Annotated in this window: 823 protein-coding genes, 23 tRNA genes, 16 rRNA genes, 2 other RNA genes, 3 pseudogenes and 3 riboswitches (1 of these 870 cut by a window edge); of the genes and pseudogenes, 417 read left to right on the top strand and 450 right to left on the bottom strand. The window is 59.5% G+C overall.

All coding sequences use genetic code 11. The annotated features are described in order from the left end of the window. Positions 1-26: 26 nt before the first annotated feature. Positions 27-1,370: a condensation domain-containing protein gene (locus tag ACP3TA_RS07170; protein ID WP_046688075.1), complete on the bottom strand. Its 1,344-nt coding sequence runs from the start codon at positions 1,368-1,370 to the stop codon at positions 27-29. A 275-nt stretch (positions 1,371-1,645) separates the two neighbouring features. Beyond that, positions 1,646-2,962, bottom strand: a complete 1,317-nt coding sequence (gltP, locus tag ACP3TA_RS07165) for a glutamate/aspartate:proton symporter GltP (protein ID WP_033641576.1) — start codon at positions 2,960-2,962, stop codon at positions 1,646-1,648. A gap of 903 nt (positions 2,963-3,865) precedes the next feature. Here gltP and acs point away from each other — a divergent pair. The 3 genes from acs (at position 3,866) to actP (ending at position 7,876) form a co-directional block, all read left to right on the top strand. Then, positions 3,866-5,824 carry an acetate--CoA ligase gene (gene acs, locus ACP3TA_RS07160; protein ID WP_033641574.1) on the top strand — a complete coding sequence of 653 codons (1,959 nt, stop codon included), beginning with the start codon at positions 3,866-3,868 and terminating at the stop codon, positions 5,822-5,824. 91 nt (positions 5,825-5,915) lie between these two features. After that, positions 5,916-6,227, top strand: a complete 312-nt coding sequence (locus ACP3TA_RS07155; protein WP_004930047.1) for a DUF485 domain-containing protein — start codon at positions 5,916-5,918, stop codon at positions 6,225-6,227. Beyond that, the gene (actP, locus tag ACP3TA_RS07150) at positions 6,224-7,876 is read left to right on the top strand and encodes a cation/acetate symporter ActP (protein WP_004930048.1); all 1,653 of its coding nucleotides are present in this window, start codon (positions 6,224-6,226) and stop codon (positions 7,874-7,876) included. Before ACP3TA_RS07155 ends, actP begins: the two co-directional genes overlap by 4 nt. A 185-nt stretch (positions 7,877-8,061) precedes the next feature. Here actP and rrf (ACP3TA_RS07145) read toward each other — a convergent pair. From rrf (ACP3TA_RS07145) to ACP3TA_RS07130, 4 genes are all read right to left on the bottom strand, one after another. Next, positions 8,062-8,177: ribosomal RNA gene (rrf, locus tag ACP3TA_RS07145) — 5S ribosomal RNA — on the bottom strand. Between the two features lie 99 nt (positions 8,178-8,276). Then, positions 8,277-11,184 (bottom strand): 23S ribosomal RNA (locus ACP3TA_RS07140). Positions 11,185-11,423: 239 nt separating this feature from the next. Next, positions 11,424-11,499: transfer RNA gene (locus tag ACP3TA_RS07135), tRNA-Glu, on the bottom strand. Positions 11,500-11,587: 88 nt separating this feature from the next. Beyond that, positions 11,588-13,129 (bottom strand): 16S ribosomal RNA (locus ACP3TA_RS07130). A 637-nt stretch (positions 13,130-13,766) separates the two neighbouring features. Here ACP3TA_RS07130 and purH point away from each other — a divergent pair. Continuing rightward, positions 13,767-15,356, top strand: coding sequence for a bifunctional phosphoribosylaminoimidazolecarboxamide formyltransferase/IMP cyclohydrolase (gene purH / locus ACP3TA_RS07125; protein WP_206196511.1), 1,590 nt, complete (start codon positions 13,767-13,769; stop codon positions 15,354-15,356). 48 nt (positions 15,357-15,404) lie between these two features. After that, the gene (gene purD, locus ACP3TA_RS07120) at positions 15,405-16,688 is read left to right on the top strand and encodes a phosphoribosylamine--glycine ligase (RefSeq protein WP_046688074.1); all 1,284 of its coding nucleotides are present in this window, start codon (positions 15,405-15,407) and stop codon (positions 16,686-16,688) included. A 49-nt stretch (positions 16,689-16,737) separates the two neighbouring features. Here the strand turns inward: purD and ACP3TA_RS07115 are convergent, their stop codons facing one another. The 6 genes from ACP3TA_RS07115 to nudC form a co-directional block, all read right to left on the bottom strand. Beyond that, a complete protein-coding gene (locus ACP3TA_RS07115; protein WP_080273415.1) occupies positions 16,738-17,409 on the bottom strand; it encodes a DUF1481 domain-containing protein in 672 nt (223 codons plus the stop codon). 36 nt (positions 17,410-17,445) lie between these two features. Then, positions 17,446-17,718: a nucleoid-associated protein HU-alpha gene (gene hupA / locus ACP3TA_RS07110; protein ID WP_004929874.1), complete on the bottom strand. Its 273-nt coding sequence runs from the start codon at positions 17,716-17,718 to the stop codon at positions 17,446-17,448. A 189-nt stretch (positions 17,719-17,907) separates the two neighbouring features. Beyond that, positions 17,908-18,498, bottom strand: a complete 591-nt coding sequence (locus ACP3TA_RS07105; RefSeq protein ID WP_033644369.1) for a YjaG family protein — start codon at positions 18,496-18,498, stop codon at positions 17,908-17,910. 48 nt (positions 18,499-18,546) lie between these two features. Continuing rightward, complete coding sequence (nfi, locus tag ACP3TA_RS07100; RefSeq protein WP_033644368.1) at positions 18,547-19,233, bottom strand: deoxyribonuclease V; 687 nt, start codon at positions 19,231-19,233, stop codon at positions 18,547-18,549. Between the two features lie 9 nt (positions 19,234-19,242). Further along, a complete protein-coding gene (gene hemE / locus ACP3TA_RS07095; protein ID WP_033644367.1) occupies positions 19,243-20,307 on the bottom strand; it encodes a uroporphyrinogen decarboxylase in 1,065 nt (354 codons plus the stop codon). Between the two features lie 38 nt (positions 20,308-20,345). Then, positions 20,346-21,113 carry an NAD(+) diphosphatase gene (nudC, locus tag ACP3TA_RS07090; protein WP_060660854.1) on the bottom strand — a complete coding sequence of 256 codons (768 nt, stop codon included), beginning with the start codon at positions 21,111-21,113 and terminating at the stop codon, positions 20,346-20,348. A 101-nt stretch (positions 21,114-21,214) separates the two neighbouring features. Here nudC and ACP3TA_RS07085 point away from each other — a divergent pair, with 101 nt between their 5' ends. The 8 genes from ACP3TA_RS07085 (at position 21,215) to ACP3TA_RS07050 (ending at position 28,948) form a co-directional block, all read left to right on the top strand. Next, entirely contained in the window at positions 21,215-21,718 is a 504-nt protein-coding gene (locus tag ACP3TA_RS07085) for an Rsd/AlgQ family anti-sigma factor (protein ID WP_019456431.1), read from the top strand. A gap of 39 nt (positions 21,719-21,757) precedes the next feature. After that, positions 21,758-21,882: riboswitch (TPP riboswitch) on the top strand. A gap of 114 nt (positions 21,883-21,996) precedes the next feature. Then, a complete protein-coding gene (gene thiC / locus ACP3TA_RS07080; RefSeq protein WP_197776048.1) occupies positions 21,997-23,940 on the top strand; it encodes a phosphomethylpyrimidine synthase ThiC in 1,944 nt (647 codons plus the stop codon). Further along, entirely contained in the window at positions 23,933-24,583 is a 651-nt protein-coding gene (gene thiE, locus ACP3TA_RS07075) for a thiamine phosphate synthase (protein WP_197776049.1), read from the top strand. Before thiC ends, thiE begins: the two co-directional genes overlap by 8 nt. Beyond that, entirely contained in the window at positions 24,576-25,325 is a 750-nt protein-coding gene (locus tag ACP3TA_RS07070; RefSeq protein WP_197776050.1) for a HesA/MoeB/ThiF family protein, read from the top strand. Before thiE ends, ACP3TA_RS07070 begins: the two co-directional genes overlap by 8 nt. Continuing rightward, positions 25,322-25,522, top strand: coding sequence for a sulfur carrier protein ThiS (thiS, locus tag ACP3TA_RS07065; protein ID WP_016929423.1), 201 nt, complete (start codon positions 25,322-25,324; stop codon positions 25,520-25,522). Before ACP3TA_RS07070 ends, thiS begins: the two co-directional genes overlap by 4 nt. Position 25,523: 1 nt before the next feature. Beyond that, positions 25,524-26,303, top strand: coding sequence for a thiazole synthase (locus ACP3TA_RS07060; RefSeq protein ID WP_033652706.1), 780 nt, complete (start codon positions 25,524-25,526; stop codon positions 26,301-26,303). Continuing rightward, positions 26,303-27,436, top strand: coding sequence for a 2-iminoacetate synthase ThiH (thiH, locus tag ACP3TA_RS07055; RefSeq protein ID WP_123062078.1), 1,134 nt, complete (start codon positions 26,303-26,305; stop codon positions 27,434-27,436). The genes ACP3TA_RS07060 and thiH overlap by 1 nt, the downstream gene beginning before the upstream one ends. Positions 27,437-28,252: 816 nt before the next feature. Beyond that, positions 28,253-28,948 (top strand): response regulator, encoded by a 696-nt coding sequence (locus ACP3TA_RS07050; RefSeq protein ID WP_232091499.1) that lies wholly within the window; start codon positions 28,253-28,255, stop codon positions 28,946-28,948. On the opposite strand, the gene ACP3TA_RS07045 is transcribed toward ACP3TA_RS07050, so the two are convergent. The 17 genes from ACP3TA_RS07045 to ACP3TA_RS06965 all read right to left on the bottom strand — a co-directional run bounded on the left by ACP3TA_RS07045 (position 28,934) and on the right by ACP3TA_RS06965 (position 45,584). Next, positions 28,934-30,208, bottom strand: coding sequence for a sensor histidine kinase (locus tag ACP3TA_RS07045; RefSeq protein ID WP_206196510.1), 1,275 nt, complete (start codon positions 30,206-30,208; stop codon positions 28,934-28,936). The genes ACP3TA_RS07050 and ACP3TA_RS07045 overlap by 15 nt on opposite strands. Position 30,209: 1 nt before the next feature. Further along, positions 30,210-30,674, bottom strand: a complete 465-nt coding sequence (locus tag ACP3TA_RS07040; protein ID WP_033644359.1) for an oxidoreductase — start codon at positions 30,672-30,674, stop codon at positions 30,210-30,212. Continuing rightward, the gene (locus tag ACP3TA_RS07035; RefSeq protein WP_206196509.1) at positions 30,674-31,120 is read right to left on the bottom strand and encodes a GNAT family N-acetyltransferase; all 447 of its coding nucleotides are present in this window, start codon (positions 31,118-31,120) and stop codon (positions 30,674-30,676) included. Before ACP3TA_RS07035 ends, ACP3TA_RS07040 begins: the two co-directional genes overlap by 1 nt. Before the next feature lie 168 nt (positions 31,121-31,288). Continuing rightward, a complete protein-coding gene (gene rpoC, locus ACP3TA_RS07030) occupies positions 31,289-35,512 on the bottom strand; it encodes a DNA-directed RNA polymerase subunit beta' (RefSeq protein ID WP_033644357.1) in 4,224 nt (1,407 codons plus the stop codon). A gap of 118 nt (positions 35,513-35,630) precedes the next feature. After that, positions 35,631-39,659 (bottom strand): DNA-directed RNA polymerase subunit beta, encoded by a 4,029-nt coding sequence (rpoB, locus tag ACP3TA_RS07025; RefSeq protein ID WP_004929900.1) that lies wholly within the window; start codon positions 39,657-39,659, stop codon positions 35,631-35,633. Between the two features lie 332 nt (positions 39,660-39,991). Continuing rightward, on the bottom strand, positions 39,992-40,357 hold the full coding sequence (gene rplL, locus ACP3TA_RS07020; protein ID WP_004929903.1) for a 50S ribosomal protein L7/L12: 366 nt from the start codon (positions 40,355-40,357) through the stop codon (positions 39,992-39,994). 63 nt (positions 40,358-40,420) lie between these two features. Then, a complete protein-coding gene (gene rplJ, locus ACP3TA_RS07015; protein ID WP_004929905.1) occupies positions 40,421-40,918 on the bottom strand; it encodes a 50S ribosomal protein L10 in 498 nt (165 codons plus the stop codon). 338 nt (positions 40,919-41,256) lie between these two features. After that, a complete protein-coding gene (gene rplA / locus ACP3TA_RS07010) occupies positions 41,257-41,961 on the bottom strand; it encodes a 50S ribosomal protein L1 (protein WP_004929908.1) in 705 nt (234 codons plus the stop codon). A gap of 3 nt (positions 41,962-41,964) precedes the next feature. Next, positions 41,965-42,393: a 50S ribosomal protein L11 gene (gene rplK, locus ACP3TA_RS07005; protein WP_015376316.1), complete on the bottom strand. Its 429-nt coding sequence runs from the start codon at positions 42,391-42,393 to the stop codon at positions 41,965-41,967. 165 nt (positions 42,394-42,558) lie between these two features. Continuing rightward, a complete protein-coding gene (gene nusG, locus ACP3TA_RS07000) occupies positions 42,559-43,104 on the bottom strand; it encodes a transcription termination/antitermination protein NusG (protein WP_004929914.1) in 546 nt (181 codons plus the stop codon). 1 nt (position 43,105) lies between these two features. Then, a complete protein-coding gene (gene secE, locus ACP3TA_RS06995) occupies positions 43,106-43,489 on the bottom strand; it encodes a preprotein translocase subunit SecE (protein WP_004929916.1) in 384 nt (127 codons plus the stop codon). 259 nt (positions 43,490-43,748) lie between these two features. Beyond that, complete coding sequence (tuf, locus tag ACP3TA_RS06990) at positions 43,749-44,933, bottom strand: elongation factor Tu (protein ID WP_015376315.1); 1,185 nt, start codon at positions 44,931-44,933, stop codon at positions 43,749-43,751. 109 nt (positions 44,934-45,042) lie between these two features. Beyond that, positions 45,043-45,118: transfer RNA gene (locus tag ACP3TA_RS06985), tRNA-Thr, on the bottom strand. Positions 45,119-45,124: 6 nt separating this feature from the next. Further along, positions 45,125-45,199, bottom strand: a tRNA-Gly gene (locus ACP3TA_RS06980). 37 nt (positions 45,200-45,236) lie between these two features. Beyond that, positions 45,237-45,352: non-coding RNA, RtT sRNA (locus ACP3TA_RS06975), on the bottom strand. 46 nt (positions 45,353-45,398) lie between these two features. After that, positions 45,399-45,483, bottom strand: a tRNA-Tyr gene (locus ACP3TA_RS06970). Between the two features lie 25 nt (positions 45,484-45,508). Beyond that, positions 45,509-45,584, bottom strand: a tRNA-Thr gene (locus ACP3TA_RS06965). A gap of 396 nt (positions 45,585-45,980) precedes the next feature. Here ACP3TA_RS06965 and ACP3TA_RS06960 point away from each other — a divergent pair. Together ACP3TA_RS06960 and coaA are read left to right on the top strand one after the other, a co-directional pair. After that, positions 45,981-46,529: a GNAT family N-acetyltransferase gene (locus ACP3TA_RS06960; protein ID WP_033644356.1), complete on the top strand. Its 549-nt coding sequence runs from the start codon at positions 45,981-45,983 to the stop codon at positions 46,527-46,529. A 219-nt stretch (positions 46,530-46,748) separates the two neighbouring features. Further along, positions 46,749-47,699 carry a type I pantothenate kinase gene (gene coaA / locus ACP3TA_RS06955; protein WP_033644355.1) on the top strand — a complete coding sequence of 317 codons (951 nt, stop codon included), beginning with the start codon at positions 46,749-46,751 and terminating at the stop codon, positions 47,697-47,699. 48 nt (positions 47,700-47,747) lie between these two features. Here the strand turns inward: coaA and birA are convergent, their stop codons facing one another. The 11 genes from birA to ACP3TA_RS06900 all read right to left on the bottom strand — a co-directional run bounded on the left by birA (position 47,748) and on the right by ACP3TA_RS06900 (position 60,885). Beyond that, positions 47,748-48,710: a bifunctional biotin--[acetyl-CoA-carboxylase] ligase/biotin operon repressor BirA gene (gene birA, locus ACP3TA_RS06950; RefSeq protein WP_033644354.1), complete on the bottom strand. Its 963-nt coding sequence runs from the start codon at positions 48,708-48,710 to the stop codon at positions 47,748-47,750. Beyond that, positions 48,707-49,744, bottom strand: coding sequence for a UDP-N-acetylmuramate dehydrogenase (gene murB, locus ACP3TA_RS06945; protein ID WP_033644353.1), 1,038 nt, complete (start codon positions 49,742-49,744; stop codon positions 48,707-48,709). The genes birA and murB overlap by 4 nt, the downstream gene beginning before the upstream one ends. A gap of 377 nt (positions 49,745-50,121) precedes the next feature. Next, positions 50,122-50,237: ribosomal RNA gene (gene rrf, locus ACP3TA_RS06940) — 5S ribosomal RNA — on the bottom strand. Positions 50,238-50,336: 99 nt separating this feature from the next. Then, positions 50,337-53,244, bottom strand: a 23S ribosomal RNA gene (locus tag ACP3TA_RS06935). Between the two features lie 239 nt (positions 53,245-53,483). Continuing rightward, a tRNA-Glu gene (locus tag ACP3TA_RS06930) sits at positions 53,484-53,559 on the bottom strand. Between the two features lie 88 nt (positions 53,560-53,647). Next, a 16S ribosomal RNA gene (locus ACP3TA_RS06925) occupies positions 53,648-55,189 on the bottom strand. A gap of 400 nt (positions 55,190-55,589) precedes the next feature. Next, entirely contained in the window at positions 55,590-56,123 is a 534-nt protein-coding gene (gene hemG / locus ACP3TA_RS06920; RefSeq protein ID WP_033644954.1) for a menaquinone-dependent protoporphyrinogen IX dehydrogenase, read from the bottom strand. A 21-nt stretch (positions 56,124-56,144) separates the two neighbouring features. Then, positions 56,145-57,596 (bottom strand): Trk system potassium transporter TrkH, encoded by a 1,452-nt coding sequence (gene trkH, locus ACP3TA_RS06915; protein ID WP_004934492.1) that lies wholly within the window; start codon positions 57,594-57,596, stop codon positions 56,145-56,147. Positions 57,597-57,630: 34 nt separating this feature from the next. Then, positions 57,631-58,245, bottom strand: coding sequence for an IMPACT family protein (locus tag ACP3TA_RS06910; RefSeq protein ID WP_033644956.1), 615 nt, complete (start codon positions 58,243-58,245; stop codon positions 57,631-57,633). Next, the gene (pepQ, locus tag ACP3TA_RS06905) at positions 58,245-59,576 is read right to left on the bottom strand and encodes a Xaa-Pro dipeptidase (protein WP_033644957.1); all 1,332 of its coding nucleotides are present in this window, start codon (positions 59,574-59,576) and stop codon (positions 58,245-58,247) included. The genes ACP3TA_RS06910 and pepQ overlap by 1 nt, the downstream gene beginning before the upstream one ends. Before the next feature lie 112 nt (positions 59,577-59,688). Continuing rightward, a complete protein-coding gene (locus ACP3TA_RS06900; RefSeq protein WP_033644958.1) occupies positions 59,689-60,885 on the bottom strand; it encodes an MFS transporter in 1,197 nt (398 codons plus the stop codon). 233 nt (positions 60,886-61,118) lie between these two features. Between ACP3TA_RS06900 and fadB the strand changes: the two genes are divergently transcribed. Both fadB and fadA read left to right on the top strand, forming a co-directional pair. Further along, complete coding sequence (fadB, locus tag ACP3TA_RS06895) at positions 61,119-63,308, top strand: fatty acid oxidation complex subunit alpha FadB (protein ID WP_033644960.1); 2,190 nt, start codon at positions 61,119-61,121, stop codon at positions 63,306-63,308. Positions 63,309-63,318: 10 nt separating this feature from the next. Then, positions 63,319-64,482 (top strand): acetyl-CoA C-acyltransferase FadA, encoded by a 1,164-nt coding sequence (gene fadA / locus ACP3TA_RS06890; RefSeq protein WP_033644961.1) that lies wholly within the window; start codon positions 63,319-63,321, stop codon positions 64,480-64,482. 172 nt (positions 64,483-64,654) lie between these two features. On the opposite strand, the gene fre is transcribed toward fadA, so the two are convergent. The 3 genes from fre to pepE form a co-directional block, all read right to left on the bottom strand. Next, the gene (gene fre / locus ACP3TA_RS06885) at positions 64,655-65,356 is read right to left on the bottom strand and encodes an NAD(P)H-flavin reductase (protein WP_033644962.1); all 702 of its coding nucleotides are present in this window, start codon (positions 65,354-65,356) and stop codon (positions 64,655-64,657) included. A 50-nt stretch (positions 65,357-65,406) separates the two neighbouring features. Further along, entirely contained in the window at positions 65,407-66,927 is a 1,521-nt protein-coding gene (ubiD, locus tag ACP3TA_RS06880) for a 4-hydroxy-3-polyprenylbenzoate decarboxylase (protein ID WP_033644963.1), read from the bottom strand. A 62-nt stretch (positions 66,928-66,989) separates the two neighbouring features. Beyond that, positions 66,990-67,715 carry a dipeptidase PepE gene (pepE, locus tag ACP3TA_RS06875; protein WP_426784574.1) on the bottom strand — a complete coding sequence of 242 codons (726 nt, stop codon included), beginning with the start codon at positions 67,713-67,715 and terminating at the stop codon, positions 66,990-66,992. 245 nt (positions 67,716-67,960) lie between these two features. Between pepE and rfaH the strand changes: the two genes are divergently transcribed. Then, positions 67,961-68,449, top strand: coding sequence for a transcription/translation regulatory transformer protein RfaH (gene rfaH, locus ACP3TA_RS06870; protein WP_033644965.1), 489 nt, complete (start codon positions 67,961-67,963; stop codon positions 68,447-68,449). 42 nt (positions 68,450-68,491) lie between these two features. Here the strand turns inward: rfaH and hemB are convergent, their stop codons facing one another. The 12 genes from hemB to udp form a co-directional block, all read right to left on the bottom strand. Beyond that, entirely contained in the window at positions 68,492-69,514 is a 1,023-nt protein-coding gene (gene hemB, locus ACP3TA_RS06865; protein WP_042783470.1) for a porphobilinogen synthase, read from the bottom strand. Between the two features lie 14 nt (positions 69,515-69,528). After that, the gene (tatD, locus tag ACP3TA_RS06860) at positions 69,529-70,311 is read right to left on the bottom strand and encodes a 3'-5' ssDNA/RNA exonuclease TatD (protein WP_033645224.1); all 783 of its coding nucleotides are present in this window, start codon (positions 70,309-70,311) and stop codon (positions 69,529-69,531) included. A gap of 53 nt (positions 70,312-70,364) precedes the next feature. Further along, positions 70,365-71,135 carry a Sec-independent protein translocase subunit TatC gene (gene tatC, locus ACP3TA_RS06855; RefSeq protein WP_033644968.1) on the bottom strand — a complete coding sequence of 257 codons (771 nt, stop codon included), beginning with the start codon at positions 71,133-71,135 and terminating at the stop codon, positions 70,365-70,367. A 3-nt stretch (positions 71,136-71,138) separates the two neighbouring features. Next, on the bottom strand, positions 71,139-71,696 hold the full coding sequence (gene tatB / locus ACP3TA_RS06850) for a Sec-independent protein translocase protein TatB (protein ID WP_033644970.1): 558 nt from the start codon (positions 71,694-71,696) through the stop codon (positions 71,139-71,141). Between the two features lie 3 nt (positions 71,697-71,699). Continuing rightward, entirely contained in the window at positions 71,700-71,963 is a 264-nt protein-coding gene (tatA, locus tag ACP3TA_RS06845; RefSeq protein ID WP_004934452.1) for a Sec-independent protein translocase subunit TatA, read from the bottom strand. 80 nt (positions 71,964-72,043) lie between these two features. After that, positions 72,044-73,675: a ubiquinone biosynthesis regulatory protein kinase UbiB gene (ubiB, locus tag ACP3TA_RS06840; protein WP_033644971.1), complete on the bottom strand. Its 1,632-nt coding sequence runs from the start codon at positions 73,673-73,675 to the stop codon at positions 72,044-72,046. Beyond that, entirely contained in the window at positions 73,672-74,280 is a 609-nt protein-coding gene (ubiJ, locus tag ACP3TA_RS06835) for a ubiquinone biosynthesis protein UbiJ (protein ID WP_033644973.1), read from the bottom strand. The genes ubiB and ubiJ overlap by 4 nt, the downstream gene beginning before the upstream one ends. A gap of 13 nt (positions 74,281-74,293) precedes the next feature. Then, positions 74,294-75,049: a bifunctional demethylmenaquinone methyltransferase/2-methoxy-6-polyprenyl-1,4-benzoquinol methylase UbiE gene (ubiE, locus tag ACP3TA_RS06830; protein ID WP_004934443.1), complete on the bottom strand. Its 756-nt coding sequence runs from the start codon at positions 75,047-75,049 to the stop codon at positions 74,294-74,296. Between the two features lie 78 nt (positions 75,050-75,127). Next, positions 75,128-76,675 (bottom strand): DNA recombination protein RmuC, encoded by a 1,548-nt coding sequence (gene rmuC, locus ACP3TA_RS06825; RefSeq protein WP_033644974.1) that lies wholly within the window; start codon positions 76,673-76,675, stop codon positions 75,128-75,130. A gap of 140 nt (positions 76,676-76,815) precedes the next feature. Next, positions 76,816-77,346 carry a DedA family protein gene (locus tag ACP3TA_RS06820; protein ID WP_004934438.1) on the bottom strand — a complete coding sequence of 177 codons (531 nt, stop codon included), beginning with the start codon at positions 77,344-77,346 and terminating at the stop codon, positions 76,816-76,818. A gap of 79 nt (positions 77,347-77,425) precedes the next feature. Next, positions 77,426-78,208 carry a tyrosine-protein phosphatase gene (locus ACP3TA_RS06815; protein ID WP_033644975.1) on the bottom strand — a complete coding sequence of 261 codons (783 nt, stop codon included), beginning with the start codon at positions 78,206-78,208 and terminating at the stop codon, positions 77,426-77,428. Positions 78,209-78,338: 130 nt separating this feature from the next. Beyond that, a complete protein-coding gene (gene udp, locus ACP3TA_RS06810) occupies positions 78,339-79,100 on the bottom strand; it encodes a uridine phosphorylase (protein ID WP_004934432.1) in 762 nt (253 codons plus the stop codon). A gap of 488 nt (positions 79,101-79,588) precedes the next feature. Between udp and ACP3TA_RS06805 the strand changes: the two genes are divergently transcribed. Then, entirely contained in the window at positions 79,589-80,416 is an 828-nt protein-coding gene (locus tag ACP3TA_RS06805; RefSeq protein WP_033644976.1) for a dienelactone hydrolase family protein, read from the top strand. Positions 80,417-80,500: 84 nt separating this feature from the next. Here the strand turns inward: ACP3TA_RS06805 and metE are convergent, their stop codons facing one another. After that, complete coding sequence (gene metE, locus ACP3TA_RS06800) at positions 80,501-82,789, bottom strand: 5-methyltetrahydropteroyltriglutamate--homocysteine S-methyltransferase (protein WP_080376453.1); 2,289 nt, start codon at positions 82,787-82,789, stop codon at positions 80,501-80,503. A 90-nt stretch (positions 82,790-82,879) separates the two neighbouring features. Here metE and metR point away from each other — a divergent pair, with 90 nt between their 5' ends. Beyond that, on the top strand, positions 82,880-83,824 hold the full coding sequence (metR, locus tag ACP3TA_RS06795) for an HTH-type transcriptional regulator MetR (protein ID WP_206196344.1): 945 nt from the start codon (positions 82,880-82,882) through the stop codon (positions 83,822-83,824). 15 nt (positions 83,825-83,839) lie between these two features. On the opposite strand, the gene ACP3TA_RS06790 is transcribed toward metR, so the two are convergent. Next, positions 83,840-84,700: a carboxylate/amino acid/amine transporter gene (locus tag ACP3TA_RS06790; protein WP_033652651.1), complete on the bottom strand. Its 861-nt coding sequence runs from the start codon at positions 84,698-84,700 to the stop codon at positions 83,840-83,842. A gap of 151 nt (positions 84,701-84,851) precedes the next feature. Here ACP3TA_RS06790 and ACP3TA_RS06785 point away from each other — a divergent pair, with 151 nt between their 5' ends. Next, positions 84,852-85,181 carry a hypothetical protein gene (locus ACP3TA_RS06785; RefSeq protein WP_033652650.1) on the top strand — a complete coding sequence of 110 codons (330 nt, stop codon included), beginning with the start codon at positions 84,852-84,854 and terminating at the stop codon, positions 85,179-85,181. Here ACP3TA_RS06785 and ACP3TA_RS06780 read toward each other — a convergent pair. The 12 genes from ACP3TA_RS06780 to ACP3TA_RS06725 all read right to left on the bottom strand — a co-directional run bounded on the left by ACP3TA_RS06780 (position 85,162) and on the right by ACP3TA_RS06725 (position 97,448). After that, positions 85,162-86,118 (bottom strand): AEC family transporter, encoded by a 957-nt coding sequence (locus ACP3TA_RS06780; RefSeq protein WP_089195360.1) that lies wholly within the window; start codon positions 86,116-86,118, stop codon positions 85,162-85,164. The two genes, ACP3TA_RS06785 and ACP3TA_RS06780, sit on opposite strands and share 20 nt — an antisense overlap. 60 nt (positions 86,119-86,178) lie before the next feature. After that, the gene (gene ugpQ, locus ACP3TA_RS06775) at positions 86,179-86,916 is read right to left on the bottom strand and encodes a glycerophosphodiester phosphodiesterase (protein WP_033644980.1); all 738 of its coding nucleotides are present in this window, start codon (positions 86,914-86,916) and stop codon (positions 86,179-86,181) included. Further along, the gene (locus tag ACP3TA_RS06770) at positions 86,916-87,986 is read right to left on the bottom strand and encodes a sn-glycerol-3-phosphate import ATP-binding protein UgpC (RefSeq protein WP_060434765.1); all 1,071 of its coding nucleotides are present in this window, start codon (positions 87,984-87,986) and stop codon (positions 86,916-86,918) included. Before ACP3TA_RS06770 ends, ugpQ begins: the two co-directional genes overlap by 1 nt. Before the next feature lie 5 nt (positions 87,987-87,991). Further along, the gene (ugpE, locus tag ACP3TA_RS06765) at positions 87,992-88,837 is read right to left on the bottom strand and encodes a sn-glycerol-3-phosphate ABC transporter permease UgpE (protein ID WP_033638989.1); all 846 of its coding nucleotides are present in this window, start codon (positions 88,835-88,837) and stop codon (positions 87,992-87,994) included. Beyond that, positions 88,834-89,721 (bottom strand): sn-glycerol-3-phosphate ABC transporter permease UgpA, encoded by an 888-nt coding sequence (ugpA, locus tag ACP3TA_RS06760; protein WP_015376293.1) that lies wholly within the window; start codon positions 89,719-89,721, stop codon positions 88,834-88,836. Before ugpA ends, ugpE begins: the two co-directional genes overlap by 4 nt. A gap of 78 nt (positions 89,722-89,799) precedes the next feature. Next, positions 89,800-91,119: a sn-glycerol-3-phosphate ABC transporter substrate-binding protein UgpB gene (gene ugpB, locus ACP3TA_RS06755; protein WP_426784573.1), complete on the bottom strand. Its 1,320-nt coding sequence runs from the start codon at positions 91,117-91,119 to the stop codon at positions 89,800-89,802. A 187-nt stretch (positions 91,120-91,306) separates the two neighbouring features. Next, positions 91,307-92,494, bottom strand: a complete 1,188-nt coding sequence (locus ACP3TA_RS06750) for a PLP-dependent aminotransferase family protein (RefSeq protein ID WP_206196343.1) — start codon at positions 92,492-92,494, stop codon at positions 91,307-91,309. 44 nt (positions 92,495-92,538) lie between these two features. Next, positions 92,539-93,240 carry a high-affinity branched-chain amino acid ABC transporter ATP-binding protein LivF gene (gene livF, locus ACP3TA_RS06745; protein WP_015376292.1) on the bottom strand — a complete coding sequence of 234 codons (702 nt, stop codon included), beginning with the start codon at positions 93,238-93,240 and terminating at the stop codon, positions 92,539-92,541. A gap of 4 nt (positions 93,241-93,244) precedes the next feature. Then, entirely contained in the window at positions 93,245-94,012 is a 768-nt protein-coding gene (gene livG / locus ACP3TA_RS06740; RefSeq protein ID WP_004934389.1) for a high-affinity branched-chain amino acid ABC transporter ATP-binding protein LivG, read from the bottom strand. Then, positions 94,009-95,292 carry a high-affinity branched-chain amino acid ABC transporter permease LivM gene (locus ACP3TA_RS06735; protein ID WP_042783462.1) on the bottom strand — a complete coding sequence of 428 codons (1,284 nt, stop codon included), beginning with the start codon at positions 95,290-95,292 and terminating at the stop codon, positions 94,009-94,011. Before ACP3TA_RS06735 ends, livG begins: the two co-directional genes overlap by 4 nt. Continuing rightward, complete coding sequence (gene livH / locus ACP3TA_RS06730) at positions 95,289-96,215, bottom strand: high-affinity branched-chain amino acid ABC transporter permease LivH (protein ID WP_015376290.1); 927 nt, start codon at positions 96,213-96,215, stop codon at positions 95,289-95,291. The genes ACP3TA_RS06735 and livH overlap by 4 nt, the downstream gene beginning before the upstream one ends. A gap of 117 nt (positions 96,216-96,332) precedes the next feature. Continuing rightward, positions 96,333-97,448, bottom strand: a complete 1,116-nt coding sequence (locus ACP3TA_RS06725; RefSeq protein WP_025304902.1) for a branched-chain amino acid ABC transporter substrate-binding protein — start codon at positions 97,446-97,448, stop codon at positions 96,333-96,335. A 405-nt stretch (positions 97,449-97,853) separates the two neighbouring features. Here ACP3TA_RS06725 and panM point away from each other — a divergent pair, with 405 nt between their 5' ends. The 3 genes from panM to ACP3TA_RS06710 are packed head-to-tail and all read left to right on the top strand — an operon-like array spanning position 97,854 to position 101,516. After that, entirely contained in the window at positions 97,854-98,246 is a 393-nt protein-coding gene (gene panM / locus ACP3TA_RS06720; protein WP_033644987.1) for an aspartate 1-decarboxylase autocleavage activator PanM, read from the top strand. After that, a complete protein-coding gene (locus tag ACP3TA_RS06715) occupies positions 98,243-99,460 on the top strand; it encodes a DUF3142 domain-containing protein (RefSeq protein ID WP_201884522.1) in 1,218 nt (405 codons plus the stop codon). Before panM ends, ACP3TA_RS06715 begins: the two co-directional genes overlap by 4 nt. Before the next feature lie 43 nt (positions 99,461-99,503). After that, entirely contained in the window at positions 99,504-101,516 is a 2,013-nt protein-coding gene (locus tag ACP3TA_RS06710; RefSeq protein ID WP_373275452.1) for a hypothetical protein, read from the top strand. 64 nt (positions 101,517-101,580) lie between these two features. Here the strand turns inward: ACP3TA_RS06710 and rpoH are convergent, their stop codons facing one another. The 4 genes from rpoH to ftsY form a co-directional block, all read right to left on the bottom strand. Beyond that, the gene (rpoH, locus tag ACP3TA_RS06705; protein WP_004934345.1) at positions 101,581-102,438 is read right to left on the bottom strand and encodes an RNA polymerase sigma factor RpoH; all 858 of its coding nucleotides are present in this window, start codon (positions 102,436-102,438) and stop codon (positions 101,581-101,583) included. A gap of 316 nt (positions 102,439-102,754) precedes the next feature. After that, on the bottom strand, positions 102,755-103,708 hold the full coding sequence (gene ftsX / locus ACP3TA_RS06700) for a permease-like cell division protein FtsX (RefSeq protein WP_033636680.1): 954 nt from the start codon (positions 103,706-103,708) through the stop codon (positions 102,755-102,757). Continuing rightward, entirely contained in the window at positions 103,698-104,369 is a 672-nt protein-coding gene (gene ftsE, locus ACP3TA_RS06695; RefSeq protein ID WP_004934337.1) for a cell division ATP-binding protein FtsE, read from the bottom strand. Before ftsE ends, ftsX begins: the two co-directional genes overlap by 11 nt. Positions 104,370-104,374: 5 nt before the next feature. Beyond that, the gene (gene ftsY / locus ACP3TA_RS06690; protein ID WP_206196342.1) at positions 104,375-106,018 is read right to left on the bottom strand and encodes a signal recognition particle-docking protein FtsY; all 1,644 of its coding nucleotides are present in this window, start codon (positions 106,016-106,018) and stop codon (positions 104,375-104,377) included. Positions 106,019-106,260: 242 nt separating this feature from the next. Between ftsY and rsmD the strand changes: the two genes are divergently transcribed. Together rsmD and ACP3TA_RS06680 are read left to right on the top strand one after the other, a co-directional pair. Continuing rightward, positions 106,261-106,881, top strand: coding sequence for a 16S rRNA (guanine(966)-N(2))-methyltransferase (gene rsmD, locus ACP3TA_RS06685; protein ID WP_033644994.1), 621 nt, complete (start codon positions 106,261-106,263; stop codon positions 106,879-106,881). Beyond that, positions 106,871-107,143, top strand: a complete 273-nt coding sequence (locus tag ACP3TA_RS06680; RefSeq protein ID WP_004934327.1) for a DUF1145 family protein — start codon at positions 106,871-106,873, stop codon at positions 107,141-107,143. The genes rsmD and ACP3TA_RS06680 overlap by 11 nt, the downstream gene beginning before the upstream one ends. A 3-nt stretch (positions 107,144-107,146) precedes the next feature. Here the strand turns inward: ACP3TA_RS06680 and ACP3TA_RS06675 are convergent, their stop codons facing one another. Then, on the bottom strand, positions 107,147-107,503 hold the full coding sequence (locus ACP3TA_RS06675) for a DUF2500 domain-containing protein (RefSeq protein ID WP_033644996.1): 357 nt from the start codon (positions 107,501-107,503) through the stop codon (positions 107,147-107,149). Positions 107,504-107,663: 160 nt separating this feature from the next. On the opposite strand from ACP3TA_RS06675, the gene ACP3TA_RS06670 reads away from it, so the two are divergent. Further along, positions 107,664-108,290: a lysoplasmalogenase gene (locus tag ACP3TA_RS06670; RefSeq protein ID WP_033644998.1), complete on the top strand. Its 627-nt coding sequence runs from the start codon at positions 107,664-107,666 to the stop codon at positions 108,288-108,290. A 40-nt stretch (positions 108,291-108,330) separates the two neighbouring features. Here ACP3TA_RS06670 and ACP3TA_RS06665 read toward each other — a convergent pair whose 3' ends face one another. Together ACP3TA_RS06665 and ACP3TA_RS06660 are read right to left on the bottom strand one after the other, a co-directional pair. After that, on the bottom strand, positions 108,331-108,708 hold the full coding sequence (locus ACP3TA_RS06665) for an AprI/Inh family metalloprotease inhibitor (protein ID WP_025304893.1): 378 nt from the start codon (positions 108,706-108,708) through the stop codon (positions 108,331-108,333). A gap of 54 nt (positions 108,709-108,762) precedes the next feature. Then, positions 108,763-110,226: a serralysin family metalloprotease gene (locus ACP3TA_RS06660; protein WP_033644999.1), complete on the bottom strand. Its 1,464-nt coding sequence runs from the start codon at positions 110,224-110,226 to the stop codon at positions 108,763-108,765. A 680-nt stretch (positions 110,227-110,906) separates the two neighbouring features. On the opposite strand from ACP3TA_RS06660, the gene ACP3TA_RS06655 reads away from it, so the two are divergent. After that, positions 110,907-113,225 (top strand): zinc/cadmium/mercury/lead-transporting ATPase, encoded by a 2,319-nt coding sequence (locus tag ACP3TA_RS06655; protein WP_413715563.1) that lies wholly within the window; start codon positions 110,907-110,909, stop codon positions 113,223-113,225. Between the two features lie 59 nt (positions 113,226-113,284). Here ACP3TA_RS06655 and ACP3TA_RS06650 read toward each other — a convergent pair whose 3' ends face one another. The 3 genes from ACP3TA_RS06650 to tusA form a co-directional block, all read right to left on the bottom strand. After that, a complete protein-coding gene (locus ACP3TA_RS06650; protein ID WP_033645001.1) occupies positions 113,285-113,560 on the bottom strand; it encodes a type II toxin-antitoxin system mRNA interferase toxin, RelE/StbE family in 276 nt (91 codons plus the stop codon). Continuing rightward, a complete protein-coding gene (locus ACP3TA_RS06645) occupies positions 113,560-113,760 on the bottom strand; it encodes a type II toxin-antitoxin system RelB family antitoxin (RefSeq protein ID WP_223524348.1) in 201 nt (66 codons plus the stop codon). The genes ACP3TA_RS06650 and ACP3TA_RS06645 overlap by 1 nt, the downstream gene beginning before the upstream one ends. A gap of 61 nt (positions 113,761-113,821) precedes the next feature. Further along, a complete protein-coding gene (tusA, locus tag ACP3TA_RS06640; RefSeq protein WP_025304890.1) occupies positions 113,822-114,067 on the bottom strand; it encodes a sulfurtransferase TusA in 246 nt (81 codons plus the stop codon). 221 nt (positions 114,068-114,288) lie between these two features. Here tusA and ACP3TA_RS06635 point away from each other — a divergent pair, with 221 nt between their 5' ends. From ACP3TA_RS06635 to ACP3TA_RS06625, 3 genes are all read left to right on the top strand, one after another. Beyond that, positions 114,289-114,948, top strand: coding sequence for a 7-cyano-7-deazaguanine/7-aminomethyl-7-deazaguanine transporter (locus ACP3TA_RS06635; protein ID WP_033652423.1), 660 nt, complete (start codon positions 114,289-114,291; stop codon positions 114,946-114,948). Positions 114,949-114,989: 41 nt separating this feature from the next. Further along, the gene (locus tag ACP3TA_RS06630) at positions 114,990-115,424 is read left to right on the top strand and encodes a GNAT family N-acetyltransferase (protein ID WP_033652424.1); all 435 of its coding nucleotides are present in this window, start codon (positions 114,990-114,992) and stop codon (positions 115,422-115,424) included. A gap of 80 nt (positions 115,425-115,504) precedes the next feature. Continuing rightward, positions 115,505-116,068, top strand: coding sequence for a DcrB family lipoprotein (locus ACP3TA_RS06625; RefSeq protein WP_025304887.1), 564 nt, complete (start codon positions 115,505-115,507; stop codon positions 116,066-116,068). A 34-nt stretch (positions 116,069-116,102) separates the two neighbouring features. On the opposite strand, the gene glpC is transcribed toward ACP3TA_RS06625, so the two are convergent. The 3 genes from glpC to glpA are packed head-to-tail and all read right to left on the bottom strand — an operon-like array spanning position 116,103 to position 120,206. Continuing rightward, positions 116,103-117,302 (bottom strand): anaerobic glycerol-3-phosphate dehydrogenase subunit GlpC, encoded by a 1,200-nt coding sequence (glpC, locus tag ACP3TA_RS06620; RefSeq protein ID WP_033652425.1) that lies wholly within the window; start codon positions 117,300-117,302, stop codon positions 116,103-116,105. Then, positions 117,299-118,567 (bottom strand): glycerol-3-phosphate dehydrogenase subunit GlpB, encoded by a 1,269-nt coding sequence (glpB, locus tag ACP3TA_RS06615; RefSeq protein ID WP_089195354.1) that lies wholly within the window; start codon positions 118,565-118,567, stop codon positions 117,299-117,301. The genes glpC and glpB overlap by 4 nt, the downstream gene beginning before the upstream one ends. Continuing rightward, positions 118,557-120,206 carry an anaerobic glycerol-3-phosphate dehydrogenase subunit A gene (gene glpA / locus ACP3TA_RS06610; RefSeq protein ID WP_033645008.1) on the bottom strand — a complete coding sequence of 550 codons (1,650 nt, stop codon included), beginning with the start codon at positions 120,204-120,206 and terminating at the stop codon, positions 118,557-118,559. Before glpA ends, glpB begins: the two co-directional genes overlap by 11 nt. Positions 120,207-120,570: 364 nt before the next feature. On the opposite strand from glpA, the gene glpT reads away from it, so the two are divergent. Continuing rightward, the gene (gene glpT / locus ACP3TA_RS06605; protein WP_033645009.1) at positions 120,571-121,926 is read left to right on the top strand and encodes a glycerol-3-phosphate transporter; all 1,356 of its coding nucleotides are present in this window, start codon (positions 120,571-120,573) and stop codon (positions 121,924-121,926) included. 82 nt (positions 121,927-122,008) lie between these two features. After that, entirely contained in the window at positions 122,009-123,088 is a 1,080-nt protein-coding gene (gene glpQ / locus ACP3TA_RS06600) for a glycerophosphodiester phosphodiesterase (protein WP_025304882.1), read from the top strand. A gap of 43 nt (positions 123,089-123,131) precedes the next feature. On the opposite strand, the gene yigL is transcribed toward glpQ, so the two are convergent. Together yigL and pldB are read right to left on the bottom strand one after the other, a co-directional pair. Next, positions 123,132-123,929 carry a sugar/pyridoxal phosphate phosphatase YigL gene (gene yigL / locus ACP3TA_RS06595; protein ID WP_033652427.1) on the bottom strand — a complete coding sequence of 266 codons (798 nt, stop codon included), beginning with the start codon at positions 123,927-123,929 and terminating at the stop codon, positions 123,132-123,134. Between the two features lie 4 nt (positions 123,930-123,933). Then, a complete protein-coding gene (gene pldB / locus ACP3TA_RS06590) occupies positions 123,934-124,977 on the bottom strand; it encodes a lysophospholipase L2 (RefSeq protein ID WP_096242712.1) in 1,044 nt (347 codons plus the stop codon). 147 nt (positions 124,978-125,124) lie between these two features. On the opposite strand from pldB, the gene rhtB reads away from it, so the two are divergent. After that, positions 125,125-125,745 carry a homoserine/homoserine lactone efflux protein gene (rhtB, locus tag ACP3TA_RS06585; RefSeq protein ID WP_033645013.1) on the top strand — a complete coding sequence of 207 codons (621 nt, stop codon included), beginning with the start codon at positions 125,125-125,127 and terminating at the stop codon, positions 125,743-125,745. Positions 125,746-125,793: 48 nt separating this feature from the next. Here the strand turns inward: rhtB and rhtC are convergent, their stop codons facing one another. Further along, the gene (rhtC, locus tag ACP3TA_RS06580) at positions 125,794-126,414 is read right to left on the bottom strand and encodes a threonine export protein RhtC (RefSeq protein WP_426784572.1); all 621 of its coding nucleotides are present in this window, start codon (positions 126,412-126,414) and stop codon (positions 125,794-125,796) included. A 12-nt stretch (positions 126,415-126,426) separates the two neighbouring features. Then, positions 126,427-128,259, bottom strand: a complete 1,833-nt coding sequence (recQ, locus tag ACP3TA_RS06575; RefSeq protein WP_025160391.1) for an ATP-dependent DNA helicase RecQ — start codon at positions 128,257-128,259, stop codon at positions 126,427-126,429. A gap of 199 nt (positions 128,260-128,458) precedes the next feature. Between recQ and ACP3TA_RS06570 the strand changes: the two genes are divergently transcribed. After that, entirely contained in the window at positions 128,459-128,929 is a 471-nt protein-coding gene (locus ACP3TA_RS06570) for a thioesterase family protein (RefSeq protein WP_033645017.1), read from the top strand. A 66-nt stretch (positions 128,930-128,995) separates the two neighbouring features. Further along, on the top strand, positions 128,996-129,883 hold the full coding sequence (gene rarD, locus ACP3TA_RS06565) for an EamA family transporter RarD (protein WP_033645018.1): 888 nt from the start codon (positions 128,996-128,998) through the stop codon (positions 129,881-129,883). 16 nt (positions 129,884-129,899) lie between these two features. Here rarD and corA read toward each other — a convergent pair whose 3' ends face one another. Continuing rightward, on the bottom strand, positions 129,900-130,850 hold the full coding sequence (corA, locus tag ACP3TA_RS06560; protein ID WP_004934262.1) for a magnesium/cobalt transporter CorA: 951 nt from the start codon (positions 130,848-130,850) through the stop codon (positions 129,900-129,902). A 445-nt stretch (positions 130,851-131,295) separates the two neighbouring features. Here corA and ACP3TA_RS06555 point away from each other — a divergent pair, with 445 nt between their 5' ends. Beyond that, positions 131,296-131,769 (top strand): WbuC family cupin fold metalloprotein, encoded by a 474-nt coding sequence (locus tag ACP3TA_RS06555; RefSeq protein WP_025160392.1) that lies wholly within the window; start codon positions 131,296-131,298, stop codon positions 131,767-131,769. Positions 131,770-131,812: 43 nt separating this feature from the next. Here the strand turns inward: ACP3TA_RS06555 and uvrD are convergent, their stop codons facing one another. The 6 genes from uvrD to lptM all read right to left on the bottom strand — a co-directional run bounded on the left by uvrD (position 131,813) and on the right by lptM (position 137,490). Then, a complete protein-coding gene (gene uvrD / locus ACP3TA_RS06550; RefSeq protein ID WP_089197581.1) occupies positions 131,813-133,975 on the bottom strand; it encodes a DNA helicase II in 2,163 nt (720 codons plus the stop codon). Positions 133,976-134,053: 78 nt separating this feature from the next. Then, on the bottom strand, positions 134,054-134,770 hold the full coding sequence (gene yigB, locus ACP3TA_RS06545) for a 5-amino-6-(5-phospho-D-ribitylamino)uracil phosphatase YigB (RefSeq protein ID WP_033636653.1): 717 nt from the start codon (positions 134,768-134,770) through the stop codon (positions 134,054-134,056). Then, on the bottom strand, positions 134,770-135,681 hold the full coding sequence (xerC, locus tag ACP3TA_RS06540; protein WP_033645020.1) for a tyrosine recombinase XerC: 912 nt from the start codon (positions 135,679-135,681) through the stop codon (positions 134,770-134,772). Before xerC ends, yigB begins: the two co-directional genes overlap by 1 nt. Next, on the bottom strand, positions 135,678-136,391 hold the full coding sequence (locus ACP3TA_RS06535) for a DUF484 domain-containing protein (RefSeq protein ID WP_033645022.1): 714 nt from the start codon (positions 136,389-136,391) through the stop codon (positions 135,678-135,680). The genes xerC and ACP3TA_RS06535 overlap by 4 nt, the downstream gene beginning before the upstream one ends. Then, positions 136,388-137,212 (bottom strand): diaminopimelate epimerase, encoded by an 825-nt coding sequence (gene dapF, locus ACP3TA_RS06530; protein WP_004934244.1) that lies wholly within the window; start codon positions 137,210-137,212, stop codon positions 136,388-136,390. The genes ACP3TA_RS06535 and dapF overlap by 4 nt, the downstream gene beginning before the upstream one ends. A 71-nt stretch (positions 137,213-137,283) precedes the next feature. Further along, complete coding sequence (lptM, locus tag ACP3TA_RS06525; protein ID WP_080350231.1) at positions 137,284-137,490, bottom strand: LPS translocon maturation chaperone LptM; 207 nt, start codon at positions 137,488-137,490, stop codon at positions 137,284-137,286. Between the two features lie 78 nt (positions 137,491-137,568). Between lptM and cyaY the strand changes: the two genes are divergently transcribed. Then, the gene (gene cyaY / locus ACP3TA_RS06520) at positions 137,569-137,889 is read left to right on the top strand and encodes an iron donor protein CyaY (protein WP_033645025.1); all 321 of its coding nucleotides are present in this window, start codon (positions 137,569-137,571) and stop codon (positions 137,887-137,889) included. A 36-nt stretch (positions 137,890-137,925) separates the two neighbouring features. Here cyaY and ACP3TA_RS06515 read toward each other — a convergent pair whose 3' ends face one another. Then, complete coding sequence (locus ACP3TA_RS06515) at positions 137,926-140,478, bottom strand: class I adenylate cyclase (protein WP_019452546.1); 2,553 nt, start codon at positions 140,476-140,478, stop codon at positions 137,926-137,928. Between the two features lie 316 nt (positions 140,479-140,794). Between ACP3TA_RS06515 and hemC the strand changes: the two genes are divergently transcribed. The 4 genes from hemC to hemY are packed head-to-tail and all read left to right on the top strand — an operon-like array spanning position 140,795 to position 144,820. After that, positions 140,795-141,736 (top strand): hydroxymethylbilane synthase, encoded by a 942-nt coding sequence (gene hemC, locus ACP3TA_RS06510; protein ID WP_033645026.1) that lies wholly within the window; start codon positions 140,795-140,797, stop codon positions 141,734-141,736. Further along, positions 141,733-142,473, top strand: coding sequence for a uroporphyrinogen-III synthase (gene hemD, locus ACP3TA_RS06505; RefSeq protein WP_426784571.1), 741 nt, complete (start codon positions 141,733-141,735; stop codon positions 142,471-142,473). Before hemC ends, hemD begins: the two co-directional genes overlap by 4 nt. A 22-nt stretch (positions 142,474-142,495) precedes the next feature. Beyond that, complete coding sequence (gene hemX / locus ACP3TA_RS06500; RefSeq protein ID WP_033645029.1) at positions 142,496-143,620, top strand: uroporphyrinogen-III C-methyltransferase; 1,125 nt, start codon at positions 142,496-142,498, stop codon at positions 143,618-143,620. A gap of 3 nt (positions 143,621-143,623) precedes the next feature. After that, positions 143,624-144,820 carry a protoheme IX biogenesis protein HemY gene (gene hemY / locus ACP3TA_RS06495; protein WP_033645031.1) on the top strand — a complete coding sequence of 399 codons (1,197 nt, stop codon included), beginning with the start codon at positions 143,624-143,626 and terminating at the stop codon, positions 144,818-144,820. A 705-nt stretch (positions 144,821-145,525) separates the two neighbouring features. On the opposite strand, the gene ACP3TA_RS06490 is transcribed toward hemY, so the two are convergent. From ACP3TA_RS06490 to trxA, 20 genes are all read right to left on the bottom strand, one after another. Beyond that, positions 145,526-145,654, bottom strand: a non-coding RNA gene (locus ACP3TA_RS06490) — RtT sRNA. A 34-nt stretch (positions 145,655-145,688) separates the two neighbouring features. Next, positions 145,689-145,765, bottom strand: a tRNA-Pro gene (locus ACP3TA_RS06485). 74 nt (positions 145,766-145,839) lie between these two features. Continuing rightward, positions 145,840-145,926, bottom strand: a tRNA-Leu gene (locus ACP3TA_RS06480). 42 nt (positions 145,927-145,968) lie between these two features. After that, a tRNA-His gene (locus ACP3TA_RS06475) sits at positions 145,969-146,044 on the bottom strand. A gap of 63 nt (positions 146,045-146,107) precedes the next feature. Beyond that, positions 146,108-146,184 (bottom strand) — tRNA-Arg (locus ACP3TA_RS06470). Positions 146,185-146,319: 135 nt separating this feature from the next. Then, positions 146,320-147,723: a bifunctional threonine/serine APC transporter ThrP gene (gene thrP, locus ACP3TA_RS06465; RefSeq protein WP_004934226.1), complete on the bottom strand. Its 1,404-nt coding sequence runs from the start codon at positions 147,721-147,723 to the stop codon at positions 146,320-146,322. Positions 147,724-148,088: 365 nt separating this feature from the next. After that, positions 148,089-148,829, bottom strand: coding sequence for a lipopolysaccharide N-acetylmannosaminouronosyltransferase (gene wecG, locus ACP3TA_RS06460; RefSeq protein WP_033645032.1), 741 nt, complete (start codon positions 148,827-148,829; stop codon positions 148,089-148,091). A 14-nt stretch (positions 148,830-148,843) separates the two neighbouring features. Next, positions 148,844-150,211, bottom strand: coding sequence for an ECA oligosaccharide polymerase (wzyE, locus tag ACP3TA_RS06455; RefSeq protein ID WP_033631481.1), 1,368 nt, complete (start codon positions 150,209-150,211; stop codon positions 148,844-148,846). Then, entirely contained in the window at positions 150,208-151,293 is a 1,086-nt protein-coding gene (locus tag ACP3TA_RS06450) for a TDP-N-acetylfucosamine:lipid II N-acetylfucosaminyltransferase (protein WP_033645035.1), read from the bottom strand. Before ACP3TA_RS06450 ends, wzyE begins: the two co-directional genes overlap by 4 nt. After that, positions 151,290-152,540, bottom strand: a complete 1,251-nt coding sequence (gene wzxE / locus ACP3TA_RS06445) for a lipid III flippase WzxE (protein WP_206196339.1) — start codon at positions 152,538-152,540, stop codon at positions 151,290-151,292. Before wzxE ends, ACP3TA_RS06450 begins: the two co-directional genes overlap by 4 nt. Before the next feature lies 1 nt (position 152,541). Next, positions 152,542-153,672 (bottom strand): dTDP-4-amino-4,6-dideoxygalactose transaminase, encoded by a 1,131-nt coding sequence (rffA, locus tag ACP3TA_RS06440; RefSeq protein ID WP_033631478.1) that lies wholly within the window; start codon positions 153,670-153,672, stop codon positions 152,542-152,544. After that, the gene (rffC, locus tag ACP3TA_RS06435) at positions 153,659-154,390 is read right to left on the bottom strand and encodes a dTDP-4-amino-4,6-dideoxy-D-galactose acyltransferase (protein WP_033645038.1); all 732 of its coding nucleotides are present in this window, start codon (positions 154,388-154,390) and stop codon (positions 153,659-153,661) included. Before rffC ends, rffA begins: the two co-directional genes overlap by 14 nt. Then, positions 154,368-155,249, bottom strand: a complete 882-nt coding sequence (gene rfbA / locus ACP3TA_RS06430) for a glucose-1-phosphate thymidylyltransferase RfbA (protein ID WP_033645039.1) — start codon at positions 155,247-155,249, stop codon at positions 154,368-154,370. The genes rffC and rfbA overlap by 23 nt, the downstream gene beginning before the upstream one ends. Positions 155,250-155,298: 49 nt before the next feature. Next, complete coding sequence (gene rffG, locus ACP3TA_RS06425) at positions 155,299-156,366, bottom strand: dTDP-glucose 4,6-dehydratase (RefSeq protein ID WP_033645040.1); 1,068 nt, start codon at positions 156,364-156,366, stop codon at positions 155,299-155,301. After that, entirely contained in the window at positions 156,363-157,625 is a 1,263-nt protein-coding gene (gene wecC / locus ACP3TA_RS06420; RefSeq protein WP_033645041.1) for a UDP-N-acetyl-D-mannosamine dehydrogenase, read from the bottom strand. The genes rffG and wecC overlap by 4 nt, the downstream gene beginning before the upstream one ends. Then, positions 157,622-158,752: a non-hydrolyzing UDP-N-acetylglucosamine 2-epimerase gene (gene wecB / locus ACP3TA_RS06415; RefSeq protein WP_033645042.1), complete on the bottom strand. Its 1,131-nt coding sequence runs from the start codon at positions 158,750-158,752 to the stop codon at positions 157,622-157,624. The genes wecC and wecB overlap by 4 nt, the downstream gene beginning before the upstream one ends. 84 nt (positions 158,753-158,836) lie before the next feature. After that, on the bottom strand, positions 158,837-159,892 hold the full coding sequence (gene wzzE / locus ACP3TA_RS06410; RefSeq protein ID WP_426784570.1) for an ECA polysaccharide chain length modulation protein: 1,056 nt from the start codon (positions 159,890-159,892) through the stop codon (positions 158,837-158,839). 27 nt (positions 159,893-159,919) lie between these two features. Next, positions 159,920-161,017 carry a UDP-N-acetylglucosamine--undecaprenyl-phosphate N-acetylglucosaminephosphotransferase gene (gene wecA, locus ACP3TA_RS06405; protein ID WP_025160399.1) on the bottom strand — a complete coding sequence of 366 codons (1,098 nt, stop codon included), beginning with the start codon at positions 161,015-161,017 and terminating at the stop codon, positions 159,920-159,922. Positions 161,018-161,313: 296 nt separating this feature from the next. Next, positions 161,314-162,573 (bottom strand): transcription termination factor Rho, encoded by a 1,260-nt coding sequence (gene rho / locus ACP3TA_RS06400; protein ID WP_004934188.1) that lies wholly within the window; start codon positions 162,571-162,573, stop codon positions 161,314-161,316. A gap of 400 nt (positions 162,574-162,973) precedes the next feature. Continuing rightward, complete coding sequence (gene trxA, locus ACP3TA_RS06395) at positions 162,974-163,300, bottom strand: thioredoxin TrxA (protein WP_004934187.1); 327 nt, start codon at positions 163,298-163,300, stop codon at positions 162,974-162,976. 131 nt (positions 163,301-163,431) lie between these two features. Here trxA and rhlB point away from each other — a divergent pair, with 131 nt between their 5' ends. Together rhlB and ppx are read left to right on the top strand one after the other, a co-directional pair. Beyond that, entirely contained in the window at positions 163,432-164,718 is a 1,287-nt protein-coding gene (rhlB, locus tag ACP3TA_RS06390; protein WP_033645045.1) for an ATP-dependent RNA helicase RhlB, read from the top strand. 5 nt (positions 164,719-164,723) lie between these two features. Next, on the top strand, positions 164,724-166,220 hold the full coding sequence (gene ppx, locus ACP3TA_RS06385) for an exopolyphosphatase (RefSeq protein ID WP_206196338.1): 1,497 nt from the start codon (positions 164,724-164,726) through the stop codon (positions 166,218-166,220). Positions 166,221-166,252: 32 nt separating this feature from the next. Here ppx and rep read toward each other — a convergent pair whose 3' ends face one another. Beyond that, the gene (rep, locus tag ACP3TA_RS06380) at positions 166,253-168,277 is read right to left on the bottom strand and encodes a DNA helicase Rep (protein ID WP_426784569.1); all 2,025 of its coding nucleotides are present in this window, start codon (positions 168,275-168,277) and stop codon (positions 166,253-166,255) included. Positions 168,278-168,386: 109 nt separating this feature from the next. Here rep and ppiC point away from each other — a divergent pair, with 109 nt between their 5' ends. Beyond that, positions 168,387-168,668: a peptidylprolyl isomerase PpiC gene (ppiC, locus tag ACP3TA_RS06375; RefSeq protein ID WP_004934175.1), complete on the top strand. Its 282-nt coding sequence runs from the start codon at positions 168,387-168,389 to the stop codon at positions 168,666-168,668. Between the two features lie 25 nt (positions 168,669-168,693). On the opposite strand, the gene ACP3TA_RS06370 is transcribed toward ppiC, so the two are convergent. The 9 genes from ACP3TA_RS06370 to bcsR form a co-directional block, all read right to left on the bottom strand. Further along, entirely contained in the window at positions 168,694-170,199 is a 1,506-nt protein-coding gene (locus ACP3TA_RS06370) for a M16 family metallopeptidase (protein ID WP_426784568.1), read from the bottom strand. 260 nt (positions 170,200-170,459) lie between these two features. Beyond that, positions 170,460-171,746, bottom strand: a complete 1,287-nt coding sequence (locus ACP3TA_RS06365) for a dicarboxylate/amino acid:cation symporter (RefSeq protein WP_033645049.1) — start codon at positions 171,744-171,746, stop codon at positions 170,460-170,462. A 273-nt stretch (positions 171,747-172,019) separates the two neighbouring features. Next, positions 172,020-174,026, bottom strand: coding sequence for a biofilm formation regulator HmsP (hmsP, locus tag ACP3TA_RS06360; RefSeq protein WP_426784567.1), 2,007 nt, complete (start codon positions 174,024-174,026; stop codon positions 172,020-172,022). A gap of 230 nt (positions 174,027-174,256) precedes the next feature. After that, positions 174,257-177,730: a cellulose synthase complex outer membrane protein BcsC gene (bcsC, locus tag ACP3TA_RS06355; RefSeq protein ID WP_033645051.1), complete on the bottom strand. Its 3,474-nt coding sequence runs from the start codon at positions 177,728-177,730 to the stop codon at positions 174,257-174,259. Beyond that, entirely contained in the window at positions 177,712-178,824 is a 1,113-nt protein-coding gene (gene bcsZ / locus ACP3TA_RS06350) for a cellulose synthase complex periplasmic endoglucanase BcsZ (RefSeq protein ID WP_080273430.1), read from the bottom strand. Before bcsZ ends, bcsC begins: the two co-directional genes overlap by 19 nt. Positions 178,825-178,829: 5 nt before the next feature. Then, on the bottom strand, positions 178,830-181,112 hold the full coding sequence (bcsB, locus tag ACP3TA_RS06345) for a cellulose biosynthesis cyclic di-GMP-binding regulatory protein BcsB (protein WP_426784566.1): 2,283 nt from the start codon (positions 181,110-181,112) through the stop codon (positions 178,830-178,832). A 62-nt stretch (positions 181,113-181,174) separates the two neighbouring features. Continuing rightward, a complete protein-coding gene (gene bcsA, locus ACP3TA_RS06340; RefSeq protein WP_426784565.1) occupies positions 181,175-183,778 on the bottom strand; it encodes a UDP-forming cellulose synthase catalytic subunit in 2,604 nt (867 codons plus the stop codon). Then, the gene (gene bcsQ / locus ACP3TA_RS06335) at positions 183,775-184,515 is read right to left on the bottom strand and encodes a cellulose biosynthesis protein BcsQ (protein ID WP_033645054.1); all 741 of its coding nucleotides are present in this window, start codon (positions 184,513-184,515) and stop codon (positions 183,775-183,777) included. Before bcsQ ends, bcsA begins: the two co-directional genes overlap by 4 nt. A 3-nt stretch (positions 184,516-184,518) precedes the next feature. After that, entirely contained in the window at positions 184,519-184,710 is a 192-nt protein-coding gene (gene bcsR / locus ACP3TA_RS06330) for a cellulose biosynthesis protein BcsR (RefSeq protein ID WP_033645055.1), read from the bottom strand. A 189-nt stretch (positions 184,711-184,899) separates the two neighbouring features. On the opposite strand from bcsR, the gene bcsE reads away from it, so the two are divergent. Genes bcsE through bcsG form a run of 3 tightly spaced genes read left to right on the top strand, consistent with a single transcriptional unit; the run spans position 184,900 to position 188,313 of the window. Continuing rightward, the gene (bcsE, locus tag ACP3TA_RS06325; protein ID WP_060660090.1) at positions 184,900-186,468 is read left to right on the top strand and encodes a cellulose biosynthesis protein BcsE; all 1,569 of its coding nucleotides are present in this window, start codon (positions 184,900-184,902) and stop codon (positions 186,466-186,468) included. Beyond that, entirely contained in the window at positions 186,455-186,661 is a 207-nt protein-coding gene (gene bcsF, locus ACP3TA_RS06320) for a cellulose biosynthesis protein BcsF (protein WP_033645228.1), read from the top strand. The genes bcsE and bcsF overlap by 14 nt, the downstream gene beginning before the upstream one ends. Further along, complete coding sequence (bcsG, locus tag ACP3TA_RS06315) at positions 186,658-188,313, top strand: cellulose biosynthesis protein BcsG (protein ID WP_033645057.1); 1,656 nt, start codon at positions 186,658-186,660, stop codon at positions 188,311-188,313. The genes bcsF and bcsG overlap by 4 nt, the downstream gene beginning before the upstream one ends. Positions 188,314-188,600: 287 nt before the next feature. On the opposite strand, the gene dppF is transcribed toward bcsG, so the two are convergent. The 13 genes from dppF to ACP3TA_RS06250 form a co-directional block, all read right to left on the bottom strand. Further along, positions 188,601-189,590 (bottom strand): dipeptide ABC transporter ATP-binding subunit DppF, encoded by a 990-nt coding sequence (gene dppF, locus ACP3TA_RS06310; protein ID WP_015376237.1) that lies wholly within the window; start codon positions 189,588-189,590, stop codon positions 188,601-188,603. Continuing rightward, on the bottom strand, positions 189,587-190,567 hold the full coding sequence (dppD, locus tag ACP3TA_RS06305) for a dipeptide ABC transporter ATP-binding protein (protein WP_033645058.1): 981 nt from the start codon (positions 190,565-190,567) through the stop codon (positions 189,587-189,589). The genes dppF and dppD overlap by 4 nt, the downstream gene beginning before the upstream one ends. A 15-nt stretch (positions 190,568-190,582) precedes the next feature. Continuing rightward, positions 190,583-191,485, bottom strand: coding sequence for a dipeptide ABC transporter permease DppC (gene dppC, locus ACP3TA_RS06300; protein WP_033645059.1), 903 nt, complete (start codon positions 191,483-191,485; stop codon positions 190,583-190,585). 11 nt (positions 191,486-191,496) lie between these two features. Continuing rightward, positions 191,497-192,516, bottom strand: a complete 1,020-nt coding sequence (gene dppB / locus ACP3TA_RS06295) for a dipeptide ABC transporter permease DppB (protein WP_033645060.1) — start codon at positions 192,514-192,516, stop codon at positions 191,497-191,499. Between the two features lie 168 nt (positions 192,517-192,684). Then, positions 192,685-194,292, bottom strand: coding sequence for a dipeptide ABC transporter periplasmic-binding protein DppA (dppA, locus tag ACP3TA_RS06290; protein ID WP_033652448.1), 1,608 nt, complete (start codon positions 194,290-194,292; stop codon positions 192,685-192,687). A 601-nt stretch (positions 194,293-194,893) separates the two neighbouring features. Beyond that, complete coding sequence (locus ACP3TA_RS06285; RefSeq protein WP_033645062.1) at positions 194,894-196,585, bottom strand: glycosyl hydrolase family 18 protein; 1,692 nt, start codon at positions 196,583-196,585, stop codon at positions 194,894-194,896. 427 nt (positions 196,586-197,012) lie between these two features. Continuing rightward, positions 197,013-197,089, bottom strand: a tRNA-Pro gene (locus ACP3TA_RS06280). A 120-nt stretch (positions 197,090-197,209) separates the two neighbouring features. Continuing rightward, positions 197,210-198,541 (bottom strand): MFS transporter, encoded by a 1,332-nt coding sequence (locus ACP3TA_RS06275; RefSeq protein WP_033645063.1) that lies wholly within the window; start codon positions 198,539-198,541, stop codon positions 197,210-197,212. 95 nt (positions 198,542-198,636) lie between these two features. Continuing rightward, on the bottom strand, positions 198,637-200,181 hold the full coding sequence (gene uhpB, locus ACP3TA_RS06270) for a signal transduction histidine-protein kinase/phosphatase UhpB (protein ID WP_033652277.1): 1,545 nt from the start codon (positions 200,179-200,181) through the stop codon (positions 198,637-198,639). Further along, entirely contained in the window at positions 200,178-200,768 is a 591-nt protein-coding gene (gene uhpA / locus ACP3TA_RS06265) for a transcriptional regulator UhpA (RefSeq protein ID WP_033645065.1), read from the bottom strand. The genes uhpB and uhpA overlap by 4 nt, the downstream gene beginning before the upstream one ends. Before the next feature lie 119 nt (positions 200,769-200,887). Next, positions 200,888-202,582: a kdo(2)-lipid A phosphoethanolamine 7''-transferase gene (gene eptB, locus ACP3TA_RS06260; protein WP_033645066.1), complete on the bottom strand. Its 1,695-nt coding sequence runs from the start codon at positions 202,580-202,582 to the stop codon at positions 200,888-200,890. A 226-nt stretch (positions 202,583-202,808) separates the two neighbouring features. Next, positions 202,809-203,234 carry an organic hydroperoxide resistance protein gene (locus ACP3TA_RS06255; RefSeq protein ID WP_004934114.1) on the bottom strand — a complete coding sequence of 142 codons (426 nt, stop codon included), beginning with the start codon at positions 203,232-203,234 and terminating at the stop codon, positions 202,809-202,811. A gap of 160 nt (positions 203,235-203,394) precedes the next feature. After that, positions 203,395-203,859 (bottom strand): MarR family winged helix-turn-helix transcriptional regulator, encoded by a 465-nt coding sequence (locus ACP3TA_RS06250; RefSeq protein WP_033645067.1) that lies wholly within the window; start codon positions 203,857-203,859, stop codon positions 203,395-203,397. 97 nt (positions 203,860-203,956) lie between these two features. Between ACP3TA_RS06250 and ACP3TA_RS06245 the strand changes: the two genes are divergently transcribed. Beyond that, complete coding sequence (locus ACP3TA_RS06245) at positions 203,957-204,556, top strand: HD domain-containing protein (protein WP_033645068.1); 600 nt, start codon at positions 203,957-203,959, stop codon at positions 204,554-204,556. Here the strand turns inward: ACP3TA_RS06245 and ACP3TA_RS06240 are convergent, their stop codons facing one another. From ACP3TA_RS06240 to bglF, 3 genes are all read right to left on the bottom strand, one after another. Further along, on the bottom strand, positions 204,557-205,927 hold the full coding sequence (locus ACP3TA_RS06240) for a carbohydrate porin (protein WP_405051645.1): 1,371 nt from the start codon (positions 205,925-205,927) through the stop codon (positions 204,557-204,559). It abuts the gene before it with no gap. A gap of 150 nt (positions 205,928-206,077) precedes the next feature. After that, positions 206,078-207,481, bottom strand: coding sequence for a glycoside hydrolase family 1 protein (locus tag ACP3TA_RS06235; protein WP_060660093.1), 1,404 nt, complete (start codon positions 207,479-207,481; stop codon positions 206,078-206,080). A gap of 14 nt (positions 207,482-207,495) precedes the next feature. Then, positions 207,496-209,361 carry a PTS beta-glucoside transporter subunit IIABC gene (bglF, locus tag ACP3TA_RS06230; RefSeq protein ID WP_206196333.1) on the bottom strand — a complete coding sequence of 622 codons (1,866 nt, stop codon included), beginning with the start codon at positions 209,359-209,361 and terminating at the stop codon, positions 207,496-207,498. 660 nt (positions 209,362-210,021) lie between these two features. Between bglF and ACP3TA_RS06225 the strand changes: the two genes are divergently transcribed. Then, positions 210,022-210,771 carry an NAD-dependent epimerase/dehydratase family protein gene (locus ACP3TA_RS06225; RefSeq protein WP_069100556.1) on the top strand — a complete coding sequence of 250 codons (750 nt, stop codon included), beginning with the start codon at positions 210,022-210,024 and terminating at the stop codon, positions 210,769-210,771. A gap of 32 nt (positions 210,772-210,803) precedes the next feature. Here ACP3TA_RS06225 and ACP3TA_RS06220 read toward each other — a convergent pair whose 3' ends face one another. Continuing rightward, entirely contained in the window at positions 210,804-211,970 is a 1,167-nt protein-coding gene (locus ACP3TA_RS06220) for an MFS transporter (RefSeq protein WP_033645072.1), read from the bottom strand. Positions 211,971-212,347: 377 nt separating this feature from the next. Here ACP3TA_RS06220 and ACP3TA_RS06215 point away from each other — a divergent pair, with 377 nt between their 5' ends. Both ACP3TA_RS06215 and ACP3TA_RS06210 read left to right on the top strand, forming a co-directional pair. Further along, positions 212,348-213,448, top strand: a complete 1,101-nt coding sequence (locus ACP3TA_RS06215) for an alkene reductase (RefSeq protein WP_206196332.1) — start codon at positions 212,348-212,350, stop codon at positions 213,446-213,448. 380 nt (positions 213,449-213,828) lie between these two features. Next, positions 213,829-213,999, top strand: a complete 171-nt coding sequence (locus ACP3TA_RS06210; protein WP_162837995.1) for a hypothetical protein — start codon at positions 213,829-213,831, stop codon at positions 213,997-213,999. 64 nt (positions 214,000-214,063) lie between these two features. On the opposite strand, the gene ACP3TA_RS06205 is transcribed toward ACP3TA_RS06210, so the two are convergent. The 6 genes from ACP3TA_RS06205 to ACP3TA_RS06180 all read right to left on the bottom strand — a co-directional run bounded on the left by ACP3TA_RS06205 (position 214,064) and on the right by ACP3TA_RS06180 (position 219,929). Further along, positions 214,064-214,576, bottom strand: coding sequence for a DUF962 domain-containing protein (locus ACP3TA_RS06205; protein ID WP_046688035.1), 513 nt, complete (start codon positions 214,574-214,576; stop codon positions 214,064-214,066). 71 nt (positions 214,577-214,647) lie between these two features. Next, a complete protein-coding gene (locus tag ACP3TA_RS06200; protein WP_033645075.1) occupies positions 214,648-215,091 on the bottom strand; it encodes a universal stress protein in 444 nt (147 codons plus the stop codon). Positions 215,092-215,112: 21 nt separating this feature from the next. After that, positions 215,113-215,886, bottom strand: a complete 774-nt coding sequence (locus tag ACP3TA_RS06195) for a siderophore-interacting protein (RefSeq protein WP_206196331.1) — start codon at positions 215,884-215,886, stop codon at positions 215,113-215,115. Continuing rightward, positions 215,867-217,312 (bottom strand): efflux transporter outer membrane subunit, encoded by a 1,446-nt coding sequence (locus ACP3TA_RS06190; protein WP_206196330.1) that lies wholly within the window; start codon positions 217,310-217,312, stop codon positions 215,867-215,869. The genes ACP3TA_RS06195 and ACP3TA_RS06190 overlap by 20 nt, the downstream gene beginning before the upstream one ends. Next, the gene (locus ACP3TA_RS06185) at positions 217,309-218,352 is read right to left on the bottom strand and encodes an HlyD family secretion protein (protein WP_103101699.1); all 1,044 of its coding nucleotides are present in this window, start codon (positions 218,350-218,352) and stop codon (positions 217,309-217,311) included. Before ACP3TA_RS06185 ends, ACP3TA_RS06190 begins: the two co-directional genes overlap by 4 nt. A gap of 41 nt (positions 218,353-218,393) precedes the next feature. Beyond that, positions 218,394-219,929 (bottom strand): MFS transporter, encoded by a 1,536-nt coding sequence (locus ACP3TA_RS06180; protein WP_033645079.1) that lies wholly within the window; start codon positions 219,927-219,929, stop codon positions 218,394-218,396. Positions 219,930-220,069: 140 nt separating this feature from the next. Here ACP3TA_RS06180 and ACP3TA_RS06175 point away from each other — a divergent pair, with 140 nt between their 5' ends. Together ACP3TA_RS06175 and ACP3TA_RS06170 are read left to right on the top strand one after the other, a co-directional pair. After that, entirely contained in the window at positions 220,070-220,972 is a 903-nt protein-coding gene (locus tag ACP3TA_RS06175) for a LysR family transcriptional regulator (RefSeq protein WP_046688564.1), read from the top strand. Between the two features lie 199 nt (positions 220,973-221,171). Then, entirely contained in the window at positions 221,172-221,510 is a 339-nt protein-coding gene (locus ACP3TA_RS06170) for a colicin E1 family microcin immunity protein (protein ID WP_044030221.1), read from the top strand. A gap of 147 nt (positions 221,511-221,657) precedes the next feature. On the opposite strand, the gene ACP3TA_RS06165 is transcribed toward ACP3TA_RS06170, so the two are convergent. From ACP3TA_RS06165 to ACP3TA_RS06155, 3 genes are all read right to left on the bottom strand, one after another. Next, positions 221,658-221,752: transfer RNA gene (locus ACP3TA_RS06165), tRNA-Sec, on the bottom strand. Positions 221,753-221,850: 98 nt separating this feature from the next. After that, positions 221,851-223,194: an esterase-like activity of phytase family protein gene (locus ACP3TA_RS06160; RefSeq protein WP_046688014.1), complete on the bottom strand. Its 1,344-nt coding sequence runs from the start codon at positions 223,192-223,194 to the stop codon at positions 221,851-221,853. Between the two features lie 75 nt (positions 223,195-223,269). Continuing rightward, positions 223,270-224,469: a cyanate transporter gene (locus ACP3TA_RS06155; RefSeq protein WP_195880268.1), complete on the bottom strand. Its 1,200-nt coding sequence runs from the start codon at positions 224,467-224,469 to the stop codon at positions 223,270-223,272. A 126-nt stretch (positions 224,470-224,595) separates the two neighbouring features. Here ACP3TA_RS06155 and ACP3TA_RS06150 point away from each other — a divergent pair, with 126 nt between their 5' ends. Continuing rightward, positions 224,596-225,450: a LysR family transcriptional regulator gene (locus ACP3TA_RS06150; protein ID WP_060660099.1), complete on the top strand. Its 855-nt coding sequence runs from the start codon at positions 224,596-224,598 to the stop codon at positions 225,448-225,450. 6 nt (positions 225,451-225,456) lie between these two features. On the opposite strand, the gene ACP3TA_RS06145 is transcribed toward ACP3TA_RS06150, so the two are convergent. Then, complete coding sequence (locus ACP3TA_RS06145) at positions 225,457-225,897, bottom strand: hypothetical protein (RefSeq protein ID WP_033645101.1); 441 nt, start codon at positions 225,895-225,897, stop codon at positions 225,457-225,459. Beyond that, the gene (locus tag ACP3TA_RS06140; protein WP_033645102.1) at positions 225,848-226,468 is read right to left on the bottom strand and encodes a nucleotidyltransferase domain-containing protein; all 621 of its coding nucleotides are present in this window, start codon (positions 226,466-226,468) and stop codon (positions 225,848-225,850) included. The genes ACP3TA_RS06145 and ACP3TA_RS06140 overlap by 50 nt, the downstream gene beginning before the upstream one ends. A 208-nt stretch (positions 226,469-226,676) precedes the next feature. Between ACP3TA_RS06140 and ACP3TA_RS06135 the strand changes: the two genes are divergently transcribed. From ACP3TA_RS06135 to ACP3TA_RS06125, 3 genes are all read left to right on the top strand, one after another. Next, on the top strand, positions 226,677-228,065 hold the full coding sequence (locus tag ACP3TA_RS06135) for an amidohydrolase family protein (protein ID WP_060660101.1): 1,389 nt from the start codon (positions 226,677-226,679) through the stop codon (positions 228,063-228,065). A 100-nt stretch (positions 228,066-228,165) separates the two neighbouring features. Then, the gene (locus ACP3TA_RS06130; protein ID WP_060660102.1) at positions 228,166-228,717 is read left to right on the top strand and encodes an isochorismatase family protein; all 552 of its coding nucleotides are present in this window, start codon (positions 228,166-228,168) and stop codon (positions 228,715-228,717) included. Positions 228,718-228,719: 2 nt separating this feature from the next. After that, positions 228,720-229,643, top strand: a complete 924-nt coding sequence (locus tag ACP3TA_RS06125; protein ID WP_060660103.1) for a GlxA family transcriptional regulator — start codon at positions 228,720-228,722, stop codon at positions 229,641-229,643. Here the strand turns inward: ACP3TA_RS06125 and ACP3TA_RS06120 are convergent. Beyond that, positions 229,638-230,630, bottom strand: coding sequence for an acyltransferase (locus tag ACP3TA_RS06120; RefSeq protein ID WP_060660104.1), 993 nt, complete (start codon positions 230,628-230,630; stop codon positions 229,638-229,640). The two genes, ACP3TA_RS06125 and ACP3TA_RS06120, sit on opposite strands and share 6 nt — an antisense overlap. A gap of 217 nt (positions 230,631-230,847) precedes the next feature. On the opposite strand from ACP3TA_RS06120, the gene ACP3TA_RS06115 reads away from it, so the two are divergent. Then, entirely contained in the window at positions 230,848-232,095 is a 1,248-nt protein-coding gene (locus tag ACP3TA_RS06115) for an MFS transporter (protein WP_033633516.1), read from the top strand. Between the two features lie 53 nt (positions 232,096-232,148). Here ACP3TA_RS06115 and ACP3TA_RS06110 read toward each other — a convergent pair whose 3' ends face one another. Beyond that, a complete protein-coding gene (locus ACP3TA_RS06110; RefSeq protein WP_033645107.1) occupies positions 232,149-232,775 on the bottom strand; it encodes a LysE family translocator in 627 nt (208 codons plus the stop codon). Positions 232,776-232,896: 121 nt separating this feature from the next. Here ACP3TA_RS06110 and ACP3TA_RS06105 point away from each other — a divergent pair, with 121 nt between their 5' ends. Then, entirely contained in the window at positions 232,897-233,808 is a 912-nt protein-coding gene (locus ACP3TA_RS06105; protein ID WP_033645108.1) for a LysR family transcriptional regulator, read from the top strand. Here ACP3TA_RS06105 and selB read toward each other — a convergent pair. The 8 genes from selB to fdnG all read right to left on the bottom strand — a co-directional run bounded on the left by selB (position 233,798) and on the right by fdnG (position 244,049). Further along, entirely contained in the window at positions 233,798-235,654 is a 1,857-nt protein-coding gene (gene selB / locus ACP3TA_RS06100; protein WP_060660105.1) for a selenocysteine-specific translation elongation factor, read from the bottom strand. The genes ACP3TA_RS06105 and selB overlap by 11 nt on opposite strands. Continuing rightward, the gene (selA, locus tag ACP3TA_RS06095; RefSeq protein ID WP_426784564.1) at positions 235,651-237,045 is read right to left on the bottom strand and encodes an L-seryl-tRNA(Sec) selenium transferase; all 1,395 of its coding nucleotides are present in this window, start codon (positions 237,043-237,045) and stop codon (positions 235,651-235,653) included. The genes selB and selA overlap by 4 nt, the downstream gene beginning before the upstream one ends. Positions 237,046-237,114: 69 nt before the next feature. Beyond that, positions 237,115-237,720 carry a glutathione S-transferase gene (locus ACP3TA_RS06090; RefSeq protein ID WP_122004618.1) on the bottom strand — a complete coding sequence of 202 codons (606 nt, stop codon included), beginning with the start codon at positions 237,718-237,720 and terminating at the stop codon, positions 237,115-237,117. A 40-nt stretch (positions 237,721-237,760) separates the two neighbouring features. After that, positions 237,761-238,411 carry a DcrB-related protein gene (locus ACP3TA_RS06085; RefSeq protein WP_033645112.1) on the bottom strand — a complete coding sequence of 217 codons (651 nt, stop codon included), beginning with the start codon at positions 238,409-238,411 and terminating at the stop codon, positions 237,761-237,763. 114 nt (positions 238,412-238,525) lie between these two features. Next, positions 238,526-239,455, bottom strand: a complete 930-nt coding sequence (fdhE, locus tag ACP3TA_RS06080; protein WP_033645113.1) for a formate dehydrogenase accessory protein FdhE — start codon at positions 239,453-239,455, stop codon at positions 238,526-238,528. After that, positions 239,455-240,090, bottom strand: a complete 636-nt coding sequence (fdoI, locus tag ACP3TA_RS06075; protein WP_004934017.1) for a formate dehydrogenase cytochrome b556 subunit — start codon at positions 240,088-240,090, stop codon at positions 239,455-239,457. The genes fdhE and fdoI overlap by 1 nt, the downstream gene beginning before the upstream one ends. Next, positions 240,087-240,989, bottom strand: a complete 903-nt coding sequence (gene fdxH / locus ACP3TA_RS06070; protein WP_004934014.1) for a formate dehydrogenase subunit beta — start codon at positions 240,987-240,989, stop codon at positions 240,087-240,089. The genes fdoI and fdxH overlap by 4 nt, the downstream gene beginning before the upstream one ends. Positions 240,990-241,001: 12 nt before the next feature. Further along, on the bottom strand, positions 241,002-244,049 hold the full coding sequence (fdnG, locus tag ACP3TA_RS06065; RefSeq protein WP_103101707.1) for a formate dehydrogenase-N subunit alpha: 3,048 nt from the start codon (positions 244,047-244,049) through the stop codon (positions 241,002-241,004). Positions 244,050-244,476: 427 nt separating this feature from the next. Between fdnG and sodA the strand changes: the two genes are divergently transcribed. Together sodA and ACP3TA_RS06055 are read left to right on the top strand one after the other, a co-directional pair. Continuing rightward, positions 244,477-245,097 (top strand): superoxide dismutase [Mn], encoded by a 621-nt coding sequence (gene sodA / locus ACP3TA_RS06060; RefSeq protein WP_004934003.1) that lies wholly within the window; start codon positions 244,477-244,479, stop codon positions 245,095-245,097. Positions 245,098-245,222: 125 nt separating this feature from the next. Continuing rightward, positions 245,223-247,151 carry a methyl-accepting chemotaxis protein gene (locus tag ACP3TA_RS06055; protein ID WP_033645116.1) on the top strand — a complete coding sequence of 643 codons (1,929 nt, stop codon included), beginning with the start codon at positions 245,223-245,225 and terminating at the stop codon, positions 247,149-247,151. 32 nt (positions 247,152-247,183) lie between these two features. Here ACP3TA_RS06055 and ACP3TA_RS06050 read toward each other — a convergent pair whose 3' ends face one another. After that, positions 247,184-247,798 carry a histidine phosphatase family protein gene (locus ACP3TA_RS06050; RefSeq protein ID WP_046688002.1) on the bottom strand — a complete coding sequence of 205 codons (615 nt, stop codon included), beginning with the start codon at positions 247,796-247,798 and terminating at the stop codon, positions 247,184-247,186. A gap of 131 nt (positions 247,799-247,929) precedes the next feature. Between ACP3TA_RS06050 and yiiM the strand changes: the two genes are divergently transcribed. Both yiiM and ACP3TA_RS06040 read left to right on the top strand, forming a co-directional pair. Continuing rightward, a complete protein-coding gene (gene yiiM, locus ACP3TA_RS06045) occupies positions 247,930-248,601 on the top strand; it encodes a 6-hydroxyaminopurine reductase (RefSeq protein ID WP_206196329.1) in 672 nt (223 codons plus the stop codon). Positions 248,602-248,703: 102 nt separating this feature from the next. Then, positions 248,704-249,483, top strand: coding sequence for a class I SAM-dependent methyltransferase (locus ACP3TA_RS06040; RefSeq protein ID WP_047025984.1), 780 nt, complete (start codon positions 248,704-248,706; stop codon positions 249,481-249,483). 11 nt (positions 249,484-249,494) lie between these two features. Here ACP3TA_RS06040 and ACP3TA_RS06035 read toward each other — a convergent pair whose 3' ends face one another. Both ACP3TA_RS06035 and ACP3TA_RS06030 read right to left on the bottom strand, forming a co-directional pair. Next, positions 249,495-249,857: a YibL family ribosome-associated protein gene (locus ACP3TA_RS06035; protein WP_021504152.1), complete on the bottom strand. Its 363-nt coding sequence runs from the start codon at positions 249,855-249,857 to the stop codon at positions 249,495-249,497. 73 nt (positions 249,858-249,930) lie between these two features. Then, a complete protein-coding gene (locus tag ACP3TA_RS06030; protein ID WP_033645119.1) occupies positions 249,931-251,397 on the bottom strand; it encodes a PLP-dependent aminotransferase family protein in 1,467 nt (488 codons plus the stop codon). Between the two features lie 148 nt (positions 251,398-251,545). Between ACP3TA_RS06030 and ACP3TA_RS06025 the strand changes: the two genes are divergently transcribed. Continuing rightward, positions 251,546-252,154: a LysE family translocator gene (locus ACP3TA_RS06025; RefSeq protein WP_033652305.1), complete on the top strand. Its 609-nt coding sequence runs from the start codon at positions 251,546-251,548 to the stop codon at positions 252,152-252,154. On the opposite strand, the gene ACP3TA_RS06020 is transcribed toward ACP3TA_RS06025, so the two are convergent. The 4 genes from ACP3TA_RS06020 to ACP3TA_RS06005 all read right to left on the bottom strand — a co-directional run bounded on the left by ACP3TA_RS06020 (position 252,151) and on the right by ACP3TA_RS06005 (position 257,176). Then, entirely contained in the window at positions 252,151-252,702 is a 552-nt protein-coding gene (locus ACP3TA_RS06020; RefSeq protein ID WP_016929575.1) for an MltR family transcriptional regulator, read from the bottom strand. The genes ACP3TA_RS06025 and ACP3TA_RS06020 overlap by 4 nt on opposite strands. 94 nt (positions 252,703-252,796) lie before the next feature. After that, on the bottom strand, positions 252,797-253,942 hold the full coding sequence (locus tag ACP3TA_RS06015) for a mannitol-1-phosphate 5-dehydrogenase (RefSeq protein WP_206196328.1): 1,146 nt from the start codon (positions 253,940-253,942) through the stop codon (positions 252,797-252,799). A gap of 58 nt (positions 253,943-254,000) precedes the next feature. After that, on the bottom strand, positions 254,001-255,914 hold the full coding sequence (locus ACP3TA_RS06010) for a PTS mannitol transporter subunit IICBA (protein WP_033652307.1): 1,914 nt from the start codon (positions 255,912-255,914) through the stop codon (positions 254,001-254,003). 542 nt (positions 255,915-256,456) lie between these two features. Beyond that, entirely contained in the window at positions 256,457-257,176 is a 720-nt protein-coding gene (locus ACP3TA_RS06005; RefSeq protein WP_025304780.1) for a DUF3053 domain-containing protein, read from the bottom strand. Positions 257,177-257,395: 219 nt separating this feature from the next. Here ACP3TA_RS06005 and ACP3TA_RS06000 point away from each other — a divergent pair, with 219 nt between their 5' ends. Continuing rightward, complete coding sequence (locus tag ACP3TA_RS06000) at positions 257,396-258,400, top strand: Fic family protein (RefSeq protein WP_060660858.1); 1,005 nt, start codon at positions 257,396-257,398, stop codon at positions 258,398-258,400. 40 nt (positions 258,401-258,440) lie between these two features. Here the strand turns inward: ACP3TA_RS06000 and glyS are convergent, their stop codons facing one another. Together glyS and glyQ are read right to left on the bottom strand one after the other, a co-directional pair. Beyond that, positions 258,441-260,510, bottom strand: coding sequence for a glycine--tRNA ligase subunit beta (glyS, locus tag ACP3TA_RS05995; protein ID WP_033645123.1), 2,070 nt, complete (start codon positions 260,508-260,510; stop codon positions 258,441-258,443). Between the two features lie 9 nt (positions 260,511-260,519). Then, the gene (glyQ, locus tag ACP3TA_RS05990; protein WP_004933966.1) at positions 260,520-261,437 is read right to left on the bottom strand and encodes a glycine--tRNA ligase subunit alpha; all 918 of its coding nucleotides are present in this window, start codon (positions 261,435-261,437) and stop codon (positions 260,520-260,522) included. Positions 261,438-261,912: 475 nt separating this feature from the next. On the opposite strand from glyQ, the gene ACP3TA_RS05985 reads away from it, so the two are divergent. Next, the gene (locus tag ACP3TA_RS05985; protein ID WP_042783396.1) at positions 261,913-262,587 is read left to right on the top strand and encodes an acyl-homoserine-lactone synthase; all 675 of its coding nucleotides are present in this window, start codon (positions 261,913-261,915) and stop codon (positions 262,585-262,587) included. Here the strand turns inward: ACP3TA_RS05985 and ACP3TA_RS05980 are convergent. Next, positions 262,534-263,280 carry a helix-turn-helix transcriptional regulator gene (locus ACP3TA_RS05980; RefSeq protein WP_033652310.1) on the bottom strand — a complete coding sequence of 249 codons (747 nt, stop codon included), beginning with the start codon at positions 263,278-263,280 and terminating at the stop codon, positions 262,534-262,536. The genes ACP3TA_RS05985 and ACP3TA_RS05980 overlap by 54 nt on opposite strands. A gap of 592 nt (positions 263,281-263,872) precedes the next feature. Next, positions 263,873-265,861 (bottom strand): autotransporter outer membrane beta-barrel domain-containing protein, encoded by a 1,989-nt coding sequence (locus tag ACP3TA_RS05975; protein ID WP_206196327.1) that lies wholly within the window; start codon positions 265,859-265,861, stop codon positions 263,873-263,875. 197 nt (positions 265,862-266,058) lie between these two features. Here ACP3TA_RS05975 and ACP3TA_RS05970 point away from each other — a divergent pair, with 197 nt between their 5' ends. From ACP3TA_RS05970 to ghrB, 8 genes are all read left to right on the top strand, one after another. Continuing rightward, positions 266,059-266,625, top strand: coding sequence for a DNA-3-methyladenine glycosylase I (locus ACP3TA_RS05970; protein ID WP_042783395.1), 567 nt, complete (start codon positions 266,059-266,061; stop codon positions 266,623-266,625). After that, complete coding sequence (locus tag ACP3TA_RS05965; RefSeq protein WP_033645128.1) at positions 266,622-267,074, top strand: N-acetyltransferase; 453 nt, start codon at positions 266,622-266,624, stop codon at positions 267,072-267,074. Before ACP3TA_RS05970 ends, ACP3TA_RS05965 begins: the two co-directional genes overlap by 4 nt. A gap of 248 nt (positions 267,075-267,322) precedes the next feature. Continuing rightward, positions 267,323-267,985 carry an OmpA family lipoprotein gene (locus ACP3TA_RS05960; RefSeq protein WP_033645129.1) on the top strand — a complete coding sequence of 221 codons (663 nt, stop codon included), beginning with the start codon at positions 267,323-267,325 and terminating at the stop codon, positions 267,983-267,985. Between the two features lie 124 nt (positions 267,986-268,109). Continuing rightward, on the top strand, positions 268,110-269,144 hold the full coding sequence (locus ACP3TA_RS05955) for a LacI family DNA-binding transcriptional regulator (protein ID WP_004933951.1): 1,035 nt from the start codon (positions 268,110-268,112) through the stop codon (positions 269,142-269,144). A gap of 165 nt (positions 269,145-269,309) precedes the next feature. Next, positions 269,310-270,062: a sugar phosphate isomerase/epimerase family protein gene (locus ACP3TA_RS05950; RefSeq protein WP_206196504.1), complete on the top strand. Its 753-nt coding sequence runs from the start codon at positions 269,310-269,312 to the stop codon at positions 270,060-270,062. A 7-nt stretch (positions 270,063-270,069) separates the two neighbouring features. Next, a complete protein-coding gene (locus ACP3TA_RS05945) occupies positions 270,070-271,035 on the top strand; it encodes a sugar kinase (protein ID WP_046688560.1) in 966 nt (321 codons plus the stop codon). A gap of 139 nt (positions 271,036-271,174) precedes the next feature. Next, positions 271,175-272,443 (top strand): MFS transporter, encoded by a 1,269-nt coding sequence (locus ACP3TA_RS05940; RefSeq protein ID WP_033645131.1) that lies wholly within the window; start codon positions 271,175-271,177, stop codon positions 272,441-272,443. A 73-nt stretch (positions 272,444-272,516) separates the two neighbouring features. After that, positions 272,517-273,494 (top strand): glyoxylate/hydroxypyruvate reductase GhrB, encoded by a 978-nt coding sequence (gene ghrB, locus ACP3TA_RS05935; protein ID WP_033645132.1) that lies wholly within the window; start codon positions 272,517-272,519, stop codon positions 273,492-273,494. A gap of 67 nt (positions 273,495-273,561) precedes the next feature. Here ghrB and ACP3TA_RS05930 read toward each other — a convergent pair whose 3' ends face one another. The 5 genes from ACP3TA_RS05930 to ACP3TA_RS05910 form a co-directional block, all read right to left on the bottom strand. Next, complete coding sequence (locus ACP3TA_RS05930; RefSeq protein ID WP_060660113.1) at positions 273,562-274,512, bottom strand: hypothetical protein; 951 nt, start codon at positions 274,510-274,512, stop codon at positions 273,562-273,564. After that, positions 274,502-275,764, bottom strand: a complete 1,263-nt coding sequence (locus tag ACP3TA_RS05925; RefSeq protein WP_060660114.1) for an ATP-grasp domain-containing protein — start codon at positions 275,762-275,764, stop codon at positions 274,502-274,504. Before ACP3TA_RS05925 ends, ACP3TA_RS05930 begins: the two co-directional genes overlap by 11 nt. Positions 275,765-275,867: 103 nt before the next feature. Further along, a complete protein-coding gene (locus ACP3TA_RS05920; protein ID WP_080273428.1) occupies positions 275,868-276,806 on the bottom strand; it encodes a phosphotransferase in 939 nt (312 codons plus the stop codon). A 5-nt stretch (positions 276,807-276,811) separates the two neighbouring features. Next, positions 276,812-277,951, bottom strand: a complete 1,140-nt coding sequence (locus ACP3TA_RS05915) for a trans-sulfuration enzyme family protein (RefSeq protein ID WP_046687995.1) — start codon at positions 277,949-277,951, stop codon at positions 276,812-276,814. A gap of 80 nt (positions 277,952-278,031) precedes the next feature. After that, positions 278,032-278,811 carry a 2OG-Fe dioxygenase family protein gene (locus ACP3TA_RS05910; RefSeq protein ID WP_033645137.1) on the bottom strand — a complete coding sequence of 260 codons (780 nt, stop codon included), beginning with the start codon at positions 278,809-278,811 and terminating at the stop codon, positions 278,032-278,034. Between the two features lie 1,027 nt (positions 278,812-279,838). On the opposite strand from ACP3TA_RS05910, the gene ACP3TA_RS05905 reads away from it, so the two are divergent. From ACP3TA_RS05905 to ACP3TA_RS05895, 3 genes are all read left to right on the top strand, one after another. Then, positions 279,839-281,089 carry a valine--pyruvate transaminase gene (locus tag ACP3TA_RS05905; RefSeq protein WP_033645138.1) on the top strand — a complete coding sequence of 417 codons (1,251 nt, stop codon included), beginning with the start codon at positions 279,839-279,841 and terminating at the stop codon, positions 281,087-281,089. Between the two features lie 73 nt (positions 281,090-281,162). Then, complete coding sequence (locus ACP3TA_RS05900) at positions 281,163-281,384, top strand: ribbon-helix-helix domain-containing protein (RefSeq protein ID WP_025304767.1); 222 nt, start codon at positions 281,163-281,165, stop codon at positions 281,382-281,384. Then, positions 281,384-281,764, top strand: coding sequence for a type II toxin-antitoxin system VapC family toxin (locus tag ACP3TA_RS05895; RefSeq protein ID WP_025304766.1), 381 nt, complete (start codon positions 281,384-281,386; stop codon positions 281,762-281,764). Before ACP3TA_RS05900 ends, ACP3TA_RS05895 begins: the two co-directional genes overlap by 1 nt. A 10-nt stretch (positions 281,765-281,774) precedes the next feature. Here the strand turns inward: ACP3TA_RS05895 and ACP3TA_RS05890 are convergent, their stop codons facing one another. The 3 genes from ACP3TA_RS05890 to ibpA form a co-directional block, all read right to left on the bottom strand. Next, the gene (locus tag ACP3TA_RS05890) at positions 281,775-283,433 is read right to left on the bottom strand and encodes a putative transporter (protein ID WP_033652317.1); all 1,659 of its coding nucleotides are present in this window, start codon (positions 283,431-283,433) and stop codon (positions 281,775-281,777) included. Between the two features lie 167 nt (positions 283,434-283,600). Then, positions 283,601-284,029 carry a small heat shock chaperone IbpB gene (gene ibpB / locus ACP3TA_RS05885; protein ID WP_004933922.1) on the bottom strand — a complete coding sequence of 143 codons (429 nt, stop codon included), beginning with the start codon at positions 284,027-284,029 and terminating at the stop codon, positions 283,601-283,603. 106 nt (positions 284,030-284,135) lie between these two features. Further along, a complete protein-coding gene (gene ibpA, locus ACP3TA_RS05880) occupies positions 284,136-284,549 on the bottom strand; it encodes a small heat shock chaperone IbpA (protein WP_004933919.1) in 414 nt (137 codons plus the stop codon). 309 nt (positions 284,550-284,858) lie between these two features. On the opposite strand from ibpA, the gene ACP3TA_RS05875 reads away from it, so the two are divergent. Next, positions 284,859-285,206, top strand: a complete 348-nt coding sequence (locus ACP3TA_RS05875; protein WP_016929593.1) for a YceK/YidQ family lipoprotein — start codon at positions 284,859-284,861, stop codon at positions 285,204-285,206. Positions 285,207-285,236: 30 nt separating this feature from the next. On the opposite strand, the gene ACP3TA_RS05870 is transcribed toward ACP3TA_RS05875, so the two are convergent. Continuing rightward, entirely contained in the window at positions 285,237-286,517 is a 1,281-nt protein-coding gene (locus ACP3TA_RS05870; RefSeq protein ID WP_033645140.1) for a DUF3748 domain-containing protein, read from the bottom strand. 462 nt (positions 286,518-286,979) lie between these two features. Between ACP3TA_RS05870 and ACP3TA_RS05865 the strand changes: the two genes are divergently transcribed. Then, positions 286,980-287,948, top strand: coding sequence for a threonine/serine dehydratase (locus ACP3TA_RS05865; protein WP_033645141.1), 969 nt, complete (start codon positions 286,980-286,982; stop codon positions 287,946-287,948). Then, positions 287,935-288,876 carry an ornithine cyclodeaminase family protein gene (locus tag ACP3TA_RS05860; protein ID WP_033645142.1) on the top strand — a complete coding sequence of 314 codons (942 nt, stop codon included), beginning with the start codon at positions 287,935-287,937 and terminating at the stop codon, positions 288,874-288,876. The genes ACP3TA_RS05865 and ACP3TA_RS05860 overlap by 14 nt, the downstream gene beginning before the upstream one ends. Before the next feature lie 25 nt (positions 288,877-288,901). Here the strand turns inward: ACP3TA_RS05860 and yidA are convergent, their stop codons facing one another. The 5 genes from yidA to dnaA all read right to left on the bottom strand — a co-directional run bounded on the left by yidA (position 288,902) and on the right by dnaA (position 295,906). Beyond that, positions 288,902-289,717, bottom strand: coding sequence for a sugar-phosphatase (gene yidA, locus ACP3TA_RS05855; RefSeq protein WP_033645143.1), 816 nt, complete (start codon positions 289,715-289,717; stop codon positions 288,902-288,904). A 125-nt stretch (positions 289,718-289,842) separates the two neighbouring features. Further along, a complete protein-coding gene (gyrB, locus tag ACP3TA_RS05850) occupies positions 289,843-292,257 on the bottom strand; it encodes a DNA topoisomerase (ATP-hydrolyzing) subunit B (RefSeq protein ID WP_004933898.1) in 2,415 nt (804 codons plus the stop codon). Positions 292,258-292,275: 18 nt separating this feature from the next. Then, on the bottom strand, positions 292,276-293,361 hold the full coding sequence (recF, locus tag ACP3TA_RS05845) for a DNA replication/repair protein RecF (RefSeq protein WP_004933895.1): 1,086 nt from the start codon (positions 293,359-293,361) through the stop codon (positions 292,276-292,278). Positions 293,362-293,406: 45 nt separating this feature from the next. Next, positions 293,407-294,507: a DNA polymerase III subunit beta gene (gene dnaN, locus ACP3TA_RS05840; RefSeq protein ID WP_004933892.1), complete on the bottom strand. Its 1,101-nt coding sequence runs from the start codon at positions 294,505-294,507 to the stop codon at positions 293,407-293,409. A gap of 4 nt (positions 294,508-294,511) precedes the next feature. After that, positions 294,512-295,906, bottom strand: coding sequence for a chromosomal replication initiator protein DnaA (gene dnaA / locus ACP3TA_RS05835; RefSeq protein ID WP_004933889.1), 1,395 nt, complete (start codon positions 295,904-295,906; stop codon positions 294,512-294,514). A gap of 682 nt (positions 295,907-296,588) precedes the next feature. Between dnaA and rpmH the strand changes: the two genes are divergently transcribed. From rpmH to ACP3TA_RS05805, 6 genes are all read left to right on the top strand, one after another. Further along, the gene (rpmH, locus tag ACP3TA_RS05830) at positions 296,589-296,729 is read left to right on the top strand and encodes a 50S ribosomal protein L34 (RefSeq protein ID WP_000831330.1); all 141 of its coding nucleotides are present in this window, start codon (positions 296,589-296,591) and stop codon (positions 296,727-296,729) included. A gap of 17 nt (positions 296,730-296,746) precedes the next feature. Beyond that, positions 296,747-297,106 carry a ribonuclease P protein component gene (gene rnpA / locus ACP3TA_RS05825; protein ID WP_004933883.1) on the top strand — a complete coding sequence of 120 codons (360 nt, stop codon included), beginning with the start codon at positions 296,747-296,749 and terminating at the stop codon, positions 297,104-297,106. After that, entirely contained in the window at positions 297,070-297,327 is a 258-nt protein-coding gene (gene yidD / locus ACP3TA_RS05820) for a membrane protein insertion efficiency factor YidD (RefSeq protein ID WP_004933881.1), read from the top strand. Before rnpA ends, yidD begins: the two co-directional genes overlap by 37 nt. Before the next feature lie 2 nt (positions 297,328-297,329). Then, on the top strand, positions 297,330-298,967 hold the full coding sequence (gene yidC / locus ACP3TA_RS05815) for a membrane protein insertase YidC (protein WP_033645144.1): 1,638 nt from the start codon (positions 297,330-297,332) through the stop codon (positions 298,965-298,967). Between the two features lie 96 nt (positions 298,968-299,063). After that, positions 299,064-300,428, top strand: a complete 1,365-nt coding sequence (gene mnmE / locus ACP3TA_RS05810; protein ID WP_033652323.1) for a tRNA uridine-5-carboxymethylaminomethyl(34) synthesis GTPase MnmE — start codon at positions 299,064-299,066, stop codon at positions 300,426-300,428. 147 nt (positions 300,429-300,575) lie between these two features. Beyond that, complete coding sequence (locus ACP3TA_RS05805) at positions 300,576-301,376, top strand: MBL fold metallo-hydrolase (protein ID WP_016929603.1); 801 nt, start codon at positions 300,576-300,578, stop codon at positions 301,374-301,376. 10 nt (positions 301,377-301,386) lie between these two features. Here the strand turns inward: ACP3TA_RS05805 and ACP3TA_RS05800 are convergent, their stop codons facing one another. Further along, the gene (locus ACP3TA_RS05800; RefSeq protein ID WP_230358662.1) at positions 301,387-302,394 is read right to left on the bottom strand and encodes a threonine/serine transporter; all 1,008 of its coding nucleotides are present in this window, start codon (positions 302,392-302,394) and stop codon (positions 301,387-301,389) included. On the opposite strand from ACP3TA_RS05800, the gene ACP3TA_RS05795 reads away from it, so the two are divergent. Then, positions 302,393-302,539 (top strand): hypothetical protein, encoded by a 147-nt coding sequence (locus ACP3TA_RS05795; protein WP_226772979.1) that lies wholly within the window; start codon positions 302,393-302,395, stop codon positions 302,537-302,539. The two genes, ACP3TA_RS05800 and ACP3TA_RS05795, sit on opposite strands and share 2 nt — an antisense overlap. A gap of 25 nt (positions 302,540-302,564) precedes the next feature. On the opposite strand, the gene ACP3TA_RS05790 is transcribed toward ACP3TA_RS05795, so the two are convergent. Beyond that, positions 302,565-303,458 carry a hypothetical protein gene (locus ACP3TA_RS05790; protein WP_089185144.1) on the bottom strand — a complete coding sequence of 298 codons (894 nt, stop codon included), beginning with the start codon at positions 303,456-303,458 and terminating at the stop codon, positions 302,565-302,567. Positions 303,459-303,651: 193 nt separating this feature from the next. On the opposite strand from ACP3TA_RS05790, the pseudogene ACP3TA_RS05785 reads away from it, so the two are divergent. From ACP3TA_RS05785 to ACP3TA_RS05770, 4 genes and pseudogenes are all read left to right on the top strand, one after another. Further along, positions 303,652-303,753: pseudogene (locus ACP3TA_RS05785) on the top strand. 275 nt (positions 303,754-304,028) lie between these two features. Further along, positions 304,029-304,754, top strand: coding sequence for a 4'-phosphopantetheinyl transferase family protein (locus tag ACP3TA_RS05780; RefSeq protein WP_033645147.1), 726 nt, complete (start codon positions 304,029-304,031; stop codon positions 304,752-304,754). A gap of 161 nt (positions 304,755-304,915) precedes the next feature. Next, positions 304,916-305,482 (top strand): NADPH-dependent FMN reductase, encoded by a 567-nt coding sequence (locus ACP3TA_RS05775; protein ID WP_046687993.1) that lies wholly within the window; start codon positions 304,916-304,918, stop codon positions 305,480-305,482. Positions 305,483-305,558: 76 nt separating this feature from the next. After that, positions 305,559-306,611, top strand: coding sequence for a hypothetical protein (locus tag ACP3TA_RS05770; protein ID WP_033645149.1), 1,053 nt, complete (start codon positions 305,559-305,561; stop codon positions 306,609-306,611). A 35-nt stretch (positions 306,612-306,646) separates the two neighbouring features. Here the strand turns inward: ACP3TA_RS05770 and ACP3TA_RS05765 are convergent, their stop codons facing one another. Further along, entirely contained in the window at positions 306,647-307,984 is a 1,338-nt protein-coding gene (locus ACP3TA_RS05765; RefSeq protein ID WP_004933851.1) for an NCS2 family permease, read from the bottom strand. A 235-nt stretch (positions 307,985-308,219) separates the two neighbouring features. Between ACP3TA_RS05765 and ACP3TA_RS05760 the strand changes: the two genes are divergently transcribed. Continuing rightward, positions 308,220-308,624: an NUDIX hydrolase gene (locus ACP3TA_RS05760; protein WP_033645151.1), complete on the top strand. Its 405-nt coding sequence runs from the start codon at positions 308,220-308,222 to the stop codon at positions 308,622-308,624. Between the two features lie 46 nt (positions 308,625-308,670). Next, a complete protein-coding gene (gene yieH / locus ACP3TA_RS05755) occupies positions 308,671-309,339 on the top strand; it encodes a 6-phosphogluconate phosphatase (RefSeq protein ID WP_033645152.1) in 669 nt (222 codons plus the stop codon). Here the strand turns inward: yieH and ACP3TA_RS05750 are convergent. The 23 genes from ACP3TA_RS05750 to asnC all read right to left on the bottom strand — a co-directional run bounded on the left by ACP3TA_RS05750 (position 309,336) and on the right by asnC (position 331,967). After that, a complete protein-coding gene (locus ACP3TA_RS05750; protein ID WP_033645153.1) occupies positions 309,336-310,076 on the bottom strand; it encodes an amino acid ABC transporter permease in 741 nt (246 codons plus the stop codon). The genes yieH and ACP3TA_RS05750 overlap by 4 nt on opposite strands. 1 nt (position 310,077) lies before the next feature. Then, positions 310,078-310,791, bottom strand: a complete 714-nt coding sequence (locus tag ACP3TA_RS05745) for an amino acid ABC transporter permease (protein ID WP_426784563.1) — start codon at positions 310,789-310,791, stop codon at positions 310,078-310,080. Positions 310,792-310,872: 81 nt separating this feature from the next. Continuing rightward, a complete protein-coding gene (locus ACP3TA_RS05740; RefSeq protein WP_025304747.1) occupies positions 310,873-311,712 on the bottom strand; it encodes an ABC transporter substrate-binding protein in 840 nt (279 codons plus the stop codon). A gap of 168 nt (positions 311,713-311,880) precedes the next feature. Beyond that, on the bottom strand, positions 311,881-312,615 hold the full coding sequence (gene phoU / locus ACP3TA_RS05735; protein WP_004933833.1) for a phosphate signaling complex protein PhoU: 735 nt from the start codon (positions 312,613-312,615) through the stop codon (positions 311,881-311,883). An 11-nt stretch (positions 312,616-312,626) separates the two neighbouring features. Beyond that, complete coding sequence (gene pstB, locus ACP3TA_RS05730) at positions 312,627-313,397, bottom strand: phosphate ABC transporter ATP-binding protein PstB (RefSeq protein ID WP_016929614.1); 771 nt, start codon at positions 313,395-313,397, stop codon at positions 312,627-312,629. Between the two features lie 54 nt (positions 313,398-313,451). Then, a complete protein-coding gene (pstA, locus tag ACP3TA_RS05725; RefSeq protein WP_019455481.1) occupies positions 313,452-314,342 on the bottom strand; it encodes a phosphate ABC transporter permease PstA in 891 nt (296 codons plus the stop codon). 1 nt (position 314,343) lies between these two features. Beyond that, a complete protein-coding gene (gene pstC / locus ACP3TA_RS05720; protein WP_004933822.1) occupies positions 314,344-315,300 on the bottom strand; it encodes a phosphate ABC transporter permease PstC in 957 nt (318 codons plus the stop codon). 91 nt (positions 315,301-315,391) lie between these two features. Further along, complete coding sequence (pstS, locus tag ACP3TA_RS05715) at positions 315,392-316,432, bottom strand: phosphate ABC transporter substrate-binding protein PstS (RefSeq protein ID WP_033645155.1); 1,041 nt, start codon at positions 316,430-316,432, stop codon at positions 315,392-315,394. Between the two features lie 335 nt (positions 316,433-316,767). Beyond that, positions 316,768-318,597 (bottom strand): glutamine--fructose-6-phosphate transaminase (isomerizing), encoded by a 1,830-nt coding sequence (glmS, locus tag ACP3TA_RS05710; RefSeq protein WP_089197565.1) that lies wholly within the window; start codon positions 318,595-318,597, stop codon positions 316,768-316,770. Positions 318,598-318,749: 152 nt separating this feature from the next. Then, complete coding sequence (gene glmU, locus ACP3TA_RS05705) at positions 318,750-320,123, bottom strand: bifunctional UDP-N-acetylglucosamine diphosphorylase/glucosamine-1-phosphate N-acetyltransferase GlmU (protein WP_426784562.1); 1,374 nt, start codon at positions 320,121-320,123, stop codon at positions 318,750-318,752. Positions 320,124-320,413: 290 nt separating this feature from the next. Continuing rightward, complete coding sequence (locus ACP3TA_RS05700) at positions 320,414-320,833, bottom strand: F0F1 ATP synthase subunit epsilon (RefSeq protein WP_004933814.1); 420 nt, start codon at positions 320,831-320,833, stop codon at positions 320,414-320,416. Positions 320,834-320,853: 20 nt separating this feature from the next. After that, positions 320,854-322,236, bottom strand: a complete 1,383-nt coding sequence (gene atpD / locus ACP3TA_RS05695) for a F0F1 ATP synthase subunit beta (protein ID WP_004933813.1) — start codon at positions 322,234-322,236, stop codon at positions 320,854-320,856. Positions 322,237-322,268: 32 nt separating this feature from the next. Beyond that, positions 322,269-323,132: a F0F1 ATP synthase subunit gamma gene (gene atpG / locus ACP3TA_RS05690; protein ID WP_004933811.1), complete on the bottom strand. Its 864-nt coding sequence runs from the start codon at positions 323,130-323,132 to the stop codon at positions 322,269-322,271. Positions 323,133-323,191: 59 nt separating this feature from the next. Continuing rightward, positions 323,192-324,733 carry a F0F1 ATP synthase subunit alpha gene (atpA, locus tag ACP3TA_RS05685; RefSeq protein ID WP_033652328.1) on the bottom strand — a complete coding sequence of 514 codons (1,542 nt, stop codon included), beginning with the start codon at positions 324,731-324,733 and terminating at the stop codon, positions 323,192-323,194. A 12-nt stretch (positions 324,734-324,745) separates the two neighbouring features. Next, a complete protein-coding gene (gene atpH / locus ACP3TA_RS05680; protein ID WP_025160298.1) occupies positions 324,746-325,279 on the bottom strand; it encodes a F0F1 ATP synthase subunit delta in 534 nt (177 codons plus the stop codon). Between the two features lie 14 nt (positions 325,280-325,293). Then, positions 325,294-325,764 carry a F0F1 ATP synthase subunit B gene (atpF, locus tag ACP3TA_RS05675; protein ID WP_004933804.1) on the bottom strand — a complete coding sequence of 157 codons (471 nt, stop codon included), beginning with the start codon at positions 325,762-325,764 and terminating at the stop codon, positions 325,294-325,296. Between the two features lie 57 nt (positions 325,765-325,821). Continuing rightward, positions 325,822-326,061 (bottom strand): F0F1 ATP synthase subunit C, encoded by a 240-nt coding sequence (atpE, locus tag ACP3TA_RS05670; protein ID WP_004093904.1) that lies wholly within the window; start codon positions 326,059-326,061, stop codon positions 325,822-325,824. A 49-nt stretch (positions 326,062-326,110) separates the two neighbouring features. After that, positions 326,111-326,890: a F0F1 ATP synthase subunit A gene (gene atpB / locus ACP3TA_RS05665; protein ID WP_015376132.1), complete on the bottom strand. Its 780-nt coding sequence runs from the start codon at positions 326,888-326,890 to the stop codon at positions 326,111-326,113. Between the two features lie 22 nt (positions 326,891-326,912). Further along, positions 326,913-327,296 carry a F0F1 ATP synthase subunit I gene (gene atpI, locus ACP3TA_RS05660; RefSeq protein WP_004933796.1) on the bottom strand — a complete coding sequence of 128 codons (384 nt, stop codon included), beginning with the start codon at positions 327,294-327,296 and terminating at the stop codon, positions 326,913-326,915. Positions 327,297-327,935: 639 nt separating this feature from the next. Then, positions 327,936-328,556, bottom strand: coding sequence for a 16S rRNA (guanine(527)-N(7))-methyltransferase RsmG (gene rsmG, locus ACP3TA_RS05655; protein ID WP_025304738.1), 621 nt, complete (start codon positions 328,554-328,556; stop codon positions 327,936-327,938). A 138-nt stretch (positions 328,557-328,694) separates the two neighbouring features. Beyond that, positions 328,695-330,584, bottom strand: coding sequence for a tRNA uridine-5-carboxymethylaminomethyl(34) synthesis enzyme MnmG (gene mnmG, locus ACP3TA_RS05650; protein ID WP_033645158.1), 1,890 nt, complete (start codon positions 330,582-330,584; stop codon positions 328,695-328,697). 380 nt (positions 330,585-330,964) lie between these two features. Continuing rightward, complete coding sequence (mioC, locus tag ACP3TA_RS05645) at positions 330,965-331,405, bottom strand: FMN-binding protein MioC (protein WP_015379470.1); 441 nt, start codon at positions 331,403-331,405, stop codon at positions 330,965-330,967. A gap of 100 nt (positions 331,406-331,505) precedes the next feature. Then, a complete protein-coding gene (gene asnC / locus ACP3TA_RS05640) occupies positions 331,506-331,967 on the bottom strand; it encodes a transcriptional regulator AsnC (RefSeq protein WP_004933786.1) in 462 nt (153 codons plus the stop codon). Between the two features lie 155 nt (positions 331,968-332,122). On the opposite strand from asnC, the gene asnA reads away from it, so the two are divergent. Next, complete coding sequence (asnA, locus tag ACP3TA_RS05635) at positions 332,123-333,115, top strand: aspartate--ammonia ligase (protein ID WP_033645159.1); 993 nt, start codon at positions 332,123-332,125, stop codon at positions 333,113-333,115. Positions 333,116-333,121: 6 nt separating this feature from the next. On the opposite strand, the gene viaA is transcribed toward asnA, so the two are convergent. Then, on the bottom strand, positions 333,122-334,585 hold the full coding sequence (viaA, locus tag ACP3TA_RS05630; RefSeq protein ID WP_004933781.1) for an ATPase RavA stimulator ViaA: 1,464 nt from the start codon (positions 334,583-334,585) through the stop codon (positions 333,122-333,124). A gap of 2 nt (positions 334,586-334,587) precedes the next feature. Next, on the bottom strand, positions 334,588-336,096 hold the full coding sequence (gene ravA / locus ACP3TA_RS05625; RefSeq protein ID WP_089197564.1) for an ATPase RavA: 1,509 nt from the start codon (positions 336,094-336,096) through the stop codon (positions 334,588-334,590). A 283-nt stretch (positions 336,097-336,379) separates the two neighbouring features. On the opposite strand from ravA, the gene kup reads away from it, so the two are divergent. The 7 genes from kup to rbsR all read left to right on the top strand — a co-directional run bounded on the left by kup (position 336,380) and on the right by rbsR (position 344,232). Then, a complete protein-coding gene (gene kup / locus ACP3TA_RS05620) occupies positions 336,380-338,248 on the top strand; it encodes a low affinity potassium transporter Kup (protein WP_015379467.1) in 1,869 nt (622 codons plus the stop codon). A gap of 170 nt (positions 338,249-338,418) precedes the next feature. Further along, positions 338,419-338,838, top strand: a complete 420-nt coding sequence (gene rbsD / locus ACP3TA_RS05615; RefSeq protein WP_033652331.1) for a D-ribose pyranase — start codon at positions 338,419-338,421, stop codon at positions 338,836-338,838. 7 nt (positions 338,839-338,845) lie between these two features. After that, complete coding sequence (gene rbsA / locus ACP3TA_RS05610) at positions 338,846-340,351, top strand: ribose ABC transporter ATP-binding protein RbsA (protein WP_033652332.1); 1,506 nt, start codon at positions 338,846-338,848, stop codon at positions 340,349-340,351. 6 nt (positions 340,352-340,357) lie between these two features. Further along, positions 340,358-341,326 carry a ribose ABC transporter permease gene (gene rbsC, locus ACP3TA_RS05605; RefSeq protein ID WP_206196503.1) on the top strand — a complete coding sequence of 323 codons (969 nt, stop codon included), beginning with the start codon at positions 340,358-340,360 and terminating at the stop codon, positions 341,324-341,326. A gap of 24 nt (positions 341,327-341,350) precedes the next feature. Beyond that, positions 341,351-342,238, top strand: coding sequence for a ribose ABC transporter substrate-binding protein RbsB (gene rbsB / locus ACP3TA_RS05600; protein WP_025160300.1), 888 nt, complete (start codon positions 341,351-341,353; stop codon positions 342,236-342,238). Positions 342,239-342,299: 61 nt separating this feature from the next. Further along, a complete protein-coding gene (rbsK, locus tag ACP3TA_RS05595) occupies positions 342,300-343,226 on the top strand; it encodes a ribokinase (RefSeq protein WP_160204695.1) in 927 nt (308 codons plus the stop codon). A 4-nt stretch (positions 343,227-343,230) separates the two neighbouring features. Further along, positions 343,231-344,232 (top strand): ribose operon transcriptional repressor RbsR, encoded by a 1,002-nt coding sequence (gene rbsR / locus ACP3TA_RS05590; RefSeq protein WP_042785608.1) that lies wholly within the window; start codon positions 343,231-343,233, stop codon positions 344,230-344,232. Here the strand turns inward: rbsR and mdtD are convergent. Beyond that, a complete protein-coding gene (gene mdtD, locus ACP3TA_RS05585; protein WP_033645165.1) occupies positions 344,229-345,644 on the bottom strand; it encodes a multidrug transporter subunit MdtD in 1,416 nt (471 codons plus the stop codon). The genes rbsR and mdtD overlap by 4 nt on opposite strands. Before the next feature lie 67 nt (positions 345,645-345,711). Further along, positions 345,712-346,401: a FadR/GntR family transcriptional regulator gene (locus ACP3TA_RS05580; RefSeq protein WP_033652336.1), complete on the bottom strand. Its 690-nt coding sequence runs from the start codon at positions 346,399-346,401 to the stop codon at positions 345,712-345,714. Positions 346,402-346,884: 483 nt separating this feature from the next. Here ACP3TA_RS05580 and ACP3TA_RS05575 point away from each other — a divergent pair. From ACP3TA_RS05575 to rrf (ACP3TA_RS05560), 4 genes are all read left to right on the top strand, one after another. Further along, positions 346,885-348,426: ribosomal RNA gene (locus tag ACP3TA_RS05575) — 16S ribosomal RNA — on the top strand. An 88-nt stretch (positions 348,427-348,514) separates the two neighbouring features. Continuing rightward, positions 348,515-348,590 (top strand) — tRNA-Glu (locus ACP3TA_RS05570). A 239-nt stretch (positions 348,591-348,829) separates the two neighbouring features. Next, positions 348,830-351,737 (top strand): 23S ribosomal RNA (locus ACP3TA_RS05565). 99 nt (positions 351,738-351,836) lie between these two features. Further along, a 5S ribosomal RNA gene (gene rrf / locus ACP3TA_RS05560) occupies positions 351,837-351,952 on the top strand. Between the two features lie 72 nt (positions 351,953-352,024). Here rrf (ACP3TA_RS05560) and mobB read toward each other — a convergent pair. Further along, a complete protein-coding gene (mobB, locus tag ACP3TA_RS05555) occupies positions 352,025-352,543 on the bottom strand; it encodes a molybdopterin-guanine dinucleotide biosynthesis protein MobB (RefSeq protein WP_033652270.1) in 519 nt (172 codons plus the stop codon). After that, entirely contained in the window at positions 352,540-353,130 is a 591-nt protein-coding gene (gene mobA / locus ACP3TA_RS05550; RefSeq protein WP_033645168.1) for a molybdenum cofactor guanylyltransferase MobA, read from the bottom strand. The genes mobB and mobA overlap by 4 nt, the downstream gene beginning before the upstream one ends. 148 nt (positions 353,131-353,278) lie before the next feature. On the opposite strand from mobA, the gene ACP3TA_RS05545 reads away from it, so the two are divergent. From ACP3TA_RS05545 to dsbA, 3 genes are all read left to right on the top strand, one after another. Then, complete coding sequence (locus tag ACP3TA_RS05545) at positions 353,279-353,548, top strand: YihD family protein (protein ID WP_060660123.1); 270 nt, start codon at positions 353,279-353,281, stop codon at positions 353,546-353,548. 98 nt (positions 353,549-353,646) lie between these two features. Then, a complete protein-coding gene (locus ACP3TA_RS05540) occupies positions 353,647-354,633 on the top strand; it encodes a serine/threonine protein kinase (RefSeq protein WP_060660124.1) in 987 nt (328 codons plus the stop codon). Between the two features lie 29 nt (positions 354,634-354,662). After that, positions 354,663-355,286: a thiol:disulfide interchange protein DsbA gene (gene dsbA / locus ACP3TA_RS05535; protein WP_025304721.1), complete on the top strand. Its 624-nt coding sequence runs from the start codon at positions 354,663-354,665 to the stop codon at positions 355,284-355,286. 42 nt (positions 355,287-355,328) lie between these two features. On the opposite strand, the gene ACP3TA_RS05530 is transcribed toward dsbA, so the two are convergent. Continuing rightward, entirely contained in the window at positions 355,329-356,225 is an 897-nt protein-coding gene (locus tag ACP3TA_RS05530; RefSeq protein ID WP_033645170.1) for an acyltransferase, read from the bottom strand. Positions 356,226-356,722: 497 nt separating this feature from the next. Between ACP3TA_RS05530 and polA the strand changes: the two genes are divergently transcribed. Continuing rightward, positions 356,723-359,521: a DNA polymerase I gene (gene polA, locus ACP3TA_RS05525; RefSeq protein WP_033652267.1), complete on the top strand. Its 2,799-nt coding sequence runs from the start codon at positions 356,723-356,725 to the stop codon at positions 359,519-359,521. Positions 359,522-360,038: 517 nt separating this feature from the next. Here the strand turns inward: polA and yihA are convergent. Next, a complete protein-coding gene (gene yihA, locus ACP3TA_RS05520) occupies positions 360,039-360,683 on the bottom strand; it encodes a ribosome biogenesis GTP-binding protein YihA/YsxC (protein WP_004931258.1) in 645 nt (214 codons plus the stop codon). A 734-nt stretch (positions 360,684-361,417) separates the two neighbouring features. Here yihA and yihI point away from each other — a divergent pair. Together yihI and hemN are read left to right on the top strand one after the other, a co-directional pair. Beyond that, positions 361,418-361,960: a Der GTPase-activating protein YihI gene (gene yihI, locus ACP3TA_RS05515; protein WP_015379455.1), complete on the top strand. Its 543-nt coding sequence runs from the start codon at positions 361,418-361,420 to the stop codon at positions 361,958-361,960. 182 nt (positions 361,961-362,142) lie between these two features. Further along, a complete protein-coding gene (hemN, locus tag ACP3TA_RS05510; protein WP_042785602.1) occupies positions 362,143-363,516 on the top strand; it encodes an oxygen-independent coproporphyrinogen III oxidase in 1,374 nt (457 codons plus the stop codon). A gap of 34 nt (positions 363,517-363,550) precedes the next feature. Here hemN and ACP3TA_RS05505 read toward each other — a convergent pair whose 3' ends face one another. From ACP3TA_RS05505 to glnA, 4 genes are all read right to left on the bottom strand, one after another. Continuing rightward, positions 363,551-363,673 (bottom strand): YshB family small membrane protein, encoded by a 123-nt coding sequence (locus ACP3TA_RS05505; RefSeq protein ID WP_015379453.1) that lies wholly within the window; start codon positions 363,671-363,673, stop codon positions 363,551-363,553. Between the two features lie 113 nt (positions 363,674-363,786). Then, positions 363,787-365,199 carry a nitrogen regulation protein NR(I) gene (gene glnG / locus ACP3TA_RS05500; protein ID WP_025304716.1) on the bottom strand — a complete coding sequence of 471 codons (1,413 nt, stop codon included), beginning with the start codon at positions 365,197-365,199 and terminating at the stop codon, positions 363,787-363,789. Positions 365,200-365,207: 8 nt separating this feature from the next. After that, on the bottom strand, positions 365,208-366,257 hold the full coding sequence (gene glnL / locus ACP3TA_RS05495; RefSeq protein WP_004931246.1) for a nitrogen regulation protein NR(II): 1,050 nt from the start codon (positions 366,255-366,257) through the stop codon (positions 365,208-365,210). Between the two features lie 194 nt (positions 366,258-366,451). Further along, positions 366,452-367,861 (bottom strand): glutamate--ammonia ligase, encoded by a 1,410-nt coding sequence (gene glnA / locus ACP3TA_RS05490; RefSeq protein WP_033645173.1) that lies wholly within the window; start codon positions 367,859-367,861, stop codon positions 366,452-366,454. A 370-nt stretch (positions 367,862-368,231) separates the two neighbouring features. Here glnA and typA point away from each other — a divergent pair, with 370 nt between their 5' ends. From typA to fabY, 5 genes are all read left to right on the top strand, one after another. Further along, positions 368,232-370,055 (top strand): ribosome-dependent GTPase TypA, encoded by a 1,824-nt coding sequence (gene typA / locus ACP3TA_RS05485; protein ID WP_004931243.1) that lies wholly within the window; start codon positions 368,232-368,234, stop codon positions 370,053-370,055. A 166-nt stretch (positions 370,056-370,221) separates the two neighbouring features. Then, positions 370,222-370,812, top strand: a complete 591-nt coding sequence (gene yihX, locus ACP3TA_RS05480; RefSeq protein WP_103101904.1) for a glucose-1-phosphatase — start codon at positions 370,222-370,224, stop codon at positions 370,810-370,812. Positions 370,813-370,863: 51 nt separating this feature from the next. Next, the gene (locus ACP3TA_RS05475; protein WP_025304713.1) at positions 370,864-371,757 is read left to right on the top strand and encodes a virulence factor BrkB family protein; all 894 of its coding nucleotides are present in this window, start codon (positions 370,864-370,866) and stop codon (positions 371,755-371,757) included. Further along, complete coding sequence (gene dtd / locus ACP3TA_RS05470; RefSeq protein WP_025304712.1) at positions 371,754-372,191, top strand: D-aminoacyl-tRNA deacylase; 438 nt, start codon at positions 371,754-371,756, stop codon at positions 372,189-372,191. The genes ACP3TA_RS05475 and dtd overlap by 4 nt, the downstream gene beginning before the upstream one ends. A gap of 21 nt (positions 372,192-372,212) precedes the next feature. Further along, on the top strand, positions 372,213-373,160 hold the full coding sequence (gene fabY, locus ACP3TA_RS05465) for a fatty acid biosynthesis protein FabY (RefSeq protein ID WP_426784559.1): 948 nt from the start codon (positions 372,213-372,215) through the stop codon (positions 373,158-373,160). Between the two features lie 38 nt (positions 373,161-373,198). On the opposite strand, the gene ACP3TA_RS05460 is transcribed toward fabY, so the two are convergent. Together ACP3TA_RS05460 and ACP3TA_RS05455 are read right to left on the bottom strand one after the other, a co-directional pair. Then, positions 373,199-374,860, bottom strand: a complete 1,662-nt coding sequence (locus ACP3TA_RS05460) for an AsmA family protein (protein ID WP_089197557.1) — start codon at positions 374,858-374,860, stop codon at positions 373,199-373,201. Between the two features lie 128 nt (positions 374,861-374,988). Further along, entirely contained in the window at positions 374,989-376,389 is a 1,401-nt protein-coding gene (locus tag ACP3TA_RS05455) for a nucleobase:cation symporter-2 family protein (protein WP_197845540.1), read from the bottom strand. Between the two features lie 241 nt (positions 376,390-376,630). On the opposite strand from ACP3TA_RS05455, the gene gltS reads away from it, so the two are divergent. Then, positions 376,631-377,842 carry a sodium/glutamate symporter gene (gene gltS, locus ACP3TA_RS05450; protein WP_033645177.1) on the top strand — a complete coding sequence of 404 codons (1,212 nt, stop codon included), beginning with the start codon at positions 376,631-376,633 and terminating at the stop codon, positions 377,840-377,842. Between the two features lie 42 nt (positions 377,843-377,884). On the opposite strand, the gene recG is transcribed toward gltS, so the two are convergent. The 6 genes from recG to ACP3TA_RS05420 all read right to left on the bottom strand — a co-directional run bounded on the left by recG (position 377,885) and on the right by ACP3TA_RS05420 (position 384,576). Next, the gene (gene recG / locus ACP3TA_RS05445) at positions 377,885-379,966 is read right to left on the bottom strand and encodes an ATP-dependent DNA helicase RecG (protein ID WP_033645178.1); all 2,082 of its coding nucleotides are present in this window, start codon (positions 379,964-379,966) and stop codon (positions 377,885-377,887) included. Beyond that, positions 379,963-380,658: a tRNA (guanosine(18)-2'-O)-methyltransferase TrmH gene (gene trmH, locus ACP3TA_RS05440; RefSeq protein ID WP_004931227.1), complete on the bottom strand. Its 696-nt coding sequence runs from the start codon at positions 380,656-380,658 to the stop codon at positions 379,963-379,965. The genes recG and trmH overlap by 4 nt, the downstream gene beginning before the upstream one ends. Before the next feature lie 5 nt (positions 380,659-380,663). After that, on the bottom strand, positions 380,664-382,775 hold the full coding sequence (gene spoT, locus ACP3TA_RS05435; RefSeq protein ID WP_015379445.1) for a bifunctional GTP diphosphokinase/guanosine-3',5'-bis pyrophosphate 3'-pyrophosphohydrolase: 2,112 nt from the start codon (positions 382,773-382,775) through the stop codon (positions 380,664-380,666). 18 nt (positions 382,776-382,793) lie between these two features. Continuing rightward, positions 382,794-383,069 carry a DNA-directed RNA polymerase subunit omega gene (rpoZ, locus tag ACP3TA_RS05430; RefSeq protein ID WP_004931221.1) on the bottom strand — a complete coding sequence of 92 codons (276 nt, stop codon included), beginning with the start codon at positions 383,067-383,069 and terminating at the stop codon, positions 382,794-382,796. Between the two features lie 54 nt (positions 383,070-383,123). Continuing rightward, the gene (gene gmk / locus ACP3TA_RS05425) at positions 383,124-383,747 is read right to left on the bottom strand and encodes a guanylate kinase (protein ID WP_033636481.1); all 624 of its coding nucleotides are present in this window, start codon (positions 383,745-383,747) and stop codon (positions 383,124-383,126) included. A gap of 211 nt (positions 383,748-383,958) precedes the next feature. Then, a complete protein-coding gene (locus ACP3TA_RS05420) occupies positions 383,959-384,576 on the bottom strand; it encodes a trimeric intracellular cation channel family protein (RefSeq protein WP_025304704.1) in 618 nt (205 codons plus the stop codon). 253 nt (positions 384,577-384,829) lie between these two features. Between ACP3TA_RS05420 and ACP3TA_RS05415 the strand changes: the two genes are divergently transcribed. Then, complete coding sequence (locus ACP3TA_RS05415) at positions 384,830-385,264, top strand: DUF3574 domain-containing protein (protein ID WP_047573283.1); 435 nt, start codon at positions 384,830-384,832, stop codon at positions 385,262-385,264. Between the two features lie 34 nt (positions 385,265-385,298). Here ACP3TA_RS05415 and ACP3TA_RS05410 read toward each other — a convergent pair whose 3' ends face one another. After that, on the bottom strand, positions 385,299-386,483 hold the full coding sequence (locus ACP3TA_RS05410) for a NupC/NupG family nucleoside CNT transporter (RefSeq protein WP_089195310.1): 1,185 nt from the start codon (positions 386,481-386,483) through the stop codon (positions 385,299-385,301). 375 nt (positions 386,484-386,858) lie between these two features. Here ACP3TA_RS05410 and ACP3TA_RS05405 point away from each other — a divergent pair, with 375 nt between their 5' ends. Beyond that, the gene (locus ACP3TA_RS05405; protein ID WP_047573286.1) at positions 386,859-387,248 is read left to right on the top strand and encodes a hypothetical protein; all 390 of its coding nucleotides are present in this window, start codon (positions 386,859-386,861) and stop codon (positions 387,246-387,248) included. A 54-nt stretch (positions 387,249-387,302) separates the two neighbouring features. On the opposite strand, the gene ACP3TA_RS05400 is transcribed toward ACP3TA_RS05405, so the two are convergent. Then, on the bottom strand, positions 387,303-388,166 hold the full coding sequence (locus tag ACP3TA_RS05400) for a YicC/YloC family endoribonuclease (protein ID WP_426784556.1): 864 nt from the start codon (positions 388,164-388,166) through the stop codon (positions 387,303-387,305). A gap of 126 nt (positions 388,167-388,292) precedes the next feature. Here ACP3TA_RS05400 and rph point away from each other — a divergent pair, with 126 nt between their 5' ends. Beyond that, positions 388,293-389,009: a ribonuclease PH gene (rph, locus tag ACP3TA_RS05395; RefSeq protein WP_025160305.1), complete on the top strand. Its 717-nt coding sequence runs from the start codon at positions 388,293-388,295 to the stop codon at positions 389,007-389,009. Between the two features lie 96 nt (positions 389,010-389,105). After that, positions 389,106-389,747 (top strand): orotate phosphoribosyltransferase, encoded by a 642-nt coding sequence (gene pyrE, locus ACP3TA_RS05390; RefSeq protein WP_004931204.1) that lies wholly within the window; start codon positions 389,106-389,108, stop codon positions 389,745-389,747. A gap of 31 nt (positions 389,748-389,778) precedes the next feature. Here pyrE and slmA read toward each other — a convergent pair whose 3' ends face one another. The 3 genes from slmA to coaBC all read right to left on the bottom strand — a co-directional run bounded on the left by slmA (position 389,779) and on the right by coaBC (position 392,280). Beyond that, positions 389,779-390,375: a nucleoid occlusion factor SlmA gene (gene slmA / locus ACP3TA_RS05385; protein ID WP_025304700.1), complete on the bottom strand. Its 597-nt coding sequence runs from the start codon at positions 390,373-390,375 to the stop codon at positions 389,779-389,781. A gap of 251 nt (positions 390,376-390,626) precedes the next feature. Further along, complete coding sequence (gene dut / locus ACP3TA_RS05380; RefSeq protein ID WP_033645181.1) at positions 390,627-391,085, bottom strand: dUTP diphosphatase; 459 nt, start codon at positions 391,083-391,085, stop codon at positions 390,627-390,629. After that, positions 391,063-392,280 (bottom strand): bifunctional phosphopantothenoylcysteine decarboxylase/phosphopantothenate--cysteine ligase CoaBC, encoded by a 1,218-nt coding sequence (coaBC, locus tag ACP3TA_RS05375; RefSeq protein ID WP_206196438.1) that lies wholly within the window; start codon positions 392,278-392,280, stop codon positions 391,063-391,065. Before coaBC ends, dut begins: the two co-directional genes overlap by 23 nt. Before the next feature lie 183 nt (positions 392,281-392,463). Here coaBC and radC point away from each other — a divergent pair, with 183 nt between their 5' ends. From radC to mutM, 4 genes are all read left to right on the top strand, one after another. Continuing rightward, positions 392,464-393,147: a RadC family protein gene (gene radC / locus ACP3TA_RS05370; RefSeq protein ID WP_016929682.1), complete on the top strand. Its 684-nt coding sequence runs from the start codon at positions 392,464-392,466 to the stop codon at positions 393,145-393,147. 262 nt (positions 393,148-393,409) lie between these two features. After that, the gene (gene rpmB / locus ACP3TA_RS05365; protein ID WP_004931195.1) at positions 393,410-393,646 is read left to right on the top strand and encodes a 50S ribosomal protein L28; all 237 of its coding nucleotides are present in this window, start codon (positions 393,410-393,412) and stop codon (positions 393,644-393,646) included. Between the two features lie 11 nt (positions 393,647-393,657). Continuing rightward, positions 393,658-393,825 (top strand): 50S ribosomal protein L33, encoded by a 168-nt coding sequence (gene rpmG, locus ACP3TA_RS05360; RefSeq protein WP_002442576.1) that lies wholly within the window; start codon positions 393,658-393,660, stop codon positions 393,823-393,825. A gap of 81 nt (positions 393,826-393,906) precedes the next feature. After that, complete coding sequence (mutM, locus tag ACP3TA_RS05355; protein ID WP_047025862.1) at positions 393,907-394,722, top strand: bifunctional DNA-formamidopyrimidine glycosylase/DNA-(apurinic or apyrimidinic site) lyase; 816 nt, start codon at positions 393,907-393,909, stop codon at positions 394,720-394,722. 3 nt (positions 394,723-394,725) lie between these two features. Here mutM and coaD read toward each other — a convergent pair whose 3' ends face one another. The 3 genes from coaD to waaA are packed head-to-tail and all read right to left on the bottom strand — an operon-like array spanning position 394,726 to position 397,266. Beyond that, positions 394,726-395,211: a pantetheine-phosphate adenylyltransferase gene (gene coaD / locus ACP3TA_RS05350; protein ID WP_033645183.1), complete on the bottom strand. Its 486-nt coding sequence runs from the start codon at positions 395,209-395,211 to the stop codon at positions 394,726-394,728. Between the two features lie 3 nt (positions 395,212-395,214). Continuing rightward, positions 395,215-395,988: a glycosyltransferase family 2 protein gene (locus ACP3TA_RS05345; RefSeq protein ID WP_033645184.1), complete on the bottom strand. Its 774-nt coding sequence runs from the start codon at positions 395,986-395,988 to the stop codon at positions 395,215-395,217. After that, the gene (gene waaA / locus ACP3TA_RS05340) at positions 395,989-397,266 is read right to left on the bottom strand and encodes a lipid IV(A) 3-deoxy-D-manno-octulosonic acid transferase (protein ID WP_019452200.1); all 1,278 of its coding nucleotides are present in this window, start codon (positions 397,264-397,266) and stop codon (positions 395,989-395,991) included. A gap of 125 nt (positions 397,267-397,391) precedes the next feature. Here waaA and ACP3TA_RS05335 point away from each other — a divergent pair, with 125 nt between their 5' ends. Then, complete coding sequence (locus ACP3TA_RS05335; RefSeq protein WP_033645185.1) at positions 397,392-398,405, top strand: glycosyltransferase family 9 protein; 1,014 nt, start codon at positions 397,392-397,394, stop codon at positions 398,403-398,405. A 44-nt stretch (positions 398,406-398,449) separates the two neighbouring features. Here ACP3TA_RS05335 and ACP3TA_RS05330 read toward each other — a convergent pair whose 3' ends face one another. From ACP3TA_RS05330 to rfaQ, 3 genes are read right to left on the bottom strand one after another with little or no spacing between them, the layout of a single operon-like run. Next, a complete protein-coding gene (locus ACP3TA_RS05330) occupies positions 398,450-399,550 on the bottom strand; it encodes a glycosyltransferase (protein ID WP_033645186.1) in 1,101 nt (366 codons plus the stop codon). Positions 399,551-399,552: 2 nt separating this feature from the next. Beyond that, the gene (locus tag ACP3TA_RS05325) at positions 399,553-400,680 is read right to left on the bottom strand and encodes a glycosyltransferase family 4 protein (RefSeq protein ID WP_033645187.1); all 1,128 of its coding nucleotides are present in this window, start codon (positions 400,678-400,680) and stop codon (positions 399,553-399,555) included. Next, positions 400,677-401,759, bottom strand: coding sequence for a putative lipopolysaccharide heptosyltransferase III (gene rfaQ / locus ACP3TA_RS05320; protein ID WP_099784785.1), 1,083 nt, complete (start codon positions 401,757-401,759; stop codon positions 400,677-400,679). The genes ACP3TA_RS05325 and rfaQ overlap by 4 nt, the downstream gene beginning before the upstream one ends. Before the next feature lie 210 nt (positions 401,760-401,969). Between rfaQ and ACP3TA_RS05315 the strand changes: the two genes are divergently transcribed. Further along, complete coding sequence (locus ACP3TA_RS05315) at positions 401,970-402,926, top strand: polysaccharide deacetylase family protein (RefSeq protein WP_033645189.1); 957 nt, start codon at positions 401,970-401,972, stop codon at positions 402,924-402,926. A gap of 8 nt (positions 402,927-402,934) precedes the next feature. Then, complete coding sequence (locus ACP3TA_RS05310) at positions 402,935-404,029, top strand: glycosyltransferase family 9 protein (RefSeq protein WP_033645190.1); 1,095 nt, start codon at positions 402,935-402,937, stop codon at positions 404,027-404,029. Positions 404,030-404,065: 36 nt separating this feature from the next. On the opposite strand, the gene ACP3TA_RS05305 is transcribed toward ACP3TA_RS05310, so the two are convergent. From ACP3TA_RS05305 to rfaD, 6 genes are read right to left on the bottom strand one after another with little or no spacing between them, the layout of a single operon-like run. Beyond that, the gene (locus ACP3TA_RS05305) at positions 404,066-405,046 is read right to left on the bottom strand and encodes a glycosyltransferase (RefSeq protein WP_046687971.1); all 981 of its coding nucleotides are present in this window, start codon (positions 405,044-405,046) and stop codon (positions 404,066-404,068) included. Further along, on the bottom strand, positions 405,043-406,284 hold the full coding sequence (locus ACP3TA_RS05300) for an O-antigen ligase family protein (RefSeq protein WP_033645192.1): 1,242 nt from the start codon (positions 406,282-406,284) through the stop codon (positions 405,043-405,045). Before ACP3TA_RS05300 ends, ACP3TA_RS05305 begins: the two co-directional genes overlap by 4 nt. Before the next feature lie 28 nt (positions 406,285-406,312). After that, positions 406,313-407,479: a glycosyltransferase gene (locus tag ACP3TA_RS05295; RefSeq protein WP_069099994.1), complete on the bottom strand. Its 1,167-nt coding sequence runs from the start codon at positions 407,477-407,479 to the stop codon at positions 406,313-406,315. Beyond that, positions 407,476-408,441: a lipopolysaccharide heptosyltransferase RfaC gene (gene rfaC, locus ACP3TA_RS05290; RefSeq protein ID WP_033645194.1), complete on the bottom strand. Its 966-nt coding sequence runs from the start codon at positions 408,439-408,441 to the stop codon at positions 407,476-407,478. Before rfaC ends, ACP3TA_RS05295 begins: the two co-directional genes overlap by 4 nt. Positions 408,442-408,443: 2 nt before the next feature. Next, a complete protein-coding gene (gene rfaF, locus ACP3TA_RS05285) occupies positions 408,444-409,490 on the bottom strand; it encodes an ADP-heptose--LPS heptosyltransferase RfaF (RefSeq protein ID WP_033645195.1) in 1,047 nt (348 codons plus the stop codon). Positions 409,491-409,512: 22 nt separating this feature from the next. Next, entirely contained in the window at positions 409,513-410,442 is a 930-nt protein-coding gene (rfaD, locus tag ACP3TA_RS05280; RefSeq protein ID WP_033645196.1) for an ADP-glyceromanno-heptose 6-epimerase, read from the bottom strand. 240 nt (positions 410,443-410,682) lie between these two features. Here rfaD and kbl point away from each other — a divergent pair, with 240 nt between their 5' ends. Both kbl and tdh read left to right on the top strand, forming a co-directional pair. Then, on the top strand, positions 410,683-411,879 hold the full coding sequence (gene kbl, locus ACP3TA_RS05275; protein WP_033645197.1) for a glycine C-acetyltransferase: 1,197 nt from the start codon (positions 410,683-410,685) through the stop codon (positions 411,877-411,879). A gap of 9 nt (positions 411,880-411,888) precedes the next feature. After that, on the top strand, positions 411,889-412,914 hold the full coding sequence (gene tdh / locus ACP3TA_RS05270; protein ID WP_033645198.1) for an L-threonine 3-dehydrogenase: 1,026 nt from the start codon (positions 411,889-411,891) through the stop codon (positions 412,912-412,914). Positions 412,915-412,954: 40 nt separating this feature from the next. Here the strand turns inward: tdh and ACP3TA_RS05265 are convergent, their stop codons facing one another. The 3 genes from ACP3TA_RS05265 to gpmM are packed head-to-tail and all read right to left on the bottom strand — an operon-like array spanning position 412,955 to position 416,799. Next, positions 412,955-413,908, bottom strand: coding sequence for a divergent polysaccharide deacetylase family protein (locus ACP3TA_RS05265; RefSeq protein ID WP_046687967.1), 954 nt, complete (start codon positions 413,906-413,908; stop codon positions 412,955-412,957). A gap of 2 nt (positions 413,909-413,910) precedes the next feature. After that, positions 413,911-415,245: a murein hydrolase activator EnvC gene (envC, locus tag ACP3TA_RS05260; protein WP_206196432.1), complete on the bottom strand. Its 1,335-nt coding sequence runs from the start codon at positions 415,243-415,245 to the stop codon at positions 413,911-413,913. A gap of 9 nt (positions 415,246-415,254) precedes the next feature. Then, complete coding sequence (gpmM, locus tag ACP3TA_RS05255; RefSeq protein ID WP_033645200.1) at positions 415,255-416,799, bottom strand: 2,3-bisphosphoglycerate-independent phosphoglycerate mutase; 1,545 nt, start codon at positions 416,797-416,799, stop codon at positions 415,255-415,257. Between the two features lie 297 nt (positions 416,800-417,096). On the opposite strand from gpmM, the gene ACP3TA_RS05250 reads away from it, so the two are divergent. From ACP3TA_RS05250 to cysE, 5 genes are all read left to right on the top strand, one after another. Then, positions 417,097-417,531, top strand: coding sequence for a rhodanese-like domain-containing protein (locus tag ACP3TA_RS05250; protein WP_033645201.1), 435 nt, complete (start codon positions 417,097-417,099; stop codon positions 417,529-417,531). Between the two features lie 28 nt (positions 417,532-417,559). After that, entirely contained in the window at positions 417,560-417,808 is a 249-nt protein-coding gene (gene grxC / locus ACP3TA_RS05245) for a glutaredoxin 3 (protein WP_004931142.1), read from the top strand. Between the two features lie 57 nt (positions 417,809-417,865). Further along, positions 417,866-418,336 (top strand): protein-export chaperone SecB, encoded by a 471-nt coding sequence (gene secB / locus ACP3TA_RS05240; RefSeq protein ID WP_004931139.1) that lies wholly within the window; start codon positions 417,866-417,868, stop codon positions 418,334-418,336. After that, positions 418,336-419,355, top strand: coding sequence for an NAD(P)H-dependent glycerol-3-phosphate dehydrogenase (gene gpsA / locus ACP3TA_RS05235; protein WP_033645202.1), 1,020 nt, complete (start codon positions 418,336-418,338; stop codon positions 419,353-419,355). The genes secB and gpsA overlap by 1 nt, the downstream gene beginning before the upstream one ends. 106 nt (positions 419,356-419,461) lie before the next feature. After that, positions 419,462-420,283 carry a serine O-acetyltransferase gene (gene cysE / locus ACP3TA_RS05230; RefSeq protein ID WP_025304676.1) on the top strand — a complete coding sequence of 274 codons (822 nt, stop codon included), beginning with the start codon at positions 419,462-419,464 and terminating at the stop codon, positions 420,281-420,283. A 61-nt stretch (positions 420,284-420,344) separates the two neighbouring features. Here the strand turns inward: cysE and ACP3TA_RS05225 are convergent, their stop codons facing one another. The 5 genes from ACP3TA_RS05225 to cpxR form a co-directional block, all read right to left on the bottom strand. Further along, positions 420,345-421,016, bottom strand: coding sequence for a DUF3313 domain-containing protein (locus tag ACP3TA_RS05225; protein ID WP_033645203.1), 672 nt, complete (start codon positions 421,014-421,016; stop codon positions 420,345-420,347). A gap of 104 nt (positions 421,017-421,120) precedes the next feature. Continuing rightward, positions 421,121-421,894, bottom strand: a complete 774-nt coding sequence (locus ACP3TA_RS05220) for a CHAD domain-containing protein (RefSeq protein WP_103101909.1) — start codon at positions 421,892-421,894, stop codon at positions 421,121-421,123. Positions 421,895-421,955: 61 nt separating this feature from the next. Continuing rightward, positions 421,956-422,429, bottom strand: coding sequence for a tRNA (uridine(34)/cytosine(34)/5-carboxymethylaminomethyluridine(34)-2'-O)-methyltransferase TrmL (gene trmL / locus ACP3TA_RS05215; protein ID WP_129993677.1), 474 nt, complete (start codon positions 422,427-422,429; stop codon positions 421,956-421,958). A 43-nt stretch (positions 422,430-422,472) separates the two neighbouring features. Beyond that, positions 422,473-423,867: an envelope stress sensor histidine kinase CpxA gene (gene cpxA, locus ACP3TA_RS05210; protein ID WP_015379421.1), complete on the bottom strand. Its 1,395-nt coding sequence runs from the start codon at positions 423,865-423,867 to the stop codon at positions 422,473-422,475. Then, on the bottom strand, positions 423,864-424,562 hold the full coding sequence (gene cpxR, locus ACP3TA_RS05205; protein ID WP_129993678.1) for an envelope stress response regulator transcription factor CpxR: 699 nt from the start codon (positions 424,560-424,562) through the stop codon (positions 423,864-423,866). The genes cpxA and cpxR overlap by 4 nt, the downstream gene beginning before the upstream one ends. A gap of 148 nt (positions 424,563-424,710) precedes the next feature. Here cpxR and cpxP point away from each other — a divergent pair, with 148 nt between their 5' ends. The 4 genes from cpxP to ACP3TA_RS05185 all read left to right on the top strand — a co-directional run bounded on the left by cpxP (position 424,711) and on the right by ACP3TA_RS05185 (position 428,591). After that, complete coding sequence (gene cpxP / locus ACP3TA_RS05200) at positions 424,711-425,190, top strand: cell-envelope stress modulator CpxP (RefSeq protein ID WP_004931122.1); 480 nt, start codon at positions 424,711-424,713, stop codon at positions 425,188-425,190. A gap of 131 nt (positions 425,191-425,321) precedes the next feature. After that, positions 425,322-426,224 carry a CDF family cation-efflux transporter FieF gene (fieF, locus tag ACP3TA_RS05195; protein ID WP_033631333.1) on the top strand — a complete coding sequence of 301 codons (903 nt, stop codon included), beginning with the start codon at positions 425,322-425,324 and terminating at the stop codon, positions 426,222-426,224. A gap of 231 nt (positions 426,225-426,455) precedes the next feature. Beyond that, complete coding sequence (gene pfkA, locus ACP3TA_RS05190; protein WP_004931116.1) at positions 426,456-427,418, top strand: 6-phosphofructokinase; 963 nt, start codon at positions 426,456-426,458, stop codon at positions 427,416-427,418. A gap of 183 nt (positions 427,419-427,601) precedes the next feature. After that, positions 427,602-428,591, top strand: a complete 990-nt coding sequence (locus tag ACP3TA_RS05185; protein WP_033645235.1) for a sulfate ABC transporter substrate-binding protein — start codon at positions 427,602-427,604, stop codon at positions 428,589-428,591. A gap of 65 nt (positions 428,592-428,656) precedes the next feature. On the opposite strand, the gene tpiA is transcribed toward ACP3TA_RS05185, so the two are convergent. Then, a complete protein-coding gene (gene tpiA, locus ACP3TA_RS05180; RefSeq protein WP_033652212.1) occupies positions 428,657-429,424 on the bottom strand; it encodes a triose-phosphate isomerase in 768 nt (255 codons plus the stop codon). A 127-nt stretch (positions 429,425-429,551) separates the two neighbouring features. Then, positions 429,552-430,136, bottom strand: coding sequence for a DUF1454 family protein (locus ACP3TA_RS05175; protein WP_033645207.1), 585 nt, complete (start codon positions 430,134-430,136; stop codon positions 429,552-429,554). Between the two features lie 199 nt (positions 430,137-430,335). Here ACP3TA_RS05175 and ACP3TA_RS05170 point away from each other — a divergent pair, with 199 nt between their 5' ends. After that, complete coding sequence (locus ACP3TA_RS05170; RefSeq protein ID WP_016929710.1) at positions 430,336-430,755, top strand: DUF805 domain-containing protein; 420 nt, start codon at positions 430,336-430,338, stop codon at positions 430,753-430,755. Positions 430,756-430,766: 11 nt separating this feature from the next. Here the strand turns inward: ACP3TA_RS05170 and fpr are convergent, their stop codons facing one another. Beyond that, complete coding sequence (fpr, locus tag ACP3TA_RS05165) at positions 430,767-431,513, bottom strand: ferredoxin--NADP(+) reductase (RefSeq protein WP_096242679.1); 747 nt, start codon at positions 431,511-431,513, stop codon at positions 430,767-430,769. Positions 431,514-431,516: 3 nt separating this feature from the next. Further along, positions 431,517-432,128 carry a helix-turn-helix transcriptional regulator gene (locus ACP3TA_RS05160; protein WP_033631328.1) on the bottom strand — a complete coding sequence of 204 codons (612 nt, stop codon included), beginning with the start codon at positions 432,126-432,128 and terminating at the stop codon, positions 431,517-431,519. Positions 432,129-432,426: 298 nt separating this feature from the next. Here ACP3TA_RS05160 and emrD point away from each other — a divergent pair, with 298 nt between their 5' ends. Then, positions 432,427-433,611, top strand: a complete 1,185-nt coding sequence (emrD, locus tag ACP3TA_RS05155; protein WP_033645209.1) for a multidrug efflux MFS transporter EmrD — start codon at positions 432,427-432,429, stop codon at positions 433,609-433,611. Positions 433,612-433,805: 194 nt separating this feature from the next. Here the strand turns inward: emrD and glpX are convergent, their stop codons facing one another. The 3 genes from glpX to ACP3TA_RS05140 all read right to left on the bottom strand — a co-directional run bounded on the left by glpX (position 433,806) and on the right by ACP3TA_RS05140 (position 437,341). Continuing rightward, positions 433,806-434,816 carry a class II fructose-bisphosphatase gene (glpX, locus tag ACP3TA_RS05150; protein WP_206196434.1) on the bottom strand — a complete coding sequence of 337 codons (1,011 nt, stop codon included), beginning with the start codon at positions 434,814-434,816 and terminating at the stop codon, positions 433,806-433,808. Between the two features lie 128 nt (positions 434,817-434,944). Then, positions 434,945-436,453 carry a glycerol kinase GlpK gene (glpK, locus tag ACP3TA_RS05145; RefSeq protein WP_025304664.1) on the bottom strand — a complete coding sequence of 503 codons (1,509 nt, stop codon included), beginning with the start codon at positions 436,451-436,453 and terminating at the stop codon, positions 434,945-434,947. 42 nt (positions 436,454-436,495) lie between these two features. Beyond that, on the bottom strand, positions 436,496-437,341 hold the full coding sequence (locus tag ACP3TA_RS05140) for an MIP/aquaporin family protein (protein ID WP_004931095.1): 846 nt from the start codon (positions 437,339-437,341) through the stop codon (positions 436,496-436,498). A 524-nt stretch (positions 437,342-437,865) separates the two neighbouring features. On the opposite strand from ACP3TA_RS05140, the gene zapB reads away from it, so the two are divergent. After that, on the top strand, positions 437,866-438,105 hold the full coding sequence (zapB, locus tag ACP3TA_RS05135; RefSeq protein ID WP_004931092.1) for a septal ring assembly protein ZapB: 240 nt from the start codon (positions 437,866-437,868) through the stop codon (positions 438,103-438,105). 60 nt (positions 438,106-438,165) lie between these two features. Here the strand turns inward: zapB and rraA are convergent, their stop codons facing one another. The 7 genes from rraA to priA all read right to left on the bottom strand — a co-directional run bounded on the left by rraA (position 438,166) and on the right by priA (position 446,234). Then, a complete protein-coding gene (rraA, locus tag ACP3TA_RS05130; protein ID WP_004931090.1) occupies positions 438,166-438,651 on the bottom strand; it encodes a ribonuclease E activity regulator RraA in 486 nt (161 codons plus the stop codon). A 75-nt stretch (positions 438,652-438,726) separates the two neighbouring features. After that, a complete protein-coding gene (locus ACP3TA_RS05125; protein WP_122016983.1) occupies positions 438,727-439,644 on the bottom strand; it encodes a 1,4-dihydroxy-2-naphthoate polyprenyltransferase in 918 nt (305 codons plus the stop codon). 96 nt (positions 439,645-439,740) lie between these two features. Then, on the bottom strand, positions 439,741-441,075 hold the full coding sequence (hslU, locus tag ACP3TA_RS05120; protein WP_033645212.1) for an HslU--HslV peptidase ATPase subunit: 1,335 nt from the start codon (positions 441,073-441,075) through the stop codon (positions 439,741-439,743). Positions 441,076-441,087: 12 nt separating this feature from the next. Continuing rightward, on the bottom strand, positions 441,088-441,618 hold the full coding sequence (gene hslV, locus ACP3TA_RS05115; protein ID WP_004931085.1) for an ATP-dependent protease subunit HslV: 531 nt from the start codon (positions 441,616-441,618) through the stop codon (positions 441,088-441,090). A 102-nt stretch (positions 441,619-441,720) separates the two neighbouring features. After that, the gene (gene ftsN / locus ACP3TA_RS05110) at positions 441,721-442,653 is read right to left on the bottom strand and encodes a cell division protein FtsN (protein ID WP_033645213.1); all 933 of its coding nucleotides are present in this window, start codon (positions 442,651-442,653) and stop codon (positions 441,721-441,723) included. A 65-nt stretch (positions 442,654-442,718) separates the two neighbouring features. Further along, positions 442,719-443,747, bottom strand: coding sequence for a DNA-binding transcriptional regulator CytR (gene cytR, locus ACP3TA_RS05105; protein WP_025304661.1), 1,029 nt, complete (start codon positions 443,745-443,747; stop codon positions 442,719-442,721). Positions 443,748-444,038: 291 nt separating this feature from the next. Then, a complete protein-coding gene (gene priA / locus ACP3TA_RS05100) occupies positions 444,039-446,234 on the bottom strand; it encodes a primosomal protein N' (protein ID WP_033652208.1) in 2,196 nt (731 codons plus the stop codon). 200 nt (positions 446,235-446,434) lie between these two features. On the opposite strand from priA, the gene rpmE reads away from it, so the two are divergent. Then, entirely contained in the window at positions 446,435-446,650 is a 216-nt protein-coding gene (gene rpmE, locus ACP3TA_RS05095) for a 50S ribosomal protein L31 (RefSeq protein WP_004931078.1), read from the top strand. Positions 446,651-446,727: 77 nt separating this feature from the next. Here rpmE and metJ read toward each other — a convergent pair whose 3' ends face one another. Beyond that, complete coding sequence (metJ, locus tag ACP3TA_RS05090; RefSeq protein ID WP_004931076.1) at positions 446,728-447,045, bottom strand: met regulon transcriptional regulator MetJ; 318 nt, start codon at positions 447,043-447,045, stop codon at positions 446,728-446,730. A gap of 304 nt (positions 447,046-447,349) precedes the next feature. On the opposite strand from metJ, the gene metB reads away from it, so the two are divergent. The 3 genes from metB (at position 447,350) to metF (ending at position 452,073) form a co-directional block, all read left to right on the top strand. Continuing rightward, positions 447,350-448,510 carry a cystathionine gamma-synthase gene (gene metB / locus ACP3TA_RS05085; RefSeq protein WP_033645215.1) on the top strand — a complete coding sequence of 387 codons (1,161 nt, stop codon included), beginning with the start codon at positions 447,350-447,352 and terminating at the stop codon, positions 448,508-448,510. A gap of 2 nt (positions 448,511-448,512) precedes the next feature. Next, positions 448,513-450,948, top strand: a complete 2,436-nt coding sequence (locus tag ACP3TA_RS05080; protein WP_206196435.1) for a bifunctional aspartate kinase/homoserine dehydrogenase II — start codon at positions 448,513-448,515, stop codon at positions 450,946-450,948. A 228-nt stretch (positions 450,949-451,176) separates the two neighbouring features. Further along, positions 451,177-452,073, top strand: coding sequence for a methylenetetrahydrofolate reductase (metF, locus tag ACP3TA_RS05075; RefSeq protein ID WP_033645217.1), 897 nt, complete (start codon positions 451,177-451,179; stop codon positions 452,071-452,073). 104 nt (positions 452,074-452,177) lie between these two features. Here metF and ppc read toward each other — a convergent pair whose 3' ends face one another. Both ppc and argE read right to left on the bottom strand, forming a co-directional pair. Continuing rightward, positions 452,178-454,814: a phosphoenolpyruvate carboxylase gene (ppc, locus tag ACP3TA_RS05070; RefSeq protein ID WP_004931070.1), complete on the bottom strand. Its 2,637-nt coding sequence runs from the start codon at positions 454,812-454,814 to the stop codon at positions 452,178-452,180. Positions 454,815-455,075: 261 nt separating this feature from the next. Continuing rightward, positions 455,076-456,221 (bottom strand): acetylornithine deacetylase, encoded by a 1,146-nt coding sequence (gene argE, locus ACP3TA_RS05065; protein WP_015379410.1) that lies wholly within the window; start codon positions 456,219-456,221, stop codon positions 455,076-455,078. Positions 456,222-456,437: 216 nt separating this feature from the next. On the opposite strand from argE, the gene argC reads away from it, so the two are divergent. The 4 genes from argC to argH all read left to right on the top strand — a co-directional run bounded on the left by argC (position 456,438) and on the right by argH (position 460,925). Beyond that, on the top strand, positions 456,438-457,442 hold the full coding sequence (gene argC / locus ACP3TA_RS05060) for an N-acetyl-gamma-glutamyl-phosphate reductase (RefSeq protein WP_060660138.1): 1,005 nt from the start codon (positions 456,438-456,440) through the stop codon (positions 457,440-457,442). A gap of 20 nt (positions 457,443-457,462) precedes the next feature. Beyond that, positions 457,463-458,236, top strand: coding sequence for an acetylglutamate kinase (gene argB, locus ACP3TA_RS05055; protein WP_033645219.1), 774 nt, complete (start codon positions 457,463-457,465; stop codon positions 458,234-458,236). A 25-nt stretch (positions 458,237-458,261) separates the two neighbouring features. Next, a complete protein-coding gene (locus ACP3TA_RS05050; RefSeq protein WP_004931061.1) occupies positions 458,262-459,482 on the top strand; it encodes an argininosuccinate synthase in 1,221 nt (406 codons plus the stop codon). Positions 459,483-459,551: 69 nt separating this feature from the next. Next, positions 459,552-460,925: an argininosuccinate lyase gene (argH, locus tag ACP3TA_RS05045; protein WP_060660139.1), complete on the top strand. Its 1,374-nt coding sequence runs from the start codon at positions 459,552-459,554 to the stop codon at positions 460,923-460,925. Between the two features lie 33 nt (positions 460,926-460,958). On the opposite strand, the gene ACP3TA_RS05040 is transcribed toward argH, so the two are convergent. The 4 genes from ACP3TA_RS05040 to ACP3TA_RS05025 all read right to left on the bottom strand — a co-directional run bounded on the left by ACP3TA_RS05040 (position 460,959) and on the right by ACP3TA_RS05025 (position 463,947). After that, entirely contained in the window at positions 460,959-461,285 is a 327-nt protein-coding gene (locus ACP3TA_RS05040; RefSeq protein WP_033652204.1) for a type II toxin-antitoxin system HicB family antitoxin, read from the bottom strand. Further along, positions 461,272-461,532 carry a toxin HicA gene (locus tag ACP3TA_RS05035; protein WP_426784554.1) on the bottom strand — a complete coding sequence of 87 codons (261 nt, stop codon included), beginning with the start codon at positions 461,530-461,532 and terminating at the stop codon, positions 461,272-461,274. Before ACP3TA_RS05035 ends, ACP3TA_RS05040 begins: the two co-directional genes overlap by 14 nt. A 162-nt stretch (positions 461,533-461,694) precedes the next feature. Continuing rightward, the gene (locus ACP3TA_RS05030) at positions 461,695-463,143 is read right to left on the bottom strand and encodes a dihydrolipoyl dehydrogenase (RefSeq protein WP_033645220.1); all 1,449 of its coding nucleotides are present in this window, start codon (positions 463,141-463,143) and stop codon (positions 461,695-461,697) included. Positions 463,144-463,215: 72 nt separating this feature from the next. Beyond that, positions 463,216-463,947, bottom strand: a complete 732-nt coding sequence (locus tag ACP3TA_RS05025; protein WP_015379403.1) for a glutathione peroxidase — start codon at positions 463,945-463,947, stop codon at positions 463,216-463,218. 151 nt (positions 463,948-464,098) lie between these two features. Here ACP3TA_RS05025 and oxyR point away from each other — a divergent pair, with 151 nt between their 5' ends. Continuing rightward, entirely contained in the window at positions 464,099-465,016 is a 918-nt protein-coding gene (gene oxyR, locus ACP3TA_RS05020; protein WP_033652202.1) for a DNA-binding transcriptional regulator OxyR, read from the top strand. Here the strand turns inward: oxyR and sthA are convergent. Then, positions 464,999-466,396: a Si-specific NAD(P)(+) transhydrogenase gene (gene sthA, locus ACP3TA_RS05015; RefSeq protein WP_004931047.1), complete on the bottom strand. Its 1,398-nt coding sequence runs from the start codon at positions 466,394-466,396 to the stop codon at positions 464,999-465,001. The genes oxyR and sthA overlap by 18 nt on opposite strands. A 218-nt stretch (positions 466,397-466,614) precedes the next feature. On the opposite strand from sthA, the gene fabR reads away from it, so the two are divergent. Both fabR and ACP3TA_RS05005 read left to right on the top strand, forming a co-directional pair. After that, entirely contained in the window at positions 466,615-467,247 is a 633-nt protein-coding gene (gene fabR / locus ACP3TA_RS05010; protein ID WP_004931044.1) for an HTH-type transcriptional repressor FabR, read from the top strand. A 15-nt stretch (positions 467,248-467,262) separates the two neighbouring features. Further along, positions 467,263-467,634, top strand: a complete 372-nt coding sequence (locus tag ACP3TA_RS05005; RefSeq protein ID WP_042785555.1) for a YijD family membrane protein — start codon at positions 467,263-467,265, stop codon at positions 467,632-467,634. Between the two features lie 34 nt (positions 467,635-467,668). Here ACP3TA_RS05005 and trmA read toward each other — a convergent pair whose 3' ends face one another. Beyond that, on the bottom strand, positions 467,669-468,772 hold the full coding sequence (gene trmA / locus ACP3TA_RS05000; RefSeq protein ID WP_206196437.1) for a tRNA (uridine(54)-C5)-methyltransferase TrmA: 1,104 nt from the start codon (positions 468,770-468,772) through the stop codon (positions 467,669-467,671). A 122-nt stretch (positions 468,773-468,894) separates the two neighbouring features. Beyond that, positions 468,895-469,107, top strand: a riboswitch (cobalamin riboswitch). Positions 469,108-469,176: 69 nt separating this feature from the next. Here trmA and btuB point away from each other — a divergent pair. From btuB to ACP3TA_RS04955, 9 genes are all read left to right on the top strand, one after another. Continuing rightward, a complete protein-coding gene (btuB, locus tag ACP3TA_RS04995) occupies positions 469,177-471,048 on the top strand; it encodes a TonB-dependent vitamin B12 receptor BtuB (protein ID WP_033645223.1) in 1,872 nt (623 codons plus the stop codon). Beyond that, the gene (murI, locus tag ACP3TA_RS04990; RefSeq protein ID WP_025921004.1) at positions 470,993-471,856 is read left to right on the top strand and encodes a glutamate racemase; all 864 of its coding nucleotides are present in this window, start codon (positions 470,993-470,995) and stop codon (positions 471,854-471,856) included. The genes btuB and murI overlap by 56 nt, the downstream gene beginning before the upstream one ends. A 373-nt stretch (positions 471,857-472,229) precedes the next feature. After that, positions 472,230-473,771, top strand: a 16S ribosomal RNA gene (locus ACP3TA_RS04985). A 74-nt stretch (positions 473,772-473,845) separates the two neighbouring features. Further along, positions 473,846-473,922: transfer RNA gene (locus ACP3TA_RS04980), tRNA-Ile, on the top strand. A 38-nt stretch (positions 473,923-473,960) separates the two neighbouring features. Then, positions 473,961-474,036 (top strand) — tRNA-Ala (locus ACP3TA_RS04975). 206 nt (positions 474,037-474,242) lie between these two features. After that, positions 474,243-477,150: ribosomal RNA gene (locus tag ACP3TA_RS04970) — 23S ribosomal RNA — on the top strand. 99 nt (positions 477,151-477,249) lie between these two features. Then, positions 477,250-477,365, top strand: a 5S ribosomal RNA gene (rrf, locus tag ACP3TA_RS04965). A gap of 94 nt (positions 477,366-477,459) precedes the next feature. Next, positions 477,460-477,536, top strand: a tRNA-Asp gene (locus ACP3TA_RS04960). A 51-nt stretch (positions 477,537-477,587) separates the two neighbouring features. Next, positions 477,588-477,663: transfer RNA gene (locus ACP3TA_RS04955), tRNA-Trp, on the top strand. A gap of 269 nt (positions 477,664-477,932) precedes the next feature. On the opposite strand, the gene hdfR is transcribed toward ACP3TA_RS04955, so the two are convergent. Then, positions 477,933-478,760 (bottom strand): HTH-type transcriptional regulator HdfR, encoded by an 828-nt coding sequence (gene hdfR, locus ACP3TA_RS04950; RefSeq protein WP_033645382.1) that lies wholly within the window; start codon positions 478,758-478,760, stop codon positions 477,933-477,935. Positions 478,761-478,879: 119 nt separating this feature from the next. On the opposite strand from hdfR, the gene ACP3TA_RS04945 reads away from it, so the two are divergent. Then, positions 478,880-479,218 carry a DUF413 domain-containing protein gene (locus tag ACP3TA_RS04945; RefSeq protein WP_004929946.1) on the top strand — a complete coding sequence of 113 codons (339 nt, stop codon included), beginning with the start codon at positions 478,880-478,882 and terminating at the stop codon, positions 479,216-479,218. Between the two features lie 28 nt (positions 479,219-479,246). Here ACP3TA_RS04945 and ACP3TA_RS04940 read toward each other — a convergent pair whose 3' ends face one another. Next, entirely contained in the window at positions 479,247-480,770 is a 1,524-nt protein-coding gene (locus ACP3TA_RS04940) for a YifB family Mg chelatase-like AAA ATPase (protein ID WP_108682189.1), read from the bottom strand. A gap of 341 nt (positions 480,771-481,111) precedes the next feature. Here ACP3TA_RS04940 and ACP3TA_RS04935 point away from each other — a divergent pair, with 341 nt between their 5' ends. The 10 genes from ACP3TA_RS04935 (at position 481,112) to ACP3TA_RS04890 (ending at position 491,486) form a co-directional block, all read left to right on the top strand. Then, positions 481,112-482,344, top strand: a complete 1,233-nt coding sequence (locus ACP3TA_RS04935; protein ID WP_033645380.1) for an MFS transporter — start codon at positions 481,112-481,114, stop codon at positions 482,342-482,344. Positions 482,345-482,477: 133 nt separating this feature from the next. Next, positions 482,478-482,576, top strand: coding sequence for an ilv operon leader peptide (gene ilvL / locus ACP3TA_RS04930; RefSeq protein ID WP_013814970.1), 99 nt, complete (start codon positions 482,478-482,480; stop codon positions 482,574-482,576). Between the two features lie 142 nt (positions 482,577-482,718). Next, entirely contained in the window at positions 482,719-484,365 is a 1,647-nt protein-coding gene (gene ilvG, locus ACP3TA_RS04925) for an acetolactate synthase 2 catalytic subunit (protein ID WP_060660142.1), read from the top strand. Then, entirely contained in the window at positions 484,362-484,619 is a 258-nt protein-coding gene (gene ilvM / locus ACP3TA_RS04920) for an acetolactate synthase 2 small subunit (protein WP_004929955.1), read from the top strand. Before ilvG ends, ilvM begins: the two co-directional genes overlap by 4 nt. Positions 484,620-484,642: 23 nt before the next feature. Beyond that, complete coding sequence (locus ACP3TA_RS04915; RefSeq protein ID WP_033645378.1) at positions 484,643-485,569, top strand: branched-chain amino acid transaminase; 927 nt, start codon at positions 484,643-484,645, stop codon at positions 485,567-485,569. 107 nt (positions 485,570-485,676) lie between these two features. Then, positions 485,677-487,527 (top strand): dihydroxy-acid dehydratase, encoded by a 1,851-nt coding sequence (gene ilvD, locus ACP3TA_RS04910; protein ID WP_015379395.1) that lies wholly within the window; start codon positions 485,677-485,679, stop codon positions 487,525-487,527. Between the two features lie 5 nt (positions 487,528-487,532). Beyond that, on the top strand, positions 487,533-489,077 hold the full coding sequence (gene ilvA / locus ACP3TA_RS04905; protein WP_015379394.1) for a threonine ammonia-lyase, biosynthetic: 1,545 nt from the start codon (positions 487,533-487,535) through the stop codon (positions 489,075-489,077). 112 nt (positions 489,078-489,189) lie between these two features. Next, positions 489,190-490,185: a hypothetical protein gene (locus tag ACP3TA_RS04900; RefSeq protein ID WP_033654501.1), complete on the top strand. Its 996-nt coding sequence runs from the start codon at positions 489,190-489,192 to the stop codon at positions 490,183-490,185. After that, positions 490,185-490,763, top strand: coding sequence for a hypothetical protein (locus ACP3TA_RS04895; RefSeq protein ID WP_170853393.1), 579 nt, complete (start codon positions 490,185-490,187; stop codon positions 490,761-490,763). Before ACP3TA_RS04900 ends, ACP3TA_RS04895 begins: the two co-directional genes overlap by 1 nt. 21 nt (positions 490,764-490,784) lie before the next feature. Continuing rightward, positions 490,785-491,486 (top strand): DUF2461 domain-containing protein, encoded by a 702-nt coding sequence (locus ACP3TA_RS04890; protein WP_033645375.1) that lies wholly within the window; start codon positions 490,785-490,787, stop codon positions 491,484-491,486. A 10-nt stretch (positions 491,487-491,496) separates the two neighbouring features. Here the strand turns inward: ACP3TA_RS04890 and ilvY are convergent, their stop codons facing one another. After that, the gene (ilvY, locus tag ACP3TA_RS04885; RefSeq protein WP_004929971.1) at positions 491,497-492,387 is read right to left on the bottom strand and encodes an HTH-type transcriptional activator IlvY; all 891 of its coding nucleotides are present in this window, start codon (positions 492,385-492,387) and stop codon (positions 491,497-491,499) included. A gap of 168 nt (positions 492,388-492,555) precedes the next feature. Here ilvY and ilvC point away from each other — a divergent pair, with 168 nt between their 5' ends. Then, positions 492,556-494,031, top strand: coding sequence for a ketol-acid reductoisomerase (gene ilvC / locus ACP3TA_RS04880; protein ID WP_033645374.1), 1,476 nt, complete (start codon positions 492,556-492,558; stop codon positions 494,029-494,031). A 54-nt stretch (positions 494,032-494,085) separates the two neighbouring features. Here the strand turns inward: ilvC and ACP3TA_RS04875 are convergent, their stop codons facing one another. After that, positions 494,086-494,985 (bottom strand): sugar kinase, encoded by a 900-nt coding sequence (locus ACP3TA_RS04875; protein WP_426784553.1) that lies wholly within the window; start codon positions 494,983-494,985, stop codon positions 494,086-494,088. A gap of 236 nt (positions 494,986-495,221) precedes the next feature. Between ACP3TA_RS04875 and pdeH the strand changes: the two genes are divergently transcribed. Continuing rightward, on the top strand, positions 495,222-496,013 hold the full coding sequence (gene pdeH / locus ACP3TA_RS04870) for a cyclic-guanylate-specific phosphodiesterase (protein ID WP_033645372.1): 792 nt from the start codon (positions 495,222-495,224) through the stop codon (positions 496,011-496,013). A gap of 91 nt (positions 496,014-496,104) precedes the next feature. Then, positions 496,105-498,144 (top strand): AsmA family protein, encoded by a 2,040-nt coding sequence (locus ACP3TA_RS04865; RefSeq protein WP_033645371.1) that lies wholly within the window; start codon positions 496,105-496,107, stop codon positions 498,142-498,144. Here the strand turns inward: ACP3TA_RS04865 and ACP3TA_RS04860 are convergent, their stop codons facing one another. The 3 genes from ACP3TA_RS04860 to yhjD all read right to left on the bottom strand — a co-directional run bounded on the left by ACP3TA_RS04860 (position 498,145) and on the right by yhjD (position 501,685). Next, entirely contained in the window at positions 498,145-498,912 is a 768-nt protein-coding gene (locus ACP3TA_RS04860; RefSeq protein ID WP_046687953.1) for a CDP-diacylglycerol diphosphatase, read from the bottom strand. 101 nt (positions 498,913-499,013) lie between these two features. Then, positions 499,014-500,336 (bottom strand): MFS transporter, encoded by a 1,323-nt coding sequence (locus ACP3TA_RS04855; RefSeq protein WP_016930463.1) that lies wholly within the window; start codon positions 500,334-500,336, stop codon positions 499,014-499,016. Positions 500,337-500,665: 329 nt separating this feature from the next. Beyond that, on the bottom strand, positions 500,666-501,685 hold the full coding sequence (gene yhjD, locus ACP3TA_RS04850) for an inner membrane protein YhjD (RefSeq protein ID WP_021505224.1): 1,020 nt from the start codon (positions 501,683-501,685) through the stop codon (positions 500,666-500,668). Positions 501,686-502,026: 341 nt separating this feature from the next. On the opposite strand from yhjD, the gene ACP3TA_RS04845 reads away from it, so the two are divergent. Continuing rightward, positions 502,027-502,893, top strand: coding sequence for a crotonase/enoyl-CoA hydratase family protein (locus tag ACP3TA_RS04845; RefSeq protein WP_033652699.1), 867 nt, complete (start codon positions 502,027-502,029; stop codon positions 502,891-502,893). 16 nt (positions 502,894-502,909) lie between these two features. On the opposite strand, the gene pdeR is transcribed toward ACP3TA_RS04845, so the two are convergent. Continuing rightward, the gene (gene pdeR / locus ACP3TA_RS04840; RefSeq protein WP_033645368.1) at positions 502,910-504,904 is read right to left on the bottom strand and encodes a cyclic di-GMP phosphodiesterase; all 1,995 of its coding nucleotides are present in this window, start codon (positions 504,902-504,904) and stop codon (positions 502,910-502,912) included. 542 nt (positions 504,905-505,446) lie between these two features. On the opposite strand from pdeR, the gene spy reads away from it, so the two are divergent. After that, entirely contained in the window at positions 505,447-505,938 is a 492-nt protein-coding gene (gene spy / locus ACP3TA_RS04835) for an ATP-independent periplasmic protein-refolding chaperone Spy (protein WP_033645367.1), read from the top strand. A gap of 91 nt (positions 505,939-506,029) precedes the next feature. Here spy and ACP3TA_RS04830 read toward each other — a convergent pair whose 3' ends face one another. Next, complete coding sequence (locus tag ACP3TA_RS04830) at positions 506,030-507,247, bottom strand: Tm-1-like ATP-binding domain-containing protein (protein WP_033645366.1); 1,218 nt, start codon at positions 507,245-507,247, stop codon at positions 506,030-506,032. Positions 507,248-507,510: 263 nt separating this feature from the next. Here ACP3TA_RS04830 and ACP3TA_RS04825 point away from each other — a divergent pair, with 263 nt between their 5' ends. The 4 genes from ACP3TA_RS04825 (at position 507,511) to ACP3TA_RS04810 (ending at position 516,184) form a co-directional block, all read left to right on the top strand. Beyond that, positions 507,511-508,149, top strand: coding sequence for a TetR/AcrR family transcriptional regulator (locus tag ACP3TA_RS04825; RefSeq protein ID WP_033645365.1), 639 nt, complete (start codon positions 507,511-507,513; stop codon positions 508,147-508,149). 480 nt (positions 508,150-508,629) lie between these two features. Continuing rightward, positions 508,630-511,653, top strand: a complete 3,024-nt coding sequence (locus ACP3TA_RS04820) for an autotransporter serine protease (protein ID WP_047573352.1) — start codon at positions 508,630-508,632, stop codon at positions 511,651-511,653. Positions 511,654-511,783: 130 nt separating this feature from the next. After that, complete coding sequence (locus ACP3TA_RS04815; RefSeq protein WP_426784552.1) at positions 511,784-514,876, top strand: autotransporter outer membrane beta-barrel domain-containing protein; 3,093 nt, start codon at positions 511,784-511,786, stop codon at positions 514,874-514,876. Positions 514,877-515,332: 456 nt separating this feature from the next. Next, positions 515,333-516,184 carry a helix-turn-helix domain-containing protein gene (locus ACP3TA_RS04810; RefSeq protein WP_033645361.1) on the top strand — a complete coding sequence of 284 codons (852 nt, stop codon included), beginning with the start codon at positions 515,333-515,335 and terminating at the stop codon, positions 516,182-516,184. On the opposite strand, the gene ACP3TA_RS04805 is transcribed toward ACP3TA_RS04810, so the two are convergent. From ACP3TA_RS04805 to ACP3TA_RS04790, 4 genes are all read right to left on the bottom strand, one after another. Continuing rightward, positions 516,174-517,958 carry an ATP-binding response regulator gene (locus ACP3TA_RS04805; RefSeq protein ID WP_426784551.1) on the bottom strand — a complete coding sequence of 595 codons (1,785 nt, stop codon included), beginning with the start codon at positions 517,956-517,958 and terminating at the stop codon, positions 516,174-516,176. The two genes, ACP3TA_RS04810 and ACP3TA_RS04805, sit on opposite strands and share 11 nt — an antisense overlap. Then, positions 517,955-518,449, bottom strand: a complete 495-nt coding sequence (locus ACP3TA_RS04800) for a molybdopterin-dependent oxidoreductase (protein WP_033645359.1) — start codon at positions 518,447-518,449, stop codon at positions 517,955-517,957. Before ACP3TA_RS04800 ends, ACP3TA_RS04805 begins: the two co-directional genes overlap by 4 nt. A gap of 160 nt (positions 518,450-518,609) precedes the next feature. Next, complete coding sequence (gorA, locus tag ACP3TA_RS04795) at positions 518,610-519,962, bottom strand: glutathione-disulfide reductase (RefSeq protein ID WP_033645358.1); 1,353 nt, start codon at positions 519,960-519,962, stop codon at positions 518,610-518,612. A gap of 130 nt (positions 519,963-520,092) precedes the next feature. Next, positions 520,093-520,935, bottom strand: a complete 843-nt coding sequence (locus ACP3TA_RS04790) for a 23S rRNA (adenine(2030)-N(6))-methyltransferase RlmJ (RefSeq protein ID WP_033636386.1) — start codon at positions 520,933-520,935, stop codon at positions 520,093-520,095. Positions 520,936-521,070: 135 nt separating this feature from the next. Here ACP3TA_RS04790 and ACP3TA_RS04785 point away from each other — a divergent pair, with 135 nt between their 5' ends. The 4 genes from ACP3TA_RS04785 (at position 521,071) to rsmJ (ending at position 524,869) form a co-directional block, all read left to right on the top strand. Beyond that, positions 521,071-521,475, top strand: a complete 405-nt coding sequence (locus tag ACP3TA_RS04785; RefSeq protein WP_206196451.1) for an ASCH domain-containing protein — start codon at positions 521,071-521,073, stop codon at positions 521,473-521,475. Between the two features lie 16 nt (positions 521,476-521,491). Next, the gene (locus ACP3TA_RS04780) at positions 521,492-521,953 is read left to right on the top strand and encodes an HIT family protein (RefSeq protein WP_042785540.1); all 462 of its coding nucleotides are present in this window, start codon (positions 521,492-521,494) and stop codon (positions 521,951-521,953) included. Between the two features lie 118 nt (positions 521,954-522,071). After that, complete coding sequence (prlC, locus tag ACP3TA_RS04775) at positions 522,072-524,114, top strand: oligopeptidase A (protein ID WP_033645356.1); 2,043 nt, start codon at positions 522,072-522,074, stop codon at positions 524,112-524,114. 8 nt (positions 524,115-524,122) lie between these two features. Continuing rightward, entirely contained in the window at positions 524,123-524,869 is a 747-nt protein-coding gene (gene rsmJ, locus ACP3TA_RS04770; RefSeq protein ID WP_028128290.1) for a 16S rRNA (guanine(1516)-N(2))-methyltransferase RsmJ, read from the top strand. Between the two features lie 28 nt (positions 524,870-524,897). Here rsmJ and ACP3TA_RS04765 read toward each other — a convergent pair whose 3' ends face one another. The 10 genes from ACP3TA_RS04765 to ACP3TA_RS04720 form a co-directional block, all read right to left on the bottom strand. Continuing rightward, the gene (locus tag ACP3TA_RS04765) at positions 524,898-525,497 is read right to left on the bottom strand and encodes a KpsF/GutQ family sugar-phosphate isomerase (RefSeq protein WP_170853399.1); all 600 of its coding nucleotides are present in this window, start codon (positions 525,495-525,497) and stop codon (positions 524,898-524,900) included. Then, positions 525,497-527,134: an FGGY-family carbohydrate kinase gene (locus ACP3TA_RS04760; protein WP_004931001.1), complete on the bottom strand. Its 1,638-nt coding sequence runs from the start codon at positions 527,132-527,134 to the stop codon at positions 525,497-525,499. The genes ACP3TA_RS04765 and ACP3TA_RS04760 overlap by 1 nt, the downstream gene beginning before the upstream one ends. A 10-nt stretch (positions 527,135-527,144) precedes the next feature. Further along, entirely contained in the window at positions 527,145-528,098 is a 954-nt protein-coding gene (locus ACP3TA_RS04755; RefSeq protein WP_016930441.1) for an ABC transporter permease, read from the bottom strand. A 1-nt stretch (position 528,099) separates the two neighbouring features. After that, entirely contained in the window at positions 528,100-529,089 is a 990-nt protein-coding gene (locus ACP3TA_RS04750) for an ABC transporter permease (RefSeq protein WP_015379367.1), read from the bottom strand. After that, on the bottom strand, positions 529,082-530,581 hold the full coding sequence (locus ACP3TA_RS04745) for a sugar ABC transporter ATP-binding protein (RefSeq protein WP_033645351.1): 1,500 nt from the start codon (positions 530,579-530,581) through the stop codon (positions 529,082-529,084). Before ACP3TA_RS04745 ends, ACP3TA_RS04750 begins: the two co-directional genes overlap by 8 nt. 105 nt (positions 530,582-530,686) lie before the next feature. Beyond that, positions 530,687-531,673 carry an autoinducer 2 ABC transporter substrate-binding protein gene (locus ACP3TA_RS04740; RefSeq protein ID WP_033636379.1) on the bottom strand — a complete coding sequence of 329 codons (987 nt, stop codon included), beginning with the start codon at positions 531,671-531,673 and terminating at the stop codon, positions 530,687-530,689. Between the two features lie 329 nt (positions 531,674-532,002). After that, entirely contained in the window at positions 532,003-533,346 is a 1,344-nt protein-coding gene (gdhA, locus tag ACP3TA_RS04735) for an NADP-specific glutamate dehydrogenase (RefSeq protein ID WP_021505207.1), read from the bottom strand. Between the two features lie 200 nt (positions 533,347-533,546). Continuing rightward, entirely contained in the window at positions 533,547-533,984 is a 438-nt protein-coding gene (gene uspA / locus ACP3TA_RS04730) for a universal stress protein UspA (protein WP_004930988.1), read from the bottom strand. Positions 533,985-534,251: 267 nt separating this feature from the next. Then, on the bottom strand, positions 534,252-535,160 hold the full coding sequence (locus tag ACP3TA_RS04725; protein ID WP_042785536.1) for a LysR family transcriptional regulator: 909 nt from the start codon (positions 535,158-535,160) through the stop codon (positions 534,252-534,254). A gap of 104 nt (positions 535,161-535,264) precedes the next feature. Next, positions 535,265-536,038, bottom strand: coding sequence for an SDR family oxidoreductase (locus tag ACP3TA_RS04720; protein WP_033645349.1), 774 nt, complete (start codon positions 536,036-536,038; stop codon positions 535,265-535,267). A gap of 434 nt (positions 536,039-536,472) precedes the next feature. Here ACP3TA_RS04720 and uspB point away from each other — a divergent pair, with 434 nt between their 5' ends. Further along, entirely contained in the window at positions 536,473-536,808 is a 336-nt protein-coding gene (gene uspB, locus ACP3TA_RS04715) for a universal stress protein UspB (RefSeq protein ID WP_004930978.1), read from the top strand. Positions 536,809-536,882: 74 nt separating this feature from the next. On the opposite strand, the gene pitA is transcribed toward uspB, so the two are convergent. Next, complete coding sequence (gene pitA, locus ACP3TA_RS04710; protein ID WP_033645348.1) at positions 536,883-538,385, bottom strand: inorganic phosphate transporter PitA; 1,503 nt, start codon at positions 538,383-538,385, stop codon at positions 536,883-536,885. A 300-nt stretch (positions 538,386-538,685) separates the two neighbouring features. Here pitA and ACP3TA_RS04705 point away from each other — a divergent pair, with 300 nt between their 5' ends. Then, positions 538,686-539,885, top strand: coding sequence for an aminoacetone oxidase family FAD-binding enzyme (locus tag ACP3TA_RS04705; RefSeq protein ID WP_206196452.1), 1,200 nt, complete (start codon positions 538,686-538,688; stop codon positions 539,883-539,885). A gap of 29 nt (positions 539,886-539,914) precedes the next feature. Here ACP3TA_RS04705 and add read toward each other — a convergent pair whose 3' ends face one another. Then, complete coding sequence (add, locus tag ACP3TA_RS04700) at positions 539,915-540,907, bottom strand: adenosine deaminase (protein ID WP_116286896.1); 993 nt, start codon at positions 540,905-540,907, stop codon at positions 539,915-539,917. Positions 540,908-540,916: 9 nt separating this feature from the next. Next, a complete protein-coding gene (locus ACP3TA_RS04695) occupies positions 540,917-541,858 on the bottom strand; it encodes a nucleoside hydrolase (protein WP_033645346.1) in 942 nt (313 codons plus the stop codon). Positions 541,859-542,016: 158 nt separating this feature from the next. Between ACP3TA_RS04695 and ACP3TA_RS04690 the strand changes: the two genes are divergently transcribed. Further along, positions 542,017-542,700 (top strand): Crp/Fnr family transcriptional regulator, encoded by a 684-nt coding sequence (locus ACP3TA_RS04690; RefSeq protein WP_426784550.1) that lies wholly within the window; start codon positions 542,017-542,019, stop codon positions 542,698-542,700. Here ACP3TA_RS04690 and ACP3TA_RS04685 read toward each other — a convergent pair. From ACP3TA_RS04685 to ACP3TA_RS04670, 4 genes are all read right to left on the bottom strand, one after another. Further along, complete coding sequence (locus tag ACP3TA_RS04685; RefSeq protein ID WP_033651779.1) at positions 542,697-543,116, bottom strand: VOC family protein; 420 nt, start codon at positions 543,114-543,116, stop codon at positions 542,697-542,699. The two genes, ACP3TA_RS04690 and ACP3TA_RS04685, sit on opposite strands and share 4 nt — an antisense overlap. 144 nt (positions 543,117-543,260) lie before the next feature. Then, positions 543,261-543,677, bottom strand: a complete 417-nt coding sequence (locus tag ACP3TA_RS04680) for an SRPBCC family protein (RefSeq protein WP_047026516.1) — start codon at positions 543,675-543,677, stop codon at positions 543,261-543,263. Positions 543,678-543,713: 36 nt separating this feature from the next. Then, positions 543,714-544,511 (bottom strand): SDR family NAD(P)-dependent oxidoreductase, encoded by a 798-nt coding sequence (locus tag ACP3TA_RS04675; RefSeq protein WP_047573388.1) that lies wholly within the window; start codon positions 544,509-544,511, stop codon positions 543,714-543,716. Between the two features lie 53 nt (positions 544,512-544,564). Beyond that, the gene (locus ACP3TA_RS04670; protein ID WP_047026514.1) at positions 544,565-545,575 is read right to left on the bottom strand and encodes an aldo/keto reductase; all 1,011 of its coding nucleotides are present in this window, start codon (positions 545,573-545,575) and stop codon (positions 544,565-544,567) included. A 141-nt stretch (positions 545,576-545,716) separates the two neighbouring features. Here ACP3TA_RS04670 and ACP3TA_RS04665 point away from each other — a divergent pair, with 141 nt between their 5' ends. Next, positions 545,717-546,616, top strand: a complete 900-nt coding sequence (locus ACP3TA_RS04665; protein WP_033645340.1) for a LysR substrate-binding domain-containing protein — start codon at positions 545,717-545,719, stop codon at positions 546,614-546,616. Positions 546,617-546,649: 33 nt separating this feature from the next. Here ACP3TA_RS04665 and ACP3TA_RS04660 read toward each other — a convergent pair whose 3' ends face one another. From ACP3TA_RS04660 to ACP3TA_RS04650, 3 genes are read right to left on the bottom strand one after another with little or no spacing between them, the layout of a single operon-like run. Then, the gene (locus ACP3TA_RS04660) at positions 546,650-548,842 is read right to left on the bottom strand and encodes a virulence factor SrfC family protein (protein WP_206196454.1); all 2,193 of its coding nucleotides are present in this window, start codon (positions 548,840-548,842) and stop codon (positions 546,650-546,652) included. Then, positions 548,839-551,784 carry a virulence factor SrfB gene (locus ACP3TA_RS04655; protein WP_206196455.1) on the bottom strand — a complete coding sequence of 982 codons (2,946 nt, stop codon included), beginning with the start codon at positions 551,782-551,784 and terminating at the stop codon, positions 548,839-548,841. The genes ACP3TA_RS04660 and ACP3TA_RS04655 overlap by 4 nt, the downstream gene beginning before the upstream one ends. Beyond that, positions 551,784-553,022, bottom strand: coding sequence for an SrfA family protein (locus ACP3TA_RS04650; protein WP_206196456.1), 1,239 nt, complete (start codon positions 553,020-553,022; stop codon positions 551,784-551,786). Before ACP3TA_RS04650 ends, ACP3TA_RS04655 begins: the two co-directional genes overlap by 1 nt. Before the next feature lie 297 nt (positions 553,023-553,319). On the opposite strand from ACP3TA_RS04650, the gene ACP3TA_RS04645 reads away from it, so the two are divergent. Continuing rightward, a complete protein-coding gene (locus ACP3TA_RS04645) occupies positions 553,320-554,234 on the top strand; it encodes a DMT family transporter (protein WP_116286895.1) in 915 nt (304 codons plus the stop codon). Here the strand turns inward: ACP3TA_RS04645 and ACP3TA_RS04640 are convergent. From ACP3TA_RS04640 to ACP3TA_RS04600, 9 genes are all read right to left on the bottom strand, one after another. Continuing rightward, positions 554,231-555,724, bottom strand: a complete 1,494-nt coding sequence (locus ACP3TA_RS04640) for a PLP-dependent aminotransferase family protein (RefSeq protein ID WP_033645337.1) — start codon at positions 555,722-555,724, stop codon at positions 554,231-554,233. The genes ACP3TA_RS04645 and ACP3TA_RS04640 overlap by 4 nt on opposite strands. A 79-nt stretch (positions 555,725-555,803) precedes the next feature. Then, the gene (locus tag ACP3TA_RS04635; RefSeq protein ID WP_033645336.1) at positions 555,804-556,427 is read right to left on the bottom strand and encodes a LuxR C-terminal-related transcriptional regulator; all 624 of its coding nucleotides are present in this window, start codon (positions 556,425-556,427) and stop codon (positions 555,804-555,806) included. Between the two features lie 109 nt (positions 556,428-556,536). Then, positions 556,537-557,076: a fimbrial protein gene (locus tag ACP3TA_RS04630; RefSeq protein WP_033645335.1), complete on the bottom strand. Its 540-nt coding sequence runs from the start codon at positions 557,074-557,076 to the stop codon at positions 556,537-556,539. 18 nt (positions 557,077-557,094) lie between these two features. Beyond that, the gene (locus ACP3TA_RS04625) at positions 557,095-558,099 is read right to left on the bottom strand and encodes a fimbrial protein (RefSeq protein ID WP_426784549.1); all 1,005 of its coding nucleotides are present in this window, start codon (positions 558,097-558,099) and stop codon (positions 557,095-557,097) included. A gap of 14 nt (positions 558,100-558,113) precedes the next feature. Beyond that, positions 558,114-558,725 (bottom strand): fimbrial protein, encoded by a 612-nt coding sequence (locus ACP3TA_RS04620; protein WP_033645333.1) that lies wholly within the window; start codon positions 558,723-558,725, stop codon positions 558,114-558,116. Positions 558,726-558,736: 11 nt separating this feature from the next. Beyond that, entirely contained in the window at positions 558,737-559,483 is a 747-nt protein-coding gene (locus tag ACP3TA_RS04615; RefSeq protein WP_033645332.1) for a fimbrial biogenesis chaperone, read from the bottom strand. A gap of 24 nt (positions 559,484-559,507) precedes the next feature. After that, positions 559,508-562,009, bottom strand: a complete 2,502-nt coding sequence (locus ACP3TA_RS04610) for a fimbria/pilus outer membrane usher protein (RefSeq protein WP_033645331.1) — start codon at positions 562,007-562,009, stop codon at positions 559,508-559,510. A gap of 71 nt (positions 562,010-562,080) precedes the next feature. Then, positions 562,081-562,632: a fimbrial protein gene (locus tag ACP3TA_RS04605; protein WP_033645330.1), complete on the bottom strand. Its 552-nt coding sequence runs from the start codon at positions 562,630-562,632 to the stop codon at positions 562,081-562,083. A gap of 91 nt (positions 562,633-562,723) precedes the next feature. Further along, the gene (locus tag ACP3TA_RS04600) at positions 562,724-563,254 is read right to left on the bottom strand and encodes a fimbrial protein (protein WP_033645329.1); all 531 of its coding nucleotides are present in this window, start codon (positions 563,252-563,254) and stop codon (positions 562,724-562,726) included. A 757-nt stretch (positions 563,255-564,011) separates the two neighbouring features. Between ACP3TA_RS04600 and ACP3TA_RS04595 the strand changes: the two genes are divergently transcribed. The 5 genes from ACP3TA_RS04595 to fetB all read left to right on the top strand — a co-directional run bounded on the left by ACP3TA_RS04595 (position 564,012) and on the right by fetB (position 567,509). Next, positions 564,012-564,425 carry a hypothetical protein gene (locus ACP3TA_RS04595; protein ID WP_033645328.1) on the top strand — a complete coding sequence of 138 codons (414 nt, stop codon included), beginning with the start codon at positions 564,012-564,014 and terminating at the stop codon, positions 564,423-564,425. Positions 564,426-564,454: 29 nt separating this feature from the next. After that, positions 564,455-565,555, top strand: coding sequence for an FKBP-type peptidyl-prolyl cis-trans isomerase N-terminal domain-containing protein (locus ACP3TA_RS04590; RefSeq protein WP_230358742.1), 1,101 nt, complete (start codon positions 564,455-564,457; stop codon positions 565,553-565,555). A 37-nt stretch (positions 565,556-565,592) separates the two neighbouring features. After that, on the top strand, positions 565,593-565,880 hold the full coding sequence (locus ACP3TA_RS04585; RefSeq protein WP_004930885.1) for a FaeA/PapI family transcriptional regulator: 288 nt from the start codon (positions 565,593-565,595) through the stop codon (positions 565,878-565,880). 191 nt (positions 565,881-566,071) lie between these two features. Further along, complete coding sequence (gene fetA, locus ACP3TA_RS04580; protein ID WP_033645325.1) at positions 566,072-566,749, top strand: iron efflux ABC transporter ATP-binding subunit FetA; 678 nt, start codon at positions 566,072-566,074, stop codon at positions 566,747-566,749. After that, entirely contained in the window at positions 566,736-567,509 is a 774-nt protein-coding gene (gene fetB, locus ACP3TA_RS04575; protein WP_033645324.1) for an iron efflux ABC transporter permease subunit FetB, read from the top strand. The genes fetA and fetB overlap by 14 nt, the downstream gene beginning before the upstream one ends. 36 nt (positions 567,510-567,545) lie before the next feature. Here the strand turns inward: fetB and ACP3TA_RS04570 are convergent, their stop codons facing one another. Both ACP3TA_RS04570 and ACP3TA_RS04565 read right to left on the bottom strand, forming a co-directional pair. Further along, positions 567,546-568,382: a TIM barrel protein gene (locus tag ACP3TA_RS04570; protein WP_206196459.1), complete on the bottom strand. Its 837-nt coding sequence runs from the start codon at positions 568,380-568,382 to the stop codon at positions 567,546-567,548. A 31-nt stretch (positions 568,383-568,413) separates the two neighbouring features. Beyond that, positions 568,414-569,856 carry a sugar porter family MFS transporter gene (locus ACP3TA_RS04565; protein ID WP_033645322.1) on the bottom strand — a complete coding sequence of 481 codons (1,443 nt, stop codon included), beginning with the start codon at positions 569,854-569,856 and terminating at the stop codon, positions 568,414-568,416. A 556-nt stretch (positions 569,857-570,412) separates the two neighbouring features. Here ACP3TA_RS04565 and ACP3TA_RS04560 point away from each other — a divergent pair. Continuing rightward, positions 570,413-571,918, top strand: a complete 1,506-nt coding sequence (locus ACP3TA_RS04560) for a CoA-acylating methylmalonate-semialdehyde dehydrogenase (RefSeq protein WP_033645321.1) — start codon at positions 570,413-570,415, stop codon at positions 571,916-571,918. Positions 571,919-571,995: 77 nt separating this feature from the next. Then, on the top strand, positions 571,996-572,817 hold the full coding sequence (iolB, locus tag ACP3TA_RS04555; protein ID WP_033645320.1) for a 5-deoxy-glucuronate isomerase: 822 nt from the start codon (positions 571,996-571,998) through the stop codon (positions 572,815-572,817). A gap of 38 nt (positions 572,818-572,855) precedes the next feature. Here iolB and ACP3TA_RS04550 read toward each other — a convergent pair whose 3' ends face one another. Together ACP3TA_RS04550 and ACP3TA_RS04545 are read right to left on the bottom strand one after the other, a co-directional pair. Beyond that, positions 572,856-573,692, bottom strand: coding sequence for a MurR/RpiR family transcriptional regulator (locus ACP3TA_RS04550; protein ID WP_004930856.1), 837 nt, complete (start codon positions 573,690-573,692; stop codon positions 572,856-572,858). Positions 573,693-573,895: 203 nt separating this feature from the next. Further along, positions 573,896-575,827 (bottom strand): bifunctional 5-dehydro-2-deoxygluconokinase/5-dehydro-2-deoxyphosphogluconate aldolase, encoded by a 1,932-nt coding sequence (locus ACP3TA_RS04545; protein ID WP_033645319.1) that lies wholly within the window; start codon positions 575,825-575,827, stop codon positions 573,896-573,898. Between the two features lie 546 nt (positions 575,828-576,373). On the opposite strand from ACP3TA_RS04545, the gene iolD reads away from it, so the two are divergent. Genes iolD through iolE form a run of 4 tightly spaced genes read left to right on the top strand, consistent with a single transcriptional unit; the run spans position 576,374 to position 581,250 of the window. Then, positions 576,374-578,314 carry a 3D-(3,5/4)-trihydroxycyclohexane-1,2-dione acylhydrolase (decyclizing) gene (iolD, locus tag ACP3TA_RS04540; protein WP_033645318.1) on the top strand — a complete coding sequence of 647 codons (1,941 nt, stop codon included), beginning with the start codon at positions 576,374-576,376 and terminating at the stop codon, positions 578,312-578,314. 41 nt (positions 578,315-578,355) lie between these two features. Continuing rightward, positions 578,356-579,378, top strand: a complete 1,023-nt coding sequence (locus tag ACP3TA_RS04535) for a Gfo/Idh/MocA family protein (protein ID WP_033645317.1) — start codon at positions 578,356-578,358, stop codon at positions 579,376-579,378. Between the two features lie 31 nt (positions 579,379-579,409). Further along, positions 579,410-580,294, top strand: coding sequence for a sugar phosphate isomerase/epimerase family protein (locus tag ACP3TA_RS04530; protein WP_033645316.1), 885 nt, complete (start codon positions 579,410-579,412; stop codon positions 580,292-580,294). Between the two features lie 59 nt (positions 580,295-580,353). Further along, a complete protein-coding gene (iolE, locus tag ACP3TA_RS04525; protein WP_033645315.1) occupies positions 580,354-581,250 on the top strand; it encodes a myo-inosose-2 dehydratase in 897 nt (298 codons plus the stop codon). A 60-nt stretch (positions 581,251-581,310) separates the two neighbouring features. Here iolE and ACP3TA_RS04520 read toward each other — a convergent pair whose 3' ends face one another. Further along, positions 581,311-582,492, bottom strand: coding sequence for a P1 family peptidase (locus ACP3TA_RS04520; RefSeq protein WP_033645314.1), 1,182 nt, complete (start codon positions 582,490-582,492; stop codon positions 581,311-581,313). Further along, positions 582,485-583,000, bottom strand: coding sequence for a GNAT family N-acetyltransferase (locus tag ACP3TA_RS04515; RefSeq protein WP_033645313.1), 516 nt, complete (start codon positions 582,998-583,000; stop codon positions 582,485-582,487). Before ACP3TA_RS04515 ends, ACP3TA_RS04520 begins: the two co-directional genes overlap by 8 nt. Before the next feature lie 388 nt (positions 583,001-583,388). On the opposite strand from ACP3TA_RS04515, the gene ACP3TA_RS04510 reads away from it, so the two are divergent. The 4 genes from ACP3TA_RS04510 (at position 583,389) to gntK (ACP3TA_RS04495) (ending at position 587,656) form a co-directional block, all read left to right on the top strand. Then, a complete protein-coding gene (locus ACP3TA_RS04510) occupies positions 583,389-584,084 on the top strand; it encodes a pirin family protein (RefSeq protein ID WP_025304570.1) in 696 nt (231 codons plus the stop codon). A gap of 292 nt (positions 584,085-584,376) precedes the next feature. Beyond that, complete coding sequence (gene gntR, locus ACP3TA_RS04505; RefSeq protein ID WP_033645312.1) at positions 584,377-585,372, top strand: gluconate operon transcriptional repressor GntR; 996 nt, start codon at positions 584,377-584,379, stop codon at positions 585,370-585,372. Positions 585,373-585,712: 340 nt separating this feature from the next. Next, positions 585,713-587,029: a gluconate transporter gene (gntT, locus tag ACP3TA_RS04500; protein ID WP_016930400.1), complete on the top strand. Its 1,317-nt coding sequence runs from the start codon at positions 585,713-585,715 to the stop codon at positions 587,027-587,029. A 99-nt stretch (positions 587,030-587,128) separates the two neighbouring features. Further along, positions 587,129-587,656, top strand: coding sequence for a gluconokinase (gene gntK / locus ACP3TA_RS04495; protein ID WP_033631893.1), 528 nt, complete (start codon positions 587,129-587,131; stop codon positions 587,654-587,656). Positions 587,657-587,686: 30 nt separating this feature from the next. Here gntK (ACP3TA_RS04495) and ACP3TA_RS04490 read toward each other — a convergent pair whose 3' ends face one another. After that, complete coding sequence (locus ACP3TA_RS04490; protein WP_025159894.1) at positions 587,687-588,280, bottom strand: YhgN family NAAT transporter; 594 nt, start codon at positions 588,278-588,280, stop codon at positions 587,687-587,689. A gap of 192 nt (positions 588,281-588,472) precedes the next feature. Here ACP3TA_RS04490 and asd point away from each other — a divergent pair, with 192 nt between their 5' ends. From asd to glgP, 8 genes are all read left to right on the top strand, one after another. Beyond that, on the top strand, positions 588,473-589,576 hold the full coding sequence (gene asd, locus ACP3TA_RS04485) for an aspartate-semialdehyde dehydrogenase (protein ID WP_016930397.1): 1,104 nt from the start codon (positions 588,473-588,475) through the stop codon (positions 589,574-589,576). Between the two features lie 381 nt (positions 589,577-589,957). Next, the gene (locus ACP3TA_RS04480) at positions 589,958-590,563 is read left to right on the top strand and encodes an RNase A-like domain-containing protein (RefSeq protein ID WP_232096335.1); all 606 of its coding nucleotides are present in this window, start codon (positions 589,958-589,960) and stop codon (positions 590,561-590,563) included. 8 nt (positions 590,564-590,571) lie between these two features. Next, positions 590,572-590,862, top strand: coding sequence for a contact-dependent growth inhibition system immunity protein (locus ACP3TA_RS04475; protein ID WP_033645311.1), 291 nt, complete (start codon positions 590,572-590,574; stop codon positions 590,860-590,862). 475 nt (positions 590,863-591,337) lie between these two features. Beyond that, positions 591,338-593,524 carry a 1,4-alpha-glucan branching enzyme gene (glgB, locus tag ACP3TA_RS04470; protein ID WP_033645310.1) on the top strand — a complete coding sequence of 729 codons (2,187 nt, stop codon included), beginning with the start codon at positions 591,338-591,340 and terminating at the stop codon, positions 593,522-593,524. After that, the gene (gene glgX, locus ACP3TA_RS04465) at positions 593,521-595,503 is read left to right on the top strand and encodes a glycogen debranching protein GlgX (protein WP_033645309.1); all 1,983 of its coding nucleotides are present in this window, start codon (positions 593,521-593,523) and stop codon (positions 595,501-595,503) included. The genes glgB and glgX overlap by 4 nt, the downstream gene beginning before the upstream one ends. Positions 595,504-595,518: 15 nt before the next feature. Next, the gene (gene glgC, locus ACP3TA_RS04460; protein WP_426784548.1) at positions 595,519-596,796 is read left to right on the top strand and encodes a glucose-1-phosphate adenylyltransferase; all 1,278 of its coding nucleotides are present in this window, start codon (positions 595,519-595,521) and stop codon (positions 596,794-596,796) included. Between the two features lie 135 nt (positions 596,797-596,931). Continuing rightward, on the top strand, positions 596,932-598,362 hold the full coding sequence (glgA, locus tag ACP3TA_RS04455; RefSeq protein ID WP_033645308.1) for a glycogen synthase GlgA: 1,431 nt from the start codon (positions 596,932-596,934) through the stop codon (positions 598,360-598,362). A gap of 140 nt (positions 598,363-598,502) precedes the next feature. After that, positions 598,503-600,950: a glycogen phosphorylase gene (gene glgP, locus ACP3TA_RS04450; RefSeq protein WP_033645307.1), complete on the top strand. Its 2,448-nt coding sequence runs from the start codon at positions 598,503-598,505 to the stop codon at positions 600,948-600,950. A gap of 59 nt (positions 600,951-601,009) precedes the next feature. Here the strand turns inward: glgP and glpD are convergent, their stop codons facing one another. From glpD to ulaG, 6 genes are all read right to left on the bottom strand, one after another. Then, a complete protein-coding gene (gene glpD, locus ACP3TA_RS04445; protein ID WP_004930801.1) occupies positions 601,010-602,518 on the bottom strand; it encodes a glycerol-3-phosphate dehydrogenase in 1,509 nt (502 codons plus the stop codon). Between the two features lie 245 nt (positions 602,519-602,763). Further along, positions 602,764-603,522, bottom strand: a complete 759-nt coding sequence (locus ACP3TA_RS04440) for a DeoR/GlpR family transcriptional regulator (protein ID WP_004930797.1) — start codon at positions 603,520-603,522, stop codon at positions 602,764-602,766. A gap of 50 nt (positions 603,523-603,572) precedes the next feature. Further along, entirely contained in the window at positions 603,573-604,409 is an 837-nt protein-coding gene (glpG, locus tag ACP3TA_RS04435) for a rhomboid family intramembrane serine protease GlpG (protein WP_033645306.1), read from the bottom strand. 171 nt (positions 604,410-604,580) lie between these two features. Then, entirely contained in the window at positions 604,581-604,907 is a 327-nt protein-coding gene (gene glpE, locus ACP3TA_RS04430; protein ID WP_033645305.1) for a thiosulfate sulfurtransferase GlpE, read from the bottom strand. An 84-nt stretch (positions 604,908-604,991) separates the two neighbouring features. After that, entirely contained in the window at positions 604,992-605,747 is a 756-nt protein-coding gene (gene ulaR, locus ACP3TA_RS04425) for an HTH-type transcriptional regulator UlaR (protein WP_033651753.1), read from the bottom strand. Between the two features lie 111 nt (positions 605,748-605,858). Beyond that, positions 605,859-606,923: an L-ascorbate 6-phosphate lactonase gene (ulaG, locus tag ACP3TA_RS04420; RefSeq protein ID WP_033645303.1), complete on the bottom strand. Its 1,065-nt coding sequence runs from the start codon at positions 606,921-606,923 to the stop codon at positions 605,859-605,861. Positions 606,924-607,277: 354 nt separating this feature from the next. On the opposite strand from ulaG, the gene ulaA reads away from it, so the two are divergent. Genes ulaA through ACP3TA_RS04390 form a run of 6 tightly spaced genes read left to right on the top strand, consistent with a single transcriptional unit; the run spans position 607,278 to position 611,703 of the window. Further along, positions 607,278-608,675 (top strand): PTS ascorbate transporter subunit IIC, encoded by a 1,398-nt coding sequence (ulaA, locus tag ACP3TA_RS04415; protein WP_033645302.1) that lies wholly within the window; start codon positions 607,278-607,280, stop codon positions 608,673-608,675. Between the two features lie 14 nt (positions 608,676-608,689). After that, positions 608,690-608,998, top strand: a complete 309-nt coding sequence (gene ulaB, locus ACP3TA_RS04410) for a PTS ascorbate transporter subunit IIB (RefSeq protein ID WP_033645301.1) — start codon at positions 608,690-608,692, stop codon at positions 608,996-608,998. Positions 608,999-609,008: 10 nt separating this feature from the next. Next, positions 609,009-609,479, top strand: a complete 471-nt coding sequence (gene ulaC, locus ACP3TA_RS04405) for a PTS ascorbate transporter subunit IIA (RefSeq protein ID WP_033645300.1) — start codon at positions 609,009-609,011, stop codon at positions 609,477-609,479. Between the two features lie 12 nt (positions 609,480-609,491). Beyond that, on the top strand, positions 609,492-610,148 hold the full coding sequence (locus ACP3TA_RS04400; protein ID WP_033645299.1) for a 3-keto-L-gulonate-6-phosphate decarboxylase UlaD: 657 nt from the start codon (positions 609,492-609,494) through the stop codon (positions 610,146-610,148). A gap of 9 nt (positions 610,149-610,157) precedes the next feature. After that, positions 610,158-611,012 carry an L-ribulose-5-phosphate 3-epimerase gene (locus ACP3TA_RS04395; RefSeq protein ID WP_033645298.1) on the top strand — a complete coding sequence of 285 codons (855 nt, stop codon included), beginning with the start codon at positions 610,158-610,160 and terminating at the stop codon, positions 611,010-611,012. Between the two features lie 4 nt (positions 611,013-611,016). Next, the gene (locus ACP3TA_RS04390) at positions 611,017-611,703 is read left to right on the top strand and encodes an L-ribulose-5-phosphate 4-epimerase (RefSeq protein ID WP_033645388.1); all 687 of its coding nucleotides are present in this window, start codon (positions 611,017-611,019) and stop codon (positions 611,701-611,703) included. 3 nt (positions 611,704-611,706) lie between these two features. On the opposite strand, the gene malT is transcribed toward ACP3TA_RS04390, so the two are convergent. Further along, a complete protein-coding gene (gene malT, locus ACP3TA_RS04385) occupies positions 611,707-614,421 on the bottom strand; it encodes an HTH-type transcriptional regulator MalT (protein WP_033645297.1) in 2,715 nt (904 codons plus the stop codon). A 460-nt stretch (positions 614,422-614,881) separates the two neighbouring features. Between malT and malP the strand changes: the two genes are divergently transcribed. Continuing rightward, the gene (malP, locus tag ACP3TA_RS04380) at positions 614,882-617,287 is read left to right on the top strand and encodes a maltodextrin phosphorylase (RefSeq protein WP_046687935.1); all 2,406 of its coding nucleotides are present in this window, start codon (positions 614,882-614,884) and stop codon (positions 617,285-617,287) included. Positions 617,288-617,296: 9 nt separating this feature from the next. Beyond that, entirely contained in the window at positions 617,297-619,390 is a 2,094-nt protein-coding gene (gene malQ, locus ACP3TA_RS04375) for a 4-alpha-glucanotransferase (RefSeq protein ID WP_197755338.1), read from the top strand. 184 nt (positions 619,391-619,574) lie between these two features. On the opposite strand, the gene nfuA is transcribed toward malQ, so the two are convergent. Further along, positions 619,575-620,150: a Fe-S biogenesis protein NfuA gene (gene nfuA, locus ACP3TA_RS04370; RefSeq protein WP_004930777.1), complete on the bottom strand. Its 576-nt coding sequence runs from the start codon at positions 620,148-620,150 to the stop codon at positions 619,575-619,577. 58 nt (positions 620,151-620,208) lie between these two features. Further along, positions 620,209-620,892 (bottom strand): DNA utilization protein GntX, encoded by a 684-nt coding sequence (gene gntX, locus ACP3TA_RS04365; RefSeq protein WP_069100680.1) that lies wholly within the window; start codon positions 620,890-620,892, stop codon positions 620,209-620,211. 40 nt (positions 620,893-620,932) lie between these two features. On the opposite strand from gntX, the gene bioH reads away from it, so the two are divergent. Next, positions 620,933-621,703 (top strand): pimeloyl-ACP methyl ester esterase BioH, encoded by a 771-nt coding sequence (bioH, locus tag ACP3TA_RS04360; RefSeq protein ID WP_042785508.1) that lies wholly within the window; start codon positions 620,933-620,935, stop codon positions 621,701-621,703. Positions 621,704-621,973: 270 nt separating this feature from the next. Beyond that, a complete protein-coding gene (locus ACP3TA_RS04355) occupies positions 621,974-622,258 on the top strand; it encodes a YdgH/BhsA/McbA-like domain containing protein (protein WP_004930765.1) in 285 nt (94 codons plus the stop codon). A gap of 43 nt (positions 622,259-622,301) precedes the next feature. On the opposite strand, the gene ACP3TA_RS04350 is transcribed toward ACP3TA_RS04355, so the two are convergent. From ACP3TA_RS04350 to greB, 6 genes are all read right to left on the bottom strand, one after another. Then, on the bottom strand, positions 622,302-622,541 hold the full coding sequence (locus ACP3TA_RS04350) for a FeoC-like transcriptional regulator (RefSeq protein WP_176589538.1): 240 nt from the start codon (positions 622,539-622,541) through the stop codon (positions 622,302-622,304). Next, the gene (feoB, locus tag ACP3TA_RS04345; protein WP_033645292.1) at positions 622,541-624,856 is read right to left on the bottom strand and encodes a Fe(2+) transporter permease subunit FeoB; all 2,316 of its coding nucleotides are present in this window, start codon (positions 624,854-624,856) and stop codon (positions 622,541-622,543) included. Before feoB ends, ACP3TA_RS04350 begins: the two co-directional genes overlap by 1 nt. A gap of 72 nt (positions 624,857-624,928) precedes the next feature. After that, entirely contained in the window at positions 624,929-625,153 is a 225-nt protein-coding gene (gene feoA, locus ACP3TA_RS04340; RefSeq protein ID WP_033645291.1) for a ferrous iron transporter A, read from the bottom strand. A 4-nt stretch (positions 625,154-625,157) separates the two neighbouring features. Continuing rightward, positions 625,158-625,454, bottom strand: a complete 297-nt coding sequence (locus ACP3TA_RS04335) for a hypothetical protein (protein ID WP_145957286.1) — start codon at positions 625,452-625,454, stop codon at positions 625,158-625,160. Between the two features lie 305 nt (positions 625,455-625,759). Beyond that, positions 625,760-628,093 (bottom strand): Tex family protein, encoded by a 2,334-nt coding sequence (locus ACP3TA_RS04330; protein WP_046687930.1) that lies wholly within the window; start codon positions 628,091-628,093, stop codon positions 625,760-625,762. A 157-nt stretch (positions 628,094-628,250) separates the two neighbouring features. Beyond that, the gene (gene greB, locus ACP3TA_RS04325; protein WP_033645289.1) at positions 628,251-628,724 is read right to left on the bottom strand and encodes a transcription elongation factor GreB; all 474 of its coding nucleotides are present in this window, start codon (positions 628,722-628,724) and stop codon (positions 628,251-628,253) included. A 230-nt stretch (positions 628,725-628,954) separates the two neighbouring features. On the opposite strand from greB, the gene cbpA reads away from it, so the two are divergent. From cbpA to envZ, 4 genes are all read left to right on the top strand, one after another. Continuing rightward, on the top strand, positions 628,955-629,917 hold the full coding sequence (gene cbpA / locus ACP3TA_RS04320; protein ID WP_197760624.1) for a curved DNA-binding protein: 963 nt from the start codon (positions 628,955-628,957) through the stop codon (positions 629,915-629,917). A 5-nt stretch (positions 629,918-629,922) separates the two neighbouring features. Then, complete coding sequence (locus tag ACP3TA_RS04315; protein ID WP_004930739.1) at positions 629,923-630,228, top strand: chaperone modulator CbpM; 306 nt, start codon at positions 629,923-629,925, stop codon at positions 630,226-630,228. Between the two features lie 256 nt (positions 630,229-630,484). Next, a complete protein-coding gene (ompR, locus tag ACP3TA_RS04310; RefSeq protein ID WP_004709363.1) occupies positions 630,485-631,204 on the top strand; it encodes a two-component system response regulator OmpR in 720 nt (239 codons plus the stop codon). After that, positions 631,201-632,571 carry a two-component system sensor histidine kinase EnvZ gene (gene envZ, locus ACP3TA_RS04305; protein WP_033645286.1) on the top strand — a complete coding sequence of 457 codons (1,371 nt, stop codon included), beginning with the start codon at positions 631,201-631,203 and terminating at the stop codon, positions 632,569-632,571. The genes ompR and envZ overlap by 4 nt, the downstream gene beginning before the upstream one ends. 32 nt (positions 632,572-632,603) lie before the next feature. Here envZ and ACP3TA_RS04300 read toward each other — a convergent pair whose 3' ends face one another. The 7 genes from ACP3TA_RS04300 to ACP3TA_RS04270 form a co-directional block, all read right to left on the bottom strand. Then, positions 632,604-633,083 (bottom strand): type II toxin-antitoxin system VapC family toxin, encoded by a 480-nt coding sequence (locus tag ACP3TA_RS04300; protein WP_033645285.1) that lies wholly within the window; start codon positions 633,081-633,083, stop codon positions 632,604-632,606. Continuing rightward, the gene (locus ACP3TA_RS04295) at positions 633,080-633,343 is read right to left on the bottom strand and encodes a FitA-like ribbon-helix-helix domain-containing protein (RefSeq protein WP_004930730.1); all 264 of its coding nucleotides are present in this window, start codon (positions 633,341-633,343) and stop codon (positions 633,080-633,082) included. The genes ACP3TA_RS04300 and ACP3TA_RS04295 overlap by 4 nt, the downstream gene beginning before the upstream one ends. Before the next feature lie 126 nt (positions 633,344-633,469). Then, positions 633,470-635,089, bottom strand: coding sequence for a phosphoenolpyruvate carboxykinase (ATP) (gene pckA, locus ACP3TA_RS04290; protein WP_015379308.1), 1,620 nt, complete (start codon positions 635,087-635,089; stop codon positions 633,470-633,472). Between the two features lie 194 nt (positions 635,090-635,283). After that, positions 635,284-636,162, bottom strand: coding sequence for an Hsp33 family molecular chaperone HslO (gene hslO, locus ACP3TA_RS04285; protein ID WP_033645284.1), 879 nt, complete (start codon positions 636,160-636,162; stop codon positions 635,284-635,286). Positions 636,163-636,187: 25 nt separating this feature from the next. Further along, on the bottom strand, positions 636,188-636,595 hold the full coding sequence (gene hslR / locus ACP3TA_RS04280) for a ribosome-associated heat shock protein Hsp15 (RefSeq protein ID WP_033645283.1): 408 nt from the start codon (positions 636,593-636,595) through the stop codon (positions 636,188-636,190). Continuing rightward, positions 636,592-637,272: a GMP/IMP nucleotidase gene (yrfG, locus tag ACP3TA_RS04275; protein WP_197755327.1), complete on the bottom strand. Its 681-nt coding sequence runs from the start codon at positions 637,270-637,272 to the stop codon at positions 636,592-636,594. Before yrfG ends, hslR begins: the two co-directional genes overlap by 4 nt. A 98-nt stretch (positions 637,273-637,370) precedes the next feature. Then, on the bottom strand, positions 637,371-639,503 hold the full coding sequence (locus ACP3TA_RS04270) for an intracellular growth attenuator family protein (RefSeq protein ID WP_206196424.1): 2,133 nt from the start codon (positions 639,501-639,503) through the stop codon (positions 637,371-637,373). 445 nt (positions 639,504-639,948) lie between these two features. On the opposite strand from ACP3TA_RS04270, the gene nudE reads away from it, so the two are divergent. Continuing rightward, positions 639,949-640,503 (top strand): ADP compounds hydrolase NudE, encoded by a 555-nt coding sequence (gene nudE, locus ACP3TA_RS04265; protein WP_033645281.1) that lies wholly within the window; start codon positions 639,949-639,951, stop codon positions 640,501-640,503. Positions 640,504-640,554: 51 nt separating this feature from the next. Here nudE and mrcA read toward each other — a convergent pair whose 3' ends face one another. Beyond that, positions 640,555-643,113: a peptidoglycan glycosyltransferase/peptidoglycan DD-transpeptidase MrcA gene (mrcA, locus tag ACP3TA_RS04260; protein ID WP_206196425.1), complete on the bottom strand. Its 2,559-nt coding sequence runs from the start codon at positions 643,111-643,113 to the stop codon at positions 640,555-640,557. Positions 643,114-643,234: 121 nt separating this feature from the next. Between mrcA and pilM the strand changes: the two genes are divergently transcribed. From pilM to trpS, 12 genes are all read left to right on the top strand, one after another. Next, positions 643,235-644,068, top strand: a complete 834-nt coding sequence (gene pilM / locus ACP3TA_RS04255; protein ID WP_033645279.1) for a type IV pilus biogenesis protein PilM — start codon at positions 643,235-643,237, stop codon at positions 644,066-644,068. Beyond that, a complete protein-coding gene (locus ACP3TA_RS04250) occupies positions 644,068-644,607 on the top strand; it encodes a PilN domain-containing protein (protein ID WP_069101026.1) in 540 nt (179 codons plus the stop codon). The genes pilM and ACP3TA_RS04250 overlap by 1 nt, the downstream gene beginning before the upstream one ends. Beyond that, positions 644,600-645,094: a hypothetical protein gene (locus ACP3TA_RS04245; RefSeq protein WP_122016787.1), complete on the top strand. Its 495-nt coding sequence runs from the start codon at positions 644,600-644,602 to the stop codon at positions 645,092-645,094. The genes ACP3TA_RS04250 and ACP3TA_RS04245 overlap by 8 nt, the downstream gene beginning before the upstream one ends. Further along, on the top strand, positions 645,087-645,446 hold the full coding sequence (locus ACP3TA_RS04240) for a HofP DNA utilization family protein (protein ID WP_033645276.1): 360 nt from the start codon (positions 645,087-645,089) through the stop codon (positions 645,444-645,446). Before ACP3TA_RS04245 ends, ACP3TA_RS04240 begins: the two co-directional genes overlap by 8 nt. Next, on the top strand, positions 645,443-646,687 hold the full coding sequence (gene hofQ, locus ACP3TA_RS04235) for a DNA uptake porin HofQ (RefSeq protein ID WP_426784547.1): 1,245 nt from the start codon (positions 645,443-645,445) through the stop codon (positions 646,685-646,687). Before ACP3TA_RS04240 ends, hofQ begins: the two co-directional genes overlap by 4 nt. 349 nt (positions 646,688-647,036) lie before the next feature. Next, positions 647,037-647,558: a shikimate kinase AroK gene (gene aroK, locus ACP3TA_RS04230; protein ID WP_004391482.1), complete on the top strand. Its 522-nt coding sequence runs from the start codon at positions 647,037-647,039 to the stop codon at positions 647,556-647,558. A gap of 106 nt (positions 647,559-647,664) precedes the next feature. Then, the gene (aroB, locus tag ACP3TA_RS04225; RefSeq protein ID WP_426784546.1) at positions 647,665-648,765 is read left to right on the top strand and encodes a 3-dehydroquinate synthase; all 1,101 of its coding nucleotides are present in this window, start codon (positions 647,665-647,667) and stop codon (positions 648,763-648,765) included. A 156-nt stretch (positions 648,766-648,921) separates the two neighbouring features. Continuing rightward, the gene (locus tag ACP3TA_RS04220) at positions 648,922-649,935 is read left to right on the top strand and encodes an SPOR domain-containing protein (RefSeq protein ID WP_129993641.1); all 1,014 of its coding nucleotides are present in this window, start codon (positions 648,922-648,924) and stop codon (positions 649,933-649,935) included. An 84-nt stretch (positions 649,936-650,019) separates the two neighbouring features. Next, positions 650,020-650,832, top strand: a complete 813-nt coding sequence (gene dam, locus ACP3TA_RS04215; RefSeq protein WP_047573438.1) for an adenine-specific DNA-methyltransferase — start codon at positions 650,020-650,022, stop codon at positions 650,830-650,832. A 51-nt stretch (positions 650,833-650,883) separates the two neighbouring features. Then, positions 650,884-651,561, top strand: a complete 678-nt coding sequence (gene rpe, locus ACP3TA_RS04210) for a ribulose-phosphate 3-epimerase (RefSeq protein ID WP_019456160.1) — start codon at positions 650,884-650,886, stop codon at positions 651,559-651,561. Beyond that, positions 651,554-652,252 carry a phosphoglycolate phosphatase gene (locus ACP3TA_RS04205; protein WP_038878137.1) on the top strand — a complete coding sequence of 233 codons (699 nt, stop codon included), beginning with the start codon at positions 651,554-651,556 and terminating at the stop codon, positions 652,250-652,252. Before rpe ends, ACP3TA_RS04205 begins: the two co-directional genes overlap by 8 nt. A gap of 2 nt (positions 652,253-652,254) precedes the next feature. Then, positions 652,255-653,262 (top strand): tryptophan--tRNA ligase, encoded by a 1,008-nt coding sequence (gene trpS / locus ACP3TA_RS04200; protein ID WP_004930324.1) that lies wholly within the window; start codon positions 652,255-652,257, stop codon positions 653,260-653,262. Positions 653,263-653,313: 51 nt separating this feature from the next. Here the strand turns inward: trpS and cysG are convergent, their stop codons facing one another. The 4 genes from cysG to nirB are packed head-to-tail and all read right to left on the bottom strand — an operon-like array spanning position 653,314 to position 658,457. After that, positions 653,314-654,717, bottom strand: coding sequence for a siroheme synthase CysG (cysG, locus tag ACP3TA_RS04195; protein WP_426784545.1), 1,404 nt, complete (start codon positions 654,715-654,717; stop codon positions 653,314-653,316). A gap of 50 nt (positions 654,718-654,767) precedes the next feature. After that, complete coding sequence (nirC, locus tag ACP3TA_RS04190; protein ID WP_426784544.1) at positions 654,768-655,568, bottom strand: nitrite transporter NirC; 801 nt, start codon at positions 655,566-655,568, stop codon at positions 654,768-654,770. A 16-nt stretch (positions 655,569-655,584) separates the two neighbouring features. After that, positions 655,585-655,911 carry a nitrite reductase small subunit NirD gene (nirD, locus tag ACP3TA_RS04185; RefSeq protein ID WP_038878129.1) on the bottom strand — a complete coding sequence of 109 codons (327 nt, stop codon included), beginning with the start codon at positions 655,909-655,911 and terminating at the stop codon, positions 655,585-655,587. Beyond that, positions 655,908-658,457 (bottom strand): nitrite reductase large subunit NirB, encoded by a 2,550-nt coding sequence (gene nirB / locus ACP3TA_RS04180; protein WP_103101818.1) that lies wholly within the window; start codon positions 658,455-658,457, stop codon positions 655,908-655,910. Before nirB ends, nirD begins: the two co-directional genes overlap by 4 nt. 303 nt (positions 658,458-658,760) lie before the next feature. Here nirB and ACP3TA_RS04175 point away from each other — a divergent pair, with 303 nt between their 5' ends. Next, complete coding sequence (locus tag ACP3TA_RS04175; protein WP_207188402.1) at positions 658,761-660,029, top strand: cytosine deaminase; 1,269 nt, start codon at positions 658,761-658,763, stop codon at positions 660,027-660,029. On the opposite strand, the gene ACP3TA_RS04170 is transcribed toward ACP3TA_RS04175, so the two are convergent. From ACP3TA_RS04170 to ACP3TA_RS04145, 6 genes are all read right to left on the bottom strand, one after another. After that, entirely contained in the window at positions 660,026-660,376 is a 351-nt protein-coding gene (locus ACP3TA_RS04170; RefSeq protein ID WP_089197523.1) for a type II toxin-antitoxin system ChpB family toxin, read from the bottom strand. The genes ACP3TA_RS04175 and ACP3TA_RS04170 overlap by 4 nt on opposite strands. Further along, complete coding sequence (locus ACP3TA_RS04165; RefSeq protein ID WP_089197522.1) at positions 660,370-660,618, bottom strand: AbrB/MazE/SpoVT family DNA-binding domain-containing protein; 249 nt, start codon at positions 660,616-660,618, stop codon at positions 660,370-660,372. The genes ACP3TA_RS04170 and ACP3TA_RS04165 overlap by 7 nt, the downstream gene beginning before the upstream one ends. Before the next feature lie 110 nt (positions 660,619-660,728). Beyond that, positions 660,729-661,913 (bottom strand): MFS transporter TsgA, encoded by a 1,185-nt coding sequence (tsgA, locus tag ACP3TA_RS04160; protein WP_025304528.1) that lies wholly within the window; start codon positions 661,911-661,913, stop codon positions 660,729-660,731. Positions 661,914-662,104: 191 nt separating this feature from the next. Beyond that, positions 662,105-663,085: a LacI family DNA-binding transcriptional regulator gene (locus ACP3TA_RS04155; RefSeq protein WP_033645266.1), complete on the bottom strand. Its 981-nt coding sequence runs from the start codon at positions 663,083-663,085 to the stop codon at positions 662,105-662,107. A 72-nt stretch (positions 663,086-663,157) separates the two neighbouring features. Next, positions 663,158-664,465, bottom strand: a complete 1,308-nt coding sequence (locus ACP3TA_RS04150) for a 6-phospho-beta-glucosidase (protein WP_426784543.1) — start codon at positions 664,463-664,465, stop codon at positions 663,158-663,160. Next, positions 664,462-664,800: a PTS lactose/cellobiose transporter subunit IIA gene (locus tag ACP3TA_RS04145; protein ID WP_025304525.1), complete on the bottom strand. Its 339-nt coding sequence runs from the start codon at positions 664,798-664,800 to the stop codon at positions 664,462-664,464. The genes ACP3TA_RS04150 and ACP3TA_RS04145 overlap by 4 nt, the downstream gene beginning before the upstream one ends. Before the next feature lie 353 nt (positions 664,801-665,153). On the opposite strand from ACP3TA_RS04145, the gene ppiA reads away from it, so the two are divergent. From ppiA to argD, 6 genes are all read left to right on the top strand, one after another. Continuing rightward, positions 665,154-665,723 carry a peptidylprolyl isomerase A gene (ppiA, locus tag ACP3TA_RS04140; RefSeq protein ID WP_060660178.1) on the top strand — a complete coding sequence of 190 codons (570 nt, stop codon included), beginning with the start codon at positions 665,154-665,156 and terminating at the stop codon, positions 665,721-665,723. A gap of 155 nt (positions 665,724-665,878) precedes the next feature. Beyond that, a complete protein-coding gene (locus tag ACP3TA_RS04135) occupies positions 665,879-667,564 on the top strand; it encodes a sensor histidine kinase (RefSeq protein ID WP_044029984.1) in 1,686 nt (561 codons plus the stop codon). Further along, a complete protein-coding gene (btsR, locus tag ACP3TA_RS04130; protein ID WP_025304522.1) occupies positions 667,564-668,289 on the top strand; it encodes a two-component system response regulator BtsR in 726 nt (241 codons plus the stop codon). Before ACP3TA_RS04135 ends, btsR begins: the two co-directional genes overlap by 1 nt. 151 nt (positions 668,290-668,440) lie before the next feature. Beyond that, positions 668,441-669,964, top strand: coding sequence for a helicase HerA-like domain-containing protein (locus tag ACP3TA_RS04125; protein ID WP_033645261.1), 1,524 nt, complete (start codon positions 668,441-668,443; stop codon positions 669,962-669,964). A 72-nt stretch (positions 669,965-670,036) separates the two neighbouring features. Continuing rightward, positions 670,037-670,612: an aminodeoxychorismate synthase component II gene (locus ACP3TA_RS04120; protein ID WP_033645386.1), complete on the top strand. Its 576-nt coding sequence runs from the start codon at positions 670,037-670,039 to the stop codon at positions 670,610-670,612. 131 nt (positions 670,613-670,743) lie between these two features. After that, the gene (argD, locus tag ACP3TA_RS04115) at positions 670,744-671,961 is read left to right on the top strand and encodes a bifunctional acetylornithine/succinyldiaminopimelate transaminase (protein WP_033645260.1); all 1,218 of its coding nucleotides are present in this window, start codon (positions 670,744-670,746) and stop codon (positions 671,959-671,961) included. Between the two features lie 40 nt (positions 671,962-672,001). Here the strand turns inward: argD and ACP3TA_RS04110 are convergent, their stop codons facing one another. Then, positions 672,002-674,080, bottom strand: a complete 2,079-nt coding sequence (locus tag ACP3TA_RS04110) for a YccS/YhfK family putative transporter (protein ID WP_047026485.1) — start codon at positions 674,078-674,080, stop codon at positions 672,002-672,004. Between the two features lie 50 nt (positions 674,081-674,130). Beyond that, positions 674,131-674,763, bottom strand: coding sequence for a cAMP-activated global transcriptional regulator CRP (gene crp / locus ACP3TA_RS04105; protein ID WP_004090925.1), 633 nt, complete (start codon positions 674,761-674,763; stop codon positions 674,131-674,133). Between the two features lie 382 nt (positions 674,764-675,145). Here crp and ACP3TA_RS04100 point away from each other — a divergent pair, with 382 nt between their 5' ends. Continuing rightward, positions 675,146-675,553, top strand: coding sequence for an OsmC family protein (locus tag ACP3TA_RS04100; protein ID WP_025304517.1), 408 nt, complete (start codon positions 675,146-675,148; stop codon positions 675,551-675,553). 38 nt (positions 675,554-675,591) lie between these two features. On the opposite strand, the gene ACP3TA_RS04095 is transcribed toward ACP3TA_RS04100, so the two are convergent. The 3 genes from ACP3TA_RS04095 to ACP3TA_RS04085 all read right to left on the bottom strand — a co-directional run bounded on the left by ACP3TA_RS04095 (position 675,592) and on the right by ACP3TA_RS04085 (position 677,823). Next, complete coding sequence (locus ACP3TA_RS04095) at positions 675,592-676,461, bottom strand: phosphoribulokinase (protein WP_042785488.1); 870 nt, start codon at positions 676,459-676,461, stop codon at positions 675,592-675,594. A gap of 151 nt (positions 676,462-676,612) precedes the next feature. Further along, on the bottom strand, positions 676,613-676,846 hold the full coding sequence (locus ACP3TA_RS04090; protein WP_069101032.1) for a YheU family protein: 234 nt from the start codon (positions 676,844-676,846) through the stop codon (positions 676,613-676,615). Next, positions 676,843-677,823 (bottom strand): hydrolase, encoded by a 981-nt coding sequence (locus ACP3TA_RS04085; RefSeq protein ID WP_033645258.1) that lies wholly within the window; start codon positions 677,821-677,823, stop codon positions 676,843-676,845. The genes ACP3TA_RS04090 and ACP3TA_RS04085 overlap by 4 nt, the downstream gene beginning before the upstream one ends. A gap of 119 nt (positions 677,824-677,942) precedes the next feature. Between ACP3TA_RS04085 and ACP3TA_RS04080 the strand changes: the two genes are divergently transcribed. The 6 genes from ACP3TA_RS04080 to tauD all read left to right on the top strand — a co-directional run bounded on the left by ACP3TA_RS04080 (position 677,943) and on the right by tauD (position 682,904). After that, on the top strand, positions 677,943-678,545 hold the full coding sequence (locus ACP3TA_RS04080; RefSeq protein WP_033645257.1) for a LysE family translocator: 603 nt from the start codon (positions 677,943-677,945) through the stop codon (positions 678,543-678,545). Between the two features lie 11 nt (positions 678,546-678,556). Continuing rightward, positions 678,557-679,339 (top strand): PhzF family phenazine biosynthesis protein, encoded by a 783-nt coding sequence (locus ACP3TA_RS04075; protein ID WP_033645256.1) that lies wholly within the window; start codon positions 678,557-678,559, stop codon positions 679,337-679,339. A 114-nt stretch (positions 679,340-679,453) separates the two neighbouring features. Then, positions 679,454-680,449 carry a taurine ABC transporter substrate-binding protein gene (gene tauA, locus ACP3TA_RS04070; protein ID WP_004930383.1) on the top strand — a complete coding sequence of 332 codons (996 nt, stop codon included), beginning with the start codon at positions 679,454-679,456 and terminating at the stop codon, positions 680,447-680,449. A 9-nt stretch (positions 680,450-680,458) separates the two neighbouring features. After that, positions 680,459-681,226: a taurine ABC transporter ATP-binding subunit gene (gene tauB, locus ACP3TA_RS04065; protein WP_033645255.1), complete on the top strand. Its 768-nt coding sequence runs from the start codon at positions 680,459-680,461 to the stop codon at positions 681,224-681,226. Further along, a complete protein-coding gene (gene tauC, locus ACP3TA_RS04060) occupies positions 681,223-682,059 on the top strand; it encodes a taurine ABC transporter permease TauC (protein ID WP_033645254.1) in 837 nt (278 codons plus the stop codon). Before tauB ends, tauC begins: the two co-directional genes overlap by 4 nt. After that, on the top strand, positions 682,056-682,904 hold the full coding sequence (gene tauD / locus ACP3TA_RS04055; protein WP_033645253.1) for a taurine dioxygenase: 849 nt from the start codon (positions 682,056-682,058) through the stop codon (positions 682,902-682,904). The genes tauC and tauD overlap by 4 nt, the downstream gene beginning before the upstream one ends. A 6-nt stretch (positions 682,905-682,910) precedes the next feature. On the opposite strand, the gene ACP3TA_RS04050 is transcribed toward tauD, so the two are convergent. After that, positions 682,911-684,824, bottom strand: a complete 1,914-nt coding sequence (locus ACP3TA_RS04050) for an ABC transporter ATP-binding protein (RefSeq protein ID WP_089195252.1) — start codon at positions 684,822-684,824, stop codon at positions 682,911-682,913. Positions 684,825-684,953: 129 nt separating this feature from the next. Here ACP3TA_RS04050 and kefG point away from each other — a divergent pair, with 129 nt between their 5' ends. The 4 genes from kefG to slyD all read left to right on the top strand — a co-directional run bounded on the left by kefG (position 684,954) and on the right by slyD (position 688,234). Then, the gene (gene kefG, locus ACP3TA_RS04045) at positions 684,954-685,505 is read left to right on the top strand and encodes a glutathione-regulated potassium-efflux system ancillary protein KefG (protein ID WP_028127618.1); all 552 of its coding nucleotides are present in this window, start codon (positions 684,954-684,956) and stop codon (positions 685,503-685,505) included. 2 nt (positions 685,506-685,507) lie between these two features. Next, positions 685,508-687,316, top strand: coding sequence for a glutathione-regulated potassium-efflux system protein KefB (gene kefB / locus ACP3TA_RS04040; protein WP_142003182.1), 1,809 nt, complete (start codon positions 685,508-685,510; stop codon positions 687,314-687,316). Positions 687,317-687,330: 14 nt separating this feature from the next. Then, positions 687,331-687,534, top strand: a complete 204-nt coding sequence (locus tag ACP3TA_RS04035; RefSeq protein ID WP_015379274.1) for a YheV family putative zinc ribbon protein — start codon at positions 687,331-687,333, stop codon at positions 687,532-687,534. 112 nt (positions 687,535-687,646) lie between these two features. Beyond that, positions 687,647-688,234, top strand: coding sequence for a peptidylprolyl isomerase (gene slyD, locus ACP3TA_RS04030; protein WP_004930407.1), 588 nt, complete (start codon positions 687,647-687,649; stop codon positions 688,232-688,234). A 63-nt stretch (positions 688,235-688,297) separates the two neighbouring features. On the opposite strand, the gene ACP3TA_RS04025 is transcribed toward slyD, so the two are convergent. Then, a complete protein-coding gene (locus ACP3TA_RS04025; protein WP_033645250.1) occupies positions 688,298-688,525 on the bottom strand; it encodes a SlyX family protein in 228 nt (75 codons plus the stop codon). Positions 688,526-688,881: 356 nt separating this feature from the next. On the opposite strand from ACP3TA_RS04025, the gene fkpA reads away from it, so the two are divergent. From fkpA to ACP3TA_RS03815, 42 genes are all read left to right on the top strand, one after another. After that, positions 688,882-689,706 (top strand): FKBP-type peptidyl-prolyl cis-trans isomerase, encoded by an 825-nt coding sequence (gene fkpA, locus ACP3TA_RS04020; RefSeq protein ID WP_033645249.1) that lies wholly within the window; start codon positions 688,882-688,884, stop codon positions 689,704-689,706. Positions 689,707-690,079: 373 nt separating this feature from the next. Next, positions 690,080-690,802, top strand: coding sequence for a helix-turn-helix transcriptional regulator (locus tag ACP3TA_RS04015; protein WP_033645248.1), 723 nt, complete (start codon positions 690,080-690,082; stop codon positions 690,800-690,802). Continuing rightward, positions 690,802-691,191 carry a sulfurtransferase complex subunit TusD gene (gene tusD, locus ACP3TA_RS04010; protein ID WP_033645247.1) on the top strand — a complete coding sequence of 130 codons (390 nt, stop codon included), beginning with the start codon at positions 690,802-690,804 and terminating at the stop codon, positions 691,189-691,191. Before ACP3TA_RS04015 ends, tusD begins: the two co-directional genes overlap by 1 nt. Positions 691,192-691,198: 7 nt before the next feature. Continuing rightward, positions 691,199-691,558 (top strand): sulfurtransferase complex subunit TusC, encoded by a 360-nt coding sequence (gene tusC / locus ACP3TA_RS04005; protein WP_033645384.1) that lies wholly within the window; start codon positions 691,199-691,201, stop codon positions 691,556-691,558. Between the two features lie 9 nt (positions 691,559-691,567). Next, positions 691,568-691,855 carry a sulfurtransferase complex subunit TusB gene (gene tusB / locus ACP3TA_RS04000; RefSeq protein ID WP_046687912.1) on the top strand — a complete coding sequence of 96 codons (288 nt, stop codon included), beginning with the start codon at positions 691,568-691,570 and terminating at the stop codon, positions 691,853-691,855. A gap of 143 nt (positions 691,856-691,998) precedes the next feature. Next, positions 691,999-692,373, top strand: coding sequence for a 30S ribosomal protein S12 (gene rpsL / locus ACP3TA_RS03995; protein WP_004930426.1), 375 nt, complete (start codon positions 691,999-692,001; stop codon positions 692,371-692,373). Positions 692,374-692,469: 96 nt separating this feature from the next. Further along, positions 692,470-692,940, top strand: a complete 471-nt coding sequence (gene rpsG, locus ACP3TA_RS03990; protein ID WP_004956203.1) for a 30S ribosomal protein S7 — start codon at positions 692,470-692,472, stop codon at positions 692,938-692,940. A 93-nt stretch (positions 692,941-693,033) separates the two neighbouring features. Next, a complete protein-coding gene (gene fusA, locus ACP3TA_RS03985) occupies positions 693,034-695,148 on the top strand; it encodes an elongation factor G (RefSeq protein ID WP_033645245.1) in 2,115 nt (704 codons plus the stop codon). Between the two features lie 70 nt (positions 695,149-695,218). Then, positions 695,219-696,403: an elongation factor Tu gene (gene tuf, locus ACP3TA_RS03980; protein ID WP_015376315.1), complete on the top strand. Its 1,185-nt coding sequence runs from the start codon at positions 695,219-695,221 to the stop codon at positions 696,401-696,403. Positions 696,404-696,534: 131 nt separating this feature from the next. Further along, on the top strand, positions 696,535-696,729 hold the full coding sequence (gene bfd, locus ACP3TA_RS03975) for a bacterioferritin-associated ferredoxin (RefSeq protein WP_015379266.1): 195 nt from the start codon (positions 696,535-696,537) through the stop codon (positions 696,727-696,729). Between the two features lie 73 nt (positions 696,730-696,802). Then, entirely contained in the window at positions 696,803-697,282 is a 480-nt protein-coding gene (bfr, locus tag ACP3TA_RS03970) for a bacterioferritin (RefSeq protein ID WP_004929784.1), read from the top strand. Between the two features lie 381 nt (positions 697,283-697,663). Continuing rightward, positions 697,664-697,975: a 30S ribosomal protein S10 gene (gene rpsJ / locus ACP3TA_RS03965; RefSeq protein ID WP_001181005.1), complete on the top strand. Its 312-nt coding sequence runs from the start codon at positions 697,664-697,666 to the stop codon at positions 697,973-697,975. A gap of 32 nt (positions 697,976-698,007) precedes the next feature. After that, a complete protein-coding gene (gene rplC / locus ACP3TA_RS03960) occupies positions 698,008-698,637 on the top strand; it encodes a 50S ribosomal protein L3 (protein ID WP_015379265.1) in 630 nt (209 codons plus the stop codon). Between the two features lie 10 nt (positions 698,638-698,647). Beyond that, positions 698,648-699,253, top strand: a complete 606-nt coding sequence (gene rplD / locus ACP3TA_RS03955) for a 50S ribosomal protein L4 (RefSeq protein WP_004929779.1) — start codon at positions 698,648-698,650, stop codon at positions 699,251-699,253. Next, a complete protein-coding gene (rplW, locus tag ACP3TA_RS03950) occupies positions 699,250-699,552 on the top strand; it encodes a 50S ribosomal protein L23 (RefSeq protein WP_004951179.1) in 303 nt (100 codons plus the stop codon). The genes rplD and rplW overlap by 4 nt, the downstream gene beginning before the upstream one ends. Positions 699,553-699,570: 18 nt before the next feature. Next, on the top strand, positions 699,571-700,395 hold the full coding sequence (gene rplB / locus ACP3TA_RS03945; RefSeq protein WP_004929775.1) for a 50S ribosomal protein L2: 825 nt from the start codon (positions 699,571-699,573) through the stop codon (positions 700,393-700,395). A gap of 14 nt (positions 700,396-700,409) precedes the next feature. Then, positions 700,410-700,688, top strand: a complete 279-nt coding sequence (rpsS, locus tag ACP3TA_RS03940; RefSeq protein ID WP_004929772.1) for a 30S ribosomal protein S19 — start codon at positions 700,410-700,412, stop codon at positions 700,686-700,688. A 14-nt stretch (positions 700,689-700,702) separates the two neighbouring features. Further along, positions 700,703-701,035, top strand: coding sequence for a 50S ribosomal protein L22 (rplV, locus tag ACP3TA_RS03935; RefSeq protein ID WP_002223844.1), 333 nt, complete (start codon positions 700,703-700,705; stop codon positions 701,033-701,035). Positions 701,036-701,052: 17 nt separating this feature from the next. Further along, complete coding sequence (gene rpsC / locus ACP3TA_RS03930; RefSeq protein WP_004929766.1) at positions 701,053-701,751, top strand: 30S ribosomal protein S3; 699 nt, start codon at positions 701,053-701,055, stop codon at positions 701,749-701,751. Positions 701,752-701,763: 12 nt separating this feature from the next. After that, positions 701,764-702,174 (top strand): 50S ribosomal protein L16, encoded by a 411-nt coding sequence (gene rplP, locus ACP3TA_RS03925; RefSeq protein ID WP_004929764.1) that lies wholly within the window; start codon positions 701,764-701,766, stop codon positions 702,172-702,174. Beyond that, complete coding sequence (gene rpmC, locus ACP3TA_RS03920) at positions 702,174-702,365, top strand: 50S ribosomal protein L29 (RefSeq protein WP_004929762.1); 192 nt, start codon at positions 702,174-702,176, stop codon at positions 702,363-702,365. The genes rplP and rpmC overlap by 1 nt, the downstream gene beginning before the upstream one ends. Beyond that, positions 702,366-702,620 (top strand): 30S ribosomal protein S17, encoded by a 255-nt coding sequence (gene rpsQ / locus ACP3TA_RS03915; protein ID WP_004929760.1) that lies wholly within the window; start codon positions 702,366-702,368, stop codon positions 702,618-702,620. 172 nt (positions 702,621-702,792) lie between these two features. Beyond that, positions 702,793-703,164 (top strand): 50S ribosomal protein L14, encoded by a 372-nt coding sequence (gene rplN / locus ACP3TA_RS03910; RefSeq protein ID WP_000613954.1) that lies wholly within the window; start codon positions 702,793-702,795, stop codon positions 703,162-703,164. 9 nt (positions 703,165-703,173) lie between these two features. Further along, positions 703,174-703,488: a 50S ribosomal protein L24 gene (gene rplX / locus ACP3TA_RS03905; RefSeq protein WP_004929758.1), complete on the top strand. Its 315-nt coding sequence runs from the start codon at positions 703,174-703,176 to the stop codon at positions 703,486-703,488. Positions 703,489-703,502: 14 nt separating this feature from the next. Next, a complete protein-coding gene (rplE, locus tag ACP3TA_RS03900; protein WP_004929756.1) occupies positions 703,503-704,042 on the top strand; it encodes a 50S ribosomal protein L5 in 540 nt (179 codons plus the stop codon). Between the two features lie 13 nt (positions 704,043-704,055). Beyond that, positions 704,056-704,361, top strand: coding sequence for a 30S ribosomal protein S14 (rpsN, locus tag ACP3TA_RS03895; RefSeq protein WP_004929754.1), 306 nt, complete (start codon positions 704,056-704,058; stop codon positions 704,359-704,361). 30 nt (positions 704,362-704,391) lie between these two features. Next, positions 704,392-704,784, top strand: coding sequence for a 30S ribosomal protein S8 (rpsH, locus tag ACP3TA_RS03890; protein ID WP_004929753.1), 393 nt, complete (start codon positions 704,392-704,394; stop codon positions 704,782-704,784). Positions 704,785-704,798: 14 nt separating this feature from the next. Next, complete coding sequence (gene rplF, locus ACP3TA_RS03885) at positions 704,799-705,332, top strand: 50S ribosomal protein L6 (RefSeq protein WP_004929751.1); 534 nt, start codon at positions 704,799-704,801, stop codon at positions 705,330-705,332. A gap of 9 nt (positions 705,333-705,341) precedes the next feature. Continuing rightward, positions 705,342-705,695 (top strand): 50S ribosomal protein L18, encoded by a 354-nt coding sequence (gene rplR / locus ACP3TA_RS03880; RefSeq protein WP_004929748.1) that lies wholly within the window; start codon positions 705,342-705,344, stop codon positions 705,693-705,695. A gap of 14 nt (positions 705,696-705,709) precedes the next feature. Beyond that, positions 705,710-706,210 (top strand): 30S ribosomal protein S5, encoded by a 501-nt coding sequence (rpsE, locus tag ACP3TA_RS03875; RefSeq protein ID WP_004929747.1) that lies wholly within the window; start codon positions 705,710-705,712, stop codon positions 706,208-706,210. A 6-nt stretch (positions 706,211-706,216) separates the two neighbouring features. Continuing rightward, positions 706,217-706,396: a 50S ribosomal protein L30 gene (rpmD, locus tag ACP3TA_RS03870; RefSeq protein WP_048232028.1), complete on the top strand. Its 180-nt coding sequence runs from the start codon at positions 706,217-706,219 to the stop codon at positions 706,394-706,396. Positions 706,397-706,399: 3 nt separating this feature from the next. Beyond that, positions 706,400-706,834, top strand: a complete 435-nt coding sequence (rplO, locus tag ACP3TA_RS03865; RefSeq protein ID WP_004929742.1) for a 50S ribosomal protein L15 — start codon at positions 706,400-706,402, stop codon at positions 706,832-706,834. Positions 706,835-706,841: 7 nt separating this feature from the next. Next, the gene (gene secY / locus ACP3TA_RS03860; RefSeq protein ID WP_004929740.1) at positions 706,842-708,173 is read left to right on the top strand and encodes a preprotein translocase subunit SecY; all 1,332 of its coding nucleotides are present in this window, start codon (positions 706,842-706,844) and stop codon (positions 708,171-708,173) included. Positions 708,174-708,206: 33 nt separating this feature from the next. Next, positions 708,207-708,323: a 50S ribosomal protein L36 gene (gene rpmJ / locus ACP3TA_RS03855; protein ID WP_002227352.1), complete on the top strand. Its 117-nt coding sequence runs from the start codon at positions 708,207-708,209 to the stop codon at positions 708,321-708,323. A 148-nt stretch (positions 708,324-708,471) separates the two neighbouring features. Then, positions 708,472-708,828: a 30S ribosomal protein S13 gene (rpsM, locus tag ACP3TA_RS03850; RefSeq protein ID WP_004929734.1), complete on the top strand. Its 357-nt coding sequence runs from the start codon at positions 708,472-708,474 to the stop codon at positions 708,826-708,828. Between the two features lie 16 nt (positions 708,829-708,844). Continuing rightward, a complete protein-coding gene (rpsK, locus tag ACP3TA_RS03845; protein WP_004929731.1) occupies positions 708,845-709,234 on the top strand; it encodes a 30S ribosomal protein S11 in 390 nt (129 codons plus the stop codon). A 30-nt stretch (positions 709,235-709,264) separates the two neighbouring features. Then, positions 709,265-709,885: a 30S ribosomal protein S4 gene (gene rpsD / locus ACP3TA_RS03840; RefSeq protein ID WP_004929729.1), complete on the top strand. Its 621-nt coding sequence runs from the start codon at positions 709,265-709,267 to the stop codon at positions 709,883-709,885. Positions 709,886-709,910: 25 nt separating this feature from the next. Then, positions 709,911-710,900, top strand: a complete 990-nt coding sequence (locus tag ACP3TA_RS03835) for a DNA-directed RNA polymerase subunit alpha (protein ID WP_002919219.1) — start codon at positions 709,911-709,913, stop codon at positions 710,898-710,900. A gap of 40 nt (positions 710,901-710,940) precedes the next feature. Further along, positions 710,941-711,330 (top strand): 50S ribosomal protein L17, encoded by a 390-nt coding sequence (gene rplQ, locus ACP3TA_RS03830; protein WP_004929726.1) that lies wholly within the window; start codon positions 710,941-710,943, stop codon positions 711,328-711,330. Positions 711,331-711,479: 149 nt separating this feature from the next. Beyond that, on the top strand, positions 711,480-711,854 hold the full coding sequence (locus ACP3TA_RS03825; RefSeq protein ID WP_033645242.1) for a DUF1992 domain-containing protein: 375 nt from the start codon (positions 711,480-711,482) through the stop codon (positions 711,852-711,854). Then, a complete protein-coding gene (zntR, locus tag ACP3TA_RS03820; protein ID WP_016930321.1) occupies positions 711,854-712,285 on the top strand; it encodes a Zn(2+)-responsive transcriptional regulator in 432 nt (143 codons plus the stop codon). Before ACP3TA_RS03825 ends, zntR begins: the two co-directional genes overlap by 1 nt. A gap of 74 nt (positions 712,286-712,359) precedes the next feature. After that, positions 712,360-712,566, top strand: coding sequence for an alternative ribosome-rescue factor A (locus tag ACP3TA_RS03815; protein ID WP_004929720.1), 207 nt, complete (start codon positions 712,360-712,362; stop codon positions 712,564-712,566). 58 nt (positions 712,567-712,624) lie between these two features. Here ACP3TA_RS03815 and mscL read toward each other — a convergent pair whose 3' ends face one another. The 5 genes from mscL to def form a co-directional block, all read right to left on the bottom strand. Beyond that, on the bottom strand, positions 712,625-713,041 hold the full coding sequence (gene mscL / locus ACP3TA_RS03810; RefSeq protein ID WP_033645241.1) for a large-conductance mechanosensitive channel protein MscL: 417 nt from the start codon (positions 713,039-713,041) through the stop codon (positions 712,625-712,627). A 137-nt stretch (positions 713,042-713,178) separates the two neighbouring features. Continuing rightward, the gene (gene trkA / locus ACP3TA_RS03805) at positions 713,179-714,555 is read right to left on the bottom strand and encodes a Trk system potassium transporter TrkA (RefSeq protein WP_004929716.1); all 1,377 of its coding nucleotides are present in this window, start codon (positions 714,553-714,555) and stop codon (positions 713,179-713,181) included. Positions 714,556-714,608: 53 nt separating this feature from the next. Continuing rightward, complete coding sequence (rsmB, locus tag ACP3TA_RS03800) at positions 714,609-715,898, bottom strand: 16S rRNA (cytosine(967)-C(5))-methyltransferase RsmB (RefSeq protein WP_103101982.1); 1,290 nt, start codon at positions 715,896-715,898, stop codon at positions 714,609-714,611. A 72-nt stretch (positions 715,899-715,970) separates the two neighbouring features. Next, positions 715,971-716,915 (bottom strand): methionyl-tRNA formyltransferase, encoded by a 945-nt coding sequence (fmt, locus tag ACP3TA_RS03795; protein ID WP_046687909.1) that lies wholly within the window; start codon positions 716,913-716,915, stop codon positions 715,971-715,973. A 17-nt stretch (positions 716,916-716,932) separates the two neighbouring features. Then, positions 716,933-717,442 carry a peptide deformylase gene (def, locus tag ACP3TA_RS03790; RefSeq protein ID WP_015379260.1) on the bottom strand — a complete coding sequence of 170 codons (510 nt, stop codon included), beginning with the start codon at positions 717,440-717,442 and terminating at the stop codon, positions 716,933-716,935. A gap of 133 nt (positions 717,443-717,575) precedes the next feature. Here def and dprA point away from each other — a divergent pair, with 133 nt between their 5' ends. From dprA to aroE, 5 genes are read left to right on the top strand one after another with little or no spacing between them, the layout of a single operon-like run. Further along, positions 717,576-718,697: a DNA-protecting protein DprA gene (gene dprA, locus ACP3TA_RS03785; protein ID WP_033652727.1), complete on the top strand. Its 1,122-nt coding sequence runs from the start codon at positions 717,576-717,578 to the stop codon at positions 718,695-718,697. Next, complete coding sequence (smg, locus tag ACP3TA_RS03780) at positions 718,669-719,142, top strand: DUF494 family protein Smg (protein WP_025160381.1); 474 nt, start codon at positions 718,669-718,671, stop codon at positions 719,140-719,142. The genes dprA and smg overlap by 29 nt, the downstream gene beginning before the upstream one ends. A gap of 25 nt (positions 719,143-719,167) precedes the next feature. Continuing rightward, positions 719,168-719,713, top strand: coding sequence for a DNA topoisomerase family protein (locus tag ACP3TA_RS03775; protein WP_019456195.1), 546 nt, complete (start codon positions 719,168-719,170; stop codon positions 719,711-719,713). Between the two features lie 7 nt (positions 719,714-719,720). Continuing rightward, complete coding sequence (gene tsaC, locus ACP3TA_RS03770; RefSeq protein ID WP_033645237.1) at positions 719,721-720,290, top strand: L-threonylcarbamoyladenylate synthase type 1 TsaC; 570 nt, start codon at positions 719,721-719,723, stop codon at positions 720,288-720,290. A gap of 11 nt (positions 720,291-720,301) precedes the next feature. Next, a complete protein-coding gene (gene aroE, locus ACP3TA_RS03765; protein ID WP_060660864.1) occupies positions 720,302-721,120 on the top strand; it encodes a shikimate dehydrogenase in 819 nt (272 codons plus the stop codon). A gap of 38 nt (positions 721,121-721,158) precedes the next feature. Here the strand turns inward: aroE and ACP3TA_RS03760 are convergent, their stop codons facing one another. Continuing rightward, positions 721,159-721,701: a gamma carbonic anhydrase family protein gene (locus ACP3TA_RS03760; protein WP_033645236.1), complete on the bottom strand. Its 543-nt coding sequence runs from the start codon at positions 721,699-721,701 to the stop codon at positions 721,159-721,161. A gap of 507 nt (positions 721,702-722,208) precedes the next feature. Between ACP3TA_RS03760 and ACP3TA_RS03755 the strand changes: the two genes are divergently transcribed. From ACP3TA_RS03755 to aceK, 11 genes are all read left to right on the top strand, one after another. After that, a 16S ribosomal RNA gene (locus ACP3TA_RS03755) occupies positions 722,209-723,750 on the top strand. Positions 723,751-723,824: 74 nt separating this feature from the next. Continuing rightward, a tRNA-Ile gene (locus tag ACP3TA_RS03750) sits at positions 723,825-723,901 on the top strand. 38 nt (positions 723,902-723,939) lie between these two features. Next, positions 723,940-724,015 (top strand) — tRNA-Ala (locus tag ACP3TA_RS03745). Between the two features lie 206 nt (positions 724,016-724,221). Beyond that, positions 724,222-727,129 (top strand): 23S ribosomal RNA (locus ACP3TA_RS03740). A 99-nt stretch (positions 727,130-727,228) separates the two neighbouring features. After that, positions 727,229-727,344 (top strand): 5S ribosomal RNA (gene rrf / locus ACP3TA_RS03735). 14 nt (positions 727,345-727,358) lie between these two features. Continuing rightward, positions 727,359-727,434, top strand: a tRNA-Thr gene (locus ACP3TA_RS03730). Between the two features lie 45 nt (positions 727,435-727,479). Next, a 5S ribosomal RNA gene (rrf, locus tag ACP3TA_RS03725) occupies positions 727,480-727,595 on the top strand. A gap of 381 nt (positions 727,596-727,976) precedes the next feature. Beyond that, positions 727,977-728,906, top strand: a complete 930-nt coding sequence (gene metA / locus ACP3TA_RS03720) for a homoserine O-acetyltransferase MetA (RefSeq protein ID WP_033644374.1) — start codon at positions 727,977-727,979, stop codon at positions 728,904-728,906. A gap of 374 nt (positions 728,907-729,280) precedes the next feature. Beyond that, on the top strand, positions 729,281-730,879 hold the full coding sequence (gene aceB, locus ACP3TA_RS03715; RefSeq protein ID WP_206196500.1) for a malate synthase A: 1,599 nt from the start codon (positions 729,281-729,283) through the stop codon (positions 730,877-730,879). 41 nt (positions 730,880-730,920) lie between these two features. Further along, complete coding sequence (aceA, locus tag ACP3TA_RS03710) at positions 730,921-732,228, top strand: isocitrate lyase (protein ID WP_033639246.1); 1,308 nt, start codon at positions 730,921-730,923, stop codon at positions 732,226-732,228. Between the two features lie 69 nt (positions 732,229-732,297). Next, a complete protein-coding gene (aceK, locus tag ACP3TA_RS03705) occupies positions 732,298-734,052 on the top strand; it encodes a bifunctional isocitrate dehydrogenase kinase/phosphatase (RefSeq protein ID WP_060660186.1) in 1,755 nt (584 codons plus the stop codon). A 1-nt stretch (position 734,053) separates the two neighbouring features. On the opposite strand, the gene ACP3TA_RS03700 is transcribed toward aceK, so the two are convergent. The 5 genes from ACP3TA_RS03700 to iclR form a co-directional block, all read right to left on the bottom strand. Beyond that, the gene (locus ACP3TA_RS03700; RefSeq protein WP_025304481.1) at positions 734,054-734,695 is read right to left on the bottom strand and encodes a bifunctional 4-hydroxy-2-oxoglutarate aldolase/2-dehydro-3-deoxy-phosphogluconate aldolase; all 642 of its coding nucleotides are present in this window, start codon (positions 734,693-734,695) and stop codon (positions 734,054-734,056) included. A 54-nt stretch (positions 734,696-734,749) separates the two neighbouring features. Beyond that, entirely contained in the window at positions 734,750-736,564 is a 1,815-nt protein-coding gene (edd, locus tag ACP3TA_RS03695; protein ID WP_033644379.1) for a phosphogluconate dehydratase, read from the bottom strand. A gap of 98 nt (positions 736,565-736,662) precedes the next feature. Further along, positions 736,663-738,000: a gluconate transporter gene (gene gntU / locus ACP3TA_RS03690; RefSeq protein ID WP_025304479.1), complete on the bottom strand. Its 1,338-nt coding sequence runs from the start codon at positions 737,998-738,000 to the stop codon at positions 736,663-736,665. Further along, positions 737,997-738,536, bottom strand: coding sequence for a gluconokinase (gene gntK / locus ACP3TA_RS03685; protein ID WP_004936645.1), 540 nt, complete (start codon positions 738,534-738,536; stop codon positions 737,997-737,999). The genes gntU and gntK (ACP3TA_RS03685) overlap by 4 nt, the downstream gene beginning before the upstream one ends. A gap of 252 nt (positions 738,537-738,788) precedes the next feature. Then, on the bottom strand, positions 738,789-739,619 hold the full coding sequence (gene iclR, locus ACP3TA_RS03680; protein WP_004936648.1) for a glyoxylate bypass operon transcriptional repressor IclR: 831 nt from the start codon (positions 739,617-739,619) through the stop codon (positions 738,789-738,791). Positions 739,620-739,815: 196 nt separating this feature from the next. Between iclR and metH the strand changes: the two genes are divergently transcribed. Continuing rightward, positions 739,816-743,511, top strand: a complete 3,696-nt coding sequence (gene metH, locus ACP3TA_RS03675) for a methionine synthase (RefSeq protein ID WP_206196501.1) — start codon at positions 739,816-739,818, stop codon at positions 743,509-743,511. 38 nt (positions 743,512-743,549) lie between these two features. Here metH and ACP3TA_RS03670 read toward each other — a convergent pair whose 3' ends face one another. Then, complete coding sequence (locus ACP3TA_RS03670) at positions 743,550-744,260, bottom strand: UTRA domain-containing protein (RefSeq protein WP_047573483.1); 711 nt, start codon at positions 744,258-744,260, stop codon at positions 743,550-743,552. Between the two features lie 193 nt (positions 744,261-744,453). Between ACP3TA_RS03670 and ACP3TA_RS03665 the strand changes: the two genes are divergently transcribed. The 6 genes from ACP3TA_RS03665 (at position 744,454) to ACP3TA_RS03640 (ending at position 750,835) form a co-directional block, all read left to right on the top strand. Continuing rightward, complete coding sequence (locus tag ACP3TA_RS03665) at positions 744,454-745,515, top strand: ABC transporter substrate-binding protein (protein ID WP_033631954.1); 1,062 nt, start codon at positions 744,454-744,456, stop codon at positions 745,513-745,515. 11 nt (positions 745,516-745,526) lie between these two features. Beyond that, the gene (locus ACP3TA_RS03660) at positions 745,527-746,336 is read left to right on the top strand and encodes an alkaline phosphatase family protein (protein ID WP_044030312.1); all 810 of its coding nucleotides are present in this window, start codon (positions 745,527-745,529) and stop codon (positions 746,334-746,336) included. After that, positions 746,333-747,178 carry an ABC transporter permease gene (locus ACP3TA_RS03655; RefSeq protein ID WP_089195241.1) on the top strand — a complete coding sequence of 282 codons (846 nt, stop codon included), beginning with the start codon at positions 746,333-746,335 and terminating at the stop codon, positions 747,176-747,178. Before ACP3TA_RS03660 ends, ACP3TA_RS03655 begins: the two co-directional genes overlap by 4 nt. 17 nt (positions 747,179-747,195) lie before the next feature. Further along, positions 747,196-747,981 carry an ABC transporter permease gene (locus ACP3TA_RS03650; RefSeq protein WP_033644383.1) on the top strand — a complete coding sequence of 262 codons (786 nt, stop codon included), beginning with the start codon at positions 747,196-747,198 and terminating at the stop codon, positions 747,979-747,981. A 4-nt stretch (positions 747,982-747,985) separates the two neighbouring features. After that, complete coding sequence (locus ACP3TA_RS03645) at positions 747,986-748,978, top strand: ABC transporter ATP-binding protein (protein ID WP_033644384.1); 993 nt, start codon at positions 747,986-747,988, stop codon at positions 748,976-748,978. 207 nt (positions 748,979-749,185) lie between these two features. After that, the gene (locus tag ACP3TA_RS03640) at positions 749,186-750,835 is read left to right on the top strand and encodes a Na/Pi cotransporter family protein (protein ID WP_033644385.1); all 1,650 of its coding nucleotides are present in this window, start codon (positions 749,186-749,188) and stop codon (positions 750,833-750,835) included. A gap of 44 nt (positions 750,836-750,879) precedes the next feature. On the opposite strand, the gene ACP3TA_RS03635 is transcribed toward ACP3TA_RS03640, so the two are convergent. The 5 genes from ACP3TA_RS03635 to ACP3TA_RS03615 all read right to left on the bottom strand — a co-directional run bounded on the left by ACP3TA_RS03635 (position 750,880) and on the right by ACP3TA_RS03615 (position 762,408). Next, a complete protein-coding gene (locus ACP3TA_RS03635; RefSeq protein WP_206196502.1) occupies positions 750,880-755,706 on the bottom strand; it encodes a hemagglutinin repeat-containing protein in 4,827 nt (1,608 codons plus the stop codon). 45 nt (positions 755,707-755,751) lie between these two features. Beyond that, on the bottom strand, positions 755,752-757,431 hold the full coding sequence (locus tag ACP3TA_RS03630) for a ShlB/FhaC/HecB family hemolysin secretion/activation protein (RefSeq protein ID WP_033644387.1): 1,680 nt from the start codon (positions 757,429-757,431) through the stop codon (positions 755,752-755,754). Between the two features lie 385 nt (positions 757,432-757,816). Then, complete coding sequence (panS, locus tag ACP3TA_RS03625; protein ID WP_046687901.1) at positions 757,817-758,734, bottom strand: ketopantoate/pantoate/pantothenate transporter PanS; 918 nt, start codon at positions 758,732-758,734, stop codon at positions 757,817-757,819. A gap of 142 nt (positions 758,735-758,876) precedes the next feature. Further along, a complete protein-coding gene (gene lysC, locus ACP3TA_RS03620; RefSeq protein ID WP_033644389.1) occupies positions 758,877-760,244 on the bottom strand; it encodes a lysine-sensitive aspartokinase 3 in 1,368 nt (455 codons plus the stop codon). Between the two features lie 108 nt (positions 760,245-760,352). Beyond that, positions 760,353-760,547, bottom strand: a riboswitch (Lysine riboswitch). 52 nt (positions 760,548-760,599) lie between these two features. Continuing rightward, the gene (locus ACP3TA_RS03615; protein ID WP_004936687.1) at positions 760,600-762,408 is read right to left on the bottom strand and encodes a cation:proton antiporter; all 1,809 of its coding nucleotides are present in this window, start codon (positions 762,406-762,408) and stop codon (positions 760,600-760,602) included. 229 nt (positions 762,409-762,637) lie between these two features. Between ACP3TA_RS03615 and pgi the strand changes: the two genes are divergently transcribed. After that, positions 762,638-764,284, top strand: a complete 1,647-nt coding sequence (gene pgi, locus ACP3TA_RS03610; protein ID WP_046687900.1) for a glucose-6-phosphate isomerase — start codon at positions 762,638-762,640, stop codon at positions 764,282-764,284. A gap of 61 nt (positions 764,285-764,345) precedes the next feature. Here pgi and ACP3TA_RS03605 read toward each other — a convergent pair whose 3' ends face one another. Beyond that, positions 764,346-765,782, bottom strand: coding sequence for a capsule assembly Wzi family protein (locus ACP3TA_RS03605; RefSeq protein ID WP_033644394.1), 1,437 nt, complete (start codon positions 765,780-765,782; stop codon positions 764,346-764,348). Positions 765,783-766,007: 225 nt separating this feature from the next. Here ACP3TA_RS03605 and psiE point away from each other — a divergent pair, with 225 nt between their 5' ends. Continuing rightward, positions 766,008-766,415 (top strand): phosphate-starvation-inducible protein PsiE, encoded by a 408-nt coding sequence (psiE, locus tag ACP3TA_RS03600; protein ID WP_015379238.1) that lies wholly within the window; start codon positions 766,008-766,010, stop codon positions 766,413-766,415. A 208-nt stretch (positions 766,416-766,623) separates the two neighbouring features. Here the strand turns inward: psiE and malG are convergent, their stop codons facing one another. Genes malG through malE form a run of 3 tightly spaced genes read right to left on the bottom strand, consistent with a single transcriptional unit; the run spans position 766,624 to position 770,354 of the window. After that, complete coding sequence (gene malG, locus ACP3TA_RS03595; protein ID WP_094143446.1) at positions 766,624-767,514, bottom strand: maltose ABC transporter permease MalG; 891 nt, start codon at positions 767,512-767,514, stop codon at positions 766,624-766,626. An 11-nt stretch (positions 767,515-767,525) separates the two neighbouring features. Continuing rightward, positions 767,526-769,103 carry a maltose ABC transporter permease MalF gene (gene malF, locus ACP3TA_RS03590; protein ID WP_426784542.1) on the bottom strand — a complete coding sequence of 526 codons (1,578 nt, stop codon included), beginning with the start codon at positions 769,101-769,103 and terminating at the stop codon, positions 767,526-767,528. 57 nt (positions 769,104-769,160) lie between these two features. Next, entirely contained in the window at positions 769,161-770,354 is a 1,194-nt protein-coding gene (gene malE, locus ACP3TA_RS03585) for a maltose/maltodextrin ABC transporter substrate-binding protein MalE (protein WP_033644397.1), read from the bottom strand. A 358-nt stretch (positions 770,355-770,712) separates the two neighbouring features. Between malE and ACP3TA_RS03580 the strand changes: the two genes are divergently transcribed. The 4 genes from ACP3TA_RS03580 (at position 770,713) to malM (ending at position 775,111) form a co-directional block, all read left to right on the top strand. Next, positions 770,713-771,684, top strand: a complete 972-nt coding sequence (locus tag ACP3TA_RS03580) for an alpha-amylase family glycosyl hydrolase (protein ID WP_033644904.1) — start codon at positions 770,713-770,715, stop codon at positions 771,682-771,684. Then, positions 771,677-772,786 (top strand): maltose/maltodextrin ABC transporter ATP-binding protein MalK, encoded by a 1,110-nt coding sequence (gene malK, locus ACP3TA_RS03575; protein WP_016930284.1) that lies wholly within the window; start codon positions 771,677-771,679, stop codon positions 772,784-772,786. Before ACP3TA_RS03580 ends, malK begins: the two co-directional genes overlap by 8 nt. Positions 772,787-772,818: 32 nt before the next feature. Continuing rightward, positions 772,819-774,108 carry a maltoporin gene (locus ACP3TA_RS03570; RefSeq protein ID WP_025304461.1) on the top strand — a complete coding sequence of 430 codons (1,290 nt, stop codon included), beginning with the start codon at positions 772,819-772,821 and terminating at the stop codon, positions 774,106-774,108. Between the two features lie 97 nt (positions 774,109-774,205). Beyond that, positions 774,206-775,111 carry a maltose operon protein MalM gene (gene malM, locus ACP3TA_RS03565; protein ID WP_033644398.1) on the top strand — a complete coding sequence of 302 codons (906 nt, stop codon included), beginning with the start codon at positions 774,206-774,208 and terminating at the stop codon, positions 775,109-775,111. Between the two features lie 55 nt (positions 775,112-775,166). On the opposite strand, the gene ACP3TA_RS03560 is transcribed toward malM, so the two are convergent. Genes ACP3TA_RS03560 through ACP3TA_RS03550 form a run of 3 tightly spaced genes read right to left on the bottom strand, consistent with a single transcriptional unit; the run spans position 775,167 to position 778,580 of the window. After that, positions 775,167-776,150, bottom strand: a complete 984-nt coding sequence (locus ACP3TA_RS03560) for a nucleoside hydrolase (protein WP_089195236.1) — start codon at positions 776,148-776,150, stop codon at positions 775,167-775,169. Between the two features lie 21 nt (positions 776,151-776,171). Next, positions 776,172-777,173: a LacI family DNA-binding transcriptional regulator gene (locus ACP3TA_RS03555; RefSeq protein ID WP_033644401.1), complete on the bottom strand. Its 1,002-nt coding sequence runs from the start codon at positions 777,171-777,173 to the stop codon at positions 776,172-776,174. Positions 777,174-777,197: 24 nt separating this feature from the next. Further along, on the bottom strand, positions 777,198-778,580 hold the full coding sequence (locus tag ACP3TA_RS03550) for an MFS transporter (protein WP_033651213.1): 1,383 nt from the start codon (positions 778,578-778,580) through the stop codon (positions 777,198-777,200). Positions 778,581-778,972: 392 nt separating this feature from the next. On the opposite strand from ACP3TA_RS03550, the gene ubiC reads away from it, so the two are divergent. Next, complete coding sequence (ubiC, locus tag ACP3TA_RS03545) at positions 778,973-779,488, top strand: chorismate lyase (RefSeq protein ID WP_033651214.1); 516 nt, start codon at positions 778,973-778,975, stop codon at positions 779,486-779,488. A 17-nt stretch (positions 779,489-779,505) separates the two neighbouring features. After that, entirely contained in the window at positions 779,506-780,378 is an 873-nt protein-coding gene (gene ubiA, locus ACP3TA_RS03540; protein WP_025304455.1) for a 4-hydroxybenzoate octaprenyltransferase, read from the top strand. A gap of 66 nt (positions 780,379-780,444) precedes the next feature. Here ubiA and plsB read toward each other — a convergent pair whose 3' ends face one another. Then, a complete protein-coding gene (gene plsB / locus ACP3TA_RS03535) occupies positions 780,445-782,910 on the bottom strand; it encodes a glycerol-3-phosphate 1-O-acyltransferase PlsB (RefSeq protein ID WP_033644405.1) in 2,466 nt (821 codons plus the stop codon). Positions 782,911-783,058: 148 nt separating this feature from the next. Here plsB and ACP3TA_RS03530 point away from each other — a divergent pair, with 148 nt between their 5' ends. The 4 genes from ACP3TA_RS03530 to ACP3TA_RS03515 all read left to right on the top strand — a co-directional run bounded on the left by ACP3TA_RS03530 (position 783,059) and on the right by ACP3TA_RS03515 (position 786,104). Then, positions 783,059-783,427 (top strand): diacylglycerol kinase, encoded by a 369-nt coding sequence (locus tag ACP3TA_RS03530; protein WP_033651215.1) that lies wholly within the window; start codon positions 783,059-783,061, stop codon positions 783,425-783,427. Between the two features lie 102 nt (positions 783,428-783,529). After that, positions 783,530-784,138 (top strand): transcriptional repressor LexA, encoded by a 609-nt coding sequence (gene lexA, locus ACP3TA_RS03525; RefSeq protein WP_025160136.1) that lies wholly within the window; start codon positions 783,530-783,532, stop codon positions 784,136-784,138. 103 nt (positions 784,139-784,241) lie between these two features. Beyond that, positions 784,242-785,579 (top strand): MATE family efflux transporter DinF, encoded by a 1,338-nt coding sequence (gene dinF, locus ACP3TA_RS03520; protein ID WP_033644406.1) that lies wholly within the window; start codon positions 784,242-784,244, stop codon positions 785,577-785,579. Positions 785,580-785,894: 315 nt separating this feature from the next. Beyond that, positions 785,895-786,104 (top strand): CsbD family protein, encoded by a 210-nt coding sequence (locus tag ACP3TA_RS03515; protein ID WP_004936743.1) that lies wholly within the window; start codon positions 785,895-785,897, stop codon positions 786,102-786,104. A gap of 102 nt (positions 786,105-786,206) precedes the next feature. On the opposite strand, the gene zur is transcribed toward ACP3TA_RS03515, so the two are convergent. Next, a complete protein-coding gene (gene zur, locus ACP3TA_RS03510; protein ID WP_015379223.1) occupies positions 786,207-786,719 on the bottom strand; it encodes a zinc uptake transcriptional repressor Zur in 513 nt (170 codons plus the stop codon). Between the two features lie 245 nt (positions 786,720-786,964). On the opposite strand from zur, the gene ACP3TA_RS03505 reads away from it, so the two are divergent. Beyond that, complete coding sequence (locus tag ACP3TA_RS03505; RefSeq protein ID WP_033651216.1) at positions 786,965-787,537, top strand: sugar O-acetyltransferase; 573 nt, start codon at positions 786,965-786,967, stop codon at positions 787,535-787,537. A 4-nt stretch (positions 787,538-787,541) separates the two neighbouring features. Here ACP3TA_RS03505 and ACP3TA_RS03500 read toward each other — a convergent pair whose 3' ends face one another. The 21 genes from ACP3TA_RS03500 to ACP3TA_RS03400 all read right to left on the bottom strand — a co-directional run bounded on the left by ACP3TA_RS03500 (position 787,542) and on the right by ACP3TA_RS03400 (position 796,064). Next, positions 787,542-788,087, bottom strand: a complete 546-nt coding sequence (locus tag ACP3TA_RS03500; RefSeq protein ID WP_102948099.1) for an RNA polymerase sigma factor — start codon at positions 788,085-788,087, stop codon at positions 787,542-787,544. An 18-nt stretch (positions 788,088-788,105) separates the two neighbouring features. After that, the gene (locus ACP3TA_RS03495) at positions 788,106-788,639 is read right to left on the bottom strand and encodes a tetratricopeptide repeat protein (protein WP_047573523.1); all 534 of its coding nucleotides are present in this window, start codon (positions 788,637-788,639) and stop codon (positions 788,106-788,108) included. Positions 788,640-788,983: 344 nt separating this feature from the next. Next, complete coding sequence (locus ACP3TA_RS03490; RefSeq protein WP_426784642.1) at positions 788,984-789,229, bottom strand: pyocin activator PrtN family protein; 246 nt, start codon at positions 789,227-789,229, stop codon at positions 788,984-788,986. Positions 789,230-789,234: 5 nt separating this feature from the next. Then, positions 789,235-789,606, bottom strand: coding sequence for a hypothetical protein (locus ACP3TA_RS03485; protein WP_426784541.1), 372 nt, complete (start codon positions 789,604-789,606; stop codon positions 789,235-789,237). A 218-nt stretch (positions 789,607-789,824) separates the two neighbouring features. Continuing rightward, positions 789,825-790,157, bottom strand: coding sequence for a hypothetical protein (locus ACP3TA_RS03480; RefSeq protein WP_426784540.1), 333 nt, complete (start codon positions 790,155-790,157; stop codon positions 789,825-789,827). Further along, positions 790,154-790,375: a hypothetical protein gene (locus ACP3TA_RS03475; RefSeq protein WP_426784539.1), complete on the bottom strand. Its 222-nt coding sequence runs from the start codon at positions 790,373-790,375 to the stop codon at positions 790,154-790,156. Before ACP3TA_RS03475 ends, ACP3TA_RS03480 begins: the two co-directional genes overlap by 4 nt. Beyond that, the gene (locus tag ACP3TA_RS03470; protein WP_426784538.1) at positions 790,372-790,497 is read right to left on the bottom strand and encodes a sodium:solute symporter; all 126 of its coding nucleotides are present in this window, start codon (positions 790,495-790,497) and stop codon (positions 790,372-790,374) included. The genes ACP3TA_RS03475 and ACP3TA_RS03470 overlap by 4 nt, the downstream gene beginning before the upstream one ends. After that, a complete protein-coding gene (locus ACP3TA_RS03465) occupies positions 790,494-791,057 on the bottom strand; it encodes a hypothetical protein (RefSeq protein ID WP_426784537.1) in 564 nt (187 codons plus the stop codon). Before ACP3TA_RS03465 ends, ACP3TA_RS03470 begins: the two co-directional genes overlap by 4 nt. Then, on the bottom strand, positions 791,054-791,413 hold the full coding sequence (locus tag ACP3TA_RS03460; protein ID WP_426784536.1) for a DUF5406 family protein: 360 nt from the start codon (positions 791,411-791,413) through the stop codon (positions 791,054-791,056). The genes ACP3TA_RS03465 and ACP3TA_RS03460 overlap by 4 nt, the downstream gene beginning before the upstream one ends. Next, positions 791,410-792,240 (bottom strand): Rha family transcriptional regulator, encoded by an 831-nt coding sequence (locus tag ACP3TA_RS03455; RefSeq protein ID WP_426784535.1) that lies wholly within the window; start codon positions 792,238-792,240, stop codon positions 791,410-791,412. The genes ACP3TA_RS03460 and ACP3TA_RS03455 overlap by 4 nt, the downstream gene beginning before the upstream one ends. Then, positions 792,240-792,461, bottom strand: a complete 222-nt coding sequence (locus ACP3TA_RS03450) for a hypothetical protein (RefSeq protein ID WP_426784534.1) — start codon at positions 792,459-792,461, stop codon at positions 792,240-792,242. The genes ACP3TA_RS03455 and ACP3TA_RS03450 overlap by 1 nt, the downstream gene beginning before the upstream one ends. 2 nt (positions 792,462-792,463) lie before the next feature. Continuing rightward, positions 792,464-792,691 carry a hypothetical protein gene (locus ACP3TA_RS03445; protein WP_426784533.1) on the bottom strand — a complete coding sequence of 76 codons (228 nt, stop codon included), beginning with the start codon at positions 792,689-792,691 and terminating at the stop codon, positions 792,464-792,466. Between the two features lie 2 nt (positions 792,692-792,693). Beyond that, a complete protein-coding gene (locus ACP3TA_RS03440) occupies positions 792,694-792,885 on the bottom strand; it encodes a hypothetical protein (protein ID WP_180547745.1) in 192 nt (63 codons plus the stop codon). Then, a complete protein-coding gene (locus ACP3TA_RS03435; RefSeq protein ID WP_411262052.1) occupies positions 792,882-793,091 on the bottom strand; it encodes a hypothetical protein in 210 nt (69 codons plus the stop codon). Before ACP3TA_RS03435 ends, ACP3TA_RS03440 begins: the two co-directional genes overlap by 4 nt. Further along, a complete protein-coding gene (locus ACP3TA_RS03430; protein WP_426784532.1) occupies positions 793,091-793,462 on the bottom strand; it encodes a hypothetical protein in 372 nt (123 codons plus the stop codon). Before ACP3TA_RS03430 ends, ACP3TA_RS03435 begins: the two co-directional genes overlap by 1 nt. Positions 793,463-793,544: 82 nt before the next feature. Further along, positions 793,545-793,964: a hypothetical protein gene (locus ACP3TA_RS03425; RefSeq protein WP_426784531.1), complete on the bottom strand. Its 420-nt coding sequence runs from the start codon at positions 793,962-793,964 to the stop codon at positions 793,545-793,547. Between the two features lie 7 nt (positions 793,965-793,971). Next, a complete protein-coding gene (locus ACP3TA_RS03420) occupies positions 793,972-794,190 on the bottom strand; it encodes a hypothetical protein (protein ID WP_057523798.1) in 219 nt (72 codons plus the stop codon). Beyond that, complete coding sequence (locus ACP3TA_RS03415) at positions 794,190-794,552, bottom strand: hypothetical protein (protein ID WP_426784530.1); 363 nt, start codon at positions 794,550-794,552, stop codon at positions 794,190-794,192. Before ACP3TA_RS03415 ends, ACP3TA_RS03420 begins: the two co-directional genes overlap by 1 nt. Next, a complete protein-coding gene (locus ACP3TA_RS03410) occupies positions 794,539-794,835 on the bottom strand; it encodes a hypothetical protein (RefSeq protein WP_426784529.1) in 297 nt (98 codons plus the stop codon). The genes ACP3TA_RS03415 and ACP3TA_RS03410 overlap by 14 nt, the downstream gene beginning before the upstream one ends. Positions 794,836-794,845: 10 nt before the next feature. Then, entirely contained in the window at positions 794,846-795,202 is a 357-nt protein-coding gene (locus ACP3TA_RS03405; RefSeq protein ID WP_426784528.1) for a hypothetical protein, read from the bottom strand. A 154-nt stretch (positions 795,203-795,356) separates the two neighbouring features. Further along, complete coding sequence (locus ACP3TA_RS03400) at positions 795,357-796,064, bottom strand: LexA family protein (protein ID WP_426784527.1); 708 nt, start codon at positions 796,062-796,064, stop codon at positions 795,357-795,359. Between the two features lie 88 nt (positions 796,065-796,152). Here ACP3TA_RS03400 and ACP3TA_RS03395 point away from each other — a divergent pair, with 88 nt between their 5' ends. The 37 genes and pseudogenes from ACP3TA_RS03395 to cor all read left to right on the top strand — a co-directional run bounded on the left by ACP3TA_RS03395 (position 796,153) and on the right by cor (position 825,431). Beyond that, complete coding sequence (locus ACP3TA_RS03395) at positions 796,153-796,386, top strand: Cro/CI family transcriptional regulator (RefSeq protein WP_426784526.1); 234 nt, start codon at positions 796,153-796,155, stop codon at positions 796,384-796,386. Between the two features lie 238 nt (positions 796,387-796,624). Further along, a complete protein-coding gene (locus tag ACP3TA_RS03390) occupies positions 796,625-796,804 on the top strand; it encodes a DUF4222 domain-containing protein (protein ID WP_426784525.1) in 180 nt (59 codons plus the stop codon). Next, entirely contained in the window at positions 796,801-797,010 is a 210-nt protein-coding gene (locus ACP3TA_RS03385) for a hypothetical protein (protein ID WP_426784524.1), read from the top strand. Before ACP3TA_RS03390 ends, ACP3TA_RS03385 begins: the two co-directional genes overlap by 4 nt. A gap of 6 nt (positions 797,011-797,016) precedes the next feature. Continuing rightward, positions 797,017-797,958 carry a hypothetical protein gene (locus ACP3TA_RS03380; protein WP_426784523.1) on the top strand — a complete coding sequence of 314 codons (942 nt, stop codon included), beginning with the start codon at positions 797,017-797,019 and terminating at the stop codon, positions 797,956-797,958. A gap of 109 nt (positions 797,959-798,067) precedes the next feature. Beyond that, positions 798,068-799,945, top strand: a complete 1,878-nt coding sequence (locus ACP3TA_RS03375) for a toprim domain-containing protein (protein WP_426784522.1) — start codon at positions 798,068-798,070, stop codon at positions 799,943-799,945. Then, the gene (locus ACP3TA_RS03370) at positions 799,945-800,889 is read left to right on the top strand and encodes a helix-turn-helix domain-containing protein (RefSeq protein ID WP_426784521.1); all 945 of its coding nucleotides are present in this window, start codon (positions 799,945-799,947) and stop codon (positions 800,887-800,889) included. The genes ACP3TA_RS03375 and ACP3TA_RS03370 overlap by 1 nt, the downstream gene beginning before the upstream one ends. After that, positions 800,889-801,302 carry an antiterminator Q family protein gene (locus ACP3TA_RS03365; RefSeq protein WP_426784520.1) on the top strand — a complete coding sequence of 138 codons (414 nt, stop codon included), beginning with the start codon at positions 800,889-800,891 and terminating at the stop codon, positions 801,300-801,302. The genes ACP3TA_RS03370 and ACP3TA_RS03365 overlap by 1 nt, the downstream gene beginning before the upstream one ends. Positions 801,303-801,732: 430 nt before the next feature. Continuing rightward, positions 801,733-801,809 (top strand) — tRNA-Ile (locus ACP3TA_RS03360). 2 nt (positions 801,810-801,811) lie between these two features. Next, positions 801,812-801,886 (top strand) — tRNA-OTHER (locus ACP3TA_RS03355). 2 nt (positions 801,887-801,888) lie between these two features. Then, positions 801,889-801,963: transfer RNA gene (locus tag ACP3TA_RS03350), tRNA-Gly, on the top strand. Between the two features lie 511 nt (positions 801,964-802,474). Next, the gene (locus tag ACP3TA_RS03345) at positions 802,475-802,882 is read left to right on the top strand and encodes a hypothetical protein (protein ID WP_211130359.1); all 408 of its coding nucleotides are present in this window, start codon (positions 802,475-802,477) and stop codon (positions 802,880-802,882) included. A 108-nt stretch (positions 802,883-802,990) separates the two neighbouring features. Then, positions 802,991-803,242 carry a phage holin family protein gene (locus ACP3TA_RS03340; RefSeq protein WP_223182091.1) on the top strand — a complete coding sequence of 84 codons (252 nt, stop codon included), beginning with the start codon at positions 802,991-802,993 and terminating at the stop codon, positions 803,240-803,242. Further along, positions 803,242-803,769 carry a lysozyme gene (locus ACP3TA_RS03335; protein WP_426784641.1) on the top strand — a complete coding sequence of 176 codons (528 nt, stop codon included), beginning with the start codon at positions 803,242-803,244 and terminating at the stop codon, positions 803,767-803,769. The genes ACP3TA_RS03340 and ACP3TA_RS03335 overlap by 1 nt, the downstream gene beginning before the upstream one ends. 100 nt (positions 803,770-803,869) lie before the next feature. Beyond that, positions 803,870-804,232: a hypothetical protein gene (locus ACP3TA_RS03330; protein ID WP_426784519.1), complete on the top strand. Its 363-nt coding sequence runs from the start codon at positions 803,870-803,872 to the stop codon at positions 804,230-804,232. Further along, entirely contained in the window at positions 804,123-804,419 is a 297-nt protein-coding gene (gene lysC, locus ACP3TA_RS03325; RefSeq protein ID WP_426784518.1) for an Rz1-like lysis system protein LysC, read from the top strand. Before ACP3TA_RS03330 ends, lysC (ACP3TA_RS03325) begins: the two co-directional genes overlap by 110 nt. Before the next feature lie 73 nt (positions 804,420-804,492). After that, on the top strand, positions 804,493-804,783 hold the full coding sequence (locus tag ACP3TA_RS03320) for a hypothetical protein (protein WP_426784517.1): 291 nt from the start codon (positions 804,493-804,495) through the stop codon (positions 804,781-804,783). 107 nt (positions 804,784-804,890) lie between these two features. Further along, positions 804,891-805,145, top strand: a complete 255-nt coding sequence (locus ACP3TA_RS03315) for a DNA polymerase III subunit theta (protein ID WP_262825286.1) — start codon at positions 804,891-804,893, stop codon at positions 805,143-805,145. A gap of 261 nt (positions 805,146-805,406) precedes the next feature. Then, positions 805,407-805,898, top strand: coding sequence for a DUF1441 family protein (locus ACP3TA_RS03310; RefSeq protein WP_063991044.1), 492 nt, complete (start codon positions 805,407-805,409; stop codon positions 805,896-805,898). Then, positions 805,891-807,984 (top strand): phage terminase large subunit family protein, encoded by a 2,094-nt coding sequence (locus ACP3TA_RS03305; RefSeq protein WP_426784516.1) that lies wholly within the window; start codon positions 805,891-805,893, stop codon positions 807,982-807,984. Before ACP3TA_RS03310 ends, ACP3TA_RS03305 begins: the two co-directional genes overlap by 8 nt. Continuing rightward, a complete protein-coding gene (locus ACP3TA_RS03300) occupies positions 807,981-808,193 on the top strand; it encodes a hypothetical protein (protein WP_426784515.1) in 213 nt (70 codons plus the stop codon). The genes ACP3TA_RS03305 and ACP3TA_RS03300 overlap by 4 nt, the downstream gene beginning before the upstream one ends. After that, positions 808,190-809,710, top strand: a complete 1,521-nt coding sequence (locus tag ACP3TA_RS03295; RefSeq protein ID WP_426784514.1) for a phage portal protein — start codon at positions 808,190-808,192, stop codon at positions 809,708-809,710. The genes ACP3TA_RS03300 and ACP3TA_RS03295 overlap by 4 nt, the downstream gene beginning before the upstream one ends. Beyond that, the gene (locus tag ACP3TA_RS03290) at positions 809,643-811,688 is read left to right on the top strand and encodes a ClpP-like prohead protease/major capsid protein fusion protein (protein WP_426784513.1); all 2,046 of its coding nucleotides are present in this window, start codon (positions 809,643-809,645) and stop codon (positions 811,686-811,688) included. The genes ACP3TA_RS03295 and ACP3TA_RS03290 overlap by 68 nt, the downstream gene beginning before the upstream one ends. A gap of 80 nt (positions 811,689-811,768) precedes the next feature. Continuing rightward, entirely contained in the window at positions 811,769-812,146 is a 378-nt protein-coding gene (locus ACP3TA_RS03285) for a DUF2190 family protein (RefSeq protein WP_392738398.1), read from the top strand. Further along, positions 812,143-812,454: a hypothetical protein gene (locus tag ACP3TA_RS03280; protein ID WP_063991049.1), complete on the top strand. Its 312-nt coding sequence runs from the start codon at positions 812,143-812,145 to the stop codon at positions 812,452-812,454. Before ACP3TA_RS03285 ends, ACP3TA_RS03280 begins: the two co-directional genes overlap by 4 nt. Continuing rightward, positions 812,426-812,986 carry a phage tail protein gene (locus tag ACP3TA_RS03275; protein WP_426784512.1) on the top strand — a complete coding sequence of 187 codons (561 nt, stop codon included), beginning with the start codon at positions 812,426-812,428 and terminating at the stop codon, positions 812,984-812,986. The genes ACP3TA_RS03280 and ACP3TA_RS03275 overlap by 29 nt, the downstream gene beginning before the upstream one ends. After that, a complete protein-coding gene (locus ACP3TA_RS03270; protein WP_426784511.1) occupies positions 812,986-813,384 on the top strand; it encodes a phage minor tail U family protein in 399 nt (132 codons plus the stop codon). The genes ACP3TA_RS03275 and ACP3TA_RS03270 overlap by 1 nt, the downstream gene beginning before the upstream one ends. A 10-nt stretch (positions 813,385-813,394) precedes the next feature. Beyond that, positions 813,395-813,856, top strand: a pseudogene (locus ACP3TA_RS03265) (phage tail tube protein); the annotation flags it as partial. Between the two features lie 57 nt (positions 813,857-813,913). Then, positions 813,914-814,303, top strand: coding sequence for a phage tail assembly chaperone G (gene gpG / locus ACP3TA_RS03260; protein ID WP_426784510.1), 390 nt, complete (start codon positions 813,914-813,916; stop codon positions 814,301-814,303). Between the two features lie 62 nt (positions 814,304-814,365). After that, positions 814,366-814,632 (top strand): phage tail assembly protein T, encoded by a 267-nt coding sequence (locus ACP3TA_RS03255; protein ID WP_426784509.1) that lies wholly within the window; start codon positions 814,366-814,368, stop codon positions 814,630-814,632. Beyond that, positions 814,613-817,588 carry a phage tail tape measure protein gene (locus tag ACP3TA_RS03250; RefSeq protein ID WP_426784508.1) on the top strand — a complete coding sequence of 992 codons (2,976 nt, stop codon included), beginning with the start codon at positions 814,613-814,615 and terminating at the stop codon, positions 817,586-817,588. The genes ACP3TA_RS03255 and ACP3TA_RS03250 overlap by 20 nt, the downstream gene beginning before the upstream one ends. Position 817,589: 1 nt before the next feature. Beyond that, the gene (locus tag ACP3TA_RS03245) at positions 817,590-817,919 is read left to right on the top strand and encodes a phage tail protein (protein WP_063991055.1); all 330 of its coding nucleotides are present in this window, start codon (positions 817,590-817,592) and stop codon (positions 817,917-817,919) included. A 40-nt stretch (positions 817,920-817,959) separates the two neighbouring features. Further along, positions 817,960-818,658 carry a phage minor tail protein L gene (locus tag ACP3TA_RS03240; RefSeq protein WP_426784507.1) on the top strand — a complete coding sequence of 233 codons (699 nt, stop codon included), beginning with the start codon at positions 817,960-817,962 and terminating at the stop codon, positions 818,656-818,658. Between the two features lie 15 nt (positions 818,659-818,673). Next, the gene (locus ACP3TA_RS03235) at positions 818,674-819,402 is read left to right on the top strand and encodes a C40 family peptidase (RefSeq protein WP_426784506.1); all 729 of its coding nucleotides are present in this window, start codon (positions 818,674-818,676) and stop codon (positions 819,400-819,402) included. Further along, positions 819,306-819,953, top strand: coding sequence for a tail assembly protein (locus ACP3TA_RS03230; RefSeq protein WP_426784505.1), 648 nt, complete (start codon positions 819,306-819,308; stop codon positions 819,951-819,953). The genes ACP3TA_RS03235 and ACP3TA_RS03230 overlap by 97 nt, the downstream gene beginning before the upstream one ends. Positions 819,954-819,971: 18 nt before the next feature. Further along, entirely contained in the window at positions 819,972-824,093 is a 4,122-nt protein-coding gene (locus ACP3TA_RS03225) for a phage tail tip protein J-related protein (RefSeq protein WP_426784504.1), read from the top strand. A 323-nt stretch (positions 824,094-824,416) separates the two neighbouring features. Further along, positions 824,417-825,076, top strand: a complete 660-nt coding sequence (locus ACP3TA_RS03220) for a hypothetical protein (RefSeq protein ID WP_426784503.1) — start codon at positions 824,417-824,419, stop codon at positions 825,074-825,076. 118 nt (positions 825,077-825,194) lie between these two features. Further along, positions 825,195-825,431 (top strand): phage exclusion lipoprotein Cor, encoded by a 237-nt coding sequence (cor, locus tag ACP3TA_RS03215; protein WP_426784502.1) that lies wholly within the window; start codon positions 825,195-825,197, stop codon positions 825,429-825,431. A gap of 36 nt (positions 825,432-825,467) precedes the next feature. On the opposite strand, the gene ACP3TA_RS03210 is transcribed toward cor, so the two are convergent. Further along, positions 825,468-825,716: a GlsB/YeaQ/YmgE family stress response membrane protein gene (locus ACP3TA_RS03210; RefSeq protein WP_426784501.1), complete on the bottom strand. Its 249-nt coding sequence runs from the start codon at positions 825,714-825,716 to the stop codon at positions 825,468-825,470. 120 nt (positions 825,717-825,836) lie between these two features. Between ACP3TA_RS03210 and ACP3TA_RS03205 the strand changes: the two genes are divergently transcribed. Both ACP3TA_RS03205 and ACP3TA_RS03200 read left to right on the top strand, forming a co-directional pair. Then, positions 825,837-826,991, top strand: coding sequence for a tail fiber domain-containing protein (locus ACP3TA_RS03205; RefSeq protein ID WP_426784500.1), 1,155 nt, complete (start codon positions 825,837-825,839; stop codon positions 826,989-826,991). 4 nt (positions 826,992-826,995) lie between these two features. Further along, positions 826,996-828,366 carry a hypothetical protein gene (locus ACP3TA_RS03200; RefSeq protein ID WP_426784499.1) on the top strand — a complete coding sequence of 457 codons (1,371 nt, stop codon included), beginning with the start codon at positions 826,996-826,998 and terminating at the stop codon, positions 828,364-828,366. 319 nt (positions 828,367-828,685) lie between these two features. On the opposite strand, the gene ACP3TA_RS03195 is transcribed toward ACP3TA_RS03200, so the two are convergent. From ACP3TA_RS03195 to ACP3TA_RS03185, 3 genes are all read right to left on the bottom strand, one after another. Beyond that, positions 828,686-829,771 carry a ParA family protein gene (locus tag ACP3TA_RS03195; RefSeq protein WP_249339928.1) on the bottom strand — a complete coding sequence of 362 codons (1,086 nt, stop codon included), beginning with the start codon at positions 829,769-829,771 and terminating at the stop codon, positions 828,686-828,688. A gap of 70 nt (positions 829,772-829,841) precedes the next feature. Beyond that, positions 829,842-829,913 (bottom strand): YoaK family small membrane protein, encoded by a 72-nt coding sequence (locus ACP3TA_RS03190; protein ID WP_288445548.1) that lies wholly within the window; start codon positions 829,911-829,913, stop codon positions 829,842-829,844. 412 nt (positions 829,914-830,325) lie between these two features. Next, a complete protein-coding gene (locus ACP3TA_RS03185) occupies positions 830,326-831,420 on the bottom strand; it encodes a site-specific integrase (RefSeq protein WP_426784498.1) in 1,095 nt (364 codons plus the stop codon). Between the two features lie 90 nt (positions 831,421-831,510). On the opposite strand from ACP3TA_RS03185, the gene dusA reads away from it, so the two are divergent. Both dusA and pspG read left to right on the top strand, forming a co-directional pair. Then, positions 831,511-832,560 (top strand): tRNA dihydrouridine(20/20a) synthase DusA, encoded by a 1,050-nt coding sequence (dusA, locus tag ACP3TA_RS03180; protein WP_426784497.1) that lies wholly within the window; start codon positions 831,511-831,513, stop codon positions 832,558-832,560. Between the two features lie 157 nt (positions 832,561-832,717). Continuing rightward, positions 832,718-832,936: an envelope stress response protein PspG gene (pspG, locus tag ACP3TA_RS03175; RefSeq protein WP_016930270.1), complete on the top strand. Its 219-nt coding sequence runs from the start codon at positions 832,718-832,720 to the stop codon at positions 832,934-832,936. A gap of 299 nt (positions 832,937-833,235) precedes the next feature. Here pspG and ACP3TA_RS03170 read toward each other — a convergent pair whose 3' ends face one another. Next, entirely contained in the window at positions 833,236-834,219 is a 984-nt protein-coding gene (locus ACP3TA_RS03170; RefSeq protein WP_060660196.1) for a quinone oxidoreductase, read from the bottom strand. Between the two features lie 167 nt (positions 834,220-834,386). Between ACP3TA_RS03170 and dnaB the strand changes: the two genes are divergently transcribed. Then, the gene (dnaB, locus tag ACP3TA_RS03165) at positions 834,387-835,811 is read left to right on the top strand and encodes a replicative DNA helicase (protein ID WP_025160134.1); all 1,425 of its coding nucleotides are present in this window, start codon (positions 834,387-834,389) and stop codon (positions 835,809-835,811) included. A 17-nt stretch (positions 835,812-835,828) separates the two neighbouring features. Continuing rightward, positions 835,829-836,908 carry an alanine racemase gene (alr, locus tag ACP3TA_RS03160; protein ID WP_426784496.1) on the top strand — a complete coding sequence of 360 codons (1,080 nt, stop codon included), beginning with the start codon at positions 835,829-835,831 and terminating at the stop codon, positions 836,906-836,908. 44 nt (positions 836,909-836,952) lie between these two features. Here the strand turns inward: alr and ACP3TA_RS03155 are convergent, their stop codons facing one another. Beyond that, a complete protein-coding gene (locus ACP3TA_RS03155) occupies positions 836,953-837,720 on the bottom strand; it encodes a transporter substrate-binding domain-containing protein (RefSeq protein WP_033651220.1) in 768 nt (255 codons plus the stop codon). 215 nt (positions 837,721-837,935) lie between these two features. Here ACP3TA_RS03155 and ACP3TA_RS03150 point away from each other — a divergent pair, with 215 nt between their 5' ends. The 5 genes from ACP3TA_RS03150 (at position 837,936) to maa (ending at position 841,286) form a co-directional block, all read left to right on the top strand. After that, positions 837,936-838,409 (top strand): Lrp/AsnC family transcriptional regulator, encoded by a 474-nt coding sequence (locus ACP3TA_RS03150; protein ID WP_025304444.1) that lies wholly within the window; start codon positions 837,936-837,938, stop codon positions 838,407-838,409. A 79-nt stretch (positions 838,410-838,488) separates the two neighbouring features. Further along, positions 838,489-839,682: an amino acid aminotransferase gene (locus tag ACP3TA_RS03145; RefSeq protein WP_033644416.1), complete on the top strand. Its 1,194-nt coding sequence runs from the start codon at positions 838,489-838,491 to the stop codon at positions 839,680-839,682. A gap of 125 nt (positions 839,683-839,807) precedes the next feature. Beyond that, on the top strand, positions 839,808-840,224 hold the full coding sequence (locus ACP3TA_RS03140; RefSeq protein WP_004936779.1) for a secondary thiamine-phosphate synthase enzyme YjbQ: 417 nt from the start codon (positions 839,808-839,810) through the stop codon (positions 840,222-840,224). Positions 840,225-840,228: 4 nt separating this feature from the next. Continuing rightward, on the top strand, positions 840,229-840,582 hold the full coding sequence (locus ACP3TA_RS03135; protein WP_019453210.1) for an MmcQ/YjbR family DNA-binding protein: 354 nt from the start codon (positions 840,229-840,231) through the stop codon (positions 840,580-840,582). A 146-nt stretch (positions 840,583-840,728) separates the two neighbouring features. Then, on the top strand, positions 840,729-841,286 hold the full coding sequence (gene maa, locus ACP3TA_RS03130; RefSeq protein WP_033644419.1) for a maltose O-acetyltransferase: 558 nt from the start codon (positions 840,729-840,731) through the stop codon (positions 841,284-841,286). 13 nt (positions 841,287-841,299) lie between these two features. Here maa and ACP3TA_RS03125 read toward each other — a convergent pair whose 3' ends face one another. Further along, a complete protein-coding gene (locus tag ACP3TA_RS03125) occupies positions 841,300-842,097 on the bottom strand; it encodes a M48 family metallopeptidase (protein ID WP_158524121.1) in 798 nt (265 codons plus the stop codon). 219 nt (positions 842,098-842,316) lie between these two features. Continuing rightward, positions 842,317-843,123 carry a MipA/OmpV family protein gene (locus ACP3TA_RS03120; protein WP_033651345.1) on the bottom strand — a complete coding sequence of 269 codons (807 nt, stop codon included), beginning with the start codon at positions 843,121-843,123 and terminating at the stop codon, positions 842,317-842,319. 78 nt (positions 843,124-843,201) lie between these two features. Here ACP3TA_RS03120 and ACP3TA_RS03115 point away from each other — a divergent pair, with 78 nt between their 5' ends. Next, the gene (locus ACP3TA_RS03115; protein ID WP_145957780.1) at positions 843,202-843,402 is read left to right on the top strand and encodes a hypothetical protein; all 201 of its coding nucleotides are present in this window, start codon (positions 843,202-843,204) and stop codon (positions 843,400-843,402) included. A gap of 49 nt (positions 843,403-843,451) precedes the next feature. Here ACP3TA_RS03115 and uvrA read toward each other — a convergent pair whose 3' ends face one another. Next, complete coding sequence (uvrA, locus tag ACP3TA_RS03110; RefSeq protein ID WP_033644422.1) at positions 843,452-846,280, bottom strand: excinuclease ABC subunit UvrA; 2,829 nt, start codon at positions 846,278-846,280, stop codon at positions 843,452-843,454. 277 nt (positions 846,281-846,557) lie between these two features. Here uvrA and ssb1 point away from each other — a divergent pair, with 277 nt between their 5' ends. Continuing rightward, the gene (gene ssb1 / locus ACP3TA_RS03105; RefSeq protein ID WP_004936793.1) at positions 846,558-847,088 is read left to right on the top strand and encodes a single-stranded DNA-binding protein SSB1; all 531 of its coding nucleotides are present in this window, start codon (positions 846,558-846,560) and stop codon (positions 847,086-847,088) included. A gap of 85 nt (positions 847,089-847,173) precedes the next feature. On the opposite strand, the gene ACP3TA_RS03100 is transcribed toward ssb1, so the two are convergent. The 4 genes from ACP3TA_RS03100 to bhsA all read right to left on the bottom strand — a co-directional run bounded on the left by ACP3TA_RS03100 (position 847,174) and on the right by bhsA (position 849,992). Beyond that, entirely contained in the window at positions 847,174-848,130 is a 957-nt protein-coding gene (locus tag ACP3TA_RS03100) for a cyclase family protein (RefSeq protein WP_147838995.1), read from the bottom strand. A 225-nt stretch (positions 848,131-848,355) separates the two neighbouring features. Beyond that, entirely contained in the window at positions 848,356-848,568 is a 213-nt protein-coding gene (locus ACP3TA_RS03095; protein WP_033644427.1) for a DUF1471 domain-containing protein, read from the bottom strand. Positions 848,569-848,831: 263 nt separating this feature from the next. Then, positions 848,832-849,581: a 3-oxoacyl-ACP reductase family protein gene (locus ACP3TA_RS03090; protein ID WP_033644429.1), complete on the bottom strand. Its 750-nt coding sequence runs from the start codon at positions 849,579-849,581 to the stop codon at positions 848,832-848,834. A 150-nt stretch (positions 849,582-849,731) separates the two neighbouring features. Next, positions 849,732-849,992, bottom strand: a complete 261-nt coding sequence (gene bhsA, locus ACP3TA_RS03085) for a multiple stress resistance protein BhsA (protein WP_169539955.1) — start codon at positions 849,990-849,992, stop codon at positions 849,732-849,734. 195 nt (positions 849,993-850,187) lie between these two features. On the opposite strand from bhsA, the gene ACP3TA_RS03080 reads away from it, so the two are divergent. The 5 genes from ACP3TA_RS03080 to ACP3TA_RS03060 all read left to right on the top strand — a co-directional run bounded on the left by ACP3TA_RS03080 (position 850,188) and on the right by ACP3TA_RS03060 (position 855,293). After that, positions 850,188-850,631 (top strand): lipocalin-like domain-containing protein, encoded by a 444-nt coding sequence (locus tag ACP3TA_RS03080; RefSeq protein ID WP_033644432.1) that lies wholly within the window; start codon positions 850,188-850,190, stop codon positions 850,629-850,631. Next, entirely contained in the window at positions 850,628-851,296 is a 669-nt protein-coding gene (locus ACP3TA_RS03075; RefSeq protein WP_033644433.1) for a glutathione S-transferase family protein, read from the top strand. The genes ACP3TA_RS03080 and ACP3TA_RS03075 overlap by 4 nt, the downstream gene beginning before the upstream one ends. A gap of 47 nt (positions 851,297-851,343) precedes the next feature. Then, positions 851,344-851,751: a VOC family protein gene (locus ACP3TA_RS03070; RefSeq protein ID WP_015379207.1), complete on the top strand. Its 408-nt coding sequence runs from the start codon at positions 851,344-851,346 to the stop codon at positions 851,749-851,751. Between the two features lie 333 nt (positions 851,752-852,084). Continuing rightward, on the top strand, positions 852,085-853,446 hold the full coding sequence (locus tag ACP3TA_RS03065; protein ID WP_033644434.1) for an NCS2 family permease: 1,362 nt from the start codon (positions 852,085-852,087) through the stop codon (positions 853,444-853,446). 197 nt (positions 853,447-853,643) lie between these two features. Beyond that, on the top strand, positions 853,644-855,293 hold the full coding sequence (locus tag ACP3TA_RS03060) for a Na+/H+ antiporter (RefSeq protein WP_004936822.1): 1,650 nt from the start codon (positions 853,644-853,646) through the stop codon (positions 855,291-855,293). Positions 855,294-855,369: 76 nt separating this feature from the next. Here ACP3TA_RS03060 and ACP3TA_RS03055 read toward each other — a convergent pair whose 3' ends face one another. Next, positions 855,370-856,257: a LysR family transcriptional regulator gene (locus ACP3TA_RS03055; protein ID WP_033651228.1), complete on the bottom strand. Its 888-nt coding sequence runs from the start codon at positions 856,255-856,257 to the stop codon at positions 855,370-855,372. 139 nt (positions 856,258-856,396) lie between these two features. On the opposite strand from ACP3TA_RS03055, the gene ACP3TA_RS03050 reads away from it, so the two are divergent. From ACP3TA_RS03050 to ACP3TA_RS03035, 4 genes and pseudogenes are all read left to right on the top strand, one after another. Further along, positions 856,397-856,819, top strand: coding sequence for a CidA/LrgA family protein (locus tag ACP3TA_RS03050; protein WP_004936830.1), 423 nt, complete (start codon positions 856,397-856,399; stop codon positions 856,817-856,819). After that, positions 856,812-857,501, top strand: coding sequence for an LrgB family protein (locus ACP3TA_RS03045; RefSeq protein ID WP_004936833.1), 690 nt, complete (start codon positions 856,812-856,814; stop codon positions 857,499-857,501). The genes ACP3TA_RS03050 and ACP3TA_RS03045 overlap by 8 nt, the downstream gene beginning before the upstream one ends. A gap of 610 nt (positions 857,502-858,111) precedes the next feature. Continuing rightward, positions 858,112-874,791, top strand: a pseudogene (locus ACP3TA_RS03040) (AMP-binding protein); the annotation flags it as partial. Between the two features lie 17 nt (positions 874,792-874,808). Further along, on the top strand, positions 874,809-875,957 hold the full coding sequence (locus tag ACP3TA_RS03035; protein WP_426784640.1) for an alpha/beta fold hydrolase: 1,149 nt from the start codon (positions 874,809-874,811) through the stop codon (positions 875,955-875,957). Positions 875,958-876,044: 87 nt separating this feature from the next. Here ACP3TA_RS03035 and ACP3TA_RS03030 read toward each other — a convergent pair whose 3' ends face one another. The 3 genes from ACP3TA_RS03030 to lpxO form a co-directional block, all read right to left on the bottom strand. Next, entirely contained in the window at positions 876,045-876,740 is a 696-nt protein-coding gene (locus ACP3TA_RS03030) for a CTP synthase C-terminal region-related (seleno)protein (RefSeq protein WP_422125032.1), read from the bottom strand. Positions 876,741-876,855: 115 nt separating this feature from the next. After that, positions 876,856-877,776: a kdo(2)-lipid IV(A) palmitoleoyltransferase gene (lpxP, locus tag ACP3TA_RS03025; RefSeq protein ID WP_033651230.1), complete on the bottom strand. Its 921-nt coding sequence runs from the start codon at positions 877,774-877,776 to the stop codon at positions 876,856-876,858. A gap of 299 nt (positions 877,777-878,075) precedes the next feature. After that, a complete protein-coding gene (lpxO, locus tag ACP3TA_RS03020) occupies positions 878,076-878,981 on the bottom strand; it encodes a lipid A hydroxylase LpxO (protein ID WP_033651231.1) in 906 nt (301 codons plus the stop codon). A gap of 248 nt (positions 878,982-879,229) precedes the next feature. Between lpxO and ACP3TA_RS03015 the strand changes: the two genes are divergently transcribed. After that, on the top strand, positions 879,230-879,571 hold the full coding sequence (locus tag ACP3TA_RS03015) for a hypothetical protein (RefSeq protein WP_016930249.1): 342 nt from the start codon (positions 879,230-879,232) through the stop codon (positions 879,569-879,571). A 129-nt stretch (positions 879,572-879,700) separates the two neighbouring features. On the opposite strand, the gene fis is transcribed toward ACP3TA_RS03015, so the two are convergent. The 11 genes from fis to ACP3TA_RS02960 all read right to left on the bottom strand — a co-directional run bounded on the left by fis (position 879,701) and on the right by ACP3TA_RS02960 (position 889,437). Next, a complete protein-coding gene (gene fis, locus ACP3TA_RS03010; RefSeq protein ID WP_000462905.1) occupies positions 879,701-879,997 on the bottom strand; it encodes a DNA-binding transcriptional regulator Fis in 297 nt (98 codons plus the stop codon). Continuing rightward, entirely contained in the window at positions 879,979-880,983 is a 1,005-nt protein-coding gene (dusB, locus tag ACP3TA_RS03005; RefSeq protein ID WP_033644443.1) for a tRNA dihydrouridine synthase DusB, read from the bottom strand. Before dusB ends, fis begins: the two co-directional genes overlap by 19 nt. A 394-nt stretch (positions 880,984-881,377) precedes the next feature. Further along, positions 881,378-882,259, bottom strand: coding sequence for a 50S ribosomal protein L11 methyltransferase (gene prmA / locus ACP3TA_RS03000; RefSeq protein WP_033644444.1), 882 nt, complete (start codon positions 882,257-882,259; stop codon positions 881,378-881,380). 11 nt (positions 882,260-882,270) lie between these two features. Then, a complete protein-coding gene (gene panF, locus ACP3TA_RS02995) occupies positions 882,271-883,716 on the bottom strand; it encodes a sodium/pantothenate symporter (RefSeq protein ID WP_004936863.1) in 1,446 nt (481 codons plus the stop codon). Next, positions 883,706-883,948 carry a YhdT family protein gene (locus ACP3TA_RS02990; RefSeq protein ID WP_198811540.1) on the bottom strand — a complete coding sequence of 81 codons (243 nt, stop codon included), beginning with the start codon at positions 883,946-883,948 and terminating at the stop codon, positions 883,706-883,708. The genes panF and ACP3TA_RS02990 overlap by 11 nt, the downstream gene beginning before the upstream one ends. A 151-nt stretch (positions 883,949-884,099) precedes the next feature. Then, complete coding sequence (gene accC, locus ACP3TA_RS02985; protein ID WP_033651233.1) at positions 884,100-885,449, bottom strand: acetyl-CoA carboxylase biotin carboxylase subunit; 1,350 nt, start codon at positions 885,447-885,449, stop codon at positions 884,100-884,102. A 12-nt stretch (positions 885,450-885,461) separates the two neighbouring features. Further along, entirely contained in the window at positions 885,462-885,929 is a 468-nt protein-coding gene (gene accB, locus ACP3TA_RS02980; RefSeq protein WP_033636178.1) for an acetyl-CoA carboxylase biotin carboxyl carrier protein, read from the bottom strand. Positions 885,930-885,961: 32 nt separating this feature from the next. After that, positions 885,962-886,414 (bottom strand): type II 3-dehydroquinate dehydratase, encoded by a 453-nt coding sequence (aroQ, locus tag ACP3TA_RS02975; protein WP_004936891.1) that lies wholly within the window; start codon positions 886,412-886,414, stop codon positions 885,962-885,964. A 287-nt stretch (positions 886,415-886,701) separates the two neighbouring features. Continuing rightward, positions 886,702-887,301: a protein-methionine-sulfoxide reductase heme-binding subunit MsrQ gene (gene msrQ, locus ACP3TA_RS02970; protein WP_016930241.1), complete on the bottom strand. Its 600-nt coding sequence runs from the start codon at positions 887,299-887,301 to the stop codon at positions 886,702-886,704. After that, positions 887,302-888,303: a protein-methionine-sulfoxide reductase catalytic subunit MsrP gene (gene msrP / locus ACP3TA_RS02965; protein WP_069100230.1), complete on the bottom strand. Its 1,002-nt coding sequence runs from the start codon at positions 888,301-888,303 to the stop codon at positions 887,302-887,304. A 156-nt stretch (positions 888,304-888,459) separates the two neighbouring features. Further along, a complete protein-coding gene (locus tag ACP3TA_RS02960) occupies positions 888,460-889,437 on the bottom strand; it encodes an MDR family oxidoreductase (protein ID WP_033644448.1) in 978 nt (325 codons plus the stop codon). A 204-nt stretch (positions 889,438-889,641) separates the two neighbouring features. Here ACP3TA_RS02960 and csrD point away from each other — a divergent pair, with 204 nt between their 5' ends. From csrD to ACP3TA_RS02910, 10 genes are all read left to right on the top strand, one after another. Next, positions 889,642-891,576, top strand: a complete 1,935-nt coding sequence (gene csrD, locus ACP3TA_RS02955) for an RNase E specificity factor CsrD (RefSeq protein ID WP_033644450.1) — start codon at positions 889,642-889,644, stop codon at positions 891,574-891,576. Positions 891,577-891,988: 412 nt separating this feature from the next. Then, positions 891,989-893,032 (top strand): rod shape-determining protein MreB, encoded by a 1,044-nt coding sequence (gene mreB, locus ACP3TA_RS02950; RefSeq protein ID WP_003855260.1) that lies wholly within the window; start codon positions 891,989-891,991, stop codon positions 893,030-893,032. Positions 893,033-893,126: 94 nt separating this feature from the next. Then, a complete protein-coding gene (mreC, locus tag ACP3TA_RS02945) occupies positions 893,127-894,152 on the top strand; it encodes a rod shape-determining protein MreC (protein WP_033644451.1) in 1,026 nt (341 codons plus the stop codon). Continuing rightward, on the top strand, positions 894,149-894,637 hold the full coding sequence (gene mreD, locus ACP3TA_RS02940; RefSeq protein WP_004936918.1) for a rod shape-determining protein MreD: 489 nt from the start codon (positions 894,149-894,151) through the stop codon (positions 894,635-894,637). Before mreC ends, mreD begins: the two co-directional genes overlap by 4 nt. Before the next feature lie 10 nt (positions 894,638-894,647). Then, positions 894,648-895,232, top strand: a complete 585-nt coding sequence (locus tag ACP3TA_RS02935) for a Maf family protein (protein ID WP_033644452.1) — start codon at positions 894,648-894,650, stop codon at positions 895,230-895,232. 38 nt (positions 895,233-895,270) lie between these two features. Then, a complete protein-coding gene (gene rng / locus ACP3TA_RS02930) occupies positions 895,271-896,740 on the top strand; it encodes a ribonuclease G (protein ID WP_019453170.1) in 1,470 nt (489 codons plus the stop codon). A gap of 88 nt (positions 896,741-896,828) precedes the next feature. Next, positions 896,829-900,632 carry an AsmA2 domain-containing protein YhdP gene (gene yhdP / locus ACP3TA_RS02925; RefSeq protein ID WP_426784495.1) on the top strand — a complete coding sequence of 1,268 codons (3,804 nt, stop codon included), beginning with the start codon at positions 896,829-896,831 and terminating at the stop codon, positions 900,630-900,632. Beyond that, positions 900,629-901,489: a deaminated glutathione amidase gene (nit1, locus tag ACP3TA_RS02920; RefSeq protein WP_206196494.1), complete on the top strand. Its 861-nt coding sequence runs from the start codon at positions 900,629-900,631 to the stop codon at positions 901,487-901,489. The genes yhdP and nit1 overlap by 4 nt, the downstream gene beginning before the upstream one ends. A 7-nt stretch (positions 901,490-901,496) precedes the next feature. Then, positions 901,497-902,942, top strand: a complete 1,446-nt coding sequence (tldD, locus tag ACP3TA_RS02915; RefSeq protein WP_033651236.1) for a metalloprotease TldD — start codon at positions 901,497-901,499, stop codon at positions 902,940-902,942. 151 nt (positions 902,943-903,093) lie between these two features. Beyond that, on the top strand, positions 903,094-903,858 hold the full coding sequence (locus ACP3TA_RS02910; RefSeq protein WP_033644908.1) for a CDP-diacylglycerol diphosphatase: 765 nt from the start codon (positions 903,094-903,096) through the stop codon (positions 903,856-903,858). 60 nt (positions 903,859-903,918) lie between these two features. On the opposite strand, the gene ACP3TA_RS02905 is transcribed toward ACP3TA_RS02910, so the two are convergent. Both ACP3TA_RS02905 and ACP3TA_RS02900 read right to left on the bottom strand, forming a co-directional pair. Continuing rightward, the gene (locus tag ACP3TA_RS02905; RefSeq protein ID WP_206196495.1) at positions 903,919-905,598 is read right to left on the bottom strand and encodes a PglL family O-oligosaccharyltransferase; all 1,680 of its coding nucleotides are present in this window, start codon (positions 905,596-905,598) and stop codon (positions 903,919-903,921) included. Between the two features lie 694 nt (positions 905,599-906,292). Continuing rightward, positions 906,293-907,234, bottom strand: a complete 942-nt coding sequence (locus tag ACP3TA_RS02900) for a nucleoside hydrolase (protein ID WP_046687885.1) — start codon at positions 907,232-907,234, stop codon at positions 906,293-906,295. A 207-nt stretch (positions 907,235-907,441) separates the two neighbouring features. On the opposite strand from ACP3TA_RS02900, the gene ACP3TA_RS02895 reads away from it, so the two are divergent. Beyond that, positions 907,442-907,717: a zinc ribbon domain-containing protein gene (locus ACP3TA_RS02895; protein WP_033644459.1), complete on the top strand. Its 276-nt coding sequence runs from the start codon at positions 907,442-907,444 to the stop codon at positions 907,715-907,717. Then, complete coding sequence (locus ACP3TA_RS02890) at positions 907,714-908,058, top strand: hypothetical protein (RefSeq protein WP_033644460.1); 345 nt, start codon at positions 907,714-907,716, stop codon at positions 908,056-908,058. Before ACP3TA_RS02895 ends, ACP3TA_RS02890 begins: the two co-directional genes overlap by 4 nt. Here ACP3TA_RS02890 and aaeR read toward each other — a convergent pair. Next, positions 908,049-908,960 (bottom strand): HTH-type transcriptional activator AaeR, encoded by a 912-nt coding sequence (gene aaeR / locus ACP3TA_RS02885; RefSeq protein ID WP_004936950.1) that lies wholly within the window; start codon positions 908,958-908,960, stop codon positions 908,049-908,051. The two genes, ACP3TA_RS02890 and aaeR, sit on opposite strands and share 10 nt — an antisense overlap. A 314-nt stretch (positions 908,961-909,274) precedes the next feature. Here aaeR and aaeX point away from each other — a divergent pair, with 314 nt between their 5' ends. From aaeX to ACP3TA_RS02860, 5 genes are all read left to right on the top strand, one after another. Continuing rightward, positions 909,275-909,478 carry a p-hydroxybenzoic acid efflux pump operon protein AaeX gene (gene aaeX, locus ACP3TA_RS02880; RefSeq protein WP_004936952.1) on the top strand — a complete coding sequence of 68 codons (204 nt, stop codon included), beginning with the start codon at positions 909,275-909,277 and terminating at the stop codon, positions 909,476-909,478. A 7-nt stretch (positions 909,479-909,485) separates the two neighbouring features. After that, the gene (gene aaeA / locus ACP3TA_RS02875) at positions 909,486-910,421 is read left to right on the top strand and encodes a p-hydroxybenzoic acid efflux pump subunit AaeA (RefSeq protein WP_033644462.1); all 936 of its coding nucleotides are present in this window, start codon (positions 909,486-909,488) and stop codon (positions 910,419-910,421) included. Next, positions 910,421-912,388, top strand: a complete 1,968-nt coding sequence (gene aaeB / locus ACP3TA_RS02870) for a p-hydroxybenzoic acid efflux pump subunit AaeB (protein WP_033644464.1) — start codon at positions 910,421-910,423, stop codon at positions 912,386-912,388. The genes aaeA and aaeB overlap by 1 nt, the downstream gene beginning before the upstream one ends. Positions 912,389-912,667: 279 nt before the next feature. Continuing rightward, entirely contained in the window at positions 912,668-913,135 is a 468-nt protein-coding gene (locus tag ACP3TA_RS02865) for a ribonuclease (RefSeq protein WP_046687882.1), read from the top strand. A 5-nt stretch (positions 913,136-913,140) separates the two neighbouring features. After that, complete coding sequence (locus ACP3TA_RS02860) at positions 913,141-913,440, top strand: barstar family protein (protein ID WP_033644909.1); 300 nt, start codon at positions 913,141-913,143, stop codon at positions 913,438-913,440. Positions 913,441-913,470: 30 nt separating this feature from the next. Here the strand turns inward: ACP3TA_RS02860 and yjgA are convergent, their stop codons facing one another. Then, a complete protein-coding gene (gene yjgA / locus ACP3TA_RS02855) occupies positions 913,471-914,019 on the bottom strand; it encodes a ribosome biogenesis factor YjgA (protein WP_004936968.1) in 549 nt (182 codons plus the stop codon). A 179-nt stretch (positions 914,020-914,198) separates the two neighbouring features. On the opposite strand from yjgA, the gene pmbA reads away from it, so the two are divergent. Together pmbA and cybC are read left to right on the top strand one after the other, a co-directional pair. Further along, positions 914,199-915,539, top strand: a complete 1,341-nt coding sequence (gene pmbA, locus ACP3TA_RS02850; RefSeq protein ID WP_042785444.1) for a metalloprotease PmbA — start codon at positions 914,199-914,201, stop codon at positions 915,537-915,539. Between the two features lie 138 nt (positions 915,540-915,677). Further along, the gene (cybC, locus tag ACP3TA_RS02845; RefSeq protein WP_033644470.1) at positions 915,678-916,064 is read left to right on the top strand and encodes a cytochrome b562; all 387 of its coding nucleotides are present in this window, start codon (positions 915,678-915,680) and stop codon (positions 916,062-916,064) included. 4 nt (positions 916,065-916,068) lie between these two features. Here the strand turns inward: cybC and ACP3TA_RS02840 are convergent, their stop codons facing one another. Next, positions 916,069-916,764 carry the 3' portion of an AraC family transcriptional regulator gene (locus tag ACP3TA_RS02840; RefSeq protein ID WP_033644472.1) on the bottom strand. The gene runs 87 nt beyond the window's last position, so the window shows 696 of its 783 coding nt (coding positions 88-783); its start codon lies beyond the right edge, outside the window; the stop codon is at positions 916,069-916,071.

Raw genomic sequence — 916,764 nt, 5'->3', positions numbered from 1 at the left:
CGGGGATATCCCCCGCCCGCAGGTTATCAGGCGGGCAATGCCGTCAGGGCCGCGAGCGGTTGCTCCCAGGCTTCTCGCTGCAGCGCGCGCAGCAGAAATTCTTGCAGCACCTCGCCATAGTCCAGCGCATCCTCCGTCGGGAACTGTTCCAGATAAATATCGATATCCACCTGCAGATCGCGGGCGTCGGTGCGGCCGCGATACGTCAGGTTGAAACCGTCGCCCGAGCCGCCGGCCAAAACGCGCCGGGCGCCGCGACAGCCGACAAAACGGGGCGCATCGAAGGGTTGCACGTTGATGAAGGGAGAAATAAAGAAGCGCGAGTTCGGATCCACGCCGCGATCGGCGGCCAGTTGGCGCAGACGATAGCCGGCGTGGCTGCGCAGCTCGCGCAGCTGCTGCGTCAGGGTGGTCAGAAAGCTCCCCAGCGTCTCCATTGGCGACGGCGATACCAGCAGCGGCAGTGTATTAACCGCCAGCGAAGGGACGTTGGTGGCGGCTTGCCCGCGGCGATTCATCGCAGGCATCCACATCGGCAACGCATCGCCCTGCCGGGCGTGACGCGGCATGACCTGAAACAGCCAGACCGCCGACAGCGCCACCAGCAAGTCGGGCCAATTGATGCCACTGCGTTCCGACTGCTGCGCCAGACGTTGCGCGACTTCTGTCGGCAACCGACGGTTGACGCTCAGGCGTCGCACGCCATACTCCCCGCCGCCCTTACGCACCGTCGGCAGCGCCTGCGACGGCGGCAGATAGGCCTGCCAAAAGCGCCGATCGCGCTCGCAGCGTTCAGAATCGACGTAGGCCAACTCGGCCTGTTGAAAGGGGGCGAAGGCGCCCAAAGGGATGCCCGCGCTCCCCTGGCCGAGGTAGTGCGCATATAGCGCGGCGCAGCGGTGCTCGATTAGCGCCATGCCGAAACCGTCGACCAGAATATGGTGCGCACGCACGTACCAGAGGTAACGCTCCGGTCCCAGCTTCAGCAGCCAGGCGGCGGCTAACGGTTCGCGGTGCAGCGCCCGGTGCTGCGCGATATCCTCGTGCATCAGGCTTTGCGCCGCCTGCCAGGGATCGCGATGCGTTTGCAGATCGATACGTTGCAATGACGGTATGCGCTGTGGCTCGTGCCGTAGCGGCGGTGGATGGTCGCCACGCCGTTCGCCAAAGCGCAGGGCAAACGCCTGCGTCTCGGCGAGGGTGGCGGCGATCGCCCGGCAGAGCGCCGCTTCCTCTATTGCGCCGCACAGTTCGGTGCAATGGGCGACGGTGGATAAGGTCTGCCCAGGGTGCAAGGTGTATTCTTCCCAGAAATCAAGCTGCGCTGGCGCCAGCGGCAACCATTCAGAGGCCAAAGCGGTGTCCGACATGTTACCTACCTTTGATAAGCCTGAATAAAAGCGCCGAACGGGCGATACCCCGCCGTTCAACGGCTTTTGTGTGTCTCCATACATCATCAAATGAAAATGATAATAACATCTATTATCATTTCCAATAATTTGGTAACACTTTAGATTCTGTTAAGCGGGGATGCAAGCGACGCAGCGGGGGCAGAGAAAAGAAAGTGGCAGGCTGAAAGGGCATAAAAACAAAACGCCCCGGGCACGGATGCCCGGGGCGGTTTTCATATCCCGCTAGCCGGTGATTAGCCTTGATTGGCCGGCTTCACCTTCTGCGCCAGGAACTCCGTTTCGTAGGCCAGCGCCTTCTTGCGATCGAACTGGTGCTCCCACTTGGCGATAACCAGTACCGCCAGCGCGTTGCCCACGACGTTCAGCGCGGTGCGCGCCATATCCAGGATACGGTCCACGCCGGCGATAAACGCCAGGCCTTCCAGCGGAATGCCGACGCTGCCCAACGTCGCCAGCAGCACCACGAACGAGACACCCGGCACGCCGGCGATCCCTTTCGAGGTCACCATCAGCGTCAGCACCAGCACGATCTCCTGCCCCAACGATAGCTCAATGCCGTACAGCTGGGCGATAAAGATGGCGGCGATGCTCTGGTACAGCGTCGAACCATCCAAATTAAAGGAGTAACCGGTCGGCACCACGAAACTGGTGATCGACTTGGGCGCGCCGTAAGCCTCCATCTTTTCGATGATGCGCGGCAGCACCGTTTCCGAACTGGCGGTGGAATAAGCCAGGATCAGTTCGTCTTTCAGGATGCGGATCAGCGTCCAGATGCGCAGGTTGCACAGCCGAGCGACCGCCCCCAGCACCACCAGGGCGAAGAACGCGATGGCGAAGTACACCAGCACCACCAGCTTGGCCAACGGCAGCAGCGAAGCGAAACCGAAGTTCGCCACCGTGACCGAAATCAGACCAAACACCCCGATCGGCGCATAACGCATGATCATGTGGGTGACTTTGAACATGCTCTCGGACACTGCCTTGAAGACCTTCAGCAGCGGCTCTTTGGTCTCTTTCGGCAACGACGACAGCCCCAGACCAAACAGCACCGAGAAGAAGATAATCGGCAGCATGTCGCCCTTGGCCATCGACGAGAAGACGTTCGACGGGATCAGCGACAGAATGGTCGCCACCAGGCTGTGCGAACCGCTTTGCACCTGTTCGGTGGTTTTCTCATACTGCGAAATGTCCACCGTGGTCAGCGTCGACATATCGATGCCGTGACCCGGTTGGAAGACGTTGGCCAAGGTGAGCCCCACCACGATGGCGATCGTGGTGATCACTTCGAAGTAAATAATGGTTTTCAATCCGATGCGGCCCAGCTTTTTCGCATCCCCCACGCCGGCAATACCGACGATCAGCGTGGAAATAACGATCGGCACCACAATCATCTTAATCAGACGAATAAAGATATCACCCGCCGGGCTGAGAATATTGCTCACCAGCCACTCACGAGATTCGGTCTGGTTGTGCAATACCGCGCCAACAATAATACCCAGCACCAACGCGATCAGGATTTGCCAAGCCAGGCTAATTTTTACACTTTTCATACCCAAAAAGTCCTCAAAGACTCTTTGCGCCGTACAAAGTCGCAACACGGCGAAAAGAATACTTAATCATTTATTACAGGCTTATGTTAATTCAGTGGAAGCGTTCACCTGCCCTGGGTGCGACGCAGTATAAATCTGTATCATCCGGGCGGCATGCTCTGCAAGCCTTGATTTGTCAGGGTTGAGCGCTGAATCGAATCACAAAAAATTCGCGCAACTATTTCAAATGGCATAATTGCTTGTTATTAAAAACATAATTTTTCATATAATGAAGCACATAACCGCGCCGGCGACGTTTTTTTGAACGCGATTAAAATGCGTTATTTTTCGTCCATTCTGCATATTTAGTCCGCATCAAATGTTTATATTTTGTTACTCAAAAGTCAAATAAATGGGAATTGACCGAGTGACATTTTCACCCATAAATGCAGCGCCGTTTTATATTCCGATTAAAAATCGAACAATTCGGCATGATGAATGCCACACGGTATTTCCCGAGTTTTCATCAGGAATTAAGCGTTAATAGAACGTTATTTCACGATGTGCCGTCCATCGTTATATCGCGTTAATACCAACTTCGAATATTAATAGCGAAAAATAATCAAAAAAGATTTATAGCGCGAAATAATGTCGGTCTCTCCCCCCCCCTTATTAAGCGCGAGGCAAACACCCTCGCCTTTGTTTATTCTTTTTTGTTCTTTAGATAAGTGTTTTTGGCTAAAAAAGCGGGTTTATGATGATTTAAACGCCAAATAGATAGATACGTACTGCAAATGCGACAGAACTATTACAAATCAATATCTTTGTTGCGTGATCTGCCGCGCAAAAAAGAAACAAAGAATCGTAGCAAACTATACTTAACCTTCAGTTGACATATCATTAACAACTTCAAGGAGAAAAGCTATGAGCCAACTGCATAAACACGCTATTCCTTCTGCAATTGCAGAACGCGCCCTGATTAATCCGGCACAATACCAACAGTATTATCAACAGTCGGTTCAAGACCCAGAAGCTTTCTGGGGTGAGCATGGCAAAATCCTGGACTGGATCAAACCCTATACCAAAGTCAAAAACACCTCGTTCGATCCGGGCCACGTCAGCATCCGTTGGTTTGAAGACGGCACGTTGAACCTGGCGGCCAACTGCCTAGACCGTCATTTGGCTGAGCGCGGCGACCAGACCGCCATTATCTGGGAAGGCGATGACCCGACCCAATCCAAGAAAGTGACCTACAAACAGCTGCACCATGATGTCTGCCAATTCGCCAACGTGCTGAAAAAGCTCGGCGTAAAAAAAGGCGACGTGGTGGCTATCTATATGCCGATGGTGCCGGAAGCGGCGGTCGCGATGCTGGCCTGCGCCCGCATCGGCGCCGTACATTCGGTGATCTTCGGCGGCTTCTCACCGGAAGCGGTCGCCGGGCGCATTATCGACTCCAACGCCAAACTGGTGATCACCGCCGATGAAGGCCTGCGCGCCGGCCGCGCCGTGCCGCTGAAAAAGAACGTCGACGATGCGCTGAAAAACCCCGGCGTGGTCAGCGTGGCCAACGTCGTGGTGTTCCAGCGCACCGGCAAACCGGGTTACTGGCAGGAAGGGCGCGATCTGTGGTGGCATGAGCTGACCCAGGGCGTTTCCGCCGATTGCCCGCCGGAAGAAATGAACGCGGAAGATCCGCTGTTTATCCTGTACACCTCCGGCTCGACCGGCAAGCCAAAAGGCGTGCTGCACACCACTGGCGGCTACCTGGTGTACGCCGCGATGACCTTTAAGTATGTGTTCGACTATCACGACGGCGACATTTACTGGTGCACCGCCGACGTCGGCTGGGTCACCGGTCACAGCTATCTGCTGTACGGCCCGCTGGCCTGCGGCGCCACCACGCTGATGTTCGAAGGCGTACCTAACTATCCGGGCGTCAATCGTCTGTCGCAGGTGATAGACAAACACCAGGTCAACATTCTGTATACCGCGCCGACCGCCATTCGTGCCCTGATGGCCGAAGGCGACAAGGCGATCGAAGGCACCCGACGCGATTCGCTGCGCATCATGGGCTCGGTCGGCGAACCGATCAACCCGGAAGCCTGGGAGTGGTACTACAACAAGATAGGCAACGCCAAATGCCCGATCGTCGACACCTGGTGGCAAACTGAAACCGGCGGCTTCATGATTACCCCGCTGCCGGGCGCCACCGAGCTGAAGGCCGGTTCCGCCACGCGGCCTTTCTTCGGCGTACAGCCGGCGCTGGTTGATAATGTCGGCACGCCGCAGGAAGGCGCCTGCGAAGGCAACCTGGTGATCGTCGATTCCTGGCCGGGCCAGGCGCGCACCCTGTTCGGCGATCATGACCGCTTCGAGCAAACCTACTTCTCGACCTTCAAAGGCATGTATTTCAGCGGCGACGGCGCCCGCCGCGACGAGGACGGTTACTACTGGATCACCGGCCGCGTCGATGACGTGCTGAACGTCTCCGGCCACCGTTTGGGCACCGCCGAGATCGAGTCCGCGCTGGTATCTCACCCGAAAATCGCCGAAGCGGCGGTGGTCGGCATTCCTCATAACATCAAAGGCCAGGCGATCTACGCCTATATCACGCTGAACCACGGCGAAGAACCGACGCCGGAGCTCTATGCCGAAGTGCGCAACTGGGTGCGCAAAGAGATAGGGCCGATCGCCACGCCGGACGTGCTGCACTGGACAGACTCGCTGCCCAAAACGCGCTCCGGCAAGATCATGCGGCGTATCCTGCGCAAAATTGCCGCCGGCGACACCAGCAACCTGGGGGATACCTCCACGCTGGCGGATCCGGCTGTAGTCGACAAGCTGTTGGAAGAAAAACAATCAATGAAAGTGCCGTCATAATTTACGCCGCTTCAGGCCGCTCATTCGGATAACGCGCCGTTGAGCGGCCCTGGCGCGGCGTACTCTATCAATACCTACTGGAGACACTCTGATGAATGACACCATTTATCAAGGGATTGAAGAAAACCCGCGCTTTAAAGAGCTGGTGAGAAAACGCGGCCGGTTCGCCTGGCTGCTTTCGCTGATTACGCTGGCGCTGTACGTCGGCTTTATCTTGTTGATCGCCTTCGATCCCCAATGGCTCGGCACGCCGATCGCCGCCGGATCGACCATTACCCGCGGGATCCCGGTCGGCGTCGGGCTGATCGTGATCTCTTTCGTCTTGACCGGGATCTATGTCTTCCGCGCCAACGGCGAATTCGATCGCCTCACCGCAGAGATTCTGCGCGAGGTGAAACAATGAAGCGCTTATTGTCCGCCGCCGCGCTGCTGTTGCTGCCGGGCCTGGCCTGCGCCGACGCCATTGGCGGCGAGGTGCATCGTCAGCCGCTGAACATCCAGGCGATCGTGATGTTTATCCTGTTTGTCGGCGCCACGCTCTACATCACCTATTGGGCCTCCAAACGCACCCGTTCCCGTCAGGACTACTACACCGCGGGCGGGCGCATCACCGGTCTGCAAAACGGGCTGGCGATCGCCGGCGACTTCATGTCCGCCGCCTCGTTCCTCGGCATCTCCGCACTGGTCTATACCTCGGGCTATGACGGCCTGATCTACTCCATCGGCTTCCTCATCGGCTGGCCGATCATTCTGTTCCTGATCGCGGAACGCCTGCGCAATCTCGGCCGCTATACCTTCGCCGATGTCGCCTCTTACCGTCTGCAGCAGAAACCGATCCGCACCCTCTCGGCCTGCGGCTCGTTGGTGGTGGTGGCGTTGTATCTGATCGCGCAGATGGTCGGCGCCGGCAAGCTGATCCAGCTGCTGTTCGGGCTCAACTACCATGTGGCGGTGATCCTGGTCGGTATCCTGATGGTGCTGTACGTGCTGTTCGGCGGCATGCTGGCCACCACCTGGGTGCAGATCATCAAAGCGGTGCTGCTGCTGGCCGGCGCCAGCTTTATGGCGCTGATGGTGATGAAGTCGGTTAACTTCGACTTCAATACCCTGTTCGCCGAAGCGGTGAAGGTGCATCCGAAAGGCATCGCCATCATGAGCCCCGGCGGGCTGGTGTCCGATCCGATTTCCGCGCTGTCGCTTGGCCTGGCGCTGATGTTCGGCACCGCCGGTCTGCCGCACATCCTGATGCGTTTCTTCACCGTGAGTGACGCCAAGGAAGCGCGCAAGAGCGTGTTCTACGCCACCGGCTTTATCGGTTACTTCTATATTCTGACCTTTATCATCGGCTTCGGCGCCATCTTGCTGGTCAGCGCCAATCCGGCGTTCAAAGATGCCACCGGCGCGCTGCTGGGCGGCACCAACATGGCGGCGGTGCACCTGGCCAATGCCGTTGGCGGCAACTTCTTCCTCGGCTTTATCTCGGCGGTGGCGTTCGCCACCATTCTGGCGGTGGTTGCGGGCCTGACGCTGGCCGGCGCCTCGGCCGTGTCCCACGATCTGTACGCCAGCGTGATTAAAAACGGCAAGGCGACCGAGCGCGATGAGCTGAAGGTCTCCAAGATCACCGTCGTGGTATTAGGCCTGGTCGCCATTGCCCTGGGGATTTTGTTCGAGAAGCAGAATATCGCCTTTATGGTCGGGCTGGCGTTCTCCATCGCCGCCAGCTGTAACTTCCCTATCATCATCCTGTCGATGTACTGGTCGCGTTTGACGACCCGCGGCGCGATGATTGGCGGCTGGTTAGGCCTGCTGACGGCAGTGATTCTGATGATCCTCGGCCCGACGATCTGGGTGCAGATCCTCGGCCATGAGAAACCGATTTACCCGTACGAATACCCGGCGCTGTTCTCGATGATCGTGGCCTTTGTCGGCACCTGGCTGTTCTCGATCACCGACAGCTCACTGGCCGGGCAGCAAGAGCGGGAACGCTTCCGGGCGCAGTTTGTTCGTTCGCAAACCGGGCTGGGCATTTCTCAGGGCAGCTCGCATTGACCGAATAATAAGTGAAAAAAGCAAACACACCCTAATCAAAGGCCCTTCGGGGCCTTTTCTCTGGCTCGCTGACGGAGAATGGAGAATAAGGAGGGGAAAGCAGTGCAGCGTAGCTGCGCTTTTTTGCGTTTTACGCACAGCAAAAAGCCCTGAACGTCAGTTCAGGGCTTTCGGCTTTGTTTGATGCCTGGCAGTGTCCTACTCTCGCATGGGGAGACCCCACACTACCATCGGCGCTACGGCGTTTCACTTCTGAGTTCGGCATGGGGTCAGGTGGGACCACCGCGCTATTGCCGCCAGGCAAATTCTGTTTCATTCCAACCGCCTCACTTCCGTGAAGCCATCAGAACCAATCTCGGAACGTCGCTGAAAATCTCTCTAAAAACACCTTCGGTGTTGTAAGGTTAAGCCTCACGGATCATTAGTACTGGTTAGCTCAATGCATCGCTGCACTTACACACCCAGCCTATCAACGTCTTAGTCTTAAACGTTCCTTCAGGGGCCTTAAAGGCCCAGGGAAGACTCATCTTGAGGCAAGTTTCGCGCTTAGATGCTTTCAGCGCTTATCTTTTCCGCACTTAGCTACCGGGCAATGCCATTGGCATGACAACCCGAACACCAGTGGTGCGTTCACTCCGGTCCTCTCGTACTAGGAGCAACCCCTCTCAATCTTCCAACGCCCACGGCAGATAGGGACCGAACTGTCTCACGACGTTCTAAACCCAGCTCGCGTACCACTTTAAATGGCGAACAGCCATACCCTTGGGACCTACTTCAGCCCCAGGATGTGATGAGCCGACATCGAGGTGCCAAACACCGCCGTCGATATGAACTCTTGGGCGGTATCAGCCTGTTATCCCCGGAGTACCTTTTATCCGTTGAGCGATGGCCCTTCCATTCAGAACCACCGGATCACTAAGACCTACTTTCGTACCTGCTCGAGCCGTCACTCTCGCAGTCAAGCTAGCTTATGCCTTTGCACTAACCTCACGATGTCCGACCGTGATTAGCTAACCTTCGTGCTCCTCCGTTACTCTTTGGGAGGAGACCGCCCCAGTCAAACTACCCACCAGACACTGTCCTCACCCCAGATTATGGGGCCGAGTTAGAACATCAAACATTAAAGGGTGGTATTTCAAGGATGGCTCCACGCAGACTGGCGTCCACGCTTCAAAGCCTCCCACCTATCCTACACATCAAGGCTCAATGTTCAGTGTCAAGCTATAGTAAAGGTTCACGGGGTCTTTCCGTCTTGCCGCGGGTACACTGCATCTTCACAGCGAGTTCAATTTCACTGAGTCTCGGGTGGAGACAGCCTGGCCATCATTACGCCATTCGTGCAGGTCGGAACTTACCCGACAAGGAATTTCGCTACCTTAGGACCGTTATAGTTACGGCCGCCGTTTACTGGGGCTTCGATCAAGAGCTTCGCCTTGCGGCTGACCCCATCAATTAACCTTCCAGCACCGGGCAGGCGTCACACCGTATACGTCCACTTTCGTGTTTGCACAGTGCTGTGTTTTTATTAAACAGTTGCAGCCAGCTGGTATCTTCGACTGGCTTCAGCTCCATCCGCGAGGGACTTCACCTACATGCCAGCGTGCCTTCTCCCGAAGTTACGGCACCATTTTGCCTAGTTCCTTCACCCGAGTTCTCTCAAGCGCCTTGGTATTCTCTACCTGACCACCTGTGTCGGTTTGGGGTACGATTTAATGTTACCTGGAGCTTAGAGGATTTTCCTGGAAGCAGGGCATCAACTACTTCTGCACCGTAGTGCATCGTCATCACGCCTCAGGGTTAGTATGCAACCGGATTTACCAGGTCACACCCCCTACACGCTTAAACCGGGACAACCGTCGCCCGGCTAGCCTAGCCTTCTCCGTCCCCCCTTCGCAGTAACACCAAGTACAGGAATATTAACCTGTTTCCCATCGACTACGCTTTTCAGCCTCGCCTTAGGGGTCGACTCACCCTGCCCCGATTAACGTTGGACAGGAACCCTTGGTCTTCCGGCGAGCGGGCTTTTCACCCGCTTTATCGTTACTTATGTCAGCATTCGCACTTCTGATACCTCCAGCAACCCTCACAGGCCACCTTCAACGGCTTACAGAACGCTCCCCTACCCAACAACGCCTAAGCGTCGCTGCCGCAGCTTCGGTGCATGGTTTAGCCCCGTTACATCTTCCGCGCAGGCCGACTCGACCAGTGAGCTATTACGCTTTCTTTAAATGATGGCTGCTTCTAAGCCAACATCCTGGCTGTCTATGCCTTCCCACATCGTTTCCCACTTAACCATGACTTTGGGACCTTAGCTGGCGGTCTGGGTTGTTTCCCTCTTCACGACGGACGTTAGCACCCGCCGTGTGTCTCCCGTGATAACATTCTTCGGTATTCGGAGTTTGCATCGGTTTGGTAAGCCGGGATGGCCCCCTAGCCGAAACAGTGCTCTACCCCCGAAGATGAGTTCACGAGGCGCTACCTAAATAGCTTTCGGGGAGAACCAGCTATCTCCCGGTTTGATTGGCCTTTCACCCCCAGCCACAAGTCATCCGCTAATTTTTCAACATTAGTCGGTTCGGTCCTCCAGTTAGTGTTACCCAACCTTCAACCTGCCCATGGCTAGATCACCGGGTTTCGGGTCTATACCTTGCAACTAGTCGCCCAGTTAAGACTCGGTTTCCCTACGGCTCCCCTATACGGTTAACCTTGCTACAAAATATAAGTCGCTGACCCATTATACAAAAGGTACGCAGTCACACCACGAAGGTGCTCCCACTGCTTGTACGTACACGGTTTCAGGTTCTATTTCACTCCCCTCGCCGGGGTTCTTTTCGCCTTTCCCTCACGGTACTGGTTCACTATCGGTCAGTCAGGAGTATTTAGCCTTGGAGGATGGTCCCCCCATATTCAGACAGGATGTCACGTGTCCCGCCCTACTCATCGAACTCACGACCTGTGCATTTTAGTGTACGGGGCTATCACCCTTTGCTGCGCGACTTTCCAGACGCTTCCACTAACACACAAGCCGATTCAGGTTCTGGGCTCCTCCCCGTTCGCTCGCCGCTACTGGGGGAATCTCGGTTGATTTCTTTTCCTCGGGGTACTTAGATGTTTCAGTTCCCCCGGTTCGCCTCATGCCACTATGTATTCATGACATGATAGTGTGTCGAAACACACTGGGTTTCCCCATTCGGGTATCGCCGGTTATAACGGTTCATATCACCTTACCGACGCTTTTCGCAGATTAGCACGCCCTTCATCGCCTCTGACTGCCTAGGCATCCACCGTGTACGCTTAGTCACTTAACCTCACAACCCGAAGATGTTTCCATCGTTCGCGCTGCAAACATTTGAGAGACTCTATGACAGGTTACTCTTTATCCCAGTACATCTACGGAGGGATAAATTTCAGCCGTCATGTTTCAATTTTCAGCTTGTTCCAGATTGTTAAAGAGCAATATCTTAAACATGACTCGGAAGTCATCTTTAAGATATGGTGTATCGTCAGATACTTGAGACCGCCGCTTTCACCGGGTGGGTCGGAAGCTTGGCGTCCCCTAGGGGATTCGAACCCCTGTTACCGCCGTGAAAGGGCGGTGTCCTAGGCCTCTAGACGAAGGGGACACGACACCGTACTTTTATGACGCTTTTGCTCGTTACTTTTTCATCAGACAATCTGTGTGAGCACGCCACTCGAATCAATATCTTTAGGTAAGGAGGTGATCCAACCGCAGGTTCCCCTACGGTTACCTTGTTACGACTTCACCCCAGTCATGAATCACAAAGTGGTAAGCGCCCTCCCGAAGGTTAAGCTACCTACTTCTTTTGCAACCCACTCCCATGGTGTGACGGGCGGTGTGTACAAGGCCCGGGAACGTATTCACCGTAGCATTCTGATCTACGATTACTAGCGATTCCGACTTCATGGAGTCGAGTTGCAGACTCCAATCCGGACTACGACATACTTTATGAGGTCCGCTTGCTCTCGCGAGGTCGCTTCTCTTTGTATATGCCATTGTAGCACGTGTGTAGCCCTACTCGTAAGGGCCATGATGACTTGACGTCATCCCCACCTTCCTCCAGTTTATCACTGGCAGTCTCCTTTGAGTTCCCGGCCGAACCGCTGGCAACAAAGGATAAGGGTTGCGCTCGTTGCGGGACTTAACCCAACATTTCACAACACGAGCTGACGACAGCCATGCAGCACCTGTCTCAGAGTTCCCGAAGGCACCAATCCATCTCTGGAAAGTTCTCTGGATGTCAAGAGTAGGTAAGGTTCTTCGCGTTGCATCGAATTAAACCACATGCTCCACCGCTTGTGCGGGCCCCCGTCAATTCATTTGAGTTTTAACCTTGCGGCCGTACTCCCCAGGCGGTCGATTTAACGCGTTAGCTCCGGAAGCCACGCCTCAAGGGCACAACCTCCAAATCGACATCGTTTACAGCGTGGACTACCAGGGTATCTAATCCTGTTTGCTCCCCACGCTTTCGCACATGAGCGTCAGTCTTCGTCCAGGGGGCCGCCTTCGCCACCGGTATTCCTCCAGATCTCTACGCATTTCACCGCTACACCTGGAATTCTACCCCCCTCTACGAGACTCTAGCTTGCCAGTTTCAAATGCAGTTCCCAGGTTGAGCCCGGGGATTTCACATCTGACTTAACAAACCGCCTGCGTGCGCTTTACGCCCAGTAATTCCGATTAACGCTTGCACCCTCCGTATTACCGCGGCTGCTGGCACGGAGTTAGCCGGTGCTTCTTCTGCGAGTAACGTCAATTGATGAGCGTATTAAGCTCACCACCTTCCTCCTCGCTGAAAGTGCTTTACAACCCGAAGGCCTTCTTCACACACGCGGCATGGCTGCATCAGGCTTGCGCCCATTGTGCAATATTCCCCACTGCTGCCTCCCGTAGGAGTCTGGACCGTGTCTCAGTTCCAGTGTGGCTGGTCATCCTCTCAGACCAGCTAGGGATCGTCGCCTAGGTGAGCCATTACCCCACCTACTAGCTAATCCCATCTGGGCACATCTGATGGCAAGAGGCCCGAAGGTCCCCCTCTTTGGTCTTGCGACGTTATGCGGTATTAGCTACCGTTTCCAGTAGTTATCCCCCTCCATCAGGCAGTTTCCCAGACATTACTCACCCGTCCGCCGCTCGTCACCCGGGGAGCAAGCTCCCCTGTGCTACCGCTCGACTTGCATGTGTTAAGCCTGCCGCCAGCGTTCAATCTGAGCCATGATCAAACTCTTCAATTAAAAGCTTGATTTGCTTCCACTCGAGAAGCGATGCTCAAAGATTTACTGCATGAATTTTACTTCAGTTAGTCACTCTTCAAGACTTGATATTTTTTTGCATCCGAAGATGCTGGATATCGTCTTGTGGAGTGCCCACACAGATTGTCTGATAAATTGTTAAAGAGCAGTGAGTTAGGCGCTTTCGCTTGCTAACTCGAGGTGGCGTATATTACGCTTTCCTCTTTCAGAGTCAACCCTAATTTTCAGGATTTTTTCTCTGCGACCCCCGGATACTCTGTGAAGTTGTTCACATGTTCCGTGTCGATGGAGGCGCATTATAGGGAGTTCCTCGCAGGCCGCAACAGGTATTTTCAGCAAAAACGATCGTTAGCTGCATTCCACAGCAAAACCCCGCTTTATACCCACTTGCACACAGTGTTATCCACAGATGCGATTTGTACGGAAAATTTACGAGCGCCACGCAAACGTTTTCGCTACAATTCCCCGCGACGAAACGATCCCCCTTTTTACGGGGGCGTTACCTGAATTTGTGCCTGTCCCTCCCTTTATAAGGCAGAAAACCGCGCTTTATAGAGAGATCGAGGTGGACATTCACGTAACGCTCTTTAATTGCGACTCAAAGCCAAGGGATAAAACCATGCAACAACCTCGTCCAATTCGCCGGGCTCTGCTCAGCGTGTCTGACAAAGCCGGTATCGTTGAATTCGCCGAAGCGCTTTCCCAGCGCGGCGTTGAACTGCTCTCCACCGGCGGCACCGCCCGCCTGCTGGCAGACGCCGGTCTGCCCGTTACCGAAGTTTCCGACTATACCGGCTTCCCGGAGATGATGGACGGACGAGTAAAGACCCTGCACCCGAAAGTTCACGGCGGTATCCTCGGCCGCCGCGGCCAGGACGACGCGGTCATGAATCAGCATGACATCCAGCCTATCGACATGGTGGTCGTCAATCTGTACCCGTTCGCCCAAACCGTGGCGCGCCCGGATTGCTCGCTGGAAGACGCGGTCGAAAATATCGATATCGGCGGCCCGACCATGGTGCGCTCCGCCGCCAAGAACCATAAAGACGTCGCCATCGTGGTGAAGAGCAGCGACTACGCCGCCATCATTACCGAGATGGACAACAACGACGGCTCGCTGCGCTATGCCACCCGCTTCGATCTCGCCATCAAGGCTTTCGAACACACCGCCACCTACGACAGTATGATCGCCAACTACTTCGGCGCGCTGGTGCCGGCGTACCACGGCGAGACCGAACAGCCGTCCGGCCGCTTCCCTCGTACCCTGAACCTCAACTACATCAAGAAGCAGGATATGCGTTACGGTGAGAACAGTCACCAGCAAGCCGCCTTCTATATAGAAGAAGAGGTAAAGGAAGCGTCCGTCGCGACCGCCGAGCAGCTGCAGGGCAAAGCGCTGTCCTATAACAACATCGCCGATACCGACGCCGCGCTGGAATGCGTGAAAGAGTTTGCCGAACCGGCCTGCGTGATCGTCAAGCACGCCAACCCTTGCGGCGTGGCGATCGGCGACGACATCCTCGCCGCCTATGAGCGCGCTTACCAAACCGACCCGACTTCCGCCTTCGGCGGCATCATCGCCTTTAACCGCGAGCTGGACGCCGCCACCGCGCAGGCGATCATCAGCCGCCAGTTCGTGGAAGTGATCATCGCGCCAAACGTCACTCAGGAAGCGCGCTCCCTGCTGGCCGCCAAACAGAACGTGCGCGTGCTGGCCTGCGGCCAGTGGCAGCAACGCGTGGCGGGGCTGGACTTCAAGCGCGTCAACGGCGGCCTGCTGGTGCAGGATCGCGATCTCGGCATGGTGACCGCCGCCGATCTGCGCGTGGTATCCGAGCGCCAACCGACCGAACAGGAACTGCGTGACGCGCTGTTCTGCTGGAAAGTGGCCAAGTTCGTGAAATCCAACGCCATCGTTTATGCACGTGACAACATGACCATCGGCATAGGCGCCGGCCAGATGAGCCGCGTTTATTCCGCCAAGATCGCCGGCATCAAAGCGAGCGACGAAGGGCTGGAAGTGAAAGGATCCGCCATGGCCTCCGACGCCTTCTTCCCGTTCCGTGACGGCATCGATGCCGCAGCTGCAGTCGGCATCACCTGCGTGATCCAGCCTGGCGGCTCGATCCGCGACGACGAAGTGATCGCCGCCGCCAACGAACACGGCATCGCGATGATCTTCACCGACATGCGTCATTTCCGCCATTAATTCCTTTTGCCGCGTGCGCTCCGGCGCACGCCATTCGTGGAGCCCCTGATGAACATTTTGATTATCGGCAACGGCGGGCGCGAACACGCGCTGGCCTGGAAAGCCGCCCAGTCTCCGCTGGCGGATAAAGTCTACGTTGCGCCGGGCAATGCCGGTACCGCGCTGGAAGCCAATCTGGAGAACGTGGCGATCGCCGCCACCGATATCCCCGCCCTGGTCGCTTTCGCCCAGAGCCATGACATCGGTCTGACCATCGTCGGGCCGGAAGCCCCGCTGGTGATTGGCGTGGTCGACGCCTTCCAGGCCGCCGGTCTGAAAATCTTCGGCCCGACGCAGGCCGCCGCGCAGCTCGAAGGCTCCAAAGCTTTCACTAAGGATTTCCTGGCGCGCCACCGCATCCCGACCGCCGAATATGAAAACTTCACCGACGTGGAGCCGGCGCTGGCCTACGTGCGCAGCAAAGGCGCGCCGATCGTCATCAAGGCCGATGGCCTGGCGGCCGGTAAAGGCGTGATCGTCGCGATGACGCTGCAGGAAGCGGAAGAGGCGGTGCGCGACATGTTGGCCGGCAACGCCTTCGGCGACGCCGGTCATCGCATCGTGGTGGAAGAGTTCCTTGACGGTGAAGAGGCCAGCTTCATCGTGATGGTCGACGGCGAGAACGTGGTGCCGATGGCCACCAGCCAGGACCACAAGCGCGTCGGCGACGGCGACACCGGCCCGAACACCGGCGGCATGGGCGCCTATTCTCCCGCACCGGTAGTGACCGACGAAATCCACCGGCGCGCCATGGACCAGGTGATCTGGCCGACGGTGCGCGGCATGGCGGCGGAAGGCAACACCTACGTCGGCTTCCTTTACGCCGGCCTGATGATCGCCGCCGACGGCCAGCCGAAGGTGATCGAATTCAACTGTCGTTTCGGCGATCCGGAAACCCAGCCGATCATGCTGCGCCTGCGTTCCGATCTGGTGGAACTGTGCCTGGCGGGCGCCGAAGGTCGCCTGAACGAGAAAACCTCCGACTGGGACGAGCGCCCCGCGCTCGGCGTGGTGCTGGCGGCCGGCGGTTATCCGGGTGACTATCGCAACGGCGAGGTGATCCAGGGGCTGCCGCAACAGGAAAGCGCCGACGGTAAGGTCTTCCATGCCGGCACGCGCCTGCAGGGCGATGACGTCGTCACCAGCGGCGGTCGCGTTCTGTGCGTGACGGCGCTGGGCGACACCGTGGCGCAGGCGCAACAACGCGCCTATCAGCTGGCGGAAGGCATCCAGTGGCCGGGCAGCTTCTGCCGCAAAGATATCGGTTATCGCGCGATTGCGCGCGGCAAGTGATTCGACCTGATAAGGTCATGACAAGAGGCTCCGCAGCGCGGGGCCTTTTTTATAGCTGGTCTTCTTTCGGTTCCCAGCTGCAGAAGTCGTCGTTTGCTACCAGCAGCAGCTCGCTGCCTTCCGGCGCTTCCAACCAGGCGACGCTCACCGGCCGGCTGCTGCTGCGGGCGCGTTTTTCGATCCAGGCGATGGCGGAGGCATCCAACCCGGGTTTTAAGCGCTGCCCGTCGCAGGTTTGCACTTCGCCCTGCAACCAACGCCCCTGCAGCAATTTGACCTTGCCGGCGCGCAGCGCATTGCTGACTTCGAGGATACGTCGCGCCTGATATTGATACAGGGCGATTTCATCGCGGGTCAACGGTTCGCGGCGTGTCGCCAGCTGGCGCTGCATAAAGCTCACCGTGCCGTCGTCGGCAAAGCGCAGTTGAATGGAATCTCGATCGCCGTCGGCGTCGTTGCGTTTGATTTGGCGCAGCACGTCGCCCTGATAGGTGTACAGCGTGGTGATGGTACCCGGTCCGCGGTAGGGACTGTAGACGCTGACCAGCACCTGCGGGCGATGTTGCTCATCGTCTTTACGCCACAGGCGTATCACGCCTTGATCGGCCACAAAGCCGCTGGCGGTAAAGCTGGGAATATCGGAATGGAAACTGCAGGCGCTCAGACCGAGGGCGATGCCGGCGGCCATGAGCACCCGACGAGTAAACAAAAGGGGCGCCATCGCCCCTCTGTTTAATCTTTTCACCGAGGCGCGGTCTTATTTAACAGCGTCTTTCAGTGCTTTGCCAGAAACGAACGCAGGCACGTTGGCTGCTGCGATTTTGATTTCTTTGCCAGTCTGTGGGTTGCGGCCAGTGCGCTCGCTACGATGGTTTACTTTGAAAGTACCGAAGCCAACCAATTGTACTGCATCACCTTCTTTCAGAGACTCAGTAATAGCAGCCAGGGTGGATTCCAGAGCCAGTTTAGCTTGTGCTTTGGAAAGGTCAGCCTTGTCCGCGATTACATCAATCAGTTGAGTCTTGTTCATAAGTTATCCTTACAGTGTGTTTATCGTTTGCAAAGCATCGAGTGCGACGGATATGCCGATTGACAGCACTCTCCTGCATACACGCACCGATAGCCACTTTTTTTACGCCCCCCAAATGTAGACCAGACAGGGTGCGGATGTGAAGCCTTAAGGCATGACAAATCAGGCGTTAAATCACGTTTTGTTGCCTTATTGCGCTAAATTTATCCCGATGTTGCTGACACCGGCCTCTCGCAGGTCGGATCGCAGCCCCTTGATCAGGTCTATATCGCGCTCTTCACAGGCGTCCAACAGGCGGAAAATTTCCCATTGAATGTCCCATTCTTCCTCTACCGCAGGCAAACTTCCCAACTCTTCGTCGGTCATTTCCCTACCGGCTTGAGTCATTTCCAACATCGCCACGGTGCGAATCGATGTTTCGCTGATGGCGATGGCGTGCTCCAGCGTCTCCCCGCCGAGCCGCGAATGGATCAGTTCCCCTAATGCGATACAGGCATCAATTGCCGGGTAAACGCCGTAAAGATCGTAATCTTCCGCCGACGGAATCGCCTCTTCCAACTTCTCGAGCTGGCTGTCGAAGTTGACCTTGGCGTCCTTCACCACCAGCGTTTCCCACACCAAATCCAGAATGCGGCGATAAATCGCCGGATCGCCGAACTCGGTCTGTTTGCAGAACATCTGGTAATTCGGGTACATACGCTCGCACAAACTGGCCATAAAGGTCAAATGTTGCCAAGCCTCGTGCCGTTCCAGACGTAAATGAATCGGGTTACGTAGCATGCTTTACTCTCTTACGCGTTATCTGCGGCGCAGTGTACCCGAAATCGCTCATGGCGACACCTCCGGATGCTGCTGCAACCAACGCTGAAACGCCGGACGGCGCGAAGCGATGGCGTCGGCCCAGCGGGTCGGCTCCGGCAAACGGTAGCCCGCCATACAGCGCTGCACCCACGCCAGCGCGCTGTCGGCGCCCACGCGGTGACCGGTAGAGATGAACAGCGGGTTGCAGCGCGCCTTGCTGCGCCATACCCAGCCCAGCTGTTCCCCCTTATCTTCCAACGGTGCCAGCGCGCCGACGGCGGCCTCCAGCGGCGCGAATTTGCCGCACAGGCGCTTCTTGGCCACGCCGATGGTCGGTACATCGACCAGCAGGCCGAAATGGCTGGCGACGCCGAGGCGCCGCGGATGTGAAATGCCATGCCCATCGACGAAGATCAGCCCCGGCTTTTGCCGCAGCTGTGCCCAGGCGGCCAACAGCGCCGGGTATTCGCGAAACGACAGGAAGCCCGGAATATAAGGCATGACGGTGGCGATGCGCGCCACCTGATATTCCACCAGCTCCAGCGACGGATAGCGCAGTATGGCGATAGCGGCACGCGTCACCGCCCCCTCCTGCTCGAAGCCCACGTCGGCGCCGGCGATGAAGGCCGGCGGTTCGGCCGGCAGATCGTCGTAGCGAATGACTTCAGCAGCGCGCCGCAGCTGTTCGGCGCGCAGGGCCTGCATATCGGTCACATCGAATCCTTAACGGTGGTATTTCGCCGACTGCGCGTGCACCGCCTCGACGAAGGCGCCGGCGTGCTCCGGCGGCACATCCTGGTGGATGCCGTGGCCCAGGTTGAACACATGACCGTTGCCGTGGCCAAAACCGGCCAGAATGGTCTCCACCTCTTCCGCGATGCGCGCCGGAGAAGCATAGAGCATCGACGGATCCATATTACCCTGCAGCGCCACTTTGTCGCCCACGCGCCGACGCGCGTCGGCGATATCGGTGGTCCAGTCCAGCCCCAGCGCATCGCAGCCGGTAGCGGCCATCGCCTCCAGCCACTGCCCGCCGCCTTTGGTAAACAGCGTCACCGGCACGCGGCGGCCGTCATTTTCACGCAGCAGGCCATCGACGATCTTGTGCATGTAGTGCAACGAGAACTCGCGGTAATCGCGCCCGGTCAGCACCCCGCCCCAGGTGTCGAACACCATCACCGACTGCGCGCCGGCCTTGATTTGGGCGTTGAGGTACAGGATCACGCTGTCCGCCAGCTTGTCCAGCAACAGGTGCAGCGTGGCCGGTTCGGCATACATCATTTTTTTCAGCTTGGTGAAGGCCTTGCTGCTCCCGCCTTCAACCATATAGGTAGCCAGCGTCCACGGGCTGCCGGAGAAGCCGATCAGCGGCACTTCGCCCTTCAGCTCGCGGCGGATGGTGCGCACCGCGTTCATCACATAGCCCAGCTCCACTTCCGGATCAAACGCCGGCAGTTTGTCGACGTCGGCACGGCAGGTGATAGGTGAGCTGAAACGCGGGCCTTCGCCGGCTTCAAAGTACAGGCCAAGCCCCATGGCGTCGGGAATGGTGAGAATGTCGGAGAACAGAATGGCGGCGTCCAGCGCATAGCGGCGCAGCGGCTGCAGCGTAACCTCACAGGCCAGCTCCGCGTTCTTGCACAGCGACATGAAATCACCGGCCTGGGCGCGGGTCGCCTTGTACTCCGGCAAATAACGACCGGCCTGGCGCATCATCCATACGGGGGTCACATCCACCGGCTGGCGCAACAGCGCGCGCAGGTAGCGATCGTTCTTCAACTCAGTCATTTATGGAGCTCCCTTAATAATCTGCCGGCCATTGTACATTATTCTTCCCGGCACAGCGCCACGGTGTCCTCAATCAACCGGCGCGCCACGGTGCCGGGCGGCGGCAACAGCGGCAGTTGGTCGTAGCGATACCAGCCTGCGTTGAGCAGCTCCTTGGGATCGTGACGAAGGTCGCCCTGATGGTAATCGGCCATAAAGGCCATCATCAGCGAGTGTGGGAACGGCCAGGGTTGTGAAGTGACGTAGCGCAGGTTCTTGATTTCGATATTGCTCTCTTCCATCACTTCGCGCGCCACCGCCTGCTCCAGCGTTTCGCCCACTTCGACGAAACCGGCCAGCACCGTGTGGATACCGCCGCGATGGCGCACGTGCTGCGCCAGCAGGATCTGATCGTCGCGCCGAATGGCGACGATCACGCAGGGCGCAATCTGCGGGTAGTACCGTTCTTTGCAGTGGCCGCAGAGGCAGGCGCTTTCGGTGCGGCTGAGATGCATCTCATGGCCGCAGTAGCCGCAATAGCGATGGGAGCGGTAGAAATCCGCCAGCTGCACGCCGCGCCCGGCAAGCTGGAACAGACCGCGATCCTGATCCAACAGCTGACGCACCGATCCCATCTCCCGCGGCATCGCCTGGCGCACCAGCCAGACCGGCGCGCCCTCCCACTCACCGATGATGCGCGCCATGTGGCCCTGCAGCCCGAGGGCGGCGGCCGTTCCTGACGGCAATTCACCGTTCGGTAACCAAAGTTTGCTTTCATGGCTGACGATCCACCAGCCGTTTTCATTGCCCGTTAATGCAAGTTCCATATCGTTGTTGCACAACCTCAGCTTCACTGGCACTCTACAAATCGGCTTTGTTACATTTTAATAACTTACCGGTTACTTTTGTTACTTACACGGAGTCAAACATGCTCAACCGTTTGGAAAGGCTGACTCAGCGCGTTGGCGGTAGTAATGAATTAGTTGATCAATGGCTTCAGGCCCGCAAGCAGTTGCTGGTCGCCTACTGCACGCTGGTAGGCCTCAAACCGAATAAAGAAAAGCATACGCCGCTGAATGAAAAAGCGCTGGAGAACTTTTGCCATAACCTGGTGGATTACCTCTCAGCAGGGCATTTTCATATCTATGACAGAATTATCAAACAAGTGGAAGGCGCAGCCAGTCCGAAAATGTCGCTGGCGGTGAACATCTACCCCAAGCTATGGGCCAATACCGAACAGATCATGGCGTTCCACGATCGCTATACCGAAGTGGATATCGATCAGGAGGTCTGTCTGGAATTCCATCAGGCCTTGTCGGATATCGGCGAAACGCTGGCGGCGCGCTTTGCGCTGGAAGATAAGCTGATCCTGTTGGAAGCGGAGGCCGCGCAGCAACCGCTGCCGGACCAGGCGCTGGATCCGGCGCGTTAAAATTTTATAGTTTTTTTTCTTATCCCTCCTATACTGGGGGGCATCTTGTCGGAGTGCCTAGCGCCTGATTTGTTCATCGAATCAGCCAGGCTGAGACCGTTAATTCGGGATCCGCGGAACCTGATCGGGCTAATACCCGCGAAGGGAACAAGAGTAATCTATCGCCACAGGCACGGCCTTCCCTTTGCGGGCGTCCAGCCTTATCGGCCACCATCATTACTCCCTCCGAGCTCCAGACAAGCAACTTTCCCAACCCAACACACTGGTAGGAACTTGCTATGTCTAACGTTAATCCACCGCGCGCCCGTAAAGCGCAACGCGAAGCCGCCCAGCAGTTTATCGACACGCTGCAAGGCATGGCTTTCCCAAACTCACGCCGCATCTACCTGCAGGGCTCGCGCCGCGATATCCAGGTGCCGATGCGCGAAATTCAGCTCAGCCCGACCCTGGTCGGCGGCAGCAAAGATAGCCCGCAGTATGAGCAGAACGAGGCGATCCCGGTATATGACACCGCGGGCCCGTACGGCGATCCGCAGGCCGAGCTCGATGTGCACGCCGGCCTGGCCAGGCTGCGCGCCGGCTGGATCGACGCGCGCGGCGATACCACGACCCTGAGCGGCGCCAGTTCCGGCTTCACCCAACAGCGTCTGGCGGACGAGGGGCTGGATCACCTGCGCTTCGAACATCTGCCGCTGCCGCGCAAGGCGTTGCCGGGCAAGTGCGTGACCCAACTGCACTATGCCCGCGCCGGCATCGTCACCCCGGAGATGGAGTTCATCGCCATCCGTGAAAACATGGGGCGCGAACGCATTCGCGGCGAGGTGCTGCGCCACCAGCATCCGGGCCAGGGCTGGGGCGCCAACCTGCCGGACAACATCACGCCGGAGTTCGTGCGCCAGGAAGTGGCCGCCGGCCGCGCCATCATTCCCGCCAACATCAATCACCCGGAGGCGGAGCCGATGATCATCGGCCGCAATTTCCTGGTGAAGGTGAACGCCAATATCGGCAACTCGGCGGTCACGTCGTCGATCGAAGAAGAGGTGGAGAAGCTGGTGTGGGCCACCCGCTGGGGCGCAGACACCGTGATGGATCTCTCCACCGGCCGCTACATTCACGAAACCCGCGAGTGGATCCTGCGCAACAGCCCGGTGCCCATCGGCACCGTGCCTATCTACCAGGCGCTGGAGAAGGTCAACGGCGTGGCGGAAAACCTCACCTGGGAGATGTTCCGCGATACGCTGCTGGAACAGGCTGAACAAGGGGTCGATTACTTCACCATCCACGCCGGCGTACTGCTGCGCTACGTGCCGATGACCGCCAAACGCCTGACCGGCATCGTGTCGCGCGGCGGCTCGATCATGGCCAAATGGTGTCTGTCGCACCATCAGGAAAACTTCCTCTATCAGCACTTCCGTGAAATCTGCGAGATCTGCGCCGCCTACGACGTTTCGCTGTCGCTCGGCGACGGCCTGCGCCCCGGTTCGATTCAGGACGCCAACGACGAGGCCCAGTTCGCCGAGCTGCATACGCTGGGCGAGCTGACCAAAATCGCCTGGGAATACGACGTACAAGTGATGATTGAAGGCCCGGGCCACGTGCCGATGCAGATGATCCGCCGCAACATGACCGAAGAGCTGGAACATTGCCACGAAGCGCCGTTCTACACCCTTGGCCCGCTGACCACCGATATCGCCCCGGGCTATGACCATTTCACCTCCGGCATCGGCGCGGCGATGATTGGCTGGTTCGGCTGCGCCATGCTGTGTTACGTCACGCCGAAAGAGCACCTCGGCCTGCCGAATAAAGAGGACGTCAAACAGGGCCTGATCACCTACAAGATCGCCGCCCACGCCGCCGATCTGGCCAAAGGCCATCCGGGCGCGCAAATTCGCGATAACGCCATGTCCAAGGCGCGTTTCGAATTCCGCTGGGAAGATCAGTTCAATCTGGCGCTCGATCCGGCCACCGCGCGCGCCTATCACGACGAAACCCTGCCGCAGGAGTCCGGCAAGGTCGCCCACTTCTGCTCGATGTGCGGACCGAAATTCTGCTCGATGAAGATTTCACAAGAGGTGCGCGACTACGCCGCCGCCCAAGAGGCCGCCAAACCGATCGAGGTGCAGCTGACCGGCATGGAGAAAATGTCCGCCGAGTTCCGCGCCCGCGGCAGCGAGCTGTATCACAGCGCCGGCAACCTGCAGGAGGAGACGAGCAATGACTGATATCACGACGCCCTTCCCGGCGACGCCCCACAAACTGGGGCTTTACCCGGTCGTCGACAGCGTGGCGTGGATCGCTCGCCTGCTGGAGGCCGGCGTTACCACGATCCAGCTGCGCATCAAGGATCTGCCGGACGAGCAGGTCGAAGAGGATATCGCCGCCGCCATCGCGCTGGGCCGGCGTTATCAGGCGCGGCTGTTCATCAACGATTACTGGCGGCTGGCGATCAGGCACGGCGCCTACGGCGTGCATCTGGGCCAGGAAGATCTCGATACCACCGATCTGGCGGCCATTCACCGCGCCGGGCTGCGGCTCGGCGTTTCCACCCATGACGATGCCGAGCTGGCGCGCGCGCTGGCGGTGAAACCCTCCTACATCGCGTTGGGGCACATCTTCCCCACCCAGACCAAAGACATGCCTTCGGCGCCGCAGGGGCTGTCGGAGTTAAAACGCCACATCGCCGGTTTGGCGGATTACCCGACGGTGGCGATCGGCGGGATCAGTATCGATCGCGTACCGGCGGTGCTGGCGTGCGGCGTCGGCAGCGTGGCGGTGGTCAGCGCCATCACCCAGGCGCCGGACTGGCGCGCGGCGACGGCCGAACTGCTGCGGCTGATCGAAGGTAAGGAGCCGAACGATGCTTAACGATCGGGAGTTCCTGCGCTACAGCCGCCAGCTGCTGCTGGAGGATGTCGGCCCGGAAGGTCAGGAAAAACTCAAGCGCGCCACGGTGCTGATCGTCGGCCTGGGGGGGCTGGGGTCCCCGGCTTCGCTGTATCTGGCCGCCGCCGGCGTCGGCACGCTGCTGCTGGCCGACGACGACACGCTGCACGTCACCAACCTGCAGCGGCAAATCCTGTACCGCAGCGCCGATACTACCACCGGCAAAGCGGCGCTGGCGCAACGCCATCTGCAGGCGTTGAACCCGTTGGTGGAGTCCATCCCGCTGGCGCAGCGGCTGCAAGGGCAAGCGCTGCGCGACGCGGTCGCCCGCGCCGATCTGGTGCTGGACTGCTGCGACAACATGGCGACCCGCCATGAGGTCAACGCCGCCTGCATCGCCGCCGCCAAGCCGCTGATCAGCGGCAGCGCAGTGGGTTTCAGCGGCCAGCTGCTGGTGCTCGAGCCGCCCTATGCGCACGGCTGCTACGCCTGCCTGTACCCGGAGCAGGAAGAACCGCAGCGCAACTGCCGCACCGCCGGGGTGCTCGGCCCGGTGGTGGGCGTGATCGGCACTCTGCAAGCGCTGGAGGCCATCAAGATGCTGGCCGGCCTTCCTTCCTCCCTCAGCGGCAAGCTGCGGCTGTTCGACGGCAAGCAGCAGAGCTGGAGCACGCTGCAGCTGAGCCGGGCCCGCGCCTGCCCGGTCTGCGGAGGCGCCGCATGAAGATCCGTCTGAACGATCAACCGCTGGAGCTGGCGCAGCCGCTCAGCGTCGCCGCCCTGCTGACCCAGCTGGAACGCCACCAGCCGGGCACCGCGCTGGCGATCAACCAAACCATCATCCCACGTGCCGACTGGGCCGACCATCAGGTGCAGGACGGTGACGACATTTTGCTGTTTCAAGCGATCGCCGGAGGCTGACATGCTGAAAATCGCCGATACCACTTTTACCTCGCGCCTGTTCACCGGCACCGGCAAGTTCGCCACCCCGGCGCTGATGTTGGAGGCGCTGGCGGCCTCCGGCTCACAGTTGGTGACCATGGCCATGAAGCGCGTCGATCTGCGCGGCGGCAACGACGCCATTTTGGCGCCGCTGCAACAGTTGGGCGTCAGGCTGTTGCCCAATACCTCCGGCGCCAAAACGGCCGCCGAAGCGGTGTTCGCCGCCCGACTGGCGCGCGAAGCGCTCGGCACCCACTGGGTGAAGCTGGAGATCCATCCCGATGTGAAATACCTGCTGCCGGATCCGATAGAAACGCTGAAGGCGGCGGAAACGCTGGTGAAAGACGGTTTTGTGGTGCTGCCCTACTGCGGCGCCGATCCGGTGCTGTGCAAACGGCTGGAAGAAGTGGGATGCGCAGCGGTGATGCCGCTCGGCGCCCCTATCGGCTCCAACCGCGGTCTGCGCACCCGTGACTTCCTCGAAATCATCATCGAGCAAGCTAAGGTGCCGGTGGTGGTAGACGCCGGCATCGGCGCGCCAAGCCACGCGCTGGAAGCGATGGAGCTGGGCGCCGACGCGGTGCTGGTGAATACCGCCATCGCCGTGGCGCGCGATCCGGTGCAGATGGCGCGGGCATTTCGCCTGGCGCTGGAGGCCGGCGAGCTGGCACGCAGCGCCGGATTAGGCTCCAGCCAGCGCGGCGCGGTCGCGTCCAGCCCGCTGACCGCTTTCCTCAGCCAGCCAGAGGAGGCGCAGTGATGACCGACGATTTCAGTAGCCGCTGGCAACAGCTGGACTGGGACGACATTACGCTGCGCATCAACGGCAAAACGGCGCGCGACGTGGAACGCGCATTGAACGCCGACAAGCTGACGCGCGACGACTTTATGGCGCTGATCTCCCCCGCGGCCGCGCCGTATCTGGAACCGTTGGCGCAACGCGCGCAGTGGCTGACCCGTCAGCGGTTCGGCAACGTCGTCAGCTTCTATGTGCCGCTGTACCTGTCCAACCTGTGCGCCAACGACTGCACCTACTGCGGCTTTTCGATGAGCAACCGCATCAAGCGCAAAACGCTGGATGCGGCGGAGATTGCGCGCGAGTGCGAAGCCATCAAGGCGCTGGGGTTCGAACATCTGTTGCTGGTCACCGGCGAACATCAGACCAAGGTCGGCATGGACTATTTCCGCCAGCACATTCCGGCGATCCGCCGCCACTTCAGCTCGCTGATGATGGAAGTGCAGCCGCTGGCACAGGAGGAATACGCCGAACTGAAAACGCTGGGCCTGGACGGCGTGCTGGTGTATCAGGAAACCTACCATCCGGCCACCTATCTGCAGCACCACCTGCGCGGCCAGAAACAGGATTTCCATTGGCGCCTGGCCACGCCGGATCGCCTGGGGCGCGCCGGGATCGACAAGATCGGCCTCGGCGCGTTAATCGGCCTGTCCCACAGCTGGCGAACCGACTGCTATCTGCTGGCGGAACACCTGTTCTACCTGCAGCAAACCTATTGGCAGAGCCGCTACTCGATCTCGTTCCCACGCCTGCGCCCCTGCGCCGGCGGCATTGAGCCCGCGTCTATCATGAGTGAGCCTCAGCTGGTGCAGCTGATCTGCGCCTTCCGGCTGTTCGCGCCGGACGTTGAGCTGTCGCTGTCTACCCGGGAGTCGCCGTACTTCCGCGATCATATGATCCCGGTGGCGATCAATAGCGTCAGCGCGGGATCCAAGACGCAACCCGGCGGCTATGCCGACGACGTACCGCCTGAGCTGGAACAGTTTGAGCCGCACGACGGCCGCACGCCGCAGCAGGTCGCCGAGGCCATCAGCAACGCCGGGCTGCAGCCAGTGTGGAAAGACTGGGACGATTATCTGGGACGCAGCGCGCAATAAGCGGCAACGTTTGCCGCCGTGCGAAGAAAACGCTGGAGCGGCCGCGCAATGCCGAACGGTGGCGCTGGCGCCGGCAAACGCGCCGATTATAGTGACGTTGCCGACCGCCAAACCCGGTGTCGGCCGGGGCCGTTACCCTCTCGATGGCCCCGCCTTATCCAACCCCGGATCGCGCACAGACGCTCTTGCGCGACTCCGGTTCCTCACCAACGGCCATCCTGGAACCTGCGCCTGAGGGCACGCACGAACAGGCGGTTTTATCGGCTCAGGTGACGGGCATGATGAGGGAATAGCGGTGTTCAGCACTCACGCAGAGTGTTTTTCAATGGAGCCCGTTGCGGCAGAGAACGGCAGAACGAGGAAAAAGTCGATGCGGAGACGAAAAGTGACTCGAGGGGTAATCCCCGATACTGCCAATGGCCCTGGTGTTGGCCGTCGCGTTTTTTTGCCGCCTGCTCCCTGCTTACAGACAAGAGCAGGCGGTTTATTTTGTGAGACTGGCAACCCCCCCAGGACGCGAATCACACAGTATGTGCGCTAATTAACCATACAAACGATTAAATGTGAATGTCTTTTGAGTGTTTTTTTATTTGATATCGAGTGTATTCTGAGTTTGCCAAGGAAAATCAAACTGATATCACCGCAACCTCCGGGGCATCATCTATAATCCAGCACGGGTCCTCGCGCAGATTTGCCACGCTCGCGGTCAACATCAAAAAAGCCAAGGTTGTCATGAAGAAAACGCCAAATTACATCGATGCAATCAGCGCGTTGCTCACTCTTAAAGGGGTTGGCGACAGAAAACATGCCTCCACGATGGCCAACATACTGAACCTTCAGTACAACAGCGCCAAGCAGAAGCTGGATGGTAAAAGGGGCATCACCCTCGACGAAGTCAGAAAGGTGTTTCAGTACTTCAACGAGCCATTCGCCGGCCAAAGAACGCATAACGGCGTTTTTATCATGAACAGCATTCACAAACGCTGTAAGGTTGAAGTCGACGAACACCCGGTGACACAGCTGGACGACGACGAAACCTACGCCTACAAAAAAGATGACCTTTTCATCATCAATATCAGCCGGGATACGCAGGCCGACGTACCGCTGTACAGAGTCAACAAGATAGACTTTCTGCCGGCGCCGCGCATCGCGATCCTGGACAACGACAGCGATATCCTCGAGCTGTTGAAGAAAATCGCCTGCCGCTACGGCATTGAGACCGAGACCTTTCAAACGGCGGATGCCATGCTGGCCGCACTTGAGCAACAGTCCTTTGAGGCGTTTATTCTGGACTGGCTGTTGGACTTCGGCGAAACCTCAGAACGCGTCGTGAAGAAAATAAAGGACACTCTCGATCCGCACGCGCGCATCATCATTCTGACCGGCCAGCTGAATCACTATGAGAAGAATATCGGCGATATGATCCTGCACTATGACGTGCACCTGGTGGAAAAACCGACCAAACCGCTGATTATCTCCTCACTGCTGTTGTCGAATTTATTCTTTAATTAGTTTGACCGGAATGCGGATGAAAAACGATGAACCAACGCCTTTGGTGGATTTGACTCTGATGGCGCCTTTCAGCGTCGTCACATAATTCTTGATAATGGTCAGCCCCAGCCCCAGCCCCTGCCGTGTTTCCCTTTCTACTCCCTGATTGAACGCCTTGTACAACCGTTCCAGATTATTAACGTTAAATCCGATGCCGTTGTCTTTGACCCATAAATACAGATTGCCGTGGCACACTTTCACGTTGAGGATGATCGCGCCGTGGTGAGTAAATTTGTCCGCGTTGCTGAGCAGATTGGCCAATATTCGGTAGAGCTTGTATTTGTCGGAGCAAATCAAACCAACATAGGATGAACGACGCACCACGATGCGATTACCGCGCCCGGCGCTGATACTGGTCATGGCATCGTCCACCACCTCATGCAGCCGAAAGGTGGAAATATTGACGTTAACCTCCCCCATTTCAAACCGCGAATAATCCATCACCTCGCGCGTTTGTTCGGCGATCTTGTTGCCGTGGTAGGAGATCAGGCGGGCTTCCTTTTTCAGCTCTTCCTGCGCCAGCTCGTGCTCCATGATATCCGCGGCGATGACGATGGCCTGCGTCGAACCGGCGATTTCATGGTAGATGGATGAGATAAAGATGTTCTTGTTCTTGATGATCTCTTTTAACGAGAAGGCGTTTCTCACCACCAGGAACATCATCAGGAACACCAAAATCAGCGATAAGACGGCGAACATCTCGGCTTTTCTCGAATTATCCTGGATGATGCCTTTAACCTCGGTGAAGTTTTTAATTTGTATCCGATAAATAATCTCCTGGATATCGACCAACGTGCCCTCGATGTCATCCATATAAGCGAGGATATCCGCCTTGCTTTTCCGCCCTGCCAGCAAACCGACGGAAAGATCGCCCAGCGTTAGGTACTGTTGCTTCAGCAGAGCGACGTTCTTGATAAATTCGTCGTCGTAATAGAAAGAGTCGCTGAAGGTGGAGCGGCTCTCCAGGATTTGGATCTTCGAGTAAAATATTTTCTTTTTGATCAGGAAAGCGTCGTAGTCGTCGTTTTCACTGAGCAGCAGCGCAGTTTTGGTTCTTTCAAACGCCAGAAACAGGATCTCGGCCACCGAGTAGTTATCCAGATTGGGTTCGATCTGCTTATAGCGCTCTTTTACGCCACCGAAGTTAATGGCAATCAGCAAAATTAATAAGGAGAAGATGGCAACCAACGCGATAAGAGTACCGATCAGTTTCTTGCTCATCTCATTTAATCTCCAGCCGTTTGACTTGCCAGACGGTTTTCGCGTTCACGTCCAGGTTATTCAGCTCGGGGTATTGATCGCGCGGATAGATAATAGCGAATGGCCCCAGCTCCCCCACGTCGATCGGCTTACCGCCGCGCAGATAGGCGACAATCACGCGATATTTAATCATCTCGTCAATCGGCATCGAATAGGAATAGTCGTCCCACGCGAAGGCGCGCACCGACTTCCCTTGCAGATGGTACGCTTTCACCAGCTCCGAAAACTCAACGCCGGTGAACGCCTCTTCCGGGGTGAAATTGGTCGAGGTTTTAATCGTGTGCGACGGCATCGCCTCCAGCATCTGTCGGGTGACATTGATCTTCTCGCCGTCCGCCGGCTTCAGGTAAAAAGAGTCAACGGCCGCGTACAACGGTGCGCTGAACAGCGAAAGCAGCAGTAACGTCATCAATCCTTTGATTTTCATTATTCACCCTCTTTGCGTTTCACCAGCTCCGCCTGACCGAACTCATCCCGCCCGACCACATCCCAACCGTGATGTTGATAAAAACCTTCGGCTTTAGAGCCGGGATCGGTGGTTAAGTGAATGGCTTCGGCGCCGTGCTCAAACATCCAGGCAGTGACGCGCGCCAGCAAGGCAGAACCCATTCCCATTGATTGGTATTCCGGCTTCACGAACAGTCCGCCGATCAACGGTTCGGGGATGAACAACCCGAATCCAACGCCGGCATAGTCCTCGCCATACTTGCAGATCCAACCACCGCCCTGGTTGATGTCTTCCAGCGCCTGCTTGCGCTGCAGATACTGGACCTGATGCGGATGCAGCAGGTTCTCTTCGACGGAAAAGCGGATCTCATACAGGTAAGGCAGGTGTTTCGCCGTCAGTTTTTCGAAGGTAATGAGGCTGTCCATGTTTCGTACTGTCCTTGGTTGTCAGGTAAAAAGCGCCGGTCAATTTCTGCTGTAACCATAGTAGCAAAGTTTGTCATAACCCGGCGCGAGGCGAAAAAAAACCGCCCCCGAGGGAGCGGTTTATCTGGCGATAGGCCCGGTGTAGCGGGCCCACGGCGCGGATGACGATTACTCGTCGTCGCTGCCGCCCAGACCTGCGTTGAGCAGTTCGGCCAGGTTCGCGGTCGCTTCTTCCGCGCTGACTTGCGGAACAACCGGCGCTTCGCCCTGAGCACGACGACGCATGCGATCCTGATGATAAGCGTAACCGGTACCGGCTGGGATCAGACGGCCCACGATGACGTTCTCTTTCAGGCCACGCAGTTCGTCGCGCTTGCCGGCTACGGCAGCTTCGGTCAGAACGCGCGTCGTTTCCTGGAACGATGCGGCGGAGATGAAGGACTCGGTCGCCAAGGAAGCCTTGGTGATACCCAGCAGATCGCGCGAGAAGGTTGCCGGGATCTTACCTTCAGCTTCCAGCTGACGGTTGGCAATCTTGACGCGAGACACTTCAGCCTGCTCGCCTTCCAGGAACTCGGAGCCACCAGCGCTAACGATAGTGCCTTTACGCAGCATCTGACGAACGATAACTTCGATGTGCTTATCGTTAATCTTAACGCCTTGCAGACGGTAAACTTCCTGCACTTCGTTGGTGATGTAGCGGGTAACCGCATGCACGCCACGCAGACGCAGAATGTCGTGCGGAGACTCTGGGCCGTCGGAGACGACGTCGCCACGTTCCACCACTTCGCCTTCGAACACGTTGAGCTGACGCCATTTCGGAATCATCTCTTCGTAAGCGTCGCTGCCGTCCAGCGGAGAGATCACCAGGCGACGTTTGCCTTTGGTCTCTTTACCGAACGAGATAATCCCGCTGATTTCAGCCAGGATTGCCGGCTCTTTCGGACGACGCGCTTCGAACAGGTCGGCAACGCGCGGCAGACCACCGGTAATATCCTTGGTACCGCCGGATTCCTGAGGAATACGCGCCAGGGTATCACCCGCACCGATCTGAATGCCGTCTTCCAGCTGAACGATCGCTTTGCCCGGCAGGAAGTATTGAGCAGGCATATCAGTACCTGGGATCAATACGTCTTCGCCCTTAGCGTCAACGATTTTCAGTGCCGGACGCAGGTCTTTACCGCTACCGGTACGCTCTGCGCTGTCCAGGACAACCAGAGAAGACAAACCGGTCAGTTCGTCGGTCTGACGAGTAATCGTCTGGCCGTCGACCATGTCGGCGAAGCGAATGAAGCCGCTGACTTCACTGATGACCGGCATGGTATGCGGATCCCAGTTAGCAACGGTTTCGCCGCCGTTAACTTCTTCACCGTCGCCTTTGCCCATCACGGCGCCGTAAGGCACCTTGTAGCTTTCTTTGGTACGGCCGAATTCGTCGATCAGTTTCAGTTCGGTGTTACGCGAGGTGATCACCAGCTTGCCTGCGGCGTTCATAACGAACTTCGCGTTGCTCAGCTTGATGCTACCCTTGTTTTTCACCTGAATGCTGGATTCAGCAGCCGCACGAGATGCCGCACCACCGATGTGGAACGTACGCATCGTCAGCTGTGTACCCGGCTCACCGATGGACTGTGCCGCGATAACGCCGATGGCTTCACCTTTGTTGATGATGTGGCCACGTGCCAGGTCGCGACCGTAGCAGTTTGCACACACACCGAAGTCGGTTTCACAGCTCACCACGGAACGGACTTTAACGCTGTCGACAGAGTTCTCTTCCAACAGGTCACACGCCTTCTCGTTCAGCAGGGTGTTGCGCGGCACCAGAATGTCCGCCGTACCCGGCTTGAGGACGTCTTCTGCCGTCACACGGCCCAGAACGCGTTCACGCAGCGGCTCTTTCACGTCGCCACCTTCGATAACCGGAGTCATCAGGATGCCGTCGTGGGTGCCACAGTCGTCTTCGGTCACCACCAGGTCCTGCGCCACGTCAACCAGACGACGGGTCAGATAACCGGAGTTCGCGGTTTTCAGTGCGGTATCCGCCAGACCTTTACGAGCACCGTGAGTGGAGATGAAGTACTGGAGTACGTTCAGACCTTCACGGAAGTTCGCGGTGATTGGCGTTTCGATGATGGAGCCGTCCGGCTTCGCCATCAGACCACGCATACCGGCCAGCTGACGAATCTGAGCGGCGGAACCACGCGCACCGGAGTCGGCCATCATAAAGATGCTGTTGAAGGAAACTTGCTGTTCCACTTCGCCGTCACGGTTAACCACGTCTTCTACCGACAGGTTTTCCATCATCGCTTTCGCAACGCGTTCGTTCGCGGCAGCCCAGATATCGATCACTTTGTTGTAGCGTTCGCCGGCGGTCACCAGACCAGACTGGAACTGCTCCTGGATCTCGGCAACTTCGGTTTCCGCTTCTTCGATGATCTCCGCCTTCTTGGCCGGGATAACCATGTCGTCGATACCTACGGAAGCGCCGGAACGGGCTGCGTAAGCAAAGCCGGTGTACATGATCTGGTCAGCAAAGATAACGGTCGGCTTCAGGCCCAGGATGCGGTAACAGGTGTTCAGCATCTTGGAGATCGCTTTCTTGCCCAAAGGCTGGTTAACGATCGCGTACGGCAGACCTTTCGGTACGATCATCCACAGGATGGCGCGGCCGATGGTGGTGTCGATGATGCTGGTCTGAGAGGTCCACTCGCCTTCGGCGTTCTTGACGTCTTCGGTGATACGCACTTTAACGCGCGCATGCAGCGACGCCAGGCCGGCGCGGTAAACACGCTCAGCTTCTTTGGAACCGTTCAGCACCATGCCTTCGCCTTTGGCGTTAACACAGTCGCGGGTCATGTAGTACAGACCCAGTACAACGTCCTGAGAAGGAACGATGATTGGCTCGCCGTTCGCTGGGGACAGGATGTTGTTGGTGGACATCATCAGCGCACGCGCTTCCAGCTGGGCTTCCAGCGTCAGCGGTACGTGAACGGCCATCTGGTCACCATCGAAGTCGGCGTTATATGCCGCACAAACCAGCGGGTGCAGCTGGATCGCTTTACCTTCGATCAGAACCGGTTCAAACGCCTGGATACCCAAACGGTGCAGGGTTGGTGCACGGTTCAGCAGTACCGGGTGTTCGCGAATCACTTCGTCCAGGATATCCCAAACGACGGCTTCTTCACGCTCAACCATTTTCTTGGCGGCTTTGATGGTGGTGGCCAGGCCACGCAGCTCCAATTTGCCGTAGATGAACGGTTTGAACAGCTCCAACGCCATCTTCTTAGGCAGACCGCACTGATGCAGACGCAGGTATGGACCTACGGTGATAACGGAACGGCCTGAGTAGTCAACGCGTTTACCGAGCAGGTTCTGACGGAAACGACCCTGCTTACCTTTGATCATGTCGGCCAAAGATTTCAGAGGGCGTTTGTTGGAACCGGTGATCGCACGACCGCGACGGCCGTTATCCAGCAGGGCGTCTACCGCTTCTTGCAGCATACGCTTTTCGTTGCGCACGATGATGTCCGGCGCAGCCAGATCCAGCAGGCGTTTCAGACGGTTGTTACGGTTGATCACGCGGCGATACAGATCGTTCAGATCCGACGTCGCGAAACGACCGCCATCCAGCGGAACCAGCGGGCGCAGATCCGGCGGCAGTACCGGCAGCACGGTCAGGATCATCCACTCCGGCTTGTTACCGGACTGTACGAACGCTTCCAGCAGCTTGATACGCTTGGTCAGCTTCTTGCGCTTGGTTTCGGAGTTGGTTTCGTTCAGCTCTTCACGCAGCTGCTCGCACTCGGCTTCCAGATCCATGTTTTTCAACAGGGCCTGAATGGCTTCCGCACCCATCTTGGCGTCGAATTCGTCACCGAACTCTTCCAGCGCGTCCAGATACTGCTCTTCGGTCAGGATCTGACGACGCTCGAGGTTGGTCATACCGCCTTCGACCACCACATAGGATTCGAAGTACAGTACGCGTTCGATGTCACGCAGCGGCATATCCAGCAGCAAACCGATGCGGGATGGCAGCGATTTCAGGAACCAGATGTGCGCAGTCGGGGAAGCCAGCTCGATGTGGCCCATGCGCTCACGACGCACTTTGGTCTGGGTCACTTCAACGCCGCACTTCTCACAGATCACGCCGCGGTGTTTCAAGCGCTTGTACTTACCGCACAGGCACTCGTAATCTTTTACCGGCCCGAAGATACGGGCGCAGAAAAGGCCGTCACGCTCTGGTTTGAACGTACGGTAGTTAATGGTTTCCGGCTTCTTAACTTCACCGAACGACCACGAACGGATCATGTCTGGCGAGGCCAGAGCAATCTTGATCGCATCAAACTCTTCGGTCTTAGTTTGCGCTTTCAGAAACTTCAATAAGTCTTTCACGGATTGGCTCCTGTCGGAGTTAAACCTGTTGGGCACCCACAACCGCAGTAGGTACCCGTGTGACCTGAACAACCACCCTCAGGCTCCCTTAGGCGGGGAGCCTGAGCCGGAATGACGATTACTCGTCTTCCAGTTCGATGTTGATGCCGAGCGAGCGGATTTCTTTCAACAGTACGTTGAAGGATTCCGGCATGCCTGGCTCCATCCGGTGATCGCCATCCACGATGTTTTTGTACATCTTGGTACGGCCGTTAACGTCATCCGACTTAACGGTGAGCATTTCCTGCAGGGTATAAGCCGCGCCGTATGCTTCCAGTGCCCACACTTCCATCTCACCGAAGCGTTGACCACCGAACTGCGCTTTACCACCCAGAGGCTGCTGAGTAACCAAGCTGTAAGAACCGGTTGAACGGGCGTGCATTTTATCGTCAACCAAGTGGTTCAGTTTCAGCATGTACATATAGCCGACAGTAACCTGGCGCTCGAATTGCTCACCGGTACGGCCATCGAACAGCGTGATCTGACCGGAGGTCGGGATACCGCCCATTTCCAGCAGCTTCTTGATTTCAGTCTCTTTCGCACCGTCAAACACCGGCGTTGCGATCGGCATACCTTTTTTCAGGTTCTCTGCCAGACGCAGCACTTCGTCGTCGCTGAAGGTGTTCAGGTCAACTTTCTGGCAAACATCGTCGCCCAGATCGTAGGCCTTCTGGATGAACTCACGCAGCTTGGCCACTTCCTGCTGCTGCTTCAGCATCTGGTTGATCTTCTCACCGATGCCTTTCGCAGCCATACCCAGGTGGGTTTCCAGGATCTGACCGATGTTCATACGTGATGGTACGCCCAGCGGGTTCAGTACGATGTCTACCGGCGTGCCGTTTTCATCGTAAGGCATATCTTCGATCGGGTTGATCTTGGAGATAACACCCTTGTTACCGTGGCGGCCCGCCATCTTGTCACCCGGTTGGATCTGACGTTTAACGGCCAGATAAACCTTGACGATTTTCAGTACGCCCGGCGCCAGATCGTCGCCCTGAGTGATCTTACGACGCTTGGCTTCCAGCTTCTTCTCGAAGTCGGATTTCAGTTCGTCATACTGCTCAGCCAGCTGCTCCAGCTGGTTTTGCTTCTCTTCGTCGGTCAGGCCCAGTTCCAGCCAGCGATCGCGCGGCAGCTTGCTCAGCTTGTCGGCTTCGATGCCACCGGCAACCAGTACCGCGTGGATACGCGCAAACAGGCCGGCTTCCAGGATCTGCAGTTCTTCAGTCAGGTCTTTCTTCGCCTGCTTCAGCTGCATCTCTTCGATTTCCAACGCGCGCTTGTCTTTTTCCACGCCATCGCGGGTGAAGACCTGCACGTCGATAACCGTACCGGAAACGCCGTTCGGCACACGCAGAGAAGAGTCTTTAACGTCAGACGCTTTCTCACCGAAGATCGCACGCAGCAGTTTCTCTTCCGGCGTCAGCTGGGTTTCGCCTTTAGGCGTTACCTTACCGACCAGGATGTCGCCGCCGGTCACTTCAGCACCGATATACACGATACCGGACTCATCCAGCTTGGAGAGCGCCGCTTCACCCACGTTAGGGATGTCGGCGGTGATCTCTTCAGGCCCCAGCTTGGTGTCGCGAGACACGCACGCCAGTTCCTGGATGTGGATGGTGGTGAAGCGATCTTCCTGCACCACGCGCTCGGAGACCAAGATGGAGTCTTCGAAGTTGTAGCCGTTCCAAGGCATGAACGCTACGCGCATGTTCTGGCCCAGCGCCAGTTCGCCCAGGTCTGTCGATGGGCCATCCGCCAGCACGTCGCCGCGCTCGATTGGCTCACCCAGATTCACACACGGCATCTGGTTGATGCAGGTGTTCTGGTTAGAACGGGTGTACTTGGTCAGGTTGTAAATATCGATACCTGCTTCGCCCGGGTACATCTCGTCTTCGTTAACTTTGATAACGATACGGGAAGCATCCACGTACTGGATCACACCGCCGCGTTTGGCAACGGCGGTTACGCCGGAGTCAACCGCTACAGCGCGTTCCATACCGGTACCGACCAGCGGCTTATCGGCGCGCAGGGTTGGTACGGCCTGACGTTGCATGTTCGCACCCATCAATGCACGGTTGGCGTCATCGTGTTCCAGGAATGGAATCAGTGAAGCACCAACGGAAACAACCTGCTGGGTGGATACGTCCATGTAGTCAACCTGGTCGCGGCTGAACAGGCTTGATTCGCCTTTGCTGCGGCAGGTGACCAGGTCTTCTACGAAGCGGCCTTCTTCATCCAGGTTGGAGTTCGCCTGGGCGATAACGAAGTTGCCTTCTTCAATAGCAGACAGGTAGTTGATTTCATCGGTCACCACGCCGTCACGCACGCGGCGGTACGGGGTTTCCAGGAAGCCATACTCGTTAGTCTGTGCGTACACGGACAGGGAGTTGATCAGACCGATGTTTGGACCTTCCGGCGTTTCGATTGGGCACACGCGGCCGTAGTGGGTCGGGTGTACGTCTCGAACTTCAAAGCCGGCGCGCTCACGGGTCAGACCGCCCGGGCCCAGTGCGGAGATACGACGCTTGTGCGTGATCTCGGACAGCGGGTTGTTCTGGTCCATGAACTGGGACAGCTGGCTGGAGCCGAAGAACTCTTTCACCGCCGCCGAAATCGGTTTGGCGTTGATCATGTCCTGAGGCATCAGGGTATCCAGATCGCCCAGAGACAGACGCTCTTTCACCGCACGCTCAACACGCACCAGACCTACGCGGAACTGGTTCTCGGCCATTTCGCCGACGGAGCGGATACGACGGTTGCCCAAGTGGTCGATATCGTCCACTTCGCCCTTGCCGTTACGGATATCGATGAGCTTCTTCATCACTTCGATGATGTCGTCTTTGCTCAGGATGCCCGAACCTTCGATCTCGTCGCGCAGCAGAGAACGGTTGAACTTCATACGGCCAACCGCGGACAGATCGTAGCGGTCTTCGGAGAAGAACAGGTTCTCGAACAGGCTTTCGGCAGCTTCGCGCGTTGGCGGCTCACCAGGGCGCATCATGCGATAGATTTCTACCAGCGAGCTCAGACGATCGTTGGTCGGATCGACACGCAGCGTTTCAGAGATGTACGCGCCGTGGTCCAGATCGTTGGTGAACAGCGTTTCGATGCGCTTGTGGCCGGACTGGCTCAGCTTGGCCAGCAGATCCAGCGACAGCTCCATGTTGGCTGCGCAGATCAGTTCGCCGGTATTGGTATCGATATAGTCTTTCGCGACCACTTTGCCCGCGATGTACTCTACCGGTACTTCAATGCTCTGAATGTCGTCTTTTTCCAGCTGGCGGATATGACGAGCGGTGATGCGACGGCCTTTCTCTACGTAGATCTTGCCGTTGGCTTCGATATCGAACGAAGCGGTCTCACCACGCAGGCGCTCTGGCACCAGCTCCATCTGCAGCTTGTTGTCGCGGATTTCGAAGACGATCTTGTCAAAGAACAGGTCGAGGATCTGTTCAGTGGTGTAGTTCAGCGCGCGCAGAATGATGGTCGCAGGCAGTTTGCGGCGACGGTCAATACGCACGAACAGGTTGTCTTTCGGATCGAACTCGAAGTCCAACCATGAACCGCGGTAAGGGATGATGCGTGCGTTGTACAGCACTTTACCCGAGGAGTGGGTTTTACCCTTATCGCTGTCGAAGAATACGCCAGGACTGCGGTGCAACTGAGATACGATAACCCTCTCAGTACCGTTGATCACAAAGGTGCCGTTTTCGGTCATGAGCGGAATTTCGCCCATGTAGACTTCTTGTTCCTTGATGTCTTTGACCGTACCTTCAGGCGCTTCGCGCTCATAGATAACCAGGCGCAGTTTTACGCGCAGCGGTGCAGAGAACGTCACACCACGGATCTGGCACTCTTTGACGTCGAAGACCGGCTCACCAAGACGGTAGCTAACGTATTGCAGCTCCGAATTGCCACTGTAGCTCTGGATAGGGAAAACAGAACGGAATGCGGCTTCAAGGCCGTACTGCCCTTCTGGATCTTGCTCGATAAACTTCTGGAACGAGTCAAGCTGGATAGAAAGGAGATATGGTATGTCCAGCACTTGTGGACGTTTACCAAAATCCTTACGAATACGTTTTTTCTCGGTATAGGAGTAAACCATAGGGTTCCTCAGCTCGCTGATCAGTGACCCAATCTGTCCGTCCGATTAGGGACAGTTCATGCAACACCGTTTTGTCGACCGGAAAGCGGGAACACTTTCCGCAATATCTCTTGCTATCACGCTTAAACCATTTCATCGCGCCTTCCCCCAGAACTCCTGGTAGTGCAAAGACCGCGGTATATTAAGTCGTCGATAGAAACAAACATTGGGAGGCGAAACCAGCAGCCAAACAGTGTGAAACGCTACTGGCGCCCTACAGCGCAAAAAGGCTGGTGACTAAAAAGTCACCAGCCATCAGCCTAAAAGACTAGGCTGCAACCGGAAGGGTTGGCTTATTTAACTTCAACTTCTGCGCCAGCTTCTTCCAGAGATTTTTTCAGAGCTTCTGCGTCATCTTTGCTCACGCCTTCTTTCAGAGCGGCTGGAGCAGATTCAACCAGGTCTTTAGCTTCTTTCAGACCCAGGCCGGTAGCGCCACGTACTGCTTTGATAACAGCAACTTTGTTAGCGCCTGCAGCTTTCAGGATAACGTCGAATTCAGTTTTCTCTTCAGCAGCTTCAGCTGGGCCAGCAGCTACAGCTACAGCAGCAGCAGCAGAAACGCCGAATTTTTCTTCCATAGCGGAAACCAGTTCAACAACGTCCATTACGGACATAGCGGCAACTGCTTCCAGGATTTGGTCTTTAGTGATAGACATAACAATTGTTCCTAAAATTCAGAAATAGTTTAAATACGTTAGCAAAGGCTAAGAAAGAGTGGCTTACGCCGCTTCTTTCTGATCGCGTACTGCAGCCAGAGTGCGAACCAGTTTGCCGGCAGCGGCTTCTTTCATGGTTGCCATCAGGCGTGCGATCGCTTCTTCGTAAGTTGGCAGCGTCGCCAGGCGGTCGATTTGCGCCGCTGGGATCAGCTCACCTTCAAAGGCCGCAGCTTTAACCTCGAATTTTGCATTCGCTTTCGCGAACTCTTTGAACAGACGAGCAGCAGCGCCCGGGTGTTCGTGAGAGAATGCAATCAAGGTTGGACCGACAAACGTGTCTTTCAGGCATTCGAATGGAGTGCCTTCAACTACGCGACGCATCAGGGTGTTGCGAACAACACGCATGTAAACGCCAGCTTCACGACCTGCTTTACGCAGTTCAGTCATTTTATCTACGGTAACGCCGCGGGAATCCGCAACAACCGCAGACAGCGCGCCTTTGGCTACTTCGCTGACTTCAGCAACAATCGCTTGTTTGTCTTGAAGATTTAATGCCATTAGCTTTTTGCTCCTGGATTAGCCGGGGAAAATCCCCCGGAACTCACTTCACTCGGCGCTTTGTAAAACGCCACGCCGAGCGGCTTAACACGGTGAGCAGAATCCAGCAAAGACATTCTTTTATAAAAAAGAAAAATTTTCTTAGGCTCTGTCACCGTCTACGCAGGAAGGATTAAGTATCTTGCGATACACCTGCGGTCTTGGACGGAGGCCTGGATAGGCCAGGCTCCAACCGAAAAATCTTTGTTTTGCCTACGGCATAGCCAATAGCAAAACCTTGGGGCATAAGATTCTAGACAAATCTCGGCCCCAAGTCAAAGCGATAATCGCAAGTGCGATTAGTTCGCTGCGGCAGACAGACCGCTTTGATCGATAGCAACGCCAGCACCCATGGTGGTGGAGAGGCTAACTTTCTTGATGTACATGCCTTTCGCCTGAGAAGGTTTTGCTTTTTTCAGCGCAACCAGCAGGGCTTCCAGGTTTTCTTTCAGTTTGTCTGCGTCGAAATCAACCTTACCGATAGTGGTATGGATGATGCCGTTTTTGTCGTTACGGTAGCGAACCTGACCTGCTTTAGCGTTTTTCACTGCTTCAGCAACGTTCGGAGTAACGGTACCCACTTTCGGGTTTGGCATCAGGCCGCGTGGACCCAGGATCTGGCCCAGTTGACCTACAACGCGCATTGCATCCGGGGAAGCAATAACAACGTCGAAGTTCATTTCGCCTTTCTTGATCTGCTCAGCCAGATCGTCCATACCTACCAGCTCTGCGCCGGCAGCTTTCGCTGCTTCAGCGTTAGCGCCTTGGGTAAATACGGCAACGCGAACGGAACGACCGGTGCCGTGTGGCAGAACGGTAGCGCCACGAACGTTTTGGTCAGATTTACGAGCGTCGATGCCGAGGTTAACGGCAACGTCAACGCTTTCTACGAATTTAGCGGTGGCCAGCTCTTTCAGCAGAGCAACAGCTTCAGTGATGTCATACTGTTTAGTAGCATCAACTTTGTCACGGATCACGCGCATGCGCTTGGTCAGCTTAGCCATCTCTTAATCCTCCACTACCAGGCCCATGGAACGAGCGGTACCTTCGATGGAGCGAGTCATCGCTTCAACGTCAGAACCAGTCATGTCCGCAGCTTTGGTTTCTGCGATTTCACGTACCTGAGCACGGGTCACTTTACCTACTTTGTCTTTGTTCGGCTTACCGGAACCAGACTTGATACCAGCCGCTTTTTTCAGCAGAACTGCTGCTGGCGGGGTTTTGGTAACGAAAGTGAAGGAGCGATCAGAATAAACGGTGATAACAACCGGAATCGGCAGACCTTTCTCAACGCTGTCAGTTTTAGCGTTGAATGCCTTACAGAATTCCATGATGTTAACGCCCTGCTGACCCAGAGCTGGACCCACTGGTGGGCTCGGGTTAGCCATACCAGCTGCAACTTGCAGCTTAACGTAGGCTTGTACTTTCTTAGCCATTTAAATTTCCTCGGTTTGGGTAGTATCGCCTCGTGAGAGGCTCCCCGTGTTTAACCTCGCCAGACAAACATCAGGCAAGGCATCTAAAAACAAAAGGCGCGAAATTGTAGTTCAATTTCGCGCCTTTGACAAGCGGCAACGGACCGCTTATTGCTGATTATTCGATCAGCCTTTTTCAACCTGGCTGAAGTCCAGTTCCACCGGCGTTGCACGGCCGAAGATGGAAACGGAAACTTTCAGGCGGCTCTTCTCGTAATCGACTTCTTCGACCACGCCGTTGAAATCGGCAAACGGGCCGTCGTTGACGCGCACCAGCTCGCCCGGTTCGAACAGCGTTTTCGGACGCGGTTTGTCACCGACCTGCTGCAGGCGGTTCATGATCGCATCAACTTCTTTATCGCTGATCGGCGCAGGACGGTCAGACGTACCGCCGATGAACCCCATGACACGCGGTACGCTGCGCACCAGGTGCCAGCTGGCGTCATTCATCACCATCTGCACCAGCACGTAGCCAGGGAAGAATTTACGCTCGCTCTTGCGACGCTGGCCACCACGGATTTCAACCACTTCTTCCGTAGGCACCATCACTTCGCCGAACAGCTCTTCCATATCGTGCAGTTTGATGTGTTCACGCAGCGATTGCGCTACGCGACCTTCAAAACCGGAAAACGCCTGAACGACGTACCAACGTTTTTTTGGAGCTTCAGACATTTTAGAACCTCAGGCCAGTAATAAACGACACCAGACGGACCAGAATACCATCCAGCCCCCACAGAATCAGTGACATCACGGCGGTTACCGCGGCAACGATCAACGTGGTGTGTAGCGTTTCCTGACGAGTTGGCCAAATCACTTTACGTACTTCGGTACGCGCTTCGCGGGCAAACGCAACGGTAGCTTTGCCTTTGGTGGTCATCAGAGCCACTGCACCTGCAACGGCGATGATCAGCACAACTGCCAGCGCGCGCAATGGCAGGCTTAAATCACGGTAGTAATAGTTACCGACAATAGCCACAACCAACAGAACGGCGACGATCAGCCACTTTGCCGCTTCCAGGCCGCGTCCGCTCCCTTGAGCCTCGGTATTCGCACTCATAAACCAACCTGTCACAATGATGATTCAGAACAAACAACTTTGCCTCGCATTGCGAGGCAAACCAAACCGATCGGATACCGCACTAGCGATATCCCGGTGTTTTACGCCATGACGTATTCAGTCAATACGGTTTAAGAGCCCATCTCACCAATGATTATGACTGCAAAATCGCTGATGAGATAGGTTCTAGTTCACAGCGTAGAAAAAGGGCATCAAATGATGCCCTTTTACCGCGTGTCGCGTCAAACTTTATCAGCGATTAAGCGATAACTTTAGCAACAACACCTGCGCCTACAGTACGGCCGCCTTCACGGATTGCGAAACGCAGACCGTCGTCCATCGCGATTGGGTGAATCAGGGTTACAACCATGTTCACGTTGTCGCCTGGCATTACCATCTCTACGCCTTCTGGCAGTTCGATGGTACCGGTCACGTCAGTAGTACGGAAGTAGAACTGTGGACGGTAGCCTTTGAAGAATGGCGTGTGACGACCACCTTCATCTTTGCTCAGGATGTACACTTCAGATTCGAACTGGGTGTGCGGCTTGATGGAGCCTGGTTTAGCCAGTACCTGACCACGTTCGATTTCTTCACGTTTGATACCACGCAGCAGAACACCTACGTTCTCACCAGCACGGCCTTCGTCCAGCAGTTTGCGGAACATTTCAACGCCAGTACAGGTAGACTTAACGGTGTCTTTGATACCAACGATTTCAACTTCTTCGCCAACTTTGATGATACCGCGCTCAACACGACCGGTAACAACGGTACCACGACCGGAGATGGAGAATACGTCTTCGATTGGCAGCAGGAACGGCTTGTCGATAGCACGCTCTGGCTCTGGGATGTAGCTGTCCAGCGCTTCGGCCAGTTCGATGATTTTCGCTTCCCACTCAGCTTCGCCTTCCAGCGCTTTCAGCGCGGAACCGCGGATCACTGGCAGGTCGTCGCCTGGGAAGTCGTACGCGGACAGCAGTTCGCGAACTTCCATTTCTACCAGTTCCAGCAGCTCTTCATCATCAACCATGTCGCATTTGTTCATGAATACGATGATGAAAGGAACGCCAACCTGACGACCCAGCAGGATGTGCTCACGGGTCTGAGGCATTGGGCCGTCAGTCGCAGCAACTACCAGGATCGCGCCGTCCATCTGAGCAGCACCGGTGATCATGTTTTTCACGTAGTCGGCGTGCCCTGGGCAGTCAACGTGCGCGTAGTGGCGAGTCGGGGTGTCATACTCAACGTGAGAGGTGTTGATGGTGATACCACGAGCTTTTTCTTCTGGTGCGTTATCGATCTGGTCGAAAGCACGTGCAGAACCGCCGTAGGTTTTAGCCAGAACGGTAGTGATCGCTGCAGTCAGGGTAGTTTTACCGTGGTCAACGTGGCCGATAGTACCGACGTTAACGTGCGGTTTTGTACGTTCAAACTTTTCTTTAGACATCGATTGTCCCTCTAAGACACGGATAAATCGGTGGTATCACCACATCAACCAAGCATTTGCTCGTTGAATCCAGAACAGAAAGAAAATCAGGGGGCGAGAAATTAAGAAGTGGTGCTGATAGGCAGATTCGAACTGCCGACCTCACCCTTACCAAGGGTGCGCTCTACCAACTGAGCTATATCAGCACATCTTGGAGCGGGCAGTGGGAATCGAACCCACATCATCAGCTTGGAAGGCTGAGGTAATAGCCATTATACGATGCCCGCATCCTGGAACTCGGCTACCTGATTTTTCTGTAGAATTTTGGGGATAGAGCAGGATTGTTCATCACTCGGCTCGTATCCTTCGGGCCGGCTGCGCCTCGCGCTGCACAACTCGAACCTTGCCGAAGGCTTTCGCCCTCTCCTCCCGCCATCAACCGTTGCGGTGTTTATCGCATCTCAGTTAATCGCCGAAGGCAAGATTTGGTGGTGGGGGAAGGATTCGAACCTTCGAAGTCTGTGACGGCAGATTTACAGTCTGCTCCCTTTGGCCGCTCGGGAACCCCACCAGATTTTAACTACTTGTGACTTGAATGGTGCCGGCTACCGGAATCGAACTGGTGACCTACTGATTACAAGTCAGTTGCTCTACCTACTGAGCTAAGCCGGCATCAAGTGCAGCGCATTCTAGGTAGAGCGGGCGACCTATGCAACAAAAAAATTGCTTTACGCGCACTTTCGCTCATAAATCAGTCAATTTTGCATGCTGTCATGCAATTCGCAGCCTGTGGCGTGCAAACATTCATCACTTGCGGCAATCATTCTCTACAATTTTATCCACTTTTTGCAAGCTTTGAACGCCCCTTTCTCCGTGTCGGGCTTCTCAAAACACGTAACCCACGACGGTAAACCGTGAGCGGGATCGATGCACCAAAAAGAGGATGGCTGCCCTGGTTCGTGGCGTGAACTACACTTATTCCTCGCCCTTTCGCCGTGGCTATGCCTTTCGTCGCTCTGGCGCAGTTATTGCTTATCTTCATTACCCCCATATCTGGAGGAATGACCGATGAAAATAGTGCCTATCAACGCCGCTACGCTCCCGATTTATCGCGATGAATTGGCTCGCCTGTTGACCGATGCGGTCACCCACGGCGCTTCAGTGGGCTACGACACCTTAATCCCGCATGAAGACGCCGAGAGTTACTTCCACAGCCTGCGTCCGGCCTTGGCCAAGGGTGAGCTGCTATTGTGGATTGCCCGCGACGAACGCGGCGTCGTTGGCACCGTTCAACTCGAGCTCTGCCAGAAACCGAATGGCCGTAATCGTGCGGAGGTAGTGAAACTGCTGGTTCATAGCCGCGCTCGTCGTAACGGCGTAGGCCTGGCGCTAATGAAGACGTTGGAGCAAGCGGCACTGCAACAGCAGCGCGGGCTACTGTATCTGGATACTCAGGCCGGTTCGGCGGCAGAAGCACTTTATCGCAGTCTGGGCTATCGCTGCCTGGGTGAAATGCCTGACTATGCGGCCGGACCCGATGGCTATTACCACTCAACCGTCATTTATTACAAACGTCTATTCACCGTGACCCCGTCTTCACGCGCTATCGCCAGCTAACCTTCAGGCGGTATCCTGACGCCATGATACCGCCTTGCAACCCCGCTTTATCAACTGCGCGCCGCTTCGCACAATTGACATAAACTGCTGCCTATCGACAACTTTTGCGAAAAAAGTCTACGCCAAAAACGAAGCTGTCTATAATATGCAGCTTGTTTATTCTCTGGAGTTGGCGTCCGGCGCCTTTCCCAACCTGCGTTAACAGGCAGAATTTGGCTTATGATAAAAAGAGATCAATCTTTAGCAACGCCTTACCTACAGTTCGATCGTACCCAGTGGGCTGCGTTGCGAGATTCGGTGCCGCTGACGTTGTCGGAAGAAGAGATCGTTAAACTGAAAGGGATTAACGAAGATCTCTCGTTGGAAGAAGTTGCGCAGATTTATCTGCCGCTGTCACGACTGTTGAACTTCTATATCAGTTCCAACCTGCGCCGGCAGGCGGTACTGGAACAATTCCTCGGCACCGACGGGCAAAAGATTCCCTATGTCATCGGCATCGCCGGCAGCGTAGCCGTCGGCAAGAGCACGACCGCACGTCTGTTGCAGGCGCTGCTGAGCCGCTGGCCGGAACACCGCAGCGTTGAGCTGATCACGACCGACGGCTTCTTGCATCCAAACAAGGTGCTGAACGAACGCGGTTTGATGAAGAAAAAAGGCTTCCCGCAGTCTTACGATATGCATAGCCTGGTGAAGTTCGTGTCGGAAGTGAAATCCGGCGCCAAACGTGTCATCGCCCCGGTTTATTCCCATTTGATCTATGACGTTGTGCCCGAAGGTAATAAAGTCATCGAACAGCCGGACATTCTTATCCTGGAAGGGCTTAACGTATTGCAAAGCGGTATGGATTATCCTCACGATCCGCATCGCGTATTCGTTTCCGACTTCGTCGACTTCTCTATATATGTCGATGCGCCGGAGACGCTATTGCAAAGCTGGTATATCAACCGTTTCCTGAAATTCCGTCAGGGCGCATTTTCCAATCCTGACTCTTATTTCCATAATTATTCAAAATTGCCGGAACCGGAGGCGATTAATATTGCCACGCAATTATGGAATGAAATCAATGGATTGAATTTGCAGCAGAACATACTGCCTACCCGCGAACGCGCGAGCCTGATTATGACCAAAAGCGCCAACCATGCCGTTGAAAGCGTGCGTTTAAGAAAATAAGCCTACCGAACGATCAAGGGGACGCTGCCGTCCCCTTGTCTTTTCTCACTATTCCGCACTGCGCAGCGATATCTCTCCGCCGATAAAGGGTTTGATTTCCCCTTCTTGTTCCAGCAGGAGTGCACCTTGCGCGTCGATACCCCGGGCGATACCCACAATCTGTCGCTCGCCAATCAGCAGTTTGACCGGTCTGTCGATAAAATTATCCAGCGTGCGCCAACGGCCAATGAATGGCGCCAGCCCATCTATCTCGAATTGTTTTAAGGACTGCCGCAATTCATTAAGCAGAGTGGCGGTCAGCTCATTACGATCGATGTTAATACCGGCTTCTTGCAGGTTGATCCAACCTTGGTTGATCCCACTCGCATTGGTATCCCGCATCGCCAAATTAATGCCGGCGCCGATGACCAACTGAGCCGCGTCGCCGGTTTTCCCCGTCAACTCGACCAAGATCCCTGCCAATTTACGATCGTTCAGGTAAAGATCGTTGGGCCATTTGACTCGCACATCTTTAGCGCCAAGACGCTGCAAGACCTCCGCCATCACCATGCCGATCACCAGGCTCAGCCCCATCGCCGCAGCCGGCCCCTGTTCCAATCGCCAAAACATCGACAGGTATAAATTGGCGCCAAACGGCGAAATCCACTGACGCCCACGACGACCGCGGCCGGCCAGTTGGTACTCAGCGATGCAGGCGTCGCCAGATTGCAGCGTTTCGATACGATCCAGCAAATATTGATTGGTAGAGTCTACGACCGGCAGCACGGTAACTCGCTTGTCGTCCAGCCCTCTAAGAATGCGTTCCGCCTCCAATAGCTGCATGGGAGCAGGCAAGCTGTATCCTTTCCCCGGTACAGTAAAGACATCCAGCCCCCACTCGCGAACGGTTTGAATATGCTTATTGATCGCGGCACGGCTCATGCCCAATGACTCACCGAGCTGTTCCCCGGAATGGAATTCACCGTCGGCCAATAGCGCGATCAGTTTTAACGGGACCTTGGTATCTCTCATGACAGCACCACCACAGCGTTCAATTCGCCAGTTGCGCCAATGAAACGCACCTCAGGTTCCAGCCATACGCCAAATTTATCGGCCACAGTCTTACGGACATGGCGCGCCAGAGCCACCACATCCTGACTATGCGCATTATCGATATTCACCAGCACCAGCGCCTGCTGGCGGTGTACGGCTGCGCCACCGATGCGATACCCCTTCAGTTCGCACTGATCGATCAGCCAGCCAGCGGCCAGCTTCACCTGACCATCCTGCTGCGGATAATGCGGCATGCCGGGATATTGTGTGATGAGTTCTGCGGCTTTCCCCGCGTTCACCAGCGGATTCTTGAAGAAACTGCCGGCATTACCGGTTTCGCGCGGGTCCGGCAGCTTGCTGCGGCGCATGGCACATACGGACTCGAATACCTGAAGTGGCGTCACCGTGGCGGGATCCAGCTTGGCCAGATCGCCATAGCTCAACTTGGGTTGCCACTGCTTGCTCAGACGCAGACCCAGCCCGACAATGGCATGCCCAGTTTGGAAGCGATGTTTGAAAATGCTTTCCCGATAGCCGAAACCACAATCGGCTGCCGGAATGCGATCGATGGCACCCGTAGAGAAGTCCAGCAGGTCGACATACTCACAGACATCTTTCAATTCGACGCCATAGGCACCGATATTCTGGATAGGCGCGGAGCCGGCCAGTCCAGGAATCAACGCCAGGTTCTCCAACCCGCAGATCCCGGCCTGCAGCGTATATTGCACCAGATCGTGCCAATTCTCACCGGCGCTGACATGGAGATACCAGGCATCGTTATCTTCTCGAACATCGATGCCCTTCAGTTGGTTAACCATGACCGTACCCGAAAAGTCTTCCAGGAACAGTACGTTGCTACCTTCACCGAGAATCAGCAGCGGCTCCTGACGCTTGCGCGTTTGTTGCCAGACTTTGAGCATCAACTCAATTCTATCGGCGATGACCAGGTGCGCTGCGTTGACCGGGAGCGCAAAAGTATTGTGGTTTTTTAAAGACGCGCTTTCAGTAGACATAACGTTCAGTACCCATGCGGAAATAATCTTTTGCTTAGTCTACTCGATTCGAAGCGTCTGGTTAATATTTGTTTTAATTAACGTGAAATTTATCGAGTAATGCACTGAAGAATTAGGATTTATCTTTGATATAACAGGATAATTCTTATCAACATGTTCATAAATAGGCATTTTTATTATTTAAATAATAATCTTAATCTATCAATTATATATTGAGCTGGTTATTCTCCTGCTCAAAAGCATTATACGTGCTTATGTAAATAAGCAACGTCCGCTGAAATAGGTATTTTTCTAAGCAATAGATACGATCAGGGGATTTATTTTACGCACAGCAAAAAGCCCTGAACGTCAGTTCAGGGCTTTCGGCTTTGTTTGATGCCTGGCAGTGTCCTACTCTCGCATGGGGAGACCCCACACTACCATCGGCGCTACGGCGTTTCACTTCTGAGTTCGGCATGGGGTCAGGTGGGACCACCGCGCTATTGCCGCCAGGCAAATTCTGTTTCATTCCAACCGCCTCACTTCCGTGAAGCCATCAGAACCAATCTTGGAACGTCGCTGAAAATCTCTCTAAAAACACCTTCGGTGTTGTAAGGTTAAGCCTCACGGATCATTAGTACTGGTTAGCTCAATGCATCGCTGCACTTACACACCCAGCCTATCAACGTCTTAGTCTTAAACGTTCCTTCAGGGGCCTTAAAGGCCCAGGGAAGACTCATCTTGAGGCAAGTTTCGCGCTTAGATGCTTTCAGCGCTTATCTTTTCCGCACTTAGCTACCGGGCAATGCCATTGGCATGACAACCCGAACACCAGTGGTGCGTTCACTCCGGTCCTCTCGTACTAGGAGCAACCCCTCTCAATCTTCCAACGCCCACGGCAGATAGGGACCGAACTGTCTCACGACGTTCTAAACCCAGCTCGCGTACCACTTTAAATGGCGAACAGCCATACCCTTGGGACCTACTTCAGCCCCAGGATGTGATGAGCCGACATCGAGGTGCCAAACACCGCCGTCGATATGAACTCTTGGGCGGTATCAGCCTGTTATCCCCGGAGTACCTTTTATCCGTTGAGCGATGGCCCTTCCATTCAGAACCACCGGATCACTAAGACCTACTTTCGTACCTGCTCGAGCCGTCACTCTCGCAGTCAAGCTAGCTTATGCCTTTGCACTAACCTCACGATGTCCGACCGTGATTAGCTAACCTTCGTGCTCCTCCGTTACTCTTTGGGAGGAGACCGCCCCAGTCAAACTACCCACCAGACACTGTCCTCACCCCGGATCACGGGGCCGAGTTAGAACATCAAACATTAAAGGGTGGTATTTCAAGGATGGCTCCACGCAGACTGGCGTCCACGCTTCAAAGCCTCCCACCTATCCTACACATCAAGGCTCAATGTTCAGTGTCAAGCTATAGTAAAGGTTCACGGGGTCTTTCCGTCTTGCCGCGGGTACACTGCATCTTCACAGCGAGTTCAATTTCACTGAGTCTCGGGTGGAGACAGCCTGGCCATCATTACGCCATTCGTGCAGGTCGGAACTTACCCGACAAGGAATTTCGCTACCTTAGGACCGTTATAGTTACGGCCGCCGTTTACTGGGGCTTCGATCAAGAGCTTCGCCTTGCGGCTGACCCCATCAATTAACCTTCCAGCACCGGGCAGGCGTCACACCGTATACGTCCACTTTCGTGTTTGCACAGTGCTGTGTTTTTATTAAACAGTTGCAGCCAGCTGGTATCTTCGACTGGCTTCAGCTCCATCCGCGAGGGACTTCACCTACATGCCAGCGTGCCTTCTCCCGAAGTTACGGCACCATTTTGCCTAGTTCCTTCACCCGAGTTCTCTCAAGCGCCTTGGTATTCTCTACCTGACCACCTGTGTCGGTTTGGGGTACGATTTAATGTTACCTGGAGCTTAGAGGATTTTCCTGGAAGCAGGGCATCAACTACTTCTGCACCGTAGTGCATCGTCATCACGCCTCAGGGTTAGTATGCAACCGGATTTACCAGGTCACACCCCCTACACGCTTAAACCGGGACAACCGTCGCCCGGCTAGCCTAGCCTTCTCCGTCCCCCCTTCGCAGTAACACCAAGTACAGGAATATTAACCTGTTTCCCATCGACTACGCTTTTCAGCCTCGCCTTAGGGGTCGACTCACCCTGCCCCGATTAACGTTGGACAGGAACCCTTGGTCTTCCGGCGAGCGGGCTTTTCACCCGCTTTATCGTTACTTATGTCAGCATTCGCACTTCTGATACCTCCAGCAACCCTCACAGGCCACCTTCAACGGCTTACAGAACGCTCCCCTACCCAACAACGCCTAAGCGTCGCTGCCGCAGCTTCGGTGCATGGTTTAGCCCCGTTACATCTTCCGCGCAGGCCGACTCGACCAGTGAGCTATTACGCTTTCTTTAAATGATGGCTGCTTCTAAGCCAACATCCTGGCTGTCTATGCCTTCCCACATCGTTTCCCACTTAACCATGACTTTGGGACCTTAGCTGGCGGTCTGGGTTGTTTCCCTCTTCACGACGGACGTTAGCACCCGCCGTGTGTCTCCCGTGATAACATTCTTCGGTATTCGGAGTTTGCATCGGTTTGGTAAGCCGGGATGGCCCCCTAGCCGAAACAGTGCTCTACCCCCGAAGATGAGTTCACGAGGCGCTACCTAAATAGCTTTCGGGGAGAACCAGCTATCTCCCGGTTTGATTGGCCTTTCACCCCCAGCCACAAGTCATCCGCTAATTTTTCAACATTAGTCGGTTCGGTCCTCCAGTTAGTGTTACCCAACCTTCAACCTGCCCATGGCTAGATCACCGGGTTTCGGGTCTATACCTTGCAACTAATCGCCCAATTAAGACTCGGTTTCCCTACGGCTCCCCTATACGGTTAACCTTGCTACAAAATATAAGTCGCTGACCCATTATACAAAAGGTACGCAGTCACACCACGAAGGTGCTCCCACTGCTTGTACGTACACGGTTTCAGGTTCTATTTCACTCCCCTCGCCGGGGTTCTTTTCGCCTTTCCCTCACGGTACTGGTTCACTATCGGTCAGTCAGGAGTATTTAGCCTTGGAGGATGGTCCCCCCATATTCAGACAGGATGTCACGTGTCCCGCCCTACTCATCGAACTCACGACCTGTGCATTTTAGTGTACGGGGCTATCACCCTTTGCTGCGCGACTTTCCAGACGCTTCCACTAACACACAAGCCGATTCAGGTTCTGGGCTCCTCCCCGTTCGCTCGCCGCTACTGGGGGAATCTCGGTTGATTTCTTTTCCTCGGGGTACTTAGATGTTTCAGTTCCCCCGGTTCGCCTCATGCCACTATGTATTCATGACATGATAGTGTGTCGAAACACACTGGGTTTCCCCATTCGGGTATCGCCGGTTATAACGGTTCATATCACCTTACCGACGCTTTTCGCAGATTAGCACGCCCTTCATCGCCTCTGACTGCCTAGGCATCCACCGTGTACGCTTAGTCACTTAACCTCACAACCCGAAGATGTTTCCATCGTTCGCGCTGCAAACATTTGAGAGACTCTATGACAGGTTACTCTTCATCCCAGTACATCTACGGAGGGATAAATTTCAGCCGTCATGTTTCAATTTTCAGCTTGTTCCAGATTGTTAAAGAGCAATATCTTAAACATGACTCGGAAGTCATCTTTAAGATATGGTGTATCGTCAGATACTTGAGACCGCCGCTTTCACCGGGTGGGTCGGAAGCTTGGCGTCCCCTAGGGGATTCGAACCCCTGTTACCGCCGTGAAAGGGCGGTGTCCTAGGCCTCTAGACGAAGGGGACACGACACCGTACTTTTATGACGCTTTTGCTCGTTACTTTTTCATCAGACAATCTGTGTGAGCACGCCACTCGAATCAATATCTTTAGGTAAGGAGGTGATCCAACCGCAGGTTCCCCTACGGTTACCTTGTTACGACTTCACCCCAGTCATGAATCACAAAGTGGTAAGCGCCCTCCCGAAGGTTAAGCTACCTACTTCTTTTGCAACCCACTCCCATGGTGTGACGGGCGGTGTGTACAAGGCCCGGGAACGTATTCACCGTAGCATTCTGATCTACGATTACTAGCGATTCCGACTTCATGGAGTCGAGTTGCAGACTCCAATCCGGACTACGACGTACTTTATGAGGTCCGCTTGCTCTCGCGAGGTCGCTTCTCTTTGTATACGCCATTGTAGCACGTGTGTAGCCCTACTCGTAAGGGCCATGATGACTTGACGTCATCCCCACCTTCCTCCAGTTTATCACTGGCAGTCTCCTTTGAGTTCCCGGCCGAACCGCTGGCAACAAAGGATAAGGGTTGCGCTCGTTGCGGGACTTAACCCAACATTTCACAACACGAGCTGACGACAGCCATGCAGCACCTGTCTCAGAGTTCCCGAAGGCACCAAAGCATCTCTGCTAAGTTCTCTGGATGTCAAGAGTAGGTAAGGTTCTTCGCGTTGCATCGAATTAAACCACATGCTCCACCGCTTGTGCGGGCCCCCGTCAATTCATTTGAGTTTTAACCTTGCGGCCGTACTCCCCAGGCGGTCGATTTAACGCGTTAGCTCCGGAAGCCACGCCTCAAGGGCACAACCTCCAAATCGACATCGTTTACAGCGTGGACTACCAGGGTATCTAATCCTGTTTGCTCCCCACGCTTTCGCACCTGAGCGTCAGTCTTCGTCCAGGGGGCCGCCTTCGCCACCGGTATTCCTCCAGATCTCTACGCATTTCACCGCTACACCTGGAATTCTACCCCCCTCTACGAGACTCTAGCTTGCCAGTTTCAAATGCAGTTCCCAGGTTGAGCCCGGGGATTTCACATCTGACTTAACAAACCGCCTGCGTGCGCTTTACGCCCAGTAATTCCGATTAACGCTTGCACCCTCCGTATTACCGCGGCTGCTGGCACGGAGTTAGCCGGTGCTTCTTCTGCGAGTAACGTCAATTGATGAACGTATTAAGTTCACCACCTTCCTCCTCGCTGAAAGTGCTTTACAACCCGAAGGCCTTCTTCACACACGCGGCATGGCTGCATCAGGCTTGCGCCCATTGTGCAATATTCCCCACTGCTGCCTCCCGTAGGAGTCTGGACCGTGTCTCAGTTCCAGTGTGGCTGGTCATCCTCTCAGACCAGCTAGGGATCGTCGCCTAGGTGAGCCATTACCCCACCTACTAGCTAATCCCATCTGGGCACATCTGATGGCAAGAGGCCCGAAGGTCCCCCTCTTTGGTCTTGCGACGTTATGCGGTATTAGCTACCGTTTCCAGTAGTTATCCCCCTCCATCAGGCAGTTTCCCAGACATTACTCACCCGTCCGCCGCTCGTCACCCAGGGAGCAAGCTCCCCTGTGCTACCGCTCGACTTGCATGTGTTAAGCCTGCCGCCAGCGTTCAATCTGAGCCATGATCAAACTCTTCAATTAAAAGCTTGATTTGCTTCCACTCGAGAAGCGATGCTCAAAGATTTACTGCATGAATTTTACTTCAGTTAGTCACTCTTCAAGACTTGATATTTTTTTTGCATCCGAAGATGCTGGATATCGTCTTGTGGAGTGCCCACACAGATTGTCTGATAAATTGTTAAAGAGCAGTGAGTTAGGCGCTTTCGCTTGCTAACTCGAGGTGGCGTATATTACGCTTTTCACCCGGAGAGTCAAGCGTTTATTTCGCTTTCCTCTCGCTGACCCGGCGGCTTGTCAGTCGTTGTTCCCGGTCAGTGGAGGCGCATTATAGGGAGTTCTCGGCAGGCCGCAACCCCTAAATGCAAAAAACTTTTCAAGCGCGGATTTTTTCGGCAAAACGCTGGCCAAACCCGCATTTTTGTCACTTTTCGTACTGAATCTGGCTAAATTCCTGGGCGAAACGATCGACTTGCTGCCAATCTGTGTACTCAACTTCCTTACTGGTATCCGTTTCTCCACCGGTCATACGCATAATAAATTGAATCATGATGCGATCGAACCAGCGATAACGTGGATAACGCAATGCCCCGGCAAACACCGCGCACTGTTTTGGCTGCCACGGCGACGCCAACAGGAACTTGCGGGTATAGGCGTTGGTTTGCGGCGAACGCTTTTCCGGTTTGCGCGCGGTCAGATTGACGGCAAAGAATGCACTCGGCATCCGATTCAACTGTTCGGCATGACGTTTAACGAATTTATCCAGCGCCGGGTTAAAGTGCCCGTAGCGAATAGAAGCGCCGATCATCACCTGCTGATACTGGCTAAGGTCGATCTGTTCCGCCTGCAACAGATCGATAACCTCACAGCGCAGCGTATCCTGCAATTTGCTTGCTATATAAGAAGCGATAGCACGTGTTTGCCCGTCACGGCTCGAATAAAGTATCAATGCCTTCATGGCGTACTCCTTATAACAGGCTCACTCACGCCAGAAGGTTGGCGTGAACAGCACCAGCAATGTAAACACTTCCAGGCGCCCGAACAGCATCGTCACCACCAGGATCCACTTGGCCGCCGCCGGCATCGTGGTGAAGTTGTCCGCCACCACGCCCAGACCAGGACCAAGGTTATTCAGCGTTGCCGTCACTGCGGCAAACGCGGAGAAATCATCAACGCCGGTCGCAATGATCGCCAGCATGCTGACGATAAACACCAGCGCATAGGCGGAGAAGAATCCCCACACTGCTTCCAGAATACGTTCCGGCAGTGCGCGATTGCCCAATTTGATGGTATAGACCGCGTTGGGGTGCACCAGCCTTTTCAACTCGCGCGAGCCCTGCAGGTACAACAGCAGAATACGGATCACCTTCAGGCCGCCGCCGGTCGAACCGGCGCAACCGCCGATGAATGCCGAACACAGCAACAGCATCGGCAGGAACAGCGGCCACTTGGCGATGCTGTCGGTCGTAAAACCGGCCGTGGTCGCCATCGATACCACCTGGAAGAACGCCTGATTGAGCGTTTCCATACCGCTCTTATAGACGCCATGTCCCCAGAGCACCAACGTGCACACCACCACCAGCGTCAGTTGAACGAAGATAAACATGCGGAATTCAGGATCGCGCCCATAGACCTTCAGACTGCGGCCGCTTAGCAAAGCGAAGTGCAGACCGTAGTTACAGCCGGAAATCAGCAGGAACACGGCAATGATGGTGTTGATGGTCGGGCTGGCGTAATAACCGATACTGGCATCGTGGGTAGAAAACCCGCCAATGGCGATGGTCGAGAAACTGTGGCCGATGGCGTCGAACACCGACATCCCGGCCCCCCAGAGCGCCAGCGCACAGGCGACGGTCAGCAACACATAGATTAGCCACAGGGTTTTGGCGGTTTCGGCAATACGCGGACGCATCTTGTTATCTTTCAGCGGCCCGGGCATTTCCGCCCGATACAGCTGCATGCCCCCGACGCCGAGTATCGGCAGTATCGCCACCGCCAACACGATGATCCCCATCCCGCCCATCCATTGCAGCATTTGGCGATAGAACAGGATGGCCTTAGGCAACGAGTCCAGCCCCACCAGCGTCGTTGCGCCGGTAGTCGTCAATCCCGAGAAGGATTCAAAGAAGGCGTCGGTCAGCGACAAATTAGGACGTTCCGAAAACAGGAACGGCAATGCCCCCACGCTGCCCAGCACGGTCCAGAACAGCACGACGATCAAGAAACCTTCACGCGGCTTCAGCTCGTGTTTCTGCTTACGGTTCGGCCACCACAGCATCAGCCCGATGGTCAACGCCACGAAGAACGTTTGGCTGAACGCTCGCCCCGCCCCATCGCGATAAATCAATGCCACCAGGCCGGGAATAAACATCGTCCCGGAGAACAGGATGACCAGAAGACCAACGATACGGGTTATGGCGCGAAAATGCATTTCAGCACGATCCTTAGCAATTCAATTGGGAGGATTATTGCGAAATGGGGGTTAATTGCAAATTACCGCGACTGAGATCACGCAATTTATTCCCAAACAGCTCGACCTCAGTCGCCGGCAGCGCCAAATGCAGCACGACGGCGGCGCCGTATTCACCCTGCAGGATCCGACCTGCGATTTGCTGCAACAAGTTCTCCACCAGCGCCAACTGCGCATAGTCGCACTGCAAGATATATTCGGCTTCGGGCACCTTTTGCGCCAGCGCCAGCTGCTTCAATGCCTGTTGAACACCGTTGCCATAAGCTTTCACCAGCCCGCCGGTGCCCAGCTTGACACCGCCGTAGTACCGAACGACTACGGCGGTCACTTCACCGATACCGCTGCCCATCAGCTGCGCGAGGATAGGTTTGCCGGCGGTGCCCGACGGTTCTCCATCGTCGGAGAACCCCAGCTGCTGCGAATCATCGGGGCTACCGGCGACGAAAGCCCAACAGTGGTGCCGCGCCGCCGGGTGCTCATCCCGCACCTGCTGAATAAACGCCTTTGCCGCCTCCACCCCGCCGGTCGGCGCCAGCAGGGTGATGAAACGGCTCTTCTTTATCTCTTCGGTAAAGCAGGTTGCTTCCGCCGGTATCGGGTACGGCCGCATCAAGCCAGGTTCAGATCGCGCGTCATGTTCTCGATGCGCTTTTCATGGATCACGATGTTGTCTTCGATGCGAATACCGCCATACGGTTTCAGCGCATCGATGCGATCCCAGGCGAAGTGCTGCTTGAACTCGCCGCTGCGCCACGGCGCCAACAGAGACTCGATGAAGTAAAGACCCGGTTCGATGGTCAACACCATGCCCGGCTGCAACACGCGGGTGCAACGCAGGAACGGGTACTTGGACGGCGCCGCCAGATGGGTGCCTTGCTCATCCTGCATAAAACCGGCGGCGTCGTGCACCTGCAGGCCCAACGGATGGCCCAACCCGTGCGGCAGGAACGGCGTGGTGATACCCGTTTCGACCATCGCCTCTTCGCTGAGGCCATTCACCAGTTTGTGATTCTTGAGCAGCTTGGCGATGCGCTGATGCATCTGCACATGATAGTCGGTGTAACGCACGCCGGTTTTAATGGTGTCGATCAGCGCCAGCTGTTCACTATTGAGATCTTTCACCAGATGAGCGAACTCGCTGCCGCTTTGCGCCGCATAGGTACGCGTCAGATCGGCGGCGTAGCCGTTATATTCCGCCCCGGCGTCGATCAGAAAACTCAGGGACTCGGCCGGCGGCTGATGATCCAGCTTGGTGTAGTGCAGCACCGAAGCGTGCTCGTTCAACGCCACGATGTTGTCGTAAGGCACATCGGTATCGCGATGGCCGGTAGCCGTCAGGTAGGCCAGATTGATGTCGAACTCGCTCATGCCGGAGAGGAAGGCCTCATGCGCGGCACGATGGCCGGTTACCGCCGTCTTCTGCGCTTCGCGCATGCAGGCCAGCTCATAGCCGGTTTTAATCGAACGGTGGAAATCCAGGTAGTTCAGCACCGCTTTCGGGTTGATGTTTTCCGAAGGGATGCCGAGATCGCGGGCGCGCTGTTGGGCATAACCGATATAGCCGACGCGCTCACGCTGCGGCGGCAGCTGCTGCGCGATCGCATCGGCGTTGGCCAGCGGCATCAATTCGAGGGACTTGGTCCAGAAACTGTTCGGCAGCGGCTCTACGCTGTGCCAGTAGTCAACCGGGGAGTAGAACCACAGCTTCGGCTTGTTGACGCCATCTATCCACAACCAGCAGTTCGGCACCGACGTCACCGGCACCCAGGCTTTGAAATGCGCGTTCACTTTGAACGGGTAGCTATGGTCGTCCAAAAATACCTTTTGCAGTTCCCCGGAGTGAATCAGCAGCGCATCCAACTTGTTGCGCTCCAGCACTTCACGCGCGCGTTTTTGCAGTTCTGCCAGGTGGTCGTTATACAAAGAAGCCAGCGTTTCCATCACAGTACCCTTATGCCTTAGCACGAAAGAAGCCATCTTAACACAGCGCTCCGACGCACCAACCTCATCGCGTTGGGCATGCGGAGCAGCTCGCAATTCCCTGCAAATGCCGTTACATCCGCAGCTTAACCATTAACCAGCCGCCCAAACCGAGCAGCGCTATCGCCAGCGCCCACAGGCCATGGTGTTCCAACAACACCGCGCCGGCCGCGGCGACGCCCGCCAGACACTGCTGCAGAAAGCCACACAGCGCCATCGCATAAGCGCCGTACTCTTTGGCATCGCTGACGGCCATCGCCATGCTGTTGGGAAACAGCACCGCCTGGCCAAAAATGGTCAGGCAATACAGCGCGATGAACAGCGCCATGCCGGAAAGGCCGGCCAGAACGCCGCTCCACCACAGCAGCAGGATCGCCGCCGTCGCCAGCGCCACGATGCCGCTGCCGGCCTGCATCAGTTTTTTCCCGCCGAGATGCGCCACCGTACGGTTCACCGTCAGCGCCCCGCTGAAGTAGGCGACGCCGATCACCAGCCCCAGGGCGCCGAACGCCGTGACGTTGAGACCAAACTCCTGCTGCATGACGAACGGACTCACTTCCTGCAGTGTCACCGTGGTGGCAAACCCCAGCCCGCCGACGCAGGCCGGCCAAAAGAACCCAGGCCGCCGCAGGATGGCAAAGTAGGTTGCCGCCATCGCCGGGCGCACGCCCCCTGCCCGTCCCGCCTCCAGCGGCAGCGTCGCCATCAGCACCAGAATGATCAAACCGGTGGCGCCCATCAGGACGAAGCCCATCTGCCAGTGCGCATATTGGCTCAGCAGGCCACCGATAAACTGACCGCCGCCCAGCGCGGTGATAAAGGCGATGGAGAGCACCGACAGACGCCGCGCCAGTTCGTCCCCGCTCCAGTTATCCCGCACGATGATGCGCGCGATGATCGCCGCACCGCCGGCACCCACGCCCTGCAGCGCACGCAGCGTCAGCAATTGGGCGCCGTTGCTGCACAGCGCCAACAGCCCGCTGCAGCCAATGAAAAGAAATAAAGACAGCGTCAGGGGCGCGCGGCGGCCAAAGCGATCGGCGGCCGCGCCCCAGAACAGCACCGGCAAGGCGGCGCCGATGACGAAGATTGAAATGGACAACTCGGTGGCGCGCCGGCTCATCGCCAGCTCCCGCATCACCGTCGGCAGCGAAGGCAAGTACACGGTCGTCGCCATTTGCGCCATAAACACCAACAGACACGCCAGCGTCATGGTTCTGGCGGGAATGCTCCATAAGCCGCTGCGTTTAACACAAGCCGCCTTAGTCATGCGTAACCTCGTCTGAATGTTCATTCGCTGCGAGCAAGTGTATGAGGGCCGACAAGCTCCGGCAAATGCCGATAGCACATAAAATATAACTTCGTTTCAAATCAAAAAACTAACTTAGCGACATGTGATCAGACCAGCAAAAATGCAATCTCTCATTTGCATATTGTTAACATAAAAACCACACTCCTCCTCATCTGGTCATACCAGATCATACGCTGATTCAGGAGATAGACATGCTCTACCAAGGCGAAACATTACAACTGCACTGGCTCGATAACGGCATCGCCGAGCTGGTGTTCAACGCACCGGGCTCGGTCAACAAGCTGGACACCCGCACCGTCGCCAGCCTGGGCGAAGCGCTCACCGTGCTGGAAAACCAGCCAGAGCTCAAGGGGCTGCTGCTGCGCTCCACCAAAGCCGCATTTATCGTCGGCGCCGATATCACCGAATTCCTTTCTCTGTTCGCCGCGCCGGCTGAAAAGCTGCAGGAGTGGCTGGTATTCGCCAACAACGTCTTTAACCGGCTGGAAGATTTGCCGGTGCCGACCATTTCGGCCATTAACGGCTATGCGCTCGGCGGCGGTTGCGAATGCATTTTGGCGACCGATTTCCGCGTCGCCTCACCGGACGCGCGCATCGGCCTGCCTGAAACCAAATTGGGCATCATGCCGGGCTTCGGCGGCTCCGTCCGCCTGCCGCGCCTGCTGGGTAACGACAGCGCGCTGGAAATCATCGCCGCCGGCAAAGACGTCAGCGCCAAAGACGCCTTGAAAGTCGGCCTGGTCGATGCGGTAGTGGCGCCGGAAAAACTGGCCGAAGCCGCGCTCAACATGCTGCAACAGGCGATCGACGGCAAGCTGAACTGGCGCGCCGCGCGTCAACCGAAGCTGGAGCCGCTGAAGCTCAGCCCGATCGAGGCGGCAATGAGCTTCACCACCGCCAAAGGCATGGTGCTGCAGACCGCCGGCAAACATTACCCGGCGCCGATGACAGCGGTGAAAACCATTGAAGCCGCCGCCAAGCTGGGCCGCGATGAAGCGCTGAAACTGGAAACCGCCAGCTTCGTGCCGTTGGCGCGCTCCAACGAAGCGCGTGCGCTGGTCGGCATCTTCCTTAACGATCAGTTCGTGAAGGGTCAGGCGAAAAAGCTGGCCAAGAATGTGGACGCGCCGAAACAGGCGGCGGTGTTGGGCGCCGGCATCATGGGCGGCGGCATCGCTTACCAATCGGCGTTGAAAGGCGTGCCGGTGATCATGAAGGACATCAGCGACAAATCGCTGACGTTGGGCATGAACGAAGCGGCCAAGCTGCTCAATAAGCAGTTGGAACGCGGCAAGCTGGATGGCCTGAAAATGGCGCAGGTGCTGTCGACCATTCAGCCGACGCTGGACTACGCCGGCATCGAGCGCGCGCAGGTGATCGTCGAAGCGGTCGTGGAGAACCCGAAGGTCAAAGCCGCCGTGCTGTCGGAAGTGGAAAACCTGATCGGCGAAGACACCGTTCTGGCGTCGAACACCTCGACCATTCCGATTAATCATCTGGCAAAATCGTTGAAGCGTCCGCAAAACTTCTGCGGCATGCACTTCTTTAACCCGGTACACCGTATGCCGCTGGTCGAAATCATCCGCGGCGAACAAACCAGCGACGAGACCATTGCCAAAGTGGTGGCCTACGCCAGCCGCATGGGCAAAACGCCGATCGTGGTGAACGACTGCCCGGGCTTCTTCGTCAACCGCGTGCTGTTCCCATACTTCGCCGGCTTCAGCCTGCTGCTGCGCGACGGCGCCGACTTCCGTCAGATCGATAAAGTGATGGAAAAACAGTTCGGTTGGCCGATGGGCCCGGCCTACCTGCTCGACGTGGTGGGCATCGACACCGCACACCACGCGCAAGCGGTAATGGCGGCCGGCTTCCCGGAGCGCATGAGCAAAGACTATCGCGACGCCATTGACGTGATGTTCGACAACCAGCGCTTCGGTCAGAAAAACCAGCTGGGCTTCTACCGCTACAGCCAGGACAACAAAGGTAAGCCGCGCAAGGACAACGACGAGCAGACCGATGCGCTGCTGGCCGAAGTGAGCCAACCGCGCCAGACCATCAGCGACGAAGAGATCGTTGCGCGCATGATGATCCCGATGATCAACGAAGTGGTGCGTTGCCTGGAAGAGAAGATCGTCGCCAGCCCGGCCGAAGCCGATATGGCGTTGGTCTACGGCATCGGTTTCCCTCCGTTCCACGGCGGCGCGTTCCGCTACCTGGATACGCTCGGCACCGCCAACTACGTTGAGCTGGCCCAGCGTTACGCACACCTCGGCGCCCTGTATCAAGTGCCGGCCGGTCTGCGCGCCAAGGCCGAACGCAATGAAAGCTACTACCCGGTGGCGACACCGCTGTCCGACGTCGCAACCCGCCAACCGGCATGAGGTCATAAAGATGGAAAACGTAGTTATTGTTGATGCCGTACGCACGCCGATGGGCCGCTCCAAGGGCGGCGCCTTCCGCCAGGTGCGCGCCGAAGATCTCTCCGCTCATCTGATGCGTGAAGTGCTGAGTCGCAACCCGGCGCTGAACGCCGACGAGATCGATGACATTTACTGGGGCTGCGTGCAGCAGACGCTGGAACAAGGCTTCAACATCGCCCGCAACGCCGCGCTGCTGGCCGAGATCCCGCACCGTGTGCCGGCGGTGACCGTCAACCGCCTGTGCGGCTCTTCGATGCAGGCGCTGCACGACGCGGCGCGCGCCATCATGGTTGGCGACGCGCACATCAGCCTGATCGGCGGCGTGGAACACATGGGCCATGTGCCGATGAACCACGGCGTGGATTTCCATCCGGGCCTGAGCCGCAGCGTGGCCAAGGCCGCCGGGATGATGGGGCTGACCGCTGAAATGCTGGCCAAGATGCACAACATCAGCCGCCAGATGCAGGATGAGTTCGCCGCGCGCTCCCACCAACGCGCACATGCGGCGACGCTGGCGGGTTACTTCAAAAACGAGATCATTCCGACCAACGGCCACGACGCCGACGGCGTGCTGACCCGTTACGATTTTGATGAAGTCATTCGCCCGGAAACCACCGTCGAAAGCCTGTCGGCCCTGCGTCCGGCGTTCGATCCGGTCAACGGCACCGTCACCGCCGGCAGTTCCTCCGCCCTGTCGGACGGCGCTTCCGCCATGCTGCTGATGAGCGAATCACGCGCCAAAGCGCTCGGTTTGAAAGCCCGCGCCCGCATCCGCTCGATGGCGGTCGTCGGCTGCGATCCTTCCATCATGGGCTACGGCCCGGTGCCGGCCAGCAAGCTGGCGCTGAAACGCGCCGGTCTGAGCGTGCAGGACATCGATCTGTTCGAGCTGAACGAAGCGTTCGCCGCCCAGTCGCTGCCGTGCATCAAAGATCTGGGGCTGATGGACAGCATCGACGACAAGATTAACCTGAACGGCGGCGCCATCGCGCTCGGCCACCCGCTGGGCTGTTCCGGCTCCCGCATCTCGACCACCTTGTTGAACAACATGGAACGTCGCGACGCGCAGTTCGGCCTGGCAACCATGTGCATCGGCCTGGGCCAGGGTATCGCCACCGTGTTTGAACGCGTTTAGCTGTGTCTATCTTGGGATGACCGCGTCACCACTTCAAATCGCGGCATCCCGCCAAGTTTAGTTGCCGTTCTTCCCGCCTGTCAGGGGCGGGTTTTTTATGCCTGAAGTTTGCCGACGCCCAAATAAAAACGGGGCGCCCCTCGGCCACCCCGTTCACTGCGCATCGCCTCTGTCAGATAAACGAAAACGCGTCGCCAAACATATGCGCTTCCTGCGCGCCGCGCTCGGCGCAGAAACGCTCGCGGGCGATTTTCGCCATCTCGAAACGCCCGGCGATGTAGATGTCATGCTCCGCCAACGTGCCGAAATCCTGCAACACCGCGCTGAGCACGGTGCCGCTGCGGCCACGCCATTCAGCCTCCGGCTGCTCGACCACCGGGATCACCTTCAGGTTCGGGTGTTGCACCGACAGCGCTTCCAGCTCGCTCAGATCGTACAGGTGCTTCAGCTCACGCCCGCCCCAGTAGATGGAAATGTCGCGATCGGGCTGCTGCTCCAACGCGGTCAACAGGATTGAGCGCGCATAGGAGAAGCCGGTGCCGCCGGCGATCAGCACCAGCGGACGGCTGCCCTCTTCCCGCAGCCAGGCGTCGCCGTGCGGCATATCGACGGTGATCGCCTGCTCTTTCAGAATGCGATCCATCACCGCCATGGCGTACAGATTCAGCTCCGAAGCACCGATATGCAGCTCGATATAATCTTGCTGCGTCGGGGTTGATGCCAGCGAGAACGGACGTTTGTCGCGCTCGTCCATCACCACCATCAGATATTGCCCTGCCTTGAAAGAAAACGGCTGCTCGGGCACCAGACGTACCCGATAAACCGTATCGGTAATGGCCTCTACCGAGGTCACTTTACAGCTCAATATTGTCATGCGTTCCCTCTGTCGGGTCATCAATGCAAAGCTGAGAACAGGGCCTGACGCTATAACGTCGGTTCCCTGTCACTGAAAATTGCGAGCTCATCCCAGATTTCGTCGACGCGCGCACGTACCTTTTCATCCATCTGAATCGGACGGCCCCATTCGCGATCGGTTTCACCCGGCCATTTGTTGGTGGCGTCCAGCCCCATCTTCGAACCCAGTCCGGAAACCGGCGAGGCGAAGTCCAGATAGTCGATCGGCGTATTCTCCACCAGAACCGTATCCCTTGCCGGATCCATTCGTGTGGTGATCGCCCAAATCACGTCATTCCAATCGCGCGCATTGACGTCATCGTCACAGACGATAACAAATTTGGTGTACATAAACTGCCGCAGGAACGACCAGACGCCCATCATCACGCGTTTCGCGTGGCCGGCGTACTGTTTTTTCATGGTCACCACCGCCAGGCGATACGAGCACCCTTCCGGCGGCAGATAAAAATCAACGATTTCCGGGAACTGTTTTTGCAGGATCGGCACGAACACTTCATTCAGCGCCACGCCCAGGATCGCCGGCTCATCCGGCGGCCGGCCGGTGTAGGTCGAGTGGTAAATCGCGTTGCGACGCTGGGTGATGTGCGTGACGGTGAATACCGGGAACTGGTCGATTTCATTGTAGTAACCGGTGTGGTCACCGTAGGGGCCTTCCGGCGCCATTTCACCCGGCTCGATATAGCCTTCCAGCACGATTTCGGCACTGGCGGGCACTTCCAGATCGTTGGAAAGGCACTTGACCACTTCGGTTTTATTGCCGCGCAGCAGCCCGGCAAAGGCATATTCAGACAGGGTATCCGGCACCGGCGTCACCGCGCCGAGGATAGTGGCGGGATCGGCGCCCAGCGCCACCGCAACCGGGAAACGCTCGCCGGGGTGTGCCTGGCACCACTCCTGGTAATCCAGCGCGCCGCCGCGGTGCGACAGCCAGCGCATGATCACTTTATTCTTGCCCAGCACCTGCTGACGATAGATACCGAGGTTTTGCCGTTCCTTATGCGGGCCGCGGGTCACCGTCAGCCCCCAGGTGATCAGCGGCGCGGCGTCTTCCGGCCAGCAGTGCATCACCGGAATGCGGCCCAGATCGACATCATCGCCCTGCCATACCTGCTCCTGACAAGGCGCGGATCCCAGCACCTTGGTCGGCATGTTCAGCACCTGCTTGAACTTCGGTATTTTGTCGAACAGATCGCGGAAACCTTTCGGCGGCTCCGGCTCTTTGAGGAAAGCCAGCAGTTTGCCGACTTCGCGCAGCGCGCTGATGTCTTCCTGCCCCATGCCCATCGCCACGCGATTGGCGGTGCCGAACAGGTTGCACAGCACCGGCATGTCGTACCCTTTCGGGTTTTCAAACAGCAGTGCCGGGCCGCCCGCCCGCAAGGTACGATCGGCAATTTCCGTCATTTCCAGGTAAGGATCGATCGGCTGGCTGATGCGTTTTAGTTCCCCTCTCTTCTCCAGCAACGAGAGGAAATCGCGTAAGTCACGGTATTTCATGCTGATCATTATAGCGGCCAGTGGGGAGGGCATTATAAGCCCTCTTCAAGGTTGTTGCTGCAATTTTGTTAACGCCGCCCGCTGTCGGGTGGCTCTCAGCCGCAGTTGAACGGCACCAGCGCAGCCAGTGCGCGCGTATCCTGATATTCGCGCGTCTCTTCGCCGTGGCGGAACACCTTAAAGCCCTGCCCGTTGGCGCTGAAATAACGCAGCGCATTGCCTTCAACGTGCAACAGACTGCCTTCACGCAACGCCACTACCGATTCGCTCGGGTTGATCGCGCAGAACTCCGCGAGACGCTCGTCACGGGTTTCGCCCATGTGGCCGCTGATGTGCGCATCGATGTAATGCGGGTTAATCTGCACCGGGGACAACCCCAGCGCCGGCAACACCACGCTGCAGCGCACCGGCATGTCATTGGTGGTGCGAATGCTCGGCGTCGCCACGTTGCAACCTGCGCTCCAGCCGACGTAGGGCACTTCACGCTCGCGCACCGCGCGCTGGATAGGCACGATCAGGCTTTGTTCGTGCAACATCTGGTTCAGCAACCAGGTGTTGCCGCCGCTGACCAAAATGCATTCGGCCTGCGCGATCGCCGCCGCCGGTGAAGCGGCGTGGTGAATGCTGGTGACTTCAATGCCCAATGTTTGCGCCAGCTCCTGCGCGCGCCGATCGTAGTCGTAACGGATCAGCGCGTAAGGGATAAAGACGGCGGATTTGATGCCGCGGCGCGCAATCATCGCCAGCAGTTGGCTTTTGGCGTACCCCAGCAGCTCGGCTTCGCCAGACAGCTTGCCGTTGCTCAACAGAAACAGCTCCATTTTTCTCCCCTCGGTCAAAAACGATGAATAGCGTCACAGCCGGCGGCGCAACGCCTTGCCATACTGTGACGGTAACAAATTTTTAGCCCTCTGTTATACCAGCGCCGTATCGATAAGTGTGTGACCCCTCGCTAATAGCCGTAGATTCAGAAAGATAGGCGATGTTACATGCTGAAACTTGCATCACTATGTATCCGGAATAGCTTTTGATATGCTTACCGGCTGGCAGAAAGGCATGTGAAATTATGGAATCCTGGTATCTACTTTATTGCAAACGCGGTCAGCTGTTGCGAGCGCAGGAACATCTGGAGCGGCAGCAGGTAAACTGCCTCAGCCCGATCATCACGCTGGAAAAAATCGTGCGTGGTAAGCGCATCGCGGTCAGCGAACCCCTGTTTCCCAATTATCTGTTTGTGGAATTCGACCCGGAGCGCATTCACACCACCACCATCAGCGCCACCCGCGGCGTCAGCCACTTCGTGCGTTTCGGCGCGCTGCCGAGCGTCATCCCGAGCAAGGTGATCGATGAGCTGCGCACGCACACCAGCGAGACCTATGTCGATCCGGAAACCCCGCAGCCGGGCGATACCGTTCTGATCGTCGACGGCGTATTCGAAGGGCTGCAGGCGATCTACACCGAGCCGGACGGCGAGGCCCGCTCGATGCTGTTGCTCAACCTGATCAACAAACAGGTCAGTCAAAGCATCGACAATCGGCAATTCCAGAAAATGTAATGCAAAAAGGCGCCCTCAGGCGCCTTTTTTACGGTATCGCGCTTAGCGGCGCAGCGCTTCTTCATGCAGCCATTGGGCGACACGTTTGGCGAAGTAGGTCAGCACGCCGTCGGCGCCGGCGCGTTTAAAGCACATCAACGACTCCATCACCGCAGGCTGCTCCTGCAGCCAGCCGTTCTGAATCGCCGCCATGTGCATGGCGTACTCGCCGGACACCTGATAAGCGAAAGTCGGCACACCGAAGGTATCCTTCACCCGGCGCACCACATCCAGGTAAGGCATGCCCGGTTTCACCATCACCATGTCCGCGCCTTCCTGCAGATCCTGCGCAATCTCTTGCAGCGCTTCATCGCTGTTGGCCGGATCCATCTGATAGGTCTTTTTGTTGCCGCCTTTCAGGTTGCCGCTGGAACCCAGCGCATCGCGGAACGGACCGTAATAGCAGGAAGCGTACTTGGCGGAGTAGGCCATGATCTGGGTGTTCACCAGGCCCTGCAGTTCCAGACGATCGCGGATCGCCCCGATACGGCCGTCCATCATGTCGCTCGGCGCCACGATTTCCGCGCCCGCTTCGGCATGAGACAGCGCCTGACGCACCAGAATGTCTTTGGTCACGTCGTTAATCACGTAGCCCTGCTCATCGATCACCCCGTCCTGACCGTGGGTGGTGTAGGGATCGAGCGCTACGTCGGTCAGAATGCCCAACTCAGGCACCGCGTCTTTCAGCGCGCGCACCGTGCGCTGCACCAGCCCTTCCGGGTTGTAGGCTTCTTCCGCATGCAGCGACTTCAAGCCCGGTTCAATCACCGGGAACAGGGAGATCACCGGCACGCCGAGTTTGGCGATGGTTTCCGCTTCCTTGACCAGCAGATCGATCGTCATGCGCGATACGCCCGGCATCGAGGCCACTTCTTCCTGGCGGTTGCTGCCTTCCATGACGAACACCGGATAAATCAGGTCATTGACCGTCAGTTGGTTTTCGGCGACCAGACGGCGGCTGAAGTCATGACGGCGCACGCGGCGCATACGGCGACCAGGAAAGGTGCCCGGAAATGCATAGCTCATAGTTTTCTCCTAGCTCAAACCAGCCGGAATAGCCGGCGGGCGTTCTCATCGGTTTTTTGCCCCAGCCATTGCGGCTCTTCTTGCCGCCAGACGGCGACCTGATGCACGATGTGGGGCAGGAAACAGGGTTCGTTGCGGCGAGATGCGGGTTTAGGCTGTAAATCCCGGGGCAACAGATAAGGGGCGTCAGTTTCCAGCAGCAGACGCTCGGCCGGGATCTGCGGCAGCAGGGCGCGCAATTCCAGACCGCGCCGCTCGTCGCATACCCAACCGGTAATCCCGATCGACAGGCCCAGCGACAGGCAGCTTGCTAATTCTTCGGCGGTGCCGGTGAAGCAGTGCACCACGGCCGCGGGCAGTTTATCCAACCACGGCGTCAGTAGCTCGGCAAAACGTGCGTGTGCGTCGCGACAGTGAAGAAACACCGGCAGCGCCAACTCCGCCGCCAGCGCCAGTTGCGCGCTGAACGCCGCTTCCTGCTGCTCCGGCGTCGAGAAGTTGCGGTTGAAATCCAGACCGCATTCACCGATCGCCACCACTTCTGGGCCGGCGGCCAGGGCATAAATCTGCTCAGCGCTACGTTCATCCCAGTTGCCGGCGTTATGCGGATGCACACCGGCGGTGGACCAGCAATAGCCCGCATGCTGCTGCGCCAGTTTGGCGGCCTCGCGGCTCTCAGGCAGATCGGTGCCGGTAATCAGCATCCCGGTAACGCCCGCCGCGCGGGCGCGCTCCACCACGGTCTCGCGGTCTTTGGCGAATTGGCTGCTGGTGAGGTTAACGCCGATATCAAACATGGTTTTTTCCAAAGCAAAAGCCGCCCTATGGGCGGCTTCGCAATCAATGTGGATCAGGGCGCTGGGGGTTCGTCACCCTCGTCGTCGTCTTCCGCCTGCGGACGGCGTTTGCCGGTATAGAAGCGAGCGAAGAATACCCCCACTTCAAACAGCAGATACATCGGTATCGCCAGCAGGGTTTGCGAGAACACGTCCGGCGGCGTCAACAACATGCCGACCACAAACGCGCCGACCAACACATACGGCCGTTTCTTCTTCAGGTCTTCCGGCGAAGTGACGCCGCTCCAGCACAGCAGAATGATGGCGACCGGCACTTCGAAGGCGACGCCAAACGCCATAAACAGCGCCATGACGAAATCGAGGTAGTTTTTAATGTCGGTCGCAATGGTCACCCCCATCGGCGCGGTCTTGGCGAAGAAGCCGAAGGCCAGCGGGAACACGATGAAGTAGGCGAAAGCCATGCCGAGGTAAAACAACAGGCTGCTGGACACCAGCAACGGCATCATCAGGCGGCGTTCATGCTTGTACAGCGCAGGCGCGATGAACGCCCATACCTGATACAGGATCATCGGCGCGGAGACGAACACCGAAACGATCATGGTCAGCTTGATCGGGGTGAAAAACGGTGACGCCACGTCGGTGGCGATCATGCTCGCGCCGGCCGGCAACTGCTTGAGCAGCGGCGCAGAAACCAGCTGGTAGATGTCGTTGGCGAAAAACACCAGCACCACGAACACCGCCAGTACGCAAATAATCGAGTTCAACAGCCGCTTGCGCAGCTCTATCAGATGACTGATAAGGGGTTGGGTATCTTCAACAGCCATGTATTAACGATCGCCACTAGGTTGGTGAGACGCTGGGGTTTTATCCGCAACAGGTTCGACAGGAGCAGGCGCGGTTTCCACCGGCGCTTTAGCGGGTTGCGCCGCCACTGGCGCAGCCACGACGGCTTCAGGTTCCACTGCCGGTTTTGGCACGGCGGCGGGCGCGCTGGCGCTGGTTGCCGCTTCCGCCGGCGTCACGCCGTCGTGCAAGGCTTCCGGATCGATGGCCTGCGGGTTATGGATGGTGTTCGCCAGCTCTTCTTTCTCGCCCCGGTAGGTGCGTTTCAAGGATTCCGCCGCGTCTTTCAGCTCATCCATCGACGCCTTCAACTCCGGCGTCAGGTTCTGCAGGCCGGCCTGTTCGGCTTTCTTCAGGCTGTCCTGCAGCTCCTGCAGCTTCAGCTCCTGAGACAGTTCGTGCTGCACCGAGGCCGCCAGCGAGCGCAGCGCGCGGATCCAGCCCGATACCGTTCTGACCGCAACCGGCAAGCGTTCCGGCCCCAGAACAACCAGGCCGATCACCAGCACCAGCAGCAGCTCACTAAACCCAATGTCAAACACGGTTTATACCTGCTCTTTGTTCTTCGACTCTTCCGGTTTCACTTCCGGCTGCTTATCGGTAATAGGCTTGGCCGAGAAATCAGCGTCATCCAGGCTGCTTTTTTCAGCCGTGTTGGGGGTCGACGGCGTATCGTCACCGATCGCTTTTTTGAAGCCCTTGATCGAGGCGCCGAGATCGGAACCCAGCGTGCGCAGTTTTTTGGTGCCGAACAGCAGCACCACGATCACTGCGATGATCAACAATTGCGTAATACTAATACCGCCCATTTTAATTACCTCTAATTTTAAGGGGTCTTTTAAAGCCAGCCCGCATTATAGAGCCGACTTCACCAGAGTAACGAATTAAATCAGGTGGTTCGCTTCCAGCCAATCACCCAGCATACGATGCCGGCGGCCATCATCCAGGCGGGGAACACCTCGATTTGCCCCAGCAGCAACAGCGTGCCGCTTACCAACAGTGTAGCGCCAACGCCGAACAAATAACGTGACTGCCCCTGACGAACCCGCTGAGCCTGCATCTGGTTGGTCAGCTTATCAACGCTTTGTTGCAACAGTTTATGCTGCTGCAGGCTGTCGTAAAACAGCTCGGGCAGCTCGGGCAGTTTCTCCGCCCAGAACGGCGCCTTCTCTTTCAGCGCGCGCACCACGGCGGGAATGCCGACCTGATCGCGCAGCCAACTCTCGAGGAACGGCTTGGCGGTGGTCCACAGATCCAACTGCGGGTAAAGCTGACGCCCCAGCCCTTCAACATACAGCAAGGTCTTCTGCAATAACACCAGCTGCGGCTGCACTTCCATATTGAAGCGGCGCGCGGTGTTGAACAGGTTCAGCAGCACGTTGCCGAAGGAGATCTCCGCCAGCGGCTTCTCGAAAATCGGTTCGCACACGGTACGGATGGCGAATTCGAAGTCTTCCACGTTGGTGTCGCGCGGCACCCAGCCGGAGTCGACGTGCAGTTCCGCCACCTTGCGGTAATCGCGGTTGAAGAAGGCGATGAAGTTTTCCGCCAGATAGCGTTTGTCATCCTTGTTCAACGAACCGACGATGCCGCAGTCGATGCCGATGTAGCAAGGATCTTCCGGATGTTCGTAGCTGACGAAAATATTACCGGGATGCATGTCCGCATGGAAGAAGCTGTCGCGGAATACCTGGGTAAAGAACACCTGAACGCCGCGTTCCGCCAACAGTTTCATGTTGGTGCCCTGCTGCTCCAGCGTGGCGATGTCCGAGACCGGAATGCCGTAGATACGCTCCATCACCAACACGCTTTCGCGGCAGTAGTCGGAGTAAACTTCCGGCACGTACAGCATCGGGCTGCCGTCGAAATTGCGACGCAGCTGAATGGCGTTGGCCGCTTCGCGCAGCAGGTTCAATTCGTCCAGCAGGGTTTTTTCGTACTCGCGCACCACTTCGCGCGGACGCAGGCGGCGGCCGTCCGGCAACAGCTTCGGCACCCAGCCTGCCAGCCGGTACATCAAGCGCACGTCGGCTTTGATAATCGGCCCGATATCCGGCCGGATCACCTTCAGCACCACTTCCTGGCCGGTGGTTTTCAGCCGCGCGGTATGCACCTGCGCGATCGAGGCGGACGCCAGCGGCTGCTGCTCGAAGTCGTCGAACCAGGTTTCCAGCGGGCCGCCCATCGCCAGCTCGATATGCTTGCGCGCCAGCGCACCGTCGAAAGGCGCCACCCGATCCTGCAGCAGCGTCAGCTGATCGGCAATGTGCGGCGGGAACAGATCGCGGCGGGTAGACATCATCTGGCCGAACTTGATCCAGACCGGCCCCAATTCCTGCAGCGCCAGCCGCAGACGTTCGCCCAGCGGTTTGTCCTTGTGCCGATTAGGCATCCAGAACAGCAGCCGGCGGCCGAAGCGCAGCGGCAGCGTCAAACGCATTGTCGGGATCAGCTCGTCCAGCCCATAGCTGAGAAAAACGCGGACGATAAAATACAAACGGCGCAGTTCGCCTGGGGTCATCGCTTGCCCTCCAACTTATCCATGCGGGCAATCAGCGCTTCCGCGCTGCGGGCGAGCGCATCCACTTCTTCATTGAACCACACCACTTCCAGCGGCCCCGGCGCCAGACGCCACTCTTCCGTCAGCGCCTCAGCCATGTCTTGCTGCCGACGCATCAATCCGGCCTTGAGTAACGAAGCACCTTTGCCCAGCGCCTGCGTAATGCCTTGAGCGGCGATATCGCCGATATAGGGCGCCAGCCATTCCGCCGGATCCCACTCCGCCAGATCGAGCAGGCCAACCAGCTGTTGCACCACCTGAATATCCCCTTCCACCGTCAATTCGCCGCTGCGCATCAGCACCGGCAACTGCTGGCGATCGCGCAGCTTCAGTAAGGAGGGAATGCGGCTGCGCACCGTGCAATCGGCGCTGTCTTCAGACTGCCCCAGCACATCCACGCGCAGTTCGCTGAACACCAGCACCAGCGGTGAAGCCAACTCTTCCAGTTCGATGCGCAGCACCTTGCCCGCCAGGCGTTGGCGAGCGGCTTTCATGCTGCGATCGCGAAACAGCAGGTTATTCAGCGAGGTTTCCAGCGCACCGGTCAGCAGAGGGGTAAACAGCATCGGCATCTCCCTCTCAGAACTTGAAGCCGCGATGCAGGGCGACAATCCCACCGGTCAGGTTGAAATAGGTGACGTTTTCAAAACCGGCGTTGCCCATCATGCCCTTCAGGGTTTCCTGATCGGGGTGCATACGGATCGATTCCGCCAGATAGCGATAGCTGTCCGGATCTTTCACTACCAGCTCGCCGATCTTCGGCAGCACGTGGAAAGAGTATGCGTCGTAAGCTTTGCTCAGCGGCGCCAGCAGCGGTTTGGAGAACTCCAGCACCAACAGGCGGCCGCCCGGCTTCAGCACGCGGAACATCGAACGCAGCGCTTTGTCTTTGTCGGTGACGTTACGCAGGCCAAAGGAGATGGTGATGCAATCGAAGTAATTGTCCGGGAACGGCAGCGCCTCGGCGTTGGCCTGCACGTAATTGATGTTGCCGACGATGCCGCGATCGCGCAGCTTCTCGCGCCCCATCTTCAGCATCGAATCGTTGATGTCCGCCAGCACCACCTGCCCCTGCTCGCCAACCATGCGGGAGAACTTGGCGGCCAGGTCGCCGGTGCCACCGGCCAGATCCAGCACGCGCTGCCCGCGGCGCACGCCGCTGCAGTCAATGGTGAAACGCTTCCAGATACGGTGGATGCCGAACGACATCAGGTCGTTCATCACGTCATACTTTGCCGCTACCGAATGAAAAACGTCCGCCACCATGGCCTGTTTTTCGTCTCTAGCGACGGTGCGAAAACCGAAATCGGTGGTTTCCTGCGATTGATCTGCCATTGTCCTGCCTGCTATTCAGTCAATTTTGTGTGGATGAGTGTACCAGAAGCCCGAGGAATACCCCACCTCGCCACGGCCTCAGCCGTGCGAAACGAAGCCCGGTTCCCCGGTGGTATCATCATCGTCGTTCGTCTGCGGCAGCGCGGCGACCTCGTCGTCGTTCGCCTCTTCCGCTTCATCGTGTTGCGCGCCGGCTTGCTGCGCCAGCAGCGGGTTTATCGGCCGCTTGACCTCAACCCCCAGCGCGCGGAAACCTTCAATTTGGCCGATAAGATTACCACGGCCTTCGCTCAGTTTGTTCATCGCCTGACGATAACTGCCCTGCGCCTTGTCCAGGCTCTGCCCCAGCGCGGACATATCGTCCACGAACAGCCGCATCTTGTCATACAGTTTCGCCGCACGCTCGGCGATGCGCTGGGCATTCTGGCTCTGATGCTCATAGCGCCACAGGTTGGTGATGGTACGCAGCGCCACCAGCAACGTGGTCGGGCTGACCAGCATGATGTTGTGCTTGAGCGCTTCGCTGATCAGCTCCGGCTCGCGATCGATAGCCAGCAGGAAGGCCGGCTCGACCGGAATGAACATCAGCACATAGTCCAGCGAACGCAGCCCCGGCAGCTGCTGGTAGTCCTTGCGGCCCAGCATGCGAATGTGGCCGCGCAGCGAAGCGATATGTTCGCTCAGCGCCGCTTCGCGCTCCGCCTCGTCTTCACCGTTGAAATAGCGCTCGTAGGCGATCAGCGACATCTTGGCGTCGATCACGACATCCTTGCCCTGCGGCAGGCGCACGATCACATCGGGCTGCATGCGGCTCTGATGATCTACCCGCACGTTGACCTGCGTTTCATACTCGTGCCCTTCGCGCAGGCCGGAGGCCTCCAGCACCCGGCTCAGCACCACTTCACCCCAGTTGCCCTGGGTCTTGTTGTCGCCTTTCAGCGCCTTGGTGAGGTTGATGGCCTCGCGCGCCATTTGCGCATTCAACTGCTGCAGATTGCGTATCTCGTGCGTCAGCGTGTGGCGCTCACGCGCCTCCTGGCCAAAGCTGTCCTGCACCTGTCGGCGGAAACCGTCCAGTTGTTCGCGCAGCGGCAGCAGTAACCGATCCAAACTTTGCTTATTTTGCTCGTCCACCTTGCGGCCGCTGTGTTCAAAAATGCGGTTGGCGAGGTTTTCAAACTGGGTGGTGAGGCGCTGTTCGCTGTTGATCAGCAGACGCTGCTTCTCCTCCGCCGCCATGCGCGTCTCTTCCAGACGGATGGTGACTTCGCGCAGCTCGGCCTCCTGCGCGCTGTTCACCTCGCGCTGGGCGCGCAGCTCTTGGTTGAGCAGCTCGCATTCGTTGCGCCAATGGTTGAGCTGTTGCAGTTTTTCATGCCCGGCCGCCAGCTGGCTGTGCAGGTTGCGCAGCTCCAGCTCGTTCTGGCGCGACTGCTGTTCGTGGCGCAGCAGGGCCTCCTGCCGCACGGCCGTCTCCTGCTGCGCCTGCTGCAACGCTTGCTCCAGCAACCGCAGTTCGGTTTCATGTTGCGCGTTCGTCTGCTGCACTCGCAGACTGGCGATCAGCCACCCTAACAGCATGCCGATCGCGACGCCGCCAATCCCATAAATCAGACTGGTATCCACCCTGCCTCCTGTTGCACCTTGCCGTTCCGGCGTTTCGCACGCCCATTGCCCGTCACGTTAAGGGGAGGCTGTATGGATGTCCAGCCTGATTTTGCCCGCCGCGCACAATATTGCGCGGCGCTGCGCAATTTAGCGAGAAATCAGCCCAGCCACTGGCTGAGCCACTTGATGCCGAACGCCCCCGGCGCCAGAATGCCGAACGCCCAGATCATCGCCGACGTGACGTTGGCCAACTGGAAGTAGCGCTGCGGCATGCCGCAAATGCCCCCCACCAGCGGCACCACGGCGCGCAGCGGGCCGAAGAAGCGGCCAATGAAAATGCCCAGCACGCCCCAGCGCTCAAAGAAGGCGTGGCCGCGCGCCAGCAGCTGCGGATTGCGCGACAGCGGCCACATATGGGCCACCCGATCCTGATAGTGGTAGCCGATCCAGTACGAGAGCCAGTCGCCGAAAAACGCCCCGGCGGCGGCGGCGGCCCAAATCGGCCAAAAGGCGATGCCGCTTTCGCCGATCAGCGCGCCCAGCGCCAGCAGGATCACCGTGGCCGGCAGCAGCAGCGACAAAAACGCCAGCGACTCGCCGAACGCCAGGAAGAAGATGATGGGAATGGCCCAGCCTTCGTGCTGACGCACGACGTCGCTGACCCAGTTGATAACGTCATTGAGGCTCAATGCAGGGCTCCTGATACGCGATGGTTCGCCGCCTAGGATAAGCCGGGGCGAGTTAAACCCCGGCTAAACACGCGGCAATTTACTCGAGGTAGAACGCCCGCAGCACTTCGCGCTGGGCCGCGCCCAGGCCGTATTCCGCTTCCAGCCAGCGGTCGGTGGAGCCGTATTGTTGGCGGATGCAGCCCAGCGCCGTCATCAGGAACTCCTCGCGCGCGCTGAGCACGTAGGCGAATTGCTCCAGCGCCGCCGCATTCAACTTGATAGACAGCTGATCCAGCATCTGCTCGCGGAAAGCGGCCAGCGTGGTTTCGGTCAGCAGATAGTCTTCCAGCACCGTCGCTTCGTCGGCCCCCAGCGCGAACAGCACCAGCGCCGAACCGACCCCGGTGCGATCCTTGCCGACCGCGCAGTGTTGCACGATTGCGCCGCCGCCGGGGTTGCTCAACAGCTGCGCCAACCGCTGATAGGCCGCATTGCCGAACGGCAGGCGGCGATACAGCTCCAGCATGAACGCCCGGGCGTCGAAAGCGGCCAGCGTTTCGTTGGTGAGCTTTTCCAGGTTGGCGTTGACTTCGCTGCTCAGCGGGTTGGCCGGCACGTGGTGATAGTCGGCGCCATTCCACAGAATATCCGGTTTGGCCTGCACTTCGTCGGCATCGCGGTAGTCCAGCACCGAACGCACCGGCACCCCAGCGAGGAAAGTGCAGTCGTTTTCCGTCAGCCGCTCGAGAGAACCGGAGCGGAACAGCAGGCCGCGTTTGATGCGGCGCCCGTCGGCCACGCCGTTGCCGCCGAAGTCACGGAAGTTAATGCCGCCGTCGAGCGGCGCAAGCGAAGGATGAAGCAGGATCTGGGCGGTCATAAACGTCCTCGTTGTTTTTGTTCTGACAACGCGCGGCAGCCATCGGCGCAGCGCTGAGGAGTATCACCGTAACAGATTAGCCGCGAATGGAAAAACGGACCGCGTCGGCGGCCCGCTGGGGGTAAGGCGATTACAGCAGACGGCGGGCGGCGTCCACCACGATCTGCACCGCTTTGCTTTCGGTGTTTTTCATGGTTTCGGCGTTCGGGATCTCTTGCTGGGTGCGGTTGACGATCACCCCGGCCACCATGCCGGCGCGCAGGCCCTGGCTGGCGCACATGGTCAGCAGCGTGGCAGATTCCATTTCATAGTTCATCACGCCCATCGCCTGCCACTCTTCCATCGAGCCTTTGAAACGGCTGACCACGCGGCCAGAGTAGGTATCGTAACGTTCCTGGCCCGGATAGAAGGTATCGGAAGAGGCGGTCACACCAATGTGCGTGGTAGCGCCGCTGGCCTTGGCCGCTTCCACCAGCGCGGTGGTACAGGCGAAGTCCGCGACCGCCGGGAACTCCATCGGCGCAAAGTGCAGGCTGGCGCCGTCGAGACGTACCGCCGCCGTGGTGACCAGCACGTCGCCGACGTTGATGTTCGCCTGAATGGCGCCGGTGGTGCCGATGCGCAGGAAGGTGCGGATGCCCAGCTGCGCCAGCTCTTCCACCGCGATAGAGGTAGACGGGCCGCCGATGCCGGTGGAGCAGACGATCACCGCCTTGCCGTCCAGCTCTGCGCGCCAGGTAGTGAATTCACGATGGGAGGCCAGATGCACCGGATTTTCCATCAGCTTGGCAATCTTCTCTACGCGCTGCGGATCGCCCGGCACGATGGCAAGCTGGGCCCCTTGTAAATCGTTCTTGGTGAGGCCGAGATGAAAAACATCAGACTGAGACATACGAGACTCCTCATGGATCATGTTTATTGGGAGGAACAAAAAAGCACTCTACTGAAAATCGCCGCTTAATTTCGTGACGATAGTCACTATGAAAAGAGAAACAAATTACATGCTACATATTTTTTGTGATTTTTATCACAAAAAAAGCACTATAAGGCATCCAGAACGCACCGCTAAACCTCAGTCTAGCCGACAAACCTTGCCGCTCCCTGCCCGTTGATTGCCGACTGAAACTATTTAGCTCATCAATTCGAAATACCCCCATCTTATCGGTTGCTTAGGGACAAAAAAGCCCTCTAACGCACCTTATGGCACTTACGCGGGCCAAAACGCGTAATAACATGATAAAAAGCGCTTAAAAATGCCGTAAAGCCAGATAATTAGCCGTTTTTTATCGACTTGTCCGAAAGTGCGCCACGCGGCGCCAATAATGGGTAATCTTTCCTATAGTTAATCTCAGCGCTTTTTTCTATTGCACGGAGACCGCAATGAAAACCGAACATGTGATGACATTAGAACAGGCTCAGGGAGGATTCGCCCCGGCCGCCGCGCCGGTAGCCGCCTCCGCGATTATCACCGATGAACAGGGCATTCACGCCGGGCAAACGACTATTCCTTCCCAGGGAGACGCGCTGCCGGCCTACGTCGCCAAACCCGCCGACCACAACGGCCCCTTCCCCATCGTGCTGGTGGTGCAGGAAATCTTCGGCGTCCATGAACATATTCAGGATCTGTGCCGCCGCCTGGCCAAACAGGGCTATCTGGCGATTGCTCCCGAGCTCTATTTCCGCCAGGGCGACGCCAACGACTACACCGATATCGGCGAGCTGTTCCAGCAGCTGGTGACCAAGGTGCCGGATCGTCAGGTGCTGTCGGATCTGGATCACGCCGCGCACTGGGCTATCCGCCACGGCGGCGACGCCGGCAAGCTGGCGATCACCGGTTTTTGCTGGGGCGGCCGAATTACCTGGCTGTACGCGGCGCACAACCCGCAGTTAAAAGCGGCCGTCGCCTGGTACGGCAAACTGGTGGGTGAAAAAACGCTGAATTCGCCGAAGCATCCGGTCGATATCGCCACGCACTTGTCAACGCCAGTGCTGGGGCTGTATGGCGGGCAGGACAGCGGTATTCCGCTGGATACGGTGGAAAACATGCGTCAGGCGATCCGCGCCGCCAACGCCGATGCCGAAATCGTGGTGTATCCTGGCGTCGGGCACGCATTCAACGCCGACTATCGCCCCAGCTACAACGCCGAAGCGGCGGAAGACGGCTGGCAGCGCATGCTGGCGTGGTTCGCCCAGCACGGCGTCAAGTAATCCCCCTCGCATAAAAAAGGGCGCCGAAGCGCCCAATCATCACACCAGTAAATCTATCTGCGGCGGTTTACCCGCCGCACGGCATCACGCGTGCTCGCGCAGGCGCTGCGCCGCCAATACCATGTTGGCCAGCGACTGCCGGGTTTCAGGCCAACCGCGAGTTTTCAGGCCGCAATCGGGGTTGACCCACAGGCGTTCCGCCGGGATGTTCTGCGCCGCTTTACGCAGCAGCGCTTCGATCCATTCCACGCTCGGCACGTTCGGCGAGTGGATATCGTAGACGCCCGGCCCGATTTCGTTCGGGTATTCGAACTCTTTGAAGGCTTCCAGCAGATCCATATCGGAACGCGAGGTCTCGATGGTGATCACGTCGGCGTCCAGCGCGGCGATGGAGTCCATGATGTCGTTGAACTCGCAGTAACACATGTGGGTGTGGATCTGGGTGTCATCCTGCGCCACGGCGGCGTTCAATTTGAAGGCGTCCACCGCCCAGTTCAGGTAGGCGGCCCAGTCGGATTGTCGCAGCGGCAGCCCCTCGCGCAGCGCAGGTTCGTCGATCTGAATGATGCCGATGCCGGCTTTTTCCAAATCTTCCACCTCGTCGCGCAGCGCCAGCGCAATCTGCTTGGCGATCACTTCGCGGGTCACGTCTTCACGCGGGAACGACCAGCACAGGATGGTCACCGGCCCGGTCAACATGCCTTTCACCGGCTTGTCGGTCAACGACTGGGCGAATTTGGCCCATTCGACGGTAATGGCTTCCGGGCGGCTGACGTCACCGATGATCACCGGCGGCTTCACGCAGCGGGAACCGTAGCTCTGCACCCAACCATTCTGGGTAAACACGAAGCCGTCGAGGTTCTCACCGAAATATTCCACCATGTCGTTGCGCTCGGCTTCACCGTGCACCAGTACGTCCAGCCCGAGGCGCTCCTGCTCGACGATCGCCTGTTTGATGTGCTCACCGATGCTGGTGCGGTAGTTGCTGCCGTCCAAACGGCCCTGTTTGAAGTCCAGACGCAGGCCGCGGATTTCGGTGGTCTGTGGGAACGAACCGATGGTCGTCGTCGGCCAGGCCGGCAGCTTGAAACGCTCGTGCTGCGCCCTGGCGCGCTCGGCGTACGCGCTGCGGCGTTCGCAGTCCTGCGCGGTGATCGCGGCCAGACGGCGCTCAACCTGTGGGTTATGCACGCGGTTCGACTGGCGACGGGCGCGGATCGGCGCGCTGTAGGCGTCCAGCTCGGCCTGTTTCGTCGCGTCAGGCGCGTTCAGCGCCGAGCTCAACAGCGCCAGCTCGGCGCATTTTTGCAGGGCGAAGGCGAACCAGCTTTTCACTTCTTCGTCCAGACGGCTTTCCACGCTCAGATCGATCGGGCTGTGCAGCAGTGAACAGGAGGTGCCGATCCATAGCGGGCGCTGTCCCACCAGCGGCTGCAGACGTTCGAACCAGCGGCTCAGATCGGCGCGCCAAACGTTGCGGCCGTTGATCACGCCCAGCGACAGCAGCCAGTCTTGCGGCAATGCGGCGCTCAGCGCGGCGATATCGTCATGGCCGGCGACCAGATCGACGTGCAGCCCCTGCACCGGCAGCGTGCGAATGGTGTCGAGGTTGTGGCCGACGCTGTCGAAATACGTGGTCAACAGCAACTTAACCTGCCCCTGCAACGCGTCATACGCCGGTTTGAAGGCGTCCAGCCAGGCTTGCGGCAGCTCCAGCACCAGCGCAGGTTCGTCGATTTGCACCCATTCGACGCCGCGCTTCGCCAGCTCCGCCAGCACCTGCTGGTAAACCGGCAGGATCTCTTTCAACAGCGACAGGCGGTCGAACGGCTCGCCCTTCACTTTACCCAACCACAGATAAGTCACCGGGCCAAGCAGCACCGGCTTGATGTGATGCCCCAGCGCCAGCGCTTCGTCCACTTCGTCCAGCAGTTGGGTCCAGCCCAGCTTGAACTGCTGGCCTTGCTGGAATTCGGGCACCATGTAGTGATAGTTGGTGTTAAACCATTTGGTCATTTCCGCCGCGGCCGCCGGCTCGCCGGTCGGTGCGCGGCCACGGCCGATGCGGAACAGCGTGTCCAGATCAATAGAGCCATCCGCATTCTGATGGCGCGCCGGCACGTTGCCCAGCAGCAGGCTGGTGGTCAACACATGATCGTACCAGGCGAAATCGCCGACCGGCACCAAATCCACCCCGGCCTGCCGTTGCTGCTGCCAATGACGAGCGCGCAGCTCGCGGCCAACCGCCAACAGCTCTTCCTGCGTTGAGTTGCCGGCCCAGTAGCTTTCCTGAGCTTTTTTCAGCTCACGTCGTAGCCCAACGCGAGGAAAACCCAGTGTGTGATTCAAGATTGCCATCGTCATATTCCCCATTTAGCCGTCCAGATGTTTACACATCCATAATCAGCAGGTACTGTATTAACCACAAGCGCAATTTATTCACTGTCAATGTGAAGGACTCTCATGATCGAACTGAAACATTTACGGACGCTGCAGGCTCTGCGCAACAGCGGTTCGTTGGCGGGGGCGGCGGCCCAACTTCATCAGACGCAGTCTGCCCTGTCGCACCAGTTCAGCGATCTTGAGCAACGTCTGGGCTTCAAGCTGTTCGTGCGCAAGAGCCAGCCCCTGCGCTTCACCGCCCAGGGCGAAATCCTGCTGCAGCTGGCGGAACAGGTGTTGCCGCAGATCCAGCAGGCGCTGCAGGCCTGCCACGAGCCGCATCAAACCACGCTGCGCATCGCCATCGAATGCCACAGCTGCATTCAGTGGCTAACGCCGGCGCTGGACAACTTCCGCCAGCGTTTCCCGCAGGTGGTGATGGACTTCACCTCCGGCGTCACTTTCGACCCGCAGCCGGCCCTGCAACAGGGCGAGCTGGATCTGGTGATGACGTCGGATATCCTGCCGCGCAGCGGCCTGCACTATTCGCCGATGTTCGATTTTGAGGTGCGTATGGTGCTGGCGCCGGATCATCCGCTGGCCGGCAAGCCGCACATCGAGCCGGAAGACTTGAGCGATGAAACGCTGTTGATTTACCCGGTGCAGCGCCAGCGGCTGGATATCTGGCGGCATTTCCTGCAGCCGGCGGGCGTCAACCCGGCGTTGAAGAACGTCGATAACACGCTGCTGCTGATCCAGATGGTCTCGGCGCGGATGGGGATTGCGGCGCTGCCGCATTGGGTGGTGGAAAGTTTCGAACGGCAGGGGCTGGTGGTGACCAAAACCCTGGGTGACGGCCTGTGGAGCCGCCTGTACGCCGCCGTGCGCGACGGTGAACAGCGCCAGGCGGTGACCGAAGCCTTTATCCGCTCGGCCCGCCAGCACGCCTGCGATCATCTGCCGTTCGTGCGCGACGCGGCACGCCCCGGCGCGACCGGCGCCAAAGCGTTGGCGGCAGGCGTGTAAACTGCCGGCCCCCGTTTAGCCGAGCTGTTTCGGCGCCACCCAGCGGCGGTGCACCCACAGTGAAGCGACGATCACCGCCCCACCGAGGATAAAGCTCGGCCAGTGCGGCTGCTGCTGCCAAATGGCCAGGTTGACCAACAAGCCGGCCGGCACATGCATGTTGTTCATGATGCCGAGCGTGCCGGCATCCACCTGCGTCGCGCCGTAGTTCCACATGAAATAGCCCAGCCCCGACGCCACCACGCCCAGCCAGATCAGCACGCCCCACTGCAGATTGGTGGTTGGCAGCTGCTGCGGATTGCCCCACAGGAACCAGGCCACCACCGCCACCGCCGCCGCCCCCAGGTAGAACCAGGAAAAGGCGGTGTGCTGCGGCAAGGGGTGCACTTCCATCAGGCGCTTATAGCCGACCATGCCGATGGCGAAGCTGATGTTCGCCGCCTGCACCAGCAACAGCCCCCACCAGAAGTGTTCGCTCAGTTGGTGATAGCGAATGATGGCCGCGCCCAGCACCGCCAGCAGCGCGCTGAAGGCGTAGCCCCAGCGCAGGCGCCGGCCGCTCAGCAAGTCGTAGATCAGCGTGATGTACAATGGCGTCAGCACGGTGAACAACAGGAACTCCGGCACCGTCAGATAGAGATAAGCGCGGAAGCTGATGAGGTACATGATGCCCAGCTGGAAGGCGCCCACCAGCATATACAGCAGGATCACCTTGAGTTTGATGTTGCGCCAGCGCAGGAACGGCAGGAACACCAGCGCCGCCAGCCCGATGCGCATCAGCACCGAGAACCAGCTGTCGACATGGCCCGCCAAATATTCGCCGATCAGGCTGAAAGAGAACGCCCACAGAATGGTGGTGATAACCAAGAGCAGCACGATGGGTTCATCCTAACAATTCATAAACCGCGATTGTAACGGAAGATGGACGCATAAGGGGATGAAAGGCGGTTTACATCTGAACAAAATACAAACTACCGGCAAAATTTCACCGCTGAGTTAGGCTTAATAAAAAGGCGAGGTAACCATCATGAAAACTTCTCACATTCTGTTCGCTCTGCTGTTGCTGCCTGGGTTGGCGGCGGCGGCCAACGGCGTAACCGACCTGCGCTCACAGCAGCAGTTACTCAACCAAAACAGCCAGCAGGCGCAACAACAGCGCTTGTTGAACAACCGGCAGATGGATCAACGCCGCCTGCAGCAGCAGCGACAGTTCGACAATCAACGGCAACAGCTGTTGCAAACCGCGCCGAACGGCGGGCAACTGCTGCCTAACGGCAACCAGCCGCGCGATCCGTTCAATCGCACCGCGCCGGCGGTGCCGCAGGCGCCGATGCCGGCTACGCCCGCACGCCCATAACGGTGAGGATCAGCGGCGTGGTGATCGCCGCCAGCACGGTGGACATCACCAGGCTGGTGGCGGCCGGGCCGGTGAGCGTATTGAACTGGCGCGACATCAGGTAGACGTTCACCCCCACCGCCATTGAGCCCAACAGCACCACCACGCGGGTCTCCATCGGCGGCAAATCCATCATCCAGGCCAGCAGCCAAATCACTAGCGGCTGCACCAGCAGCTTCAGCACGCAGATGGCGCTGCTCAGCTGCCAGCCTTCGCTGATGCGATACTCCGCCAGCCCCATGCCAAGCACCACCAGCGACAGCGGCGCCGCCACCTGGCCGAGCATGCTGACCGGCCGATCGACGAAGGTCGGCAGCGGCAGGCCGGTCAGGCTGAACAAGGTGCCGGACAGAATGCCGACGATCAGTGGGTTGGTCAGCACGCTGCGCGCGGTTTTAGCGAAGCCGCTCAGCGTCGGCGAGCCGTTGCGCGCCCATTCGATCGACACCGTCACCAGCGTCCACAGGATCAGGCCGTTGAACACCAGCACCAGCGCTACCGACGGGATCGCCGCCTGCCCCAGCATCACGCTGGCGATCGGTAAACCGAGCATCACGTTATTGGAGAAAATACCGCCCAGCGCAAACACCGAACCAGCGACCCCATCCAGCCGGAAGAGGTGCCGGGCGACCAGGCGGCCGAGCACGAACACCAGCAGGCAACTGCCGAAGAACGCGATCAGCAGCCGGGCGTCGACCGCCGGGCGCTGCGAGAAATCGCACATCATGCGAAACAGCATGGCGGGCAAAGCGAGGGAAAACACGAAGCGCGTCAGGCCATCGGTGATGCTGGAAGGCCATTTCCCCCAGCGAATCAGCCCATAACCCAACGCGATCAGGACGAACAGCGGTAAAGACAGCACGATCTGGTGCCACAGTGACATCATAAAGCCTGGCATCGCATTCCTTCCGGTGGCGCGGCGGCAAGGCTTGTCGTCGCGGGATTCATCGGCGCCGGATTAAAAATCCGGGCCAATCAAATCTATCCGGTCGGTGCAAATGCAGTCAACGCCCCAGTCGAGCAGCAGACGCGCGCGATCCGGTTGGTTGACGGTATACACCAGAATGCGTAGACCGGCGTCTTTCAACGCTTTCACCCGCTCAGCGGTCAGCGCTTTGTGGTCGATATGCAGCGAGACGCAATCCAGACGCTCCGTCAGCTCGCGCCAGTTGTCGTCCCAGGCCTCCAGCAGCAGGCCGCGCGGCAAGTCCGGCACGGTGCGTTGCGCCGCCGCCAACGCTTCCACCGAGAAGGAGGAGAGCAGCGGGTCGGTCTGCCCTTGCCACAGCAACCGCGCCGCCAGCGCCACCACCCGCCCGGTTTCATCGTCGCTGCCGGTGGTCGGTTTGATCTCGATATTGGCCATCAGGCCGTGTTCCCGGCAGCGTTCCGCCACCTCCGACAGCAGCGGCAGCCGCTCGCCCTTGAAGGCCGAACTGTACCAGTTGCCGGCGTCCAGCTGCACCAGTTTGTCCCACGGCAGCTCGCCCGCCACGCCCCAACCGTTGCTGGTGCGATCCAGCGTGTCGTCGTGCAGCAGGAAAATTTGCCCGTCCTGCGCCAGCTTGGCGTCGAACTCGATCATCTTGTGGCCGTGGCGCGCGCCGACGTCGATCGCCGCCAGGGTGTTTTCCGGCGCCAGAGAACCGCCGCCGCGGTGGGCGACAATATGAGGGTAAGGCCAGGGTCTCGTCATCAATCCATCCGTAATCCGCTGTGGGTGTCAAAGAAGTGCAGCGCCTGAGCAGGCAGCTGCAAATATAGCGTACTGCCCGCCGTCGGCAAGGTTTCATGCGACAACCGCGCGATCACCCCGTGACCGCCCCACTGGCCGTGCGCCAGATTGTCGGCCCCCAGCAGTTCCAGCGTCTGCAGCTGCAGCGGCACGCCCTGGCCTTGCGCCACCAGCTGAATATGCTCCGGCCGAATGCCCAGCGTCAACTGCCGCCCCGCCCACTGCGGCTTGGCCGCCGGCAACGGCAGCGTCATGCCGTCCGCCAGCAGCAGCTGGCCGCCGTCGGCGCTCAGGGTGCCGGGCAACAGGTTCATCGCCGGCGAGCCGATAAAGCCGGCGACGAACAGCGAAGCCGGCCGCTGATACACCTCGCTCGGGGTGCCGATCTGCTCCGCCACGCCCTTATTCATCACGATCACCCGCTGCGCCAGCGTCATCGCCTCCACTTGGTCGTGAGTCACGTACAGGCTGGTGGTTTTCAGACGGCGGTGCAGCTGTTGCAGCTCCAGGCGCATCTGCACCCGCAGCTTGGCGTCCAGATTGGACAGCGGTTCATCGAACAGGAACACCGCCGGTTCGCGCACGATGGCGCGCCCCATCGCCACGCGCTGGCGCTGGCCGCCGGAAAGTTCGCGCGGTTTGCGCTTGAGCAGCGGCTCCAGCTCCAGGATGCGCGCCGCTTCCTCCACTCGCTGGCGGATATGCTCCTTGCCGAAACCGCGGATCTTGAGGCCGTAAGCCATGTTGTCGTACACGCTCATGTGCGGATAGAGCGCGTAGTTCTGGAACACCATCGCGATGCCGCGATCCTTGGGCTCCAGATCGGTCACGCGCCGGGTATCGATATAGATATCGCCGCTGGTGGTGCGCTCCAGCCCGGCCACCATCCGCAGCAGCGTGGATTTGCCGCAGCCGGACGGGCCGACCATCACGATGAATTCACCGTCCGCCACGTCGAGGTCGATCTGTTTGATCACCGGCGTTTTACCGTCGTAAGACTTGGTGACCGCCTGTAGTTTTAATCCTGCCATCGTCGTTATTTCTCGCTATCAACCAGACCGCGCACAAACCAGCGCTGCATCAGAAGCACCACCGCCAGCGGTGGCAATAAAGTCAGAATCATCGCCGCCATCACCTGGTTCCACTGGGTCGGCGCGCCGGAAGTGGAGATCATGCTCTTGATGCCCGCCACCGCGGTGCCCATCGAAGCGTCGCTGGTGATCAGGATCGGCCACAGGTATTGGTTCCAGCCGTAGATAAAGGTGATGACGAACAGCGCCGCCAGATTGGTTTTCGACAGCGGCAACACGATGTCCCAAAAGAAACGCATCGGCCCGGCGCCGTCGATGCGCGCCGCCTCCAGCAGCTCATCCGGCAACGTCATGAAGAACTGGCGCAGCAGGAAGGTGGCGGTGGCCGAGGCCATCAGCGGCAGCGTCAGGCCGGTATAGCTGTCCAGCAGGTTGAGGTTGGAGATCACCTCCACCGTCGGGAAAATGCGCACTTCCACCGGCAGCATCAGGGTGAGGAAAATCAGCCAAAAAAACAGGCTGCGCAGCGGGAAACGGAAATACACGATGGCGTAAGCCGACAGCACTGACACCGCGATCTTGCCGCAGGTGATCGCCAGCGCCATGATCACGCTGTTGAGCAGCAGCAGCGAGAACGGCACCTTGAGGTTGCCCACGCCGCCCTGCCAGATATTGCGGATGTTCTCCCACAGGTGACCGCCGGGCACCAGCGTCATCGGCACCTGAAACACCTGTTTGTCGTCCAGCGTGGCGGCGACAAAGGCCACGTACAGCGGGAACAGCACCACCAGCACGCCGATAATCAGCATCACATGGCTGAAGACATCCAGCCCGCGTCGATTCTCAATCATTGGTAGCGCACCTTACGTTCAACGAAGCGGAACTGGATCACCGTCAGGCCGATCACCAGCAACATCAGGATCACCGACTGCGCGGCGGAACTGGAGAGATCCAACCCTGCGAAGCCTTCGCGGTAGATCTTGTAGATCAACGTGGTGGTGGACTGCACCGGCCCGCCGCCGGTGGCGGCGTCGATCACCGGGAAAGTATCGAAGAAGGCGTACACCAGATTGACCACCAGCAGGAAGAAGCTCACCGGCGCGATCAGCGGCAGCACCAGATGGAAGAAACGCCGCACCGGGCCGGCGCCGTCGATGGCCGCCGCTTCCACCAGCGAACGCGGGATCGACTGCAGCGCCGCGAGGAAAAACAGGAAGTTATAGCTTATCTGCTGCCATACCGAGGCCAGCACCACCAGGAACATCGCCTGGCCGCTGTTTTGCGCATGGTTCCAGTTATAGCCCAGACCATTGAGGAAATGGGTGATCAACCCCAGACCGGGGTTGAACAGAAAGATCCACAGCACCGCCGCCACCGCCGGCGCCACCGCGTAGGGCAGGATCATCAGCGTGCGATAGAGGCGGCTGCCGCGCAGCACGTAGTCCACCAGCGCAGCGAAGAACAGCGAAACCGCCAGCCCGATGCCGGCCACCAGGAAGCTGAAGATCAGCGTGGTGTAGAACGAGTCGAGGTAGTAAGGATCCTGGAACAGCTGTTTAAAGTTATCCAGCCCGACAAACTGGCTGGACAGGCCGAACGGATCGAGGCTCTGCACCGAATACCACAGCGCTTCGCCGGCGGGCCATAAAAAGAAGACGGCGGTAATCAGCAGCTGCGGCAGCACCAGCGCATAGGGCAACCAGCTGCAGCCGAAACCGGGACGGGAAGATGACATAGCAGTTAAACCATTAATCGGGTACGGAAGGATCGGCATGAAGACGCGAGCCCGGTCTACCGGGCCCGCGACGCGGGGTTACTTGGTCGAAGCTTCGAAGCGGCGCAGCAGCACGTCACCGCGCTGCACGGCGGCGTCCAACGCCTGCTGAGGCGTTTTCTTGCCGGTCCACACGCCTTCCAGCTCCTCATCCACCACGCTGCGGATCTGCGGCATGTTGCCCAGGCGCAGGCCCTTGGTGAACGGCAACGGCGGCTTGTTCAGCATCTGACGAGTGGCGACGTCGGCACCCGGGTTCTTGTCGTAGAAGCCCTGCTGCTTGGTCAGATCGTAAGCCGCGGTGGTGATCGGCAGATAGCCGGTCTTCTGGTGCCATTCGGCGGCGATTTCCGGCTGCGCCAGGTACTGCAGGAATTCGGCCACGCCCTTGTAGGTGGCGGCGTCTTTGCCGTTCATCACCCACAGGCTGGCCCCGCCGATGATGGCGTTTTGCAGCGCATTTTTCGCGTCGGCGTCGTACGGCATCATGCCGACGCCGTAGTTGAATTTGGCGTAGTGCTTGATGTCCGCCAGCGAACCGGATGAGGCGGTGGTGATGGCGCAGTCGCCGTTATAGAACTTCTCGGTGGATTCGTCTTTGCGGCCGAAATAGGTGAAGTCGCCCTTCTTGTTCATCGCTTCGAGCAGCGCAATATGTTTGACCTGCAGCGGTTGGTTGAACTCCAGCTTGGCGCTGGTGCCGCCAAAGCCGTTGTTTTCACTGGCGAACGGCACGCCGTGCCAGGCGCTGAAGTTCTCCAGTTGGATCCAGCCCTGCCAGCCGCTGGCGTAACCGCACTTCATGCCGGCTTCGCGCAGTTTGGCGGTATCCGCCGCCAGTTCCTGCCAGGTTTTCGGCGGTTGTTCCGGGTTCAGGCCGGCCTTTTTGAAGGCGTCTTTGTTGTAGTACAGCACCGGCGTGGAGCTGTTGAACGGCTGCGACAGCAGATGGCCGCTCTTGTTGTCGGTGTAATAGCCGGCCACCGTCGGCACGAACACCGACTCGTCGAAGTTGATGCCGGCCTCTTTAAACACTTCATAGACCGGTTTGATGGCTTTGCTGGCCATCATGGTGGCGGTGCCCACCTCGTAAACCTGCAGGATCGCCGGCGCCTTGCCGGAGCGGTAAGCGGCGATGCCCGCCGCCAGGCTCTGTTCGTAGTTGCCTTTATAAACCGGCACAATCTTGACGTCGCTGTGCGACTGGTTGAAGCGATCCGCCAGAGAGTCCACTTCTTTACCCAGTTCGCCTTCCATCGAATGCCAGAACGGGATTTCTGTCGCCGCCAGCGCCTGTGCGCTGACCGCCAGGGTCAATGCGACGCACAGCGTGGTTTTGCGAATAGCGTAGGTGAGCATGCCTAACTCCTGAAAAAGCTGGTGTAAAAGCGCGTGAGCGAAAAGAATCAGTTTTTTGTTCGGAAGCTAACATGCCATGCGCGGATGACAGAAAAATAACCGTTAGATGACAGCCACATGACGGCAAGGTGAAGTGAAGATGGCGGTTTGATGTCGGCGGCGGGCATGGGCTCCGCCGCCGCGAGGATTACAGCGAACGGCGCAGGCGCGCGACCGCTTCTTGCATCTGCTGCTCGGTGGCGGTGGCGAACGACAGGCGGAAGGTCGAACGATCCGGGTTGTCGGAGAAGAAGTATTCCCCCGGCACGAACACCACACCCTGCTGCAGCGTGGTGTTCAGCCATTCGGTGGCGTTGAACGGCTGGCGGAAACGCGCCCACAGGAACATGCCGCCCTTCGGTTTATCGAAGGTGATGTAGTCGCCCAGCTCCTGCTCCACCAAACCGGCCAGGATCTCGCCCTTGTGTTTATAGGCGGCGCGGATCTTGTCGATCTGCGCCGGCAGGCGATCCAGGCCAAGGTAGCATTCGACGATGCTCTGCGACAGGGCGCTGGCGTGCAGATCCGCCGCCTGTTTGATGATCGCCACTTTATGCAGCAGGAACGGCGGCAGGATCGCCCAGCCCAAACGCAGGCCCGGCGCCAGGATCTTGGAAAAGGTCGAGGTATAGATGATGTGGTCGGTGTTGCCCAGCACCTGCTGCGACACCTGATGCAGCGTCGGGTGGCGCTCTTCGGTGAAACGCAGCTCGCCGTACGGATCGTCTTCGATGATCAGGAAGTTATGTTCGGCGGCCAGCTTCACCAGCCGTTCGCGGCGCGCGGCGCTGAGGGTGATGCCGCTGGGGTTGCCGAAGTTCGGCACCACGTACACGCCCTTGATGCGCTGGGTTTTCAGCAGCTCGGCCAGCTCTTCCACCACCATGCCGTCGCTGTCGGACGAGACCGACATGATGTTGGCCTCCGCCAGTTCCAGCGTTTGCAGCGCCGCCAGGTAGGTCGGGCGCTCCACCACGAACACGTCGCCCGGGTTGACGATGGCGCGCATCACCAAATCCAGGGCCTGCTGAGAGCCGGCGGTGACCATCACCTCTTCTGCGCGCGCGGTGACGCCGCGCTCGGCGCACAGCGCGCAAATGCGCTCACGCAGCAGCGGGCTGCCCTCGGTCAGGCCATACTGGAATGCGCTTTTCGGCTGTTCGGTGATCGCCTGCTGGGTGGCGATGCTCAGTCCTTCGAAATCGAACAGCGCATCAGAGGGGATGCCGCCCGCCAGCGAAATGACGTGTTCCATCTTGCTGTGCTTAAGCAATTCACGGATGGCCGAACTTTTTACGTTAACGATGCGCTGCGCGAGTAACCCTTCTGTCTTCATTTCTTCTTCTCGTACCTGATTATTTTAATTCGTAGGGGGGCGGATTAACCGCCCAGATACGCCGACCTCACTGCTTCGTTGGCTAACAATGCAGCCCCCGTATCTTCCAACACCACGCGGCCGTTTTCCAGCACATAACCGCGGTCCGCCAATTTCAGCGCCTGATTGGCGTTTTGCTCCACCAGAAAGATGGTCATGCCCTCTTCCCGCAGCTGCTGAATGATGTCGAAAATCTGCTGGATGATGATGGGCGCCAGCCCAAGCGAAGGTTCGTCGAGCAGCAGCAGCTTCGGCTGGCTCATCAGCGCGCGGCCGATGGCCAACATCTGCTGTTCGCCGCCGGACATGGTGCCGGCACGCTGGCTTCGGCGCTCCAGCAGGCGCGGGAACAGCGTGAACACCCGTTCGATGCGCTGCTGATATTGGTGACGATCGGCGAAGAAGCCGCCCATCGCCAGATTTTCTTCCACCGTCATGCGCGAGAAGACGCGCCGCCCTTCCGGCACGATCGCCACCGCTTCGCGCATGATGCGCGAGGTTTGCCACTGGGTGATGTCCTGCCCCTGGAAGACGATGCTGCCTTCGCTGGCGCGCGGTTCGCCGCACAGGGTGCCGAGCAGCGTGGTTTTACCGGCGCCGTTGGCGCCGATTAACGTCACGATTTCGCCCTGACTAATCGTGAGACTGACCTGATGCAGCGCCTGGATTTTGCCGTAATGGGCGGATACCTGATTGAATGACAACATATTATTATTCGCCCAAATAAGCCCGGATCACGTCCGGATTGTTGCGGATCTCCGCCGGTGTGCCCTGCGCCAGCGGCGTGCCCTGATTCACCACGTAAATGCGATCGGAGATGCCCATCACCAGCTTCATGTCGTGCTCGATCAGCAACACCGAGACCTTATGCCGATCGCGCAGCTCGACGATCAGATGATCCAGCTCGTCGGTCTCTTTCGGGTTCAGACCGGCGGCCGGTTCGTCCAGCATCAGCAGCTCCGGCCGGGTCACCATGCAGCGGGCGATCTCCAGCCGACGCTGCTGCCCGTAGGCCAGGTTGCCCGCCGAACGGTTGGCCATCGATAGCAGGCCGACGCGCTCCAGCCACTCCGCCGCGCGCGCCAGCGCCTCGGCTTCGGCGCGGCGGAAGGCCGGGGTTTTCAGCAGCCCGGCGAACACGCCGCTTTTCAGGTGCTGATGCTGCGCCACCAACAGGTTCTCAATCACCGTCATTTCACGGAACAGCCGCACATGCTGGAAGGTGCGCACTACGCCCATACGGGCGATGGCCTGCCCCGCCAGCCCTTCCAGATGGCGATCGCGCAATTTGATGGTGCCGCCGCTCGGGCGGTAGAAACCGGTCAGGCAGTTAAACACCGTGGTTTTACCGGCGCCGTTGGGGCCGATCAGCGACACGATTTCGCCTTCATTGAGCGTCAACGCGACATTGTTGACCGCCAGCAGCCCGCCAAAACGCATTGACAGGCCTTCCACCTGCAGTAAAGGTTGAACGCTCATGCCTGTTCCCCCTTGCCCGCGTGAATGTCCGCCGCCTGCAGCTTCAGCTGCGGCCGTTTCATCGGCAACAGCCCCTGCGGCCGCCAAATCATCATCAGCACCATCAGAGCGCCCAGCAGCAGCATGCTGTATTCATTCAGATCGCGCATCAGCTCGCGCGACACCACCAACAGGATCGCCGCCAGAATGACCGCGAACTGCGAGCCCATGCCCCCCAGTACGACGATCGCCAACACGAAGGCCGACTCGACGAAGGTGAAGGATTCCGGGCTGACGAACCCCTGGCGCGCGGCGAACAGCGTGCCGGCAAACCCGGCGAACGCGGCGCTGATGGTAAAGGCGGTCAGCTTGATGCGCGTCGGGCTGAGGCCCAGCGAGCGGCAGGCGATCTCGTCTTCGCGCAGCGCTTCCCAGGCGCGCCCGAGCGGCATGCGCAGCAGGCGGTTGATGACGAACAGCGTCAGCACCACCAGCAGCAACGCCACCAGGTACAAAAATACGATGCGATCGCTCGGATCGTATTTCAGGCCGAAGACGTTATGGAAGGTATCCCAGCCGCCGTCGCGCACGCTGCGGTTAAACTCCAGGCCGAAGAAGGTCGGTTTCGGGATCTGGCTGATGCCGTTCGGCCCGCCGGTGATTTCGGTATTGTTCAGCAGCAGGATGCGCACGATCTCACCGAAGCCGAGCGTCACGATCGCCAGATAGTCGCCGCGCAGCCGCAGCACCGGGAAACCGAGCAGGAAGCCGAAGGCGGCGGTGACGATGCCCGCCAGCGGCAGGCTCTCCCAAAAGCCGAGGCCGTAATAATGATTCAGCAGCGCATAGGTGTAGGCGCCGATGGCGTAGAAACCGCCGTAGCCGAGCACCAGCAGACCGGACAGGCCCACCACCACGTTGAGGCCGAGGCCCAGCATCACGTAGATCAGCGTCAGAGTGGCGATATCCACCGTGCCGCGCGACACCAGGAACGGCCAGGCGACCGCCGCGACGAGCAGCAGAGCCGCCAGCAGCTTTTGCCGCGGCGTGGTGCCGTCGAAGCTCGGCAGCACGAACGCCGGGCCGGAGACCTTTTTCAGGCCCTGCTGCAGCAGCGGGCGCAACAGCTGGAAGAAAAAGACGATGACGCAGCCGATGCCGATCCACATCCAGCGCACTTCCGCCGCGCCGTGCACCACCAGTTTGGTGCCGTCCAGGCTGAGCTGCATGCCCATCAGGAACGACGCCATCACGAACAGCACCGCCGTGGCGATCAGCGCATTGAGCAGATTGAGTTTCATACTTTCTCAACCTCCGGACGCCCGAGGATACCGGTCGGCATGATCAGCAGCACCACGATCAGCAGCGCGAACGACACCACGTCTTTGTATTCGGTGCTCAGGTAGGCGGAGGTCAGCGCTTCCGCCACGCCCAGCACCAGGCCGCCGATCATCGCGCCCGGAATGCTGCCGATACCGCCCAGAACCGCGGCGGTGAAGGCTTTCATACCGGCCATAAAGCCGATGTAAGGGTTGATGACGCCGTAGAACTGGCCGAGCAACACCCCGGCCACCGCCGCCATCACCGCACCGATGACGAAGGTCAGCGAGATCACCCGGTCCGTGTTGATGCCCAGCAGGCTGGCCATCTTCAGATCTTCCGCACAGGCGCGGCAGGCACGGCCCATGCGCGAATAGCGGATAAACAGCGTCAGCGCCAGCATCGCCAGGAAGGTCACGAGCCAGATGGTCAGCTGCATGGTGCTGATGGTGGCGGCGAAGCCGTTGCTTTCCCCCAGCACCCACTGGCCGGTGACCAGGCTGGGCAGCGCCAGATCGCGTGAGCCCTGCGTCAGGCTGACGTAGTTTTGCAGGAATATCGACATGCCGATGGCCGAGATCAGCGCAATCAGGCGCTTGGAGTTGCGCACCGGCTTGTAGGCCACCCGCTCGATGCTCCAGCCGTAGGCGCTGGCGATGACGATCGAGACCAGGAACGCGGCGCCGATCAGCAGCCAGCCGACGTCGATGCCGAGCATCATCAGGGCGGCGATAACGATAAAGGAGACATAGCTGCCGATCATGTACACCTCGCCGTGGGCGAAGTTGATCATGCCGATGATGCCGTAAACCATGGTGTAACCGATGGCGATCAATGCATAGGTGCTGCCCAACGTTAAGCCGTTGAACATCTGCTGCAGAAAATAGAGGAGCTGCTCTGACATACTCTGAACCCTTGGCTGCGAAACCCGCCGGCGGAGAACCGGCGGGTAAAGGGAGACGGGGCCGACAAGCCGACCCGCCGGGCGCAGCGGGCTGCGCCCCACCCTAATCATTATGGCTTATTTGATCGGTGTGGACGTGCCGTTGGCATGCCATTCGAACACGCCGAACTCGAAGCCTTTCAGATCGCCCTTGTCATCCCAGGTCAGCGGCCCCATCACGGTCTCCACCGGCTTGCCGGTTTTCAGATCCTTGACGATGTCCGCCGGTTCCTGACTGCCGCTGCGCTCCATGCCGGTGGTCAGCGACTGCAGCGCGGCATAGGTGGTCCAGACGAACGGGCCGGTCGGATCCAGCTTCTTGGCTTTCAGCGCATCGACGATCGGCTGGTTGGCAGGCACCTGATCGTAGCGTTTCGGCAGCGTCACCAGCATGCCTTCCGAAGCGGCGCCGGCGATGTTGGACAGTGAGGAGTTGCCCACGCCTTCCGGCCCCATGAAGCGGGTAGTCAACCCGGCCTGTTTGGCCTGACGCAGGATCTGGCCCATTTCCGGGTAGTAACCGCCGAAGTACACGAAGTCGATATTCTCTTTCTTCAGACGCGCCACCAGGGTGGAGAAGTCTTTGTCGCCGGCGGTGATGCCTTCGAACATCGCCACTTCGGTGCCCTGTTTTTTCAGGCTGTCGCGCACCGAGCGCGCCAGGCCTTCGCCGTATTGTTGCTTGTCGTGCACCACGGCGATGCGCTTCGGCTTGATGTCGCTGAGGATGTATTTGGCGGCGGTCGGGCCCTGATCCGAATCCAGGCCGGTGGTGCGCAGGATCATCTTGTAGCCGCGGGTGGTCAGATCGGCGTTGGTGGCCGCCGGGGTTATCATGATCACGCCTTCGTCTTCATAGATATCGGACGCCGGCTGGGTGGATGAGGAGCACAGGTGGCCGATCACGTAGCGAATGCCGTCGTTGATCACCTTGTTGGCGACCGCAACCGCCTGTTTCGGGTCGCAGGCGTCGTCGTATTCCACGCCGACCAGCTTGTCGCCCTTGATGCCGCCCTTGGCGTTAATGTCGGCAATCGCCTGGCGCGCGCCGGTAAATTCCATGTCGCCATACTGCGCGACCGGTCCGGACATTGCCCCGACGATCGCCACCTTGATGTCTTTCGCCATGGCCGCCTGGCTCATGGCCATCGCAATACAACCCGCCAGCAGTGCCTTACCTGTTGTTAATTTCATCCGCAAATCCCCATCTGTCGTTGTGAACGTACCTGTTGTGTTTGCCTGCGCCCGATCGTTATTGACCGCTTTTGTTATAAGTAATAATGATTTAGGCGTTTTGTTGGTATTATTTTCTAATAAGACTTTATTTTTCATACCATTAAACAGGAATTTTCTGCTGCAAATCAACTTCATCCGACAGAAACAAGCGGTGTAAACAGGATAAAATTCGAATTAAATCTGCGCTGTTTACCTTGAGGCGTAGCGCGTTGTGCTGGTTAACAATCCGTTTACTAACTATTTACTCGGAAAATGCCCCGTGCAAAAAACATATTGCACAGTAATCGTACAGAAAAACTTACACAACGCTCTGCACAAGATCTATTACACTGTCGGCATCATTTAGCTGCGCGGAAATTCTGCATGAAACTGACCATCGAGCGCCTGACCGCGCTGTCCCCGCAAGACCTTATCGACCTCGGTAAAATTTGGCCGCACCAGCAGCCGGAACAGTGGCAGAGCTGGCTGAGCGGCGGCAAGGCGCTGTTCGCCGCCCGCTTCAACGAGCGTCTGCTGGGCGCGGTGAAAATTGCGCTGCAGGACGACCGCGCCGAACTGCTGGATCTGCTGGTACGCGAAGTGACGCGCCGCCGCGGCGTCGGTCTTTACCTGGTGCAAGATGCACAGCGTCAGCTGCCGCAGGTCGCCCATTGGCAGCTGTCGACCGCCGGTCTGGCGCCGCGCGAACGTGGGGAAGTCGATAACTTCATGCGCGCCTGCGGCTTCGCGCCGCAGGGCGATCTCTGGCAAAAATGAAACGCTGGCTGGCGGCGCTGGTCTTGATTGCGCTGGGGTTGGCGGCCTGGTTCGCCGGGCGTCAGCAGGCGCTGCGCCAGGCCTCAGGCTGGGATCAGCAGGTTTACGTTTGGCAGCGGGTTTGGACGCCGCAACACGCCGATGCGCTGGCGCGCAGCCGCGATCTGTTCGGCGCGCTGCGGGTGCTGGCGCTGCAGGTGCATCCACGCGAAGGCTGGCGGGAAATCCCGGCCGATCTCAGCCTGCTGAAGCGGGACGGCCGCCCGCTCTGGCTGGTAGCGCGCCTCGACGGCCAGCTGCCGCAGCTGGACCAAGAAGCCATTATCCAGCGTCTGCTGGCGATCACCGAGCGCTGGCAGGCGGCCGGGCTGCCCGTCACCGGCGTCGAGATCGATCATGACGCCGCCACGGCTCGCCTGCCGGATTACCAACGTTTTCTGCAGCGGCTGCGCCAACGGCTGCCCGCCGCTTTGCAACTCGGCATCACCGCCCTGCCCGCCTGGATCGGCTCGCCCAACTTGCCCGGCGTACTGCAACAGGCCGACAGTTCCGTTCTGCAAGTGCATGCGGTGCTCTCACCGCAGCAGGGGCTGTTTGACGGCCCGCTGGCGCTGCGCTGGGTGCGGCAGTACGCCGCCGTCACACCGAAACCGTTTCGCGTCGCGCTGCCGGCCTATGGCATGGCGCTGTTGGGGTTTGATGCGCAGGGCGCGCAGGTGGAGAGCGAATCCTCGCTGCGCGTAGCCGGCAACGGCCGCGAACTGACGGTCGCGCCGCAGCAGCTCGCCGATTTTCTGCAAACGCTGGCGCAGCAAACGCCGCCCCGGCTGCGCGGCGTGATTTGGTTCCGACTGCCGCTGGCGGACGATCGGCGCGCCTGGTCGCTCGCCACGCTGCGAGCGGTGATCGAACGGCGGCCGCTGAATGTAGACTGGCAGGTAAAATTTAGGCCTCAGCCGCAGCAAAACGGGCTGTATGATCTGATAATTCACAACAACGGGCCGGTGGACGCCCCGCTGCCGCAAGAGGTGGTCATCCGCGCCGACGACTGCCTGGCGGCGGACGCGGTCGGCAACTACCGGCTGGAATCCGCACCGCAACGGCAACGCTTTATTCGCATCAGCAGCGACCAGCTGCGAGCCGGGCAATCCCGGCCACTGGGCTGGCTGCGCTGCCAACAACTGACGCCAGGAGGCACCCTTGTCACACCTTGATTCGCGCGCGGCACGGAACACCCGCCGCCTTCTTCCGCTGGCCATGCTGATCGGCGCCGCACTGCCGCTGGGCGGCTATGCCTGCGGCCCGGATTTTCCTAACCGGCTGCTGATCGATCGCAACGGCACCCTGCTGTATATGCCGGAGGGCAATTTCGCCTTCGAAGCCGGCCGGCTGGTGCCGGCGGACAGTCAGTTGCCGCACTGGCAAGCCCCGCCGCCGCCGATGCCGCCGAAACCGATGCCGCAATCGCCGGAAACGATAGCGATAGGCAAAATGCGCGCCGCCAAAACGGTGGAAGAGGCTGACGCCGTCAATACGCAGGGGTTGTCCAACGCCGCGCGTCTCTATCAACTGGGCGCCGTGGCTTTCGCCAGCCACGATCCGCGCGCCGCAGACTATTTCCAGCAGGTGCTGAAGCTACCGGCCGCCGAACAGGGCGACTGGGGACTGCGGGCGCAGTATTCGCTTGGCCGCGTACTGATGGCTGACCACGGGACGCCGGTAAACGAATCCGGTGAAGCGGCCCCCGCCGCCGAGCACCCGCCAAAAGCCGCGCTTGAACAGGCGCTGACGGCATTCCAGCAGGTGATCGACCGGGTGAAAAGCGGCGCCGCCGATCCCGATCAGTTGGCGCTGAGCAGCCTTGGGCAGCAGGCGCGCATCCACCTGTGGCTGGGTGACGTCGCCTCCGCCGCCCATCTGTACGCGCAACAGGCGGCGCAGGGCGATCCGAGCGGCGGGCAGTCGCTGCAGTACGTCTCCAGCTTCCTGGTCAATCCCGACCATTTGGACACGCTGAAACAGATTATCGGCGATCCGTTGATCCAGCAGCTGGTGACCATTGAGCTGTTCGCCCGCAGCGGCAACCTGCAAATGGCGGATACCGACGGCAACGGCCGCTCCGCGCAAATCATCAACCAGATCCTGACGCTGCTGGACGGCTCAGTGAAAAGCGGCTTCGCCGGCAGCGATCGGCTGGCGGCGCTGGCTTACCGTTCGGGGCAGTACCCGATGGCGGCGAGCCTGCTGAAAAACGCCGGCGACAGCGGCCTGGCGTGGTGGCTGCGCGCCAAAATGGCGCTGCGCGACGGTGACGTGAAAGCCGCCACCGCCGCCTACGCCAAGGCGGCAAGCGCGTTCCCCGCCGACGAAAGCTGGGGTGAACAGCGCAACGCCGACTTCGTCGCGGAAACCATCGTGCCCGAGTGCCGGGTGGCCGGCGAACAGGCCATCCTGGCGCTGAACCGAGGCGACTATCTGCAGGCGATGGACCTGCTGTATCGCGGCAAAGCGCTCTACTGGGCCGACGTGGCCGACGTGGCGGAACGGGTGCTGACCGTCGATGAGTTGAAAGGCTTTGTCGATAAGCACGCCCCGGCGCCGACGACGCCGCTCAAGCCGGTTAATCCGGACGATTACGGCGGCCAGCAGATCACGCCGGAGGTGCAGCTGCGCGAACTGCTGGCGCGGCGGCTGATGCGCGCCGGGCGATCGCCGGAGGCGCTGGCCTACTTCGATATTCCCAACTACCGGCAAGCGGCGCAGCAGTTCGCCGACGAGCTGAAGGCCGCCAAGGACAAATCCGCTGCGCCGCTGGCGCGCGCGCAGGCTTACTATCGCGCCGCCAACCTGCTGCGCGCCCAGGGGCTGGAGTTTACCGGCTATGAGATGACGCCGGATTACGCCATCTATGGCGCCGGCTATTCCTATCTGGGAGATGCGTTCGATACCCGCGAGCTGAAGCATAAAAGCTGGATCGACAGCGCCGAAGCGGCGCGCGCCAAGGCGGCGCTACCGGCGGAAGACAACCGTTTCCTGCACTATCGCTGGCAGGCGGTGGGGCTGGCGCAACAGGCGGCCGATCTGCTGCCGCCTAAGAGCCAGGCCTATGCCGCCGTGCTGTGTAACGCCGCCAGCTGGGTTATCAAACGCGATGCCAAAACCGGCCGGGCGCTTTATCAGCGCTATATCAACACCGGCACCCGTTATCCGTGGGCGGCGAAATTCGGCTACGACTGCCCGGCGCCGGACTTCGCCGCCGTGGCGCCATAACGCCGAATTTCAGGCACTAAAAAGCCCGGCTTGCCGGGCTTTTTTTATCGAATCTCGCATCGACTCAGGCTTCGATCGCCATTTTCAGTTTCTTCATGGCGTTCTTTTCCAGCTGGCGCACGCGTTCGGCGGAAACGCCGTACTGATCGGCCAGCTCCTGCAGCGTCGATTTGTTGTCGTCATCCAGCCAACGGGCGCGGATGATATGCTGGCTGCGCTCGTCCAGACCTTCCAGCGCATAGGCCAGTTTGTCTGCGGCGTTGCTTTCCCAGTTATCTTCCTCGATGCCTTCGGCGAAGTCCGAGCTCTTATCCTGCAGGTACAGCACCGGCGCCATCGACTGGCCATCGCGGGCCTCGTCGTCCGGAGTCGGATCGAACGTCATGTCCTGCGCCGCCATGCGCGATTCCATCTCGCGCACGTCTTTGCTGGTGACGCCCAGCTCACGGGCCACCAGTTCCACTTCGTCCTGGTTGAACCAGCCCAAACGCTGTTTGGTTTTGCGCAGGTTAAAGAACAGCTTGCGCTGCGCTTTGGTGGTCGCCACTTTCACGATGCGCCAGTTGCGCAATACGTACTCGTGGATTTCCGCCTTAATCCAATGCACCGCAAAGGAAACCAGACGCACGCCGACTTCCGGGTTGAAGCGGCGAACGGCTTTCATCAGGCCGATGTTGCCTTCCTGAATCAGATCCGCCTGCGGCAGACCGTAGCCTGAATAGTTGCGGGCAATATGAGCGACAAAGCGCAGGTGAGACAGGATGAGCTGCTTAGCGGCATCCAGATCGCCCTGATAATGCAGCCGTTCAGCCAGCTCCCGCTCTTCCTCTGCCGTCAGCATCGGATAGGCGTTGGCTGCCCGGATATAGGCTTCCAAGCTACCTTGGGGTACTAAGGCTAAAGTTTGCATTTCTTTGGTCATTCAAACCCTCTCTATGAGAATACAAAATCATGCAGGTGATTATTACAGCGGGGAAATGATTGATTCTACGGCAGTTGCTGAAGCAAAAGCGGTTCCACACGCCGGGCACCTTAACATTTGCTGCAATTTTTGACCGTACTCCGCCCTAAAAGTTCACCTTTTTTGCAAGCATTGTTGCTGACAATACGTGACGAGGGTGCAGGCCGATAGGGAATTTGTGCGCTAAGAAGAGAGGGATGGTGCTGACTTCGCTTGAGGTCACTCTTCTCCCGCAACGCGATCAAAAGCAGCAGGAGAAGAGTATACCAAAAAAATCTTACTGTGGTGTAAATCGGCGTAAATGTTGCACCGTCGCCAGCCAGGCGGCGATCCAGCCGATCATCGCGGAGATGATCAGCAGCAGCAGCGCCTCATCCCAGCCCAGCCCGTGCAAGGTGAAGGTGGTGCCGAATACCTTGGCCACCCCGGCGACCACCGACTCCAGCTGCCACACCAGCGCGCCGGACAACACCAGCGACAGCAGCGCGCCGGCAAAACCCAGCATCGCCCCGCCGTTGAGGAACGGCCGCAGAATAAAGCCGTCGGTGGCACCGATCAGCTTCATCACGTTAATGGTGTCGCGGCGGCTGAAGATGCTCAGACGCACGCTGTTGCCGATCACCAGGAACACCGCCACGATCATCAGCACGCCGATGATCGCCGCGATCTGACCCGCCAGCCCGGTCAGCGCCGCCAGGCGGGCAAACCAGCTGTCATCCATACGCACTTCTTCCACGCCCTGCACCGCCGCTACGCGATCGCGCAGGGTGTTGAGGGTATCCGAACTCTGGAAGCTCATCTTCGGCGTGACGATCGCCACCGCCGGCAGCGGGTTCTCTTCCAGCATGTCCAGCGCGCCGCCAAAGCCCGACCAGTTGCGGAACTCGCCGCGCGCTTCTTCACGCGACAGGTAATTGACCTTCTCCACGCCGGCTTCCGCCTTGATGGCGTCGAGCACTTTCAGCGCGGCGTCGTCATCGAGCGATTTATCCAGATAAACGGTCAGCTGCGGCGTTGGATACCACTGGCTGGCCGCGGTGCTGACGTTTTTCCACACGATGTAGCACACGCTCGGCAGCGTCAGGGAAATGGCGATCACCATCACCGTCAGCAGCGTCGCCAACGGCTGACGCAGCATGTCTTTGATGGCGTTCATCCAGGCGTAACGCCACTGTTCGCGCCAGCCGCCGCGCAGCGCCTTGCTCTTGGCGGTTTTTGCGTTATTGGCCATGGTGAGCGCCCCCTTGCATGCGGCCCTGGCTCAGCGTCAGGATGCGGTAATTGCGGCGGGCGATAAGCCCGGTGTCGTGCGTCGCCATCAGTACGGTCACGCCGACGCGGTTGAATTCTTCAAACAGGCGCAGAATGCCTTCCGACAGCGCATCATCCAGGTTACCGGTCGGTTCATCCGCCAGCAGCACCGCCGGCTTGTTCACCACCGCACGGGCGATGCCCACGCGCTGCTGCTCACCGCCGGACAGCTGAATCGGGAAGTTTTTCGCTTTATCCAGCAAACCGACCTTGTCCAGCGCGGCGGAAACGCGGCGGCGGATATCTTCGGTGCTGGCGCCGGCGATGATCAGCGGCATCGCCACGTTGTCATACACCGTGCGATCCAGCAGCAGGTGGTGATCCTGGAAGATCATGCCGATCTGCCGACGCAGGAACGGCACCTCGCGGTTTTTCAAGCGACTGATGTCGTGACCGCCAAACCAGATGTGGCCGGCGCTGGGCCGTTCGATACCGCAAATCAGTTTCAGCAGGGTACTTTTCCCCGCGCCGGAATGGCCGGTCAGAAACGCCATCTCCGCCGGGCGCAGATGGAAATCAACCCCCTGCAGCGCTTGCCGTCCGCCCAGATAAGCTTTACTGACCTGTTCAAAGCGAATCATCCGTATTAATCCTCTCGGGCAAAAAGTGCCTCAATAAAATCGTCAGCCTTAAACGGCCGCAAATCTTCGATGCCTTCCCCGACGCCGATATAGCGAATCGGGATACCGAACTGATCGGCGATGGCGAAGATCACCCCGCCCTTGGCGGTACCGTCCAGTTTAGTCAGCGTGATGCCGGTTAAGCCCACGGCCTCATTAAATAATTTCGCCTGACTGACCGCATTCTGGCCGGTGCTGGCATCGAGCGTCAGCATAACCTCATGGGGGGCCTGGTCGTCCAGTTTTTTCATGACGCGGACGATCTTCTTCAGCTCTTCCATCAGGTGCGATTTGTTCTGCAGACGGCCGGCGGTATCGGCGATCAACACATCGATGCCGCGCGCCTTGGCGGCCTGCACCGCATCGAAGATCACCGAAGCGGAATCCGCGCCGGTATGCTGCGCCACCACCGGAATGCGGTTGCGTTCACCCCACACCTGCAGCTGCTCCACCGCGGCGGCGCGGAAGGTATCCCCCGCCGCCAGCATCACCGACTTGCCTTCCGCCTGGAATTGACGCGCCAGCTTGCCGATGGTGGTGGTTTTACCCACGCCGTTCACCCCGACCATCAAGATGACATACGGGGTTTTCCCGCTGACATCCAGCGGCTGATCGACCTTGGCCAGAATTTCGGACATTTCCTCCTTCAGCTTGCCGTACAGCGCTTCGGCGTCTTTCAGCTGCTTGCGGCTGGCGTGCTGGGTCAGGGAGGTGATGATTTTGCGCGTGGTGTCCACGCCGACGTCAGCGATCAGCAGCTGTTCTTCCAGCTCGTCGAACAGATCGTCGTCGATCTTTTTACCGCGGAACAGCCCCATAAAGCCGGAGCCGAGGTTTTGTTTGGTCTTCAGCAGGCTGCGTTTCAGGCGGGCGAAGAAGCCTTCTTTGGTCGGCCTTTCCTGTTCTTGCGCCGCGGCCGGCACCACCGGCTCAAGCGGTTCTTCTTCCACTTCCGGCACGGATTCAGGTTCAACGACCGGCACCGGCTCAGGTTGGACGACCGGCTCAGGTTCGACGACCGGCTCAGGCTCAACAACCGGCTCAGGCTCGACGACCGGCTCGGGTTCAACCACCGGCTCGGGTTCAACCACCGGCTCAGGCTCAACGACCGGCTCAGACTCGACGACCGGCTCAGGTTCAACGACCGGCTCAGGTTCAACGACCGGCTCAGGCTCAACCACCGGCTCAGGCTCGACGACCGGCTCAGGCTCGACGACCGGCTCAGGTTCAACGACCGGCTCAGGCTCAACGACCGGCTCAGGCTCAACGACCGGTTGCTGTTGCGCCGCCACCTGTTCGGTGACGCTGACGATCTCTTCGGCCAGCGCTTGCGCCGCCGGCTGTTCAGCCGCCGCCGGCAAATTTTCCGCGATTTGCTCGCCGGCCTGACCGTTATCCCACTCTCCCGGGGTGTCGACGGAGGCGGCAGGTTCAGATTCCTGGGCGGGGAGCTTGTCGTCCAGCTTGGCGGCGGCCGGTGCAGCCAGCGTCTCCGCGGCCTGAGCTTCCGCCTGCTCTACCGGCTGCTCAGGTTGCTGTTGCTCTTCTTCCTTTTCCTTCTGGCCAAAGCCCAGCCAGGAGAAAAACCCACGTTTCTTATCTTTTGCCATGTTATGACTCTACTCCGTACCGAAGGCTCGCTTACCCTACATACCTGAAGGATATATGCTGACAATAATCCGCCGAGTCTATCACTTTCCCTCGCGCAGCAACACGCATCCGGCATGCTTTCCGGTGTGAAATCAGACAACAAAGTTTTACCGTTCCCCCCGACGCCCGTCACCGGTAGAATAGGGACAACTTTTCGTTAACCTCTGCGGCCCCGCGCCGCAAAAGAAATCAAACAACGCTTATGACAAGACTCTCGCCACGGGCGGCGGCCAAAAAACCGCCCCAGGCCGCAGCCGGACAGATCCGCATCATCGGCGGCCAATGGCGCGGCCGTAAGCTTCCGGTGCCGAACAGCCCGGGGCTGCGCCCCACCACCGATCGGGTACGCGAAACCCTGTTCAACTGGCTGGCGCCGGTGATTCAGGGCGCGCGCTGCCTGGACTGCTTCGCCGGCAGCGGCGCATTAGGGCTGGAAGCGCTGTCGCGCTATGCCGGCAGCGCCACGCTGTTGGAATTCGAGCGGCCGGTGGCGCAGCAGCTGGAAAAAAATCTGGCGCTGCTGCAGGGCAAAGGGGTGGTTATCAACACCAACGCGCTGAGCTGGCTGGCGGGCGACGGTCAACCGTTCGACGTGGTGTTCCTCGATCCGCCGTTTCGCAAAGGCCTGCTGGCGGAGACCGCCCTGCTGCTGGAGCAGCGGGGCTGGCTGGCCGACGAGGCCTGGATCTATGTAGAAGCCGAGGCGGAAAGCGCCGCGGCGGACGTGCCTGCCAGCTGGCAGTTGCACCGGGAGAAGGTCGCCGGCCAGGTGGCTTATCGCCTTTATCTTCGTTCGCAAGAGAAAACCGACCATGCTGATTAATCTGGGCCGCCTGCTGATGCTGTGCGTATGGGGCTTCCTGCTCTCTAACCTGTTCCATCCGTTTCCCAAGCCGCTGAAGTATTTCATCGACGTGGCGCTGTTCTTTATGGTGGTGATGCACGGCCTGCAGCTGGTGCTGTTGAAATCCACCCAGCCGAAGGATCAGCCGATCAGCTACTGGCAAGAGGCCAAGATCTTTATCTTTGGCGTGTTCGAGCTGCTGGCCTGGCAAAAGAAACAGCCGCCCATCAAGAAAAAGTGACCGCTACGGCTGAACGGTGAACGAGACGAAGCGCGTGCCCTGCATGTTTAACGTGCCCTGCGCGCCTTTTTCTATCGGGTTGTACTGCCATTGCTTCAGCCGCAGCGTAATGTTTTCACCACCCTGGTTAGGGCTGAACACCACCTCGTAATACATCGGCTCGTTGACCAACGGCTCGCGCTGCGGCGCACGGGTCTTGGCGACCGGGAAGCTCCGCTTGTCACTCACCGTCACCTGCAGACTGCGCATCGGCGCGCGATCGTTTTCCGCCTCCTGCTGGCGCTGTTTGAAGTAACGTTGCGTGGCCAGCACGGCGATCAACGCAATGACGGCGACAAAAAATAACGGTGGCTTACTCATCGGTTTCCCATTTCCTTCACGGTCAAATCGGCGTAAACATAGCATTCTCAAGAAAGCATTGTCGATCGTCGGCAGGCTACCTACACTGAAATGAAGAAGTGACATGGGTGACAGTTTGGAGCCGGTGGTTGCGGCTCCCTCCTACATAAGGAAGACATAAATGAGTTGGCCGTTCCTTGCCGTATTCTTTTCCGGTTGGCTGTTCGTCGACGCCTCTTACCGTGGGCCGCGCTGGCAGCGTTGGGTGTTCAAACCCGTCACGCTGCTGCTGCTGTTGCTGTTGGCCTGGCAGGCGCCGGTGCTCAGCGCCGCGGGTTATCTGATCGTACTCGGCCTGCTGGCAACGCTGATCGGCGATGCGCTGCTTCTGTTGCCGCGCGAGCGGGTGCTGTACGCCATCGGCGCCTTTTTCCTGTCCCACTTGCTGTACACCCTGAGTTTCGCCAGCCAGATGACGTTCAGTCTGTTCTGGCCGCTGCCGCTGGCGCTGCTGGCGATCGGCGCATTGCTGCTGGCCGCCCTTTGGACCCGGCTGGAAGAGATGCGGTGGCCGATCGTCACCTATGTGGCGATGACGCTGCTGATGGTCTGGCTGGCGGGCGAGCAATATTTCCTGCGCAGCACCGATTTCGGCTTCTCGCTGCTGACCGGCACCTCGCTGCTGCTGCTGGCCAACGTGGTTTGGCTGCTCAACCGCTACCGCTTCACCTTCCGCGCGGCGGACGCCATCGTGGCTTTCTGTTACTTCTCCGGCCACTTCCTGATCGTGCGTTCGCTCTACCTGTAGAGACCTGCCGCGGGTTCGGCGCGCCGAACCCGTTTCTTCATCAAGCCAGCGCTTTCAACGTCAGGGCATCACCCGCCCCCAGTTGATTGCGGTACAGATCGCCGTCGCGCGAGAAGAACGCCAGCGTGCTGCCATCCGCCTGCAGCAGGGCGATGCCGTCCGGCGCCGGGCGCCAGCCCACCACCTCGGCCGCAAATACGCTTTGCAGACAACGCTGCCGATCCACCAGCTGGTAGCCGTTGGTCTCGCTTTGCTCATTGGCCAGAAACTCGATTTGGCATTGCCGTTCGCTGTCGGCTACCTGCCATTGCCCCGCCAGCGACTGCGCGGTCGGCAGCGCCAGACTGCCGGCCATCACCGCACTCGTCACCATCATGCCTCCCGCCGCCAGGGCGGCGCGCGTTAAAGTACCTTTCATACCGGCTCCCACATCACGCCCGGCCGAGACTGCGCCGGGCGCTCCGTTGCTGCGTTACACGATAAAGTCAGTGGCGACGTCTACCTGACCGACGATTTTCACCAGGAAGTCCGGCGCCTGATGACCACCGATGTTCACCGACAAATCGGTCACGTTGTTGGAAGCGTTGTAGCTCAGCAGCGCTTCACCGGCCGCGCCGCTGAAGTGATCGACGAAGTGAATGAAATCGCTGCTCTGCGCTTCTTTGTTGAAGAACGAAAGATCAATCTTGTCGATCCCTTTCTGGAAGTCGCGGATCCAGTCTGAAGCGCCCGGCGCGGAATCGCTGGCGGCAGAGAACACGAAGATGTCTTTACCGGCACCGCCCCACAGCTCATCCGCCCCGCCGCCGCCGAACAGCACGTCGTTACCCGCGCCGCCTTTCAGCACGTTATTGGCCGCGTTGCCGACGATCACGTCGTTGCCGGAACCGCCAATGGCGTTCTCGATGGTCACACCGGCGGCGATCGAGACGTTGCCTTTCAGGCCGCCCACGTCGGAGAACGACTTCTCGTTCAGGTTGATGCGCTGGTTAGCGGTATAACCGGAGAAGTCGAAGGTATCGTTGCCACCCGCATCCCAGGCCGCAAAGATCACTTTCTGCGAATTGCTGGTGGTGCTGAGGAAGTCACGACCGGTGTTGGAGTTAAAACCGTACACGGTGTCGCCGGTGCGGGTCGACAGGTTGGCGCCATACAGATGTTGAATGGCGGCAATGTCATCCAGCAGCGGAGCTGCGGCGTAATGACCGCCGTTATCACCACCGGTGTTGGTTTCGCTCCAGTAGCTCATCAGGCTGAACTGACGGGTGTCTTCCGCATAAGTGACGTCGCGATAGGTCGGGTTGCCTTCACCGGCGTTGTAATCGCCCGGATGGCTCAGACCCAGCGCATGGCCAATCTCATGGGTGAACGTCTGGCGGCCGTAGTCTTCGGTCGCCGGATGCTTCACGTTGGACTGGTTGACGTTGTACCAGGTCTGGCCCCCCAGATCCTGCCCCTGCCAAATGGTGTTCGGCAGGAAGGCGTAGGCCTGGGTGCCGTAATCATAGTGGCCGGGACGATCCTGGCTGTAGTTACCGAAGGTGATGTTGGCCTTTTGTCCGGCCGCCACTTCGGTAAAGGTGATATTGGCGACGTCGGCCCAGGACTGCAGCGACAGCTTAGCCTGCTGCTGCTGTTCCGCGCTGAACTTGCTCAGCCCGGTGTCGCCGGCGACGTTGGTGGAAGAGAACTTATAGTCCGGGAAGGAGAAGGTTAATTTGACCGGCTGGCCAAATACCTTGTAACCGTTCCAGGTTTGGTTCTCACGGGTAATAAACAGCCCAGCTTGCTCGTTAGAAAATGAATCCTTGCCATTAATCTGAATCCCGTTGCCCCGCTCATGATAATGCAACAGGTCGTCTACAGCATCGTAGCCGGTTGTGGCGGCCGCGAAGTTGGATTCAGTAATTTCAATTGCCTTTTTAGTAGATTGCATTGGTTCGATTCCACTCATTACCTGATTGATATCAATCAGACAGATAGACATAACCTCCCCGTAAGCCACGGTTAATGAACCTTAAGCTTGCTGGAAGGGGCTTATGCGCCGTTACCGGCAGTGTGTTTGGTAGAATTAATGCATATATATCAGCAAATAAGATCACCATTAAAAATGGTAATCGATTCCAATTATAGGCAGGACCGCAAAACTGCACATAAAATAATCAACCATTTATTATCGCAACGAAAGTTTGTTATGCTACTTTTTGCGCTTATTTACAAAACAAATGAAACTTAGAGAGGAGAAGTTGGCACCAAACTTCAATAGCAATGCGGCTTGCAGACACAAGCGAATCATGCTGGCTAATTAGGCGCCAAAAGATAAATTTTGCTAACGCGTTATAGATAAATAACTCTTTATTATTAGACCGGGCGACTTTTTAGTTTCTATAGGAATATTATTTCCTTATTTAAACTAACGGCGGCGAGACTTTTTCTCGAAATAGGTAATAAGAAAAAGCAATAGATTAAAATTCGCATTATTCATTATTGAATGAATCCCCCCATAACGCCTGAACGCCGTTAGCAATAATTCTCATCCGGCGCTTGACTCTGGAGTGGACTCCAGGGTGTAGAGTCAGCTGAGCAAACCCGGTTAACTGCCCGAAGGGGGACGTTATGCACAATCAGCAAAATCATAATCATCAGGAACATCACCACGCCGAAGGCGGATGCGGCTGCAACCACAGCCACAGCAAAACCCAGCATGGCTGCAGCAGCGAGCCGAAAAACGTCGCTGCGCAGACCGAACACGCCCATCACCATCACGATCATGGCGAGAGCGGCTGCTGCGCCGCCGCCCACGGCGATCCGGACGAGGAAAGCGACAGGCTGGCCGCCGCTCCCCCTTCCGGCAGCCAACGTTTCAGCTGGAAAGTCACCGGTATGGACTGCCCCAGCTGCGCCAAGAAAATCGAAAATGCCGTCACCGCGCTCCCCGGCGTTGACAGCGCACGCGTATTGTTCGCCACCGAAAAACTGGTGGTCGACGCACAGTCCGATATCAGCCTGCGGATCCAGGACGCGGTCGCCCAGGCCGGTTTTACCCTGCTCGGCGCTCAGACAGCCAAAGATGCCGTGCCAAAAGCCTCGCGCTTCGGCGAATTTGCGCCGCTGCTGTTGTTAACCACCCTGATGGTGGTCAGCTGGGTGCTGGATCGGATTAACCCGGAGCTGGGTCGCATCGCCTTTATCGCCACCACGCTGGTCGGGTTGGCGCCGGTCGCCGCGAAGGCGCTGCGTCTGATTCGCTCCGGCACGCCGTTCGCCATCGAAACGCTGATGAGCGTGGCGGCCATCGGCGCGCTGTTCATTGGCGCCACCGCCGAGGCGGCGATGGTGCTGCTGCTGTTTATGGTTGGCGAGCTGCTGGAATCCTACGCCGCCAACCGTGCGCGGCGCGGGGTGAAGGCGCTGATGGAGCTGGTGCCGGAAGATGCGCTGCTGCTGCAAGGCACGGAACGCAAACGCGTGCCGGTCGCCAGCCTGCGCCCCGGCGACGTGATTGAAATCGCGCCCGGCGGGCGTCTGCCGGCCGACGCCGAACTGCTCAATCCGTTCGCCAGCTTCGACGAAAGCGCCCTGACCGGCGAATCGGTGCCGGTCGAGCGTCAACGGGGGGAAAAAGTGGCCGCCGGCAGCCTGTCCGTCGATCAGGCGGCACAGATGAAGGTGATCTCAGAGCCCGGCAAAAACGCCATCGACCGCATTCTGCAATTGATTGAAGAGGCCGAAGAGCGCCGCGCGCCGATCGAACGCTTCCTCGATCGCTTCAGCCGCTACTACACCCCGGCCATTATGCTGCTGGCCGTCGCGGTGATCCTGGTGCCGCCGCTGCTGTTCTCGCAGCCGTGGGAGACCTGGATCTATCGCGGCCTGACGCTGCTGCTGATCGGCTGTCCATGCGCGCTGGTGATCTCGACACCGGCGGCCATCACATCTGGGCTGGCCGCCGCCACGCGGCGCGGCGCGCTGATTAAAGGCGGTGCGGCGCTGGAGCAACTGGGCCAGATTCAAACCATCGCCTTCGATAAAACCGGCACCCTGACCGAAGGCAAGCCGACGGTCACCGACGTGCTGCCCATCGGCGCGCTCACCGAACAACGGCTGTTGCAGCTTGCCGCCGCGGTAGAGGCCGGTTCACATCACCCGCTGGCGCAAGCGATCATTAACCGCGCCGCCGCCAGCGGTGCCGAGCTGCCGCTGGCGCAGGCGCGCCGCGCCCTGGCCGGGGTCGGTGTGGAAGGGATCGTGGACGGCAAGACCGTGCTGATCAGCGCGCCGGGCAAGCTGGCGCCGGGCCTGCTCGACACCCAATGGCAGAGCCAGGTAGACAAGCTGGAAAACGCCGGTAAAACGGCGGTGGTGGTGCTGGCAGACGGCGCGCCCATCGGCTTGCTGGCGCTGCGCGATACGCTGCGCAGCGACGCCAAACAGGCGATAGCCGAACTGAACGCGCTGGGTATTCGCGGCGTGATGCTGACCGGGGACAACCCGCGCGCCGCCGCGGCGATCGCCGGCGAGCTGGGCCTCGACTATCGCGCCGGTCTGTTGCCGGAAGATAAGGTCGCCGCGGTTACCGAGCTGAACGAACTGCGCCCGACGGCGATGATCGGCGACGGCATCAACGACGCCCCGGCGATGAAAGCCTCCAACATCGGCATCGCCATGGGCAGCGGCACCGATGTGGCGCTGGAGACCGCCGACGCCGCCCTGACCCACAACCGGCTGGTGGGCGTCGCGGAAATGATCCGCATCTCGCGCGCCACCCACGCCAATATCCGGCAAAACATCACCATCGCGCTGGGATTGAAAGGGGTCTTTCTGATCACCAGCCTGCTGGGGTTAACCGGGCTGTGGCTGGCAGTGCTGGCGGACTCCGGCGCCACCGCGCTGGTCACCGCCAACGCGCTGCGGCTGTTGAGAAAGCGCCAATAACGTGACGCCAGGCCGGGTTCCTCAATGGGAACCCGCCATTATCGATTGCAGCGAAGATACTAAGGATATTGTCGGCGCGTATGTAACACCCGCAACACCCGGATGTGAGTTTCCAGCACCTGGTAAATCAGGAGATAATGGGGATGCAAGGGGATTTCATGCGTGCCGTCCACTCTGCCACGCCGGAAAATTCGAGGATGCCTGGCGGCGGGAGTGACGGCCTCCATGATGAGAACCTTCATTTTTCTGGCTGCCAGAGGGTTATCGTTGGCGATGAATCCCACAATCTCCGCCAGATCCTGACGTGCGGCTCGAGTCCATTCGATGTTGAGCATTATGCCTGCTTCGCGTTGATCCTGGCTTCTGCAGCAGCGATAACAGCATCCATTTCAGCCATCACGTCATCATGAGGAATACCGGGCCACGGCTCATCCATGGCTTCCTGAACTCTTTCAAGAAACCAGCGCTCATAGCCCTGTGTGTGTTCCTCATTTTCCATCTTGGCAACCGTAGGCAGTAGTAAAATACTCATCATCGTTTGTCCCTTTCTAACGCTCCCCAATCGCAGGGAGCTTATCTTACGAGACGATTAAAAACTATACACCTTTCCGTAACAGATAACGGTATGGCGCCTGCTCGGTCTCCTGCGCCACCAGCGTGTGCTCCATAAAGCGGCAGAACCCCGGGATATCGCGGGTAGTGGCCGGATCGTCGGCGATAATCAGCAGCGTTTCGCCGTTGTCCATATGGCGCACGGTTTTGCGCACCATCATCACCGGTTCCGGGCAACGCAGCCCCAGCGCGTCGAGCGTCTGGTCTGCCTGGGCAAATAAGTCAGTCATGCAATTTTTCTCGTTCAAAAACGATCGGCGAACGCTCGCCGCATCTCATTAGCGCCTAGTTTACGCCGGTAGTTTTTCTGCGCAAGATGCGTTAACGTTTGCGTTAAATTTAACCATTGCATTGGTTGCGCAAACGCGTATCATGCCGCCGCGCAGCGTTTTTTGCTGTTTTGACAAGACACACTGGGTTCCCTCACCCCACTGCTAAAAAGGCTACAAGTATGTATTCGTTTACCGCACAGCAGCGCTTCACGGCGTTGGTCTGGCTTTCGCTGTTTCATATCGCCATCATTACCTCCAGCAACTACCTGGTGCAGCTGCCGATCAGCGTTTTCGGCTTCCATACCACCTGGGGCGCCTTTACCTTCCCGTTTATCTTCCTGGCGACCGATCTGACCGTGCGCATCTTCGGCGCGCCGCTGGCGCGGCGCATCATCCTGGCGGTGATGGTGCCGGCGCTGTTCATCTCCTACGTGATCTCCACCGTCACCTATCAGGGAGAATGGCAGGGCTTCGCCGCGCTGAGCAGTTTTAACCTGTTCGTGGCGCGCATCGCGGTGGCCAGCTTTATGGCCTATGTGCTCGGCCAGATCCTCGACGTACACGTCTTCAACCGCCTGCGTCAACGCAGCGCCTGGTGGGTGGCGCCGGCGGCGGCGATGTTCCTCGGCAACATCAGCGATACGCTGGCGTTCTTCTTCATCGCCTTCTATAAGAGCAGCGATCCCTTCATGGCCAACAACTGGGTGGAGATCGCGCTGGTGGATTACAGCTTCAAGGTGATGATCTGCCTGCTGTTCTTCCTGCCGATGTACGGCGTGTTGCTGAACATGCTGCTCAAACGCATCGCGGCGCGCAGCGGCAGCCTGCAGCCGGGCTGAGTCGTGTTATTCTGGGCGGCCCTATCCTTTGGAGGCCGCTCATGACCCCAATCGTCCGCACCGCCACGCTCGAAGAAATCCACCGCCTTTACCAACGCATCCCCGAATTCGGCGGCCTGCACAGCCTGGCCGATCTGCAGCAACGTATCGGCGCCGCCCCCGCCAGCCTGTTGATCGCCGAGATAGGCGGGCAGCCGGCCGGTTTCAAACTCGGTTATCAACGGCAGGAAACGGTGTTTTACAGCTGGCTGGGCGGCGTGCTGCCGGCATTCCGTCGCCACGGCGTGGCGCAGGCCTTGTTGGCCGAACAAGAGCGCTGGGCGCGGGCGCAGGGCTATCGCCAACTGACGGTCAAAACCCGTAACCGGTTCCGCGCCATGCTGACGATGCTGCTCGCCCATCACTATCAGATTGTTCATCTGGAAAAGAAAGGCGAAGTGGCTGATTATCGGCTATTACTGGAAAAAAACTTGTGACAACATCTGCCTTGCATTTCAACCTGGAATAGGTTGCGATACGACAGTGAATCCCTACCGGAAAGGAAGAAGGAAGCCCGATGCGTAAAGTAGCGAAATTGATGGGTATCAGCCTGCTGGCGCTTGGCCTCGCGGCCTGCGACGGCAACACCAAAGACACCAAGGCAGCGCCAGACGGCGCGGCGGCCAGCGCGCCGGCCGGGCAGCAGGTGAGCCTGCTGGACGGTAAACTGGCGTTCACCCTGCCGGTCGGCATGGCGGATCAGAGCGGCAAGCTGGGCAACCAGGCCAACAACATGCATGTTTACGCAGACAGCACCGGTCAGCGCGCAGTGATCGTCATCTTGGGCGACAAGACCGCCGACAGCCTGGAGACTCTGGCCAAGCGCCTGGAGAACACCCAGCGCGCGCGTGACGCCAACCTGCAGGTGATCACCAACAAAGCGCTCGACGTCAACGGTGTGCCGCTGCGTCAGCTGGACAGCATCATCACCAGCGGCGGCGAGAAAGCCTATTCTTCCGTCCTGATCGGTTCGCTGAACAACAACATGCTGACCATTCAGGTGACGCTGCCGGCGGACAACCAGCAGCAGGCGCAGACTGAGGCCGAAGGCATCATCTCCACCCTGAAGCTGAAGCAGTAATCCCGCAGGGGCCGGTTCGCCGGCCCCTGAGTCTTTATGCCAACGCCTGCGCCAGCAGGGTGATCGGATGTTCGCAGCGTTTGCTGGTGGACATTTCGATCTGCCACTTGCAGGTCTCGCAGTCGGTCACCACCAGATCCACTCCGCTCTCTTCTATCTGCCGGAACAGCGGCGCGCCAATGCCTTGCGACGTGGCGTAGTTCTCCGATTTGAACCCGTAAGTGCCGGCGATGCCGCAGCACTGCGAATCCAGCACCACCAGCTCCAGCCCCGGTATCTGCCGCAGCAGCTCCAGGGTGTAGGCGGTCCAGCCCATCTTCTCCATATGGCAAGGCGTGTGATAAGCCACCCGCAGCGGCGTGCGCTTGAGCGGCAGGCTGCGCCCCTGATTGATCAGGCGATAGAGATAGCGCGTCGCCAGCTCCACCCGATCGCGCACCGCAGTGGTGTCTACGTCCAGCAGATGAGGGTATTCGTCACGCAGGGTGAAGGTGCAGCTCGATGAGGTCGCCACCACCGGAATGCCGCGCTCCAGCACCGTTTCATGCAGCGATTCGGCATTGACCCTGGCCTGCTTTTTAGCCTGGTCGATAAACCCGTTGGCGATCAGCGGCACGCCGCAGCATTTCTCGCGTTTCAGCAGTTGCACGCCGATATCCAGCGCGTTGAACACCCGGACCAAATCCTTGCCCAGCTGCGGGTGGTTATAGTTGACGAAGCAACCGTGGAAAAATGCCACCTGCTCGGCGTAACGCTGCTGAGCCTGCGCCTGTTGCCGGTACCAGCGGCGGAAGGTGCCGAAGGAATATTTCGGCAGTTCGCGCCGGTGGTCGATCTTCAGCGCCTTGTCCAGCAGTTTGCGCACCGGTTTCAACCCGGTGGCGGCGTTGACGATCGGCGCAAACGGCGTCGACAGCGATCCCATGATATCGGTATGGCTGAGGATGGCATCGCGCAGCGTCGGCTTGCTCTGGGCGAAGTCGGCGCGGGCGCGCTGAATGATGTCGCCGATTTTGACGTCGGACGGGCAGGCCACTTCACAACGCTTGCAGTTGGTGCAGTATTTCAGCGCTTCGTCGTACAGCGCCGGGTCTTTCAGCCGCAGCCGCTCACCGTCCGGCCCCGCCTGTTTCGGTCCCGGGTAAAGCGGGTTCACTTTGGCGACCGGGCAGTAAGTGGTGCAGACGGTGCATTTGATGCAGCTTTCAAAGCTGTGATCCCGATGCAGGCTCATACGTTCTCCTCCGCGGCGATCTGCTGCGCGACGTGCAGCGCGCCGATCAATGACACGCCGGCGCCGCAGCCCTGCTGCAGCGGATCGTAGCCGCCGGCGACCGCGCCGATGGCGTACAGGTTGTCGAACGGCACTCCCTGCTTCATCGCCCGCAACCTGCCGTCGGTACGCACGCCGAACTGCAGGTAAGGCTGCGGCGCGAACAGCTCGCGTCGGCTCCAGTCGGCGCGATCCGCCCGGCTGTGTACGTCCAGCCCGAAGATCGGCTCACGCACCCCGTCGAAATCGGCCACCAGCCCATTGCTGAAGAAGCTGCCGCTGGCCAGCACCACCTGCTGCGCCCGCAGCGGAATATCGCCGTGGTTGCGGGTGTACAAACCGGTGACGCGGCTGGCCTCGCTCTCGGCGCGCAGCACGCTGTCGCCCGGCATGAAAACGCCGCCCAACTGCTGGAAACGCCGCCGCAGTGCCTGATGCAAGCGCATGCCGGGCACCGAAGGTGGCAGCGTCGGCAGCAGTCGGATCGGCTTGCCGACCGCATCCTGCAGCACCGCCAGCGACGCGTCGTCCTCCAGACCCAGACAGGCCGGCAGGAAGAGCGCCTCGGCCTCGCCCGCCAGCCGCCGCAGCTCTTCGGCCATCGGCGGCAGGCTTTCCATCAAATCCAGTACCCGGGCGATGTTCACCGCGCGGAACTCGCTGGGGTTATTGCGCAATCTGTCCAGCGCCGGCATGTGCAGATAGGCCACGTCCGTCTGCACGCCGAGCTCGCGGCTCAGGGCGTCGGCGGCCATCTGCGGTTGGAAGTCGAGGAACCCTTCGATGCCGATCACCGCAATACGCCGCCACGGCAGTTGGCCGGTCAGCGGCAGCGTCGGGATCGCTTGCGGGCTGAGCCAGGTGGCGCGGCGCGTGCCGAGCGGCGTGATGCGCAGATGGTTGTTCACCCCCTCGCCCTGCAGATTCAACCCGCAGCGTTCCAGCAGCCGCTGCGCGGCGGCGGACAGCGCCGCCACCCGGCCGGGTCCGATCAGGGCGTACGGATGCTGCGGCGCCTGTTGCGCCAGCTGCGGCAACGCCGCCAGCGGCATCTCGACCGGCGTGCCGTCCGGCAATCTCGCCAGCAGATCGAGCGAGCCGGAGGAGAAGTAGAGCGCGCTCTGGCCAGAACTGACCACCGCGCAGCGCTTGCCCTGTTCGGCCACGGCAATGGCGCAGCTCAGGCCCGCCAGACCACCGCCAATCACCACGACGTCAAATCGCATCATCCGCCTCCTGCTCCTGGTCAGCCTGGGCTTCAAGCCCGCATAATCCCTGGTAAACCCAGCTGGTGAATTCGCTCTCGCGCAGCGCATCGCCCCAGGCGATCGGCCGTACGCCTTTCCAGCGTTCGTTGAGGAACTGCGACAGCTGCGCGATGGATTGCTGCGGCGTGCTGACGTTAAAGCGCGTCAACAGCCCGGCGGCGCGGCAGGCGCAGAGTTCGCCCTGGCAGGTGCCCATGCCGACGCGGGTGCGGCGGCGCAGATCCACCAGGTTATTGACGGTCAGCGAGTTGACCGCATAGCGCACTTCCCCGGCGGTCACCGCCTCGCATTCGCACACCAGGCTGGTGTCGAGCCGATCGGCCGCCGGCACCTGGCTGGCGCGATCGCCGTGGCGGTAAATTGCCGAGCCGCGAATGCTGGCGGGCAGAGAAACCACGCTGCGTACCGTTTCCTCCGCCGACTGACGGGATCCGGGCAGCGCGTCCTGCGCGGTGGTGCACGGACTATTTACGCCGAGCTTTTCGCATACCTTGTCGGTGGCCCACTCCGCCATCAGGCGGTAGGTCATCAGCTTGCCGCCGGTAATGGTGATAAACCCTTCCAGCCCGTCGCGGGCGGCGTGATCGAGCAGCACGATGCCGCGGCTGACGTTGCGCCCGCTGGGATCGTCGTCGCTGGCCACCAGCGGCCGCACCCCGGCATAGGCGCGCAAAATGCGGGTCTGCGCCAGGGTTGGCGCCAACAGCGCCCCTTCGCGGATCAGAATGTCCACCTCCTGCGGGGTCACCAGCATGTTGTCAATTTGGTCGTAGTCGATATGGGTCGAGGTCGTGCCGATCAGCGAGATGGTGTCGCCCGGCACCAGGATGTCGGCGTCCGCCGGTTTGCGGCAGCGGTTGATCACCATGTTGTTGATGCGATGGCCGAGGATCAGCAGCGCTCCCTTGGCCGGGAACATGCGGATGCGCAAATCGGCGTATTCGGCGATCTGCTGGCCCCAGATACCGGCGGCGTTGACCACCACCGGCGCGTGCAGCTCATAGCGCCGCTGATTCTGATGGTCGTAAACGCGCACGCCCGTCACCCGATCGCCGCTGCGCAGCAACCCCACCACCTGATGGTAGGTCAGGATCTGCGCGCCGTGCTCGCGCGCGTCCAGCATATTGGCGGCGGTCAGCCGGAAGGGATCGACGGTGCCGTCCGGCACCCGCACCGCGCCGATCAGCGCCGGGTTAGCCGCCGGCTCCAGCCGCAGCGCCAGCTGCGGGTCGATCGCTTCGGCGTCGATGTCGGCCTGGCGACAGGCGGCGATAAACTGCTGCTGATAGTCCAGCGAGTCTTGCGGCAAGGTGATGAACAGCCCGTCGGTGCGCTCGATACAGTGATGCGCGATGCGTTTCAGGATGCGGTTCTCTTCTATGCATTCGCGCGCCGACTCGCCGTCGGTCACCGCATAGCGCGCGCCGCTGTGCAGCAAACCGTGGTTGCGGCCGGTGGCACCGGTGGCGATGTCGTGGCGCTCCAGCAAAATGCATCGCAAGCCGCGCCGCGCACAGTCGCGGGCAATGCCTGCGCCGGTGGCGCCGCCGCCGATGATGATCACATCCGTTTCGCCGCCGTCAAAATAGCTGCTCATGTCGCTCCCTCAGGATCGGTAGTTATGAGCCTATTGAGCCACGGTTATTGGGGTCTTTGTTTGATAAGGAACAATAACGAACATGAAACGAAATAAAAATGTCCACAAAAAACCATCAATGTGATCATAATCACGATTTTTGGACGTTTTTCTATTTCATAACGTTAACGAATCGCTCAAAATCCGCCGTGGTTTCATGAAAGTGTAACAATTGCGCCATTCGTCACAGCGACACCAGGCGTATTTGATGACAATGGCGCTCGTTATGGAACACAAAAACACCACATTCGATATCCGCTCAATCATCAAATGAACGTAAAAGGTCATATTGATGTGATAACAGATAAAGCCATCGGAGGCGCTCATGTTGAGTATTTTTAAGCCGGCCGCACACATCGCCCGTGTGCCGAGCGATAAGGTAGACCCGCTCTACCGTAAGCTGCGCTGGCAAATTTTCCTGGGGATCTTCTTCGGTTACGCCGCCTACTATCTGGTGCGTAAGAACTTCACCCTGGCCATGCCTTACCTGATCGAACAAGGCTTCAGCCGCGGTGACCTCGGCTTCGCGCTGTCGGGCATCTCCATCGCCTACGGCTTCTCCAAATTCATCATGGGTTCGGTCTCCGACCGTTCCAACCCGCGAGTGTTCCTGCCTGCCGGCCTGATCCTGGCGGCGGCGGTGATGTTGTTCATGGGCTTCGTGCCGTGGGCAACCTCCAGCATCGCCATCATGTTCGTCCTGCTGTTCCTGTGCGGCTGGTTCCAGGGCATGGGCTGGCCGCCGTGCGGCCGCACCATGGTGCACTGGTGGTCGCAGAAAGAACGCGGCGGCATCGTCTCCATCTGGAACTGCGCCCACAACGTGGGCGGCGGCCTGCCGCCGCTGCTGTTCCTGCTGGGCATGGCCTGGTTCAACGACTGGCACGCGGCGCTGTACATGCCGGCCTTCGGCGCCATCCTGGTGGCCCTGATCGCCTTCGGCCTGATGCGCGACACCCCGCAATCCTGCGGCCTGCCGCCGATTGAAGAGTACAAAAACGACTACCCGGACGACTACAGCGAAAAAGACGAAGAAGAGCTGACCGCCAAGCAGATCTTCATGCAGTACATCCTGCCGAACAAGCTGCTGTGGTACATCGCGGTCGCCAACGTGTTCGTCTACCTGCTGCGTTACGGCATTCTGGACTGGTCGCCGACCTACCTGAAAGAAGTGAAGCACTTCGCGCTGGACAAGTCTTCCTGGGCCTACTTCCTGTATGAATACGCCGGTATCCCGGGCACCCTGCTGTGCGGCTGGATGTCGGACAAAGTGTTCAAAGGCAACCGCGGCGCCACCGGCGTGTTCTTCATGACGCTGGTGACCATCGCCACCGTGGTGTTCTGGATGAACCCGGCCGGTAACCCGACCGTGGATATGATCTGTATGCTGGTCATCGGCTTCCTGATCTACGGTCCGGTGATGCTGATCGGCCTGCACGCGCTGGAGCTGGCGCCGAAGAAAGCCGCCGGCACCGCCGCGGGCTTCACCGGCCTGTTCGGCTACCTGGGCGGCTCGGTTGCGGCCAGCGCCATCGTCGGTTACACCGTAGACTTCTTCGGTTGGGACGGCGGCTTCATGGTGATGATCGGCGGCGGCGTGCTGGCGGTTATCCTGCTGCTGCTGACCATGCTGAACGAGAAGAAACACCACGCGGAAATCGCTGCCGGCAAGCGCGGCTAACCGTCACACGACTTTTGCATGATTTAAAGGCCGCCCTGCGGCCTTTTTACTACCCTGCCCCCAACAACACGGAGAAAACGGAATGCGGACTCAAGTCAAAGCCCTGCTGACAGGGATCATTCTCGCCACCTCAATGGTCAGCGCCGCGCAGGCGGCGGACAAAGTGGTGATCGCCCACCGCGGTGCCAGCGGCTACCTGCCGGAACACACCCTGCCGGCGAAGGCGATGGCCTACGCGCAAGGCGCCGATTACCTCGAGCAAGATCTGGTGATGACCAAGGACAACGAGCTGGTGGTGCTGCACGACCATTACCTCGATCGCGTCACCGACGTCGCCGAACGTTTCCCGAACCGCGCACGCAAAGACGGCCGTTATTACGCCATCGACTTTACGCTGGCGGAGATCAAATCGCTGAAGTTCACCGAAGGCTTTGACATCGAAAACGGCAAGAAGGTACAGGGCTACCCTGGCCGCTTCCCGATGGGCAAATCCGACTTCCGCGTCCACACCTTCCAGGAAGAGATCGAATTCGTACAGGGTCTGAACCATTCGACCGGCAAAAACATCGGCATCTATCCTGAAATCAAAGCGCCTTGGTTCCACAAGCAGGAAGGCAAAGACATCTCCAGCAAAGTGCTGGCGGTGCTCAAGCAGTACGGCTACACCGGCAAGAACGACAACGTCTACCTGCAGTGCTTCGACGCCAACGAGCTCAAACGCATCAAGAACGAGCTGGAGCCGAAGCTGGGCATGGATCTGAAGCTGGTGCAGCTGATCGCCTACAACGACTGGCAGGAAACCTACGAGCAGAAAGCCGACGGCAAGTGGGTGGAATACGACTATGACTGGATGTTCAAACCGGGCGCGATGAAGAAAATCGCTCAGTATGCCGACGGCATCGGGCCGGACTACCACATGCTGGTGGTGGCGGATCAATCCAAACCGGGCCACATCGTGCTGACCGACATGGTGAAAGAAGCGCACGCCAGCAAGCTGGCGGTGCACCCGTTCACCATCCGCGCCGATGCGCTGCCGAAGTACGTGACCGACGTAAACCAGCTGTATGACGTGATTTACAACCAGGCCGGCGTCGACGGCGTGTTCACCGACTTCCCGGACAAGGGCGTGCAGTTCCTGCAGAAGCAGGGCCAGCACAAGTAATAACAAGGGCGCCGCAAGGCGCCCTGATTATTTAAAGGTTATTTCAGAGGAACATCTTGCGCAGGTAGTGCGGCACCGCGTTATCGGCATTGGAACCGATCACCTCCAGCTCCGGCAGCATATCCTTCAGGCGCTGATGCGCATCGCGCATGATGCAGCCCTTGCCGGCCATCGACAGCATCTCCAGATCGTTCATGCCGTCGCCGAAGGCGATGCACTCTTGCAGCGTATAACCGATGATCTTGGCCACTTCTTCCAGCGCATGCCCTTTCGACACGCCGCCCGCCATCACTTCCAGGCAGGTCGGGAACGAGAAGCTGACGTTGACCCGATCACCCCAGCGGGCGTTGATGGCGTCTTCCACCTGCAGTAATCGCTCGTGGTCTTCACAGGTGAAGTAAACCTTGCAGACGCCGTCGGTTTCCAGCAGGCCCGGCTCGAACAGCTGATATTTGAACACAGACTCCTGGAAGAACTCTTCCTGCTCCGGGCTTTCGCGGTTGGTAAACCAATCGTCGTTGCGGTAGACGTTGGTGGTGATCTGCGGATCGTCGTGCAGCATGCCGTACAGATCGCGGGCGATATCCCCGTCCAGGTTATGGCTGAAGATCAGCTCGCCGGCCGTGTTGTGCACCCGCGCGCCGTTGGAGGTGATCATAAAGGCGCTGATTTCCAGGCTGTCGCGGATCTGCGCCACGTCGATGTGGTGGCGGCCGGTGGCGAACACGAAATGCACGCCTCGCTGGGTCAGCAACTTCAGCGTTTCTTTGGCGTACGGCGACAGGGTATGGTCGGGAGACAGCAGCGTGCCATCTAAATCGGAAGCGACGACGTGATACATAGCGTTATGTTCTAACCTCTGATGGAGTTGTCGGCGGCAGCGCGCCGCCTAAGTGTTGAGCAAAGAAGCGCAGGATTGCGTTCAGTGCTTCGGCGCGCATCGCGTCCCGCTCGAACAGGATCTCATGGCGTGCGCCGTTGATAACCCACGGCAGCCCCCCTTCGCAAGGGCGCCCCGCGTCTGACAGAGCCTGACAAAAAGCCTGGTGCGAACGGTTGTCGACCACCCGTTCTTCACCGGCCTGCAAAAGCAACAGCGGCGTTGTGATTTTCCCGGCCTGCGCGATGATCTGCCGGCCGGCGCGGATGCTCTCACGCACCCAATGGTAAGTCGGCCCGCCCACCTGCAGCTCGGGATAGTCGGCGTAATAACGCAGGCTGCGCCGGTAGCGCTCGCGGCTGTGGGTCAACACGTTGACCACATAGGGCAGCGGACGCCACTGGCCGGTGCCCACCGCGTAATAATCACGGATCGCCGGGCGTGTCTCCACCCAGTCGAGAATGCGGTCGGCCAGCCAGCCCGGCATCGGCAGCTGGATGCCGAACATCGGCGCGCAAAACGCCGCCGCGTCGAACGCCTGCGGCCGGCGCTGCAGGAACTGCGCCAGGATCGCGCCGCCCATCGAATGCGCCAGCGCGAAACGCTGCCGGTAACCGCGCGACTCGACCTCGTGCAGCCACAGCTGCTCGAAATCGTCCACGTAGTCGGCAAAGTTTACCACATGACCGCGGTGCCTATCCGCCAGTAAACGCCCGGAGCGCCCCTGGCCGCGATGATCGACGATCACCACGTCGTAACCGCAGTGGAACAGGTCGTAGGCCACCTCAGGGTATTTCACGTAGCTTTCGATGCGGCCGGGGCTGACCACCACCACCCGCTGATGCCGCGCGGAACGGAAGCGCACAAAGCGGATCGGCACGCCGTCCACGCCGCTGAACTCGCCTTCTTCGCGCTGCCGCCAGAAATCCAGCAGCGGCCCGGTGGCGAAGGCAGCGAACTGCGTTTCACGCGTTAACCAGTCATCGGAGCTGAGAGTGAACGAGGTCATCGAGAGCGTTTTCCCTGTGGAGCCGGCGGAAAATGTGACCGCTGGCACAAGAAATCATACTAGCGTATTGTGATTCAATTCTGACAAAAAACGGCGCCGCCTCGGCGCATTGTGGCACAAAACGACACTTTCAGGGAGCCGAGAACCATGACCTTGGACTGGTGGTTAACCTACCTGCTGACCACGCTTATCCTTAGCCTGTCCCCCGGATCCGGCGCCATCAACACCATGAGCACCGGCATCAGCCACGGCTATCGCGGCGCCGCCGCGTCAATCGCCGGGCTGCAGGTCGGGCTGAGCGCGCACATCGTGCTGGTGGGCATCGGCCTCGGCGCGCTGATATCGCAATCGCTGCTGGCGTTCGAGCTGCTGAAATGGCTGGGCGCCGCCTACCTGGTGTGGCTCGGCATCCAGCAATGGCGCGCCGCCGGCGCGCTGGATCTGCATGCGCTGGCGGGCAGCATGCCGCGCCGCCGCCTGTTCCGCCGCGCAGTGCTGGTCAACCTGACCAACCCGAAAAGCATCGTGTTCCTCGCCGCGCTGTTCCCGCAGTTCATCTTGCCCCATCAGCCGCAGGCCGAACAGTATCTGGTGCTCGGCGTCACCACCGTGGTGGTGGATATTCTGGTGATGATCGGTTACGCCACCCTGGCGACGCGCATCGCCGGCTGGCTGAAGACCCCGCGTCAAATGCAGCTGCTCAACCGGGTGTTCGGTTCGCTGTTCATTTTGGTGGCGGGGCTGCTGGCGACCGCCCGCAAAGCCTGACAAAAAAGGCCGGGCATCGCTGCTCGGCCTTGGGCATTTCAATGCCGGTTAGCGGGTAAAGATCAGGTGTAACCCGAAGCCAGTAAACAGCACGCCAGCCACCCCGTCTATCCACTTGGCCAACCGCTGATAACCGCGGCGCATCGCCGGCAGCGCGAACACCACCGCCACCAGGCTGAACCAGACGAAGGTCTCGGCGACGATCAGCAAGAACAGCCCCCAACGCGCCCCGGCGCCGACGCTGTCGCCGACGAACAGCGAGAACACGCTGCCGAAATAGATCACCGCTTTCGGGTTGGACAGGTTGGTCAAGAAGCCGCGAATAAAGCTGCGCCCGGCCTTCGGCAACGCCACCTGGGCCTCTGCCGCCGGCGGAGCTTGCTGCGCCCGCGCGGAACGCAGCAGTTGCGACCCCATCCAGCACAGGTAAATGCCGCCGCCGACCATGATTATCTGATGCAGCCAGGCCATCTTCTGCAGGATCAGATGCAGCCCCATCAACGCCACGCCGGCCCATACCACGATGCCGAGCGAAATGCCGACCACGCCCATCATCGCCTCGCGGCGCGAGCGGCTGGCGGCGGTCTGCGACACGAAAAAGAAGTCCGGCCCCGGGCTCATCAGCGCAATCAGATGCACCAGCGCCACGGTGAGAAACAGCATCAGCATGATTTATCGCCCTCAGTCTTCGTCATTGTCGAGATGGTCGCGGATCATCGCCATAAAGGGCGCGCCGAAACGCTCCAGTTTGCGCTGCCCCACGCCGTTGACGCTCAGCAGATCGCCGGCCTTGATCGGCATCTGTTCGGCCATTTCCAGCAGCGTGGCGTCGTTGAACACCACGTAGGGTGGAATGTTTTCTTCGTCGGCGATCGACTTGCGCAGTTTGCGCAGCTTGGCGAACAGCTTGCGATCGTAATTGCCGCCGTAGGATTTCTGGTTGGCGCTGCTGCGCGACTTCAGGCTCTGAATGCGCGGCACCGCCAGCTGCAGCGCCACCTCGCCGCGCAACACCGGACGCGCCGCCTCGGTCAATTGCAGCGCCGAGTGCATGGCGATGTTCTGGGTGATAAAGCCCAGGTGGATCAGCTGACGCAGCACGCTGGTCCAGTGCTCCGTGGTTTGATCGCGGCCAATGCCGTACACCGGCAGCTTGTCGTGACCGTATTCGCGAATGCGCTGATTGTTGGATCCGCGCAGCACTTCCACGATGTACCCGAGGCCGAAGCGCTGGCCGACGCGGTACACGCAAGACAGCGCCTTGCGTGCGTCCTCCAGCCCGTCGTAGCGCTTGGGCGGATCGAGGCAGATATCGCAGTTGCCGCAGTTTTCGTGCTTGCCTTCGCCGAAGTAGTTGAGCAGCACCAGGCGACGGCAGGTTTGCGCCTCGGCGAAAGCGCCCATGGCGTTCAGCTTGTGACGCTCGATGTCCAGCTGTTGCCCGGCGGGTTTCTCCTCCAGACAGCGGCGCAGCCAGGCCATGTCGGCCGGATCGTACAGCAGGATGGCTTCGGCCGGCAGGCCGTCGCGCCCGGCGCGGCCGGTCTCCTGATAATAGGATTCGATATTGCGCGGGATGTCGAAATGCACCACGAAACGCACGTTGGGTTTGTTGATGCCCATGCCGAAGGCGACGGTGGCCACCACCACCTGCAGATCGTCACGCTGGAACGCCTCCTGCACCTGGGCGCGGCGATCGTTGTCCAGCCCCGCGTGGTAAGCGCCGACGCTCAGGCCACGGCTTTGCAGGCGCGCGGCGGTGTCTTCCACCTTGGCGCGGCTGTTGCAATAGATAATGCCGCTCTTGCCGCGCTGATCCTGCACGAAGCGCCACAGCTGGTCGAGCGGTTTGAATTTTTCCACCAGCGTGTAGCGGATGTTCGGTCGGTCGAAGCTGCTGACCTGCACCAGCGGATCCTGCAGCGACAGCAGACGCACGATATCGCCGCGCGTGGCTTCGTCGGCAGTGGCGGTCAACGCGATCACCGGCATCGACGGGAAGCGCTGTTTCAACTGCCCCAGCGCGCGGTATTCCGGCCGGAAGTCGTGGCCCCATTGGGAGATGCAGTGCGCCTCATCCACCGCCAGCATCGCCGGCGGGCAGTGATCGAGCAGGTTGAGGAAGCTTTCCATCATCAGCCGCTCCGGCGCGATGTACAGCATCTTGATGGTGCCGTTGCGGCAGCCGGCCATGACCTCCAGCTGCTCCTCGCGGGTTTGCGTCGAGTTGTAGCAGGCGGCGGAAACGCCGTAGGCCAACAGTTGGTCGACCTGATCCTTCATCAGCGAGATCAGCGGAGAAACGACCAGCGTCAGGCCGTCCATCACCAGCGCAGGGATTTGGTAACACAACGACTTGCCGCCGCCGGTCGGCATCACCACCAGGCAATCCTGCCCGCCGATCGCGGCATTGATAATCGTTTGCTGCCCCGGACGGAATTGCTGGTAGCCGAAGGTATCGCGCAATACCTGCTCGGCCAGCAACTCTCTGTTAATCACTGCTGCGGTTGACACACACTTCCCCATTTTTTCATCGGTACACACCCACCGGGTATGATTACACAATATCGTTCAGCATGACACCAACGCGCGCGTGACTCTTTTGCCTAAACGGGCTGGCAAGCAACAAAGGTTAAGCATAAAATCAACATTCCATTAACCTGGACTGACCAGTTAGCTCCCTTAAAACGCAAAAGAAAAACGGAAACCCGCTATGTCGACAACACCACTGACCCTGGAAGCCGCCCGCCGCAAGATCGGCGAAATTTTTGTCTACCACATGCCGTTCAACCGCGAGCTTGGCCTGGAGCTGCGCCGCTTCGACGATGACTACGTCGAGCTGAGCTTCACCAACCAGCGCAAGCTGGTGGGCAACGCCGCGCAGGAAATTCTGCACGGCGGCGTGATCGCCGCCGTGCTTGACGTCGCCGCCGGGTTGGCCTGCGCCGGCGGCGTGCTGACGCGCCTGGAGCCGCTGGTCGAAGAGGAGATCGCCGCCAAGCTGTCGCGCATGGGCACCATCGACCTGCGCGTCGACTACCTGCGCCCCGGCCGCGGCGAGCACTTCGTCGCCTCCGCCAGCGTGCTGCGCAGCGGCAACAAAGTCGCCGTCGCGCGCGTAGAACTGCATAACCACGACGGCCTGCATATCGCGACCGCCACCGCCACCTACCTGGTCGGCTGATGATTGTGTGCGGTGAGCGTCTTCAGTACACTCACCGCATCTTAAGTTCCCCACCAGAGTGACGTCATGGACGCAAAGCAAACGCGTCAGGGCATTTTCTTTGCCCTGGCCGCCTATTTTATGTGGGGCATCGCCCCGGCTTATTTCAAACTGATCCAGCAAGTGTCCGCGGATGAGATCCTCACCCACCGGATCATCTGGTCGTTTTTCTTCATGCTGGCGCTGATCACGCTGGGCCGCAACTGGCCTAAAGTGCGCGCCGCCTGCCAAAATCGCAAACGGCTGCTGTTGCTGGCGGTCACCGCGCTGTTGATCGGCGGCAACTGGCTGCTGTTCATCTGGGCGGTGAACAATCACCATATGCTGGAAGCCAGCCTGGGCTACTTCATCAACCCGCTGGTTAACGTGCTGTTGGGGATGCTGTTTCTCGGCGAACGTTTCCGCCGCATGCAGTGGGTGGCGGTGGCGCTGGCGTTCACCGGGGTGCTGGTGCAGCTCTGGCAGTTCGGGTCGTTGCCGATCATCGGTCTGGGGCTGGCGTTCAGCTTTGCCTTCTACGGCCTGCTGCGCAAGAAAATCGCCATCGACGCGCAGACCGGCATGCTGATTGAAACGCTGTGGCTGCTGCCGGTGGCGGCGGCCTATCTGTTCCTGTTCGCCGACAGCCCCACCAGCCACCTGAGCGCCAACCCGTGGTCGCTGAACCTGCTGCTGGTCGCCGCCGGCATCGTCACCACCGTGCCGCTGCTGTGCTTCACCGCGGCAGCTACCCGGCTGCGCCTGTCGACGCTCGGTTTCTTCCAGTATCTCGGCCCGACGCTGATGTTCCTGCTGGCGGTCACCTTCTACGGCGAGACCGTCGGCCAGGACAAGCTGGTGACCTTCGGCTTTATCTGGGCGGCGCTGATCCTGTTCACCCTCGACGCGCTCTATACCCAGCGCAAGCTGCGCTGAGCCCGGCGTCGCCGGGTTACAGCCAGTTCTTGCGCTTGAAGTACAGGTAAGGGGCCAGGCCCGCCAGGATCATCAGCGTGATCGCGCCCGGGTAGCCGAACGACCATTTCAGTTCCGGCATGAATTCGAAGTTCATGCCGTAGCTGGAAGCCACCAGCGTAGGCGGCAGGAACACCACCGACACTACCGAGAAGATCTTGATAATACGGTTCTGTTCGATGTTGATGAAGCCCATCGCCGCCTGCATCAGGAAGTTCACCTTCTGGAACAGCGATTCGTTGTGCGGCAGCAGGGATTCGATGTCGCGCAGCACTTCACGCGCCTGCTCCAGCTGGCCGGTCGGCAAACGCGCCTTGCGCACCAGGAAGTTGAGCGCGCGCTGGGTATCCATCAGGCACAAACGCACCTTCCAGCCGATATCTTCCAGCTCCGCCAGCGTCGAGAGCGCGGCGTCGTATTCGTCGCCCTGATGCCCTTCCATGATCACCCGGCTGAGCTGTTCCAGATCGCTGTAGATATTCTCTATCTCGTCCGCCAGCTGTTCAATCTTGGTCTCGAACAGATCCAGCAGCAGTTCGTAAGCGTTGCCTTCGAGCATCGTCTGGTTGCGGGCGCGCATGCGGTACAGGCGGAACGCCGGCAGTTCACGCTCACGCAGGGTATACAGGCGGCCGTCGCGGATGGTGAACGCCACCGTGGAGTTGCCGGCGTGATCTTCCGCATCTTCAAAGTAGAAAAAGGAGTGGATATGCAGACCGTCTTCGTCTTCGAAGAAACGGGCGGAGGCTTCGATGTCGTCCAGTTCGGGACGCGTCGCCAGGCTTTGTCCCAGCTCATTCTGCACGCGCTCACGCTCGCCCTCTTCCGGCTCGACCAGATCAACCCACAGCGATGACGTGAGATCATCCGAGTCGTCCAGTTCCAGACGGGACAAGCGGCGGTTATCTAATTTAAAAGCGCTCAGCATGTGCCAAAACTCCGTGAAGGTAACGGGTGCGGACAACGCGTTGAAGCACAGAAACAGAGGGGATGCGTATCACCGATTTGTTTCAGACCATGAAGAGATCTGACTCATAGCGACACTTTGCGGGGTCGCCGACAACCACGAAGGCTATCAGCAAAAACGGAGAGCCTTAGAAGTTATACCTGCGGCGCAGGTCAGTGAGCCAGTATCTACTGGGTGTGTCCAAGGCGTCTGTCCTCAATGATAATAGTGCGCGCATGTTACGCCGAGAAGAAAAAGCCTGTCAACACGTTAGGCGGGATAATTGCGCAACAAATCATCACGATGATCAATAGCAGAAATGGGGCTTAAACCGTACTGAAAAAGTCGCGGCGATCGCTTACCGCCACCAAGAATGTTGCTAAGATGACATCACCCTAATGGTACGACAAGCATGCGGATTTAAATGATGAAACAGATTACCGCCCATGAACTGACCGCGATGAGCGAACAGGCCGCCAGCGTGGCCCGCCTGCGCGCGCACCGCACCTTACACGAAGAGCTGAGCGACCCGGTGCAACGCCTGGCGATCGCCATGGAACCCGGCACCTATATCCGCCCGCACCGCCATCCGCAAACCTGGGAGCTGCTGACGCCGCTGCGCGGCCGCTTTGTGGTGCTGCAGTTCAACGATGACGGCGTTGTAACACAGCGCACCCTGCTCGGCGAAGAAACCAAAGTGCTGGAGATGCCGGCCTTTACCTGGCATGCGGTGCTGTCGGTCGATGCCGGCGGCGTAGTGTTCGAAGTGAAGCAGGGCCCGTATCAGGCGCTGACCGAAGAAGACTGCATGCAGTGGGCGCCGCAGGAAGGCGGTGAAGGCACCGAAGCGGTGATGCGCTGGTATGCCACCGCACAGGTCGGCGACCGGTACCCTCACTGATCGTGAAAGGTTGCAGGGGCTGGCCCCTGCAACGCCTCTCTCTTTATACCGTTTCCAAACGCGCGTAGGCCGCCACCAGCCATTTGATGCCCTCACCCGGGAAGGCGACCTGCAGCCGGCTGTGCTCGCCACTGCCCTCCAGATTGACGATGGTGCCTTCGCCAAACTTGGGATGACGCACGCGCTGGCCCAGCTTGTAACCGGTGTCGTTCTCGCTGATCGGCGTGCCCATGCGGCGGTGATTGACCGGGCGCGATACGCTGGCGCGCAGGCGCACTTCTTCCACGCACTCCTCCGGCAATTCGCCGATAAAGCGCGACGGCCGGTGATAAACCTCTTTGCCGTACAGACGGCGCGTTTCGGCATAGGTCAGCGTCAGTTTCTGCATGGCGCGCGTCACGCCCACATAGGCCAGACGGCGCTCCTCCTCCAGACGGCCGCCTTCGTCCAGCGACATCTGGCTCGGGAACATGCCTTCTTCCATGCCGACGATAAACACCAGCGGGAACTCCAACCCCTTGGCCGAGTGCAGGGTCATCAGCTGCACCGCGTCCTGATAGGCGTCGGCCTGGCCTTCGCCCGCTTCCAGCGCCGCGTGCGACAGGAATGCCTGCAGCGGCATCAGATCCTGATCTTCTTCCTGATAGCTGAACTGGCGCGTCGCCGTCACCAGTTCCTCAAGGTTTTCGATGCGCGCCTGTCCCTTCTCGCCCTTTTCCTGCTCATACATGATGAACAGCCCGGAGTCGCGGATCACCCGATCGGTCTGCACGTGCAGCGGCATATCGGCGGTTTCATGCGCCAGCGACTCCACCAGCTCGATGAAGCGCTGCAGCGCCGACGCGGCGCGGCCGGCCAGAACCTTGTCCTGCATCAGTTCACGCGTCGCCTGCCACAGCGTCAGCTGGCGATCGCGCGCCGCCTGGCGCACTACGTCGAGGGTGCGATCGCCGATGCCGCGCGTCGGGGTGTTGACCACGCGCTCGAAGGCCGCGTCGTCGTTGCGGTTGGAGATCAGGCGCAGGTAAGCCAGCGCATCCTTGATTTCCTGACGTTCGAAGAACCGCTGGCCGCCGTAGATGCGGTACGGCATCGCCGTCTGCAGCAGCGCCTCTTCCAGCACACGCGACTGGGCGTTGCTGCGGTACAAAATGGCGCAATCGTTCAGCGCGCCGCCGTTGTCTTGCCAGGTCTTGATGCGGTTGACCACGAAGCGCGCTTCGTCGAGTTCGTTGAAGGCGCAGTAGAGGGAAATCGGCTCGCCTTCGCCGCCTTCGGTCCACAGGTTTTTCCCCATGCGCCCGTCGTTGTTGGCGATCAGGGTGTTGGCCGCTTTCAGGATGTTGCTGGTGGAACGGTAGTTCTGCTCCAGGCGGATGGTTTCCGCGCCGGGGAAATCCTTCAGGAAGCGCTGGATGTTTTCCACCTGCGCGCCGCGCCAGCCGTAGATAGACTGGTCATCGTCGCCGACGATCATCACGTTGCTGTTACCGCCCGCCAGCAGGCGGATCCAGGCGTACTGGATGCTGTTGGTATCCTGGAATTCGTCCACCAGCACGTTGGTGAAACGTTCGCGATAGTGGTTGAGGATATGCGGCTTGTTCAGCCACAGTTCGTGCGCGCGCAGCAGCAGCTCGGCGAAATCCACCAGCCCCGCGCGATCGCAGGCTTCCTGATAGGCCTGGTAGATACGCAGCCAGGTGGCCTCTACCGGGTTGTTGTAGGTCTCGACGTGCTGCGGGCGCAGGCCTTCGTCTTTCTTGCCGTTGATGTACCACATCGCCTGACGCGGCGGCCACTGTTTCTCGTCGACGTTCAGCGCCTTGATGATGCGCTTGAGCAACCGCAACTGGTCGTCGCTGTCGAGGATCTGGAAATCCTGCGGCAGGTTGGCTTCCAGATGATGAGCGCGCAGCAGGCGGTGCGCCAGACCGTGGAAAGTGCCGATCCACATGCCGCCCTGGCTGGTGCCGATCAGATGTTCGATACGGTGGCGCATTTCCGCCGCCGCCTTGTTGGTGAAGGTCACCGCCATGATCGAATACGGTGAGCAGTTCTCCACCGACAGCAGCCAGGCGATGCGATGCACCAGCACCCGCGTCTTGCCGCTGCCCGCTCCGGCCAGAACCAACAGGTTGCTGCGCGGCGCCGCCACGGCTTCACGTTGTTTTTCATTCAGGCTGTCGAGCAGATCGGAGACGTCCATAGGCACCACTAATGGTTAAGGAAAAACCCGCCGGCGACGGGTTTTTCACTGGAAATTTATACAGAGTTCTGGCAGGGATTATAACAATGCTGTCAGCGATGCCAACTGCGAAATCTCAATATGCGGCAGCAGGCGGCTGTCGGCGGCCTGCATCAGGCTGCGTTGCCGATCGTTGATCCAACAGGCCTGCAGCCCCGCGCGCAGCGCGCCGGCCACGTCGGTGGTCAGATCGTCGCCCACGTGCAGGATCTGCTCGGGCGCCACACCCAGCCGCTCGACGGCCAGGTGATACATGTCCTGATACGGCTTGGCGCGCCCGTCCGGCCCGGAACGCAGCACAAACTGAAAGTAGCCGTCCAGGCCGCACTGCGCCGGATCGGCGTTGCCGTTGGTGATCGCCACCAGCGGGTAGCGCGCCGCCAGCGCCTTCAGCGTGGCATGGGTCGCTTCCGGCACCTCAATACGGCTGCGCCACAGCGCGAAATTCTGCATCGCCGCATCGGCCCCGATCGCCGCTTCGGCGTCGCGCAGCCCCTGCCGGCTCAACGCCAGATGAATGGCGCGCCAGCGCCACTGGGTGACGTCGTGGTAGATCTCCGGATCCTGCTCGCGCAGTTCCTGGCGCAGGCGGTGGAAATCCGCCGACTGGAAGCCGTTCAGGCCGGGATGGTAGCTCTGCAGGAAGGCCACCGACTGCTGCTCGGTTTGCCGGATCACCGGACGGTTGTCATACAGCGTGTCGTCCAGATCGAAAGTCAGCGCCGCCAGCGGGCGCAGCGGGCGATAAAAATGCATCAGGATTTCCCCCGTTTGGCGCGCGGATGCGCGGCATCGTACACGTTCGCCAGATGTTGAAAGTCGAGGTGGGTATAAATTTGCGTGGTGGTCAGGTTGGCATGGCCGAGCAGCTCCTGCACCGCACGCAGATCGCCGCTGGACTCCAGCATATGGGTGGCGAAGGAGTGGCGCAGCTTGTGCGGATGGATATGGCTATTGACGCCCTGCTTCACGCCCCATTCGGCGAAGCGTTTTTGCACGTTGCGCGTCGAGATGCGTCGCCCCTGATTGGACAGGAACATGGCGTCGTCCTGCGGCCCAAACAGATCGCGCATCGCCAGCCAGTGTTCCAGCCAGGTGACGGCGGTGCGCCCAATCGGCAGTTTGCGTTCTTTGCTGCCTTTCCCCATCACCCACACCTCGCCCGCCGCCATATCGACATGGCGGCAATCCAGCCCCACCAGCTCGGAGAGGCGCAGGCCGGCGCCGTACATCACCTCCAGCATGGCGCGATCGCGCACCGCCAGCGGATCGTTGAGATCGATCTCCAGCAGCTGGTTCATTTCATCGACGTCGATGTTTTTCGGCAGATGGCGGCCGCTGCGCGGCGTGCGGATGCCCTTCGCGGGGTTGGCGTGCAGCACGCCCTGGCTGACCAGCCAATCGAGGAAGCTACGCAACGAAGAGAGCCGCAGCGCCAGGCTGGCGGACTGCAGACCGGCGCGTTTGCTGCGCGCCGCCAGCATGCGCACCCGGGCGGCGTCCAGCGTCGTCCAGTCGGTGACGCCGATCTCCTGCGCCAGGCGCATCAGCGCCGTCAGCTGGCGTGAATAGCTGAGCTGCGTCAGCGGGCTGAGTTGCCGTTCTACCTTGAGATAACGCAGAAAAGCGTCCACCGGCTGCTGCAGGCTGGGCGCAATCGGCGTCATGCGCGTTCGATCCAGCGTTCCAGCAGTGCCGGCAGCATGCGCGCCAGCTGATTGAGCATCACCGTACCCATGCCCTGCTGATAATGTTGCGTATCGCGGCTGCTGAAGATCACCATGCCCAGCTCGCCGTCGTCGCCCAACATCGACAGCGCCACCGAGCCAATTTGGCCAATCTGTTTGGCCTGCGGCAACAGCAGCAGCAGCTCGGGGCCGTTCAGGCTGCCGAGATAGTGTTGTTCGCTGCCCAGCCGCTGAATGCGGAACGGCTCGAACGCCGAACGCGTCAGCGCCAGGTGGGTGAAATCGGAAGGCGCGCCGATATTCCAGCGCTCGGCGAACAGCCGAACCGTGGCGCCGGCCAAACCGAAGCCGCGCGCCCAGCGCTGCAGCCGGTTTAGCATGTCCTGCAGGCTGTCGGCGGTGGCCAGATCGGCCTGCAGGTGCAGCAGCCTGGCGAACAGCCCTTCGTTGGCGCTGGCCTGCTCCATCAACAGCGTGATCTCTTCTTCCAGCCGTTCGATGTGATTGCGCTGACGAGCCAGATGCCATTCCACCAGCGAAACGGTGCCGCGCACCGGGTGAGGCACGCGCATCTGCTCAACCTGGCGCGCGTTGCGAATAAAGAAATCCGGGTTCTGCAGCAGGTACTGCATCACGGCGTCGTCATCCAGCGCCAGGCCGGCGACGCTCTGTTCTTCTACGCTTTTCATAGATGAATAAATCCGTCATAGACATGGGTTGCCGGACCGGTCATAAACAGCGGATTGCCCGGCCCTTTCCAGCGAATATGCAGGCTGCCGCCCGGCAGTTCTACATGCACCTCTTCTGACAGCAATTCCTGTTGGATCCCGACCGCCACCGCCGCACAGGCCCCGCTGCCGCAGGCCTGCGTTTCACCGGCGCCGCGCTCGTAAACGCGCAGCTTGATGTGATCGCGGCTGACCACTTGCATAAAGCCGATGTTGGCCCGTTCCGGGAAGCGCTCGTGCCCTTCCAGCACCGGCCCAAGCAGCTCCACCTTGGCGGTTTTTACATCATCCACCTGCAAAACACAATGCGGGTTGCCCATCGACACCACGCCGCACAGCACGGTATGTTCCGCCGCGCGCATGATGTAGGTCTTTTCCGCCTTGGCGGCGCGGAACGGCACCGCCTGCGGATCGAAATTCGGCTCACCCATGTTGACGCACACCAGATCGTCGTCGGTGACGCTGAGCACCATGCGCCCGGTTTGGGTGCTAACGCGGATATCGCGCTTGTTGGTCAACCCTTTCAGCCGCACAAAGCGCGCGAAACAGCGCGCGCCGTTGCCGCACTGCGCCACTTCGCTGCCGTCGGCGTTAAAAATTCGGTAGTGAAAATCCAGCTCGGGATCGTAAGGCGGTTCTACCACCAGCATCTGGTCAAAGCCGACGCCCAGGTGCCGATCGGCCAGCCGGCGGATCAGCTCAGGTGAAAAATAGACATTCTGTGTAACGGCATCGACCACCATAAAGTCGTTGCCCAGACCGTGCATTTTGGAGAACTGCATATCATACTCCGCTATCTGGACGCGCTATCCGTCTTGATTTTGCGGCGGCGCTCGCCACCGCAAACCGGGTGTTACTGGGCAACCATCGACGGTTTTTGCTGAGAGCCAGACTGCTCCTGCTGGTTCTTTTGCACCTGATCGCCCGTTTGCACCGGCGGTTTGGCCGTTTTTTGGCCGGCGGAGTCGGCAGGTGGGAAGTAAAGCGGGCCTTTCAGACCACAGCCGGCGAGGCCGGTAACCAGAACGGCCATCAGCGCATAGCGTAGTTGTTTTTTCATTTGCATTAATGCCTGTAATTCATGCGTCCAAGGTCTCTATAATCGCAGGTGGATCATGAAAAGCAATAGGAATTGAATATGAACGACAGTGAGTTTCACCAGTTGGCCGACCAGCTGATGCTGAATATTGAAGAGACACTGGACGATTTTGACGGCGATGCGGATATCGATTACGAAACCAATGGCGGCGTGATGACGCTGAGCTTCGAAAACGGCACAAAAATCGTCATCAACCGCCAGGAGCCGCTGCACCAGGTGTGGCTCGCCACCAAGGCCGGCGGTTACCACTTCAACTACCGCGACGGCGTCTGGGTATGCGATCGCAGCGGGCAGCCGTTTTACCAACTGCTCAGCGAAGCGGCCAGCGCGCAGGCCGGCGAGGAACTGAGTTTTTCCTGAGGCTAAGCAGGGCTCGGCAACCGAGCCCTTGCGGCGTCAATGCAGCTGGAACTGCTGCTTCAGCGGCTGAGCGGCGCCGTCGGCCACCGTCACGCACAGGCTGGACAGCACGTTGCTGCGGAACGGGATCACCTGCGTGCGCCCGTCGAGCTGCACGATTTGATAGAACTGCGGCAGGTTGAAGTTGATGAAGCTGGAGCCGTAGGTAAAGCGGTCGTGCGACGAGGAATAGAAGCGGCTGACGTCGCGCACCAGCTCCTCTTTGCTGCCCTCGCAGTGGTGATACACCTCTACCCGATTCGACTCATCCAGAATATAGATGTTGAAGCCCTTGTCGTCTGAGGTGTCTTCGAAGAAGAACTGGATGATCCCCTCGCTGGCGAAGCCGTCCACCACCGGCGGCAGATGCACCTGATCGGTTTCCACCTTGATAGACAGGCCGTGCAGCTTGTTGTTGGAGATGGCGCCGTAAAACTCCACCGCGTTCTCCAGCTTCTGCACCGACACGCTCAGGCGCTCGAAGAACAGCCCCCAGGTTTGCCCGGCGACGCGCACCGCCTTGAAGCGGCCGGGTTCCAGCCGGGTGCTGGACAGGCGCAGCTCGATGCACTCAGACACCAGCTGCTGAATGCGGGTGCGAATAAGGCCGCGCAGGTGCTGACTGTAGCAGAACACTTCCACCGACTCCGGCGGTGCGGCGTCCTGGTGCATTTTGCCGAGAATGGTTTTCAATGCTTCCAGCACCGACTGCTCGCCGCTGAAATGCAGGGTGCGCACTTCGTTCCAGGAGTTGCGATACAGCAGATCGATGCTGCCCACCAAACACTGCTGCTGCTGGCCGAAGCTGAACACGTCCAGCTTGCGGAAATCGAAGTGCACCACCTGATTGCGGAAGGCGGCGGTCGGATCGTTTTCCAGATTGACGATGATTGCCAGATGGCGAATCTCGCACGGGCTGTACAGCGCTTTCGGCGTCGGCGCCGGCAGGCGCAGCGGGAAGTGATGGGAAACGTCGGCCACCAGCTCCTGCAGCTTGGCGGTGTCGCACAGGTTGCCGCTCTTGATGTGCAGGCGGGTCTGCGGCGTCAGCAGGCCGTTGAAATAGGCCCAGGCCACCAGCTTGTTCAGGTAGCGGTTATATTCCAGCGGCTGATGGCTGACGATCGAATCCATAGCCGGTGCCTGATTATACAGGTACCAGCCGGTGCGGTTGGCGCGGCCAACCGGCACATGAATAAAGGTTAAATCGTTTTCCGACAGGTCCGGCGAGATCTGCGGGTTCACCAGCGTCACCTTGCCGGGCAGCGCTTCGAACGCCGCATACAGTTTGCGGGTCAGCACGCCGATATCCTGCGGGCTGGCGCTGACGCTGAGGTTGTTGCGGCGGGCGAAACGGATCAGGTTGCGGTAGCTCTGCATCATCGCGTCGAGCAGTTCGTTGTGCGCTTCGCGCACTCGCTCGATCTTCCAGTTGGCGCGGTTGTCCAGCATCGCCAGACGCTCTTCGCTCCAGCCCCACTCGCTGACCAATTGGCTGAGGATCTCGCGCCGCCAGCCGACGCAGGCCTTGGCCAGCGACAGCTTTTCACACACTTTCAGGTAGAAACAGCGACGGGCCAAATCGAGGCGGGTGGTGTCGTTGATGTCGGTCAGGTAGCGGGTGACGCGCTCGAGCATCATGCAGTAGGCGTCGAGCCCGAAGCTGACGATCTCGCCCTGGTGCAGGCGATGTTTGATGTCCGTCGCCAGCAGTTGGGTATTGGGGTATTCCCAGGAATAGGCTTCCAGCAGCAGTGTTTTCAGCACCGCCTTGTAAGGCGAATCGATGCTCTTGTACAGCTGCCACAGGCTGGCGCCGAAGTACTCTTCCGCCGACAGCGAACTCAGGCCGCCGAGATCCAGCCACTCGTTCGGCGTCAGCGCGCCCTGCGCGTACAGCGACAGCACGTATTCATCGTAGTGCGCTTCTTCTTCGCCCGGCACCATGTTCCACAGGATGCGTTTGCCGGCCAGGCGCACCGCGGTGCGGTAGAACTCGTCCAGCAACAGGATGTGCTGCGTCGAGCCGCAGTCTTCGCCGCCCAGGCTGCCGCTTTCATTATGGCGGAAGCGGTTTTCGTCGATCAGGAAGAAGCTGACTTCCACCCCCATCGACGCGGCCCACTTCTCAAGCAGGCTGCATTTTTGCTGCAGGCGGGTGCGTTCTTCGTTGTCCAGCCAGGACTGGTGGCAGACCCAGATGTCGAGATCCGAGCTGCAGCTTTGGCCGATAGACGAGGTGCTGCCCATCGAATAGACGCCGGTGATCGGCAGCTCGCCGCTGGCCGGTTTGTCAAACGGGCTACCCCATTTGTCTTCTAAATCGTTCAGGTAATCTTGTTGAGTTTCATCAGGCGTGTAGAGGCAAATGCCGTGGGGAACGTTACCGTTCAGGTAACCCGGCATCAGCGGGTGGTGGTGGTGCAGTAAGGTGGGCAGCAGACTGTATACCCGTTGAAACGCGGGCTTCATAGCCGCCAGGGCGCGATCGACGCGTAGCTGATTGATCGCATCCAGTCTCTGCTTCAATGTCTCGATGTAGAGGTACAAGACGTCTCGCCTGATTATCCCGGTGTTTAGAAAAAAACCCGTATTCCATAAGCGCCGTTAGTGTAAGAAGAATATTTGGCGACTTATTGCTGGAAACGTGATCAATTTAACACCTTGCTGATTGACCGTAAAGGAGGTAACGCTTCACAATTATTGTAGCGCTTCCCTAAACGATTTACCCGCAGTGTTAACTGCCCCAAAGCACATCACACGTCCCTTTGATTCCGTTGTCCTTTTTCCGCCTCCGGCTTCTTGCACTGACAGTATTGACTCTCAGTGGTAGGATGGATGGCGAAATATAAAAACGGTAACAAGCATGTTAGACAAAATTATTCGAATTGCCACCCGACAAAGCCCGCTTGCACTTTGGCAAGCACATTATGTGCAGCAACGTCTGATGGCCTGCCATCCCGGCCTGCAGGTCGAGTTGGTGCCGATGGTCACCCGCGGCGACGTTATTCTGGATACGCCGTTGGCGAAAGTCGGCGGTAAAGGCCTGTTTGTTAAAGAACTCGAGCTCGCGCTGCTGGAAGGCCGCGCCGACATCGCCGTGCATTCGATGAAAGACGTGCCGGTCGATTTCCCTGCCGGGCTCGGTTTGACCACCATTTGCGAACGCGAAGATCCGCGCGACGCTTTTGTTTCCAATCGTTTCGCCTCGCTCGATCAGCTGCCGCTGGGCAGCGTGGTCGGCACCTCCAGCCTGCGCCGTCAGTGCCAGCTGCGTGAACGCCGCCCGGATCTTGTCGTGCGTGACCTGCGCGGTAACGTCGGCACTCGCCTGGCCAAGCTGGACAACGGCGACTACGACGCGATTATCCTGGCGGTGGCCGGCCTGAAGCGTTTAGGCCTGGAGCAACGCATCCGCAGCCCGCTGAGCGCCGAAGAGTGCCTGCCGGCGGTCGGCCAGGGTGCAGTCGGCATTGAATGCCGTCTCGACGACAGCGTCACCCGCGCGCTGCTGGCGCCGCTGAACCATGCGGCCACCGAAACCCGCGTGCGCGCCGAGCGGGCGATGAATACCCGCCTGGAAGGCGGCTGCCAGGTGCCGATCGGCAGCTATGCCGAACTGGATGGCGACAGCCTGTGGCTGCGCGCCCTGGTCGGCGCGCCGGACGGCAGCCAGATGGTGCGCGGCGAACGCCGCGGCCCGGCCGCCGAGGCCGAACGGATGGGCATTGAGCTGGCGGAAGAGTTGCTGGCGCGCGGCGCGCGCGAGATCCTGCGCGAGGTTTATCAGGGAAATCCGCCGGCATGACGATCCTGGTAACCCGCCCATCGCCTTCGGGGGAGCTGTTAGTGAGCCGGCTGCACGCACTCGGCCGGGTTGCCTATCATGCACCGCTGATCGACTTCGCGCCGGGCGGCGACCTGCCGAAGCTGCCGCAGGCGTTGCAGCAGCTTAGCGCCGGCGATCTGGTGTTCGTGCTGTCGCAACATTCGGTGAGTTATGCCGATTCGGTTATCGGCCGCGCCGGGCTGAGCTGGCCCGCTCACCTGGCTTATTACGCCATCGGCCGCACCACCGGGCTGGCGCTGCACCGCATCAGCAGTTTGCCGGTGGAATACCCGCGCGAACGCGAGATCAGCGAAACGCTGCTGTTGCTGCCGGCGCTGCAAAAATTGGCGGGCAAACGCGCGCTGATTTTACGCGGCAACGGCGGCCGCGAACTGTTAGGGTCGACGCTGAGCGAGCGCGGCGCCGACGTCAGCTATTATGAATGTTATCAACGCAGCCCGGTGCACTACGACGGCAGCGAGCAAAGCGCCCACTGGCAGCGCGCCGGTGTGGATACGCTGGTGGTGACCAGCGGTGAAATGTTACAACAGCTCTATACTTTAGTTCCTGATTACTATCGTTCTTCATGGCTGCTGCGTTGCCGCCTGGTAGTAGTGAGCGAACGCCTGGCTACCCTCGCCCGGGAATTGGGCTGGCGTACGATTCGGGTAGCTGACAACGCCGATAATGACGCGCTGATCCGCGCGCTACAATAATCTGACTATGGGATGTGCCACTATGACGGAACAAAATACCCCAGCCGCCCCGGTTGAAGAACCCACCACCGCGGTTGAGAGCTCCCAGCAGCCAGCCGCTGCCAGCCGCAAAGGCAAGAACACCGGCCCGGTGCTCGGCGCGATCGCTATCGTGCTGGTCATCGCCCTCGGCGCGGGCGGTTATTACCATACGCACAAGCAGGCACAACAGCTGATCGCCGCCAATCAGGCGCTGCAGCAGCAGCTTGACGGCGTGAAGCAGAGCCAGCAGCAGGAAAGAAATGCGCTGGAAGGCCTGCTGCAACAACAGGGTAAAACCCTGGACGCCGCCGATCGCGAGCAGGCAAACCTGGCGCGCCAACTGAGCGAGCTGCAGGAAAAAGTGGCGACCATCTCCGGCAGCGACGCCAAAACCTGGCTGCTGGCGCAGGCCGATTTCCTGGTGAAAATGGCCGGCCGCAAGCTATGGAGCGATCAGGACGTGACCAGCGCCGCCGCGCTGCTGAAAAGCGCCGACGCCAGCCTGGCGGACATGAACGATCCGAGCCTGCTGGACGTGCGCCGCGCCATTACCGAAGACATCAGCACGCTTTCTACGCTGACCCAGGTCGATTACGACGGCATCATCCTCAAGGTCAATCAGCTGTCCAATCAGGTGGATAACCTACGCCTGGCCGATAACGACACCGACGAAGCGCCGATGGATCAAAACAGCAGCGAGCTCTCCGGCTCGATCGGCGAATGGCGGCAGAACCTGGCCAAGAGCTGGCGCAATTTCATGGCCGACTTCATCACCATCCGCCGTCGCGATACCAGCGCCGAACCGCTGCTGGCCCCGAATCAGGACATCTACCTGCGCGAAAACATCCGTTCGCGCCTGCTGGTGGCCGCACAGGCCATTCCGCGTCACCAGAACGAGACCTACAAGCAGTCGCTGGAAACCGTCTCCACCTGGGTGCGCGCCTATTTCGACACCACCGATCCGGCGACCAAGGCCTTCCTTGAAGAGCTGGACAGCCTGAGCCAACAGTCGATCTCGATGGACGTGCCGGATCAGCTGAAAAGCCAGCCGCTGCTCGAGAAAGTGATGCAGACCCGGGTGCGCAACCTGATGACCCAGTCCCCTGCCGCTCATCAGGAGGGTTAAGCCATGTTACGCGTGCTATTTCTGTTCCTGGTGGTGATCGCCAGCGTGGTGCTCGGGCCGATGTTGGCCGGGCATCAGGGCTATGTGCTGATCCAGACCGATAACTACAATATTGAAACCAGCGTCACCGGGCTGGTGATCATGTTGGTGCTGCTGTTCGTGGTGCTGCTGGCGATCGAGTGGATCCTGCGCCGCATCTTCCGTACCGGCGCCCGCACGCGCGGTTGGTTTATCGGCCGCAAGCGCACCCGCGCGCGTCAGCAAACCAAAGCCGCGCTGATCAAACTGGCGGAGGGCGACTACAAGCAGGTTGAAAAACTGATGACGCGCAACGCCGATCACGCCGAACAGCCGGTGGTGAACTATCTGCTGGCCGCCGAGGCCGCGCAGCAACGCGGCGATGACTTCCGCACCAATCAGTATCTGGAGCGGGCCGCCGAAGCCGCCGATACCGATCAGCTGCCGGTGGATATCACCCGGGTTCGCATCCAGCTGGCGCAGGGCGAGAACCACGCCGCGCGCCACGGCGTCGATCGCTTGCTGAACCAGGCGCCGCGCCATCCAGAAGTGTTGCGCCTGGCGGAACAAGCCTATCTTCGTACCGGCGCCTATGCGTCGCTGCTGGAAGTGCTGCCGTCGATGCGTAAAATCGAACTGCACAGCGAAGAGCAGCTGCAGGCGTTGCAGCAACAGGCTTACATCGGGCTGATGAATCAGGCGATGGCGGACGAAGGCAGCGAAGGCCTGAAGCGCTGGTGGAAAGATCAGAGCCGCAAGACGCGTCACGAAGTGCCGCTACAAATCGCGATGGTGGAGCACCTGATCGAATGCAACGACCACGAACTGGCGCAGGAGATTGTGCTCGACGGCCTGAAACGCCAATATGACGAGCGCCTGGTGCTGTTGCTGCCACGGCTGAAGTCCGGCAACCCCGAGCAGCTTGAGAAAGCGCTGCGTCAGCAGATGAAGCAGCACGGCGCGACGCCGCTGTTGAACAGCACGCTGGGGCAGTTGCTGATGAAGCACGGCGAGTGGCAGCAGGCGGCCGACGCCTTCCGCGAAGCGCTGAAACAGCGTCCGGACGCCTACGATTACGCCTGGCTGGCCGATACGCTGGAGAAACTGCATCGTTCGGATGAAGCGGCGCAGATGCGGCGTGAAGGACTGATGTTGACGCTGAAACAGAACGGCGGCGAATAACCGCCCGCCCGGCAGAGAAAGCGTGGCCTCGGTGCCGCGCTTTTTTTTGCCCGTTAGCTTGCTGAAGCGCAAAAAAAACACTTGCCGCATGGCAAGTGTATAAAGAAGCAATCAGGTCTAGGACAACAGGGGCGGTGCCTCACTCAACGTTTTGCCCTGAGCGTGATGACGGGTTAGTCATCGTTCTCGTGGGCGATAGGCACCCTAAATCGGCTCTGCGTCATTCCCAGGGTTTATGAAGCCTAAGGCGAACATAAGAAATGGAATGAGCATCTACGCTGTAGGTATTGCACTTGGCGTGCCAACTTTCAGATCCAGGAAAGTCTCTATAAAAAATAGCATTCAATTAATTGAAAATATTGAATTTTTATTTACGCCTAACTTTCTCTCAGCATGCCGTCCCCTGTCGTTCTTTACCCACGGCCGATCTGGCGCTGTCGCCGCAAAACGACGACTTAAGCCAAAGCCAATTTTAATGTTTAAAATCAATTAATTATGTGTCTCAAGCTGGCGACAACGTCGAACCACATTGTCGCTGAAAACCTACACACGTGCCGGTTGAGACAAAATGCCAATGTTCAGATACGCAAAAACCCGTGCAATGCTGCACGGGTTGGTCGCTATGCGTTTCGTCGCGGCGGGAAGGACTTACCCTCATAAACGGCGGACGTAAAAAAACCGACTTACGTCGGTTTCTTTGAAACTGGTCGGCGAGAGAAAGATGACGCGCGCCCCAGGATGTAACGCCCAGCGGGCCGTTGCTAAAGCAACGTTGTTTCGCTTCGCGAGGCTCGAACCTCCTGCGGAGGTGCTCATCCTCATAAACTGCAGGCGTAAAAAAACCGACTTGCGTCGGTTTCTTTGAAAGTGGTCGGCGAGAGAGGATTCGAACCTCCGACCCACTGGTCCCAAACCAGTTGCGCTACCAAGCTGCGCTACTCGCCGATTTGTGTTGCTCATACTACCCGATTTATCAGACCGTTGTCCATATAAATCTTATATTTATCAGATATTTTGCGTGGTGCGAAGAGAGGGACTTGAACCCTCACGTCCGTAAGAACACTAACACCTGAAGCTAGCGCGTCTACCAATTCCGCCACCTTCGCACTGTCACAAAATACTGCTAAATCTTCACTTCGCTTAGGAAGTGGGGTGGCTAATGGGACTCGAACCCACGACAACTGGAATCACAATCCAGGGCTCTACCAACTGAGCTATAGCCACCATTACTACTTCTTCTTACTCACGCGGTAATATTACCACCGCAGCTCCTGCGCACAAACTTAATGGCGCGCCCGACAGGATTCGAACCTGAGACCTCTGCCTCCGGAGGGCAGCGCTCTATCCAGCTGAGCTACGGGCGCGTAGCGCCGTTGCGGGAGGGGATACTACGGATTTACGCCAATCCTGTCTAGTGCTTTTTCGCAGAAATGTTGCGTTTGATTACGCTTTGCTCACTCCTGCGCAGGAAAGCGCACTCCGTAGCCCCTTTTCACCGTTTATTGCCGCGTTTCTACCCGATTTTCAGCCGGATGATGTTTCTTATGCATGCCGAAAGCGAAGTAGCACAGGCTGACGCCTGCTAAGAAAATCGCCCCGACCAGCAGGGAAATTCGCGTATCCGGGTTGATTCCCATGCCGACCAGCACGCAAACCAGAAAAGCGATGGTCAGATAGTTCACATACGGGAACATGATCGACTTAAAGCTGTGGTTTTTGATCGCTTCCTTGTGCGCGCGGCGGAAATAGAGCTGGCTTATCAGCACCACGAACCACGGCACCATGCCCGGCAACACGCTGGCGCTGTAGACATAGACGAACACCTGCTCCGGATTAGGGATGATGTAGTTCAGCGCGGAGCCCACCAACAGGCAGCCGATGGTGACGGCGATGCAGTTGACCGGCACGCCGCTGGCGGAAAGCTTGGTCAGCGCCGCCGGCAGTTGGCGATTCTTGGCCAGGGCGTACAGCATGCGGCCGCCGCTGTACATGCCGCTATTGCAACCGGAAAGCGCGGCGGTCAGTACCACAAAGTTAATGATGCCGGCAGCGGCGACGATGCCGATCTTGGCGAAGGTCAGCACGAACGGGCTGCCGGTAGTGCCGATGCCGTTCCAAGGGAAGATGGTCACGATGACGAAGATCGCGCCGACATAGAAGATCAGGATGCGCCACAGGATATTGTTGATCGCACGTTTCAGCGTCACCTGCGGGTTTTTGGCTTCCCCGGCGGTAATGCCCACCAGCTCAACCCCCTGATAGGACGCCACCACGATGCACAGCGCAAACAGGAAGCCCTTCCAGCCGCCGGCAAAGAAGCCGCCGTGCGCCGTCAGATTGGCGAAACCGATAGGTTCACCGCCGTTGCCGAAACCGAAGAAGATCACCCCCAGCCCCACCAGAATCATCACGATGATGGTGGTGACCTTGATCATGGCGAACCAGAACTCCAGCTCACCGTACAGGCGCACCGCCGCCAGGTTGGCCAGCGCCACCATCGCCACGGCGATCAGCGCGGGGACCCACTGCGGTATTTCCGGGAACCAGAACTGCACATACACCCCGATGGCGGTGATCTCGGAAATGCCGACGGCGATCCACATAAACCAGTACCCCCAGGCAGTCAGGTAGCCGAAATAGGGATTCATGTATTTATGCGCGTAAACGGCGAACGACCCGGCGACCGGCTCGAGGAACAGCATCTCCCCCATCGAACGCATAATGAAGAACACGAACAGCCCGGCGATGATGTAAGCCAGCAGTACCGACGGCCCGGCCCATTTCAGCGTACTGGCCGATCCCATAAACAGGCCGACACCAATGGTGCCCCCGAGAGCGATAAGCTCGATGTGCCGGGCCTCAAGGCCTCGGTGTAGCCCTTGCGGTTTCTCTTTGTGTGCCATAAATCCTCAATAATTTTTCTCGGGTTGTGTTTGCCTGCCGGCCGCTGCCGGTCGTTATTGTCATTATTAAAAGAATAAATCATCCCCTGCCGTTCGAGTTGGCATCAACGGGTAGTCGGAGCGAAGTTACCGTGAGAAGAACATCGTTCAGCGCTGTCGCATCAGGCTTCAGCGGCCAGGGATAATTTCCGGGCGGTATCGTTTCGCATTTCGTCGCTATAAGCAAACCGCAATTTAAAACTTTATGGAATAAATGCGGCGACGTTTAGGGCTGGGGGTTATAGATATGCGGGAGAAATAGGCAAAAGCAGATTATTGGTACAGCAGACCGGGGCGAACCGACACATTCCACCCCGGATAAGCGATTACATTTTACCGCTGTAGTAGTAGCCGACAAACTTCAACAGCTTCAGCTGCCGGCCGATACGGCTGGGCTGGCTGAGCAGGCGGTAAAGCCACTCCAGACCGAGTTTCTGCCACACCTTGGGCGCACGCTTCACATGGCCGGTAAACACGTCGTAGGTGCCGCCCACGCCCATATACAGCGCCTGCGGATGCACCTTGCGGCAGTCGCGCATCAGGATCTCCTGCTTCGGCGATCCCATCGCCACCGTCACGATGGCGGCGCCGCTGGCGCGAATACGCTCGAACAGCGCCTCTCGCTGCTCCGGTTTGAAATAGCCGTCCTGGCTGCCCACCAGGTTAACGTTCCACTGGCTGCGCAGCTTCCGTTCGGTTTCCGCCAGCACCTCCGGCTTGCCGCCGACCAGGAAGACCGGCGTGCCTTCACGGCCGGCGCGCTGCATCAAGGCTTCCCAAAGATCGGCGCCCGCGACGCGCGAAACGTCCGCCGCCGGGTATTTGCGGCGAATCGAGCGCACCATGCTGATGCCGTCGGCGTACTTGTACTCCGCTTCATCCAGCAACGCATGCAGCGCCGGGTCCTCTTCCGCCTTCAGGATCTTTTCCGCATTCATGGCCACCAACGTGCCCTGTTTGACTCGGCCGCCGTCGAACAAAAAGTCCATGCAGTGCGCCATATCGCGAAAGCCCCACAGGCTGAAACCGCGCAGCTCATACTGCGGCACCGAAATCTTTGTTTCCATCGTCGTCATTACCCTTACAAAAGACCGTCCGCCCGTGGGGGAGAGGCCAGCGCGCGGGCGCGCGTCACTCTGGCCTTGATGAGCCCGGCGGTATCGAACAGCCAATACAGCAACTTCGCCAGCACCAGACAGGCGCCGAAAATAATGCAGAAGAACACCACGCGCGAAACGAATGAGTCCACCCCTTCGCGCGCCAATACAATCATGTTGAACACCGCGCCGAAGCAGAATCCTTGCAGGATAGCCGCCTTATAGCGGTTCGGTTCGGTTTTGCCCAACTCATACAGCCAGTCGAACCACTTGATGATCATGCCCACCAGAATCGCGCCGAGCGGGATGAACAGCGCGCCGCCCATCACCACCAGCGAACCGATCAGCGTCGGGGATATCGCCAGCCCGGAGTGGTTGTTCAGCACTTCCCAGGTAAAATAGTTGGCCGAGTTCAGCACCACGTCCGGCCGGCCCGGCCATAGCCACGTTGGGATAAAGACGTAGAAATCACGCAGGATCGGCGCCAGGCCCTGGAAATCGATCTTGTCGTAATTTTGCAGCAGCAGCGCCAGATTTTCCCACGGCGAGAAAGTGTCTCGGGTCAGATAGAGGAAGGTATAAAACGCTTCCGCGCCGCTGACGTCCAGGCTGTAGCGCTTCAACGCCAACCAGAACATGCCGACCACGCCGAATATGCCGGCCGCCGCCAACATCCACAGCGTGATCCAGCCGCGCACGATGCCGATAAACAGGAACAGCGCGAAGGCGATGATGATATTCGCGCGGGTGCCGCCGACGATCACGTAGGTCAAAATGCCGAACGCCACCGTCGCCACCAGGAACAAGAACCAGGCGCGCAGATCCTGCCGCAGGAAATAGACCACCAGCATCGCCGGAATGAAGAAGTAGAAGAACCGTTTGAGCGCCACGCCGGACACGTCGCTGGAGAAGATCTGGCTGTAGGAATTGAGCTTGAACAGCAGGAAGCCGTTCTGCATGAAGAAGATACCCACGGTCCCGATCGCCACCAGCGCCAGCAGCACCCAGGTCATATGGGTTTCCACCCGGTTCATGGTGAACAGCGCCGCGCGCGGCTGAGAGCGGCGCTTGCGCAGCCGGGTCTTGTAGGTGACGTAATAGATGGCGTAAAACGCCGTCGCCGACAGCAAGGCGTACAGCAGAAACTCCACCGGCACCACCTCGACGTCAAACTGAAACACCAGCAGACAGGTCAGCGGGAAGCCGAAATAAAACGTCAGCAAATACAGCAGCGAGAAGAAGACGTTGAAGTTAAAGCGCACGCGCCGAAACTCCTGGTAGGTCAGCGTCAGAATAAACGTCAGGCTGACCAGGTAGACGACGAACAGACCGCCGAATTGCGCCAACGTCATGAGTGCTCTCCCGCCGCCAGCGCCAGGGCTTGCTGCCAGCCATCGACATAGTTCGGATTAAAGAAGGCGATCGTCTGCTTGTCCACCGCCGCCAGCTGACGCTGCGCTTCGCGCACCACCGCCTCGTCGAGCGAGTCGCCGTAGAACAGCACCGGCAGGTGCTGTTCCGCCAAATCCTGCCAGAAAGGGTTCTGCCGACTGAGCACGAAAGGCACGCCAAACTGAATCAGCAGACACAGGGTGCCTATCCCCTGCTGGCGATTGAAAATGAAATAACCCAGATCGCAGGCGCGCAGGATGTTGAGGTAGTCCTCAAACGCCACCTGCTGCGTGAGCAGCTGCAGGTTTTTCTCGCCGAACAGCGGCAACCCGGCGGCGCGCACCTGCTCGATGTAGGCGTCGTTATTGGCCGGATAGCCCATCGGCAGGATCACGCGCACGTCGGCGCCGAACTGCTGATGTATCGCCTGCAGCGCTTCGATATGCCGGTTGCTGCGATCGCCGGAGTTGCCCACCAGAATCGTCATCGGCCCGGCCAGATTTTTCTCGACGTGAACGTCGGTCAGCGCCGGATCCATCCGCGTCGGGAAGTACAACAACGAGGCCGGCACCCGCGCATGGCGCTGCTGATAGTGGATCACGTCGCCGCGGGTGGCGAACACGTTCCCCACTCGCCCCTGAGCAATGCGGCGCAGCAGGTAAAACAGCCGAAATTTCCAGCTGGTGGCGTCTTCGTACAGATCGGCACCCCAAATATGCCAACTGACCTGATGCGCCTTGATCTTGCCGCTCAGCAGCGCCAGCCACAGCCCCGGGTTAAACTGACCGTGCAGGAAGAAGCGCGCATCGCGATCGGCCTGGGCGCGGGCGATCACCGCCGCCGCCAGGCTCTTCTTGTCGGCGTAAGGCTCAATGTTCAGGGCGGGGAAATCCCCCAGTGCCGCCACATCCTTGGCCGCCACCATAAAATGCCGCGTCTGCTCAGCCGGCAAACGCGGCGCCAGCACGTCGTTGAAGAAGCGCAGCACCGTCTGGTTATGATGCGGGATATCGGATCCCAGAACGTGAATCAGTGTGGTCATACTCGTCTACGATAAATAAGAAACACGCAGCTACAGAGCGCGAAATACACGATGTAGGTTGCCATATAGGCCTGAGCCGCCCCCAGCGCGCCGCGCAGCGGGATCAGCCAGTGCGAGAACAGCGTCAGCAGCAGAAACTGGCTGACTTCCGTCAGGATATAAAAGCGCAGCGACGCTTTGGCGATCACCAGATAGCCGAACACATAGGCCCCGACTTTCAGCACGTCGCCCGCCAGCTGCCAGGCAAACAGATCGCGCATGGCGACGAACTTGTCCGAGAACAGCAGCCAGATGGCGAAATCACGCAGCAACCACACCGTAAAGCTCGCCGCCGCTACCGCCGGCAGCACGAATTTCAGCGAGCGCACGATCTCCCGCGAGATAGCGCCCTTGTCCGTCAACCGCGACAGCGTCGGCAGCAGATAGACGGTAAACGAGGCGGTGATAAACTGCAGATAGGCATCGGAAATGCTGCTGACGCCTTGCCAGATCCCCACTTCATCCCAACCGTAATGCGCGGCCAACAGGTTACGCATCATCACGTAAGCCACCGGCAGCGTCACCGAGGTGATCAACGCCATGAGGGTGAATTTGCCGAGGTTGCCGGCCCCCCCTTTGTCCCAGCGTGGAGCCAGGTAGCGCAGCGGCAACGTTTTGCGCCGCCACAGCATCAGCCCGGCCGGCAGCACCACCAACGCCGGCACCAACGCCAGCCCTGCCAGCGCGCCTTCATAGCCGCCCAGCTTGAAGCACAGATAATAAGCCACCACGCCGATCAGGCTGCCGCCGATCACCGCCAGCGCGTTGCCCATCGCGTCGCGATAGCCTTTCAGCACCGCCATGAACAGGTTGGCGTAGGCGATGCCCATCTGAATGAAGGCGACGGCGCGCACCACGCCGACGTAATCGGCATGCCCGAACAGCCCGATGCTGATCGGCTCGGCGGCGAACAAAAACACCAGCGCCAGCAAGGTCGAAAAGCCCAGCACAATGCTCGACGCGGTGCCGACCGCCAGACGCAGACGCTGCGAGTCCTGGTGGTACTCCGCCACGTATTTGGTGATGCCGTTAAAAATGCCCGCGCCGGACAGCACGCCCAGCACGGTGATCAACTGGCGAAAGTTACCCGCCTGCCCCACGCCGCTGGGGCCAAACGCCACCGCCAGCAATTTCACCACCAACAGCCCCACGCCAATTTTGATCAGCGTAGAGCCGGCGGTCCATATCGATGCTTTTGCCAACGACATATCAGGCGAAGAAGCTCAGAATGGTATTGATTACCGTACGCTGATTGACATCGGACATATTGTAGAACAGCGGCAAGCGCACCAGACGCGCACTTTCCTGCGTGGTGTAACGGTCTTCGCCGGCAAAGCGGCCAAACTGTTCGCCGGCCGGGCAGTCATGCAGCGGGATATAGTGGAACACGGCCATGATTTCGGCTTCCTTCAGGTAGTCGATAAAGGCCGTGCGCTCTTCGATATCGCGCAGCTTGATATAGAACATGTGCGCGTTATGCACGCAGTCCGCCGGAATGCTCGGCAACTCGATACGGCCTGACCGAACCAACGGCAGGAAACTGTCGTAGTACTTCTGCCACAGCGACAGGCGGCGCTGGTTGATGCGCTCCGCCACTTCCAGCTGACCCCACAGGTAGGCGGCCTGCAGGTCAGACATCAAGTAGCTGGAGCCGATGTCGCGCCAGGTATATTTGTCGACCTGGCCACGGAAGAACTGGCTGCGGTTGGTGCCTTTCTCGCGGATGACTTCCGCCCGATCGATCAGGGCCGGATCGTTCACCAGCGTCGCACCGCCTTCGCCGCCGGCGGTATAGTTTTTGGTTTCATGGAAGCTGAAGCAGCCGATATGGCCGATGGTGCCCAATGCCTTGCCTTTATAGGTCGACATCACGCCCTGCGCGGCGTCTTCCACCACGAACAGGTTATATTTCTTCGCCAGCGCCATGATGGTATCCATCTCGCAGGCGACGCCGGCGTAGTGTACCGGCACGATCGCGCGGGTTTTATCGGTAATCGCCGCTTCGATTTTGGTTTCGTCGATGTTCATGGTGTCCGGACGCAGATCGACGAACACCACTTTGGCGCCGCGCAGCACAAAGGCGTTGGCGGTTGAAACGAAGGTAAAGCTCGGCATGATCACTTCGTCGCCCGGCTGAATATCCAGCAGGATGGCGGCCATTTCCAACGACGCGGTGCAGGAAGGCGTCAACAGCACTTTCGCGCTGCCGAAATGCTGTTCCATCCACTGCTGGCAGCGACGGGTAAAACCGCCGTCGCCGCACAACTTGCCGCTGCCCATGGCAGCCTGCATATATTCCAGTTCAGTGCCAACAACCGGTGGTGCGTTAAATGGAATCATGTCTACCTCTGTATAACCAGTACGCGGTGCTTTCAATCACGGCACCCTGTCGTTGATAGAGTCGTAATGCGGCGATATTGCCTATCTGGGTCGCGACCCGCAGGTGCTGCATCCCCTGACGCCGGGATTCGGCGAGCGCCGCCGCCATCAGCCTGGAACCAATCCCCCGGCCGGATGCGCCGGGGAAAGCTGCCAACAGGCCGATGCGTGTTTCCCGTTCGCCCAAATTGCGCAGGCTGACGAATCCTTCTGGGTGCCCCTGTTCGTCCAGCGCCAACAGGCACTGATGATCGAAGGTGCCCAAAACGGCCTTTTCGATCCACAAAGCATAAAACCGGCCGCTGTCATCAGGTTGATACCAGGGCGCACGAAAGCGGCTGGCGGCGAACGCCTGAGCCGCCGCGCTACGCAATGCGGGGATATCGGCCTCGGTCGCAAAGCGTATCGCCTGTACGCGGTCACCAAATTCAAGTATCGACCTGTTATCAAGCGCCAAAACCAGATCGACCTCGCCCTCAACCAGGCGGAAGCCGAAATCGGCCAAGCCATCCGCCAAGGCCAGTTGCTGCGCGGAGATTTTGGCCTGCACCAGGGCATAAGCCGCCAAGTCGGCCTCAGCCAGAACCGGGGCTGAGGAGGAGAAGATGAGTTTCGCGCTGTCCAGCGCGAAAAACTCACTTTCCCATGACAAAGGCTCAATAATGGCGTGGACGCACATGCAGCAAATCCAGCAAATACTTGCCATAGCCGGTTTTGGACAAGGAGTGGGCGGCACGTTTGACGCCCTCATCATCCAGCCAACCGTTGCGCCAGGCGATCTCTTCCAGACAGGCGATTTTAAATCCCTGACGTTTCTCGACCGTCTGCACGAAGCTACTGGCTTCCAGCAGGCTGTCGTGAGTCCCGGTGTCCAACCAGGCAAAACCGCGCCCCAGCAGCTCGACAGTCAGATCACCGCGCTCCAGATACATCTGGTTGATGCTGGTAATTTCCAGCTCGCCGCGCTCGGAAGGCTTCACCTGCTTGGCAAACTCCACCACCTGGCTATCGTAGAAATACAAGCCGGTTACCGCCCAATCGGATTTCGGTTTTTTCGGTTTTTCTTCGATCGACAGCGCGCGGAAATTGTCGTCAAACTCCACAACGCCAAAGCGCTCAGAATCCATGACCTGATAACCGAACACGGTGGCGCCCTCGGTACGAGCCGCGACGGTTTTTAATTTCGGACTGAAAGACTGGCCGAAGAAGATGTTATCTCCCAACACCAGGCAGCAAGAATCGCCGTTGATGAACTCCTCGCCGATCAGGAACGCCTGGGCCAGGCCTTCCGGCTTAGGTTGCGCGGCGTAGCTGAGATTGACGCCAAACTGTTCGCCATTACCCAGCAAACGTTCGAAGGACGGCAAATCCGCTGGGGTCGAGATGATTAAAATGTCGCGAATCCCCGCCAACATCAGCACCGACATCGGATAATAAATCATCGGTTTGTCATAGATCGGCAACAGCTGTTTGGACACGCCGCGCGTGATCGGATGCAAACGCGTGCCGGAACCGCCGGCCAGAATAATACCTTTCATACTAGCTCCCAAATCCGCAGCGCCTTATAAGGACAGCACTGCGCTACATTCAATCGGACAGCCCCAAACGCTCGCCGGCATAAGAACCGTCTTGCACCCGGCGCCACCAGACTTCGTTATTCAGGTACCAAACCACGGTTTTGCGAATGCCGCTTTCGAACGTTTCCTGCGGCCGCCACCCCAACTCACGGTCGATCTTGCCAGCGTCGATGGCGTAACGCATATCGTGGCCCGGACGATCCTTGACGTAAGTGATCAGATCGCGGTAGTGCGCCACGCCCTGCGGTTTGTTCGGCGCCAGTTCTTCCAGCAGGTCACAGATGGTCTGCACCACTTCGATATTCTTGCGCTCGTTATGGCCGCCGATATTGTAAGTTTCGCCCACCACGCCTTCGGTCACCACCTGATAGAGCGCGCGCGCGTGATCCTCGACATACAGCCAGTCGCGCACCTGCGCGCCGTTGCCATATACCGGCAGCGGTTTACCGGCGACGGCATTCAGGATAACCAGCGGGATCAGCTTCTCCGGGAAGTGATAAGGGCCGTAGTTGTTCGAACAGTTAGTCACAAGGGTCGGCAAACCGTAGGTGCGCAACCAGGCACGCACCAGATGATCGCTCGACGCCTTGGAGGCGGAATACGGACTGCTCGGCGCATAGGGCGTGGTTTCGGTGAACAGATCGTCGGTGCCGTGCAGGTCGCCGTACACTTCGTCGGTGGAGATATGATGGAAACGGAAAGCCTGCTTCTTCTCCGCCGCCAACGGCTGCCAATAGTGGCGCGCCGCTTCCAGCAGGGTGTAAGTGCCGACCACGTTGGTCTCGATAAATGCCGCCGGGCCGTCGATAGAGCGATCGACGTGACTTTCCGCCGCCAGGTGCATCACCACATCCGGCTGATAGCGGGCAAACACCCGATCCAACCCGACGCGATCGCAGATGTCGATCTGCTCGAAGGCATAACGATCGCTGTCGGCCACTACCGCCAGCGACTCCAGGTTACCGGCATAGGTCAGCTTATCCACCACCACTACGCTGTCGCCGGTGGCCTCGATGATATGTCGCACGACCGCAGAACCAATAAATCCGGCGCCACCGGTGACTAAGATACGCTTCAACGCCAAACTCCTTTGGTATCCACCACCCAGCTTTGCTTGATCTCTTCCGGCCGGATGGCCTTGAACTGCTGATGATCGACCAACATCACGATCACATCGGCCTGCTGCAACGCCTCAGCGATCGTTTTCAACGCCACATGACCCACCAACGATGCCGGCAGGTGTTCGACGTTAGGTTCCACGACCAGCGTTTCCCCCGAATGCCAATCAGCAATCAAATGGGCAACTTCCACCGCCGGGCTTTCACGCAGATCGTCGATATTGGGTTTGAACGCCAGGCCGAAGCAGGCGATTTTCACCTCGGACGCGCGCTTGTTAGTCGCGGCCAGGCAATCGGCCACCGCCGCTTTCACCCGGTCGACTACCCACAGCGGTTTACCGTCGTTTACCAGGCGCGCGGTGTGGATCAGACGCGCCTGCTGCGGATTCTGCGCCACGATAAACCACGGGTCGACGGCGATGCAGTGGCCGCCGACGCCCGGGCCAGGCTGCAGAATATTCACTCGCGGATGACGGTTCGCCAAACGAATCAGTTCCCAGACGTTGATCCCCTGCTCGGCGCAAATCAACGACAGCTCGTTGGCGAAGGCAATGTTCACATCACGGAAGCTGTTTTCCGTCAGCTTGCACATCTCGGCGGTTCGCGCATTAGTCAGTACGCATTCACCCTCGAGAAAAATCTTGTATAGCGCACTGGCGCGCGCCGAGCACTTCGGCGTCATACCGCCGATCACACGGTCGTTTTTAATCAGCTCCACCATCACCTGCCCCGGCAACACGCGCTCCGGGCAGTAGGCAATATTCACGTCCGCCGCTTCGCCCGCTTGCTGCGGGAAGCTGAGATCGCTGCGCGTTTCAGCCAACCATTCCGCCACCTGCTCAGTGGCGCCCACCGGCGAAGTGGACTCAAGGATCACCAGATCGCCTTTTTTCAGCACCGGCGCCAGCGACTTCGCCGCTGTCTCGACATAGCTCAGGTCGGGTTCATGATCGCCCTTGAACGGCGTGGGCACCGCGATCAGAAACGCATCGGCCGGCTGCGGTTTGGTCACCGCCCGCAGATAACCGCCCTCAACGGCGTCCTTGACCACTTTATCCAGATCCGGTTCGACGATGTGGATCGCGCCACGGTTAATGGTATCTACCGCATGTTGGTTTACATCAACGCCCACCACTTTTTTCTTGCGTGAGGCAAACGCCGCCGCCGTTGGCAAGCCGATATAACCCAGACCAATGACAGAAATAGTGTCAAAGCTCATAGTGTCACCTGATGATTCTTTAAGGCTTCGAGGATACGCTGGCAGGCATGTCCGTCACCGTATGGGTTATGCGCCCGGCTCATCGCTTGATATTCGCTTTCGTCCGTCAACAACCGAGTTACCGTATCAACGATTTTGGTCACATCGGTCCCAACCAGACGCACCGTTCCCGCATCCACCGCCTCCGGACGCTCGGTGGTATCGCGCATCACCAGCACCGGCTTGCCTAACGAGGGCGCCTCTTCCTGAATGCCGCCGGAATCGGTCAGGATCAGGTGCGCTTTGGTCATCAGATAAATAAACGGCAGATAATCCTGCGGTTCGATCAACATGATGTTATCGATACCTTTCAGAATACGGTTGACCGGCTCGCTGACATTCGGGTTCAGGTGCACCGGATATACTACCTGCGCCTCCGGGTGGTTGCGGGCTATTTGAGCCAACGCGCTGCAGATCCGCTCAAAACCGCCGCCGAAACTTTCCCGGCGATGGCCGGTGACCAGAATCAGTTTTTTGTCGGCGTCGAGGAACGGGTAACGCTGCGCCAGGCTAGCCTGCAGAGCGGCATCGCTCATCACCCGATCGCGCACCCAAAACAGCGCGTCGATTACCGTATTGCCGGTCACGAAAATCTGATTATCCGGCAGTGTTTCGCGCAGCAGGTTTTGACGTGAATTTTCGGTCGGCGCAAAATGGAATTTCGCCAAATGCCCCGTCAGAGTTCGGTTGGCTTCTTCAGGCCAAGGGGAGTACAGATCGCCAGTACGCAATCCGGCTTCCACATGCCCGACAGGAATTCGCTGATAGAACGCCGCCAGGCTGGTCGCCAGCGTGGTGGTGGTATCGCCGTGCACCAGCACCACATCAGGTTTGAACTCTTCCAACACCCCTTTCAGCCCTTCCAGGATGCGACAGGTGATTTCCGTTAGCCCCTGGCCAGGTTTCATGATGTTCAGGTCGTAATCCGGCGTAATCTCAAACAACCGCAATACTTGATCCAACATCTCACGATGCTGCGCCGTTACACAGACCTTTGCGTCAAAGGCCTCATCCTGAGCCAAAGCATGTACCAGCGGCGCCATTTTAATGGCTTCAGGTCTGGTGCCGAAAACAGTCAACACTTTCACAGAGAATCTCTTTTTGGTCAGTTAAGCGCAGGCGTACCTGCGAACCGAGCGCACTAAGCGCCCATCGGTAAGTTAAATCTATGGTTACTTCGGCTGCCGACGCGCCAAGGCCACACCGGCGCCAACCAACGCGCCCATCGCGCCCCACAAAATCAGCCAGAAGACCCGGCGTGGGCTGTCGCGTTTTACCGGCTCTTCCGGCGTGCGCAAATAGCGATAGGTCTGGAACTTCTCATCCAACGTCGGGCCAACATTCAGCGTCGCCAGCATTGCGCGGTTCTGATCGTAATCCAGATCGTAGGTCGGGCCGGAGGCCTGCAGGCCTTCCAGACGCGCCTGCAGCATTGGCCGGCCCAGCAAGAACAGATCCGAATCCGGCAACTGTTCGGCCGGAGTGTCGGTTTGCGTACGGCTGATCCCCTGGCTCTCGGCAATTTTCAACGCCTGTTGCGTGGTGTTCAGCTCGCGCTTGTAAACCGACTCCGCGACCGCTTCCTGACGCTTGACCTGTGCCTTCATCGAGGTGGTGCGAGCGGCCCACGCGCCCTGGATCTCTTCGTTCAGGTGCAGGGCTGCGCGGTGGCTGGCGAAGGCCACGTATTGTCGCAGCAGGCGGTTGGCGTCCGCGGCGGTTTCCGCCGTCAGCTTCACGCCGTCGTTCGGGACTTTTTTGTCGTCGCGCGGCGTAAACAGGATGTTATTGATCAGCTCGTCGAGCAATGCCGCATCGGCACGGGCATCCCCTTCCTGACGCTGTTTGTAGTAATCGCTCTGCAGCCAGAAATCGCGACGCGTGTCGTAAGCCGCCAGCTGCATGATGAATTCATTGTACGCTTCATCCGCGATGCTCGGCTGATCGCCGGCCGCCGCCGCCGGCAGCGTGCGCACATCCAGATTGCGCAGGAACTGCTGCTGGGAGTAATAACCGCCCAGCGCATTCACCGTCGGCCTGTCGGTGATCGCGGTGGCGCTCCACTCTTGCTTAACCAGGTAAGAAACGATCAGCGCGACCGCCGCGAACAGCACCGCAATGCCGATAATCCACGGTTTGCCGCGCCACAGGGTGCAGCACAGGCCGCGGATATCGAGTTCGTTATCCACCGCCGGGGTATGCTTGTCAGACGTTATTTCTGGATTCATCACAGCCAAAAAGCCTCTGGTCTCTGGTTAAGGTACTTGCTTGTTATCGCCCGAACGCCGCAGCCGGCGCTTGATACGCTTAATGTACCGCGCAACCCGCCAGGCGCGCTTGATGCAGTAACCGTACAGGAAGAAGGCAAGCAAGAATAATGCCAACATAACCCACTCAGGGATAAAAGTCAGGCGTTCGCCGATCACGCCCACCGCAGCCAGCAACGCGGCCGCCAGGGTGATCAGCACGAAAGCCTGCCGCGGCGTAAAGCCGGCGCGCATGATCAGGTGGTGAATATGTTGACGATCGGGAGAGAAGGGGCTCATCCCCTTGCGTAAACGACGATACATGATTGCTATCATGTCCATCAGCGGAATAGCGATGATCCACAGCGCGGTCACCGGGTTGATCGAGTGCGCCTTTCCCTGTGAACTTTGCAGCAGCAGCCAAATGGCGGTAAAGCCGATCAGGGTGCTGCCAGCATCCCCCATAAATACCTTATAACGGCGGCCAAGGATGCCGAGATTGAGCAAAATATAGGGAACGATAGTGGCGATCATCGCAAAGCACCAGAACGCCAGCTCATGATGGCCGCTCAGGTACAGCAGCAGGCCCAGCGCCCCGAAGGAGACGCACGACAAACCGCCCAGCAGACCATCGATGCCGTCGACCATATTGAAAGCGTTGATCGCCGCCCATACCGCGAAGAGCGTCACCAGATAGCCGAACGGCCCCAGCAGCATCTCCCAGTCACCCAGCACATGGCCGAAGCTGCGCAGATACAGACCGGCGAACACCATCATGGCGATGCCGACCAGCGCCTGCACCAGGGCGCGAATTTTAACGCTGATATCGAAACGATCGTCGAGCGCCCCCACAAACACCAGAATACCGGCGCAGGTGAGATAAAGCTTGGCGTGTGCGATGGGTTGTTCAGAGATCCAAAACGCGAAGCACAACCCGGCATAAACGGAAATACCGCCGACCAGAGGAATCAGCCCCTGATGGCGTTTGCGATAATTGGGTTTATCTACCAGACCAATACGTTTTGCCGCCTTGCGGGCAACAAAGAGAAAAGCCAAAGAAAACAGGAAAACAAATAGAATTTCAGTACTCATAGTGAGTAAGTTCACAGTTAACAGATCTCTGTAGAAGATAAGGCAGCTTACCACGGGCTAAGGCTTGTGCCATCGGCCCCCGCTACCTTTCGGTCATTTCCTATGACAACGGTGATTCATGCCTATTTTCTTCGCATCGACTGACAAAATGACAGCAGCAAAGCCGACCGGCGCGAAACCGACCGACAAACAAGATGAATTCTCAATAAGTCGAGGAAACAACTTACTTTTCCATTACTGCTACTTATCGTATCCGCCAAAAGCGAAAAACGCCACGACTAGGCGTGGCGTTCAGCGAATTTTTTAACGAATTATGAGCGTTTCATCATATCGAAGAATTCATCGTTGGTTTTAGTCATCGCCAACTTATTAATGAGGAACTCCATCGCGTCGATTTCCCCCATCGGATGAATGATTTTGCGCAGGATCCACATTTTTTGCAGCTCTTCAGAGGTGGTGAGCAGCTCTTCTTTACGGGTACCGGAGCGGTTGTAATCGATAGCCGGGAATACGCGTTTCTCGGCGATTTTACGCGCCAGATGCAATTCCATGTTGCCGGTACCTTTAAATTCTTCGTAGATCACTTCGTCCATCTTCGAACCGGTATCAACCAGCGCGGTCGCGATGATGGTCAGGCTGCCGCCCTCTTCCACGTTACGCGCCGCACCGAAGAAGCGCTTCGGACGATGCAGGGCGTTGGCGTCCACACCACCGGTCAGCACCTTGCCCGAGGCCGGCACCACGGTGTTGTAGGCGCGCGCCAGACGGGTGATGGAGTCGAGCAGAATGATCACGTCTTTCTTGTGCTCAACCAGGCGCTTGGCCTTCTCGATCACCATTTCGGCCACTTGCACGTGACGCGAAGCCGGCTCGTCGAAGGTCGATGCGATCACTTCGCCTTTCACCAGGCGCTGCATCTCGGTCACTTCTTCCGGACGTTCGTCGATCAGCAGCACCATCAGCACGCAGTCTGGGTGATTGTAGGCGATGCTCTGCGCGATGTTCTGCAGCAGCATGGTTTTACCGGCTTTCGGCGGTGCCACGATCAGGCCACGCTGGCCGCGGCCAATTGGCGCCGCCAGATCCAGTACGCGCGCCGTCAAGTCTTCGGTCGAGCCGTTGCCGCGTTCCATCCGCAGACGGGAATTGGCGTGCAGCGGCGTCAAGTTCTCGAACAGGATCTTGCTGCGGGCGTTTTCCGGCTTGTCGTAGTTGACTTCGTTGACTTTCAGCAGGGCAAAATAGCGCTCGCCTTCTTTTGGCGGACGAATCTTACCGGAAATGGTGTCACCTGTGCGGAGGTTGAAGCGGCGGATTTGGCTAGGGGATACGTAGATGTCGTCGGGACCGGCGAGGTAGGAACTGTCTCCAGAGCGGAGGAAACCGAATCCATCCTGCAATATCTCGAGCACGCCGTCGCCGAAGATATCTTCTCCGCTTTTCGCATGTTGCTTCAGAATGGAGAAGATAATGTCCTGCTTGCGCATGCGGGCAAGGTTTTCCAGCCCCATATTTTCGCCGAGAGTAATCAGCTCAGAAACCGGCGTATTCTTTAATTCGGTAAGATTCATAGTGGTGGGTTCTTAAACTCGGGGTATGTCTCGAACTTGTATCGTGAATGGTATGGCAGCGAGATGCGTGCCTGTTTACTGGACGTTCGATCACCGGGCGCAGAGCCGTCGCGGTAAGAAATGGCTTACATCGGGCGCACGCATTGACGGTTGAAGATCGAAGGTACCTTAAAAATGATTTTTGCAAAACCGTTTGATTGCCAAAACACGGGTTGAGTTCAGTTTACTTTCAACGCCGGTGGTTCGACACAGAGTATAGCTTTAGATTCAAACTCTTTAGATTTAAAACTTCGGGCAAGTTCTATATGCAGTGTGGTTAAACTTAACACGCTTCTTGGCAGGCGTCTAGCGGTGAATTGAACATCACCGCCAGGCGCCTGATACTGGGCTTCCCGCCCGATTACAGATTCGCGTTCAGGAAATCTTTGAGCTGACCTTTGGACAACGCGCCAACCTTGGTCGCGGCCACTTCACCGTTCTTGAACAGCAACAGCGTAGGGATGCCACGGATACCGTACTTAGGCGCGGTAGCCGGGTTCTGATCGATATTCAGCTTGGTGATGGTCAGTTTGCCTTCGAACTCTTCGGCAATCTCATCCAGAATCGGAGCAATCATCTTGCACGGCCCACACCATTCAGCCCAGAAATCGACCAGGATCGGCCCTTCCGCTTTCAGCACGTCAGCTTCGAAGCTGCTGTCAGTCAGGTGAATAATTTTATCGCTCATGTTCTACTCCACAGGATTATGTCTACCTTGTTGGTGTAGCATTAACCAACTCAAGGTGATTTTATTGCACCGCGTTTATTTCAACGGATGTGCTTTCGTAAAGCAATAGTTAGCTGATATTCTACCACACTATGAGCAAAACACACTTGACCGAACAGAAGTTTTCCGACTTCGCCCTGCACCCGTTAGTCCTTGAAGCCCTTGAGAAAAAAGGGTTTCACAATTGCACGCCCATCCAGGCGTTAGCATTGCCGCTCACGCTCTCCGGGCGTGACGTTGCAGGTCAGGCGCAAACCGGTACCGGAAAGACGCTGGCGTTTTTGGCGTCTACTTTTCACTATTTGCTGACCCACCCGGCGAAACAGGATCGCCAGACCAATCAGCCGCGCGCCTTGATCATGGCGCCTACGCGTGAACTGGCGGTGCAAATCCACTCCGATGCGGAAGCCCTCTCCCAGAGCACCGGCCTGAAGCTGGGCCTGGCCTACGGCGGCGACGGCTACGACAAACAGCTGAAAGTGCTGGAAAGCGGCGTGGACATTCTGATTGGCACCACCGGCCGTTTAATCGATTACACCAAGCAGAACTATGTCGATCTCGGCGCGATGCAGGTTGTCGTGCTGGATGAAGCCGATCGCATGTACGATCTCGGCTTTATCAAAGACATCCGCTGGCTGTTCCGCCGCATGCCTGCGGCCGATCAACGCCTGAACATGCTGTTCTCCGCCACGCTGTCCTATCGCGTACGCGAACTGGCCTTCGAGCAGATGAACAACGCCGAATATGTTGAAGTGGAACCGGAACAGAAAACCGGCCACCGCATTAAAGAAGAGCTGTTCTACCCGTCCAACGAAGAAAAAATGCGTCTGCTGCAGACGCTGATCGAAGAAGAGTGGCCGGATCGCGCCATCATCTTCGCCAACACCAAGCACCGCTGCGAAGACATCTGGGGCCACCTGGCCGCCGACGGTCACCGCGTCGGCCTGCTGACCGGCGACGTGGCGCAGAAAAAACGCCTGCGCATCCTCGACGACTTCACCAAGGGCAATCTGGATATCCTGGTCGCCACCGACGTCGCCGCGCGCGGTCTGCACATTCCCGCCGTCACGCACGTCTTCAACTACGATCTGCCTGACGACTGCGAAGACTACGTGCACCGCATCGGCCGTACCGGCCGAGCAGGCGCCAGCGGCCACTCCATCAGCCTGGCTTGTGAAGAGTACGCGCTCAACCTGCCGGCGATCGAGACCTATATCGATCACAGCATTCCGGTGAGCAAGTACAACAGCGATGCGCTGCTGACCGATCTGCCGGCACCGAAGCGCCTGTCGCGTCCGCGCGGCGGCAACGGCCCACGTCGCAACTCCGCGCCACGTCGCGGCGGCGCGCCGCGCAGCAACCGTAAACGCTCGAGCTGATCGCCATGCTCAGCTCCAGCACGCTTTATGCTGCCATCGATCTCGGCTCCAACAGCTTCCATATGTTGGTGGTGCGCGAGGTGGCCGGCAGCATTCAGACTCTGGCGCGGATAAAGCGCAAGGTGCGCCTGGCGGCCGGGCTGGATCAGCACAATCACCTGTCGCATGAGGCCATGCAACGCGGCTGGCAGTGCCTGCGGCTGTTCTCCGAACGCCTGCAGGACATCCCGCGCGAGCAGATCCGCGTCGTCGCCACCGCCACGTTGCGCCTGGCGTCCAACGCCGATGAGTTCCTGCAAGCCGCCGAGCAAATCCTCGGCTGCCCGGTGCAGGTCATCAGCGGCGAAGAAGAAGCGCGGCTGATTTATCATGGCGTCGCGCACACCACCGGCGGGCCGGATCGGCGGCTGGTCGTCGATATCGGCGGCGGCAGCACCGAACTGGTCACCGGCACCGGCGCACAGGCATCGCAGCTGTACAGCCTGTCGATGGGCTGCGTCACCTGGCTGGAGCGCTACTTCAGCGATCGCAACCTCGGGCAAGAAAACTTCGAGCGCGCCGAACAGGCCGCGCGCGAAATGGTGCGGCCGATCGCGCCGCAGCTGCGCCAGCAAGGTTGGCAAATCTGCGTCGGCGCTTCCGGCACCGTGCAAGCGCTGCAGGAAATCATGGTGGCGCAAGGCATGGATGAACGCATCACCCTGCCCAAGCTGCGCCAATTGAAACAGCGGGCCATTCAGTGCGGCAAGCTGGAAGAGCTGGAGATCGAAGGGTTGACGCTGGAACGCGCGCTGGTCTTCCCGAGCGGCCTGTCCATTCTGCTGGCCATCTTCCAGGAGCTGGGCATCGAAAGCATGATGCTGGCCGGCGGGGCGCTGCGTGAAGGCCTGGTTTACGGCATGCTGCATCTGCCGGTGGAGCAGGATATTCGCATCCGCACCATCCGCAACCTGCAGCGTCGCTACCTGATCGACACCGAGCAGGCCGAGCGCGTCAGCCAGCTCGCCGCCAACTTCTCGCAGCAGGTCGCCAACGAGTGGCAGTTGGATGCGCGATGTCGCGAGCTGTTGCACAGCGCCAGCCTGATCCACGAACTCGGCCTCAGCGTCGATTTCAAGCAGGCGCCGCAACACGCCGCCTACCTGATCCGCCACCTGGACTTACCCGGCTTTACCCCCGCGCAGAAAAAACTGCTGGCCACCCTGCTGCAAAACCAGAGTAACACCCTCAACCTGTCGCTGTTGAACCAGCAAAATGCCCTGCCGCCGCGCACCGCGCAGCGTCTGTGCCGCATTTTGCGCCTGGCGATCATCTTCGCCAGCCGCCGCCGCGACGACACGCTGCCGGCGGTGCGTTTACGCGCCAATCAGGACGATGAACTGACGGTGATCTTGCCGCCGGGTTGGCTGGAGCAGCATCCGCTGCGCGCCGAGGCGCTGGAGCAGGAAAGCCACTGGCAGAGCTACGTCCACTGGACGCTGCGATTGGAAGAACAACGTTGAAATAGCATGGGCGCGATGAGCGCCCTTTCTTTTTAATTCCCGCCTTTGGCCTTGGCCAGCTGGGCGCGGATATTGGCCAGATGGCTCTGCCCCTTCTGCATCCGCTCCTGCGGGCTCACCACTTTGCGCTCGGTTTCCCACGCCAAATCGTCCTGCGGCAGCTCCAGCAGGAATCGGCTCGGCTCCGGCCGCACCAACTCACCGTACTGACGGCGTTCGCGGCACAGGGTGAAGATCAGCTCTTTTTGCGCGCGGGTGATCCCCACATAGGCCAGACGCCGCTCTTCATCGACATTGTCTTCGTCGATGCTGCTCTGGTGCGGCAGCAGCCCCTCTTCCATGCCCACCAGGAACACGTAGGGGAACTCCAACCCTTTGGAAGCGTGCAGCGTCATCAGCTGCACCTGATCCAGCTCCTCTTCGCTTTCACCGCGCTCCATCATGTCGCGCAGGGTGAAGCGCGTCACGACCTGGGTCAGCGTCATCGGCTCGTCCAAATCGTTGCCTTCCAGCATCTCCGTCATCCAACCGAACAGCGTATTGACGTTCTTCATCCGCATTTCGGCGGCCTTCGGGCTGGTCGAGGTTTCAAACAGCCAGCTTTCATAATCCACGCCGCGGATCAGATCGCGCACCGCCGCCACCGGCTCACGCTCCGCCTGTTGGGCGATGCCGCCCAGCCAGTGGGTGAAGCGCTGGAGCGATTCCAGTCCGCGCCCGGTCAAGTGCTGGCTCAGCCCCAGATCGAAACTGGCGTGGAATAAACTCTTGTTGCGCTGGTTGGCCCATTCGCCGAGCTTCTGCAGCGTCGCCGGACCGATCTCGCGCTTGGGGGTATTGACGATGCGCAGGAAGGCGCTGTCGTCGTCCGGGTTGGTCAGCACGCGCAGGTAGGCCAGCAGATCCTTGATCTCGGGGCGAGAGAAGAACGACGTGCCGCCGGAAATCTTGTACGGGATGCGGTTCTGCATCAGCATCTTTTCAAACACCCGCGACTGGTGGTTGCCACGGTAGAGAATCGCATAGTCGCCGTAGTTGGTTTTTTTCACGAAGTGGTGGGCGATCAGTTCCCCCACCACGCGCTCGGCTTCGTGATCCTCGTTGTTGGCGGTCACCACCTTCAGCTCCTCGCCATACCCCAGCTCAGAAAACAGCCGCTTTTCAAACACGTGCGGGTTATTGGCGATCAGAATGTTGGCCGCCTTCAAAATGCGCTCGCTGGAACGGTAGTTTTGCTCCAGCTTGATCACCTGCAGCGCCGGGAAATCTTCCTTCAGCAGCACCAGATTCTGCGGCCGCGCGCCGCGCCAGGAGTAAATCGACTGGTCGTCGTCGCCCACCACGGTAAAGCGCGCGCGATGGCCCACCAACAGCTTCACCAGCTCGTATTGGCTGGTGTTGGTATCCTGATACTCATCCACCAGCAGATAGCGGATGCGCTGCTGCCAGCGTTCACGCACCTCTTCGTTGCGTTGCAGCAGCAGCGTCGGCAGCAGGATCAAGTCATCGAAGTCCAGTACGTTGCACGCCCGCATATGGGCGTGGTAAAGGCCGTAGCAGTGGGCGAACAGCTTGTCGCGCTCCGAGCGCGCCAGCTCCGCCGCCCGCTGGGGATCGATCAGGTCGTTTTTCCAGTTGGAGATGGTCGTAATCAGCTGCGCCACCAGCGTCTTATCGCTTTCCAGCCACTTTTCGGTCAGCTCTTTCAACAGCGCCAGCTGATCCTGGTCGTCGAACAGCGAGAAGTTGGACTTCATGCCCAGCGCCACATATTCCCGCTTGATGATTTCCAGCCCCAGAGTGTGGAAGGTGGAAATCATCAGCCCACGCGCCTCTTTGCGTCCCAGGGTTTGCGACACGCGCTCTTTCATCTCGCGCGCGGCTTTGTTGGTAAAAGTCACGGCGGCGATGTGCCGCGCCTGATAGCCGCAGTGGTGGATCAGGTGGGCTATCTTATTAGTGATAACGCGCGTCTTGCCGGAGCCGGCACCGGCCAACACCAGGCAGGGCCCGGTAACGAATTCGACGGCTTGTTGTTGGCTGGGGTTTAATCGCATGGCGCTGACTTGCTCGACTGTAAAACGTGGAAGGGAATTGTAGCAGAAAGCGCCGATGAGATTTAGCGGGTATAATCAGCGCAATTTTCGCATCGACAAAGGCAATACCATGGCAAAAACGGCGTGCGCCCTGCACATTCTGGTAGACAATGAAAAGCTGGCCAACGAGCTGCTGGCCAAGCTTAAGCGTGGCGTCAGCTTCGACACGCTGGCGCGCAAATACTCGAGCTGCCCGTCAAAACGCAACGGCGGCTCGCTGGGCGAATTCAACAAAGGCGCAATGGTGCCTGCGTTCGATAAAGCGGTGTTCAGCATCCCGCTGCTCAAACCTTACGGCCCGGTCAAAACCCAGTTCGGTTACCATATCATCAAGGTGCTGTACCGCAACTGAGGGGGCCTGAGCCCCCTGCCACGAATTACTGCGCGCCAGCGGCGTCCGTCGCCGGCGAAGCGACTGCGGTGTCCGCCGGTTTGGCTTCTTCCGTCACCACCGCCGGCGGCGGCATCATGATGCCGTTATAGGTATCCTGCAGCTGCTTCATGCTCATTTCCGGCTCGCCCTTCGGCTGCATCAGCACCAACGTCGCGTCCTGAGACAACTGCAGCTTCAGCGCCTGATTCAGCGTCTCCAGCGTCAGGCTGGACAGGAACTCCTGGCGCAACTTCTGGTACAGCTCCGGCGCGATATCCACCACCCCGCTCTGCTGCGACCGCAGACGCTGGCTCATCAGCACGTCGGTGTCGGTACGGGCGTAGGTCGCGAACAGCTTGCTCAGCTGATCGTTTTTCTGCGCCAGCAGCGCATCGAATTCCTCTTTCGACAGGCCGTTGTCCCGCACGTTGGCCAGTTCGCGGGCAATGAAGCCCAGGCTGCCGTTCAGGTTGTTGTTCGGCGTATCCAGGTGGATGGCGCACTGCCCGCGCTGGTACTGCACGCGGCAGTCAAAGCCCAAATGCAGGTTTTTCTGGTCGCTTTTTTCCAGCGTCTGCTGGAGGTGCCAGAACAACGCCTCGCGGGCGAGATCGCCACGCCAGTAGCGCAGCAGGCTTTGCGAATCGCGAATCGGGTGCCACGGCGAATCCCACATGATCGACAGCGTATCCTGCTTCACCTGCTCGCTGATCAGGCTCACCGGCTGCTGCGGCAGCGGCGTCAGGGTCGGCATCGGAGCCGGGGTTTCACGTTTGCCCTGCAGCGGCGAGAAAGCCTTGTTGATCTGCTCGCCCAGGCTGCGGCTGTCAACCTTGCCGACCACGAACAGCGTCATGGCGTCCGGTGTGTACCACTGCTGATAGAATTTCTTCAACTGCTCAAGGTTGACCGGCCGTTTCGCCGGCTGCGCCGGATCGTGCGCCAGCAGCGTCGAGCCTTTCAGGCGGTAACGCCACCAGGCGTCTTTGGTATTGGGTGGGAAAGTGCCGACCGGATTGATGCTGGAATTCATCACCGCGTGCACCGTGTGCTCGTCGATCGCCAGTTTGCCGGTCGTGTCCGCCAGCCAGGCCAGCGCTTCTTTCAGCAGATCGGGCCGGTTGTTCGGCAAGCTGAGGTTATACATGGTGAAATCGTACGAGATGATAGCCGGCGGCAGCGGCCGCTCGTTATCTACGCTCTGCTGCCACAGCGCCCGCAGCTGCGGCGCCGTGAAGCTTTCGCTGCGCGTCAACGCCAGCCGCGGCAGCAGGTGGGCAAAGCCGGTCTGCTGCGAAGACTCCACCAAAGAGCCGGTATTGACGATCAGCCGCAGTTCCACGCGGTCGCTCGGCCGCTGCGGCGTATCGAGAATCTGCCATGAAAACCCGTTGGCCAGCGCCCCCTGCTGCCAGGCAGGATCGGGTTGTAGTGCTTCAGCCTGCACGCTGCCACTGACTGCCGCCAGTAGCAGCCCACCAACTATAAGATGAATTCTGGTGCCCTGCATGTGAACCCCTACTTAATGACTATCCAATTTCTTATGCAAATGCGTGTATTCCATTCAATGGAATCATAAAAATACGCCCTGAGTTTCACGGTGGGGCGGAAAGCAGAAAGTGTACCATCGTGTTAGACCGCGCGCCTTTGCGGATGTCACTCATTAGAGTGAAAAATAATAGATTGCGGGGTTTTTAATGCAAAAAATCGTTACGAGGCAGGGGAAGAAGCTCACCGGCCGCGGATGCGACCGGTGATTTACCGCCAAAATCAGGCGGAAGGCAGCGTTTTGTCCGCGCCGGTGTTTTTGTTGTTCAGGGTGTCTTTCAGCTGCTTCTCATCCAGCTGATTACACCATTTGGCCACGACCACGGTCGCCACGCCATTGCCCACCAGGTTGGTCAGCGCGCGAGCTTCCGACATAAAGCGGTCGATGCCGAGGATCAGCGCCAGGCCGGCCAGCGGCAGGTGGCCCACGGCGGAGATGGTGGCGGCCAACACGATAAAGCCGCTGCCGGTCACGCCCGCCGCCCCTTTGGAGGAGAGCAGCAACACCACCAGCAGGGTAATCTGATGCATGATATCCATGTGGGTGTTGGTCGCCTGAGCGATAAACACCGCGGCCATGGTCAGGTAGATAGAGGTGCCGTCCAGGTTGAAGGAGTATCCGGTCGGGATCACCAGACCCACCACCGATTTCTTGCAGCCCAACTTCTCCATTTTATCCAGCATGCGCGGCAGCGCGGATTCAGACGACGAGGTCCCCAGCACGATCAGCAGCTCTTCTTTGATGTAGTTGACGAATTTGAAGATGCTGAAGCCGTTGGCGCGGGCGATGCTGCCCAACACCACCACCACGAACAGGATGCAGGTGATATAGAAACACACGATCAGCTGGCCGAGTTGCACCAGCGTGCCGACGCCGTATTTACCGATGGTAAACGCCATGGCGCCGAAGGCCCCCAGCGGCGCCAGACGCATGATCATGTTGATGATGCCGAAAATCACCCGCGAGAAGCTGTCGATCACGTTGTAGATCAGCTGCCCTTTGTCGCCCAGACGATGCAGGGCGAAGCCGAACAGTACCGCGAACAGCAGCACCTGAAGAATGTTGCCGCTGGCGAACGCGCCGATCACGCTGCCGGGGATGATGTCCAGCAGGAACGGAATGATGCCCTGCTGCTGCGCCTGCTCGGCGTAGATCGCCACCGCTTTGGCGTCCAGCGTACCGGGATCGACGTTCATGCCGGCGCCCGGTTGCACCAGGTTGACGATCACCAGGCCGATAATCAGCGCGAGGGTGCTGACGATTTCAAAATACAGCAGCGCGATGGCGCCGGTGCGCCCCACCGCCTTCATGCTTTCCATGCCGGCGATGCCGGTCACCACGGTGCAGAAAATCACCGGGGCGATAATCATCTTGATCAGCTTGACGAAGCCATCGCCCAAGGGTTTCATCTGGGCGCCGAGGTCAGGGTAGAAGTGGCCAAGCAGGATACCCAGCGTGATCGCCGTCAGCACCTGAAAATAGAGGCTCTTAAAAATTGTTGTTTTCATATGAACATCCTATGGGGGGAAGACACGCACCAGGCGGCAGTCTAAAAATCCAGCCTGTTCATTGCTTGCGCGGAAAATAACACCCACTTAACAACATGGAAATAATTTGTTGCACCCACCCCTCAGGGTTGATGTGAATTTAAGAGCTGAAACGCGTCAGTCCGGGTGCAAAGCTGAAAATTGCGTAAGCCTTTGTTTGCACTAACGCAAAAGAGGTATGAGTGGAATAGCGATTTTCGGACGGGGAAAAGTACCGGAAAGGTAACGCGGCGCTCACGGCGCCGCGCGGCAAAACTCGGTTTCGAACGCTTCACGCGGCAGCGGCCGGGCGAACAGGAACCCTTGCCCGCTGCGAATGCCGTGCTTCAGCAGCCAGTCGCGCTGCTCGGCGTTTTCCACGCCTTCGGCCATCACCGGCAACGCCAGCACTTCAGAGATTGAACTGACGATGCGCACCATCGCATCGTCGGCCGGCAGCCCCTGAATGAAACTGCGGTCGATTTTAATCAAATCGATCGGCAGGGATTTCAACCGGTTCAGGTACTCCAGGCTGGAGTAGCCCATGCCGAAGTCGTCCAACGCGATCGACAGCCCCAGATCGTGCAGCTCGCGCAGCAGCGCCAGCGCGCGGTCGAGATCATCGATGCGTACCGTCTCGGTGATCTCCAGCAGCAGCTTGCGCGGATCGATTCGATACTGCGCCAGCAGATTTTTCAGATGCGGGACGAACGCTTCATCCTGCATCTGAATGCCGGAAACGTTAACCGCCAGCGGCAGCGCAATGCCGCGTTTTTGCCAGTCCGCCAGGATGCGGCAAGACTCTTCCAGCACCCAGTTGCCGAGAGGCACGATCACGCCCAGCTCTTCCGCGAGCGGGATAACGTCGGCCGGCAGGGTATAGCTGCCGTCGTACTGCTGCCAGCGCAGCAACGCTTCTGCGCCAATCACCTCGTTGGACTGCATGTCGATCTGTGGCTGCAGGAACAGCGTGAAATGCCGCTGCTCAATACCGTGCAGGATCTCGCTCTCCTGCGTCAATCGCTTCTGCGTGCGCTCCGTCAGGCTGGGTTCGAAGAACAGGATCTGATTTTTCCCTTCGCGATGTGCGGACATCATCGCCGAGGTGGCGCTGCGCAGCAGCTGTTCCGCGCTCTCCCCCTGATTGAGGTAGTGGGCGATGCCGATGCTGGCGTTGGGCCGCAGCGCCAGTCCTTCCAGCGTCAACGGCGCGTTGATCTCCGCCATGATGCGCCGCGCCAGCTGCATGGCGTGGAACGGCCGCTCGATGCCCTTGGCCAGGATGGCGAATTCGGTATTGCTAAGCTGTGCCAGCACGCCGTTTTCGTCGATGCAGCTGCGCAGCTTCTTCGCCAGCGCCAGCAGCAGCGCTTCACGCATCGCCGGGCTCATCACGCCCGACGCTTCATGCAGCGTCTCGATGCCGATCACCAGCAGGTTAAAACGCTCGGGGCGCAGGCTGGAGGCGATATGCTGTTCCAGCAACGCGTTCAGCAAGGCCGGGTTGGGCAGTTCGGTCACCGGGTGGCGGGTGCTCAGGCGGCTCATGTCGGCATGCGCCTTGGCCAGCGTCTGTTGATTGCGGTTGTAATTGCGCACCAGCAGGCCGAGCTCATCATCCTGGTGCAGCGCCGGCAGCATCAGTTGATGATAGGGCGCTTCGTCCTGCGAGATGTTCTCCAGCTCTTTGGCCATCGCGCGCAGCGGATGCACCATCAGCCGGTTCATGCACCAGGTGATGGACACCGACAGGATCAGCGCCAGCAGCAGGTAGGTCGACAGCATGGTCGACAAAATGCTGAGGATAAACTGGTACATGCGGAACGAATCGGCCTGCAGCACCAGGTAGGCCAGCGGCTGCTGGTTGGCCGGCACCCGTTCCAGCGAATAGAGCGGCACGGAAATTTGGATAGGCAGCTCAAACAGCCGGGCGATCAGCGTCGGCACCGGCCGCTCCGGCGGGAAATTGGCGTGCAGCGCCTGAAACTCGTTCGGCAAGACGATATCCGCCCGGCTGAGAATGCCGACCGGCAACAGCGTGTTCAGCACCCTTTTGGCTTCCGGCACGTCCATGCGCAGCACCGCCTCCGCCAGCGGCTGGCGCACGGAGTGGGCGATATTCTCCAGTTGCTGGGCGTAGTCATCCCTGCGCTGCTGCACAAAGTGGAATAACTGGATCACGATAAAGATGCAGATCGTAACCAGCGCCACGCCGGACACTGTCGCCATCTGCTTAATCGTTAACGAACGCCTGACCCGCAAACCTGCTCTCCGTGAAATCGGGCTGAAACAAAAAAGGGGGCTGACTCTCACCCGCCCCCTCGAACCGGGCTGAGTATACTCGATCATCGGCTGTTTTTATCTGGCTATGCCGCAGGCAAAACCAAGAAAATCGCGGGTTTCAGTCTTTTCCTAAAGCGAACAAACGCGACCCGCACACAGGGTAACAAAACTCCCCGGCGTCCGACACTCCGAATCTTTCCCCCTTCCGGCTACTTGAAGTCGGCGTAAGGCGTCAGCGGCTGCGGCGGCAAATCGAGATCCCCTTGCCAGCCGGCCAGGGAATAACGCAGATAAATCAACGCGTGGCTCGGCGTATAGTCCTTCGCCTGTTGAATGTCGATGCCGGCGCCGAGCGTCCAGTGCGAACTGAGACGGCGTTCGACGATCGCCCGCAGGGTATAACCGACGCCGCTCGAGGAGCTGCCGTCCTCGACGGCGAACTTATCGGGCAACGAATCCGGGATCAGTCCCTGCAGCGGATAGCGGCGCTGGCTGTCGGTTTTGGAATGGGACAGCGAAACCGAACCGCCCAGCTCCCACGACCAGTTCTCGGTGCGCTGACGGTAGTTGACCGGCAGCGACAGCGACAGATATTGCTGCGGGCTGTAATAGCCGCCCTGCCCCAGCGAATAGCCGCTCAAATCCTTCTGGTAGTGCCACAGCATGGTATTGAGCCCAACGCTCAGGCGGCGATTGTCTTCGTTGATCAGCTTGTAGTAGTAACCGGCCATCAACCGCTGCCGCTGGTTGTCCGCCACGTTCTTGCCGGTGAGCTGGTGCGCGCTGAGATCGGCCCACACGCCGTTCGCCTCGCCGCGATCGTAGCTGGCGCTCAGACTGACGCCGGTGGCGCGCACGCCGCCCCAGGTAGTGCCGGTATTCGGATCCTTGGCGCCGCCAAACGCCAGCAGCGAGCTGGAGATCGGCCGCCGCGAGGCCGCCAGCGTCCAGCCGATGTGGTTCCAGTCGCCGCTGTAGGCCAGGCCGCCGGTCCAGTCGACCACCTCAAAGCCCATCGGCGTCGTGCCGATGTCGGCGGCCCAGCGATCGTTTTTCCAGCCGGCCGCCACGCTGGTGCCGGTGGTTTTCTGGTGTTCATCGCCGCGGCACCCTTGCGTGTGGCAGGTGCCGAAGGTTTCGTAGTACTTGCCGCTGCCGTCGGTCGAGAAGCGGCCGGCATCCAGCTGCACGGTGTCGGTACGCAAAAAGGCGCGCCCGTCATACAGCGGCATGTCCACCTGCAGCATGGTGTCGTGCGCGTTGAAGTCGGAAATGCCGCCGGTGCCGCTCGAGCGCCAGTAATCGTGATCGAGCGTGACGTTCACGTCTTGCTGTCGATACAGATCCGCGGCGTCGGAGCGGATGCCGCGTTTCAGCCAGTCGTCGCTCGGATTATTGCGCGTCAAATAGGTGTAGCCGTCATTATCCTGCGGCAGCGTCGGCGTGATGCCGCCGGCCACCATCGCCTGGCGGTAATCCTGCTGCGCCCGCTCAGGCTGTTGCTGAGCCCGTTCCAGCCGGGCGGCGTCACGATAAACAAGCGCCTTGGTCTGCCCGGCGGGCTCCGAAGCCGCCGCCGTTTTCAGCCGGCTGAAGAGCGCGTCGGCCTGCTGCGGATCGCCGACCGCGCCCCAGGCGTTGGCGACCCGCCGTTGGCTGTTGAGCGAAGCGTCTTGCGGCTGCGGTTCGGTTTTCAGCCGCTGACGCGCCGCGTCCAGATCCCCCTGCGCCACATAGGCTTCGATCTCGCCCAGCTGCGCATCCGGGTTGTTCGGTTCACGCCGTTTCACCCGCTGATAGTCGTCCAGCGCCGCCGCATACTCCCCGCGCGCCAGCGCCCAGTCGGCGAGCAGCAAATCGATGCGGGTGTCCGCCGGCTGCCGGCGCAGATAGGCTTCCGCCGCCGCTTCGTCACCGGCGGCCCGCAGCCGTTCGGCATGCTCGATTACCGCCTGCATTTTCAGCCGCTGCGCCAGTTCGCGCATGTTGTCGTTCCATTGCGCCGCAGGCAGGGTATTGAGCTGCGCCAGCGCCTGCCTGTCGCGATCGCTGCCGGAAAGATAGAGCGCATAGGCGTAGGTCAGCTGCGGATTGGCGTGCTGGCGCTGCGTCAGCTGCCGGAATAAGGCGTCCGCCTGTTGCGGCTGCCCGGCCTGACGCAGCGCCTGGGCATAGCGATAGGTCAGCCAGACATCGTCGGGCGCCATCGGCTGGGCGCGCCGATAGATTTCCGCCGCCTGCTGCCACTGTTGCTGCTGCGCCAGCGTCTCCGCCTGCTGTTTCAACCTGTCGAGCCGCAGCCCATCGAGAGTGCTGCGCAGCTTGGCCTGCTGGCTGCGCGGCAGGCCGTCAAGGTAGGCCAGCGCTTTTTCCGGCGACTGGCGTTGATAGATATTCACCAGGCCGCGCAGCGCGCTGCCGTTGCCGGGATCGCGCCGCAACGCCTGCTGATAAAACCCTTCCGCCGCGGCGTCATCCTTGCTCGCCACCGCCACATCGCCCAGGCCGATAAACGCATCGCCGTCGCTGTCGTCGAGCTGGCGCGCCTGCTGATATTTCTGCCGGGCCAGCGCGAGATTGCCGGCCTTGAGCGCTTTGTCGCCCTCGTCAATCGCCAGCCAGTAGCCGGTGCTCTTAATCAGGCTCTGCCATTTGCCGCTGCCGTAGCCATTCTTGTCGGCCGCCAGCGCCTGGCGAAACAGCTTCAGCGCCTGCGGGCGGTCACCGGCGCGTGAATAGGCCTGGCCGAGCGCGCCCAGCACCTCGGCGTCGTTCGGCGTCGCCGCCAACGCCTTTTGCAACTCAGGAATGGCCGCCCGGCTGCCGCCTTTATCCACCTGTGCCAGGCCGCGCACCCGCGCCTGATAAGCCGGATCGGCCAACAGTTTCTGCTGTCTGGCCAGCTCTTCACGGGCGCTGGTCGCCTGATCGCCGGTGTCGAACACGCCGAGGAAACGGTTGAGCGCCGCTACGCTCTGCGCGCTGACCGGCATCGCTTTGACCTTGTCCAGCCACAGATCGGCGGCATCGCCGCGCCCGGCCGGATCGGCGGCGATCTTCTGCAGCAGTTCATAGGCCTGCGCGTCCTGATTCTGGCTGAACAGCATGCGCGCCAGCGACATGCGCAGCGCCGCGTTGCCGGAATATTGCTGATCCAGCGCCTGCAGCTGCTTTAACGCCTTCGCCTCCTGTCCCGGCAAGCGCGCCACCAGCCGCCAGTATTCCACCGCCAGATCGAGCGTCGGCGGCTCGCCGTGGAACAGCGCATCGTACTGCGCCTTGGCCTCCGGCAACCGGCCGGCGGTCGCCATCAGGCGCGCCTGCTGCAGCTTTTGCCGGGTTTCCGGCTGGGTCAGCAGCATGTTCATTTGCGCCTGGCGATAAGCGCTGGACTGCGGCGCGAGCGTTTTCAGCTTGTCCAACTGCTGCTGCGCCAGCGCCATGTTGCCCTGCCGCAGCGCCAAACGCATGCGCGCGGCGATCACGTCCGGGTTGTTCGGATCCATCAGTTCGAGCCGGTACAGCGATTGGCGCACCAGATCGTCCTTGTTGCCGGCCTCGCCAATGCGCACCTGCTCCAGCAGCCACTGCTCCGGCGCCACGGCCTCCGCAGCGCGCGCCTGCGGCAGCATCGCCAGACTCAGCGGAATCAAATTCAGCCAGTTTATTTTGAAGTTGTGCATTGGCCGTCCCACGAGGGTTGCAATTCACCCTGACGATTAAAGCGATAACGTTGTTGATCCCACCCCTGGCCGAACAGCGTCAGCGAGGCGCTGAAATAGGCGTCGTCACCCGGCGGGTGTTCGCCGATCCGTTGCCGCTGGGCCGCCAGCGCGTCGGCCTGCGCCGCCAACATCGGCAACATCGCGGCGGAAAAGCCGACCGGGCCGTCGCCGGTGGTTTTGCCGCTGGCGGTATCGGTTTTCTCCGGCGGCACGCCCTGGCTGGCGGTGAGCTGCGCCATCGGCTGGAAGCGTTTGAGCAGCGCCGCCTTGTGTTCATCGTCGTCCGCCAGCATGCCGGCCCACAGATAGACCCGAATGGCGTCGTAGCTGCCGACGTTCGGCTTGACGGTGTCCGGCTGCCAGCCGGCGCCGACCCGCCATACCACCCAGTCCGGCGAGAAGCCGTGCGGCGCGGTCTCCAACCACAGCCGCTGATTGATCTCGCGCATCGCGCGCCACGGGCCGTTCAGCGCCGCAAAACGCGTCAACAGCTGCGGCGGCAGGTAGCTGGGGTTCAGCCGCCAGCGATCTTCCGCCACGAACCCGACTTTGCCCGGCAGCAGCATCAGCCCCAGGCCGGGGATGTCGGCCACTTCCTCGCGGCCGATGCGCTGCAACAGCAGCGTCCCCAGGGTTTGATAACGCCGGCTTTTCCACAGGCGGCCGGCTTCGAGCAGGTTATAAGCGATCCACAGATCGGCGTCCGACGCCGAGTTGGCGTCCAGCACCTTCCACTGCTTGTCGTCGCCCTCGCCCCACAGCCAGGCGGGTAAACGGGCGCTGAGATCGCCCGCCGCCAGGTTGTTCTCCGTCCAGGTCAACAGCTGGTCGAAGGTCGGCCGGTCATTGGCCACCAGGGCGAAGAACAGGCCGTAACTCTGCCCCTCCGACGTGGTGATTTTGTTCGGGCTGCTCGGATCGATCACCCGCCCCTGCGGGCTGATGTAGAACTGCTTGTACTGTTGCCAGCCCGGCCATTCGCAGGCCGCCGCCGCGCTGAAAGCGCACAGCAGCAGCATGCCGAGCGACAGGCGTTGCAGCATCGCGTTCACCGCCGTCAATCCCGATCTTCAGGCGCCAGACGCCGCCGGCTGAAGGCCTTCAGGCCGCGCCACAGCATCAACCCCAGGATCACCACCAGCACCACCGCGAGCACCGCCAGCAGGACCGGATGCGTGGAGAGGGCATACCAAAGCCGCTCCCACCAAGGCAGGTGACCGACATAGTAAACATCGCCGACGCGCAGGCTGTTGACCCCCGATTCGCGGATCACCGCCACCGAGCCGAACACTGCGGCGCGCTTGCCGCTGTCCAGCAGGGCATTGTTCAGCAGCTCATAGCCGCGCGGGCTGTCCGCCAACAGCGCCACGATGCTGCGCTGGTCGTTGAACGGCGACTGCACGCCAATGATCGCCGACATCGCCCCCTCGGAACTGACGGTGGTCTTGCTGTCCGGCTTGGCGTCCTCCGCCAGCACTTCCGAGCTGGGCAGCGGCGGTTGGCGCGTCGGCTGTTTCACCCAGCTTTGGGTCGCGTCCACCAGCAGACTGATTTTCTTGTCGTCGCGCAGCGCCTGCGGAATGGTGCCGACCATCAGGATGTCGTCGTCGCGATCCTTGGCCTGCGACCAGTCGTCGCTCAGCGTGAAGGCCAGCGCCGGGTAGCCGGTTTGCGCGCCGATCACGCCGAGCGCGTTCAGCAGCGCGCTGACCTGCGCCGGCTGCGGTTTCTGGTTCACCAACACCAGCGTTTGCGACAGATCCGCCAGGCGGCTGAACGGGAAGCCGGCGTTGGCGAAGGCGCGCAGGTCCGGCATCGCCATAAAGTGGCGGTAGCCGGAGAAATCGATGGTAGACGCGCCGTCGATCACCGCGTGGTTTGGCGTGAAGGAGTAGGTTTCGCAGCGCCCTTCCGCGCCGCTGGCCAGTAGCGTGGTGTAGTCAAAGTCAAAGCGCAGCTGGTTGGTGGCACCCAGCCGCAGCGCCGGGATGCTGACGTTCTTGTCGGAGTCGAGCAGCCCCTGCGTCAACGGCAGGCGCAGCAGCTGCGCCCCCTGTTCGTGTTCCGGCACCAGCGAGTAGGCCTGCACGAACTGGTTGTTCAGGCTGACGCTCAGCCGCGAACCGTCCTGAATGCGCGGCGCGGTATAACGGTACTTGAGGTGCATATCGATGCCGGTGCTGCGGATCAGGAACAGATCCGGCGGCAAGTTCATGGTCAATGAAATCGGGCCGGGCTCGATGCCGCTGGTTTGCAGCTGTTCGGCGTATTGCTGCAGTTCGGCGAAGGTCATCGGCCGATCGGTGCGCACCCAGTTCGGCGCGTCGTAAGGCTGGCGCGGCGCCAGCTGTTCCACCTTGTCCACCGTCACGTTCTGGCCGCGGAACAGAATGTCGCCCTGCGCGATGCCCTTCACCGCGGTGATCAAATCGTTGTCGTCACGCCCCTGAATCAGCAGCAGTTTGACGTAGGGATTGTCGGGGTGGCTGATCATCTCCACCGTCGGGCCGTTGACCGCCGGGTAATCGCGCAGGAAATCCGGGCGCTGCTTATTGGTGGCGAACACCACCGCGTGCTGCGTCGGCAGCGCGTTATACAGCGTCGGGAAGGATTGCCCGCGCCACTGCGCCTTGCTGCCGAACCACGAGGCCAGAATGCCCGCCGCGCGCTGCTGGGCCAGATCCGGCTGGCCGGCGAACACCATCGGCAGCGTCAGCGGCCGATTGTCGCGGCTGTCGAAGAACGGCTCAGGGAAGTGCGACAGCTCGTTTTTCACCGGCAGCGTCTGGAAGCGCAGCTTCAGCGCGCTGGATTTGCTGACGTCGAGCCACAGCGAGGTGCTGGCCGGGTTTTCGCAGATGTTCTGATAATGGCCGACGAACACCAGCCGGACGCGGTTAAAATCGGTGATATAGCGCGGATCGATCGCCATCTGGATGCGATTGGGCTTGCCCAACTGCTCCTTGGCGATCGTGGTCACGCCCATCAGCTCGTCGTTGAGGTAGACCTTGACGTGCGACTCGACCGGGATCAGCGCCGGCGACGGCGTAAATTCCAGGTCGAGCATCGCCTGCGAGACCACCTCATCGCTGCGCACGCCGAATTCGATCTGCCCGTCCGGCCGGGTGCCGCGCAGAACAAAGCTGCCCGGCGGCGGCGCTATCTGCGCGAACGGCAGCGACACGTCGCGCACCGGCGCATTCGGATCCTGCGGCGCGGCCGCCGTATCGGCCGCCGCGGCGATCGGCGGCTGGGCCGCCACGGTCGGCGCGGTGGCGGCCTGCGACAGGGTGCTGATGCCTAAGGCCAGAGCTGTTAACCAGGTTATTTTTCTCGTCATCGTATCATCATCAATGTTGGAGCCTGTTCACCGGGCGAGTGAGCGGGCGGTTGAACTCGCAGCTAACCCACGGTTTCTTGTTGACCCAAGGTCGGATCCCTGCCGACGCCGCGCGGAATAAACGACACTACCCAGGCGGTCAGCGACGTGACCCCGACCAGCAGACCGCGTACCAGCGGCGGCGCGTAGTCCGCCATGCGCACATAGCCGCGGAAGCCCAGCGCCAGCACGTCGCGCAGGCTTTCGATCGGCCGGTCTTCAGGGAACCCGTCCTGCCACAGCGCCCAGGTATCGGCGCGGGCGAAGGTGCACTGAATAAAATCGATGTGTTCGCGGGTGGAAAGACTGACCAGACGCACCCCCACCTTGTTGCCGAAGGCGCGCGTCACCACGCAGGGGAAGCTGTACTCCTGCTGGCCGCGTTTGAGCAGCAGCGAGGCCTTGTCGCCCTCTTTCAACGTGTCCGCCACCCGCATCTCGATGCCCACGCCGCCATCGGAGTAATCGCGCAGCGTGCAGGGGTAGAGGTGGCCGTCGGCACGCGCGATCGCCGCCGGCATGGCGATCTCCACGCGGTGCGCCTGACGCACCTGTTTGGCCTCCACCGCCACCGCCACCGCGCCGCCGAGAATGGTCATGTTGTACAACACCCACACCAGGCTGATGATCACCGTCATCACCTCGTCCGTCGGGCCATAGGCCAGCCGCCAGGCGCCGAACGCCAGCCCGGCCAGGTTCAGGATCACCAGGAACATATAAGGCCGGGTGATCACCCAGTCGACGTGCTCCTCCTCCACCAGCCCGCCCTTGGCGGTCACGTTGAATTTGCCCTTGTGCGGATTGAACAGCGCCACCGTCGTCGGCCGCGCGATATACCAGGCCAACACCGTTTCATAAATTTCGCTCCAGAACGAATGGCGGTATTTCCCCTGGATGCGCGAGTTGGTCAGGCTGGCGTGGATCATGTGCGGCAGCACGTAAAGCGCGATCGCCAGCGCCGGCGCGAAGATGATGTAGGCATGCAACAGCAAAAACGCCAGCGGCGCGGTGAGGAAGATCAGCCGCGGGATGCCCGACAGGAAGTGCAGCATGGCGTTGGCGTAGCACAGGCGCTGCGCCAGTTTCAGCCCCTTGCCCAGCAACGGGTTGTCGAGCCGGAAGATCTGCACCATGCCGCGCGCCCAGCGAATGCGCTGGCCGATGTGCGCCGACAGGCTTTCGGTCGCCAGCCCGGCGGCCTGCGGAATGCGGATATAGGCCGAGGTATGCCCGCGCCGGTGCAAACGCAGCGAGGTATGGGCGTCTTCGGTGACGGTTTCCACCGCAATGCCGCCGATTTCGTCCAGCGCGCTGCGGCGCAGGATGGCGCAAGAGCCGCAGAAGAAGGTGGCGTCCCACATGTCGTTGCCGTCCTGCACCAGCCCGTAGAACAAAGTGCCCTCGTTGGGCGTCTGACGGAAGCGGCCAAGGTTGCGCTCGAAGGGATCCGGCGAGAAGAAGTGGTGCGGGGTCTGCAGCATCGCCAGCTTTTTGTCTTTGAAGAACCACCCCATGGTCAGCTGCAGGAAGGAGCGCGTCGGGACATGGTCGCAGTCGAAAATCGCCACGAACTCGCCGGTGGCCTGCTTCAGCGCGTTGTTGATGTTGCCGGCCTTGGCGTGTTCGTGAGTCGGCCTGGCGATGTGCTTCACTCCCACCTCGGCGGCGAACGCCCGGAACTCGGGGCGATTGCCGTCATCAAGGATATAGATGTTCACTTTCTCTTTCGGCCAGTCGATGCCCAGCGCCGCATAGATGGTGGGCTTCACCACCCCGAGGTCTTCGTTGTAGGTCGGCACCATCAGATCGATGGTCGGCCAGGTGGCGCTGTCTTCGGGCAACGGCACCGGCTGGCGGTTAAGCGGCCAGATAGTCTGGAAATAGCCCAGCACCAACACCACCCAGGCGTAGGTTTCCGCCACCAGCAACAGCAGGCCGCATACCAGGCTGAGCGGATCGTCCCAGTTCAGCGTGGCGGTATAGCGCCACCACAGGTAACGGCAGGAGACGGTCAACGACAGCACGATCAGCATCAACGCAGGCAAGCGCCCCGGCACCCGGCGCACCACCATCGCGATCCCCCACAGCAGCAGAACGAACACGAACTGCGCCGACAGATCGAACGGTTGCGAGATGCACAGCATGGCGAGGATCGCCGCCAGCACGCCGACCAGAATGAACAGCGCGCGCCGCAATCCGCGGTTCATGCGGCCGAGTCGCTCTACCGAGCGCTGTTCCACGCCGGCGTTTTTCAGCCGCTGCGGCAAGCCCTGCAGCCAGTCGGCATAGCGCTGCTGCAGCCGCCGCCAACCGGCGAAATAATCGCGCTGCACCGGCGCGCGGCCGCTGCGGAACAGCAGCAGCCACGCCCCCTGCAGCAAATAGCGCAGCGCATCCGCCGGGCGGGGGCGTTCGGCGGACAGATGCGGGAACCAGTAAGCGCGGCCGGCGCGCACGCGCCGCCAGGCCGGTGACTCCAAACGCAGCAGCATCCACCCCAGCGCCACCAACAGCGTAGTGAAAAAGGCGGTCAGCGCCGACGCCCCGCTGCGGCGATAGGCGCGGTAACGCGCCTGCACCGCCTGGCGCACCGGCGGCACCAGCAGCAGGCTCAGCACCCGACTCATGGCGCAATGCCCCGTTTGAGGTTGATCAGGCACCAGTTGGCCAGCGTCAGCACTTCATCCGCCGCCAGGCTCTCGGGGCGGTACTCGCCCAGCGGCTGTTTGGCCGCCAGCGCTTCCGCCAGCGCTTCATCGCGGTGGATAACCACCGGCAACAGGCCGCTCAGCGTTTGCAGCCACAGCTGATGCAAATCCTGCTGCAGCCGGCTGGCCGAAGAGTAATGGTTAATCAGGAAATGACTTGCGTGCGGCAGCGCCTGCTGATGGAGCCGCACCTGACAGTTGGCGTCGGGGTTCAACAGCACGAACACGCTGTCGGCCAGTTGCAATGCCTGCTGCGCCAAAACGCCATCCCCGACCGGGACGTCCAGCAGGATCCAGCGCTGCGGATCGCCGGCCATCAGCTGACGCAAATTATCGCGCCAGCGATCGGGATGCGCCTGACACCGATGTTGCACTTCCAGCCGTTCCGCCGCATTCAGGCGGCCAAACGGTAAAAAGTCGAGGTTTTCGCAATAACGCAGCGCGCCTTCCCGCCAACCGCCGCCGTCCTGTTCCGCGCGTGCCCAGCCGCGCGCCAGTTCGAACGGCGTGTTGAAATGCAGGCGCAGCAGATTGTCCGGCGTAAAGTCTATCGCCAGCACCGACTCGCCAAGCTGGCGCAACGCCCAGGCGAGCGCCGCCGTGACTGACGTCGTCCCCATTCCACCCCGCAACCCTTGCAGCGCGATCGCCGGCATAGATCAGTGGCTCCCCGCGTTTTGCGCCAATTCGGCCAGCAGCGGCCAGCGCGTCATCATTTGCGTTAACCGCTCCTGCCGCGAAATATCGACATAGCTTAATTTTGGTAATGAAAAAGCCTGGCTGAGCGCCTGCAGGTCATCCTGGCTCTCCTCCGGCGCCGCTGCACGAAAATGGCTGGGTGCGTTATTCATTCTTCCGCCTTGGCGAAAATAGGCTATGTTAATTAACTATAGCAACGATACAAAAAGAGACAGGCAATAAGATGATTCTCAACAAATATTATTGAAGAACATCGGAGATTTGTTATTGCCAGCGTAAAAATGGCTATCTTTAAATATAAACGCCTTTAGTCGGCTTTCAACGAAAGTAGAACACATCCTATGGCGCACTCTTTTTCTCTAGGCATTCGGCAGATTTGGGAAGAGCTGTCGGTGATGCAGGCCCCCGGGCTTTATTGGATCAATATCGACAGGCAAAGCGACGCCGCGCTGTTGTGTCGCCAGGCCATCGCCGCCCAGCCGGCCACCCGCAAGCTCGCCCTGATCTGCAGCGGAGACAAACCCGATCGCCTGCTGGCCGAGCTGGCTGCGCCCGCTTTGCAGAAGCTGCCGCTGTATCAACTACCGGAGAAAAAAGCCGCGCTGGCGCAGTTGAGCGACGATCTGATGCGCGCCCTGCGGCCGCAAAATCGCTTACTTATCCTGCTGGCCCACGCCAGCCTGTGGCAAACCTTCACCACCGAAGAACTGCGCGAATGGACGCGCACCCTCGCCGCCTGGCTGCGGCGGCAGGGGTGTACGCTATTGATCCTCAGCCACGGCGGCGGCATCAATAAGCTCAAAGGGCAGCTCAGCACACAGCACCGCATCCTGAACGGCCTGTCCAGCCTGCAATGGCAGCAGGACAGCGCGCAATACCTGGTGAACTGGTGGAGCACCGAAAACGGCATCAACGCCAATCAGCTGCTGACGCTGTATGCGGCGGAAGGCGGTTGGCAGGGCGAGGAGGAAAATAGCCAACCCTCCCCCACCGCCTTGCGCAGCGACGAAGGCCAGTATCTGGCCGAGCGCAGCATCCTGGAAGGCGCACCGCCGCTGTCCGCCAACTGGCAGCTGTTGGAGAGCAACGACGAACTGGCGCAGCACGGCATGCTGAGACTCTCGGCGACGTTGATTTTCGCGTTGTATCAAAGCGACCAAATCGATCATCTGGCGCACCAGATCCACACCCTGCGCCGCAGCCGCGGCAACGGCCTGAAAATCGCGGTGCGCGAGATGAGCGCCAGCCTGCGCTACAGCGACGAACGGCTGCTGCTGGCCTGCGGCGCCAACCTGATCGTGCCGCACGTCGCGCCGCTGTCGCGTTTTCTGACCATGCTTGAAGGCATCCAGGGGCAGCGCTTCTCACGTCACGTGCCCGCCGACATCGATGCGCTGCTGGCCGGGCTGCGTCCGCTGCAGCTGAAAGGCTACATGCGGCCGGAACCGTTTAGCCAGGCGGTGCTTTCGCTGATGGCCAACACCTTGCTGCCCGAGGACGGCAAAGGCGTGATGGTGGCGTTGCGCCCGGCCACCGGCCTGCGCGCCGAACAGGCGATGACCCTGTGCCACCTGCGGCGTTTCGGCGACGTGATGACCGTGGTGCAGGGGCGCCTGGTGCTGTTCCTCTCCACCTGCCGCATCAACGATCTGAACACCGCGCTGAAGTTCATCTTCCGCCTGCCGGTGGATGAAGCCTTCAGCAACCGGGTGGTGTGGCACCAGGATGTCGATATCATTTCGGAAATCAAACGCATGGCTCAGGGGCGCTGGCAGCTTACCGCCACCGGCGCCGCGGGCGTCGCGCCGCCGCCCCCCGTGGTGACGGCCGCAGAGCCCGCAGAACGCCGCCAGCCGATCGCTTTCACGCTGCCGCTTGGCCCGCAGGAGGAAAAGCATGCTGAACCTTAACGACATCCTGCAACTGATCTTGCTGTGCGCGCTGGTCTTCATTCCGCTGGGCTACGCCTTTCACCGGCGTTTTCCGCATTTGCGTCAATACTGGCAAAACCTGTTGTTATCGCCGCGCTATTTGAAATCCGCCGGTTTATGGGTGCGCACAGGCTCATCCTCCCAGATTAAACGTCATAAGAAGCAGCCATGAATCCAAACTCAAATACGCAATCCGATAACGCTCTGTGGCGCTACTGGCGCGGGCTGGGTGGCTGGAACCTCTACTTTCTGGCGAAATTCGCCCTGCTGTGGTTCGGCTACCTGAATTTCCACGCGCTGCCGAACCTGGTGTTCATGGCCTATCTGCTGATGCCGATCCCCTCGCCGCGGCTGCACCGCTGGCGCCATTACCTCGCCATCCCGATCGGCATCGCGTTGTTCTACCACGATACCTGGCTGCCGGGCATCAACAGCATTCTCAGCCAGGGCTCTCAGCTGGCCGGCTTCAGCGCCCAGTACCTGCTGGAGCTGGTCAGCCGCTTTATCAACTGGCAGATGGTCGGCGCCGCCTTCGTGTTGCTTATCGCCTACCTGTTCGTCGCCCAGTGGGTGCGCGTTACGGTGTTCACCGTGGCCGCGCTGGTGTGGCTCAATATCGTCAACATCGCCGGGCCGGCGGTCTCACTGCTGCCCGCCAGTTCCACGGCTGCCGCCGGCGGCGCCGGCACGCCGGCCACGGCCGCGCCGACGGCAGGAGATAATGCGCCGGCAGACAGCCTGCCGCCGACCAGCGCCAACCTGACGGCCTATCTGAACCAGTTCTACGAGCGGGAAAAAGGCCGCGCCACCGCGTTCCCGGCCACTTTGCCCGCCGACGCCCAACCGTTCGATCTGTTGGTGATCAACATCTGCTCGCTGGCTTGGGCCGATATGGAGGCGGTCAACCTGCAGAATCATCCGCTGTGGTCGAAGATGGATATCATGTTCGACAGCTTCAACTCGGCTACCGCCTACAGCGGCCCGGCGGCCATACGGTTGCTGCGCGCCAGCTGCGGCCAGCTTTCGCATCACGATCTGTACCAGCCGGTGAACCAGCAGTGTTACCTGTTCGACAACCTGGCGAAGCTCGGCTTCAAGGAACAGCTGATGCTCGATCACTCCGGGGTGTTCGGCAACTTCCTGAAAGAGCTGCGTGAACAGGGGGATATGCAGGCGCCGCTGATGTCGCAGGCCGGCGTCGGCAACGAGCTGACGTCGTTCGACGGTGAGCCGATTTATAACGATCTGGAATTGCTGACCCGCTGGCTGGATCAGCAGCAAAAAGCCGGAGACGCCCGCACCGCCACCTTCTTCAACGTCATTCCGCTGCACGACGGCAACCGCTTCGTCGGCTCTAACAAGAGCGCCGACTATCAGCCGCGCGCGCAGAAGCTGTTCGATCAGCTGAACACCTTCCTCGATCAGCTGGAAAAATCCGGCCGCAAAGTGGTGGTGGTGATCGTGCCGGAGCACGGCGCGGCGTTGGTGGGTGACAAGATGCAAATGTCCGGCCTGCGCGATATCCCCAGCCCGAACATCACCCATACGCCGGTTGGCATCAAACTGATCGGCATGAAGGCGCCGCATCAGGGCAGCCCGCTGCAGATCAAAACGCCGAGCAGCTATCTGGCGCTGTCGGAGCTGGTATCACGTCTGGTGGACGGCAAAGTCTTCAGCGAGTCCAGCGTCGACTGGCAGGCGCTGACGCAAGGGCTGCCGCAGACGCCGGTCATCTCCGAAAACGACAACGCCATCGTGATGCAATATCAGGGGAAACCTTACATTCGCCTGAACGGCGGCGATTGGGTGCCTTATCCGCAATAAGCGCGGCCTTATCGACCCAAAGCACGCCGACGGCGTGCTTTTTTTATTGAGCAAGTCCGACAAAAGGCGAAGTTAAACGTCTGGCAAAAATATTATTACTCACCTCCCGTTAAATTTTTTATTCGCTTATTAATTCATTGCGAAAATTCCTATAAAAATAAGCATTCGTCAGATTTTCGTTAAGCATTCAATAACGCCCCGAAAAGCGATTCGATTAACTGATTGATTAAATAATAAAAAACGCCGGCGTTAAGCCGGCGTGGGTTTATGCGGTGAAATCCGACGCTTTACGCCCCCGGATGTTCGTCCTGATCGACCGCAAAACAGGCCACCATCTGCTCACCGTACTGCTTCAGCTGCGGCTGCAGCTGTACGCAGGTGCCGAAGGCGCGGCGGCAGCGGGCATTGAATGCGCAGCCCGGCGGCGGGTTCATCGGGCTGGGCAGTTCGCCGGTCAGCTTGATGCGCTCGCGGCGCATATCCGGGTTCAACCGCGGCGTCGCCGACAGCAGCGCCTGGGTGTATGGATGGCGCGGGTTGTTGAAGATCGCCTCTTTGCTGCCCTTTTCCACGCAGCGGCCCAGGTACATCACCATCACTTCATCGGCGATGTGTTCCACCACCGACAGATCGTGCGAGATGAACACGTAGGACAGCCCCAGCTCCTGCTGCAGATCCATCATCAGGTTCAGCACCTGCGCGCGCACCGACACGTCCAACGCCGACACCGGCTCATCGGCGATCACCACGTCCGGATTCAGCATCAGCCCGCGGGCGATGGCGATACGCTGACGCTGGCCGCCGGAGAACATGTGCGGATAGCGATCGTAATGCTCGGTCTTCAGGCCGACCTTCGCCATCATCTCCAGCGCTTTTTCCCGCCGTTCGGCGGCGCTGAGCGAGGTGTTGATCAACAGCGGCTCCTCGAGGATCTGCCCGACCTTCTTGCGCGGGTTGAGCGATCCGTAAGGATTCTGGAACACGATTTGGATCTTCTGGCGCCGCAGTTTCTCGGCGGAAACGTCCGGCTTCAGCAGATCCTGTCCCTGGTAGTACAGCTCGCCGCCGGTCGGTACTTCGATCATCGTCAGCAGGCGACCAAGCGTGGATTTGCCGCAGCCCGACTCACCGACCACCGCCAGCGTTTTACCGCGCTCCAGAGTGAACGACACGCCGTCCAGCGCCTTGACCAGCCGCTCCGGCGCGAACAGGCCCTTTTTCACCGGGTAATGCTTTTTCAGGTCGATCGCCTGCAGTAAAGGTTGATTCTGGCTCATACGGTCGGCCTCCCCGCATCATCCAGCGGTGTGTGACATTTAACCTGACGGCCGGGAATGCTGCGCAGTTCCGGCTCCTCGTTACGGCAGCGCTCGTTGGCGTACGGACAACGCGGATTGAGCAGGCAGCCGGTCGGGCGATCGTATTTGCCCGGCACCACGCCCGGCAGCGAAGCCAGCCGCGCCTTGTCGGCGGCGAACTCCGGCAGCGCGCGCAGCAGCGCCTGGGTGTACGGGTGGCGCGGCGCGCGGAAAATCTCCGCCGCCTTGCCGGATTCCACCACCTGGCCGGCGTACATCACGATGATGTGATGCGCCGCTTCCGCCACCAGCGCCAGATCGTGGGTGATGAGCAACAGCGCCATGTTCTCGCGCTGCTGCAGATCCAGCAGCAGTTCGATGATCTGCGCCTGGATGGTCACGTCGAGCGCGGTCGTCGGCTCATCGGCGATCAGCAGCTTCGGCCGACAGGCGATAGCCATGGCGATCATCACGCGCTGGCTCATGCCGCCGGAAAGCTGGTGCGGGTACACGTCCAGCCGCGAGGCCGGATCGGGAATCCCCACCTGCGTCAGCAGGTCGATAGCGCGCTGGCGGCGGGTGCGGCGGTTGCCGCCCTGATGCACCTTCAGCGCCTCCATAATCTGATAACCGACGGTGTAGCACGGGTTCAGGCTGGTCATCGGATCCTGGAAGATCATCGCCACTTCGGAGCCCACCAGCTGGCGACGCTCTTTTTCGGAGATCTTGCGCAAGTCCTGGCCGTTGAACTCCAGCTTGTCGGCCATCACTTTGCCGGGAAAATCGATCAGGCCCATGATCGCCAGCGAACTGACGGATTTGCCGGAGCCGGATTCACCGACGATGCCGACCACCTGACCTTGATCCACGCTGTAACTGATGCGGTCTACCGCGCGGAACGGGGTGCCTTCGTCACCGAAGTGCACCGAAAGCTTGTCTACATTCAATAACGCCATCTCTCTCGTCCTCTGTTACTGCTTGAGTTTGGGGTCGAGAGCGTCACGCAAACCGTCCCCCATCAGGTTGAATGCCAGCACCGTCAGCAGGATCGCCAGGCCGGGGAAGGTCACTACCCACCAGGCGCTTTGCGCGAACTGCAACACGTCGGAGAGCATGGTGCCCCACTCCGGCGTCGGCGGTTGCGCGCCCATGCCCAGAAAGCCGAGAGCGGCCATGTCGAGAATGGCGTTCGAGAAACCGAGAGAAGCCTGAACGATCAAGGGCGCCAGGCAGTTAGGCAGAATATTGACGAACATCTGACGCAGCGCGCCGGCGCCCGCCACCCGCGAAGCGGTGACGTAATCGCGGTTCACCTCCGCCAGCACCGCCGCGCGCGTCAGACGCACATAGTGCGGCAAGGCGACGAAGGTGAGCGCCAGCGAGGCGTTGACGATCGACGGTCCGAATACCGCCACCAGCACCAGCGCCAGCAGCAGGCTCGGCAGGGCCAGCATGATGTCGACGACGCGCATGATCACCGCGTCCACCGCGCCGCCGAAGTAGCCGGCCAGCAGGCCGAACACCACGCCCATGACCAGCGACAACACCACCACCAGACAACCGACCAGCAGCGACAGGCGCGCGCCGTACATCAGGCGCGACAGCACGTCGCGGCCCACGTCATCGGTGCCCAGGATGTATTGCCAGCTGCCGCCCTCCTGCCACACCGGCGGCTTGAGCAGCGCGTCGCGGAACTGGTCCGCCGGCGCATGCGGCGCCAGCACCCCGGCGCCGAGCGCGATCACCAGCATCAAAACGATATACACCAGGCCGACCACGGCCCCTTTATTGCGCTTGAAATAGTGCCAGAACTCCTGAAACGGGGTCATCGGCTTCGGCGCACCTTTAACTGCAGACTCAGTGATTTGAGACATGAGAGCGCCCCTTATTTCTTGTGGCGAATACGCGGGTTGACCACGCCGTAGAGCACGTCTACCAGCAGGTTAACCAGAATGATCATACAGGCGACCAGCAACACCCCGCCCTGCACTACCGGGTAATCACGGCGCTGCAGCGCATCGATCAGCCAGCGGCCCAGACCCGGCCAGGAGAAGATGGTTTCGGTCAGAATGGCGCCGGCCAGCATGGTGCCGACCTGCAGCCCGATCACCGTCACCACCGGCAGCAGCGCGTTGCGCAGCGCGTGAACGACGATCACCCGCATGCGGCTCACGCCCTTGGCGCGCGCGGTGCGGATATAGTCTTCGCCCAACACCTCCAGCATCGAGGAGCGGGTCATGCGCACGATCACCGCCAGCGGGATGGTGCCCAGCACGATGGCCGGCAGGATCATGTGCATCACCGCATCGATAAAGTCGCCCGGTTCGCCCCAGATCAGGGTGTCTATCAGCATGAAGCCGGTCAGCGGGTGGCTGTCGTCGAGGAATACCGTGTCGCTGATGCGCCCCGACACCGGCGTCAGGTTAAGCTGCACCGACACCAGCATGATCAGCATCATGCCCCACCAGAAAATCGGCATCGAATAGCCGGTCAGCGAGATGCCCACCGCGGTATGGTCGAAGACCGAGCCGCGTTTGACCGCCGCCAGCACCCCGACCGGGATGCCCACCAGCACCGCGAAGATCATCGCGCACAGGCCCAGCTCCAGCGTGGCCTGAAAGCGCGGAACGAACTCGCTCCAGACGGAGATGCGGCTTTTGAGTGAGGTGCCCAGATCGCCGTGCAGCACGTTGGACACGTAGGAGAAATATTGTTGATAGAGCGGCTTGTCCAGCCCCATTTCCGCCATCAGCTGCGCGTGGCGCTCGGCGGAGATACCGCGTTCCCCGGCCATGATGGTCACCGGGTCGCCGGGGATCATATGGACGAATGCAAAAGTCAGCAATGTAATGCCGATAAACGTTGGGATAACTAACCCCAAACGTCGGAGTATGAACTGCAACATATCCCGAACTCTCTGTATCAATGCCCGGCAGCTCATCGTCCGCCAGGCTTATTAACGCTCACATGCCTTTGAACGATCCAACGGCCATACGCCGGAGACTGGTCAGCAGAGGCGCAAACCTGTTGCGCCCCTGCAAGTCCATTCGTGCATCTCCGGTTTAGGTCGGAATCAGTCTACAGAGACATTCTCGAAGTGATGCTTGCCGAGCGGATCCACGACGTAGCCCTTCACTTCCTTACGCACAGGCTCATACACGGTGGAGTGCGCGACGATCAGCGCCGGAGCCTGATCGTGCATCACCACCTGCGCCTGCTTGTACAGTTCGATGCGTTTGTCGTGGTTGGACTCGGCGCGCGCCGGTTGAATCAGATCTTCAAACGGCTTGTAGCACCAGCGGGAGTAGTTGGAGCCGTCTTTTGCCGCCGCGCAGCTGAACAGCGTGGCGAAGAAGTTGTCCGGATCCCCGTTGTCGCCGGTCCAGCCCATCATCACCGTCTGGTGCTCGCCCGCTTTGGCGCGCTTGAGGTATTCACCCCACTCATAGGTCACGATTTTGGCTTTCACGCCGATCTTGGCCCAGTCGGCCTGGATCATTTCCGCCATGCGGCGCGCGTTCGGGTTGTAAGGACGCTGTACCGGCATCGCCCACAGGTCGATGCTGAAACCGTCGGCCATGCCCGCTTCTTTCAGCAGTTCTTTCGCCTTGGCCGGATCGTAAGCGTAATCCTGCACCGCGTCGTTATAGCCCCACATGGTCGGCGGGATCAGGTTCTTGGCCGCCTGGCCCGCGCCCTGATAAACCGCGTCGATGATCGCCTGCTTGTTGACCGCCATGGTCAACGCCTGACGCACCTTCACGTTATCCAGCGGTTTTTTCTCGGTGTTGAACGACAGGTAACCCACGTTCAGCCCCGGCTGCTCCATCAGGTTGATGGATTTGTCCTGCTTCATGCGGGCGATATCGGCCGGGTTCGGGAACGGCATCACCTGGCATTCGTTTTTCTGCAGCTTGGCGTAACGCACGGAAGCGTCAGGCGTGATGGAGAACACCAGACGATCGATCTTCGGCTTGGTGCCCCAGAAACCGTCGAACGCCTTGTACAGGATTTTGGAGTCTTTCTGGTATTGCAGCAGCTGGAACGGGCCGGTGCCGATCGGGTTCAGGTCGACTTTTTCCGGCGTACCGGCTTTCATCATGACGTCAGCGTATTCGGCGGACAGGATGGACGCGAAGTCCATGCCCAGGTCAGCCAGGAACGGCGCCTCCGGGCGGTTCAGCACGAAACGCACGGTGTTGTCGTCTACTTTTTCGATCTTGGCGATCAGCTTCGGCATGTCCATGCCTTCAAAGTATTCGTAACTGCCGCCGGACACTTTGTGGTAGGCGTTATTGGCATCCAACTGGCGTTCGAAGGAGAACACCACGTCGTCGGCGTTGAAGTCGCGCGTCGGTTTGAAATCTTTGCTGCTCTGCCACTTCACGCCTTTGCGCAGGTGGAAGGTATAGGTTTTGCCGTCTTCGCTGACGTCCCACTTCTCAGCCAGGCCCGGCTGCAGTTCGGTGGTGCCGACTTTGAATTCGACCAGGCGGTTGTAGATCGGTACCGAACTGGCGTCGTAGGTGGTGCCGGAGGTGAACAGCTGCGGGTTGAACCCTTCCGGGGAACCTTCAGAACAGTAAACCAACGTCTTGGCCTGTACGCTGGCCGCCACGGTCAGCGCGATCAGCCCAATACCGAATTTCAGAATCCCCGATTTACCCAAGGAACGTGTCATCGTTAGTGCTCCATTGTGTGATGTGATGTGTGTAATTGCCGCCAGACCTGTATTTTTTATTGCGTGGCCTGTGCGGTCAGCGCCCGAAGGCAGAAGGCGTACGATGAGAGGATGCCGGATGGAACGCATCGCGACGGGGACGTCTGAGCGCGTGGAATTCACTCAAACAACTCTCGCTCTTACCCCTGAGGCTATCAAGTTGCCAACTGTTTGGGGTGTCGTCAATATAACCAGTGGGGATTTACGCAGACTGTGAGAAACAGCAAACAAACATAAAAAAAACCTTTTGTTAACAGTTCCAGCATGAAAATTTATGCTAAGCGGTCATTTTTAGCGCATTGGTCTGACCCTGATAAATTTACTGGTTTTAAACTCCGCTAAAAAACCCCAAAACTTTGTTGCTGAACGATGAATATCTGAACGGTTATTTTTGTGATCGCCGTTAAAGACAGAAGGAAATGCTGAAGGATTACCCAAAAGGGTGAGTCCGATGAGCGCATTTTTCGCCGGGCAGGCCCACAATCTGTGCGGCGTAAAAAAACTTTCGGCGGCGAAAAAGCCGGGGGCGAAAGGATATCCCCCGGCAACGCACTGCAACCGATTATTGAACGCCGGCGCTGTTGCCCAGGCTGGCGTTCATGCTGTTGAGAATATCGCCGTTGTCCGCGTCGATCTCCCAGGAGAATAGGCCGCCCAGCTGCTTATCCAACACGTACTTGCCTTTGGCCTGCACCGAGCGGGCATCGTCAAAGGTGATCAGATCGCCGGTGGAAGGTTTGAACACGTAAGGCGCTTCCGCCGTGGCGTCGTAGGTGTACTGCCACTCGCCGCTCATGAACTGGCTGGCGATCTGGCGGTAGTCCACGATGCCGTTCTCCCAGGTGCCTTTGACCGGCCCGGTGGCGGTGCCGGTGAACGGAATGTTGTTCTGGTAGCCGTTCACCCCGGTCCAACCGCGGCCATACATGGCGGTGCCGACCACGATCTTGCCCGGCTTGACGCCCTGCGCCAGCAGCGCATTCACGCCGTTCACCGTGGTGTAGGCGGTGTCCGGTTTCCAGGCCGGCGCATTCAGCGCGGTCTGATGCCCCAGGTTTTTCAGATCGAAGGCGCCGTAGAAGTCGTAGCTCATCAGGAAGATGTGATCCATCGAGTTCTGCGCGACGTTGTATGCCACCTTGTCGATCTTGTCCTTGCCGGCGCTGATGGCGGAGGTCAGCTCATACTTGCGGCCGGTTTCCGCCGACAGCTGATCCAGCATCGCCCGCAGTTCTTTCATCAGCAGCACATAAGTTTCCCCGTCCTGAGGGCTGCCCAGATTCGGGTTGGCGCCTTTGCCGCCCGGGAACTCCCAGTCGATATCCACGCCGTCGAAGAACTTCCAGGTCTGCAGGAACTCTTTCACCGAGCCGACGAAGCGATCGCGCTTCACCTTGTCGCCCATGAAGAAGAACGGGTCGGACAGCGTCCAGCCGCCGATCGACGGCAGGATTTTCAGATCGGGACGCGCCTGCTTCAGCGCCATCAGCTGGCCAAAGTTGCCCTTGTAGGGGTCATCCCAGGCGGTGACGCCCTTCTGCGCTTTTTGCAGCGCGGCGAACGGATCGTGGATGGAGACTTTGAAATCCTCGCGGCCCTGGCAGGAGCGCTGCAGCGCCTGGAAGCTGCCTTCGATCTCTTTCAGGCTGTCGTTGATGCCGTTGCCGCCGCAGATCGGGATAAAGCCGTACAGCAGGTGAGTCAGGTTCTGCGCCGGGATCTTGTCGACGGTGAAATTGCGCCCGTAAACGCCCCACTCGACGAAATAAGAACCGACCACTTTGCCGGAGTTCTGTTTATACGGTTTATTTTTTTCCAGCAGCGGCTCTTTCAACGGCGCCAAATGGCTGCCGTCGGTGTCGGCCACCACAATTTCAGTGGCGTCGCTGGCGGTGCAGCCGTCGGCATTGCACAATGCCACCTGCATTTGATAACGGCCGCCTTTATTGACTTTAAAATTCGCCGTACCGGAAGAACCGGTTGAAGGGCCGCTCCACGCCTCTTTGCCATTTAATAAAATCTTGGCCGTCGTGCCCGCATCGCCATTCCATAAATTCCAGGAGACGGAAACATCGGCGGCATTTTTTACCTTCACCAAATTATTATAAGCGGTAGCCGCCTGGTCAACTTCAACGATGGCGAACTTGGTGTTGCCCCAGGCGATGGTCGGCTTGCCCGGCGCGGCGGCCTGCGCCGCGGAACACAGCGTGCTGCCGATCAACAGCGCCAACAGCGGTTTATTAAATTTGCGCATAACTGATTCCTTTATTCCGAGAGGATAAACATAAAAGAGTTAATCGTCGCTACGCATTGCCGAAGCGAAAAAATTCCGCAATAATCCACGAAGATTAAAGTCAACAAATAAAAACAGCGTTTTTCCACGTAACGGAAAAAAAATCATTCCCGCCGCGTACATTCAGACTATAAATAAAAAAGGCGTAAAAACAAGAACGCTATCAACTGGGTTTTATTCAGCAAGCGTGAATTTATTTAAATATGAGAAAAAGAACCTAACTGGAATAAGGAGTTTGAATTAATTAAGCGTAAAGGATAAATATATTTCACGAGGCTGGCGGATTGACACGTGCCATAAAGCGAAGCCGGCCGTATCGTAGGAGGTGCTCATCCTCATAAACCGCAGGCGAAAAAAAACCTGCTTTAAAAGCAGGTTTTTCGAATGGTGGTCGGCGAGAGAGGATTCGAACCTCCGACCCACTGGTCCCAAACCAGTTGCGCTACCAAGCTGCGCTACTCGCCGATGCGGGGCGCATCTTACTGCTGGCGGTTATAGGCGTCAATCACTTTTTTTCCCCTGCATTTCAAGTGGTGATAAAAGCGCCATAATGCGCTGCGCCGGGGGTTACGCAGCGCATTTTACTCAGGCTTTGGCGGTTTTCAGCACCGGCGTCTGCGCACGCAGGAACGGCAGCAGGAACAGCGCCGACAGGCAGGCGGCGATGGAAATCACCACAAAGAAACCGTTCCAGTGCCAGATTTCCATCACCCGCGCGATCGGGTAGCCGGACAGCGCCGCGCCCAGGTAGGCGAACAGGCCGACGAAACCGGTCGCCGCGCCCGCCGCATCTTTATGCGAGCACTCCGCCGCCGCCATGCCGATCAGCATCTGCGGGCCGAAGATGAAGAAGCCGATAGCGAAGAAGCAGCAGGCCTGCAGCAGGTAGGTGACGCCCGGCATCAGCCACAGCGCCGCCACCGACAGGAAGATGCCGATGGCGAAGATCAGGTTCATCGGGCCGCGGTTGCCGCGGAACAGCTTGTCGGAACCCCAACCGGCCACCAGCGAACCGATAAAGCCGCCCACTTCAAACAGCGAAATGGCCGAGTTGGCGGTCATCAGCGAATAGCCCTTTTCCTGCGTCAGGTAGAGGTTGCCCCAGTCGTTGATCGCGGTGCGCACGATGTACACCAGCACGTAAGAGACCGCCAGCAGCCAGATGTACTTGTTGGTCAACACGTAGCGCTTGATGATCTCGCGGTTGCTCAGCCCCTGGCCTTCCGATTCCTGCACCAGCTCCATGGCGTCGTTGCGCCATTTGCCGACGCTCGGCAGCCCCAGGGTGGAGGGCTTGTCGCGCAGGCGCCAGCACATCAGCAGGCCGAGCACCACGCCGATGATGCCGGGGATGATCATGCCGTAACGCCAGCTGAAGTGCAGCGAGATAAAGCCCACCAGCAGCGGGATCAGCGCGCCGCCGACGTTGTGCGAAGTGTTCCAAATCGCCCACCAGCTGCCGCGCTCGGAGCGCGAATACCAGCTGGTGAGGATTTTGGAGCACGGCGGCCAGCCCCAGCCCTGGAAGAAGGCATTGAGGATCCACAGCGTGCCGAGCATCAGCAGCGACGAACTGAGGCCGAAGAAGATATTCAGCACCCCGGTCATGATCAGGCCCAGCCCCATAAAGTAACGCGGGTTGGAGCGATCGCTGATCATGCCGGAAATGAATTTCGAGCAGCCGTAGGTGATATAGAACAGCGTGCCGAGGATGCCGACGTCGGACATCGTCAGGCCCAGATCGCTCAGCATCGCCGGCATGATGAAGTTGAAGCTTTTGCGCGTGAAGTAAAACGCGGCGTAGCCGATGTACATGGTGCACATCAACTGGATGCGCCAGTACTTGTAGCTGGCGTCGATCTGCCGTTGATCGGTGACCTGCGGCGCATCCGGGCGGCTTTTAAGGAAAGACCACATGTGGAACCTCAGAGGATTGAATAAAGTGCCGCTATGATGCTCCCCGCGCGCGCGGGAGGCTTACGCCGGATTCCCGACGCGGTTAGGAGTTTTTCCTAGTTTTGCGCTTGCGCCGGTGAAACTGTGGGCAAGATCACACTCAAACAGGCGCCCCGCTCAGAGGTGAGCCGCAGGCTGCCGCCGAGAGCGCTGATGCGCTCCTGCATGCCGCGCAGGCCGTACCCCGGCTGATGGTGGTCCGCATCGAAGCCCACGCCGTTATCGCGGATGGTCAGGGCAATCTGCGGTGCGGCGCCTTTGCGCGGCTGCAGACGCGCGTCCAATTCCAGGCGGCTGGCGCCGGCGTGGCGGCACACATTGGTCACCCCTTCCTGGCACACCCGGTACAGCGTGATTTTCAGCGTTTCATCCAGCAGTTCGTCCGGCACCTGCCACTGCATGCTGCTCACCAGCGAGGCGTCCTGCGGCAGCGACTCCCGCAGCATCGCCGCCACCGCCGCCGACAGCGGCAGGTTGTTCAGCGCCGCCGGCCACAGCTGGGTCAGCACATCGTGCACCCCATCGTAGACCCGCAGCGCTAACGCATCGATGGTGTCGGCGCAGCCGATCACCGCCGGCTCCGGCGCCAGGCGTTTAACGATGCTGGCCTGTGTGCGGATCACGGTGATGGTCTGCCCCACTTCATCGTGCAGCTCGCGCGCCACCTCGCGCCGGGTTTGTTCCTCCGCCGTCACCAGCGCCCGCGCCAGCTGCCGGTTCTCCGCCAGCCGCAGCCGCAGCTGCTGATTCAGTTCGCGCTGGCGCTGAATACCGGCGCCCAGCAGCAGCCCGGTCAGGCTCTGGGCCAGCAGCGACAACAGCAAGTCGCGGTGCGACTCGGGCTGCGGCGGCTCGTTGACCATCAACGCCACGCCGTTGAGCAGCGTCGCCAACAGCGCGCCCTGCCAGCCATAACGGTAAGACATGAACACGATCGGGATCGCCAGGCAGAAAGGCGCAAAGCGGCGCAGCTCGGCGGCGTTAACCTGCTGCTGCAGCCAGATGCTGAATGCAAACAGCAGCAGATAACTGGCCAGGTGGCCCAGGCGCAGCTCCACCGGCTTGTGGATCAGCCCCGGCTCCAGCGGCACCCAGATTTGGCGCGCCAGATAGTGCCACAACAGCAGGCAGGTCGGCGCGATGGTGAAACCGCCGGTCAGGCCGAGCAGCAGCGCGCGGGCGCCTTCGCCGCTCACCAGCTGCCACACAAGCGCCTGCAGCAAAGCGGCGGCGGCCACCACCGCGCCCTGCAACAGCGGCCAGCGCCATTCGCTGTCGCTCTGCTGATGGCGCAACAGCCACGGCGAGGCCAGCAGGCTGAGCAGCACCGTCAGCACCAGCACCGCCACCGACGCCCACAGCGCCGGGCCGTAGCCGTACTGGTCCGCCAGCAGCGCCATCAGCAGCAGGTCGGCCAGCAGGATCCCCGGCCAGAAACGGTACGGGCTCTGCAGCAAAATGCCCATGCGCAGGCCGAACGGGAACAGCAACAGCGCCTGCCAGGGCGGGTCGATCAGCGCGGTGCCGATGCCCCACAGGCAAAATGCGCTGGCGGCATAAATGAAGAACAGCGCCAGCTGGGTGATCAGACGCTGCGTCACAGGTTCAGCATCCGTCTGGCCAGCTCGACGTTATTGGTGATGCCCAGCTTGGCGAACAGGTTGGCGCGATGCACATGCACCGTCTTCGGCGACAGCCCCAGCGCGGCGGCGATCTCGCGCACCTCCTGGCCCTGCGCCAGCAATAGCGCGATCTCGCGCTCGCGGCGGGTCAACGGATCCACCTTCACCCGCGCCAGCTGCTGGGCGATTTCCGGCATCAGATAGACGCCGCCGCCGGCGACGGTGCGCACGGCGGTGATCAGATCTTCCGGCTTGCAGCGCTTGGAGAGAAAGCCGCTGGCGCCGCGTTCCAGCGCCATTTCCACCAGCGCCGGATTATCGTGCATCGACAGCATCACCACGCGGATGCCGGAGGGAATGTCCGCCAGCAGATCCAACCCGCTGCCGTCGGGCATCGAAATGTCGCAAATGCAGATTTCCGCCTCCAGCCCCGGCAGGCCGGCGCGCGCCTGCGCCGCGCTGCTGAACTCGCCCACTACCTGAATATCGGCCTCCAGCGACAGCAGCTGCACAAAGCCCGAACGCACAATGTCATGATCGTCGATAAACGCCACGCGCAGGGTCATGGAAATCTCCGGTTAGAAGGGGAAGTGCGCAAGTATACCGTATGCACACACCGGAATAATTGATGAAGAGAATGTATTGGCGGAAATTACCGGGTGCGCAAGGCACCCGGCGGGAGGGATTACAGGCTGGCAGGTGCCGTTTTATTCTGCGGGAGATGGCACCAGTTGTTTTTATCCACGATGCCGCCGTTCGGCGAGGTGTAGCCGAGGCAACCGAGGATGGTGTCGAACAGCTCGACGTGGCGATGCGTTCTGCCGATGCGTTGCTGCGCCTGCAGTTGCTCAAAGGCGCTGAGGTGCTGCGGGTTCTCGAGGAACTTGTCCGACGCCCACACCATCATCGGCACGCGGAATTGTTCCGGCGGCGCCATTTCGCGCGGCGTGCCGTGCAGGTGCGTATTCTCGCCGATCGACTCGCCGTGATCGGCGGCATAGAACACGATGGCCTTCTTGTCCCGCACCTGGTCGATCACATTACTGATAAAGCTGTCGGTATACAGCACCGTATTGTCGAAGGCGTTGATCAGCTGCGCCTTGGTGCAGGAGTCATCCACCCCCATGCACTCCGGCTGATAGCGCGCATAGCTGCGCGGATAACGCTGCGAGTACAGGTAGTGCGAGCCTTTGGTATGCAGGATCACCAGGTGTTTGCCCTTCGGATAACGCGCCAGCGACTCCTTCATTTCGTCCACCAGCAGCATATCGTCGACCGCCTTGCCGTCGTTGCGCTTCTCGGACGCGATCATCTCGCGGAACGAATAGTTGTTCACCTCGGTGTTGTTGTAGAACCACACCTCACTCTGCATGGCGAACAGCTCGGAAGAGAAGCCCAGTTCCTTCATCACCGCGAACACGTTTTGCTCTTTCAGCGTGCGCTGCGGGTTGTCCTCGGTGCCGCCTTCGCGCACGAACATGCAGCGCAGCGACAGCTTGGTGGCGGTGTCGCACGACTCGCCGCGGAACGCCACCAGATTCTTCTCTTTCGACAGGCGCGGGGTAGTGTCGCGCTCGTAGCCCAGCATGCCCATGTGATCCCAGCGCGTGGTCTCGCCGATGATGAACACCACGTAGGTATCGTCGATGTCCGCCGGCGGCACATAGGTAAAGTGTTTGCCCGGATCGAACAGCGTGCTCTGATCCTGACTTTCGTCATAGCGGGTATAGGCGAACAGCCCCAGCGCCGACAGCCAGTTAGACGGCAGGTACGAGTGCGCCACCACGCCGCCGTAGCTCGGCAGATCGACGTTGGCGAGCTTCTCCTGCACGCTTTGCTCGTCGTCCAGCATGCGCAGCGGCAGCCAGACCAACGCTACCACCGCCAACAACACCAGCAGCGGTTTGATGCGGTGACCGGGGGTTTTCAGCTGTTCGATCAGGGTGAAGCGCAGGCTGTTTTTCCAGATCAGCAGCAGCGGCAAGGCGCTGAGCGCCACCATCCACAGCACGAAATGCAGGCCCACCACCTCTTTCGACAGATCGATATCGGTGGTCATCACCGACACCACGATGCCGTAGCCGATCACCACGTTGAAAAACGTCATGTAGTAGCTGGCGGCAACCGAAATCAGCACCAGCAGCGAGGCGACGATGCGATAAAACAGCCGGCCGCCGAGCGATACCAGCCGCATGATGAAGAACGTGAACAGGACGATAGCGATGACTTCCGTCACCGCCGAAATAAGCTTAATTCCCTGAATGCCGTGCGCCAGCGAATCAAAACGGCGATAAAAAACGGACAGGTTTAGAAAGATGCCGATATAGATCGCTAACAATAACGATAAATTCTGCTGTGATAGCGATTTAACTTTGTTCATGTAACGCGGTGGCTCCGGGGACGGTGTAGCGGTTCTGACTCAGTCAGACACTGATTGCGGCTTCTGGTTCAGCCAACCGGCAATAAGCGTTATTTTGCGAGTAATAATCAAGAGAATTCTCACAAAACGGGCAAAATTTACCGCTTTTTTGAGCACTTTTCAGACGGGATATCAAAGAAAATGGAGGGATAAACCCTCCATTTTTTCCATGGTGTCGGCAAAAAACTTACTTAACGTTCAGCGTAACGTCGATATTGCCGCGGGTGGCGTTGGAATACGGGCACACCACGTGCGCCTTTTTCACCAGATCTTCCGCCACGCTGCGCTCGATGCCCGGCAGCGAAATATCCAGCTGCACTTCGATGCCGAAGCCGTTCGGGATTTCACCGATGCCGACGGTGCCGTCGATCTTCGCTTCGGCCGGGATTTTGACCTTTTCTTTCGCCGCGACAAACTTCAACGCGCCGAGGAAACAGGCCGAGTAACCGGCGGCGAACAGCTGCTCGGGGTTGGTGACTTCGCCGCCGGCGCCGCCCATCTCTTTCGGTACGCCCAGTTTCACGTCCAACACGCCGTCGGAGGAGGTTGCACGGCCGTCGCGGCCGCCGGTTGCGGTGGCGTGAGCGCGGTAAACCACTTTCTCAATAGACATCGTTCATTCCTTCTTGCTGGTTGGCGAGATGACAACGGCCCCCGCGAGGGGTAGCCGGTCACATATATATCTTTTACGATTAAATCGTGCACTACTTATTTTTGACACTTATTAACCAGTGTAGACCCCCCCTGCCGTTCTTGCGTCCGGCGTCGGTGGGTCAAATCTGATCGATCAGGCTGCCGCGCAGCTTTTCCAGCTGCTGTTTGAGCGAGACGATCTCGTCCAGGCTGCAGTCGGTGGCGCACATCACCGCCTCGGGCACCGACTGCGCCCGTTCACGCAGCGCGCGGCCGGCTTCGGTGAGCGCGATGATCACCTGGCGCTCGTCGGTAGTGGCGCGATAGCGCACCAGCAAACCAGCGGTTTCCAGCCGTTTCAGCAGCGGCGTCAGCGTGGCGGAATCGAGGAACAGCCGCTCGCCGATATCCGATACCGTCACCCGATCGCGTTCCCACAGCACCATCATCACCAGATACTGCGGGTAGGTGAGCTCGAGCTGATTCAACAGCTTGCGGTAGACTTTGTGCAGCGCCAGGTTGGCGGAGTACAGCGCGAAACAGAGCTGCTGATCGAGCAGCAGCAGGTTCTTCGCGTTGGGTTGTTCGGTATCGGTGCTTTTCATGTGAGTGAATATAGATAGCGCACGATGTAATCGCAAGCTATTTCTTGTGAGGTATGCTACATTTTTTTCATGCAGAGGATGCCGGGAGGGAAAGGAAATGACGAATACGCTTGCAGAACGCGCGCGCCGCTACGCCACCAAGGCGCATGCGGCCATCGATCAGCGCCGCAAATACACCAACGATCCGTACATCGTCCACCCGCAGGCGGTCATGGAGCTGGTACGCAGCGTGCCGCACACCGAAGAGATGCTGGCGGCCGCCTGGCTGCATGACACGGTGGAAGACACGCCCACCACCCTCGGCGATATCGAAAGCCACTTTGGGCCGCAGGTAGCGGAGCTGGTGCGGATGTTAACCAACGTCAGCCACGCCGAGGACGGCAACCGCTTCGAGCGTAAAAACCGCGATCGGCGCCACAGCGCCAGCGCATCGCCGCAGGCCAAAACCATCAAACTGGCGGATCTGATCGACAACACCCGCTCGCTGCTGGACTACGACAGCCACTTCGCCCAAACCTATCTGATCGAGAAACAGCGCCTGCTGGAAGTGCTGACCGAAGGCGACCCGACGCTGTGGCGCCAGGCCAGCCATATCGTCGAACAGGGGCTGCTCAGATTACAGCAGCCGCCGCACAACGTGCCGGCCAGCTGGTTTGAGCACGCACGCCGGCGCTACCGCGAGAACGACGCGGCCTGATCAGAAGGTCACCACCGTTTTCAACGCCGTCACCCAGGCGTCCTGCGTCTCGCTGACGCCCGCCGGATGATGCCAGTATTGCAGGCCCGGCTGCAGCTGCAGCCACGGCGTGACGTTAACGCGGTAGTACAGCTCCGCCGTCACCGAGTGGCCCGGCACCGGCCGGTAGTTCGGATCGTGATAATCGCTGATGCCGCTCATCTCGTTGAGGTAACGCTGATTGTCTTTATAGCGATCGCTCAGTTTCACCACCGAAACGCCCAGCCCCAACCAGTCGTCCGGCCGCGCATCGAACAGCCCGCGATAGCGGATGCCGGTCGAAGTGGACCAGTGCAGGTAGTTGCTGCGCTGATCCCCCAGCCCCAGGCTGTAGAACACGCTCAGGCCACGGTTGACGTCATCCGCATGGCGCGTCACCTGCTGGTTGAAACCGGTATACAGGAACCAGGTGCGATCGTGGCTGCGATAGCCCTGCGGATCGCTGGCGCCCGGCCCGCCGGATACCCCTTCATAAAGATCGCGCTGGCGCGCATTGGTAAACAACACGCCCAGGTTATACACCCCCGGCAGCTGGTTGACGGCGTGGGTTTTCAGCTCCACCTCCATCGGCAGCAGGAAGCCTTTGCTGCCCTTGGTGGACCAACTCCAGGCGTGGCTGCGGCTGGGGGCGCTCGGGTTCTGCTCCATCACGCCGCCCTTGAACGTCAGGCCGTCGGTCAGCTTGTATTGCAGCGTGGTGCCCCAGTAATGCACGTTCCAGTTGTACCAGGTCAACGAGTTGGCGGACTTGCCGCCGCACAGCGTCAGCGTCTGAAAATCGCAGGGGATGATCTGATCGAAATCCTGCACCTTGTTCATCATGCCGATACGCCATTGCAGCCGGCTGTCGAGGAAGGAACGGCTGAAGGTCAACCAGCCCAGCCGGGTGATCGACTGCCCGCCAAAGCTCTCCTGCGACAGATCGGTCAGGCCGACGCGCGGATCCTGCAGCCGATCGCGGGTCAGGTTGTTGTCATGGTTGCGGTTGACGATATTGCCTTCGATCGCCGCATCCGGAATGCCGGTCAGCGCCTGCAGATCCTGGCTGAAGGTCAGCGAAAATTGGTCGATGTACGACGCCTGTTTATCGTGGTTGTAACCGCCGCCGGCGTTATACGACAGCTGGCTGAGGTAGCCGAGATTATAGTGGAAACCGTGATCCTCCAGGATCGGCCTGATCCCCAGCATATCCCCCAACAGCCCAGGCTGCGGCGGTTCAAAGCCGAGCGCCACCCCTTCCCATTTGGCGGTGGGAGCTTCAACGTCCTTGCCGGTTTGCAGCGTTTCCGCCTGCGCCTGGCTACAGAGCAGCGCCAGCGCCGCCAGGGTCATGGAACGAGGTAATAAGCTTTTCATCATTATTATATTTCTCCGCATAACGGCTGACTGCGGGCAACAGCATTCCCTGGGAGAGAATTTCCCATCATGAACAGCAGCGAATAACGTTAGTTAACGCCCGGCGCTTGCCGCCGGGCTGAAGGGTTAGCGTCGGTCTTTCAGGCTGGCGCCGTTGCTGTGGATCACATCGCGATACCAGTAGAAACTCTTCTTGCGGCGGCGCTCGAGACTACCGTTGCCGGCATCGTCTCTGTCGACGTGAATGAAGCCGTAGCGCTTCGACATTTCGGCCTTCGAGGCGCTGACCAGATCGATCGGCCCCCAGCTGGTGTAGCCCATCACCTCGACGCCGTCATCGATCGCCTCGGCCACCTGTACCAGATGGTCATTGAGATAGTTGATGCGGTAGTCGTCGTTGATGCTGCCGTCGGCCTCGACGCAGTCTTTGGCGCCCAGCCCGTTCTCGACGATGAACAACGGCTTCTGATAGCGGTCGTACAGCACGTTGAGCAGGTAGCGCAGCCCGATCGGGTCGATTTGCCACCCCCACTCCGAACTGGCCAGGTGCGGGTTCGGCACCATATCGAGAATGTTGCCGCGTGCCGTTTCATACTGCTCCGGGTCGGCGGTAACGCAGCCGCTCATGTAGTAGCTGAACGAGATGAAGTCGATGGTTTCGCGCAGCGTTTGCCGATCTTCCTCGGTGATCGCCACCTGAATGCCGTTTTCACGGAAGAAGCGCTGCATGTAGGCCGGGTAATAGCCGCGCGCCTGCACGTCGCCGAAGAACAGCCAGTCGCGGTTTTGCCGCTGGGTTTCCAGCAGATCTTCCGGCTTGCAGCTCAGCGGATACAGAATGCCGCCCAGCAGCATGTTGCCGATTTGCCCCTCCGGCACGATCTCGTGACAGGCCTTCACCGCTCTGGCGCTGGCCACCAGCTGATGGTGGATCGCCTGATAGACGGCGCTCTTGTCGCTCTCTTGCGGCAGGCCAACCCCGGTGAAGGGCGCGTGCAGCGACATGTTGATCTCGTTGAAGGTCAGCCAGTGTTTAACCTTGTGCTTATAGCGTTCGAACACGGTGCGCGCATAGCGCTCGAAGAAATCGATAGTGCGGCGATCGCCCCAGCCGCCGTAGCGCTTCACCAGACCGTAAGGCATCTCATAGTGCGACAGCGTGATCAGCGGCTGAATGCCGTATTTCGCCATCTCATCGAACAGCCGATCGTAAAACGCCAGCCCGGCTTCGTTCGGGGTCTCTTCATCGCCCTGCGGGAAAATGCGCGTCCAGGCGATCGAGGTGCGCAGGCACTTGAAACCCATCTCGGCGAACAGCGCGATATCCTCCGGGTAACGATGATAGAAATCGATCGCCACGTCCTTGATGCCGCTGTCGCCCGCCGTGCGCGGCGTGATGGCGCCGAAGATGCCCTGCGGCTGCAGATCGGAGGTCGACAGCCCCTTGCCGTCGGCCTGATACGCGCCTTCTACCTGGTTCGCCGCTACCGCGCCGCCCCACAGAAAATGTTGCGGAAACTTGCCGTTCATCGCTTGCTCCTCAATTAACGTAATAAAGTCAGCAGCGGCGCCTGTTCCTGCACCGGAGACAGGCCGCTGGTCAACACGTCCACGTAGTCATCGCTGTTGCTGATGATGATCGGCGTGGTGGTGTCATAGCCGGCGGCATGGATCGCCGCCTGGTCGAACTCGATCAGCAGATCGCCCGGCGCGATCCGCTCGCCTTCCCGCACGTGGGCGGTGAAATGCGCCCCGTCGAGCTTCACGGTATCGATGCCGACGTGGATGAGAATCTCCGCGCCGTCGTCCGATTCGATGCCGATGGCGTGTTTGGTTTTGAACAGCGACGCCACGCTGCCGCTCACCGGCGCCACCACCCGCCCCTGCTGCGGCGCGATCGCCACGCCTTTCCCCAGCAGGCCGCTGGCGAAGGTCGCGTCGTTCACCTGCTCCAGCGGCACGATGTCGCCGGCGATCGGGCTGAGAATGGCCTGTTTGCGGTTAAGCGGCGCGGCGGCTTCAGGCTGCGCCGTCTCTTCCGCCGGCGCGACGCCGAACAGGTAGCTGGCCAGCGCGGCGAACACAAACGACAGCAGGGTGCCGCCGATCGCGCCCCACACCGTGGCGTCGATGCCGCCGTTGGGAATGATTTGCGCGAAGGTGAACACGTTCACCAGGCCGAACGAGTAGACCGAGGTATGGAAGTAACCGATCACCGCCCCGCCCAACGCGCCGCCGATGCAGCCGAAGATGAACGGACGCTTGTTCGGCAGGGTGACGCCGTACACCGCCGGTTCGGTGATGCCGAAAATCCCGGCGCCGATGGCCGAACCGGACAGCGCCCGCAGCTTGGCGTCGCGGGTGCGCAGCATCACGCCCAGCGTAGCGCCGACCTGCCCCATCACCGCCGGCAGCAGCAGCGGCACCATGGTGTCGCGCCCCAGCACGCTCAGGTTGTTGATCATCAACGGCACCAGCCCCCAATGCAGGCCGAAGATCACGCACACCTGCCACATCGCCCCCATGAAAGCGCCGGCGATGATCGGGTTGAAGGCGTAAATGGCCTGATAGCCGTTGGCCAGCAGATGGCTGAGCCAGGTCGCCGCCGGGCCGATCAGCAGGAAGGTCAAGGGCACGGTGATCGCCAGACACAGCAGCGGCGTGATGAAATTGCGCAGCGCGCTGTGGATCACCCGGTTAAACAGCGGCTCCAGACGGCAGGACACCCAGGCCGCAAAGATGATGGGGATCACCGACGAGCTGTAGTTGATAAAAGTCAGCGGAATGCCGAAGAAATATTCGCGCACCGCGCCCGGCTGTTGCGCCGCCTCGAACGCCGCCATCATCAGCGGATGCGTCAACGCGCCGCCGATCGCCATGGTGACGAAGGGGTTGCCGCCGAATTTTTTCCCGGCGGTGTAGCCGAGCATGATCGGGAAGAAGTAGAACAGCGAGTCGCTGGCGGCGAACAGCATTTTGAAGGTGCCGCCGCTCTCCAGCAGCCAGCCGCAGGCCAGGCTCAGCGCCAGGAAGCCTTTCAGGATCCCCGAAGCGGCCATCACCCCGAGCAATGGGGTGAAGATGCCGGAAACCACGTCGATAAAGCGGCTGAGCAGATTGTCTTTTTTACCGTCCGCATCGCCGCCGCTCGACGCGCCTTCGGCCAACCCGCCGACCCGGTTGACCGCATCGAACACCTCGGCCACGTGGTTGCCCACCACCACCTGAAACTGGCCACCGCTCTCCACCACCATGATGACGCCCGGGTTTTTCTTCAGCGCTGCCGCGTTGGCGCGGCGGTCGTCACGCAGCTTGAAACGCAGGCGGGTGGCGCAATGCACCAGGCTTTTCACATTGTCGCGGCCACCGACGCCGGCCAAAATCTCACTGGCTAATGTGTCATATTTCATACGGTTATCCTTAGACTTCGCGTTCTGCCGATCCCGCATTTGCGCTGGCCTGGCGCAGGAGCGAAATTCGGCGCAAAAAAAAACCTAAACCTCGCGGCCTCTGCCCCATCGGGGAACAGAAACGCGAGGTTTAGGTTTTGCCTGCCGCAGCAGTAACAACCCTAAATCGGTTGAGTTATGACGTTAACACCGCAGATTTTAGCGGAGCAAGGCTTTGCGACGGCAAATTGCCGAACTGTGATCGCAAAGGCAAAACGGCCTCAATGCGCGAAATAATGCATGCCGCCCTCTACCGGGATCACTGCGCCGATGATATATCGCGCGAGCGATAGAGAGGGATGAGAGAGTATCGCCCGGCTTCACGTCAAAAAAACATAAGATTAACTAACCTAATAATTCACTATCAAGCTAAAGCGAAACACGTATTTTCCAGCGGCCAATCGGCTTTTCTGGCAATATTCGCAGCCATTAAGGCAAATACATCGCCAAACCTCATCGAATATTGTTAGCACCTCACGATATTCACCCACGCAAAAATCACCGTGCGCAATTGAATATGGCGAATAAACATCATAATAACTAATTAAAACAACTAGACAAAAATCACACGGGGGATTATTACTGGTCAACGCTTAATCGAGAGTAGGGATGACAGTCACCATGGTGTTGCGTACTGATGTAGGACGGATTTTGATTACCGGCGCCGGCGGCCGAGTCGCCACCGCGTTTCGCCAGGCAGTGGGCGATCGCTATGCATTGCGGCTGGCGGAACGAGATCTCGCTCTGTTGCGCGATCGCCGGCCCGGCGATGAGGTCATCAGCTTCAACATCGCCGATCTCGACGCCTGCCGTGAGGCCTGCGCCAATATCGACACCGTGTTGCACCTGGCCGCCGATCCGGCTCCCGACGCCGATTTTTGCGGTTCGCTGATGGACAACAACATTCTCGGCACCTTCAATATCTTCCGCGCGGCGAAAGACGCCGGCTGCCGCCGGGTAGTGTTCGCCAGCAGCGCGCAGGCGGTGGAAGGCTACCCGCTCGATTATCAAATCCGCCCAGATGACGCGCCGAAGCCGAAAAATCTGTACGGCGCCAGCAAGGCGTTCGGCGAAGGCATCGCCGCCTATTTCGCCCATCAGGAGGGGCTTTCCGCCCTGTCGGTACGCATCGCCAACTTCACCACTCTAAGCCGGGGCGAACAGCTTAGCGCCCGCGACATGAGCGCTTTTCTCAGCCATCGCGACGCCGCCGATCTGCTGGATCGCTGCATTCGTGTCGAAGGGGTGCAATATGCGGTGGTGCACGGGGTTTCCAATAACCGCTATACGCGTTTGTCGCTGGAAGAGACCCGTCGCCTGCTCGGCTACGCCCCGCAGGACGATGCGTTCAGCCTGCTCGGCTTTGAGTGAGCGCGGCGGGGAACCCCGCCGCACATTATCGTTTACCCGTTGGCGTAGGCCACTTTTTCGGCCTGACGGTGGGTGAACAGCACCAGCAACAGCGCCAATCCGGCAATAATAGCCCCCATCACCGGCACGAAGCTGTATCCCAGCCCGGCGGAGACTACCGCGCCACCGGCGGCGGCGCCCAGCGCATTGCCCAGGTTAAAGGCGCCGATGTTGACCGAGGACGACAGGCCCGGCGCTTCGCTGGCGACACGCATCACGCGCATCTGCAGCGGCGGCACCACGGCAAAGGTCGCCGCACCCCAAATCACCATGCTGACCGCGGCGCCGATTTCACTGCGCGCCAGGAACGGGATCACCAGCATAATGACCACCAGCAGCAGCAAGAAACCCTTCAGCGTCGCGCTCTCGGAGCGGTCGGCGAATTTACCGCCCAGGTAGTTGCCGATGGAGAAACCGACGCCGATCAACACCAGCATGACCGTCACGAACAGCGGCGTCGCATCGGTGATGTGCTGCAACACCGGCGAGATATAGGTATAGAGCGTGAACATCGCGCCCGCGCCCAGCACGGTCGTCAGTAAGGCGGACAACACCTGCGGGCGCACCAACACCGACAGCTCGCGTTTCACATCAGGGCGTGCGCCGGCGCTGCCTTTCGGCAACGAGAACCACAGCCCCAGCATGGCGATCACGCCCAGCCCGGCCGTCGCCAGGAACGACATGCGCCAGCCGATGGTTTCACCCAGCCAGGTCGCGGCCGGCACCCCGCCGATATTGGCGATGGTCAGGCCCATAAACATGGTCGCCACGGCGCTGGCCTGTTTCTCTTTCGGCACCACGCTGGCGGCCACCACTGAACCGAGGCCAAAGAACGCGCCGTGGTTCAGGCTGGTGATGATGCGCGACAGCATCAGGGTGGTGTAGTCAGGCGCAACCGCCGACAGCACGTTACCCAGGGTAAAGATCGCCATCAGGAAGATCAGCGCGCTTCTGCGCGCCCGGTGAGAAAGCAGCAACGTCATCAGCGGTGCGCCGACCATCACGCCAACGGCGTAGGCGCTGATCAACATGCCGGCCATCGGGATGGAGACGTCCACCCCTTTGGCGATCGTCGGCAGCAACCCCATCGGGGAAAACTCGGTCGTGCCGATGCCGAACGCCCCCACCGCCAGGGCTAATAAGGGAAAGTTAATTTTCATTCAACAACTCCGGTTAACCGCTGCCGAAGCGCGGGAAAGTTAAGATGCCAAAAGTATGACATTGATCACACCAAAGATAAGCAGGCGGAAGGCTAAAAGACTTTTGCGATTTTGTTAAAAATCGTGGGGAAAACAGCAGCCGACTCTATCTCAGCCACGCGCCGACAGGCAATAGCCGCCGTCGCCCGTGCGCACATCGGGTTCATTCTCGCCACCTGGCCCACCCGCCATACCGGCTCACCGGCGGCTGCCGCGACTATTGAACACAGAGCAAAAGTGTTTTGTTATTGTGCGCGTTTTTAGAATTAAACGACGAAATATAATGGCCTCAGCAAAACATCATCGCCCTACGGCCTAATTCACATGAGGGAAGCGTCATGCTTTTTGACTCGTATTCTTTAAACGGTTTATCGCTGAACAATCGCATCGTCATGCCGCCCATGACCCGTTCACGGGCCGGCGCCGGCGACGTCGCCACCGACATGATGGCTGAATATTATGCCCAGCGCGCCAGCGCCGGGCTGATCGTCAGCGAAGGCACGCAGATCAGCCAGCAGGGCCAGGGTTATGCCTGGACGCCCGGCATTTACACCCCGGAACACATCGCCGGTTGGAAAAAAGTCACCAACGCCGTACATCAGGCCGGCGGCAAGATCTTCGCGCAGCTTTGGCACGTCGGCCGCGTGTCGCATACCATTTTACAGCCTGGCCACGCCGCGCCGGTCTCCTCCTCCGCCATCCAGGCCGACGGGGTCAAGGTGTTCGTGGATGTCGAAGGCCGCGGGCCGGAACATGGCGTGGGTGAAATGGTGCAACACTCCGCACCGCGCGCCTTAACGCGGGAAGAAATCCCGGCGATCGTTAACGACTACGCCCAGGCGGCACGCAACGCCATCGCCGCCGGTTTCGACGGCGTAGAGCTGCACGGTGCGAATGGCTATCTGATCAATCAGTTTATCGACTCACGGGAAAACCAGCGCGACGACGAATACGGCGGTTCACTGCAAAATCGCCTGCGTTTCCTGCGGGAAGTCGCGCAGGCGGTCGCGGACGCCATCGGCAAAGAGAAACTGGGCGTGCGCCTGGCGCCGCTGACCACTCTGATGGGCTCGCAGGACGATACCCCGGAAGCCACCTATCTGGCGGCGGCCAGCGTGCTGAACGATATCGGCGCCGCTTATATTCACATCGCCGAAGCGGATTGGGATGATGCCCCGGTGATGCCGGCGGCGTTCAAAGAATCGCTGCGCCTGATTTTCCGCGGCACGCTGATTTACTCGGGCAAATACACGCCTGAACGCGCTGAAGAAGCGCTGGCCAAAGGTTGGGCAGACTTGATCGGCTTCGGCCGCCCGTTCATCGCCAACCCGGATCTGCCTCACCGCCTACAGCACGGGCTGGCGCTGAATGCGCCAATCAAAGAGAAATTCTTCGGCGGCAGCCGGGAAGGCTACACCGATTACCCAGCGATCGGGTAAATACATTCAGCCCCCCGAGCTTGGAGGCGGGGGGCTTCGCCGGCCAGGCAAACAACGCTCTTAAAAATAAGCGACATAATCCAGATTTTCAGTGTCCGCACGATAAAGAAAAAAATCGAAAACCTTAAATATAAAATAATAAATTAAACATTTTCATTGCAATTTCTTATTAGAATACAAAATAACAAAGCATATAAAAACAATATAATTTGAAACAAAAACAATGAAAAAAACGAAAATAAAAACGGAAAAGACAATATTAACTGGAGATTTAAACACATAGTCCGTATTGACCGAACAGGGTTGAATATATACACGAACGTGTAAATATCTTTCTGAACAGCGCTACTGTGGCGCTGTATGGATTAAGGAAAGATCTTATGTCTAAATCACCTATTGGCACTACAGCCACGACAGGACAGAAATGCCCGGAAAGCGGCGTCTGGGAAGTGGTTGGCAAACCCTCAACCACAGCGCCAATCGCTAAAGGCAATATCATGCCTCCTTATGGCGGCAAAGGGGTCACCTGGAAATTGATCCAATACGCATAATCCGTCGTCTTCAGGCCTCTTTTTTCAAAAGGGGCCTCGCAGAAAAATCCTATGACGCCTTATTTTATACCCTCCCGTTGCGCACTTTGCCCGATCGCATTTCGATGTTCCGTTGCAGTTCGCGCAGCCCGCCGGCCAGGAAGCAGGCTTCCGCCAGCACGAACAGCGGGCCGATGATCAGGCCCGTCACGTCGTCCATAAACGCCGGTTTTCGTCCCTCCCAGAAATGTCCGACAAACTGAAACAGCCAGCCGATGACGAAACCGCCGATGCCGACGCTCAGCCACGCCGTCGTCGATAGCGACGCCACCCAGGCGCCGACCCCGAGGCACAGCAGCAGCAACGCCAACATCATGACGCCAAGCCGCAGACTCAGCCGCAGGTAATAGAGAGCCGACACGATCACCACCGCGCAGGCCGGCGAAAACGGCAGCCATCCCGCGCCCCATGCCGGCCGGGAGAGCAGCGCCAGCAGGCTGACGACGATCAGGGGGATGCCGATAAAGTGCGTGACGATATTGCGCGCATCGCGATGATAGGCGGCATAAGCGGCAAGTTGATCTTCCAGACTTCGCATGTTGACCTCCGGTATGTACGGCCTTCGTCGCCGAACGCGTGCAGCCGCATGCGGCTGCCCTTACCCATAGCTTAGCGCGGGATCACCAATACCGGTTGGCCAATCTCATCCAGCAGGCCACGCGTGACGGAGGCGTTCAACCAGCGCCCCAACGAAGACAGGTGGCGGTGCGAGATGATCAGCAAATCGCAGTTGAACAGCGCCATCTGTTCCGGGATCACCTCGATGGGCGTCCCCGCAGCCAGCAAGCCCTGGGCGTTGAAACCCTGCTGTTTCAGCGCCCGCGTCACCTGCCCGACCTGCTTTTCCGCCAGCGCCTCTTCCCGTTGCGCGGCGGGATACTCCTCGCGCTCCTCGCTGTCGAAACGCAGGCCGCTACGGCTGAGCGTGAAGGCATTGTCCACCACCGTCAGTACGATCACGTCGCCGATGCTGCCTTGCAGGCGCGCCATAAAATCCAGGGCATTGCCGCTGTGCTCAAAGCAGTCCACCGCCAATAACACTCTCTTAATCATAACAATCCTCGTTCGGCTGAGTTAAATCGCGCCCTTGAAGTTGGCTTCGCCCTTTTTCCAATACCCCTTGGCAAACAGCGCCGCACGGGAGACGCCCATTTCGTTGATAAAGCGCGCCTTCAGGTATGCGGCGATCTGCTGCTCGCAGGCCAGCCACACCTGCCCTTCGCCGGGCGGCAGTTCGCAATGGCTGACGGCCTGCACCAGCGGGCTGTTCATCACGCTGTCAAAATGGCGCGTGCGAATTTGCCAGCTGTTCACCTGCAAGAAGGAACAATCGACATCCTGAATCTCCTGCGCATCGCCCACTTCGGCGAACCACAGCACCGGCAACGGGTCGGACAGCGAGGCGAGAATGGTGCGCATGGCGGGCAACGCGGTCTCATCGCCCAGCAACAGCAGCCAGCGAGTTTGCGGCAACAATCGGAAGCCGCCGGAACAAGGGCCGGCGAACCCCAGCTTGTCGCCCGGCATCGCGTCGCGCGCCCAGTTCGACGCCGGGCCTTCGCCGTGCAGTACCATATCGATATCGAAGGTGCAGGCGAGTTTGTCGATGCCGCTCAGGGTGTAAGCCCGCCCGGCCAGCGTGTCGCGCCACGGGAAGAACACTTTGACCCAACTGGCCGGCTCCTGCGCGCGCGGATCGGCGATAAACTTATCCACATCATCGCCGCTCAACGTGATGCGACGGATCCGAGCGGTGACTTGCCGCACGGCGCTCACCCGGGCCTCCCGTTTGCGGCGGGTGTCCCTTTCCAGCATCTCGTCGACAATCTTATTCAGCGTGTTGTGCATCAGCCTTCTCCTGTGGCGCCGCAGACGGGTAGGTGTGTTCCCAGCCGCCGCCCAGCGCTCGATAGATATTCACCACGGCGATCGCCGTCTCCTCCTCTGAAACAATTTGCGCGGACTGCAGATCCAGCAGCGCGCGCTGCGTGCTCAGAACGTGGATAAAATCGCTGGCGCCGTTCAGATAGCTGTCGCGCGCCAGCGCAAACGCGTGTCGGTTGGCGGCCAGCGCCTCGGCCAGGTGCGTCTGGCGGCGCTGCTGGGCGCGATAACCGGCAAGCGCGTCGTCAATCTCGTGCCAGGCGCGCAGCACCGTTTGCTGGTAGGTGATGGCCATTTCCTGCTGCCGGTATTCGCTCAGGCGCACCCGTTGGGTGATTTTTCCCCCGTCGAACAGCGGCAAATACAGGGCGGGGCCGATGGCGAAGGTATGCGTGGACCAACTGCCCATATCCGCCAGCGCCAACGCCTGATAGCCCGCATTGCCGGTCAGCGTGATGCGCGGATAGTAGTCGGCGCTGGCGACGCCGATCTCGGCGGTCGCCTGATGCAAACGCTCCGCCGCTTCGCGAATATCCGGCCTGCGCAGCGCCAGATCCGACGGCACCCCCATCGGCACGGCGCGCGCCAGCGTCGGCAGCGGCCCCGTCGGCGACAACATCGCTGTCAGCGCGCCCGGCCGCTCGCCCAACAGCAGGCTGATGGCGTTGATCAAGCGTTCCTGCCGATCGAACAGCGCCGGCAGCAGGGCATCCACCTGCGCCAACTGCACCTGCGCCTGATCGACATCCAGTTCGTTGCCCGCGCCGCTCTGATAACGGTTTTGCGTCAGCTGCAGCGTGCGCAGCGCCGTAGTGCGGTTTTCCTGCGCCACCGCCAGCTGTTGCTGCGTGGCGCGCAGGCGCAGATAGTCGCTCGCCACCTCCGCCGTCACCGACGTCAGCAGTGCGCGCCGGTTCTCCTGCGAAGCGGCGAAGCTGGCGCGCGCACTTTCCGACGCGCGACGCAGCTTGCCCCACATGTCCAGCTCCCAGGTGGCGCTGGCTCCGCCGCGCCAGAGGTTATAATCCGCCTCTCCGCCGTTGCCGGACGGATCCATGCTGCCCACCGAGGTGGCGCGTTGGCGCAGATAAGCGCCGTCCAGACTCAGATCCGGCATCAGCGCCGCCTCCGTCACGCCCAGCAGGGCGCGGCTTTGTTGCATGCGCGCCGTGGCGAGCTGCAGATCCAGGTTGCCGGCCGCCGCGCGCTGCACCAGTTGCGACAGCGACGCATCGTTGAATATCGACCACCAGGCCACCGGCAGCGCCCCGCCGCCCGCCTGCTCCCCCCAGCTTTCTGGCAGCGCGTTCTGCGGCCGAGCGTAGTCCGGCCCTACCGCCCGGCAGCCGCTCAGCGCAATCAGCAGCAGCGGGATCACGACTCTGTTCATTGCAGGCCCCCGTCCAGCGTATTGATGCTGACGTCCGCAGACATGCCGACGCGCAGGGCGCTCAGCAAGGTGGCGTGCTCTTTGTTGATATCAAACACAATCTTCACCGGGATGCGCTGAACGATCTTGGTGAAGTTGCCGGTGGCGTTCTCCGGCGCCGCGGCCGCGAAGCTGACGCCGGAAGCCGGCGCGATGCTGTCCACCAGCCCTTTCAGCGTTTGGCCGGGAAAGGTATCGATATGGATGTCTACCGACTGCCCGTGCGCAATGTTTTCCAACTGGGTTTCCTGGTAGTTGGCGATGATGTACAGCTTGTCCTGCGGCACGATGGCCAGCAGCGCATCGCCCGGTTTGACGAACTCCCCGACCCGTAGGCTTTTCTTGCCGATCACGCCGCCGATCGGCGCGGTGATACGGGTGTAAGACAGGTTCAGCTCGGCCATCGCTTTCTTCGCCTGCGCCAGCATCAGCTCGGCATCGCTGTCCGCCAGCTTGGCTTGCAGCACCTGCTCCATGTTTCGCGCCGCTTTGAGCGTCGCCTCCGCCTGCGCCACATTGGCGGAAAGCGTGTGCACCCGCGTTGTCGCCTGCTGCGCCGCCTGCTGCGACCCCGCACCGCTGCTGGCCATTCTCTGGTAGCGGTTCTGCTCCTGGCGCGCAAACGCCAGCTCCGCCTGCGCCGCCTGCCGCTCCGCCAACGCGGCGGCGATCAGCGCGCTCTGTCGGGTCAGGTTGGCCCCGGCGTCGTCCTGGCGGGCGCGGGCGGATTGCTCCTGGGCCGTCGCCTGCGCCAGCGCGACGTTGAATTCACGCGGGTCGATCACCGCCAGCAATTCCCCCTGTTTGACCCACTGGTTGTCCCTGACCAACACCTGCGCAATTTCACCGGCAATCTGCGGTGAAATACGCGAGATATCGGCGCGAATATAGGCGTCGTTGGTATTCTGCTGTGTTTCTTTAATAAAGAACTTATTGATTAATAACCCCAGCGTAATGACGGCAACCGCCAATACGGCAACGGCGACTTTCTTGTTAGCCATAAAAGTGACTCCACTTAATATTTATGTCTGATGATAAAATGTCAGGCAGCGACCGAACGCGGCGGGTAAATACGGGTCGGCATAACTAAAATCAGCGCGGTCAGTAATAACGCCAGGCCGGCAACCAACAGATAAAGATCGGCGCTGGCCAGCACGTGGCCCTGCCGGGCGGCAAGCTGCGCCAACTGCTCCGCCGATCCCGATGCGCGGCTATAGGCCGAGCCGAAGCCGTCGGCGATCGTACCGGCGTGATAATCCCCGCGCTGCCGGCTGAGCAGTGCGATGGCGCCGCCGGCCGCGGTGGCGGCGAAACCTTTCACCGCGTTGAACCACGCCGCCGCAAACGGCCCGTCGGTCGGCAACAGCCCGCCGGTCGCCTGCATCAGCAACGGGATGATCGCCATCGGTTGAGCAATCGCCTGCAACAGTGCGATGACGCGAAACGTGTCGCCGTTCCATTCCGGCGTCAGCTGGGCGGCCAGTACGCAGGCGGTGGCCATCAACAGCAGGCTGATCGCCAGCACCCAGCGGCAATCCACCCGCGGCGTATTGCAAATTATGGCGACGATCGGCAGCGTAATTAATTGCGGCAACGCCACCCACAGCATTAAGTCGGAGGTTTGTTCCTGACGGTAACCCTGAATCGCGGATAAATATCCCGACGTGATATTGACCAGCGACACCATAATTAACAGCACGCCACCCAGCGTAATTAAGGAGAAGGACAAGTTCCTTTTGCTTAATAGCTGCAAATTGAAAAAAGGCAGCGGGTGATACCATTCGTTAATCAGAAATAATGCCAATAGCCCAATGCCGCCCAACAATAAAACGTAGATCAGCGGCGAGTTCAGCCAGTCGAGGCGCTCCCCCTGTGAGATGCCCATCGTCAGCATGCCGAGCGCCATGCCGCCGAGCAGCAGGCCGCGCCAGTTGAACTGCCGCAGGCGCTCCAGCCGCAACGGATCCTGCGGCAGGCCGTAACCGATGCACACGGCGGCGATCGCCATCAGCGGCAGGTTCCAGTAGAAATATCCGCTCCAGCCCCAGTGAAAGGCGAAGGCGGCGGCGGTGGCGCCCAGCGTAGCGCTCCAGGCCGAGACCCAGCCGTAGGCGCCCAGCCCCAGCACCTTGATCAGCGGCGGCATAAAACGCAGCACCACCGTCATCAGCATCGGCGGCAACGCGCCGCCGGCGAAGCCCTGCAGGCTGCGCACCGCCAGCAGCACGCCATATTGTTCTCTCAGCCAGGGCGTCAGCAGCCCGCCGGCCAGGTAAATGCCGCACATCGTCAGCGCCACCCGGCGCAGCGAAAAGGTCGGCCAAAAACAGGGCGTGAACCCGGAACCGATCACAAAACCGGTGACGTAGCACGTGGTCAGCCAGCTGCCGGCATCGAAACTCAGCAGCATGCCGCCCTGTATATCCGCCAGCGCGAACTTGCTGGCGTTTTCCCCCACGCCGCTGGCCATCACCGCCAAAAACACGCCGAACAACCCCAGCCAGGTACGGCCGTTGATTTCGCCGGCGCTGGCGAGCCATCTATTCTTGTGATGCGGCGTAACAGACACCTCAACCATTCCCCACTCCTGCTGTTTCAGCCTCAATCTTTGTTGTCGTGGGCAGTATCCGGGCTTATTTGGATTGTTTAAAATGAAATGATGTAATTAACTAGTTGCACAAAACGCAATCCATTGAGCGCACCACCACCGGAGAGGCCATGCCGCAAAAAATTGATTTCAACCTGATCTATGCGCTGAATCTGCTGCTGGAAGAAGGCAGCGTGAGCGGCGCCGCCGAGAAGATGAATCTGAGCGCGCCGGCAATGAGCCGCATTCTGGGGCGCATCCGCCGGCAGTTCGACGATCCGATCATGGTCAGGGCTGGCAAGCATCTGGTGCCGACGCCGCGCGCGCTGGAGTTGAAACGCCAGCTCGGCGATATCATCGAACAGGCCGCCGCGCTGATCGCGCCGAGTGAATCCTTCGAGCCCGGCAAGCTGACCCGAACCTTCACCATTCGCGCCAACGACATTTTTATCGGCGCGCTGGCGGGCGGCCTGCTGGAGACGCTGCGGGACATGGCGCCGTTAAGCGGCCTGAAGTTTATCGCAGAAAGCGACGGCGAGGATGATGCGCTGCGCAGCGGCAAGGTGGATCTGGTGATCGGCTCCTCACGCGACTGGCACCCGGAAATCAAGACGCAGAGCCTGTTCACCAGCACCTTTCAGGCGCTGGTGCGCCCTGGGCACCCAATTATCGGCCGGGTAACGCCCGAAACCCTGACTCATTACCCGCATATCAGCGTCTCCCGCCGCGGGCGCACGCAAGGGCCGATCGACGACGCGCTGCGCGATCTCGGCCTGCAGCGCAACGTCGCCCTGACCCTGCCGGGCTTCCATTCGGCGATGATGCTGACCATGAAATCGGACTTTATCCTGCCGCTGCCGCGCCACGTGCTGCAGGGGGTGAGCAACATCCACCTGCCGTTGGCGGAGATCGAGCTGCCGCTCGAGCTTGAATCGGTGTTTATCGTCCAGGCCTGGCACCCGCGCCTGGATCGCGATCCGGCGCACCGCTGGCTGCGGCAGACCATCAAGCAGTTCTTTTTGCAGCGGGAGTGAGGGGGCTATGTGTTGGGGAGAGGGACGCTCGCGACAGAACCCAAATACGCCTGCCAGATAAGCCGGTAATATGGCATTTTGCCGAAGCCCTGCGCATACTCAGACGTCTTGGGTAAACCGCGCAACGCGGGCAATGGCATCGATATTCCATTTCGCCAAGCACGAAAACAGAAAGGAACTCATGTCCAGGGAGGCACAAATGACCAAAGCGTATTATTGGAAAAGTCAGGTGTGGGGCGTGACTTACTTTTTTATCGCGCTTTATTACATCTATTCTTTCCAGGACATGGTGAATATCGCACTTTCGTTGATCCTCTCCATCCTGAGCTTTTTACTGTATCCCTGTGCTAAAAAAGGCACTGAAACGGCCGCCCTGCAGTTCACGAGTGAAGAATTTTGGCACCGCGGACTGTTCGCCGATACCATAGGCAAAAATGGCGTGCTGATCCTGTATTATGCATTCTGTTATGTCATGGCCCTGCCGCTGGGCGCCCTGTATCTGCTTGCCCTGTTTCTCAGAAATAAAAAGGCCGCGTAAGCGGTTTTTACGTCAACGGCTTACTGCCTCATAGTCCTTCTTCATGAACGTTTCTTCTACCCACGCAAGCTGCGCTATCACAAAGCGAAAGAAGCAAATTACCCCTACCGGAGCCGACAATCACAGAGGAGATTGGGAGACATTGATTGGCGGAAGATCACAGGAGTCGAACCTGCCCAGGACCGCTGGCGGCCCCAACCGGATTTGAAGTCCGGCCGCCCCACCGGGGACGAGGATCTTCCTTGGAGAAGAGAAGAAGCAAGGCGCTGATTATAGCGCAGTTTGTTCGCTGCGCTAAGCGGGAAATGGCGGCCGCCGGCGATTCGGCGGCCGGGGAGCGCTACTTCAGGAAATCCTTCACGTCCAGCAGGATGAACTCGTTGTCATCCGCCATATTGGGCTGGCGGCTGGAGGAAAACGGGAAGTTGTTGTCGTTGCCGACGATGATGTGGTTGGCGTCCACCACGTCCACGTTCTCGATAGTGAAGAACGGGAAGGTCAGCACGCCGTCGTTCAGCGGCTTGCGCGCCAGCTTGTTCGGATCCTGAATGTTCATCAGGTCGATATAGCCCAATTTTTCGACCGGTTTGCCGACGTTGGCGTCCGAGAAGGCGATTTTATACACCCGCTTGAACTTGGCCACCTGGCTGAAGCAGTTGTCGGTTGGCGCGCCGGCGGCGCAGGCTTTATCCGGCGTGCCTTCGCCGTTGTCGCGCTCAATCACCAGCCCGTGGGTGGCGTCGATCATGTTGAAATCGCCGATGGCGTTCTGGTTGTCTTCCAGCACGTACTGCCAGCTGCGGCCGGTCCAGGCCTGCTGTTTGACGTCGAACTCCAGCACCCGCAGGTAGCGTTTGCCGCCGACGTTCTCGAACTGTTCGCCATCCCACAGCGCCCCTTCCAGCAGCGGGTACAGCTTGCTGCCGTCCGGCGAGGCGGCCATGCCTTCAAAGCCTTTGGAACGCGCCACCTGGAAGTTCTGCTTGCCGTCCGGCGCGCCCGGCAGGGTCAGCGTCGGGTTGTCCGGCGATTTCACCACCTTGCCGTCTACCTGAGTGTCGAACACCGCCAGCACTTTGCCGTTCAGGTCGGCCTTGATCAGGTAAGGCCCGAACTCTTCACCGATCCATAAGGCATCGTCGGCAAACTGGAAGCTTTCCGGATCGAAATCGCTGCCGGTCAGATAACGCTTCTCGGTGCTCTCGTTGATGATGTGGAACGGCACCTTTTTATCCGGATCGTGCAGGAACACCGTCTTCAGCGGCGCGACCGTGCCGTCTTTGAAATCGATCTTGTAGTGGTTGAGGTACAGCATGGCGTCCGGGGAGTTGGCCTTGCTGCCGAAACCATTGTCGGTCAGCACCCAGTAGGTGCCGTCGGGCATGTGTTTGATGCCGGAGTGGCCCTGCAGCGGCTGCCCGTTGATCGGCAGGCCGATGCCGGTCAGTCGATCGGCGGATTTACCCGCCACGCTGCCCAACTCGGTGACGCGTTTCCCGCTGGTGTATTTGCCGCTCTGCTGCAGATCGCTCGGCGCGTCCTTCGGTGTGGAAACGGCGGATTTCACCGGCAGCAGCGCATGCCCCGCCAACGTCGCCGGCACCGGCTGCGCGTCGGCCCACAGGTTGGCGCTCAGCGCCATGCAGCCGACCAGCAGCGCCAGCCGGGTTTTGGTGTTGTGCATGTCATTGTCCCTTTTCGTTGTTATCGCCCAGAAGTAAAAGCAACGTCACTATAGGGAGCGGCAATGACAGAAATATTATTCGGCGAACGCCCGCCGGTAGCTGTGCGGATGGAAGCGCCAGGTGATGGCGATCAGCACCACCACCAGCAGCGCGTGGATCTGCCAGTCCAGCACGAAGCCGCCGCTGTAGTCGCGCAGCAGGCCGGAAAGGTAAGGCGTGACGCCCGCCAGCAGGAAGCCGACACCCTGCATAAAGGCCACCAGCCGCCCAGCCGCCGCCGGCTGGTGCAGGTGATCGAGCGCCAACACCAGGCACAGCGGGAACGCGCCGCCCAACCCCAGCCCGGAAAGCAACACCCACAGCCACGGCAGCGTTTGCGGAAGGTAAATCAGGCCGATAAAACCGATCAGTTGCATCATCAGCGCCAGCAACAGCAGCGGCCGCCGGTCATGATTGCGCGCCAGCGCCGGCAACAGCAGCGCCCCCACCACCTGGCCGAAGGTCATCAGCGCCAGCAGCGAACCGCTGGCCTGCGGCTGCCAGCCGAGCTGCATGTAATACGGCGGCAGCCACGCAATCAGGCTGGTATAGCCGCCATTGATCAGGCCGAAATAGGCGCCGAGCAGCCAGGCGCGCCGGTTGCGCAGCAGGCTTGGCCCGCGGTTTTCGCCCGCCGCGCCCAGGCGAGACAGCCCACGGCTGACCGGCCACCAGGCCAGCAGCGCCACCAGGGCCGGCAACGCCCACCAGGCCAGTGCGCTGTGCCAGTCGTGCCCTACGCTCATCAGCCACGGGGTGATCGCCGCCCCCAACCCGCCACCGCCCATCAGCGCCGCCGACCACAGCCCGGCCACCAGCGCCATGCTTTTGAGGAAATGATGCTTGATGATGCCGGGCATCACCGCCTGGATCACCCCGATGCCGAGCCCGCCCAGCACCGCGCTCATCAGCAGTTGCACGCTACCGGGGGCAAGTTCGCGCCAAAGCGCGCCCAGCCCGATCGCCAGCAGGCTCAACGCCACGGCGCTGCGTTCGCTGAACAGCCGGTTGATGGCGCCGCCCGCCAGCGCCATCAGCCCCATCATCAGCACCGGCAGCGTGGTCAGCAGCGCCGCGCCGCCAAAGCTCAGCCCGGTAGCCTGGCGCAGCGTCGGCAGCAACGGGCCGATCGAGGTCAACAGCGGCCGCATGTTCAGGCCGATCAACACCAGCGCCAGCAACAGGGGGTTGAACCAGCGGCGCGAGGAGGATGAATTAACAGAATGATTTAACAAGGTATATTCCTGGTACTGCGAAATGAAGAGTGCGGCGTCACAGCGCGATCGCCGCAGCGTTGCGTTACTGTAGGCAACGCCGCTAGTATTGGGAAATTAAATAATAAAATAGCCAACAGTGGGAAAATGAATCGCTACCCGATGTTCAATCCGCAGCTGCTGCTCAGCTTCGTCGCCGTGTGCGACAGCAACAGCTTCACCCGCGCCGCAGAGCGGGTGTTTTTGTCGCAGTCCACCGTCAGCCAGCAGGTGCGCCGGCTGGAAGAGATGCTGGGCAAGCCGCTGTTTGAGCGTTCCTCGCATCAGGTGCTGCTGACCGAAGAAGGCGTCAAGCTGTTGAGCTACGCGCGCCGCATTATCGCGCTGAATGAAGAAGCCCACGATGCGCTGACCGGCATCTGGCGCGACGGCGTGCTGCGGATCGGCATGCCGGAAGATTTCGCCGTGCCCACCACCGGGCTGCTGGCCGAATTCAGCCGCGAGCACCCGCACCTGCGGCTGGACGTCGCCAGCGGCCTGAGCGCCGATCTGCACAACGCCTACGCGCGTGAAGAGCTGGATCTGATCCTGGTGAAGCAGCGCCGCCGGCAACCGCCGCGCGCCGCGCGGCCGGAACCGCTGCTGTGGCTGGACAGCCTGGCCTTCCCGGCCATCGAGCAATCGCCGGTGCCGCTGGCGGTATTTCCACTGAACGGCCTGTACCGCGACGAGCTGTGCCAGGCGCTCGACAACCTCGGCAAACGCTGGCGCATCGGCTACAGCAGCGCCAGCCTGGCGGCGCTGACCGCCGCCTCCGCCGCCGGGCTGGGCGTCACCCTGCTGCCGGCCGGCTGCCGTCTGGCGACGCACCGGGTGCTGGGCGCGGCCGAAGGATTGCCGCCGATAGACAGCTTCGAACTGGCGCTCTACTACCGCGACGGCGCCCCCGCCGCCACGCTGGCGCTGGCCCAGCGGCTGGCGGCGTTTTGCGGGCTGAAGTAAGGCATCTTACGCCACTATCTGCGGATGTTCGCGCTGCAGCCAGTCGATAATCCGTACCCACAGCGCTTCTGTCTGCTCAAGGCAAGCCTGTACCGCCGCGTCCGTCACCAAGTCGCCGGAATAATCCGCCACGTTGCGCTGTTTTCGCAATGCATCCAGGCAGATCATTTCCTCTCGCGGCAGCCCTACGGTGAGCGGCAACGATTGGATCATGATCTGGTGATGGCCGGGTTTGCTGGTCAGCGTGCGGTATCCTTTGGCTTGTAAAGCGGCATTCGCCATTTGCATGACCGCCTTGTATGCCGTGTCGAAACGGCTCTCATTGCTAAGCTGAGTGATACCCGCATCGCGTCGGTTGCGAGCGGCGGCGGCCAGCAATTTTTTAATCGCCCCCGCGTCAGGCGTTATCACCTCCAGTCCCAGCCCGACCAGATTGTCCAGCGTCATCCTTGTCTCCCACAATCCAGAGTTGGGGTTTATCCATAATGTCCTGAATAAACGCGGAGTTCTCGGCCAAAGCCGCTCGCCACTCTTCAGGCGAATACAGTTTGGGGTTAATTTCCCGACCCAGCGTTGCCTGCAGCGGGTAAACCGCCTGAATCACCTCCGCAAAAGACAGTTTGCCGACGATCAGAACATCGATATCACTGGCCGCCGTCGCTTTGCCACTGGCGACAGAACCAAAAATAAAAGCGCGTTCAATAGCTTCGCCAAACGCTGCCAATGTCTGCCTTAAGCACTCCGCCGGCCCGCAAACCTTGCGGAAAATCGCCGCCAGCTCAGGGAAAATCAGGCAATCGGCGTTGGCCTGATAGCAAATTTGGTTGCCCTGCCGCTGCCTGAGCAAGATGCCGCTCTCCGCCAACCTGCTCAACTCTTTATGTAAAGTGCCGGCCTGAGTTGCGGTGCGCCGCGCAATTTCTCGCACATGAAACGCACGCCCGGCTTCAATAAACAGCAGGCTTAGCACTTTTCTACGGTATTCGCTGAACAGCAACTCGAGCATCGGATCGTGCATAACGCTGACCTCAATGTAGCTTTAATGACTACAAATGTAGCCATTAAAGCTACGAAAGAGCAAGCCAGGAAAATCCTTGCCCCGGCGCACGCCGGTCATTACCAAATCGAATAGTCACCAGTGGCAAATGTCGCTGCCAACCGGCCGGTTCCTCTCCTAAATTGGGGGATGTTTTCACCCACCTCACCTCTGGATTAAGGAACCGAACGTGGAAAACCCTCAACAACCGGGCCGCAGAGCCTTCCTCAGCCAAACCGGCAAACTCACCACCGCTTGCGCAGTGATCGGCCTGACCGGCGGCATGGCGCAGGCCGCTTCGCCTGGCGGCGAGCCGTGTGCGCCAACGCCGATGACCCTGACCGATCGCCACTACTGCCTGAGCGAGGTGCGGCTGGAAGACGGCTTTGAATACGACGGCGAAACGGTGATCGGCACCCGCACCGCGCTGTACACCCTGGAGATCAAAGACGGCAAGATCGCCGCCATTCACGCCGCCAACGCCGCGTTGCCGGCCGGCGTGCCCCGCTATAAGGCGCAGGGCCGGCTGCTGCTGCCGGCATTTCGCGATATGCACATCCACCTGGATAAAACCTTCTACAGCGGCCCGTGGCAGGCGCCGCGCCCGCGCCAGGGCAAAACCATCATGGACATGATCGCGCTGGAGCAGACACTGATCCCGACACTGCTGCCCACCTCGCAGCAACGGGCGGAAAACCTGATCGCCTTGCTGCAGTCCAAAGGCAGCACCGTGGCGCGCAGCCACTGCAATATCGATCCGGTCAGCGGCCTGAAAAGCCTGGAGCACCTGCAGCGCGCGCTGGAAAACCACCGGGCGGACTTCAGCTGTGAAATCGTCGCCTTCCCGCAGCACGGCCTGCTGCACTCCAGGGTCGATGCGCTGATGCGCGAAGCGATGCAGATGGGCGTGCAGTACGTCGGCGGGCTCGATCCGACCAACGTCGACGGCGCGATGGAGAAATCGCTCGACGCCATGTTCCAGATCGCCCTCGATACCGGCAAAGGCGTGGATATCCACCTGCATGAAACCAGCCCGGCCGGGGTCGCCGCCATCAACTACATGATCGCCACCGTGGAGAAAAACCCGGCGCTGCGCGGCAAGGTCACCATCAGCCACGCTTTCGCCCTGACCACGTTGACGCCGGGCGAACTGGCGGAAACCGCCACCCGGCTGGCGGCGCAGCAGATCACCATCGCCTCCACGGTGCCGATCGGCGGCCTGATGATGCCGCTGCCGCAGCTCAGTGAGAAAGGGGTGTTCGTGATGACCGGCACCGACAGCGTGATCGACCACTGGTCGCCGTTCGGCACCGGCGACATCCTGGAGAAGGCCAATCTGTACGCCCAGCTGTACCGCGGTTCCGACGAGTATCACCTGTCGCGCGCCATGGCCATCTCCACCGGCGGCGTGCTGCCGCTGGACGATAAGGGGCAGCGCGCCTGGCCGAAAGCCGGCGATGCCGCCGAGTTCGTGCTGGTCAACGCCAGCTGTTCCGCCGAGGCGGTCGCCCGTCTGCCGGCGCGCAGCGCCACCTTCCATCAGGGGCGCCTGGTCGCCGGCCAGGTGAGCAAAGCCTAAGGTCGGTCCGTTGTTGTCATCATGATGGCCGTTTTTGGCCTTCTGCCAGAGTAAGGCGCGGCGCAAGATGGTCGCTACACACACTGGCGGAGGGCCGAAAATGTCACAGAGCGCGTTATTGATCATCGATGTCCAGCAATCATTCCAGCACCGTCCATTCTGGCAAGAGGACGATTTGCCTGCGTTTCAACAGGCGCTAACCCGCCTGATTGCGGGCTGCCGACAGCGCGGCGCGGCCCTGGTCGACGTGCTGCACGTTTCGCCGCAGGGGCCTTTCTCACTGGCTTCGGGCCATGTGCAGCGCCTGCCGTTCCTCACCCACCAGGCGGATATCACCGTACACAAGCATGTGCACAATGCGCTGACCGAATCCGGCCTCAACGCCTGGCTGCGCGAGCAGGACATCAACCACCTGATCGTCTCCGGCATCCGCACCGAGCAGTGCTGCGAAACCACCACCCGGGTGGCGTCCGACCTCGGTTATCGGGTGACTTTCGTCACCGAGGCGACGTTAACCTTCCCGATGCGCCATCCCGACGGCGAAGTCTTTACCCCCGCGCAGTTGAAGCGGCATACTGAAACCGTACTGGTCGATCGTTTCGCCCGCATCGCCAGCGTGGATGAGGCGCTGGCGCAACTCGCACAGGAGTAATCATGTCGCAGGCCGTCTATTTTCTGCTGTTGCCCAACGTGCTGTCGCTGGACGTCAGCGGCCCGGCGGAAACCCTGCGCCTCGCCGGGCAGTTCAGCCTGCGTTACCTCAGCCCGGCGCCGCAGATCGTCTGCTCCATCGGCATGACGCTGAACGGCCTGCAGCCGTTGCCCGAGCGCCTGGAAGACGGCGCCATCCTGGTGCTGCCGGGCGTCGGCGATTCGCAGCGCTATTTCGCCGGAGAGGAGGCCGAGCAGGTGCGCCGCTGGCTGGCGACGCTGCGGCCCGATCTGCAACGGCAGCGCATCACCCTGGTGTGCATCTGTTCCGGCGCGCTGCTGGCGGCGCAGGCCGGGCTGCTCGACGGCTATCAGTGCACCACCCACCACGACGTCATCGAACGTATCCGCCTCCAGGCGCCGGCGGCGCAGGTGAAAGAGAACCGCATCTTCGTCGAAGACCGTGGCGTCTACACCAGCGCGGGCATCACCACCGGCATCGATTTGGCGCTGCACCTGGTCCACCGCCACTGTGGCTCCGGCCGGGCGCGCGACGTCGCACGCGACATGGTGGTTTATTTCCGCCGCGCCGGCGACGATCCGCAGCTGTCGCCCTGGCTGCGCTACCGCAACCACCTGCACCCGGCGGTGCACCGCGCGCAGGACGTGATGGCCGCAGAGCCGGAGGCCGACTGGTCAGTGCCGCAGATAGCGGAGAAGGCGCACGTCAGCAGCCGCCACCTGGCGCGGCTGTTTCGCAGCCACGTCGGCATCAGCGTGCGGGAGTATCATGAGCAGCTGCGGCTGGCGGTGGCGCAACAACGCCTGCAGCAAGGGTATGGCTTGGAGAAGGCCGCGCTGGCGGCTGGGTTTTCTTCCGGGCGGCAACTGCGCCGCGCCCAGCAGCGCCAGCGCTCGCCGCTATGACACCAGCCGGCGGGTATCCAGCCGCTGCAGGCCGACAGACAGCAGCAGGCTGGCCCCCAGCGCCACGCCGAACACCCAGAAGATATCCAGCAGCGGGTGGCCGGTGAAATCCAGGTGCCGGCTGCGCATCACGTTGACGATAAGGGCGTGAAAACCGTAAATCGCCAGCGAATGACGGGAAAATACGCTCAGCCAGCCGATCGGCTGCGGCAGACAGTGTTTCACCCACACCAGCAGCGCCACCGCCGCCATAAACACCAGCGGGCCGCTGTAGATGTAGTAGGTATCGGCGAAGTTGCCGTTGATGAACAGCTGATGCTTGGTGCCGCGCGCAATCAGCGCCACGCACAGCGCAAATCCCAACGCCGCCAACCAGCCCACGGCGCGCCCGCGCGCCTCCATCATGCCAATCGCCCGTCCGGCCAACGCATACAGCAGGTAGTAGAAGGTATCGCCGTAGATATACAGGTTAACCGGCAGCAGATGCGCGTTGCCGAAGGTCAGCTTATCGGTATTCGGGTTGGCGATCGCCGCCAACATCACCAGCGCGACGGCCAGGTAGCGGCGCGATACCGGTTTGACGCTAATCAGCGGCGACAGCAGGTAAATCACCGCGATGGCGTAGAAAAACCACAGATGATAGAACACCGGCTTTTGCAGGATGCCGCGCAGCGACGGCCAGAAACCGATCTTGGTGAAAGCCGCGATATAGATCAGCGCAATGGCGCTGTAGAACAGAATGCAGCAGAGGATGCGGGTGAAATGCCGCCGGCCGGCGCTCTTTTCGCCGAAGAACAGGTAGCCGGAAATCATGAAGAACAGCGGCACCGACACGCGCGACAGTGAGTTCAGCACGTTGGCGATGTCCCAGTTGTGCAACCCTATCGCCGCGCCGTTGGTGACGTAATAGGTGGTGGCGTGGATCATCACCACCATCATGCACGCCATCGCCCGCAGGTTGTCTATCCAGCCGATTTTCTCGCTCAAACGCTCGCCCGATCTTGTGTCATATTGATATGTTAAGAAGAGGTTATCGGGCACGGCGTTCGGCGACAACCCAAAAGCGAAATATCAGAATGCACTTAAACAACACCTTATGATTGCGAAGGTGAACAATTGGCGGCAAAATAGCCGCCATAACTCGCTCAGTTTGCGCTTCCCGCCCTGGCAGTTCCTTTTTCTCTTTTACTATCAGTACAATAATATGAAAACAACATTACCACCTGCGGCACGTTTGGGCCGGCAGGCGCTTTTATTCCCTCTTTGTCTGGTGCTGTTCGAGTTCGCCACCTATATCGGCAACGATATGATTCAGCCCGGCATGCTGGCCGTTGTGGCGGATTTCAACGCCGGCGAAGAGTGGGTGCCCACCTCGATGACCGCCTATCTGGCCGGCGGCATCTTCCTGCAGTGGCTGCTCGGGCCGCTGTCGGATCGCCGCGGCCGTCGCCCGGTGATGCTGGCCGGGGTGGCGTTCTTTATCGTCTCCTGCCTGGCAATCCTGCTGGTCACCACCATCGAGCAGTTCATCGCCATGCGTTTCCTGCAGGGCATCGGCCTGTGCTTTATCGGCGCGGTCGGCTACGCCACGATTCAGGAGTCGTTCGAAGAGGCGGTGTGCATCAAAATCACCGCCCTGATGGCTAACGTGGCGCTGATCGCCCCGCTGCTGGGGCCGCTGGCCGGTGCGGCGCTGATCCACGTCGCACCGTGGCAAAGCATGTTCGTGCTGTTTGCCGCGCTGGCGGCCATCGCCTTCTACGGCCTGTGGAAAGCCATGCCGGAGACCGCCACGCTGCAGGGCGAGGCGTTCTCCGCCGCCAACCTGTGGCGCGACTACCGCCAGGTGCTGGGCAACCGCCGCTTCCTGTGCGGGGCGCTGGCGATCGGTTTCGCCAGCCTACCGCTGCTGGCCTGGATCGCTCAGTCGCCGGTGATCCTGATCAGCGGGGAGTCGTTGTCGACGCTGGATTACGGCCTGCTGCAAATCCCGGTGTTCGGCGCGCTGATCCTCGGCAACCTGACGCTGGCGCGCCTGACCGGCAAAAACAGCGTGGAGCGCCTGATCAAGCTGGGCGCGGGCCCGATGCTGCTGGGGCTGCTGATCGCCGCGCTGGCGACTCAATTCTCCAGCCACGCCTACCTGTGGATGACCGCCGGCCTGAGCCTGTACGCCTTCGGCATCGGCCTCGCCAACGCCGGGCTGTACCGCCTGACGCTGTTCTCAAGCAACGTCAGCAAAGGCACCGTGTCCGCCACCATGGGCATGCTGAGCATGATGGTGTTCACCGTCGGCATCGAGCTGGCCAAGGTCGCCTACGTCTGGGGCGGCAGCGGGCTGTTCAACCTGTTCAACCTCATCAGCGGCCTGTGCTGGCTGACGTTGGTGGCGCTGTTCCTCGCCAAACGCCGCAACGGCGACCCCACGCCGCAGCCGAACGGCGCGGCATAAGCGCGACGATAAAACGCCGGTCTGGTTTCCCGACCGGCGTTTTTTATGCGGCTTCAGCCGAGCAGCCCCCCCAGCGCATACCCCGCTCCCACCACCGCTACCGCCAACAATAGCAACGCCGACAGGACGGAGATCGCCCGTCGCGCGCGCTGCAATGCCGTTCCCGACAGCAGGGTGATATAGGCCAGCAAGATGGCGAAGTCCATCAGCACCCACAGCGCGGTCAGCAACGTCAGGCTGCCGCCGACCGAGGGGGTGACGGCGATGAACTGCGGAAAAAAGGCGACGAAGAAAATGATGTCCTTAGGGTTGGCGATGCCCACCAGAAAACCGTTCACGATCGCCGAGCGTTTTTGCGGCGGCGCAACGGGCCGCGCATCGGGGGCCGGCGAGGAGAAATCCTCATACAGCGAGGCGATCGCCATGCGGGCGATAAACAAGCAGCCCAACAGGCTGATCCCCTGCAGCATGCGCCTTTCGACGGCGAACAGCCCGGTGACGATCAGCGCAGCGATGCCGATCAGCAGCAGTGAGGCCCCGTTGCTGCCCAGCGCGGTCCACAGCGCCCGCCGGGCGCCAAAGCGCGTCGCGGTGTTGGCGACCATTACCACCACCGGCCCCGGCGTGGCGATAAGCAGGAAAATAGCGGCGAAATACGCCGCCAGCAACGACAGGTTCATCTTTATTTCACTCACATTCAGACGGTTGGCATCGGATCATTATGATGCCGCCGCCCCCGCCTTGAAAAAGGAGTAATCCTGTCGTTTACTGTGAATCAGACTCATCCTGAGAGACGCCGCGATGGCCAGTTCCCTTCCGCCGCTTTACGCCCTGCGCGCCTTCGAAAGCGCCGCCCGCACCGGCTCGTTCACGCTGGCCGCCGACGCGCTGCATCTCACCCCCAGCGCCGTCAGCAAGCATATCAAAACGCTGGAGCAGCACTTTGGCTGTCGCTTGTTCCAGCGCAATGGCCCGCGCATCGAGGTCACCCCGCAGGGAAAAATCTTCGCCGCCGAGCTGCAGCAGGGGTTTGCGCGCATCGAGCAAGCCTGCGAGCTGTTCAGAAGCCACCGCGATCTGCTGCGGCTGAAGGCGCCCTCTACCCTGACCCTGCGCTGGCTGCTGGACTGCCTGAGCCGGTTCCGGCAAACGGCGCAGGCGTTCGAAGTGCAGGCAGCCAGCGTGTGGATGGACATCGACAACGTGGACTTTTTCAGCGAACCCTACGACTGCGCCATTCTGCTCGGCAACGGCTATTTCGGCGCCAACACCGCCGCCGTAAAACTGTTCGACGAATGGCTGATCCCGATTTGCGCCCCTGCGCTGCTCGCCGACGCGCAGCGCGATCTTGCCGCCTGCCCGCTGCTCCATCCTTCGCCCGATCGGCGCGACTGGCGGCGCTGGCTGCAAAAAAGCGGCATCGCGACCCCGATCGATCTTATGCGCGGCCAGGTATTTGATTCGCTGGAACAGGGCAACGCGGCGGCCATCGCCGGGCACGGCGTCTCGATCGGCGATCTGGCGCTGAGCCTGCGGACGATTGAGGAGGGGTTATTGGCGGTGCCCTGTGACGCCGCCGTGCGCACCGGCGACGGTTACTATCTGGTTTGGCCGGAGGAATCGGCGAAACGGCCGCTGATCGAGCGTTTACAAGCGTTTCTCGCCGCCCAAACGCCCGACGTCAGCCGGGCCGCCGTCAGGTTTATCGGGTAGGGGACTCGCTACCGAACAGCCCGCCGTCTCGCAGCAGATGCTCGTTGCCCTTGCGGCGGGTAAAGCCGCTGCGATCGAAGAACTCCAGCACCTGGATCGCCAGCTTGCGGCCGACGCCGAGCCGATCGCGGAAATCGGCGGCGTTGGCGCCCCCGCGCTCCGCATCCAGCTCGCGGATCAGCGCCGCGAACTGATCGATGCGTCGGCTGAGGTAGTAGCGATCCACCACCACCGCCGTCACATGGCCCAGTTGAGCCGCCTTGCGCAGCAGCGCGCGCACCCGGCTCTCGTCTTCGCCCAGCTCGCTCGCCAGATCGCGCACCCACCACGGCTCGTCGCCGAACAGCGGCTCGATGCGCGCCCACAGCGGCGCCTCGTCGGCGCTGAACGCCAGGCCGTGTTCCGGCAGATGCAGCCAGCCGCGCGTATTGCGCAGCGCGCCGGCCTTCAGCAGCCGATCGATCATCATAAACACCAGCGTTTCCGGCTGCTGAGGCAGAGCCATGCGCCGCAGGCGGGCGCGCCCTAAGCCCAGCTGATCGGCGTGCTGTTGGTGATACTCCGCCAGCACCTGCAGCAGGCGGCTTTCCGCCTGTTGCACCTGATCCTGCGCCAGCGCCCGGTCACCGACGATCAGCAGATCGCGGTTCGCCAGCAGTGCCGCCAGGCCGTCGTCGGTCAACTGACGCGCCCAAGCAAACGCCGCCAGCGACAGCGCGCCGTGCGGCAGCTCAAGCGCCAGCGCCTGCGCATCGTCCTGCGCCTGCGCCAGGGCCTGCAGCCAGGCCAGGTAGTCCGGCTGGCGCTTGCCGCGCTTGGGCGCATTCAGCCTGAGTACCCGGGCCGCGCCCAGCGTTTGCCGCGCGCCGATATCGCGCAGCACCAGCCGATCGTTCTCCGCCAGCCACAGCGGACGATCGAGGATCAGTTCCGCCAGCCCGTCGTTCAATAGCGAAATGCGCCCGGTGATGTGGCTGGCGGCATGGTGCAGATGCAGCGGCTGCCAATGGCGGATCGGCCGATCCGTCTCAAGCGCCACCAGAATGCGTTCCGCCGCCTCCGGCGGGCGCTGCGCCAGCAGCCAATCGCCGCGCGCGATCCGGTCTTTATCGACATCGCCGCTGATGTTAAGCGCGATGCGTTGCCCGGCCTGCGCCTGTTCCACGGTCTGATTCTGGGCATGCAGGCCGCGCACCCGCACCGGCGCGTCGGCGCCGGTCAGCCACAGCGTATCCCCCACCTTCACCCGGCCGCCGAGCGCGGTGCCGGTCACCACCAGCCCCGCCCCTTTGACGCTGAACGCACGGTCTACCGCCAGACGAAAACGGCGCGTCAGCGCATGCTCGCCGGGCGACAGCGCCAGCAAATGCGCGCGCAGCGCCTCGATACCCTCGCCCGCCGCCGCCGCGGTGACAAACAGCGGCGCATCGGGCCAGCCCTGGCGCGCCAGCTCGTCGCGCACCTGAACGCGCACCTCATCGATACGCGCCGCCTCCACCCGGTCGGCCTTGGTCAGCGCCACCGTCAGCGCCGGGCGCCCGCTCAGGCGCAGGATCGCCAGATGCTCGCGGGTCTGCGCCATCACACCATCGTCGCAGGCCACCACCAGCAGCGCATGGTCAATGCCGCCGACGCCCGCCAGCATATTGGCGAGGAATTTTTCGTGGCCGGGCACGTCGATAAAGCCCAGCACCCGGCCGTCCGGCTGCGGCCAGTAGGCGTAGCCCAGATCGATGGTCATGCCGCGGCGCTTTTCTTCCGGCAGGCGATCCGCGTTGATCCCGGAGATCGCCTGCAGCAGAGTGGTTTTGCCATGATCGACATGGCCGGCGGTGGCGATGATCATGATGCGCTCAACGCGTCGATCAGCGCCCCTTCCTGTTCCAGACAGCGCAGATCCAGCCACAGCCGGCCGTCGCCAAGGCGGCCGATCACCGGCTGCGGCAGGCGGCGCCAGCGTTCAGCCAGCGCTTCCAGCGTAGCGCCACGGCCGTCGCGCGGCGTGAAGGTCAGCGCATAGCTGGGCAGACGATCCACCGGCAGCGAACCGCTGCCAATCTGCGACCAGCACGGTTCGGCGCGCAGCGCGAAATCGGCGGTGAACCGTGGCGTCAGCGCCGTCAGCAGCCGCTCGGCCGTCTGTTGCATCTCCTGCTGCGGGCGGGTCAGCAGCCGCAGCGTCGGCAGTTGCTCAGCCAGCTTTTCCGGCTGCAGATAAAGCCGCAGCGTGGCCTCCAGGGCCGCCAGCGTCAGCTTGCCGACGCGCAGCGCGCGCTTGAGCGGGTGCTGCTGCAGGCGCGCGATCAGCGCCTTTTTGCCGACGATGATGCCGGCCTGCGGGCCGCCCAGCAGCTTATCGCCGGAGAACGTCACCAGATCGACGCCGGCGGCCAGCAACCGCTGCGGCATCGGTTCGGCGGGCAGGCCGTACTGCGCCATATCGATCAGCGAGCCGCTGCCCAGATCGGTGGCGGTCGGCACGCCCTGTTCGGCCCCGAGCAGCGCCAGTTCGGCCTCATAGACCGCCGCGGTAAAGCCCTGAATGCTGTAGTTGCTGGTGTGCACTTTCATCAACAGGCCGGTCTGCTCGTTGATGGCCTGGCGGTAATCCTTCAGATGGGTGCGGTTGGTGGTGCCGACCTCAACCAATTGACAGCCGGCCTGGCGCATCACGTCGGGAATGCGGAACGCGCCGCCGATCTCCACCAGCTCGCCGCGCGATACCACCACCTCTTTGCCGGGGGCGATCGCCGCCAGCATCAGCAGCACCGCCGCCGCGTTGTTATTGACGATGCAAGCGTCTTCCGCGCCGGTCAGCCGGCACAGCAGACTCGCCACCGCCCGATCGCGATGGCCGCGCCCGGCGCCGTCCAGATCGTACTCCAGCGTCACCGCCTCCCCCATCACCGCGCTCACCGCATCCTGCACCGGCTGCGCCAGCAGGGCGCGCCCGAGGTTGGTGTGCAGCACAGTGCCGCTGAGGTTGAACACCGGCAATAACGCCGGGCGCTGCTGCCGAGCCAGCTCCGCCCGCAGCGCCTGCGGCCAGTCGCCGCACCAGGCCGGTAAACGTTGCTGCTGTTTTATCGCGTCGCGCGCCTCGGCCTGCAGCCGGCGCAGCAGTTCGCCGATCAGCGTCTGGCCATGCTGCGCCACCAGCGGTTCAATCGCGGGTTCACGCAGCAGGCGGTCGATGGCGGGCAGTTGGCTGTAAAGAAGGTGGGATTCAGTGCTCATGGTCGCTCGGTTTTCAGTTTAGACGTATCGGCATAGCAAAACCCCGCCGCGGCGGGGAGAAAAGAACGTTCAGGGCGGCGCCGTGCGGGCGAAACTTTCGCGGGCGAACAGGCGTTCGGCCAGCTTGACCAGCGCCGGACGTTGGACGCACCAGTTGGGCAGGATGCGGCGGAAATTCAGGTAGCCCAGCGCGCAGCCGGTGGCAATATCCGCCAGCGTCAGCCGCTCGGCATTGAGCCACGTTTTTTCCTGCGCCAGCGCCTCCAGCGCATCCAGGCCGCGCGTCAGCTTGTCACGTTGGCGCAGCATCCAGTTTTCGTCCTGCTTTTCCGGCGCACGCCGGCTTTCGCGGTACAGCGTCGCCGCCGCCTCAGTCACGCCGTCCGCCAGCGCCGCCACCTGGCGGACGCGCAGCGCCACGGCGCGATCGGCCGGCAAAAACGCCGGATCCACCGTCAGCAGTTCGAGGTATTCGGCCACGATCGGCGAGTCGTAAAACACCTCGCCGTCATCGGCGATCAGCACCGGCACTTTGCCGAGCGGGTTCTGCTCCTTCACCCGGCTGCCGGGCTCATACGGCGGATCGTTGACGAATTCAAACGCGATCCCCTTCTCCAGCAGCATCACGGAAATCTTGCGCACAAAGGGGCTGGTGTAACTGCCGATAAGCTTCATCCGGTCTCCTCCGCTTCGTCCTGGCCGCGGCGCAATGCCCTTACTTCACCGCCAGAGTATCGATAATCCGCTGCACCAGCGCCTGATGCACTTCCGGCGTTTTGGCCGGCGACAGCATTTGCAGCGTTACCACCCGTTTGTTGAACACCGTCAACACCAGGGTGGACACCACCTTTTGGCCGTTGACGGTCTGCTCGGTATCCACCCGGCGAAACTTCTGTTTGCCGACGGTGAAGTTCTCTTCTTTGGTGGTCTGGATATTCTGATAGCGCTCGGCCAGCACCGTGATGGCGCTCTGCGTCAGCTCTTTCAGCATTTTGTCGCTGGTATTGATCTTCATGCCGTCCGGCGGGATCACTTCGGACGAAACCGCGCTCTGGCGCGACTTGCCGTCGAGGAAGCGCTGGATGGTGGAGGTGCTGTCATTGACGATGCCGCTGTTCAGCGTTTGATCGCTAAAGCCCGGCGGCAACTCGAAGGTGATCTTGCCCTTCTGCAGCGACACGTTCAGCCCCGGCGGCGCGGGTGGGGCCTCTACCGGCGCAGGCGGCGGCGGTGGCGCGGGCTGCGTCACGGTCGGCTTGGTGTCCGGTGGCGGCACCGCCGGTTTGGTGTCGTCCTTGTTGTCGCAGGCCGCCAGTCCGATCGCCAACACGGCGACCGCGGTCAGTTTTGCCAGGGTGTTTAACATCGTGGTTCCTTTCGCTTGGCGCGTCATGGCCTAAACGTAGCAACTCGCCCGGGCGAATGCCAGAAGCCCGTTCTGAAATTGCTTGTCCGGCCCCGCGCGAACGGGGCCGGGCGGTTACTCCGCCGGGAACAGGAACGGATTGATGCTGCTGCGGCCGAAGCCTTCCTCTTCCATGCGGGCGTCCAGCACCAGCGAAGCCAGATCGTCGGCCACCGCTTCGACCTGCGGGTCTTTTTCCTGATAGAGGATCTTCAGGTAAGTGCCGCAGTCGCCGCAGCTTTCCGCCTTCACCGCCGCCTGCTCGCTGTCCAGCGACCAGTAGTTGAGATCGCGGGTCTGCTCGCAGTTGCTGCACTTCACCCGCACCACGTGCCATTCGCTTTCGCACAGGTTGCAGTGCAGGTAGCGCAGGCCGTTGACGGTGCCGATATGCACCATGCTGGAAACCGGGATGCTGCCGCACACCGGGCAGAACTGGCGCTGCTCGCCGTATTCGGCGCGCGCCTTGCCGGGGATCAGGCTGGCCATCTGCGCCCAATAGAGCGACAGTGCGGCCCAGAGGAACGGCGCCTTCTCGCTGCCCACCTTGCCGAACTCGCGGTTGAGCAAGGCGTCGGCCATCAGCTCCAGCTCGTGCGCCGAGGCCTTCTCCAGGTTGTCCAGCACCACCAGAATGTGTTCCGGCGCCTGCGGACGCAGCTCGGCGATCAGCGACGTCAGCAGCTTGCGCCAGTGCTCGCTGCGCGGGAACACGCTCAGATCGAGCGGCGGTTTGCCGCTGGCGGCACCCTGCACCAACGCTTCACTCAGATCGAGCTGCAGCGGGTTATCGTGCAGCGCATGCTGCTGCGCCTGCGCCAGCTCGGCGGCAAAGTTCAGGTAGTCACCCAGCGGGTTGTCGACCGCCAGCTGACGCAGACGATCGGCGCGGCGGCTGTACAGGCTTTTCAGGTTGGCGAAAAGTAACGGCGGGATGTTCTCCGCCGTTGTGGACTTCTCACGCTGTGCCCCTAACTGCTCTTTAGGAACGATGCGGATACTCATCAGGGTTTATCTTCCTGTCGTTTCTCGCGGACCTCACGGTACCAGCGCGGATGATGTTTCTTGGCCCAGGCCGCCGGCACCCAGCCTTCCACCATCGCGGTAATGGTGCCTTTTACCCACAATGCGGCGTAAATGTGCACCATAATCACGATGATAAGGCCGACCGCGGCCAGCGAATGCACCAGCAGCGCGATGCGGATCAGCGGGATGGAGAACGACGGCGCAAAATACGGCCGCCAGATCACCACGCCGCTGGCCAGCAGCAGCACCAGGCTGATAATCGCCGCCCAGAACACGCACTTCTGGCCGAAATTATAGCGCCCGGTGTCACCCACTTCCTCGTTCATGGCGATTTTGTGGATATTCTTGGCCCAGACGATATCTTCCCGGTTGATCAGGTTATGCTTCCAGTAGCGCAGGAACATCAGCAGGAACGCGGCGAACATGATGACCCCGACAAACGGGTGCAGAATGCGCGCCAGCTGCGGCGTCCCGAAGATGTTCATCAGCCAGTTGAAGGAGGGGAAGAAGAACCCCAGCCCGCTGATGGCGGCGAACACGAAGCAGAACGCCACTATCCAGTGGTTGATGCGCTCCGGCGCGCTGTAACGCTGAATGGGCTTTTCCTTTCTCATTTGCGCGTCTCCTCGTCATGCGACTCGTCGTGCTCGTCCTCATCCTCGACGCGGTTAGGCCCGACGCCGACATAGTGGAACACGCTGGCCGCGAAGGTGGCGGCAAAGCCGATGGCCGCCAGGGGTTTCCACACGCCCTTCCAGAAGGTCACCGCCGGGCTGATGCTCGGGTTGTCCGGCAAACCGTGGTACAGCTGCGGTTTGTCGGCGTGGTGCAACACGTACATCACGTGCGTGCCGCCCACCCCTGCCGGATCGTACAGACCGGCGTTCTGGTAGCCGCGGGTGTTCAGCTCGCTGACGCGATCCGCCGCCACCTGCTTCATCGCTTCCTTGGTGCCGAAGTGAATGGCGCCGGTCGGGCAGGTTTTCACGCAGGCCGGTTCCTGGCCGACGTCCACGCGGTCGACGCACAGGGTGCACTTGTACACCCGGTTGTCGTCCTTGTTCATGCGCGGCACGTCGAACGGGCAGCCGGCGATGCAGTAGCCGCAGCCGATGCAGTGCTCGGACTGGAAGTCGACGATGCCGTTGGCGTACTGAATGATCGCGCCTTCCGACGGGCAGGCCTTCAGGCAGCCCGGATCGGCGCAGTGCATGCAGCCATCCTTGCGGATCAGCCATTCCAGCTTGCCGTTTTCCTCCACCTCGGAGAAGCGCATCACCGTCCACGACTTGGCGGTCAGATCGGCGGGGTTATCGTACACCCCGACGTTGTGCCCCACTTCGTCGCGGATGTCGTTCCATTCGGAACAGGCCACCTGACAGGCCTTGCAGCCGATACAGGTGGTGACATCGATCAGTTTGGCCACTTCTTCCTGGTGGTCACGGGCGCGCGGCGCCGGCGTGAAGCCATTGGTGGCGGATTTACGAATGATGTCTTGAGATTGCATGGCCATAATTCGTCTCCGTTACACCTTTTCCACGTTGACCAGGAACGCCTTGAACTCCGGCGTTTGCGTATTGGCGTCGCCGACGAACGGCGTCAGCGTGTTGGCGATAAAGCCTTTCTTCGCCACCCCTTCGTAACCCCAGTGAATCGGGATGCCGATGGTGTCGACTTCCTGGCCGTGCACCTGCAGCGTACGAATTCGCTTGGTCACCACCGCCTTGGCCTTGATGTAGCCGCGGTTGGAACTGACCTTCACGGTATCGCCCTGCTTGATGCCCTTCTTCTCCGCCAGCTTTTCGCCGATCTCCACAAACTGCTCCGGCTGCGCGATGGCGTTCAGCCGCGCGTGCTTGGTCCAGTAGTGGAAGTGCTCGGTCAGACGATAGGTGGTGCCGACGTACGGGAACTTGTCGGATTTGCCCATCGCCGCCAGATCGTCCTTGAACACGCGCGCCGCCGGGTTGGACACCACGTTCGGGTGCAGCGGGTTGGTGCCGAGCGGCGTTTCGAACGGCTCGTAGTGTTCAGGGAACGGCCCTTCCGCCATCTTGTCGGTGGCGAACAGGCGGCCCATGCCTTCCGGCTGCATGATGAACGGCCCGACGTCGCTGCCCGGCGCGGCGGTGCTGTAGTCCGGGATATCGGCCCCGACCCACTTGGCGCCGTCCCACTCCAGCAGCTGGCGTTTCGGATCCCACGGTTTACCCTGCGGATCCGCCGAGGCGCGGTTGTACAGAATGCGGCGGTTGAGCGGCCATGCCCAGGCCCAGCCCAGCGTGTTGCCGAGGCCGGACGGATCGGCGTTGTCGCGCCGCGCCATCTGGTTGCCGGCCGGCGTCCAGCTGCCGGCGAAGATCCAGCAACCGCTGGCGGTGGTGCCGTCGTCGCGCAGCTGCGCGAACGAGCTGAGCAGCTCGCCTTTTTTCACCACCACTTTGCCGTCGGCATCCAGCAGATCCGCCAGCGCCTTGCCGTTGTTCTCCTGCGCCACCTCTTCTGGCGCCGGGTTGTCCGGCGTCAGGTAGTCCCAGCGCATGTTCAGCACCTGTTCCGGCACCGCGCCGCCGTCGCGCGCATACATCTCGCGCAGGCGGCTGAAGATGCCCGCCAGGATCTCGCCGTCGTTCAGCGCTTCACCCGGGGCGTCCGCGCCTTTCCAGTGCCACTGCAGCCAGCGGCCGGAGTTGACGATCGAGCCGTTCTCTTCGGCGAAGCAGGTGGACGGCAGGCGGAACACTTCGGTCTGGATCTGCGAGGAATCCACCTCGTTGAACTCGCCGTGGTTCTGCCAGAAGTTGGAGGTCTCGGTGTTCAACGGATCGATGGTCACCAGGAACTTCAGCTTGGACAGCGAAGCCACCACCTTGTTTTTGTTCGGGAACGACGCCACCGGGTTAAAGCCTTGGCAGAAGTAGCCGTTGACCTTGCCCTGCGACATCATCTCGAAGTACTGCAGCACGTCGTAGCCTTTGTCCCACTTAGGCAGCCAGTCAAAGCCCCAGCTGTTGTCCTTCTGCGCCTTGTCGCCGTAGAAGGTCTTCATCATGCTGACGAAGAATTTCGGGTAGTTGCCCCAGTAGTTCACCTGGCCCGGCAGCAGCGCCTTCGGCGTGTTGGCCTTCAGGTAGGTCTCGAGATCGGTCTGTTTCTCCGACGGCAGCGTCAGGTAGCCCGGCAGGCTCTGCGACAGCAGGCCGAGATCGGTCAGCCCCTGGATGTTGGAGTGGCCGCGCAGCGCGTTGACGCCGCCGCCCGCCATGCCCATGTTGCCGAGCAGCAGCTGGATCATCGCCATGGTGCGAATGTTCTGCGCGCCGACCGAGTGCTGAGTCCAGCCCAGGGCGTACAGGAACGAAGCGGTCTTATCCGCGACGCAGGTTTCGGCGATGTATTCGCACACCTTGAGGAAATCGTCCTTCGGCGTGCCGCAGATGTTGGTCACCACGTCAGGCGTGTAGCGGCTCACGTGCTGCTTCAGCAGGTTCCACACGCAGCGCGGATCCTGCAACGTGACGTCGCGCTTGGCGAAGCCGTTCTCGTCGAACTGGTAGTTCCAGGTGGTTTTGTCGTACTTGCGGTTTTCCGCGTCGTAGCCGCTGAACAAGCCGTCTTCGAAGGCAAAGTCTTCCCGCACCAGCAGGCTGGCGTTGGTGTAGGCCTCGACGTACTCGCGGTTAAACTTGTTGTTGGTCATCAGATACAGCAACACGCCCGACAGGAAAGCGATGTCGGTCCCGGAGCGGATCGGCGTGTAGAAGTCCGCCACCGATGCGGTTCGGGTAAAGCGCGGATCGATCACGATCAGCTTGGCATTGTTGTGTATTTTGGCTTCCATCGCCCAGCGGAACCCCACCGGATGCGCTTCCGCCGCATTACCGCCCATGACGATAATCAAATTCGCGTTCTTGATATCAACCCAGTGGTTGGTCATCGCACCGCGACCAAATGTTGGAGCAAGACTTGCTACCGTTGGTCCGTGTCAGACACGCGCCTGGTTGTCTACGGCAAGCATGCCGAGAGCGCGACTAAATTTTTGCGACAGAAAACCGGTTTCGTTGCTGGCGGCCGAGGCGCACAGCATGCCGGTGGTCAGCCAACGGTTGACGGTAACGCCCTGGTCGTTGGTTTTGATGAAGTTGGCGTCACGGTCTTCTTTCACCAGCTTGGCGATGCGGGTAAAGGCGTCGTCCCAGCTGATGCGCTGCCATTTGTCCGACCCCGGCGCCCGGTATTCCGGGTACTTGAGGCGGCTTTCGCTGTGGATAAAGTCAACCAGGCCGGCGCCTTTCGGGCAAAGCGCGCCGCGGTTTACCGGGTGATCCGGATCCCCTTCGATATGGAAAATGCTTTCTTTGGCGTTTTTGGCGCCATCACCAAGGCTGTACATCAACAGCCCACAGCCGACGGAACAATACGTACAGGTATTACGGGTCTCGCGGGCGCGCAGCAGTTTGTACTGCCGGGTTTCCGCCAACGCCACTTCGGGGGCAAAGCCCAGCGCGGCTACCGTCGTTCCTGCCATACCGCCAGCGCAGATCTTAAAGAACTGCCTTCTGCTGACCTGCATGGGGGTCTCCTTTACTCTCGATTGTCACATTGTTCAAATGGCGCTCCTCGCCAAAACGGCGGAGCGCTAATGTCACTGTTGTTATGCTGATACGCGACGCGGCGATATTACCACAGCGTGCTTGTGGTTGTTACACACTCGTGCTCATTCAGTGAACGCATTGGCACATTTCGATACATTTCGGCGTCGCAGCAGGCTCGGCGCTCTCTACAGTATAGAGAGTAACCAACGCATCGGCGCCAAGGCATGAAGAGGCGCTCAAGGCCTCCTTTCTATCAGTATGTTAACGCAGCGATTTGTTCATTAACCACACAGTTAGCAGGGCATTGATAATCATTTTCAATATCATTTAATTAACTATAATGATCCGACTGCTTACGCGGTGCTCGCCCTTTGCGCCGCCCATACACCACTGGAGATGATGATTATGAGTTATTCACTGCCATCCCTGCCGTACGCTTACGACGCACTGGAACCGCATTTCGACAAGCAGACGATGGAAATCCATCACACCAAACACCATCAGACCTACGTCAACAACGCCAACACCGTGCTGGAAGCTTACCCTGAGCTGGCCAAATACAGCGTTGAAGAGCTGATCCAGGATCTGGATAAAGTGCCTGCCGACAAACGCACTTTCATGCGCAACAACGCCGGCGGCCACGCCAACCACAGCTTCTTCTGGAAAAACCTGAAAACCGGCACCACGCTGGGCGGCGATCTGAAAGCGGCCATCGAGCGCGATTTCGGCAGCGTTGAGAAATTCCAGGAAGAGTTCGAGAAAGCCGCAGCCACCCGCTTCGGTTCCGGTTGGGCCTGGCTGGTGCTGAAAGACGGCAAACTGGCCGTGGTGTCTACCGCTAACCAGGACAGCCCGCTGATGGGCGAAGCCGTCGCCGGCGCTTCCGGTTTCCCAATCATCGGTCTGGACGTGTGGGAACACGCTTACTACCTGAAATATCAGAACAAACGCCCTGACTACATCAAGGCGTTCTGGAACGTGGTCAACTGGGACGAAGCGGCCGCACGCTTCGCCGCGAAGAAGTAATTCGCCACCGTTGATGAAGATGCCCGCCGCAGGCGGGTATTTTTTTGCCTGAAATCCGCTAAAGTTTGACCACTTCTTGCCGATGGTTTGTTCAATTGACGTTCGCCCGGAGAAGGAAAAACGCTATGGCGGCATTGCAAGCATTGGCAGGAAAGTTCACCCATCTCACCGTAGGTAAAAAGCTCGGCTTCGGTTTCGCGCTGTTGCTGCTGTTGGCGGTCGTCATCGCCGGCACCGGGGCGCAATACCTGCACATCATCGAATCCCGCGCCGATCGCATCGACTTCAGCAACCGGCTGAACGAGGAGATCAACCAGGCCAAATACAACCGCGCCATGTACGGCCAGACCTACCAGCCGGAGTATCTGCAGAACAACCGCGCCAATATCGATAACGCCGTCAAACTGATAGACCAGGGCCAGACGTTGGACTGGGACGCCCAAAGCCGCAAGGATCTGCAGCGTCTGGTGACGCTGATTGGGGAATATCAGCAACAGCAAAAAATCTTTGAGCAGGCGGTCTCGGCGAAAGACGCGGTGCGCCAGAGCTGGAACATGTCGGAAGTGCAGGCCAGCCTGAGCCAAGTGGAGCGCCAGCTCACCAACGGCGATCTGCAGTTGGCCTTCATCCAGCTGAACCAGAAGCTGACCCAGGTGCGCTACGGCGCGCGCGGTCTGCTGCTGAGCCTGAACAAGGAAACCGAAGCGCCGCTGATGGCGGCCATCGACGACGCGCGCGACGCGGCCAACGCCTTGAGCCGCCGGGTCAGCGACGCGCAGCGCCCGCAGCTGCAACCGCTGCTGGCTGCCCTGGACGATTACAAAAACCGTATCGCGGCCTACCTGCCGGCCTATGAGCACGAGCAGCAGATCAGCCGACAGCTCGGTGAACGCGCGCATGAGATCGGCACGCTGGTGAACGCCTTTATGCAGGACGAATTGGCGCAGACGCGCAGCAACATCAACCTGGCGCAGCTGCAGATGGGCATCACCACCCTGATCGCGATTATCGCCGGAGTGCTTATCGCCTGGCGCATCACGCTGCAGATCACCCGTCCGCTGCAAAGTACGCTGGCGATGGCGGAACGCATCGCCAGCGGCGATCTGCGCCAGGCGCAGACCAGCACCCGCCGCGATGAGTTGGGGCAGTTGCTGAACGCGGTGGCGGCGATGAGCCAAAATCTGCGCACCATGATTGAGAAGATCCAGATGGGGGTCAGCCAGGTCTCCACCGCCTCCGCGGAAATCGCCGCCGGCAACACCGATCTCTCTTCCCGCACCGAGCAGCAGGCGGCGGCGGTCGAGGAAACCGCCGCCAGCATGGAACAGCTGACCGCCACGGTGAAACAAAACGCCGACAATGCTCATCACGCCAACCAGCTGGCCACCGACGCCTCGCAGACCGCGCAACAGGGCGGCAAGCTGGTGGAGAACGTGGTCAGCACCATGCGCGATATTTCCAGCAGTTCACAGCGTATCGCAGAAATTACCACCCTGATCAACGGTATTGCCTTCCAGACCAACATCCTGGCGCTCAACGCCGCGGTGGAAGCGGCGCGCGCCGGCGAACAGGGACGCGGCTTCTCGGTGGTCGCCAGCGAAGTGCGCAGCCTGGCGAGCCGCAGCGCCCAGGCGGCGAAGGAGATCGAAGGGCTGATCGCCGAATCGGTCAGCCGGGTGAAAACCGGCACCGAACTGGTGGAAAGCACCGGCAATACCATGGAGCAGATCGTCCGCTCGGTTACCCACGTGCGCGACATCATGGCCGAGATCGCCGCCGCCTCCGATGAACAGACGCGCGGCATCGCCCAGATTGGCCAGGCGATCGTCGAAATGGACCATACCACTCAGCAGAACGCCGCGCTGGTGGAAGAGTCCGCCGCCGCCGCCGATTCGCTGGAAGAGCAGGCCGACATGCTGTTGCAGAGCGTTTCGGTGTTCCGTTTGGCGGAGCAGACCGAACCCGCCGCCGTGAAAGCCGCTGCGCAGAAAGCGCCAGCCGTAAAACCCGCGGCCGCCAACGCCGCAGCGGAAGAGAACTGGACCACCTTCTGACGCCCTCAGGCGAGGAATATCCGTTCCTCGCCCTATCTTTGTGGCAACAGGTGGGTCGCGACTCCCCAATTCAACAAATTAAAACCAGAGGCGGTCACATCAAGCATTGCGTAGCCGCAATTGCGATGACCGTATCTGCGGAGGTCCTCCTGCGGGTAGGCCCCTTTAAGCCACCAAATCAGTGCCTGCAGAGCATGGCCGTGCGTAACAACACCAAGCGTTTGATTTTGTCCATCGACAGCCAGATCGGACAGACAAGCCATTAGGCGCCAGGCAACCTCATAAGCATTCTCCCCTCCCGGAGCCGACGCCTCTGCCTTACCGGCAAAGAGGCACTGCGTCGCTTCTGGATAATCGCGCATGGCCTGCGCATAAGATAATCCTTCCAGTCGGCCAAAATCTTGCTCCTGCAAACGCTCATCCATTTGCACAGTGCAGCCACATCTCTCAGCCAACGTCTCCGCTGTCGTAAAAGCCCGACCAGCCGGTGAACTGATCAACAAAGTGACCGATAACATTTGCAAGCGAGCGCCAAGCCCAGCGATTTGACGTCGCCCCTCTTCTGTCAGCGGACTGTCACTTCGCCCCTGAATAATCCCCGAGCGGTTCCATTCTGACTCCGCATGCCTCAATACAATGAAACGCATGGTTTTTTCTCGACGATAAAAGCCTAAATATAGACAGGAAAAACACATCCTTCCGTACAGGTAAATGCCGGGTAGTGTACGAGAACAACTCAGGCTATGCTGAGCCCTCGACGCGAGACACGGAGGCGCACATGCATCACCCAGACGTTTACATCGGCAGCATTCAACCCTATGAAGGCGGGCGCCCCAGCGCCATCGCCAAACGCCAGGTGGATGGCACCATCCGGCTCACGCCGCTCGGCCTGGAAGGCGACGAACAGGCCGAAAAAAGCTACCACGGCGGGCCGGACCGCGCGCTGTGCCACTACCCGCGCGAGCATTATGCCCACTGGCGCGAGCAGTTTCCGGCGCAGGCCGAGCAATTTTGCGCCCCGGCCTTCGGCGAGAATATCTCCACCGAAGGGCTGACCGAACACAATGTGTTTATGGGCGACATCTTCCGCTGGGGCGAGGCGCTGATCCAGGTCACCCAGCCGCGCTCGCCGTGCTTCAAGCTCAATTATCACTTCGCCATCGAGGACATTTCGGTGCTGATGCAGCAAAGCGGCCGCTGCGGCTGGCTGTATCGGGTGGTGTCGCCGGGCGCGGTCAGCGGCGATCGTCCGCTGGCGCTGGCGGCGCGCAACAGCGATGTGTCGGTGGCCGAAGCCATCGCCATCGCCTGGCACATGCCGTTCGATGCGGAACAGTATCGCCGCCTGTTGGCGGTGGCCGGCCTCTCCGCCAGCTGGAGCAAGACCATGCTCACGCGGCTCGCCGAAGGGCGCCTTGAGGATTTCAACCGCCGCCTGCTCGGCCATTGAAAGCGCGGGCGGAAAAATGAAAAACGTGCGCCGAATGCCGCGTTAACCCTTTTCTTCCGCCTATACTGTAGCCGCACGTTTTTTCAGCCAGGAGCCAGGTATATGACCACCCCGACCCATTCGATTCATCACGCCGCCGCCGAGGGCTATCAGGCCAATGCCGATCGCTATGTGAAAGGCCGGCCGGATTACCCGCCGGAAATCGCCGCCTGGCTGCGTGACGTCATCGGCCTGCACGCCGGCATGACGGTCATCGATCTCGGCGCCGGCACCGGCAAGTTCACCCCGCGCCTGCTGGAAACCGGCGCGCAGGTGATCGCCGTCGAACCGGTGCCGCAAATGCTGGAAAAACTGTCGGCGGCGCTGCCGCAGGTGAAAACGCTGGCGGGCACCGCCGACGCGATCCCGCTACCGGACGAGTCGGTGGATGCCGTGGTGTGCGCCCAGTCCTTCCACTGGTTCGCCACGCCGCAGGCGCTGGCGGAAATCCAGCGCATTCTCAAGCCCGGCGGCAAACTCGGCCTGGTGTGGAACATGCGCGATGCGCGCGTCGGTTGGGTGCGTAAACTGAATCAGATCGTCGATAGCCACGAAGGCGATGCGCCGCGTTTCTATACCGGCGAATGGCGCAAACTCTTCCCGTTCAAAGGCTTTGAACCGCTGCAGGAGCAGGTGTTTATGCTCGGCCACCGCGGCGCGGTGGAGGACGTGATCTACAACCGCGTGCGTTCAACCAGCTTTATCGCCGCGCTGCCGCAGCCGCAACAGGAGCAGGTTATCGATCGGTTGCGCCAACTGGTGGAGGAAGAAGAGGAACTGCGGGGCAAGGACACGGTCACCGTGCCCTATCAGACCAAGGCGTATTTCACCACCAAGGTCTGACGCCCGGGGATTCAGAACGCTTTCTTGGCGTAGCCGGTGACCGCTTTCAGGCCCATCTCGCGGCCCAGCGCGGTCATCGGGTGCACTACGATCAGCCCGCGCGCGCTTTTCTTCAGCGCGCCCATATCGGCCTGCTCTTTCTTGGTGATCTCGCGGCTGAACGGCAGCTGGCTCAGCTTCTGCGCTTCGGCGCTCAGCTTCTCGCCGCGCACGTTTTTCAGGCGCTCGATCTCCGTCGCCAGCTTCTCTTTCTCTTTGGTGTGCTGCGCGATCAACTCAGGGTTGCCCTGTTGGATCACGGTGGCGTCTTTGTGGTTCAAGGCGTCCAGCAGGTCGCTCAGGCGCTTGATCTCTGCCTTTTCTTTCTCTTTCATGGTCTCTGGCCCGTTGTGCCCAAAATGGCACGCTAATCAATGATACCGGCATTGTAGCAAAAGGCGCGCGCCGTTACCCGCCCTGCGCAATGCCGGGCGGCAGGCCGCTCATCTCGCAGGCCCTGGCACCGAGCCGGGCCAGCGCCTGGGTGTAACGCGCGTTGAACGGGTAGCAGCAGGAGAGCCGCAGCGCGTTGCGGTAGCGCCCGCTCGGGGAATACAGGGTGCCCGGCGTCAAACAGATCTGCTCCTCCAGCAGCTGATGGAACAGCGCCACGCTGTCCACGCCGGGAGGGAATTCGACCCAGAACACGAAGCCGCCCGCCGGCTGCGTGGCCAGCGTGCCGCGCGGGAAATGCCGGGCGATCAGCGCCCTCGCCTCGTCGACCTGCGCCGCATAGCGCTTGCGCAGGTTGCGCAAATGGTGATCGTAGCCGCCGCTCTCCAGGAAGGTCGCCAGCGTTTCCGACAGCAGCTGCGACTCGGACATCGACGACACCGCCTTCAGCTTGCGCAACGCCTCGTGAAAACGGCCGCCGCAGATCCAGCCGACGCGAAAATCCGGCGCCAGCGTTTTGGTGAAGCTGGAGCAAAACAGCACCCAGCCGTCGCGATCGAACGCCTTCACCGCCGGCGACAGCGCGCCGCCGAACTGGATCTCGGCATACAGCCCATCTTCAATCAACGGCACCTGATGATCGTTCATCAGCCGCGCCAGCCGCTTTTTCGCGGCCAGCGGCATGGTGCAACCCAGCGGGTTTTGCACCGTCGGCATGGCGATCACCGCATTCAGCCGCTTCTCGTTCAGCAGCAGCTCCAGCGCGTCCAGCGACAGCCCCAGCTGGGGATCGGTAGGGATTTCCAGCGCTTTCAGCCCCAGGCTGGCCAGCAGCGGCAGCAGATAAAAGTAGGTCGGTGACTCTAGCCCGACGCAGTCGCCCGGTTTGGTGGTGACGCGCAGCGCCAGCTGCAGCGCCTCCATGCAGCCGTGGGTCAACACCACGTCGCCCGGCTCCAACAGCATGCCGAGCGTCATTGAGCGGCGGGCGATCTGCTGACGCAGCCGCAGGCTGCCGGGCGGCAACGGATATTGTCCGATCAGACCCGGCTGGCGGCGCAGTTGGGAAGACAGCATGCGCCCCAGTTTGCCGCCGGGATAGAAATCGCTGGTCTGCGGGCAGGCCAGCGCAATGTTGGTGAAGGCCGGGTTCTGCTGGGCGGCGAACACCGTATCGATCAACGCCAGCACGTCGTCCGCCGGCGGCTCGATGCGGCCGCTGGGCGCCGAGGCCATCTTCAGCGCCGGCAGCGTGCTGCGGACATAAAACCCCGACTGCGGCCGCGCTTCGATCAGCCCGCGATCCTCCAGCGTGCGGTAAGCCGACACCACGGTATTGATGCTGACGCGATGGGTTTGCGCACAGCGCCGCACCGAAGGCAAGCGGTCGCCGGGCTGTAGCGTGCCGCGGCGAATGGCTTCGGCCAGCGTATCCGCCAGCTGCAGGTAACGGGTATCCGGGGTTTCATCGAGCAAGGTCACAGTTTCTCTCCAGGCAATGGGTACAGTTTACATTTCATACAACTGTAACCATGACAATATCCGATTTGTGATTCTGTCACCATCCCATCGCAGCGATTATGCTGATCCTCTCGTTATTACCGTCATTTTCACGTTCAAGGAACCTGCCATGCTGGACTCCGCCTTTGTCAGCTACGTCACCGTCATGTCGATCACTCCCGGCCCCAACAACCTGCTGCTGGCCTCGTCGGGCGTTAACTTCGGCCTGCGCCGCACCCTGCCGATGCTGTTCGGCATCTGCGTCGGTTGTGCGGTACAGCTGGCGATCATTATCCCGCTGCTGGCGCTGGCACTGAGCTGGGCCGGCGTCATCCGCCTGCCGCTGGCGGTGATCGGCTGCGCCTATCTGCTGTGGCTGTCATGGAAGCTGTTTCAGGCGGCCTCGCCGGACGCCAAAGAACAGGCGCAGCCGATGAGCCTGCTCAGCGGCGCGCTGTTTCAGGCGGTCAACCCCAAGGCCTGGCTGATGGTGATCAACGTGGCGATCCTGTTCACCCCGCGCGAAGGCGCCACTTTCGTCCATACGCTGTCTATCATCGCCGGTTTCGCGCTGCTGAACTTGCCGTGCGTGCTGCTGTGGGCGGTGTTGGGCGACCGGTTGCGCAACGCGCTGCGGGTCACCTGGAAACTGCGCGCCTTCAACGGCGTGATGTCCGGGCTGATGGCCGCCACCGCGCTGTGGTTGCTGTTCGACGAATGGCGCGCGGCCTTCGCTTAGCCGCGGCCGAGAGGAGAGAGTCGGGAAGGTTGTTTGGCGCCGATGCCGGCGATCAGGTCGGTAATGGACAGCACCATGGTGGAGCGCACCATCTGCTGATAGCGCTGGCGCTGCATGGCGATCAGCGCTTCATCCGCCTCGCCCGGCTGCAGGAAGGTCGGCACCGGCGGCAGCGCGGCCACGCAGTGCAGCTCGCCGAACGGCCCGAGGATTTCGTCGTCGACGAAGCGGTATTCCGAACCGTCGTGGTTCAGCTCTTCGCGCATCGCCATCAGCAGTTCGGCGTCTTCATATTCGTGGCGGGAGATCACCCCCAGCCCGTACATCAGCTTCAGGCGTACCGACAGCTCCCCCAGCGGGCCGCTGCCGGACAATAGCGGTTCGACGGCGTATTTCACCGCATAGTCGTCCTTGCGGAATACCTGCACCACCAGCACGTTGAGCGCTTCCGCCAGCAGCTCTACCGCCGCGATCAGGAAGCTGCGCACCGTTTTGCCCGCGTTCAGCTTTTCCAGAACCTGGTTTTCAAATGCCTGTGCTTCTTCCATCGTCGCTTTTCGAAAGGCGTGGGGAGGGCCGTCGATGCCGAACTCGGGTTCCAGGAGCGCAGCAAGCTGCGCTCGGGTGTTCATCATCACGATTCTACTTGTGCATGGCGTTATACACAGCAACGGCCTCTTCTACAACCTCGCTTTCCGCCGGCAGGCCGGAAATTTGCGCCAGCGCGGCTTTCGGCCCGAGCGTGTTCAGCAGTTCCGCCAGTTCCTGCGCCTGCGGCTCCTGTTCGCTGCGGTAGCTCATGGCGGCGGCGATGCCCTGGATCAGGTTGGCATGCGGCAGGCCGTATTCCAGCGTGCCCAGCAGCGGTTTGATCAGGCGATCGCCGGCGCTCAGTTTGCGCAGCGGCTGGCGCCCTACGCGCTCGACGTCGTCGTGCAGATACGGATTTTCAAAGCGGCCGAGGATTTTGTTGATGTAGGCGGCATGCTTGTCGGCGTCGAAGCCGTAACGCTTGATCAGCACCGCGCCGCTCTCTTCCATCGCCCCTTTCACCACGCGGCGGATCGCCGGGTCGAGAATGGCGTCGCGAATGGTTTGCAGCCCGGCCCGTTGGCCGAGGTAGGCGGTGATGGCGTGGCCGGTGTTGAGGGTGAACAGCTTGCGCTCGACGAACGCCATCAGGTTGTCGGTCAGTTCCATGCCGGCGATCGCCGGAGGCTGGCCTTTAAACTGCGTCTGATCGACGATCCATTCGCTGAAGGTTTCCACCGTCACTTCCAGCGGATCGCTGCTGTCCGCCGGCGGCACGATGCGGTCGACCGCCGAATCGACAAAGCCGACGTGCTGTTCAACCCATGCCTGCTCGTCCTGCGGCAGCGCGGCGAACACGTGCTGCTTCAGCTGGCTGGTGCCGCGCACCATGTTCTCGCAGGCGATGATGTTCAGCGGTTGCACACTGCCCTGCTGATGGCGCAGCACCAGCCCTTTGGCGATCGTGCCGGCGATTTTGGCGAGAATTTGCGGGCCCACGGCGGTGGTCACCAGATCCGCCTCGGCGATCAGCGCCACCGCAGCCTCACTGCCGCTGTTGACGGCGCTGACGTTGTTGACGCTCTCCACGCGTTCTTGCTCGCCCACCACGTGCACCGCGTAGCTTTTACGGCTGTTCAGCAGATCCAGCACCGTTTGATTGACGTCGGCGAAGGTCAGTTCAACCCCGGCGTCCGCCAGCAGCTTGCCGATAAAACCGCGGCCGATATTCCCTGCGCCAAAATGTAATGCTTTCATAACTCTACCTTCTTAATGTCGAAGGGTGCAGCAAGCTGCACCCTTTAAAATGATTCCGTTATCCGGCTTTTTTGCCGCCGAGCAGGTCCAGCACTTCCTGAACGCTGGTGGTATTCGCCAGCCGCTCGATCACGCTCTCGTCATCCAGCGCGTTGGTCAGGCTGGTGATCACCTGAATATGCTCGTTGTTGCGCGCGGCGATGCCGATCACCAGACGGGCCACTTCATCCTCTTCATCGCCGAAGCGCACGCCCTGTGGGTACTGACAGAACACCACGCCGGTGCGCAGCACCCGGTCTTTGGCCTCGATGGTGCCGTGCGGCACGGCGATCGATTCGCCCAGGTAAGTGGAGGTGAGCTTTTCGCGCTCCAGCATCGCCGGCACGTATTCCGCCTCGACGTAGCCGCCCTTCACCAGCTGCTCGCCGGCGAAGCGGATCGCCTGCTCTTTGTCGCTGGCCTGCAGGTTGAGGAACACGTTGCTCTCGCTCAGCTTGAACAGGTTCGGTTCCCCGGCTTCAAAGCTGTCGTCCAGCGCGCCCAGCACCTTCTGCTGGTTGTCGGTGGTTTTGTTGACCGCCACCAAACGCTCGACCAGATCGCTGTACAGCTTGCTGTCGAGGAAGTTGGTCAGCGAGATGTGCTGGGCCTGCGGCGCGTGGCGCATCGCGCGCTCGGTCAGATCGCGGTGGGTGATCACCAGATCCACGTCGTCCGGCAGGCTGTTGATGGCGCTGTTGGTCACCGAGATGTTCTTCAGCCCGGCGTCGGCCACTTTCTTGCGCAGCACCCCGGCGCCCATGGCGCTGGAACCCATGCCCGCATCGCAGGCGACGATGATTTTGCGCACGGTGCTCAGATCGCCGTCGACCGATGCCGCCGCGCCGCCTTTGGACTGCGATTTCATCTCTTGCATGCGACGGGTCGCAGCTTCCAGATCGTCATCCTCTTTCACCTTGGAGGTTTTCAGCAGGAAAGCGGATACCACGAAGGAGACGGCGAAGGCTGCGCATACCGCCGCAATGTTGGCGAAGTAAGCGCCTTTCGGCGTCATCGCCAGCACCGCCAAAATCGAACCCGGGGAAGCCGGAGAAACCAGGCCGCCGTTCAGCATCGTCAGGGTAAAGACGCCGGTCATGCCGCCCAGGATCACCGCCAGCAGCAAGCGTGGGTTCATCAGCACGTAGGGGAAGTAGATTTCGTGGATGCCGCCCAGGAAGTGAATGATCGCCGCACCGCCGGCGGATTGCTTGGCGCTGCCGCGGCCAAAGAACATGTAGGCCATCAGCACGCCCATGCCCGGACCTGGGTTGGCTTCTATCAGGAAGAACACCGATTTGCCGGCTTCCGTGGCCTGCTGAATACCCAGCGGCGAGAAGATGCCGTGGTTGATGGCGTTGTTCAGGAACAGGATTTTCGCCGGTTCAACGAAAATGGACGCCAATGGCAGCAGGTTGTTCGTCACCATCACGTGCACGCCCGCCGCCAGCAGCTTGGAAAGCACCTCCACCAGCGGCCCGATGCCCAGGAAGGCCAGGATCGCCAGCAGCATGCCGATGATGCCGGCGGAGAAGTTGTTCACCAGCATTTCAAAGCCGCTTTTGATCTTGCCGTCCACCCAGCGATCGAAATGCTTGATGGCCCAACCGCCCAGCGGGCCGGCGATCATCGCGCCGAGGAACATCGGCATGTCGGCGCCGACGATGACGCCCATGGTGGTGATGGCGCCGACCACGCCGCCGCGATCGCCGCCCACCAGCCGCCCGCCGGTGTAGCCGATCAGCAGCGGCAGCAGGTAGGTGATCATCGGGCCTACCAGCTTAGCCAAGGTCTCATTCGGCAGCCAGCCGGTTGGAATGAATAGCGCGGTGATAATCCCCCAGGCGATAAAGGCGCCGATGTTGGGCATCACCATGTTGCTCAGGAAGCGGCCAAAGTTTTGCACTTTAACCTTGATGTCTGGTGAAAACATAAAACACACCCCTATTGTTACGCGCTGACAATAGAGCGCGTGATTATTGTTGTGACGATCCAGCCGTGTTGCCGCTGTATGCGAAACGGACTCTATCACGCTGTTTTTGTCACGCGAACTTCACGGATTTTTTGTGATACAAATCACACACAACACCCCAATAAACCACCCTTTATAGTGACCAATATCACATTTATGGCGTGTAAAAAAAGCACAGTGAGAAAAAAGTCGCCACAAAACCCCCAATAAAGTGACTATGATCACATTTTTAAATTGGCGTTTTGTTTTTGAATTGTGACATTAGTCACAATTTATTTTTAGCTGCAGCGCCGATCGCAACGCTCTGTTTGATCTTCCCTGTGAGCACTCATCCCGCCGGGAACTAGCGAAGTGATGAATGAAAGAAAACTACATTGCCTAATGAATGGATTAATTGAAGTGTAGTACAGAAGCCTGCGCAATAAGCCAGCAAGCGATTGGAAACGCTGAGGGGAAATAAAACAGGCCGGCAATGCCGGCCTGTTTCGCGCCTGGACGCGTTATTATTGCGTCACGCTTTGAATGGTTTTCTGCGCATTCATCAGGTTCTGCTGCTTAGCCACCAGATTCGACATCATGGTGTTGTATTGCGCCACCTGCTGCGCAGTGCGGAACTGCACGCCGTTGTTGTTGAAGCTGACCTGATTGCCCTGGCTCTGCAGGAAGTCGCCGACCTGCACCAGATCCTGCACAAAGCTGGCGGTAGTCGGGATCGCCGGCATCAAGGCGTTGGCCGGGGCGGTGACGATCTTGTCATAGGCCTGGTTGTACACCGCCTTCAGATCGTCAGGCTGCTTCAGCGCCGCGTGGGCAGTATCCGCCTGCGATTTGGCCGACTGGATCTGCTGGCCCAACAGGTTCAACGCCCCGACCGATTGCTGCAGCGCGTCGCGTTTGTTCAGGTAGTCCTGCGCGGTGCGGATCTGGTTAATCTGATCCAGCGCCGGGGTCAGGCTGGCGCCGACCGATTTGGACAACTGCTGCGAAAAACCGACCAAAATCGCGTAATCGCCGGCATAGTTGCCGAACTTCTGCTTCTGATCTTCGCTCAGCGTGGGGATATTCGCCCCGCTGCGCATCACGGTATTCTGTAAGTAATCGATAAATGCTTTGCGCTGTTCCGGCTCTTTATCGCCGCAGGCGGTCAATTGCATGACCACCAACAATGCCAATACCGGTGCCAACCAACGCGCGAAACCTCTGCTCTGGATCCCTACCGCCATGTGACATAACTCCTGTTATAAACCTGCTTTTTCATTGGACTCCGCCCCTTTTTCCGCACTCCGTGCGCCTATAAGAATAGATCAACTGGCGGCGTTCCGATACGCGATTCCGCTTGCGGTGAACATTGTCTCGGCCGGAGGCGGTTGAAAACGGCGTACTGCACGTGCCACGCACGCATGGTACACTTTTCCAACGTTTATCGTCGGGCCAACTTGCTCATGTCCTCTTATCAGCCACCGTTGACCATCACGCCCTCCATTCTGCATCTGGCGACAGACGTCGGCGCCGCATTGGCCCGTTTGACGATACAAGCGGAACAAGAGCATGCATTGCGGCTAAGGCGCATCAATCGGATCCGCACTATTCAAGGTTCGTTGGCGATCGAAGGCAATACCCTGAGCGAAGAGCAGATCACCGCTATCATCGCAGGTAAGCGCGTCATCGCCCCTCCGCGTGACGTTCAGGAAGCGATGAATGCCATCCATTGCTATACCAACCTGAATCATTGGCATCCCGAAAATGAACGCGATCTGCTTGCCGCACATGGGATGTTGATGAACAGCTTACTGCCTGATGCTGGCCGCTATCGTCAAAGCGGCGTCGGCGTGATGAACGGCAATGTTGTGATACATATGGCTCCACCGGCGGAACGCGTACCGTTGCTAATCCGTCAATTGCTCATCTGGCTGCAACAAACCGACCTGCCACCGCTGATCGGCAGCTGTGTATTTCACTATGAATTCGAATTTATCCATCCCTTTGCCGATGGAAACGGCCGTATGGGACGGTTGTGGCAAACGCTGATTTTGTCACGCTGGGATCCGTTGTTCGCCAACGTGCCGGTTGAGAGTCTGGTACATGATAACCAACCCGGATATTACCAGGCGCTGAATGCCAGCAACCAAAAGACCGATTGCTCACCCTTCGTTGAATTCATGCTGGAAATGATTCTAAAAGCGCTTGAGCTGAGCATTACCCCCCAAGTCACCCCCCAAGTCACCCCCCAAGTCGCTGACTTGCTAGCGGCGCTGCAAGGGGAGATGTCGCGAGAAGCACTCCAGAATGTTCTACAGTTGCAAGATCGAAAATCTTTCCGCGAGCGCTATCTACAGCCGGCCTTGAATGCGGGTTGGATTGAAATGACGCTACCGGATAAACCCAAGAGCCGTTTACAACGCTATCGCTTGACCGCTGCCGGTATCAGACTGTTACGCCAACCATAAAAAAGGCGCCCGCAGGCGCCTTTTCACAGCAAAGAATCGCTTACTGCAGCACGGAGATATCCGCCACCTGCAGGAACAGCTCACGCAGTTTGCTCAGCAGCGTCAGACGGTTAACGCGCACTTCCGCATCGTCCGCCATTACCATCACGTTGTCGAAGAACGCATCCACCGGCTCACGCAGCGCGGCCAGTTCCACCAGCGCTTCCTGGTAGTTGCCCGCCGCGAAGTACGGCTGCAGCTTGTCGCGCAGCACCACCAGGTGAGTCGCCAGCTGGATCTCCGCCGCATCCTTCAGCACCGAGGCGCGCACGCTGTCGTTCAGCGTTTCGGTAGACTTGGCCAGAATGTTGGAGACGCGTTTGTTGGCCGCAGCCAATGCCGCCGCCTCGTCCAGCGTACGGAAATGGGATACCGCCTTGACGCGCGCGTCGAAGTCGGCCGGTTTGGTCGGACGGCGCGCCAGCACCGCCTGAATGGTATCGACCGCGTGGCCTTCTTCCTGATACCAGGCGCGGAAACGACCCAGCATGAATTCCACCACGTCGTCGACCACCTTGGCATTGGTCAACTTGCTGCCGTACAGGCGCACGGCCTCTTCGGTCAGAGTCTGCAGATCCAATGGCAGGTTTTTCTCGACGATGATGCGCAACACGCCCAGCGCGGCGCGGCGCAGCGCGAACGGGTCTTTATCGCCCTTCGGATGCTGCCCGATGCCGAAGATGCCGGCCAGGGTGTCCATCTTGTCGGCGATCGCCAGCGAGCAGGCCACCAGCGACTGCGGCAGCGCATCACCGGCGTAGCGCGGCTGATACTGCTCGTTCAGCGCAACGGCGACGTCTTCCGCCTCACCGTCGTGGCGCGCATAATGCATGCCCATCACGCCCTGGGTGTCGGTGAATTCGAACACCATGTTGGTCATCAGGTCACACTTCGACAACAGGCCAGCACGGGTGGCGTGGTTGACGTCGGCGCCAATCTGGCCGGCAACCCAGCCCGCCAGCGCCTGGATGCGATCGGTTTTGTCGCGCAGGGTGCCCAGCTGCTGTTGGAACAGCACGGTTTCCAGGCGCGGCAGGTTGTCTTCCAGACGTTTTTTGCGGTCGGTGTTGAAGAAGAACTCGGCGTCGGCCAAACGCGGACGCACCACCTTCTCGTTGCCGGAGATGATCTGCTGCGGGTCTTTCGACTCGATGTTGGCCACGAAGATAAAGTTAGGCAGCAGTTTGCCTGCGGCGTCGTACACCGGGAAATACTTCTGGTCGCCCTTCATGGTGTACACCAGCGCTTCCGCCGGCACCGCCAGGAATTTCTCTTCGAATTTGGCGGTCAGCACCACCGGCCATTCCACCAGCGAGGCCACTTCTTCCAGCAGGCTGTCGCTCAGATCGGCCTTGCCGCCGATCTTCTGCGCCGCCAGTTCGGCGTCGCGTTTGATAAGGGCTTTGCGCGCTTCGTAGTCAGCGACCACTTTGCCGCGCTCCAGCAGGATCTGCGGATATTGGTCGGCATTGTCGAGGGTGAACTCGGCTTCGCCCATGAAGCGGTGGCCGCGCACGGTGCGCGCGGATTCGATGCCCAGCACGGTGCCCGGGATCAGATCGGCGCCCAGCAGCATCGTGACGGTGTGCACCGGACGCACGAACTGCACGTCGGAATCGCCCCAGCGCATCAGTTTCGGGATCGGCAGCTTGCCGAGCGCGGTGCTGACCATGCCGGCCAGCAGTTGTTGCGCCGACTGGCCTTTGACATGGGCGCGGTACATCAACCACTCGCCCTTGTCGGTCACCAGGCGCTCCGCCTGATCGACGGTGATGCCGCAGCCGCGCGCCCAGCCTTCGGCCGCTTTGCTCGGTTTGCCTTCGGCGTCGAACGCCTGAGCGATCGCCGGGCCGCGTTTTTCAATTTCGCGATCGGCCTGCGCCGCGCTCAGGTTGGCCACTTTCAGCGCCAGGCGGCGCGGTGCGGCGAACCAGCTCACGTCACCGTGCTCCAGGCCGGCGTTGTCCAGCTCGGCGGTGAAGTTGGCGGCGAAAGATTCCGCCAGGGAACGAAGAGCCTTCGGCGGCAGCTCTTCCGTGCCGATTTCCACCAGGAAAGTCTGTTGAGTCATGGCTGCCTCTTAGTTCTCGTTCTTCTTGTTGCACATCGGGAAGCCCAGCGCTTCGCGGGAAGCGTAGTAGGCTTCGGCAACGGCTTTGGTCAGCGTGCGGATGCGCAGAATGTAGCGTTGACGCTCGGTCACCGAAATCGCCTTGCGCGCGTCCAGCAGGTTGAAGGTATGGCCCGCCTTCAGGATGCGTTCGTAGGCCGGCAGCGGCAGCGGTTTTTCCAGCGCCAGCAGCGATTGGGCTTCTTTCTCGTACTGCTCGAAGCAGGAGAACAGGAAGTCGACGTCGGCGTATTCGAAGTTGTAGGTGGACTGCTCCACTTCGTTCTGATGGAACACGTCGCCGTAGGTGGTGACGCCCAGCGGGCCGTTGCTCCACACCAGATCGTACACGCTGTCCACGCCCTGGATGTACATCGCCAGACGCTCCAGGCCATAGGTGATCTCGCCGGTCACCGGCTTGCACTCCAGGCCGCCGACCTGCTGGAAGTAGGTGAACTGCGTCACTTCCATGCCGTTCAGCCACACTTCCCAACCCAGGCCCCAGGCGCCGAGCGTCGGGTTTTCCCAGTTGTCTTCCACGAAGCGGATGTCGTGGATAGTCGGATCCAGACCCAGCTCTTTCAGCGAGCCCAGGTAGAGTTCCTGAATGTTGTCCGGCGATGGCTTAATCACCACCTGGAACTGATAGTAGTGCTGCAGACGGTTCGGGTTTTCGCCGTAGCGGCCGTCGGTCGGGCGACGGGATGGCTGCACATAAGCGGCGGCCATCGGCTCCGGCCCCAGTGCGCGCAGGCACGTCATCGGGTGTGAGGTTCCCGCGCCGACTTCCATGTCCAATGGTTGAACGATGGTGCAGCCCTGGCGCGCCCAATAATCCTGCAGTGTCAGGATCAGGCCCTGGAAGGTCTTGGTATCAAACTTTTGCATGTTGAATTCGCACGCGATACAAGTGGATTTATATGGAATGCGCCAGTATACCCTTTGACCGTAAGATATACAGCCAGAATCCGGCAACAAGTGCGAATCGGGGCAAGAAGCGCTGGATTTTCACCCGTCGGCCAAGAAAACCGTCGGCAGCATCGGCGCCGCAGAGGGCGAGGTAACCGCACCGCTTTCGCAGGCTCGGGTATCGGCTGGCTTTAGAGAAACGCCGATTCATCCCCCGCATGCTTCCACTACCGGCAGCTTGAGGCTTCTTCGACAAACAACAGGCGTGTTGAACAATATTCAAATAAGTGAATGGAATGAAAAAAAACATAACTCAGTGTTATATATTTACTTTATTCTCACCGACGCGGCATCGACTGAAATTTACTTGCCATAGTGACTCTGGTAGTATAACAAGAACAAATAACAGCCGCAGCTAAAAAGCCATTTAAGTCGCTTAGGAAAAAGATTGAAAATGATAGAGCTCTTTGACGTAGACTATAATTTGCTGCCAGATAACAGATCGAAAGAACTATTCTCTTTAAGAAAAAAAACGTTTAAAGACCGTTTAGACTGGCTCGTTAATTGCGAAAATAACATGGAGTTTGACGAATACGACAACCGTCACGCCACCTATATTTTCGGTACCTACCAAGATCACGTCATTTGCAGCTTGCGATTTATCGAAACGAAATACCCAAACATGATCAGCGATGGCGTATTCGACAATTACTTTAACGATATAAAACTCCCCGAAGGGAATTACGTTGAAGCCAGCAGATTATTTATAGACAAGGCGCGCATTCAAGCACTTCAACTCCATCAAGCGCCAATTAGCACCATGCTTTTCCTGTCGATGATAAACTATGCAAGAAGCTGCGGCTACGAAGGCATATACGCCATTATCAGTCACCCGATGCGCATTATTTTCCAACGCTCCGGCTGGCATATCTCGGTGGTAAAAACCGGATGCTCCGAAAAGAATAAAAATATTTATCTGATCTATCTGCCGATAGACGATGCCAACCGGAACAGATTGCTGGCGCGCATCAACCAACACGCCACAAAGTGGGATAACCCGTTGGATTCCTGGCCATTATCCTTCCGAGTCAGCGAGAAGCGGCCGGATGAGCTGCAGCTCCACACCTAACCTGATGGCATGTTTGGCATTGGTGACGCCAAGCTTTTTGACGGCGTTGCCGATGTGATATTTTACGGTGGTGAGTTTTATTCCCAGGATAAGGGCAATTTCTTGATAGGATTTACCTAAGCTCGCCCAGTAGATGATCTCATTTTCACGCTTGGAGAAAAACTCCCGCTGGTTCATTTTTTCAAAGTCAGCCGGCGTGCTCATTTCCTGGTAGAGCGCCGTCATTTTTCCGTGCATGGTAATCAGCAGCATTTGAATTTCGGCCTTATTATTGTCAATCTGCTGTTCAACATCCGCATCACAATGCTTATCCAACATAATGGATAACACCACCAGATTATGATGATGATCGTGCAAGACGAAAGTATACCCATTAATAATATTGTAGTTCTTGGCCATATCAAAAATCTTTGGCAATTTTAATCCTGCGCCAATTTCCAAATCTTTATCCCAGGTAAACGGGGTGATTCTATGCGATGCGGTAATCAAAACGGGATCAATAAACTGATAGTTGTTTTTGATATAAAACTCGAACCACTCCGTCCTATTGGAAATGATTGAAAAGCTAGTCGGATTTCTTTTATTCATTATAGCATAGGCATATTTTATATTATTGTATTTGCTCAGCCCGCTTTCCAACTCTTCTTTTATAGAGGCATTAATGGTTTCATTATTGAAAAAAAAGTTAGACACTCACCAATCCTCTTCAAGAAATAACATCACTATAAAACTGAGAAGAGTATAACCCGGTTGCGCCGCCAAGTAAATTAAACCGACAGGCATAATAGGAAGCGTTAATAATCAACAGGTGTTTTAAAGAGTCAATTAAAATAATTTCGGAGGGGAAATTAATTTAATCGAGAAATAAGCGCGTCGCTGAAGAAGGGGCGGCAGAGGGCATTATCCGGCAAAGAAACACAAAGAAAACAAAATCATAACAACTCGGCATCATGACATGCATCTGACAAAAGCGTTCTGTCGCGTTGAAGATGAGAGGGGGCCAGACAGGCAGGCGAAAACGCCCCGCATCCGATGATGAAGGGAAAAAGCCATTGACAGTGAAGATTTGGATATACAATAATAACCAAAATTTTCCCTGGTGTTGGCCAAGTGGCTACCTGATCCTTTATAGGATCAGTTTTTTTTTGTAGCGCTGTATTTTATCGTTATGCAATAACGATAAGAACTTTCAGCGATAAATGATAGTTGTACTAAAGTACAGTCTCATCCGCCCACATCGCCTCGCCATCTCGCCGTCACAGGCTCTATCCTCTCCCGAGAGTTCTCAGAAGCGCGCGCTGACGCCGACGTTATACATAAACTGCTCGCCGCTGCTCAGGCCGCCGGTTTGCGAGACGGTGGCGAAGGCCGACACTCTATCCGTCAACGGCATGTTGGCCCCCAGCGTGACATCCACCCAGTTTTTGTCCTGACCCGCACTGTCGCGAGTAAATGAGGTTTGCGTCGATTTCAGGCCGCCGCCGGCGCGGTAGACGTCATCGCCGAACTGATGCTGATAACTCACTTCCGCATAGGGGTTAAACACGCCGAATTGCGTATCCAACCGCCAGCCCAACGCGCCGATCTGCGAATGGTAGGTTTGATCGTTGAAGCGCATGGCGGTGCTGTCATCACCGTCTTCGCTGTAGCCGGACACTTGGCTGTAATCCCAGGCGAACTGCGCCACCGGCCCGGTGGTGAGATAAGCAGCGATAGGGAAGTCATAGCCGGCGGTCACGCGCGCGCCCCACTGCTTGCCGGAGGTCGAACCGGTTTCGGTGCGCGTCAGCGGCCCCAACCGCATGCTGCGGCGGATGTCGTCATAATCCATCGTCGCATAGTGCAGATCGGCATTGACCCACCCCTGCTCGAATATGGCCAGCGAACTGAAGGCCGACAGCAGCACCCCACGCGCCTTGTAGTCATAGCGGCTGGAAGGATGCTGATCGTCGTTGGAACCGGCGATCAACGCACCGATCAACCAGCTGTCGGTCAGTTGATAGTCCACGCCGACGGTCAGGTTGTGGGTGGTGGCGTTGCCATCCCCCGCCGCCCGGTTATCGGCATAGTCATAGTGCTGGCCTGCGTAGCCGCCAAACACGCCCAGCGAGCCCTGCGGATTGTCGCCGTTGCGCAACTGCTGGAAACGGCTGTCGAGCGTGGCGCGGCTGTCACGCGCCATCGCCGCCGTCGCCTGATTCAGCGCCACCACCTGCGCCGGGCCATCCAACACCGCCTGGATATAATCCGCAATCAGCAGGTGCGCCTGCGGGCTGGGGTGGAAATGGTCGGAGAACAGATAGGACTGGCCGGCGTCGAAGCCAGGCATGTCGGAACGGCAAACCGCCGAGGAAACGCCCGCCGGACAAGCCATGCCGGCCGTGTTGGCGAAGCCGAACTGCGCCGGATTGGCGATCGCTTCGGCGAACAGCTTGTTCACGTCCACCCGCACGATATTGCCGCCCCCCTGCGCCAGCAAACGGTCTTCGCTTTGATTATAGAAATCGGTCAGCTGAGCGGCCTGCGCGCTCAGGCTGTCATATGCAGCCACAAGCTGGGCGGCGATCGCCTGCTGCACCTGAGGGATCGCGCTGCCCTGCTTCGCCGCGGCGGTCAACGCCGCGTGGATCGCCTGCGTGCGCGAAGCGTTGTCCGGGGTAGCCACCGAATTGAGCGTGGTATAGGCCGCCTGAATCGCCGCCCCCTGTACCGGCGGCAGCGCCTGCTGAATGATCAGTTCCATCAGCTGCGGCGTGGAGCCGATGTTCGGCACCGTCGGCACGATCACCGTGCCGGCGCCGGCGTTCAGCAGCGAATGCACCTGCGCGGCGGCGGCGGCGGCGCTGTTATAGGCCACGCCGGGCGCGGTAGCGGCGTTCAACGCCGCCGCCGCCAAATCGTTACCGCCGATCCAGTGAATATACAAACCGTCGCCATCGGCCTGGCCGTTAACCCGATTCAGGTAGCGCTGCACCTGATCCTGAGTGTTGTCGACCGGGTTCAGGCCCGGCACCGCCACGGCACCGCCGGCGGCGTAGTTTTCTCCGCCGTTGTCCGAGGCCACCAGCGCCGCGCCGATGCGTTGCGCCAACGCTTCGTCGTACAGCAGGTGCTGACTGCCGTCATAGGTGAACCGGCCGTTGTTGCCGGTATCGCTCAGGCTGTCGCCAAAGACGTAGAGTTGGTCATACGCCTGAACCGGAAGGGTCACACTGCAAAGTAACGCCACTGCAAGCGCCGCCGGGCGGGGCATGCATGTTATTTTTAGAGGCATGAATCGACTCCTGAGAGCCTGCAAATGAAGGCAATGTCGTTTTTATCGTTGGCCGGTTTTCCACCGGCCATGTAGTAACTATTGTCGGCTTTTTCGTCACGTCAAGCGGGGCTGCGGACAAAACAATCAGAGGCTTGCCAAGTTCGCCGCTTCGAGCGATGATTACTGTTCATAAATACAGCATAAGGACATTCAGGATGGCAGACGAACGTTGCGGTTGGGTGACGGCCGATCCGTTGTATCTCGAGTATCACGACAAGGAATGGGGCACGCCCACCACCGACGCGCGCGAGCTGTTTGAAATGCTGTGTCTGGAGGGACAACAGGCCGGTCTTTCCTGGATCACCGTGCTGAAAAAGCGCGAGAACTACCGCCGCGCCTTCCATGATTTCGATCCGCAGCGGGTCGCCGCGATGACAGAACAAGACGTGGAAAGGCTGCTGCAAGACAGCGGCATCATCCGTCACCGCGGCAAGATAGAAGCCATCATCACCAACGCCAAAGCCTATCTGGCGATGGAGGCGGCCGGCGAGAATTTCGTCACCTTCATATGGGACTTCGTCGGCGGCCGGCCACAGCTCAACCGCTGGCAGGCGCTGAACCAGGTTCCGGCCAAAACCGAGCAGTCCGACGCCATGTCCAAGGCGTTGAAAAAGCGCGGCTTCAAGTTTATCGGCTCCACCATCTGTTACGCCTTCATGCAGGCCAGCGGGCTGGTGAACGATCATCTCACGGGGTGCATGTGCTACCCAAAGCCACGGTGATCCGCCCCTGTGGCCCGGCGGATATCGATCGGCTGATGGCGCTGTGGCTGCCCAGCACCATCGCCGCCCATCCGTTCGTGGCGGAAAAATACTGGCGTGAAAGCGCCGCACTGGTGCGGGAAAATTACCTGCCGCGCGCGCAGAGCTGGGCCTGCTGGCATGAAAACGAGATCGTCGGCTTTATCAGCGTGCTGGACGAACAGTTCATCGGCGCGCTGTTTGTCGATCGGGCGTATCACGGCCGCGGCGTAGCCCGGGCGCTGATGACGCACGTGCAGCAGCGCTACCGCCGGCTCAGCCTGGAGGTTTATCAGCAAAACCTGCGCGCCTGCGCGTTTTACCACAAGCACGGCTTTCAGGTGACGCAGCGCCTGTTTAACGACGAAACCCAGGCCTATACGCTGATCATGAACTGGCCGGCAATCGAGAATTCAACCGGTTACGGTTAAAAAAGGCGCATTCGCGCCCTGGCGGCGCGCAATTAGGAATCCGCTGCATGGCGCCGCCCGGCGTTTTGTCGCATAACTCCCCCAGCACTTACCCGCGCTCATCATTTGTCACGTTTTTCTCCGGAACTGCCGGCGAGCCAACGCGTCATAGTAGCGCGGTGATGCGGGCCCCACCTGCGTCGCCTACTTTTTTGCGCCCCCGTGTTGGGCCGGCGCGTACAGATATTGATGCCATTAAGGACAAGAACATGAAAAAACGCATTGCAATTATTGCCGGCGCAGTGAGCGTCGCGCTCACGCTGTCGGCCTGTACCACCAACCCTTACACCGGCGAATCCGAAGTCGGCAAGTCCGGCATCGGCGCGGGCCTCGGGGCCGCACTGGGCGCCGGCGTCGGCGTACTGTCCTCTTCCAAGAAAGATCGCGGCAAGGGCGCGCTGATCGGCGCGGCGGCCGGTGCGGCGCTCGGCGGCGGCGCTGGCTATTACATGGACGTGCAGGAAGCCAAACTGCGCGACAAGATGAAAGGCACCGGCGTCAGCGTCACCCGTCAGGGCGACAACATCGTGCTGAACATGCCGAACAACGTGACCTTCGACAGCAGCAGCGCCACGCTGAAACCGGCGGGCGCCAATACCCTGACCGGCGTCGCCATGGTGCTGAAAGAGTATCCGAAAACCGCAGTCAACGTCATCGGCTACACCGACAGCACCGGTTCCCGTTCGCTCAACATGAACCTGTCGCAGCAGCGCGCCGATGGCGTAGCCAGCGCGCTGATCACCCAGGGCGTGGCGGCGAACCGTATCCGCACCGCCGGTGCCGGCCCGGACAACCCGATCGCGTCCAACAGCACCGCGGAAGGCAAGGCGCAAAACCGCCGCGTCGAGATCACCCTCAGCCCGCTGCAATAATCCCGCGCGGGGCGCCACCGGCGCCCCGCCGCTTCCCTGCGATTTTCTCCTTATCCTTCAACATTCCCGCCCGCACGCCGGGTATGGTAGTCTCCTTGGCAATTAACCGCAGGAGGGATCGGCTGTGAGCACTGTCAAGGCAACGCGCGCCTCAGGACGCGCCACCATCAGCGATGTAGCGAGCATCGCCAAAACCGGCAAGACCAGCGTGTCACGCTATCTGAATGGTGAACAGCACCTGCTTTCCGACGATCTCAAACAGCGCATCGAACAGGCGATCCAGCAGCTCGACTACCGCCCAAGCCAGATGGCGCGCAGCCTGAAGGGCGGCCAAACACGCCTGATCGGCCTGATCCTCGCCGATATCACCAACCCCTATTCGGTGGACGTGATGCGCGGCATCGAGGCCGCCTGCCGCCAACACGGCTTTACCCTGCTGGTGTGCAACACCAACAACGAAGTCAATCAGGAACAGCACTACCTGCAGCTGCTCAGCAGTTACCGGGTGGAAGGCATCGTGGTCAACGCGGTCGGCATGCGCGAGGAAGCGTTATCCACGCTGCAACAGTCGATGCTGCCGATGGTGCTGATCGACCGCAAAATCCCCGACTTCGCCTGCGACGTAGTGGGCCTGAACAACCGCGAAGCCGCCACCGTCGCCACCGAGCACCTGCTGCAACAAGGCTTCGAAGCGATCCTGTTCCTCAGCGAACCGCTCGGTACGGTCAATACCCGCCTGGAACGCCTGCACGCCTTCAGGCATACCATGGCGCAGCACCCTGCGCTGCTGGCGGAGCAGGCCGAAACGCCGCTCAACGATCGGCAAAAACTGGAACAGGTGCTGAGCGATTTCAGCGGCCGTCATCGCGGCATGCGCAAGGCGGTGATCTCCGCCAACGGCGCCCTGACGCTGCAGGTGGCGCGCGCCATGCGCCGGCTCGGCATCCAGTGGGGCAACGACATCGGCCTGCTGGGCTTCGACGAGCTGGAGTGGGCGGAACTGGCGGGCGTCGGCATCACCACGCTGAAACAACCCACCTACCAAATGGGGCACGCGGCGCTGGAGCGGCTGGTGCAGCGTATTCAGGGTCTGGCCGCCCCCAGCGGCGAGCAGATGTTCTCCGGCGAGCTGATCGTCCGCGGCTCCACCACCCGCTAACCCGCCTTCTCCGGGGCCTTAACCGCCCCGCCTTCATCGGCTGTTTTTTGCTCAGCTTCGTGATTGCGATCATATTTTTACACTCTGTCGCTTTCTACTGGAACCGGTTCCATTTAACGTACCGGTAACAGCAGCGGCGGCGACAATGCCGCCTCAGGAGTCAAAATGAAAACAGAAATCATCGTGGTCACCGGCGCCTACGGCACCGATACCGTCAAACAACAGGGCGGCCAGCGCGCGCTGTTGCCCATCATCGCCGGCGCGGGCGCCGACGGGGTGGAGATCCGCCGCGAACTGTTCGCCGCCGGCGAACTGGACAGCCTGCCTGCGCTGTCCCAGGAGATAGAACGCCAGCAGCTGTTCGCCGTCTATTCCGCCCCTGAGGCGCTGTTCACTCCGCAACATACGCTGAATCCCAACCTGCCGGCGCTGCTGGCGGAAGCGCAGGCGCTGAACGCGCGCCAGCTGAAGCTCTCCCTCGGCCATTTCCGCCCCGGCTTCGATTTTACCGAGCTGAAAGTGGCGCTGGAGCAACATCCGGTCAAACTGGTGGTCGAGAACGACCAAACGCCGGACTGCGGCATTTTGTCGATGCTGAACGCCTTTTTCCATGCAGCGGAAGATAGCCACCTGCCGGTCAGCATGACCTTCGATATGGCCAACTGGCTGTGGGTGGGGCAAGACGCCTTCGCCGCCGCCGAGCGCCTGGCCCGCCACGTCGGTTACGTGCACGTCAAGGCCGCCACGCAAGGTCCGCGCGGCTGGCGCGCCATTGCGCTGGACGATACCGACGGCAGCTGGCGCGATCTGCTGGCCCGCCTGCCGCACGATGCGCCGCGCGGCATCGAATTCCCGTTGCAGGGTGATGACCTGGAAGCCGTCACCCGCCATTACGTCAATATTTTGCGTGCGGAGTAACCCCATGATGACAACGTTAACGGCAACGACGGCGCAGCAGGCGCCCCTGGATGTGGTCACTCTGGGTGAAGCCATGGCGATGTTCGTGGCGGCGCAGACCGGCGATTTGGCGGAGGTGGAAACCTTCACCAAACGCATCGCCGGCGCCGAACTGAACGTGGCGATCGGCCTGGCCCGTCTGGGCATGAACGTCGGCTGGGTCAGCCGCGTCGGCAACGACTCGTTTGGCCGCTTCACCCTGCAGCAGCTGAAAAAAGAAGGCATCAACTACCGGCAGGTGACGGTCGACGGCCACTATCCGACCGGTTTTCAGGTGAAATCCAAGACTACCGATGGTACCGATCCCAGCGTGGAATATTTCCGTAAAGGCTCGGCGGCCAGCCGCCTGTCAGTCGCCGATTTCAACCGCGAGTATTTCGGTTCCGCGCGCCACCTGCACCTGAGCGGCGTGGCGGCGGCGCTGTCCGGCGAATCGCTGGCGCTGTGCCACCATGCGGCGCGCGAGATGCGCGCCATGGGCAAAACCATTTCGTTCGATCCCAATCTGCGCCCGGTGCTGTGGCCCAGTCGCGAGGTGATGATCGAGCAGCTGAACCAGCTGGCGTTCGCCGCCGACTGGGTGCTGCCGGGGTTGAAAGAGGGACAGATCCTCACCGGCCAGTCGACGCCGGAAGGCATCGCCGATTTCTATCTGGAGCGCGGCGTGCAGGCGGTGATCATCAAAACCGGCCCGGACGGCGCCTGGTTTAAAACCGCCGCCGGCGATAAAGCGGCGGTGGCCGCGGTCAAGGTCGACAACGTGGTGGATACCGTAGGGGCGGGTGACGGCTTTGCCGTCGGCACCCTCAGCGCCCTGCTGGAAGGCAAAACGCTGGTACAGGCGGTGCAACGCGGCAACAAAATCGGCTCGCTGGCGATCCAGGCCATCGGCGACAGCGAAGGCCTGCCGACCCGCGCGGCGCTGGCCGAATAACAATAAAAAAACGACTTCTCCGCATGACGTCAGCCTCTGGCCCTACAACCGGGACGCGTCGGGAGAGCATCTGCCCCTTCGTCTTTCATGCCCAACGGGCTGGGCGAAAGGGATGCAACACCACTGAAGGATACTGAACATGAACAAAGCGACTGTCGCGGCCAAACGCTGGTGGTACATCATGCCCATCGTGTTTATCACCTACAGCCTGGCCTATCTCGATCGCGCCAACTTCAGCTTCGCCTCCGCCGCCGGCATCAATGAGGATCTCGGCATCACCAAGGGCATGGCCTCGCTGCTGGGCGCGCTGTTTTTCCTCGGTTATTTCTTCTTCCAAATTCCCGGCGCCATCTACGCCGAGCGCCGCAGCGTCAAAAAGCTGATCTTCTGGTGCCTGATCCTGTGGGGTGGCTGCGCCTCGCTGACCGGCGTGGTGAGCAATATCCCGATGCTGGCCGCCATCCGCTTTATCCTCGGCGTGGTGGAAGCGGCGGTGATGCCGGCAATGCTGATCTACATCAGCAACTGGTTCACCAAATCGGAGCGTTCACGCGCCAATACCTTCCTGATCCTCGGCAACCCGGTGACGGTGCTGTGGATGTCGGTGGTGTCCGGTTACCTGATCCACGCCTTCGGCTGGCGCGAAATGTTCATCATCGAGGGCATTCCGGCGGTCATCTGGGCGTTCTGCTGGTGGGTGCTGGCGAAAGACAAACCGGCGCAGGCCGGCTGGTTGAGCGCCGATGAGAAACAGGCGCTGCAACAGCAGCTGGACGAAGAACAGAAAGGCATCAAGGCCGTGCGCAACTACGGCGAAGCCTTCCGTTCGCGCAACGTGATCCTGCTGTGCGTGCAGTACTTCGCCTGGAGCATCGGCGTATACGGCTTCGTGCTGTGGCTGCCTTCCATCCTGCGCAGCGGCATGCAGATGGGCATGGTGGAAGCGGGCTGGCTGTCGGCGGTGCCTTACCTGGCGGCGACCATCGCCATGATCGTGGTCTCCTGGGCGTCGGACAAAATGCAAAACCGCAAGCTGTTTGTCTGGCCGCTGCTGCTGATCGGCGCGCTGGCGTTCTTCGGCTCTTACGCCGTCGGCACCAACCATTTCTGGATCTCTTACGGCCTGCTGGTAGTCGCCGGCGCCGCGATGTACGCCCCTTATGGGCCGTTCTTCGCCATCATTCCGGAAATGCTGCCGAAAAACGTCGCCGGCGGCGCCATGGCGCTGATCAACAGCATGGGCGCGCTGGGTTCGTTCTTCGGTTCCTGGTTCGTCGGTTACCTGAACGGCGCCACCGGCAGCCCGGCGGCTTCCTACATGTTTATGGCCATCGCACTGGTGGTGGCGGTGGTGTTGACGCTGATCGTCAAGCCCGCCCGCAACGAGATCCAGCCGCAGATGGCTTGATCCGGTTATACTTTTTCTCTGTCAATCAACCCGAGGGGGCGCCAGGCCCCCTTTGGCCCAGCTGGAGTTCGTGATGAAACCTTCTATCGTATTGTACAAAAGCCTGCCCGCCGACCTGCGTGAACGTCTGGAACAACACTTCACCGTACACGCGTTCAACGGCCTGCAGCCGGAGAACCGCGAGGAACTGCGCCAGGCGTTGCAGCAGGCCGAAGGGATCATCGGTTCCGGCGGCAAAATTGACGAAGCCTTCCTGCAGCAGGCGCCCAAACTGCGCGCGGCCTCGACCGTTTCCGTCGGCTACGACAACTTCGACGTCGAGGCGCTCAACGCCCATAACGTGCTGTTGATGCACACCCCGACGGTGCTGACCGAAACCGTCGCCGACACCATCATGAGTCTGGTGCTGGCGACGGCGCGCCGGGTGGTGGAAGTGGCGGAACGGGTCAAGGCCGGCGAATGGCGCGGCAGCATCGGGCCGGACTGGTTCGGCGTCGACGTGCACCACAAAACCATCGGCATCCTCGGCATGGGCCGCATCGGCCTGGCGCTGGCGCAGCGCGCGCACTTCGGCTTCGGCATGCCGGTGCTGTACAACGCCCGCCGCACGCACGAAGAGGCGGAGCAACGCTTCAACGCCCGTCGCTGCGACCTGGATACCCTGCTGGCCGAGTCGGATTTCGTTTGCATCACGCTGCCGCTGACCGAACAAACTTTCCATCTGATCGGCCGCGATCAGCTGGCGAAGATGAAGAAAAGCGGCATTCTGATCAACGCCGGCCGCGGGCCGGTGGTGGATGAGCAGGCGCTGATCGAAGCGCTGCAAAACGGCGTGATCCACGCCGCGGGGTTGGATGTGTTCGAGAAGGAACCGCTGCCGGCCGACTCGCCGCTGCTCAGCATGCCGAACGTAGTGGCGTTGCCGCACATCGGCTCCGCCACCCATGAAACGCGCTACGGCATGGCCGCCTGCGCGGTGGATAACTTGATCGCGGCATTGACCGGCACGGTGAAAGAAAACTGCGTCAACCCGCAGCTGTTGCAGAAATAACTCAGCGCGGCCGGCGATCTGCGGATCGCCGGCCTCGCCGCTTTTTGCGGCTGTCGACGGAGTATTTTCACTCCGTCAACCTCACGGGCTTCCCCCTTATCTTGCTGACGACAAATTTGCCCACGTCGTCATTGGCGATCAGCATGACCAGCAGCAGCATCACCAACACCGCCAGTTTCATATGGCTGTAGGCTATCGACGGGTCAAAAGCCTCCAGCAACAGCGTAATGCAGGGTGAAACATTCACAATAATGTTGGTGGTCAAGGCGCTGGTGAGTTCAATACCCTTTTGCAGCATCCATAGCGGCAATATATTCCCTAATATGACGATGATCGGCAGGTACATCCAGAAGCTGGATTGCGTCGTTGCCAATACGCCTTCGCTCGGCAACATCAGCGCGCAAACGCCAATGAGCAAGGGAAATCTGAACGACTGAATATTGACGGCGTTAAACGCTTGTTTGGACAATGATTTTGCAATATAGGTGCCGACAGCCATACAGGTTGAGGTGACGAGACACACTAAGCCAAGCGCCAGAACAAATAGGGTGTTTGAATCGAAGGGGTTAAAACGCTGCCCTTTCACGGCCAATATCATCAGCACGGCGACAATAAAAGCCAGCATCACGGCTATAACGATGTTTTTTACACCCACCGAATTTCGGTTATAAATCTCAATGAAAACAGAAATGATCGGGCTCAGTCCAAAAAGCATGGCCACCAGAATGGAGGGCTCCGTCCATTTCAACCCAACGAAAAGCCCAACCCAAGCTCCCAGCGTAGAGATATTCAATAATAGAATTAACTTCCAGGCGTTGAGGCAAGCTCGCAGCTTGACGGGGAAAAACAGCACGGAGATCACAAAGAAACCGAGCCAGGTCAAGGTGAAAGTCCAAAACAATAATACGAACAGATCGATGCTCTGCAACAAACCTGAGAGAAAAACATCTATGGCCGCACCCAGGATGCAATATCCAAGAATGTACGTTGGGCCGGACGCCTTGATTTTACTGTTCATAGACTTCAAACATGCCCTTACTTTCAAGGCCAACGATATATTGATAGTCGGCATTGAGCTGATCGGCGCAACGGTGGCTTAACGCAATCCAGCCCGGAGAGCTGTAAACGTCCGTCGTGAGTTTTATTTCCTGATCAACATCCGGCAGATTTGATTTCTTGTAGGATGGCAAACCGGCGATGGTATCGACATGCTTAACAGCCTTGATAGTGCCAGCGCTAAAAGATATCAGCTCTTTAATTTTTAAATAGTTTAACGGTTTATATTCCTCTGCGACCGCTTCCAGGAATGCCTCGGTTGAACACACGCTCAGTACCAGTTCGTCAATCTGCGTGCGCTTCAACGCCAGGGATGACAACGCCGGAAAACCCGCGCCGTGCGGTCTGGCCCCGGTTTCAATTAGCGTCCAACCGTCTTTGGTTAAAAACAGTTCCGAGTGCGCTGCGCCAAACGTGATCCCTAAAGCATCCAGACAGCTAAAGATGTAATCTTTGAGCTGAGCGTGATTCTGCGCATCGAAGGAGGTCAGTTCGGTGAACTCACAGATGGAATCGGCCCCGTTGTAACTGCCCTTGCCCATCTTCCATATCGCACAGATCTTGTGACGGCCTTGATAACTGACAGTATCGACGACGTACTCTTCCCCCTCAATAAAAGGCTGCAGAATAATGACTTCATTTTTTAAATTGAGCTGATTGCTTTTTTTGAACAAATCACCCGAATGAGCTTCAACTTCTTCAACCGTTTTGCAAACAAAAACGGAGTCCGTGCCTGCGCTGTCAACGGGTTTTAGCACCAGCTTCCGGTATTTTTTAAACAGCTCGGTCGCATATTGCGTGGCGTCTTTAAGGGTAGTTAACCGGTGCGTGGGGATATGATTGATCGCGCTATTTTTCAGGCACTCCTGCATCAGGTATTTATTCCTGCGAGAACGGCTCGTGCCGGTATCGTTACCGGGCAGGTCCAGAAGCTCAGCCAGATGATCTGCGAGTTCAATGCCTGTTTCACAGCCTGCAATCACCGCGATAACATCATACTCTTGCAATTGATTGAGGATCTCATCCCCCGTGTATTGCAAACTGATAAAGAAATCATCCCCTCTGTAGCTATTCAGCAGCTTCGCCGGGATATCTTCTCGACTTTGAATGTGCGCGCACCCGTATCCTTTTTTATTGAATTCCGGTGCCACATCATTTCCGGATGAGTAGGCGTCAACGAGGATGACGATTTTTTTCGTGTCTTTGATGTCCATGCAGCGGGTTACTCCGTACTATAATCAGGGCCGAATATTAACGTTCGATTGTCTTGGCGTCGAATTTACGCTCGACGCCCTTTTACTTTATGAAGGGAACGTGTCAGCAAATTTGTGAGAAGTCGGTGCGTTCAATACTTTTAGCCAGGCTTGTCATTTCGCGATATTTATCAGATTTATCACCACCCGGCTGATAGATTCTATACCGCCAATAACGCCAAAGAGATGTCAGGATGGCGGCGTATTCCGTATAGGTTTTCAACACCTTAATTTCGCGCGCTTCAAGCATTCTTATAGAATTATAACCCGCGATGATATGCTTCGCTTTTTCCGGCGACAGCGTCCCATTGATGCCGCAGGTGCCGACAATCGCCATGGCGATATCGAAAACGGAGTGATAAATACAGGTCAACTCAAAATCTATCATGCCGACGAACTGCTCGCCTTCAAACAGCATATTGTCGTAGAAAAGATCGGAGTGGATGACAGAGGTAGGCAAGCCGCTGATGCGTTCTACGGCAAGATGCCTGAGTCTGTCTTTGGCCCAGCGCTCATAATCCTGATCGATATTGGCATCGAGGGCATCCATGAACTTTTTCTGCTCATAGAAGACTGAGTCTGTTAAGAAATTAGGGACGGGGATCGTATGCAGTTTCGCCATGGCAACGCCGAGCTGCCTGAGCATATGTTCGTTGAAATCCCGGCGGACGGCGCCATCCATATAGGTTCTTAATAGAGAGTGCTTGCCCCTTAATATAATTGAATAGCTTTCTTGCCCTTTGGGTTTGACCAGCAAGGAGGTCTCATAATCATGTGCTTCCAGCCATACCAGCGTCTTCGCCATGATCTCAACATCATCACGGCTTTGCTCTTCAATAATGCTGAAAACACAGCGGCCGATATCCGTTTCGAGGCAGTAATTGGTATTGCCAGATCCCATCCCCAAGAAGGCGCTGCTTTTTACCGTCAGCCCATAAAGAGATTCTATGCGGTGAACTTCATCACTATTCAACGTTGAGCCTGTTTGCATTTCTAATTCCATATCATTCACTTGAGCGCTTGATGCAAATCTTCATACAAGTCATTAACGTCTTCGATGCCGACTGACATTCGTATTAATTGCCTCGTAATCCCTGATTTTTTCTGCTCCTGCTCGCTAAGACTTCTGAACGACGATGAGGCCTGATAAGGCGAGTTCAGCGTGGTCTCCAAATCCCCCAAACTGTTGGAAGGGACGATGAGATTTAACTTCTTCTGAAAACTTGTCGCGTCAAACCGCGGGGCGATTTCAAAGCTGACCATGCCGCCGAACCCCCTCATTTGTTCGCGGGCTACGCTATGATTATGATGACTCGGCAACCCCGGATAGAACACGTTCGTCACATTAGGGTGCTCATTTAAACGGCTGGCCAGTTCCATCGCGTTGCGGTTAATGGCATTCATTCGAATGGCCAACGTGCGCAAGCTTCGCTCAAGCAGATGACATGACTGCGCGTTCAGACACCCGCCAAAGTCATTCATATATTCGGCCATTGCAGCAATGGACTCTTCACTGCCGACAGCCACGCCGCCTGACACATCGCCGTGGCCGCCCAAAAACTTGGTGGCGCTGTGCAATACCAAATCGACGCCATATTCCAGAGGGTTTTGGTTGATAGGCGTCGCCACGGTGTTATCAATAATGGTGAACACCCCCCGACTCTTGGCGAATCGGGTCAATAGCTCAATGTTCAGGATTTTAAGCAATGGATTTGTCGGTGTTTCGATATATATCATTCGCGTATTCGAATTGACTAATGCGATGATGCTCTCTACTTCACAACTCTCCGAAACGCTGTATGTGATGCCTAATTTTGCAAAATGATTCTGTACAAACTTGAGCGCACCTGAATACACGCCGTTTTGTAAAACAATATGGTCACCGGCTTTTAAATGCGAAAGCATCGCCGTCGCGAAAGCCGCCATACCGGAACTGAATACCAGAGCGGCCTCACCACCGCTTTCCAATGCGCACATCTTCTCGGCAACGGCGCGTTGATTGGGTAAGTTACCATGTCTTGGATAGACATCTTCTGTCATATCAAGATGCTTGTGAGAACTCGCGGAGAATAGCGGAGAAAGAATGCCACCATGCATTTCGTCGATAATGGTTCCGCTGTGAACGGCAAGAGTTTCTTTTGCTAACACGGTTACTGCCTATTTTCGAGTATCAGGAAGTGGGGGGGCATGCCTTGAATAAAGGATCCCCCCGTTCATGTGAGTCTTTATTACGATGGGTTATTTGGCACCGCGAACATCGGGGTGAAATCGATTAATATGACATCGCGGAAGCCCACCTTACCGTGCCCATCCACATGAACCGGTTTCACCTGGTGCCAGACTAGATCATCAACGATGCCGATGGAGTCCAGCGGTTTGAGCATCGCCTCATTACACAGGATGTTCGTCTTGGTGTTATCTGTAATGATGTTCTCACCGCCAGAAACACCATCACGATTGATCAAATGTATCCAGGTGCAAGGCTCGCCATCCTTATGAAGTCGATTCGGTACGGAAATCCCCGGCGCATCAACCGTCGCTTTCATTCTGATGAAGTGAATGCCGACCTCCATGGGAATCGTGGAAGCATACTCATGTAACGGGGAGTTTTTAAAATCATGCAGGACAAGCGACGTGATCAGATTATTTGACAAAATTTCGTTTGGAACAGGCTGAAACTTCCTTGCCTCCTCAACGACTTCATCATTAAATCCGACATCTTGTTTGTAACTGTAGGCGTGTTCGGAAGATTGAGGAATCAAGAGATTAAAGCAAGGTAAAAGCACATATTTACTGTGCTGCCGATAGCGCCCCGCATTTTCACCGTAGGGATCCAGAGCAAGCGTATCGAAATGCCGCTGAATAATACTTAAGTCTGATTTTTGCGCATCGGTAAGGTTAAAGTCATCCGAAGCCAATTTGCAATACCCTACATCTGTCATCATGGGGTATGCGCTCACACGGCACTCAAGTGTGTTCTCAAACTCTTTAATGTTACCACGAATCATCGTGCAATCTTCCTTTTTACTCTGATTGGAATAACGACATATTGATGTTCACCGCAATGCTCATGAACATTGAACAGCAAATGCTTCCCTGTTTTTCAAGTGAAGTAATTCATCTCACAAATAAAAGAGCTTGATTATTTATTCTTTAAACTTCCTGCACGCTAAAAAGTGCGAAAGAGACTTTTATAGATTTCTTTTCCACTTATTTATCGAAACCAGACTTGCGCTGTTTTTCATTGCTACCTGACCTCATCTCACTTGTGCGCGGTGAGCGAAAGTCTACGCTGCATACGGGTTTTCAAATGACGCCAGGTGAATCGGCGCGAAACCTTTATCCTCCAACCCTACCCGCCTAATGGGCTGCGATGCCTGGCGATGCGCATCTGCCGGACACAGAGCGCCCTACCCTGGCGTTACGCCGCTAAATGCTATTTGCGGCTCCCTCGCGGGTAGTATGATTAGTGTTTTTTATACAAAATAGCCAATTTTCAGCAACGGCAACGTACATGCCCCATGCCGGCCAGCAGGAGACACCGCTCATCAAACCGATTACTCTGTAGATAGACAGGGACGAAACTGGCAATCAACCCATGGTCAGGCAAGTAAAATCGCCTTGAAAGCCGTGCTTTTGGCATGGCTTCATCCACGCTACCGCACTACTCATCCCTTTCCGAGCATTAGTTTAGATAATCTTTATTGTTAAGTTAAATTTAACGGATGCGGAAGTTACTCGATATGGTTATAAATTGCCATAGTGTTAATGAAATGCAGCGAAAAAGTGTGATCTGGGTCGGGACCGCAAAACCTGTGCCAACCCTAAGATCGCGTGGCTGAATCGCGTGGCTGAAAGGTTGAGGCGATAATGGCGTGGGCCGGCGAACGGTCACAATAATCCAGCGTAATATGCTGCTAATCGAACGCAGGGCAAAACTTGTGCCCACCGGTCGATTTGTCAGCCGCATTGCAGCGGGGTTTATCTGGCGGTATGGTGGGTGATTACCTGCTAAAAAACAGTACTGCTGCACCTATGACTTTCTCACTTTTCGGCGAAAAATTTACCCGTTATGCGGGCATTACCCGTTTGATGGACGACCTGAACGAAGGCCTGCGCACCCCCGGCGCCATCATGCTCGGCGGCGGCAACCCCGCACAGATCCCAGAGATGGAAGCCTATTTCAAACAGCTGTGCCAGGAGATGCTCGACCAGGGCAAACTGACCGAAGCGCTGTGCAACTACGACGGCCCGCAAGGCAAGGACGCGCTGCTGAAAGCGCTGGCCAATCTGCTGCGCGACGAGCTCGGCTGGGAGATCTCGCCACAGAATATTGCTCTGACTAATGGCAGCCAAAGCGCATTTTTCTACTTGTTCAACCTGTTCGCCGGCCGCTACGCCGACGGCTCGCGCCGCCGCGTGTTGTTCCCACTGGCGCCGGAATATATCGGCTATGCCGATGCCGGGCTGGATGAAGGGCTGTTCGTCTCCGCCAAACCGAACATCGAGCTGCTGCCGGACGGCCAGTTCAAGTATCACGTCGATTTCGAACATCTCACCATCGGCGATGACATCGGCATGATCTGCGTTTCACGGCCGACCAACCCGACCGGCAACGTGATCACCGACGAAGAGCTGATGAAGCTCGATCTGCTGGCGCAACAGCGCGATATTCCGCTGGTCATCGACAACGCCTACGGCGTGCCGTTCCCCGGCATCATCTTCAGCGACGCCACGCCGCTGTGGAACCCGAACACCATCCTGTGCATGAGCCTGTCCAAGCTCGGCCTGCCCGGCTCGCGCTGCGGCATCGTGATCGCCGACGAGAAGGTGATCACCGCGTTGACCAACATGAACGGCATCATCAGCCTGTCTCCAGGCAGCATGGGGCCGGCGATGGCGACGGAAATGATCGCGCGCGGCGATCTGCTGCGCCTGTCGAACGAGGTGATTCGCCCGTTCTACAAACAGCGCGTCGAGCACACCATCGAGATCATTCGCCGCTACCTGTCGCCGGAACGCTGCCTGATCCACAAACCGGAAGGGGCTATCTTCCTCTGGCTGTGGTTCAAGGATCTGCCGATCACCACCGAAGTGCTGTATCAGCGCCTGAAAAAGCGCGGCGTGCTGATGGTGCCCGGCCACTACTTCTTCCCGGGACTGGAGCATGAATGGCCACATACCCACCAGTGCATGCGCATGAACTACGTGCCCGATCCGGAGAAAATCGAGCGCGGCGTGGCTATTCTGGCGGAAGAGATCGAACGCGCACATCAGGAAGGCTAACGCCGACTGATTGAAAATCGACCGATAAAGATATACGATGCATATATCGTATATCTTTTTTGGAGGGCCAACGATGACTCGCATCGTGATCGATTTACCTGAAGAAGACCTGCGGCAGCTAGATAATCTGAAAAATATCCGCCACGTTCCCCGGGCCGAAATCATTCGTCAAGCAGTCTCCCGCTATCTGACGGAGAACCACGTGGAAGATCCCAGCAACGCTTTCGGGCTCTGGTCCGGGGCGATGGGAGATGGCGTGGAGTACGAAAATCGTCAGCGCGAGGAGTGGGAATAATGGTGGCTCAACGGGCGTTATTCGACACCAATATCCTGATCGATTATCTCAACGGCATTCCTCAAGCCAGGGACGTTCTGGTCGAGTATCACATCAATCCGGCCATCAGCGCCATCACCTGGATGGAAGTGATGGTAGGTGCTAAAAAACAGGGTCCGGCACTGGAGCTGAAAACACGTCAGTTTTTAGGGCAATTTCTGCTGCTGCCTATTACCGATGAAGTCGCCGAACGCGCCGTAGAACTGCGCCACTCACAGCATGTGAAACTGCCAGACGCCATTATCTGGGCCACAGCGCAGGTGGGATTCCGGATGCTCATCTCCCGCAACCCCAAAGATTTCGGCACTGACAATGGCGTGTTGATGCCTTATCGGCTGTAGACGATCCGCACTACAACGTCCAGAACAGCACCGCCAGCAGCTGCGGCGACATGATGCGCAGGAACATCGCCAGCGGATATACGGTGGCGTAAGACAGCGCGGCGGCGCCGCTGGTGGGATGCAGGCCGTTGGCGAACGCCAGCGCCGGCGGATCGGTCATCGACCCCGCCAACATGCCGGACAGCGTCAGATAGTTCATCTTGCCCACCGTGCGCGCCAGAATGCCGACGCTCAGCAGCGGAATGGCGGTGATCAACGCGCCATAACCAATCCATGTCAGCCCCTCGCCATGCAGCAACGTATCGATAAAATTGCCGCCCGATTTCAAACCGACCACCGCCAGAAACAGCACGATGCCCAGTTCGCGCAGCGCCAGGTTGGCGCTCGGCGGCATAAACCAGTACAGCTTGCCGATACTGCCGATGCGCCCCAGGATCAGCGCCGCCACCAACGGCCCGCCGGCCAGCCCCAGCCGCAATGCCGCCGGGAAGCCGGGCACAAACAGCGGAATGGAGCCCAGCAGCACCCCGAGGCCGATGCCGATAAAGACCGGCAGCATCTGCACCTGCTGCAGCTTTTGTTGGGCGTTGCCGACGATTGCCGTCACCGCGTCGATGGCCTCCGGCCGGCCGACCAGGTTGAGAATATCGCCAAACTGCAGCGTCACGTTGCTGCCGGCCACCAGCTCCACGCCGGCGCGGTTGAGGCGTGAAATCACCACGTCATATTTCTGCTTCAGGTTCAGATCGCGGATTTTTTTCCCCAGCACCTGCTCGTTGGTCACCGCCGCCCTCACTACCTGCAGCGCAGTGCCGCGCGTGGACAGCGAAGCGTCGACCTCTTCGCCGATCACCAGCCGGGCGTTCTCCAGATCTTCGCGTTTGCCCACCAGGTGCAGATAGTCGCCGAGCTCCAGCCGCTCATGCGGCGCCGGCACCATCAACAGCTCGCCGCGTTTGAGGCGCGAACAGACGATCGCTTCACCGTTGAGCAGCGGCACGCTTTTGATCGCCATGCCCTGCAGATTGGGGTTACGCACCGCCACGTTCATGGCGTGCAACAGCTCGCGCTGATTGCCCAGGCTGCTTTCAAACGCCTGCGCCTCGCGCTCGATGTTGATGCGGAAAACCAATCGGATCAGCCACATCACCAGCAGGATGCCGCAAATGCCGAACGGATAGGCCATGGCGTAACCCATGCCCATGCCGTCCACCAACGCCGGATCGGAACCGAGATCGGTCAGGATTTGCTGACCGGCGCCCAGCGCCGGCGTGTTGGTGACCGCGCCGGAGAACACGCCGAGGATGATCGGCAGCGGCACGTCGAACAGCTTGTGCACCGCCGCCGCCACTGCGCCGCCGGTCAGCACCAGCAGCACCGCGAAGGCGTTGAGCCGCAGACCGGAGACGCGCAGCGAAGAGAAGAAGCCGGGGCCAACCTGAATGCCGATGGTGTAAACGAACAGGATCAGGCCAAACTCCTGGATGAAGTGCAGCATGTCCCCGTTCAGGCTGATTTGCCCGCTCTGGGCGAAGTGGCCGACCAGGATGCCGCCGAACAGCACGCCGCCAATCCCCAGCCCGACACCGTACAGCTTCCAGTTCCCCATCCACAGCCCAATGACGGCCGCCAACGCCAACATGCTGACGGTCAGGGCGATATCGCTCATAGGTCACATCCTTGCCAAAGTTGAATAGGGGATTTGCGGACATAGACACACAATTAACAAGGATTATGGCATCGGGCAGACGGGGGGACTGTGGCGTGCGCCACATAACGCAACGGGGGAGATCCGTCTGGATCTCCCCCGCATGATGATGACCGTTTTTCAGTCGGTTATTTGGCTTCCAGCTCCGGCGTCGCGCCGATGGCGATGCGCTGAGGCTGCAAGGCTTCCGGAACCTGACGCACCAGATCGATGTGCAACAGGCCATTTTCAAATTTGGCCTCGGACACCTGCAGGTGTTCCGCCAGAGTGAAGGTCAGCTGGAACTCTTTGCACACCAGCCCCTGATGCAGGTACTCGACCTGTTTTTCCGGCGGCGTGGGTTTACCGCTGACGGTCAGCCGCGGCCCTTCCACTTCGATATTCAGTTCGCTCTGCCGGAAACCGGCCAGCGCCAGAGAAATGCGGTAGTGATTGTCATCGCTTTTCTCGATATTATACGGCGGGAACCCCTGGGGTTCCTGGCCCCCCATGGAACTGGCCAGTTTATCAAAACCAATCCATTGACGCAGAAGCGGGGATAGATCGTAATTACGCATAGGAACAACTCCTTTCATTAAGCGAGATGTGTTTATTCAGCCCCCTGACGGCAGGCGGATTATTACTGCATATTTGCCGACAGCGTTCCTGCCGGCGAAAACGGAATTATTTAATTTCGATACGGCGCGGTTTTAATGTTTCCGGCACGATGCGCTGCATATCGATATACAGCAGACCGTTCTCCAGTTTGGCGCCTTTAATTTGAATATGTTCGGCCAGCTGGAATTTACGCTCGAAATTACGCTCAGCGATGCCCTGATATAAATAGGTTTTTTCTGCCGGTTCGTTATTGTGCGCACCGCGCACGATCAGCAGATTATCTTGCGTGGTGATCTCCAGCTCCTGCTCGGCAAACCCGGCTACCGCAATGGCGATGCGATAATGATTTTCGTCCACCAGCTCGACATTATAAGGGGGATAACCGCCGTTGCCCTGGCTCTGGCCGGCCTCCAGCGCGTTGAACAGGCGATCGAAACCAATGGCGGAACGGTATAGCGGAGAAAGATCGAAATTACGCATAAAACAGCCTCCTAAGGCACTTCAGCGAGGTTGAAATAAATACGCCTTCCATTCTGGACAGGCTAATTAAGCCAGAATTCCCTTACGGCAAATTCTCAATCCGGCTCTGATGATAAAATGGGGGTTGATTTCATCAATTCAACGGGCGAGGATCAAAAAAAGCGCTTTTCGGTTAGGTGAAAGTTTTTTTACCACTTACACTAAAGTGAGAGAGCCGCCACAGAGCGGGATTTTGCTTCTTTTAAAGCAGCAACAGGATGTTATAAATCAGCTTAATTTAGGGGCACAGCAACCCTGCAGGATGGATTAATGACGACGATGAAAGCGATAGCGACGGGCTGCATGTTGTTGGCGACCAGCGGTTGCTCCAGCGTGATGAGCCATACCGGCCCGAATCAGGGTTACTATCCCGGCACCCGCGCCAGCGTGGACATGCTGAAGGACGACAACACCAGCTGGGCGATGATGCCGCTGGTGGCGCTGGATCTGCCGTTCTCCGCAGTGATGGATACCGTGCTGCTGCCTTACGACTATCTGCGTTCAGGCAATGACGCCACCGCAGACTCGCCAAAAGCGCGCATCCTGCGCAGCGAGCAGCAGAATCTGGCGGCAACCGGCAACCCCGGCGAGGGCAACGACAGCACCGCCACACACTAATCTCGCACGCAGCGGGCCATCAGGCCCGCCTTACGCCTCAACCACAAAGATCTGGTTGAATCCGGCAATCTCGCGCATAAATGCCACTTTCTTGCCATCCGGCGAAAATACCACGGCATCCCCCGACGGCGGCTGCACGCTGCGCTGCGTTAAACGCTGCAGGCGGCCGCTGGCGACCTCACACAGCATCACGCTGTTGTCACACACCAGGGCTATCGTCCCGCCCTGCGGGTGCCAGCTGAACGCCGACTGGATGTCATGCTCGCCGCGGCTGACCTGGCGCGGCTCACCGCCGTTCGGCGACACCGTCCACAGTTGCACCACGCCGCCGTCATCCTTCATCAGAAAAGCTATCTGGCTGCCGTCCGGCGAGCTGCGCAGCCAATGGCGCGGCGCACCGACCACGCCCGGAAAACGGCGTTCACCGGTAAAGGTCACCCGCCGCTGCCTGACGCCAAGCGGCGGCGCCGGCAGCTCGCTTTCCGTCCCCTGCAGCGGCACCGTGCCGGCCCTGGCGTAGTCGGCGTCGTTCTCCGGCAGATCGACGATAAACACCTCCGGCAGTTTCTCGCCGGCGGCGGACAGCGTATCGCCGATGAACGCCAGCGCCCAACGTTGCCGACTGCCGTCGGCCTTACGGTAGCCTTCGCGGCCAATCCAGCCTTCTTCGTAGGCGCGATTGATCTGATCGCTGCCCGGCTGCGGCTGCGGCACGGTCTCGCTAACCAGCACGCAATAGTGGCTGCCGTCATATTCACGGGGATGCTGTTTCGGCGGATTGACCCCGTGCAGCGGCACGGCCACGCCGACGTTGCGCAGATCGCGCGCCGGATCGCATTCATGCATCACGTGATCGTTGTAGGTAAAGCTGAGGCGGCTGCCGTCCGGGCTGAAAACGTGCACATGGCTGCCGCCGCGCAGCGCGCCGGGCGTGTAAGGCGCCGTGATATCCAGCGCGTCGAGGGTAATGGCCAACTCGCGATCCGGTTCGCTGACGATCACCCCGCGGCGGTGATGAAAATCATACTGCCAGGCGCTGTCCGGGTGTTCCGGGCCGTGGATGAAGACGTAACGCGCCGGCGCATCGGGGCTGACCGTGACCACGCCGACGTGTGCGCCGTGCTGGGCGCGATAAACCACTTCCACCGCGCCGCTGGCGACGTTAACCCGCTCGATGCTCAGGCCGGTGAAAGAGGCGCCGCGCGGGCGCACGTCATAAGCCAGCCATTGGCTGTCCGGCGTCCAGACGTTGATATTGGTTAACTGATGCCCGCGTGGGTCGAAAGTCAGTTGTTTTTCCCGATGGCTCATGGCGGCTCTCCTGCGCATGCTGGCACTGAACGGCCATCTTACCGGATCGGCAGCCGCGTTTCATATGGCCGGCGAGGACGAGCCGGGGGCTTTCCCGCGTCGAAATTTCCATGAGACTTATCCGTTAAGCCTATCGACGACGCCGGCAGGAAATAAACGCCCGGCTAGCCGGCCCCATTCCTGATGGGGAAACTCAACGACGCCCAAACGGTATAAGTAAAGGAAGCGAGCATTATTTTATTGATTATCCTTCTCCTCATTAAATACGCCCACAGCGGCACCTTACTTAACGCAAATAAATAAAAAATTGTGCCGCTAAACGCCCAGTAATGTTTATTTTCACCGCATACGCGATGCCGTACCCCCGCCATTTCCGCTTTCTGGCCGGGTTGCCCGACGGGGTTTACAATCCATACAAAAAAGTACAAACTGGATTTTAAGTCTAAAAAATCCGGAGCCGGTATGAACCCCCTTTTCGATGCCATTGTTTCTGCCCATCAGCAACTGCGCCCTCAGGTGCGAGTCACGCCATTGGAGCGCAGCGTGCTGCTTTCTCAGCAATTGGGTTGCGAGCTGTATTTGAAATGCGATCACCTGCAGCACACCGGTTCCTTTAAATTTCGCGGCGCCAGCAACAAGCTGCGGCTGCTGGATAACGCGCAACGCCGGCGCGGCGTGATCGCCGCCTCTACCGGCAACCACGGTCAGGCCGTCGCTTTGGCGGGGCAACTGATGGGCGTTGGCGTCACGGTTTATGCGCCGGAGACGGCGGCGAGCATCAAGCTCGACACCATTCGCGCGTTGGGCGGCACCGTGGAATTGGTGCCGGGCGATGCGCTGAACGCCGAACTGGCGGGGGAACAGGCCGCACGCGAACAGGGGAAAACCTATATCTCGCCGTATAACGACGAGCAGGTGATCGCCGGCCAGGGCACCTGCGGCATGGAGCTGGTTGAACAGCTCACCGATCTGGACGCCGTGTTCGTGGCGGTCGGCGGCGGGGGTTATATCGCCGGCATCGGCACCGTTCTGCGGCAACTGTCGCCGAACACGCAGCTTATCGCCTGCTGGCCGGAAAACGCCACCAGCCTGTACAGCGCGCTGGAAGCGGGCCATATCTTCCCGGTGGAAGAGCAAGAAACCCTGTCCGACGGCACCGCCGGCGGCGTCGAGCCGGGCGCCGTGACCTTTCCGCTGTGCCAACAGCTGATCGACCGCAAAGTGCTGGTCAGCGAGGCGGAGATTAAACACGCGATGCGCCGGATAGCCGCCAGCGATCGCTGGATTATCGAAGGCGCGGCCGGCGTGGCGCTGGCGGCGGCGATCAAACTGGCGCCGGAATACCAGGGTAAAAAGGTGGCGGTGGTGCTGTGCGGCAAGAACATCGTGCTGGAGAAATACCTCAAGGCCATCGCCGATGCACATCCTTAATCGGCAGCAAATCCTCGCCGCGTTCGATGCCGAGACCATAACGCCGCTGCTGAAGCAGGGTTTTATCGCCTACTCGCAACAGCGGGTGCAACAGCCGCCGGTGCAGCATTTCCTGTTCGAGCGGGCCGACGGCGACTGCTGCATCAAGTCCGCCTGGTTGGAAGGCGACGAACTGTTCGTGGTCAAGATCTCTACCGGTTTCTATCGCAATGCCGAACACGGCCTGCCGAGCAATCAGGGGCTGATGATGGCGTTCTCCGCCCAAACCGGCGAGCCGCAGGCGCTGCTGCAAGATGAAGGTTGGCTGACCGCGCTGCGCACCGCCCTGGCCGGCCGCATCGTCGCCGAGCTGTGCGCGCCGCCGCATATTCAGGCGATCGGCATTGTCGGCACGGGCCTGCAGGCGCGGCTGCAGCTGCAATGCCTGAAACCGGTGACCGATTGCCGCGAGGTGTGGGTGTGGGGGCGAGACGAACAGGCGCTGGCGGCGTATCGGCGCGATACCGAAGCCGAGGGTTTTCGGGTGCGGGTTACGCAGAATGCGGCGGAACTGGCGGCGCACTGTCAGCTGATCGTGACCACCACGCCCAGCCGCGAACCGATATTGCAGGCGGCGGATATTCGGCCCGGTACGCACATCACCGCCGTGGGCGCCGACACGCCCGGCAAGCAGGAACTGGCGACCGAGCTGGTGGCCCGCGCAGACGCGCTGCTGGTCGATGCGCTGACGCAGTGTGCGGACTATGGCGAGATCGCGACGGCTTATCGGCAAAATAGGCTGATTTCAACGCCGATCGTCGAAATTGGCGCCGTCTTGGCGCAGGGAGGGCGGGTACGACGCGAGCCGCAGCACATCACCATCGCCGATCTCACCGGCTTGGCGATTCAGGATCTGCAGATCGCCAAAGGGGTGTTGGCGAAAGTATAAAGGGGCGCCGCAGCGCCCCGCGTTATCAGGCGTTGAGCACGAACTTCTCGATAGCGCGCGCCACGCCGTCTTCGGTATTGGCGCTGGTGACAAACTGCGCCACCGCTTTCAGCTCGGGAATGGCATTGCCCATCGCCACGCCGACGCCGGCATATTCGATCATCGCCGTATCATTGGCCTGATCCCCCAGCGTCATGATGTTCTCCCGCGCCACGCCGAGATGCTCGGCCAGCATTCTCACCCCGGCGCCTTTATCGACGTTTTTGTGCAGGATCTCGAGGAAATAAGGCGCGCTTTTCAGGATGGTGTAACGCGCGCGCGTTTCCGCCGGGATGCGCGCGATGGCGCGGTCCAGCAGCTCCGGCTCGTCGATCATCATCACTTTCGGGAAACGCATCTGGCGATCCATCTCTTCCACGCTGCGGTATTTCAGCGGAATACCGGTCATTTCCGCCTCGTGTATGGTGTACTTGCCGATGTCCTTGTTCGGGGTATACAGGGTATCGAAATCAAACGCCTGGAAGTGAACGCCGAACTCGCGCGCCATCTGCTCGAAATGCAGATAATCCTCAAAGCCCAGCGTTTCTTGCAGAATGCAGGCGCCGTCGACCGCACGCAGCACCAGCGCGCCGTTATAGGTGATACAGAAATCGCCGGGGCCCTGAATGTCCAACTGGCGCAGATAATCCTGCACGCCGACATAAGGCCGCCCGGTGGCCAGCACCACGTGTACCCCTTTGCGCCGCGCCGCCGCGATAGCCTGCTTTACCGCCGGCGTGATTTGGTGCTGCGGATCCAGCAACGTGCCGTCCATGTCGATCGCAATCAGTTCAATAGCCATTCAACGCTTCTCCCAGTGGTTTTTATTCATGCTAACGCGTTTCAGCCTCGGCTGTCAGCGCCAAAAAAGGCCAAAAAAAAATCCGCGCGGGTCGCCCGGCGCGGATTTTCACAGCCATTAACGCATCAGATATCGATGTTCGCCGCTTTCAGGGCGTTTTCTTCGATAAAGGCGCGACGCGGTTCAACCGCATCGCCCATCAGCGTGGTGAACAGCTGATCGGCAGCGATGGCGTCCTTGACGGTCACGCGCAGCATGCGGCGGCTTTCCGGATCCATGGTGGTTTCCCACAGCTGCTCCGGGTTCATCTCGCCCAGACCTTTATAACGCTGCACCGACAGGCCGCGGCGCGACTCTTTCACCAGCCACTCCAGCGCCTGTTCGAAGCTGTCTACCGGCTGACGGCGTTCGCCGCGCTCAATGAACGCGCCCTCTTCGATCAGCCCGCGCAGCTGCTCGCCCAGCTGGCAGATCTTGCGGTATTCACCGCCGTGGATGAAATCGAAGTCCAGCTTATAGTCGGTATCCACGCCGTGGGTACGGATGCGCAACGCCGGCTCGAACATCTGGCGCTCGCGGTTCTCGAAGATCACGAAGTCATAGCTGCTGCCGTGCTGCTCTTTGTCGTTCAGCGCCTGCACCAGCGACGCGATCCAGGTTTTCACCTTGGCTTCATCGCTGAGATCGCCTTCGTTCAGCGTCGGCTGGTAGATCAGGCTGTTCAGCAGCGCGCGCGGGTAGCGGCGCTCCATGCGGCCAATCAGCTTCTGCACGCCGTAGTGCTCGGCCACCAGTTTCTCCAACTGCTCGCCGCCGAGCGCCGGTGCGCTGGCATTGGTGTGCAGCGTAGCGCCATCCATCGCGATGGCGATCTGATACTGATCCATCGCCTCGTCATCTTTGATGTACTGCTCCTGCTTGCCTTTCTTCACCTTGTACAGCGGCGGCTGTGCGATGAACACGTGGCCACGCTCGATGATTTCCGGCATCTGGCGGTAGAAGAAGGTCAACAGCAGCGTACGGATGTGCGAACCGTCGACGTCGGCATCGGTCATGATGATGATGCTGTGGTAACGCAGCTTGTCCGGGCTGTACTCGTCGCGGCCGATGCCGCAACCCAGCGCGGTGATCAGCGTCGCCACTTCCTGCGAAGAGAGCATTTTGTCGAAACGCGCTTTCTCGACGTTGAGGATTTTCCCCTTCAGCGGCAAGATAGCCTGATTCTTGCGGTTGCGCCCCTGCTTGGCAGAGCCGCCCGCGGAGTCCCCTTCCACCAGGTACAGTTCGGACAGCGCCGGATCGCGTTCCTGGCAGTCCGCCAGTTTGCCCGGCAGGCCGGCCAGATCCAGCGCGCCTTTGCGGCGGGTCATCTCACGCGCTTTACGCGCCGCTTCGCGCGCGCGCGCCGCGTCGATGATTTTGCCGACCACGATTTTCGCGTCGCCCGGATTCTCCATCAGGTAATCCACCAGCTTCTCGTTCATCAGCGTTTCAACCGCGGTTTTCACCTCGGAAGAGACCAGCTTGTCCTTGGTCTGAGAAGAGAACTTCGGATCCGGCACCTTCACCGACACCACGGCGATCAGGCCTTCACGCGCGTCATCGCCGGTGGCGCTGACCTTGGCCTTCTTGCTGTAGCCTTCCTTCTCCATGTAGCTGTTCAGCGTACGGGTCATCGCGGTACGGAAACCGACCAGGTGCGTGCCGCCGTCGCGCTGCGGAATGTTGTTGGTGAAGCAGTAGATGTTTTCCTGGAAACCGTCGTTCCACTGCAGCGCCACTTCCACGCCGATGTCGTCTTTCACGGTGGAGAAGTAGAACACGTTCGGGTGAATCGGGGTTTTGTTCTTGTTCAGGTACTCGACAAACGCCTTGATGCCGCCTTCGTAATGGAAGTGGTCTTCACGGTCGGTGCGCTTGTCCTTCAGGCGAATAGACACGCCGGAGTTGAGGAAGGACAGCTCGCGCAGACGCTTGGCCAGAATGTCGTACTCGAATTCGGTCACATTGGTGAAAGTTTGGTGACTCGGCCAGAAGCGCACCATGGTGCCGGTCTGCTCGGTTTCGCCCACCACGTTCAGCGGCGCCTGCGGCTCGCCGTGGCTGTAAGTTTGTTCGTGCACTTTGCCTTCGCGGCGGATCACCAGCTCCAGTTTCTCCGACAGGGCGTTAACCACCGAGACGCCCACGCCGTGCAGGCCGCCGGAAACTTTATAGGAGTTGTCGTCGAATTTACCGCCGGCGTGCAGCACGGTCATGATGACCTCTGCGGCTGAAACCCCTTCTTCCGGGTGAATGCCGGTCGGAATGCCGCGGCCGTCATCCTGCACCGATACCGAGTTGTCGGCATGGATGGTGACCTGAATGTCACTACAGTGGCCCGCGAGCGCTTCGTCGATAGCGTTGTCCACAACCTCGAATACCATGTGGTGCAGACCGGTGCCGTCATCGGTATCGCCGATATACATGCCCGGGCGCTTGCGCACCGCATCCAGCCCTTTTAATACCTTGATACTTGAGGAGTCATAAGAATTCGACATCAACGTTTCTCGCTCATTTTAGTCCTGTGGTTGAACCTCTATTTTACCCTGTTCCACGCGGAACATCTTGCCCTTTTCACCGGCCATGTCGGTCACTTGTTCAGCGCTGACCGCGCTGACAAAAACCTGGGCCTGGGTGGCTTTCAGGCGATCGGCCAGCAACCGGCGACGGCCGGTGTCCAGCTCGGAGGCAAAATCATCAATCAGATACAGGCAACGCCGCCCGCTCTGCCGGGTGAGAAACTCACCCTGCGCCAAGCGCAACGCGCACATCAGCAGCTTAAGCTGACCGCGCGATAACAAATCCTCTACCGGCGTGCCGTCGGCACGAATGCGAAAGTCCGCTTTATGCGGCCCCACCGCGGTATAGGTCAACGCCCTGTCGCGCTCAAACTGGCGCTCCAGCAGCTCGCCGTAGTCGCTCTCTTTGTCCCAGCCGCGCTGGAAGGAGAAGCTCAGGGCGAATTCAGGCAGAAACTGCGCGCAGGTCGCGGTGATATCCGCGGCGATCGCGTCGCTGTATTCCGCCCGCCATTCGCTGATGCGCTCCGCGAGCGGGATCAGTTCCTGATCCCAGGCGCGGATCTGCGCATAGCGACTCACCTGGCGCAGCGCGGCATTGCGCTGCTTCAGTAACCGTTTCAGGTTGCTCCAGGCGGTGAAAAAACCGGGTTCGTTATGAAAACAGCCCCAGTCCAGGAAAGCGCGCCGGAATTTCGGCCCGCCGTTCAGCAGGGTAAAACCTTCGGGGGTGATCAGCTGCATGGGCAGCAGCTGCGCCAGCTCGGCCACCTTGTGGCCGTCGCTGCCATCGATGCGTACTTTGCTGTCACCCTGACGGCTCTTGCTCAATCCTACCGACAGCTCGCGCTCCGCGCCTTCGATGCGGCCATGCAGCACGAACTCCGGTTGGTCGTGGCGGATCACCCGACCGGCCTGCAGACTGCGAAAGGCGCGGCCATGGCCGAGCGTATACACCGCCTCCAGCACGCTGGTCTTGCCGCTGCCGTTAGCGCCGACCAGGAAGTTGAATCCCGGCGCCAGCGCCAAATCCGCCGCCTCGATATTGCGGAAATCTTTAATCAATAAACGCGTCAGAGCCATGCAATCTCTTTACCGATGACGGTGCTGTAATTCAAGGTAACGAGACTACAACCGCATTGGCATGACAACGTAGGCCGCCGCCTGGCTGGCGCCGTCTTCGATCTGCACGCTGGAGACCGAGTCGGTCAACAGCAGGCGCACGTCTTCACACTTGAGCGCGTTCAACACGTCCAGCACGTAGCTGACGTTGAAGCCGATCTCCATCTCCGCGCCGTCGTAGCTGACGTCGAGGATCTCTTCCGCCTCTTCCTGTTCCGGGTTGTTGGCGGTGATCTTCAGCTGATTCTGGCTGACGTACAGCCGCACGCCGCGGAATTTCTCGTTCGAAAGAATGGCCGCGCGGGCGAACGCCTGCTTGAGCAGATCGCAGCCGGCTTCCAGCGTTTTGTCCGGGTTCTTCGGCAAGACGCGGCGATAGTCCGGGAAACGGCCGTCAACCAGCTTGGACGTGAAGATGAAATCGCCGACGTGGGCGCGAATGTTGTTGCTGCCGATCTGCAGCTGCAGCAGCGAATCGCCGCCGTCCAGCAAGCGCACCAGCTCCATCACCCCTTTACGCGGCACGATCACCGAATGCGACGGCAGCTGCTGGCCGATCGGCATCGAGCACACCGCCAGGCGGTGGCCGTCGGTCGCGACGGTGCGCAGCTCTTCGCCTTCGGTTTCAAACAGCATGCCGTTCAGGTAGTAACGCACGTCCTGATGGGCCATCGAGAACTGGGTGGCTTCGATCAGGCGCTTCAGCGTCGCCTGCGGCAAGGTGAATTCCACCTCGCTCTGCCAGTCGTCCAGGTTCGGGAAGTCCGCCGCGGGCAGCGTGGACAGCGAGAAACGGCTGCGGCCGGATCGCACCAGCATGCGCTCGCTCTCCAGCGTGACGGCGATCTCCGCCCCTTCCGGCAGGCCACGGCAGATATCAAAGAATTTGCGCGCGGGCACGGTGGTCGCGCCCGGCTCATGCGGCTGGGACAGGGCGACGCGCGCCACCATCTCCATCTCCAGATCGGTGCCGGTCAGCAGCAGGGAGCCTTCCGTCACCTGCAACAGCAGGTTGCCCAGGATCGGCAAGGTCGGGCGGCCGCCCAGCGGGCTGCTCACCTGTTGCAGCGGTTTTAGCAGATGCTCACGTTCAACGATAAATTTCATAGCGCTATGAAGATAATGTTCTGATTAAATTGGAGAAATCTTCTTTGATGTCGTGACTTTCCTCACGCAGCTGCTCGATCTTCCGGCAGGCGTGCAACACCGTGGTATGGTCGCGGCCACCAAACGCATCGCCGATTTCCGGCAGGCTGTGGTTGGTGAGTTCCTTCGCCAGCGCCATCGCCATCTGGCGCGGGCGGGCAACGGATCGCGAACGCCGCTTGGACAGCAAATCCGCGACTTTAATCTTGTAATACTCCGCCACCGTCTTTTGGATATTGTCGATGGTGACCAGCTTTTCCTGCAGCGCCAGCAGATCGCGCAGCGCTTCGCGCACGAAATCGATGGTGATGGCCCGGCCGGTAAAGTTGGCGTTGGCGATCACGCGGTTCAGCGCCCCTTCGAGCTCACGCACGTTGGAACGCAGGCGCTTGGCGATGAAGAACGCCACTTCGCCCGGCAGGCGAATGTCGTTTTCGTCGGCCTTTTTCATCAGGATCGCCACGCGGGTTTCCAGCTCCGGCGGCTCGATCGCCACCGTCAGCCCCCAGCCGAAGCGGGACTTCAGACGATCTTCCACTCCGTTGATCTCTTTAGGGTAGCGATCCGAAGTCAGGATGATCTGCTGATTGCCTTCCAACAGGGCGTTAAAGGTATGGAAGAACTCTTCCTGCGAACGCTCCTTGTTGGCGAAGAATTGGATGTCATCGATCAGCAACGCGTCGACCGAACGGTAGTAGCGCTTAAACTCTTCGATGGCATTGTTCTGCAACGCTTTGACCATGTCTTGTACGAAGCGTTCCGAGTGCATGTAGACCACTTTGGCGTTGGCCTTGCGCGCCATGATGCCGTTGCCGACCGCGTGCAGCAGGTGGGTTTTACCCAGGCCGGTGCCGCCATACAGGAACAAAGGGTTGTAGGCGCCGCCCGGATTGTCCGCCACCTGGCGAGCCGCCGCGCGCGCCAGCTGGTTTGACTTACCCTCGACGAAGTTGTCGAAGGTGTGTTTGGGGTTGACGTTGGAGCGGTAAGAGAGCTCGGGCTGCGCCGCCGCGTTGTCCCAGCTCGGGCGCGAAGGCGCGGCCGTGCGCGCCGCCGGGGCCGCAGGAGCGCTGCTGACGCTGGCGGTCACGGTCTGGCTGATCACCTGCGTGATCGGCTTGCTGCCGACTTCAAAACGCAGCAAAGGCGCATCCGTGCCGCAGAAATCATTCAGCAGACCATTGATATTGTTTAAGTACTTATCGCGAACCCAATCCAGCACAAAACGGTTAGGCGCGTACAGCGCCAGGGTGTTGTCACTCAGTTCCGCCTGCAATGGGCGAATCCACATACTAAATTCTGTGGCAGGTAACTCATCCTGCAATCGGGCAAGACACTGCTGCCAAAGCGAAAGTGACACGGCGGACTCCACTCGAACAAGATCAATAAAGAAAAGAAACGGGCAACTTTTTTATAACTCATGATTTTTGACACATACCCGGCATCGGCTGTTTGCCTGTGGGGGATGCGAACCGCCTTTCACGGTTTGTGTCCCTCACGATCCCGGCATGAGGGATCGCGATCGGAATGACGGATCATAGCGCAATCCGCGCAAGAGATCCTCCCCTTCCTCACAGATTAGATCCATTTTATCCACAGGCCGCGGCCGGCGGCGATCTTTTCGCCGCCGGCGCCGCATGACCACGCAGATCCCGGCCTCTGCGCCGCGTTTTTTACATTGTCAACCGGTTATACCCTGTTATCCACGTCGGATCCTGGGATCGCGCGCAAAGGATCTCACGGGGATCCTTGCGATTTCACCCCGAGTCCGTATAATCTTCGCCCTACGTGTGATACCTGGTTCCTTATGGTGCGTCATTAGCCAGACAGGATTCTGCGGTGACCACGGGCCAAGACCGGATTTTGTGCCGTTATTGGCAGACAACCAGGTAGGCTGGCGCGATGCGAATTGACTCAGGACTGTACAATTATTACAATCCCGCTTCTTTATGTATTGCGATTGAGGCGTCGGTCATCTTCACGCCGAGTAGCCAAACGCGTTTACTGATCAGTAATTATTTTAAGTTTAGGTAGAAATCGCTATGAAACGCACTTTCCAACCGTCCGTATTGAAGCGCAACCGTAGCCACGGTTTCCGTGCTCGTATGGCCACCAAAAATGGTCGTCAAGTTCTGGCCCGCCGTCGTGCGAAAGGCCGTGCTCGTCTGACTGTTTCTAAGTAATAAAGCTAACCCGCTGAGTGGTTAAGCTCGCTTTTCCCAGGGAGTTACGTTTGTTAACTCCCACTCATTTCACTTTCGTCTTCCAGCAGCCACAACGGGCTGGCACGCCGCAAATCACCATCCTCGGCCGCCTGAACCAGCTGGGGCATCCCCGCATCGGTCTTACCGTCGCCAAAAAACACGTCAAACGCGCGCACGAGCGTAATCGGATCAAACGCCTAACCCGCGAAAGCTTCCGCCTGCGCCAGCACGAATTACCGGCGATGGATTTTGTCGTGGTGGCCAAAAAGGGGATAGCGGATTTGGATAACCGCGCGCTGACGGAAGCTTTGGATAAATTATGGCGTCGCCACTGTCGCCAGGCTCCCGCATCCTGATCGGGCTGGTGCGGGCCTATCAGCTCGTCATCAGTCCGCTGCTAGGGCCTCGTTGTCGCTTCCAGCCGACATGCTCTCATTACGCAATTGAGGCATTAAGCAGGTTTGGCATGATAAAAGGCAGTTGGTTAGCATTGAAACGCGTATTAAAATGCCACCCTTTGAACCCAGGTGGCGATGATCCGGTGCCGCCAAAAACCGACGATAACAGAGAACACTAACGATGGATTCGCAACGCAATCTTCTCCTCATCGCTCTGCTGTTCGTGTCTTTCATGATCTGGCAGGCATGGCAAACGGACAACGCTCCGCAGCCGGCCGCACAGACCACGCAACAGACTTCGAACGCAGTAGCCGGTGATGCCGCCAGCCAGGCCGTGCCAGCCAGTGGTCAGGGTAAGCTGATTACCGTGAACACCGACGTGCTGTCACTGACCATCAACACCCGTGGTGGCGATATCGAGCAGGCTAAACTGTTGGCCTACCCGGAAACTCTGGGTTCATCGACTCCGTTCCAACTGCTGGAAACCACTCCGTCGTTCGTCTATCAGGCGCAAAGCGGCCTGACCGGTAAAAACGGCCCGGACAACCCGGCCAACGGCGAACGCCCGCTGTACCAAGCGGCGCAGGACAGCTACACCCTGCCGGAAGGCCAGGACGAGCTGCGCATCCCGCTGACCTACACCGATAAAGACGGCGCGGTCTACACCAAGACCTTCGTGCTCAAACGCAACCACTATGCGGTCGGCGTGGATTACAGCATCGACAACAAAGGCGCGGCGCCGCTGGAGCTGACCCTGTTCGGCCAGCTGAAGCAGACCACCGAATTGCCTAAGCACCGCGATACCGGCAGCAGCAACTTCGCGTTGCACACCTTCCGCGGCGCGGCATACTCGTCCAGCGAGGACAAGTACCAGAAATACGCGTTCGACAAAGACGAAAACCTGAGCGTCACCACCAAAGACGGTTGGGTCGCCATGCTGCAGCAGTACTTCGCCACCGCGTGGGTACCGGCGACCAAGGGTGACAACACCTTCTACACCGCCAAACCGGGTGACAACTTGTCCACCATCGGCTTCAAATCTACCCCGGTCGTGGTGCAGCCTGGCGCTCAGCAGCAGCTGAACGCGACCCTGTGGGTCGGCCCGGAGCTGCAGGACCAGATGGCCCAACTGGCGCCGCACTTGGACCTGACCGTGGATTACGGCTGGCTGTGGTTCATCTCCCAGCCGCTGTTCAAACTGCTGAAGTTCATCCACGGCTTTATCGGCAACTGGGGCTTCTCCATCATCATCATCACCTTCATCGTGCGCGGCATCATGTACCCGCTGACCAAGGCGCAGTACACCTCGATGGCGAAAATGCGCATGCTGCAGCCGAAGCTGCAGGCGATGCGCGAACGCATCGGCGATGACAAGCAGCGCATGAGCCAAGAGATGATGGCGCTGTACAAGGCGGAGAAAGTCAACCCGCTCGGCGGCTGCCTGCCGCTGATCATTCAGATGCCGATCTTCCTGGCGCTGTACTACATGCTGATGGGTTCGGTCGAGCTGCGCCACGCGCCGTTCGCCCTGTGGATCCATGACCTGTCGGCGCAAGACCCGTACTACATCCTGCCAATCCTGATGGGCGTGACGATGTTCTTCATCCAGAAGATGTCGCCGACCACCGTGACTGACCCGATGCAGCAGAAAATCATGACCTTCATGCCGGTGATCTTCACAGTGTTCTTCCTGTGGTTCCCGTCCGGTCTGGTGCTGTACTACATCGTCAGCAACCTGGTGACCATCCTGCAGCAGCAGCTGATTTACCGTGGTCTGGAAAAACGCGGTCTGCACAGCCGCGACAAGAAAAAAAGCTAAGCGTATTGTAGGGGTTCGGCGCGCCGACCCTTGCAGTCACCCCAAAGGCGGTCATTAGACCGCCTTTTTGCATCTTAATCGTCAGAGAGAACCGTTATGAGCACCACCGATACCATCGTAGCCCAAGCCACCCCGCCGGGACGCGGCGGCGTCGGCATTCTGCGCATTTCCGGAAGCAAGGCCAAAGACGTCGCCCAGGCGTTGCTCGGCAAGCTGCCGAAGCCGCGCTACGCTGACTATCTGCCGTTCCGCGACGCTACGGGCGCCACCCTCGATCAGGGCATCGCGCTGTGGTTCCCGGGGCCGAACTCCTTTACCGGCGAAGACGTGCTGGAACTGCAGGGCCACGGCGGGCCGGTGATCCTCGATCTGCTGCTCAAGCGCGTGCTGGCGCTGCCCGACGTGCGCATCGCGCGGCCGGGCGAGTTCTCCGAGCGCGCGTTTCTCAACGACAAACTCGATCTGGCGCAGGCCGAAGCGATTGCCGATCTGATCGACGCCAGCTCCGAGCAGGCGGCGCGTTCGGCGATGAACTCGCTGCAGGGCGCGTTCTCCACCCGCATCCACCAGCTCGTGGAAGCGCTCACTCACCTGCGAATCTATGTGGAAGCGGCGATCGACTTCCCGGACGAGGAAATCGACTTCCTGTCCGACGGTAAAATCGAGGCGCAGCTCAACGACGTGATGGCGGATCTGGACAACGTGCGCGGTGAAGCGCGCCAGGGCAGCCTGCTGCGCGAAGGGATGAAGGTGGTGATCGCCGGGCGCCCCAATGCCGGCAAATCGAGCCTGCTCAATGCGCTGGCAGGACGCGAGGCGGCGATCGTCACCGATATCGCCGGCACCACCCGCGACGTTCTGCGCGAACACATCCATATCGACGGCATGCCGCTGCACATCATCGACACCGCCGGCCTGCGCGACGCCAGCGACGAAGTGGAACGCATCGGCATCGAACGTGCATGGAACGAGATCGAACAGGCCGACAGGGTGCTGTTTATGGTTGACGGCACCACCACCGCCGCCACCGAGCCGGCGGAGATCTGGCCGGAGTTTATGGCGCGCCTGCCAGGCACGCTACCTATCACCGTGGTGCGCAACAAAGCCGACATCACCGGTGAAACGCTGGGTATGACGGAAGTGAATAACCACTCACTTATTCGCCTGTCGGCCCGCACCGGCGAAGGCGTCGATGTGCTGCGCGATCATCTTAAACAGAGCATGGGCTTCACCAGCAACATGGAAGGCGGCTTCCTGGCGCGCCGCCGCCACCTGCAGGCGCTGGAACTGGCGGCGCAGCATCTGGTACAGGGCAAAGAACAGTTAGTGAGCGCTTACGCGGGGGAGCTGCTGGCCGAGGAACTGCGCCAGGCGCAGCTGGCCCTGAGCGAAATCACCGGCGAATTCACCTCCGACGATCTGCTGGGCCGCATTTTCTCCAGCTTCTGTATCGGCAAGTAACACCGCCAGACGCCTTCACGGCCGGGACAAGCCCTTGTTCCGGCCGTTTTTCTTTTCCGCTCTCGCTCTGCGCGCCGGCTCACAGAGCCGCCGCAGCGTCCCGCGCTATACTGGCCAGTCAGGAATCTCTCTCAGGAACGAGTCAACATGGCATTGACCCTCAGGGTACTGCTGGAAAACCGCCGCGCCGCCGGCGCCAACCCGCTATTGCAGGCCAAGGCCGGGTTAAGCCTGCTGATTGAGGATGATACGACGTCCATACTGTTCGATACCGGCCCCGACGACAGCTTTCTGCGCAATGCGGCGCTGATGGGTGTCGATCTCTCCCGTATCACCGCGACGGTGCTCTCCCACGGCCACTATGACCACTGCGGCGGCGTCGCCTGGCTGCCAGACAACAGCCGTATCATCTGCCACCCGCAGGTCGGCGATGAGCGCTATGCGGCGCTGAAGGTGCTGGGCCACACTCGGAAAATCAAAAAGCTCTCTTTGGATATCGACTACTCGCGCCACCGCATGCAATACAGCCGAGAGCCGCTGGCGATCGGCGATCGCTTTATGTGGTCAGGCGAAATCGCGGTGCCCGCACCCCGCGCCTACGGGGTGATCGCCGGGGAGAACGCAGCGGTAGATTACGTTATTGACGAAGGGGTGCTGATTTACAAATCGGATCGCGGTCTGGTGATCGTGACCGGCTGCGGGCACCGCGGGATCGTCAATATCGTGCGCCATTGCCAGCAAATCACCGGGATCGATCGGATCCACGCCTTGATCGGCGGTTTTCATCTGCGCTGCGCTTCCCCGCGCACGCTCTGGCGCGTCCGCCGTTTTTTGCGCCAGCATCAGCCGGAAAAGATTATGGGCTGCCACTGTACCGGCGCCTGGGGCCGGCTATGGCTGCCGGAAGGGATCGCGCCGGCCACCGGCGATAGGCTGGTGCTGGATTAAGCGTGCCGCTTTACACCAACAACGTTGCGATTACCGCGATCCCGCAGCCCAGCACGACGACGCCGATCCCCTTTTGCCTGCCGTCGCCCCGTAGCAAAAAATACAGTGATGGGATGAAAAAGACGGTCATCACGATAACGGGTATCGACCAGCCCGAGATGATCTTGATAATGCTCGGGTTGATCGCGCCAATAAACGTACAGACAACGATATTCCCTGCGATGATTCTCTTTTTGCCCGCCACGCCGAAGGACGTAATGCCATCGATCACGCCGGTCAACGTGCCGATATAGGCGCCGCCGGTCAGTAAACACAGCAACAGGGCAGCGCCTAACCACGCCGTGGCGTTGCCGGTCAAACCGGCGGTATAAAACAGCGCATCCACATTGCGGCTGTTAATGATTGAGATGTCATCCAGCGTCAGCAAACGGCTGATGGCGATAACGATCATGACGATAAACGCCATGATCAGTACCTTGCCAAACAGAATACTGCGCGCCTGCGGTCGTAAGGCGCTTTTCGCAAAGCGCTGGATGCACGGGGTAAAGTTAAATGTAAAAAGAAAAATCGGCAGCAGCAGCCACGTCTGCAATGAAATGCCAGGCGGCGCCTGCACCGCCTGCTGCCCCACCGCAGGTTGTAACAGGAAAAACACCGCCAGGATCGCCACCAGTACGATAGAAACCAGTGCCATTCTGGAAATCAGGTGCTCGATTCGCTGACTAAACGCCAACCATGCCACCGACAGCGCGGCACTCAGCAACAGCGAAATGCCGCCCCTGACCCAGAATCCGTTGTGGAAAAAAGACGCGACGACGTTGACCAAGGTGATGAAATTTATCAGCACGATAATAATCATCGACAAAATAAACAGCACACAGACGATTGCCGCTGCCCGCTCGCCGATAAATGTCGATGATGCCGCCAGGAAATCTTTCTCCGGGTGCGAAATGATGAATTTGAAAAAAAGATAGTGCGCCATCATCGATACCGACATGGCGATAACGATAAACAGCATGAACACTTTCATCCCCAGCACGCCCGGCCCCACCGCCTGTGGCAAAAAGAAAATCCCGGCGCCGAATGCCGTGGAGAAGAAAGTGACAGGCCAATACAGGTGTGAGATTTTCATGATGATGCTCGACCATCATGGCTATGCGTGACGCATAGCCAGCTGGCACAAAAATGTCATTCGAAACAGGATTTGCCGAAGAAGACCAGTAAAGAAGGCAAAGCGAAGTTATCGTAAAAAGTCGCGGCCGCACGATAGCCGTTAAGCACGTTGACGCGTGAACACAGCGGAAAAACGCCAATATGCGACGTGTAATTATCAAAGATTTTATTGGAGGAAATGCGATACCGAATAGCCCTGAACGTCGCAGCATTTCCCGCCGCGCAGGTCGGTTTATTTTCCTTGATGATATCGAACGCGTGTTCACCCACCGTCATCTTCACATTTCCGTCTTGGCGCTGAAAATACGCCTCTTTATCCATACGGTTTTTAATGTGGCGTTTAAAGCGATCCGCCATGTTTTTCTCACTGACATAAAATGCATTGATATCAATGCCATGACGTTGATTCGACGCCAGAATGTAGTCGTTTATTTTTTCCGGAATAATGTACGGCGATGTCGCCATCTTCCTGAATTCGTTAGCGCCGTCTATCTCGCTGCCATCACTTTTTTCCATATAGAAATCATTTATTTCCATCAAGAAGTCAGGCTGAACACTGAGCCGTCTGATGGATTCGGCAATGTAGTCGATGCAGAAGCGCGCGGACTTTTCCACTTCACTGCTGACAGAAAAACGATCGTCCAAATTAACCACGGTATGCCCACCGGAAATCACCACCTTATCCGTCAAAAAAGACGATGCCAGCGCGATGAGGTCTTCAACGTTGTTATTTGAAACCTCATTGTTGATAACCTCAGCGATCCCATTCTGATCGGCTTTGTAGACGATAAAGCGATCTTCACCCTTCCAACCTTTTTTGCAGTTACATTTATATTCTTTAAAAACAACACGTTCAGCTGTCTTATAAAAATCGGCGCTTTGCAGCGGCATTAATTCGAGATCTGGCATACCCTTCTTCCCTATTCGTAGCCAATGACGCCAACTTTTTATAACAATAGCTAATGTAAATTTAGTGACCTGACTCTGATAATTAATAAACACCCACAATAAATAGGGTTTTTGTGGGTTTGCTCACATTTTCAAGTTCAGGTTATTTTAACCATTTTTATTATGTGGTTTTATATTTCCAACAAACGAATGCGGAGAGGTGGGCGAGTGGTTTAAGCCAGATTTAAGAAACTAACCGTTTCTTAAATCCACACGAGTCATCGTGTCGTAGGTTCGAATCCTGCTCTCTCCGCCAACTTTTTCTTATCAGGCGATATTTTATGGGTTCATTGGACGCCGTCGATTCGAAAGCGGCTGGCTTCGGAACTGATTAATTTTATGCACGACCCCGTTACGCAACGCGATTTGAGGTCTGAATAACCTTCGCCTTGCATGCCCCCATCCCCTCCTGCACAGCGCAAAAGCCAACAAATCGGATAATCCGCATAGTGTTTTTTGATGATAAATCCTCAACTTAGTCTTAATCTAACACCCCTGCGTTCTTAGCGACCCTCTGTCATGGAGTGAACAATGGCGTGTCATTTTGCCCGATGGACCCCGGCCTCCGCTGTCCTGGATACCCAGAGACTCTCCGACGAAGTGATAGCCGCCACCCGCACCTTTTCCGTTAAGCGCCGCACGCGTTACCTGCAAGGGCGCATTCTGCTCGCCGAAATGATGTTTTACCTGTACGGCCTGCCGACGCTTCCCCCTATAGCCACCACCCCGACCGGCCGCCCCTGCTTCGCCGATCATCAGCTGCCCGATTTTAGCCTCGCCTACGCCAGCAACACCGTGGGCGTGCTGCTCAGCGACGAAGGCAAAGTCGGACTGGATATCGAAGTGATGCGGGCGCGCGGCACCCGGCAAAGCGCGCTGCAACACGCGCATCAGACGCCGGCGGAAAGTGCCTGGATCGGCGCGCAGGACGATCGGCTGGAGGCGGAAACTCAGCTGTGGAGCATCCGGCAAAGCGTGCTGAAAATTTCCGGCCTGGGCAACAGCGGCCAGTCTACGCTGCGTCTGCATCCGTTCTCCGGGCACCTGCGCTCCAGCGCCACGCCGGACGTTCAGGTGATGAGCGACGCCGATGAATACCTGAGCTGGGCCTGCGCCGGCAGCCCCGGGCTGGATCGCCTGCTGTGCTGGCGCTACGAAGAGCGCCGCGGCCTGCACAAAGACGGGGAAATCTCGCCCCGCAGCCCGGCGGCGTCCTCGCGATTCGTCAAACTGACGGGCCTGAAGACGCCCGGTTAACGTGGCGCAAGGCGGATAAAGCCGTTTTTACCGCACGAATTTCTGCCGTAATTTGTAAAAACAGCTAAATGTTGAGCAATCGCCTATTCTCGACCCGAGCTTTAGCCTACTATTCGCCCATGTTGTCCGCTGAATCTGCTCATTCGAAAGGGAGAATCATCATGTCAGACCAAGCCTTAAAAATCGTCACTCTGCTCGGCAGCCTGCGCAAAGGCTCCTACAACGCCATGGTGGCCCGCGCCCTGCCAGGCCTGGCTCCGCAGGGCGTCACCATTGAAGCGCTGCCTTCCATCCGCGATATCCCGCTGTACGACGCCGACATGCAACAGGGTGAGGGTTTCCCTGCCGCGGTCGAAGCGATAGCAGAGCAGATCCGCCAGGCCGACGGCGTGATCATCATCACCCCCGAATACAACTATTCCGTGCCCGGCGGGTTGAAAAACGCCATCGACTGGTTGTCTCGCTTGCCGAATCAACCGCTGGCCGGCAAGCCGGTGGCCATTCAAACCAGCTCGATGGGGCCCATCGGCGGCGCGCGCTGCCAGTACCACCTGCGCCAGATCCTGGTGTTCCTGGATGCGATGGTGATGAACAAGCCCGAGTTTATGGGCGGCGTGATCCAGAACAAGGTCGATGAACAGGCCGGTGAACTGAGCGATCAGGGAACGTTGGATTTCCTGACCGGCCAGCTGTCCGCGTTCAGCGATTTCATTCGCCGCGTGGAATGACGGTCTCGCGGCGCCCGCAGGGCGCCGCAACAGGACATGAAGTCCGCCAATTTATTGAAATTAAAGCCATAGCATCATGTATTTTTTCATTTTAGCGTTATTTTTCGTTTCCATCACCAGTCCCGCTTTCGCCGCAGACATGCGTTATCCCGCCGGTGAAGAGCCGCTGGAGCTGCCTGCGCACAGTGCGCTTAACGCCCAACTGTCGCGATCCGCGCAAAACCAGGAAGATAAAAAGCTGGGCGCCATGTCGCTGTACCTGACGCTGATGCGCGAAGACGGCCGCAACGTCTGGGCCCCCTACCAGTTGGCGGTATCGTCGGCGGAGAAAGGGCAAACCGAGCTGGCGGAGCGCTATCTGCAGCTGAGCGCCGATCGCGGCCTGTGGTACTACTACAATCTGCTGGAGGACGACGCCTTCAACAGCATCCAGCATTCCGCCACCTACCAATCCATTCTGGCCGCCACCAAAGCGCGCTATCTGCAGCACGCCCGCCGCTATGAAGGCAAAGCCAGCTACGCGATACCGGACGGCGAAGCGCCGCCCGAAGGTTGGCCAACGGTGATCTTCCTGCATACCTACGGCAAGGCCGCCGCCATCAGCCCCGAGGAACGGCTGCTGTTCGGCGAAATGGGCGTGGCCTATATCGAGATCAACGGCACGCAGATGTTGTCGGAAAACAGCTTCCGCTGGTCGAATTACAGCGACGAAAGCACCCAGGCCGCCCTTCAGCGTACGGTGCAACAGCTGGCTCCACAGTTAAAGCTGAACCCCCAGCGGATTTATCTCAGCGCTCGCGGCCAGGGTGCGCTGCACGCCGCCAATCTGATCGCGAAGTACCCGCAGTTTTACGCCGGCGCGCTATTGATCGCCCCCAACGGCGAGATCAAGCCGGCCCAGCAGTCGCTGGCGGCGAAAAAGAAAATCGTGATGGCGTATTACGATCGGCAGAACTTCAGCGAGCAGGCGCTGGCATTGCACTTCGCCAATCTGTTCGGAGAGGATAATCAGGTGCAGACGCTGCACTTCGCCCAAGGGGAGGATGCCGCCGGCAGTTGGCAGGCGCGCTTCAGGCGGCCATTGCAATGGGTGCTGGATCGGGCGCCGGATGCGACGCCGGGAGTCTAGGGTTTCAGGGCCGACGGACGTCGGCCCTTTGGCTGTCAATGGCCGTCGACGAAGACGATCTTCAGCACAAACAGCAGCGCCACGACCACCACGCACGGGCTGATTTCACGCCAGCGGCCGGTACCGAGCTTCATCACGCAGTAGGAGATAAAGCCGAGCGCAATGCCTTCGGTGATCGAGAAGCTGAACGGCATCATCACCGCGGTGACAAACGCCGGTACCGCTTCGGTCAGATCGTCCCATTTCACCCGCGCCAGGCTGGAGGTCATCAGCACGCCGACGTAGATCAGCGCGCCGGCGGCGGCATACGCCGGCACCATACCCGCCAGCGGCGACAGGAAGATCACCAGCAGGAACAGCAGGCCGGTGACCACCGCCGTCAAACCGGTGCGGCCGCCCACGGCGACGCCGGATGAGCTTTCGATGTAAGCGGTTACGGAAGAAGTGCCCGCCAGCGAACCGGCCACCGAGCTGATGCTGTCAACGTACAGCGCCTGCTTCATGCGCGGGAACTTGCCCTGATTGTCGGTCAAACCGGCTTTATCGGTGACGCCGATCAGGGTGCCGGAGGAGTCGAACAGGTTCACCAGCATAAACGAGAAGATGACCCCGGCCAGCCCGATGTTCAGCGCGCCGGCCACGTCGACCTGGCCCACTACCGAGGTGATGCTCGGCGGCAAGGAGAACAGGCCGCCGTATTTCACGTCGCCCAGCATCCAGCCGATCAGGGTGGTGACCACGATCGATACCAGCACCGCCGCGTGGAAGTTGCGCGAAGAGAGCACGGCGATGATGAAGAAGCCGAGTGCCCCCAGCAGCACATTGTGCGAGGTCAGGCTGCCAATGGTCACCAGCGTGTCCGGGTTGGCCACCACGATGCCGGCGTTTTTCAGCCCCATCATGCCGATGAACAGACCGATGCCGCTGGTGATGCCGACCCGCAGGCTGACCGGAATGTTGGCGATCATCCAGTAGCGAATGCGGAAAATGGTCAGCAGCAGCAGGCCGACCGCGCCCCAGAAGATGGCGCCCATGCCCACCTGCCAGGAGATGCCCATCGCGCCGACCACCACGAAGGCGAAGAAGGCGTTCAGGCCCATCGCCGGCGCCAACGCCACCGGCAGGTTCGCCAGCAGGCCCATAAAGATGCTGCCGAAGGCGGCGATCAAACAGGTGGTGACAAATACCGCCTGGGTATCCATGCCCGCCGCGCCCAAAATTTGCGGGTTAACGAACACGATATACACCATGGTGAGGAAAGTGGTGATACCGGCAATCGTTTCCGTACGCGCCGTCGTGCCATGTTGCTTGAGTTTAAACACGCGCCCAAGCAAGCCTTGCTCAGCGTCAAGGCCAGATACTGGTTTGGTCATTATCAGAATTCCGAAAATGGGAATGGACAGTCGCCGGCTATCCTATAACAAAAAATGGGGCTTTTGACGCCGGTCACAGGTTTTTTTCGCCGTCTTTACGGCTAAACGCGTCAACGGCTTGTATTTACAGGCATTCATTCTCCATCACAGCCCGCCGCGTTGCCGTTTGCCGGCACGGCCGATAAAATGGCCTATCGCATCTCTTACCCTACCCGCTAAAAAAACAGGAACCCGCATGTCTTCGACCTTTATCGATAAGCTCGCGTTGATCGCGCTGAAAGATGACAAAGTGGCGCTGGTGCGCTCGCACAACAAGACGCTGTTTTATGTGCCGGGCGGAAAGCGCGAAGCGGGTGAAACCGATGAGCAGGCGCTGTGCCGCGAAATCGACGAAGAGCTGACCGTTGCGCTGCAGCCGCAATCCATCGCGTTTTACGGCGAGTTCACCGGCCCGGCGGACGGCAAGCAGGACGGCACTCAGGTGCGCATTCGTTGCTACCAAGCCGACTTTACCGGGCAGTTGCAGCCGGCCGCCGAAATCGCCGAGCTGAAGTGGTGCGACAGCCGCGATCTGCCGCAGTGTTCACACGTCGCCGCGCTGATTTTGCACGATCTCAAGGCGCGTAGCCTGATCAAGTGATCGCTGAGCGGCCTCAGCGGCGTTAACCCGAAGGAACCTGTCCCGCATGAATCAGATTGACTGCATTTTGTTCGACTGCGACGGCACGCTGGTGGACAGCGAAGTGCTGTGCAGCAAAGCCTATGTCCATATGTTCGCCCGCTACGGCATTCATCTGTCGCTGGAAGAGGTATTCAAGAAATACAAAGGGGTGAAGCTGTACGAGATCATCGATCGGGTCAACGCCGAGCAGGGCACGGACCTGGTAAAAGAGACGCTGGAGCCGCTGTATCGGCAGGAAGTGGCGCGGCTGTTCGACAGCGAACTGCAACAGATTGCCGGCGCCCGCGAGCTGCTGGCGCAGGTGACGGTGCCAGTCTGCACCGTCTCCAACGGGCCGGTCAGCAAGATGCAGCACTCGCTCGGCCTGACCGGCATGCTGCCTTATTTTGATGACCGGTTGTTCAGCGGCTATGACATTCAGCGCTGGAAGCCGGACCCGGCGATCGTGTTTCACGCCGCCGAACAGATGCAGGTGCCGGTGACGCGCTGCATCCTGGTGGACGATTCGCCCGCCGGCGCGCAGGCCGGCATCAATGCCGGCATCCCGGTCTTTTACTTCTGCGCCGATCCGCATAACCCGCCGATCGACCACCCGCTGGTGACAACGTTTGACGACCTGGCTCAATTGCCCGCGCTGTGGCGCGAACGCGGCTGGCGGCTGACGGCCGATTAACTGGCCGGCAACGGCGGCTTGTTGCGCCACCAGCGCCAGGAGCGCTTCAGGCCGCGGGTTTGCGCGCCAAAGCGGCGGTTGACCGCGTTGGCCAGCAGATCGAGCGCCAGGCAGAACACGAAATAGACCAGCGCCACGAACAGGAATACTTCCATCGGGTAGACCATGCTGCGGTTGTTGACCTGGGTCGCCAGGAAGGTCAGTTCGCCAACGCCGACGATATAAGCCAACGAGGTGTCTTTGATCAGAGAAATCCACTGGTTTATGAACGACGGCACCATCATGCGCAGCGCCTGCGGCAGCACGATCATGCGCAGCGTCTGCCAGCGGGTCAGCCCCAGAGAAAGCCCGGCCTGCCACTGACCGGGGCCGATCGCGGCGATGCCGGCTTTCACCGCATGGGCCAGATAGGCCGAGGCGATCAGCGCCAGCGCGCACACGACGGTGGTGATTTCCGGGATCTCGACGCCAAACACCATCGGCAACAGGAAATAGGTCCAGAAGATCAGCATGATGACCGGAATGGCGCGGAAAAAGCCCAACACCGCCGCCAGCAGCCCGGCGGCGATGCCGCGCGACATCGCCAGCGCCACGCCGAGCAGGGTGCCGAGCACCGCCGAGGCGACCCCGGCCATCAGACTGATCGCCAACGTCAGCGCCGCGCCGCCCAGCGGCCCATCCGGCCAGGTGCCCCACAGCAGGTAGCCCAGGTTGTCGTGAATCACGCTGAAATCCATCTCAATGCCCTCCCAGCGGTTTACGCTGTTGTCGCCACATGCCCCAGCCTTCCAGCAGCGCGATGATGGCGATATACAGTACCGTCGCCACGCCGAACGCCTGGAAAGTGCGCAGGGTTTCGGTTTCGACCTGACGCGAGGCGTAAGAGAGTTCGGTCACGCCGATCGCCATGGTCAACGACGAGTTCTTGATCACGTTCATGTATTGGCCCAGCAGCGGCGGCAGCGCGATTTTCAGCGCCTGCGGCAGCACCACATAGCGCATCGCCTGCCAGCCGGTCAGCCCCAGCGCCTGAGCGGCATATTTCTGCCCGCCGGCGACGCCGCGAATGCCGGAGCGGATCTCTTCGGCGATAAAGGCGGTGGAGTACAGCGTCAGGCCGAAGAAACCGGCGAGAAACTCGAATGACGGCCACTCAAGCGGGCCAACCTGATGGGCGCTGTTCAGCCACTGCATGGCGGCGGACGGCAGGATCTGCCCGGCGGCGAAGTACCAGAAGAACAGCTGCACCAGCAGCGGCGTATTGCGAAACAGCGAACTGTACCCCATCGCCAGCCAGCGCAACGGCCGCAGGCTGCTGTCGCGCATCGCCGCCAGCACAAAGCCCAGCAGCGTAGCCGCCAGCCCCGCACAGGCGGAAAGCCACAGCGTCAGCAGAAAACCGTGCCACAGCCAGCTCAGGTATTGCGGCGCCAGCAGCCAGTCCAGGTTCATGTTCAATCCTTGTCTTGCAGAATGCATCAGGGGCGCAGCAAGCTGCGCCCCTCCGTGCCTATCTCACCGCAAGCGGTTAAGTCAGGCTTTTGGTTGCTGATCCAAAGGCGCGATTTTGAAATCGCCGCGCGGTTGAGCGGATTTGGTTTCCGGCCCGAACCAGCGATCGTAAATCTTAACCGCTTCGCCGTCTTTTTCCAGCTTGATCAGCGTCTCGTTCACCGCGGCGGTCAGGCGATCTTCACCCTTGGGAATGCCGACGCCCTGATACTCTTTGGTCAGGCTGAACGGCGAAATTTCAAACTCCGCCTTTTGCGCCGCCGGCAGGTTGCCGAGCAGGCCGACCAGCTTGGCGTCGTCCTGAGTGATCGCCTGCACGTTGCCGTTACGCAGCGCCACGAACGCCAGCGGGGTATCATCGTAGGAGATCACTTTCGCCGTCGGGAAACGCTCGCGCAGGGTGATTTCCTGCACCGTGCCCTTATCCGCGCCGATGCGCAGCTTCTTGATGTCTTCCGGCGTTTTCAACACGCCTTTGCGGGCGATGAATTTCTGGCCAGTGGCGAAGTACGGCACGCTGAAGTTCACTTCCTTGGCGCGCTCGTCGGTAATGGTGAAGTTGGCGGCAATCAGGTCAACCTTCTTCGACACCAGCAGCGGAATGCGGTTGGCCGGGTTGGTGGCGCGCAGCTCCACTTTCACCCCCAGCGCTTTGCCGATCGCGTCGGCGACATCCACATCGTAGCCCACCAGCTTCTTGCTCTGCGGATCGATGTAGCCGAACGGCGGGTTGCTGTCGAACACCGCGATGCGCACCACGCCGGCTTGCTTGATATCGTCAAGTTTGTCAGCGTGCGCGGCGCCGGCGGCGAAACCGGTCAGACTGGCTAACAACGTTAAGGCCAAAGCGCGATGTTTCATAGAAAGCTCCTAAGTGGTTGATGTCCTGCTGGCGGATAAGCTAGCAAGCGCCACATAGGTCAGGAAATAATATAAAAAGCTATATTTATAACCTTTTTATCTTTACGAGCTTAAGATGGAATAAAGGCGCGGGAAACCGCGCCTTGGAAGGATATTACCCGGAAAGGGTTAGTCGTCTTTTTCGTCTTTACCGCCCGGAGACAGCAGCTTTTCCAGGGCGTCGCCGCCCAAATGACGGAAATCCTGTCCTTTGACGAAATAGAAGATAAATTCGCAGATGTTCTGGCAGCGATCGCCGATACGCTCGATAGAACGAGCGCAGAACAGCGCGGTCAGCACGCTCGGAATGGTGCGCGAATCTTCCATCATGTAGGTCATCAGCTGACGTACGATGCCTTCGTATTCCTGGTCGACCTTTTTATCTTCACGGTAAATACGGATCGCCTCGTCCAGATCCATGCGCGCGAACGCGTCCAGCACGTCGTGCAGCATCTGCACGGTGTGGCGCCCCAGCGACTCCAGGCTGACCAGCAGCGGCTGGTGCTGGTGCGAGAACTTCTCCAGCGCGGTGCGGCAGATCTTGTCCGCCACGTCGCCGATGCGTTCCAGCTCGGAAATGGTTTTGATGATCGCCATCACCAGACGCAGATCGCTGGCGGTCGGCTGGCGCTTGGCGATAATGCGCACGCAGGCTTCGTCGATCGCCACTTCCATCATGTTGACCTTGGCGTCGCCTTCGATCACGCGCTTGGCCAGCTCGCCATCCTGATTGTGCATCGCGGTGATGGCGTCGGTCAGCTGCTGCTCCACCAGCCCGCCCATGGTCAGCACCTGGGTGCGGATATGCTCGAGCTCTGCGTTGAACTGGCCGGAAATGTGTTTGTTTAAATTCAGGTTATCCATGATGCTTCCTATCAACCATAACGGCCAGTGATGTAGTCTTCAGTCTGCTTTTTCTGCGGCGCAGTGAACAGGTTATCAGTATCACTGAACTCGATCAGCTCGCCCAGATACATAAATGCGGTAGAGTCGGAGCAGCGCGCCGCCTGCTGCATGTTGTGCGTCACGATCACCACGGTGTAATCAGCCTTCAGCTCGCTGATCAGCTCTTCAATCTTGCCGGTGGAGATCGGATCCAGCGCCGAGCAAGGCTCATCCAGCAACAACACTTCCGGACGAATGGCGATGCCGCGGGCGATGCACAGACGCTGCTGCTGGCCGCCGGAGAGGCTGTAGCCGCTCTGGTGCAGCTTGTCCTTGGTTTCGTTCCACAGCGCCGCTTTGGTCAGCGCCCACTGCACGCGCTCGTCCATATCGGCGCGCGACAGCTTTTCAAACAGGCGAACGCCGAAGGCGATGTTGTCGTAAATCGACATCGGGAACGGCGTCGGCTTTTGGAACACCATGCCGACCTTGGCGCGCAGCAGCGCGATATCCGAGTTGTCGGTCAGGATGTTCTGGCCGTCCAGCAGGATGCCGCCTTCCGCACGCTGTTCCGGGTACAGCTGGTACATCTTGTTGAAGGTGCGCAGCAGGGTGGACTTGCCACAGCCGGATGGGCCGATAAACGCGGTGACCTTGTTCTTGGCGATATCCAGCGTGATGTTCTTCAGCGCATGGAATTTGCCGTAGTAGAAGTTCAGATCGCGTACCTGAATTTTGCTGCTGGAAGCGTCAGTAACCATACTCATCAAGACTTCTCTCTTTTCATCAGCGCCGCCAAAGCGGCGCTCAAAATTTTATGAATGCTTTTTCTTGGCGAAAATCACGCGCGCCAGGATATTCAGTAACAGTACGCACAGGGTGATTAACAGCACCCCGGCCCAGGCCAGCTGTTGCCATTCGGCGAACGGGCTCATGGCGAATTTGAAGATGGTCACCGGCAGGTTGGCGATCGGCTGCATCAGGTCGGTGCTCCAGAACTGGTTCGACAGCGAGGTGAACAGCAGCGGTGCCGTTTCCCCCGCAATACGCGCAATCGCCAGCAGCACGCCGGTGATGATGCCGGACACCGACGCCTTCAGCGTGATGGCGGAAATCATGCGCCATTTCGGCGTGCCCAGCGCATAAGCGGCCTCGCGCAGCGTATCCGGCACCAGTTTCAGCATGTTCTCGGTGGTGCGAATGACGATCGGCACCTGCAGCAGCGCCAGCGCCACGATGCCAGCCCAACCGGAGAAGTGTTCCATCTTCGCCACCACAATGGTGTAAACGAACAGGCCCACCACGATCGACGGTGCAGACAACAGAATATCGTTGATAAAGCGGATCACTTCCGCCAACCAGGATTTACGTCCGTATTCCGCCAGGTAAATACCGGCCATGATGCCCAGCGGCGTGCCGAAGATGGTCGCCCACAGGATCAACAGCCCGCTGCCGGCGATGGCGTTGGCCAAGCCGCCGCCCGCGGTGTTCGGCGGCGGGGTCATCTCGGTGAACAGCGCCAGCGACATGCCGTCGAAGCCTTTGGTCACGGTGGCGATAAGGATCCAGATCAGCCAGAACAGCCCGAACGCCATGGTCGCCATCGACAGGAACAGCGCGAGGCGGTTTTTCTGCCGGCGCCAGGCCTGCATTTTGCGGCGGCTTTCCGCCAGAACGACTGCGTTTTGCATATCCATCGTCGCCATGTTAACGCCCCTCATTCTTGGCCAGACGCATGATCATCAGTTTCGACAGCGCCAGCACGATAAAGGTGATAACAAACAGAATCAGGCCCAGCTCCATCAGTGCGGCGGTGTGCACGCCGGACTCGGCTTCGGCGAATTCGTTGGCCAGCGCCGAGGTGATGCTGTTGCCCGGCATGTACAGCGAAGCGCTGTCGAGCTGGTAGGTGTTGCCGATGATAAAGGTTACCGCCATGGTCTCCCCCAGCGCTCGGCCCAGACCCAGCATCACGCCGCCGATGACGCCGTTTTTGGTGAACGGCAGCACGATGCGCCAGATGACTTCCCAGGTGGTGCAGCCGATGCCGTAGGCCGACTCTTTCATCATTACCGGCGTCTGTTCGAACACGTCGCGCATCACCGCGGCGATGTAAGGAATGATCATGATAGCCAGGATAACCCCGGCGGCCAGAATGCCGATGCCGAAGGCCGGGCCGGAGAACAACTCGCCGACGATAGGAATGCCCGACAGCACTTCGCCCACCGGCGTCTGGAAATATTCGGCGAACAGCGGGGCGAACACGAACAGGCCCCACATGCCGTAGACGATGCTCGGGATGGCCGCCAGCAGCTCAATGGCGATACCCAGCGGCCGCTTCAACCAGTTCGGCGCCAGTTCGGTCAGGAACAGCGCGATGCCGAAACTCACCGGCACGGCGATAATCAGCGCGATGAGCGAGGTGACCACGGTGCCGTAGATAGGCACCAGCGCGCCGAACTGCTCCGCCGGCGCGTCCCACTCTTTGGTCCACAGGAAGGCGAAGCCGAATTTCTGCATGCTTGGCCAGGAGGCGAAGATCAGCGAAACGATGATGCCGCCCAGCAACAATAGGGTAATCAGCGCAGCCAGTCTCACCAGCGCGCTGAAAATGATGTCACCGTTTTTGCCCGGTGCTTTGATGGTCGGCTTGTACTCAGCCATAGATTACTCTCTGTTTGAACCCTGGCAGCCCCAACCGGGATCGGAGCCTGAAGAACTGTGTGGGGCGCGGCGAACCCGCGCCCCTGCGTTGTTAGTACAGCGCTTTACCTGAACTGTCTTTTACGTTGGTTTTCCAGGCCGCACGCACCTGCTCAACCACTTCTTTCGGCAGGGTGGCGTAATCCAGTTCGTTAGCCTGCTTGCCGCCGGTTTTGTAGGCCCAGTCGAAGAACTTCAGCACTTCGGCGCCCTGAGCAGGGTTTTTCTGCTCTTTATGCACCAGGATGAAGGTGGTGGAGGTGATTGGCCACACGTTGTCGCCTTTCTGGTCAGTCAGATCCTGAGCGAAGGTTTTGCTCCAATCCGCACCCTTGGCGGCGTTGCTGAAGCTCTCTTCGGTCGGGCTGACCGGTTTGCCGTCGGCGGACACCAGCTTGGTGTAAGCCAGGTTGTTCTGCTTGGCGTAAGCGTATTCTACGTAGCCGATAGAGCCAGGCAGACGCTGAACGAAGGCGGCGATGCCGTCGTTGCCTTTGCCGCCCAGACCGGTCGGCCAGTTAACGGTAGAACCGGCGCCGATCTTCTCTTTCCACTGCGCGTTCACCTTGGACAGGTAGCTGGTAAACACGAACGAGGTGCCGGAACCGTCGGCGCGGCGCACCACGGCAATGTTCTGGTCAGGCAGTTTCACGCCTGGGTTCAGCTTGGTGATAGCCGGATCGTTCCACTTTTTGACGTTGCCCAGGTAGATATCGCCCAGGGTTTTACCGTCCAGCGTCAGTTCGCCGGATTTGATGCCCGGGATATTCACAGCCAGCACCACGCCGCCGATCACGGTCGGGAACTGGAACAGGCCATCGGCCGCCAGTTTGTCGTCAGACAGCGGGGCGTCGGAAGCGCCAAAGTCAACGGTGTTGGCCACGATTTGCTTCACGCCGCCAGAGGAGCCGATGCCCTGATAGTTAACTTTGTTGCCGGTTTCTTTCTGATAAGAATCTGCCCACTTGGCGTAAACCGGAGCGGGGAATGTCGCACCTGCACCGGTCAGGCTGGCAGCAGCGAACGCGGACACGGCGGTCAGGGAGAAGGTCGCTGCCACAATACTGGCGACGGTGGTACGCATCAGTTTCATAATCCCTCCTAATGGGATACTTAAAATCGACGTCGAGTCGTTTTAATCAGAGTAAGTATTGCTGCAGGAGGGAAAATAGGACAGTTTGGTGACAGAAAAATGTACGCAATATGACAGTTATATTACAGCGTGCTTGAGAGGGGTTTGTTTAATTAAAAATCAATAAGTTAAATAAAAAATAGCGCAATTGCCAAACAACAAAAAACCGTTTGGGCACGGCCTATCCGCTTGAATATGACAATGTTTATCGCCGAATCGGTCGCGCTGTCATCTTTAAGGTCACTCATGAAAAAAGCCGGCGCGAAGGCCGGCTTTTGCAGTTTACCTGCGGCAAATTACTCTACGGTGACAGACTTCGCCAGGTTGCGCGGCTGGTCAACGTCGGTGCCCTTGATCAGCGCCACATGGTAAGACAGCAGCTGCAACGGCACGGTGTAGAAGATCGGCGCCACGATTTCCTCAACGTGCGGCAGAGGAATGATGGTCATGCCTTCGCTGCTGACGAAGCCGGCGTCCTGATCGGCGAACACGTACAGCTGACCGCCGCGCGCGCGCACTTCTTCAATGTTGGACTTCAGCTTTTCCAGCAGTTCGTTGTTCGGCGCCACCACGATCACCGGCATATCGGCGTCGATCAGCGCCAGCGGGCCGTGTTTCAACTCACCCGCCGCATAAGCTTCAGCGTGAATATAGGAGATCTCTTTCAGCTTCAGCGCCCCTTCCATGGCGATCGGGTACTGATCGCCGCGGCCGAGGAACAGCGCATGATGTTTGTCCGAGAAACCTTCCGCCAGCGCTTCGATCTCTTTATCCATCGACAGCATCTGCTCAATACGCGCCGGCAGCGCCTGCAGGCCGTGCACAATCTCCTGCTCCACGCTTTCCGCCATGCCTTTCAGACGGCCCAGGCGCGCCACCAGCATCAACAGCACGGTGAGCTGCGTGGTAAAGGCTTTGGTCGAAGCAACGCCGATTTCCGTGCCCGCTTTGGTCATCAACGCCAGATCGGATTCGCGCACCAGCGAAGACCCCGCAACGTTACAAACGGCCAGCGAACCGAGATAACCCAGCTCTTTGGACAGACGCAGCGCCGCTAACGTGTCGGCGGTTTCGCCGGACTGCGACAGGGTGATGATCAGGCTGCCCGGACGCACCGCCGATTTGCGGTAACGGAATTCGGACGCGATCTCGACATCGCACGGCACGCCGGCCAGCGCTTCGAACCAGTAACGCGCCACCATCCCGGAGTGGTAAGAAGTCCCACAGGCGATGATCTGCACGTGCTGCACCTTGGCCAGCAGCTCGTCGGCGTGCGGGCCCAGCTCGCTCAGGTTGATTTGGCCATGACTGAAACGCCCTTCCAGGGTGTTTTTCAGCGCCAGCGGCTGTTCGTAAATCTCTTTTTGCATGTAGTGGCGGTAAGCGCCCTTGTCGCCGGCGTCATACTGCACCTGGGATTCGATCTCAGGGCGCTCGATGGCGTTACCCTGCTTGTCGAAGATGTTGACGGTGCGGCGAGTCACCTCCACCACATCGCCTTCTTCCAGGAAGATGAAGCGGCGGGTGACCGGCAGCAACGCCAGCTGATCGGAAGCGATGAAGTTTTCCCCGACGCCGCGACCGATAACCAGCGGGCTGCCGGAGCGCGCCGCGACCAATACGCTCGGATCGCGGCTGTCCATCACCACGGTGCCGTAAGCGCCGCGCAGCTGTGGGATCACGCGCTGAACCACTTCGAGCAGCGTACCGCCCTGCAGCTGTTCCCAGTGCACCAGGTGCGCGATCACTTCGGTGTCGGTTTCAGAGTTGAAGCGGTAACCGCGTTCGATCAGCAGTTCGCGCAGCGGCTCGTGGTTTTCGATGATGCCGTTATGCACCACGGTAATGTAGTCGGAAACATGCGGGTGCGCGTTCGCTTCGGTCGGTTCACCGTGCGTTGCCCAACGGGTGTGAGCGATGCCGGTGCCGCCGTGCAGATCGGTCTGCTCCGCCGCTTCGGCCAGTTTTTGCACCTTGCCTACGCGACGCAGGCGACTGACGTTGCCTTGATCGTCGACCACCGCCAGACCGGCGGAGTCGTAACCGCGGTACTCAAGACGACGTAAACCTTCCAGCAGAATTTCTGCGATATCACGTTGCGCTACTGCGCCTACAATTCCACACATTCGGTTATATTCCTAATGAACGCCTTTTATGGGCGTTTTCGATGCCTTGACCTGATTTTTGCCGGTTTTACCGTGCGTCCCCCGAGCCTGTAGATGGTGGGGGTTATTATGTTTTGTATTGGGCTCGTGAATGGAGCCCAACGCAAAACACACTATGACTTCTTCTTCACCGGGCGCTGCCAGCCCTGAATGTGCACCTGCTTGACGCGGCTCAGCACCAGTTCGTTTTCGGCGATATCTCGCGTCACCGTGGTGCCGGCGGCAATGGTGGCCCCTTTGCCGACCGACACCGGCGCCACCAGCTGAGTATCGGAACCGACGAACACGCCATCGCCGATCAGCGTCTTGTGCTTGTTGGCGCCATCGTAATTGCAGGTGATGGTGCCGGCGCCGATATTCACGTCATCTCCAATGTCGGCATCGCCCAGGTAGCTGAGGTGACCGGCCTTGGAGCCTTTGCCCAATCGCGCCTTTTTCATTTCCACGAAGTTGCCGACGTGGGCCCCTGTTGCCAGCTCCGCGCCAGGGCGCAGGCGGGCGAACGGCCCAACGGAGCAGGCGGCTTCCAGCACGCTGTCTTCCAGCACGCTGTAAGGGCTGATCTCGCAGTCATCACCGATCACGCAGTTTTTCAGCACGCAGCCGGCGCCGATTTTCACCCGGTCGCCCAGCTTGACGTGACCTTCGATAATCACATTCGCATCAATAGTGATGTCGCGGCCGTGAACAAGTTCACCGCGCAGGTCGAAACGCGCCGGATCCAACAACATTACGCCGGCCAGCAGCAGTTTTTCAGACTGTTCCGACTGGAACACGCGCTCCAGGGTCGCCAGCTGCTGTCGGTTGTTCACGCCTTCCACTTCGCTCAAACGCGATGGGTGCACGGCTTCGATTTTCTTGCCGTCGGCATGCGCCAACGCAATGATATCGGTGATGTAAAACTCGCCCTGAGCGTTGTCGTTGTTCAACATCCCCAGCCAGCGCTTCAGATCGCGCCCATTCGCCACCAGGATGCCGGTATTGATCTCATTGATCTGACGCTGCGCTTCGCTGGCGTCCTTGTGTTCGACGATGCCCACCACGTCACCCTGCTCTCGCACGATGCGGCCATAGCCACTCGGAACGTCCAGCTTGACCGTCAGCAGGCCGATGCCGCCCTGCGGCTTGGCCGCCAACAGGCGCGTGAGCGTATCGACGGAGATCAACGGCACGTCGCCATACAGCATCAACACGTCTTCATCGTCGGCAAAATGCGGCGCCGCCTGCTGCATCGCATGGCCAGTGCCCAGTTGCTCGGCCTGCAGCACCCAGTTCAGCGCGCCTTCGGTCAACGTGCTTTTCAGCAGATCGCCGCCATGGCCGTATACCAGGTGTACATGTTGCGCGCCCAGTTTCATCGCGGCATCAATGACGTGTTGTACCATCGGCTTGCCGGCCAACGGATGCAACACTTTGGGAAGATCGGAATACATGCGCGTACCCTTGCCTGCGGCGAGGATAACCACGCTCATTGCGCTGTTCGACATAAGCAACCTGATAACTCCATTTTGATAGACGAAAGTAAAACCGTTTAGCGACGATATTACTACATATTTCTCATCACGAAACCGTCGCAGGCCGCGCAGCGCTTGGCCTGCCACCATCATGTCCAATTAGGCTTCAGGACGAAAAAACTGTCGGTGATTGGCGACGGCTCCACCCTGGATATCAGGGTTACATACCACTTTCTACGCCGGGCTGAAATACTTATTTTAAAGTAAAAAAAAAGCGACCCTATAGGCCGCTTTCTTAAAGTTGGGTGCTCTGCACCCAAACATTACATCGCTTTTCTGGTGAGCTCGATAACGCGCAGTTTTGCGATCGCTTTCGCCAGTTCAGCGGATGCCTGAGCATAGTCGACATCGCCATGAGAGCTGCGAATGTGTTCTTCAGCTTTACGCTTAGCTTCCAACGCTCTCGCTTCGTCGAGGTCAGTACCACGGATAGCAGTGTCCGCCAGCACGGTAACCACGCTCGGCTGCACCTCGAGGATGCCGCCGGACAGGTAGATGAACTCTTCTTCACCGTGCTGCTTAACAATACGCACCATGCCAGGCTTGATGGCAGTCAGCAGCGGCGCATGGCCAGGGAAGATCCCCAGTTCACCTTCGCTGCCTGTCACCTGGATCTTCTGCACCAGGCCGGAAAACATCTGTTTTTCCGCGCTGACTACATCCAGATGGTAAGTCATAGCCATATCACCCTCCTCTCAAGGCGTTACAGTTTCTTGGCTTTTTCCACTGCTTCTTCAATGGTGCCAACCATGTAGAACGCCTGCTCCGGCAGGTGGTCATAGTCGCCGTCCATAATGCCTTTGAAACCACGGATGGTGTCTTTCAGCGATACGAACTTGCCCGGAGAACCGGTGAAGACTTCTGCCACGAAGAACGGCTGAGACAGGAAGCGTTGGATCTTACGCGCACGGGATACGACCAGTTTGTCTTCTTCAGACAGCTCGTCCATACCCAGGATCGCGATGATATCTTTCAGTTCCTGGTAGCGTTGCAGAATGGACTGCACGCCACGCGCTACGTCGTAGTGCTCCTGGCCAACAACCAGCGGATCCAGCTGACGGCTGGTGGAATCCAGCGGGTCAACGGCCGGGTAGATACCCAGAGAAGCGATGTTACGGCTCAGTACCACGGTTGCGTCCAAGTGCGCAAAGGTGGTGGCTGGAGACGGGTCAGTCAAGTCATCCGCAGGAACGTAAACGGCCTGTACGGAAGTGATGGAACCGGTCTTGGTCGAGGTGATACGTTCTTGCAGAACGCCCATCTCTTCCGCCAGCGTCGGCTGATAACCTACCGCGGATGGCATACGGCCCAGAAGTGCGGACACTTCGGTACCGGCCAGGGTATAACGGTAGATGTTGTCAACGAACAGCAGAACGTCACGGCCTTCGTCACGGAATTTCTCCGCCATGGTCAGACCGGTCAGCGCAACGCGCAGACGGTTACCTGGTGGCTCGTTCATCTGGCCGTAAACCAGGGATACTTTGTCCAGAACGTTGGAGTCGGTCATTTCGTGGTAGAAGTCGTTACCCTCACGAGTACGCTCGCCCACGCCCGCAAACACGGAATAACCGGAGTGCTCGATCGCGATGTTACGGATCAGCTCCATCATGTTTACGGTTTTACCTACGCCCGCACCGCCGAACAGACCGACTTTACCGCCCTTGGCGAATGGACAAATCAGGTCCATTACCTTGATACCGGTTTCCAGCAGTTCCTGGGAGCTGGACAGCTCTTCGTAGCTTGGCGCCGCGCGGTGAATCGCCCAACGCTCTTCTTCGCCGATGTCGCCTTTCATGTCGATGGGTTGACCCAATACGTTCATGATACGGCCCAGGGTAGCTTTACCCACCGGCACTTCAATCGGGTGGTCCAGGTTGTTCACTTTCAGACCGCGACGCAGACCGTCGGAGGTCCCCATTGCGATACAGCGAACCACGCCACCGCCCAGCTGTTGCTGAACTTCCAACACCAGTTTTTCGGTGCCGTTTTCTACCTCAAGGGCGTCGTACACTTTTGGTACGGCATCCTGAGGGAACTCGACGTCCACCACGGCGCCGATTACCTGGATAATCTTTCCAGTAGCCATCTTGAATCCTCTACGTAATTCGTAAACCTAGCTTAAACCGCGGAGGCTCCCGAAACGATCTCGGTGAGTTCCTGAGTGATGCTGGCCTGACGCGCCTTGTTGTATACCAACTGCAGCTCTTTGATCAGGCTACCGCCGTTATCGGTTGCGGCTTTCATCGCGACCATTCGTGCGGCCTGCTCGCTGGCCAGGTTTTCCACGACGCCCTGATAAACCTGCGACTCCACATAGCGGCGCAGCAAGGTATCAAGCAGCACTTTTGGATCCGGTTCATACAGGTAATCCCAAGGCGTTTTCTTCAGCTCTTCGTCATCGGCTGGCGGTAACGGCAGCAGCTGAAGCACCTGCGGCTCTTGGGACATCGTATTAACAAATTTGTTGCTGACAATGTACAGCTTGTCCAAACGACCTTCGTCGTAGGCCTGCAGCATCACTTTCACCGGCCCGATCAGATCCGACAGGGAAGGTTTATCCCCCATGCCGGTCACCTGGGCAACCACGTTGCCGCCCACGGAACCAAAGAAAGAGGCCGCTTTAGAGCCAATCAGCGCCAAATCGGTTTCGACGCCTTTTTCGGACCAGGCTTTCATCTCCGCCAGCAGCTTTTTGAACAGGTTGATGTTCAAGCCGCCGCAGAGACCACGGTCAGTAGACACCACCAGATACCCAACGCGCTTAACGTCACGCTCATCCAGGTACGGGTGCTTGTACTCCAGATTCCCTAACGCAAGGTGACCAATCACTTTGCGCATGGTCTCTGCATAAGGACGGCTGGCCGCCATGCGATCCTGCGATTTACGCATTTTGGAGGCGGCGACCATTTCCATCGCTTTAGTGATCTTTTGCGTGTTTTGCACGCTAGCGATCTTACTACGTATCTCTTTTGCGCCGGCCATCTCTGCTTCTCCTCAGTGCCAGACGGCCTGCTGTCTTTCAACAGCAGGACCGTTCGGCGTTACCAGGACTGGGTTTTCTTGAAGGTCTCGAGGACGTCTTTCAACTTGCCCTCGATCTCATCATTGAAGTTGCCAGTTTGGTTGATGTGGTTCAGCAGCTCGGCGTGCTCGCGGTCCGCATAGGCCACCAGCGCGGCTTCGAAGCTCACCACTTTGGCGACTTCGACGTCGTTCAGGTAACCGCGTTCTGCGGCAAACAGCACCAGAGACTGTTGTGCAACCGACATCGGCGCATACTGTTTCTGTTTCAGCAGCTCGGTCACTTTCTGACCGTGGCTCAGCTGTTTGCGGGTCGCGTCGTCCAGATCGGAGGCGAACTGGGAGAACGCAGCCAGTTCACGATACTGCGCCAGCGCGGTACGGATACCACCGGACAGTTTCTTCATGATCTTGGTCTGCGCGGCGCCACCAACACGGGATACGGAGATACCCGGGTTAACTGCCGGACGAATACCGGAGTTGAACAGGTTGGATTCCAGGAAGATCTGACCATCGGTAATCGAGATTACGTTGGTCGGAACGAACGCGGAAACGTCACCCGCCTGGGTTTCAATGATCGGCAGAGCGGTCAGTGAACCGGTTTTACCTTTAACTTCACCTTTGGTGAAGGCTTCAACGTACTCGGCGTTAACGCGCGCTGCACGCTCCAGCAAGCGGGAGTGCAGGTAGAATACGTCGCCTGGGTAAGCTTCACGACCTGGCGGACGACGAAGCAGCAGGGAAATCTGGCGGTAAGCAACGGCCTGCTTGGACAGGTCATCGTACACGATCAGCGCATCTTCACCGCGGTCACGGAAGTATTCGCCCATTGCGCAACCGGCGTATGGCGCCAGGTATTGCAGTGCAGCGGATTCGGAAGCGGTCGCCACCACCACGATGGTGTTGGCCAGTGCGCCGTGCTCTTCCAGTTTGCGCACCACGTTAGCGATGGTGGACGCTTTCTGGCCGATAGCCACGTAAACACATTTGATGCCGGAGTCGCGTTGGTTGATGATCGCATCGATCGCCAGCGCGGTTTTACCGGTCTGACGGTCACCGATCACCAGCTCACGCTGGCCGCGGCCGATTGGAATCATGGCGTCAACGGATTTGTAGCCAGTCTGAACCGGCTGATCAACGGACTGACGCTCGATAACGCCTGGGGCGATAGCTTCTACCGGAGAGAAACCGTCGTTTTCAATCGGGCCTTTGCCGTCGATTGGCGCGCCCAGGGTGTTAACGACGCGGCCCAGCAGACCACGACCGACTGGAACTTCCAGGATACGGCCGGTGCATTTAACCTTCATGCCTTCGGCCAGATCCGCGTACGGACCCATGACCACGGCACCAACGGAGTCGCGCTCCAGGTTCAATGCGATTGCGTAACGGTTGCCAGGCAGCGCGATCATTTCGCCCTGCATAACTTCGGCCAGGCCGTGTACGCGGATGATCCCGTCGCTGACGGAAACGATAGTACCTTCATTGTGAGCTTCGCTCACTACATTGAACTGAGCAATGCGCTGCTTGATCAGTTCGCTGATTTCGGTGGAATTCAGTTGCATGCTCCAGTCCCCTTAAGACTGCAAGACGTCTGTCAGGCGTTCAAGACGACCGCGAACGCTGCCATCAATCACCATATCGCCGGCGCGAACAACGATGCCGGCCAGTACAGACTTGTCAATTTTGCAATTCAGCTTAACTTTGCGTGACAGACGTTTTTCCATCGCAGCGGCGATTTTCGCCTGCTGTTCGTCGCTCAGCGCGCTCGCAGAGAGCACTTCGACTTCGACGGTGGATTCCAGCGAGGCGCGCAGTTCGATGAACTGCTGCAGCACGGCAGGAAGAACCAGTAAACGTCCATTTTCGGCCATTACACGGATAAAGTTCTGGCCATGTTCGTCGAGCCGATCGCCACAAACCGCGATGAACGTCTTGGACAGCGTTTCTGGCGCAACCGCGCCAGACAGCAGTTCAGAAATCTGTTCATTGCGAGTGACTTCAGCCGCAAACGCCAGCATGTCCTGCCAGCGCTCTACGCTTTGGTGCTCAACGGCAAAGTCAAAAGCTGCTTTGGCGTAGGGGCGAGCTACAGTTACAAATTCAGACATCAGCCCCTCCCTCCTTACAGTTCAGCGACCAGTTTATCAACGATGTCGCTGTTAGCAGCTTCATCCACGGAACGTTCGATGATCTTCTCGGCGCCGGCAATTGCCAGCATCGCGACTTGCTTACGCAACTCTTCACGAGCGCGCTTACGTTCGGCTTCGATCTCAGCCTGAGCCTGCGCCACGATTTTGTTACGTTCCTGCTCGGCTTCGGCTTTCGCTTCATCCATGATCTGAGCTTTGCGTTTGTTCGCTTGCTCGATGATCACCTGAGCTTCTGCTTTGGCAGTTTTCAGCTGGTCGGTCGCATTGGCTTGCGCTAAGTCCAGATCTTTTTTGGCACGCTCTGCAGAAGCGAGGCCGTCAGCGATTTCTTTCTGACGTTTCTCGATGGCAGCCATGATCGGCGGCCATACGTACTTCATGCAGAACCAGACAAACAGAACGAACGCGATGGCCTGGCCGAGGATTGTTGCGTTAAGATTCACAGCACAATGCCTCTTTAAAAGTTAATAGTTTGGTTACGTCGTAGAGGGTTGCTCTACTTACGCGACGGCGAACATCACGTACAGACCCAGACCTACAGCGATCATCGGGATGGCGTCGACCAGACCCATAACGATAAAGAACTGTGTACGCAGCAGAGGAATCAGGTCAGGCTGACGAGCAGCGCCTTCCAAGAATTTACCACCCAGGATGCCGATACCGATCGCAGCACCGATTGCCGCTAAACCCATCATCACAGCGGCAGCCATGTACAGCAGATCCATACTCAGGTTTTCCATGACAGTCTCCAGTTTGTTTCAGTTTAAAAGTGCAAGTGTTTTAAGAAAATCAGTGCTCTTCAGATGCCATCGACAGATAGACGATCGTCAGAACCATGAAAATAAAGGCTTGAAGCGTAATGATCAGGATGTGGAAGATAGCCCAAGGCAAGCTCAGGACCCACTGTGACCACCACGGCAACAGGCCGGCAATCAGGATGAAGATCAACTCACCCGCATACATGTTGCCGAACAGTCGCAGACCCAGTGAAACAGGTTTGGACAGCAGGCTGACACCTTCAAGAATCAGGTTGATAGGAATGAATACAGGGTGGTTGAACGGCTGCATGGTCAACTCTTTAACGAACCCGCCAACGCCTTTCATTTTGATGCTATAGAACAGAATCAGGATAAACACGCCCAGCGCCATCGACAGCGTGACGTTCACATCGGCGGTAGGCACGACGCGCAGCGCAGGCAGGCCGAGGATGTGTTCGCCAACGTAAGGCAGGAAGTCGATGGGCAGCAAGTCCATCAGGTTCATCAGGAACACCCAGACGAACACGGTCAGCGCCAGCGGCGCAATCACCTTGCTCTTGCCGTGGTACATGTCGCGCACGCTGCTGTCGACGAAACCGACTACCAGCTCCACGGCGGTTTGCAGTTTACCCGGCACGCCGCTGGTGGCGTTTTTGGCCACTTTGCGGAAGATCACCAGGAAAAGCGCCCCGAGGACGACGGAGAAAAACATCGAGTCGATGTTGATCGACCAGAACCCAGTCCCGACCTGAAGCTGCGTCAGGTGGTGACCGATATACTCCTGTGGAGTCAAGACTTCTCCTGCAGACATGATGCCTCTTACCCTTATTTAGTTAAGTTCGGTAACTGTTAATCACGGCCGGTGCCACTATCTGCACCACTAACACCGCTAAATAGGTCAGGCCAAGCGGTATAAACTCCGCCTTGAACACCCCCAGCGCCACGATCAGCAAAACGATGGTGATCACGACCTTTAGCCCCTCGCCGATGGCGAACGACCAGGCAACCCTACCGGGCGCCGGCGTTTGCGCCTGATGGCGCAAGGCAAACAGCATAAACATTGCACTCGGCAACCAGGCGGCGAGACCGCCTGCCAACGCCGAAGCGCTCCATTCCGGGCTTTTCAGCCAGAAAGCAACGCTGATCAGAACAAAAGTCATTAACTGCAAAAACAGCAGTTTGCGTGCGACTTTCCCGCTGTATAGGGACACAGACATGACGTTTGTTCTCTCCGTACCCCAGAGGGGGTATGCTGAGTGACGTATACAACTGTTTTTGCTGTCCTGAGTCAAGCAGCAAAAAACGAGCAAATTATACGGGGCATACCAACGAATTCAATCGATAAGTAGCGAAAAGGTGAACAATTATTTAAATTTCCCTATTCCAGCCTATTTTCACAAGAAAACGGTCGGAATAATAGGGCGCATTTAATTGTCTGATTATTCCAGCGTTGCGTTTAGAAACGCGAAGCCGATCACAATAATGCCCTTCACTGATTTATAGCCGATGGACAATCAAACCGTCTTTAGCAATTTGAGCGATCAAAAGATTATATAAATCAAAACATTATCAGTTAACTGTTCAAAAACAATCCGTATACCCGATGAAAACCTTTTATTGACAAGCAACGGGGCAATATTCCAACAGCCAATTAACATTAGCAGCAAAGGCCAATCTTTCGCACATGATTGCTAACGTGACTATTTCTAATTGCAATTACTCTATTGTCGCTAATTAGCCGCGTTTTTTGTGTTAATAGAAAGTAAATTAACTAAAAAAAGCGACCAACTAATTAGCCTGCTTACCTTTACACGCCGTACTACCGTTAATTCACGCTTGTTTGATCAAAAACAAACTCAGTTTGCCTTAAGCACCACCAGATGGCGTTCGCCTTCCAGTTCAGGCACCTGCAACCGCACGATAGACTCCAGGCTAACGCCCTCCGGCAGGTGCGCCAATTCTTCATCCGGGCGCACGCCTTTCAATGCGTAAAAACGCCCCTGCCCTTTCGCCGGCAGGTGATGGCACCAGGACAGCATATCCTGCAGCGAAGCGAACGCCCGGCTGATCACGCCGTCGAACGGCGGCTCGGCCGGAAACGCTTCAACGCGGCTCTGAACCGGCTCGATATTGTTCAGGCCCAGTTCATGCTGCACCTGGCGCAGGAAACGCACGCGCTTGCCCAGGCTGTCGAGCAGCGTGAAATGCGCATCCGGACGCACGATCGCCAGCGGAATGCCCGGTAAACCGGGGCCGGTGCCGACATCGATAAAACGCGATCCCTGCAGATGCGGGTTGACCACGATGCTGTCGAGGATGTGGCGCACCAGCATTTGCTGCGGATCGCGCACCGACGTGAGGTTATAAGCCTTGTTCCACTTATCCAGCATGCCGACATAGCCCAGCAGCTGCTGTTTCTGCTGATCGGGCAGCTCAATGCCTGCTGCCGCGAGCAGCGAGTCTAATTTTTTTTGCACAACGGATCCTCTGGCAGGCGCTGAACGACCAGCGGATGGTTAGCTGGCGCAATGAGGCGCCTATGATAATTCAGCGCGCAGGTGATGTCAGCGGCCGTTTGGCTACGGGTTGAGCAAACGGCCGCCTGGATGCGGGATTTATGCGCTGCGGCGCAGCAGCCCCTGCTTTTTCAGCCAAATCAGCAAAATCGAGATCGCCGCCGGCGTAATGCCGGAGATGCGTGAAGCCTGGCCGATGGAGTTCGGTTTGTGATCGTTCAGTTTGGCGATCACTTCGTTCGACAACCCCGAAACCTGACGGTAGTCGAGATCCAACGGCAACACGGTGTTCTCGTTGCGCTGCTGTTTTTCGATCTCTTCCTGCTGACGAGCGATGTAGCCTTCGTATTTGACCTGGATCTCAACCTGCTCGGCGGCTTGTACATCGTCCAACGGCGGCGCGAAGGCCTCGGTGGCGGTCAATTGCGCGTAGTCCATTTCCGGACGGCGCAGCAGCTCTTCGCCGTTTGCTTCGCGTGACAGCGGCGCTTTCAGCAACGCATTGACCTGTTCGACGTTCTCGGCATGCGGATGCATCCAGATGTCGCGCAGGCGCTGACGCTCACGTTCGATCCGCTCCAGCTTCTCGCTGTAGCGCGCCCAACGCACGTCGTCCACCAGGCCGAGTTCACGGCCTTTTTCCGTCAGGCGGAGATCGGCGTTGTCTTCGCGCAGCATCAGACGATACTCGGCGCGTGAGGTAAACATGCGGTACGGTTCTTTGGTGCCGAGGGTGCTGAGGTCGTCCACCAGCACGCCGAGATAAGCCTGATCGCGACGTGGCGCCCAGCCTTCTTGTTCGGCAGCGAAGCGACCGGCGTTCAGACCGGCCAGCAGCCCCTGTGCGGCGGCTTCTTCATACCCGGTGGTGCCGTTGATTTGACCGGCAAAGAACAGCCCCTGAATGAATTTGCTTTCCAGCGTCGGTTTCAGGTCGCGCGGATCGAAGAAATCGTACTCGATAGCATAACCAGGGCGAATAATACGCGCGTTTTGCATTCCTTCCATCGAACGGACGATCTGCATCTGCACATCGAACGGCAGGCTGGTGGAGATCCCGTTAGGGTAAATCTCATTGCTGGTCAGGCCTTCCGGCTCGAGGAAGATCTGGTGCGCGTTGCGATCGGCAAAGCGCATGACCTTGTCTTCGATCGACGGGCAGTAACGTGGGCCGATCCCTTCGATGATCCCGGCATACATCGGGCTGCGATCGAGGTTATTGCGGATCACGTCATGGGTTTTCTCATTGGTATGAGTGATATAGCACGCCATTTGTTCCGGATGCTGGCTGGCATCGCCCAGGAACGAGAATACCGGCACCGGCGTATCGCCGTGTTGCGGCGCCAGTACGCTGAAATCGATAGTGCGGGCGTCGATGCGTGGCGGTGTCCCGGTTTTCAAGCGGTTGACGCGCAGCGGCAGTTCACGCAAACGCTGAGACAGCGAGATCGAAGGCGGATCCCCGGCGCGGCCGCCGCTGTAATTTTCCAGGCCGATATGGATCTTGCCGTCCAGGAAGGTGCCTACGGTCAATACCACCGCTTTGGCGCGGAATTTCAGGCCCATTTGGGTGACGGCGCCCACGACGCGATCGTTTTCGACGATCAGATCCTCAACCGGCTGTTGGAAGATCATCAGATTGGGCTGGTTCTCCAACGCGGTACGGATAGCCTGGCGATACAACACGCGATCCGCCTGAGCGCGTGTGGCGCGAACGGCTGGGCCTTTGCTGGCGTTTAGTATCCTAAACTGGATGCCGGCGTGGTCGATCGCTGTCGCCATCAGGCCGCCGAGCGCATCAATTTCCTTAACCAGATGCCCTTTACCAATACCGCCAATCGCCGGGTTACAGGACATCTGTCCCAGCGTGTCGATATTGTGTGTCAATAATAAAGTCTGACGTCCCATGCGCGCCGCGGCCATGGCGGCCTCGGTACCTGCATGGCCACCACCGATGATGATGACGTCAAATTGATCTGGATAAAACATGGAACTGCACCTCGCCGTATTGCGAACTATCGTATTTGCCCTGGGGTCGGGGATTCTACTCAAGTTTAGACGATCGACCAAGTGGTCAGGATCGTCGGTAATTAAAAGAAGATCTTTTTTATTTAAAGATCTCTTTATTAGATCTCTTATTAGGATCGCGATCCTCTGTGGATAAGTGACTATTCACGATGAAGATCAGCAGATTAAGGAGGATCGTTTGCTGTGAATGATCGGTGATCCCGACGCAGATAAGCTGGGATCTAAAAGGCTTGTTATACACAGGACAAAAAGCGCACTACGGTTGTTATTGGGATAACTACGGCTTTTACCCTGCTTTTAAGCTTAGTTATCCACAATCGTTCGCACGATCTTTAGACGAATTAGAGTAAATTAATCCAGTTTTTTACCCATTCCTCGGCCGGATCCTCGGGAATTTCATGCTCGGTCACGTCGATCTCGAGACGATCGCCGATCCTTTTAGCGCCTCTGGCGATCAATAGATCGTCGATCTGTTTGATCGCACCGCAGAAGGTGTCGTATTCCGAACTGCCTAAACCGACGGCGCCGAACTGCACCTCGGAAAGATCCGGCTGCTGCTCAGCGATCTGTTCCAACAGCGGCTGAAGGTTATCCGGCAGTTCGCCGGCACCGTGCGTGGAAGAGACCACCAGCCAGCGGCCGTTCAACGGCAGTTCATCCAGTTCAGGGCCGTGCAGCATCTCGGTAGAGAAGCCGGCGTCTTCCAGCTTTTCAGCCAAATGTTCAGCCACGTATTCGGCGCTGCCAAGCGTACTGCCACTGATCAGAGTAATGTCTGCCATGAACCAACGATCCCAACCTTCTCACTCAAAGTGGCTGCATTGTACGCTGTGAATCGGCTGGGATCTACCTGTGGATAATGTGGGTATGCAATTTGGCGGGTTACGGCACGATGGTGCGCATAATGGGGTTCTGCAGCGAGATCAGCGTTTCGGTGGACTGGATCTCGTCGATGGTCTGGATCTTGTTGATAAGTACCTGTTGCAACGCGTCGATCGAGCGGCACATCACTTTAATAAAGACGCTGTAATGGCCGGTGGTGTAATAGGCTTCCACCACTTCCTCCAGGCTTTCCAGCTTCTTCAGTGCCGAAGGGTAGTCCTTGGCGCTCTTTAATATGATGCCGATAAAGCAGCACACGTCGTAGCCCAGCTGTTTGGGACTGACGTCGATACGCGCGCCGGTGATGATCCCGGCCTGTTTCATCTTCTCCACCCGCACGTGAATGGTGCCGGGGCTGACGGCGAAGTTTTTCGCCAGTTCGGCGTACGGTGTGCGCGCATTGTCCATCAGGGCGTTGAGGATGCCGCGATCGAGATTATCGATCTGATAAATTTCCGCCATTTAATCCCCCATTAATTAACGATTGTTGAATTCAGTCCGGGTAAAAATGAACGATTAAAAGTGAAAAGGCAATATTGATTAACGGATATTGAATTGGCGTATCGTTTTGTTGCTTAATCGATGGCAACAGAGACAGGTTTACAAGAGATACGGCAATGAAAAAACAGTTTATCCAAAAACAACAACAAATCAGCCAGGTCAAATCCTTCTTCTCCCGCCAGCTGGAACAGCAGCTCGGTCTGATCGAAGTGCAGGCCCCGATCCTTAGCCGCCTGGGCGACGGCACGCAGGATAACCTCTCCGGCAGCGAGAAAGCGGTGCAGGTCAAAGTCAAAACTTTGCCGGACGCCACCTTCGAAGTGGTGCACTCACTGGCGAAATGGAAACGCAAAACCCTGGGCAGCTACGATTTCGGTGCCGGCGAAGGCCTGTATACCCATATGAAGGCGCTGCGCCCGGATGAAGACCGCCTGACGCCAATCCACTCGGTGTACGTCGATCAGTGGGACTGGGAGCGGGTGATGGGCGACGGTGAGCGCGGTCTGGACTATCTGAAAAGTACCGTGCGCAGCATTTACGCCGCGATCAAGGCGACGGAAGCGGAAGTCAGCCGTGAGCATGGCCTGACCCCGTTCCTGCCGGAACAGATCCACTTCGTGCACAGCGAAACCCTGCTGCAGCGCTATCCGGATCTGGACGCCAAAGGGCGTGAGCGGGCGATCGCCAAAGAATTGGGCGCGGTGTTCCTGATCGGCATCGGCGGCAAGCTGTCGCACGGCAAATCGCACGATGTGCGTGCGCCGGATTATGATGACTGGACCACGCCGACGGCGGATGGCCTGGCGGGCCTGAATGGCGATATCGTGGTGTGGAACCCGGTGCTGCAGGACGCTTTCGAGCTTTCTTCCATGGGCATCCGCGTCGACGCCGCGGCGCTGAAACATCAGCTGGCGCTGACTGGCGATGAAGATCGCATGAAGCTGGAATGGCATCAGTCGTTGCTGCGCGGCGATATGCCGCAGACCATCGGCGGCGGCATCGGTCAGTCGCGTTTGGTGATGTTGCTGTTGCAGCTGTCGCATATCGGCCAGGTGCAGTGCGGCGTGTGGTCACCGGAAGTGCGCGGCGCGGTTGAAGGCCTGCTCTGATTCTGCCTAGCGCCGCCAGCGGCGCATCAACCGGCTTTTCAACCCGGTATCGAAGCGCCAGATGTGATCGAAGATGCGCATGATGCCGGGTTTGCCGTAGGCGGACATCGCCACCGCGTGGAAACGCTGCTGGTGGCTTTGCTGCTGCTGTTTCACCTTCTTTATTACCTCCTCCGGCAACCGCTGGGCGATAAAATCAGAAATGATCACCGCATCGGCATCGAACCAGCCGCTCTCCGCCATTTTGGTGACGGTGGCGTTCAGGCAGGCCGCCAGATCGGTGCCGCCGCGAAACTGCTGGCCGAGAAAACGCACCGCCTGCTCAATGCCGCTGGCGGCGGTGAGTTCGTAATGTACGATCTGGTTGGCGAACAGCATGATGTAGCAGCGGCGGTTATCCGCCAGCGCAATGCGCAGCAGCGCCAGACAGAACGCCTTGGCGCACTGTTCGTTGAAGCCGCCCATCGATCCTGAGGTGTCCACGCAGACGATAAACGGCCCGCGCGGCTGCTGATCCTGCTGCTGGTGGGTGACCTGACGGATCAGGATCTGTTCCTGCCAGACGTCGCCCTGCAGGCGGTAGCTCAGCAGTCGCTTTTCCAGCAGGCGGCGATAAAACTCGAATTCCAGCTCTTCAATCCCCAGCGTCGCCAGCTCCGGCGGCAGCAGGCGCAGAATGTCGTCGCTTTGATGAATGCCGCTCACTTCTTCCGGCAGCGTGGCCGGCACCTGCACCATAACCCTGAACGGCTCCGGCTGCGCGTCCTGTTGCTGCACCGCTTTGGCCTGATAGCTGCGGCCCAGCTGTTGCGCCAGCTTTTTCAGCTCCGGCTGCTGCTGCAAAAAGTTGCCGTACTCCACCAGCCGCTGGTAATCGCCGCGCTGCAGCTGGCCTTTGCTCATGTCCCACAGCCTGCCGGCGGCGGTGTCGTTTTCCGACAGCAGCGGTTCCAGCGCGCCGCTCAGCGCCAGGCGTTCCTGCAGTTCCGCCATCAGCTGCTCACGCTCTTGTTCCAGCAACTGGTGGTGCAGCATGGTGGCCTGCAGCGTCAGGCTGATGCGCCAGCGCTGCAGAAACAGCGTTTGAAAACTGTCGTCCAACGGATGATTGGGCAGATCGGCGGCGTCCACCAGCGCGCGCGCCTGTTCATAAAACGGGGAAACCAGCTGGCGCAGCAGCTCCATCGTGTCGTTGAGGTTGTGATAGAACTGGGTATTGTTCTCCAGCTGGCACTGTTGGTAGCGGTAAAATTCCTGCGCCAACGCCGGCGGCACCATGGCCTCCTGCAAACGCTCCTTTAGCTGCAGCTTCCAGCGCGGCAGATCGCGATCCAGCGCCCGCCGTAGGGCCGGAAACTTTTTAAAGAATACCGACAGCTGCGGCGCGGCCAGCATGCCGACGATCATCTCCTCGATCATCTCGCCTTCGGTGATCGCCAGCAGCAGATCGAGCGTCTCCAGACTGAGCATGGTTACTGGCCGCGCATTTGCTGCTGTTGCTGTTTAACCTGTTCCGCGACCTGCAGCAAACTGGCTTCGATCTTGGCCAGACCGGCGGCGGACGTGAACAGGCAGGGCTGATGTTGGCTGAAGGCGCGGCGCTGTTCCGCCAGGCGCTGGGCCAATGCGTCCATTTCATCCAGCAGCGCCTGCGGCGTAGCGGTAGCCTGTTTGCCCGGCAGCGCCAGCAGCGACGGCTGGCGGCTGACGTCCAACACCGTGAGGTGCAGTTGATCGTCCACTTCCAGGTCGATCGGCTGCGCAAAGCCGATGCCGTTCAGCTTGGCGCGCACGTCGCCGCCTTTTTGCAGCCAGTTGTCCAGCGCGCTGCTTTCGATGCTCAGATGATTGACCTGAATGTCATGCAGCTGCAGCGGTTTTTGCAGCAGCAGGGTGAGGGTGCCGCCGGCGAACGGCGTGGCCGGCGCGTATTGCGGTTTGCGGCTGAACATCCCGCCTTTTTTCACCAGGCTGATGGCCTGTCGGTCGCTTTGTTGCTGCTGGTCCTGCATCCAGCGGGTATGGATCTGTTGCAGTTGGATCAACATCGACTGCTGCTGATAGGCCGATTCGGTCAGCAGTTGATCGATCTGCTGTTGCAGCAGCTTCAGCGAGGTGAGATCGTGCCACAGGCAGTCTTTCAACAGCATCAGATCGAGCGGGGCGATGGCGTCGCGCCCGCTGAAGAAGGCGCAGGCCTGCAGCAGGCGCAGGGCTTTCTTCCAGCGCCGATCGGAGACGTACGGCGCCTGTTCCAGCGCGTCCAGCCGCTGGCGCAGTTGGAAAATCAGCTCAAAGCAGGCTTCCGGCAGCGCCACCTTATCGATCTGCGGCTGCCACTGCAGAAACTCTTCGTCGCTGACGCTCAGCGCCGCCGGCACCGGGTTTTGGCTTTCGCTCTGGCGGTTGACCAGCAGCGAGCGGAAATTCTGTTTATCCTGCACCTTGTCCAGCCACAGGCGAATCAGCATGCGGTCATACAGGGCTTCGAGGCTGTTGTCCGCTTCGGGCAGTTCGTTGGAAGCGGTGACCAGCAGGCGCAGCGGGATCGGTTCTTCGCTGTTGCCGTTGCGAAAACGCCGTTCATTGATCGCCGTCAGCAGGGTGTTGAGGATCGCCGGGCCGGCCTTCCAGATCTCGTCCAGAAACACGATCTCCGCTTCTGGCAGATAGCCGGCGGTCAGGCGTTGATAGCGCCCTTCATCTTTCAGCGCCTGAATCGAGAGCGGGCCGAAGACCTCTTCCGGCGTGGAAAAGCGCGTCATCAGGTATTCAAAAGAGCGAGCGTTGCGGAAGGCAAACTTCAGCCGGCGCGCGATCAGGCTCTTGGCGATGCCGGGCGGGCCGAGCAAGAATACGCTTTCGCCGCTCAGCGCCGCCAGCAGGCACAGGCGGATCGCCTCTTGCCGCTCATAAAGGCCGCTCTCCAGCGCGCTGCTGAGGCGGGAAATTCGTTCTGCCAGAAGGGATGATGGCGTCATATAATCGTCGTATTGTCCGAGAGTTAGCCAATCTTGGTCGATAATTCGATGATAAACCACCATTATTTTTAATGGTATAGCTTATTGATTAGTAAAAATTTTCTCAGTTGAGTCGGATATCCGGTTCACATTTTGTTTATTTTTCGGCTCTGATATAAGGGTAGGCAAGCCGTATAAATGGTGCATACTGTGCGGCTTTCTGGTGGGCGTGACGGATCTTTGAGCCCGTATTTTGCCTGATGCGGATGCATCGCTAACGGATGTTCTGATAAAGAAACGAATTATGAGCGCAGAGCATAAGCAGTCCCTATCGGCGGTAACCCTGGCTGCCATCGGCGTGGTCTACGGTGATATCGGCACCAGTCCTCTCTATACGTTGAGAGAGTGTTTCTCCGGCCATTACGGCTTCGATGTTCGTCCAGACGTGGTTTTCGGCTTCCTGTCGCTGATTTTCTGGATGCTGATCGTGATCGTTTCCCTCAAATATCTCACCTACGTGATGCGGGCGGACAACGCCGGCGAAGGCGGCATTTTGACGCTGATGTCGCTGGCCGGGCGCAATACCTCGGCGCGCACCACCGCAGTGCTGGTGATACTGGGCCTGATTGGCGGCAGCTTCTTCTATGGCGAGGTGGTGATCACCCCGGCGATCTCGGTGATGTCGGCGATAGAGGGGTTGGAAATCGCCGCGCCTGCGCTCGACGCCTATATCGTGCCGCTCTCGATTCTGGTGCTGACCCTGCTGTTCGTTATCCAAAAACACGGCACCGGCAGCGTCGGCAAGCTGTTCGCCCCGGTAATGCTGTTGTGGTTCATCGTGTTGGCGGTGCTGGGCGCGCGCAGCATCATTTCGAACCCGGAAGTGCTGCAGGCGCTGAATCCCAAATGGGCGCTCAACTTCTTTATGGAATATAAGAAGGTGTCGTTCTTCGCGCTGGGGGCGGTGGTGCTGTCGATCACCGGCGTTGAGGCGCTGTATGCCGACATGGGGCACTTCGGCAAGTTCCCGATCCGCCTGGCTTGGTTCACCGTGGTGCTGCCTTCGCTGGTGCTCAACTACTTCGGCCAGGGGGCGTTGCTGCTGAAAAACCCTGAAGCGATCAAAAACCCATTCTTCCTGCTGGCGCCCGACTGGGCGCTGATCCCGCTGCTGATTCTGGCAACCCTGGCAACGGTCATCGCCTCGCAGGCGGTGATTTCCGGCGTCTTCTCGCTGACTCGCCAGGCGGTGCGCCTGGGGTATTTGTCGCCGATGCGCATCATTCACACCTCGGAAATGGAATCCGGCCAGATCTACATTCCGGTGATCAACTGGACGCTGTATATCTCCGTGGTGCTGGTGATCATCGGCTTCGAACACTCCAGCAACCTGGCGGCGGCGTACGGCATCGCCGTCACCGGCACCATGGTGCTGACCAGCATACTGGTCACTTCGGTGGCGATTAATAACTGGCACTGGAACCGCTTCCTGGCGATCGGCATCGTAACCATCTTACTGATCATCGACGTGCCGATGTTCTCCGCCAACGCCCTGAAGCTGTTCTCCGGCGGCTGGCTGCCGCTGACCCTGGCGCTGGTGATGTTCATCATTATGACTACCTGGAAGAGCGAGCGTTTCCGCCTGTTGCGTCGTCTGCATGAGCACGGCAACTCGCTGGAGGCGATGATTGCCTCGCTGGAGAAATCGCCGCCGGTACGGGTGCCGGGCACCGCGGTCTTCTTGTCGCGCGCCACTAACGTCATTCCTTTTGCGCTGTTGCATAACCTGAAGCACAACAAGGTGCTGCACGAGCGCGTGGTGCTGCTGACGCTGCGCACCGAGGATGCGCCTTACGTGCACAACGTGCGCCGGGTGACCATCGAGCAGCTGTCGCCGACCTTCTGGCGGGTGGTGGCCAGCTACGGCTGGCGCGAAACGCCGAACGTGGAGGAAGTGTTCCACCGCTGCGGGCTGGAAGGGTTGCCGTGCCGCATGTCGGAGACGTCGTTCTTCATGTCCCATGAATCGCTGATCCTCACCAAGCGGCCATGGTACCTCTACCTGCGCGGCAAACTGTTCGTTGCTCTGAGCCGCAATGCGCTGCGCGCGCCGGATCAGTTCGAAATCCCGCCGAACCGGGTCATCGAGCTCGGCACGCAGGTCGAGATCTAACCCGCCTGACAGGGGCTCAGCTAGGCTGAGCCCCTTTTGTTTGCGCTTTCTCCGTGCGCGAACGAAACGTTTCGATAGCGATCACACTTCTGCATTGTCCGGGTTGCCTTCCCCTGCCGTTTTTTTACACTCCTCCAGAGAGCGAAACGTTTCGCTAGCGGAGTGAGAAGATGAAAAAAGGCGTATTACTGAATTCCGACGTGTCTGCCGTGATTGCCCGGTTGGGGCATACCGATCAGCTCACCTTGTGCGATGCGGGTTTGCCGATACCGGCGGTGACGCAGCGCATCGATCTGGCGCTGACGCAGGGCGTGCCGACCTTTATGCAGGTGTTCGCGGCGGTCACCCAAGAGATGCAGGTAGAAAGCGCCATCCTGGCGGAAGAAATCGTGAAACAAAATCCGTCGCTCCACGAGGCATTGTTGGCTGAACTGACCGCACTGGGCCAACGCCAGGGCAATACCATCGGCGTGCGTTATATCAGCCATCAGGCGTTTAAAGCGCAAACCGAGCACAGCCGGGCGGTGATCCGCAGCGGGGAGTGTTCGCCTTACGCGAACGTGATCCTGTGCGCCGGCGTAACTTTCTGAGGCGTTTATGCAACCTTTACTGCAACTGAAAGGGATTGATAAAGCCTTTCCCGGCGTGAAGGCGCTTTCCGGCGCCGCTCTCAGCGTTTATCCCGGCAAGGTGATGGCGCTGGTGGGGGAAAACGGCGCCGGGAAGTCCACCATGATGAAAGTGCTGACCGGCATCTATCAGAAAGACGCCGGCAGTCAGTATTTTCTCGGTAAAGAGGTGGCGTTCAACGGGCCTAAAGATTCGCAGGAAGCGGGCATCGGCATTATCCATCAGGAGCTGAACCTGATCCCGCAGCTGACGATTGCGGAAAACATCTTCCTCGGCCGCGAGTTCGTCAACCGTTTCGGCCGCATTGACTGGAAGCGCATGTACGCCGAGGCCGATCGCTTGCTGGCGCGCCTCAACCTGCGCTACAGCAGCCACCGGCTGGTGGGCGAGCTGTCGATTGGCGATCAGCAGATGGTGGAGATTGCCAAGGTACTGAGCTTCGAATCGAAAGTGATCATCATGGACGAACCGACCGATGCGCTGACCGACACCGAAACCGCCTCGCTGTTCAAGGTGATCAACGAGCTGAAGGCCGAAGGGCGCGGCATCGTCTATATCTCACACCGTCTGAAAGAGATCTTTGAAATCTGCGACGACGTGACGGTATTTCGCGACGGGCAGTTCATCGCCGAGCGGCCGGTGAGCGAGCTGCAGGAAGATTCGCTGATTGAAATGATGGTCGGTCGCAAGCTGGAAGAACAATACCCGCGCCTTGATTTACCGCGCGGGGAAAAGCGGCTGGAAGTCAGTCATCTTTCCGGACCCGGCGTTGAAGACGTCAGCTTTACGCTGTATCGCGGTGAGATCCTCGGCGTGGCCGGCTTGATGGGCGCCGGGCGCACCGAATTGATGAAGATTCTGTACGGCGCCGCGCCGCGCAAGGCCGGCACCGTCAACCTCGACGGCCGCGAGGTAGTCACCCATTCGCCGCAGGATGGATTGGCGAACGGCATCGTCTATATCTCGGAAGACCGTAAGCGCGACGGCCTGGTGCTGGGCATGTCGGTAAAGGAAAACATGTCTCTGACCGCGCTGCGCTACTTCAGCCGCGCCGACGGCAGCCTGAAACAGGCCGACGAGCGGCAGGCGGTGGGGGACTTCATCCGCCTGTTCAATATCAAAACGCCGTCGATGGAGCAGCCGATAGGTCTGCTTTCCGGCGGCAATCAACAGAAAGTGGCGATCGCCCGCGGCCTGATGACCCGGCCGAAGGTGCTGATCCTCGATGAGCCGACGCGCGGCGTCGACGTCGGCGCCAAAAAAGAGATTTATCAGTTAATCAACCAGTTCAAGCAGGAAGGGCTGAGCATCATTCTGGTGTCTTCGGAAATGCCGGAGGTGATGGGCATGAGCGATCGCATTCTGGTGATGCACGAAGGGCATCTCAGCGGCGAATTCCCGATTGAACAGGCCACCCAGGAAGCGTTGATGGCGGCAGCCGTCGGCAAGCAATACGGCGTAAAGCAGGAGTAATCAGATATGAGTTCCCAGACTATCGCAGCCAAGCGCTGGTTCAGTAAAGAGTGGCTGTTAGAGCAGAAGTCGTTGATTGCGCTGCTGGTGCTGATCGCCGTGGTCTCTTCCATGAGCCCGAACTTCTTCACCCTGAACAACCTGTTCAATATTCTGCAGCAGACTTCGGTGAACGCCATCATGGCGGTGGGGATGACGCTGGTGATCCTCACGTCCGGCATCGATCTGTCGGTAGGATCGCTGTTGGCCCTGACCGGCGCGGTGGCGGCGTCGATCGTCGGCTTTGAGGTCAACGCGCTGGTGGCGGTGGCGGCGGCATTGGCGCTCGGCGCCGCGATTGGCGCCTGCACCGGGGTGATCGTCGCCAAAGGCAAAGTGCAGGCCTTTATCGCCACGCTGGTGATGATGCTGCTGCTGCGCGGCGTCACCATGGTGTACACCAACGGCAGCCCGGTCAACACCGGTTTCACCGATGCGGCCGACACCTTCGGCTGGTTCGGTATTGGCCGCCCGCTGGGCGTGCCTACGCCGATCTGGATCATGGCGATCGTGTTCATTGCCGCCTGGTATATGCTGCACCATACGCGCCTGGGCCGCTATATTTATGCCCTGGGCGGCAACGAAGCGGCGACCCGCCTGTCCGGCATCAGCGTCGATAAAGTGAAGATTATCGTCTACTCGCTGTGCGGCCTGCTGGCGGCGCTGGCCGGGGTGATCGAAGTGGCGCGCCTGTCGTCGGCGCAGCCGACCGCCGGTACCGGCTATGAGCTGGACGCCATCGCCGCCGTGGTGCTGGGCGGCACCAGCCTGGCCGGCGGCAAGGGCCGCATCGTCGGCACGCTGATCGGGGCGCTGATCCTCGGCTTCCTGAACAACGGCCTGAATTTACTGGGTGTTTCTTCCTACTACCAAATGATCGTGAAGGCAGTGGTGATACTGCTGGCGGTTCTGGTAGATAACAAAAGCAACAAGTAACCTCCCCCTACAGGAATCACGATGATGAAAATGAAAAAACTGGCAACCTTAGCCTCCGCCATCGCGCTGAGCGCCACCCTGAGCGCCAATGCCATGGCTAAAGACACCATCGCGCTGGTGGTGTCCACCCTCAACAACCCGTTCTTCGTCTCGATGAAGGACGGCGCGCAGCAAGAGGCCAACAAGCTGGGCTACAACCTGGTGGTGCTGGATTCCCAGAACAACCCGGCGAAAGAGCTGGCCAACGTGCAGGATCTGATGGTGCGCGCGCCCAAGCTGCTGTTGATCAACCCGACCGACTCCGACGCGGTGGGTAACGCCATCAAGATGGCCAACCAGGCTAAGATCCCGGTCATCACGCTGGACCGCGTGGCGAGCAAGGGTGACGTGGTGAGCCACATCGCTTCGGATAACCGCGTAGGCGGCAAAATGGCCGGTGATTTCATTGCCAAGAAAGTGGGCGCCGATGCCAAGGTGATTCAGCTGGAAGGCATCGCCGGCACCTCTGCCGCGCGTGAACGCGGTGAAGGCTTCAAGCAGTCGCTGGATCAGAATAAATTCAAGCTGCTGGCCAGCCAGCCGGCCGATTTCGATCGCACCAAGGGCCTGAACGTGATGCAGAACCTGCTGACCGCGCACCCGGATGTGCAGGCGGTGTTCGCCCAGAACGATGAAATGGCGTTAGGTGCGCTGCGCGCGCTGCAAACCGCCGGTAAAACCGACGTGATCGTGGTAGGCTTCGACGGCACCGCCGACGGCGTGAAAGCGGTCGAAGGCGGCAAGCTGGCGGCGACCGTGGCGCAGCGTCCCGATCAGATCGGCGTGATCGGTGTGGAAACCGCCGATAAAGTGCTGAAAGGCGAAAAAGTGCCGGCGACCATCCCGGTCGATTTGAAACTGGTCACTCAGTAAGTCATACCAGCGCCATCGGAACGGGGCGTTTACGATGGCGCGCAATTCAGGAATCAATGCGATGGAAACAGGTAAGCTGGTGGTTCTTGGCAGCATCAATGCCGACCATATCCTCAATATTGAACAGTTCCCCCACCCGGGCGAAACGGTGATCGGGAAACAGTATAAGGTGGCGTTTGGCGGCAAGGGCGCGAATCAGGCGGTGGCGGCCGGGCGCAGCGGGGCGAAGATCGCCTTTATCGCCTGCGTGGGCGCCGACGATATCGGCGAACGTGTCCGCCGGCAGCTGGCGAGCGATCGCATTGATACCCAACCGATTGAAGCCATCGCCGACAGCACCACCGGCGTGGCGCTGATCTTCGTCAACGCCGAAGGCGAGAACGTGATCGGCATCAATGCCGGCGCCAACGCCGCGGTGACGCCGGATTACCTGGCGCGCTACCAACAAAAAGTGATCGACGCCGATGCCCTGCTGATGCAGCTCGAGTCGCCGCTGGAGACGGTGATCGCCGCCGCCCGCCTGGCGAAGCAACATCAAACGCAGGTGATCCTCAACCCGGCCCCGGCGCGTGAGCTACCTGACGAGCTGCTGGGCATGATCGATATGATCACCCCGAATGAAACCGAAGCCCAGCGCCTGACCGGCATCGCCGTGGACAACGACGCGGATGCGGCGCGTGCGGCGCAGGCGCTGCACGACAAGGGCATCGCGACGGTGATCATCACCCTCGGTAGCCGCGGCGTGTGGCTGAGCGAAAACGGCAACGGCAAACGGGTGCCCGGCTTCAAGGTGCAAGCGGTGGATACCATCGCCGCCGGCGATACCTTTAACGGTGCGCTGGTGACTGCCCTGTTGGAAGGCAAAGTCATGGCCGACGCGGTGCGTTTCGCCCATGCGGCGGCGGCGATCGCCGTGACCCGCCCCGGCGCGCAGCCTTCGGTGCCGTGGCGTGAAGAGATCGACGCCTTCTTGCAGCAGCAGGGGTGATCCTTTGGCCACCATGAAAGATGTCGCCCGCCTGGCGGGCGTTTCAACCTCTACCGTGTCGCATGTGGTCAACAACAATCGCTTTGTCAGCGACAGCGTGCGCGACAAGGTCATGGCGGCCGTGGAACAGCTGAACTATGCGCCTTCCGCGCTGGCGCGCAGCCTGAAGCTCAATCAGACGCGCACCATCGGCATGCTGGTGACCGCCAGCAACAACCCGTTTTATGCCGAAGTGGTGCGCGGCGTGGAGCGCAGCTGCTATGAACGCGGCTACAGTCTGATCCTGTGCAATACCGAAGAAGACGCCGCGCGCATGAACCGCAGTATGGAGACGCTGCTGCAAAAGCGCGTCGACGGTTTGCTGTTGATGTGCACCGAAAATCACCGGCCATCTCAGGATGCCCTGAGCCGTTACCCGTCACTGCCGATCGTGATGATGGACTGGGCGCCGTTCGAGGGCGCGAACGACATTATTCAGGATAACTCGCTGCTGGGCGGCGAGATGGCGACCGATCATCTGATCGCCCGCGGCTACCGCAAGATCGCCTGCATCGCCGGCCCGCAGGATAAAACCACCGCTCGTCACCGGCTGGAAGGCTATCGCAATGCGATGCGGCGCGCCGGATTACCGATCCCGCCAGGGTATGAAGTGCATTGCGACTTTGAGTTTGAAGGCGGCGTGACCGCCATGCGCCAACTGCTGGCGCTGGAAGAGCCGCCGCATGCGGTGTTCGCCGGCAACGACGCGGTGGCGGTAGGCGTTTATCAGGCGCTGTATCAGGCCGGGCTTTCCGTGCCGCAGGATATGGCGGTGATGGGGTACGATGACATTGAACTGGCGCGTTATCTGGCGCCGCCGCTGAGCACCATTCATCAACCGAAGGATTCGCTGGGCGAGCTGGCGATCGATGCGCTGATCAACCGCCTGCAAAACCCGGAGCGCGCGCCCCAGGTGCTGGTGCTGACGCCCGAGCTGGTGGAACGCGCCTCGGTGGGCCGCCGTTAACTGGCCGCCTTCGCTTCTTTCTTGCTTTCCTGGCCGCTGATCAAGTTGCGGCCATCTTTCCTTCTCAGCAACATAAATACCAGCGCCGACGCCACGGTGACGATCCCCATGGTGATAAAGGTGTAATGGAAGTGGTCGATCATGGTGCCTAACGACAGGGATTCGTAAAAACGCAGCACCGCCGCGCTGATCGCCACGCCGAAGCTGATGGACAGCTGCTGAGTGACCGCCAGGACGCTGTTGCCGGCGCTGGCGTTGGCGTCGTTCAAATCCGCCAGGCTGATGGTATTCATGGCGGTAAACTGGGTGGACATCGCCATGCCCAGTACGAACAGCGGCAGGATCATCAGCCACAGCGGCATGCCTGGGCTCTGCAGGGCGAACTGCGCGATCAGCGCTCCGATGATAACGGTGATGCCGACCAGCGTTTTACGGTAGCCGAACCAGCGCAGCACCTGAGTGACGGTGGATTTCGCCATCAGCGAGCCGATGGCGGTTGGCGCCATCATGCAACCGGCGACGATCGCCGTATAGCCGAATCCTACCTGCAGCATGAGCGGCATTAAAAATGGCACGCAGCCGGTGCCCAGCCTGGAGGCGACGTTGCCGGCGATGCCGACCGAGAAGGTGCGGGTTTTGAACAGGTCGAGACCGATCAGCGGCTGAGGGTGACGGCGGGCGTGCGCGATGTAGCCGAACAGCATCACAAAGCCGCTGAGCAGAATACCCAGCGAAACGTAGCTTGCCAGTACCCGCTCGCCAAACAGCTCCAGCCCGGTGGAGATCAGCACCAGGCTCAGGCCGAACAGCATGAAGCCAAGAAAATCGAAGCGGCGCTTGGGCGTGGTGAAGTCCGGCATGTATTTGCGCGCATAGAAGATACCGAGCAGGCCGATAGGGATATTGATCAGGAAAATCCAATGCCAGGTGGCGTAGGTCACCAGCCAGCCGCCCAGCAGCGGCCCCAGAATCGGCCCGACCAGGCCGGGCATGGTGACGAAGTTCAGCACCGGCAACAGTTCGCTGCGCGGGTAGGCGCGCAGCAGCGCCAGTCGCGCGACCGGCATCATCATCGCGCCGCCGATGCCCTGCAGCACGCGAGAGGCAACCAGCACGCTCAACGTGGGGGAGAGGGCGCACAACAGCGAACCGAGGGTGAATAACGTGACGGCGAAGATGAACACGCGGCGGGTGCCGAAGCGGTCCGCCAGCCAACCGCTGACTGGGATCAGCATCGCCACCGTCAGCGTATAGCTGATGACGGCAGATTGCATCGCCAGCGGCGAGTGCCCGAGGCTGTGGGCGATCGCCGGTAGCGCCGTGTTGAGGATGGTGGCGTCCAGCGCCTGCATAAAGAACGCCATTGCGGCGATCCACGGGAGTCCTGCCATACTGCGCGCGGATTGGGTCATGGTCGGTCCTGGTTAAATGGTCGTCTCTCCCTCATCTCTTTCTTCTATCTATAAGCGGGGAGCGTGTCTAGTCTTTCTCTTTCAGCAAAACTTGGCAGGCGACGAGGGCGCCTGCGCTGTCTCCGGCGAGTATCGCATCGACGATAGCCTGATGGTGGCGCAGCTTGATCACTTCATTGCCGGTGATGGCGCGGAAGTAACTCTGATACACCGAACTGAACAGGTTGGCGAACGAGGTCAGGAACGGATTGCCGCTGGCCTCGTAGATGAGCTGGTGGAATTGGGTATCGACCTGGATCCAGCGCTCGCGATCAAACTGGGTATGCAGCGCGCGCATCTCCGCCATCAGCTCCGCCAGCAGTTTGGTTTGCTGCGGGCTGGCGTGGTCTGCCGCCAACGCGCAGGCCTGCGGTTCCAACGAGGTGCGCAATATAAGGAAATGTTGCATCACCTGATCGAAGTTTTCCCGCGTCATCCACCAGGTCAGTAAATCCTGATCGAGGAAATTCCATTGGCTTTGCGGCATCACGCGGGTGCCAATGCGCGGGCGCGGCAACAACATGCCTTTGGCGGCTAACATCTTTACCGCTTCGCGCACCGCTGTGCGGCTGACGCCGAATTGCTCGCCCAGTTCCATTTCACCGGGCAGGATGCTGCCGGCCTGATAATCGCCCGCCAGAATTTGTTGGCCGAGTTTCTCTGCAAGCAGATAAGAAAGATTGCGTTGGGCGGCCTGTTGTTGTGCATTTAACGGCATGGCTGCGGGTCCTTACTGACATCGTTATTTCTATTTTACTCCAGCGATCGCCAGCTTTTATGGCTGTTTGCCTGAAAAAGTGACATAAATTCGTCGCTTTTTCGCCCTTTTGCCGAAAAAATCCGCGCTTGAAAAGTTTTTTGCATTTAGGGGTTGCGGCCCGCCGAGAACTCCCTATAATGCGCCTCCACTGACCGGGAACAACGACTGACAAGCCGCCGGGTCAGCGAGAGAAAAGCGAAATAAACGCTTGACTCTCCGGGTGAAAAGCGTAATATACGCCACCTCGAGTTAGCAAGCGAAAGCGCCTAACTCACTGCTCTTTAACAATTTATCAGACAATCTGTGTGGGCACTCCACAAGACGATATCCAGCATCTTCGGATGCAAAAAAATATCAAGTCTTGAAGAGTGACTAACTGAAGTAAAATTCATGCAGTAAATCTTTGAGCATCGCTTCTCGAGTGGAAGCAAATCAAGCTTTTAATTGAAGAGTTTGATCATGGCTCAGATTGAACGCTGGCGGCAGGCTTAACACATGCAAGTCGAGCGGTAGCACAGGGGAGCTTGCTCCCTGGGTGACGAGCGGCGGACGGGTGAGTAATGTCTGGGAAACTGCCTGATGGAGGGGGATAACTACTGGAAACGGTAGCTAATACCGCATAACGTCGCAAGACCAAAGAGGGGGACCTTCGGGCCTCTTGCCATCAGATGTGCCCAGATGGGATTAGCTAGTAGGTGGGGTAATGGCTCACCTAGGCGACGATCCCTAGCTGGTCTGAGAGGATGACCAGCCACACTGGAACTGAGACACGGTCCAGACTCCTACGGGAGGCAGCAGTGGGGAATATTGCACAATGGGCGCAAGCCTGATGCAGCCATGCCGCGTGTGTGAAGAAGGCCTTCGGGTTGTAAAGCACTTTCAGCGAGGAGGAAGGTGGTGAGCTTAATACGCTCATCAATTGACGTTACTCGCAGAAGAAGCACCGGCTAACTCCGTGCCAGCAGCCGCGGTAATACGGAGGGTGCAAGCGTTAATCGGAATTACTGGGCGTAAAGCGCACGCAGGCGGTTTGTTAAGTCAGATGTGAAATCCCCGGGCTCAACCTGGGAACTGCATTTGAAACTGGCAAGCTAGAGTCTCGTAGAGGGGGGTAGAATTCCAGGTGTAGCGGTGAAATGCGTAGAGATCTGGAGGAATACCGGTGGCGAAGGCGGCCCCCTGGACGAAGACTGACGCTCAGGTGCGAAAGCGTGGGGAGCAAACAGGATTAGATACCCTGGTAGTCCACGCTGTAAACGATGTCGATTTGGAGGTTGTGCCCTTGAGGCGTGGCTTCCGGAGCTAACGCGTTAAATCGACCGCCTGGGGAGTACGGCCGCAAGGTTAAAACTCAAATGAATTGACGGGGGCCCGCACAAGCGGTGGAGCATGTGGTTTAATTCGATGCAACGCGAAGAACCTTACCTACTCTTGACATCCAGAGAACTTAGCAGAGATGCTTTGGTGCCTTCGGGAACTCTGAGACAGGTGCTGCATGGCTGTCGTCAGCTCGTGTTGTGAAATGTTGGGTTAAGTCCCGCAACGAGCGCAACCCTTATCCTTTGTTGCCAGCGGTTCGGCCGGGAACTCAAAGGAGACTGCCAGTGATAAACTGGAGGAAGGTGGGGATGACGTCAAGTCATCATGGCCCTTACGAGTAGGGCTACACACGTGCTACAATGGCGTATACAAAGAGAAGCGACCTCGCGAGAGCAAGCGGACCTCATAAAGTACGTCGTAGTCCGGATTGGAGTCTGCAACTCGACTCCATGAAGTCGGAATCGCTAGTAATCGTAGATCAGAATGCTACGGTGAATACGTTCCCGGGCCTTGTACACACCGCCCGTCACACCATGGGAGTGGGTTGCAAAAGAAGTAGGTAGCTTAACCTTCGGGAGGGCGCTTACCACTTTGTGATTCATGACTGGGGTGAAGTCGTAACAAGGTAACCGTAGGGGAACCTGCGGTTGGATCACCTCCTTACCTAAAGATATTGATTCGAGTGGCGTGCTCACACAGATTGTCTGATGAAAAAGTAACGAGCAAAAGCGTCATAAAAGTACGGTGTCGTGTCCCCTTCGTCTAGAGGCCTAGGACACCGCCCTTTCACGGCGGTAACAGGGGTTCGAATCCCCTAGGGGACGCCAAGCTTCCGACCCACCCGGTGAAAGCGGCGGTCTCAAGTATCTGACGATACACCATATCTTAAAGATGACTTCCGAGTCATGTTTAAGATATTGCTCTTTAACAATCTGGAACAAGCTGAAAATTGAAACATGACGGCTGAAATTTATCCCTCCGTAGATGTACTGGGATAAAGAGTAACCTGTCATAGAGTCTCTCAAATGTTTGCAGCGCGAACGATGGAAACATCTTCGGGTTGTGAGGTTAAGTGACTAAGCGTACACGGTGGATGCCTAGGCAGTCAGAGGCGATGAAGGGCGTGCTAATCTGCGAAAAGCGTCGGTAAGGTGATATGAACCGTTATAACCGGCGATACCCGAATGGGGAAACCCAGTGTGTTTCGACACACTATCATGTCATGAATACATAGTGGCATGAGGCGAACCGGGGGAACTGAAACATCTAAGTACCCCGAGGAAAAGAAATCAACCGAGATTCCCCCAGTAGCGGCGAGCGAACGGGGAGGAGCCCAGAACCTGAATCGGCTTGTGTGTTAGTGGAAGCGTCTGGAAAGTCGCGCAGCAAAGGGTGATAGCCCCGTACACTAAAATGCACAGGTCGTGAGTTCGATGAGTAGGGCGGGACACGTGACATCCTGTCTGAATATGGGGGGACCATCCTCCAAGGCTAAATACTCCTGACTGACCGATAGTGAACCAGTACCGTGAGGGAAAGGCGAAAAGAACCCCGGCGAGGGGAGTGAAATAGAACCTGAAACCGTGTACGTACAAGCAGTGGGAGCACCTTCGTGGTGTGACTGCGTACCTTTTGTATAATGGGTCAGCGACTTATATTTTGTAGCAAGGTTAACCGTATAGGGGAGCCGTAGGGAAACCGAGTCTTAACTGGGCGACTAGTTGCAAGGTATAGACCCGAAACCCGGTGATCTAGCCATGGGCAGGTTGAAGGTTGGGTAACACTAACTGGAGGACCGAACCGACTAATGTTGAAAAATTAGCGGATGACTTGTGGCTGGGGGTGAAAGGCCAATCAAACCGGGAGATAGCTGGTTCTCCCCGAAAGCTATTTAGGTAGCGCCTCGTGAACTCATCTTCGGGGGTAGAGCACTGTTTCGGCTAGGGGGCCATCCCGGCTTACCAAACCGATGCAAACTCCGAATACCGAAGAATGTTATCACGGGAGACACACGGCGGGTGCTAACGTCCGTCGTGAAGAGGGAAACAACCCAGACCGCCAGCTAAGGTCCCAAAGTCATGGTTAAGTGGGAAACGATGTGGGAAGGCATAGACAGCCAGGATGTTGGCTTAGAAGCAGCCATCATTTAAAGAAAGCGTAATAGCTCACTGGTCGAGTCGGCCTGCGCGGAAGATGTAACGGGGCTAAACCATGCACCGAAGCTGCGGCAGCGACGCTTAGGCGTTGTTGGGTAGGGGAGCGTTCTGTAAGCCGTTGAAGGTGGCCTGTGAGGGTTGCTGGAGGTATCAGAAGTGCGAATGCTGACATAAGTAACGATAAAGCGGGTGAAAAGCCCGCTCGCCGGAAGACCAAGGGTTCCTGTCCAACGTTAATCGGGGCAGGGTGAGTCGACCCCTAAGGCGAGGCTGAAAAGCGTAGTCGATGGGAAACAGGTTAATATTCCTGTACTTGGTGTTACTGCGAAGGGGGGACGGAGAAGGCTAGGCTAGCCGGGCGACGGTTGTCCCGGTTTAAGCGTGTAGGGGGTGTGACCTGGTAAATCCGGTTGCATACTAACCCTGAGGCGTGATGACGATGCACTACGGTGCAGAAGTAGTTGATGCCCTGCTTCCAGGAAAATCCTCTAAGCTCCAGGTAACATTAAATCGTACCCCAAACCGACACAGGTGGTCAGGTAGAGAATACCAAGGCGCTTGAGAGAACTCGGGTGAAGGAACTAGGCAAAATGGTGCCGTAACTTCGGGAGAAGGCACGCTGGCATGTAGGTGAAGTCCCTTGCGGATGGAGCTGAAGCCAGTCGAAGATACCAGCTGGCTGCAACTGTTTAATAAAAACACAGCACTGTGCAAACACGAAAGTGGACGTATACGGTGTGACGCCTGCCCGGTGCTGGAAGGTTAATTGATGGGGTCAGCCGCAAGGCGAAGCTCTTGATCGAAGCCCCAGTAAACGGCGGCCGTAACTATAACGGTCCTAAGGTAGCGAAATTCCTTGTCGGGTAAGTTCCGACCTGCACGAATGGCGTAATGATGGCCAGGCTGTCTCCACCCGAGACTCAGTGAAATTGAACTCGCTGTGAAGATGCAGTGTACCCGCGGCAAGACGGAAAGACCCCGTGAACCTTTACTATAGCTTGACACTGAACATTGAGCCTTGATGTGTAGGATAGGTGGGAGGCTTTGAAGCGTGGACGCCAGTCTGCGTGGAGCCATCCTTGAAATACCACCCTTTAATGTTTGATGTTCTAACTCGGCCCCATAATCTGGGGTGAGGACAGTGTCTGGTGGGTAGTTTGACTGGGGCGGTCTCCTCCCAAAGAGTAACGGAGGAGCACGAAGGTTAGCTAATCACGGTCGGACATCGTGAGGTTAGTGCAAAGGCATAAGCTAGCTTGACTGCGAGAGTGACGGCTCGAGCAGGTACGAAAGTAGGTCTTAGTGATCCGGTGGTTCTGAATGGAAGGGCCATCGCTCAACGGATAAAAGGTACTCCGGGGATAACAGGCTGATACCGCCCAAGAGTTCATATCGACGGCGGTGTTTGGCACCTCGATGTCGGCTCATCACATCCTGGGGCTGAAGTAGGTCCCAAGGGTATGGCTGTTCGCCATTTAAAGTGGTACGCGAGCTGGGTTTAGAACGTCGTGAGACAGTTCGGTCCCTATCTGCCGTGGGCGTTGGAAGATTGAGAGGGGTTGCTCCTAGTACGAGAGGACCGGAGTGAACGCACCACTGGTGTTCGGGTTGTCATGCCAATGGCATTGCCCGGTAGCTAAGTGCGGAAAAGATAAGCGCTGAAAGCATCTAAGCGCGAAACTTGCCTCAAGATGAGTCTTCCCTGGGCCTTTAAGGTCCCTGAAGGAACGTTTAAGACTAAGACGTTGATAGGCTGGGTGTGTAAGTGCAGCGATGCATTGAGCTAACCAGTACTAATGATCCGTGAGGCTTAACCTTACAACACCGAAGGTGTTTTTAGAGAGATTTTCAGCGACGTTCCAAGATTGGTTCTGATGGCTTCATGGAAGTGAAGCGGTTGGAATGAAACAGAATTTGCCTGGCGGCAATAGCGCGGTGGTCCCACCTGACCCCATGCCGAACTCAGAAGTGAAACGCCGTAGCGCCGATGGTAGTGTGGGGTCTCCCCATGCGAGAGTAGGACACTGCCAGGCATCAAACAAAGCCGAAAGCCCTGAACTGACGTTCAGGGCTTTTTGCTGTGCGTAAAACGTAAAAAAGCGCAGCTACGCTGCGCCTTTCAACCACTCGACAATAAAGTCGGCGATGCTTTCCGGTTGATTGAGATCCAGCTGCTTAGCCGAAATGGATAGCGGTCGATCGCTGGCTACCGCGACGACAAACTGATCCAGCATGTCTTCCAACGGTCTGCCGATCTCGGCCCGATAAAGCAGGATCTTGCTGACCGGCTCATGTTTGAACCCTTCTACCAGAATCAAGTCGACCTTATCGGCGTCAAAGCGCCCAGCCAGATAGCGCAGATCCAAAGGTTGTTGCTCCGGCGTTTCGGTCATTAATGCCCAGCGGCGATCGCTGGCGACCAGCGTTTGCTCGGCGCCTGCTTTACGCAGCTCATAGCTGTCTTTACCCGGCGTATCCACATCCATGTCGTGATGCGTATGTTTGATCAGTCCAATCCTTACCTGGCGTTGTTTCAGCAACGGGATCAGCTGTTTGAGCAGGGTCGTTTTCCCCGTTCCGCTGTAGGCGCCGATGGCCAGCAAGGGAGGCAATGAACGATTCATTTTTTGAGCTCTCGCGTTTGTTGCCAATTCAGGCAGTCAGCCGGCGTATTCAGGTTATGAAATGCCGCTTGCTGCCCGCTGAACACTACGCGTTGTGCGCCAATTTGATGCAAGAACAGCATCAGCTTGCGTTCACCGCGCGCCAGATAGTCGGCCAGCTGCGGCGCTATTTGGCTATGCAGTAACGCCAGCGTGGGGTGATCTCGTTCACCATCGCTGGCAAAGGCCGCCTGCGCCGCGCCTTTTTGCTGCCATAGCTGAGCGACTAAGTCGGCGGGAAAGTCGGGGACATCACAAGGGACGAAGACCACCCATTCGCTGGGAGCCTGTTTGAGCCCGGCCAGCATGCCTGCCAGCGGTCCGGCGAAATCGGGCGTCAGATCGCCAATCACCGGCAAACCGCTCGCCTGGTAACGTGCCTGATTGCGATTGGCGCTGATAGCGACGGAAGCCACCTGCGGGCGTAACCGAGCCAATACGTGTTGATAGAGTGCGATCCCGCCAATCGACACCAGGCCTTTGTCTTCACCGCCCATGCGCGTGGCCCGTCCGCCGGCCAAAATGACGCCGCTGATTTCTTTATGCATCTCGTTTATCCCGCCTTGTCGATGCGCTGATTGTAGCGCTAAAGCCGGCGCGACATCAGGATTTACCTTTATTGACAAGCCGGTTCTTTCACTGCGTGGGTAAGCCTGTTACTTTGTGAGTTTATTCATGCTATTGGACGATATTGAGATGAAAACGCATCGCGTAAACGAGTTGATCGAGCTGTTGCACCCGGCCTGGCAGGAAGATCCCGATCTCAATTTGATGCAGTTTTTGCAAAAGCTGGCGAAGGAAGCGGGCTTCCAGGGCGAATTGTCTGAGTTGAGCGACGATATTCTTATTTACCATCTGAAAATGCGCGGCAGCGCCAGCACGGATCAGATCCCGGGCCTGAAGAAAGATTACGAAGAAGATTTTAAAACGGCGTTGCTGCGTGCTCGCGGCGTTATCAAGGATTGATCCTCGTGCGGTGCGAGAAAGCATAGCGCGTGAAATGCGCCATTAATGCTACTATTTCTCATTCCCGGCACCGTGCTGTCAGCGATCAAACGAACGTTATGAATAACTCAGCTTTTAATTTCGACACCCTGTCGCCCGATTTGATCATGGACGCGCTAGAAGGGATTGGCCTGCGCGTCGATTCCGGCCTGACGGCATTGAACAGCTATGAGAACCGCGTCTATCAGTTTATGGATGAGGATCGTCGACGCTACGTGGTGAAGTTTTACCGCCCGGAGCGCTGGAGCGCCGTACAAATCGGTGAGGAACATCAGTTCGCTCTGGATCTGGCCGGCGCGGAGATCCCGGCGGTGGCGCCGCTGGCGCTTCAAGGCGCTACGCTGCATACGCACGGCGGTTTTTTCTTTGCCCTGTTCCCCAGCGTGGGGGGCCGGCAATACGAGATAGACAATCTGGATCAGTTGGAATGGGTAGGCCGTTTTCTGGGGCGTATCCATCAGGTCGGCGGCGAGCGTTTGTTTGCCGAGCGTCCAACCATGGGGATTGAAGAGTATCTTGTTGCCCCGCGTCAGGCGCTGGCCAATTGCGAGCTGTTGCCGGCGGCTCAGCGTGATGCCTTCCTGCAGGCGACGGATAACCTGATTGCGGCGATCAAGCCACACTGGAATCTGAACTGGCAGCCGCGGCGTTTGCACGGCGATTGCCATCCGGGCAATATTCTGTGGCGCGATGGCCCGCTGTTCGTCGATCTTGATGACGCGCGCAACGGCCCTGCGGTTCAGGATCTGTGGATGCTGTTGCACGGCGAACGTCGCGACCAACTGATGCAGCTGGACGTTTTGCTGGAGGCGTACGGCGAATTTGCCGAGTTCGATCAGCGCGAGCTGGCGTTAATTGAGCCACTGCGGGCGATGCGCATGGTGTATTACCTGGCCTGGGTCGCTCGCCGTTGGCAGGATCCGGCCTTCCCTAAGAGTTTTCCGTGGATGGCGGAGTCTGATTTCTGGTTATCTCAGACTGCGGCGTTTAATGAACAGGTTAAGCTGTTGCAGGAGCCTCCTCTGCAGCTGACGCCAATGTATTGAAGCTTTAACACAATGGAGAGTTTAGTCTTATGAAAAAAATATGGTTGGCGCTCGTTGGCATGGTGATGGCATTCAGCGCCTCGGCGGCACAGTTTAGCGATGGCACTCAGTACGTGACCCTGGACAAGCCGGTGACCGGTGAGCCGCAGGTGCTGGAGTTCTTCTCCTTTTACTGCCCACACTGCTACCAGTTTGAGCAGGTCTATCACGTGTCCGAGAACGTGAAAAAAGCGTTGCCTGCCGGCACCAAAATGACCAAGTACCACGTGGAGTTCCTGGGGCCGTTGGGCAAACAGCTGACTCAGGCATGGGCGGTCGCGATGGCGCTGGGCGTGGAAGACAAAGTAAGCCCGCTGATGTTTGAAGCGGTGCAGAAAACCCAGACCGTGCAAACGCCGGACGATATCCGTAACGTCTTCGTGAAAGCGGGCGTAACCGCCGCAGATTATGACGCGGCCTGGAACAGCTTCGTGGTGAAATCTCTGGTGGTTCAACAGGAGAAAGCCGCAGAAGATCTGCAGCTGCGCGGCGTGCCGGCGGTATTCGTCAACGGCAAATACATGGTTAAAAACGATGGCCTGGACACCAGCTCGATGGACGCTTACGTGAAGCAGTTCGCCGATGTGGTTAAATTCCTCAGCCAGCAGAAATAAGCCTGATTCAACATGAAAAACGCCGGCATTGCCGGCGTTTTTTTATCCGTATTGCCGCTTCAATTTATCCAGCAACCGGTCTTTTTCCTGCCACAGCGTATTCAGCCACAGCTGGAAGCGCCGCTTGAACTGTTTATCGTTGAAATAATCACCGTGCAGGGTTTCATCGATCGGTAGCGTCTCTATTCTCACCACGATACGCGTCAGGCGGCCGCACAGCATATCCAGAAAGGGCCGCTGGTTATTTTCCGGATAAAGCAGGGTGACGTTCAACACTTTGTCGAACTGATTGCCCAGCGCGCTAAGGGTAAACGCGATGCCGGCGGCTTTGGGCGCCAGCAAATTGCGATAAGGTGAATTGCTTTTAATTTTCTTGGCTTCGGTGAAGCGTGAGCCTTCGACGAAATTGACGATGGTGGTTGGGCGCTGGCGGAATTTTTCGCAGGAACGGCGCGTCGTTTCGATATCCTTGCCGCGTTTTTCCGGGTGCTTGAGCAAATAGGCGCGGGAGTAACGCTTCATGAATGGCATGTCCAGCGCCCAGCAGGCCAGGCCGACAAACGGCACCCAGGCGAGCTGCTGTTTGAGGAAATACTTATTCATTGGAATATGATTTCTGAACAGCACGCATAACACGACAATGTCTGACCAACTTTCGTGGTTGCTGATCAGCAGATACCAGTTTTTGCGATCCAACCCTTCCAGCCCTTCAATATCCCAACGCAATTGCCCGTTAATGCGCAATAACAGCGCCAGCCCTTGGCACCAACACCACATCATGAAATCGGCGAAAGCCGAGATATATCGCCAAACGGCGGGAATGGGCACCACGAGTTTCACGATGCCGGCCAGCGTGATGGGGATGGAGCATAACACCGTCACCAGAATGGTAAGTATGACGGAAATGATAAAGATAACAGGCGTTAACAATCTTGGCATGATTATGGGCTGACGGTTGGTGGGAACATCGTTGCATGCCAAAGCGCATGAACAAAAACGCATTTTAACAGAAATCGTCGGGGTAAAGCGCCGCTAAAAATCACTGTTTTTCGTCTCATCGGATAACCATTTGCTGAGTTTTCGTGCAACTTGTCCAGCTTGTGCTATGGTAATTGAGGCGCCGAATTTGATTAATAGTGCGATTAAAATCCGGCGAAAGTTATATCCACAAATCCAATGAAAGCCAATAATAAAGCGTCGCCGGAATTCGTTCTTTTAACGCGGTGATTTAAATAGGAATTTTATTCGCCGTTATAACGATAATCGCAGCGTTATAATTCGGTCTCTTTTCTATGCACAAAGTTATCCACAGGTAAGATCTTGCGGATCCTCGCGCACAATCACATCATTTTCGTCCGCAATGCACGCTAAGGTTCGTCTCCGGCGGCCAGCTATGGCATGCTTACCCCTATGTCCGATCACGATAAAGAAACGCTATGGCCCAGATTGCAGAAAACCCACTAATCCTGGTTGACGGTTCCTCCTACCTCTACCGCGCTTATCACGCCTTCCCGCCGCTGACCAACTCGGCGGGCGAGCCGACCGGCGCGATGTACGGCGTGCTGAATATGCTGCGCAGCCTGCTGCTGCAGTATCAACCGAGCCACGTTGCCGTGGTGTTTGATGCCAAAGGGAAGACCTTCCGCGATGATCTGTTCGCTGAATACAAGTCGCACCGGCCGCCGATGCCGGACGATCTGCGCGCGCAGATCGAGCCGCTGCATAACATGGTCAAGGCGATGGGCCTGCCGCTGCTGGTGACACCCGGCGTTGAGGCGGATGACGTCATCGGTACGCTGGCGCTGGAGGCTGAAAAGGCCGGCCACGCGGTGCTGATCAGCACCGGCGACAAAGACATGGCGCAGCTGGTGACGCCGAACGTCACCCTGATCAACACCATGAACAACACGATCCTCGGCCCGCAGGAAGTGTGCGACAAATACGGCATTCCGCCGGAGCTGATCATCGACTTCCTGGCGCTGATGGGCGATTCATCGGACAACATTCCCGGCGTGCCGGGCGTGGGCGAGAAAACCGCCCAGGCGTTGCTGCAGGGTATCGGCGGGCTGGATGCGCTGTACGGCAATCTGGAGAACATCGCCACGCTGAGCTTCCGCGGTGCCAAAACCATGGCGGCCAAGCTGGAACAGAATAAAGAGGTCGCGTACCTCTCCTATAAGCTGGCGACGATCAAAACCGACGTCGAGCTGGATCTGACTTGTGCGGACCTGACGGTCTCCGCGCCGGATGTCGACACGCTGCAACAGCTGTTTAAACAGTACGAGTTCAAACGCTGGCTGGCGGACGTAGAAGCCGGCGTCTGGTTGGAAAACAAGAAAGGCGCGGGTGCGAAAGCTGCCGGCGCCGCCAAACCAGCCGTAGCCGCGGAAGCGCCGAAAGCGCTGGCGGAGGCCAAGCTGTCTCAGGACGGTTATGTCACCATCCTGGACGAAGCGACCTTTACCGACTGGCTGGCGCGGTTGAAAAAAGCCGACGTGTTTGCCTTCGATACCGAAACCGATGGCCTGGATACCCTGACCGCCAATTTGATCGGCCTGTCCTTTGCGATCGCGCCGGGCGAAGCGGCTTATTTGCCGGTGGCACACGATTATCTGGATGCGCCGGCGCAGCTGGATCGCGCTTACGTGCTGGAGGCGCTCAAGCCGCTGCTGGAAGACGAGAAAGCGCTCAAGGTCGGGCAAAATCTGAAGTTCGACATGAGCCTGCTGGCGCGTTACGGCATCGAGATGCGCGGCATCGCCTACGACACCATGCTGGAGTCCTATGTGCTGGACAGCGTCGGCGGCCGTCATGATATGGACAGCCTGGCCGATCGTTATCTTGGCCACAAAACCATCACCTTCGAAGAGATCGCCGGCAAGGGCAAGAACCAGCTGACGTTCAATCAGATTGCGCTTGAGCAGGCGGCGCCATACGCTGCCGAAGACGCCGATGTCACGCTGCAGCTGCATCTGGCGATGTGGCCGCAGCTGAAACAGAGCGCGGAACTGCTGACGGTGTTCAACGAGATTGAAATGCCGCTGCTGCCGGTGCTGTCGCATATTGAACGCACCGGGGTGCTGATCGATCCGGCCATTTTATCGGCCCACTCCCAGGAGCTGGCCAAGCGTCTGGCTGAGCTGGAGGCGCAGGCCCACGAGCTGGCGGAAGAGCCGTTCAACCTGGCGTCGACCAAGCAGCTGCAGGCTATCTTGTACGAAAAACAAAAGCTGCCGGTGCTGAAGAAAACTCCGGGCGGGGCGCCATCCACCAACGAAGAAGTGCTGGCCGAGCTGGCGCTCGACTACCCGCTGCCGAAGGTGATTCTGGAATACCGTGGTTTGGCGAAGCTGAAGACCACCTATACCGACAAGCTGCCGCTGATGATCAATCCGGTCAGCGGGCGGGTGCATACCTCGTATCATCAGGCGGTGACCGCCACCGGCCGTCTCTCCTCGAGCGATCCGAACCTGCAGAACATCCCGGTGCGCAACGAAGAAGGGCGGCGCATTCGCCAGGCCTTTATTGCGCCGGAAGGCTACCGCATTGTCGCGGCCGACTACTCGCAGATCGAGCTGCGCATCATGGCGCATCTGTCTCAGGATGAAGGGCTGCTGAAGGCCTTCGCCGAAGGGAAAGACATTCACCGCGCCACGGCGTCGGAAGTTTTCGGCGTGCCGTTGGATAAAGTGACCGGCGAGCAGCGCCGCAGCGCCAAGGCGATTAACTTTGGTTTGATTTACGGCATGAGCGCCTTCGGCCTGGCGCGTCAGCTGGGGATCCCGCGTGGGGAAGCCCAGCGCTATATGGATCTCTACTTCGAACGTTACCCGGGCGTGCTGGATTACATGGAGCGCACCCGTCAGCAGGCTTCCGAGCAGGGCTATGTCAGCACGCTGGACGGCCGCCGTCTGTATCTGCCGGACGTCCGCTCCAGCAACGCCATGCGCCGCAAGGCGGCCGAGCGCGCCGCCATCAACGCCCCGATGCAGGGCACGGCGGCCGATATCATCAAGCGTGCGATGATAGAGGTCGACGCCTGGCTGCAGGGGCAGGAGAAGCCGTTGGTGCGCGCGATCATGCAGGTGCACGATGAATTGGTGTTCGAGGTGCACGAGTCGGTGATCGACGAAGCCAGCCAACGTATCCGCCAACTGATGGAAGGCAGCATGACGCTGGCGGTGCCGCTGAAGGTCGATGTGGGCGTCGGCATGAACTGGGATGAGGCGCACTGATCGCCGGGTTATCGCCGTATGCGCTAACTGGCGAGAAGCTAAGCACTTTTCGTAATTAAGCTACAAGATGCGGCGATAGTTTCCCCAACTTCGCCGTTCTTGTGTCTCAAATTGTGTAAGTAAACTACAAAAAATTCTTTTGCCCTGCGAAAAAATGATGTAGAGTTACAGGCGTAGGGTACAGAGGTAAGATGTTCTATCTTTCAGACCTTTTACTTCACGTAATCGGATTTGGCTGAATATTTAGCCGCCCCAGTCAGTATTGACTGGGGCGTTTTTTATTGTAAAAACAGCAGCAAACCATACGTTTTTCCTATCGCTCACCCCCGACTTTCATTTCAACTTCCGCTCCCTCAATCCGCGTAATTCGGCGAAACAAGCCCGTTTTGGCGATAAGTCTTTATGATGGCTTTATTTCAAAAATGTAATTAGATAACGAAAAATCCCGCCTGCGGCCGATCTGCGGGCATAAAAAAGCCGATGCGGCGAGGCATCGGCTCAAATGTGCGATCAGGGCTTATTCGCCGATGTCTTCTTCCGGCAGCACTTCCGGCGGGATCTCGTTAAACCAGGTGTCCAGCTTCTGGCGCAGCTTGTCGACGCCGATCTTTTTCAGCGATGAGAAGGCTTCGACCTGGATATCCCCCATAAACGGCAGCACCGCTTCACGCACCATGTTGAGCTGCGCCTTGCGTGCGCCGGAGGCCAGCTTGTCGGCCTTGGTCAGCAACACCAGCACCGGCGTGCCGACGTCGACCGCCCACTGGATCATCTGTTGGTCGAGATCTTTCAGCGGATGGCGGATATCCATCAGCACCACCAGCCCTTTCAGGCTGTTGCGCATCTGCAGGTATTCGCCCAGCGCGCGTTGCCATTTGCGCTTCATTTCTTCCGGCACTTCGGCGTAGCCATAACCCGGCAGGTCAACCAGACGAATGCCGTCTTCCACTTCGAACAGGTTAATCAGCTGGGTGCGCCCCGGCGTCTTACTGGTGCGCGCCAGGCTTTTTTGGTTGGTCAGCGTATTCAGCGCGCTGGATTTACCGGCGTTGGAACGGCCGGCAAAGGCGACTTCAATTCCTGCATCCCCCGGAAGATGGCGAATATCGGGTGCGCTGGTGACGAAATGGGTCACATGATAGTTGTAGTTCTTGCTGGTCAAAATTTTTCGTCTCCGTGAGGATGGCTAACTGGTTGGCGATTATAACTGCATCAGCGGTAAAAATGGCGTGTTTCTCCGTTTTTAAGCGGCGGGGCGCGATAAAACGACGGTTAAGCTGCTCGTACGTTGTGAGACATTTGCCATTCGAATCGCGGGTAATGTCGCTTTATTCGAAAGCGATATTTCTGTTTCTTTTTTAAAAACAATGTGTTGTTTTTTCGTTGTGTGGAAATGTCAGTCAAATCGGCCTCCGGTGCCTTGAGCCTTCGCAACAATAACGTAAAGTACTCGTTAACGCAGGGTTGCGCAGGATTAGGGAACATCCGGGAAGGATGACAAATCTCAGGGAATGCACAGGGCGTGCAATGAGTGCCAGGATGAACGCAAAAGGAAGTGACCCTTTCGCACCGGAATAGGCGGCAGGCACATCGGATGGTGAAGTATCGGCAGTTTGGATGCCCGCAGGAAGCGCGCTCGGGAAGAGCGGATGCGAATGGATTGCGCCATGGACGATTTTCCTTTCAGGATGAAGGACGTAGTGGCAGGGAATGCGGTTATAGCAGAAGGAAAAACCGGGATGTTGCATGTACGCAAGGAGCGCGTAACAGGAATACCCTTCGCAAGAAGGTGCGAAATAGGCGGCAGGTTTAACCTGCCGCCTTTTTTCTTTGTCCGCTTTCTGCTAGATTCCGCCGCAATTCTATACTGAATCTACATACCTAAGAGCACACGCTATGAACCAGCCATCAAAAGCACCTCGCGGCAGCGCGGCGAAGTCAAAAACGAAAAAGAAAAGCCGTATGGAGCTCGATCAGGAAGCGCGTGAGCGCAAACGCCTGAAAAAACGCCGCGGCCACGCTTCCGGTTCGCGCACTCAGGTCGAGTCCGGCAGCCAGAAAAACAAATCGGCGGCGGAAGCCAAAGATCCGCGTATCGGCAGTAAAGTGCCGGTTGCGCTGGTGGTCGACGAAACCAAAGTGAAGGCCAAACCGCAGCCGAAGCCAAAGGCCGAAGCGAAACCGCGCCTGTCGCCGGAAGAAGAGCTGGCGAAGCTGGAAAATGACGAACGTCTGAACGCGCTGCTGGATCGCATCGACGATGGCGAAACGCTGAACGCGCAAGAGCAGGCGTATGTCGACAAGACGCTGGATCGCATCGATGTGCTGATGGACGTGCTGGGCATCGAGCTGGGCGATGAAGACGACGAGGAAGAAGAAGAGAAGCAGGAAGATATTCTGAAGCTGCTGAAAGGCGGCAACCCGAAGGACGCTTTTTAACGCGCCATGTGGCTGATCCCGACAATAGCCCTACTCTTGATGTGTTATCTGCTGTGGTTATTCGGTAAACTATGGCGGCTGTCTAAGCGCAAAGCGCGTTTTCGCAGCGCTTCCGTGGCCAGACAGCGCAGACAACCGCCTCTCTCCCGGCCCGGTAGAAAAAGATATCGGAAGGAGTGAGCATGTCAGAGCAGACGATTGTCTGGGATTTGGCCCTGATCCAAAAATATAACTACTCAGGGCCGCGTTATACCTCATACCCCACGGCGCTGGAGTTTAACCAGCGCTACGACGAAGCGGCGTTTCAACGCGCCGCGGCGCGCTACCCTGAGCGCCCGCTGTCGCTGTACGTGCATATCCCTTTCTGCCATAAGCTGTGCTACTTCTGCGGCTGCAACAAACTGGTGACGCGTCAGACGCACAAGGCCGATGAATACCTGAATGTCCTGGCGCAAGAGATCGCCAGCCGTGCGCCGCTGTTCGCCGGCCGCAAGGTTGGCCAGATGCACTGGGGCGGCGGTACGCCAACCTACCTGGACAAAGCGCAAATCAGCCGGCTGGTGGCGCTGCTGCGCGAACATTTTGATTTTCTGCCCGATGCGGAAATGTCGATCGAAGTCGATCCGCGCGAGATAGCGCTGGATGTGCTCGATCATTTACGCGCCGAAGGCTTTAACCGCCTGAGCATGGGGGTGCAGGATTTCAACAAGCAGGTGCAGGCGTTGGTCAACCGCGAGCAGGATGAAGCCTTTATCTTCGCCCTGATCGAGCGGGCCAAAGCGCTGGGCTTCCGCTCGACCAATATTGATCTGATCTACGGCCTGCCGAAACAGACGCCGGAAAGCTTCGCCTTCACGCTGCAGCGGGTGGCTGAACTGAATCCCGATCGCCTCAGCGTGTTCAACTACGCGCATATGCCGAATTTATTCGCCGCCCAGCGCAAAATCAAAGACGCCGATCTGCCCAGCGCGCAGCAGAAGCTGGATATCCTGCAGCAGAGCATCGCGTTCCTGACTGACGCAGGCTATCAGTTTATCGGCATGGATCACTTTGCACGCCCGGACGATGAGCTGGCGATTGCGCAACGCGAAGGCAAGCTGCACCGCAATTTCCAGGGCTACACCACCCAGGGCGACAGCGATCTGCTGGGGTTGGGCGTGTCGGCCATCAGCATGCTCGGCGACAGCTATGCGCAGAACCAGAAAGAGCTGAAGCGTTACTATGAGAGCGTACCGGCGCAGGGCAACGCCCTGTGGCGCGGGTTGGCGCTGACGGACGACGATTGCCTGCGGCGCGATCTGATCAAAACGTTGATCTGCAACTTCCGGTTGGCGTATCAGCCACTTGAACGGCAATACGGCATCGATTTCACCGCTTACTTCGCCGAAGACCTGCAGCTGCTGGCGCCGTTTGAACGCGATGGGCTGGTGGAGCGCGACGAGCAAGGCATTCGCGTTACGCCGCGCGGGCGGTTGCTGATCCGCAATATCTGCATGTGCTTCGACCGCTATCTGCGGCAACAGGCGCGCAGCCAGCAGTTCTCTCGGGTGATCTGAGGATGAAAAAACAGCCGCTGATGCGGCTGTTTTTTTAACTGAAGAAGTTAATCAGCGCGGCGCACAACACCGCGGCGACCGCCGCCTGCGGGGTGTGGCTGGCGGCGGAGCCCAGCTCCGCGCCCTGAGAAATGAACACGATGAATGAGTCCAGCATCGTCAACCTCCGGAGTGTGCGACACGATCATACTGCGCCCGCACCGGCTGTAAAGTCTGCGGTTGGCGTTTTTTTGTGCGCTGGGCTGCGTTTTTTATCATCAACCTCAGCGCCTATTCCATGCCCAGTTCTTTGAGCTTGCGGGTCAGGGTATTGCGCCCCCAGCCCAGCAGGCGTGCGGCTTCCTGTTTGTGCCCCTGGGTGTGACGCAAGGCGGTGGTGAGCAGTGTACGCTCCATCTCCGGCTGCGCTTCCGACAGCAGATTTTGATGACCGGAACGCAGCGCGCGATCGGCCCACTGCGCCAGCAGCGTGGCCCAGCTGTCCGGCAGGCTGTGGCTGGGGCTCTCCGGTGCGGCGGTTTCGAACAGTTCGCTCGGCAGATCCTGAATCAGCACCTCTTGCCCGGCGGCCATCACTGTCAGCCAGCGGCAGGTATTCTCCAGCTGGCGCACGTTCCCCGGCCAAGGCAGGCGGGTCAGCGCGGTTTCTGTTTCCGGATGCAGGTTCTTGGCCTCTACGCCCAGCTCCTTGGCGGCGATCTGCAGGAAGTGGCGCGCCAGCCGCGGGATGTCTTCCCGACGCTCGCGCAGCGGCGGCAGGTGTACGCGGATCACGTTCAGGCGGTGGAACAGATCCTCGCGGAACTTGCCTTCCTGTACCCGCAATTCCAGGTTCTGGTGCGTGGCGGCGATGATGCGCACGTCGACCTTCACCGGCGCATAGCCGCCGACCCGGTAAAACTGGCCGTCCGCCAGCACCCGCAGCAGACGCGTTTGCACGTCGAGCGGCATATCGCCGATCTCGTCGAGGAACAGCGTGCCGCCGTCGGCCTGTTCAAAGCGTCCCTGACGGATTTGGTTCGCGCCGGTGAAGGCGCCTTTCTCGTGGCCGAACAGCTCGGACTCGATCAGATCCTTGGGAATAGCGGCCATGTTCAGGGCGATGAACGGCGACTTGGCGCGCGGGCTGTGGCGGTGCAGCGCATGCGCCACCAGTTCCTTGCCGGTGCCGGATTCGCCGTTGATCAGCACGCTGATCGACGAACGTGACAGCCGGCCGATGATGCGAAACACGTCCTGCATCGCCGGCGCTTCGCCGATGATGTCCGCTGCCGGATCGCTGGCCGGCTGGCTGCGCACCGGCTGCTGCTGCTCTTGATAATGGCTGATGGCGCGCTCGACCAGCGCCACCGCTTCGTCGATGTCGAACGGTTTCGGCAGGTAGTCGAAGGCCCCTTGCTGATAGGCGCTGACGGCCGCGTCCAAATCCGAATGCGCGGTCATGATGATCACCGGCAGCATCGGGTGGCGCTGTTTGATCTGCTTGAGCAGCGCCAGACCATCGATGCCCGGCATGCGGATATCGGACAGCAACACGTCGGGAGTTTGCGTGGCCAAGGCTTCCAGCACGTCATTGCCGCCTTCGAAGGTGGCGCAGCTCAGGCCCGCGCCGGTGAGCGCGCGCTCAAGCACCCAGCGGATGGAGCTATCGTCATCGACGATCCAGACTATCCCTCGTTGCATAGCAAACCTCACTGACGAATGGGCAGGTAGACCGAGAATTCGGTATGACCTGGCCAACTGTTGAATTCAATTTTTCCGCAATGCTGATCGATCAGATTGCGGGCGATGGATAATCCCAGGCCGGTACCGCCTTCACGGCCGCTGACCATCGGGTAGAACAGCGTGTCCTGCAGCTGCGCTGGCACGCCGGGGCCGTCGTCTTCGACGTCGATACGCGCCGCCAGGCGGTAGCGGGTGCCGTGCAACGTAATCTGAAACGCGGTGCGGGTGCGCAGCGTAATGGTGCCGCCCGCCTCACCCAGCGCCTGCAGCGCATTGCGGGTGATGTTCAGTAGCACCTGTTCTATCTGATCCGGGTCGTGAGCCATTTCCGGCAGGCTCGGATCGTAGTCGCGCACCAGCGTGACGTTATCCGGCATTTCCAGCGACACCAGCTGGCAGACGCGCTCCGCGACCTGATGAATGCTCTGGGTGATGTGCTGGCCGGGCCGCTGCGGGCCGAGCAGGCGATCCACCAGATTGCGCAGCCGATCGGCCTGCTCGATGATCACCTTGGTGTATTCGGTCAGAGCCGGATCGGGCAGCGCTTTGGCCAGCAGCTGTGCCGCGCCGCGCAGGCCGCCCAGCGGGTTTTTAATCTCGTGCGCCAAACCGCGTACCAGATCGCGGGCGGCCACTTGTTGGGCATGTTGCAGCTGTTCCTGGCTCAGGCGGCGCTGATTGTCCATCGGCGCCAGCTCGACCAGGATATAGCCTTCCGGCAGCGCCTGAGCGGTCAGGGAAAGAATATGCGCGCGGCCATCGACCACCAGGGTCACTTCGTTGTCGGTGAAGCCCTGACCGGCGCGCAGGCTTTCACGCATCAGAGAGACGTTCAGCGAAAAATAGCCGAGCAGGTCGGGCAGCGGCGTGCCGAACAGCTTGCGGGAGCTTTGCGCCAGCAGCTGCTGTGCCGCAGGGTTGGCGTAGTGAACCGCCAGTGAGTCATCCAACAGCAGGATGCTGTTGATGAGTGAATTGAGGATCTGCCCAGCATCGGGCAGCTTGCCAGTTGCCATACAGCAGACTCCTGCACCTTTTTAGTGCATCTATCCTACTCCATCCGGGATCGGCGCGGTATGGAATAGTTTTGCAGAAAATACGGTGGAGAAAAAAACCCATCCGAAGATGGGCTGAAAGTTTCCACGGCAACAAAAAAGCGATAACAAAAATTGTGGGCGCCGTCCGCCTTTGCAGACGGCGCGGGTAGGGCTTAGACGCTGTAGTACAGTTCGAACTCGACCGGGTGTGGCGTCATGCGAACGCGGTCCATTTCTTCTTTGCGCAGTTCGATGTAGGCATCGATCGCATCGTCGGTGAACACGCCGCCGCGGGTCAGGAACTCGCGGTCTTCGTTCAGCGCGGCCATCGCCTCGTCCAGCGAGCCGGCCACTTTTGGGATCTCGGCTTCTTCTTCCGGCGGCAGGTCGTACAAGTTTTTGTCCATGGCGTCGCCAGGGTGGATCTTGTTGATGATGCCGTCCAGGCCGGCCATCAGCAGTGCGGCGAAGCACAGGTATGGGTTAGCCGCCGGATCCGGGAAGCGGGCTTCGATGCGGCGCGCTTTCGGGCTGGCGACCACCGGGATGCGGATGGACGCAGAGCGGTTACGGGCGGAGTAGGCCAGCATCACCGGCGCTTCGTAGCCCGGCACCAGACGTTTGTACGAGTTGGTGGTCGGGTTTGCCAACGCGTTGATCGCCTTGGCGTGCTTGATGATGCCGCCGATGTAGAACAGCGCGGTTTCAGACAGGCCGCCGTATTTGTCGCCGGCGAACAGGTTGGTGCCGTTCTTGGACAGCGACATGTGGCAGTGCATGCCGGAACCGTTGTCGCCGAACATGGGTTTCGGCATGAAGGTCGCGGTTTTACCGAAGGCGTGCGCCACGTTGTGCACCACGTACTTGTAGATCTGAATTTCGTCGGCTTTCTTGGTCATGGTGTTGAAGCGGGTCGCCACTTCGTTCTGACCGGCGGTCGCCACTTCGTGGTGGTGCGCTTCAACCACCAGGCCCATCTCTTCCATGGTCAGACACATGGTGGAACGCAGATCCTGCGAAGAGTCGACCGGTGGAACCGGGAAATAACCGCCTTTCACCGCCGGACGGTGGCCTTTGTTGCCGCCGTCGTATTGGGTGCCGGAGTTCCAGGCGCCTTCGATGTCGTCGATGGCCACGTGGGAACCGCGGATGCTGCTGCCGAAGCGGATGTCGTCGAACAGGAAGAACTCAGGCTCTGGCCCGAACAGCACGGTGTCCGCGATGCCGGAGGAGCGCAGGAAGTCTTCGGCGCGTTTGGAGATGGAGCGCGGGTCGCGATCGTAGCCTTGCATTGTGCCCGGCTCGAGAATGTCGCAGCGAATGATCAGCGTAGGTTCTTCGAAGAACGGATCCAGAACCGCCGTGCTGGCATCCGGCATCAGTACCATGTCAGATTCGTTGATGCCCTTCCAACCACCGATAGAGGAGCCGTCAAACATTTTGCCTTCTTCGAAGAAGTCGGCGTTTACCTGATGAGCCGGGATAGTCACGTGCTGTTCCTTACCCTTGGTGTCAGTGAAACGCAGGTCTACGAATTTCACTTCATGCTCATTCAGCATCGTCAAAACGTGTTCAGCGGACATACTTAACTCTCCCGGTTTATCATTGTCGTCGTCGTGGAACGAATCTGTGGAACTGGCTTTTTTTCGCCTTGAAAAGACTAAAGCGAAAAGCGTGCCAACTTTTTAAAAAGGCTTTCATCGCCTTTCTGCGCGGGTTTTACCCAGACACAGTATGCACCATCAGCGATAATTTGCACCGTCATGGTGCAATAAGGGTGGGGGTGGGCACTGAAATGGTGCAAAAGTGCAACGATTGCGGCTTTTTGCACCGTGAAAGGGATCACAAACTGACCGGTACGCGGTTGTTTATAAGAGATGGTTGTGATCTTGTTTAGTCCCTCGCTTAATACGTGTACAATAGCGCGCTATTTCTAATGCCCGAGGCAAAGCTGTGATCGAAAATTTGCGTAACATCGCCATTATTGCCCACGTTGACCATGGTAAAACCACCCTGGTTGACAAGCTGCTGCAACAATCCGGTACTTTCGGAGAGCGTGCGGAAGCCACCGAACGCGTAATGGACTCCAACGATTTGGAGAAAGAGCGTGGGATTACCATCCTCGCAAAAAACACCGCCATTAATTGGAATGGTTACCGCATCAACATCGTGGATACCCCAGGACACGCCGACTTCGGCGGTGAGGTAGAGCGCGTGATGTCGATGGTTGACTCGGTGCTGCTGGTTGTGGATGCAATGGATGGCCCTATGCCGCAAACCCGCTTCGTGACCAAAAAGGCGTTCGCCAACGGTCTGAAGCCGATCGTGGTAATCAACAAGGTTGACCGCCCTGGCGCGCGCCCTGACTGGGTTGTGGATCAGGTGTTCGACCTGTTCGTGAACCTCGACGCGACCGACGAGCAGCTCGACTTCCCGATCATCTACGCTTCTGCGCTGAACGGCATCGCCGGCGTCGACCACACCGACATGGCGGAAGACATGACCCCGCTGTATCAGGCGATCGTCGACCACGTGTCTGCGCCGCAGGTTGAGCTGGAAGCGCCATTCCAGATGCAGATCTCCCAGTTGGACTACAACAACTACCTGGGCGTTATCGGCATCGGCCGCATCAAGCGCGGTAAAGTGAAGCCGAACCAGCAGGTCACCATCATCGACAGCGAAGGTAAAACTCGCAACGGTAAAGTGGGTAAAGTGCTGGGTCACCTGGGTCTGGAGCGTATCGACAGCACCCTGGCGGAAGCGGGCGACATCATCGCCATCACCGGCCTGGGCGAGCTGAACATCTCCGACACCATCTGCGACACCAACGCCGTAGAAGCGCTGCCGGCGCTGTCCGTCGACGAACCGACCGTAACCATGTTCTTCAACGTCAACACCTCGCCGTTCTGCGGTAAAGAAGGTAAGTACGTGACGTCGCGTCAGATCCTTGACCGTCTGAACAAAGAGCTGGTGCACAACGTGGCGCTGCGCGTTGAAGAAACCGACGATGCGGACGCCTTCCGCGTATCCGGTCGTGGCGAGCTGCACCTGTCGGTGCTGATCGAAAACATGCGCCGTGAAGGTTTCGAGCTGGCGGTTTCCCGTCCGAAAGTTATCTTCCGCGAAATCGATGGCCGTAAGCAGGAGCCATTCGAGAACGTGACGCTGGATATCGAAGAACAGCATCAGGGTTCCGTGATGCAGGCGATGGGTGAGCGTAAAGCCGACCTGAAAAACATGGATCCGGACGGTAAGGGCCGCGTGCGTCTCGACTACGTGATCCCAAGCCGCGGTCTGATCGGCTTCCGTAACGAATTCATGACAATGACTTCGGGTACCGGTCTGCTGTACTCCACCTTCAGCCACTACGACGATGTGCGTCCGGGCGAAGTGGGCCAGCGTCAGAACGGCGTGCTGATCTCCAACGGCCAGGGCAAAGCGGTCGCGTTCGCGCTGTTCGGCCTGCAGGATCGCGGCAAGCTGTTCCTGGGCCACGGTGCGGAAGTGTATGAAGGCCAGATCATCGGTATTCACTCACGTTCCAACGACCTGACCGTAAACTGCCTGACCGGTAAGAAGCTGACCAACATGCGTGCTTCCGGTACCGACGAAGCGACTACCCTGGTTCCGGCCATCAAAATGACCCTGGAGCAAGCTCTGGAGTTCATCGATGACGACGAACTGGTAGAAGTGACGCCAACCTCGATCCGTATCCGTAAGCGTCACCTGACGGAAAACGATCGTAAGCGTGCCAGCCGCGGTCCAAAAGACGCTTAATCGCTGATTGAGTGTCTCATGCTTAGGGCGCGGCTCTCGCGCCCTGAGTTTTTTCCTCTGTTGTTCCCCGTTTGTGCGGCGCGCTATGCGCTTTTCCGTTCGCTCCCTGTTCAGCTGTTCCTTTTCCCGCTACAGTGAAATCTCACCGGCCCATCAGGAGAGGACTATGCTGTATATCTTTGATTTAGGTAATGTGATCGTCGATATCGATTTCAAGCGTGTGCTGGGCGTGTGGAGCAATTTGAGCGGCACGCCGTTGGCGGTGCTGTCCGATCGTTTCGCCATGGGTGAGGTGTTCCAGCAACATGAGCGCGGTGAAATCAGCGACGAAGACTTCGCCGGCAAGCTGTGCGATGAAATGGGCATCGCGCTCAGCTTCGAACAATTCGCCACCGGCTGGCAGGCGGTATTCGTCGCGCTGCGCCCGGAAGTGATCGACATCATGCAGCGCCTGCGCAACGAAGGCCACCGGGTGGTGGTGCTGTCGAACACCAACCGTCTGCACTGCAACTACTGGCCGCAGCACTATCCTGAAGTGGCCGCCGCCGCCGATCATCTCTATTTGTCGCAAGATCTCGGCATGCGCAAACCTGAAGCTGACATCTACCGGCATGTGCTGGCCGCGGAAAACACCGCCGCCGCCGACGCGGTGTTCTTTGACGATCACCCGGCGAACGTCCTCGCCGCGCAGGCGCTGGGGATCAAGACGGTGCACGTCACCGATCGCGACGTGGTGCCGGCCTATTTTGCTCAATGAGCGCTGGGCGCGTTAAGCTTAAGGCGTATCAACGGACATCAAGGAGTGACCATGTCGTTTTTCCGCCGCAAGAAGCTGCCTTCTGCGATTAAGCCAAGCGTCACCTTCGGACGGCTGCTGTACCAACGCATCGACCACGATGGCCTGACGATGTTGGCGGGCCATCTCGCCTACGTTTCCCTGCTGTCGCTGGTGCCGCTGGTCACCGTGGTGTTCGCCCTGTTCGCCGCTTTCCCGATGTTTTCCGACATCAGCGAACAGCTGAAGAGCTTCATCTTTTCCAATTTCGTGCCAGCCGCCGGCAACGTCATCCAGAACTACCTGGAACAGTTCGTCGCCAATTCCAACAAGATGACCGCCGTCGGCACCTGCGGGCTGATCGTTACCGCGTTGCTGTTGATCTCCTCGGTGGACAGCGTGCTGAACACCATCTGGCGCAGCAAGAACAAACGGCCGATCGTCTTCTCCTTCGCCGTGTACTGGATGGTGCTGACGCTGGGGCCGCTGCTGGTGGGCGCCAGCATGGCCATCAGTTCCTACCTGCTGTCGCTCAACTGGCTGGCGCAGACCGGCGTCAACGGCCTGGTGGATCAGGTGCTGCGCATCTTTCCGCTAATTTTGTCGTGCATCTCCTTCTGGCTGCTGTATTGCATCGTGCCGACGGTGCGCGTGCCGCCCAAAGACGCGCTGATTGGCGCGGTGGTGGCCGGATTGCTGTTCGAGCTGGGTAAGAAGGGATTCGCGCTGTACGTCACCATGTTCCCCTCCTATCAGCTGATTTACGGCGTGCTGGCGGTGATCCCGATTTTATTCCTGTGGGTCTACTGGAGCTGGTGTATCGTGTTACTCGGCGCGGAAATCACCGTGACCATCGGCGAATACCGCGACTACCGCCGGCAGAAGGCGGAGCAACAGGAACAAAAACCAGAAGGGCAGCAGGAATGATTGCGTTGATTCAACGGGTGTTAAACGCCAGCGTCACGGTGGGTGGCGAGACAGTAGGCAAGATTGGCCCCGGTTTGTTAGTGTTATTGGGCGTGGAGCAGGGCGATAACGAGCAAAAAGCGCAGCGCCTGTGCGAACGCGTGTTGGGATACCGCATTTTCGGCGACGAGAACGACAAGATGAATCTCAACGTCCAGCAGGCCGGGGGCAGCGTGCTGGTCGTTTCGCAGTTCACCCTGGCGGCGGACACCCAAAAGGGCATGCGGCCCAGCTTCTCGCGCGGTGCTGCGCCGCAGGAAGCCGATCGGTTGTATCAATATTTTGTTGGCCAGTGCCGCGAACGCGGCGTAGAGACCCAGACCGGCGAGTTCGCCGCCGACATGCAGGTGGCGCTGGTCAACGATGGTCCGGTGACATTCTGGCTACAGGTCTAAGCATTCGGAGAACAGGCGTCTATGTATCACCTACGAGTACCCGTAACAGAGCAAGAACTGAAGGAGTATTACCAGTTTCGCTGGGAAATGCTGCGCAAGCCGCTGCACCAGCCGGTGGGTTCGGAAAAGGATGCCTATGACGCCATGGCCCATCACCAAATGGTGGTGGACGAGGGCGGTAAAATCGTCGCCATCGGGCGGCTGTACATCAATGCCGACAACGAGGCGGCGATCCGTTTTCTGGCGGTAGACCCGACGCTGCAGGATAAAGGGCTGGGGACGCTGGTGGCGATGACGCTGGAGTCCGTTGCGCGGCAGGAGGGCGTGAAGCGGGTGGTGTGTAGCGCCCGCGAGGACGCGGTGGACTTCTTCGCCAAACTGGGCTTCGTCAATCAGGGCGAGATCACCGCGCCGCAGACCACCCCGATCCGCCACTTTTTGATGATCAAACCGGTGGCGACGCTCGACGATATCCTGCATCGCCCCGACTGGTGCGGCCAACTGCAGCAGGCCTGGTATGAACATATCCCGCTGAGCGAAAAGATGGGCGTGCGCATCAGCCAATACACCGGCCAGCGCTTCGTCACCACCATGCCGGAAATCGGCAACCAGAATCCACACCATACGCTGTTCGCCGGCAGCCTGTTCTCGCTGGCGACGCTGACCGCCTGGGGGCTGATTTGGCTGCTGCTGCGCGAGCGCCATCTCGGCGGCACCATCATTCTGGCGGACGCGCACATTCGCTACAGCAAACCGATCACCGGCAGGCCGCGGGCGGTGGCGGATCTCGGCTCGCTGAGCGGCGATTTGGCGCGTCTGGCGCGCGGCCGCCGCGCGCGCGTACACGCCGAAGTACATCTGTTCGGCGACGAGGACAAGGGCGCAGTGTTCGAAGGCACCTACATGGTGTTGCCGGCCGAGCCGGATGTGCCGTTGGAACAGGGCGGCTCTGAAGCGCTGGAGGAGTAAGGCGGCGGCCCTGCCCTGAGGGCGGGCCGCGCAGTGCACTACGGCAGTTGTTGGTTCACCGCTTGGCCGTCGCCGGCGGTGGCCTGCAGATTGCCTTTCAATGAGGCCTTGAACGGCCCATCGCTGTTCAGCAGCCCTTTCAACTGCAGCTCGAGGTTGCCGTCTCCCGTCAGCGGCACCGGCTGCCATCCCCATTGCTGCAAGGTGTTGATCGGTACCGAACGGCCGTGCAGCGTCAACTGGAACGGCTTGCCCGGCAGCTGATCGACGGTCGCTTTGGCCTCAAGCAACCCATTGGGCATAAAGGCGCTGAGCTCGGTGACGGCGATCTGGTTGGCGTCGGCGTTCAGCGCCAGCGAAGGGCGCCGCACGTCGATTTTGTTGAAGGTGGCCTCGCTGCCGTTCAGGTTCAGCGAACCGGACCAAATGCCCCACTGGTGGTCGCGCGCCAGCAGCAGGTTGCTGCCGTAACCGTCCAGCGCGGTGATCTGGAACGGGAATGCCGGGTTGATATCGATAATCAGATTGCGGTTGGTGGTCAGCTTGGTGACGTACACCTCCGCCAGCCAGTCCGGCAGCGGTTTCAGCCACAGCTCGCGCCAGTCGATAGGCAGGGTGTACTCCAGCGCCGCCATGGCCACTTCATCCAGCTGCAGGCGTTTGCCGGCGCGCAGCCAGTTGCCGGAGGTGCGCAGCAGCCCGCCTTCCCAGCGGGTGGTGAACTGCTGAATGGCGATGCCGGCGGAAGAGAGCCGCAGGGTGGCGATCGGATCGATCAGGTGGAAACCGCCGTTGACCACGTCGCCGGCGTTGACGTTGAGCGAGCCGTCTTCACTGCGCCAGTCGCCTTTTTCGACGCTGACGTTTTGCAGCGACAGGTCGAGATCGTTAACCGCCCACGCCTTGCCTTCCAGGCGCGCATCGATCAGATCGAAACGCTTGAGGGTGACCGGCGGCAGAGCGGTGAAGCGCCGCATGAATTCCGCCAATGTCATCGGGGTCTGCATGCGCACGCCGCTCAGCCGCAGGCGATCCACCTGCCAGCTGCCGTCGGTGGCGCGGCTGGCCACGCCGGTCAGGTCGCCCTGCGCCAGATCGGCGCCGAAGTTGTTCAACAGCAACTGGCCCTGTTTTTGCTCCCCCTGCACCAACACCTTCGAGGCGGGGATGCCGTTCAGCGTCATCGAACCGGCGCTGAACTGGAACTGGTTGTTGTCCCCCAGCAGATGGCCGGCCAGCGGGCGCCACGGCGTGATGCCGGCATTGACCTGCTGCGCGTTGAGCTGCCACTCGCTATCGTTGGACTGCAGCGCCATGTTGCTCAGTTGCAGCACGTCGGCCTGTACGGGCAGCGCAGCAGCCTGTGGCTGCACGTTCAGCGTGCCGTCGCGCAGCGTGACGCTGTAAAAATAGCGCGGTTCGGTGATTTGGCGCAGGCTGAGGCCGAGATCGACGCGTTTGGCGACCAGCGCCTGAGGTTGGCCGCTGCGCGCCAGCTGCACGTCTTCCAGACCGATCTGGCCCGGCTGATTCCACGAGTGGGTGATTTTTCCTATCGACAGGCGGTATTCGCTGTTGTCGCTGATCCAGGCGCTCAGACGGCCTGCCGCCCAGCGGGTTTGCCCCACCAGATACAGCACCACCACCGCCAGCACGATCAGCAGCAGCAACGTCAGCAACAGCTTTCCGATAAATTTCATCGTCTACATCCGCATCGGTCAAAAAAGATACCCTGTTTATGCCGCAATTGGCCGGGCATCTCAAGGGCAATGGTCTGATAGACAATAAAAAACGGCCGCAAGCGGCCGTTTGAACGCCAATGGGCGGGTTACTTTTTCTCGTGTTCCTGCGGGAACACCAGGTTCAGCACGATGGCGGTAATGCCGCCGGCGGCGATACCGGAAGAGAGCAGGGTTTTCAGCCAGTCCGGCGCGAACTGCAGGATCAGCGGCTGCTGGGAGACGCCCATGCCGACGGCCAGCGACAGCGCCATGATCATGATAGCGCGCCGGTTCAGGCGTTCGCGCGACACGATGCGCACGCCGGAGGCGGCGATGGTGCCGAACATCACGATGGTCGCGCCGCCCAGTACCGGCTCGGGGATGTGCTGCACGAAGCCGGCCACCGCCGGGAACAGCCCCAGCGCGATCAGCATCAGCGCCACCACGAAGCCGACGTAGCGGCTGGCGACGCCGGTCAGCTGGATCACGCCGTTGTTCTGGCCGAAGCAGGAGTTGGGGAAGGTGTTGAACACCGCCGACAGCATCGAGTTCAGGCCGTTGGCCAGTACGCCCCCTTTCAGACGCTTCATGTACAGCGGCCCGCTGACCGGCTGTTCGGAGACGTCAGAGGTGGCGGTGATGTCGCCGATGGTTTCCAGCGAGGTGACCATAAAGATCAGCATCAGCGGCAGCAACAGGTTCCAGTCGAAGCCCAGGCCGTAATAGAGCGGCGTTGGAATGGTAATCGCCGCCGTCGGTGCCGCCGGAGCGTTGGTGGGCAGCATGTCCATCGCCCAGGCCAGCAGGTAGCCGACCGCCATGGCGATCACCAGCGAAGCGACGCGCAGGTAAGGGTTGCGCTGGCGGTTCAGCAGGATGATGACCGCCAGCACCGCGCCGGCCAGCAGCAGGTTTTTCGGCGAGCCGAAGCTGTGGTCGTTCATCGCGGCATAGCCGCCGCCGATCGAGGTCAGGCCGACCTGAATCAGCGACAGGCCGATGATCATCACCACGATGCCGGAAACCAGCGGGGTGATGATGCGGCGCGCCAGATGCAGCACGCGCGACAGCAAAATTTCGGTGCAGGAGGCGACCATCAGGGTGCCGAACAGCGCGGCCATCATGGTCGGCACGTCGGCGCCGCCGTTTTTCAGCGCCAGGCCGCCCATGATCAATGGCGAAACGAAGTTGAAGCTGGTGCCCTGAATCGACAGCAGCCCGGAGCCCACCGGCCCCCAGGTTTTGATTTGCAGAATGGAAGCCAGACCGGAAGCGAACAGCGACATGCTGATGATGTGTTGGGTATCCTGCGCCGGCAGACCCAGCGCCTGGCAGATCAGCAGCGCCGGAGTGATCACCGCAACGAACATCGCCAACAGGTGCTGGCCGGCGGCAAACAGCGTTTGTGGCAGCGGCGGGCGGTCTTCGAGGCGATAAATCAGTTCGCTGGCGCGGGGTTCAGAGGCGGTTTGGCGTGCGGCATCAAGCTCGGAGGATGACATGCTCATGGTGTGGCGTTTCCAGATACGGCAAAGCAGGCATTTTAATGCGCCGCCCCGCAAAAGCAAACGGTTGCGCCTAAAATATTATGTTGCCGACTTTCCCGTTTATGTCGCATTTTCATTCATTTTTTCTTGTCATCTCAGCGTTTTTTACTTCTAATCCTGCACTCATCAAGTTTAAAAACTACGTGGTTTTCTATAACTTATTATTTTTATTTGGATCTTTTCCCTTACATGGAGTACCTGGATGTTTCATCTTGATACTTATGGCACGTTAGTCGCGGCGACGCTGGTTTTGCTCCTTGGGGGCAAGTGCGTCAGAAGCATTCCTCTGCTGCGAAAATATACCATTCCCGCTCCCGTCGCCGGCGGTTTGCTGGTGGCCCTCCTGCTGTTAGTCCTGAAAAAATTCGCCAACTGGGAAATCAGCTTTGACATGTCGTTGAAGGATCCGCTGATGCTGGCCTTCTTCGCCACTATCGGCCTGAACGCCAACCTGGCGCGGTTGCGCGCCGGCGGCAAAGCGCTGATGGTATTCCTGTTCGTGGTGTTGGGGCTGCTGCTGGTGCAGAACGCCATCGGCATCGGCATGGCGAAAATGCTGGGGCTGGATCCGTTGATGGGCCTGATCGCCGGGTCGATCACCCTGTCGGGCGGCCACGGCACCGGGGCGGCCTGGAGCAAGCTGTTCATCGAGCGCTACGGCTTTGAAAACGCGACGGAAGTCGCCATGGCCTGCGCCACCTTCGGCCTGGTGCTGGGCGGCCTGATCGGCGGCCCGGTGGCGCGCTATCTGGTTAAACACTCCTCTACGCCGGAAGGCACACCGGAAGACAGCGTGCAGCCGAGCGGCTTCGAGAAGCCGGAAAGCGGCCGCCTGATCACCTCGCTGGTGATGATTGAAACCATCGCCATGATCGCCATTTGTTTGAGCCTGGGGCAGCTGATTGCCGGTCTGCTGAGCGGTACGGTGTTTGAACTGCCTAACTTCGTTTGCGTGCTGTTCGTCGGGGTGATCCTCAGCAACACGCTGGCCTTCACCGGTTTCTATACCGTGTTCGAGCGGGCGGTATCGGTGCTGGGCAACGTCAGCTTGTCGCTGTTCCTGGCGATGGCGTTGATGAGCCTGCGCCTGTGGGAGCTGGCTTCGCTGGCGCTGCCGATGCTGGCGATCCTGGCCGTACAGACGCTGGTGATGGCGCTGTACGCGATCTTCGTCACCTACCGGGTGATGGGCAAGAACTACGATGCGGCGGTGCTGGCCGCCGGCCACTGCGGCTTCGGCATGGGCGCCACGCCGACGGCGATCGCCAACATGCAAGCGATCACCGATCGCTTCGGCCCGTCGCACCTGGCATTTCTGGTGGTGCCGATGGTGGGGGCGTTCTTTATCGATATCGCCAACGCCATCGTCATCAAGCTGTATCTGCTGTTGCCGGTGTTCCCGGCGGTGGGGTGATATCGCGAGTCATCATGAGAAGGGCGCCTGCGGCGCCCTTTTTTATGCGTTGGAGTAGCGCGCCTTCTCCGGCAGCCAGCGTTCGATCAGCGCCTGGGCGTGTTCCGGGTAGTGCTGATGGAGATGGCGAGCGACGCGCTGCACTTCGGGGATCATCGCCTGGTCGCGCAACAGGTCCGCCACCTTGAATTCGGCGCTGCCGGTCTGGCGGGTGCCGAGCAGCTCGCCCGGGCCGCGGATCTCCAGATCGCGCTGCGCGATGACGAAGCCGTCGTTGCTGTCGCGCAGCACCTGCAGGCGCGTTTGCGCGGTTTTGCTCAGCGGCGTTTTGTACAGCAGCACGCAGTGTGAAGCCACCGCGCCGCGCCCTACGCGGCCGCGCAGCTGGTGCAGCTGCGCCAGGCCCAGCCGTTCCGGGTTTTCGATGATCATCAGGCTGGCGTTCGGCACGTCGACGCCGACCTCGATCACCGTGGTGGCGACCAACAGCTGCAGCTCGCCCTGTTTAAACGCCTGCATCACCGCCTGCTTTTCCTGCGCTTTCATGCGGCCGTGCACCAGCGCCACCTTCAGCTCCGGCAGCGCGGCTTTCAATTCTTCCCAGGTGGCTTCCGCCGCCTGCGCTTCCAGCAGCTCGGACTCTTCGATCAGCGTACACACCCAGTAAGCCTGCCGTCCTTCTTCCAGACAGGCGTTTTTCACCCGTTGAATGATGTCGGCGCGGCGGGTATCGGGAATGGCGACGGTGGTCACCGGCGTGCGGCCCGGCGGCAGCTCGTCGATGACCGAGGTATCGAGATCGGCATAGGCGGTCATCGCCAGCGTGCGCGGGATCGGCGTGGCGGTCATGATCAGCTGATGGGCATGGAAGCCTTGCTCTTCGCCTTTCTCCCACAGCGCCAGCCGCTGATGCACCCCGAAGCGGTGCTGCTCATCAATGATCACCAGCGCCAGGCCGTTGAACTGAACCTGCTCCTGGAAGATGGCGTGGGTGCCGACCACCATCGACACCTGGCCGCTGGCGATGGCTTCCTGCTGCGCGATGCGCGCCTTGCCTTTCTGTTTGCCCGCCAGCCAGCCGACCTCCAGCCCCAGCGGCTCGAACCACTGGCGGAAGTTGTTGGCATGCTGTTCGGCCAGCAGCTCGGTCGGCGCCATCAGCGCCACCTGCTTGCCGTGCGCGATGGCGCGCAGCGCCGCCAGCGCCGCCACCAGCGTTTTGCCGGAGCCGACGTCGCCCTGCACCAGCCGCATCATCGGGAAGTCTTTTTGCATATCGGCTTCGATGTCGGCCACCACGCGCGTTTGCGCGCCGGTTGGCGAGAACGGCAACTGGGCGAGAAAACGGTTTTTCAGCCGATCGTCCGGCAGCAGCGGCTGTGCCTGATAACTCTGCGCGCCGGCACGCACCGCCAGCATGCTGAGGTTATGCGCCAGCAGCTCTTCGAGGATCAGACGCTTTTGCGCCGGGTGTTTGCCCAGCTCCAGATCCGCCAGCTGGATGTCCGGCGGCGGGCGATGCAGGGTGTGCAGCGCCTGCGGCAGGCTCATCAGGCCGCCGCTCAGCTCCGGCGGCAGCAGTTCGGCGATGGCGCAGGTATCCAGCAGCTCCAGCGCCTGGTCGGTCAGCTTGCGCAGCGTGGCCTGCCGCACCCCCTCGGTGGTGGGGTAGACCGGCGTCAGCGACTCCTGCAGCTCAACCTCGCTGGTTTCGCCCTGAATACGGTACTCCGGATGGATGATCTCCGCGCCGTGGTTGCCGCGTTTGATCTCGCCGTAGGCGGTCACGCGGCGGCCGGTGGCCAGGCTGTTCTTCATTGCGGCGTTGAAGTTGAAGAACCGCATGGTGAGGATGCCGGTGCCGTCGCTGATCTGGCAGGTCAGCATGCGGCGGCGGCCGAAGCTGATGTCGCTGCGCAGCACTTCCCCTTCTACCGTGGCGTAGATGCCTGGCAGCAGATCGTTGATCGGGTAGAGGCGGGTGCGGTCTTCGTAGCGCAGCGGCAGGTGCAGCAGCAGATCCTGAATGGTGTCGAGGCCAAGCTTGGCCAGTTTGCCCGCCTGGCTGGCGCCAACCCCGGAAAGCGTGGTGAGTGGGACAGCATCCAGCAGGCGGCCTTTCATTTGCGCACCGTCGCCTGCATGGCCGCCCACCATTCGGCGCTGGCGACCACCTGGCCCTGTTCGTCGATCTGCGGACGCGGCAGCCCCTTGCGCTTGGCCACGTTGGCCAGCACCGGATAGCCGCCTTCGAACAGCAGACGCTGCTGCTCTTCTTCGTCCAGCATGCTGTTGTCGCGGCGATACAGGCCGGCGTTTTGCCGCTGGCGCTGCGCCTCATACAGGATCAGCGCCGAAGCCACGGAGACGTTGAGCGATTGCACCATGCCGATCATCGGAATGACGATGTCCTGATCGGCGAGCGCCAGCGCTTCTTCGGTGATGCCGGTTTTTTCCTGGCCGAGCAGCACGCAGGTTGGCCGAGTGTAGTCCACCTCGCGGAAATCGACCGCGCGCGCAGACAGGTTGGTGGCCAGAATTTGCATGCCCTGCGCTTTCAGGTGGCCGACCGCGTCGCCGATGGTGCGATGGGTCTTGACGCTGACCCAGCTGTTGCTGCCGGCGGCGGAGGAAACCAGGGTGCGCATGCGGGTGGTGGGCCACACGGCGTGGACCTGATGCACGCCGACGGCGTCGGCGGTGCGGATAATGGCGGAGACGTTATGCGGTTTGTGCACTTGCTCCAGGCAGACCGTCAAATCCGGCTGCCGGGTCGCGAGCATTTCACAAATCCGCGCATAGCGTTCAGGACTCATAAGCGCTAGTTTCGGTTGCGGTTAACTTTGATCACATCCGGCATGATACGGATTTTACGCATAATGTTTGCCAAATGGATGCGATCGCGGGTGGTCAAGCGGATAAAGGCGCTATAAACCCGACCGTCTTTCTCTTCGGTGTTCAGGCTCTGAATATTGGATTCGGCCGCGTTGATTGCCGCCGTCAGGTTGGCCAGCGCGCCCTGGTGGTTAAACATATCCACCTTGATCTCGGCGATGAACTCCTGCTCGGTCTCTTTATCCCACTCGACCGCCATGAACTTCTCAGGCTCTTTCTGATAGCCGCGAATATTGCGGCAGGATTCATGGTGGATCACCAGCCCTTTGCCCGGGCTGACGTGAGCGATAATCGGGTCGCCCGGAATCGGACGGCAGCACTTGGCGAAGGTGATCAACACGCCGTCGGCGCCCTTGATGGCCAGGTTGCGCACGCCGGAGGTGGTGCCCAGGCTGGACTGATCGCCCTGCAGGTTCTTCGCCACCACTACGCTCATGGCGTTGCCGAGGCCGATTTCCGCCAGCAGATCGTCCAGCGTCGCCAGCTTCATGCGGTCCAGCTCGTGCTGAATGTTTTCCTGCGGGATTTCGGCCAGCTTGCGGCTGCCGCCCAACGCATGGTTGAGCAGACGGCGGCCGAGGCCGACGGAGTCGTCGCGCTTGAGGTTCTTCAACATCTGGCGAATCTTGGCGCGCGCTTTCGAGCTGACCACGAAGTTCAGCCAGGCGGCGTTGGGCCGTGCGCCCGGCGCGGTGATGATCTCGACGGTCTGGCCGCTGGTCAGCGACTGCGACAGCGGGTATGGCTGACGATCGACGCGTGCGCCGACGCAGGCATGGCCGATATCGGTATGCACCGCATAGGCAAAGTCGACCGGCGTGGCGCCGGCGGGCAGCTCGACGATGCGGCCTTCCGGGGTGAAAACGTAAATCTCATCCGGGAACAGATCGGATTTGACGCTCTCGATAAATTCAAACGAACTACCGGCGCTTTGCTGCAGCTCCAGCAGGCTTTGCATCCAGCGTTGGGCGCGGATCTGCGCCGTGGTGCCGGTTTCGCCCTGTTCTCTTTCCTTGTAAGCCCAGTGCGCGGCCACCCCCATCTCAGCCATCTGGTCCATGTCTTCGGTGCGGATCTGCACTTCGACCGGCACGCCGTGCGGGCCGATCAGCGAGGTATGGAGCGATTGATAGCCGTTGGCCTTGGGAATGGCGATGTAATCTTTCACCCGCCCCGGGCGCGGTTTATACAGGCTGTGCACCTGGCCGAGCACGCGGTAGCAGGTATCGACCTCTTTCACGATCACCCGGAACGCGTAGATATCCATGATGGAATGGAAACGCTGTTCTTTCAGGTGCATCTTGAGGTAGATGGAGTAGAGGTGTTTTTCCCTTCCGCTGACGCGGCAGGCGATGCCGGCCTCGGTCAGCCGCCCTTCGATCTCGGAGAGGATTTTTTGAATCATCTCTTTGCGGTTGCCGCGCGCGGCTTTCACCACTTCCTTGATCACGCGATAACGGTTTGGGTACAGCGCCTCGAAGCCCAGCTCTTCCAGCTCGGTTTTCAGGTGATGAATACCCAGACGGTGGGCGAGGGGGCTGTAGATTTCCAGGGTTTCACGCGCGATGCGCCGGCGTTTGTCGGGGCGCAGCGAACCGAGGGTGCGCATGTTGTGCGTACGGTCGGCCAGCTTGATCAGCACGACGCGGATATCCTGCACCATCGCCATGATCATCTTGCGGAAGTTTTCCGCCTGCGCTTCTTTCTTGTCCTGGAACTTCAGCTTGTCGAGCTTGGAGACGCCCTCAACCAGTTCGGCGACGCTCTTGCCGAACAGCTGTTCCATATCTTGATAGGTGGCTGGGGTGTCTTCGATGACGTCGTGCAGCAACGCCGCCATCAGCGTCTCGTGATCGAGACGCATTTCCGCCAGGATGCAGGCCACGGCGACCGGGTGAGTAATGTAGGGCTCACCGCTGGAGCGTGTCTGGCCCTCGTGCGCGTCGCGCGCGACGAGGTATGCCTGTTTGAGGCGCTTAATCTGCTCCTCGGGCAGGTAACGTTGAATCAGCAGATTCAGGCTTTCAAACAGGTACAAGGCGGACTCGCAGTCTAATTAACGACGACCTTCAGCAATCGCGGTAACCGCTTGAATCTCTGCGGCTTCCTGCTCTTGCTGTTCCTGGCGCTCACGCACGTCGAGGATCTGGCTGGTGATCAGGCCTTCTTCGATTTCGCGCAGGGCGATAACGGTGTACTTGTCGTTCTCTTCCGGAACCAGTGCATCTTTGCCGCCGGTCTGGATCTGACGCGCCCGACGAGCAGCGACCAACACCAGGTCAAAACGGTTACCAATTTTCTCTACAGCGTCTTGAACAGTTACGCGTGCCATATTTGTGCTACTCCACAGGTGACGAAAAGACTGGGCATGATACTGAAACTGCCTTCAGTCTGCCAATAGTTTGCTGATTAAAGCGTCATGCCGCAGCAACTGGCGGCCCAAACGCAGGCGTTCGGCGCGAATGATGGTCTTCAGATCGGACAGCGCCAGATCGAAATCATCGTTCACGATCAGGTAATCGTACTCCGCGTAATGCGTCATTTCCGCCACGGCCTGAGCCATGCGTTTGGCGATCACCTCTTCGGAATCCTGCCCGCGCCCACGCAGGCGGCGGCCCAGTTCTTCCTTCGACGGCGGCAGAATGAAGATGCTGCGCGCCTGCGGCATTTTGGCGCGGATTTGCTGCGCGCCCTGCCAGTCGATATCCAGAAACACATCCACGCCGGTCGACAAGACTTGTTCGATGGCGGCGCGCGAGGTGCCGTAATAGTTGCCGAACACTTCGGCGTGCTCAAGAAACGCGTCCTGCTCGATCATCCGGCGGAATTCGTCTTTCGAGACGAAGAAATAGTGCTCGCCGTGATTTTCACCCGGGCGACTGTCGCGCGTGGTGTGCGAAACCGAAACCTGCGTGTCGTACAGCGGTTGCGTCTTTAACAAAGCCTGAATCAGACTTGATTTACCTGCGCCACTGGGAGCAGAGACAATATAAAGCGTGCCTTGAGCCATGATGATGTTCGTTGATAACGGTTGATATGCCAAAAACAGCGGATGTGTATTTTCTCCGCACAGTATACACGGCTAACGCGCCGGGTGCAGCGTTAGCTCGCATTTTGCCCGCGGCTTTGCGTGGAAAAAGCGCCGAAAGGGCGAATATGCGCGCTGAAGGGCGACATTTTTGCAGTTTTGGCCTCGGCGGCGGCGCGTTGCCGCCCCGAGATCAGTGATCCGGATGCTGGTAGTTGAACACCGGCAGGCCGAGGCGGAAGCGCAGGGCGATAAGACGCGCGCTCAGGCCGGCGACCAAGGTGAGGATCACCACCAGATTGTGCGGCAGGCTGAGGTGCTGCAGGCCGATATACAGCCAGGCGGCGCTGAAGGAGATGCCGGCGTAGATCTCCTTCTGGAAAACCAGCGGGATGCGGTTGCAGAACATATCGCGCAGCACCCCGCCAAAGACGCCGGTGATCACCGCGGCGATGGCGGCGATAATGGCGCTGTGCCCCATATCCAGGGCCACCTGCGCGCCGATGATGGAGAAGACGATCAGGCCGACGGCGTCGAGCACCAGGAACAGGCGGCGCAGATGGCGCATCAGAGGAGCCACCCAGGTGGTGACGATCGCCGCTATCGCGACGATGACGATGTATTCCGGGTGTTTGACCCAGCCCAACGGAAAATGCCCGAGCAACATATCGCGCACCGACCCGCCGCCGATTGCGGTGACAGAGGCGATGATGATCACGCCGAACATGTCCATTTGGCGGCGGCCGGCCGCCAGCGCGCCGGTCATGGCTTCGGCGGTAATGCCGATGATATAAAGGATGCTCAGTAACATAAGGGGTTCACAGCGTAATTGCGTCAGAATGATGGCCGGCAGGGTAATCGCCGCCGAGGACGCGCGCCACTGAGTTTTTTTCACCGATGGCGTTTCGGATTAATATAGCTAATCCAAAATCCATTTTTATTGCCGATAACCAGCCTTTTTTAACATCTGGCTGTTAATAAAAGCATTAGAAATTTCGCGCTAATTTCCATCGCTGACTATGATTTTTGCAGCGAATCCTTCAACCGAAAAATCGAGATTGCAGATGAAAAACTCCCCGAGACTGGCCGCCGGCGCCATGGTGGCTGCCCTGCTGCTGAGCGGCTGCGTGGCGCCAGGCCACCAGGCTGTTTCCCCCACCCCGGCTTGTCGCACCGGCGATCCGCTGGTGCAGACAACGCTCTACTTCGGCCTGAACCGGCCGGCGGGGCCGGCGATCACCGCCGCCGAGTGGCAAACCTTCGTCGATAGCCAGGTGACGCCGCGTTTTAAAGACGGGCTGACGGTGTTTGATGCCAAAGGGCAGTGGCTGGGTCACGACGGCAAGCTGGCGCGCGAGAACAGCAAGGCGCTGCTGTTGATCCATGCGCCGGGCAAAGAGAGCGAGGCGAATATCGAGGCGCTGCGCAGCGGCTATAAGCAGCAGTTTGCGCAGGATTCGGTAATGCGGGTGGATGCGCCGGTGTGCGTGGCGTTTTAAAGCGAACTCCCGGCCCTGCGGCCGGGAGTGGGGATTACAGCACCAGGCCGGCGATGGCCGCCGACAACAGGCTCACCAGCGTCGAGCCGTAAACCAGCTTCAGGCCAAAACGGGAAACCACGTTGCCTTGCTGCTCGTTCAGTCCTTTGATGGCGCCGGCGACGATGCCGATGGAGGCGAAGTTGGCGAACGACACCAGGAACACCGACAAAATGCCCAGCCCGCGCGGCGACAGCTCCGCCGCGATCTTCTTCAGTTCAATCATCGCCACGAATTCGTTGGCCACCAGTTTGGTCGCCATGATGCTGCCCGCCTTCAGGGCCTCCTCCGCAGGGATGCCGATCAGCCAGGCCAGCGGATAGAACACGTAGCCGAGGATTTGCTGGAAGCTGATGCCGAGCACCGCCGAGAACAGCGCATTGATGGCGGAGATCAGCGCGATAAAGCCGATCAGCATCGCCGCGATGATCATCGCAATTTTGAAGCCGGCCAGAATGTACTCGCCCAACATTTCGAAGAAGCTCTGATCTTCGTGCAGCTTGTTCAGCTTCAGCTCCGGCTCGTCTTCGACCTGATACGGGTTGATGATCGACAGGATGATGAAGGTGCTGAACATATTAAGGATCAACGCCGCCACCACGTACTGCGCGTCGATCATCGACATGTAGGCGCCGACGATGGAGAGCGATACCGTCGACATGGCGGTCGCGGCCATGGTGTACATGCGGCGTGGCGAGATGTCGCCGATGATGCCCTTGTAGGCGATGAAGTTCTCCGACTGCCCCAGCACCAGCGTGCTGACGGCGTTGAACGATTCCAGCTTGCCCATGCCGTTGACCTTGGACAGCAGGGTGCCCACCAGACGGATGATCAGCGGCAGGATGCGGAAATGCTGCAAAATGCCGATCAGGGCGGAAATAAAGATGATAGGGCACAAAACGCCGAGGAAGATAAACGCCAGGCCATCTTTGCTCATGCCGCCGAACACGAACTCCGACCCTTGTGCGGCGTAGGCGAGCAGGGTGTCGAAGAAGCCGGCGACGTGTTTGATCACGCTGAGCCCGCTGGCGGAGTGCAGGAAGAAATAGGCCAGCGCGCCTTCGATCACCAACAGCTGGATGATATAGCGCAGGCGGATTTTCTTGCGATTATTGCTGACCAGCAGCGCCAGGGCGATGATCACCACCAGGGCCATAATAAATTGCAGAATTTGTGGCATAAACGGTCCGTACGGTTCACGGGCAGGAAAAAAACACATTTAGCCACAGCATCGCCGTCCTTTCATTACCTTGCGTGATAATTAGAACAAAATACTTATGGCGTGCGGGATATCTTGCCGATTGTCATCCGCACGCGCTGCTCGGCAGTTTTTCATAAGCCCCCGAAGTGCCTTAGTGAGCCGTCTTCCATGATGCCTGCCGGCTCGCAGCCTGATGCAACCACCGTCCCGCACGTTCAGGCACCTGGAATCTGGCTCGCAATGGGCGATTTTTCATGGCGCAAAGCGTGGCTTTCTTGGCTGAGGAAGAGAAACATGTTTGGACAAGGCGCCGGTCGCGATCGGCGCGCATTTTATCGAACAAGGAGACGAACGATGAATATCGGCACGTTGCTCAGGGCGCTGGCCAACGGCGTTAATCCCGACACCGGCGAGCTATTGAGACCGGCTTCAGCGGCCTGCGCGCCGGAGGCTATCCGCCTGCTGTTCGCGTTGGCCGACGAGTTTGACGGTGAATCTGAACTGCAGAAAAAAGCCAGGCTGACGCCGGAAGAAAAGCGGCAGAAGAATCTGGCCGAGGGCCGGCCGGCCAATGCCTACTTCCCCTGGCCGGAAGAAGAAAAACTGCGGCTGCGCGAGAGCCATGCGGCCGGGGCGACGCTGGAAGCGCTGAGCGATGAGTTCGAGCGCTCAACCTGGAGCATTGCGGTGCAACTGCAGAAAATGGGGTTGATGGGGGAAGAGCAAGCGGCCGCCTATCGCTGATTTATAGCCATAAAAAAGCCCGCGTGGCGCGGGCTTGATGGCGTGCGGAGCGGATCACTCGACATTCTGGATCTGCTCGCGCATTTGCTCGATCAACACCTTCAGCTCGATGGCGGAGGCGGTGACGTCGGCATTGATTGACTTGGAGGCCAGGGTGTTCGATTCGCGGTTGAATTCCTGCATCATAAAGTCGAGGCGGCGGCCGACGGCTTCTTTCTTCTTCAGGATGTTGTGCGTCTCTTTCACGTGCGCTTCCAGGCGGTCCAGTTCTTCGGCGACGTCGATGCGCTGCGCCATCAGCACCAGCTCTTGCTCCAGGCGAGTGTTTTCCAGCTGCACCTGCGCCTCTTCCAGCTTGCTGACCAGGCGCTCGCGCTGCCATTGCAGGATGTTCGGCATCTGGGCGCGCACTTTGACCACTTCGGCGCTGACGCCGTCGAGGCGCTGTTCGATCAGCGTTTTCAGCGCGGCGCCTTCGCTTTCGCGTGCGACGATAAAGTCATCCAGCGCGCCGTCCAGCGCTTGCATCAGCTCGGCGCTGATGGCGTCCAGATCCTGCTCCTGCGCGGACATCACGCCCGGCCAGCGCAGCACGTCGATCGGGTTGATTTCCCCTTCGTCGCTCTGCATTTTCACCCAGTTGGCGGCTTCGACCAGCTGTTTGGCCAGTTTTTCGTTCAGGATCAGCGAGCTTTGCGCGCTTGGATCCAGTTCAAAACGCAGGTTGCATTCGACTTTGCCGCGGGTCAGGCGGCCACGGATACGTTCACGGATCACCGGCTCCAGGCTGCGGAATTGTTCCGGCAGGCGGATGTAGGTTTCTAAGTAGCGCTGGTTAACGGAACGCAGCTCCCAGGCTGCGCTGCCCCATTCACCCTTGATTTCACGCCGGGCGTAGGCGGTCATGCTGCGGATCATTGATGCGTACCCGTAATAGGAAAAGATGGGGCGATTATAGCGTCGCGGCTGCGGGCAGGATAGGCATTACGTCACGAAGCCCGTATAATGCGCAGCCAATAGTTGATTTGAAGCCGGAGAGAGCCCATGCGTCCTGCAGGCAGAGCACCACAGCAAGTTCGCCCCCTGACACTGACCCGTCACTATACCAAACACGCTGAAGGTTCAGTGCTGGTTGAGTTTGGCGATACCAAAGTCTTGTGCACCGCCACGGTAGAAGAGGGCGTTCCGCGCTTCCTGAAAGGCCAGGGGCAAGGTTGGATCACCGCCGAGTACGGCATGCTGCCGCGCTCCACCCACAGCCGCAACGCCCGTGAAGCCGCCAAAGGCAAACAGGGTGGCCGCACGCTGGAGATCCAGCGCCTGATCGCCCGTTCGCTGCGCGCCGCGGTGGATCTGAAAAAGCTCGGTGAATTCACCATCACTCTCGACTGCGACGTACTGCAGGCCGACGGCGGTACCCGCACCGCTTCCATCTCCGGCGCCTGCGTGGCGCTGGCCGATGCGCTGAACACCCTGGTGGCCAACGGTAAGCTGAAAGCCAATCCGATGAAGGGCATGGTGGCGGCGGTTTCCGTCGGCATCGTCAACGGCGAAGCGCTGTGCGATCTGGAGTATGTGGAAGATTCCGCGGCGGAAACCGACATGAACGTGGTGATGATGGAAGACGGCCGCATGATTGAAGTGCAGGGCACCGCCGAAGGCGAGCCGTTCAGCCACGATGAGCTGTTGGCGCTATTGGCGCTGGCCCGAGGAGGCATCGAAACCATCTTCCAGGCGCAGAAAGCGGCGCTGGCGGACTAATTTTTCAAGGCGACTGAGAAGTCGCCTTTTTTATGCCCGCCGATCGGGCGGCAGTAATGACAAGACCCAAGCAGATTCAGACGAGGAGAAGCAGTAATGAAAGCCTATCAGCGCCAGTTTATCGAGTTCGCGCTTAACAAGCAGGTATTGAAATTCGGCGAGTTCACCCTGAAATCCGGCCGCACCAGCCCGTATTTCTTCAACGCCGGCCTGTTTAATACCGGGCGCGATCTTGCGCTGTTGGGGCGCTTCTATGCCGAAGCCCTGATGGATTCCGGCATCGATTTCGATCTGCTGTTTGGCCCGGCCTATAAAGGCATTCCTATCGCCACTACCACGGCGGTTGCGCTGGCGGAACACCATGAGCGCGACGTGCCTTACTGCTTTAACCGCAAGGAAGCCAAGACCCACGGCGAGGGCGGTTCGCTGGTGGGCAGCCCGCTGCAGGGCCGCGTGATGCTGGTGGATGATGTGATCACCGCCGGTACCGCGATCCGTGAGTCGATGGAAATCATCGGCGCCAGCGGCGCTTCGTTGGCGGGCGTGCTGATCTCCCTCGACCGTCAGGAACGCGGCCGCGCGGATATCTCAGCCATTCAGGAAGTGGAACGCGACTATCACTGCAAGGTGATTTCGATCGTGACGCTGAAGGACCTGATCGCTTATCTGGAAGAGAAACCGGAAATGGCGGACCACCTGGCGGCGGTGCGCGCTTACCGCGAGCAGTACGGGGTATAAATAAAAACGCCGGGCATGCCCGGCGTTTTCGTTATTGCAGCTGTGCCGCCAATAGCGGCCAGCGGGCGTCGAATTCCTGCGTTGGACGATAGCGGAATTCCGAACGCACATAGCGCGACAACATGCCTTCGCAGAAGGCCAGCAGTTGGCTGGCCAACAGCGTTTCATCGACGATGAAGCCTTTGCCTTCGCGCAATTTGCGCTCTTTCAGCACCTGACGCAGCTGCGCCTCGATACGTTCGAACAGCTGGTTGATGCGGCCCTGCAGGCGATCCTGTTCAAACATCAGCGCGTGGCCGGTCATGATGCGCGTCAGCCCCGGGTTACGTTCCGCAAAGCCCAGAATCAGCAGTAAAATCAGGCGCAGACGATTAAACGTCTCTTTCTCGTCCTGCAAGATCAGGTTGATGCGGGTGATCAGGCTGTCTTCGATAAACTCGATCAGACTGTCGAACATCCGTGTCTTGCTGGGGAAATGCCGGTACAGCGCAGCTTCAGAAACACCCACGTTTGCGGCGAGCTTGGCGGTGGTAATGCGCTGGCTGCCGTCGCTGGATTCCAGCATCTGGGCTAACGCCTGCAATATTTCCTCGCGCCGATTCCTTTTCGTATTTTCTTTTTCTGCCATGTCTGATTAGACCCTTGCTAAAACTTAACTGACGGAAACCCGGGCACCGGCCGCTGCAGAGCAGGCTCTGTGCGGCTTATGTGATAGCTTTTTTACGATGCTGGGGTCAGCGGCCTTCACGGCCTTTTTCCGCGCTGCCTGGTGTGCGCTGCAATTGTCGCGGTAAAACCTTGCCGCAGAGACATCCTTCTCCCCGGAAAGGCAAGGTTCAGGCGACGTTTCCCTGCCGGCCATCGTGCATTGGGTGGCGCTTAGTGGCGCCCCGAGTGGCCGAAGCCGCCTTCGCCGCGCTCGCTACTGTCGAACTCTTCCACCAGGTTGAATTCGGCCTGCACCACCGGCACGAAGACCATCTGCGCGATGCGTTCGCCCGGCTCGATGGTGAAGTGCTTCTGGCCGCGGTTCCAAACGGACACCATCAGCTGGCCCTGGTAATCGGAGTCGATCAGGCCGACCAGATTGCCCAGCACGACGCCGTGCTTATGGCCCAGGCCTGAGCGCGGCAGGATCACCGCCGCCAGGCCGGCGTCGGCGATATGGATCGCGAGACCGGTAGGCAGCAGCGTGGTTTCACCCGGCGCCAGCTCCACCGCGCTGTCCAGGCAGGCGCGCAGGTCGAGACCGGCTGAGCCCGGAGTGGCGTAGGCCGGTAGCGGGAAATCCTGACCGATGCGCGGGTCGAGGATCTTAACGTCGATTTTTTTCATCATAACGGCTGACTATCTCGTCTATTAAACGTTGGCCAAGGAGTGCCTTGTCGCTCAGCGCCAGGCGTTTCTCTCCATCCTGCCAAAAAAGGTGCAGGGCATTGGTGTCGCTGTTGAACCCGTGCTCTGCAAGCGATACATCGTTAGCGCAAATCAAATCCAGCTTCTTACGCGCCAGTTTTTGCCGCGCGTATTCTTCCACATTCTGGGTTTCGGCGGCAAACCCCACGACAAACGGTCGATTTTTGGTCATCGCCGCCACGCCGGCGACGATATCGGGGTTTTTTACCATCTTGAGGACGATTTCATCACCCTGTTTTTTTATTTTTTCATCGGCGATCCGCTCGGGACGGTAGTCGGCTACGGCGGCGCAGGAGATGAAAATCTGCTGCTGAGCGGCGCGCTGTTGCACCGCCTGCTCCATCTCCAGCGCGCTGGTGACGTCCACGCGTGTGACCTTCGGCGGCGTCGGCAGGCTCACCGGCCCGGCGATCAGCGTCACCTGCGCGCCGCGGGCGGCGGCGGCGCGGGCGATGGCGAAGCCCATTTTGCCGGAGCTGTGATTGCTGATGAAGCGTACCGGATCCAGCGCTTCGCGCGTCGGGCCGGCGGTGATCATAACCTGCAAATGTTGCAGATCCTGCGGGGCGGAGAAATGACCGTTCGCCAGCTCGACGATGTCCAGCGGATCCAGCATGCGGCCCGGGCCGACGTCGCCGCAGGCCTGGCTGCCGCTGTCCGGCCCCCAGAGCAGCATGCCGCGCGCCTGCAGCGTTTGCAGGTTGGCCTGTGTGGCGGCGGCGCGATACATCTGCTGGTTCATGGCGGGCGCGGCGGCGATGGGGGCATCGGTCGCCAGGCAGACGGTGGTCAGCAGATCGTTGGCCATGCCGGCGGCGACGCGCGCCAGCAGATCGGCGGTCGCCGGCGCCAAAATCACCAGATCCGCCCATTTGCCGAGTTCGATGTGGCCCATGGCGGCTTCGGCGGCGGGATCCAACAGATCGTCGGACACCGGATAGCCGGAAACGGCCTGCAGCGTCAGCGGCGTAATGAACGCCTTGGCGGCGTGAGTCATCACCACGCGCACTTCTGCGCCCCTGTCGCGCAGGCGGCGCACCAGCTCTGGGCATTTGTAGGCGGCAATGCCGCCGCTGATGCCAAGCACAATATGTTTGCCGGAAAGTCCCGTCATCATCATTGTCCGATTGAAAGCCGAAAGATGCGCCATTTTAGCATATCCGCTGTTCAGGTGAGCGATTCCGCAATGGCTGCAGGGCGTTACATTGTGCTTTGCGAAACACTTCGCAATGTTATCAAACACCTGTCGAACGCGCCGGGCGGCACATGGCATGCTGTAGCTCTTTCAGGGAGGAATACGATGAGCAACCCGACTGTGGCGTGCTGGCCGGGCGCGCTGGCGCCGCGTGAAAAGCTGTTGATGCAGGGGGCCGCGGCGCTGTCCGACGCAGAGCTGTTGGCCATTTTCTTGCGCACCGGGTTGCCCGGCGTGCACGTAATGCAGCTGGCGGAGCAGCTGCTGCGCCGATTCGGCTCGCTTTACCATCTGATGTCGGCCGATCATCAGGCGTTTTGCAGTCAAAAAGGCCTGGGCGACGCCAGCTATACGCAGCTGCAGGCGATTGCCGAGCTGGCGCTTCGCTTCTTTTCCAGCCATCTCTCGCAGGAAAACGCCATGCTTAACCCGCGCGTCACCCAGCATTATCTGCAAAGCCTGCTGGCGCATCGTGAGCGAGAGGTCTTTTTGGTATTGTTTTTAGACAATCAGCATCGGGTTATTCGCCATCAGGAGATGTTTGCTGGTACCATCAGCAGCGTCGTCGTCTACCCGAGAGAAATTGTGCGTGAAGCGTTGAAGGCTAATGCCGCCGCGCTGATTCTCGCGCATAATCACCCCTCGGGTAAGGCTGAACCCAGTCATGCCGACCGTTTGATAACTGAACAGGTGGTGAAAGCCTGCCAGTTATTGGAGATCCGAGTGCTCGATCATTTGGTGATCGGTCGGGGTGAATGCGTCTCTTTTGCCGAGCGCGGATGGCTTTAAGCGATTTTTTCGCGATCCTTGTGGGATCTTTAGCTGTTCGGGACTTGAGCACTTACGCTTCAGAGCGTATACTACGCCACCTTTGAGAATCTTGGGTTTGGCGCAAGAGCCTATCTCAGCAGGTTTCTGACCTGATGTGTGGTTTCTACCTGATGACGAGAGTCTCCTCAGTATGAAGTTTGCTGAGATGGGCTCTAAAAGCCTGACGAGGCGGCCATACCCTATACGAAGCTCGAGCTGATTTGATTTTTGGAGAATAGACATGTCCCGAGTCTGCCAAGTTACTGGCAAGCGCCCGGTGAGCGGTAACAACCGTTCCCACGCAATGAACGCGACCAAACGCCGTTTTCTGCCTAACCTGCACTCACACCGTTTTTGGGTTGAGGCTGAGAAGCGCTTTGTAACTCTGCGTGTATCTGCTAAAGGTATGCGTGTTATCGATAAGAAGGGTATTGAGACGGTTCTGGCCGATCTGCGTGCCCGTGGTGAGAAGTATTAAGGAACTGAATCATGGCTAAAGGTGTTCGCGAGAAGATCAAGCTGGTTTCTTCTGCTGGTACTGGTCACTTCTATACCACCACGAAGAACAAGCGTACTAAGCCGGAAAAATTGGAACTGAAGAAATTCGATCCAGTTGTCCGTCAGCACGTAGTATACAAAGAAGCTAAAATTAAATAATTTTAGTGGATTAATGAAAAACCCGGCCTTGGCCGGGTTTTTTGTTTTATAAAGGGTAGAAAACATCGGAGGGGAAGCCAGATGCCTGAATTACCGGAAGTTGAGACGAGCAGACGCGGTATAGAGCCTTATCTTGTCGGCCACAGCATTCAGTATGCGGTGGTGCGCAACGCGCGCCTGCGCTGGCCGGTTTCCGAGCAGATCCTGACGCTGAGCGATCAGCCGGTGCTCAGCGTGCAGCGTCGGGCCAAATACCTGCTGATTGAGCTGGAGCGCGGTTGGATTATCGTGCATCTGGGCATGTCGGGCAGCCTGCGCATGCTGCGTGAGGAAAACGAAGACGAAGCCGGCAAACACGACCACGTCGATCTGGTGATCAACAACGGTATGATCCTGCGCTATACCGATCCGCGCCGCTTCGGCGCCTGGCTGTGGTGCGAAGACCTGGCGACCAGCAGCGTGTTGGCGCATCTGGGGCCGGAACCGCTGAGTGAGGCGTTCAACGGCGACTACCTGTATGAAAAATCACGTAATAAGCGCACGCTGATCAAACCGTGGCTGATGGATAATAAGCTGGTGGTCGGGGTCGGTAACATTTACGCCAGTGAATCGCTGTTCAGCGCCGGGATCCTACCCGATCGTCCGGCGGGATCCTTGACCAAAGCCGAAGCGGCGCTGTTGGCGAAGACCATCAAGGCGGTGTTGCAACGCTCCATCGAGCAGGGCGGCACCACATTGCGCGACTTTTTGCAGTCGGACGGGAAACCGGGGTACTTCGCGCAGGAGCTGCAGGTTTACGGACGGGCGGGAGAACCGTGCCGCACATGCGGCACGCCGATTGAATCCGCCAAGCACGGGCAGCGCAGCACCTTCTTTTGCCGACGCTGCCAGCGCTGAGCATCACGCGGCGGCGAGCTTCGCCATCAGCGCCTGAGTGACCACATCGGGCAGGAAAGGCGCGATATCGCCGCCGTGGCGGGCGACCTCCTTCACCAGTGAGGAGGAGATGAACGACCACTCTTCGGAAGGCATCAGGAACACGCTTTCCAGCGTCGGCATCAAATGGCGGTTCATGTTCGCCAGCTGCAGTTCGTACTCAAAGTCAGACACCGCCCGCAGGCCGCGCACCAGGATATTGGCATTTTGGTGAGCGGCGAAATGCGCCATCAGCTCGCTGAAGCCCAGTACCTCCACATTGTCCAGATGCGAGGTGACCTGCGTCGCCAGCGCCACACGCTCATCCAGGCTGAATAGCGGCTTTTTGCTCGGGCTGGCGGCGATGGCCAGAATCACGTGATCGAACATCAGCGACGCGCGCGTCACTAAATCCAGGTGGCCGTTGGTCATGGGATCGAACGTCCCGGGATAGATGGCTTTGCTGGTCATGATTCACTTCTCTGAGTAGTTGCGGCCCAATGCCCATAATGCGGCATATTTATTGAAGGTATATTGCGCGTTGACCACCGCTAACAGCAACCCCTGTTTACCGTCGAGGAAGCCGGCCCGCAGCAGCCAGGTTTTGACGAAGGCGCCGAGCGTGTGGGTCAGGATGGACAGATAGCCGCAACGCTTGCCGGCCCGGTGGCGCTGTGTGGCCCACTCTTCGGCATAGCGCAGCTGTTTGCGCTGAAAGGCGAAGAAGTCGCGGCAGGTCAGGTGCAGCATATCGCCGCTGAGGGGGATCACTTTGGCGTCGCCGATGTTCAGCGACTCGTGCACCAGATCGTCGTTATAGCGATAGCGTGAATTGGCGTACAGGCGGTTGACGCGGTCGGGATACCAGCCGCTGTGGCGCATGAAGCGGCCAAGGAACAGGTTGCGCCGCGCGCAGCTGTAAACGGCGCCGTCGTCCGGCGCGTTCAACACCCGCTCGATGGATTGCCGCAGTTCGGGGGTGACGCGTTCGTCGGCGTCGATCATCAATACGTAGTCATGGCTGGCGTAGCTTTGCGCCAGCTGGCGCTGCTTGCCGAATCCTTGCCAGTCGGTGTGCGTGAAGACTTTGGCGCCCAGACTTTCGGCGACGGCGACGCTGTCGTCCTCGCTGCCGGAGTCCAGCACGATGATTTCATCGGCCCAGGCGACAGAGCGCAGGCAGTCCGGCAACAGCCCGGCTTCGTTTTTGGCGATCATCACCACCGACAGGCTTTTGCGGCTGCTCATTCAGTGACTCCGGGGCGGCAGGTGCGGTTCCAGCAGCTGCAGCAGGCGCTGCAACGCTCCCTGATTCTGATACAACACTTCCACCGCATGGCGGCCGTAGTAACGGCGGTAGTCTTCGTCGGTCAACAGGGTTTCCACTTCCTTTACCAGCGAATCCACGTCGGTCACGGTGATCAGGCCTTCGGCCTGCGAAAGCTTGGCGCAGATGTCTTTAAAGTTGAAGGTGTGCGGGCCCATCAGCACCGGGATGGCGTGGGCGGCGGCTTCCAGCGGGTTATGCCCGCCACGTTCCACCAGGCTGCCGCCGACAAAGGCCAGATCGGCGATGCCGTACAACAGCATGAGTTCGCCCATGGTATCGCCGATCACCACCTGGGTGCTGCCGGACGGGATTTCGCCGCTGCTGCGCAGGGTGTAGCTGAAGCCGGCCTTCTGTACCAGTTCCTTGGCGGTCGGGAAGCGTTCCGGGTGACGCGGCACCAGGATCAGCAGCAGGTCGGGGTGTTTTTCCAGCAGCTTGCGGTGCGCTTCGAGCAAGATGGTTTCTTCGCCTTCATGGGTGCTGGTGGCGATCCACACCGGGCGGCGCGGCGCCCATTGGCGGCGCAGCGTAACGGCGCGGGCGGCCAGTTCCGGGGTGACGGAGATATCGAATTTCAGGCTGCCGGTAACGGCCAGCTGCGAGCGTTTCAGACCCAGTTCGATAAAACGATCGCCGTCTTCCTGGTTCTGTGCGGCGATCAGCGTAATGCGGCGCAGCATATCGCGCATGAATCCGCCAATTTTCTTATAGCCGGCGGCGGATCGCGCCGACAGGCGCGCATTGGCGATCACCAGGGGGATTTGCCGCTGATGCAGTGCGTTGATCAGGTTAGGCCATAGCTCGGTTTCCATGATGATCACCAGCTTGGGATTCACCTGGTCGAGGAAGCGGTTCATGGAACCGGGCAGATCGTAGGGCAGATAGACATGATGCACGTCTTTGCCGAAAGCGGACTGGACGCGTTCTGAACCTGTCGGGGTCATTGTGGTCACAGTTATCGGCAAAGCGGGGTAACGATGGCGCAGCGCCCGCACCAGCGGGATGGCCGCCAGCGTTTCGCCGACGGAGACGGAATGCAGCATAATGCCGCCCGGCACGACTTTCCCGGCGCAGAAGCCATAGCGTTCCGCCCAGCGTTTACGGTAGGCTGGAGCTTTGCGGCTGCGCAGCAGTAAGCGGAGCCAGATCAGGGGTTGGATGAGGTAGAGTAGTACCTGATATAAACGCAGCAACATTCTATCAATTTCATTTATATGGGTTATTCGGAATAGTACCATAACTGGAAGGGAAAGGCGCTAATTTGGTAACCTTGGGTGTCAGTTTCAGACAACCGGCGAGCGATTTCGCCGATAGGCTCGGAATGAAGAATATTTTAATTATTCGCCGCGACAACATCGGCGATCTTGTTTGCACCACGCCTCTGATTGAAGGGGTGAAAATTGCCTATCCAGACGCAAAAGTTTATCTGCTGATCAATAAAGTCAGCCAGGACGTTGTTAAAAACAACCCTCATCTCGAGAAAGTCTTTGTCTATAAAAAGGCCAAGCACAAGGCGAAAAATGAAACGACGTTGGGCGTTTATTTCGAACGTCTGATGATCTTCCTGAAGCTGCGCAAAATAAAGTTCGATGCGGTCATTCTGGCTAACCCGGTGCCTTGCAAATACAGCCTGCGTTTAGCGAAAATGGCCGGCGCCACCCATATCATCGGCGCCGATTTGGGCACGAAAGATATTCAGCGCCCGTTCCGCAAGGACGATTTCCGCGGTCTACATCAGGTCGAACACACCTACAGCTATTTATCGGCGATAACCGATCAAGCCATTCCGATCCCGCCGGTGCGGGTATTCCTGACGCCGGAAGAGCGGCAGCTGGCGGCGCAGCGGCTGCAGGAACGCCTGCCGTCGGTCGAACGGGTTTGCGCCGTGCATATCAGCAGCCGCAGCCCGAAAAGGCGCTGGCCGGTTGAACGCTATGCCGAAATCATCAACCGCCTGACCGCCGATCCCCGCACCGGCGTGCTGATCTTCTGGTCGCCGCAGGGCACGCTGGCGCCGGACGACATCGGCGATCAGCAGCGCGCAGAACAGCTGTTGGCGTTGTGCCAAAACGAACGCGTTGCGCTTTATCCGACGGCCTCGGTGCGCGAGCTGTTGGGCGGGTTCGATTTATGCGACCGGGTGCTGTGCAGCGACGGCGGGCAGATGCATCTTGCCGCCGCGCTGAATAAGGATATGGTGGTGTTCTTTGGCGATACCGATAAAACGTCCTGGCATCCATGGACCGGCCGTCATCATATTTTGCAGAGTGAGTCGGGGCACTGTGAAGATGTTTCTGTCGATGAGGTTTGGCAGAAAATGCAGGCGCTAAGCTAGCGAAGAAAATAAGGCAGGTATCACCTGCCTTATTTATTACTTTATTATTTTTCTTTCAGCTCAATATATTGACGGCAAATAGGCTCCAGCCCATAGCTCAGCAATTGCTGTTGATTTATCTGCGGCGGATTGGCGTAAATTTCCGCCATTTTTTCTGCCAGCGACGCTTCGTTTAATTCCGCCAACGCGTTAGCCATGCCGGCTTTTTCCAGAATTTCCGCAGGGCCGCCCGGACAGCGGGTGCTGACCACCGGCGTGCCGCACAACAGCGATTCTACCAGCACATTGCCAAACCCTTCGCTATCGGAGCTGAGCACCAACAGCGAGGCATGGCGGATAAACGGATAGGGATTGGCCTGGAAGCCGAGGAACAGCACGCGCTCTGCGATACCCAAGTCTGCCGCCAGACGCTTGACCTCGGCGACGCGGGCGTCATCCCCGGTGCCGATCAAAGCCAGCGGCGCCTGAATACCGGATTGCGCATAGGCTTTCAGCAGGCGGTCATGCCGCTTGGTGGCGTGAAAGCGGCCGACGTGTACCAGATAGTCCTGACCGGCCAGTTCGCAAGGTGCCGCCGCCTGTTGCCGGATGGCGTCGATGTCGAACGGGTTATTGATGACCGCCAGCCGACGCGGGTGGATCGGCAAATTCTGCTGCAGATCGCCGCCGACCGCCTGTGAAACGGCGACGATATTTCTCCCCTGGTAAACGTTGGCGATTTTACGTTGCTTGAGCCAGCGATCCAGGCCTTTGCGGTGGCCGAGGTAGGAGGTGGAGAGAATGCCGTGAATGCAGAACCACAGGCGATCCGAAGCCAGCCGCTTGCTGCGGCTGACGATGCGATCGGTTTTGTGCAGGTTGGAGAACACCAGATCGAACGCGCCGTTTTGGCGCTCGTGTTCGGCTACCGCCCGATCCAGCGCGGCGGCGCGGCGCGACAGCTCGGTCAGCTTGCGCCAGGGGGCACGGCTGCGATCGGCCACCACCTGATAATCAATGCCTGACGGGATAGGGTAATTGCAGACGTCACGCAGCGAGATCAGACTGACGTCATGCCCCTGTTGCTGCATGCCTTGGCACAGGGTCAGCACCACTTTTTCCGCGCCGCCTCCCGGCAGGCCATCGATGATCATCAGAATACGCATAGCTAATCCAGTAACCGGTTATAGAGGGAAATGAGCTGTTCGGAGAGATGCGCCGGCGTAGCCGTCATAATGCGCAATCTTGCCGCTTCGCCCATGGAGGATCCCAGCGCCTGGCGCGGCAGCGCCCGAATGGCTTCCGTGATGGCCGGCACGTCGAGCGCGTCGGTCACGAAGCCGTTCTGGCCCGGGGTGATAAACTCGGCGCCGCCGCAGGTGGTGCTGGTGATAACCGGCAGGCCGCAGGACATCGCTTCCAGAATCACATTCGGGAACGGATCGTAAAGCGTCGGCAGCAGCAGCGCATCCGCGGCCTGATAGAACGGCAGAGTCTGCTTCTGCACGCCCATAAAGTGAATGCGATCGCCGCAGCCCAGCGACTGCGCCAGCGCCCGGTAACGCTTTTCGGCTTTGTCTTTACCGACCACCAAGAGGTGGCTGTCGGTCGCCGCCACGGCGCGGATGGCGGCGGCCAGCCCTTTGCGCTCGAAACCGGAGCCGACGAAGATCAGGCAGTGCGCCTGTTGCGGGATCTGATATTGCTCACGCAGGCGTCGGCGCTGGGCCTCGTCGGCGGGCAGGAACTTTTGATTGTCGATGGCGTTATAGATCACCGTGATTTTGTCGGCGGGCACGCCAAAGTCGGCGATGATTTCCCGTTTGATCATTTCGGCGTTGCAGATGACGGCTTTCAGCTCCGGTGCGGCGTACATGGCGCGCTCGGCGCACATCACATAGCGGTGATAACGGTTGGAAAACAGCCACTTGCGGCGCCACTCGGGCAGCAGCCGCGCGCGTTGCAGCAGCCAGCGGCGGTGTACGCCGTCGCCGGCGCGGTAGATATCGCAGCCGGGAATGCGCTCATGGCTTTGCACCAGATCGAAGCGCTCTTTCTGCCACAGCGCCCTGGCCGCCACGGCGAAGCCCCGTTCGCGACTGATGCGGCCTAGTTTCAACGGGTTACACAGGTGGATATGCCAGTTGGGATTGGCGTCACCCTGCCATTCGCGGGTGATGACGTTCAGATCGAGATCCTGTTGTTCCAGCGCTTCCAGGGCGCGGGAAACGAAACGTTCGGCTCCGCCGTCCGGGCGGTATTTTTGGCGAACGATCGCCAAACGAAATGCTTTCATGCCAGCGTGCTCCGCGCGGCTGCAATCACCGCGTCTGTAGGAATAAGGTCGAGATACCGTTCGTCGGTGCCGGTATCAATGGCGTCCGGATCGGGTAGTTCGCCGAAGTCGCCGGCCCAGATCACGGCGCCGGTAGCCTGCCATGGCCGCCAGAAAGTCAGCTTGGAAGGGCCGAACAGCGCCACGCACGGCGTTTGCAGCGCGGCGGCCATGTGCATCGGCACCGAATCCACGCCGATAAACAGCTTGGCGTGGTCGATCAGGGCGGCCAGCTGGCGCAGCGTCAGCTGGCCGGCCAACGAGATCACGCCCTGCGGCGGGCAGAGCGCCAAAATGCGCTCGACCATGGCTTTTTCTCTGGCGTCGGGGCCGGAGGTGATCACCAGCTGGTGGCCGTCGGCCTGCAAGGCGGTGAGGGTGGCGGCCATTTTCTCTTCGCTCCAGCATTTGAAGAACCAGCGCGAGGTGGGCTGCACCACAATATAACTGCCGGCGACGCCCTGTTTCTGCAACAGTTGCTCACAGGTCTGCCAATCCTGCGGATCATAACTCATGGTGACATGCTCATTGAGCGCGGGCAGGTTCAGCGGCGCCAGCAACGAGAGATTTTGTTCGACGGTATGCAGGTGGGCGTGATTGTCGACCGGCACCAGCTGCGTGTGGCAGTGGCGCCACAGGAAGCCGCGGCGTTTAGGGAAATCGAAGCCCAGACGGATGCGCGCGCCGGTCAGGCGCGTGATAATGGCGCTGCGCCACTGATCGGCCAGGTTGACTACCAGATCGTAGCGCTGCGCCTTCAGACGACGCAGCAGCGCCAGCTCGTGCCCCAGATGCGCGCGGGTGCCCTGTTTTTTCCATTGGCGGTCGATGGCGAACAGCGTCGACAATTCCGGATTACTGGCCAGCATCTCCTGCGTTTCCTGATACAGCAGCACATCGATCCGGGCCTGCGGGTAGTTTTGCCGCAGGCTGCTGATGACCGGCGTGACCAGCAGCATATCGCCGTGGTGGCGCAATTTTATGATCAGAATACGCTGTACGGATGGGGCGGAAGTTAGGGCTGGCGCGTCGTTCATCATGAGTCGCTTTCTGGGAAACCAATCTTTGATTCTAAATGACCCGATCGCATGTGGCTACTGTTGCTCGGTTTTCTTGCCGAGCCGCAAAAAAATCGCCGGAGCAGGGACGAATGCGCTTCAACGTTGTCCAAACCAGGCAGCAAAGTCGTTTGCCCTGGCGAAACGGGCTGCGTAACATAGCGTATTCTGTTGATATCAGGTTCGATATTCATGACTAAACCGGCGTTTCTCATCACCATTGATACCGAAGGCGATAATCTGTGGCAAAACCACGATCGCATCGCGACCGAAAACACGCGTTTCTTGCCGCGCTTTCAGGCGCTGTGCGAGAAATATGCCTTCAAGCCGGTTTATCTCACCAACTATGAAATGGCGATGGATCCGGCTTACGTCGAGTTCGCGCGTGACGTGATCGCCCGCGGTGCCGGTGAAGTCGGCATGCATCTGCACGCCTGGAACAGCCCGCCGCTGACGCCGCTCACCGATGACGACTGGCGCCACAAGCCTTATTTGATCGAGTATCCCGCCGATCAGATACGCGCCAAAGTCGACCACATGACCAAACTGCTGGAGGACGCCTTCCAGACCAAAATGCTCAGCCATCGCGCCGGCCGTTGGGCGTTCAACGAATACTATGCCTCACTGCTGCTGGAATACGGCTATCAGGTGGATTGTTCGGTCACGCCGCGGGTCAACTGGCAGTTTTCGCCGGGCAACCCGCAGGGCAACGGCGGTACCGATTACAGCCGGTTCCCGTCGCAGGCCTATTTCATCGATCCGCAGAACATCGCCAAGCCGGGCGCTTCGTCGCTGCTGGAAGTGCCGATGAGCATCCAGTACAAGCATTCGGCGCTGATGAATGCGTTCAAGCAGGGCTATGATCGGCTGCGCGGCAAGCGGCGTTCGCCGTCCGTCAACTGGCTGCGGCCGAGTGGCGGCAACGTGGCCAAGATGATAAGCGTGGCCGAGACGTCGTTGGCGCAGGGGCATGACTACGTCGAGTTTATGCTGCACTCCTCCGAGTTTATGCCGGGCGGCAGCCCGACGTTCAAAACCGAGCAGGATATCGAAGTGCTGTACCGCGATCTGGAGCAGCTGTTTGACTGGCTGCAGCAGCGCACGGTGGGCATGACGCTGGCCGAGTATTATCAACTTAAAGCGAACTAAGCACGCACATGTCGAAGAAATGGAAAATCAAGGTTGCCGACTGGTTTTTGCGGCGCTATACGGCGAAGTACGGCCGTTTTCAGGACAAGGCGACGTTCGACGGCGCCCAGCAGTTTGACAATATCGTCATCTATTCCACCACGGCGTTGGGCGACTTCATGTTCAACACGCCGGCACTGAGGGCGATGAGGGAACGCTATCCCAACGCGCACATCACGCTGGTGGTGCACAAGAAAAACCGCGAACTGGTGGAAAACGGCCGCTATTACGATCGCGTGGTGTATTGGGACAGCAAGATCAAGACGATACGCCCATTGCTGAAATCGCTGCGCGAACATCAGCCGGATTTGGCGCTGATCCTGCACTCTCACCTGCCTTATGACATCATCAGCGCCGTCATGGCGGGGGCAAAGTACATCATCAGGGATAACTACAGCTCGGGCATTTGCGGGCTGGAACCTTGGTTAACCAACTATATCTTCCATTATTACGGCCATTTCGTGCGCCGCAAGCTGGAGCTGATTTCCATTTTGGGTTGCCGCAGCGACGATCCGACGATGGAAATTCCCGTGGACTATCAGCGCGGCGTCAAAAGCAGCGACCATCCCACCATCGGTTTTCAACTTGGGGCATCGACGGAGTCGCGTTGCTGGCCGGTGTCGCACTATGCGCGCCTGGCCGATGAGCTGGTGGCGAAGCACCCCAATGTGCGCATCGTGCTGATTGGCGCACCGCTTGACGACGGCAAAGCCCAACAGTTTATGAGCCTGATCGGCCCGCAAACGCTGGCCTGCGTGGATAATCAAATCGGTAAAACGGGGCTGCAAGGCTTGCTGACGTTGCTCGACAGTTTCCATGTTCTGGTCACCGGCGACACCGGGCCGCTGCATCTGGCGGTGGCGCTGAAGGTGAAAACCATCAGCCTGTTCGTGACCGCCGATTCACGCTCCACCGGGCCGATTCAGGATCCTGAACTGCACCGCATCATTCAGGTGTCGCGTACCGGCTATACGATGCCGCTGGAGGCGGAAAGCCCGATGGGGGTCATTCAGCCGCAGCGGATTTATGACGAACTGGTCGCGCACGTGCCTTTAGCGCGCTAGGGGTGCGGCGACGCATCGGCCGCCAGGCCGATGCGGTTAGCGTGGTTTGCGCCCGCGCAGCTTCGAAAGAAAGGTATCCACTCGCGCATAGCGCATCTGGCGGACTTTTTTGCCCGGCACGTCGCTGTTGCGGCAGACAGCGGCGGTGCGGCGCAGAATTTGCAGCGTTGCCGGCGCGTAATGATAATAACCGTACACCGCCTTCGACATGCTTTTCACCTCGGAAAAGCAGTTGGCCAGCATCAGGGCGGCCAACCGGCGCAGCGGCTCATCCCCAGGATGCTGCGCCACAAAGCGCAGCATCTTCTCCATGGCGAACAGCAAATCTTCAATATCTTTGGGTTTGATATTGCGGGTGATGCCCTGGCTGTTATCCCGGTAGAAATAGAGTTCGCAGTCAAGATGGGCGATGCGGCGAGTTTTGAAATACTGAAAAGGCGTGAAAATCACGTCTTCATAACGCCTGCCGTCTTCGAACGTTTCCCCTGCCAGCAGCGTGCGCTTATATACCCGGCTCCAGAGGTGCCACATCGAGCGTGCGAACAGCGGTTGCAGGCTGCCCAGCCCCAACGAGGAAAAGTCGTAGGCTGCGGGCTGCGTCGCGCGGTTCTCGGGTTTCGGCGGTTGTTCGGTGAACTTCTGATAATTAAAATCGATCAGGTCATATTCATCGGCGATCAGCAGGGGCCGCAGGATCGCCAGATAGTCGTCGCTCAGCAGATCGTCGCCGTCGAGAAAGGTGACGTAGCGCCCGGTGGCTCGCTGCAGGCCGACATTGCGGGCGTGCGCAATGCCGCCGTTGGCCTGTGAAATAAAAGCCACGTGCGGATGCTGCCGCTGCGCCAGATACCGGCTGACCAGCGCCCCTGACGCATCGGTAGAGCCATCGTCGATGATGACCACCTCAATCTCATCAGAAATCTGCGTAAATAACGAATCCAGCGCAGCGATGACGAACGCTTCGTTATTGTAAAACGGCACGATAACGCTGAGCAGCGGTGGCTGATGAGTTTTCACGCGGTCTGCTCCTGGGCGGAAGGCGGTTTCGCCACGGAGAGCACGGCGGCGATCAGCGCCAGACAGAACATGACGGTGCCTTCCGTGCTGAAGAAGATGACATCGCTAAGACCGTAAACGAACAGGCTGGCGCTCACGCTCAGCAACAGCGCGTTGCGCTGCGGCCGGAATGAAGAGAAGAACAGGCCGATATACAGCGCCAGCAACAGCAACGTCCCCCAGACCCCCTTGAGCGAATAGGTTTCCAGCAGCTCGTTATGCAGATGCACGTTGATGTAAGGCATGACGCCAGACAGGCGAGGTTGCTGCGCGACGATGGCGCGGATCTCTTCACCGCGCTGCTCGGCGGATTGACCCCAAGGAGCTTGTGAGCCGGTGCGCCATGCCAGCGTTTGCATCGACAGTCGGGAAATGATCGAGTTTTCAGTCTGTGGCTGATCCATCAGACGCATGTCGGTCTCAAAGGCCTGAATGCGTTCTTCTATCTGCGGTTTGAACACCAGGCCGCAGGCTACGAGCAGCAGCGGTACCGAGGCCATCAACGCGAGCTTGTGTTTCCTGGAAACCAGATGCTTGGTCGCCAGCAGCGACAGACAAATCGCCACCGGGTAAACCAGCATCGCCGCGCGGGTGCCGGTCAGCACCAGCGCAGAGAAGGAAAGCAGGAACGCCGCAATGTACAGCACCAGGCGGTAGCGGGTGCGCAGCATCAGGATGGCTTGCATCATCACCAGATCGATGGCGGTCATCAGATAGGCAGCGACCGTGGCGCGATCGAAGTTAAGCTCCACGCGAGGAATATCCAGCCGCAATCCCTGATAGAGAGAATAGCCGTTGATCGCCAGGCCGGTAACGAGGGCCACGACGATCAGCAGGCGCTGCACGCACAGCCGCTCATTGAGCGCAATCAGCAAGATGAAAGCGGTTGCGAGCTGCAGTTTGCCGGTCGACATATAAGAGCGATAAATGTTGATGTACTCACCCGGCTGTTTGAAGTGATGCATCCACAGGATGGTGCCCATGCCGACGCAGAACATCAGCGCGGGCAACAGCAGATTTTTAACGTTGCTGAAGTAGTAGCGCGGATACAGGCAAACGGCGATAAAGGCGATGTAGCTGGAAACGTAAAACAGATTGCGTCCGGTCGCGGAACCGAAAGGAATGGTGCAAAAAGCGATGGCGCATCCCAGATAAATCAAATAACTGAAGGCAGGGTGCGGCGTTTTTTGTTTTAGCATCGGGCGTGTTTTCCGGCTCACGTGTTGATTAAACGATGAAGGATCGCAGCGTGTCGTCAAACTCAGCTTTGAACTGAGCATAGTTGAAATGTTCAGCAGGATAGCGCTGCGCGTTTCGGCTCAACGTCTGGTAGGTTTCGCCCGCCAGCAATGTCTCAACGGCATCCGCACAGTCGATATGCGACAACAGCTTGGGCGACACCAGGCTGTCGGTTAACGGATCGTAGACTTCATGCGGGAAGTCGACCTCGATATCGGTGAGCTGCCGGTGTTGTTCGATGGTGACCGACGGAACCAGGCCAATGCCGCAGACGCCGTCTTTCACCGCTTCCGGCTGGCCGTCAACCTGCGGGAAGATGACCGGCACGCCGAAATAGAGCGATTCCATGCAGGACAAGCCGAACGGCTCGGTGATCGGTGTGCTCATGTAAATGTGCGTGCGATTGAAGAAGCTGGCGACGTCATCCTGGTAACCGCTGAAGGTGACGCGATCGCCGAGCTGGAGCCGGGCCGCCAGCGTCTCGAACGCCGCGCGATCCGGCCCTTTGCCGGCCACTTCCAGCGTGACGTCATGCCCGCGTCGCAGCAGTTCCTGCATCATCAATAATGAAACGCTGATGCCTTTCAGGCTGACCAGACGCGAGGCGGTGCCGATTCTGATCGGCTGTGACAGCGTTTTCGGCGTGTTGTCGATCCCCGCCGGCGTCTTGATGCGGTTGATCACCACGTGGTTTGGGCAAGGCAGATTAAAGCGCAGCTCCATCACCCGCTTCGAGGCGTGTGAGGCGGAAATCACGCCGTCCAGCATGGCGAAGAAACGTAGCGTCTTTTGATTTTTCGGGTAGCGCCAGGAGCAGCCGTGATCGTAGTAAACCAGCTTGCCGCGCTTGGGTTTGGCTGCCAGCCCCGGCACCAGATCCCAGACGATCACCACGTCGGCGTTGGCCCGCTCGATTTTCCACTTCAACAGAAATTTTCGCAGGAACTGCGGGCAGCGCAGCGGCAGTGCATTGATCAGGCGGTTGGCGAAGGTGACGGGCTGATGCGCAGGCAACTGGCGGCGGATCTCTTCGCCAATGTCGCCGCTGATGCACAAGACCTGGTTGCTGCCGTCGGTGGTATCGTTGATGTACTGCAGGAACAGGCGCTCGACGCCGCCCATTTTACCCAGGTTGATAATATGCAGTTTTTTCATGCTATAACCTTTTGCAACGCCTGCCATGCCGTATCGGCGTCGATTGTCGCCATGCTTTTTTCCGGCGAAATCAGCGAGTGCTGATTTTGCCCATAGCCGCCGATCAGGCCGGGATCGGTTGGCCCGAACAGCGTGATGTTCGGTCTGTCGAGCGCGGCGGTCAGATGACTTAGCCCGGTGTCGACCGAGACCACGCCCCTGGCGCCCGCCAGCACGTCAGCCACCTGCTGCAGGCTGAGCTTCGGCAGCACCTCGACATGTGGGAAACCTTCCGCCAACCGCAGCGCGCGCTGATGTTCATGCTCCGCCCCCCAGGGCAGTTTGATCTTCAGCCCGCTGTCGGCCGTCAGCGCGATCAGCTCGCGCCAGTTCTGCTCCGGCCAATGCTTGTCGTCGCGGGTCGTAGCGTGCAAAAACACCAGATATTGACCGGCATCGACCGGCGGCTGGCTGAGAAAACGCGCGGCGATGGCATAGTCGCCGTAGCTGCCCGGTTTATCGTAGCCGAGGCTTTTGGCGAACAGCTCGCGCGTGCGTTCCACCGCGTGCTGCCGTTTGTCTATCTCATGGCGCACGTTGTAGAACCAGCTGGCGAACGGTTCGCGCGCGCTTTTGCAGTCCGGGCCATGTTTGTTGCCCTTGGCGACGCGCGTGATCAGCGCGGCGCTTTTCATCAGGCCCTGCGCGTCGATCACCACATCGTAACGGCGTTCTTGCAGCGCGCGCTTGAAGTCGCAGCGCTGCTGTCGGGTGTCGCTGCCGAACCAGTTTTTGCGCCAGCGGCGAATGGCCACCGGGATCACGCGATCCACCGCCGGGTGCCAGGTGGGGATTTGGCTGAAACCTTCTTCCACTACCCAGTCGAAGCGGATATCGGGAATGGCCTGCAGCGCATCGGTCAGGGCGGGCAGCGTATGCAGCACGTCTCCCATCGAGGACGTTTTTACGATTAACACCTGCATGACTATTCCTCGCTGGCGACAAGCAACGGCGTCAGCGCATCCAACACTTGCTGCGGCTGAATATCGATCAAACTTTGGTGATACCCCTGTTCGGCATCGCCCTTACGCACCTTGTGGTAGCCGCTGATCAAGCGGATAACCCGCGCCTTGTCGGAGAGCGGCGGCGTGAAGTCGGGGCTGCTTGGGCCGTACAAGGCTATCAGCGGTTTGTTCAACGCTGCGGCAACGTGCATTAGACCGGAGTCGTTGCTGACCACCGCCCGGCAGGCCGCGATCAGGATCACCGCCTGCTCCAGCTGCGTTTTCCCGGCCAGATTAAGGCAGAAATCGCGCGCGTCGTCCTGCAACGCGGCGCGGATCTGTTCGCCGGCCTCATGGTCTTTTGCCGAACCGAACAGCGCGATTTGATAGCCGCTCTCGATCAGCCGTTGAGCCAGCGCCGCGTAGTGATAGTGCGGCCAGCGCTTGGCGGGGCCGAACTCCGCGCCTGGGCAGAAGCCGACGATCGGGCGGCTGTCGGTCAGGTTGAAGGCTGAGGTGGTTTCGGCGATCTCTTCGTCGCTCACCCGCAGCTGCGGCCACAGCAGCGGCTGCGGCAGATCGTCGGCGCGCTGAACGCGGCCTTTGTCATAGGCCAGCGCCACATAGCGCTGCACCATCAGCGGGAAAGCCGCCTTGTCGAGCACGCGCACGTCGTTCAGCAGGCCGTAGCGCATTTCGCCCCGCCAGCCGGTGCGCTGCGGGATATCGGCGAAGAAAGGCACCAGCGCGGATTTGAACGAGTTGGGCAGAACGTAAGCGCGATCGTAACGGTTGGCGCGCAGAGCGCGCCCCAGGCGGCGGCGCTCGCCGAGCCCCAGCGCGCCGTGGCCCAGCGGCATCGCCAGCGCCTGATTGACTTCCGGCATGCGCGCCAGCAACGGGCGGCACCAGGCCGGCGCCATCACATCGATCTCCGCCGTCGGATATTCGGCCTTCAGGGTGCGATAGAGACTTTGCGACATCATCATGTCGCCAACCCAAGAAGGGCCGATAACCAGTATTTTCATACCCAGCGTTAATTCCTTCAGCTTATGCGGTGCGGTTCAACCAGGCCATGTACTCTTTCACGCCTTCGGCGACCGTTTTGAACGGTGCGTCGTAGCCGGCGGCGCGCAGCTTGGTCAGATCGGCCTGGGTGTACGCCTGATAGCGGCCCTTCAGCTTCTCCGGGAACTCGATGTATTCCACCGCGCCTTGCTGATGGAAGTCCACCACCGCGTCAGCCACCGCCTGGAAGGTTTCCGCCCGACCGGTGCCGCAGTTGAAGATGCCGGATTTGCCGGTTTCCCAGAACCACAGGTTGACCGCCGCCACGTCGCCGACGTAGATGAAGTCACGCTTGAAGTTCTCGCTGCCGGCGAACAGTTTCGGGTTTTCGCCGCGGTTGATCTGGGTGTTCAGGTGGAAGGCGACGCTGGCCATGCTGCCTTTGTGGCCTTCACGCGGGCCGTAAACGTTGAAGTAGCGGAAGCCGCAGATCTGCGAGTCCGCTTCCGGCAGGATCTCACGCACGTACTGATCGAACAGGAATTTGGAATAACCGTACACGTTGAGCGGCGCTTCATACTGACGCTCTTCGATAAACTCTTCGCGGCCGCCGTAAGTGGCGGCGGAGGAGGCGTACAGGAACGGAATTTCGCGATCCAGGCAGTAGTGCAGCAGGTCTTTGGAGTACTGATAGTTGTTGTCCATCATGTACTTGCCGTCCCACTCGGTGGTCGCAGAGCAGGCGCCTTCGTGGAACACCGCTTCGATCTCGCCCAGATCGTCGCCGGCCACGATGCTGGCGATAAAGTCTTCTTTATCGATATAGTCGGCGATGTCCAGATCGACCAGGTTGACGAACTTGGTGCCGTCTTTCAGGTTGTCCACCACCAGGATATCGCGATATCCCTTGTCGTTCAGTGCCTTAATGATGTTGCTGCCGATCATGCCGGCGCCGCCAGTAACGATAATCATTGGGTTACCCCTGCTAAGCTGCCTGGTGGGGCACAATGCCCCACGCTCAATGGCGGTTATCATAGCATTTCATGCCGCGGCAAACAGCGGAAGGGCTCCGAATATCCCGCATTGCCATTGAAGTCCGCCGTTTGCCGTGATATCTGCTGCAATTTTAATATTCTCTCCCGCGCATTCTCGTCAGTTTGGTTACAAATCAGTAAAATATGCCGCAATTAGCCCAATCCTGGAGATAACCGAATGTCAGCGTCTTTTTATCAGCAGTTGGAACAACAGCTTGCCGCCACGCGCAGTGAAGGGCTGTTCAAGGAAGAACGCATCATTACCTCCGCGCAACAGGCGGACATCGCCGTCGCCGACGGCAGCCATGTGATCAACTTCTGCGCCAATAACTACCTGGGCCTGGCCAACCATCCGGCGCTGATCGCCGCCGCCAAATCGGGGATGGACAGCCACGGTTTCGGCATGGCGTCGGTGCGCTTCATCTGCGGCACCCAGGACAGCCACAAGCAGCTCGAACAGAAACTGGCGGCCTTTTTGGGCATGGAAGACGCGATCCTGTACTCCTCTTGCTTCGACGCCAACGGCGGGCTGTTCGAAACCCTGCTCGGCCCGGAAGACGCCATTATCTCCGATGCGTTGAACCATGCGTCGATCATCGACGGCGTGCGGCTGTGCAAGGCCAAGCGCTATCGCTACGCCAATAACGACATGGCCGAGCTGGCCGCGCAGCTGAAACAGGCCAAAGCCGACGGCGCGCGCCACATTCTGATCGCCACCGACGGCGTGTTCTCGATGGACGGCGTGATCGCCAACCTGAAAGGGGTTTGCGATCTGGCGGACGAGTATCAGGCGCTGGTGATGGTGGATGACTCCCACGCGGTGGGCTTTGTCGGCGCCAACGGGCGCGGCACCCATGAATACTGCGAAGTGATGGGCCGCGTCGATATCATTACCGGTACGTTAGGTAAGGCGCTGGGCGGCGCGTCCGGCGGCTACACCGCCGCCAAGAAAGAAGTGGTGGAGTGGCTGCGCCAGCGTTCGCGCCCGTACCTGTTCTCCAACTCGCTGGCGCCGGCGATCGTCGCCGCGTCGATCAAAGTGCTGGAACTGTTGGAAGAGGGCGATGCGTTGCGCGATCGCCTGTGGGCCAACGCGCGTCTGTTCCGCGAAAAAATGACCGCCGCCGGCTTCACCCTGGCCGGCGCCGATCACGCCATCATCCCGGTCATGCTGGGGGAGGCGAAGCTGGCGCAGGAATTCGCCAATGCGTTGCTCAAGGAAGGCATCTATGTGACCGGTTTCTTCTATCCGGTGGTGCCGAAAGGCCAGGCGCGCATCCGCACCCAGATGTCCGCCGACCACACCCCGGAGCAAATCGAACGCGCAGTGGCGGCGTTTACACGTATCGGTAAGGATCTTGGCGTTATTGCATAAGGTAAAACCATGAAAGCACTGTCAAAACTGAAAGCGGAAGAAGGGATTTGGATGACCGACGTGCCTCAGCCGGAGCTGGGCCACAACGACATCATGATCAAAATCCGCAAAACCGCGATCTGCGGCACCGATGTGCATATCTACAACTGGGACGAGTGGTCGCAAAAAACCATTCCGGTTCCGATGGTGGTCGGCCATGAATACGTGGGCGAAGTGGTGGCGATCGGTCAGGAAGTCAAAGGCTTCAGCATCGGCGATCGCGTGTCCGGCGAAGGCCACATCACCTGCGGCCACTGCCGCAACTGCCGCGGCGGCCGCACGCACCTGTGCCGCAACACCATCGGCGTGGGCGTGAACCGTCCGGGCAGCTTCGCGGAATATCTGGTGATCCCGGCGTTCAACGCCTTCAAGATCCCGGATAACATCTCCGACGAACTGGCTTCGATCTTCGATCCGTTCGGCAACGCGGTGCATACCGCGCTGTCGTTCGATCTGGTCGGGGAAGACGTGCTGGTGTCCGGCGCCGGCCCGATCGGCATCATGGCGGCGGCGGTGTGCAAACACGTCGGCGCCCGTCATGTGGTGATCACCGACGTTAACGAATACCGTCTGGAACTGGCGCGCAAGATGGGCGTGACCCGCGCGGTGAACGTCAGCAAGGAAAACCTCAACGACGTGATGGCCGAGCTGGGCATGACCGAAGGATTCGACGTCGGTCTGGAAATGTCCGGCGCGCCGCCGGCGTTCCGCACGCTGCTGAACGCCATGAACCACGGCGGGCGCATCGCCATGCTGGGCATTCCGCCTTCGGATATGTCGATCGACTGGAACCAGGTGATTTTCAAAGGGCTGTTTATCAAAGGGATTTACGGCCGCGAAATGTTTGAGACCTGGTACAAGATGGCGGCGCTGATCCAGTCCGGTCTGGATTTGACCCCGATCATCACCCACCGTTTCTCGATCGACGAGTTCCAGCAGGGCTTCGACGCCATGCGCTCCGGCAAGTCGGGTAAAGTGGTGCTGAGCTGGGATTAATCTCGGCAGACGTGAAAAAGGCCGGAATTCCGGCCTTTTTTTATGCTTGCGGTTTGGCTTGCGTCCAGTGTTGCCAATGACGCTTGATGAAGGTCACCGGCGGCGAGGTGGCAATGCTGTCGGCGATGACGCCCAGCGCGGTGCCGGCGTTGGCTTTTTCCTTCGGCGGTTTGACCTTGCACTGCTTGATGCCGCCGCTGAACGGATTTTTCGGCTGCGGTTTTTGCGGTTTGACCGGCGGTGGGACGTAGCTGCCGCCGCCGTTGCCCTGTGGTTCGTTCAGCAGCGCGCTCGGTTTGACCAGCACGATATCGGCGGGCAGCGACGGCAGCATCTGCTGCAGCACTTTCACCGTCGCCGGGCGTGGGTGGCCGATGGCGATGGCGGAGCCGTTGCGCCGCGCCAATTCGACCGCGCGGTTGAACTGGCGGCGGATGTCGGCTTCGTTCGCGGTATCGTCGAGGAACACCTTGCGTTTGATCACCTTCACGCCGGTGCCGGCCGCGGCGCGGGTCGCCTGGCTGTTACCGATGGTCATGCTGTCGAGGAAGTACAGGCGGTAGCTTTCGAGCGCCTGCATCACTTTCTGCATGCCCGGCAGGCTGGAGGTCATGGCGCTGCCCATGTGGTTGTTCATGCCGACCGCGTAGGGCACGTTGTTCACCGCATTGCGGATGATGCGCTGGATCTCGTCGCTGCTCATGGAGGGCTGCAGGGTATCGCGTTCCAGCGGCTGCTTGCTGAGCGGCGCCATCGGCATGTGGATCAAGACTTCGCGGCCCTGGCTGTGGGCGCGGGTGGCCATCAGGCGGGCATGCGGCGCGTTGGGCAATACCGCGACCGAGATCGCCGTCGGCATTTGCAGCACCGCGTTTTCTTCGTGAGGGCGGTAGCCCACGTCGTCGATGACGATGGAGAGTTTCCCTGCCTGCGCAGCGTAAACCTGCAGCAGACAGCCTATTAACAGAGCTGTACGGGTTTTGACATAGCGCAAATCTATCTTCCCAACCACGGCAGTGGGTTAACCGCCTGTCCCTGACGACGGATTTCGAAATAGAGCGACGGCGTTCCCTGGCCGCCGCTGGTGCCGACCAGAGCGATCGGCTGGCCGGCGCGCACCTGCGCCCCGACGTTGACCAACGCGCTTTGGTTATAGCCGTACACGCTCATGTCGCCTTTACCGTGTTCGACCACCACCATCAGGCCATAGCCTTGCAGCCAGTCGGCCAGCAGCACGCGGCCATCGGCGACGGCTTTCACTTCGCTGCCTTCGCGGGCTTCGATCACCATGCCTTTCCAGCGTAGCTCGCCCTGCTGCTGCTCGCCAAAGCCGTGCAGCGTGCGGCCGCGCACCGGCCACATCAGCTGGCCGGCCGGACGGCCGAGGCCGCCGGTTCGCGCCATCAGCGAGCGATCGGCTTCGCTAGGTTTGTAGGTGGTGCCGGTTTTCTTCGCCTGCTGTTCCTTGATGTGCACCTGTTCGCGCACCTTGGCCGCTTCACGCGCTTCGCGTTCGGCGCGCGCACGGGCTTCGCGCTCCGCCCGGGCGATCTTGTCGCGCATGCGGGCTTCGTTTTGGCGCAGTTCCACCAGGCGTTGTTGGTCTTTTTCCAGCGAGGCTTCCAGCGCGGTCAGCGTTTTCTTGCGGGCGCCGCGCGCCTGCTCCAGCTTCTGCTGCTGCGTCTGTTGTTCGCTCAGTAAGGATTTTTGCTGGCCCTGTTTGGCCACCAGCGTGGTTTTTTGCTTCGCTAGCTCGGCGCGGGTCTGTTTCAGCTCTTCGATGGTTTTCTGGCGCGCTTCGTTCAGATAACCGAAATAGGCCAGAATACGTTCGCTGCGCTGGCTTTCTTCACCGCTGAGGATCAGCTGCACGGCGCTGTGCTGCCCTTGCCGGAAGGCGGCGTCGAGCTGTTTGGCGAGGAGGTTTTGCTGGGTCGATTGCTGCTTTTGCAGCTTGGCGATCGAGGCGTTCAGGCCGGAAATGTCCTTGCCCAACTGGGTGAGCGTGCCCTGGGTGTCGCGCAACTGGCGGCTGGCCTGAGCGATGGTTTTTTCCTGCTGCCGCAGCTGATCCTGCAGCGAGCTGCGCTGCTGTTGCTGCTGCTTCACCGCTTTTTCTTTCTCGGCGATGCTCTGCTGAATGTCTTTCAGCTGGGATTTATTGTCTTCCGCCGCCTGGCCGGCGAGCGGCAACAGCAAGACGCCAGCGCAAAATACGCTGGCGCACATGGCGGTGAACGTCCTTGGCGCGGTGCGTTCAGGCAGCGGCCGGCTGCCTGCGTTTGCGCTTCGGGTTACCCTTGATAGTGCAAAAAACGCCTTCTCCCTCATGGAGAAGGATTATTCCACGATGAACAGCGGCTTACCAGTCATCTCTTGCGGGATTTCCATTCCCATCAGCGTTAACAGGGTTGGCGCGATGTCCGAAAGCTTGCCGCCTTCGACCGCCTGCGCCGGTTTGCCGACGTAAATTAGCGGCACCGGCAGGCTGGTGTGTGCGGTATGCGCCTGGCCGGTGGCCGGATCGCGCATCTGCTCGGCGTTGCCGTGATCGGCGGTGATCAGCAACTGACCGTCGACGTCGCGCACCGCGTCAACCACCTGGGCGATGCAGGCGTCCAGCGTTTCCACCGCTTTGACCGCCGCTTCATACACGCCGGTATGCCCCACCATGTCGCCGTTCGGGTAGTTGCAGATAATGGCGTCGTATTTGCCGCTGCGGATGGCGGTCAACAGTTTGTCGGTCAGCTCGGCGGCGCTCATCTCAGGCTGCAGATCGTAGGTGGCGACCTTCGGTGAATTGACCAGCACGCGGTCTTCGCCCTTGAACGGCGCTTCCACGCCGCCGTTATAGAAGAAGGTGACGTGGGCGTATTTTTCGGTTTCCGAGATGCGCAGCTGGGTTTTGTCGTGCTTCATCAGCCATTCGCCGAAGGTGTTGGCCAGCGACGCCGGCGGATAGGCGCAGGCGGTGTCGATGTCGGCGGCGTACTCGGTCAGCATCACGAAATCGCCGAACTGCACCTGTTTGGCGCGTGGGAAACCGTCGAAATCCGCGTTCACGAAGGCGCGGGTGATCTGGCGCGCGCGGTCAGCGCGGAAGTTCATGAAGATCAACGCATCGCCGTCCTGCATCGCGGCATCGGCCTCGCCGGCGGCGCGAATGACGGTCGGTTTGACGAACTCGTCGTTTTCACCGCGCTGGTAGGCGGCCTGCAAACCGGCTACCGCATCGTCGGCCACGTAGTCGCCTTTGGCCGCGGTCAGCAGGTCATAGGCCAGCTGCACGCGATCCCAACGGTTGTCGCGATCCATGGCGTAGTAGCGCCCAATGAGTGAAGCGATGCGCCCGACGCCCAGCGTGGCGAAGGCCTCGCGGCAGCGCTGCAGCGGGGCTTCGGCGCTGCGCGGCGGCGTGTCGCGTCCGTCGAGGAAGGCATGCAGATAGACGGCTTTGGCGCCGCGCCGGGCGGCCAGTTTAATCATGGCCAGGATGTGCTCGTCGTGGCTGTGCACGCCGCCCGGCGACAGCAGGCCCATGATATGCACCGCTTTGCCGGCCGCCACGGCCTTATCGACGGCGGCGGTCAGGACCGGATTGGCGAAGAAGTCGCCGTCGGCGATCGCTTTGTCCAGCCGGGTCAGATCCTGGTATACGATGCGCCCGGCGCCCAGGTTGACGTGGCCGACTTCGGAGTTGCCCATTTGGCCGTCGGGCAGGCCGACATCCAGCCCTGAAGCGGCGATCAGCGTATGCGGCTGTTCCCGCCACAGGCGATCCATCACCGGGGTGCCGGCGTTCAGGATCGCGTTGTCCTGCCGCTCTTCACGGTGGCCGTAACCGTCCAGGATCACCAGTACCATCGGTTTTTTGTTGCTCGACATTGCATTGACCTCTTATGAACTTTTTAAGCTGCGAATAGCCATGCGCCCGCCGGAAGCATGGCTGTTCGCCCTCGAAAAACCGGCTGATTTTACACCGCCGCCGGCGATAAATAGCCCAAAGAGATCAAGGTTGCGGCGAATCGCGCGGGCTTTTATGCTCTGACCTCGGGAATTTCTCAGCGCAGCCCGCAGTTTCTACAATCGCGCTTGCTTATTGGCTGTATTTGCCGCACTCGGCAGGTATACTCTGGAACCTTGACTTATTTATCCCTTAACTGACGGGAGTTGTTACACCCCATGCTGCAAGAAATTATGCCATTCGTAAGCAGACACCCTATTCTGAGCCTGGCTTGGATCGCTCTGCTGGTCGCCGTGATCGTCATGACCTTCAAAAGCCGTTTCTCCAAGGTCAAAGAGATCGCTCGCGGTGAAGCTATCCGCCTGATCAACAAAGAAGATGCCGTGGTGGTCGACACCCGCAGCCGCGACGATTTTCGCCGTGGTCACCTGGCCAGCGCCATCAACCTGACCGCCAGCGAAATCAAAAGCGGCAGCCTGGGCGAGCTGGAAAAACACAAAGCGCAGCCGATCATCGTCGTGTGCGCCAACGGCACCGCCTCCCGCGAGCCCGCGGAGAACCTGAGCAAGGCCGGTTTTGAAAAGGTGACGATGCTGAAAGACGGCATCGCCGGCTGGAGCGGAGAAAACCTGCCGCTGGTGCGCGGCAAGTAACCGTTAAACCTATTTGAGGTGGCAATCCATGGCTAACATTGATATCTACACCAAAGCGACTTGCCCGTTCTGCCATCGCGCCAAGGCGCTGTTGAACAGCAAGGGCGCGGCGTTTAACGAGATCGCCATCGACGGCGATAACGCCAAGCGCGAAGTGATGATCGAGCGCAGCGGGCGCACCACCGTGCCGCAGATTTTCATCGACGGCCGGCATATCGGCGGCTGTGATGATTTATATGAACTCGATGCTCGCGGCGGCCTGGATCCGCTGCTTTAAGCAGCTTGCCGGTTCACCGAGTGTCAATAAGGACGTTTAACCAAGGGTATTACTCACATGTCAGAACAAAACAGCACTGAAATGGCTTTCCAGATCCAACGTATTTATACCAAGGACATCTCCTTCGAAGCGCCGAACGCGCCGCAGGTTTTCCAGCAGGAATGGCAGCCGGAAGTTAAACTTGATCTGGATACCGCGTCCAGCCAACTGGCTGACGAAGTGTATGAAGTGGTACTGCGCGTAACCGTGACGGCGACCCTGGGCGAAGAGACGGCGTTCCTGTGCGAAGTGCAACAGGCGGGCATCTTCTCGGTAGCAGGCATCGAAGGCACGCAGCTGGCGCATTGCCTGGGCGCATACTGCCCGAACATCCTGTTCCCGTATGCGCGCGAGTGCATCACCAGCCTGGTTTCCCGCGGCACATTCCCGCAGCTGAACCTGGCACCGGTCAACTTTGACGCGCTGTTCATGAACTATCTGCAGCAGCAGGCGGAAGGCGAAGGTGCCGCACCACATCAGGATGCCTGATGAACACCGTCAATGCTTCAATGACTGTCATCGGTGCCGGCTCGTACGGCACCGCATTGGCCATCACGCTGGCGCGTAACGGCCACACCGTGGTGTTGTGGGGGCATAACCCCGCGCAAATTCAAACGTTGCAGCGCGATCGCTGCAATCAGGCATTTCTGCCCGACGTTCCTTTCCCCGATACCCTGCTGCTTGAAGCCGATTTGGCGCGTGCGCTGGCTGCCAGCCGCGACGTGCTGGTGGTGGTGCCGAGCCATGTGTTCGGCGACGTGTTGCGCCAGCTGAAGCCGCATCTGCGCCCGGACGCCCGCATCGTGTGGGCCACCAAGGGATTGGAAGCGGAAACCGGTCGGTTGCTGCAGGACGTGGCGCGTGAGGCGTTGGGCGAGGCGATCCCGCTGGCGGTGCTCTCCGGGCCGACGTTCGCCAAAGAGCTGGCCGCCGGCCTGCCGACGGCGATTGCGCTGGCGGCGACCGATGCGCAGTTCGCCGACGATCTGCAACAGCTGCTGCACTGCGGCAAGAGCTTCCGCGTCTACAGCAATCCCGACTTCATCGGCGTTCAGCTTGGCGGCGCGGTGAAGAACGTGATCGCCATCGGCGCCGGCATGTCCGACGGCATCGGTTTCGGCGCCAACGCCCGCACCGCGTTGATTACGCGTGGGCTGGCGGAAATGAGCCGTCTGGGTTCTGCGCTGGGCGCCGATCCTTCGACGTTCATGGGCATGGCGGGGCTGGGGGATCTGGTGCTAACCTGCACGGACAACCAGTCGCGCAACCGCCGCTTCGGCATTATGCTGGGGCAGGGCAAAGGCGTGCAGGAAGCGCAGGACAGCATCGGTCAGGTGGTCGAGGGCTATCGCAATACCAAAGAGGTGTTGGCGTTGGCGCAGCGGCACGGCGTGGAAATGCCGATCACCGAACAGATCTATCAGGTGCTTTACTGCCACAAGGACGCCCGCGAAGCGGCGCTGAGCCTGCTGGGGCGAGCCCGAAAGGACGAAAAACCCAGCGCGTGACATAAAACGATATGTCGGGGCAGCGGAATGCTGACCCCGCAAATGACCTGGGCCGCTCCGCGCCACCGTGTGAAGCGGCCCGTTTGGCAAGGTAAAGGGGTATGTGATGTCGTCAGAAGAGTTGGAGCAGGTCTGGAACAGCATTAAATCAGAAGCGCGAGCACTGGCTGATTGTGAACCGATGCTGGCCAGCTTTTTCCATGCGACGTTGCTCAAGCATGAGAACCTGGGCAGCGCGCTCAGCTATATGTTGGCCAACAAGCTGGCGACGCCGATCATGCCCGCCATCGCGGTGCGCGAGGTGGTGGAAGAGGCCTACAAGTCCGACAATCAGATGATCGTTTCGGCGGCGCGCGATATTCTCGCGGTGCGGCTGCGCGACCCGGCGGTCGATAAATACTCCACGCCGCTGCTTTACCTGAAAGGGTTCCACGCGCTGCAGGCTTACCGCATCGGCCACTGGCTGTGGCAGCAAGGGCGGCAAGCGCTGGCGATCTACCTGCAAAATCAAATTTCCGTCGCCTTCGGCGTAGACATCCACCCGGCGGCGACCATCGGCTGCGGCATCATGCTCGACCACGCCACCGGCATCGTGATTGGTGAAACGGCGGTGGTGGAAAACAACGTCTCTATTCTGCAGTCGGTCACCCTGGGCGGTACCGGGAAAACCAGCGGTGACCGTCACCCGAAAATTCGCGAAGGGGTGATGATTGGCGCCGGCGCCAAAATTCTCGGCAATATCGAAGTGGGCAAGGGCGCCAAGATCGGCGCGGGCTCGGTGGTCTTGCAGGCGGTGCCGCCGCACACCACCGCCGCCGGCGTACCGGCGCGCATCGTCGGGCGCCCGGAGAGCGATACGCCGTCGATGGATATGGATCAATACTTCAACGGCACCAACCACGGATTCGAGTACGGCGACGGCATCTAAGCCGTGCCTGCGGGTCCATTCAGGGGGAGCTTCGGCTCCCCCTGTGTTTTTCAAGCGGCGGTCAGCCCTGTTTCGGGAACTGGGTGATATCGGTAACGATATCGTCGATCGCCGCCTTGACGTCATCCGCCGTGACCGGCGTGCTGTCGTTGTTGACGGTTTTACCGTAGGCCTTGCGCACCACTTCCATCACCGTTTTACCGGTATCCTGGTCGATCAACTCGCCTTCGATATACAGCGCGGTATTTTGCGTCCGGTGCCCGGTAGCCGCCATGGTGCTGGCAACCACCGCAGCGACCGGCACCACCTCATAGAACTTCATGTCTTCGTTTTCGGCCGAAACGGCGGTGATGGCGAGTTTGGCCACCAGCACGCGCGAGCCCGCCGGGCTTGGCAGAATGGTAAAGCGGTTCTGCAGCGCGGTTTTGATCCGCTGGGTCGCGTAGGCCTTAATCTTGTTCAACGTGTCCTGGCTGACGCGCGCCGTGGGTTTCTCCGCCGGGAAATAGACCACCGGTTGGAAATAGATGCCGCGATAGTTGGATTCCTTGTAGCTCGGATCTACCCAGCGCAGCGTTTTATGACCGCTTGGCGAGGTGGTTTCCTGCAGTTTGCTGTAATCGGACAAGAAGCCCGAATATTGCGACGTTTGGGTGACTTTGGACGAACAGCCCGCCAGCAACAGGCCCGCTGCCAGAACGGCCATGGCAACGCTCAAGCGTTGTTTTTTCATGTGGTTTCCTATGATGAGTGGTGATTACCCTTACAAAACATAGCGCATTATCTGCGGCGTAGCGGGCATTTTCGGGGCCGGGCGTGCCCTGTCGCGGCCTTTTTTCAGGATCGTGATGCGCCGCCGGTTTTTGTCGCCAGCGTCGGTGATAAGGCGGCGAGTGAGGCATCCGCTCTGGCCAGCGTCAGGCGTAGCTCAGCTTGCCACTGTGGCAACAATGGCCAGAGATCCGCCTGATGTTCGGCTTGCAGGCACCAAACCTCCCGGTCGTGCCAATCACCGAGGGCATTTTGCGCCGCTTTCAGGCTCGCCATCGCGGCGGGAGAAAGGGGAAGGCGTTGCGGGTAGGCTTCGGCCGCGTAACGCAGGCGTTTAACCAGCAGCCGCAGACGGTGGCGATCGTAGCCGGTATCAGCCAATGCCCGGCGCAATTGCCGCTGCTGGCGCTGCAGGCGTCGGTTCACACGGTGTTTGGCGGCGCGTTGCGCGGTGCGGCGAAAGCGGTGCGGCCAGGCGTGCAATAGCGAAGGGAAGCTGATGAGCTGCGGGTTGGCGAGCAGTTGGCGGCAGCGGGCCTGAAAATCGCTCTGGCGCACGTTGGCCTGCCAATCCAGATGATGGTGCGCCAGTTCAGCGATCAGCACCTCGAGATCGCGCAGCGGCGTCGTGAGCCTGCCCAACTGGGCGGCGGCCCGATCGAGCCGCGTTGCGCCGGGGCAACCGTGCAACGGGCGCAGCAGGCTGCGGATACGGCGCAGACTGACGCGCAAATCGTGCAGCGCTTCGCTGTCCGGCGCCTGTTGCAGCCGCTGTAGCGCCTCGTTCAGCGCCGACTCGAGCCGGCGAAGCGGGGTGACAATATCCTCGACGAAAGCCATGTGCCGTTCCTGGAGAGAGCATCGCAACGATGCCTCCTTCAGTATGGCGCGTCGTTGTGGATTACGCCTTGATCAGCGCGCCGGCATAGTCCAACTGCCGCCAGGCTTCATAAACCACCACCGCGACGGCATTCGACAGGTTCATGCTGCGGCTTTGCGCCTGCATCGGGATGCGGATTTTTTGCTGCGCGGGCAGCGCATCGAGGATGTCGGCGGGCAACCCGCGCGTTTCCGGGCCGAACAGCAGGTAGTCGCCGGCCTGAAAGCTGACGGCGCTGTGCGCCGGCGTGCCTTTGGTCGTGAGAGCAAACAGCCGTTGCGGATCCTCGGCGGCGAGAAAAGCGGCGTAGTCGGCATGACGGTGGACGCGGGTGAACTCATGGTAATCCAGCCCGGCGCGGCGCAGACGCTTGTCGTCCCACGGAAAACCCAGCGGTTCGATCAGATGCAGATTAAAGCCGGTATTGGCGCACAGGCGGATGATATTGCCGGTATTGGGTGGAATTTCGGGTTCAAATAAAACGATGTTCAGCATGTTGCAGGCCCCTCGTGAACGAGGGGCGCAGGATAGCAAACTCTTACTGTTCTGTCTTAGACGATAGGCGTTGATGATGCAGCGGCAGCCACAGCACCAGCCGCAGACCGCCAAGCGGGCTGTCTTCGGCCTTCACCCAGCCGCGATGCTGATTGACCGCCGCCTCGACGATCGCCAGGCCAAGGCCGGTGCCGCCGGACTCACGGTCGCGCGCCTCATCGGTGCGGTAGAACGGGCGGAAAATCTGCTCGCGATCTTCGGCGCTGACGCCGGGGCCGTCGTCGTCAACCTGGATGGTCACGCCCTGATTGTCGGCGCTGAACGCCACGGCGATGCGGGTGTGCGAATAACGCAGGGCGTTGCGCACGATGTTTTCCAACGCGCTGTCCAGCGCGCTCGCGTTGCCGAACAGCGTCCACGGGCCGGGCGGCGCAGCGATCTCCAACTGCTTGCCCATCTGTTCCGCTTCGAAACGGGCGTTGTCCAGCACGTCGGCCCACAGTTCGTTGGCCTTCAACTGCTCGCGCGCCAGCTCGCCCTTCTGCTGCCCGCGCGACAGTGCCAGCAGATCGTTGATCATCGAATCCAGCCGCTGCGCTTCGGTTTCGATGCGCGCCAGTTCATGGCCTTCGCCGTGGCGGCGGCGCATCAGCGCGGTGGCCAGCTGCAGGCGAGTCAGCGGCGTGCGCAGCTCGTGCGAGATGTCCGAGATCAGCCGCTGCTGCGCGTTCATCATGCGCTCCAGCGCGCTGACCATTTGGTTGAAGCTGGCGCCGGTGGCCAAGAACTCCTGCGGACCGGCCTCCAGCTCCGGATGCTGCTTCAGGTTGCCGCGCGCCACGTCATCGGCGGCGTTCTTCAGCTTGCGCGCCGGCTTCGCCAGGCTCCAGGCCAGCCACAGCAGCAGCGGGGCGCTGATCAGCATGGTGACGATCAGCAGCAGCAGCGGCCGGTCGAACATCAGGTTGATGAAATCGGATTGCGGGCTGTTGGCGGGACGGATCAGGTACAACTGGTAGTTGTCTTCGCCGTCGCGTACCGCGAACGGCCCGACCAGCTCGACGCGGCCGTATTTTTTCTTCTTCGGATGATCCGAGTTATCGGATTGGCCGATGAAGTTGCGGACGATCTGCATTTCGTTGCGCTGCGCGCCGATCACCCGGCCTTCGCTGGTGACCAGCAGCAGGCGTTGGCCCGGCGGCGCCCATTTGTCGATGGCGCGGAACAGGCGGCGCCACCACATCAGATCGTTGGCCGGATCGTTTTGCAGCTCGGCCTCGACGTGCTGTTCCAGCATCAACCCCTGCCGCTGCTCGCTGTCGAGCAGCGAGGTCATTTGGCGGGAGTCGAGCTTGGGCACCATCAGCACCAGCATTAGCACCAGGGCTAACGTAAACCAGAAAATGGCGAAGATGCGTGCCGTCAAACTGTTGATCATGTTGCAGATACCATCAAATAACCACGTCCGCGCAGGGTTTTGAACCACGGGTGCCCGTCTCTGCGATCCGGCAGCTTACGCCGCAGGTTGGAGATGTGCATGTCGATGGCGCGATCGAACGGAGTCAGGCGTTTGCCCAGCACTTCCTGGCTCAGCAGTTCGCGCGACACCACCTGGCCGAGATGCTGCGCCAGCAGATACAGCAGGGTGAACTCGGTGCCGGTCAGATCCAGCACCTGGCCGTCGAAGCTGGCCTCCTGGCGGCCGGGGTTCAGCTGCAGGCCATCGACATCCAGCGTCGGGGCGCCGCTGTCGACGTGTTGCTGCTGTTCGCTCCAGTTGGAACGGCGCAGAATGGCGCGAATGCGCGCGACCAGCTCGCGATCGTTGAAGGGTTTCGGCAGGTAATCATCGGCGCCCAGCTCCAGGCCCAGCACGCGGTCCAGCTCGCTGCCGCGCGCGGTCAGCATGATGACCGGCGTCTGGTGATGTTGGCGCAGTTCTTTCAGCGTATCGATGCCGTTTTTCTTCGGCATCATGATGTCGAGCAGCAGCAGATCGACGGAGCTGTCCAGCAGCGACAACGCCTGCTCGCCATCGTGCGCGACGACGATATTAAAACCTTCCATTTCAAGCAGTTCTTTTAACAGCGAGGTCAACTCGCGGTCGTCGTCAACTAACAGAATCTTGTTCATTATGATTTACCTCCAGACGCAAAATACGTCATCAACTGTTGCCATTCCATGACTTTACGTAGTTTTACATGCACTGACGCAGGTTTTCAGGTGTGGCGGTACACTGCTCCTCGTTGATTCGCAAAGTGAGAAAGCTTGAGGAGTTGAAATGCGTAAGGTGACCGCATTAGTTATGGCATCACTGCTGGCAATTGGTTCGACCGCTGCCTTCGCTGCCGACACTATACCGGACACAGCCCAACCTCCCGGCAACGACGCGATGACCCGAATACCCGGCCAGCACCATATGTTCGACGGTGTCAGCCTCAGCGAACAGCAGCGCCAGCAAATGCGCGATTTGATGCGCCAGGCCCGGCACGATCTGCCTGGTGTCAATGTAGCTGAAATGGAAGCCATGCATAAACTGGTGACCGCAGAGAAATTTGACGAAGCCGCCGTGTACGCCCAGGCGGAAAAGATGGCCCAACAGCAGGTCAAGCGCCAGGTCGAAATGGCCCGGGTGCGCAACCAAATGTATAACCTGCTGACGCCAGAGCAAAAAAGTGTTTTAGACCAGAAACATCAGCAGCGCATGCAGCAGATGGAGCAACAAATTTCTGGTTTGCAGCAAGCTTCTGCCCAGAAGTGAAGTACGACTGAGTAGTCCCCTGTTTTTCCTTGCCATAGACACCATCCCTGTCTTCCCCGCCATGATGGCGGGGTTTTTTTTATCCGACATTTCGCTATATTGAGCGCCACACCTTTTGGCCGGGGCCCCTTATGGAACAGCGCTATGCACGCCTGGTAAAGTCCGCCGCGTTGGCCGCAACCGCGCTGGCGTCGTCGCTGCTGTTGATCAAAATCGTCGCCTGGTACCACACCGGTTCGGTCAGCCTGTTGGCGGCGCTGGTGGATTCGTTGGTCGATATCGCCGCCTCGCTGACCAACCTTCTGGTGGTGCGCTATTCGCTACAGCCGGCCGATGCCGAGCACACCTTCGGCCACGGTAAAGCGGAATCGCTGGCGGCGCTGGCGCAGAGCATGTTTATTTCCGGCTCCGCCCTGTTTTTGTTCCTCACCGGCTTCCAGCACCTGTATGCGCCGCAAACGCTGCGCGATCCCGGCGTCGGGGTCGTGGTGACAGTGATCGCGTTGGTCAGCACGCTGATTCTGGTCACCTATCAACGCTGGGTGGTCAGAAAAACGCGCAGTCAGGCCGTACGCGCAGATATGCTGCATTATCAGTCAGATGTCATGATGAATGGTGCTATTCTTATCGCTCTTGGGCTAAGCTGGTACGGCTTCCAACGGGCGGATGCGTTGTTCGCGCTGGGCATCGGCGTTTACATCCTCTATAGCGCGTTGCGCATGGGCTATGAAGCGGTGCAGTCGCTGTTGGATCGGGCGTTGCCGGATGACGAGCGCCAGGCGATTATCGCCGTGGTTTCCTCCTGGCCCGGCGTGAAAGGCGCACACGATCTGCGCACGCGTCAGTCGGGGCCGACGCGTTTCATCCAGCTGCATCTGGAGATGGAGGACACGCTGCCGCTGCGCGAGGCGCACCGGTTGGCCGATCAGGTGGAACAAGCCCTGCGGCAACGTTTTGCAGGGGCGGACGTCATCATTCACCTGGATCCGTGCTCCGTGGTGCCGCCGGGTAGGCAGGGGCATTGGGAGCTATAATCATATAGAGGCATAGCGCAACGTATTATCATGAATATCTGAGTTAGCTCAGCGTGCCATGCGGTGTTTTAACCGTTATATTGCGTGACTTGAATCAATTCAGCTGGGTGTTTTTGATATAATATCCAGCAATAAGCCGTAAAGCTGGTTTTCTGCAGCCGGAGAGGTTTCAAGACGATCGGCGGAGACAGAATTCTTAAGAAATTGCATCTACACAGTTCAGAGGTAGTCATGATCAAGAAAATCGGTGTACTGACGAGCGGCGGTGATTCGCCGGGTATGAACGCTGCAATCCGCGGCGTTGTGCGTTCTGCGCTTTCAGAAGGTCTGGAAGTTTTTGGTATTTACGATGGCTACCTTGGCTTGTACGAAGATCGCATGGAGCAGCTGGACCGCTATAGCGTGTCCGACATGATCAATCGCGGCGGCACCTTCCTCGGCTCTGCCCGCTTCCCGGAATTCAGGGATGAAAACGTGCGCGCCAAGGCGATTGAAAACCTGAAGAATCGCGGTATCGACGCGCTGGTGGTGATCGGCGGCGACGGTTCCTACATGGGCGCCAAACGCCTGACGGAAGAAGGCTTCCCGTGCATCGGCCTGCCAGGCACCATCGATAACGATGTCGCCGGTACCGACTACACCATCGGTTACTTCACCGCGCTGGAAACCGTGGTGGAAGCGATCGACCGCCTGCGCGATACCTCCTCGTCGCACCAGCGCATCTCTATCGTGGAAGTGATGGGCCGTTACTGCGGCGATCTGACGCTGGCGGCGGCGATTGCCGGCGGCTGCGAATTCATCGTGCTGCCTGAAATCGAATTTAATCGCGAAGATCTGGTGTGCGAAATCAAGGCCGGTATCGCCAAGGGCAAAAAGCACGCCATCGTAGCGATCACCGAGCACATCTGCGACATCGATGAGTTGGCGCGCCACATCGAGCAGGAAACCAAGCGTGAAACCCGCGCTACCGTGCTGGGCCACATTCAACGCGGCGGTTCACCGGTCGCCTATGACCGCATCCTGGCCTCGCGCATGGGCGCCTACGCCATCGAACTGCTGCTGCAGGGTTACGGCGGCCGCTGCGTCGGTATCCAGAACGAAAAGATGGTGCATCACGACATCATCGACGCGATCGAAAACATGAAGCGTCCGTTCAAGGGCGACTGGCTGGAAACGGCGAAAAAGCTGTACTGATTCGCCGCTCACCGCGCGCCGAAAGCCTCCGCTTGCGGGGGCTTTTTTATGCTCGCCGGTGACATATTCCAGAATCATCTAGCCCAAAATTTTTTATTCTTTAATTGCCGGGAAAGTTTCTGGCAGGCTCTGATGCTAAATCAACCGATTGAGGTTGCGTTAATTTTCTGGGAGAGCCTGTCGATGCGTAAATGGGGTGTAGGTCTGACATTGGTGCTGTTGGCGTCCGGCGCCATGGCGAAGGATATTCAGTTGCTGAACGTGTCATACGATCCGACGCGTGAGTTCTATCAGGCTTACAACACGGCATTCAGCAAGCACTACCAGGCGGAAACCGGCGACAAGGTGACGGTGCGTCAGTCGCACGGCGGCTCCGGCAAACAGGCGACTTCGGTGATCAACGGCATCGAGGCCGACGTGGTGACGCTGGCGTTGGCCTATGACGTCGACGCCATCGCCGAACGCGGGCGCATTGAGAAAGACTGGATAAAACGCCTGCCGGACAACTCGGCGCCTTATACGTCGACCATCGTCTTCCTGGTGCGCAAAGGCAACCCGAAACAAATTCATGACTGGCCTGACTTGATCAAGCCGGGCGTGTCGGTGATCACCCCGAATCCGAAAACCTCCGGCGGCGCCCGCTGGAACTACCTCGCCGCCTGGGGCTACGCGTTGCATCACAACAACAACGATAAGGCCAAGGCGCAGGCGTTCGTCAAAGACCTGTACAAGAACGTAGAAGTGCTGGATTCCGGCGCGCGCGGCTCGACCAACACCTTCGTTGAGCGCGGCATCGGCGACGTGCTGATCGCCTGGGAAAACGAAGCGCTGCTGGCGGAGAAAGAGCTGGGCAAAGACAAGTTCGAGATAATCACCCCGAGCGAATCGATTCTGGCCGAACCGACAGTGTCGGTGGTGGATAAGGTGGTCGATAAACGCGGCACCCGCGACGTGGCGACCGCCTACCTGAAGTATCTGTATTCGCCGGAAGGGCAGACTATCGCGGCGCAGCACTATTATCGCCCGCGCGATGCGGCGGTGGCGGCCAAGTTCGCCGGCCAGTTCCCGCAGCTGAAGTTGTTCACCGTGGATGACACCTTCGGCGGTTGGACCGAAGCGCAGAAGGTGCATTTCGCCACCGGCGGCGTCTTCGACGAGATAAGCAAACGCTGATCCCGTTTGAGCGGCAATAAAAAACCCCGGCAAGCCGGGGTTTTTTTATGGCAAGCCTAAGACAATCAGGCTTTTTTCGCTGCGGCAGCGGCTTTGACGATCACGGCGAAAGCGTCGGCTTTCAGCGAGGCGCCGCCCACCAGCGCGCCGTCGATGTCCGGCTGGGAGAACAGCTCTGCGGCGTTCTTGTCGTTCACCGAACCGCCGTACTGGATGATGATTTCAGCGGCGACCGCGGCATCGTGTTTGGCGATGTGATCGCGGATAAATTTGTGCACGGCCTGCGCTTGCGCAGGGGTGGCGGATTTGCCGGTACCGATGGCCCAGACCGGCTCATAGGCGATCACGGTGCCTTTCATCGCCGGTGCGCCCAGCGTTTTCAGTACGGCGTCGATCTGGCGCGCACACACTTCTTCGGTTTTGCCCGCTGCGTTTTCCGCTTCGGTTTCACCGATGCACAGCACCGGGATCAGACCGGCTTCTTTCAGCACGGCGAATTTCTCGGCGATCACTTCGTCGCTTTCTTTGTGGTAGGTGCGACGCTCGGAGTGGCCGATGATGATGTACTGAGCACCGACGTCTTTCAGCATGTTGGCGGAAACTTCACCGGTGAAGGCGCCGGACAGGTTAACGTCCACGTTCTGCGCGCCCAGCGCGATGCGGCTGCCGGCCAGCGCGTGCTTGGCCTGATCCAGATACATCACCGGCGGGGCGATGGCGACGCCACAGCCGTCAACGCTGCTCAGCTCACTGCGCAGACCGGCGATCAGTTCGTTGACCATGTGGGTGCTGCCGTTAAGCTTCCAGTTACCCATAACTAATGGATGACGCATGTTTTTTCCTCCAACTAGGGAACGCGAGAGTCGAAATGACAACTGCCGGACCGGCAGTTTACCTGCCCAACAGTATAGAGATCATTAAGCGCGAAGGCTTTGCTTTTCGTCATTAAATGCCGCGCCGTTACGGCTCGGAAAGCGCCAGCTTAATCGGTTCAACCGCGAAGGTGACCCCTTTATCGCCGTTGTCCGAGACGACATAGCGAATGGCGCCGACCTGCTGTTGGTAAAAACGCGAGCCTTTGCCTTTTTCCAGCAGGCTGTTCACCTTGTTCTGACTCTGTTCCACCGTCAGCGCCGGTTCGAACTGACGCATCAGCGCCGCCATGTAGTTGATGGCGATGGCGCGCGCGGCTTTTTCTTCATTGGCCTGCTGCAGCGGCAGATGTGTGATCTGCAACGTTTTGATTTTACCGGTACCTTTCTCCAGTGCGGTGGAGGCGTACAGGTTTTCGTTGAGTTTACTGGCGGCGCGCGTCAGCAGCGGCGAATCGTCTTCGGCGGCGGGAATGGCGCGGAATTCGCCAATCGGCAGCTTCGGGTTATCGCGGTTGTACTTTTCGCGGAATTTAATCACCGTCAGGTCGAACGTCGGCGCGCCGGCCAGCAGGTAAGGCGCGGTCGGCTTCGCTTCGGCGGCGGGCGGTTCGGCCCAGGCGCTGGCGGCGGCCTGCAGCAGGCAGGCGATGGCGAGGGTTTTTCTCAGCATGGCGTATGGCATCAAGGACAAAGATGGCTCCGATTAAAGCGATAACCCGCAGGCCTTGTCAAAGATCCCACGCCATTATCGGTTCGCTGACGAGAAAGCTGTGCGGCGCGCCGCGTTATGCGAGGCGGAAAACTCGGCCCGGCAGCGCCTATGTTACACTGCGGCGCAGAATATGGGCAGGCTTAGAGCGCAGGAATCGATGACGTTACAACAGTGGTGTTTTTCTTTTAAGGGCCGCATCGGGCGGCGCGACTTCTGGATCTGGATGGGGCTGTGGCTGGTGCTGATGGCGGCGGCGTTTACGCTGGCCAACTATCAGCTGATCGCCATCCAATCCATCGCTTTCTTTATCGTGGCGCTGCTGTGGCCGACGGCGGCGGTGCTGGTCAAGCGCCTGCACGATCGCAACAAGGCCGGCTGGTGGGCGCTGCTGCTGATCCTGGCGTGGATGCTGGCGGCGGGGAACTGGCAGATGCTGGCGCCGATCTGGCAATGGGGCGTCGGGCGTTTCATTCCGACGCTGATTATCGTGATGATGATGATCGATTTGGGTGCCTTCGTCGGCACGCCGGGAGACAACCGGTTCGGCCCGGAAGCCGAACCGGTGAAGTTCCGCTGATCCCCGCCGGGTTACCAGTAGTGTTCGCTGGTGATATGGCCCGGCTTGCGGCGCAGGTGCTTGCGCATCTGGCGTTGGTCTTTCAGCGTTTGCTGCGTATCTCGCACCATTTGCGGGTTGCCGCACAGCATCACGTGGCTGGTTTCGGCGTCGATGGCTAAGCCGATCGCCGCTTCCAGTCGGCCGTCCTCGATCAGCGCCGGTACACGGCCGGTCAGTGAGCCGGGCGTCTCTTCACGGCTGACGACGGTCTGGATGCGCAGCTTGCCGTTGTAGCGTTGCTGCAGTTGCTGCATCAGCGGCAGGTAGCTCAGGTCGCGCGCAAAACGCGCGGCGTGCACCAGCACCAGGTTGTTAAAGCGCTCAAGGCCGGCGCCTTGCTGCAGAATCGATAAATAGGGGCCAATGGCGGTGCCGGTCGCCAGCATCCACAGCGTGTCGCAGTCGGGCACCTCGTCCAGCACGAAGAAGCCGGCGGCTTCTTTGGTCACCATCAGGTCCGATCCCGGCTGCAGCTGATTGAGGCGCGGGCTCAGTTTACCTTCCGGCACCGTGACCAGATAGAACTCCAGGTTGGCGTCATCGGGGGCATTGACGTAGGAGTAGGCGCGCTGCACCCGTTCACCGTCGATCTCCAGCGCCAGCTTGGCGAATTGCCCGGCGGTGAAAGGATCGATGGGGGCATTGACCACCAGGCTGAACAGCCCGTCGGTCCATTGTTTTACCTGCGTAACCTTGCCGTTTACCCATTCAGCCATACTCTAAAGCTCCCGTGGTCGAATCAAATAAGCACAATGTCGTGAGCCGGAAATGGCGTGCGCGGTGCGCTCTACCCGGTAGTCGTTGCCGAACAGGCGGTGAAACAGCTGCAGCTCGGAATTGCACAGGCTGCTGCAGTTGGAACCGGCCACGCCGATCGGACAGTGGTTTTCCACCAGCAGCGCACCGTGCGGATGATCGAGCAATTCGGCCATGTAACCGTCGTGTTGCCGCAGGCGAACCAGGCGGGTTAGCCGATCCTGATGGCTGCGCTCGGCGGACAGCTCTTCGGCATAGCGCAGATAAAGCTGCTCTTCGCGCGCGATGAGCAACGGTTCCACGCCGGCGCCGCCAAACAGCTGCAGCGCGGATTCCCGCAGTCGCTCCTGATCGTCGGCCGTGTAGGCGTGCCCCCGCTCGGTCAGCGACCAGTAGCGCGTCGGGCGGCCGACCTTGCTGCGCGCTTCTTCGTAACAAACCAGCTCACGTTTTTCCAGGGATTGCAGATGTTGTCGGATGCCCATCGGCGTGATGTCCAGACGCTCCGCCAGCATTTTGGCGGAGTGCGGGCCGAGAGCCTTTAACTGCAATAAAATCAGCTCAGGTGTTTTCATGAACCAAATCCCTATGGTGTTATTTTATTTCAAGTTGATGAAAATAATTATCGATTAAATGCTAAAGCGCAGCTACTGCAAACGCGCTAATTTTTACCCCCAAAGCGTTAGACGTACAGTTTAATTTACGAGCCTGGTCGGGTTTGCTGCCAGTGTGACCTGGATCAATATTTGTCTGAAACTCGCTAAAAAAATCAGATTTGATTAGCTTATGCCGCCATAGAGGGCTGCTCGCCGTTCTGGCTGCTGCAACGGCCATACCGGGACGCTGTGACGAGTTGAAACGTTAACGAAGATAATGAGAAAACTAGAGAACTTTCACCTGCTGGTGATGCTTATCCTGTTGGTCGCCGTCGGTCAGATGGCGCAAACCATTTATGTTCCCGTCATTGCTGACATCGCTCACGATCTGTCGGTGCGCACCGGCGCCGTGCAGCGGGTGATGGCGGCGTATCTGCTGACCTACGGTTTCTCCCAGCTGATTTACGGGCCGATATCGGATCGTATCGGGCGTCGTCCGGTGATCCTGACCGGCATGATGATCTTCCTGGTGGGGGCGCTGGGCGCGCTGCTGTCCACCAACCTGACGATGCTGGTCGCCGCCAGCGCCATCCAGGGCATGGGCACCGGCGTGGCGGGCGTGATGGCGCGCACCATGCCGCGCGATCTGTATGCCGGCACCGCGCTGCGCTATGCCAACAGCCTGCTGAATATGGGGATTTTGGTCAGCCCGCTGTTGGCGCCGGTGATCGGCGGCGCGCTGGCGATGGTGTTCGGCTGGCGAGCCTGTTACGCCTTCCTGCTGGCGCTGTGCGCCTGCGTCGCCTTCGCGATGTTCCGCTGGCTGCCGGAGACCCGTCCGGTCCAGACAGAAAAACGCCGCATGCTGGCCAGTTTCCGCCAGCTGTTGAGCGACAGCACCTTCAGTTGCTATCTGGTGATGCTGATCGGCGCGCTGGCGGGGATTGCGGTATTTGAAGCCAGCTGCGGCGTGTTGATGGGCGGTGTGTTGGGGCTGAGCGGCCTGACCGTCAGCATCCTGTTCATTCTGCCGATCCCGGCGGCGTTTTTCGGCGCCTGGTACGCCGGGCGCGACGGCAAGACCTTCCACACCCTGATGTGGCATTCGGTGATTAGCTGCCTGCTGGCGGGAGCGATGATGTGGATCCCGGGCTGGTTTGGCGTGATGAACATCTGGACGCTGATCGTGCCGGCTGCATTGTTCTTCTTCGGCGCCGGCATGCTGTTCCCGCTGGCGACCACCGGGGCGATGGAGCCGTTTCCCTATCTGGCCGGCGCGGCGGGCGCGTTGGTGGGCGGCATGCAGAACATGGGCTCCGGTCTGGCGACCTGGCTTTCCGCCATGCTGCCGCAAACCGGGCAGTTCAGCCTCGGTTTGCTGATGTTCGCGATGGCGGTGCTGATCCTGCTGTGCTGGTGGCCGCTGTCCAACCGGATGCAGCATCAGGGACACACCGCATAACGACAGGGCGCCATTCGGCGCCCTCATTCCGTTGACAAAGGGGAGAAAAAGCGTGGTTTCCCCCCCCTTTGCGGGGATCAGCCGAAAATCAATGAATTGATTTTCCTTGTTTTCTATTTGCTGCTCTCTGTCAACCCGGCAAGGGCATGAGGTTTGTCATCAATCATCAGGGCGCCCTTCGGCGCCCTGTTTCGTTACAGCAGAAACTCGTGCAGCGCCGGGTCTTTGCGATCCAGATAGTGGGTCGAACGGATACGGCGAAGGGTGCGCGACTTGCCGCGGATCAGTAACGTTTCGGTCGTGGCCATGTTGCCCTTGCGGCTGATGCCCTCCAGCAAATCGCCCTTGGTGATGCCGGTGGCGGAGAAGATGACGTTGTCGTTGCGCGCCATCTGATCCAGACGCAGCGCCTGACCGGCTTCGATCCCCATCTCACGGCAGCGCGCCAGCTCCTGCTCGCCGAGGCGGCGGTTCTCGGGGCTGTCGCCTTTCACTTCATGGCGTGGCAGCAAACGCGCCTGCATGTCGCCGTCCAGCGCGCGGATCACCGCGGCGGAGATCACCCCTTCCGGCGCGCCGCCGATGCCGTACATCACATCGACCTCGCTTTCCGGCATGCAGGTGAGAATGGAGGCCGCCACGTCGCCGTCAGGAATGGCGAACACCCGCACGCCCAACTGCTGCATCTGCGCGATGACGCCGTCGTGGCGCGGTTTGGCCAACACGATGACCGTCAGCTGTGACAAGGGTTTGTCCAGCCGCGCGGCGACGTTCCGCAGGTTCTCCGCCAGCGGCAGATTGAGATCGATGGCGCCGCGCGCCGCCGGGCCGACCACCAGCTTCTCCATGTACATGTCCGGCGCGTGCAGGAAGGTGCCGCGATCGCCCACCGCCAAGACCGCCAGCGCGTTGGACTGGCCCATGGCGGTCATGCGGGTGCCTTCGATCGGATCGACCGCGATGTCGACCGCGTCGCCCTGGCCGCTGCCGACCTGCTCGCCGATATACAGCATCGGCGCTTCGTCGATCTCGCCTTCGCCAATCACGATGCGGCCATCGATATCCACCTTGTTGAGCATGATGCGCATGGCGTGGACCGCCGCGCCGTCGGCGGCGTTCTTGTCGCCGCGTCCCAGCCATTTGTAGCCCGCCAGCGCGGCGGCTTCGGTAACGCGGGAAAATTCGATGGCTAATTCACGTTTCATGGCAAACCTGTCTGTGAGAAAGGGAAGAAAATATCGGCAAAGTCTATCACAGCGCGGCGGGGCGGGGCGGGGCAAAAAAAAGCGCCGCCCGCAGGCAGCGCAATTTTGGGGTAACGGCAAGGCTGGGTTTAGTCGTGATCTTCCCACGCCTGCGCGCGAGCCACCGCTTTTTTCCAGCCGCTGTAGCGGTAGTTGCGTTCGGTAGTTTCGATGCTTGGACGGAATTCACGCTCAATCACCGCTTTGCTCTTCACTTCATCCAGATCGTTCCAGTAGCCGATGGCCAGGCCCGCCAGGAACGCGGCGCCCAACGCCGTCGATTCACGCACTTCAGGGCGCTCTACGCGGGTGCCGAGGATATCGGACTGGAACTGCATCAGGAAGTTGTTGGCGACCGCGCCGCCGTCCACGCGCAGCGATTGCAGGCGGGTGTTGGCGTCGGCCTGCATGGCGTCCAGCACGTCGCGCGTCTGGAAGGCGATGGATTCCAGCGTGGCGCGGATGATGTGGTTGCTGTTGGCACCGCGGGTCAGGCCGAAGATGGCGCCGCGGGCATACGGATCCCAGTAGGGCGCGCCCAGGCCGGTGAAGGCCGGCACCACATAGACGCCGTTGCTGTCTTTCACCTTGGTGGCGAAATATTCGGAGTCGGCGGCGTCGCTGATCAGTTTCAGCTCGTCGCGCAGCCACTGGATAGACGCACCGCCGATGAACACCGCGCCTTCCAGCGCATAGTTCACTTCGCCGCGCGGGCCGCAGGCGATGGTGGTCAGCAAACCGTTTTTCGAGCGCACCGCTTCTTTGCCGGTGTTCATCAGCAGGAAGCAGCCGGTGCCGTAGGTGTTCTTCGCCATGCCCGGTTGAACGCACAGCTGGCCGTACAATGCCGCTTGCTGGTCGCCGGCGATACCGGCGATAGGAATACGCGTGCCGCCCTTGCCGCCGATGTTGGTCTGGCCGTATACCTCGGAGGAAGGACGGACTTTCGGCAGCATGGCGCGCGGAATGTCCAGCACTTCCAGCATGCGTTCGTCCCAGTCCAGCTCGTGGATGTTGAACATCATGGTGCGTGAGGCGTTGGTGTAATCGGTGACGTGTACGCGCCCCTGGGTCATCTTCCACACCAGCCAGGTATCGACGGTGCCGAACAACAGTTCGCCGCGTTTGGCGCGCTCGCGGGCGCCTTCGACGTTGTCCAGGATCCATTTCACCTTGGTGCCGGAGAAGTAGGGGTCAACCACCAGGCCGGTGTTGTGACGGATATACTCTTCCAGGCCGTCGCGCTTGAGCTTCTCGCAGATGTCGGCGGTGCGGCGGCACTGCCAGACGATGGCGTTGTAGACCGGCTTGCCGGTCTCTTTTTCCCAGACGATGGTGGTTTCGCGCTGGTTGGTGATGCCGATACCGGCGATCTGATCGGAATTGATGTCGGCCTTCGCCAGCACTTCTACCAGCGTCGAGCTTTGCGACGCCCAGATCTCCATCGGGTCATGCTCAACCCAGCCGGCCTTTGGATAGATCTGCGGGAATTCGCGTTGCGATACCGCAACGATGTTGGCGTCGTGATCGAGCACGACGGCGCGTGAGCTGGTGGTCCCTTGGTCGAGTGCGACAATGTATTTTTTTTCTACAGTCATGGTAATTATCCTGCTGTTGTTAACCGTTTAAAACTGCACCCATCACGCTTTACGCTGCTGGGTCTTGGCGTCGGGCTCTTCTTCCGTCACGCAGACGTCGCACGGCAGGTGGCGGCCAATCAGCGCGCGGTAACCGAAAGCGCCCAGGCCACAGCCGACGATAGGGGCGAAGATCGGCACCAGGAAGTACGGGATGTCGCGCGCGCCGGTGAAGGCGACTTTGCCCCAGCCGGCCAGGTAGGCGAACAGTTTCGGCCCGAAGTCACGCGCCGGGTTCAACGCAAAGCCGGTCAATGGTCCCATGGAGGCGCCGATCACGGCAATCAGAATACCGATCAGCAGCGGCGCCAGCGGGCCGCGCGGAATGCCGTTGCCGTCGTCGGTCAGCGCCAGGATCAGGCACATCAGGATCGCAGCGATCACCATTTCTACCAGGAAGGCCTGGCCGACGGAGATGTGCGCGTTAGGGTAAGTCGAGAAGATGCCGGCCAGTTCAAGGCTTTCGTTGCTGCCGCGCACCATATGGTGAGCCGCTTCGAAGTCGAAGAACAGGTTGTAGTACAGCCCGTAGACCAGGGCGGCGGCGCAGAAGGCGCCGGCGATCTGCGCAATGATGTAAGGCACCACTTTGCGCCCGTCGAAGCAGGCGAACAGCCACAGGGCGAGGGTGACCGCCGGGTTGAGATGCGCGCCGGAAATGGCGGCGGTCAGATAGATGGCCATGGCGACGCCGAGGCCCCAAATGATGCTGATTTCCCACTGGCCGAAGCTGGCGCCCGCCAGTTTCAGTGCGGCAACGCAGCCTACGCCAAAGAAGATCAGCAGCGCCGTGCCGAGGAACTCGGCGATGCACTGGCCTTTTAATGTCGGACTGGTGGTTTGGCTCATAATGTTGGTGTCCTGCAAAACGGCGGTTGTTGGTTTATAGGTTCAGCCAGGTATACATCTGACCTATGGGCACAGTTTTTTTCATCTCGTCCAATTATTGAATGAGGACGTGATGTAAATTTATCGTTAACGAACATAAACGAGAAATAGCGAAATCAAAATGTGTGTGGCGCGTCATAAAATTGAGCGATTTCGCGTCGTTCAGTGTTCTTTCTGAGCCATAAAAGTGTGATCTGACCAGTGGTTTGGCGAGTGGCGTTAACAACTCGCGGCGGCGGCGGCGGGGATTTTCAGTTTTTACTGATGGCGAGGGCAGGAAAATTGCAACAGACTGCGCGATGATCCGGTATGTTGCTAGACAGGCGGAGACTGGCTACTTACAATCGTTTTTAACGAATCGAGACTGGCGCGCCTTCCGTAACGGCGCGCGTCACTGAGCGCGATGCAATATTCGCAGTAGCTGCAGCCGACGTTGCGGCCGCTACTTATAGATGTACGCCTTGCTATCATGAGGGGACTGAAGCATGTCATTTGAAGTATTTGAGAAACTGGAAGCAAAAGTACAGCAGGCGATTGATACCATCACCTTGTTGCAGATGGAAATTGAAGAGCTGAAAGACAAAAACAACTCTCTGTCGCAGGAAGTGCAGGCTGCCTCCGGCAACCACGAAGCGCTGGTGCGCGAAAACCAACAGCTGAAAGAAGAACAGCACGTATGGCAAGATCGCCTGCGCGCGCTGCTGGGCAAAATGGAAGAGGTTTGATTCCTTACGCCATGCAGCAACGAAAAGGGCGCCTGAGGCGCCCTTTTTCATGTCCGAAAATCACTCGATGTCGAGCGGGTCTTCGGAGAGAATGATGCCGGTGTTGTCGGCATACAGGTGGTCGCCGGAGAAGAAGGTGACGCCACCGAAGTTGACGCGGATATCGCTTTCGCCCACGCCTTCGCTTACGGCACCCGCCGGGATCGCCGCCATCGCCTGAATGCCGATGTCGAGCTCTTCCAGATCGTCCACCTGGCGCACCGCGCCGTACACCACGATGCCTTCCCATTCGTTCTGGGCGGCCAGGCGCGCCAGTTCGGCGTTGATCAGCGCCCGGCGTACCGAACCGCCGCCGTCGACCAACAGCACGCGGCCGCGACCGTTTTCTTCAAGCAGATCGAATAACAGGCCGTTATCCTCAAAGCATTTTACCGTGGTGATCTGCCCGCCAAATGAAGTACGCCCGCCAAAATTGGAGAACAGAGGTTCAACAACGTTCACCTCTTCATGATAGATGTCGCAAAGTTCGGAAGTATCGTATTTCATAGGATTTTACGTCTGTTTGCCGCAGGAATGTTCAGTATATCCCTTTATTCGCCCTGTTGGCAAAATCATCAGTTTTTAACTGAGCGCCACGCCGATGGCGAACAGCAGATTGGCCAGCAACGCCGCCTTGACCATATGCTCCAGCATCGGCCGCATGCCGACCGGCGTCGGATCGCGCAGCACGCGCAGGCCGTGGCGCACCAGCAGCGGGATCGCCAGCACGAACAGCCAACCCCACGGGCTGTGGAGGTTGAACAGCGTGAACAGCGCGAAACACAGCACCGCGCCGCTGAGCAGCAGGGCGTGGTAAATGCGCGCCTTGTGCGGGCCGAGACGCACCGCCAGCGTATTCTTGCCGTTTTCGCGATCGCTTTCGATATCGCGCAGATTGTTGATGTTGAGTACCGCCGTCGCCAGCAGGCCGCAGGCGGTGGCCGGTAGCATCACGACGCTGTCGAAGGTGTGCGTCTGCAAATAGTAGGTGCCGGCCACGCTCAGCCAGCCGAAGAACACCAGCACCGAGATGTCGCCCAGCCCCAAATACCCGTAGGGTTTGTTGCCGACGGTGTAGGTGATGGCCGCCACGATAGACAGCCCGCCCAGCACCAGGAAGCCCACCACGTCGCTGGGTTGCTCGCAGGCGACGGCGATCAGCGAACAGCCGGCGAGGGCGATCAGCACTACCGTCACCACCAGCGCCCGTTTCATCTGCGCCTGGGTGATCATGCCCTTTTGCATGCCGCGCAACGGCCCGATGCGATCTTCTTTGTCGCTGCCTTTGACCGCATCGCCGTAGTCATTCGCCAGGTTGGAGAGGATCTGCAGCAGACCGGCGGTCACCAGCGCCAGCAGCGCCACTTCAGGTTTCAGGCTGCCGTGCCAGGCGGCGATCGCCGAGCCGACCACGATGGAGGCAAAGGCCAACGGCAGGGTGCGGGGGCGTAGACTTTCGAGCCAGGCGGAAATCGGGGTGGTGGAGGTTGATGAGCTCATGTTTCGCTTCTGTCAGTAAGTTGCGGTGTCCGTTAGAAATAATTGTGGGAGGCAATGCCTCCCACACAGATGACTGACAAGACAATGATTGAGCGATTATAGGATAAAACGACTCAAATCTTCATCCGCCACCAGTTCATCCAGATGACTGCGCACGTAATCCGCATCAATTGTAATGGATTGGCCATTAATTTCACTCGCATCGTAGGAAATATCTTCCATCAGACGCTCCAGCACGGTGTGCAGACGACGCGCGCCGATGTTCTCGGTGCTTTCGTTGACCTGCCACGCGGCTTCGGCGATGCGGCGGATGCCGTCGGCGGTGAACTCGATATTGACGCCTTCGGTGCCCATCAGCGCTTTGTACTGTTCGGTCAGCGACGCACTCGGCTCGGTCAGGATGCGCTCGAAGTCTTCGGTGGTCAGCGCCTGCAGCTCAACGCGGATCGGCAGACGGCCCTGCAGTTCCGGGATCAGATCCGACGGATTGGCGGTCTGGAACGCGCCGGAAGCGATGAACAGAATGTGGTCGGTTTTCACCATGCCGTGCTTGGTGGACACGGTGCACCCTTCCACCAGCGGCAGCAGATCGCGCTGCACGCCTTCGCGGGAAACGTCCGGGCCGGAGCTTTGGCCGCCGCGCTTACAGATTTTGTCGATCTCATCGATAAACACGATGCCGTGCTGCTCAACCGCTTCGATCGCCTGCTCTTTCAGCTCTTCCGGGTTCACCAGCTTGGCGGCTTCTTCTTCCACCAGCAGCTTGAAGGCTTCTTTGATCTTCAGCTTGCGCGGTTTTTGCTTTTGGCCGCCGAGGTTCTGGAACATCGACTGCAGCTGGTTGGTCATCTCTTCCATGCCCGGAGGCGCCATGATTTCCACGCCCATCGGCGCGGCGGCCAGATCGATTTCGATCTCTTTGTCATCCAGCTGGCCTTCGCGCAGTTTCTTGCGGAATGCCTGGCGGGCGGCGGACGGTTCCTGGCCTTCTTCCGGCTGGCCCCAGTTGTTTTTGGCCGGCGGGATCAGCACGTCGAGAATGCGCTCTTCGGCCAACTCTTCGGCACGGGTGCGATTTTTCTCGATCGACTGCATGCGCACCATTTTGATGGCGGCATCGGTCAGATCGCGAATGATGGAGTCCACTTCTTTGCCCACATAGCCCACTTCGGTGAACTTGGTGGCTTCAACCTTGATGAACGGCGCGTTGGCCAGCTTCGCCAGACGGCGGGCGATTTCGGTTTTACCGACGCCGGTCGGGCCGATCATCAGAATGTTTTTCGGGGTCACTTCGTGACGCAGCATCTCGTTGAGCTGCATCCGGCGCCAGCGGTTGCGCAGGGCAATGGCGACAGCGCGTTTGGCCTTGTTTTGGCCAATGATATAGCTGTCCAGTTCGCTGACGATCTCGCGCGGGGTCATTTCAGACATGGTATTCGATCCTTACGCTTTGGAAGGCAATTCTTCAATGGTGTGGAAATGGTTGGTGTAAATACAGATGTCGCCGGCGATGTTGAGGGATTTCTCAACGATGTCGCGGGCGCTCAGCTCGGTATTTTCCAACATGGCGCGGGCGGCGGCCTGGGCGTACGGGCCGCCGGAGCCGATGGCGATCAGATCGTTTTCCGGCTGCACCACATCGCCGTTGCCGGTGATGATCAGCGAGGCGGTTTCATCGGCGACCGCCAGCAGCGCTTCGAGCTTGCGCAGCATGCGGTCGGTGCGCCAGTCTTTCGCCAGCTCGACGGCGGCTTTCACCAGGTGGCCCTGATGCATTTCCAGTTTGCGTTCAAACAGTTCAAACAGCGTGAAGGCGTCAGCGGTGCCACCGGCGAAACCGGCGATCACTTTGTCGTTATACAGGCGACGCACTTTCTTGACGTTACCCTTCATCACCGTATTACCCAGGGTTGCCTGGCCATCACCACCGATGACGACCTGGCCGTTGCGGCGTACGCTTACAATTGTTGTCACGAGCAGACCCTCGTTAAAGACGGAAAGAAGTCCCCGCAGCGCCTGCTTTCGCAGACGCTACGAGGCATATTGAGAGTATAGATGGGGGGGGATTGACGCTTTTCAACCCCCAACGGAGAGGGGAATGCAACTCGACATGCCGACGCCCTTCAGGCGCGAAAGGGTTTTGTCCGCTGCGGCGCGGCTGCTGTAGGGGCCGAGCACCACGCGATTCCAACCGCCACCGGCGGTGATGCGGCTCTCGATGCCCTCGAACGCCAGGCGCGCACGCACGGATTCAGCCTGATCGGTGGCGCGGAACGAACCGCATTGCACCATCCACTTCTGTTTCGATTCCGGTTTGGTGTCCTGCTTGGCCGTTTCCTGTTTCACTTCCGGTTTGGGCTCCGGCTTCGGTTGCGGCTTCGGCTCAGGCTGTTTCACCTGCGCCGGCGGCGGGGTGACTTGCTTCGGCTGCTGGTGCTGCTGCACCGGCGCGGTGGTGGCCCCGTTGTTGAACGGGTTGCGCGGCGCCTGAGTGACCTGCTGCTGTTGCTGTACCGGCTGCTGCTGCATTTGCGGTTGTTGCATCTGCTGCTGGCGGTTGCCGCGCGCGTTGGCCTGGCCCGGATCGTTATACGGCACTTCATTCAGCTGCGTCGGGCGCTGTTGCATGTCGGCCTGCATCTGCTCCAGCAGTTGCCGTTGTTCGGCGGTCAGCTGAGTTTTGGAATTGAGCTCGCCGCCGGCCGTCGGTTCGGTCGGGGTTTGCACGCCGATCTGTCGGTTTTCCAGCTCTTTGATATAGCGCCAGCGCTCTTCCGGCTTCGGCGGCAGGCCGTTGCCTGGGCGAGTGGTGTGCGCAGGCAACAACGGCGCGTCTTCCGGCTTGTTGTGCGTAATGAAATAGAGGCCACCGACAAAGACAACCAGCAACGCGACGGCTAACGCCAGCACGGTTTTGGAAACCTTCGGAGAACTGCGTTTTTTACGGCTGGGGGTTTTGCGCTTAGCTCCTGCTGCGCGCCCACGGCTTACATAGTCTTTTTGTGCCACTATTATTCCGCTGTGTCCTGATGAGAGGATAAGTCCGTCATGTTACTGAACCCTAAAATATTTGACTAGCGTTTCGGAGCAGCGGTGCTGCCTCTGATAATCAATTCACTGTCCAAGAGTCGGGAGCCGCTGGCCACCGTCTGGCCGTTCAACTGCTCCAACAGCAACAACATCGCCTGCTGGCCGATCTGGAAGCGCGGCTGCGCCACCGTGGTCAGCGGCGGATCGCAATACTGCGCCAGCTTGAGGTCGTCAAAGCCGACGATCGACAGATCCTGCGGTACCCGCAGCCCCATTTTCTTCGCCTGGGACAGCACGCCGATCGCCATGACGTCGCTGTGGCAGAACACCGCCGTCGGCGGTTTCGGCTGAGCCATCAACTGGGTCAGCGCTTGCGCGCCGGCTTCGTAGGTAAAATCACCCCGGGTAATATAGCTGCTTTCGACGGTAATGCCATTACGGCGTAGCGCTTGAACATAACCTTGCAGCCGATAATGGCTCAGCGGCATCTGTTCCGGCCCGGCGACGCAGGCGATCTGCCGGTGGCCCAATTGATGCAAATAATGCACGGCTTCAAAGGCGGCGGTCAGGTTGTCGATATGCACCGTCGGCAGTTCCAGCTCGGGCGCGAACTCATTGGCCATCACCATCGGCGGCAGGTTGCGCTGCTCTTCCTTGCTGGCGTCGAACGGTAGATTAGAGCCCAGCAGCAGCATGCCGTCGATCTGTTTGGTGATGATCAGATTGACGAAGGTGCGTTCTTGCTGGTTCTGCTGCGCGCAGTCGCCGATCAGCACCAGATAGCCTTGTTGGGCGGCGGTCTGTTCGATCCCCTGGATCACATCCGCGAAAAACGGATCGCAGATGTCGGGCACGATCACCAGGATGGTGCGAGATTCGTTGCGTTTGATATTGCGTGACAGAGCATGAGGAGAATAACCCACGGCCAGCACGGCCTGTTCCACTTTCTGACGCGTTGGCGTTGACACCTTTTCCGGATTCATCAGCGCACGCGATACGGTAGCCGTTGAAACGCCCGCCATTTCGGCGACGTCTTTCATGGTCGCCATGGATAACTCTTTCTTGTGTTCCAACGCCTTTCTCCTTGCGTCAGCCCCATGCCGACGCCACTACTGCTGTTTGCTCACAATGTCCGGCATGCGGTGGCGGGATTGTTGTCATTGAGCGCCACTCGCGTTCGAGCACTCCGTCGCGCTGCGATGTGGCGACAAAATTTGCCCTCGCAGACATTCTAAACAGAATACGCCCCGCCTTTGTTACCTAATTTGCATAAAAAATGTGACCTGAGAAGGTTTTTTAGCGTTCGCTCGCAATTTAAAGGGTAAACGTTTGCATGACGGCAGCTAAATCGGACTTTTCCGGGATCAGCTGTCGATCGGATCGACATCCAGCGTCCATTTCACCTTGCGCGTTTGCGGCAGGGTGCCGATCAGCGGCAGCGAGCTTTTCATCAGCTGTTGCAGGACGCGCCGTGTCGGATGCTGCAGCAGCAGCTGCCAGCGGAAACGGCCGCCGCGTTTGGACTGCAGCGCCGGCACCGGGCCCATCACCCACAGCGAATCGTCCTTAAGCGGACTGCCTTCCAACAGATTGCGCAGCTGCTGCAGGAACAGCGGGGCCTGTTGGTTATCGTGATCTTCGGCGCGCACGATGATGTGGCTGGTGTAGGGCGGCAGAAACACGCTGTTGCGCTCCGCCAGCGTCTGTTTGGCGAAGGCGTCGTAACCTTGTTGCAGCAGCACCTGCAATAACGGGTGCTCCGGGTGGTGGGTTTGCAGCAGCACTTCACCCTGTTTGCCCGCTCGCCCCGCGCGCCCGGAGACCTGGGTATAGAGCTGAGCGAAACGCTCGGCGGAGCGGAAGTCGGCGGAGAACAGCGCGCCGTCCACGTCCAGCAACGCCACCAGCGTGACGTCGGGAAAATGGTGGCCCTTGGCCAGCATTTGCGTGCCGATCAGAATGCGCGCTTCGCCGCGATGAATATCCGCCAGGTGCTGTTCCAGCGACCCTTTGCGGCTGGTGGTGTCGCGATCGATGCGGGTGATCGGCGTGTCGGGGAACAGCGGCGCCAGCTCATGTTCCAGCTGTTCGGTGCCGACGCCGACCGATACCAGGTGGGTGGAGCCGCACTGCGGGCATTGGTGCGGCACCGGTCGCTGGCTGTCGCAGTGGTGACAGCGCAGCTGGCGCTGATGCTGGTGGAAGGTGTAATAGTGATCGCAGCGCTGGCACTCGGCGATCCAGCCGCACTCGTGGCACAGCAGCGCCGGGGCGTAACCGCGGCGGTTGAGGAACAGCATCACCTGATTGCCGGCTTTTAAATGGTGCTGCATGCTTTTCAAAAGCGGCTGCGACAGGCCGACCTTCAGCGGCAATCCTTTCAGATCGATCAGATGCTGCGCCGCCGGTTTGGCGTTGCCCGCGCGCTGGGTGAGCTTCAACTGGCGATATTTGCCCAGCTGCACGTTGTGCAGTGTTTCCAGTGCCGGCGTGGCGGAGCCCATCACCATCGGGATATCTTCTTCCCGGGCACGGAACACCGCCAGATCGCGGGCGTGGTAGCGCCAGCCTTCCTGCTGTTTATAAGAGCTGTCGTGCTCTTCGTCGATGATGATAACGCCCAGTTGCCGGAACGGCGTGAACAGCGCCGAGCGGGTGCCGATGACGATAGCGGCTTCGCCGCTGCGCGCGCGCAGCCAAACCGCCAGCCGTTCGCTGTCGTTCAGCCCGGAGTGCAGCACGTCCACCGGCGCGTTGAAGCGCTCGCGAAAGCGGGCGATGGTTTGCGGCGTCAGGCCGATTTCCGGCACCAGCACCAGCGCCTGCCGGCCTTTGGCCAACACGTTTTCCAGCACGCTGAGATACACCTCGGTCTTGCCGGAGCCGGTGACCCCGGCCAGCAGCCAGGCGGCAAACTGCTCATCTTCGCTTCGGATCGCCCCGACGGCGGTGGCCTGTTCGGTATTCAGCCGCAGCCGCTCGCCGAGCACCGCAAAGTTGGGGCGCCAGTCCTGCGTGGCCGCGACCTGAGCGCGCAGATCGATCAGCCCTTTGGCGCGCAGCGCCTGCAGGGCGCTTTCCGTCAGCTCAAGCTGGCTGACCTGATGGCGATAGACCGGGCGTTGCAACAGCGCCGCCAGCGCCTGCTGCTGTTTCGGCGCGCGTTTCAGGCTTTCGGGCGGCGTGGCGCGCCCCTCTTCGGTGGCGAACCACTGCCACAGCGGCGCGGCCTCGGCCGGTTTGCCTTGGCGCAGCAGGATCGGCAGCGCGTGGAACAGCACTTCGCCGATGGGATAGTGGTAGTAATCGCTGGCCCAGCGCAGGATGCGCCACAGGCTGGGGGAGAACAGCGATTCCGTGTCGATCACGCTGTCGATCGGTTTGAGCTTGTCCAACGGCAGTTCGCTGGTGTCGCTGCAGCCGGTGACGATGCCGATTGCATGCTGCCTGCCCCAGGGCACGCCCACGCGCGCGCCGGCCACCGGCTGCATGCCGGGCGGCAGCAGATAGTCGAAGGTGCGGGCGAGGGGGACCGGCAAAGCAACGTGTACGACGGGCATGATCTCATCCAAATTGAAAAAAAGTGGGCATCAGTTTACACGGCGCATCGTCAAATGTACGGTTCCGATTGCGCGCCCCGACTAATGCTGTATAATTTGCCGCCTTTGGTATAATTCGATACCAAAATTCTATTATCAACCACGTGTGGTGTCTGGCGAAACAGGGCTGGATAGCGACACGGCCTTAACTGAGGTTTCCCATGAAACAAGGTATCCACCCAAAATACGAAGAAGTTACTGCTAACTGCTCTTGCGGTAACGTGATGAAGATCCGCTCCACCGTGGGCCACGATCTGAACCTGGACGTTTGTGGCGCATGCCACCCGTTCTACACTGGCAAGCAGCGTGACGTTGCTACCGGTGGCCGCGTTGACCGCTTCAACAAGCGTTTCAGCGTACCAGGCGCTAAGAAATAAGATTTCTTATCGACCGATGAAAAAGGCGCCCTGGGCGCCTTTTTTCTTTTCTGCCGCCGACGTTCGCCGGGCGGTTCTCAATATTCCCAGGTATCGGGATCGACACCCAGTTCGCGCATCAACGCTTTTGCGGCTTCCGGGATTTCATCGCTGCGCTCTTTGCGCAGGTCTTCATCGTTCGGCAGCGGCTGGCCGGTAAAGGCATGCAGAAACGCTTCGCACAGAAGTTCGCTGTTGGTGGCGTGGCGCAGGTTGTTCACCTGGCGACGGGTCCGTTCGTCGGTGAGGATTTTCAGGACCTTCAGCGGAATGGATACCGTGATCTTTTTGACTTGCTCGCTTTTTTTACCGTGTTCAGCGTAAGGGCTGACATACTCGCCGTTCCACTCAGCCATGGGACACCTTAACTTTGTCAGAAAAATTACAAAATTCTAAAAACCGGCCAATTATGCCCGATCTTCACTGTTCTCACTAAATAAATGTCAATTTTACGCGACCAGGGTCACTGAATGCCCCGCTTCGGCCAGGCATTGCCGCTTAACATCTTATCGTCATGTCATATCGGCATAATTTTAGCGGGTATTGTGTCATTGCTCAATCTATACGCAAAGAAGTTTAGATGTCCAGATGTATTGACGTCTATCAATCCTGCGATTACTCTTTAGGCCTCATTCACCGAACCGAGAGCCGAGCGAGCCCATGACGCGTAAACCAGCCACGATTGCCGTACGCAGCGGCCTGAACGACGACGAACAGTACGGCTGCGTTGTCCCGCCGATTCATCTGTCCAGCACCTATAACTTTACCGACTTCAATCAACCTCGAGCTCATGACTACTCGCGCCGCGGCAACCCGACGCGCGACGTGGTGCAGCGCGCGTTGGCGGAGCTGGAAGGCGGCGCCGGCGCGGTGATGACCGGCAGCGGGATGTCGGCGATCCATCTGGTGACCACCGTACTGCTGAAGCCCGGCGATCTGCTGGTGGCGCCGCACGACTGTTACGGCGGCAGCTATCGGTTATTCGACAGCCTGAGCAAGCGCGGCGCTTATCGCGTGCTGTTCGTCGATCAAGGCAATGAGGCCGCCCTGCAACAGGCGCTGGCGCAAAAGCCGAAGCTGGTGTTGATAGAAAGCCCCAGCAATCCGCTGCTGCGGGTGGTGGACATCGCGGCGATCTGCGCTGCCGCGCACGCGGCGGGCGCGTTGACGGTGGTGGACAACACGTTCCTCAGCCCGGCCCTGCAACAGCCGATCGAACTCGGTGCCGATCTGGTGGTCCATTCTTGCACCAAATACCTGAACGGGCATTCGGACGTGGTGGCCGGCGCGGTGATCGCCAAAGATCCTGAGCTGGCGGTCGAGCTGGCCTGGTGGGCGAACAACATCGGCGTGACCGGCGGCGCGTTCGACAGCTATCTGTTGCTGCGCGGCATGCGCACGTTGTCGCCACGCATCAAGGCGGCGCAACAAAACGCTGAAGCGATTGTTGACTATTTACAGCAGCAACCGCTGGTGAAAAAGCTGTATCATCCTTCCCTGCCGGAGAATCCGGGGCATGAGATCGCCCGTCGTCAGCAGCGCGGTTTCGGCGCGATGCTGAGTTTTGAACTGGACGGCGATGAAGCGGTGCTGCGCCGTTTTCTCTCTGCCCTTGAGCTGTTTACTCTGGCAGAATCGTTGGGCGGCGTAGAAAGCCTGATCTCGCATGCAGCGACCATGACTCACGCCGGCATGGCGGCGGAGGCGCGGGCAGCGGCCGGCATCTCCGAGAGCCTGCTGCGCATTTCCGTGGGTATTGAAGACAGTGAAGATTTGATTGCCGATCTGGAACGCGCTTTCCAGGCGGCGGCAACGAGGTAAGCATGAATGCAATTGCTGTAGCAGGGCCGGTGAGCGGGCGTCAACTGCACAAGTTTGGCGGCAGCAGTCTGGCGGATGTGAAGTGTTATCTGCGTGTGGCCGGGATTATGGCGGAATACAGCCAGCCGGGCGACATGATGGTGGTATCGGCCGCCGGCAGTACCACCAACCAGTTGATCAACTGGCTGAAGCTCAGCCAGAGCGATCGCCTGTCTGCGCACCAGGTGCAGCAGACGTTGCGTCGTTATCACAGCGATCTTATCAGCGGCCTGTTGCCGCCGGAAAGCGCCGAGCCGCTGATCGCCGAGTTCATTCAGGATCTGGAACGCCTGGCGGCGCTGCTGGACGGCAATGTCGACGAGGTGTGCTACGCCGAAGTGGTCGGGCACGGCGAGATTTGGTCGGCGCGCCTGATGGCGGCGGTGCTCAACCACCTGGACATGCAGGCGGCCTGGCTGGATGCGCGTGACTTCCTGCGCGCCGAGCGCGCCGCGCAGCCGCAGGTGGATGAAGGCCGTTCTTACCCGCTGTTGCAACAATTGATGGCCCAACACCCGGGTAAACGCCTGGTAGTGACCGGGTTCATTTCGCGCAACGACGCCGGGGAAACCGTGCTGTTGGGGCGTAACGGCAGCGACTACTCCGCCACTCAGGTCGGCGCGCTGGCCGGCGCTGCGCGCGTCACCATCTGGAGCGACGTGGCCGGGGTTTACAGCGCCGATCCGCGCAAGGTGAAAGACGCCTGCCTGCTGCCGCTGCTGCGTCTGGACGAAGCCAGCGAGCTGGCGCGTCTGGCTGCGCCGGTATTGCATACCCGCACCCTGCAGCCGGTCTCCGGCAGCGATATCGATCTTCAGCTGCGCTGCAGCTACCAGCCGGAGCAGGGCTCGACGCGCATCGAGCGCGTATTGGCGTCCGGCACCGGCGCCAAGATTGTCACCAGCCACGATGACGTGTGCCTGATTGAGCTGCACGTCGCCGCTCAGCATGACTTCAAACTGGCGCAGAAAGAGTTGGATCTGGTGCTCAAACGCGCGCAGATCAAACCGCTGGCGGTAGGCATCCATCCTGACCGCAATCGGGTGCAGCTGTGCTACACCTCCGAGGTGGTCAACAGCGCACTGGCGATCCTGCAGGCCTCGGCGCTGCCGGGTGAACTGCACCTGCGCGAAGGGTTGGCGCTGGTGGCGATGGTCGGCGCCGGGGTATGCAAGAACCCGCTGCACAGCCACCGTTTCTATCAGCAACTGAAAGATCAGCCGGTCGAATTTATCTGGCAGGCGGAAGATGGCATCAGCCTGGTGGCGGTATTGCGCCAGGGGCCGACTGCGCTGCTGATTCAGGGGCTGCACCAAAGCCTGTTCCGCGCCGAGAAGCGCATCGGTCTGGTGCTGTTCGGCAAGGGCAACATCGGGTCGCGCTGGCTGGAGCTGTTCGCCCGTGAGCAGACCAATATCTCCGCGCGCAGCGGTTTCGAATTTATCCTGGCGGGGGTGGTGGACAGCCGCCGCAGCCTGCTGAACTACGACGGGTTGGACGCCAGCCGTGCATTGGCGTTCTTTGAGGACGAGGCGCAGGAACTCGACGAAGAGTCGCTGTTCCTGTGGATGCGTGCGCACCCGTTCGACGATCTGGTGGTGCTTGATGTGACCGCCAGCGAAGAGCTGGCCGGGCAGTATCTGGATTTCGCCAGCCACGGTTTCCACGTGATCAGCGCCAACAAGCTGGCGGGCGCCTCGTGCAGCGATACCTATCGCCAAATTCGCGACGCCTTCGCCAAAACCGGCCGCCACTGGCTGTATAACGCCACCGTCGGCGCCGGGCTGCCGGTCAACCATACGGTGCGCGATCTGCGCGACAGCGGCGACAGCATTTTGGCGATCAGCGGCATCTTCTCCGGCACGCTTTCCTGGCTGTTCTTGCAGTATGACGGCACGGTGCCGTTCACCGAGCTGGTGGATCAGGCTTGGCAACAGGGGCTGACCGAACCGGATCCGCGGGTCGATCTCTCCGGCCAGGACGTGATGCGCAAGCTGGTGATCCTGGCGCGCGAAGCGGGCTACGACATCGAACCGAACCAGGTGCGGGTCGAGTCGCTGGTGCCGGCGGGCTGCGAGCTGGGCTCCGTCGATCAGTTCTTCGAGAACGGCGAGGCGCTGAATCAGCAGATGCAACAGCGCTTTGAGGCCGCCAGCGAAATGGGCCTGGTGCTGCGTCACGTGGCGCGTTTCGACGCCAACGGCAAGGCGCGAGTCGGCGTGGAGGCGGTGCGTCCTGAGCATCCGCTGGCCTCTCTGCTGCCGTGCGACAACGTGTTCGCCATCGAAAGCCGCTGGTATCGCGATAATCCGCTGGTGATCCGCGGGCCGGGCGCCGGCCGCGATGTGACCGCCGGCGCGATCCAGTCAGACCTTAACCGATTGGCGCAGCTGCTTTAATCCTCTGCGGGCGCGGGCTCACCGCGCCCCTTGGCTTTTCCTGCCATACTTATCTTTGTCGCGATCATGAAATTCCCTCGTTGAGCGGGTGAGGATTAATCATCTTATTCCCCTCATTTTCCTGTTGACTCTTTAGCCAACATGCGGCATTTTCTATCTAGACGTCTAAACGTATAGACGCTCATCAAGATGAAATAAAAACAGTGATCGATAAGAGGTGAGCAGGGTATGAGTTTTTTCCACGCAAACCAGCGGGAAGCGCTGAATCAGAGTCTGGCGGAGTTGAACGGCCAGATTAACGTATCATTCGAGTTCTTCCCGCCACGCACCAGCGAGATGGAAGAGACCCTGTGGCAGTCGATCGATCGTCTGAGCATTCTCAAACCTAAATTCGTTTCCGTCACCTACGGCGCCAATTCCGGCGAGCGCGATCGCACCCACAGCATCATCAAAGGGATCAAGGAACGCACCGGCCTGGAGGCGGCGCCGCACCTGACCTGCATCGACGCCAGCCCGGCGCAGCTGCGCGACATCGCGACCGATTACTGGAACAGCGGCATCCGCCATATCGTGGCGCTGCGCGGCGATCTGCCGCCGGGCGGCGGCAAGCCGGAAATGTACGCGACCGATCTGGTGGCGCTGCTGAAAGACGTGGGTGACTTCGACATTTCCGTCGCCGCTTACCCGGAAGTGCATCCGGAGGCGAAGAGCGCCCAGGCCGATTTGATTAACCTGAAACGCAAGATCGATGCCGGCGCCAGTCGCGCGATTACCCAGTTCTTCTTCGACGTTGAGAGCTACCTGCGCTTTCGCGACCGCTGCGTCGCCGCCGGTATCGACGTGGAAATCGTGCCGGGCATTCTGCCGGTGTCCAACTTCAAGCAGCTGCAGCGCTTCGCCACCATGACCAACGTGCGGGTGCCAAGCTGGATGACCAGCATGTTCGAAGGGCTGGACGACGATGCGGAGACCCGCAAAATGGTTGGTGCCAACATCGCCATGGACATGGTGAAGATCCTGAGCCGCGAAGGGGTGAAAGATTTCCACTTCTATACCCTGAACCGCGCCGAGATGAGTTACGCCATCTGCCACACGCTGGGCGTGCGACCGGTGGCCGCCGCCTGACGGGTCTGTTCCATTTAAAAGGGCGCCGCTTTACCGCGGCGCCCTTTTTTTGTGGGGGAGACATAAAAAAACGGCCCCGATAAACGGGGCCGCGATGAGGCTCACTAGCCGGTGTTGCGCATCCCGGCGGCGACGCCGGCGATGGTAACCATCAGCGCCTGCTCCACGCGGGCGTCCGGCTGCTCCTGCTGGCGCGAACGGTGCAGCAATTCGGCCTGCAAGACGTTCAACGGGTCGGTATAGACGTTGCGCAGCGCGATGGATTCGGCGATCCACGGCAGGTCTTCCATCAGGTGCGCATCGTTGGCGATGGTCAGCACCACCTTGATGTCGCTTTCCAGCTGATCGCGCAGCTGTTGGCCCAGCGGCCACAGCGATTTATCCACCAGGCGCTGATCGTAGTATTCCGCCAGCCACAGGTCGGCTTTGGCGAACACCATTTCCAGCATGGCGATGCGGGTGGAGAAGAACGGCCAGTCGCGACACATCGCCTCCAGCTCCGCCTGTTTGCCGGCTTTCACCGCTTCCTGCAATCCGGCGCCGGCGCCGAGCCAGGCCGGCAGCATCAGGCGGTTCTGCGTCCAGGCGAAGATCCACGGAATGGCGCGCAGGCTCTCTACGCCGCCGTTCGGCTTGCGCTTGGCCGGGCGCGAGCCCAGCGGCAGTTTGCCCAGCTCCAGTTCCGGCGTGGCCGCGCGGAAGTAAGGCACGAAGTCCGGGTTTTCACGCACGTAGCCGCGATACATTCGGCAGGAGGTCTCGGACAGGTCGTCCATCAGCGCCCGCCATTCTTTCTTCGGTTCCGGCGGCGGCAGCAGGTTGGCCTCGAGGATCGCGCCGGCATACAGCGCCAGGCTGCTGATGGTGACTTCCGGCAGGCCGAACTTGAAGCGGATCATCTCGCCCTGTTCGGTGACGCGCAGGCCGCCCTTCAGGCTGCCCGGCGGCTGCGACAGCAGCGCCGCATGCGCCGGAGCGCCGCCGCGGCCGATGGAACCGCCGCGGCCGTGGAACAGCGTCAGCGCCACGCCGGCCTTTTCACAGGTTTTGATCAGCGCGTCCTGCGCGCGGTACTGCGCCCAGGAAGCGGCCATCACGCCGGCGTCTTTCGCCGAGTCGGAATAGCCGATCATCACCATCTGTTTGCCCTGGATGAAGCCGCGATACCAGTCGATGTTCAGCAACTGGGTCATTACGTCGTCGGCGTTGTTCAGGTCGTCGAGGGTTTCGAACAGCGGGGCGACCGGCAGCGCGAACGGGCAGCCGGCCTCTTTCAGCAGCAGGTGCACCGCCAGCACGTCGGAAGGCGTACGCGCCATCGAAATCACATAGGCGGCGATCGAGCCCTGCGGCGCTTCGGCAATCACCCGGCAGGTTTCCAGCACTTCCTGCGTGTCGGCGCTCGGTTGCCATTTCAGCGGCACCAGCGGGCGTTTGGAGTTCAGTTCGCGGATCAGGAACGCCTGTTTATCGGCTTCCGACCAGCTTTCATAGTCGCCCAGCCCCAGATAGCGGGTCAGCTCGGCGATGGCTTCGGTATGGCGGGTGCTCTCCTGACGCACGTCGATGCGCACCAGCGGCACGCCGAAGCAGCGCACGCGGCGCAGGGTATCCAGCAGTTGACCATTGGCGATGATGCCCATGCCGCAGGCCTGCAGCGACTGGTAGCAGGCATACAGCGGCTCCCACAGCTGCTCGTTGTTCACCAGCAGGTCGTGCGGTTTCAGCACGCGCTCGCCCTTCAGGCGACCTTCCAGATAAGCCTGGGAACTCATCAGCTGGCTGCGCAGCTGCTTCATGATTTCGCGGTAAGGCTCCTGCACCTCATCGCCGCCGGCGCGGGCGCGCAGCTCCGGGGTGCACTCGGTCATCGACAGCTCGGAGACCAGCACCTGGATGTCGCGGGTAAACAGGTCGCAGGCTTTCCAGCGGCTGAGCAGCAGCACATGGCGGGTAATTTCGGCGGTGACGTTCGGGTTGCCGTCGCGGTCGCCGCCCATCCAGGAGGTGAAGCGCACCGGCACCGCTTCTACCGGCAGGCTGTAATCGATGGAGTTTTCCAGCTGTTCGTTGAATTCGCGCAGGAACGCCGGCACGCCTTCCCACAGGCTGTTTTCCACGACGGCAAAACCCCATTTGGCTTCGTCGATCGGGGAAGGGCGGTGTTTGCGAATTTCATCGGTGTGCCACGACTGGGCTACCAGCTGGCGCAGGCGGCGCATGATCTTGTTGCGCTCGTAGTCGGCCAGATCGTTGTGATCGAGCTGGCTGAGGCAGGTGTTGACCTCCACCAGCTTGTGGATCAGGGTGCGGCGGGTAATCTCCGTCGGGTGCGCCGTCAGCACCAGCTCGATGGAGAGTTGTGACACCGCGTGCTGCAGCTCTTTGTCGCTGAGCTTTTTGTCTTTGAGGCGGCTGAACAGTTGGGCCAGCGCTTCCGGGTTGCTGGCGGCCTCGCCGTTGGGCGAAATGCTGTGATACTGCTCGGCGACGTTGGTCAGGTTGAGGAACTGGCTGAAGGCGCGCGCCACCGGCAGCAGCTCGTCGTTGGACAAGTTCTGCAGGGTGGAGAGCAGCTCCTGGCGATGCGCTTCGTTGCCGGCGCGTGAGGATTTGGAAAGCTTACGGATGGTCTCAACGCGATCGAGAATATGCTCGCCCAGCGCTTCTTTGATGGTATCGCCGAGCAATTTGCCGAGCATACTGACATTACTGCGCATTGCCGAATATTGTTCGTTCATATAACCCCTGACCCAGTTCTGTATGTATGATTTTTATCTTGTAAATAAATTTCACGCGTCAGGCGCAGACCGCCTGCCTGATCCCATCGCGTTCCTGTCCAATCGTCAATTGACACTATTTTTAGCAAAAAAACATCAAAATCGGCGCATTTTCTGAAATTTAATTACGCCGCGTGGGTTATCAGCGTGGCTTATTTCGCTGCTTTCTACTTATTTTGAGTTAGGGGAAGCATAAAGCATTTCCCCTGTTAAATGTCGGGTTTATTGCCGGCAAAAGTGATTGACCAGCTGGCCCAACAGTTTGCGCGTCGGTTCGATAAACGCGGTGTCGATGTATTCGTCCGGCTGGTGGGCCTGATCGATGGAACCGGGGCCGAGCACCAACGTCGGGCAGACCTGTTGCACAAACGGCGCTTCGGTGCAGTAGTTGACCACCTGCGTGCGGGTGCCCAGCAGTTCCTCGATCACCGCCACCATGCGGTGGTCGGTCGGGCATTCGTAGCCCGGCACCGACGCGTGCAGCTCTTCGATGGTCAGGCGGCCCGGCCAGCGTTGGCTCACTGGCTCCAGCGCCTGATGCATCAGTTCGTTGATGTTGTCGAGCGTCATGCCGGGCAGCGGGCGGATATCCAGGTGCAGTTCGCAACAGGCGCAGATGCGGTTGGCCGCGTCGCCGCCGCTGATATGGCCGAAGTTCATGGTGGGATAAGGCACGGCGAACGCCGGGTTGTTGTAGCGCTCCTGCAGGGTCTTGCGCAGCTCCATCAGGCGGCCGATGGACTCGTGCATCAGATCGATGGCGTTGACGCCGCGCGCCGGATCGCTGGAGTGGCCGGACTGGCCGACGATGCGAATGGCGTTGGCCATGTGGCCCTTGTGCGCGCGCACCGGCTGCAGCGAGGTCGGCTCGCCGATGATGGCGAAATCCGGACGAATGGCGGTAGAGGCGGCGAAGTAACGCGCGCCGGCCATCGTCGTTTCTTCATCTGCGGTGGCTAAAATGTACAACGGCTTGGTCAGCTTGCTCGCGTCGATATCGCGCACCGCATCCAGAATAAAGGCGAAGAAGCCTTTCATGTCGGCGGTGCCCAGCCCGTAGAGCTTGTTGTCGTGCTCGGTCAGGGTGAAGGGATCGCGCGTCCAGCGGCCTTCGTCGTAAGGCACCGTATCGGTGTGCCCGGCCAGCAGCAGGCCGCCGCTGCCTTCGCCGATGCTGGCCAGCAGGTTGAATTTGTGGCGCGACTCCGGCACCGGCTGTACGTCGACGCGAAAGCCCAGGTCGGCAAACCATCCGGCCAACAAGTTGATTAACGCCTCATTGCTCTGATCGAGGCCGGCATCGGTGGCGCTGATTGACGGAGTGGCGATCAACGCCCGGTACAGCTCAATAAATGGAGGTAATTTCATCTTCACTGTTGACAGCCTTAGGTTAGGATAGTATCAATATTCATGCATTTATTTTGAATAAAAATACAGTAAGCCGAAGCGTAAGGGAACCCGATGCCCGGATGTTTATAAAAGCATCAACGCCTGGCTCCGTGGGTGAACGGCGCAACAACGCTGGCTAGCCCTGTTACCTGGGTCGCAAGCGACCGCACGTCAGTTTAGAAGGTGAAAGGCCACATGTTGAATACGCTGATCGTTGGTGCCAGCGGTTACGCCGGAGCGGAGCTCACGGCTTACCTGAATCGCCACCCACACATGAACATAACCGCTTTAGCGGTTTCAGCGCAAAGTGCAGATGCAGGAAAGTTGCTTTCCGATCTCCATCCCCAGTTGAAAGGCATCGTCGATCTGCCGCTGCAGCCGTTGACTGACGTCGCCAAGGCGGCGCAGGGCATCGACGTGGTGTTCCTCGCCACCGCCCATGAAGTCAGCCACGATATCGCACCGGCTTTCCTGGCGGCGGGCTGCGTGGTGTTCGATCTGTCCGGCGCCTTTCGCGTGCAGGACGCCGGTTTTTATAGCCAGTACTACGGTTTCGAGCATCAGCATGGTGCTCTGCTGGAGCAGGCGGTGTACGGCCTGGCGGAGTGGCAGAGCGACAAGATTAAACAGGCGCAGCTGATCGCGGTGCCGGGCTGCTACCCGACGGCGGCGCAGCTGGCGCTGAAACCGTTGATCGAAAAACAGCTGCTGAATATGGAGCAGTGGCCGGTGATCAACGCCACCAGCGGCGTTAGCGGCGCCGGGCGCAAGGCCAGCATGACCACCAGCTTCTGCGAAGTGAGCCTGCAGCCGTACGGTATTTTCACTCACCGGCACCAGCCGGAGATCGCCGCGCACCTGGGCGTGCCGGTCATCTTTACGCCGCACCTGGGCAATTTCCCGCGCGGCATCCTTGAAACCATCACCTGCCGTCTGAAAGCCGGCGTGACCGCGCAGGACGTCGCGGCCGCCTATCATGCCGCCTATGACGACAAGCCGCTGGTGCGGCTGTACGACCAGGGCGTGCCGGCGCTGAAAGCGGTGGTGGGGCTGCCGTTCTGTGACATCGGTTTTGCGGTGCAGGGCGAGCATCTGATCGCCGTGGCGGTGGAAGACAATCTGCTGAAAGGCGCGGCGGCGCAGGCGGTGCAATGCCTGAATATCCGTTTCGGCTTCCCGGAAACCCAATCACTCCTTTAAACCAGCGTGAGTAAACAGCAATGAACCCGTTAATTATCAAGTTAGGTGGCGTGTTATTAGACAGTGAAGAAGCGCTGGAGCGTCTGTTTACCGCGTTGGACAGCTATCGGCAGCAGCACCAGCGCCCGCTGGTGATCGTGCACGGCGGCGGCTGCGTGGTGGACGAACTGATGAAGCAACTCGCTTTGCCGGTGGTGAAAAAGAACGGCCTGCGGGTCACGCCGGCCGATCAGATCGACATCATCACCGGGGCGCTGGCCGGCACCGCCAACAAAACGCTGCTGGCGTGGGCGATTAAACACCAAATCAACGCCGTCGGCCTGAGCCTGGCGGACGGCGGCAGCGCGGTCGTGACCCCGCTCGATCCGGCATTGGGCCACGTCGGCAACGCGCAGCCCGGTTCGCCCGCACTGCTCAATACCCTGCTGGGCGCCGGCTACCTGCCGGTTGTCAGCTCCATCGGCATCACCGCCGAAGGGCAGTTAATGAACGTGAACGCCGATCAGGCGGCGACGGCGCTGGCGGCGACGCTGGGGGCGGACCTGATCCTGCTGTCGGACGTCAGCGGCATCCTCGACGGCAAGGGCCAACGCATTGCGGAAATGACGGCGCAAAAAGCGGAACAACTGATCGCGCAAGGCATCATCACCGATGGTATGGTGGTGAAGGTGAATGCGGCGCTCGACGCTGCCCGCACCCTCGGCCGCCCGGTGGATATCGCCAGCTGGCGCCATGCCGATCAGCTTCCTGCTTTGTTTAACGGCGTGTCGATTGGCACCCGGATCCTCGCTTAATTTTAGAATTAGAAAGGAATAGATCATGCAAAACCAAGGCATCAAAAAAATCGTTCTGGCGTACTCCGGCGGCCTGGATACCTCGGCCATCATTCCATGGCTGAAAGAGAACTACGGCGGCTGTGAAGTGGTGGCGTTCGTGGCGGACATCGGCCAGGAGCGCAGCGATCTGGAAGGCGTGGAGCAAAAAGCCCTGCAGTCCGGTGCCTCTGAATGTCACGTGGTCGATCTGCGTGAAGAATTTATCCGCGATTACGTTTATCCGGTGCTGCAGACCGGCGCCCTGTACGAGGGCAGCTACCTGCTGGGCACCTCGATGGCGCGGCCGATCATCGCCAAGGCGCAGGTCGAGCTGGCGTTGAAAGTGGGCGCAGACGCGCTGTGCCACGGCGCGACCGGCAAAGGCAACGATCAGGTGCGTTTCGAAACCACCTACACCGCGCTGGCGCCGCAGCTGAAAGTGGTAGCGCCGTGGCGCGAGTGGAACCTGCGTTCCCGTGAAGCGCTGCTGGATTACCTGAAAGAGCGCAATATCCCGACCACCGCATCGCTGGAGAAAATCTACAGCCGCGATGAGAACGCCTGGCACATCTCCACCGAAGGCGGCGTGTTGGAAAGCCCGTGGAACGCGCCAAACAAGGATTGCTGGGTATGGACCGTCGATCCGCAGGAAGCGCCGGACCAGCCTGAGCAGGTGACCGTTACCGTCGAGAAAGGCCGCGTCGTGGCGGTTAACGGTAAAGCGCTGTCGCCGTACCAGTGCCTGGAAACCCTGAACGCGCTGGGCGCCAAGCACGGCGTCGGCCGTATCGACATCGTGGAAAACCGTCTGGTGGGCATCAAATCCCGCGGCTGCTATGAGACCCCGGGGGGCACCATCATGGTGGCGGCGCTGCGCGCCATCGAGCAACTGGTGCTGGATCGCGACAGCTTCAAATGGCGCGAGCAGCTGGGCCTGGAGATGTCCTATGTGGTGTACGACGGCCGCTGGTTCGCGCCGCTGCGCCGCTCGCTGCAGGCCTCTGCCGAAGCATTGGCTGAAGAGGTGAACGGTGAAGTGGTGCTGCAGCTGTACAAAGGCCAGGTGACGGCGACCCAGAAAAAATCCGCCAACAGCCTGTACTCCGAAGAGTTCGCCACCTTCGGCGAAGACGAAGTTTACGATCACAGCCACGCGGGCGGCTTTATCCGCCTGTTCTCTCTGTCTTCACGCATCCGCGCGTTGAACGAGAAAAAGAATAAATAACCGATTGGCGTGACTCTGCAAGGGCGCAGCATGCTGCGCCCTTTCGCATAAAAATTCAGGAGTAAAGGTATGGCACTTTGGGGCGGACGGTTCACTCAGGCGGCGGATCAGCGGTTCAAGCAACTCAACGATTCGCTGCGGTTCGATTATCGCCTGGCGGAGCAAGATATCGTGGGCTCGGTGGCCTGGTCGAAGGCGCTGGTGACCGTTAACGTGTTGACGGCAACGGAGCAAAAGCAGCTGGAGCAGGCGCTGAATGCCTTGCTGACGGAAGTCCAGGCCGATCCTTTGGCGATCGTCCAAAGCGATGCCGAAGACATCCACAGCTGGGTGGAGCAGAAGCTGATCGAGAAGGTCGGCGATTTGGGCAAGAAGCTGCACACCGGCCGCAGCCGCAACGATCAGGTCGCGACCGATCTGAAGCTGTGGTGCAAACAGCAGATCGGCGATCTGCATCAGGCGATCGTCCAGCTGCAGCAGGCGCTGGTGGAGACCGCCGAAGCCAACCAGGATGCGGTGATGCCGGGGTATACCCATCTGCAACGCGCGCAGCCGGTGACTTTCGCGCACTGGTGTCTGGCCTATGTCGAGATGCTGGCGCGCGATGAAAGCCGCCTGCAGGATACCCTGAAACGGCTGGACGTCAGCCCGCTGGGCAGCGGCGCGCTGGCCGGCACCGCGTATCCTATCGATCGCGAGCAGCTGGCCGGCTGGCTGGGTTTTGCCTCGGCGACCCGCAACAGCCTGGACAGCGTATCCGATCGCGATCACGTGCTGGAGCTGCTGTCCAACGCCGCCATCAGCATGGTGCACCTGTCGCGCTTCGCCGAAGATCTGATCTTCTTCAACAGCGGCGAGGCGGCGTTTGTCGAGCTGTCTGACCGCGTGACCTCCGGCTCTTCGCTGATGCCGCAGAAGAAAAACCCGGACGCGCTGGAGCTGATCCGCGGCAAGTGCGGCCGCGTACAGGGCGCGCTGACCGGCATGATGATGACGCTGAAAGGCCTGCCGCTGGCGTACAACAAAGACATGCAGGAAGACAAAGAAGGGCTGTTCGACGCGCTCGACACTTGGATGGACTGCCTGCAGATGGCGGCGCTGGTGCTGGACGGCATTCAGGTGAAGCGCCCGCGCTGCCGGGAAGCGGCGGAGCAGGGTTATGCGAATGCCACCGAGCTGGCGGACTACCTGGTCGCCAAAGGCGTGCCGTTCCGCGAAGCGCACCATATCGTCGGTGAGGCGGTGGTAGAAGCCATTCGCCAGGGCAAACCGCTGGAAGCGCTGCCGCTGGCGGATTTGCAGCAGTTCAGCGCGACGATTGGCGACGATGTCTATCCGATCCTGGCGTTGCAATCCTGCCTGGACAAACGTGCGGCCAAAGGCGGCGTCGCGCCGCAGCAGGTGGCCGCGGCCATCGCCGCAGCGAAACAGCGTTTGGCTTGACGACGAGGGCGGCCTGGCGCCGCCCTTGAACCTTTACCCCGCCAGGCGTGCGCAGAGATAACGGTTCAGGCTCACGCCTTCTTCCATCGCGCCGATCGCCAGCCGGCGATGCTGTTCCGGCGTCATGCGTAGCACCAGTTTGCCGCTGAAATTTTTCTCCGCCAACGCCTGCGGCGGCGTTTCGCCTTGCGCCAGCATGTCGGCGATCGTTTCGCTCACCACTTTCTCGATACCCTCCAATGCGCCGGTACGCGTGGCGGCCAGCCAGGACAACGAGGGGAATTCGGCGCACAGCCCGACATATTCACGGTCTTGCGCTGACCAGGTGATGCGATAGGTATAGTGTTCATGCTTTTCCATGTTCTTCCTCCATTCTGGCCAGTGCGGCGATGACCTGCTTAACCTGATATGCCTTGGCCGCGCCGTTGTTGCCGCGTTGGATATTGATGCGCGGATCGCCTGGCCAGGGCATGCGATAAACGTGATGGCTGCTACCGTTTATGCGCGGCGGCCCAAACCATCGCACGCAGATTTTCGCTAACTCGGCGAATTTGATGCTGTTCTGCCGCTGTTGCATATCAGCGATGTCATCCCTGATCTCGTTCATGTTGCCTCCATTTTAGTATTATTATTGATATCAATTCAATATCGAGGCATAAAAAATGAGCGCAGGAGGGCCGTGAGGCAAGAGGAGGGAGGAAAATCTGGAAAGCGCTGCGCAAAAAAACCGGGCCTGAAGGCCCGGTAGGTGTGAACGGATAAGAAGGCGTTATTCGCCCGGACAGCGCTGACAGCGTTCGATTTCGGCCGTGCCGAGTTTGAGCTTCGCCTGCAGGTCGCGCAGCGCAGTGCGCAAGCCTTCTTCGATCACCGGATGATAGAACGGCATGTCCAGCATCTGATCGACGGTCATCTGCTGTTGGTGCGCCCAGGCTAACAGGTGCGCAATGTGTTCGGCGTCCGGGCCGATCATTTCCGCGCCGAGGAAACGGCCGGTGCCTTGCTCGCCGTAAACGTGCAGAACGCCCTTGTTGCGCAGCATCACCCGCGAGCGGCCCTGATTCTCAAACGAGACCTTGCCCACTTCAAAACATCCGCAGGCGCTGAACTTCTCGCTCAGCTCGCGGAAGGTCGAGCCGACCATGGCGATCTGCGGATCGGAGAACACCACCGAAATCGCGCTGCGGCGCAGACCCGGATTGATCTCCGGGAAGCTGCCGGCATTGGCGCCGGCGATGCGTGCCTGATCGCTGGCCTCATGCAACAGCGGCAGTTGGTTGCTGGCGTCGCCGGCGATAAAGATATGCGGCACGCTGGTTTGCATCGTCAGGCGGTCGGCCAGCGGCACGCCTCGAGCGTCGAGCTGCAGGCCGGTGTTTTCAAGACCCAGCCGATCGACGTTGGGGCGGCGGCCGGTGGCGGCCAGCACGTAGTCCACCAGGATCTCCTGCGACTGGCCCTGCAGATCCTGATAGCGGATAAATACGCGGTCGCCTTCGCGCTGCATCATCTCCACTTTCACGTCGGCGTCGAGGTAGAATTCTTCCCCCAGCGCCTTCGCAGCGTAATCGCGCACGGCGCTGTCGGTCAGCGGCCCGACGGCGCCGCCGATGCCGAAGACCTTGGTGTCGACGCCGAGGCGGTGCAGCGCTTGCCCCAACTCCAGCCCGATCACGCCAGGGCCGAATACCGCCACGGACTGCGGCAAGTCATCCCAGTTGAACAGATCGTCGTTGACGATCAGGCGATCGCCCAGTTCATTCCACGGCGCCGGCCAACTGGGGCGAGAGCCGGTGGCGATCACGATGCGCTGCGCCACGATGCGCGTATGGTCATCGACCTGCAGCGTGTTGTCGTCGATAAAGCGGGCATAGCCCTGAATTTTGTCGGCGGCCGGGATCTCGTCCACGCCTTCCAGCACGAAGCCGACGAAACGATCGCGTTCGCGTTTGACGCGCGCCATCACCTCGCGTCCGTCGATACGCGTTTTGCCGGTTGGGTGCACGCCAAAGCCCGGCGCACGTTCGATTTGATGCACCGCTTCGGCGGCGGCGATCAGTAATTTGGATGGCATGCAGCCAACGCGCGCACAGGTGGTGCCGTAAGGCCCGCCTTCAATCATCACCACGCTGGGGGTAGACAGTTTGGCCGCGCGATAGGCGCCGAGCCCTGCGGTGCCGCCGCCGATGACCGCGACATCAACGTTCAACAGTTTCATATCCGCTCCTGAAAGGTAAAAAAAGGGCGGGCCGTAGCCCGCCAAAGTTCACGTTGGCTTTGTTATTACTTATTAAGCTGACAGGAATGTTTCCAGATCGTCGCTGCCGCCAATGTGACGGCCGCCGATGAAGACCTGCGGCACCGTGGCGCGGCCGCTGACGGCGCGCAGGCTGACGGTGGTAGCGTCTTTGCCCAGCACGATCTCTTCATACTGAATGCCGCGCTCTTGCAGCATCTGCTTGGCTTTGGCGCAGAATGGGCAGCCCGGTTTGGTGAACAGGGAGACCGATTCCTGCACTTTGAATTCCGGCGCCAGGTATTTCAGCATGGTGTCGGCGTCGGACACTTCAAACGGGTCGCCCGGCTTGTTCGGCTCAACAAACATTTTCTCGACCACGCCGTTGCGTACCAGCATCGAGTAGCGCCATGAGCGAGGGCCAAAGCCCAGATCCGCTTTCTCGACCAGCATGTTCATGCCTTTGGTGAATTCACCGTTGCCGTCCGGCACGAAGGTGATGTTTTCCGCATGTTGGTCGGCTTTCCAGGCGTTCATGACGAAGGTGTCGTTCACGGAGACGCAAAGAATGCTGTCGACGCCGTGCTGCTTGAATACGCTGGACAGTTCGTTGTAGCGCGGCAGGTGGCTCGAAGAACAGGTCGGCGTGAACGCGCCCGGCAGCGAGAAAACAATGACGGTTTTGTTTTTGAACAGGTCATCAGTGGTCACATCAATCCATTGGTCGCCCTGACGGGTGTGGAAAGTAACCTGAGGAACTTTCTTGCCTTCTTGACTGGTAAACATTGATTAACCCCTTAATTAGGAAAAGTAATTTTTAGCATTTAGCGCGATATCGCTTCGTTGGGACACATTATTGTCGCTGGGGCTTGATAGATCTAATCGCTCATTGCTATCTTATCTATCGCCATGAGCTATCATGGAATGGAGGGAAACAATGAATATTCGTGATTTAGAGTATCTGGTCGCCTTGGCCGAGCACCGGCACTTCCGCCGCGCGGCCGATTCATGCCATGTAAGCCAACCCACGCTGAGCGGGCAGATCCGCAAGCTGGAAGACGAGTTGGGCGTCATGCTGCTCGAACGCACCAGCCGCAAGGTGCTGTTCACCCAGGCGGGTCTGTTGCTGGTGGAGCAGGCGCGTACTGTGCTGCGAGAAGTGAAAGTATTGAAGGAGATGGCCAGCCAGCAGGGCGAAGCCATGTCCGGGCCGTTGCACATCGGCCTGATCCCGACCGTGGGGCCTTATCTGCTGCCGCAGATCATCCCGACGCTGCACAAAACGTTCCCGAAACTGGAAATGTACCTGCACGAAGCGCAAACCCATCAGCTGCTGGCGCAACTCGACAGCGGCAAACTGGACTGCGCCATTCTGGCATTGGTTAAGGAAACCGAGGCGTTTATCGAAGTGCCTTTGTTCGATGAACCGATGAAGCTGGCGGTGTACTCCGATCACCCGTGGGCGCAGCGCGAGCGCGTGCCGATGCCGGATTTGGCGGGTGAGAAACTGCTGATGCTGGAGGATGGCCACTGCCTGCGTGATCAGGCGATGGGCTTCTGCTTCCAGGCGGGCGCGGACGAAGATACCCACTTCCGCGCCACCAGTCTGGAAACGCTGCGCAATATGGTCGCGGCCGGCAGCGGCATTACCCTGCTGCCGTCACTGGCGGTACCGCCGCAGCGCGAACGCGACGGCGTCTGCTATCTGGATTGCTACAAGCCGGAGCCGAAGCGCACCATCGCGCTGGTGTACCGCCCCGGCTCCCCTTTGCGCAGCCGTTATGAGCAACTGGCCGAGGCGATCCGCGAACACATGCAGGGCTACATCGACAGCGCGTTAAAACAGGCGGTTTAAGCCGTTTAGCGCCGCCACCCGGTAGGCTTCGGCCATGGTCGGATAGTTGAAGGTCGTATTAACGAAATACTCGATAGTATTGCCTTCACCTTTCTGTTCCATGATCGCCTGGCCGATGTGGATGATCTCCGCCGCACGTTCGCCGAAGCAGTGGATCCCGAGGATCTGCAGGGTGTCGCGATGGAACAGGATCTTCAGGCTGCCGACGTTCATCCCGGCTATCTGCGCGCGCGCCAGATGCTTGAACTGGGCGCGGCCCACTTCATACGGCACCTTCATCGCGGTCAGTTCCTGCTCGGTTTTGCCGACGGAGCTGATTTCCGGAATGGTGTAGATGCCGGTCGGGATATCTTCGATTAAGTGACCGCTGGCTTCGCCGGAGGCGATCGCTTGCGCGGCGATGCGGCCCTGATCGTAGGCGGCGGAAGCCAGGCTCGGATAGCCGATCACGTCACCGACCGCATAAATGTGCGACAGCGCGGTTTGATACATGCTGTTCACTTTCAGCAGCCCGCGGCTGTCCGACTCCAGGCCGACGTTCTCCAACCCCAGCGAATCGGTGTTGCCGGTACGGCCGTTGGCGTACAGCAGGCAGTCCGCTTTCACCTTCTTGCCGGACTTCAGGTGCACGATCACGCCGTCTTCGGTGCCTTCGATCTTCTCGAATTCTTCGTTGTGGCGGATCACCACGCCGTTGTTCCAGAAGTGGTAAGAGAGCGAATCCGACATCTCCTGATCGAGGAACGCCAGCAGACGATCGCGGGTGTTGATCAGATCGACCTTGACGTTCAGGCCGCGGAAGATGGACGCATACTCGCAGCCGATCACCCCGGCGCCGTAAATGATCACGTGGCGCGGCTCATGGCTCAGCTCGAGAATGGAATCGCTGTCGTAGATGCGCGGATGGTTGAAGTCGACGCTGGCCGGATGGTAAGGACGCGAGCCGCAGGCGATCACGATGTGATCGGCGCGGATGGTGTCCTGGGTGCCGTCCATGTAGCTGACGCTGACGGTGTTGGCGTCGATGAAGCGCGCGTCGCCGGCGAACAGTTTGCACTGGTTCCGCTCATAGAACCCTTGGCGCATGCGGGTCTGCTGGCTGATGACGTTATCGGCGTGGCGTAAAATGTCAGGGAAGGTCGCGCTGAGCGTGCGCGAGTTGTTGTAAAGCGGGTTCTGGTTGAATTCGATAATGCGGCTGACGGCGTGGCGGAGGGCTTTGGAAGGGATCGTGCCCCAGTGGGTACATCCGCCACCTACGTTGTTGTACCGTTCGATAACGGCCACGCGGGCGCCTTGTTTCACCAGCCCCATGGCGGCACCTTCACCACCAGGGCCCGAGCCAATCACAATGGCATCAAATTGATAGTGCTGTTGCATGTAGGAGAGACCTGTTTTTTTATACAAGATTACAACGGTATCTTAACATCATAGCGCTGCTCACCCAATCACCATTAGGCTTTTTGAGTCAAAGCACAATCGGCTCAGGGCGGAAGTGTGATAGAGCGCGTTAGTATAAATGCTGTTGCAATAAAATTTGCTATATTGCCGAGTCTAGGGCGTTAGACTGAGAAAATGGAACCTATCCGGATATGCATATGGGCGTCAGAGCACAACAAAAAGAACGGACTCGTCGTTCCCTGATCGAAGCCGCTTTCAGCCAGCTGAGCGCCGAACGCAGCTTCGCCAGTCTGAGCCTGCGGGAAGTTTCACGCGAGGCGGGCATCGCGCCCACGTCGTTTTATCGCCATTTCCGCGATGTGGACGAGTTGGGGCTGACCATGGTGGATGAAAGCGGCCTGATGCTGCGTCAGTTGATGCGCCAGGCGCGCCAACGCATCGCCAAAGGCGGCAGCGTGATCCGCACCTCGGTGTCCACCTTTATGGAATTTATCGGCAACAACCCGAACGCCTTCCGCCTGCTGCTGCGCGAGCGCTCCGGCACGTCGGCGGCATTCCGTGCGGCGGTGGCGCGCGAGATCCAGCATTTCATCGCCGAACTGGCGGACTACCTCGAGTTGGAAAACCACATGCCGCGCAGCTTTACCGAAGCGCAGGCGGAGGCGATGGTCACCATCGTGTTCAGCGCCGGCGCGGAAGCGCTGGATATCGACGTCGAGCAGCGGCAGCAGTTGGAAGAACGGCTGGTGCTGCAGCTGCGGATGATCTCCAAAGGGGCGTATTACTGGTATCGTCGCGAACAAGAAAAAGCTTCTGTGTCCCACGTATAAAAAAGGTAAAAAATGATGGAAAAACCAGGCCGTGAAAATGGCACCTTACTGCTGGCGTTGATTGCCGGCCTTTCGATCAACGGTTCGTTTGCCGCGCTGTTCAGCTCGGTGGTGCCGTTTTCGATCTTCCCGCTGATCGCGTTGGTGCTGGCGGTGTACTGCCTGCATCAACGTTACCTGAACCGCGCCATGCCGGACGGCATGCCGAAGCTGGCGGCGGCCTGTTTCCTGCTGGGGCTGTTGCTGTACAGCGCCATCGTGCGCGCCGAGTATCCGCAGATCGGCTCCAACTTCCTGCCGTCGGTGATCTGCGTGGCGCTGGTGCTGTGGATCGGCATGAAACTGAAGGCGCGCAAGGCGCCGGATGTGCCGACTCAAGAATCGTAATGAAACGGGGCGCCATCACGGCGCCCCTGTCATATCAGCGGTGCTTTTCCAGCAACACGCCGCATTCCATATGATGGGTATAAGGGAACTGATCGAACAGCGCCAGACGGCTGACCCGGTGGGTGGCCTGCAGCGTTTCCAGGTTGGCGCACAGCGTTTCCGGATTGCATGAAATATACAGAATGCGCGGGTAAGCCTGCACCATCTTCACCGTTTCATCGTCCAGCCCGCTGCGCGGCGGATCGACGAAAATCGTCTCGCAGTTGTAGCCGCTCAGATCGATGCCTTTTAACCGGTTGAATTCGCGTACTCCGTTCATCGCCTGAGTGAAGTCTTCCGCCGCCATGCGGATGATCTGCACATTGTCGATATGGTTGGCGGCGATGTTGTACTGCGCCGCCGCCACCGACGGTTTGGCGATCTCGGTCGCCAGCACGCGCTCGAAATTGCGCGCCAGCGCCAGCGAGAAGTTGCCATTGCCACAGTACAGCTCCAGCAAATCGCCTTTGGAACCGGCGGTGACCGCCAGCGCCCACTCCAGCATCTGCACGTTCATGGCCGCGTTTGGCTGAGTGAAGCTGTTTTCCACCTGACGATAGATCATGTCGCGGCCGGCAACCGTCAGCACTTCGTCAACATAATCCTGGTCGAGCATGATTTTGGTCTTCGACGCCCGGCCGATCAGCTGCAGATCGAAACCCTGAGCGCGCAGTTCGTCGCGCAGCTGCTCGGCGCGCCGTTGCCAAACCTCATCCAGCTTGCGGTGGTACAGCAGCGAGGCGATGATTTTGCCGCTTTGCGTCGACAGATAATCGATCTGAAACAGCTTGTGGCGCAGGATCGGCTCCGGTTTCAGCGCAGCGATCAGGGCGCTCATCAGGCGGTTGATCAGCTTGCTGGCTGCCGGGAACTGATCGACGCGAATACGCTGCTTGGTCTGCTGATCGAACATGATGTGATACATGTCTTCCGCGTCGTGCCAGATGCGGAATTCGGCGCGCATGCGGTAGTGGTCGACTGGCGAGCGGAACACTTCCGGCTCGGGCGCCGCGAACGGTGACATCAACGTCTTCAGGCGGGCGACTTTCTCCGCCAGTTGGTCATCGTAACGTTCAATAGGCAAATTCTCGGGCGTCATGTGTGTCTTCTCGTCAGGCAAATTTGATCAGCGGGGATTGTAGGGAATCAGCCCGTGAAGTCCAGTTTTGTCGCGTTTATTATTTGTAACATTAATGGCAGTCTAGACATCTATTTGCATTGATCGTAGCATTGCCGTCCGGCCTCAAGCAGCGAGTGAAAAGGGAATCCGGTGTGAATCCGGAGCTGACGCGCAGCGGTAAGGGGAAGTCACGGCGATAGCGTTTCGACGCAGACACTGTCCACTGCAGGATGGGAAGTCATCGCCCGTTGCCGGTCGCGCCCTGCGGCCCGCAAATCCCAAGCCCGAAGACCTGCCGGTGTTACGTCGCAATGTCCGTGGCCGTCGCGAACTACCGGCCATGATCCTGCGGCATCCGCCAATTAAGTTTGGATGCTTTTCTCATGACAATTACAAAAAATACGCTGCTGGCGGTGGTCTCTTCCGTCACGGCTTTTTCTGGATGGGCGCAAGACAACACCACAGCCACGAATGGCGATAACCTGGTGGTTACCGCCAACCGTTTCCCGCAGCCGGTTTCTTCCGTGCTGGCGCCGACCACCATCGTCACCCGCAACGATATCGATCGCTGGCAGGCCAAGAGCCTGACCGACGTGATGCGCCGTTTGCCGGGCGTGGACGTTGGCCAAAACGGCGGGTTGGGGCAAAAGAGCTCGCTGTTTATTCGCGGCACCAACTCCAGCCACGTGCTGGTGCTAATTGACGGCATTCGCCTTAATCAGGCGGGCGTCAGCGGCTCTTCTGACCTTAGCCAAATCCCGATTTCGTTGGTGCAGAAAGTCGAATACATCCGCGGCCCGCGCTCGGCGGTGTACGGCTCCGATGCCATCGGCGGCGTGGTCAACATTATTACCACCCGCGAAAAGAACGGTACTACGCTCTCAGCCGGCGTCGGCTCCAACGGCTATCAATCCTATGACGCGTCGACTCAACAGCAGCTGGGCGACAGCACCGTGGCGACGGTGGCGGGTGACTACACCTACACCAAAGGGTATGACGTGGTGGCCTACGGCAGCACCGGCATGCAAAGCCAACAGGATCGCGATGGCTTTATGAGTAAGTCGCTGTATGGTGCGCTTGAGCACCAGTTCAGCGAATCGGTCAGCGGTTTTGTGCGCGGGTATGGTTACGACAACCGCACGGCGTATGATAGTTATTATTCCTCACCGACCAGCCCTCTGCTGGATACGCGCAAACTGTATAGCCAAACCTGGGATACCGGATTGCGCTATAAAGAAGGCATTTACGCAACACAAGTGATTGGCAGCTACAGCCATAGCAAGGATTACGATTACGATCCTCGCCTCGGCATGCATGACAGCTCGGCCAGCCTGGTGGATTCCGAACAGTACAACCTGCAGTGGGGCAATACGCTGCAGGTTGGACAGGGTACCGTAAGCTCTGGCGTCGACTGGCAGCAACAGAAAATCAAACCGGATTCCACCACCGTGAAGGGTGAAAAAAGCCAACGTGATGCAGGCATCTATCTGACTGCGCAGCAACTGGTTGGCCCGGTAACGTTGGAAGGTGCGGTTCGAGGTGACGATCATTCCGAGTTTGGCTGGCATGGCACCTGGCAAACCAGCGCGGCCTGGGAATTCGTCGAGGGATACCGTTTTATCGCATCGTATGGTACGGCGTTCAAAGCACCGAATATGAGCCAGCTATACGGCAACTTCGGTAACAACACCGATCTGAAACCGGAAGAAAGCAAGCAGTGGGAAGGTGGCTTTGAAGGGCTGACCGGCCCGGTGACCTGGCGCATCTCCGGTTATCGCAACGACATCGACAATTTGATCGATTCCACGGGGGAAACCAACTACGTCTATTACAACGTGGGTAAGGCGACCATCAAAGGGATTGAAGCTACGGCCTCATTTGATACCGGCCCGTTGACGCATCAGATTGGTTATGACTATGTCGATCCTCGCAACGCCAAGACCAATGAAGTGCTGCTGCGGCGCGCCAAGCAGCAGGTGAAATATGAGCTGGACTGGCAGCTGTATGACTTTGACTGGGCGGTGACTTATCAATATCTGGGTCAACGTTATGACAAGGATTACAGTACCTATCCGGAACAGAGCGTTAAACTCGGCGGCGTGAGCCTGTGGGATCTCGCAGTTTCGTATCCGGTCACATCTCATCTGACAGTTCGTGGTAGAATTGCCAACCTGTTTGATAAAGATTATGAGACGGCCTATGGCTACGCTACTCCAGGAAGAGAATACTACCTCACTGGAAGCTATACCTTCTAACAGCACCGCCACACCTCGCCCGACGGTGCTGGTTTTCGATTCCGGCGTCGGCGGGCTGTCGGTGTATCAAGAGATTCGGCAGTTGCTGCCGGATCTCCACTATATATACGCGTTCGACAACGTGGCGTTCCCCTACGGCGAGAAGTCCGAAGAGTTTATCGTTGAGCGCGTGCTGGAGATTGTCGGCGCGGTGCAGCAGCGTCATCCTCTGGCGATTGTCGTCATCGCCTGCAACACCGCCAGCACGGTCTCCTTGCCGGCCCTGCGCGAGCGTTTCAGTTTCCCTGTCGTGGGCGTGGTGCCCGCCATCAAACCGGCGGCCCGTCTTACCGTTAACGGCATTGTCGGCCTGTTGGCGACCCGCGGTACCGTACAGCGCAGCTACACCCACGAACTGATTTCCCGTTTCGCCACCGACTGCAAGATTGAACTGCTGGGCTCTTCAGAACTGGTGGAGCTGGCGGAAGCCAAGCTGCATGGCGAAGCCGTGCCGCTACCGGTGCTGAAGAAGATCCTGCATCCGTGGCTGAGCATGCGCGAGCCGCCGGATACCGTCGTGCTGGGCTGCACCCATTTCCCTCTATTAGCTGAAGAGCTGATGCAGGTGTTGCCGGAAGGCACCCGATTGGTGGATTCCGGCGCGGCGATTGCCCGTCGCACCGCCTGGCTCATCTCTACGCAGGAAAATCTGGTCTCGAGCCAGGAAGAGAATCTGGCGTATTGCATGGCGTTAAATGAAGATACTGACGCTTTATTGCCCGTTTTGCAGGGCTACGGCTTTAAATCGTTGAAAAAACTGCCGCTTTAACGGTGTTTTGGTTAAACATTCAACGGTCGGAAAAAATATTGAAAATAGGGGTTGCGGCCCGCCGAGAACTCCCTATAATGCGCCTCCACTGACCGGGAACAACGACTGACAAGCCGCCGGGTCAGCGAGAAGAAAGCGAAATAAACGCTTGACTCTCCGGGTGAAAAGCGTAATATACGCAGCCCGCGCCGATGAGTTTCTCGGCACTGCTCTTTAACAATTTATCAGACAATCTGTGTGGGCACTCCACAAGACGATATCCAGCATCTTCGGATGCAAAAAAATATCAAGTCTTGAAGAGTGACTAACTGAAGTAAAATTCATGCAGTAAATCTTTGAGCACCGCTTCTCGAGTGGAAGCAAATCAAGCTTTTAATTGAAGAGTTTGATCATGGCTCAGATTGAACGCTGGCGGCAGGCTTAACACATGCAAGTCGAGCGGTAGCACAGGGGAGCTTGCTCCCCGGGTGACGAGCGGCGGACGGGTGAGTAATGTCTGGGAAACTGCCTGATGGAGGGGGATAACTACTGGAAACGGTAGCTAATACCGCATAACGTCGCAAGACCAAAGAGGGGGACCTTCGGGCCTCTTGCCATCAGATGTGCCCAGATGGGATTAGCTAGTAGGTGGGGTAATGGCTCACCTAGGCGACGATCCCTAGCTGGTCTGAGAGGATGACCAGCCACACTGGAACTGAGACACGGTCCAGACTCCTACGGGAGGCAGCAGTGGGGAATATTGCACAATGGGCGCAAGCCTGATGCAGCCATGCCGCGTGTGTGAAGAAGGCCTTCGGGTTGTAAAGCACTTTCAGCGAGGAGGAAGGTGGTGAACTTAATACGTTCATCAATTGACGTTACTCGCAGAAGAAGCACCGGCTAACTCCGTGCCAGCAGCCGCGGTAATACGGAGGGTGCAAGCGTTAATCGGAATTACTGGGCGTAAAGCGCACGCAGGCGGTTTGTTAAGTCAGATGTGAAATCCCCGGGCTCAACCTGGGAACTGCATTTGAAACTGGCAAGCTAGAGTCTCGTAGAGGGGGGTAGAATTCCAGGTGTAGCGGTGAAATGCGTAGAGATCTGGAGGAATACCGGTGGCGAAGGCGGCCCCCTGGACGAAGACTGACGCTCAGGTGCGAAAGCGTGGGGAGCAAACAGGATTAGATACCCTGGTAGTCCACGCTGTAAACGATGTCGATTTGGAGGTTGTGCCCTTGAGGCGTGGCTTCCGGAGCTAACGCGTTAAATCGACCGCCTGGGGAGTACGGCCGCAAGGTTAAAACTCAAATGAATTGACGGGGGCCCGCACAAGCGGTGGAGCATGTGGTTTAATTCGATGCAACGCGAAGAACCTTACCTACTCTTGACATCCAGAGAACTTAGCAGAGATGCTTTGGTGCCTTCGGGAACTCTGAGACAGGTGCTGCATGGCTGTCGTCAGCTCGTGTTGTGAAATGTTGGGTTAAGTCCCGCAACGAGCGCAACCCTTATCCTTTGTTGCCAGCGGTTCGGCCGGGAACTCAAAGGAGACTGCCAGTGATAAACTGGAGGAAGGTGGGGATGACGTCAAGTCATCATGGCCCTTACGAGTAGGGCTACACACGTGCTACAATGGCGTATACAAAGAGAAGCGACCTCGCGAGAGCAAGCGGACCTCATAAAGTACGTCGTAGTCCGGATTGGAGTCTGCAACTCGACTCCATGAAGTCGGAATCGCTAGTAATCGTAGATCAGAATGCTACGGTGAATACGTTCCCGGGCCTTGTACACACCGCCCGTCACACCATGGGAGTGGGTTGCAAAAGAAGTAGGTAGCTTAACCTTCGGGAGGGCGCTTACCACTTTGTGATTCATGACTGGGGTGAAGTCGTAACAAGGTAACCGTAGGGGAACCTGCGGTTGGATCACCTCCTTACCTAAAGATATTAGTTCGAGTGGCGTGCTCACACAGATTGTCTGATAGAAAGTAACGAGCAGAAATACCTTTATAGGCTTGTAGCTCAGGTGGTTAGAGCGCACCCCTGATAAGGGTGAGGTCGGTGGTTCAAGTCCACTCAGGCCTACCACTTCTTGTAAGTGGAAAAGGTACTGCACGTGACTGTATGGGGCTATAGCTCAGCTGGGAGAGCGCCTGCCTTGCACGCAGGAGGTCAGCGGTTCGATCCCGCTTAGCTCCACCATATAGTCCGGTATTGAATACTTCAGAGTATATTGGCGACAGTATGCTGCGAAGTATTTTGCTCTTTAACAATCTGGAACAAGCTGAAAATTGAAACATGACGGCTGAAATTTATCCCTCCGTAGATGTATTGGGATGAAGAGTAACCTGTCATAGAGTCTCTCAAATGTTTGCAGCGCGAACGATGGAAACATCTTCGGGTTGTGAGGTTAAGTGACTAAGCGTACACGGTGGATGCCTAGGCAGTCAGAGGCGATGAAGGGCGTGCTAATCTGCGAAAAGCGTCGGTAAGGTGATATGAACCGTTATAACCGGCGATACCCGAATGGGGAAACCCAGTGTGTTTCGACACACTATCATGTCATGAATACATAGTGGCATGAGGCGAACCGGGGGAACTGAAACATCTAAGTACCCCGAGGAAAAGAAATCAACCGAGATTCCCCCAGTAGCGGCGAGCGAACGGGGAGGAGCCCAGAACCTGAATCGGCTTGTGTGTTAGTGGAAGCGTCTGGAAAGTCGCGCAGTAAAGGGTGATAGTCCCGTACACTAAAATGCACAGGTCGTGAGTTCGATGAGTAGGGCGGGACACGTGACATCCTGTCTGAATATGGGGGGACCATCCTCCAAGGCTAAATACTCCTGACTGACCGATAGTGAACCAGTACCGTGAGGGAAAGGCGAAAAGAACCCCGGCGAGGGGAGTGAAATAGAACCTGAAACCGTGTACGTACAAGCAGTGGGAGCACCTTCGTGGTGTGACTGCGTACCTTTTGTATAATGGGTCAGCGACTTATATTTTGTAGCAAGGTTAACCGTATAGGGGAGCCGTAGGGAAACCGAGTCTTAACTGGGCGACTAGTTGCAAGGTATAGACCCGAAACCCGGTGATCTAGCCATGGGCAGGTTGAAGGTTGGGTAACACTAACTGGAGGACCGAACCGACTAATGTTGAAAAATTAGCGGATGACTTGTGGCTGGGGGTGAAAGGCCAATCAAACCGGGAGATAGCTGGTTCTCCCCGAAAGCTATTTAGGTAGCGCCTCGTGAACTCATCTTCGGGGGTAGAGCACTGTTTCGGCTAGGGGGCCATCCCGGCTTACCAAACCGATGCAAACTCCGAATACCGAAGAATGTTATCACGGGAGACACACGGCGGGTGCTAACGTCCGTCGTGAAGAGGGAAACAACCCAGACCGCCAGCTAAGGTCCCAAAGTCATGGTTAAGTGGGAAACGATGTGGGAAGGCATAGACAGCCAGGATGTTGGCTTAGAAGCAGCCATCATTTAAAGAAAGCGTAATAGCTCACTGGTCGAGTCGGCCTGCGCGGAAGATGTAACGGGGCTAAACCATGCACCGAAGCTGCGGCAGCGACGCTTAGGCGTTGTTGGGTAGGGGAGCGTTCTGTAAGCCGTTGAAGGTGGCCTGTGAGGGTTGCTGGAGGTATCAGAAGTGCGAATGCTGACATAAGTAACGATAAAGCGGGTGAAAAGCCCGCTCGCCGGAAGACCAAGGGTTCCTGTCCAACGTTAATCGGGGCAGGGTGAGTCGACCCCTAAGGCGAGGCTGAAAAGCGTAGTCGATGGGAAACAGGTTAATATTCCTGTACTTGGTGTTACTGCGAAGGGGGGACGGAGAAGGCTAGGCTAGCCGGGCGACGGTTGTCCCGGTTTAAGCGTGTAGGGGGTGTGACCTGGTAAATCCGGTTGCATACTAACCCTGAGGCGTGATGACGATGCACTACGGTGCAGAAGTAGTTGATGCCCTGCTTCCAGGAAAATCCTCTAAGCTCCAGGTAACATTAAATCGTACCCCAAACCGACACAGGTGGTCAGGTAGAGAATACCAAGGCGCTTGAGAGAACTCGGGTGAAGGAACTAGGCAAAATGGTGCCGTAACTTCGGGAGAAGGCACGCTGGCATGTAGGTGAAGTCCCTTGCGGATGGAGCTGAAGCCAGTCGAAGATACCAGCTGGCTGCAACTGTTTAATAAAAACACAGCACTGTGCAAACACGAAAGTGGACGTATACGGTGTGACGCCTGCCCGGTGCTGGAAGGTTAATTGATGGGGTCAGCCGCAAGGCGAAGCTCTTGATCGAAGCCCCAGTAAACGGCGGCCGTAACTATAACGGTCCTAAGGTAGCGAAATTCCTTGTCGGGTAAGTTCCGACCTGCACGAATGGCGTAATGATGGCCAGGCTGTCTCCACCCGAGACTCAGTGAAATTGAACTCGCTGTGAAGATGCAGTGTACCCGCGGCAAGACGGAAAGACCCCGTGAACCTTTACTATAGCTTGACACTGAACATTGAGCCTTGATGTGTAGGATAGGTGGGAGGCTTTGAAGCGTGGACGCCAGTCTGCGTGGAGCCATCCTTGAAATACCACCCTTTAATGTTTGATGTTCTAACTCGGCCCCATAATCTGGGGTGAGGACAGTGTCTGGTGGGTAGTTTGACTGGGGCGGTCTCCTCCCAAAGAGTAACGGAGGAGCACGAAGGTTAGCTAATCACGGTCGGACATCGTGAGGTTAGTGCAAAGGCATAAGCTAGCTTGACTGCGAGAGTGACGGCTCGAGCAGGTACGAAAGTAGGTCTTAGTGATCCGGTGGTTCTGAATGGAAGGGCCATCGCTCAACGGATAAAAGGTACTCCGGGGATAACAGGCTGATACCGCCCAAGAGTTCATATCGACGGCGGTGTTTGGCACCTCGATGTCGGCTCATCACATCCTGGGGCTGAAGTAGGTCCCAAGGGTATGGCTGTTCGCCATTTAAAGTGGTACGCGAGCTGGGTTTAGAACGTCGTGAGACAGTTCGGTCCCTATCTGCCGTGGGCGTTGGAAGATTGAGAGGGGTTGCTCCTAGTACGAGAGGACCGGAGTGAACGCACCACTGGTGTTCGGGTTGTCATGCCAATGGCATTGCCCGGTAGCTAAGTGCGGAAAAGATAAGCGCTGAAAGCATCTAAGCGCGAAACTTGCCTCAAGATGAGTCTTCCCTGGGCCTTTAAGGCCCCTGAAGGAACGTTTAAGACTAAGACGTTGATAGGCTGGGTGTGTAAGTGCAGCGATGCATTGAGCTAACCAGTACTAATGATCCGTGAGGCTTAACCTTACAACACCGAAGGTGTTTTTAGAGAGATTTTCAGCGACGTTCCGAGATTGGTTCTGATGGCTTCACGGAAGTGAGGCGGTTGGAATGAAACAGAATTTGCCTGGCGGCAATAGCGCGGTGGTCCCACCTGACCCCATGCCGAACTCAGAAGTGAAACGCCGTAGCGCCGATGGTAGTGTGGGGTCTCCCCATGCGAGAGTAGGACACTGCCAGGCATCAAATAAACGTTATCAGTGTGACGACTGGTAATGCGCAAGTCGCAGAGCGCGATATTGCCGGTATCGAAAGATACAACGTAAAAGAATCGGTGGAGCGGTAGTTCAGTTGGTTAGAATACCTGCCTGTCACGCAGGGGGTCGCGGGTTCGAGCCCCGTCCGTTCCGCCACTTATTTAATTATGCCTGCTTTTTTAGCAGGCATAATGTTAAGCGAGATTTAGGGGCGTAGCTCAGTTGGTAGAGCACCGGTCTCCAAAACCGGGTGTCGCGAGTTCGAGTCTCTCCGCCCCTGCCATATTAAGAACCCTTTGCGAAAGCAAAGGGTTTTTTTTTACCTATTATCCCTTCCCTTGGAGCATTCCCGCTTTGGAAAAGAGCGTATTGGCTGCTCTATGCTGATGTCTATCTGATCCGAGTTGCCTTATGATCTTTCGATCTTTACCCCCGCAGACCTCCTGATTCTCCTACCGTTTTGCATTTTCTTCTCTCAGAAGGCGATGGGCGGTTTTTGGTATGATAGACAGCCATGACCACGGCGGCGGCTTTTAAGGCCGCCATAGCGCTTTAGGCTGCGGTATTTAAAGGTATTTTAAGTAATTGCCGAATCAAAGGCTGTTGATCGCTGTTTTGCAACCAGACGGCATACAGTGGGCGGACAATCGGCGGGATCTCGGCGGCGGCAAGCAACTGCGGATACTCTTTTTCCCACTGGCTGGGCAGGAAAGCGCATCCGCCTGTGGTTTCCAGCAACTGACGCGTCAGGTGTGCCGAGGTGGTCGTGAGTACCGGCACGTTATCACCTTCCAACATGCGGTTTTCCTGTTGGTGGAAGTCGGCCCCCCATTCCAGCTTGATGTACGGCATGGGGGATTGCTTGTCACGACGCGCGGATGAGAACAGGCGTAATGAGAAATTGCCCAGCTGCTGGCTGGCCAGTTCGTCCATCTTTGGCGGCTCAGTGGTGATCAGTAAATCGAGCTGCCTTTCATGCAGTTGCTTTACCAAAGAGTGCCTTAAGGCCACCCTGGCTTCGAGCTGCAGCGCCTCTCTTTGTTGATAGAGAGATTGCAACCAGGGGGTCAAATAAGCCTCCCACAACGAGGCAGTCGCGCCGATCGACAGCTCGGTATGTTGCAGTGAACGCACGACCTCTTTCTTCGCCAACTGCCAGGTGTTCATCAGGCTTTCGGCATAGGGAAGAAGCCGCTCGCCGGCAGGCGTCAGGCGGATGTTATTGCGATGACGGGTAAATAAATTTGCGCCCAACTGGTTTTCTAACTGACGGATGCGGAAACTGACCGCGGACTGCGTTAAGTACAAAGATTCTGCGGCTCTGCCAAAGTGACGCGTTCTACTGACCTCCAAAAAGGTTTTCAGTAATTCGGTATCCACACCTATCTCCAAAAAAATTTGTCGTTAAGATTTAAATGTTTTGTTTTACACGCTGTCAAGCCTATCTAATACTCCGCGCCATAAACAGCACGGCCATAAGAGAATTAGGAGCGTGTCAGATGGCGGATAGCTTCACCACGACCAATCGTTTTTTTGATAATAAACATTACCCTCGCGGGTTCTCCCGTCACGGCGATTTCACCATTAAAGAGGCGCAATTGCTAGAGCGCTTCGGCTACGCGTTTAACGAGCTGGACTCGGGCAAACGCCAGCCGGCCACTGAAGAAGAACAGCTGTTCGTCGCAGTGTGCCGCGGTGAGCGCGAAGCGGCTACCGAGCAGGAAAAAGTATGGGCTAAATATCTGGCGCGCACACGTCGCCCGAAGAAATTCCATACGTTGTCCGGCGGTAAGCCGCAGGCTGACGCAGTAGAAGATTACAGCGACAGCGAAGACTAAAGACGATGGGGCCTTCGGGCCCCATTTTCTATTCCAGACTACGATGCAGTTGTAACAGCAGACGGTCCATACTGCGATAGCTCAGCGCTTCGCTCAGGTGGCGCCTGCCGATCTCGGCATCCCCCGCCAAATCCGCCAGCGTGCGCGCCACTTTCAAGATGCGCTGCCAGGCGCGGACCGATAACCCCAACGCGTTTAATGTCGCTTCCAAAAACTCGGCGTCTGCCGCCTGCAACACGCAATCCCGTTCCACTTCACGGTTGTTTAACAGCGCGTTGATTTTACCGGCGCGTTCGAGCTGCCGAGTGCGTGCCTGTCGCACTCTTTCCCGCACCTGCTCGCTGCTTTCTCCCTGAGTTTGCCGCTTACTGAGCGTACCTGGAGGTAACAGCGGCACTTCGATAGACAGATCGAAACGATCGAGAAAAGGCCCTGACAGCCGGGCCAGGTAGCGCAGCACCTGCTGCGGCGAGGCGCGATTATGCATACCCTGGTAATGCCCGGTTGGGCTGGGATTCATCGCCGCGATCAATTGCACCTTGGCCGGGAAGCAGACCTTGGCGTTGGCACGTGAAATCACGATCTCGCCGGATTCCAGCGGTTCACGCAGCGCATCCAGCACCTTACGCTCGAATTCCGGCAGCTCATCCAGAAACAGCACGCCGTTATGCGCCATAGATATCTCACCCGGGCGCGGCAGTGAGCCGCCGCCGACCAACGCCGCCATCGATGCGCTGTGATGCGGTGCGCGAAATGGCCTCTGGCGCCATGGCAAAGCGGTGAGAACAGGATGCTGCAAGCTGGCGACCGCCAGGCTTTCCAGCGCCTCAGGTTCCGTCAGCGGCGGCAGTAAGCCCGTCAGTCGGCTGGCCAGCATGGTTTTACCGGTGCCCGGCGGCCCAATCAGCAGCAGGTTATGCCCGCCGGCGGCGGCGATCTCTAATGCCCGCTTGGCCTGCTCTTGGCCGATGATGTCGCGCAGATCGGCGTTTTCATGCGGGTTGTCTGCCGCGGGAGGCGTGATGGCTACCGGCAGCTCGCCCTGACCGAGCAAAAAGGCACAGACCTCCAACAGGTGTTGGGCTGTATGGGATTGTGACTGCGCAATCAGGCCGACCTCGGCGGCGTTGTCCGTCGAGAGGACCAATTGTCGCCCGGCGTCAGCCGCCGCCAGCGCCGCCGGGATGGCGCCTCTGACCGCGCGCAGCGCGCCGGACAGCGCCAGTTCGCCAAGAAACTCGTAGCGTGCCAACGGGGCGAGGGGCAGTTGCTCGGAGGCGGCGAGGATCGCCAGCGCAATCGGCAGATCGTAGCGCCCGCCTTCTTTCGGCAGATCGGCCGGTGCCAAATTGACGGTGATGCGGCGGGCGGGAAAGGTGAAACCGTTGTTGATCAGGGCGCTGCGCACCCGATCGCGCGCCTCTTTTACCGTGGTTTCCGGCAGGCCAACCAGCGTCAGGCCGGGCAGGCCATTGCTGATATGCACCTCTACCGTTACGGAAGGGGCCTGAACGCCGATGATGGCGCGGCTATAGATTACCGCCAGTGACATATCGCTCTCCTTGCTGAGGGCGGCATGATGCGCGATTTATCCAGGTGCCGCGCGGCGTTCTTGGCATTTTTTCCATGAAACTCGCAGCATAATCACTGATTTTCATCGAATTGAAAAAGATTGTGCGAACCGCCTCGCAGCCTGTGGCAATACCCATTAACAATTCGCTGAAGCCTGCAACACATTAGCGGCCTGTACGCATTGCAGCCATAGGCTTGATGGGTGTATTTAACAATTGATTAAAAGAAAAATCACTTCTTTAACACACTCCGACCGCCGCGGCAGTCTGCCCGGCAGCCGCTAAATCTCCTGACTTCGTACTCTACGGTAGGGATAACACTATGTTTGGTTGGACCCCGCTGCAACGCAATGCGGCAATCGCCAGTTTTTCAAGCTGGACGCTCGACGCTTTCGATTTTTTCGTACTGGTATTCTTACTCAGCGACATCGCACAATCCTTTCACGTCGGCCTGGAACAGGTCACGTTGGCGATTCTGCTCACGCTGGCGGTGCGGCCGATCGGCGCGCTGATCTTCGGGCGCGCTGCGGAAAAATATGGCCGCAAACCGATCCTGATGCTGAATATCGTCTTCTTCTCGGTGTTTGAGCTGCTCTCCGCCGCCGCGCCCTCGCTGACGGTCTTCTTGCTGTTACGAGTGTTGTACGGCGTTGCGATGGGCGGTATCTGGGGCGTGGCGTCATCATTGGCGATGGAAACCATACCGGACCGCTCGCGCGGCTTGATGTCGGGCATTTTCCAGGCCGGCTATCCGTTCGGTTATCTGCTGGCGGCGGTGGTGTACGGCCTGCTGTTCGAAACGGTCGGCTGGCGCGGCATGTTCGTCATCGGCGCGGCGCCGATCCTGCTGCTGCCGTTTATTTATTATTGCGTGCAGGAGTCGCCGGTGTGGCTGGCGGCGCGTGAACGTAAAGAAAGCAGCGCCTTGCTGCCGGTGTTGAAGAGCCACTGGAAGCTGTGCTGCTATCTGGTGCTGCTGATGGCGGCGTTCAATTTCTTCTCTCACGGCACGCAGGATCTGTATCCGGTATTTCTGAAAGTTCAGCACGGTTTCGATCCGAAAACCGTCAGTATCATCGCCATTAGCTACAATATCGCGTCAATTATCGGCGGCGTTTTCTTCGGTTCGTTATCGGAAAAAATCGGCCGCAAAAAAGCGATTATCATCGCCGCATTGTTGGCGTTACCGGTGATCCCGCTGTGGGCGTTTTCCAGCGGTTCGCTGATGCTCGGGATCGGCGCTTTCCTGATGCAATTCATGGTGCAGGGCGCCTGGGGCGTGGTGCCGACCTACCTGACCGAGCTGGTGCCGGCCAACACCCGCGCGGTGCTGCCGGGGTTCGTGTATCAGCTGGGCAACCTGATCGCTTCGGTCAACGCCACGCTGCAAGCCACCCTGGCCGAGCATCATGGGCATAATTACGGCCTGGCGATGGCCATGGTTGCCGGGACGGTGGCAGTGGCCATCGCTCTGTTGGTGTTCTTCGGCAAGGATACGCGCGGCAAGGCCATCACCGGCGCGGTGAAAAATCCAGGTATGCGCGCCAACGTGTGAAATCCGGGCGATTCGCGTGAGGTATGACCAGATTGCGCCGAATAATAACGCAAAAAAAGTGTTGTCATGTCGCGCGCGGCTGTGGTACCTCTGTAAGCATTAGTTCTGAATGAGCACAGTGAACAAACCCATTATGAAAGCCTTTGCCCAAGTGATTAGCCTAGTCGTGATTAGCGTGGTGGTGATTATTATCCCACCGTGCGGGGCTGCACTTGGACGAAGAAAGGCTTAGCAAACAAGCCGGAATCGCAAGAGAACCCCCGCACCGTCAGGTCCGGGGGTTTTTTATTGGCAAGAGAAAAGTGGAGCAAGGGGCAGAGCATGAAAAACAGAACAAAATCCTGCGATTGTCGAAGTAAGGCGGGGAAATAACTATGAATGGCGCTCAGTGGGTAGTTCAAGCGTTGCGTGCGCAGGGTGTGGATACCGTATTCGGCTATCCGGGCGGGGCAATCATGCCGGTGTACGATGCGCTGTACGACGGCGGCGTGGAACACCTGCTGTGCCGCCATGAACAGGGCGCCGCCATGGCCGCCATCGGTTACGCCCGCGCCACCGGCAAAGTCGGTGTCTGTATCGCCACTTCCGGTCCCGGCGCCACCAACCTGATCACCGGGCTGGCGGATGCGCTGCTCGATTCCGTTCCCGTTGTCGCCATCACCGGTCAGGTGGGGTCCGCGCTGATCGGCACCGATGCCTTTCAGGAGATCGATGTTCTCGGCCTGTCTCTGGCCTGCACCAAGCACAGCTTCCTGGTGGAATCGCTGGATGCCTTGCCGAGCATCATGGCGGAAGCTTTCGCCATCGCCGCCGGCGGCCGTCCTGGCCCGGTGCTGATCGATATCCCGAAAGACATCCAGCTGGCGCAAGGCGACCTGCATCCGCATTTGATGCCGGTCGATGAAGCGCCGGCGTTACCGACGGCGGCGTTGGCCGAGGCGGCTGAGCTGCTGGCGCAGGCGCATAAACCGATGCTGTACGTCGGCGGCGGCGTGGGCATGGCGCAGGCGGTGCCGGCGCTGCGCGAGTTCATCGCCGTGACCCGCATGCCGAACGTCGCCACTCTAAAGGGGCTGGGCGCGCCGGATGCGCAAGATCCGCTGTACCTTGGCATGTTGGGCATGCACGGCACCAAGGCCGCTAACCTGGCAGTACAGGAGTGCGATCTGCTGATCGCCGTCGGCGCGCGTTTCGATGACCGCGTGACCGGCAAGCTGAATGCCTTCGCGCCGCACGCCAAAGTGATCCACATGGATATCGACCCGGCGGAGATGAGCAAGCTGCGCCAGGCGCATGTGGCCCTGCAGGGCGATCTGAAAGCGTTGCTGCCGGCGTTGCAGCGCCCGCTGAACATCGCCGCCTGGCGGCAACGGGTGACGGCGCTGAAAGCCGATCACGCCTGCCGCTACGATCATCCCGGCCAGCCGATTTACGCGCCGCTGTTCTTGCGCCAGCTGTCCGCCCGCAAGCCGGCCAACAGCGTGGTGACCACCGACGTCGGCCAGCACCAGATGTGGAGCGCGCAGCACATGACGTTCGAGCGCCCGGAGAATTTCATCACCTCCAGTGGCCTCGGCACCATGGGATTCGGCGTGCCGGCGGCGGTCGGGGCCCAGATCGCGCGTCCGCAAGATACGGTGATCTGTGTCTCGGGCGATGGCTCCTTCATGATGAACGTGCAAGAACTGGGCACCATTAAGCGCAAACAGCTGCCGCTGAAGATCGTGCTGCTGGACAACCAGCGCCTCGGAATGGTGCGCCAATGGCAGCAGCTGTTCTTCGACGGCCGCTACAGCGAAACCAACCTGTCCGATAACCCCGACTTCCTGATGCTGGCCGCCGCCTTCGGCATTCCCGGCCAGCGCATCAGCCGCAAGGATCAGGTGGAGGGCGCGCTCGAGGCGCTGTTCAACACCGAAGGCCCTTATCTGCTGCAGGTCTCTATCGACGAACTCGAAAACGTCTGGCCGCTGGTGCCGCCGGGCGCCGGCAACGAAACCATGTTGGAGGAAATATCATGATGCAGCATCAACTCTCGATCCAGGCGCGTTTTCGCCCCGAAATGTTAGAGCGCGTATTGCGGGTCGTGCGTCATCGCGGCTTTCAGGTTTGTGCTATGAATATGGTTTCCCCGGCCAACGCCGACAGCATCAATATCGAATTGACCGTTGCCAGCCCGCGTCCGGTCGCCCTGTTGTCATCTCAATTAAGCAAACTGATGGACGTCTCCTGCGTCGAGATCCAGCAGCCAACATCACAACAAATACGCGCCTGAGGCGCCGAGAAGGATAAATAACAATGACAAAGAAAGCCGATTACATTTGGTTCAATGGTGAGATGGTTCCTTGGGCCGAGGCCAAAGTGCACGTGATGTCGCACGCGTTGCATTACGGCACGTCGGTGTTTGAAGGCGTACGCTGCTATGACTCGCACTTGGGGCCGGTGGTATTCCGTCATCGCGAGCATATGCAGCGCCTGCACGATTCGGCGAAAATCTACCGCATGCCGGTGTCGCAAAGCGTCGACGAGCTGATGGAAGCCTGCCGCGCTACGCTGCGCAAGAACAACCTGGTCAGCGCGTACATTCGTCCGCTGGTGTTCGTCGGCGATGTCGGCATGGGCGTCAACCCGCCGGCCGGTTATAAAACGGACGTGATTATCGCGGCGTTTCCTTGGGGCGCTTATTTGGGTGAAGAAGCGCTGGATCAAGGCATCGATGCGATGGTCTCCTCCTGGCACCGCGTCGCACCAAACACGATCCCCACTGCGGCCAAGGCCGGCGGCAACTATCTTTCCTCCCTGCTGGTGGGCAGCGAAGCGCGCCGCCACGGCTATCAGGAAGGCATCGCGCTCGACGTGCACGGCTACATTTCCGAAGGGGCGGGCGAGAACCTGTTTGAAGTGAAAGACGGCGTGCTCTATACCCCGCCGTTCACCTCGTCGGCGCTGCCGGGCATCACCCGCGACGCGATCATCAAGCTGGCGAAAGACATGGGCTTCGACGTGCGCGAGCAGGTGCTGTCGCGCGAATCGCTGTACCTGGCCGACGAAGTGTTCATGTCCGGCACCGCGGCGGAAATCACGCCGGTGCGCAGCGTGGACGGCATTCAGGTCGGCATCGGCAAATGCGGCCCGGTGACCAAACAGATCCAACAGGCGTTCTTCGGCCTGTTCAGCGGCAAGACCGAAGACAAATACGGGTGGCTGGATCCGGTAAACCCGTAACGACAAGGCTCGCCGCGCAGCGTGGCGGACGACAAGACAGACAAGATAAGAAATATCCAGGCGGTTCGTTCGCCGCCTGCCATAAATACATTTGGAGTGAAAAGAGCATGCCTAAGTACCGTTCCGCCACCACCACCCACGGCCGCAATATGGCGGGTGCCCGCGCATTGTGGCGCGCGACCGGGATGACCGACGCCGATTTCGGCAAGCCGATCATCGCCGTGGTCAACTCCTTTACCCAGTTCGTGCCGGGCCACGTGCATCTGCGCGATCTGGGCAAACTGGTCGCCGAACAGATCGAGGCTTCAGGCGGCGTGGCCAAAGAGTTCAACACCATCGCGGTGGATGACGGCATCGCCATGGGCCACGGCGGCATGCTCTATTCCCTGCCGTCGCGCGAGCTGATCGCCGACTCGGTCGAATACATGGTGAACGCCCACTGCGCCGACGCGATGGTGTGCATCTCCAACTGCGACAAAATCACCCCGGGCATGCTGATGGCGGCGTTGCGCCTGAACATTCCGGTGATCTTCGTTTCCGGCGGCCCGATGGAAGCCGGCAAAACCAAACTCTCCAACCAGATCATCAAGCTGGATCTGGTGGACGCGATGATCCAGGGCGCGAACCCGAACGTCAGCGACGCCGACAGCGAGCAGATCGAGCGTTCCGCCTGCCCGACCTGCGGCTCTTGCTCCGGCATGTTCACCGCCAACTCGATGAACTGCCTGACCGAAGCGCTGGGCCTGTCGCAGCCGGGCAACGGTTCGCTGCTGGCCACCCACGCCGATCGCAAGGAACTGTTCCTCAACGCCGGCAAGCGCATCGTCGAGCTGACCAAACGCTATTACGAGCAGGACGACGAAAGCGCGCTGCCGCGCAATATCGCCAACAAGGCGGCGTTCGAAAACGCCATGACGCTGGATATCGCCATGGGCGGTTCGACCAACACCGTGCTGCACCTGCTGGCTTCGGCGCAGGAAGGTGAGGTGGACTTCACCATGGAAGACATCGATCGTCTGTCGCGCAAAGTGCCGCACCTGTGCAAGGTGGCGCCGAGCACGCAGAAATATCACATGGAAGACGTGCACCGCGCCGGCGGCGTGATCGGCATCCTCGGCGAGCTGGATCGCGCCGGCTTGCTGAACCGCGAGGTGAACAACGTATTGGGGCTGACCCTGCCGCAGACGCTGGAAGCTTACGACGTGATGCTGACCCGCGACGAAAGCGTCAAGAAAATGTACTCCGCCGGGCCGGCCGGTATCCGCACCACGCAGGCATTCTCCCAGGATTGCCGTTGGGATTCGCTGGACACCGACCGCAAGGAAGGTTGCATCCGCACCCGTGAGCACGCTTACAGTCAGGACGGCGGATTGGCGGTGCTGTACGGCAACCTGGCGGAAAACGGCTGCATCGTCAAAACCGCCGGCGTCGACAAGGAAATCCTCACCTTCCGCGGCCCGGCCAAAGTGTATGAAAGCCAGGACGATGCGGTAGAAGCGATCCTCGGCGGTAAAGTCGTGGCGGGCGACGTAGTGGTGATTCGCTACGAAGGGCCGAAAGGCGGGCCGGGCATGCAGGAAATGCTTTACCCAACCACCTACCTGAAATCGATGGGGCTGGGCAAGGCATGCGCGCTGATCACCGACGGGCGTTTCTCCGGCGGCACCTCCGGGTTGTCCATCGGCCACGCTTCGCCGGAAGCGGCTAACGGCGGCCTGATCGCCCTGGTGCAGGACGGCGACATGATCGCGATCGACATTCCTCATCGCGGCATCCAGCTGGATGTCAGCGAGCAGGAGCTGGCGGCGCGGCATGAGGCGGAACTGGCGCGCGGCGACGCGGCCTGGACGCCGAAAAATCGTGAACGTCAGGTGTCCTTCGCGCTGCGCGCCTACGCCTCGTTGGCCACCAGCGCCGACAAAGGCGCGGTGCGCGACAAGAGCAAACTGGGGGGATAAGCAGCATGGCGGTCTCTCAACCCCTACCCAGCGCCCCCTGCGGCGCGGAATATCTGCGAGCGGTACTGCGCTCGCCGGTTTACGAGGTGGCGCAAGTCACCCCGTTGCAGGCCATGAGCAAAATCTCTTCGCGCCTCGGCAACACCATTTTGGTGAAGCGCGAAGATCGCCAGCCGGTGCACAGCTTCAAGCTGCGCGGGGCTTATGCGATGATCGCCGGGCTGGACGAAGAGCAGAAGGCGCGCGGCGTCGTGACGGCTTCGGCCGGCAACCACGCGCAGGGCGTCGCCTTCTCCGGTAAACGGCTGGGGATCAAAACGCTGATCGTGATGCCGGTGTCCACCGCGGACATCAAGGTGGATGCGGTGCGCGGCTTCGGCGGTGAAGTGCTGCTGCACGGCGCCAATTTCGACGAGGCAAAAGCGAAGGCGATCGAGCTTTCCCAACAGCAGGGCATGACCTTTGTGCCGCCGTTCGATCACCCGACGGTGATCGCCGGGCAGGGCACGCTGGCGATGGAGCTGCTGCAGCAAGACGCGCATCTGGATCGGGTTTTCGTGCCGGTCGGCGGCGGCGGCCTGGCCGCCGGGGTGGCGGTGCTGATCAAACAGCTGATGCCGCAGATCAAAGTGATCGGCGTCGAAGCGGAAGACTCCGCCTGCCTGCGCGCGGCGCTGGATGCCGGCCATCCGGTGGATCTGGCGCGCGTCGGGCTGTTCGCCGAAGGCGTGGCGGTGAAGCGCATCGGCGACGAAACCTTCCGCCTGTGCCGTGAGTATCTGGACGACGTGATCACCGTGGACAGCGACGCCATCTGCGCGGCGGTCAAAGATCTGTTCGAGGACGTGCGCGCCATTGCCGAACCTTCCGGCGCGCTGGCTTTGGCGGGGCTGAAAAAGTACGTCCAGCAGCACAACATTCAGGGTGAGCGTCTCGCGCACGTGCTGTCCGGCGCCAATCTCAACTTCCACGGGCTGCGCTATGTTTCCGAGCGTTGCGAACTGGGCGAACAGCGCGAAGCGCTGCTGGCGGTGACCATTCCGGAACAGCAGGGCAGCTTCCTCAAGTTCTGCCAACTGCTGGGCGGGCGCTCGGTGACCGAATTCAACTACCGCTACGCCGATGCCGACAACGCCTGCATTTTCGTCGGCGTGCGGCTGACGCGCGGCCACGCCGAACGGCGGGAGATCATCGACGAACTCAACGCCGACGGTTATCAGGTGGTGGATCTGTCGGACGACGAGATGGCTAAACTGCACGTGCGCTACATGGTGGGCGGGCGTCCGTCGAAGCCGCTGCGCGAACGACTGTACAGCTTTGAGTTTCCGGAGTCGCCGGGCGCGCTGCTGAAGTTCCTGCAGACGCTGGGCACGCACTGGAACATCTCGCTGTTCCACTATCGCAGCCACGGCACCGACTTCGGCCGGGTGCTGGCGGCCTTCGAGCTGGCGCAAAGCGAGCCGGAATTCGAGCGGCACCTGCAGGCGCTGGGCTACGATTGCCACGACGAAACCGACAACCCGGCGTTCCGCTTCTTTTTGCAGGGATGAGCCGGATTGATAAGTAACCGTGACGCATTAGTCAGTTTATGGGTTGCGCGGTTGTGATTTTGTCGTGCATTTTTATACTGCCAAGACTTCTGACGTATAGGGATGCACGACAATGAAAACTGCTTTTTCTACGCCGTTCGGTTCTCCCGAAGACGATTTGACCAACGCCGAGTTTGCCCGCCTGTTGGGCAATACCGGCGTACAAGAATTCTATCGCGATATTAATCTGCAAGCCCTGCAGGACTCGCTGGACTGCAGCCTCGCCTTTCATGGCGTGGGGATTATTTTTTCCGACGGGCAAAACTCATTTTTAGTTCGTCCGACGCAGCACACCGGTTATTCGAACGCCTCGCAGGTCACTCATGTGGTCATCAGCAAAACGGTGGCTCATACTTCGCGCGTTGCCGCAACCAATACGCTGTCGGAAGCGCTGAGCAAACCCAGCGTCAGCAAAGAGTTGGCCTCGGCCGCGCTGTCGTGCGGAACGCTGCTGGTATCGGTATTTTTACTGGCGTCGGGCAGCGTCGCCGTGCCGTTTACCGGCGGCACCAGCTCAGCGGTGGCTTATCTGGGCTATGCCGGCATGGCCGCCAGCGCGCTGCAGTGCGGCAATGGGCTGTACCGCGTCAACAAGCTTTATGACGGGAAAGGGGATGAATTGGCTCAGCTCGATTCAGAGCAGTGGTATATCGCCACCAGTACCGTGCTCGATGTGATCTCGCTGGCCAGCGCCGGGGCCGCCCTGAAGGAAGCGACGATGACCTATCGCGCCATGCGCCGCATTTCGGCGCGCAAGGCGACGGAATGGCTGAAAAGCATGCCCCGCAGCGAAAGGAAGCGGCTGACCGAAAACATCATTCGGGCGGAAAACCCGGGGATTTCCAATAACGTCTTGAAAGAGATGGTGAAGAACGGTTTATACCCGAAGCGCTATCCGACGGAAGCGATCCAAAACGGGCTGCGTCAGCAATTGCATTCGGCGCTCAATAACTCATTGACGTTCGTGGGCAGCGGCATCAGCGGCACCCTGTCTGCACCGGTGAATGTGAAAACCACCGGGCAGTATTTTGTGGGCATTATGCAGAAATTGCCGCAGATGGTGAGGTAATGGCGGACTGGATGATTAAACGCCTGATCGTGCAGGGCCGGGAGATGGAAAGCCAAATCGCGGCGCGCGATCGTGCGCTTTTCGCCGGCGTGGATGCGCAGCTCGAGCAGCATTTCATGACGCCGGGCCAGCGGCTGTCACCGCCGGGCGTCGGCAACGTCATGCTGCTGATGGTGTGCCTGATGCTGGGCCTGGCGGGCGTGATGGGTCTGGTCACGGATGTGGCGGCCGCCTGGAGCGGCAAGACCTCCGCCGCCGTGTTGATGGGCAGCGGCGCGATCGTGGCGGTGTGGATGACGCTGATCCTGTTCCAACTGGTGCAGGGTAAAAACAGCGGGGTGGTATTGCTGCAATATTACCTTGGCATGCTCGGTCTGTGTTGCCTCGGCGGCGCGGCGGCGTGGGCGGCGGGCATGACCGGCATCGCCACCGGCGCCCTGCTGCTGGGGGGCGCGGTTGGCGGGGCGCTGTTCAGCAACCGGGCGGCGTTCTACCTGTATGTCGCCTATTTCCGCACGCGTCGGCGCGTGTTTATCAAACGCCGTTGGCAGAGGGAAGATCTGCGCAATACCCGATAAACCGTCAGAACGGAAAAACTTATGACGCAACCTTTCTCCGGCTTTAGCCAGCAGGGCCTGAATTTCCTGCAGCAGGTGCGGATCGAGAACGATAAGGCGTGGTTCGACGGCAACCGCGACATCTACGATCGCGAGCTGCTGGCGCCGTTTCGCGCGCTGGTGGAGCAGCTTGCTCCCGGCATGCTGGCGATCGATCCGCAGTTCGAGACCCGCCCGGCGATCGGCAAAACGCTGTCGCGCATTCATCGCGATACGCGGTTTTCTCACGACAAGTCGCGCTACCGCAGCCGCATGTGGCTCACGTTCAAGCGCCCGAGCAAAGACTGGAAAGATGCGCCGGTCTACTTTTTCGAACTGGGGCCGGACATGCTGCGCTATGGGCTCGGTTACTACAGCGCCAACAAGCCGACCATGGATCTGTTCCGCCATACGCTGAAACAGCGGCCGCAGCTTTTCCTGGAGGTGGCCGCCTGTTGCCGGCCGCCGTTCGAGCTGGTGGGCGAGAGCTACAAGCGTCCGCTGGTCAAGGAGCAGGCGGCGGAGATCGCCACCTGGTACAACCGCAAATCGTTCGCGGTGATGGTGACGGACAGCGAAGTGGAAAAGCTGTTCAACGCCGATCTGGCGCCGCTGCTGGCCGGGGCATTTTTGCAGCTTGAGCCGCTCTATCACTGGCTGATGCAGGTGGAGGCGATGAAGCAGGTCGATCCGGCCGACCTGTAAAAACCCCGCGTCAGCGGGGATGCAGCAATCGCCAAAAGGCGTCGATCAGCGGATCGCTGAGGCGTTTTTTCTGGACGCAGACCCCCAACTCGAACGGTTCGACCATCGAGATGTTATCCAACTGCGAGATGCGGTTGCGCACCGGTTCCGGGCTATTGTCCACCACTACGCTCGGGATCAGCGCGATGCCGCAGCCCAGGGCCACCATCGACACGATGGCTTCGTGGCCGCCGACGGTGGCGTAAATCAGCGGATTGCTGATGCGGTGACGGCGGAACCACAGTTCGATGCGTTTTCGCGAAGGGCCGTGCTCCGGCAAGATGAAGGGGATCTCGGCCCAGTCGGGCTTGTCGGCGAACGCCTGGCTGCGCACCGCGCAGGGCAGCGCCGGCGCGATCAGCACCAGCGGAATTTCGCCGATTTTGGTGAACGCCACGCTGGCGGGCAGCGTTTCCGGCCGGCCGGCGATGCCGAGATCGGCCTCGTTGGACTGCACCTTGTCGACCGCGTCGGCGGCGTCGCCGGTGGTCAGCTTGATCTCTACCAGCGGGTGCTGTGCGCGGAAGCGATCGAGGATCGGCGGCAGGTGGCTGTACGCGGCAGTCACCGAGCAGAACAGCCGCAGTTCGCCGCTCAGCGAAGGGCCGTGCTGGCCGAGCGAGTGCTTGAGCTGCTGATATTGCAGCAGCGTTTGCTGGGCGAATTCTTTCAGCTGTTCGCCGGCGTCGGTGAGCTGCACGGTGCGGTTATCGCGCAGGAACAGCGGCTGCCCGAGGATCTCTTCCAGCCGCTGGATCTGGCGGGAGAGCGTCGACGGGCTGACGTGCATCGCCTTGGCGGTGCGCCCGAAGTGATGGCTTTCGGCCAGATGCAGGAACAGCTTTAAATCACGTAAATCCATATCGATACGCTCGCAGTGAGAGTGTTGCAAAAATTGCAATATCACGTTCTCAATATATCAATTTAAGCAACGCATTTCCTGTTATACATTGAGTTTAACGAATCTCCGCACAGACAGGGCGGGGAATGAAAATAACAATGCAAGACAACATCAAACCGGAGTACCACCATGGCTAACTATTTCAACACATTGAACCTGCGTCAGCAGTTGGCGCAATTGGGTAAATGCCGCTTTATGGCGCGCGACGAATTTGCTGACGAAGCCGGCTACCTGAAAGGTAAAAAAGTGGTGATTGTCGGCTGTGGCGCCCAGGGGCTGAACCAGGGTCTGAACATGCGCGATTCCGGTCTGGATGTCGCCTATGCCCTGCGCAAAGAAGCGATCGACGAGAAGCGCGCTTCCTGGCGCAAGGCGACCGAAAATGGCTTCAAGGTCGGCACCTACGAAGACCTGATCCCGCAGGCGGATCTGGTGGTCAACCTGACGCCGGACAAGCAGCACTCTTCCGTAGTGCGCGCGGTGCAGCCGCTGATGAAAGACGGCGCGGCGCTGGGTTACTCCCACGGCTTCAACATCGTTGAAGTGGGTGAGCAGGTGCGTAAAGACATCACCGTGGTGATGGTCGCGCCGAAATGCCCGGGCACCGAAGTGCGTGAAGAGTACAAGCGCGGCTTCGGCGTGCCGACCCTGATTGCGGTTCACCCGGAAAACGATCCGAAAGGCGAAGGCATGGCGATCGCCAAGGCCTGGGCGGCGGCGACCGGCGGCCACCGCGCCGGCGTGCTGGAGTCTTCCTTCGTTGCCGAAGTGAAATCCGATTTGATGGGCGAGCAGACCATTCTGTGCGGCATGCTGCAGGCGGGTTCGCTGCTGTGCTTCGACAAGCTGGTTGCTGAGGGCACCGATCCGGCTTACGCCGAGAAACTGATTCAGTTCGGCTGGGAAACCATCACCGAAGCGCTGAAGCAGGGCGGCATCACCCTGATGATGGATCGCCTGTCCAACCCGGCCAAGCTGCGTGCCTATGCGCTGTCCGAACAGCTGAAAACCATCATGGCGCCGCTGTTCCAGAAGCACATGGACGACATCATTTCCGGCGCGTTCTCCAGCGGCATGATGGCCGACTGGGCGGAAGACGACGTGAAACTGCTGACCTGGCGCGAAGAGACCGGCAAAACCGCATTCGAGAATGCGCCGCAGTTTGAAGGCAAGATCAGCGAGCAAGAGTACTTCGATCACGGCGTGCTGATGGTGGCGATGGTGAAAGCGGGCGTTGAGCTGGCGTTCGAAACCATGGTCGATGCCGGCATCATCGAAGAGTCGGCTTACTACGAGTCGCTGCACGAGCTGCCGCTGATCGCCAACACCATTGCGCGTAAGCGTCTGTATGAAATGAACGTGGTTATCTCCGATACCGCAGAGTACGGCAACTACCTGTTCGCCAACGCGGCGGTGCCGCTGCTGAAGGACTTCATGACCACCCTGCAGGCGGGCGATTTGGGCAAAGCTGTGACGGGTACGGCGGTGGACAATGCGCAGCTGCGCGACGTGAACGAAGCGGTGCGCAGCCACCCTATCGAAACCGTCGGCCGTAAACTGCGCGGCTACATGACCGATATGAAACGCATCGCCGTCGCGGGCTGATTTTCCGCAAGGCAAAGCACAAAGAGAAAGAGCCGGCAGCGATGCCGGCTTTTTTTATGCCTCCGGCATCATTGCGGCGGGAATGATGGCGCCGCGCTGCGCCGCCCGTTGGGCGCTGCCGCCGTTCAGGCGGGCCGCCAGGTAACCGGCGCTGAAAGAATCGCCCGCTGCGGTGGTGTCGACGACACGCTCTGGCGGCAGCGCGATCGCCGGCACCTCAAGTTTCTCCCCTGCCATACTGAACACCAGGCAGGCGTGCGCGCCGCGTTTGATGACGATCTCGCCGACGCCGAGCGCCTGCGTGCGAGCTACCGCCTGTTCGATAGGCTGCGCTCCCCACAGCAACTCTTCGTCATCCAGCGTCAGAAAAGCGATGTCGGTACAGGCCAGCACCTCGCGGTAGGCCTGCTGCGTTTCCTCACGGCTTTGCCACAGGCGCGGACGGTAATTGTTGTCGAAGATCACCTTGCCGCCGTTGGCGCGACAGCGGCGCAGCAGCGCCAGCAGTTTCATGCGATCGGCAGGCGCGAGGATCGCCAGGCTAATGCCGCTGAGGTACAAGTAATCGAACTGCGCCAGCCGTTCGCACAGTGCGTCGGCCTGCGGTCCCGCAAGCCAATACCGGGCGGCGGCGTCATTGCGCCAGTAGTAGAAAGTACGTTCGCCGGCGGCGTCGGTTTCGATGAGGTACAGGCCCGGCAGCTTGTTGTCGAATTGCTGAATCAACTCGGTCTCGATCTTCTCCTGCCGCCAGGCCTGCAGCATGTCGCCGCTGAAACTGTCGGTGCCGAGTGCGGTGACATAATGCACCCGTAGCGTCTGTTCCGGCATTTGGCGGGCGAGGTAGACGGCGGTGTTGAGGGTATCGCCGCCAAAGCCGCGCGTCAGCTGTGCGCCCTGCTGCGACAGCTCGATCATGCATTCGCCGATCACGGCGAGATTTCGGATAGTCATCGTCAATAAGCCCTGGCTAAAGAAGAAGCAATAGCTGTCAGTCTCCACGCAAGGCGGTCAGGGAGTCAATAAATTAAAACGGCGTTTTAATTTTTTATGATCGCGATCGGCGAACGCGGGCAGGACGGAGGCGAAACGGGCGGCAATTCGGCTTAAAGTTTTACGCTGCGTTGCCGATAAGCTGGGTAAAGAAACAGCGGCAGCGCTCTCATTTCCCCGCCACGGCGATAGTACCGATGATAACCAATCTGATCTCTGGTCTGCTGGCGCCTTGTTTTGCCCTCTATGCCTGCGCCAAATCGCGGCGCTACTGGCGGCAATGCCGGCGCTTGTATACCTTCCAGCCGATTTATCGCACCAGCGGCGCGCTGCTGGCGGTGGAACTGCTGACGGCGGTGTATCACCCGAATGAGCCGGACAAGCGGCAATCCCCGGAGCATTATTTTTCCTCGCTCGGCGTCGCCCAGCGTTTGCAGGTGATCCAGGAACAGCTGGCGCTGTTGCAGCGCTGGCAGGCGTTGTTCATTCGTCACGCGGTGATGGTGTCGGTCAATATCGACGGCATCGCGCTGCAAGCGTTGCAGCGCCATAGCGCGTTGCAACGGCAGATCGCCGAGATGCCTTATCTGCGCTTCGAGCTGGTGGAGCACGCCGAAACGGCGTCAAACCGCCCGCTGCAGCAGATCGTCGGCGGCGAGCGGCTGTGGCTGGACGATTTCGGCAGCGGGCTGGCCAACTTCTCCGCCGTCGGCGCCTGGCGTTATCAATACATCAAGGTGGCGCGCGAATTGTTTACCTTGCTCAAACAGTCGGAAGAGGGCGTCCAGCTGCTCGGCACCCTGATCAAGATGATGAACCAGCACAGCGACGGGGTGATCGTCGAGGGTGTGGAAACCGAACAAGAGTGGCGGCTGGTGCAGCGTTCCGGCGCGTTGGCCGCTCAGGGCTACTACCTTTCCCGCCCGGCGTGCTTTGAAACTCTGCACAGCGTGCCGACGCTGTTCGCCGCGCCCGGCACGCCGGCGTGAACTCCGGCCTATCCTCAGCTAGGCTTAAACGGGGCTGCTAACTCCTTTTCCTTTCATTCGGCAGCCCGATTTATGCGCTGAGGGAGCCGCTATGACAAGAACAGGAAAGGTTTTCAGCTGGCTGGGCGGCATTGTGCTGCTACTGATCGTCGCGCTGGCGATCTTCATTGCTACCTTCGACTGGAATCGACTCAAGCCTACCATCAACGACAAAGTGTCGGCCGAACTGCGGCGACCGTTCGCCATTCGCGGCGATCTGGGCGTCGACTGGTCGCGCAATCCGGATGAGGGCGGCTGGCGCGCCTGGGTGCCCTGGCCGCATATTCACGCCGAAGACGTGTGGCTGGGTAACCCGAAAAACATGCCCGGCGACAGCATGGTGACGCTGCAGCGCGTCGACGCCAGCATTGCGCCGCTGGCGCTGCTGGGTAAAGAGCTGCTGATCCCGCGCATCTGGCTGAAGCAGCCGAATGCTTCGTTGCAACGTCTGGCCAACGGCGACAACAACTGGACGTTTGACCTGGCTGCCGGCCAGGATCCCAAGCAGCCGCCTTCCGACTGGTCGTTCACCGTTCACGACATCGTATTCGACAAGGGGCAGATCGCCTTTAAAGACGCCACGCTGAAGGCGGATTTCCGCGCCGTCATCGATCCGCTCGGCAAGCCGTTGCCGTTCAGTGAAGTGACCGGCAAACAGGGCGGCGACAAGACCGCGACCCCCGATTACGTTTTCGGCTGGCAGGTGAAGGGCAAATATAACGGCGAACCGTTGAGCGGCAGCGGCAAGATTGGCGGCATGCTGTCGCTGCAGAGCGCCGATTTGCCGTTCCCGCTGCAGGCCGATGTGCGCTCCGGCAGCACCCGGGTGGTGGTCGCGGGCACCTTGTCCGATCCGCTGAACCTCGGCGGCCTGGATGTACAGCTGAAATTTTCCGGTGAAAGCCTGAGCAACCTCTATGGCCTGACCGGCGTGTTGTTGCCGAATACCCCGCCGTATGCGACCGATGGCCATCTGACCGCCCGTCTGCATCAGCCGGGCGGCGCGGTGTTTGAGTACCAGAAATTCGACGGAAAAATCGGCGACAGCGACATTCACGGCAGCTTGAAGTACGTTGCCGGTAAACCGCGGCCCACGCTGAGCGGCGCGGTGAACTCCCGGCAGCTGAGGTTGGCGGATCTGGCGCCGCTGATCGGCGCCGACTCCAACGCCGCCAAAGCCGGGCGCGGCGAGAAAAGCCGTCAGCCTGCGGATAAGGTGCTGCCGGTCGAACAGTTCGATACGCAAAGCTGGAGCAAGATGGATGCGGACGTGAAGTTTGCCGCCGCGCGCATTGAACGCGGCAGCGATTTGCCGCTGAGCGATCTGGCCACGCACCTGAAGCTGAACAATGGCGAACTGCGCCTGGATCCGTTGCGCTTCGGCATGGCGGGCGGCAGCCTGAACGCCGTCGTGCGCCTCGACGGCGGCAAAAAGCCGATGCGCGGGCAGGTGGATATGCATGCACGCAAACTTCAGCTTAAACAGCTGTTGCCGAACGTGGAGGCGATGAAGCGCAGCCTCGGGCAGATGAACGGCGATGCCAGGCTGACGGGCAGCGGCAATTCGGTGGCCGAGCTGCTGGCGACCAGCAACGGCGATCTGCGCCTGCTGATCAATAACGGGGTGATCAGCCGTAGCCTGATGGAGATCCTCGGTCTGAACGTCGGTAACTATCTGGTGGCACAGCTGTTCGGTGACGACGTGGTGGGCATCAACTGCGCGGCGGCGGACGTCGGCATCCGCAGCGGCGTCGCCGCGCCGCGACTGTTCGTGTTCGACACCGAAAACGCGGTGATCAACATCACCGGCAACACCAACCTCGCCACCGAACGGCTGGATTTATCCATCGATCCGGAAAGCAAGGGCATGCGCGTGCTGACCCTGCGATCGCCGCTGTACGTGAAAGGCACCTTCAAGCATCCGGACGCCGGGGTCAAAGCCGGGCCGCTGATCGCGCGCGGCGCGGCGGCGGTGGCGTTGGGGGCGGTGCTGACGCCGGCGGCGGCGCTGCTGGCGCTGGTCTCGCCCAGTGAAGGCGGCGAGGAGAACCAGTGCGGGCAGATCCTGAGGGAGATGAAAGGCAAAAAATAATCAGGTGCGCGGCGGCGGCGTGAGCAGCCGGCAGTCGTGATCCTGGATCTCTTCCGCCGAGGCCAGGGTGAACGGCAGCAGGCTGCGCTCGGTTGCCAGCAGCAGGAAATCCCCGTCCGGCAGCGCGGTCATCGCCAGGCCGAAGCTGCCCATACGCCCGTCGGCGCGCGGCAGGCCGGAGGCCAGCAGGCGGAAGGCGCCCTGTTGTTCCAGTTCGGCGGGGGTCACCCGCCGCCCCAGATAGTCATGCCCCAACAGGCCGCCGGGCAGCGGTTGCCATTGCTCGATGAAATGGGGGCCGATCTGCGCCAGCCGCTGTTTTACCGCCGGCAGCAGGCAGGAGATATGAATGTGCAGCTGGTTTTGCGTGCGGCCATATTCCGAATTGATCGCCAGTGAAATATCGCCGTCGTCGATCGGTTTGCCATAGCGTTCCGCCATCACGTGGCGCGCGCGCCAGGCCTGGGCGAAGAAATTCGGCGTGGCGGCGTCCAGCACTGCCGGGCTTTCGATACCGGTGATTTTGGCGCTGGGCATCAGCAGGTATTGCAGCGGCCCGTTGCGATCTTTAAACACCACGAAACCGGCCTGCACATCCACCTGCGCGCAGGGCGCCGGGTTGTCATGCGCCTGCTGATTGGGCAGACATTGCTGGCTGACGATGCGCCACAGCGCATCGGGATGGTCGGGTTTCAACCCGTAATAGAGCGCGATGGCGAGAGCCGCCAGCAGCACCACGCAGACAAATACCCCACGACGCAGAGACATCGGCCGATCCTGTTACCGAGAGAAACGTCCAGCATAGCCCGGTTTTATGACAGGAAACGAACAACGCGTGCGGCCCCCCGCAGTGAGGGGGCCGCAGAGGATCACAGCGACTGGTGGCGGGTTTCTTTCATCAGCAGGAGGGCCAGCAGCGTCAGCCCGGCCATCGCCGCCAGGTACATGCCGACGTAAAACAGCCCGTAGTGGGCCGCCAGCCAGGTGGCGATGTAAGGCGCCACGGACGCGCCGAGAATCGACGCGACGTTGTAGGAGAACGATGCGCCGGTATAGCGCACTTCGGTGGGGAACAGCTCCGGCAGCAGCGCGCCCATCGGGCCAAAGGTCAGCCCCATGATGCTCAGGCCGCACAGCAGGAAGCCCATCACCAGCGCCTGGTTGCCGGAACCCAGCAGGGTCGGGAACAGGAACGCGAAGCCGATCATCAGCAGGGTAATGGCGATCATGGTCTTGCGACGGCCGAACGCGTCCGCCAGCAGGCCGGCGATGGGCACCATCACGCCGAAACCGATCACCGCCACCATCAGCATCCACAGGAAGCTGTTGCGGGAGTAACCGAGCCCCAGCGGCTGCGGCGCAGTGCCGTAGGTCATCGAATAGACCGTCATCAGATAAAACAGCGTGTAGGTCGCCAGCATGATGAAGGTGCCGAGGATGGTGGCTTTCAGATGCTTGCTCAGCAGCGTGCCGAGCGGCACTTTCACCTGTTTGCCGGCCTTGGCCGCTTTGGCGAACACCGGCGTTTCATGCAATGACACCCGGACGTACAGGCCAATCAGCACCAATGCGGCGGAGAGGATGAACGGCACGCGCCAGCCCCATTCCATAAATTGCTGGTCGCTCAGCAGCCACGAGAGCAGCAGGAAGGTGCCGTTGGCGAAGAAGAAGCCGATCGGGGCGCCCAACTGGGGGAAGGAGCCGTACAGCGCACGTTTTTTGGCCGGCGCGTTCTCCGTCGCCAGCAAGGCGGCGCCGCCCCATTCGCCGCCCAGCCCCAGCCCCTGGCCAAAGCGCGCCAGCGCCAGCAGGATAGGGGCGAAGATGCCGATGGTTTCATAGCTCGGCAGCAGGCCGATCAGCACGGTGGAAATCCCCATGGTCAGCAGCGAGGCGACCAGCGTCACCTTGCGCCCCACGCGATCGCCGAAGTGGCCGAACAGCGCAGAGCCGATAGGGCGCGCGACAAAGGCGACGGCGAAGGTGGCCAGCGACTGCAGCGTCGCGGTGGTCGGGTCGCCCTGCGGGAAGAAGATGTGCGGGAACACGATCACCGCGGCGGTGGCGTAGATGTAAAAGTCGAAGAACTCGATGGCGGTGCCGACCAGCGAGGCGACGATGACTTTCCCGCGGGAATTCACCGGTGTAGACGCGTCGTCGGCGTCGAGTGGGGGTGCGATGGTGGCTTGCATATCTATTTCTTATTGTTGGAGGGGGTAAAAATCCATCTTAGTGACAGCATTCCGCCTTTTCAACGCTGGAACTCTGGGCAGCGCCGCCGCTAACCGGTTAAAAAGACTAATGTTTTACCTGGCTTCTTTTCTGTAGCGTTAAACGTTGAGAAATGGGATTCATACAGTGTGAATGGCTGTAAAAACGGGAAAGAAAAGTGACTGGGTAGTTTGTTATGCTGGTTTTTCGAATGCCATGCCGCATGACTTAGAGGGATTGACTGGTTTTCTGCTTATTAACCAGAGGAAAGTGCCGGCGCGTGCGATAACACCGGCACGATTGCATGGCTTCAGCGCGCCGGCGGCTCGCGTTCCGGCAAGGCTTTGTCGCCTTTGTAGTCGGCCGTTGCGATCCAGGCGGCGCAAAACAGCGTCAGGCGGGCGAAGAAGTAGAAGAACGCCATCAGCCCGATCACCGAGCCGAAGGCCGCGCCGGAAGGCGATTTCGCCACCTGCGGCAGCGTCATCGTCATCACGAACTTGATCACCTCAAAGCCGATAGCCGCAAGCAAGGTGCCGCGCAGCAGCGCTTTTTTCTTCGGTTTGTGGCGCGGCAGCATCCAGAAAATCCACAGGAACAGCAGATAGTTGGCGAAAATCGAGATCGACAGCGCGATCGTCGTCAGCGCCGGCCGCAGCCATTCGATGCCGTCCAGCCCCAGCGCGTTGACGATCGCCGCCTGCGCCGAGCCGGCGACCGAGGTCAGCGACAGCGTGATAATCAGCGCGACCACCAGGCCGGTCAGCGAGATGAAGTCGCGGGTGTACTTGAAATAGATTTTCTCCTGATCCTGCGGATTGCGCTCCCAGACGTCACGCGATTGCGCGCGGATCGCTTCGCGCAGGTTGCCCATCCAACTGATGCCGGAATAGAGCGCCAGCGCCAGGCCGGTCAATCCCACGGTGGTGCGCTGCTGAATGGCGGTGTTGACGGTGTTCTTCAGCGTGCTGGCCAGCGTCGGATCGCTGATGCTGCCGACGATCCGGTTGATCAAACGGGCCAGCAGATCCGGGTTGGAAGCCAGCACGAAACCAGCGGCGGCGAACGACACCATCAGGATCGGGATCAGCGAGAGGAATGAAAAATAGGTGATGGCGGCGCCGAACTGGCTGCCCAGCCGATCGTTAAAGCGTTCGGCGGCGCGCAGCAGGTGCGCAACGCTCGGCCAGGCTTTGATGCGTTCAATCAGACGTGAAAAACCGCTGATGCGGCGGTCGAGCGTTTCATGGCCGGTCTTGATGGCGATAAGCGGCTTCGGCGGCGTGTCTTGTGCGGGCTGGCGGCGTTCCTGGTCTGGTCCTGTAGGCATTACTTCACGATTTCCTTAACGTTAAACGGCATGTATCCGCGTTGATTATAGCCAAAGCCCCGCGGCGTTTTGAGCGCCGGGGCGGCAAACGGTCATTTTCCGAGCTTAACGCGTTAGCGCCCGGCATGAAATGCCGGGAGGCGGCCGATAGGTAAAATTCCTATGAAAACCCCGCCGCGCCTCGGTTTTTTTCACTTCCCTACCTCCAATTTTTATCTGTTTCGTCGGCGAGAAAGCGTTTACTCATGATGTGGCGCCACGCGTTGCCGAGCGCCGCTCCGCTGCAGCCGTAGGGGCTGGAACGGTCTCACCCGTCATCAACAGAAAAACTGGAAGGTCTTATGAAATTGCTCAATCACCCCACCTGCCGTCCGTTTACCGAAGCGGGCAATCTGTCGCAGCTTTCCGCCTACTATGAAGAGGAGAGGCATATCATGTGGATGCTGCTGCGAGCTGCGCCGCGTCCTTGCTTTAATCAGGCGCTGATCGAAGACATCATGACGCTGGCGCAGGCGGCGAAAGAGTCTTCGCTGCGGTTCGATTTCTGGGTCACCGGCTCGCTGGTGCCGAACATGTTTAACGTCGGCGGCGATCTGCAGTTCTTCGCCGAAGCCATCAAGAACCGCAAACGCGAGGCGATGATGGCCTACGCGCGTGCCTGCATCGACTGCGTGCATGCGGCGGCGCGCGGTTTCGATACCGGCGCGGTCAGCATTGCGATGGTCGAAGGCAGCGCGCTGGGCGGCGGCTTTGAAGCGGCGCTGGCGCACCATTTCGTGTTGGCGCAGAACAATGCGCGCATGGGGTTCCCGGAGATTGCGTTCAACCTGTTTCCCGGCATGGGCGGTTACTCGCTGGTGGCGCGCAAGGCGGGCATGCGCTTGGCCGAAGAACTGATTTGGGGCGGCGAGTCGCACACCGCAGAGTGGTTCGAGAGCCGTGGGCTGGTGGATCAGCTGTTCCAGCCCGGCGACGCCTACATGGCGACGCGCACTTTCATCGATACCATCCGGCCGAAGCTCAACGGCATGCGCGCCATGTTGCGGGCGCGTCAGCGCGTGCTGCAGCTGACGCGTTCCGAGCTGATGGACATTACCGAGGATTGGGTGCACTCGGCCTTCACCATTGAGGAAAAAGATCGCGCCTACATCGAGCGGCTGGTGATGTTGCAGGATCGCCACACCCTGAACCTGCGTCGTGCCGGCTAACGTTAACGCGCCCGCCTCACGCGGAAGGTGAGCGCGGGCGATAGGACTGCAGCCAATGCTCCAGCTGTTCCGGGAGCATTGGCCGCGCAAACAGAAAGCCCTGCTTTTCGTCCACGCCGACCTCGTCGAGGAACTGATTTTCGCTCTCGGTCTCCACCCCTTCGGCGATCACGCGGAAGGCCAGCGCCTCCGCCGCCGCGACGATCGCGCGCACCAGCGATTGCGAAACCGGGTTGAAATTCACCCCGCGCACGAAGCTTTTATCCAGCTTGATGGCGTCCAGCGGAATACGCGCCAGCTGCGCCAGCGACGAATAGCCGGTGCCGAAGTCGTCGAGATGCACCTGCGCGCCCAGCTCGCGCAGCCGGGTGATCAGCACGCGCGCGCGGTTTTCGTCTTCAATCAGGCTGCTTTCAGTCAACTCGAAGTCCAGCAGACAAGGGGCCATGCGGTGACGGCGCAGCACCCCGAGCAGGTCGTTGACGATGCCGTCGTCTGCCAGCTGCCGGGCGGAGAGGTTGACCGCCACCCGCAGATTCAATCCCCGCTCTCGCCACTGCGCCGCCTGGCAGGCGGCGGTCTGCAACACCCATTGGCCCAGCGGGCCGATCAGGCCGGACTCCTCGGCATAGGAGATGAACTGCAGCGGCGGGATCAGGCCGCGCTCCGGCGAATCCCAGCGCACCAGCGCTTCCACGCTGTGCACTTCACCGCTGCGCGCGTCGATTTTAGGCTGGTAATACAATACCAGCTGATTTTGCTCCAGCCCTTTACGCAGGTTGGTGTCCAGCCACATGTATTCGGCGACGCGCTTGTTCATCTCCGGCGAGAAGACGGTATAGGTGCGCTTGCCGTGCTCCTTGGCGACGTACATGGCGGTATCGGCGCTGCGGATCAGGCTGTCGAGATCGTTGCCGTGCTCCGGGCACAGCGCGATGCCGATCGAACAGCCGGTATACACTTCGATCAGGCCGATGCGGAAAGGGGTCTTCAGCCGATCGATGATGCGCTGCGCCAGCGTTTGCAAACGTTCGCGATCGGTCTGAGGCGCCAGCACCAAAAATTCGTCGCCGCCGAGGCGGGCGAGCACCTGATCCGGGCTCAGGCAGCCGAGGATCGCCAGCGAGACCTCAACCAGCAGCCGATCGCCGAACATATGGCCGTAGGCGTCGTTGACCTTTTTGAAATTGTCGAGATCGAGGTACACCAGGCCGAAACTTTCTTCGCCGCGCGTGGCGATGGCGTGGTTGATCTTGTCCTGGATGGCGTTACGGTTCGGCAGGCCGGTGATAATATCGGTGTTGGCCAGCACCCGCAGCCGTTCCTGCGCGCGACGCTCTTCGGTGATGTCGGTTCCTGAGCAGATCAGAAACACCTCGTTCTTACCGCTGCCGCTGTGCACGAACTTATTGCGAAATAGGAACAGCCGCTCGCCCTTGACCGTCTTTACCCAGCGTTCCACCTCATACGAAGAGCCGTTGCGGAAGAAGCCGGCGATGTTGCGCCGCGAGGCGGCGGCTTCTTCCGGGCTCATAAACAGCTGGAAAACGTTCTTGCCGATCACCTCGTGTTCGTGCAGCCCGGTGTACTCCTCGCTCAGCCGATTGAAGCGCTGGATGCGGCCGTGCTGGTCGACGATCACGATCACCGAGTTGGCTTCGGACACCACCTGCTCGGCGAAGGAGAGCCCATGCACCAGATCGCGCGCCACGGATTGGGTATCGCTGAACGCGGACGCGGTGCCCGCCCATTCGAGGTTATTGACGCGGCGCCCGACCAGATGCAGATGCAGCGGTTCGCCGGCCAGCGTGATGGTGAGTTCAAGGCTGGCGGTCACGCCGGTCAAACGGCGAATTTTCGCCGCGTCCATGGCGCTCAGCGCCACCGCGACGTGGGCTTTGCCCTTAACGGCGGACAGCTCCAGGGCATTGCTGTCAAACGCCAGCCGCCAGTGGGGGCTCTGGGTGCCGAAGTGGGCGTTAAGAAGCTCAGGGCCTTGGTCTGCGGACATGATGATTCCTCAAAAGAGCACGGGCGGCCGGTCAGCACGAAGAACCGCTGGCGGCCTGTGGGCCCGAAAGTGGTCGCCGTGCGCGTCTGTGCATCATATAACAGGTTTTCACAGGCGGGGCGGGTAATGGAAACTATTCTATAAGCAATGATTAGTTTTGCGGTGTACGCGCCACCCGGCGACCGGTTGCCTTAAAGTGTAGGAGGAGAACATCGGGTCGTGCGAAGTTTGTACCGGCTTCCCCGCTAACGAAAAACGGTTGATACAAGGTTGCCTTGTGGGCGAGTAAATTATAGCGGTGAGAGGGCGGCTGAAAAATAACCCTGTCGGGGAGATTTTTGCCGGGAAATTAAAATTTCCATCAAATAAACGCCTTCTTCATAGTTTTCTCATAATTGGTGAATAAACCCGTGACGGGTTTTAAAAAGTTTACACACCCTCGCATTACTTGAATTTTATCAGCCTATTATTATCTTCGACGAACGAATGAGCCTGTTAACGTACAGCGCTCCTGATGAAGAAAAATTTTTAAGGAAATGATTATGCGTAAATTGACGGCTTTATTTATTGCTTCCACGCTGGCTCTGGGTTCTGCTTCTGCGGCGTTCGCCGCTGATACGACGGCGGCCCCGGCTGCGGATGCCGCGCCGATGAAAATGATGCATCACAAGGGTGAAGGTAAAGGCGGCCCGTTCGCCGGGCTGAACCTGACCGAGCAGCAGCGCCAGCAAATGCGCGATATCATGAAAGAGTCGCACTCGAAACGCGGTCCGGGCATGAAAGAGGAACGCCAGGCGCTGCATAATCTGGTGGCTTCCGACAGCTTCGATGAAGCGAAGGCGAAGGCGCAAATTGACGCGATCGGCAAAGCGCAATCCGAACGCATGCTGGAACGCGCCAAGGCGGAAAATAAAATGTATAACCTGCTGACCCCTGAGCAGAAAAAACAATACAATGAGAATTATCAGAAACGTGAGCAAAAGATGATGGACCATATGAATAAAATGAAGGAGCAGATGTCCTCCGGTCAGTAATATACGCTCGCGGTAAATAAAAAAGGGCCAGACTATTTGTCTGGCCTTTTTTTTCGGCGTTATCTCCGGCAGACCCGGCAGCGAGTGATTATCATTCCCCACCGGCAATATGTCGGAACTGTTCGGCAACGGCCTGCGCAAAGCGCGGATCGTTAATATGGTAAGGCGTTTTTATTAACCGGCGCTTATGGGTGGCGTGCACCGTCTCCTCCAACGTTTGCGTAAAGGCGGCCAGCGCTGCGGGATCCCAGAACGGTTGCCCAGGGGCATCCAGCGCCGACACGCCGCCCGCCGGGATCACGAAGCGCACTTCGCCCGCGCAGGCGTTGATTTTCTCGCCAATCCAATGTCCGATTAGCGCATTTTCCCGCGGGCTGGTGCGCACCAGCGTCACTTGCGGATTGTGATGATGGCGCAGGCGGTTCGCGTAGCGAGCCGGCACCGTATTCAGCGCGCCGAAGTTGATCATGTCGATCGCGCCGCAGGAGAGTACGCACGGGATGCCGGTACGCGCGATAGCACCGAAACGATCTGCATTGCAGGGCAGCACACCGCCAAACAGGTAATCGGTCACTTCGGTGGTGGTCAAATCGATGGCGCCGTGCAGTTGCCGGCTATCGATCAGTTTTTCCAGCGCTCTGCCACCGCTGCCGGTCGCGTGAAACGTCAGGCAGTCCCATTGCGGCTCAAGATCGGCAACCAGCGCCTGAATGCAGGGGGTGGTGACGCCAAACATCGTCAGGCCGATTGCGGGCTTGTCGTCGTGATGATCGACAGCGGCGAAGCGGACTGCGCCGGCTATCTGGCGCGCCGCATTGCCCAGCACCCGGCGCGAGATACGGTTCAGGCCGGCGAGATCGGTGACCGAATACAACATGCTGATATCACTGGCGCCGACATAGGCGGAAACGTCTCCCGCCGCCATGCTCGAGACCATCAATTTCGGCAGGCCAATCGGCAACTGCTGCATTGCCGGCGTGATGATGGCGGTGCCGCCGGAGCCGCCCAGGCCAAGCAGGCCGGCGATATCGCGGCGCGTCAGGATAAAACGTTCGAAAGCGGTCGCCATGGCGGCGATTGCCTGGCCGCGGCTGGCTAGAAAGACCGCGCCTGCGCCCGCCGGATGGTGGCGAGCGACCTCTTCTGGGCCGATATCGGCCGGGGAGTCAAACGGCAAGCTTCGGGTGGAGAGATCGACGGTTCGCGTAGGTAAATTCAGGCTGGCAATCAGCCGCCGCACATACTCCAACTCTTGTCCTTTCGTATCTGCTGTGGTAGCAATATAGACAAAATTTGAAGTATCTTTCATGGATTTTTCCGGGGTGTTTCTAATTTTTATTTAAAAATTAATGTATTATATTTTTTTAGGTGCCCTGGTGTTGGCATTTAAATTAAATTGATTAATGTATTTATATAATGAGACGGCAGTATCATTTTTGCAAGGGCAGCTCAGTGCAAAATGGGACTCCTGTCTCATTTTTGAGCTTTTTGCGCGGCCAACCCTTTGTCGTCAACCTGTCGGCAGTGGCGTCTCGCCTGTCGCGCAAGCGTGTACAGATGTATGAGGTTTAAGTGCCGATAAATGCTTTTCCCACCCCGTCCGACCTTTCTCTGACCTCCGCCCGGGCGAAAACACATCGTTTGTTGCTGGCCAGCGCAATGACGCTGTATGGCGAGGGCGCGTTTCCATCGATCACCGATCTGGCGGCGCATGCGCAGGTATCGCGCGCGACCGCCTACCGCTATTTCCCGACCCAAAGCGCATTAATTACTGCGGTGGTGGCGGAAAGTCTGGGGCCTATTCTGGCGTGGCGCCCGCAGGACGACGATGCCCTGAAGCGCATCCAGCAGTTGCTGACGTTGGCCTATCCTCAGATGGAGCGACACGAAGGGGCGCTGCGCGCCGCATTGCAGCTCTCTTTGCAGCAGTGGGCGCACGCCACGCCGGGCGAAAAGTTCGTGCGCGGCAACCGCAAGCGGCTGCTGGCGCTGGCGGTAGAGCCGTTGCAGGGTAAACTGCCGCCAGATTCTTTACAGAGAGTGATTCATGCTTTCTCGCTGATTTACGGTTCTGAGGTGTTCCTGGTGCTGAAAGATATCTGGGGGCTGGAGCTTGAGGGTATCCAGGATGTCACGCAATGGATGGCCAAAGCCATCCTGCGTCAGGCGGAAGAGGATGCGATGAACAGCAAAAAAACATCAGCAGGATAATCCAATTTTTGCCGCTGCCTGAGTGAAAAATCAGCATAATTCACTGAGTAAATATTGGCAAAAGTTATAATTAAAAGTGATAAAAAGCGCCTGTTAAGCACTTTTCAGGCGACGCTTTCTTTGGTTGTCTTTTAATTAAATATCATTATTTATCATTGTATTAATTTAATTATCCCCCGCGAATAAATGCCGCCTCAGCGCTGAGCGAGATCATTCTCTTTCCTTATCGTCCCCCGTCTGATTCATCCCTGAAACGTTCTCTCCGCCCACCGAACTGCCGAGTGACACATTAAGCGCACTTGAGATTGTTGTGCTTTATTTATTTGGTGTTACCAAACTGTTACACAAAAAATCTTATAAAACATTTGCAAACAACAACGGACGGTATCTGGGATGGAGAAGAAACTTAGAGGAGTTAAATCCGCTCGGGCGGCCTTCGGCTGGCCTGAAATCGGAGTTCATCGCGCACAATGGAGCGCGATGCTGATCTGCCTGACGGCGATCGGCGGCGCGCAGGCCTCCAGCTATATAGAGAACGGCAAAGCGGGCGATCCGGCCAGCTGGCGCAGCAGTGAGTTCAACGCGGAATGGGGGCTGGGGGCGATCCACGCCGACCAGGCCTACGCCGCCGGTTATACCGGAAAAGGCATCAAACTTGGCATTTTCGATCAGCCGGTCTACGCCAAGCACCCGGAGTTTGCCGGTGAGAATAAGGTGATCAATCTGGTTACCGAAGGCATCCGCGAATACACCGATCCCTATATTCCGGTGAAAAAAGGCGACACTTTCCGCTATGACGGTACGCCGAGCGTGGACTCCGATGGCACGCTCGGTTCGCACGGTACCCACGTGGGCGGCATCGCCGCCGGCAGCCGCGACGGCGGCGCCATGCACGGCGTGGCGTTCAATGCGCAGATCATCAGTGCCGAAAACGGCGATCCCGGCCCGGAGGACGGCATCATCCTCGGCAACGACGGCGCGGTGTACCAGGCCGGTTGGGATGCGCTGGTGGCCAGCGGCGCGCGCATCATCAACAACAGCTGGGGCATCGGCATTACCGAAAAGTTTGATGAGGGGGGTTATGACCCGGCTTATCCGCATTTCACAGTAAACGATGCGCAAAAGCAGTTCGATCAGATCAAAACGATCCTGGGCACCAAGCCCGGCGGCGCCTATCAGGGCGCGATCGACGCGGCGCGCAGCGGCGTGGTCACCATCTTCGCCGCCGGTAACGACGGCAATCTGAATAACCCCGATGCCATGGCCGGCCTGGCCTATTTCGTGCCGGAGATTGCACCGAACTGGCTGTCGGTCGCCAGCTTGCAGGATCCCACCAATACCGGCGACTACAGCATCAGCACCTTCTCTTCCCGCTGCGGCTACACCGCCAGCTTCTGCGTTTCGGCGCCGGGCACCCGGGTATACAGCTCGGTGATTGAAGGCACCAGCGTGGAGAATCTGACGACCGGCTACGCCAAATACAGCGGCACCTCGATGGCGGCGCCGCACGTGGCCGGCAGCGTTGCGGTGCTGATGGAGCGTTTCCCGTATCTGAGCGGCGCACAGGTGGCGGAAGTGCTGAAAACCACCGCCACCGACATGGGCGCGCCGGGCATCGACGCGCTCTACGGCTGGGGGATGATCAACCTGGGCAAGGCTATCAACGGGCCAGGCATGTTGGTGACCGCCGAGGATATTCCGGCGGAGTTCCGTATTCCGGATCCGACGGGCGTGGCTTACGGCCCGACCCAATTCGTGGTGGATCTGCCGGGCGTCGGCGCGGTGCTGGACAAGGGCAAACCGACCGAGCGCGTCTGCAGCGATGTGCTGTGCGGGCTGGACGTCTGGAGCAACGATATCTCCGGCCACGGCGGCCTGACCAAGCAGGGTATCGGCACCCTGGTGCTGACCGGTAACAACACTTATTCCGGCCCGACGCTGGTCAATCAGGGGCGGCTGGCGATCAACGGCTCGGTCACCTCGGACGTCAGCGTGCAGAGCGGCGGCATCGTCGGCGGCAGCGGCACGGTCGGTTCGCTGACCGCCCGCCGCGGCGGCACCGTGGCGCCGGGCAACTCGATCGGCACCTTGAACGTGGCGGGCAACGTCAGCTTCGAGCCGGGTTCGCGCTACGCGGTGGAAGTGGGGCCGAACGGCCAGAGCGATCGGATCCAGAGCAGCGGCTCGGCGACGATCGGCGGCGGCGAGGTGGCGGTGACGCTGGAGAACAGCGCCAACCTGCTGACGCAAAGCGAGGTGCGCAGCCTGCTGGGCCAGCAGTACACCATCCTGAGCGCGCAGCAGGGGGTGAGCGGGCAGTTTGACGCGGTGGCGCCGAACTACCTGTTCCTCGGCACCGGGCTGAGCTACCAGCCGGCCGGGGTGACGCTGAGCGTCGGGCGCAACGGCACGAGCTTCGCCAGCGTGGCGCAGACGCCGAACGAGCGGGCGGTGGCGGCGGCGGCGGATGCGCTGGCGGCGGGCAACCCGGTGTACGAAAGCGTTCTCAACAGCGGCACGGCGGGCGAGGCGCGGCAGGCGTTCCGTCAGCTGTCGGGGCAAATCCATGCGGATATCGCGTCGGCGCTGGTGAACGACAGCCGCTACCTGCGTGAGGCGCTGAACGGGCGGCTGCGTCAGGCGGAAGGGCTGGCGAGCTCGTCGGCCATCAAGGCGGATGAGGACGGCGCCTGGGCGCAGCTGCTGGGGGCGTGGGACCACGCGTCGGGCGACGCCAACGCCACGGGTTATCAGGCCTCGACCTACGGGGTACTGGTGGGGCTGGACTCGGCGGCGGCGGCCGACTGGCGGCTGGGGGTAGCGACCGGCTACACCCGCACCTCGCTGCACGGCGGCTACGGGTCGAAGGCGGACAGCGACAACTACCACCTGGCGGCGTACGGCGACAAGCAGTTCGGGGCGCTGGCGCTGCGTGGCGGGGCGGGCTACACCTGGCACCGCATCGACACCAAACGGTCGGTGAACTACGGGATGCAGTCGGACCGTGACACGGCGAAGTACAGCGCGCGCACCGAACAGCTGTTCGCGGAAGCGGGCTACAGCGTGCAGGGCGAGTGGCTGAACCTGGAGCCGTTCGTCAACCTGGCGTACGTGAACTTCGAAAACAACGGCATCGCGGAAAGCGGCGGCGCGGCGGCGCTGCGCGGCGACAAGCAGCACACGGATGCGACGGTGTCGACGCTGGGGCTGCGTGCGGACACCGCGTGGCAGGTGACCCCGGGCACGACGGTGGCGCTGCGTAGCGAGCTGGGATGGCAACACCAGTACGGCGGGCTGGCGCGTGGCACCGGGCTGCGGTTCAACGGCGGCAACGCGCCGTTCGTGGTGGACAGCGTGCCGGTGTCGCGTGACGGCATGGTGCTGAAGGCGGGGGCGGAAGTGGCGGTGAACGAAAACGCCTCGCTGTCGCTGGGCTACGGCGGGCTGCTGTCGCAGCACCATCAGGACAACAGCGTCAACGCCGGCTTCACCTGGCGTTTCTAAGCAACATCGACTCAATCCTTGTACGGGAACCGCCTGCGGGTGGTTCCTTTTTCACATCCTGCTAATGAGAACCCGGCGCACCTGGGGCGTCGGCCAATAACAAGCAAAAGGTAAGGAAATGACAACAACAATGGGTTTTGATAGCAAAGGAAACGTTCGTCGCTCGCCGTGGCGGCTGAATGCGCTGGTCTGCTGCATGGCGCTGGCAGGGTATGCGCAGGCGGCGCCGCACGAGGTGAATGGCCAACCCGGCGATCCGGCCAGCTGGCGCAGCGCTGAATTCAACGCCAACTGGGGGTTGGGGGCGATCCACGCCGATGAGGCCTACGCCGCCGGCTACACCGGCAAAGGGCAAAAGGTGGGCATTTTCGACACTCCGGTTAACCGCCATCCCGAATTCGCCGGCGACGGCAAACTGATCAACGTCGTCACCGAAGGCTACCGCGCCTATACCGATCCGCACCGGCCGGGAATTAACGCCGGCGATCGCTTTTACTTCGACGGCACCTTCCACTTCTACAGCGGTTCGCAGGGCATGCTGAGCAATCACGGGGTGCACGTCGCGGGGATCAGCGCGGCGAATCGCGACGGCGTCGGCATGCACGGCGTGGCCTTCGATTCGCAGGTGATCAGCGTCGATAATGACAACGACGGCCCGGCGTACGGCGAATTCCTCGGCCTGGACGGCGCCGTCACCAATGCCGGCTGGCAGGCGATGATCAAGAGCGGCGTGCGGGTGATTAACAACAGCTGGGGCGTCAGCATTCCCGATTTCCTGTCCGACGGCGGCCGCGATCCTAACGCGCTGCACTTCGAGCTGAAGGATGCGCAGGAGCAATTCGATCAGGTCAAGCCGCTGCTCGGTAGCCTGGCCGGCGCAGGCTATCAGGGCGCCATCGACGCGGCGCGCAAAAATATTCTGGTGCTGTTCGCCGCCGGTAACGACGGCAATTACAACCAACCGGATGTGATCAGCGGGCTGGCCTACTTCGTACCGGACATCGCGCCGAACTGGCTGTCGGTCGCCAGCGTGGCGCAGGATGCGGCATCGGCCAACAGCGTGCCTTACACCATCAGCAGCTTCTCGTCCCGCTGCGGCTATACCGCCAGCTTCTGCGTCTCGTCGCCGGGCAGCAAAATCTACAGCACCGTGGCCAACGGTTCCGATCCGGCCAATCTGGTGTCGGACTACGGCAATAAAAACGGCACCTCGATGGCGACCCCGCACGTCACCGGCGCAGTGGCGGTGTTGCTGCAGCGTTTCCCGTACATGAACTCGGCGCAGATTGCCGACGTGCTGAAAACCACCGCCACCGACATGGGCGCGCCGGGCATCGACGCGCTCTACGGCTGGGGGATGATCAACCTGGGCAAGGCCATCAACGGCCCGGGCATGTTCTATACCGTCGAGGATATTCCCGCAGAGTTCCGCATCCCGGATCCGACGGGCGTGGCCTACGGCCCGACCCAGTTTGTCGTCAATATTCCGGGACTGGGCGCCGAGGTGGATGCCGGTACGTTGCATGCCAGGAAGTGTGACGATATCAGCTGTGAGTTGGACGTTTACTCCAATAACATCTCCGGCCACGGCGGCCTGACCAAGGAAGGGATGGGCACGCTGGTCATGACCGGCGCCAACACCTATTCCGGCCCGACGCTGGTCAATCAGGGCCGACTGGCGATCAACGGCTCGGTCACCTCGGACGTCAGCGTGCAGAGCGGCGGCATCGTCGGCGGCAGCGGCACGGTCGGTTCGCTGACCGCCCGCCGCGGCGGCACCGTGGCGCCGGGCAATTCGATCGGCACCCTGAACGTGACCGGCAACGTCAGCTTCGAACCGGGTTCGCGCTACGCGGTGGAAGTGGGGCCGAACGGCCAGAGCGATCGGATCCAGAGCAGCGGAGCGGCGACGATCGGCGGCGGCGAGGTGACGGTCTCGCTGGAGAACAGCCCCAATCTGCTGACGCAAAGCGAGGTGCGTAGCCTGCTGGGCCAGCAGTACAACATTTTGAGCGCGCAGCAGGGGGTGAGCGGGCAGTTTGACGCGGTGGCGCCGAACTACCTGTTCCTCGGCACCGGGCTGAGCTACCAGCCGGCCGGGGTGACGCTGAGCGTCGGGCGCAACGGCACGAGCTTCGCCAGCGTGGCGCAAACGTCGAACGAGCGGGCGGTGGCGGCGGCGGCGGATACGCTGGCGGCGGGCAACCCGGTGTACGAGAGCCTGCTCACCAGCGGCACGGCGGGTGAGGCGCGGCAGGCGTTCCGTCAGCTGTCGGGGCAAATCCATGCGGATATCGCGTCGGCGCTGGTGAACGACAGCCGCTACCTGCGTGAGGCGCTGAACGGGCGGCTGCGTCAGGCGGAAGGGCTGGCGAGCTCGTCGGCCATCAAGGCGGATGAGGACGGCGCCTGGGCGCAGCTGCTGGGGGCGTGGGACCACGCGTCGGGCGACGCCAACGCCACGGGTTATCAGGCCTCGACCTACGGGGTACTGGTGGGGCTGGACTCGGCGGCGGCGGCCGACTGGCGGCTGGGGGTAGCGACCGGCTACACCCGCACCTCGCTGCACGGCGGCTACGGGTCGAAGGCGGACAGCGACAACTACCACCTGGCGGCGTACGGCGACAAGCAGTTCGGGGCGCTGGCGCTGCGTGGCGGGGCGGGCTACACCTGGCACCGCATCGACACCAAACGGTCGGTGAACTACGGGATGCAGTCGGACCGTGACACGGCGAAGTACAGCGCGCGCACCGAACAGCTGTTCGCGGAAGCGGGCTACAGCGTGCAGGGCGAGTGGCTGAACCTGGAGCCGTTCGTCAACCTGGCGTACGTGAACTTCGAAAACAACGGCATCGCGGAAAGCGGCGGCGCGGCGGCGCTGCGCGGCGACAAGCAGCACACGGATGCGACGGTGTCGACGCTGGGGCTGCGTGCGGACACCGCGTGGCAGGTGACCCCGGGCACGACGGTGGCGCTGCGTAGCGAGCTGGGATGGCAACACCAGTACGGCGGGCTGGAGCGCGGCACCGGGCTGCGGTTCAACGGCGGCAACGCGCCGTTCGTGGTGGACAGCGTGCCGGTGTCGCGCGACGGCATGGTGCTGAAGGCGGGCGCGGAAGTGGCGGTGAACGAAAACGCTTCGCTGTCGCTGGGCTACGGCGGGCTGCTGTCGCAGCACCATCAGGATAACAGCGTCAACGCCGGCTTCACCTGGCGCTTCTGACGTTCAGCGGTCATTACAACGACAACGGAGCCGGCATGCCGGCTCCGTTTTTATTTGCGGCGGTGGGGGGAGAACGTATGATGGCGCGGCGTCAGGACAATAAAAAACCGGGACCCTGACGGATCCCGGCTCAAAAGTGGGTAAAACAGATTAGCGCTAAAGGCTCAAGCCCCGTTTTGCTTATGCAGTCCGAGCGATGTGAGCATCGTCTCAGTAGCGGCAACGGAACAAATTTTCCCTGGTGTTACTATGGTTATTATTAAAAAACGTGCTGGTGTTGTTTTTTTATAGTGTATTGCTGTATGTCTCTTTTGATACCATGTTTGACGATGCAACATGGTATGTCAAGCAACGTTTTTAACGCATAATTGCATGGGATGCTAGTTTTAGATGTGGCTTTTTCAGCAGAAATAATCAAAACGACTGATAAATCAGTAAAAAAAATCGAAGGAACAAATGGATAATAATCACCAAAAATTCGATTCACAGTCGATTGCCAATCGGGTCAGAGAGCTGTTTTTACATTACGGGATTGGAAAACGTCAGCATGCCCGAGAGCTCAGCCGCATCTTGGATCTGAGTTTTTCACATGCGCACCGCAAATTGAAAGGGCAAAGCCCCTGGACGCTGGAACAGATCAACAGCGTCGCGGCCGCGCTCGGAGAAACGCCGGCGGCGATCGCCGATTTGAGTGCCGAACACGAGGCGGCCGAACCGAACATGGCGCGCGATGCCATCTTTTTTGTGGCAGGGGTCGCGATGCCTTGCGTCGGGCACATCGGCGACGAGCTTCCCGCCGGGCGGCCGGCGGAATTTGTGGCGCTGCGCATCGAGGGGCAATGGCATATCTATCGCGCCGATGAGGCGCCGGCAGGGCCGCGTTATGGCGTCGAGCTGATCGAAATCCGGCCCGGCTATGGCGACGACGAGCGTCTGAGCATTGCGGTATTGGACGATTCGCATCAGGCGGCCGATGAGTTGGCCAAGTATCTTGGCGGCTGCGGTTTCAACGCGGTGGCGTTTTACGACGTCGACAGCTTCTGTCAGGCGTTGCAGCAAAGCCTGTTCGACGGTTACGTGGTGGACTGGCTGATCGGTGAAGAAACGGCGGATCGCTGTATCGCCACCATCCGCGCCTCCGACAACCCGGACGCGCCGGTACTGGTGCTGACCGGTGAGCTGGGCACCGATCGACGCGAATCGGAAATCGCTCAGGCGATGCGCGAGTACGATGTGCTCGGCCCTTATGAAAAACCGGTGCGGCTCCATGTGATCGAAGCCGCACTGCAACGCTGTTTTAATCTTTAGCGGGGAACACCTCGGCCAGCGCGTTCGACAGCGCATCCAGCCGAACCGGCTTCATCAGGTAGTTGTCGAACAGCGCGCGCTGATCCGCCGTGAGTTGCTCCGGCGTGTAGGCGCTGATGCCGATGATCGGCACATGGCGGTTGGGGCCGCGACGATTGCGCAGCTGCCTGGCCAGGGCGGCGCCGTCGATGCCCGGCATCTGCAGATCCAGCAACAGCGCGTCATAAGGGCGCCTGAGCAGTTTCTGCAGCGCGCGCTCCGGCGAGTCGCACAGTTCGTGCTGGTAACCCAGCTTATCCAGCAACGCCGCAAAGGCGTCACCCACCGACTTGTTGTCATCCACCACCAGCACCTGCTGCGGTTTCTGCTGCAGAGAGGTATTGGCGGTGGCGGGCTCGTCGGCGCGTTCTTCTTCACTGATCTGCACCGGAATGCTGACGATAAAGGTGCTGCCCTTCTTGATTTCGCTGTACACCGTGATGGTGCCGTCGAGCAGCGTCACCAGGCCGTGCACGATCGCCAACCCCATCCCCACGCCGGCATATTGCTTGGTATGCGACTGATCCAACTGGGTAAAGGGTTTGAAGATCTGATCGAGCTGGTCTTTTTCGATACCGATGCCGGTGTCGGTCACTTCGATAATCAGCGAACTGCCGCCGGGTTGACGGCGCAGACAGCTGTGCAGCGTAATGCTGCCGCTTTCGGTGTATTTGTAGGCGTTGGTCAGCAGGTTGACGATAATCTGCCGGATGCGCAGCGGGTCGGAATGCACCAACAGGTGGCTGCACTCCACCTCGCAGCTCAGTTTGACCTGCTCTTTGCGGGTCAAAGTAGCGATTTCGTTGGCGGTCTCCGCGATCAGCTTCTGCGCGTCGAACGGCACGATGCGCAGCTCCATCATGCCGCTGTCGAGGTGCGCGTAGTCGGTCAGATCTTTCATTTGGCTTTCGATCTGCTGCGCGGCGGTCTCCAGCCGCTGGAAGGTGTCCGCATGCTCCGCCGATACCCGGGTATTCACCAGCACGTCGATGGCCGACATCACGCTCTGCAATGAGGTGCGCAGTTCGTGGCCGATGGCGCCGAGGAAGGCGTTTTTGGTGCGGGTCGCTTTCTCCGCCTCGATCGCCTTGGCCTGCTGGCGAATGGTCAGCCGCTGCTGACGGAACACGATCAGGGTGATGGCGATCAGCGCGATCACCGAGAACATGACAATCACCAGCCCATAGAAAATGATGTGCCGTTTCTCGATGTAGTCCTCATAGGCGGCGGTGCGCTGCTTCACCTCGGCGTGGTCGGTCAGGTTGGCCATTTCGATGGCGTAAGGCTTAATGGCCTTCATGGCCGCGAAAACCTGATTGAAGTCGATTTTCGGGTTATCCAGCAGTTTATCGATGCGATCCATCTGCAGGCGCATCTGCTTGACCACTTCCGGGTAGCCCGGCTCGGCGTACAGCGGTTGCGTGGATTCGGAGACGGTTTCCAGCAAGTAAAAGCGCGAATAGAGGATTTCGAACCGCAGCCGCAGGTTGTCGTTGTCCACCTGCGGCGCGTGGCTCTGCTGCTCGACGAACGTGTCGAATTCCGCCAGCTTGATGGAGAACTTGGCGATCGACCAGGAGTAGTTCTCCTGCGTGCCGGCGATGGCATACAGCCCTTTCTTCGACAGGGTGGCGCTGTAGTAATAGAGCGTGACGGTCGAAGCCACCAGAAACAGCGCGGCGAAGATGGCCGGTATCGCCAGCCTGCTGCCGTTCTTAAAGGTCGTCAGCTTCATTTGATCACGATCCTGTCGACTTGCCAGATAAAGCGCGAGTTGTACAACGGCGAGTTCAGCTCAGGCCCGGCGGCGTCACGCGGGTAAACCAGGAACAGCGGGCCGAAGTTTCTGAGCTTCAGCATCTCCCCGTCCATCTTGTAGGCCAGGATCATGTTGTACTTCTTGACGTCGGACAACGGCACGTCGATGTAATAATCGTTCAGCGCGTAGAAGGTCAGCGTCTCGCCCTTGGCGCCGACGCGCTCCAGGATGTCGGCCACCGAAATCCCTTCAAACTTCCTCTGCGGCGTCCAGGAGGTGGAGGTCGTGATGCTGTGCACCGGCATCGCCAACAGCTGTTTATCGGTGAACAGATAGCTTTTTTTGACCGGATCGGTCACGTTGTCGATCTTGCCCGCCACTTCCAGGGTAAAGCTGAGCGCGCTGCTCTGGGCGATAATCAGGGCCACGCAGGCCATCGCAAGGGTTTTGCATAGTTTGAACAGCATCGGCGTTCTCCAGAGGCGCGGGGAGGTTTGTATCAGTCCCGCTAATTTATCAGGCAGAATAATGGCAGAAAAAGCAGGCGGGTGCGAAGGGAATAGTAAACCGCACAAAAAGAACAGGCCGGTATTTACCCCGGCCTGAGAGAAGGATAAACGTAGCGCCTCAGCGCATGGTGACGAACTCTTCCGCCGCAGTCGGGTGGATAGCCACGGTGTTGTCGAAGTCCTTCTTGGTGGCGCCCATCTTCACCGCCACCGCGAAGCCCTGCAGGATCTCGTCCATGCCGAAGCCGATGCCGTGCAGGCCGACGATCTTCTCTTCTTTACCCGCGCACACCAGCTTCATGCGGCACGGCTGGCGGTGCTGCGTGACGGCGCTGTACATGGCGGTGAAGGAGGATTTGTACACCTTCACGTTGTCCGCGCCGAATTTCTCGATGGCTTCCGGCTCGGTCAGACCGACGGTGCCGATCGGCGGGTGGCTGAACACCACGGTGGCGATGTTGCTGTAGTCCAGGTGCTCGTCCGGCTTGTTGTTGAACAGGCGCTCGGACAGGCGGCGGCCAGCGGCCACGGCGACCGGGGTCAGTTCTACCGCGCCGGTGTTGTCGCCCACCGCGTAGATGCCTTTGACGTTGGTGTTCTGGAACTTATCGACGTCGATGTAGCCTTTCTCATTGGTTTTCACCCCGGTCACGCCGAGGTTCAGGTTGTCGGTCGCCGGTTCGCGGCCGATGGCCCAAATCAGGCAGTCGACGGTGAATGCCTTGCCGTTTTCCAGCTGCAGCGTCAGGCTGCCGTCGGCGTTCTTGACGATTGCTTTCGGCACCGATTCGGTATGCAGGCTCGGCCCCTCGGTGTTCATCACTTCCACCAGGGTGTCGACGATCATCGGATCGAAGGTGCGCAGCGGCGCGTGCTTGCGCACGAACAGGTGCGTTTCCGCGCCCAGCGCGTTCAGCACGCCGGCGATCTCTACGGCGATATAGCCGGCGCCCACCACGGCGACGCGTTTCGGCATGGCGTCCAGCTCAAAGAAGCCGTCGGAGTCGATACCGTATTCCGCGCCCGGAATAGCCGGATGGCTTGGGCGGCCGCCGGTGGCGATCAGGATGTGATCGGCGGTGATGGTTTCGCCGTTCACTTCCACGGTGTGCGCATCCACGAAGCGCGCGAACCCTTTGATCACGTCAACCTTGTTCTTGCCCAGCACGTTATCGTAGGAGTTGTGAATGCGGTCGATATAGGCGGTGCGGTTGGCGACCAGCTTTTTCCAGTCGAAGGCGTTGACGGTGGTGTCGAAGCCGTAGTCCGGGCCGTACTGATGGATGGCCTCGGCGATCTGCGCCGCGTGCCACATGACTTTTTTCGGTACACAACCCACGTTTACACAGGTGCCGCCCAGCTCTTTGGCTTCAATCAGCGCACACTTTTGGCCGTACATGGCTGCCCGGTTGATCGATGCGATACCGCCGCTGCCGCCGCCAATTGCTAGATAATCGTAATGTTTCGTCATCTGGGATTTCCATGAGTTGTGAATTTGAAGAGGGTAAGAGTTTAACGCCTGACCGGGGTTTGTCGCAAAGATTGCGTCGATGGCTGCGATAGGCGGACGCAGGGCGCGGCAAAGCGCGCCCTGCCGGGGATTATTCCGGTACCACCCAGTTGACCAGATGGTGGCCGATGCCCGACGGCACCAGCACCTTGTGCAGCCACGGCAGCACGTTTTTCATCTGCTGCTCCAGCTTCCACGGCGGGTTGATGACGATCATGCCGGAGGCGGTCATGCCGCGCTGATCGCTGTCGGGTTTCACCGCCAGCTCGATCTGCAGGATGCGGCGAATGCCGGTGGCTTCCAGATCGCGCAGCATGCGTTTGATCTGCTGGCGCATCACCACCGGGTACCACAGCGCGTAGGTGCCGGTGGCGAAACGCTTGTAGCCTTCCTGAATGCCTTTGACCACGTCCTGGTAATCGGTCTTCATTTCATACGGCGGGTCCATCAGGATCAGGCCGCGGCGCGACGGTGGCGGCAGCTGGGATTTCAGCTGCTGATAGCCGTCGGCGCGCTGCACTTTGGCGCGCTCGTCTTTCTGGAACTCGCTGCGCAGCAGCGGGTAATCGCTCGGGTGCAGCTCGGTCAGGTGAATTTTATCCTGAGGGCGCAGCAGCTGGCGGGCGATCAGCGGCGAACCGGGGTAGTAGCGCAGCGTGCCGGAACGGTTGAAGTTGTGCACCACGCTCATGTAGGCCGCCAGCTCCTCGGGCAGATCGTCGCGTTGCCACAGCAAGCCGATGCCTTCCAGGTATTCGCCGGTGCGCTCGGCGTGTTCGCCGCTGAGCTGATAACGGCCCGCGCCCGAGTGGGTATCCAGATACAGGAACGGCTTCTCTTTTTCCTTCAGCGACTCGATGATCAGGCTCTGAACGGTGTGTTTGAGCACGTCGGCGTGGTTGCCGGCGTGGAAACTGTGGCGATAACTTAACATGACGAGTGGCGGTTCCTTGTGCTCCGCAGACGGAGCATTCAATGCAATAAGGCTTATAATCTGCACAGTATAAACTGTCTGGCCGGGAAAAACCGGACTCCGTTGCCGCAGACGTTAACAGAAAGGGACAGGACGATGAGCAAACAGGCGATTTTGGCGAATTACCCCGACGCGGCGCGCTGGGCGTTCGGCGACGGCCCCGCGTTAGCCGACGAACTGCTGGGGTTGGTGCTGAGCGGGGATAAAACCGCCACCTGCAGTTCCTATGCGAGCTATCGTCGGGAACCAACCCCGAGGATCGGCGATTACAGCATCGTTCTCGATGGCCGCGGCGAACCGGCCTGCGTGATCAGGACCCTGGCGCTGCGCCTGGTGCGTTACGACCAGGTGACCGCCGAGATGGCGGCCAAAGAGGGCGAAGGCGACAAAAGCCTGGCATTTTGGCGCGAGGGGCATCAGGCATTCTTTACCCGCGAGGGGAGCTTTGCGCCGGACATGTGGCTGGTATTCGAAGAATTCGAACGGGTTGAAACGCTGTGAATCACAAGGAGAAAGGATGAGCTGCATTTTTTGCGACATCGTGGCGGGCAAGGCGCCGTGCCATAAAATCTGGGAAGACGACGACCATCTGGCGTTCCTGTCCATCTTTCCCAACACCGACGGCTTCAGCGTGGTGATCCCCAAGGCGCACCACCCGAGCTACGCGTTTGACCTGCCGGACGAGGTGCTGAGTGCGTTGATGCTGGCGACCAAGCGGGTGGCGCGGCAGCTGGATCGCGCGTTCGACGACGTCGGCCGCTGCGGCATGGTGTTCGAGGGTTACGGCGTCGACCATGTGCATGCCAAACTGATCCCGCTGCACGGCACCGCGTCGCTGGAGCAGTGGCGGCCGATCGAATCGACCTCGCCGAAGTTTTTCACGCGTTACGAAGGTTATATCTCCTCCCACGATGCGGCGCGCGCCGACGACGAACAGCTGGCGGCGCTGGCCGCCCGCATTCGCCAATGCGCCGTTTAAGGCACGAACGATCAACGCCGGGCATTGATTTTCCTGTTGCCTGGCTCCATGTTAGAGATTCATACGCATTTTAAGGCTCGCCCCAGTGGCGGGCCCCAACGCTAATCAGGACTGCCCTATGACAAATCCGTTGCTGACCCCGTTTTCCCTGCCGCCGTTTTCGGCGATCCGCCCTGAAGATATCGTGCCTGCGGTGCAATCCGCGCTGGCGGACTGCCGCGCTGCGGTAGAGCGCGTGGTCGCGCAGCCGGGGCCGTTCACCTGGGACAATCTGTGTCAGCCGTTGGCGGAGTCGGACGATCGCCTGTCGCGCATCTGGTCGCCGATCGGGCACCTGAACTCGGTGAAAAACAGCCCGGAGCTGCGCGCCGCCTATGAGCAGGCGCTGCCGCTGCTGTCCGAGTACGGCACCTGGGTCGGCCAGCACGAAGGGCTGTACCAGGCCTACCGCAGCCTGAAAGAGGGCGCGGCGTTCGAGACGCTGAGCGTGCCGCAGCGCAAGGCGGTGGACAACGCGCTGCGCGACTTCGAGCTGTCGGGCATCGGCCTGTCGGCGGACAAACAGCAGCGCTACGGCGAGATCGTCGCGCGCCTGTCCGAACTGGGCTCTACCTACAGCAACAACGTGCTCGACGCCACCATGGGCTGGAGCAAACTGATTACCGACGAAGCCGAGCTGAGCGGCCTGCCGGAAAGCGCCCTGGCGCAGGCCCAGGCGATGGCGCAGGCCAAAGAGCAGGACGGCTGGCTGCTGACGCTGGACATGCCGAGTTACCTGCCGGTGCTGACCTACGCCGACAACCGCGCGCTGCGTGAAGAGATGTACCGCGCCTTCGCCACCCGCGCCTCTGACCAGGGGCCGAACGCCGGCAAATGGGACAACAGCGAAGTGATGGCGGAAACGCTGGCGCTGCGCCACGAGCTGGCTCAGCTGCTGGGCTTTGACACCTACGCCGACAAGTCGCTGGCGACCAAGATGGCGGAAAGCCCGGAGCAGGTGATCGGCTTCCTGAGCGATCTGGCCAAGCGCGCCCGCCCGCAGGCCGAGCAGGAGCTGGCGCAGCTGCGCGCCTTCGCCAAACAGCACTATGGCGTGGACGAGCTCGACGCCTGGGACATCACCTATTACGGCGAAAAACAGAAGCAGCACCTGTTCTCCATCAGCGACGAGCAGCTGCGCCCGTACTTCCCGGAACAGCGTGTGGTGGAAGGGCTGTTCGAAGTGGTGAAACGCATCTACGGCATCACCGCCAAAGAGCGTAAAGACGTGGATACCTGGCATCCGGACGTGCGCTTCTTCGATCTGTTCGACGCCGACGGCGAACTGCGCGGCAGCTTCTACCTCGATCTGTACGCCCGCGAAAACAAACGCGGCGGCGCCTGGATGGACGACTGCGTCGGCAGCCTGCGCAAGGCCGACGGCACGCTGCAAAAACCGGTCGCTTACCTGACCTGCAACTTCAACCGCCCGCTGGGCGACCAGCCGGCGCTGTTCACCCATAACGAAGTGACGACGCTGTTCCACGAGTTCGGCCACGGTCTGCACCACATGCTGACGCAGATCGATACCGCCGGCGTCTCCGGCATCAACGGGGTGCCGTGGGATGCGGTCGAGCTGCCGAGCCAGTTTATGGAAAACTGGTGCTGGGAGCCGGAAGCGCTGGCGTTTATCTCCGGCCACTACCAGAGCGGCGAGCCGCTGCCGAAGGCCATGCTCGACAAGCTGCTGGCGGCCAAGAATTACCAGGCGGCGCTGTTCATTCTGCGCCAGCTGGAGTTCGGTCTGTTCGATTTCCGCATGCACTTCGAATACAGCCCGGAGAAAGGGGCGCAGATCCTGCCGACGCTGGCGGAAGTGAAGAAAATGGTGGCGGTGGTGCCTTCGCCGAGCTGGGGCCGCTTCCCGCACGCCTTCAGCCACATCTTCGCCGGCGGCTACGCGGCGGGTTACTACAGCTACCTGTGGGCGGAAGTGCTGTCGGCCGACGCCTACTCGCGCTTCGAAGAAGAGGGGATTTTCAACGCCGAGACCGGCAAATCCTTCCTCGACAACATCCTGTCGCGCGGCGGTTCGGAAGAGCCGATGGCGCTGTTCAAACGCTTCCGTGGCCGCGAGCCGCAGCTGGATGCTATGCTGCGCCATTACGGCATTAAAGGATAACCCGACACGTGAGCGTGTGTTTATTGTGTGAAGCAGGCGCCGATCCCGGCGCCTTGTCTGTTTTGGCGCAGCGCTGGCGGCTGACGTCCGACGACGACGCGCCGATGGCGCTGGTATTGACCCCGCAGCGGCTGGAACTGCGCAAGCGCGACGAGCCGAAGCTGGGCGGGATCTACGTCGATTTCGTCTCCGGCGCCATGGCGCACCGGCGCCGCTTCGGCGGCGGCCGCGGCGAGGCGGTGGCCAAGGCGGTCGGCATCAAGGGCAGCTACCTGCCGGACGTGGTGGACGCCACCGCCGGGCTGGGGCGCGACGCCTTCGTGCTGGCGGCGCTGGGCTGCCGGGTGCGGATGCTGGAGCGCAATCCGGTGGTGGCGGCGTTGCTGGACGATGGCCTGCAGCGCGGCTATCAGGATGCGGAAATCGGCCCGTGGCTGCGCGAGCGCCTGACGCTGCTGCACGCCTCCAGCCTGACGGCGCTGGCGGATCTCAGCCCGCGCCCCGAGGTGGTGTATCTCGATCCGATGTTCCCGCACAAGCAGAAAAGCGCGCTGGTGAAGAAAGAGATGCGGGTGTTCCAATCGCTGGTGGGCAGCGACGATGACGCCGACGGCCTGCTGGAACCGGCGCGCCGTTTGGCGACCAAGCGCGTGGTGGTGAAACGCCCGGACTACGCGCCGCCGCTGGCCGACGTGCCGGCGCACGCCGCCACGCTGACCAAAAGCCACCGTTTCGACATCTACATGCCGCTGTAATGTCTGCCGGGCCCGCCGTGTCGGGCCCTCAGTTTTCCTCCCGCAAACTTTTCCCCACGCCGCCGGCCGGATGCACCGCCAGCAAGGCGGCCTTGTCATAGCCGCTGCGCGTCATCAGGCAGGCGCAGGCGGCGTCGAAGATCGCCAACACCAGCACAATCGAGGTGGTGGCCAGCATGTTCAGCGGATCTATCTCCCGTTGCACCCCGGAGGCGATCGTCAGCTGCGCCGCCTGTGCGATGGCGGAATGCGGGTTTTCCGTCACCGCGATCAGCGTCACCCCCTTGGCCTGCAGCGTCGGCAGCAGGCGGGTCAGCTCGTCGGAATTGCCGCCGCGCGAGATCAGGATCAGCAGATCGTCGGCGCGCAGAAAACCCAGATCGCCGTGCGCAGCGCCGGTGGCGTCGAGGTAGACCGCCGGCCGCTCCACGCAGGCCAGCATATGGGCTATCTTGCGCGCCGCAATCCCCGAGGTGCCGACGCCGGTGACGGCGATTTTACCGCGGCAGTCGGCCAGCAGCGCCAGCAGCCGTTGCCAGGTGCGCGCATCGAGGCGTTCGCCCAGCTGCGCCAGCTCCTGGCTGTAGGTTTGCCAGCCCTGCACAGCCTGCCGCCACTCTTGCTGCATCACGCCTCCTCCTGCATCAACCGGCGGTATTTCATGTGGTCGTTGTACAGCTCGTGGAACACCCGGTATTTGCGATCGTAGTAGCTTTTTATCTGGTTGGTCTGCGGCGTCACCGTCTTGCCGATGCGGCTCATGGCGCTCATCGCCTCCGGCAAGGTGTCGAACACGCCGGCCGCCACGGTGCCCATCATCGCGCCGCCCAGCAGCATCGCTTCGCTCTCCTCCGGCAGCAGCATGGCGCAACCGGTAGCGTTGGCGTGCTCTTGCACGAAGATCGGGTTCTTGGTGCCGCCGCCGCTGGCCATGATGGTGTCGATGCTGTAGCCGCTGTGGTTCATGGTTTCGATGATGTGGCGGGTGCCGAGCGCGATGGCCTGAATGGTGGCCAGGTAGTGCAGCGCCATGTCCTCCGGCGTGCGCGACAGCTTCAGCCCGGTCAGGATGCCGGTCAGCGTCGGGTTGGCGCGCGGCGAGCGGTTGCCGTGGAAGTACGGCAGCATGTGAATGTCCTGCGTCAGGAAGGCGATGTTCTCCGGCTCGCCGGCCATGCGGCGCAGAATGGCGTTCAGCACCTCATAGATGGTCTGGCCCTGAGTTTTCGCCTGCGCCAGCAGCTCCTGATAGCACGGGTGCGACTGGATGACGTGGTCGATCAGCGCGCCGGTGGCGGACTGGCCGCCTTCGTTCAACCAGTATTCCGGCAGGATCGCCGAGTAATACGGCCCCCAAACGCCGCCGATAAAGCGCGCGGTGCGCGACATCGCCATATGACCGGTGGAGGTGCCGCCGATCAGCGCGACGCGGCGGTTGAAGTCGGCCACCTCGCCGGAGACGCCGGTGGCGCCCAGCGTGCCGAGGGTGCCGGCGTGGGCATCGATGATTGACACGCTCACCGCCGTGCCGGCGATCAGCCCCATCTCGCTGGCGGCGCGCTGAGTCAGGCCGTGGCCCAGCGGCTCGCCCATCATTTTAACGTCGCTGCCGATCTTGGCGGCGTCGTGTTCCAGCACGTCTTCCAGCCCGATCTGCTGGAAGTAGCTCTTGTCCCAACGCTGCTCGTGGCCGAGATAGGTCCACTTGCACACCGTCGAGCACAGCGAGCGGGTGGCGTCCTGGGTGGCGCGCCAGGTGAGGAAGTCCGGCAGATCGAACAGGTAACCGGCGTTGGCCCAGGTGGTGGGCATGTGTTGCTTCAGCCACAGCAGTTTCGGCGTCTGCATCTCCGGCGAAATGATGCCGCCGACGAAGTCCAGCACCCGGTGTTTGGTGGCGTTGATGCGCTCGGCCTGGGCGATCGCCCGGTGATCCATCCACACGATGATGTTCTGCTCGGTGCGGCCGGAGGGGCTGACGGTCAGCGGTTTGCCTTCTTTATCCAGCACCACCAGCGAACAGGTGGCGTCGAAGCCCAGCCCTTTGACCTGGATCGGGTTGATGTCGGCCTGGTTGACCGCGTCGCGCACCGCATTGCACACCGCCTGCCAGATGTTATCCGACGACTGCTCGACGAAATCCGCCTTCGGCCGGTACAGATCGATGGCCCGGCTGGCCTGGCCGACCATGCGGCCATTGAGATCGAATACGCCCGCGCGCGCGCTTCCGGTGCCCACATCTACGCCAATAAAATAGCTCGCCATTATTTTCTCCTCAGGCTTTTCGATTCTGTAACGCGATAAACAGGATCAGCACGCCGCCCCACAGGGCCATGGTCAGGTAGCTGCTGACCCCCAGCAAATTGAGGCCGCTTTCCAACATTTGCAGCACGATCAGCGCCAGCACCAGCCCCAGAATGCGGCCGAAGCCGCCGTCCGGGTTAATGCCGCCCAGCACCGAGGCCAGAATGGTCACCAGCAGATAAGATTCGCCGTAGCCGGCCTTGGCCGAGTTGAACTTGGCCATCATCAGCAGGGCGGCGCCCCAGCCGAGCAGCGCCGACAGGATATACACCGCGATCTGCACCCGCGCGGTGTTCACGCCGCTGAAGCGGGTGGCCTGCTCGTTGGAGCCGATCAGGTACAGGCTGCGCCCCAGCGTGGTGTGCTCCAGCAGCAGCCACAGACCCACCGCCACCAGCAGGAACAGGATCAGCGCCACCGGCACGCCGAGCACGGCGCCGTTGCCGAGAAATTGAATCGCCGCCGGGAAGCCGGAGATCACCGCGCCGTTGGACAGCAGAATATTCAGGCCGGTGATCAGGGTCATGGTGCCGAGCGAGGCGAGGATGGGCGAGACGCCTATCCAGGCTACCAGCGCGCCGTTGAGCGCGCCGATCGCCACCGCCACCAGCAGGCCGGCCAACAGCGCCAGCGCCAGGAACAGCGGCTGGTCGGGATGGCTGACGATGATCGCCGCCATCACCAGCGAACAGGCGTTGGCGCCGGCGATGATCGACAGGTTGATGCCGCCGGTCAGCATGGTGATGCCCATGCCGAGCGCCAGCAGGCCGAGGATCGGCAGCTGCGAGGCGATCGACTGGAAGTTGCCGAGGCTGAAGAAGCGCGATCCGAGCAGCCCGGCGAACAGCAGCGCCACCGCGATGATGATCGCGCCCTGCAGGCGAATGATCCGATCGTTTGGGATCAACCGAGTTAACTGCGTCATGTCAGATCTCCTTGAGCAGCTTGCGTTTTTCGTTCCAGGCGGTGGTGCTGATGCTGATCAAAATGATCGCGCCGCTGAATACCTGGTGCCAATAGGCCGAGACGCTGAGCAGCGTCAGCCCGTTTTGCAGGAAGGCCAGCAGCACCACGCCGAGCAGGGTGCCGGTCAACGATCCGCGGCCGCCGCTCATGCTGGTGCCGCCCAGCACCACCGCCGCCAATACCGTCAGCTCGAAGCCGAGCAGCGAGTTGGGCGCCACCGACTGGGTGATCTGCGCCTGCACCACCGCCGCGACGCCGGCCAGAATGCCCATATAGCCGTAGACGCAGAAGTGCAGCCGCAGCAGGTTCAACCCCAGGCGCGACGCCGCGTCGCGGTTGCCGCCCATGGCGTAGATCTGGCGCCCCAGCCGGGTGCGGTTCATCAGCACGCCGGTGACGACGATGGTTGCCAGCAGGCACAGCAGCGGCAGCGTCAGGCCGTAGTCGTAACCGTCGGCGCCCTGGAACGAGAACCAGTTGATGCCGTTCATGAACCAGTCCGGGAAGCCGTACAGCCAGGTGCCGTTGGTGGCGTATACCAGCAGGCCGTAGAACAGGTTAAGGGTGGCGATGGTGATGATGATCGCCGGCACCTTCAGCCAGTACACCAGGAAACCGTTCACCAGCCCGAGCAGCAGGCCGACGCCAATCGCCAGGGCGAACGCCAGCGGGAAGCTGCCGCCGTGCTGGATCACCCAACTGGCCATCACATACTGCGCGATGGCGGTGACCGCCGGGAACGAAATGTCGATGCCGCCGGCGATCAGCACCACGAACAGCCCGCAGGCCAGGATGCCGAGAATGGCGTAGCTGGTGGCGACGTCGGTCAGGTTGCCGAGCGTCAGAAACTCATCGGTGCCGGCGCTCAGGCCGATCGCCAGCAGCAGCACCAGCAGGCCGAGATAAAACTCGTGCCGCCCGGCCAGGCGGGCCAATAATGACTTATCCATTCACCACCTCGGCGATCTGTTGTTCGGTACTCTGGTGCGGCGCGAATTCGGCGATCAGCTCGCCTTTGCGCATCACCATCACCCGATGGCTGTTGTAATAGGCTTCCGGGATCTCGTCGCAGATCATCAGCACCGCCATGCCCAGTTGCGCCAGATCGCGGGCGATCTGATAGATCCCCTCTTTGTTGGCGATGTCGACGCCGACGGTGGGCGAGTCGAGGATCAGGATCTTCGGCTGGGTCGCGACCCATTTGGCGATGGCGATGCGCTGGGCGTTGCCGCCGGACAGGGTTTTCACCGGCAATGCGCTGTCGGACACCTTGATGTTCAAATCGCGGATCAGCCGGTTAACCAGCTCGGTCGCCTTGGCGTGATCCAGCAGCCCGAGCGAGGTATGCAGCCGATCGAAGACGGTGACGATGGTGTTGTCGTAGATCGATTGCTCCATGATCAATCCCTGCGTCAGACGATCTTCCGACACGTAGCCGATGCCGTGGCGCACCGCTTCGCGGTTGTTGTGCAGCTGCACCGACCGGCCCTCGATGCGGATCTCGCCGCTGTCCGGCCGCGTCATGCCGAACAGGCTGAGGCACAGTTCGGTGCGGCCGGCGCCGAGCAGGCCGACGATCGAGACGATCTCGCCGCCGCGCAGCGCCAGATTGACGTTGCGGTATTTCTCGCCGCGGCTGAGGTTGCGCACCTCGAGCAGCGGCGCCTGTTCGGCCGGCGGCAGCGGGGGCAGCGGGCTGTAATGAAAGCGTTGGCCGGTCATCAGGAACGCCAGTTCATGGCTGTCCAGTTCGCTGGCCGGCCAGGTGCCCACCAGCTTGCCGTCGCGCATCACGCTGATGCGATCGGCGACTTCCATCACTTCATCCAATCGGTGGCTGACGAACACCACGCAGATGCCGGCCGCCTTCAGTTCGTTGACCACCCGCAGCAGGCCGTCGACCTCCTGGCGGGTCAGCGAGGCGGTCGGTTCGTCCATGATAACCAAGCGCGCTTCGGCGGCGATGGCGCGGCAAATCGCCACCAGCTGCCGATCGGCGATCGACAGTTTTTCTACTTTTTTATCGGGATCGATGTGTACGCCGACCCGCGCCATGGCGTCCAGCGCCGTCTGGCGCATCACCCGCTTGTGCACCCAGAAGTGGCCGCCGGGCAGGTAACGGTGGATGGCGATGTTTTCCGCCACCGTCAGGTTAGGGAACAGCGACAGGTCCTGGTAGATCACCTGTATGCCGTAATAACCGGACAGCTGCGGCGTCAGGGCGTGGAAGAGTTTGCCTTCCAGCGAAATATTGGCGCCTTTTTCCGGCTGATAGACGCCGGAGATGATTTTAATGATGGTGCTTTTGCCGCAGCCGTTTTGCCCGGCCAGGCAGTGCACTTCGCCTTTATTCAGCGTCAGGTTGATCTGGTCTAATGCCAGCACGCCTGGGAATCGCTTGCTGATATTCTCCAGGGTGATAAATGCGGGGGAGGCTGTCATAACGTTAACCTGTGCTTGCGTAGCGGCCGAAGCCCTGGGCGCAGCGTTGCTGCGCCCCTACGAGGGTTTAACTACTTTCCCGGTGTGGCGAAATTACGCGAAAAATCAGAATCCGAGCGATTGGGCGTTGTCTTTGGTCACTTCCAAAATCTTATTAAACCGAATCACTTTGTGTTCCATATCGACGTCGGCTTTGCCGAGGCCCTCGATCGACAGGTCCTTATTCACTTCTTTGCCCTGCAGCAGCTGGTCGGCCACCGTCACCAGCGCATAACCGGCGTCTTTCGGATCCCACAGCAGCGCTTTCTTGATGTCGCCGCGCATCAGGTAAGGAGCGGCCTGCGCCGGCATGGCGATGCCCACCACCGCGATTTTGTCCTTGGCGCGTTTCTTGGCCACCGCCTGGCCGGCGCCGATTGGGCCGAGCGAACCGAAGCCGATGATGCCCTTCATCTGCGGATAGGTTTTCATCAGATCCAGCGTGGTGGCGTAGGATTTGTCGATGCTTTCCGCCACCGGCAAGCGCGAGGTGACTTCAAACATGTCCGGGTATTTTTCTTTCTGGTATTTGATGGCGGAATCGGCCCAGGCGTTGTGCAACGGCACAGTCAGCGAGCCGACGTAGATCGCGTAGCCGCCTTTGCCGCCCATGTCTTTCGCCAGCTCATCGACGTTGGCCTGCGCGTATTTCTCGCTGTCGATGGTCTCGATGTCCCACTGGCCGATCTGCTGGTCCGGGGATTCATGGGTCAGCACCACGATGCCTTTGTCGCGCGCTTTTTTCAGCACCGGCTCCAGCACCTTGGCGTCGTTCGGCACCACGATGATGGCGTTGACGTTCTTGGCGATCAGATCCTCAATCACCTTGACCTGCGCAGCCGGATCCGGCGTAGACGGGCCGGTCTGGTAAGCGTTGACGTCGAGTTTTTTCGCCGCTTCGTTGACGCCCACTTCCATGCGGTTGAACCACGGAATGCCGGTCACTTTGGCGACCACGGCAATCTCATATTTATCAGCGGCGAACACAGGTGTTGTCGATAACATGCACGCAGAAACCACACATGCATTTAATAATGCGAGGTTAAATTTCATTAGCTGTACCTTTTTTTATCTGTAGGGGTGGCGGTTTTTCCACCGCTGCAGATTACAAAGGAATGGAAGAGGGGGCGTAGCTGAAGTTAATAAAATGTGATCTGCGCACATTTAAGTAAAATACTGGCGTATTTAGTGTTAAATAAATGTTTAATTATTTGGTGGTGGTAAACTTACTACCAATCAAACGACCATAAATAACTTTTTATTAACCTTTAATTAACTTTCATGCATCATTTTGATGGCTTGGACGCGGAAAAAAATGCCGGCGCAGAGGCCGGCATTGAAGCATTTAATCGATGTGTGAACAAGATCACCTTTGCGCCCGATTACAGCACGCCCTGGGCCAGCATCGCCTCCGCAACCTTAACGAAACCGGCGATATTCGCGCCGTGTACATAGTGGGTTTGCTTGCCCTCGCCGCCGTATTCCACGCAGGCATGGTGAATATCCGCCATGATATGTTGTAAACGTACATCCACTTTTTCCGCCCGCCAGCCGATGCGCGCGGCGTTTTGCGCCATCTCCAGCCCCGAGGTGGCTACGCCGCCGGCGTTGGCCGCCTTGCCGGGCGCGAACAGCACCCCGGCGTCGAGGAAGGCGTCGGTGGCCTGGATGGTGGTCGGCATGTTGGCGCCTTCCGCCACCGCTTTCACCCCATTGCGGATCAGCGTCTGCGCCGCCTCGAGGTCCAGTTCGTTCTGGGTGGCGCACGGCAGGGCGATATCCACCGGCACGTTCCACGGCTGCTGGCCCGCCAGGTAGGTCAGGCCGCGTTCGCGGGCATAGTCCGCCACCCGGCCGTAGCGCTGGTTTTTGATCTCCGCCAGGTGCGCCAGCTTCTCGGTGGTGAAGCCGTCTTCGTCCACCAGAGTGCCGCCGGAATCCGACACGGTGATCACGCGCGCGTCCAGCTCCAACGCTTTCTCGATGGTGTACTGCGCCACGTTGCCGGAGCCGGACACCGCCACCCGCATGCCCTCAAAGCCCAAGCCGTGGCGCTGCAGCATGGCGTCGGTAAAGTACACCAGGCCGTAGCCGGTCGCCTCGGGGCGGATCAGGCTGCCGCCGAAGGAGAGCCCTTTGCCGGTAAACACGCAGGCGGTGTTGTTGGACAGTTTCTTCATCATGCCGGCCATAAAGCCGACTTCACGGCCGCCGACGCCGATGTCGCCGGCCGGCACGTCGGTGTCCGGGCCCAAGTGGCGATACAGCTCGGTCATCAGCGCCTGGCAGAAACGCATGATCTCGCCCTGGCTTTTGCCCTTCGGATCGAAATCGGAGCCGCCTTTGCCGCCGCCCATCGGCAGGGTGGTCAGCGCATTCTTGAAGGTCTGCTCAAAGCCGAGGAACTTCAGGATCGACAGGTTTACCGACGGGTGGAAGCGCATGCCGCCCTTGTAGGGGCCGATGGCCGAGTTGAACTGGACGCGAAAGGCGCGATTGACCTGCACCTGGCCGCGATCGTCCACCCAGCTGACGCGGAACTGAATGATGCGCTCGGGCTCCACCAGGCGCTCCAGCAGCGCCTGTTCGCGATAGCGCGGGTTGCGCTCGATAAATGGCCACAGCGAGGTGAACACTTCGCGCACGGCCTGCAGATATTCCGGCTGGTGGGGGTTATGGCGTTGTAACGAGGACAGGAAAGACTCTACCGATACGGCATATTCCATGGATAACTCCTTTTAGCATTAAATTTTCCCCCGCTATTTCTTATAGATTTGGGTATAGATGATGCTCGGGGGAGGATGTTGTGTCTTTAGCGACTATATCATCGGAGGGCGGTTGATTATCAAGCGATTAATCGGCGTAGCGGCATGAAAAACGCCCGCAGGGCGCGGGCGTTGGGCAGTTAAGTTAGCAAGCGCTTACTTTATTCGTCTTCTTCGTCGCGCAGCGGCACGATCAGCATATCGATGTGCACGGTATTGATCAGCTGGCGAGCGGAAGACATCAGTTTGCTCCAGAAGTCCTGGTGGTGACCGCACAGCACCAGATCCATGTCGTATTTCTTGATGGCGTCCACCAGCACCTGCGCCAGATCGCCGCTGCCGCTCAGAGTCTCGGTGATCGGGTAGCCGGCGTTTTGCGACAGCTCGGTCAGCGCCTGATGGGTTTCCTCAGAGATGCGTTTTTGCATGTCGCCGAGATTGACGTCGATCAGGCCAGTATAGAGGTCGGAATAGTTGACATCGACGTGGATCAGAGAAACTTTAGCGTTGTACGGCCGCGCCATCGAGACGGCTTTTTCTACCAGGATCTTGCTTTCCGGGGATAGGTCCACCGCGATCAGTATGTGTTTGTAAGCCATAAGATTACTCCTTCCATAAACATGCCGATTAAAAAGGGTTAGCAGGCGTTCCGTTTACCCGCCTGGCGCTTTTGGTTCCATAGTATCATTCGGATAACGCAATGATATGTTGGGGCGATCACACTGCGCCGCATCGAAAATCTCTGCGCACGATACCTTTCGTTGTACACCCGCGCGGCGAAAAAGCCTAAGGGTTATGCGGGTTTTAACGGTCTGACCGCTTGAATTATAAGCGTTATTAAACAAAGTATAGCGCTAAATGTGCAATCAGCGCTCCAGATGCGGTTGCAGCAGGCTTTCAAACCACTCATGAAACACCGCCAAACGGCGGGAACGCTGGCGGCGATGGGGGTAGATCAGGGCGATCGGCATGGAGGCGGCGCGGTAACCGGGCAGGACTTCCACCAGTTCACCGGCGTCGAGCAGGTGTTGCACGTCGTAGCGCGGGATTTGCATCAATCCCAGCCCGGCGCGGCAGCAGGCGATATAGCTTTCGGCGTTGTTGACCACCACCCGGCTGGGCAAGTCGAGCCGCTGGGTGTGGCCGTCGCCGGTCAGGTATTCCCAGGGGGATTCGCGGCCGGTTTTGGGCGAGGCGTAGCCGATGCTCCAGTGCCCCTCGGCGAGATCGGCGGGATGAAGAGGATGGCCGAATTCGCTCAGGTAGGCGGGGCTGGCGCAGTTGATCAGCGCGATATGGCCGAGCGGGCGCATCACCAGGCTGCTGTCGTGCAGATCGCCGACGCGCACCGCGCAGTCGACCCCTTCCTGCACCAGATCGATGGCGCGATCGGCGGAGCCGAGCACCAGCTGCAGATGAGGGTGGCGCCGCAGCAGGCTGGGCAGCGCCGGCGCGATCAGCCGACGGGCGATGCGGCTCGGCACATCGACGCTGAGCCGCCCGGAGGCCTGCCGTTGGCTGGCCTGAAACGATTGATCGATATCTTCCACCTCGGCCAGCAGCGGGCGCAGCCGTTCGAGCAGCTGTTCGCCGTCGGCGGTCAGCCGCACTTGCCGTGTGGTGCGGTGCAGCAGGCGCACGCCCAACTGCGTTTCCAGTTGCTGAACGGCGGCGGACACCGAGGCGCGCGGCACCTCCAGCGCATGGGCCGCCCGGATAAAGCTGCCCATCTCCGCCACCTGCACGAATACGCGGTATTGATTGAATCTGTCCATCTCGTTGACCTGCTGTTCCTTGGCGCCGTTTCTGACAGAGAGTGTAGCCGCATGGCGCGGTTGCGCGCGAGCAGGTGCGGGGGCGATAGGTGCCCCCGCCGGGTTTATTTGGTGGTGTAGCCGCCGTTGATCAGGATGGTTTGGCCGGTTATCCACCAGCCGTCGCTGACCAGATGACGGATGAACGGCACCACGTCTTCGATATCGGTCAGGCCGGTTTGGCTGAATGGCGACAGCGCCGCCGCCGTCTTGTGGTAGGCCACGGCGTCCGCGCCTTCCGCCGGGTAGAAGAACGGGGTATCCATCGGGCCGGGGCCGACCGCCGTCACGGAGATGCCGCGCTCGCCGAACTCCTTGGCGGCGGCGCGGGTGAAGTGCTCCACCGGCGCTTTGGTGCCGGCGTAAGCGGCGTAGAACGGCGTGAAGGCGCCGAGCAGCGAGGTGACCAGCGTGCAGATTTTGCCGTTGTCGTTAAGGTGCTTACCCGCTTCTTTCAGGAAGAAGAACGCGGTTTTGGCGTTGACCGCGGTCATCTCGTCATACTCGGCTTCGCTGATGTCGATCAGCGGCTTTTTCAGCACCTTGCCGACGGTATTGATGGCGATATCCGGCTTGCCGACGGCGGCGACAGCATCGGCGAACAGCTTCTCGACCGCGCCCGCCGTGGTCAGATCGGCCTGCAGCGCGACGCCTTGCGCCCCGGCGGCCTGAATGGCGGCGACGGTTTTCTCCGCCTCGGTTTTGGAGGCGGCGCTGTTGTAGTGGATCACCACCGCTTTGGCGCCTTGCTCAGCCAAATCGCGCGCGATCAGCCCGCCGAGGTTCTTGGCGCCGCCGGCGATCAGGACGGTTTTTCCCTTGATTGAATGGTTTGCCATAACAGTTTCCTTGGATAAGCGTAACGGAAACCTGAGTCTAGCCAGCGTGGGGGGAAAGATCAGCGGCGTGGCGCGGGATAGACTATCCATAAAAACAGCCTAATCGAAAACGGGCGGTTATCGCTTATAACGCCCCGGCAGGTGACTTTTCGGCACAGGGCGGTAAATTTTATCCACTGCTCAGGCCAGTTTGCGTTTCATTAACCTACAATGATGGATATGGGCCTCATCATTTCTCCTCTGAGTAGAACCATGCCGTGCAAATCTCATCGTGCGGTGCGGCAACGTCTTCGGAGGCGGTGGGTTATGGGCGTGGCCCGTGCAGGCTAAAAAAGGGGATGAGAGCGGTAAGCTCCAGCAGAGTATCGGGTAATGAGGTAGGGCGGTTGGACCCGGCGGATGGCCGCGGATAACAACGCCTTGAGGGGGCAATCATGATCAGTACCGTCGCGCTGTTTTGGGCCTTGTGTGTGGTGTGTGTGGTTAACATGGTGCGGTATTACTCTTCTCTGCGCGCGCTGCTGGTGGTATTGCGCGGCTGTGACCCGCTGCTGTACCAATATGTCGACGGCGGCGGTTTCTTTACCGCCCACGGCCAACCCAGCAAGCAGCTGAGGCTGGTGCGTTATATTTTCGCGCAGCGCTATGTCGAGCACCACGATCCGGAGTTTATTCGCCGCTGTGAGCGGGTGCGCGGGCAGTTTATGCTGACTTCGGCCCTGTGCGGCCTGGTGGTCATCTGCCTGATAGCGATGATGATTTGGTATTAATGCCTTTCTGTTTCCCTTGATGCAGGCAAAAAAAAAGGCGGCCATGCGGCCGCCTTCCTCATGATGCTTGTCGCTTAGATCAGCTTCAACGCGACCCAATACAGCGCACCGGAAAGCAGAATCGAGATTGGCAGGGTGAGCACCCAAGCCAACAGGATGTTCTTCACGGTTTTGCTCTGCACACCGCCGCCGTCCACGATCATCGTCCCGGCAACCGCCGAAGAGAGAACGTGGGTGGTGGAGACCGGCATGCCGGTATAACTCGCCACGCCGATCGACAGCGCCGCGGTCATCTGGGCCGATACGCCCTGGGCGTAGGTCATGCCTTTCTTGCCGATCTTCTCGCCGATGGTGGTGGCTACGCGTTTCCAGCCCACCATGGTGCCGAGCGACAGCGCCAGCGCGACGGCGACGATGATCCACATCGGCGCGTACTCGACGGTCTGCAGCAGATCCTGACGCAGGTTCTTCAGGAAGCGCTGGTCGGCGGATGAGGTTTCCGGCAGCTTGGCGACTTTATCCGCCGTGTCGGTCACGCACATCAGCAGGCGGCGCAAATGGCTGCGCTGCTCAACCGTCAACTGATCGTAGCTTTGCAGGTTGGTTAGCATGCCCTGAGCCAGCTCGATCGCCGGCATGGCGCGTGAACTGTCGCAGTGGAACTCGGCCGGTTTGCCAGGCGTGGCTTCGTCATCCGGGCTTGGCACCAGCGGCGTCAACGACACCGCATGCGACAGCGCGTCGCCGTGCTGCTGGTAATATTGCTGCAGGTGGGTCACGGCGTCACGCGTACGGGTGATGTCATAACCGGTTGCATTCATATTGACCACGAAGCCGGCCGGGGCAACGCCGATCAGCACCAGCATGATAAGGCCGATGCCTTTCTGACCGTCGTTGGCGCCGTGCGAGAAGCTGACGCCAATCGCCGACAGGATCAGCGCGATACGGGTCCAGAACGGCGGCTTGCGTTTGCCGTCGACCTTTTCACGTTCCGCTGGGGTCATGTGGATACGCTGGCGTTTCTTGGTGCCACTCCAATAGCGGCGCAAGGCGAACACCATCACTCCCGCCACCATCATGCCGACCAGCGGCGAGAACAGCAGAGAAAGGAAAATGCCAATCATTTTCGGGACGTTAAGCGCATCCACGACCGAAGTGTGGGTCATCAGGGCGTTGGTTAAACCGACACCGATGATTGCGCCTATCAGCGTATGGGAACTGGACGCCGGCAGACCGAAATACCAGGTGCCGAGGTTCCAGATGATTGCCGCCAACAGCATGGAGAAGACCATGGCTAATCCGTGTGCTGAACTGACGTTCAACAACAGATCGGTAGGCAACAAGTGGACGATGGCGTAAGCAACACTCAAACCGCCGAGCATTACGCCAAGAAAGTTGAACAAACCTGCCATCACGACCGCAAGTTGCGAGCGCATGGCGCGGGTATAAATAACTGTAGCGACCGCATTGGCCGTATCATGAAAACCGTTGATGGCTTCATAAAACAACACGAACAACAATGCGAGAATTAACATCAGGCCGGTATGGAAATCCAGGCCAGCGAACAAATGCAGCATAAGCGTTACGCCAGTTTGTGGACATGAACGCCGCGCATTATCAGTGACAACCGGTGCCGGGGAAAAGGAAAATATGACGTTTTTTTGATTTGGACATGACGAAATGGTGGCGTGTCTATAACAAAAATATGGAATATCAACGCGTTAATCTGCTCTGACCTCTGTAATATTTTCTTACTATGGCGTTGGCGGCGCGGGGGCTTTACAATCTGCCGCCGTGAATTTGGCGGTGACCGGCGGCGAAACGGCGTAATATGGCGCTCTTTTGTCGCGATTGTGGTTTTGATAAGTGAGGCTCAGGTGGAACAGTTTGATGTCGTAGTGATTGGGGCGGGCGCCGCCGGCATGTTTTGCGCCGCGCAGGCGGGGCAACTCGGTTGCCGCGTGTTGCTGCTCGACAACGGCAAAAAACCGGGCCGCAAGATCCTGATGTCCGGCGGCGGGCGCTGCAACTTCACCAACATGTACGCCGAACCGGCGGCCTATCTGTCGAACAACCCGCATTTTTGCAAGTCGGCGCTGGCGCGCTACACCCAGTGGGACTTCATCGATCTGATCAACCGTTACGGCATCGCCTACCATGAAAAAACGCTGGGGCAGCTGTTCTGCGACGATTCGGCGCAGCAGGTGGTGGATCTGCTGGTCAAAGAGTGCGAGCTGGGCCAGGTGACGATGCGCCTGCGCAGCGAAGTGCTGGGCGTGGAGAAAACCGAGAACGGCTACGCGCTGGCGCTGAATGGCGAAAAAGTAAGTGCTCGCTCACTTGTGGTGGCCAGCGGCGGATTATCCATGCCGGGGCTGGGCGCCTCGCCGTTCGGTTACAAGCTGGCGGAGCAGTTCGGCCTCAGGGTGCTGCCGACGCGCGCCGGGCTGGTGCCGTTTACCCTGCATAAGCCGCTGCTGGAGCATGTGCAAACGCTGTCCGGCGTGTCGGTGCCGGCGGTGATCACCGCCGAGAACGGCGTCAGCTTCAGTGAAAGCATCCTGTTCACCCATCGCGGCCTGTCCGGCCCGGCGGTATTGCAGCTGTCCAGCTACTGGCAACCGGGTGAGTATGTGAGCATTAACTTACTTCCTGAGCTGGATCTGGCGGGCTTCCTTGATGAACAGCGCCTGCAGCACCCTAACCAAAGCCTGAAAAACACCCTGGCGCTGCACTTGCCGAAGCGGCTGGTGGAATGCTTGCAGACCCTGGGACAACTGCCGGAGGCGACGCTGAAGCAGCTGAATGCGCCGCAGCAGGCGGCACTGGTGGATCTGTTGCAGAACTGGCGCGTGCAGCCGAACGGCACCGAGGGTTATCGCACGGCGGAGGTGACGCTCGGCGGCGTCGACACCAACGAACTTTCTTCCAAGACGATGGAAGCCCACAAGGCGCCGGGGCTCTATTTTATCGGCGAAGTGGTGGACGTGACCGGGTGGCTGGGCGGTTACAACTTCCAGTGGGCCTGGAGCTCGGCCTGGGCCTGCGCCCAGGCGCTGGCGGCGCAGGGGCGGTAAAACGCCGGTTGGCCTTGAAACGCGCCGGGTCACATCGACCCGGCATTGAGCTGACTCATTAATTTAATTTTAGTATCGCCGTCGAGAAAACTTGCCTCCAGCGCCTGTCGGTTGCTGCGGTTAAAATCGTCATCCTGCCAGCCGAAGGCGTCATGCAACAGCTGGTACTCCTTGTTCAGCGTGGTATCGACGACGGTGCGCGCATCGGTATTCACGTTTAGCCGCACCCCCCACTTTTTGAGCCGATCTATCGGATGATCGTCGATGCTGTCGAACAAATTGCAGGTGAGATTGCAGCTGGGGCAGATCTCGAGCAGGACGCCGGTGGCTACCAGGCGCTCGACGAGCGCAGGGTCCTCGATGCTTCTGACGCCGTGGCCGATGCGTGACACCTGCAGCCTATCTAGCGTCTCCCGCACGCTGTCGGGGCCTTTCGCCTCACCGGCGTGGGCGATGACGTTGCCGCCGGCGGCACGCACGGCGCGAAAGGCCTCCACATGGTGGGTCAGCGGGTAACGCGCTTCATCGGCGGCCAAATCCAGCGCCACCACGCCGCTTCCCTGATAATCGATAACCAGCTTCGCCGTTTGCAGGCTGGCGGCCGCGTCGAAATGCCGCAGCGTGCATAGGATAAGCCCGGCGGCGATGCCGTAAGCCCGCGAGGCGTTATGCATGGCCGCCAGCACCGTCTCGACCACCGCTTCGCCGGTTAACCCCAGCCGGGTATGCAGCAGCGGCGCGAAGCGCAGCTCGGCATAGATGACATTATCCGCCGCCAACTGCGCGAATAAGTCCTCGACGGCCAGCGCTATCGCCTGGCTTGTCTGCAATAGATCTATTTGCGGCGCTATCTTGCTTAGAAAGTCCCCCAGATCGGCGCATCGTTTCGCCGCGACAAATTGCCGATTAAATGCCGTTCTGGTTATTTGCGGGTCGACCTTTTTTAAATAGTGGTAGCTTAAACAGGTATCCAAATGGACGTGTAATTCCACTTTCTTCAATTTTCTTGGATCGAATTTCATGCGGGTCACTTATTTCATTAACGGCTGAGATAACAACGAGAACAGTTTTTCTTTAAACAGGCCGGGCTTAATGCGGGTAATCACGCGCGCATTGGCCGGTTCGCCGGTAAGCTGAGTGGAATCGATGACGTAATGGCCGTAAGACCTCTCACTTTTATATTCTACCCATGAATACGCCTCCAGACTGGTCTCGACGATATCCGGATAGAGCGCCACCGCCATGGTGGTCGGATCGGGCAAATCAAACCCTTTGCGTTCGGTGCGCCGTGCGTTGAACGCCATCAGCGCGCGATTGCAGCGCACGGCAAAGCGTCCCAGTTCGCCGAGGTTATTCAATCGTTCTATATCGCGTTCGTCGATAAACGCTTCCCCCATGCCGATCTCCCAGCCGACGAGAGTGAGCGGCAGCCCGGCAGTGAGCACCAGATGCGCAGCCTCGGCGTCGGCGTAAAAATTAAATTCGGCCAGCGGGGTGATATTGCCTGGCGTCAGTCCGGAACCGCCCATGACATACACGCGCTTCACTTTTTCGGCCAGCGCGGGCGCTTTCAGCACCGCCATCGCGAGATTGGTCAGCGGCCCCAGGGTGACGATTTCCAGCTCGCCCTTGAGCCGTGCGGCGCAGTCGATGATGGCGTCCACGGCATGAACGGGTTCTACGGCCAAGCGTGGGGTCGGCAAGGCCATGTCGCCCATGCCGTCTTCACCGTGAATATGGTGCGAGTGATAGCGCGTGCGAAACAGTGGTTTCGCCATGCCGGCGTAAACCGGAGGAGCATAGGTTCCCGCTTTTTCCACGCAAATGAGCGCATTTTTGACGCAGTGTTCTAGCGGGCAGTTTCCGGCGACCGCGGTGATCGCTTCCACTTTCACGCCAGGTTCGCGCAACGCCATCAGCAGCGCAACGGCATCGTCGGAAGCGGTATCGGTGTCTATCAGAATGTGTCGCATGGCAATCTCCTCGTAGGGGGTACGGAGAAAATACCCAGGCGGCCCAAGGCAAAAAAGGTCAGATGTCCTTTTTCGTTCTGAAGCGCGTCGGCTATGCTGAACGCAGTCGAAAGCGAGGAGGCAAGACGTTTAAGGATGAACCTTGGGAGTGAATCGCCTTGAAAACGGTCGGTGACAGCAAGCTAAAAGAAGCGTTCATTGAGGTTCACGATCTGCAAACGGCGCTTTCGCCCACGCTGCTCGCCGCACTGCGCCTGGTGAGCGTCGAAGCCGGCGAATACCTGGTGACGCAAAGCGATCGTTTGACCCACCTGTTTTTTCTCGTGCAGGGAAAATTGCAGGTTGAGAATTTTGATGTGAATGGCGCGCACATTGTCTTTTCCTTCGAAACGGATTTCTCGGTAATTGGCGATCTGGAGCTGTTCTCCCAGGCGCAGTGCACGCTGTTCAGCACCGTGCAGGCGGTGACCGACGCGCTGCTCCTCGCGGCACCGATAGAGGTCATCAACAATCACGCCCTGAGCGACCCGGCGTTTCTCACCTTTATCTGCCGGCAATTGAGCAATAAGCTGCTGAATTCCTCCTTGCTGCATGCGAACGGCGTTTTGACGGCGGAATATAAACTGCGAAAATTTTTATTGTTCAAGATAAAGAGCGAAGGGGAATTGATTGAGCTGGAAAACCGGGAGGCGCTGGCGGCGAGATTGGGCATCTCCGTCAGACAGCTAAGCCGCGCGTTGGCGCAGCTCGCGGCGGAAGGCATCATTCAGTTTAAAAACAAATCACTGCGGGTGACGGATCGCCAACGGCTGTCTGCTATCGAAGGTAACCAAAGCGGTTAATCGAGCGCCGGCCCTTTCAATTCCACGCGATTGCCGTCCGGATCGCTGAAATAGATGGACGGCCCGTCGCCTTCCGCGCCGTAGCGCGATTCGGCGGGATCCGCGTCGATCCCCTGCGATCGCAGGTAGGTCAACAACGCGTCTTCGTTGAACGGATCGATGCGCAGGCAAAAGTGATCGACGTTCTGCTGTCTGGCATCGGGCGGCATGCCGCCTTTTCTTCCGAGCATGCCGTTGACGTCCACCAGATCGATCATGGAGGCGCCGGCGCGCAGGTGCACCAGCCCCAAATCCGGCCGCTGTTTGGCGATATCACAACCGATGACCTGGGTATAAAAACGCAGGCTGTTCTGCATATCGCGCACGCGCAGAACCACATGATCCAACTGTTGCAGGTTGAAAGGGCGCACGGTCATCTCCTCAAATGAACATCTCCTTTACAGCATAAGCGGCGATGGCGGATTTATCCTGTTTCGCGGCGTTGCCGCTTCGCGCGGCCAAACCAAAAAAAAACGGCCGATGGGTGTAGCCATCGGCTGTGGGGCTTGAGTGTTCAAGCGTTAACGAGGGAAGTTACCGCTCAGCGCATCCAGGCCGCCCTGGTAGATGCCGCTGAACAGGGCGATGGCCTCGTCGTCACTGATGTTGACCGGCGTGAAGCTGCCCGACCATTCCACGCGCGCCACGTTGGCGTCGTCGGTGGCGTGCACTGACAGGGTGGACAGGTAATTCACCACCGGGAACGGCGCCTGCATGATGGAGTAGCTGTAGCTGCGTTGACGGTTATCGAACGCTTCCAGCCGCTCGATGACGGTGCCGCCGTCGGCGGTGGTCAAAGTGCGCACGCGGCCGCCTTGCGAAATGACGCTTTTCGGAATGAACGGCAGCCAGTCAGGCAGGGCATCGAAGCCGCCGATCAGTTGCCATACGGTGTCGGCGGATGCCGGGATGTCCATTGAGACGGATGTAGTAGCCATTTTCTTTCTCTCTTAATATCGGTTTCGGGTACAGGGTTACATTGCCAGCGTATCTACGACGCCGCCGTCGACGCGCAGCGCCGCGCCGGTGGTGGCCGAAGACAGCGGAGACGCGAGGTAAACGGCCAGGTTGGCCACTTCATCGACGTCCGCCGCGCGCTGAATGATGGAGCTTGGGCGTTCGGTTTTAACGAACTCGTCGGCCTGATCGCGGGCGCTGCGACCGGATTTGGCCGCCGCATCCGCCAGCATGTCTTGCAGGCCTTCGGTAAAGGTCGGCCCCGGCAGGATGGCGTTGACCGTCACGCCGGTGCCGGCGAGGCGTTTCGCCAGGCCGTGGGACACCGCCAGGTTGGCGCTTTTGGTGACGCCGTAGTTGATCATGTCCGCCGGGATGGCGACGCCGGATTCGGACGACACGAAAATAATGCGTCCCCAACCCTGCTCGGTCATGCTCTGCGCATAGTGGCGCGCCAGCCGCACGCCCGAGAGGACGTTGACGTTATAGAAGTGCATCCACTCGCTGTCGGGCACGGTAAAGAAGTCGTTATCGTTGAAAATGCCCAGGTTGTTGATCAGCACGTCGGCTTTCGGTTCCGCGGCGAACAGGGTTGCAGCCCCGTGTTCCGTCCCGAGATCCGCGACCACGCCGCGCACCTGCGCGCCGGGCACGTTGGCGCTGATGTCGGCGATGGCGTTATCGACCCCGGCTTTCTGACGGCCGACGATCACCACGGTGGCGCCCGTTTTGGCGAGCCCGCGCGCGATGCCGAGGCCGATGCCGGAGGTGGAGCCGCTGACGACGGCGACTTTGCCTGAAAGATCCAGTTTCATCATGTATCTCATCGAGTTAATGGGGGTAATGGGGCCATGCGGCCCCATAAAACTTAACGAATCGGCAGCGGCGCGTTGTCGGCCACCAGTTTCTGACGGCGCATTTCGGCCCAGAATTCAGCCGGGATAACGGCGTCCAGCGCGGCCAGATCTTCGGCCATGCGGCCAGGGCGGCTCGAACCGGGGATCACGGCGGCGACCGCCGGGTTAGCCAGCGAGAACTGCAGCGCGGCGGCTTTGACGTCGACCTGGAAGCGAGCGGCGATCGCTTTGATTTGCGCCACTTTCGCCAGCACCGCCGGGGATGCTTTCTGGTATTCGTAGTGCTCGCCACCGGCCAGCACGCCGGAGTTGTAAGGGCCGCCGACGACGATGTCGACGTTGCTCGCCAGGGCTTCCGGCATCAAACGTTGCAGCGCGCGTTCATGATCCAGCAGGCTGTAACGGCCGGCCAACAGGAAGGCGTCCGGCTGCGTTTCGCTCAGGCCCAGCGCCAGTTCGCAAGGCTCGACGCGGTTGACGCCGAGGCCCCAGGCCTTGATCACCCCTTCTTCACGCAGACGGGTCAGCGCGCGGAAAGCGCCGGTGCGGGCGATGTTGAACTGTTCAATCCAGTTGTCGCCGTAGAAATCCTGGGCCGGATCGTGGATCCAGACGATATCCAGGCGGTCGGTTTTCAGGCGCTTCAGGCTGTCTTCGATGGAACGCAGCGTGGCGTCGGCGGAGTAGTCGTTGACTATTTTGTTCTTCAAGCCGTGTTCGAACAAACCGCCTTTCTCGCCCAGATCGCGGGCGGAAGTGTCTTCTTCTTCGTCCAGCATGATGCGGCCCACTTTGGTGCTCAGCACATACTCGTCGCGTGGGTAGTGCGACAGCACTTCACCCATGCGGATTTCCGACAGGCCGGAACCGTAGAGCGGCGCGGTGTCGAAGTAGCGAATGCCCAGATCCCAGGCGCCGCTGACGGTGGCTTGCACGTCGTCTTGCGGGATGTTGCGGAACATATTGCCGAGCGGTGCGCCGCCCAAACCGATCTTGCCGGGTAAAATATTTCTGATGCTCATGTCAGGTCCTCAATACGTTATCTTTTCAGGGAAATTGGGGGGCGCACAGTGCGTCTGCCCCGTCACGAGGCTAAAGATAGCGTGGCAAGTTGTGACTTGATAGGACATAATTTGTCTAAGTTAAGTCCTTTGAGGTCTCACATGATCGATTTACGTCAGTTGAAATACTTCGTCGCGGTGGCGGAAGAGGAGCACGTCGGCCGCGCTGCCGAACGGCTGCACATTTCCCAGTCGCCGCTGAGCCGGCAGATTTCCCAGCTTGAGGAACGTCTCGGATTGATGCTGTTTGAGCGCAATCAGCAGCGCATTCGCCTGACCGCTGACGGCCAGACGTTTCTGGCCGAAACCCGCGCGCTGTTGACGCACGCCAACCGGCTCGAATCGCTCGGACGCCGCCTGGGGCGGGGTGAAGACGGTGGGCTGTGCATCGGCTATATCGAAAATGCGATGCACTCCGGCGTCTTGTCGAACGCCTTGCGGTCGCTGCGGGTGTCCCGGCCGGATGTGCACATCGTGCTTTACAGCCAGCCTTCTTCCATGCAGTTGGAAGGGCTGCGGCAGCGTAGCCTGGACGTGGCGCTGGTCAATACGGCGCCGGATCGCGACGATCAGGATTTGGACTATACGCAGGTGTTGGACGATCGCATGTTGCTGGCCCTGCCGCAGACGCATCCGCTGGCGGACAGGGAAACGCTGCAGCCGGCGGATCTCACCGATCAGGCCTGGATCTCGGTGATCCACAAAGAGGATGCCCATTCGCGCGACGATTTCGTGGCGGCCTGCGTGAAGGCCGGGTTCGATCCGGATATTCGGCTGGAAGCGGGCGAGCCGCTGACGGCGCTGGGGCTGGTCGCCGCCGGGTTGGGGATGACGCTGATCCAGCACAGCCTGCGGCATAACGCGCCGCAGGGCGTGGTGCTGCGCGAGCTGCCCTGGATGCAATACACCACGCAGCTGTGGGCAGTGTGGCACAAGGCCAACCTGCGCCCGCTGGTCACCCACTTTCGCGAAGTGATGTCGGCCGGGCCGGCCTGCCACTGATCGCGCGGCGGCGTCCGGCCCGGATGGCGCCCACTACGGCGCAGCGCGCAGGGCCGCGACGATCGCCGCCAGGTCGGCGCGCTGCTCGTCTGCCAGCGCGGGCTGCGCCTGCGCGGCATTCTCCGCCAGCAGGGTTTGCAGGCCGATCAGCCAGTCATAAATATAAAACGCGGTATTCTTGGTCGGCGTCGGCGCCAGCCGGGTTAGCCGCTGCTGGCCACTCCAGTCCACCGCCGGCTGCGGCGGCGGGGTAAAGATCGGCTGGCCGGGATTGACGCGGCTCTCGGGACGCGTGGCCGTGTCGCGCCGCTGGAAGCCGAGCCAGGCGACGAAGTCGCCCAGTAGCGCCAGCGCCTGGCTGATCTGCCGATCTTCACCCTGTTCCGGCAAGCTCCCGGCGCACAGCGCGCGCTCCAGTTCGTCGTCGAGCCGCAGGCGGCAGGCGGCGCCGATCAGCGCATCGACCAGCAGTTCGAGGTGCGGCCTGTCGACGCCGAGCAGATCCAGCAACCGGCGGCTGTCAGGCAGCGCGCGCAGATGGTTGACCCAGTCGGCGAAGATCCGCGCGGCGAAAGGCGATGCGGGCTGCTCGCCGGGCGCCGCAGGGTCTTGCGCACCGAACAGATCGATATCCAGCCCAAACGGCGAAGTCGGCGTCGTCTGGGACGGCGTCGTATGCTGCTGTTGCTGATAAAGCTGGCGCAGCGTATCGCGCTGGGGCAGCAACCGTTCCAGCAGTTCGCCGTGGCGGCCGGCCTGCGCCTGCAACGCGCGCAACAGCTGCTGGGCGCGTTGCTGCGCCGCGTGCGGATCGGAGACGGAGAGCCAGTTGCCGAGCAGGCTTTCCGTCAGTTCGCGCTGCAACTCTTCACGCTGTTCGAGCAAGCGCGCTTGTTTGTGGGCCGGGCGCGCCTGTGCAGCCAGGTAGTTCACCATCCGGCGGCAGTCCTGTTCATCCAGCGCCAGCAGCGTGGCCCAGCTGTCGCCGGGCTCGCCGACCTGACGCTGGACGGCATCGTCGGGCCGCGCTTTGCCTTCCTGACGCAGGTCGAACGGCGTGATCGCCCAGATTAAACCGGGCTTGCGGCGCTGGCGCAGCGCCGGGGTTTCCCCCTGGGTGTGGTTGACCCAATCGGCGAGCGCCTGGCCGACGCGCGCGGTGTCCTGCGGCGTGGCGGCGGCATCGGTCACCAGCAGCAGGCTGGCGTGCAGGCCGTCGGCGCAACGGGCCAGTAAATGGGCGCGCTTCGCCTGCTGCAGACGCTGCGCCGGCTCCGCCTGCGGACAGATGCGGCTGCCGGGCAGGTCGATCAGCGCCACGTCGGCGGGCAAGCCTGCCTGCGTCGTCTGCGGCAGCAGGGTGGTCAATTCTGCGGTCAGCCAGGCCAGATCGCTCAGTGCGATCTCCCGTTCATCGCCGTTTTCGGTCATGACGGCGATCGTGGCGTTTTCCGGTGCGGCGCTTGCGGTCAGCAGCGCCAACGCACGGCGCGGGGCATGCACCCGTTTGCTGCCGTCGAGCGCCTGCAACGCGTGCGCCAGCTGGCGGTAACGCGCCGTCAGCGTCGCTTCCTCTCCCCACAGCGGCGCAAACAGGCGCGCGCGGTCATCGATGCTCAACTGCGGCGCCAGCGTCACCGCCTGCGGCCAGAAGTGCCTGTCGAGCGTGGATTGCTCTTTGTCGCCGTGGCGGCGCAGGCTGTCCCACAGCGCCAGTACGGCATTGCCGTCGAGGCCATCGATGGCGACCGCCTGTCGGTGGCGCGTCAGCGCTTGCAGGTGGTCGGCGATGGCGCGGGCGTCCCAGTCCGGGCGGAAGCCGCTCATCGCGGCGGCGTCAATCGTCATGGCCAACCACTGCGCTTCATCGAGCAAGGCGAGGGCGATCGGATAATCGGCGGGCCCCGCCTCGGCCGCCGTGCAGTAGCGCACCGCGAGCGAAAGGTCCGCGTCGAAGCGCTTCGCGCCGGGCGCCAGCGCCGCCAACAGATGGGCTTTGGCGGCGGCGTTGTGGCCATATAAACCGATGGCGACCTGCGCAGACTGTGTGTTTTCCAACAGTGCGGCGCGGTTATGGCAACGCCGCAAACGCTGTATCAGCCGATCGGCTTCCCGCTCCAGGCGGGCGGAGTGACGGCGTGCGGCGTCCACCCAGTCGATCGCCTGCAAAATGCCGGCGCTGAGCGCGTTATTCGGAGCCGCTGGGGCGAGGGTTTGCGTGTTCATCGTGGGTAAATGCTCCCGCTGTCTATCCAGTAGTGGGTCGCACCGGAGGCGCTGGCAGCCAGGGTATTGAGTTTCAGTTGCAGGTGGTGCGCCGGGACGGGGCTGCCGTCGGCCAGCAGCGCCTGGGCGATCTTGACGCTCTCGGCGCCCTGCTCGGCGCTGGCGGTGATGGCCAGCCGCAGGCCGATCACCGCGTCGCCGGCCAGCTTGCGCGCCAGCTGGGCGTCATTGATGGTCAGCGTATAGAGCGGCGAGGCCGGCCAGCGTTCGTTGTCCAGCTGGCGGAAGCCCAGACGCAGCGGGCCGCGCAGCTGGAAGCTGCCGGCGGGATCGAGCGCGAAATCGGCGCGATCCAGATCGATGTCGCGGTAATAGACGTTATCGTCCGCCAGCATGTTGTTGCCGTCCAGCATGCCCAGATAGCGAATGGTGGAGTAGGGCTGGAAATCGCCGACGTTGAAGTAAAAGCTCTCCAGCCGCAGATCGATCGCCAGCAGGCACAGCATGGCGCCCACGGCAGCGGTGGATTTCGGGTTGTCGATGCGGCCGCGTTTGTTGAATGGGTACCAGCTGCGGGTGTGGTAGCCCTCGAGCGGCAGAATGCGGCTGGCGGGCAGCGGCTGCAGATGGCGCAGCAGCGCCTGCACGCCGGGGAAGCGCGCCGGGCGGCCGGTCAGCAGCAACACGTCGCAGGTGTACAGCGCCACCACTTCGGCCAGCAGGCGCAGACAGCGGCCGATGCCGATGCGATCGGACAAGAAAGCGGCGTGCAGGTCGGCCAGACGGATCACCAGCGGGGTGTGCAGGATATCGAAGGCGTCGCTGTCGGCTTCGCGCTGCACTTCGCCGTTGATAAACGCCAGCACCTGCGGCGTCGGCCGCTGCGGCAGCAGATCGCCGAGGCCGGCGGCGATTTCCGCGCGGCTGTCCAGCGGATCGTACTGCTCATAGGCGGCGAGCAGCGCGCGTCCGGCGGGCATGAAGATCTGCAGCGCGGCCTGTTGACGCAGGGTGGAAAGCCCGTCCATGCGCCCTTCGTTGCCGAACAGTTTGTCCATCAGCGCCGCGGCGGCGCTCACGCCGGCGGCCTCGAACGCCTGTTGCACGGCGGGCAGGACAAACTGCTGGATGATGTCCAGCAAGATATCGTCGCCGGCGACCTTAAAGCCCTCGCGGAACAGCAGGCGCGGGTTGATTTTGATGTTGTTGCCTACGCCGTCATCGAGCGAGTAGTGCGTGATCGCCAGATCGGTGGTGCCGCCGCCGATGTCGATGGAGGCGATGCGCAGCGTCTTGCCGGGCTGTTCACCCGGCGCCAGCGGCCGATCGGGCCGAGCCATGGCGGCGAAGAAGGCGTCGGTGCGGCCGGCGAAGTTCACCTGGGTTTCGTTGTACAGATAGACCATCTGGCCGCAGGTGGCTTCGTCCCACTCGATCTGCACCTGCGGCGCCGGGAAGCGAGTGTGCGCGCCGTCGAACGGCGCATCCTGCGGGTGCCAGCCGAGGGCTTTCCACACCAGCCCGATCGCTTCCTGCATGCGGCGGCGGAAGATCTCCCGCTCCGGCTTCGGCATCGCCGACGGCAGCGTCAGGATGATGGCGCGTAAACGGCGCGGGGCGGCGGCGTTCGGCATGCGGCTGCGTTGGGCGATGCTGTTGATCTGCATCAGCGCCTGCGCCAACAGCTCGCTCAGCATCAGGCTCATCACCGCGCTGCGGCTGTAATGGGCGGCGAACACCGGCAGCCGTTCGGCCGTCGGCAGGGCGGACAGCGGCACGCCCTCGTCGTTGATCAAAGTGGTCAACGGCGCGGCGGCGGCCATCGGCTCGTGCCGCTCGTTGAAGCGCCAGCCGGGCGCATAGCGCTCTTCGTCCCACAGATAGCGGCGCGGGCTGGAGATGCCGGTGGTGCCTTCATGCCCTTCGCGTCGCTGCGCCAATTGCGCGGCTTCACGGCCGACGCGGGTGATGGACGGCCATTGGAAGGCGTCGTCGCGTCCGCTCTGGAAGGACAGATGTGGCTTGCCGAACGCGGCCCGAGAAAACTCCACCCGGCTCTCGAACAGTTCGTTGTAGACGTGATGCGGTTCGGACAGCGAACGCAGCTGCAGCTCATAGGTTTGCTTCAGGCCGTTGCTCTCTTCCGGATGGTCTTCGACCAGCACGCCGCAGGTGTGAGAATTGCCGACGTCCAGCACCAGATCGACGTCGATCGCCGGCTGTTGCAGCGTCGCCGCCGCTATTTTTATCTGCGGCACCGTCAGCTGATGGTCGAGCATGTGCAACAGGTTGAGGTAGTGCGCCTGATACTCGAAGGTTTTCAGCCCGGCGTTGATCTCCGCCTCGGCGCGCTGTTCCCGCTCGGCGGCGCGCTGGCTGAACGCCTCTCGCAACCAGCCGTCCACCCAGGTCAGATCGAGGAACTCGCCCAGCTCGTGGTTGCGGTGCGCCAGCGCGAAGCTCAGATCGGCGCCGAGATCGCTCTCGCCCGGCGCCAGCGCTTCCTGGCCGGGCGCGGCGGCGCGGGTATCGAAGGCCAGCACCACCCGCAGCAGGTTGCCGTCCTGATCCGGTTCATCCAGTTGCACCACCTGCAGGCGAGCCCAGTTATCCGGGCCTGACAAAAATATCCCCGAGGCGGTATAGCGCAAGAACGGCAACGGCAGCCAGAGCTTATCCAGCAGGCGCAGCGACTGCTGCAGCGGGTAGCTGAACTCCGGCCGCACCACTTCGGCGGCTTGCCCGCCCTCGGCCGGCAGCTGATATTTGCCGCTCTCGGCCTCCCATTGCAGGCGCAGCAGCGGGCCGCTGGCGGTCTTGCGCACGAATTTGCCGGGAAACTCGGCGTCCAGCCGCGGGGTCAGGGCAAAGTCCATAAACTGAATGCCGCTGTCCTGAATCAGCGTAATGCCGTGTTTGTAGTCCGTAAGGGGTGCCAGCATCATTTACTCTCGCGCTTGAACGTCATGGGATAGGTGGTGTCCGCATCGTAGCGGCCGGTGCATTCCGCGGCCCCGGTCTCGCCCTGGCGGCAGACGATTTCCGGGATCTGGTAGCGGCTGCCGTCGCTGCAGCGCGCTTTGGTGCGGCTGTTGATCACCAGATTGCCGGACTGCATCAGCCCGGCCTCGACCGCCACCCGGCAGGTGACGCCGTCGCCGTAGGCGATGACGGCGCTGCCTTTGCCCGCGTTCAGGCGGTATTGCAGGCTGGGGCGCTTGCCGGTGATCGGATCTTTCAGCGCCACCGTGGCGCGCCATTTGCCGTTAAGGAAACGGGTGGAGCCGGCCTTCACCGCCTCGGGCGGCAGCACCAGCGCATTTTTGTCCGCCGGCTGCGGGATGACCGGCGCCGGGGGCGGCGGCATCAGCGTGGCGTGCGCCAGCGGCAAGCGCAGCTCAGGCAACGGCGCGGCGGTTTTTTCCGGCGCTGCCGGAGGGCGCACCTCAGCCGGCATCGCCGGTTGCGGCGGCGGTGAGCGGTGCAGCCAGGCGGCCAGCGCCGCGCTGCCTAGCAGCAGTACCGGCAACAGCCACAGCGCGTGGCGTCGACGCGGGCGAACAACGGCGGGGGATTCGGCGTGCGCCGTCGGGGCGGGCACCGGTTCAGGCTCGGCGGCCGGGGGCGGTTTTACCGGTTCGACAACGGCCGGTTTGCGCGGCGCGGCGGCGATCGGCGCCGGTTTTTCCACTTCCGATTCGAGCGGGCGCAGGCAGGCTAACGGATCGTCCGGGCTCTGCGCCTGCGGTTTGATAAAGCCCCAAAAGGTCAGCACCGGCCGATCGTCCACCAGGTAGACGTGGTTGGGATCGGGAATGTGCATCGCTTTGGCCAGCAGCGCGCCGAACAGGCGGTGGCTGGGGTGATCGGTCGCCCGGGTCTGTTCGGTCAGGCTGCGGAAGGTCGCCAGACAGTGTTCCAGGTGGCGCACCGCCTGCGCGCGCTGGGCATCGCTTGCCGCCAGCCAGGAGGTCACCTTGCCCGGAAAGGGCGCATACCAGTCGATGCGCGTGCCGCTTTCGTTCGGCTGGGGGATCGCCAGACAGTCGGCGGCCTGCTGCTGTCGGCGAAGACGCAGGGTTTCCCGCAGCTGCTGCGCGCAGGCGTAGATCGGTTGCCCGTTTTCGCCTAAAGCCAGCACATCATCCAAACTGCCACTGCGTAAGAAGGGTTTCACCACGGCGCCGCACCTTGTCCTGTTCTGCAAAAACGCATAAAAGTCCATGATACCCCGCCGGCGATGCCGCCAAACGGCCAAGGACAGCCCGAAAAACGCCCTTCTTTGGCGTTAGCGGCGCACTTTGGCAACCGGCACAGTGAAAATCTCGCTATCTGGACCTGTCTGTGAACCGCTTTATCTGAAAAATAGAACGCAGCCCCGGCAAGCGACGCCGGGGAACGATGTTCTCTTTCACTATGACCTCGCCTCGCGGGTTGCCGATTTCGGTATGCCTCAGGCGTGCGGAGCATTCGCATGATGGACAGTCAGTCTGAAAAAACGCTTGTTGTTACCCCTGCTCATTCCGCCGTCGGGCATTCGGCTCAGGGCTGGATGAACGGTTTCCTCGGCATGATTATCTTCAGCGGCTCGTTGCCCGCCACCCGGGTGGCGGTGCTGGAGCTCGATCCGCTGTTTCTGACGGCGATCAGGGCGGCGATCGCCGCTTTGCTGGCCCTGTGCGCGCTGCGGATCACTCGCCAGGCGCGGCCGACGCGGGCCGATTTGCCGCCGTTGCTGTTTGTAGCGCTCGGCGTGGTCATCGGTTTTCCGCTGCTGACGGCGCTGGCGCTGCAGCACACCACCTCGGCGCATTCGCTGGTGTATATCGGCCTGCTGCCGCTGGCGACCGCCGGTTTTGGCGTCTTGCGCGGCGGTGAGCGCCCCAAGCCCGCTTTTTGGGCTTTTTCGGGCATTGGCGCCGCGCTGGTGGGGGCGTTCGCGCTGAGCCAGGGGAGCGGCGGCGCCTGGCAGGGAGATGCGCTGATGGTCGGCGCGGTGCTGCTGTGCGGTTTGGGTTATGCCGAAGGCGCGGTGCTGTCGCGCCGGATCGGCGGCTGGCAGGTGATCTCCTGGGCGCTGGTGGCGGCGTTGCCGTTGACGCTGGCGGCCGCATGGTGGGCGGCGCCGGCCGCTTGGCCCGTCGTCAGCGGCGCCGCCTGGCTGTCGCTGGCTTACGTCTCGGTGTTCAGCATGTGGATCGGCTTTATCTTCTGGTATCGCGGCCTGGCGCAGGGCGGCATCGCCGCCGTCGGGCAATTGCAGCTGCTGCAGCCGTTCTTCGGCCTGGCGCTGGCGGGCTGGCTGCTGCAGGAAACCGTCCAGCCGATGATGATCGCCGTGATGGCCGGCGTGGTGGTTTGCGTGTTCGGCGCCAAGCGCTTTTCTCGCTAGGCCCCGTTGCGGGCGCAGGCGCGGATCACTTCGCCGAGCCGTTCCACCGCCTGCTGCACCTGGCGGTCATCGTAACCGCCCAACCCCAGCACCAGACCCGGCTCACCGTGGCCGGGCGCATACATCGGCGATACCGCCCGCAGCGCCAATCCGGCTTCGTTGGCCTGCTGGGCGACCTGCACGTCGTCGAGATCTTTCCTCAGCCACAGCACCATGTGCATGCCCTGATCGCAGGGCTGCACCCTCCCCAATTCGGCCGGGATGCGCGCGTTGATCGCCTCGATCAGCACCCGGCGTTTCTCGGCGTAGACGCCGCGCATTTTGCGGATATGCCGGTCGAGATACCCTTCGGCGATAAAGGCGGCCAGTACGTGTTGATCTGCGCTGGGCGGGTGACGATCCATCAGGATCCGGGCGCCGCAAAAGGCGTCGACCAGCGGCGGCGGCACGATGGCGTAACCCAATCGCAGCGAAGGGAACAGCACCTTGCTGAAGGTGCCGAGATAGAGCGTCCGCTCGGGCGCCAACCCTTGCAGCGAAGGGAACGGGTGGCCGGCGTAGCGCATCTCGCTGTCGTAATCGTCTTCCACGATCCAGGCCTGCCGTTCTCTGGCCCAGGCCAGCAGGGCGCTTCTTTTCGCCATGCTCATCGGCATGCCCAGCGGATATTGATGAGACGGCGTGACAAAAGCGGCTCGGGCGTCGGCGGCCAGGCGCACGCCGGCGGCGACGTCGATGCCGTCGTCGGCGACGGGCACCCTGATCATGTGCCGATCGCGAAACAGGCTGTTAAAAAGGGCGGTGATGCCGGCGTAGGCGGGGTCCTCGACCCAGGCGCTGTCGCCGGCGTCCAACAGGATCTGCGCGGCCAGATACAGTCCCTGCTGGGTGCCGGCGGTGATGAGGATTTGCTGCGGCGTGCAGTTTACCGAGCGGGAACGGCGCACATAATCGCAGATGGCTTCGCGCAGCGGCAGGGCGCCCAACGGATCGCCATAGCCGGATGGGGCGCCGGGGCCGCGCGCCCGGATGCGGTTGCCGAGCCGCCGCCAGATATCGTCGGGCGCGGTATCGCCGATCGGGACCGACACGGTGAATGGCACCGACGGCAGCGCCCGCGCCTGGGCGGCAAAACGCGCCAGATGCTGCGCCTGTGAAGAAAGCGGCACGGCTGTGGCCGGAGCGGTTTGCACCGTGGCGTGTGGCGTGCGGCGCGGCGCCTGATAGTGGGCGACCCGGGTGCCGGAGCCGGGCTGCGGTTCAAGAAAGCCTTCCGCCGTCAGCTGAGCAAACGCCTCCAATACCGTGCCGCGCGCCAGATTCAGCGCCGCCGACAGCCGGCGCGTCGAAGGCAGCAGATCGCCCGCTTTCAGATCGCCTTTGTGGATGGCCCGGCGCAGTGCCTGCGCCAGTTGGTGGCTTAGCTGCCCCGCCTGGCGGTCAATCTCGCCGAGGGCGGGGACGTCAACGACTTGGGCTGTTCTGGGCATGCATTCCGGCTCGCTGTGCAGTGCAAAAATGAGTATTCAGAGTAAACCACTCTGTCGGCACTCGCGAGTCCGTTGTCAGTCAACTCAGCCCGCGCTGATTCAGCAGCACCTTATTCAGCTCGCTGTTTTTACGCACGTTGAGCTTGCGCATCGCCGAACGCTTATGGGCGCTGATGGTTTTCTGGCTGCGCTGCAGCAGGCCGGCGATGCTGCAGGCGGACATGCCGCTGCTCATCAAACCCAGCACCTTTTTCTCGCAGTGGCTGAGCGCGGCGATGCGGCAAGCCTGGCATTTCCACTGGCCGGCGGCGTGCAGCGCCACCCACGGATGCAGGATGAACTTTTCCAACGCCATCTGCAGCTTGAGGCGAATGGCGTAGGCCGAATCGCGCCGATGGATGCTGAACAGCGGCGGCAGGTTTTTCACCTGTTGCTGGGTCGCGTCGTCGAGGATCAGCAGGGTCAGCTGCCGCTGGCGCGGAACGCCGTGAGGGCTTTGATAACAACAGGCGCAGCCCCAGCGCTCTTCCGGCGTGCGGAACACGATTTCGATGTTATCCAACGCCTGCAGCGCCAGCGGCGAGAACTGCGGGTACCGGCGGTGGCATTCGTTCAGGGAGTGCAGATAGTCCTGCAGCAGCAGACGCAGCCCCTGCTGGTAGAAGTTATCGCTGTCGAACAGCGTGAAGCGAATATCTGGCATGGGTGACTCCTTAAAAAGCCGTGGCGCCGCGCCGGAGCAAACGGTGACGGCCCATCGCCGGCGTTCGCGCGCCGGTCGTTTTCCTGATTTCCCTGGGACGGTGCGAGGCTTATTGGTACGCCAGCACAAAATTGGCGATGGACGTGAATTCGCCTTCGGTAATGCTTTGGTTTTGAATCGCGCTGGGCCGCCCTTGCACATAGGCGGTGAAGTTCAGGCTGTTGGGGCCGTTTTGCAGCGCGACGGCGCTGGTGGCCTTATTCAAATCGATGTCTGCGCCCTGATGATCGAACAGGGCGATGGCGGCGCCGTTCGCGCCGTTGTTGATCGCCAGCTTGCCCGGCATCTCTCCGTCTTCGGTGCCGCTGAAGGTCACGCTGACGGATTTGAACACCGTGGTCTTGCAGTCGGTCAGCTTGATGCTGAACGGCACCGGCGTGGTATGGCCGTAGCGGTACAGGGTTTTGACGATCACCGTGCCCATCTCCACCAGCTGATCGGCGGACTGCGGTTCGATATTGCACGGCCGGCTCACCACGGTGCCGTGGAACTGCACCGGCGCGCCGATAAGCTCGGTGTTCGCCGCCGCCGGCATGGCGGCAAACCACCAGGACGCGCAGCTGAGCAGCGCTAAAGCGCGTAGACGCATTTTCCGTTCCTCCCTCGGTTACTGGAATGCCGCCACGATGGTGGCCGACGCGTTGAATTCCCCTTCGCCGATCTCCGCGCCGCCGTTGGCGAACGGCGCCGCCACCAGGTTCCAGGAGCCGCCGTTGCCGATGTTCGGCACCGGGTAAAACTCGTTCGGAATGACCAACTGGCCGTTGTGCGTCAGCCGGATGCCGAGATCGTTCTTGTCGGTTTTGAACACCTCGTTGCTGAAGGCGGCCGCCGTGCCCGACACCGCCAGCTTGATGTTCAGCGTGCCGTCCTCGAAGCTGCCGCCCTCGCACTGGAAGCGCACCGGAATGCTTTGCGGATAGTTCGAGCCGTTGAGATCGCTGCCGCCGATTTCGCCGAACTCCACGTTGATCAGCTGGCCTTCGTTCACTACGCATTTATCCGGCACGTAAAGGATCGCGGACTGGATAAACACCTGCGCCATCGGATTGGGGCCGAAACCGCCGTCGGTCGAGCCGAGGCGGCCGAACATCTCGATGATCTGCCGATCGTTAATCTCGACGCCGTTGATGATCTTTTTGCGCACCCGGAAGGTGATGCGGCCTTTTGAACCGCTTCCATAGTTGTTGACCTGCACATAGGGCGGTGAGCAACTGTGATTGGGATACTCGTTGGATTCGTTGTAAAAAGGCACCGTGACATAGGCCTTCTTATTACCTGCAATCCACACTTCGGCTTTTAAATCCAGGAAGTCGTTCAACTGCAAGAAGCCGTTGCCGTAGTCAGAGGGGGGCAGCGCCGAATCCGACTTGTAAAAGTGCGGGCTTCGGGGGATCGGCGTATCGCAGTAGGCCTTGCCGGTATAGGTACCGCCTAATGAATAGGGAAACTGTTTGGTGAACCCCACCTGGTTGGTGATGTTGCTTTGATTCAGATCGATATAGAACTGTTTGGGGCCGCCGTCCGGCGTGACGTAGCCGTTGGCCCAGGCGGCGGGGGCCGCCAGCGCGATCGCCAGCGGCAGGCAGAGTTTGGTCAGTTGTGTTTTCATCGCGTTCTCGAGCCTCACAGGTAAATCACCTGAATGTGCGCCACGGCGGCGAACCCGGCCGCCATCACCGCCCGCTGGGTGGATTCCACGCTGGCGCTGAACCACAGGGTGTTGCTACCGGGTTGCAGAATGTAAGGGCGGCTGCGTTGATTCAGCTCCAGCGCCTGGCCTTGTTGGTCTTGCAGCCGCAGACCGATGCCCTGCACGCCGCCGTTCAGCTTCAGCAGCGATGGGTTGTCGACATCGCTTTCGCCGAGAAACACCAGCGTGGCGGCCTGCTCTCCCTGCAGGTAGAGGCGGCCGGCGTCGCCGTTGCGCGGGCCGGCCGGGTTATCCGCCAGCGCGCGCGCGCCCAGCAGGCAGTTGCGGAACGAGAGGCGAAAACGCACCGGCGCGCTGCGATCGCCGGCGTTGCGGAAGTCGCGTGCGCTGACGTCGCCCAGATCGACGGATTGATCCCGGCTGTCCGGCGTCAGGCTGCAGGGGGAGCTGAGCAGGCCGCCGTGAAAGCTGACGGTGCCGGTGGTGCCTTCGATCACGCCCAGCGGCGTTGCCGCCATCGCGCCGCCGCCGCACAGCAGTGCGCCGAGCAGCAGCGGGCGCAGTCGATCGGTGAATTCAGCCATGCTGGACCTCCTTATTTTTTCTCGGGCACGGCGGTGCAAACGCCGCCATTGCAGACGAAGCGCAGCTCCGGATGGCCGCCGTAGTCGTTGATGTAGGTGATGACGAAGCTGTTCATGCCGGTCTCTTGCAGCTTGAGGCTTTCGCTGGATTTCGGCTTCAGCATCAGCGGCTGAAAACCGCCGATCGCGCCGCCGCCCTGTTTTTGCGTCTGCCGCGTCATACCGGTCAGGGTGATGTAAAACGGCGTCGGGTTGTCGACGGTGATGGCGCCGCCGCTTTTACGGAACACCAGCTTTTCCTGCCACACCTGGCCCTTGGGCGCGACGATGGCTTTCGGCCGATAGAACAGTTTGATCTGCGTTTGCAGCGCCAGCTGCATCACGTTGGTTTTGGTGCTTTTCGGCGGAATTTCGCGCAGGTTGAAGTAGAACACCGACTCGCGATCCTGTGGCAGGCGATCCGCCTCCGGCGTCTTGGTGATGCGCACCACGCTGCGCTCGCTTGGTTCCACGCGCTGCAGCGGCGGCAGCACCACCAGCGGCGAGGTGATTTTCTGGTGCTGCTCGTTCTCCAGCCAGGACTGCGCCAGGAAGGGCAGCTCTTTGTTTTCGTTGACGATATTCAGGCTGATCGATTTGGCGTCGCTCACATAAACGGCGCGCGTGCGATCCAGCGATATCGCCGCGTCGGCGGTGGGCAGTACGGCGCTCAGGGCCAGGCCGGCGGCGGTCAGTAGCGTTATCGGGTGTTTGTTCATGTCATTATTTCTCAGCGTTACGGATTACAGGGTGGCGCACGGCAGCAGCAGCTGGTCCAGCGGCTTGGCGGCGCCGGGGATCACGATGCGGCAGCGGCGTTGGCCTTCCCAGGCGACGTCCAGTTTTTCCTCCGGCTGCACGCCGGTCAGGTAAACCGAGCCGCCGTCGTTGACCACCGCGACCTCGCGGCCTTTCTCGCTCAGCACCGCGGCGCCGAACGGCGGTTCGCTGCCGTCCGCGAGGCGAATGGTGGCCAACAGCTTGCTGCCTTTCACCACCTCGAAGTGGCGGTAACCGATGGCGCCTTCGGTCAGCGTGCCTTGCACCACGGCGCGAGTGGCCTCGACGTCGTCCGCCAGCTTGTTGACGTCGATGCGGGTGTCGGTGTTGTAGTAGCTGGTGATGTCGGAAATCACCGCCAGCCCGAAACGGTTGCTGTAGGCGCGGCCGTTGTTGATCGGCACGCCGGCGATGCCGTCGGTGTCGAGCATCATGCGGCTGCCGCCGTTGCTCGAGTTCTGATGCGCCGCGATGCCGTGCCGGGTCGCAGTGAGGCCGCCGCGGAACGAGCCACCGATCGACGAGTAGCTGTCCTGCTGGTAAGAGGCGCTGGCGTTCAGCGAGCCAAACGAGGCGTTGTGGGTGTAGTACCCGCGCGCCAGCGATTTGCCGGACTGATTAAAGCCGCCGCTGACCTGCCAGGTATTGTCCGGATCGCTGTAGTCGTTGTACGACGCGGTCTGCGTGACATCGCCGTTGTTGGTTTGCAGCGCATAACCGACGCGCCGACGGTCGCCGATCGGCACGGTGAAGTTGAGCATCACGCTGTCGTCGGTGCGGCCCTGGTAATAGGTGCGGTAAGCCGACAGCGAGGCGGTGATGTTGCTGATATCGCCGACGCTGAACAGCTTGCTGGCCGACAGCCCGTAACGGTCCTGGGTTCGCGCATCCCAATAGGTCTGGTGCGAGTAGGTCAGGTAGGCGGTGATCGCCTTGGCGCTGTCTTCCGCCATAAAGGTTTTGCTGGCGGTGATGGTATACAGCTCTTTCTGGCGGCCGTTGTAATTCTTGTCGTAATCGCCGTAACGCTCCTGCAGGTACTGCGACATGTTCATGAACTTGCGCTGCGAGAAGCGGTAGCCGGCGAAGGTGATCTGGCTGTTCAGCTCATCGAACCGTTTGGCGTAGTTGAGCTTGAACGACATGCCGCTGGCGGTCGGCTCGCCGGGCAGACGGGCGATCGACTGGGTGACGTCCAGCGACATGGCGCCGAACACGTTCAGATCGCGGCCGAGGCCGAGCGCCCAGGCGTTATAGTCGCCGCCGAGCAGCGCCCCGCCATACAGCGACCAGGCGTTGCTCAGCCCCCAGGAGAAGTCGCTGGCGGAAAACAGCGGGCCCTGGGTGCGGTGGTCGTAGGCCGAGGTTTTGCCGAGCGCCACGTTGTAGCGCACGTAGCCCGGGCGGGTCAGGTACGGAATGGTGGCGGTATCCACCTGGAAGGTCGAGACGGTGCCGTCCTGCTCTTCCACCTTGACGTCCAGCTTGCCGCGCACCGAGCTGTTGAGATCCTGAATGGCGAACGGCCCGGCGGGCACGGTGGTTTCGTACAGCGTGCGGCCTTCCTGCGAGACGGTGATCTTGGCGTTGCTCTTGGCGATGCCGCGCACTTCCGGCGCGTAGCCCTGCAGGTTCGGCGGCAGCATGCGCTCGTCGCTGGCCAGATTGAGGCCGGTGAAGCGATAGGCGTCGAACACCCCGGAGTCGAGATAAATCTCACCCAGCGTCAGCTTGGCGGCCTGCATCGGCAGCGCGCGGTAGGCGTAGATCTGGTTCCAGTCGAAGCCGGTGCTGCGATCGCCGGCCTGCTGATTGTAATTGGCCTGGTAGTCCGCGCGCAGGCGCCAGGGGCCCAGGTTGGCGCCCAGCGTGCCGTAGCTGCTCAGGTTCTGGGCGGTGTTGTTGTTGTGATTCTGCTTGCCTAACTGGCCGCTCAGGTTGTAGTCCAGCAGCAGGCCGGGAATGCCGTCGTCCCACTGCTCGGGCGGCGTCCAGTCGGGATCGGAGTATTTCATCCACGCCTGCGGGATGGTGATCGCCAGCACGCCGCCGCCGATGCGATCGGAGACGGTCGCGCCTTTGATGCCGCGAATGTCGGCGCACTGGTTGTCGTGCCACAGGGTGACTTTTTTGGCCGCTTCTTCTTTCAGCGCCATTTTTTCCACCAGATCAGGCGGCAGGCACACCTGGCTGCCGCTCTTGTTATCCGGCGACGGGAAATACTGAATGCTGCGCTGGGGCAGCGTTTTCTGGTTGATCTTGATGTCCAGCAAATAAGCGCCGGGCATGACGTAGTCGGCATCGGAGAAACGCGAAAGATCCACTTTGCTGCGCTCGCCGATATCCAGGACGTCGGTATTGAATTCCGTGGCGGAAAATGCCGGACGCACCCAGAGGAAAGATAGAATGACGAGAAGAGGTAGGTGTTTCCGTGTCAGTAATGACGTCATAGCATAATCACTCATGGCAAGTCCGCGCCCAATAGCAGGTCATCCGTGCGACCTGAATACGTAATGCTGTGCAGCGCCCGCCGGCGCTAGAGATAAGACAGGGTGAATTTGGCCAGAGAGCTGAAGCCGCCCGCCCGTGCCTTATCGGGATGCAGGCGCAACTGCGCGCCAAAACGCAGCGTGTTGTCGCCGGCGACGATCTGGTAATCCGCCGTCGTGCTGCCGAGCGGGATCGGGGTGCCGGCATCGGTCAACAGCTCGATAGCCACGCCCTGCGCCTCGCCGTAAACGCCCAGCAGGGAAGGATCCCGGCTGTCGGCGGTGCCGTCGAAGGTGACGTTGGCTGCGCGATAGATGAAGTCAGGCTTCACCTGGCTGGCCAGTTCGCAGTTCACCAGTTTGATCGTGAAATGACGGCGGCTGCCGATCAGCACCGATTGCCCGTCCTGCGAGGCATCGGTCATGGAGATCAGACCGAAATCGACGGTTTGATCCAGGCTGTCGCTGGCGATGCCGCACGGCGTTTCAACGATGGTGCCGCCCAGGCTGACTTTGCCGTGGCCCTGATTTTTCACTGCCGCCGCCGCGCTGCCTACGCTGAGCGCGATGAGCAACAGGCCGCAAAGGCGGATAGTCATGCTGGCGTCTCCCTGTCTTGCCCTGTTCCCTTGCCGCTCTCGTCGGCATGCAATCAAGCGGGGGATGCCCTGAGACATCCCCTGTGGGGTATTACAGGTAAGCCAGGGTGAAGTTGGCCACGCTGGTGAAGTCGCCCGGCACCACGGCGGCGGAGGCGCTGCTGCCCTGCAGGTAAGCGGCGAATTTCAGCGAGTTGTCGCCGTTGTTCAGGCCCTGACCGTCGGTCGCCGTGCCCAGTTCCACTTCCTTGGAGTGCAGGTTGTCGTAGATCACGATGCCGGCGCCGGTTGCCGTGCCGCTCAGGGCCAGCAGTTTGTTGTTGACCGGATCAGGCGTGCCGGTAAAGGTCACCTTGACGTTTTTCATGGTGGAGATGGAGCAATCTTTCAGTTCGATGTTGAAAGGTTGCATGCTGGATTTACCCTGGTTAGCCAGGATGCGGCTGCTGATCTGGCCCATTGGTACGGTTTGGTCAACGGATTCCGGCGCGACGCTGCATGGCGCATCGATAATTTCGCCGGTAAAGGTGACTTTACCGCTGCCCTGATTAGATGCGGCGTGAGCAACAGATGCAGAAGCGAAAGCAATCACGGTTGCCAGCATTAATTTATTCAGTTTCATTTCTCAGGTTCCTGTAGAGAGTTTTTAAATAAAAAGAACAGCACATCTAAATCCCCCGCAGCGGCGGCAACGTCATGTCGCCGGCCGTACGGTTGGAGCCAGATCCTTTTGCTCTGGGCAATACGCCAACATCCGTTATTTATGAGAAATAACGAGATTGGGAAAATCGACAATGGATTTTCTGGTAAATAAAATACGAGTTTTACGTGTGGCGTGTTGCTGGGAATATTCTTGCAAATAATAGTATTGCTTGGAAATAGATTTTATTAAATTAAGTCAAATTCAGAATATAAAACCAAAAGGAAAAAGAAATATATTTGCTTTAAAACCAATAGATCGTATACAAATATTATCCAGTATAAATCACTATATAAATAACGATATGCGAGATATTAGATCGGGGGAAATAGGCTGATACCTACAATTCGCCATATTGTTTTGCTAATATCGCCCTGAGGCAGCAGATGATGAATTTCCCTTTAGAAACAAAATATAAAACATAATCTATTGTTTTTATTGTTGTTTCGTGGTTTTCTTCTCCTAAGGGATTGGTTTTTTTATTCGTGTTTAGCCCGCGTTTAGGTCTAATTCATTAACAATTAAATAACAATGTCATCGGTAGTGAATTATTCTATCGCACTGCGGTATAGGGATTTTTCACTGCCTAACCCATTTTGATTAATCAAATTAAGGCATGTGCTGTTGCCGTTCGCCACATAATGATGACCTAAGTGACAATTAAAGGATTATAAACGGAATGATAACGATGATTAATGCTTGCGGCGGCCGCCGCACGGTAGTTTCTGCTATATTTTTACTGTCTGTCATGTCGCTGTCAGGCTGCGTGGGCGGTAGCAAGACAAACCTGAATTCCGTGAAAAAAATTTCACAGAACAATCCTAATGATAAATCCGATGAACAACGTATCGCGCTTTGCCAGCAACGGGTTAACTCATTAAAAAATATTAATCCGCAGAGTTACCAAAAACGCATTGCCTATTTTAACGGTCTGCTTTCCAACGCTTCCGGATATGCCGGCGTGCGCGGCAATGTGGATGAAAGCACCCGTAAAGCGATTGATGCTCTTTATCAATATAAAACCGAGAAATTCTGCGCCGACGTTGAACATGAGCTGATGTCCGATCTGTCCAACCGGGTCGAGAATCTGTAGCCATGAAGCGATGCGCGCAAAGATGGGCGATGGGGCTTTGGCTGTTGGCGCTGAGCGGCGCCGTTTGCGCCGCTGACGACGGCATTCCCGCCCTGTTGAAATTTGCCGAACAGCGGCAGGCTCCGCCGGCCGCGCTCAAGGAGGAAACCGCGCGTAAACCGGCGCCCGCACCGGCCGCCAAACCGGCCGCCGTCGCGGGGGCAGACGGCGCTCGTTTAACTTCTCTGAAGCACTCTGTACAACAGCAGGCGGAGAAAATCCGTCAGCTGGAGCGCCAGTTGGCGGCGGCTCAGGCCGCCGCGGCGCCGAAAAGCGAGCGGACCGATGTCGATATTCGGCCACTGGCCGATGCCCTGAAGGCGTTGCGGCAGGCCGTTGCGCCGTTGCCTGAGGTCACCGCGCTGGCCGCTTCGCTCACGCGGGCCGAACAGCGCAGCGCAAGCTTGACGGCGCAGTTGGCACAGCAACGACAGCGGGTAGACACCTTGCTGGCTGAGCGGCGGCAGGCGGCTGAGGCCCCGGTGCTGGCCAGCGAGGCGGACAAGCAGGCGTATGCCGCCGGCGTGTCTCTGGGGCGCGACATTTTGCATCTGCAGCAGGAGAACCGGCGCGCGGGGCTGGAGGCTGACCGGCAGCTTTTGCTGGCCGGCATCGCCGATACCCTGGCCGGGCGGTTGCGGCTGGATGAGGCCGCCATCGACGGCGCGCTGCGCGCGGCTCAGCAGCGTTTGCAGCAGACACAGGCTCCTCCGCTGGACGGCAAGGCCTATCTGGCCGATTTCGCCCGCCAGGAAGGGGTAAAGCGGGATGCACTCGGTTTCTACTATCGGGTGGACTATGCCGGCAGCGGCGCGATCGGCGCCGACGATCGGGTGGATATCGTGGTGCGCGAAAGCCTGACCGACGGCCGGGTGGTCAAAGATATGGAGCTGGCGGGGACAGTGATCTCGCAGCCATTGACGCGCTATCCGCCGCTGTTTCGCGCCGCTATCGAGAAGCTGCAGCGCCACGGCTCGATCACGCTGGCGGTGCCGCCGGCGCTGGCGTACGGCAAGCAGGGCAGCCCGCCGGCGATCCCCCCGAATGCCACCATGATTTACACCCTGCGCATCGCTGACGTGCAGCCGTGAGCGGGGTGCTCAGCAGTAACCACTCAGGAGGAATGCTATGGCCAAGGCGCCGAAAACGTTTGAAAGCAGAAAATCGCTGATGCTGAATGTGTTGCAAGGATTGTGCAGGGAGCGTGTGGAAGGATCTGGGGGCCACCATCCCCCGCCGGAACAGTGGCCGAAGACGCGCGAGCTGGCGGATAAATGCGGCGAAAATATTTATACCACCCGCACCCTGCTGCTGGCGCTGGAAAAGGAGGGCAAGGTTCACTGCACCCACCGCAGCATCAACAATTCTCTCCGCTGGTACAGCTGCGACGAACAGGCAGCGATAAAAAAAGAGTGATTCGACCCTGGCGGTCGCTTTTGACTATTCCTACAGCTAATCATTAATTAAATTTATCATTTGACGGGGCGTTTCGCTCCGTCAATCCTCCCTCTTCGTTCGCTGCCATCCGTACAGGCATTGCTAAGATGTTTTTTGCAGCCATATACTTATCGCTCAGACGGGAACAGGTGTAGGGAGCCGGCATCGTAATGAAGGAAAAGAAAGATATACTGAGATTGGATGATATTCATTATCAAATAGACCGCCAGGTGATCCTGGACTCCGTCTCTTTCACGTTGGGTGAGGGCGAGTTCAAACTGATCACCGGGCCTTCCGGCTGCGGAAAAAGCACGCTGCTGAAAATCATCTCTTCCTTAATGAATCCGACCAGCGGAAGCCTCTATTTTGACGGCCAGGCGATCGACGAGATGTCGCCGGAGGCGTATCGCAAGCAGGTCTCTTATTGCTTCCAGACGCCGGCGCTATTCGGCAATACGGTTTACGACAATCTGGCGCTGCCGTATCAGATCCGCCAGGAACCGCCGGCCGAGCGAAAAATGAAGGCCGATCTGGCGCGTTTCGGCCTGCCGGAGGCGATGCTGACGAAAAGCATCAATGAACTGTCCGGCGGGGAGAAGCAGCGCGTGTCCCTGATCCGCAACCTGCAGTTTATGCCGCGGGTGCTGTTGCTCGATGAGATCACCAGCGCGTTGGACGAGGAAAATAAGCGCAACGTCAACGAAATCGTGCATCAGCTGGTGGCGGAACACCGGCTGGCGGTGCTGTGGGTGACGCACGATACCGAAGAGATAGCGCATGCGGACGAGGTGATCACCCTGCGCGCGCACGGCGCCGAGCCACAGGAGCAACAGCATGAATCAGCATAATATCACCAACGAATCCTTGGGCTTGTCGATGGTGCTGGTGGTGGTCGCCATCCTGATCAGCCACCGGGAAAAGCTGGCGCTGGAAAAGGACATCATCTGGAGCATCTGCCGCGCGGTGGTGCAGCTGATCATCGTCGGCTACGTGCTGAAGTATATTTTCGACCTGGATAACGCCGTTCTCACCGTGTTGATGGTGCTGTTCATCTGCTTTAACGCGGCCTACAACGCCAAGAAACGCAGCAAGTACGTCGAACACGCTTTCGTGACGTCGTTTATCGCCATCACCACCGGCGCGGTGCTGACGCTGGCGGTACTGGTGTTGACCGGCTCCATCGAATTTACGCCGATGCAGGTGATCCCCATCTCCGGGATGATCGCCGGTAACGCCATGGTGGCGGTGGGGCTGTGCTATACCAACCTCGGCCAGCGTTTCAAAAGCGAGCAGCAGAAGATTCAGGAGATGCTCAGCCTGGGGGCGACGCCCAAGTTCGCGTCGGCGGCGCTGATCCGCGACAGCATCCGCGCTTCGCTGATCCCGACCGTCGACTCGGCGAAAACCGTTGGGCTGGTCAGCCTGCCGGGCATGATGTCCGGGCTGATCTTCGCCGGCATCGATCCGGTGAAAGCGATCAAATATCAGATTATGGTGACCTTCATGCTGCTTTCCACCGCCAGCCTGTCGACCATCATCGCCTGCTATCTGGCCTACCGTAAGTTTTACAACGAGCGCCATCAGCTGGTGGTCGGCAACCTGAAGTAACGCCATGAAAAACGGCCTCCGCGGAGGCCGTTTTTTTTACCCTTGCAGCAGGGCGATGCTCTGGCGGATTTCCCGTTCGATATCCGCCCCGCTCCAGCGGTCCAGCTGTGAAGAGAACGGCTCGAAGGCATAGACGCCGGTGTAGCCCAGGCGTTCCAGGTTCTGCACCTGGCGGCGGCTCTCCAGCCGATCGCCCTCGCTCAGCATGATGCGCTCTTCGTCGCTCAGCGCGCTTTTATCCCGCCCGTCCTCCACGCCGGACAGATGCACCAGGCCGATCTGCGCCACCTGGATCTGCGCGTCGAAGTCGGCCTGCGCCACATCGCTCAGATAGTGGTGGAACGTATCGAGCACGATGCGGTACGGCGCGCCCGAGTCGCGGATAAGCGCCTGGGTCAGCAGCGACGATCGCAGCGAGCTGATGCCGAAGCCCAGCGGTTCGACGTATCCCTGTACGCCATAGCGGGCAAACAGCGGCGCCAGCAGCCGCAACGCCGCGAGGGTGTCGTCCCGTTTTTGCTGCTCGCTGCGCGTGTCGTCGGCGCTGCAGTGCGGGCACAGCACCAACGCCCGGCTGCGGATGGCCTGCGCCTGCGCCAGCATCGCTTCGGCGCGCTGTTGCAGCGCTGCCGGGTCATCCATCAGATTGAACCTGCTGAGGGCGTTGATCGTGACGATCTCGATGCCGTATTGCGCGGCGAGCGCGTTGAGCTGCGCGTCGCTCAGATCGTCGGTCACCTTGCCGCTGGGCATGTCGTTGCGCAGCTCAACTTTGCTGAGCCCGCAGCGTTTCACCAGGCGGAAAAAATTGTCCAGATCGAGATTCGGCGCGATCTTGCGGTTAATGCAGAAGCGGTCCAGCGCAATGTTCATGGGCATGACTCCAGCGGTCAGGGTTGAGAGATCAGGATTTGCCGTTTTCCAGCGGCAGCGGCTTGCCGTCGGGCTGGGATTGGCGGTGGCGTTTGGCCAACACCACCTGCTCCATTTTTTCCAGCGAGACGCCTTTGGTTTCCGGAATATAGCGGCCGATGAACCAGTAGCTGAACAGGCAGCAGGCGGCGAAGATCCACATCGGGAAGGCGCCGTGGAAATGCGAGAACAGGTAAGGGTGATCGTTGATCATCGGGAACGACTGCGACACCGCGAAGTTGGCGACCCACATGCAGCCGACGGCGATGCTCATCCCCTGCGCGCGCATGCGGTTCGGGAAGATCTCCGACACCAGCACCCAGGCGCCGACGCCCCAGGAGAGCGCATAAAACACCATGAAGAACAGCATGCCGAACAGCGCGAAATAGCCGGTGGCCTGGGTGTAGAGCGCGTACGAGGTGAGCAGCAGGCCCGCGATGGCGCCCAGCGTGCCGTAACGCATCAACGGAATGCGGCCCATGCGATCCATCAGCATGGCGCCGATGACCGAACCGACCAGCTGCAGCACGCCGATCCAGATGGTCTGGAACAGCGCTTCCTGCGCGTTTTCGGTGACGGTTTTCAGCACCACCGGCGCGTAGTACATCATCACGTTAACGCCGGTGACCTGTTGCAGCATGGCGATCATACAGCCGACGAACAGGATGAAACGCACCCGCACATCGCCGTAGTTCAGCTTCCGGTGCTGCTGCTGTTGATCCTGCTGCAGCGAGTCTTTGATTTCTTTCAGCAGATTCTGCGCGTGGGCGGCGTTGGAGACCTTGGTCAACATCGCCAGCGCCTGATCGTCGCGGCCCATCATCACGTTCCAGCGCGGCGATTCAGGAATGACGAACACCAGGATGCAGAACAGAATGCAGGGGATCACGCCCGAGGCGAACATCCAGCGCCAGCCCATTTCCACCAGCCAGGCTTCGCTGGCGAGGCTGGCGATTTTGAAGTTGACGTAGAAAATCACGATCTGACCGAAGACGATGGCGAACTGCTGCATGCTGAGCGCCCGCCCGCGCATGTCTTTCGGCGACACTTCCGACATGTACATCGGCGACACGGTGGCGGCGATGCCGACCGCCAGCCCGCCAATGATGCGGTAAATGACGAACCAGGTGAAGGTCGGGGCCAATGCGGCGCCGACGGCGGAAACGGTGAACAGCAGCGCCGCCAGCATCAGCGCTTTTTTACGGCCCCAGCGCGCCGCCAGCGGCCCGGCGGCGAAGGCGCCGACCACGCAGCCGATCACCACGTTGGAGACGGCCCAGCCGGTTTCGGCCGGGCTGAGATTGAAATAGGTTTTCAACGCTTCGATCGCGCCGGAGATCACGGCGGTGTCGTAGCCGAACAGAATGCCGCCCAGGGCGGCGATGCCGCAAATTCGCAATATGTAACCGGTATTGTGCTTACGCTGATATGACATGTGTTGCTCCGATTTTTATCCTGGCTTCCGTCCGCACGGTTGGGGTGTCGGGAAGAGGGCGAGCGGAAGGGTGTGAACCGTGCCTGTCATCAAGGCGATGTCGTTGATAAATGCTGGAACAAACAAGAACATTTATTTCATAATTAGTGAATAATGGAATATTGATTTTTAGATCCAGTTCAAAAAAAACCGTCGCGAGCGATCCGGGCGCCTTGGGCGTTCGGAGGGAGGCGGTAACGGCCGCAGGTCAGGCGCAGTGCGGATTTTCTGTAGCAAAGTCAGTGTGCATTAGCGATGGACTCTCCTGCGAAACCGCGCCTTGATTGGCGCGGTAATGAAAGCGCCAACCCGATCGACACCGCAAAATTGCGACCTCACGCACTAAAAATAAATTTTTCAAAACAATTTATTTGAAACTTTTTTTTCAATGAAATAGAGTTTGCTGCATCCGGTCAGGATGTAGCCGGCTTGCCGACGGGGTTTGGCGAGCGGGACGATTAACGCCGCGCCGCCTGCGTGTGGCCAGGCGACAGCGGACTTGAAAAGAGGGCGTGACATGAAAACCGTGGGTAACTTTATTGACGGGCAGGTGTGCCTGAGCAGCAGCAATCAGACCGTCGACGTGCACAACCCGGCCAGCGGGCAGGTTGAGCGGCGCGTCACGCAGAGCACCGCCGCCGAAGTCAAGCAGGCCATCGACGTGGCCCACCGGGCGTTCGCCGACTGGTCGCGCACTACGCCGCTGCGCCGCGCGCGCATCATGTTCAATTTCAAGGCGCTGCTGGAACAGCACCGCGACGAGCTGGCCGAGCTTATCGTCAGCGAGCACGGCAAAGTGTATTCGGATGCGCTGGGCGAACTGACGCGCGGCATGGAAGTGGTCGAATTCGCCTGCGGCATCCCGCATCTGATCAAGGGCGAGTACTCATCTGATGTCGGCAGCGGCGTCGACAGCTTCTCGCTGATGCAGCCGCTGGGCGTGGTGGCGGGCATTACTCCGTTCAACTTCCCGGCGATGGTGCCGATGTGGATGTTCCCCATCGCGCTGGCCTGCGGCAACACCTTCGTCCTCAAGCCGCCGGCGCTGGTGCCTTCGGCCTCGGTGCGCCTGGCGGAACTGTTGAAGGAAGCCGGTTTGCCGGACGGCGTGTTCAACGTGGTGCACTGCGCCAATGAAGAGGCGGCGCAGCTGTGTACCGATCCGCGCATTCAGGCGGTGAGCTTCGTCGGCTCCTCCACCGTGGCGGAACATATCTATACCACCGCCAGCGCGCACGGCAAGCGGGTGCAGGCCTTCGGCGCGGCGAAGAACCAGGCGATCGTCATGCCGGACGCCGATCTGGACGCCACGGTCAACGCGCTGATGGGCGGCGCGTTCGGCTCTGCCGGCGAGCGCTGCATGGCGTTGCCGATCGCCGTGGTGGTCGGTGACGACACTGCCGATAAACTGATCGCCAAACTGAAGCCGCTGATCGCGCAGCTGCGGGTCGGGCCGGGCTTGCAGCAGGGCGGCGAAGAGAATGAAATGGGGCCGCTGGTGTCGTCCGCTCACCAGAAAAAGGTGCTGGGCTACATCGATTTGGGCGTGGAAGAAGGCGCCACCCTGGTGGCCGACGGCCGCAACTATCAGGTGCCGGGCTATCCTGAAGGCTACTACGTCGGCGGCACGCTGTTCGACCATGTGACGCCGAACATGCGCATCTACCGCGAAGAGATTTTCGGGCCGGTGCTGGGCATCGTACGGGTGCCGGACTACCGCACCGCCATCGACACGGTGAACGGCCACGAATTCGGCAACGGCAGCGCCATCTTCACCGGCAGCGGCCACTATGCGCGCCAGTTCGTGCAAGACGTGCAGGCCGGAATGGTCGGCGTCAACGTGCCGGTGCCGGTGCCGATGGCGTTCCACAGCTTCGGCGGCTGGAAGCGCTCGGTGTTCGGCGCGTTGAACGTGCACGGCACCGACGGCGTGCGCTTCTACACGCGCATGAAGACCGCCACCGCGCGCTGGCCGGCCGGGCAGCAGACGGTGTCCGAATTCAGCATGCCGACGCTGGGCTAAGCGCTTTCACACTCAGGCCAGGCCGTTGCTCCTTCGGAGCAACGGCCTTTGCACTGCGAGTTAACAGGAGAATCGAAATGTCTTCACTGCTTGCCAAATGTCAGACGCCGAACGCCGAGGGGCGTATCCAGCACGTGACGCCGGAAAATGCCGGTTGGCGCTATGTCGGCTTTGACGTTTACCGCCTGGCTGCCGGGCAGTCGCTGCAGCTGGAATGCGGCGACAAGGAACTGTGTCTGGTGCTGGTGGCCGGTATCGCCTCCGTCGCCACGCGGCGCGCTGAATACCCGCATATCGGCAAACGCATGAGCCCGTTCGAGCGCACGCCGCCGTATGCGGTGTATGTGCCGCACCACGATCGCATCGACGTGCGGGCGGAAACCGATCTGGAGCTGGCGGTGTGCAGCGCGCCCGGCGGCGGCCACCTGCCTTCACGGCTGATCACGCCGGCGGATATCGGCGTGGAGCGGCGCGGCAAGGGGCGCAACCAGCGGCTGGTGCACAACATTCTGCCGGACAGCGAGCCGGCCGACAGTCTGCTGGTGGTGGAGGTTTACACCGACGAGGGCAACACCAGCTCCTACCCGAGCCACAAGCACGATCAAGAAGACTCGCCGGACGAAACCTATCTGGAAGAGACGTACTATCACCGCATTCAGCCGGAGCAAGGGTTCTGCATGCAGCGCGTCTATACCGACGACCGCACGCTCGACGAGTGCATGCCGGTCTACAATCGCGACGTGGTGAAAGTGCCGCGCGGTTATCACCCGGTGGCGACCCTGGCGGGTTACGACAACTATTACCTCAACGTGATGGCCGGGCCGGTGCGGCAGTGGAAGTTCACCTGGGAAAAAGACCACGCCTGGATTAACGGCGACGGCTACCCCGCCGCGCAATAGGCGCTTGAGGCCCGGCTTGCCGGGCTTTTTTGTCAGCTTTACTCGTCCCGGGCGTTATTCAGCGCCAGCGAGACCGCCAGCGTCTGCGCCAGGCACATCGAAGCCACCTGCGAGCGGAACCCGTCCACCTGCGCTTCGCGCACCACGAAACAGACGTCGCTGAAGGCGGCCAGCGGGCTGACCTGGCTGTCGGTGATGGCGATCTGCTGCGCGCCGCGCTTGGCGCCCAATTCCACCAGTTCCACCGCCTCGCGGGCGTACGGCGAATAGCTGATGGCGATCACCACGTCCTTCGGTTTCACCATGCTCAGCTGTTCGGTGAACATCCCGCCCAGGCCGTCGATCAGAAACGCGCGGCGCTCCAGATGGCGCAGCGCATAGGTGAGGTAGGAAGCGACGCTGAACGAGCGGCGCAGGCCGATCACGTAGATGTTTTCGGCGTTGTTGAGCAGCTCGACGGCGCGATCCAGCTGCTCGGGGGCGATCTGCATCGCCAGCTGCTGCAGCGCCTGCGCGTTGACCATGGTGAACACGTTGAGAATCTCCGCCGGTTTCTCCGGCGCGACGTTGTCGTCGGTGGAGGTTTGGCGGAACAGGCGCGCGCGCTCGGTATAGTTCACCGTCTCTTCCATCAGATGCTGACGGAACACCTGCTTCATTTCGTTGAAGCCGCTGAAGCCGAAGGCGTTGGCGAAACGGATCAGGGTGGAAGGCGGCACGCTGGCCTGTGCGGCGATGGAGGCAACGGTATCGAAAGCGATGCTGTTACTGTTATCCAAAATGTAGCGCGCCACCTGCTTCAAACGCTTGCTCAGCGTTTCATAACGGTGGCGGATCTCGTCCTGTAACAGCGAAAGTTGAGTTGGGTTGTTCATCCATTCGGCTCGCAGTGGGGTGAAGGCGCATTGGCCTGACGCCTGAAATATTGACAGGGTATTTTAACAGACGGAGCGGAAATTTCATTTCCTCAAAAAGCGATTTATTCGATCGCACATTGCGCGACTTCACAGAAAATGGGCAAAAAAATCCCCTTAAAGCGGCGAAATGGCCTTAAGGGGACGTGAACCTGCTGTTGCTGTCAGTGCGCGCCGCCCGCCTGCGGACGGTACTGGCGCCAGAAACCGATCAGCGTCAGGTATTTTTGTTTCACCTGCTCGATCAGGGCCGCGTCGTCGATTTCCCCCTGTAGCCAGCGGCGCGAAGGTTGGCCGAAAATGGTGCGGCCGACGGCGAAACCTTTCACCCAGCGCGCATCTGCGGCGGCGGCAAAGCCCGCCTTCAGCACCGCCTCCGGGGAGTCGAGCCCCAGGATCAGCACGCCGCGGCAGTCGGGATCGCAGGCGTCGATCAGCGCGCCGACCCGCTGCCAGTTTTCCGCGCTCAGCGGCGGCAGTTTCCACCAGTCCGGCTGAATGCCCAACTGGTAGAAGTGTTCAATCATCTCCAGGTAATAGCGCTCGTCCTTGTCGGCATTGCCGTCCGGCAGGATCACCTCCAGCAGCAGCTCATGGCCGGATTTGCAGCAGCCGCGGTAGACGTCGGCGATCAGCGCATCCTGTTCGCGGCGCAGTTCCGCCGCGTCGTGTGGGTGATAAAACACCAGGCACTTCACCACGTGCTCCTGCGGCCAGTCGATCAATTGCGAGCCGATATTGCCGTGCTCCAGGCGCAGCGGGCGCGAGCTGGGCAGCTCCACCGGCCGGCCGATCCACCATCCCTGGCCGGTGATTTCGTTCAGCGCCGCCTGCCCGTAGGTGGTGTCGGCCAGAATGCCGCTGTTGCCGTTGAGCCCGGCCTGCGCGGCGGCCTGTCGCGCCGCAGTGAGCAGCAGGGTCTTCAGACGCGGGATGCGTTCCTCGCCGACGCCGGCTTCGCGCGCCATGTCCGCCAGCTGCTTGCGGTGATCGAAGGCGAACACGCACAGTTCCGGCCACTGTTGCTTGCGGGTGGTGACCCGGTGCAGGTGGTTCAGGCGCGCGTCGCGGTCCGGGCGCGTGACCTGTTGTTCACGCTGCAGGTAGTCGTCCAGCTCCCGTTTGGTCGGCATGGCCGGCGCGCAGCCGTGGCGCGAGACCACCAATGCGCCGCAGGCGTTGGCGTAGCGGCAGGCCTGATCCCAACCCTCATCGTTCAGATAGCCGCGCAGCAGACCGGACATAAAGGCGTCGCCGGCCCCCAGCACGTTCAGCACCTCCACCCGCACGCCGGCGTGCAGCTTCACCTGCGCCCAGTCGTCGGCGATGTCATCTTCGAACACCGAGCAGCCCTGCGCGCCGCGCTTGCACACCAGCGTGGCCGCGGTCGTCCGGCGCACGTTTTTCAGCGCCGTCAGCGTATCGGTGCTGCCGCCGGCGATATGAAATTCCTCTTCGGTGCCGACGATCAGATCGAAATGGTGCAGCACTTCCTGCAGCTCGCGGGTCACCTGTGCCGATTCCACAAAGCGGGTTTCGCCGTCGCCCAGCGACGTCAGCCCCCACAGCACCGGGCGATAATCGATGTCGAGCGCGGTGCGCAAACCGTGGCGGCGCGCGTATTCCAGCGCCTTCAACACGGCGGCGCGGGTGTTCGGGTGCGACAGGTGCGTGCCGGTGATGGCCAGCGCGCGCGCGCTGGCGATGTAGGTTTCGTCGATGTCGTCCGGCGTCAGCGCCATGTCCGCGCAGTTTTCGCGGTAGAAGATCAGCGGGAAGGTTTCCTGATCCTTGATGCCGAGGATCACCAGGCCGGTTAACCGGTGTTTGTCGGTGATCAGACAGCGGGTATCGGCCCCGACGCGCTGCAGCTCTTCACGCAGAAAGCGGCCCATGTGTTCATCGCCGACGCGGGCCAGCATGCCGGATTTCAACCCCTGAATGGCGGTGCCGTAGGCCACGTTGCCGGAAGAGCCGCCGAGGTATTTGGCGAATGTGCCGGCGTCTTCCAGACGCGCGCCGATCTGCTGAGCATAGAAATCGACGGCGATGCGCCCGAGACAAATGACATCAAGCTGTTTTTCTTGTGTAGCCATACCCGTTTCCTTCTGTTTAAGCAAAACTCCGGCGGCGGCCCGAGCGTGGCGCCTTGCAGGAAGCATGGGAACAGTATGGGGAATGAAAATTTCAATTTCAATATGGAATGAAATTTACACCCCAAAAATGTGATGCATTTAAAACATCGACGGAGGAGCGGAAAAAGCGGATTAAGTCGCCATGAGAGGGTGGCGGAGGGCGTGTGGCAAAGAGGCGCCGGGGCAGGATGAAAGACGGTCGCCCTGCGTGCTGATGGCATTCCCCGGCTGGTGCGCGGCGCTAAGCCGGTAAAGGCCAAACCACGAGATGAAACGGGCTTTTCATCTAATATGCGATCTTTATCGCAAAATGAAATGTTTCTTCTGTAATGTGATTTTATGAAAAATATATTTGTTTATAATCGCTTCACGTTTCAGGTTGTCGACTTCGTGAGCAGCGGGCATCGCCTGCTCAAGATAATAGCTGCCGCCGCGTAACACAAACACGGGATTGTCGGCTCGGCGCGAGCCCTTTCCGGGGCGGCCCTCAATCTAAAGGGTGAGTAAATGGGCAAGATCAGGCTAACCATGGCGCAGGCGCTCGTCAGATTTCTCGATAACCAGTATCTGCTGGCCGACGGGGTGGAAACCAAATTCGTCGCGGGCATTTTCGCGATTTTCGGCCACGGCAACGTACTGGGGTTGGGGCAAGCGCTGGAACAGGATAGTGGCGATCTGCGGGTGCACCAGGGCCGCAACGAACAGGGGATGGCCCACGCGGCGATCGGCTTCGCCAAGCAGAAATTGCGCCGGCAGATTTACGCCTGCACCTCCTCGGTCGGCCCCGGCGCCGCCAATATGATCACCGCCGCGGCTACCGCCACCGCCAACCGCATCCCTTTATTGCTGCTGCCAGGCGACGTTTACGCTTCCCGCCAGCCGGATCCGGTGCTGCAGCAAATCGAACAGTCTTACGATCTCAGCATCAGCACCAACGACGCGTTCCGCGCGGTGAGCAAGTACTGGGACCGCATCGTGCGGCCGGAACAGCTGATGAGCGCCTGCATCAACGCGATGCGCGTGCTGACCGATCCGGCGGAAACCGGCGCGGTGACGCTGTGTCTGCCGCAGGACGTGCAGGGGGAAGCCTACGACTACCCCGACTATTTCTTCCAAAAACGCGTGCACCGGCTCGATCGCCGCCCGGCGACCGACGGCATGTTGGCGGACGCCTTGGCGCTGCTGACGGCCAAACGCAAACCGCTGCTGGTGTGCGGCGGCGGCGTGAAATACTCGCAGGCCGGGCGGGCGCTGCGCGAATTTGCCGAGCGCTTCGGCATTCCGTTTGCCGAAACCCAGGCCGGCAAAGGCACGGTGCCGAGCGACCATGCATTCAACCTCGGTGGCATCGGGGAAACCGGCTGCCTGGCGGCCAACACGTTGGCCCGGCAGGCCGATCTGGTGATCGGCGTCGGTACCCGTTACACCGATTTCACCACCTCGTCCAAATGGCTGTTCCAACACCCGGACGTTAACTTCCTCAATATCAACGTCAGCGCCTTTGACGCCGGCAAGCTCGACGGCGTGCAGGTGCTGGCGGACGCCCGCGAGGCCCTGAACGCATTGGGCGCGCTGCTGGCGCAGGCTGACTACCGCGCCGGCTGGGGCGACGCCATCGCCGCGGCGCGCGCAGCCCAGCGTGAAGAGACCGAGCGGGTTTACGCGGTGGAATACGGCGGCGCGGGTTTTGTACCGGAGATCGACGATCACCTCGATCGCGAGCGGGTGTTCGCCGAATTTATCGCGCAGACCGACTCGGCGATGACGCAAAGCCGGGTGCTGGGGGTGCTGAACCGTGAGCTGCCGCCGGACAGCGTGATTGTCGCCGCCGCCGGTAGCCTGCCGGGCGACCTGCAGCGGGTGTGGCACAACCATGGCGAGCACGGTTACCACGTGGAATACGGTTACTCCTGCATGGGGTACGAGGTGAACGCTGCGCTGGGGGTCAAGCTGGCCGAGCCGCAGCGCGAGGTGTACGCGATGGTGGGTGACGGCGCCTTCATGATGCTCCATTCCGAGCTGGTCACCTCGATTCAGGAAGGCTGCAAGATCAACGTGGTGCTGTTCGACAACATGACCAACGGCTGCATCAACAACCTGCAGATGGAGCACGGCATGGACAGCTACACCACCGAATTCCGCTTCCGTAATCCAGAGGGCGGCAAGCTCGACGGCAAACTGGTGCCGGTCGATTTCGCCATGCTGGCGGCGGCTTACGGGTGCAAAACCTATCGCGTCACCACCGAGCAGCAGCTGCTCGACGCGCTGGCCGACGCCCGCAGGCAAACCGTGTCCACGCTGCTCGACATCAAAGTGCTGCCGAAGACCATGGTGCACAAGTACCTCAGCTGGTGGCGCGTGGGCGGCGCTCAGGTGGCCGACAGCGAAAAAATCGTCGCAGTGGCGCGCAAACTGCAGGAAAACATCGATAAGGCGCGCGATTACTGATTCGTTTTCGAACACAACACACTTTCCAGAGGGTAGCGAAAATGACTTTGAACATTGGGGTTATCGGCACCGGCGCCATCGGCCGCGATCATATCCGTCGCTGCAGTCAAGTTTTGCAGGGCGCCCGCGTCGTGGCGGTGAACGACATCAATCGCGACAACGCCGCCAAGGCGGTGAACGATCTGCAGCTGGATGCGCGGGTGTATGACAGCGGCCACGATCTGATCAAGGCCGCCGACGTGCAGGCGGTGCTGGTCACCTCCTGGGGGCCGAGTCACGAAGAATTCGTGCTGGCGGCCATCGCCGCCGGCAAACCGGTGTTCTGCGAGAAACCGCTGGCGGTGACCGCGCAGGGCTGCAAAAACATCGTCGATGCCGAAGCGAAGTACGGCAAGCGGCTGGTGCAGGTCGGCTTTATGCGCCCCTATGACCAGGGCTATCGCGCGCTGAAACAGGTGCTGACCAGCGGCCAGATCGGCGAACCGCTGATGTTGCACTGCGCGCACCGCAACCCGACGGTCGGCGAGGCTTACACCACCGATATGGCGATCACCGACACCCTGATCCACGAAATCGACGTGCTGCGCTGGCTGCTCGACGACGACTATGTGTCGGTGCAGGTGGTGTTCCCGCGCAAGAGCCCGAAGGCGTTCCCGCATCTGAAAGATCCGCAGATTGTGCTGTTCGAAACCGCCAAAGGCACCCGCATCGACGTCGAGATTTTCGTCAACTGCCAGTACGGCTACGACATTCAGTGTGAAGTGGTGGGGGAAACCGGCATCGCTAAACTGCCGGAGCCGTCCTCGGTGCAGCTGCGCAGCGGCGCCCGCCTGTCGACCGAAATTCTGACCGACTGGAAGGATCGCTTTATCGACGCCTATGACGTCGAGCTGCAGGGGTTCATCAACGACGTGGCCGCGGGCCAACTGACCGGGCCTTCCGCCTGGGACGGCTACGCCGCCGCCGTGACCGCCGACGCCTGCGTGGCGGCCCAGCTCAGCGGCGAGATCGTACCGGTGACCCTGCCGGCGCGCCCGGCGTTTTACAACAAGCCATCGGCTTGAACCCCGTACCCACGATTGCAGAGGAGTGACCATGAAGATCGCTTTTGATGTCGACGTTATCCGGGATTTGGGCGTGACCAAAATGGTTCAGCAGGTGGCGGACTGGGGCTATAAGTACATCGAGCAGTCGCCGCACCCGCAGATCAACCCGTTTTACAAGCATCCGAAGGCCAGCCGCGAAATCATGGCGGAGTATAAAAACGCCCTGAAAGCGACCGGCGTGGAAATATCCTCATTTATCGTGGTGTATCGCTGGTCCGGGCCGGGGGAAGATCGCCGCCAGGCGGCGGTCAAAAACTGGCGACGGATGATCGAAATCGCGGTGGAGATGGGCGTGCAGGTGATCAACACCGAGTTGGCCGGTAACCCCAACGAGCCGGAGATCTGCGAGGAGCTGTGGTATCGCTCGATGGAGGAGCTGCTGCCGATCGTCGAGCGTGAGGGCATCCGTATGGAGATCCAGTCGCATCCGTGGGACTTCTGTGAGCTGAGCAACGAAACCGCCGATCTGGTGAAATCGCTGCGCAGCGACCACGTCAAATACCTCTACAGCGTGCCGCACACCTTCTACTACGACAAGGGGCAGGGCGACGTGGCCGGCATGCTGAAGTACGCCGGGGACGATCTTTCCCACGTGCTGATCGCCGACACCATGAACCACACCAAGCATTGCCGTTATATCGTCAACCCGCCGGGCGTTGACGCCGCGGTGCACCAGCATGTCGGCATCGGCGAAGGCGAGGTGAATTTCGATGCCCTGTTCCAGACGCTGCGCGACATGGAATTCGCCAACCGCAGCTTCAAGGTCGGCGGCGAATCGATCATCTGCACCTCGCTGTTCGGCTATCCGGAAAAGATGCCGAGCCAGGCGGTGGCGACCAGAGAGCGCATCGAAAGAGAGCTGTTGGGCAACTAATCTTATTCGGCTCGCCGGCGGCGTTTGCACCGGCGGCCCTCCAAGGACCGAGGCAGACCATGAATAAAGACAACGTGAAATTGGCCATTGCGCCGATCGGCTGGACCAACGACGATATGCCCGATCTGGGCAAGGAAAACACCTTTCAGCAGTGCGTCAGCGAAATGGCGCTGGCTGGCTTCACCGGCAGCGAAGTGGGCAGCAAATATCCGCGCGATCCGGCGGTGCTGAAGCCGATGCTGGATATTCGCGGCATCCAGATCTGCAACGCCTGGTTCAGCACCTTTTTCGCCGATGGTCAGAAAGACAAAACCATCGATGAATTTATCAACCACATGAATTTCCTGCATGCCATGGGCGCCAGGGTGATCGGCTGTTCTGAACAGAGCAAGAGCATTCAGGGCACCACCAAAGGCGTGTTCGAAGAGAAGCCGTACTTCAGCGATGAAGAGTGGCGGCGGGTGGCCGACGGTTACAACGAGCTGGCGAAGATCGCCGCCGGCAAAGGCATGCAGGTGTGTCTGCATCACCACATGGGCACCGGCATTCAGACCACCGCCGAAATCGATCGCTACATGAGCATGGTCAACGACGACGTCTACCTGCTGTTCGATACCGGCCACGCCTACTATTCGGAAGGCAGCCAGCAGGCGATGATGGCGATCCTGGAGAAGTATCTGCCGCGCATCAACCACGTCCATCTGAAGGACGTGCGCGATGAGGTGGTGGCGGAAGTGAAGGCCAACAAGCTGAGCTTCCTCGACGGCGTGAAGAAGGGCACCTTTACCGTGCCGGGTGATGGCGTGATCGACTTCAGGCCGGTGTTCAAGCTGCTGGACGAGCGCGGTTACAAGGGATGGATGGTGGTGGAAGCCGAGCAGGATCCGGCGCTGGCCAACCCGTTCGAGTATGCTGTGAAAGCGCGCCGCTATATTCGGGAAACCGCCGGCATTTAAGCGGTAAGGGGCAATAAAACTCGAGGGGCGCCGCCAGCGCCCCTTTTTGATGGCGGCGCGTTAGCCGCCGAGCGTTCGCCAGGTGGCAACCTGGCTGCCTGGCCACGGTGTGGCGGCATACACGCCACGGGCGATCGCCCGAGCGAGGGTGTCCGCCGCCAGCGCGCCGATTTGCAGCACCGCCAGTTCGCGGCTGCCCTGTACTTCGCGCTGCCCGGTGGACAGGGCGAACACCACGTCGCCGTCAAACGGGCTGTGCAGCGGGCGAATAGCGCGCGCCATGCCGTCTTGCGCCATGATGGCCACCCGTTTCAACTCCACGCGCGTCAGCGCCAGATCGGTGGCGATGCAGGCCAGGGTGGTGTTCTTTCTGCCGCCCTGCGGCTCTTGCACCATCCAGTCTTCGCCCTGAGCGCGTAGTTGCGCCAGCGCCGCCGCGCCGCCGTTGCCGAATTCACCGTCAATTTCATAGGGCGTCGCCCAGAAAGCGCGGGTGCCGGGCGCTACCACCGCACCCAGGCTGTTGACCGCCACCAGCGCGCCGACGGTAGCGCCGTTGGCGGCGGCGATAGACGCCGAACCGAGGCCGCCTTTCAGCTTGCCCATGCCGGTCATGGCGCCGTAGCCGGCGCCGACGGTGCCCAGCGGAAAATCCAGGCCGGCTTTGCCGACCGCCTCGATGCCCAACTGGCGATACGGCGGCGTGAGCTGCCAGTTTTTGTCGCCGCCGTTGGCCAGATCGTACAGGCAGGCGGTGGGCACGATAGGGGAGACCGGCACGCCGGGTGCCGGGCGCAGCGCGTAGCCTTTACCCTGTTGCCCCAGCCAGGCTGCGACGCCATCCGCCGCCGCCAGACCGTAAACCGAGCCGCCGCTGAACGTCAGCGCATCGATGGTCTGTACCAAATTGTCCTCACCCAGCGCGTCGGTTTCCCGGGTGGCGGGGCCGCCGCCGCGCACGTCCACGGCAGCAATCGCCGGGCTGTCCGGCAGGATAACCGTCGCGCCGGTGCGCACCCGGCTGTCCTGCGCCACGCCGACCTTCAGGCCCGGCACATCGGTAATCAGGTTGCGAGCGCCTGGGCGCCCGGCGGCGGGAGTTGGCATAGCGGCACCTAATGGGGTGAGAGGAGAGAATATGCCGACGGCGGCGGTCAGGCCGGCCAGCGCTTGTAAAAAGGTTCGGCGGTTGATATGCAGGGGCCGGCACAGCGGCCCCTGCGGGTGGGGAATATTACGCATCGCCGTACGGCTGCCCGGAGCGCAAACGCGCCATATGGTAGGCGTCGACCAGCACGCCGTCGCGCATGGCATAGGCGCGGCTGGTGCCCTCTATCTCGAAACCGAATTTGCGGTATAGCGCGATGGCCGCCGGGTTGTCGGTGAACACCGTCAGTTCGATGCGCTCAATGGCCGCCCAGTTGTCACACAGGTCGATCATCGCCTGCATCAGGCGGCTACCGACGCCTTTGCCGTGGTAGCGCGGATCGACGCCGATGCCGAAGGTGGCGACGTGGCGGCGGCGAACGCGTTGATTCAGCATCACAACCAACTGGCCGGCAAGCTGCCCGTCGATGATGGCCGCCAGGTTATGCGTGCCCGGTTCGGGATTGGCGAGGCGCTTCTGCCAGGACTCGACGGACGGTAGCGGGAGCTGCAGCGTATCGCGATAGACGGGTGTCTGCGAATAAAGATGATGCAGGGCTTGCGCATCCGTTGTTTCCACGTGGCGTATCACGATCTCGCTCATGTCGCTGCTCCTTTTGCTTACCGGTTGAATAACCTCTGAATTTATCCGTTTACTGCCTTGAGTCAATATTATTTGAACGGGTCAAAAAAAACGCTTTACAGGTGCGAATGATAATGATTATTATTGCGATGCGTTCCGGGGAGGGCATCAACCCTTGATACTCTCGCTGCGAAGGCACGACATTGCTCACATTGCTTCCAGTGTTTACTTAGCCAGCTCGGGTGCTGGCTTTTTTTTGCCGTTTTTCAGCCGTTTCCGCCTTCAACAAATCCGCTGCCCATCCGCTGTTCCATTCCATCGAAATTTTTGAACAGAGGCATGAGTTTTTTACGCTTTCTTATTCTGCTGGCAGGACTAGACTGTAAAAAAACATTGAGGAGAGTTGAATATGATTTATGTACGTAAAGCGGAAGACCGCGGCCACGCCAATCATGGCTGGCTGGATAGCTGGCACACCTTCTCATTTGCCGATTACTACGATCCGAACTTTATGGGGTTCTCGGCGCTGCGGGTGATCAACGAAGATATGATCGACGCAGGGCAGGGTTTCGGTACCCACCCGCATAAAGACATGGAAATCCTGACCTATGTGCTGAGCGGCACGGTGGAACATCAGGACAGCATGGGCAACAAGGAGCAGATCCAGGCCGGCGAATTCCAGATCATGAGTGCGGGCACCGGGGTGCGTCACTCTGAGTACAACGCCAATCAGGATCGTCCGTTGCACCTGTACCAGATTTGGATCATCCCGGATCAGGTCGGGCTTGAGCCACGCTACGAGCAGCGCATGTTCGACGCGCCGCAGGGCCGTCAGCTGGTGCTGTCGCCGGATGCGCGTGACGGCTCGCTGAAGGTGTTCCAGGATATGACGCTGTCGCGTTGGGCGCTGAATAAAGGCGAGCAGGGGGAATGCCCGATCGCCGCCGGCCGTCGCGTTTGGATCCAGGTGGTGCGCGGTAAGGTCTCGGTCAACGGCCAGACCGCCGGCATCAGCGACGCGTTCGCGGTGTGGGATGAATCTGCGCTGACGATTCAGGCCGACGAAGAGAGCGAAATCCTGCTGTTCGATCTGCCGCCGGTGTGATTAAGCGGTAAATATCAAGGGCTCACGGTGTGAGCCCTTGAGGTTAACGACAAGCCTGATGACGCTGCCTGACTTAACGCCGGCAAAACATATAAAAACAAGGAAAATCAATTTATTGATTTTCGGCTGACAATCACAAAGGGGAAAAACCACGCTTTTTCCCCTTTGTCTGCGTATGAAGGGCTCACGGTGTGAGCCCTTTTTGCGTTGGCCGTCGCATAACCGACAATATCGGCCCGCCGTTTTTTTTGCTAAAATGACTGCCCATTCACGGTTAGTCAGTTCATTGATAATGAAGAAAAAACGGCCGGTACTCCAGGATGTGGCGGACAAGGTGGGCGTGACCAAGATGACGGTGAGCCGTTATCTGCGCAATCCCGACCAGGTTTCCGCCGCCCTGCAGCAAAAAATCGCCGTCGCGCTGGATGAGCTGGGCTACATCCCCAACCGCGCGCCGGACATCCTCTCCAACGCCACCAGCCGGGCGATTGGCGTGCTGTTGCCGTCGTTGACCAACCAGGTGTTCGCCGAAGTGCTGCGCGGCATCGAAAGCGTGACCGACGCGCACAACTACCAGACCATGCTGGCGCACTATGGCTACCTGCCGGAGCGTGAAGAAGAGCGTCTGACCTCGCTGCTGTCTTACAATATCGACGGCCTGATCCTGTCTGAGCGCCATCACACGCCGCGCACCCTGAAAATGATCGAGGTGGCGGGCATTCCGGTGGTAGAGCTGATGGACTGCGTCTCGCCGTGCATCGATCTGGCGGTGGGCTTCAACAACTTCGAGGCGGCGCGCCAGATGACCCAGCAGATCATCGCGCACGGCCACCGTCACGTGGTCTATTTCGGCGCCCGCCAGGATGAACGTACCCTCATCAAGCAGCAGGGGTATGAGCAGGCGATGCGTGAATCCGGTCTGGAGCCTTACAGCATCATGACCGCGCGATCTTCCTCCTATTCCGCCGGCGGCGAGCTGCTGCGCCAGGCGCAGCGCGATTATCCGCAGATCGACAGTATCTTCTGCACCAACGATGACCTGGCGATCGGCGCGGCCTTCGAGTGCCAGCGACAGGGGCTGTCGATCCCGCAGGACATGGCGATCGCCGGTTTCCACGGCCATGACATCGGTCAGGTGATGGTGCCGAAGCTGGCCAGCGTGCTGACGCCGCGCGAACGCATGGGGCAGATCGGCGCCGAGCGCTTGCTGGCCCGGCTGCGTGGTGAAACGGTGTGCCCGCGCATGGTGGACGTCGGTTTCACCGTGATCCCAGGCGGCAGCATCTGAGCCATTTTAACGTTCTGTTTTAACACCCTTTCTTTTTGCAGCGCGTCCTGAGGCGCGCTGGTTATCCCGCCTGTAAGCCCGCCGCTCGTTGCCGACATAAGTTTGATCTCTGTCCCAGAACGCGAATTTTAGCCGCTTACCCGGTTCCGAGGCTTATGTTGTTACCGGTATCATGATACCGGTAACAACGAGTGGGCGGTCATCTTGCTGCAAGACTGAACCTCTGAATCAACAACACCTACAGCTCTTCTTAAACACCGGGAAAGAGCCTAAAAATAAAACAACCGCACGCTTTACGCCTATTGTAAAGAGAGTCGCGATAAAAGGTTGGAGAAAAACTATGCCATTAGTGATTGTTGCAGGCGGCGTAGCGCTGCTGCTGCTGCTGATGATCCGCTTCAAGCTGAACGGCTTTATCTCTCTGGTTCTGGTTGCTCTGGCGGTCGGGATTGCACAGGGGATGCCGGTCGATAAGGTCATCGGCTCCATCAAGGCCGGCGTGGGCGGCACGCTGGGCAGCCTGGCGCTGATCATGGGCTTCGGTGCCATGCTCGGCAAGCTGCTGGCGGACTGCGGCGGCGCACAGCGCATCGCCACCACGCTGATCGACAAGTTCGGCAGAAAACACATTCAATGGGCGGTGGTGCTGACCGGTTTCACCGTCGGCTTCGCGCTGTTCTACGAAGTGGGCTTCGTGCTGTTGCTGCCGCTGGTGTTCACCATCGCCGCCTCCGCGCGCATTCCGCTGCTGTACGTCGGCGTGCCGATGGCCGCTGCGCTGTCGGTGACTCACGGCTTCCTGCCGCCGCACCCGGGCCCGACCGCTATCGCCACCATCTTCCATGCCGACATGGGTAAAACCCTGTTGTACGGCACGCTGCTGGCGATCCCGACGGTGATCCTGGCCGGCCCGGTCTATGCCCGCTTCCTGAAAGGCATCGACAAGCCGGTGCCGGAAGGCCTGTACAACCCGAAAACCTTTACCGACGCGGAGATGCCGAGCTTTGGCGTCAGCGTCGCCACGTCGCTGGTGCCGGTGATCCTGATGGCGCTGCGCGCGGTGGCTGAAATGGTGTTGCCGAAGGGCCACAGCCTGCTGCGCTTCGCCGAGTTCTTCGGCGACCCGGTGATGGCGACCCTGATCGCCGTGCTGATCGCCATCTTCACCTTCGGCCTGAACCGCGGCCGCACCATGGATGAAGTGATGGGCACCATCACCGACTCGATTAAAATCATCGCCATGATGCTGTTGATCATCGGCGGCGGCGGCGCCTTCAAACAGGTGCTGGTGGACAGCGGCGTCGAGCAGTACATCGCCGGCCTGATGGAAGGCAGCAACGTTTCGCCGATCCTGATGGCCTGGTCGATCGCCGCCGCGCTGCGTCTGGCGCTGGGTTCCGCCACCGTGGCGGCGATCACCGCCGGCGGCATCGTCGCCCCGCTGATCGCCACCACCGGCGTCAGCCCTGAGCTGATGGTGATTGCGGTCGGTTCCGGCAGCGTTATCTTCTCGCACGTTAACGATCCGGGCTTCTGGCTGTTCAAGGAGTACTTCAACCTGAGCATCATGGAAACCATCAAATCCTGGTCGGTGCTGGAAACCATCATCTCGGTGTGTGGCCTGGTGGGCTGCCTGCTGCTGGCGACGGTCGTATAATCGTTATCCGACGCCCTGCGGGGCGTCGGCGTTCCAGAGTATCTTTATCAGTTGGGACGCATTTGGCGCTCGCGCCAGTTCCCATAAGGGCATGACACAATGAGTAATCCGCAGAATCACGTATTTATCCTGATGGGGGTGTCCGGCAGCGGTAAATCCGCCGTGGCCAGCGCCGTCGCCCACGAGGCCGAGGCTGCCATGCTGGACGGCGATTATCTGCATCCGCGCGCCAACATCAACAAAATGGCTGCCGGGCACGCGCTGGACGACAACGATCGCGCCCCGTGGCTGGCGGCCTTGAATGACGCCATCTTCGCCATGCAACGCACCAATCCCGTGTCGCTGCTGGTCTGCTCGGCGCTGAAAAAAAGCTATCGCGACCGCCTGCGCGAAGGGAATAGCAACCTGCATTTCCTCTACCTGAAAGGCGACAAAGCGGTGATCGAGGAGCGCCTGAAGCAGCGCAAAGGTCATTTCTTCAAACCGCAGATGCTGGTTTCGCAGTTCGCCACGTTGGAAGAGCCGGGCGAGCAGGAGCCGGATGTGCAAGCGATCGACATCAACCAGCCGCTGGACGGCGTGGTCGCCGATACGCTCGCCTATATTCGCCGCGTTACCGCCCGCTGAGCGCGGGCCGTTGTCGGCGCCGCCAGGCGCCTACAGCTTCATGTAAGCCCGCACGCCGTCCAGGAACATCTGGGTCGACAGCATCACCAGAATCAGCCCCATCAACCGCTCCAGCGCGCTGACGCCTTTGCTGCCCAGCAGGCGCAGGAACAGGTTCGACATCAGCAAAATGGCCGCAGAGAGGCCCCAGGCGATCAACAGCGCCGCCACCAGATGGGGCAGCTGATGTGGATACTGGTGCGACAGCAGCATCAATGCAGCCAGAATCGACGGCCCGGCCACCAGCGGGATCGCCAGCGGCACCAGGAACGGCTCCTCGCCGGCGGACAGCCCGGAGCTGTTTCCTTCCTGCGAGGGGAAAATCATCTTGATGGCGATCAGAAACAGGATGATGCCGCCGGAAATGGAGACGGTTTCGGTGCGCAGGTTGAGGAACGCCAGAATTTTCTCGCCGGCGAACAGGAAGATCAGCATCAGCAGCAGGGCGATCAGCAGCTCGCGAATCAACACCACGCGGCGGCGGCGCGGTTCCAGGTGTTTGAGCACCGACATGAAAATCGGCAGGTTGCCCAGCGGATCCATAATTAAAAACAGCAATACCGTAGCGGAAATCATCTCTGTCATGGTGACCTCGTGATCGGGAAAACGCCTCGGCCTTTTCGGCCGCGTCCTTGCCTATAAGAAGGATTGCTGAGAAATCCCCAGCCATCGAATAAATTCACTTTGCGCCCGCGCCGACATTTTGTAAGGTGAGGAGATATTGCACACAACTCGTTATCACCTAATAAGCCCTTATCCGGGCGGGACACAGATATTATGAAAAACGTTGGTTTCATCGGTTGGCGCGGAATGGTCGGCTCGGTTCTCATGCAACGCATGACGGAAGAGCGCGATTTCGACGCCATTCGCCCGGTCTTTTTCTCCACCTCGCAGCACGGTTCTGCCGCGCCGGCCTTCGGCGGCCAGCAGGGCACGCTGCAGGATGCCTATGACATCGACGCCCTGAGCGCGCTCGATATCATTATTACCTGTCAGGGCGGCGATTATACCAACGAAGTTTACCCTAAGCTGCGCGCCAGCGGTTGGCAGGGTTACTGGATCGACGCGGCCTCGTCGCTGCGCATGCAGGATGACGCCATCATCATTCTGGATCCGGTCAACCACGCGGTGATCCAGCAGGGCCTGGACAAAGGCATCAAAACCTTCGTCGGCGGCAACTGCACCGTCAGCCTAATGCTGATGTCCCTCGGCGGCCTGTTCGCCAACGATCTGGTGGAGTGGGCGTCGGTCGCCACCTACCAGGCGGCCTCCGGCGGCGGCGCTCGCCACATGCGCGAACTGCTGACCCAAATGGGCATGCTGCACGCCGATGTGGCGAAAGAGCTGCAGGATCCAGCCTCCGCCATTCTGGATATCGAACGCAAGGTGACCGAGGCGACCCGCAGCGGCAAACTGCCGACCGACAACTTCGGCGTGCCGCTGGCCGGCAGCCTGATCCCGTGGATCGACAAGCAGCTCGACAACGGCCAGAGCCGCGAAGAGTGGAAAGGCCAGGCGGAGACCAACAAGATCCTCAACACCGGCAGCGTGATCCCGGTCGATGGCCTGTGCGTGCGCGTGGGCGCGCTGCGCTGCCACAGCCAGGCGTTCACCCTGAAGCTGAAAAAAGACGTGTCGCTGCCGGAAATCGAGCAGATGCTGGCGACGCACAACGACTGGGTGCGCGTGATCCCGAACGACCGCGAGCTGACCATGCGCGAACTGACGCCTGCGGCGGTGACCGGCACGCTGAATACGCCGGTCGGCCGTCTGCGCAAGCTGAATATGGGGCCGGAGTACCTGTCGGCGTTCACCGTGGGCGACCAACTGCTGTGGGGCGCGGCCGAGCCGCTGCGCCGCATGCTGCGCATCCTGCTGTAAACCCGCTCGCCAGTTCATCTGTTGTATTTCAAAGCCCGCTTATTGCGGGCTTTTTCATATGAGCGGAGTCATGTCGGTATGGTCTGAATGTGGTTACAAGTTAATCTTCCCTGTGATATTTATAAGCGCATTGGCAACATAGCGCAGGTATAGGGATATGATTTCCAACGAAGGATTGCAGGTCGCGCTTTCACCCGTGCAGCTAGCGGCCGTGATGTCGGATAGCACGGTCACAGAAGGGGAAACCTGGGGTAATCGGCTCATGGGGGGCTGGGTTTAGCGGGGGGAGTCGTCGAACTTCTTGGGGCTGGGGTGATGTGCTATGCGCCTGACCCAACATTGTTAACCAAAGTGGGATGCGTGGTCGTTGGCACTCATAGCATGGATAGCATAAAAACCGCATCAAATCAGATCATTACCGGCCGATCATTGACTACAGACACTTACAAGTCGGCGGTTTTGCTGGCTCAGAGTCTGGGGGCCGACGAAGATATGGCTTACAACGTCGGTTTAACGGTAGATATTGCCGTTCCTTTGGTGTTTGCAACCGCTTTAGGCGCTGTACGCGTGGCTTCCGTTCGGGTGGGGCAATTAAAATTGCTTGAACACGAGTCTATAGCCGGTGCAAAAGGAGGTGGGCACACTATTGCTAAGCATGTTGCTAAAAGTTCAGAAGAGCTGCTGGAGCGCTTGGCAAAGAGTCCTGGTTTACAGTCAGCCTCGACATTTACAGATTTACGTACTGCTGAAGACGCGATTAGTCGGGCGTTGAAAGTGAATAACGCGCTTATTAAGCGCTGGGCGCAACAGCCTACTTCGGCCAACGTGCTTGAACTCACGCATAAGGTGGGTAAAGCGGTTGGTTTTGGCTACAGGCAAGGAAGCACAATTCAATTAACGTCCAACAGCGTGCGGGTTGTCTTGCTAAAGAAAATTTACAACGGTAAGCCGTATTACATTTTAACCGCTTACCCCATTATCAGATAAGGGACCCTATGGGCTTTTCAGTCGCTAATCTCGGTACACTTGTGCGTGTTTTTTTTGGGCAAGATTATGATTTATTTGGAGAGTCTGTAGAAGAGATCCTGGCCTCTTATCGGGAGACGGAAAATACCGCGACAGTGAGAAAAACCGTCGATGAAGCACGAGCGTTGCTGGCGCAATATCCTGAGGAACAACAGCTTGAACTTGCTGTTGCTGAACTTGCTGATGGGGAGTTTGCACCAGCGCCATGGGGATACACGGCGCGATCGTTTCTTGAGAAGGTGATCTCTGCTTTGGAATAGGCGATACCTGCTGCTTCTGTACTTTGTTGTAAACCCGCACTTCCTGGGGGCTGAGCGCTTTCAGCCCCCTAACGCCTTATTTTCCGCTTTTTTGTTCGCTGCGCGCCGCGTCGGGCAGCGTTATCGCAAGTCTCGTTTCATTGGGCTGTACCCCGCATCTCTTCTCGTCGGCCGCCACATGCAGATGCCGTCAGGCTGGCAGTTTTCTTAATGAAGAATTTTCCTCACCAATGCCGAGCAGTTTTTAACAGACATTGGCTATGCTTAACGCAGGGGTGAACACTTTTTCACCATGACTGAAATATTTCAAAAAATAAGCATAAAGAGCGAAATTCAGGTCGGCAGAGTAAAGATTGGTCAATAACCGACCGCAATCACGCTTTAGAGTCCGAATGCATTGCATGATGACCAAAACGGCCAAGGAATAACCAACAAGCCGTGCTTAGATCATGCTGTTAATCTAAGGAAGAAGACTATGCCTGTACTTCCCGATCGTGACGTGATTGATCAGATCATCTCCGGCCATTACGCCGATCCCTTTGCTCTGCTTGGCATGCATGCGACCGATAACGGTCTGCAAGTGCGCGCGCTGCTGCCGGACGCCGGCGCAGTCTGGCTGGTGGAACAGCAAACCGGCCGGCGACTGGTGCAGCTGAACTGCGACGATCCGCGCGGTTTCTTCAGCGCCGTGGTGCCGCGGCGAAAAAATCCTTTCCGCTATCAGCTGCAGGTCAGCTGGCGCGATCATCAACAGATCGTCGACGATCCCTACCGGTTCGGCCCGCTGCTGCAGGATATCGACAGTTGGTTATTGGCCGAAGGCACGCATCTGCGCCCCTATGAACGGCTGGGCGCTCACCTCGTCACGCTGGATGGCGTCGACGGCGTCAGCTTTGCGGTCTGGGCGCCCAACGCGCAGCGCGTCTCGGTGGTGGGGGAATTCAACTTCTGGGACGGCCGCCGCCACCCGATGCGTCTGCGGCGTGAGAACGGCATCTGGGAGCTGTTCTTGCCCGGCGTGCGGGCCGGGCAGCTGTACAAATATGAAATCGTCGATTGCTATGGCAATACCCAACTGAAAGCCGATCCTTACGCCTTTGAGGCGCAGATGCGCCCGGATACCGCCTCGCTGGTGGCGCCGCTGCCGGAGGTGGTGCCGTCGACGCCGGCGCGCCGCCGCGCCAACGATTTTGACCAGCCGATCGCCATTTACGAGGTGCATCTCGGCTCATGGCGCCGCCACACCGATAACCACTTTTGGCTCAGCTACGGTGAACTGGCGGTGCAGCTGATCGACTATGTGAAGGACATGGGATTCACCCATATCGAGCTGCTGCCGGTCAACGAGCACCCGTTCGACGGCAGCTGGGGCTACCAGCCGCTGGGGCTGTATGCGCCGACCCGGCGCTTCGGCACGCCGGCCGACTTCAGGGCGTTTGTGGCGGCGGCGCATGAGGCGGGCATCAACGTGATCCTCGACTGGGTGCCGGGGCACTTCCCCAGCGACGCCTACGGCCTGGCGAATTTCGATGGCACTGCGCTGTACGAATACGCCGATCCGCGCGAGGGCTACCATCAGGACTGGAATACGCTGATTTACAACTACGGTCGCCACGAGGTGCGCAACTACCTGGCGGGCAACGCGCTGTATTGGCTGGAGCGCTTCGGCATCGACGCGCTGCGGGTGGATGCGGTGGCGTCGATGATCTATCGCGACTACAGCCGCGCCGACGGCGAGTGGGTGCCGAATTACTACGGCGGCAACGAGAATCTGGAGGCCATCGCCTTCCTGCGTTATACCAACCAGACTATCGGCCAGGCGCAGCCGGGCGCGGTGACGCTGGCGGAGGAATCCACCGACTATCCCGGCGTCACCCTGCCGCCGGACGCCAACGGCCTTGGGTTCCACTACAAATGGAACCTCGGCTGGATGCACGACACGCTCAATTACATGAAGTGCGATCCGGTGCACCGCAAGTATCACCACAACCAGATGACCTTCGGCATGCTGTACGCCTATACCGAGAACTTCGTGTTGCCTATCTCGCACGATGAAGTGGTGCACGGCAAAAAATCGGTCCTCGACCGTATGCCGGGCGACGCCTGGCAGAAATTCGCCAACCTGCGCGCCTATTACGGCTTTATGTGGGCGCATCCGGGCAAGAAGCTGCTGTTTATGGGCTGCGAATTCGCACAGGGGCGCGAGTGGAATTTCGATACCAGCCTCGACTGGCATTTATTGGAAGGGTTGGATAACTGGCATAACGGCGTGCAGCGGCTGGTGCGCGATCTGAACCACTGCTACCGGCAGCAGGCGCCGCTGTACGAGCGCGACTACCGGCCTGACGGCTTCGAGTGGCTGGTGGTCGACGATCACGACAACTCGGTGTTCGCGTTCGCGCGCTACGATTCGCAGGGCAATGAGCTGATCGCCATCAGCAACTTTACCCCGGTGCCGCGCTACCGCTACCGCATCGGCCTCTCGCGCGCCGGTGACTACCGCGAGATCCTCAATACCGATTCGCACCACTATCACGGCAGCAACGCCGGCAATCAGGGGCGGGTCTCTTCCGAAGCGGTCGGCAGCCACGGCCGCGACTTCTCCATCTGCGTAACGCTGCCGCCGCTGGCGACCATTTATCTGCTGCGGGAGGCGCCATGACGGAGCTGACGGCCGGCCTCGCCGCGCCGCTGGGCGCGCATTACGACGGCGAAGGCATCAACTTTACCCTGTACTCGGCGCACGCCGAGCGGGTGGAGCTGTGCCTGTTCGACGGCCAGCAGCGCGAAGTGCGCCTGCCGCTGCCGGCGCGCAGCGGCGATATCTGGCATGGCTACTTACCGGGCGGCAGGCCAGGGCAACGTTACGGTTACCGGGTCTACGGCCCGTTTGACCCGGCGAACGGACAGCGTTTCAACCCCAACAAACTGGCGCTCGATCCGGCCGCGCGCGCGGTGGAAGGGCCGGTGGCGGATCACCCGCACCTGCACGGCGGTTACGAGCAGCCGGACCCGCACGACAGCGCGGAGCTGATGCCGAAGTGCGTGGTGGTGGACGAACAGTATGACTGGCAGGACGATCGCCCGCCTGCCACGCCCTGGGGACAGACGGTGATTTACGAAGCGCACGTGCGCGGCCTGACGCTGCTGCACCCGCAGATCCCGCCGGCGCTGCGCGGCAGCTTCGCCGCATTGGGGCACCCGGCGATGATCGCCCACTTCAAACGCCTCGGCATCACCGCGCTGGAACTGCTGCCGGTGCAGCAACATACCTCCGAACCGCGCCTGCAGCGGTTGGGGCTGATCAACTATTGGGGCTATAACGTGCTGGCGCCCTATGCGCCGGACAACCGCTACGCCAGCCTGAGCACCGATGCCACGCCGCTGAACGAATTCCGCGATGCGGTCAAGGCGCTGCACAAAGCCGGCATCGAGGTGATCCTCGACGTGGTGTTCAACCACAGCGCCGAGCTGGATATGGACGGGCCGATGCTGTCGCTGAGCGGCATCGATAACCTGAGCTACTACTGGCTGACGCCCGAAGGGGACTATGTCAACGACACCGGCTGCGGCAACACGCTGCGGTTGGATCAGCCGCAGGGCGTGGCCTGGGTGATGGATTGCCTGCGTTTTTGGGTGCGGGAGTGCCACGTCGACGGCTTCCGTTTCGATCTGGGCAGCGTGCTCGGCCGCACGCCGGGGTTCGATCGCGATGCGCCGCTGTTCCAGGCGATGCTGGCGGACGATGTGCTGTCGCGCTGCAAGCTGATCGCCGAACCCTGGGACATTGGCCCCGGCGGCTATCAGGTGGGGGCGTTTCCCGGCCGCTTTGCCGAATGGAACGATCATTACCGCGATGACATGCGTCGTTTCTGGCTGCAGAGCGGCGTGTCGCTCGGCCAGTTCGCCCGGCGTTTTGCCGCTTCCAGCGATCTGTATAACCAGCGCGGGCGAGCGCCTTACGCCACTGTCAACATGCTGACCGCCCATGACGGTTTTACCCTGCAGGACGTGGTCAGCTTCAATGAGAAACACAATCAGCCCAACGGCGAGGGCAACCGCGACGGTAGCGATCGCAATTTCAGCAACAACCACGGCGTCGAAGGCCTGGTCGCCGACGACGCCATTGTGCAACGCCGCAGGGCCAGCCAGCGGGCGATGCTCGCCACGCTGTTGCTGTCCCAGGGAACGCCGATGCTGCTGGCCGGCGATGAACAGGGACACAGCCAGCAGGGGAACAACAATGCCTATTGTCAGGACAACGCCACCACCTGGCTCGATTGGGCCACGGCGGACGACGCGCTGACCGATTACGTCGCGGCGCTGATCGCGCTGCGCCGCCAGATCCCCGCGCTGCAGCAGGACCGCTGGTGGCAGCAGGACGACGGCAGCGTGCAGTGGCTGAACGCGCAAGGGCAGGCGCTCGACGCGCAGCAGTGGGAGCAGGGCGAGCCGCTCATGCAGATCCTGCTGTCGCAGCGCTGGCTGCTGCTGATCAACGCCACGCCGCAAACGACGGAGATGAGGTTGCCGGAAGGCGATTGGCAGGTTGTCGCCCCGTTCACTCAGGAAGACTCACGGGCGGTATTGCCCGCCTGGCACCAGGCCGCGCGCTCGCTTTGCGTACTGGTACGGAAATAATAAAAGGAGTCCGCTATGGTTAGGTTTGAAAATAAAGACCCCCTGATGTTGGCGCGCCAGCTGCCGATTAAATCCGTAGCGCTGATCCTGGCCGGCGGCCGCGGTTCACGTCTGAAAGATTTGACCTCCACCCGCGCCAAGCCCGCCGTCCACTTTGGCGGCAAATTCCGCATCATCGACTTCGCCTTGTCGAACTGCCTGAACTCCGGCATCCGCCGCATCGGCGTGATCACCCAATACCAGTCGCACACGCTGGTGCAGCACATTCAGCGCGGCTGGTCGTTCCTCAACGAGGAGATGAATGAGTTCGTCGATCTGCTGCCGGCCCAGCAGCGCCTCAGCACCGAGCATTGGTACAAGGGCACCGCCGACGCGGTGTACCAGAACCTGGATATCATCCGTCGCTACGAGGCCGAATACGTGGTGATCCTGGCGGGCGATCACATCTACAAGATGGATTATTCGCGCATGCTGATCGACCACGTCGAGAAGGGCGCTCAGTGCACCGTGGCTTGCCTGCCGGTGCCGCGCAGCGAAGCCGGCGAATTCGGCGTGATGAAGGTGGATGAAAGCGACCGCATCATCGAGTTTCTGGAAAAGCCCGCCGATCCGCCGGCGATGCCGGGCAACCCGGATATGTCGCTGGCCAGCATGGGCATCTATATTTTTAATGCCGCCTACCTGTTCCAACTGCTGGAAGAGGATATGTCGACCCCCGGCTCCAGCCACGATTTCGGCAAGGATCTGATCCCGAAAATCACCGCGCAGCAGGCGGCGTGGGCGCATCCGTTTACCTTGTCCTGCGTGACGTCCAACCCCGACTTGCCGCCTTACTGGCGCGACGTGGGCACGCTGGACGCTTACTGGCGCGCCAATCTCGATCTGGCGTCGGTGACGCCGGAGCTGGACATGTACGACCGCGCCTGGCCGATCCGCACCCACATGGAACCGCTGCCGCCGGCCAAGTTCGTGCAGGATCGCTCCGGTAGCCATGGCATGACCATGAATTCGCTGGTGTCCGGCGGTTGCATCGTCTCGGGCTCGGTGGTGGTGCATTCGGTGCTGTTCCCGCGCGTGCGAGTGAACTCGTTTTGCACCATCGACTCTACCGTATTGTTGCCGGACGTGAACGTCGGCCGTTCCTGCCGCCTGCGGCGCTGCATCATCGACCGCGCCTGCCATATTCCGGAGGGCATGGTGATCGGGGAAAACGCCGATGAGGACAGCAAGCGTTTCTATCGCTCGGAAGGCGGCATCGTGCTGGTGACGCGCGAAATGTTGTCAAAATTTTGAGTTAACGTGGGGGGCAGAATGATAGCCTGCCGCCCGATGAACGGTTCGATGGCTTGCGCAACGCGGCACACATAACAGCGGCAAGCCTGCTTTATTTCTTATCCAGAGGCCTTCGGCCGACTTTCAGGAGTGATAATGCAGGTCTTACACGTATGTTCTGAAATGTTCCCCCTACTGAAAACGGGCGGACTCGCAGACGTGGTTGGCGCGCTGCCGGCGGCGCAAATCGCCGAAGGCGCCGATGTTCGGGTGCTATTGCCCGCTTTCCCTGACGTACGCAACGGCATACCCGACACCGTGCTGGTGGCGGAGATAGACTCGTTCGCCGGCCGTGTCGGCCTGCGTTACGGCACCTACCATGGCGTGGGCATTTACCTGATCGATGCGCCCTGGCTGTATGACCGGCCGGGCAGTCCGTACCACGATCAGTCCATGTACGCTTACCCCGACAACCACCGGCGTTTTGCGCTGCTGGGCTGGATGGCCTGCGAGTTGGCCAAGGGGCTGGATCGCTACTGGCGCCCGCAGCTGGTGCACGCCCACGACTGGCATGCCGGCCTGAGCTGCGCCTATCTGGCCGCCAACGGCCACCCGGCGCGTTCGGTGTTCACCGTGCACAACCTGGCCTATCAGGGCCTGTTCTCCGCCCATCACGTGACCGAGCTGTGGTTGCCGGCGTCGTTTTACGATGTTTATGGCCTGGAGTTCTACGGCCAGATGTCGTTCCTCAAGGCCGGGCTGTTTTATGCCGACCACGTGACCGCCGTCAGTCCGACCTATGCGCGCGAGATCACCCGGCCGGAGTTTGGCTACGGCATGGAGGGGCTGCTGCAGGAGCGGCAGCGGCAAGGCAGGTTGAGCGGCATCCTCAACGGCGTGGACGACAAGATTTGGGATCCGGCCCACGACCCGCGGCTGAGCGCCCGCTACGACGCCGACGATCTGAAAAGCAAGGTCAAAAACAAGCTGCATCTGCAAAAGGCCATGGGGCTGAAGGTGGACGAATCGCTGCCGGTGTTCGCGGTGGTGAGCCGATTGACCAGCCAGAAAGGCCTCGATCTGGTGCTGCAGGCGTTGCCCGAATTGCTGGCGCAGGGAGGGCAGTTGGCGCTGCTGGGCGCCGGCGACGCGGTGCTGCAGCAGGCGTTTCTGGCCGCCGCCGCCGACTACCCTGAGCAGGTCGGCGTGCAGATCGGTTATCACGAATCCTTCTCCCACCGCATCATCGGCGGCGCCGACGTTATTCTGGTGCCGAGCCGCTTCGAGCCCTGCGGCCTGACGCAGCTCTACGGCCTGAAATACGGCACTCTGCCGCTGGTGCGCCGCACCGGCGGACTGGCGGACACGGTCGTGGACTGCGCGCTGGAGAACCTGGCCGACGGCACCGCCAGCGGATTCGTGTTCGACGATTGCGACGCTGTCGCGCTGGGCAACGCCATCCGCCGCGCCATGGTGCTGTGGAGCCGGCCGAAACACTGGCGCCACGTTCAGCGCCACGCCATGAGCGTGGACTTCGGCTGGCCGGTGGCGGCGAAAGAGTATTTATCGCTTTATCAACGCTTGTAGTCCGCGATTCGCGTCGCGGGTTGACGCGCGGCGGGCAACCGTAAGGGTAGATTGTCGGGGCGCAGCGTACCGCGCCCATGTTCAGCGGGGCCAGCTATTCCGCGGCGGATGGCTGGGCTCCCCATTAGGGATTAAAAGCCATGACTTCACCGTTTAGTTACACCTCACCTACGGTCAGTGTGGAAGCGCTGAAACATTCCATTGCCTATAAGCTGATGTTTATCGTCGGCAAGGATCCGGCGATCGCCAACCGCCACGACTGGCTCAACGCCGTCCTGTTCGCGGTGCGCGATCGCATGGTTGAGCGCTGGCTGCGCTCCAACCGCGCCCAGCTGTCTCAAGACGTGCGGCAGGTGTATTACCTGTCGATGGAGTTTCTGATCGGCCGCACGTTGTCGAACGCGCTGCTGTCGATGGGCATTTATCAGGACATCGACAACGCGTTGAACGAGATGGGGCTGAACCTGGCGGAGCTGCTGGAGGAAGAGAACGACCCCGGGCTCGGCAACGGCGGTCTGGGCCGGCTGGCGGCCTGCTTCCTCGACTCGCTGGCGACGCTGGCGCTGCCGGGGCGCGGCTATGGCATTCGCTATGAGTACGGCATGTTCAAGCAGAACATCGTCAACGGCCAACAGATGGAATCGCCGGACTACTGGCTGGAGTACGGCAATCCGTGGGAGTTTCCGCGCCATAACACCCGCTACAAGGTGCGCTTCGGCGGCCGCGTGCAGCAGGAGGGGGCCAAGGCCCGCTGGCTGGAGACCGAAGAAATCGTGGCCATCGCCTACGATCAGGTGATCCCCGGTTTCGACACCGACGCCACCAACACGCTGCGGTTGTGGGGCGCGCAGGCCAGTAACGAGATCAACCTCGGCAAGTTCAATCAGGGCGATTACTTCGCGGCGGTGGAAGATAAAAACCATTCGGAGAACGTGTCGCGCGTGCTCTATCCGGACGATTCGACCTCCTCCGGGCGTGAATTGCGCTTGCGACAAGAGTATTTCCTGGTGTCGGCCACGGTACAGGATATTCTCAATCGCCATTGGCTGATGCACAAAACCTTCGACAACCTGGCGGACAAGATCGCCATTCACCTCAACGACACTCACCCGGTGTTGTCGATTCCGGAGCTGATGCACCGGCTGATCGACGAGCACAAGTTCAAGTGGCTCGACGCCTGGGAAGTGGTGGAGCAGGTATTCTCCTACACTAACCACACGCTGATGAGCGAGGCGCTGGAGACCTGGCCGGTGGACATGCTCGGCCGCATCCTGCCGCGCCATCTGCAGCTGATTTTCGAGATCAACGATCACTTCCTCAAAATGGTGCAGGAGGTGGCGCCGGGCGACAACGATCTGCTGGCGCGGGTCTCGATCATCGACGAAACCAACGGCCGTCGGGTGCGCATGGCGTGGCTGGCGGTGGTGGCCAGCCACAAGGTCAACGGCGTTTCCGCTCTGCATTCCGAACTGATGGTGCAGTCGCTGTTCGCCGACTTCGCCCGGCTGTTCCCGACTCGTTTCTGCAACAAAACCAACGGGGTGACGCCGCGTCGTTGGCTGGCGCTGGCCAACCCGCCGTTGGCGGCGGTGCTGGACGACTGCATCGGCCAAACCTGGCGCACCGATCTCAGCCAGCTGAGCGAGATCAAGGCCAACATCGATTACCCGAGCTTCCTGCAGGCGGTGCAGCGCGCCAAGCGGCAGAACAAGGAGCGGCTGGCGCTGTACATCGCCAAAACGCTCAACGTGGTGGTTAACCCGGATGCGCTGTTCGACGTGCAGATCAAACGCATCCACGAGTACAAACGGCAGTTGCTCAACGTGTTGCACGTCATCACGCTGTATAACCGTTTGCTGGCCGACCCTGATATCGAGCGCGTGCCGCGGGTGGTGATCTTTGCCGGCAAGGCGGCCTCGGCCTACTATGCCGCCAAGCAGATCATCCGCCTGATCAACGACGTGGCCAAAGTGATCAACAACGATCCGCGCGTGCATACCCAGTTGAAGGTGGTGTTCATTCCGAACTACGGCGTCAGCCTGGCGCAGATCATCATCCCGGCGGCGGATCTGTCGGAACAGATCTCGCTGGCGGGCACCGAAGCCTCGGGCACCAGCAATATGAAGTTCGCGTTGAACGGCGCGCTGACCATCGGCACGCTGGACGGCGCCAACGTCGAGATGCGCGAGCACGTGGGGGAGGAGAACATCTTTATCTTCGGCAATACCGCCGAGCAGGTCGAGGAACTGCGCCGCAACGGTTACAACCCGCGCCAGTACTACGAGCAAGACCCAGAGCTGCATCAGGCGCTGACGCAGATCGCCACCGGCATGTTCAGCCCTGAGGAGCCGAAGCGCTATGGCAATTTGTTCGACTCGCTGGTGAACCTCGGCGACCACTATCAGCTGTTGGCGGATTACCGCAGCTATGTGGACACGCAGGACAAGGTGGACGAGGTGTATCTCAATCAGGACGAGTGGACGCGGCGCGCGGTGCTGAATATCGCCAATATGGGTTACTTCTCATCCGATCGCACCATTCAGGAATATGCGGATGAAATTTGGCACATTAAGCCGGTGAAGCTGTAAAGCGGGGCAGGAAAAAAGCAAAGGGCCGGATAACCGGCCCTTTTTCGTTACGCTGCGGCTCAGGAAGCCAGCGACAGCGCTTTCGTTTTCGCGTGTTCCGCCAGCCAGGCTTTCACGCGCGCCTGCTGCGCTTCGTCCAGCCACATGCCCAGCTTGGTGCGGCGCCAGATAGCGTCGTCCAGCTCCACGACCCACTCTTTCTCGGTCAGATAGCGCAGTTCGGCTTCATACAGACCGTGGCCGAAATCTTCGCCCAGATCGGCGAGGCCGTTGGCGCCGGCCAGGATCAGCTCGCTCTGGCTGCCGTAGGTGCGGGCATAGCGGCGCGCCAGGGCTTCCGGCAGCCAGCCGTGCGCACGGCGCAGTTTGGCCGCGTAACCGTCGCGGTCGCCGTCGATGTCACCGCCCGGCAGCGTGGCGTTTTTGGTCCACGCCGGGCCGCAGCCTGGGTAGTAGTGGGCCAGTTTTTCCATCGCATGTTCGGCCAGCTTGCGGTAGGTGGTCAGCTTGCCGCCGAAGACCGACAGCAGCGGCGCCTTGCCTTGCTCGTCGTGCACGTCCAGCGTGTAATCGCGGGTGATCGCCTGCGGTGAATCGGATTCGTCGTCGCACAGCGGACGCACGCCGGAGTAAGTCCAGACGATGTCGTCGCGGCCCAGCTGCTTCTTGAAGTGATCGTTGTACACTTTCAGCAGATAAGCGATTTCGTTCTCGTCGATCTTCACGTCTTTCGGATCGCCTTTGTACTCCACGTCGGTGGTGCCGATGATGGAGAACTCGTCATTCCACGGGATCACGAACACGATGCGGTGGTCTTCGTTCTGCAGAATGTAAGACTGCGGCTGATCGTGCACGCGCGGCACCACGATGTGGCTGCCTTTGATCAGACGGATGCCGTAAGGCGATTTCAGCTTCAGGCCGTCGTCGAAGAAGTTTTTCACCCACGGGCCGGTGGCGTTCACCAGGCCTTTGGCGCGCCAGGTGAAGGTTTTGCCGCTGTCGATATCGACCGCTTCCACCATCCACAGGCCGTTTTCGCGCCATGCGCGGGTCACTTTGGTGCGGGTGCGCACTTCGCCGCCGCGTTTTTCCACTTCCTGCGCGTTCAGCACCACCAGGCGAGCATCGTCGACCCAGCAGTCGGAATATTCGAAACCGCGCTTCAGTTCAGGCTTCAGCACCGATTCTGGTCCAAAGCGCAACCCCTTGCTGCCCGGCAGGCTGGTGCGTTTGCCCAGGTGATCGTACAGGAACAGGCCGATACGGATCATCCAGGCCGGACGCAGATGCGGCTGGTGCGGCAGGCGGAAACGCATCGGGAACGCGATGTGCGGCGCCAGTTTCAGCAGCACTTCACGTTCGGCCAGCGCTTCGCTCACCAGACGGAATTCGTAGTGTTCCAGGTAGCGCAGGCCACCGTGGATCAGTTTGGAACTGGCGGAAGACGTAGCACAGGCCAAGTCTTGCGCTTCCAGTAGCAGTACCGACAGCCCGCGCCCGGCAGCATCCGCCGCGATGCCGGCACCGTTGATGCCGCCACCGATAACGATCAAGTCTTTGGTTTCCACGTCATCTTCCTCCAGATGTTCGAAATAGCTCTTTCATGTTCGTTTTCGCTCATGATTGTAATCAAAAACCAACAAGCAAGCCAAGACTTAACCAAACAAAAACATTTAGGCGTGATAGAGGTAACAGTTTGGTGATGATAGTCACACAAGTAGCATGGATATGGCGCGGGCGCGCAAACGGCTGTCGGTGAGGGGGTTAAAGGGATGAAACGGGGCGGCGGCGCGCCCCGCAGGTTAAGGCCGAATCAGCACAGCTCCAGCTGCACGTCGTACTGTTCGATGATTTTCATCACGCTCGGCGGCGGCAGCTGGTCGGTAAACAGGTAGTCGATCAGGTTCATGTTGCCCAGGTTGACCATGGCGTTGCGGCCGAATTTGGAGTGGTCGGTCACCAGCATCACGCAGCGGGAATTTTCGATAATCGCGCGTTTGGTGCGCACTTCGTGATAGTCGAATTCGAGCAGTGAGCCGTCCATATCGATGCCGCTGATGCCGAGAATGCCGTAATCGAGACGGAATTGGGAGATGAAGTCCAGGGTGGCTTCGCCCATGATGCCGCCGTCGCGGGTGCGCACTTCGCCGCCGGCCAGGATCAGGCGGAAGTCTTCCTTGGCGGTCAGCAGGGTGGCGACGTTAAGGTTGTTGGTGACCACGCGCAGGTTCTTGTGGTTCATCAGCGCATGGGCCACCGCCTCCGGCGTGGTGCCGATATCGATGAACAGCGTGGCGCCGTCCGGGATCTGGCTGGCGACGCGCTGGGCGATGCGGGCTTTCTCTTCCGACCACATCACCTTGCGATCGTTATAGGCAGCGTTGACCGAGCTGGAAGGCAGCGCCGCGCCGCCGTGGTGACGCTGGATCTTGTTCTGGTCGGCCAGGTCATTCAAATCGCGGCGAATCGTTTGCGGGCTGACGTCAAAATGCTCGACCAGCTCTTCCGTGCTGACGTAACCCTGCAGGCGCACCAGCTCGATAATTGCGTCATGACGCTGTGTTTGCTTCACGATAATCCCCTAAAACGCCCGCTATGCCCGCTGGGCATAGCTCCCGGCTGTTATTGTTCGTTGTGTGCGCGATGACGCGTATCCCAAAATGCCATCAATAACCCTAACACTAAACCGGCTACGTGTGCCGCGTTGGCGATCGACATTCCTAAAATATCGAAATATCCGGCCACCAGCCACAGCACCGAGAACACCATCAGGCCGCGCGGCAGCATCAGGCCGCGCTCCGGCGCCCGTTCGCCCGACAGCCAGACATAGCCCATCAGCGCATAGACCACGCCTGACAGCCCGCCGAACAGCGCGCCGCTGAACAGCGATTGCGCCCAGCCGCTGAAGAACGCCGACACCACCGCCAGCACGAACAGCTTGCCGGCGCCGAGGCGTTTTTCCATCTGGCCGCCGAGATACCACCACCACATCAGGTTAAACAGGATATGCAGCAGAGAGAAATGCAGGAACGCATGGCTGATCCAGCGCCACAGCTGCGTGTATTGGCTGCTGTCTTGCGGCCAGGAGAGCCAGTACATCACGGTATCGTCGCCCAGCGCCTGCATCAGAATATAGACCGCGATGCACAGCACCATCACGCCGAGCGTCAGCGGCCCGGCCTTGCTGCGCAGGGTGTGCAGGTAGGATTCGCTCTGATAGTGCAGGCCGGCGTCGGTATGGCCGGTCTGCCAGCTGGCGGCCTGATAACGGCGGTTGAGCGGATCGACCAGAAACTGCTGCAGCTCGTGTTGCACCTGCTCGAGGTGGCCGTCGTCGGCCAGCCAGATTTCCGCCGCTTCGCCGCTGTTGCGCAGCTCAAGCCGGATGCCCTGGGTCGCCATATAGTCGACAAAGGCCAGCGCCAGGCGCGGGTTGGATACGGCGATTACTCTAACCATTGCTCTTCCGTCGTAAGTGAATGATTTTGGCCGCGGCTTGCTCGCCGGCGACCCTGACGGCCGATTATAACGTCGAAATCCTGAGCGCTGGCAAACGGATCTGCGAAAAACCCGCGAAAACGCGCATAAAATCGAAGGGAAAGCCCGCCGATGCGCGACGGGCGGCGGGGATCAGGCTGAGGTTTCCACGTCTTGCGGATACTGACGGGCCCAGGCCTCGAAACCGCCGTCGATGCTGTAGACCGCGTCGAACCCCTGGTGCAGCAGGTATTGCGCCGCGCTGCGGCTGCTGTTGCCGTGGTAGCACATCACCATCACCGGCCGCTCGAAGTCGTTTTGTTGCATAAAGGCCGACAGGGTGGCGTTGGTGAGGTGAAAGGCGCCCGGCGTATGCCCGGCTTCAAAACTTTGCGGATCGCGGATGTCGACCAGGGCGGCGCTGCCCTCTTTCCAGAGGCTGTAAGCCTGTTCAACGTTGATCGCTTCGAACTGTTCCATACTGCTGACTGCCTCATTATTGGGGGACGCCGCTATTGTAACCAACTCTGCGGCGTTTAAGACCAGAGCAAGCTTGTGGTTTTCTCACACCAGCAGCACTTCTACCCCTTGTTGACGCAGTTGCTCAACGATCGCCGAATCGGCGGCGCGGCCGGTGATCACCATGGCGATTTGCTCGGTACGGCTGAACAGCATGCCGGCGCGTTGGCCGACTTTGCTGCTGTCAACCAGCACCACCAGTTTACCGACGTAGTTGAGCATCTTCTGTTCCGCCATCGCGGTCAGCATATCGGTTTTATACAGGCCGTCAGCGGTGAGGCCGATACCGCTGGTGAACATCCAGTGCCCGGCGTACAGGGTGGCGTCGCCGTCCTGGGGCGCCAGAGTAATCGACTGGGTTTTGTTGTACTGGCCTCCCATGATCACCACGCTGTCATGTTCCTGCTCAATCAGGTAATTGGCCAGCGGCAGATAATTGGTGATCACCTGAACCGGCTTGCCGCAAATTTCACGGCCCAACAGAAATGCGGTGGAGCCGCAATTGATCACCACGCTTTCACCCGGCTGACAGAGCTGTGCCGCGGCCGCCGCAATACGCATTTTTTCGTCCAGGTGCTGGGTTTGGTGGATATTGAGTGGCGTCCAGGCCGGGCGCGGAGTTTGTGTGGCTTCGGCGCCGTTGCGCACTTTGCGCAATTTGCCGATTTCATTCAGTTTGTTGATGTCCCGGCGCGCGGTAGCCGGAGAGATGTCAAACGCCGCGATGACGTCCGCCACGGAGATTTGCCCCTTGCGCTGCAAGAGATCGAGAATGGCGTTGTGGCGTTGGGACTCTGTCATGCGGGCTCCGTCGGAGAGAGAAAACGTCGTTGCCTATGATTATATGCGCGCCGTTTGACGATTTGAATCATTCCCGTTCAAAAGCGCGCATCCGTATGCAACACCGGTTGATTACAAGAAAGACTTGAAGGGCAGATCGGGTTCGAGGGTGAAGCAATCATCGAAACCGCGCGGGTAGTGGTACTCCAGATTGTCTTTATCCTGCGGCCAGATGAACTTGCCGCCAACCTGCCAGATAAACGGTTTAAAACCGTATTTGAGCCGGTCTTTCTTCATTTCCCACAGCACGCGAATTTCCTGCGGATCCGCCTGGAAATTCGACCATATGTCATGGTGGAAGGGGATCACGACCTTGGCGTTCAGCGATTCCGCCATGCGCAAGATGTCGGCGCTGGTCATCTTGTCGGTAATGCCGCGCGGGTTCTCGCCGTAGGAACCGAGGGCGACATCGATCTGATGATCGTTGCCGTGCTTGGCGTAATAGTTGGAGTAGTGGGAATCGCCGCTGTGATAAAGGTTGCCGCCCGGCGTTTTGAACAGGTAGTTGACCGCCCGCAGGTCCATGCCGTCCGGCAGAACGCCCGCCGCTTTTTGTTCCACCGGCAGTGTGATGAGCGCCGTGCGATCGAAGGCGTCCAGCGCATGAATTTCAATGTCTTTGATTTTTATCACGTCGCCAGGTTTGACGGTGATGCAGCGCTCAGGCGGCACACCCCAGCCAATCCAGATATCCACGCAGCTTTGCGGCCCGATAAACGGAACGGTGGCGGCGCAATTTTGCAACACCGCCGCGGCGACGTTCACATCGATGTGATCGTTGTGGTCGTGCGTGGCCAAGACGGCGTCGAGCTGGGTAATCGCGAAGGGATCCAGTACGAATGGGGTAGTGCGCAGGTTAGGCTGTAGCTTGCGCACCCCCGCCATTCGCTGCATTTGGTGGCCGGTTTTCATCAGTGGGTTGCCGTGGCTTTGCTTGCCGGTACCGCACCAAAAGTCGACGCACAGATTGGCGCTTTCTTCGGATTTGAGCCAGATACCGGTACAGCCCAGCCACCACATGGCGAAGGTGCCGGGCGCAACTTTCTCCTGCTCTATCTCTTCGTTCAGCCAGGTGCCCCATTCGGGAAAGGTGTTCAATATCCAGGATTCGCGGGTGATGTCGTTGACTTTACTCATGGGTCGTTCCTCGTTGGCGGTGATAATGCAATCACAAATAATCATTTAAAGATTTTATGTGATTTGTTTTGATCGAATTTAGCACCGTTTTTTTCAACTGACAACGATCGAAATACACGATAACACCGCCGGATTTACGTGGTGCGCCGTCCTTTTATCTCCTTTTTGTTTGATTAACTGCTATTAAATTCAATGGGTAATAAAATGTAAGCCGTCTAATTCATTGAATGTTAGTGGAATTGATTTTTAACTTGCGAGGTTGTTCACAAATAATCATTTATGATCTTTTTGTGATTTCTTGTGATTGGTATGGTGAAGGCGTTACCTGCATGCCAACCTTTTCGGGAGAGCCGTATGGAAACTCTTTACACCATCTTCACCGTCTTTTTTAACCAGGTGATGACCAATGCGCCGCTGCTGTTGGGGCTGGTTACGCTGCTGGGTTACACGTTGCTGCGCAAAAGCGCGGCGGTCATTATCAAAGGCACGATCAAAACCATTATCGGTTTCATGTTGCTGCAAGCCGGTTCCGGCATCCTGACCGGCACGTTCAAACCGGTGGTGGCGAAGCTGTCCGAGGTGTACGGCATCAACGGGGCGATTTCAGATACCTATGCCTCGATGATGGCCACCATCGATCGGATGGGGGAGGCCTATAGCTGGGTCGGCTACGCGGTCTTGCTGGCGCTGGCGCTGAACATACTCTACGTGCTGTTGAGGCGCATTACCGGCATCCGCACCATCATGCTTACCGGTCATATCATGTTTCAGCAGGTGGGGTTGATCGCGGTATTTTTCTACATTCTGGGCTACGGCATGTGGACAACGGTATTGTGCAGCGCGCTGTTGGCTTCACTGTATTGGGGCATCACGTCCAACATGATGTTCAAACCGACGCAGGCGGTGACGGAAAACAGCGGTTTCTCCATTGGGCACCAACAGCAGTTCGCTTCGTGGCTGGCGTATAAGGCAGCGCCGTATCTCGGTAAAAAAGAGGACAGCGTGGAAGATCTGAAGCTGCCTGGGTGGCTGAATATTTTCCATGACAACATCGTTTCCACCGCCATCGTGATGACGCTGTTCTTCGGCATCATTCTTTGCTCGTTCGGCTTGGATACCCTGCAGGCGATGGCCGGTAAAACCCACTGGAGCATCTATATCCTGCAAACCGGGCTGATGTTCGCGGTGGCGATTTTCATCATCGTGCAGGGCGTGCGCATGTTCGTCGCCGAATTGACCGAGGCCTTCAATGGGATTTCCCAACGCCTGATCCCCGGTGCGGTACTGGCCATCGACTGCGCCGCCATCTATAGCTTCGCGCCCAACGCCGTGGTGTGGGGCTTTATGTGGGGCACCATCGGCCAATTGATCGCCGTCGGCATCCTCCTGGCGTGCGGCGCTTCCATCATGATCATCCCCGGTTTCATTCCCATGTTCTTCTCTAACGCCACCATCGGCGTGTTCGCTAACCACTTTGGCGGCTGGCGCGCGGCGATGAAGATCTGCCTGGTGATGGGGATGATAGAGATCTTGGGCTGCGTGTGGGCCATCAAGCTGACCGGGCTGAGCGCCTGGATGGGAATGGCGGACTGGTCGATTCTGGCGCCGCCGCTGATGCAAGGGCTGAGCTTCGGCCTGTGGTTTATGGGCGTGGTGATCGCCATCGCGCTGCTGTACATGTTCTTCGCCGGGCGCACCCTGCGCGCGGAGGAAGATGCTGAAAAACAATCGGTTGAACCAGCGTCACGTTAATAGGAGTGCAGATTATGACGGTACGAATCCTGGCGGTGTGCGGTTGCGGACAAGGCAGTTCCATGATCATGAAAATGAAAGTCGACCAATTTTTAACGCAGCAAGGCGTGGATCATTCGGTCAACAGCTGTGCGGTGGGGGAATACAAATCCGAGTTGAGCGGGGCTGACATCATCATCGCTTCCACCCATGTCGCGGATGAGATCGTCGTCAGCGGCAACAAATACGTAGTTGGGGTGCGCAATATGCTCTCGGCTGCCGACTTCGGTCCGAAGCTGATGGAAGTCATCGGCGCGCATTTTCCGCAAGATTTGAAGCAGTGAGGAGCGAGTCATGAAGCTGAGCGATTCGTTGGCGCAGAACAACGCTATTCACCTGCAGGCGGAGGCTGCCGACTGGCGTCAGGCGGTGCGGCTGGGGGTCGATCTGCTGGTGGCCGCCGGCGTGGTGGAGCCTCGCTATTTCGACGCCATTCTGGCCGGCGTCGAACGGCACGGCCCTTACTTCGTGTTGGCGCCCGGCCTGGCGATGCCGCATGGTCGGCCGGAGGAAGGGGTGCTGAAAACCGGCTTCGCCTTGGTCACCTTGAAAACGCCGGTGTGCTTCGGCGATGAGGACAACGATCCGATAGATATCTTGATCACCATGGCGGCGGTGGACGCCAAAACGCATCAGGAGGTGGGCATCATGCAAGTGGTTAACCTGTTCGAAGATGAGGCGAACTTCGATCGCTTGCGGGCCTGTCGCCGGGCGAGCGAGGTACTGGCGTTAATCGACAAAACGTCCGCGGCGGCGGCGAATTGAAGGAGACATGCAATGAAAACGCATTTACCGATGCTGCAAGTGGCGCTGGATAACCTGTCCATGGCCGCGGCTTACAATACGACGCGCCTGATCGCGGCCGAAGTCGACATCATTGAGGTCGGCACTATTTTGTGCGTGGCGGAAGGCGTACGGGCCGTGCGCGATCTGAAAGCGCTGTATCCGGATCGCATCGTGTTGGCGGACGCGAAAATCGCCGATGCGGGGCAAATTTTGGCGCGGATGTGCTTCGAGGCGCACGCCGACTGGATCACGGTGATCTGCTGCGCTGACATCAATACGGCCAAGGGCGCGCTGCAGGTGGCGCATGAGTTCGGTGGCGACGTGCAGATCGAACTGACGGGATTTTGGACCTGGGAACAGGCGCAGGCGTGGCGTGAGGCGGGTATTGGTCAGGTGGTGTATCACCGCAGCCGTGACGCGCAGGCGGCGGGCGTCGCCTGGAGCGATGACGATATCCGCGCGGTTCATCGCCTGAGCGAGATGGGTTTCAAGGTGACGGTTACCGGCGGATTGTCATTGGCGGATTTGCCTCTGTTCCGGGGCATTCCCATCCATGTTTTTATCGCCGGGCGCAGCATTCGCGATGCCGCCGATCCGGTCGCGGCGGCGCGGGAATTTAAACGCGTCATCGCCCAACTGTGGGGCTGAGGAGCGGTTATGTTGCAAAAATCCGTACCGTTGGGCATCTACGAGAAGGCGTTGCCGCCGGGCGAGGACTGGCTGACGCGCTTGCAACTGGCGGGGGAGTTGGGATTCGATTTCGTTGAAATGTCGATCGATGAAAGCGACGGCCGTCTGGCGCGGCTGGATTGGAACAGCGAGCAGCGACTGGCGCTGATCGGCGCCGTTGCGGCCAGCGGTGTGCGCGTCCCTTCTTTGTGCCTTAGCGCCCATCGGCGTTTTCCGTTGGGCAGTGAAGACGACAGGACGCGCGAGCGGGGGCTGGAGATCATGCGCAAGGCCATCCGGCTGGCGCAGGATACCGGCATACGGGTGATCCAACTGGCCGGATATGACGTTTATTACCAACAGGCTACTGCGCAGACCCGCGCCCGGTTCCGCGCCGGCTTGGCGCAGGCGGTGGAGATGGCCAGCCGCGCGCAGGTCATGCTGGCGATGGAAATCATGGATTATGCGCTGATGAATTCGATCAGCAAGGCGCTGGGTTATGTCCACTACCTGAATAACCCATGGTTTCAGCTGTACCCGGACATCGGCAATTTGTCTGCCTGGGACAACGATGTGCAGATGGAGCTCGTAGCCGGACGCGGGCATATCGTAGCGGTGCACGTTAAGGATACGCGGCCGGGAGAGTTTAAGAACGTGCCGTTCGGCGAGGGCGTGGTCGATTTCACTCGCTGCTTCGAAACGCTGCTTGCGAGCGGCTATCGCGGCCCCTATCTGCTCGAAATGTGGAGCGAGAAGGCGCCCGACCCGCTGCAGGCGGTGCGGGAGGCGCGTGCCTGGGTGGTTGAACGCATGGCAGAGGCCGGGTTGGAAATAGGGAGCTAACATGCTGGAACAACTGAAATGGCAGGTCTACAAAGCCAATATGGCGCTGCCTGAGCACGGGCTGGTGACCTATACCTGGGGCAATGTCAGCGGCATCGATCGGGCCAGCGATCTGATGGTGATAAAACCCAGCGGCGTGCCTTATGAAACGATGCGGGCGGAAGATATGGTGGTGGTGAATGCGCGAGGGGAGGTTGTTGAGGGGCAACTGCGGCCTTCATCCGATACGCCGACGCATCTGGCGCTGTACCGGGCATTCCCACAACTCGGCGGCGTCGTGCATACGCACTCCACTCACGCCACCGCCTGGGCCCAGGCGGGTGAGGCGATACCGGCGTTTGGCACCACCCATGCCGACTATTTTTCCGGCGACATTCCTTGCACCCGCGCGCTGACGGCGGAAGAGGTGGCGCGGGAATATGAATTGAACACCGGCCGGGTGATTATCGAAACCCTGTGCGGGCGCGAGCCGTTGCACATTCCCGGCATTCTGGCGTATCAGCATGGTCCGTTTAGTTGGGGCTGCTCGCCGGATGATGCGGTGCATAACGCGGTGGTGCTCGAGGAGGTGGCTAAGATGGCGTGGATCAGCCGGGGCATTAACCCCGGCCTGCGCCGGATCGATGAACACCTGTCGGCGAAACATTTCAGCCGCAAACATGGCGCCGGCGCTTATTACGGCCAGCGCTGACTATCAGGCGCCGTACCCCATCATCTTCAGCAGCTGCTGCGCTTGCTGCACCGCTTCCTGGCGATGGGCCACGCCCAGCTTCTGGTATAGATTGCGGATATGGGTCTTGATGGTGGTGGCCGCTACATCCAACTCACCGGCGATCTGGTCGTTGCTGTAACCGGAATAGATCAACCCCAGCACCTGCCATTCGCGTTGGGTCAACGGACTGGTGCGGATCAGTTCCGGCACCTGCGGATGGGTCAGCAGCTTATCGACGAAGTTCTCGTCGAAATGCGCGAATTTGTGCCGATGATGCTGGTTGATGTCGCGCAGGATGCGCTGGGCGCGATGCTGTTCCAGCTCCGGCAGCGTGTTGAGCTGGATCAGCTGGCGCAGCTGCTGCGCCATCGCTTCGCCTTCGATGACGAAGTGGCTGATAAAGCCGGTGCGGTTGGCCAGCGACAGCGCTTCGATCAGCGCCTGCTGCGCTTCGCCCTTGCGCTCTTGCAGCCAGTAGAGCTGGTTGCTGAGCAGCAGATTGCGGTTGAGATCGCTCACCAGCCGCAGGCGACGGGCGTTTTCGTTCAGTTCATCCAGCACCACGCCGGCCTCTTCATACTGGCCGAGCAGGATCTGCACTCGCGCGATGTTGCGCCATTGGCCCTGCGTGAAGTGGTTGTCCGCCATGCCGGGCTTTTCGGTGTGGCGCAGCCACTGGGCGGCGGCGGCGGTGTCGCCGGTCATTTGCCAGTGGATCACCCGCGACTTGTCGGTGTTGGTCAACCAGTCGCGATGATAGTGGGCGCCGTGCAGCAGGGTTTCGCAGCGCTGCAGATGGGTATTGGCGTTGTCCAGATCGCCGCGCGCCAGCGAGCATTTGGCCAACATGGCGATGCACTGCAGCTGCTGTTGCGGTTGGTAGTTCGCCAGGATTTTCAGCCCGGTGCGCGCCGCGTCTTCCGCTTCGTCCAGACGCGACCACGACCACAGGATCTGCGCGCGAATGCGCAGCAGGAATTCGTGCATCGGCAGCTGTTCCAGGTGCTGCTCGCGGATCAGTTCGAACGCCTTATCCTGGGTTTCGTAAGCGGCCTGCAGGAAGCCCTGGGCGATGAGGATTTCGCTCTGCTGCAGCAGCGCCCAGAGCGCGTAATGGTTGGCCTGATGACGACGCGCCATCTGTTCGGTTTGCTGCATCATCGGCAGCGCGCGCGCCAGCTCGCCCTTGCAGTGGTGGACTTCGCCGGTCACCGAGGTGGCGACGATGCGGCTGTAATAGCTGGACAGCGGCAGGAATTTCAACGCTTCGGTCGCCAGCCGCTCGGCTTCTTCCGGTTTGCCGGCGTTGATCGCCACCTGGGCGCGCAGGGCGTCGAACTCGGCGTGCAGCGTTTGGTCTATCTCGATTTTCTGTTCGCGCATGGTGCGCTCGGCGCGCTCCAGCAGGGTGTTGACCTCGCTGTAGCGGTGCTGGCTCTGCGCCAGCCAGGCCTGCAGCAGCGCCAGTTTGGGGTTCTGAATCAGGCGCTCATACGGCAGCGCGTTGAGGCACTCCTCCAGCAGGGCCAGTTCGCTGTGGTGGAACAGTGACCAGGCGTGTTGCAGCAGGATATCGCGCAGCATGCTGACGTCGCTGGCCGCCAGCGCATGGTGAATAGCCTCCGCCGGATACCCCAGCGCCAGCCAGCCCTCGGCGGCGGCGCGGTGCAACCCCGGCAGCTCCAGCGCCAGTTCCCACTGGCAACGCTGGCGCAGGAAAGAGGCGAACAGCGGGTGGAAGTTGAACCATTCGCCGGTGTCGTCCATGCGGTGGATAAACAGCCCCTGGCGTTCCAGCTCCTCCAGCCGCTGCTGGCCGTTGTCTTCGCCGGTCAGCCGCACGATCAGCGCATCGTTCATTGAGCGCAGCACCGAACAGCGCAGCAGGAAGGCGCGCGCATCGGCATCGACGTGATCCAGCACTTCGTCCACCAGATAGTCGGACAGGTGACTGGCGTTCAGCCCCGCCAGCCGCTTGGCCGACAGTTGGGCCGAGGAGGTGGATTGGCGGGCCGACAGCGCGATCAGCTGCAGCGCGGTGGCCCAGCCTTCGACTTCGTCGCACAGGCGGCTGCTGTCCTGCTGTTCCATCGGCGCCGCCAGGCGGCAATCGAAGAACTGTTTGGCTTCCTGATGGGTGAACGCCAGCTGCTGCGTGCCCATTTCCAGCAGCTGATCGCGCACCCGCAGGTTGGCGATGCCGAGCGGCGGCAGGGTGCGCGAGAGCAGGATCAGCGTCAGGTTTTCCGGCTGATGGCGCAGGAAAAAGCGCATGGCTTCGTGAATGGCGTCGTTGGTGATCAGGTGATAGTCGTCGATCACCAGGTACAGCGGCTGATGCCAGTCGGCCAGCTCGATAAACAGCTGGGCGAACAGCGCCGACAGGCTGGCGTACTGGTGCTTCTGGCTCAGCGCTTCGCTCTTGACGCAGCGGCCGCCGCTGGCCTGCTGCAGCGCCGCGATCAGGTAGCTGGCGAAACGCTCCGGCTGGTTGTCGCTCTCATCCAGGGAATACCAGCCCAGATCGGCCTTGCCGGCCGCCCATTGGGCGATCAGCGTGGTTTTCCCGTATCCCGCCGGGCAATTGACCAGTGTCAGACGATAGTTGCCCGCGCTGGCCAGTTTGGCCAGCAGGCGATCGCGGATCACGGTATTTTGCAGCCGTACCGGGCGGCTCAGTTTTGATGGGATCAGCATAGTATTCCAGGATATAAATCGCGGTTCCCGCCGGGATTGGAGTGGCGCTAATTATTTTATGGTTCGTAATTAATAGCTCCCCCTAACTTCTGCCAACCCTAAACGTATTGCAACAAGCTTCCGCATCGGCTTGGAGTTAAGTTGCTATCGATCACACTTTTTTACGTTTGGTGTCGGAGTACGGCGATGCGGTTGTGGATCGCATTTCCGGCCATGGACAAAACTTCAGCAGCGCGAATACTTGTGCTAACGTCATGGTTAACGTTCTCAGTGCTCGCCGCACGCGTTGGCGGGCTTTTTTGCATCGTTGCAAGGGAGTCAAAAAGTGCCTGAGATCACAATTCCAGCTACGCCCCAATCCTCCTCCCCAGCTAATCCCCAGGCGGGATGATGCCGTCAGGCTTTCTCACCGGCACGATAGCGGCAATTTGACCCACTTACTGGATAGAGAGTTTTCCTTATGTCACAGCCTACGCTCAAGAAGGATGCTTTTCTGGCGGCGCTCGCCCGTCAGTGGCAACGGTTCGGCCTCAGTTCCGCGCAGCAAATGACGCAACATCAATGGTGGGAAGCCGTCAGTGCGGCGCTGGCCGAGCAACTGGCCGCACAGCCGGCGCCGCGCAAAAGCGCCAAACCGCTGCGTCACGTGAACTACATCTCGATGGAGTTTTTGATTGGCCGGTTGACGGCGAACAACCTGATCAACCTGGGCTGGTACGACACCGTCGAGCAGGCGCTGGCCGAGCAGAACGTCAAGCTGGCGGATCTGCTCGAGCAGGAAACCGATCCGGCGTTGGGCAACGGCGGGCTGGGGCGTTTGGCGGCCTGTTTCCTCGACTCGATGGCGACGGTGGAACAACCGGCCACCGGCTATGGGCTGAACTACCAGTACGGGCTGTTCCGCCAGTCGTTCCAGGGTGGGCAACAGCAAGAGGCGCCGGATAACTGGCAACGCGAGAGCTATCCGTGGTTCCGCCACAACGCCGCGCTGGCGGTGGACGTGGGCATCGGCGGCAAGCTGGAAAAGCAGGCCGACGGCCGCGAACTGTGGCGCCCGGCCTTCACCCTGCGCGGCGAAGCCTGGGATCTGCCGGTGCTGGGCTATCGCAACGGCGTGGCGCAGCCGCTGCGCCTGTGGCAGGCGACCCATCAGCATCCGTTCAACCTGAGCGATTTCAACGACGGCAAATTTCTGCAGGCGGAGAAGCAGGGTGTAGAAGCCGACAAGCTGACCAAGGTGCTGTACCCGAACGACAACCATCAGGCCGGCAAGCGCCTGCGCCTGATGCAGCAGTATTTCCAGTGCGCCTGCTCGGTGGCGGATATTTTGCGCAAGCACCATCAGGCCGGCCGCAAGATTGAAGAGCTGCCGAAGTACGAAGTGATCCAGCTGAACGACACCCACCCGACCATCGCCATTCCGGAAATGCTGCGCATTCTGCTGGACGAACACCAGCTGGAGTGGGAGGCGGCTTGGGCGATCACCAGCAACACCTTCGCCTATACCAACCACACCCTGATGCCGGAAGCGCTGGAATGCTGGGATGAAAAACTGGTGCGCAGCCTGCTGCCGCGCCATTTCTCCATCATCAAACAGATCAACGCCAGGTTCAAAAAGCTGGTGGATAAGCACTGGCCGGGCGACGAGGCAGTGTGGGCCAAACTGGCGGTGCACCACAACAAGCAGGTGCGCATGGCCAACCTGTGCGTGGTCAGCGGCTTTGCGGTCAACGGCGTGGCGCAGCTGCACTCGGATCTGGTGGTGAAAGATCTGTTCCCGGAATATCACCAGCTGTGGCCAAACAAATTCCATAACGTCACCAACGGCATCACGCCGCGCCGCTGGCTGAAACAGTGCAACCCGGCGCTGTCAGGCCTGATCGACGAGACGCTGAAGGTGGAGTGGGCGAGCGATCTCGACGCGTTGCGCGGGCTGGAGAAATTCGCCGACGACGCGGCGTTCCGCCAGCGTTATCAGCAGATCAAACGCGACAACAAGGTGGCGCTGGCCCATTACGTACACGGCGTGATGGGGCTGACGCTCGACCCGGACGCGATTTTCGATGTGCAGATCAAACGCCTGCACGAGTACAAACGCCAGCACCTGAACCTGCTGCACATCCTGTCGCTGTATCGCCAACTGCGCGACAACCCGAATCTGGACATCGTGCCGCGCGTGTTCCTGTTCGGCGCCAAGGCGGCGCCGGGCTACTACCTGGCGAAGAACATCATCTACGCCATCAATCAGGCGGCCGAGAAGATCAATAACGATCCGCTGGTGAAAGATCGCCTGAAAGTGGCGTTTATTCCGGACTACCGCGTGTCGGTGGCCGAACTGATGATCCCGGCGGCGGATATCTCCGAGCAGATCTCCACCGCCGGTAAAGAGGCCTCCGGCACCGGCAACATGAAACTGGCGCTGAACGGCGCGCTGACGGTCGGCACGCTGGACGGCGCCAACGTCGAAATCGCCGAGCAGGTGGGCGAAGACAACATCTTTATCTTCGGCAATACCGTGGAGCAGGTGAAGGCGATAGTGGCGAAGGGCTACGATCCGCTCAGCTACCGCAAGAAGGACAAGCACCTGAAGGCGATTTTGGATGAACTGGCGAGCGGCGCTTTCAGCCATGGCGACAAGCACGCGTTCGACATGATGCTGCACAGCCTGCTGGAAGGCGGCGATCCCTATCTGGTGCTGGCGGACTTTGCCTCGTACTGCCAGGCGCAGCGCCGGGTCGATGAGCTGTATCGCGATCGGGACGAGTGGACGCGGCGGACTATCCTTAACACCGCGCGCGTCGGCATGTTCAGCTCGGATCGCTCGATCCGCGATTACCAGCAGCGCATCTGGCAAGCCAAACGTTAAGGAGAGCGAATGGATCGCAAGCGTATCGATCAGGCGGCAGCGCAGGCGGGGATCGCTGCCGATTTCATCAATGCTCACGGCAAACGGCAGGCGATTGAGCCGCAGACCAAGCGCAAGCTGCTGGCGGCCATGAAGTGGGCCGATGATGCGGTGCAGGATACCGCGCCGCCGCCGTTACCGGCGGTCAAGGTGTTCTATCAGGGCGCGCCGTTGGCGCTGACGCCGACGGGCGAAGGCGAATACCTGTGGGCGCTGCAGCGTGAAGACGGCGAATGCCTGCAGGGGCGCGTCGGGGCGCGCAAGACCCTGACGCTGCCCGGCGATCTGCCGGCGGGTTACCACCAATTGACGCTGAGCCAGGGCGCACGGCAGTGGTCATGCCGAGTGATCGTCGCGCCGAGGCGCTGCTTCGAGCCGGACGCCTTGTTGACCGGCAAAAAGCTGTGGGGCGCCTGCGTTCAGCTGTACACGCTGCGTTCCGATCGCAACTGGGGCATCGGCGATTTCGGCGATCTGCGCCTGATGGTGGAAGAGGTGGGGGAACGCGGCGGCGCTTTCGTCGGCCTCAACCCGATCCATGCGCTGTACCCCGCCAACCCGGAGAGCGCCAGCCCTTACAGCCCCTCGTCGCGCCGCTGGCTGAACCTGGCGTATATCGACGTCAACGCGGTGGAGGATTTCCAGCGCAGCGACGCGGCGCAGCGCTGGTGGCAGAAGCCGGCGACGCAGAAACAGCTCGCCAAAGCGCGCGCTGCGGAGTGGGTGGATTACACCGCCGTGATGCAGCTGAAACTGGCGGCGCTGAAGCTGGCGTTTCCGGTATTTCAGGCGCGCAAGCCAAACGACGCGCAGCGTCAGGCGTTCGAGCAATTCGTGACGGACGGCGGCGACAGCCTGTACCGGCAGGCGGCCTTCGACGCGCTGCATGCCCATTTGGCGGCGGATGACATCAGCCAGTGGGGCTGGCCGGCCTGGCCCGAACGTTATCGGCAGGGGGATAGCGAAGCGGTGCGGCAGTTCTGCACTGAACACCAGGAAACGGTTCGTTTTTACCTGTGGCTGCAGTGGCTCGCGGCCACCCAGTTCGCGCAGTGTTTTGACCAGAGCAGGCAGCAGCAGATGCCGATCGGCCTGTATCGCGATCTGGCGGTCGGGGTGGCGGAAGGCGGGGCGGAAACCTGGTGTGACCGCGAGCTGTACTGCCTGAAAGCGTCGGTCGGGGCGCCGCCGGATATTCTGGGCCCGCTGGGGCAAAACTGGGGCCTGCCGCCGATGGATCCGCACGTGATGGCGGCGCGCGGGTATCAGCCGTTCATTGATCTTTTGCGCGCCAACATGACCAGCTGCGGCGCGCTGCGTATCGATCACGTCATGGCGCTGCTGCGGCTGTGGTGGATCCCGTATGGCGAAACCGCCGATCGCGGCGCCTACGTCAAATATCCGGTGGACGATCTGCTGGCGGTGCTGGCGCTGGAAAGCCAGCGCCATCGCTGCATGGTGATCGGCGAGGATCTCGGTACGGTGCCGGTGGAAATCGTCGGCAAGCTGCGCGACAGCGGCGTCTATTCCTACAAAGTGCTCTATTTCGAAAGCGACGGCGAACACCATTTCCGCGCGCCGCAGGCCTATCCGGTGCAGGCGATGGCGACCATCACCACCCACGATCTGCCGACGCTGCGCGGCTACTGGCAAAGCGACGATCTGACGCTCGGCAACCGGTTGGGTCTCTACCCGGACGCGGAAATCCTGCGGGCGCTGTTCGCCGATCGAGAACGCGCCAAGCAGGGGCTGCTGGATGGATTGCATCGTTATGGCTGCGTGCCGCAGAAGGTGGGCAAGAAGGCGGCGCTGCTCGGCATGAGCCCGCTGCTCAACCGCGGCCTGCAGCGTTATGTCGCCGACAGCGCCAGCGCCTTGCTTGGCCTGCAGCCGGAAGACTGGCTGGACATGGCCGATCCGGTCAACATCCCCGGCACCAGCGATCAGTACCCTAACTGGCGGCGCAAGCTGACCCGGACGTTGGAGGAGATGTTCGCCGACCCGCGGATAAACCGGCTGCTGAAGGATTTGGACAAGCGCCGACGCAAGGTGTCGGTGGGGTGACGATGAGGTGTCGTTGTATTAGGTCAAAGGATGAGAACTTTAGTCCCATCCAAATGACGGATACCCGAATTAATTGGCGTTGCAGCTAGGCGGCAAGTGCGTAAAACCCCAGGAGCTTACTTAAGTAAGTGACTGGGGTGCGCGCATGCGGCCAACAACGCTGCAACTTCAAGTAAGAAGGGTATCAGTAGTAGGAGTGCTCGCCGCGCTGGTGCTCGGTCAAATCACGCACGCCCTTCAGCTCCGGGAACTTCTGCAGCAGCTCTTTCTCGATGCCTTCTTTCAGCGTGACGTCGACCATCGAACAGCCGTTGCAACCGCCGCCGAACTGCAGAATAGCCATGTTGTCGTCGGTGATCTCCATCAGCGTTACGCGGCCGCCGTGGCCCGCCAGCTGTGGGTTGATCTGCGACTGCAGCACGTATTCCACGCGTTCCATCAGCGGCGCGTCGTCATCGACCTTGCGCATCTTGGCGTTCGGCGCCTTCAGCGTCAGCTGAGAACCCAGCTGGTCGGTCACGAAGTCGATTTCGGCGTCTTCCAGATACGGCGCGCTCAGTTCATCGACATAGGCGGACAGTTTGTCGAACTTCAGTTCGGTATCCGTCGCTTCTACCGCGTCCGGCGGGCAATAAGAGACACCGCATTCGGCCGTCGGCGTGCCCGGGTTGATCACGAATACGCGGATTTGGGTGCCTTCTTCTTGATTTGCCAGCAGTTTGGCAAAGTGTTCCTGTGCAGCATCTGTTATACGGATCATAGCATTAGCTCAATAGTTGACTTCTATAGTCGGTTATAATACGCCCATTGCCGTGGCACTACAACGTGCGGCAAACGCACCATATCTGCACCGAGGCGGCGCCTTGCCGCCGCAGCAGCGCCGCGATCTCCGAGACGGTGCTGCCGGTGGTCACCACGTCATCCACCAGGGCGATATGCCGGCCGGCGACCGGCACGGTACAGGCGAACGCGCGCTGCAGATTGCGTCTGCGGGCAGAGGCGCTCAGCCGCTGTTGCAGAGCGGTTTTGCGCACCCGGCGCAAGGCGGCGGGCCGGTAGGCGCAGCCCAGCCAGCGCGCCAGCGGCCGGGCCAGCAGATCGCTCTGGTTATAGCCACGGCGCCAGCAGCGTGTTGCATGCAAGGGTACCGCCAAAATCAGGTCGGGTCTGTTCAGATACTGCTCTCTGCGCGCCTGCTGCCAGCGCAACAGCATCAGGCGCGCCAGCGCCGGCGCCAGCTCGGGCGCGCGGTGGAACTTGAACCTTTTTACCAAGCCGCTGAGCGGCGTCACGTAGTCGCCGACGAACACCAGCCGTTGCCAGGGCGGTGGCCGTTGCAGGCAGCGGCCGCAGGGCGTGCGCGTCTCCCCGGCGGGCAGCCCGCAGCGCGGGCAACACGGCGGTCTGGCCGGCAGGTGACGCAGGCAGCAGCTGCAGAGGCCATGACGCATCAGGCTCAATGGCTGTCGGCATAGCCAACAGCGGCTGCGGATTGATAGCATAGTGTCTCCGAGACGGGTAAGCATGAAAGGACAATAACCAATGACAGCGCTGTACTGGCAAACAATAGGTGAAGGTGAACGCGATCTTGTGCTGCTGCACGGCTGGGGATTGAACGCCGAAGTGTGGAGTTGCATTCAGGCGCGGTTGACGCCGCATTTTCGCCTGCACCTGGTCGATCTGCCGGGGTACGGCCGTAGCCAGGGGTTCGGCGCCCTGTCGCTGGCGCAGATGACGGAAATCGTGCTGGCGGCCGCCCCGCCGCAGGCCTGGTGGCTCGGCTGGTCGCTCGGCGGGCTGGTGGCCAGCCAGGCGGCGCTGATGCAGCCGCAGCGGGTCAGCGGGCTTATCACCGTGGCCTCCTCGCCGTGCTTTGCCGCCCGCGATGAGTGGCCGGGGATCCGTCCGGACGTGCTGAGCGGTTTCCAGCACCAGCTAAGCCTGGATTTCCAGCGCACCGTCGAGCGTTTTCTGGCGCTGCAGACGCTGGGCACCGAGAGCGCGCGTCAGGATGCGCGCCAGCTGAAAGCGGTGGTGCTCAACCAACCGACGCCGAGCGTCGAAGTACTGAACGGCGGGTTGGAGATCCTGCGCACCGCCGATCTGCGCGCGCCGCTGGCGGAGTTGAATCTGCCGCTGCTGCGGATCTACGGCTATCTGGACGGGCTGGTGCCGCGCAAGGTCGCCGAGCTGCTCGACGCCGCCTGGCCGAACTCCACGTCGCAGATCGTGGCTAAAGCCGCCCATGCGCCGTTTATCTCTCATCCCGATGAATTTGTGACGATGATCGAAGCGTTTATTGCAGCACATTGAATGCAGCGTGAAAACGCACGATAGAGCGCGAAAAAAAACGCTGCCGGGTGGATAAAAGACAAAGCTGTTCAATACTTAGTGAGTCAATGCGTTGGCTGCAAAATGAAAAGACCGCGTGCGGCGATTTTCATTTTGGCGTTTCGTCTCTGGGAAACAGGCCCCGTCAGGGAAAGCAACGAGGCCTGAGGATGTCGCGGCAGCCTGCAGTACTACGCATGGATCCTGGACGGCTTTCATAACAGATAAATTATCCATTGAGAGGTTAGTGTCATGAAATCATTGAAGATGATTATTGCAGCGGCAGTGCTGGGTTCGGTGTCTTTCGGCTCCATGGCGGCAACCCTGCTGACCAAGGAAGATCTGGATAAGAATCCGGGTAAATACGAGAAGATCGGCACCGTGACCACCACGGCGGAAACCACGTCGCCGATGGATGCCAAGGAAGAGCTGTCCAAACTGGCGGACGAAAAGGGCGGTCAATACTACGTGATCCTGGCGGGCCGCGAACACGGTAAATTCAGCGCCATCGCCGAAGTTTACAAAGACAAGCAATAAGCCTTGAACGGCAAGGGGGCGCCCGCAGCGGCGCCCCTGAACGTCAGGCCTTCAGCCGGTAGAACACCGTGCTGCACCCCTGGCCCTGCGGGCAGCTTTTGCAGCCGCCGCTCAGACAGGCGACGTCATCCTGTTCGATGCGTTCCACTTTCCCCATCGCCGTCAAACGGTCCAGCATCGCCTGCACCAGCGGCAGCGGCGTCGCCAGCGATTGGCTGAGCTGCTGCGCCTGAGCGCTGCCGCGCAGCGCCAACGCATCGCGCACCTGCAGCAGCCCGGCCATCAGTGGCAGCTCCCTTTGGCGCCCTGACAGCAGGCCGCCGGCGTGGCGTTGCCCAGGCGAACCGTGACGCGGCTGCGCGCCCGGCGCAGGCCGAACAGCACCAGCAGGTTTACCAGCACCACCGCCAGGATCGCCGTCAGGCTGTACTGCGGATGTTGGTTGAAGGTGGCCGCCTGATAGAACAGCGTCGCCAGCGAGTAGGCGACGTTCAGCCCCCACAGGATTGAGAAGGTCATCCAGCCGCGGCTCGATTCACGGGCGATGGCGCCCATCACCGAGACGCAAGGCACGTACAGCAACACGAAGATCAGGTAGCTGTAGGCGGAAATGCCGGAGCCGAATTTGCTGCTCATCACGCCCATCGAGCCGACGCCCATCTCGCCGTCGCCCTTGCTGGCTTCTATCGGGTTGGAGAGCACGCTCAGGCTGAAGGTGTTTTTCAGCCCGTCCCAGGTTTCCTGCAGCGCGCCGCCCAGCTCGTCGAGCAGGTTGAAGTTGGCGGCGTCGAACGCCTCTTTATTGATGTGCTCGGCGGTGTACAGCGTATTCAGCGTGCCGACCACCACTTCTTTCGCCATCGCGCCGGTCACCAGGCCGACGGTGGCCTGCCAGTTATCGCTGTGGACACCCATCGGCTGCAGCAGCGGCGTCAGCACCTTGGAGACCGAGGCCAGCGCGGAGTCGTTGATGTTGTCGACCGTTTTGCCGCTGAACGAGAAGCTGTTCAGGCCGCCGATGAACATGCTGGCGACCACGATCACCTTGCCGGCGCGCAACACGAAGCCTTTCAGCCGCTGCCAGGTTTGCAGCAGCAGGCTTTTCAGGTGCGGCACGTGGTAAACCGGCAGCTCCATCACGAACGGCGAGGCTTCGCCGCGCATGAGGGTGTATTTCAGCACCAGGCCGGTCAGGATCGCCACCGCGATGCCGAGCATATACAGCGAGAACACCACCCCAGCGCCGTCCTGGCCGAAGAAGGCGGCGGCGAACACCGCGAAGATCGCCAGACGGGCGCCGCAGGACATGAACGGCGCCATCATGATGGTGATCAGGCGCTCGCGCTGGGCGTCCAGCGTACGGGCGCCCATGATGGACGGCACGTTACAGCCGAAGCCGACGATCAGCGGCACGAAGGATTTGCCCGGCAGCCCGAGCGCCTGCATCAGGCGATCCATCACGAACGCCGCGCGCGCCATGTAGCCGGAGTCTTCCAGGAACGACAGGAACAGGTACATCATGCCGATCTGCGGCACCAGCGGTAGCACGGTGTTGATGCCGCCGCCGACGCCCTGCGCCAGGAAGACGGTCAGCCAGTCGGGGAAGTGCAGGGTGTAACCGAGCCACTGAATGCCCTGAATGAAGATCGCCGCCGAGCCGATATCGAAGATCGGCTGCAGCGCGCCGCCGATATTGATCGCCAGCAGGAACATCAGGTACATCACCAGCAGGAAGATCGGTACGCCCAGCCAGCGGTTGAGGATCACTTTATCCAGCATGTCGGTCAGGCGGTTGGGCATCGCCTGCTGCGAGTTGCTGACCGCGTCGCACAGGGCGGCGATGGACTGGTAGCGTGCGTCGGCGATCACCAGCGCCGGGTCCTCCTGCTGCTGCTGTTGCAGCGCCTGAATGGCCGCTGGCAGCCGCGCCACGGCGGGGCCGGCCAGACGGTGGCTGTAGATGTCGCCCTCCAGCATCTGCAACGCCAGCCAGCGGCGCTGCGCCGCCGGCAGCGTTTGCGGCATGGCGTCGCTCAGCGTGGCGACCTCTTTCAGCAGCAGCGGCGGGTAGTTCACCAGCGCCTGCTGTTCGTTGATGCGATGATTGTCGATCATTTGTTTCAGCACGCCGATGCCATCGGCGCGGGTGGAGACCATCGGCACTACCGGGCAACCGAGGCGCGCCGACAGAGCGGCGACGTCGATATCGATATGCTGGCTTTTGGCGATGTCGAGCATGTTGAGCGCCACGATGCAGGGAATGCCCAGCTCCAGCAGCTGCAGCGTCAGGTAGAGGTTGCGTTCCAGGTTGGAGGCATCCACCACGTTGATCAGCAGATCGGCGTCGCCGCTCAAAATGTAGTGGCAGGCGATCTGCTCATCGAGCGACGTCTGCTCCGAAATGGTGGTCAGGGAGTAGGTGCCGGGCAAATCGACCAGCCGCACGTCGGACTGCGGGGTGGTGAAATGGCCTTCCTTGCGTTCGACCGTCACGCCCGCCCAGTTGCCGACCCGCTGGCGCGCGCCGGTCAGTTGGTTGAACAGCGTGGTTTTGCCGGAGTTCGGGTTGCCGATTAAGCCGATGGTGAGTTTTTTCATAGTTCTGCGTGTCGTCTTCAAGGAGAACAGCGCCGGCGCAAAGGCGCACCGGCAAACGGAGGGCGCGCCGGCTCAGGGCTGGCCGTCGAGCTGCAGCAGCGCCAAATCCTTCCTGCGCAGCACCAGGCTGACGCGGCGGGTTTTAATTTCTATCGGATCGCCCAGCGGCGCGACGCGCACCACGTCGAACGAAGAGCCGGGCAGCATGCCGAGCGATAACAATTTTTGGCGGTAGGCCGGCGCAATCTCGCTGGAAAAGCCGACAATCTTATATGTGCGTTTAGGTTGAAGCTGCATGTCATTAACCTTCCGGGTGCCGATGAGCATCGGGCTGATGATAATTGGACGTTGCCGGCGAAAATGCCACGCCGTCGGCGGTATTCATCCATAAGGTCATGCAATAAAGTGAGCGAAAATAATAGTAATTATCATTATCGCGTTCAATACAAAAAGTAAGGGTATTGTAACCAATTATTTTGGCGGCGGCCGCTTTTTGGCTGGTCCCCTTGATAATCCCCGTTTTACCACCGCTTATACGCGGCGACAAATGAGAATGGTGAGTTAAATCAGTTACGTATTTGTAGCCGAGTTTTCTCATTTGCAAATATCGATGGCTTTTTCCCTTTATTTATTTCCGCTGAAAGGCAATTCGATAACATTATTCCGCCGTAATGCGAGCGGTAACCATTTGTGTTTCTCTCACAATTCGCGAGATGAAAAATGCGTGTTAACGAAGTTGTTAATAAATGGCTGCAGGAGGCATTTTTGTTGCCTGAATAATGGGAGGGCGGTCACGCAGGAACGGGAAATAAAAAGATGATGGTTTATTGAGACGGGTCAAGAAATGCCGCAAGTTTTATTCATCAGAAAGGGCGGAGCAGGCTCCGCCCTGTTGGCTCTGGCTTAGCGTTTCTTGCCGAACGCCGCTGCCAGCGCGTCGCCCATGGCGCTGTTGCCGGCCGGCGTCGCATTGCGCGGTTTGGCCTTGTTGCCGCCTGCCGAACGGTTGGCGTTGTCGCGCGCCTGTGCAGGCGCGTTGCCGCCGCGGCGCGGCGAGCCTTCGCCCGGTTGCTCATCCAGGCGCATGCTCAGCGCGATGCGTTTCCGCTGCAGATCGACTTCCATCACCTTCACTTTGACGATGTCGCCGGCCTTCACCACGGTGTGCGGATCTTCGACGAACTTGTCCGCCAGCGAGGAGATGTGCACCAGACCGTCCTGATGCACGCCGATATCCACGAAGGCGCCGAAGTTGGTGACGTTAGTGACCGACCCTTCCAGGATCATGCCCGGCTGCAGATCGTTGAGGGTTTCCACGCCTTCGGCAAAGGTGGCGGTTTTGAACTCAGGACGCGGGTCGCGGCCCGGCTTCTCCAGCTCTTTCAGGATGTCGGTGACCGTCGGCACGCCGAACTTGTCGTCGGTGAAATCGACCGCTTTCAGGCTGCGCACCGCCGAGGCGTTGCCCATCAGATCCTGCAGCGCCTGCTCGGTGGCGGCCAGAATGCGCTGCACCACCGGGTAGGCTTCCGGGTGGACGGTAGAGGCATCCAGCGGGTTGTCGCCGTGGTTGATGCGCAGGAAGCCGGCGCACTGTTCGAACGCTTTCGGCCCCAGACGGCTGACTTTCAGCAGCTGTTCACGGTTGCTGAAGCGGCCGTTCTCGTCGCGCCAGTTGACGATATTCTGCGCCATCATGCGCGTCAGGCCGGCCACGCGGGTCAGCAACGGCACCGAAGCGGTGTTCAGATCGACGCCGACGGCGTTCACGCAGTCTTCCACCACCGAGTCCAGCTTTTTCGCCAGCTGGCTCTGGCTGACGTCGTGCTGATACTGGCCGACGCCGATGGATTTCGGGTCGATCTTCACCAGCTCCGCCAGCGGATCCTGCAGACGACGGGCGATGGACACCGCGCCGCGCAGCGACACGTCGAGATCCGGGAACTCCTGCGCCGCCAGTTCGGACGCGGAATACACCGACGCGCCCGCTTCGCTGACGATCACTTTTTGCGCCCGGACGTCGCTGAACTGCTTTTGCAGGTCGAGATAGAAACGCTCGGTTTCACGTGAAGCGGTGCCGTTGCCGATCGCCACCAGCTCCACGTTGTGTTTGATGCACAGCGCCGCGACGATGGCGGCGGCTTTGGCCGCTTGCCCGGTGTGCGGATAGACGGTGTCGGTGGCCACCAGTTTGCCGGTCGCGTCGACCACGGCGACTTTCACCCCGGTGCGCAGGCCCGGATCGAGGCCCATGGTGGCTCGCATGCCGGCCGGCGCGGCCATCAACAGATCATGCATGTTGCGGGCGAAGACGTTGATCGCTTCATCCTCCGCGCGTTCGCGCACCGTGCCCATCAGTTCGGTTTCCAGGTGCAGCAGCACCTTGATGCGCCAGGTCCAGTTGACCACCGCCTTGCGCCAGGCGTCGGCCGGAGCGTTGTTCAGGCGCAGATTGAGGTGATTGATGATGATCAGCTCCGCCTGGCTTTCGCGCGGCGCTTCCTCAAACTGCGGATCGGCGTTCAGCGCCAGCTGCAGCACACCTTCGTTGCGGCCGCGGAACATCGCCAGCGCGCGGTGCGAAGGCACCTGGGAAATCGGTTCGTGGTGATCGAAGTAGTCGCGGAACTTGGCGCCTTCGTCTTCCTTGCCCTCGACCACTTTGGAGACCAGATGGGCGTTTTTCCACAGGTAGTCGCGCACCTTGGCCAGCAGCGCGGCGTCTTCGGCGAAGCGCTCCATCAGGATATAGCGCGCGCCGTCGAGGGCGGCTTTCACGTCCGCCACGCCCTTCTCGGCGTCGACGTAGCGTTCAGCCAGCTGTTCCGGCTGCTGTTGCGGATCCTGCCACAGCGTGTCCGCCAGCGGTTCCAGACCGGCTTCGATGGCGATCTGGCCACGGGTGCGGCGCTTGGGTTTGTACGGCAGGTAGAGGTCTTCGAGTTCGGTCTTGCTCAGCGTGGCGTTGATCGCCCCCGCCAGTTGTTCGGTCAGTTTGCCCTGTTCATCGATCGACTTCAGGATGGTCTGACGACGATCTTCCAGTTCACGCAGATAACCCAGGCGGGTTTCCAGCTGGCGCAGTTGGGTGTCGTCCAGGCCCCCGGTGACTTCCTTACGATAGCGTGCAATAAAGGGCACGGTATTACCTTCATCCAGCAGACGGATGGCGGAGTCGACTTGCTCCGGCCGGGCCTGCAGTTCTGTTGCAATAATGCGGCTCAGTGGGTCATTCATAGGTCTGGTATCTGTATTGAGAACGGTGAATAAACAGGGGACAGTTATACGGATTGATCGCGGAAAATGCCAGCGGAGCGGGCCGCCGCCGCGCGGCCGCGGCGTGGAGAACAGCTCAGGCGGCGGCGTTGGCGGCGGTTCGGAAAAAGCTGAAAGCTTACTTCGGGTAGTTTATCTCGTTAACGTACCACTGCGCCTCGCCCAGCGGGGTATTGACGGTGGCGACGTCCCCGACCTCTTTTTTCAGCAGGGCGCGCGCCATCGGCGCATCGATGGAGATGTAATCCTTGCGGCCGAAAATCTCGTCGTAGCCGACGATGCGAAAACGTTTGATCTCGCCGTCGTCATTCTCCACCTCCACCCAGGCCCCGAAGAACACTTTGCCTTCCTGCTGCGGGGAGTAATCGACGATCTTCAACTGCTCCAGGCATTTGGTCAGATAGCGGACGCGGCGATCGATCTCGCGCAGCCGCTTCTTGTTGTATTGGTAATCGGCGTTTTCGCTTCTGTCGCCCAGGCTGGCGGCCCAGGTCACTTTCTTGGTCACCTCGGGGCGTTCTTCGCGCCACAGGTAATCCAGCTCTTGTTTGAGCTTGTCATACCCTTCACGGGTTATCAGTTGAGTTCTCATCGTGATTTATCTTTATGGGGCCACCGCCACAGTGTACGTGAATGCGGAGGGCTTTAAAAATGGCGCGCGGGCCTGCGCCTTGTCGCACGGTTTTTATTCAGTTTGCGCAGCTTTTAACAATCGGGAGTATGCTTAGCGATAGCGGAAAAAGAATGTGACGAAAGGAGGATATCTGGCGAGAGAGACAAGGAATTTTGGCGCACAACCCAACACATTGAAGGTATTACCGCATGGAATTTAAAGATTACTACGCCACGATGGGCGTTGAGCCCAACGCCGATCTGAAAACCATCAAAACGGCCTACCGCCGGCTGGCGCGTAAATATCACCCTGACGTGAGCACCGAAGACGACGCCGAGAGCAAGTTCAAGGAACTGGCCGAAGCCTATGAGGTACTGAAGGACGACGAGCGCCGCGCCGAGTACGATCAGATCCGGCTGCATCGCAACGATCCGAACTTTGGCCGCCAGGCGCGCGGCGATCGCGGCGGCTATCAGCAGAGCGCCTCATGGCACGGCGGCGGCGCCGACGCGCAAGACTTCTCCGACTTCTTCGAGAGCATGTTCGGCGGGCGGGCGGCGGGCGGGCACCGTTCCGCTTCGCACTCGCACGGCGGGCATGGCTTCCGCGGCCAGGATCTGGAGATGGAGGTGCCGCTGTTCCTCGAGGAAACGCTGCATGGTCAAAGCCGCGAGATTTCCTACAAGCTGCCGGTGTACGACGAACTGGGGCGGCAGGTAAGCGAAGCCAGCAAGACGCTGAACGTGAAAATTCCGGCCGGCGTGGGCGACGGCGAGCGCATTCGCCTCAAGGGGCAGGGCGTTGCCGGCGTGGGCGGCGGCCAGAACGGCGACCTGTATCTGGTTATCCGCCTCGCGCCGCACCCGCTGTTTGAGATAGACGGCCACAACCTGAGCATCGTGGCGCCGCTCGCTCCGTGGGAAGCGGCGCTCGGCGCCAGCATTGAGGTGCCGACGCTGACCGGCAAAATCGCGCTGACCGTGCCGGCCGGCAGCCAGAGCGGCAAACGGCTGCGGGTCAAAGGCAAAGGGCTGGCGGGCAAGAAAGAGCCCGGTGACCTGTACGTTATTCTCAAGGTGGTGATGCCGCCGAAGCCGAACGAGAAGGCCAGTGCCCTGTGGCGGGAACTGGCTGAACAGGCGGCGTTCAACCCGCGCGCGGAATGGGAGTAAAGCAGATGATGAAAAAAGAGATCACTTTCACCGTGGTGGAATTGTGTCAGAGGGTGGAGATTTCCGAGGACGAGCTGGTCGAGATCGTCGGCCTGGGCGTTATCGTGCCGCTGGAGCCGGCGCAGCCACGCTGGGAGTTTGATTATCCGGCGCTGAGCCATCTGCAGCGCGCACGCAGGCTGCGGGCGGAGCTGGATCTGGACTGGCCGGGGATCGCCATGGCGCTGACGCTGCTCGACCGGGTTGATGCGCTACAGCAAGAGAACCGACAGCTGCGCAGGCAGCTGGCGCGTTTCCTGCAAACTTCCTGACCCGACAGCTGAACGCCACCGGGCGCTTCCCGGTGGCGAAATTGCACAATATTGGGCCGTCGCCCCACATTGCGCCGATAAAGGGCGAAATTTTGACGAACCCCCGTCGACATTCACTGAAAATTGTTGATAAATGGGGAAAAGAATAAGCTTTGTAACAATTTCGTCTAGAATACATACCATTAAACGCTGTCTCAAATGGCAAGGTTTTCTAACAATATTCGAGTCAGGCAATAAAGCCTTTGGGAGTAATACCATGCAAGAGAATCATAAGATCCTGGTTGTCGATGATGACATGCGCCTGCGCGCGCTTTTAGAACGTTATTTAACCGAGCAGGGCTTCCAGGTTCGCAGCGTTGCCAACGCTGAGCAAATGGATCGCTTGCTGACTCGTGAATCCTTCCATTTGATGGTGCTCGATCTGATGTTGCCGGGCGAAGACGGCCTGTCCATCTGCCGCCGTCTGCGCAGCCAGAGCAACCCGATGCCGATCATTATGGTCACCGCGAAAGGCGAAGAGGTCGATCGCATCGTGGGCCTGGAAATCGGCGCCGACGACTACATTCCTAAACCGTTCAACCCGCGTGAGCTGTTGGCTCGTATCCGCGCGGTGCTGCGCCGTCAGGCGAACGAACTGCCGGGCGCGCCTTCGCAGGAAGAAGCGGTGATCGCTTTCGGCAAATTCAAACTGAACCTCGGCACCCGCGAGATGTTCCGCGAAGACGAGCCGATGCCGTTGACCAGCGGCGAGTTCGCGGTACTGAAGGCGCTGGTCAGCCACCCGCGTGAACCGCTGTCGCGCGATAAGCTGATGAACCTGGCGCGTGGCCGCGAATACAGCGCCATGGAACGCTCCATCGACGTGCAGATCTCTCGTCTGCGCCGTATGGTTGAAGAAGATCCGGCGCATCCGCGTTATATCCAGACCGTGTGGGGTCTCGGCTACGTCTTCGTCCCGGACGGCAGTAAGGCATGAGGCGATTGCGCTTTTCACCGCGTAGCTCGTTTGCCCGAACCCTGTTGTTGATCGTCACCTTGCTGTTCGTCAGCCTGGTGACGACCTATCTGGTGGTGCTGAACTTCGCCATCCTGCCCAGCCTGCAGCAGTTCAACAAGGTATTGGCCTACGAAGTGCGTATGCTGATGACCGATCGGCTGCAGCTGGAGGACGGCACGCTGCTGGAGGTGCCGCCGGCGTTCCGCCGTGAGATCTACCGCGAACTGGGCATCTCTCTCTACACCAACTCGGCGGCGGAGGAGAGCGGCCTGCGCTGGGCGCAGCACTACCAGTTCCTCAGCCAGCAGATGGCGCAGCAGCTCGGCGGGCCGACCGATGTGCGGGTGGAGGTGAACAAGAACTCCCCGGTGGTGTGGCTGAAAACCTGGCTGCAGCCCGATATCTGGGTGCGCGTGCCGCTGACGGAAATCCACCAGGGCGATTTCTCGCCGCTGTTCCGCTATACGCTGGCGATTATGCTGCTCGCGATCGGCGGCGCCTGGCTGTTTATTCGTATTCAAAACCGCCCGCTGGTGGAGCTGGAACATGCGGCGCTGCAGGTGGGCAAGGGCATTATTCCGCCGCCGCTGCGCGAGTATGGCGCTTCCGAAGTGCGGTCGGTGACTCGCGCATTCAATCAGATGGCGTCGGGCGTCAAACAGCTGGCGGATGACCGCACTTTGCTGATGGCCGGAGTCAGCCACGACCTGCGCACGCCGTTGACGCGCATCCGCCTGGCGACGGAGATGATGAGCGCCGAAGACGGCTATCTGGCCGAGTCGATCAATAAAGACATCGAAGAGTGCAACGCCATCATTGAGCAGTTCATCGATTATCTGCGCACCGGGCAGGAAATGCCGACCGAAAGCAGCGATCTGAACGCCATTTTAGGCGAAGTGGTCGCGGCCGAGAGCGGCTATGAGCGGGTGATTGAAACCGCGCTGTCGCCGGGCGAGCTGATGATGAACGTGCATCCGCTGTCGATTAAACGGGCGGCGGTGAATATGGTGGTGAACGCGGCGCGTTACGGCAACGGCTGGATCAAGGTCAGCAGCGGCCGTGAGCTGCAGCGCGGCTGGTTCCAGGTGGAAGATGACGGCCCGGGCATCAAGCCGGACGAGTTGAAGCACCTGCTGCAGCCGTTCGTGCGCGGTGACAGCGCGCGCAGCACCAGCGGCACAGGCCTGGGGCTGGCGATCGTGCAGCGTATTATCGACGCGCATGATGGCGAACTGGATATCGGCACCAGCGAGCGCGGCGGGCTATTGATCCGCGCTTATATTCCGTTGCCGATGGAGAAAAAAGAGTCGACCAACGGCCATCAAACGGCCAGGGAAACCGCCTGACCTCTGATGTGGGCCGCGCCGCTGCGGCCCCGTCAGGACTTTCTGCTCATCACGTAGTATTCCGCCGCATCCTCATGCAACCGGCGGCCGGTCGGCGCCTGCCACGGATCGATTAATTCGATGCCGCAGTGGAGGAAGTCTTTGGTATTGCGGGTGGCCAGGGCGGCGCCGTAATGCAGGCAGGTGGCGGCGATTTGGGTATCGGGCACGCTCATCGCTTTACCCAACAGCCGATTCCTTGCCGTCAATTCCGCGTATTGCATCGCGCACAGCCCATCAAACGGCAATATCTGCCCCTCGAACTTCAATTCAATGGCGTCCGCCAATTTCAGCTTGAGATCCCGCTGGCGTTTGCCGTCAGGCATGCAGGCCACGCCGCTGAACAGTTCGGCGAGGACAATGGCGCTGAGATAGAGCTCGTCATTGTCCTTTTCATTTAACCAGTTAATGACGTTGTAGTACGGGCTGGGACGCAGCGTTTCTGAAATGACGTCGGTGTCGATAATGATCATGCGTTGTCATCTTCATCATCAAAGGTGACGATGCGTGGCGGCACGGCGTCACGCGGTGGGATCTCCAGCTCAACGCCGCCGAATTCGGCGAAGTGCTGATGCATCCAGGTACCCAATCCATAGCGCGGCGGCTTTTTCACCAGCGCCTGTTTCAGGATCATGCGCGCTTCCTCTTCCATGGAATGGCCGTTTTTCGCCGCTGAGATACGCAGCAGCTCTTTGATTTCGTCGTCCAGATTTCTGACGGTGATAGTAGCCATTGAAACCTCCTTTGCTATCAATGATTGCATTGACTTATTCTCTCGTCTCGCCGGTTAAAAAGCAATCAATTGAAATAAAAAAAGGCGCGGGATCCGCGCCTTAGCTGAAGAGGTAACGCTACCGAATTACAGCTTCGGGCCGGCGCTGACCAGCGCGGCGCCCGCAGGCGTGTCGGTGTATTTGTCGAAGTTGGTGATGAAGCGCTCGGCCAGATCCTGCGCTTTTTCCTGCCACTGCTCGAGGCTGGCGTAGGTGTTGCGTGGATCGAGGATCTCCGGGTTCACGCCAGGCAGCGCGGTCGGCATCGCCAGATCGAAGATAGGCAGGGTAACGGTTTCCGCCTTGTCGATTTCACCGCTCAGGATGGCGTCGATGATGCCGCGCGTATCTTTGATCGAGATGCGTTTGCCGGTGCCGTTCCAGCCGGTGTTGACCAGGTAAGCCTGGGCGCCGGCGGCCTGCATGCGTTTCACCAGCACTTCGGCGTACTGCGTCGGGTGCAGCGACAGGAATGCGGCGCCGAAGCAGGCGGAGAAGGTTGGCGTCGGCTCGGTCACGCCGCGCTCGGTGCCGGCCAGCTTGGCGGTGAAGCCGGACAGGAAGTGGTACTGAGTCTGGTTGGCGGTCAGGCGCGATACCGGCGGCAGCACGCCGAAGGCGTCGGCGGTCAGGAAGATCACCTTGGTGGCGTGACCCGCCTTGGACACCGGCTTGACGATGTTCTGGATATGGTAGATCGGGTAAGAAACGCGGGTATTCTCGGTTTTCGAACCGTCGTTGAAGTCGATGCTGCCGTCGGCCAACACGGTGACGTTTTCCAGCAGCGCATCGCGTTTGATGGCGTGGTAGATGTCCGGCTCGGCTTCTTCAGACAGCTTGATGGTCTTGGCGTAGCAACCGCCTTCGAAGTTGAACACGCCGTCGTCGTCCCAGCCGTGCTCGTCATCGCCGATCAGCTGACGCTTAGGATCGGTGGAGAGGGTGGTCTTGCCGGTGCCGGACAGGCCGAAGAACACCGCCACGTCGCCTTTCTCGCCCACGTTGGCCGAGCAGTGCATCGAGGCGATGCCTTTCAGCGGCAGCAGGTAGTTCATCATCGAGAACATGCCTTTCTTCATTTCGCCGCCGTACCAGGTGCCGCCGATCAGCTGCATGCGCTCGGTCAGGTTGAAGGCGACGAAGTTCTCCGAGTTCAGGCCTTGCTGCTGCCAGTTCGGGTTGGTGCATTTGGCGCCGTTCATCACCACGAAGTCCGGCTCGAAGTCTGCCAGCTCTTCGTCGCTCGGGCGGATGAACATGTTTTTCACGAAGTGCGCCTGCCAGGCCACCTCGGTGATGAAACGCACTTTCAGGCGCGAGTCGGCGTTGGCGCCGCAGAAGGTATCCACCACGAACAGGCGCTTGCCGGACAGTTGCTCGGTGACCAGGTGTTTCAGATCGGCCCAGACTTCCGGGCTGAGAGGTTTGTTGTCGTTTTTGCCTTTGCCCTGATCGGCCCACCACACGGTATCGCGGGTGATGTCGTCACGGACGATGTATTTGTCTTTCGGCGAACGGCCGGTGAAGATGCCGGTATCGACGGAGACGGCACCCAGCTTGGTGACTACCCCACGCTCAAAACCTTCCAGAGATGGGTCTGTTTCTTCCTTAAACAGCAGTTCATAGCTCGGGTTGTGAACGATTTCGCTGACGTCGTGAATGCCGTAAGCGGCCAGATCCTGAGGGGTTATACCTTTAACGCGCATGTTACTACTCCTTGGTCACAGAATTTCTGGCGGCAATTGTAGGGATCTAACGGTGCGTAACCGCGATGGGTATCAAATATTTAACGTTTTAGGCGGTATTTCGTTACGATCTGAGAGATAGCACACGGAAAAAAGCAAACGTGCAAACGGCGGGGCTTGGCGGGCGCCGGGCGCGCCCGCCGAGAGGGTGTGACTTAGTGCAACCGATCGCTTTCGCCGGCGTTGCCCGCATACAACGCGGCAACATCAACCGGGTCAAAGACATAGTGGCTGCCGCAGTAGTCGCAGTGCATGTCGATATTGCCGTCCTGCTCCAGCATGTCCGCCACTTCGTCGGTCGGCAGCGTCAGCAGCGCGTCGGCGCAACGCTGGCGTGAACAGGTACAACGGAATTGCACGTCCTGCGGTTCATACAGGGTGACTTCTTCCTGATGATACAGACGGTACAGCACCTCGTTGGCCGGCAGGCCGAACAGCTCTTCGCTTTTGACCGTGTTGGTCAGTTGCACCAGGTGATCGAAATCATCGAGGTTGCCGTCTTGCGCCGGCAGCACCTGCAGCAGCATGCCGGCCGCCGCGGCATTGCCTTCCGCTTCGCCGGTGCGGATGAACAGGCGGGTCGGCAACTGTTCAGACTGGCGGAAGTAGGCTTCCAGGCATTCGGCCAGCGTTTCCCCTTCCAGACCGACCACGCCCTGATAGCGTTCGCCTTCCGTTGGGGAAATGGTGATGACCATGACGCCGTTGCCGATCATCTGATGCAGGGTGCTGTCGTCAGCGATAGGCGCCTGGGTGCGCGCAACGCCGCGCATCTCCTGGCGGTTGTTGCCGTTGATCACCGCCAGCTTCAGCGGGCCGTCGCCTTGCAGCTGAACGGTGATGTCGCCGTCGAACTTCAGGGTTGCGGTCAGCAGACTGGTGGCGACCAGCAGCTCGCCCAGCAGTTTTTGCACCGGCGCCGGGTAGTCGTGGTTGTTCAGGATCTGCTGATAGGTTTCGCTGACGGTAACCAGCTCGCCGCGCACCGCGTAGTTTTCAAACAGGTAACGGTGCAATTGGTCATGGTTGGACATAATCTTCTCTCATTGCGGTGAGGGGTTATTCCTGCTCACCAAATTTAAATTTCATCAGGTCGCGCCGCTCCTTTTTGTCCGGACGTCGGTCCGGATGCGGCATGGTCAACGCGTTCATCTTGCGCGCCAGCGCCATTTTTTCGCGGTTGGCGATGCTGGCTTCGGTTTCCTGATACATTTGCTGCGCCTCGTTGGCGCCGCGGCGTTGGCTGGTCAGCGCCAGCACGATCACCGTACGTTCTTCGTTGCCCTGCCGCAGTTTGAGCTCGGCGTTGAGCTCGACAATCTTGCTCGGCTTGCCGCGCTGGCCGTTGTAATGCACCTTGCCGCCGTCGATCATTTCGCGTGCCAGCGCACGGGTCTTGTAGAAGCGTGCGGCCCACAGCCACTTATCCAGTCGGACCGCGTCGTCGCGCGTCGCTTTTTCCTTCATGCTTCCCCCTTGGCCAGCGCCGGTATCAGCAGGCGGTAGTCGCGCATCGACGGATGGCGCTGGAAGCTTTTCTCCGCCGTGCTGGAGTCCGGGTTTTGCACGCCCAGGCAGTAACGAATGCCGAAAGTGCGCGCCGCGTCGAGGATCGGCTCGCCGTCGTCGACAAACAGCGTGCGCTGCGGGTTGAATCCGGTGTGCTGTTGCACTGCCTGCCACAGACGCTGATCTTCTTTCGGATAACCAAATGTGTGGGTGGAAAACAATAAATCAAGGTGCCGATCGAGGCCGGTATGCTCGATTTTCACCGCCAGGCTGTGCGGATGGGCGTTGGTCAGCAAAATGGTTTGCAGGCCGGCGTCGCGCAGCGCCCGTAAAAAAGGCTCGGTGTCTTCGCGCAGCCGGGCGCGGCTGCCCACTTCGCTGGTCATGCGGTAAATGTCCAGATCCAGCCGCTCGCTCCAGTAATCGAAGCAATACCAGCTCATGGTGTGCTGCACCGCCTGGTATTCCCGCTCGATGATGTGGCGGGCTTCGTCGAACGGAATGGCGCGCCTTTCGCTCAACGCCTGCGGCACCAGGCTGAGCCAAAAGTGGCTGTCGAACTCCAGATCCAGCAATGTGCCGTCCATGTCCAGCAGCACGGTATCGATCTGCGGCCAATCAAACTCGGGAACCATAAAAACTCCACGGGCGGACCGACGGGCAGTCCGCAGATGAGAATAATAGCGTTAGCGTAGCATAAGCGGATGACAGGGCCGAAGCCCCGGCGTCAGGTTCAGGCCATCGGCCGCATCGACATCGGATTGAGCTGCGGGTTGAAGCAGCTGTCGTAGTAACGCTGGATATCGGCGACGCGGTGCTGATTGATGCGCCGACGCTGCACCAGCCGCCAGGCGTTATAACCCAGGCTGACCACTACGGCCAGCAACAACAGGCTGGTGCCGAGATAGCGCCACAGGGTGATCATGTCCGGTTCGCTGTGCAACGCCACGTGGCGAGTGCCGTTGGCGTCAACGCTGAGGCTGGTGATCACGCCCTGCGCCTGGAATGGGGTATGCAGCAGCAGGTTGGACTGGCGCTGCAGCTCATTCCACTGGTCGAGCGCGTTGTATTCGCTTTGCGGCGTCTGCGGCTGGGGGTGACTGACCCACTGGCGGCCTTCGTCGCTGCGGATCAGGAAACCACCTGGCGGCGGGCTGTTAAGCGCAGCGGCGGCCAGTCGCGTCTCATTGAAGATGAACGACGAGGTGGCCACTTTGGTCAGGCTTTCCAGCGATTCGGCGCTGACCGGACGAAGCAGGACGTTGACGCCTTGCAGCGCGCCGGATTTGGCGCGTTTCACCAGGCTGCTCCAGTTTTTCGCGTTGCCCAGGTTAACCAGCGCGTTTTTCAGCCGTACGCAGTCGTTTTCCGTCTGGCACAGATCCTGCGTTTTCAGCACGATATCGGAGAAATCGTCCAGCAGGATCATGCCGGATTTCTCGATGGCGCTGGCCAGCTGCGGGTTGACCTTCTGATCGGCGCCGCTCGGATGCAGCTGACCGCTGACCGTCGCCAGCAGGGCTGTCGCTTTGTCTATGACTTCCGATTCCGGCTGCGGCAGCGGGGCGGCGGTGTTCCAATAGATGCCGGAGCAGTCGAACGGCGCAAAATTGACGGCGCCGCCGCCGTTGGCCGGCGGCGGGACATAGCACATGCCGCTGCCGCGCACTTTCAGCGTGTCGCCGATGCGCAGCGGCGTGGCCTCCAGCGCCTGTACGCTGGTCACTTCCACTTTTTGCGCGCCTTGCAGCCAGGCCATGCTGAGGGTCAACGGCAGGTTGAGCGGGATATAGATCAGCAGCAGCAGCAGAACCAGCGTCGAGCTGGCGACCAGCACCGCATTGCGGCCCCACTGCTGCAACGGGAAATTCTTCACTTCGTCATGCAGCGACAGGAAACGCCCCTGCCGCACCACCTGACGGTTGAGATAGACGTCCACATCGGTGGTTTTGCCCAGATCCTGCGTCAGGTACGGTTGCCAGTGCGGCGGATAGATCAGATCGATAATGCCGAGCGAAATATTGCTGATCTGCCCCTGGCCGGATTCGCCGAACAGGCCCCAGCGCTTTGGCGTGCCGCGCAGGCAGTGGATCTCTTTCAACTCGCGCGACGCCGGGCGGCGGAACAGGTTCCACCCTCCCCAGGCGATCATCAGCACCGCCACGAAAATCATCCAGGGGATCACCAGCACCGGGCTGATCAGGCTGAAGAACAGCAGCAGCAGCGCGGCGGAGATGATGACGGCTTCACGGATGCCGTTCGGCCGGTTCAGCGCATGCTCTTCCGGCGTTTCCTTGCGAATGTTCACCAGCTCGACATGCTCGCTCTCTTCCTTGCGGATGGAGGCGTTTTTGGTCGGCGCGGCGGTCACGACCGGCGGCTGCGGCCGGTCGTGGATATGATCTTTCAGCGAGTGCCCGTTGAGCGAAATCACCAGCGGCAGCGTCTGGGTTTTGATCACTTCCACATGGTTGTCGGCGGTGATATAGGGTTCCCAAAACGGGGGGAGGTGCACCTCTTCAGCGTCGAGGTAATAGCGCCATTTATTGGGATCGTCGCTGGCCAGCCCGTAACGGGTGATGGCGTGCGTCACGGGATAAACGTTATCGCTTTGCGGGGTGAGCGCCAGTTTGGCTGCGGGCAGCGTAGCGCCGCCGGGCAACAGTTTGTTGCTCAGCTTGTTTTGTTGATTGAGGTAGAACTCGACCGCCGCGCGTTCTTCGTCGGTCAGCTTGCGGTGGGCGGGTTTGATAAACGGCAGCGTGCGCGCCAGCGCCGTCGGGTGGCGGGCCTTGAACCACAGGTACAGGCCGGCGGCAATCAGGCAGACAAGCACTAAGGCCAATATCAACACTATTGTGCTCATGCAATCCCCATCTCACACCCGTGAATTTCGCCAACCTGATGAAAAGCTGAATATTATACGGAGTAAACCGCCAGGAGGCACCCAGAACTAATGAGGGAACAAACAGATTTTCGCTTTGGATCTCATTCCTTCATGAAGCAAGGTCATTTTATCACTGATTCTTGCCTGCGTGATACTAGCAACCGGCCCCTGCTGTCGATATCGGCATTATCCTATTTTCATGCGCGCTGTTTGCTGAATCAGTGCAGAAAATCGCCCGCGGCTGGCGACGCTTGTTAAAAGAAAGTAAATTACTGTTCATGCGCGTTGCGGCCGAGCTTGCCCTTAACGCACAATGTGATCAAGATCGAATTTGGTCAGCGTTTGAGCGCCAACGAGCCGTGCGTTACGCCAATCATTTTTTCGGTTGCCCTGTCCGCGCCTGGGCAACCTCTTTGAGGCAATCATGGATAAACACCTGCAAAAACCTAAAATTCTGAAAGTGGAAACGGTCGCGCGTTCGCGTTTGTTCAACGTCGAGTCGGTCGATTTGGAATTCAGCAACGGTGTGCGGCGGGTGTATGAGCGCATGCGGCCTTCGGATCGCGAAGCGGTGATGATTGTGCCGGTGATTGGCGATGACCTGCTGCTGATCCGCGAATATGCGGTGGGCACTGAATCCTATGAGCTCGGCTTCCCGAAAGGGTTGATCGATCCCGGCGAGGGGGTGCTGGAGGCGGCCAACCGCGAGCTGATGGAAGAGGTGGGATTCGGTGCCAGACGCTTTGATTTCCTCAGCAAGCTGACGATGGCGCCATCCTACTTTTCCAGCAAAATGAATATCGTGCTGGCGCACGATCTCTACCCGCAGAGCCTGGAGGGGGACGAACCGGAACCCCTGCCGCAGGTGCGCTGGCCGATCGCCAACATGATGGCGCTGCTGGCGGAACCGGATTTCCGTGAGGCGCGCAACGTCAGCGCGCTGTTCCTCTCCGAGGCGTTTCTGCGCGCTTCGCGCTGAGACGCTTCACGCCGCATAAAAAAAGGGCCAGATTTCTCTGGCCCTTTTCGATCAGAACAGCTCGTGGCTTTCGCCGCCCGGATCGGTAAGCGTGGTGCCGGTATCGCGCGATGGGTAGTCCGTCGGCTGCGTTCCTTCGATAAAGTACTCGGAACGGCTGCCGCCGCCACCGCCAGAGAGCTTGCCGCTGCTCTTGTCGATGGTGACGCTGATGATGCCCGGCGGCGGCGTGACTTTCTGCTCCGGAATGCCTTCCAGTGCGATCTTCATGAAGTCGTCCCACGCCGGCTGGGCGCTTTTGGCACCGCCTTCGCCGCCGGAAATCTGATCCGGGATAGCGCCGGACACCGTTGAACGGCCCAGATCGCGGCGGTGATCGTCGAAGCCGATCCACACCGACGTCACGGTATCCGGGCCATAGCCGGAGAACCAGGCGTCTTTGGAACTGTTGGTGGTACCGGTTTTGCCGCCGATATCATGACGTTTCAGATCGCGCCCGGCGCGCCAGGCGGTGCCCATCCAACCCGGTTCACCGAAGATGTTGCTGTTCAGCGCGTCGTGGATCAGGAAGGCCAGCGGCGTGCTGATCACGTGTGGCGCATACTGTTGGTCGCCGTCCTGCTGCACCTGAGCCGGGGTTACCTGCTCCAGCTGCGGCATCGGCACCGTGCTGTTGCTGCCTTCCTGCGAGGTGGCGACGTTTTCGATGTTGTCATCGGACAGCACGGCCGAACGGTGAGTATCACCGTAGATCACCGGCAGGTTGCAACTGCTGCAAACCACTTTAGGTTTGGCTTCGAACACCGTATTGCCGTTGTCGTCTTCAATTTTGGTGATGAAGTACGGATCGACCAGATAACCGCCGTTCGCCAGCACCGCGTAACCGCGCACCAGTTGCATCGGGGTGAAGGAAGCGGAGCCCAGCGCCAGCGATTCGGTATGCACGATGTTCTGTGCCGGGAAGCCGAAGCGCTGCAGATATTCCGCCGCGTAGTCGACGCCCATCGCACGCATCGCGCGCACCATCACCACGTTCTTCGACTGCCCCAGCCCTTGACGCAGACGAATCGGGCCATCGTAGGTCGGCGGCGAGTTCTTCGGCCGCCAGTCGGTGCCGGCGCCGGCATCCCAACGGGTGATCGGCAAGTCGTTCAGGATGGTGGCCAGCGTCAGGCCTTTATCCATCGCGGCGGTATACAGGAAGGGTTTGATGTTCGAGCCCACCTGACGCAGGGCCTGCGTGACGCGGTTGAACTTGCTCTGGTTGAAATCGAAGCCGCCGACCAGCGCTTTCACCGCGCCGTCATTCGGGTTGATGGAAACCAGCGCCGAGTTGACGTCCGGCACCTGCGACAGCCACCAGGCCTCGTTCACTTTACGCACCCAGACCTGCTGGCCTGGCTGCACCACGTCGGTGACGCGTTTCGGCGTTGGGCCTTGCTGAGTGTCTGAACGGTATGGCCGCGCCCAGCGCATGGTGGCCATCGGCAGGGCAATGCTGCTGCCGTCGGCCAGCATCGCCGTCGCTTCCTGCGGGTTGGCGGCGGTGATGACCGCCGGCGCCAGCGGGCCGTAGTTCGGCAGGTTTTTCAGCAAGTCGACAATCTGTTTGCGATCCCAGGCCGCTTCGCCGACTTTCCACAGCACGTTTGACGGGCCGCGATAGCCGTGGCGCATGTCATAGGCCAACACGTTATTGCGCACCGATTCCTGCGCCGCCAGCTGCAGCCGTTTGGTCACGGTGGTGTAAACCTTATAACCGTCGGTATAGGCGTTTTCACCGTAGCGCTTGATCATCTCCTGACGCACCATCTCGGAGAGATACGGGGCGGAGAAGCTGATTTCCGGCGCATGGTAGTTGGCGACCAAATCTTCAGAACGCGCCTGATCGTACTGCGCCTGCGTGATGTAGTGTTCGTCCAGCATGCGCGACAGCACTACGTTGCGGCGGGCAACGGCGCGATCGTGCGAATAGAGCGGGTTGAAGGTGGACGGCGCTTTCGGCAGGCCGGCGATGGTCGCCATCTCGCTCAGGGTGAGCTGGCTGACGTCCTTGCCGAAATAGACCTGCGCGGCGGCGCCCACGCCGTAAGCGCGATAACCCAGGTAGATCTTGTTCAGATACAGCTCAAGGATTTCATCTTTGGTCAGCATCTGCTCGATGCGTACCGCCAGGAAGGCTTCCTTGATTTTACGCATCAGGGTGCGTTCCGGGCTTAAGAAGAAGTTACGCGCCAGCTGTTGGGTAATGGTGCTGGCCCCCTGGGAAGCGTGGCCGGAGACCAACGCGATGGAGGCCGCGCGGAAGATGCCGACCGGATCGACACCGTGGTGATCATAGAAGCGGCTGTCTTCGGTGGCGATAAATGCGTGCACCATCACCGGCGGAATTTGATCCAACTTCAGCGGAATGCGGCGCTTCTCGCCGTACTGGGCGATCAGTTCGCCATCGGCGCTGTAAACCTGCATCGGTATCTGCAGCCGCACGTCTTTCAGCGTTGCGACGTCGGGCAGCTGCGGCTCGACATATTTGTACAAGCCGAAAATCGAGGCTGCTCCCAGCACGATGCAACATACTGCAAGGATTAGTAAATACTTTACGAACTTCACCTGAGATTTCCCATTTCTAAGTCATTTGGGCAGTTTATAAACAACCGCGCGGTAGTATAAAGGCAAGCCTGCGACATGGATATGTTCTTTTATCATCGGATGTTATGGAGGCTTGTGAAACATGTTCCCTCAAGCATGGCAGGTGGGGCTGGATATACAAATCGACTGCGTGCGGGCGCTGGCGGTCCAACGCCGCCGCAACGGCTGGCAACTGCGTCACTGGTGGCAACAGACGCTGCCGCAGGCGGTTTTACGCGACGGCTGCCTGGCACCTTCCGAAGCCCTGATCCGGGCGCTGCGGCAATGGCGCGTCCAACTGCCGCGACATATTTCCTTACGCATTGCCCTGCCGGCGCAGCGGGTGTTGCAACAGTGCATGGCGCAGCCGGACGCGCGGCTGCGCGAGCCGGAACGCAGCGACTATATCGTTGGCCACGGCGTGAAGCAGTTCCCACTCGACGGCCAGACGCTGGCGCTCGACTATCGCGCCGCGCCGGCGGAGGGGGCGGCGCTGCTGTTGACCGCCGCGCGGCGGCAGGAGCTGCAGCAGTGGCTGCACTGTCTGCGCCAGGCGGGCCTGCATCCGCAAGCGGTCGATATTACGCCCTGCGCGCTGCGGATGATGGCGACGGCGGCGGGCGTGCCGCACACCGCGGGGCTGATGCATCGTCTCGAGCGAGAATGGCTGTGGGTGGCGCCGGCCGACGGCGCGTTCGCGTTCGGGCTGACGCCGGGCGACGATGACGCGCAGGCGCTGCGGGCGCTGCAAGCCCAGACGCCGGCGGACGATGATCGACCGGTCTATGCCGGCAGCGTGCTGGCAGGAGCCTTGCCCGTCGGCTGCCTTTCCTGGTCGCCGCTCAGCGCCTTCACGCAGCTGCGTCCGCCGTTGCCCGTGCATCCCTCAGCGTTCGCGTTGGCCGGCGGTCTGGCGCTGCGCGAGGAGGACCGCTGATGTACCAGGTCAACTTTTTGCCCTGGCGGCAACGTCGCGATCGGCGGCGCGGCTGCTTCTGGCTGGGCGTGTTGCTGTTGCAGATAACGGTGCTGTTGCTGGCAGGGGGCCTCGTCGCCGGCCAACTGCGTCATCAACAGGCGCAGCGTCAGGAGCGGCTGGCGCTGTTGGAAGAAGAGCTGGCGGCAGTGACGCTGCTCGTCCGTCAGCAGCAGCAAGAGCGGGCGCAACGGGCGCGATACAGCGCCCTCGCTGAACGGCAGGCGCGCAATGCCCAACATAACCGGCGTTATTTGCAACTGCTGCAGCAACTCTCCTCCTGCCTCCCCCCACCGCTGTGGCTCACGGCGTTGGACAGCGATGCGGCGAACGGCCTGCGGCTGCGTGGATTGAGCCGTTCTCCTGCCGCCATTTCGCAGTTCGAACGGCGGCTGGCGGGGATGCCCGCGTTACCGCGGCTGCGTTTGGCGGAGGTGGCGCAACGCGACGACGGCCTGTACGCCTTTCATCTGGTGGTGCAGTGGGGGCGTGATGGATAACCGTCTGCCATCCGGGCTGCGCTTCTTGCTGGGCCTGTCGGGCCGGCGATTGCTGGCCGCGCAATGGCTGGGCATCGGCACGTTGGCGTTGTTGGGCGGGGGCTGGATGCTGCAAGACGAATGGCGTCAGCGGGAAAACGCGACAGAGCGGCAACAGCGCCTGCTGCAACAGATCGCCGTGGCGCAGCGCCAACTGGACGAGGCGCCGGTCGCCCTGATGCCGCCGACGCCGATCGCTCCGGCCGCCACCGGCGATCTGACGAACGGGCTGCAACGGGCGGGGGGCGCCTTGTTGCGCTGGCAGCGGCAGGAAAAACCGCCGCGGCAGACGCTGAGCTTGCGCATTGACTACCCCGGTTTGTTGGCGCTGCTGGAGGCGCTGCCCGCCGATTTGCGTCTCGAACAATTGAGCGTGGAGACGCCGCCGCAGGGCATGACGGCGCGGTTGGTTTTACAGGATGCCGCCGAGGAGCTGGCCGATGAGTAGAAGATCCGGCCGTTGGTGGTGGCTGCTATGGCCGTGGGCCTTATGCGCCGAACCGCGCGACCCGTTTGCGCCGCCCCCGATGCCTGCTTGCGCCCAGACAGAGACATCCCCGGCGGGCTGGCGACTGAAAGGCGTCATCGGGCAACCGACGCAGCGCTATGGCTGGGTGGTGACGCCGGCGGGGCAATGGTTGCGCCTGCGGCCGCAACAACGGGTGCTTGCCGAGCGCTGGCAGGTGACGCAGGTGCAGGCGCGCAGCCTGACGTTGAAGGCGCTGACGGCCGAACCGGAGTGCCCGACGAGCCGCGACGACATATCGCTGATGATCGACGACAAGGATGACAAATCATGAAAGGACGCGCTGGACTGGGCTTGGCGCTAGGGTGTTTGGCGCTCGGCGCCGCGCAGGCTCAGGATAAACAGATAATCTCATTGGAGTTTCAGGATGCGCCGGTCACGGTCATCCTGCAGGCCTTGGCGGATTATCGGCAGATGAACCTGATCGCCGCGCCGGGCGTGAGCGGCAACCTGACGCTGCGGCTGGAGGATGTGCCCTGGCCCCAGGCGCTGGCGCTGACCCTGCGTATGGGCAAACTGACGATGACGCGGGAGAGTAACGTGATGCTGATCTCCCCGGAGCCGGATGCACGGGAAAAAAGACAGCAGCAAGAGGCGCTGGCGCAGCGGCAACCCTTGCACAGCCTGACGATGACCGTGCAAAACGGCGATGCGGCGGAAATTGCCGAAAGCCTCAACGCCCAACGTGGCGCGTTGCTGAGCGAGCGTGGCAGCGTGTTGGCGGATAAACGCACCAATACGCTGCTGCTGCGCGACACCGCGCCGATTGTGGCGCAGTTGAAAAAGCGGATAACGGAAATGGATGCGCCGCTGGCACAGGTGCAACTGGCGGCGCATATCGTGACCATCAACAGCGAAAGCCTGCGTGAGCTCGGCGTGCGTTGGGGATTGGCGCCCGACGACAGGCCGGCGCGGCCGCTGCGGCCGGGCAATATCGGCGTTAACCTGCCGTTGGAGCGCAGCGCGGTGAACGCCGGTTTCCATCTGGCGCGCATCAGCGGGCGTTTGCTGAGCCTGGAGCTGACGGCGCTGGAGCAGGAAAATCAGGTGGAGATCATCGCCAGCCCGCGTCTCCTGACGGCGCATCTGCAAACCGCCAGCATCAAGCAAGGGACGGAGATCCCTTATGAAGTGTCCAGCGGCGCCAGCGGTGCGACCGCCATCGAGTTTAAAGAGGCGGTGCTGGGCATGGAGGTGACGCCGAAGGTGTTGCCGGACGGGCGCATCACGCTGACGCTGCAGATCAGCCAAAATATGCCGGGGCGCGCCATCAGCCGAGGGGCCGGAGAGGCGTTGACCATCGATAAACAGGAGATTAAGACGCAGATCACGGTGAAAAACGGCGAAACCCTGGTGCTCGGCGGCATTTTTCAACGGCATCGCGGCAAGACGGCGGACAAGGTGCCGGGACTGGGGGATGCGCCGCTGCTGGGGGGCTTGTTCCGGCAGAGCGGCGCACAACAGAAAAAACGCGAGCTGGTGATCTTTATTACGCCAACCCTGATTAAGGGATAAGCGGCGGCCTGTCGGCCGGGCGGCAAATCGCCTAAAGTTGATGAGCAGATACACTTTTTTATCCCCTTGGGGGGATCTGCGTTTGACGCTGCGGCCGATTTAGCTTACAAGGGTTACCGAATTGAGCACCGAGGTTTTTTGTTAGCGCCAAGACGCCGTTAAAAACATATGGTTTCCCTCCCGCGGCGTGGATTGCGATTTATTCGGTTGCCAAACTACCAAGAGTGTTGAGATAATTTTTCGTCTGATCTCGCACTATCGCTCATGAGGTTTCAGTTTAGGTCCCGCCGCTGATTTGATTGGCGGGGCGGGTTAACATTAACGAATTGTCTTAGTAATACCGAAAAACATGGCAGAGAAACGCAATATCTTTCTGGTTGGGCCTATGGGTGCCGGCAAAAGCACTATTGGCCGTCAGTTAGCTCAGCAACTCAATATGGAGTTCTTCGACTCCGATCAAGAAATTGAGCGACGTACCGGAGCTGACGTGGGCTGGGTATTCGACGTGGAAGGGGAAGAAGGTTTCCGCGATCGTGAAGAAAAAGTCATTAATGAACTGACGGAAAAACAAGGGATTGTGTTGGCGACCGGCGGCGGTTCGGTGAAGTCGCGCGAAACGCGCAACCGTCTGTCCGCGCGCGGCGTGGTGGTTTATCTCGAAACCACGATCGAAAAGCAGTTGGCTCGTACCCAGCGTGATAAAAAACGCCCGCTGCTGCAGGTTGATTCTCCGCCGCGTGAAGTGCTGGAAGCTTTGGCGAAAGAGCGCAATCCGTTGTATGAAGAGATTGCCGATGTCACCATTCGCACCGACGATCAGAGCGCTAAAGTGGTTGCCAACCAGATCATCAACATGCTGGAAAGCAACTGATTGCTGATTTTCGCGTTCGCCGTCGGCCAATGCGGAAAACTGATTTGTGTTCCCCGCCGTTGCGGGGATCAACCACCGCCGTACCATACAGAGAACTAAGCGCGACATGGAGAGAATTACTGTAACGCTTGGGGAGCGCAGCTACCCGATTACCATCGCCGCCGGATTGTTTGACGATCCGGCTTCTTTTATGCCGTTAAAGGCGGGTGAACAAGCGATGTTGGTCACCAACCAGACCCTGGCGCCGCTCTATCTGGAGCGTGTCCGGCAGGTGCTGGAGCAGAGCGGCGTCGTGGTGGATCAGGTGATTCTTCCCGATGGTGAGCAGTACAAATCTCTGGCGGTGTTGGAGCAGGTGTTTTCGGCGCTGCTCGAAAAACCGCACGGGCGCGATACCACGCTGATCGCGCTCGGTGGCGGCGTTGTCGGCGATCTGACCGGCTTTGCCGCCGCGTGCTACCAACGCGGCGTGCGCTTCATTCAGGTTCCCACCACGCTGCTGTCGCAGGTGGACTCCTCCGTGGGCGGCAAGACCGCCGTCAACCACCCGCTCGGCAAAAACATGATCGGCGCTTTCTATCAACCCGCTTCGGTGGTGGTTGATCTGGATTGCCTGAAAACGCTGCCGACGCGTGAACTCTCTTCCGGCCTGGCCGAAGTCATCAAATACGGGATCATTCTCGATCGCGAGTTTTTCGTCTGGTTGGAAAATAACATCGATGCGCTGATGGCGTTGGATATGCAGGCGTTGGCCTACTGTATTCGCCGCTGCTGCGAGCTGAAGGCCGAGGTGGTGGCCGCAGACGAACGCGAAAGCGGTCTGCGCGCCCTGCTGAATCTGGGCCATACTTACGGCCATGCTATCGAAGCCGAGATGGGCTACGGCGTGTGGCTGCACGGTGAGGCGGTGGCTGCGGGCATGGTGATGGCGGCGGAAACCGCGCACCGTCTCGGCCAGTTCTCCGTTGACGACATCGAGCGCATCAAAGCGCTGCTGCTGCGCGCCGGCTTGCCGGTCTGCGGGCCGCAGGAAATGACGCCGGAATCCTACTTGCCGCACATGTTGCGCGACAAGAAAGTGCTGGCGGGGGAACTGCGTTTGGTGTTGCCGACCGCGATCGGTGCGGCGGAAGTGCGCGGCGGCGTAGGGCATGAGCTGGTGCTGGCGTCGATCGCCGCCTGCTTGCCTGAGCGGAAGCGTAATTAAATCGGACTAAGTAACAGTGGCTTAGCCGCCATTAGCATCTATATTAATACAGTGAGCAGAGCACGACGGGTGTCGCTTTGCCATCATCGGGTTAATCCGCCCGTGCCACGGTAGGTCTACGGTGGTGGGCTTTTGCCTCTAGTTGGAGGGTTTCAGATGGACGAGTTTAAACCGGAAGACGATCTCAGACCTGATAGCAGCGATCGTCGTCCTACGCGTTCGCGCAAGCCGGCCGCCGCGCCGCGCTTCGCCGTTTCGCGCCAGCATTTGATGATTGGCATCGGCATTTTGGTGCTGCTGCTGCTGATTATCGGCATCGGTTCAGCCCTGAAGGCGCCGACCAAACATGAAGCGGCGCAGGAGAGCGGCGCGCAAAACGGCGCGGCCCGCGATATCAACCTGTCCGGTTCTTCGTCGCTGACCACCGCCAATAACGGCGTGCCGGGCGGCACGACGGATACCCACGATAATAACGGCGTGAGCGCGACTCAGCCGCAGCAACCGCAGAACGTCAGCGTTCCGCCGATCTCCGGCACGCCGACCGAAGCGCAAACGCAGCCTCAGCAAGGCGGTGCGCAGCAGCGCGTCGATTTGCCGGGCAACATGGCGGATGCGCTGTCGCAGCAGCAGGGGCAGGTGGATGTCGCTACGCAGGGCATGACCGGCGCAGCGTCGACGTTGCCGACCGCACCGGCAACGGTGATGAGCGGCGCCGCAGCGCGCGAAGCGACGCGTCCTGTGCAGGGCACTGCCCCGCAACAGCATAAAACGCCGGCGAAAACCGCCGCCGCCAAACCGACCGCAACGCAGCATAAATCACCGACTACGGTGTATACGCCGCCGGCCAAACCGTCTTCCACCGCGAAAGCGGGAGCGGTCGCCAGCAGCGGCAGTTCTGTGCAGTCTGCGCCGGGCAGCCACTATACCTTGCAACTGAGCAGCGCTTCGCGTTCCGATACGCTGAACGCCTACGCCAAACAGCAGAAGCTGCAGAATTACCTGGTGTACGCCACCAAGCGTGACGGCAAGCCGTGGTATGTGCTGGTGAGCGGCAACTATGCGTCTTCTGCTGAAGCGAAGCGCGCCATTGCTTCGTTGCCGGCCGATGTGCAGGCGAAAAAACCATGGGTTCGACCTGTACACCAAGTGCAGCAAGATCTTAAAAAATAAATCATTTAAATTTGTGCGCTGATGTGCTGTCTGAAACAGAGTACAATCCGCCGCTCTGAATTGTATAAGTAGCTAATTGACGGCATGAAGAAAAACCGCGCTTTTTTAAAATGGGCTGGTGGAAAATACCCGCTGGTAGATGAGATTCGTCGCCATCTGCCGGCGGGAGACTGCTTAATCGAGCCCTTCGTGGGTGCGGGATCCGTCTTTCTGAATACGGATTACGACGCCTACATTCTCGCCGACATCAATAGCGATCTTATCAACCTGTATAACATCGTTAAGCGGCGCACGGATGACTTCGTGCGCGATGCCCGCACGCTTTTCGCCGATGAATTCAATAACTCGGATCAGTTTTACCTGCTGCGAGAAGAGTTCAATACTAGCACCGAGCCTTACCGCCGGGCGCTGCTGTTCCTGTACCTGAACCGTCACTGCTATAACGGCCTGTGCCGCTATAACCTGCGCGGCGAGTTCAATGTGCCGTTTGGCCGGTACAAGAAACCGTACTTCCCGGAAGAAGAGCTCTACTGGTTTGCTGAAAAATCGCGCAATGCCACTTTTGTCTGCGAGCATTACCGCGATACCATGGCGAAGGCCGCAGCCGGCGCCGTGGTGTATTGCGATCCGCCTTATGCGCCGCTGTCGGCGACGGCGAATTTCACCGCTTACCACACCAACAGCTTCAGCATCGCCGATCAGCAGAGCCTGGCGCATCTGGCGCATCAGCTCTCGGTAGAGAGCCGGGTGCCGGTATTGATTTCCAATCACGATACCGAGCTGACGCGCGACTGGTACCAGCATGCTGCGCTGTATGTGGTGAAAGCGCGCCGCACGATCAGCCGCAATATTCTCGGCCGCAGCAAAGTGAACGAGCTTTTGGCGCTGTATCGCTAAGCCGGGGGCACCCCGGCGCATAACAACTCGACCCTACGTTTGGAGAAGCGGATGAAAAAGTTTTTGATTGCCCCGTCCATTCTGTCGGCAGATTTTGCCCGGTTAGGTGAAGATACCGCTAACGTGCTGGCCGCAGGCGGCGACGTGGTGCACTTCGACGTCATGGACAACCACTACGTGCCCAATCTGACCATCGGTCCGATGGTGTGCGAAGCGCTGCGCAACTACGGCATTACCGCGCCGATTGACGTGCATCTGATGGTCAAGCCGGTGGACCGCATCGTGCCTGACTTCGCCAAGGCCGGCGCGTCTTATATCTCTTTCCACCCTGAAGCCTCCGAACATGTCGATCGCACCATTCAGCTGATCAAAGAGCACGGCTGTAAGGCCGGCCTGGTGTTCAACCCGGCGACCCCGCTGAGCTATCTTGATTACGTGATGGATAAAATCGACGTGATCCTGCTGATGTCGGTCAACCCGGGCTTCGGCGGCCAGTCGTTCATCCACGGCACGCTCGACAAGCTGCGCCAAGTGCGCAAGCTGATCGACGACAGCGGTCGCGACATCCGCCTGGAAGTCGACGGCGGGGTGAAGGTGGATAACATCGCCGAAATCGCCGCCGCGGGCGCCGATATGTTCGTCGCCGGTTCCGCCATCTTTGGCCAGCCGGACTACCGCAAGGTGATCGACGAGATGCGCAGCGAGCTGGCGAAGGTTTCCCATGGCTGATTTCGGCGCGATCCGCGCATTGGCCTTCGATCTGGACGGCACGCTGGTCGACAGCGCGCCGGGCCTCGCGGCCGCCATCGATATGGCGCTGGAAGAAGCGGGCCTGCCGCAAGCGGGTGAGGAGCGGGTTGGCACCTGGATCGGCAACGGCGCCGACGTGCTGGTGCAGCGCGCGCTGCGCTGGGCGGAAGCGGAAGGCACGCCGGAACAGTGCGGCCGGCTGCGTGAACGCTTCGACCATTTCTATGCGCAGACCGTCGACAGCGGTAGCCGCCTGTTCCCGCAGGTGCAAGAGACGCTGGCCCGACTGGCCGCGCACGGCTACCCGATGGCGCTGGTGACCAACAAGCCGACGCCGTTCGTGGCGCCGCTGCTGGCATCGTTGGGGATTGGCGACTATTTCTCGCTGGTGATCGGCGGCGACGACGTGACGGAAAAGAAACCGCACCCGGCGCCGTTGTATCTGGTGCTCGGCAAGCTTGGGCTGCGCGCGCATGAACTGCTGTTCGTCGGCGATTCACGCAACGATATTCAAGCCGCGCAGGGCGCCGGTTGCCCAAGCGTCGGCTTTACCTACGGTTATAACTACGGCGAATCGATCGCCCTGAGCCACCCCGATCGGGTGTTGGAGCGCTTTGCCGATTTGTTGCCCGCTCTTGGGCTGTCATCTTTAGAGAATCAGGAAATTTAAACATGAGTAAGCCCATCGTATTTAGCGGCGCGCAGCCGTCCGGCGAACTGACCATCGGCAACTACATGGGTGCGCTGCGTCAGTGGGTGCAGATGCAGGACGACTACGACTGCATCTACTGCATCGTCGATCTGCATGCCATCACCGTGCGCCAGGACGCCGAGAAACTGCGCAAAGCCACGCTGGATACGCTGGCGCTGTACCTGGCCTGCGGTATCGATCCGGAAAAAAGCACCATCTTCGTGCAGTCGCACGTGCCTGAGCACACGCAGCTGAGCTGGGTGCTGAACTGCTACACCTATTTCGGCGAACTGAGCCGCATGACGCAGTTCAAAGACAAATCCGCACGCTACGCGGAGAACATCAACGCCGGGCTGTTCAGCTATCCGGTGCTGATGGCGGCGGACATCCTGCTGTATCAAACCAATCAGGTGCCGGTGGGCGAAGACCAGAAACAGCACCTGGAACTGAGCCGCGACGTGGGCCAGCGTTTCAACGCGCTGTACGGCGACGTGTTCAAAGTGCCGGAGCCGTTTATTCCTAAATCCGGCGCACGCGTGATGTCGCTGCAGGAACCGACCAAGAAGATGTCCAAGTCGGACGATAACCGCAACAACGTGATCGGCCTGCTGGAAGATCCGAAAGCGGTGACCAAAAAGATCAAACGCGCAATGACCGACTCGGAAGAGCCACCTGTCGTGCGTTACGACGTGGTCAACAAGGCGGGCGTCTCCAACCTGTTGGACATCCTCGCCGGCGTCACCGGCAAGAGCATCGCGCAGCTGGAAGCCGAGTTCGAAGGCCAAATGTACGGCCACCTGAAAGGCGCGGTGGCGGAAGCCGTCTCCGGTATGCTGGCTGAGCTGCAGGAGCGTTACCACCGCTTCCGCAACGACGAAGCCTACCTGCAGCAGGTGATGCGCGACGGCGCCGCCAAGGCTCGCGCACGCGCGCAGGAAACCCTGGCGAAGGTTTATCAGGCCGTCGGTTTCGTACCGCCGCAGGCGTAACGCCGGCGCAAATAAAAAAAGCGGCCTTGGGCCGCTTTTTTTACGTCGGTATCACGCCATTTGCGCCAGGCCGGCGGGCGGGGCTTCGCTGGCGAACCAATTAAGCTTGCTGCGCAGGCTGACCACGCTGCCGACGATGATCAGGCTGGGGCTGGCGGCCTGCAGGGACAAGGCGCCCAGTTGGCCAAGCTCGCCTTCGATCACCCGCTGGCGACAGGAAGTGCCGTTTTCCACCAGCGCCACCGGTGTGGCGGCCGGCAGTCCGTTCGCGATCAGCCGGCGCTGGATCTCCGCCGCCTGCGATAGCCCCATATAGAACACCAGCGTCTGTTGCCCGGCGGCCAGCGTCGCCCAGTCCAATCCACCGTCGGCCTTGGCGTGGCCGGTCACCAGACGCACGCTCTGCGCGTGGTCGCGGTGGGTGAGCGGGATGCCGCTGTAGGCGGAACAGCCGGAGGCGGCGGTGATGCCCGGCACCACCGAGAACGGTACGTTGGCGTCCGCCAGCGTTTCCAGCTCTTCGCCGCCGCGGCCGAAGATAAAGGGATCGCCGCCCTTCAGGCGCACCACGCGTTTGCCTTGCCGCGCTTGCTGCAGCAGGATGTGGTTGATCTGCTCCTGCGGCACGCAGTGATGGCCGGCGCGTTTGCCAACGAAGATGCGCTCGGCGTCGCGACGCACCAGCGTCATGATCGCTTCGGAGACCAGCCGGTCGTAAACCACCACGTCGGCCTGCTGGATCTGTTGCAGCCCTTTCAGCGTCAGCAGGCCGGCATCGCCCGGCCCGGCGCCCACCAGCACCACTTCACCGCGATCCTCCGGCCGTTCGCTGAACAGCTGTTCGAGCTGGCGTTCGGCCAGAGCCGCGTCGTCATTGGCCAGCGATTGCGCCAGCCGATCGTGAGCGAACAGCCGCTCCCAGAAGCGGCGGCGCGCGCCGAGGCTGCTGAAGCGCTGTTTCACCCGTTGACGCAGCGATCCGCCGAGCTGCGCCAGCTTGCCGAGGTGTTGCGGCAGCAGCGCTTCCAGCTTCTCGCGCAGCAACCGCGCCAACACCGGCGCTTTGCCGCCGGAGGACACCGCCACCACGATCGGTGAACGATCGATGATCGACGGTATGATAAAGCTGGCGCGTTTCGGGTCATCGACCACGTTGCAGAACACCCGTTGCTGGTTGGCGCACTGGTACACCCGCGCGTTGACCTCCAGCCTATCGGTGGCGGCGATCACCAACCATTTTTCCGTCAGCAGGGCCGGGCTGAATTCGCCCTCGGCCAGCGTCAACAGGCCTTCTGCCGCCCACTGGTGGAACTGCGGGCTGAAGTCTACGGCGTTGACGGTCAGCGCTGCGCCGGCGTCCAGCAGCAGGCGCGCCTTGCGTTCGGCGATCTCGCCGCCGCCGACCAGCAGGCAGGCTTTATGTTGCAGTTGGCAGAAAATCGGCAGGTAGTCCATCGGCACTCCTCGGGGTCATCAGGGTGGGGGCGAAATGCGCCCCCGAGAACTCAGGCGGTCTGTCGTACGGCGGCTTTCGCCGCCTGCGGGCGTTCGGCGCGCGGCGTGGCGTACCAATACCCCAGACCCATCAGCACCGAGCCGGACAGGATGTTGCCCAACGTCACCCACAGCAGGTTGTGGCCGATGCCGGCGAGGGTATAGGTCTCGCTGTGGTTGCCGAACCAGGAGAGGGCGAACAGCGTCATGTTGGCGACGGAGTGTTCGTAACCCGAGGCGATAAAGGCCAGCAGGCACCACCAAATGGCGATGAACTTGGCGGCGCCTTCTACGCGGATCGCCATCCAGATCGCCAGGCAAACCAGCCAGTTGCACAGCACGCCCTTGAAGAACAGCACCTCGGCCGACGCGGTGGTTTTCGCCAACGCGGCGCTGTGCACCAGACTGGTATCCACCGGCAGCAGGCTACCGCCGCCGTAGTAATACATCAGCGCTACCAGCACCGAGCCGAGTAGGTTGCCGAGCCAGGTTTGCGGCAGCACCGCCCACATCTGGCTTTGGCGGATGGTGCCGGCCTTGACGCCGAGCGTCAGGAACATCGTATGGCCGGTGAACAGCTCGGAACCGGCGATGATCACCAGCGTCAGCGCGATGCCGAAGGTGGCGCCCATCACCAGCGGCCGCACGCTTGGGTCGACCAGATTGCCGAGGGTGAAGATCAGGATGATGCCAAGGCCGACGTAGGCGCCCGCCATCGCCGAGCTGATCCAAAAGCCGAGCGGGCTCTCCTTCGCCAGGCGGACGATGCGCGCCGCGTTGGCGGCGCATTTGTTGATCGTGTCGGTAAACATGTTGCCTCCCGAAAGGTTATGCCGCGACTTGCACGATGCCGTCGACCACCCGGCTGGTGAAGCTGGCGACAGAACGGCTGTCATCTTCCAGACAGTGGCCGTCGTACAGGCGGAAATGCTGTTTCTTCAGCGGGCTGGCGACCCACAGTTCGCCCTGATGCTCGGCGATCAGCCCGCGTGACAGCACGCTGGCCTGGGCGAAGGGGTCGATATTGCTGATGGCGAACACCTGCTCGTCGGCATAGGGGCGGAACACCGCCACCTGCCGATCGCCGATCAGGGCGCACACGCCGGTGCCGGGCAGAATGTCGGCGACGGGACAAACGGTAATCCACTGGCTCATGCGTGGCTCTCCTCGGTATCGATCAGGGTGACGGGAATGCGCTCGTCCGGGCGCGCAGGGCGGTGCTGGTCGCGTTCGGCCACCACCTGCACATTCGGATCGCGCAGCGGGCTGTTGATGAAGTGGGCGAAGCGCAGCTGCGTTTCCGGATGCTCGACGGTCTCTTTCCACTCGCAAATCACCGCGTCGCGCAGGCGGGCGATCTCCGCTTCCAGTTGGTCGTTGATGCCGAGCTTGTCGTCGACGATCACCTTGCGCAGGTAGTCGATACCGCCTTCCAGGCTTTCCAGCCACACCGAGGTGCGCTGCAGTTTATCGGCGGTGCGGATATAGAACATCATGAAGCGGTCGAGATAGCGCACCAGCGTCTCGCGATCGAGGTCGGCGGCCAGCAGGTCGGCGTGGCGCGGTTTCATGCCGCCGTTGCCGCAGACGTACAGGTTCCAGCCGTTCTCGGTGGCGATGATGCCGACGTCCTTGCCCTGCGCTTCGGCGCATTCACGGGTGCAGCCCGAGACGCCGAACTTCATTTTGTGCGGGGTGCGGATGCCTTTGTAGCGATGTTCCAGCGTGACGCCGAAACCGACGCTGTCGCCGACGCCGTAGCGGCACCAGGTGCTGCCGACGCAGGTTTTCGCCATGCGCAGCGCCTTGGCGTAAGCGTGGCCGGTTTCAAAGCCGGCGGCGAGCAGCTTGCGCCAGATGGCCGGCAGATCGTCTTTCTGCGCGCCGAACATGCCGATGCGCTGCGAGCCGGTCATTTTGGTGTAGAGATTGTACTCCTTGGCGATCTGGCCAATGGCCAGCAGGCCGTCCGGGGTGATTTCGCCGCCGGCGGAGCGTGGGATCACCGAGTAGGTGCCGTCTTTCTGGATATTGCCGAGGAAGTTGTCGTTGGTATCCTGCAGCGGCGTATGCTGCGGCTTGAGGATGTATTCGTTCCAGCAAGAAGCCAGCAACGAGCCGACGGTGGGTTTACACACTTCGCAGCCGTAGCCTTTGCCGTATTTGGCCAGCAGCGTCTCGAACGACTTGATGCCTTCGACGCGGATCAGGTGGAACAGCTCCTGGCGCGAATAGGCGAAGTGTTCGCACAGGTGGTGGTTGACCTCGATGCCTTGCTTGCTCAGCTCGGCGTTCAGCACCTGGGTGAGCAGCGGGATGCAGCCGCCGCAGCCGGTGCCGGCCTTGGTTTCGGCCTTCAGCGCCGCCACGGTGTGGCAGCCTTTGTTGACTGCCTGGATGATGTCACCTTTGCTGACGTCGAAGCAGGAGCAGATCTGCGCGCTTTCCGGCAGCGAATCCACGCCGATGGCCGGTTTGCTGCCCGCGTGGGCCGGCAGGATCAGGCCGTCCGGGTTCTCCGGCAGTTCGATGCCGTTCAACGCCAGCTGCAGCAGGTTGCCATAATCGCTGGTGTCGCCCACCAGCACCGCGCCGAGCAGGGTTTTGTTGTCGGCGCTGACCACGATGCGTTTGTAGACTTCTTTGCTTTCATCCAGATAAACGTAGCTGCGGGCGCCCTCGGTGCGGCCGTGGGCATCGCCGATGCCGCCGACGTCCACGCCCAGCAGCTTCAGCTTGGCGCTCATGTCGGCGCCCTGGAAGCCGTTTTCGCGGCCCAGCAGGTGATCGACGGCCACCTGCGCCATTTTGTAACCCGGTGCCACCAGGCCGAAGGTGCGATCGCGCCAGGCGGCGCACTCACCGATGGCGTACACGTCCGGATCCGACGTCTGGCAGCTGTCGTTGATGGCGATGCCGCCGCGGCGGCCAATCTCCAGCCCGCACTGACGCGCCAGCTTGTCCTGGGCGCGGATGCCGGTGGAGAACACGATGAAATCCACTTCCAGCAGGCTACCGTCGGCGAAATGCAGGGTTTTGCGCGCCGTGCCGCCGCCGTTGACGATCTCCTGGGTATTTTTGCCGGTGTGTACTTTGACGCCCATGCGCTCGATCTTGCGGCGCAGCTGGTCACCACCCATCGGGTCGAGCTGTTCGGCCATCAGCACCGGAGCGAACTCGATCACGTGCGTTTCCACCCCCAAGCTTTTCAGCGCGCCGGCGGCTTCCAGCCCCAACAGTCCGCCGCCGACTACCGCACCGCGTTTGCTGCGGCGCGCGCAGGCTTCGATGGCGTTCAGGTCTTCGATGGTGCGGTAAACGAAGCAGTCCTGGCTATCCGAGCCTTTAATCGGCGGGATCCACGGATAGGAGCCGGTGGCCATGATCAGCTTGTCGTAATAGACGGTGCGGCCGGTGTTGGAGTGGATCACCTTCTCGTCGCGATTGATGGTGATGGCGCGCTCGCCGACCAGCACCTTCACGCCGTGTTTTTCGTAAAAGCCTTCGCGCACCAGCGACAGCTCTTCGGCGGTGTGGTGCGAGAAGTAGGAGGAAAGGTGCACGCGATCGTAAGCGATGCGTGGCTCTTCGCAAAATACGGTGATTTCGAATTGGTCTTTGTCTGCTTTATCCAACAGATCTTCGATGAACCGGTGGCCGACCATGCCATTGCCGACGACGGCAAGTTTGACTCTGCTCATTATTGCCTCAAAATTCTGGTTTCCTAGGCTTACCTTATCTCTCCCGATGGGCAATTTATTGATGCAAATCAATCACACCCTTATATACCTCTAACGTGGTATATGGATGATTTTCCACGTTTTTTGATAAGTTGCGGATTTTATTCACCTTTAGCTGAAGCGAGTCAGTTTGCATGCAAATTACCCCGCAGGGAGTAAACGCAGGGGGTAGGCAGGCAACGGCGACTTTGTCAGCGCGATCCGCTGCCAGTATGATGAAGAAAACCAGCGCAACGGCAGAGGTGAAGGGTGGCGAAACGTCCATTGAAGTTTATCGACAACCTGCGTTTAAGCGGGCATGAAGGGTTGTGGCAACTGGCGATCGAACAGGGGCGCATCGCGCATTTGGTGCCGCAGCCGGAAGGGCAGGAGTGGCGCAGCGACGTGTTGGATGCGCAGGGCGGGCTGGCGTTGCCGGCGTTCGTCGAACCGCATATTCACCTGGATACCACGCAAACCGCCGGTCAGCCGGCCTGGAACCAGTCCGGCACGCTGTTCGAGGGCATTGAGCGCTGGGCCGAACGTAAAGCGTTGCTGACCCATGAAGACGTCAAACAGCGCGCCTGGCAAACGCTCAAGTGGCAGATCGCCAACGGCGTGCAGTATGTGCGCACCCACGTCGACGTTTCCGATCCCACGCTGACCGCGCTGCGTGCCATGCTGGAGGTGAAGCAGGAGGTGGCGCCCTGGGTGACGCTGCAGATCGTCGCCTTCCCGCAGGAGGGGATCCTTTCCTATCCTAATGGCGAAGCGCTGCTTGAAGAGGCGCTGCGGCTGGGGGCCGACGTGGTGGGTGCCATTCCGCACTTCGAATTCACCCGCGAATACGGCGTGGAGTCGCTGCATAAGGCGTTCGCGCTGGCGCAAAAATACGATCGGCTGGTGGACGTGCACTGCGATGAAATCGACGACGAGCAATCGCGCTTCGTCGAGACCGTGGCGGCGCTGGCGCTGAAGCTGGAGATGGGGGCGAAAGTTACCGCCAGCCACACCACGGCGATGCACTCTTACAACGGCGCTTACGCCTCGCGGCTGTTCCGCCTGCTGAAAATGTCCGGCATCAACTTCGTCGCCAACCCGCTGGTGAACATTCACCTGCAGGGACGTTTCGACAGCTACCCGAAACGGCGTGGCGTGACGCGGGTGAAGGAGATGCTGGAGGCAGAGATCAACGTCTGCTTCGGCCATGACGACGTGTTCGATCCCTGGTATCCGCTCGGCACCGCCAACATGCTGCAGGTGCTGCATATGGGGCTGCACGTGTGCCAGCTGATGGGCTATGGCCAGATCGACGATGGGCTGAAGCTGATCACCCACCACAGCGCGCGGACCCTTAACCTGAGCGACTACGGCCTGGCGGCCGGCAACAGCGCCAACCTGGTGATCCTGCCGGCGGAAAGCGGCTTCGACGCAGTGCGCCGCCAGACGCCGGTGCGTTATTCGATTCGCCAGGGAGCGGTGATCGCCGAAACGCGGCCGGCGGAAACCACGCTGCATTTGCAGCAGGATGAGACGGTGGATTTTCGGCGTTAGTCGATGATTGCCTGAAGCCGTGCCAGCGCGTCGGCGATGACTTCGCCAGGAGCACGTTCAACGAATTGCGCGCTGCGCCCGGCCAGATCCATCATGCGAACCTGGTTGATCAAGATGACGCCCTGCGTTGCGGTGCCGCTCCCGCTCAGGCTGACGGTGAAACCCGCTGTACGGGCAAAATTAGCCCCTTGTGAAATAGGGGCAACTAGCACCATGCCCAGCGCATTAAACTCGCGGGGAGAAAGCACCAGTGCCGGACGAAAGTCGCCTTGCTGCTCACGGCCAACCACGGGATTCAGGCTGACCCGGATAAGATCTCCGCGCTGAAAAACGGGGCGCTTCACCATACTTCTTTCCCCGCCGGCGGCATGTGTTCCCAGTTGTCGTCTGCGGCGGCCGGCGCTTCACCGTCACAGCTATCGAGCAATTGCTGCAGTGAATAGCGTTTCTTAACCGGTTTAATGACCAACGTTCCATCGATGACCTGCATGTCCATTTCCTGACCTACCTGGAGTTCCAGCTCGTTCATTAGCGCTGAGGGCACCAGCATTCCTGCGCTGTTGCCCCATTTTTTGATAAAGACTTTCATGAGCAATCCCTCTCCATTGTTCATGTATAAACAATGTATAATTAAGTGTGAAAAATGTACATAAAAAAGGGCGCCTTGCGGGCGCCCTTGATGTATTTGATGCGAAGAAATCAGTGCGTCACGTGACCGTGGCTGCGGTGCTTGGTCACGAAGCCCAGCAGCAGACACATCACGAACACCGCCAGGTACAGGCCGTTGGCGGTGGTCAGCGCCGCGTGCGCCCCGCCTTTCGCCACGATCGGGCCGGTGACCACGAAGGTCAGCATGGTGCCGATGGTGCCGCAGGTCAGGATAAAGTTGACCAGCTTCGGCGAGGAGACCTTGGTCTGCAGCGAGCCGAGGGTGATCAGCGTGGTGTAGATGGCGCTGGAAACGAAGCCCAGGGCCATGATGTAGTAGCCCAGGTGCTCCGGATTGTCGGTGCTGACGAACAGGTACATCGCGCCGGTGGCCAGCGCGGCCAGCACGGTAACGATGCGCTGCAGATCGAAGAAGCGCAGGATGAAGCTGAACACCCACATGCCGACCATGTATGAGGTCCAGAAGTCGCTCACCAGCTTACCGGCCTGGCCGATGTCCATGTTGAACGACTTGGTGGCGTACTCAGGCACCCACTGAATGAAGCCCAGCTGGCCAAGGATGTAGCACAGCGCGGCGATCGACAGGAACAGCACGCCGATGCCCCATTTTTCTTTCTCGACCGGTTGACCGGCGTCGGCGCCTTTCTTGCCCAGCACCGGGAAGTCGGAGCACAGGGTCAGCACGAAGATCCCCACGTACAGCAGGCCGATGCAGGCATAAACCCAGTACCAGCCGATATGGCGAGCCAGCAGCATGGCGGCGACGATTGGGAAAATCATCCCGGCCATGCTGAAGAAGGAATCGGTGAACAACAGGCGTGAACCGCGCTGGCGGCCGGCATACATGTGGGTGATCAGGAAGGTGCCGATCGACATGGTGATGCCGCTAACCACGCCAAGGATAAACATGCACAGCGAGAACATGGTCAGGCTCTTGCCGAGCATCAGCCCCGCCACCGCCAGCACCATCAGGACAAAGCCGAAGATCAGCTGACGCTTCAGCGGGATGATTTCCATCAGCCAGGCATTGAGGAAGATCGAAATCAAAATGCCGGCGTTGAGGAAAGTAAAGGTGTTACTCATGCTGGAAACCGGCAGATTAAAGTACTCTGCAATGTTTCCCATCACCATCCCTGTGACGATCACTAAAGCACCGGTCAGCGCGTACGAAAAGAAGCTGATCCAGGTAAGCCGTATGCGGTTACTGTCATTCATTATATAGGCCTGAATATGTCTGTTAGAGGTTTTAAAACTGGCATAAGGCCGCTGGCTTTTCCTGGCAAACGCAGAAAAAAGTCCCGTTCAGGCCACCAGGGGGCGGATCCTAGCACAGACAACGGGATTTTTTGTGATGGCTGTCGATTTTTTGATGCAACCCATGAAGGGGTGATACGCATTATTGTGATCTATTTGCGTACCGTCACAATGGAATCACGGTTGATGATCGTCGGCTCAAAACGGTGCGTCGGGGTGGCGGGATCGATCAACCTGCGCGCCGCGTATTGCGCCATCTCGCTGATGGGAAAGTGTACGCTGCTCAACGCCGGGCGGACGAAGGGCGCGCGTTCGCCGCTGTCGTAGCAGATCAAGGAGATATCCTGCGGCACCCGCAGGCGGTGCTCGTTGATCGCCAGCAGGGCGCCGATCGCCATCTCTTCGTTGCAGCAGTAGATGGCGCTGGGCGGCGCGGCCTGCCGCAACAGGCGATCGGCGCAGCGGTAACCGCTTTCCAGATCGTAAACGCCCTCCAGACAGGCCACCGGCTCGATATTCGCCGCCTGCATCGCCTCTTCAAACCCTTGCAGCCGCAGGCGGCTCGACGGCCGCTCGCGTGGCCCGCTGATGCAGGCGATGCGCCGGTGTCCGGCGTCGAGCAGTTGCTGGGTCGCCATGCGGCTGGCGAGCGGATGATCGAAGGTGACGCAGCGGTCTTCCAGCCCCGGCACCAGACGATCGAGCAACACGAAATGACGTTGCTCCGCCGCCAGCTGGCGCAGCCGATCGTCGCTGAGAAAACGCACGTGCAGGATCACGCCGTCGCAGCGCAGGCTGAACAGCCGCTGCACCGCCTGCCATTCGTTTTCGGCGCTGTTGCGGCCCTGGGTCACCAGCAGCTGCTTGCCGTGGGATTCGGCCTCGGTTTGCACGAAGTCCATCAGCGCGCCGAAGAAGCCGCCGCGATACGACGTGGTGACCAACCCGAGGGTATTGCTGTGGCTGGAGGCGAGCGCGCGGGCCGCCGGGTTGGGGGTGTAACCGAGCTGGGCGACGGCGCGTTCAACCTTCTCGCGGGTCGGCGCTTTGACGTTGCTGTCGCCGTTCACTACCCGCGATACGGTGGCGCGCGATACGCCCGCCAGCGCCGCGACATCTTCCAGTGTCACCATCGTCCAACTCCTGATTACGGCTAAAAAAATGGGTTCGGCGCGCCGAACCCCTGTCATATCGCGCGCAGGCGCTTACCTGAACTGCGGTAAATACGGCGCGTTTATCGTCAACACCTCGTCCAGCAACGGCTGCGCCAGATTGGCGTTGCCCACCAGCGGGTTGGCGATCAGCGCCAGCAAGCCGCTGTGGCGATCGCCGTGCACCGCGGCCTCGATGGTCAGGCGTTCGTAGGCTTTCACCTGCTGCGTCAGGGCCTGCATCGGCTCCGGCAGCGGGCCGAAGGTCAGCGGATGCGCGCCCTGAGCATCGACGATACAGTTGATTTCTATCACAGCATCGTCCGGCAGGCCATGGATTGCGCCGCGGTTTGCGGTGTTGACCACTAATTGCGTGCCGAGATTATTATGGATAGCACGGATCAGCTCCAGCGCAACTTCGGAATAGAAAGAACCGCCGCGGAAGCTGAGCTGCTCCGGCTTACTGTTCAACAGCGGATCGGCATACAGCTCGAACAGCTCTTTTTCTACCTGCATCACCTGCTCGGCGCGGGTGCCGCGCTCGCCGGCGGCGGCCATCTCTTCCGCCAGCATCTCGCGGGTCTGGTAAAAATAGCGGTGGTACGGGCAGGGGATGGCGCCGAGCGCGCGCAGGAAGTCCGGCTGCCAGGGCTCTTCCTTGATGTTGTTCATGGTCAGCGCCGCGCCGTCACACAGCATGTCGATCACGTTGCCGGTGACGTCGCGCCCCTGCTGCGTGACCTGATGCACCCAGACCATGTGGTTCAAACCGGCAAACCGCAGCTGCACGTCGGCGTAAGGCGCCTGCAGCATGTTGGCGATCATGTGATGCATGCTGATCGGTACGTTGCACAGGCCGATGATCTTCGCTTTGGTAAAGCGGGACACCGCCTCGGTGACGATGCCGGCCGGGTTGGTGAAGTTTATGATCCAGGCGTCCGGCGCCAGCTTTTCCACCCGACGGGCGATATCCAGCATTACCGGAATGGTGCGCAGCGCTTTGGCGAAGCCGCCGACGCCGGTGGTCTCCTGGCCGAGCAGCTGGTATTTGAGGCCCAGCCGTTCGTCGGCGGCGCGCGCCGGCAGTTGCCCGACGCGGAACTGGGTCAGCACGAAAGCGGCGCCGCGAATCGCTTCGTCCAGCGCGAAGTGCACGCTGACCTTCACCTGTTCCAGCCCGTGGCGCGCCAGCATGCGGCGGGTCAGGGCGGCGATGGTTTCCACTTTTTGGCGGCCTGGCTCGACGTCCACCAGCGCCAGTTCGGTGACCGGCAGCTCATCGATGCGTTGGATCAGCCCATCGACCAGTTCGGGAGTGTAGCTGCTGCCACCGCCAATCACCGCGATTTTGAGCGTGCTCATGAGCGGCCCTCCGTTTGCGACTGACGGCGATAGAGCTCGATCATGTCGTCGGCCAGATCCTGGATCACCATGGCGTTCATCAGATGATCCTGCGCATGTACCGTGATCAGGTTGATCGCCAGCTTGCCGCAGCCTTCGTCCAGGCCGATCAGCTCGGTCTGGATCAGGTGCGCCTTCTTCACCCACTCTTTGGATTCGACCATGTGTTTGGCCGCGGCGGCGAAGTCACCGGCGCGCGCTTGCCGCAACGCCATCAACGCATTACTGCGCGCGCTGCCGGAGAACACCAGCAGTTCCATGATGGTGCTTTCAAACTCGGGGCTGACTTCAGTCATCAATTCACTCACGTCATTTCTCCAGGGGTTGCGCGGCAACGCCGCCGTGGGATACCTCAGTATCCGTTCTTTTTATAATGAGAGCGCTCTCATTTATATAGGGTAACGGCAACGGGTGTGCAAACTGCGAGGTAGATCGCAAAAAACGCCCCGGGGTGGCGCTGGGCAAAAAATGCGTGACGCGGTTGGCAAAAAAGCCTTCTGCGCCCATACTTTCCGCAGCAAAATTCAGGGCCACCTAGGATATGTCCCGTAATTGGGTAAATATAGGTAAATGGCTGGCACTTGCCGATACAGCTCTTTAGAATCAAAGCGCTTTTCCGTTGTTTGTCTCTCAGAGAAAGGACCCGTTAATGTTCAAACGTACTTTAGTGACCTTCGTCGCGCTGTGTTCCCTGACAGCGATGGCGCCAGCGGCGCTCGCCGCCGGTGAAACCCATGTCATGCTGACCACCTCGGCAGGGAATATCGAGTTGGCGCTCGACAGTCAGAAGGCACCGGTTTCCAGCCAGAACTTCGTCGATTACGTGAACAGCGGGTACTACAACAACACCATTTTCCACCGTGTGATCCCTGGCTTTATGATTCAGGGCGGCGGTTTCACCGCTGACATGCAGCAGAAATCCACCAAGGCGCCAATCAAGAACGAAGCCGACAACGGCTTGCGCAACCTGCGCGGCACCATTTCGATGGCGCGCACCGCCGACAAGGACAGCGCCACCAGCCAGTTCTTCCTGAACGTGGCCGATAACGCCTTCCTGGATCACGGCCAGCGTGACTTCGGCTACGCCGTGTTCGGCAAAGTGGTGAAAGGCATGGACGTCGTGGACAAGATCGCTCAGGTGCCGACCGGCAACGTCGGCCCTTACCAGAATGTGCCGACCAAACCGGTGGTGATTCTATCGGCCAAGGTGCTGCCGTAAGTTTTTTGGCCGATCCCGCCGGGGTCGGCCGTCCTTCCTCACGAAGCCTTGCCTTCATCACTGTTTTCTCCCGCGCCCCATGCTCTAATCGGCAGACAATAACCAGACCGGAAATCCGGCGTTCGCCCTTTGTTGTCTCTGGATGAGTTGCTGCCATGTATGAATTTAACCAGGTGCTGTTGCTGTTGCAGCAGATGTGCGTCTATCTCGTCATCGCCTATCTGCTGAGCAAAACCCCGCTGTTTATCCCGCTGATGCAGGTGACTATTCGCCTGCCGCACAAGCTGCTGTGTTACGTGATTTTCTCGGTGTTCTGCATCATGGGCACCTATTTCGGGTTGCACATTCAGGATTCGATCGCCAATACCCGCGCGATAGGCGCGGTCCTGGGCGGCTTGCTGGGCGGGCCGTCGGTAGGCTTTCTGGTCGGGCTGACCGGCGGGCTGCACCGGTATACGCTCGGCGGCATGACCGACGTGGCCTGCGCGATCTCCACGGTGTCGGAAGGCCTGGTCGGCGGTATCGTACACAGCATCGCCATGCGCCGCGGGCGCATCGAGCTGCTGTTCAATCCGCTGTTCGTCGGCGGCGTGGCGCTGGTGGCGGAAGTGTTGCAGATGGCGATCATTCTGGCGGTGGCGCGTCCTTACAACGAGGCGTTGCAGCTGGTGGAACACATCGCGCTGCCGATGATGATCGCCAATACCGTCGGCGCGGCGATGTTTATGCAAATCCTGCTGGATCGGCGCGCGATGTTCGAGAAATACACCAGCGCTTTCTCTTCCAAGGCGCTGAAAATCGCCGAGCGCACCGAGGGTATCCTGCGGCAGGGCTTCGATCAGGAAAACAGCATGAAGGTCGCCCGGGTGATTTATCAGGAACTGGGCATCGGCGCGGTGGCGATCACCGATCGCGACAAGCTGTTGGCGTTTATCGGCATCGGCGACGATCACCACCTGCCGGGGACGCCGATCGCCTCGGTGCATTCGCATCGCGCCATCGACAACAACGAGGTGGTGTACGCCGACGGCAACCAGCTCTCTTACTGCTGCTCGATCAATCCGGCCTGCAAGCTGGGATCGACGCTGGTGATCCCGCTGCGCGGCGAAAACCAGCGGGTCATCGGCACCATCAAGCTGTACGAACCGAAAAGCCAGCTGTTCAGCACTATCAACCGCACGCTGGGCGAAGGCATCGCCAGCCTGCTGTCGGCGCAGATCATGGCCGGACAGTACGAGCGCCACAAGCAGCTGTTGGCGCAGTCGGAGATCAAGCTGTTGCATGCGCAGGTCAACCCGCATTTCCTCTTCAATGCGTTGAATACGCTGGTGGCGGTGATCCGCCGTGATGGCGAGCGCGCCTGCGAGTTGGTGCAATCCCTTTCGACCTTCTTTCGCAAAAACCTCAAGCGCTCGGATGATGAAGTCAGCCTGGCGGACGAGATAGAACATGTGAACGCCTACCTGCAGATCGAGAAAGCGCGTTTCGCCGATCGGCTGGAGATTGCGGTATCGCTGCCCGAGGCGCTGCTGGCGGCGCGGCTGCCGGCGTTTTCGCTGCAGCCGATCGTCGAGAACGCCATCAAGCACGGCACCTCGCATCTGTTGGGCGTAGGCCGCATCGAAATCGGCGCCTGCTGCGAAGGCGAGCATCTGCTGCTGCAGGTGACGGACAACGCCGGGCTGTTCCAGCCGAAACCGAACTGCAGCGGGCTGGGTATGAATCTGGTGGATAAACGCATTCGCGTGCGCTACGGCGAAGGCTATGGCGTGCAGGTGGATTGCCGGCCGGACGCCTATACCCGCATTACGCTCAATGTTCCCATGGAGAGGGCCGCCTGATGTTAAACGCACTGATTGTTGACGATGAGCCTTCCGCGCGCGACAACCTGCGCCATCTGCTGGAGGCCGAAGCGGGGATCACTATCATCGGCGAATGCGCCAACGCCATCGAAGCCATTAGCCAGATCCACCGGCTGCAGCCGGACGTGGTGTTTCTCGATATTCAAATGCCGCGCATCAGCGGGTTGGAAATGGTCGGCATGCTGGATCCCAATCGGATGCCGCACATCGTGTTTCTGACCGCCTACGACGAATACGCGGTGCAGGCGTTCGAGGAGCACGCCTTCGACTATCTGCTGAAGCCGGCGGAGCCGAAGCGGCTGAGCAAGACGCTGCAACGCCTGCGGCAGCGCAGTGCACCGCAGGACGTGACGGCGCTGGATGAGAGCGCCGGCTACCTGAAATACATTCCCTGCACCGGCCACAGCCGCATCTATCTGCTGCGGTTCGACGAGGTGCTGGCGATCCGTTCCAAACTGAGCGGGGTATTCGTGGTGCGCAGCGACGGCATGGAGTGTTTCACCGAATTGACGCTGCGCACGCTGGAAAGCCGTACGCCGCTGGTGCGCTGCCATCGGCAGTATTTGGTCAACCTGGAGCAGGTGCGCGAGATCCGCTTCGAAGAAGGCGGCGCGGCGGAGATGATCATGTCCGCCGGCGATCCGGTGCCGGTCAGCCGGCGCTATTTGAAAGCGCTGAAGGAGCAACTGGGGCTGCGGGGGTGACGCAGGTCTTAGGGGGATTCTGAAAAGACAGGCATCATGGGCGTCCCGACGGCGCCCTTTTTGTTTGTCCTTGACGGGGTTACGCGGCGCTTATAGCTTTATTGCATCAACAGGCGCGTTTCGCGCCGCGTCAGCGTCAAAGGAACAGAAAATGAGTGAACCACGGATTATCGCCAAGGCGATGAAAGACGGAAAACCGGAACAGGATCTGGTGATTTTGCCGGCGTTGGCCAACCGCCACGGGTTGATTACCGGGGCAACCGGCACCGGCAAGACGGTGACGCTGCAAAAAATGGCCGAACAGTTCTCGCGCATCGGCGTGCCGGTGTTCCTGTCGGACGTGAAGGGCGATCTGTCCGGCATCGGCGCCGAGGGCGTGCCTTCCGAGAAGCTGCAGGCGCGCCTGGCAGCGATTGGCGTCACCGACTGGCAGCCGCAGGCCTGCACCATTATCCCGTGGGATATTTACGGCGAAAAGGGGCATCCGATCCGCGCCACGATTTCCGATCTCGGGCCGCTGCTGCTGGGGCGCCTGTTGGATCTGAACGAGGTGCAAAGCGGCGTGCTGCAGCTGGTGTTCAAAATCGCCGATGACAACGCGCTGCTGCTGTTGGACATGAAAGACCTGCGCGCCATGGTGCAGTTCGTCGGCGATAACGCCAAACAATTCCAGACTCAGTACGGCAACATCTCTGCCGCGTCGATCGGCGCCATCCAGCGCGGGTTGCTGACGCTGGAAGAGCAGGGCGCCAACCAGTTCTTCGGCGAGCCGATGCTGGACATCAACGATCTGATGAAAACCGACGCCAACGGTCATGGCGTGATCAACCTGCTGGCGGCGGACAAGCTGATCAATCAGCCGAAGCTGTATTCAGTGTTCCTGCTGTGGCTGCTGGCCGAGCTGTTTGAACATCTGCCGGAAGTGGGCGACCCTGAACAGCCGAAGCTGGTGTTCTTCTTCGATGAAGCGCACCTGCTGTTCAACGACGCGCCGGCGGCGCTGTTGACCAAGATCGAACAGGTGGTGCGCCTGATCCGCTCCAAAGGCGTCGGCATTTACTTCGTCACCCAGAACCCGCTGGATATCCCGGACAGCGTGCTGGGCCAGTTGGGCAACCGCGTACAGCATGCGCTGCGCGCCTTCACGCCGCGCGATCAGAAGGCGGTGAAAACGGCGGCGCAAACCCTGCGTGCCAATCCGGCCTTCGATGCTGAAACGGCGATCACCGAGCTGGGCGTGGGCGAAGCGCTGGTGTCATTCCTCGACGAAAAGGGCCGGCCGAACGTGGTGGAGCGGGCGATGGTCATCGCGCCGGAATCCAAGATGGGCATGCTCGGCGCGGAAGGGCTGAACAGCGCGATCAACAAGTCGCCGCTGTATGGCCGCTATGAAGACATGATTGACCGCGAGTCCGCCTACGAGAAGCTGTCGTCGGGCGGCTTCGCCACCGTCGGCACTGCGCAGCAGGGGCAGCAACCGCAGGCGCAAGCGCAGCAACAGACGGGCGGCGGCCTGATGGACGGATTGAACGAGCTGCTGTTCGGTTCCACCGGCCCGCGCGGCGGCAAACGCGACGGCATCGTCCAGACCGCTGCCAAGAGCATGGCGCGCGATCTCGGCCGGCAGATCCTGCGCGGCGTACTGGGCTCGATCACCGGCGGCCGTAAAAAGTAAGCGGAAATTATCGTCGGCAGCGGCGGGTTAAATCAGTAAACTATGGCGGCGTTTTTCTCTGCCGGACCTAACATGCTGCTGCTGATCGATAACTACGACTCCTTTACCTATAACCTTTACCAGTACTTCTGCGAGTTGGGCGCCGAGGTGGTGGTGAAGCGCAATGATGAGCTGCAGCTGGCCGATATCGAGCGGCTGGCGCCGCAGCATCTGGTGATTTCCCCCGGCCCTTGTACCCCGAACGAAGCGGGCATCTCGCTGGCTGCCATTCGTCATTTCGCCGGCAAGCTGCCGATCCTCGGCGTGTGCCTGGGGCACCAGGCGCTGGGGCAGGCGTTCGGCGCCGAGGTGGTGCGCGCCCGCGCGGTGATGCACGGCAAAACCTCGGCGATTCGCCATCTGGGCGTCGGCGTGTTTCGCGGCCTGAGCGATCCGCTGACCGTGACGCGTTACCATTCGTTGGTGCTGAAAGCCGATACGCTGCCGGATTGCTTTGAAGTGACCGCCTGGAGCGAACGCGACGGCGTGCGCGACGAGATCATGGGTATCCGCCACCGCACGCTGGCGCTGGAAGGGGTGCAGTTCCACCCGGAAAGCGTGCTCAGCGAGCAGGGCCATCAGCTGTTGGACAATTTTCTCAGGCGTTAATCCCTTCGCATTTTTTTCGCCCGTCAGGCGTTTTGCATTTGCGCTTTAGTGTTTTTTTATGCATATTTCGTGATTATATTTTCATTATAACATCGCGATAGCGCTGAAAAACCTTCAGGGTGGAGCCGAAAATGACTGACAAATCCGCAGTGAGCCGCAGCACCTTTGACCAGGTGATCCTGCCTGTTTATGCACCCGCCCAGTTTGTGCCGGTGCGCGGCCAAGGCAGCCGGGTCTGGGATCAGCAGGGAAAAGAGTACATCGATTTTTCCGGCGGCATAGCGGTGACGGCGCTGGGGCACTGCCATCCGGCGCTGGTCGAGGCGCTCAAACGCCAGGGCGAAACCTTGTGGCATACCAGCAACGTCTTCACCAATGAACCGGCGCTGCGCCTGGCGAGCAAATTGATCGACGCCACCTTCGCCGATCGGGTGTTCTTCGCCAACTCCGGCGCAGAGGCCAACGAGGCGGCGTTCAAACTGGCGCGTCATTACGCTATCACCCGCCACAGCCCCTATAAAACCAAAATCATCGCCTTCTATAACGCGTTTCACGGCCGCACGCTGTTCACCGTGTCGGTGGGCGGGCAGGCCAAATATTCCGACGGGTTCGGGCCGAAGCCGGCCGACATCGTGCACGTGCCGTTCAACGATCTGGCGGCGGTGAAAGCGGTGATGGACGACCACACCTGCGCGGTGGTGATGGAGCCGATTCAGGGCGAGGGCGGCATTACGCCGGTCGACGCCGACTTCCTTAAAGGCGTGCGCAAACTGTGCGACCAACATCAGGCGCTGCTGGTGTTCGATGAAGTGCAAAGCGGTATGGGGCGCAGCGGCAAGCTGTTCGCCTATATGCATTATGGCGTGACGCCGGACATTCTCACCACCGCCAAGGCGCTGGGCGGCGGTTTCCCGGTGAGCGCCATGCTGACTACCGAAGAGATTGCGTCGGTGATGCAGGTGGGCACTCACGGCACCACCTATGGCGGCAACCCGCTGGCCTGCGCGGTGGCGGAGGCGGCGCTGGATGTGATCAATACGCCGGAGGTGCTGAGCGGCATCGAGCAGCGCCATGCGCTGTATGTACAGTCTTTGCAGAATATCGGCGATAAATACGGTATTTTCACCGCCATTCGCGGCATGGGGTTGCTGATCGGCGCCGAGCTGACGCCGCATTATCACGGCAGAGCGCGCGATTTCCTCACCGCCGCCGCCGCGCGTGGGCTGATGATCCTCAACGCCGGGCCGAACGTGATCCGCTTTGCGCCGTCGCTGGTGGTGGAGCTGCAGGACATCGAGGCCGGCATGGCGCTGTTCGAGCTGGCGGTGCAGGATGTGATCAACGCCTGAAGCACCTGCGGCGAATAACGGGGCGCGGCATGCCGCGCCCTTATTGATCGCGCAGTTTACGCTTGAGCCAGATGCCGTGGTGCGGGCGCTGGCGCCAGGCCAGCGACGAAATGGTGTGCATGACGCTCAGGTGCGACAGAATACGCCGCAAATGACGTTCCATCTCGGTGACGGGCATCTCCGGATGCAGATCCGGCGGCTGCATGATGCCGCTGTTGTCACTGCTCGGGCCGTCGTATTCCAACCGCTGCTGGCAGCTTTGCAGCGCGATTTCACAGGTTTGCAGATACGCTTCCGCCAGCTTCGGCGTCAGCATGTAGTGCTCGCGCGCCAGGATGGTCATGGCGTTCAGGTGTTCGACGATGAACTGGCTGTGAGTGACCCACAGCCGCATGTCCGCCAGATAGTTCGAGGCGAACCCCGGTTCCTGCATCGCCTGATTGAGCGAAGTGAACAGCGCATTGTGCGCCTGGTTGACCTGCATGCGGGCATAGGCCAACGCGGTGGCGTCCGGCTCCGGTTGCTTCAGCATCAGCCGCAGCGCGGCTTGATCGTTTTCCAGCGCCTGATGGGCATTCTTGCGCAGCAGCCCGCTTTGCCACTGCGGCCACAGCCAAATGGTGCCGCCGAACGCCAGCACGCAGCCGATCAGCGTATCGATCAGACGCGGCACCAAAAAATGCGAGCCGTTCAGCGCCAGCAGCTGCAGGGTGTAAACCGCCGTGACCGTAAAGCCAATCACCGACAGCCCGTAGTTCTTGCGCGAAACCAGGTAGGCCAACAGCGTGATCATCAGCATGATGCTCAGTGTTTCTGCTTCCGGTAATTGCAGCTGCAACAGCCCGGCCGCCAGCAACAAACCGGCGATCGTGCCGAGCGCACGGTGCTGAATACGCACCCGGGTGGCGTTATAGCCGTTTTGGCTCACCAGCATGATGGTGAGCAGTATCCAGTACGGCTTCGGCAGATTGAATACCGCCCCCAGGCTGCTGCCGACCGCCAGCGTCACCCCCAGCCGTGCGGCGTTGCGCAGCGCCGTGGATTTGAACGACAGGTAGCTGGCCAACGCCGGCCAAAACGGCAGGCGATGCTGGCTGGGCATCAAATCGCGGCGGTACAGCGGATGCTGGGTGCGCAGCAGGCGGGCAATGCGGCTGAAATGGTAGTAACAAAACTGGCCGACCGGGTTGTCGGGATGCTGCGCCGCCATTTTTTCCAGCGCCGCCAGTTCGTGCGTCATGGAAAAGCGCTTCGAATGTTGATGGTAGAGAATATCGTGCGCCACCACGCGCAGCCGCCCGGCGATCACCTGAGCGTTGCGGCGAATGATCGCTTCGGCCTGGCTCTGCTCCATCAGTTTTTGTACTTCCTCCGGCAAGTGCAGGCTGACGGTGATGTGCTCCTGCAGATCCATCGCCACCTGAAAGGCGCGTTGCAGACGCTTTTGATCGAGGTTGTTGGCGTGCGGCAGGAAATTAAGCTGTTGGTACAGCAGGCTGATCAGATCCATCACCTTTTGCTGGCGCACCAGCAGCGGCGGCAGCGCGGTCTGCGGATCGGTGTGCTGAGTCAGCAGCGAGTATTTGGCTTCGAAGTAGTCCGCCAGTTCCAGATAGAGCTGGCTCAGCGTCTCGCGCATCGGCTGCTCTTTCCACAGCCGGAACCAGAACCAGGTGAATAAGCCGTACCAGGCGGTGCCGATCGCGTACAGCAGCGGCGCCTGCCAGAGAGGCACTGTGCCGGCCATGCTGAGGGAGAAGATGGCGGCCACCAGCGCCGCCGGCAACAGCCGGGCGTGCAGCGGGCTGATTTCGCCGGTGACGCCGAGCAGCAGCGCCAGGCCCAGCATCAGCGCCGGCAGCGGCACGTGCCACAGCAGGGCTTGTTGCAGCAGCAGGCTGCTGAGGGCAAACAGCGCACCGCCGACGATCAGCCGTTTAAAGAAGCGCCTATGCGGCGTGTCCAGACCGGCGATATTGCAGCAGGCGGGCACCAGAGAGAACATCAGGCCGAGCTGCAGCTGGCCAATCAGCAGGCCAAACAGCACCGGCAGGCACAACACCAGCGTTTGTCGCAGTGCGTAGTTGACTTCCGGGTGGTAAATCAGGCGGCGCCACATGGCAGTGAACGGACAAAAAAACGGCGCAGATTGCGCCGTTTCTTCAGGGATTAACGGGTGCCGTAGACGACAATGGTTTTGCCGTGGGCGGAAATCAGGTTTTGGTCTTCCAGCATTTTCAGAATACGGCCAACGGTTTCACGCGAGCAGCCGACGATCTGGCCGATTTCCTGGCGGGTGATCTTGATCTGCATGCCGTCCGGGTGAGTCATGGCGTCGGGTTGCTTCGCCAGATTCAGCAGGGTTTGCGCGATGCGGCCGGTGACGTCCAGGAAGGCGAGGTTGCCCACTTTTTCGGAGGTAACCTGCAGGCGGCTCGCCATTTGGGCGGACAGACGCATCAGGATGTCCGGGTTCACCTGGATCAACTGGCGGAATTTCTTGTAGGAAATTTCGGCCACTTCACAGGCGGTTTTGGCGCGAACCCAGGCGCTGCGCTCCTGACCTTCTTCGAACAATCCGAGCTCGCCGATGAAATCCCCCTGGTTGAGGTAGGACAGGATCATCTCTTTACCTTCTTCATCCTTGATCAGCACCGCGACGGAGCCTTTCACGATGTAGTAAAGCGTTTCGGCCTTTTCACCTTGGTGAATCAGCGTACTCTTCGATGGATATTTGTGGATATGGCAATGAGACAGGAACCATTCGAGAGTAGGGTCTGTTTGCGGTTTGCCGAGAACCATTCGCTGTTATCCTCTGTTGTTATCGCTGCCTTGTGTCACAGGGGTCAGAGTTCCCTGTAAAACCCGCCTGTAGCCGCAGTTATGAGCGAGGGCTACCGGCAAGTTTTGAGGCGTGTCATAAAAATACGCTGTCGCTCTAGCATATTAACTTGCCGTAAGCGCTGCAAGCTACATTCTGTTAACATACCGGTAAAGGAGCCTTTCTCTGGGCGTTTCCCTGAAATTCAGTGTCCCGGAAAGATTTATTGCGGCTCTGTTTGTAGCACAGAGTAAGGCGGGTGTCTCGTGTTGTCTCGCTTCAGCATGATTAGCATCAGGTTACGTTGCCTGTTTCTATGCGAAAGCGTACTCTGATTTTAAGAAATCAACCGGAGTGACCAGAATGCAGGCAAGAGTTAAGTGGGTGGAAGGGTTAACGTTTTTGGGTGAATCGGCCTCCGGCCACCAGGTGCTGATGGACGGCAACGCCGGCGATAAAGCGCCCAGCCCGATGGAGATGGTGCTGATGTCGGTGGGTGGCTGCAGCGCGATCGACGTGGTGTCCATCCTGCAAAAAGGGCGCAACGACGTGCGCGACTGCGAGGTGAAGCTGACCTCCGAGCGCCGTGCAGAAGCCCCGCGGTTGTTCACCCATATCAACCTGCACTTCATCGTCACCGGCCAGGATCTGACCGACAAAATCGTAGAGCGAGCGGTGAACCTGTCGGCGGAGAAGTACTGCTCGGTGGCGCTGATGCTCAACAAGGCCGCCACGGTGACCCACAGCTTCGAGATCCGCCAGCCGGCGTAATCGAGACGGAGCGCGGCACGCCGCCGCGCTCAACGCGTTTATTCGATCTTCTTGCCTTCCAGCAGCCGCTGCACCAGCGGCGCCATGATCAGCTCCATCGCCAGCCCCATCTTGCCGCCCGGCACCACTAACGTATTGATGTGCGAGATAAACGAGCCCTGCAGCATCGCCAGCAAATAGGGGAAGTCAATCTGATCCAGCCCGCGGAAGTGGATCACCACGAAGCTTTCATCCAGTGAGGGAATGGCTTTGGCGGCGAACGGGTTGGAAGTATCCACCGTCGGTACGCGCTGGAAGTTGATGTGGGTGCGCGAGAACTGCGGCGTGATGTAGTTGATGTAGTCTTCCATCGAACGCACCACCGAATCCATCACCGCCTCGCGGGAGTGGCCGCGTTCGCCGGTATCGCGGATCAGCTTCTGTATCCACTCCAGGTTGACGATCGGCACCACGCCGACCAGCAGATCGACGTGGTTGGCCACGTCATGGTGCTCGGTGACCACACCGCCGTGCAGCCCCTCGTAGAACAGCACGTCGGTCGGCGCCGGCAGCGGCTCCCACGGGGTGAAGGTGCCCGGCACCTGATTGTAGGGCACCGCTTCGTCGTAGGTGTGCAGGTACTTGCGCGAACGGCCGGTGCCATTTTTGCCGTACTCGATAAAGCTCTGCTGCAGCAGGCCGAAGTCGTTGGCCTCGGGGCCGAAATAGCTGATGTGTCTGCCCAGATCGCGCGCCTTGCGGATCGCCGCGTCCATTTCCGGCCGGGTGTAGCGGTGGAAGCTGTCGCCCTCCAGCTCGGCGGCGCGAATGTTGAGCTGTTGGAAGATTTTGCGGAACGCCACGCTGGTGGTGGTGGTGCCGGCGCCGCTGGAACCGGTCACCGCGATAACGGGATGTTTGGCAGACATGGTAGTTGTCACTCCGTGTTGAATGCGCCGGCGTCAGGGGATTATTGTGGCTCTTGTTGACGCTCTCTATGTCAGGAAAAAATGGCGCGCGCTGGTTTGCAATGTCCCATTGTTACCTGATTTTTTCCGTCAGTCATAGAACCGGGCGCCACTAAATTTCTTCCTGCCCGGCGCGGATCTGACCGCGCGGCATGATGTTGACGCTCTCATGCAGTTCCGACCACACCAGCACCACCTCGCCGTTTTTCAGCTGGCGGCGCACGTCCTCCACCTTCTGCTCCAGCGATCGTTCGTGCTCGCCGTAATCGGTGCCTTCACGCAGCACAAAGGATTCGATCAGGCTGTTCAGGGTGTCGGTTGCCAGTTCTTGCCAGGGAATGATCACGTCGGGATGTCCAGATAAGGGGAAAGCCAGGCCGGAATGCGATGCTCCAGCCACATGTGCGGTTTTTTCAGCGTGCCGCCGACAAAGCCGACGTGGCCGCCGAACTCGGTCAGCTGATATTCGATATTGCGCGGCAGGCCGGCGACGTCGGGGATCACCTCATGGGTCATGAAGGGATCGTCCTTCGCATGGATGATCAGCAGCGGCGTTTGGATCGCCGGCAACAGCGGCAGGGCGCTGCAGCGGCGATAATAATCGGTGGCGTCGCTGAAGCCGTGAATGCGCGAGGTGATGGCGTCGTCGAATTCGCGGATGCGCCGCAACCCGTTCAGCTGCGACAGCTTGAGCGGCAGGGTGTCCGGGTAGTGCAACAGTTTGCGGGTGGCGTTTTGTTTCAGCTGCCCCAACAGGTAGCGCTGATAGACGCGGGAGAAGCCTTGCTCCATGCGGTAGGCGCAGGGCTCCAGCATCAGCGGCGCCGAGACCACCACCGCCGCCTGCAGCAGGCTGTCGGCGCCTTGCTGCGCCAGATAACAGGCCAGCATGTTGCCGCCGAGTGAAACGCCTACCGCCGCGGTTGGCACCTCGCCGTAGCTGTCGCGCAGCCAGCGCAGGAAGAAGCGCGCGTCTTCGGTTTCGCCGGAGTGGTAGATGCGCTGTTTGCGGTTGGGCACGCCGCTGCAGCCGCGAAAGTGCATCACCACCCCGAGCCAGCCACGTTCGCGCCAGGCGTTGAGCAGGCCATGCGCGTAGGGGCTGTAGAAGCTGCCCTCCAGACCGTGGAACAGCACCGCGCGCGGTTTATCGCGCGCCTGCGCCGGATCCTCGCTCCAGGCGAGATCGACGAAATCGCCGTCGGGCAATTCCAGCCGTTGCCAATGCGGTTTCAATAACACGCGGCGGCGCACCAGCCGCGGCAACAGCGTTTGCAGGTGCGGGTTACTGGCCCCGGTCAGGGGGCGAAAGACGTCATGCATAGGCGGAGTAAAAATGTTGTTGGCGACTATTGTGAGATCCCAGGCGCACTGTTAGCTTCAATACCAATAACTGACAATGATACTGCAAAAAAGCGCCTTGGGTGAGGAGCACCCGTGCCATGGAACCGAGTTTATTCCTTTCGATGCTGGGCTTCCTGTGGGTCGCCGCCATCACGCCTGGCCCCAATAACCTGCTGCTGACCACCTCCGGCGCTCATTTCGGCTTTATGCGTTCGCTGTGGCTGATGATCGGCATCATGCTCGGCATGCAAAGCATTTTGCTGCTGGTGGCCTTCGGCGTCGGCAGCCTGATCCTGGTTTACCCGTCGCTGCACCTGATCCTGAAAATCCTCGGCAGTTTGTACCTGCTGTGGCTGGCGTGGAAAGTCGCCACCGCCGCCTATGAAAAGCTGGAAACCGACGTGGCGCCGCCGCAGCCGGTGCGGCTGTATCAGGGCTGGCTGTTGCAGTTCCTCAACCCGAAAGCCTGGCTGATGGCGCTGGGCGCGGTGGCGAGCTTCAGTCTGGCGGGCGATAAGTACAACGGTTCCATTGCGGCGATCGCGCTGGGCATTTTGGCGGTCAACATCGTCGCCGGCGTTATCTGGCTGGCGTTCGGCACGGTGATCGGCCGCCTGCTGCGCAGCAAAAAGGCCTGGATTATCTTCAACGTTTCCATGGGGCTGCTGACTGCAGCCTGTGTATTACTGATTTGGCATTAAGGAGCGGAACGATGGCGGAAAACTATTATCACGTGGTCGCCTTTACCGGTGAGGGGCTGCGCGGCAACCCGGCCGGGGTCTGCCTGCTGACGCAGCCACTGCCGACGGAGCGGCTGCAGGCGATCGCCAACGAGATCGGCCTGCCGGAGACCAGCTTTGTCTGGGATGACGGCGACATGACCGCCATTCGCTGGTTTACCCCGGAGCGTGAGGTCGATCTTTGCGGCCATGGCACGCTGGCGGCGGCGCATGTGATGTTCAGCGCGGTTAACCCGGCGCTGAAGGATATTCGCTTCAGATCGGCCGGCGGCGAGCTGTTCGTCAAGCGCGATGAGCGGGATGGGGAGCGGCTGGTGCTTGATTTCCCCGCCAGGCCGCCGCAGAAAGTCGCCGAACCGGCGGGCCTCGCGGCGCTGCTGGGCGTGCAGCCGCAGGAAGTGTGGCAGGCGAAAGCGCTGCTGGCGGTGGTGGAAAATGAGGCGCAGGTGCGCGCGCTGCGCCCGGACATCCCGGCGCTGATCGCATTGGCCGGCCGCGCGGTGATCGTCACCGCGCCGGGTGACACCGTGGACTTCGTTTCGCGCTATTTCACGCTCGACGGCGGCGAGGATCCGGTGACCGGTTCCGCGCATTGTACGTTGATGCCTTACTGGACGGCGCGTCTCGGCCGCCATCGGCTGCACGCCCGGCAGATTTCGGCGCGCGGCGGCGAGCTGTTCTGCGAACTGCAAGGGGACCGCACGCTGCTCGGCGGCTACGCTCACGTGTTCTTGCGCGGGACGATCGTGCTGTGATTCGCTTTAATATTACCTAAGGTAATAAAGAAGACTTTTTTATTCTTTTATCGCCCGTCATCGCTCAGATAAAACTGTCAGCAACTGAACAGATTTTTATCAACGGAGCGGAACATGGCGGGCAAACTCTTTTCTTTACGCAACGCGGCGCTGCTGGCGCTGTCGCTCAGCGCTGCCAGCGCCTATGCGGTGGACGTCACCGTGGCGTACCAGACGTCGGCGGAGCCGGCCAAGGTGGCGCAGGCGGAAAACAGCTTCGCCAAACAGTCCGGTGCGACCGTCGACTGGCGTAAGTTCGACAGCGGCTCCAGCGTGTTGCGCGCGCTGGCCTCCGGCGACGTGCAGATCGGCAATATCGGCTCCAGCCCGCTGGCGGTGGCCGCCAGCCAAAAACTCCCCATCGAAGTGTTCCTCATCGCCTCGCAGCTCGGCAGTTCCGAAGCGCTGGTGGTGAAGAATGACATCAAAAGCCCGCAGGATCTGATCGGCAAGCGCATCGCGGTGCCGTTTATTTCTACGACTCATTACAGCCTGCTGGCCTCGCTCAAACATTGGGGCATCAAGCCTGAACAGGTGAAGATCCTCAATCTGCAGCCGCCGGCCATCGCCGCCGCCTGGCAGCGCGGCGACATCGACGGCGCCTACGTCTGGGCGCCGGTGGTCAACGAACTGGCCAAACAAGGCAAGGTGTTGACCGACTCCGCGCAGGTGGGCGAATGGGGTTCGCCAACCCTGGACGTGTGGGTGGTGCGCAAAGACTTTGCCGAGAAACATCCCGACGTGGTGACCGCCTTTGCCGCCAGCGCCCTGCAGGCGCAGAAGGCCTACCTGGCGGCGCCGGAACAGTGGCTGAAAGATCCGAGCCATCTCAGCACCTTGGCGCGCTTGAGCGGCGTGCCGGAAGCGCAGGTGCCGGAGCTGGTGAAGGGGAACCGTTATCTGCCGGTGGCGGATCAGGTCGCCCAACTCGGCCAGCCGGTGGACAAGGCAATCCGCGATACCGCCGAGTTCCTCAAGCAGCAGGGCAAGATCCCGCAGGTCGACAGCGATTACAGCGCTTATGTGACCGACCGTTTTGTGAAACAGGTGCAGGCTGCGCCGCAGTCGTAAGGAAGCAGGATGCTAAACGTCAGCCATCTTTCAGCAGAATATCAGGGGCGGCCCGCGCTGCGTGACGTGTCGTTCCAGATCGCCGCCGGGCAACTGGTGGTGGTGCTCGGCCCGTCGGGCTGCGGCAAAACCACGCTGCTGAATTTAATCGCCGGGTTTATCGAGCCTTCAGCTGGCAGCATCACGCTGGATGGAACGTCCGTTCATGGCCCAAGCGCCGAACGGGGCGTGGTGTTCCAGCATGAGGGTTTACTGCCGTGGCGTAACGTGGTGGACAACGTCGAGTTCGGCCTGCAGCTGGCCGGCGTCGGCAAGGCGCAGCGCCGCCAGGTGGCGGAGCAGATGTTGCAGCGCGTCGGTCTGGCCGGTTACGAGCGGCATTTCATCTGGCAGCTTTCCGGCGGCATGCGCCAACGCGTCGGCATCGCCCGCGCCCTGGCCGCCGATCCGCGTCTGCTGTTGCTGGATGAACCGTTCGGCGCGCTGGACGCGTTCACTCGCGAGCAGATGCAAGAGCTGCTGCTGACCATCTGGCGCGATACCGGCAAGCAGGTGCTGCTGATCACTCACGATATTGAAGAGGCGGTGTTCCTCGCCAGCGAGCTGTTGCTGCTGTCGCCGGGGCCGGGGCAGGTGGTGGAGCGGCTGTCGCTGAACTTCGGCCAACGCTATGCCGACGGCGAAGCCTGCCGCTCGATTAAGTCCGATCCTGAATTTATCGCGCAGCGCGAATACGTGCTGGGCAAAGTTTTCCAACAGCGCGAGGCCTTGTTATGAGCCTGCATTCCACGTTAAAGGCCGCGGCGCAGCCGCAGGGCAAAGCGACGCGCCGTTTCAGCGTGCCGCGCAACGTTTGGCTGAGCGGCGCCACGCTGTTGACGGTGTTGATCGTCTGGTGGGGCGTGACGGCGCTGCAGCTGATCAGCCCGCTGTTCCTGCCGGCGCCGCAGCAGGTATTGCATCAGCTGATCACCATCGCCAGCCCGCAAGGCTTTATGGACGCCACGCTGTGGCAGCATCTGGCGGCCAGCCTGGGGCGCATTTTGGTGGCGCTGCTGGCGGCGGTGATCGTCGGCATTCCGGTGGGCATCGCCATGGGGCTGAACGACACGGTGCGCGGCATCCTCGATCCGCTGATTGAGATCTATCGTCCGGTGCCGCCGTTGGCGTATTTGCCGCTGATGGTGATTTGGTTCGGCATCGGCGAAACCTCGAAGATCTTGCTGATTTATCTGGCGATTTTCGCGCCGGTGACGCTGTCCGCCGTGGCCGGCGTGCGCAGCGTGGCGCAGGTACGGGTGCGCGCGGCCCGCGCGTTGGGTGCGACGCGTTGGCAGGTGCTGCGTTTCGTGGTGCTGCCGAGCGCGCTGCCGGAGATCCTGACCGGCATTCGCATCGGGCTGGGCGTCGGTTGGTCGACGCTGGTAGCCGCCGAACTGATCGCCGCCACGCGCGGCCTGGGATTTATGGTGCAATCCGCCGGTGAGTTTCTGGCGACCGACGTGGTGCTGGCCGGCATCGGCGTGATTGCGGTGATTGCATTTGGGTTGGAGCTGGGGCTGCGCGCCCTGCAGCGCCGATTGACCCCGTGGCATGGAGTACAGCAATGAACGAACGTCTGAATATCACCCCGCTGGGGCCTTACATCGGGGCGCTGGTGGAAAACGTCGAGTTGGCCCGGCCGCTGGGCGACGGCCAGTTTGAACAGCTTTATCATGCGCTGCTCAAGCATCAGGTGCTGTTCTTCCGCAATCAGCCGATCACGCCGCTGCAGCAGCGCGATCTGGCCGGCCGCTTCGGCGATCTGCACATCCATCCGGTCTATCCGCACGCCACCGACGTGGAAGAGATCATCGTGCTCGATACCCACGACGACAACCCGCCGGATAACGACAACTGGCACACCGACGTGACCTTTATCGAGAACCCGCCGCTGGGGGCGATCCTGGCGGCCAAGACGCTGCCTGCCACCGGCGGCGATACGCTGTGGGCCAGCGGCATCGCCGCCTATGAGGCGCTGTCGGCGCCGTTCAGAACGCTGCTCGCGGGGCTGCGCGCGGAACATGACTTCACCAAGTCGTTCCCGGAGCACAAGCATCGCGGCAGTGAAGAAGAGCATCAGCGCTGGCAACTGGCGGTGCAGAAAAACCCGCCGCTGTTGCATCCGGTGGTGCGTACCCATCCGGTCAGCGGCCGGCAGGCGCTGTTCGTCAATGAAGGGTTCACCACGCGGATCGTCGATCTGGCGCCGAAGGAGAGCGACGCTTTACTGAATTTCCTGTTTGCTCACATCACCAAACCGGAGTTTCAGGTGCGCTGGCGTTGGCAGGAGAATGACGTGGCGATCTGGGATAACCGCGTGACGCAGCACTACGCCAACGCGGATTATCTGCCGCAGCGGCGCATCATGCACCGCGCGACCATTCTGGGGGACAAGCCCTTTTACAAGGCGTAACAACGGTTAGGCGTCGAACGCCTGCGTTAACTGCTCCAGCTGTTCCTGCGCATCCAGCCAGGTCATTTCCGTCTCTTCCAGCGCGGATTTGACCTGGCTTTGCTTTTGCAGGCAGTCGGTCAGTTCGGCCTTGCGGCTGATGTCGTACAGTGCGGAATCCGCCAACTGCTCTTCCACCGCCGCCAGTTCGGCGCCCAGTTTTTCCATCTGCTGTTCCAGCTTGGCGATCTGCTTGCGCAGCGGTTGGGTTTGCGTACGGAACTCCGCCTCGCGGCGTTTTTGATCCTTGCGCGCCTGCGCGCTGTTGGCGCCGCTCTCTTTTTCCGGCGCGTCCTGCTGGCTTTCCTGGCGCTGCAGATCGATCAGCCACTGCTGATAATCGTCGAGATCGCCTTCGAAAGGCTCGACCTGGCCATCGTGCACCAGGTACAGATCGTCGGTGGTGGAGCGCAGCAGGTGACGGTCGTGCGAGACCACCACCAATGCGCCTTCGAAATCGATCAGCGCCTCGGTCAGCGCCTGGCGCATGTCGAGATCCAGGTGGTTGGTCGGTTCATCGAGCAGCAGCAGGTTCGGGCGCTGCCAGACGATCAGCGCCAGCACCAGCCGCGCCTTCTCGCCGCCGGAGAAGCGTTCGGTGATTTCACTGACCTTGTCGCCCTGGAAGCCGAAACCGCCCAAATAATCGCGCAGCTGTTGCTCCAGTACCCGTGGCGCGATGCGGCTCAGGTGCTGCAGCGGCGATTCGTCGGCGCGCAGGAATTCCAACTGGTGCTGGGCGAAGTAACCCAGCTTGATGCCTTTCGCCAGGCCGATCTCGCCGCTCAGCGGCTCCAGGGTGCCGGCCAGCAGTTTGATCAGCGTCGATTTACCGGCGCCGTTGCGGCCGAGCAGGCCAATGCGTGAGCCGGGCACCAGGTTCAGTTTGATGGACTTCAGGATCACCTTGTCGCCGTACCCGGCGCTGACTTTTTCCATGCGCAGCAGCGGGTTCGGCAGGCTTTCCGGCGGCCGGAAGCTGAAGGTGAACGGGTTGTCGACGTGCGCCGGGGCGATCAGCTCCATGCGTTCCAGCATCTTGATGCGGCTCTGCGCCTGCTTGGCCTTGGTCGCCTGCGCGCGGAAACGGTCGATATAGCTTTGCAGGTGCGCCACTTTTTCTTGCTGGTGCTGATACAGCGACTGCTGCTGCGCCAGTTTGGTGGCGCGTTGGCGTTCGAACGACGAGTAGTTGCCGGTGTACTCGTTCATCGTCTGCTGTTCGATATGCAGGATCTTGTCGACGATCGGATCGAGGAAGTCGCGGTCGTGCGAGATAAGCACCAGCGTGCCGGGATAGCTTTTCAGCCAGCGCTCCAGCCAGATCACCGCATCGAGATCCAGGTGGTTGGTCGGTTCGTCGAGCAACAGCAGATCGGAACGGCACACCAACGCCTGCGCCAGGTTAAGACGCATGCGCCAGCCGCCGGAAAAGTCGCGCACCGGGCTTTGCAGTTGTTCGTTGGAGAAGCCGAGACCGTGCAGCAGGCTGGCGGCGCGGGAACGAATGGTCCAGGCGTCGATGGCGTCCAGCTTGCCGTGCAGGGTGGCGATGGCGTGGCCGTCGTTGCGGTCGTTGGCGGCCTGCAGTTCGGCTTCGAGCTGGCGAAACTCGCGGTCGCCGTCGATAACATACTCGATCGCCGGCACGTCCAGCGCCGGCGTCTCCTGGTTGACCCAGGCCAGCGCCCAGTTGCCGGGGAAGGTGAAGCTGCCGCCGTCCGCCGCGATCTCGCCCTTCAGCAGCGACAACAGCGTGGATTTGCCGCAGCCGTTTTTGCCGACCAGGCCGACCTTCTGACCTGGATTAACCGTCGCCGTGGCGTTGTCCAGCAGGACGCGGATGCCGCGTCGGATTTGTAGCGAGGAGAATACAATCATAAAGCGCCGTATGTTCAGAGTATGTTAAATTATCATTAAGGTAACAGAACGCGCACCGCGCGCTGTTTTTGTCTTTGCGATGCATGGTAACGGAAAACCGCTACCCTGACGACGCTTTGGAGGGGAATGATGTCGCAGCCGCCCAAGGTCTTGCTGCTGTATGCCCATCCGGAATCCCATGACTCGGTGGCGAACCGGGTTTTGCTTCGACCGGCGCAGCAATTGGAACATGTCACCGTGCACGATCTCTACGCGCACTACCCTGATTTTTTTATCGATATTCATCACGAACAACAGCTGCTGCGTGAGCATCAGGTCATCGTGTTTCAGCACCCGCTGTATACCTACAGCTGCCCGGCGCTGCTGAAGGAATGGCTGGATCGCGTGCTGGCGCGCGGCTTCGCCAGCGGCGTGGGCGGCAATGCGCTGGCGGGTAAATACTGGCGTTCGGTGATCACCACCGGCGAGCCGGAAGGCGCCTACCGCACCGGCGGTTATAACCATTATCCGATGGAAGATATCCTGCGGCCGTTCGAGTTGACCGCCGGGATGTGCCATATGCACTGGTTGACGCCGTTCGTGGTCTATTGGGCGCGGCGGCAAAAGCCGGAGGTGCTGCGCAGCCACGCAGACGCCTACGGGGAGTGGCTGAGCCACCCGCTGCCGCACGGGGGGCGGTGATCATGGAAGGATCGACCTTACTGACCGCCATTTTACTGTTCCTGTTTGCCGCGGTGGTGACGGTGCCGATCGCCCGTCGCCTGGGGATCGGCGCGGTGCTGGGTTATCTGATCGCCGGCATCGCCATCGGCCCGTGGGGATTGGGTTTTATTCGCGACGTTGACGAGATCCTGCACTTCTCCGAGCTGGGCGTGGTGTTCCTGATGTTCATCATCGGCCTGGAGCTGAACCCCAGCAAGCTGTGGGAGCTGCGGCGCTCGATTTTCGGCGCCGGCGCCGGCCAGGTGCTGATCACCGCGGCGGTGCTGGGCGCATTGCTGTGCCTGACGCACTTCGCCTGGCAGGCGGCGGTGATCGGCGGCGTTGGCCTGGCGATGTCTTCCACCGCCATGGCGCTGCAGCTGATGCGCGAAAAGGGCATGAACCGCAACGAAGGCGGGCAGCTGGGTTTCTCGGTGCTGCTGTTCCAGGATATGGCGGTGATCCCGGCGCTGGCGTTGATCCCCATTCTGGCCGGCGCCGGCGGCACCAGCGACGACTGGGCGAAGATCGCGCTCAAGGTGGCGGCGTTCGGCGGCATGCTGATCGGCGGCCGCTTCCTGCTGCGGCCGCTGTTCCGCTATATCGCCGCTTCCGGCGTGCGCGAGATCTTTACCGCCGCGGCGCTGTTGCTGGTGCTCGGCTCGGCGCTGTTTATGGAGACGCTCGGCCTGTCGATGGCGCTCGGCACCTTCATCGCCGGCGTGCTGCTGGCGGAGAGCGAATACCGCCACGAACTGGAGATCTCCATCGAGCCGTTTAAAGGGCTGCTGCTGGGGCTGTTCTTTATCTCGGTGGGCATGGTGTTGAATATCGGCGTGCTCTACACCCATCTGGCCGAGGTGTTGATCGGCGTGTTGGCGTTGGTGGCGGTGAAATCCGGCGTGCTCTACGGCGTATCGCGCCTGTTCGGCCTGCGCAGTTCGGTACGCCTGCAGTTCGCCGGCGTGCTCAGCCAGGGCGGTGAGTTCGCCTTCGTGCTGTTTTCGGCGGCGGGCGCCCAAAAGGTGCTGCAGCCGGATCAACTCTCTTTGCTGCTGGTGGTGGTGACGCTGTCGATGATGACCACGCCGCTGTTGATGCAGGCCATCGATCGCATTTTGGCGCGCCGCTATAACGCCAAAGACGAAGACGAGGAGACGCCGTACGTGGAAGATGACGATCCGCAGGTGATCATCGTCGGCTTCGGGCGTTTTGGCCAGGTGATCGGCCGCCTGCTGATGGCCAACAAAATGCGCATTACCGTACTGGAACGCGACGTCAGCGCCGTCGGCGTGCTGCGTCGCTACGGTTACAAGGTCTATTACGGCGACGCCACCGAGCTGGAGCTGCTGCGCGCGGCAGGCGCAGAGAAGGCCAAGTCGATCGTGATCACCAGCAATGAGCCGGAAGACACCATGGCGATCGTGCGGCTGTGCCAGCAGCACTTCCCTAACCTGAGCATCCTGGCGCGCGCGCGCGGCCGCGTGGAGGCACATGAGCTGCTGCAGGCGGGCGTAAAACAGTTCAGCCGCGAGACCTTCTCCAGCGCGCTGGAACTGGGGCGCAAGGCGCTGATGGAATTGGGCATGCACCCGCATCAGGCCTTTCGCGCCCAGCAGCATTTCCGTCGTCTGGATATGCGCATGCTGCGTGAGCTGATGCCGCCGCATCAGGGCGACGTGGCGCAAATTTCTCGCGTGAAAGAGGCGCGGCGCGAGCTGGAAGAGCTCTTCCATCGCGAAATGCAAAAAGAAAGTCGCCAGTTTGACGGCTGGGATGAATACGAATAAGCGGGAGCATAACGATGTCTGCAACACGTAAGAGATTTATCGCCGGAGCGGTGTGCCCGAGCTGTAGCGCCATGGATACGCTGGCGGTATGGCGGGAGGATCAGGTGGAAGTGGTGGAGTGCGTCAAGTGCGGCCATCACCAGCGCCAGACCGAACAACAGGTGGAAAAACACGTTCGACCGCAAGAGCAGGTGATCGGCATTTTTCAGCCGAAGTAGCGTTTTTTTATCCCGGAGGGTACAGCGAGGCAGATTTCCGTTACAATCTGTCCGGAAAAGGCGCGTATCCCGATAACGGTGCGCGTCCTAGTAGCCAACGGTAGGAGATATCATGAAAGTAGCAAAAGACTTGGTGGTCAGCCTGGCTTACCAAGTACGTACAGAAGACGGTGTTTTGGTTGATGAGTCTCCGGTGAGCGCACCGCTGGACTATCTGCACGGGCATGGTTCTCTGATCGCAGGTCTGGAAAAAGCGCTCGAAGGCCACGACGTTGGCGATCGTTTTGACGTTCACGTCGGCGCGAACGACGCGTACGGCAACTACGACGAAAACCTGGTGCAGCGCGTACCGAAAGACGTCTTCATGGGCGTTGACGAACTGCAGGTCGGCATGCGTTTCCTGGCTGACACCGATCAGGGCCCGGTACCGGTTGAAATCACCGAAGTTGACGGCGACCACGTTGTGGTTGACGGCAACCACATGCTGGCCGGCCAAAACCTGAACTTCAACGTGGAAGTTGTCGCGATCCGCGAAGCGACCGCAGAAGAACTGGCGCACGGTCACGTACACGGCGAGCACGATCATCACCACGAGCACGGTGAAGGCTGCTGCGGCGGTCACGGCCACAGCCACGATCACGACCATGGTCACGACCACGGTAAAGGCGGTTGCGGCAACGGCGGTTGCGGCTGCCACTAAGCAGAACGCAATCCCGAGACGAGAGGGCAGCCATTGGCTGCCCTTTTTTATGCGCGGCGCCCCTCAATAGTGCGGCGGAGGGGTTTCTTCCGATTGCGAGGCGATCATCGAGGTTTGGGTCGAGCGCAGTTTGTCGGTCAACATGCGCAGGTGCTCGCGCATCTTCAGCATTTCCATCTGATGCTGGGTGACGGTCTGGTTAAGCTCTTCGATAGTGAGCTCTTGAAAAGCCTGACGGCTTTCCAGTTCTTCAAGCCGCTGTAGCAGGCTTTGAATGTCGGCGTTGTGCATGAGGCTACCTCTGACGCGATAAAATCCTGATTCGGCGCTATGGTAACAGCTGGCGTCGGGTTTGCCCGCGCTATTTCTTTGGGCGGCGCGCAACGTTGCGATCGGCAGTGTAAAGTGCTGAAAAGCTGCACGCCTGATTCGCCGTTTTTTGCTAACCTCGCCGAATATTCTGCAAGAAAAATCTGATTTATCATGTGAGTAGCACGCAGCGGGAAACTTCTTGGCAAAGCGGGAGTCACACTTTGACTCGATTGGTTACCTGTGCGACTGTTTTGTTTTGTTTCAGGCAGCTATAGTAGCCCGGTTATCTTACCTAATGATTGTTTGGGGCATTGCTTCAGACACTGGAGAAATGGATGAAATCTTTGTTTAAAGTCACGCTTCTGGCAACCACCATGGCTTTTGCTCTGAATGCGACCCAGGTCATGGCAGCCGATGCCGCTAAACCGGCGGCAGACGCGGCAGCAGCGCCAAGCACCGGCAAGTTCAAAAACGACGACGAGCAAGCGGCTTACGCACTGGGCGCCTCTCTTGGCCGTTACATGGACAACTCTCTGAAAGAGCAAGAGAAGCTGGGCATCAAGCTGGACAAAGATCAGCTGATCGCCGGCGTTCAGGACGCTTTCGCTAACAAGAGCAAGCTGAACGACGCCGACATCGAAAAGACCCTGCAGGGCTTTGAAGCGCGCGTGAAGGCTTCCGCTCAGGCGAAGATGGAGCAGGACGCCAAGGACAACGAAACCAAAGGCGCCAAGTATCGCGACAGCTTCGCTAAAGAAAAAGGCGTGAAGAAAACCGAATCCGGCCTGCTGTATCAGGTAGAGAAACCGGGTGCGGGTGAAGCGCCGAAAGACAGCGACACCGTGGTAGTGAACTACAAAGGCACCCTGACCGACGGTACCGAGTTCGATAACTCCTACACCCGCGGTGAGCCGCTGTCATTCCGTCTGGATGGTGTGATCCCTGGCTGGACCGAAGGCCTGAAGCACATCAAGAAAGGCGGCAAAATCAAGCTGGTGATCCCACCGGCGCTGGCCTACGGTAAAACCGGCGTTCCGGGCATCCCGGCTAACTCCACGCTGGTCTTCGACGTCGAGCTGCTGGATGTGAAAGCGGCGCCGAAAGCTGACGCTAAAGCCGAAAAACCGGCCGACGCCAAAGCCGACGCCAAAGCGAAATAATCTCGTCGCTCTGTTTGCCACCGCCGCGGATGCCCTCCGCGGCGGTTTTCATTTCGGCAGCCGCTACCGCTCTCTCCATTGAACGCTTGACGCCTGCCGGGCATCGGGCTTAACGTCAATACCACGCGCAAACGCAAGGACTTTGCTCCGGCCGCTTTGCTAGACTAATAATTCTGACTTATCAGTCATGCGTCTGCCCCTTAGGGCGTGTACCTAAAATTGTTCCCGGCCGCCTCGCCCGCGGATGTCATCGCGCCGTTTTATGCCGCTCTCAGCCAGCCGCGCTGCAGCGCGCCGACGACGGCAGCGATCCGGCCCGAGCGGTTTTAGCTGCGCCCCCTGGCACAGGCGATCTATGAGGGTGGTATCTTCGATGTCGAATTCGCTTTTATCCAGCGAAGCCAGCGAACTTGATTTGCTGAATGAACGTCCGTTTACTCAAACGGATCATGAAATCCTGAAATCCTATGAAGCGGTGGTCGACGGGCTGGCGATGTTGATCGGCGGCCACTGCGAAATCGTATTGCACGCGCTGGAAGACCTGAACAGCTCGGCGGTGCGCATCGCCAACGGGGAACACACGGGGCGCAAAATCGGCTCGCCGATTACCGACCTGGCGCTGCGCATGCTGCACGACATGGCCGGCGACGACAGCAGCGTGTCGAAAGCCTACTTTACCCGCGCCAAGAGCGGCGTATTGATGAAATCGGTGACTATCGCCATTCGCAATCGCGAGCAGCGAGTGATTGGTTTGTTGTGCATCAACATGAACCTCGACGTGCCGTTCTCGCAGATCATGCAAACCTTTATGCCGCCGACAGCGCAGGACGTGCCGTCGTCGGTGAACTTCGCCTCTTCCGTCGACGATCTGGTGGCGCAGACGCTGGAGTTCACCATCGAAGAGGTGAACGCCGACCGCTCGGTGTCCAATAACGCCAAGAATCGACAGGTGGTGCTCAATCTCTATGAGAAAGGCATCTTCGACATCAAGGATGCGATCAACCAGGTGGCGGATCGTCTGAATATCTCCAAACACACCGTCTATCTGTACATTCGCCAGTTTAAAAGCGGCGATCTGGTGGGAAGCGACCGCTGATGCTCGACTATTGTCTGTTGGTTACCGGCCCGGCTTATGGCACGCAGCAGGCCAGCAGCGCCTATCAATTCGCTCAGGCTTTGCTGGCGAAAGGGCACCGTCTTTCCAGCGTCTTTTTCTACCGTGAAGGGGTGTTGAACGCCAACCGGTTAACCGCGCCCGCCAGCGACGAATTCGATCTGGTGCGCGGCTGGACGCAGCTCGCGCAGCAACACGGCGTAGCGCTCAACGTCTGCGTGGCCGCCGCGCTGCGTCGGGGCGTCACCGACGAACAGGAAGCGCAGCAGCAGGGGCTGGCCGGCGCCAACCTGCAGCCCGGTTTTACCCTGAGCGGGCTGGGTTCCCTGGCCGAAGCGTCGCTGAGTTGCGACCGTCTGGTGCAGTTCTGAGGAAATGATGAAACGAGTCGCTTTTGTTTTCACCCACGGGCCGCATGGCGGCGCCGGCGGCAGGGAAGGGCTGGATGCGCTGCTCGCCACGTCGGCGCTCAGTGAGGATTTGGGGGTGTTTTTTATCGGTGATGGCGTGTTGCAGCTGTTGCCGGGCCAGCAACCGGAAAAGATTTTGGCGCGCAATTATATCGCCACTTTCGGCGTACTGCCGCTGTATGACGTGGAGCGGTGTTATCTGTGCCAGGCTTCGCTGCAGGAACGCGGGCTGAGTCAGGTGACCGATTGGGTGCTGGATGCCGAGGTGCTGGCGCCGGACGAACTGCGCCGTGAATTGGCCGGCTACGACGCCGTAATGACGTTTTAGGAACTTCTGATGTTGTATACCCTGAGCAATTCGCCAAACCAATGTGACCTGCCCGCGCTGTTGCGCCTGACCGCGGAGGGCGACGCGCTGCTGCTGCTGCAGGATGGCGTGCTCGCAGGCCTTGTTGGTAGCGCCCATCTTGAATCGCTGCTCGCCGCCCCCATATCCCTTTATGCGCTGCAGGACGACCTGGAAGCCAGGGGGTTGATTGGTCATTTTTCGCACAAAATCACTGTCGTCGGCTATAATCACTTCGTTGAATTAACCGAACAACACCGCAGCCAAATGGCCTGGTGATGACGGTGATGTTGTATATTTCTTGACACCCATACTGGTCAGCCCTAAAATTCTGCGTCCTCGTACTTTGCCAGTAGTGCATACGAGGGGATTTATCACATGTTTACGAAGCTAGTACGAAGCAAAAACCAGGAGCTTTTTTAATGGCAACAATTAACCAGCTGGTTCGCAAACCACGCTCTGTGAAGGCTGCTAAAAGCAACGTTCCAGCGCTGGAAGCCTGCCCGCAGAAACGTGGCGTATGCACCCGCGTATATACCACTACCCCGAAAAAACCAAACTCCGCACTGCGTAAAGTTTGCCGTGTGCGTTTGACCAACGGTTTCGAAGTGACTTCCTACATCGGTGGCGAAGGCCACAACCTGCAGGAACACTCCGTAATCCTGATCCGTGGCGGTCGTGTAAAAGACCTGCCAGGTGTGCGTTACCACACCGTCCGTGGTGCACTTGACTGCTCCGGTGTTAAAGACCGTAAGCAAGCTCGTTCCAAGTACGGCGTGAAGAAGCCAAAGGCTTAATGGTTCTCCGTTAAGTAAGGCCAAACGTTTTAACTTTAATGTCAAAATAAACTCGTAGAGTTTTGGACAATCCTGAATTAACAACGGAGTATTTCCATGCCACGTCGTCGCGTAATCGGCCAACGTAAAATCCTGCCAGATCCTAAGTTCGGATCTGAGCTGCTGGCCAAATTTGTAAATATCCTGATGGTAGACGGTAAAAAATCTACTGCAGAAGCAATCGTCTATACCGCGCTGGAGACCCTGGCTCAGCGTTCTGGTAAAGATCACCTGGAAGCTTTCGAAGTCGCTCTCGACAACGTTCGCCCGACTGTAGAAGTTAAGTCGCGTCGCGTTGGCGGTTCTACTTATCAGGTACCAGTTGAAGTCCGCCCGGTTCGTCGTAATGCTCTGGCAATGCGTTGGATCGTTGATGCTGCACGTAAACGCGGTGATAAATCCATGGCTCTGCGCCTGGCGAACGAGCTGTCTGACGCAGCAGAGAACAAAGGTTCTGCTGTTAAGAAGCGTGAAGACGTTCACCGTATGGCCGAAGCCAACAAGGCGTTCGCCCACTACCGCTGGTAATCACCCGGCTGTAGTCATGCTAACCAAGCGGGCGCGTCAAATCGGCCCGCTTGGGTTAACTGAACTTGAACGCCCTAGGAATAGAGGAATCAAATGGCTCGTACAACACCCATTGCACGCTACCGTAACATCGGTATCAGTGCTCACATCGACGCCGGTAAAACCACCACTACCGAACGTATTCTGTTCTACACCGGTGTAAATCACAAAATCGGTGAAGTTCATGACGGCGCTGCCACCATGGACTGGATGGAACAGGAGCAGGAGCGTGGTATTACCATCACTTCTGCAGCGACTACTGCCTTCTGGTCTGGTATGGCCAAGCAGTTCGAACCGCATCGCGTAAACATCATCGACACCCCAGGGCACGTTGACTTCACCATCGAAGTAGAACGTTCCATGCGTGTGCTGGATGGCGCGGTAATGGTTTACTGTGCTGTTGGTGGTGTTCAGCCACAGTCTGAAACCGTATGGCGTCAGGCTAACAAATACAAAGTGCCACGTATCGCGTTCGTTAACAAAATGGACCGTATGGGCGCTAACTTCCTGAAAGTTGTTGGCCAGATCAAAACTCGTCTGGGCGCTAACCCTGTTCCTCTGCAGCTGGCTATCGGCGCAGAAGACAAATTCACCGGCGTTATCGACCTGGTGAAGATGAAGGCGATCAACTGGAACGAAGAAGACGCAGGCGTTACCTTCGAATACGAAGACGTCCCGGCTGACATGATGGAACTGGCTGAAGAATGGCGCCAGAACCTGATCGAATCCGCTGCGGAAGCTTCCGAAGAGCTGATGGAAAAATACCTGGGCGGCGAAGAGCTGACCGAGGCAGAAATCAAGTCCGCTCTGCGTCAGCGCGTGCTGAACAACGAAATCATCCTGGTTACCTGTGGTTCTGCGTTCAAGAACAAGGGCGTACAGGCGATGCTGGATGCGGTAATCGAATACCTGCCGGCGCCAACTGACGTTCCTGCGATCAACGGTATCCTGGACGACGGTAAAGACACCCCGGCTGAGCGTCACGCAAGTGATGACGAGCCGTTCTCTGCTCTGGCGTTCAAAATCGCTACCGACCCGTTCGTAGGTAACCTGACCTTCTTCCGCGTGTACTCCGGCGTTGTTAACTCCGGCGACACCGTGCTGAACTCCGTTAAGGCTGCGCGCGAGCGTTTCGGCCGTATCGTTCAGATGCACGCCAACAAGCGTGAAGAGATCAAAGAAGTTCGCGCAGGCGACATCGCCGCTGCGATCGGTCTGAAAGACGTGACCACCGGGGACACCCTGTGTGATCCAGACTCTCCAATCATCCTGGAGCGTATGGAATTCCCTGAGCCGGTAATCTCTATCGCCGTTGAACCAAAAACCAAAGCTGACCAAGAGAAAATGGGTCTGGCTCTGGGCCGTCTGGCTAAAGAAGACCCGTCATTCCGCGTATGGACTGACGAAGAGTCTAACCAGACCATCATCGCTGGTATGGGTGAACTGCACCTCGACATCATCGTTGACCGCATGAAGCGTGAATTCAACGTTGAAGCTAACGTGGGCAAACCTCAGGTAGCTTACCGCGAAGCGATTCGCGCGAAGATTACCGATGTTGAAGGTAAGCACGCCAAGCAGTCTGGTGGTCGCGGTCAGTACGGTCACGTTGTGATCGACATGTACCCACTGGAGCCGGGCTCTAACCCGAAAGGTTACGAGTTCATCAACGACATCAAAGGCGGCGTAATTCCTGGCGAATACATCCCTGCCGTTGATAAAGGCATCCAGGAGCAGTTGAAGTCTGGTCCGTTGGCTGGTTACCCGGTAGTAGATATGGGTATTCGTCTGCACTTCGGTTCTTACCACGACGTTGACTCCTCTGAACTGGCGTTTAAACTGGCCGCATCTATCGCCTTTAAAGAAGGCTTTAAGAAAGCGAAACCAGTTCTGCTTGAGCCTATCATGAAGGTTGAAGTTGAGACTCCAGAAGAGAACACCGGTGACGTTATCGGTGACTTGAGCCGTCGTCGCGGCATGCTGCGCGGTCAGGAATCTGAAGTGACTGGCGTTAAGATCCACGCTGAAGTACCGTTGTCCGAAATGTTCGGCTACGCAACTCAGCTGCGTTCTCTGACTAAAGGTCGCGCATCATACACCATGGAATTCCTGAAGTATGATGATGCACCGAACAACGTCGCTCAGGCCGTAATCGAAGCCCGTGGCAAATAAGCCGCAGGGTTAAAACCAAAGTCCCGTGCTCTCTCCAGAAGGGGAGAGCGCTATAGTAAGGAATATAGCCGTGTCTAAAGAAAAATTTGAACGTACAAAACCGCACGTTAACGTTGGTACTATCGGCCACGTTGACCACGGTAAAACTACCCTGACTGCAGCGATCACCACCGTTCTGGCTAAAACCTACGGCGGTTCTGCACGTGCTTTCGACCAGATCGATAACGCGCCAGAAGAAAAAGCTCGTGGTATCACCATCAACACCTCTCACGTTGAGTATGACACCCCGACTCGCCACTACGCGCACGTTGACTGCCCAGGGCACGCCGACTACGTGAAAAACATGATCACCGGTGCTGCTCAGATGGACGGCGCGATCCTGGTAGTTGCTGCGACTGACGGCCCAATGCCTCAGACCCGTGAGCACATCCTGCTGGGTCGTCAGGTTGGCGTTCCTTTCATCATCGTATTCATGAACAAATGCGACATGGTTGATGATGAAGAGCTGCTGGAACTGGTAGAAATGGAAGTTCGCGAACTGCTGTCCGCGTACGACTTCCCAGGCGACGACCTGCCAGTGATCCGCGGTTCCGCGCTGAAAGCGCTGGAAGGCGAAGCTGAGTGGGAAGCGAAAATCATCGAACTGGCCGAAGCGCTGGACAGCTACATCCCAGAGCCAGAGCGTGCTATCGACAAGCCGTTCCTGCTGCCAATCGAAGACGTATTCTCCATCTCCGGTCGTGGTACCGTTGTTACCGGTCGTGTTGAGCGCGGTATCATCAAAGTTGGCGAAGAAGTTGAAATCGTTGGTATCAAAGACACCGTTAAGTCTACCTGTACTGGCGTTGAAATGTTCCGCAAACTGCTGGACGAAGGCCGTGCTGGTGAGAACGTAGGTGTTCTGCTGCGTGGTATCAAACGTGAAGAAATCGAACGTGGTCAGGTACTGGCTAAACCAGGCTCTATCAAGCCGCACACCCAGTTCGAATCTGAAGTGTACATCCTGAGCAAAGATGAAGGTGGTCGTCACACGCCATTCTTCAAAGGCTACCGTCCACAGTTCTACTTCCGTACTACTGACGTGACCGGTACCATCGAACTGCCAGAAGGCGTAGAGATGGTAATGCCAGGCGACAACGTGAACATGGTTGTAACCCTGATTCACCCAATCGCGATGGACGACGGTCTGCGTTTCGCAATCCGTGAAGGCGGCCGTACTGTAGGCGCTGGTGTTGTTGCTAAAGTTATCGCTTAATCGCGAATAATTTTTCGACACAAAAAAGGGCACTTCGGTGCCCTTTTTTTATGCAATTTGTACAAATCTTAATTGAAATAAAAACCATTCCTATTTAGACTCAATGCATTGGTTAAGAAGTGAGTCTCTCTATGTATGTATGTCTGTGTAATGCGGTGACTGACAAAGCGATCCGTAATGCGGTGCGTCAGCACAATCCCCATACCATGAAGCAACTGCGTGAACTTGTGCCGATTGGTACCGATTGTGGAAAGTGCATTCGTCAGGCAAGACAGATTATGGTGGAGGAACGCGGAACTATCATCCCAATGCATGAAGTTGCCTAACAAAGGGTAAGGTTATTTTTGACTCTTGGCTTACAGGTTCTACACTTTTAGAACTGGCCAGGAGGAGTTACCTATGAAAGGCGATAAAAAGATCATTGCTCACCTCAATAAACTGCTCGGCAACGAGCTGGTTGCCATCAATCAATATTTCCTGCACGCCCGAATGTTCAAGAATTGGGGCTTAATGCGCCTCAACGACAAGGAATATCACGAGTCGATCGACGAAATGAAACATGCCGATCGCTACATCGAGCGTATCCTGTTCCTGGAAGGGATACCGAATCTGCAAGATCTCGGCAAGCTGAATATCGGCGAAGACATTGAAGAGATGCTGCGTTCCGATCTGGCGCTGGAGCTGGCGGGCGCTAAGAACCTGCGCGAAGGCATCGCCTATGCCGATTCGATCCACGATTACGTTAGCCGCGATTTGATGATTGATATCCTGGCCGATGAAGAAGAGCATATCGACTGGCTGGAAACGGAGCTGGATCTGATTGCCCGTCTCGGTATTCAGAACTATGCCCAGGCCCAGATTTTAGAGCGCAAAGAGTAAACCTTCCGTCCATTCGTCATCGTCTCTCCTGCCGGCGGCCGTTTTCTCGGCGGGGCAGGGGAGAGTGTTCCCGCCAAGCCTAATTCATTACCTGTTTACCGTGTTAACACGGCAACTGCCACTGAACGCGCAAAAATGACGATTTCCTGAGCATATTTCCAACTGCGGCTTGCTTCCTGGGCCATTTTGCGTATAATGCGCGGGCTTACCTAATCTTGGTAAGCCTGATTTTAGCGAATCAGTCGATTGGCAGGCCTTTTTTGCCTTTCGAACAATACTCCCGATATGGGGGTTATATGTTGACGATTACACTCCCCCATCAATCGAAATGGGTGTGAGGAGTAATTATTTACGTTTATAAATAATTGGAGCTCTGGTCTCATGCAGAACCAAAGAATCCGTATCCGCCTGAAAGCGTTTGATCATCGTCTGATCGATCAATCAACCGCGGAAATCGTCGAGACTGCAAAGCGCACTGGTGCGCAAGTCCGTGGTCCGATCCCGCTGCCAACTCGCAAAGAGCGCTTTACCGTTCTGATCTCTCCGCACGTCAACAAAGACGCGCGCGATCAGTACGAGATTCGCACTCACAAGCGTCTGGTTGACATCGTTGAGCCAACCGAGAAAACCGTTGATGCTCTGATGCGTCTGGATCTGGCTGCCGGTGTAGACGTGCAGATCAGCCTGGGTTAATCAGGTCATTGAGCGATTGAGAGGTTGAAACAATGATTGGTTTAGTCGGTAAAAAAGTGGGTATGACCCGTATCTTCACTGAAGATGGCGTTTCTATCCCAGTAACCGTAATTGAAATTGAAGCGAACCGCGTGACTCAGGTTAAAAGCCTGGACACCGACGGTTACCGTGCCGTTCAGGTTACCACTGGTAGCAAAAAAGCTAACCGTGTAACCAAGCCGGAAGCGGGCCATTTCGCTAAAGCTGGCGTTGAAGCTGGCCGTGGTCTGTGGGAATTCCGCCTGGAAGAAGGTCAAGAATTCGCTGCAGGTCAGGAAATTAGCGTAGAAATCTTCGCTGACGTTAAAAAAGTCGATGTTACCGGTACTTCTAAAGGTAAAGGTTTTGCTGGCACTGTTAAGCGCTGGAACTTCCGTACCCAAGACGCTACCCACGGTAACTCCTTGTCTCACCGCGTTCCGGGTTCTATCGGTCAGAACCAGACTCCGGGCAAAGTGTTCAAAGGCAAGAAAATGGCTGGCCACCTGGGTGATGAGCGCGTAACCGTTCAGAGCCTGGACGTAGTACGTGTTGACGCTGAGCGCAACCTGCTGCTGGTTAAGGGTGCTGTACCGGGCGCAACCGGTGGCAACCTGATCGTTAAACCAGCTGTGAAGGCGTAAGGGGATAGCAATGGAATTAGTATTGAAAGACGCGCAAAGCGCGCTGACTGTTTCCGAAACTACCTTCGGTCGTGATTTCAACGAAGCGCTGGTACACCAGGTTGTTGTTGCTTATGCAGCAGGTGCCCGTCAAGGTACCCGTGCTCAGAAGACCCGTGCTGAAGTAACTGGTTCCGGCAAAAAGCCATGGCGTCAGAAAGGCACCGGCCGTGCGCGTTCAGGTTCTGTAAAGAGCCCGATCTGGCGTTCAGGCGGCGTGACCTTTGCTGCTAAGCCGCAGGACCACAGTCAGAAAGTAAACAAAAAGATGTACCGCGGCGCGCTGAAAAGCATCCTGTCCGAGTTGGTACGTCAAGATCGTCTGATCGTTGTCGAGAAGTTCTCTGTAGAAGCGCCTAAAACTAAGCTGCTGGCACAGAAACTGAAAGATATGGCTCTGGAAGACGTGCTGATCGTGACCGGTGAACTGGATGAGAATCTGTTCCTGGCAGCTCGCAACCTGTACAAGGTTGACGTGCGCGATGTAGCAGGTATCGATCCGGTTAGCCTGATCGCCTTCGACAAAGTGGTTATGACTGCTGATGCTGTGAAGCAAGTTGAGGAGATGCTGGCATGATCCGTGAAGAACGTTTGCTGAAAGTGCTGCGTGCACCGCACGTATCTGAAAAAGCATCCGCTGCGATGGAAAAAAGCAACACCATCGTTCTCAAAGTTGCCAAAGACGCGACCAAAGCAGAAATCAAAGCTGCAGTGCAGAAACTGTTTGAAGTCGAAGTCGAAGACGTGAACACCCTGGTTGTTAAAGGGAAAGTGAAACGTCACGGTCAGCGTGTTGGTCGTCGTAGCGACTGGAAAAAAGCTTACGTCACCCTGAAAGAAGGCCAGAATCTGGACTTCATCGGCGGCGCAGAGTAAGTCGGAGGAGTAAGAACAATGGCAATTGTTAAATGTAAACCTACATCTCCGGGTCGTCGCCACGTTGTTAAAGTGGTTAACCCTGAGCTGCACAAGGGTAAACCTTATGCCCCGCTGCTGGAAAAACTGAGCAAAAGCGGTGGTCGTAACAACAATGGCCGTATCACCACCCGTCATATCGGTGGTGGCCACAAGCAACATTATCGTCTGGTTGACTTCAAGCGCAACAAAGACGGTATCCCTGCTGTGGTTGAGCGTCTGGAGTACGATCCGAACCGTTCCGCGAACATCGCGCTGGTTCTGTACAAAGACGGCGAACGCCGTTACATCCTGGCGCCGAAAGGCCTGAAAGCTGGTGACCAGATTCAATCTGGCGTTGATGCTGCAATCAAAGCGGGTAACACCCTGCCGATGCGCAACATTCCAGTTGGTTCAACGGTTCACAACGTAGAAATGAAACCAGGCAAAGGCGGCCAGATGGCTCGCTCCGCTGGTGCCTACGTTCAGATCGTTGCTCGTGATGGTTCCTACGTAACTCTGCGTCTGCGCTCCGGCGAAATGCGTAAAGTTCCAGCTGATTGCCGCGCCACCCTGGGTGAAGTCGGTAACGCTGAACACATGCTTCGCGTTCTGGGTAAAGCAGGTGCTGCACGTTGGCGTGGTGTTCGTCCTACCGTTCGCGGTACGGCGATGAACCCGGTAGATCACCCGCACGGTGGTGGTGAAGGTCGTAACTTTGGTAAGCACCCGGTAACTCCGTGGGGCGTTCAGACCAAAGGTAAGAAGACCCGTAGCAACAAGCGTACTGATAAGTTCATCGTACGTCGCCGTAGCAAAAAATAATTAGAGGATAAGCCATGCCACGTTCTCTCAAGAAAGGTCCTTTTATTGACCTGCACTTGCTGAAGAAGGTAGAGAAAGCGGTGGAAAGCGGTGACAAGAAGCCTTTGCGCACTTGGTCCCGTCGTTCAACGATCTTTCCTAACATGATCGGTTTGACCATCGCTGTCCATAATGGTCGTCAGCACGTACCAGTGTTCGTTTCCGATGAAATGGTCGGTCACAAACTGGGTGAATTCGCGCCGACTCGTACTTATCGCGGCCATGCGGCTGATAAAAAAGCTAAAAAGCGCTAAGGTAGGAGGAAGAGATGGAAACTATCGCTAAACATCGCCACGCTCGTTCTTCTGCTCAGAAGGTTCGCCTTGTTGCTGACCTGATTCGCGGTAAGAAAGTGTCGCAAGCTCTGGAAACTCTGACCTACACCAACAAGAAAGCTGCTGGTCTGGTTAAGAAAGTGCTGGAGTCTGCCATTGCTAACGCAGAACACAACGATGGCGCTGACATCGATGATCTGAAAGTTACGAAAATCTTCGTAGACGAAGGCCCAAGCATGAAGCGCATTATGCCGCGTGCAAAAGGTCGTGCAGATCGCATCCTGAAGCGCACCAGCCACATTACTGTGGTTGTGTCCGATCGCTGAGACTCTGGAGACTAGCAATGGGTCAGAAAGTACATCCTAATGGTATTCGCCTGGGTATTGTCAAACCTTGGAACTCTACTTGGTATGCGAATACCAAAGAATTCGCTGACAACCTGGACAGCGACTTTAAAGTTCGTCAATTCCTGACTAAGGAACTGTCGAAAGCTTCCGTTTCTCGCATCGTTATCGAGCGTCCTGCGAAGAGCATCCGTGTGACCATTCACACTGCTCGCCCAGGCATCGTTATCGGCAAGAAAGGTGAAGACGTCGAAAAACTGCGCAAGGTCGTAGCGGACATCGCTGGCGTTCCTGCACAGATCAACATCGCCGAAGTCCGTAAACCGGAACTCGACGCTAAATTGGTTGCTGACAGCATCACTTCTCAGCTGGAACGTCGCGTTATGTTCCGTCGTGCTATGAAGCGTGCAGTACAGAACGCAATGCGTCTTGGCGCTAAAGGTATCAAAGTTGAAGTAAGCGGCCGTCTTGGCGGCGCTGAAATCGCACGTACCGAATGGTACCGCGAAGGTCGTGTTCCATTGCACACTCTGCGTGCGGACATCGACTACAACACATCTGAAGCGCACACCACTTATGGTGTAATCGGCGTTAAGGTATGGATCTTCAAAGGTGAGATCCTGGGTGGTATGGCTGCAGTTGAACAACCGGAACCGGCTGCTCAACCTAAAAAGCAGCAGCGTAAAGGCCGCAAGTAAGGAGAGTCGCTGATGTTACAACCAAAGCGTACAAAATTCCGTAAGGTGCACAAGGGCCGCAACCGTGGTCTGGCGCAAGGTACGGATGTTAGCTTCGGCACTTTCGGTCTGAAAGCTGTTGGCCGTGGCCGTCTGACTGCTCGTCAAATCGAAGCAGCTCGTCGTGCAATGACTCGTGCAGTTAAGCGTCAAGGCAAGATCTGGATCCGTGTATTCCCGGACAAACCGATCACCGAGAAGCCGCTGGAAGTGCGTATGGGTAAAGGTAAGGGTAACGTGGAGTATTGGGTTGCCCTGATCCAGCCTGGTAAGGTCCTGTACGAAATGGACGGCGTGCCAGAAGAGGTTGCCCGCGAGGCATTCAAACTGGCAGCAGCGAAACTGCCGATCAAAACCACCTTTGTAACTAAGACGGTGATGTAATGAAAGCACAAGAGCTGCGTGAAAAAAGCGTTGAAGAGCTGAATGCCGAGCTGCTCAACCTGCTGCGTGAGCAATTCAACTTGCGCATGCAGGCGGCCAGTGGCCAGCTGCAACAAACTCACCTGTTGAAACAAGTGCGTCGTGACGTCGCACGCGTTAAGACTTTACTGACTCAAAAGGCGGGTGTGTAAATGACTGAAGTTATCCGTACCCTGCAGGGTCGTGTTGTTAGCGATAAAATGGAGAAATCCATCGTTGTTGCTATCGAGCGTACTGTGAAGCACCCAATCTACGGGAAATTCATCAAACGTACGACCAAGCTGCACGTACATGACGAGAACAACGAATGTGGTACCGGCGACGTGGTTGAAATCCGCGAATGCCGCCCACTGTCCAAGACCAAGTCCTGGACGTTGGTTCGCGTTGTAGAGAAAGCGATTCTGTAATAGAGTAGCTGGCTCTCACTTAATAAACGGCTCAGAAAATGAGCCGTTTATTTTTTCTACCCATACCAAGTAAGCGGTGTTATAATGCTGCGCCCTCGGTTATGGGGCTTTTCAACGGCCTAATTTTTACTTGGGTCTTTAAAGTAGTAGTTGACATTAGCGGAGCACTAAAATGATCCAAGAACAGACTATGCTGAACGTCGCCGACAACTCCGGTGCACGTCGCGTAATGTGTATCAAGGTTCTAGGTGGCTCGCACCGTCGCTACGCAGGCGTCGGCGACATCATCAAAATTACCATCAAGGAAGCAATTCCTCGCGGTAAGGTGAAGAAAGGCGATGTTCTGAAGGCGGTAGTGGTGCGCACCAAGAAGGGTGTACGTCGCCCGGACGGTTCTGTCATTCGCTTCGATGGCAATGCATGCGTTATTTTGAACAATAACAGCGAGCAGCCAATCGGTACGCGTATTTTTGGGCCGGTAACTCGTGAACTGCGTAATGAGAAGTTCATGAAAATTATCTCTCTGGCACCAGAAGTACTCTAAGGAGCGAACATGGCAGCGAAGATCCGTCGTGATGACGAAGTTATCGTGATTACCGGGAAAGACAAAGGTAAGCGCGGTAAAGTAAAAAATGTCCTGTCTGCTGGCAAGGTCATTGTTGAAGGCATCAACCTGGTTAAGAAACACCAGAAGCCGGTTCCGGCTCTGAACCAACCAGGCGGCATTGTTGAGAAAGAAGCTGCAATTCAGGTTTCTAACATTGCTATCTTCAACGCGGCTACCGGCAAGGCTGACCGTGTAGGCTTTAGATTTGAAGACGGCAAAAAAGTCCGTTTCTTCAAATCTAACAGCGAAACTATCAAGTAATTTGGAGTAATACGATGGCGAAACTGCATGATTACTACAAAGACGAGGTAGTCAAACAACTGATGTCTCAGTTTGATTACAACTCTGTCATGCAAGTCCCTCGGGTCGAGAAGATCACCCTGAACATGGGTGTTGGTGAAGCGATTGCTGACAAGAAACTGCTGGATAACGCAGCAGCGGACCTGGCAGCTATCTCCGGTCAAAAACCGTTGATCACCAAAGCCCGCAAATCCGTTGCAGGCTTCAAAATCCGTCAGGGCTATCCGATCGGCTGTAAAGTAACTCTGCGTGGCGAACGCATGTGGGAGTTCTTTGAGCGTCTGATCTCCATTGCTGTTCCACGTATCCGTGACTTCCGTGGCCTGTCCGCCAAGTCATTCGATGGCCGTGGCAACTACAGCATGGGCGTGCGTGAGCAAATCATCTTCCCAGAAATCGACTACGACAAAGTCGATCGCGTTCGTGGTTTGGATATTACCATTACCACTACTGCGAAATCTGATGATGAAGGCCGCGCGCTGCTGGCTGCTTTTAACTTCCCGTTCCGCAAGTAAGGCAGGGTTACTGATGGCTAAGCAATCAATGAAAGCACGCGAAGTCAAGCGCGTGAAATTAGCTGACAAGTTCTTTGCAAAACGCGCTGAACTGAAAGCTATTATCTCTGATGTGAACGCATCCGATGAAGATCGTTGGAATGCTGTTCTCAAGCTGCAAACTCTGCCGCGTGATTCCAGCCCGTCTCGTCAGCGTAAACGCTGCCGCCAAACTGGCCGTCCACATGGTTATGTGGGCAAATTCGGGTTGAGCCGTATTAAGCTTCGTGAAGCCGCTATGCGCGGTGAAGTACCAGGCTTGAAAAAGGCTAGCTGGTAATTACCAATTGAATCACGGGAGTAAAGACAGATGAGCATGCAAGATCCGATCGCGGATATGCTGACCCGTATCCGTAACGGTCAAGCCGCGAACAAAGTTGCGGTCACCATGCCTTCCTCCAAGCTGAAAGTGGCAATTGCCAACGTGCTGAAGGAAGAAGGTTTTATTGAAGATTTCAAAATCGAAGGCGACGCCAAGCCTGTTCTGGAATTGGTACTGAAGTACTTCCAGGGCAAAGCTGTGGTAGAAAGCATTCAACGTATCAGCCGTCCAGGTCTGCGCATCTACAAGAAAAAAGATGAGCTGCCAAAAGTTATGGCCGGTTTGGGTATCGCTGTTGTTTCTACCTCTAAAGGTGTTATGACCGATCGTGCAGCTCGCCAGGCTGGTCTTGGTGGCGAGATTATCTGCTACGTAGCTTAATTCGGGAGGAAAGAATGTCTCGTGTTGCAAAAGCACCCGTCGTCATTCCTGCCGGCGTAGAGGTAAAACTCAACGGTCAGGTTATTTCGATTAAGGGTAAAAACGGCGAGTTGACTCGTACTATCCACGACGCCGTTGAAGTGAAGCAAGAAGCTAACGCACTGACTTTCGCTCCGCGCGAAGGTTTTGCTAACGCATGGGCCCAAGCGGGTACCACGCGCGCTCTGCTGAACGCAATGGTTGTTGGTGTTACCGAAGGCTTCACCAAGAAGCTTCAACTGGTAGGTGTTGGTTATCGTGCTGCCGTTAAAGGCAACGTGGTGAATTTGGCCCTGGGCTTCTCTCACCCTATCGATCACCAGCTGCCGGCAGGTATCACTGCTGAATGCCCAAGCCAAACTGAAATCGTGCTGAAAGGCGCTGATAAGCAGGTAATTGGCCAGGTAGCAGCAGATCTGCGCGCTTACCGTCGTCCTGAGCCTTACAAAGGCAAGGGTGTTCGTTACGCCGACGAAGTCGTGCGTACCAAAGAGGCTAAGAAGAAGTAAGGTAACACTATGGATAAGAAATCTGCTCGTATCCGTCGTGCGACCCGCGCACGCCGCAAGCTCCAAGAGCTGGGTGCAACCCGCCTGGTGGTACATCGTACCCCGCGTCACATTTACGCACAGGTGATTGCTCCAAACGGTTCTGAAGTACTGGTAGCCGCTTCTACTTTAGAAAAAGCTATCGCGGAGCAACTGAAGTATTCCGGTAACAAAGACGCAGCAGCAGCCGTAGGTAAAGCTCTGGCTGAGCGCGCGTTGGAAAAAGGGATTGCGAAAGTATCCTTTGACCGTTCCGGTTTCCAATATCATGGTCGAGTCCAGGCACTGGCAGATGCTGCCCGTGAAGCTGGCCTTCAGTTCTAAGGAAGAGGTTTAAGATGGCTCACATCGAAAAACAAGCTGGCGAACTGCAGGAAAAGCTGATCGCGGTAAACCGCGTATCTAAAACCGTAAAAGGTGGCCGTATTTTCAGCTTTACCGCACTGACTGTAGTTGGTGATGGTAACGGTCGCGTTGGTTTTGGCTACGGCAAAGCACGCGAAGTTCCAGCAGCGATCCAGAAAGCGATGGAAAAAGCCCGTCGCAACATGATGAACGTCGCGCTGAACAGCGGCACCCTGCAGCACCCTGTTAAGGGCGCTCACACGGGTTCTCGCGTGTTCATGCAGCCTGCTCATGAAGGTACCGGTATCATCGCGGGCGGTGCAATGCGCGCCGTTCTCGAAGTTGCTGGGGTGCACAACGTATTGGCTAAAGCTTATGGTTCCACCAACCCGATCAACGTGGTTCGTGCAACTATCGACGCTCTGGCGAATATGAAGTCTCCTGAAATGGTCGCTGCTAAGCGTGGTAAATCCGTTGCCGACATTCTGGGGTAATTGACCATGGCTAAGACTATTAAAGTTACACAAACTCGCAGCTCAATTGGCCGTCTGCCGAAGCATAAAGCTACTCTGCTCGGTCTGGGTCTGCGTCGTATTGGTCACACCGTAGAGCGCGAGGATACTCCTGCTGTTCGCGGTATGGTCAACCTGGTTTCCTACATGGTTAAAGTTGAGGAGTAACAGATGCGTTTAAATACTCTGTCTCCGGCTGAAGGTGCCAAGCATGCGCCTAAGCGTGTAGGTCGTGGTATTGGTTCTGGCCTGGGTAAAACCGGCGGCCGTGGTCACAAAGGTCAGAAGTCTCGTTCTGGCGGTGGCGTACGTCGTGGTTTCGAAGGTGGTCAGATGCCTCTGTACCGTCGTCTGCCGAAATTCGGCTTCACTTCACGCAAAGCGATGATCACGGCAGAAGTTCGTCTGTCTGAACTGGCTCTGGTTGAAGGCGATGTTATCGACCTGAACGCGCTGAAAGCCGCTAACGTAGTTGGTGTCCAGATCGAATTCGCGAAAGTTGTACTTTCTGGCGAAGTCGCTCGTCCGGTAACCCTGCGTGGTCTGCGTGTCACCAAAGGCGCTCGTGCTGCTATCGAGGCTGCTGGCGGTAAAATTGAGGAATAAGTAGCAGATGGCTAAGCAACCAGGATTAGATTTTCAAAGTGCTAAAGGCGGGCTCGGCGAGCTGAAGCGCAGACTTTTGTTTGTCATCGGCGCGCTGATTGTCTTCCGCATCGGCTCTTTCATTCCGATTCCTGGTATCGATGCCACTGTGCTTGCCAAATTGCTTGAGCAGCAGAGAGGCACTATCATTGAAATGTTTAACATGTTCTCTGGTGGTGCCCTCAGCCGTGCTTCTATCTTTGCTCTGGGGATCATGCCGTATATTTCGGCGTCGATCATTATCCAGCTGCTGACGGTGGTTCATCCGGCGTTGGCGGAAATCAAGAAAGAAGGGGAGGCTGGCCGTCGCAAGATTAGTCAGTACACCCGTTACGGTACGCTGGTATTGGCCATATTCCAGTCGATCGGTATTGCTACCGGTCTGCCGAATATGCCTGGTATGCAGGGCCTGGTGTTAAACCCAGGCTTTGCATTCTACTTTACTGCGGTTGTGAGCTTGGTCACCGGGACAATGTTCCTGATGTGGCTGGGTGAGCAGATTACTGAGCGCGGTATCGGCAACGGTATCTCGATCATTATCTTCGCGGGTATTGTAGCGGGGCTCCCGCCGGCAGTGGCCCATACTATCGAGCAAGCGCGGCAAGGCGACCTGCACTTCCTCCTGCTGCTGTTGGTTGCAGTATTGGTGTTTGCAGTAACCTTCTTCGTTGTTTTCATCGAGCGTGGTCAACGTCGTATCGTCGTTAACTATGCGAAGCGTCAACAAGGTCGTCGTGTTTATGCAGCACAGAGTACACACTTACCGTTGAAAGTGAACATGGCGGGTGTTATCCCGGCGATTTTCGCTTCCAGCATTATTCTGTTCCCGGCCACGATTGCATCATGGTTTGGGGGCGGTACCGGTTGGAACTGGCTGACTACGATTTCGCTGTATTTGCAGCCAGGGCAACCGCTTTATGTGTTACTCTATGCGTCTGCAATCATCTTCTTCTGTTTCTTCTACACGGCGTTGGTATTCAACCCGCGTGAGACAGCAGATAACCTGAAGAAGTCCGGTGCCTTCGTACCAGGAATTCGTCCGGGAGAGCAAACGGCGAAGTATATCGATAAAGTAATGACGCGTTTAACCCTGGTGGGCGCGATGTACATTACTTTCATCTGCCTGATCCCGGAGTTCATGCGTGATGCAATGAAAGTACCATTCTACTTTGGTGGTACCTCGCTACTGATCGTGGTTGTCGTCATCATGGACTTTATGGCTCAAGTGCAAACTCTGATGATGTCAAGTCAGTACGAGTCTGCATTGAAGAAAGCAAATCTGAAAGGCTATAACCGCTAGTCAGATTCGTTTGAGAAGTTACGGAGAGTAAAAATGAAAGTTCGTGCTTCCGTCAAGAAATTATGTCGTAACTGCAAAATCGTTAAGCGTAACGGTGTCGTTCGTGTGATTTGCAGCGCCGAGCCGAAGCATAAACAGCGTCAAGGCTGATTATCTCGCATATTTTTCTTGCAAAGTTGGGTTGAGCTGGCTAGATTAGCCAGCCAATCTTTTGTATGTCGCACTGCAACATTATTTGAGTATCCTGAAAACGGGCTTTTCAGAATGGTGTTGCTGTATAAAATAGTAGGAGTGCATAGTGGCCCGTATAGCAGGCATTAACATTCCTGATCATAAACATACCGTTATCGCCTTAACGTCGATCTTCGGTATCGGTAAAACCCGTTCACAGGCTATCTGTGCATCCACGGGTATTGCTGAAAATGTTAAGATCAGTGAGCTGTCTGAAGAGCAAATCGAAAAGCTTCGTGATGCAGTTGCCAAATACACCGTTGAGGGTGATTTGCGTCGTGAAATTACCCTGAGCATCAAGCGTCTTATGGACCTTGGTTGCTATCGTGGTTTGCGTCATCGTCGTGGTCTGCCGGTACGCGGTCAGCGCACCAAGACCAACGCTCGTACCCGTAAGGGTCCGCGCAAGCCGATCAAGAAATAATCGGGGTTATTGAATAATGGCAAAGGCACCTGTTCGTACACGTAAGCGTGTAAGAAAGCAAGTCTCTGACGGCGTGGCTCATATCCATGCTTCTTTCAACAACACCATCGTTACCATCACTGATCGTCAGGGTAATGCTTTGGGTTGGGCAACAGCCGGTGGTTCCGGTTTCCGTGGTTCTCGTAAGTCCACTCCGTTCGCAGCACAGGTTGCAGCAGAACGTTGTGCTGACGCAGTAAAAGAATACGGTATCAAGAACCTGGAAGTTATGGTTAAAGGACCTGGTCCTGGTCGTGAGTCTACTATCCGCGCTCTGAACGCGGCTGGTTTCCGCATCACTAATATTACTGATGTGACTCCGATCCCTCATAACGGTTGTCGTCCGCCGAAAAAGCGCCGCGTGTAACGCAGCTTTTAGGATTGTTGGAGAAAGAAAATGGCAAGATATTTGGGTCCTAAGCTCAAGCTGAGCCGTCGTGAGGGCACAGACCTGTTCCTTAAGTCTGGCGTTCGCGCGATCGATTCCAAGTGTAAAATTGAACAAGCACCTGGTCAGCACGGTGCGCGTAAACCGCGTCTGTCTGATTACGGTGTTCAGTTGCGTGAGAAGCAGAAAGTTCGCCGTATGTACGGCATTCTGGAGCGTCAATTCCGTAACTATTACAAAGAAGCAACCCGCCTGAAGGGCAACACCGGTGAAAACCTGTTGCAGCTGCTGGAAGGTCGTCTGGACAACGTTGTTTACCGTATGGGCTTCGGCGCTACTCGTGCAGAGTCACGTCAGCTGGTTAGCCACAAAGCAGTTATGGTAAACGGTCGCGTTGTTAACATCGCTTCTTATCAGGTATCTCCGAATGACGTAGTCAGCATCCGCGAGAAAGCTAAAAAGCAGTCTCGTGTTAAAGCTTCTCTGGAGCTGGCTGAGCAGCGTGAAAAGCCGACTTGGCTGGAAGTTGATGCTGCTAAGATGGAAGGCGTGTTCAAGCGTATGCCTGAACGTACCGATCTGTCTGCGGACATTAACGAACACCTGATCGTCGAGCTTTACTCCAAGTAAAGCTTAGTACCAAAGAGAGGACACAATGCAGGGTTCTGTGACAGAGTTTCTAAAACCGCGCCTGGTAGATATCGAGCAAGTCAGTTCGACGCACGCCAAGGTGACCCTTGAGCCTTTAGAGCGTGGCTTTGGCCATACTCTTGGCAACGCACTGCGCCGTATTCTGCTTTCATCTATGCCGGGTTGCGCGGTGACCGAGGTTGAGATTGATGGTGTACTGCATGAGTACAGCACCAAAGAAGGCGTACAGGAAGATATCCTGGAGATCCTGCTCAACCTGAAAGGGCTGGCGGTGAGAGTTCAAGGCAAAGACGAAGTTATTCTTACCCTGAATAAATCTGGCATTGGCCCTGTGACCGCTGCCGACATCACCCATGATGGTGATGTCGAAATCGTCAAGCCTCAGCACGTGATCTGCCACCTGACTGATGAGAACGCGGCTATCAGCATGCGTATCAAAGTTCAGCGCGGTCGCGGTTATGTGCCGGCTTCTGCCCGAATTCATTCGGAAGAAGATGAGCGCCCAATCGGTCGTCTGTTGGTTGACGCCTGCTACAGCCCTGTAGAGCGTATCGCCTACAATGTTGAAGCTGCGCGTGTAGAACAGCGTACTGACTTGGATAAGCTGGTCATCGAGATGGAGACCAATGGCACGATCGATCCTGAAGAGGCGATCCGCCGTGCGGCCACCATTCTGGCTGAACAACTTGAAGCTTTCGTTGACCTGCGTGATGTACGTCAGCCGGAAGTTAAAGAAGAGAAACCGGAATTCGATCCGATCTTGCTGCGCCCTGTTGACGATCTGGAATTGACTGTCCGCTCTGCTAACTGCCTCAAGGCAGAAGCTATCCACTACATCGGTGATCTGGTACAGCGTACCGAGGTTGAGTTGCTGAAAACGCCAAACCTGGGTAAAAAATCTCTTACCGAGATTAAAGACGTGCTGGCCTCACGTGGTCTGTCTCTGGGCATGCGCCTGGAAAACTGGCCGCCGGCAAGCATTGCTGACGAGTAACCGGATCACAGGTTAAGGTTTTACTGAGAAGGATAAGGTCATGCGCCATCGTAAGAGTGGTCGTCAACTGAACCGTAACAGCAGCCATCGCCAGGCTATGTTCCGTAACATGGCCGGCTCTTTGGTTCGTCATGAGATCATCAAGACGACCCTGCCAAAAGCAAAAGAGCTGCGTCGCGTTGTTGAGCCGCTGATTACTCTTGCCAAGACCGACAGCGTAGCTAATCGTCGTCTGGCATTCGCCCGTACTCGTGATAACGAGATCGTGGCAAAACTGTTTAACGAGCTGGGCCCGCGTTTCGCGAGCCGTGCCGGTGGTTACACTCGCATTCTGAAGTGTGGCTTCCGCGCAGGCGACAACGCGCCGATGGCATACATCGAGCTGGTTGATCGTGCTGAGTCTCAAGCAGAAGTAGCAACTGCAGAGTAATCTGTAGACGCGTAAAAAAACCGGGCTTGCCCGGTTTTTTTACGTCCAAATCCAGCCAAATGTGCTCAATTCCCCCCGCCGAGCTTAAGATCCCCGCTCCTATCCGTTATGCTTAGACTCATTCAATAAGCTCACTGAGGCTGTCTGTTATGGGGTTGCTCGACCAATGGGCGGAACGTCATATCCTTGATGCCCAGGATAAAGGCGAGTTCGACAATCTGCCCGGCCAGGGACAACCGCTCGTGCTGGACGATGACAGCGCGGTGCCTGCTGAGCTACGCGCCGGTTACCGCCTGCTGAAAAATGCCGGTTATCTGCCGCCGGCGCTGGAAGATCGCAAAGAGGCATTAACCGTTGCTCACTTACTGCAAGGGATCAACAGTGAGCATCCGGACTATGTCGATCTCAGCAAGCGCATGGCGCTGCTGGAACATCGGTTGCGTCACGCTGGAATGAGCACGGACTTCTTGCATGGCGAATATCAGCGTGCGCTGGACGGTAAACTCACCCGAGAGGAGAAGTAATGTTCAAGATAGGTCAGTTGGCCAAGCTTGCCGAAGTGACGCCGGATACCGTGCGTTACTATGAAAAGCAGGGCATGATGGATCACAATGTCCGTACTGAAGGCGGTTATCGGCTGTACACCGAGCAGGATCTGCAGCGGCTGCGTTTTATCCGCTATGCCAAGCAGTTGGGCTTTACTCTGGAAACGATCGCCGAGCTGCTGTCGATCCGGGTCGATCCGGAACATCACACCTGCCAGGAATCGAAGTCTATCGTTGATGCGCGCCTGAGCGAAGTGGAAAGCAAGTTGGCGGAGCTGACCCGGATGCGTGAATCGTTGAAACGGCTGAGCGACGCCTGCTGCGGTACCGCCCATACCAGCAACTACTGTTCGATCCTGGAAGCTTTGGAACAGGGCGCCAGCGATGACAAAGGCAAAAAAGGTTGCTGACGGCACTTTAATTTTTATATCGCCGGCAGTATTATCGCCCCGTTTTATCCCTCATATTTTACAGGAGCATTATCATGACGAAATATCGTCACACCAAAGGCCAGATTCAAGATAACGCCATTGAGGCGCTGCTGCATGACCCGCTATTCCGTCAGCGGGTAGAAAAGAATGTGAAAGGCAAAGGCAGCTATCGACGTAAAGAAAAACACAACAAAGGCGGTAACTGGGAGGCCAGTGGCAAACTATCAAACGATAATTTACCACTGGCCTTCTGGTTTTAAGGCATTAAAAAAGCCACCTTCATCCGGTGGCTTTTTATTGGCATAACCAAATGCTGTCTTACAGTTTTGGCTGCTGTTGATGGCTCAGCAAATCACGGATTTCCGTCAGCAGTTTCTCTTCTGCAGTAGGTTCTGGCGGCGCTGCCGGAGCTTCTTCTTGTTTGCGGCGCATTTTGTTCATCAATTTAATCGCCAGGAAGATGGCGAAGGCGACAATCACGAAGTCAAATACGGTTTGGATGAATGAACCGTAGTTCATTACCACCGCCGGTACGGCGCCCTGAGCTTCACGTAATACCAGATGGAACTGTTTAAAGTCGACACCGCCGATCAGTAAGCCCAGCGGAGGCATGATGATATCAGCGACGAAGGATGAAACAATCTTGCCGAACGCGGCACCGATAATCACACCGACGGCCAGATCGACCACGTTGCCGCGCATGGCAAATTCGCGAAACTCTTTCAACATACTCATAGAACGCACCCCTTGCAGAATTAATAACTCAAGTTTAACAAAGCAATTTCCCTTTGCCACAAAAGGAGAGAAGTTTTATCTCCTCCCAAGGCAGAGAACAACCACGCGATTATAGACCATAGCCAAATAAATTCGTTCTACAAGAAGAATGGGCTCGGTTGGAACAGGCGTTCAACGTCAGGCACGAATTTCTTGTCGGTAATAAACATGATGACGTGATCGCCCTGTTCGATTTTGCTGTTGCCGTTGGCAATGATCACGTCGTCGCCACGCACGATCGCGCCGATGGTGGTACCCGGCGGCAGCTTGATGTCTTCGACGATGCGGCCGACCACTTTGGACGTGCTTTCATCCCCGTGGGCAATCGCCTCGATCGCTTCCGCCACGCCGCGGCGCAGCGATGAAACGCTGACGATATCCGCTTTGCGCACATGCCCAAGCAGCGCGGAGATGGTTGCCTGCTGCGGTGAAATGGCAATATCGATCACGCTGCCTTGTACCAGATCGACATAGGCGCGCCGCTGGATCAGGACCATCACTTTCTTGGCGCCCATGCGCTTGGCCAGCATAGCCGACATGATGTTGGCCTCATCGTCGTTGGTGATGGCGATGAAGACATCCACCTGCTCGACGTGCTCTTCGGCCAGCAGTTCCTGGTCGGAGGCATCGCCGTAGAACACGATGGTATCGTGCAACTGCTCGGCCAGTTCGGCGGCACGTTGCTGATTGCGCTCAATGAGTTTGACGTTATAGTCTTTCTCCAGCTTGGCGGCCAGGCCGGCGCCGACGTTGCCGCCGCCGACGATCATGATGCGCTTATAAGGTTTTTCCAGCCGTTGCAGTTCGCTCATCACCGCGCGAATGTGCTGTGAGGCGGCAACGAAGAACACTTCATCACCGGCTTCGATAATGGTCGAGCCTTGCGGACGAATCGGCCGATCCTGGCGGAAAATGGCGGCGACGCGAGTGTCGATATGCGGCATGTGTTCGCGCATCGAAGAGAGCGCATTGCCGACCAGCGGGCCGCCGTAATAGGCTTTAACCGCGGCGATGCTGACCTTGCCTTCGGCGAAGTTGACCACCTGCAGCGCGCCGGGGTATTCAATCAGCTTGTAGATATAGTCGATGACCAGCTGCTCCGGCGAAATCAGATGGTCGATCGGCACCGCTTCCGGCAGGAACAGTTTCTCCGACTCGCGGATATATTCCGGCGCGCGGATACGGGCGATACGGTTGGGGGTATTAAACAGAGAATAGGCGATCTGGCAGGCGATCATGTTGGTTTCGTCGGAGTTGGTGACGGCGACCAGCATGTCGGCATCTTCTGCGCCAGCTTCGCGCAGCACCCGGGGGTGAGAACCATGTCCCTGAACCACTCGCAGATCGAATTTATCCTGCAGCTGACGCAACCGGCCGGAGTCGGTATCGACGACGGTGATATCGTTGTTTTCACCTACCAGGTTTTCCGCCAGCGTCCCGCCAACCTGCCCGGCACCAAGAATAATTATTTTCATCGTGTTCTCTGCTTCACACTGAAAGACTTAGGGCGCGTGGGCACCCTGAAGAATTACATTTTAATCAGCTTAGCGTAAAAGAAGCCATCGCCGTCCTCGGGATGCGGGATATTCTGCCGTCCCGGCCGCTGCGCATCGCCGGTTTCAACCAGCTTGGCATCGGCATGGCGCTGCAAGAACGCGGCGATCTGACTACTGTTTTCATCCGGCAGAATAGAGCAGGTTGCGTAAACCATCACGCCGCCTGATTTCAGATGCGGCCAGACGGCCTCCAGGATATCGGCTTGCAGGGCGGCGAGTTCGGCGATGTCGCGATCGCGGCGCAGCCATTTGATGTCGGGATGACGGCGGATCACGCCGGTGGCCGAACAAGGCGCGTCCAGCAGGATACGGTCGAACTGCTTGTCACCGCACCATTGCTGCGGTGTGCGGCCATCGCCCAGTTTAACCTCTGCGTGCAAACGCAGACGCTGCAGGTTTTCTTTCACCCGCGCCAGACGCTGTTCGTCGATATCGACGGCCATAACCTGTGCTTTCGGCGCCGCTTCCAGAATATGCGTGGTTTTGCCGCCGGGCGCGGCGCACAAATCGAGGATCTGTTCACCGTCTTGTGGATCCAACAGATCAACACAGCCTTGGGCTGAGGCATCTTGCACAGTGACCCAGCCGTCGGCGAACCCTGGCAGATCGGTCACGGCGCAAGGTGCCAGCAACCGCACGGCGTCGGCATAGTCTGCATGAGGCTCTGCGGCGATGCCGGCGTCGGTCAGCAGCTGCAGGTAAGCCTCACGGGTGTGATGCAGGCGGTTGACGCGCAGCCACATCGGCGGCTTCTGGTTATTGGCGTCGACGATCTGTTGCCAGTTGGCGGGATAAGCCTGTTGGATGCGTTTCAGCAACCAGCTCGGGTGCAGGTAGCGGCTGTCATTGTTGGCGGCGCGCTGCAGAAGTTCTTCCTGCTGGCGCTGGAATTGCCGCAAGACGCCGTTAATCAAACCTTTTAACTGTGGGCGTTTCAGCGCCACCGCACCTTCCACGGTTTCTGCGAGTACGGCGTGCGCCGGGATACGGGTATACAGCAGCTGATACAAGCCGACCATCAGCAAATAGTGAAGTGTACGTTGCTTGCCGGTCAGCGGTTTGGCCATTAATTGCTGAATGCACCATTCGAGCTGCGGCAGTACGCGTAACGTGCCGAAGCACAGTTCCTGCAGCAACCCGCGGTCTTTATCGCTGATGGAGGTTTGCAGCGCCGGCAGGACAGTACTCAGTGACTGCCCTTGATCCAGCACCTGGCCGATGGCTTTGGCAACGATGCTGCGGAGATTGTAATTATTTTTCATAGGCTGAAGCTGATAACGATCGGCATTAAGAAAATAACGGCCCGGCGATGAACGGCCGGGCAGTGGGGTGACTTACAGCCGGTTACCCGGGGTAAACCATTCACGACGTGAATTTAACAGGTCTTGCGCCGACATCGGTTTCTTGCCGGCGGGCTGCAGTTGGATCAGATTGAGGATACCGTCGGCGGTCGCCACCTGAATGCCGTGCTTGTCGGCATGGACAACGGTGCCCGGCTCCGCGTTGGCGCTTTCCGCCATTACGCTGGCCTGCCACACTTTCACCGGTTGCTCATCGATGGTGAAGTAGCTTATCGGCCAAGGGTTGAAGGCGCGGATGCAACGCTCCAGCTGTGCGGCGGACAGTGTCCAATCCAGGCGAGCTTCTTCTTTGCTCAGCTTCTCGGCGTAGGTGACCTGCGACTCGTCCTGCACTTCGCGGGTGGCGCTGCCGTCGGCCATTTTGCGCAGCGTCGTCAGCATGCCCTGCGGGCCGAGCTGCGCCAGCTTGTCGTAGAGGCTGGCGCTGGTATCGCTGCTCTCAATCGGGCAGGCGATCTTGTGCATCATGTCACCGGTATCGAGACCGACATCCATCTGCATGATAGTCACGCCGGTTTCGCTGTCACCGGCCCAGAGCGAACGCTGGATCGGCGCCGCGCCGCGCCAGCGAGGCAGCAGCGAACCATGTACGTTGATGCAGCCAAGACGCGGCATATCCAGCACCGCTTGCGGCAGAATCAACCCGTAGGCAACCACCACCATCACGTCGGCGTTGAGATCCGCCACCAGACGCTGGTTCTCTTCGGGGCGCAGCGATTTAGGCTGAAATACCGGCAATTGGTGTTGTTCGGCCAGCATTTTGACCGGGCTGGGCGTTAGCTTGTTGCCGCGGCCTGCCGGACGGTCGGGTTGAGTGAATACGCCGACAATCTGGTGCTCAGATGACAACAGCGCGTCAAGATGACGCGCTGCGAAGTCTGGTGTTCCGGCGAAAATAATCCGTAAAGAGTCAGACACGTTGATTTCCTGATCGGTTAGGCGCGGGCTTGAAGCTTGGCCATTTTTTCCAGTTTCTGACGAATGCGCTGACGCTTGAGCGGCGACAGGTAATCGACGAACAGTTTACCCATCAGGTGATCCATCTCGTGCTGGATGCAGATCGCCAGCAGATCGTCCGCTTCCAGCTCGAAAGGTTTGCCTTCGCGATCCAGCGCGCGGATCTTCACCTGCGCGGCGCGCGGCACCAGCGCACGCTGCTCGGGAATGGAAAGACAGCCTTCCTCGATGCCGGTTTCGCCGCTTTTTTCCAGCAGCTCCGGGTTGATCAGCACCAGGCGCTGATCGCGATTCTCGGAGACGTCGATCACGATAATGCGCTGATGGATATCCACCTGAGTCGCAGCCAGGCCAATGCCTTCCTCTGCGTACATGGTTTCAAACATATCATCCACGATGCGCTGGATATCTGCATTGACTTCTTTTACCGGCGCTGCGACTTTGCGCAGACGCTCGTCTGGGAAATGTAATACCTGCAAGACTGACATATATCTTTAGATCTGTATCCGAGTAATGAACGAGGTTTAACCTCTATTCTAGACATTTCCCGACCTGATTGACAGCATTGCGCACCAATTGCTCAGATTGGCAATACCACCGTTTTTGCTGAGGGAACAGACGATGCGGCCGGAAGAGATCGCTTTACGGATGCGGGGAGTCACGGGGCTACAGACCGTCGTGGCCAGTCGGCTCGTGCGACAGTTATCGCAAATGAGTGGCGAGCCTCGCCGCGTGTTGCATGAGCTGGGATTGAACGAACGGCAGCAGGCACAGTTCAACCGAGTGGATCCCGTCTATCTGGCGGCCACCCTGCGTTGGCTGGAGGAGCCGGCGCACCGTATGCTGAACTATGGGGCGCCCGGCTATCCTGAAAACCTGGCTCAGATCGACGACGCGCCGCTGTTTCTGCTGATCGAGGGCGATCCTCGGGTGCTGTTGCAACCTCAGCTCGCTATGGTCGGCAGCCGGCAGTTCAGCCATTACGGCGAGCGTTGGGCGAACCATTTCGCCGAGGAGTTGGCGCGTTGCGGTTTCACCATCACCAGCGGTTTGGCGATCGGCATCGACGGCATTTGCCATCGTGCGGCGCTGGCGGCCGATGGCTGCACGATTGCGGTGTTGGGCAGCGGGCTAGGCAATATCTATCCGCGCCGGCACCGCCGGCTCGCGGAGCAGATAGTCGAGCAGGGCGGCGCCGTGATTTCAGATCATTTAGTCACCGATTTGCCTCTGGCCGACCATTTCCCACGCCGTAACCGCATTATCAGCGGGCTCAGCCTGGGGGTTCTGGTCATAGAAGCTTCGCTGCGCAGCGGTACCCTGGTGACGGCTCGCTACGCGTTGGAGCAGGGGCGTGAGGTATTCGCCTTGCCTGGGCCATTAGGAAACCCGATGAGTGAGGGGACGCATTGGTTAATCCAGCAGGGCGCGCATCTGGTCACCGGGCCGAAAGATATCGCCGAATTGCTGGGAAGCGGCCTTCAATGGCTGTCACTGAACGAAAATACAACTATTTGTGCGTCGCAAGCTGAAGTTGAATTGCCATTTGGCGATGTGTTGGCTAACGTAGGAGATGAGGTGACACCTGTTGACGTCGTCGCTGAACGTGCCGGCCAACCTGTGCCAGTGGTGGTAATCAAGTTACTCGAGCTGGAGTTAGCAGGGTGGATCGCAGCTGTACCCGGCGGCTATGTCCGAATAAGGAGGGCAAGCCATGTTCGACGTACTCATGTACTTGTTTGAAACTTATATCCACAATGAACCAGAGATGCGCGTCGATCAGGATCAACTGACCGATGATCTCGCTCAGGCGGGGTTTCATCGGGATGATATCTACAACGCGTTGAATTGGCTTGAGAAGTTGGCTGACCTGCAAGAGGGTCAAAATGCCCCTTACTTTATGGATGCCGATCCGCTGGCAATGCGGATCTACACCGAAGAAGAAGGTGCACGTCTGGACGCCGGCTGCCGTGGTTTTCTCCTGTTCCTGGAACAGATTCAGGTATTGAACCTCGAAACCCGTGAAATGGTTATCGACCGCGTTATGGCTTTGGATAATGCGGAATTCGATCTCGAAGATCTGAAATGGGTCGTGTTGATGGTGCTGTTTAATATCCCCGGATATGAAAGCGCCTATCAGCAAATGGAAGAACTGTTGTTTGAAGTGAACGAAGGTTATCTGCATTGAGCCGATAACGCGCATAGAAGACGTTATGACAAAAAACGCGATTTTTGCCGCCAGGCAAAATGAACCCTGTCCGGAATGCGGGGCCGAACTGGTGATCCGTAGCGGTCGCCACGGCCCCTTCCTCGGCTGTTCCCAGTACCCTGAATGCCAATATATTCGGCCGCTGAAAGCGCAGGCCGATGGACATATCGTTAAGGTCTTGGATGGGCAACAGTGCCCGAAATGTCAGGCGACGTTGGTGCTGCGCCAGGGGCGCTATGGCATGTTTATCGGCTGCAGCGATTATCCGCAGTGCGATCACACTGAAGTGATCGATAAGCCTGACGAAACCGCCATTACCTGTCCGCAGTGCGGCCAAGGCAAACTGCTGCAGCGCAAGTCGCGTTACGGCAAAGTTTTTCATTCCTGCGATCGTTACCCGGAATGCCAGTTTGCCCTCAATGTTAAACCTGTCGCCGGTGAGTGCGCCTATTGCCATTATCCGCTGCTGATGGAAAAGCGCACGGCAAAAGGCCCCGTCCTGTGCTGTGCCAGCAAGCTGTGCGGAAAACCCGTCGCGACTACAGAATAATCACATCATGAACTCAGAATTAAGCCCGAACCTTTTATCTATCATCGATGCTTTGCATCAACAGCAGGTGATTGCGTATCCCACAGAAGCCGTATTCGGCCTGGGTTGCGATCCCGACAGCGAGCAGGCGGTCAATGCATTGCTGGCGCTGAAACAGCGGCCGTGGGAAAAGGGGCTGATTTTGATCGCCGCCGACTATGCACAGCTTAAGCCTTATATCGACGACAGTGCGCTCAGCGAACAGCAGCGCACGACGATGTTTGCCAGCTGGCCTGGGCCGGTAACCTGGGTTTTGCCCGCTCGGCCGGAGACGCCGCGTTTGCTGACCGGACGCTTCAGCTCGCTGGCGGTGCGCGTCAGCGATCATCCGTTGGTGCAGCAGCTGTGCCGGCAGTATGGCAAGCCGCTGGTGTCGACCAGCGCCAATCTCAGTGGGCTGGAGCCATGCCGCAGTGCGGATGAGGTTACGCGGCAGTTCGGCGAAGCTTTCCCGGTATTGCGCGGCAAGGTGGGTGGCCGTCTTAATCCTTCCGAAATCAGAGACGTTCTGACCGGCGAACAGATCCGTCAGGGCTAGAGGTAATGGGCATGGAGAAGTTTGCGGTATTTGGCAACCCTATCGGCCACAGCAAGTCGCCGCGAATTCATGCGCTGTTTGCTGCCCAGACCGGCATTGAGCATCCTTACGGGACGGTGTTGGCGCCGTTAGACGGTTTTGAAACCAGCCTGCAGGCGTTTATCCGCGCCGGAGGGCTGGGGGCGAACGTCACGGTGCCCTTCAAGGAGCGTGCTTATTCGGCCGCTTCTGAGCTGAGCGAGCGCGCAGCGATGGCCGGTGCGGTCAACACCCTGAAGGTATTGCCGAATGGCGAGCTGTTGGGGGATAACACCGACGGCATCGGGTTGCTGACCGATCTACAGCGTCAGCAATTGATCCGGCCGCAGGATCGCATCCTGCTGATGGGCGCCGGCGGCGCAGCGCGCGGCGTGATCCTGCCGCTGCTGTCTTTCGGCTGTCGGCTAACGATCACCAACCGCACCTTCAGCCGAGCCCTGGCGTTGGCAGACGCTTTTCGGCATCTGGGGGAGATCTCGGCGGCGCCGATGGATCAATTGGATCAGCAAGCGTTCGAACTGGTGATCAATGCGACGGCGTCCGGCATCAGCGGAGAGATCCCGGCGTTGCCGGCGGGCGTAGTTAATGCGCACACTCGTTGCTATGACATGTTCTATCAGCAGGGCACTACGCCATTCCTGGCCTGGGCGCAGCAGCAGGGAGCAACGGAATATGCCGATGGGTTGGGCATGCTGGTGGGGCAGGCGGCGCATGCTTTCCTGCTTTGGCATGGAGTGATGCCAGAGATTGAGCCGGTATTGCGCCAGTTGCGCAGCGAACTGGCGGCATAAATGCAACCCCGTTCTCTTTATAGGGAACGGGGCGTCCGTCAGATGTCTTCCGACAGGTATTCATCTTTCCAGCGTACATAGTTGTTCGAAGAATAAAGCAATCCTTCCAACTCGGCGGCGGTCAACGGCCGAACCTGGCGTGCCGGGCTGCCCATATAGAGATAGCCGCTGACCAGGCGTTTGCCCGGCGGCACTAAACTGCCGGCACCAATCATCACGTCGTCTTCTACTACTACACCGTCCAGCAGGATCGATCCCATACCGACCAGCACCCGGTTGCCGATGGCGCAGCCGTGCAGCATCGCTTTATGGCCTACGGTCACGTCTTCTCCAATCAACAGGGGATAACCGTCGGGGTTATGTTCGGAGCGGTGAGTCACATGCAGTACGCTGCCGTCCTGTATATTGCTGCGTGCGCCGATCTTTACCGCATTGACGTCGCCCCGAATGGCGACCAGCGGCCAGATGCTGACGTCATCCGCCAGATCGACGTCGCCGATGACGACGCTGGAAGGATCGATCAAGACGCGCTGACCGAGTTTGGGGGTGTATTGAAGATAAGAACGTACTGCATCGGACATGGTGCTTGCCTCACGTCGGGATCATATTTACCGGCAATACTAGACTCTGACGATGGAATTACAACCAATCGCAGCGCCGGATCCTGCGGAAAATGGCCCTGATCGCACAAGATCCACTCGGAAGGGCTGAAAAGTGTGCAAACAGAAAGAAAAGATCAAAAAAGGGGTTGTGCAAAAAACTCGGATCCCTATAATGCGCCTCCATCGACACGGCGCAAGTGATTCACTTCACACAGCGGCCGGGAAGAAAGAGAAAAAATCCTGAAAATTAGGGTTGACTCTGAAAGAGGAAAGCGTAATATACGCCACCTCGAGTTAGCAAGCGAAAGCGCCTAACTCACTGCTCTTTAACAATTTATCAGACAATCTGTGTGGGCACTCCACAAGACGATATCCAGCATCTTCGGATGCAAAAAAATATCAAGTCTTGAAGAGTGACTAACTGAAGTAAAATTCATGCAGTGAATCTTTGAGCACCGCTTCTCGAGTGGAAGCAAATCAAGCTTTTAATTGAAGAGTTTGATCATGGCTCAGATTGAACGCTGGCGGCAGGCTTAACACATGCAAGTCGAGCGGTAGCACAGGGGAGCTTGCTCCCCGGGTGACGAGCGGCGGACGGGTGAGTAATGTCTGGGAAACTGCCTGATGGAGGGGGATAACTACTGGAAACGGTAGCTAATACCGCATAACGTCGCAAGACCAAAGAGGGGGACCTTCGGGCCTCTTGCCATCAGATGTGCCCAGATGGGATTAGCTAGTAGGTGGGGTAATGGCTCACCTAGGCGACGATCCCTAGCTGGTCTGAGAGGATGACCAGCCACACTGGAACTGAGACACGGTCCAGACTCCTACGGGAGGCAGCAGTGGGGAATATTGCACAATGGGCGCAAGCCTGATGCAGCCATGCCGCGTGTGTGAAGAAGGCCTTCGGGTTGTAAAGCACTTTCAGCGAGGAGGAAGGTGGTGAACTTAATACGTTCATCAATTGACGTTACTCGCAGAAGAAGCACCGGCTAACTCCGTGCCAGCAGCCGCGGTAATACGGAGGGTGCAAGCGTTAATCGGAATTACTGGGCGTAAAGCGCACGCAGGCGGTTTGTTAAGTCAGATGTGAAATCCCCGGGCTCAACCTGGGAACTGCATTTGAAACTGGCAAGCTAGAGTCTCGTAGAGGGGGGTAGAATTCCAGGTGTAGCGGTGAAATGCGTAGAGATCTGGAGGAATACCGGTGGCGAAGGCGGCCCCCTGGACGAAGACTGACGCTCAGGTGCGAAAGCGTGGGGAGCAAACAGGATTAGATACCCTGGTAGTCCACGCTGTAAACGATGTCGATTTGGAGGTTGTGCCCTTGAGGCGTGGCTTCCGGAGCTAACGCGTTAAATCGACCGCCTGGGGAGTACGGCCGCAAGGTTAAAACTCAAATGAATTGACGGGGGCCCGCACAAGCGGTGGAGCATGTGGTTTAATTCGATGCAACGCGAAGAACCTTACCTACTCTTGACATCCAGAGAACTTAGCAGAGATGCTTTGGTGCCTTCGGGAACTCTGAGACAGGTGCTGCATGGCTGTCGTCAGCTCGTGTTGTGAAATGTTGGGTTAAGTCCCGCAACGAGCGCAACCCTTATCCTTTGTTGCCAGCGGTTCGGCCGGGAACTCAAAGGAGACTGCCAGTGATAAACTGGAGGAAGGTGGGGATGACGTCAAGTCATCATGGCCCTTACGAGTAGGGCTACACACGTGCTACAATGGCGTATACAAAGAGAAGCGACCTCGCGAGAGCAAGCGGACCTCATAAAGTACGTCGTAGTCCGGATTGGAGTCTGCAACTCGACTCCATGAAGTCGGAATCGCTAGTAATCGTAGATCAGAATGCTACGGTGAATACGTTCCCGGGCCTTGTACACACCGCCCGTCACACCATGGGAGTGGGTTGCAAAAGAAGTAGGTAGCTTAACCTTCGGGAGGGCGCTTACCACTTTGTGATTCATGACTGGGGTGAAGTCGTAACAAGGTAACCGTAGGGGAACCTGCGGTTGGATCACCTCCTTACCTAAAGATATTAGTTCGAGTGGCGTGCTCACACAGATTGTCTGATAGAAAGTAACGAGCAGAAATACCTTTATAGGCTTGTAGCTCAGGTGGTTAGAGCGCACCCCTGATAAGGGTGAGGTCGGTGGTTCAAGTCCACTCAGGCCTACCACTTCTTGTAAGTGGAAAAGGTACTGCACGTGACTGTATGGGGCTATAGCTCAGCTGGGAGAGCGCCTGCCTTGCACGCAGGAGGTCAGCGGTTCGATCCCGCTTAGCTCCACCATATAGTCCGGTATTGAATACTTCAGAGTATATTGGCGACAGTATGCTGCGAAGTATTTTGCTCTTTAACAATCTGGAACAAGCTGAAAATTGAAACATGACGGCTGAAATTTATCCCTCCGTAGATGTATTGGGATGAAGAGTAACCTGTCATAGAGTCTCTCAAATGTTTGCAGCGCGAACGATGGAAACATCTTCGGGTTGTGAGGTTAAGTGACTAAGCGTACACGGTGGATGCCTAGGCAGTCAGAGGCGATGAAGGGCGTGCTAATCTGCGAAAAGCGTCGGTAAGGTGATATGAACCGTTATAACCGGCGATACCCGAATGGGGAAACCCAGTGTGTTTCGACACACTATCATGTCATGAATACATAGTGGCATGAGGCGAACCGGGGGAACTGAAACATCTAAGTACCCCGAGGAAAAGAAATCAACCGAGATTCCCCCAGTAGCGGCGAGCGAACGGGGAGGAGCCCAGAACCTGAATCGGCTTGTGTGTTAGTGGAAGCGTCTGGAAAGTCGCGCAGTAAAGGGTGATAGTCCCGTACACTAAAATGCACAGGTCGTGAGTTCGATGAGTAGGGCGGGACACGTGACATCCTGTCTGAATATGGGGGGACCATCCTCCAAGGCTAAATACTCCTGACTGACCGATAGTGAACCAGTACCGTGAGGGAAAGGCGAAAAGAACCCCGGCGAGGGGAGTGAAATAGAACCTGAAACCGTGTACGTACAAGCAGTGGGAGCACCTTCGTGGTGTGACTGCGTACCTTTTGTATAATGGGTCAGCGACTTATATTTTGTAGCAAGGTTAACCGTATAGGGGAGCCGTAGGGAAACCGAGTCTTAACTGGGCGACTAGTTGCAAGGTATAGACCCGAAACCCGGTGATCTAGCCATGGGCAGGTTGAAGGTTGGGTAACACTAACTGGAGGACCGAACCGACTAATGTTGAAAAATTAGCGGATGACTTGTGGCTGGGGGTGAAAGGCCAATCAAACCGGGAGATAGCTGGTTCTCCCCGAAAGCTATTTAGGTAGCGCCTCGTGAACTCATCTTCGGGGGTAGAGCACTGTTTCGGCTAGGGGGCCATCCCGGCTTACCAAACCGATGCAAACTCCGAATACCGAAGAATGTTATCACGGGAGACACACGGCGGGTGCTAACGTCCGTCGTGAAGAGGGAAACAACCCAGACCGCCAGCTAAGGTCCCAAAGTCATGGTTAAGTGGGAAACGATGTGGGAAGGCATAGACAGCCAGGATGTTGGCTTAGAAGCAGCCATCATTTAAAGAAAGCGTAATAGCTCACTGGTCGAGTCGGCCTGCGCGGAAGATGTAACGGGGCTAAACCATGCACCGAAGCTGCGGCAGCGACGCTTAGGCGTTGTTGGGTAGGGGAGCGTTCTGTAAGCCGTTGAAGGTGGCCTGTGAGGGTTGCTGGAGGTATCAGAAGTGCGAATGCTGACATAAGTAACGATAAAGCGGGTGAAAAGCCCGCTCGCCGGAAGACCAAGGGTTCCTGTCCAACGTTAATCGGGGCAGGGTGAGTCGACCCCTAAGGCGAGGCTGAAAAGCGTAGTCGATGGGAAACAGGTTAATATTCCTGTACTTGGTGTTACTGCGAAGGGGGGACGGAGAAGGCTAGGCTAGCCGGGCGACGGTTGTCCCGGTTTAAGCGTGTAGGGGGTGTGACCTGGTAAATCCGGTTGCATACTAACCCTGAGGCGTGATGACGATGCACTACGGTGCAGAAGTAGTTGATGCCCTGCTTCCAGGAAAATCCTCTAAGCTCCAGGTAACATTAAATCGTACCCCAAACCGACACAGGTGGTCAGGTAGAGAATACCAAGGCGCTTGAGAGAACTCGGGTGAAGGAACTAGGCAAAATGGTGCCGTAACTTCGGGAGAAGGCACGCTGGCATGTAGGTGAAGTCCCTCGCGGATGGAGCTGAAGCCAGTCGAAGATACCAGCTGGCTGCAACTGTTTAATAAAAACACAGCACTGTGCAAACACGAAAGTGGACGTATACGGTGTGACGCCTGCCCGGTGCTGGAAGGTTAATTGATGGGGTCAGCCGCAAGGCGAAGCTCTTGATCGAAGCCCCAGTAAACGGCGGCCGTAACTATAACGGTCCTAAGGTAGCGAAATTCCTTGTCGGGTAAGTTCCGACCTGCACGAATGGCGTAATGATGGCCAGGCTGTCTCCACCCGAGACTCAGTGAAATTGAACTCGCTGTGAAGATGCAGTGTACCCGCGGCAAGACGGAAAGACCCCGTGAACCTTTACTATAGCTTGACACTGAACATTGAGCCTTGATGTGTAGGATAGGTGGGAGGCTTTGAAGCGTGGACGCCAGTCTGCGTGGAGCCATCCTTGAAATACCACCCTTTAATGTTTGATGTTCTAACTCGGCCCCATAATCTGGGGTGAGGACAGTGTCTGGTGGGTAGTTTGACTGGGGCGGTCTCCTCCCAAAGAGTAACGGAGGAGCACGAAGGTTAGCTAATCACGGTCGGACATCGTGAGGTTAGTGCAAAGGCATAAGCTAGCTTGACTGCGAGAGTGACGGCTCGAGCAGGTACGAAAGTAGGTCTTAGTGATCCGGTGGTTCTGAATGGAAGGGCCATCGCTCAACGGATAAAAGGTACTCCGGGGATAACAGGCTGATACCGCCCAAGAGTTCATATCGACGGCGGTGTTTGGCACCTCGATGTCGGCTCATCACATCCTGGGGCTGAAGTAGGTCCCAAGGGTATGGCTGTTCGCCATTTAAAGTGGTACGCGAGCTGGGTTTAGAACGTCGTGAGACAGTTCGGTCCCTATCTGCCGTGGGCGTTGGAAGATTGAGAGGGGTTGCTCCTAGTACGAGAGGACCGGAGTGAACGCACCACTGGTGTTCGGGTTGTCATGCCAATGGCATTGCCCGGTAGCTAAGTGCGGAAAAGATAAGCGCTGAAAGCATCTAAGCGCGAAACTTGCCTCAAGATGAGTCTTCCCTGGGCCTTTAAGGCCCCTGAAGGAACGTTTAAGACTAAGACGTTGATAGGCTGGGTGTGTAAGTGCAGCGATGCATTGAGCTAACCAGTACTAATGATCCGTGAGGCTTAACCTTACAACACCGAAGGTGTTTTTAGAGAGATTTTCAGCGACGTTCCAAGATTGGTTCTGATGGCTTCACGGAAGTGAAGCGGTTGGAATGAAACAGAATTTGCCTGGCGGCAATAGCGCGGTGGTCCCACCTGACCCCATGCCGAACTCAGAAGTGAAACGCCGTAGCGCCGATGGTAGTGTGGGGTCTCCCCATGCGAGAGTAGGACACTGCCAGGCATCAAATTAAGCGTGCTGATATGGCTCAGTTGGTAGAGCGCACCCTTGGTAAGGGTGAGGTCCCCAGTTCGACTCTGGGTATCAGCACCACTTTATTTAAAGTGGGTTTAGAAGTTCGGCAGAAAAAAGAATTTGCTTGGCGGCAATAGCGCGGTGGTCCCACCTGACCCCATGCCGAACTCAGAAGTGAAACGCCGTAGCGCCGATGGTAGTGTGGGGTCTCCCCATGCGAGAGTAGGACACTGCCAAGCATCAAATAAAACAACAAGCCTCATGCGAAAGCATGGGGCTTTTTGTTTTGTCTGTTATCTGGCGTTCTGCTCGAGCATGGGCATGCGAAAGGCCCGTCGGGAACGGGCCTTAACGCCGCTTGCGGCGGCCCCGCAGGGGAGAGTCTCAGGATGAGACGAATACTGTAGGACACTGCCAAGCATCAAATAAGCCAAGAGGCCATCCGAAAGGATGGCCTTTTTGCTTTCAGTACCTCTCATCCTCCCTGCCAAGATCCTGACGCAGCTCGCGCAATGAAACATTTTCACCTTTCCGCTGAACGCTCGACATCGACGGAAAAAAACGCTATCTTCGGGCATCTAGAAGTCTAAACGTATAAATGGATGTGTGAGGGTTAAGCAATGCCGATTCGTGTTCCTGATGAGTTACCTGCGGTCAATTTCTTGCGCGGTGAGAATGTCTTCGTGATGACATCCTCACGGGCAAAAACACAGGAAATCAGGCCGCTGAAAGTGCTGATCCTCAACCTGATGCCAAAGAAGATCGAAACGGAAAACCAGTTTTTGCGCCTGCTGTCCAACTCGCCGCTGCAGATTGATATCCAGCTGCTGCGCATCGACAGCCGCGAATCGAAGAACACGCCGGCCGAGCATCTGAACAACTTCTACTGCGACTTCGAGGATATCCAGAATGAGAACTTCGATGGCCTGATTGTCACCGGCGCGCCGCTGGGGCTGGTCGATTTCTGCGATGTTGCCTACTGGCCGCAGATCGAGCGTGTGATCGACTGGGCTAAGAACCACGTTACCTCCACGCTGTTCGTGTGCTGGGCGGTACAGGCGGCGTTGAATATCCTGTACGGCATTCCCAAGATGACGCGCGAAGTGAAGCTCTCCGGCGTTTATCCGCACCAAACGCTGCAGCAGCATGCGTTGCTGACGCGCGGCTTCGACGAAAGCTTCCTGGCGCCGCATTCACGCTATGCCGATTTCCCGACCGAGGTGATTCGCCAATATACCGACCTGGACATCCTGGCCGAATCCGAGCAGGCCGGCGCCTACCTGTTCGCCAGCAGGGATAAGCGCCTGGCGTTCGTCACCGGCCATCCGGAATACGATACAATGACGCTGGCGGGAGAGTATTGTCGCGACAACGAAGCTGGCCTCGATCCTGCCGTACCGCTCAACTACTTCCCCGATGACAACCCCGCACTGACACCGAAAGCCACCTGGCGCAGCCATGGCCACCTGCTGTTTTCCAATTGGCTCAATTATTACGTCTACCAGATCACGCCTTACGATCTGCGCCATATGAATCCGACTCTCGACTGATCTTTTCTGCCTGCCGGCGGCTGAATCGAGGCCGCCGCACTGCTCATCCTCTGCACGATCCTCTTTTTACCCGTCAATTCTCCCAAAAAACCATTGCCTAACAACGCGTTAGTTCGTCTTTGCAATTCTATTGGAACCGATTTCCTTACCTGTTGATCGTGTTATTTATCCTAACCAATTGATAATAAAGTGTTAATAAAATATTTAATAATAAAATGGAAATGGTTTTTGATTTTTATTTTTTGTTGGGTATTCTTAACGCTATCGGGATGAGATCTGACCAGTTTAGGATCGTTTCATCCGCCCTGATCCACAGTGATTTCTGATGAAAATGCGCCGGTCGCCCGGGTGCAACGATGGGAAGGAGCAAGGTCATGACGCAACAGATAGCAGGCACGGAGTTAAGGTTTACGCAGGGTTTCGCCGCTGCGGAGCGCCAGGTGTTAACGGATGAAGCGGTTGAATTTCTGGCGGAACTGGTGGGGAAATTCACGCCACGTCGCAATGAGCTGTTGGCGGCGCGTGCCCGCTGGCAACAAAATATCGATCGCGGCGAATTGCCTGGGTTTATTTCGGAAACCACTTCCATTCGTGAAGGCAATTGGCAGATCCGCGGTATTCCGCAAGACCTGCGCGATCGCCGGGTAGAGATCACCGGGCCGGTCGAGCGCAAGATGGTGATCAATGCGTTGAACGCCAACGTAAAAGTGTTTATGGCGGACTTCGAAGACTCGCTGGCGCCAAGCTGGGACAAAGTCATCGACGGTCAAATCAACCTGCACGATGCGGTTAACGGCACCATTTCCTACACCAATGAAGCCGGCAAAATCTACCAGCTGAAACCGAACCCGGCGGTATTGATCGCTCGCGTACGCGGTCTGCATCTGCCGGAGAAGCACGTGCTGTGGCGTGATGAGGCCATTCCCGGCGGCCTGTTCGATTTCGCGCTGTACTTCTACCACAACTATCGCCAGCTGCTGGCCAAGGGCAGCGGCCCGTATTTCTACCTGCCGAAAACCCAGTCCTGGGAGGAAGCGGCCTGGTGGAGCGATGTCTTCAGCTTTACCGAGGATCGTTTCGATCTGCCGCGCGGCACCATCAAGGCGACCGTGCTGATCGAAACTCTGCCGGCGGTGTTCCAGATGGACGAGATCCTGTATCACCTGCGCGATCACATCGTCGGTCTGAACTGCGGCCGCTGGGATTACATCTTCAGCTACATCAAAACGCTGAAGAACCACGGCGATCGCGTGCTGCCGGATCGTCAGTCGGTAACCATGGAAAAACCTTTCCTCAGCGCCTATTCGCGCCTGTTGATCAAAACCTGTCATAAGCGCGGCGCGTTCGCCATGGGCGGCATGGCGGCGTTTATCCCGAGCAAAGACGCCGAGAAAAACGCCTGGGTGCTGAATAAGGTGCGGGCGGACAAAGAGCTGGAGGCCAACAATGGCCACGACGGCACCTGGGTGGCGCACCCGGGCTTGGCGGACACGGTGATGGAGGTGTTCGGCAACGCATTGGGCGATCGTCAAAACCAGCTGGACGTGCTGCGTGAGCAGGATGCGCCGATCAGCGCCGCGCAACTGCTGGAACCGTGCGACGGCGAACGCACCGAAGCGGGGATGCGCGCCAATATCCGCGTGGCGGTGCAGTACATCGAAGCCTGGATCTCCGGCAACGGCTGCGTGCCGATTTACGGTTTGATGGAAGATGCGGCGACGGCGGAGATCTCCCGTACGTCTATCTGGCAGTGGATCCACCACGAGAAGAGCCTGAACGACAGGCGCCCGGTCACCAAGGCGCTGTTCCGCCAGATGTTGCAAGAAGAGATGTTGGTGGTGCGTGAAGAAGTAGGGGAAGCGCGCTTTAACGCCGGCCGGTTCGAAGAGGCGGCGCGCCTGATGGAGCGCATCACCACGCAAGATGAATTAATCGATTTCCTGACGTTGCCCGGCTATGAGCTGCTGGCCTGAACTTTCCCAATCAACCCTACATGACTGAAAGGATAAAAATTATGTCTACCTCTCGCTCTCAACAGATCCAGCAGCTGGAACAGGAATGGAAATCGGCCCGTTGGGAAGGCATTACCCGCCCTTACAGCGCTGAAGACGTGATCAATCTGCGCGGTTCGGTCAACCCGGAATGCACCCTGGCGCAAAACGGCGCCGCCAAACTGTGGGCGTTACTGAATGGCAAGGCGCGCAAAGGCTACGTGAACTGCCTGGGCGCGCTGACCGGCGGCCAGGCGCTGCAGCAGGCCAAAGCCGGCGTCGAGGCCATCTACTTGTCCGGTTGGCAGGTGGCGGCCGACGCCAACAGCGCGGCCGCCATGTACCCTGACCAATCGCTGTATCCGGTGGACTCGGTGCCGAAGGTGGTCGAGCGCATCAACAACACCTTCCGCCGCGCCGATCAGATCCAATGGGCGAACCAGATTGAGCCGGGCAGCAAAGGGTACACCGATTATTTCCTGCCGATCGTCGCTGATGCGGAAGCCGGCTTCGGCGGCGTATTGAACGCCTTTGAGCTGATGAAAGCGATGATTACCGCCGGGGCCGCCGGGGTGCACTTCGAAGATCAGCTGGCGGCGGTGAAGAAATGCGGCCATATGGGCGGCAAAGTGCTGGTGCCGACGCAAGAAGCGATCCAGAAACTGGTCGCCGCGCGCCTGGCGGCCGACGTGCTCGGCGTGCCGACGCTGGTGATCGCCCGTACCGACGCCGATGCGGCCGACCTGCTGACCTCTGACTGCGATCCGTATGACAGCGCCTTCGTCACCGGCGAGCGTACGGCGGAAGGCTTCTTCCGCACCCATGCCGGCGTCGAGCAGGCGATCAGCCGCGGTCTGGCTTATGCCCCTTACGCCGATATGGTGTGGTGCGAAACCTCAACGCCGGATCTGGATGCCGCCCAGCGCTTCGCCGACGCCATCCACGCCAAATACCCAGGCAAGCTGCTGGCCTACAACTGCTCGCCGTCGTTCAACTGGAAGAAGAACCTCGACGACCAGACCATCGCCCGCTTCCAGCAGGCGCTGTCGGACATGGGCTACAAGTATCAGTTCATCACGCTGGCGGGCATCCACAGCATGTGGTTCAACATGTTCGACCTGGCGCACGCCTATGCGCAGGGCGAAGGGATGAAACACTACGTCGAGAAAGTGCAGCAGGCGGAGTTCGCCGCGGTGGAGCGCGGTTACACCTTCGCGTCGCACCAGCAAGAGGTGGGCACCGGCTACTTCGACAAGGTCACCACCATCATTCAGGGCGGCGCCTCTTCGGTCACCGCGCTGACCGGTTCGACGGAAGAACAGCAGTTCTGATGCGGCAAGCTTGAAGACGTTTCACCCGGAGCCTGCATGCGCAGGCTTCTTTTTCTGGTGGGGGTAAGGATGGCGGCAAAACTGGAGTTGTTGATCGCACAGACGATCCTGCAGGGCTTCGATGCGCAGTACGGCCGCTTTCTGGAAGTGACCGCCGGCGCGCAGCAGCGCTTTGAGCAGGCGGACTGGCCGGCGGTGCAGCAGGCGATGAAAAAGCGCATCCATCTGTACGACCATCACGTCGGTCTGGTGGTGGAGCAGCTTAAATGCATCACCGGGCAGAAATATTTCGACGCCGACTTCCCCAGCCGGGTCAAAGCGGTCTATATCGACCTGCTGCCGGACTACCCGCGTTTTGAGATCGCCGAAAGCTTCTTCAACTCGGTCTATTGCCGGTTGTTCAAGCATCGCGATCTGACGCCGGACAAGCTGTTCGTTTTCAGTTCGCAGCCGGAACGGCGTTTTCGCGACATTCCGCGTCCGCTGGCGCGCGATTTTACCCCCAATGGCGATCTGCCGGCGATGCTGCGCAGCATCTTGAGCGATCTGCCGCTGCGGTTGCCGTGGGAGGATCTGACACGCGACATTCGCTACATCATTCAGGCGCTGCAACGCGCCTTCAGCCCACAGCAACTGACGGGGGCGACCTTCCAGATCGCCAACGAGCTGTTCTATCGCAACAAGGCCGCCTGGCTGGTCGGCAAGTTGCGCCTGGCCGACGGCGTTTACCCGTTCCTGTTGCCGATTCACCACAGCGAATCGGGCGCGCTGTTTATCGACGCCTGCCTGACCGGCAAGGCCGAGGCCAGCATCGTCTTCGGTTTCGCCCGCTCTTATTTCATGGTCTACGCACCGCTGCCGGCGGCGATGGTGGAGTGGCTGCGCGAGATCCTGCCGGGCAAGACCACCGCCGAGCTGTACATGGCGATCGGCTGCCAAAAACACGGCAAAACCGAATGCTATCGCGAATACCTGACCTTTATGGCGCACTCACAGGAACAGTTCATCATCGCGCCGGGCGTGAAAGGCATGGTGATGCTGGTGTTCACCCTGCCGTCCTTCGATCGGGTGTTTAAAGTGATCAAGGATGAGTTCGCCCCGCAGAAAGAGGTGACGCAGGCGCAGGTGATGGCTTGCTATCAGCTGGTGAAAGAGCACGATCGCGTCGGGCGCATGGCGGATACCCAGGAGTACGAAAATTTCGTCGTCGACAAGGCGCGTCTCAGCCCTGAGCTATTGGCGGAGCTGCGGCGTGAAGTGCCGGGCAAGCTGGAAGATCTCGGCGATCGCATCGTGATCAAACATCTGTATATGGAACGGCGCATGACGCCGCTGAACCTGTATCTGGAGCAGGCCAACGACCAGCAAATGCGCGATGCGATTGAAGAGTACGGCAATGCGATCAAGCAGTTGGCCGCCGCCAATATTTTCCCCGGCGATATGCTGTTCAAGAACTTCGGCGTGACGCGCCACGGGCGTGTGGTGTTCTACGACTACGACGAGATTTGCTACATGACCGAGGTCAACTTCCGCGACATTCCACCGCCGCGTTATCCGGAGGACGAGCTGGCCAGCGAGCCGTGGTACAGCATCGCGCCCAACGATGTGTTCCCGGAAGAGTTCCGCCACTTCCTGTGCGGCGATCGGCGCATTCGGCAGGTGTTTGAAGAGTTGCACAGCGATCTGTTTACCGCGGAGTATTGGCGCGGGTTGCAGCAGCGCATCCGCGAGGGGCATGTGGAAGACGTGTTCGCTTATCGCAAGAAGCAGCGGTTCAGCCAGCGCAGCGGGGCGGCGCTGCCGGCCGCCACCGCTGCGATGTAAATCAGGCCTGGGCGCCCGCGACGGCGGCGCGCGCCAGTTCGGTAATGCGCGCGTAGTCGCCGCTTTCGAGCGCGTCCGCCGGCACCAGCCAGGAGCCGCCGATGCACAGCACGCTTTTCAGCGCCAGATAGCTGCGGTAATTGTCCGGCGAGATGCCGCCGGTCGGGCAGAAACGCACCTGCGGGAATGGGCCGCCGATCGCCTGCAGCGCTTTTACGCCGCCGTTGGCTTCCGCCGGGAAGAATTTAAATTCGCGCAGGCCGTAATCCATGCCCTGCATCAGCTCGGAAACGGTGCTGATGCCCGGTATAAGGGGAATGGAACCGGCGGTGGCGGCTTTGAGCAGCTCGTCGGTCAGCCCCGGGCTGATGGCGAACTGCGCGCCGGCCTCGGTCACTTCCCGCAGCTGCTGCGGATTGATCACCGTACCGGCGCCGATGATCGCTTCCGGCACCTCTTGGGCGATGGCGCGAATGGCGTCCATGGCGCAGGCGGTGCGCAGCGTCACCTCCAGCACCCGCACGCCGCCGGCGACCAGCGCTTTCGCCAGCGGCACCGCATGTTCCAGCTTGTTGATCACGATGACCGGCACCACCGGCCCCGCCGTCAGGATCTGCTCGGCGCTTGTTGTCCACTTGTTCATGCTGACGTTCTCCTCTGTGGCCGCCGCCAGGCGGCGATGCGGCCAGGCTATCGATTAAAATTTGATGCAGCAGGCGCCCTGCTCGGCGCCTGACAGCTGGCTGCGCAGCGCGCCGAACAGCTCGCGGCCGCAGCCGATGTGTTCGGCGCTCAGATCGGGTTGGCAAGGCGTGCGCCGCGCCAACTCGTCGGCGTCGACCAGCACCTGCAGCTCGCCGCTGCGGCCGTTGACGCGGATCGGATCGCCGTCGCGCACTTTCGCCAGCAGGCCGCCGGTATAGGCTTCCGGGGTGACGTGAATGGCGGAAGGCACCTTGCCGGAGGCGCCGGACAGGCGGCCGTCGGTCACCAGCGCCACTTTGAAGCCGCGATCCATCAACACGCCCAGCGGCGGCATCAGCTTGTGCAGCTCCGGCATGCCGTTGGCCTGCGGCCCCTGGAAGCGCACCACCACCACGCAATCGCGATCCAGCTTGCCGGCTTCGAACGCCGGCACGATATCGTGCTGGCTGTCGAACACCACCGCCGGCGCTTCGATGATCTGGTTATCGGCGGGCACCGCCGAAGTTTTCATCACTGCGCGGCCCAGATTGCCGGCCATCACTTTGGTGCCGCCATGATGTTCGAACGGCTGGGCCACGCTGGCGATCACGCTGGCGTCGAGCGAGCCGGCCACGCCTTCGCGCCATATCAATTGGCCGTTGTCCAGCCACGGTTCCTGGGTGTAGCGGCGCAGGCCGAAACCGGCCACGGTGTGCACGTCTTCGTGCAGCAGGCCGTGTTGCAGCAGCTCGCGCACCACCAGCGGCACGCCGCCGGCGGCCTGGAATTGGTTGATGTCGGCCGGGCCGTTCGGGTAGATGCGGCACAGCAGCGGCACCGCCTCCGACAGCTCCGAGAAATCGTCCCAGGTGATGATGATGCCCGCCGCCCGCGCCATCGCCACCAGATGCATGGTCAGGTTGGTGGAGCCGCCGGTGGCCAGCAGCGAGACGATGCCGTTCACCACCACTTTCTCGTCCACCAGGCGGCCGATCGGCAGGTAGTTGCCGGCGGTATCGGTCAGTCGGGTCACCTGGCGCGCGGCGGCGTCGTTCAGCGCGTCGCGCAGCGGCGTGTCCGGATGGACGAAGGAGGCGCCCGGCAGATGCAGACCCATCACTTCCATCACCATCTGGTTGGTGTTGGCGGTGCCGTAGAAGGTGCAGGTGCCGATGCCGTGATAAGAGGCCGCCTCGGCCTCCAGCAGCGCCAGACGGTCGGCCTTGCCCTCGGCGTACAGCTGGCGCACGCGCACTTTTTCCTTGTTCGGCAGGCCGCTGCTCATCGGGCCGGCCGGCACGAACAGCGCGGGCAGGTGGCCGAAGGAGAGGGCGGCCATCACCAGCCCCGGCACGATCTTGTCGCAGATGCCGAGGAACAGCGCGCCGTCGAACATATTGTGCGACAGGCCGACGGCGGCCGACATGGCGATCACGTCGCGGCTCATCAGCGACAGCTCCATGCCGTCCTGCCCCTGCGTCACCCCGTCGCACATCGCCGGCACGCCGCCGGCCACCTGGCCCACGGCGCCGACCGCCTTCAGCGCCTGCTTCAGCCGCTGCGGGTAGTGTTCGTACGGCTGGTGGGCCGACAGCATGTCATTGTAAGCGGTGATGATGGCGATATCGCTGCGCACCATGTTTTTCAGCGACGCCTTGTCATCGGGCTGACAGGCGGCGAAGCCGTGGGCCAGGTTGCCGCAGGCGAGCTGCGCGCGGTGGACGGTTTGGGAGCGGGCGGCCTCGATACGCGCCAGATAGGCGGCGCGGCTGGCCTGGGAACGGTCGATGATGCGCTGTGTGACACGGGACAAGGTTGGATTAATCATGCCTTCCTCACATTGCTGTTGTTATAGTCGCCGCCTGTGGCGGTGCCCCCGGGGGTGATTTGCAGCCCTGGTGTGCAAGGCCGGGGGCGATTCAGGATTTAAAACATCGTGAATGCAATCATGCCGATGGCGCCGCCGACGCTGCCCAGAATGGTTTCCATCACCGTCCAGGTTTTCAGCGTTTGCAGTTCGTTGGCGCCGGTGAATTTGCCGAACAGCCAGAAGCCGGCGTCGTTGACGTGGCTCAGCACGATGGAGCCGCCGGCGATGCAGATGGCCAGCGCGGCCAGTTGCCCGCCGTTCAGACCGAGCTGACTGGTGACCGGCAGCACCAGACCGACGGTGGTCAGGCAGGCGACGGTGGCCGAGCCCTGAATCACCCGCACCATGGCGGACAGCGCGAAGGCGGCCACGGCGATCGGCAGGCCGGCGCCGATCATGGCGTCACCCAACGCCGGCCCTACGCCGGAATCCACCAGGATCTGCTTGAACACCCCGCCGGCGCCGGTCATCAGCAGGATGATCCCGGCCGGCTGCACCGCAGCGGAACAGATGGCCAGGGTCTGTTCGTTGCTCATGCCGCGCGGCTTCGCCAGACCGTAAATCACGATCAGGCAGGCCAGCAGGATGGCGGTGAACGGGTGGCCGATAAACTCCAGCCACTGCTGCAGCTGCGAGCCGGGGGTGACCAGCCGCGCGCCGATGGTTTTCATGCCGACCAGCACCAGCGGGCACAGCACCAGCGCCAGGCTGAAGCCGAACGACGGCAGATTGCCCTTGGTCAGCGTCGGCTCATTCTCTTCCGGCGGCATCGGCCAGTTGACGAAACGGCTGATAAAGCTGCCGTACAGCGGGCCGGCGATCAGCATGCCGATCACCGCCGCCACCAGGCCGATGGCGATCATCCAGCCGAAATCGGCCTTCATCTGCGACGCCAGCAGCATCGGCACCGGCCCCGGCAGCAGGAAGGAGGCGGCGGCGGCCACGCCGGCGAACAGCGGGATCGCCAGCTTGACGATATTGCCGTCGGTGCGGCGCGCCACGGCGAACACGATGCCGATCAGCAGCACCACCGCCACGTCGAAGAACAGCGGCAGTGCGCAGATCAGCCCGGCGATGCCGAGCGCGTAGTGCGCCTTGCTTTGTCCGAATCGTTTCAGCAATTGCGCCGCAATTTGATCGAGCGCGCCGACCTCATGCAGGATCTTGCCGAACATCGCCCCGAGCGCCACCACGATCGCCAGGAAGCCCAGCGTGTCGCCCATGCCTTTTTGCATGGTGTCGGCGATGTGTTCCAGCGGCATGCCGGAGAAAATGCCGGCGGCGATGGACACCAGCATCAGCGCGACGAAGGCGTGCATGCGCGCCTTCATCACCAGGAATAACAGCAGTAAAACCGAGCCGACTGCGGTACCGACCAGCGTTACGGTACTCACGCGCACACGTCCTGCGGCAGGAAGCTCTGGATATGGCGCACGGTATCGGCGATCACCGCGTCCAGCGGCTGATTGATGTCGATCGCCATCACGTCGTTCTCGTCGGCGCCCGGTTGCTCCAGCGCGGCGAACTGGGTGACCAGCATCTGCGGCTTGAAGAAGTGGCCGTTGCGCGCCGCCAGGCGGGATTCGATCACCGGGAACTCGCCGTGCAGATAGATGAATGACAGGTTGCCGTTGCCGGCGCGCAGGCGGTCGCGATACTGCTTTTTCAACGCCGAACAGACGATGATCGACACGTTGTTGGTGCGCTGCATGGCGAAGGCGGCGTCATTGAGCGCGGCCAGCCACGGGGCGCGATCGTCATCGTTCAACGCTTCGCCGGCGGCCATCTTCAGGATATTGCTGCGCGGGTGCAGGAAGTCGCCGTCGAGGAAGCCGGCGGAGAGTTGGCGGGCCGCGGCGGCGGCGACGGCGGACTTGCCGCTGCCGGAAACGCCCATAACGACGTAAATGCGATTTTGATTGTTGGTCATGGCTTGGCTCCAAAACACCGGGTGACGTTACCTTCGTTCAATTTGATTGTTACCGGTAACATGTTATCGGTAACATTGTCGAAGGAAGTTTGAGCGGTTGCAATGGGCTTTCGCCGTGAGGATCGTTAACTGTGATCGGCTTCAAGCTTTTTTCCTGTGCGCTAAACAGGATGCCGACAGCCTGTTACATGCTGACAACAGAGCATGGCAGGGGAGCAGGGGCGCACTGGGGCGCCCCTCGGATGAGCAGGATTAGCGCACGCCGCCGTAGGCCAGGCTGATCTCTTTCGCCGCGTGGATCACCAGCGCGCCCAGCTCGATCACACGATCGTCGGTGATGCGCGACACCGGGCCGGAGATGGAAATGGCGGCGAAGGCTTCGCGGTGCTCGTCGAAGATGCAGGCCGCCACGCAGCGCAGGCCGAGCGCGTGCTCTTCGTCGTCAAAGGAGAAGCCCTGTTTGCGGATCTGCGCCAGCCCCTCTTTCAGGTTGTGCGGCGTCAGGGTATGCGGCGTGTAGGTGTGCATGCCTTTCTTGTGCAGCAGTTTGGTCACCTGATCGTCCGGCAGGGTGGCGAGGAACGCTTTGCCGGCACCGGAGGCGTGCATCGGCAGTTTGCCGCCGATCGGCGCCGACATGCGCATCAGCGCCGTGCACTGCACCTGATCGATGATGATCGCCTGGTACTCGCTGGTATCCAGCACCGCCAGGTTGACGGTTTCGCCGGATTCCTCCATCAGGCGGCGCAGCGTCGGATGCACCATCGCCAGCAGGTTGCGGCTTTGCAGGAAGCTGCTGCCGACCACAAAGGCGTGCGAGCCGATGGTCCACAGGCCGAGATCGCCGACCTGACGCACGAATCCCTGCTGCTGCATGGTGGTGAGCAGGCGGTGAGTGGTGGAATTCGGCAGGCCGGCCTGCTGGGCCAGATCGGTCAGCGCCACGTTGCCCTGGGCTTCCGAAATGTATTCCAACAGTTTCAGGCCACGGGTCAACGATTGTACCTGACCGGTCGCCGCACTGGCGGCGGGAGCTGCTGCGCGGGGCTTCTTGCCGCGCTTGGCGGGAGCAGGGGTGGCCATGGGTGAGATTCCTTTTTCCGTATGATGGAATTCATTTTCGTTTTTTGTCGATGAATTGCAAGCCGCCGTCAGCTCATCGGAGGTGTTGGCGCACAACCTGAAAAACTCTCAATTGTCGCCTGGCCCTTTGTCCTTACAAGCTGTGCTAGGATGACTCGTTGGTTTTTGCGGCAGTTGAGCAATGGGCTGGATGGCAATGGAAGGGGTTACAGTGACGAATCGAGTAGAACAACTGCGCCGCCAGTTAGCGCAGCGCATTTTGGTGTTGGACGGCGGCATGGGCACCATGATCCAGAGCTACCGTCTGGATGAGCGCGATTTCCGCGGTGAGCGTTTCGCCGACTGGCGCAGCGATCTGAAAGGCAATAACGATCTGCTGGTGCTGACCAAGCCGGAAGTGATCACCGCCATTCATTACGCCTATCTCGAGGCGGGCGCCGATATCCTTGAGACCAATACCTTCAACTCCACCTCCATCGCCATGGCCGACTACCATATGGAGTCGCTGTCCGCCGAGATTAACTATCAGGCCGCCTGCCTGGCGCGCGCCTGCGCCGACGAATGGACGGCGCGCACGCCGGAAAAACCGCGCTACGTCGCCGGGGTGTTGGGGCCGACCAACCGCACCGCGTCCATCTCGCCGAACGTCAACGATCCGGCGTTCCGCAACATCTCGTTCGATGAACTGGTGGCGGCTTACCGCGAATCGACCCGCGCGCTGGTGGAAGGCGGCGTCGATCTGATCATGATCGAAACCATCTTCGACACCCTGAACGCCAAGGCCGCCGCTTTTGCGGTGGAAACCGAATTCGAAGCGCTGGGGGTGGAACTGCCGATCATGATTTCCGGCACCATCACCGACGCTTCCGGCCGCACCCTGTCCGGCCAGACCACCGAAGCGTTTTACAATTCGCTGCGCCACGTCAAGCCGCTGACCTTCGGCCTGAACTGCGCCCTGGGGCCGGATGAGCTGCGTCAGTACGTTGCCGAGCTGGCGCGCATCTCGGAGACCTACGTCACCGCACACCCGAACGCCGGTTTGCCGAACGCCTTCGGCGAGTACGATCTGGATGCGGCCGAGATGGCGCGCCAGGTCGGGGAGTGGGCGCAGGCCGGCTTCCTCAATATTATCGGCGGCTGCTGCGGCACCACGCCGGAACATATCGCCGCGATGGCCAAGGCGGTCGAGGGCGTGCCGCCGCGCCGGCTGCCGGATATCCCGGTCGCCTGCCGCCTGGCCGGTCTGGAACCGTTGACCATCGACGGCAACACCCTGTTCGTCAACGTCGGCGAGCGCACCAACGTCACCGGCTCGGCGCGTTTCAAACGCTTGATCAAAGAAGAGAAATACAACGAGGCGCTCGACGTGGCGCGCCAGCAGGTCGAGAGCGGCGCGCAGATCATCGACATCAACATGGACGAGGGGATGCTCGACGCCGAAGCGGCGATGGTGCGCTTCCTCAACCTGATCGCCGGCGAGCCGGATATCGCCCGGGTGCCGATCATGATCGACTCCTCCAAGTGGTCCGTTATCGAGAAAGGCCTGAAGTGCATTCAGGGCAAGGGTATCGTCAACTCGATCTCGATGAAGGAGGGCGAAGAGGCCTTTATCCACCACGCCAGGCTGGTGCGCCGCTATGGCGCCGCGGTGGTGGTGATGGCGTTCGACGAAGTGGGCCAGGCGGACACCCGCGAGCGCAAGTTCGAGATCTGTCGCCGCGCCTATAAAATTTTGACCGAACGCGTCGGTTTCCCGCCGGAAGACATCATTTTCGACCCGAACATCTTCGCCGTCGCCACCGGCATCGACGAGCACAACAACTACGCCGTCGACTTTATCGAAGCCTGCGCCGACATCAAAACCCACCTGCCGCACGCGATGATCTCCGGCGGGGTGTCCAACGTGTCGTTCTCGTTCCGCGGCAACGATCCGGTGCGTGAAGCGATCCACGCGGTATTCCTGTATCACGCCATTCGCAACGGCATGGACATGGGCATCGTCAACGCTGGGCAGCTGGCGATTTACGACGATCTGCCTGGCGAGCTGCGCGAGGCGGTAGAAGACGTGATCCTCAACCGTCGCGAGGACGGCACCGAACGCCTGCTGGAGCTGGCGGAAAAGTACCGCGGCAACAAAGACGGCGAAGCGGCGGTGCAACAGGCGGAATGGCGCGGCTGGCCGGTGGAGAAGCGGCTGGAATACTCGCTGGTGAAGGGCATCACCGAGTTTATCGAACTGGACACCGAAGAAGCGCGGCAGCAGGCCGAACGCCCGATCGAAGTGATCGAAGGGCCGCTGATGGCCGGGATGAACGTGGTCGGCGATCTGTTCGGTGAGGGCAAGATGTTCCTGCCGCAGGTGGTGAAATCCGCCCGCGTGATGAAGCAGGCGGTGGCCTACCTGGAACCGTACATCGAGGCCAGCAAGCAGCAAGGCACCTCCGCGGGCAAAATCCTGTTGGCGACGGTGAAAGGCGACGTGCACGACATCGGCAAGAACATCGTCGGCGTGGTGCTGCAGTGCAACAACTATGAAATCGTCGATCTTGGCGTGATGGTGCCGACGGAGAAAATCCTGCGCACCGCGCGCGAGGAGAATGTCGACATCATCGGCCTGTCGGGGCTGATCACGCCGTCGCTCGACGAGATGGTCAACGTGGCCAAAGAGATGGAGCGCCAGGGCTTTACGCTGCCGCTGCTGATCGGCGGCGCCACCACCTCCAAGGCGCACACCGCGGTGAAAATCGAGCAGAACTACAGCGGCCCGACCACCTACGTGCAAAACGCCTCGCGCACCGTGGGCGTGGTGTCGGCGCTGCTGTCCGCCACCCAGCGCGACGAGTTCGTGGCGCGCACCCGCAAAGAGTATGAAACGGTGCGCATTCAACACGCGCGCAAAAAGCCGCGCACGCCGCCGGTCGATTTGCACAAGGCGCGCGCCAACGCGATGGCGCTGAACTGGGCCGACTATCAGCCGCCGGCGCCGCGGCAGCTTGGCGTGTTTCCGGTGTCGGCCGGCATCGAGACGCTGCGCCACTATATCGACTGGACGCCGTTCTTCATGACCTGGTCGCTGGCGGGCAAATACCCGCGCATCCTCGAGGATGAGGTGGTGGGGGAAGAGGCCAAGCGCCTGTTCCATGACGCCAATCAGATGCTGGATCGGTTGGCCGCCGAGCGTAGCCTCAACCCGCGCGGCGTTTACGGCCTGTTCCCGGCCAACCGCGTCGGCGACGACGTGGAGGTATACCGCGACGAACGGCGTGACGAGGTGCTGGCGGTGAGCCGCCACTTGCGGCAACAGACGGAAAAAACCGACTTCCCGAACTACTGCCTGGCGGACTTTGTGGCGCCGAAAAGCAGCGGCAAAGCCGACTACTTCGGCGCCTTCGCGGTGACCGGCGGGCTGGAGGAAGACGCGCTGGCGGCGGCGTACGACGCGCAGCACGACGATTACAACAAAATCATGGTCAAGGCGCTGGCGGATCGTTTGGCGGAGGCTTTTGCCGAATACCTGCACGAACAGGTGCGCAAGCTGCACTGGGGCTATGCCGCCGACGAGAGCCTGAGCAACGAGGAGCTGATCCGGGAAAACTATCAGGGCATCCGGCCGGCGCCGGGCTACCCGGCCTGCCCGGAGCACACCGAAAAAGCGACCATCTGGCAGCTGTTGGACGTCAACCGCCACACCGGTATGGAACTGACGGAGTCCTTCGCCATGTGGCCGGGGGCGGCGGTATCCGGCTGGTACTTCAGTCACCCCGAGAGCAAGTACTTCGCGGTGGCGCAGATCCAGCGCGATCAGGTGGAAGACTACGCGGCGCGTAAAGGGATGAGCGTGAGCGAGGTCGAGCGCTGGCTGGCGCCAAACCTCGGCTACGACGCCGACTGACTTTCCTCTTTAAGGGCGCAGCGATGCGCCCTTGTCATTTACAGCGCTTCCACATCGATGTGCAGCGCGTCGTACCGCCAATACTCCAGGTCACAATCGATCACCCTGTCGTGCTGATCGCGATTCACCCGCGTAATGAACAGCGCCGGGCTGCCGTAGGTCACCTTCAGCATGGCGGCGGCCTGCTGCGGCAGCAGGGTGGGCAGCATGTCGAAACGCACCCGGCCGTAGTGAATGCCGTAGCGCGCGGCGTACAGCGCGGTCAGCGACTGGGTCAGATCTTCGTCCAGAATGCCGGGGAAATAGGCCGGATTGAGGTAGTGCTCGCAGTACAGCACCGCGCGTCCGTCGATGTAGCGCAGCCGGCGAATGCGATAGGCCTGCGCGCCGGGAGGCAGCGCCAGGCGGCCGGCCAGCGGCGCGTCGAGCGTGACGACCGCGCTGTCGATCGCTTCGGTATGCGCGGCGCGCCCCTGCTGCTGCGCCATGGCGTGAAAATGGCTGCGCTGCAGCGGGTTGTAGATCAAACGTGGCGGCGAGATGAACCAGCCGCGCCGCACCTGGCGGTAGATGACGCCCTGCGCCTCCAACTGGCCGAGCGCCTCCTGCAAGGTAATGCGGGTGGTGGCGAATTGCTCGCTCAGGGCGCGTTCGGAGGGCAGCTTGCCGCCTACGGCGAACTCGCCGGCGGTGATGCGGGCGCTCAGCGTTTGGCAGATGGTGGCGACGGTCGTCGGTGCTTCACTCATACAGCGGGTGTCCCGTTTCAGTGCGTTTGGCCTTCCTTAAGGTAGACCAGCGTCGCGTTTTCGCCGTTGCAATGGGTGATAAAACTGTCGCTTTTTTAAGCTGACATATAATTATCACATTCGTCCGTTAGATTGGTTTGGTCCTTGCTGGACTAGTCCAGCCATCCCCACACTACCACCTGGAGCATCAGTTATGAAACGTTTGTGCGCTTCTGTGTTAACCAGTGCCATCGTGTTATCCAGCCAGATGAGCTGGGCCGCGGATACCGATTTGGCGGCGCTGGAGCAGGCCGCGAAGAAAGAAGGCGAAGTCAACAGCGTCGGCATGCCGGACAGCTGGGCCAACTGGAAAGGCACCTGGCAAGATCTGTTGAGCAAGTACGGCCTGAAACATGTCGATACCGACATGAGCTCCGCGCAGGAGATCGCCAAATTTGATGCGGAAAAGAACAACGCCACGGCGGACATCGGTGACGTCGGCGCGGCCTTTGGCCCGGTGGCGGTGCAGAAGGGTGTAACGCAGCCGTACAAACCGTCTACCTGGGATCAGGTGCCGGAGTGGGCGAAAGACAAAGACGGCCACTGGGCGCTGGCTTACACCGGCACCATCGCCTTCATCATCAACAAGCAGCAGGTGAAAGACATCCCGCACAGCTGGGCCGATCTGCTCAAGGGCAGCTATCAGGTCACCATCGGCGACGTCGGTACCGCGTCGCAGGCGGCCAGCGGCGTGCTGGCGGCCACCTACGCCATGGGCGGCAACGAGAAAAACCTCAAGCCGGGCCTGGAATTCTTCGGCAAGCTGGCCAAGGCCGGCCGCCTGAGCCTGAGTAACCCGGTGATCGCATCACTGGAGAAAGGGGAAGTGCAGGTTGGCGTGGTGTGGGACTTCAACGGCCTGAACTACCGCGATCAGATCGACAAAACCCGTTTTGAAGTGCTGATCCCGTCGGACGGCTCGATCACCTCCGGCTACACCACCATCATCAATAAATACGCCAAGCACCCGAACGCCGCCAAGCTGGCGCGCGAATACATCTTCTCCGACGCCGGCCAGATCAACCTGGCGCGCGGCTATGCCCGCCCGATCCGCGCCGAACATCTGACGCTGCCGGACGACGTCAAGGCCAAGCTGCTGCCGGCCGAGCAGTACAAGAATGCGCACCCGATCGCCGATCCGGCGGCCTGGGAACAGAGCGCCAAAGCGCTGCCGCGCCTGTGGCAGGAAAACGTCATTATGTTTATGCAGCAGTGAGTTAACGCACCATGAAAACGATCCTCGTGCTGCTGGACGGCCTCAACTACCGGGTGGCGCACGACGCCATGGGGTATCTGCAGGCCGAATGTGCGGCGGGACGCGGGCGGTTGTACCTGCTGGAGAGCGAGTTGCCCTCGCTCTCCCGGCCGCTGTATGAATGCATCCTCACCGGCGTCACGCCGGTGGAGAGCGGCGTGGTGCACAACCACGTCTCGCGCCTTTCTCATCAACAAAGCGTGTTTCATTACGCGCGCGCCGCCGGGCTGAGCACCGCCGCCGCCGCGTACCATTGGTTCAGCGAATTGTATAACCGCACGCCGTTCGATGCCGCGCGCGACCGCCATACCGACGCCCCCGAGCTGCCGATCCAGCACGGGCATTTTTATTACGACGACGGCTATCCCGACAGCCATCTGTTCGACGACGCCGAAAGTCTGCGCCAGCGTCATCAGCCGGATTTTCTGCTGATCCACCCGATGAACATCGACGACGCCGGGCACCGCTTCGGCCTCTCTTCGCCGCAGTACCGCAACGCGGCGCGCCGCGCCGACGGCTCGCTGTCGCGCTACCTGCCCGAGTGGCTGGCGGCCGGTTATCAGGTGCTGGTTACCGCCGACCACGGCATGAACGACGATCGCAGCCACGGCGGGGTGTTGCCGGAAGAGCGCCAGGTGCCGCTGTTCGTGTTCGGCGCGGGCTTCAGCCTGGACGACGCCGATCCGCAGCAAACCGAGCTGTGCGGCACGATCTGCGATCTGTTGCAGGCGCCGCACGACAAGCCGCGCTGTCGGGCGCTGCTGGCGCAGGATGCGCGATGAACAGCAAAACCAAATGGATCGCCGCGCTGTGCCTGCTGCCGTTTATCGTGCTGTTCGGCGCGTTTCAGATCGCCCCGCTGGTGTGGATCGCGGTTCACAGCTTTTTCAGCGAGAGCAGCGGCTGGGGATGGGGCAACTATGTCGATATCCTCACGTCGCCGTTCTACCTGCAGGCCTTTCAGTTCTCGCTGGAGATCTCGCTGTGGTCGAGCGTCTACGGCTTGCTGATTGCATTAGTGGGCAGTTACTCACTTCGCCAGCTCGGCCAGACCCGCTTTCATGACTTCGTGATGTCGTTCACCAACATGACCAGCAACTTCGCCGGGGTGCCGCTGGCGTTCGCCTTCGTCATTCTGTTGGGGTTGAACGGCTGCCTGACGCTGCTGCTGCGCAAATACGGTTTGATGGAGAGCTTCAACCTCTATTCCAAGAGCGGCCTGATCGTGCTGTATACCTACTTCCAGATCCCGTTGGGCGTGCTGTTGCTGTATCCGGCGTTCGATGCGCTGCGCGCCGATTGGCGCGAGTCGGCGGCGCTGCTCGGCGCCGGCCCCTGGCGCTACTGGCGGCATATCGGCCTGCCGGTGTTGGCGCCGGCGCTGATGGGCACCTTCGTCATCCTGCTGGCCAACGCGCTGGGCGCCTACGCCACGGTGTACGCGCTGACCACCGGCAACTTCAACGTGATCCCGATCCGCATCTCAGCGCTGGTGGCGGGGGACATCTCCCTCGATCCGAACCTGGCCAGCGCGCTGGCGATACTGCTGGTGGCGATGATGGCGTTTATCACGGTGATCCACCAATGGATGCTGCGCAGGAGTTACCTCAATGCGCGCTCATAATCGGATGGAGAATGCTCATGTCGCGTGTTGAACGCCTGTACCACCGCACGGTGACCGGCCTGCTGCTGTTGATTCTGCTGCTGCCGCTGGCGGCGACGCTGGTTTACGCGCTGGCTACCCAGTGGGGCGCCACCATTTTGCCGGACGGTTTTACCCTGAAGTGGCTGACGGCGCTGTGGAGCGATTCGCGCTTTTTGCTGGCGCTGTGGCACTCGCTGTTGATCTGCTTTGGCACGTTGCTGCTGTCAGTGGTGGTGATCCTGCCGGCGATGTTTGTGATCGCTTACTACTTCCCCAAGCTGGACGCGGTGATGAACGTGCTGATCCTGCTGCCGTTCGCCGTGCCGCCGGTGGTGTCGGCGGTGGGGCTGATGCAGCTGTTCGCCGCCGATCCGCTGCCGCTGCTCGGCACCCCCTGGATTTTGGTGGGCTGCTATTTCACCATCGCGCTGCCGTTTATCTACCGCGCCATCAGCAACAACATGCAGGCGATCAACCTGCGCGATCTGATGGACGCCGCGCACCTGCTCGGCGCCAGCACCTGGCAGGCGGCGCTGTGGGTGGTGCTGCCGAACCTGCGCAAGGGCGGAACGATCGCCGTGCTGCTGTCGTTTTCGTTCCTGATCGGCGAGTTCGTGTTCGCCAACCTGCTGGTAGGCAGCCAGTATGAAACGCTGCAGGTCTATCTGTTCAATATGCGCAACGGCAGCGGGCACTTTACCAGCGCACTGGTCATCTCCTATTTCGCCGTGGTGCTGCTCGTCACCTGGCTGGCGAACCTGCTGAATAAAAACAAGGGCTAACCCGATGGCTTATCTCAACGTCACCCGCCTGAACAAACACTATGGCCAGACCCAGGTGTTTCAGGATATCGATTTCACCGCCGAAGAGGGGGAGTTCGTCACCCTGCTGGGGCCTAGCGGCTGCGGCAAATCGACGCTGCTGCGCTGTCTGGCCGGCCTGACCCCGGTCGACAGCGGGCAAATTTTGCTGCAGGGCCAGGATCTGGTGCCGCTGGCGCCGCAAAAGCGCGGCATCGGCATGGTGTTTCAAAGTTATGCGCTGTTTCCCAATATGACGGTGGAAGGCAACGTGGCCTTCGGCCTGAAAATGCAGAAGCTGGCGGCCGGACAGATCGGCCAGCGGGTGCAGGAGGCGCTGGCGCTGGTGGAGCTGACCGATCTGGCGAAGCGCTATCCGCATCAGCTGTCGGGCGGCCAGTGTCAGCGCGTAGCGTTGGCGCGATCGCTGGTCACTCGCCCGCGTCTGCTGCTGCTCGACGAACCGCTGTCGGCGCTGGATGCGCGTATTCGCAAACACCTGCGCGAGCAGATCCGGCGCATTCAGCGCGAGCTGAACCTGACGGCGATCTTCGTCACCCACGATCAGGAAGAGGCGCTGACCCTGTCGGATCGCATCGTGCTGATGAACAAGGGGCAGATCGTGCAGAGCGGCGATGCGGAAACCCTGTATACCCAGCCGGCGGATGCCTTCGCCGCCGGGTTTATCGGCAACTACAACCTGCTGAGCGCCGAACAGGCCGGCCGCTTGACCGGGCGCAGCTATGTCGGCAAGGTGGCGATCCGCCCCGAATCGATCGGCCTGTTGCCGGCCGGACAGGGGATCGGCGGGGTGATCCTGGGTCACAGTTTGCTCGGGAATGTGGTACGGTATCGGATTCAGGTTTGCGAGGTAGAATTGCTGGTTGACGTGCTCAACCGTTCGGTGGCCGACCTGCGGCCCGACGGCGCGGAAATTGGGCTACACTTGGAACCTGTTGTATTGCGGGAAGTTGCATGACTTCGCAGCGCGGCGCCGGGGCCTTCCCGCCGCCGCATTAACCCTTCTCTTCTGCGGTCTGCCGCCCGCCCGCTGTCCTGCCAGACCCACGCCCGGCAGGCGGGACCGCGCGCTGTATCCGTCATCCTTTGGCTCGCCTCTCTGCGTCGCGTGACAAGCATCGGGTATCAGCCTCCTTTGGCCGGGCGTTAATGGAGCGTATCTTCCGTGCTGACCCTTCTTCACCTGCTTTCGTCCGTGGCGCTGTTGGTGTGGGGCACCCACATCGTGCGCACCGGGATCATGCGGGTTTACGGCGCCAATCTGCGGCGCGTGTTGAGCGACAGCGTTGAGAAAAAACCGCTGGCGTTCGTTTCCGGCATCGGCGTGACCGCGCTGGTGCAAAGCAGCAACGCCACCGCGCTGCTGGTGACCTCTTTCGTCGCGCAGGGGCTGGTGGGGCTGGCGCCTGCGCTGGTGATCATGCTGGGCGCCGACGTCGGCACCGCGCTGATGGCGCGCGTGCTGACCTTCGATCTTTCCTGGCTGTCGCCGCTGCTGATCCTGGTCGGCGTCTTCCTGTTCCTCAGCCGCAAGCAAATGCGGATCGGCCAGATCGGACGCGTCCTGATCGGCCTTGGGCTGATCGTGCTGGCGCTGGAGCTGATCGTCGCCGCCGCCACGCCGATCACCCAGGCGGCCGGGGTGAAAGTGCTGTTCTCGTCGCTGACCGGCGACGTGATGCTGGATGCCCTGACCGGCGCGCTGTTCGCTATCGTCAGCTATTCCAGCCTGGCGGCGGTACTGCTGACCGCCACTCTGACCGCATCCGGCGTGATTTCGCTGAAGGTGGCGCTCTGTCTGGTGATCGGCGCCAACCTCGGCAGCGGCCTGCTGGCGATGATCAACGCCAGCGGCCAGAACGCCGCGGGGCGGCGCGTGGCGCTCGGCAGCCTGCTGTTCAAGCTGGTGGGCTGCATACTGGTGCTGCCGTTCGTCTCCTATCTGGCGGATTTGATGGCTCAACTGCCGGGCGGCAGCGAAGAGCTGGTGATCTATTTCCACGTGTTCTACAACCTGATCCGCTGCCTGGTGATGATCCCGCTGGCCGGGCCGATGGCGACGCTGTGCGAACGGCTGATCGTCGACGAAGCGGCCGACGATCCGCGCATGCGGCCGCGCCATCTGGACGCCAGCGCGCTGGACACGCCGACGCTGGCGTTGGCCAACGCGGCGCGCGAAACGCTGCGCATGGGCGACGTGGTGGAACACATGATGATCCTGCAACGTGAGGTGCTGCACGGTAAGCAGGGGGTCGATAAAGAGGTGCGGCGCCTCGACGATGACGTCGACGTGCTGTACACCGCCATCAAGCTGTATCTGGCGCAGATCCAGAAGGAAGATCTGGGCGAGGAAGACTCGCGCCGCTGGGCGGAGATCATCGAAATGGCGCTCAACCTGGAACAGGCGGGCGACATCATCGAGCGCATGGCCGGCGACGTGGGCGCCAAGTCGCACGCCGCGCGCCGCGCCTTCTCGGCGGAAGGGTTGGCGGAGCTGGACGGGCTGCACGAACGGCTGATCGGCAATCTGCGCCTGGGGCTGTCGGTGTTCCTGTCCGGCGACGTCACCAGCGCCAAGCGCCTGCGCCGTTCCAAGCACCGTTTCCGCATTCTGGATCGCCGCTACGCGCACGCGCACGTCGATCGTTTGCACCAGCAAAACGTGCAGAGCATCGAGACCAGTTCGTTGCATTTGGGATTGTTGGGGGACATGAAGCGCCTGAACTCGCTGTTCTGCGCCGTGGCTTACAACGTGTTGGATCAGGATGCTAAGGACGACGATCGCGACTGGGAAGACACCCCGAGCACGCTGTAAAAAAACGCCCCCGGTTTTAACCGGGGGCGTTGCGTTGGGGCACGTTATTTGCCGCTGAACACCCCGGCTTTGGCGTCCGCTTGCTGAGTTGAAGCATGGCCGCTGGCGAACGGCACGTTGCCGTCGACGCTTTGCTTCGCCGCGCCGCCTAGCAGCCCGCCGATCGTGGCGGCCGCATCGACGCGGCCGCCGCCCTGATAGCGCTGGCCGCTGACGTCCTGCTGGCTGACCTTGCCGCCGCCCAGTTCCACCTTGCCCTGCTGGCTGCGGATCTCGCCGCCGGTCAGTTGGGTTTGGCCGCCGACCTGCAGCGCCACGCCGTTCTTGCCGGTAATCGCCGACTGCTCGCCAACCGCGTTGTTGTTCACCACGTCGGCATTGACCTTGAGGTGCCCCTGGCGACCGGCCGGCCCGGTGATGCTGTCTTTCACCGCGCCGCCGACGGTGCGTGCGCCGCGATCCCACAGCGGGCCTTGCGGTTTTTCACCGGCCGGCGTTGCCGGCAGCGTGACTTTGCCGTCGGCCTTGCTGAAGCTGACCGCGCCGGTGGTGTCGTGCTGCGGATCGAGGCGACGCGCCACGCTGTTGTACTTGTCGGTGGTGGCGTCGGCCACTTTGTTCACTCCGGCCTCCAGTTTCTCTTTCACCTTACCGGCGTAACGCGGCGTGCCGACCTTCGACAGCTTGGAGGTGATGCTGCTGCCCGGATCGTTGCTGTGGCTCAGGCCGGCATCCACATCGACCTTCACACCGTTCTCAACGTCTTTGCGGCTTTCAACGTGCAGATTGCCGCCCACCTTGCCTTGTACGCTGTCGGCATCGACGCGCGCCCCGGCGAGACGGGTGTCTTTGCCGCTGTTGATCGCCACGTCGCCCGCGGTGATGCCGGTGTTGGCGTGGATGGTTTTATCCTGCTGTTCCACGCCGACCTTCAGACCGGCGCCCAGCGTGTGGGTATCTTTGCCAGTGTTCGGGTCGACCTTGCCGCCGGCGTCCTTGTTGAAGGTTTGGCCGCCTTTGGCGTTGGCTTTGATGCCCAGGCTCCAGTTGTCCTTATGCTGCTCGTTTTTGGCGGACTCCAGCAGGATGCCGCCGTTTTTCGCCTCGAGCGCGGCGCTGCCGCCGCTGACTTTGGCGCCCTGCAGATGCAGCGCGTCATCGCCTTTGCCGTTGGCGGACAGGGTGACCTTGCCGTCTGAGGCGATAGTGGCGCCCTGACGCTCGGTCGTGGACTCATTCACCTTGGCGATGTCGAAGGCGCCGCCGGCGGAGAGGTTGCCGCCGGTTTTTTCCTTGCTGTCGCTGCTGCCGGCGCCCAGATCGATATTGCCGGACAGCTTGCTTTCCTTACGCGTTTGGGTCGATTCCGCCGCCTGCAGTGCGACCTTGTTACCCGCGCTCAGGCTGACGTCGCCCTGGCTCTTGACGTTGGTGCCCTGCAGCGTCAGATCGCGGCCCGCCTTCAGCTCAACGCCCTGTTGGCCACTGACGTTGCCGACCTGCGCGGTGCTGCTGCTGCTTTCGCCGTTGTGGGTGCCGCCGCCGAACCCGGCGCCGAAGTTTTTACTGTCGGCGGTGAAACCGCCCTTGGCGGAGGCTTTGACGTTAAAGCCGCTGTGGCTTTCGCTCTGCTTGTCGCTGGCCTGATCAAGGCGGATATCGCCGCCGGCGTTGACGGCGGTTTTACCGCTGCCGCCGTTTAGCGCGGTACCCTGATAGACCGCGTCTTTTTTCACGTTGACGTTGATGCCGTTGGCCGCGTCGATCGAGCCGGTCACCGCCTGGCTGGCGCTGCTGTTGCTGCGCTGGGTGCCGCCTTCGCCCTTGGCGTCCACGGTCAGATCGCTGCCGGTGGAGGTGTAGACGCGTACGCCGGCGCTGCCGCGGGTATCGCGGTTCTGCTCTTCCTGGCTATTTGTCGCGGCTTCGCTGCGGTGGCTGTCCGCCGTCAGCGTGACCGCGCCTTTGCTCGCCTGATATTGCGTGCCCTGATCGCGCACTTCGCCTTTGGCGTTGATGCCGATGCTGCCGGCTTTCACCGAGCTGACCACCGCCTGCGAGCTGCTGCTGCGTTTTTCGCTGCTGCCGCCCTGTGCGCCGATATCCAGGCCGACGTTAGGCGCGCCGATGCCGCCGATGTCGTTGATGACGCCGGTGGCGTCCAGCTTGGCCGCCTTGCCGACCGCGCGTTCGACCGGACGGGTCACGGCGCTGTAATCGACGTTGGCGCCGATGTTCACGCCGACGTCGGTTTTGGTGGTGGTGCTGCTGGTGGTGTCGGCAGCGGCCAGGTGATCGACGTCCGCGGCGTTTTCTTGATAGGCGCCGCCGACGCTGTGCTGTGCGCCTTGCTGGGTCAGCTTGTCACGGGCGTTGACAGTCAGGTTGCCTTTGACGTCGCTGCCGGAGGTGACTGCCTTGCTGCTCTGCGCCTGCGTTTTGCTGTTCTCGTAACCGGCCTCTACGCCGCTGCCGAGCTTGTCGATGCCGCCGGTGTAGTAGAAACCGCCGCCGACCTTGGTCTGCTCGGTGTTCGAGGTGGTTTTGTCGTCGGCCGCCAGGAACGAAACCTTATTGCCGCTGACGCTGGCGTCGCCTTTGTCGGCGACCAATTTGGAGCCGCTGAAGGTCACGTCCTTATCCGCTTCGAGCTTCACGCTGCCGCCGCTGAGGGTGGCGCCACGATTCTCGGTGCGGGTAGTTTTCTCGCTGTCGCGGGTGTGTTCGATGCGTACACCGGCGCGGTATTGCTTGTCGCCGGCTTCTTTGGCGTAGCCGTTGACGGTAAGCGCGGTCTTCTGCTCGTCGATGTTCTGCTGCTGCTCGGCGGCCTTGACGTTGATGTTGCCGGTCTGTGAGGTGACGTTCAGTTCGCCGCCGCTGGCGACCTGGCTGCCGATCACGTCGGTATCCTTACGGCTGACCAGCTTCAGGTTGGTGTCGGACTTCAGTTCGCTGGCGGTACTGCTCTGGTAGCTGTTGTCTGCCTTGTGCGAGCTGCTGGTGATGTTGAACACGGTGCCGGTGCGCGCGTCGATTTTGTCCACGGTGGTGCTCAGCGCGTTGTCGATGCGCAGGCCGCCGTGGGTGGCGGTGACTTCGCCACCTTTCTGGCCGCGCGCCTTGCTGCCGGTGATGGTGACGCCCTGCTGGCCGTTCAGGCGCAGGGTGCCGCCGCTGGTCAGTTCGGAAGCGTGGCTGACTTCGCGGCGGTTGCTGTTGTTCTTGTTGTCGCCGCCGCCGATGCCGCCCCAGGAGGTTTTGTCATCGCGCACCGCTTTGGCGTTGGCGGTTTTCTGCACCCCGATCTGGATTTGGTTATCTGCGTCGATCGTCAGATCGCGCTGGGCATGGACCTTGGCGCCCTGAGTAGAGACATTGCGACCGGCTTTCAACGTCAGTTCGCCCTGGCTACGCAGTTCGCTGGCCTTCAGGCTTTCGCTTTCGTCGCTGCTGCTCCAGCTGCCGGTGCGCAGGCTGGAAGTGTGATTGCGCTGATAGCCGCGTTCGGTGGACTTATCCTTCTCCACCAGCCCGGCGAGGTGCACGTCGCGCGCCGCCTTGACGCTCAGCGCCCGATCGGCGCTGACGTTGGCGCCCAACAGGTTCACGTCTTCCCGGGTACTGACGAGTTTGGCGCTGCCGCTGGCGGCGACGGTGCTGCCTGCCTGCTGCTGCTGCTCGCGCTCACGGGTGACGTCGTATTGCCAGGAGTAGAACCAGCGGTCGTCGGTGTGGCCCTGGGTCTGTTTCAGTTGCTGGCCGTCGAGCGTCAGCTTGCCGCCCTGCAGCGTGATGTCTTCGCCGCGAATATCGGTGGCGGTGAGGTGCGCGTGGTTATCCGCCACCAGGCTGATGTTCTTGCCTTTCAGCTCGGTGCGGGTCAGCTTCTGGCTGCTGCTGCGGTCGTTGACGTAGATGCCGCCGCGGTAGTTCTGGTAGTTGTCGCCGCCGTTGCGGTTGCTGCTGGCGTCGTCAACGCGGCTTTCGCTGCGAATATCGTAGGCCTTCACCTTGAGATCGTCGCGGGCGGCCAGCGTGCCCGCCAGCTTCACGCCGCTGCCTTGCGCGGTGTTGATGATGTTGATGCGCCCGGCCTGCATGCTGCCGAGGTAGTAGCTGTCCAGCGCGGTGGTCGGCTGCACGCTGGCCAGCACCTTGCCGTCGCGCGCCACGCGGTTATGGCCGCTGATGGCGTTGATCGCTGCCGGGGTTACGCTGCCGTTGCGGTGGGTGAAGTCTTGTACGATCACGTCACCGCGGCTGTCTATCTTCGGTGCGATCAGATCCAGCACGCCGCCGGCGTTCAGGGTACCGTTGAGGCTCAGGGTATTGCGGTTATCCAGGGTGCTGTAGCCCTGCAGCAGGCCGTTCTCCACCAGCGGATTGCCGACCACCAGCGAGGAGCGGCTGGTATTGATGAACCCGCAGCCCTGGCAGCTGATGCCGTTCGGGTTGGCCAGCACGTAGTCGGCCGCCATGCCGAAGATCTCTTGCTGGCCGTGCAGCAGAGAAGGGTTACGGCCGATCACTTCGTTGAGGATGACGCTGGCTTCGCGCCCGCCCAGATTGGGGTTGGCGCCCAGTTGGCCGGCCAGCTGCGACAGTCCCGCCTCGCGGGAGTTGTTCAGCACCGCGCCGGGCTGGTTGACGTTGAAGTCCTGATACTGGTTGTGCGACAGCCCGTTACCGTTCGGCGCGACGATGTCGACCACCTGCGCGCCGGTGGCGGCGGTGGAAACGCCGGGGCCGTTGGCGCCGTTGGCCGCGACGATCTCACCGGCGTAGGCGCCGGCGGAAGCGGCGAGAATTATCGCCAGCGCGGCGGCCAGTTTGCCTGCCGCCGAAAGTCTGAAGTTATTATTTTTCATCCATGTATCTCCGTATATTGCCGTGGGGTCCTGCAAAACTGCTGATTAAAAGGTGTAAGAAAAGCGCGCCAGCACCTGAACGGGATCTTCAGGCGTGGCGTGGTTCGACAAAATCCAGCCGCGGCTGACCTCCAGATCGACCAGCGCCTGCCGGTAGCGTAACGTGGCGCCGCTGCTCACCCCGGCGCTGCTGCGCCAGCCCGAGTTGTCCTGACGCGGCAGAATGCGGCCGACGTCGGCGCCAAGGCGCGGCGTCAGCGTGGCGGCGCCTAAATTGAAGCTGCGCGACAGCGTGTTCTGCAGATACCAGCCGTTGTCGCCGGACTGGGTGCTGCGGCTGAAGCCGCGCACGGCGCTGCGATCGGTAAGGCTAAGCCACTCCACGCCGGGCAGCGGGTCGCGGCTGTATTGGCCGTAGAACAGGTTGTTGAGCTGATAGGTGGCGTCACCCAGCTTGAGGCGCTGGCTCAGGTTGGCGAACAGCTTGCCCTTGGTGAATTGACTGTCGAGGTGCACCGAACTCGGGTGGCGATCGGCGCCCAGCCAGGGCAGGCCCTGCTCGACGCTGAGGTTGGCGCTGAATACCCCATGGGGCAGAATTTGCAGGTGGCTGGCGCTCAGCTCGGCCAGGGTCAGCGTTGGGCTGCTGACCTCAAGACGCACGCTTTCGAAGTAGTTGTCGATGCGCTTGTAGGTCAACTGGCCGCTCAGGCTGTCTATCTGATCGTGGTCGCGATAAAACACGTAGTCGCTGCGCAGCCCGTACTGTTGAGTCTGACCGTGCAGTTTGACCACGTTGTGCGGCAGCTGCTGGTGGTTCTCATAGGACGAGAAGCTGGCGAACCCGCTGAAGGTGAACGCGCCGTACGGCAGCGAATAGAGCAGGGTGTAGGCGCGATTGTAGCGGTGAGCCGGGTTTTCCAAGGTGCTGTTGGCGTTCAGGCTGACGAAGTCCGACAGGCCGAACGGGCTGTCCAGCGTGGCGGTGGCGCGCGCCAGCCACTGGCCGGTGCTTTTCTGGCCGTAATTATCCGTGCCGGCGGTAATCAGCCAGGGCTTGGCGTGCTGATTGCGCAAACGAATGACCGAACCGCCAACCTGGCGGCCGGGTAATATATCCAGCTTGGTGGTATTCGATTGCAAACGATTGGCCTGATCCAATCCTTGATCGAGTTCGGTTAATTTCAGCGGCTTGCCTTCCAACCCAGGAAATAATAATCGGCTGTTGACCCAGCGATCGCCGCCTTCTATTTTCTCGATAAATCCTTCGGTCACGCTCAGCCCCAATTCCCCCTGCGAATTAGGGCGAACAATTTGCACGCGCGCGGTGATATAGCCTTTTTGCACATAAAGGCGCGTTAATTCGCGGGTCAGGCGATTGATATCGTTGCTGCTGATGCAGTTTTCCGGCAGCGCGCTCAGGGCCGACAAATCGGCCGGCGAGAGCAGGGTAATGCCTTGCAGGTAAACGCCGGCGATCGGCAGGCACTGCGCGGATTGCGGCAGGGCGGGCGCGGCCGGTTCCGGCTCCGCCAGCAGGCGCTGTTGCTTCAGTTGCTGATAGCGGCGCTGTTCAATCAGCTGGTTGACTTCACGCGTGCTGTCTTGCAGCGCGCGGCGTGATTCCCCCATCGACATATCCCGCATCATGTGGGCATCCGGCAGGGTTTCAGCGGAAAGGGCCGTGCTGACCAGCAGCATCAAGGCGGTGATTTTTTTTATCATTGTAATCCATTATGAGAGGCTGCCGGGGCAGCCAGCCCAATCCATGAGGTTAACCACGGGCGACCGACGGCCGGCCCGAAATAATGAGCGACATGCACATTGCGAGGTATCTCGATTTGCCGCAGCAAATAAGACGGTGGGTATAGATCTAAATAATAATTAGGCTGCTTCTTTTTTGGCGGGCAACCCTGGTGACTTAATTAATTAAAAAAAGTGGAGCATCTCTCCCCCTTGCCAACATTATCGGCATGGATAGGAAGAATCTGAATTTTTATTTTTCACGGATGATAGAGGATGGGGGGAATTATGACAATCCGACCAGTGGGAAATACGAAATTTCGCAGAGAAGAACGGGGACGCAATTGTTTGCGTCCCCGCAGGCGGTTTATTTTTTCTTGATGGGGCGTCCAGACCAATAACCCGCCAGCAGCGAGCCGGAGAGATTGTGCCAAACCGAGAACAGCGCGCCCGGCAGCGCGGCCAGCGGCGAGAAGTAGATTTTGCCCAGCGTGGCCGCCAGCCCGGAGTTCTGCATGCCGACTTCAATCGCCAGCGTGCGGCAGGTGGATTCGTCGAAGCCGAACAGCTTGCCGCCCCAGTAGCCGCTCAACAGACCGATGCCGTTGTGCAGGATCACCGCGACGATCACCACCAGGCCGACCGAGGCGATGTGGCTTTGGCTGCCCGCCACCACCGCGCTGATGATCGCCAGGATGCACACCATCGACAGCGCCGGCAGCAGCGGCTCAATGCGCTTCACCGCTTTGGTCAGGGTATGGTGGACGATCAGGCCCAGGCCGATCGGGATCACCACGATCTGCAGGATGCTGAGCAGCATGCCCATGATATCGACGCTGATTTCGGCATCGACGTACAGGCGGGTCAACAGCGGCGTGGCGAACACCCCCACCAGCGTCGAAACTGCCGAGATGGTCACCGACAGCGCCACGTCTCCCTTGGCCAGGTAGATCATCACGTTGGACGCGGTGCCGCTGGCCACGCTGCCCACCAGCACCATGCCGGCGGACAGATCCGGCGGCATGCGGAACAGCATCGCCAGGATCCAGGCCGCCAGCGGCATGATCAGATAATGCAGGAAGATGCCTGCCGCCACCGGGCCGGGGCGCGCCAGCACGCGTTTGAAGTCGTCGAGCCGCAGCGTAACGCCCATGGCGAACATGATCAGCATCAGCAGCGGGCTGACGTAGGGGCCGATGCCGGTAAAGGTGCTCGGCGTGTAATAGGCGGCGACGGACAGCAGTATCGCCCAGAGGGGGAATAAGCGCGTGAGTATTGCCAGCATGCAGGTTTTCCTTAGCCAGATTGAGAACGGTGGGGGTGGTTGTGTTTTTTGCGGGTTCAACAAGCTGAACCCCTGCCGGTTTTGAACGGATTTTTTAGACGCAGGGGCGCAGCATGCTGCGCCCGCAATCAGGGATAATGACTTATTCGAACAGGTTGTGGTGCAGGGTGCGCACCACCTGCTCGGCTTCTTCGCCCGGCACCAGGAAGCACAGGTTATAGCTGCTGGCGCCGTAGCAGATCAGGCGGATGTTGAACGGATCGAGCACGCCGAACACCTCTTTGCCCACGCCGCAGGCCCGCGACAGCTGGTTGCCGATGATCGCCACCAGCGCCAGGTTTTCTTCCACTTCCACCCGGCACAGCGACGACAGCTCGGTCAACAGCGAGGTGGTCAGCAGGCTGCCGCCGACGGAGGTGGCGCCGGTGGTGTCCATGGTCAGCGCGATGCTGACTTCCGAGGTGGTGATCAGATCGACGGAGATATTGTGGCGCGCCAGAATGTTGAACACCTCGGCCAGGAAGCCGCGCGCGTGCAGCATGTTCAGGCTGTGCAGCGTCAGCAGCGTTTGCTTGCGGCGCAGCGCCAGCGCGCGGAACAGCGGCGGGTTTTCGGTGGTGTTGCACACCAGCGTGCCGCCGGCCGCCGGATCCTTGCTGGAGCCGACGAACACCGGAATATCGCTGCGCACTGCCGGCAGCAGGGTGGCCGGATGCAGCACTTTGGCGCCGAAGGTGGCCATTTCCGCCGCCTCTTCGAAACCGATTTTATCGATGCGCTTGGCTGCCGGCACCACGCGCGGATCGGTGGTGTAGATGCCCGGCACGTCGGTCCAGATATCCACCCGGCCGACGCCGAGCGCCTCGCCGAGCAGCGCGGCGGTATAGTCGCTGCCGCCGCGGCCGAGCGTGGTGGTGCGGCCTTTCGGTTCGCTGCCGATAAAGCCCTGGGTGACCACCAGCGCCTCTTGCAGACGCGGCTGCAGCTGCGCCTGCGCCAGTTCGCTGAGCGCGGCGCTGTCCGGCACGGCGCGGCCGAAGTGATCGTCGGTGCGCATCACTTTACGCACGTCGAACCATTCGGCCTGCACGTTGCGGGCGCGCAGGATTTCAACGAACAGCAGGGTGGACATCAGCTCCCCATGGCTGACCAGCTCGTCGGTCAACGCCGTCGAGGTGGCCAGCGACGCGGCCTCCGACAGCATGGCGATGTTTTCCAGCAGGCGGTCTATCTCGTCGCGGATCACCGCAGGTGCCGCGAGGCGATCGAGGATGGCGTACTGGATGCGACGAATTTCATCAAGCTGGTAGTTGCGCTTCTCGGCCTCGCAACCTTCGGCCAGGGCGACCAGCAGGTTGGTGACGCCCGCCGAGGCGGACAACACCACCAGGCGGACCTGCGGGTTGGCCAGCACGACGTCGGCGCTGCGGTTCATGGCTTCAAAGTCGGCGACGCTGGTGCCGCCGAACTTGGCTACCACGGTGGAATTCTGGGGTACTGCTTGGTTCATGTAGAAACCTCGTGTCAGGGATGCCCGTTTGGGGGCACTGTAATTCCATAGCCTTGGCACAAGGGGAGAGCGGTAAACAGGGGGCAGGCGTAGAGGTCAGGCTACGATACACCCAGAAGCGCCCCACCTTGTCGATCGCCCTGCGGGCGATCCCCTGGTGACAACCCAGGGGATTCAGCCCCTGTAGTCGATACGATAATGGCCGGCCATTACCCTACCTCGGCGTCGCTCCCCCTCGGGTGCCGTCAACGGAGAAACGGCTCCTCTGACACTCTACCTGGGCGACGCGCCTCTTCTGGCTTGCGCACCGGGTGCGCAAGTAGGCTGTTAGGAATAGCCGGTTATCGTCATTCTGTCAACGTACAGACGGTGAGGGATTTTCATCTTGCACCAGCGCGATAAGCGTACAGGGCATCGCAGGCGTGGAACCGGCGCCAATCGGTTGCAGAGAACCGTCTTCCTTTTGGCTGAATAACGGGATAACGCCCTGATGTTTTTCCAAATACTCCAACCAACCGAAATTTTCGTTCAATTTGGTCGCTTTGATGGTGGCCCCCCTGGCGAGCAGGCTGCTCAGACGGCCGTAGGTGGCTTCCTGATTAAATAAAATTTCGTGCCGGCGGAAACGCGAACTTTCCGCGCTGGCGCCGCGCCCTTTCAACGGCGCCCCCGAACGAATGGCGAACACGTGATCCTCGCCGAAGAGGTGGCCGAAGTGATAGACGGCCAGCGCGTTTTGGTGACGATTGGGCGACAGCGCCAGCACCTGGGCGATATTGCTCAGATCGAGATAGTTCTCGGCGTGTTCGGAGTAGGCGTGGCCATAGTAGGCCGGAATGCCGTCCATGCGCGCCTGACGGTAGTATTCCCAGCTGCTGTCGGTGACGATCACCGGCACGTTCAGCTTGATCAGCGCCTGCGCCAGCATGCGCGCCACGCTGTTGGCGCCGACGATCAGCACGCCGCGCGGTTTCTGCTGCTGCACCCGCAGCCAGCGCGCCATCATGCCGCTGGTCAGGCTTTGCAACACCACGGTGCCGATGATGATGGCGAACACCACGGTCACCAGCCGGTCGGCGCCCTGATAGCCGCTGCGCTGCAGCGTCAGCGCGAACAGCGAGCTGACCGCCGCGGCGACGATGCCGCGCGGGGCGATCCAGCACAGCAGCAGCCGATCGCGCCAGTGCAGGGAAGAGCGCCAGGTCGACACCGCGATGCACAGCGGCCGGGCGATGAACTGCACCGCCAGCAGCAGCAGCAGCAGCGGCCAGCCCATGTTCCACAGCGCCTGGATGTCGAGCCGCGCCGCCAGAATGATGAACAGCGCCGAGATCAGGATCGCCGACAGCTCCTCTTTGAACGCCAGAATATCGCTGGTATCCACGTCGCGCATGTTGGCCAGCCAGATGCCCATGACCGTGACGGTCAGCAAACCGGATTCGTCGGCGATGGCGTTGGAAACGCCGAAGGCGGTCAGCATGATCGCCAGCACCGCCAGGTTCTGCAGGTAGCGCGGCAGCCAGACGCGGCGCAGCGCCAGGCCGAGCAGGTAGCCGAACAGCGCGCCGGCGATCAGGCCGACGGCGGCGGTCACGCCCAGCGTCCAAAACAGGTGGGTATAGGATTCCGCATTCTGCTTCAGCACGATGAACTCGAACACCAGCAGGGTGAAGATGGCGCCGACCGGATCGATGACGATCCCTTCCCAGCGCAGCACCTGGTTGATATTGGCGTTCGGCCGCACCACGCGCATCAGCGGGGCGATCACCGTCGGCCCGGTCACCACCGTCACCGCGCCGATCAACGCCGCCAGCTCCGGCGGGAAATCCAGCAGCCACCAGCTGGCGAGGCTGATGACCAGAAAGGTGACCAGCATGCCGACGGTGACCAGATTGCGCACCACGCCGCCAAGGCCGCGAATTTCCTCGAAACGCAGCGTCAGCGCCCCTTCGAACAGGATGATCGCCACCGACAGTGACACCAGCGGAAACAGCAGATCGCCAAACAGCAGATCCGGCTGCACCAGATGCACCGTCGGGCCGAGCACGATGCCGAACAGCAGCAGCGGCAAGATGGCCGGCAGGCGCAGCAGCCAGGCCAGCCACTGCGCCAGCAGCGACGCCAGGCCGATAAGCACCAACATGAGTGGGGCGGATAATTCCATAAGCGAGATCCCTTTCAAATGACGAAATAAGCGACGATGACACAGCCTGATGACAATTCGGCAACCCCGATAACAGGCCGTTAGCCAAAAGTATAGAGTGAAAGCTGAAACGAGGCGGCAATGCGTTGACAGTTAGCGCCTATCGCAAGAAAAGCGATCATAATCACAGTCGAACAGGCTACAATCGGACAAACGCGTCATTTTTATTCTCAAGCCTAAGAGTGTTGCTATGAAAAATATCAATCCTAGTCAAACCGCTGCTTGGCAAGCCCTGCAGCAACATTATGCACAGATGAAAGACGTACGGATCGCCGACCTGTTCGCCGAGGACAGCGATCGTTTCTCCAGGTTCTCCGCGACCTTCAACGATCAAATGTTGGTGGACTATTCCAAGAACCGCATCACGCAGGAAACCCTGGAGAAGCTGCAGGCGTTGGCGAAAGAAACCGATCTGCAAGGCGCCATCAAATCGATGTTCGCCGGTGAGAAGATCAACCGCACCGAAGATCGCGCGGTGCTGCACATTGCCCTGCGCAACCGCAGCAACAGCCCGATCCTGGTCGACGGCAAAGACGTGATGCCGGAAGTGAACGCGGTGCTGGCCAAGATCAAACAGTTCTGCGCGCGCGTCATCGGCGGCGAGTGGAAAGGCTACACCGGCAAGCCGATCACCGACGTGGTGAACATCGGCATCGGCGGTTCGGATCTCGGCCCTTACATGGTGACCGAAGCGCTGCGCCCTTATAAAAACCACCTGAACATGCACTTCGTCTCCAACGTTGACGGCACCCACATCGCCGAAACGCTGCAGCCGCTGAACCCGGAAACCACGCTGTTCCTGGTGGCGTCCAAAACCTTCACCACTCAGGAAACCATGACCAACGCCCACAGCGCGCGCGACTGGTTCCTGAGCAGCGCCGTCGATCAACAACACGTGGCCAAGCACTTCGCTGCGTTGTCCACCAACGGCAAAGCGGTGGCCGAGTTCGGCATCGATACCGACAACATGTTCGAATTCTGGGACTGGGTCGGCGGCCGTTACTCGCTGTGGTCGGCGATCGGTCTGTCGATCGCGTTGTCCATCGGTTACGACAACTTCGAGCAGCTGCTGAGCGGCGCGCACGCCATGGATAAGCACTTCGCCGAAACGCCGGCGGAGAAAAACCTGCCGGTGCTGCTGGCGCTGATCGGTATTTGGTACAACAACTTCTTCGGCGCCGAAACCGAAGCCATTCTGCCGTACGATCAGTACATGCACCGTTTTGCCGCTTACTTCCAGCAGGGCAACATGGAATCCAACGGCAAGTACGTCGATCGCAACGGCAATCCGGTGGATTACCAGACCGGCCCGATCATCTGGGGCGAGCCGGGCACCAACGGCCAGCATGCGTTCTACCAGCTGATCCACCAGGGCACCAAGCTGGTGCCGTGCGATTTCATCGCGCCGGCCATCAGCCATAACCCGCTGGGCGATCACCACGCCAAACTGCTGTCCAACTTCTTCGCCCAGACCGAAGCGCTGGCGTTCGGCAAGTCGCTGGAGACGGTGGAAGCCGAGTTCGCGGCGCAGGGTAAAACCCCTGAGCAGGTCAAACACGTGGCGCCGTTCAAAGTGTTTGAAGGCAACCGTCCGACCAACTCGATCCTGCTGCGTGAAATCACCCCGTTCAGCCTGGGCAGCCTGATTGCGTTGTACGAGCACAAGATTTTCACCCAGGGCGCAATCCTGAACATCTTCACCTTCGATCAGTGGGGCGTGGAGTTGGGCAAACAGCTGGCCAACCGCATCCTGCCGGAACTGGCGGGCAACGAGAAAATCAGCAGCCACGACAGCTCGACCAATGCGCTGATCAACCGCTTCAAGGAATGGCGCTAATCGCCTGATCTGAGCCAATAAAAAAACCCGCCGCGGCGGGTTTTTTTACGTCTGCGAAAAGTTACAGGTTGATCGGCACTTCGAAGCTGACGCCGGCGCCCACGTCATCGGCGGTGCTGTGATCGTTGTCGGTGTACCACAGACTGGTGTCGAACTTAACTTGAGACGGGAAGGTGTAACCCCAGCCGAGCTGAATGCCCTTCAGCGTATCGGATTTCGGGAACGCCTGGTTGATGCTTTGGCTCAGTGGGTTCACCTTGGCGTAAACCACGCGGGTGCTCCAACGCTGGCTGTCGTCCAGCACCAGCTCGACGCGGCCGGACAGCATCTGGCCGTCGCCGCCCATCGCGTGGCCCAACGGGTAACCCTGTTGGTAGTAGCCGCCTTTGTAAGTGTAGTGAGTGTACACATAGTTTTTACGGCTCATATCCGAACGGGTGTCTGACCCTTCGATATACCAGTTGATGGTGGTCGGGCCCCATTCCGGGTGGCCTTCCAGACCGAGCAGATAGGTATTTTGCGACGGCAGATAGCCCGCTTCATCTTCGCCCACCAACTGACCGTACAGGCTGACCGGCAGGCCGATCAAAGGCTGCATTTTCAGCTTGAAGTCGAAACCGGCCAGCTGGTTGCCCGGATCGTTGCCTTTACCTGAATCATCGTTATCTTTACCGGTAAAACCATCCCAGAACGAGCTCCATGACTGCGGACGGCCTTCACCACCCCACATCATGATGCGCGATGCCCCTAATTCCAGGAAGTCGGTCGGCATCATGGTGAAACGGCCGCCGATCAGTTTGGTGTGCGGTACAGAACTATACTGCGACAGCTGGCCGGCGGACAACTGGTATTGCCAGCGGCCGATCCACGACAGCCACGGCGTTTCAAACGGCGATTGGTCGGCGCGCTGCAGCATAAAGCCGGCGACCGGGCGCGCGGCATCGGAGCGGATCAGGCTGCCGTCGTAACCCGGGCCCCACCACTGGGAGACCTCGCCGAAGGAGAGCCATTGGTTCCAGATTTTCACCGCGCCGTAGGAGCCGTTCATATTGAATTTGGAGCCATCGCTGACGCGCTGGTCGCCTTCCACCGAGCCTTGCAGACGCACGTCCCAGAACTCGCCGTTGGCGCCGGCGCCGATGGTCAGGCGATCGTCGGCGTACTCGTTTTGGCCGAAGCCCTGCGGGGTGCCGGGTTTATCGGTCGAGGCGTAACCGCTGACGCGGATGTTGGCTTTCAGGGCGTCAACGCGGCGTTGCACGCGGTCGATGACGTTTTTCTCGGTATTGGTGACCGGTTTGGCCTGCGCGATAACGGAACTGATCTCTTCCTGACTCAGCGGCCAGGTGGACAGGCTGACGTTGATGACGCCGCGGTCAGACAACCAGGCGAGATCGTTACGCAGATCGTTGTCAGGGGCTACCAAGCCGGCGGCGTGACCGGACAATGCACAGGTAAACAGGCCCGCAGCGACCAGTCCGTTAAGTTTAGCGCGCATAAAGAATTCCCTTGTTAATTCGAGGTTATTGGTTTTATGTAAAGATCTCTGTGACCCATGATAGTTGACATTTCGATTTGCTACAAATCTATAAGTCAGAAACATCTTATTATAACTTTATGAATTAAATGGGGTTTAAAGTGCTTTCGCGAAGGGCGTAATTTTTAGGACAATGCCTATATTGGCAAGCTTGAATCATATAAGCGGTATTCAGAGAGAGGTTTTATGGCAAAAACGTCGCGTTCGATAATGATAGCGAAAGGGCTGCAGCGAGTGCTGAACGTGGGCCTTCTGCTGCTGGCGGCAATTCTGGTGGTGTTTCTGGTCAAGGAAACCATCCATCTGGCGAAGGTGTTATTTATCAACAGCGAAGAGTCGTCCTCTTACCTGTTGATTGAAGGCATCGTGATTTATTTTCTGTACTTTGAATTTATCGCCTTGATCGTCAAGTATTTTGAGTCGGGTTATCATTTCCCGCTGCGCTATTTTATTTATATCGGCATTACCGCGATTATTCGTTTGATTATCGTGGATCACAAAAATCCCATCGACACCCTGATCTACGCGGCGGCGATATTGGTGCTGGTGGTGACGCTCTATCTGGCCAACACCGATCGGCTGAAACGGGAGTAGCGATAAAAATGGCGGCCAGAGGCCGCCAAAGACACAGGATATCATTACCCGTCGTCTTTCAAGCGACAGCGTTGTTGACTGCACTCGCTAACCCCAGTTACTTACTGAAGTAAGCGCCTGGGCTTAGCGAGCTGGTCGCCTGGCTGTAACTTGAAATCCATAGGGTAAAAGATAAGGAAAAACATCAAACGCACTGCAGTGGCACAAATTACCCCTTCACGCCGCCGGCCGTCAGGCCGCCCACCAACCAGCGTTGCGCCAGCAGGAACACGGCGGTAATCGGTATCGCCGACAGCACCGCGGCGGCGGCGAAATCGCCCCACAGGTAGTTCTGCGGGTTGAGATATTGCTGCATGCCCACCGCCAGCGTGTAACTGTTCACATCGCGCAGCAGCAGCGACGCCACCGGCACCTCGGTGATGGCGGCGATAAACGACAGAATGAACACCACCGCCAGAATCGGCACCGACAGCGGCAGGAGCACCAGCCGGAACGCCTGCCACGGCGTGGCGCCGTCCAGCGCCGCCGCCTCTTCCAGCGAATTGTCGATGGTTTCGAAATAGCCCTTGATGGTCCAGACATGCAGCGCGATGCCGCCCATATAGGCGAAGATCACGCCGCCGTGGGTGTTCAGGCCGATAAACGGAATGTACTGGCCCAGGCGATCGAACAAGGCGTACAGCGCCACCAGCGACAGCACCGCTGGAAACATCTGGAAGATCAGCATGCTTTTCAACAGCGTGCTCTTGCCGCGAAAACGCATGCGGGCGAAGGCGTAGGCGCAGGTGGTGGACAGCGTCACGATGCCGATGGCGGTGATCGCCGCGATCTTGATGGAGTTCCACAGCCACAGCAGCACCGGGAACGGCGGCGGCGTCACGCTGCCGTCGGCGTGGGTGACGCTGAAGCCGAGCGCCAGCCGCCAGTGATCCCAGGAGAGGGTTTCCGGTATCAGGCTGCCGGTGGCGAAGTTGCCGGCGCGCAGCGAGATGGCCACCACCATCAGCAGCGGGAACATGATCAGGGCGATAAAGCACAGCATCAAAATGTGGGTCATCCACAGGCGCAGGCGCTGGGATTTGGGTTGAACCATGGCCATCGTTATTCTCCCTAATCGAAGTTCATCTTGCTGGCTTTCAAATTCAGGATCGCCAGCGCGCCCACCAACAGGAAGATCAGCGTGGCGATGGCGGCCGCCAGCCCGAAGTCTTGCCCGCCGCCGCCTTCGAAGGCGATGCGGTAGGTGTAGCTGACCAGCAGATCGGTATAGCCGGCCGGCGTGGTGGTGCCGATCATGTCCGGGCCGCCGTTGGTCAGCAGCTGGATCAGCACGAAGTTGTTAAAGTTGAAGGCGAAGCTGGCGATCATCAGCGGCGTCAGCGGCTTGATCAGCAGCGGGAAGGTGATGCGGAAGAAGTTTTGCCACGGGTTGGCGCCGTCCATCGCCGAGGCCTCGTACAGATCGTCCGGGATGGCCTTCAGCAGCCCCATGCACAGGATCATCATGTACGGGTAGCCGAGCCAGGTGTTGACGATCAGGATCATGCTCTTGGCGGTGAGCGGATCGCTGAACCAGGCCGGTTTGATGCCGAACAGGTGGCTGAGCATCATGTTGATCTCGCCGAAGCTCTGGTTGAACAAGCCTTTGAAGATCAGGATCGAGATGAACGACGGTACCGCATAGGGCAGGATCAGCAGCACGCGGTAGATAGCCTTGCCTTTCAGCGCCTCCCACTGCACCACGCAGGCCAGCACCATGCCGACCGCCACGGTGAGGATCACCGTCATCACCGAGAACACGAGGGTCCAGATGAAGATCGACACGAACGGTTTTTTGATGCCCTCGTCCTGCAGCACCCGCAGGAAGTTTTTCCAGCCGGTGGTGACGGTATAGCCTGGGCTCAGGGTTTCCTGCGCCCAGCCGCCGTCGGCGTTGATCGCCTGATAGAAGCCGATGTCGCCGTTCGGCCGGTAGCGCACCTGAGTCTGGTTATTGGTCAGCGTGCTGCCGTCTTGGTCCAGCGCATACAGCGGACGGGTGCCGGAGAACTGGCGCAGGGAGCTCATGCGCAATTCATCGCCGTCCGGCAGCTGCGCCACCAGTTGGCTCAGCGCCTGCCGGTTCTGGGTGATCACCCGCAGCGTGGCGGGTTCGCCCTGCGGCGCGGCGCTCTGGGCCGTCAATTTCAGGGGGGGCGGCGGCGTCGCGTCGAGGCGGAAAGGCTCGGAAATCAGCGGCTGTTCACTGTCCGGCGAGGTCAGCTGCAGGCGCCACTGCTGGTTTTCCGCCGGGTAGAGGCCGAAGGTGAACGTTTTGCCGCTTTGGAACTGACGCTGCATCAATACCGATTGCGCGCGCTCAAACGTCAGCTGGTTGGTGCTGCTGTAGTTGGTAAAGGCGATGGCGATGGTGCAGATCAGCGGGAACAGGACGAACAATCCCATGCCGGCGACGCCGGGATACACATAGCGCCAGGCGTAGGCGCGGCGGTTGGCGAAGACGTAAAGCCCGGCGCTGACCAGGATCAGCGTCAGGATAGCGAACAGGTATTCACCCTGTGCATACATCAACACAATCAGGTAGCAGGTCACCAGGCTGAACAGGCCGACCACCAGCCATTTCAGCGCGTCGCTTTGCCACCACTTCGATTTTTTACGCGCGGGCGTCCCGGCGTGAGCGAATTGCATAGGGCGTTCCTTTCTGTGAAGCAACGGCGGGGCGCCACGGCGCCCCGCACGACGACATTACTTGGTGATACGGGTCTGCACATCGTCCAACGCGGCTTTCACCGTTTGGCGGCCGCTGACGGCGTTGAGCACCGCGCTGCGTTCGGCGTACCAGAAAGCGCTCATCTGCGGAATGTTCGGCATGATCTCCCCGTTTTGCGAGTTCTGCATGGTGGCGGCGATCTTCGGATCTTTGGCCAGCGTTTCCTGATAGGACTTCAGCGCCACCGCGCCCAGCGGTTTGTCTTTGTTGACGTTCGCCAGCCCTTCGTTGGTCAGCAGATAGTTCTCGAGGAACTCGGTCGCCAGTTCTTTATTCGGGCTGGCGGCGTTGATGCCGGCGGTCAGTACGCCGACGAACGGTTTGGACGGTTTGCCTTTGAAGGTCGGTAGCAGCGTCACGCCGTAGTTGATTTTGCTCTGCTCGATGTTGTTCCAGGCCCACGGGCCGTTGATGGTCATCGCGGTCTGGCCTTTGTTGAACGCGGCTTCGGCGATCGAGTAATCGGTATCGGCGTTGATGTGTTTGTTTTTCACCAGATCGACGATGAACTGCAGGCCGGCCTGCGAACCGGCGTTGGCGACGCCGACATCCTTGATGTTGTATTTGCCGTTCTCATACTTGAAGGCATAACCGCCGTCGGCGGCGATGATAGGCCAGGTGAAGTAGGGTTCCTGCAGGTTCCACATGATGGCGCTTTTGCCGCTGGCGCGCAGCTGTTTGTCCAGCGCCGGGATCTCTTCCCAGGTCTTCGGCGGCTGTTTGACCAGGTCTTTATTGTAAATCAGCGACAGCGCTTCGACGGCGATCGGGTAGCCGATCAGCTTGCCGTCATAGCGCACGGCGTCCCAGGTGAACGGGAACAGCTTGTCCTGGAAGGCTTTGGACGGGTGGACTTCGGCCAGCAGGCCGGACTGCGCATAGCCGCCGAAGCGATCGTGGGCCCAGAGGATGATGTCTGGGCCGTCGCCGGTGGCGGCCACCTGCGGATATTTCTCTTCCAGCTTGTCGGGATGCTCGACGGTGACTTTGATGCCGGTGTCTTTTTCGAATTTCTTGCCGACTTCGGCCAGGCCGTTATAGCCCTTGTCGCCGTTGATCCAGATAACCAGTTTGCCTTCCTCTATCTTGGCGAAGGCGGAAGAAGAGAGCACCAGAGTAGCCAGTGCCGAGAGCGCCAGCGTACGGGCGAGGGTAATGCTGCGAGTCATAATCCAGTCCTTCTTTTTGTGGGCACATAAATCAAGGAGAGACGTTTCGCGATCATAGTGGGTCACAACGCGACATATTCTCATCCTCCCCCCCTCTACGCCCCTGAGATGAGGAGTGTGATCCAGTTAACGTTGCGCTCTATTCTGTGGCGTCAGGCACAAAATAGGGGGGCGATTTTTGCCGGCTTGATCACAGATTTGCCTTAAGCGCGGAACTTCTCATCGCCGCGGTCGTTCTCTCATCCTCCCGTCTCCTCCCCCATGAAAAATCCTGTTACGGATGATTACCCTTTCCGGCGACTCCCGCACTATCGGCCCATCGATTTTCAACGCCACGCGCAGCAGGGATACCGGATTTATGTCGTCAATGCCTATCGCCACTCAGCCCACCCTGTACCGGATCCATCCGGCCAGTTTCCGTGACGGAAACGGGGACGGCGTGGGCGACGCGCACGGCATGCTGGCGGCGCTGCCGTACCTGAAAGCGCTGTCGATCGACGGTCTGTTGCTGCCGCAGACGCTGGCGCCGGAGGCCGAAACGGCGGTGACGGGCGAAGGGCTGACGCTGTGGTACGCCGACGAAGCCCATCGCGTTCGTCATGCCGCCGACGTGCAGCGGTTCGCCCACGGCGCGCTGGCGCTCGACGTGATGCCGTTCAGCGCGGAAAAGCTGGTGGCGGTGCTGCACGCCCGCCGCGCCACGTTGGCGGACAGCCTGTGGAGCACCGGCGACGCCGATCAGCCTCGGGTGGTCAGCCGCTGGGGGCAGGGCGACCTGCGTTCCGGCGCCGCCTTTTTGACGCTGCTGGCGATGTTGCCGGCGCCGATCTGCCTGTACCAGGGCGAGGAGCTGGGGCTGCCGCACGCCGCCGGCCTGCAGGATCCGCGCGGCGCGCAAACGCCGATGCCGTGGCATGAAGCGCCCGAACAGGTCACCGCCGGCGAAGTCAGCTGGTATCAGCAGGTGGCGATCGAACACCGCGCGTTGGCCATCAGTCGCCAACAGCACGACAGCCACTCCACCTTGCGTTACTGCCAGACGCTGCTGGCCCTGCGCCGTTCGCCGCTTTTCCAGCGCGGCGAGCTGAGCGCGGTCAGCCAGCGCGATGGCGTGGTGCGCTTACTTATTACCCATCAGGATCAATGCCTTGAAGCGCTGATAAACCTGCAGCCTTATACTCAGGCGGCCGCGCCGTCTGAGGCGACCTTGCCGTTGGCATGGCAGCACGGCGCGCAGCAAGAGGGTCATCAATGGGTTTTGGCGGGCTTTGCCTCCGCCATTTTCACACGACATGTTAACTGCGAAAGCAGGGGAGTAACGCATGGCTAGCGTGACACTGCGCAGCGTTTATAAGGCCTTCGGTGAGGCCGTGATTTCCAAAGACGTCAATCTGACCATCGAAGACGGCGAGTTTGTGGTGTTTGTCGGGCCGTCGGGCTGCGGCAAATCGACGCTGCTGCGCATGATCGCCGGGCTGGAGGACATCACCTCCGGCGACCTGCTGATCGGCGAGAAACGCATGAATGAAGTGCCGCCTTCCGAGCGCGGCATCGGCATGGTGTTCCAGTCTTACGCGCTGTATCCGCACCTGTCGGTGGCGGACAACATGTCGTTCGGCCTGAAGCTGGCCGGCGCCAAGAAAGCGGAAATCAATCAACGGGTGAACCAGGTTTCCGAGGTGCTGCAGTTGGCGCACCTGCTCGATCGGCGGCCGAAGGCGCTGTCCGGCGGGCAGCGTCAGCGCGTGGCGATCGGCCGCACGCTGGTGGCCGAGCCGGACGTGTTCCTACTCGACGAGCCGCTGTCCAACCTCGACGCCGCGCTGCGGGTGCAGATGCGCATTGAGATCTCCCGTCTGCACAAGCGCCTGCAGCGCACCATGATTTACGTCACCCATGATCAGGTCGAAGCGATGACGCTGGCCGACAAGATCGTGGTGCTCGACGCCGGTCGCGTGGCGCAGGTCGGCAAGCCGCTGGAGCTGTATCACTACCCGGCCAACCGCTTCGTCGCCGGGTTTATCGGCTCACCGAAGATGAACTTCCTGCCGGTCAAGGTCACCGCGGCGGAGCCGCGACAGGTGCAGGTCGAACTGCCCAACCGCCAGCTGGTCTGGCTGCCGGTGGAAGGCGCGGGCGTCCAACCCGGCGCCAACCTGTCATTGGGCATTCGCCCTGAACATCTGCTGCCCGGCGAAGCCTCTGAAGTGCGGCTTACCGGCGACGTGCAGGTGGTGGAGCAGCTCGGCAACGAGACGCAAATCCATATCCAAATCCCGGCCATCCGTCAAAACCTGGTGTACCGCCAGAATGACGTGGTGCTGGTAGAAGAAGGTGCCACATTCGCCATCGGCCTGCCGCCTCACCGCTGCCACCTGTTCCGTGAAGACGGTACGGCATGTAAACGGCTGCACCAGGAGCCGGGCGTTTAAAGCATCAAAGTCGGTATAACAGGAGAATAATGATGACTACTCTGCGCAAACTTCCTCTGGCACTGGCTGTCGCCGCCGGTGTTCTCTCTACTCAGGCGCTGGCCGTGGATTTCCACGGTTACGCCCGTTCCGGCATCGGTTGGACCGGCAGCGGCGGTGAGCAACAGTGCTTCAAGGCCACCGGCGCCGCGAGCAAATACCGTCTCGGCAACGAGTGCGAAACCTACGCCGAACTGAAACTGGGGCAGGAAGTGTGGAAAGAGGGCGACAAGAGCTTCTATTTCGACACCAACCTGGCCTACTCGGTCTCGCAGCGTTCTGACTGGGAAGACGTGACCCCGGGCTTCCGCGAAGTGAACGTGCAGGGTAAAAACCTGATCGAGTGGCTGCCGGGCTCCACGCTGTGGGCCGGTAAGCGTTTCTATCAGCGTCATGACGTTCACATGATCGACTTCTACTACTGGGATATCTCCGGCCCGGGCGCCGGTCTGGAAAACATCGATCTGGGCTTCGGCAAGCTGTCCGCCGCCGTGACCCGCAACTCGGAATCCGGCGGCTCTTACGGCTACCTGGATAACGAATGGAAACAGCGTCCGACCGTCAACGATACCTTCGACGTGCGCTTGGCCGGGCTGGAGCTGAACCCGGGCGGCACCCTGGAGCTGGGCGTGGACTACGGCCGAGCCAATGCGCAGGATAACTACCGCCTGGCCGACGGCGCCAGCAAAGACGGCTGGATGTTCACCGCCGAACACACGCAAAGCATCCTGAACGGTTACAACAAATTCGTGCTGCAGTACGCCACCGACTCGATGACCTCGCAGAACAACGGCCGCAACGAAGGCGCCACCATCGATAACAACGGCAAGATGATCCGCGTGCTGGATCACGGCGCCATCGACTTCAACGATCAGTGGGCGCTGATGTACGTCGCCATGTTCCAGGACATTGACCGCGACAACAACAACGGCACCACCTGGTACACCGTGGGCGTGCGCCCGATGTACAAATGGACGCCGATCATGAGCACCCTGCTGGAAGCCGGCTACGACAACGTCAAATCTCAGCGCACCGGCGATCGCAACGGCCAGTATAAAGTGACCCTGGCGCAGCAATGGCAGGCGGGCAACAGCATTTGGTCGCGTCCGGCCATCCGCCTGTTCGCCACCTACGCCAAGTGGGACGAGAAGTGGGGCTACGCCACCGGCGATGACACCGGGTATAACGCCGGCACCGCTTACAACGACACCAGCATGCATACCTTCAGCCGCGGCAAGGATGACGAAGTCACCTTCGGCGCCCAGATGGAAATTTGGTGGTAACGACAGGACGGGGAGGGCCGCCGGCTCTCCCCCAACCGCATTCGCCGTGGCCCGATCTCTTGCCTGATCCGCCGCGGTGCTGAAAGAGGATATAACGATGAAAAAGAATCTGCTGTCACTCTGCCTGTCGCTGGCGCTGACCGTCGGCGCGCCTTTGGCGGCCAACGCCGATACGCCGGCCAACGTTTCCGTCGCCCCGGCCATCAGCGCCGCCACGCTGCAAAGCCTGCCGTGGCAGCCGCTGCAACCGCCGGTGTCGCAAGAAGTGAAGCTCGACGCCGTTAGCCCGCAGCTCAATCAGGGCGACATTCAGGGGGCGATCGCCGCCTATACGCTGCCGGCCGATCGCGGTTCGCTGGAAGTGACGCTGAGCAGCCTCGCCAAGAACAATTCGCTGTACGCGCCGAGCGTGCTGGTGCTGGACGAGCATCTACGCCCGGCGGCGTATTACCCGAGCAGCTATTTCCCTTACCAGCCGCCGGGGGCGATGTCCTCCGATCGCCTCGAAGGCACGTTGAAACTGACGCCGGCGCTCGGTCAAAAACAGATTTACCTGCTGGTGTACACCACCCGTCAGGATTTGGCGAAAACCACGCAGCTGACTAACCCGGCCAAGGCCTACGCACAGGGCGTGGGCAACGCAGTGCCGGATATCCCGGATCCGATCGCCGGCCACGCGACGACCGGCACGCTGAAGCTCAAGGTGACCGCGGAACAGGGCACCGGCAACGTGATGATCGGCATGCTGCAGCCTGCGCCGACCGTGGCGCCGGTGGTGGTGGGATCAACCGCACCGGCCACCGTGGCGGCGCCTGCACCGACGCCGGAGAAACCGGCGGAGCCGATGCTCAACGATACCGAAAGCTACTTCAATAACGGCATCAAGCAGGCGGTGAAGGCGGGCGATATCGACAAGGCGCTGAAACTGATGAATGAGGCCGAGAAACTGGGCTCGACCACTGCGCGTAAAACGTTTATCAGCAGCGTAAAAGGCAAGGGGTAACACCCGACGCTGCCGATGCTGGCTCGATGATTGGTGCGCCTTGGCGCACCTTTTTTCATCCGCGGGCCAGCGTTGCGCCGATCAATGCCAGCAGACGGGCGTTATCGACCTGCTGCATGATGCGCACCGGCTTGCCCTGCGGCGGCGGCATGCCGACCGTCAGGCGCAGGCTGTCCGGCCGCCAACGGCGTGAGCTGCCGCGCGTCAGCGCCCCTTCCAGCGCCACATCCACATGGAACATTTCGGTCGTGACCAGCTGCGGTGCCAGCAGCCAGGCGATCACCAGCGCATCATGGATCCAGCAGCCCGGCAGGCGCCGCGTATGGCGCGAATAATCGATCCACGGCTGCGTGGTGGCGCGCAAATAGCGGCACAGCGGCGTATCCGGCTGCGTCAGTGCGGCCAGATCCGCCTGGGTCAGCATGGTCTGGGTGGTGACGTCCAGCGGCGCCAGCGTGATAGCGGCACCGCTGTTCAGCACCAGCCGCGCGGCTTCCGGATCCAGGCCGAAATTGGTGTCCTTGATGTATCCCTCGACGTTGAACACGCCGCCCATGATCACGATCTCTTTCACCGCCTGCGCCATCTGCGGGTACAGCTGCATGGCGTGCGCAACGTTGGTCAGCGGGCCGATCGCCGCCAGCGTTATCTCGCCGGGATGGCGGCAGATCAGCTCGCCGATGGCGATGGCGGCGTCCGGTGCGGGCGCGTTGGCGAGTGAGGGCGCAGGCAAGTCGCGCCACAGCGCCGCCAGCTTGGGATCGGCGATCGGCCTGTCCAGATGCGCGCGCCATGGCTCCGGCGGCTCGCTCAGGGCGCGCGCCGCGCCGAGGGCGACCGGCACCTGGTAGCCGCTTTGCGCCAGCAGCTCGCTGGCGACGGCGAAGCCCACTTCGCGCGGGGTGTTGCCGGCCACGATGCTGATCAGTTCCAGCTGCAGTTGCGGTTTGGCCGCCAGCGCCAGGGCCAGCGCCAGGCCGTCGTCGACGTTGGCACCGGGAACGCCGTTGCCGGGATCGCAATCAATGATCAAACGCATAGAAGGTGTCCTGAAAAACCGCTAACAGCCGCACGAGCGGCGGATGCGCAGTTGAAAAGCGAATTCATGCAGCTCGGCGGGCGCGGCGCCGGCGGCCAGCATGGCGATGGCCCGCTTGGCCATGGCGTCGATAGGCTGCTCGACCGCGCTGAGCGGCGGCACGCTGAATTCGGATTGCTGCGTGCCGTTAAAACAGATCAGCGCCAGATCGTCCGGCGCGCGCAACCCATGCTCCGCCAGCGCCGACAGGCAGCCGAGCGCCTGCTGCTCGTTGGAGGTGAAAACGGCGCGCGGGCGCGGGCCTTGCACCATGCGCTGGGTGGCCTGGTAGCCGCCCTGGCGGGTGTAAGGCGCCTCGAAAATCCACTCGTCGCGCGGCGCAATGCCCGCCTCCAGCAGCGCATCGCGCCAACCGTTCAGGCGATCCTGCGCGTTGAGCATGGTTAGCGGACCGATAAAAATGCCGATGTCGCGATAGCCGTGCTGCAGCAGATGGCGGGTCGCCTGGCAGGCGGCGTCGCGCTCGTCGACGCGGATGGCGCAGACGCCAGCCTGGCTATCGATAGTGTCTATCATCACGCAGGGCGTGCCGGAGGCACGGATCAGCTCGAACCACGGGTGGCGATCGACGCTGGTGTACAGCAGGCCGTCGACCTGGCGACGCAGCAGGTTATTGATCAGCTCATACTCGCGCTGCCGGTCATCGCCGGCGTCGCCCAGCAGCAGCACGCGGCCGCGGCTGAAGGCCTCCTGCTGCAGCGCCCGCGCCAGCGTGGCGAAGAACGGGTTGGAAATATCCGGCACCACCAGCCCATAGGTTTGCGTGCTGCCGGAGGCCAATGCCCGCGCGATGTCGTTCGGCCGGTAGCCGGTCTGCTCGATCGCCGCCAGCACGCGCAGCCGGGTGGCTTCCGCCACCGGGCGCGGGCCGTTGTTGATCACATAGCTGACCACGGCGACGGAGGTGCCCGCTACGCGGGCCACGTCGGCGCGGGTAACGCGTCGCGCGGAGTGATTATCCAAATTGAGGTCCTGTTCGCCTTCTCGCTACGCGGCATCCTGCGGCAGGTTGAGATCGCGGCCGCGGGTTTCGGGAGCAAAGAAGGTGGTGATTAAGCCGATGGCCGCCATTACAACAAAATAGCAGGCGACAGGCCACCAGTGACCGAAACCGGACAGCAGCGCGGTGGCGATCAGCGGCGCGGTGCCGCCCGAGAGGATCGAACCGAGCTCTTTGGCGAACGCCATCTTGGAGTAGCGATTCTTCACGCCGAACAGTTCGACGCCGTAGGCCGCCTGAACGCCGAAGATCCCCAGCGACGCGATGCACATGCCGACCACGATCACCGAGATGACGATAGCCGGTTCACGGCTGTCGAGCAGCCAGAACGCCGGGAAGGCGTACAGCACCAGCAGCAGGCAGAACCAGCGGTAGGTGATGCGGCGGCCGAAGCGATCGGACAGCCAGCCGGCCAGCGGGATCACCAGAAAACCGCACAGCGAGGCGATCAACACCGCCAGCGCCGGCACCGATTTATCGACCATCAGCACCTTGGCGACGTAGCCGACGATAAAGCCCTGGCACAGGTAGGAAGGGCCGTTTTCGCCGATGCGCAGGCCGAGCATCACCCAGAACGCTTTGGTACGTTGCAGGTAGCTGCGCGTATCCGGCGCGGCCTGGGCGGCGTCCAGCATGCGCTGGTGGTTTTGCTGCAGCTCGCGTTCGAACACCGGCGTTTCCCGCACGTGACGGCGCAGGTACAGCGCCACCCCGGCGATCAGAATGCTGGCGAGGAACGGAATGCGCCAGCCCCAGCTCATCAGATCTTCCTTGTCCAGCTGCAGCACCAGCAGCCATACCAGCGACGCCAGCAGGGTGCCGCTGTTGGAGCCGATGGCGATGATCGACGCCACCAGCCCGCGCCGCTTGGCCGGCGCGTATTCCGCCAGCATCACCGCGCCGCCGGACAGCTCCGCACCGGCGCCGAACCCCTGCGCGAAGCGCAGGATCACCAGGCAGGCGGGCGCCCAGACGCCGATTTGCGCATAGGACGGGATCAGGCCGATCAGCGTGGTGGAGAGGCCCATCAGCGCCACGGTGGTGATCAGCACCACGCGGCGGCCTTTGCGGTCGCCGATCCAGCCGAACACCAGCGCGCCGATCGGCCGCGCGACGAAGCCGACGGAGTAGGTGGCGAAACTGGCCAGCAGCGCCACCAGCGGTGTGGCTTCCGGGAAGAACACGTCGCCGAACACCATGCCGGCCGCCAGGCCGTACAGCGCGAAGTCGACGTATTCCATGGCGGTGCCGAGCCAGCAGGAGAAGGTGGCGCGCCAAAATTGGCTGCGCCCCTCTTTGGTCGCCAGGCGTTCATCGGCCGCCAGCGCGGCGTCGGCGGTCTGTGAAGGGGCAAGCGTTGTTTCGCTCATGGCAGTGCTATCCTCTTTTGTTCTGCGCCTGGAGGGGCGCGGTTAAAGATGGTTTCCCTGGTGCCGGCAACAAAGGTGTGCCGACAAATCATGTCGGACGCATGGCGATTCAACGCTGCTGTATCAGGGTATCTACGCGCGTAGATAACACAACGCGAGGAAGCTGAAACTTTGCGGGCGATCACAGAATCGTCAGCGCGCCGGGAAATGAAGATAGAGAATGCGGATGGCAAAAAGATGACAGAACCCCGGTTTTTCCGGCCGATAGGCCTGCCGTTTTCGCCACGAATCAGCCTGCCGCTTTCGCATTTCTGCGCTACAATGGGGGCCTGTTAACAGTTTGTATCGTCTGGCGCGCCGTACCGGCTGCGGTTCAGGCGAGGAGTAAAGCAATGTCTGGCATCAGGGATTCCATCCTGCCGCCGCTGGAGTGGTTATCCGAACAGGATCCTCCGGCGCCCGCCGCCGTCAGCGACTGGCTGATGGAGTTAGGCTCCATGACCCGCCGATTTGAACGCCATTGCGCCCAGGTGCGCGTTGAACCGCAGCGCGAATGCTTCGTCACGCGCGAGGCGCTGGGCGACGAGGCTAACCACCTGCCCGACAGCCCGCGCTACTGGCTGCGCGAAGTGGTGCTGCTGGGCGACGACCAGCCCTGGCTGCTGGGGCGCACGGTGATCCCGGAACATACGCTGACCGGCCCCGATCAGGCGTTGGTGGATCTGGGGACGCTGCCGCTCGGGCGCTATCTGTTCAGCAGCGGCGATCTGACCCGCGACTATATCCATATCGGCCGGCAGGACGCGCTGTGGGCGCGTCGTTCACGGCTGCGGCTGGCGGGCAAGCCGCTGCTGCTGACCGAACTGTTTTTACCGGCTTCGCCGCTGTATTCAGCGGTTCCCGCATAAGAGAGGAGAGCAAGACGTTGGAGGGAAGCGTGACTCAAAGTAAATGGCGGGCTTACAGCCATTTGATGCGCATTGATAAACCGATCGGCACGCTGTTGCTGTTGTGGCCGACGCTGTGGGCGCTGTGGCTGGCCGGGAAAGGCGTGCCGCCACTGTCGATTCTGGTGGTGTTCGTGCTCGGCGTGTTCCTGATGCGCGCCGCCGGCTGCGTGGTGAATGATTACGCCGATCGCGCGGTGGACGGCTACGTAAAGCGCACCGCCGGGCGGCCGATGCCGAGCGGCCGGGTGAGCGCGAAAGAGGCCAAGGTGCTGTTCGTGGTGCTGGTGCTGATCTCGTTCTGCCTGGTGTTGACGCTGAATGCGATGACCATCTGGCTGTCGCTGGCGGCGCTGGCGCTGGCCTGGGTGTATCCTTTTATGAAGCGGGTGACCAACCTGCCGCAGTTCGTGCTGGGCGCCGCGTTCGGCTGGGGCATTCCGATGGGCTATGCGGCGGTCAGCGAATCGCTGCCGCTCAGCTGCTGGCTGCTGCTGCTGGCGAACATCTGCTGGACGGTGGCCTACGACACGCTGTATGCGATGGTCGATCGCGACGATGATCTGAAAATAGGCATCAAGTCCACCGCTATCCTGTTCGGGCGTTATGACAAGCTGATCGTCGGGCTGTTGCAGTTCGCGACGCTGCTGCTGCTGGTGTGGGTCGGTTATCTGGCGCAGCTCGGCGGGGCGTTTTACTGGTCGCTGTTGCTGGCGGGCGCGCTGTTCATTCACCAGCAGAAGCAGATTGCCGGGCGCGAGCGCGAGGCCTGTTTCAAGGCCTTCCTGCAGAACAATTATGTCGGGCTGGTGGTGTTTATCGGCATCGCGCTCAGCTATCTGCCGGCGTAGCGGTTTCCTGCAGCAAGAAAAAAGGCACCCCTCGGGGTGCCTTTTGTGTTTTCGCGCCGGGCGAAATCACTCGTCTTTCTCTTCTTGCGCATCGGTTTGCGGCAGAGCGTTGGTCTCTTCCGGCATGTTGACGCTTTCGATAGTCAGCTTGATTTCCGGCGTGATCAGATCGCTCAGCATGTTGTACACCTCGAGGGTGTGCTCGCGGATCGCATCGCCGCTGTCGTTGATGTAGCCTTCTTCGCGCAGCGTCGCCACCAGGGTGGAGAACACCGCCTTGTCGAAGAATTCCGGCGCGTTGATGCCGTGCAGCACCGACAGACGCTGCGCCATGATGCGGCTCTCTTTCTCCAGCGCGCCGCGGTTGATGCTCGGGTTGGCGCTGAGGATCGACATAGTGATGGCGTAGCGTTGCAGGGTTTCGCGCACCCCGGCGGCCAGCAGCTGCAGCGGGCGAATGCGCGCCGGGTTCAGCACCAGCTCGTCGCCTTTGTCGCAGATCAGCTGTTGGCGGATCAGCTCGTCAATCATCGGCCGCAGCACGTCCGGCAGCTGCTCCTTGTCGTTATGCAGGAACAGCTCGGCTTTCAGCATCGGGTAAATCATGCCAATCTGGCGCAGCAGTTCGGCGCGCGATACCCGGCGATGATGCATGACGATGCTGGCGATCAGCGACGGCAACACCAGCAGGTGGTGGATGTTGTTGCGGTAATAGGTCATCAGCACCGCCTGCTCGCGCGGCAGAATGATGATGTCGCCGATGTTGTCCTTTTCCACCTCGAACTTGTTCATGTTCAGCGCGTGATCCAGCAGCTCGTCCGGCGTCTGCGTCGGTACGGTGACGTCATGCGCGTAAGGCGCGTTGCGCATCAGCTGCAGGTAGCACTCGAGCTGCTCGAGCAATTGTTCGCGGGTCAGCGAACGCTGGCGCGAGGCCAGCAGCGCGGTGGAACACAGGTTCATGGCGTTGGCCGCGGCGGCATTGTTGATGCGCACCATGATCTGGCCGGCGAGATCGTTGACCGTCGGCGTCAGCCAGCTTGGGCGCTGAGCTTCGATCGGATCGATCGACTCGCGCCACTGCGGCACGTGCTGGTTGAGGTAAGCGGTCAACGGCAGCGGTTCGCCGAAGTTGACGTAACCCTGGCCCAGATTGCGCAGTTTGCGCAGGCCGCGCAGCATCTGCAGCAGGCTCTCTTTTTCCTTGGTGGCGCCGCGCAGCTCTTTGGCGTAGGTGCCCACTTCCATCACATGCTCGTAGCCGATGTAGATCGGCACCAGCGTGATCGGACGGGCGCCGCCGCGCAGCATCGCCTGAATGGTCATCGACAGGGTGCCGGTTTTCGGTTCCAGCAGACGCCCGGTGCGGGAACGGCCGCCTTCCACGAAGTATTCCACCGAGTAACCGCGGGTGAACAGCTCGCCGAGGTATTCGCGGAACACCGTCGAGTAAAGCTTGTTGCCCTTGAAGGTGCGGCGGATGAAGAACGCGCCCAGACGACGGAAGATCGGGCCGGCCGGCCAGAAGTTGAGGTTGATGCCCGCAGCGATGTGCGGCGGCACCAGGCCCTGGTGATACAGCACGTAGGACAGCAGCAGATAGTCCATGTGGCTGCGGTGGCAGGGCACGTAGACGATCTCGTGGCCGTCCTGCGCCAGCTGGCGCACGCGCTCGGCGTTGGTGACGTTGATGCCCTGATACAGCCGGTTCCAGGTCCAGCTCAGCACGCGATCGGACAGACGCACGGTTTCGTAGGAGAAGTCGGCGGCGATCTCTTCCATCAACGCGATGGCGTTCTGCTGGGCCTTCTCGTGAGAGATCTTTTTGCTGCGCGCTTCGTCCTCGACCGCTTTTTCGATCGCTTTGGACGCCAACAGCTTGTTGAACAGATCCTGACGGGCCGGCAGGCTTGGGCCTACAGCGGCCAGGCGCTGACGCGAGAAGTGCATGCGCGCCACGCGCGCCAGTTTCTGCGCGATGGTTTTATCCGTGCCGTGTTCGGTGGCCATGCGGCGCAGCGAAACGGTGTTGGAGAAGCGCACGAAGCTGTCGCGGCCGAGCCACAGCACGGCGAAGAATTTTTGCACGCCGTTCAACAGACGCAGGTGCGGCGTGCCGTGGCCTTCGCGGCCCGGCGAGCGGCCGAACATGACCGAAACCGGCAGCATTTGAATGTCGAGATCCGGATTGCTGCGATGCAGATCCAGGTAGTCGTGGAACAGCTTTACCGACTCTTCTTTCGGGGTGTAGTAGCGGAACACGCGCGGGCCGTCGTGAATGAACACGTAGCTCGGCAGCACGGTGCCGTCGATCTCCAGCGCGTTGAGCGGATCGGGCAGATCCTGCGCCAGGCACTGGGTGCGCAGCGTCAGCAAATCCGCCTTGGAATTGTAAGGTAAAACATACAAAATCGGCCGTGAGGGATCCAACCCTAGCTCGGTAACCGGATCTGAAGGGATGACCTTACTTCTTACCAACAATTTAAGTGGTAAATTCAATATTTTATAATAAATTTTACGCCAACCTGACATAACAACGTGAAGCCTCTTGTTAGCAATGCGCCGCAAGCATACCAGAAACCGGGTAGCAGATCTGTGGTGTTCGAAAACCGAGAGCCGTCAGCGCGGACTGTTCTAGACTCTTTTTATTATGACCGACCTCTGAGAAAGGCACGAAAACATGGCAAACCAAGCAACCGGATTGACCCGCATCATCAAGGCCGCCGGCTATTCTTATAAAGGGCTTTCCGCCGCCTGGCAACACGAGGCGGCGTTCCGCCAGGAACTGGTGGTGACCCTCCTGGCTATCATACTGGCTGTCTGGCTGGACGTGGGTGCGATAGCGCGCATTTTATTGATCGGATCGGTGACGCTGGTGATGATCGTCGAGATCCTGAACAGCGCGATCGAGGCGGTGGTGGATCGCATCGGCAGCGAACACCATGAGCTGTCCGGGCGGGCCAAGGACATGGGATCGGCGGCGGTGTCGCTGGCGATCGTACTCGCGCTGTTCGTTTGGGGCACGGTCTTGTGGCAGCATTTTGGCTGACGCAAAGCGCCTACTGACTGATTTTTATTTATTCTTCGGTTCCCAATCCGCGCTTACCTGTATATACTCACAGCAAGACTGTATAAACAAACAGGGGGCGGAATGAAAGCACTAACTACCAGACAGCAAGAGGTCTACGATCTGATTCGCGATCATATTTCGCAAACGGGCATGCCGCCGACGCGTGCCGAGATCGCGATGCGTCTGGGGTTCCGTTCGCCTAACGCCGCCGAAGAGCACCTGAAGGCGCTGGCACGCAAAGGCGTGATCGAAATCGTCTCCGGCGCGTCGCGCGGTATCCGCCTGCTGATGGAAGAAGAAGAAGGGCTGCCGCTGATCGGCCGCGTCGCCGCCGGCGAGCCGCTGCTGGCGCAGCAGCACATCGAAGGGCACTACCAGGTGGATCCATCCCTGTTCAAACCGAGCGCCGATTTCCTGTTGCGGGTGAACGGCATGTCGATGCGCGACATCGGCATTCTGGACGGCGATCTGCTGGCGGTGCACAAAACACAAGACGTGCGCAACGGCCAGGTCGTGGTCGCGCGCATCGAAGACGAAGTGACGGTCAAACGCTTGAAAAAGCACGGCAACGTGGTTGAACTGCTGCCGGAGAACAACGAATTCCAACCGATCGTGGTCGATCTGCGCCAGCAGAATTTCACGATCGAAGGGCTGGCGGTCGGCGTGATCCGCAACGGCGACTGGATTTAATCGCCGCGCCATTACCGCCGCTCCCTGTATTAATCGCCCCTGTTTTGGGGCGTTTTTGTTTCTGACTTCGCCCTTCGTCACTCTGTCACAGGAACATCCCATCATGCGCCTGATTTCCGCCTTCACCAGCGACACCGATAAAGCCCTGTGGCGCCTCGCCCTGCCGATGATTTTCTCCAATATCACCGTGCCGCTGCTCGGGCTGGTGGACACCGCGGTGATCGGCCACCTCGACAGCCCGATCTATTTGGGAGGCGTGGCGATCGGCGCGGTGGCGACCAGCTTCCTGTTCATGCTGCTGCTGTTCCTGCGCATGAGCACCACCGGCCTCGCGGCGCAGGCGCTGGGAGCGAAGAACCCGCAGGCGCTGGCGCGCGCCTTTATGCAACCGCTGCTGCTGGCGTTGTTGGCCGGGGGGGCGATCGTCCTGTTGCGCTACCCGCTGATCGAACTGGCGCTGCGGATCGTCGGCGGCGATGGCGAGGTGCTGGAGCAGGCGCGGCGTTTTCTTGAGATCCGCTGGTTGAGTGCGCCAGCGGCGCTGGCCAACCTGGTGCTGCTGGGCTGGCTGCTCGGCGTGCAGTACGTGCGTGCGCCGGTGATCCTGCTGATCGTCGGCAACCTGCTGAACATCGTGCTGGATATTTGGCTGGTGATGGGCCTGGGTTGGAACGTGCGAGGGGCGGCGGCGGCCACCGCCATCGCCGAATATGCCACGCTATTGCTCGGCCTGTGGCTGGCGTGGCGGGTGATGCGTCTGCGTGGTATTACCCTGGCGATGTTGCGTCAGGCCTGGCGTGGCGATCTGCGTCGCCTGCTGGCGCTCAATCGCGACATCATGTTGCGTTCATTGCTGCTGCAGCTGTGCTTTGCGTCGCTGACCATTTTCGGCGCTCGCCTGGGGAGCGATGTGGTGGCGGTTAACGCGGTGTTGATGAACCTGCTGACGTTTACCGCCTATGCGCTCGACGGCTTCGCTTATGCGGTGGAGGCCCATTCCGGCCACGCCTACGGCGCCCGGGACGGCAGCCAACTGCGTAAGGTGTGGCACGCGGCCTGCAGGCAGGCGGGGCTGGTCGCGTTGGCCTTCGGCCTGGCGTATGCCGTTACCGGCCAGCAGATCGTGGCGGCGTTGACCTCTCTACCGGAGCTGCGCGCGTTGGCCGCCCACTATTTACCGTGGCAGGTCATTTTGCCGCTGGTCGGGGTGTGGTGCTATTTGCTGGATGGCATGTTTATCGGCGCCACGCGCGGCGCTGAGATGCGTAACAGCATGGCGGTGGCCGCGGCAGGGTACGGTCTGACGCTGTTCAGTGTGCCGCTGCTTGGCAATCACGGGCTCTGGCTGGCGCTGGCGGTGTTTCTGACGTTGCGTGGCGTGGCATTGGGCTGGATTTGGCACCGTCACCAGGTGCGCGGCAGCTGGTTTACTGCACATTAAACCGGACGTTTTGTTGGGTTAATGGTTAGTTTTTCTTATGATTTTGGTCATGTTTGCTTACATGTTTTCAGCCTTGATCTGTTCGCGTTAGTTCGTTGTTTGTTAGCGTTTTTTGTTTTTATTTTGTTTGTTAATGGTTTTTTATTCTGTGTTTTGGCTTTTTTATTTCCATGTTTAACTAGAATGAATCATGTGGCTGGTAAATGAAGGGGAGCGGTGCTTCTTAAGGTGAAGGAAGCATCGGCCAGAAAAATTTCTGGTTAACCCCGACCGGCAACAGGGATCACTGATTCACCACAGGTTAACGGAGAGACTATGAATAAAGATCAAGCCGACGGTAACTGGAAGCAGCTGAAAGGCAAAGTGAAAGAGAAATGGGGCAAGCTGACCGATGACGATCTGACGGTCATCGAAGGGAAACGCGAACAGCTGGTCGGCAAAATTCAGGAGCGCTACGGTTACCAGAAAGAGGCGGCCGAAAAAGAGGTGAAGGCCTGGGAAGATCACACCAAACACCGCTGGTAACACGCAGGGCCGCCACTGACGGCGGCCGGCAACAGCGCAGGCCGGCGTCGCTCCATCCTCTGGCGCCCCGGCCGCAGGTACAGGGAAGTACCTGACTTCGTCTTACTTCTTCTTGATGGCGATGCTGTGATCGTGTTCGGCGCAGTCATGCTTGCTGTCACAAGCTTCAACTTCAACGCAACCGGCGCACAGACCGTGCGCTTCCACCACGCTGTGCCGCAGTGCAAATCCGGCTTCCTGTGCCAGCTTCTGCAGCGTTTCCTCCACGCCTTCGGTGGTGCGTTCGGTCACCTGGCCGCAGCGGTCGCAGATAAACAGCGCGGACGTATGCATCGGCTGTTCGAAATGGTGGCACAGCACGTAGCTGTTGGCCGATTCCACTCTATGGATAAACCCTTGCTCCAGCAGAAAATCCAGCGCGCGGTATACCGTCGGCGGCTTGGCCTGCGGTTCGGCGACGCGCAGCAGATCGAGCAGGTCATATGCGCTGATTGCACCGGGTTGCTGAGTCATCAGACGCAGCACTTCCAGCCGTTGCGGCGTCAATCGCACATTGCGTTGCTGGCAGAGGCGTTCAGCCTGCGCCAGCAGCTTTTCCTGGGTGGTTGAGTTCATCGCAAATATCCCGGTACGTAAAAAAGTCGATTTTACCATGATTACGGCGAATCGCCGAGAGTTGCCCCCTTTTCCCCTGATGATAGCGCAGGGAAAGGCGCGCCGATCGCGCTAAAAGAGAGATGCGTCACAACTTTTCCCCGCCGTCGGGCGGCAAATCAACGTTGCCGTTTTTAGCGCTGGAGAGCGGGGGACGAGAGCGGTATAACGCCTTTCACCCGCGTGATGAGCAGGAGCCCTGTGTGATGACGGAAAGAGAGAAGCTGTTAAGCGGCCTGGAGTACAACAGCCGCGATGAAGAACTGATCGCCCTGTACCATCGGGCGAGGGCGTTGATCAAAAGCTTGGGGGCGCTGGACTCGCATCAGGCGGACGAGAAAAACCGCCTGCTCGGCGAGCTGTTCGGCGCCTGGGGGGAAGCGAGCTGGATTGAAACGCCATTCTGGTGCGACTACGGGCAGCATGTCCGCATCGGTAAAAACTGTTTTATCAACGTCAACGCGGTGTTCCTCGACTGCAATACCATCACCATCGGCGACAACACGCTGATCGGCCCCAACGTGCAAATCTATACGCCGAGCCACCCGCTGAAGGCCGCAGAGCGCTTCACCGGCGATCCGGATTTCCCTTTCCGCACCTCGGCGCAGCCGGTGTCCATCGGCAACAACGTCTGGATCGGCGGCAACGTAGTGATCCTGCCGGGAGTGACCATCGGCGACGGCACCACCATCGGCGCGGGCAGCATCGTCACCGGCGACATCCCGGCCAACGTGCTGGCGCTGGGGCAGCCATGCCGGGTTATCCGCTCGTTGGAATAGGGCGTTATCGACGATCAGGAGGCAAGGGGGCGGGATGGCGCTCTTTGCGGTGCGGGCCGTCGTTTGCCAACGGGCGGTCATCGGCCAATGCCAGGCGTGCGGCCGCCAAACGGCTCATGACGGTGCCGATCGGCACCGCCAGCACTTTTGCGGCTTCCCGGTAAGACAGCCCTTCGACATACACCAGAAACAGCGCGTTGCGCTGGGCCGTCGGCAGCCGGCTGACGCGCCGCATCACTTCATGGAGCCAGACCGGCTGTTCGCCGTTGTCCGCATCGCCCAGCTCTTCCGCCGCCATGCAGCCTTGCCCCTGGCGAAGATGTTGGGCGCGAATTTCATTGAGCCAAATAGAGTGCAAGATGGAAAACAGCCAGCGATCCAGGTGTGAACCGGGGGTGAATTGCGCGGCGCGCTCCAGCGCACGCAGGCAGGTGGCCTGCACCAGATCGTCGGCGACATCCCGCCGGTGCGAGAGCACCAGCGCATAGCGCCACAGGCGGGAGAGATAGTGGCCGAGTTCATCGCGTATCGCATCGCCGCTGATAGTCACCTCCGCAGGCGCGTCAGATCACGATTCCGGGTGGCGGTCGATGGCCGCCGCCAAATCGCGGTACTCCTCGCACCCGGTGCCGCACAGCGACTGGATCACCTGCAGCTGTTGGCGAGCCAGATCGGGTCGGCCTTTCAGCATATAGGCTTCCCCCAGGTACTCGCGCACTTTGGGGTATTTCGGATCGAGGGCTACTGATTTTAAATAATAGCCGATCCCCTCATCGGTGCGGCCAAGTTTGCGCATGGCGTAGCCACGATAGTTCAGCGCAACGGCGGTGTTGGGATTTTTCAACGTATTGAGCATATCGAGCGCTTCCTGATAACGGCCGCTTTTCGCCAGTACATAGGCGTAGTTAGTGCGGTCGGCGTCGTCGACCTTGCCGCTTTTATCTACCATGCAAGTCTGAGTTTTGCTGTCGTAGACCTGGCCTTTCGGACAGGTTGGCGGGGTTTGGCCGCTGCCGTCGCCGCCCATCGCCAGCGCCGCGCCGGACAACAGCAGGCAGCCGGCAATGGCCGATGCCAGCAGGCGTTTAATGAAGCTGTTCATGGTTATGTCCTCAAGGCAGAGGCGCCGTGCGCGCCCGTAATGAGATAACACCTGAACGAGCGGGTTTATTCGCCTTGTCTCCGCTTATTTTTGCCGGCGGCAAGCGGGTTTTCCCAACGGCGCCGATTGTCGTTATAATAGCCGTTTGCGGCCGCGTGCCGTTCGTTGAACCCAGACAGACTCAGGTAGCCAGTAACTCAGCATGACGAAAGACAACCACGCCCCAACCTACGCCGCCAATCGTTTCTCCATCGCGCCGATGCTCGATAGGATTGATACACTATAAAAATCAATTAAATAAAAGTTTATGGGGTGCTATAGGTGACCCGGCACCCCGCGCCGACTTACGAATTAACCTGCTTGAACTCTTCCCTCCCTGCTGCCGTGCGTTGATCAAGGTAATCTGCCAAATCCTTCACATACACCAGGCGCGGGGCTTTGTTCGAGTTTACCGCCCGGAAGCTTGGGATAGGCAGCTTGCCAGCGTTAGCACGCTTGTTGGCTAACTCGATTGAGATGCCAAGGTATTTCTCCGCGATTTTCTCCAGAGGAATATCTGAGGTCTCAAACTCAGCCATCAGCAAAAACATTCTGTTCACTTTGTCACCTCCACCTTACCGGCCCCGGCCAGCAGTCCGTCGTTATACGCCTTCTTAACCCAGTGCAACAACACATCGGTGGCCACACACCCGCAATCTACATCGATCGGTACTGTCTGCCCCTGCAGCCAGGTGTCAAAATCTGGCGCGCTAGCGCTGTCATTAATCACGATCCCGCGGCTGCGGCCGTATCTGATAGTCAGCGCCCCTTTACGCTCTAAAGCCTTCAGGTGCAGAGCAATCGAATTGGCAGAGGCACACCCTATGGCGTCGGCGATCTCTCTTTTTGTAGGTGCTGATCCATTCTCGCGTTTAAACTGGCGAATAAAGGCCAGCACCTGCGCTTGACGTTCGGTCAACTTATGCATGTTCCACCTCCTTGGTGCTGCGTCGCCGAGCTTTCCTCGTTTTCTTCATTGGCGTTATCTTTGGAGTCATCACCTGCGGTCTCTCCGGTGGCAGCTGGTGGACGCCATTACTGATCCTGCAGTTACTGCGCATGTTCCATATTATCCAGGCAGTCCAATCGCAACCGTCATCAACGGATACCGTAGATCGCACTAATACGTCATTCAAATCAGCCATTTCACCCATTGACTGCCTCCTTCTTAAAGCCAGCGGCAAGGACACTGCGCGCAATAGCGGCAGGCTCCGCATCATCTAACTCAAAATCCTCCCCGACGACAGCTTTCATTAACTCGTTTTGCAGGACGCTATCGTAATTGCGCGGCCAGAAATCGAGCGGCATGCCGAAAGACTCGCAGTAGAAAAACGTATCGATAGTGATCCGCGCCGCTTCCTCTGCTGTGCGCTCAGGCTGACGATAGCCCGCCTCCCAGATGGCATCAGTTATCTCAGACGGATCGCCTTTGGCTGACCTGATGATCTGAACCAGGCTAAAAATGTTGGCATCCGTCATCGCGCCATCTCCTGCAGAACAACCTTGTATGCCTTCAACACCGCCGCAGAGCGGCCAGACAGCACGGTTTTCATGAAGAAAAAACCGCTGTGGTACGCGCTGACGCTGGTCAAAAACAGCGCCGTATCAACGACGCGGTTATGCCGGCGGAACTCAAACACGGTGCTGGTCAGCGTGATGCTGGCGGTGGCGCCGTGGTCTTGGTAGTCGATTTTCACCAGATAAACCTCCCGATCAGCTCGGCTGTGCCGAGGAATGAAAAGAATCCCGCCGCCAGTCCCAGCCCTGTCAGGCTTGATAAAAACAGCGTGAACATAATCAATTCGAACACCTTTTTCATTGGCTCGACCCTTGGTAGTCTTCTTGCTTGAAGCGGATCGGCATCACGACAAACTGAGGGTTGCCGAACAGCGTGCAAACTGCTTTGTCGAACAACAGTCGGCATGCAGTCGCTTCGCCGGATGGTGCTAGCTTCACCGATACCATCTTGCTGTCACGTCCGAACATCTTGGCCGGATAGGACATGTATTCACCCTGCACCGGCGGGATCACGCTTTCGTCAACGGTGGTGGGAATTACGCGACCCAAGTCTGGATAGCGCGCATCCAGCAGCCTGATAACCGTGAAGCCTATACGCAGGCCGTGGGCATCACGGTGGACGGCCAGCGGCTCTTTGTTGAATACCAGCTCCGTCGTCTCAGCTTTGGCCGGCACCGCGCCGTCGAACTTCACGATGATGTCCTTACGGGTCTTGATGCCGTGCTCCATGCGCAGGGCTACATGGCCGTTGGTTGCCTCGATGTATTTCGGGGTGATATGCACCCCTTCGAGGTAGTAACGCGGGTCATGTTTAGCCACGCAAACCAGCGCAGCGCGGAGTAAGCGGGTTGGGAAAATCATTGCTTTGCCTCCGGTTCAATGTTGATAATTTCGGCGCCAATCAGCATGTCTTTCAGCCACTCATCACCGCGCAAGTCGTCGTCTTTACATTCAAGATTGCCGAGGTGGATCACTGCCATTTCGTCGCTCTCACCCGTTTCGTCATTAAAAAACGGAATGGTTTCCAGCTTCTCGTATGCAAAATCGACGGCGCATTCGATAACGCTGAGCCCGTTGGTATTGCAGCCAACAACAACATCCATTGTGGTACGGTACTCCCACTGCCCAAAGGTCAGGCGGACAGTCTGATCGGCCATGCGGCCGCACAGCGTGTAGTTCGGGTCGTAGTTCATCACCTGGTTCTGAGTACCGATCATTGCTTGGCCTCCACAGCGGCTTTGTTGGCCTCAGTGACCTTCAGCGTGAAGCCGCCAAAGTCTGGGTGCTGCCAGCGTTTGCGCTTACCCGTCGGCGCTGCGGACTCATCGATCAGGGTGAAGACCGCATCAGCGAATGAGGCGTGATGGATCAGCAGGTGTCCACGCTCTCCATTGGTAAGCTTGGTCGGCAGGTTGGCGTAACTTGCCAGGCGCCGGCATGCTGCGTCGGAGATGCCAAAGGCCCACATCAGATCGATTACCGGAGAGAATTCAGGGGCAGGCTGTGAGGCCACTGGTTCCGCGGAGACAGTCGATACCTGCGCCGCTGCTTCGGGTGATGCTGTTGGCAGAGCCTGAGCGGCAAACACCTGTGTGCTGGAAAGCTCCATCACGGCTTTCATCGTCGCCGACGCGGTGGCCTCTGCTAAGACGCGGGCGACCGACAGAATGTGATCGGATGCGGAGATCGACTGCGGGGCCGGTGCCGGAGCTGCAAGGCGTGGTTGCGACAGCTCAACCTTCATCGCCTGCCATTGCTTTACCAGCGCCAGGCGCCTATGCACGTCATAACCGGCAACGAGAGTTGTTGACAGGGTTTCATCAAGCCAAATCTCATCAATGACAGTGCGTCCGTTATATTCTTTATATACGATTAAAAATCCTTTAAATTCATCATCGTGTAAATCTGTACCGTCGATTCCAAGTTGTTCCAACATGGTTTTAATGTCGCGAACGACCTGTTTGTGTTCTTTATCTACAGCGTTGGCGATGCCACGGCTGCCCATCAGTGGCTGACCGTTTACTACCTTCATTTGCTTTTCCATTATTTCGTCGCCTTCTTTAAGTTGATCCCAATGTGTTTTGCGTGCCGGCGCATACTCCGGTTCAGTGGCATCTGGATATTGCCGTCGGCCGTTCTGTACTCCGCCACTGACTTCTGCACGTTTCCGTATTCCCAAGCCTGCTGCCGGGTCAGCCTGTGCCCCTGCGCCATCGTCATGCCGCACATGCCTTGGCACGTTTTACTGCCGCTTTTCTTCGCCATTGCTACGCCTCCTCGTTGGTGGTCTTGATATGGGACTCGAGCGCCTCACGCTGCGCTTGTTCTTCCATTAACCAGACCGTTACATTGCCGGTAAGCCTTGCCAGCAGTGAGGCTAGCGCTGTGACTTCGCCGCTTTCAAGCTGGTCTGGATAGCTTTCAATTAGTCGGCAAACGATCTCGGATTGATGTGCCCGCTCAGCTGCCTGCTCTAAAGTGATTTCTTGGCTCATGGTTAACTCACCCATTTCTCTGTGATGTCGCTGATGACACCGATAATTTCCGCCTGAAGTTGGCGTTCATCGCTGTTGGCAGTCAGCGCCATAGCTGCTTCTGCAAGGATGTGGATCTTTGCCATGTCATTCGCCAGGGCTAAATGCTCCGGAACCCTCAGTTCATTTGCTGCCATCACTGGTTGCTCTTTCATTTGGCCTCCCACAGCTGAGCCGCTGGTGCACCGTTGTTGAAGGTGCGGATCGACTCAGGCACACCATCCAGCAGGGTGACCATCGCGCAGACCATCGTGCGCTCCACTTTGTCGGTATCGTCGTTGCAGGACTCCAGCCACAGATTGAGGATCTGCTGCGCCTGCTCTACGCGACACTGGGCATCGATTAGTTGCATGGTTTTCATCACGCCACCACCTGCAGCAGTTGGCTGTTTGGGTTATGGAGCTTGTAGGCCACTGCGTCGATGAAGGCTTCCTCCATCACAGACTTGCCGAGCGGCGTGAGGCGGCTGCGGTCTTTGCTCAGCATTGCGTCGTAGGACTTGGCGATCTGCTCCTGGCCGCAGGCGATACCGAATTCCGCGCGAACCATGTTCTCGATGAACTCCTGCATCAGTGTTTCGATGCATTCCTGGGTAAGGTCAACGCGTACCACTTTCTTTTTCGAAATGACCACGTCTGACCATTTACCGCCGAAATGGCGCTGGCAAAAATCCAGATAGGCGAGGGCGATACGCCGACGATTTAAAGCAATATTGTTAATCCACTGAGTCATCGTTAATTACCTGTTATCTGTTTTCCGGCGTAGGGATGCCCTAGCCGGACGGCCATATTTAAAAGTTTCTGTGACTGATTAATTAATAGGGCTTGCGGCTAAATAGTTCGTCGCGTGTTCGCTGGCAGTTATCTATCCACTTTTTATAATCCCGATCCCAATTATCAATCGCACGTTTCTTGGCAATCAGTCGCAAGATTCGACGTTTGGCGCGTTCACGACAACGAATATAACCATCAGTCAACTCTCCAAGTGACCAGGCGTTTACCTCTTCGTTAAACGTGCTAGGCTCTCTGATTCGTAATTGTTGGCGATTATAAACTTGTGCTGCCGTTACGCGTGCTAAACAATCAATAGCAGCGCTGCGGCTCAGATAGCGCTTATGAACACCGTGGCGATAAACAACATAAATGGTTGCTTGGGTTTTTGTTATGGCATCTTCAATGCCACCATGGTCGGGCAGGTAGTTCTCGCCCATTTTTGCATAATCGATTTTGTTCATTAGCATTTTATTCTTCCTCCGGTGGCTTTACCGTCCAGCCAGCTCTTTCGGCTAACTCAATAAACGTGCCGAGTGTTGCCGTAAATTCCTCTGGTGAGTGAGGGCGAGAAGCCTTTAATTCACCGTTCTCAATATAAACCGTCAGGCGGCCGCTAAAGTCTGGTGTAACGTTAATGATGACTTCATTCAGCAATGCCTTTGATGCTTGGCGCGTGAGAGTGCTCATTATTTAGCCCCCCCCTGAGATAATTCTTTTTTCATCAGAGATTCTGCGCGGTCTTTGTTAATTCCGGTTAGTAGGTTTAGCTCGTTCAATAGTGAGTTAAACCGGCCAGCAACCTGAATGTCGGCTTCACGAACACCAGCAGCAAGAAGTTTTAAGTACAGCTCATGCAGCTGCATAACGTAACGATTAACGTGGCTGGTGGTCTGGGCCAGGTACTGGATGGCCGTTTCAGGCTCGCCGTTTGGGAACTCAGTGGCCTGAAAATCATCCGGCTCCTTGTAAAGGATTCCCTCTTTGTCATGCAGAAGCGATCCCTTTGCGGCGCGCGCTTGCTCTTGGGGTTTTACGTTAGCTGGCAACATATTCGAACCCTTCAATTTTTTTTGTGCGGTACTCATGAGTGAAGGCATATTCGCCGGTTTCTTTATTTGAATATGCGCAAATAAAGTACCCACTTCGCTCTCCAACATCCGGCATCGGTGGTTCGCATTTCAACCCATAAGCTTCCTTTGCCATATGCATGCAAAGCTTCCAAGGCCATGAGGTTAAGTCACTCTTAATTAAACGCTGCGCTCTTTGAAGCTTTTTACGATCAACCAATACAGGCTTGGTTGATTTTTTCTCTTCGGGCATGGTATGTTTCATATCAGCCTCTTTAAATTTTTACGGGTTTGTTGGGGTTAGGCTCTGGCGATTGATTGGCGTCGCCGCCAGAGCCGAATACACGGCTATATTTCTCAATGCTTCGAATGATATGCTTCGCTTCTTCACAGGCTAAATTAAAGTCAGTAAAAAAATCGACCAGCAAGAAATAATTACCCATCCGCTTATAAAGCACATATTCAAATGTTTCACCCCAGCATGTAATTAGAATATATTCCTTACCTTTCTGCGTTGGGTGGGGCTGATACACATAAGACAATCCACGACCACATTCCTTGAGCTTTTTGTGGATATCAAAATGCTGCTTAGGTGCTTCGAGAGTGGTTTGGGATGGTGATTGGATGCTCATCTCACTGACTCCGTTGTATGTCGATGAGATAATAATACCCAGAGTACTAGTATTTGCAATACTAAAGTGAAAGGAATTATATAACTAAAGGTATTAATGATTGAAATTGAAGTGAATTTATCAGAAAAAAACCGGGTTGCCCCGGCCTAATTGGTTACACGAAACGGTATTTTGCTTCCACAACCACCCCGATAATTTTGCAATTACCGTTTATCGGAGTCAGTGGATACATAGGGTTTAACGGCTTTAAGAACCTCTGCCCACCATCTTCAACATACTTTTTGAATGTGGCTTCGTTAGTATCCTCTATTTTAGCAACAACCAAACTTCCGTTTTTGGGGGATTTTCCTGTATCAACAAGTATTATCATCCCTTCTGGGATGCTGATTCCTACTGGCGATGTCATTGAATCACCTTGCACTTTTAACCAGAAGCCGCCACCTTCGATATGCGCGTCAGAGCTAATCCATTCATCTATGTCTTTCATGGCATATGGCTCAAGGGCTTCCGACCAACATCCAGCGCTGACCCAACTAATCAAAGGGTAGGAGGGGTTGCTATCGTTACCTCCTAAGAACTTTACGTTCTCAGCATAACTATGCATTAACCCGACCTCTTTGGCTAAAGAGGGGCTAAAATCTTCGATCTGAACATCCAGCGTTTTTGCAAACATCATGGCAGCACTGATGTTCAGTGCGTTTCGGCCATTCAGATAATGCCCTACAGCGCTCTGGGTTATGTTCATTGCATCAGCAATGTGCTGTTGAGTTATACCCAACCTTTTCTTTTTCGACTCATACAAAGCCTTAAGGCGCTCCGCGTCTTTCAGCTGTTCTGTCGTCAGGCGGCTTTGGTTTTTCATATCTGAATTTTAATACCTTTAGTTTGAAAAAGTCTCCTATTGATAGTACTATTATTTTTAGTACTTTTAATACTAATTGGTGGCTGACATGGTGACGTTCACGCTAAAAGACTATGTGTCTGAAATTGGGCAAGTAAAAGCTGGCAAGAACTTGGGTGTAACTCAGATCGCAATCAGCAAGGCCCTCCGTTCGGGCAGAAATATTTTTGTTCAGGTTTCTGATAGAGGGGTTGCTGCATTTGAAGCGAAGAATTTTCCAGCAAAATCAAAGGACAACCTAAACCATTCTGATTCTGTTGTTGGCATTGTTCTCAGTCAGTGAGGTGTGACATGCCAATTGCACAACCGTTATTTGGCAACCAGGAGCACTGTGATGCTTATGCCTAACCCCCTCAAAACCATCATGCCGGCAGTTTACTGCCAGGCGGAGGAATGGCGATGACCAACCAACGACCGACGGTCACACCAGACCCGCGTTATTTCCAAACGCTCCTGCCAGGCGGCATTGGTTATGACCCGGTGGCCGGTGTGTACGTGCTGATAGCTCGGCGGCAACACCAATGACCGACGAGGTCATCGCTCTGGATAGGCAGTATCGCGATCCGCGCGGAGTGGTGGTTCACGTCACCGGTTATGACCAGGCTAAGCAGCAGGTATTTTTCACAAGACCGAACTACGAGCACGAATGCATGCAGCCGGTTTGGAAGTTTCAACAGTATTTCGAGAGGCTCGACGAATGAAAGCTTATTTCGATGAAAACGCGAACTTGGTCATTGAGCCCAAGAACAACACAGAGTCAGCGGCACTGATGATGTGGCGCGAGATAAACGAATCAGATGATCGATCTATCTATGAGTTTTTCTCTGGAGAAAAGCTTTCGTTGAAGGTCATCGACGGTAACGCAAATAGTAACGCTGCCAGCGTTACAAATATCGATTCGGAGTAACGTTCTATGGCTAATTCATGGCTGCGATTATGGCATGACATGCCAAACGACCCGAAGTGGCGAACCATCGCTCGAATTTCGAAGCAGCCTATCGCCTTGGTTCAGGCCGTTTACATTCACCTGCTAGTTAGCGCGTCACAGAATGTCACGCGAGGTCACGCAGATGTCACGACAGAAGATTTAGCAAGTGCGCTAGATGTTAGTGACGAAGATATCGAAGCGATTCGGAACGCTATGCAAGGTCGTGTTCTTGAAGGTGAGCATATCTCTGGTTGGGGTGCCCGTCAGGTAAGGCGTGAAGACCAGGGTAGCGAAGAAACTGGTGCAAAATCAGCAAGACAGCGTAAGCGAGAGCAACGAGAGCGCGAGAAAGAAAAAGGCGGCTTCGATGATTGTCACGCTCGGTCACACAATGTCACGACAGATAAAGATAAAGAAGAGATAAAGAATAGAGAAGAACTAAAAGACAAAACCAATACGTCCGATTCGAATCGAACTGCCGACGAAAACGCCTCTCACGACCAAGAACCGCCTGCACCCGAAAATCCTGATTCGGAGTCTGGCGAGCTGGCTGGTGGCGCAGGCAAGGCCGACCCCGTCGAAACCGCCTTCGAGGAAATCTTCTGGGGGGCAGGGCTGCGCAAGGATGCCAAGGTCAAGGCCAAGAACGCCTTCCGAACCAAATTCACGGCCTGGAAGAAAACCACCCGGGGCAGCGCCGACGAGTTCGCCCAGATGCTGGCCGACGACATCCGGCTGCGGGTGCAGGCAAAAACTTTCGGTTTCGACAAGCTGCTGCCGACCTCGTACCTGAACGGCGAACGCTGGAACGACGAGAAACCACAGGTTGCTGCACAGCCTGGCGCCGCCGGGGCGAGACCGTTGGTTCAGCAGGGCGCCAACCAGGTGTTCGTCGATTACGACGCGCTGAGGGCGGGAGGTCGCTAACCGTGAAGATTCAGCTCAAAAAAATTCTGATCGCAGGGTTTTGCCACGGTCTGTTGCCGATGGCGTTTGTGGACTGGTGTTTTATTCGATTCAAGCTTGGGAGCGTGTGATGAATGCGGCTGAACTGTCGGAAAAGCTTTGGGGCAACGCTGAGCGCGTTGTGAAATATCTGTTGCCCAACGGGCACCGCGAGGCTCATGAGTGGTGTTGCGGGAGTATCAACGGCGAAGCCGGCAAGAGCCTCAAGGTCAATCTGGCGGGCAAAAACGTTTGGTCTGATTTCGCCTCCGGCGACAGCGGCGACCTGCTGGATCTCTGGGTGCTGGTGCGCAACTGCTCATTGCATGAAGCTATGCGCGAGGCCAAGGAAATGCTGGGGCTGAAGGACAATGACCAGCACTTTCAGGCCAAGAAAAAAAGCTTCTCCAAACCCAAGAAGCAGGGCGTGAAAAAAGGCGATGCACACCTGGAATACCTTGCCGGGCGGGGTATAACCAAAGAAACCGCCGAAGCGTTCAAGGTGAGCAACGCGGTGGTCTGGTTCGCTGATGAAGGCCGGGAACTACCGGCGATCGCCTTCCCATACCTTCGCGACGGAGAGTTGCTGCAGGTGAAGCGGATCAGCACCGAACGCCCTAACGGCAAAAAAATCATCATGGCCGAGGCCGACTGCGAACCATGCCTGTTCGGCTGGCAAGCTCTGCCCAAAGATACGCGCGTCGTGGTGCTGTGCGAAGGCGAGATCGACTGCATGTCGTATGCTCACTACGGCTTCCCTGTGCTGTCTGTGCCTTTCGGCGGTGGCAAGGGCGCGAAGCAGCAGTGGATCGAGTACGAATATCACAACATGGATCGCTTTGATGAGATTTGGCTCAGCCTCGATAACGACGAGGTGGGCATGGAAGCCGCGAAAGAGATTGCCCGCCGTCTTGGCACTCACCGTTGCCGGTTAGTCTCGCTGCCTCACAAAGACATCAACGAATGCCTGGTGGCCGGCATGACTCAGGACGAAGTGTTTCGCTGCCTGGAGACGGCCGCTTACTTCGATCCCGATGAACTTTGCTCTGCGTCGGAGTTCCTGCAGGACACCATCGACACATTCGAGCGTCGCGACGAGGGTATGTTTATCAGTCCGTGGCCGCGCCTGAACGGCAACTTCAAGTTTCGTGAATCGGAATTCTCGATCATCAACGGCATCAACAACCACGGTAAAACCGAGATGGCAGGGCATATCGCCGTCTGCGCAATGGCTCAGGGTATCCGAGCCTGTATCGCTTCGTTGGAGTTGAAGCCAGGTAAGCTGCTTGCGCGTCTTGTGCGCCAAGTCATCTGCAATAAGCGCCCCCAGCGTGGAGAAATTCAGCATGTGTTCGAGTGGTTCGACGATAAGCTGTGGATTTTCAACCTCACGGGAACGGCGAAGGCTGACCGTCTGCTGGAGATTTTTGTCTACGCTCGCCGGCGGTATGGCATCGACTTGTTCGTTATCGACAACCTCGCCAAGTGCGGATTCTCTGAGGAGGATGCCACCGGACAGAAAGACTTCATCGACAAACTGTGCGATTTCAAGAACGCCAACAACTGTCACGTGATTTTGGTGACCCACAGCCGCAAGGTGGATGAGAACGTGCCCACCGGCAAGATGGATGTCAAGGGCACCGGCGCCATCACCGACATGGCCGACAACCTGTTCTCTGTCTGGCGCAACATCCCGCGCGAGACTGCTCAGCAAAAGCAGGATGATCCGAGCGCGCCCGAACTCACGGACAAAGACAGGGCGGCATTGGCATTGCCAGGCACACTTATTCGCCTGTTGAAACAGCGCGAGGGGGAAGGGTGGGTCGGCGACATTGGCGCGTTTTTAGAGCCACGGTCTCACCAATTTTTAGAAAACGAAAAAGGCAGTCCATGGAACTACCTCGTAGCGCGCGAGCAAGCTGAAGTGGACATGGACTGGGAAATGCAGAACGTAACGAGGGCTTGCTGATGCAAAACGAAATTGATTATTGGAAAAAACGCACTTACGAAGCTGAAGGAGCCTTGGCGGAAAAGGAATCTGCTGAATTTGCACATCCTGACGCCGGTAACCCAGAACATCGCTCGCTGTTCACCATCCCGGAGCCGCAGTATGGCACCGCGTTGGCTATTAGCAAGCCACTGCCACAGCAACGGGTAATCACAGGTCACAAGCAGACGGATGCTTATTTGTGGGTTCTGGAAGTTATCCGTACGAATGAACCGGCGCACCTACAGGCGGCCGAAGATGCGTTGAATAAGCTGAAAATTACCCCGAAGCAGGCTCAGGAGCGTTACAGCAATTATCTGATGCAATCGGGCGCCCACGCATTCCAGATTGCCCTTGCCACTATGTCAATGGATAACCCAGCCGGTTACATCCAAGGTGCGAAAAAGGCAATCGAGGAGGCTAGTAATGTTCGCGCAGCCTTCGGTAGCTATGAGTCTGCACTAGAGAACACGCCGGCCGAGGATTTGATGCTGGCCGGTGATATGGGGGAAGTTTACTCGGCTTGTTGGGGATGGACGGAGGAGGAGCTGTCTGAAGGCTATGTTCACGGCGAGCGCTGTAATGAACTGGATAGCCAGCGCAAGGCAATATCGAAAGGCTTTGCTGGACAACTTCCTGAGCCTGCGACGCTTTCTGACGTCGTACGCGAATATCAATACTGGGATTGGTTATACACCCTACGCAACAGGGCCGAGAAGGAACTCGGTTACGAATACGCAGACGGTGGACGAAGCCACATTTATGACCGTGAGTCATACCTGGAGATACTTCTCACAACTATCCGCCCGGTAAGCCGCCAGGAGGCCGTGGACGTATGCCAGTGGGTTCTCGGAGAAGAGCGCTTCGAACTGGGTGGCGGTGCTACGGAGCAGATTATTATGAACTTGGTGGGGGAGTGCAGCTGATGCGCGATATTCAGATGGTATTAGAACGATACGGCGCATGGGCTGCCAATGAAGAGGCTGGCGTTTATTATTCGCCGATCGCTGGTGGATTCAAAGGGCTGCTACCGCCAACGGGAAAGTCTCGGCCGGCGTGCTGCGACGACGACGGATTAATCGTTAATTCGGCGGTGGCGTGCCTGAAGAAAAAAGACCCGTACTTGAGCATGCTACTGGAGTGGTATTACATTTACCGCCTGCCACTGCGCACTATGGCCGTTAAGCTGGGAATATCGCACAACCATGTATCTACCCGCCTTCAGAAGGCGGAGGGGTTTATTGACGGCTGCCTGGCTGCGTTGAACGTCCCGCTCGAAATGGACAGGTACTGCCAGAAAGAAAATATTTATCCGCCTGCATTAAAAAGGGTTGTGTAATTACAAAACAGCAATTATTCTGCTAAGAGTGGTCTCTACGCCACACAGCTTATCATCGGAACCTCGCCAGCAATGGCGGGGTTTTTTTTATTGGTCGTTAACCTGTTGTTTGATTTTTAATCGGCATACTCCTTTTCATAAGTAAAAGGAGGGATAATGTTTAAGGGATGGCTGGCGATTATAATCGTAATGTCTGTAGTGCTGGGGAGCCTAGCTCTTATCAAAAGTGCCAATGCCGTTTGCGAGCATGAATTCATGCACGTGAGTATCTGTAGCTACGTCCCAGATATAGAAATATAAACAAGCCGTTTCTTTTGGAAGTGGCATTTCTTGAAACAAGTTTGGTAATGATGTAGATTCCGCTTGCCGGGGGCGGTAACACTGGTTTTACGCTTCCATCAGTGTTAGCAGCGACCGCTCCCGGCTCCCAGGCCCTTTAGCTCAGTTGGTTAGAGCACGTGACTCATAATCGCTCGGTCGCTGGTTCAAGCCCAGCAAGGGCCACCAAACCGCCATTAGCTCAGCAGGAAGAGCGACGACCATTAAGTTGTAGGTACGGGGTTCGAGGCCTCGATGGCGGACCAATGCGGTCATCGTATAATGGCTATTACCTCAGCCTTCCAAGCTGATGATGTGGATTCGATTTCCACTGGCCGCTCCAAACAAAGCTTTCCAGCCTGCGATGAAGGGTTACCCGGAGCGGCTGGGAAGCACCTCTATTAGTAACGCTCAAGTTGGCGAGAACATTTTCCAACAGATTTTTTCTATATAGTTATCTAAAAACTTGATTTCCTTGTGGATTTAGCGTGATTTTTAGGTATTCTATCTTGACTACGATGAATCCCCCTAGCGGCGGGGCGAAACAGCAAGTGTAGGTCAATGCTTAAAAGACGCGGGTCATGGATGCTGAACAAAGGCTCACCGGGAGGCACCCGGCATCGTAGTCTATCCGTTTGTTGGATATCGAAGAAATGCACCGCTTTCTGACCAGGATAGACGCCCGGGCGTACCAGACTGGGCGCAACAGAAGGGGTTGAGGCTTACCATCCCCGATTCATCAGGGTACAGTCAGCTACAGGAGCTGCAGGATTTATGAAAACAAATTGCAGCCTGAGCCTTTATAAACAAGAATAAGAATAATTAAGGAAATGAATGGGGCCTGGGAGGGAGAAATGCTACTTAGCAAAGAGGAACAGATTTTACTCACATTCATAAGAAATTATCCGCCATTTGTCGCTAGCAAGGATGCGGTTCCTGGGCTTACGCCCAACCGTGTTACTACATTGGTAACGCATTTGCGTAGGAAAAGCCTTCTGGTTTACAAGTCTGGTTTTGGCTTTTTCATAAGTGATGATGCTTTCAGCGATTGGAAAGCTAGTGGCTTTCTAAGGCGTGCTGTTCCACAGAAGATTTATGAGCCTGAGTGCAAGATAGAGTGGGTAGAGTCGAGCGCTGGAAATGGCGTTTTCGAAGAATGTAAACTTAATAGCAAGCTATACCTATTCGATGCAATTTTAAAAAAATCAGAACGTGCTGAATACTTGAGCAAGGCGCTAAGGCATTCATCAGGCAAGCGATAATGTTTATCATTTGATAAATCAACCCCAATTTCAACAAGGCTACGCTCAGGCGTGGCCTTTTTTGTTTCATGAGCGCCAACCGCAAGGCGGGAGGTAAGGATGTCACGAATGCTAATCAGAGCAGCCGATGGAGCCGTGCACACTGGTAGCGCAGTGTCATTCGTCCTCGGCATCATTAATTATTTCTCACAGAGCGAATGGATCATTCTCGGCGTCATCTTCGGCATGTTCTGCTCAGCGTTTGGTATTGCCCTCGGTACTTACTTCCGCTGCCGGCGCGAGCGGCTTCTGCGTGATTGGATAAAAAAACGCACGGAGACGATCGACACGGAAGAGCTTGAAATGCTGGAGCGTGAGTGATGCAGAACAAATCAAAACTCAGCGCTGTAATGTTGGCGCTGATCGCCGCCGGCGCATCGGCCCCGGTGATGATGTCGCAGTTTCAGGAAGAGAAAGAAGGCCAACGCCTGACTGCATACCAGGACGGAGTCGGCATCTGGACAATTTGCGGCGGCGTGACGATGGTCAACGGCCAGAAGGTTGTGAAGGGGCAGCGCCTGACCGCCGAGCAGTGCAAGCAGATTGACGCAGCCGAGCAGAAAAAGGCGCTCAACTGGGTAGACCGCAACGTCAAGGTAACGCTGACCGAGCCGCAGAAAGTCGGTATCGCGTCATTCTGCCCGTGGAACATCGGCCCCGGCAAGTGCTTCACTTCCACCTTTTACAAAAAGTTGAACGCCGGCGACCGCATTGGCGCCTGCCGCGAAATCCGCCGCTGGATATACGACGCTGGCCGAGATTGCCGCATCCGCTCGAATAATTGCTATGGGCAGATAGTACGGCGCGACCAAGAAGCTGAGCTGGCTTGCTGGGGGCTGGATAAATGAGATATCTACCGTCAGCGGTATGTTTCGCAGCGGCCGGTTATCTAGCCGCTCACGGTATTGATGGTTGGGATTGGTTCCTGTTTGTCGGAGTAATTCTGCTATGAGCAATTCTATCGGCACAGTCTTTCTGCTTTTCGGCATAGCGATGGCTCAACTGGCTTTTTACTTTCACGGCAACGCAGTAAAGGCCGGTGAGCAGATTAAGCAGCAGGAAAATACGCTGGCGCAGCAGTCAGGACTGATCTCAACCCTGCAAGCACAAGACCGGAAGAACAGAGCCTTGGCAGCGGAGCAACAACAAAGAGAGCAGCTACTACGCCAGCGCGAGGAAACCTACCAGAGGAAATTGCGAGATGCACTTAAAAGCGACAAATGTGGTAATAGTCCTATGCCTGCCGCTGTTGTTGAACTCCTGCAGCAGAACGCCGCCGGCACCGCAGCAAATCGACCTGTTGCCCCCTGAGTCAGTTTTCACTCCATGCGAGCAGCCAGACCTACAGGGCAACACCTGGGGCGATGCGGTGGGTTACACGCTAGCGCTGCAAACAGCCTTATCAATCTGCTCTGGACAAGTTGAGACGCTCAACGCCTGGCGGGAAGGTATCAGAAAAGGCAATAAGCGTTGCAGTTACCAGCTTCTAAACAATTAATAAAAATCATCAGGGTTGAAATATTTTTATCTGACCCATACCTTACTAGAAACAACACGTGAGGTATGAAAAGATGACTACCCCCTACAAATTAATTGAAGAATATGTATTTATGGTGCCCGGCGTCAGTGGTTCAGTATACGGAAGAATTCTGCAAATGGTCCTTACCAGTGAAGAAAAGCAAAGCAAGGACAAGCATGGATTGACTTATAAAGAGTTTGAATGGGATACAAGCTATCATGATGAAAGCCAATCGAGTCCAGGCTCTCACCATTGTTTTGCTGTTGAGGAAGCACGCTCACAGTTACTCCGATATGTGAAGGCATTCAAGCCAGAAAAGGCCAAGAAAAACGAGAATTACTGACAGCTCATCTACCAACCGGCTTCGGGCGGTTTTTTATTGCCCGTCACAGAGCGGCTCTCCGAGGCTTCTGCGTGATGATGTATAATCCTCCCGAATAGGAGGTCTTCATGCCATACAATCTCGGCAATCTGCCTAAAGAAGAAATGGACAAGGTGAACGTAGACCTTGCGGCGTCAGGTGTGGCGTACAAAGAGCGCATGAACATGCCTATCGTGCCGGCTCAGGTGGAGGCGGAACAGCCTGAACACCTTCGCGAACTCTTCCGCGAGCGCCTGCAGCATTACCGCAGCCAAAGCCACAAGTTCCCAGGGCCAAACGACCCGCGATACCAGCAAATGGCTGACGCTAACGGCAAGAAATGATTGAACCCGCTCCGGCGGGTTTTTTTATGCCTGCGAGCAATGAAAATGCAAAAGGTACTCCCGAGGGGGTACCCCAGCCACGGGGCGGCGACCTCGCGGGAAACGGCAGATTTTTCGATTTTCATGCGTCATCATCATCATGCAAACTATTGTTTTTTAATCTTCTTTTTTTTAAAGATGATGAATTGTTTGTTTTTTGTTCGTCATCATGGCCTGCCTGGGAAGGGAGCGCGCAGAAAATCAGCCCGGAAAGGTGAATGGATGGACGGCGAACTGAAAAATTTAAAATGCAACATCAATCAGTTGGCTGCCATGACCGGGTTACATCGACAGACAGTGGCGAGCCGCCTTGCTGATGTGCCACTTGCCGAAGGCAGTAACGAAAAGAAAAAGCTGTATCAGATCACAGACGTCATTCGCATTTTGATGGACGCCCCGGCCTCCCCATCTGCTGAGCACCAAGACCCGGACAAAATGACGCCGAAAGAGCGTAAGGATTGGTTTGATTCCGAGAAGGGGCGCCTATGGTTGGAAAAAGAGATGCGCCAGGTGATCCCCGCTTCTGATGTGAGGTATCAGATGGCGGCGGTAATGAAAGCCGTAACACAGGCGCTTGAGACCTGGCCCGACAAATTGGAGCGAGACAGAGGGTGGACGCCAGATCAAATAACTGAAGCTCAGTCGGTTGTGGACGAAATCCGCGAGCTATTGGCTCATGCCGTCAGCGTTCAGGAGGATGTTGAAAATGAGTAAGCTGGAGTATGGATCTGCAAAGGCGATCCGCATGGAGGTTTCTCAATTGCTCCGCCCACCAATGAGAATGCCGGTCGCTGATGCCGTCAGGCGCTATATGCGTGTTCCGCGTGGCGCCGGCAACTCAATTCCATGGGAATCTACGCTGACGCCCTACATGATTGAGCCAATGAACACGTTGGCAGAACGAGCTTATGATGCTGTTGTTTTCGCAGGGCCAGCCCGGACAGGAAAAACGCTTGGCCTGATCGACGGGTGGATTGTTTATGGCATCGTTTGTGATCCTGCTGACATGCTGGTGGTGCAAATGACGGAAACCAAAGCCCGTGAACACTCCCGCACCCGCCTGTCACGAACGTTCGCTCACAGTTCTGAAGTTAAAAAACGGCTAAGCCCGTTAAGGAATGACAACAACGTTCACGATAAATTGTTTCGCGATGGTTCTTTTCTGAAGATCGGCTGGCCGTCCATCACAGTTTTTTCTTCATCGGACTATAAACGGGTTGCCCTGACGGACTATGACCGTTTTCCCGAAGATATCGATGGCGAGGGCGATGGTTTCTCGCTGGCGTCAAAACGTACCACGACTTTTATGTCCGCCGGCATGACGCTGGTGGAAAGCTCTCCTGGCCGGGAAATTACCGATTCCAAATGGCGCAGGACAGCACCTCATGAGGCGCCACCCACCACAGGTATCTTATCGCTTTATAACCGCGGCGATCGCCGTCGCTGGTATTGGCCGTGCCCGCATTGTGGTGAGTATTTTCAGCCGGCGATGGAAAACATGGCCGGATATCGCGACATCGCCGATCCGGTAGAGGCCAGTGAGTCCGCGCATCTGTGTTGCCCGCATTGCAGCGGCAAGATTACGGCAGATCAAAAACGTGAGCTTAATAACCGGGGTATCTGGTTGGTTGAGGGGCAACAAATTGATCGCAAGGGTGTGATTACCGGTGAGCCCCGGCGTTCGCGCATTGCCAGTTTCTGGATGGAAGGCCCGGCGGCCGCGTACCAAACCTGGGCGCAGCTGGTTTATAAACTGCTGACCGCCGAGCAGGAATATGAACGCACCGGCAGTGAAGAGACCCTCAAAGCCATTATCAATACGGACTGGGGATTGCCTTATTTGCCGAGACGCTCTCAGGAACAACGGCAGGGTGATGTGCTGATGGCGCGTGCTGAACCGCTGGGCAAGCGGCTTGTGCCGGCCGGCGTGCGTTTCCTGGTGGCGACGGTGGATGTGCAGGGGGGAAGCAAGCGCCGTTTTGTCGTGCAGATAACCGGATACGGCGCCAAAGGGGAGCGATGGGTGGTTGACCGTTTCGAACTTTGCCATTCGTTGCGCACTGATGACCATGGTGAAAGCCAGCGCATCAACCCGGCGGCTTTTATTGAAGACTGGGAACTGCTGCGCGCGGACGTACTGGATAAAACCTATCGGTTGGCCAGCGACCCGCACATCACCATGGGCATTCTGGCGATGGCCGTTGACTCCGGCGGTGAAGACGGCGTGACGGATAACGCGTACCGATTTTGGCGCCAGTGCCGTCGTGATGGCCTGGGTAAGCGGGTATATCTCTTCAAAGGCGATAGCCTATCTCGCGGCAAACTTATCACCTGTAGCCATCCTAATAACATGGAACGCTCCGATCGGCGAGCCAAGGCTCGGGGTGATGTACCACTACACCTGCTGCAGACCAATGAGTTGAAAGACCGGGTTGCCGCTGCGCTTGAGCGCGATGTGCCAGGACCCAATTATGTGCATTTTCCTGACTGGCTGCCACCTAGCTTCTACGACGAGTTGACCTATGAAGAGCGTCAGCCCGATGGTAAATGGGTAAAACCCGGGCGTGGCGCCAACGAAGCGTTTGACTTGCTGGTCTACGCACATGCCCTGGTTATTTTACAAGGTTACGAAGACATCAATTGGGACAGGCCGCCTGCCTGGGCACGGCTGCCCGATCAGGATGAGGCATCAGTGACAGCCGCTAAAGTGATTGAAGAACGTGAGGGACGGGAAAGCGAGATGAAAACAGATAAACGCAAAAAGCCGTCCGCGTGGGGCGGTGGTGGAGGCTGGTTATGAGGCGAGAGCGCCTGGAGCGATTGGTCGAAAAATATTACGACGCGGAGGAAGCCGTGCTGGATGGGAAGTCGGTCATGCTGAACGGTCAATCAATGACCATGGAAAATTTAAGCGAGATCCGCAAGGGCAGGCAGGAAATTGAAAGCCGCCTGGCACAGCTGAATGGCGCTGGTTCGCGTTCTCTTTATTCAGTGGCGAGGTTCAAATGAGTGTATTGGACAATCTTATCGGTGCTGTTTCGCCGGGCTGGAAAGCGGCTCGTCTGCGTTCGCGCGCCGTGATCCGCGCCTATGAGGCGGTGATGCCGACCCGGACCCACAAGGCCAGGCGTGAAACGCGCTCACCCAATCAGCTGACGCAGTATGGTGGCCGTTCTCTGCGCGAACAGGCGCGGTTTCTGGACAGTAACCACGATTTGGTGATCGGCGCGCTGGACAAGCTTGAAGAGCGCATCATTGGGGCGAAAGGCATCATCGTTGAGCCGCAGCCGCTGACACGCGCAGGAGAGCTCGATAAGTCGCTGGCTGATCAGATCCGAAGCGCATGGGCAGAGTGGTCGGTCTCTCCCGATGTTACCGGCCAATATACCCGCCCAGTGCTTGAGCGACTGTTGCTGCGAACCTGGCTGCGAGACGGTGAAGTTTTCGCCCGCGTGTTTGTCGGAAAAGGGGCGGGGTTAAAAAAAGAGCGGGGTATCCCCTTTTGGATTGAGGCTCTGGAGCCTGACTTTGTACCCGATAATCTCACAGCACCCAATCAAGGTGTGGTTCAGGGCATTGAGTTGGATGCCTGGAAACGGCCACTCCGCTACATGGTCTATCACAGCCTGCCTTCCGAGGGGATGTCAGCCGGGCTGTACGATAAGGTGGATGCTGGGCAGATGTTGCACCTCAAGTTTACCCGTCGTCTGCACCAACTGCGTGGCGTGACCCTGCTTTCGGGTGCCATCATTCGCATTGCCGACCTCAAGGATTATGAGGACAGCGAGCGCATTTCCGCACGCATTGCAGCATCGCTGGGAATGTATGTCATCAAGGGGGATGCGCTCAACTATGAAGATAAAGCGGCAGAAGACGGTCCACGCGAGCTGGATTTCGAACCTGGCATGCTCTTCGACGGTCTCCGGCCAGGTGAGAAGGTGGGCATGGTCAAATCAGACCGGCCTAATACTGGGCTGGAGTCGTTCAGAATGGGGCAGCTGCGCGCCATTGCTGCCGGTACGCGCGTCAGTTTTTCTTCCATCTCGCGAAATTACGACGGCACCTATAGTGCTCAGCGTCAGGAGTTGGTGGAGGCGCAGGAAGGATACGGGATCTTGCAGGATGCCTTTATCGCTCAAGTTACCCGCCCGCTGTATCGCCGTTGGCTGGATGCGGCTATTTCGACCGGCGCCATTCGGGTGCCGGCAGATATTGATACCGACACCCTCTACAACGCTGTCTACAGTGGCCCCGTGATGCCCTGGATCGACCCGCTGAAAGAGGCGAATGCCTGGCGGGTAATGATCCGCGGTGGTTCGGCAACCGAAAGTGAGTGGATCCGTGCTCGAGGTGGCAACCCTGCAGAGGTAAAACGGCGCCGCAAGGCAGAAATTGACGATAACCGTGCGCAGGCATTGGTGTTTGACACCGATCCGGCTAATGACAAAGGAGCGGCTTATGCCGACAACAACGACGATAACACAACGACCGAAAGCGGTCGCAACCGCGAGGGGCGGGGACGGTAAAAGCTGGTTCAGTATTCGGGCTAGTTCGCAAAACACGGCCGATATCAGTATTTATGACGAAATTGGCTTTTGGGGTATCACTGCTCGTCAGTTTGCCGAAGATCTGGCGGCGTTGGGGCCGGTTAATCACATCAACCTGCATATTCACTCACCGGGGGGCGATGTTTTTGACGGCATAGCCATCTACAACCTGCTCAAGAATCATTCTGCGAGCAAAACGGTCTACATTGACGGCCTGGCCGCTTCCATGGCTTCGGTTATTGCGATGGTTGGCAACCCTATCATTATGCCCGAAAACGCCATGATGATGGTTCATCGGCCCTGGGGGATCGCCGGCGGCGACGCCGACGACATGCGTAACTACGCTGAACTGCTTGAAAAGATGGAAACCGTCCTTATTCCGGCCTATGCCGAAAAAACCGGCAAATCGCCAGAAGAGATAACGGCGCTACTTGCCGATGAAACCTGGATGTCCGGCAGCGAATGTGTTGCGCAGGGCTTTGCCGATAAGGTGCTGTCGCCCGTCAAGGCTATGGCGCAGATCCAATCAAAACGTATAGAGGAATTTGAACATATGCCTAACAGCATCAAAAACATGATCGTGCAGCCACAGGCAAGCACCACGCAGCAGCCCGTACCGGCGGCTCCGACAGTATCTCATCCAGCGCCGTCGGCCGTCGATGAAACGGCTATCCGAGCCCAGGAGCGTGAATCTCAGCGTCAGCGTGTGGAGCAGATCACTACGCTGTTTAACCGGCTCGGACCAAGCCACACCGAGCTGATGGTGAAGTGCGTCGGGGACGTGAATTGCTCCTTCGAGCAGGCCAAGGATTCGTTGCTGGAAGTGTTGGCAAGCCAAATTACGCCGGTGGATACCACTACCTCCCCGGTGAATAAGCCGAACGCGCATATCTACGCCGGCAACGGCAACATTGTGGGTGACGGCGTGCGTGCATCCCTGATGGCGCGGGCGGGGTACAGTGAAGGCGAACGCAGCAACCCCTACAACGCTATGACCCTGCGTGAGCTGGCCCGTATGTCCCTGACTGAACGCGGCATCGGTATTGCGAGCTATAACCCGATGCAAATGGTTGGTCTGGCCTTCACTCACAGCACATCAGACTTCGGCAATATTCTGATCGATGTGGCGAACAAATCCATCCTGCAGGGCTGGGAGGATGCGCCTGAAACGTTCGAGCTGTGGACCAAGAAAGGGCAGCTGTCAGATTTTAAAACTGCGCATCGCGTGGGCCTGGGCGGTTTCCCTTCGCTGCGAAAAGTTCGTGAAGGTGCTGAGTACAAATATGTTACTACCACGGACAAGCAGGCAACGATTGCGCTGGCTACCTACGGCGAGTTGTTCAGCATTACCCGCCAGGCGATCATTAATGACGATCTGAGCATGCTCACCGATGTGCCGATGAAGTTGGGGCGTGCGGCCAAGGCCACGATTGCCGATTTGGTTTATGACATGCTCGTCAGCAACCCCAAACTGAGTACGGACGGCCTGCCGCTGTTTGATGCGAAGCACGACAATATCAGTAGCGGCGTGGTTGATGTGGCCACCATTGACAAGGCGCGACAGCTGATGCGTCGCCAGAAAGAGGGCGAGCGACATTTAAATATTCGTCCGGCCTTTATGTTGGTGCCTACTGCACTGGAATCGACGGCCAACCAGGTGATCCGTTCGGCTAGCGTCAAGGGTGCCGATGTCAATGCCGGCATCATCAACCCGGTCAAGGACTTTGCGACGGTGATCGCCGAGCCACGCCTGGACGATGCGAGCTCGTCCGACTGGTATCTGGCGGCAGCCAAAGGCACCGACACCATCGAGGTAGCTTACCTGAACGGGGTTGATACACCGTATATCGACCAGCAACAGGGCTTCGAGTCCGATGGCGTCATCACCAAAGTGCGCATCGATGCCGGTGTGGCGCCTATCGATCACCGCGGCCTGGTGCGCGTTACCGGCAAGTGATCTCTTCGTAATGCATGCCCGCCCGTCAGGGCTTTTTTTATACCTAAAATCCGGCCCTGCGGGGCCGTGGAGATGCAATCATGGCAAAGAATTATCAGCAGGCAGGACTGACCATTCCGGTCGTTAATGACACGCAGAAGGCGATTGCCAGCGGCGATGTGGTGGTTATCGGCGGACTCGCCGCCGTTGCCATCACGGACATTGCGCCGGGTGAGACAGGCGATGGATTTGCCGAAGGCGTATTTTTGGTGCCTAAAAAAGAGGGTGACGCCTTCAGCGCCGGCCAATCGGTCTTTTTGGCTGAGGGTAAGGCTGCGCCAGCCGGCGAGAAAGCCATTGGTCTCGCATGGGAAGCTACGGCGGCAGAACGTATTGCCGTCCCCGTAAAACTCAATGTTGGTGTTGCCGGTGTTAACGTGAGCTCGCAAGGGACTAAAGGCGACAAGGCGCAGGCATGAGTACCCCATTCTCCCGAATGACTGCCAGGATGGACAGCGTGACGCAATCTCGCATGGCAAAGCCCGTTTTAATCAACGCCCTGAGCTACCCCGCCGTGGATGCACACACGTTGCCTGAGATGGGGCCCGTTAATGGCGATGGCGTGACGCTGGTGGTTTTCGACACTTCCTATCTTCCAGCCCGCCGTGATGCGGTGGTCTGGGAGGGGGGCCATTATCGCGTCGAACGTTGGCACATTTACAACGGAAAACCGCAAATTTGGCTGGAGGAGGCCGTGGATGAAGGGAATGGAACAGGCAATCCGTAATCTTAACAGCCTGAGCAAGGACATGGTGCCCGTGGCCACAGCCCAGGCCATCAACCGGGTCACGGTGCGGGCTATCAGTCGCAGCACCAAGCGGGTGGCCGGCGAGGTGCGCATTCAGCAAAAACTGGTGCGTCAGCGTGTTCGACTTCGGCGGGCCAGCCCGGAACAAAATCCTCCCAGGGCGAGGCTGACGGTCAACCGTGGCAACCTTCCGGCGATCAAGCTGGGGGCTGCCCGGATGCAGATCTCGCGCCGTGCGGGATTTTCCGGCGGTCAGGGTAGCGTGCTGAAAATCGGCCGTTACACCTTTCGTAATGCCTTTATTCAACAGCTGGCCAACGGGCGATGGCACGTTCTGCGACGGATTGGCAAGAAAAGATATCCCATCGAGGTCGTCAAAATCCCCCTGGCTACGCCACTGACTTCAGCTTATCAGGAGGAAACGCGCAAACTCCTGCAGGCTGACATGGGAAAAGAAATGGGCTACGCCCTTAAAAACCAGTTGCGCCTCTATTTGAAGCGAGGGGTGTAGTGCAAAAACATACCGAGATAAGGCGGGTCGTCCTCGACGCGCTCAAATCACACATTAAAGAGGCGGCTTTTCACGATGGTCGCCCTGTTTTTTTGGATGAAAAGGAATTGCCGGCGGTCGCGGTGTACCTGACGGAGGCTCAGCACACGGGGGCCTATACCGATGCCGACAGTTGGCAGGCCATGTTGCACATTGAGGTGTTTTTACGGGCCTCGAATCCAGATTCTGCACTCGATGCATGGATGGAAAAAAACATCTATCCCGCACTGGCGTCCGTGCCCGGTTTGGCAAGCCTCATCGAGACGATGACCCCTCAGGGTTATGACTATCAGCGAGATGATGAAATGGCGACATGGGGCTCCGCTGATCTTACCTATTTACTCACCTACTTCATGTAAGGAAAAGACGATGGCGACACCGAATCCGCTCGAGCCCGTCAAGGGCGCCGGCACCACGCTGTGGATCTATACCGGCAAAGGCGATGCAACCAAAGATCCGCTCAGTGACACCGACTGGACGCGTTTGGCGAAAATCAAGGAGCTGCAGCCCGGGGAAATTACTGCAGAGAGTTATGACGACACGTATCTGGATGACCCGAATGCTGACTGGAAGGCGACAGCGCAGGGCGAAAAATCCTCTGGTGAGGCCAATATCACCCTGGCCTGGAAGCCGAAAGAGCAAGGCCAAAAGGATTTGCTGGACTGGTTTAATACCGGCGCTGTGCGCTACTACAAAATCCGCTACCCCAACGGCACGGTTGATCTGTTCAAGGGATGGGTCAGCGGACTGGGCAAGTCCGTGCCCGCCAAGGAAGTGATCACTCGTACCATTAAAGTCACCAATACGGGCAAGCCCGAATTGGCTGAAGAAATGAAAGATGCGGCACCGACCGATCCCAAGCAGGTCGGCTAATATCCAGGAGTTACCATGTTTTTGAAAAAAGAGCCATTCATTTACAACGGTGAGCAAGTGCAGCTGCATGAGCTCTCCGCCCTGCAACGTGCTGAATACTTCGAATATCTGGCGAGTAAAGATACCGGCTCCGAGGGCGAACAGCCTGACGTAGCGCAAACCGCTGCATTGATACGCCTGAATACCGAGGTCAATGCCTGGTTGGTATCGCGTTCCTTGTGGCATGACGACCGCGATCGGGATGTTGAGACGATTTTCCGTGAGATCCTCGCCGCCTGGCCAGACAAGGCGCTGGCTCAGGCGGTTGATAAGGTTCTGGTGCTCAGCGACATGAAAGGCGCTGGATCCACGGAAGGTGAAGACGCCGCAGATGATTCCCAGGCCGACAGCCTGGAAAAGCCTTAACCCGCGAGCGAGAGTTCATCCTGCGCCTGGCCCATGAGTTTCGCCGGGCTGATTGGCGCAGGATGCTCAGTGAAATGACTGCCAGTGAGTTCGCGTGCTGGGTACGCTTTTTCGGCGAAACGCCATTCAGCAACCGGTTACTGGATGCTGAATTTGCGGCATTGAACAGCACAATAGTGTCACTGGTATCTGGCGATGTCGGCATGAGTGCGCGGGATTTCAGTTTGCTTGCGGCTGAGCAGGCGCCGGAAGAAATGAGTGAGGAATTGCTGATGTCTGCCGGCGAAGGTTTGGCGGGAGGAATACGTTATGGCGCAGCAGATAGCTGATCTGGTCGTCAATCTTAATGCTGATACGGTCCGTTTTCATGAACAGATGGGCCGTGTTGAGCGTCAAATGCAGGAAGCTGGCCGCAAGGCAGATGTGTCAGCGGAGCGGATGCGCCGGCTGGCCGTGCGTCAGGCTTCAGCCATCAGTGATGCAGCTCAGGGGAGTGCTCAGGCCGTTGTTCAGGCGCAAGCCCGGCAGGCTGCATCATCCGAAAAATTGGCTGAGAAATGGGCCGCGCAGGCGCAGGCGGTTGAAGAGACGCATAAGCGAGTCGCTGACTACAGCCGCCGTCTGCAAAGCAGTCAATCGCAGGCTACCGCATTGGCCCGGGAACAGGATGGGCTAACTGCTTCTTTTTTCCGCCAGATCGATGGCGTGAAGCAGCTCGATGGCAGCTTGCAGCAACTGCGTGCCATTCAAGCTCGGATCCGTGAGGCACGCAAAGCCGGCAACATCAGCCAAAATGATTACCTCACGTTGGTGACGCACACCACGGCAAAAGTGAAGGAGCTTTCCGCTGCAGAAGCCCAGGCGGGGCGTGACAAAGCTCGGTTTATTCAGCAACTCAAGAGCCAGGTCGCCACACAGCAACTCTCTCGCACCGAAATGTTGCGCTTTCGGGCCGCGCAACTGGGTGTCGGGGATGCTGCTGATATTTATATCCGCAAGCTTGAGGCCGCCAAAGGCAGTACCCATGAGTTGGGTCTGAAAAGCGCTGCAGCGCGTCGTGAATTGGGGATCTTGTTCGGTGAGGTGGCTCGGGGAAACTTCGGGGCACTCCGTGGCTCGGGCATTACGTTGGCAAACCGCGCCGGCTGGATTGACCAACTGATGACGCTGCGAGGGCTGGGCATCGCCGGTGTTGTCGGCGGTATTGCGGGTGGGCTCTACGCCGTGGGCAAGGCCTGGCATGATGGCTCACAGGAAGCCGTCGAGTTCAATCGTCAGCTTATCCTGACGGGGAATTATGCGGGTAAAACAGCCGGCGATCTGCAGTTAATGGCAAGAGCACTCACCAGCAATAGCGTCACACAGCATGATGCCGCCGATGCATTGGCGAAAGTGGTGGGTTCCGGCAGTTTCTCTGGCAACACTATCACCCTAATTGCGGACACTGCGGCGAAGCTCAAGGCGAATGTCGGGCAGTCAATCGATGAGACGGTTAATCAGTTTAAGCGCCTGCAGGATGATCCTGTTCAAGCTGTCACCGAACTTGACAAGTCTTTGCACTTTTTGACCGCAACGCAACTCGAGCAGATCACTCACCTTTCCGAACAGGGGCGCGCTACAGACGCCGCCGCCCTTGCTATGGACAGTTACGCGACAGCCATGCGGCAGCGCAGTGGCGAGATCAAAGAGAACCTCGGTACGTTGGAATCGGCATGGAAATGGCTGGGGGATGCGGCATCGTCCGCCTGGGATAAGATGCTGAATATCGGCCGTGAGACCACGGTTAAGGACAAGATCCGCGAGGTTCAGCAGAAACTTGACGAGATTAAGCGCGCTCCTGGTAACCAGCTAAACCTTTACCGTGCGACCGGCCAAACGGCAACGGATCTCGAGAGAGAGCTTTCACAACTGAAAGAGCAGGATTACCAGGAAAGTGTGAAGGCGGCGCGAGAGAAAGCCGACCGCGACGAGGAGACGCGTCAAAAACGCCAGTTCCAGGCCAATCAGGCACTCAAGCAGCAGTATGAGACGGCAGAAGAGAAACACCAGCGTGAGCTGGCGAAGATCCGTAACTCCTATGCATCCCAGTCGGTGAAAGATGACGCCGTGCGTCGGGAAAACGAGCGCTATGCCAAGGAAAAAGCAAGGCAGACTCGCAAAGGGCCGCAGTATCGCGCACCGGCAGGCAACCTGGCAGATGAGAAGGCGCAAGGTGACCTGCTGGCCCTGGAATCGCGGCTTGAAGTCCTGAAAAAGCATAAAAGCGTCAATGATACGGTAAGCCGGCAGCGCCAAGACCTGTGGGAGGCGCAGGCGAAATTTACCGTGTTGGAGCAGGCAGCCGACAAGCGCAAATTAACTGCGCAGGAAAAGTCCCTCCTGGCCTCTCGCGACAGCATTCTCGCGCAAAAGGAAACCCTGGCGGTGAAGGGGGACGAGGTTGCTCTGCAGGAAAGGCTTAATCGGCTCTCTGATCAGGCGGATAAGTACCTGGCGCAACAGCAGGCGAAGCAGGAAGCGATCGCCAACAGCCGGGGGCTGTCCGGGCGTGAAATGCAACGAGAGCTGGAAAGGCAGCAGCTTGCTTACGGTCAGAAAGATAACCCCCGCCTTGGCGAACTGCAGGCGGCACAGGAAAAAACCTTTGCCATGGAAGATCAGAAACGGGGCAATTGGCTGGCCGGCGCCAAAACGGCGTGGGCGGAGTATCGCGATGCGGCGCTTGATGTCAATGCGCAGATCAAAAATGCCAGCACGCAAGCACTGGACGGCATCAGCGGCCAATTGACCACCTTCCTGACCGAGGGGAAAGCCAGCTTCAAGGATTTCGCCAAGTCCATTCTGAAAATGCTGACCGAAATCTTGGTCAAAATGGCGCTGGTCAAAGGCATCAGCGCCGTCGCGGGAGCGTTTGGCGGCGGCTCAGTCGTACCGAATGCCGCGGGTGGCGTCTACCGTTCGCCAGGCCTGGGCGCCTGGAGTGGTCAGGTGGTCAACAAGCCGACATTGTTCGCGTTCGCCCAAGGGGCCGGGTTGATGGGGGAGGCAGGGCCGGAAGGCATCTTCCCCCTTCGACGCGGTGCAGATGGCAAGCTGGGCGTGGTGGCCAAACTTGCCGGCGCCGGAATGACCTTTGCCCCTAATTACAATGTGAGCATTAACAATGATGGCAGTAACGGGCAATTGGGCCCGGAGGCTGCGAGGGCGATTTATGACCTGGGTAAACAGGGGGCGCGTGACTTCTTCCTGCAGCAGCAGCGGGATGGTGGAATGATGGGGGCATGACATGGAGACATTCATCTGGAAAGTCAGGCCCGACATGCGCGTGGAGTCTGAGCCACGTGTGAAGTCGGTGGCTTTTGGCGACGGCTATGAACAGCGCCGGCCTGATGGCATCAATAATGACTTGAAAAAGTACAGCATCGCACTTTCGCGCAAACATGCTGAAGCGCAAGAGGTGGAGCGTTTTCTTGCCCGCCACGGCGGCGCGGCGGCATTTCTGTGGACCCCTCCTTTTCAGGCGCAGGCCATTCGTGTGGTTTGTCGAAAGTGGTCAACTTCCGTGAAACTGATTTGGACAGAATTTAGCGCCGAATTTGAACAGGTTGTTGCCTGAAGCGCCCGCGATATGCGGGCTTTTGATTTATGGAGCCTCAATGCAACAAATACCGCCAGAAATGCGCATTGCCATTACCGAAATCAAAATGGATGCCCTGATCGAGCTGTACGACATCGACATGACACTGATCGGCGGCACGCGACTGCGTCTGCACAGCGGGGTTAATGGCATGATGAAGCCGGTAGTCTGGCAAGGGCATGAATACGAGCCTTATCCCATAAAAGGCAGCGGCTTTACCTTCAACGGTAAAGGCCCCGCGGCGAGACCGACGCTGGAGGTCTCTAACCTGCTTGGGCTGGTCACCGCCATTGCAGGGGATTTTGACAGCGCCGTAGGCGGGGTGGTCATGCGCCGTCAGGTCTGCGTGCGTTATCTGGACGCCGTGAATTTTGCCGGCGGCAATCCGCAGGCAGACGCGTCTCAGGAGGTGGTCAGCCGCTGGGTGATTGAACAGATGACCAAACTGACCGCGCGTGCCGCCGAGTTTACCTTGTCCGCGCCCAGTGAAACGGATGGACTGATGCTTCCCGGCCGGGTCATCTTGTCCGATGTCTGCCCGTGGGGCTACCGGTCTGAAGAATGTGGATACGCGGGGCCGCCGGTTGCTGACGAGTTCGGCAAACCCACTACCGATCCTGCCAGGGACAAGTGCGGCAGGCGTTTATCTGACTGCAAGCTTCGTAACAACGCCGGCCGCATTGGCTGTTTCATCTCAACCTCCCGCCTGGGTAACTGACATTCAGGACGACTCATGATTGAACAAGACATTTTGGCGCACGCGCAGGCAGTGGCGCCAGCGGAATCGTGCGGTCTGGTGGTACGCACCGCGCAGGGAGTGCGCTATTTCCCGGCAGAAAACCAGGCCGCCGATCGGGCGCAGCATTTTATCTTCACGCCCGACGAGTATATCCAGGCGAGCCGGCTGGGAGAGGTTGTCGCCGTGGTGCACAGCCACCCTGACGGTGAACCTTTTTTGAGCACCGCAGACCGCGAGCATCAGGTTAACAGCGGCTTGCCGTGGTGGTTAGTCTGTGAGGGCAGGATACACCGTTTTCGGTGTGTGCCCCCGTTGCTGGGGCGGCAGTTCGTGCACGGCGATACCGATTGTTATGGACTGTTTCGGGATGCCTACCATCTGGCCGGGATTGATTTACCGGATTTTTACCGCGGTGAGGATTGGTGGCGACGCGGGGATAACCTTTACCTCGATAACTTTGGTGATAATGGTTTTCGTCAGGTGAAAACGTCCATTCGAACGGGTGACATCATCCTTTGCTGCTATGCCAGTTCAGTTCCGAATCACGCTGCCGTGTATCTCGGCGACCAGACCATTCTGCACCATATTCCTAACCAACTCAGCAAACGCGAGGTGTATACCGACCGATGGCAACGCATGACTCACTCAATCTGGCGCTACCACGCGTGGCGACCTTCTGCCTGTACGGGGATCTACAACGATTTGGCCGTCGCTTTGCGATGAATGTCGAGAGCGCCGCCGAGGGACTTCATGGCTTGTTGATGCAAATCCCCCCATTGCGCCAACGCATCCAAGAAGGTTGGTATCAGGTGCGCATCGCCGGCTGTGATGTACTGCCCAATGACTTTCATCAGCGCCTACATGAACCATTGGCGCCCGGGGCCGTTGTGCATATCGTGCCAAGATTGGCAGGTGCTGCAAAGGGGGGCGCTTTCCAATTTATCGCCGGTGCCGCCATTCTGGCCGTAGGGTGGTGGAACCCGGCGGGATGGGGAGCGGCCGCAACGATAATGATGTCTACCGGCGCCGCCATGATGCTCGGCGGCGTGGCACAGATGCTGACACCGATGTCGAAGTCGCCAACGCTTTCGCGCAGCGAGGAAGAAAAAGGCAATACGTATTTCAGCAATCTAGACAACGCTGTGGCGCAAGGTATGCCGGTGCCCGTGGTTTACGGTGAAATGCTCTGCGGTTCACGGGTGATCTCTCAGGCAGTGGAGATCATGGATGACGGAGACGCAAAACAGATTGATGCCGGCAAGCACGGCGGTTAACAAGCAAGGAGTGATTTCATGGGTAAAGGCGGCGGCAAACAAAGCACACCTTATGAGGCGCCGAATGATTTGAAGTCGCGTCAGAAACTGTCGATCATTGACCTTATCAGCGAAGGCCCCATCGAAGGTCCAGTCAAGGGGCTGCAGTCTGTCCACCTGGATGATACGCCGGCAGTGGATGACGGCGGCAACAGCAGCGTCAATGGCATGGTGGCGCAATGGCGTGCCGGCACACTGGAACAACCGGTGATGGAAGGGTTTACCGACTCGTCCAGTGAGACACCCGTTGGCATCGAGATAAAACAATCAGCGCCCGTTACCCGGACCATCACCACACCCAACATTGATCGCCTGCGCCTTACGTTTGGCACACAGTCTTTGATGGAGGTCACTGAAGATGGTAGCCGCGTGCCAACGGCAGTTCAGCTGCAGGTCCAGATCCAGCGCAACGGCGCCTGGGTAACGGAAAAAGACGTGACCATTCGCGGCAAACGCAGCAACTCGCCCTACATGATGGCTGTGGTGCTTGATAACCTGCCCCCGCGGCCTTTCAGCGTGCGTATGGTGCGTATTACACCTGACAGCACGACAGACCGGATCCAGAATACAACGGTATGGTCGAGTTACACCGAGATCACTGACATTGCCCAGACTTACCCTGGCTCTGCAGTGGTGGGGCTGAATTTTGACAGTGAACAGTTCGGGAACAAATTCCCTCGCCGTAATTATCTGGTGCGTGGGCGAATCGTGCAGGTGCCGGATAACTACGATCCGGTCACCCGGACATATAACGGCATCTGGACCGGCGCTTTCAAGCCTGCCTGGTCAGATAACCCGGCGTTTGTGCTGTATGACTTGCTGACCCACCCACGCTACGGCATGGGAAAACGCCTTAACGTCGGTGAAGTAGACAAGTTTGCTCTCTATGCGATAGGGCAATATTGCGACCAGTCCGTGCCGAACGGCTTTGGCGGGCGTGAACCCCGCATGCGCTGTAATGCCTACCTGACCGATCTGCGCAAGGCCTACGACATCGTCAGCGAGCTCTGCGCCATGATGCGCGTGATGCCAGTCTGGGATGGGCGCCGCATGACGTTCATTCAGGATCGGCCCTCTGATGTCGTCTGGCCATATACCAATGCCAATGTGGTAGGCGGCGCTTTCGGTTACAGTGCCAGCTCGCTAAAGGCGCGTCATACCGTGGTTGAAGTTCGATTTATCGATCCGGACAACGGCTGGAAAACCAGCGTTGAGCAGGTGTCCGACGATGCCATGGTGGCGCGCTTTGGCCGTAATGTGCTGCGGGTCGATGCGTTTGGATGCACAAGCCGCGGTCAGGCACATCGTCACGGCCTGTGGATCCTGACCACCGAAAAGCTGGAAACGCAAACCGTGGAGTTTGCGGTGGGCGCCGAGGGATTGCGACACACGCCGGGCGACATCATCGAGGTGGCGGACAATGATTACGTGGATGCGCAGATCGGCGGCCGCCTGGTTAGTGTCGATGAAAAAACGAATACGCTGACGCTCGATCGCCCCGTAGAAAAGCCGGCCAAGGGTCAGGCGACCCTCAGTCTGATGGACGCCACAGGGCAACCGGTTCGCCTGACGGTGACGGGTTTCCCTGCGGCCAACCAGCTTCAGGTCAACGGCTTGCCCGCGGGCGTGCGCGAGGGAGGCGTTTGGGCGCTCGGTCTGCCTTCTTTGCGGCGCCGACTGTTCAGGGCCATCACGGTCAGCGACAAAGGGGATGGCACCTATGCCGTTTCGGCGGTACAGCATGTGCCGGAGAAAGAGGCGATTGTCGATAATGGTGCGCGCTTTGACCCAAAACCTGACACTAATCTGAGCACTCTCATCCCGCCGGTTGAGCACCTGGCGGTCGAGCTGACGCAAGACACGGAAGCGTGGCAGGTGGTCGCCACCTGGGATACGCCTTATGCCGCGCGAGGGATAAGTTTTGTCCTCAAGTTAACGGTAGGGGGGCGTATTGTCGGGACGGCCACCACGACAGACAGCCTCTATCGTTTTGGCGGACTGCCGCGCGGGGATTATACCCTGACGGTCACGGCGCAAAACACCCGCGGGCAGAAAGGGGAGCCGACATCCGTCACGTTCTCGATTAATCCGCCGGCGCCGCCGTCCTATATTGACGTTGAACCCGGTTATTTCAGTCTCGGCGTGATCCCGCGCACCGGTGGCATGAACGCGCTGCGCACGCAGTTTGAGTTCTGGTATTCCGACCGGCAACTTACGGACATCACCACGGTCACCGCCCGGGCGCAATATCTGGGCACGGGCACGTTGTGGGTGGTGCAGGGGCAACATATCAAGCCTGGTCACCGATATTATTTTTACGTGCGCAGTGTAAACGCTGTTGGGAAATCCAACTTCGTCGAGGCCAGCGGTGAACCGCGCGATGATGCACGCGGCATTCTCGATATTATCGCCGGACAGATACTGGAAAGTGACCTGGGTAAAGCGCTGCAGGATAAAATTAACAGCGCCATCACCGAGGCCAACCTAAAAGATATCGAGAAGCAGATCGAGACGGTACGTGACCAGTTGGGCGCTGATGCGGCCGCGCTGGACAAGCAGCTTGCCGATGCGTCAGAGCGCCTGGACAGCCTCGCAAAAGCACAGATTGAAACCAGTATCGGCTTGCAGCAGGAGAAGCAGGAACGCGGCGAGCGCGAAGCGTGGATTGTCGACCGACAGAACACGCTTGAGAGCGACACGCAGTCCGTCGCCGAAGACGTTAAGCAGCTGGGCGCGAACTTTGATGGACAGCAGGCCACGCTGACCACGCTCGAAAAGACGGTCTCTAACAATGAGAAGGCCACGGCGACTTCGCTCAAGCAGCTGGAAAGCCGCACCCAAGGTAATGAGTCCAGCATCAAGAGCCTCAGCCAGACGGTGGCCACTGACAGCAAGGCGACGGCGGAGCAGCTCAGCAAGCTGGATTCCAAAGTCGGCGAGAACGCGGCCGGTATCACCCAACTGAAGCAGTCGCAGAGTGACCTCGAAGGCAGCCAGGCACAGATTGCGCAGGGGCTGGAGGCTAACGCCAAAGCCACCATCCAAAACTCGCTCAACCAGGTGGAGGGCGAGCAGCGGCAGGCTGCCGTCTCGGCCACGCTGAAAACCACGCAGGAGGTGATTGCCAATCAGCAGGAGGCCCATGCCAAACAGCTCACCACCCTGACTGCCAATTTCGATACGGCGTCGGCCAGCCTGACGCGGCTGGATGAAACCGTAGCCCGTGAAAAGGAAGCAACCAGCCGGGCGTTGCGTGACATGAGCAGCCAGGTAGGTGAGAACAAATCCAGTATCACCCAGGAAGCGAAAACCCGCGCCGATGCCGACAAGGCGCTTGGCGAACGCATCACACAGGTCAGGAGCGAAACCGTCGATTCGGTGGCGCAGGCGCTCGACCAGGTGAAAACCGTGAGCGAGGCTCAGCAGGCCAGCGGTTCGCGCATCCAGAGCCTGGAAGCGTCTGCCGCTATCGACAACACGCCGGAAGGGCTGATTGAGCAGGCACTTGGGCTTCATGAGCAGGGCAAAGAGCGCCGGAAGGCCGAAGCTAAAATCATCCATGAGCAGAGCGTTATCGCGAATCAGCAGGAGGCCGTCGCGAAAGAACAGACCACGCTCAAGGCGCAGATGGGTGAAAACACTGCGCAGCTGCAGCAAGTCAGCGAAGTGCAGGCAGACGTTAACGGCAAACTGTCTGCGACATGGATGGTCAAGGTTGAAGTGGATGCTAACGGTAACCCTGTCGTGGGTGGCGTTGCGCTGGGAGTGGATAGCGAAGGCAACAGCCAGTTCCTGGTGGATGCCAACCGCTTCGCCATCATCAACCGGGCAAATGGTCAGGTGGTGGTGCCATTTGTGATCCAAAACGGACAGATGTTTGTGAATGAGGGATTTATCAATTATGCCGCCATTACGCTGGCAAAAATTGGTGAACTTCGTTCGTCTAACTATGTGCCGGGGCGCTCGGGGACCATCATGAAATCGGATGGGACGTTTGAGATAAGTGGTAAGGGGAGTGCTGGCCAGTTGACAATTCAGAATAATTCTATACGACTGCATGACAGTAATGGCGTGCTGCGTGTGGCTATTGGAGAATATTAAGGAGTTCATGTGGCATGGGGGTTTCAGACGTGGGATTCAAACGGCGTTCCAAATAATACAGGGATAGTTAAGGTCTTCACGATAGGAACAATTAGAGTAGAGCAGAATCAAAAGTCTGGAAGTTGGACCTTTACCGTCCCAAATGGTTACAGAATAGACTTTATGAGCCTTCAAGATGGGATTGGATTTACTCAGGAAAGAAGGGGGCTACGAGTCATTGGCAATAACCGCATCGAAATGTTTGATGCAAATGGTGTCTGGGGTGGGGGTACTGCCCCAGCATACTCTGGTTGGGTTATTATCTATCTTGTGAAGGTGTGAATATGTCATGGGGTGCGTTATTTGTTGATAATGATGGGGTACCGTGGGCTACGCCAGATAGCACGCCGATGAGCTTAGTAAGAAAGTATCGTATAGATCGTGCTGGGGCGGGGAACGATCAGCTCGATATTGATTTTACCAAACCGGTTGTTTTGGCAATGGTTGCAAATACAAGTGGAGTTATCGCCTCTGTATCCAGATCTTCTAGTGGCGGGGCATCGGTCACATCTAAGTTAATAATTGGCAATGGCCCCTATGCTATAGATGTTTATGCTTTCTCGACGCAATTTCAACCACCGGTGAATTTTGGCATTAACATATTTGATGCCCAGGGTCGATGTATTCAAACAAATGAGACAAAAGTTATGCCTGCACCTCGGCGGCTTGGCGAGCCTGGGAGCGATGGAGCCGGTCACAATGTTAGAGAAAACCTGGTGGGCCGATGGGCGATAATACCAGCAACTACAGGTTACATTACGGCTGTTATTGGACATCAGCAGCCAAGGCCGTTCCAGCAACCAATATCGAGCTTTTCAGCTTTTGATGGAAACAATACATCAGTATATTCTGGCGCATGGGATACTCCCGGCGGCGAAGCGCACAATATAACTTATTACAACACAAAGGATTCGGTGTACGTAATAGATGTATCTGGCTTTTGATTGCCGACATGTTCGAAAGAAACAATTGATTTTGATGATATTCATCGTTACAAACGATCGTTAGTCAAGGTTATCGATGCTAGGATATGGATATCACAGCAGGGGAGATAATAAAGGGATGAAAAGATTAGCTATTTTATTATTGGTATCCGTATCTATTACTGGATGCGCTGGCATTTTGGGAAAGCAAGAACCTCTTTGCTACGGGACGGCCCTTATTGCTGGGCAGGATACATCAGTTCCTATCTATGGCGTTCGCAAGCAGGTGGAACAAACGCAATATAAAGCTGGTGGGGTGTTCGGTTGGCGCTGGGTTGGTAAAAACAACTTCACCAGCACCAACTGCGATAAGTAGTAGATGCGCCCGGCTGGCGCCGGGCATATTATGGGATTAGCTACGAATTTTACGGTAGACCCACAGCACGACGATGGCACCCACGACCGCAACAGCAAAACTGCCTAAGTTGAAGCCATCGACTTTACCGAACCCAAAGAAGGTGCTGATCCAGCCCCCAACTACGGCACCTATTACACCCAAGATGACCGTAACGATAAAGCCGCTACCATCTTTACCCGGCATAATCCATTTTGCCAAAATGCCTGCAATCAGACCAAAGATAATCCATGAAATAATACCCATAACTCCCTCACTTTTGATTTGAAAGGCTCTAAGAACTACTTAGAGCGGCAGAGCGTAACACAACTTATCCCTGTTCTGAACCCCGGCTCGCGCCGGGGTTTCTCTTTTAAGGACATCCTAATGGCAATATACGATACCGGGACGGTCACGTTCAGCGGTACGACCGTTAATGGCAGCGGTGTGAACTGGCAGACCGCCAATAACCCCGTTCGCCCAGGCAACACGCTTCTGGTGATGCCGGCCAACGAAGCTTTCACCGTGGTGCGCATCAATAGCGCGACGCAACTAGTGGTCAACCGCGCACCGACGAAAGCCATCAGCAACAGCGCCTACTGCCTGCTACTGACCGATGCCCTGAGCAACGACGCACTGGCACAGCGCGTATCGGAAATGACGAGCTATTACGAGCAACAGGTAAACGCCTGGGGGCAGTTGATCACCGCGTCCGAGGATGTGTCCATTGTTGGGCCGGATGGCAGTGCGGTGAAAGTCCCTTCACTCAAGAAGCTGTATGATGGCTTGGGCGCCAAGGCTGATAAATCCGAGCTTGAAAAGAAAGCTGATAAAGCAGAGGTAGATAAAAAGGCCAATAAGTCAGACCTCGGCAATTCAGCCTCACGAAATATCGGAACTGCGGCGGGAACTATTGCTGCTGGTGATGATGTAAGGCTGGGAACCATCAACAACAAAACCGGCGGGCTGATTACCAGTGCAGTACGAATTCAGGGAGCGGGAAGTATCATATCGAATGCGTGCACGGGGATTGGCTGGGATGGTTCCAATGGCGTCAGTGAATTCGTCAATAATCGAGGACAGGGAACTGGGGGGTTCAGATACCGTATCGCAAATGCAACGGGCGGGCTGGTAGTGGCATTTTCAATGTCATCTGATGGGAATGCCTATGCTGCAAATGGTCGGTGGATTGAGAAATCTGATGCGCGAATCAAAGATAACATCCGCCTGATTGAAAATCCCCTTGAGAAAATGAAGCAGCTTCGTGGCTACACATGGAACCTGAAATGGAACGGCAACCCTGGCGCGGGGTTCATTGCCCAAGAAGTCCAGCAGGTTTTCCCTGAACTGGTTATCGTCACAGAAGATATGGAAATGAGAGACGGCACTGTCGTGGAGGGTGTTCTCGCTCCTGACAACAATGGGATCTCTGCGGGGTTACATCACGAAGCTATTCTTGCGCTGATGGAAAAAGTCGAGCAATTAGAAGCAAAGATCGCTGCTATACCTGGCAATCTCACTACATCAATGAAGCAGGGGTAAGTATATGTGGTATACCACCGGAAAAATCACGGTCACCAACAAAAGCGCCAACGTCACGGCCACCGGCACACAATGGAGCGTATCGCGCCACGGCGTATTGCCCGGCATGATATTCATCGGCCCGGATGGCAAGCTGTACGAAATACAGCGCGTGGACAGCGACACCTCACTGACGCTATCAGCGCCCTACAGCGGCCCGACTGCCAAAGACCAGGCCTACGCCATCATCACCACCTATGAAGGCGACCTGACGCAGTTCTCGGCGAAATTCAGCAACCTGCTGGCGTCATTCGGCGGCAACCGTCAGGACTTGCTCAACTGGCTGACGGTGAAGGGTGACGTAAGCATCACCAAAGATGACGGCAGTAAGCTTACTGTACCGAGCCTAGATAAAGTAAATGGCTCATTATCAGGTACCGTTAAAAACGGCGGCTATGGCCAGATAGTCCCGGCGAGAATATCGGGGCCGACCGGCGCCCGGCGATACTGCAAAATTGCTGAAAGCCCCATATCGGCTACCGGGGCTACGGGGGTGCATTTTGTTATTGTTGGAGGTAGAAATTACGGATCGCCGGGAATGGACTTAAAGTATGTTTACTTTTCTGGCCGTGGTTCGACAACAACAGCGTTACATGCCCGTGGACTTGAAATACTTTCGCTAGGTGTCACACCCTCTGGTGGTGATATTGAGTTTGGGACACTTTACAATAAGACAATTGACCGATGGGAGCTTTGGGTTTCAGGTCCCGCATTCAACGTGCCCAGTATTACACTGTTAGGCAGCATTCGTGAAAACCCTATGTTAGATGTTGTACCGATGACTGCCTATGAGTGGCAAGGGCAGCCTGATGGTTATAAATCCTATCCTATCAAGAATTCCTATTCTGATTATAACGTTACAGTAGATGGTAATGGATTCCTGAAATCCGCATCGCCAATAGCCAGGCTGTCCGGGGCGCCGGAAACGATGGCTGATGATTATCTGGTCGGCTTCACACCTGCCGGTTACGTAGCGGTAAACGGTGAGGCTGCCGGGGTATCCGCTGAGCGTGTTTCAGTTGGTGTTTACAAAGTCACCGGCGCGTTAGGTTTTGCGGAAGAGGGCTGGAACATCGAAGTGCCGCAAGATGTGAACGGCAACCGCCTGTGTTTCGTGGAGACCAACACCGCCGAAGACGGCACTATTACCGTCAAAGTAAGCAAACGCCGCTTTGACATCGATACAGCCGCGATTGTGGCCGGTGAGCCGATGGATATTCCGGCGGGGCGCTGGATTGATCTGCGCCTGGAAATGCCTGTGAGCGAGGTTGAAGAATCACCGGAAGCGGTCGAGGAAAATGCCGCTCTTGAAAATGTGAACGTTGACCCTATCTAAAATACGCTGCCCCGCCGCCGGTCTCGTATTGTTCAGTCAGGTTGAACATTGGCAGGGGCAGCACCACTTAGACATGTCTACCCGGCACTTGGCCTGGTTAGCTGCCGGGGTTTCATGCCTCAGCAGCGGCCACAGAGCGGGGTAGGGTGTCGGTAGAGCAGGGATGGAGAACGACAGGCAAAAAAAACCCGGCACGGCAGCCGGGCATTATCAGTAAATGGGAGTATTGCTACGAGGCTTATCCTTGCCCCTGATGTGAATATAGTACAGATGGTGGGTGTAGAAAACCCGGCGCGGTGGCCGGGTTGGGTGATAAGGCTTAAATGCTTCTAACGACTGCGTTAATGTCGTCTTTCAGCGCGTCTATCTGTTTTGAGTTGGCTTGGGTCGCTTTCCCGTAGATAGTATACCTTTTTTGGAGCAAGTGGCTTATCGGGCACCCTTCATGGTTGATAATTGCAGCCAAGGTATTGCCATCCTTTACATTCATTACGCGGCTATTGATTTTGTCGCCAGTGAACAGATTGGCATGTGACTTAACCAGTTCTCCCGAAATCCTCTCAATCTCTTCGGCATGCGATTTAAATGCCCTAGCCGCATCGCTTTCATTGGTTCTCGATCTATTCTGAATAAACAGATGTAGCTTAGGCAGTGACACTGCGTTAGTTGTCGCTTCCTTGTGGAAGTCGAGGAACATGTCATCCTGCTCTGTTTTGTCGATTGATATGCCAAAAATCAGCTTTATTAAGTTTTTTATTCCGCGAATAGAAGCCGCATCAGCTGTGCATGGTATTATTATCCGGTTTGATGACGTTACAGCCAGTTCGGTATAGTTAGCAAAGCTTGGGTTGCAATCTATGAAAAATGTTTTTGGTCTATCAGAAATATTCTTGTCCAGCTCGAATGCCTCTATGAGGTCGGACATCATAGATCTGCTGGTTTTCCATGCCCCTTTAACAGGAGAAGAACCAATGTGAGATATCAGTCGAGAGCAGATATCCAAATCAACATCACCTGGAAGCAGGTATAAGTTTTCTGGCATTTTGCCATTTACCGTGCTTGCCTTCACGAAATATGAAGACTCAGAACCCATTCTTGACAGCGGCGATTTTCCAAATCTGTCTTTGATGTATCCCGCAATAGTCTTGTTAGAGTCTCTAAATTTATTGAGATTTTCCTGCCCAAGGCCGTTTCCACCAAGAATTATTTCTGACACATTGGATTGTGGGCACGCATCAATTACAACAACATCCTCGTCTTTATGAGCAAGAGCGTACTCAACAGAGAGGCTATAAGTAAGGAATGTCTTCCCTACGCCTCCCTTGTTGTTCCATACCAAGTATTTTTTATTGTTGCTAGGCATGTTTTCCTGCTCGATTCCTGCTGCTGTGATATGTTCCATCATGATAACCTATATGAAATGGTTTACAAAAAACTATTTTGATGGTAGGTGACTCCACCTACCCAAACGCCCATCACTTCCCTGGCACCGCATACCCACCAATGATGAACCAAGCTAGGAGCATGACTGCTATCACAGGCCGCATCTCTGCGATCCCTACCCAAGCGCCTCATCAGCCCACTGGCTACTCAAGCCTTTGTCACCAAGCTACTGTCCAAGCGATCACCACCAAAGACAAAATAGTGACCAGCCCAACTATCAAATACTCCCTCACTGGCCTACCCCCAAGGCAACTCACTCACCCGTTGAAGCAAGTACATCAGCCAGAAGCAAGCGCCTGTTACCACGGCAGCGATAACTATCAATCTCATCATTAGGTCAACATCCCTGTTGCTACAGCTCCCTGTGGCCGCTAACGCCCATTAGACAGCCAAACTTGCTAGTTACGTGCCCGAGGTAGAACGCTCGGTGCGGCTCAATTCTAAAGCAATCATAAACTGTCACGCGTCAAAATCATCACTGTTAATTTATCAGGTACATGAACCGGCGAGTTATTTTCAACCTGCATTTTTTGCAGCCTGTAACTGCTCAAATTTCTCATGCAGCGATTTCGGGTAGAGCTCGGTGTACACCTGCCAAAGCAGATTCAAGTTTCGATGGCCGGTGACCTGGGCCACTTCCTCAATGCTAAAACCTGCCTCAAACAGCCTGCTGGCCGCCTCGCGGCGCATATCGTGATAGCGCAAGTCCTCTATACCTAACCGGTCTCTGACGCGCTGGAAGCCTGAACTAACGGACTGTGGTTTGTATGGGAAGATCAGCTCGGATTTTTTCGGCTGGCGCTGAACAATATCCCAGGCCTCGCCGAGTAGCGGTACCATCATATGATTGCCGGCTTTCTTTCTCGGATCCTTCCTATCTCTGACCATCACCGCCCGCTGCTGCTCGTTCACGTCCTCCCACCTTATGCGGCAGACTTCACCTATCCTCATGCATGACAGTATCGAAAAATTAAGAATATCTTCGTAGGGTATAATCGCTTGGCGCTTACCTGCGCGCTCTCTCAAACCAGCGACAAGGCGGTTTAGCTCTTCGCTGGCTGGCCTCCTGGCTCTGCGTTGCGATTTGCCCACAAGCCCCATCGAAAGTGCTGTTGGGCGCGCGTCCCTTGCTGGGTTTCTGACGTACTCGATGCCATAGATAGGCTTGGCAGAAGAGAGCACCGAGGATAGATAACTAAGGTCATGCGCCACTGTTGCCGGCCCTGCGCCAGCGGCGGCGCGGTCACGGCAATGCTCTATGACATGGTGATCTTGGAGGTCAGAAAGCTTAATGCTGGAGATATCACAATCAACTAGCATATTCAGGACGTAAGTTTTAGTTCTTCCTGACTTTCCACCAAGGGAAGGGTCGTTAAGATATTTTCTGATCAGCTCGCCAACAGTAATGTCAGTTGACTTACTTGCTCCTGGCACCCCACCGGCTTCGATCTGGGTCACCCTGTTGGCACCCCACGTTTTAGCGAGCTGGTGGCGCCCGAATGTTTTACTTTCGCGGTAGATGTATTTCCCGCCTTGCTTCACACCGACTGTGCAGCGGTATCGCGTAGTGCCATCAGCGCGTTGGCGCTTTTCTATGCTATAGTATGCCATCTCAATTCCTTTGCCGGATTCCGGGTCACCATAAAAATGGGGTGCTCCGTGGGGTGCTGACAAAGAGAAAATATACTATTTGGTTACCGTATGCACCTAAATATACCCAAACAAGAAGCAGGCTCGGCGGGCGTTACGCCTGAGGATAAGCGAAAACACCCGCGTTGCCGTTTCTCCATCGCGCCGATGCTCGACTGGACCGATCGTCATTGCCGTTACTTCCACCGCCTGCTGACCAAGGAAACGCTGCTGTACACCGAGATGGTGACCACCGGCGCGATCATCCACGGCAAGGGCGACTATCTGGCCTACAGCGAAGAAGAGCATCCGGTGGCGCTGCAGCTGGGCGGCAGCGATCCGGCCGCGCTGGCGCATTGCGCCAAGCTGGCGGAGCAGCGCGGTTACGATGAGATTAACCTCAACGTCGGCTGCCCGTCCGATCGGGTGCAAAACGGCATGTTCGGCGCCTGTCTGATGGGCCAGGCGGCGCTGGTCGCCGATTGCATCAAGGCGATGCGCGACGTGGTGTCGATCCCGGTGACGGTGAAGACCCGCATCGGCATCGACGATCAGGACAGCTACGCCTTCCTGTGTGACTTTATCGAGACCGTCGCCGGGCGCGGCGAGTGCGACATGTTCACCATCCACGCGCGCAAGGCCTGGCTCTCCGGCCTCAGCCCGAAAGAAAACCGCGAAGTGCCGCCGCTGGACTATCCGCGCGTCTATCAGCTGAAGCGGGATTTCCCGGCGTTGACCATCGCCATTAACGGCGGGGTGAAAACGCTGGAAGAGGCGCAGCAGCACCTGCAGCACTTGGACGGCGTGATGATGGGGCGCGAGGCGTATCAGAATCCGGGTATCCTGGCGCGGGTCGACAGCGAACTGTTCGGCGCGCAGACCGCGGTGCCGGACAGCGTGGCGATCGTCGAAGCGCTGTATCCGTATATCGAGCGCGAGCTGTCTAACGGCACCTATCTTGGCCACATTACTCGCCATATTCTCGGTCTGTTCCAGGGCGTGCCGGGCGCGCGCCAGTGGCGTCGCCATCTGAGCGAGAACGCCCACAAGCCGGGCGCCGATGCGCGGGTGGTGGAGCAGGCGCTGGCGCTGGTGCGTCAGCCGCGCGTCGAAATGGCGTAATCCACAAAAAATTTGACCAACAGTTAGTGTTTTTCACCAGGCGTTCGGTGCGTTACCGGATGCCTGCCTTCGGTTTTCAATAGGTTAGCCCATCCGCCGTTCTGGCACGCTTCTTGTAATCCACTCTGCAGATACGTTGTATTGCAAAGGAGCAATCATGTTGGAAATCTTCTTTCTCATTGGTTTTGTGGTGATGCTGATGGTGACCGGCATCTCGCTGCTGGGGATCTTCGCAGCGCTGTTGGCGGCGGCGGCATTCATGCTGTTGGGCGGGCTGTTCGCAGTGGTCATTAAGCTGCTGCCGTGGCTGATTTTGGCGGTGGTTGGGGTATGGATTTACCGTTCAATGCAGAAACCCCAGATCCGGCGTTACTGATTTTTTGCTGAATAATCAGACAGTCACACTGAAACTTGCACAATTTCCCGCACCGCGAATGCGGCAGCGATCACAGCTTGGCAGTTTTCCCCGGCGATGTGGCACATAAAGCGTGTTTTTTGCCGGACGGGGCTGTTAGGATGTGGGTCGATGCAGTGATGCGACCGATTTCATCACCGTGAGAGACACCTAAAATTCGTGTTGCTAAAGCAACCCCTGTCTCTGGCGGACTCTGCTCTACCCCTACAAAACGCAGTAACAGAAAGGGCTCCGCAAGGAGCCCTTTTCTTTGGCCGCGATCAGGGGATCAGCAGGCTGGAACCGCTGGTGCTGCGGCTTTCCAGCACCTGGTGCGCACGCTGGGCGTCGGCCAGCGCGAATTTCTGATCGTCTCTCACCTCCACCCGAATGGCGCCGCTGCCGATCAGCGAGAACAGCTCGTTGCTGGCGTACTGCAGCTCGGCGCGGTTGGTGATGTAGCCGTTGAGGGAAGGGCGGGTGACGTACAGCGAGCCCTTCTGATTCAGCAGCGCCAGATCGACGCCGGTCACCGGGCCGGACGCGTTGCCGAAGCTGACCATCAGGCCGCGCCGCTTCAGGCTGTTGAGCGAGGCCTGCCAGGTGCTTTGCCCCACCGAATCGTATACCACGCCGACCTTCTCGCCGTGCGTCAGCTCGGCCACCCGCTGGGCGATATCCTCTTTATGGTAGTTGATGGTGGCCCAGGCGCCGGCCTGCTTCGCCAGCGCCGCCTTCTCGTCGGAGCCGACGCTGCCGATCAGGCGCGCGCCCAGCGCTTTGGCCCACTGACAGGCGATCAGCCCGACGCCGCCGGCGGCGGCATGGAACAAAAATACTTCACCCGGCTGCACTTCGTGGGTCTGGCGCAGCAGATAGTGCACCGTCAGCCCTTTCAGGAAAGAAGCGGCGCCTTGCTCAAAGCTCAGGTTGTGCGGCAGCAGCGCCACTTTCTCTTCCGGCACGTTGTGGATCTCGCTGTAGGCGCCGAGCGACGACTGCGCATACACCACCCGGTCGCCCGGTTTGATCGCGCTGACCCCGGCGCCGACCTTGACCACCACGCCGGCCGCTTCGGTGCCGAGGCCGCTCGGCAGGCTGGCCGGCGCGTACAGCCCGCTGCGCACATAGGTGTCGATGTAGTTGATGCCGATCGCCTTGTTCTCGATCTGCACTTCACCGGCAGCCGGATCGAGCGGTGTAAAATCAACGTATTGCAAGACTTCCGGTCCGCCGACGGCGGAGAATTGAATGCGCTTGGCCATAGGGTTACCTCGTTGGAGTGTCTGATTTCACCCTATTCTTTTTATTATCGGAGATCCAGTTCGCCCGTGCGGGGGTCAATACCTTTTTTGCATCGGTTATGACGCAAAAATCACGTATACTCTCGCGTCAGGATCCTTCATTCGCAACCGGATAAAGACTACGTTTCATGGCAGGAAAAAAACCAACCAACAAAACAAACGCGGACGAAACCAGAGAGCGTTCCAGAGATCGTCAGATGGAAGGGCTGAAGATGCCGCCGCACTCGCTGGAGGCCGAGCAGTCGGTGTTGGGCGGTTTGATGCTGGATAACGAGCGTTGGGACAACGTGGCGGAACGCGTGGTCGCCAACGACTTCTTCAGCCGCCCGCATCGCCTGATCTTTACCGAGATGCAGCGTCTGCTGGAGATGAGCAAGCCTATCGACCTCATCACCCTGTCCGAATCGCTCGAACAGAAGGGCGAACTGGACTCGGTGGGGGGCTTCGCCTACCTGGCCGAGCTGTCGAAAAACACCCCGAGCGCCGCCAACATCGGCGCCTACGCCGACATCGTACGCGAGCGCGCGGTGGTGCGCGAAATGATCTCGGTGGCTAACGAAATCGCCGACGCCGGCTACGATCCGCAGGGGCGCAGCAGCGAAGACCTGCTCGATCTGGCGGAATCCCGCGTATTCCAAATCGCCGAGAACCGCGCCAGCAAAGACGAGGGCCCGAAGGGCATCGAACGCATCCTGGAAGACACCGTCTCGCGCATCGAACAGCTGTATCAGCAGCCGCATGACGGCGTGACCGGGGTCGATACCGGCTATCAGGACCTCAACAAGAAAACCGCGGGCATGCAAAAGTCCGATCTGATCATCGTCGCCGCCCGTCCATCGATGGGGAAAACCACCTTCGCCATGAACCTGTGCGAAAACGCCGCGATGACCCAGGAGAAACCGGTGCTGATCTTCAGCCTGGAGATGCCCGGCGAGCAGATCATGATGCGTATGCTGGCGTCACTGTCGCGCGTGGATCAGACGCGCATCCGTACCGGCCAGCTCGACGACGAGGACTGGGCGCGCATTTCCAGCACCATGGGCATCCTGCTGGAGAAGCGTAACATGTACATCGACGACTCCTCCGGCCTGACGCCGACCGAAGTGCGCTCGCGCGCGCGGCGCATTTTCCGCGAGCACGACGGGCTTAGCCTGATCATGATCGACTACCTGCAGCTGATGCGCGTGCCGGCCTTGTCCGACAACCGTACGCTGGAGATCGCCGAGATTTCGCGCTCGCTGAAGGCGCTGGCGAAAGAGCTGCAGGTGCCGGTGGTGGCGCTGTCGCAGCTGAACCGAAGCCTGGAGCAGCGCGCCGACAAACGCCCGGTCAACTCCGACCTGCGTGAATCCGGCTCCATCGAGCAGGACGCCGACCTGATTATGTTCATCTATCGTGATGAGGTGTATCACGAGAACAGCGATCTGAAAGGGATCGCGGAAATTATTATCGGTAAGCAGCGTAACGGCCCAATCGGCACCGTGCGCCTTACCTTTAACGGCCAGTGGTCGCGTTTCGATAACTACGCGGGGCCACAATACGATGACGAATAATCAGCTAAGGAACTGAAATGAAAGCGGCAACCGCTGTAATCGACCGCCGCGCTCTGCGACATAATCTGCAACAGGTGCGCCGCCAGGCGCCGCAAAGCCGCCTGATTGCCGTTGTGAAAGCAAACGCTTATGGACATGGCCTGCTGGAAACAGCACACACCCTGCAAGACGCCGACTGCTACGGCGTAGCGCGCATCGGCGAGGCGCTGATGCTGCGCTCCGGCGGCATCGTCAAGCCGATCCTGCTGCTGGAAGGCTTCTTCAGCGCCGAAGACCTGCCGGTGCTGGTGGCGAACAACATCGAAACCGCGGTGCACAGCATCGAACAGCTCGAGGCGCTGGAACAGGCCGAGCTGGCGCGCCCGGTGCCGCTGTGGATGAAGCTCGATACCGGCATGCATCGGCTGGGGGTGCGTCCCGAACAGGCGGAGGCGTTTTATCAGCGCCTGTGCGCTTGCCGCAACGTGGCGCAGCCGGTCAATATCATGAGCCACTTCAGCCGCGCCGACGAGCCGGAGTCCGACGCCACCCTGAAACAGATCGCCTGCTTCGAGCAGTTCGCGCGCGGCAAACCGGGCCAGCGCTCGGTCGCCGCTTCCGGCGGCACGCTGCTGTGGCCGGACGCCCACAACGAGTGGGTGCGCCCCGGCATCATTCTGTACGGCGTGTCGCCGTTGGATAGCGGCAGCGGCGCCGAGCATGGTCTGCAGCCGGCGATGACGCTGAAATCCAGCCTGATCGCGGTGCGCGAGCACAAGGCTGGTGAAGCGGTGGGCTATGGTGGCACCTGGATCAGCCCGCGCGATACTCGCCTTGGCGTGGTGGCGATGGGGTACGGCGACGGCTACCCGCGCAGCGCGCCGACCGGCACGCCGATCCTGATCAACGGCCGCGAAGTGCCGATCGTCGGCCGGGTGTCGATGGACATGATTTCGGTCGATCTCGGGCCGGACGCCGCCGATAAGGTGGGGGATGAAGCGGTGCTGTGGGGGCCGGCGTTGCCGGTCGAGCGCATCGCCGCCTGTACCGGCATCAGCGCTTATGAACTGATCACCAAGCTCACGCAGCGCGTGGCGATGGAATACATTGGCGACTGATACGCCGCAGGGGCCGACGCGCGTCGGCCCCGTTTCTCAGCGGGTTACTTCTTTACCGCCAACCACTTGTCGATAACCTTCTGATACTCGCCGGTCGCCTTGGCCAGGTGCAGCCACTGATCCACATACAGTTTCCAGCTCAGATCGTCGCGCGGCAGCATGTAAGCCTTTTCGCCGTACTGCATCGGTTTGGTCGGATTCACCGCGCACAGCTTCGGATAGCGCTTCTGCTGGTACAGCGCCTCGGAGGCGTCGGTGATCATCACGTCCGCCTTGCGATCCACCAGCTGCTGGAAAATGCTCATGTTGTCGTGCGTCAGCGTCAGCTTGGCTTTTGGCAGATAGGCGTGCACGAAGGCTTCGTTGGTGCCGCCCGCCGGTTCCAGCAGACGCACCGACGGTTTGTTGATCTGTTCTATCGTGCGGTATTTCTTCACGTCGGTGCAGCGCACCAGCGGAATTTTGCCGTCGGTATCCAGCTTGTCGGCGAAGAACACCTGTTTTTGGCGCTCCAGCGTGACGGAGATGCCGCCCATGGCGATGTCGCACTTGCCGGAGGCGAAGTCCGGCGTCAGGGTTTTCCAGCTGGTTTTCACCCACTTCACCTTGGCGCCGAGGCTCTTCGCCAGCGATTCCGCCATGTCGATATCGATGCCTTCATAGCTGCCATCTTCCTTGAGGAAGGTGTAGGGCTTGTAGTCGCCGGTGGTGCAGACCTCCAGGGTCTTTTGCTGCAGCACTTTGTCCAGGTGGGATTGCGCGCCGGCGCTGCCGGCGGCGAGCAGCAGCGCGAGAGGGAGTAACTTTTTCATCTGGCGTCCTTTTTATACATTCGTGGTTTTATGCGTTACTTCGCCGTTAATTGTCGTTTGCCTGCATGAGTTAGCCGTTTTTTATGCCGCTTACCGGCGAAAACGCCGGGCGTTGCTGCTGTACGCGATTTAAGCGCCAGGGTGTGACGTCGGCAACGGTAAAAAAACTGGTAGGCTGTAACGTCAACATTTATTAACACAGTTTACAGGTGGCTATGTACAACATTGACGATTTTGATATGAAAATCCTGACGCTGTTACAGGCCAACGGCCGTTTGACCAATCAGGAGCTGAGCGAACTGGTGGGGCTTTCCGCTTCCCAGTGTTCACGGCGGCGCATCAGCCTGGAGCAGGCGCAGCTGATCCGCGGCTACCACGCGCGGCTGGCGCCGGAGGCGGTCGGCCTGGGGCTGGTGGGGCTGATTGAAGTCAGCCTGATCACGCACGCTCAGGAGCAGATCGACAGCTTTCATCAGATGCTGGAGGACGTGGACGCGATCCTGGACGCTTACAAGACCACCGGCGACGCCGATTACCTGCTGAAAGTGGCGGTGGCGGACCTGCCGGCGCTGAGCGAGTTCATCAGCCAGACGCTGTCGCCGCACAAAAGCGTGGCGCATATCAAAACGGCGGTGGTGCTCAATCGCATCAAGGAAAACGGTTTGTTGCCGGTGACGCGAGAAAGCTGAAACCGAATACGCTTTTCCGTCTATATTAGGAACGTAACGCTGTGCCCAAACCACAATAAATAAACCAGGAGAAAAAAACGTGTTCCAGAACGTTGACGCCTATGCCGGCGATCCCATTCTGTCGCTGATGGAAAAATTCAAACAAGACCCGCGCGCGCACAAGGTGAACCTGAGCATTGGCCTGTACTACGATGCGCAGGGCGTTATTCCGCAGATGCGTGCGGTCGCCGCGGCGCAAGCGCAGTTGAACAGCGTCGAGCACGGCGCCTCGGTATACCTGCCGATGGAAGGGCTGCAATCCTACCGCACCGCCATCCAGCATTTGCTGTTCGGCGAGCAGCACCCGATGCTGCAGCAGGGGCGCATCGCCACCATTCAGACCGTCGGCGGTTCCGGCGCGCTGAAAGTGGGCGCGGACTTCCTGAAAAGCTACTTCCCGAATTCGCAGGTGTGGGTCAGCGATCCCACCTGGGAAAACCACGTCGCCATCTTCAGCGGCGCCGGTTTCAAGGTGAATACCTATCCGTATTTTGACGGTGAAAGCCTGGGCGTGAAGTTCGACGCCATGCTGGCTGCACTGAAACAGCTGCCGAAGCACAGCATCGCGCTGCTGCATCCGTGCTGTCACAACCCGACCGGCTCAGACCTGACCCCCGCCCAGTGGGACGAAGTGATCAAGGTGATCGCCGATCGTGAGATCATTCCGTTCCTCGACATCGCCTATCAGGGCTTCGGCGGCGGTATGGAGCAGGACGTCTACGCCATTCGCGCCATTGCGGCGGCCGGCTTGCCGTGCCTGGTGAGCAACTCGTTCTCGAAGATCTTCTCGCTGTACGGCGAGCGCGTCGGCGGCCTGTCGGTGGTGTGTGAAAGCGAAGAAGCGGCCGGGCGTGTGCTGGGCCAGCTGAAGGCGACCGTGCGCCGCAACTACTCGAGCCCGCCGAACTTCGGCGCGCAGCTGGTGGCTAAAGTGCTGAACGACGCTGAGCTGAAAACCCAGTGGCTCAATGAAGTGGAAAGCATGCGCACCCGCATTCTCGAAATGCGCCACGCGTTGGTGGACACCCTGAAGAGCGCGCTGCCGCAGCGCAACTTCGATTACCTGCTGGCGCAGCGCGGCATGTTCAGCTACACCGGCTTCAGCGCGGCGCAGGTCGATCGCCTGCGCGAAGAGTTCGGCGTCTACCTGATCCACAGCGGCCGCATGTGCGTGGCCGGCCTGAACCACGACAACGTGCGTCAGGTAGCCGAGGCGTTTGCTGCGGTGCAGTAACGCCTGTTAGTCTGAACGGACGTTCATCGGGAGCGATAGCGATATCGCTCCTTTTTTATTGCCGGCGCGCCGCCGAAGTTGCCGCAAACCGGAGAGAGAATATACTGATTGAGGGGCGCTCACTCATGTGGCATCAGCAAACGCTAATCCTCAGCGCAAAAGCGCGTGGCTTTCATCTGGTTACCGACGAGATCGTCAACCAGTTAACCCACTTACACCGCCTGCAAACCGGCCTGCTGCATCTGTTGCTGCAGCATACCTCGGCCTCGCTGACGCTCAACGAGAACTGCGATCCCACGGTGCGAGCCGATATGGAGCAGCATTTCCTGCGTCAGGTGCCGGAAAACGCCCCCTATCAACATGACTACGAAGGGCCGGACGACATGCCGGCGCACATCAAATCCTCGCTGCTGGGCGCTTCCTTGACGCTGCCCGTCAGGCACGGGCGGCTGATGTTGGGCACATGGCAGGGCATCTGGCTGGGGGAGCACCGCATCCACGGCGGAGCACGCCGTATTGTGGCCACATTACAGGGGGAATAACCCAATGAATAACAGCGCATTGCTGGAGTACTGCATGGCGAAGCCGGGCGCGGAGCAAAGCGACCAGAACCAGTGGCAGGCCAGCCAGATCAAGGTGGGCGACGTGATGTTCGCCATGGTGTGTGAAGTGGAAGGGCGGCCGGCGCTGGCGGTCAAGTCCAGCCCGGAGCTGGCGGAAAGCCTGCGCGAACACCACCCTGAGATCGTCGCCTGCGACGGCCTGAACAAGGCGCACTGGAATACGGTATTTCTCGACGGCAACCTGCCGAACTCGCAGTTTTATACGTTGATCGACAGCTCCTATCAGCTGGTGGTGGAAGGCCTGCCCGAACACGTGCGCCAGGAACTGCGCGCCTGATTGCCGGGCGGCGGCGCCGCCCGTTTTCTCCTGCTTTCTCGCGTTAAACCGTGATCGCGGTTTTAAATTGGGAACGTTCCCTTTTTATTGCCGGGCTAAAGCGGCTACGCTTGGGCATTCAAGAAACGCGGATGAAGGAGGCCGACATGGCCATGAGCGAAGAAAAGCGCAAGATGATCGCCGGGGAACTGTACGACGCCGGCGATGAACTGCTGCGCAGCGAGCGTCGGCGCGCGCGCCAGATAACGCATCGCTACAACCACTCATCGCCGGAAGAGGGCGAGCTGCGCAAACAGTGGCTGGACGAGCTGCTGGGCGGCTATCAAGGCGGCGCCATCGAGCCGACGTTCCGCTGCGACTACGGCTATAACATCTATCTCGGCAAGAACTTCTACGCCAATTTCGACTGCGTGATCCTCGACGTGTGCGAGGTGCACATCGGCGACAACTGCCTGCTGGCGCCGGGCGTGCATATCTACACCGCCACTCATCCGCTGGACGCCGAGACCCGCGTCGGCGGCGCGGAGTTCGGCAAGCCGGTCAAGATTGGCAACAACGTGTGGATCGGCGGGCGCGCGGTGATCAATCCGGGCGTGACCATCGGCGATAATGCGGTCGTGGCCTCCGGCGCGGTGGTGACCAAAGACGTGCCGGCCAACTGCGTGGTGGGCGGCAACCCGGCGCGCGTGCTGAAAACGCTGTAAGCCCTCGGGCGGATTAAAACATGCTGCCATGGCGCTCGAAGCCGTGCATCTCGATGTCTTTGAGCGCCTTGAAGCGTTTGACCATCACCGCATGGTCTGACAGCAGATTGCTGATGCGAACAAACAGCTCCTTGTTCTCTTCTTCGCACTGCTCCAGCCAGGCCTGCGGATTCACGCCGTGCTGCATCCAGGGGCCGACGGCCAGCAGTCGCACCGTGTTGGCGTAGTTCGGGCACACCGCGAGCGCCACGCGATCGGCGGAATACTCCTGCGCGCGAGTGGTCGCCAGGCCGGGCAGCACCAGCGACTGCGGCACAACGCCGATCGCCAGACGCCACAGCGACACGTGCCGCAGCTTGTGATGGGCCAATTCATGGGCCAGCACGAACTCCACGATCTCCGGCGCGGTGGGCATCAGCATGGCGATTTCAGCATGGATCACCACGTAGCGCTGGCGGCGGTTGCATTCCAGCGCGAAGGCGTTGACCACGCCGTTGCCGTTGGTCAGATAAAGCTTGGGCAGCGTCTTGAGTTCCAGCCGACGGCCGATATCCTGATACAGCGCGAACAGTTCCGGAAATTGCGCCGGCCCGATGCGCAAGGCGTTGGATTTCGCCTGTGCGGCGAGATAGAAACGGTAAATATAGAAAGCGATCGGGATCAGCGGTAATAACGCGAGCAGGCTGAGGGTATCCAATGTTTCCTTGGCGTCGTCTCCCAACCCAAGTGCAGTTCCATCCGTATTTACCACGACGGCGGCGATGCCAAATAAAAAACCGAACAAGGTAATTATCGCCGATAGCCAGATCATGGGCATTTCCCAGCGGTGGCGAAATGCGGTGAAATTACGACATTCCGTCGCATGATGTTGACACATAAAATATCCTTAATAAGGGAAAGCCACGCCTGACATTGTCAGGTAAATAATGAATGTTTAATTATCCATCCGTTTACCTAACACTCAGCTAAACTGTAGTTCGTTTTTTAATCATGGCGTTTATCCCTTCCTGCACAGACTTAGGCAAAAACGTCAAAAACTGTAGCTGGCGCTGGTGAAGGCCATGCCCGAGGTGGTTTTCTCAACGATGGGGCTGTCGGCCGCGTCGCCCAGCAGGCGCGTTACGCCGACGCCGGCCTGGAAGGCCACGTTCGGTCGCCATTGGTAGTTGAGTGCGGCGGTGAGCGTCGCGTCCTTGAAGCCGCTGCCCGGCCGATATGCGCTGAAGGCGCTGTGCTGCGCCTGCTGCGACGTCACGCCGAAATAGCCGCGCTGATAGCCGCTGTTGGCCCAGGTGGTGGAGAGATTGCCGATAAGCGTCAGCTGTTCGCTGAGCGGATATTGCCCGGTCAGTCCGCTTTCCACATAGGCGGTGTGGCCCAGTTCTTCCCCGCCGTAGCTGCGTTTGCGCGTCGCCTGCATCCCTTTGACATAGGCGCGGAAGGGGTCGAGTTGGTAGCTCAGCTCAGCGCCGGCTTCCAGCGCGCCGCCCAGTTTGCCCATGCCTTTGAGTCGAGTGTTGCGCCCGCGCAAGGTTTTGATTTCCTCGTCACGGCCGGCGTCATAGTTGAGCAATAACGCGATGCCGACGGGCCCGGCGATGGGGAATTGCCAGCGCGCCCCTTCGCTGCCCGCGCTGAATTCTCCCCAACTGGCGTTTTGATAGCCGGCATTCACCTGATACAGCGGTTCAATGCTGTAAAAAGACGAGCCTTCATAGGCGGGAGCGACGGCGAGGCCGCCGGCGAGCGTTAAAGACGCTTCGCCGTCCTGCGCCTGACCGGCGAGGGGAAAAAGAAAGAGCAGGGCGGCGGCAGAGGTACCCAGTTTATTATCCACGTTAAACACCTTTATATCATCCCATTGAATAAACGGCCCGCAGGCCCGCGTTTAAATGACGGCTTATTGATAAACGCCATGTTTATATTGATTAATCGACAGGCGACGGCGCGCCATTGGCGTTATTTCACCGCAATAGTGAAACGCATGGGGAATAAACAAAAGCCAAACAAATGGCATGATGGGGCGAGTTTATTATTGGCTGGGTTCAAAGCGCCTGTTTTTAAAGGAATGATGCAGAGAAGCGTATTTAATGTTTCTCGCAGAGGGATAGGTTGATTGCTCAACGAGGCGGAATAGGGCGCCTCGTTGAGCGTATCATCCGCCGTTATTTTTCCAACAGCGGTTTCAGGAAGCGCGCGGTGTGCGATTTTTCACACTCGGCGACCGTTTCCGGCGTGCCGGCGACCAGGATCTCGCCGCCGCCGCTGCCGCCTTCCGGCCCCAGATCGACGATCCAGTCGGCGGTTTTGATCACGTCCAGGTTATGCTCGATGACCACGATGGTATTGCCCTGATCGCGCAGCTGATGCAGTACCGCCAACAGCTGTTGGATATCGGCGAAGTGCAGACCGGTGGTCGGCTCGTCGAGAATATACAGCGTCTGGCCAGTGCCGCGTTTCGACAGCTCGCGCGCCAGCTTGACGCGCTGCGCCTCACCGCCGGAGAGCGTGGTGGCCGACTGGCCGAGGCGGATGTAGGACAGGCCGACATCCATCAGGGTTTGCAGCTTGCGCGCCAGCGCCGGCACCGCGTCGAAGAAATCGCGCGCTTCTTCGATGGTCATCTCCAGCACTTCGTGGATGCTCTTGCCTTTGTACTTCACTTCCAGCGTTTCGCGGTTATAGCGTTTGCCTTTGCACTGGTCGCACGGGACGTAGATGTCCGGCAGGAAGTGCATCTCGACCTTGATCACCCCGTCGCCCTGGCAGGCTTCACAGCGCCCGCCCTTGACGTTGAAGCTGAAGCGGCCCGGCGTATAGCCGCGGCTGCGCGACTCCGGCACGCCGGCGAACAGCTCGCGCACCGGGGTGAAGATGCCGGTGTAAGTGGCCGGGTTGGAGCGCGGCGTGCGGCCGATCGGGCTCTGATCGATATCGATCACCTTGTCGAAATGTTCCAGGCCGGTCACTTCGCGGAACGGCGCAGGCTCGGCGATGGTGGCGCCGTTAAGCTGGCGCTGGGCGATCGGGAACAGCGTATCGTTGATCAGCGTCGACTTGCCGGAGCCGGACACGCCGGTGATGCAGGTAAACAGACCGACCGGCAGCGTCAGCGTCACGTCCTTCAGGTTGTTGCCGCGCGCGCCGCTCAGCTTCAGCACCTTGGTCGGATCGGCCTGCACGCGCTGCGCCGGGATGGCGATCTCGCGTTTGCCGCTGAGGAACTGGCCGGTCAGCGATTCCGGCTGCGCCATGATGTCATCGACGGTGCCTTCCGCCACCACCTGGCCGCCGTGCACGCCGGCGCCGGGGCCGATGTCGATCACGTGGTCGGCGGCGCGGATGGCGTCTTCGTCATGCTCCACCACGATCACCGTGTTGCCGAGGTTGCGCAGGTGGATCAGCGTTTCCAGCAGGCGCTCGTTGTCGCGCTGGTGCAGGCCGATCGACGGCTCATCCAGCACGTACATCACGCCCACCAAACCGGCGCCGATCTGGCTGGCCAAACGGATACGCTGCGCTTCGCCGCCGGAGAGCGTTTCCGCCGAACGGGACAGCGACAGGTAGTTCAGGCCGACGTTCACCAGGAACTTCAGGCGATCGCCGATCTCTTTCAGGACTTTCTCGGCGATCTTGGCGCGCTGGCCGCTGAGCTTCATGTTCTGGAAGAACGTCATCGCATGGCCGATGCTCAGATCGGAGATCTCCGGCAGCGTGGTGTCTTCGACGAACACGTTGCGCGCCTCTTCACGCAGGCGGGTGCCGTGGCACGAGGCGCAAGGGCGGTTGCTGATGAACTTCGCCAGCTCTTCGCGCACCGCGCTGGATTCGGTCTCTTTATAGCGGCGCTCCATGTTGTGCAGCACGCCTTCGAATGGGTGGCGGCGCACGGTGGTGTCACCGCGATCGTTGATGTATTTGAATTCGATCGACTCTTTGCCGGAGCCGCTCAGCACCGCCTTCTGCACGTTGGCGCTCAGGGTGTTGAACGGGGCTTCGACGTCGAACTCATAGTGCTCCGCCAGCGAGCGCAGCATCTGGAAGTAATAGAAGTTGCGGCGATCCCAGCCGCGGATCGCGCCGCCGGCCAGCGACAGCTCGGGGTTTTGCACCACGCGATCCGGATCGAAGAACTGTTGCACGCCCAGTCCGTCGCAGGTCGGGCAGGCGCCGGCCGGGTTGTTGAAGGAAAACAGGCGCGGTTCCAGTTCGCGCATGCTGTAGCCGCAGATCGGGCAGGCGAAGTTGGCGGAGAACAGCAGCTCGTCCGCTTTTTCGTCGTCCATGTCCGCCACCACCGCGGTGCCGCCCGAGAGCTCCAGCGCGGTTTCGAACGATTCGGCCAGGCGCTGCGCCATGTCGTCGCGCACCTTGAAACGGTCGACCACCACTTCGATGGTGTGTTTTTTCTGCAGCTCCAGCTTCGGCGGATCGGACAGATCGCACACTTCACCGTCGATGCGCGCGCGGATATAGCCCTGAGCGGCCAGGTTTTCCAGCGTTTTGGTGTGTTCGCCCTTGCGATCTTTCACCACCGGCGCCAGCAGCATCAGGCGCTTGCCTTCCGGCTGGCTCAGCACGTTGTCGACCATCTGGCTGACGGTTTGCGCCGCCAGCGGCACATGGTGATCCGGGCAGCGCGGCTCGCCGACGCGGGCGAACAGCAGGCGCAGGTAGTCGTGGATCTCGGTGATGGTGCCGACCGTGGATCGCGGGTTGTGCGAGGTGGATTTTTGCTCGATGGAGATCGCCGGCGACAGACCTTCAATATGGTCGACGTCCGGTTTTTCCATCAGCGACAGGAACTGGCGCGCATAGGCGGAGAGTGATTCGACATAGCGCCGCTGCCCTTCGGCATACAGCGTATCGAAAGCCAGCGAAGACTTGCCGGAACCGGACAGGCCGGTGACGACGATCAGTTTGTCACGCGGGATGATCAGGTTGATGTTTTTCAGATTATGGGTTCGAGCACCACGAACTTCGATATTGTCCATTTACACTTCCCGTCTTGATGATACACCGCGCCTGTCGCGATTTTTGCGGGGGATTTTGTGATGGATCTCGCAAAAAACCGGCACAGCCAGGTCGAAACGCATAATTATGACACAAAAAAACCTGAATGGATATCCAGTATGCGAATGCAATAAGGTCGATTGGAAAGACAATTCTGGAATGCAATTCGCACTTATCAACACGGGTGTGGTTTCGTACTCAGCGTGGTAAACTGACGCGTTTATACTGTGTAGAAATCAATCATCGGGAGAAGTGCTCATGGCCAGCAGAGGCGTAAACAAAGTAATTCTGGTCGGGAATCTGGGTCAGGATCCAGAAGTCCGTTACATGCCGAACGGCGGCGCAGTGGCCAACATTACCCTGGCGACCTCCGAAAGCTGGCGTGACAAAGCGACCGGCGAACAGAAAGAGAAGACCGAGTGGCACCGCGTTGTGCTGTTCGGCAAACTGGCTGAAGTGGCGGGCGAATACCTGCGCAAAGGCTCTCAGGTCTATATCGAAGGCTCCCTGCAGACCCGTAAATGGCAGGATCAGAGCGGCCAGGATCGCTACACCACCGAGATCGTGGTTAACGTCGGCGGCACCATGCAGATGCTGGGCGGCCGTCAGGGCGGCGGCGCACCGGCCGGTCAATCTGCCGGCGGCCAGGGCGGTTGGGGCCAGCCTCAACAGCCACAGGGCGGCAACCAGTTCAGCGGCGGCCAGCAGCAGTCTCGTCCGGCGCAGAACAGCGCTCCGGCGACCAGCAACGAACCGCCAATGGATTTCGACGACGATATTCCGTTCTAAGCCTGGTAACAGCGCTAAAAAAACCCCGCTCAGGCGGGGTTTTTTGTGTTCGTTAGCCGCTGATTTTCTGCGGCGGTGTTGCCAATCAGTAAATTGCTACCGGGTTGATATTGACCTGGGTTGAACCGACATACAGCGGTTGCCCCAGTACGAACAGGAATTCCCAGGTTTTCGTGCGCACCAGTGGGCGGCTGTCGATCAGTTCCAGGTTATAGACGCCGCGTTTGGCCAGCAGGTATTGGTTGACCGGGAACTCTTCGTCATTTTTCGGGTTAGGGTATACTTCGGAAGCCCAGGTATCACCGCCGAAGGCCACGATGCCTTGGTCAGCCAACCATTTCGCCGCTTCCATGCCGATACCCGGTTCAACTTCCAGGAACTTTTTATTGTCTTTGCCAATCAGCTCCAGCCAACCGGTATTAAATAAAACAACGTCGCCTTTCCTTAAGCTAATGCCCTGCTTCTTAAGCACCGCTTGAATATCCGCAACGGAAAATTCGGTGCCGCCCGGAACGATGTCTTTATGATAATAAGCCGTCATATCGAGCACCACGCCGCGTGTGACCATGGGCGGCACTTTTTCCACGCCCAATTTTTTCACGCCATCTACGGTGACGAAATCCGCCGCCTTATTGCCGTTATAATAAACATTGTTGATGCCGATATGGCCAATGCCATTCAACTGAGTGCCGACGCCGGTCCAGGCATTCACCAATTCATCATTAAAGGTGAATTTATTTGGGCCAAGCGTTTTACCGTCCTGCTGACCAGGCTGAATATTATATAAGCGGAAGCTGCGGTGGCGGAACGCCGGGAAATCTTTATCGACGGGCACCGCCAATGACAATGTCTTGCCTTGTTTTACCAACTGCACGGACTGTAATACCCCTTCTGGCGTGAGCAGGTTGGCGGCGCCGATTTCGTCTTTTGCACCGTAAACGGAAGGATACCAGTCTGACGGCTGAGCGGCGGACTCTGCGGCGTGTGCAGGCACTGTGGCAAGCAAAGGCAGCAAGAGGGAGAGGCGATACAATGATTTCATCAGTGACTCATCCTTATAACAACGTATTGCAGGGTGAATGAAAATGAGCCGTCCGGACATGGCGACATCAGGCCGCCGAATAATAACCGGTGGAGAAAGAAGCTCATTTTTGGGTGCGCGGGGTGTATTAGCGTAATGCCTTATAACAAGGCGTGGTGAATAACCACCCGACGATGACTTCTTTATGCGGAAATAAATAACGCCGGGCGAGCGGCGTCATTGATATTATTTTTTCAGCTCAGCACTCATGGTGACGAAATTACCCATATAGGCGCTGGTGATTTTGTAGCCGCTTGCGCCGGCCTCTTGCGCTTTTTTAGCGATGAGGGCTTCGGTGGAATCCAGCGTGCTGCCGGTTGCGGTAACGCTCTCTGCTGCAGCGTTAAACGACAGCGTGGAAAACAGAGCGAGTGAAATAACGGTGGTCATGGTTTTCATATCTTTATCCTGTGTTCGACAATTCGAAAAATAAGGGTGTCCGGTACGACACGATGGAGCGAAGGATAAAGGGGGCAGTGAGGTGAATAAATAACAGAATCGTCAATAAACTATTCCGTTTTTGTACATAAACTGATTCGATTGTTGTCTTTCACGCGGGATTGGCGGCGTAAAGCGTGGGAAGGGGAAACAAGCGTGCATAGACGTCGTCAGGCTTGCATACCGCGGCAAGCCAATAAAAAGCCCCTCGCGGGGCTTGGATGTTACGCCGAGAAGCCGCCGTCGATGCTCAGGCTGGCGCCGGTGATATAACCCGCCTGCGGGCCCGCCAGGTAGGCGACAAAACCGGCGATCTCTTCATCTTTACCGTAGCGGCCGATCGCCATCAGCTGCTTGAGCTGATCGGCGAACTCGCCGGCGTCCGGGTTCATTTCGGTGTCCACCGGGCCGGGCTGCACGTTATTGACGGTGATGCCGCGTGGGCCGAGATCGCGCGCCATGCCCTTGGTCAACCCGACCAGCGCCGATTTGCTCATCGCATACACCGCCGCGCCGCCGAACGGCACGCGTTCGGCGTTGGTGCTGCCGATGTGGATGATACGGCCGCCGTCATTCATGTGGCGCGCCGCCTCTTGGCTGGCGACGAATACGCTGCGCACGTTGACCGCCAGCATGCGATCCAGATCGTCCAGCGCCAGCGCTTCGGTGCTGCCCAATGTAAACACCCCGGCGTTGTTCACCAGAATATCCAGGTTGCCGAAGTGGCTCACCGCCTGGCGAACCGCCTGCTGCAGTGCCGCTGCATCGGCGCTGTCGGCCTTGATGGCGAGGGCTTTGCCGCCGGCGGCGGTCACGGCGCTCGCCACCGCTTCGGCGCGATCGGCCGAGGCGGCGTAGGTAAAGGCGACGGCGGCGCCTTCGTTCGCCAACCGTTTCACGATGGCGGCGCCGATGCCGCGGGAGCCGCCCTGAACGAATGCGACTTTGCCTTGCAGAGGTTGTGCTGTCGTCATGCTATTTCTCCAAAGTGGGTGAGGGGATTGCGCTGTCATTCAGTATGGGTGAAATGAATGGCGATCACTGTCCACAAAGAGCTCTGGCCGCCTGAAACGAGAAAAGCCCCTTGCGGGGCTTCTTTCTTCCGTCGATTGGCTGTCCGACGATCAGTTGAAGATTTCTGCGGTGCCGTACAGTTTGTTTTGGCCGCCGGCGGCGACGATGCGGTAGGAACTGGCGCCCGACGCGGCGGCTTTGCTGGCCAGTTCGCTTTCCAGCGCGCTCAGGTTGGCGGCGCCGCTCACGGTGACTACGCCGATTTTCTGCGCGTCTGCGGCTGGCTGGCTGGCTGGCAGCTCAGCGGCGAAGGTAGCGAAAGAAGCGGTAGCCAGCAGTGCAGCGGTAGCAAAAATTTTGACGTTTTTCATGATGTGTTCCTCAGAGTATTTATTAGGTGAGAGCGCGTTGTCTCTCGATGTGTTAAATACTAGTGCACCGGGTGTGAATAAAAAATCGGAGAGTTTTGAGTATCTCTGTCAAATAAATTGACGGTTTTTCAGCCGTTGGCGTGCGGTAAAAATTGCCACTACCCTTTACAGACGATCCTTAACCGGAGAAGCGTCATGACGGTAAACGCGTTTATCGGCAGCTGGGCGTTGGTGTCGTCGGCGTTCAAAAACCAGAACGGCGAGCTGAATTACCCGCTGGGCGAGCAGGTGTTGGGGCGCATCCACTATGAGGCCAACGGCACGATGGCGGCGCAGCTATACAGCGCCGTGCGGCCGCGTTTCGTCGCCGACGATTTGGCGCAGGGATCCGAGCGGGAGATCCATGCCGCCTTCATCAATATGATTTGCTATTTCGGCCGTTATCAGGTGGAAGAAAGCGAGCAACGGGTGGTGCATCAGGTTGAAGGCTGCTCGTTCCCCAATTGGATAGGCAGCCGTCAGGTGCGCTTTTACGCCTTTAACGCCGATCGGCTGACGTTGCGCACGGTGCCGCTGCAGCTCGGCAACGGCGTGCAGATCGGCGAACTGGTGTGGCAGCGGACAGGAGCGTCATCATGATCATTGTTCATCATCTCAATCACTCGCGGTCGCAGCGCATTCTGTGGTTTTTGGAAGAGCTGGGCGTGCCCTATCAGGTGCAACGCTACGAGCGCGATCCGCACACTCTGCTGGCGCCGCCGGCGCTGAAAAAGATCCACCCGCTGGGCAAATCGCCGGTGATCGTCGATGGCGATCTGACGCTGGCGGAATCCGGCGCCATTATCGAATACTTGCAGGAAGCCTACGACGCACAGGGCATGTTTATGCCGACGGACTTCCACGCGCGCCAGCAATACCGCTACTGGTTGCACTACGCTGAGGGATCGCTGATGCCGCTGTTGGTGATGAAGCTGGTGTTCAGCCGTCTCGGCCAGCCGCCGATCCCCTGGCTGCTGCGGCCGGTGGCGGGCGCGATCGGCAAGGGCGTACAGCGCGAATACCTCGACAAACAGATCGCGCCGCACTGCGAGTATCTCGAACAGCACCTGAACAAGGGCAGCTGGTTCGTCGGCAACGATTTCAGCGCGGCGGACATACAGATGAGCTTCCCGCTCGAGGCGATGGCGGCGCGCGGCGCGTTGGACAATTGCCCGAAACTGCGCGGCTTCCTGCAGCGCATCCACGCCCGGCCCGCCTACCAGCGGGCGCTGGAACAGGGCGGCCCTTACGACCTGCTGAGTTAAGCGGATGGGCTATACTCGATGGGGTCATTCTTCATCGGAGGTAGCCCATGGCTACGCAAATCTTCGTAAATCTGCCCGTACGCGATCTGCCCGCCTCAATGGCGTTTTTCACCCAGCTCGGCTTCAGCTTCAACCCGCAATTTACCGACGATACCGCCGCCTGCATGGTGGTCAGCGACACGATTTACGTGATGCTGCTGACCCACGACAAATTCAGGATGTTTACCCCGAACCCGATCGGCGACGCCAAACAGGCCACCGAAGTGTTGGTGTGCCTGTCGCAACCCAGCCGGGCGGCGGTGGACGAACTGGTGCGCAAGGCGATCGCCGGCGGCGGCAATACCTATCATCCGCCGCGGGACTATGGCGTGATGTACGGCCACGGATTTCAGGACCTGGACGGCCATATCTGGGAATTGATGTATATGGATCCCGCAGCGGTGCAGGCGCAATAAGATCGCCGTGAAACAGGCTGGCAGGGGCGCCGGATCGCCCCGTCTTTTCGCGCAGAAGCCCTTCCCGCCGCTTTCTGCATAAATTGCCGCGATCTTTAGTTGATTAGACGCTAGGGAAGGCAGGATAATCGTTTGCCTTGAATAAACCACCATAAATCACCCGTACCGCGCGCTGCGAGTTAAACGTTTGCCTTGGTGCGCATCGCCGTTGGCGGTGCGACGGAAGGGCAAGGAAGCGGAACGTGACGTAAACGATTACGTAGCGATCAGGCGCGGGCGAGATTACAGGCCTGCTGCGACGGGCCGATTCATGAAACACAGGGGAAGTAACCTATGTCGAACTCTCAAGCGAACCACGCCGCAAAACCAACCGGCGGGCTTGATGGCTATTTTAAAATTTCCGCGCGCGGCAGCAGCGTGCGTCAGGAGGTGGTGGCGGGGCTGACCACCTTCCTGGCGATGGTGTACTCGGTGATCGTGGTGCCGAGCATGCTGGGCAAAGCGGGCTTCCCGCCGGCGGCGGTGTTCGTTTCCACCTGTCTGGTGGCCGGTCTGGGCTCGCTGCTGATGGGGCTGTGGGCTAACCTGCCGATGGCCATCGGCTGTGCGATCTCGTTGACCGCCTTTACCGCTTTCAGCCTGGTGCTCGGCCAACATATCAGCATTCCGGTGGCGCTGGGCGCGGTGTTCCTGATGGGCGTGCTGTTCACCGTCATCTCGGTCACCGGCATCCGCGCCTGGATCCTGCGCAACCTGCCGATGGGCGTGGCGCACGGCACCGGCATCGGCATCGGGCTGTTCCTGCTGCTGATCGCCGCCAACGGCGTCGGCCTGGTGGTGAAGAACCCGCTGGATGGCTTGCCGGTGGCGCTCGGCGCGTTCACCTCTTTCCCGGTCGTCATGACGCTGGTCGGCCTGGCGGTGATCTTCGGCCTGGAGAAACTGCGCGTGCCCGGCGGCATTCTGCTGGTGATCATCGCCATTTCCATCATCGGCCTGATCTTCGACCCGGCAGTGAAATATCAGGGGCTGTTCGCCATGCCGAGCCTGGCGGACGCTGACGGTAAATCGTTGATCTTCAGCCTGGATATCATGGGCGCATTGCAGCCGGTGGTGTTGCCGAGCGTGCTGGCGCTGGTGATGACCGCGGTGTTCGACGCCACCGGCACCATCCGCGCGGTAGCCGGGCAGGCCAACCTGCTGGACAAAGACGGCCAGATCATCAACGGCGGCAAGGCGCTGACCTCGGACTCCCTGAGCAGCATCTTCTCCGGGCTGGTGGGCGCCGCGCCCGCCGCGGTCTACATCGAGTCCGCCGCCGGCACCGCCGCGGGCGGCAAGACCGGCCTGACCGCCACTGTGGTCGGCGTTCTGTTCCTGCTGATCCTGTTCCTGTCGCCGCTGGCCTATCTGGTGCCGGTCTACGCCACCGCACCGGCGCTGATGTACGTCGGCCTGTTGATGCTGAGCAACGTCACCAAGCTGGACTTCAACGACTTCGTCGACGCGATGGCCGGCCTGCTGTGCGCCGTGTTCATCGTGCTGACCTGCAACATCGTCACCGGCATCATGCTGGGCTTCAGCTCGCTGGTCATCGGCCGCATCTTCTCCGGCGAATGGCGCAAGCTGAACATCGGCACCGTGCTGATCGCCGTGGCGCTGGTGGCGTTCTACGCCGGCGGCTGGGCGATTTAAGCCTCTTGGGTTTCCCTCGCCCATCGGGCGGGGGAGCCTGTGACGGCAATTCCCTTCTTAAGATAAGTCTTCTTCTGCTCTGCACCGCGTTTTGAAAGGCACAACAAGCTTTAACGGCTGTAAAAAAAGTGATCTACTATCGGGACCAACGCAGGCCCTGAGCCGATGTCGTCTGAATCGTAGAGTCTAAGGAAAGCATGGAAATCTTTTTTACAATCCTCATTTTGATCCTGGTGGTCTCCCTGTCCGGGGTGGTGACGCGCATGTTGCCGTTCCAGGTGCCGCTGCCGCTGATGCAAATCGCCATCGGGGCCCTGTTGGCCTGGCCGCATTTCGGGCTGCACGTCGATTTTGATCCCGAACTGTTCCTGGTGCTGTTCATCCCGCCGTTGCTGTTCGCCGACGGCTGGAAAACGCCGACGCGCGAGTTCCTGCATCACGGGCGTGAAATTCTCGGCCTGGCGCTGGTGCTGGTGCTGATCACCGTGGTCGGCGTCGGTTATCTGATCTACGCCATGGTGCCGGGCATTCCGCTGGTGGCGGCCTTCGCGCTGGCGGCGGTGCTGTCGCCGACCGATGCCGTGGCGCTGTCCGGCATCGTCGGCAAAGGGCGGATTCCCAAGCCGATCATGGGCGTGCTCGAGGGCGAGGCGCTGATGAATGACGCGTCTGGCCTGGTGTCGCTCAAGTTCGCCATCGCGGTGGCGATGGGCACGATGGTGTTCACCGTGGGCGGCGCGACCCTTGAATTCCTCAAAGTGGCGATCGGCGGCCTGTTGGCCGGCGTGGCGGTCACCTGGACTTACAGTAAATCGCTGCGGGTGATGAGCCGCTGGAGCGGCGACGATCCGGCGACCCAGATCGTGTTCCTGCTGCTGCTGCCGTTCGCGTCCTACCTGATCGCCGAACATATCGGCGTTTCCGGCATTCTGGCGGCGGTGGCGGCGGGGATGACCATCAGCCAATCCGGCGTGATCCGCAACGCACCGCTGGCGATGCGCCTGCGCGCCAACAGCGTATGGGCGATGCTGGAATTCGTGTTCAACGGCATGGTGTTCATCATGCTGGGCCTGCAACTGCCGGGCATTCTTGAAACCTCCATCCTGCAGGCGGAGCTGGATCCGACCATCCAGACCTGGTATCTGTTCGCCGACGTGGCCACCATCTACGCCGCGCTGCTGGTGCTGCGTTTCACCTGGCTGTGGGTGATGAAGAAGGCCAGCAACCGCTTTATGAAAAAGCGTCCGCTGCAGTTCGGCGATTACAGCACGCGTGAGCTGTGGGTGGCGTCGTTCGCCGGGGTGCGCGGGGCGATTACCCTGGCCGGTGTGCTGTCGATACCGCTGTTGCTGAGCGACGGCACCGCCTTCCCGGCGCGCTATCAGCTGGTGTTTATCGCCGCCGGGGTGATCCTGCTGTCGTTGATTGTCGGCGTGCTGGCGTTGCCGCTGCTGTTGCGCGGCGTGCAGGTGACAGACAAGAGCGCCAGCAAGCAGGAAGAGCGCATGGCGATCGCCATGGCGGCCGAGGTGGCGATCGAGAGCGTGAATAAAATGGAAGAGCGCCTGGTCGCCGATACCGAAGAGAACCTCGATCCGCAGGTGTTGAAAGAGGTCAGCTCGCGGGTGACGGGCATGCTGCGGCGGCGTATCGCGTCGAAAGACGATATCGAGAATGCGCTGGCGATGGAAAACCTCGAGCGGCGTTTCCGCCTGACGGCGCTGCGCGCCGAGCGCGGCGAGCTGTACCACCTGCGTGCCACGCAGAAAATCAGCAACGAGACGCTGCAAAAACTGCTGCACGATCTCGATTTGCTCGAAGCGCTGTTGATCGAGCGCGAGGGGTAAACGCAGAAGGAGGAATAAACGTTTTTCCTCGTTATCCCCATCCTGAAGGGCCGCCTGTGCGGCCCTTGTTTTTTGGCTACTTGACCGGCGGCCAGTAGTCGCGGCAGCAGGCGATCCAGGCCTGCGCGCTGTGCGACAAATAGCTGCCCTGGCGCCAGATCAGGCCGATTTTCCATTCCATGCGCGGTTCCAGCGGCAGCCAGACCAGGTTTTCCTTATCCAGCCAGCGGCAAACCGGCTCCGGCAGCATGGCGATGCCCACGCCGGCCTGCACCATCGAGGCGAGGAAGTCCCATTGGCCGCTGCGCACCGCGATTTGCGGTTCAAAACCGGCCAGGCGAAACGCCTTCATCAGCATCTTGTACAGCGCAAAGTCTTCGTTATAAATCAGGATCGGGCTGTCGGCCAATTCGGCGATATTGATGCTGGTGCGGTTGAGCCACTGCGGCGTGCGCGGCGCCACCACGCACATCGGGTGGCCCAGCAGCGGCAGAAAGGTCAGCGGCTGCTCCGAGTCGAAGGGCAACACCGTCATCGCCAGATCCAGTTCGCCGGACATCACCGCCTGTTCGACCGACAGCCCGCCCAGCTCGGAAATCTTCAATTCGATGCCGGGGTAGGTCTGGCGAAAGCGGCGGATCAGATCGGCGATCTGCCTGCCGACCATCGGCGGAATGCCCAGCCGCAACACGCCCTTTTTCACCGAGCTGATGTCTTCCAGCTCCGCCTCCAACTGGCGGAATTCGTCGAGGATCGTCAGGCCGCGCTGATACACCGCCTGGCCGCTGTCGGTCAGGCGCAGCTTGCGGCCTTCGCGGATCAGCAGCGTGCATTCCAGCTCCTCCTCCAGATGCCGCAGCATTTTGCTGATGGTGGGCTGGGTGACGAACAGTTTTTCCGCCGCGCGGGTGAAGCTTTGCTGGCGCACTACTTCAACGAAGTAGCGCAGGGTGCGGACATCCACGTTAGGGTTCTCCTTGGGGACGCTACCGGCGGGAAACTATTCCCGGACGGCATGATGTCGATAATTTTAATTCATTTCAGGCGTGGTTTCCCGGCTGCGTATACTGTAGGCCGTCAATTATTGTTTGAGGTCATCTTTCATGTCTCTGGCGTTACGCCGCGTTGCCCCCTCCCTGCTGACCCGTTTGCAGGTGCCGATTCAGGTGGCGTTGTATGCGGCGCTGTTCCTGATCGCCGATCGCCTGGTGCAACAATTCCACCTGCCGCTCCCCGCCAATATCGTCGGCATGCTGATGCTGCTGGCGCTGATCCTGCTGCGCATTCTGCCGCTCAGCTGGGTCAAGGCCGGCTCCCGCTGGCTGCTGGCGGAAATGCTGCTGTTTTTCGTGCCGGCGGTGGTGGCGGTGGTCAACTATGCCCAGCTGCTGATGGTCGAGGGCTGGAAGATCTTTCTGGTGATCGCAGTCAGCACCATGCTGACGCTGGGCGCCACCGGGCTGGTGGTGGACAGGGTATATCGGCTGGAGATTTGGCTGCAGCGGCGGAAGCAGCGCCATGAATGATTTTATCCTTAGCCTGGCCTGTTTTCTGGCGACGCTGGCGCTGTATTTCGCCAACAAGAAACTCTATCGCCGCCGCCGCACGTTGCTGCTGATGCCGCTGGTGCTGACGCCGATGATTCTGGTGCTGCTGCTGGTGGTCACCCATATCTCCTATCAGGACTACATCGGTGAAACCCACTGGCTGCTGTGGCTGCTGGGGCCCGCGACCATCGCCTTCGCGGTGCCGGTGTACGAGAATCTGCATATCATCCGTCGCCACTGGCTGTCGCTGACCGCCGGGGTAACGACCGCGGTGCTGGTGGCGGTGTACAGCTCGGTGTGGCTGGCGCGCCTGTTGACGCTGCCGGAAGAGGTGCAGCGCAGCCTGGCGGTGCGGTCGATCACCACGCCGTTCGCGCTGGAGGCCGCCAAACAGATGGGCGGGCAGCCGGATCTGGTGGCGCTGTTCGTGGTGATCACCGGGGTGTTCGGCATGGCGGTGGGGGATATTTTGTTTTTGCGGCTGGCGGTGCGCAGCCGTCTGGCGAAGGGCGCCGGATTTGGCGCCTCGTCGCACGGCGCCGGCACTGCCCGCGCCTATGAGCTGGGGCCGCAGGAGGGCGTGGTGTCGAGTTTGGTGATGATGCTGGCCGGCATCATCACGGTCGTGGCCGCGCCATTGATCGGCCGGCTGATGTGGTAAGACCTCTTGGGGCGGGCTCTGCCGCCCCATTGACATTGTCTGCGGTTGGGAACGGTGCCGTTGATTTGCGCACGAAAAAACGCAAAATTTTTTCAGCATAATTTTTCCCATTGTTATAACAAAAAGCGATAGAGCCGCTGCCGATAAAACCGGGCATAAATTTCGATGACAATGAATTAATTAAATTATTAATTATTGTTTTTCAAACAATAAAGTATAACTTATTGATATGGAGAGGCTCTTATCGTAAGAATTGCTGCATATTAACCTCGATGAATAATACAAAAAAATATTAATTATTCTCTAATCATCTCAGGTTAATACAAGTTCAATACCCTCGTCATCCCTGAGTAATATCGGGGAAATAAAATGGTCATTTATTCCCTTTCGCACGTTTCGCCAAAAAAAATATCCTCTCCTATACTTCACAGCTCAGCAAATTGAGGCACAGGGGGGACCTCTGGATTAGCCATTTTATCCTTTCTTAGTTGGGGGAGACCCAGCTTTTCTACGGTTTTTTTATTCTGACTTGAACTGTCGGGCGGCCTGTCTTTGCCTAAATCCTGACGGTCTATTTCATTAACGTAATGAAAACGTGCTAGAGAATATTATGAACAAACAAACTGATGTGAAGAGTGGGGAATTCCGTGCAGGGTCTCAGGCCGCAACGGAGAAAGTTGAGCTGCATGAAATAACAACCGCCCAGCGTGAACTCTGGCTGGGGGAAAACATCTCCAAAGATTTGTCGTTCAATATCTGGGGCTACGGACAGGTCGACGGGCCGCTCAACGTTAAACTGCTGCGGCAAGCCATCGACGCCATCGTCGAAGAAACGCCGGCTCTGCAAGCGCATTTTGTGGAAAAAGACGGTGAGCTTTATCAATACCGCGCGCCACGTACACATGAGCCGCTGTTCACGCTCGATCTCAGCAAGGAACCCGATCCTCTGCAGGCGGCCAGACGTTGGATGGTGGCGGATTCGGCGCTGCCGCGCCGCGCTACGGGAGAAGAACCTTTTAGTTTTTATGTCATTACGCTCGCACCGCAGCGCTACATCCTCTATCGCCGTTTCCACCATATGATCACCGACGGCCGCAGCGCTGAGGAAGTGATGCGGCGCATCGCGGCTTACTATAACGCGCTGGCGTCCGGCGGCGTCATCCCTGAATTCGCCAACTGCAATTTCTCTCTGCTGTATGAAAACGACATCAAGTACCGCGACTCTTCGCGCTTTTCTTCCGATCAGGCGTTTTGGCGGGAATACACCGCCGCCGCGCCGCAGAGCTTGTCACGCAGGGCCGTATTGACGCCGGACGCTGCGATGCACCACAACACGCAGCTGCTGGAAAAAGACGTCCTGGATCGGCTGCAGCGGCAGGCCGACAATATCGGCGTACACCGTGCGCATATATTGGCCGCTGCCGTAGCATTATGTTTCTACAGCTTAACCGGCAGCGAATATCTTAATTTCAGCATGCCGGTGACCGGGACAAGGGAACGAAACAGTATTGGTATGACCTCTAACGTTGTCCCTTTGATTATTAAGGTTGAACCTCAACTAAGTCTGGCTGAATTTATCCAGAAAGTGGCGGCTGAAATAGCGAAAGTGGTTCGCCATCAATTATATCGCGGGGAGGATATTCGGCGTGATAATGGCGCGACGGATTCCGCCTGGTTTGGCCCTTCAATTAACATCGTTTCTTTCGACCACGGCGATCCTTTCTGGGGATGCCGCACCCGTTGGTATTACGGTGGCAATATTCCGTCCGGCGATCTACAGATTATGCTGTATGAAGACCAGCAGGCGAATGAACTGGACGTCACTTTTTCTGACGCCGCCTATGCAAATTCATTAGACGATCTGGATGTTTTGCAGCGTCGTTTCCAGTTCATTTTACGCGCGCTGAACGCTTCAACGACGGGAACGATCGAAGCGTTGGATCGGCAAGTGGCGACGTTGGCTGATGCCGGGGCCGGCGGCAGCTTTTACGCCAACCGGCGGCAACCGCCTGCCGGCGGCATCATCCGTTGGGATCGCCCGGCTCAGGCGCTGCAGCGCCTGGTGAGCTCGCTGAGCCATGGCGCGGGATGCGCGGCGAAGATACTGTTGGCGGAGCGCGTGCTGGGCGTGACGACGCTGCTGGCGGTGAGCGATGAACGCCAGGCCGAACCCGGCACCCTGCTGCGCATTGAGACCGACGGCTGGGAGATCGCCGCGCATCCCGGCGTGGTGCGCGTCGGGCCGTTCTTGCGCGCCGACGGCTCGATTCAGCCGGGTGATGCGCTGGCGCAGGCCTGCGGCCTGTCTGTCGGCTCGGTCTTGCCGACGCTTAGCGATGCCGAAGCTTCGCTGTTAGGCGCGGCGTATGGCGCCAGCGCCGACAGCGCCGCTTTCTGGCAACCGCGTCTGACACGCTTTTATCCGGCGCCGTTCCCGCCAGGGCCTGACCGCCGGGCGGCCCTTCCCGCACGCTGGCAGGCCACGGCCTGGCAGCGCCTGGAAAAGATTGCCGGCGAGCAGGTGCTGGCGGCAGCAACCCTCTATCTGGCGCGCATGTGTAATGAAACCGATTTTCAGCTGGGTTGGATTACGTCGAACGATCGGGATTGGGGACGTTGGGCTCACCTGAGCGCGCGCGTGCTGCCGCTGCAGGTCTCAGTTGATCACTCCTACAATTTCCAGCAGGCATTGGCCGCGCTGGAACAAGAATACGGCCGGTTGCGCGCTCATGCTGATTATCATCCCGCGTTGCTGACGGGCGATGCGGATCTGCGGGCGCCCCAAGCTTGGCCGACGGCGGTATCGATCGTCAGCCGGCGTTCAGAGACAGGGTTGCAGCCTGAAGACGAGGGCGTGGCTGCCATCATGGCTTCCGGCTCGCGCGCGGTATTGCAAATCTGCAAGGCTGACGGCGCCTTCCGTTGGGTATACGACGCCGCCTCAGTGGCTGACGAACAGATGTTGCGTGCGACGCAACATCTGCTGATGCTGCTCAACGACGCGGTGAGAGCGGGCTCTCATCGTCGCACCATCGGCGAACTCAATCTGGTTTCCGAAGAAGAACGCACGCAGTTGCTGCAGAGCCTCAATCACACCGTTGCTTCGCACTCGCCGGCGGCGTGTCTGCATCGGCTGTTCGAAGCGCAGGTCAAACGCACGCCAGATGCGACGGCGATGACATACGGCGACGACAGCCTGACTTACGCTGAATTGAATACCTGGGCGAACCGATGGGCCCATCGGCTGGTAGAGCTTGGCGTACAACCGGACAGTCTGGTGGCGCTGTGCGCCGGACGCGGTCTGCCGATGCTGGCCGGGTTGCTGGGGATCCTCAAAGCCGGCGGCGCCTATGTGCCGTTGGATCCCGCCTATAGCGGAGAGCGGCTACAGTACATCCTGGCGGACTCCGCGCCGGTGCTGCTGTTGGCGGATGAACTTGGCAGGCAAGCGCTGGGCGGCTGCGAGGTGCCGGTATTGGCGCTGGAACAGCCGTTGACGGGGAAAAGCGACGATCTGCAGGACGTCGAGGTGCGGCCATCACACCTGGCGTATGTGATTTACACCTCCGGTTCGACCGGCAAACCGAAAGGGGTCATGGTGGAGCATCGCCAGGTCGCGCGCTTGTTCAGCGCCACCAACGCCTGGTTTAACTTCAGCGCCGCCGACAAGTGGTGCCTGTTCCACTCATTCGCCTTCGACTTTTCGGTTTGGGAGATCTGGGGCGCCTGGTTGTATGGCGGCCAGCTGTTCATCGTACCGCAGGAGATCGCCCGTTCGGCGCCGGACTTTTATCATTTCGTCTGCCGCAGCGGCATCACGGTACTGAATCAGACGCCGAGCGCCTTCAAAGCCTTTATCCAGGCTCAGGCACACAGCGAAGCGCGCCATCAGCTGCGCGAGATCGTGTTCGGTGGTGAAATGCTGAAGCCTTCCGATCTCGCGCCGTGGTTTGCTCGTCCAGAGAACCGGCAGACGCGATTGGTCAACATGTACGGCATCACCGAAACCACGGTGCACGTGACGTACCGGCCGCTGTCGGCGCAGGATACGGCGATCGTCGCTAGCCCGATCGGCTGCCGTATTCCGGATTTGCGGCTGTATCTGCTGGGCGCCGATGGCGAACCGGTGCCGATGGGGGCGATCGGCGAACTGTACGTCGGCGGTGAAGGGGTGGCGCGAGGGTACCTGAACCGGCCCGAATTGACGGCGGAACGTTTTCTCGAAGACCCTTTCAACCGGGCGCCGGGTGCGCGCATGTATCGCACCGGCGATCTGGCGCGCTATCTGCCGGGGGGGGATATCGAATACCTGGGTCGCAACGACCAGCAGGTGAAAATCCGCGGCTTCCGCATCGAGTGCGGTGAGGTGGAAGCGCAGCTGAGCGCCGATCCGCGCGTGCGCAGCGTAGCCGTGGACGCTATCGACGATGGCGACGGGAATAAGCGACTGGTGGCGTGGGTGGTTCCGGCGCCGGAGACGGAACGCGCTACGCTGGCGACCGAATTGCGCCGGCATCTGCAGGCGCGGTTGCCGGACTATATGGTGCCGGCGGCTTACGTTTGGCTGGAGGCGTTGCCGCTGACCGGCAACGGCAAATTGGACAAGCGCGCCCTGCCGGTGCCGCAGGTCGACGCCTGTGCGCGCGAGGCCTATGCGCCGCCGCAGGGCGAGGCAGAAAATCTGTTGGCGGCTATCTGGCATGAGCTGTTGGGCGTAGAACGGATTGGCCGTTACGACCACTTCTTCGAACTGGGCGGGCATTCGCTGATGGCGGTGCGCCTGGCGAACCGCGTGCAACAGGCCGGATGGCAGCTGCCGTTGCAGGCGCTGTTCGCCAGTCCGGTGTTGCACGTGTTGGCCCAGGCGCTGCAGGTTGCGCCGACGCAGGAATCGATCCCGATGCTGCCGGTGGCGCGCGATGGGGAATTGCCGCTGTCGTTTGCTCAGCAGCGTCTGTGGTTCCTGACCCAGTTGGAGGGGATGAGCGAAACCTACCATATCCCGCTGGCGTTGCGGCTGCGCGGTCGGTTGGACCGGCAGGCGTTGCAACAGGGGCTGGACGCGCTCTATGCGCGCCACGAATCGCTGCGCAGCCGGTTCATCACCCGGGAAGATCGGCCACAGGTACAGATTTTGCCGGCAAACGGGTTACCGCTTGCGTTCCACGATCTGCGACGTCACCCCGCGCAGGCTGAAACGCTGTGTCGTCAGGCGGCCACTCAATCGTTCGATTTGACGCAGGGGCCGCTGGTGCGCGCCGCGCTGCTCCGCCTGGCGGATGAGGAGCATCTGTTCCTGCTCACCTGCCATCACATCGTCTCCGACGGCTGGTCGACCGGCATACTGCTGCGCGAATTGGGCGCGCTGTACGGCGCTTTCCGTCGCGGCGAGGCCGATCCGCTGCCGCCGCCGACCTTGCAATACCCGGATTACGCCGCCTGGCAGCGTCGCTACCTGACGCCGGAACGGCTGGCGGCGCAGGCGCAATACTGGCGTGAAACGCTGAGCGATGCGCCGGCGCTGCTGACGTTGCCGACCGACCGACCGCGTCCGACGGTACAGTCTTTCAGCGGCGCAGAAGTGCCGATCGCGATCGACGCCGAGCTGACGCAGGCGCTGCGTCAATTCAGCCGACAGCATGGCGGTACGCTGTTTATGACGGTGCTGGCGGCCTGGAGCCTGGTGCTGGCGCGCATGGCCGGACAGCAGGAGCTGGTGATCGGCACGCCGGAGGCCAACCGCGGCCGGCTGGAAACCGAATCGCTGGTCGGTTTCTTCGTCAGCACGCTGGCGCTGCGCATCGATCTTCGCGACGATCCGGATCTGCCGACGCTGCTCGAACGGGTCCGCCACACGGTGCTGGCGGCGCAGGAAAACCGCGATCTGCCGTTCGAGCAGGTGGTGGAGCTGGTCAACCCGCCGCGCCATCTGGGCTATACCCCGCTGTTCCAGGTGATGCTGGCCTGGCAGGACGGCTCGGTGCGCGATATTCCGCTGCCTGGGCTGCAGGCCGAATTGGCCGGGCTGGAATACAGCGCGGCGAAGTTCGATCTGACGCTCGATCTGGCCGATACCGGCGAAGGCATCAGCGGCACGCTGAATTTCGCCACGGCGTTGTTCGATCGCGCCACCGCCGAGCGTTACGGCGTTTACCTGGTACAGGCGCTGCGGGCGATGACGCTGAATAACCCGCGATCGGTATCCCATATCGATTTGCTGCCGCTCGCCGAACGGGAGCATCTGCTGCATGGCTGGAACCGCACCGAGCGTGATTACCCGCTGGATCAGACGCTGGCGGCGCTGTTCGAGCGGCAAGTGCGCCGCACGCCGGATGCCATCGCGCTGGTGAGCGGCGCGGAAAGCCTGAGCTACGCCCGGTTGAACGCCCGCGCCAACCGGCTGGCGCACGCGCTGATTGCGCGCGGCGTGGGCCCGGACAGCCGGGTGGCGGTGTGCGCCGAACGCGGCCTGAACATGGTGACGGCGCTGTTCGGCATCCTCAAGGCCGGCGGCGCCTATGTGCCGTTGGATCCGGCCTATCCGGGCGAGCGCCTGCAGTACATCCTGCAGGATGCCGACCCGGTGCTGCTGCTGGCGGACGCCGCCGGCCGGGCGGCGCTGGGCGAACCCGCGACGCCGCAGCTGGCGCTGGAGGCCGCGTTGCCGGAGACGCTGAGTGCCGAGAACCCGGCGCCGCGCGCGCAGGCGTCGCACCTGGCGTACGTGATTTACACCTCGGGCTCGACCGGTAAACCGAAGGGCGCGATGAACGAACACCGCGGGGTGGTCAACCGGCTGGTGTGGATGCAGGAGGCCTACGGCCTGACGGCGGCGGACACGGTGCTGCAAAAAACGCCGTTCGGCTTCGACGTCTCGGTGTGGGAGTTCTTCTGGCCGCTGATGGTCGGCGCGCGCCTGGTGATGGCGAAGCCGGAAGGGCACAAGGATCCGGACTACCTGAGCCGCGCTATCGAACAGTACGGCGTCACCACGCTGCACTTCGTGCCGTCGATGCTGCAAAGCTTCCTGGCAGATGAGCAGGCGGCGACGCGCTGCGGCAACGTGGTGCGGGTGATGTGCAGCGGGGAAGCGCTGCCGGCGGCGCTGGTGGCGGAGTTTTACCGCCGGCTGCCGCAGGCGGAGTTGCATAACCTGTATGGGCCGACGGAGGCGGCGGTGGACGTCACCGCCTGGCACTGTTCGCGGGAGGCGGACCGGGTGTCGGTGCCGATCGGTCGGCCGATCGCCAACACGCGCATCTATCTGCTGGACGAGCACGGGCAGCCGGTGCCGCTCGGGGCGGTGGGCGAGCTGTATATCGGCGGGGTGCAGGTGGCGCGGGGCTACCTGAATCGGCCCGACTTGACGGCGGAGCGTTTCCTGAGCGATCCGTTCGCGCCGGGCGGGCGCATGTACCGCACCGGCGACGTAGCGCGCTATCTGGCGAACGGTGACATCGAGTACCTGGGGCGCAATGACCAGCAGGTGAAAATCCGCGGCTTCCGCATCGAATGCGGCGAGATAGAAGCGACGCTGGCGACGCACCCGGCGGTGCGGGAAGCGGTGGTGGATGCGCGCGCGGTGGGCGACGACAAACGGCTGGTGGCGTGGGTGGTGCCGGCGGCGGACGTGGCGGAAGAGACGCTGGCGGGCGCGCTGCGGCAGCATGTGAGCGCGGCGCTGCCGGACTACATGGTGCCGTCGGCCTGGGTGGTGGTGGCGGCGTTGCCGCTGTCGCCGAACGGCAAGTTGGACCGGCGGGCGCTGCCGGAGCCGCAGGGGATGCAGAGCCAGGCGGCGTACGAAGCGCCGCAGGGTGAGCGCGAAACGCTGCTGGCGGAGATCTGGCGCGAGTTGCTGAACGTGGAGCAGGTTGGCCGCCACGACAACTTCTTCGAACTGGGCGGCCACTCGCTGCTGGCGGTGAAGTTGATGGCTCAACTGCGGCGTGCCGGTTTGGCGGCGAACGTGCAGACGCTGTTCTCAACGCCGACGCTGGCGGCGCTGGCGCAGGCGGTGAGCGCGCAAGGGGAAATCGACATACCGGAAAACCGCATCTTGCCGGGTTGCGCCGCCATTACGCCGGAGATGTTGCCGCTGGCGACGCTGAGCCAGCCGGAGATCGACGCGGTGGTGGCGCAGGTGCCGGGCGGCGTGGCTAACGTACAGGACATCTACGCTTTGTCGCCGCTGCAGGAGGGGATTTTGTTCCACCATCTGCTGGCGGAGCAGGGCGATCCGTACCAGCTGTCCGCGGTGTTGCGTTTCGACAGCCGCGCGCGCCTGGATGCCTGGCTGGCGGCGATGCAGCAGGTGATCGATCGCCATGACATTCTGCGCACCGCGTTCATCACGCAGGGCGTGTCTTCGCCGGTGCAGGTGGTGTGGCGCAAGGCCGAACTGGCACTGAGCGAGCGGCGTTTCGATCTGGCCGACGGCCCGGTTTGGCAACAGTTGGCGGCCGGTTTTGATCCGCTGCATCAGCGACAGGATCTGACCCGTGCGCCGCTGCTCAACTTTACCGTCGCGCAAGAGGAGGATGGCCGGTGGTGCGCCTTGCAGCAGTGGCACCATCTGATTGGCGATCACTCCACGCTGGCCTTTATGGAGCAAGAGGTCAGCGAAATCCTCGCCGGTCGCGGCGCACGGCTTGGTGCCGCCCAGCCGTTCCGCAATGCGGTGGCGCAGGCGCGCCTGACGCTCAGCGAAGCAGAGCATGAACGTTTCTTCCGCGACATGTTGGCGGATATCAGCGAGCCGGTCCTGCCGTTCGGCTTGAGTGATGTGCATGGCGAGGGACGGCAGATCGTCAGCCGCTACCAGGCGCTTTCTTCGGCCTTGAACCTGCGGCTGCGGCGGCAGGCGCGGCGGTTGGGCGTCAGCCTGGCCAGTTTGTGCCATCTGGCCTGGGCGCAGGTGCTGGCGCGCGTCAGCGGGCGAGACGCGGTCGTATTCGGCACCGTATTGCTGGGGCGCCTGCAGGGCGCTGAAGGCGCGGAACGGGCATTGGGGCTGTTTATCAACACGCTGCCGCTGCGCCTGGACATCGATCGGCGCGGCGCGGAGGCGGCGGCAAGGGAGGCGCATGTGCGGTTGAGCGGGCTGCTGGCTCATGAACATGCGCCACTGGCCTTGGCGCAGCGCTGCAGCGGCGTCAGCCCTGGAGCGCCGCTGTTCAGCGCCCTGCTCAACTATCGCCACAACAACGGCGAGGCCGTGGCGCTGCCCGAAGGCGTCAGCCTGCTGAGCGCCGAAGAGCGCACCAACTATCCGTTCGTCTTGTCGGTGGAGGACGGCGGCGATTCGCTGGGCATTACGGCGCAGGTAACCGAGGCGATCGATGCGCAGCGCGTATGTGACTATATGGTGCAGGCGCTGGACTCACTGGCGCAAGCACTGGAGCAGGCGCCGGATACGCCGGTGTGTTCACTGGCGGTGGTGCCGGAAGCGGAACGCGAGCTGCTGCTGCATGGCTGGAACCGCACCGAGCGTGACTACCCGCTGGATCAGACGCTGGCGGCGCTGTTCGAGCGGCAGGTGCGCCGCACGCCGGATGCCATCGCGCTGGTGAGCGGCGCTGAAAGCCTGAGCTACGCCCGGTTGAACGCCCGCGCCAACCGGCTGGCGCACGCGCTGATAGCGCGCGGCGTCGGCCCGGACAGCCGGGTGGCGGTGTGCGCCGAACGCGGCCTGAACATGGTGACGGCGCTGTTCGGCATCCTCAAGGCCGGCGGCGCCTATGTGCCGCTGGATCCGGCCTATCCGGGCGAGCGCCTGCAGTACATCCTGCAGGACGCCGACCCGGTGCTGCTGCTGGCGGACGCCGCCGGCCGGGCGGCGCTGGGCGAACCCGCGACGCCGCAGCTGGCGCTGGAGGCCGCGTTGCCGGAGACGCTGAGTGCCGAGAACCCGGCGCCGCGCGCGCAGGCGTCGCACCTGGCGTACGTGATTTACACCTCGGGCTCGACCGGTAAACCGAAGGGCGCGATGAACGAACACCGCGGGGTGGTCAACCGGCTGGTGTGGATGCAGGAGGCCTACGGCCTGACGGCGGCGGACACGGTGCTGCAAAAAACGCCGTTCGGCTTCGACGTCTCGGTGTGGGAGTTCTTCTGGCCGCTGATGGTCGGCGCGCGCCTGGTGATGGCGAAGCCGGAAGGGCACAAGGATCCGGACTACCTGAGCCGCGCTATCGAACAGTACGGCGTCACCACGCTGCACTTCGTGCCGTCGATGCTGCAAAGCTTCCTGGCAGATGAGCAGGCGGCGACGCGCTGCGGCAACGTGGTGCGGGTGATGTGCAGCGGGGAAGCGCTGCCGGCGGCGCTGGTGGCGGAGTTTTACCGCCGGCTGCCGCAGGCGGAGTTGCATAACCTGTATGGGCCGACGGAGGCGGCGGTGGACGTCACCGCCTGGCACTGTTCGCGGGAGGCGGACCGGGTGTCGGTGCCGATCGGTCGGCCGATCGCCAACACGCGCATCTATCTGCTGGACGAGCACGGGCAGCCGGTGCCGCTCGGGGCGGTGGGCGAGCTGTATATCGGCGGGGTGCAGGTGGCGCGGGGCTACCTGAATCGGCCCGACTTGACGGCGGAGCGTTTCCTGAGCGATCCGTTCGCGCCGGGCGGGCGCATGTACCGCACCGGCGACGTGGCGCGCTATCTGGCGAACGGCGACATCGAGTACCTGGGGCGCAATGACCAGCAGGTGAAAATCCGCGGCTTCCGCATCGAATGCGGCGAGATAGAAGCGACGCTGGCGACGCACCCGGCGGTGCGGGAAGCGGTGGTGGATGCGCGCGCGGTGGGCGACGACAAACGGCTGGTGGCGTGGGTGGTGCCGGCGGTGGACGTGGCGGAAGAGACGCTGGCGGGCGCGCTGCGGCAGCATGTGAGCGCGGTGCTGCCGGACTACATGGTGCCGTCGGCCTGGGTGGTGGTGGCGGCGTTGCCGCTGTCGCCGAACGGCAAGTTGGACCGGCGGGCGCTGCCGGAGCCGCAGGGGATACAGAGCCAGGCGGCGTACGAAGCGCCGCAGGGTGAGCGCGAAACGCTGCTGGCGGAGATCTGGCGCGAGTTGCTGAACGTGGAGCAGGTTGGCCGCCACGACAACTTCTTCGAACTGGGCGGCCACTCGCTGCGGGCGGTACGTCTGACCAACCGTCTGCAGCAGATGGAATGGCAGCTGCCGTTGCAGACCCTGTTCGCCAATCCGACGCTGTACGTAGTGGCGCAGCAACTGCAAAGGACGAGTGAAGCGCTGCCGCCGATCGAAGCTCTGCCGCGCGACGCCGCATTGCCGCTGTCGTTTGCTCAGCAGCGCTTGTGGTTCCTGACCCAGTTGGAGGGAATGAGTGAAACTTACCATATCCCGCTGGCGCTGAGCCTGCGCGGCGAGCTGGATCTGCCTGCCTGGCGGCAGAGTCTGGATGCGCTCTATGCCCGTCACGAAGCGTTGCGCAGCCGGTTTATCACCGTCGAGGGGCAGCCGCAGACGCACATTCTGCCGGCAGACGCGCTGCCGTTGACAGTTCACGATCTGCGTGGGCAGCAGGATGCCCAAAGCCGAGCGCGGCAACTGGCGCAGCACCTGGCGGAGGCGCCTTTCGAGCTGAGTTCCGGTCCGCTGGTGCGCGCCGCGCTGCTCCGCCTGGCGGATGAGGAGCATCTGTTCCTGCTCACCTGCCATCACATCGTCTCCGACGGCTGGTCGACCGGCATACTGCTGCGCGAATTTGGCGTGCTGTACGGCGCTTTCCGTCGCGGCGAGGCCGATCCGCTGCCGCCGCCGACCTTGCAATACCCGGATTACGCCGCCTGGCAGCGTCGCTACCTGACGCCGGAACGGCTGGCGGCGCAGGCGCAATACTGGCGTGAAACGCTGAGCGATGCGCCGGCGCTGCTGACGTTGCCGACCGACCGGCCGCGCCCGACGGTGCAGTCTTTCAGCGGCGCAGAAGTGCCGATCGCGATCGACGCCGAGTTGACGCAGGCGCTGCGTCAATTCAGCCGACAGCATGGCGGCACGCTGTTTATGACGGTGCTGGCGGCCTGGAGCCTGGTGCTGGCGCGCATGGCCGGACAGCAGGAGCTGGTGATCGGCACGCCGGAGGCCAACCGCGGCCGGCTGGAAACCGAATCGCTGGTCGGTTTCTTCGTCAGCACGCTGGCGCTGCGCATCGATCTTCGCGACGATCCGGATCTGCCGACGCTGCTCGAACGGATCCGCCACACAGTGCTGGCGGCGCAGGAAAACCGCGATCTGCCGTTCGAGCAGGTGGTGGAGCTGGTTAACCCGCCGCGCCATCTGGGCTATACCCCCCTGTTCCAGGTGATGCTGGCCTGGCAGGACGGCTCGGTGCGCAATATTCCGCTGCCTGGACTGCAGGCCGAGAGCGCCGAGTTGGGCTACCGGATCGCCAAGTATGATTTGACGCTCGATCTGGCCGATAACGGCGAAGGCATCAGCGGCACGCTGAACTTCGCCACGGCGTTGTTCGATCGCGCCACCGCCGAGCGTTACGGCGCCTATCTGGTGCAGGTGCTGCGGGCGATGGCGACAAACGCTTCGCAGTCTGCTTCGCATATCGATCTGCTGCCGGCCGCTGAGCGCGAACTGCTGTTGTATGGCTGGAACCGAACCGCGGAAGCTTATCCGGCGCAGAACCCTGTTCACGTCCAGTTTGAACAGTGGGCGCGGCGCACGCCGGATGCCATCGCGTTGGTAAACGAGGCGGACAGCCTTAGCTACGCGCAATTGAACGCCCGCGCTAACCAACTGGCGCACCAACTTATCGGACAGGGCGTACGCCCCGGCGACCGCGTGGCCACGTCGCTCGAACGCAGTTTCTCTCTGGTCATTGCCCAGTTGGCGATCCTCAAGGCGGGCGCCGCTTATGTGCCGCTCGATCCGCACCTGCCTGTTGCGCGGCAGGCGTGGATCATCGGCGACAGCGGAACGACGTTGATCCTGTGCGATCGCGATCTCGATCGCGAGATAGCCGGCGAGATCGAATGCCTGCGTATCGATCGTTTGCGGCAGGATCCGACCCACGATCCGGCGGTGGCTCGCGCCGGCGACGCACCGGCTTACATCATGTATACCTCGGGCTCGACCGGCACGCCTAAAGGCGTGATGGTGACGCATCAAGGCATCCTCCGGCTGGCGATTAACAATCGGTTTGCGGCGTTCGAACGCGGCGATCGCTTTGCTTTCGCCGCTAACCCGGCATTCGACGCCAGCACGTTGGAAATGTGGGGCGCGTTGCTCAATGGCGCCAGTCTGGCGATCATTGCGCCGGAGGTATTGACGGATGCCGATGCGTTGGCGGCAGCGCTGGTGCGGCAAGAGATTAACGTCTTGTTCCTGACCACGTCGTTGTTTAACCAATATGTCCATAGCATCGCCGCGACGTTGGCGCAGTTGAAATATCTGATCAGCGGCGGTGAAGCTGCGGATCCGCACGCCTTTGCTCGTATGCTGAAAGAGGCGGGGCCGGTGCGTCTGGTCAATGCCTATGGGCCGACGGAAGGCACCGTTATCGCCACTGCGGCGATAGTTGAACAAGTAGGGCCATGGCAACGCCTGCCGATCGGCCGGCCGATCGGCAATACGCACATCTATCTGCTGGATGAGCATTTGCAGCCGGTGCCGCTCGGGGCCACCGGTGAGCTCTATATCGGCGGTGCCGGCGTGGCATTGGGTTATCTCAATCGCGCCGAACTGACGGCAGAACGGTTCCTGACGGATCCCTTCAATCCCGGAGACCGGATCTATCGTACCGGAGACCTGGCGCGCTACCTGCCGGACGGCAATATCGACTACCAAGGCCGTAACGATCGGCAGGTGAAAATCCGCGGCTTCCGCATCGAATGCGGTGAAATCGAGGCGCGAGTGGCTGGTCATCCGGCGGTGCGCGAAGCGGTGGTGGATGTCCTCGGCGAAGCGAACAATAAACGGCTGGTGGCGTGGGTGGTGCCGGAGGCTGAAGCGGACCGTCAGACGTTGGCGGTGACGCTGCGGCAGTATCTGGCGGGCATGTTGCCGGAGTTTATGCTGCCGACGGCCTGGGTTGCGCTGGATACGCTGCCGCTGACGCCGAACGGCAAGTTGGATCGGCGCGCGCTGCCTGAGCCGCAAGAGGACGCCTACGTGCGTGAGGTTTACGCCGAACCGGAAGGCGGGCTGGAAACGCTGCTGGCGGGGATCTGGCGCGAGTTGCTGGGCATTGAGCGTGTAGGACGTCACGATAACTTCTTCGAACTGGGTGGCCATTCGTTGCTGGCGGTCAAACTGATGGCGCAGCTGCGCCGTGTGGGGTTGAGCGCTGGGGTACAAACGCTGTTCACCGCGCCGACGCTGTCGACGTTGGCGCAGACATTGGTCACGCAGCAAGAGGTGAGCGTGCCGGCCAACGGTATCCAACCGGGCTGCGCTTCCATTACGCCGGAGATGTTGCCGCTGGCGGCGCTGAGCCAGCCGGAGATCGACGCGGTGGTGGCGCAGGTGCCGGGCGGTGTGGCCAACGTACAGGACATCTACGCTTTGTCGCCGCTGCAGGAGGGGATTTTGTTCCACCATCTGCTGGCGGAGCAGGGCGATCCGTACCAGCTGTCCGCGGTGCTGCGTTTCGACAGCCGTGCGCGCCTGGATGCCTGGCTGGCGGCAATGCAGCAGGTGATCGACCGCCATGACATTCTGCGCACCGCGTTCATCACCCAGGGCGTGTCTTCGCCGGTGCAGGTGGTGTGGCGCAAGGCCGAGTTGTCGCTGCAAGAACTGCGGCTCGATCCGGCGCAGGGCGATATCGGTTCGCGGCTGACGGCGTTGTTTGATCCGCGCCGTGTACGGCCAGACCTGACGCGCGCGCCGTTACTGAGCTTTGTCGCTGCACGGGAAGAGGAGGGCAGTTGGTGTGTGCTCCAGCAGTGGCATCACCTGATCGGCGACCACTCGACCCTGGCGGTGATGCAGGAGGAAATCAATCTGATCCTGGCCGGACGCGGAGACGAATTGGCCAAGGCGCCGCCGTTCCGCAACGCGGTGGCGCAGGCGCGGCTCGGCGTCAGCAACGCTGAACACGAGCAGTTCTTCCGCACTCTGCTGGCGGATATCGATGAACCGTCGCTGCCGTTCGGCCTGAGCGATGTGCATGGCGAAGGGCGAGATATCTCGACGGCGCACCTGGCATTGCCGCATGCGCTCAATCAGCAGCTGCGGCGGCAGGCGCGACGGATGGGCGTCAGCCTGGCCAGTCTGTGCCATCTGGCCTGGGCGCAGGTGCTGGCGCGCGCCACCGGCCGCGATGAGGTGGTGTTCGGCACCGTGTTGCTGGGCCGCATGCAGGCCGGAGACGGGGCGGAACGGGCGCTCGGACTGTTTATCAACACCTTGCCGCTGCGGCTGGATGTCAATGAGGTTGGCGCAGAATCGGCGGCGTTGCAGGCGCATATCCGGCTGAGCGGACTGCTGGCCCATGAGCATGCGCCGCTGGCCTTGGCGCAGCGCTGCAGCGGCGTCGCCGCGGGCACGCCGCTGTTCAGCGCCCTGCTGAACTATCGGCATAACAGCGGCGAGGAGACTGCCTTGCCGGCCGGCGTGACGCTGTTGGATAGCCAGGAACGCACCAACTATCCGTTCGTGTTGTCGGTCGAGGACGGCGGCGATTCGTTGGGCCTGACGGCGCAGGTCAGACAGCCGATTGAAGCGCAGCGCGTGTGCGGTTACATGGCGCAGGCGTTGAGCGCCTTGGCGCAGGCGCTGGAAGAGGCGCCGCAGACACCGATCTGCGAACTGGACGTGATGCCGGATGAGGAGTATGCGCTGCAGCTGTGCAGCTGGAATCATACGACGGAACCTTACCCGGCGGATACCTGCGTGCACGAACTGTTTGAACAACAGGCGCAGTTGACGCCACAGGCCGTCGCCGTGATCCAGGGGGAGCGGCAGCTCAGTTACGCGCAGTTGAATGCGCGCGCTAACCGGTTGGCGCACCGGCTGATTGAGCGCGGCGTACAACCGGGCGATCGGGTCGCGGTGCGGCTGACGCGCAGCATCGAACTGGTTTGCGCCCAACTGGCGATCGTCAAGGCCGGTGCGGCGTATGTGCCCCTCGATCCGCAACTGCCGACCGCGCGTCAGGCGTGGATCGTCAATGACAGCGGCGCGTGTCTGATGCTGGCAGAGACCGCCGGCAATGAGGGCATTCCGCAGCTGCCGGTCGAGGATTGCGAAGGCAATGACGGTAATCCGGCGTTGCGATTGTCGAGCGGCACGACGGCCTACATCATGTATACCTCCGGTTCGACCGGTACGCCGAAAGGGGTCATGACGCCGCACCAGGGCATTACTCGTTTGGTGCGCAACAATCGCTACGCCGCCTTTGACGCTGAAGACCGCGTTGCCTTTGCCGCCAACCCGGCGTTTGACGCCAGCACGATGGAGGTGTGGGCGGCCCTGCTGAACGGCGGTGCGCTGGTGGTGATAGCGCCGGAGGTCATGATGGAAGCCGAACGTCTGGCGGCCGAACTGCAGCGTCATCGCATCACCACGCTGTTCTTGACCACCGCGTTGTTCAATCAGTATGTGCACAGCATCAGCGGCGCGCTGGCGCAGCTGAAATATCTGATCAGCGGGGGGAGAAAGAGGATCCGGGCGCTTATGCGCGGTTGCTGCAAGAACAAGGGCCGGTGCAACTGATCCATGCCTATGGGCCGACGGAGACCACGACCTTTGCGACCACGGCGCGTATCGAGCGGGCCGAAGGGGAGGCGCGTTTGCCGATTGGTAAACCGATCGGCAATACCCGCGCGTACTTGTTGGACGCCCGTGGGCGCCCGGTGCCGATGGGGGCGATAGGAGAACTGCACATCGGCGGCGTGGGGGTGGCGTTGGGATACCTGAACCGGCCGGAACTGACGGCGCAGCGTTTCCTGAGCGATCCGTTCAACCCGGTCGGCGGCGGCCGCATGTATCGTACCGGCGATCTGGCGCGTTATCTGCCGGACGGCTGTCTTGAATACCAAGGGCGGTGCGACCAGCAGGTCAAGTTGCGCGGGTTCCGCATCGAACCGGGCGAGATCGAGGTGCAGCTGGCAGCGAGCCCGTGGGTGCGGGAAGCGGTGGTGCAGGTTTGTTCGACGGAGCACCACACGCGTCTGGTCGCCTGGATCGTACCGGCGGCCGAGGGGGAACGCAGCGCGCTGCAAGGGCAGTTGCGGGCCTATTTGAGCGAACGGTTGCCGGAGTACATGGTGCCGTCGGCTTATGTCTGGCTGGATGCGCTGCCGTTGACCGCCAACGGTAAGTTGGATCGGCGCGCCTTGCCGGAGCCGGAGTGTGCGGCAGTCGGCGCTCGGGAGTATGCGGCGCCTCAGGGTGAGACCGAAACGACGCTGGCGCGGGCATGGTGCGAGCTGCTCGAGATTGGCCAGATAGGACGCCACGACAATTTCTTCGAGCTCGGCGGCCATTCACTGCTGGCGGTGCGTCTCTCCAGCCAACTGCGTCAGCAAGGCATCACCTTGCCGGTACAGGCGATCTTCAACCATCCGATCTTGGCCGAATTGGCCGAACGGATCGATCGTCGCACCGCCGAGGCTCCGCTGTGCAAAGCGGTGCCGGCTCGCAGCAGCGGCAGCCGACCGCCGCTGTTCTTCGTCCCGACCGGCTTTGGCGATCACTCTTATGTATTTGAATTGGCCAAGGAGATCGATGAAAGCTTCCCGGTCTACGCTGTGCCGTGGCCGGCGGTGGAGGAGAAGCCGGCGACCATGAGCGACATGGCCGCCAGCGCCGTGGCGTTGATTCGCGAAGTGCAGCCGCAGGGGCCCTACCATCTGGCGGGGTACTCTTCCGGCGGGGTGTTGGCCTATGCCATCGCCGAGCAACTGCAATCGAGCGGGGAAGCGGTCGCTTTCCTGGGGCTGATTGACACGTTGCGGCCGGTGGAGGCGATGCACAGCCCGGTCCAGCTGTTGCTGAACTGGGTGGAATCCACGCAGGAGAGGCCGGATCCGCAGTTCTGTCAGCAGTTGGCCGAGCTGCCGTTACCGGAGGCGATAGCGGCCGTGCAACGCGCTGGGATCAAGACTCAGCGTGCGGAAGTGGCCGACGAGGCGGCTCTCTGGCAACAGCGACACCATTACGCCAAGCTGGTGGAAGCGACTCAGGTGCAGCCTGCATCGCTCAAGATCCATCTTTTCAAGGCGAAGCAGGAGCAGGTTTCCGCCAATTCGCAGAACGAGCAGTTCCAGGCGTACTGGCAGAAGATCAAGCAGGCGGGATATTGCCGCGAAGACGCTTCCGCGCTGGGATGGGATAGGCTGTTGCCGCCGGCGACCGTCCGCGTCAGTCAGGTCAACGGCGACCATGTGTCGATGATGGAGCATCCGGTTCACCGGCGTGAGCTGGGCCAGCACTTCAATCTGGCGTTGCGCGATCTCGGACAGGCGTAAGTCGGCAGGATAGACGATCAGAAAGCCCTCGCAAGAGGGCTTTTTTTATCCGGTGACAACGCCCCGATGGCGCCGATGAACCTTTGTTTACCCGTTGGCGGCTTTGACGAGTTCCACCACCAACGGTGAAAGCTCGCCGCGCAGCGCGGCGCGTTCCGACTGGAACAGCGTGGCGGCGTAAAAACGCCGGCCCGGCAGTTCGATGGCGCGTACGTCGCCTTCGGTGTCGTGGCCGCTGATGATCAGCGGGAAACGCTGCAGATCGGCGACGAAGTCCGGATTCACGCCGAAGTTGCAGTGGTAGCCTTCATGGGCGTTCAGGCTGCCGTAGGCCTGCGCGACGCGGGTGTCAGGCTGAAAAACGATGTCGCCGGTTTTTTCCACCAGCGAACAGCTCAATGGGGCGATCACCAGCCGGCCACCGCTGTCGGTTTCCGCATGACCAGCGTCGTGCCAGCCCATCACATTACGGGCGTATTCGACGATGGCGTATTGAAAACCGCCGCAGGAGCCGAGGAACGGCACGTCGTTTTCCCGCGCATGACGGATCGCCATAAAGGCGCCGTCGTCGTGACGATACGGGCTGCCCGGCACCACCCAGATGGCGTCGAAATCTTGCAGCGCGTCGGGGGAGGTCAGGGTTTCGGTCGGGAGCCACTGGGGCTGAACGTCGATGTCGAGGTGGGCGGTGGTGAGCTGGAGCGCCACGGGGATGGCCTGGTGGGCCACGGCTTGCGGGTTGTAATCACCGACCAGAGCAATGCGGACTTGAGCTTTCATCATTTCCTTTCCTGTGCGGGTAAAAAAGGAGATTACAGGAAAGCGGGATCCCGAGCCGCAGATTTTTTAAACGCGGCGCACAAAAAAGCCCGGCGTTGGCCGGGCTGAAAAAAGAGGGTCAGTACAGCGAGGGCGCGCCAGCCGGTCGGGTTTTGAAACGGCGGTGCAGCCACATGTATTGCTCCGGCGCCCGCATGATCTCTTTCTCGATCACTTTGTTCATGTAAGCCGCGGCCGCCTGTTCGTCGCTCAGCGGATAGTCTTCCAGAGCCGGTTGGATCAGCAGGTCATAGCCGCGGCCGCCTTCGCGGCGGATCAGCACCACCGGCACCAGCGCCGGGTTGGCCATGCGCGCCAGCATGAAGGTGCCGCTGGTGGTGGCGGCCTTATCGACGGCGAACAGCGGCGCGAATACGCTGCCGCGCGGGCCATAGTCCTGATCCGGCGCGAACCACACCGCCTCGCCGCGCTTGAGCGCATGCACCATGCCGCGCAAATCCTTGCGATCGATCATCGCCTTGTTGGAACGCATGCGGCCTTTGGTCTGCGCCCATTCCATCGCCTTGTTGTTATGCGGACGGTACATCGCCATCATCGGCTGACACAGGCCCATCGCCCGGCCGCCCAGCTCCAGCGACATAAAATGCACGCCGATCACCAGCACGCCGCGATCGTCGCGCTGCGCCATTTTGAGGTGGTTGATGCCGGAGACGTTGAACCAGCGCTTGACGCGTTTATCTGACCAGAACCATGCCATGCCGGTTTCCAGCAGGCCCATGCCGAGGGATTCGAAATTGCCCACCACTTTGCGCTCGCGCTGCGCTTCGTCCATCTCGGGGAAGCACAGCTCGAGGTTGCGACGGGTGATGGTGACGCGGCGCTTGAGAAAACGCATCGAGGTGCGTCCCATCCACACCCCCAGACGGTAGAGCAGCGGATAGGGGAGCTGTACCAGCAGGAACAGCAGAGCGAGGCCGAACCAGGTTAGCCAGTAGCGCGGGTGCAGCAAGGCCAGTTGAAATGCTTTGGCTGATTTCATAGAAACTCGTTTTATACGTTAAAAGGGGCAGCAAGCTGTAACGCATAAAGGTTCCACTCGATAGCGATACGACTACTCAGACACCCGGGTACGGCCAGGGTTTAGTCGGAATTCCATAATTGACTAAACATTTACATTCGAAGGGCGGTTTGCGCTGCTATCAGGCTTCGGAGGGATAGCTGTTGGCCAGCGGAGGCGGCTCTAGGAATGCTTATGCTACACAGGGTACGGGGTGTGGCGGAAGAGGGGCATGCGAATATTCTCATTCACGTTGCCCCTGAGTTGAGGATTGGCGAGTTTTACAGGCTGGGAATGATAATCGCGGCGAAGATCGCGGCGATCACCAGCCATTTCAGCAGGTAGTAACCGCGGCGGTTGCGCGCTTTCAGGCGTTGGCCGGCATCGCGCACCGCGTTGACGTATTTGAAGATGCGGTTGATGCCGCCGGTGCGGTCCTGATCGTCGTTCGGCGAACTGGCCGCCGACATCAACGTAGCGCCGACCCAGTGGTTGACCGCCTGTGCCCAGCGCCATTTCATCGGCCGCTCGACGTCGCAAAACAGAATGATGCGCGTCTGATCGGTGGCGTTCTGCGCCCAGTGCACGTAGGTCTCGTCGAAGATCACCGCCTCGCCGTCGCGCCAGCTGTGCTGCTCGCCGTCTACTTCGATGAAGCAGCGATCGTCGTTGGGCGTCATCAGCCCCAGGTGATAGCGCACCGAGCCGGCGTAAGGATCGCGGTGTTTACCCAGGTGGCTGCCGGGCGGCAGCTCGGCGAACATCGCCGCCTTGACCGACGGGATGCGGTTGAGCAGCTCGACGGTTTTTGGACACAGCGTCTGCGCTGAAGGGTGACTGTCGCTATACCATTTCAGATAGAAACGTTTCCAGCCGCGTTTGAAGAAGGTGTTGAAGCCGGCATCGTTATGCGACTGCGCCTTTTTGATGTGATCCTGCAGGCGCACCGCTTCTTCGCGGATCGTCTGCCAGTTGTCGGTCAGCGTCTGCAGCTCCGGGAAGCCTTTTTCGTCGAAATAGGGCTGTTTGGCGGGCAAACGGGAGAAACCGGTCATAAACATGTTGATCGGCCCCATAAACGTGGAGTGATCGAACAGCTGACGGGTAAGCTTTTGTTTCTCTTTGCCGCGGGAGTGTGCGTAGAGGAAGCTGATGATAAAAATGCCGATAATGATTGCGGCAACCATAGAATCCATCCCTGTTAGTGCTTGTTAAAAATTCGTACAAATTATAGTTTTGTGACAGGAAAAATTTAACTTTTTCGTGCGCTTTCCCCGCTCATGCTGCTTAGTGGCATAAAAAATCAATAAAACTGTTTGTAATAAAATTTTATATCGATTTTTTTGGTTTTAGTCCTATTCTTAAATCGCTCAAGGGGCGTTTCATGCCATCTTGTTTCATGACGAATGGCACGTATCTGAGAAAAGAGGGACTTATGAAGAAATCAATCATTGCCTTGTCTGCACTGCTGCTCGCTTCCCCGGTTTTCGCTGCTGAAACTGCGACCGACACCGCCGCTCACGCCAGCAACGAGGTCGTCGCTGAGGCGCATAAAGGGGCGGATACCGCCAAAGAAAAGCTGCACCAGTCTCAGGACAAGGGTGAAGAGCTGAAGCTGAAAGCCAAGCACGCCGCCGAAGGCAAGAGCGATAGCGTCGGCAGTAAAGTGAGCGAAGGCTCGCAAAAAGCCTGGCACTCCACCAAACAGGGTACGGAGAAGGCTTGGGACAAGACCAAGCAAGGGGCGGAAAGCCTCAAAAACAAAGCGACCGAGTAAGGTCTCCGCTTTTTACCCCAAGGGCCGCGTTGCGGCCTTTTTTATTGCCTGCAAACCGGGCGTGCCCCAAAGAAAAAGGCGCTTATCAAATGAGATAAAGCGCCTTTTCAACACGTTAACTGACTAGTATCAGTTCATGCCGTATTTTTTCAGCTTCTTACGCAGCGTGCCGCGGTTGATGCCCATCATCAGGGCTGCGCGGGTTTGGTTGCCACGGGTGTATTGCATCACCATGTCCAACAGTGGCTGTTCAACTTCAGCCAGTACCAGCTCATACAGGTCATTTACGTCTTGACCGTTCAGTTGAGCAAAATAGTTCTTCAGTGCTTGTTTAACCGAGTCACGCAGAGGCTTTTGAGTCACCTGATCTTGTGAGTTAACGGTAGAAACGGTCAGTACGTCAGAATTTACGCGTTGTTCGAACATAGTTCTGTCAGCTCTTTTTTTACGCTAAGATTTTCGAAATATGCCTCCAACGCCTCCAGCTGTTCGCTGGCATCCTCTATGGCGTTGAATGTGCGCCGAAACTGGTCATTCGGAGCGTGTTCCTGGAGATACCAGGACACGTGCTTACGAGCAATCCGGAATCCCTTGCCTTGGCCATAGAAGCCGTGCAATTCCCGAATGTGCCCAATCAACAAGCGCTTCACCTCGCCAAGCGGCATCGGCGGCAGCAACTCCCCAGTGTCCAGATAATGCTGGATTTCCCGGAAGATCCAGGGTCTCCCCTGAGCAGCGCGGCCTATCATCAGGGCATCGGCCCCGGTGTAGTCGAGCACTGCTCTGGCTTTATGCGGGTCAGTAATATCCCCATTCGCGATAATCGGAATGGAAACACTCTGCTTAACTGCCCGAATGCTGTCGTATTCCGCGTTGCCGTTAAACAGACAGGCGCGGGTTCGGCCGTGAATCGTCAGGGCCTGAATACCACAGTCTTCGGCCAGTTGGGCAATCTCTACACAGTTACGGTGCTCTGGCGCCCAGCCGGTGCGAATCTTCAGCGTTACCGGCACATCCACCGCGTCGACCACCGCGTGGAGGATCCGTTTAACCAGATCCGGGTACTGCAACAAAGCGGACCCGGCAAGCTTCCGGTTCACTTTTTTGGCCGGGCATCCCATGTTGATGTCGATGATCTGCGCGCCGCTGGCCACGTTGATACGCGCGGCGGCGGCCATATCATCAGGATCGCATCCGGCAATTTGCACGGAGCGGATCCCAGGTTCATCGCTATGCACCATACGCAGACGCGACTTATCCGTCCGCCACACCTCCGGGTTGGAGGAGAGCATTTCGGATACAGCCATCCCAGCACCCATTGCATGACAGAGGGTTCTGAACGGGCGATCTGTAATACCGGCCATCGGGGCCGCAATCAGGCAATTAGTAAGCTGGTGGTGTCCAATGCGCATAGACAAAGAGTGACCATACTGTGTCCGCAAGGGCGCGTATATTACGCATTTTTGCGTCGAGATGAAAGGCCAAACTTTAACCAATTGGCCCGATATTAGGACGAAAAATACGCTACGCGGCGATTCATAAAAATATTATATATATTTTACAATAAGTTGACGAAAAGTGCTTATTTTGTGTGCGGCAAAATATTCGCCTTTGCGCAGGATATTATCTGCATTCGCCCGCTATTTTTGCCGGGATAGCCTGCCTGGAAGGCGCATTCTCAGGGCGATCCGTCGTTGAGCGGCGAAAAATTGCATAAAATTTTGTGCCGCCCGAGGGCCGATCGCCGGACAAAAAAAATCCACCGGCGCAGGGCCGGTGGACGAGAGGGGCACTATACCGTGACGCTTACTTGCGGCGACCGGTAATGCGGCACCACTCTTCGCGCTCGGCGACCGGGTCGAGCGTGAACTTCTCTGCGTAGGCTTCCGCTACGCTGCTCGCCTGGCTGGCCAGCACGCCGGACAGCCCCAGATGGCCACCGGCCTTCGGCAGACAGCCGATCAGCGGCGCCAGCTCGCGCAGCGGGCCGGCGAGGATGTTGGCGACCACCACGTCCGCCAGCAGGTCGGCAGGCTGGTCTTTCGGCAGATACAGCTCCAGACGCTCTGAAACGCCGTTACGCTGCGCGTTGTCGCGGCTGGCCTGAATGGCCTGGGGATCGATGTCGATGCCGATAGCGCGCGCCGCACCCAGCTTCAGCGCGGCGATCGCCAGGATGCCGGAGCCGCAACCGAAGTCGATAACGGTTTTGCCGGCCAGATCGAGGCCGTCCAGCCACTGCAGGCACAGCGCGGTGGTCGGGTGGGTGCCGGTGCCAAACGCCAGGCCCGGATCGAGCATCACGTTGACCGCGTCGGGATCGGGCACGTCACGCCAGCTCGGGCAGATCCACAAGCGCTCGCCGAAGCGCATCGGATGGAAGTTGTCCATCCACTCGCGCTCCCAGTCCTTGTCTTCCAGCTGTTCTATCTTGTGGCGGAAACCGGCGCCCAGCAGCGGGTGCTGTTCCAGCATCGCCACCACCTCGGCCATATCGGTTTCGGCGTCGTACAGGCCGATCACATCGGTATCGCCCCACAGCAGGGTTTCACCCGGCAAGGGTTCGAACACCGGATTGTCGTGGGTGTCCTGGAAGGTCACCGACACGGCGCCGCTTTCCACCAGCGCGTCGCTCAGGTCTTCCGCCTGGCTGCCGGTGGTGTTCAGTTTGAGTTGGATCCAAGGCATAGCAATTCTCTTCAAGAGGGTAATGATGACGCCGCCCGGCGCTTTTCGCCGACGACGTTACCGAGATAAAACGCCAACAGGCTGAGCAACAGCGAAGGCACGATAGGGTGCAGCCCCGCCGGTTGCAGGTTGAAGCTGGCCAATAGCGTATAGCATACCGCACCCGACACCATTGAGCTAAGCGCTCCCTGTGCATTGGCGCGTTCCCAATACAGGCCCAGCACCAGCGGCCACAGGAAGACCGCCTCCAGCCCGCCGAAAGCCAGCAGGTTGAGCCAGATGATCATCTCAGGCGGCCGCCAGGCCGCCAGCAGCACCAGCAGACCGAGGATCAGCGTGGTCAGGCTGGAGAAGCGCTTGATCAATCGCTCGTTGTGGATCTGCTGCGGCCGCACGCCCAGGTAGAGATCCTTGATGATGGTGGCGGAGGATTGCAGCAGTTGGGCGTTGATGGTCGACATGATCGCCGCCATCGGCGCCGCCAAAAAGATCCCGGCGGCGTACGGCGGCAGCACGGTGATCATCAGCGTTGGGATCACCTGATCGGGGATCTTGAGATCGGGCAATACCGCGCGGCCGAGCGCGCCGGCCAGGTGCATGCCGAACATCAGCACCGCCACCACTACGGTGCCGAGCAGAATGCCGCGATGCACCGCCTTGCTGTCCTTGTAGGAGATGCAGCGCACGGCGGTGTGGGGCAGGCCGATCACCCCAAAGCACACCAGGATCCAGAATGACGCCATAAACGGCAGGCTGAGGATCTGATCGCCGCCCTGCGGCGACACCAGCGCCGGATCGATCTGCTGCAGTTTGCTTACTGCGCTGTCCAGTCCGCCGGCGGCATGGATCACCGCCACCAGCAGCAGCACGGTGCCAAGCAGCATCACCAGCCCCTGCATGGCGTCGTTCAGCACGCTGGCGCGGAAGCCGCCGAAGGCGGTGTACAGCGCGATGCTGATGCCGAAGATCAGCAGGCCGGTGTCATAAGGAATGCCGGCGGCGGTCTCCAACAGGCGGGCGCCGCCGATGAACTGCACCGTCATGGCGCCGAGGAACGCCACCAGCAGGCTGAGGCTGGCCAGCCACACCAACAGGCGGCTTTGGTAGCGGCCATACAGCATGTCATTGAGGGTAATGGCGTTGTAGCGCCGCGCCAGGATGGCGAATTTCTTGCCCAGCACGCCGAGCGACAGCCACACCGCCGGCAGTTGGATCATCGCCAGCAGTACCCAGCCCAGGCCGTATTTGTAGGCGGCGCCGGGCCCGCCGATAAACGAGCTGGCGCTGATGTAGGTGGCGGTCAGGGTCATCGCCAGCACAAAGCCGCCCATCGAGCGGTTGCCGAGGAAGTATTCGCTGAGGAAATTTCCGTTCTGACGGCGGCGATAGGCATACACCGACAGGCCGAACACCAGCAACAGGTAGGCGACCAGCGGCAGGATCACTTCAGTTTGCATTGCTGTCCTCCAGCGAAATGTCGCGGAACACCGTGCGCACCATCAGCCAGCACAGGCCGATGAACAGCAGCGGCACCAGCAGGCAGGCCATTTCGAACCAGTGCGGCAGACCGGTGACGCCGATGGCGCTGTCCGGCAGGTAGGCCGCCAGCCCCCAGGCCAGCAGGTAGAGCAGCGTCAGCCCCAGCGCCCAGCGCGCTTCGCGGTGCGCCTGAATAAAGCGTTTGTCCATCCGTGTCTCCCATAGGTTTACGGTGATGGATTCATCAAAGGTAGGGAATTTTACGGCATGACGGCGTTTTGCCAAGCCGTTACTGGCGTCAGCGCCAAAGAAAAAGGCCGGTGATTAACCGGCCTTTCGTCAGACGATGCTGCGTGCCTGCTTAGGTTTCCTGCAGACCCAGCTTCTTCTCCAGATAGTGGATGTTGGTGCCACCGTGCTGGAAGTTTTCGTCGTTCATGATCTTCTGCTGCAGCTCAACGTTGGTTTTGATGCCGTCGATGATCAGTTCAGCCAGGGCGTTTTTCATGCGGGCAATCGCCACGTCACGGTTTTCGCCGTAGGTGATCAGTTTGCCGATCATGGAATCATAGTACGGCGGTACGGTATAACCGGCGTAGATATGAGATTCCCAACGCACGCCGAAACCGCCTGGCGCGTGGAAGCGGGTGATCTTGCCCGGGCTCGGCAGGAAGGTGTTCGGATCTTCGGCGTTGATACGGCATTCTACCGCATGGCCGTGGATCTTCACTTCTTCCTGTTTGATCGACAGCGGCTGACCGGCAGCGATGCGCAGCTGCTCTTTGATCAGATCCACGCCGGTGATCATTTCGGTAACCGGGTGCTCTACCTGAATACGGGTGTTCATTTCGATGAAATAGAACTCGCCGTTTTCATACAGGAACTCGAAGGTGCCCGCACCGCGATAGCCGATTTCCACACAGGCTTTCGAGCAGCGCTCGCCGATATAGCGGCGCATTTCGCTGGTGATGCCCGGCGCCGGCGCTTCTTCGACCACTTTCTGGTGGCGACGCTGCATGGAGCAGTCGCGCTCGGCCAGATAGATGGCGTTGCCCTGGCCGTCGGCCAATACCTGAATCTCGATGTGACGCGGATTCTCCAGGTATTTTTCCATGTACACCATGTCGTTGTTGAAAGCCGCTTTGGCTTCCGCTTTCGTCATGTTGATGGACTGCTCCAGGTCTTTGTCGCTGCGCACGACGCGCATGCCGCGGCCGCCGCCGCCGCCGGAGGCCTTGATGATCACCGGATAACCGATGCGCTTGGCGAAGGCACGGTTTTTATCCATGTCATCGGTCAGCGGGCCGTCGGAGCCCGGCACGCATGGCACGCCGGCTTTTTTCATGGCGTTGATCGCGGAAACCTTGTCGCCCATCAGGCGGATGGTTTCGGCTTTCGGGCCGATGAAGATGAAACCGGAGCGTTCAACCTGCTCGGCGAAGTCGGCGTTCTCGGACAGGAAGCCGTAGCCCGGGTGGATCGCCACTGCGCCGGTGATTTCCGCCGCCGAGATGATGGCCGGGATGTTCAGATAGCTTTTTACCGATGGCGCAGGACCGATGCAGACGGTCTCGTCGGCCAGCAGAACGTGTTTCAGATCGCGGTCGGCCGCGGAGTGAACCGCAACGGTCTTGATGCCCAGTTCTTTACAGGCACGCAGGATCCGAAGCGCGATCTCGCCGCGGTTGGCGATAACAATTTTATCAAGCATGGGGGCGCCTCGTTATTCGATGACGACCAGCGGCTCGTCATATTCGACCGGCTGGCCGTTTTCCACCAGGATGGCTTTCACGACGCCGGACTTGTCCGCTTCGATCTGGTTCATCATTTTCATGGCTTCAACGATGCACAGGGTATCGCCGGCGTTCACTTTCTGGCCCACTTCCACGAAAGCTTTCGCGTCCGGGCTTGGGGTGCGGTAGAAGGTGCCTACCATTGGGGAACGAACGACGTGGCCACTCACGGCCGCCGGTGCTGCAGGGGTTTCTGCCGCAGGCGCGGTGGCAACGGCGTTAGCCAGGGCTGGCTGCTGCTGTGCCGGCATCGCGTAGGCCTGCTGCATGACGGGATAAGCCTGCGCCGGTGCGGCACGGCTGATGCGAACCGATTCTTCGCCTTCAGAGATTTCCAGTTCAGAAATGCCTGATTCTTCAACCAGTTCGATCAGTTTCTTGATTTTACGAATATCCATGAGTGTGATTCCGTACTCTTTTTGTGGAGCAATTAGTGGGTTTTCGACAGACGGTTAACCGCTGCCTGTAAAGCGAAAGCGTAGCCATCCGCGCCGAGGCCGCAAATCACGCCTACCGCTACGTCTGAGAGATAAGAGTGATGGCGGAAAGGTTCGCGGGCGTGCACGTTGGACAGGTGGATCTCGATGAACGGGATCTGCACCGCCAGCAACGCATCGCGCAGCGCCACGCTGGTATGCGTGAACGCCGCCGGATTTATCAGAATGAAATCGGTATTGCCGCGCGCCTGATGGATGCGATCGATCAGCTGATGCTCGGCGTTGGACTGCAGATGGCTCAGGGTAATATCCAATGCGGATGCCTGGTTTTCCAATCCGTTAACAATCTCTGTCAGCGTCGTGCTGCCGTACTTCTCCGGCTCACGCGTCCCCAGCAGATTGAGATTGGGGCCGTTCAGAAGCAAAATGTGAAACTTATCCGCCATTGTGCTGGTATCTCCGGCAATAAAACCATCATCGTAGAAAATAACCCGATGTTACCGATTTGTCACCTGTTAAGGGGCAAATTCACCCTGAGAACAGAAACAAGGTCGGGCATTATAACGATATCGTAGCAATTCGCAGCTAAATACTGGTCTTATCAGCGAAGATATTCAACCCCAAATCGACGAACTCGGGGAGCCGTGACAGGAATATGAGCGCTGGAACACAAAAAAAGTTCCCGCCGGCGGCGCGCGTTTTTCAGCGGCAATCCCACGCGCCGCCGCGCGATTCAGCGCCACCAGGCGCGGAATTTCTTGTAACGCAGGCCTAACAGCGCCACCGCCAACAGCGCGTAAATGAACGGCTGGGGTGAAAACGTTTTGACCGACCACAGATAGTGGATGGGCGCGAGGATCGCCGCCAGATAGACGAAGTTGTGCAACGTTTGCCATTTGGCGCCCAGTTTGCGCATCGCCCACAGCGTCGAGGTGGCCGCCAGCGCCAGCAGGATCAACCAGGTGAGGATGCCGAGCGTCAGATACGGGCGGTTCACCAGCTCGCTGCCCAGCAGGCCGAGATTGCTCAGCCCCAGTTCCAGCGTAGAGTAGCTTATCAGGTGCAACGTGCCCCAGGCAAAGCACCACAGCCCGACCAGGCGGCGGCAGCGGATCAGCAGCGGTTGCCGGGCGTAGCGCGCCAGCGGGGCGATAGCCAGCGTGGCCAGCAGCAGTTTCAGCGTCATCCTGCCGGTAAAATGCTGAATGTCCTTGGACGGATCGGCGCTGAACCAGCCCTGATCCACCGCCAACACCAGCCAGAGAAAGGGCAAAAACGCCGCCAGATGCAGGGCGGCTTTCAGCCATTTGATATGAACAGGCGTCAGGCGCACTTAGAAATTCTCCCGCAGGTCCATGCCGCGATACAGCGACGCCACCTGATCGGCATAGCCGTTAAACAGCAGGGTCGGTTGGCGTTTGACGTCGAGTATGCCGCCGGCGCCGATAAAACGCTCGGTGGCCTGCGACCAGCGCGGATGATCGACGTGCGGATTCACGTTGGCGTAAAAACCGTACTCGTTCGGCGCAGATTGGTTCCAGGTGGTCGGCGGCTGATCGCGCACCAAACGGATATGCACGATCGACTTGATGCCTTTGAAGCCGTATTTCCACGGCGTAATCAACCGCAGCGGCGCGCCGTTTTGCGGCGGCAGGGTTTTGCCGTACACGCCGACGGTCAGCAGCGCCAGCGGATGCATCGCCTCGTCCAGCCGCAGCCCTTCGACGTAGGGATATTTCAGGCCGCCGCCGATAAAGCGATCTTTCTGGCCGGGCATCTGTTCCGGATCGTACAGCGTCTGGAAGGCCACGTAGCGCGCGTTGCCGTTCGGCTCGGCCAGCTTGAGAAGCTTGCCCAGCTCGAAACCGATCCACGGCACCACCATCGACCAGGCCTCGACGCAGCGCATGCGATAAATGCGCTGCTCCAGCGGGAAACGCTTCATCAGATCGTCGATATCCAGCGTTATCGGCTTCGCCACTTCGCCGTCGATGCGCACTTTCCAGCCTTCGGTCTTCAGCCCGCCGGCGTTGGCGGCCGGATCGGCCTTGTCGAGGCCGAACTCATAGAAGTTGTTGTAGCCGGTGACCTTGTCTTCCGGCGTCATCGCCAGCTGCGCCTGCCAGGCGGCCGGTTTGCTGAATTCCAGCGCTTTGCCCGGCGGCGCCTTGGGACGATCGTTGCCTTTGAACCACGACAGCAGGTCCGCCTGTGCGCCGGTAGGCAGCGCCAGCGTGGCGGCGGTGATGCCGAGCGCCTGCAGCACTTTGCGCCGCTGGTGGAATACGCTCTCCGGCGTGACGTCGGCCTCGGTCAATTTGGGGTGTTTGTTCATGCTTATGTTCTCCGCGACTGATGCCCGCCGCCCGCGAGCGGTTAACGGGGCTCCATGAAATAAGCATGGCGCTAAAGCCGGCCGGAAGCGAGGGGACGCGGGAAAATATGAAATTTCGCAGACGCCGGTGAGCCCCCCGTCGCCGGGGGGAGTCCGTCAGCGGATTTTCACCAGAGTGCGGCCGGTGATTTGGTTGTTCAGCAGCGCGGCGGCGGTGGCCGGCGCCTGTTCGAGGGTGATTTCGTGCGTGGCCTGCTGATAGAAACTGTCCGGCAGGATGCCGGCCAGCCGTTCCCAGGCGGTTTGGCGGCGATGCAGCGGCGTATGCACCGAATCCACCCCTTGCAGGCGCACATTGCGCAGAATGAACGGCATCACGGTGGTCGGCAACTGATAACCGCCGGCCAGGCCGCAGGCGGCGACGGTGCCGTTATAGTTCATCTGCGCCAGCACCCGGGCCAGCAGTTTGTCGCCGACGGTGTCCACCGCGCCGGCCCACAGCTGTTTCTCCAGCGGACGCGGCGTGTCGATATAGCCATCGCGCGACATCACCTCTTTGGCGCCGAGCGCTTTCAGGTAGTCGGTATTGCTGTCGCGGCCGCTGATGGCGGTCACCCGGTACCCCAGCGCCGCCAGCAGGGCGATGGCGGTGCTGCCCACGCCGCCGCTGGCGCCGGTAACCAAGATATCGCCGTCGTCCGGGTGTACCCCGCCTTCCTCCAGCGCCATCACGCACAGCATGGCGGTAAAGCCGGCGGTGCCGATGATCATCGCCTTGCGCTCATCCAGGCCGTTCGGCAGCGGCACCAGCCACTCGCCGGAGACGCGAGCCTGCTCGGCCAGGCCGCCCCAGTGGTGTTCACCCACGCCCCAGCCGGTGAGCACCACGCTTTGCCCCTCTTTAAAGCGAGCGTCACCGCTGTGGCGCACGGTGCCGGCGAAGTCGATGCCCGGCACCATCGGGAAATGACGCACGATCTTGCCTTTCCCGGTGATCGCCAGCGCATCCTTGTAGTTCAGGCTGGACCAGTTGATGTCGACGGTAACATCGCCTTCCGGCAACCGATCGCTGCCGATATCTTTGATATGAGCCAGAGTTTGGTCGTCTTGTTGTTCCAATAACAGTGCACGCATGTCACTCTTCCTCTCGTTTACACTTTTCTATCAATGGCTGAATCACATTTATTTGACTATATGCATAATAAGCGGCCCAAGTCCTGATAAAGGACAAAAACGGCGCTTGCAGGTTTAATTCCTCAGCAAGGCTTGTTAGGGTTGGACGGCCCCTTTTAGCTAAAGGGTGAACACTCACTTAACCATAGCGGACAAGGCACAGGGATGCGATTTACCACCAAACTCTCTGCATTGATCACTCTGTTGGTCGCGCTGGCGATGTTTTTGATGCTGATGGGATGCTCATACAGCTTCTTTTACGTTACCCAGGATCGCCAGGAGCGTCGCTTTGATTCGCTGGTCACGTCTCTCGATCAAGCCATGTTGCGCGAGTCGCCGCGCGATCAGGAGAAATGGTTGCCGATTGTCATGCGCCCGCTCGGCATTGTGTCGATCCGCGTAGAGGCCGGCGCCAGCAAGCTCCTCGACTATAAATTGCCGACGGCGAAAAAAGAGCCTTGGGATGCGCTGAACGGCTATCGTCAGGTCTCGCGGCCGCTGTTGCAGCACCCGGGCAGTACGCTGCAAATCACCTACCTCGATCCCTTCGCCAGCGATGTGCGCACGTTGCAATCCACGGCCGCCGTCACGCTGTCGATCGTCGTTATGGTGGTGATTTTGCTGTTCAGCCTGCGCTGGCTGCGTGAACAGGCCGACGGCGAGGATCGTCTGGAGCGCCGCGCGCGGCGCATTCTGAACGGCGAGCGCGAAAACGTCATGCAGGGCGACGTGCGCGAATGGCCGGCCAACGTCAGCGGGGCGCTCGACCGCCTGCTGGCCGATCTGGCGGAAGCCCGGGAGGAGCGCAGCCGGGTCGATACGCTGATCCGCGCCTTCGCGGCGCAGGACGCCAAAACCGGGCTGAACAATCGCCTGTTCTTCGATAACCAATTGACCACTCAGCTGGAAGAGGAAGGCTCGCACGGCATCGTGATGATGGTGCGGCTGCCTGATTTCGAGACCCTGCGCGACACGCACGGCAGCGTGGCGGTGCAGGAGCTGATGTATTCGCTGGTCAATCTGCTGTCTACCTTCGTGATGCGCTATCCGTCGGCGCTGCTGGCGCGCTATTTTCACAGCGATTTTACCGTCTTGCTGCCGCATCGCACGCTGAAGGAGGCCGACGGCATCGCCTCACAGCTGGTCAACGCCATCGATGCCTTGCCTTCCACGGCGATGATCGACCGTGAGGCCTTCCTGCACATCGGCATCGTGGCGTACCGCAGCGGCCAGACCACGGAGCAGGTGATCGATTACGCGGAGCAGGCGACGCGGCACGCCACGCTGCAGGGCGAAAACGGTTGGTACGTGTACGACAGCCAGGTGCCGGAAAAGGGGCGCGGCAGCGTCAAGTGGCGCACGCTGCTGGAACAGGTGCTGGCGCGCGGCGGCCCGCGGCTGTATCAGAAACCGGCGGTGACCGTGGAAGGCGAGGTGCACCACCGTGAGATCATGAGCCGAATTTATGACGGCGCCCAGGAATTGCTGCCGGCGGAATATATGCCGCTGGTGGAGCAATTGGGGTTGGCGGAGAGTTACGATCGCCAACAGGTGAGCCGCATCATCCCGTTGCTGGCGCAGTGGCCTGAAGAAACGCTGGCGTTCCCGCTGTGCGTGGACTCGATTTTGCAGCGCTCTTTCCAACGCTGGCTGCGCGATACGCTGTTGCAGTGCGAAAAAAGTCAGCGTCGACGAATTCTGATTGAACTTGCGGAGGCAGATGTGTGTCAACATATCGACCGTTTGCGTCCGGTGCTGAGGTTGCTGTCAGGGCTGGGTTGCCGCCTGGCGGTGTCCAAAGCGGGGTTAACCGTGGTCAGTACGTCCTATATCAAGTCGTTGCAGGTGGAGATCGTCAAGCTCCACCCGGGGTTGGTGCGGAGTATCGATAAGCGGGACGAAAATCAGCTGTTCGTGCAGAGCCTGACCGGCGCCTGCGCGGGCACGCGCGCTCAGGTGTTCGCTGCCAGCGTACGTACGCGCAACGAATGGCAGACGCTGAAAGAGCGTGGGATCCATGGCGGGCAGGGCGACTTTTTCGCGTCGCCGGAACCGATCGACGTGGGGCGTAAAAAATATTCACGTCGTTATCGTGTTTAAGCTGATTGACGGACAAAAATTGACGTAGAATGAGGACCGGATCCATCTGGGCCTCGTTACCGTCTTTTTGGAGTTTTTTCCAAACTGCCTGCGACAACAACGCCTATTTGAGATAGGCTCTTGTCTGCCTTTATCTGGTTGACGTTGGTAGGTGCTTACCACCGGCGGCAATCAGGGAATATGTTAGATTTTATGAGCTGTGTTACGCCGTTTCGTGCGTTGACAGGGTGGTAAACTGAGCCTTTGTTCAGGGAATTCAGGCCTCATCCAATTTCCGTGCATTCGAGCAGAAACAATACAGACTATTTTTCACCGAAGTAGAACGTTTTTGCGCCTTGTCGCTGCTTCGTGTGGTTGGTAAAGTAGGCGGATTTTATTTTCCGCCCCCAGCTTGCAGGATTATCCTTTCGTTATGTTTAAGAAATTTCGTGGCATGTTTTCCAACGACTTGTCCATCGACTTGGGTACCGCCAATACCCTGATTTATGTTAAAGGGCAAGGCATCGTACTGAATGAACCTTCGGTGGTTGCCATTCGCCAGGATCGTGCCGGCTCCCCAAAGAGCGTAGCGGCCGTCGGTCATGACGCCAAACAGATGCTGGGCCGCACCCCCGGCAACATCGCGGCTATTCGCCCGATGAAAGACGGCGTGATCGCCGACTTCTTCGTGACCGAAAAAATGCTGCAGCACTTTATCAAACAGGTTCACAGCAACAGCTTTATGCGCCCAAGCCCGCGCGTGCTGGTCTGTGTGCCGGTCGGCGCAACCCAGGTTGAACGCCGCGCTATCCGCGAGTCCGCCCAAGGGGCCGGCGCGCGTGAAGTGTTCCTGATTGAAGAGCCGATGGCGGCGGCGATCGGTGCAGGCTTGCCGGTTTCCGAAGCGACCGGCTCCATGGTGGTGGATATCGGTGGCGGTACCACTGAAGTGGCGGTGATCTCGCTGAACGGCGTGGTGTACTCCTCTTCCGTGCGCATCGGCGGTGACCGTTTCGATGAAGCCATCATCAATTATGTGCGCCGCAACTATGGCTCGCTGATCGGCGAAGCCACCGCAGAGCGCATCAAGCACGAAATCGGTTCTGCCTATCCGGGCGACGAAGTGCGCGAAATCGAAGTGCGCGGCCGTAACCTGGCTGAAGGCGTACCGCGCGGCTTTACCCTGAACTCCAATGAAATCCTCGAAGCCCTGCAAGAGCCGCTGACCGGCATCGTCAGCGCGGTGATGGTTGCGCTGGAGCAGTGCCCGCCAGAATTGGCCTCCGACATTTCCGAACGCGGCATGGTCTTGACCGGCGGCGGCGCGTTGCTGCGCAACCTCGATCGCCTGCTGATGGAAGAAACCGGCATCCCGGTCGTGGTGGCGGAAGATCCGCTGACCTGCGTGGCGCGCGGCGGCGGCAAGGCGTTGGAAATGATCGACATGCACGGCGGCGATTTGTTCAGCGAAGAATAGTCAGCCCCTGGAAGGAGGAATCGTATCGGATGAATGCGCACAGCGAAAATCGGGTACGGTTCCTCTTTCTGTTGTCGAGGAACTCGCATAATTTATGAAGCCGATTTTTAGCAGGGGGCCTTCCCTGCAACTGCGACTTTTTTTGGCGGTGATCGCGGCCATTGGCCTGATCGTTGCCGACAGCCGGCTCGGCACGTTCGTGAAGATACGTAACTACATGGACACCGCAGTCAGCCCTTTCTATTTTCTGGCCAACGGGCCGCGTAAAGTTTTGGACAGCGTGTCGGAAACGCTGGCCACCCGCCAACAGCTGGAGCTGGAAAACCGAGCTCTGCGGCAGGAACTGCTGCTGAAAAACAGCGATATTCTTCTTCTTGGCCAATTCAAGCAGGAAAACGCCCGCTTGCGCGAGCTGCTGGGTTCCCCGCTGCGCCAGGACGAACACAAGATGGTCACCCAGGTGATCTCCACCGGTTCCGATCCGTATAGCGACCAGGTCGTTATCGACAAAGGGTCGGATAACGGCGTCTATGAAGGCCAGCCGGTGATCAGTGACAAGGGCGTAGTTGGCCAGGTCGTGGCGGTGGCGAAGGTGACCAGCCGCGTGCTGCTGATCTGCGATGCCTCGCACGCGTTGCCGATTCAGGTGCTGCGCAACGATATTCGGGTGATCGCCGCAGGCAGCGGCTGCGCCGACGATCTGCAGCTGGAACACCTGCCGAACAATACCGATATCCGCGTTGGCGACGTGCTGGTGACCTCCGGCCTCGGCGGCCGTTTCCCGGAAGGGTATCCGGTGGCGGTAGTCTCTTCGGTCAAGGTCGACAATCAACGCGCTTACACTGTGATTCAGGCACGGCCGACCGCCGGTCTGCAGCGCTTGCGCTACCTGCTGCTGCTGTGGGGCGCCGATCGCAACGGCGACATGCCGTTGCCGCCGGACGAAGTTCACCGCGTGGCCAATGAGCGCCTGATGCAGATGATGCCGCAGGTGTTGCCGCCTGCCGGTTCGGTCGGGCCGCAGCTGCCGGCGCCGGCCACCGGCGTGGCGCCGCAAACCGTCGCTCCGGCGTCTGCCCAGCCTCCAGCCCAGCCTGCCGCGGCGGGAGTGGTGCAATGAACAGTTACCGCAGCCACGGGCGCTGGATCATCTGGCTGTCGTTCCTGGTGGCGTTGGTGCTGCAAATCATGCCGTGGCCGGAACAGATCTACATGTTCCGGCCTTCGTGGCTGGTGCTGATCCTCATTTACTGGGTGATGGCCTTGCCGCACCGCGTCAACGTCGGCACCGGTTTCGTGCTGGGGTTGATCATGGATCTGATCCTCGGCTCCACGCTGGGCGTGCGCGCGCTGGCGCTGGGCATCATCGCCTACCTGGTGGCGTTCAAATTCCAACTGTTCCGCAATATGGCGCTGTGGCAACAGGCGCTGATCGTCGTGCTGCTGTCGCTGTCGATGGACGTGGTGGTGTTCTGGGCTGAGTTTTTAGTGATCAACGTCTCTTTCCGCCCAGAGGTGTTCTGGAGTAGTGTGGTAAACGGCATTTTGTGGCCGTGGTTATTCCTATTGATGCGCAAAATCCGCCGTCAGTTCGCCGTACAGTAAGGGTATCTCAATGACTTCGCTTTATCTGGCCTCCGGCTCCCCACGTCGACGTGAACTGCTGACCCTGCTGGGCGTATCGTTCGACATCCTGTTGACGCATACCGAAGAGCAGCGCCGGGAAGGCGAAGCCGCAGAAGCCTATGTGCGCCGCCTGGCGCAGGACAAGGCCAAAGCGGGCGTGGCGCTGGCGCAGGAAGATCGGCCGGTGCTGGGCGCCGACACCATCGTGGTGCTCAACGGCCGGGTGCTGGAGAAGCCGCGCGACGAAGCCCATGCGGCACAGATGCTGGCGGCCCTGTCGGGCAAACAGCATCAGGTGATGACGGCGGTGGCGATCGCCGATCGCCAAGACGTGCGTTGCCAGCTGGTGGTGACCGACGTGACGTTCCGCAGCCTGTCGCAACAGGATATCCGCGACTATATTGCTACGGGCGAACCGATGGATAAAGCGGGCGCCTACGGCATTCAAGGAAAGGGTGGTTGTTTCGTCAGAACGATAACCGGGAGTTATCACGCGGTGGTCGGTCTGCCACTGGTCGAAACACATGAGCTGCTCAGTAATTTTGTCGCATTACGTGATGTAAGAACCGGTTGATGGGCGCTGCCATTATCGACCGGCTCTGAGGAGAAGGCATGACAGCTGAGCTACTGGTTAATATCACACCGTCTGAAACGCGGGTCGCCTATATCGATGGCGGCATTCTGCAAGAGATTCATATCGAACGCGAATCCAAACGCGGCATCGTCGGCAATATCTATAAAGGGCGCGTCAGCCGCGTCCTGCCGGGGATGCAGGCGGCGTTCGTCGACATCGGCCTGGACAAGGCCGCCTTCCTGCACGCCTCCGACATCATGCCGCATACCGAATGCGTCGCCGGCGACGAGCGGAAAAACTTCCACGTGCGCGACATCGCCGAGCTGGTGCGCCAGGGGCAAGACCTGATGGTGCAGGTGGTGAAAGATCCGCTCGGCACCAAGGGTGCGCGTCTGACTACCGACATTACGCTGCCTTCGCGCTATCTGGTCTTCATGCCGGGCGCGGCGCACGTCGGCGTGTCGCAGCGCATTGAAAGCGAAGCCGAGCGCGAACGCCTGAAGTCCATCGTTGCGCCGCACTGCGACGAGCTGGGCGGTTTTATCATCCGCACCGCGGCGGAGGGCATCGGCGAGGAGGAGCTGGCGCAGGACGCTGCGTTCCTCAAACGCCTGTGGACCAAGGTGATGGAGCGCAAGAAGCGCAACCAGACCAAATACAAGCTGTACGGCGAGCTGGCGCTGGCGCAGCGCATCCTGCGCGACTTCGCCGGCGCGGCGCTGGATCGCATTCGCGTCGATTCGCGGTTGACGCACGATCTGCTGGTGGAGTTTACCGGCGAGTATATCCCGGACATCACCCGCAAGCTGGAGCTGTATACCGGCAGCCAACCGATTTTCGATCTGTACGATGTGGAAAACGAGATCCAGCGCGCGCTGGAGCGCAAGGTGGAGCTGAAGTCCGGCGGTTATCTGATCATCGATCAGACCGAGGCGATGACCACCGTCGACATCAACACCGGCGCCTTCGTCGGCCACCGCAACCTCGATGAAACCATCTTCAATACCAACATCGAGGCGACGCAAGCCATTGCCCGCCAGCTGCGGCTGCGCAACCTGGGCGGCATCATCATTATCGACTTCATCGATATGAACAACGAAGAGCATCGCCGCCGGGTGCTGCACTCGCTGGAGCAGGCGTTGAGTAAAGATCGGGTAAAAACCACGATCAACGGCTTCTCTCAGCTAGGCTTAGTTGAAATGACGCGTAAACGAACGCGTGAAAGCATTGAACATGTGCTCTGTCACGATTGTCCTACTTGCAATGGGCGCGGCACCGTGAAAACGGTGGAAACCGTGTGCTACGAGATCCTGCGCGAAATTGTGCGCGTGCATCACGCCTACGATTCCGATCGCTTCCTGGTGTACGCCTCCGCGGCGGTCGGCGAAGCGCTGAAGAGCGAAGAGTCGCACGCGCTGGCCGAAGTGGAGATTTTCGTCGGCAAACAGGTGAAGGTGCAGATCGAACCGTTGTACAGCCAGGAGCAGTTCGACGTCGTCATGATGTAGCCCGCCCGACATCGGTAGGGGCCCGGCACGCCGGGCCCGTCAGTGCATAGATATTCCCGTTGCCAGGCAGCGGAGCAAGGAGAACTGCGTGAGGCGACTGCCTGGGATTCTGTTAGCAACAGGCGCCACCCTAATTGTGATTGTGGCGCTGCTGATCAGCGGGCTGCGCCTGATGCTGCCGAAGCTGAACGACTACCGCCCGCAACTGCTGGCGCAGGTGGAGAAGCTGTCCGGCGTGCCCGTGCGGATGGATTTCGTGCAGGGCAGCTGGGAAACGTTCGGCCCGCAGCTTGAAATGCGCAACCTGAGCGCTACGCTGCCCAAAAGCGATGTGCATATCGAGCGCGTGACGCTGGCGTTGGACGTGTGGCAGTCGCTGCTGCACTGGCGCTGGCAGTTCCGCGATCTGACCTTCTACCAATTCCGCCTCGACTTGAACGCCACGCTGGGCGGCGACCAGCAGGGCGAAGGCCTTGAGCCGGGCAAGATCAGCGATCTGATGCTGCGCCAGCTCGATCATTTCGATTTGCGTGACAGCCGTATCTCGTTCCTGACGCCCGCCGGCGCGCGCGCCGAATTTGACATTCCCCAGCTGACCTGGCTCAACGGCCGCGATCGCCACCGCGCCGAGGGGCAGATCAGTCTGTCTACGCTGAACGGCCAACACGGCGTGGTGCAGCTGCGCATGGACCTGCGCGATAATCAGGGCCTGCTGGATACCGGCACGGTCTACCTGCAGGCCGATAACATCGACATGAAACCCTGGTTTACCCGCTGGCTGCGCGCCAACACCGGGCTGGAAAGCGCCGACTTCAGCCTAGCGGCCTGGCTGCAGGTGCAGAACGGCCAGATCGCCGGCGGCAATGCGTTGCTCAAGCAGGGGGCGGCCAACTGGGACACCGGCGCCGCGCAGCACCGGCTGGACGTGGATAATCTGGCGCTGTCGCTGCGCCGCCAGGGCACCGGTTGGCAGCTCGACGTGCCGCAACTGCGTTTGAGCACCGACGGCCAGGCCTGGCCGCAGGGCGGGCTTTCCGCGCTGTGGCTGCCGGAAAACACCGAATTCATGGGGCCGGCGCAGAATGAAGAACTGCGTGTGCGCGCGACTGATATTCAGCTGGAGCGTCTGTCGGCGCTGTTGCCGACCTTCTCGTTCCTCAGCCCGGACGTGCTCGACCGCTGGAACGATCTGCAGCCGCAGGGGCAATTGGAAGCGCTGGCGCTGGACATTCCGCTCAAGCAGCCGGAAAAGAGCCGTTTCCAGGCGCTGTGGCGCGATGTCAGCTGGCAGCGTTGGGAACCGCTGCCGGGCGTTAACCACTTCTCCGGGGCGTTGAGCGGCGGGGTGGAGAACGGCCGCCTGACGCTGGGGCTTACCGACAGCACCCTGCCTTACGGCGACATGTTCCGAGCGCCGCTTGAAGTCAGCCGCGCGCGTGGCGCGCTGACCTGGCGCTATAACGATCAGGGCTGGGAGCTGGCGAGCCAGGGGCTGGACGTCAAGGCGAAGTCGCTGTGGGTCAACGGCGATTTCCGTTATCAGCAGCCGGCCAAGGGCGATCCGTGGCTGAACATCCTGGCGGGCATCCGCCTGTATGACGGCGCCGACGCCTGGCGCTATTTCCCGGAACCGTTGATGGGCAAGCATCTGGTGGACTACCTGAGCGGCGCCATTCAGGGCGGCCAGGTGGATAACGCCACGCTGATTTATTCCGGCGATCCGCAGCACTTCCCGTATCGCAAAAACGAAGGACAGTTCGAAGTCTTCGTACCGCTGCGCCATGCCACCTTCCAGTTCCAACCGGGCTGGCCGGCGCTGACCGATTTGGCGATCGATCTCGATTTCGCCAACGAGGGGCTGTGGATGCATGCGCCGCAAACCCGGTTGGGCAAGGTGGCGGGTAAAAATATCAGCGCGGTGATCCCGGATTACCTGAAAGAGCGATTGCTGATCGACGCCGAAGTCGCAGGTGCGGGCAGCGATGTGCATGACTACTTTATGCAGACGCCGTTGCACGATTCGCTGGGGGCGGCGCTGGAGCAGCTGCAGATCGGCGGCGATGTCAGTGGGCGCTTACATCTAGATATCCCGCTGGACGGCGAGCAGGTCAAAGCCACCGGTGAAGTGGCGCTGAACAATAATTCGTTGCTGATAAAACCGCTGGAAAGCGAGCTGCAGAAGCTCAGCGGCAAATTCCGTTTCAACAACGGCAATCTGGAGAGCGACACCCTGTCGGCCAACTGGTTCGGGCAACCGGTGGCGGTCAACTTCACTACGCAGGAAGGCGAGCGTGACTACAAGGTCAACGTTGGTCTGAAAGGAGACTGGCAGCCGGGCAAGTTCCCCGGCCTGCCGAAAGAGGCAGCCGATGCGCTCAGCGGCAGCGCGCCCTGGCAGAGCCAGGTGGCCATCACGCTGCCGCACCAAGGTTCGGCCAGCTACGATATCGGTCTCGACGCGGATTTGAAGAAAGTGGGCAGTCACTTACCTTCGCCGCTGGACAAGGCGCCGGGAGAGGCGCTGCCGGTGAACGTCAAGGTCAAAGGCGGTTTGAACGGCTTCATGTTGACCGGCAGCGCGGGCAAACAGAACCGTTTCAACAGCGAATGGAACTTCGATAAAAAACAGGTGAATCTGGCGCGCGCCGCCTGGCAAACCAACGGGGGCGGCACGCCGCCGCTGCCGGCCGGTAAGTCGATGACGCTGAATCTGCCGGCGCTGGACGGTGAGCAGTGGCTGGCGCTGCTCGCGCCGGCGCTGAAACAGGGCGGCGGCAGCGGCCAGGTGGGCGGTTTCAGCTTCCCCACCACCGTGGCGCTGACCACGCCGCAGCTGCTGTTGGGCGGCCAGGCCTGGCATAAGCTGACGCTGTCGGCCGAGAAACAGCTTGGCGCTACCCTCGTGAGCGCCAAGAGCGACGAAGTGGACGGCAGCCTGCGGGTGGCCGATCGCGGGCCGTGGCGCGCCGATATCAATTATCTGTATTACAACCCGCAGTTCGCAGAGACGAAAAACACGGCGGGCACGCCACCGCCGTCGACCGAAAAAGTTTCCTTCCGCGACTGGCCTTCGTTGATGTTGCGCTGCAAGTCGTGCTGGGTACTGGGGCAGAACCTCGGCAAGGTCGAGGCGGATCTGACTAATCGGGGCGATACTCTGACGCTGGATCACGGCCTGGTCGATACCGGCCAAGGGCGCATGACCGCCACCGGCCTGTGGAAACAAAACGCGCAGGAAGAGCGCAGCTCGCTGAAAGGCAAGCTGCTCGGCGGCAAGATTGATGAAACCGCCGCCTTCTTTGGCATCACCATTCCGCTCAAGGGAGCGCCTTACGACGTGGATTTCGATCTGTACTGGCATGGCACGCCGTGGCAGCCGCGGGTCGATACGCTGAGCGGCGCGTTGCAGGTCAAAATGGGCAAGGGCGAGATCGACAGCATGGGCGGCGGCCGCGCCGGTCAGCTGCTGCGGCTGGTCAGCTTCGACGCTTTGCTGCGCAAGCTGCAGTTCGACTTCAGCGATACCTTCGGCAAAGGCTTCTACTTTGATTCCATCCGCAGTACCGCCTGGCTGAAAGATGGCATAATGCATACTGATAATCTATTGATCGATGGCTTGGCGGCGGATATTGCTATGAGCGGCCAGATCGATTTGGCGCGCCGCCGCATCGATATGGAAGCGGTGGTGGCGCCGGCGATTTCAGCGACCGTCGGCGTGGCCACGGCGTTTGTCGTTAACCCGATCGTCGGCGCGGCGGTGTTCGCCGCCTCGCAGGTGCTGGGGCCGCTGTGGAGCAAGATTTCGCTGATTCGCTACCATATCGGCGGCGATCTCGACCAGCCGAAGATCAATGAGGTACAGCGTAAGTCAAAGGAGGATAAGGCGTCATGAGGAATGCTAACGTTGCGTTGTTGCAGTTGTGCAGTGGCGATCAGGTGCGCGATAACCTGGCCCAGATTGAACAGCAGATTAAGCAGCTCAATGCCGGGGTAAAACTGGTCATGACGCCGGAGAACGCGCTGCTGTTCGCCAACTCCGCAGCCTACCGCCAACAGGCGGAAAAACAGGGCGATGGCCCGCTGCAGAATGCGGTGCGCGAACTGGCGCGCCGCTATGGCGTGTGGTTGCTGGTGGGCTCGATGCCGCTCGTCAGCCGTGAGAACCCGGAGCTTATCACCACCAGCAGCCTGTTGTTCGACGAGCAGGGCGAGATCCGCGCCCGCTACGACAAGCTGCACATGTTCGATGTGGACATCAACGACGCGCACGGCCATTACCGCGAGTCGGATACCTACCAGCATGGGCAGCACCTGACGGTGGTGGATACGCCGGTCGGGCGTTTGGGCATGACCATATGCTACGATCTGCGCTTCCCCGCGCTGTTCCAGGCGCTGCGGGCGCAGGGCGCCGAACTGATTTCGGTGCCGGCGGCCTTTACGCGGGTAACCGGCGAGGCGCATTGGGAAATCCTGCTGCGTGCCCGAGCGATCGAGAACCAGTGCATGATCCTGGCGCCGGCGCAGGTGGGGCGCCACGGGCCGACCCGTCGCACCTGGGGCCACACGCTGGCCGTCGACGGCTGGGGCAAGGTACTGACCGAGAACCCGGACGCCGTGGCGGCACTGAAGGTGCGCGTGGACGCCGCAAGCCTGAAAAATATTCGTGCGCAGATGCCGGTGCTGCAGCACAACCGATTCCAGACGTCGCTGACGGCGCCGTCTGACAAGTTATCCTCCAATCAAGAGTGAAACCATTATGAGTCTGACGTTTGTCAGTGAGCAGTTACTCGCTACCAACAAGCTGAGTCATCAAGACCTGTACTCGGTACTGGGTCAACTGGCAGAACGCCGTATCGACTACGCCGATCTCTATTTTCAGTCCAGCTATCACGAAGCCTGGGTGATCGAGGACGGCATCATCAAGGATGGCTCTTACAATATCGACCAGGGCGTCGGCGTGCGCGCCGTCAGCGGTGAGAAGACCGGGTTCGCCTATGCCGATCAGATCACTCTGAATGCGCTGCAGCAGAGCGCCCAGGCGGCGCGCAGCATCGTGCGCGAGCAGGGCGACGGGCGGGCGCATACCCTGGGCGAAATCGGTTATCGAGCGCTGTACCCGCTGCTCGATCCGCTGCAAAGCCTGCCGCGCGAAGAGAAAATCGCCCTGTTGCACCGCGTCGACAAGGTGGCGCGCGCCGCCGATGCGCGGGTGCAGGAAGTGAACGCCAGCATCACCGGCGTTTACGAGCAGGTGTTGGTGGCCGCCACCGACGGCACGCTGGCGGCGGACGTTCGCCCGCTGGTGCGCCTTTCCGTCAGCGTGCTGGTGGAGCAGGACGGCAAGCGTGAGCGCGGCTCCAGCGGCGGCGGCGGCCGTTTCGGCTATGACTACTTCCTGGAAACCGTCGACGGCGACGTGCGCGCCGACGCTTACGCTAAAGAAGCGGTGCGCATGGCGCTGGTCAACCTCGGCGCGGTAGCGGCGCCGGCCGGCAATATGCCGGTGGTGTTGGGTGCCGGCTGGCCGGGCGTGCTGCTGCACGAAGCGGTGGGCCATGGCCTGGAAGGCGACTTCAACCGGCGCGGCACCTCGGTGTTCAGCGGCCATATGGGCGAGCGGGTGGCGTCTGAGCTGTGTACCGTGGTGGACGACGGCACCCTGCAAGGGCGCCGCGGTTCGCTGGCGATCGACGACGAAGGCGTGCCGGGCCAGTACAACGTGCTGATCGAAAACGGCGTGCTGAAAGGCTACATGCAGGACAAGCTCAACGCGCGCCTGATGGGCGTCGCGCCGACCGGCAACGGCCGCCGCGAGTCCTACGCGCATCTGCCGATGCCGCGCATGACCAATACCTACATGCTGGCGGGTAAATCGACGCCGGAAGAGATCATCGCCAGTGTTGAGTACGGCCTGTACGCGCCGAACTTTGGCGGCGGCCAGGTGGATATCACCTCCGGCAAGTTCGTGTTCTCCACCACCGAAGCCTATCTGATCGAGAAGGGCCGCATCACTAAACCGGTGAAGGGGGCGACGCTGATCGGCTCCGGCATCGAGGCTATGCAGCAGATCTCGATGGTCGGCAACGATCTGGCGCTCGATAAAGGCGTGGGCGTGTGCGGCAAAGAAGGCCAGAGCGTGCCGGTGGGCGTCGGCCAACCGACGCTGAAACTGGACACGCTCACCGTCGGCGGCACGGCGTAATTTTTCCTCCAGGGGCCACGCGTTGGCCCCTCAATCATGCTCCATTTTGCGGCCTTTCTCGCATTCGTAACGCTAAGCGCGGCAGGACGCCGTAGCCTGCACGATATAATGGAATAAAATTGACGTGGCGAAAAAACAGAGCAATACGATGATGACGCGTCTGGCTATACCCGCCCGGCGTTGGCTGCTGGCGCTGGGCGTCCTGTCCCTGACGGGCTGCGCCCGCTCCGATGCGCTGTGGGGCGTAGTCGATAAGCTTTGCATGGCCAATTATCAGCAAAAGCGCGATCCGGCGCCCTGTGAGCAGATTTATATGCCGCAGGGGAAGGCCCAGGGCTTCAGCGTGCTGCAAAATCCGCGTTACCCCTATCATTTTATTCTGGTTCCGACGGCGCCGCTCTCCGGCATCGAAAGCCCGCAGCTGTTGGCCGGGGAACGGACGGACTATTTTGGCTATGCCTGGCTGATGCGTTATCGGCTGGCCGCCGAATATGGCGGGCCGGTGCCGGATGATATGTTGGGCATGGCGATCAACTCCGCATACGGCCGCAGCCAAAACCAATTGCATATTCACCTGACCTGTCTGCGTGAGGACGTGCGGCGTCAATTGCAGGCGGAACGCCCCTACATACAGGAACAATGGCGGCCCTTGCCGGATAAGCTGTTGCGCCACACCTACTACGCGCGCCGCGTGATGCAGCCAACCGCGATGGGCGTTTACCCGATTAAGGATCTGGCGGATTATTTCCATCTGTCGCCGCCGCAGATGGCGGAATATGGCGTGGCGTTAGTGCCCACTACGTTTGGCGGCCAACGGGGGTTTATTTTGCTGGCCTCGAAGCGCGGCTGGGACGTCGGCAATCGCGCTTCGGTAGAGTCGCTGCTGGATAAAGAGTGCGCGATTTTGCCGCGTTAATTTTGCTACATAAAATGACGCAGGTGAGAGCGGCGAGGCATCGCTCTCACCTCGTTGTCCCTACCTGAACCGCGCATCCCGCGCAAACAGAAAAGCGGCTTCCCGCTGGCGAGCATCGGCTTGTGCCTGATCCCCCTGATAGCGCAAGATCATGATCAGCGTGGCGTAGACGTTGGCGTCGATGCGGTGCTGCAGATAGGCATTGGCCCACTGCTGATAGCCGGTCAACAGGGCATCATCGCGCGTTTGGTTATAGACCAGCAGCGCGTGAGATTGCTCGTCGAAGGTTTTGCGCTCCCGGTAGATCCAGGCGGCCGGCGGCGGCATCTGCTCGATGCTGTCGATGTTGGCCAGCATAGTGCGCTCCGACTGAGTGAGCGCCATGCGCCCTTGCCAGGCGAAGGCCGCCATCACCAGCACGCCGAGCGCCGCAAGCGCCACCGGCAGGCTCAGGGCTTTGGCGAACGGCAGCGGGCGGGGCTCGCCGGTTTGGCCGTCCAGCAGCGCCAGCAGCAGCAGAAACGCCAGCCAGTGCGGCGCAGACAGATAGAAAGGGTATTCCAGCTGAGTGTGTATCAGCATCGGCAGCAGCACCAGGAACAGGCCGACGCGCGCACCGTTCTGCTGTTCTCGATCCCGTTGCCAGGCGCTTTTCAGCAGCCGTACGCCGGCGGCAAGGACGATAGCGATACCCGCCAGCGCCGTCAGGCCGCCCTCGACCCACCACAGCAGGATTTCATTGTGCGGATGCCCGGCGACTTCCAGCACTTCTCTCCAGGGCATTGTCTGCAGGCGGAAGTGCGCGAAGCTGTATTCAAAGCCGCCGTAGCCCCAGCCCAGCAGCGGCTTGGCCAGGATCATGGCGCCGACGTCGTGCAGCATGGTCAGGCGCGCGCTGTTGGAAAGCTCCCGTCCGATCAGGCCAGCGCGGCCATCCAGACCAAAACCGGTGAACAGCACCGTCAGACCGATCGCGGCGCCCAGCAGCAGCGCGCCGCCGGCCCAGCGGCTTGCGGCCGGGCGTTGGCGGGCAAAGCGCCACAGCAGCAGCGCCGCCGCCAATGCGGCCCCCAACCAGGCGGCGCGCGACTGGATCAGCACCAGCAGGGCGGAGAAAGCGGCCAGCAGCGCGAGCAGCGGGATTTGCCGCCGTGTCGGCGCAGAGAAGGGAGCCAGCAGCAGCCAGAGCGCCAAAGCCAGCCCGGTGGCGATAAAGCTGCCCAGCACGTTCGGCTGCTGAAAGACGCCGTAGACCCGGCCGCCGTTAGGGGATACCCAGGCCAGCGCGGGGGCGAACAGCTGTAAAGCCGCCAACAACGCCTGAATGCCGACGGCAAACAACAGGCCGAACAGCAGCAGCTCGCGCTGCCGTGCGGTGACGCGCAGCTGCAGGCAGGCGACATAGAACAACCAACCGCCGAGCAAACCGGCGCAGCGCCACAGGGCGTCTTCGCGCCATTCGGGGCGGGTATACAGCAACGGCAGCGCCAGCACGGCGATGCCGAGCAGCAACAGGCGCGCGGTGGGCGTGAGCGAAAGGTGGATGCGACCCAGGCAAACGGTAAACGTCACGATCAGCGTAGTGAGCGCCATGACGCCCCAGGCCAGAATGTTTTGCGGCAGCGCCAGACCGTCGCCGCCCATGTTGGGATGATAGACCGGCAGGACCGCCGCCATCCAGATCAGCAGCAGGGGCAGCACGGCGATGGTCGCTGCGTTAGCGGGAGATTTATCGGCCATGGTTAACCTGCCAAGGCCTGATAGCGTTTATTAAATGCATGCTTTGATTATTCCCTATCCTTTATCCTGGTGTTGAAATGCGTGTAATGTTGAAATCGAAAATGTCTCACGGGAAATTTAAACCGTCTTTATGGTAAAGCGATAAATAATATTTGCCCTGAGAATGCGCGAGGCTGTTTGCCCAAAGAAAGGTTAAGCCGTATTTTTCACTCGCAAAAGGCATTTTTGTTGTTTGCAAAAACAGACGCGCTATTTTCTCAAATCTATTGTGATTCAGTCAATTTTTAATCTTAATGTTGTTTTTATTAATTAAAATCAATGGGTTGTTTGTGGTTCTTGCGTGTGTGGATATCGTGGGGTATCCCGGCAACGGCCTAGATTGGCAGGCAGTGTGAAGAATAAAAGAGGTATCTGCTTGTTTAATTGATGCCGTCAATGGCGGCGTGACGGTGGAGATTTACTTCATCGTTTTCCATTGCTGATTTTTAAATTCAATGTGATTTTCATGGTTTTAATTTTATTAAGATTCTTCCTGTCTTTATCTGTTTTTTTAAATTTTCATGAAATAATTTATTATTAGGATTGTTCTGCTGCATTGGAAATAAAAGCGGTTATGACTTGAGCCTCCCCGTTGCCGCGGCAGAATACAGACTAACGCGCCTGCCCAAGCGCGTTAATCTCGTCTCTTGTGCGCTTACTCCACGTCGCCGATCCGCTCCAGCGCATCCACCACCAGATCCCAGAATTTATCCTGATCCAGTTTGACCGCGACCTGGGTGTGGCAGTCCGGCGGCGGCGGCGCGCGGAAGTCCGCGACCGTCATGCCCAACGTCAGGGTGCCGGTCAGCTCGATATCCACCGGCACTTTGCGCACCGACATAACGCTCGGATCGATCACATAGGCCACTGCGCAAGGATCGTGCACCGGCGGGGCGCTGAAGCCCTGCGCCTGTTGGTACATACGGCCAAAGAATGCCAGCAGTTCGCCGACGAAGGTGGCCGGCCGGGTGCCGAGGGTGGCGATGCGTTCGCAGACTGCCGGCGTGGCCAGCGCCTGGTGGGTGAGATCCAGCCCGACCATGGTCAGCGGCCATTTTTCATTGAACACGATGTGCGCCGCCTCGGGATCGATTTTGATATTGAACTCCGCCACCGCGCTCCAGTTGCCCACATGATAGCCGCCGCCCATCAGCACCACTTCCTTGACCCGCTCGGCAATGCGCGGCTCTTTACGCACCGCCATGGCGATATTGGTCAGGCCGCCGGTCGGCACCAGCGTCACGCTGCCGGGCGGGTGGGCCATCACGGTATCGATGATCAGATCCACCGCGTGGCGCGAGTCCAGCTGCAGGTGAGGCTCCGGCAGCACCGGGCCATCGAGGCCGGAGTCGCCGTGAATGTCGGGTGCCACTTCGATATTGCGCACCAGCGGGCGCGGGCAGCCGGCGGCGAAGGGCACGCCGGTGATATTGGCGATGCGCGCCACCGCGAGGGCGTTGCGCGTCACTTTGTCCAGCGTTTGGTTACCCACCACGGTGGTGACCGCCAGCAGGTCGATCTGCGGATTGCCCCAGGCCAGCAGCAGGGCGATGGCGTCGTCATGCCCCGGGTCACAGTCCAGTATGATTTTTTTCATGGTTATTCCTGATGCAGGGAGAGGTGCCCGCAGCATAACGCAGCGCAGCGGCGTGGGATAATGCCGATGATGCTTTTGTTAACGGCATCAAAGCCTTGCCATTATTACGATGTAATGAAACGTAAATCCTCATCGCCGGGCTTTACCCTGGAGTTTACTCCAGGGTTTACAGTGAGCTTCAGCGTGAATGCACAGAGGAGAGGCGGGATGAGCTTACTGAAAAGGTTGTTGGGGCAAGGCGGTATTAACGGCGGTCATCGGCGCGCGGGCCACGGCGGTGGCCACCATGGCAACCGCTATAGCCAGCATGGCGAACAGGGGCCGCAGTGCCCGGAATGCCGGGCCGTGAATAAGCCGGGCGCGCGTTATTGTCACCGCTGCGGCCAGCCGTTTGCTGCGGTGAGCGCCACCTGCGGACAGTGCGCCGCGCCGTTGCCGCCGGGCAGCCGCTTTTGTCCGCAGTGCGGCGGCGGTGTGCCGTGAATCGGGGCGGCTGGACGGTCGCGCTGCTGCTCGGCGCCATGGCGCTGTGGACGTTGCTGGCCTGGGGCGTATCCGGCCTGCTGACCTGGCTGCCGACGTTGGCGGAGGCGGCCGGAAACGCAACGTTGCCGGTGAACGGTGCGCTGAGCCTGGTGCCGCAGACGGTGTTGGACACTTGGCTGCCGTGGCTGAAACAGCTGGGCAGCGGGCTGGCGAGCTATTTTCCTCTGCTGCTGGCCTGGGCGGGCTACGCCGTCTGGCTGCTGTGGGGCATCGGCATGTTGGCGCTGATGCTGCTGGCCGCGCTGGCGCGCCGCTATTTAAGCGCTGCTCAGCGATAACCCTGATAGACCGCCGCTACGCGTTCGAAATAGTCGGTTAAATAGTTGATGCACACCTGTACCTTCAGCGGCAGTTTGTCCTTCTCGGTATAGAGCGCGTAGATCGGCCGCGGATCCGAATGGTAGCTTTTGAACAGGATCTCGATCTCGCCGCGTTTGATCTCTTCGATCACCCACATCAGCGGGGCGTAGGCGATGCCGGCGCCGTTTTTCAGCCAACGGATCATGGTGGAGGAGTCGTTGGTGACGAAGCGCCCCTGCGGGGAAATGCGCGTGGTGATGCCTTCCGGCGACATCAGTTCGAATTCGCTGTCGGGCCGCACGCTGTACTCCAGCCAGGAAAAGTTGACCATGTCGCTCGGCTTCTGTGGCGTGCCGTGCTGGCTCAGGTAGCTTTTGGCGGCGCACACCACCATCGGCATCTGCCCCAGGCGGCGCGAGAACAGACTCGAGTCTTGCAGCGCGCCGGTGCGGATCACCAGATCCAGACCGTCGGTGATCAGATCCGGCGCCGGTATGCCGGTCACCAGGTTGACCGTCAGACCCGGGTACTCTTTCATCATCTCGGCGGTCATGTTCGCCAGCACGTTTTGCGCCATGGTGGACGAGCTGCCGATGCGCAGCGTGCCGGCGGGCGTATTGTTAAACGCGTACAGCTGCTCATGCACTTCGCTGACTTCCTGCAGCATGCGTCGGCAGCCCTGATAGTAAATCTTGCCGGCCTCGGTCAGGCCGATGCTGCGCGTGCTGCGGTTCAACAGCTTGACCTGCAGCTCATTTTCCAGTTTCGAGACGGTTTGGCTGATCGATGAAACGCTCATGTCGAGTTGACGCGCGGCCGCGGTAAACGACCCGAACTCAACCACTTTGGCGAATACCGACATGCGTTTTAATCTTTCCATTATTCACTCTGGCTTAAAAGTGATTTAGATCACAGATTGTTGATGCCTTGATAGTAAGCAGGCTAATATAACGTGGTCGGGTGAATAGACCTCACCAACGTGCGAGAGCGAGCGGCGACGTCATCCTGCCGCTCCTCCGGCACCCTCGCAATCCCTGTCGTGGATGTCTGCCCCAAAGTTTAACCTTTTTTCGGGTTCGTGACCTGGACAAGCTGCCTGGTCAAGATTTGTGGCGCGCGCACGCTAAAATGTAAAGAGAATGTGAATGGCGAGACCTGTCTTTCCCCGGCGCAGTGAACAATAAGGAAAAAGTGATGAGTTTGCTTCCGGTTATGGTCATCTTCGGACTGTCGTTTCCGCCGGTGTTTTTCGAGCTGCTGGTGTCGCTGGCGCTGTTTTTTCTCTTGCGCCGCCTGCTGCAGCCGACGGGGATTTACGATTTTGTCTGGCATCCGGCGCTGTTTAATACCGCGCTGTATTGCTGCTTGTTTTATCTGATTTCGTGTCTTTTTGTTTGAGGTCGCTGTGAAAAATTTTTCGATAAAAATAACCCGAATCGCGATCACTTTGATTCTTGTGCTGCTGGGCATTGCCGCGGTATTCAAGGCCTGGGTGTTCTACACCGAGTCGCCGTGGACGCGTGACGCCAAGTTTACCGCCGACGTGGTGGCGATCGCGCCGGACGTCAGCGGCCTGCTGACCGACGTGCCGGTGGTGGACAACCAACTGGTCAAGAAAGGCCAGGTGCTGTTCGTGGTCGATCGGCCGCGTTATGAGCAGGCCTTGGCGGAAGCCGGCGCCGACGTCGCCTACTATCAGACGCTGGCGGCGGAAAAACGGCGTGAGGCCGGCCGCCGCGTGAAGTTGGGCGTGCAGGCGATGTCGCAGGAAGAGATTGACCAGTCGAACAACTCGCTGCAGACCGTGCAGCACCAGCTGGCGAAGGCCATTGCGGCTCGCGAGCTGGCGCAGTTGGATCTGGAGCGCACCACGGTGCGCGCCCCGGCCGATGGCTGGATCACCAACCTCAACGTACACGCCGGTGAATACATCACCCGCGGGTCGGTCGCGGTGGCGCTGGTGAAGAAAGATTCCTTCTACATCCTGGCGTACCTGGAAGAGACCAAGCTGAACGGCCTGAATAAGGGCGATCGCGCGGAGATTACCCCGCTCGGCAGCAACCGCATCATGCACGGCACCGTCGATAGCGTGGCGGCGGCGGTGAACAACAGCAGCAGCACGGTGAACAACAAAGGGTTGGCCTCGATCGACAGCAACCTGGAGTGGGTGCGCCTGGCGCAGCGCGTGCCGGTGAAGATCCTGCTGGACGCCAAGGACCAACAGCATCCGTACCCGGCCGGCACCACCGCCACCGTGGTGATCGTCGGCAAGAACGATCGCAATGCCGACAGCGGCTCGCCTTTTGTGCGCCTGATGCACCGGCTGCGTGAGTTCGGCTAATGAGCAGCCCAACCTTTATCCGGCTGAGATTTGCCTTCAAACTCAGCTTCGCGATTGTGTTTGCGCTGTTCGTCGGCTTCCATCTTAATCTGGAAACCCCGCGCTGGTCGGCGATGACCGCCGCCATCGTCGCCGCCGGCCCGGCCTTTGCCGCCGGCGGTGAACCCTTCTCCGGCGCCATTCGCCATCGCGGCTGGCTGCGCATCATCGGCACCTTTATCGGCTGCTTCGTCGGCCTGCTCATCATCATCACCACCGCCCGCGCGCCGGTAGTGATGCTGATGCTGTGCTGCATGTGGGCCGGTTTCTGCACCTGGCTCTCTTCGCTTATCAAGGTGGAGAACTCCTACGCCTGGGGGCTGGCCGGCTATACCGCGCTGATCATCATCGTGACGGTCGCCACCAGCGAGGCCCACCTGCTGGAAGCGCCGCAGTTCGCCATTGAGCGTTGCAGCGAGATCGTGCTGGGGATCGTCAGCGCCGTGTTGGCCGATCTGCTGTTTTCGCCGCGTTCGATCAAGCAGGACATCGATCGGGCGGTGGATAAGCTGCTGGTGGATCAATACCGCCTGATGCAGATGTGCATCAGCCATGCCGATAAAGAGGACATCGACCGCGCCTGGAGCAATCTGGTGAAGAGCACCACGGCGCTGGACGGCATGCGCAACAACCTGATGATGGAATCCTCGCGCTGGCAGAAGGTCAACCGACGGGTGAAAGCGCTGCATACCCTGTCGCTGACGCTGATCACCCAGGCCTGTGAAACCTATCTGATCTTGTTGAATCACCCGCAGGCGCTGAAAGAGAGTTTGCGGGAACAGCTGATGGTTCCGGCGGAGACCCCGCAGGAGATCCACAAGCGCATGAAGCTGTTGCGTCAGGTGCTGACCACGCATCGCTCCGAGGAAACGCTGCCGACCATCACCGGCTGGGTCGGCGCGGCGACGCGCTACCTGCTGCTGTCGAAAGGCGTGCACACCAACTGCAGCATCAGCGCGGTGGAAGAGGGCGTCTTGAGCAACGAAACCGTGGTCAAGCCGACCTCGGCGGAAGGGCATCACGCGATGATCAACGGTCTGCGCACCTTTGTGGCGACGGCCTTCGGCTGCCTGCTGTGGCTGTGGACCGGCTGGACGTCCGGCAGCGGTTTTATGGTGATCATTGCGGTGATCACCTCGCTGGCGATGCGCACCCCGGCGCCGCGCATGGTGGCGATGGATTTCGTGCTGGGCATGCTGGCGGCAATCCCGGTCGGTTCTCTGTTCTTCATGGTGATCCTGCCGGCGACCCAGCAGAGCATTTTGCTGCTGTGTCTCAGCCTTGGCCTGCTGGCGTTTTTCATCGGCATCGAGGTGCAGAAGCGGCGGCTCGGTTCGCTGGGGCTGTTGGCGGGGACCATCAACATTCTGGTGCTGAGCAACCCGATGGAGTTCAACGTGACCCAGTTTCTTGACGGGGCGCTGGGCCAGTTCCTCGGCAGCTGCGTCGGGCTGATGGTGCTGCTGCTGATCCGCGATAATTCGCGCGAACGCACCGGCCGCACGTTGCTCAACCAGTTCGTCAGCAGCGCGGTGTCGGCGCTGACCACCAAGGCGGCGCGCCGTCGGCAAAACCACCTGCCCGCGCTGTATCAGCAGCTTAATCAGCTGCTGATGATGTTCCCGAACGACATCGCCAAGTATCGTCTGGCGCTGAACCTGATCATCGCCCACCAGCGCATGCAGCGAGCGGAAATTCCGGCCAGCGAAGAGCTGTCGGCCTTCCACCGCCAGATCCGCAGCACCGCCGATCGGGTGGTCTCCGCCAAGAACGACGTCAAGCGCGCCTACTACTACGATCGCTTGCTGGGCGAAATGAACGAGTACCAACAGAAGCTGGTCGACAATCAGGCGCCGCTCAGCGTCACCGGGCCGGTGAAACGCCTGGCCGACATGCTGCACCGCTATCGCCACGCCTTGATCGATTGATGCGTTCCCTCCTGTTGCGCCGCGCTGTGCGGCGCCTTCCCTGACTATACTGTAAGCAGTCGTTGTTCGGCGGGCCGTCTCAGAGCAGGCGGCTCGTTTTCAGAGAGACTCCGAGTGCCAGAACGGCTGGAAAGTGGCATCATTGACATGAATGGATGAAACCCTCACCGCCGCGAAAACGCAACGTGTCGGTCATCTTAGTTTCATCCAGGTCGACTATATACCTAACTAGCCTGGGGGAGCTGCGGCGCCTCCGGCGGCATAATTTCAGGGAATGTCATGAACAAGCGGATTCTGTTGGCGATTGTCATCGCCGTGGTCATCGCCGTCTTCAGCGCGTTGCGCGGCAACGAGCACCGTGCGATCGGCGGCAATGCGACGGTGGTGCAAGCGCCGGCAGGGCAGCAACAGAGCATCGATCGGCTCACGCAGCAGCAAACGGTGGTGAGTTACCTGCAGCAGCATCAGCGGCTGCCGGATTATTACATCACCAAGAAGCAGGCGCGCGAGCAGGGCTGGGACCCGCGTTCAGGCAACCTCTGTTCGGTATTGCCGGGCAAGGCGATTGGCGGCGATCGATTTTCTAACCGTGAAGGGCAACTGCCGAGCGCCGGCGGCCGGGTCTGGCGTGAAGCGGACATCAATTACCAGTGTGGCCGGCGCGGCGCCGATCGCCTGCTGTATTCGAGCGACGGTCTGATCTTCGTCTCGCGTGACCATTACAAAAACTTCATTCGTGTGGAGTGAGTTTGATGGCAAAAGTAGAGTTTGATTTTGAGCAGATCCAGGATGTGCCGGCCTTCTACCGCGATTTCGCGCATAAGTTTGCGCTGGACGAGGGGTTTGGCGCCAACCTCGACGCGCTGTGGGACGTGGTGACCGGCGATATCGGTCTGCCGGTGGAAATCGAGTTCACCCACCTCAATGCCCGCAGTAAACGTCGTTTTGGCGCGATCATTCTGCTGTTTGAAGAAGCGGAAGAAGAGCTGGAAGGCAGCCTGCGTTTCAATATCCGCGAAAGCAGCGGTGAACCGGCGCATCACCGGGGATGAAACGGGTTCATCCCGGGATGGCGGCGGCGTTTAGTCAGCCGCTTCGGCCAGCTCGCGCAGGTATTGGAAGATCTGGCGGTAAGCCTTAGGCGGCTTGTTGGCGGCCTTCTCTTTCTGCGCATTGCGCACCAGTGAACGCAGCTGTTGACGATCGGCGGCCGGATACAGATCCAGGATCGACGGAATGACGTCATCGCCTTCTTCCACCAGGCGGTCGCGCAGCGCTTCCAGCTTATGGAACAGCGAAACCTGTTGGTTGTGGCGGTTTTTCAGCTTGTCGAGCGCGGTCTGGATCGGCTCGATATCGCGGGCGCGCAGCATCTTGCCGATCAGCTGCAGCTGACGGCGACGGCCTTCTTTCTTGATCTTCTGCGCCAGCTCGATGGCGGCGCGCAAATCTTCGTCCAACGGAATGCGATCCAGCGCGTTTTTGCCCAGATCGACCATTTCGGCCCCCAGGTCTTTCAGCGCTTCGGCATCACGTTTAATTTCACTTTTACTGACCCAGATAATCTCGTCATCGTCCTCGTTTTCATTCTCCGGGACATCGTCGAGCCAGTCTTCAGGCTGTTTGTTCATGGTAGGCTCCGTTAAAAAGAGGCTAATCCTAACAGGTTGCCGGCTTTATGCGAAATTCAACGCGGTTCCTGTTAGACTCAACGGCAGAGATCTCAGGATTTTTGCGCGCCGCCCCGCGTGCACAACTACGCCGCTCCGGCACTTTTCTCAACGATTTTCTGATTAATTATGGCAGATTGATGAAAGTAGTCACTCAAGTTGCAGAACAGCGCAAGGCGCTGGAACAGGCCGTTTCTCAGGCTCTGGAGCTGGCACGCGCCGGTTCCGACGCGGCGGAAGTCGCGGTCACCAAATCGACCGGCATCAGCGTCAGCACCCGCTTCGGCGAGGTGGAAAACGTCGAGTTCAACAGCGATGGCGCGCTGGGCATCACCGTGTATCACCGTCAGCGTAAAGGCAGCGCCTCTTCCACCGATCTCAGCCCGGATGCCATCGCCCGCACCGTACAGGCGGCGCTGGACATCGCGCGTTACACCTCTGAAGATCCCTGCGCCGGCCCGGCGGAGAAAGATTTGTTGGCGTTTGAGGCGCCGGATCTCGATCTGTTCCACCCGACCGAGCTGGACGCCGAGCGCGGCATCGAGCTGGCGGCGCGCGCCGAGCAGGCTTCGCTGGCGGCGGACAAACGCATTACCAACACCGAAGGCGGCAGCTTCAACAGCCACTACGGCATCAAGGTGTTCGGCAACAGCCACGGCATGCTGCAAAGCTACTGTTCCAGCCGTCATTCGCTGTCCAGCTGCGTCATTGCGGAGCAGGACGGCGACATGGAGCGGGATTACGCTTACACCATCGGCCGTGCGATGGGCGATCTGCACAGCCCCGAGTGGGTGGGGCAGGAGTGCGCCCGCCGCACGCTGGCGCGTCTCGCGCCGCGTAAACTGTCGACCATGAAGGCGCCGGTGCTGTTCGCCTCCGAAGTGGCCACCGGGCTGTTCGGCCATCTGGTGGGGGCCATCAGCGGCAGCAGCGTCTACCGCAAATCCACTTTCCTGCTGGACGCGCTCGGTAAGCAGATCCTGCCGTCGTGGCTGACCGTCGAGGAACACCCGCATCTGCTGAAAGGGCTGGCGTCAACGCCGTTCGACAGCGAGGGCGTGCGCACCCAACGGCGCGATATCGTCAAGGATGGCGTGCTGCAAACCTGGCTGATGACCAGCTACTCGGCGCGCAAGCTGGGCCTGCACAGCACCGGCCATGCCGGCGGCATCCATAACTGGCGCATTGCCGGGCAGGGCGCAGACTTCGCCGGCATGCTGAAACAGCTTGGCACCGGCCTGGTGGTCACCGAATTGATGGGCCAGGGCGTCAGCGGCGTCACCGGCGATTATTCTCGCGGCGCCGCCGGTTTTTGGGTGGAAAATGGCGAGATCCAGTACCCGGTCAGCGAGATCACCATCGCCGGCAACCTGAAAGACATGCTGCGCAACATCGTCAGCGTCGGCAGCGATATCGAAACCCGCAGCAATATCCAGTGCGGTTCGGTGCTGCTGCCGGAAATGAAGATCGCCGGCCAGTGATCCTCTGTGCGGTCGGCGTCCGCCGGCCGCGCGTTATCCCGTCTCAACCTTGCTTACAAATCTCCGGTTTCGATTTTGCCCGGCCTTGCCTATGGTAGCGGTGGGTTAACTAAAACAATAACTGGAAGGTGAGCAAACATGCAGAATACCCTGAAAGCGCTGGCGGCGTTGACGCTGCTGGCGGCCAGTTCGCTGGCGGCCGCCGCCGATCTGGGCGACGATATGGACACCCTGGCGGAAAACTACAAAACGGTGCTGAATACCGACTCCGCCGCCACCCTCAAACAGAGCCTGCAGAACATGCGCGCCGCCGCGCAGGATGCCAAGCAGGGCACTCCGCCGAAACTGGAGAGCAAAGCCGCCGACAGCCCGGAGATGAAAGATTTCCGCAGCGGGTTGGATACCCTGATCGGCCAGATCGATCAGGCGCTGGCGCTGGCCAATCAGGGCAAAGTCGCCGAAGCCAAGCAGCTGGCGCAGGGCTTCAAGCAGACCCGCGACGCCAACCACAAGAAATTCCGCTAACCCGTCAACCGTCGCGCCCGTCTTCCGTCAGATAGGAGGAGGGCGCCTGCCCCAGCACGCGGCGAAACATGGTTGAAAACGCCGCGCTGCTGTCATATCCCATCTCCATGGCCACCTGCGTCACGCTGCGCCCTTCGGCCAGCAGCGCCAACGCCAGCACCACGCAGGCGCGCTGACGCCATTGCGAAAAAGGCAGGCCGGTCTGCGCGCGAAAGAAGCGGCTGAAGGTGCGAATGCTCATGTACAGACGAGGGGCCCATTGCTGCGCGGAGTCGTGGGCGTCGGGGTGCTGCAAAAAGGCGCGGCACAGCTCGCCCAGCCGAGGATCGGCGGGCAGCGGGATGTGCAACGGCAAGGGTTGCAGCCGGGCCAGCTCGTGCAGCAGCAGCGTCGCCAGCGCCCCGTCGCGTCCCTCCCGCTCATACTCCAGCGGCATGTCCACCGCCGCCATCAACAGTTGGCGCATCAGCGGGGTGACGCTAACCACCTGGCAAACCTGAGGCTGTTCGGCGGGCAACGCGCCCGGTTCGAGGTACAGACTGCGGGTAGTGACGCCGACCATTCTCACCGCGTGCGGCATCTGTGGCGGCAGCCACACCGCGTGCTGCGGCGGGACGATCCAATTGCCTTGCTGCGTGAAAACGTGCATGACGCCGGTGGCGCCGTACAGCAACTGCGCGCGCCGGTGGCTGTGCATCGG

Origin of the sequence: Serratia sp. 2C06 (genome assembly GCF_050037615.1) — a bacterium.
In the GTDB taxonomy this organism is placed as follows: domain Bacteria; phylum Pseudomonadota; class Gammaproteobacteria; order Enterobacterales; family Enterobacteriaceae; genus Serratia; species Serratia ureilytica.
This window is presented reverse-complemented; position numbering and strand designations above follow the sequence as displayed.

Bases quoted from the DNA above. Each gene is read 5' to 3' on its own strand.
- ACP3TA_RS04545 (WP_033645319.1), bottom strand. From the start codon at position 575,827: ATGGCTACACAAGAAAAACAGCTTGATGTCATTTGTCTCGGGCGCATC.
- ACP3TA_RS05025 (WP_015379403.1), bottom strand. From the start codon at position 463,947: ATGTTTACCAGTCAAGAAGGCAAGAAAGTTCCTCAGGTTACTTTCCAC.
- gntX (WP_069100680.1), bottom strand. From the start codon at position 620,892: ATGCTATCAATCCGCAGCCGCTGTTGGCTATGCCGACAGCCATTGAGC.
- atpE (WP_004093904.1), bottom strand. From the start codon at position 326,061: ATGGAAAACCTGAGTATGGATCTGCTGTACATGGCTGCCGCTGTGATG.
- rplE (WP_004929756.1), top strand. From the start codon at position 703,503: ATGGCGAAACTGCATGATTACTACAAAGACGAGGTAGTCAAACAACTG.
- kefG (WP_028127618.1), top strand. From the start codon at position 684,954: ATGTCGCAGCCGCCCAAGGTCTTGCTGCTGTATGCCCATCCGGAATCC.
- ACP3TA_RS05875 (WP_016929593.1), top strand. From the start codon at position 284,859: ATGACGACGATGAAAGCGATAGCGACGGGCTGCATGTTGTTGGCGACC.
- fusA (WP_033645245.1), top strand. From the start codon at position 693,034: ATGGCTCGTACAACACCCATTGCACGCTACCGTAACATCGGTATCAGT.
- malP (WP_046687935.1), top strand. From the start codon at position 614,882: ATGTCACAGCCTACGCTCAAGAAGGATGCTTTTCTGGCGGCGCTCGCC.
- ACP3TA_RS07155 (WP_004930047.1), top strand. From the start codon at position 5,916: ATGAATGACACCATTTATCAAGGGATTGAAGAAAACCCGCGCTTTAAA.
- yrfG (WP_197755327.1), bottom strand. From the start codon at position 637,272: ATGGTTCCCGAGTTTGATTGGCCGCAGATCGATACCGTGCTGCTGGAC.
- ACP3TA_RS04135 (WP_044029984.1), top strand. From the start codon at position 665,879: ATGTATGAATTTAACCAGGTGCTGTTGCTGTTGCAGCAGATGTGCGTC.
- ilvD (WP_015379395.1), top strand. From the start codon at position 485,677: ATGCCTAAGTACCGTTCCGCCACCACCACCCACGGCCGCAATATGGCG.
- ACP3TA_RS03490 (WP_426784642.1), bottom strand. From the start codon at position 789,229: ATGTTTTTGCTGATGGCTGAGTTTGAGACCTCAGATATTCCTCTGGAG.
- iclR (WP_004936648.1), bottom strand. From the start codon at position 739,619: ATGGCCACCCCTGCTCCCGCCAAGCGCGGCAAGAAGCCCCGCGCAGCA.
- ubiB (WP_033644971.1), bottom strand. From the start codon at position 73,675: ATGACCCCAGGCGAACTGCGCCGTTTGTATTTTATCGTCCGCGTTTTT.
- nudC (WP_060660854.1), bottom strand. From the start codon at position 21,113: ATGGAACTTGCATTAACGGGCAATGAAAACGGCTGGTGGATCGTCAGC.
- ACP3TA_RS03080 (WP_033644432.1), top strand. From the start codon at position 850,188: ATGACGGTAAACGCGTTTATCGGCAGCTGGGCGTTGGTGTCGTCGGCG.
- ACP3TA_RS04085 (WP_033645258.1), bottom strand. From the start codon at position 677,823: ATGCATGACGTCTTTCGCCCCCTGACCGGGGCCAGTAACCCGCACCTG.
- ACP3TA_RS05975 (WP_206196327.1), bottom strand. From the start codon at position 265,861: ATGCCTCTAAAAATAACATGCATGCCCCGCCCGGCGGCGCTTGCAGTG.
- grxC (WP_004931142.1), top strand. From the start codon at position 417,560: ATGGCTAACATTGATATCTACACCAAAGCGACTTGCCCGTTCTGCCAT.
- ACP3TA_RS03380 (WP_426784523.1), top strand. From the start codon at position 797,017: ATGGCTAATTCATGGCTGCGATTATGGCATGACATGCCAAACGACCCG.
- ACP3TA_RS04520 (WP_033645314.1), bottom strand. From the start codon at position 582,492: ATGCGTAATATTCCCCACCCGCAGGGGCCGCTGTGCCGGCCCCTGCAT.
- ACP3TA_RS05415 (WP_047573283.1), top strand. From the start codon at position 384,830: ATGAAAAACTCCCCGAGACTGGCCGCCGGCGCCATGGTGGCTGCCCTG.
- ACP3TA_RS05775 (WP_046687993.1), top strand. From the start codon at position 304,916: ATGTCAGACCAAGCCTTAAAAATCGTCACTCTGCTCGGCAGCCTGCGC.
- ugpA (WP_015376293.1), bottom strand. From the start codon at position 89,721: ATGTCATCTTCCCGTCCCGGTTTCGGCTGCAGCTGGTTGCCCTATGCG.
- dppD (WP_033645058.1), bottom strand. From the start codon at position 190,567: ATGGCGTTATTGAATGTAGACAAGCTTTCGGTGCACTTCGGTGACGAA.
- ACP3TA_RS04600 (WP_033645329.1), bottom strand. From the start codon at position 563,254: ATGAAACTGAATAAATTAATGCTGGCAACCGTGATTGCTTTCGCTTCT.
- rpoB (WP_004929900.1), bottom strand. From the start codon at position 39,659: ATGGTTTACTCCTATACCGAGAAAAAACGTATTCGTAAGGATTTTGGT.
- wzzE (WP_426784570.1), bottom strand. From the start codon at position 159,892: ATGAATCCAGAAATAACGTCTGACAAGCATACCCCGGCGGTGGATAAC.
- ACP3TA_RS05910 (WP_033645137.1), bottom strand. From the start codon at position 278,811: ATGATTCGTGGTAACATTAAAGAGTTTGAGAACACACTTGAGTGCCGT.
- rhlB (WP_033645045.1), top strand. From the start codon at position 163,432: ATGAGCAAAACACACTTGACCGAACAGAAGTTTTCCGACTTCGCCCTG.
- ACP3TA_RS06035 (WP_021504152.1), bottom strand. From the start codon at position 249,857: ATGAAAGAGAAAGAAAAGGCAGAGATCAAGCGCCTGAGCGACCTGCTG.
- pstB (WP_016929614.1), bottom strand. From the start codon at position 313,397: ATGGTTACTGACGCTTCCAGCAGCAAAATTCAGGTACGCGATCTGAAC.
- ACP3TA_RS04270 (WP_206196424.1), bottom strand. From the start codon at position 639,503: ATGAGCACAATAGTGTTGATATTGGCCTTAGTGCTTGTCTGCCTGATT.
- ACP3TA_RS03430 (WP_426784532.1), bottom strand. From the start codon at position 793,462: ATGACTCAGTGGATTAACAATATTGCTTTAAATCGTCGGCGTATCGCC.
- rfaD (WP_033645196.1), bottom strand. From the start codon at position 410,442: ATGATTATCGTTACTGGCGGCGCCGGCATGATCGGCAGCAACATCATT.
- ACP3TA_RS06805 (WP_033644976.1), top strand. From the start codon at position 79,589: ATGAAAACCGAACATGTGATGACATTAGAACAGGCTCAGGGAGGATTC.
- ACP3TA_RS06105 (WP_033645108.1), top strand. From the start codon at position 232,897: ATGGCCAGTTCCCTTCCGCCGCTTTACGCCCTGCGCGCCTTCGAAAGC.
- ACP3TA_RS04050 (WP_089195252.1), bottom strand. From the start codon at position 684,824: ATGATTGTATTCTCCTCGCTACAAATCCGACGCGGCATCCGCGTCCTG.
- lysC (WP_033644389.1), bottom strand. From the start codon at position 760,244: ATGAACCAAGCAGTACCCCAGAATTCCACCGTGGTAGCCAAGTTCGGC.
- ACP3TA_RS03665 (WP_033631954.1), top strand. From the start codon at position 744,454: ATGAAACGTTTGTGCGCTTCTGTGTTAACCAGTGCCATCGTGTTATCC.
- ACP3TA_RS06285 (WP_033645062.1), bottom strand. From the start codon at position 196,585: ATGCGCAAATTTAATAAACCGCTGTTGGCGCTGTTGATCGGCAGCACG.
- ACP3TA_RS03070 (WP_015379207.1), top strand. From the start codon at position 851,344: ATGGCTACGCAAATCTTCGTAAATCTGCCCGTACGCGATCTGCCCGCC.
- alr (WP_426784496.1), top strand. From the start codon at position 835,829: ATGAAAGCGGCAACCGCTGTAATCGACCGCCGCGCTCTGCGACATAAT.
- ACP3TA_RS02910 (WP_033644908.1), top strand. From the start codon at position 903,094: ATGACGCGTCTGGCTATACCCGCCCGGCGTTGGCTGCTGGCGCTGGGC.
- nusG (WP_004929914.1), bottom strand. From the start codon at position 43,104: ATGTCTGAAGCTCCAAAAAAACGTTGGTACGTCGTTCAGGCGTTTTCC.
- ACP3TA_RS05420 (WP_025304704.1), bottom strand. From the start codon at position 384,576: ATGTTACTGAGCATCCTTTATATCATCGGCATTACCGCCGAAGCCATG.
- phoU (WP_004933833.1), bottom strand. From the start codon at position 312,615: ATGGATAACCTGAATTTAAACAAACACATTTCCGGCCAGTTCAACGCA.
- ACP3TA_RS05325 (WP_033645187.1), bottom strand. From the start codon at position 400,680: ATGAAAGCATTTCGTTTGGCGATCGTTCGCCAAAAATACCGCCCGGAC.
- dusB (WP_033644443.1), bottom strand. From the start codon at position 880,983: ATGCGCATTGGACACCACCAGCTTACTAATTGCCTGATTGCGGCCCCG.
- gyrB (WP_004933898.1), bottom strand. From the start codon at position 292,257: ATGTCGAATTCTTATGACTCCTCAAGTATCAAGGTATTAAAAGGGCTG.
- rhtC (WP_426784572.1), bottom strand. From the start codon at position 126,414: ATGCTGATGCTGTTTCTCACCGTGGCGCTGGTGCATCTGATTGCGCTG.
- ACP3TA_RS05125 (WP_122016983.1), bottom strand. From the start codon at position 439,644: ATGAGCTCATCAACCTCCACCACCCCGATTTCCGCCTGGCTCGAAAGT.
- ACP3TA_RS03405 (WP_426784528.1), bottom strand. From the start codon at position 795,202: ATGAGCATCCAATCACCATCCCAAACCACTCTCGAAGCACCTAAGCAG.
- tatC (WP_033644968.1), bottom strand. From the start codon at position 71,135: ATGGCTGTTGAAGATACCCAACCCCTTATCAGTCATCTGATAGAGCTG.
- hemX (WP_033645029.1), top strand. From the start codon at position 142,496: ATGACGGAACAAAATACCCCAGCCGCCCCGGTTGAAGAACCCACCACC.
- def (WP_015379260.1), bottom strand. From the start codon at position 717,442: ATGTCAGTCTTGCAGGTATTACATTTCCCAGACGAGCGTCTGCGCAAA.
- hslO (WP_033645284.1), bottom strand. From the start codon at position 636,162: ATGTCCAACCATGACCAATTGCACCGTTACCTGTTTGAAAACTACGCG.
- ACP3TA_RS05530 (WP_033645170.1), bottom strand. From the start codon at position 356,225: ATGCCAAGATTGTTAACGCCTGTTATCTTTATCATTTCCGTCATACTT.
- ACP3TA_RS04400 (WP_033645299.1), top strand. From the start codon at position 609,492: ATGAAAACGCATTTACCGATGCTGCAAGTGGCGCTGGATAACCTGTCC.
- ACP3TA_RS03225 (WP_426784504.1), top strand. From the start codon at position 819,972: ATGGGTAAAGGCGGCGGCAAACAAAGCACACCTTATGAGGCGCCGAAT.
- tauD (WP_033645253.1), top strand. From the start codon at position 682,056: ATGAACGAACGTCTGAATATCACCCCGCTGGGGCCTTACATCGGGGCG.
- ACP3TA_RS03275 (WP_426784512.1), top strand. From the start codon at position 812,426: ATGAAGGGAATGGAACAGGCAATCCGTAATCTTAACAGCCTGAGCAAG.
- lexA (WP_025160136.1), top strand. From the start codon at position 783,530: ATGAAAGCACTAACTACCAGACAGCAAGAGGTCTACGATCTGATTCGC.
- ACP3TA_RS04655 (WP_206196455.1), bottom strand. From the start codon at position 551,784: ATGCTGGCACCCCTTACGGACTACAAACACGGCATTACGCTGATTCAG.
- rplC (WP_015379265.1), top strand. From the start codon at position 698,008: ATGATTGGTTTAGTCGGTAAAAAAGTGGGTATGACCCGTATCTTCACT.
- argD (WP_033645260.1), top strand. From the start codon at position 670,744: ATGACTGACAAATCCGCAGTGAGCCGCAGCACCTTTGACCAGGTGATC.
- rplL (WP_004929903.1), bottom strand. From the start codon at position 40,357: ATGTCTATCACTAAAGACCAAATCCTGGAAGCAGTTGCCGCTATGTCC.
- rpmJ (WP_002227352.1), top strand. From the start codon at position 708,207: ATGAAAGTTCGTGCTTCCGTCAAGAAATTATGTCGTAACTGCAAAATC.
- ACP3TA_RS03485 (WP_426784541.1), bottom strand. From the start codon at position 789,606: ATGCATAAGTTGACCGAACGTCAAGCGCAGGTGCTGGCCTTTATTCGC.
- ppc (WP_004931070.1), bottom strand. From the start codon at position 454,814: ATGAACGAACAATATTCGGCAATGCGCAGTAATGTCAGTATGCTCGGC.
- ulaG (WP_033645303.1), bottom strand. From the start codon at position 606,923: ATGAGTAAAGTCAACGACATCACCCGCGAATCCTGGATATTGAACACC.
- ACP3TA_RS03030 (WP_422125032.1), bottom strand. From the start codon at position 876,740: ATGATGAAAGCTCAAGTCCGCATTGCTCTGGTCGGTGATTACAACCCG.
- ACP3TA_RS04560 (WP_033645321.1), top strand. From the start codon at position 570,413: ATGAAAACCGTGGGTAACTTTATTGACGGGCAGGTGTGCCTGAGCAGC.
- aroB (WP_426784546.1), top strand. From the start codon at position 647,665: ATGGAGAGAATTACTGTAACGCTTGGGGAGCGCAGCTACCCGATTACC.
- lysC (WP_426784518.1), top strand. From the start codon at position 804,123: ATGCACTTAAAAGCGACAAATGTGGTAATAGTCCTATGCCTGCCGCTG.
- yigL (WP_033652427.1), bottom strand. From the start codon at position 123,929: ATGTATCACGTCGTCGCTTCCGATTTAGATGGCACGCTGCTGTCTCCC.
- pstA (WP_019455481.1), bottom strand. From the start codon at position 314,342: ATGGCGACGATGGATATGCAAAACGCAGTCGTTCTGGCGGAAAGCCGC.
- mscL (WP_033645241.1), bottom strand. From the start codon at position 713,041: ATGAGTATGTTGAAAGAGTTTCGCGAATTTGCCATGCGCGGCAACGTG.
- ACP3TA_RS05300 (WP_033645192.1), bottom strand. From the start codon at position 406,284: ATGCTAAAACAAAAAACGCCGCACCCTGCCTTCAGTTATTTGATTTAT.
- ftsY (WP_206196342.1), bottom strand. From the start codon at position 106,018: ATGGCAAAAGATAAGAAACGTGGGTTTTTCTCCTGGCTGGGCTTTGGC.
- thiH (WP_123062078.1), top strand. From the start codon at position 26,303: ATGACCGACGATTTCAGTAGCCGCTGGCAACAGCTGGACTGGGACGAC.
- ravA (WP_089197564.1), bottom strand. From the start codon at position 336,096: ATGACGCCATCATCCCTTCTGGCAGAACGAATTTCCCGCCTCAGCAGC.
- ACP3TA_RS03305 (WP_426784516.1), top strand. From the start codon at position 805,891: ATGAGTAAGCTGGAGTATGGATCTGCAAAGGCGATCCGCATGGAGGTT.
- panS (WP_046687901.1), bottom strand. From the start codon at position 758,734: ATGCTGGCAATACTCACGCGCTTATTCCCCCTCTGGGCGATACTGCTG.
- ACP3TA_RS06110 (WP_033645107.1), bottom strand. From the start codon at position 232,775: ATGAACCTGTCGTTGCTGGCGGCGTATTTCGCCGCTATTTTCCTGCTT.
- gmk (WP_033636481.1), bottom strand. From the start codon at position 383,747: ATGGCTCAAGGCACGCTTTATATTGTCTCTGCTCCCAGTGGCGCAGGT.
- ACP3TA_RS06220 (WP_033645072.1), bottom strand. From the start codon at position 211,970: ATGAAAATTAACTTTCCCTTATTAGCCCTGGCGGTGGGGGCGTTCGGC.
- nirC (WP_426784544.1), bottom strand. From the start codon at position 655,568: ATGTTTACCGACACGATCAACAAATGCGCCGCCAACGCGGCGCGCATC.
- rpmE (WP_004931078.1), top strand. From the start codon at position 446,435: ATGAAACAAGGTATCCACCCAAAATACGAAGAAGTTACTGCTAACTGC.
- pilM (WP_033645279.1), top strand. From the start codon at position 643,235: ATGTTCCCTCAAGCATGGCAGGTGGGGCTGGATATACAAATCGACTGC.
- ACP3TA_RS03465 (WP_426784537.1), bottom strand. From the start codon at position 791,057: ATGATTTTCCCAACCCGCTTACTCCGCGCTGCGCTGGTTTGCGTGGCT.
- ACP3TA_RS02865 (WP_046687882.1), top strand. From the start codon at position 912,668: ATGAACAAGCGGATTCTGTTGGCGATTGTCATCGCCGTGGTCATCGCC.
- ulaC (WP_033645300.1), top strand. From the start codon at position 609,009: ATGAAGCTGAGCGATTCGTTGGCGCAGAACAACGCTATTCACCTGCAG.
- malE (WP_033644397.1), bottom strand. From the start codon at position 770,354: ATGACTCGCAGCATTACCCTCGCCCGTACGCTGGCGCTCTCGGCACTG.
- csrD (WP_033644450.1), top strand. From the start codon at position 889,642: ATGCGATTTACCACCAAACTCTCTGCATTGATCACTCTGTTGGTCGCG.
- ACP3TA_RS03335 (WP_426784641.1), top strand. From the start codon at position 803,242: ATGCAGAACAAATCAAAACTCAGCGCTGTAATGTTGGCGCTGATCGCC.
- ACP3TA_RS06570 (WP_033645017.1), top strand. From the start codon at position 128,459: ATGTCGACAACACCACTGACCCTGGAAGCCGCCCGCCGCAAGATCGGC.
- ACP3TA_RS04615 (WP_033645332.1), bottom strand. From the start codon at position 559,483: ATGAACAAACACCCGATAACGCTACTGACCGCCGCCGGCCTGGCCCTG.
- pstS (WP_033645155.1), bottom strand. From the start codon at position 316,432: ATGAAACTGATGCGTACCACCGTCGCCAGTATTGTGGCAGCGACCTTC.
- ACP3TA_RS04595 (WP_033645328.1), top strand. From the start codon at position 564,012: ATGATAACGATGATTAATGCTTGCGGCGGCCGCCGCACGGTAGTTTCT.
- xerC (WP_033645020.1), bottom strand. From the start codon at position 135,681: ATGACGCCGATTGCGCCCAGCCTGCAGCAGCCGGTGGACGCTTTTCTG.
- ACP3TA_RS03345 (WP_211130359.1), top strand. From the start codon at position 802,475: ATGCTACTTAGCAAAGAGGAACAGATTTTACTCACATTCATAAGAAAT.
- ACP3TA_RS06020 (WP_016929575.1), bottom strand. From the start codon at position 252,702: ATGGAAGAAGCACAGGCATTTGAAAACCAGGTTCTGGAAAAGCTGAAC.
- ACP3TA_RS03390 (WP_426784525.1), top strand. From the start codon at position 796,625: ATGACCGACGAGGTCATCGCTCTGGATAGGCAGTATCGCGATCCGCGC.
- gpmM (WP_033645200.1), bottom strand. From the start codon at position 416,799: ATGTCGAGCAACAAAAAACCGATGGTACTGGTGATCCTGGACGGTTAC.
- ACP3TA_RS03410 (WP_426784529.1), bottom strand. From the start codon at position 794,835: ATGAAACATACCATGCCCGAAGAGAAAAAATCAACCAAGCCTGTATTG.
- ACP3TA_RS05960 (WP_033645129.1), top strand. From the start codon at position 267,323: ATGAAAAAACGCATTGCAATTATTGCCGGCGCAGTGAGCGTCGCGCTC.
- cpxA (WP_015379421.1), bottom strand. From the start codon at position 423,867: ATGATCAACAGTTTGACGGCACGCATCTTCGCCATTTTCTGGTTTACG.
- iolB (WP_033645320.1), top strand. From the start codon at position 571,996: ATGTCTTCACTGCTTGCCAAATGTCAGACGCCGAACGCCGAGGGGCGT.
- cyaY (WP_033645025.1), top strand. From the start codon at position 137,569: ATGAACGACAGTGAGTTTCACCAGTTGGCCGACCAGCTGATGCTGAAT.
- ACP3TA_RS05745 (WP_426784563.1), bottom strand. From the start codon at position 310,791: ATGAACCTGGACTGGCTGCTGGCGCCGCAATACCTGAGCTGGCTGTGG.
- spy (WP_033645367.1), top strand. From the start codon at position 505,447: ATGCGTAAATTGACGGCTTTATTTATTGCTTCCACGCTGGCTCTGGGT.
- ACP3TA_RS05765 (WP_004933851.1), bottom strand. From the start codon at position 307,984: ATGACCAAACCAGTATCTGGCCTTGACGCTGAGCAAGGCTTGCTTGGG.
- ACP3TA_RS07170 (WP_046688075.1), bottom strand. From the start codon at position 1,370: ATGTCGGACACCGCTTTGGCCTCTGAATGGTTGCCGCTGGCGCCAGCG.
- dppA (WP_033652448.1), bottom strand. From the start codon at position 194,292: ATGACACGTTCCTTGGGTAAATCGGGGATTCTGAAATTCGGTATTGGG.
- ACP3TA_RS02860 (WP_033644909.1), top strand. From the start codon at position 913,141: ATGGCAAAAGTAGAGTTTGATTTTGAGCAGATCCAGGATGTGCCGGCC.
- zur (WP_015379223.1), bottom strand. From the start codon at position 786,719: ATGAACTCAACCACCCAGGAAAAGCTGCTGGCGCAGGCTGAACGCCTC.
- rhtB (WP_033645013.1), top strand. From the start codon at position 125,125: ATGACCTTGGACTGGTGGTTAACCTACCTGCTGACCACGCTTATCCTT.
- ACP3TA_RS04395 (WP_033645298.1), top strand. From the start codon at position 610,158: ATGTTGCAAAAATCCGTACCGTTGGGCATCTACGAGAAGGCGTTGCCG.
- ACP3TA_RS06245 (WP_033645068.1), top strand. From the start codon at position 203,957: ATGACGAATACGCTTGCAGAACGCGCGCGCCGCTACGCCACCAAGGCG.
- coaBC (WP_206196438.1), bottom strand. From the start codon at position 392,280: ATGATGACGGGACTTTCCGGCAAACATATTGTGCTTGGCATCAGCGGC.
- hemN (WP_042785602.1), top strand. From the start codon at position 362,143: ATGTCAGAGCAGACGATTGTCTGGGATTTGGCCCTGATCCAAAAATAT.
- rplJ (WP_004929905.1), bottom strand. From the start codon at position 40,918: ATGGCATTAAATCTTCAAGACAAACAAGCGATTGTTGCTGAAGTCAGC.
- ACP3TA_RS05860 (WP_033645142.1), top strand. From the start codon at position 287,935: ATGCACATCCTTAATCGGCAGCAAATCCTCGCCGCGTTCGATGCCGAG.
- greB (WP_033645289.1), bottom strand. From the start codon at position 628,724: ATGAGAACTCAACTGATAACCCGTGAAGGGTATGACAAGCTCAAACAA.
- bcsE (WP_060660090.1), top strand. From the start codon at position 184,900: ATGGCGCACTCTTTTTCTCTAGGCATTCGGCAGATTTGGGAAGAGCTG.
- dinF (WP_033644406.1), top strand. From the start codon at position 784,242: ATGCGCCTGATTTCCGCCTTCACCAGCGACACCGATAAAGCCCTGTGG.
- ilvY (WP_004929971.1), bottom strand. From the start codon at position 492,387: ATGGATTTACGTGATTTAAAGCTGTTCCTGCATCTGGCCGAAAGCCAT.
- bfd (WP_015379266.1), top strand. From the start codon at position 696,535: ATGTATGTATGTCTGTGTAATGCGGTGACTGACAAAGCGATCCGTAAT.
- ACP3TA_RS04350 (WP_176589538.1), bottom strand. From the start codon at position 622,541: ATGGCCGGGCTGCTGCAGGTGCGCGATGCGTTGGCGCTGCGCGGCAGC.
- ACP3TA_RS03375 (WP_426784522.1), top strand. From the start codon at position 798,068: ATGAATGCGGCTGAACTGTCGGAAAAGCTTTGGGGCAACGCTGAGCGC.
- yieH (WP_033645152.1), top strand. From the start codon at position 308,671: ATGAATCAGATTGACTGCATTTTGTTCGACTGCGACGGCACGCTGGTG.
- ACP3TA_RS03140 (WP_004936779.1), top strand. From the start codon at position 839,808: ATGTGGCATCAGCAAACGCTAATCCTCAGCGCAAAAGCGCGTGGCTTT.
- ACP3TA_RS03185 (WP_426784498.1), bottom strand. From the start codon at position 831,420: ATGGCATACTATAGCATAGAAAAGCGCCAACGCGCTGATGGCACTACG.
- hofQ (WP_426784547.1), top strand. From the start codon at position 645,443: ATGAAAGGACGCGCTGGACTGGGCTTGGCGCTAGGGTGTTTGGCGCTC.
- ACP3TA_RS04900 (WP_033654501.1), top strand. From the start codon at position 489,190: ATGAAAACTGCTTTTTCTACGCCGTTCGGTTCTCCCGAAGACGATTTG.
- rpmH (WP_000831330.1), top strand. From the start codon at position 296,589: ATGAAACGCACTTTCCAACCGTCCGTATTGAAGCGCAACCGTAGCCAC.
- ACP3TA_RS07040 (WP_033644359.1), bottom strand. From the start codon at position 30,674: ATGAAAATCAAAGGATTGATGACGTTACTGCTGCTTTCGCTGTTCAGC.
- malK (WP_016930284.1), top strand. From the start codon at position 771,677: ATGGCTAGCGTGACACTGCGCAGCGTTTATAAGGCCTTCGGTGAGGCC.
- cpxR (WP_129993678.1), bottom strand. From the start codon at position 424,562: ATGAACAAGATTCTGTTAGTTGACGACGACCGCGAGTTGACCTCGCTG.
- pepE (WP_426784574.1), bottom strand. From the start codon at position 67,715: ATGGAGCTGTTTCTGTTGAGCAACGGCAAGCTGTCTGGCGAAGCCGAG.
- ACP3TA_RS04915 (WP_033645378.1), top strand. From the start codon at position 484,643: ATGACAAAGAAAGCCGATTACATTTGGTTCAATGGTGAGATGGTTCCT.
- ACP3TA_RS05225 (WP_033645203.1), bottom strand. From the start codon at position 421,016: ATGAAAAAACAACGCTTGAGCGTTGCCATGGCCGTTCTGGCAGCGGGC.
- ACP3TA_RS06910 (WP_033644956.1), bottom strand. From the start codon at position 58,245: ATGCGGCCGTACCCGATACCGGCGGAAGCAACCTGCTTTACCGAAGAG.
- ACP3TA_RS04760 (WP_004931001.1), bottom strand. From the start codon at position 527,134: ATGGCGAGCTATTTTATTGGCGTAGATGTGGGCACCGGAAGCGCGCGC.
- livG (WP_004934389.1), bottom strand. From the start codon at position 94,012: ATGAGCGTTCAACCTTTACTGCAGGTGGAAGGCCTGTCAATGCGTTTT.
- gntK (WP_033631893.1), top strand. From the start codon at position 587,129: ATGAGTAATCCGCAGAATCACGTATTTATCCTGATGGGGGTGTCCGGC.
- ilvG (WP_060660142.1), top strand. From the start codon at position 482,719: ATGAATGGCGCTCAGTGGGTAGTTCAAGCGTTGCGTGCGCAGGGTGTG.
- ACP3TA_RS07070 (WP_197776050.1), top strand. From the start codon at position 24,576: ATGCTTAACGATCGGGAGTTCCTGCGCTACAGCCGCCAGCTGCTGCTG.
- ACP3TA_RS05030 (WP_033645220.1), bottom strand. From the start codon at position 463,143: ATGAAACTGTTGAACGTTGATGTCGCGGTCATCGGCGGCGGCACCGCA.
- selA (WP_426784564.1), bottom strand. From the start codon at position 237,045: ATGAGCACTGAATCCCACCTTCTTTACAGCCAACTGCCCGCCATCGAC.
- rplQ (WP_004929726.1), top strand. From the start codon at position 710,941: ATGCGCCATCGTAAGAGTGGTCGTCAACTGAACCGTAACAGCAGCCAT.
- thiC (WP_197776048.1), top strand. From the start codon at position 21,997: ATGTCTAACGTTAATCCACCGCGCGCCCGTAAAGCGCAACGCGAAGCC.
- nit1 (WP_206196494.1), top strand. From the start codon at position 900,629: ATGAGGAATGCTAACGTTGCGTTGTTGCAGTTGTGCAGTGGCGATCAG.
- ACP3TA_RS04935 (WP_033645380.1), top strand. From the start codon at position 481,112: ATGTTTGGTTGGACCCCGCTGCAACGCAATGCGGCAATCGCCAGTTTT.
- ACP3TA_RS04145 (WP_025304525.1), bottom strand. From the start codon at position 664,800: ATGACTGAAGTCAGCCCCGAGTTTGAAAGCACCATCATGGAACTGCTG.
- atpG (WP_004933811.1), bottom strand. From the start codon at position 323,132: ATGGCCGGCGCAAAAGAGATACGTAGTAAGATCGCTAGCGTGCAAAAC.
- fis (WP_000462905.1), bottom strand. From the start codon at position 879,997: ATGTTCGAACAACGCGTAAATTCTGACGTACTGACCGTTTCTACCGTT.
- tusC (WP_033645384.1), top strand. From the start codon at position 691,199: ATGAAACGAGTCGCTTTTGTTTTCACCCACGGGCCGCATGGCGGCGCC.
- edd (WP_033644379.1), bottom strand. From the start codon at position 736,564: ATGATTAATCCAACCTTGTCCCGTGTCACACAGCGCATCATCGACCGT.
- rpsH (WP_004929753.1), top strand. From the start codon at position 704,392: ATGAGCATGCAAGATCCGATCGCGGATATGCTGACCCGTATCCGTAAC.
- ACP3TA_RS03015 (WP_016930249.1), top strand. From the start codon at position 879,230: ATGAAGAAATCAATCATTGCCTTGTCTGCACTGCTGCTCGCTTCCCCG.
- ACP3TA_RS03435 (WP_411262052.1), bottom strand. From the start codon at position 793,091: ATGAAAACCATGCAACTAATCGATGCCCAGTGTCGCGTAGAGCAGGCG.
- ACP3TA_RS03340 (WP_223182091.1), top strand. From the start codon at position 802,991: ATGCTAATCAGAGCAGCCGATGGAGCCGTGCACACTGGTAGCGCAGTG.
- oxyR (WP_033652202.1), top strand. From the start codon at position 464,099: ATGAATATTCGTGATTTAGAGTATCTGGTCGCCTTGGCCGAGCACCGG.
- glpK (WP_025304664.1), bottom strand. From the start codon at position 436,453: ATGACTGTAGAAAAAAAATACATTGTCGCACTCGACCAAGGGACCACC.
- ACP3TA_RS06055 (WP_033645116.1), top strand. From the start codon at position 245,223: ATGGCGGCATTGCAAGCATTGGCAGGAAAGTTCACCCATCTCACCGTA.
- ACP3TA_RS06450 (WP_033645035.1), bottom strand. From the start codon at position 151,293: ATGACCACACTGATTCACGTTCTGGGATCCGATATCCCGCATCATAAC.
- fabR (WP_004931044.1), top strand. From the start codon at position 466,615: ATGGGCGTCAGAGCACAACAAAAAGAACGGACTCGTCGTTCCCTGATC.
- ACP3TA_RS04815 (WP_426784552.1), top strand. From the start codon at position 511,784: ATGGGTTTTGATAGCAAAGGAAACGTTCGTCGCTCGCCGTGGCGGCTG.
- cpxP (WP_004931122.1), top strand. From the start codon at position 424,711: ATGCGTAAGGTGACCGCATTAGTTATGGCATCACTGCTGGCAATTGGT.
- dut (WP_033645181.1), bottom strand. From the start codon at position 391,085: ATGATGAAAAAAATCGACGTTAAGATCCTCGACCCGCGCATCGGTCAG.
- asnA (WP_033645159.1), top strand. From the start codon at position 332,123: ATGAAAAAACAGTTTATCCAAAAACAACAACAAATCAGCCAGGTCAAA.
- aaeB (WP_033644464.1), top strand. From the start codon at position 910,421: ATGAGCAGCCCAACCTTTATCCGGCTGAGATTTGCCTTCAAACTCAGC.
- ACP3TA_RS07060 (WP_033652706.1), top strand. From the start codon at position 25,524: ATGCTGAAAATCGCCGATACCACTTTTACCTCGCGCCTGTTCACCGGC.
- hemC (WP_033645026.1), top strand. From the start codon at position 140,795: ATGTTAGACAAAATTATTCGAATTGCCACCCGACAAAGCCCGCTTGCA.
- ACP3TA_RS06215 (WP_206196332.1), top strand. From the start codon at position 212,348: ATGCTTTTTGACTCGTATTCTTTAAACGGTTTATCGCTGAACAATCGC.
- rpoH (WP_004934345.1), bottom strand. From the start codon at position 102,438: ATGACCAAAGAAATGCAAACTTTAGCCTTAGTACCCCAAGGTAGCTTG.
- dppB (WP_033645060.1), bottom strand. From the start codon at position 192,516: ATGTTGCAGTTCATACTCCGACGTTTGGGGTTAGTTATCCCAACGTTT.
- ACP3TA_RS04100 (WP_025304517.1), top strand. From the start codon at position 675,146: ATGCAGGCAAGAGTTAAGTGGGTGGAAGGGTTAACGTTTTTGGGTGAA.
- ftsX (WP_033636680.1), bottom strand. From the start codon at position 103,708: ATGGCCAATAACGCAAAAACCGCCAAGAGCAAGGCGCTGCGCGGCGGC.
- ACP3TA_RS03445 (WP_426784533.1), bottom strand. From the start codon at position 792,691: ATGAGCCAAGAAATCACTTTAGAGCAGGCAGCTGAGCGGGCACATCAA.
- bioH (WP_042785508.1), top strand. From the start codon at position 620,933: ATGACAGCGCTGTACTGGCAAACAATAGGTGAAGGTGAACGCGATCTT.
- ghrB (WP_033645132.1), top strand. From the start codon at position 272,517: ATGAAACCTTCTATCGTATTGTACAAAAGCCTGCCCGCCGACCTGCGT.
- ACP3TA_RS03660 (WP_044030312.1), top strand. From the start codon at position 745,527: ATGAAAACGATCCTCGTGCTGCTGGACGGCCTCAACTACCGGGTGGCG.
- fdoI (WP_004934017.1), bottom strand. From the start codon at position 240,090: ATGAGAAAGGAAAAGCCCATTCAGCGTTACAGCGCGCCGGAGCGCATC.
- aceB (WP_206196500.1), top strand. From the start codon at position 729,281: ATGACGCAACAGATAGCAGGCACGGAGTTAAGGTTTACGCAGGGTTTC.
- ACP3TA_RS04695 (WP_033645346.1), bottom strand. From the start codon at position 541,858: ATGCGACACATTCTGATAGACACCGATACCGCTTCCGACGATGCCGTT.
- ACP3TA_RS06170 (WP_044030221.1), top strand. From the start codon at position 221,172: ATGACCAAAGCGTATTATTGGAAAAGTCAGGTGTGGGGCGTGACTTAC.
- bcsB (WP_426784566.1), bottom strand. From the start codon at position 181,112: ATGACGAGAAAAATAACCTGGTTAACAGCTCTGGCCTTAGGCATCAGC.
- pyrE (WP_004931204.1), top strand. From the start codon at position 389,106: ATGAAAGCCTATCAGCGCCAGTTTATCGAGTTCGCGCTTAACAAGCAG.
- ACP3TA_RS04765 (WP_170853399.1), bottom strand. From the start codon at position 525,497: ATGCAGCAAGAGTGGCGGCAGGCTGTGCAGGGCTGGCAAACCTACAGC.
- ACP3TA_RS04330 (WP_046687930.1), bottom strand. From the start codon at position 628,093: ATGAATGACCCACTGAGCCGCATTATTGCAACAGAACTGCAGGCCCGG.
- pepQ (WP_033644957.1), bottom strand. From the start codon at position 59,576: ATGGAAACGCTGGCTTCTTTGTATAACGACCACCTGGCAGAACTGCAA.
- ACP3TA_RS03835 (WP_002919219.1), top strand. From the start codon at position 709,911: ATGCAGGGTTCTGTGACAGAGTTTCTAAAACCGCGCCTGGTAGATATC.
- ACP3TA_RS04025 (WP_033645250.1), bottom strand. From the start codon at position 688,525: ATGCACAACGCCGACATTCAAAGCCTGCTACAGCGGCTTGAAGAACTG.
- hemE (WP_033644367.1), bottom strand. From the start codon at position 20,307: ATGACTGAGTTGAAGAACGATCGCTACCTGCGCGCGCTGTTGCGCCAG.
- sthA (WP_004931047.1), bottom strand. From the start codon at position 466,396: ATGCAACAGCACTATCAATTTGATGCCATTGTGATTGGCTCGGGCCCT.
- ACP3TA_RS04670 (WP_047026514.1), bottom strand. From the start codon at position 545,575: ATGAGCATCAGAAATATTTTACCCGGCAAGATCGGTTTGGGCGGCGCA.
- pspG (WP_016930270.1), top strand. From the start codon at position 832,718: ATGTTGGAAATCTTCTTTCTCATTGGTTTTGTGGTGATGCTGATGGTG.
- ACP3TA_RS03570 (WP_025304461.1), top strand. From the start codon at position 772,819: ATGACTACTCTGCGCAAACTTCCTCTGGCACTGGCTGTCGCCGCCGGT.
- ACP3TA_RS03255 (WP_426784509.1), top strand. From the start codon at position 814,366: ATGCTCAGTGAAATGACTGCCAGTGAGTTCGCGTGCTGGGTACGCTTT.
- ACP3TA_RS06670 (WP_033644998.1), top strand. From the start codon at position 107,664: ATGAGTTGGCCGTTCCTTGCCGTATTCTTTTCCGGTTGGCTGTTCGTC.
- rpsL (WP_004930426.1), top strand. From the start codon at position 691,999: ATGGCAACAATTAACCAGCTGGTTCGCAAACCACGCTCTGTGAAGGCT.
- nirD (WP_038878129.1), bottom strand. From the start codon at position 655,911: ATGAGCCAGTGGATTACCGTTTGTCCCGTCGCCGACATTCTGCCCGGC.
- ACP3TA_RS05400 (WP_426784556.1), bottom strand. From the start codon at position 388,166: ATGATCCGCAGCATGACCGCCTACGCCCGGCGTGAAATCAAGGGTGAA.
- ACP3TA_RS06255 (WP_004934114.1), bottom strand. From the start codon at position 203,234: ATGTCTATTGAGAAAGTGGTTTACCGCGCTCACGCCACCGCAACCGGC.
- yihX (WP_103101904.1), top strand. From the start codon at position 370,222: ATGCTGTATATCTTTGATTTAGGTAATGTGATCGTCGATATCGATTTC.
- ACP3TA_RS04755 (WP_016930441.1), bottom strand. From the start codon at position 528,098: ATGACGCAGTTAACTCGGTTGATCCCAAACGATCGGATCATTCGCCTG.
- ACP3TA_RS03090 (WP_033644429.1), bottom strand. From the start codon at position 849,581: ATGACGACAGCACAACCTCTGCAAGGCAAAGTCGCATTCGTTCAGGGC.
- ACP3TA_RS06125 (WP_060660103.1), top strand. From the start codon at position 228,720: ATGTCGCAGGCCGTCTATTTTCTGCTGTTGCCCAACGTGCTGTCGCTG.
- ACP3TA_RS03420 (WP_057523798.1), bottom strand. From the start codon at position 794,190: ATGAGCACTCTCACGCGCCAAGCATCAAAGGCATTGCTGAATGAAGTC.
- glnG (WP_025304716.1), bottom strand. From the start codon at position 365,199: ATGCAACGAGGGATAGTCTGGATCGTCGATGACGATAGCTCCATCCGC.
- ompR (WP_004709363.1), top strand. From the start codon at position 630,485: ATGCAAGAGAATCATAAGATCCTGGTTGTCGATGATGACATGCGCCTG.
- glpQ (WP_025304882.1), top strand. From the start codon at position 122,009: ATGCGGACTCAAGTCAAAGCCCTGCTGACAGGGATCATTCTCGCCACC.
- ACP3TA_RS04745 (WP_033645351.1), bottom strand. From the start codon at position 530,581: ATGACAGCCTCCCCCGCATTTATCACCCTGGAGAATATCAGCAAGCGA.
- ACP3TA_RS06365 (WP_033645049.1), bottom strand. From the start codon at position 171,746: ATGAAAACAACAATTTTTAAGAGCCTCTATTTTCAGGTGCTGACGGCG.
- actP (WP_004930048.1), top strand. From the start codon at position 6,224: ATGAAGCGCTTATTGTCCGCCGCCGCGCTGCTGTTGCTGCCGGGCCTG.
- dapF (WP_004934244.1), bottom strand. From the start codon at position 137,212: ATGCAGTTCTCCAAAATGCACGGTCTGGGCAACGACTTTATGGTGGTC.
- corA (WP_004934262.1), bottom strand. From the start codon at position 130,850: ATGCTGAGCGCTTTTAAATTAGATAACCGCCGCTTGTCCCGTCTGGAA.
- ACP3TA_RS04940 (WP_108682189.1), bottom strand. From the start codon at position 480,770: ATGTCACTGGCGGTAATCTATAGCCGCGCCATCATCGGCGTTCAGGCC.
- ACP3TA_RS05790 (WP_089185144.1), bottom strand. From the start codon at position 303,458: ATGCCAGATCTCGAATTAATGCCGCTGCAAAGCGCCGATTTTTATAAG.
- ACP3TA_RS05295 (WP_069099994.1), bottom strand. From the start codon at position 407,479: ATGAAAAAACTGCATATTATCAACCTGGGTAAAATGGGCGGCGTCGAG.
- ACP3TA_RS06200 (WP_033645075.1), bottom strand. From the start codon at position 215,091: ATGATTAAGAGAGTGTTATTGGCGGTGGACTGCTTTGAGCACAGCGGC.
- gltS (WP_033645177.1), top strand. From the start codon at position 376,631: ATGTTTCATCTTGATACTTATGGCACGTTAGTCGCGGCGACGCTGGTT.
- ACP3TA_RS03205 (WP_426784500.1), top strand. From the start codon at position 825,837: ATGGCAATATACGATACCGGGACGGTCACGTTCAGCGGTACGACCGTT.
- ACP3TA_RS04490 (WP_025159894.1), bottom strand. From the start codon at position 588,280: ATGACAGAGATGATTTCCGCTACGGTATTGCTGTTTTTAATTATGGAT.
- pmbA (WP_042785444.1), top strand. From the start codon at position 914,199: ATGAAAGTAGTCACTCAAGTTGCAGAACAGCGCAAGGCGCTGGAACAG.
- bcsA (WP_426784565.1), bottom strand. From the start codon at position 183,778: ATGAGTCGGGTGCTGAGCCTGCTGCTGGTGCCGCCGGTGCGCCAGGCG.
- gntR (WP_033645312.1), top strand. From the start codon at position 584,377: ATGAAGAAAAAACGGCCGGTACTCCAGGATGTGGCGGACAAGGTGGGC.
- ACP3TA_RS03775 (WP_019456195.1), top strand. From the start codon at position 719,168: ATGACAAAAAACGCGATTTTTGCCGCCAGGCAAAATGAACCCTGTCCG.
- zapB (WP_004931092.1), top strand. From the start codon at position 437,866: ATGTCATTTGAAGTATTTGAGAAACTGGAAGCAAAAGTACAGCAGGCG.
- emrD (WP_033645209.1), top strand. From the start codon at position 432,427: ATGAGAAAACTAGAGAACTTTCACCTGCTGGTGATGCTTATCCTGTTG.
- pgi (WP_046687900.1), top strand. From the start codon at position 762,638: ATGAAAAATATCAATCCTAGTCAAACCGCTGCTTGGCAAGCCCTGCAG.
- gltP (WP_033641576.1), bottom strand. From the start codon at position 2,962: ATGAAAAGTGTAAAAATTAGCCTGGCTTGGCAAATCCTGATCGCGTTG.
- ACP3TA_RS04165 (WP_089197522.1), bottom strand. From the start codon at position 660,618: ATGAAAGTCTTTATCAAAAAATGGGGCAACAGCGCAGGAATGCTGGTG.
- ACP3TA_RS04550 (WP_004930856.1), bottom strand. From the start codon at position 573,692: ATGAACAACCCAACTCAACTTTCGCTGTTACAGGACGAGATCCGCCAC.
- ACP3TA_RS04150 (WP_426784543.1), bottom strand. From the start codon at position 664,465: ATGAGCACGCTCAAAATCGCGGTGATTGGCGGTGGCAGCAGCTACACT.
- ACP3TA_RS03125 (WP_158524121.1), bottom strand. From the start codon at position 842,097: ATGATCTGGCTATCGGCGATAATTACCTTGTTCGGTTTTTTATTTGGC.
- rbsD (WP_033652331.1), top strand. From the start codon at position 338,419: ATGAAAAAAGGCGTATTACTGAATTCCGACGTGTCTGCCGTGATTGCC.
- pldB (WP_096242712.1), bottom strand. From the start codon at position 124,977: ATGACCTCGTTCACTCTCAGCTCCGATGACTGGTTAACGCGTGAAACG.
- metF (WP_033645217.1), top strand. From the start codon at position 451,177: ATGAGTTTTTTCCACGCAAACCAGCGGGAAGCGCTGAATCAGAGTCTG.
- glpX (WP_206196434.1), bottom strand. From the start codon at position 434,816: ATGAAACGTGAATTAGCCATCGAATTTTCCCGCGTTACCGAAGCCGCC.
- ACP3TA_RS05080 (WP_206196435.1), top strand. From the start codon at position 448,513: ATGAATGCAATTGCTGTAGCAGGGCCGGTGAGCGGGCGTCAACTGCAC.
- ACP3TA_RS03075 (WP_033644433.1), top strand. From the start codon at position 850,628: ATGATCATTGTTCATCATCTCAATCACTCGCGGTCGCAGCGCATTCTG.
- cysG (WP_426784545.1), bottom strand. From the start codon at position 654,717: ATGGACTACCTGCCGATTTTCTGCCAACTGCAACATAAAGCCTGCCTG.
- ACP3TA_RS06900 (WP_033644958.1), bottom strand. From the start codon at position 60,885: ATGACTAAGGCGGCTTGTGTTAAACGCAGCGGCTTATGGAGCATTCCC.
- rplO (WP_004929742.1), top strand. From the start codon at position 706,400: ATGCGTTTAAATACTCTGTCTCCGGCTGAAGGTGCCAAGCATGCGCCT.
- bhsA (WP_169539955.1), bottom strand. From the start codon at position 849,992: ATGAAAAACGTCAAAATTTTTGCTACCGCTGCACTGCTGGCTACCGCT.
- ACP3TA_RS04675 (WP_047573388.1), bottom strand. From the start codon at position 544,511: ATGAAACTGGATCTTTCAGGCAAAGTCGCCGTCGTCAGCGGCTCCACC.
- rpe (WP_019456160.1), top strand. From the start codon at position 650,884: ATGAAAAAGTTTTTGATTGCCCCGTCCATTCTGTCGGCAGATTTTGCC.
- ACP3TA_RS05770 (WP_033645149.1), top strand. From the start codon at position 305,559: ATGTATTTTTTCATTTTAGCGTTATTTTTCGTTTCCATCACCAGTCCC.
- ACP3TA_RS04170 (WP_089197523.1), bottom strand. From the start codon at position 660,376: ATGGTGAAGCGCCCCGTTTTTCAGCGCGGAGATCTTATCCGGGTCAGC.
- ACP3TA_RS04810 (WP_033645361.1), top strand. From the start codon at position 515,333: ATGGATAATAATCACCAAAAATTCGATTCACAGTCGATTGCCAATCGG.
- rpsD (WP_004929729.1), top strand. From the start codon at position 709,265: ATGGCAAGATATTTGGGTCCTAAGCTCAAGCTGAGCCGTCGTGAGGGC.
- ACP3TA_RS06180 (WP_033645079.1), bottom strand. From the start codon at position 219,929: ATGGTTGAGGTGTCTGTTACGCCGCATCACAAGAATAGATGGCTCGCC.
- glgC (WP_426784548.1), top strand. From the start codon at position 595,519: ATGGTTAGGTTTGAAAATAAAGACCCCCTGATGTTGGCGCGCCAGCTG.
- ugpQ (WP_033644980.1), bottom strand. From the start codon at position 86,916: ATGACGAGACCCTGGCCTTACCCTCATATTGTCGCCCACCGCGGCGGC.
- ACP3TA_RS05920 (WP_080273428.1), bottom strand. From the start codon at position 276,806: ATGGAATTAGAAATGCAAACAGGCTCAACGTTGAATAGTGATGAAGTT.
- rpmD (WP_048232028.1), top strand. From the start codon at position 706,217: ATGGCTAAGACTATTAAAGTTACACAAACTCGCAGCTCAATTGGCCGT.
- thiS (WP_016929423.1), top strand. From the start codon at position 25,322: ATGAAGATCCGTCTGAACGATCAACCGCTGGAGCTGGCGCAGCCGCTC.
- nudE (WP_033645281.1), top strand. From the start codon at position 639,949: ATGGATAAACACCTGCAAAAACCTAAAATTCTGAAAGTGGAAACGGTC.
- ACP3TA_RS04635 (WP_033645336.1), bottom strand. From the start codon at position 556,427: ATGCCAGATATTCGCTTCACGCTGTTCGACAGCGATAACTTCTACCAG.
- slmA (WP_025304700.1), bottom strand. From the start codon at position 390,375: ATGGCAGAAAAAGAAAATACGAAAAGGAATCGGCGCGAGGAAATATTG.
- ACP3TA_RS05540 (WP_060660124.1), top strand. From the start codon at position 353,647: ATGAATAACTCAGCTTTTAATTTCGACACCCTGTCGCCCGATTTGATC.
- rraA (WP_004931090.1), bottom strand. From the start codon at position 438,651: ATGAAATACGATACTTCCGAACTTTGCGACATCTATCATGAAGAGGTG.
- accB (WP_033636178.1), bottom strand. From the start codon at position 885,929: ATGGATATTCGTAAAATCAAGAAACTGATCGAACTGGTTGAAGAATCA.
- bcsQ (WP_033645054.1), bottom strand. From the start codon at position 184,515: ATGCCGGCGATCGCGCTGCAAGGGTTGCGGGGTGGAATGGGGACGACG.
- glpB (WP_089195354.1), bottom strand. From the start codon at position 118,567: ATGCGATTTGACGTCGTGGTGATTGGCGGTGGTCTGGCGGGCCTGAGC.
- fadB (WP_033644960.1), top strand. From the start codon at position 61,119: ATGCTCTACCAAGGCGAAACATTACAACTGCACTGGCTCGATAACGGC.
- ACP3TA_RS03515 (WP_004936743.1), top strand. From the start codon at position 785,895: ATGAATAAAGATCAAGCCGACGGTAACTGGAAGCAGCTGAAAGGCAAA.
- ACP3TA_RS03395 (WP_426784526.1), top strand. From the start codon at position 796,153: ATGGTGACGTTCACGCTAAAAGACTATGTGTCTGAAATTGGGCAAGTA.
- ACP3TA_RS03065 (WP_033644434.1), top strand. From the start codon at position 852,085: ATGTCGAACTCTCAAGCGAACCACGCCGCAAAACCAACCGGCGGGCTT.
- ACP3TA_RS04570 (WP_206196459.1), bottom strand. From the start codon at position 568,382: ATGAACATTGCGCTGGACCGCTTCTGCATTAACCGCAAGATCGCGCCG.
- ACP3TA_RS05700 (WP_004933814.1), bottom strand. From the start codon at position 320,833: ATGGCTATGACTTACCATCTGGATGTAGTCAGCGCGGAAAAACAGATG.
- ACP3TA_RS05945 (WP_046688560.1), top strand. From the start codon at position 270,070: ATGACAACGTTAACGGCAACGACGGCGCAGCAGGCGCCCCTGGATGTG.
- metR (WP_206196344.1), top strand. From the start codon at position 82,880: ATGATCGAACTGAAACATTTACGGACGCTGCAGGCTCTGCGCAACAGC.
- rfaQ (WP_099784785.1), bottom strand. From the start codon at position 401,759: ATGATGAACGACGCGCCAGCCCTAACTTCCGCCCCATCCGTACAGCGT.
- ACP3TA_RS04585 (WP_004930885.1), top strand. From the start codon at position 565,593: ATGGCCAAGGCGCCGAAAACGTTTGAAAGCAGAAAATCGCTGATGCTG.
- ACP3TA_RS04205 (WP_038878137.1), top strand. From the start codon at position 651,554: ATGGCTGATTTCGGCGCGATCCGCGCATTGGCCTTCGATCTGGACGGC.
- ACP3TA_RS05870 (WP_033645140.1), bottom strand. From the start codon at position 286,517: ATGAGCCATCGGGAAAAACAACTGACTTTCGACCCACGCGGGCATCAG.
- secE (WP_004929916.1), bottom strand. From the start codon at position 43,489: ATGAGTGCGAATACCGAGGCTCAAGGGAGCGGACGCGGCCTGGAAGCG.
- ACP3TA_RS03135 (WP_019453210.1), top strand. From the start codon at position 840,229: ATGAATAACAGCGCATTGCTGGAGTACTGCATGGCGAAGCCGGGCGCG.
- ACP3TA_RS03310 (WP_063991044.1), top strand. From the start codon at position 805,407: ATGGACGGCGAACTGAAAAATTTAAAATGCAACATCAATCAGTTGGCT.
- hemB (WP_042783470.1), bottom strand. From the start codon at position 69,514: ATGAGCTATGCATTTCCGGGCACCTTTCCTGGTCGCCGTATGCGCCGC.
- glpG (WP_033645306.1), bottom strand. From the start codon at position 604,409: ATGGTTAGAGTAATCGCCGTATCCAACCCGCGCCTGGCGCTGGCCTTT.
- ACP3TA_RS03100 (WP_147838995.1), bottom strand. From the start codon at position 848,130: ATGAAATCATTGTATCGCCTCTCCCTCTTGCTGCCTTTGCTTGCCACA.
- mobB (WP_033652270.1), bottom strand. From the start codon at position 352,543: ATGAATCGTTCATTGCCTCCCTTGCTGGCCATCGGCGCCTACAGCGGA.
- yigB (WP_033636653.1), bottom strand. From the start codon at position 134,770: ATGCATTTTTATCGCCCGCTGCGCCCGCTGGCGGCGCTGACTTTCGAT.
- asnC (WP_004933786.1), bottom strand. From the start codon at position 331,967: ATGGCGGAAATTTATCAGATCGATAATCTCGATCGCGGCATCCTCAAC.
- btsR (WP_025304522.1), top strand. From the start codon at position 667,564: ATGTTAAACGCACTGATTGTTGACGATGAGCCTTCCGCGCGCGACAAC.
- mnmG (WP_033645158.1), bottom strand. From the start codon at position 330,584: ATGTTTTATCCAGATCAATTTGACGTCATCATCATCGGTGGTGGCCAT.
- ACP3TA_RS04015 (WP_033645248.1), top strand. From the start codon at position 690,080: ATGTCGAATTCGCTTTTATCCAGCGAAGCCAGCGAACTTGATTTGCTG.
- dtd (WP_025304712.1), top strand. From the start codon at position 371,754: ATGATTGCGTTGATTCAACGGGTGTTAAACGCCAGCGTCACGGTGGGT.
- dusA (WP_426784497.1), top strand. From the start codon at position 831,511: ATGCACCTAAATATACCCAAACAAGAAGCAGGCTCGGCGGGCGTTACG.
- yidC (WP_033645144.1), top strand. From the start codon at position 297,330: ATGGATTCGCAACGCAATCTTCTCCTCATCGCTCTGCTGTTCGTGTCT.
- dnaN (WP_004933892.1), bottom strand. From the start codon at position 294,507: ATGAAATTTATCGTTGAACGTGAGCATCTGCTAAAACCGCTGCAACAG.
- ACP3TA_RS03050 (WP_004936830.1), top strand. From the start codon at position 856,397: ATGTCTCTGGCGTTACGCCGCGTTGCCCCCTCCCTGCTGACCCGTTTG.
- gorA (WP_033645358.1), bottom strand. From the start codon at position 519,962: ATGACGAAACATTACGATTATCTAGCAATTGGCGGCGGCAGCGGCGGT.
- ACP3TA_RS06130 (WP_060660102.1), top strand. From the start codon at position 228,166: ATGTCACAGAGCGCGTTATTGATCATCGATGTCCAGCAATCATTCCAG.
- bcsR (WP_033645055.1), bottom strand. From the start codon at position 184,710: ATGAATAACGCACCCAGCCATTTTCGTGCAGCGGCGCCGGAGGAGAGC.
- uhpA (WP_033645065.1), bottom strand. From the start codon at position 200,768: ATGACCCTGCGCGTGGCGTTTATCGACGATCATGACATTGTGCGTTCG.
- murI (WP_025921004.1), top strand. From the start codon at position 470,993: ATGGCTACGCTACTCCAGGAAGAGAATACTACCTCACTGGAAGCTATA.
- aceK (WP_060660186.1), top strand. From the start codon at position 732,298: ATGGCGGCAAAACTGGAGTTGTTGATCGCACAGACGATCCTGCAGGGC.
- aroK (WP_004391482.1), top strand. From the start codon at position 647,037: ATGGCAGAGAAACGCAATATCTTTCTGGTTGGGCCTATGGGTGCCGGC.
- ACP3TA_RS04680 (WP_047026516.1), bottom strand. From the start codon at position 543,677: ATGGCTACTACATCCGTCTCAATGGACATCCCGGCATCCGCCGACACC.
- ACP3TA_RS05170 (WP_016929710.1), top strand. From the start codon at position 430,336: ATGACGTTACAACAGTGGTGTTTTTCTTTTAAGGGCCGCATCGGGCGG.
- ACP3TA_RS03635 (WP_206196502.1), bottom strand. From the start codon at position 755,706: ATGAAAAATAATAACTTCAGACTTTCGGCGGCAGGCAAACTGGCCGCC.
- trkH (WP_004934492.1), bottom strand. From the start codon at position 57,596: ATGCATTTTCGCGCCATAACCCGTATCGTTGGTCTTCTGGTCATCCTG.
- uvrA (WP_033644422.1), bottom strand. From the start codon at position 846,280: ATGGACAATATCGAAGTTCGTGGTGCTCGAACCCATAATCTGAAAAAC.
- rplW (WP_004951179.1), top strand. From the start codon at position 699,250: ATGATCCGTGAAGAACGTTTGCTGAAAGTGCTGCGTGCACCGCACGTA.
- ACP3TA_RS03385 (WP_426784524.1), top strand. From the start codon at position 796,801: ATGAAAGCTTATTTCGATGAAAACGCGAACTTGGTCATTGAGCCCAAG.
- ACP3TA_RS05805 (WP_016929603.1), top strand. From the start codon at position 300,576: ATGGCATTGACCCTCAGGGTACTGCTGGAAAACCGCCGCGCCGCCGGC.
- rpsE (WP_004929747.1), top strand. From the start codon at position 705,710: ATGGCTCACATCGAAAAACAAGCTGGCGAACTGCAGGAAAAGCTGATC.
- ACP3TA_RS05035 (WP_426784554.1), bottom strand. From the start codon at position 461,532: ATGAACGAGATCAGGGATGACATCGCTGATATGCAACAGCGGCAGAAC.
- ACP3TA_RS04295 (WP_004930730.1), bottom strand. From the start codon at position 633,343: ATGGCTACTATCACCGTCAGAAATCTGGACGACGAAATCAAAGAGCTG.
- rpsS (WP_004929772.1), top strand. From the start codon at position 700,410: ATGCCACGTTCTCTCAAGAAAGGTCCTTTTATTGACCTGCACTTGCTG.
- mnmE (WP_033652323.1), top strand. From the start codon at position 299,064: ATGAGCACCACCGATACCATCGTAGCCCAAGCCACCCCGCCGGGACGC.
- ACP3TA_RS03460 (WP_426784536.1), bottom strand. From the start codon at position 791,413: ATGATCGGTACTCAGAACCAGGTGATGAACTACGACCCGAACTACACG.
- ACP3TA_RS06040 (WP_047025984.1), top strand. From the start codon at position 248,704: ATGACCACCCCGACCCATTCGATTCATCACGCCGCCGCCGAGGGCTAT.
- mreB (WP_003855260.1), top strand. From the start codon at position 891,989: ATGTTTAAGAAATTTCGTGGCATGTTTTCCAACGACTTGTCCATCGAC.
- ACP3TA_RS05310 (WP_033645190.1), top strand. From the start codon at position 402,935: ATGTCGAAGAAATGGAAAATCAAGGTTGCCGACTGGTTTTTGCGGCGC.
- rplD (WP_004929779.1), top strand. From the start codon at position 698,648: ATGGAATTAGTATTGAAAGACGCGCAAAGCGCGCTGACTGTTTCCGAA.
- ACP3TA_RS06770 (WP_060434765.1), bottom strand. From the start codon at position 87,986: ATGGCAGGATTAAAACTACAGGCGGTCACCAAGTCTTACGACGGTAAA.
- ACP3TA_RS05895 (WP_025304766.1), top strand. From the start codon at position 281,384: ATGGTGGCTCAACGGGCGTTATTCGACACCAATATCCTGATCGATTAT.
- ACP3TA_RS04945 (WP_004929946.1), top strand. From the start codon at position 478,880: ATGGCGGATAGCTTCACCACGACCAATCGTTTTTTTGATAATAAACAT.
- ACP3TA_RS04220 (WP_129993641.1), top strand. From the start codon at position 648,922: ATGGACGAGTTTAAACCGGAAGACGATCTCAGACCTGATAGCAGCGAT.
- msrP (WP_069100230.1), bottom strand. From the start codon at position 888,303: ATGAACAAACACCCCAAATTGACCGAGGCCGACGTCACGCCGGAGAGC.
- ACP3TA_RS07035 (WP_206196509.1), bottom strand. From the start codon at position 31,120: ATGGACAGCCTCATTACCTTCGAAAAACTGACGGCGAAACACCTGCCT.
- ACP3TA_RS04475 (WP_033645311.1), top strand. From the start codon at position 590,572: ATGGGCTTTTCAGTCGCTAATCTCGGTACACTTGTGCGTGTTTTTTTT.
- aceA (WP_033639246.1), top strand. From the start codon at position 730,921: ATGTCTACCTCTCGCTCTCAACAGATCCAGCAGCTGGAACAGGAATGG.
- gntT (WP_016930400.1), top strand. From the start codon at position 585,713: ATGCCATTAGTGATTGTTGCAGGCGGCGTAGCGCTGCTGCTGCTGCTG.
- glpA (WP_033645008.1), bottom strand. From the start codon at position 120,206: ATGAGCAGCTATTTTGACGGCGGCGAAACGGATGTGATCATCATCGGC.
- nirB (WP_103101818.1), bottom strand. From the start codon at position 658,457: ATGAGCAGAGTCAAACTTGCCGTCGTCGGCAATGGCATGGTCGGCCAC.
- bcsG (WP_033645057.1), top strand. From the start codon at position 186,658: ATGAATCCAAACTCAAATACGCAATCCGATAACGCTCTGTGGCGCTAC.
- rfaC (WP_033645194.1), bottom strand. From the start codon at position 408,441: ATGCAGGTGTTAATCGTAAAAACGTCCTCGATGGGAGACGTGCTGCAT.
- ACP3TA_RS06370 (WP_426784568.1), bottom strand. From the start codon at position 170,199: ATGCAGGGCACCAGAATTCATCTTATAGTTGGTGGGCTGCTACTGGCG.
- ACP3TA_RS04240 (WP_033645276.1), top strand. From the start codon at position 645,087: ATGAGTAGAAGATCCGGCCGTTGGTGGTGGCTGCTATGGCCGTGGGCC.
- ACP3TA_RS02960 (WP_033644448.1), bottom strand. From the start codon at position 889,437: ATGCGTGCACTGTTATTGGAACAACAAGACGACCAAACTCTGGCTCAT.
- pdeH (WP_033645372.1), top strand. From the start codon at position 495,222: ATGATAACCAATCTGATCTCTGGTCTGCTGGCGCCTTGTTTTGCCCTC.
- rplN (WP_000613954.1), top strand. From the start codon at position 702,793: ATGATCCAAGAACAGACTATGCTGAACGTCGCCGACAACTCCGGTGCA.
- coaD (WP_033645183.1), bottom strand. From the start codon at position 395,211: ATGACCAGCAAAGCCATCTATCCCGGGACGTTCGATCCCATGACCAAC.
- ACP3TA_RS04640 (WP_033645337.1), bottom strand. From the start codon at position 555,724: ATGCCCAGAACAGCCCAAGTCGTTGACGTCCCCGCCCTCGGCGAGATT.
- ACP3TA_RS03315 (WP_262825286.1), top strand. From the start codon at position 804,891: ATGCCATACAATCTCGGCAATCTGCCTAAAGAAGAAATGGACAAGGTG.
- atpD (WP_004933813.1), bottom strand. From the start codon at position 322,236: ATGGCTACTGGAAAGATTATCCAGGTAATCGGCGCCGTGGTGGACGTC.
- ACP3TA_RS06225 (WP_069100556.1), top strand. From the start codon at position 210,022: ATGGTGTTGCGTACTGATGTAGGACGGATTTTGATTACCGGCGCCGGC.
- ACP3TA_RS05460 (WP_089197557.1), bottom strand. From the start codon at position 374,860: ATGAAATTTATCGGAAAGCTGTTGCTGACGTTGCTGCTGCTGATCGTG.
- ACP3TA_RS05330 (WP_033645186.1), bottom strand. From the start codon at position 399,550: ATGCGTATTCTGATGATCATCGATGGCCTGCCGGGAGGCGGCGCGGAA.
- ACP3TA_RS04665 (WP_033645340.1), top strand. From the start codon at position 545,717: ATGATCGATTTACGTCAGTTGAAATACTTCGTCGCGGTGGCGGAAGAG.
- glyS (WP_033645123.1), bottom strand. From the start codon at position 260,510: ATGACTCAACAGACTTTCCTGGTGGAAATCGGCACGGAAGAGCTGCCG.
- ACP3TA_RS04660 (WP_206196454.1), bottom strand. From the start codon at position 548,842: ATGAACACGCAAACCCTCGCCCCAGCGGCTCCGAATAACGCGCTCAGC.
- ACP3TA_RS04645 (WP_116286895.1), top strand. From the start codon at position 553,320: ATGGACAGTCAGTCTGAAAAAACGCTTGTTGTTACCCCTGCTCATTCC.
- ACP3TA_RS06665 (WP_025304893.1), bottom strand. From the start codon at position 108,708: ATGAAAGGTACTTTAACGCGCGCCGCCCTGGCGGCGGGAGGCATGATG.
- ACP3TA_RS04300 (WP_033645285.1), bottom strand. From the start codon at position 633,083: ATGATCATTATCGACACCGACGTCATTTCAGAAACGCTGCGTCCCAGC.
- ACP3TA_RS06150 (WP_060660099.1), top strand. From the start codon at position 224,596: ATGAATCGCTACCCGATGTTCAATCCGCAGCTGCTGCTCAGCTTCGTC.
- ACP3TA_RS05335 (WP_033645185.1), top strand. From the start codon at position 397,392: ATGAAGAATATTTTAATTATTCGCCGCGACAACATCGGCGATCTTGTT.
- ACP3TA_RS04865 (WP_033645371.1), top strand. From the start codon at position 496,105: ATGACAAGAACAGGAAAGGTTTTCAGCTGGCTGGGCGGCATTGTGCTG.
- ACP3TA_RS02895 (WP_033644459.1), top strand. From the start codon at position 907,442: ATGAGCTTACTGAAAAGGTTGTTGGGGCAAGGCGGTATTAACGGCGGT.
- ACP3TA_RS06625 (WP_025304887.1), top strand. From the start codon at position 115,505: ATGCGTAAAGTAGCGAAATTGATGGGTATCAGCCTGCTGGCGCTTGGC.
- rpmC (WP_004929762.1), top strand. From the start codon at position 702,174: ATGAAAGCACAAGAGCTGCGTGAAAAAAGCGTTGAAGAGCTGAATGCC.
- ACP3TA_RS06675 (WP_033644996.1), bottom strand. From the start codon at position 107,503: ATGAGTAAGCCACCGTTATTTTTTGTCGCCGTCATTGCGTTGATCGCC.
- ACP3TA_RS03655 (WP_089195241.1), top strand. From the start codon at position 746,333: ATGAACAGCAAAACCAAATGGATCGCCGCGCTGTGCCTGCTGCCGTTT.
- ACP3TA_RS04355 (WP_004930765.1), top strand. From the start codon at position 621,974: ATGAAATCATTGAAGATGATTATTGCAGCGGCAGTGCTGGGTTCGGTG.
- pstC (WP_004933822.1), bottom strand. From the start codon at position 315,300: ATGGCTGAGTACAAGCCGACCATCAAAGCACCGGGCAAAAACGGTGAC.
- dppC (WP_033645059.1), bottom strand. From the start codon at position 191,485: ATGTCTCAAATCACTGAGTCTGCAGTTAAAGGTGCGCCGAAGCCGATG.
- hslU (WP_033645212.1), bottom strand. From the start codon at position 441,075: ATGTCTGAAATGACCCCGCGCGAGATCGTCAGCGAACTGGACAGCTAT.
- ACP3TA_RS03470 (WP_426784538.1), bottom strand. From the start codon at position 790,497: ATGAAAAAGGTGTTCGAATTGATTATGTTCACGCTGTTTTTATCAAGC.
- ACP3TA_RS05175 (WP_033645207.1), bottom strand. From the start codon at position 430,136: ATGCTGAGAAAAACCCTCGCCATCGCCTGCCTGCTGCAGGCCGCCGCC.
- purD (WP_046688074.1), top strand. From the start codon at position 15,405: ATGAACATTTTGATTATCGGCAACGGCGGGCGCGAACACGCGCTGGCC.
- trxA (WP_004934187.1), bottom strand. From the start codon at position 163,300: ATGAGCGATAAAATTATTCACCTGACTGACAGCAGCTTCGAAGCTGAC.
- thiE (WP_197776049.1), top strand. From the start codon at position 23,933: ATGACTGATATCACGACGCCCTTCCCGGCGACGCCCCACAAACTGGGG.
- ulaB (WP_033645301.1), top strand. From the start codon at position 608,690: ATGACGGTACGAATCCTGGCGGTGTGCGGTTGCGGACAAGGCAGTTCC.
- ACP3TA_RS04035 (WP_015379274.1), top strand. From the start codon at position 687,331: ATGTCTGCAACACGTAAGAGATTTATCGCCGGAGCGGTGTGCCCGAGC.
- asd (WP_016930397.1), top strand. From the start codon at position 588,473: ATGAAAAACGTTGGTTTCATCGGTTGGCGCGGAATGGTCGGCTCGGTT.
- ACP3TA_RS03615 (WP_004936687.1), bottom strand. From the start codon at position 762,408: ATGGAATTATCCGCCCCACTCATGTTGGTGCTTATCGGCCTGGCGTCG.
- ACP3TA_RS06005 (WP_025304780.1), bottom strand. From the start codon at position 257,176: ATGGCGGTAGGGATCCAGAGCAGAGGTTTCGCGCGTTGGTTGGCACCG.
- maa (WP_033644419.1), top strand. From the start codon at position 840,729: ATGGCCATGAGCGAAGAAAAGCGCAAGATGATCGCCGGGGAACTGTAC.
- metE (WP_080376453.1), bottom strand. From the start codon at position 82,789: ATGGGGAATATGACGATGGCAATCTTGAATCACACACTGGGTTTTCCT.
- ACP3TA_RS06145 (WP_033645101.1), bottom strand. From the start codon at position 225,897: ATGACGCTGGACAATCTGGTCGGGCTGGGACTGGAGGTGATAACGCCT.
- ACP3TA_RS07085 (WP_019456431.1), top strand. From the start codon at position 21,215: ATGCTCAACCGTTTGGAAAGGCTGACTCAGCGCGTTGGCGGTAGTAAT.
- rbsC (WP_206196503.1), top strand. From the start codon at position 340,358: ATGAGTTCCCAGACTATCGCAGCCAAGCGCTGGTTCAGTAAAGAGTGG.
- ACP3TA_RS03155 (WP_033651220.1), bottom strand. From the start codon at position 837,720: ATGAAAAAGTTACTCCCTCTCGCGCTGCTGCTCGCCGCCGGCAGCGCC.
- ACP3TA_RS02900 (WP_046687885.1), bottom strand. From the start codon at position 907,234: ATGAAAAAAATCATACTGGACTGTGACCCGGGGCATGACGACGCCATC.
- ACP3TA_RS06715 (WP_201884522.1), top strand. From the start codon at position 98,243: ATGAAACGCTGGCTGGCGGCGCTGGTCTTGATTGCGCTGGGGTTGGCG.
- ACP3TA_RS07050 (WP_232091499.1), top strand. From the start codon at position 28,253: ATGGCCAACATACTGAACCTTCAGTACAACAGCGCCAAGCAGAAGCTG.
- tusD (WP_033645247.1), top strand. From the start codon at position 690,802: ATGCTCGACTATTGTCTGTTGGTTACCGGCCCGGCTTATGGCACGCAG.
- nfuA (WP_004930777.1), bottom strand. From the start codon at position 620,150: ATGATCCGTATAACAGATGCTGCACAGGAACACTTTGCCAAACTGCTG.
- tatA (WP_004934452.1), bottom strand. From the start codon at position 71,963: ATGGGCGGTATTAGTATTACGCAATTGTTGATCATCGCAGTGATCGTG.
- ACP3TA_RS06115 (WP_033633516.1), top strand. From the start codon at position 230,848: ATGAAAACAACATTACCACCTGCGGCACGTTTGGGCCGGCAGGCGCTT.
- ACP3TA_RS05160 (WP_033631328.1), bottom strand. From the start codon at position 432,128: ATGAAAACACCTGAGCTGATTTTATTGCAGTTAAAGGCTCTCGGCCCG.
- glgP (WP_033645307.1), top strand. From the start codon at position 598,503: ATGACTTCACCGTTTAGTTACACCTCACCTACGGTCAGTGTGGAAGCG.
- ACP3TA_RS06960 (WP_033644356.1), top strand. From the start codon at position 45,981: ATGAAAATAGTGCCTATCAACGCCGCTACGCTCCCGATTTATCGCGAT.
- ACP3TA_RS05930 (WP_060660113.1), bottom strand. From the start codon at position 274,512: ATGAACAGTAAAATCAAGGCGTCCGGCCCAACGTACATTCTTGGATAT.
- birA (WP_033644354.1), bottom strand. From the start codon at position 48,710: ATGAGAGATACCAAGGTCCCGTTAAAACTGATCGCGCTATTGGCCGAC.
- yjgA (WP_004936968.1), bottom strand. From the start codon at position 914,019: ATGAACAAACAGCCTGAAGACTGGCTCGACGATGTCCCGGAGAATGAA.
- ACP3TA_RS04530 (WP_033645316.1), top strand. From the start codon at position 579,410: ATGAAGATCGCTTTTGATGTCGACGTTATCCGGGATTTGGGCGTGACC.
- ACP3TA_RS04845 (WP_033652699.1), top strand. From the start codon at position 502,027: ATGAAATTGCTCAATCACCCCACCTGCCGTCCGTTTACCGAAGCGGGC.
- ACP3TA_RS03320 (WP_426784517.1), top strand. From the start codon at position 804,493: ATGACTACCCCCTACAAATTAATTGAAGAATATGTATTTATGGTGCCC.
- ACP3TA_RS07115 (WP_080273415.1), bottom strand. From the start codon at position 17,409: ATGGCGCCCCTTTTGTTTACTCGTCGGGTGCTCATGGCCGCCGGCATC.
- rph (WP_025160305.1), top strand. From the start codon at position 388,293: ATGCGTCCTGCAGGCAGAGCACCACAGCAAGTTCGCCCCCTGACACTG.
- kbl (WP_033645197.1), top strand. From the start codon at position 410,683: ATGTCAGCGTCTTTTTATCAGCAGTTGGAACAACAGCTTGCCGCCACG.
- ACP3TA_RS04625 (WP_426784549.1), bottom strand. From the start codon at position 558,099: ATGAAAACACAACTGACCAAACTCTGCCTGCCGCTGGCGATCGCGCTG.
- aroE (WP_060660864.1), top strand. From the start codon at position 720,302: ATGGAGAAGTTTGCGGTATTTGGCAACCCTATCGGCCACAGCAAGTCG.
- ACP3TA_RS05780 (WP_033645147.1), top strand. From the start codon at position 304,029: ATGGCGTGTCATTTTGCCCGATGGACCCCGGCCTCCGCTGTCCTGGAT.
- ubiE (WP_004934443.1), bottom strand. From the start codon at position 75,049: ATGGCAGATCAATCGCAGGAAACCACCGATTTCGGTTTTCGCACCGTC.
- ACP3TA_RS06235 (WP_060660093.1), bottom strand. From the start codon at position 207,481: ATGAACGGCAAGTTTCCGCAACATTTTCTGTGGGGCGGCGCGGTAGCG.
- ACP3TA_RS04605 (WP_033645330.1), bottom strand. From the start codon at position 562,632: ATGACTATCCGCCTTTGCGGCCTGTTGCTCATCGCGCTCAGCGTAGGC.
- fadA (WP_033644961.1), top strand. From the start codon at position 63,319: ATGGAAAACGTAGTTATTGTTGATGCCGTACGCACGCCGATGGGCCGC.
- glmS (WP_089197565.1), bottom strand. From the start codon at position 318,597: ATGTGTGGAATTGTAGGCGCAGTAGCGCAACGTGATATCGCAGAAATT.
- ACP3TA_RS06140 (WP_033645102.1), bottom strand. From the start codon at position 226,468: ATGCACGATCCGATGCTCGAGTTGCTGTTCAGCGAATACCGTAGAAAA.
- rffA (WP_033631478.1), bottom strand. From the start codon at position 153,672: ATGATTCCATTTAACGCACCACCGGTTGTTGGCACTGAACTGGAATAT.
- ACP3TA_RS04785 (WP_206196451.1), top strand. From the start codon at position 521,071: ATGAGCAAACAGGCGATTTTGGCGAATTACCCCGACGCGGCGCGCTGG.
- glgA (WP_033645308.1), top strand. From the start codon at position 596,932: ATGCAGGTCTTACACGTATGTTCTGAAATGTTCCCCCTACTGAAAACG.
- ACP3TA_RS04830 (WP_033645366.1), bottom strand. From the start codon at position 507,247: ATGAAAGATACTTCAAATTTTGTCTATATTGCTACCACAGCAGATACG.
- waaA (WP_019452200.1), bottom strand. From the start codon at position 397,266: ATGTTGCTGCGTTTATATCAGGTACTACTCTACCTCATCCAACCCCTG.
- hupA (WP_004929874.1), bottom strand. From the start codon at position 17,718: ATGAACAAGACTCAACTGATTGATGTAATCGCGGACAAGGCTGACCTT.
- ACP3TA_RS06555 (WP_025160392.1), top strand. From the start codon at position 131,296: ATGAAACAGATTACCGCCCATGAACTGACCGCGATGAGCGAACAGGCC.
- fre (WP_033644962.1), bottom strand. From the start codon at position 65,356: ATGACAATATTGAGCTGTAAAGTGACCTCGGTAGAGGCCATTACCGAT.
- metB (WP_033645215.1), top strand. From the start codon at position 447,350: ATGACGCGTAAACCAGCCACGATTGCCGTACGCAGCGGCCTGAACGAC.
- feoA (WP_033645291.1), bottom strand. From the start codon at position 625,153: ATGCAGCTTCAACCTAAACGCACATATAAGATTGTCGGCTTTTCCAGC.
- ACP3TA_RS06050 (WP_046688002.1), bottom strand. From the start codon at position 247,798: ATGCGTTTCATTGTATTGAGGCATGCGGAGTCAGAATGGAACCGCTCG.
- slyD (WP_004930407.1), top strand. From the start codon at position 687,647: ATGAAAGTAGCAAAAGACTTGGTGGTCAGCCTGGCTTACCAAGTACGT.
- kefB (WP_142003182.1), top strand. From the start codon at position 685,508: ATGGAAGGATCGACCTTACTGACCGCCATTTTACTGTTCCTGTTTGCC.
- ACP3TA_RS05005 (WP_042785555.1), top strand. From the start codon at position 467,263: ATGGAAAAACCAGGCCGTGAAAATGGCACCTTACTGCTGGCGTTGATT.
- murB (WP_033644353.1), bottom strand. From the start codon at position 49,744: ATGTCTACTGAAAGCGCGTCTTTAAAAAACCACAATACTTTTGCGCTC.
- btuB (WP_033645223.1), top strand. From the start codon at position 469,177: ATGACAATTACAAAAAATACGCTGCTGGCGGTGGTCTCTTCCGTCACG.
- ACP3TA_RS06710 (WP_373275452.1), top strand. From the start codon at position 99,504: ATGCTGATCGGCGCCGCACTGCCGCTGGGCGGCTATGCCTGCGGCCCG.
- ACP3TA_RS06160 (WP_046688014.1), bottom strand. From the start codon at position 223,194: ATGCACAACACCAAAACCCGGCTGGCGCTGCTGGTCGGCTGCATGGCG.
- mobA (WP_033645168.1), bottom strand. From the start codon at position 353,130: ATGCATAAAGAAATCAGCGGCGTCATTTTGGCCGGCGGACGGGCCACG.
- ACP3TA_RS04790 (WP_033636386.1), bottom strand. From the start codon at position 520,935: ATGTTAAGTTATCGCCACAGTTTCCACGCCGGCAACCACGCCGACGTG.
- glgB (WP_033645310.1), top strand. From the start codon at position 591,338: ATGCCTGTACTTCCCGATCGTGACGTGATTGATCAGATCATCTCCGGC.
- ulaR (WP_033651753.1), bottom strand. From the start codon at position 605,747: ATGACAGAGTCCCAACGCCACAACGCCATTCTCGATCTCTTGCAGCGC.
- fkpA (WP_033645249.1), top strand. From the start codon at position 688,882: ATGAAATCTTTGTTTAAAGTCACGCTTCTGGCAACCACCATGGCTTTT.
- rfaH (WP_033644965.1), top strand. From the start codon at position 67,961: ATGGAATCCTGGTATCTACTTTATTGCAAACGCGGTCAGCTGTTGCGA.
- ACP3TA_RS06660 (WP_033644999.1), bottom strand. From the start codon at position 110,226: ATGCAATCTACTAAAAAGGCAATTGAAATTACTGAATCCAACTTCGCG.
- rpmG (WP_002442576.1), top strand. From the start codon at position 393,658: ATGGCTAAAGGTGTTCGCGAGAAGATCAAGCTGGTTTCTTCTGCTGGT.
- atpI (WP_004933796.1), bottom strand. From the start codon at position 327,296: ATGTCTGTGTCCCTATACAGCGGGAAAGTCGCACGCAAACTGCTGTTT.
- ACP3TA_RS03240 (WP_426784507.1), top strand. From the start codon at position 817,960: ATGCAACAAATACCGCCAGAAATGCGCATTGCCATTACCGAAATCAAA.
- ACP3TA_RS05900 (WP_025304767.1), top strand. From the start codon at position 281,163: ATGACTCGCATCGTGATCGATTTACCTGAAGAAGACCTGCGGCAGCTA.
- ilvA (WP_015379394.1), top strand. From the start codon at position 487,533: ATGGCGGTCTCTCAACCCCTACCCAGCGCCCCCTGCGGCGCGGAATAT.
- pitA (WP_033645348.1), bottom strand. From the start codon at position 538,385: ATGCTGCATTTGTTCGCTGGCCTGGATTTCCATACCGGCCTGATGTTA.
- atpA (WP_033652328.1), bottom strand. From the start codon at position 324,733: ATGCAACTGAATTCCACCGAAATCAGCGAACTGATCAAGCAGCGCATT.
- ACP3TA_RS06780 (WP_089195360.1), bottom strand. From the start codon at position 86,118: ATGCCAGGCTTTATGATGTCACTGTGGCACCAGATCGTGCTGTCTTTA.
- cysE (WP_025304676.1), top strand. From the start codon at position 419,462: ATGTCGTCAGAAGAGTTGGAGCAGGTCTGGAACAGCATTAAATCAGAA.
- rplB (WP_004929775.1), top strand. From the start codon at position 699,571: ATGGCAATTGTTAAATGTAAACCTACATCTCCGGGTCGTCGCCACGTT.
- ilvC (WP_033645374.1), top strand. From the start codon at position 492,556: ATGGCTAACTATTTCAACACATTGAACCTGCGTCAGCAGTTGGCGCAA.
- ppiC (WP_004934175.1), top strand. From the start codon at position 168,387: ATGGCAAAAACGGCGTGCGCCCTGCACATTCTGGTAGACAATGAAAAG.
- rpsK (WP_004929731.1), top strand. From the start codon at position 708,845: ATGGCAAAGGCACCTGTTCGTACACGTAAGCGTGTAAGAAAGCAAGTC.
- hslR (WP_033645283.1), bottom strand. From the start codon at position 636,595: ATGAAGGAAAAAGCGACGCGCGACGACGCGGTCCGACTGGATAAGTGG.
- ACP3TA_RS06205 (WP_046688035.1), bottom strand. From the start codon at position 214,576: ATGCGAAGTCTGGAAGATCAACTTGCCGCTTATGCCGCCTATCATCGC.
- ilvM (WP_004929955.1), top strand. From the start codon at position 484,362: ATGATGCAGCATCAACTCTCGATCCAGGCGCGTTTTCGCCCCGAAATG.
- bcsC (WP_033645051.1), bottom strand. From the start codon at position 177,730: ATGCACAACTTCAAAATAAACTGGCTGAATTTGATTCCGCTGAGTCTG.
- ACP3TA_RS03200 (WP_426784499.1), top strand. From the start codon at position 826,996: ATGTGGTATACCACCGGAAAAATCACGGTCACCAACAAAAGCGCCAAC.
- ACP3TA_RS03235 (WP_426784506.1), top strand. From the start codon at position 818,674: ATGATTGAACAAGACATTTTGGCGCACGCGCAGGCAGTGGCGCCAGCG.
- glmU (WP_426784562.1), bottom strand. From the start codon at position 320,123: ATGTCGAACAGCGCAATGAGCGTGGTTATCCTCGCCGCAGGCAAGGGT.
- viaA (WP_004933781.1), bottom strand. From the start codon at position 334,585: ATGCTCAGTCTGGAGACGCTCGATCTGCTGCTGGCGATCACCGAAGGC.
- ACP3TA_RS05795 (WP_226772979.1), top strand. From the start codon at position 302,393: ATGAACACTTTCATCCCCAGCACGCCCGGCCCCACCGCCTGTGGCAAA.
- secY (WP_004929740.1), top strand. From the start codon at position 706,842: ATGGCTAAGCAACCAGGATTAGATTTTCAAAGTGCTAAAGGCGGGCTC.
- ACP3TA_RS03495 (WP_047573523.1), bottom strand. From the start codon at position 788,639: ATGAACAGCTTCATTAAACGCCTGCTGGCATCGGCCATTGCCGGCTGC.
- mioC (WP_015379470.1), bottom strand. From the start codon at position 331,405: ATGGCAGACATTACTCTGATCAGTGGCAGTACGCTTGGCAGCGCCGAA.
- trmL (WP_129993677.1), bottom strand. From the start codon at position 422,429: ATGCTGAACATCGTTTTATTTGAACCCGAAATTCCACCCAATACCGGC.
- fetA (WP_033645325.1), top strand. From the start codon at position 566,072: ATGAAGGAAAAGAAAGATATACTGAGATTGGATGATATTCATTATCAA.
- ACP3TA_RS06650 (WP_033645001.1), bottom strand. From the start codon at position 113,560: ATGCTCAACATCGAATGGACTCGAGCCGCACGTCAGGATCTGGCGGAG.
- lpxO (WP_033651231.1), bottom strand. From the start codon at position 878,981: ATGGTTGCCGCAATCATTATCGGCATTTTTATCATCAGCTTCCTCTAC.
- rsmB (WP_103101982.1), bottom strand. From the start codon at position 715,898: ATGAAAAATAATTACAATCTCCGCAGCATCGTTGCCAAAGCCATCGGC.
- ACP3TA_RS03170 (WP_060660196.1), bottom strand. From the start codon at position 834,219: ATGGCCAAGCGCATTCAATTCTCCGCCGTCGGCGGACCGGAAGTCTTG.
- ACP3TA_RS05545 (WP_060660123.1), top strand. From the start codon at position 353,279: ATGAAAACGCATCGCGTAAACGAGTTGATCGAGCTGTTGCACCCGGCC.
- rplF (WP_004929751.1), top strand. From the start codon at position 704,799: ATGTCTCGTGTTGCAAAAGCACCCGTCGTCATTCCTGCCGGCGTAGAG.
- rpsN (WP_004929754.1), top strand. From the start codon at position 704,056: ATGGCTAAGCAATCAATGAAAGCACGCGAAGTCAAGCGCGTGAAATTA.
- ACP3TA_RS04685 (WP_033651779.1), bottom strand. From the start codon at position 543,116: ATGACCGTGCGCCCTTTCAACCTGCAACAGTTGGATCATGTGGTTCTG.
- ACP3TA_RS03280 (WP_063991049.1), top strand. From the start codon at position 812,143: ATGAGTACCCCATTCTCCCGAATGACTGCCAGGATGGACAGCGTGACG.
- ugpB (WP_426784573.1), bottom strand. From the start codon at position 91,119: ATGCTCACCTACGCTATTCGCAAAACCACGCTGTGCGTCGCATTGACC.
- ACP3TA_RS04515 (WP_033645313.1), bottom strand. From the start codon at position 583,000: ATGAGCGAGATCGTGATACGCCACGTGGAAACAACGGATGCGCAAGCC.
- ACP3TA_RS04095 (WP_042785488.1), bottom strand. From the start codon at position 676,461: ATGTCTGCCAAACATCCCGTTATCGCGGTGACCGGTTCCAGCGGCGCC.
- pfkA (WP_004931116.1), top strand. From the start codon at position 426,456: ATGATCAAGAAAATCGGTGTACTGACGAGCGGCGGTGATTCGCCGGGT.
- atpH (WP_025160298.1), bottom strand. From the start codon at position 325,279: ATGTCTGAATTTGTAACTGTAGCTCGCCCCTACGCCAAAGCAGCTTTT.
- ACP3TA_RS03550 (WP_033651213.1), bottom strand. From the start codon at position 778,580: ATGAGCGAAACAACGCTTGCCCCTTCACAGACCGCCGACGCCGCGCTG.
- selB (WP_060660105.1), bottom strand. From the start codon at position 235,654: ATGATCATCGCCACCGCCGGCCATGTCGATCATGGCAAAACCACTCTG.
- ACP3TA_RS04075 (WP_033645256.1), top strand. From the start codon at position 678,557: ATGGCGGAAAACTATTATCACGTGGTCGCCTTTACCGGTGAGGGGCTG.
- gdhA (WP_021505207.1), bottom strand. From the start codon at position 533,346: ATGGAATATGCCGTATCGGTAGAGTCTTTCCTGTCCTCGTTACAACGC.
- ACP3TA_RS03505 (WP_033651216.1), top strand. From the start codon at position 786,965: ATGACGGAAAGAGAGAAGCTGTTAAGCGGCCTGGAGTACAACAGCCGC.
- acs (WP_033641574.1), top strand. From the start codon at position 3,866: ATGAGCCAACTGCATAAACACGCTATTCCTTCTGCAATTGCAGAACGC.
- ACP3TA_RS03095 (WP_033644427.1), bottom strand. From the start codon at position 848,568: ATGAAAACCATGACCACCGTTATTTCACTCGCTCTGTTTTCCACGCTG.
- ACP3TA_RS04725 (WP_042785536.1), bottom strand. From the start codon at position 535,160: ATGGACAGATTCAATCAATACCGCGTATTCGTGCAGGTGGCGGAGATG.
- secB (WP_004931139.1), top strand. From the start codon at position 417,866: ATGTCAGAACAAAACAGCACTGAAATGGCTTTCCAGATCCAACGTATT.
- ACP3TA_RS05220 (WP_103101909.1), bottom strand. From the start codon at position 421,894: ATGGCTTTCGTCGAGGATATTGTCACCCCGCTTCGCCGGCTCGAGTCG.
- aaeR (WP_004936950.1), bottom strand. From the start codon at position 908,960: ATGGAAAGATTAAAACGCATGTCGGTATTCGCCAAAGTGGTTGAGTTC.
- ACP3TA_RS04480 (WP_232096335.1), top strand. From the start codon at position 589,958: ATGGATAGCATAAAAACCGCATCAAATCAGATCATTACCGGCCGATCA.
- tauA (WP_004930383.1), top strand. From the start codon at position 679,454: ATGGCGGGCAAACTCTTTTCTTTACGCAACGCGGCGCTGCTGGCGCTG.
- ACP3TA_RS05580 (WP_033652336.1), bottom strand. From the start codon at position 346,401: ATGCCGTTAAATGCACAACAACAGGCCGCCCAACGCAATCTTTCTTAT.
- ACP3TA_RS03210 (WP_426784501.1), bottom strand. From the start codon at position 825,716: ATGGGTATTATTTCATGGATTATCTTTGGTCTGATTGCAGGCATTTTG.
- ACP3TA_RS03150 (WP_025304444.1), top strand. From the start codon at position 837,936: ATGTACAACATTGACGATTTTGATATGAAAATCCTGACGCTGTTACAG.
- ACP3TA_RS06735 (WP_042783462.1), bottom strand. From the start codon at position 95,292: ATGAAACTCAATCTGCTCAATGCGCTGATCGCCACGGCGGTGCTGTTC.
- ACP3TA_RS03630 (WP_033644387.1), bottom strand. From the start codon at position 757,431: ATGATAAAAAAAATCACCGCCTTGATGCTGCTGGTCAGCACGGCCCTT.
- tauB (WP_033645255.1), top strand. From the start codon at position 680,459: ATGCTAAACGTCAGCCATCTTTCAGCAGAATATCAGGGGCGGCCCGCG.
- metJ (WP_004931076.1), bottom strand. From the start codon at position 447,045: ATGGCTGAGTGGAACGGCGAGTATGTCAGCCCTTACGCTGAACACGGT.
- ACP3TA_RS04610 (WP_033645331.1), bottom strand. From the start codon at position 562,009: ATGAGTGATTATGCTATGACGTCATTACTGACACGGAAACACCTACCT.
- ACP3TA_RS02935 (WP_033644452.1), top strand. From the start codon at position 894,648: ATGACTTCGCTTTATCTGGCCTCCGGCTCCCCACGTCGACGTGAACTG.
- ACP3TA_RS04800 (WP_033645359.1), bottom strand. From the start codon at position 518,449: ATGCTGTTCAAACTATGCAAAACCCTTGCGATGGCCTGCGTGGCCCTG.
- metH (WP_206196501.1), top strand. From the start codon at position 739,816: ATGGAAGGGGTTACAGTGACGAATCGAGTAGAACAACTGCGCCGCCAG.
- ACP3TA_RS03450 (WP_426784534.1), bottom strand. From the start codon at position 792,461: ATGGCGAAGAAAAGCGGCAGTAAAACGTGCCAAGGCATGTGCGGCATG.
- ACP3TA_RS05405 (WP_047573286.1), top strand. From the start codon at position 386,859: ATGAATATCGGCACGTTGCTCAGGGCGCTGGCCAACGGCGTTAATCCC.
- ACP3TA_RS05740 (WP_025304747.1), bottom strand. From the start codon at position 311,712: ATGAAACATCGCGCTTTGGCCTTAACGTTGTTAGCCAGTCTGACCGGT.
- malF (WP_426784542.1), bottom strand. From the start codon at position 769,103: ATGCAATTCGCTCACGCCGGGACGCCCGCGCGTAAAAAATCGAAGTGG.
- ACP3TA_RS03300 (WP_426784515.1), top strand. From the start codon at position 807,981: ATGAGGCGAGAGCGCCTGGAGCGATTGGTCGAAAAATATTACGACGCG.
- panM (WP_033644987.1), top strand. From the start codon at position 97,854: ATGAAACTGACCATCGAGCGCCTGACCGCGCTGTCCCCGCAAGACCTT.
- ulaA (WP_033645302.1), top strand. From the start codon at position 607,278: ATGGAAACTCTTTACACCATCTTCACCGTCTTTTTTAACCAGGTGATG.
- ACP3TA_RS03580 (WP_033644904.1), top strand. From the start codon at position 770,713: ATGTCGTCAATGCCTATCGCCACTCAGCCCACCCTGTACCGGATCCAT.
- ACP3TA_RS06210 (WP_162837995.1), top strand. From the start codon at position 213,829: ATGTCTAAATCACCTATTGGCACTACAGCCACGACAGGACAGAAATGC.
- ACP3TA_RS03425 (WP_426784531.1), bottom strand. From the start codon at position 793,964: ATGAACAAAATCGATTATGCAAAAATGGGCGAGAACTACCTGCCCGAC.
- rplX (WP_004929758.1), top strand. From the start codon at position 703,174: ATGGCAGCGAAGATCCGTCGTGATGACGAAGTTATCGTGATTACCGGG.
- rng (WP_019453170.1), top strand. From the start codon at position 895,271: ATGACAGCTGAGCTACTGGTTAATATCACACCGTCTGAAACGCGGGTC.
- ACP3TA_RS04080 (WP_033645257.1), top strand. From the start codon at position 677,943: ATGGAACCGAGTTTATTCCTTTCGATGCTGGGCTTCCTGTGGGTCGCC.
- dnaB (WP_025160134.1), top strand. From the start codon at position 834,387: ATGGCAGGAAAAAAACCAACCAACAAAACAAACGCGGACGAAACCAGA.
- ACP3TA_RS06085 (WP_033645112.1), bottom strand. From the start codon at position 238,411: ATGTTAAACACCCTGGCAAAACTGACCGCGGTCGCCGTGTTGGCGATC.
- yihI (WP_015379455.1), top strand. From the start codon at position 361,418: ATGAACCAGCCATCAAAAGCACCTCGCGGCAGCGCGGCGAAGTCAAAA.
- ACP3TA_RS05760 (WP_033645151.1), top strand. From the start codon at position 308,220: ATGTCTTCGACCTTTATCGATAAGCTCGCGTTGATCGCGCTGAAAGAT.
- wzxE (WP_206196339.1), bottom strand. From the start codon at position 152,540: ATGTCGTTGGCAAAAGCATCGATATGGACCGCCGGCTCTACGCTGATC.
- ACP3TA_RS06175 (WP_046688564.1), top strand. From the start codon at position 220,070: ATGCCGCAAAAAATTGATTTCAACCTGATCTATGCGCTGAATCTGCTG.
- trmA (WP_206196437.1), bottom strand. From the start codon at position 468,772: ATGACGCCCGAGAATTTGCCTATTGAACGTTACGATGACCAACTGGCG.
- rpsQ (WP_004929760.1), top strand. From the start codon at position 702,366: ATGACTGAAGTTATCCGTACCCTGCAGGGTCGTGTTGTTAGCGATAAA.
- dsbA (WP_025304721.1), top strand. From the start codon at position 354,663: ATGAAAAAAATATGGTTGGCGCTCGTTGGCATGGTGATGGCATTCAGC.
- rffC (WP_033645038.1), bottom strand. From the start codon at position 154,390: ATGTGCGTCCACGCCATTATTGAGCCTTTGTCATGGGAAAGTGAGTTT.
- ubiD (WP_033644963.1), bottom strand. From the start codon at position 66,927: ATGCCCTCCCCACTGGCCGCTATAATGATCAGCATGAAATACCGTGAC.
- ppiA (WP_060660178.1), top strand. From the start codon at position 665,154: ATGTTCAAACGTACTTTAGTGACCTTCGTCGCGCTGTGTTCCCTGACA.
- rpoZ (WP_004931221.1), bottom strand. From the start codon at position 383,069: ATGGCACGCGTAACTGTTCAAGACGCTGTAGAGAAAATTGGTAACCGT.
- trpS (WP_004930324.1), top strand. From the start codon at position 652,255: ATGAGTAAGCCCATCGTATTTAGCGGCGCGCAGCCGTCCGGCGAACTG.
- ACP3TA_RS03455 (WP_426784535.1), bottom strand. From the start codon at position 792,240: ATGGAAAAGCAAATGAAGGTAGTAAACGGTCAGCCACTGATGGGCAGC.
- ACP3TA_RS06680 (WP_004934327.1), top strand. From the start codon at position 106,871: ATGCTGATTAATCTGGGCCGCCTGCTGATGCTGTGCGTATGGGGCTTC.
- ACP3TA_RS04245 (WP_122016787.1), top strand. From the start codon at position 644,600: ATGGATAACCGTCTGCCATCCGGGCTGCGCTTCTTGCTGGGCCTGTCG.
- ACP3TA_RS03230 (WP_426784505.1), top strand. From the start codon at position 819,306: ATGGCAACGCATGACTCACTCAATCTGGCGCTACCACGCGTGGCGACC.
- ACP3TA_RS03605 (WP_033644394.1), bottom strand. From the start codon at position 765,782: ATGCGCGCTAAACTTAACGGACTGGTCGCTGCGGGCCTGTTTACCTGT.
- kup (WP_015379467.1), top strand. From the start codon at position 336,380: ATGAGCGCAGAGCATAAGCAGTCCCTATCGGCGGTAACCCTGGCTGCC.
- glnA (WP_033645173.1), bottom strand. From the start codon at position 367,861: ATGTCCGCTGAACACGTTTTGACGATGCTGAATGAGCATGAAGTGAAA.
- ACP3TA_RS04875 (WP_426784553.1), bottom strand. From the start codon at position 494,985: ATGACTATCCGAAATCTCGCCGTGATCGGCGAATGCATGATCGAGCTG.
- yiiM (WP_206196329.1), top strand. From the start codon at position 247,930: ATGCATCACCCAGACGTTTACATCGGCAGCATTCAACCCTATGAAGGC.
- pckA (WP_015379308.1), bottom strand. From the start codon at position 635,089: ATGCGCGTTAAAGGTATAACCCCTCAGGATCTGGCCGCTTACGGCATT.
- dppF (WP_015376237.1), bottom strand. From the start codon at position 189,590: ATGAGCCAGAATCAACCTTTACTGCAGGCGATCGACCTGAAAAAGCAT.
- ACP3TA_RS06240 (WP_405051645.1), bottom strand. From the start codon at position 205,927: ATGACCCTGGCGGCGCTGGCGCTGCTCTGTAGCCAGGCGCAGGCGGAA.
- ACP3TA_RS04315 (WP_004930739.1), top strand. From the start codon at position 629,923: ATGATGAAAAAAGAGATCACTTTCACCGTGGTGGAATTGTGTCAGAGG.
- ACP3TA_RS03415 (WP_426784530.1), bottom strand. From the start codon at position 794,552: ATGTTGCCAGCTAACGTAAAACCCCAAGAGCAAGCGCGCGCCGCAAAG.
- ubiC (WP_033651214.1), top strand. From the start codon at position 778,973: ATGTCTGGCATCAGGGATTCCATCCTGCCGCCGCTGGAGTGGTTATCC.
- ACP3TA_RS04110 (WP_047026485.1), bottom strand. From the start codon at position 674,080: ATGTGGCGCCGCCTGATTTACCACCCGGAAGTCAACTACGCACTGCGA.
- ACP3TA_RS05250 (WP_033645201.1), top strand. From the start codon at position 417,097: ATGCTGCAAGAAATTATGCCATTCGTAAGCAGACACCCTATTCTGAGC.
- fpr (WP_096242679.1), bottom strand. From the start codon at position 431,513: ATGGCTGAATGGGTAAACGGCAAGGTTACGCAGGTAAAACAATGGACC.
- ssb1 (WP_004936793.1), top strand. From the start codon at position 846,558: ATGGCCAGCAGAGGCGTAAACAAAGTAATTCTGGTCGGGAATCTGGGT.
- fabY (WP_426784559.1), top strand. From the start codon at position 372,213: ATGTATCACCTACGAGTACCCGTAACAGAGCAAGAACTGAAGGAGTAT.
- lptM (WP_080350231.1), bottom strand. From the start codon at position 137,490: ATGAAAAAACAACTACGCTATGCGCTGATGGCCGTTCTGGTTACCGGC.
- mreC (WP_033644451.1), top strand. From the start codon at position 893,127: ATGAAGCCGATTTTTAGCAGGGGGCCTTCCCTGCAACTGCGACTTTTT.
- ACP3TA_RS05925 (WP_060660114.1), bottom strand. From the start codon at position 275,764: ATGGACATCAAAGACACGAAAAAAATCGTCATCCTCGTTGACGCCTAC.
- polA (WP_033652267.1), top strand. From the start codon at position 356,723: ATGGCCCAGATTGCAGAAAACCCACTAATCCTGGTTGACGGTTCCTCC.
- tdh (WP_033645198.1), top strand. From the start codon at position 411,889: ATGAAAGCACTGTCAAAACTGAAAGCGGAAGAAGGGATTTGGATGACC.
- ACP3TA_RS04860 (WP_046687953.1), bottom strand. From the start codon at position 498,912: ATGTCTCTGCGTCGTGGGGTATTTGTCTGCGTGGTGCTGCTGGCGGCT.
- bglF (WP_206196333.1), bottom strand. From the start codon at position 209,361: ATGAAATATGACACATTAGCCAGTGAGATTTTGGCCGGCGTCGGTGGC.
- malQ (WP_197755338.1), top strand. From the start codon at position 617,297: ATGGATCGCAAGCGTATCGATCAGGCGGCAGCGCAGGCGGGGATCGCT.
- ACP3TA_RS06000 (WP_060660858.1), top strand. From the start codon at position 257,396: ATGTCCTCTTATCAGCCACCGTTGACCATCACGCCCTCCATTCTGCAT.
- hemY (WP_033645031.1), top strand. From the start codon at position 143,624: ATGTTACGCGTGCTATTTCTGTTCCTGGTGGTGATCGCCAGCGTGGTG.
- ACP3TA_RS05410 (WP_089195310.1), bottom strand. From the start codon at position 386,483: ATGCCACAAATTCTGCAATTTATTATGGCCCTGGTGGTGATCATCGCC.
- ACP3TA_RS05865 (WP_033645141.1), top strand. From the start codon at position 286,980: ATGAACCCCCTTTTCGATGCCATTGTTTCTGCCCATCAGCAACTGCGC.
- hemG (WP_033644954.1), bottom strand. From the start codon at position 56,123: ATGAAGGCATTGATACTTTATTCGAGCCGTGACGGGCAAACACGTGCT.
- ACP3TA_RS06815 (WP_033644975.1), bottom strand. From the start codon at position 78,208: ATGACCGCCCAGATCCTGCTTCATCCTTCGCTTGCGCCGCTCGACGGC.
- dam (WP_047573438.1), top strand. From the start codon at position 650,020: ATGAAGAAAAACCGCGCTTTTTTAAAATGGGCTGGTGGAAAATACCCG.
- ACP3TA_RS04250 (WP_069101026.1), top strand. From the start codon at position 644,068: ATGTACCAGGTCAACTTTTTGCCCTGGCGGCAACGTCGCGATCGGCGG.
- ACP3TA_RS07105 (WP_033644369.1), bottom strand. From the start codon at position 18,498: ATGCTACGTAACCCGATTCATTTACGTCTGGAACGGCACGAGGCTTGG.
- ACP3TA_RS03060 (WP_004936822.1), top strand. From the start codon at position 853,644: ATGGAAATCTTTTTTACAATCCTCATTTTGATCCTGGTGGTCTCCCTG.
- ACP3TA_RS05140 (WP_004931095.1), bottom strand. From the start codon at position 437,341: ATGAGCCAAACCACCAGTCCGACATTAAAAGGCCAGTGCATCGCCGAG.
- ACP3TA_RS04855 (WP_016930463.1), bottom strand. From the start codon at position 500,336: ATGCAAGCCACCATCGCACCCCCACTCGACGCCGACGACGCGTCTACA.
- ACP3TA_RS04125 (WP_033645261.1), top strand. From the start codon at position 668,441: ATGAGTGAACCACGGATTATCGCCAAGGCGATGAAAGACGGAAAACCG.
- yidA (WP_033645143.1), bottom strand. From the start codon at position 289,717: ATGGCTATTGAACTGATTGCGATCGACATGGACGGCACGTTGCTGGAT.
- radC (WP_016929682.1), top strand. From the start codon at position 392,464: ATGAGCAACCCGACTGTGGCGTGCTGGCCGGGCGCGCTGGCGCCGCGT.
- ACP3TA_RS03650 (WP_033644383.1), top strand. From the start codon at position 747,196: ATGTCGCGTGTTGAACGCCTGTACCACCGCACGGTGACCGGCCTGCTG.
- ACP3TA_RS04750 (WP_015379367.1), bottom strand. From the start codon at position 529,089: ATGGATAAGTCATTATTGGCCCGCCTGGCCGGGCGGCACGAGTTTTAT.
- rpsJ (WP_001181005.1), top strand. From the start codon at position 697,664: ATGCAGAACCAAAGAATCCGTATCCGCCTGAAAGCGTTTGATCATCGT.
- envC (WP_206196432.1), bottom strand. From the start codon at position 415,245: ATGAGGGAGAAGGCGTTTTTTGCACTATCAAGGGTAACCCGAAGCGCA.
- yhjD (WP_021505224.1), bottom strand. From the start codon at position 501,685: ATGCCTACAGGACCAGACCAGGAACGCCGCCAGCCCGCACAAGACACG.
- ACP3TA_RS05050 (WP_004931061.1), top strand. From the start codon at position 458,262: ATGCAAAACCAAGGCATCAAAAAAATCGTTCTGGCGTACTCCGGCGGC.
- fdxH (WP_004934014.1), bottom strand. From the start codon at position 240,989: ATGGCCATGCAATCTCAAGACATCATTCGTAAATCCGCCACCAATGGC.
- tauC (WP_033645254.1), top strand. From the start codon at position 681,223: ATGAGCCTGCATTCCACGTTAAAGGCCGCGGCGCAGCCGCAGGGCAAA.
- cor (WP_426784502.1), top strand. From the start codon at position 825,195: ATGAAAAGATTAGCTATTTTATTATTGGTATCCGTATCTATTACTGGA.
- rplA (WP_004929908.1), bottom strand. From the start codon at position 41,961: ATGGCTAAGCTGACCAAGCGCATGCGCGTGATCCGTGACAAAGTTGAT.
- udp (WP_004934432.1), bottom strand. From the start codon at position 79,100: ATGTCTCAGTCTGATGTTTTTCATCTCGGCCTCACCAAGAACGATTTA.
- ACP3TA_RS06275 (WP_033645063.1), bottom strand. From the start codon at position 198,541: ATGTGGTCTTTCCTTAAAAGCCGCCCGGATGCGCCGCAGGTCACCGAT.
- ACP3TA_RS03245 (WP_063991055.1), top strand. From the start codon at position 817,590: ATGGAGACATTCATCTGGAAAGTCAGGCCCGACATGCGCGTGGAGTCT.
- ACP3TA_RS03365 (WP_426784520.1), top strand. From the start codon at position 800,889: ATGCGCGATATTCAGATGGTATTAGAACGATACGGCGCATGGGCTGCC.
- ACP3TA_RS03330 (WP_426784519.1), top strand. From the start codon at position 803,870: ATGAGCAATTCTATCGGCACAGTCTTTCTGCTTTTCGGCATAGCGATG.
- ACP3TA_RS07045 (WP_206196510.1), bottom strand. From the start codon at position 30,208: ATGAGCAAGAAACTGATCGGTACTCTTATCGCGTTGGTTGCCATCTTC.
- ACP3TA_RS06645 (WP_223524348.1), bottom strand. From the start codon at position 113,760: ATGATGAGTATTTTACTACTGCCTACGGTTGCCAAGATGGAAAATGAG.
- tldD (WP_033651236.1), top strand. From the start codon at position 901,497: ATGAGTCTGACGTTTGTCAGTGAGCAGTTACTCGCTACCAACAAGCTG.
- rplV (WP_002223844.1), top strand. From the start codon at position 700,703: ATGGAAACTATCGCTAAACATCGCCACGCTCGTTCTTCTGCTCAGAAG.
- eptB (WP_033645066.1), bottom strand. From the start codon at position 202,582: ATGAACAAAGTTAAATCGCTATCACAGCAGAATTTATCGTTATTGTTA.
- ACP3TA_RS06635 (WP_033652423.1), top strand. From the start codon at position 114,289: ATGTATTCGTTTACCGCACAGCAGCGCTTCACGGCGTTGGTCTGGCTT.
- ugpE (WP_033638989.1), bottom strand. From the start codon at position 88,837: ATGATTGAGAATCGACGCGGGCTGGATGTCTTCAGCCATGTGATGCTG.
- trkA (WP_004929716.1), bottom strand. From the start codon at position 714,555: ATGAAAATAATTATTCTTGGTGCCGGGCAGGTTGGCGGGACGCTGGCG.
- ACP3TA_RS04120 (WP_033645386.1), top strand. From the start codon at position 670,037: ATGCTGCTGCTGATCGATAACTACGACTCCTTTACCTATAACCTTTAC.
- rpsG (WP_004956203.1), top strand. From the start codon at position 692,470: ATGCCACGTCGTCGCGTAATCGGCCAACGTAAAATCCTGCCAGATCCT.
- rplP (WP_004929764.1), top strand. From the start codon at position 701,764: ATGTTACAACCAAAGCGTACAAAATTCCGTAAGGTGCACAAGGGCCGC.
- uspA (WP_004930988.1), bottom strand. From the start codon at position 533,984: ATGGCTTACAAACACATACTGATCGCGGTGGACCTATCCCCGGAAAGC.
- ACP3TA_RS05970 (WP_042783395.1), top strand. From the start codon at position 266,059: ATGGCAGACGAACGTTGCGGTTGGGTGACGGCCGATCCGTTGTATCTC.
- glpE (WP_033645305.1), bottom strand. From the start codon at position 604,907: ATGGAACAGTTCGAAGCGATCAACGTTGAACAGGCTTACAGCCTCTGG.
- ACP3TA_RS03645 (WP_033644384.1), top strand. From the start codon at position 747,986: ATGGCTTATCTCAACGTCACCCGCCTGAACAAACACTATGGCCAGACC.
- ACP3TA_RS06535 (WP_033645022.1), bottom strand. From the start codon at position 136,391: ATGAAAAGCGTAGAAGAACAGAGCGTCGCCGGCCTGGCGCTGGATGAC.
- glpC (WP_033652425.1), bottom strand. From the start codon at position 117,302: ATGAGCCTGCATCGGGATCACAGCTTTGAAAGCTGCATCAAATGCACC.
- ACP3TA_RS05185 (WP_033645235.1), top strand. From the start codon at position 427,602: ATGCGTAAATGGGGTGTAGGTCTGACATTGGTGCTGTTGGCGTCCGGC.
- ACP3TA_RS03530 (WP_033651215.1), top strand. From the start codon at position 783,059: ATGGCAAACCAAGCAACCGGATTGACCCGCATCATCAAGGCCGCCGGC.
- gpG (WP_426784510.1), top strand. From the start codon at position 813,914: ATGTTTTTGAAAAAAGAGCCATTCATTTACAACGGTGAGCAAGTGCAG.
- ACP3TA_RS03195 (WP_249339928.1), bottom strand. From the start codon at position 829,771: ATGATGGAACATATCACAGCAGCAGGAATCGAGCAGGAAAACATGCCT.
- ACP3TA_RS05475 (WP_025304713.1), top strand. From the start codon at position 370,864: ATGTCGTTTTTCCGCCGCAAGAAGCTGCCTTCTGCGATTAAGCCAAGC.
- ACP3TA_RS06025 (WP_033652305.1), top strand. From the start codon at position 251,546: ATGCTGGACTCCGCCTTTGTCAGCTACGTCACCGTCATGTCGATCACT.
- glyQ (WP_004933966.1), bottom strand. From the start codon at position 261,437: ATGCAAAAGTTTGATACCAAGACCTTCCAGGGCCTGATCCTGACACTG.
- ACP3TA_RS03370 (WP_426784521.1), top strand. From the start codon at position 799,945: ATGCAAAACGAAATTGATTATTGGAAAAAACGCACTTACGAAGCTGAA.
- dprA (WP_033652727.1), top strand. From the start codon at position 717,576: ATGCGGCCGGAAGAGATCGCTTTACGGATGCGGGGAGTCACGGGGCTA.
- add (WP_116286896.1), bottom strand. From the start codon at position 540,907: ATGAAATTCGATCCAAGAAAATTGAAGAAAGTGGAATTACACGTCCAT.
- ACP3TA_RS02905 (WP_206196495.1), bottom strand. From the start codon at position 905,598: ATGGCCGATAAATCTCCCGCTAACGCAGCGACCATCGCCGTGCTGCCC.
- ACP3TA_RS06195 (WP_206196331.1), bottom strand. From the start codon at position 215,886: ATGCACAACACGCTGAATAAGATTGTCGACGAGATGCTGGAAAGGGAC.
- ilvL (WP_013814970.1), top strand. From the start codon at position 482,478: ATGAAAGCCTTTGCCCAAGTGATTAGCCTAGTCGTGATTAGCGTGGTG.
- ACP3TA_RS03285 (WP_392738398.1), top strand. From the start codon at position 811,769: ATGGCAAAGAATTATCAGCAGGCAGGACTGACCATTCCGGTCGTTAAT.
- coaA (WP_033644355.1), top strand. From the start codon at position 46,749: ATGATAAAAAGAGATCAATCTTTAGCAACGCCTTACCTACAGTTCGAT.
- ACP3TA_RS03290 (WP_426784513.1), top strand. From the start codon at position 809,643: ATGCCGACAACAACGACGATAACACAACGACCGAAAGCGGTCGCAACC.
- priA (WP_033652208.1), bottom strand. From the start codon at position 446,234: ATGCCCGTCGTACACGTTGCTTTGCCGGTCCCCCTCGCCCGCACCTTC.
- ACP3TA_RS03825 (WP_033645242.1), top strand. From the start codon at position 711,480: ATGGGGTTGCTCGACCAATGGGCGGAACGTCATATCCTTGATGCCCAG.
- recF (WP_004933895.1), bottom strand. From the start codon at position 293,361: ATGGCTCTGACGCGTTTATTGATTAAAGATTTCCGCAATATCGAGGCG.
- fdhE (WP_033645113.1), bottom strand. From the start codon at position 239,455: ATGAGTATCCGCATCGTTCCTAAAGAGCAGTTAGGGGCACAGCGTGAG.
- ACP3TA_RS05750 (WP_033645153.1), bottom strand. From the start codon at position 310,076: ATGGATTTCAGCGTGATTCACGACAACCTGGGCTACCTGCTGTGGGGC.
- ibpA (WP_004933919.1), bottom strand. From the start codon at position 284,549: ATGCGTAATTTCGATCTTTCTCCGCTATACCGTTCCGCCATTGGTTTC.
- ACP3TA_RS03670 (WP_047573483.1), bottom strand. From the start codon at position 744,260: ATGAGTGAAGCACCGACGACCGTCGCCACCATCTGCCAAACGCTGAGC.
- rfaF (WP_033645195.1), bottom strand. From the start codon at position 409,490: ATGAAAATACTGGTTATCGGCCCTTCTTGGGTTGGCGACATGATGATG.
- panF (WP_004936863.1), bottom strand. From the start codon at position 883,716: ATGCAAACTGAAGTGATCCTGCCGCTGGTCGCCTACCTGTTGCTGGTG.
- ACP3TA_RS06090 (WP_122004618.1), bottom strand. From the start codon at position 237,720: ATGAAGCTTATCGGCAGTTACACCAGCCCCTTTGTGCGCAAGATTTCC.
- rpmB (WP_004931195.1), top strand. From the start codon at position 393,410: ATGTCCCGAGTCTGCCAAGTTACTGGCAAGCGCCCGGTGAGCGGTAAC.
- rplK (WP_015376316.1), bottom strand. From the start codon at position 42,393: ATGGCTAAGAAAGTACAAGCCTACGTTAAGCTGCAAGTTGCAGCTGGT.
- ACP3TA_RS06785 (WP_033652650.1), top strand. From the start codon at position 84,852: ATGAAAACTTCTCACATTCTGTTCGCTCTGCTGTTGCTGCCTGGGTTG.
- wecG (WP_033645032.1), bottom strand. From the start codon at position 148,829: ATGGAAACAAAGATTTCGGTGCCGCAGTATGAGCTGCGCGGTTTCAGC.
- ACP3TA_RS03220 (WP_426784503.1), top strand. From the start codon at position 824,417: ATGTCATGGGGTGCGTTATTTGTTGATAATGATGGGGTACCGTGGGCT.
- cbpA (WP_197760624.1), top strand. From the start codon at position 628,955: ATGGAATTTAAAGATTACTACGCCACGATGGGCGTTGAGCCCAACGCC.
- iolE (WP_033645315.1), top strand. From the start codon at position 580,354: ATGAATAAAGACAACGTGAAATTGGCCATTGCGCCGATCGGCTGGACC.
- mreD (WP_004936918.1), top strand. From the start codon at position 894,149: ATGAACAGTTACCGCAGCCACGGGCGCTGGATCATCTGGCTGTCGTTC.
- glnL (WP_004931246.1), bottom strand. From the start codon at position 366,257: ATGGCAACTGGCAAGCTGCCCGATGCTGGGCAGATCCTCAATTCACTC.
- ACP3TA_RS04620 (WP_033645333.1), bottom strand. From the start codon at position 558,725: ATGGCTGAATTCACCGATCGACTGCGCCCGCTGCTGCTCGGCGCACTG.
- ACP3TA_RS03400 (WP_426784527.1), bottom strand. From the start codon at position 796,064: ATGAAAAACCAAAGCCGCCTGACGACAGAACAGCTGAAAGACGCGGAG.
- ACP3TA_RS06630 (WP_033652424.1), top strand. From the start codon at position 114,990: ATGACCCCAATCGTCCGCACCGCCACGCTCGAAGAAATCCACCGCCTT.
- ACP3TA_RS05505 (WP_015379453.1), bottom strand. From the start codon at position 363,673: ATGCTGGACTCATTCATCGTGTTCATTTCTCAGGGCGCGGAGCTGGGC.
- zntR (WP_016930321.1), top strand. From the start codon at position 711,854: ATGTTCAAGATAGGTCAGTTGGCCAAGCTTGCCGAAGTGACGCCGGAT.
- argE (WP_015379410.1), bottom strand. From the start codon at position 456,221: ATGAAATTACCTCCATTTATTGAGCTGTACCGGGCGTTGATCGCCACT.
- prlC (WP_033645356.1), top strand. From the start codon at position 522,072: ATGACAAATCCGTTGCTGACCCCGTTTTCCCTGCCGCCGTTTTCGGCG.
- ACP3TA_RS04155 (WP_033645266.1), bottom strand. From the start codon at position 663,085: ATGGTGACACTGGAAGATGTCGCGGCGCTGGCGGGCGTATCGCGCGCC.
- ACP3TA_RS04335 (WP_145957286.1), bottom strand. From the start codon at position 625,454: ATGAGAAAACTCGGCTACAAATACGTAACTGATTTAACTCACCATTCT.
- ACP3TA_RS03760 (WP_033645236.1), bottom strand. From the start codon at position 721,701: ATGTCCGATGCAGTACGTTCTTATCTTCAATACACCCCCAAACTCGGT.
- rep (WP_426784569.1), bottom strand. From the start codon at position 168,277: ATGCGATTAAACCCCAGCCAACAACAAGCCGTCGAATTCGTTACCGGG.
- rfbA (WP_033645039.1), bottom strand. From the start codon at position 155,249: ATGAAAGGTATTATTCTGGCCGGCGGTTCCGGCACGCGTTTGCATCCG.
- ACP3TA_RS04565 (WP_033645322.1), bottom strand. From the start codon at position 569,856: ATGTCATATCAGCGTAAGCACAATACCGGTTACATATTGCGAATTTGC.
- psiE (WP_015379238.1), top strand. From the start codon at position 766,008: ATGGCAAAAACGTCGCGTTCGATAATGATAGCGAAAGGGCTGCAGCGA.
- yidD (WP_004933881.1), top strand. From the start codon at position 297,070: ATGGCGTCGCCACTGTCGCCAGGCTCCCGCATCCTGATCGGGCTGGTG.
- crp (WP_004090925.1), bottom strand. From the start codon at position 674,763: ATGGTTCTCGGCAAACCGCAAACAGACCCTACTCTCGAATGGTTCCTG.
- ACP3TA_RS04510 (WP_025304570.1), top strand. From the start codon at position 583,389: ATGATTTATGTACGTAAAGCGGAAGACCGCGGCCACGCCAATCATGGC.
- rbsA (WP_033652332.1), top strand. From the start codon at position 338,846: ATGCAACCTTTACTGCAACTGAAAGGGATTGATAAAGCCTTTCCCGGC.
- ACP3TA_RS04780 (WP_042785540.1), top strand. From the start codon at position 521,492: ATGAGCTGCATTTTTTGCGACATCGTGGCGGGCAAGGCGCCGTGCCAT.
- livF (WP_015376292.1), bottom strand. From the start codon at position 93,240: ATGTTGTCATTCAATCAGGTATCCGCCCATTACGGCAAAATCCAGGCG.
- accC (WP_033651233.1), bottom strand. From the start codon at position 885,449: ATGCTTGATAAAATTGTTATCGCCAACCGCGGCGAGATCGCGCTTCGG.
- smg (WP_025160381.1), top strand. From the start codon at position 718,669: ATGTTCGACGTACTCATGTACTTGTTTGAAACTTATATCCACAATGAA.
- plsB (WP_033644405.1), bottom strand. From the start codon at position 782,910: ATGTCAGGTTGGCGTAAAATTTATTATAAAATATTGAATTTACCACTT.
- ACP3TA_RS05890 (WP_033652317.1), bottom strand. From the start codon at position 283,433: ATGAGCGATATCGCCCTGACCGTCAGCATGTTGGCGTTGGCGGCCGTC.
- ACP3TA_RS06190 (WP_206196330.1), bottom strand. From the start codon at position 217,312: ATGAACAGAGTCGTGATCCCGCTGCTGCTGATTGCGCTGAGCGGCTGC.
- ACP3TA_RS03815 (WP_004929720.1), top strand. From the start codon at position 712,360: ATGACGAAATATCGTCACACCAAAGGCCAGATTCAAGATAACGCCATT.
- pdeR (WP_033645368.1), bottom strand. From the start codon at position 504,904: ATGTCCGCAGACCAAGGCCCTGAGCTTCTTAACGCCCACTTCGGCACC.
- ACP3TA_RS04535 (WP_033645317.1), top strand. From the start codon at position 578,356: ATGACTTTGAACATTGGGGTTATCGGCACCGGCGCCATCGGCCGCGAT.
- mutM (WP_047025862.1), top strand. From the start codon at position 393,907: ATGCCTGAATTACCGGAAGTTGAGACGAGCAGACGCGGTATAGAGCCT.
- ibpB (WP_004933922.1), bottom strand. From the start codon at position 284,029: ATGCGTAATTACGATCTATCCCCGCTTCTGCGTCAATGGATTGGTTTT.
- tuf (WP_015376315.1), bottom strand. From the start codon at position 44,933: ATGTCTAAAGAAAAGTTTGAACGTACAAAACCGCACGTTAACGTCGGT.
- tsaC (WP_033645237.1), top strand. From the start codon at position 719,721: ATGAACTCAGAATTAAGCCCGAACCTTTTATCTATCATCGATGCTTTG.
- iolD (WP_033645318.1), top strand. From the start codon at position 576,374: ATGGGCAAGATCAGGCTAACCATGGCGCAGGCGCTCGTCAGATTTCTC.
- ACP3TA_RS04630 (WP_033645335.1), bottom strand. From the start codon at position 557,076: ATGCGTCTACGCGCTTTAGCGCTGCTCAGCTGCGCGTCCTGGTGGTTT.
- aroQ (WP_004936891.1), bottom strand. From the start codon at position 886,414: ATGGCGGATAAGTTTCACATTTTGCTTCTGAACGGCCCCAATCTCAAT.
- ACP3TA_RS05905 (WP_033645138.1), top strand. From the start codon at position 279,839: ATGACTTTCTCACTTTTCGGCGAAAAATTTACCCGTTATGCGGGCATT.
- argB (WP_033645219.1), top strand. From the start codon at position 457,463: ATGAACCCGTTAATTATCAAGTTAGGTGGCGTGTTATTAGACAGTGAA.
- malG (WP_094143446.1), bottom strand. From the start codon at position 767,514: ATGGCCATGGTTCAACCCAAATCCCAGCGCCTGCGCCTGTGGATGACC.
- ACP3TA_RS06015 (WP_206196328.1), bottom strand. From the start codon at position 253,942: ATGAAAGCATTACATTTTGGCGCAGGGAATATCGGCCGCGGTTTTATC.
- livH (WP_015376290.1), bottom strand. From the start codon at position 96,215: ATGTCAGAGCAGCTCCTCTATTTTCTGCAGCAGATGTTCAACGGCTTA.
- hemD (WP_426784571.1), top strand. From the start codon at position 141,733: ATGACGATCCTGGTAACCCGCCCATCGCCTTCGGGGGAGCTGTTAGTG.
- uspB (WP_004930978.1), top strand. From the start codon at position 536,473: ATGATCAGTACCGTCGCGCTGTTTTGGGCCTTGTGTGTGGTGTGTGTG.
- mdtD (WP_033645165.1), bottom strand. From the start codon at position 345,644: ATGACCCAATCCGCGCGCAGTATGGCAGGACTCCCGTGGATCGCCGCA.
- ACP3TA_RS03440 (WP_180547745.1), bottom strand. From the start codon at position 792,885: ATGAAAGAGCAACCAGTGATGGCAGCAAATGAACTGAGGGTTCCGGAG.
- ACP3TA_RS05040 (WP_033652204.1), bottom strand. From the start codon at position 461,285: ATGGAAAAGCATGAACACTATACCTATCGCATCACCTGGTCAGCGCAA.
- gntK (WP_004936645.1), bottom strand. From the start codon at position 738,536: ATGACCAACAATCAAAATCGCATTTACGTCGTTATGGGCGTTTCCGGC.
- ACP3TA_RS06725 (WP_025304902.1), bottom strand. From the start codon at position 97,448: ATGAAATTAACAACAGGTAAGGCACTGCTGGCGGGTTGTATTGCGATG.
- ACP3TA_RS04590 (WP_230358742.1), top strand. From the start codon at position 564,455: ATGGGGCTTTGGCTGTTGGCGCTGAGCGGCGCCGTTTGCGCCGCTGAC.
- ACP3TA_RS04740 (WP_033636379.1), bottom strand. From the start codon at position 531,673: ATGAAATTTAACCTCGCATTATTAAATGCATGTGTGGTTTCTGCGTGC.
- argH (WP_060660139.1), top strand. From the start codon at position 459,552: ATGGCACTTTGGGGCGGACGGTTCACTCAGGCGGCGGATCAGCGGTTC.
- rho (WP_004934188.1), bottom strand. From the start codon at position 162,573: ATGAATCTTACCGAATTAAAGAATACGCCGGTTTCTGAGCTGATTACT.
- tusB (WP_046687912.1), top strand. From the start codon at position 691,568: ATGTTGTATACCCTGAGCAATTCGCCAAACCAATGTGACCTGCCCGCG.
- ACP3TA_RS06655 (WP_413715563.1), top strand. From the start codon at position 110,907: ATGCACAATCAGCAAAATCATAATCATCAGGAACATCACCACGCCGAA.
- glpT (WP_033645009.1), top strand. From the start codon at position 120,571: ATGTTGAGTATTTTTAAGCCGGCCGCACACATCGCCCGTGTGCCGAGC.
- gpsA (WP_033645202.1), top strand. From the start codon at position 418,336: ATGAACACCGTCAATGCTTCAATGACTGTCATCGGTGCCGGCTCGTAC.
- ubiJ (WP_033644973.1), bottom strand. From the start codon at position 74,280: ATGCTGTTTACCCCTCTGCTGACCGGTGCGCTGGAAACCTCGCTGAAT.
- argC (WP_060660138.1), top strand. From the start codon at position 456,438: ATGTTGAATACGCTGATCGTTGGTGCCAGCGGTTACGCCGGAGCGGAG.
- ACP3TA_RS05950 (WP_206196504.1), top strand. From the start codon at position 269,310: ATGAAAACAGAAATCATCGTGGTCACCGGCGCCTACGGCACCGATACC.
- ACP3TA_RS04895 (WP_170853393.1), top strand. From the start codon at position 490,185: ATGGCGGACTGGATGATTAAACGCCTGATCGTGCAGGGCCGGGAGATG.
- fieF (WP_033631333.1), top strand. From the start codon at position 425,322: ATGGAACAGCGCTATGCACGCCTGGTAAAGTCCGCCGCGTTGGCCGCA.
- uvrD (WP_089197581.1), bottom strand. From the start codon at position 133,975: ATGGACGTCTCCGATCTGCTCGACAGCCTGAATGAAAAACAACGTGAA.
- ACP3TA_RS03560 (WP_089195236.1), bottom strand. From the start codon at position 776,150: ATGCGTTTGATCATTGATTGCGATCCCGGCAACGGCGTTCCCGGTGCC.
- sodA (WP_004934003.1), top strand. From the start codon at position 244,477: ATGAGTTATTCACTGCCATCCCTGCCGTACGCTTACGACGCACTGGAA.
- ACP3TA_RS05985 (WP_042783396.1), top strand. From the start codon at position 261,913: ATGATAGAGCTCTTTGACGTAGACTATAATTTGCTGCCAGATAACAGA.
- ACP3TA_RS05345 (WP_033645184.1), bottom strand. From the start codon at position 395,988: ATGAGCAGCCGCAAAAGCCTGTCGGTGGTGATGATCGCCAAAAACGAA.
- rarD (WP_033645018.1), top strand. From the start codon at position 128,996: ATGGACGCAAAGCAAACGCGTCAGGGCATTTTCTTTGCCCTGGCCGCC.
- bfr (WP_004929784.1), top strand. From the start codon at position 696,803: ATGAAAGGCGATAAAAAGATCATTGCTCACCTCAATAAACTGCTCGGC.
- ACP3TA_RS03480 (WP_426784540.1), bottom strand. From the start codon at position 790,157: ATGACGGATGCCAACATTTTTAGCCTGGTTCAGATCATCAGGTCAGCC.
- atpB (WP_015376132.1), bottom strand. From the start codon at position 326,890: ATGTCTGCAGGAGAAGTCTTGACTCCACAGGAGTATATCGGTCACCAC.
- envZ (WP_033645286.1), top strand. From the start codon at position 631,201: ATGAGGCGATTGCGCTTTTCACCGCGTAGCTCGTTTGCCCGAACCCTG.
- ACP3TA_RS03115 (WP_145957780.1), top strand. From the start codon at position 843,202: ATGTTTATATTGATTAATCGACAGGCGACGGCGCGCCATTGGCGTTAT.
- ACP3TA_RS04890 (WP_033645375.1), top strand. From the start codon at position 490,785: ATGACGCAACCTTTCTCCGGCTTTAGCCAGCAGGGCCTGAATTTCCTG.
- recG (WP_033645178.1), bottom strand. From the start codon at position 379,966: ATGAAAGGCCGCCTGCTGGATGCTGTCCCACTCACCACGCTTTCCGGG.
- rsmD (WP_033644994.1), top strand. From the start codon at position 106,261: ATGACAAGACTCTCGCCACGGGCGGCGGCCAAAAAACCGCCCCAGGCC.
- ACP3TA_RS04720 (WP_033645349.1), bottom strand. From the start codon at position 536,038: ATGGCAAACCATTCAATCAAGGGAAAAACCGTCCTGATCGCCGGCGGC.
- rpsC (WP_004929766.1), top strand. From the start codon at position 701,053: ATGGGTCAGAAAGTACATCCTAATGGTATTCGCCTGGGTATTGTCAAA.
- ACP3TA_RS05800 (WP_230358662.1), bottom strand. From the start codon at position 302,394: ATGCTGTTTATCGTTATCGCCATGTCGGTATCGATGATGGCGCACTAT.
- ACP3TA_RS03250 (WP_426784508.1), top strand. From the start codon at position 814,613: ATGGCGCAGCAGATAGCTGATCTGGTCGTCAATCTTAATGCTGATACG.
- ACP3TA_RS02990 (WP_198811540.1), bottom strand. From the start codon at position 883,948: ATGGACAAACGCTTTATTCAGGCGCACCGCGAAGCGCGCTGGGCGCTG.
- rplR (WP_004929748.1), top strand. From the start codon at position 705,342: ATGGATAAGAAATCTGCTCGTATCCGTCGTGCGACCCGCGCACGCCGC.
- tusA (WP_025304890.1), bottom strand. From the start codon at position 114,067: ATGACTGACTTATTTGCCCAGGCAGACCAGACGCTCGACGCGCTGGGG.
- wecC (WP_033645041.1), bottom strand. From the start codon at position 157,625: ATGAGCTTTGACACTATTTCTGTCATTGGTCTGGGTTATATCGGCTTG.
- wzyE (WP_033631481.1), bottom strand. From the start codon at position 150,211: ATGACGTTGGCGCAATTCGGCGGTCTGTTCGTCGTCTACCTGGTCAGC.
- prmA (WP_033644444.1), bottom strand. From the start codon at position 882,259: ATGCCTTGGATCCAACTCAAACTGAACACCACCGGCAGCCAGGCGGAA.
- ACP3TA_RS05455 (WP_197845540.1), bottom strand. From the start codon at position 376,389: ATGAGCATGTCATCCTCCGAGCTTGATGCCGCACGCCAAACCGCCTCT.
- ACP3TA_RS03295 (WP_426784514.1), top strand. From the start codon at position 808,190: ATGAGTGTATTGGACAATCTTATCGGTGCTGTTTCGCCGGGCTGGAAA.
- rbsB (WP_025160300.1), top strand. From the start codon at position 341,351: ATGAAAATGAAAAAACTGGCAACCTTAGCCTCCGCCATCGCGCTGAGC.
- tsgA (WP_025304528.1), bottom strand. From the start codon at position 661,913: ATGAATGACAGTAACCGCATACGGCTTACCTGGATCAGCTTCTTTTCG.
- feoB (WP_033645292.1), bottom strand. From the start codon at position 624,856: ATGAAAAAACTCACCATCGGCTTAATCGGCAACCCGAACTCCGGCAAA.
- ACP3TA_RS06185 (WP_103101699.1), bottom strand. From the start codon at position 218,352: ATGGCTAACAAGAAAGTCGCCGTTGCCGTATTGGCGGTTGCCGTCATT.
- rbsK (WP_160204695.1), top strand. From the start codon at position 342,300: ATGGAAACAGGTAAGCTGGTGGTTCTTGGCAGCATCAATGCCGACCAT.
- ACP3TA_RS06010 (WP_033652307.1), bottom strand. From the start codon at position 255,914: ATGTTTTCACCAGACATCAAGGTTAAAGTGCAAAACTTTGGCCGCTTC.
- ppx (WP_206196338.1), top strand. From the start codon at position 164,724: ATGCTCAGCTCCAGCACGCTTTATGCTGCCATCGATCTCGGCTCCAAC.
- malM (WP_033644398.1), top strand. From the start codon at position 774,206: ATGAAAAAGAATCTGCTGTCACTCTGCCTGTCGCTGGCGCTGACCGTC.
- ACP3TA_RS04805 (WP_426784551.1), bottom strand. From the start codon at position 517,958: ATGAAGCTGACGACCTTTAAGAACGGCAGCAGGCTGGCGATACCGGCC.
- ACP3TA_RS06750 (WP_206196343.1), bottom strand. From the start codon at position 92,494: ATGAAGACAGAAGGGTTACTCGCGCAGCGCATCGTTAACGTAAAAAGT.
- ACP3TA_RS04820 (WP_047573352.1), top strand. From the start codon at position 508,630: ATGCTGATCTGCCTGACGGCGATCGGCGGCGCGCAGGCCTCCAGCTAT.
- tatD (WP_033645224.1), bottom strand. From the start codon at position 70,311: ATGTTTGATATCGGCGTTAACCTCACCAGCAGCCAATTCGCCAAAGAC.
- ACP3TA_RS03700 (WP_025304481.1), bottom strand. From the start codon at position 734,695: ATGAACAAGTGGACAACAAGCGCCGAGCAGATCCTGACGGCGGGGCCG.
- tpiA (WP_033652212.1), bottom strand. From the start codon at position 429,424: ATGCGTCATCCATTAGTTATGGGTAACTGGAAGCTTAACGGCAGCACC.
- ACP3TA_RS06250 (WP_033645067.1), bottom strand. From the start codon at position 203,859: ATGAAAAGCACCGATACCGAACAACCCAACGCGAAGAACCTGCTGCTG.
- purH (WP_206196511.1), top strand. From the start codon at position 13,767: ATGCAACAACCTCGTCCAATTCGCCGGGCTCTGCTCAGCGTGTCTGAC.
- malT (WP_033645297.1), bottom strand. From the start codon at position 614,421: ATGCTGATCCCATCAAAACTGAGCCGCCCGGTACGGCTGCAAAATACC.
- bcsF (WP_033645228.1), top strand. From the start codon at position 186,455: ATGCTGAACCTTAACGACATCCTGCAACTGATCTTGCTGTGCGCGCTG.
- cybC (WP_033644470.1), top strand. From the start codon at position 915,678: ATGCAGAATACCCTGAAAGCGCTGGCGGCGTTGACGCTGCTGGCGGCC.
- aaeX (WP_004936952.1), top strand. From the start codon at position 909,275: ATGAGTTTGCTTCCGGTTATGGTCATCTTCGGACTGTCGTTTCCGCCG.
- metA (WP_033644374.1), top strand. From the start codon at position 727,977: ATGCCGATTCGTGTTCCTGATGAGTTACCTGCGGTCAATTTCTTGCGC.
- lpxP (WP_033651230.1), bottom strand. From the start codon at position 877,776: ATGAAATCAGCCAAAGCATTTCAACTGGCCTTGCTGCACCCGCGCTAC.
- ACP3TA_RS05940 (WP_033645131.1), top strand. From the start codon at position 271,175: ATGAACAAAGCGACTGTCGCGGCCAAACGCTGGTGGTACATCATGCCC.
- glgX (WP_033645309.1), top strand. From the start codon at position 593,521: ATGACGGAGCTGACGGCCGGCCTCGCCGCGCCGCTGGGCGCGCATTAC.
- fetB (WP_033645324.1), top strand. From the start codon at position 566,736: ATGAATCAGCATAATATCACCAACGAATCCTTGGGCTTGTCGATGGTG.
- thrP (WP_004934226.1), bottom strand. From the start codon at position 147,723: ATGGCACACAAAGAGAAACCGCAAGGGCTACACCGAGGCCTTGAGGCC.
- ACP3TA_RS03045 (WP_004936833.1), top strand. From the start codon at position 856,812: ATGAATGATTTTATCCTTAGCCTGGCCTGTTTTCTGGCGACGCTGGCG.
- ACP3TA_RS05315 (WP_033645189.1), top strand. From the start codon at position 401,970: ATGACTAAACCGGCGTTTCTCATCACCATTGATACCGAAGGCGATAAT.
- trmH (WP_004931227.1), bottom strand. From the start codon at position 380,658: ATGAGTCCTGAACGCTATGCGCGGATTTGTGAAATGCTCGCGACCCGG.
- ftsE (WP_004934337.1), bottom strand. From the start codon at position 104,369: ATGATTCGCTTTGAACAGGTCAGTAAAGCTTATCTGGGCGGACGGCAA.